The organism is Actinoallomurus sp. CA-150999 (genome assembly GCF_050942425.1).
Taxonomy (GTDB): domain Bacteria; phylum Actinomycetota; class Actinomycetes; order Streptosporangiales; family Streptosporangiaceae; genus Actinoallomurus.
The window spans coordinates 10,446,195-11,350,516 of sequence record NZ_CP192063.1; the positions used below are offsets into that span (position 1 = coordinate 10,446,195).

Annotated in this window: 864 protein-coding genes, 6 tRNA genes, 10 pseudogenes, 2 CRISPR repeat arrays and 1 riboswitch (2 of these 883 cut by a window edge); of the genes and pseudogenes, 381 read left to right on the forward strand and 499 right to left on the reverse strand. The window is 69.8% G+C overall.

Annotation, left to right across the window (positions count from 1 at the left end; genetic code table 11):
• Together ACQP2O_RS48105 and ACQP2O_RS48110 are read right to left on the reverse strand one after the other, a co-directional pair.
• Positions 1-589, reverse strand: partial view of a 3-dehydroquinate synthase II family protein gene (locus ACQP2O_RS48105; RefSeq protein ID WP_433176330.1) — the 5' portion only. It extends 452 nt beyond the left edge of the window; 589 of the gene's 1,041 nt are visible here — the first part of the coding sequence; its start codon is at positions 587-589; its stop codon lies beyond the left edge, outside the window.
• Complete coding sequence (locus ACQP2O_RS48110) at positions 586-1,392, reverse strand: 2-amino-3,7-dideoxy-D-threo-hept-6-ulosonate synthase (protein ID WP_433176331.1); 807 nt, start codon at positions 1,390-1,392, stop codon at positions 586-588. Before ACQP2O_RS48110 ends, ACQP2O_RS48105 begins: the two co-directional genes overlap by 4 nt.
• Before the next feature lie 205 nt (positions 1,393-1,597).
• On the opposite strand from ACQP2O_RS48110, the gene ACQP2O_RS48115 reads away from it, so the two are divergent.
• From ACQP2O_RS48115 to ACQP2O_RS48125, 3 genes are read left to right on the forward strand one after another with little or no spacing between them, the layout of a single operon-like run.
• The gene (locus ACQP2O_RS48115) at positions 1,598-2,203 is read left to right on the forward strand and encodes a flavodoxin family protein (RefSeq protein WP_433176332.1); all 606 of its coding nucleotides are present in this window, start codon (positions 1,598-1,600) and stop codon (positions 2,201-2,203) included.
• Positions 2,200-3,750 carry an MFS transporter gene (locus ACQP2O_RS48120; protein ID WP_433176333.1) on the forward strand — a complete coding sequence of 517 codons (1,551 nt, stop codon included), beginning with the start codon at positions 2,200-2,202 and terminating at the stop codon, positions 3,748-3,750. The genes ACQP2O_RS48115 and ACQP2O_RS48120 overlap by 4 nt, the downstream gene beginning before the upstream one ends.
• On the forward strand, positions 3,704-4,612 hold the full coding sequence (locus ACQP2O_RS48125) for a LysR family transcriptional regulator (protein ID WP_433176334.1): 909 nt from the start codon (positions 3,704-3,706) through the stop codon (positions 4,610-4,612). Before ACQP2O_RS48120 ends, ACQP2O_RS48125 begins: the two co-directional genes overlap by 47 nt.
• Here the strand turns inward: ACQP2O_RS48125 and ACQP2O_RS48130 are convergent.
• Positions 4,600-5,613 (reverse strand): hypothetical protein, encoded by a 1,014-nt coding sequence (locus tag ACQP2O_RS48130; protein WP_433176335.1) that lies wholly within the window; start codon positions 5,611-5,613, stop codon positions 4,600-4,602. The genes ACQP2O_RS48125 and ACQP2O_RS48130 overlap by 13 nt on opposite strands.
• Before the next feature lie 150 nt (positions 5,614-5,763).
• A complete protein-coding gene (locus ACQP2O_RS48135; RefSeq protein ID WP_433176336.1) occupies positions 5,764-6,438 on the reverse strand; it encodes a hypothetical protein in 675 nt (224 codons plus the stop codon).
• A 273-nt stretch (positions 6,439-6,711) separates the two neighbouring features.
• On the opposite strand from ACQP2O_RS48135, the gene ACQP2O_RS48140 reads away from it, so the two are divergent.
• The 9 genes from ACQP2O_RS48140 to ACQP2O_RS48180 all read left to right on the forward strand — a co-directional run bounded on the left by ACQP2O_RS48140 (position 6,712) and on the right by ACQP2O_RS48180 (position 13,137).
• On the forward strand, positions 6,712-7,605 hold the full coding sequence (locus tag ACQP2O_RS48140) for an ABC transporter ATP-binding protein (protein ID WP_433176338.1): 894 nt from the start codon (positions 6,712-6,714) through the stop codon (positions 7,603-7,605).
• On the forward strand, positions 7,602-8,492 hold the full coding sequence (locus tag ACQP2O_RS48145; protein WP_433176340.1) for an ABC transporter permease: 891 nt from the start codon (positions 7,602-7,604) through the stop codon (positions 8,490-8,492). Before ACQP2O_RS48140 ends, ACQP2O_RS48145 begins: the two co-directional genes overlap by 4 nt.
• Positions 8,489-9,400 carry an ABC transporter ATP-binding protein gene (locus ACQP2O_RS48150; protein ID WP_433176342.1) on the forward strand — a complete coding sequence of 304 codons (912 nt, stop codon included), beginning with the start codon at positions 8,489-8,491 and terminating at the stop codon, positions 9,398-9,400. Before ACQP2O_RS48145 ends, ACQP2O_RS48150 begins: the two co-directional genes overlap by 4 nt.
• A complete protein-coding gene (locus ACQP2O_RS48155) occupies positions 9,397-10,113 on the forward strand; it encodes an ABC transporter permease (RefSeq protein WP_433176344.1) in 717 nt (238 codons plus the stop codon). Before ACQP2O_RS48150 ends, ACQP2O_RS48155 begins: the two co-directional genes overlap by 4 nt.
• Before the next feature lie 97 nt (positions 10,114-10,210).
• Positions 10,211-11,104 (forward strand): alpha/beta fold hydrolase, encoded by an 894-nt coding sequence (locus ACQP2O_RS48160; protein ID WP_433176346.1) that lies wholly within the window; start codon positions 10,211-10,213, stop codon positions 11,102-11,104.
• Positions 11,101-11,604, forward strand: coding sequence for an RNA polymerase sigma factor (locus ACQP2O_RS48165; protein WP_433176348.1), 504 nt, complete (start codon positions 11,101-11,103; stop codon positions 11,602-11,604). The genes ACQP2O_RS48160 and ACQP2O_RS48165 overlap by 4 nt, the downstream gene beginning before the upstream one ends.
• Positions 11,601-12,083 (forward strand): hypothetical protein, encoded by a 483-nt coding sequence (locus tag ACQP2O_RS48170; RefSeq protein ID WP_433176350.1) that lies wholly within the window; start codon positions 11,601-11,603, stop codon positions 12,081-12,083. The genes ACQP2O_RS48165 and ACQP2O_RS48170 overlap by 4 nt, the downstream gene beginning before the upstream one ends.
• Positions 12,084-12,180: 97 nt before the next feature.
• On the forward strand, positions 12,181-12,711 hold the full coding sequence (locus ACQP2O_RS48175; RefSeq protein ID WP_433176352.1) for a DoxX family protein: 531 nt from the start codon (positions 12,181-12,183) through the stop codon (positions 12,709-12,711).
• Between the two features lie 9 nt (positions 12,712-12,720).
• Positions 12,721-13,137 carry a hypothetical protein gene (locus tag ACQP2O_RS48180; RefSeq protein ID WP_433176353.1) on the forward strand — a complete coding sequence of 139 codons (417 nt, stop codon included), beginning with the start codon at positions 12,721-12,723 and terminating at the stop codon, positions 13,135-13,137.
• 42 nt (positions 13,138-13,179) lie between these two features.
• On the opposite strand, the gene ACQP2O_RS48185 is transcribed toward ACQP2O_RS48180, so the two are convergent.
• The 4 genes from ACQP2O_RS48185 to rplM form a co-directional block, all read right to left on the reverse strand.
• Entirely contained in the window at positions 13,180-13,386 is a 207-nt protein-coding gene (locus tag ACQP2O_RS48185) for a dodecin family protein (protein WP_360894489.1), read from the reverse strand.
• Positions 13,387-13,535: 149 nt separating this feature from the next.
• The gene (gene glmM / locus ACQP2O_RS48190) at positions 13,536-14,876 is read right to left on the reverse strand and encodes a phosphoglucosamine mutase (protein ID WP_433176355.1); all 1,341 of its coding nucleotides are present in this window, start codon (positions 14,874-14,876) and stop codon (positions 13,536-13,538) included.
• 174 nt (positions 14,877-15,050) lie between these two features.
• On the reverse strand, positions 15,051-15,557 hold the full coding sequence (gene rpsI / locus ACQP2O_RS48195; RefSeq protein ID WP_360894483.1) for a 30S ribosomal protein S9: 507 nt from the start codon (positions 15,555-15,557) through the stop codon (positions 15,051-15,053).
• A gap of 32 nt (positions 15,558-15,589) precedes the next feature.
• On the reverse strand, positions 15,590-16,033 hold the full coding sequence (gene rplM / locus ACQP2O_RS48200) for a 50S ribosomal protein L13 (RefSeq protein ID WP_433176357.1): 444 nt from the start codon (positions 16,031-16,033) through the stop codon (positions 15,590-15,592).
• A 323-nt stretch (positions 16,034-16,356) separates the two neighbouring features.
• Here rplM and ACQP2O_RS48205 point away from each other — a divergent pair, with 323 nt between their 5' ends.
• The 3 genes from ACQP2O_RS48205 (at position 16,357) to ACQP2O_RS48215 (ending at position 19,647) form a co-directional block, all read left to right on the forward strand.
• Complete coding sequence (locus tag ACQP2O_RS48205; RefSeq protein WP_433176359.1) at positions 16,357-17,052, forward strand: CAP domain-containing protein; 696 nt, start codon at positions 16,357-16,359, stop codon at positions 17,050-17,052.
• A 38-nt stretch (positions 17,053-17,090) separates the two neighbouring features.
• Positions 17,091-18,224: a hypothetical protein gene (locus ACQP2O_RS48210; RefSeq protein WP_433176361.1), complete on the forward strand. Its 1,134-nt coding sequence runs from the start codon at positions 17,091-17,093 to the stop codon at positions 18,222-18,224.
• A gap of 238 nt (positions 18,225-18,462) precedes the next feature.
• Positions 18,463-19,647, forward strand: a complete 1,185-nt coding sequence (locus ACQP2O_RS48215) for a hypothetical protein (RefSeq protein ID WP_433176362.1) — start codon at positions 18,463-18,465, stop codon at positions 19,645-19,647.
• A gap of 155 nt (positions 19,648-19,802) precedes the next feature.
• Here ACQP2O_RS48215 and truA read toward each other — a convergent pair whose 3' ends face one another.
• The 8 genes from truA to infA all read right to left on the reverse strand — a co-directional run bounded on the left by truA (position 19,803) and on the right by infA (position 24,769).
• Entirely contained in the window at positions 19,803-20,654 is an 852-nt protein-coding gene (truA, locus tag ACQP2O_RS48220; protein WP_433176364.1) for a tRNA pseudouridine(38-40) synthase TruA, read from the reverse strand.
• Positions 20,655-20,907: 253 nt separating this feature from the next.
• The gene (gene rplQ / locus ACQP2O_RS48225; RefSeq protein ID WP_433176366.1) at positions 20,908-21,414 is read right to left on the reverse strand and encodes a 50S ribosomal protein L17; all 507 of its coding nucleotides are present in this window, start codon (positions 21,412-21,414) and stop codon (positions 20,908-20,910) included.
• Positions 21,415-21,542: 128 nt separating this feature from the next.
• Positions 21,543-22,556, reverse strand: coding sequence for a DNA-directed RNA polymerase subunit alpha (locus ACQP2O_RS48230; RefSeq protein ID WP_252840846.1), 1,014 nt, complete (start codon positions 22,554-22,556; stop codon positions 21,543-21,545).
• Positions 22,557-22,650: 94 nt separating this feature from the next.
• On the reverse strand, positions 22,651-23,280 hold the full coding sequence (gene rpsD, locus ACQP2O_RS48235; RefSeq protein ID WP_360894464.1) for a 30S ribosomal protein S4: 630 nt from the start codon (positions 23,278-23,280) through the stop codon (positions 22,651-22,653).
• Positions 23,281-23,297: 17 nt separating this feature from the next.
• Entirely contained in the window at positions 23,298-23,699 is a 402-nt protein-coding gene (rpsK, locus tag ACQP2O_RS48240; protein WP_345352785.1) for a 30S ribosomal protein S11, read from the reverse strand.
• A 61-nt stretch (positions 23,700-23,760) separates the two neighbouring features.
• Entirely contained in the window at positions 23,761-24,141 is a 381-nt protein-coding gene (rpsM, locus tag ACQP2O_RS48245; protein WP_433176369.1) for a 30S ribosomal protein S13, read from the reverse strand.
• Between the two features lie 172 nt (positions 24,142-24,313).
• Positions 24,314-24,427 (reverse strand): 50S ribosomal protein L36, encoded by a 114-nt coding sequence (rpmJ, locus tag ACQP2O_RS48250; protein WP_252780562.1) that lies wholly within the window; start codon positions 24,425-24,427, stop codon positions 24,314-24,316.
• Between the two features lie 120 nt (positions 24,428-24,547).
• A complete protein-coding gene (gene infA, locus ACQP2O_RS48255; RefSeq protein WP_067912209.1) occupies positions 24,548-24,769 on the reverse strand; it encodes a translation initiation factor IF-1 in 222 nt (73 codons plus the stop codon).
• A gap of 300 nt (positions 24,770-25,069) precedes the next feature.
• Between infA and ACQP2O_RS48260 the strand changes: the two genes are divergently transcribed.
• The 7 genes from ACQP2O_RS48260 to ACQP2O_RS48290 all read left to right on the forward strand — a co-directional run bounded on the left by ACQP2O_RS48260 (position 25,070) and on the right by ACQP2O_RS48290 (position 31,633).
• On the forward strand, positions 25,070-25,462 hold the full coding sequence (locus ACQP2O_RS48260) for a GntR family transcriptional regulator (protein WP_433176372.1): 393 nt from the start codon (positions 25,070-25,072) through the stop codon (positions 25,460-25,462).
• Positions 25,459-26,328 (forward strand): ABC transporter ATP-binding protein, encoded by an 870-nt coding sequence (locus ACQP2O_RS48265; protein WP_433176374.1) that lies wholly within the window; start codon positions 25,459-25,461, stop codon positions 26,326-26,328. Before ACQP2O_RS48260 ends, ACQP2O_RS48265 begins: the two co-directional genes overlap by 4 nt.
• A complete protein-coding gene (locus tag ACQP2O_RS48270; RefSeq protein ID WP_433176376.1) occupies positions 26,325-27,299 on the forward strand; it encodes an ABC transporter permease subunit in 975 nt (324 codons plus the stop codon). Before ACQP2O_RS48265 ends, ACQP2O_RS48270 begins: the two co-directional genes overlap by 4 nt.
• A gap of 62 nt (positions 27,300-27,361) precedes the next feature.
• A complete protein-coding gene (locus ACQP2O_RS48275; RefSeq protein WP_433176378.1) occupies positions 27,362-28,687 on the forward strand; it encodes a S53 family peptidase in 1,326 nt (441 codons plus the stop codon).
• 82 nt (positions 28,688-28,769) lie between these two features.
• Positions 28,770-29,021, forward strand: a complete 252-nt coding sequence (locus ACQP2O_RS48280; protein ID WP_433176380.1) for a hypothetical protein — start codon at positions 28,770-28,772, stop codon at positions 29,019-29,021.
• Between the two features lie 78 nt (positions 29,022-29,099).
• On the forward strand, positions 29,100-30,266 hold the full coding sequence (locus ACQP2O_RS48285; protein ID WP_433176382.1) for a YcaO-like family protein: 1,167 nt from the start codon (positions 29,100-29,102) through the stop codon (positions 30,264-30,266).
• Positions 30,263-31,633, forward strand: coding sequence for a TfuA-like protein (locus ACQP2O_RS48290; RefSeq protein ID WP_433176384.1), 1,371 nt, complete (start codon positions 30,263-30,265; stop codon positions 31,631-31,633). Before ACQP2O_RS48285 ends, ACQP2O_RS48290 begins: the two co-directional genes overlap by 4 nt.
• Positions 31,634-31,694: 61 nt before the next feature.
• On the opposite strand, the gene ACQP2O_RS48295 is transcribed toward ACQP2O_RS48290, so the two are convergent.
• From ACQP2O_RS48295 to ACQP2O_RS48565, 55 genes are all read right to left on the reverse strand, one after another.
• Positions 31,695-32,561 carry a helix-turn-helix domain-containing protein gene (locus ACQP2O_RS48295; RefSeq protein WP_433176385.1) on the reverse strand — a complete coding sequence of 289 codons (867 nt, stop codon included), beginning with the start codon at positions 32,559-32,561 and terminating at the stop codon, positions 31,695-31,697.
• 37 nt (positions 32,562-32,598) lie between these two features.
• On the reverse strand, positions 32,599-33,408 hold the full coding sequence (locus ACQP2O_RS48300) for an alpha/beta fold hydrolase (RefSeq protein ID WP_433176387.1): 810 nt from the start codon (positions 33,406-33,408) through the stop codon (positions 32,599-32,601).
• A gap of 103 nt (positions 33,409-33,511) precedes the next feature.
• Positions 33,512-33,949, reverse strand: a complete 438-nt coding sequence (locus ACQP2O_RS48305) for a DUF1707 domain-containing protein (protein ID WP_433176389.1) — start codon at positions 33,947-33,949, stop codon at positions 33,512-33,514.
• Between the two features lie 181 nt (positions 33,950-34,130).
• On the reverse strand, positions 34,131-34,931 hold the full coding sequence (gene map, locus ACQP2O_RS48310; protein ID WP_433176391.1) for a type I methionyl aminopeptidase: 801 nt from the start codon (positions 34,929-34,931) through the stop codon (positions 34,131-34,133).
• A 67-nt stretch (positions 34,932-34,998) separates the two neighbouring features.
• Complete coding sequence (locus ACQP2O_RS48315; protein ID WP_345429318.1) at positions 34,999-35,652, reverse strand: adenylate kinase; 654 nt, start codon at positions 35,650-35,652, stop codon at positions 34,999-35,001.
• Entirely contained in the window at positions 35,652-36,953 is a 1,302-nt protein-coding gene (gene secY, locus ACQP2O_RS48320; RefSeq protein WP_433191416.1) for a preprotein translocase subunit SecY, read from the reverse strand. The genes ACQP2O_RS48315 and secY overlap by 1 nt, the downstream gene beginning before the upstream one ends.
• A 157-nt stretch (positions 36,954-37,110) precedes the next feature.
• A complete protein-coding gene (rplO, locus tag ACQP2O_RS48325; protein ID WP_433176394.1) occupies positions 37,111-37,563 on the reverse strand; it encodes a 50S ribosomal protein L15 in 453 nt (150 codons plus the stop codon).
• 1 nt (position 37,564) lies between these two features.
• Positions 37,565-37,747, reverse strand: a complete 183-nt coding sequence (gene rpmD, locus ACQP2O_RS48330) for a 50S ribosomal protein L30 (RefSeq protein ID WP_360894433.1) — start codon at positions 37,745-37,747, stop codon at positions 37,565-37,567.
• Positions 37,744-38,352, reverse strand: a complete 609-nt coding sequence (gene rpsE / locus ACQP2O_RS48335) for a 30S ribosomal protein S5 (RefSeq protein ID WP_345429315.1) — start codon at positions 38,350-38,352, stop codon at positions 37,744-37,746. Before rpsE ends, rpmD begins: the two co-directional genes overlap by 4 nt.
• Before the next feature lie 46 nt (positions 38,353-38,398).
• Complete coding sequence (rplR, locus tag ACQP2O_RS48340) at positions 38,399-38,785, reverse strand: 50S ribosomal protein L18 (RefSeq protein ID WP_433176397.1); 387 nt, start codon at positions 38,783-38,785, stop codon at positions 38,399-38,401.
• Between the two features lie 2 nt (positions 38,786-38,787).
• Positions 38,788-39,324, reverse strand: coding sequence for a 50S ribosomal protein L6 (gene rplF / locus ACQP2O_RS48345; RefSeq protein ID WP_433176399.1), 537 nt, complete (start codon positions 39,322-39,324; stop codon positions 38,788-38,790).
• Between the two features lie 16 nt (positions 39,325-39,340).
• Positions 39,341-39,739: a 30S ribosomal protein S8 gene (rpsH, locus tag ACQP2O_RS48350; protein WP_360894424.1), complete on the reverse strand. Its 399-nt coding sequence runs from the start codon at positions 39,737-39,739 to the stop codon at positions 39,341-39,343.
• A gap of 123 nt (positions 39,740-39,862) precedes the next feature.
• On the reverse strand, positions 39,863-40,048 hold the full coding sequence (locus ACQP2O_RS48355) for a type Z 30S ribosomal protein S14 (protein ID WP_252780511.1): 186 nt from the start codon (positions 40,046-40,048) through the stop codon (positions 39,863-39,865).
• A gap of 1 nt (position 40,049) precedes the next feature.
• The gene (gene rplE, locus ACQP2O_RS48360; protein WP_360894420.1) at positions 40,050-40,625 is read right to left on the reverse strand and encodes a 50S ribosomal protein L5; all 576 of its coding nucleotides are present in this window, start codon (positions 40,623-40,625) and stop codon (positions 40,050-40,052) included.
• Positions 40,625-40,939 carry a 50S ribosomal protein L24 gene (gene rplX / locus ACQP2O_RS48365; RefSeq protein WP_433176402.1) on the reverse strand — a complete coding sequence of 105 codons (315 nt, stop codon included), beginning with the start codon at positions 40,937-40,939 and terminating at the stop codon, positions 40,625-40,627. The genes rplE and rplX overlap by 1 nt, the downstream gene beginning before the upstream one ends.
• Entirely contained in the window at positions 40,939-41,307 is a 369-nt protein-coding gene (gene rplN, locus ACQP2O_RS48370; protein ID WP_252780494.1) for a 50S ribosomal protein L14, read from the reverse strand. The genes rplX and rplN overlap by 1 nt, the downstream gene beginning before the upstream one ends.
• 79 nt (positions 41,308-41,386) lie before the next feature.
• The gene (gene rpsQ / locus ACQP2O_RS48375; protein ID WP_433176404.1) at positions 41,387-41,659 is read right to left on the reverse strand and encodes a 30S ribosomal protein S17; all 273 of its coding nucleotides are present in this window, start codon (positions 41,657-41,659) and stop codon (positions 41,387-41,389) included.
• Positions 41,652-41,900 (reverse strand): 50S ribosomal protein L29, encoded by a 249-nt coding sequence (gene rpmC / locus ACQP2O_RS48380; protein ID WP_252780978.1) that lies wholly within the window; start codon positions 41,898-41,900, stop codon positions 41,652-41,654. The genes rpsQ and rpmC overlap by 8 nt, the downstream gene beginning before the upstream one ends.
• Entirely contained in the window at positions 41,900-42,319 is a 420-nt protein-coding gene (gene rplP, locus ACQP2O_RS48385) for a 50S ribosomal protein L16 (RefSeq protein WP_252780460.1), read from the reverse strand. The genes rpmC and rplP overlap by 1 nt, the downstream gene beginning before the upstream one ends.
• A 7-nt stretch (positions 42,320-42,326) precedes the next feature.
• Positions 42,327-43,187 carry a 30S ribosomal protein S3 gene (rpsC, locus tag ACQP2O_RS48390; RefSeq protein WP_433176407.1) on the reverse strand — a complete coding sequence of 287 codons (861 nt, stop codon included), beginning with the start codon at positions 43,185-43,187 and terminating at the stop codon, positions 42,327-42,329.
• The gene (gene rplV, locus ACQP2O_RS48395) at positions 43,187-43,567 is read right to left on the reverse strand and encodes a 50S ribosomal protein L22 (protein WP_433176409.1); all 381 of its coding nucleotides are present in this window, start codon (positions 43,565-43,567) and stop codon (positions 43,187-43,189) included. The genes rpsC and rplV overlap by 1 nt, the downstream gene beginning before the upstream one ends.
• A gap of 37 nt (positions 43,568-43,604) precedes the next feature.
• Positions 43,605-43,886 carry a 30S ribosomal protein S19 gene (rpsS, locus tag ACQP2O_RS48400; protein ID WP_433176411.1) on the reverse strand — a complete coding sequence of 94 codons (282 nt, stop codon included), beginning with the start codon at positions 43,884-43,886 and terminating at the stop codon, positions 43,605-43,607.
• Positions 43,887-43,895: 9 nt separating this feature from the next.
• Positions 43,896-44,729, reverse strand: coding sequence for a 50S ribosomal protein L2 (rplB, locus tag ACQP2O_RS48405; RefSeq protein WP_433176413.1), 834 nt, complete (start codon positions 44,727-44,729; stop codon positions 43,896-43,898).
• A 41-nt stretch (positions 44,730-44,770) separates the two neighbouring features.
• Positions 44,771-45,070, reverse strand: a complete 300-nt coding sequence (rplW, locus tag ACQP2O_RS48410; RefSeq protein WP_252780425.1) for a 50S ribosomal protein L23 — start codon at positions 45,068-45,070, stop codon at positions 44,771-44,773.
• Positions 45,067-45,681, reverse strand: coding sequence for a 50S ribosomal protein L4 (rplD, locus tag ACQP2O_RS48415; protein WP_433176415.1), 615 nt, complete (start codon positions 45,679-45,681; stop codon positions 45,067-45,069). Before rplD ends, rplW begins: the two co-directional genes overlap by 4 nt.
• A complete protein-coding gene (rplC, locus tag ACQP2O_RS48420; protein WP_433176417.1) occupies positions 45,682-46,329 on the reverse strand; it encodes a 50S ribosomal protein L3 in 648 nt (215 codons plus the stop codon).
• 14 nt (positions 46,330-46,343) lie between these two features.
• The gene (gene rpsJ, locus ACQP2O_RS48425) at positions 46,344-46,652 is read right to left on the reverse strand and encodes a 30S ribosomal protein S10 (RefSeq protein ID WP_360894393.1); all 309 of its coding nucleotides are present in this window, start codon (positions 46,650-46,652) and stop codon (positions 46,344-46,346) included.
• Between the two features lie 103 nt (positions 46,653-46,755).
• Positions 46,756-47,949 (reverse strand): elongation factor Tu, encoded by a 1,194-nt coding sequence (tuf, locus tag ACQP2O_RS48430; protein ID WP_433176419.1) that lies wholly within the window; start codon positions 47,947-47,949, stop codon positions 46,756-46,758.
• 77 nt (positions 47,950-48,026) lie between these two features.
• A complete protein-coding gene (gene fusA / locus ACQP2O_RS48435; RefSeq protein WP_433176421.1) occupies positions 48,027-50,138 on the reverse strand; it encodes an elongation factor G in 2,112 nt (703 codons plus the stop codon).
• A gap of 41 nt (positions 50,139-50,179) precedes the next feature.
• Positions 50,180-50,650 carry a 30S ribosomal protein S7 gene (rpsG, locus tag ACQP2O_RS48440; RefSeq protein ID WP_252780395.1) on the reverse strand — a complete coding sequence of 157 codons (471 nt, stop codon included), beginning with the start codon at positions 50,648-50,650 and terminating at the stop codon, positions 50,180-50,182.
• A gap of 1 nt (position 50,651) precedes the next feature.
• Entirely contained in the window at positions 50,652-51,026 is a 375-nt protein-coding gene (gene rpsL / locus ACQP2O_RS48445; protein WP_019632621.1) for a 30S ribosomal protein S12, read from the reverse strand.
• A gap of 459 nt (positions 51,027-51,485) precedes the next feature.
• Positions 51,486-53,831 carry a hypothetical protein gene (locus ACQP2O_RS48450; protein WP_433176424.1) on the reverse strand — a complete coding sequence of 782 codons (2,346 nt, stop codon included), beginning with the start codon at positions 53,829-53,831 and terminating at the stop codon, positions 51,486-51,488.
• Between the two features lie 261 nt (positions 53,832-54,092).
• Positions 54,093-57,968, reverse strand: a complete 3,876-nt coding sequence (locus ACQP2O_RS48455) for a DNA-directed RNA polymerase subunit beta' (RefSeq protein ID WP_433176426.1) — start codon at positions 57,966-57,968, stop codon at positions 54,093-54,095.
• A 139-nt stretch (positions 57,969-58,107) separates the two neighbouring features.
• Positions 58,108-61,578 carry a DNA-directed RNA polymerase subunit beta gene (gene rpoB / locus ACQP2O_RS48460; RefSeq protein WP_433176428.1) on the reverse strand — a complete coding sequence of 1,157 codons (3,471 nt, stop codon included), beginning with the start codon at positions 61,576-61,578 and terminating at the stop codon, positions 58,108-58,110.
• Positions 61,579-61,935: 357 nt separating this feature from the next.
• Entirely contained in the window at positions 61,936-62,556 is a 621-nt protein-coding gene (locus ACQP2O_RS48465) for a hypothetical protein (RefSeq protein ID WP_433176430.1), read from the reverse strand.
• Positions 62,553-63,077, reverse strand: coding sequence for a hypothetical protein (locus ACQP2O_RS48470; protein ID WP_433176432.1), 525 nt, complete (start codon positions 63,075-63,077; stop codon positions 62,553-62,555). The genes ACQP2O_RS48465 and ACQP2O_RS48470 overlap by 4 nt, the downstream gene beginning before the upstream one ends.
• Positions 63,041-64,474 carry an MCE family protein gene (locus ACQP2O_RS48475; RefSeq protein ID WP_433176434.1) on the reverse strand — a complete coding sequence of 478 codons (1,434 nt, stop codon included), beginning with the start codon at positions 64,472-64,474 and terminating at the stop codon, positions 63,041-63,043. The genes ACQP2O_RS48470 and ACQP2O_RS48475 overlap by 37 nt, the downstream gene beginning before the upstream one ends.
• Complete coding sequence (locus ACQP2O_RS48480; protein WP_433176436.1) at positions 64,471-65,736, reverse strand: MCE family protein; 1,266 nt, start codon at positions 65,734-65,736, stop codon at positions 64,471-64,473. Before ACQP2O_RS48480 ends, ACQP2O_RS48475 begins: the two co-directional genes overlap by 4 nt.
• 19 nt (positions 65,737-65,755) lie before the next feature.
• The gene (locus ACQP2O_RS48485) at positions 65,756-66,799 is read right to left on the reverse strand and encodes an MCE family protein (protein WP_433176438.1); all 1,044 of its coding nucleotides are present in this window, start codon (positions 66,797-66,799) and stop codon (positions 65,756-65,758) included.
• A gap of 36 nt (positions 66,800-66,835) precedes the next feature.
• Positions 66,836-67,855, reverse strand: a complete 1,020-nt coding sequence (locus ACQP2O_RS48490) for an MCE family protein (protein WP_433176440.1) — start codon at positions 67,853-67,855, stop codon at positions 66,836-66,838.
• The gene (locus ACQP2O_RS48495) at positions 67,852-69,159 is read right to left on the reverse strand and encodes an MCE family protein (protein WP_433176442.1); all 1,308 of its coding nucleotides are present in this window, start codon (positions 69,157-69,159) and stop codon (positions 67,852-67,854) included. The genes ACQP2O_RS48490 and ACQP2O_RS48495 overlap by 4 nt, the downstream gene beginning before the upstream one ends.
• Positions 69,160-69,209: 50 nt before the next feature.
• Positions 69,210-70,061: an MlaE family ABC transporter permease gene (locus ACQP2O_RS48500; protein WP_433176444.1), complete on the reverse strand. Its 852-nt coding sequence runs from the start codon at positions 70,059-70,061 to the stop codon at positions 69,210-69,212.
• Complete coding sequence (locus tag ACQP2O_RS48505) at positions 70,061-70,855, reverse strand: MlaE family ABC transporter permease (protein WP_360894355.1); 795 nt, start codon at positions 70,853-70,855, stop codon at positions 70,061-70,063. Before ACQP2O_RS48505 ends, ACQP2O_RS48500 begins: the two co-directional genes overlap by 1 nt.
• Complete coding sequence (locus tag ACQP2O_RS48510) at positions 70,855-71,877, reverse strand: ABC transporter ATP-binding protein (protein ID WP_433176447.1); 1,023 nt, start codon at positions 71,875-71,877, stop codon at positions 70,855-70,857. The genes ACQP2O_RS48505 and ACQP2O_RS48510 overlap by 1 nt, the downstream gene beginning before the upstream one ends.
• Positions 71,878-72,275: 398 nt before the next feature.
• Positions 72,276-73,655, reverse strand: a complete 1,380-nt coding sequence (locus ACQP2O_RS48515) for an MFS transporter (RefSeq protein WP_433176449.1) — start codon at positions 73,653-73,655, stop codon at positions 72,276-72,278.
• Positions 73,656-73,864: 209 nt separating this feature from the next.
• Entirely contained in the window at positions 73,865-74,251 is a 387-nt protein-coding gene (gene rplL, locus ACQP2O_RS48520) for a 50S ribosomal protein L7/L12 (protein ID WP_433176450.1), read from the reverse strand.
• Between the two features lie 75 nt (positions 74,252-74,326).
• Positions 74,327-74,902 (reverse strand): 50S ribosomal protein L10, encoded by a 576-nt coding sequence (gene rplJ, locus ACQP2O_RS48525; protein ID WP_433176452.1) that lies wholly within the window; start codon positions 74,900-74,902, stop codon positions 74,327-74,329.
• Between the two features lie 261 nt (positions 74,903-75,163).
• A complete protein-coding gene (locus ACQP2O_RS48530) occupies positions 75,164-76,009 on the reverse strand; it encodes a hypothetical protein (protein WP_433176454.1) in 846 nt (281 codons plus the stop codon).
• Between the two features lie 241 nt (positions 76,010-76,250).
• Entirely contained in the window at positions 76,251-77,093 is an 843-nt protein-coding gene (locus ACQP2O_RS48535) for a hypothetical protein (protein WP_433176456.1), read from the reverse strand.
• Between the two features lie 265 nt (positions 77,094-77,358).
• Positions 77,359-78,213, reverse strand: a complete 855-nt coding sequence (locus ACQP2O_RS48540) for an LppX_LprAFG lipoprotein (protein WP_433176458.1) — start codon at positions 78,211-78,213, stop codon at positions 77,359-77,361.
• Positions 78,214-78,469: 256 nt separating this feature from the next.
• Complete coding sequence (gene rplA / locus ACQP2O_RS48545) at positions 78,470-79,195, reverse strand: 50S ribosomal protein L1 (RefSeq protein ID WP_433176460.1); 726 nt, start codon at positions 79,193-79,195, stop codon at positions 78,470-78,472.
• A gap of 71 nt (positions 79,196-79,266) precedes the next feature.
• A complete protein-coding gene (gene rplK / locus ACQP2O_RS48550) occupies positions 79,267-79,701 on the reverse strand; it encodes a 50S ribosomal protein L11 (RefSeq protein ID WP_345429281.1) in 435 nt (144 codons plus the stop codon).
• 178 nt (positions 79,702-79,879) lie between these two features.
• Positions 79,880-80,623 carry a transcription termination/antitermination protein NusG gene (gene nusG / locus ACQP2O_RS48555; protein WP_433176462.1) on the reverse strand — a complete coding sequence of 248 codons (744 nt, stop codon included), beginning with the start codon at positions 80,621-80,623 and terminating at the stop codon, positions 79,880-79,882.
• Positions 80,624-80,672: 49 nt separating this feature from the next.
• On the reverse strand, positions 80,673-80,915 hold the full coding sequence (gene secE, locus ACQP2O_RS48560; RefSeq protein WP_433176464.1) for a preprotein translocase subunit SecE: 243 nt from the start codon (positions 80,913-80,915) through the stop codon (positions 80,673-80,675).
• Positions 80,916-81,015: 100 nt separating this feature from the next.
• Positions 81,016-81,089: transfer RNA gene (locus tag ACQP2O_RS48565), tRNA-Trp, on the reverse strand.
• Between the two features lie 173 nt (positions 81,090-81,262).
• Here ACQP2O_RS48565 and ACQP2O_RS48570 point away from each other — a divergent pair.
• Positions 81,263-82,465, forward strand: a complete 1,203-nt coding sequence (locus ACQP2O_RS48570) for a pyridoxal phosphate-dependent aminotransferase (RefSeq protein ID WP_433176466.1) — start codon at positions 81,263-81,265, stop codon at positions 82,463-82,465.
• Between the two features lie 259 nt (positions 82,466-82,724).
• Here ACQP2O_RS48570 and ACQP2O_RS48575 read toward each other — a convergent pair whose 3' ends face one another.
• From ACQP2O_RS48575 to ACQP2O_RS48585, 3 genes are all read right to left on the reverse strand, one after another.
• Positions 82,725-83,468: a hypothetical protein gene (locus tag ACQP2O_RS48575; RefSeq protein ID WP_433176468.1), complete on the reverse strand. Its 744-nt coding sequence runs from the start codon at positions 83,466-83,468 to the stop codon at positions 82,725-82,727.
• A 3-nt stretch (positions 83,469-83,471) separates the two neighbouring features.
• Complete coding sequence (locus tag ACQP2O_RS48580; protein ID WP_433176470.1) at positions 83,472-83,987, reverse strand: SigE family RNA polymerase sigma factor; 516 nt, start codon at positions 83,985-83,987, stop codon at positions 83,472-83,474.
• Between the two features lie 79 nt (positions 83,988-84,066).
• The gene (locus tag ACQP2O_RS48585) at positions 84,067-85,071 is read right to left on the reverse strand and encodes a hypothetical protein (protein ID WP_433176472.1); all 1,005 of its coding nucleotides are present in this window, start codon (positions 85,069-85,071) and stop codon (positions 84,067-84,069) included.
• Between the two features lie 161 nt (positions 85,072-85,232).
• Here ACQP2O_RS48585 and ACQP2O_RS48590 point away from each other — a divergent pair, with 161 nt between their 5' ends.
• The 5 genes from ACQP2O_RS48590 to ACQP2O_RS48610 all read left to right on the forward strand — a co-directional run bounded on the left by ACQP2O_RS48590 (position 85,233) and on the right by ACQP2O_RS48610 (position 90,196).
• Positions 85,233-86,288 carry an adenosine deaminase gene (locus tag ACQP2O_RS48590; RefSeq protein ID WP_433176474.1) on the forward strand — a complete coding sequence of 352 codons (1,056 nt, stop codon included), beginning with the start codon at positions 85,233-85,235 and terminating at the stop codon, positions 86,286-86,288.
• Positions 86,289-86,297: 9 nt separating this feature from the next.
• Complete coding sequence (locus ACQP2O_RS48595; protein WP_433176476.1) at positions 86,298-87,215, forward strand: GNAT family N-acetyltransferase; 918 nt, start codon at positions 86,298-86,300, stop codon at positions 87,213-87,215.
• A 66-nt stretch (positions 87,216-87,281) separates the two neighbouring features.
• Positions 87,282-87,926 carry a response regulator transcription factor gene (locus ACQP2O_RS48600; RefSeq protein WP_433176478.1) on the forward strand — a complete coding sequence of 215 codons (645 nt, stop codon included), beginning with the start codon at positions 87,282-87,284 and terminating at the stop codon, positions 87,924-87,926.
• Positions 87,927-87,998: 72 nt separating this feature from the next.
• Positions 87,999-89,198, forward strand: coding sequence for a DUF418 domain-containing protein (locus ACQP2O_RS48605; protein WP_433176480.1), 1,200 nt, complete (start codon positions 87,999-88,001; stop codon positions 89,196-89,198).
• Positions 89,195-90,196 (forward strand): sensor histidine kinase, encoded by a 1,002-nt coding sequence (locus ACQP2O_RS48610; protein WP_433176482.1) that lies wholly within the window; start codon positions 89,195-89,197, stop codon positions 90,194-90,196. Before ACQP2O_RS48605 ends, ACQP2O_RS48610 begins: the two co-directional genes overlap by 4 nt.
• Before the next feature lie 83 nt (positions 90,197-90,279).
• Here ACQP2O_RS48610 and ACQP2O_RS48615 read toward each other — a convergent pair whose 3' ends face one another.
• The 6 genes from ACQP2O_RS48615 to ACQP2O_RS48640 all read right to left on the reverse strand — a co-directional run bounded on the left by ACQP2O_RS48615 (position 90,280) and on the right by ACQP2O_RS48640 (position 92,867).
• The gene (locus ACQP2O_RS48615; protein ID WP_433176484.1) at positions 90,280-91,365 is read right to left on the reverse strand and encodes a UDP-N-acetylmuramate dehydrogenase; all 1,086 of its coding nucleotides are present in this window, start codon (positions 91,363-91,365) and stop codon (positions 90,280-90,282) included.
• Positions 91,365-91,790 carry a MaoC/PaaZ C-terminal domain-containing protein gene (locus ACQP2O_RS48620; RefSeq protein ID WP_433176486.1) on the reverse strand — a complete coding sequence of 142 codons (426 nt, stop codon included), beginning with the start codon at positions 91,788-91,790 and terminating at the stop codon, positions 91,365-91,367. The genes ACQP2O_RS48615 and ACQP2O_RS48620 overlap by 1 nt, the downstream gene beginning before the upstream one ends.
• Before the next feature lies 1 nt (position 91,791).
• The gene (locus ACQP2O_RS48625) at positions 91,792-92,229 is read right to left on the reverse strand and encodes a MaoC family dehydratase N-terminal domain-containing protein (RefSeq protein WP_433176488.1); all 438 of its coding nucleotides are present in this window, start codon (positions 92,227-92,229) and stop codon (positions 91,792-91,794) included.
• A gap of 147 nt (positions 92,230-92,376) precedes the next feature.
• Positions 92,377-92,541: a 50S ribosomal protein L33 gene (gene rpmG, locus ACQP2O_RS48630; protein WP_252780260.1), complete on the reverse strand. Its 165-nt coding sequence runs from the start codon at positions 92,539-92,541 to the stop codon at positions 92,377-92,379.
• Between the two features lie 75 nt (positions 92,542-92,616).
• Positions 92,617-92,693 (reverse strand) — tRNA-Met (locus tag ACQP2O_RS48635).
• 101 nt (positions 92,694-92,794) lie between these two features.
• Positions 92,795-92,867 (reverse strand) — tRNA-Thr (locus tag ACQP2O_RS48640).
• 316 nt (positions 92,868-93,183) lie between these two features.
• Between ACQP2O_RS48640 and ACQP2O_RS48645 the strand changes: the two genes are divergently transcribed.
• Positions 93,184-94,680, forward strand: coding sequence for an alpha/beta hydrolase (locus tag ACQP2O_RS48645; protein ID WP_433176490.1), 1,497 nt, complete (start codon positions 93,184-93,186; stop codon positions 94,678-94,680).
• 64 nt (positions 94,681-94,744) lie between these two features.
• On the opposite strand, the gene ACQP2O_RS48650 is transcribed toward ACQP2O_RS48645, so the two are convergent.
• A complete protein-coding gene (locus ACQP2O_RS48650; RefSeq protein ID WP_433176492.1) occupies positions 94,745-95,872 on the reverse strand; it encodes an acyl-CoA dehydrogenase family protein in 1,128 nt (375 codons plus the stop codon).
• Positions 95,873-95,987: 115 nt separating this feature from the next.
• On the opposite strand from ACQP2O_RS48650, the gene ACQP2O_RS48655 reads away from it, so the two are divergent.
• From ACQP2O_RS48655 to ACQP2O_RS48670, 4 genes are all read left to right on the forward strand, one after another.
• Positions 95,988-96,803 carry a MerR family transcriptional regulator gene (locus tag ACQP2O_RS48655; RefSeq protein WP_433176494.1) on the forward strand — a complete coding sequence of 272 codons (816 nt, stop codon included), beginning with the start codon at positions 95,988-95,990 and terminating at the stop codon, positions 96,801-96,803.
• Positions 96,804-97,047: 244 nt separating this feature from the next.
• Entirely contained in the window at positions 97,048-97,953 is a 906-nt protein-coding gene (locus ACQP2O_RS48660; protein WP_433176496.1) for an amidohydrolase family protein, read from the forward strand.
• A gap of 131 nt (positions 97,954-98,084) precedes the next feature.
• Complete coding sequence (locus tag ACQP2O_RS48665) at positions 98,085-98,597, forward strand: SigE family RNA polymerase sigma factor (RefSeq protein WP_433176498.1); 513 nt, start codon at positions 98,085-98,087, stop codon at positions 98,595-98,597.
• A complete protein-coding gene (locus tag ACQP2O_RS48670; protein ID WP_433176500.1) occupies positions 98,594-99,709 on the forward strand; it encodes a hypothetical protein in 1,116 nt (371 codons plus the stop codon). The genes ACQP2O_RS48665 and ACQP2O_RS48670 overlap by 4 nt, the downstream gene beginning before the upstream one ends.
• Before the next feature lie 103 nt (positions 99,710-99,812).
• Here ACQP2O_RS48670 and ACQP2O_RS48675 read toward each other — a convergent pair whose 3' ends face one another.
• Positions 99,813-100,304: an Lrp/AsnC family transcriptional regulator gene (locus ACQP2O_RS48675; protein WP_433176502.1), complete on the reverse strand. Its 492-nt coding sequence runs from the start codon at positions 100,302-100,304 to the stop codon at positions 99,813-99,815.
• Positions 100,305-100,409: 105 nt separating this feature from the next.
• Here ACQP2O_RS48675 and ACQP2O_RS48680 point away from each other — a divergent pair, with 105 nt between their 5' ends.
• The gene (locus ACQP2O_RS48680) at positions 100,410-101,711 is read left to right on the forward strand and encodes an MFS transporter (RefSeq protein ID WP_433176503.1); all 1,302 of its coding nucleotides are present in this window, start codon (positions 100,410-100,412) and stop codon (positions 101,709-101,711) included.
• Here ACQP2O_RS48680 and ACQP2O_RS48685 read toward each other — a convergent pair.
• Both ACQP2O_RS48685 and ACQP2O_RS48690 read right to left on the reverse strand, forming a co-directional pair.
• Complete coding sequence (locus ACQP2O_RS48685) at positions 101,612-102,940, reverse strand: alpha/beta hydrolase family protein (RefSeq protein ID WP_433176505.1); 1,329 nt, start codon at positions 102,938-102,940, stop codon at positions 101,612-101,614. The genes ACQP2O_RS48680 and ACQP2O_RS48685 overlap by 100 nt on opposite strands.
• A 460-nt stretch (positions 102,941-103,400) precedes the next feature.
• The gene (locus ACQP2O_RS48690) at positions 103,401-103,991 is read right to left on the reverse strand and encodes an LLM class flavin-dependent oxidoreductase (protein ID WP_433191419.1); all 591 of its coding nucleotides are present in this window, start codon (positions 103,989-103,991) and stop codon (positions 103,401-103,403) included.
• Here ACQP2O_RS48690 and ACQP2O_RS48695 point away from each other — a divergent pair.
• From ACQP2O_RS48695 to ACQP2O_RS48705, 3 genes are all read left to right on the forward strand, one after another.
• The gene (locus tag ACQP2O_RS48695) at positions 103,887-104,117 is read left to right on the forward strand and encodes a hypothetical protein (protein ID WP_433191561.1); all 231 of its coding nucleotides are present in this window, start codon (positions 103,887-103,889) and stop codon (positions 104,115-104,117) included. The genes ACQP2O_RS48690 and ACQP2O_RS48695 overlap by 105 nt on opposite strands.
• 414 nt (positions 104,118-104,531) lie before the next feature.
• Positions 104,532-106,976, forward strand: coding sequence for a HelD family protein (locus tag ACQP2O_RS48700; protein WP_433176507.1), 2,445 nt, complete (start codon positions 104,532-104,534; stop codon positions 106,974-106,976).
• Positions 106,977-107,277: 301 nt separating this feature from the next.
• Positions 107,278-108,087 carry an SAM-dependent methyltransferase gene (locus ACQP2O_RS48705; RefSeq protein ID WP_433176509.1) on the forward strand — a complete coding sequence of 270 codons (810 nt, stop codon included), beginning with the start codon at positions 107,278-107,280 and terminating at the stop codon, positions 108,085-108,087.
• 78 nt (positions 108,088-108,165) lie between these two features.
• Here the strand turns inward: ACQP2O_RS48705 and ACQP2O_RS48710 are convergent, their stop codons facing one another.
• Positions 108,166-109,059 (reverse strand): NAD(P)H-binding protein, encoded by an 894-nt coding sequence (locus ACQP2O_RS48710; protein ID WP_433176511.1) that lies wholly within the window; start codon positions 109,057-109,059, stop codon positions 108,166-108,168.
• Between the two features lie 81 nt (positions 109,060-109,140).
• Between ACQP2O_RS48710 and ACQP2O_RS48715 the strand changes: the two genes are divergently transcribed.
• Complete coding sequence (locus tag ACQP2O_RS48715; protein ID WP_433176513.1) at positions 109,141-109,785, forward strand: TetR/AcrR family transcriptional regulator; 645 nt, start codon at positions 109,141-109,143, stop codon at positions 109,783-109,785.
• Between the two features lie 128 nt (positions 109,786-109,913).
• Entirely contained in the window at positions 109,914-110,900 is a 987-nt protein-coding gene (locus ACQP2O_RS48720) for a hypothetical protein (protein WP_433176515.1), read from the forward strand.
• A 28-nt stretch (positions 110,901-110,928) separates the two neighbouring features.
• On the opposite strand, the gene ACQP2O_RS48725 is transcribed toward ACQP2O_RS48720, so the two are convergent.
• Positions 110,929-112,725, reverse strand: coding sequence for a sensor histidine kinase (locus tag ACQP2O_RS48725; RefSeq protein WP_433176517.1), 1,797 nt, complete (start codon positions 112,723-112,725; stop codon positions 110,929-110,931).
• Positions 112,715-113,404 carry a response regulator transcription factor gene (locus tag ACQP2O_RS48730; RefSeq protein WP_433176519.1) on the reverse strand — a complete coding sequence of 230 codons (690 nt, stop codon included), beginning with the start codon at positions 113,402-113,404 and terminating at the stop codon, positions 112,715-112,717. Before ACQP2O_RS48730 ends, ACQP2O_RS48725 begins: the two co-directional genes overlap by 11 nt.
• Positions 113,405-113,497: 93 nt before the next feature.
• On the opposite strand from ACQP2O_RS48730, the gene ACQP2O_RS48735 reads away from it, so the two are divergent.
• Entirely contained in the window at positions 113,498-114,244 is a 747-nt protein-coding gene (locus tag ACQP2O_RS48735; RefSeq protein WP_433176521.1) for a L,D-transpeptidase, read from the forward strand.
• A 25-nt stretch (positions 114,245-114,269) separates the two neighbouring features.
• Positions 114,270-114,539, forward strand: a complete 270-nt coding sequence (locus ACQP2O_RS48740) for a hypothetical protein (RefSeq protein WP_433176523.1) — start codon at positions 114,270-114,272, stop codon at positions 114,537-114,539.
• 30 nt (positions 114,540-114,569) lie between these two features.
• Here the strand turns inward: ACQP2O_RS48740 and ACQP2O_RS48745 are convergent, their stop codons facing one another.
• Positions 114,570-115,316, reverse strand: a complete 747-nt coding sequence (locus ACQP2O_RS48745; RefSeq protein ID WP_433176525.1) for a phytanoyl-CoA dioxygenase family protein — start codon at positions 115,314-115,316, stop codon at positions 114,570-114,572.
• Between the two features lie 185 nt (positions 115,317-115,501).
• Between ACQP2O_RS48745 and ACQP2O_RS48750 the strand changes: the two are divergent.
• Positions 115,502-116,299, forward strand: a pseudogene (locus ACQP2O_RS48750) (AraC family transcriptional regulator); the annotation flags it as partial.
• Here ACQP2O_RS48750 and ACQP2O_RS48755 read toward each other — a convergent pair.
• The 5 genes from ACQP2O_RS48755 to ACQP2O_RS48775 form a co-directional block, all read right to left on the reverse strand.
• Positions 116,252-116,923, reverse strand: a complete 672-nt coding sequence (locus tag ACQP2O_RS48755) for an AAA family ATPase (protein ID WP_433176527.1) — start codon at positions 116,921-116,923, stop codon at positions 116,252-116,254. The pseudogene ACQP2O_RS48750 and the gene ACQP2O_RS48755 sit on opposite strands and share 48 nt — an antisense overlap.
• Positions 116,924-117,113: 190 nt before the next feature.
• On the reverse strand, positions 117,114-117,992 hold the full coding sequence (locus ACQP2O_RS48760; RefSeq protein ID WP_433176529.1) for a PhzF family phenazine biosynthesis protein: 879 nt from the start codon (positions 117,990-117,992) through the stop codon (positions 117,114-117,116).
• A gap of 139 nt (positions 117,993-118,131) precedes the next feature.
• Positions 118,132-118,644 carry an HIT family protein gene (locus ACQP2O_RS48765; RefSeq protein WP_433176531.1) on the reverse strand — a complete coding sequence of 171 codons (513 nt, stop codon included), beginning with the start codon at positions 118,642-118,644 and terminating at the stop codon, positions 118,132-118,134.
• Between the two features lie 180 nt (positions 118,645-118,824).
• Entirely contained in the window at positions 118,825-119,340 is a 516-nt protein-coding gene (locus ACQP2O_RS48770) for an NUDIX domain-containing protein (protein WP_433176533.1), read from the reverse strand.
• 532 nt (positions 119,341-119,872) lie between these two features.
• Positions 119,873-120,103: a DUF7660 family protein gene (locus ACQP2O_RS48775; protein WP_433176535.1), complete on the reverse strand. Its 231-nt coding sequence runs from the start codon at positions 120,101-120,103 to the stop codon at positions 119,873-119,875.
• 487 nt (positions 120,104-120,590) lie between these two features.
• On the opposite strand from ACQP2O_RS48775, the gene ACQP2O_RS48780 reads away from it, so the two are divergent.
• The 3 genes from ACQP2O_RS48780 to ACQP2O_RS48790 all read left to right on the forward strand — a co-directional run bounded on the left by ACQP2O_RS48780 (position 120,591) and on the right by ACQP2O_RS48790 (position 122,870).
• Complete coding sequence (locus tag ACQP2O_RS48780; RefSeq protein WP_433176537.1) at positions 120,591-121,058, forward strand: hypothetical protein; 468 nt, start codon at positions 120,591-120,593, stop codon at positions 121,056-121,058.
• Positions 121,059-121,580: 522 nt separating this feature from the next.
• Positions 121,581-122,006, forward strand: coding sequence for a hypothetical protein (locus ACQP2O_RS48785; protein WP_433176539.1), 426 nt, complete (start codon positions 121,581-121,583; stop codon positions 122,004-122,006).
• 450 nt (positions 122,007-122,456) lie between these two features.
• A complete protein-coding gene (locus tag ACQP2O_RS48790) occupies positions 122,457-122,870 on the forward strand; it encodes a hypothetical protein (protein WP_433176541.1) in 414 nt (137 codons plus the stop codon).
• A gap of 483 nt (positions 122,871-123,353) precedes the next feature.
• Here ACQP2O_RS48790 and ACQP2O_RS48795 read toward each other — a convergent pair.
• A tRNA-Tyr gene (locus ACQP2O_RS48795) sits at positions 123,354-123,438 on the reverse strand.
• A 160-nt stretch (positions 123,439-123,598) separates the two neighbouring features.
• Here ACQP2O_RS48795 and ACQP2O_RS48800 point away from each other — a divergent pair.
• The gene (locus ACQP2O_RS48800) at positions 123,599-124,090 is read left to right on the forward strand and encodes a YajQ family cyclic di-GMP-binding protein (RefSeq protein WP_433176543.1); all 492 of its coding nucleotides are present in this window, start codon (positions 123,599-123,601) and stop codon (positions 124,088-124,090) included.
• A gap of 240 nt (positions 124,091-124,330) precedes the next feature.
• Here ACQP2O_RS48800 and ACQP2O_RS48805 read toward each other — a convergent pair whose 3' ends face one another.
• Entirely contained in the window at positions 124,331-125,263 is a 933-nt protein-coding gene (locus ACQP2O_RS48805) for a 1-aminocyclopropane-1-carboxylate deaminase/D-cysteine desulfhydrase (RefSeq protein ID WP_433176545.1), read from the reverse strand.
• Positions 125,264-125,283: 20 nt separating this feature from the next.
• A complete protein-coding gene (locus tag ACQP2O_RS48810; RefSeq protein ID WP_433176547.1) occupies positions 125,284-125,550 on the reverse strand; it encodes a helix-turn-helix domain-containing protein in 267 nt (88 codons plus the stop codon).
• A gap of 36 nt (positions 125,551-125,586) precedes the next feature.
• Here ACQP2O_RS48810 and map (ACQP2O_RS48815) point away from each other — a divergent pair, with 36 nt between their 5' ends.
• Positions 125,587-126,345 (forward strand): type I methionyl aminopeptidase, encoded by a 759-nt coding sequence (map, locus tag ACQP2O_RS48815; RefSeq protein WP_433176549.1) that lies wholly within the window; start codon positions 125,587-125,589, stop codon positions 126,343-126,345.
• 115 nt (positions 126,346-126,460) lie between these two features.
• Complete coding sequence (locus ACQP2O_RS48820) at positions 126,461-126,970, forward strand: GNAT family N-acetyltransferase (protein ID WP_433176551.1); 510 nt, start codon at positions 126,461-126,463, stop codon at positions 126,968-126,970.
• Positions 126,971-127,052: 82 nt separating this feature from the next.
• Here the strand turns inward: ACQP2O_RS48820 and dacB (ACQP2O_RS48825) are convergent, their stop codons facing one another.
• The 8 genes from dacB (ACQP2O_RS48825) to ACQP2O_RS48860 all read right to left on the reverse strand — a co-directional run bounded on the left by dacB (ACQP2O_RS48825) (position 127,053) and on the right by ACQP2O_RS48860 (position 136,116).
• A complete protein-coding gene (dacB, locus tag ACQP2O_RS48825) occupies positions 127,053-128,606 on the reverse strand; it encodes a D-alanyl-D-alanine carboxypeptidase/D-alanyl-D-alanine endopeptidase (RefSeq protein ID WP_433176553.1) in 1,554 nt (517 codons plus the stop codon).
• 112 nt (positions 128,607-128,718) lie between these two features.
• Entirely contained in the window at positions 128,719-129,576 is an 858-nt protein-coding gene (htpX, locus tag ACQP2O_RS48830) for a zinc metalloprotease HtpX (RefSeq protein WP_433176555.1), read from the reverse strand.
• Positions 129,577-129,683: 107 nt separating this feature from the next.
• Positions 129,684-131,141, reverse strand: coding sequence for an NADH-quinone oxidoreductase subunit N (locus ACQP2O_RS48835; protein WP_433176557.1), 1,458 nt, complete (start codon positions 131,139-131,141; stop codon positions 129,684-129,686).
• The gene (locus tag ACQP2O_RS48840) at positions 131,138-132,667 is read right to left on the reverse strand and encodes a complex I subunit 4 family protein (protein WP_433176559.1); all 1,530 of its coding nucleotides are present in this window, start codon (positions 132,665-132,667) and stop codon (positions 131,138-131,140) included. Before ACQP2O_RS48840 ends, ACQP2O_RS48835 begins: the two co-directional genes overlap by 4 nt.
• Positions 132,664-134,664 carry an NADH-quinone oxidoreductase subunit 5 family protein gene (locus tag ACQP2O_RS48845; protein ID WP_433176561.1) on the reverse strand — a complete coding sequence of 667 codons (2,001 nt, stop codon included), beginning with the start codon at positions 134,662-134,664 and terminating at the stop codon, positions 132,664-132,666. The genes ACQP2O_RS48840 and ACQP2O_RS48845 overlap by 4 nt, the downstream gene beginning before the upstream one ends.
• Positions 134,661-135,026 carry an NADH-quinone oxidoreductase subunit NuoK gene (nuoK, locus tag ACQP2O_RS48850; RefSeq protein WP_433176563.1) on the reverse strand — a complete coding sequence of 122 codons (366 nt, stop codon included), beginning with the start codon at positions 135,024-135,026 and terminating at the stop codon, positions 134,661-134,663. Before nuoK (ACQP2O_RS48850) ends, ACQP2O_RS48845 begins: the two co-directional genes overlap by 4 nt.
• Positions 135,026-135,685: an NADH-quinone oxidoreductase subunit J family protein gene (locus ACQP2O_RS48855; protein ID WP_433176565.1), complete on the reverse strand. Its 660-nt coding sequence runs from the start codon at positions 135,683-135,685 to the stop codon at positions 135,026-135,028. Before ACQP2O_RS48855 ends, nuoK (ACQP2O_RS48850) begins: the two co-directional genes overlap by 1 nt.
• Positions 135,682-136,116 carry a 4Fe-4S binding protein gene (locus tag ACQP2O_RS48860; RefSeq protein ID WP_433176567.1) on the reverse strand — a complete coding sequence of 145 codons (435 nt, stop codon included), beginning with the start codon at positions 136,114-136,116 and terminating at the stop codon, positions 135,682-135,684. The genes ACQP2O_RS48855 and ACQP2O_RS48860 overlap by 4 nt, the downstream gene beginning before the upstream one ends.
• Positions 136,117-136,280: 164 nt before the next feature.
• Between ACQP2O_RS48860 and ACQP2O_RS48865 the strand changes: the two genes are divergently transcribed.
• From ACQP2O_RS48865 to ACQP2O_RS48880, 4 genes are read left to right on the forward strand one after another with little or no spacing between them, the layout of a single operon-like run.
• Positions 136,281-136,967: a ComEA family DNA-binding protein gene (locus ACQP2O_RS48865; protein WP_433176569.1), complete on the forward strand. Its 687-nt coding sequence runs from the start codon at positions 136,281-136,283 to the stop codon at positions 136,965-136,967.
• Between the two features lie 48 nt (positions 136,968-137,015).
• Positions 137,016-137,537 carry a hypothetical protein gene (locus ACQP2O_RS48870; protein WP_433176571.1) on the forward strand — a complete coding sequence of 174 codons (522 nt, stop codon included), beginning with the start codon at positions 137,016-137,018 and terminating at the stop codon, positions 137,535-137,537.
• On the forward strand, positions 137,525-138,835 hold the full coding sequence (locus tag ACQP2O_RS48875) for a sensor histidine kinase (RefSeq protein ID WP_433176573.1): 1,311 nt from the start codon (positions 137,525-137,527) through the stop codon (positions 138,833-138,835). Before ACQP2O_RS48870 ends, ACQP2O_RS48875 begins: the two co-directional genes overlap by 13 nt.
• Positions 138,836-138,844: 9 nt before the next feature.
• Positions 138,845-139,483 (forward strand): response regulator transcription factor, encoded by a 639-nt coding sequence (locus ACQP2O_RS48880; RefSeq protein ID WP_433176575.1) that lies wholly within the window; start codon positions 138,845-138,847, stop codon positions 139,481-139,483.
• Here ACQP2O_RS48880 and ACQP2O_RS48885 read toward each other — a convergent pair.
• The 3 genes from ACQP2O_RS48885 to ACQP2O_RS48895 form a co-directional block, all read right to left on the reverse strand.
• A complete protein-coding gene (locus ACQP2O_RS48885; RefSeq protein WP_433176577.1) occupies positions 139,473-140,039 on the reverse strand; it encodes a TetR/AcrR family transcriptional regulator in 567 nt (188 codons plus the stop codon). The two genes, ACQP2O_RS48880 and ACQP2O_RS48885, sit on opposite strands and share 11 nt — an antisense overlap.
• Positions 140,040-140,053: 14 nt before the next feature.
• The gene (locus ACQP2O_RS48890) at positions 140,054-140,890 is read right to left on the reverse strand and encodes an alpha/beta fold hydrolase (RefSeq protein ID WP_433176579.1); all 837 of its coding nucleotides are present in this window, start codon (positions 140,888-140,890) and stop codon (positions 140,054-140,056) included.
• Between the two features lie 93 nt (positions 140,891-140,983).
• The gene (locus tag ACQP2O_RS48895) at positions 140,984-141,547 is read right to left on the reverse strand and encodes an ArsR/SmtB family transcription factor (protein WP_433176581.1); all 564 of its coding nucleotides are present in this window, start codon (positions 141,545-141,547) and stop codon (positions 140,984-140,986) included.
• Between the two features lie 137 nt (positions 141,548-141,684).
• Here ACQP2O_RS48895 and ACQP2O_RS48900 point away from each other — a divergent pair, with 137 nt between their 5' ends.
• Positions 141,685-142,857 carry an alpha/beta hydrolase family protein gene (locus ACQP2O_RS48900; protein ID WP_433176583.1) on the forward strand — a complete coding sequence of 391 codons (1,173 nt, stop codon included), beginning with the start codon at positions 141,685-141,687 and terminating at the stop codon, positions 142,855-142,857.
• A gap of 205 nt (positions 142,858-143,062) precedes the next feature.
• On the opposite strand, the gene nuoH (ACQP2O_RS48905) is transcribed toward ACQP2O_RS48900, so the two are convergent.
• The 5 genes from nuoH (ACQP2O_RS48905) to ACQP2O_RS48925 all read right to left on the reverse strand — a co-directional run bounded on the left by nuoH (ACQP2O_RS48905) (position 143,063) and on the right by ACQP2O_RS48925 (position 147,390).
• On the reverse strand, positions 143,063-144,028 hold the full coding sequence (gene nuoH / locus ACQP2O_RS48905; protein WP_433176585.1) for an NADH-quinone oxidoreductase subunit NuoH: 966 nt from the start codon (positions 144,026-144,028) through the stop codon (positions 143,063-143,065).
• A complete protein-coding gene (locus ACQP2O_RS48910; RefSeq protein ID WP_433176587.1) occupies positions 144,021-144,695 on the reverse strand; it encodes an NADH-quinone oxidoreductase subunit C in 675 nt (224 codons plus the stop codon). The genes nuoH (ACQP2O_RS48905) and ACQP2O_RS48910 overlap by 8 nt, the downstream gene beginning before the upstream one ends.
• Positions 144,685-145,887, reverse strand: coding sequence for an NADH-quinone oxidoreductase subunit NuoB (nuoB, locus tag ACQP2O_RS48915; RefSeq protein WP_433176589.1), 1,203 nt, complete (start codon positions 145,885-145,887; stop codon positions 144,685-144,687). Before nuoB ends, ACQP2O_RS48910 begins: the two co-directional genes overlap by 11 nt.
• Positions 145,888-145,978: 91 nt before the next feature.
• On the reverse strand, positions 145,979-146,350 hold the full coding sequence (locus tag ACQP2O_RS48920; protein WP_360902993.1) for an NADH-quinone oxidoreductase subunit A: 372 nt from the start codon (positions 146,348-146,350) through the stop codon (positions 145,979-145,981).
• A gap of 140 nt (positions 146,351-146,490) precedes the next feature.
• Positions 146,491-147,390: a DUF559 domain-containing protein gene (locus tag ACQP2O_RS48925; protein WP_433176591.1), complete on the reverse strand. Its 900-nt coding sequence runs from the start codon at positions 147,388-147,390 to the stop codon at positions 146,491-146,493.
• Between the two features lie 778 nt (positions 147,391-148,168).
• Between ACQP2O_RS48925 and ACQP2O_RS48930 the strand changes: the two genes are divergently transcribed.
• The 5 genes from ACQP2O_RS48930 to ACQP2O_RS48950 all read left to right on the forward strand — a co-directional run bounded on the left by ACQP2O_RS48930 (position 148,169) and on the right by ACQP2O_RS48950 (position 154,007).
• Positions 148,169-149,707, forward strand: a complete 1,539-nt coding sequence (locus tag ACQP2O_RS48930) for a hypothetical protein (protein ID WP_433176593.1) — start codon at positions 148,169-148,171, stop codon at positions 149,705-149,707.
• Between the two features lie 190 nt (positions 149,708-149,897).
• On the forward strand, positions 149,898-150,038 hold the full coding sequence (locus ACQP2O_RS48935) for a putative leader peptide (RefSeq protein WP_433176595.1): 141 nt from the start codon (positions 149,898-149,900) through the stop codon (positions 150,036-150,038).
• Positions 150,039-150,293: 255 nt separating this feature from the next.
• Positions 150,294-152,132, forward strand: a complete 1,839-nt coding sequence (locus ACQP2O_RS48940) for a 2-oxoacid:acceptor oxidoreductase subunit alpha (RefSeq protein WP_433176597.1) — start codon at positions 150,294-150,296, stop codon at positions 152,130-152,132.
• Positions 152,129-153,160 carry a 2-oxoacid:ferredoxin oxidoreductase subunit beta gene (locus ACQP2O_RS48945; RefSeq protein ID WP_433176599.1) on the forward strand — a complete coding sequence of 344 codons (1,032 nt, stop codon included), beginning with the start codon at positions 152,129-152,131 and terminating at the stop codon, positions 153,158-153,160. The genes ACQP2O_RS48940 and ACQP2O_RS48945 overlap by 4 nt, the downstream gene beginning before the upstream one ends.
• A 46-nt stretch (positions 153,161-153,206) precedes the next feature.
• Positions 153,207-154,007 carry a crotonase/enoyl-CoA hydratase family protein gene (locus ACQP2O_RS48950; protein ID WP_433176601.1) on the forward strand — a complete coding sequence of 267 codons (801 nt, stop codon included), beginning with the start codon at positions 153,207-153,209 and terminating at the stop codon, positions 154,005-154,007.
• Here ACQP2O_RS48950 and ACQP2O_RS48955 read toward each other — a convergent pair whose 3' ends face one another.
• The 7 genes from ACQP2O_RS48955 to ACQP2O_RS48985 all read right to left on the reverse strand — a co-directional run bounded on the left by ACQP2O_RS48955 (position 154,008) and on the right by ACQP2O_RS48985 (position 161,189).
• Complete coding sequence (locus ACQP2O_RS48955) at positions 154,008-155,198, reverse strand: SecDF P1 head subdomain-containing protein (protein ID WP_433176605.1); 1,191 nt, start codon at positions 155,196-155,198, stop codon at positions 154,008-154,010.
• A gap of 309 nt (positions 155,199-155,507) precedes the next feature.
• A complete protein-coding gene (locus tag ACQP2O_RS48960; RefSeq protein ID WP_433176607.1) occupies positions 155,508-156,053 on the reverse strand; it encodes a hypothetical protein in 546 nt (181 codons plus the stop codon).
• A 17-nt stretch (positions 156,054-156,070) separates the two neighbouring features.
• Positions 156,071-156,583, reverse strand: a complete 513-nt coding sequence (locus ACQP2O_RS48965) for a hypothetical protein (protein ID WP_433176609.1) — start codon at positions 156,581-156,583, stop codon at positions 156,071-156,073.
• A 2-nt stretch (positions 156,584-156,585) separates the two neighbouring features.
• On the reverse strand, positions 156,586-157,242 hold the full coding sequence (locus ACQP2O_RS48970; protein ID WP_433176611.1) for a hypothetical protein: 657 nt from the start codon (positions 157,240-157,242) through the stop codon (positions 156,586-156,588).
• Positions 157,239-158,705 carry an ATP-binding protein gene (locus ACQP2O_RS48975; RefSeq protein WP_433176613.1) on the reverse strand — a complete coding sequence of 489 codons (1,467 nt, stop codon included), beginning with the start codon at positions 158,703-158,705 and terminating at the stop codon, positions 157,239-157,241. The genes ACQP2O_RS48970 and ACQP2O_RS48975 overlap by 4 nt, the downstream gene beginning before the upstream one ends.
• Positions 158,702-159,376 (reverse strand): response regulator, encoded by a 675-nt coding sequence (locus ACQP2O_RS48980; RefSeq protein ID WP_433176615.1) that lies wholly within the window; start codon positions 159,374-159,376, stop codon positions 158,702-158,704. Before ACQP2O_RS48980 ends, ACQP2O_RS48975 begins: the two co-directional genes overlap by 4 nt.
• Before the next feature lie 46 nt (positions 159,377-159,422).
• Positions 159,423-161,189: a hypothetical protein gene (locus ACQP2O_RS48985; RefSeq protein WP_433176617.1), complete on the reverse strand. Its 1,767-nt coding sequence runs from the start codon at positions 161,187-161,189 to the stop codon at positions 159,423-159,425.
• Between the two features lie 244 nt (positions 161,190-161,433).
• Between ACQP2O_RS48985 and ACQP2O_RS48990 the strand changes: the two genes are divergently transcribed.
• Together ACQP2O_RS48990 and ACQP2O_RS48995 are read left to right on the forward strand one after the other, a co-directional pair.
• The gene (locus ACQP2O_RS48990; protein ID WP_433176619.1) at positions 161,434-164,076 is read left to right on the forward strand and encodes an alpha/beta fold hydrolase; all 2,643 of its coding nucleotides are present in this window, start codon (positions 161,434-161,436) and stop codon (positions 164,074-164,076) included.
• Positions 164,073-164,921 (forward strand): ABC transporter permease, encoded by an 849-nt coding sequence (locus ACQP2O_RS48995; RefSeq protein WP_433176621.1) that lies wholly within the window; start codon positions 164,073-164,075, stop codon positions 164,919-164,921. Before ACQP2O_RS48990 ends, ACQP2O_RS48995 begins: the two co-directional genes overlap by 4 nt.
• Positions 164,922-164,981: 60 nt before the next feature.
• On the opposite strand, the gene ACQP2O_RS49000 is transcribed toward ACQP2O_RS48995, so the two are convergent.
• Positions 164,982-165,812 carry a maleylpyruvate isomerase family mycothiol-dependent enzyme gene (locus ACQP2O_RS49000; RefSeq protein ID WP_433176623.1) on the reverse strand — a complete coding sequence of 277 codons (831 nt, stop codon included), beginning with the start codon at positions 165,810-165,812 and terminating at the stop codon, positions 164,982-164,984.
• 9 nt (positions 165,813-165,821) lie between these two features.
• Positions 165,822-165,995: a hypothetical protein gene (locus tag ACQP2O_RS49005; RefSeq protein WP_433176625.1), complete on the reverse strand. Its 174-nt coding sequence runs from the start codon at positions 165,993-165,995 to the stop codon at positions 165,822-165,824.
• 495 nt (positions 165,996-166,490) lie between these two features.
• On the opposite strand from ACQP2O_RS49005, the gene ACQP2O_RS49010 reads away from it, so the two are divergent.
• On the forward strand, positions 166,491-167,804 hold the full coding sequence (locus tag ACQP2O_RS49010) for a nitroreductase/quinone reductase family protein (protein ID WP_433176627.1): 1,314 nt from the start codon (positions 166,491-166,493) through the stop codon (positions 167,802-167,804).
• Positions 167,805-167,958: 154 nt separating this feature from the next.
• On the opposite strand, the gene ACQP2O_RS49015 is transcribed toward ACQP2O_RS49010, so the two are convergent.
• From ACQP2O_RS49015 to ACQP2O_RS49025, 3 genes are read right to left on the reverse strand one after another with little or no spacing between them, the layout of a single operon-like run.
• Positions 167,959-169,548, reverse strand: a complete 1,590-nt coding sequence (locus ACQP2O_RS49015) for an alpha/beta hydrolase (RefSeq protein WP_433176629.1) — start codon at positions 169,546-169,548, stop codon at positions 167,959-167,961.
• 21 nt (positions 169,549-169,569) lie between these two features.
• Positions 169,570-170,565: an ABC transporter permease gene (locus ACQP2O_RS49020; protein ID WP_433176631.1), complete on the reverse strand. Its 996-nt coding sequence runs from the start codon at positions 170,563-170,565 to the stop codon at positions 169,570-169,572.
• Positions 170,562-171,449, reverse strand: a complete 888-nt coding sequence (locus tag ACQP2O_RS49025) for an ATP-binding cassette domain-containing protein (RefSeq protein ID WP_433176633.1) — start codon at positions 171,447-171,449, stop codon at positions 170,562-170,564. The genes ACQP2O_RS49020 and ACQP2O_RS49025 overlap by 4 nt, the downstream gene beginning before the upstream one ends.
• A gap of 119 nt (positions 171,450-171,568) precedes the next feature.
• On the opposite strand from ACQP2O_RS49025, the gene ACQP2O_RS49030 reads away from it, so the two are divergent.
• The 9 genes from ACQP2O_RS49030 (at position 171,569) to ACQP2O_RS49070 (ending at position 181,326) form a co-directional block, all read left to right on the forward strand.
• Positions 171,569-172,729 (forward strand): sensor histidine kinase, encoded by a 1,161-nt coding sequence (locus tag ACQP2O_RS49030; protein WP_433176635.1) that lies wholly within the window; start codon positions 171,569-171,571, stop codon positions 172,727-172,729.
• Complete coding sequence (locus ACQP2O_RS49035; protein WP_433176637.1) at positions 172,726-173,373, forward strand: response regulator; 648 nt, start codon at positions 172,726-172,728, stop codon at positions 173,371-173,373. The genes ACQP2O_RS49030 and ACQP2O_RS49035 overlap by 4 nt, the downstream gene beginning before the upstream one ends.
• Before the next feature lie 90 nt (positions 173,374-173,463).
• On the forward strand, positions 173,464-174,414 hold the full coding sequence (locus ACQP2O_RS49040; protein WP_433176639.1) for a ribose-phosphate diphosphokinase: 951 nt from the start codon (positions 173,464-173,466) through the stop codon (positions 174,412-174,414).
• A 90-nt stretch (positions 174,415-174,504) separates the two neighbouring features.
• On the forward strand, positions 174,505-175,938 hold the full coding sequence (locus tag ACQP2O_RS49045; protein ID WP_433176640.1) for a serine hydrolase: 1,434 nt from the start codon (positions 174,505-174,507) through the stop codon (positions 175,936-175,938).
• 118 nt (positions 175,939-176,056) lie between these two features.
• Complete coding sequence (locus ACQP2O_RS49050) at positions 176,057-177,007, forward strand: GlxA family transcriptional regulator (protein ID WP_433176642.1); 951 nt, start codon at positions 176,057-176,059, stop codon at positions 177,005-177,007.
• Positions 177,008-177,018: 11 nt separating this feature from the next.
• A complete protein-coding gene (locus tag ACQP2O_RS49055; RefSeq protein WP_433176644.1) occupies positions 177,019-177,648 on the forward strand; it encodes a DJ-1/PfpI family protein in 630 nt (209 codons plus the stop codon).
• 143 nt (positions 177,649-177,791) lie between these two features.
• On the forward strand, positions 177,792-178,385 hold the full coding sequence (locus ACQP2O_RS49060) for an HD domain-containing protein (RefSeq protein WP_433176646.1): 594 nt from the start codon (positions 177,792-177,794) through the stop codon (positions 178,383-178,385).
• A gap of 220 nt (positions 178,386-178,605) precedes the next feature.
• Positions 178,606-180,405: an asparagine synthase (glutamine-hydrolyzing) gene (asnB, locus tag ACQP2O_RS49065; RefSeq protein WP_433176648.1), complete on the forward strand. Its 1,800-nt coding sequence runs from the start codon at positions 178,606-178,608 to the stop codon at positions 180,403-180,405.
• A 75-nt stretch (positions 180,406-180,480) separates the two neighbouring features.
• Positions 180,481-181,326 carry a hypothetical protein gene (locus ACQP2O_RS49070; RefSeq protein ID WP_433176650.1) on the forward strand — a complete coding sequence of 282 codons (846 nt, stop codon included), beginning with the start codon at positions 180,481-180,483 and terminating at the stop codon, positions 181,324-181,326.
• Positions 181,327-181,418: 92 nt separating this feature from the next.
• Here the strand turns inward: ACQP2O_RS49070 and ACQP2O_RS49075 are convergent, their stop codons facing one another.
• Positions 181,419-182,696 (reverse strand): D-arabinono-1,4-lactone oxidase, encoded by a 1,278-nt coding sequence (locus ACQP2O_RS49075; protein WP_433176651.1) that lies wholly within the window; start codon positions 182,694-182,696, stop codon positions 181,419-181,421.
• A 204-nt stretch (positions 182,697-182,900) separates the two neighbouring features.
• Positions 182,901-183,248, reverse strand: a complete 348-nt coding sequence (locus ACQP2O_RS49080) for a hypothetical protein (protein ID WP_433176652.1) — start codon at positions 183,246-183,248, stop codon at positions 182,901-182,903.
• 360 nt (positions 183,249-183,608) lie between these two features.
• Here ACQP2O_RS49080 and ACQP2O_RS49085 point away from each other — a divergent pair, with 360 nt between their 5' ends.
• Positions 183,609-185,384 (forward strand): ABC transporter ATP-binding protein, encoded by a 1,776-nt coding sequence (locus ACQP2O_RS49085; protein WP_433176654.1) that lies wholly within the window; start codon positions 183,609-183,611, stop codon positions 185,382-185,384.
• Positions 185,381-187,186, forward strand: coding sequence for an ABC transporter ATP-binding protein (locus ACQP2O_RS49090; RefSeq protein WP_433176656.1), 1,806 nt, complete (start codon positions 185,381-185,383; stop codon positions 187,184-187,186). The genes ACQP2O_RS49085 and ACQP2O_RS49090 overlap by 4 nt, the downstream gene beginning before the upstream one ends.
• A 26-nt stretch (positions 187,187-187,212) precedes the next feature.
• Here the strand turns inward: ACQP2O_RS49090 and ACQP2O_RS49095 are convergent, their stop codons facing one another.
• The 7 genes from ACQP2O_RS49095 to ACQP2O_RS49125 all read right to left on the reverse strand — a co-directional run bounded on the left by ACQP2O_RS49095 (position 187,213) and on the right by ACQP2O_RS49125 (position 191,273).
• The gene (locus tag ACQP2O_RS49095) at positions 187,213-187,929 is read right to left on the reverse strand and encodes an HD domain-containing protein (protein ID WP_433176658.1); all 717 of its coding nucleotides are present in this window, start codon (positions 187,927-187,929) and stop codon (positions 187,213-187,215) included.
• 79 nt (positions 187,930-188,008) lie between these two features.
• Entirely contained in the window at positions 188,009-188,644 is a 636-nt protein-coding gene (locus ACQP2O_RS49100; RefSeq protein ID WP_433176660.1) for a hypothetical protein, read from the reverse strand.
• Between the two features lie 90 nt (positions 188,645-188,734).
• Complete coding sequence (locus tag ACQP2O_RS49105) at positions 188,735-188,905, reverse strand: hypothetical protein (protein ID WP_433176662.1); 171 nt, start codon at positions 188,903-188,905, stop codon at positions 188,735-188,737.
• A gap of 71 nt (positions 188,906-188,976) precedes the next feature.
• The gene (locus ACQP2O_RS49110; RefSeq protein WP_433176664.1) at positions 188,977-189,402 is read right to left on the reverse strand and encodes a pyridoxamine 5'-phosphate oxidase family protein; all 426 of its coding nucleotides are present in this window, start codon (positions 189,400-189,402) and stop codon (positions 188,977-188,979) included.
• 11 nt (positions 189,403-189,413) lie between these two features.
• On the reverse strand, positions 189,414-189,935 hold the full coding sequence (locus ACQP2O_RS49115) for a hypothetical protein (protein WP_433176666.1): 522 nt from the start codon (positions 189,933-189,935) through the stop codon (positions 189,414-189,416).
• A gap of 159 nt (positions 189,936-190,094) precedes the next feature.
• The gene (locus ACQP2O_RS49120) at positions 190,095-190,466 is read right to left on the reverse strand and encodes a hypothetical protein (protein WP_433176668.1); all 372 of its coding nucleotides are present in this window, start codon (positions 190,464-190,466) and stop codon (positions 190,095-190,097) included.
• 3 nt (positions 190,467-190,469) lie between these two features.
• A complete protein-coding gene (locus tag ACQP2O_RS49125; protein WP_433176669.1) occupies positions 190,470-191,273 on the reverse strand; it encodes a hypothetical protein in 804 nt (267 codons plus the stop codon).
• A 284-nt stretch (positions 191,274-191,557) separates the two neighbouring features.
• Between ACQP2O_RS49125 and ACQP2O_RS49130 the strand changes: the two genes are divergently transcribed.
• A complete protein-coding gene (locus ACQP2O_RS49130) occupies positions 191,558-191,785 on the forward strand; it encodes a hypothetical protein (protein ID WP_433176671.1) in 228 nt (75 codons plus the stop codon).
• 153 nt (positions 191,786-191,938) lie between these two features.
• Here the strand turns inward: ACQP2O_RS49130 and msrA are convergent, their stop codons facing one another.
• Positions 191,939-192,595: a peptide-methionine (S)-S-oxide reductase MsrA gene (gene msrA, locus ACQP2O_RS49135; RefSeq protein WP_433176673.1), complete on the reverse strand. Its 657-nt coding sequence runs from the start codon at positions 192,593-192,595 to the stop codon at positions 191,939-191,941.
• A gap of 103 nt (positions 192,596-192,698) precedes the next feature.
• Here msrA and rarD point away from each other — a divergent pair, with 103 nt between their 5' ends.
• On the forward strand, positions 192,699-193,604 hold the full coding sequence (gene rarD / locus ACQP2O_RS49140; protein ID WP_433176675.1) for an EamA family transporter RarD: 906 nt from the start codon (positions 192,699-192,701) through the stop codon (positions 193,602-193,604).
• 1 nt (position 193,605) lies between these two features.
• Here the strand turns inward: rarD and ACQP2O_RS49145 are convergent, their stop codons facing one another.
• From ACQP2O_RS49145 to ACQP2O_RS49155, 3 genes are all read right to left on the reverse strand, one after another.
• Complete coding sequence (locus tag ACQP2O_RS49145) at positions 193,606-194,502, reverse strand: trypsin-like serine peptidase (RefSeq protein WP_433176677.1); 897 nt, start codon at positions 194,500-194,502, stop codon at positions 193,606-193,608.
• Positions 194,503-194,720: 218 nt separating this feature from the next.
• Positions 194,721-195,626 carry a trypsin-like serine peptidase gene (locus tag ACQP2O_RS49150; RefSeq protein WP_433176679.1) on the reverse strand — a complete coding sequence of 302 codons (906 nt, stop codon included), beginning with the start codon at positions 195,624-195,626 and terminating at the stop codon, positions 194,721-194,723.
• Positions 195,627-195,761: 135 nt separating this feature from the next.
• Positions 195,762-196,580 carry a trypsin-like serine peptidase gene (locus tag ACQP2O_RS49155; RefSeq protein ID WP_433176681.1) on the reverse strand — a complete coding sequence of 273 codons (819 nt, stop codon included), beginning with the start codon at positions 196,578-196,580 and terminating at the stop codon, positions 195,762-195,764.
• Between the two features lie 271 nt (positions 196,581-196,851).
• Here ACQP2O_RS49155 and ACQP2O_RS49160 point away from each other — a divergent pair, with 271 nt between their 5' ends.
• The 4 genes from ACQP2O_RS49160 (at position 196,852) to ACQP2O_RS49175 (ending at position 205,053) form a co-directional block, all read left to right on the forward strand.
• A complete protein-coding gene (locus ACQP2O_RS49160) occupies positions 196,852-197,424 on the forward strand; it encodes an LPXTG cell wall anchor domain-containing protein (RefSeq protein WP_433176683.1) in 573 nt (190 codons plus the stop codon).
• Between the two features lie 607 nt (positions 197,425-198,031).
• Positions 198,032-201,721, forward strand: a complete 3,690-nt coding sequence (locus tag ACQP2O_RS49165; RefSeq protein ID WP_433176685.1) for a hypothetical protein — start codon at positions 198,032-198,034, stop codon at positions 201,719-201,721.
• A 114-nt stretch (positions 201,722-201,835) separates the two neighbouring features.
• A complete protein-coding gene (locus ACQP2O_RS49170; RefSeq protein WP_433176687.1) occupies positions 201,836-202,432 on the forward strand; it encodes a hypothetical protein in 597 nt (198 codons plus the stop codon).
• On the forward strand, positions 202,429-205,053 hold the full coding sequence (locus ACQP2O_RS49175) for an NACHT domain-containing protein (protein ID WP_433176689.1): 2,625 nt from the start codon (positions 202,429-202,431) through the stop codon (positions 205,051-205,053). The genes ACQP2O_RS49170 and ACQP2O_RS49175 overlap by 4 nt, the downstream gene beginning before the upstream one ends.
• 89 nt (positions 205,054-205,142) lie before the next feature.
• On the opposite strand, the gene ACQP2O_RS49180 is transcribed toward ACQP2O_RS49175, so the two are convergent.
• The 16 genes from ACQP2O_RS49180 to ACQP2O_RS49255 form a co-directional block, all read right to left on the reverse strand.
• Entirely contained in the window at positions 205,143-206,138 is a 996-nt protein-coding gene (locus ACQP2O_RS49180; protein ID WP_433176691.1) for a polyprenyl synthetase family protein, read from the reverse strand.
• A gap of 16 nt (positions 206,139-206,154) precedes the next feature.
• Positions 206,155-207,717, reverse strand: a complete 1,563-nt coding sequence (gene nuoN, locus ACQP2O_RS49185) for an NADH-quinone oxidoreductase subunit NuoN (protein WP_433176693.1) — start codon at positions 207,715-207,717, stop codon at positions 206,155-206,157.
• A 112-nt stretch (positions 207,718-207,829) separates the two neighbouring features.
• Positions 207,830-209,365, reverse strand: a complete 1,536-nt coding sequence (locus tag ACQP2O_RS49190; RefSeq protein ID WP_433176695.1) for an NADH-quinone oxidoreductase subunit M — start codon at positions 209,363-209,365, stop codon at positions 207,830-207,832.
• Between the two features lie 157 nt (positions 209,366-209,522).
• Positions 209,523-211,454 carry an NADH-quinone oxidoreductase subunit L gene (gene nuoL / locus ACQP2O_RS49195; protein ID WP_433191422.1) on the reverse strand — a complete coding sequence of 644 codons (1,932 nt, stop codon included), beginning with the start codon at positions 211,452-211,454 and terminating at the stop codon, positions 209,523-209,525.
• Between the two features lie 19 nt (positions 211,455-211,473).
• The gene (gene nuoK, locus ACQP2O_RS49200) at positions 211,474-211,770 is read right to left on the reverse strand and encodes an NADH-quinone oxidoreductase subunit NuoK (protein ID WP_252779706.1); all 297 of its coding nucleotides are present in this window, start codon (positions 211,768-211,770) and stop codon (positions 211,474-211,476) included.
• Positions 211,767-212,597: an NADH-quinone oxidoreductase subunit J gene (locus ACQP2O_RS49205; protein WP_433176697.1), complete on the reverse strand. Its 831-nt coding sequence runs from the start codon at positions 212,595-212,597 to the stop codon at positions 211,767-211,769. The genes nuoK (ACQP2O_RS49200) and ACQP2O_RS49205 overlap by 4 nt, the downstream gene beginning before the upstream one ends.
• Positions 212,594-213,121, reverse strand: a complete 528-nt coding sequence (gene nuoI / locus ACQP2O_RS49210; RefSeq protein WP_433176699.1) for an NADH-quinone oxidoreductase subunit NuoI — start codon at positions 213,119-213,121, stop codon at positions 212,594-212,596. Before nuoI ends, ACQP2O_RS49205 begins: the two co-directional genes overlap by 4 nt.
• Positions 213,114-214,460 carry an NADH-quinone oxidoreductase subunit NuoH gene (nuoH, locus tag ACQP2O_RS49215; RefSeq protein WP_433176701.1) on the reverse strand — a complete coding sequence of 449 codons (1,347 nt, stop codon included), beginning with the start codon at positions 214,458-214,460 and terminating at the stop codon, positions 213,114-213,116. The genes nuoI and nuoH (ACQP2O_RS49215) overlap by 8 nt, the downstream gene beginning before the upstream one ends.
• Entirely contained in the window at positions 214,457-216,898 is a 2,442-nt protein-coding gene (locus ACQP2O_RS49220; protein WP_433176703.1) for an NADH-quinone oxidoreductase subunit G, read from the reverse strand. Before ACQP2O_RS49220 ends, nuoH (ACQP2O_RS49215) begins: the two co-directional genes overlap by 4 nt.
• Positions 216,895-218,193 carry an NADH-quinone oxidoreductase subunit NuoF gene (gene nuoF, locus ACQP2O_RS49225; protein ID WP_433176705.1) on the reverse strand — a complete coding sequence of 433 codons (1,299 nt, stop codon included), beginning with the start codon at positions 218,191-218,193 and terminating at the stop codon, positions 216,895-216,897. Before nuoF ends, ACQP2O_RS49220 begins: the two co-directional genes overlap by 4 nt.
• Entirely contained in the window at positions 218,190-218,861 is a 672-nt protein-coding gene (gene nuoE / locus ACQP2O_RS49230; RefSeq protein WP_433176707.1) for an NADH-quinone oxidoreductase subunit NuoE, read from the reverse strand. Before nuoE ends, nuoF begins: the two co-directional genes overlap by 4 nt.
• Positions 218,858-220,204 (reverse strand): NADH-quinone oxidoreductase subunit D, encoded by a 1,347-nt coding sequence (locus ACQP2O_RS49235; RefSeq protein WP_433176709.1) that lies wholly within the window; start codon positions 220,202-220,204, stop codon positions 218,858-218,860. The genes nuoE and ACQP2O_RS49235 overlap by 4 nt, the downstream gene beginning before the upstream one ends.
• Positions 220,201-220,947 (reverse strand): NADH-quinone oxidoreductase subunit C, encoded by a 747-nt coding sequence (locus tag ACQP2O_RS49240; protein ID WP_433176711.1) that lies wholly within the window; start codon positions 220,945-220,947, stop codon positions 220,201-220,203. Before ACQP2O_RS49240 ends, ACQP2O_RS49235 begins: the two co-directional genes overlap by 4 nt.
• A complete protein-coding gene (locus ACQP2O_RS49245) occupies positions 220,944-221,498 on the reverse strand; it encodes a NuoB/complex I 20 kDa subunit family protein (RefSeq protein WP_433176713.1) in 555 nt (184 codons plus the stop codon). Before ACQP2O_RS49245 ends, ACQP2O_RS49240 begins: the two co-directional genes overlap by 4 nt.
• Before the next feature lie 2 nt (positions 221,499-221,500).
• Complete coding sequence (locus ACQP2O_RS49250; RefSeq protein WP_345352310.1) at positions 221,501-221,860, reverse strand: NADH-quinone oxidoreductase subunit A; 360 nt, start codon at positions 221,858-221,860, stop codon at positions 221,501-221,503.
• A gap of 95 nt (positions 221,861-221,955) precedes the next feature.
• Positions 221,956-223,236, reverse strand: a complete 1,281-nt coding sequence (locus ACQP2O_RS49255; protein ID WP_433176716.1) for a geranylgeranyl reductase family protein — start codon at positions 223,234-223,236, stop codon at positions 221,956-221,958.
• A gap of 260 nt (positions 223,237-223,496) precedes the next feature.
• Here ACQP2O_RS49255 and ACQP2O_RS49260 point away from each other — a divergent pair, with 260 nt between their 5' ends.
• Positions 223,497-224,192: a demethylmenaquinone methyltransferase gene (locus ACQP2O_RS49260; protein ID WP_433176718.1), complete on the forward strand. Its 696-nt coding sequence runs from the start codon at positions 223,497-223,499 to the stop codon at positions 224,190-224,192.
• Between the two features lies 1 nt (position 224,193).
• Here the strand turns inward: ACQP2O_RS49260 and ACQP2O_RS49265 are convergent, their stop codons facing one another.
• Together ACQP2O_RS49265 and ACQP2O_RS49270 are read right to left on the reverse strand one after the other, a co-directional pair.
• The gene (locus ACQP2O_RS49265; RefSeq protein ID WP_433176720.1) at positions 224,194-224,547 is read right to left on the reverse strand and encodes a DUF4229 domain-containing protein; all 354 of its coding nucleotides are present in this window, start codon (positions 224,545-224,547) and stop codon (positions 224,194-224,196) included.
• 218 nt (positions 224,548-224,765) lie between these two features.
• Positions 224,766-225,767, reverse strand: a complete 1,002-nt coding sequence (locus tag ACQP2O_RS49270; RefSeq protein ID WP_433176722.1) for a threonine ammonia-lyase — start codon at positions 225,765-225,767, stop codon at positions 224,766-224,768.
• A gap of 299 nt (positions 225,768-226,066) precedes the next feature.
• Here ACQP2O_RS49270 and ACQP2O_RS49275 point away from each other — a divergent pair, with 299 nt between their 5' ends.
• Positions 226,067-226,282, forward strand: a complete 216-nt coding sequence (locus tag ACQP2O_RS49275) for a BldC family transcriptional regulator (protein ID WP_252840677.1) — start codon at positions 226,067-226,069, stop codon at positions 226,280-226,282.
• A gap of 31 nt (positions 226,283-226,313) precedes the next feature.
• Here ACQP2O_RS49275 and ACQP2O_RS49280 read toward each other — a convergent pair whose 3' ends face one another.
• Together ACQP2O_RS49280 and ACQP2O_RS49285 are read right to left on the reverse strand one after the other, a co-directional pair.
• Entirely contained in the window at positions 226,314-226,577 is a 264-nt protein-coding gene (locus ACQP2O_RS49280) for a hypothetical protein (RefSeq protein ID WP_433176724.1), read from the reverse strand.
• 10 nt (positions 226,578-226,587) lie between these two features.
• Positions 226,588-227,532, reverse strand: a complete 945-nt coding sequence (locus ACQP2O_RS49285) for a hypothetical protein (protein ID WP_433176726.1) — start codon at positions 227,530-227,532, stop codon at positions 226,588-226,590.
• Positions 227,533-227,708: 176 nt separating this feature from the next.
• On the opposite strand from ACQP2O_RS49285, the gene ACQP2O_RS49290 reads away from it, so the two are divergent.
• Positions 227,709-228,056: a PLD nuclease N-terminal domain-containing protein gene (locus tag ACQP2O_RS49290; RefSeq protein ID WP_433176728.1), complete on the forward strand. Its 348-nt coding sequence runs from the start codon at positions 227,709-227,711 to the stop codon at positions 228,054-228,056.
• A 71-nt stretch (positions 228,057-228,127) separates the two neighbouring features.
• Here ACQP2O_RS49290 and ACQP2O_RS49295 read toward each other — a convergent pair whose 3' ends face one another.
• From ACQP2O_RS49295 to ACQP2O_RS49320, 6 genes are all read right to left on the reverse strand, one after another.
• On the reverse strand, positions 228,128-229,309 hold the full coding sequence (locus ACQP2O_RS49295; protein WP_433176730.1) for an Ig-like domain-containing protein: 1,182 nt from the start codon (positions 229,307-229,309) through the stop codon (positions 228,128-228,130).
• A 76-nt stretch (positions 229,310-229,385) separates the two neighbouring features.
• Positions 229,386-230,333 (reverse strand): c-type cytochrome biogenesis protein CcsB, encoded by a 948-nt coding sequence (gene ccsB, locus ACQP2O_RS49300; RefSeq protein WP_433176732.1) that lies wholly within the window; start codon positions 230,331-230,333, stop codon positions 229,386-229,388.
• Between the two features lie 5 nt (positions 230,334-230,338).
• Entirely contained in the window at positions 230,339-231,928 is a 1,590-nt protein-coding gene (resB, locus tag ACQP2O_RS49305) for a cytochrome c biogenesis protein ResB (protein WP_433176734.1), read from the reverse strand.
• Between the two features lie 25 nt (positions 231,929-231,953).
• Positions 231,954-232,685, reverse strand: coding sequence for a cytochrome c biogenesis CcdA family protein (locus ACQP2O_RS49310; RefSeq protein WP_433176736.1), 732 nt, complete (start codon positions 232,683-232,685; stop codon positions 231,954-231,956).
• Positions 232,682-233,257 carry a TlpA family protein disulfide reductase gene (locus tag ACQP2O_RS49315; protein WP_433176738.1) on the reverse strand — a complete coding sequence of 192 codons (576 nt, stop codon included), beginning with the start codon at positions 233,255-233,257 and terminating at the stop codon, positions 232,682-232,684. The genes ACQP2O_RS49310 and ACQP2O_RS49315 overlap by 4 nt, the downstream gene beginning before the upstream one ends.
• Before the next feature lie 55 nt (positions 233,258-233,312).
• The gene (locus ACQP2O_RS49320) at positions 233,313-233,945 is read right to left on the reverse strand and encodes a histidine phosphatase family protein (RefSeq protein WP_433176740.1); all 633 of its coding nucleotides are present in this window, start codon (positions 233,943-233,945) and stop codon (positions 233,313-233,315) included.
• A 218-nt stretch (positions 233,946-234,163) separates the two neighbouring features.
• On the opposite strand from ACQP2O_RS49320, the gene ACQP2O_RS49325 reads away from it, so the two are divergent.
• Positions 234,164-235,345, forward strand: coding sequence for an Ig-like domain-containing protein (locus tag ACQP2O_RS49325; RefSeq protein ID WP_433176741.1), 1,182 nt, complete (start codon positions 234,164-234,166; stop codon positions 235,343-235,345).
• A 46-nt stretch (positions 235,346-235,391) separates the two neighbouring features.
• Here the strand turns inward: ACQP2O_RS49325 and ACQP2O_RS49330 are convergent, their stop codons facing one another.
• The gene (locus tag ACQP2O_RS49330; RefSeq protein ID WP_433176743.1) at positions 235,392-237,104 is read right to left on the reverse strand and encodes a serine/threonine-protein kinase; all 1,713 of its coding nucleotides are present in this window, start codon (positions 237,102-237,104) and stop codon (positions 235,392-235,394) included.
• 265 nt (positions 237,105-237,369) lie between these two features.
• On the opposite strand from ACQP2O_RS49330, the gene ACQP2O_RS49335 reads away from it, so the two are divergent.
• Together ACQP2O_RS49335 and ACQP2O_RS49340 are read left to right on the forward strand one after the other, a co-directional pair.
• On the forward strand, positions 237,370-237,927 hold the full coding sequence (locus ACQP2O_RS49335) for a hypothetical protein (RefSeq protein WP_433176745.1): 558 nt from the start codon (positions 237,370-237,372) through the stop codon (positions 237,925-237,927).
• Between the two features lie 220 nt (positions 237,928-238,147).
• Positions 238,148-238,525, forward strand: coding sequence for a bleomycin resistance protein (locus tag ACQP2O_RS49340; protein WP_433176747.1), 378 nt, complete (start codon positions 238,148-238,150; stop codon positions 238,523-238,525).
• Positions 238,526-238,579: 54 nt separating this feature from the next.
• On the opposite strand, the gene ACQP2O_RS49345 is transcribed toward ACQP2O_RS49340, so the two are convergent.
• From ACQP2O_RS49345 to ACQP2O_RS49355, 3 genes are read right to left on the reverse strand one after another with little or no spacing between them, the layout of a single operon-like run.
• Entirely contained in the window at positions 238,580-239,008 is a 429-nt protein-coding gene (locus tag ACQP2O_RS49345) for an HIT family protein (protein WP_433176749.1), read from the reverse strand.
• A gap of 44 nt (positions 239,009-239,052) precedes the next feature.
• Positions 239,053-239,160 carry a DUF397 domain-containing protein gene (locus tag ACQP2O_RS49350; protein WP_433176751.1) on the reverse strand — a complete coding sequence of 36 codons (108 nt, stop codon included), beginning with the start codon at positions 239,158-239,160 and terminating at the stop codon, positions 239,053-239,055.
• 2 nt (positions 239,161-239,162) lie between these two features.
• Positions 239,163-240,035 carry a helix-turn-helix domain-containing protein gene (locus ACQP2O_RS49355; protein WP_433176753.1) on the reverse strand — a complete coding sequence of 291 codons (873 nt, stop codon included), beginning with the start codon at positions 240,033-240,035 and terminating at the stop codon, positions 239,163-239,165.
• 37 nt (positions 240,036-240,072) lie between these two features.
• Between ACQP2O_RS49355 and ACQP2O_RS49360 the strand changes: the two genes are divergently transcribed.
• Positions 240,073-240,468, forward strand: coding sequence for an ATP-binding protein (locus ACQP2O_RS49360; protein ID WP_433176755.1), 396 nt, complete (start codon positions 240,073-240,075; stop codon positions 240,466-240,468).
• Positions 240,469-240,647: 179 nt separating this feature from the next.
• Here ACQP2O_RS49360 and ACQP2O_RS49365 read toward each other — a convergent pair whose 3' ends face one another.
• Together ACQP2O_RS49365 and ACQP2O_RS49370 are read right to left on the reverse strand one after the other, a co-directional pair.
• Positions 240,648-241,565, reverse strand: a complete 918-nt coding sequence (locus ACQP2O_RS49365; protein ID WP_433176757.1) for an LLM class flavin-dependent oxidoreductase — start codon at positions 241,563-241,565, stop codon at positions 240,648-240,650.
• Between the two features lie 88 nt (positions 241,566-241,653).
• Positions 241,654-242,187 (reverse strand): helix-turn-helix domain-containing protein, encoded by a 534-nt coding sequence (locus ACQP2O_RS49370; RefSeq protein ID WP_433176758.1) that lies wholly within the window; start codon positions 242,185-242,187, stop codon positions 241,654-241,656.
• A 64-nt stretch (positions 242,188-242,251) separates the two neighbouring features.
• Between ACQP2O_RS49370 and ACQP2O_RS49375 the strand changes: the two genes are divergently transcribed.
• Positions 242,252-243,142 (forward strand): alpha/beta fold hydrolase, encoded by an 891-nt coding sequence (locus ACQP2O_RS49375; RefSeq protein WP_433176760.1) that lies wholly within the window; start codon positions 242,252-242,254, stop codon positions 243,140-243,142.
• 106 nt (positions 243,143-243,248) lie between these two features.
• Here ACQP2O_RS49375 and ACQP2O_RS49380 read toward each other — a convergent pair whose 3' ends face one another.
• Positions 243,249-244,421: a CU044_5270 family protein gene (locus ACQP2O_RS49380; RefSeq protein WP_433176762.1), complete on the reverse strand. Its 1,173-nt coding sequence runs from the start codon at positions 244,419-244,421 to the stop codon at positions 243,249-243,251.
• 14 nt (positions 244,422-244,435) lie between these two features.
• Positions 244,436-244,996, reverse strand: coding sequence for an RNA polymerase sigma factor (locus tag ACQP2O_RS49385; protein WP_433176764.1), 561 nt, complete (start codon positions 244,994-244,996; stop codon positions 244,436-244,438).
• A 193-nt stretch (positions 244,997-245,189) separates the two neighbouring features.
• Here ACQP2O_RS49385 and ACQP2O_RS49390 point away from each other — a divergent pair, with 193 nt between their 5' ends.
• Complete coding sequence (locus tag ACQP2O_RS49390; protein ID WP_433176766.1) at positions 245,190-246,005, forward strand: alpha/beta fold hydrolase; 816 nt, start codon at positions 245,190-245,192, stop codon at positions 246,003-246,005.
• Between the two features lie 12 nt (positions 246,006-246,017).
• On the opposite strand, the gene ACQP2O_RS49395 is transcribed toward ACQP2O_RS49390, so the two are convergent.
• Both ACQP2O_RS49395 and ACQP2O_RS49400 read right to left on the reverse strand, forming a co-directional pair.
• Positions 246,018-246,863 (reverse strand): NmrA family NAD(P)-binding protein, encoded by an 846-nt coding sequence (locus ACQP2O_RS49395; protein WP_433176768.1) that lies wholly within the window; start codon positions 246,861-246,863, stop codon positions 246,018-246,020.
• 211 nt (positions 246,864-247,074) lie between these two features.
• Positions 247,075-248,004, reverse strand: a complete 930-nt coding sequence (locus ACQP2O_RS49400; RefSeq protein WP_433176770.1) for a LysR family transcriptional regulator — start codon at positions 248,002-248,004, stop codon at positions 247,075-247,077.
• A gap of 73 nt (positions 248,005-248,077) precedes the next feature.
• On the opposite strand from ACQP2O_RS49400, the gene ACQP2O_RS49405 reads away from it, so the two are divergent.
• The 4 genes from ACQP2O_RS49405 to ACQP2O_RS49420 all read left to right on the forward strand — a co-directional run bounded on the left by ACQP2O_RS49405 (position 248,078) and on the right by ACQP2O_RS49420 (position 252,871).
• The gene (locus ACQP2O_RS49405) at positions 248,078-248,977 is read left to right on the forward strand and encodes an EamA family transporter (RefSeq protein ID WP_433176772.1); all 900 of its coding nucleotides are present in this window, start codon (positions 248,078-248,080) and stop codon (positions 248,975-248,977) included.
• Between the two features lie 11 nt (positions 248,978-248,988).
• Positions 248,989-249,858, forward strand: a complete 870-nt coding sequence (locus ACQP2O_RS49410) for a 4-hydroxy-tetrahydrodipicolinate synthase family protein (protein WP_433176774.1) — start codon at positions 248,989-248,991, stop codon at positions 249,856-249,858.
• On the forward strand, positions 249,855-250,778 hold the full coding sequence (locus ACQP2O_RS49415) for a TIGR03619 family F420-dependent LLM class oxidoreductase (protein WP_433176776.1): 924 nt from the start codon (positions 249,855-249,857) through the stop codon (positions 250,776-250,778). The genes ACQP2O_RS49410 and ACQP2O_RS49415 overlap by 4 nt, the downstream gene beginning before the upstream one ends.
• 74 nt (positions 250,779-250,852) lie before the next feature.
• Positions 250,853-252,871, forward strand: a complete 2,019-nt coding sequence (locus ACQP2O_RS49420; RefSeq protein WP_433176778.1) for a hypothetical protein — start codon at positions 250,853-250,855, stop codon at positions 252,869-252,871.
• A gap of 39 nt (positions 252,872-252,910) precedes the next feature.
• On the opposite strand, the gene ACQP2O_RS49425 is transcribed toward ACQP2O_RS49420, so the two are convergent.
• Together ACQP2O_RS49425 and dnaE are read right to left on the reverse strand one after the other, a co-directional pair.
• On the reverse strand, positions 252,911-253,255 hold the full coding sequence (locus ACQP2O_RS49425; RefSeq protein ID WP_433176780.1) for a DUF6300 family protein: 345 nt from the start codon (positions 253,253-253,255) through the stop codon (positions 252,911-252,913).
• Positions 253,252-256,815 carry a DNA polymerase III subunit alpha gene (gene dnaE / locus ACQP2O_RS49430; RefSeq protein ID WP_433176782.1) on the reverse strand — a complete coding sequence of 1,188 codons (3,564 nt, stop codon included), beginning with the start codon at positions 256,813-256,815 and terminating at the stop codon, positions 253,252-253,254. Before dnaE ends, ACQP2O_RS49425 begins: the two co-directional genes overlap by 4 nt.
• A gap of 63 nt (positions 256,816-256,878) precedes the next feature.
• Between dnaE and ACQP2O_RS49435 the strand changes: the two genes are divergently transcribed.
• Both ACQP2O_RS49435 and ACQP2O_RS49440 read left to right on the forward strand, forming a co-directional pair.
• On the forward strand, positions 256,879-257,886 hold the full coding sequence (locus tag ACQP2O_RS49435) for a LysR family transcriptional regulator (protein WP_433176784.1): 1,008 nt from the start codon (positions 256,879-256,881) through the stop codon (positions 257,884-257,886).
• 184 nt (positions 257,887-258,070) lie between these two features.
• Positions 258,071-259,612, forward strand: coding sequence for an MFS transporter (locus ACQP2O_RS49440; protein ID WP_433176786.1), 1,542 nt, complete (start codon positions 258,071-258,073; stop codon positions 259,610-259,612).
• A gap of 57 nt (positions 259,613-259,669) precedes the next feature.
• On the opposite strand, the gene ACQP2O_RS49445 is transcribed toward ACQP2O_RS49440, so the two are convergent.
• From ACQP2O_RS49445 to ACQP2O_RS49495, 11 genes are all read right to left on the reverse strand, one after another.
• On the reverse strand, positions 259,670-260,359 hold the full coding sequence (locus ACQP2O_RS49445) for a hypothetical protein (protein ID WP_433176788.1): 690 nt from the start codon (positions 260,357-260,359) through the stop codon (positions 259,670-259,672).
• A gap of 62 nt (positions 260,360-260,421) precedes the next feature.
• Positions 260,422-261,273 (reverse strand): hypothetical protein, encoded by an 852-nt coding sequence (locus tag ACQP2O_RS49450; RefSeq protein WP_433176789.1) that lies wholly within the window; start codon positions 261,271-261,273, stop codon positions 260,422-260,424.
• Between the two features lie 368 nt (positions 261,274-261,641).
• Positions 261,642-262,934 carry a glutamate-1-semialdehyde 2,1-aminomutase gene (gene hemL / locus ACQP2O_RS49455; RefSeq protein ID WP_433176791.1) on the reverse strand — a complete coding sequence of 431 codons (1,293 nt, stop codon included), beginning with the start codon at positions 262,932-262,934 and terminating at the stop codon, positions 261,642-261,644.
• Between the two features lie 19 nt (positions 262,935-262,953).
• Entirely contained in the window at positions 262,954-263,619 is a 666-nt protein-coding gene (locus tag ACQP2O_RS49460) for a bifunctional DNA primase/polymerase (RefSeq protein ID WP_433176793.1), read from the reverse strand.
• Between the two features lie 182 nt (positions 263,620-263,801).
• Positions 263,802-264,788, reverse strand: a complete 987-nt coding sequence (gene hemB, locus ACQP2O_RS49465) for a porphobilinogen synthase (RefSeq protein WP_433176795.1) — start codon at positions 264,786-264,788, stop codon at positions 263,802-263,804.
• A 21-nt stretch (positions 264,789-264,809) separates the two neighbouring features.
• The gene (locus ACQP2O_RS49470) at positions 264,810-266,366 is read right to left on the reverse strand and encodes a uroporphyrinogen-III synthase (RefSeq protein WP_433191425.1); all 1,557 of its coding nucleotides are present in this window, start codon (positions 266,364-266,366) and stop codon (positions 264,810-264,812) included.
• A 47-nt stretch (positions 266,367-266,413) separates the two neighbouring features.
• Complete coding sequence (gene hemC / locus ACQP2O_RS49475) at positions 266,414-267,325, reverse strand: hydroxymethylbilane synthase (RefSeq protein ID WP_433176797.1); 912 nt, start codon at positions 267,323-267,325, stop codon at positions 266,414-266,416.
• 7 nt (positions 267,326-267,332) lie between these two features.
• Positions 267,333-268,685, reverse strand: a complete 1,353-nt coding sequence (locus ACQP2O_RS49480; RefSeq protein ID WP_433176799.1) for a glutamyl-tRNA reductase — start codon at positions 268,683-268,685, stop codon at positions 267,333-267,335.
• Positions 268,686-268,755: 70 nt separating this feature from the next.
• Positions 268,756-269,460: a redox-sensing transcriptional repressor Rex gene (locus tag ACQP2O_RS49485; RefSeq protein ID WP_433176801.1), complete on the reverse strand. Its 705-nt coding sequence runs from the start codon at positions 269,458-269,460 to the stop codon at positions 268,756-268,758.
• 274 nt (positions 269,461-269,734) lie between these two features.
• Positions 269,735-269,980 (reverse strand): glutaredoxin family protein, encoded by a 246-nt coding sequence (locus ACQP2O_RS49490; protein WP_433176803.1) that lies wholly within the window; start codon positions 269,978-269,980, stop codon positions 269,735-269,737.
• The gene (locus ACQP2O_RS49495) at positions 269,973-271,622 is read right to left on the reverse strand and encodes an antibiotic biosynthesis monooxygenase (protein WP_433176805.1); all 1,650 of its coding nucleotides are present in this window, start codon (positions 271,620-271,622) and stop codon (positions 269,973-269,975) included. The genes ACQP2O_RS49490 and ACQP2O_RS49495 overlap by 8 nt, the downstream gene beginning before the upstream one ends.
• 188 nt (positions 271,623-271,810) lie before the next feature.
• Between ACQP2O_RS49495 and ACQP2O_RS49500 the strand changes: the two genes are divergently transcribed.
• The gene (locus ACQP2O_RS49500) at positions 271,811-272,482 is read left to right on the forward strand and encodes a sigma-70 family RNA polymerase sigma factor (RefSeq protein ID WP_433176808.1); all 672 of its coding nucleotides are present in this window, start codon (positions 271,811-271,813) and stop codon (positions 272,480-272,482) included.
• Positions 272,483-272,546: 64 nt separating this feature from the next.
• Positions 272,547-273,422: an HAD family hydrolase gene (locus tag ACQP2O_RS49505; protein WP_433176809.1), complete on the forward strand. Its 876-nt coding sequence runs from the start codon at positions 272,547-272,549 to the stop codon at positions 273,420-273,422.
• Between the two features lie 154 nt (positions 273,423-273,576).
• Here ACQP2O_RS49505 and ACQP2O_RS49510 read toward each other — a convergent pair whose 3' ends face one another.
• The 10 genes from ACQP2O_RS49510 to ACQP2O_RS49555 all read right to left on the reverse strand — a co-directional run bounded on the left by ACQP2O_RS49510 (position 273,577) and on the right by ACQP2O_RS49555 (position 281,849).
• Positions 273,577-274,548, reverse strand: coding sequence for an aldo/keto reductase (locus ACQP2O_RS49510; RefSeq protein ID WP_433176811.1), 972 nt, complete (start codon positions 274,546-274,548; stop codon positions 273,577-273,579).
• A gap of 45 nt (positions 274,549-274,593) precedes the next feature.
• Positions 274,594-275,733, reverse strand: coding sequence for an Ig-like domain-containing protein (locus ACQP2O_RS49515; protein WP_433176813.1), 1,140 nt, complete (start codon positions 275,731-275,733; stop codon positions 274,594-274,596).
• The gene (locus ACQP2O_RS49520) at positions 275,730-276,617 is read right to left on the reverse strand and encodes a CU044_5270 family protein (RefSeq protein ID WP_433176815.1); all 888 of its coding nucleotides are present in this window, start codon (positions 276,615-276,617) and stop codon (positions 275,730-275,732) included. The genes ACQP2O_RS49515 and ACQP2O_RS49520 overlap by 4 nt, the downstream gene beginning before the upstream one ends.
• Positions 276,610-277,167, reverse strand: a complete 558-nt coding sequence (locus tag ACQP2O_RS49525; RefSeq protein ID WP_433176816.1) for an RNA polymerase sigma factor — start codon at positions 277,165-277,167, stop codon at positions 276,610-276,612. Before ACQP2O_RS49525 ends, ACQP2O_RS49520 begins: the two co-directional genes overlap by 8 nt.
• A 114-nt stretch (positions 277,168-277,281) precedes the next feature.
• Positions 277,282-278,229, reverse strand: a complete 948-nt coding sequence (locus ACQP2O_RS49530; RefSeq protein ID WP_433176818.1) for a lysophospholipid acyltransferase family protein — start codon at positions 278,227-278,229, stop codon at positions 277,282-277,284.
• 10 nt (positions 278,230-278,239) lie between these two features.
• Positions 278,240-279,202, reverse strand: a complete 963-nt coding sequence (locus tag ACQP2O_RS49535) for an NAD-dependent epimerase/dehydratase family protein (RefSeq protein WP_433176820.1) — start codon at positions 279,200-279,202, stop codon at positions 278,240-278,242.
• A 125-nt stretch (positions 279,203-279,327) separates the two neighbouring features.
• On the reverse strand, positions 279,328-279,426 hold the full coding sequence (locus tag ACQP2O_RS49540; protein WP_018654693.1) for a 30S ribosomal protein bS22: 99 nt from the start codon (positions 279,424-279,426) through the stop codon (positions 279,328-279,330).
• Between the two features lie 135 nt (positions 279,427-279,561).
• Complete coding sequence (locus ACQP2O_RS49545) at positions 279,562-279,765, reverse strand: helix-turn-helix domain-containing protein (protein ID WP_067466901.1); 204 nt, start codon at positions 279,763-279,765, stop codon at positions 279,562-279,564.
• Positions 279,766-279,873: 108 nt separating this feature from the next.
• Entirely contained in the window at positions 279,874-280,689 is an 816-nt protein-coding gene (locus tag ACQP2O_RS49550; RefSeq protein WP_433176822.1) for a phosphatase, read from the reverse strand.
• Entirely contained in the window at positions 280,686-281,849 is a 1,164-nt protein-coding gene (locus ACQP2O_RS49555) for an acetoin utilization protein AcuC (protein ID WP_433176824.1), read from the reverse strand. The genes ACQP2O_RS49550 and ACQP2O_RS49555 overlap by 4 nt, the downstream gene beginning before the upstream one ends.
• A 61-nt stretch (positions 281,850-281,910) precedes the next feature.
• Between ACQP2O_RS49555 and ACQP2O_RS49560 the strand changes: the two genes are divergently transcribed.
• From ACQP2O_RS49560 to ACQP2O_RS49570, 3 genes are all read left to right on the forward strand, one after another.
• Positions 281,911-282,084 carry a DUF1272 domain-containing protein gene (locus ACQP2O_RS49560; RefSeq protein ID WP_433176826.1) on the forward strand — a complete coding sequence of 58 codons (174 nt, stop codon included), beginning with the start codon at positions 281,911-281,913 and terminating at the stop codon, positions 282,082-282,084.
• Positions 282,085-282,175: 91 nt separating this feature from the next.
• Complete coding sequence (locus ACQP2O_RS49565) at positions 282,176-282,775, forward strand: RNA polymerase sigma factor (RefSeq protein ID WP_433176828.1); 600 nt, start codon at positions 282,176-282,178, stop codon at positions 282,773-282,775.
• Positions 282,768-283,844, forward strand: coding sequence for a CU044_5270 family protein (locus ACQP2O_RS49570; RefSeq protein ID WP_433176830.1), 1,077 nt, complete (start codon positions 282,768-282,770; stop codon positions 283,842-283,844). The genes ACQP2O_RS49565 and ACQP2O_RS49570 overlap by 8 nt, the downstream gene beginning before the upstream one ends.
• On the opposite strand, the gene ACQP2O_RS49575 is transcribed toward ACQP2O_RS49570, so the two are convergent.
• On the reverse strand, positions 283,831-285,015 hold the full coding sequence (locus ACQP2O_RS49575; protein WP_433176832.1) for a CynX/NimT family MFS transporter: 1,185 nt from the start codon (positions 285,013-285,015) through the stop codon (positions 283,831-283,833). The genes ACQP2O_RS49570 and ACQP2O_RS49575 overlap by 14 nt on opposite strands.
• Complete coding sequence (locus tag ACQP2O_RS49580) at positions 285,012-285,686, reverse strand: FadR/GntR family transcriptional regulator (protein WP_433176834.1); 675 nt, start codon at positions 285,684-285,686, stop codon at positions 285,012-285,014. Before ACQP2O_RS49580 ends, ACQP2O_RS49575 begins: the two co-directional genes overlap by 4 nt.
• Before the next feature lie 126 nt (positions 285,687-285,812).
• Between ACQP2O_RS49580 and ACQP2O_RS49585 the strand changes: the two genes are divergently transcribed.
• Positions 285,813-286,820: an alpha/beta hydrolase gene (locus ACQP2O_RS49585; protein WP_433176836.1), complete on the forward strand. Its 1,008-nt coding sequence runs from the start codon at positions 285,813-285,815 to the stop codon at positions 286,818-286,820.
• 263 nt (positions 286,821-287,083) lie between these two features.
• Here the strand turns inward: ACQP2O_RS49585 and trpS are convergent, their stop codons facing one another.
• Entirely contained in the window at positions 287,084-288,064 is a 981-nt protein-coding gene (trpS, locus tag ACQP2O_RS49590; RefSeq protein WP_433176838.1) for a tryptophan--tRNA ligase, read from the reverse strand.
• A 195-nt stretch (positions 288,065-288,259) separates the two neighbouring features.
• Between trpS and ACQP2O_RS49595 the strand changes: the two genes are divergently transcribed.
• Complete coding sequence (locus tag ACQP2O_RS49595; protein WP_433176840.1) at positions 288,260-289,159, forward strand: DNA-3-methyladenine glycosylase family protein; 900 nt, start codon at positions 288,260-288,262, stop codon at positions 289,157-289,159.
• A 261-nt stretch (positions 289,160-289,420) separates the two neighbouring features.
• Here the strand turns inward: ACQP2O_RS49595 and ACQP2O_RS49600 are convergent, their stop codons facing one another.
• Both ACQP2O_RS49600 and proC read right to left on the reverse strand, forming a co-directional pair.
• Positions 289,421-289,819, reverse strand: a complete 399-nt coding sequence (locus ACQP2O_RS49600; RefSeq protein ID WP_433176841.1) for a hypothetical protein — start codon at positions 289,817-289,819, stop codon at positions 289,421-289,423.
• 67 nt (positions 289,820-289,886) lie between these two features.
• Positions 289,887-290,681 carry a pyrroline-5-carboxylate reductase gene (gene proC / locus ACQP2O_RS49605; protein ID WP_433176843.1) on the reverse strand — a complete coding sequence of 265 codons (795 nt, stop codon included), beginning with the start codon at positions 290,679-290,681 and terminating at the stop codon, positions 289,887-289,889.
• 160 nt (positions 290,682-290,841) lie between these two features.
• Between proC and ACQP2O_RS49610 the strand changes: the two genes are divergently transcribed.
• Together ACQP2O_RS49610 and ACQP2O_RS49615 are read left to right on the forward strand one after the other, a co-directional pair.
• Positions 290,842-294,153, forward strand: coding sequence for a S8 family serine peptidase (locus tag ACQP2O_RS49610; RefSeq protein WP_433176845.1), 3,312 nt, complete (start codon positions 290,842-290,844; stop codon positions 294,151-294,153).
• 157 nt (positions 294,154-294,310) lie between these two features.
• On the forward strand, positions 294,311-297,607 hold the full coding sequence (locus ACQP2O_RS49615; RefSeq protein WP_433176847.1) for a S8 family serine peptidase: 3,297 nt from the start codon (positions 294,311-294,313) through the stop codon (positions 297,605-297,607).
• 154 nt (positions 297,608-297,761) lie between these two features.
• On the opposite strand, the gene ACQP2O_RS49620 is transcribed toward ACQP2O_RS49615, so the two are convergent.
• The 4 genes from ACQP2O_RS49620 to ACQP2O_RS49635 form a co-directional block, all read right to left on the reverse strand.
• A complete protein-coding gene (locus ACQP2O_RS49620; protein ID WP_433176849.1) occupies positions 297,762-298,688 on the reverse strand; it encodes a proline dehydrogenase family protein in 927 nt (308 codons plus the stop codon).
• Positions 298,689-298,759: 71 nt separating this feature from the next.
• Positions 298,760-299,494, reverse strand: coding sequence for an ABC transporter permease (locus tag ACQP2O_RS49625; RefSeq protein WP_433176851.1), 735 nt, complete (start codon positions 299,492-299,494; stop codon positions 298,760-298,762).
• The gene (locus ACQP2O_RS49630) at positions 299,491-300,213 is read right to left on the reverse strand and encodes an ABC transporter ATP-binding protein (RefSeq protein WP_433176853.1); all 723 of its coding nucleotides are present in this window, start codon (positions 300,211-300,213) and stop codon (positions 299,491-299,493) included. Before ACQP2O_RS49630 ends, ACQP2O_RS49625 begins: the two co-directional genes overlap by 4 nt.
• Positions 300,214-300,275: 62 nt before the next feature.
• A complete protein-coding gene (locus ACQP2O_RS49635; protein WP_433176855.1) occupies positions 300,276-301,097 on the reverse strand; it encodes an SDR family NAD(P)-dependent oxidoreductase in 822 nt (273 codons plus the stop codon).
• A 131-nt stretch (positions 301,098-301,228) separates the two neighbouring features.
• Here ACQP2O_RS49635 and ACQP2O_RS49640 point away from each other — a divergent pair, with 131 nt between their 5' ends.
• Entirely contained in the window at positions 301,229-301,828 is a 600-nt protein-coding gene (locus tag ACQP2O_RS49640) for a TetR/AcrR family transcriptional regulator (protein WP_433176857.1), read from the forward strand.
• Between the two features lie 4 nt (positions 301,829-301,832).
• Here ACQP2O_RS49640 and ACQP2O_RS49645 read toward each other — a convergent pair whose 3' ends face one another.
• Both ACQP2O_RS49645 and ACQP2O_RS49650 read right to left on the reverse strand, forming a co-directional pair.
• Positions 301,833-302,417 (reverse strand): TetR family transcriptional regulator, encoded by a 585-nt coding sequence (locus ACQP2O_RS49645; RefSeq protein WP_433176859.1) that lies wholly within the window; start codon positions 302,415-302,417, stop codon positions 301,833-301,835.
• Positions 302,418-302,484: 67 nt separating this feature from the next.
• Complete coding sequence (locus tag ACQP2O_RS49650; RefSeq protein WP_433176860.1) at positions 302,485-303,366, reverse strand: sugar phosphate isomerase/epimerase family protein; 882 nt, start codon at positions 303,364-303,366, stop codon at positions 302,485-302,487.
• Between the two features lie 146 nt (positions 303,367-303,512).
• On the opposite strand from ACQP2O_RS49650, the gene ACQP2O_RS49655 reads away from it, so the two are divergent.
• Entirely contained in the window at positions 303,513-304,100 is a 588-nt protein-coding gene (locus tag ACQP2O_RS49655; protein WP_433191427.1) for a class I SAM-dependent methyltransferase, read from the forward strand.
• Between the two features lie 11 nt (positions 304,101-304,111).
• Here the strand turns inward: ACQP2O_RS49655 and ACQP2O_RS49660 are convergent, their stop codons facing one another.
• A complete protein-coding gene (locus ACQP2O_RS49660) occupies positions 304,112-304,960 on the reverse strand; it encodes an SGNH/GDSL hydrolase family protein (RefSeq protein WP_433176862.1) in 849 nt (282 codons plus the stop codon).
• Between the two features lie 149 nt (positions 304,961-305,109).
• Between ACQP2O_RS49660 and radA the strand changes: the two genes are divergently transcribed.
• Complete coding sequence (gene radA, locus ACQP2O_RS49665) at positions 305,110-306,525, forward strand: DNA repair protein RadA (RefSeq protein ID WP_433176864.1); 1,416 nt, start codon at positions 305,110-305,112, stop codon at positions 306,523-306,525.
• 68 nt (positions 306,526-306,593) lie between these two features.
• The gene (gene disA, locus ACQP2O_RS49670; RefSeq protein WP_433176866.1) at positions 306,594-307,673 is read left to right on the forward strand and encodes a DNA integrity scanning diadenylate cyclase DisA; all 1,080 of its coding nucleotides are present in this window, start codon (positions 306,594-306,596) and stop codon (positions 307,671-307,673) included.
• Positions 307,674-307,714: 41 nt separating this feature from the next.
• Here disA and ACQP2O_RS49675 read toward each other — a convergent pair whose 3' ends face one another.
• On the reverse strand, positions 307,715-308,368 hold the full coding sequence (locus ACQP2O_RS49675; RefSeq protein WP_433176868.1) for a TetR/AcrR family transcriptional regulator: 654 nt from the start codon (positions 308,366-308,368) through the stop codon (positions 307,715-307,717).
• A gap of 72 nt (positions 308,369-308,440) precedes the next feature.
• Here ACQP2O_RS49675 and ACQP2O_RS49680 point away from each other — a divergent pair, with 72 nt between their 5' ends.
• On the forward strand, positions 308,441-309,580 hold the full coding sequence (locus ACQP2O_RS49680; RefSeq protein WP_433176870.1) for a serine hydrolase domain-containing protein: 1,140 nt from the start codon (positions 308,441-308,443) through the stop codon (positions 309,578-309,580).
• A gap of 7 nt (positions 309,581-309,587) precedes the next feature.
• Here ACQP2O_RS49680 and ACQP2O_RS49685 read toward each other — a convergent pair whose 3' ends face one another.
• Positions 309,588-310,433, reverse strand: coding sequence for an SDR family NAD(P)-dependent oxidoreductase (locus ACQP2O_RS49685; RefSeq protein ID WP_433176872.1), 846 nt, complete (start codon positions 310,431-310,433; stop codon positions 309,588-309,590).
• A gap of 95 nt (positions 310,434-310,528) precedes the next feature.
• On the opposite strand from ACQP2O_RS49685, the gene ACQP2O_RS49690 reads away from it, so the two are divergent.
• Complete coding sequence (locus ACQP2O_RS49690) at positions 310,529-311,101, forward strand: TetR family transcriptional regulator (protein ID WP_433176874.1); 573 nt, start codon at positions 310,529-310,531, stop codon at positions 311,099-311,101.
• On the opposite strand, the gene ACQP2O_RS49695 is transcribed toward ACQP2O_RS49690, so the two are convergent.
• Positions 311,093-311,761, reverse strand: coding sequence for a hypothetical protein (locus tag ACQP2O_RS49695; RefSeq protein WP_433176875.1), 669 nt, complete (start codon positions 311,759-311,761; stop codon positions 311,093-311,095). The genes ACQP2O_RS49690 and ACQP2O_RS49695 overlap by 9 nt on opposite strands.
• A 65-nt stretch (positions 311,762-311,826) precedes the next feature.
• Between ACQP2O_RS49695 and ACQP2O_RS49700 the strand changes: the two genes are divergently transcribed.
• Both ACQP2O_RS49700 and ACQP2O_RS49705 read left to right on the forward strand, forming a co-directional pair.
• Positions 311,827-312,702: an A/G-specific adenine glycosylase gene (locus ACQP2O_RS49700; protein ID WP_433176877.1), complete on the forward strand. Its 876-nt coding sequence runs from the start codon at positions 311,827-311,829 to the stop codon at positions 312,700-312,702.
• Positions 312,703-312,722: 20 nt separating this feature from the next.
• Positions 312,723-313,250, forward strand: a complete 528-nt coding sequence (locus ACQP2O_RS49705) for a DinB family protein (RefSeq protein ID WP_433176879.1) — start codon at positions 312,723-312,725, stop codon at positions 313,248-313,250.
• Between the two features lie 89 nt (positions 313,251-313,339).
• Here the strand turns inward: ACQP2O_RS49705 and ACQP2O_RS49710 are convergent, their stop codons facing one another.
• Complete coding sequence (locus tag ACQP2O_RS49710) at positions 313,340-314,179, reverse strand: SDR family NAD(P)-dependent oxidoreductase (protein WP_433176881.1); 840 nt, start codon at positions 314,177-314,179, stop codon at positions 313,340-313,342.
• A gap of 35 nt (positions 314,180-314,214) precedes the next feature.
• Positions 314,215-315,093 (reverse strand): SDR family NAD(P)-dependent oxidoreductase, encoded by an 879-nt coding sequence (locus tag ACQP2O_RS49715; RefSeq protein WP_433176883.1) that lies wholly within the window; start codon positions 315,091-315,093, stop codon positions 314,215-314,217.
• Positions 315,094-315,169: 76 nt separating this feature from the next.
• Here ACQP2O_RS49715 and ACQP2O_RS49720 point away from each other — a divergent pair, with 76 nt between their 5' ends.
• Positions 315,170-315,781 (forward strand): PadR family transcriptional regulator, encoded by a 612-nt coding sequence (locus tag ACQP2O_RS49720; protein ID WP_433176885.1) that lies wholly within the window; start codon positions 315,170-315,172, stop codon positions 315,779-315,781.
• Between the two features lie 10 nt (positions 315,782-315,791).
• Here the strand turns inward: ACQP2O_RS49720 and ACQP2O_RS49725 are convergent, their stop codons facing one another.
• From ACQP2O_RS49725 to ACQP2O_RS49745, 5 genes are all read right to left on the reverse strand, one after another.
• Positions 315,792-315,950, reverse strand: a complete 159-nt coding sequence (locus ACQP2O_RS49725) for an SAM-dependent methyltransferase (protein WP_433176887.1) — start codon at positions 315,948-315,950, stop codon at positions 315,792-315,794.
• Positions 315,947-316,582 (reverse strand): SAM-dependent methyltransferase, encoded by a 636-nt coding sequence (locus ACQP2O_RS49730; RefSeq protein ID WP_433176888.1) that lies wholly within the window; start codon positions 316,580-316,582, stop codon positions 315,947-315,949. The genes ACQP2O_RS49725 and ACQP2O_RS49730 overlap by 4 nt, the downstream gene beginning before the upstream one ends.
• A gap of 221 nt (positions 316,583-316,803) precedes the next feature.
• On the reverse strand, positions 316,804-319,311 hold the full coding sequence (locus ACQP2O_RS49735; protein ID WP_433176890.1) for an ATP-dependent Clp protease ATP-binding subunit: 2,508 nt from the start codon (positions 319,309-319,311) through the stop codon (positions 316,804-316,806).
• A gap of 243 nt (positions 319,312-319,554) precedes the next feature.
• Entirely contained in the window at positions 319,555-319,875 is a 321-nt protein-coding gene (locus tag ACQP2O_RS49740; RefSeq protein ID WP_252779361.1) for a histone-like nucleoid-structuring protein Lsr2, read from the reverse strand.
• A gap of 146 nt (positions 319,876-320,021) precedes the next feature.
• Positions 320,022-320,165, reverse strand: a complete 144-nt coding sequence (locus ACQP2O_RS49745; RefSeq protein ID WP_360884925.1) for a hypothetical protein — start codon at positions 320,163-320,165, stop codon at positions 320,022-320,024.
• 523 nt (positions 320,166-320,688) lie between these two features.
• Between ACQP2O_RS49745 and ACQP2O_RS49750 the strand changes: the two genes are divergently transcribed.
• Positions 320,689-323,949: a UvrD-helicase domain-containing protein gene (locus tag ACQP2O_RS49750; protein ID WP_433191429.1), complete on the forward strand. Its 3,261-nt coding sequence runs from the start codon at positions 320,689-320,691 to the stop codon at positions 323,947-323,949.
• On the opposite strand, the gene ACQP2O_RS49755 is transcribed toward ACQP2O_RS49750, so the two are convergent.
• The 4 genes from ACQP2O_RS49755 to ACQP2O_RS49770 are packed head-to-tail and all read right to left on the reverse strand — an operon-like array spanning position 323,935 to position 325,880.
• Positions 323,935-324,507: an RDD family protein gene (locus ACQP2O_RS49755; RefSeq protein ID WP_433176893.1), complete on the reverse strand. Its 573-nt coding sequence runs from the start codon at positions 324,505-324,507 to the stop codon at positions 323,935-323,937. The genes ACQP2O_RS49750 and ACQP2O_RS49755 overlap by 15 nt on opposite strands.
• The gene (locus ACQP2O_RS49760; protein ID WP_433176894.1) at positions 324,504-325,091 is read right to left on the reverse strand and encodes an RDD family protein; all 588 of its coding nucleotides are present in this window, start codon (positions 325,089-325,091) and stop codon (positions 324,504-324,506) included. Before ACQP2O_RS49760 ends, ACQP2O_RS49755 begins: the two co-directional genes overlap by 4 nt.
• Positions 325,092-325,094: 3 nt before the next feature.
• A complete protein-coding gene (locus tag ACQP2O_RS49765; RefSeq protein WP_433176896.1) occupies positions 325,095-325,604 on the reverse strand; it encodes an amino-acid N-acetyltransferase in 510 nt (169 codons plus the stop codon).
• 45 nt (positions 325,605-325,649) lie between these two features.
• Positions 325,650-325,880 (reverse strand): LuxR C-terminal-related transcriptional regulator, encoded by a 231-nt coding sequence (locus ACQP2O_RS49770; RefSeq protein WP_360884936.1) that lies wholly within the window; start codon positions 325,878-325,880, stop codon positions 325,650-325,652.
• A 503-nt stretch (positions 325,881-326,383) separates the two neighbouring features.
• Here ACQP2O_RS49770 and ACQP2O_RS49775 point away from each other — a divergent pair.
• Positions 326,384-327,355: a LacI family DNA-binding transcriptional regulator gene (locus ACQP2O_RS49775; protein WP_433191431.1), complete on the forward strand. Its 972-nt coding sequence runs from the start codon at positions 326,384-326,386 to the stop codon at positions 327,353-327,355.
• A gap of 52 nt (positions 327,356-327,407) precedes the next feature.
• Here ACQP2O_RS49775 and ACQP2O_RS49780 read toward each other — a convergent pair whose 3' ends face one another.
• Positions 327,408-328,631, reverse strand: a complete 1,224-nt coding sequence (locus tag ACQP2O_RS49780) for an ABC transporter ATP-binding protein (RefSeq protein ID WP_433176898.1) — start codon at positions 328,629-328,631, stop codon at positions 327,408-327,410.
• 160 nt (positions 328,632-328,791) lie between these two features.
• Between ACQP2O_RS49780 and ACQP2O_RS49785 the strand changes: the two genes are divergently transcribed.
• Positions 328,792-329,559, forward strand: a complete 768-nt coding sequence (locus tag ACQP2O_RS49785) for an IclR family transcriptional regulator (protein ID WP_433176900.1) — start codon at positions 328,792-328,794, stop codon at positions 329,557-329,559.
• Positions 329,560-329,709: 150 nt separating this feature from the next.
• Complete coding sequence (locus ACQP2O_RS49790) at positions 329,710-329,901, forward strand: DUF5999 family protein (protein WP_433191434.1); 192 nt, start codon at positions 329,710-329,712, stop codon at positions 329,899-329,901.
• A 168-nt stretch (positions 329,902-330,069) separates the two neighbouring features.
• On the opposite strand, the gene ACQP2O_RS49795 is transcribed toward ACQP2O_RS49790, so the two are convergent.
• The 3 genes from ACQP2O_RS49795 to ACQP2O_RS49805 all read right to left on the reverse strand — a co-directional run bounded on the left by ACQP2O_RS49795 (position 330,070) and on the right by ACQP2O_RS49805 (position 333,290).
• Entirely contained in the window at positions 330,070-330,558 is a 489-nt protein-coding gene (locus ACQP2O_RS49795; RefSeq protein ID WP_433176902.1) for a hypothetical protein, read from the reverse strand.
• A 207-nt stretch (positions 330,559-330,765) separates the two neighbouring features.
• Complete coding sequence (gene rsgA / locus ACQP2O_RS49800; protein ID WP_433176904.1) at positions 330,766-331,857, reverse strand: ribosome small subunit-dependent GTPase A; 1,092 nt, start codon at positions 331,855-331,857, stop codon at positions 330,766-330,768.
• A 218-nt stretch (positions 331,858-332,075) separates the two neighbouring features.
• Positions 332,076-333,290, reverse strand: a complete 1,215-nt coding sequence (locus ACQP2O_RS49805; protein WP_433176906.1) for an MFS transporter — start codon at positions 333,288-333,290, stop codon at positions 332,076-332,078.
• A gap of 506 nt (positions 333,291-333,796) precedes the next feature.
• On the opposite strand from ACQP2O_RS49805, the gene ACQP2O_RS49810 reads away from it, so the two are divergent.
• Both ACQP2O_RS49810 and ACQP2O_RS49815 read left to right on the forward strand, forming a co-directional pair.
• Positions 333,797-335,749 (forward strand): tetratricopeptide repeat protein, encoded by a 1,953-nt coding sequence (locus ACQP2O_RS49810; protein ID WP_433176907.1) that lies wholly within the window; start codon positions 333,797-333,799, stop codon positions 335,747-335,749.
• Between the two features lie 18 nt (positions 335,750-335,767).
• Positions 335,768-336,241, forward strand: coding sequence for an N-acetyltransferase family protein (locus ACQP2O_RS49815; RefSeq protein WP_433176909.1), 474 nt, complete (start codon positions 335,768-335,770; stop codon positions 336,239-336,241).
• Positions 336,242-336,291: 50 nt separating this feature from the next.
• Here ACQP2O_RS49815 and ACQP2O_RS49820 read toward each other — a convergent pair whose 3' ends face one another.
• A complete protein-coding gene (locus ACQP2O_RS49820; RefSeq protein WP_433176911.1) occupies positions 336,292-336,498 on the reverse strand; it encodes a hypothetical protein in 207 nt (68 codons plus the stop codon).
• A 126-nt stretch (positions 336,499-336,624) separates the two neighbouring features.
• On the opposite strand from ACQP2O_RS49820, the gene ACQP2O_RS49825 reads away from it, so the two are divergent.
• From ACQP2O_RS49825 to ACQP2O_RS49840, 4 genes are all read left to right on the forward strand, one after another.
• On the forward strand, positions 336,625-337,416 hold the full coding sequence (locus ACQP2O_RS49825; RefSeq protein ID WP_433176912.1) for a helix-turn-helix domain-containing protein: 792 nt from the start codon (positions 336,625-336,627) through the stop codon (positions 337,414-337,416).
• A 1-nt stretch (position 337,417) separates the two neighbouring features.
• On the forward strand, positions 337,418-337,510 hold the full coding sequence (locus ACQP2O_RS49830; RefSeq protein ID WP_433176914.1) for a DUF397 domain-containing protein: 93 nt from the start codon (positions 337,418-337,420) through the stop codon (positions 337,508-337,510).
• The gene (locus ACQP2O_RS49835) at positions 337,501-337,698 is read left to right on the forward strand and encodes a DUF397 domain-containing protein (RefSeq protein WP_433176916.1); all 198 of its coding nucleotides are present in this window, start codon (positions 337,501-337,503) and stop codon (positions 337,696-337,698) included. The genes ACQP2O_RS49830 and ACQP2O_RS49835 overlap by 10 nt, the downstream gene beginning before the upstream one ends.
• 66 nt (positions 337,699-337,764) lie before the next feature.
• Positions 337,765-338,445 (forward strand): helix-turn-helix domain-containing protein, encoded by a 681-nt coding sequence (locus ACQP2O_RS49840; protein WP_433176918.1) that lies wholly within the window; start codon positions 337,765-337,767, stop codon positions 338,443-338,445.
• Positions 338,446-338,519: 74 nt separating this feature from the next.
• Here ACQP2O_RS49840 and ACQP2O_RS49845 read toward each other — a convergent pair whose 3' ends face one another.
• Complete coding sequence (locus ACQP2O_RS49845; RefSeq protein WP_433176920.1) at positions 338,520-339,221, reverse strand: hypothetical protein; 702 nt, start codon at positions 339,219-339,221, stop codon at positions 338,520-338,522.
• 319 nt (positions 339,222-339,540) lie between these two features.
• Here ACQP2O_RS49845 and ACQP2O_RS49850 point away from each other — a divergent pair, with 319 nt between their 5' ends.
• Together ACQP2O_RS49850 and ACQP2O_RS49855 are read left to right on the forward strand one after the other, a co-directional pair.
• Positions 339,541-339,942, forward strand: coding sequence for a DUF1266 domain-containing protein (locus tag ACQP2O_RS49850; RefSeq protein ID WP_433176922.1), 402 nt, complete (start codon positions 339,541-339,543; stop codon positions 339,940-339,942).
• A gap of 6 nt (positions 339,943-339,948) precedes the next feature.
• The gene (locus ACQP2O_RS49855; protein WP_433176924.1) at positions 339,949-340,518 is read left to right on the forward strand and encodes a GNAT family N-acetyltransferase; all 570 of its coding nucleotides are present in this window, start codon (positions 339,949-339,951) and stop codon (positions 340,516-340,518) included.
• Between the two features lie 18 nt (positions 340,519-340,536).
• On the opposite strand, the gene ACQP2O_RS49860 is transcribed toward ACQP2O_RS49855, so the two are convergent.
• From ACQP2O_RS49860 to ACQP2O_RS49885, 6 genes are all read right to left on the reverse strand, one after another.
• Positions 340,537-340,995, reverse strand: a complete 459-nt coding sequence (locus tag ACQP2O_RS49860) for a DoxX family protein (RefSeq protein WP_433176926.1) — start codon at positions 340,993-340,995, stop codon at positions 340,537-340,539.
• Between the two features lie 211 nt (positions 340,996-341,206).
• Positions 341,207-342,694 carry a bifunctional lysylphosphatidylglycerol synthetase/lysine--tRNA ligase LysX gene (lysX, locus tag ACQP2O_RS49865; RefSeq protein WP_433176928.1) on the reverse strand — a complete coding sequence of 496 codons (1,488 nt, stop codon included), beginning with the start codon at positions 342,692-342,694 and terminating at the stop codon, positions 341,207-341,209.
• 85 nt (positions 342,695-342,779) lie between these two features.
• Positions 342,780-343,571, reverse strand: coding sequence for a type III pantothenate kinase (locus ACQP2O_RS49870; protein ID WP_433176930.1), 792 nt, complete (start codon positions 343,569-343,571; stop codon positions 342,780-342,782).
• Positions 343,571-344,467 carry a carboxylating nicotinate-nucleotide diphosphorylase gene (gene nadC, locus ACQP2O_RS49875; RefSeq protein WP_433176932.1) on the reverse strand — a complete coding sequence of 299 codons (897 nt, stop codon included), beginning with the start codon at positions 344,465-344,467 and terminating at the stop codon, positions 343,571-343,573. Before nadC ends, ACQP2O_RS49870 begins: the two co-directional genes overlap by 1 nt.
• Entirely contained in the window at positions 344,464-346,092 is a 1,629-nt protein-coding gene (locus tag ACQP2O_RS49880; protein WP_433176934.1) for an L-aspartate oxidase, read from the reverse strand. Before ACQP2O_RS49880 ends, nadC begins: the two co-directional genes overlap by 4 nt.
• A gap of 77 nt (positions 346,093-346,169) precedes the next feature.
• The gene (locus ACQP2O_RS49885; protein ID WP_433176936.1) at positions 346,170-348,047 is read right to left on the reverse strand and encodes a protein-arginine deiminase family protein; all 1,878 of its coding nucleotides are present in this window, start codon (positions 348,045-348,047) and stop codon (positions 346,170-346,172) included.
• Positions 348,048-348,202: 155 nt separating this feature from the next.
• On the opposite strand from ACQP2O_RS49885, the gene ACQP2O_RS49890 reads away from it, so the two are divergent.
• Genes ACQP2O_RS49890 through ACQP2O_RS49900 form a run of 3 tightly spaced genes read left to right on the forward strand, consistent with a single transcriptional unit; the run spans position 348,203 to position 350,996 of the window.
• On the forward strand, positions 348,203-349,330 hold the full coding sequence (locus tag ACQP2O_RS49890) for a sensor histidine kinase (protein WP_433176938.1): 1,128 nt from the start codon (positions 348,203-348,205) through the stop codon (positions 349,328-349,330).
• Positions 349,327-349,983 (forward strand): response regulator, encoded by a 657-nt coding sequence (locus ACQP2O_RS49895; RefSeq protein ID WP_433176940.1) that lies wholly within the window; start codon positions 349,327-349,329, stop codon positions 349,981-349,983. The genes ACQP2O_RS49890 and ACQP2O_RS49895 overlap by 4 nt, the downstream gene beginning before the upstream one ends.
• A 56-nt stretch (positions 349,984-350,039) precedes the next feature.
• Positions 350,040-350,996 (forward strand): LLM class flavin-dependent oxidoreductase, encoded by a 957-nt coding sequence (locus tag ACQP2O_RS49900; protein WP_433176942.1) that lies wholly within the window; start codon positions 350,040-350,042, stop codon positions 350,994-350,996.
• A gap of 64 nt (positions 350,997-351,060) precedes the next feature.
• Here the strand turns inward: ACQP2O_RS49900 and ACQP2O_RS49905 are convergent, their stop codons facing one another.
• Positions 351,061-351,657, reverse strand: a complete 597-nt coding sequence (locus tag ACQP2O_RS49905; protein ID WP_433176944.1) for a TetR family transcriptional regulator — start codon at positions 351,655-351,657, stop codon at positions 351,061-351,063.
• A gap of 89 nt (positions 351,658-351,746) precedes the next feature.
• Here ACQP2O_RS49905 and ACQP2O_RS49910 point away from each other — a divergent pair, with 89 nt between their 5' ends.
• Entirely contained in the window at positions 351,747-352,667 is a 921-nt protein-coding gene (locus tag ACQP2O_RS49910; protein WP_433176946.1) for a nuclear transport factor 2 family protein, read from the forward strand.
• Between the two features lie 38 nt (positions 352,668-352,705).
• Here ACQP2O_RS49910 and ACQP2O_RS49915 read toward each other — a convergent pair whose 3' ends face one another.
• Positions 352,706-353,500 carry an SDR family NAD(P)-dependent oxidoreductase gene (locus ACQP2O_RS49915; protein ID WP_433176948.1) on the reverse strand — a complete coding sequence of 265 codons (795 nt, stop codon included), beginning with the start codon at positions 353,498-353,500 and terminating at the stop codon, positions 352,706-352,708.
• A gap of 72 nt (positions 353,501-353,572) precedes the next feature.
• Here ACQP2O_RS49915 and ACQP2O_RS49920 point away from each other — a divergent pair, with 72 nt between their 5' ends.
• Positions 353,573-354,028 (forward strand): MarR family winged helix-turn-helix transcriptional regulator, encoded by a 456-nt coding sequence (locus ACQP2O_RS49920; protein ID WP_433176950.1) that lies wholly within the window; start codon positions 353,573-353,575, stop codon positions 354,026-354,028.
• Between the two features lie 10 nt (positions 354,029-354,038).
• On the opposite strand, the gene panD is transcribed toward ACQP2O_RS49920, so the two are convergent.
• From panD to ACQP2O_RS49960, 8 genes are all read right to left on the reverse strand, one after another.
• Positions 354,039-354,464: an aspartate 1-decarboxylase gene (gene panD, locus ACQP2O_RS49925; RefSeq protein WP_433176952.1), complete on the reverse strand. Its 426-nt coding sequence runs from the start codon at positions 354,462-354,464 to the stop codon at positions 354,039-354,041.
• A 5-nt stretch (positions 354,465-354,469) separates the two neighbouring features.
• Positions 354,470-355,339: a pantoate--beta-alanine ligase gene (panC, locus tag ACQP2O_RS49930; protein ID WP_433176954.1), complete on the reverse strand. Its 870-nt coding sequence runs from the start codon at positions 355,337-355,339 to the stop codon at positions 354,470-354,472.
• The gene (locus ACQP2O_RS49935; protein WP_433176956.1) at positions 355,336-356,253 is read right to left on the reverse strand and encodes a Rossmann-like and DUF2520 domain-containing protein; all 918 of its coding nucleotides are present in this window, start codon (positions 356,251-356,253) and stop codon (positions 355,336-355,338) included. Before ACQP2O_RS49935 ends, panC begins: the two co-directional genes overlap by 4 nt.
• 193 nt (positions 356,254-356,446) lie before the next feature.
• Positions 356,447-356,758 carry a chaplin gene (locus tag ACQP2O_RS49940; RefSeq protein WP_433176958.1) on the reverse strand — a complete coding sequence of 104 codons (312 nt, stop codon included), beginning with the start codon at positions 356,756-356,758 and terminating at the stop codon, positions 356,447-356,449.
• A gap of 164 nt (positions 356,759-356,922) precedes the next feature.
• A complete protein-coding gene (locus ACQP2O_RS49945) occupies positions 356,923-359,424 on the reverse strand; it encodes an ABC transporter permease (protein WP_433176960.1) in 2,502 nt (833 codons plus the stop codon).
• Position 359,425: 1 nt separating this feature from the next.
• The gene (locus ACQP2O_RS49950) at positions 359,426-360,172 is read right to left on the reverse strand and encodes an ABC transporter ATP-binding protein (protein WP_433176961.1); all 747 of its coding nucleotides are present in this window, start codon (positions 360,170-360,172) and stop codon (positions 359,426-359,428) included.
• Between the two features lie 233 nt (positions 360,173-360,405).
• On the reverse strand, positions 360,406-361,089 hold the full coding sequence (locus tag ACQP2O_RS49955; protein ID WP_433176962.1) for a response regulator: 684 nt from the start codon (positions 361,087-361,089) through the stop codon (positions 360,406-360,408).
• A complete protein-coding gene (locus ACQP2O_RS49960) occupies positions 361,086-362,291 on the reverse strand; it encodes a sensor histidine kinase (protein ID WP_433176964.1) in 1,206 nt (401 codons plus the stop codon). Before ACQP2O_RS49960 ends, ACQP2O_RS49955 begins: the two co-directional genes overlap by 4 nt.
• Positions 362,292-362,381: 90 nt before the next feature.
• On the opposite strand from ACQP2O_RS49960, the gene ACQP2O_RS49965 reads away from it, so the two are divergent.
• On the forward strand, positions 362,382-363,389 hold the full coding sequence (locus tag ACQP2O_RS49965; protein ID WP_433176966.1) for an SAM-dependent methyltransferase: 1,008 nt from the start codon (positions 362,382-362,384) through the stop codon (positions 363,387-363,389).
• On the opposite strand, the gene ACQP2O_RS49970 is transcribed toward ACQP2O_RS49965, so the two are convergent.
• The 3 genes from ACQP2O_RS49970 to ACQP2O_RS49980 form a co-directional block, all read right to left on the reverse strand.
• Positions 363,374-364,564, reverse strand: coding sequence for a cytochrome P450 (locus tag ACQP2O_RS49970; RefSeq protein ID WP_433176968.1), 1,191 nt, complete (start codon positions 364,562-364,564; stop codon positions 363,374-363,376). The two genes, ACQP2O_RS49965 and ACQP2O_RS49970, sit on opposite strands and share 16 nt — an antisense overlap.
• A gap of 67 nt (positions 364,565-364,631) precedes the next feature.
• Positions 364,632-366,083, reverse strand: coding sequence for a PH domain-containing protein (locus tag ACQP2O_RS49975; RefSeq protein WP_433176970.1), 1,452 nt, complete (start codon positions 366,081-366,083; stop codon positions 364,632-364,634).
• Positions 366,080-366,745: a PH domain-containing protein gene (locus ACQP2O_RS49980; protein ID WP_433176972.1), complete on the reverse strand. Its 666-nt coding sequence runs from the start codon at positions 366,743-366,745 to the stop codon at positions 366,080-366,082. Before ACQP2O_RS49980 ends, ACQP2O_RS49975 begins: the two co-directional genes overlap by 4 nt.
• A 239-nt stretch (positions 366,746-366,984) precedes the next feature.
• Here ACQP2O_RS49980 and ACQP2O_RS49985 point away from each other — a divergent pair, with 239 nt between their 5' ends.
• A complete protein-coding gene (locus ACQP2O_RS49985) occupies positions 366,985-368,079 on the forward strand; it encodes an NADH-quinone oxidoreductase subunit D (protein WP_433191436.1) in 1,095 nt (364 codons plus the stop codon).
• Between the two features lie 58 nt (positions 368,080-368,137).
• Here the strand turns inward: ACQP2O_RS49985 and ACQP2O_RS49990 are convergent, their stop codons facing one another.
• Positions 368,138-368,599, reverse strand: coding sequence for a hypothetical protein (locus ACQP2O_RS49990; RefSeq protein ID WP_433176974.1), 462 nt, complete (start codon positions 368,597-368,599; stop codon positions 368,138-368,140).
• 170 nt (positions 368,600-368,769) lie between these two features.
• Here ACQP2O_RS49990 and ACQP2O_RS49995 point away from each other — a divergent pair, with 170 nt between their 5' ends.
• Entirely contained in the window at positions 368,770-370,650 is a 1,881-nt protein-coding gene (locus ACQP2O_RS49995; RefSeq protein ID WP_433176976.1) for an N-6 DNA methylase, read from the forward strand.
• Between the two features lie 148 nt (positions 370,651-370,798).
• Positions 370,799-372,247: a protein kinase domain-containing protein gene (locus ACQP2O_RS50000; protein ID WP_433176978.1), complete on the forward strand. Its 1,449-nt coding sequence runs from the start codon at positions 370,799-370,801 to the stop codon at positions 372,245-372,247.
• A gap of 66 nt (positions 372,248-372,313) precedes the next feature.
• On the opposite strand, the gene ACQP2O_RS50005 is transcribed toward ACQP2O_RS50000, so the two are convergent.
• The 7 genes from ACQP2O_RS50005 to ACQP2O_RS50035 form a co-directional block, all read right to left on the reverse strand.
• A complete protein-coding gene (locus ACQP2O_RS50005; protein WP_433176980.1) occupies positions 372,314-372,628 on the reverse strand; it encodes a helix-turn-helix domain-containing protein in 315 nt (104 codons plus the stop codon).
• Entirely contained in the window at positions 372,628-372,939 is a 312-nt protein-coding gene (locus ACQP2O_RS50010) for a type II toxin-antitoxin system RelE/ParE family toxin (protein WP_433191438.1), read from the reverse strand. The genes ACQP2O_RS50005 and ACQP2O_RS50010 overlap by 1 nt, the downstream gene beginning before the upstream one ends.
• Before the next feature lie 118 nt (positions 372,940-373,057).
• Entirely contained in the window at positions 373,058-373,507 is a 450-nt protein-coding gene (locus ACQP2O_RS50015) for a hypothetical protein (protein ID WP_433176982.1), read from the reverse strand.
• A 35-nt stretch (positions 373,508-373,542) separates the two neighbouring features.
• Positions 373,543-374,409 carry a hypothetical protein gene (locus tag ACQP2O_RS50020; protein ID WP_433176983.1) on the reverse strand — a complete coding sequence of 289 codons (867 nt, stop codon included), beginning with the start codon at positions 374,407-374,409 and terminating at the stop codon, positions 373,543-373,545.
• A 16-nt stretch (positions 374,410-374,425) separates the two neighbouring features.
• Positions 374,426-375,688 (reverse strand): ABC transporter permease, encoded by a 1,263-nt coding sequence (locus ACQP2O_RS50025; RefSeq protein WP_433176985.1) that lies wholly within the window; start codon positions 375,686-375,688, stop codon positions 374,426-374,428.
• A complete protein-coding gene (locus ACQP2O_RS50030; RefSeq protein WP_433176987.1) occupies positions 375,685-376,428 on the reverse strand; it encodes an ABC transporter ATP-binding protein in 744 nt (247 codons plus the stop codon). Before ACQP2O_RS50030 ends, ACQP2O_RS50025 begins: the two co-directional genes overlap by 4 nt.
• A complete protein-coding gene (locus tag ACQP2O_RS50035) occupies positions 376,425-377,648 on the reverse strand; it encodes an efflux RND transporter periplasmic adaptor subunit (protein ID WP_433176989.1) in 1,224 nt (407 codons plus the stop codon). The genes ACQP2O_RS50030 and ACQP2O_RS50035 overlap by 4 nt, the downstream gene beginning before the upstream one ends.
• 179 nt (positions 377,649-377,827) lie before the next feature.
• Here ACQP2O_RS50035 and ACQP2O_RS50040 point away from each other — a divergent pair, with 179 nt between their 5' ends.
• Positions 377,828-379,048 carry an efflux RND transporter periplasmic adaptor subunit gene (locus ACQP2O_RS50040; protein ID WP_433176991.1) on the forward strand — a complete coding sequence of 407 codons (1,221 nt, stop codon included), beginning with the start codon at positions 377,828-377,830 and terminating at the stop codon, positions 379,046-379,048.
• A gap of 4 nt (positions 379,049-379,052) precedes the next feature.
• Here ACQP2O_RS50040 and ACQP2O_RS50045 read toward each other — a convergent pair whose 3' ends face one another.
• Both ACQP2O_RS50045 and ACQP2O_RS50050 read right to left on the reverse strand, forming a co-directional pair.
• Complete coding sequence (locus ACQP2O_RS50045) at positions 379,053-380,540, reverse strand: hypothetical protein (protein ID WP_433176993.1); 1,488 nt, start codon at positions 380,538-380,540, stop codon at positions 379,053-379,055.
• A gap of 90 nt (positions 380,541-380,630) precedes the next feature.
• Entirely contained in the window at positions 380,631-381,380 is a 750-nt protein-coding gene (locus ACQP2O_RS50050) for an MBL fold metallo-hydrolase (protein WP_433176995.1), read from the reverse strand.
• Between the two features lie 27 nt (positions 381,381-381,407).
• Here ACQP2O_RS50050 and ACQP2O_RS50055 point away from each other — a divergent pair, with 27 nt between their 5' ends.
• Positions 381,408-381,842 (forward strand): MerR family transcriptional regulator, encoded by a 435-nt coding sequence (locus tag ACQP2O_RS50055; protein ID WP_433176997.1) that lies wholly within the window; start codon positions 381,408-381,410, stop codon positions 381,840-381,842.
• A gap of 59 nt (positions 381,843-381,901) precedes the next feature.
• On the opposite strand, the gene ACQP2O_RS50060 is transcribed toward ACQP2O_RS50055, so the two are convergent.
• Positions 381,902-382,303 (reverse strand): carboxymuconolactone decarboxylase family protein, encoded by a 402-nt coding sequence (locus ACQP2O_RS50060; protein WP_433176998.1) that lies wholly within the window; start codon positions 382,301-382,303, stop codon positions 381,902-381,904.
• 125 nt (positions 382,304-382,428) lie between these two features.
• On the opposite strand from ACQP2O_RS50060, the gene ACQP2O_RS50065 reads away from it, so the two are divergent.
• A complete protein-coding gene (locus ACQP2O_RS50065; protein WP_433177000.1) occupies positions 382,429-383,307 on the forward strand; it encodes a LysR family transcriptional regulator in 879 nt (292 codons plus the stop codon).
• Between the two features lie 20 nt (positions 383,308-383,327).
• On the opposite strand, the gene ACQP2O_RS50070 is transcribed toward ACQP2O_RS50065, so the two are convergent.
• Positions 383,328-384,623 carry a protein kinase domain-containing protein gene (locus ACQP2O_RS50070; protein WP_433177002.1) on the reverse strand — a complete coding sequence of 432 codons (1,296 nt, stop codon included), beginning with the start codon at positions 384,621-384,623 and terminating at the stop codon, positions 383,328-383,330.
• Positions 384,624-384,873: 250 nt separating this feature from the next.
• Between ACQP2O_RS50070 and ACQP2O_RS50075 the strand changes: the two genes are divergently transcribed.
• Complete coding sequence (locus ACQP2O_RS50075; RefSeq protein WP_433177004.1) at positions 384,874-386,028, forward strand: hypothetical protein; 1,155 nt, start codon at positions 384,874-384,876, stop codon at positions 386,026-386,028.
• 133 nt (positions 386,029-386,161) lie between these two features.
• Here ACQP2O_RS50075 and ACQP2O_RS50080 read toward each other — a convergent pair whose 3' ends face one another.
• Complete coding sequence (locus tag ACQP2O_RS50080) at positions 386,162-387,097, reverse strand: SDR family oxidoreductase (protein ID WP_433177005.1); 936 nt, start codon at positions 387,095-387,097, stop codon at positions 386,162-386,164.
• A 124-nt stretch (positions 387,098-387,221) separates the two neighbouring features.
• Here ACQP2O_RS50080 and ACQP2O_RS50085 point away from each other — a divergent pair, with 124 nt between their 5' ends.
• Positions 387,222-387,782 carry a TetR family transcriptional regulator gene (locus tag ACQP2O_RS50085; protein WP_433177007.1) on the forward strand — a complete coding sequence of 187 codons (561 nt, stop codon included), beginning with the start codon at positions 387,222-387,224 and terminating at the stop codon, positions 387,780-387,782.
• Between the two features lie 61 nt (positions 387,783-387,843).
• Here the strand turns inward: ACQP2O_RS50085 and ACQP2O_RS50090 are convergent, their stop codons facing one another.
• Genes ACQP2O_RS50090 through ACQP2O_RS50100 form a run of 3 tightly spaced genes read right to left on the reverse strand, consistent with a single transcriptional unit; the run spans position 387,844 to position 388,893 of the window.
• Positions 387,844-387,939: a DUF397 domain-containing protein gene (locus ACQP2O_RS50090; RefSeq protein ID WP_433177009.1), complete on the reverse strand. Its 96-nt coding sequence runs from the start codon at positions 387,937-387,939 to the stop codon at positions 387,844-387,846.
• Between the two features lie 6 nt (positions 387,940-387,945).
• A complete protein-coding gene (locus tag ACQP2O_RS50095) occupies positions 387,946-388,044 on the reverse strand; it encodes a DUF397 domain-containing protein (RefSeq protein ID WP_433177011.1) in 99 nt (32 codons plus the stop codon).
• Between the two features lie 6 nt (positions 388,045-388,050).
• Positions 388,051-388,893 (reverse strand): helix-turn-helix domain-containing protein, encoded by an 843-nt coding sequence (locus tag ACQP2O_RS50100; RefSeq protein WP_433177013.1) that lies wholly within the window; start codon positions 388,891-388,893, stop codon positions 388,051-388,053.
• Positions 388,894-389,066: 173 nt separating this feature from the next.
• Between ACQP2O_RS50100 and ACQP2O_RS50105 the strand changes: the two genes are divergently transcribed.
• Positions 389,067-389,564 (forward strand): ATP-binding protein, encoded by a 498-nt coding sequence (locus ACQP2O_RS50105; protein ID WP_433177015.1) that lies wholly within the window; start codon positions 389,067-389,069, stop codon positions 389,562-389,564.
• Between the two features lie 13 nt (positions 389,565-389,577).
• Here ACQP2O_RS50105 and ACQP2O_RS50110 read toward each other — a convergent pair whose 3' ends face one another.
• Positions 389,578-390,162 carry an SRPBCC family protein gene (locus ACQP2O_RS50110; RefSeq protein WP_433177017.1) on the reverse strand — a complete coding sequence of 195 codons (585 nt, stop codon included), beginning with the start codon at positions 390,160-390,162 and terminating at the stop codon, positions 389,578-389,580.
• Entirely contained in the window at positions 390,159-390,794 is a 636-nt protein-coding gene (locus tag ACQP2O_RS50115; protein ID WP_433177019.1) for a TetR/AcrR family transcriptional regulator, read from the reverse strand. Before ACQP2O_RS50115 ends, ACQP2O_RS50110 begins: the two co-directional genes overlap by 4 nt.
• Before the next feature lie 267 nt (positions 390,795-391,061).
• Between ACQP2O_RS50115 and ACQP2O_RS50120 the strand changes: the two genes are divergently transcribed.
• Complete coding sequence (locus ACQP2O_RS50120; RefSeq protein ID WP_433177021.1) at positions 391,062-392,234, forward strand: serine hydrolase domain-containing protein; 1,173 nt, start codon at positions 391,062-391,064, stop codon at positions 392,232-392,234.
• 46 nt (positions 392,235-392,280) lie between these two features.
• Here the strand turns inward: ACQP2O_RS50120 and ACQP2O_RS50125 are convergent, their stop codons facing one another.
• The 3 genes from ACQP2O_RS50125 to ACQP2O_RS50135 all read right to left on the reverse strand — a co-directional run bounded on the left by ACQP2O_RS50125 (position 392,281) and on the right by ACQP2O_RS50135 (position 394,869).
• Positions 392,281-392,925 (reverse strand): response regulator transcription factor, encoded by a 645-nt coding sequence (locus ACQP2O_RS50125; RefSeq protein ID WP_433177023.1) that lies wholly within the window; start codon positions 392,923-392,925, stop codon positions 392,281-392,283.
• Positions 392,916-394,025: a sensor histidine kinase gene (locus tag ACQP2O_RS50130; RefSeq protein ID WP_433177025.1), complete on the reverse strand. Its 1,110-nt coding sequence runs from the start codon at positions 394,023-394,025 to the stop codon at positions 392,916-392,918. Before ACQP2O_RS50130 ends, ACQP2O_RS50125 begins: the two co-directional genes overlap by 10 nt.
• A gap of 205 nt (positions 394,026-394,230) precedes the next feature.
• Entirely contained in the window at positions 394,231-394,869 is a 639-nt protein-coding gene (locus ACQP2O_RS50135; RefSeq protein WP_433177028.1) for a DedA family protein, read from the reverse strand.
• 369 nt (positions 394,870-395,238) lie between these two features.
• Between ACQP2O_RS50135 and ACQP2O_RS50140 the strand changes: the two genes are divergently transcribed.
• Positions 395,239-395,661 carry a hypothetical protein gene (locus tag ACQP2O_RS50140; RefSeq protein WP_433177030.1) on the forward strand — a complete coding sequence of 141 codons (423 nt, stop codon included), beginning with the start codon at positions 395,239-395,241 and terminating at the stop codon, positions 395,659-395,661.
• Positions 395,662-395,993: 332 nt separating this feature from the next.
• A complete protein-coding gene (locus tag ACQP2O_RS50145) occupies positions 395,994-396,293 on the forward strand; it encodes a hypothetical protein (protein ID WP_433177032.1) in 300 nt (99 codons plus the stop codon).
• Between the two features lie 72 nt (positions 396,294-396,365).
• On the opposite strand, the gene ACQP2O_RS50150 is transcribed toward ACQP2O_RS50145, so the two are convergent.
• On the reverse strand, positions 396,366-397,799 hold the full coding sequence (locus ACQP2O_RS50150) for a DHA2 family efflux MFS transporter permease subunit (RefSeq protein ID WP_433177034.1): 1,434 nt from the start codon (positions 397,797-397,799) through the stop codon (positions 396,366-396,368).
• A gap of 85 nt (positions 397,800-397,884) precedes the next feature.
• On the opposite strand from ACQP2O_RS50150, the gene ACQP2O_RS50155 reads away from it, so the two are divergent.
• Positions 397,885-398,547 (forward strand): TetR/AcrR family transcriptional regulator, encoded by a 663-nt coding sequence (locus ACQP2O_RS50155; protein WP_433177035.1) that lies wholly within the window; start codon positions 397,885-397,887, stop codon positions 398,545-398,547.
• Here ACQP2O_RS50155 and ACQP2O_RS50160 read toward each other — a convergent pair.
• Positions 398,525-399,496, reverse strand: a complete 972-nt coding sequence (locus ACQP2O_RS50160; RefSeq protein ID WP_433177037.1) for a hypothetical protein — start codon at positions 399,494-399,496, stop codon at positions 398,525-398,527. The genes ACQP2O_RS50155 and ACQP2O_RS50160 overlap by 23 nt on opposite strands.
• Positions 399,493-400,089 carry a helix-turn-helix transcriptional regulator gene (locus ACQP2O_RS50165; protein WP_433177039.1) on the reverse strand — a complete coding sequence of 199 codons (597 nt, stop codon included), beginning with the start codon at positions 400,087-400,089 and terminating at the stop codon, positions 399,493-399,495. Before ACQP2O_RS50165 ends, ACQP2O_RS50160 begins: the two co-directional genes overlap by 4 nt.
• A 112-nt stretch (positions 400,090-400,201) precedes the next feature.
• On the opposite strand from ACQP2O_RS50165, the gene ACQP2O_RS50170 reads away from it, so the two are divergent.
• Positions 400,202-401,410, forward strand: a complete 1,209-nt coding sequence (locus ACQP2O_RS50170; RefSeq protein WP_433177041.1) for a serine hydrolase domain-containing protein — start codon at positions 400,202-400,204, stop codon at positions 401,408-401,410.
• Positions 401,407-401,883 carry an SRPBCC family protein gene (locus ACQP2O_RS50175; RefSeq protein WP_433177043.1) on the forward strand — a complete coding sequence of 159 codons (477 nt, stop codon included), beginning with the start codon at positions 401,407-401,409 and terminating at the stop codon, positions 401,881-401,883. Before ACQP2O_RS50170 ends, ACQP2O_RS50175 begins: the two co-directional genes overlap by 4 nt.
• 33 nt (positions 401,884-401,916) lie before the next feature.
• Here ACQP2O_RS50175 and ACQP2O_RS50180 read toward each other — a convergent pair whose 3' ends face one another.
• The 17 genes from ACQP2O_RS50180 to dacB (ACQP2O_RS50260) all read right to left on the reverse strand — a co-directional run bounded on the left by ACQP2O_RS50180 (position 401,917) and on the right by dacB (ACQP2O_RS50260) (position 416,773).
• A complete protein-coding gene (locus ACQP2O_RS50180; protein WP_433177044.1) occupies positions 401,917-402,141 on the reverse strand; it encodes a helix-turn-helix domain-containing protein in 225 nt (74 codons plus the stop codon).
• Positions 402,141-402,755, reverse strand: a complete 615-nt coding sequence (locus ACQP2O_RS50185) for a DUF2975 domain-containing protein (protein ID WP_433177046.1) — start codon at positions 402,753-402,755, stop codon at positions 402,141-402,143. The genes ACQP2O_RS50180 and ACQP2O_RS50185 overlap by 1 nt, the downstream gene beginning before the upstream one ends.
• 90 nt (positions 402,756-402,845) lie before the next feature.
• Complete coding sequence (locus tag ACQP2O_RS50190; RefSeq protein ID WP_433177048.1) at positions 402,846-403,703, reverse strand: haloalkane dehalogenase; 858 nt, start codon at positions 403,701-403,703, stop codon at positions 402,846-402,848.
• A 1-nt stretch (position 403,704) separates the two neighbouring features.
• Positions 403,705-404,175: a MarR family winged helix-turn-helix transcriptional regulator gene (locus ACQP2O_RS50195; RefSeq protein WP_433177050.1), complete on the reverse strand. Its 471-nt coding sequence runs from the start codon at positions 404,173-404,175 to the stop codon at positions 403,705-403,707.
• Positions 404,176-404,254: 79 nt separating this feature from the next.
• A complete protein-coding gene (locus ACQP2O_RS50200; protein WP_433177052.1) occupies positions 404,255-404,596 on the reverse strand; it encodes an MmcQ/YjbR family DNA-binding protein in 342 nt (113 codons plus the stop codon).
• Positions 404,597-404,652: 56 nt separating this feature from the next.
• Positions 404,653-405,126, reverse strand: coding sequence for a DUF3180 domain-containing protein (locus ACQP2O_RS50205; protein WP_433177054.1), 474 nt, complete (start codon positions 405,124-405,126; stop codon positions 404,653-404,655).
• On the reverse strand, positions 405,123-405,644 hold the full coding sequence (gene folK, locus ACQP2O_RS50210; RefSeq protein ID WP_433177056.1) for a 2-amino-4-hydroxy-6-hydroxymethyldihydropteridine diphosphokinase: 522 nt from the start codon (positions 405,642-405,644) through the stop codon (positions 405,123-405,125). Before folK ends, ACQP2O_RS50205 begins: the two co-directional genes overlap by 4 nt.
• On the reverse strand, positions 405,641-406,009 hold the full coding sequence (gene folB, locus ACQP2O_RS50215) for a dihydroneopterin aldolase (protein ID WP_433177058.1): 369 nt from the start codon (positions 406,007-406,009) through the stop codon (positions 405,641-405,643). The genes folK and folB overlap by 4 nt, the downstream gene beginning before the upstream one ends.
• Positions 406,006-406,440 carry a nuclear transport factor 2 family protein gene (locus ACQP2O_RS50220; protein ID WP_433177060.1) on the reverse strand — a complete coding sequence of 145 codons (435 nt, stop codon included), beginning with the start codon at positions 406,438-406,440 and terminating at the stop codon, positions 406,006-406,008. Before ACQP2O_RS50220 ends, folB begins: the two co-directional genes overlap by 4 nt.
• On the reverse strand, positions 406,437-407,240 hold the full coding sequence (gene folP, locus ACQP2O_RS50225) for a dihydropteroate synthase (protein WP_433191440.1): 804 nt from the start codon (positions 407,238-407,240) through the stop codon (positions 406,437-406,439). The genes ACQP2O_RS50220 and folP overlap by 4 nt, the downstream gene beginning before the upstream one ends.
• 90 nt (positions 407,241-407,330) lie before the next feature.
• Positions 407,331-409,139: a GNAT family N-acetyltransferase gene (locus ACQP2O_RS50230; protein ID WP_433177061.1), complete on the reverse strand. Its 1,809-nt coding sequence runs from the start codon at positions 409,137-409,139 to the stop codon at positions 407,331-407,333.
• Between the two features lie 145 nt (positions 409,140-409,284).
• Complete coding sequence (gene folE / locus ACQP2O_RS50235) at positions 409,285-409,881, reverse strand: GTP cyclohydrolase I FolE (RefSeq protein WP_433177063.1); 597 nt, start codon at positions 409,879-409,881, stop codon at positions 409,285-409,287.
• Positions 409,878-411,890, reverse strand: a complete 2,013-nt coding sequence (gene ftsH, locus ACQP2O_RS50240) for an ATP-dependent zinc metalloprotease FtsH (protein ID WP_433177065.1) — start codon at positions 411,888-411,890, stop codon at positions 409,878-409,880. The genes folE and ftsH overlap by 4 nt, the downstream gene beginning before the upstream one ends.
• Before the next feature lie 192 nt (positions 411,891-412,082).
• Positions 412,083-412,640, reverse strand: a complete 558-nt coding sequence (gene hpt, locus ACQP2O_RS50245; protein WP_433177067.1) for a hypoxanthine phosphoribosyltransferase — start codon at positions 412,638-412,640, stop codon at positions 412,083-412,085.
• A gap of 52 nt (positions 412,641-412,692) precedes the next feature.
• Positions 412,693-413,730 carry a tRNA lysidine(34) synthetase TilS gene (gene tilS / locus ACQP2O_RS50250; RefSeq protein ID WP_433177069.1) on the reverse strand — a complete coding sequence of 346 codons (1,038 nt, stop codon included), beginning with the start codon at positions 413,728-413,730 and terminating at the stop codon, positions 412,693-412,695.
• A 161-nt stretch (positions 413,731-413,891) separates the two neighbouring features.
• On the reverse strand, positions 413,892-415,010 hold the full coding sequence (locus tag ACQP2O_RS50255; protein ID WP_433191443.1) for a zinc-dependent metalloprotease: 1,119 nt from the start codon (positions 415,008-415,010) through the stop codon (positions 413,892-413,894).
• A 383-nt stretch (positions 415,011-415,393) separates the two neighbouring features.
• Complete coding sequence (gene dacB, locus ACQP2O_RS50260; protein WP_433177071.1) at positions 415,394-416,773, reverse strand: D-alanyl-D-alanine carboxypeptidase/D-alanyl-D-alanine endopeptidase; 1,380 nt, start codon at positions 416,771-416,773, stop codon at positions 415,394-415,396.
• A gap of 106 nt (positions 416,774-416,879) precedes the next feature.
• Between dacB (ACQP2O_RS50260) and ACQP2O_RS50265 the strand changes: the two genes are divergently transcribed.
• Entirely contained in the window at positions 416,880-417,368 is a 489-nt protein-coding gene (locus ACQP2O_RS50265) for an inorganic diphosphatase (protein ID WP_433177073.1), read from the forward strand.
• Here ACQP2O_RS50265 and ACQP2O_RS50270 read toward each other — a convergent pair.
• The 5 genes from ACQP2O_RS50270 to ACQP2O_RS50290 form a co-directional block, all read right to left on the reverse strand.
• Entirely contained in the window at positions 417,362-418,639 is a 1,278-nt protein-coding gene (locus ACQP2O_RS50270) for an NlpC/P60 family protein (RefSeq protein ID WP_433177075.1), read from the reverse strand. The two genes, ACQP2O_RS50265 and ACQP2O_RS50270, sit on opposite strands and share 7 nt — an antisense overlap.
• Before the next feature lie 433 nt (positions 418,640-419,072).
• Complete coding sequence (locus ACQP2O_RS50275) at positions 419,073-419,783, reverse strand: hypothetical protein (protein WP_433177077.1); 711 nt, start codon at positions 419,781-419,783, stop codon at positions 419,073-419,075.
• A complete protein-coding gene (locus ACQP2O_RS50280) occupies positions 419,780-421,708 on the reverse strand; it encodes a hypothetical protein (RefSeq protein ID WP_433177079.1) in 1,929 nt (642 codons plus the stop codon). The genes ACQP2O_RS50275 and ACQP2O_RS50280 overlap by 4 nt, the downstream gene beginning before the upstream one ends.
• 205 nt (positions 421,709-421,913) lie before the next feature.
• A complete protein-coding gene (locus tag ACQP2O_RS50285; protein WP_433177081.1) occupies positions 421,914-422,975 on the reverse strand; it encodes a saccharopine dehydrogenase NADP-binding domain-containing protein in 1,062 nt (353 codons plus the stop codon).
• A gap of 78 nt (positions 422,976-423,053) precedes the next feature.
• Positions 423,054-423,782, reverse strand: a complete 729-nt coding sequence (locus tag ACQP2O_RS50290) for a nuclease-related domain-containing protein (RefSeq protein WP_433177083.1) — start codon at positions 423,780-423,782, stop codon at positions 423,054-423,056.
• Positions 423,783-423,921: 139 nt separating this feature from the next.
• Here ACQP2O_RS50290 and ACQP2O_RS50295 point away from each other — a divergent pair, with 139 nt between their 5' ends.
• From ACQP2O_RS50295 to ACQP2O_RS50305, 3 genes are all read left to right on the forward strand, one after another.
• Positions 423,922-425,196, forward strand: coding sequence for a MerR family transcriptional regulator (locus ACQP2O_RS50295; protein WP_433177085.1), 1,275 nt, complete (start codon positions 423,922-423,924; stop codon positions 425,194-425,196).
• Entirely contained in the window at positions 425,193-427,718 is a 2,526-nt protein-coding gene (locus tag ACQP2O_RS50300; protein ID WP_433177087.1) for a VIT domain-containing protein, read from the forward strand. Before ACQP2O_RS50295 ends, ACQP2O_RS50300 begins: the two co-directional genes overlap by 4 nt.
• 483 nt (positions 427,719-428,201) lie before the next feature.
• Positions 428,202-429,479, forward strand: a complete 1,278-nt coding sequence (locus ACQP2O_RS50305) for an RNA-guided endonuclease InsQ/TnpB family protein (RefSeq protein ID WP_433177089.1) — start codon at positions 428,202-428,204, stop codon at positions 429,477-429,479.
• A 284-nt stretch (positions 429,480-429,763) separates the two neighbouring features.
• Here the strand turns inward: ACQP2O_RS50305 and ACQP2O_RS50310 are convergent.
• Positions 429,764-430,000, reverse strand: a pseudogene (locus tag ACQP2O_RS50310) (quinone-dependent dihydroorotate dehydrogenase); the annotation flags it as partial.
• 34 nt (positions 430,001-430,034) lie between these two features.
• Between ACQP2O_RS50310 and ACQP2O_RS50315 the strand changes: the two are divergent.
• From ACQP2O_RS50315 to ACQP2O_RS50325, 3 genes are read left to right on the forward strand one after another with little or no spacing between them, the layout of a single operon-like run.
• Positions 430,035-430,262 (forward strand): hypothetical protein, encoded by a 228-nt coding sequence (locus ACQP2O_RS50315; RefSeq protein WP_433177091.1) that lies wholly within the window; start codon positions 430,035-430,037, stop codon positions 430,260-430,262.
• On the forward strand, positions 430,159-430,536 hold the full coding sequence (locus ACQP2O_RS50320) for a hypothetical protein (RefSeq protein ID WP_433191564.1): 378 nt from the start codon (positions 430,159-430,161) through the stop codon (positions 430,534-430,536). Before ACQP2O_RS50315 ends, ACQP2O_RS50320 begins: the two co-directional genes overlap by 104 nt.
• Complete coding sequence (locus ACQP2O_RS50325) at positions 430,521-430,904, forward strand: hypothetical protein (RefSeq protein ID WP_433177093.1); 384 nt, start codon at positions 430,521-430,523, stop codon at positions 430,902-430,904. The genes ACQP2O_RS50320 and ACQP2O_RS50325 overlap by 16 nt, the downstream gene beginning before the upstream one ends.
• A gap of 65 nt (positions 430,905-430,969) precedes the next feature.
• On the opposite strand, the gene ACQP2O_RS50330 is transcribed toward ACQP2O_RS50325, so the two are convergent.
• Together ACQP2O_RS50330 and ACQP2O_RS50335 are read right to left on the reverse strand one after the other, a co-directional pair.
• A complete protein-coding gene (locus ACQP2O_RS50330; protein ID WP_433177095.1) occupies positions 430,970-432,019 on the reverse strand; it encodes a quinone-dependent dihydroorotate dehydrogenase in 1,050 nt (349 codons plus the stop codon).
• 50 nt (positions 432,020-432,069) lie between these two features.
• Positions 432,070-432,990 (reverse strand): hypothetical protein, encoded by a 921-nt coding sequence (locus ACQP2O_RS50335; RefSeq protein ID WP_433177097.1) that lies wholly within the window; start codon positions 432,988-432,990, stop codon positions 432,070-432,072.
• Positions 432,991-433,088: 98 nt separating this feature from the next.
• Here ACQP2O_RS50335 and ACQP2O_RS50340 point away from each other — a divergent pair, with 98 nt between their 5' ends.
• The 16 genes from ACQP2O_RS50340 to ACQP2O_RS50415 all read left to right on the forward strand — a co-directional run bounded on the left by ACQP2O_RS50340 (position 433,089) and on the right by ACQP2O_RS50415 (position 448,474).
• A complete protein-coding gene (locus tag ACQP2O_RS50340; RefSeq protein ID WP_433177099.1) occupies positions 433,089-433,877 on the forward strand; it encodes an aminotransferase class IV in 789 nt (262 codons plus the stop codon).
• A gap of 279 nt (positions 433,878-434,156) precedes the next feature.
• The gene (locus ACQP2O_RS50345; RefSeq protein ID WP_345428885.1) at positions 434,157-434,303 is read left to right on the forward strand and encodes a hypothetical protein; all 147 of its coding nucleotides are present in this window, start codon (positions 434,157-434,159) and stop codon (positions 434,301-434,303) included.
• Positions 434,304-434,777: 474 nt separating this feature from the next.
• Positions 434,778-436,439, forward strand: coding sequence for an alpha/beta hydrolase (locus tag ACQP2O_RS50350; RefSeq protein WP_433177101.1), 1,662 nt, complete (start codon positions 434,778-434,780; stop codon positions 436,437-436,439).
• Positions 436,440-436,604: 165 nt separating this feature from the next.
• A complete protein-coding gene (locus tag ACQP2O_RS50355) occupies positions 436,605-437,408 on the forward strand; it encodes a GH25 family lysozyme (RefSeq protein ID WP_433177103.1) in 804 nt (267 codons plus the stop codon).
• Between the two features lie 65 nt (positions 437,409-437,473).
• Complete coding sequence (locus tag ACQP2O_RS50360; RefSeq protein WP_433177105.1) at positions 437,474-438,106, forward strand: HAD domain-containing protein; 633 nt, start codon at positions 437,474-437,476, stop codon at positions 438,104-438,106.
• A gap of 150 nt (positions 438,107-438,256) precedes the next feature.
• Complete coding sequence (locus ACQP2O_RS50365; protein WP_433177107.1) at positions 438,257-439,237, forward strand: trypsin-like serine peptidase; 981 nt, start codon at positions 438,257-438,259, stop codon at positions 439,235-439,237.
• A gap of 112 nt (positions 439,238-439,349) precedes the next feature.
• Positions 439,350-439,829 (forward strand): MSMEG_6728 family protein, encoded by a 480-nt coding sequence (locus ACQP2O_RS50370; protein ID WP_433177109.1) that lies wholly within the window; start codon positions 439,350-439,352, stop codon positions 439,827-439,829.
• Between the two features lie 188 nt (positions 439,830-440,017).
• Entirely contained in the window at positions 440,018-442,120 is a 2,103-nt protein-coding gene (locus tag ACQP2O_RS50375) for a M6 family metalloprotease domain-containing protein (RefSeq protein WP_433177111.1), read from the forward strand.
• A 198-nt stretch (positions 442,121-442,318) separates the two neighbouring features.
• Positions 442,319-442,741 carry a GNAT family N-acetyltransferase gene (locus tag ACQP2O_RS50380; protein ID WP_433177113.1) on the forward strand — a complete coding sequence of 141 codons (423 nt, stop codon included), beginning with the start codon at positions 442,319-442,321 and terminating at the stop codon, positions 442,739-442,741.
• Between the two features lie 228 nt (positions 442,742-442,969).
• Positions 442,970-444,898 (forward strand): phosphatase PAP2 family protein, encoded by a 1,929-nt coding sequence (locus ACQP2O_RS50385; RefSeq protein ID WP_433177115.1) that lies wholly within the window; start codon positions 442,970-442,972, stop codon positions 444,896-444,898.
• Positions 444,899-445,099: 201 nt separating this feature from the next.
• Entirely contained in the window at positions 445,100-445,264 is a 165-nt protein-coding gene (locus ACQP2O_RS50390; RefSeq protein ID WP_433177117.1) for a hypothetical protein, read from the forward strand.
• 8 nt (positions 445,265-445,272) lie between these two features.
• Entirely contained in the window at positions 445,273-445,590 is a 318-nt protein-coding gene (locus ACQP2O_RS50395) for a YciI family protein (RefSeq protein WP_433177119.1), read from the forward strand.
• Positions 445,587-446,855 carry an RNA polymerase sigma factor gene (locus tag ACQP2O_RS50400; RefSeq protein WP_433177121.1) on the forward strand — a complete coding sequence of 423 codons (1,269 nt, stop codon included), beginning with the start codon at positions 445,587-445,589 and terminating at the stop codon, positions 446,853-446,855. The genes ACQP2O_RS50395 and ACQP2O_RS50400 overlap by 4 nt, the downstream gene beginning before the upstream one ends.
• A gap of 30 nt (positions 446,856-446,885) precedes the next feature.
• Complete coding sequence (locus ACQP2O_RS50405) at positions 446,886-447,392, forward strand: RNA polymerase sigma factor (protein ID WP_433177123.1); 507 nt, start codon at positions 446,886-446,888, stop codon at positions 447,390-447,392.
• Positions 447,334-447,534: a hypothetical protein gene (locus ACQP2O_RS50410; RefSeq protein ID WP_433191567.1), complete on the forward strand. Its 201-nt coding sequence runs from the start codon at positions 447,334-447,336 to the stop codon at positions 447,532-447,534. Before ACQP2O_RS50405 ends, ACQP2O_RS50410 begins: the two co-directional genes overlap by 59 nt.
• 106 nt (positions 447,535-447,640) lie before the next feature.
• The gene (locus ACQP2O_RS50415; RefSeq protein ID WP_433177125.1) at positions 447,641-448,474 is read left to right on the forward strand and encodes an alpha/beta fold hydrolase; all 834 of its coding nucleotides are present in this window, start codon (positions 447,641-447,643) and stop codon (positions 448,472-448,474) included.
• A 106-nt stretch (positions 448,475-448,580) separates the two neighbouring features.
• Here ACQP2O_RS50415 and ACQP2O_RS50420 read toward each other — a convergent pair whose 3' ends face one another.
• From ACQP2O_RS50420 to ACQP2O_RS50430, 3 genes are read right to left on the reverse strand one after another with little or no spacing between them, the layout of a single operon-like run.
• Positions 448,581-449,102: a dCMP deaminase gene (locus tag ACQP2O_RS50420; protein WP_433177127.1), complete on the reverse strand. Its 522-nt coding sequence runs from the start codon at positions 449,100-449,102 to the stop codon at positions 448,581-448,583.
• On the reverse strand, positions 449,103-449,786 hold the full coding sequence (locus ACQP2O_RS50425) for a RibD family protein (protein WP_433177129.1): 684 nt from the start codon (positions 449,784-449,786) through the stop codon (positions 449,103-449,105). It lies immediately after the preceding gene.
• A 5-nt stretch (positions 449,787-449,791) separates the two neighbouring features.
• Entirely contained in the window at positions 449,792-450,382 is a 591-nt protein-coding gene (locus ACQP2O_RS50430) for a DJ-1/PfpI family protein (RefSeq protein ID WP_433177131.1), read from the reverse strand.
• A gap of 214 nt (positions 450,383-450,596) precedes the next feature.
• Between ACQP2O_RS50430 and ACQP2O_RS50435 the strand changes: the two genes are divergently transcribed.
• Both ACQP2O_RS50435 and ACQP2O_RS50440 read left to right on the forward strand, forming a co-directional pair.
• Positions 450,597-451,130, forward strand: a complete 534-nt coding sequence (locus ACQP2O_RS50435) for an RNA polymerase sigma factor (RefSeq protein WP_433177133.1) — start codon at positions 450,597-450,599, stop codon at positions 451,128-451,130.
• Complete coding sequence (locus ACQP2O_RS50440; RefSeq protein ID WP_433177135.1) at positions 451,127-452,305, forward strand: CU044_5270 family protein; 1,179 nt, start codon at positions 451,127-451,129, stop codon at positions 452,303-452,305. Before ACQP2O_RS50435 ends, ACQP2O_RS50440 begins: the two co-directional genes overlap by 4 nt.
• Before the next feature lie 183 nt (positions 452,306-452,488).
• Here ACQP2O_RS50440 and ACQP2O_RS50445 read toward each other — a convergent pair whose 3' ends face one another.
• The 5 genes from ACQP2O_RS50445 to ACQP2O_RS50465 form a co-directional block, all read right to left on the reverse strand.
• Positions 452,489-453,466, reverse strand: coding sequence for an NAD(P)-dependent alcohol dehydrogenase (locus tag ACQP2O_RS50445; RefSeq protein ID WP_433177137.1), 978 nt, complete (start codon positions 453,464-453,466; stop codon positions 452,489-452,491).
• A 9-nt stretch (positions 453,467-453,475) separates the two neighbouring features.
• Complete coding sequence (locus tag ACQP2O_RS50450) at positions 453,476-454,369, reverse strand: DUF2306 domain-containing protein (RefSeq protein WP_433177139.1); 894 nt, start codon at positions 454,367-454,369, stop codon at positions 453,476-453,478.
• Positions 454,370-454,504: 135 nt separating this feature from the next.
• A complete protein-coding gene (locus ACQP2O_RS50455) occupies positions 454,505-455,176 on the reverse strand; it encodes a response regulator (protein WP_433177141.1) in 672 nt (223 codons plus the stop codon).
• Entirely contained in the window at positions 455,173-456,312 is a 1,140-nt protein-coding gene (locus ACQP2O_RS50460) for a sensor histidine kinase (RefSeq protein ID WP_433177143.1), read from the reverse strand. Before ACQP2O_RS50460 ends, ACQP2O_RS50455 begins: the two co-directional genes overlap by 4 nt.
• Before the next feature lie 156 nt (positions 456,313-456,468).
• A complete protein-coding gene (locus tag ACQP2O_RS50465) occupies positions 456,469-457,206 on the reverse strand; it encodes an alpha/beta fold hydrolase (protein WP_433177145.1) in 738 nt (245 codons plus the stop codon).
• 63 nt (positions 457,207-457,269) lie between these two features.
• On the opposite strand from ACQP2O_RS50465, the gene ACQP2O_RS50470 reads away from it, so the two are divergent.
• Positions 457,270-458,292 carry a helix-turn-helix transcriptional regulator gene (locus ACQP2O_RS50470; RefSeq protein WP_433177147.1) on the forward strand — a complete coding sequence of 341 codons (1,023 nt, stop codon included), beginning with the start codon at positions 457,270-457,272 and terminating at the stop codon, positions 458,290-458,292.
• Here the strand turns inward: ACQP2O_RS50470 and cpt are convergent.
• Complete coding sequence (gene cpt, locus ACQP2O_RS50475) at positions 458,273-458,818, reverse strand: chloramphenicol phosphotransferase CPT (RefSeq protein ID WP_433177149.1); 546 nt, start codon at positions 458,816-458,818, stop codon at positions 458,273-458,275. The genes ACQP2O_RS50470 and cpt overlap by 20 nt on opposite strands.
• A 99-nt stretch (positions 458,819-458,917) precedes the next feature.
• On the opposite strand from cpt, the gene ACQP2O_RS50480 reads away from it, so the two are divergent.
• Positions 458,918-459,343 carry a YchJ family protein gene (locus ACQP2O_RS50480; RefSeq protein WP_433177150.1) on the forward strand — a complete coding sequence of 142 codons (426 nt, stop codon included), beginning with the start codon at positions 458,918-458,920 and terminating at the stop codon, positions 459,341-459,343.
• 35 nt (positions 459,344-459,378) lie between these two features.
• Here the strand turns inward: ACQP2O_RS50480 and ACQP2O_RS50485 are convergent, their stop codons facing one another.
• Positions 459,379-459,786 (reverse strand): SgcJ/EcaC family oxidoreductase, encoded by a 408-nt coding sequence (locus ACQP2O_RS50485; protein WP_433177152.1) that lies wholly within the window; start codon positions 459,784-459,786, stop codon positions 459,379-459,381.
• Positions 459,787-460,009: 223 nt separating this feature from the next.
• Between ACQP2O_RS50485 and ACQP2O_RS50490 the strand changes: the two genes are divergently transcribed.
• From ACQP2O_RS50490 to ACQP2O_RS50510, 5 genes are all read left to right on the forward strand, one after another.
• Positions 460,010-460,489 (forward strand): MarR family winged helix-turn-helix transcriptional regulator, encoded by a 480-nt coding sequence (locus tag ACQP2O_RS50490; protein ID WP_433177154.1) that lies wholly within the window; start codon positions 460,010-460,012, stop codon positions 460,487-460,489.
• Positions 460,490-460,736: 247 nt separating this feature from the next.
• Complete coding sequence (locus tag ACQP2O_RS50495; RefSeq protein ID WP_433177156.1) at positions 460,737-461,669, forward strand: ABC transporter ATP-binding protein; 933 nt, start codon at positions 460,737-460,739, stop codon at positions 461,667-461,669.
• Positions 461,666-462,523 (forward strand): ABC transporter ATP-binding protein, encoded by an 858-nt coding sequence (locus ACQP2O_RS50500; protein WP_433177158.1) that lies wholly within the window; start codon positions 461,666-461,668, stop codon positions 462,521-462,523. Before ACQP2O_RS50495 ends, ACQP2O_RS50500 begins: the two co-directional genes overlap by 4 nt.
• Positions 462,524-462,539: 16 nt before the next feature.
• Positions 462,540-465,836 (forward strand): FtsX-like permease family protein, encoded by a 3,297-nt coding sequence (locus tag ACQP2O_RS50505; RefSeq protein WP_433177160.1) that lies wholly within the window; start codon positions 462,540-462,542, stop codon positions 465,834-465,836.
• 288 nt (positions 465,837-466,124) lie between these two features.
• Positions 466,125-468,968, forward strand: coding sequence for an FtsX-like permease family protein (locus ACQP2O_RS50510; protein ID WP_433177162.1), 2,844 nt, complete (start codon positions 466,125-466,127; stop codon positions 468,966-468,968).
• A 55-nt stretch (positions 468,969-469,023) separates the two neighbouring features.
• On the opposite strand, the gene ACQP2O_RS50515 is transcribed toward ACQP2O_RS50510, so the two are convergent.
• Positions 469,024-469,302 (reverse strand): inositol monophosphatase family protein, encoded by a 279-nt coding sequence (locus ACQP2O_RS50515; protein ID WP_433177164.1) that lies wholly within the window; start codon positions 469,300-469,302, stop codon positions 469,024-469,026.
• A 226-nt stretch (positions 469,303-469,528) separates the two neighbouring features.
• Positions 469,529-469,667: riboswitch (cyclic di-AMP (ydaO/yuaA leader) on the forward strand.
• A 5-nt stretch (positions 469,668-469,672) separates the two neighbouring features.
• Between ACQP2O_RS50515 and ACQP2O_RS50520 the strand changes: the two genes are divergently transcribed.
• Positions 469,673-470,692 (forward strand): NlpC/P60 family protein, encoded by a 1,020-nt coding sequence (locus ACQP2O_RS50520; protein ID WP_433177166.1) that lies wholly within the window; start codon positions 469,673-469,675, stop codon positions 470,690-470,692.
• Positions 470,693-470,836: 144 nt separating this feature from the next.
• On the opposite strand, the gene ACQP2O_RS50525 is transcribed toward ACQP2O_RS50520, so the two are convergent.
• Both ACQP2O_RS50525 and ACQP2O_RS50530 read right to left on the reverse strand, forming a co-directional pair.
• The gene (locus ACQP2O_RS50525) at positions 470,837-472,249 is read right to left on the reverse strand and encodes a GntP family permease (RefSeq protein ID WP_433177168.1); all 1,413 of its coding nucleotides are present in this window, start codon (positions 472,247-472,249) and stop codon (positions 470,837-470,839) included.
• A 75-nt stretch (positions 472,250-472,324) separates the two neighbouring features.
• Positions 472,325-473,314, reverse strand: a complete 990-nt coding sequence (locus ACQP2O_RS50530; RefSeq protein ID WP_433177170.1) for a LacI family DNA-binding transcriptional regulator — start codon at positions 473,312-473,314, stop codon at positions 472,325-472,327.
• 239 nt (positions 473,315-473,553) lie between these two features.
• Here ACQP2O_RS50530 and ACQP2O_RS50535 point away from each other — a divergent pair, with 239 nt between their 5' ends.
• A complete protein-coding gene (locus tag ACQP2O_RS50535; protein ID WP_433177172.1) occupies positions 473,554-474,030 on the forward strand; it encodes a hypothetical protein in 477 nt (158 codons plus the stop codon).
• Here ACQP2O_RS50535 and ACQP2O_RS50540 read toward each other — a convergent pair.
• On the reverse strand, positions 474,027-475,250 hold the full coding sequence (locus ACQP2O_RS50540; RefSeq protein WP_433177174.1) for an aminoglycoside phosphotransferase family protein: 1,224 nt from the start codon (positions 475,248-475,250) through the stop codon (positions 474,027-474,029). The two genes, ACQP2O_RS50535 and ACQP2O_RS50540, sit on opposite strands and share 4 nt — an antisense overlap.
• A 146-nt stretch (positions 475,251-475,396) precedes the next feature.
• On the opposite strand from ACQP2O_RS50540, the gene ACQP2O_RS50545 reads away from it, so the two are divergent.
• Positions 475,397-476,389: a hypothetical protein gene (locus ACQP2O_RS50545; protein WP_433177176.1), complete on the forward strand. Its 993-nt coding sequence runs from the start codon at positions 475,397-475,399 to the stop codon at positions 476,387-476,389.
• Between the two features lie 59 nt (positions 476,390-476,448).
• Here the strand turns inward: ACQP2O_RS50545 and ACQP2O_RS50550 are convergent, their stop codons facing one another.
• Positions 476,449-477,777: an erythromycin esterase family protein gene (locus ACQP2O_RS50550; protein ID WP_433177178.1), complete on the reverse strand. Its 1,329-nt coding sequence runs from the start codon at positions 477,775-477,777 to the stop codon at positions 476,449-476,451.
• 63 nt (positions 477,778-477,840) lie between these two features.
• Between ACQP2O_RS50550 and ACQP2O_RS50555 the strand changes: the two genes are divergently transcribed.
• Entirely contained in the window at positions 477,841-478,425 is a 585-nt protein-coding gene (locus tag ACQP2O_RS50555) for a helix-turn-helix domain-containing protein (protein WP_433177180.1), read from the forward strand.
• A gap of 71 nt (positions 478,426-478,496) precedes the next feature.
• On the opposite strand, the gene ACQP2O_RS50560 is transcribed toward ACQP2O_RS50555, so the two are convergent.
• The 3 genes from ACQP2O_RS50560 to ACQP2O_RS50570 form a co-directional block, all read right to left on the reverse strand.
• Positions 478,497-479,690, reverse strand: a complete 1,194-nt coding sequence (locus tag ACQP2O_RS50560) for a hypothetical protein (RefSeq protein WP_433177182.1) — start codon at positions 479,688-479,690, stop codon at positions 478,497-478,499.
• A 230-nt stretch (positions 479,691-479,920) separates the two neighbouring features.
• Positions 479,921-480,940, reverse strand: coding sequence for an NADPH:quinone reductase (locus ACQP2O_RS50565; protein WP_433177183.1), 1,020 nt, complete (start codon positions 480,938-480,940; stop codon positions 479,921-479,923).
• A 72-nt stretch (positions 480,941-481,012) separates the two neighbouring features.
• On the reverse strand, positions 481,013-481,939 hold the full coding sequence (locus ACQP2O_RS50570; protein WP_433177185.1) for an aldo/keto reductase: 927 nt from the start codon (positions 481,937-481,939) through the stop codon (positions 481,013-481,015).
• Positions 481,940-482,098: 159 nt separating this feature from the next.
• Between ACQP2O_RS50570 and ACQP2O_RS50575 the strand changes: the two genes are divergently transcribed.
• Entirely contained in the window at positions 482,099-482,686 is a 588-nt protein-coding gene (locus tag ACQP2O_RS50575; protein ID WP_433177187.1) for a TetR family transcriptional regulator, read from the forward strand.
• Positions 482,687-482,769: 83 nt separating this feature from the next.
• Here the strand turns inward: ACQP2O_RS50575 and ACQP2O_RS50580 are convergent, their stop codons facing one another.
• The 4 genes from ACQP2O_RS50580 to ACQP2O_RS50595 form a co-directional block, all read right to left on the reverse strand.
• Positions 482,770-484,248 (reverse strand): hypothetical protein, encoded by a 1,479-nt coding sequence (locus tag ACQP2O_RS50580; protein WP_433177189.1) that lies wholly within the window; start codon positions 484,246-484,248, stop codon positions 482,770-482,772.
• Between the two features lie 223 nt (positions 484,249-484,471).
• Entirely contained in the window at positions 484,472-484,990 is a 519-nt protein-coding gene (locus ACQP2O_RS50585) for a hypothetical protein (RefSeq protein WP_433177191.1), read from the reverse strand.
• Between the two features lie 491 nt (positions 484,991-485,481).
• On the reverse strand, positions 485,482-486,408 hold the full coding sequence (locus ACQP2O_RS50590) for an NADP-dependent oxidoreductase (protein WP_433177192.1): 927 nt from the start codon (positions 486,406-486,408) through the stop codon (positions 485,482-485,484).
• A 209-nt stretch (positions 486,409-486,617) separates the two neighbouring features.
• A complete protein-coding gene (locus tag ACQP2O_RS50595; protein WP_433177194.1) occupies positions 486,618-487,094 on the reverse strand; it encodes a DUF4279 domain-containing protein in 477 nt (158 codons plus the stop codon).
• Between the two features lie 195 nt (positions 487,095-487,289).
• Here ACQP2O_RS50595 and ACQP2O_RS50600 point away from each other — a divergent pair, with 195 nt between their 5' ends.
• The 3 genes from ACQP2O_RS50600 to ACQP2O_RS50610 all read left to right on the forward strand — a co-directional run bounded on the left by ACQP2O_RS50600 (position 487,290) and on the right by ACQP2O_RS50610 (position 489,470).
• A complete protein-coding gene (locus ACQP2O_RS50600; RefSeq protein ID WP_433177196.1) occupies positions 487,290-487,715 on the forward strand; it encodes a MarR family winged helix-turn-helix transcriptional regulator in 426 nt (141 codons plus the stop codon).
• Between the two features lie 11 nt (positions 487,716-487,726).
• Positions 487,727-488,296 carry a YbhB/YbcL family Raf kinase inhibitor-like protein gene (locus ACQP2O_RS50605; protein WP_433177198.1) on the forward strand — a complete coding sequence of 190 codons (570 nt, stop codon included), beginning with the start codon at positions 487,727-487,729 and terminating at the stop codon, positions 488,294-488,296.
• Between the two features lie 514 nt (positions 488,297-488,810).
• Entirely contained in the window at positions 488,811-489,470 is a 660-nt protein-coding gene (locus ACQP2O_RS50610) for a DUF6461 domain-containing protein (protein WP_433177200.1), read from the forward strand.
• Positions 489,471-489,611: 141 nt separating this feature from the next.
• On the opposite strand, the gene ACQP2O_RS50615 is transcribed toward ACQP2O_RS50610, so the two are convergent.
• From ACQP2O_RS50615 to ACQP2O_RS50625, 3 genes are read right to left on the reverse strand one after another with little or no spacing between them, the layout of a single operon-like run.
• Positions 489,612-489,788, reverse strand: coding sequence for a hypothetical protein (locus tag ACQP2O_RS50615; protein WP_433177202.1), 177 nt, complete (start codon positions 489,786-489,788; stop codon positions 489,612-489,614).
• Between the two features lie 18 nt (positions 489,789-489,806).
• Positions 489,807-490,655 carry an LLM class F420-dependent oxidoreductase gene (locus ACQP2O_RS50620; RefSeq protein WP_433177204.1) on the reverse strand — a complete coding sequence of 283 codons (849 nt, stop codon included), beginning with the start codon at positions 490,653-490,655 and terminating at the stop codon, positions 489,807-489,809.
• A 16-nt stretch (positions 490,656-490,671) separates the two neighbouring features.
• On the reverse strand, positions 490,672-491,019 hold the full coding sequence (locus ACQP2O_RS50625; protein WP_433177206.1) for a nuclear transport factor 2 family protein: 348 nt from the start codon (positions 491,017-491,019) through the stop codon (positions 490,672-490,674).
• A gap of 100 nt (positions 491,020-491,119) precedes the next feature.
• Between ACQP2O_RS50625 and ACQP2O_RS50630 the strand changes: the two genes are divergently transcribed.
• Positions 491,120-491,932 carry a MerR family transcriptional regulator gene (locus tag ACQP2O_RS50630; protein WP_433177208.1) on the forward strand — a complete coding sequence of 271 codons (813 nt, stop codon included), beginning with the start codon at positions 491,120-491,122 and terminating at the stop codon, positions 491,930-491,932.
• Positions 491,933-492,432: 500 nt separating this feature from the next.
• Here ACQP2O_RS50630 and ACQP2O_RS50635 read toward each other — a convergent pair whose 3' ends face one another.
• Complete coding sequence (locus tag ACQP2O_RS50635) at positions 492,433-493,002, reverse strand: TIGR03086 family metal-binding protein (protein WP_433177210.1); 570 nt, start codon at positions 493,000-493,002, stop codon at positions 492,433-492,435.
• A 64-nt stretch (positions 493,003-493,066) separates the two neighbouring features.
• Between ACQP2O_RS50635 and ACQP2O_RS50640 the strand changes: the two genes are divergently transcribed.
• The 5 genes from ACQP2O_RS50640 to ACQP2O_RS50660 all read left to right on the forward strand — a co-directional run bounded on the left by ACQP2O_RS50640 (position 493,067) and on the right by ACQP2O_RS50660 (position 497,391).
• A complete protein-coding gene (locus ACQP2O_RS50640; protein ID WP_433177211.1) occupies positions 493,067-493,810 on the forward strand; it encodes an AraC family transcriptional regulator in 744 nt (247 codons plus the stop codon).
• Positions 493,811-493,820: 10 nt separating this feature from the next.
• Positions 493,821-494,066, forward strand: a complete 246-nt coding sequence (locus tag ACQP2O_RS50645; protein WP_433191445.1) for an integrase core domain-containing protein — start codon at positions 493,821-493,823, stop codon at positions 494,064-494,066.
• 425 nt (positions 494,067-494,491) lie between these two features.
• Positions 494,492-495,061, forward strand: a complete 570-nt coding sequence (locus tag ACQP2O_RS50650; RefSeq protein ID WP_433177213.1) for a hypothetical protein — start codon at positions 494,492-494,494, stop codon at positions 495,059-495,061.
• A 188-nt stretch (positions 495,062-495,249) separates the two neighbouring features.
• A complete protein-coding gene (locus ACQP2O_RS50655) occupies positions 495,250-495,939 on the forward strand; it encodes a DUF6585 family protein (RefSeq protein ID WP_433177215.1) in 690 nt (229 codons plus the stop codon).
• A gap of 345 nt (positions 495,940-496,284) precedes the next feature.
• On the forward strand, positions 496,285-497,391 hold the full coding sequence (locus ACQP2O_RS50660) for a hypothetical protein (protein ID WP_433177217.1): 1,107 nt from the start codon (positions 496,285-496,287) through the stop codon (positions 497,389-497,391).
• 604 nt (positions 497,392-497,995) lie between these two features.
• On the opposite strand, the gene ACQP2O_RS50665 is transcribed toward ACQP2O_RS50660, so the two are convergent.
• Both ACQP2O_RS50665 and ACQP2O_RS50670 read right to left on the reverse strand, forming a co-directional pair.
• Positions 497,996-500,536, reverse strand: a complete 2,541-nt coding sequence (locus tag ACQP2O_RS50665) for an MFS transporter (RefSeq protein WP_433177219.1) — start codon at positions 500,534-500,536, stop codon at positions 497,996-497,998.
• Between the two features lie 94 nt (positions 500,537-500,630).
• Positions 500,631-501,627: pseudogene (locus tag ACQP2O_RS50670) on the reverse strand (transposase).
• Between the two features lie 483 nt (positions 501,628-502,110).
• Here ACQP2O_RS50670 and ACQP2O_RS50675 point away from each other — a divergent pair.
• The 3 genes from ACQP2O_RS50675 to ACQP2O_RS50685 all read left to right on the forward strand — a co-directional run bounded on the left by ACQP2O_RS50675 (position 502,111) and on the right by ACQP2O_RS50685 (position 504,538).
• Entirely contained in the window at positions 502,111-502,689 is a 579-nt protein-coding gene (locus tag ACQP2O_RS50675) for a hypothetical protein (RefSeq protein WP_433177221.1), read from the forward strand.
• Positions 502,690-502,965: 276 nt separating this feature from the next.
• Complete coding sequence (locus ACQP2O_RS50680; protein WP_433177223.1) at positions 502,966-504,267, forward strand: HEAT repeat domain-containing protein; 1,302 nt, start codon at positions 502,966-502,968, stop codon at positions 504,265-504,267.
• Between the two features lie 25 nt (positions 504,268-504,292).
• Complete coding sequence (locus ACQP2O_RS50685; RefSeq protein ID WP_433191448.1) at positions 504,293-504,538, forward strand: hypothetical protein; 246 nt, start codon at positions 504,293-504,295, stop codon at positions 504,536-504,538.
• Positions 504,539-504,569: 31 nt separating this feature from the next.
• On the opposite strand, the pseudogene ACQP2O_RS50690 reads toward ACQP2O_RS50685, so the two are convergent.
• Positions 504,570-504,941, reverse strand: a pseudogene (locus ACQP2O_RS50690) (transposase); the annotation flags it as partial.
• A 392-nt stretch (positions 504,942-505,333) separates the two neighbouring features.
• Between ACQP2O_RS50690 and ACQP2O_RS50695 the strand changes: the two are divergent.
• Entirely contained in the window at positions 505,334-505,765 is a 432-nt protein-coding gene (locus ACQP2O_RS50695; protein WP_433177225.1) for a DUF4240 domain-containing protein, read from the forward strand.
• A gap of 80 nt (positions 505,766-505,845) precedes the next feature.
• Here the strand turns inward: ACQP2O_RS50695 and ACQP2O_RS50700 are convergent, their stop codons facing one another.
• Entirely contained in the window at positions 505,846-506,058 is a 213-nt protein-coding gene (locus tag ACQP2O_RS50700; protein ID WP_433177227.1) for a hypothetical protein, read from the reverse strand.
• A gap of 16 nt (positions 506,059-506,074) precedes the next feature.
• Here ACQP2O_RS50700 and ACQP2O_RS50705 point away from each other — a divergent pair, with 16 nt between their 5' ends.
• Genes ACQP2O_RS50705 through ACQP2O_RS50720 form a run of 4 tightly spaced genes read left to right on the forward strand, consistent with a single transcriptional unit; the run spans position 506,075 to position 507,993 of the window.
• Positions 506,075-506,569, forward strand: a complete 495-nt coding sequence (locus ACQP2O_RS50705; protein ID WP_433177229.1) for a replication initiator — start codon at positions 506,075-506,077, stop codon at positions 506,567-506,569.
• Complete coding sequence (locus ACQP2O_RS50710; protein ID WP_433177231.1) at positions 506,566-506,745, forward strand: helix-turn-helix domain-containing protein; 180 nt, start codon at positions 506,566-506,568, stop codon at positions 506,743-506,745. The genes ACQP2O_RS50705 and ACQP2O_RS50710 overlap by 4 nt, the downstream gene beginning before the upstream one ends.
• Positions 506,745-507,473 (forward strand): Arm DNA-binding domain-containing protein, encoded by a 729-nt coding sequence (locus ACQP2O_RS50715; RefSeq protein WP_433177233.1) that lies wholly within the window; start codon positions 506,745-506,747, stop codon positions 507,471-507,473. Before ACQP2O_RS50710 ends, ACQP2O_RS50715 begins: the two co-directional genes overlap by 1 nt.
• Positions 507,400-507,993, forward strand: coding sequence for a site-specific integrase (locus tag ACQP2O_RS50720; RefSeq protein ID WP_433191450.1), 594 nt, complete (start codon positions 507,400-507,402; stop codon positions 507,991-507,993). The genes ACQP2O_RS50715 and ACQP2O_RS50720 overlap by 74 nt, the downstream gene beginning before the upstream one ends.
• A 461-nt stretch (positions 507,994-508,454) precedes the next feature.
• Here the strand turns inward: ACQP2O_RS50720 and ACQP2O_RS50725 are convergent, their stop codons facing one another.
• Entirely contained in the window at positions 508,455-511,526 is a 3,072-nt protein-coding gene (locus ACQP2O_RS50725) for an NACHT domain-containing protein (protein ID WP_433191452.1), read from the reverse strand.
• Between ACQP2O_RS50725 and ACQP2O_RS50730 the strand changes: the two genes are divergently transcribed.
• Positions 511,443-511,679: a hypothetical protein gene (locus ACQP2O_RS50730; protein ID WP_433191570.1), complete on the forward strand. Its 237-nt coding sequence runs from the start codon at positions 511,443-511,445 to the stop codon at positions 511,677-511,679. The two genes, ACQP2O_RS50725 and ACQP2O_RS50730, sit on opposite strands and share 84 nt — an antisense overlap.
• A 751-nt stretch (positions 511,680-512,430) precedes the next feature.
• On the opposite strand, the gene ACQP2O_RS50735 is transcribed toward ACQP2O_RS50730, so the two are convergent.
• Positions 512,431-513,171, reverse strand: a complete 741-nt coding sequence (locus ACQP2O_RS50735; protein ID WP_433177235.1) for an XRE family transcriptional regulator — start codon at positions 513,169-513,171, stop codon at positions 512,431-512,433.
• Between the two features lie 195 nt (positions 513,172-513,366).
• On the opposite strand from ACQP2O_RS50735, the gene ACQP2O_RS50740 reads away from it, so the two are divergent.
• The 4 genes from ACQP2O_RS50740 (at position 513,367) to ACQP2O_RS50755 (ending at position 514,716) form a co-directional block, all read left to right on the forward strand.
• Positions 513,367-513,780: an ATP-binding protein gene (locus ACQP2O_RS50740; protein ID WP_433177237.1), complete on the forward strand. Its 414-nt coding sequence runs from the start codon at positions 513,367-513,369 to the stop codon at positions 513,778-513,780.
• Positions 513,708-514,022, forward strand: coding sequence for a winged helix-turn-helix domain-containing protein (locus tag ACQP2O_RS50745; protein ID WP_433177239.1), 315 nt, complete (start codon positions 513,708-513,710; stop codon positions 514,020-514,022). The genes ACQP2O_RS50740 and ACQP2O_RS50745 overlap by 73 nt, the downstream gene beginning before the upstream one ends.
• Positions 514,019-514,204: a hypothetical protein gene (locus ACQP2O_RS50750; protein ID WP_433177241.1), complete on the forward strand. Its 186-nt coding sequence runs from the start codon at positions 514,019-514,021 to the stop codon at positions 514,202-514,204. Before ACQP2O_RS50745 ends, ACQP2O_RS50750 begins: the two co-directional genes overlap by 4 nt.
• Positions 514,205-514,290: 86 nt before the next feature.
• Positions 514,291-514,716 carry a GntR family transcriptional regulator gene (locus ACQP2O_RS50755; protein ID WP_433177243.1) on the forward strand — a complete coding sequence of 142 codons (426 nt, stop codon included), beginning with the start codon at positions 514,291-514,293 and terminating at the stop codon, positions 514,714-514,716.
• A gap of 31 nt (positions 514,717-514,747) precedes the next feature.
• Here the strand turns inward: ACQP2O_RS50755 and ACQP2O_RS50760 are convergent, their stop codons facing one another.
• The gene (locus ACQP2O_RS50760) at positions 514,748-515,857 is read right to left on the reverse strand and encodes a hypothetical protein (protein ID WP_433177245.1); all 1,110 of its coding nucleotides are present in this window, start codon (positions 515,855-515,857) and stop codon (positions 514,748-514,750) included.
• Positions 515,858-516,196: 339 nt separating this feature from the next.
• On the opposite strand from ACQP2O_RS50760, the gene ACQP2O_RS50765 reads away from it, so the two are divergent.
• The gene (locus ACQP2O_RS50765) at positions 516,197-516,754 is read left to right on the forward strand and encodes an HD domain-containing protein (protein ID WP_433177247.1); all 558 of its coding nucleotides are present in this window, start codon (positions 516,197-516,199) and stop codon (positions 516,752-516,754) included.
• Here the strand turns inward: ACQP2O_RS50765 and ACQP2O_RS50770 are convergent.
• Positions 516,747-517,223 carry an NUDIX hydrolase gene (locus ACQP2O_RS50770; RefSeq protein WP_433191455.1) on the reverse strand — a complete coding sequence of 159 codons (477 nt, stop codon included), beginning with the start codon at positions 517,221-517,223 and terminating at the stop codon, positions 516,747-516,749. The genes ACQP2O_RS50765 and ACQP2O_RS50770 overlap by 8 nt on opposite strands.
• Positions 517,224-517,225: 2 nt before the next feature.
• On the reverse strand, positions 517,226-517,969 hold the full coding sequence (locus ACQP2O_RS50775) for an XRE family transcriptional regulator (protein ID WP_433177248.1): 744 nt from the start codon (positions 517,967-517,969) through the stop codon (positions 517,226-517,228).
• A 452-nt stretch (positions 517,970-518,421) separates the two neighbouring features.
• On the opposite strand from ACQP2O_RS50775, the gene ACQP2O_RS50780 reads away from it, so the two are divergent.
• The 8 genes from ACQP2O_RS50780 (at position 518,422) to ACQP2O_RS50815 (ending at position 523,728) form a co-directional block, all read left to right on the forward strand.
• Positions 518,422-518,685: a hypothetical protein gene (locus ACQP2O_RS50780; protein WP_433177250.1), complete on the forward strand. Its 264-nt coding sequence runs from the start codon at positions 518,422-518,424 to the stop codon at positions 518,683-518,685.
• Between the two features lie 7 nt (positions 518,686-518,692).
• Positions 518,693-518,887: a hypothetical protein gene (locus ACQP2O_RS50785; protein ID WP_345428778.1), complete on the forward strand. Its 195-nt coding sequence runs from the start codon at positions 518,693-518,695 to the stop codon at positions 518,885-518,887.
• Between the two features lie 10 nt (positions 518,888-518,897).
• Positions 518,898-519,557, forward strand: coding sequence for a DUF2637 domain-containing protein (locus ACQP2O_RS50790; protein WP_433177252.1), 660 nt, complete (start codon positions 518,898-518,900; stop codon positions 519,555-519,557).
• Entirely contained in the window at positions 519,550-519,756 is a 207-nt protein-coding gene (locus tag ACQP2O_RS50795) for a hypothetical protein (protein ID WP_433177253.1), read from the forward strand. Before ACQP2O_RS50790 ends, ACQP2O_RS50795 begins: the two co-directional genes overlap by 8 nt.
• A complete protein-coding gene (locus ACQP2O_RS50800) occupies positions 519,753-520,106 on the forward strand; it encodes a hypothetical protein (RefSeq protein ID WP_433177255.1) in 354 nt (117 codons plus the stop codon). The genes ACQP2O_RS50795 and ACQP2O_RS50800 overlap by 4 nt, the downstream gene beginning before the upstream one ends.
• A complete protein-coding gene (locus ACQP2O_RS50805; RefSeq protein WP_433177257.1) occupies positions 520,103-521,863 on the forward strand; it encodes an FtsK/SpoIIIE domain-containing protein in 1,761 nt (586 codons plus the stop codon). Before ACQP2O_RS50800 ends, ACQP2O_RS50805 begins: the two co-directional genes overlap by 4 nt.
• 90 nt (positions 521,864-521,953) lie before the next feature.
• Entirely contained in the window at positions 521,954-522,160 is a 207-nt protein-coding gene (locus tag ACQP2O_RS50810) for a helix-turn-helix domain-containing protein (protein ID WP_433177259.1), read from the forward strand.
• Positions 522,161-522,585: 425 nt separating this feature from the next.
• Complete coding sequence (locus ACQP2O_RS50815; RefSeq protein ID WP_433191458.1) at positions 522,586-523,728, forward strand: tyrosine-type recombinase/integrase; 1,143 nt, start codon at positions 522,586-522,588, stop codon at positions 523,726-523,728.
• Here ACQP2O_RS50815 and ACQP2O_RS50820 read toward each other — a convergent pair.
• From ACQP2O_RS50820 to ACQP2O_RS50830, 3 genes are all read right to left on the reverse strand, one after another.
• Positions 523,684-523,756: transfer RNA gene (locus ACQP2O_RS50820), tRNA-Thr, on the reverse strand. The genes ACQP2O_RS50815 and ACQP2O_RS50820 overlap by 45 nt on opposite strands.
• Before the next feature lie 62 nt (positions 523,757-523,818).
• Positions 523,819-525,324 carry an alpha/beta hydrolase gene (locus ACQP2O_RS50825; RefSeq protein ID WP_433177261.1) on the reverse strand — a complete coding sequence of 502 codons (1,506 nt, stop codon included), beginning with the start codon at positions 525,322-525,324 and terminating at the stop codon, positions 523,819-523,821.
• Between the two features lie 84 nt (positions 525,325-525,408).
• Positions 525,409-526,236 carry a PSP1 domain-containing protein gene (locus ACQP2O_RS50830; RefSeq protein ID WP_433177263.1) on the reverse strand — a complete coding sequence of 276 codons (828 nt, stop codon included), beginning with the start codon at positions 526,234-526,236 and terminating at the stop codon, positions 525,409-525,411.
• 184 nt (positions 526,237-526,420) lie between these two features.
• Between ACQP2O_RS50830 and ACQP2O_RS50835 the strand changes: the two genes are divergently transcribed.
• Positions 526,421-529,180: a lectin gene (locus ACQP2O_RS50835; protein WP_433177265.1), complete on the forward strand. Its 2,760-nt coding sequence runs from the start codon at positions 526,421-526,423 to the stop codon at positions 529,178-529,180.
• A gap of 4 nt (positions 529,181-529,184) precedes the next feature.
• Here the strand turns inward: ACQP2O_RS50835 and ACQP2O_RS50840 are convergent, their stop codons facing one another.
• Genes ACQP2O_RS50840 through ACQP2O_RS50850 form a run of 3 tightly spaced genes read right to left on the reverse strand, consistent with a single transcriptional unit; the run spans position 529,185 to position 531,361 of the window.
• The gene (locus ACQP2O_RS50840; RefSeq protein ID WP_433177267.1) at positions 529,185-530,237 is read right to left on the reverse strand and encodes a fructosamine kinase family protein; all 1,053 of its coding nucleotides are present in this window, start codon (positions 530,235-530,237) and stop codon (positions 529,185-529,187) included.
• Between the two features lie 2 nt (positions 530,238-530,239).
• Positions 530,240-530,719 (reverse strand): low molecular weight protein-tyrosine-phosphatase, encoded by a 480-nt coding sequence (locus ACQP2O_RS50845; protein ID WP_433177269.1) that lies wholly within the window; start codon positions 530,717-530,719, stop codon positions 530,240-530,242.
• A 9-nt stretch (positions 530,720-530,728) separates the two neighbouring features.
• Positions 530,729-531,361: a TetR/AcrR family transcriptional regulator gene (locus ACQP2O_RS50850; RefSeq protein ID WP_433177271.1), complete on the reverse strand. Its 633-nt coding sequence runs from the start codon at positions 531,359-531,361 to the stop codon at positions 530,729-530,731.
• Between the two features lie 76 nt (positions 531,362-531,437).
• Between ACQP2O_RS50850 and ACQP2O_RS50855 the strand changes: the two genes are divergently transcribed.
• Entirely contained in the window at positions 531,438-532,178 is a 741-nt protein-coding gene (locus ACQP2O_RS50855) for an SDR family NAD(P)-dependent oxidoreductase (RefSeq protein ID WP_433177272.1), read from the forward strand.
• A 61-nt stretch (positions 532,179-532,239) separates the two neighbouring features.
• Here ACQP2O_RS50855 and ACQP2O_RS50860 read toward each other — a convergent pair whose 3' ends face one another.
• From ACQP2O_RS50860 to ACQP2O_RS50875, 4 genes and pseudogenes are all read right to left on the reverse strand, one after another.
• Complete coding sequence (locus ACQP2O_RS50860; RefSeq protein ID WP_433177273.1) at positions 532,240-533,973, reverse strand: S8 family peptidase; 1,734 nt, start codon at positions 533,971-533,973, stop codon at positions 532,240-532,242.
• Positions 533,974-534,139: 166 nt separating this feature from the next.
• Complete coding sequence (locus tag ACQP2O_RS50865) at positions 534,140-535,294, reverse strand: DNA polymerase III subunit delta' (protein WP_433177275.1); 1,155 nt, start codon at positions 535,292-535,294, stop codon at positions 534,140-534,142.
• 280 nt (positions 535,295-535,574) lie between these two features.
• On the reverse strand, positions 535,575-536,834 hold the full coding sequence (locus ACQP2O_RS50870; RefSeq protein WP_433191572.1) for a hypothetical protein: 1,260 nt from the start codon (positions 536,832-536,834) through the stop codon (positions 535,575-535,577).
• A gap of 300 nt (positions 536,835-537,134) precedes the next feature.
• Positions 537,135-537,338, reverse strand: a pseudogene (locus tag ACQP2O_RS50875) (helix-turn-helix domain-containing protein); the annotation flags it as partial.
• Positions 537,339-537,606: 268 nt separating this feature from the next.
• Between ACQP2O_RS50875 and ACQP2O_RS50880 the strand changes: the two are divergent.
• Positions 537,607-537,972, forward strand: coding sequence for a hypothetical protein (locus tag ACQP2O_RS50880; RefSeq protein WP_433177277.1), 366 nt, complete (start codon positions 537,607-537,609; stop codon positions 537,970-537,972).
• 49 nt (positions 537,973-538,021) lie between these two features.
• Here the strand turns inward: ACQP2O_RS50880 and tmk are convergent, their stop codons facing one another.
• Both tmk and topA read right to left on the reverse strand, forming a co-directional pair.
• The gene (gene tmk / locus ACQP2O_RS50885; protein WP_433177278.1) at positions 538,022-540,043 is read right to left on the reverse strand and encodes a dTMP kinase; all 2,022 of its coding nucleotides are present in this window, start codon (positions 540,041-540,043) and stop codon (positions 538,022-538,024) included.
• A 26-nt stretch (positions 540,044-540,069) separates the two neighbouring features.
• Positions 540,070-542,706 (reverse strand): type I DNA topoisomerase, encoded by a 2,637-nt coding sequence (gene topA, locus ACQP2O_RS50890; protein WP_433177280.1) that lies wholly within the window; start codon positions 542,704-542,706, stop codon positions 540,070-540,072.
• Between the two features lie 147 nt (positions 542,707-542,853).
• Between topA and ACQP2O_RS50895 the strand changes: the two genes are divergently transcribed.
• Entirely contained in the window at positions 542,854-543,039 is a 186-nt protein-coding gene (locus ACQP2O_RS50895) for a DUF5703 family protein (protein WP_345428742.1), read from the forward strand.
• Positions 543,040-543,475: 436 nt separating this feature from the next.
• Here ACQP2O_RS50895 and ACQP2O_RS50900 read toward each other — a convergent pair whose 3' ends face one another.
• A complete protein-coding gene (locus tag ACQP2O_RS50900; RefSeq protein WP_433177282.1) occupies positions 543,476-545,404 on the reverse strand; it encodes a chaplin family protein in 1,929 nt (642 codons plus the stop codon).
• Positions 545,405-546,061: 657 nt separating this feature from the next.
• Between ACQP2O_RS50900 and ACQP2O_RS50905 the strand changes: the two genes are divergently transcribed.
• A complete protein-coding gene (locus ACQP2O_RS50905) occupies positions 546,062-546,349 on the forward strand; it encodes a hypothetical protein (protein ID WP_433177283.1) in 288 nt (95 codons plus the stop codon).
• A 402-nt stretch (positions 546,350-546,751) separates the two neighbouring features.
• On the opposite strand, the gene ACQP2O_RS50910 is transcribed toward ACQP2O_RS50905, so the two are convergent.
• On the reverse strand, positions 546,752-548,059 hold the full coding sequence (locus ACQP2O_RS50910; protein WP_433177284.1) for a M20/M25/M40 family metallo-hydrolase: 1,308 nt from the start codon (positions 548,057-548,059) through the stop codon (positions 546,752-546,754).
• 222 nt (positions 548,060-548,281) lie between these two features.
• Here ACQP2O_RS50910 and ACQP2O_RS50915 point away from each other — a divergent pair.
• Positions 548,282-548,367 (forward strand) — tRNA-Leu (locus ACQP2O_RS50915).
• On the opposite strand, the gene ACQP2O_RS50920 is transcribed toward ACQP2O_RS50915, so the two are convergent.
• Complete coding sequence (locus tag ACQP2O_RS50920) at positions 548,332-550,074, reverse strand: recombinase family protein (protein WP_433177286.1); 1,743 nt, start codon at positions 550,072-550,074, stop codon at positions 548,332-548,334. The genes ACQP2O_RS50915 and ACQP2O_RS50920 overlap by 36 nt on opposite strands.
• A gap of 728 nt (positions 550,075-550,802) precedes the next feature.
• The gene (dcm, locus tag ACQP2O_RS50925) at positions 550,803-551,885 is read right to left on the reverse strand and encodes a DNA (cytosine-5-)-methyltransferase (protein WP_433177288.1); all 1,083 of its coding nucleotides are present in this window, start codon (positions 551,883-551,885) and stop codon (positions 550,803-550,805) included.
• A gap of 358 nt (positions 551,886-552,243) precedes the next feature.
• On the opposite strand from dcm, the gene ACQP2O_RS50930 reads away from it, so the two are divergent.
• Positions 552,244-552,996 carry a hypothetical protein gene (locus ACQP2O_RS50930; RefSeq protein ID WP_433177290.1) on the forward strand — a complete coding sequence of 251 codons (753 nt, stop codon included), beginning with the start codon at positions 552,244-552,246 and terminating at the stop codon, positions 552,994-552,996.
• Positions 552,997-553,215: 219 nt separating this feature from the next.
• On the forward strand, positions 553,216-553,563 hold the full coding sequence (locus ACQP2O_RS50935) for a pilin (RefSeq protein ID WP_433177292.1): 348 nt from the start codon (positions 553,216-553,218) through the stop codon (positions 553,561-553,563).
• Positions 553,564-553,770: 207 nt separating this feature from the next.
• Here ACQP2O_RS50935 and ACQP2O_RS50940 read toward each other — a convergent pair whose 3' ends face one another.
• A complete protein-coding gene (locus tag ACQP2O_RS50940) occupies positions 553,771-553,929 on the reverse strand; it encodes a hypothetical protein (protein WP_433177294.1) in 159 nt (52 codons plus the stop codon).
• On the opposite strand from ACQP2O_RS50940, the gene ACQP2O_RS50945 reads away from it, so the two are divergent.
• The 5 genes from ACQP2O_RS50945 to ACQP2O_RS50965 all read left to right on the forward strand — a co-directional run bounded on the left by ACQP2O_RS50945 (position 553,928) and on the right by ACQP2O_RS50965 (position 561,321).
• Positions 553,928-555,268: a hypothetical protein gene (locus tag ACQP2O_RS50945; RefSeq protein WP_433177296.1), complete on the forward strand. Its 1,341-nt coding sequence runs from the start codon at positions 553,928-553,930 to the stop codon at positions 555,266-555,268. The two genes, ACQP2O_RS50940 and ACQP2O_RS50945, sit on opposite strands and share 2 nt — an antisense overlap.
• Positions 555,265-556,191, forward strand: coding sequence for a PrgI family protein (locus tag ACQP2O_RS50950; RefSeq protein ID WP_433177298.1), 927 nt, complete (start codon positions 555,265-555,267; stop codon positions 556,189-556,191). The genes ACQP2O_RS50945 and ACQP2O_RS50950 overlap by 4 nt, the downstream gene beginning before the upstream one ends.
• Positions 556,188-557,957: a VirB4 family type IV secretion system protein gene (locus ACQP2O_RS50955; protein WP_433177300.1), complete on the forward strand. Its 1,770-nt coding sequence runs from the start codon at positions 556,188-556,190 to the stop codon at positions 557,955-557,957. Before ACQP2O_RS50950 ends, ACQP2O_RS50955 begins: the two co-directional genes overlap by 4 nt.
• An 86-nt stretch (positions 557,958-558,043) precedes the next feature.
• Complete coding sequence (locus ACQP2O_RS50960) at positions 558,044-560,398, forward strand: type IV secretory system conjugative DNA transfer family protein (protein WP_433177302.1); 2,355 nt, start codon at positions 558,044-558,046, stop codon at positions 560,396-560,398.
• Positions 560,399-560,421: 23 nt separating this feature from the next.
• Entirely contained in the window at positions 560,422-561,321 is a 900-nt protein-coding gene (locus ACQP2O_RS50965; protein WP_433177304.1) for a replication-relaxation family protein, read from the forward strand.
• Positions 561,322-561,847: 526 nt separating this feature from the next.
• Here ACQP2O_RS50965 and ACQP2O_RS50970 read toward each other — a convergent pair.
• From ACQP2O_RS50970 to ACQP2O_RS50980, 3 genes are all read right to left on the reverse strand, one after another.
• A complete protein-coding gene (locus ACQP2O_RS50970) occupies positions 561,848-562,615 on the reverse strand; it encodes a hypothetical protein (RefSeq protein ID WP_433177305.1) in 768 nt (255 codons plus the stop codon).
• A gap of 80 nt (positions 562,616-562,695) precedes the next feature.
• The gene (locus ACQP2O_RS50975; protein WP_433177307.1) at positions 562,696-563,160 is read right to left on the reverse strand and encodes a hypothetical protein; all 465 of its coding nucleotides are present in this window, start codon (positions 563,158-563,160) and stop codon (positions 562,696-562,698) included.
• A gap of 499 nt (positions 563,161-563,659) precedes the next feature.
• Positions 563,660-565,186, reverse strand: a complete 1,527-nt coding sequence (locus tag ACQP2O_RS50980; RefSeq protein ID WP_433177308.1) for an AfsR/SARP family transcriptional regulator — start codon at positions 565,184-565,186, stop codon at positions 563,660-563,662.
• Between the two features lie 573 nt (positions 565,187-565,759).
• Between ACQP2O_RS50980 and ACQP2O_RS50985 the strand changes: the two genes are divergently transcribed.
• The 3 genes from ACQP2O_RS50985 (at position 565,760) to ACQP2O_RS50995 (ending at position 570,069) form a co-directional block, all read left to right on the forward strand.
• Positions 565,760-566,755 carry a LuxR C-terminal-related transcriptional regulator gene (locus ACQP2O_RS50985; RefSeq protein ID WP_433177310.1) on the forward strand — a complete coding sequence of 332 codons (996 nt, stop codon included), beginning with the start codon at positions 565,760-565,762 and terminating at the stop codon, positions 566,753-566,755.
• A gap of 40 nt (positions 566,756-566,795) precedes the next feature.
• The gene (locus ACQP2O_RS50990) at positions 566,796-568,595 is read left to right on the forward strand and encodes a S9 family peptidase (protein WP_433191461.1); all 1,800 of its coding nucleotides are present in this window, start codon (positions 566,796-566,798) and stop codon (positions 568,593-568,595) included.
• Between the two features lie 295 nt (positions 568,596-568,890).
• A complete protein-coding gene (locus tag ACQP2O_RS50995) occupies positions 568,891-570,069 on the forward strand; it encodes a PIN-like domain-containing protein (protein ID WP_433177312.1) in 1,179 nt (392 codons plus the stop codon).
• Positions 570,070-570,477: 408 nt separating this feature from the next.
• On the opposite strand, the gene ACQP2O_RS51000 is transcribed toward ACQP2O_RS50995, so the two are convergent.
• The 6 genes from ACQP2O_RS51000 to ACQP2O_RS51025 all read right to left on the reverse strand — a co-directional run bounded on the left by ACQP2O_RS51000 (position 570,478) and on the right by ACQP2O_RS51025 (position 578,746).
• A complete protein-coding gene (locus ACQP2O_RS51000; RefSeq protein ID WP_433177314.1) occupies positions 570,478-572,430 on the reverse strand; it encodes a DUF3732 domain-containing protein in 1,953 nt (650 codons plus the stop codon).
• A gap of 4 nt (positions 572,431-572,434) precedes the next feature.
• A complete protein-coding gene (locus ACQP2O_RS51005) occupies positions 572,435-572,920 on the reverse strand; it encodes a three component ABC system middle component (protein WP_433177316.1) in 486 nt (161 codons plus the stop codon).
• Positions 572,917-574,017: an ABC-three component system protein gene (locus ACQP2O_RS51010; RefSeq protein ID WP_433177318.1), complete on the reverse strand. Its 1,101-nt coding sequence runs from the start codon at positions 574,015-574,017 to the stop codon at positions 572,917-572,919. Before ACQP2O_RS51010 ends, ACQP2O_RS51005 begins: the two co-directional genes overlap by 4 nt.
• Positions 574,018-574,740: 723 nt before the next feature.
• Positions 574,741-577,263: a DEAD/DEAH box helicase gene (locus tag ACQP2O_RS51015; RefSeq protein ID WP_433177319.1), complete on the reverse strand. Its 2,523-nt coding sequence runs from the start codon at positions 577,261-577,263 to the stop codon at positions 574,741-574,743.
• 416 nt (positions 577,264-577,679) lie between these two features.
• A complete protein-coding gene (locus tag ACQP2O_RS51020; protein ID WP_433177321.1) occupies positions 577,680-577,901 on the reverse strand; it encodes a DUF397 domain-containing protein in 222 nt (73 codons plus the stop codon).
• A gap of 17 nt (positions 577,902-577,918) precedes the next feature.
• The gene (locus tag ACQP2O_RS51025) at positions 577,919-578,746 is read right to left on the reverse strand and encodes a helix-turn-helix domain-containing protein (RefSeq protein WP_433177323.1); all 828 of its coding nucleotides are present in this window, start codon (positions 578,744-578,746) and stop codon (positions 577,919-577,921) included.
• Positions 578,747-579,146: 400 nt separating this feature from the next.
• Here ACQP2O_RS51025 and ACQP2O_RS51030 point away from each other — a divergent pair, with 400 nt between their 5' ends.
• From ACQP2O_RS51030 to ACQP2O_RS51040, 3 genes are all read left to right on the forward strand, one after another.
• Complete coding sequence (locus ACQP2O_RS51030) at positions 579,147-579,578, forward strand: ATP-binding protein (protein ID WP_433177325.1); 432 nt, start codon at positions 579,147-579,149, stop codon at positions 579,576-579,578.
• Between the two features lie 88 nt (positions 579,579-579,666).
• Entirely contained in the window at positions 579,667-579,990 is a 324-nt protein-coding gene (locus ACQP2O_RS51035; protein WP_433177326.1) for a hypothetical protein, read from the forward strand.
• A 159-nt stretch (positions 579,991-580,149) separates the two neighbouring features.
• A complete protein-coding gene (locus ACQP2O_RS51040) occupies positions 580,150-580,770 on the forward strand; it encodes a hypothetical protein (protein ID WP_433177328.1) in 621 nt (206 codons plus the stop codon).
• A 40-nt stretch (positions 580,771-580,810) separates the two neighbouring features.
• On the opposite strand, the gene ACQP2O_RS51045 is transcribed toward ACQP2O_RS51040, so the two are convergent.
• On the reverse strand, positions 580,811-582,697 hold the full coding sequence (locus ACQP2O_RS51045; protein ID WP_433177330.1) for a phosphotransferase: 1,887 nt from the start codon (positions 582,695-582,697) through the stop codon (positions 580,811-580,813).
• A 227-nt stretch (positions 582,698-582,924) separates the two neighbouring features.
• Here ACQP2O_RS51045 and ACQP2O_RS51050 point away from each other — a divergent pair, with 227 nt between their 5' ends.
• Complete coding sequence (locus ACQP2O_RS51050; RefSeq protein WP_433177332.1) at positions 582,925-583,443, forward strand: NUDIX hydrolase; 519 nt, start codon at positions 582,925-582,927, stop codon at positions 583,441-583,443.
• Between the two features lie 110 nt (positions 583,444-583,553).
• Here the strand turns inward: ACQP2O_RS51050 and ACQP2O_RS51055 are convergent, their stop codons facing one another.
• Entirely contained in the window at positions 583,554-584,930 is a 1,377-nt protein-coding gene (locus tag ACQP2O_RS51055) for a hypothetical protein (RefSeq protein WP_433177334.1), read from the reverse strand.
• A gap of 154 nt (positions 584,931-585,084) precedes the next feature.
• Here ACQP2O_RS51055 and fxlA point away from each other — a divergent pair, with 154 nt between their 5' ends.
• The 5 genes from fxlA to ACQP2O_RS51080 all read left to right on the forward strand — a co-directional run bounded on the left by fxlA (position 585,085) and on the right by ACQP2O_RS51080 (position 592,903).
• Positions 585,085-585,264: an FxLD family lanthipeptide gene (gene fxlA / locus ACQP2O_RS51060; protein WP_433177336.1), complete on the forward strand. Its 180-nt coding sequence runs from the start codon at positions 585,085-585,087 to the stop codon at positions 585,262-585,264.
• A gap of 72 nt (positions 585,265-585,336) precedes the next feature.
• On the forward strand, positions 585,337-588,402 hold the full coding sequence (locus ACQP2O_RS51065; RefSeq protein WP_433177338.1) for a lantibiotic dehydratase: 3,066 nt from the start codon (positions 585,337-585,339) through the stop codon (positions 588,400-588,402).
• Positions 588,402-589,673, forward strand: a complete 1,272-nt coding sequence (locus ACQP2O_RS51070) for a lanthionine synthetase C family protein (RefSeq protein ID WP_433177340.1) — start codon at positions 588,402-588,404, stop codon at positions 589,671-589,673. Before ACQP2O_RS51065 ends, ACQP2O_RS51070 begins: the two co-directional genes overlap by 1 nt.
• Complete coding sequence (gene fxlM / locus ACQP2O_RS51075) at positions 589,670-591,733, forward strand: methyltransferase, FxLD system (RefSeq protein WP_433177342.1); 2,064 nt, start codon at positions 589,670-589,672, stop codon at positions 591,731-591,733. The genes ACQP2O_RS51070 and fxlM overlap by 4 nt, the downstream gene beginning before the upstream one ends.
• Before the next feature lie 21 nt (positions 591,734-591,754).
• Positions 591,755-592,903, forward strand: coding sequence for a hypothetical protein (locus tag ACQP2O_RS51080; RefSeq protein WP_433177344.1), 1,149 nt, complete (start codon positions 591,755-591,757; stop codon positions 592,901-592,903).
• A 180-nt stretch (positions 592,904-593,083) separates the two neighbouring features.
• Here the strand turns inward: ACQP2O_RS51080 and ACQP2O_RS51085 are convergent, their stop codons facing one another.
• Both ACQP2O_RS51085 and ACQP2O_RS51090 read right to left on the reverse strand, forming a co-directional pair.
• Entirely contained in the window at positions 593,084-593,575 is a 492-nt protein-coding gene (locus ACQP2O_RS51085; protein ID WP_433177346.1) for an NUDIX hydrolase, read from the reverse strand.
• Between the two features lie 262 nt (positions 593,576-593,837).
• Entirely contained in the window at positions 593,838-594,158 is a 321-nt protein-coding gene (locus tag ACQP2O_RS51090; RefSeq protein ID WP_433177348.1) for a histone-like nucleoid-structuring protein Lsr2, read from the reverse strand.
• 1,331 nt (positions 594,159-595,489) lie between these two features.
• Here ACQP2O_RS51090 and ACQP2O_RS51095 point away from each other — a divergent pair.
• From ACQP2O_RS51095 to ACQP2O_RS51130, 8 genes are all read left to right on the forward strand, one after another.
• Positions 595,490-596,347 (forward strand): NucA/NucB deoxyribonuclease domain-containing protein, encoded by an 858-nt coding sequence (locus ACQP2O_RS51095; protein WP_433177350.1) that lies wholly within the window; start codon positions 595,490-595,492, stop codon positions 596,345-596,347.
• A 6-nt stretch (positions 596,348-596,353) separates the two neighbouring features.
• Complete coding sequence (locus tag ACQP2O_RS51100) at positions 596,354-596,872, forward strand: hypothetical protein (RefSeq protein ID WP_433177351.1); 519 nt, start codon at positions 596,354-596,356, stop codon at positions 596,870-596,872.
• A 369-nt stretch (positions 596,873-597,241) separates the two neighbouring features.
• Positions 597,242-597,841, forward strand: coding sequence for an HNH endonuclease family protein (locus ACQP2O_RS51105; protein ID WP_433177353.1), 600 nt, complete (start codon positions 597,242-597,244; stop codon positions 597,839-597,841).
• A 391-nt stretch (positions 597,842-598,232) separates the two neighbouring features.
• Positions 598,233-598,880, forward strand: coding sequence for an HNH endonuclease family protein (locus ACQP2O_RS51110; protein ID WP_433177355.1), 648 nt, complete (start codon positions 598,233-598,235; stop codon positions 598,878-598,880).
• A 46-nt stretch (positions 598,881-598,926) separates the two neighbouring features.
• A complete protein-coding gene (locus ACQP2O_RS51115; RefSeq protein ID WP_433177357.1) occupies positions 598,927-599,133 on the forward strand; it encodes a hypothetical protein in 207 nt (68 codons plus the stop codon).
• A gap of 91 nt (positions 599,134-599,224) precedes the next feature.
• Positions 599,225-599,410, forward strand: a complete 186-nt coding sequence (locus ACQP2O_RS51120; protein ID WP_433177359.1) for a hypothetical protein — start codon at positions 599,225-599,227, stop codon at positions 599,408-599,410.
• A 650-nt stretch (positions 599,411-600,060) separates the two neighbouring features.
• The gene (locus ACQP2O_RS51125) at positions 600,061-600,483 is read left to right on the forward strand and encodes a hypothetical protein (protein ID WP_433177361.1); all 423 of its coding nucleotides are present in this window, start codon (positions 600,061-600,063) and stop codon (positions 600,481-600,483) included.
• A 554-nt stretch (positions 600,484-601,037) separates the two neighbouring features.
• Complete coding sequence (locus tag ACQP2O_RS51130) at positions 601,038-602,372, forward strand: alkaline phosphatase family protein (protein WP_433177363.1); 1,335 nt, start codon at positions 601,038-601,040, stop codon at positions 602,370-602,372.
• Between the two features lie 430 nt (positions 602,373-602,802).
• Here ACQP2O_RS51130 and ACQP2O_RS51135 read toward each other — a convergent pair whose 3' ends face one another.
• The 3 genes from ACQP2O_RS51135 to ACQP2O_RS51145 all read right to left on the reverse strand — a co-directional run bounded on the left by ACQP2O_RS51135 (position 602,803) and on the right by ACQP2O_RS51145 (position 604,201).
• Positions 602,803-603,003, reverse strand: a complete 201-nt coding sequence (locus ACQP2O_RS51135; protein WP_433177364.1) for a hypothetical protein — start codon at positions 603,001-603,003, stop codon at positions 602,803-602,805.
• A 493-nt stretch (positions 603,004-603,496) separates the two neighbouring features.
• The gene (locus ACQP2O_RS51140) at positions 603,497-603,628 is read right to left on the reverse strand and encodes a hypothetical protein (RefSeq protein WP_433177365.1); all 132 of its coding nucleotides are present in this window, start codon (positions 603,626-603,628) and stop codon (positions 603,497-603,499) included.
• Positions 603,629-603,988: 360 nt separating this feature from the next.
• Positions 603,989-604,201 (reverse strand): hypothetical protein, encoded by a 213-nt coding sequence (locus tag ACQP2O_RS51145; RefSeq protein ID WP_433177367.1) that lies wholly within the window; start codon positions 604,199-604,201, stop codon positions 603,989-603,991.
• 147 nt (positions 604,202-604,348) lie between these two features.
• Between ACQP2O_RS51145 and ACQP2O_RS51150 the strand changes: the two genes are divergently transcribed.
• From ACQP2O_RS51150 to ACQP2O_RS51165, 4 genes are all read left to right on the forward strand, one after another.
• Complete coding sequence (locus ACQP2O_RS51150; protein WP_433177369.1) at positions 604,349-604,573, forward strand: hypothetical protein; 225 nt, start codon at positions 604,349-604,351, stop codon at positions 604,571-604,573.
• The gene (locus ACQP2O_RS51155) at positions 604,558-604,776 is read left to right on the forward strand and encodes a hypothetical protein (protein ID WP_433177371.1); all 219 of its coding nucleotides are present in this window, start codon (positions 604,558-604,560) and stop codon (positions 604,774-604,776) included. The genes ACQP2O_RS51150 and ACQP2O_RS51155 overlap by 16 nt, the downstream gene beginning before the upstream one ends.
• Before the next feature lie 101 nt (positions 604,777-604,877).
• Positions 604,878-605,069: a DUF4158 domain-containing protein gene (locus ACQP2O_RS51160; RefSeq protein WP_433177373.1), complete on the forward strand. Its 192-nt coding sequence runs from the start codon at positions 604,878-604,880 to the stop codon at positions 605,067-605,069.
• A 191-nt stretch (positions 605,070-605,260) separates the two neighbouring features.
• Positions 605,261-606,718: a hypothetical protein gene (locus ACQP2O_RS51165; protein WP_433177375.1), complete on the forward strand. Its 1,458-nt coding sequence runs from the start codon at positions 605,261-605,263 to the stop codon at positions 606,716-606,718.
• Positions 606,719-606,739: 21 nt separating this feature from the next.
• On the opposite strand, the gene ACQP2O_RS51170 is transcribed toward ACQP2O_RS51165, so the two are convergent.
• On the reverse strand, positions 606,740-606,916 hold the full coding sequence (locus ACQP2O_RS51170; protein ID WP_433191463.1) for a sigma factor-like helix-turn-helix DNA-binding protein: 177 nt from the start codon (positions 606,914-606,916) through the stop codon (positions 606,740-606,742).
• Between ACQP2O_RS51170 and ACQP2O_RS51175 the strand changes: the two genes are divergently transcribed.
• Together ACQP2O_RS51175 and ACQP2O_RS51180 are read left to right on the forward strand one after the other, a co-directional pair.
• Positions 606,884-607,147 carry a hypothetical protein gene (locus tag ACQP2O_RS51175; RefSeq protein ID WP_433177377.1) on the forward strand — a complete coding sequence of 88 codons (264 nt, stop codon included), beginning with the start codon at positions 606,884-606,886 and terminating at the stop codon, positions 607,145-607,147. The two genes, ACQP2O_RS51170 and ACQP2O_RS51175, sit on opposite strands and share 33 nt — an antisense overlap.
• Before the next feature lie 478 nt (positions 607,148-607,625).
• On the forward strand, positions 607,626-607,793 hold the full coding sequence (locus ACQP2O_RS51180; RefSeq protein WP_433177379.1) for a hypothetical protein: 168 nt from the start codon (positions 607,626-607,628) through the stop codon (positions 607,791-607,793).
• A gap of 367 nt (positions 607,794-608,160) precedes the next feature.
• On the opposite strand, the gene ACQP2O_RS51185 is transcribed toward ACQP2O_RS51180, so the two are convergent.
• Positions 608,161-608,295, reverse strand: a complete 135-nt coding sequence (locus ACQP2O_RS51185) for a hypothetical protein (protein WP_433177381.1) — start codon at positions 608,293-608,295, stop codon at positions 608,161-608,163.
• Between the two features lie 219 nt (positions 608,296-608,514).
• Here ACQP2O_RS51185 and ACQP2O_RS51190 point away from each other — a divergent pair, with 219 nt between their 5' ends.
• Positions 608,515-609,183, forward strand: coding sequence for a hypothetical protein (locus tag ACQP2O_RS51190; RefSeq protein WP_433177383.1), 669 nt, complete (start codon positions 608,515-608,517; stop codon positions 609,181-609,183).
• 641 nt (positions 609,184-609,824) lie between these two features.
• Here ACQP2O_RS51190 and ACQP2O_RS51195 read toward each other — a convergent pair.
• Positions 609,825-610,418 (reverse strand): hypothetical protein, encoded by a 594-nt coding sequence (locus tag ACQP2O_RS51195; RefSeq protein WP_433177384.1) that lies wholly within the window; start codon positions 610,416-610,418, stop codon positions 609,825-609,827.
• Positions 610,419-610,719: 301 nt separating this feature from the next.
• A CRISPR array of direct repeats spans positions 610,720-611,351; the repeat unit is 30 nt; unit sequence GTTGTGACCCCTCGCAGGGTCGATGAGGAC.
• 103 nt (positions 611,352-611,454) lie between these two features.
• A CRISPR array of direct repeats spans positions 611,455-612,346; the repeat unit is 30 nt; unit sequence GTTGTGACCCCTCGCAGGGTCGATGAGGAC.
• A gap of 519 nt (positions 612,347-612,865) precedes the next feature.
• On the opposite strand from ACQP2O_RS51195, the gene ACQP2O_RS51200 reads away from it, so the two are divergent.
• The 12 genes from ACQP2O_RS51200 (at position 612,866) to cas2 (ACQP2O_RS51255) (ending at position 624,410) form a co-directional block, all read left to right on the forward strand.
• On the forward strand, positions 612,866-613,609 hold the full coding sequence (locus ACQP2O_RS51200) for a CRISPR-associated endoribonuclease Cas6 (RefSeq protein ID WP_433177386.1): 744 nt from the start codon (positions 612,866-612,868) through the stop codon (positions 613,607-613,609).
• Positions 613,606-615,030, forward strand: a complete 1,425-nt coding sequence (locus tag ACQP2O_RS51205; RefSeq protein WP_433177388.1) for a hypothetical protein — start codon at positions 613,606-613,608, stop codon at positions 615,028-615,030. The genes ACQP2O_RS51200 and ACQP2O_RS51205 overlap by 4 nt, the downstream gene beginning before the upstream one ends.
• Positions 615,027-616,052, forward strand: a complete 1,026-nt coding sequence (gene cas7i / locus ACQP2O_RS51210) for a type I-B CRISPR-associated protein Cas7/Cst2/DevR (protein WP_433177389.1) — start codon at positions 615,027-615,029, stop codon at positions 616,050-616,052. The genes ACQP2O_RS51205 and cas7i overlap by 4 nt, the downstream gene beginning before the upstream one ends.
• Complete coding sequence (gene cas5, locus ACQP2O_RS51215) at positions 616,049-616,705, forward strand: CRISPR-associated protein Cas5 (protein WP_433177391.1); 657 nt, start codon at positions 616,049-616,051, stop codon at positions 616,703-616,705. Before cas7i ends, cas5 begins: the two co-directional genes overlap by 4 nt.
• 5 nt (positions 616,706-616,710) lie before the next feature.
• Positions 616,711-619,134, forward strand: coding sequence for a CRISPR-associated helicase Cas3' (cas3, locus tag ACQP2O_RS51220; RefSeq protein WP_433177393.1), 2,424 nt, complete (start codon positions 616,711-616,713; stop codon positions 619,132-619,134).
• A complete protein-coding gene (locus ACQP2O_RS51225; RefSeq protein ID WP_433177395.1) occupies positions 619,134-619,628 on the forward strand; it encodes a CRISPR-associated protein Cas4 in 495 nt (164 codons plus the stop codon). Before cas3 ends, ACQP2O_RS51225 begins: the two co-directional genes overlap by 1 nt.
• 3 nt (positions 619,629-619,631) lie before the next feature.
• Positions 619,632-620,612, forward strand: a complete 981-nt coding sequence (gene cas1, locus ACQP2O_RS51230; protein ID WP_433177397.1) for a CRISPR-associated endonuclease Cas1 — start codon at positions 619,632-619,634, stop codon at positions 620,610-620,612.
• Between the two features lie 3 nt (positions 620,613-620,615).
• Entirely contained in the window at positions 620,616-620,879 is a 264-nt protein-coding gene (gene cas2, locus ACQP2O_RS51235) for a CRISPR-associated endonuclease Cas2 (protein WP_433177399.1), read from the forward strand.
• 1,611 nt (positions 620,880-622,490) lie between these two features.
• Complete coding sequence (locus ACQP2O_RS51240; protein WP_433177401.1) at positions 622,491-622,760, forward strand: hypothetical protein; 270 nt, start codon at positions 622,491-622,493, stop codon at positions 622,758-622,760.
• Complete coding sequence (locus tag ACQP2O_RS51245) at positions 622,753-623,352, forward strand: DUF6879 family protein (protein ID WP_433177403.1); 600 nt, start codon at positions 622,753-622,755, stop codon at positions 623,350-623,352. The genes ACQP2O_RS51240 and ACQP2O_RS51245 overlap by 8 nt, the downstream gene beginning before the upstream one ends.
• Before the next feature lie 18 nt (positions 623,353-623,370).
• Positions 623,371-624,105: a DUF6082 family protein gene (locus ACQP2O_RS51250; RefSeq protein ID WP_433177405.1), complete on the forward strand. Its 735-nt coding sequence runs from the start codon at positions 623,371-623,373 to the stop codon at positions 624,103-624,105.
• Between the two features lie 41 nt (positions 624,106-624,146).
• Positions 624,147-624,410, forward strand: a complete 264-nt coding sequence (cas2, locus tag ACQP2O_RS51255) for a CRISPR-associated endonuclease Cas2 (protein WP_433177399.1) — start codon at positions 624,147-624,149, stop codon at positions 624,408-624,410.
• 2,057 nt (positions 624,411-626,467) lie between these two features.
• Here cas2 (ACQP2O_RS51255) and ACQP2O_RS51260 read toward each other — a convergent pair.
• The 3 genes from ACQP2O_RS51260 to ACQP2O_RS51270 form a co-directional block, all read right to left on the reverse strand.
• Entirely contained in the window at positions 626,468-627,172 is a 705-nt protein-coding gene (locus tag ACQP2O_RS51260) for a DUF2637 domain-containing protein (protein ID WP_433177407.1), read from the reverse strand.
• 197 nt (positions 627,173-627,369) lie between these two features.
• Positions 627,370-628,821, reverse strand: a complete 1,452-nt coding sequence (locus ACQP2O_RS51265; RefSeq protein ID WP_433177409.1) for a recombinase family protein — start codon at positions 628,819-628,821, stop codon at positions 627,370-627,372.
• A 255-nt stretch (positions 628,822-629,076) separates the two neighbouring features.
• Positions 629,077-629,451: a hypothetical protein gene (locus ACQP2O_RS51270; RefSeq protein WP_433177411.1), complete on the reverse strand. Its 375-nt coding sequence runs from the start codon at positions 629,449-629,451 to the stop codon at positions 629,077-629,079.
• 201 nt (positions 629,452-629,652) lie between these two features.
• On the opposite strand from ACQP2O_RS51270, the gene ACQP2O_RS51275 reads away from it, so the two are divergent.
• Positions 629,653-630,948, forward strand: coding sequence for an FUSC family protein (locus ACQP2O_RS51275; protein ID WP_433177413.1), 1,296 nt, complete (start codon positions 629,653-629,655; stop codon positions 630,946-630,948).
• 122 nt (positions 630,949-631,070) lie between these two features.
• Here the strand turns inward: ACQP2O_RS51275 and ACQP2O_RS51280 are convergent, their stop codons facing one another.
• A complete protein-coding gene (locus ACQP2O_RS51280; RefSeq protein WP_433177415.1) occupies positions 631,071-632,765 on the reverse strand; it encodes a PucR family transcriptional regulator in 1,695 nt (564 codons plus the stop codon).
• Positions 632,766-633,081: 316 nt separating this feature from the next.
• On the opposite strand from ACQP2O_RS51280, the gene ACQP2O_RS51285 reads away from it, so the two are divergent.
• Positions 633,082-635,805: a LuxR C-terminal-related transcriptional regulator gene (locus ACQP2O_RS51285; RefSeq protein ID WP_433177417.1), complete on the forward strand. Its 2,724-nt coding sequence runs from the start codon at positions 633,082-633,084 to the stop codon at positions 635,803-635,805.
• 40 nt (positions 635,806-635,845) lie between these two features.
• Here the strand turns inward: ACQP2O_RS51285 and ACQP2O_RS51290 are convergent, their stop codons facing one another.
• From ACQP2O_RS51290 to ACQP2O_RS51325, 8 genes are all read right to left on the reverse strand, one after another.
• Positions 635,846-637,435 carry an FAD-dependent oxidoreductase gene (locus tag ACQP2O_RS51290; RefSeq protein WP_433177419.1) on the reverse strand — a complete coding sequence of 530 codons (1,590 nt, stop codon included), beginning with the start codon at positions 637,433-637,435 and terminating at the stop codon, positions 635,846-635,848.
• Complete coding sequence (gene trxA / locus ACQP2O_RS51295) at positions 637,419-637,805, reverse strand: thioredoxin (RefSeq protein WP_433177421.1); 387 nt, start codon at positions 637,803-637,805, stop codon at positions 637,419-637,421. Before trxA ends, ACQP2O_RS51290 begins: the two co-directional genes overlap by 17 nt.
• 49 nt (positions 637,806-637,854) lie before the next feature.
• Entirely contained in the window at positions 637,855-640,440 is a 2,586-nt protein-coding gene (gene clpB, locus ACQP2O_RS51300; RefSeq protein WP_433177423.1) for an ATP-dependent chaperone ClpB, read from the reverse strand.
• Positions 640,431-640,745 carry a chaperone modulator CbpM gene (locus tag ACQP2O_RS51305; protein ID WP_433177425.1) on the reverse strand — a complete coding sequence of 105 codons (315 nt, stop codon included), beginning with the start codon at positions 640,743-640,745 and terminating at the stop codon, positions 640,431-640,433. Before ACQP2O_RS51305 ends, clpB begins: the two co-directional genes overlap by 10 nt.
• A 7-nt stretch (positions 640,746-640,752) precedes the next feature.
• A complete protein-coding gene (locus ACQP2O_RS51310) occupies positions 640,753-641,754 on the reverse strand; it encodes a DnaJ C-terminal domain-containing protein (RefSeq protein ID WP_433177427.1) in 1,002 nt (333 codons plus the stop codon).
• On the reverse strand, positions 641,738-642,226 hold the full coding sequence (locus ACQP2O_RS51315) for a nucleotide exchange factor GrpE (RefSeq protein ID WP_433177429.1): 489 nt from the start codon (positions 642,224-642,226) through the stop codon (positions 641,738-641,740). The genes ACQP2O_RS51310 and ACQP2O_RS51315 overlap by 17 nt, the downstream gene beginning before the upstream one ends.
• The gene (gene dnaK, locus ACQP2O_RS51320; RefSeq protein ID WP_433177431.1) at positions 642,219-644,147 is read right to left on the reverse strand and encodes a molecular chaperone DnaK; all 1,929 of its coding nucleotides are present in this window, start codon (positions 644,145-644,147) and stop codon (positions 642,219-642,221) included. The genes ACQP2O_RS51315 and dnaK overlap by 8 nt, the downstream gene beginning before the upstream one ends.
• 558 nt (positions 644,148-644,705) lie before the next feature.
• The gene (locus ACQP2O_RS51325) at positions 644,706-645,155 is read right to left on the reverse strand and encodes a DUF1931 family protein (protein ID WP_433177433.1); all 450 of its coding nucleotides are present in this window, start codon (positions 645,153-645,155) and stop codon (positions 644,706-644,708) included.
• 348 nt (positions 645,156-645,503) lie between these two features.
• Between ACQP2O_RS51325 and ACQP2O_RS51330 the strand changes: the two genes are divergently transcribed.
• A complete protein-coding gene (locus ACQP2O_RS51330; RefSeq protein ID WP_433177434.1) occupies positions 645,504-645,935 on the forward strand; it encodes a DUF2267 domain-containing protein in 432 nt (143 codons plus the stop codon).
• On the opposite strand, the gene ACQP2O_RS51335 is transcribed toward ACQP2O_RS51330, so the two are convergent.
• From ACQP2O_RS51335 to ACQP2O_RS51365, 7 genes and pseudogenes are all read right to left on the reverse strand, one after another.
• The gene (locus ACQP2O_RS51335) at positions 645,932-646,138 is read right to left on the reverse strand and encodes a hypothetical protein (protein ID WP_433177435.1); all 207 of its coding nucleotides are present in this window, start codon (positions 646,136-646,138) and stop codon (positions 645,932-645,934) included. The genes ACQP2O_RS51330 and ACQP2O_RS51335 overlap by 4 nt on opposite strands.
• A 201-nt stretch (positions 646,139-646,339) precedes the next feature.
• Positions 646,340-647,917 carry a Na+/H+ antiporter gene (locus tag ACQP2O_RS51340; RefSeq protein ID WP_433177437.1) on the reverse strand — a complete coding sequence of 526 codons (1,578 nt, stop codon included), beginning with the start codon at positions 647,915-647,917 and terminating at the stop codon, positions 646,340-646,342.
• 137 nt (positions 647,918-648,054) lie between these two features.
• A pseudogene (gene rnhA, locus ACQP2O_RS51345) lies at positions 648,055-648,468 on the reverse strand (ribonuclease HI); the annotation flags it as partial.
• A 373-nt stretch (positions 648,469-648,841) separates the two neighbouring features.
• The gene (locus tag ACQP2O_RS51350) at positions 648,842-649,546 is read right to left on the reverse strand and encodes a DUF2637 domain-containing protein (RefSeq protein ID WP_433177439.1); all 705 of its coding nucleotides are present in this window, start codon (positions 649,544-649,546) and stop codon (positions 648,842-648,844) included.
• Positions 649,547-649,734: 188 nt separating this feature from the next.
• Positions 649,735-651,186 (reverse strand): recombinase family protein, encoded by a 1,452-nt coding sequence (locus tag ACQP2O_RS51355; RefSeq protein WP_433177441.1) that lies wholly within the window; start codon positions 651,184-651,186, stop codon positions 649,735-649,737.
• Positions 651,187-651,475: 289 nt separating this feature from the next.
• Entirely contained in the window at positions 651,476-651,949 is a 474-nt protein-coding gene (locus ACQP2O_RS51360; protein ID WP_433177443.1) for an ArsI/CadI family heavy metal resistance metalloenzyme, read from the reverse strand.
• Between the two features lie 45 nt (positions 651,950-651,994).
• Entirely contained in the window at positions 651,995-652,171 is a 177-nt protein-coding gene (locus ACQP2O_RS51365) for a hypothetical protein (RefSeq protein ID WP_433177445.1), read from the reverse strand.
• 86 nt (positions 652,172-652,257) lie between these two features.
• On the opposite strand from ACQP2O_RS51365, the gene ACQP2O_RS51370 reads away from it, so the two are divergent.
• From ACQP2O_RS51370 to ACQP2O_RS51385, 4 genes are read left to right on the forward strand one after another with little or no spacing between them, the layout of a single operon-like run.
• Positions 652,258-652,644, forward strand: a complete 387-nt coding sequence (locus ACQP2O_RS51370) for an ArsR/SmtB family transcription factor (protein WP_433177447.1) — start codon at positions 652,258-652,260, stop codon at positions 652,642-652,644.
• Entirely contained in the window at positions 652,641-653,405 is a 765-nt protein-coding gene (locus tag ACQP2O_RS51375) for an aquaporin (RefSeq protein WP_433177449.1), read from the forward strand. Before ACQP2O_RS51370 ends, ACQP2O_RS51375 begins: the two co-directional genes overlap by 4 nt.
• 3 nt (positions 653,406-653,408) lie before the next feature.
• Positions 653,409-653,828, forward strand: a complete 420-nt coding sequence (locus ACQP2O_RS51380; protein ID WP_433177451.1) for an arsenate reductase ArsC — start codon at positions 653,409-653,411, stop codon at positions 653,826-653,828.
• Positions 653,825-654,328: an N-acetyltransferase family protein gene (locus ACQP2O_RS51385; protein ID WP_433177453.1), complete on the forward strand. Its 504-nt coding sequence runs from the start codon at positions 653,825-653,827 to the stop codon at positions 654,326-654,328. The genes ACQP2O_RS51380 and ACQP2O_RS51385 overlap by 4 nt, the downstream gene beginning before the upstream one ends.
• Before the next feature lie 59 nt (positions 654,329-654,387).
• Here the strand turns inward: ACQP2O_RS51385 and ACQP2O_RS51390 are convergent, their stop codons facing one another.
• On the reverse strand, positions 654,388-654,924 hold the full coding sequence (locus tag ACQP2O_RS51390; protein ID WP_433177455.1) for a hypothetical protein: 537 nt from the start codon (positions 654,922-654,924) through the stop codon (positions 654,388-654,390).
• Between the two features lie 28 nt (positions 654,925-654,952).
• Positions 654,953-655,159, reverse strand: a pseudogene (locus ACQP2O_RS51395) (DUF6879 family protein); the annotation flags it as partial.
• A 406-nt stretch (positions 655,160-655,565) separates the two neighbouring features.
• Here ACQP2O_RS51395 and ACQP2O_RS51400 point away from each other — a divergent pair.
• Positions 655,566-656,312, forward strand: coding sequence for a lipase family protein (locus ACQP2O_RS51400; RefSeq protein WP_433177457.1), 747 nt, complete (start codon positions 655,566-655,568; stop codon positions 656,310-656,312).
• 445 nt (positions 656,313-656,757) lie between these two features.
• On the opposite strand, the gene ACQP2O_RS51405 is transcribed toward ACQP2O_RS51400, so the two are convergent.
• The 5 genes from ACQP2O_RS51405 to uppS form a co-directional block, all read right to left on the reverse strand.
• The gene (locus ACQP2O_RS51405) at positions 656,758-657,426 is read right to left on the reverse strand and encodes a helix-turn-helix domain-containing protein (protein WP_433177459.1); all 669 of its coding nucleotides are present in this window, start codon (positions 657,424-657,426) and stop codon (positions 656,758-656,760) included.
• Positions 657,399-658,544, reverse strand: a complete 1,146-nt coding sequence (locus ACQP2O_RS51410) for a recombinase family protein (RefSeq protein WP_433191465.1) — start codon at positions 658,542-658,544, stop codon at positions 657,399-657,401. The genes ACQP2O_RS51405 and ACQP2O_RS51410 overlap by 28 nt, the downstream gene beginning before the upstream one ends.
• Entirely contained in the window at positions 658,468-659,421 is a 954-nt protein-coding gene (locus tag ACQP2O_RS51415) for a DUF6924 domain-containing protein (protein ID WP_433177460.1), read from the reverse strand. The genes ACQP2O_RS51410 and ACQP2O_RS51415 overlap by 77 nt, the downstream gene beginning before the upstream one ends.
• Before the next feature lie 259 nt (positions 659,422-659,680).
• Entirely contained in the window at positions 659,681-659,875 is a 195-nt protein-coding gene (locus tag ACQP2O_RS51420) for a hypothetical protein (RefSeq protein WP_433177462.1), read from the reverse strand.
• 25 nt (positions 659,876-659,900) lie between these two features.
• On the reverse strand, positions 659,901-660,671 hold the full coding sequence (gene uppS / locus ACQP2O_RS51425; RefSeq protein ID WP_433177464.1) for a polyprenyl diphosphate synthase: 771 nt from the start codon (positions 660,669-660,671) through the stop codon (positions 659,901-659,903).
• A gap of 83 nt (positions 660,672-660,754) precedes the next feature.
• Here uppS and ACQP2O_RS51430 point away from each other — a divergent pair, with 83 nt between their 5' ends.
• The 6 genes from ACQP2O_RS51430 (at position 660,755) to ACQP2O_RS51455 (ending at position 666,532) form a co-directional block, all read left to right on the forward strand.
• A complete protein-coding gene (locus ACQP2O_RS51430; RefSeq protein ID WP_433177466.1) occupies positions 660,755-661,072 on the forward strand; it encodes a PadR family transcriptional regulator in 318 nt (105 codons plus the stop codon).
• Positions 661,072-662,100: a permease prefix domain 1-containing protein gene (locus ACQP2O_RS51435; protein ID WP_433177468.1), complete on the forward strand. Its 1,029-nt coding sequence runs from the start codon at positions 661,072-661,074 to the stop codon at positions 662,098-662,100. The genes ACQP2O_RS51430 and ACQP2O_RS51435 overlap by 1 nt, the downstream gene beginning before the upstream one ends.
• Positions 662,101-662,187: 87 nt before the next feature.
• Positions 662,188-662,961, forward strand: a complete 774-nt coding sequence (locus ACQP2O_RS51440; RefSeq protein ID WP_433177470.1) for an ABC transporter ATP-binding protein — start codon at positions 662,188-662,190, stop codon at positions 662,959-662,961.
• Positions 662,961-665,489: an FtsX-like permease family protein gene (locus ACQP2O_RS51445; RefSeq protein WP_433177472.1), complete on the forward strand. Its 2,529-nt coding sequence runs from the start codon at positions 662,961-662,963 to the stop codon at positions 665,487-665,489. The genes ACQP2O_RS51440 and ACQP2O_RS51445 overlap by 1 nt, the downstream gene beginning before the upstream one ends.
• 45 nt (positions 665,490-665,534) lie before the next feature.
• Positions 665,535-665,996, forward strand: a complete 462-nt coding sequence (locus ACQP2O_RS51450) for a hypothetical protein (RefSeq protein WP_433177474.1) — start codon at positions 665,535-665,537, stop codon at positions 665,994-665,996.
• A 272-nt stretch (positions 665,997-666,268) separates the two neighbouring features.
• On the forward strand, positions 666,269-666,532 hold the full coding sequence (locus ACQP2O_RS51455) for a recombinase family protein (protein ID WP_433177476.1): 264 nt from the start codon (positions 666,269-666,271) through the stop codon (positions 666,530-666,532).
• Here ACQP2O_RS51455 and ACQP2O_RS51460 read toward each other — a convergent pair.
• The 12 genes and pseudogenes from ACQP2O_RS51460 to ACQP2O_RS51515 all read right to left on the reverse strand — a co-directional run.
• Positions 666,454-666,909: a hypothetical protein gene (locus ACQP2O_RS51460; protein WP_433177478.1), complete on the reverse strand. Its 456-nt coding sequence runs from the start codon at positions 666,907-666,909 to the stop codon at positions 666,454-666,456. The two genes, ACQP2O_RS51455 and ACQP2O_RS51460, sit on opposite strands and share 79 nt — an antisense overlap.
• Positions 666,910-667,296: 387 nt before the next feature.
• Complete coding sequence (locus ACQP2O_RS51465; RefSeq protein ID WP_433177480.1) at positions 667,297-668,130, reverse strand: class I SAM-dependent methyltransferase; 834 nt, start codon at positions 668,128-668,130, stop codon at positions 667,297-667,299.
• Positions 668,127-668,777, reverse strand: a complete 651-nt coding sequence (locus tag ACQP2O_RS51470) for a YHS domain protein (RefSeq protein WP_433177481.1) — start codon at positions 668,775-668,777, stop codon at positions 668,127-668,129. The genes ACQP2O_RS51465 and ACQP2O_RS51470 overlap by 4 nt, the downstream gene beginning before the upstream one ends.
• Positions 668,778-668,915: 138 nt before the next feature.
• Positions 668,916-672,017: an ATP-binding protein gene (locus ACQP2O_RS51475; RefSeq protein ID WP_433177483.1), complete on the reverse strand. Its 3,102-nt coding sequence runs from the start codon at positions 672,015-672,017 to the stop codon at positions 668,916-668,918.
• Positions 672,018-672,404: 387 nt separating this feature from the next.
• Complete coding sequence (locus tag ACQP2O_RS51480; protein ID WP_433177485.1) at positions 672,405-673,826, reverse strand: M20/M25/M40 family metallo-hydrolase; 1,422 nt, start codon at positions 673,824-673,826, stop codon at positions 672,405-672,407.
• Between the two features lie 13 nt (positions 673,827-673,839).
• Positions 673,840-674,418 carry a DUF5825 family protein gene (locus tag ACQP2O_RS51485; RefSeq protein WP_433177487.1) on the reverse strand — a complete coding sequence of 193 codons (579 nt, stop codon included), beginning with the start codon at positions 674,416-674,418 and terminating at the stop codon, positions 673,840-673,842.
• 60 nt (positions 674,419-674,478) lie between these two features.
• Positions 674,479-676,326, reverse strand: coding sequence for a RiPP maturation radical SAM C-methyltransferase (locus ACQP2O_RS51490; RefSeq protein WP_433177489.1), 1,848 nt, complete (start codon positions 676,324-676,326; stop codon positions 674,479-674,481).
• Between the two features lie 115 nt (positions 676,327-676,441).
• Positions 676,442-677,608 carry a cytochrome P450 gene (locus ACQP2O_RS51495; protein WP_433177491.1) on the reverse strand — a complete coding sequence of 389 codons (1,167 nt, stop codon included), beginning with the start codon at positions 677,606-677,608 and terminating at the stop codon, positions 676,442-676,444.
• A 21-nt stretch (positions 677,609-677,629) separates the two neighbouring features.
• On the reverse strand, positions 677,630-678,631 hold the full coding sequence (locus ACQP2O_RS51500; protein WP_433177493.1) for a methyltransferase: 1,002 nt from the start codon (positions 678,629-678,631) through the stop codon (positions 677,630-677,632).
• Entirely contained in the window at positions 678,631-678,753 is a 123-nt protein-coding gene (locus ACQP2O_RS51505) for a hypothetical protein (protein WP_360898353.1), read from the reverse strand. Before ACQP2O_RS51505 ends, ACQP2O_RS51500 begins: the two co-directional genes overlap by 1 nt.
• A 341-nt stretch (positions 678,754-679,094) precedes the next feature.
• Positions 679,095-679,283: a response regulator transcription factor gene (locus ACQP2O_RS51510; RefSeq protein ID WP_433191468.1), complete on the reverse strand. Its 189-nt coding sequence runs from the start codon at positions 679,281-679,283 to the stop codon at positions 679,095-679,097.
• Positions 679,284-679,292: 9 nt separating this feature from the next.
• Positions 679,293-679,556, reverse strand: a pseudogene (locus tag ACQP2O_RS51515) (topoisomerase C-terminal repeat-containing protein); the annotation flags it as partial.
• A gap of 375 nt (positions 679,557-679,931) precedes the next feature.
• On the opposite strand from ACQP2O_RS51515, the gene ACQP2O_RS51520 reads away from it, so the two are divergent.
• Complete coding sequence (locus ACQP2O_RS51520; protein WP_433177495.1) at positions 679,932-681,134, forward strand: alpha/beta hydrolase family protein; 1,203 nt, start codon at positions 679,932-679,934, stop codon at positions 681,132-681,134.
• Here the strand turns inward: ACQP2O_RS51520 and ACQP2O_RS51525 are convergent.
• Positions 681,131-681,670: a helix-turn-helix domain-containing protein gene (locus tag ACQP2O_RS51525; protein ID WP_433177497.1), complete on the reverse strand. Its 540-nt coding sequence runs from the start codon at positions 681,668-681,670 to the stop codon at positions 681,131-681,133. The two genes, ACQP2O_RS51520 and ACQP2O_RS51525, sit on opposite strands and share 4 nt — an antisense overlap.
• Positions 681,671-681,980: 310 nt before the next feature.
• On the opposite strand from ACQP2O_RS51525, the gene ACQP2O_RS51530 reads away from it, so the two are divergent.
• Entirely contained in the window at positions 681,981-682,385 is a 405-nt protein-coding gene (locus ACQP2O_RS51530) for a tautomerase family protein (RefSeq protein ID WP_433177499.1), read from the forward strand.
• A gap of 81 nt (positions 682,386-682,466) precedes the next feature.
• Here ACQP2O_RS51530 and ACQP2O_RS51535 read toward each other — a convergent pair whose 3' ends face one another.
• The 3 genes and pseudogenes from ACQP2O_RS51535 to ACQP2O_RS51545 form a co-directional block, all read right to left on the reverse strand.
• Entirely contained in the window at positions 682,467-683,030 is a 564-nt protein-coding gene (locus ACQP2O_RS51535) for a hypothetical protein (RefSeq protein WP_433177501.1), read from the reverse strand.
• A 130-nt stretch (positions 683,031-683,160) separates the two neighbouring features.
• On the reverse strand, positions 683,161-683,448 hold the full coding sequence (locus ACQP2O_RS51540) for a hypothetical protein (RefSeq protein ID WP_433191471.1): 288 nt from the start codon (positions 683,446-683,448) through the stop codon (positions 683,161-683,163).
• A gap of 6 nt (positions 683,449-683,454) precedes the next feature.
• Positions 683,455-683,589 (reverse strand): annotated as a pseudogene (locus ACQP2O_RS51545) (family 78 glycoside hydrolase catalytic domain); the annotation flags it as partial.
• A gap of 446 nt (positions 683,590-684,035) precedes the next feature.
• On the opposite strand from ACQP2O_RS51545, the gene ACQP2O_RS51550 reads away from it, so the two are divergent.
• Complete coding sequence (locus ACQP2O_RS51550; RefSeq protein WP_433177503.1) at positions 684,036-685,019, forward strand: alpha/beta fold hydrolase; 984 nt, start codon at positions 684,036-684,038, stop codon at positions 685,017-685,019.
• 286 nt (positions 685,020-685,305) lie between these two features.
• On the opposite strand, the gene ACQP2O_RS51555 is transcribed toward ACQP2O_RS51550, so the two are convergent.
• The 6 genes from ACQP2O_RS51555 to ACQP2O_RS51580 all read right to left on the reverse strand — a co-directional run bounded on the left by ACQP2O_RS51555 (position 685,306) and on the right by ACQP2O_RS51580 (position 694,471).
• Entirely contained in the window at positions 685,306-686,835 is a 1,530-nt protein-coding gene (locus ACQP2O_RS51555) for a glycoside hydrolase family 140 protein (protein WP_433177504.1), read from the reverse strand.
• 343 nt (positions 686,836-687,178) lie between these two features.
• Entirely contained in the window at positions 687,179-690,310 is a 3,132-nt protein-coding gene (locus ACQP2O_RS51560; protein ID WP_433177506.1) for a glycoside hydrolase family 38 C-terminal domain-containing protein, read from the reverse strand.
• Positions 690,307-691,464: a glycoside hydrolase family 76 protein gene (locus ACQP2O_RS51565; protein ID WP_433177508.1), complete on the reverse strand. Its 1,158-nt coding sequence runs from the start codon at positions 691,462-691,464 to the stop codon at positions 690,307-690,309. The genes ACQP2O_RS51560 and ACQP2O_RS51565 overlap by 4 nt, the downstream gene beginning before the upstream one ends.
• An 11-nt stretch (positions 691,465-691,475) precedes the next feature.
• Positions 691,476-692,285, reverse strand: coding sequence for a carbohydrate ABC transporter permease (locus ACQP2O_RS51570; RefSeq protein WP_433177510.1), 810 nt, complete (start codon positions 692,283-692,285; stop codon positions 691,476-691,478).
• Positions 692,286-692,291: 6 nt separating this feature from the next.
• Complete coding sequence (locus ACQP2O_RS51575; protein ID WP_433177511.1) at positions 692,292-693,131, reverse strand: carbohydrate ABC transporter permease; 840 nt, start codon at positions 693,129-693,131, stop codon at positions 692,292-692,294.
• A gap of 44 nt (positions 693,132-693,175) precedes the next feature.
• Entirely contained in the window at positions 693,176-694,471 is a 1,296-nt protein-coding gene (locus tag ACQP2O_RS51580; RefSeq protein ID WP_433177513.1) for an ABC transporter substrate-binding protein, read from the reverse strand.
• A 161-nt stretch (positions 694,472-694,632) separates the two neighbouring features.
• On the opposite strand from ACQP2O_RS51580, the gene ACQP2O_RS51585 reads away from it, so the two are divergent.
• The 4 genes from ACQP2O_RS51585 (at position 694,633) to ACQP2O_RS51600 (ending at position 699,996) form a co-directional block, all read left to right on the forward strand.
• Complete coding sequence (locus ACQP2O_RS51585; RefSeq protein WP_433177515.1) at positions 694,633-696,330, forward strand: class I mannose-6-phosphate isomerase; 1,698 nt, start codon at positions 694,633-694,635, stop codon at positions 696,328-696,330.
• On the forward strand, positions 696,327-697,202 hold the full coding sequence (locus ACQP2O_RS51590; RefSeq protein ID WP_433177517.1) for an ROK family protein: 876 nt from the start codon (positions 696,327-696,329) through the stop codon (positions 697,200-697,202). Before ACQP2O_RS51585 ends, ACQP2O_RS51590 begins: the two co-directional genes overlap by 4 nt.
• Positions 697,203-697,246: 44 nt before the next feature.
• On the forward strand, positions 697,247-698,215 hold the full coding sequence (locus ACQP2O_RS51595; protein WP_433177518.1) for a LacI family DNA-binding transcriptional regulator: 969 nt from the start codon (positions 697,247-697,249) through the stop codon (positions 698,213-698,215).
• Between the two features lie 125 nt (positions 698,216-698,340).
• On the forward strand, positions 698,341-699,996 hold the full coding sequence (locus ACQP2O_RS51600; protein ID WP_433177520.1) for an alpha/beta hydrolase: 1,656 nt from the start codon (positions 698,341-698,343) through the stop codon (positions 699,994-699,996).
• Between the two features lie 150 nt (positions 699,997-700,146).
• Here the strand turns inward: ACQP2O_RS51600 and ACQP2O_RS51605 are convergent, their stop codons facing one another.
• Genes ACQP2O_RS51605 through vanH form a run of 4 tightly spaced genes read right to left on the reverse strand, consistent with a single transcriptional unit; the run spans position 700,147 to position 704,108 of the window.
• Positions 700,147-701,448 carry a tetratricopeptide repeat protein gene (locus ACQP2O_RS51605; RefSeq protein WP_433177522.1) on the reverse strand — a complete coding sequence of 434 codons (1,302 nt, stop codon included), beginning with the start codon at positions 701,446-701,448 and terminating at the stop codon, positions 700,147-700,149.
• 59 nt (positions 701,449-701,507) lie between these two features.
• Positions 701,508-702,116: a D-Ala-D-Ala dipeptidase VanX gene (gene vanX, locus ACQP2O_RS51610; RefSeq protein ID WP_433177524.1), complete on the reverse strand. Its 609-nt coding sequence runs from the start codon at positions 702,114-702,116 to the stop codon at positions 701,508-701,510.
• A complete protein-coding gene (vanA-Sc, locus tag ACQP2O_RS51615; protein WP_433177526.1) occupies positions 702,113-703,153 on the reverse strand; it encodes a D-alanine--(R)-lactate ligase VanA-Sc in 1,041 nt (346 codons plus the stop codon). Before vanA-Sc ends, vanX begins: the two co-directional genes overlap by 4 nt.
• A complete protein-coding gene (gene vanH / locus ACQP2O_RS51620; protein WP_433191474.1) occupies positions 703,146-704,108 on the reverse strand; it encodes a D-lactate dehydrogenase VanH in 963 nt (320 codons plus the stop codon). Before vanH ends, vanA-Sc begins: the two co-directional genes overlap by 8 nt.
• A 340-nt stretch (positions 704,109-704,448) precedes the next feature.
• Here vanH and ACQP2O_RS51625 point away from each other — a divergent pair, with 340 nt between their 5' ends.
• The 7 genes and pseudogenes from ACQP2O_RS51625 to ACQP2O_RS51655 all read left to right on the forward strand — a co-directional run bounded on the left by ACQP2O_RS51625 (position 704,449) and on the right by ACQP2O_RS51655 (position 711,541).
• Entirely contained in the window at positions 704,449-705,792 is a 1,344-nt protein-coding gene (locus tag ACQP2O_RS51625; protein ID WP_433177528.1) for a UDP-N-acetylmuramoyl-tripeptide--D-alanyl-D-alanine ligase, read from the forward strand.
• Positions 705,793-705,948: 156 nt separating this feature from the next.
• Positions 705,949-706,677, forward strand: a complete 729-nt coding sequence (gene cseB / locus ACQP2O_RS51630; protein WP_433177530.1) for a two-component system response regulator CseB — start codon at positions 705,949-705,951, stop codon at positions 706,675-706,677.
• 1 nt (position 706,678) lies between these two features.
• Entirely contained in the window at positions 706,679-707,947 is a 1,269-nt protein-coding gene (locus ACQP2O_RS51635) for an ATP-binding protein (RefSeq protein WP_433177532.1), read from the forward strand.
• A 132-nt stretch (positions 707,948-708,079) separates the two neighbouring features.
• Positions 708,080-708,577, forward strand: coding sequence for a hypothetical protein (locus ACQP2O_RS51640; RefSeq protein WP_433177534.1), 498 nt, complete (start codon positions 708,080-708,082; stop codon positions 708,575-708,577).
• Positions 708,574-709,653, forward strand: a complete 1,080-nt coding sequence (locus tag ACQP2O_RS51645; RefSeq protein ID WP_433177536.1) for a peptidoglycan-binding protein — start codon at positions 708,574-708,576, stop codon at positions 709,651-709,653. Before ACQP2O_RS51640 ends, ACQP2O_RS51645 begins: the two co-directional genes overlap by 4 nt.
• Before the next feature lie 26 nt (positions 709,654-709,679).
• Positions 709,680-710,174 (forward strand): annotated as a pseudogene (locus ACQP2O_RS51650) (ABC transporter ATP-binding protein); the annotation flags it as partial.
• Between the two features lie 161 nt (positions 710,175-710,335).
• On the forward strand, positions 710,336-711,541 hold the full coding sequence (locus ACQP2O_RS51655) for an ABC transporter permease (RefSeq protein ID WP_433177538.1): 1,206 nt from the start codon (positions 710,336-710,338) through the stop codon (positions 711,539-711,541).
• Positions 711,542-711,644: 103 nt separating this feature from the next.
• Here ACQP2O_RS51655 and ACQP2O_RS51660 read toward each other — a convergent pair whose 3' ends face one another.
• The gene (locus ACQP2O_RS51660; RefSeq protein WP_433177540.1) at positions 711,645-714,905 is read right to left on the reverse strand and encodes a GH92 family glycosyl hydrolase; all 3,261 of its coding nucleotides are present in this window, start codon (positions 714,903-714,905) and stop codon (positions 711,645-711,647) included.
• A 264-nt stretch (positions 714,906-715,169) separates the two neighbouring features.
• On the opposite strand from ACQP2O_RS51660, the gene ACQP2O_RS51665 reads away from it, so the two are divergent.
• The 3 genes from ACQP2O_RS51665 (at position 715,170) to ACQP2O_RS51675 (ending at position 718,034) form a co-directional block, all read left to right on the forward strand.
• Positions 715,170-716,336, forward strand: coding sequence for a histidine kinase (locus ACQP2O_RS51665; RefSeq protein ID WP_433177542.1), 1,167 nt, complete (start codon positions 715,170-715,172; stop codon positions 716,334-716,336).
• The gene (locus ACQP2O_RS51670) at positions 716,333-717,007 is read left to right on the forward strand and encodes a response regulator (RefSeq protein ID WP_433177544.1); all 675 of its coding nucleotides are present in this window, start codon (positions 716,333-716,335) and stop codon (positions 717,005-717,007) included. The genes ACQP2O_RS51665 and ACQP2O_RS51670 overlap by 4 nt, the downstream gene beginning before the upstream one ends.
• 130 nt (positions 717,008-717,137) lie before the next feature.
• Complete coding sequence (locus ACQP2O_RS51675; protein ID WP_433191476.1) at positions 717,138-718,034, forward strand: lysostaphin resistance A-like protein; 897 nt, start codon at positions 717,138-717,140, stop codon at positions 718,032-718,034.
• Between the two features lie 34 nt (positions 718,035-718,068).
• Here the strand turns inward: ACQP2O_RS51675 and mgtA are convergent, their stop codons facing one another.
• The 3 genes from mgtA to ACQP2O_RS51690 form a co-directional block, all read right to left on the reverse strand.
• Entirely contained in the window at positions 718,069-720,801 is a 2,733-nt protein-coding gene (gene mgtA, locus ACQP2O_RS51680; RefSeq protein ID WP_433177546.1) for a magnesium-translocating P-type ATPase, read from the reverse strand.
• Complete coding sequence (locus tag ACQP2O_RS51685; protein WP_433177547.1) at positions 720,785-721,138, reverse strand: ArsR/SmtB family transcription factor; 354 nt, start codon at positions 721,136-721,138, stop codon at positions 720,785-720,787. The genes mgtA and ACQP2O_RS51685 overlap by 17 nt, the downstream gene beginning before the upstream one ends.
• A 127-nt stretch (positions 721,139-721,265) precedes the next feature.
• Entirely contained in the window at positions 721,266-722,753 is a 1,488-nt protein-coding gene (locus ACQP2O_RS51690) for an LCP family protein (RefSeq protein WP_433177549.1), read from the reverse strand.
• Positions 722,754-723,391: 638 nt separating this feature from the next.
• Here ACQP2O_RS51690 and ACQP2O_RS51695 point away from each other — a divergent pair.
• Entirely contained in the window at positions 723,392-725,137 is a 1,746-nt protein-coding gene (locus ACQP2O_RS51695) for an HAL/PAL/TAL family ammonia-lyase (protein ID WP_433177551.1), read from the forward strand.
• Positions 725,138-725,227: 90 nt separating this feature from the next.
• On the opposite strand, the gene ACQP2O_RS51700 is transcribed toward ACQP2O_RS51695, so the two are convergent.
• Entirely contained in the window at positions 725,228-726,682 is a 1,455-nt protein-coding gene (locus ACQP2O_RS51700) for a hypothetical protein (protein ID WP_433177553.1), read from the reverse strand.
• 241 nt (positions 726,683-726,923) lie between these two features.
• Positions 726,924-727,619, reverse strand: a complete 696-nt coding sequence (locus ACQP2O_RS51705) for a hypothetical protein (RefSeq protein WP_433177555.1) — start codon at positions 727,617-727,619, stop codon at positions 726,924-726,926.
• Positions 727,620-728,062: 443 nt separating this feature from the next.
• Between ACQP2O_RS51705 and ACQP2O_RS51710 the strand changes: the two genes are divergently transcribed.
• Positions 728,063-731,761 carry a helix-turn-helix domain-containing protein gene (locus ACQP2O_RS51710; protein ID WP_433177557.1) on the forward strand — a complete coding sequence of 1,233 codons (3,699 nt, stop codon included), beginning with the start codon at positions 728,063-728,065 and terminating at the stop codon, positions 731,759-731,761.
• Positions 731,762-731,779: 18 nt separating this feature from the next.
• Here the strand turns inward: ACQP2O_RS51710 and ACQP2O_RS51715 are convergent, their stop codons facing one another.
• Positions 731,780-733,267, reverse strand: coding sequence for an FAD-dependent monooxygenase (locus tag ACQP2O_RS51715; protein ID WP_433177559.1), 1,488 nt, complete (start codon positions 733,265-733,267; stop codon positions 731,780-731,782).
• A 61-nt stretch (positions 733,268-733,328) separates the two neighbouring features.
• Between ACQP2O_RS51715 and ACQP2O_RS51720 the strand changes: the two genes are divergently transcribed.
• Complete coding sequence (locus ACQP2O_RS51720) at positions 733,329-733,949, forward strand: TetR/AcrR family transcriptional regulator (RefSeq protein WP_433177560.1); 621 nt, start codon at positions 733,329-733,331, stop codon at positions 733,947-733,949.
• 10 nt (positions 733,950-733,959) lie between these two features.
• Here ACQP2O_RS51720 and ACQP2O_RS51725 read toward each other — a convergent pair whose 3' ends face one another.
• Entirely contained in the window at positions 733,960-734,472 is a 513-nt protein-coding gene (locus ACQP2O_RS51725) for a MarR family winged helix-turn-helix transcriptional regulator (protein WP_433177562.1), read from the reverse strand.
• Positions 734,469-735,881, reverse strand: a complete 1,413-nt coding sequence (locus ACQP2O_RS51730; RefSeq protein WP_433177564.1) for an MFS transporter — start codon at positions 735,879-735,881, stop codon at positions 734,469-734,471. Before ACQP2O_RS51730 ends, ACQP2O_RS51725 begins: the two co-directional genes overlap by 4 nt.
• A gap of 214 nt (positions 735,882-736,095) precedes the next feature.
• Between ACQP2O_RS51730 and ACQP2O_RS51735 the strand changes: the two genes are divergently transcribed.
• Positions 736,096-737,064, forward strand: coding sequence for a cyclase family protein (locus tag ACQP2O_RS51735; protein ID WP_433177566.1), 969 nt, complete (start codon positions 736,096-736,098; stop codon positions 737,062-737,064).
• Between the two features lie 43 nt (positions 737,065-737,107).
• Here ACQP2O_RS51735 and ACQP2O_RS51740 read toward each other — a convergent pair whose 3' ends face one another.
• Together ACQP2O_RS51740 and ACQP2O_RS51745 are read right to left on the reverse strand one after the other, a co-directional pair.
• Positions 737,108-738,790, reverse strand: coding sequence for a protein kinase domain-containing protein (locus ACQP2O_RS51740; protein WP_433177568.1), 1,683 nt, complete (start codon positions 738,788-738,790; stop codon positions 737,108-737,110).
• Positions 738,787-740,205, reverse strand: a complete 1,419-nt coding sequence (locus tag ACQP2O_RS51745; RefSeq protein WP_433177570.1) for a DUF4407 domain-containing protein — start codon at positions 740,203-740,205, stop codon at positions 738,787-738,789. Before ACQP2O_RS51745 ends, ACQP2O_RS51740 begins: the two co-directional genes overlap by 4 nt.
• Before the next feature lie 193 nt (positions 740,206-740,398).
• Here ACQP2O_RS51745 and ACQP2O_RS51750 point away from each other — a divergent pair, with 193 nt between their 5' ends.
• From ACQP2O_RS51750 to ACQP2O_RS51760, 3 genes are read left to right on the forward strand one after another with little or no spacing between them, the layout of a single operon-like run.
• A complete protein-coding gene (locus ACQP2O_RS51750; RefSeq protein ID WP_433177571.1) occupies positions 740,399-741,490 on the forward strand; it encodes a hypothetical protein in 1,092 nt (363 codons plus the stop codon).
• Positions 741,491-741,494: 4 nt separating this feature from the next.
• Complete coding sequence (locus ACQP2O_RS51755; protein ID WP_433177573.1) at positions 741,495-742,538, forward strand: hypothetical protein; 1,044 nt, start codon at positions 741,495-741,497, stop codon at positions 742,536-742,538.
• Between the two features lie 16 nt (positions 742,539-742,554).
• Positions 742,555-745,158: a hypothetical protein gene (locus tag ACQP2O_RS51760; RefSeq protein ID WP_433177575.1), complete on the forward strand. Its 2,604-nt coding sequence runs from the start codon at positions 742,555-742,557 to the stop codon at positions 745,156-745,158.
• A 79-nt stretch (positions 745,159-745,237) separates the two neighbouring features.
• On the opposite strand, the gene ssuE is transcribed toward ACQP2O_RS51760, so the two are convergent.
• From ssuE to ACQP2O_RS51825, 13 genes are all read right to left on the reverse strand, one after another.
• Entirely contained in the window at positions 745,238-745,792 is a 555-nt protein-coding gene (ssuE, locus tag ACQP2O_RS51765; protein ID WP_433177577.1) for an NADPH-dependent FMN reductase, read from the reverse strand.
• Between the two features lie 43 nt (positions 745,793-745,835).
• Positions 745,836-746,573 (reverse strand): alpha/beta hydrolase, encoded by a 738-nt coding sequence (locus ACQP2O_RS51770; RefSeq protein ID WP_433177579.1) that lies wholly within the window; start codon positions 746,571-746,573, stop codon positions 745,836-745,838.
• A 10-nt stretch (positions 746,574-746,583) separates the two neighbouring features.
• Positions 746,584-747,738, reverse strand: a complete 1,155-nt coding sequence (locus tag ACQP2O_RS51775; RefSeq protein ID WP_433177581.1) for an acyl-CoA dehydrogenase family protein — start codon at positions 747,736-747,738, stop codon at positions 746,584-746,586.
• A gap of 11 nt (positions 747,739-747,749) precedes the next feature.
• Complete coding sequence (locus tag ACQP2O_RS51780) at positions 747,750-748,814, reverse strand: LLM class flavin-dependent oxidoreductase (protein WP_433177583.1); 1,065 nt, start codon at positions 748,812-748,814, stop codon at positions 747,750-747,752.
• A gap of 28 nt (positions 748,815-748,842) precedes the next feature.
• A complete protein-coding gene (locus ACQP2O_RS51785; RefSeq protein WP_433177585.1) occupies positions 748,843-749,919 on the reverse strand; it encodes an LLM class flavin-dependent oxidoreductase in 1,077 nt (358 codons plus the stop codon).
• The gene (locus ACQP2O_RS51790) at positions 749,916-750,902 is read right to left on the reverse strand and encodes an ABC transporter ATP-binding protein (protein ID WP_433177587.1); all 987 of its coding nucleotides are present in this window, start codon (positions 750,900-750,902) and stop codon (positions 749,916-749,918) included. Before ACQP2O_RS51790 ends, ACQP2O_RS51785 begins: the two co-directional genes overlap by 4 nt.
• Before the next feature lie 124 nt (positions 750,903-751,026).
• Positions 751,027-752,040, reverse strand: a complete 1,014-nt coding sequence (locus ACQP2O_RS51795; protein WP_433177589.1) for an ABC transporter ATP-binding protein — start codon at positions 752,038-752,040, stop codon at positions 751,027-751,029.
• A complete protein-coding gene (locus ACQP2O_RS51800; protein ID WP_433177591.1) occupies positions 752,018-752,905 on the reverse strand; it encodes an ABC transporter permease in 888 nt (295 codons plus the stop codon). The genes ACQP2O_RS51795 and ACQP2O_RS51800 overlap by 23 nt, the downstream gene beginning before the upstream one ends.
• 2 nt (positions 752,906-752,907) lie before the next feature.
• On the reverse strand, positions 752,908-753,906 hold the full coding sequence (locus ACQP2O_RS51805; RefSeq protein ID WP_433177593.1) for an ABC transporter permease: 999 nt from the start codon (positions 753,904-753,906) through the stop codon (positions 752,908-752,910).
• Between the two features lie 22 nt (positions 753,907-753,928).
• The gene (locus tag ACQP2O_RS51810) at positions 753,929-755,467 is read right to left on the reverse strand and encodes an ABC transporter substrate-binding protein (protein WP_433177595.1); all 1,539 of its coding nucleotides are present in this window, start codon (positions 755,465-755,467) and stop codon (positions 753,929-753,931) included.
• 380 nt (positions 755,468-755,847) lie between these two features.
• Complete coding sequence (locus tag ACQP2O_RS51815) at positions 755,848-756,735, reverse strand: DsbA family protein (RefSeq protein WP_433177597.1); 888 nt, start codon at positions 756,733-756,735, stop codon at positions 755,848-755,850.
• A complete protein-coding gene (locus ACQP2O_RS51820) occupies positions 756,732-757,154 on the reverse strand; it encodes a cupin domain-containing protein (protein ID WP_360898449.1) in 423 nt (140 codons plus the stop codon). The genes ACQP2O_RS51815 and ACQP2O_RS51820 overlap by 4 nt, the downstream gene beginning before the upstream one ends.
• 28 nt (positions 757,155-757,182) lie before the next feature.
• Entirely contained in the window at positions 757,183-757,632 is a 450-nt protein-coding gene (locus ACQP2O_RS51825; RefSeq protein WP_433177600.1) for an RrF2 family transcriptional regulator, read from the reverse strand.
• 187 nt (positions 757,633-757,819) lie between these two features.
• Between ACQP2O_RS51825 and ACQP2O_RS51830 the strand changes: the two genes are divergently transcribed.
• From ACQP2O_RS51830 to ACQP2O_RS51840, 3 genes are all read left to right on the forward strand, one after another.
• Positions 757,820-758,638: a dienelactone hydrolase family protein gene (locus ACQP2O_RS51830; RefSeq protein ID WP_433177602.1), complete on the forward strand. Its 819-nt coding sequence runs from the start codon at positions 757,820-757,822 to the stop codon at positions 758,636-758,638.
• 244 nt (positions 758,639-758,882) lie between these two features.
• Positions 758,883-761,042 carry a hypothetical protein gene (locus tag ACQP2O_RS51835; protein WP_433177604.1) on the forward strand — a complete coding sequence of 720 codons (2,160 nt, stop codon included), beginning with the start codon at positions 758,883-758,885 and terminating at the stop codon, positions 761,040-761,042.
• Positions 761,043-761,240: 198 nt separating this feature from the next.
• Positions 761,241-761,999, forward strand: coding sequence for a hypothetical protein (locus ACQP2O_RS51840; protein ID WP_433177606.1), 759 nt, complete (start codon positions 761,241-761,243; stop codon positions 761,997-761,999).
• Between the two features lie 16 nt (positions 762,000-762,015).
• Here ACQP2O_RS51840 and ACQP2O_RS51845 read toward each other — a convergent pair whose 3' ends face one another.
• The gene (locus ACQP2O_RS51845) at positions 762,016-764,811 is read right to left on the reverse strand and encodes a SpoIIE family protein phosphatase (RefSeq protein ID WP_433177608.1); all 2,796 of its coding nucleotides are present in this window, start codon (positions 764,809-764,811) and stop codon (positions 762,016-762,018) included.
• A 223-nt stretch (positions 764,812-765,034) separates the two neighbouring features.
• Between ACQP2O_RS51845 and ACQP2O_RS51850 the strand changes: the two genes are divergently transcribed.
• Positions 765,035-767,677: a hypothetical protein gene (locus ACQP2O_RS51850; RefSeq protein WP_433177610.1), complete on the forward strand. Its 2,643-nt coding sequence runs from the start codon at positions 765,035-765,037 to the stop codon at positions 767,675-767,677.
• A 117-nt stretch (positions 767,678-767,794) separates the two neighbouring features.
• On the opposite strand, the gene ACQP2O_RS51855 is transcribed toward ACQP2O_RS51850, so the two are convergent.
• Positions 767,795-769,051 (reverse strand): MFS transporter, encoded by a 1,257-nt coding sequence (locus ACQP2O_RS51855; protein ID WP_433177612.1) that lies wholly within the window; start codon positions 769,049-769,051, stop codon positions 767,795-767,797.
• 233 nt (positions 769,052-769,284) lie between these two features.
• Between ACQP2O_RS51855 and bla the strand changes: the two genes are divergently transcribed.
• Complete coding sequence (gene bla, locus ACQP2O_RS51860) at positions 769,285-770,211, forward strand: class A beta-lactamase (RefSeq protein WP_433177614.1); 927 nt, start codon at positions 769,285-769,287, stop codon at positions 770,209-770,211.
• A gap of 9 nt (positions 770,212-770,220) precedes the next feature.
• Here the strand turns inward: bla and ACQP2O_RS51865 are convergent, their stop codons facing one another.
• Positions 770,221-771,168 carry a GlxA family transcriptional regulator gene (locus ACQP2O_RS51865; RefSeq protein ID WP_433177616.1) on the reverse strand — a complete coding sequence of 316 codons (948 nt, stop codon included), beginning with the start codon at positions 771,166-771,168 and terminating at the stop codon, positions 770,221-770,223.
• 185 nt (positions 771,169-771,353) lie between these two features.
• Between ACQP2O_RS51865 and ACQP2O_RS51870 the strand changes: the two genes are divergently transcribed.
• The 4 genes from ACQP2O_RS51870 (at position 771,354) to ACQP2O_RS51885 (ending at position 773,530) form a co-directional block, all read left to right on the forward strand.
• Positions 771,354-772,025 (forward strand): DJ-1/PfpI family protein, encoded by a 672-nt coding sequence (locus ACQP2O_RS51870; RefSeq protein ID WP_433177618.1) that lies wholly within the window; start codon positions 771,354-771,356, stop codon positions 772,023-772,025.
• A gap of 39 nt (positions 772,026-772,064) precedes the next feature.
• Positions 772,065-772,538 (forward strand): hypothetical protein, encoded by a 474-nt coding sequence (locus ACQP2O_RS51875; protein ID WP_433177620.1) that lies wholly within the window; start codon positions 772,065-772,067, stop codon positions 772,536-772,538.
• Between the two features lie 103 nt (positions 772,539-772,641).
• Complete coding sequence (locus ACQP2O_RS51880) at positions 772,642-772,884, forward strand: hypothetical protein (RefSeq protein WP_433177622.1); 243 nt, start codon at positions 772,642-772,644, stop codon at positions 772,882-772,884.
• Positions 772,865-773,530, forward strand: a complete 666-nt coding sequence (locus tag ACQP2O_RS51885) for a DUF3159 domain-containing protein (RefSeq protein ID WP_433177624.1) — start codon at positions 772,865-772,867, stop codon at positions 773,528-773,530. Before ACQP2O_RS51880 ends, ACQP2O_RS51885 begins: the two co-directional genes overlap by 20 nt.
• Positions 773,531-773,543: 13 nt before the next feature.
• Here the strand turns inward: ACQP2O_RS51885 and ACQP2O_RS51890 are convergent, their stop codons facing one another.
• Positions 773,544-774,707 (reverse strand): acyl-CoA dehydrogenase family protein, encoded by a 1,164-nt coding sequence (locus tag ACQP2O_RS51890; protein WP_433177626.1) that lies wholly within the window; start codon positions 774,705-774,707, stop codon positions 773,544-773,546.
• Positions 774,708-774,735: 28 nt separating this feature from the next.
• Here ACQP2O_RS51890 and ACQP2O_RS51895 point away from each other — a divergent pair, with 28 nt between their 5' ends.
• A complete protein-coding gene (locus ACQP2O_RS51895; RefSeq protein ID WP_433177628.1) occupies positions 774,736-775,602 on the forward strand; it encodes an alpha/beta fold hydrolase in 867 nt (288 codons plus the stop codon).
• A 20-nt stretch (positions 775,603-775,622) separates the two neighbouring features.
• Here the strand turns inward: ACQP2O_RS51895 and ACQP2O_RS51900 are convergent, their stop codons facing one another.
• The 5 genes from ACQP2O_RS51900 to ACQP2O_RS51920 all read right to left on the reverse strand — a co-directional run bounded on the left by ACQP2O_RS51900 (position 775,623) and on the right by ACQP2O_RS51920 (position 780,355).
• Positions 775,623-776,606, reverse strand: coding sequence for a GNAT family N-acetyltransferase (locus tag ACQP2O_RS51900; protein ID WP_433177630.1), 984 nt, complete (start codon positions 776,604-776,606; stop codon positions 775,623-775,625).
• 423 nt (positions 776,607-777,029) lie between these two features.
• The gene (locus ACQP2O_RS51905) at positions 777,030-777,425 is read right to left on the reverse strand and encodes a VOC family protein (protein ID WP_433177632.1); all 396 of its coding nucleotides are present in this window, start codon (positions 777,423-777,425) and stop codon (positions 777,030-777,032) included.
• Positions 777,426-777,764: 339 nt separating this feature from the next.
• A complete protein-coding gene (locus ACQP2O_RS51910; RefSeq protein WP_433177634.1) occupies positions 777,765-778,187 on the reverse strand; it encodes a hypothetical protein in 423 nt (140 codons plus the stop codon).
• Positions 778,188-778,657: 470 nt separating this feature from the next.
• Positions 778,658-779,074 carry an RDD family protein gene (locus ACQP2O_RS51915; RefSeq protein ID WP_433177636.1) on the reverse strand — a complete coding sequence of 139 codons (417 nt, stop codon included), beginning with the start codon at positions 779,072-779,074 and terminating at the stop codon, positions 778,658-778,660.
• Between the two features lie 714 nt (positions 779,075-779,788).
• Positions 779,789-780,355, reverse strand: a complete 567-nt coding sequence (locus ACQP2O_RS51920) for a TetR/AcrR family transcriptional regulator (protein ID WP_433177638.1) — start codon at positions 780,353-780,355, stop codon at positions 779,789-779,791.
• A gap of 66 nt (positions 780,356-780,421) precedes the next feature.
• On the opposite strand from ACQP2O_RS51920, the gene ACQP2O_RS51925 reads away from it, so the two are divergent.
• The 5 genes from ACQP2O_RS51925 (at position 780,422) to ACQP2O_RS51945 (ending at position 784,715) form a co-directional block, all read left to right on the forward strand.
• On the forward strand, positions 780,422-781,270 hold the full coding sequence (locus tag ACQP2O_RS51925) for a cupin domain-containing protein (RefSeq protein ID WP_433177640.1): 849 nt from the start codon (positions 780,422-780,424) through the stop codon (positions 781,268-781,270).
• Between the two features lie 65 nt (positions 781,271-781,335).
• Positions 781,336-781,905: an NAD(P)H-dependent oxidoreductase gene (locus ACQP2O_RS51930; RefSeq protein WP_433177642.1), complete on the forward strand. Its 570-nt coding sequence runs from the start codon at positions 781,336-781,338 to the stop codon at positions 781,903-781,905.
• Entirely contained in the window at positions 781,902-782,360 is a 459-nt protein-coding gene (locus ACQP2O_RS51935; protein ID WP_433177644.1) for a MarR family winged helix-turn-helix transcriptional regulator, read from the forward strand. Before ACQP2O_RS51930 ends, ACQP2O_RS51935 begins: the two co-directional genes overlap by 4 nt.
• Before the next feature lie 340 nt (positions 782,361-782,700).
• Positions 782,701-784,110, forward strand: a complete 1,410-nt coding sequence (locus ACQP2O_RS51940; protein WP_433177646.1) for a hypothetical protein — start codon at positions 782,701-782,703, stop codon at positions 784,108-784,110.
• Positions 784,026-784,715, forward strand: coding sequence for a zinc ribbon domain-containing protein (locus ACQP2O_RS51945; RefSeq protein WP_433177647.1), 690 nt, complete (start codon positions 784,026-784,028; stop codon positions 784,713-784,715). The genes ACQP2O_RS51940 and ACQP2O_RS51945 overlap by 85 nt, the downstream gene beginning before the upstream one ends.
• A 211-nt stretch (positions 784,716-784,926) precedes the next feature.
• Here ACQP2O_RS51945 and ACQP2O_RS51950 read toward each other — a convergent pair whose 3' ends face one another.
• Positions 784,927-785,865: an ArsR/SmtB family transcription factor gene (locus tag ACQP2O_RS51950; protein ID WP_433177649.1), complete on the reverse strand. Its 939-nt coding sequence runs from the start codon at positions 785,863-785,865 to the stop codon at positions 784,927-784,929.
• A gap of 89 nt (positions 785,866-785,954) precedes the next feature.
• Between ACQP2O_RS51950 and ACQP2O_RS51955 the strand changes: the two genes are divergently transcribed.
• The gene (locus ACQP2O_RS51955; RefSeq protein WP_433177651.1) at positions 785,955-786,449 is read left to right on the forward strand and encodes a hypothetical protein; all 495 of its coding nucleotides are present in this window, start codon (positions 785,955-785,957) and stop codon (positions 786,447-786,449) included.
• Positions 786,450-786,713: 264 nt separating this feature from the next.
• Positions 786,714-789,773 carry a BTAD domain-containing putative transcriptional regulator gene (locus ACQP2O_RS51960; protein ID WP_433177653.1) on the forward strand — a complete coding sequence of 1,020 codons (3,060 nt, stop codon included), beginning with the start codon at positions 786,714-786,716 and terminating at the stop codon, positions 789,771-789,773.
• 80 nt (positions 789,774-789,853) lie between these two features.
• On the opposite strand, the gene ACQP2O_RS51965 is transcribed toward ACQP2O_RS51960, so the two are convergent.
• Positions 789,854-790,054 carry a hypothetical protein gene (locus ACQP2O_RS51965; protein WP_433177655.1) on the reverse strand — a complete coding sequence of 67 codons (201 nt, stop codon included), beginning with the start codon at positions 790,052-790,054 and terminating at the stop codon, positions 789,854-789,856.
• A 328-nt stretch (positions 790,055-790,382) separates the two neighbouring features.
• On the opposite strand from ACQP2O_RS51965, the gene ACQP2O_RS51970 reads away from it, so the two are divergent.
• Both ACQP2O_RS51970 and ACQP2O_RS51975 read left to right on the forward strand, forming a co-directional pair.
• Complete coding sequence (locus ACQP2O_RS51970) at positions 790,383-791,507, forward strand: helix-turn-helix domain-containing protein (RefSeq protein WP_433177657.1); 1,125 nt, start codon at positions 790,383-790,385, stop codon at positions 791,505-791,507.
• Positions 791,508-791,708: 201 nt separating this feature from the next.
• Positions 791,709-792,563, forward strand: a complete 855-nt coding sequence (locus ACQP2O_RS51975; RefSeq protein ID WP_433177659.1) for an isocitrate lyase/PEP mutase family protein — start codon at positions 791,709-791,711, stop codon at positions 792,561-792,563.
• Positions 792,564-792,569: 6 nt separating this feature from the next.
• On the opposite strand, the gene ACQP2O_RS51980 is transcribed toward ACQP2O_RS51975, so the two are convergent.
• Complete coding sequence (locus tag ACQP2O_RS51980; protein WP_433177661.1) at positions 792,570-795,056, reverse strand: penicillin acylase family protein; 2,487 nt, start codon at positions 795,054-795,056, stop codon at positions 792,570-792,572.
• Positions 795,057-795,182: 126 nt separating this feature from the next.
• Positions 795,183-796,205: a helix-turn-helix transcriptional regulator gene (locus tag ACQP2O_RS51985; RefSeq protein WP_433177663.1), complete on the reverse strand. Its 1,023-nt coding sequence runs from the start codon at positions 796,203-796,205 to the stop codon at positions 795,183-795,185.
• 52 nt (positions 796,206-796,257) lie between these two features.
• Between ACQP2O_RS51985 and ACQP2O_RS51990 the strand changes: the two genes are divergently transcribed.
• The gene (locus ACQP2O_RS51990; protein WP_433177665.1) at positions 796,258-797,403 is read left to right on the forward strand and encodes an epoxide hydrolase family protein; all 1,146 of its coding nucleotides are present in this window, start codon (positions 796,258-796,260) and stop codon (positions 797,401-797,403) included.
• A gap of 74 nt (positions 797,404-797,477) precedes the next feature.
• Here the strand turns inward: ACQP2O_RS51990 and ACQP2O_RS51995 are convergent, their stop codons facing one another.
• Positions 797,478-798,101 carry an NAD(P)-dependent oxidoreductase gene (locus ACQP2O_RS51995; protein ID WP_433177667.1) on the reverse strand — a complete coding sequence of 208 codons (624 nt, stop codon included), beginning with the start codon at positions 798,099-798,101 and terminating at the stop codon, positions 797,478-797,480.
• Between the two features lie 102 nt (positions 798,102-798,203).
• Between ACQP2O_RS51995 and ACQP2O_RS52000 the strand changes: the two genes are divergently transcribed.
• Positions 798,204-798,590, forward strand: coding sequence for a winged helix-turn-helix transcriptional regulator (locus tag ACQP2O_RS52000; RefSeq protein WP_433177669.1), 387 nt, complete (start codon positions 798,204-798,206; stop codon positions 798,588-798,590).
• Between the two features lie 225 nt (positions 798,591-798,815).
• Positions 798,816-799,475, forward strand: coding sequence for a GntR family transcriptional regulator (locus tag ACQP2O_RS52005; protein ID WP_433177671.1), 660 nt, complete (start codon positions 798,816-798,818; stop codon positions 799,473-799,475).
• 159 nt (positions 799,476-799,634) lie between these two features.
• Here the strand turns inward: ACQP2O_RS52005 and ACQP2O_RS52010 are convergent, their stop codons facing one another.
• On the reverse strand, positions 799,635-800,981 hold the full coding sequence (locus ACQP2O_RS52010) for an MFS transporter (RefSeq protein ID WP_433177672.1): 1,347 nt from the start codon (positions 800,979-800,981) through the stop codon (positions 799,635-799,637).
• A gap of 191 nt (positions 800,982-801,172) precedes the next feature.
• Here ACQP2O_RS52010 and ACQP2O_RS52015 point away from each other — a divergent pair, with 191 nt between their 5' ends.
• The 4 genes from ACQP2O_RS52015 (at position 801,173) to ACQP2O_RS52030 (ending at position 804,715) form a co-directional block, all read left to right on the forward strand.
• Positions 801,173-801,916 carry a PIG-L deacetylase family protein gene (locus ACQP2O_RS52015; RefSeq protein WP_433177674.1) on the forward strand — a complete coding sequence of 248 codons (744 nt, stop codon included), beginning with the start codon at positions 801,173-801,175 and terminating at the stop codon, positions 801,914-801,916.
• 90 nt (positions 801,917-802,006) lie between these two features.
• Positions 802,007-802,702 carry a 4-carboxy-4-hydroxy-2-oxoadipate aldolase/oxaloacetate decarboxylase gene (locus tag ACQP2O_RS52020; RefSeq protein WP_433177676.1) on the forward strand — a complete coding sequence of 232 codons (696 nt, stop codon included), beginning with the start codon at positions 802,007-802,009 and terminating at the stop codon, positions 802,700-802,702.
• Complete coding sequence (locus ACQP2O_RS52025; RefSeq protein ID WP_433177678.1) at positions 802,699-803,787, forward strand: 4-oxalomesaconate tautomerase; 1,089 nt, start codon at positions 802,699-802,701, stop codon at positions 803,785-803,787. The genes ACQP2O_RS52020 and ACQP2O_RS52025 overlap by 4 nt, the downstream gene beginning before the upstream one ends.
• Positions 803,771-804,715: a catechol 2,3-dioxygenase gene (locus tag ACQP2O_RS52030; RefSeq protein ID WP_433177680.1), complete on the forward strand. Its 945-nt coding sequence runs from the start codon at positions 803,771-803,773 to the stop codon at positions 804,713-804,715. The genes ACQP2O_RS52025 and ACQP2O_RS52030 overlap by 17 nt, the downstream gene beginning before the upstream one ends.
• Positions 804,716-804,722: 7 nt before the next feature.
• Here ACQP2O_RS52030 and ACQP2O_RS52035 read toward each other — a convergent pair whose 3' ends face one another.
• Both ACQP2O_RS52035 and ACQP2O_RS52040 read right to left on the reverse strand, forming a co-directional pair.
• A complete protein-coding gene (locus tag ACQP2O_RS52035) occupies positions 804,723-805,916 on the reverse strand; it encodes a cytochrome P450 (protein ID WP_433177682.1) in 1,194 nt (397 codons plus the stop codon).
• Between the two features lie 194 nt (positions 805,917-806,110).
• Complete coding sequence (locus ACQP2O_RS52040) at positions 806,111-807,352, reverse strand: cytochrome P450 (RefSeq protein ID WP_433177684.1); 1,242 nt, start codon at positions 807,350-807,352, stop codon at positions 806,111-806,113.
• Between the two features lie 257 nt (positions 807,353-807,609).
• Between ACQP2O_RS52040 and ACQP2O_RS52045 the strand changes: the two genes are divergently transcribed.
• The 10 genes from ACQP2O_RS52045 to ACQP2O_RS52090 all read left to right on the forward strand — a co-directional run bounded on the left by ACQP2O_RS52045 (position 807,610) and on the right by ACQP2O_RS52090 (position 821,441).
• Positions 807,610-809,268: an FAD-dependent monooxygenase gene (locus ACQP2O_RS52045; protein WP_433177686.1), complete on the forward strand. Its 1,659-nt coding sequence runs from the start codon at positions 807,610-807,612 to the stop codon at positions 809,266-809,268.
• Between the two features lie 38 nt (positions 809,269-809,306).
• A complete protein-coding gene (locus tag ACQP2O_RS52050; protein WP_433177688.1) occupies positions 809,307-810,161 on the forward strand; it encodes a phytanoyl-CoA dioxygenase family protein in 855 nt (284 codons plus the stop codon).
• 52 nt (positions 810,162-810,213) lie between these two features.
• On the forward strand, positions 810,214-811,251 hold the full coding sequence (locus ACQP2O_RS52055) for a ketoacyl-ACP synthase III family protein (protein ID WP_433177690.1): 1,038 nt from the start codon (positions 810,214-810,216) through the stop codon (positions 811,249-811,251).
• A gap of 43 nt (positions 811,252-811,294) precedes the next feature.
• Complete coding sequence (locus ACQP2O_RS52060; RefSeq protein WP_433177692.1) at positions 811,295-812,356, forward strand: ketoacyl-ACP synthase III family protein; 1,062 nt, start codon at positions 811,295-811,297, stop codon at positions 812,354-812,356.
• Complete coding sequence (locus ACQP2O_RS52065) at positions 812,356-816,444, forward strand: beta-ketoacyl synthase N-terminal-like domain-containing protein (RefSeq protein WP_433191479.1); 4,089 nt, start codon at positions 812,356-812,358, stop codon at positions 816,442-816,444. Before ACQP2O_RS52060 ends, ACQP2O_RS52065 begins: the two co-directional genes overlap by 1 nt.
• Positions 816,434-817,288, forward strand: a complete 855-nt coding sequence (locus ACQP2O_RS52070) for a transketolase (protein ID WP_433177694.1) — start codon at positions 816,434-816,436, stop codon at positions 817,286-817,288. The genes ACQP2O_RS52065 and ACQP2O_RS52070 overlap by 11 nt, the downstream gene beginning before the upstream one ends.
• A 64-nt stretch (positions 817,289-817,352) precedes the next feature.
• Entirely contained in the window at positions 817,353-818,270 is a 918-nt protein-coding gene (locus tag ACQP2O_RS52075) for a transketolase family protein (RefSeq protein ID WP_433177696.1), read from the forward strand.
• A 29-nt stretch (positions 818,271-818,299) separates the two neighbouring features.
• Positions 818,300-820,021, forward strand: coding sequence for a trehalose-6-phosphate synthase (locus ACQP2O_RS52080; RefSeq protein ID WP_433177698.1), 1,722 nt, complete (start codon positions 818,300-818,302; stop codon positions 820,019-820,021).
• On the forward strand, positions 820,018-820,803 hold the full coding sequence (locus ACQP2O_RS52085) for a hypothetical protein (RefSeq protein WP_433177700.1): 786 nt from the start codon (positions 820,018-820,020) through the stop codon (positions 820,801-820,803). The genes ACQP2O_RS52080 and ACQP2O_RS52085 overlap by 4 nt, the downstream gene beginning before the upstream one ends.
• The gene (locus ACQP2O_RS52090; RefSeq protein WP_433177702.1) at positions 820,800-821,441 is read left to right on the forward strand and encodes an SIS domain-containing protein; all 642 of its coding nucleotides are present in this window, start codon (positions 820,800-820,802) and stop codon (positions 821,439-821,441) included. Before ACQP2O_RS52085 ends, ACQP2O_RS52090 begins: the two co-directional genes overlap by 4 nt.
• 3 nt (positions 821,442-821,444) lie before the next feature.
• Here ACQP2O_RS52090 and ACQP2O_RS52095 read toward each other — a convergent pair whose 3' ends face one another.
• The 3 genes from ACQP2O_RS52095 to ACQP2O_RS52105 all read right to left on the reverse strand — a co-directional run bounded on the left by ACQP2O_RS52095 (position 821,445) and on the right by ACQP2O_RS52105 (position 823,366).
• On the reverse strand, positions 821,445-822,044 hold the full coding sequence (locus ACQP2O_RS52095) for a TetR/AcrR family transcriptional regulator (RefSeq protein ID WP_433177704.1): 600 nt from the start codon (positions 822,042-822,044) through the stop codon (positions 821,445-821,447).
• Positions 822,037-822,435 (reverse strand): DUF4260 family protein, encoded by a 399-nt coding sequence (locus ACQP2O_RS52100; protein ID WP_433177706.1) that lies wholly within the window; start codon positions 822,433-822,435, stop codon positions 822,037-822,039. Before ACQP2O_RS52100 ends, ACQP2O_RS52095 begins: the two co-directional genes overlap by 8 nt.
• Before the next feature lie 76 nt (positions 822,436-822,511).
• Positions 822,512-823,366 carry an SDR family oxidoreductase gene (locus ACQP2O_RS52105; RefSeq protein WP_433177708.1) on the reverse strand — a complete coding sequence of 285 codons (855 nt, stop codon included), beginning with the start codon at positions 823,364-823,366 and terminating at the stop codon, positions 822,512-822,514.
• Between the two features lie 106 nt (positions 823,367-823,472).
• On the opposite strand from ACQP2O_RS52105, the gene ACQP2O_RS52110 reads away from it, so the two are divergent.
• The 4 genes from ACQP2O_RS52110 (at position 823,473) to ACQP2O_RS52125 (ending at position 828,021) form a co-directional block, all read left to right on the forward strand.
• Positions 823,473-824,198 (forward strand): helix-turn-helix transcriptional regulator, encoded by a 726-nt coding sequence (locus ACQP2O_RS52110; RefSeq protein WP_433177710.1) that lies wholly within the window; start codon positions 823,473-823,475, stop codon positions 824,196-824,198.
• 204 nt (positions 824,199-824,402) lie between these two features.
• Entirely contained in the window at positions 824,403-825,821 is a 1,419-nt protein-coding gene (locus tag ACQP2O_RS52115; protein WP_433177712.1) for a family 2B encapsulin nanocompartment shell protein, read from the forward strand.
• Positions 825,822-825,838: 17 nt separating this feature from the next.
• On the forward strand, positions 825,839-827,065 hold the full coding sequence (locus ACQP2O_RS52120) for a family 2 encapsulin nanocompartment cargo protein terpene cyclase (protein ID WP_433177714.1): 1,227 nt from the start codon (positions 825,839-825,841) through the stop codon (positions 827,063-827,065).
• Between the two features lie 89 nt (positions 827,066-827,154).
• A complete protein-coding gene (locus tag ACQP2O_RS52125) occupies positions 827,155-828,021 on the forward strand; it encodes a geranyl diphosphate 2-C-methyltransferase (RefSeq protein ID WP_433177716.1) in 867 nt (288 codons plus the stop codon).
• 99 nt (positions 828,022-828,120) lie between these two features.
• On the opposite strand, the gene ACQP2O_RS52130 is transcribed toward ACQP2O_RS52125, so the two are convergent.
• Entirely contained in the window at positions 828,121-828,999 is an 879-nt protein-coding gene (locus ACQP2O_RS52130) for an alpha/beta fold hydrolase (RefSeq protein WP_433177718.1), read from the reverse strand.
• 548 nt (positions 829,000-829,547) lie between these two features.
• Between ACQP2O_RS52130 and ACQP2O_RS52135 the strand changes: the two genes are divergently transcribed.
• Entirely contained in the window at positions 829,548-829,952 is a 405-nt protein-coding gene (locus tag ACQP2O_RS52135) for a hypothetical protein (protein WP_433177720.1), read from the forward strand.
• A 284-nt stretch (positions 829,953-830,236) separates the two neighbouring features.
• Complete coding sequence (cutA, locus tag ACQP2O_RS52140; RefSeq protein WP_433177722.1) at positions 830,237-830,551, forward strand: divalent-cation tolerance protein CutA; 315 nt, start codon at positions 830,237-830,239, stop codon at positions 830,549-830,551.
• Here cutA and ACQP2O_RS52145 read toward each other — a convergent pair.
• Complete coding sequence (locus ACQP2O_RS52145; RefSeq protein ID WP_433177724.1) at positions 830,493-831,872, reverse strand: helix-turn-helix domain-containing protein; 1,380 nt, start codon at positions 831,870-831,872, stop codon at positions 830,493-830,495. The genes cutA and ACQP2O_RS52145 overlap by 59 nt on opposite strands.
• A 56-nt stretch (positions 831,873-831,928) precedes the next feature.
• Between ACQP2O_RS52145 and ACQP2O_RS52150 the strand changes: the two genes are divergently transcribed.
• The 7 genes from ACQP2O_RS52150 (at position 831,929) to ACQP2O_RS52180 (ending at position 838,844) form a co-directional block, all read left to right on the forward strand.
• Positions 831,929-832,264 (forward strand): hypothetical protein, encoded by a 336-nt coding sequence (locus ACQP2O_RS52150; protein ID WP_433177726.1) that lies wholly within the window; start codon positions 831,929-831,931, stop codon positions 832,262-832,264.
• Positions 832,265-832,904: 640 nt separating this feature from the next.
• Positions 832,905-833,381 carry a glycine-rich domain-containing protein gene (locus ACQP2O_RS52155; RefSeq protein ID WP_433177728.1) on the forward strand — a complete coding sequence of 159 codons (477 nt, stop codon included), beginning with the start codon at positions 832,905-832,907 and terminating at the stop codon, positions 833,379-833,381.
• Between the two features lie 72 nt (positions 833,382-833,453).
• On the forward strand, positions 833,454-834,356 hold the full coding sequence (locus ACQP2O_RS52160; protein ID WP_433177730.1) for a phosphotransferase: 903 nt from the start codon (positions 833,454-833,456) through the stop codon (positions 834,354-834,356).
• Positions 834,357-834,441: 85 nt separating this feature from the next.
• Positions 834,442-836,502 (forward strand): BTAD domain-containing putative transcriptional regulator, encoded by a 2,061-nt coding sequence (locus ACQP2O_RS52165; protein WP_433177732.1) that lies wholly within the window; start codon positions 834,442-834,444, stop codon positions 836,500-836,502.
• A gap of 111 nt (positions 836,503-836,613) precedes the next feature.
• A complete protein-coding gene (locus ACQP2O_RS52170) occupies positions 836,614-837,435 on the forward strand; it encodes a MerR family transcriptional regulator (protein ID WP_433177734.1) in 822 nt (273 codons plus the stop codon).
• A gap of 12 nt (positions 837,436-837,447) precedes the next feature.
• The gene (locus ACQP2O_RS52175; RefSeq protein WP_433177736.1) at positions 837,448-837,942 is read left to right on the forward strand and encodes a GyrI-like domain-containing protein; all 495 of its coding nucleotides are present in this window, start codon (positions 837,448-837,450) and stop codon (positions 837,940-837,942) included.
• 110 nt (positions 837,943-838,052) lie between these two features.
• Positions 838,053-838,844 carry a methyltransferase domain-containing protein gene (locus ACQP2O_RS52180; protein ID WP_433177738.1) on the forward strand — a complete coding sequence of 264 codons (792 nt, stop codon included), beginning with the start codon at positions 838,053-838,055 and terminating at the stop codon, positions 838,842-838,844.
• On the opposite strand, the gene ACQP2O_RS52185 is transcribed toward ACQP2O_RS52180, so the two are convergent.
• From ACQP2O_RS52185 to ACQP2O_RS52200, 4 genes are all read right to left on the reverse strand, one after another.
• Positions 838,845-840,722, reverse strand: coding sequence for a cellulase family glycosylhydrolase (locus ACQP2O_RS52185; RefSeq protein WP_433177740.1), 1,878 nt, complete (start codon positions 840,720-840,722; stop codon positions 838,845-838,847).
• Positions 840,723-840,799: 77 nt separating this feature from the next.
• The gene (locus ACQP2O_RS52190) at positions 840,800-841,972 is read right to left on the reverse strand and encodes a CaiB/BaiF CoA transferase family protein (RefSeq protein ID WP_433177741.1); all 1,173 of its coding nucleotides are present in this window, start codon (positions 841,970-841,972) and stop codon (positions 840,800-840,802) included.
• Entirely contained in the window at positions 841,969-842,493 is a 525-nt protein-coding gene (locus ACQP2O_RS52195; protein ID WP_433177743.1) for a MaoC family dehydratase, read from the reverse strand. The genes ACQP2O_RS52190 and ACQP2O_RS52195 overlap by 4 nt, the downstream gene beginning before the upstream one ends.
• A gap of 9 nt (positions 842,494-842,502) precedes the next feature.
• Positions 842,503-842,832: an ArsR/SmtB family transcription factor gene (locus tag ACQP2O_RS52200; protein ID WP_433177745.1), complete on the reverse strand. Its 330-nt coding sequence runs from the start codon at positions 842,830-842,832 to the stop codon at positions 842,503-842,505.
• A 202-nt stretch (positions 842,833-843,034) separates the two neighbouring features.
• On the opposite strand from ACQP2O_RS52200, the gene prcB reads away from it, so the two are divergent.
• Positions 843,035-843,832, forward strand: a complete 798-nt coding sequence (gene prcB, locus ACQP2O_RS52205) for a proteasome subunit beta (RefSeq protein WP_433177747.1) — start codon at positions 843,035-843,037, stop codon at positions 843,830-843,832.
• Positions 843,833-843,902: 70 nt separating this feature from the next.
• Here prcB and ACQP2O_RS52210 read toward each other — a convergent pair whose 3' ends face one another.
• From ACQP2O_RS52210 to ACQP2O_RS52225, 4 genes are all read right to left on the reverse strand, one after another.
• A complete protein-coding gene (locus ACQP2O_RS52210) occupies positions 843,903-845,108 on the reverse strand; it encodes an alpha/beta hydrolase family protein (protein ID WP_433177749.1) in 1,206 nt (401 codons plus the stop codon).
• 86 nt (positions 845,109-845,194) lie between these two features.
• Entirely contained in the window at positions 845,195-846,196 is a 1,002-nt protein-coding gene (locus ACQP2O_RS52215) for a hypothetical protein (protein WP_433177751.1), read from the reverse strand.
• Positions 846,196-847,104, reverse strand: a complete 909-nt coding sequence (locus tag ACQP2O_RS52220; RefSeq protein WP_433177753.1) for an ABC transporter ATP-binding protein — start codon at positions 847,102-847,104, stop codon at positions 846,196-846,198. Before ACQP2O_RS52220 ends, ACQP2O_RS52215 begins: the two co-directional genes overlap by 1 nt.
• Positions 847,101-847,568, reverse strand: coding sequence for a GntR family transcriptional regulator (locus tag ACQP2O_RS52225; RefSeq protein ID WP_433177755.1), 468 nt, complete (start codon positions 847,566-847,568; stop codon positions 847,101-847,103). The genes ACQP2O_RS52220 and ACQP2O_RS52225 overlap by 4 nt, the downstream gene beginning before the upstream one ends.
• A 91-nt stretch (positions 847,569-847,659) precedes the next feature.
• On the opposite strand from ACQP2O_RS52225, the gene ACQP2O_RS52230 reads away from it, so the two are divergent.
• The 4 genes from ACQP2O_RS52230 to ACQP2O_RS52245 all read left to right on the forward strand — a co-directional run bounded on the left by ACQP2O_RS52230 (position 847,660) and on the right by ACQP2O_RS52245 (position 851,615).
• The gene (locus ACQP2O_RS52230; RefSeq protein WP_433177757.1) at positions 847,660-848,235 is read left to right on the forward strand and encodes a TetR/AcrR family transcriptional regulator; all 576 of its coding nucleotides are present in this window, start codon (positions 847,660-847,662) and stop codon (positions 848,233-848,235) included.
• A gap of 85 nt (positions 848,236-848,320) precedes the next feature.
• Entirely contained in the window at positions 848,321-849,730 is a 1,410-nt protein-coding gene (locus ACQP2O_RS52235; protein ID WP_433177759.1) for an MFS transporter, read from the forward strand.
• Between the two features lie 26 nt (positions 849,731-849,756).
• Positions 849,757-851,112: a carotenoid oxygenase family protein gene (locus tag ACQP2O_RS52240; protein ID WP_433177761.1), complete on the forward strand. Its 1,356-nt coding sequence runs from the start codon at positions 849,757-849,759 to the stop codon at positions 851,110-851,112.
• Between the two features lie 59 nt (positions 851,113-851,171).
• Positions 851,172-851,615 carry an SRPBCC family protein gene (locus tag ACQP2O_RS52245; protein ID WP_433177763.1) on the forward strand — a complete coding sequence of 148 codons (444 nt, stop codon included), beginning with the start codon at positions 851,172-851,174 and terminating at the stop codon, positions 851,613-851,615.
• An 8-nt stretch (positions 851,616-851,623) separates the two neighbouring features.
• Here the strand turns inward: ACQP2O_RS52245 and ACQP2O_RS52250 are convergent, their stop codons facing one another.
• The 6 genes from ACQP2O_RS52250 to ACQP2O_RS52275 all read right to left on the reverse strand — a co-directional run bounded on the left by ACQP2O_RS52250 (position 851,624) and on the right by ACQP2O_RS52275 (position 854,790).
• Positions 851,624-851,830 (reverse strand): hypothetical protein, encoded by a 207-nt coding sequence (locus tag ACQP2O_RS52250; RefSeq protein WP_433177765.1) that lies wholly within the window; start codon positions 851,828-851,830, stop codon positions 851,624-851,626.
• On the reverse strand, positions 851,827-852,090 hold the full coding sequence (locus tag ACQP2O_RS52255; RefSeq protein ID WP_433177767.1) for a hypothetical protein: 264 nt from the start codon (positions 852,088-852,090) through the stop codon (positions 851,827-851,829). The genes ACQP2O_RS52250 and ACQP2O_RS52255 overlap by 4 nt, the downstream gene beginning before the upstream one ends.
• A complete protein-coding gene (locus tag ACQP2O_RS52260; RefSeq protein WP_433177769.1) occupies positions 852,087-852,443 on the reverse strand; it encodes a hypothetical protein in 357 nt (118 codons plus the stop codon). Before ACQP2O_RS52260 ends, ACQP2O_RS52255 begins: the two co-directional genes overlap by 4 nt.
• Before the next feature lie 120 nt (positions 852,444-852,563).
• Positions 852,564-853,781, reverse strand: a complete 1,218-nt coding sequence (locus tag ACQP2O_RS52265) for a helix-turn-helix domain-containing protein (protein ID WP_433177771.1) — start codon at positions 853,779-853,781, stop codon at positions 852,564-852,566.
• Between the two features lie 22 nt (positions 853,782-853,803).
• Entirely contained in the window at positions 853,804-854,307 is a 504-nt protein-coding gene (locus ACQP2O_RS52270; protein WP_433177773.1) for a flavoprotein, read from the reverse strand.
• 108 nt (positions 854,308-854,415) lie between these two features.
• Positions 854,416-854,790, reverse strand: a complete 375-nt coding sequence (locus ACQP2O_RS52275) for a hypothetical protein (RefSeq protein WP_433177775.1) — start codon at positions 854,788-854,790, stop codon at positions 854,416-854,418.
• A gap of 165 nt (positions 854,791-854,955) precedes the next feature.
• On the opposite strand from ACQP2O_RS52275, the gene ACQP2O_RS52280 reads away from it, so the two are divergent.
• From ACQP2O_RS52280 to ACQP2O_RS52305, 6 genes are all read left to right on the forward strand, one after another.
• Complete coding sequence (locus ACQP2O_RS52280) at positions 854,956-855,582, forward strand: nucleotidyltransferase family protein (RefSeq protein WP_433177776.1); 627 nt, start codon at positions 854,956-854,958, stop codon at positions 855,580-855,582.
• A gap of 149 nt (positions 855,583-855,731) precedes the next feature.
• Positions 855,732-856,127 carry a peptidase inhibitor family I36 protein gene (locus tag ACQP2O_RS52285; protein WP_360900783.1) on the forward strand — a complete coding sequence of 132 codons (396 nt, stop codon included), beginning with the start codon at positions 855,732-855,734 and terminating at the stop codon, positions 856,125-856,127.
• Between the two features lie 182 nt (positions 856,128-856,309).
• Positions 856,310-857,044, forward strand: coding sequence for a hypothetical protein (locus tag ACQP2O_RS52290; protein ID WP_433177778.1), 735 nt, complete (start codon positions 856,310-856,312; stop codon positions 857,042-857,044).
• Between the two features lie 117 nt (positions 857,045-857,161).
• Positions 857,162-857,878, forward strand: a complete 717-nt coding sequence (locus tag ACQP2O_RS52295) for a hypothetical protein (RefSeq protein ID WP_433177779.1) — start codon at positions 857,162-857,164, stop codon at positions 857,876-857,878.
• Positions 857,878-858,990: an XRE family transcriptional regulator gene (locus ACQP2O_RS52300; RefSeq protein WP_433177781.1), complete on the forward strand. Its 1,113-nt coding sequence runs from the start codon at positions 857,878-857,880 to the stop codon at positions 858,988-858,990. Before ACQP2O_RS52295 ends, ACQP2O_RS52300 begins: the two co-directional genes overlap by 1 nt.
• Positions 858,991-859,058: 68 nt before the next feature.
• Positions 859,059-859,439: a hypothetical protein gene (locus ACQP2O_RS52305; protein WP_433177783.1), complete on the forward strand. Its 381-nt coding sequence runs from the start codon at positions 859,059-859,061 to the stop codon at positions 859,437-859,439.
• A 16-nt stretch (positions 859,440-859,455) separates the two neighbouring features.
• Here ACQP2O_RS52305 and ACQP2O_RS52310 read toward each other — a convergent pair whose 3' ends face one another.
• A complete protein-coding gene (locus tag ACQP2O_RS52310; RefSeq protein WP_433177784.1) occupies positions 859,456-860,997 on the reverse strand; it encodes an MFS transporter in 1,542 nt (513 codons plus the stop codon).
• Positions 860,998-861,155: 158 nt separating this feature from the next.
• Between ACQP2O_RS52310 and ACQP2O_RS52315 the strand changes: the two genes are divergently transcribed.
• The gene (locus tag ACQP2O_RS52315; protein ID WP_433177786.1) at positions 861,156-861,785 is read left to right on the forward strand and encodes a TetR family transcriptional regulator; all 630 of its coding nucleotides are present in this window, start codon (positions 861,156-861,158) and stop codon (positions 861,783-861,785) included.
• 67 nt (positions 861,786-861,852) lie between these two features.
• On the forward strand, positions 861,853-862,263 hold the full coding sequence (locus ACQP2O_RS52320) for a hypothetical protein (protein ID WP_433177788.1): 411 nt from the start codon (positions 861,853-861,855) through the stop codon (positions 862,261-862,263).
• A gap of 222 nt (positions 862,264-862,485) precedes the next feature.
• Here ACQP2O_RS52320 and ACQP2O_RS52325 read toward each other — a convergent pair whose 3' ends face one another.
• On the reverse strand, positions 862,486-864,957 hold the full coding sequence (locus ACQP2O_RS52325; RefSeq protein ID WP_433191482.1) for an ABC transporter permease: 2,472 nt from the start codon (positions 864,955-864,957) through the stop codon (positions 862,486-862,488).
• Positions 864,957-865,688 carry an ABC transporter ATP-binding protein gene (locus ACQP2O_RS52330; RefSeq protein WP_433177790.1) on the reverse strand — a complete coding sequence of 244 codons (732 nt, stop codon included), beginning with the start codon at positions 865,686-865,688 and terminating at the stop codon, positions 864,957-864,959. Before ACQP2O_RS52330 ends, ACQP2O_RS52325 begins: the two co-directional genes overlap by 1 nt.
• Before the next feature lie 110 nt (positions 865,689-865,798).
• On the opposite strand from ACQP2O_RS52330, the gene ACQP2O_RS52335 reads away from it, so the two are divergent.
• Positions 865,799-866,404, forward strand: coding sequence for a response regulator transcription factor (locus ACQP2O_RS52335; RefSeq protein ID WP_433177791.1), 606 nt, complete (start codon positions 865,799-865,801; stop codon positions 866,402-866,404).
• A gap of 80 nt (positions 866,405-866,484) precedes the next feature.
• On the opposite strand, the gene ACQP2O_RS52340 is transcribed toward ACQP2O_RS52335, so the two are convergent.
• The 3 genes from ACQP2O_RS52340 to ACQP2O_RS52350 form a co-directional block, all read right to left on the reverse strand.
• Complete coding sequence (locus tag ACQP2O_RS52340; protein ID WP_433177794.1) at positions 866,485-868,659, reverse strand: histidine kinase; 2,175 nt, start codon at positions 868,657-868,659, stop codon at positions 866,485-866,487.
• Positions 868,660-868,672: 13 nt separating this feature from the next.
• Positions 868,673-868,951 (reverse strand): hypothetical protein, encoded by a 279-nt coding sequence (locus ACQP2O_RS52345; RefSeq protein ID WP_433177796.1) that lies wholly within the window; start codon positions 868,949-868,951, stop codon positions 868,673-868,675.
• Between the two features lie 205 nt (positions 868,952-869,156).
• Positions 869,157-870,044 (reverse strand): fumarylacetoacetate hydrolase family protein, encoded by an 888-nt coding sequence (locus tag ACQP2O_RS52350; protein ID WP_433177799.1) that lies wholly within the window; start codon positions 870,042-870,044, stop codon positions 869,157-869,159.
• Between the two features lie 340 nt (positions 870,045-870,384).
• Here ACQP2O_RS52350 and ACQP2O_RS52355 point away from each other — a divergent pair, with 340 nt between their 5' ends.
• Positions 870,385-870,990: a response regulator transcription factor gene (locus ACQP2O_RS52355; protein ID WP_433177801.1), complete on the forward strand. Its 606-nt coding sequence runs from the start codon at positions 870,385-870,387 to the stop codon at positions 870,988-870,990.
• Here the strand turns inward: ACQP2O_RS52355 and ACQP2O_RS52360 are convergent.
• A complete protein-coding gene (locus ACQP2O_RS52360; protein WP_433177803.1) occupies positions 870,910-872,772 on the reverse strand; it encodes a sensor histidine kinase in 1,863 nt (620 codons plus the stop codon). The two genes, ACQP2O_RS52355 and ACQP2O_RS52360, sit on opposite strands and share 81 nt — an antisense overlap.
• Positions 872,773-872,872: 100 nt before the next feature.
• Here ACQP2O_RS52360 and ACQP2O_RS52365 point away from each other — a divergent pair, with 100 nt between their 5' ends.
• Genes ACQP2O_RS52365 through ACQP2O_RS52375 form a run of 3 tightly spaced genes read left to right on the forward strand, consistent with a single transcriptional unit; the run spans position 872,873 to position 876,907 of the window.
• Positions 872,873-874,081, forward strand: a complete 1,209-nt coding sequence (locus ACQP2O_RS52365; protein WP_433177805.1) for an alpha/beta hydrolase family protein — start codon at positions 872,873-872,875, stop codon at positions 874,079-874,081.
• Positions 874,082-874,128: 47 nt separating this feature from the next.
• A complete protein-coding gene (locus ACQP2O_RS52370) occupies positions 874,129-876,042 on the forward strand; it encodes a serine hydrolase (RefSeq protein WP_433177807.1) in 1,914 nt (637 codons plus the stop codon).
• A 31-nt stretch (positions 876,043-876,073) separates the two neighbouring features.
• Positions 876,074-876,907 (forward strand): class I SAM-dependent methyltransferase, encoded by an 834-nt coding sequence (locus ACQP2O_RS52375; protein WP_433177809.1) that lies wholly within the window; start codon positions 876,074-876,076, stop codon positions 876,905-876,907.
• Between the two features lie 64 nt (positions 876,908-876,971).
• Here ACQP2O_RS52375 and ACQP2O_RS52380 read toward each other — a convergent pair whose 3' ends face one another.
• The 3 genes from ACQP2O_RS52380 to ACQP2O_RS52390 all read right to left on the reverse strand — a co-directional run bounded on the left by ACQP2O_RS52380 (position 876,972) and on the right by ACQP2O_RS52390 (position 880,789).
• Positions 876,972-878,372, reverse strand: a complete 1,401-nt coding sequence (locus ACQP2O_RS52380; RefSeq protein WP_433177811.1) for a glycoside hydrolase family 28 protein — start codon at positions 878,370-878,372, stop codon at positions 876,972-876,974.
• Between the two features lie 85 nt (positions 878,373-878,457).
• Entirely contained in the window at positions 878,458-879,885 is a 1,428-nt protein-coding gene (locus tag ACQP2O_RS52385) for an MFS transporter (protein ID WP_433177813.1), read from the reverse strand.
• Positions 879,869-880,789: an alpha/beta fold hydrolase gene (locus ACQP2O_RS52390; RefSeq protein WP_433177815.1), complete on the reverse strand. Its 921-nt coding sequence runs from the start codon at positions 880,787-880,789 to the stop codon at positions 879,869-879,871. Before ACQP2O_RS52390 ends, ACQP2O_RS52385 begins: the two co-directional genes overlap by 17 nt.
• A 197-nt stretch (positions 880,790-880,986) precedes the next feature.
• Here ACQP2O_RS52390 and ACQP2O_RS52395 point away from each other — a divergent pair, with 197 nt between their 5' ends.
• Positions 880,987-881,934: a GntR family transcriptional regulator gene (locus ACQP2O_RS52395; RefSeq protein WP_433177817.1), complete on the forward strand. Its 948-nt coding sequence runs from the start codon at positions 880,987-880,989 to the stop codon at positions 881,932-881,934.
• 47 nt (positions 881,935-881,981) lie between these two features.
• Here the strand turns inward: ACQP2O_RS52395 and ACQP2O_RS52400 are convergent, their stop codons facing one another.
• Genes ACQP2O_RS52400 through ACQP2O_RS52410 form a run of 3 tightly spaced genes read right to left on the reverse strand, consistent with a single transcriptional unit; the run spans position 881,982 to position 885,180 of the window.
• Positions 881,982-882,758: an ABC transporter permease gene (locus tag ACQP2O_RS52400; protein ID WP_433177819.1), complete on the reverse strand. Its 777-nt coding sequence runs from the start codon at positions 882,756-882,758 to the stop codon at positions 881,982-881,984.
• 26 nt (positions 882,759-882,784) lie between these two features.
• Complete coding sequence (locus tag ACQP2O_RS52405) at positions 882,785-884,317, reverse strand: ABC transporter permease subunit (RefSeq protein WP_433177821.1); 1,533 nt, start codon at positions 884,315-884,317, stop codon at positions 882,785-882,787.
• Positions 884,314-885,180 carry an ATP-binding cassette domain-containing protein gene (locus ACQP2O_RS52410; RefSeq protein ID WP_433191485.1) on the reverse strand — a complete coding sequence of 289 codons (867 nt, stop codon included), beginning with the start codon at positions 885,178-885,180 and terminating at the stop codon, positions 884,314-884,316. The genes ACQP2O_RS52405 and ACQP2O_RS52410 overlap by 4 nt, the downstream gene beginning before the upstream one ends.
• 220 nt (positions 885,181-885,400) lie before the next feature.
• Here ACQP2O_RS52410 and ACQP2O_RS52415 point away from each other — a divergent pair, with 220 nt between their 5' ends.
• The 4 genes from ACQP2O_RS52415 (at position 885,401) to ACQP2O_RS52430 (ending at position 889,058) form a co-directional block, all read left to right on the forward strand.
• Positions 885,401-886,627, forward strand: coding sequence for a sensor histidine kinase (locus ACQP2O_RS52415; protein ID WP_433177824.1), 1,227 nt, complete (start codon positions 885,401-885,403; stop codon positions 886,625-886,627).
• The gene (locus tag ACQP2O_RS52420; RefSeq protein ID WP_433177826.1) at positions 886,624-887,289 is read left to right on the forward strand and encodes a response regulator transcription factor; all 666 of its coding nucleotides are present in this window, start codon (positions 886,624-886,626) and stop codon (positions 887,287-887,289) included. The genes ACQP2O_RS52415 and ACQP2O_RS52420 overlap by 4 nt, the downstream gene beginning before the upstream one ends.
• Positions 887,290-887,489: 200 nt before the next feature.
• Positions 887,490-887,834, forward strand: coding sequence for a YciI family protein (locus tag ACQP2O_RS52425; protein WP_433177828.1), 345 nt, complete (start codon positions 887,490-887,492; stop codon positions 887,832-887,834).
• 3 nt (positions 887,835-887,837) lie between these two features.
• On the forward strand, positions 887,838-889,058 hold the full coding sequence (locus tag ACQP2O_RS52430; protein WP_433177829.1) for an RNA polymerase sigma factor: 1,221 nt from the start codon (positions 887,838-887,840) through the stop codon (positions 889,056-889,058).
• Between the two features lie 28 nt (positions 889,059-889,086).
• Here ACQP2O_RS52430 and ACQP2O_RS52435 read toward each other — a convergent pair whose 3' ends face one another.
• A complete protein-coding gene (locus ACQP2O_RS52435; RefSeq protein WP_433177832.1) occupies positions 889,087-890,262 on the reverse strand; it encodes an FAD-dependent monooxygenase in 1,176 nt (391 codons plus the stop codon).
• A 38-nt stretch (positions 890,263-890,300) separates the two neighbouring features.
• Positions 890,301-893,381: an ATP-binding protein gene (locus ACQP2O_RS52440; protein WP_433177834.1), complete on the reverse strand. Its 3,081-nt coding sequence runs from the start codon at positions 893,379-893,381 to the stop codon at positions 890,301-890,303.
• Positions 893,382-893,701: 320 nt separating this feature from the next.
• Here ACQP2O_RS52440 and ACQP2O_RS52445 point away from each other — a divergent pair, with 320 nt between their 5' ends.
• A complete protein-coding gene (locus tag ACQP2O_RS52445; protein ID WP_433177836.1) occupies positions 893,702-894,796 on the forward strand; it encodes a carboxylate-amine ligase in 1,095 nt (364 codons plus the stop codon).
• A gap of 15 nt (positions 894,797-894,811) precedes the next feature.
• Here the strand turns inward: ACQP2O_RS52445 and ACQP2O_RS52450 are convergent, their stop codons facing one another.
• On the reverse strand, positions 894,812-895,711 hold the full coding sequence (locus ACQP2O_RS52450) for a LysR family transcriptional regulator (protein ID WP_433177838.1): 900 nt from the start codon (positions 895,709-895,711) through the stop codon (positions 894,812-894,814).
• Between the two features lie 246 nt (positions 895,712-895,957).
• Here ACQP2O_RS52450 and ACQP2O_RS52455 point away from each other — a divergent pair, with 246 nt between their 5' ends.
• Positions 895,958-896,431 carry a M20/M25/M40 family metallo-hydrolase gene (locus ACQP2O_RS52455; RefSeq protein WP_433177841.1) on the forward strand — a complete coding sequence of 158 codons (474 nt, stop codon included), beginning with the start codon at positions 895,958-895,960 and terminating at the stop codon, positions 896,429-896,431.
• A gap of 107 nt (positions 896,432-896,538) precedes the next feature.
• Positions 896,539-897,816, forward strand: a complete 1,278-nt coding sequence (locus ACQP2O_RS52460) for an RNA-guided endonuclease InsQ/TnpB family protein (RefSeq protein WP_433177843.1) — start codon at positions 896,539-896,541, stop codon at positions 897,814-897,816.
• A 257-nt stretch (positions 897,817-898,073) separates the two neighbouring features.
• On the opposite strand, the gene ACQP2O_RS52465 is transcribed toward ACQP2O_RS52460, so the two are convergent.
• Positions 898,074-898,970, reverse strand: a complete 897-nt coding sequence (locus ACQP2O_RS52465) for an alpha/beta hydrolase (RefSeq protein ID WP_433177846.1) — start codon at positions 898,968-898,970, stop codon at positions 898,074-898,076.
• A gap of 246 nt (positions 898,971-899,216) precedes the next feature.
• On the opposite strand from ACQP2O_RS52465, the gene ACQP2O_RS52470 reads away from it, so the two are divergent.
• Entirely contained in the window at positions 899,217-900,197 is a 981-nt protein-coding gene (locus ACQP2O_RS52470) for a zinc-dependent alcohol dehydrogenase (protein ID WP_433177848.1), read from the forward strand.
• On the forward strand, positions 900,198-900,581 hold the full coding sequence (locus ACQP2O_RS52475; protein WP_433177850.1) for a 6-pyruvoyl trahydropterin synthase family protein: 384 nt from the start codon (positions 900,198-900,200) through the stop codon (positions 900,579-900,581).
• On the opposite strand, the gene ACQP2O_RS52480 is transcribed toward ACQP2O_RS52475, so the two are convergent.
• Positions 900,557-901,624, reverse strand: coding sequence for a glycosyltransferase family 4 protein (locus ACQP2O_RS52480; RefSeq protein ID WP_433177852.1), 1,068 nt, complete (start codon positions 901,622-901,624; stop codon positions 900,557-900,559). The two genes, ACQP2O_RS52475 and ACQP2O_RS52480, sit on opposite strands and share 25 nt — an antisense overlap.
• A 4-nt stretch (positions 901,625-901,628) precedes the next feature.
• On the opposite strand from ACQP2O_RS52480, the gene ACQP2O_RS52485 reads away from it, so the two are divergent.
• The gene (locus ACQP2O_RS52485; RefSeq protein WP_433177854.1) at positions 901,629-902,720 is read left to right on the forward strand and encodes a glycosyltransferase family 4 protein; all 1,092 of its coding nucleotides are present in this window, start codon (positions 901,629-901,631) and stop codon (positions 902,718-902,720) included.
• Between the two features lie 143 nt (positions 902,721-902,863).
• Here ACQP2O_RS52485 and ACQP2O_RS52490 read toward each other — a convergent pair whose 3' ends face one another.
• Positions 902,864-903,796 carry a cation diffusion facilitator family transporter gene (locus ACQP2O_RS52490; RefSeq protein WP_433177856.1) on the reverse strand — a complete coding sequence of 311 codons (933 nt, stop codon included), beginning with the start codon at positions 903,794-903,796 and terminating at the stop codon, positions 902,864-902,866.
• A 95-nt stretch (positions 903,797-903,891) separates the two neighbouring features.
• Here ACQP2O_RS52490 and ACQP2O_RS52495 point away from each other — a divergent pair, with 95 nt between their 5' ends.
• Entirely contained in the window at positions 903,892-904,263 is a 372-nt protein-coding gene (locus tag ACQP2O_RS52495) for an ArsR/SmtB family transcription factor (RefSeq protein ID WP_433177858.1), read from the forward strand.
• A gap of 10 nt (positions 904,264-904,273) precedes the next feature.
• Here the strand turns inward: ACQP2O_RS52495 and ACQP2O_RS52500 are convergent, their stop codons facing one another.
• A protein-coding gene (locus tag ACQP2O_RS52500) for an FAD-binding oxidoreductase (protein WP_433177860.1) crosses the window boundary here: on the reverse strand, positions 904,274-904,322 show its 3' portion. It continues 1,256 nt past the right edge of the window; only the last 49 of its 1,305 coding nucleotides appear in the window; its start codon lies off the right edge, out of view; its stop codon occupies positions 904,274-904,276.

Below are 904,322 nucleotides of genomic sequence, written 5' to 3' on the forward strand. Positions count from 1 at the left end.
CGTCCTCGGCGAAGTGCGAGCAGGTGTCCACGCACACGCGGTCGCCCAGCCCGTGGTGCTCGATCCCGTCGACGGTGAGGGTGGTCAGCTCCAGCTTCGGGGACTCGGCCTCCAGCAGCCGGGCCAGCGCGAAGACCTCGTCGGCGCTCGAGGGCGCGAGCAGGACCCCCTCCGACCCGCGTTCCAGCACGTCGAGGACGATCGCCGCCTCCTCCAGGTCCGCGCAGACCGTGACCAGCTTCCCGGCGGAGCGGTCGGCGGCGGCGAGCACGATCTCCAGAGGGATCTTGGTGGGGTCCGCGAAGTGCACGACCGTGTAGGGCAGCGCGACGGCGGCCGCGCAGGCGAGCAGCAGCGTCGGCTCGTCCACCACGTCGACCCAGGCGACGGTGTCCTCGCCGAGGTCGGCGAACTGGGCCTCCTCGGTCACGGTCGTCGTCCTGACCCCGGTGATAGTCGGGGGCAGCGACGTCAGGACGGCCTCGTCGTCGCTGAGCACGCCTTCGATCCGGGCGTGGATGGCGGCGTCGAGGACGGACTCGATGCGTGGCTGCGGGACGTTCCGCAGGTCGATCCATGCGAACTTCATGCGGCACCTGTCGCGATCGTCGGGTCGGGGACGGCCGCCCTCCCCTGACCCGCGTGGACCACGGCGGCGAGCCGCGACACCAGCGAGGCGGGCGAGGAGGACGAGAAGATCCGGCGGCCGACCGCGAGGCCTCGGCAGCCGGCGAGCATGAGCGCGGTCCCGTAGTCGATCAGATCCGAGCCGTCGGGCGGGCCGCCCGCGGCGAGGATCGGGATGGGGCAGCTGTCCACCACCTCGGCCATCCGCTCGAGCGGCAGCGCGACCGCGGTCTTGACCAGGTCGGCGCCGAGGTCCGCGGCGACGTTCACCGCGTGCGCGAGCAGCGCCGGATCGTGCGGGTCCGCGATGCGCGGTCCCCGCGGATAGACCATCGCGAGCAGGGGCATGTTCCACGCGTCGCAGGAGGCGGCGACCGTTCCCAGGTCGGTCAGCTGCCGGTGCTCGGTGTCGGAGCCGAGGTTCACGTGCACGCTTACGGCGTCCGCGCCGAGCCGGACGGCCTCCTCGACCTCGCCGACGAGCACTTTCGCGTCGACGTCGGCGGCGTAGGCGGTCCCGGCGCTCAGATGGACCACGAGCGCGCAGCCGCGCAGCACGCCCGGCGGGATCGTGCGCGCCCGGCCCTTGTGCACCACGATCGCGTCGGCGCCACCGTCCACCAGACTGCGGACGAGGCCGTTCCACCGTGCCTGTGGCACGACCGGACCGTCGGAGACGCTGTGGTCGAGCGGGACGAACAGGTATTTTCCATCGCCCGGCGCCGAGAGTCTCCGCATCCGCATTGACTTCCCGATATCTGCCATTGGCCTGACACACCTCTTCACACGGGCAGGACGCCGTCATGATCACACCCGGGCACAGAATGACACGGCCGCGGCGAAGAGCAGCAGATACCAGCTCGCGATAACTCGCGGGTTATGGCTTTCTGAGAAAACTCTGAGAATCGCCTGAGATGCTCCAGGGCGGCCATTCCCGCACCACGGGAATCGGGTACTCGAGGAGACCGGCTTGACCGCATCCACCGACCCCGTACGCGTCGCCATCGCCTGCCATGGCGGGCGCGGCCACACCGGACGACTGGCGGAGGCCGTCACCGCCGGCGCGAGCAGCGTCCCCCTGACCGAGGTCGGCCACGTGCACGTCGACCGGATCGGCGCTGCCGACTGGCACCGGCTGGACGACGCCGACGCGATCGTCTTCGGCGCCCCGACCTACATGGGCACCGCCTCGGCGGCGTTCCATACGTTCGCCGAGGCGAGCGCCAAGCGCTGGTTCACCCGCCGATGGCAGGACAAGGTGGCCGCCGGTTTCACGAACTCCGGCTCCATGGCGGGCGACAAGTCCAGCACCCTTGAATATTTCACCACGCTCGCGGCCCAGCACGGCATGATTTGGGTCAATCTCGGCCTGCCTCCGGGGTGGAATTCCTCGTCAGGCAGCGAGTTCGACCTGAATCGACTCGGCTTTTATCACGGAGCCGCCGCCCAGTCCAATGTGGACGACCGGACGGGCACGGTCCACAAGTCCGACCTTGCCACCGCTGAGCACCTGGGCCGCCGGGTCGCGGAGCTCACCAGGATCGTCGTCGCGGGCCGGCGGGCGCTCGAGCCGTGAGCGCGAGGCAGTGGTGGACCGTTGCCGTGGCCGTCCTCGCGCAGACGCTCGTCCTGCTGGACAACACGGTCCTCAACATCGCTATGGAGACGCTCGCGGATCCGGTCCGCGGGCTGGGGGCCGACGCCTCGGACCTGGCGTGGGCGGTCGCGTCGTTCTCCCTCGTCTTCGCCGCGGGCAGTTTCGCGGGCGGCGCGCTGGCCGACCGCTACGGACCGCGCCGGGTCCTGGTCGCCGGGTTGGTGACCCTGGCCGCCGCGTCGGTGCCGGCGGCGTTCTCCACCGACGCCGCGGAACTGATCGTGGCCCGCGCCGTCATGGGGGCGGGCGGCGCCCTGATCACCCCGGCGACGCTGGCGATCGTCACGCGCGGCACCGCGCCCGCCGTACGGACCCGCGCGATCGCGATCTGGGCGTCCTCGGGCGGCGTGGCCGTCGCGCTCGGGCCGGTGGTCGGCGGCGTGCTGATCAGCCGGTTCTGGTGGGGAGCGATCTTCCTGGTCAACGTGCCGGTCGTGGCCGTGTGCCTCCTCGGCGCCGTCCTGTTCGTGCCCGCGCTGCGGTACCCCGAGCGCAGGCCGCTCGACCTGCCGGGCCTGGCGCTGTCCATGCTCGGCCTGGGCCTGCTCGTGTACGGCGTGATCCAGGGCGGTCGCCGGCCCGGCTGGTCGAGCCCGGCGACCCTGACGCCGCTGCTGGCCGGGCTCGCCGTACTGGCCGTCTTCGTCCTCGTCCAGCGGGCGCGGGCCGGGTCGTCCCTCGACGTGCGCCTGTTCACCGAGCCGCGGTTCGCGGGCGGCAGCGTGACGCTGCTGCTCCTGTTCTTCGGGCTGGCGGGCCAGCTCTTCTACTGCGCGTTCTACCTGCAGGGGGTGCACGGCCTGTCCGCCCCGGCCGCGGGCGCCGTCATGATGGCCGCCGCGGGCGGCATCGTCCTCGGCAACCAGGTCTCCCCTGCCGTCACGCGGCTGCTGACCGTCCGCTGGGCCGCGGTGACCGGCATCCTCCTCGCCAGCGCGACGTTCGGCTCGTACGTGGCGTTCGACGCGGGCACCCCGGTGGCCTGGTTCGTGGTGATGCTGGTGGTCCAGGGAGCCGCCGTCGGCCTCGTCGTCGCGCCGATGACCACGGAGATGATGGCCGTCCTGCCGCCCGGCCAGACCGGTGCCGGCGCGGCGGTCAGCGCGGCGACGCGGCCGGTGGGCAGCACACTCGGGGTCGCCGTGCTCGGCTCGGTGCTCGCCGCCGGCTACCGCCGGGCGATCGGGCCCACGGTCGACGGCCTGCCCCACCGGCTCCGGGACCAAGCCCTGGACTCGGCCGAGGAGACGCGCGTCCTGGCGAGGTCGCTGCACCGGCCCGAACTCCTCACCGCCGCGGACCACGCCTACCTGCACGCCATGCGCGTCACGGCCGTGTGGACGGCACTGCTGTCCCTGGCCGGCGCCGTACTCGTCATCGGTTTCTTCCGGCCACGGAGATCAGAACTGGGGGCAGGACGTGGACATCGCGCTACGCCACTTGCGGGTCGTGCTCACCGTCGCTGAGGCGGGCAGTATCAGCCGGGCGGCCGCCACCTTGAAGATCGCGCAGTCCGGCCTGACGACGCAGCTCAGGCGGATCGAGCAGGGCTTCGGCGGGCCGCTGTTCCGCCGCCGGGCGGACGGCGTCGTCCCCACCGAGCTCGGCGTGCACGTCCTGGGCCGGGCCCAGGAGATCCTCGACGAGTTCGGCGACCTCATCACCACGGCCAGGACGCTCGCCCGGCCGGCCGAACCGCCGGAGGCCATCGCGCTCGGCGGAGTGGACGGGCCATGGGTGCTCCGGATCGCCGGACTGGTCCAGGACCGGTTTCCCCGCCATGAGCAGCTGACCTACCTGGAGTCCTCCTCGCAGGCGGTGCTGGATCTGCTGCGCACGGAGAAGATCGCGCTCGCGGTCGTCGGCGAGTACCCGGACGTGGTGGCGCCCTCGCTGCGCGAGTTCAACGCCCGGGATCTCGGCACCGAACCCCTGCTGGTCGGGCTGGCGCCCACGCATCGGCTGGCCCATCGGCGGGCGATCGCACTCGAGGATCTGGCCGGGGACACCTGGGTCGCCCCCGGCGACCGCCTCGACGGCCTCGGAGTGAGCCTGCGGATCGCCTGCGAGCGGGCGGGCTTCACGCCGCGCTTCCGGTACTTCGGCGCCGACCAGGCGACGGCCGCGGCGATCGTGAGCGGAAGCGGCGCCGTCGGCGTGTTCCCCGCGACCGGCGGCCCCTGGCCGGGTCTGGTGACCAAGCCGCTGGAGGACGGCCGGCTGTGGCGCCGGACCCGGCTGGCCTGGACCGCCGGATCGCCGCTGGCCTGGCTGGCCGCGACGATCGACGTGGGCGCGCTCCGCAGCCGGGGGCATCAGCCCGCGTAGGCGGCGGCGAGGGTGTGGAAGGACTCCTTCGGCTCCCAGGCCATGTCCGGGTAGGCCGTCCCGTGGCCGTTCTCCAGCATCTTGACGACGCCGTACGACGCCATGTCCAGGTCGTGGATCGCGTCGTCCGGGCGGTGCGGCAGCTGGTACCCGGCGAAGGTGAACCAGAAGGCGCTGTCCACGCCCTCCCGCTCGAAGATCTCCAGCAGCTCGCGCATGTAGGTCGCCTGCTCGGCCTCGTCCCGTACGTAGACGCCGTTCAGGCGGGGCGGGTCCGACTCGCGGTCGGCGATCGTCCAGCCGATGCCACCGCGCGCGGCGGCGCCCCGGTAGGTGCAACAGCCGAACTCCGAGGCCGCGACCGGCTTGCCGTGCCGGAAGTGCGAGCGGAGCTCCTCGACGTACCGTTCGGCGTTCTCCGCGGCGCGGTAGGCGTCGACGGAGACGAGGTCGAACGGCGTCCAGTCGAGGTCCTCCCAGGGGCCGGCGGCGTACGTGATCCGGCCGCCGAACCGCTCGCGGGCGGCCTTCACCGTCTCGGCGAAGAACGCGTTCACCTTGCCGGGGAGCTCGCCGAACGTCGCGTACACGGCCGGGTCGCCGGAGGTCAGAGCCGCGATCCGCGCATAGACGTCATCGCCGGGGATGAACCCGTCGGCGAAGAGGGTGACCTCGCAGCCGGTGACCAGGACGGTCTCGGTGCCGCCGCGCCGGATCGCCTCGGCGCGCTCGGCGCAGTCGGCGAACAGGTCGAGCATCCGTTCCGGGGTGAGTTCACAGGGGAACGGTGCGAACCAGACCTCCAGGCCGGCCGCTGCCGCGTGCTCGGCGGCGACGGTCAGCCGCTCGGGGTCGCCACCGGAGATCCGTACGGCGGTGCAGTGCAGGTCGTCGGCGATGATCCGCATCTCCCGGCGTACGACGTCGGGTTCGAAGACCTCTCGTGAGCTCTTACCGCCGGGGAAGAAGCCGGTGTCGTAGTTGATGCCCTTGGCGCGCATGGTCGTGTGCTCGTTCCTTCGCTCGGCTCGCTTCGGTGATGCAAGCGTCGCTGGAGCGGGGGGTCACCCGGCAGATCCATCGATCCACAGTGGATCAGTACGAATGTCACTGCCGATCCCGATCCGCCGATCTGTGTCCGCCTTCGCCGATCAGTCGCCGTCCCTGCTGCCGCCGTGCCGGCTGTCCGCGCACTTGCTCGGGTTGTCGCGCAGGCACACCTTGCTGCCGCTCACCCGCAGGCCGGTGTCGTCGAACGCGGTGACCCACCGGACCGCGATGGCCTGCTGCGCCTTGGCGAGGGGGACGAGGCCGGAGCAGACCGCGTCGTTGAGCTTGTGCTCGACCGCGTCCTTGGGGTTCGGGATGCGCCCCGGCTCGACCCACAGGTTGCGCGGGTCGTCGGGCGCGCCGCCCAGTTCGAGCGGCACCAGGTGGTCGTACTCGCCCTGCGTGCGGCCGAGGCTGTAGGAGCTCGCGGACTTGGCCTTCATCACCCGGGTCTTCGAGGACGGCGGCCGTACGGTCTTGGTCCAACCGACCTTGCAGATGGTCCGTTTGATGTTCGACTGGGTGACGTCCGGGTTGACGGCGCCCGGCGTGCAGCCGTGGTCGGGGAGCGGCTGGCCGTCCCGCTTGCCGACCTTGCAGGTGCCCGGGGAGGGCATCGGCGCCTTACTGTCGCCGATCGGGAGCTTGGCGCTGCCGGAGCCCGATACCGGAGCGCCTCCGCTCGTGGGCGCACCGCTCGTCCCGCAGCCCGCCGCGACCACCACCGGGAAGACGGCCGCCACGATTCCGAGCCGCGTTCGCCGTCGCTGTCCCATTTCGCACCACCCCTGGTTTTTTCTCATACTTTGCCCAGCTATGACAGATGAATGCTGCCATAGAGGATCATCACGGGGTGTGACGGTATTTGTGCGGATTTGCGGGTGAAGGCCGACGGCGGAGGGAGGGGCTCTCCCGGAGCGGGGCGGCGATGGCCTCCGTACGGCGCGGCAGAGTCGGCCGAAGGGCGACGCGGAATCATCCCAAAGACGGGCGAAGCGTAGTGCCGAAGAGTGACGACGTGACTGCTGCGGCTCCACTAGGTTCGGTCCATGTCCATCATCGCCACCCGGGGGCTCACGATGCGCTTCCCCGGCGTGCTCGCGTTGGATCAGCTGACCGTCGACATCGAGCCCGGAGTCGTCGGACTAGTCGGCGCCAACGGTGCGGGCAAGTCCACGCTCATCAAGATCCTCCTGGGCCTGCTCGAACCCACGAGCGGCGAGGCCCAGGTGCTCGGCTTCGACATCGCCCGCGAGTCCATGAAGATCCGCGAGCTGGTCGGCTACATGCCCGAGCACGACTGCCTCCCGCCGGACATGTCCGCCACCGAGTTCATCGTGCACGTCGCCCGCGTGTCCGGCCTGCCGGCCACCTCGGCGCGGGAGCGCGCCGCCGACACCCTGCGCCACGTCGGGCTGTACGAGGAGCGGTACCGCCCGATCGGCGGCTACTCCACGGGCATGCGCCAGCGCGTCAAGCTGGCCCAGGCGCTCGTCCACGACCCGAAGCTCGTCTTCCTCGACGAGCCCACCAACGGACTCGACCCGGCCGGACGCGACGAGATGCTCGCCCTCGTCCGGCGGATCGGCAGCCAGTTCGGCATCAGCGTCCTCGTCACCTCGCACCTCCTCGGTGAGCTCGAACGGGTCGCCGACCACCTGGTGATCATCGATGGCGGCCGCCTGCTGCGGTCGCAGGCGGTCGCCGCCTTCACGCAGGCGAGCGGCGTGCTCGCGGTCGAGGTCGAAGAGGAGATGGACCGCCTCGGCGAGCACCTCGCGGCGACCGGGCTACACGTCCGCCCAGACGGCCGCCTGCTGCTCATCGACATCGCCGGCGAGACCACGTACGACGTCGTCCGCGACTCGGTCGCCGACCTCGGCCTGGCCCTCGTCCGCATGGAGAACCGCCGACACCGCATCGAAGAGGTGTTCTCGACGTGACGAGCGTCATCCACGACATCGGGTACCGGCACTACGACGGCAGACGCCTCGGCCGGGCGTACGCCGTCCGGTCGCTGTTCACGTACAACCTGCGCGCGGCGTTCGGGCTGGGGCGGCCGGTCAAGGCGAAGATCATGCCGTTCCTGCTCTTCGCGATCATGCTGATGCCCGCCGCGATCAGCGTGGCGATCACGGCGGTCGCCGCCCAGGTCGGAGCCGGGCAGAACGTGAGCCTCATCCGCTACTCGGCTTACGCCATCTACCTGCAGCCCCTCATCGCGATCTTCCTGGCGGCGCAGGCGCCGGTGCTCGCCTCCCGCGAGCTGCGGTTTCACGTGACGCCGCTGTACTTCTCCCGCCCGTTGAGCCGCCTCGACTACGTCCTGGCCAAGTTCACCGCCTTCACGACCGCGCTGTTCATCCTGCTGGCCACGCCCGTGACGCTCCTGTACATCGGCGCGCTCGTCACCAAGCAGAAGCACCTCGGCACGCACACCCTGCACTGGCTCGGCGGCCTCGCGGGCTGTCTGATCTTCGCGCTGGTGCTCGCCGGCCTCGGTCTCGTCGTGGCCGCGTTCACGCCGCGCCGCGGGTTCGGCGTGACCGCCGTCATGGCGGTCTACCTGCTCAGCACGACGGCGGTCGCCGCCGTCCAGGGCATCGCCGAGAACCAGACGCAGTTCACGCTGGCCCAGTGGGCCGGCCTGTTCGCGCCGTTCAACCTCGTCGACGGCGTCCAGGTGTGGGCGCTCCAGGCGAAGCAGTCGGCGCCCGAGCCACCGCCCTCAGGCCTCGGCGGGCCGGTGTTCACCCTGGCGTGCGCGGCTCTCATCGCCGGCTGCATCGCAATCCTCTACCTGCGGTTCCGGAAGGCAGGTTCCCGATGAGCGTGCTGGAGATCCGGGATGTGTCCCGGTGGTACGGCAACGTCGTCGCGATCAACGGCGTCACCATGACGATCGGACCGGGCGTCACCGGCCTGCTCGGGCCGAACGGCGCCGGCAAGTCCACCCTGATCCACATGATGGGCGGCTTCCTCGCCCCCTCCAGCGGACAGGTGACCGTCGACGGTCAGCGGATCTGGAAGAACCCCTCGGTGTACCGGCAGATCGGCCTCGTGCCCGAACGGGAGACCGCGTACGACTTCCTCACCGGCCGCCAGTTCGTCCGCGCGATGGCCAAGCTGCACCGCCTGCCCAACCCCGACGCCGCCGCCGAACGCGCCCTCGGGATGGTGGAGATGGTCGAGCCCGCCGGACGGGCCATCGGCACCTACTCCAAGGGCATGAAGCAGCGCATCAAGATGGCCTCCGCGCTCGTCCACGACCCGCCGGTGCTGCTGCTCGACGAGCCGTTCAACGGGATGGACCCCCGGCAGCGGCTGCACCTCATGGACCTCATCCGGAAGATGGCCGCCGAGGGCCGTACGGTGCTGTTCAGCTCGCACATCCTCGAAGAGGTCGAGCGGCTCGCGCACCACATCGAGGTCGTCGTCGCCGGGCGGCACGCCGCCTCGGGCGACTTCCGCGCCATCCGGCGGCTGATGACCGACCGCCCGCACATGTTCGTCGTCCGGTCCAGCGACGACCGCCGGCTGGCCGCCGCGCTCATCGCCGACCCGTCGACGCGAGGCGTCGAGCTGACCTCTGGAGGGCTCGAGGTCGAGGCCGTCGACTTCCGCCGGTTCTCCCTGCTGCTGCCGCAGCTGGCCCGGCAGGCCGACATCCGGCTGTGGGAGGTCTCCCCCGCCGACGAGTCCCTCGAAAGCGTCTTCTCTTATCTGGTGGCGTCGTGAACACTGTCATCGCTTCGATCACGTTCCGCGCGATGCTGAGCCGGCGGCGGGTGCTGCTGCTGTTCGCCCTGCCCGCGCTGCTCCTGTTCCTCAGCATCGGGCTGCGGCTCAGCGGCCACAGCGACCTCGACAACGCCACGATGCTGCTGACGCAGTTCGGGCTCGGGGCGCTGCTGCCGCTGCTCGCACTGCTCGCGGGCACCGGGGTGATCGGGCCGGAGATCGACGACGGCCAGATCATGTACATCATGACCAAGCCGATCGCGCGCCCGGTCATCTCCACCACGAAGTACGCCGTCGCGGTCGTCCTCGTCGTCCTGTTCGGCGTCGTGCCGATCTTCATCTCGGGCGTCATCATGACCGGTCTCACGGCCGGGCTGGCGACCGGGTTCGCGATCGGGGCGCTGGTGGCGGGCATCGCGTACTGCGCGCTGTTCATCGCCATCGCGGTGCTGAGCCGGTTCGCGGTGACCATCGGGCTGATCTACGCCCTGGTCTGGGAGAACCTCATCGCGCGGTACGCCTCCGGCGCCAAGACGCTGTCGATCCGCCAGTGGGGCATCAGCGTCACGGACATGATCACCAACGCGACCGCGGTCAAGGCCGACGTCCATTCGTCCACCGCCGTGCCGCTGCTGATCGTCGTGACCGTCGCCGGCGTCGCGTACGCCGGCTGGAAGCTCCGCACCCTGTCGATCGCCGGGACCGAGTAACGGTCGCCGAATCGGCGGGAACGTTTCGGCGGATCTGCTCCTCCCTAGGGATGAAAGGCGACCCATCGGGTCGGCGGCCGTAGGGAGGAGAGCGCGGATGCGAGCGATGCCGCACGTCGAGGGAGTGGAGCACCGGTTCGTCGAGGCGGGCGGAGTGCGCTTCCACGTGGCCGAGGCGGGTCCGGTGGAGGGGCCGCCGGTCCTGCTGCTCCACGGGTTCCCGCAGCACTGGTACGCGTGGCGGCACGTGGTACCGCTGCTCGCCGACCGCCACCGGCTGATCATGCCCGACTTCCGGGGGTTCGGGTGGTCCGACGCCCCCTACCAGGGCTATGACACCGACACGCGGGTGGACGACGTGCTGGCGCTCATGGACGCACTCGGCCTGGACCGGCCGCTCCTGGTCGGCCACGAGTGGGGGGCGTGGGTCGGCTTCATGGCCTGCCTCCGGGCCCCCGAGCGCTTCGACCGGTTCCTGGCGCTCAGCATGATCCATCCGTGGCCGCAGCACCGGCGCCTCATCCGGCACGCGTGGCGGCAGTGGTACACGATTCTGTGGGAGTACCCGGTGGCCGGTGGCTTCGTGCTGCGCCACTGGCCCGCGTTCACCAGGTACATCCTCCGCAAGGGCATGACCGACCCGGGAGTGTGGCGACGTGCCGAGCTCGACGAGTTCACCGAGTCCGTACGGCCGCGCGAGCGGGCGCACGCCGGCCGGGCGCTGCACTGGCAGTACGTGCTGCGGGACATCCCGCGGCTCGTCCGCGGCCACCACCGGACGAGCCGGCTGACGGTGCCGACGACGATCCTCTTCGGCGCGAGCGACTTCGCGATGTCCCCCGAGGCGCTGGCGGGAGGCGAGCGGCACGCCGCCGACCTGGAGGTCCGCGTCGTACCGGGCGGCCACTACCTCGCGGACGAGCATCCGGTCCTCGTCGCCGACGCGATCACCGCGCTGTCGGCCGGATCGGCGCGCGCGAGGATCGGTTGAACGGCGACTCGGAGCGCGTCGCCACGCTGGTCCGGGCCGCCCAGCGGGGCGACGGCATGGCCATGCACGACCTGCTCGACCTGCTGGCCCCGTACGTCGGCCGGATCTGCGGCCCGATCGCGCTGGACGACGGCCCGGATGCCGCGCAGGAGGCGCTCATCGCGATCTTCCGCGGCATCCGGGGGCTGCGGGATCCCGCCGCGCTCTTCGGCTGGGCCCGGTCGATCGCGGTCCGCGAGGCGGTACGGATGGCGCGACGCTCGCAGGGCACCCGGCCCGCCGAACTGGACGACGTGCCGCAGCCGGGCGATCCCCAGCTGGCCGCGGACATCCGCGACGTCCTGCGCCGGCTGTCACCGGAGCACCGCGCGGTCCTGGTGCTCCGGGACCTGGAGGGACACGGGGAACGGGCCGTCGGCGAACTGCTGGAGATATCGACCGGGACGGTGAAGTCACGGTTGCACCGAGCGCGGCTCAGCTTCCGGAGGGCATGGCGATGACCGACACGATGTGGCCCGAGGCCGGCCTCGACTCCGTACGCCGTCTGCGGATCATGGCGGCGGCCGTCCCCGGCGCGGTGTACGCCGAGGACGTGCTGGCCCTGCCCTTCGACGAGGTGTGGGCGGTCGCCGCCGACCTCGAGCACGAGTTCCCGCGCCTGCTCACCGACGTCCGCACCATGCGGGTCGCCCGGGCGGACGGGGACCGGTTCGAGGCGCTGGCACGGGGGCGGTTCGGGCAGCGGGCGCGGTTCGACGGTGTGCTCCGGCCGGGATGGTGCTGGATGCAGAGCCGATTCCTGGTCGGCGGGATGGCGGCGGTGGCCGAGGAGGACGGGACGAGGTTCGCGTTCATGGGTGCGCTGCGCGTGCCCGGCGCCCGGCTCGTCCACCCGCTGTCGCACGTCTTCGGCGGATCCCCGGGCTCCGGCGTGATCCGGCGCGTGGCCGAGCGAGCGGCCGCCCGCACCCAGGACTGACCCCCGCACGCCGATGCCTTGCGGTTTTCTCCGCACTATTGGATAGTGGCAGTGTCCAAACTTGGATAGTGTCACTATCCACTGTGATCGGAGAACCATGGTCTACCTCGTTCTCGCCGGTGGCCTGCTCGGCTTCCGCCTGCTCGGGGCGCTCGGCGTACGGCGGTTCGGCGGCTGGTCGGCCAGTGCGGCACACGCGCTGGCGCTCATGCTCGTCATGACCGCGAGCGCGCACTTCGTTCCAGCAAGCGTCACCGCGATGCCGAACCACGCGGACCTCGTCCGGATGGTCCCGCCGTTCGTGCCGTTCGCCGACGTGATGGTGTACCTGACGGGGGTCCTTGAGCTCCTGGGCGCCGTCGGACTGGTGATCCCCGCGACGCGCCAGGTCGCCGGGATCGCGCTGGTCGTCCTGTTCGTCCTGCTGCTTCCCGCGAACATCTACGCGGCCGTCGACCACGTGCCGTTCCACGGCGCGAAGCCGACGTCCCTGTGGCCGCGCATCGTCGAGCAAATCCTCTACATCGCCGTCGCGCTCTGGACGACCCGATCGGCCGACCGTACGGCGCTCCGGCGCCTCACTCAGCGTCTGCGCGGCGGCTCCGCCGACTTGGCGCCCACGCACTAGGAGATCGCCATGCACGCCCTGACCCTCAGCACCGAGTCGCGGATGATCGCCGGTGCCGTGCTGCTCACCATCGTCACCATCGAGGTCGGCGGCTGGTTCATGACCAAGATCGCCCGTGGTGGGGTACCGATGACCGACTTCCAGAAGGCCTTCGCGCGCGCCGGCCACGGGCACGCCGGGGTCCTCGTGCTGCTCAGTCTGATCGGCCTGCTCTACGCGGACGCCACCGGCCTGAGCGGCGTGCTGCTGTGGGTGGCCCGGCTGGGCGTGCCCGTCGCGGCGATCCTCATGTCCGCGGGATTCTTCGCCGCCTCGGCGGGACGGAACGCCACGGCGCCCAACCGGTTCATCTGGGTGGTGTGGATAGGAGCGCTCTCCCTCGCCGCGGGCGTGCTCAGCCTCGGCGCCGGGCTGCTGACGGCGTGAACGACGCGCCGACGCCGATCCCTCGGCGGGGCGTCCATCGGGTCACTCCAGGACGAAAGTGACCAGCATGTTCACCTTGTAGCCGGTGACCTCGCCGCTCTCGGACAGCTGCACCTGCTGCTCCTTGATCCATGCGGACTGGAGCTTGCGCAGCGTCTCTCCCGCCCGGCTGATGCCGACCTTCACCGCGTCTTCGAAACTCTTCTCCGAGATGGCGCTGATCTCGGTGACACGCGCCACTGATGCCATAGGTGCCCGACCTTCGTCTCGTGGTGACCGCCGCTCGGCGGCACGGCCGTCATGATCGACGTCTACCCGCACCCACGCTGGGCGTATCGATCGCCTACGTAAAGTGATGACGATGGTCGGAGCACTCGGATCGAGAGTCGCTCCGAAACTCAGAGAGCGGTTCGGACGACCTCGACGAGGCGCTCGGCGACGGCGCGGGCCTGCTCCGTTTCGGGGGCCTCGACCATGACGCGGACCATCGGCTCGGTGCCGCTGGGACGGATCAGCACTCGTCCGCTGTCGCCGAGCTCGGTCTCGGCGGCCTCGACCGCGGCGGCCAGCTCCGGGGAGGTCTTCGCCTTGGACTTGTCGACGCCCTTGACGTTGATGAGCACCTGCGGCAGCCGGGTCATCACCTTGGCGAGCTCGTCGAGCGGGCGGCCCCGGCGGGCGATGGCGGCCAGGAGGTGCAGTCCGGTGAGCACGCCGTCGCCGGTGGTGGCGTGGTCGAGCATGATGACGTGGCCGGACTGCTCACCGCCGAAGGTGAATCCGCCGGCCTTCATCGCCTCCAGGACGTAGCGGTCGCCGACGGCCGTCTCGACGACGCTCAGGCCCTGGTCGCGCATGCCGAGCTTGAACCCGAGGTTGGACATGACCGTGGCGACGACCGTGTCACCGGGCAGCTTGCCGGCGTCCCGCAACTCGAGCGCGAGGATCGCCATGATCTGGTCGCCGTCGATGGCCTCGCCGGAGGCGGTGACGGCGAGGCAGCGGTCGGCGTCGCCGTCGTGGGCGATGCCGGCGTCCGCGCCGTTCTCGATCACCGCGCGCTGCAGCCGCTCCAGGTGAGTGGAGCCGTAGCCGTCGTTGATGTTCAGGCCGTCGGGCGAGGCGCCGATGGCGACGACGGACGCGCCGGCGCGGCGCAGGGCCTCCGGGGAGACGCCCGAGGCGGCGCCGTGGGCGCAGTCGACGACGACGCGCACGCCGTCCAGGGAGCCGGGCAGCGTCGACAGCAGGTGGGCGATGTAGCTCTCGACCTCACCCTGCGCGTCGCGGACCCGCCCCACGCCGGGCCCGGTCGGGCCGGCCCACTCCTGGCCGAGGTGGGCCTCGATCTGGTCCTCGATGTCGTCGGGGAGCTTGTGCCCGCCGCGCCCGAAGAACTTGATGCCGTTGTCGGGCGCGGGGTTGTGCGACGCGGAGAGCATGACGCCGAGGTCCGCGCCGAGCGACTGGGTGAGGTACGCCACGGCGGGGGTGGGGAGCACGCCGAGCCGGAGGACGTCGACGCCGGCGGAGGCGAGGCCGGCGACGACGGCGGCCTCGAGGAACTCACCGGAGGCGCGCGGGTCCCGGCCGACCACCGCGACGGGCCGGTGTCCCTCGAACGCGCCGACCTCGCCGAGGACGCGGGCGGCCGCGACCGACAGGTCGAGCGCGAGGTGAGCCGTCAGGTCGCGATTCGCGACCCCGCGTACGCCGTCGGTCCCGAACAGACGCGCCACTACAACACCCCACGATCGAAAGCACGGACTGGCCGCGCCCCGATCCGCTCGCCGAGACGCGACCGCGGAAGAAAAGCGATCAGCGGCCCCACCGCGTGGCGGGACCGCCGAGATCCTGTCCGCCGACCCGGGCCGCCACACGGGCGGAACGGTCGGAGCGGCGGACAGGCAGGATCAACGCTTGCTGTACTGCGGAGCCTTACGGGCCTTCTTGAGGCCGTACTTCTTCCGCTCCTTCGCCCGCGCGTCACGGGTGAGGAAGCCGGCCTTCTTCAGGGCCGGGCGGTTGTCGGGGTCGACCAGCTGCAGGGCGCGGGCGATGCCCAGCCGCAGCGCACCGGCCTGGCCGGTCACGCCGCCGCCGCCCACGCGGGCGATGACGTCGAACTGGTCCTCAAGGCCGAGGGTCACGAACGGCTCGTTCACGACCTGCTGGTGGACCTTGTTGGGGAAGTACGTGTCCAGGGAGCGGCCGTTGATCGTCCACTTGCCGGAGCCCGGGACGATGCGGACGCGCGCGATGGCCTCCTTGCGGCGGCCGGTGCCGGCGGCCGGGCCGGTCAGCACCGGGCGAGGAGCGTCTTCGACGACGACCTCCGCGGACTCGGAGGTGTAGTCCCCCACGTACTCTTCGAACTCGGCGCCCTCAATGGGCGTCTCGACACCGGTGGGCTCGGCCACGGTACTCCTCAGATCTCTTTCGATGCCGCGCGTTACTGCGCGATCTGCTTGATGTCGTAGGGAACCGGCTGCTGCGCCTGGTGCGGGTGGTTCGGGCCGGCGTAGACCTTCACCTTGCTGGCCATCTTGCGGCCCAGCGAGTTCTTGGGAAGCATGCCCTTGATCGCCTTTTCCACGGCGCGCTCGGGGTTCTTCTTCATCAGGTCGGCGTAGGTGACGGAGCGCAGACCGCCGGGGTAGCCGGAGTGGCGGTAGGCCTTCTTCTGCTCGAGCTTCTTGCCCGACAGCGCCACCTTGTCGGCGTTGATGATGATGACGAAGTCACCCGTGTCGAGATGTGGGGCGTAGATCGGCTTGTGCTTACCCCGAAGCAGTGTCGCGACCTGGCTGGCCAGCCTACCCAGCACGACATCGGTCGCGTCGATGACGTGCCACTGACGCTGAACGTCAGCAGGCTTAGGGGTGTAGGTGCGCACGGTCGTAAGCCTTCGTTTCGTGTCTGACAACAGAGACTGGGTCCGCCGGACGGTCTGTGCCGCCGCAGGCCCGGTGGGTCGAGCGACCCGATCACGGGCACGCTGACGCACACAACGAACTAGCAGAATACCGGCCCACGCGCCAGCGAGCAAAGCGAGCGCTGCGAGCCGCCCTTCAGTCGTCAGACGCGACGATCGTACGGCTGTCCCTCCCGGACACCATATACCTGGGAGTATCCAAGAACGTCGGACTTGGTGTGCTTCGCGGGCATATAGTGCTGGTCCTCCGCTCCCCCCAGGAGGCTCCCCTGTCCGCGAAGCGCGTGAAACGCCGCGTCCAGGCATTCGTGTTGCTGGCGATCGCGGTCTTCGTCTCCGGCGGTTTCGCCGCCCGTTCACTCTGGAGCGCCGCGCAACGGCAGTCTCCATCGCCGATCACCAGCCCCGCTCGCGACCTCGTCGCCCCCAGCCCCCAGGGCGCGGCGGTCCACCCCTCCACCCCCAGCGCGAGCCCGTCCGCGACGCCCCACCGGCCCAAGAGGCCGACCAAGAAGCCGAAGCCCTCGCACAGCGCCACTCCGCGCGCCACCCGGTCGACCAAGACCGCCACCGCGCCGACGAGCGGAGGGACGACGGCCGCCGCCCGGGCGGAGAGCGAGGCCGTCCGCCTCACCAACGTTCAGCGCGCCCAGCACGGCTGCACGGCCCTGCGGGTGGACACCCGGCTGCGGACCGCGGCCCGGCTGCACTCGGCGGACATGCGTGACCGAAATTACTTCGACCACAACTCGCTGGACGGGCGAAGCCCCTGGGACCGCATCAAGGCGGCCGGTTACACGACCCCCGGCGCGGAGAACATCGCGAAGGGCTACCCGACTGCGGCCGCCGTTATACAAGGGTGGATGAACAGTCCGGGGCACCGGGAGAACATCCTTAACTGCAAGCTCAAGGCCGTTGGAATCGGCGTCGCGTATGGCTCAGGCGGCCCTTGGTGGACGCAGGACTTCGGCTATCAGTGACCGCCTGATCACGCATTCGACCAGGTAGGGTCGCTTTCATGGCTTTTCCGGGTGATAAACAGCAACCCGGCGGCTGGGGTCCCCCACAGCCGCCGCAGTCGCAGTACGGCCCGGCCGAGGACCAGGCCACCGGCAGCGGCTCACTTTTCGACCGCCCGTACGGCGCCGGCGCTCGCCATGACGAGGAGCCCGCGAACCGGTACGGCAGCCCACCCTCGTACGACCAGGCTTCTCCCTACGGCGCTCAGCAGCCGAGCGGGTCCGACCAGGAGACACGGTTCTACGGCCAGGAGGCCGGCGGCCCCGCGGAAGGCCCGTACGGGGGCGGAGCGGGCGGCTACGGGCCTCCTGGAGGCCCCGGCCGGTACGGCGACGTCTCGGGCGGGTACGGCGAGGAGGCGGCGCCCTTCGCCCCCGGCGGCGAGGAGCGGTCCGGCTCCGGAAAGAAGCCCCTGATCATCGGTGCGGCCGTCGCCGCCGGCGTCGTGGTCCTCGGCGGTGGAGCGGCCTTCGCACTGTCCGGCGGCGGCGGTGACGACAAGCCGAAGCCGACGGCGAGCACCAAGGCGGCCGCCGCCCCGAAGCAGTCGCCGACGACGAACCCGACGCCCACGCCGACCGAGACCGGAAAGGGCCAGCGACTCGCGAGCCGGGCGACCGACCCGGAGCCGCTGACGCTGAACGAGGTCTTCAAGAACAAGAAGTTCAAGGCCGGCGGCCGCAGCTACGTGCTGACGACGCGCCGCGCGGACCCCAAGTGCGCGACGGCCGTGCACGGCACGACCTTCAGCAAGGCCATCAAGCGGGCGGGCTGCACCCAGGTGCTGCGGGCGACGTTCAGCAATGGCAAGTTCATCGGCACCATCGGCGTGCTCAACCTCAAGACGGACAGCGTGGCCAGCGCCGCACAGAAGGCGTCCCGCCCGAAGGACGCGTATATCGTGCCGCTGCCGGGTGCGGGAAGCACCAGCAAGATCGGCAAGGGCCTGTCGCTCACGACCGCCGATCCCGAGGGCCATTATCTGATCATGAGCTGGGTGCAGTACCCGAACGGAAAGAAGATCGCCACGAGCGATTACTCCGGCGTCACCGCGTTTGTACAGAATGCGACAGTAGGTAGCAATCTGCGACCAGCCCTGAACTATCGGTCAATGGTCGGCAAACCGGCATAATGAACGCCATTCGCTAATAATCTAGTGACCCATGTCTGGCCGTGACGAGACTTTCGTACCGTCCGAAAAGGAAGGGCCGGAGCCTCCGCCGCCGTATCCGCCGCCCCCGGCACCGCCGGGGCCCGGCGGCGGCGACCCCCTGGCCGAGGCCCCCCACGTCACCCCCCAGACCGCCGATGCGCCGCCGGGCGACCCGGCCCCTCCCGGACCGCCCCCGACGCCCGACGTCGAGGAGAGCATGACCGCGCCACCCCCGCGCCCCGGGCATTTCCCTCCCGATCCGGACGCAAACGCAACCGTGTCCTTCGCGGCCCCGTACGGTTCCAATCCGACGCCGTCCGGCCCGGCCACCGGGGCGGCGTCCCCGTTCGCGGACACGGCCGCTGACGCCGCCGAGAAGACCGTGACGGACGTGCTGGAGCCGGAGCCGAGCAGGTCGGTGGCGCGCCGCGAGGGCGAACCGCCGCTGTCCGCGGCGGAGAGCACCACCCCGCCGCTCACCCCCGACGCGATCCTCCCGCCGGGGACGGTCCCGGACGAGGCCACGGAGCCGGAGCCCGAGCCCGAGATGGACGGCACCCGGCCGACGCCTCAGATCGGCTCCGGAGAACCCGGACCCGGCGGGCCCCGCGGGCCACACGGACCCCGCCGGCCCGGCTGGTCAGGGCGGGGCGGCGCCGGCGTGCCCGGGGCGGTCCTCATCGGCGGCGGCGCCTTGGCGGCGCTCCTGCTCGGGGGCAGCGGTGTCCTCGCCTACACGACGATGTCCGACGACGCGCCGAAGAAGCACACGGCCGCCCCGCCGACGCATGCCACGCAGCCGACGCCCACGCCTGTCGTGACCTCTCCGACGCCCGCCAAGACCTCCGAGAAACCCAAGCCGAAGCCCAAGCCGACGCCCATCGACATCAGGGACGAGAAGAAGGATCCCACGCCCCTGAGCGTCGACGAGGTCTTCCCCAACACCAAGATCAAGGTGGCCGGGCACACCTTCCTCCTGATGAAGACCGTGCCCAACAACCAGTGCTACCTGACCGCCAACGGAGCGTTCAGCCAGGAGCTGACCCGCCAGCACTGCCGCAGGGTCGTCCGGGCGACCTTCGTCTCCGACGACAAGAAGATCGCCGTGACCACCGGCATCGCGGCGATGCCGACGGACGCCGCGGCGTATTCCGCGATGAAGTCCCAGGACACGGCGCACTACGAGTGGTTCCGCGGCATGAAGGCGACCGACGCCCCCAAGATCGACCAGGGTGGCGGATACCCGGTGAGCGTGGTGCGCGGCCGGTACATCATCTACGCGTACGCCATGTACGCCGACGCGCACAAGCCGAAGCCGGACGACAATACCCTCAAGGACGTCAGCACGGGCTTCCGCGACAACACGATCAAGCCGATCGAGGCTCGCCAGAAGGGCGACTGAGCGGGGCGGGTCGGCGGCGCGCCGGCCCGTACGGCTCCAGAACGGCCGACGGATCACTCAGTTCACGTACACCGAGTCCGTCATCGCCTGACCACCATCACGAAGACGCCGGGCGTACACCACGCGTGCACACCCGGCGTCGTCATTCGTCCGTGTCAGCCGGCCTGGCGCTCTTCCGCCGGTGTCACGCCGAGGACGCGGACCCGACGGGTCTCCTGGGCCCGGCTGGCCAGCAGCCCGGCCTCCGGGTAGGTGACCTCCTCCAGCGACAGCCCATGCGGCGGGAGCACCTGGACCGCCGAGTCGCGGGTGCCCGCGGCCAGCACCTCCGCCGGCCACTCGACCGGCCTGCGGCGATCTCCGACCGCCAGCAGCGCGCCGACGATGGCCCGGACCATGGAGTGGCAGAACGCGTCGGCGACGACGGTCGCGACGGCGACGTCGGCCGACTCGCGCTCCCAGTCGTAGCGCACCAGCCGCCGGATCGTCGTCGCGCCCTCGCGCCTGCGGCAGTACGCGGCGAAGTCGTTCTCGCCCAGCAGCAGCGCGCTCGCGGCGTTCATCCGGTCCAGGTCCAGGGGGCGCGGATGCCAGAGCACCTCGTGGCGCCGCAGCGGATCGACGCCGACCGGGTTGTCGCAGACACGGTAGGCGTACCGGCGCGACAGCGCGGAGAACCGCGCGTCAAAGCCCTCCGGCGCCTGCTCGATGCGCCGGATCCGGACGTCGGGCGGGAGAACGCCCGCCATGCGCCGCGGCAGCGTGCCGTTGACCTGGGCGTAGGCGGCGACCGGGACGACGACGTGCGCCACCTGGCCATGCGCATGGACCCCGGCGTCCGTACGGCCCGCGACCGTCAGCACCGGCGGCGGGTCGAGCCGCAGCACCCTTCCCAGGGCGTCCTCGATGACGCCCTGCACGGTCCGTCGCCCGGGCTGACGCGCCCAGCCGGCGAAGCCGGCCCCGTCGTAGGCGAGGTCGAGCCGGAGACGTACCAGAGCGGTCATCGGGATCGCGGCGTCCGGCCTTCGGTCAAGCGCCGAACCGGGAACGCCGCCGCCCCCCTCCTGTTACCGTGAGCGAGCCGAGGAGACCGTTGAGCCGCGGCCATCCGCGCGAGGCGGAGCGGTCCACCGGCTTCCCCTTCATGAGTGGTCGAGCCTCCCGCCGTCGGCGGAAGAGCAGGTCGAAGCACAAGTCTTTCAAACAACGAGCCCGCCGTCCCGTAGGGGCACGGCGGGCGTCGTCGTAAACGTCGAGCTACTTCTTGTCGTCAGCCTCGATGTCGTCCGCCGGAGCCGCCTCGGCCGGAGCCTCAGCCGCCGGGGTCTCCTCGGTCTCCTCGACGGCGGGCGCCGGGGCCTCCGTGGCCGGAGCGGCCGTGGTCCGGGTCGTCACCGCGGACGGCGCGGCCTCCTCCACCAGCTCGATCAGCGCCATCGGGGCGTTGTCGCCCTTACGCGGGCCGAGCTTGGTGATCCGGGTGTAACCGCCCGGGCGGTTCTCGAACCGCGGGCCGATCTCGGTGAAGAGCGTGTGGACGACGCCCTTGTCCTTCACGACGGTGAGAACCTGACGCCGCGCGGCGAGGTCACCGCGCTTCGCCTTGGTGATCAGCTTCTCCGCCAGCGGACGCAGCCGCCGGGCCTTGGCCTCGGTCGTCGTGATGCGACCGTGCTCGAACAGGGCCGTGGCGAGGTTCGCCAGGATCAGCCGCTGGTGAGACGGGCTGCCGCCGAGACGAGGGCCCTTGGTGGGCGTGGGCATGAATCCCTCTCCTTGTTTCAACCCGCACCGGCCGTACGAGGTACCGGTGTCGGTCCGGCGAGGCCGTACGCCTCACCGAGTATCGGTGACCGCGGGCGACCCCTGAGGATCGCCCGCGACCGATATGACTAGTACTGCTCGGTCTCCGCGTAGCTCTGGTCCTCGTCGCCGTAGGCGTCCGCCGCCGCGGTCGGGTCGAACCCGGGCGGGGAGTCCTTGAGCGTGAGGCCCATGTCGTTGAGCTTCTGCTTGACCTCTTCGATCGACTTGGCACCGAAGTTGCGGATGTCGAGAAGGTCCTGCTCGCTGCGGGCCACGAGCTCACCCACGGTGTGGATGCCCTCGCGCTTGAGGCAGTTGTAGGACCGGACCGTGAGGTTGAGCTCCTCGATCGGCAGCGCCAGGTCCGCCGCGAGCGCGGCGTCCGTCGGGGACGGGCCCATGTCGATGCCCTCGGCCTCGACGTTGAGCTCCCGGGCCAGGCCGAACAGCTCGACCAGGGTCTTACCGGCGCTCGCCACCGCGTCGCGCGGCAGCATCGCGGGCTTGGTCTCGACGTCGACGATCAGCCGGTCGAAGTCGGTGCGCTGCTCGACACGCGTCGCCTCGACCTTGTAGGTGACCTTCAGCACCGGGGAGTAGATCGAGTCGATCGGAACCCGGCCGATCTCCTGACCCGGCTGCTTGTTCTGGGCGGCGGAGACGTAGCCACGGCCACGCTCCACGGTGAGCTCCATCTCCAGCTTCGCCTTGTTGTTCAGCGTGGCGATGTGCAGCTCGGGGTTGTGCACCTCGACACCGGCCGGCGGCGCGATGTCGGCGGCGGTGACCTCACCGGGGCCCTGCTTGCGGAGGTACATCACGACCGGCTCGTCGTGCTCGGAGGAGACGACGAGCTCCTTGAGGTTCAGGATGATGTCGGTGACATCCTCCTTGACCCCCGGGATCGTGGAGAACTCGTGCAGGACGCCCTCGATCCGGATGCTCGTGACGGCGGCACCCGGGATGGAGGACAGGAGCGTACGGCGGAGCGAGTTGCCGATGGTGTAGCCGAAGCCCGGCTCCAGCGGCTCGATCGTGAACCGCGACCGGAACTCGTCGACCTGCTCCTCGGTGAGGGTCGGTCGCTGTGCGATCAGCATTTCTTACTTCCTTCCCGCGGCGCCCGCTATATGACTGCCGCGATCTCGCACTGCGGGGCGCACGCCGGAGGGCGTGCGCCCGCACGAGTGGACGTCAGCGCTTGGCGTACCACTCGACGATGAGCTGCTCCTGGACCGGCGCGTCGATGTGCTGCCGGACCGGCATGGAGTGCACGAGGATGCGCATCCGGTCGGGGACGACCTCGAGCCAGGCCGGGACCTGACGCTCGCCGACCTCGGCCCGGGCCACCACGAACGGGGTGTCCTCGAGGGACTTCTGGCGCACCTCGATGATGTCGCGCTCACTCACGCGGAACGACGGGATGTCGACCTTCCGGCCGTTGACCGTGAAGTGACCGTGCTTGACCAGCTGACGGGCCATGTCGCGGCTCTTGGCGAAGCCCGCGCGGTAGACCACGTTGTCGAGGCGGCGCTCGAGCAGGCTCAGCAGGTTGTCACCCGTCTTGCCCGTCCGGCGGTTCGCCTCCTTGTAGTAGTTGACGAACTGGGCCTCGAGGACGCCGTAGATGCGACGGGCCTTCTGCTTCTCCCGGAGCTGGAGCATGTGCTCGCTCTCCTTGGGACGGCCACGACCGTGCTCACCCGGCGGGTACGGCCGGATCTCGATCGGGCACTTCGGGCCCTCGCACTTGCTGCCCTTGAGGAACAGCTTCATCTTCTCGCGGCGGCACAGCTTGCAGTCGGCGCCGGTGTATCGAGCCATCTCTCTTCTTCCCTAACTCAGACGCGGCGGCGCTTCGGCGGGCGGCACCCGTTGTGCGGCACCGGGGTGACGTCCTGGATGGAACCGACCTCGAGGCCGGTCGCCTGCAGCGACCGGATCGCGGTCTCGCGGCCCGAGCCCGGGCCCTTCACGAAGACGTCGACCTTGCGCATGCCGTGCTCCATGGCGCGGCGCGCGGCGGCCTCGGCCGCCATCTGAGCGGCGAACGGCGTCGACTTACGCGAGCCCTTGAAGCCCACGTGGCCGGCGCTGGCCCACGCGATCACGGCGCCCACGGGGTCCGTGATCGTGACGATCGTGTTGTTGAACGTGCTCTTGATGTGGGCGTGCCCGTGAGCGACGTTCTTCTTTTCCTTCCGGCGCACCTTCTTGGCGCCGGGGCGGCTCTTTGGCGGCATCTGCTCTCAAGTCTCCTGGAGGTCGTCGATCCGTCGGCCCCGGGCGGGGGGCCGAGGACTACTACTTCTTGCCGGTCTTCTTCTTGCCGGCGACCGTCTTCTTCTTGCCCTTGCGCGTACGCGCGTTGGTCTGCGTCCGCTGACCGTGCACCGGCAGGCCACGACGGTGCCGGATGCCCTGGTAACAGCCGATCTCGATCTTGCGACGGATGTCGGCCTGGATCTCGCGGCGCAGGTCGCCTTCGATCCGGTAGTTGGCCTCGATCCAGTCACGGAGCTGGATCAGCTCATCGTCACCGAGCTCGTGGACCCGACGGTCACCGCTGATGCCGGTTTCCTTCAGCGTCTCGAGCGCACGCGTGCGGCCGATGCCGAAGATGTAGGTGAGAGCGACCTCGAGGCGCTTGTCGCGCGGGAGGTCGACGCCGAGGAGGCGTGCCATCTCGGGCAGTTCCCTTCTGTTTCACGGAGGTCTGCGCACCGCATCCCCACCCCTGCCCGGGTGAGGCCCCGGCCTCCGACCGGGGGTTGCTCCTTACGGAGCCGCGGAACGTCGGAATATGTACGGCCGCGCCATGTCACGTCGTGTGGATGGCGCGGCGGTGCCTCTGTCGTCAGCCTTGACGCTGCTTGTGGCGCGGGTCATCGCAGATGACCATGACCCGGCCGTGCCGACGGATGATGCGGCACTTGCTGCAGATCTTCTTGACGCTCGGCTTGACCTTCACTGGGTCTCCTCTTGCAGGGTCACCCCCGCGCTGCCGAGTCCGCCGACGAGCCACGACGGCATCACTGCCGAAGCCGCTCACCAACCGACTATACGCGGGGAAGGCAACCCCAGTGGGTGGTTACTTGTAGCGGTAGACGATCCGACCGCGCGTGAGGTCGTAGGGGCTCAGCTCCACGACGACGCGGTCATCGGGCAGGATACGGATGTAGTGCATCCGCATCTTTCCGCTGATGTGGGCGAGCACCTTGTGCCCGTTGTCGAGTTCCACCCGGAACATGGCGTTCGGGAGCGACTCGACGACGGTGCCTTCGATCTCGATGGCCCCTTCTTTTTTGGGCATGTCCTCCGCGCTTCACTGATCGGTTCGTCAGGAGAACGGCCTCCGTGGAGCACCCGGCACGCAGCATAGGCGTGCGGGCATGAGCCAACACGGGACCGACAAAAGAGTGTACGTCACACGCCCACGGAATACGAAATCCGCGTCCGGACTCCGTGTCGGAGGCGTAACTCCTCCTCCCCCAACCCGCAGAGGGGCCGCCTCATTCCGCCCCGCACCAAGCGACCCTCGTACACCTCGCCTTGACGCCGTCCCGGAACGATCACTACCGTTCTACTAACATCATAGAAGAAGGGATGAAGGGTGTTCCAGTTCCGATTGGACGGATCCAGCGGCGTCCCGCCCTACCTGCAGATCGTCCACCAGGTGCGCCAGGCCCTGCTGCTGGGCTACCTGCGGACCGGGGACCAGTTGCCGACCGTGAAGGAGGTGGTCGCCTCCTTGGCGATCAATCCGAACACGGCGGTGAAGGCCTACCGCCAGCTGGAGAACGAAGGGATGGTGACCGCCCGGCCGGGGCAGGGCACCTTCATCACCGCCTCCGTCGAGCCGGTGGCCCCAGGGCCGTACGCCCGGTTGCGGCGCTCGCTCGAGCAGTGGGTTCGCGACGCCTATGCCGCCGGGCTGGACGACGAGACGGTCACGGCCATGTTCGCCACCATCCGCAACGAGCTGCGGGCCGAGGGCGTGGCATGAGCCCGGCGCTGGAGATCAAGGGGCTGGGCATGCGGTACGGCCGGACGTGGGCGTTGCGGGACTGCTCCGTACGGCTGCCCGCCGGGTCGGTGATCGCCTTGGTCGGCCCGAACGGCGCCGGCAAGACCACCCTTCTGCAGCTGGTCACCGGCCTGCTGCGCCCGACCGAGGGCAGCGTCGAGGTCTTCGGCCAGGACGCCCGCGCCGGCTCGGCCGAGGCGCTGGCCCGGGTCGGCTTCGTCGCCCAGGAACACCCGCTCTATCCGGCCTTCTCGGTCGCCGACCTGCTGCGGATGGGCCGCTCGCTCAACCTGCGCTGGGACCAGCCGCTGGCCGAACGACGGCTGGAGGAGCTCGGGATCCCCCTGGCCAAGCGCGCCGGAGCACTGTCCGGCGGCCAGCAGGCCCAGGTCGCGCTGGCGCTGGCCCTGGCCAAGCGCCCCGCACTGCTCGTGCTGGACGAGCCACTGGCCAACCTCGATCCGATCGCGCGCCGCGACTTCATGCGCACGGTGATGGCCGCCGTCGCCGAAGACGAGATCACCGTCCTGCTGTCCTCGCATGTGATCGCCGACTTGGAGCCGGTCTGCGACTGGCTGGTCCTCCTCAAGGGCGGCCGGCTCCAGCTCGCCGGTGAGATCGAGGACGTACTGGCCGGCCACCGGATGCTCACCGGGCCACGTACCGACGACGAGCCGCCGGTCCCCGGGCTCGTACGGGCCACGCACAGCGACCGCCACACCGATCTGCTGGTCCGCACCGGGACCGACGGGCCCGCGCTGCACCCGACGTGGCGATCTCACCCGGTCGGGCTGGAAGAGCTCATCCTCGCCTACCTCGAGCAACCGACGGAGATCGCCCGATGATCTGGCTCACCTGGCGGCAGCATCGCGCCCAGGCGCTCGCCGGCCTGGCGCTGATCGGCCTGGCCGCTCTGGTCTTCCTGCCGTACGGCCACGCGATCCGCAGCTCCTACACCGAGCACGGCATCGGACCGTGCCTGGCTCAGGGCACCGACGGCGAGGCCTGCCAGTCGGCCATGTCCACGTTCATGGACCAGTTCAACGGCGTCGCCAACCACCTGCTGACCTGGTTCACTCCGATACCCGGCCTGATCGGCGCGATCGTCGGCGCGGGACTGCTCGGCCGCGAGTACGAGCACGGTACCTGGCGGCTGGCCTGGACCCAGGCCGTACCCCGAACCCGCTGGCTGACCATGAAGATCCTGCTGGTCGGTCTCGGGATCGTGGTGATCAGCGCGAGCCTCAGCGCCGTCTTCGCCTGGTTCCGCAGCCCGATAGACGACGTGTCCAGCAGGTTCTCGCCAGGAGCATTCGATCTCGAGGGGCTCTCCCTCACCGGATACACCCTCTTCGCCTTCGCGGCGGGCGTCCTGGCCGGACTGCGGTTCCGCCGCACCGTCCCGGCGATCGCCGCGGCATTCGCCGCCTTCATGGCGGTACGCCTTCCGGTCGAGTACTGGCTGCGGCAGCGGTACCAGGCGCCGGCGGCCCGCCTACTCCCTCCGACCGGCCACTGGGGCAGCATCGGCCCGATGGCCGTGCCCAACACGCCGGGCACGCCCGGCTGGATCCTCCACAGGGAACTCGTCGACAAGACCGGCCACCCCATCTCCGACGCCATCCAGGACCAGATCGGTCGACGAGCCCTCAGCGGCAACGCCGACCTGAGCGGACTCGGACTGCACCTCAGAGTCGTCTACCAGCCCGCGAACCGGTTCTGGACCTTCCAGATCATCGAGGCCGCAGTGTTCATCGGCCTCGCCGTCGTACTTCTCGGCGTCGCAGTCCGGCTGCTGCACCGCCGCAGCGCCTGACGCCCGAAACCCACCCCTTGAGCACCACGAGTTCTCTCGGCATGCCCTGGCAAGGAGAAAAAGTGATCGTCCGAATCGGCGTCCGTCCGGACGTCTCACCGCATCCGCGGATACGGGTCGCGACGGGCCTCGCCGCGGCGGTGACGCTCATCGCCGCGGCCGGGTGCGCACCCGCGGGTGAACGCACCGCCCGAGCCGTATCGGCCAGTCCACCCGACAGTGTGGCGACGGCCTGCGATTCCCTGACCACCTGCTATACCCCGCGCCAGCTCCGAGTGGCCTACGGCATCCAGCCGCTGCTGGACCGCGGGATCGACGGCCGCGGCAAGACCATCGTGGTCCCCGCACTCGCCGCTGAGCAGCCGGCCCCGCCGAAAGTCAGCGACATCCGCCAGGACATGAGGCGGTTCGACGACCTGTTCGGCCTGCCCGCCGTGCGGCTCAAGGTCGACGCCACCCTCGCCGGAAAGGTCTCGCCTTGGCTGGCCACCGCGGAGGAAGTGCAAGACGTCCAGATCCTGCACGCGGTCGCCCCCGCCGCGACGATCCACGTCGTATTGGTCGAGCCGACGGCCCTGAGCAGCCCCGCCAGTGCCATGGCCGCGCTGACCGGTGCCCTCCGGCGCGGCCTCTCTCAAGGTGACGTGATCTCGATCAGCGCTGGTTGGGGCGAACACTGCCTCACCCGCGCCCAGGTCGCACGGCAGCACGCCGTCCTGCGGGCGGCGCGGGACCGCCACGTCACGGTCGTCGCCGGCTCAGGCGACACCGGCGCCGTGAGCAGGCCCTGCCCCGGCTCCACGCCCCAGGACGCCTGGGTCCCGGTCAAGGAGGTCAGCGCACCGGCCTCGGACCCGCTCGTCCTCGCCGCCGGCGGCACGACCTTCACCGCCGATCACAAGACCGGCGCGTACGTCGGCGAGACGACGTGGAGCGTCCCGTCACACTCCCAGGGAACCGGCGGCGGGTTCAGCCACCTGTACTCCCGACCCGGCTATCAGAAAGACGTTTCCGATACGGCCCGCGCGGTGCCCGACGTGGCCGCCGACGCCGCTCCCAGCACCGGAATGGCGATGGTCATCAGCGAGAGCGACCAGAAATACACCATCCGCGGTGCCAGCGGCACCAGCGCCAGCACCCCGCTCTGGGCGGGGCTGATCGCCCTGGCCGATCAGGCCGCCGGACACGACCTGGGCTTCGTCAACCCGGCCCTCTACCGCATCGGCCGCAGCTCCCGGACGGCCTTCCACGACGTGACCACGGGCGACAACACCGTGACCGTCTCCGACAAGACCATCACCGGGTACCGCGCGGTACCCGGCTATGACCTGGTGACCGGCTGGGGCAGCCCGAACGCACGCGTGCTCGTTCCCCTGCTCGCCCGTTAGTTATGATCTTGAATCGCGGAACGCCCCGGCGTTCGATCCGACCACGGGCGGTCACCGCGGCCAACGTGCAAAAGGAGAGCAGATGACGAGCCACGCACTCCCGGAGAGCATCGCCACCGACGCTGATCTGGACGGACTGTTCGCCGCCGAGGGCGTTCCGGCGTACGGGCACGCGGATTACCACGCCACGTGTGGACTGTCGGCCAACGACGAGACGACGTACATGGACGCGTTGTTCACCACCGACGCCGTTTCGGCGCACGGACACGCGAATACTCACGCCACGTGCGGGCTGTCCGCCAACGACGAGACCGTTTACGCGCCGATCTCCTGAACAGACCCGCCCGCGGAAAAGCCCCGATCATGGCCCTGGACGGGCCGTGACCGGGGCGGTTCGCGCTATGGAGCAACGATGCAGAAGGTGTTCTTCACCGGCACCCATCGCGTTCGGACACCGGAGGAGACCTTTGAGTCGATCCGGCCGCTGCTGAGGGACTACGGCATCACCCGGCTCGCCGATGTCACCGGTCTGGACATCATCGGCATTCCGGTCGTGATGGCGGTCCGCCCGCTGGGGACGACGCTCTCGGTCTCCCAGGGGAAGGGCGCGACGCTCCTGCTCGCGAAGATCTCCGGGGCCATGGAGGCCGTCGAACTCTGGCACGCGGAGAACGCCGTCCCGGCCCCCGAACTCCCCGACACTCCCGCCTCGGAACTCGACCTCCCGTACCGGATCACGGAGCTGGGCGGGACGCGGGGATGCCTGCTCACCGAGCGGACACGGCTGGACTGGATCCAGGCCGCCGACCTCGCCGAACGGACCCCGGTGGCGGTTCCCTGGGCGGCGGTCCGGATGGGACACCCTCCGGCCGGCTGGCGGGTCCCGGCCTTCATGGAGAGCTCCAACGGCCTCGCCTCCGGGAACACCGTCGCCGAGGCGACCGTACACGCCCTGTACGAGGTGATCGAGCGCGATGCCGTGCACGCCGTGGGGGGTGTCCCCGCGTCGGGCCGTCGGTACATCGACCCGGCGAGCGTCTCCGACGGTCACTGCGCGGAACTCGTGGAGCGCGTCGCCCGCGCCGGTGCGTGGCTGGAAATCGAGTACGTGCCCGGCAGGATGGGCGTGCCCTGCATGGTCGCCCACCTGTGGCATGAGGATTCACCGGCATCGATCATGTTCGGTGCCGGTGCGCACGCGGACCCGGCCGTCGCACTGTCGCGCGCCGCCACCGAGGCCGTGCAGGCACGGCTCACCCATATCACCGGCACTCGGGACGATCTGACGTCGGCCGCGTACCGTCCCGTTCATTTCCCGCGTCCGGTGACCCCCGGGCCGTTGGAGGCGTGGGACCGGGTGACGAGCGAGTTCCCCGGCACGTACTTCGCCACGGACACCGAGGAGGCGGACCGGCTCGCCGAACGGATCGGCGCGGTCACGGGTTCGTCCCCGCTCCGGGTCGTGCTCGCCGATCGGGACGAGTTCGCGGTGGTGAAGGTGCTCTGCCCGGGAACGCGGCAGACGGTGCACTCGAGCGTTCGCGCCACGGCCGATGCGAGAGGTGAGGGTGCCGCGTGACCGTCCATGTCTTCTGCGGGCCGACCATCGGTGCCGAGCAGGTCAGGCGGATCCTGCCCGAGGCGCGCACGTATCCTCCGGTGCGCCACGGTGACCTGCTCGCCCTCGGCTGCGCGGCGGGCGACGTCGTCGTCATCATCGACGGTGTCTTCCACTCGACGCCTCCCGTCCGGCACAAGGAGATCCTGCATCTGCTCGCCGAAGGCGTCGCCGTGGTCGGCGCGTCCAGCATGGGCGCACTGCGCGCCGCCGAGCTGTATCCGTTCGGCATGCGGGGGGTCGGCCGGATCTTCGAGATGTACCGCGATGGGCGGATCGAGGCGGATGACGAGGTCGCCGTCGCGCACACGCCCGATGATCTCCGCCCACTGTCCGTCCCCCTGGTCGACCTCCGGACGCGGCTCGGCGACGCCGTGGACGCCGCGGTGATCAGCCGGGCGGAGGCTGACCGACTGCTCGCCGTCGCCCGGGAGCTGTACTACCCGGAGCGGACTCCGCGCGCGCTGGCCGACGCGGTCGCCGACGACGCGGACCTGCGGGACGCTCTCGACCGGGTGACGCGTTGGGAGGGCCGGGAGGCCGTCGACGCCAAGTACGCGGACGCGGTCGAGGCACTCGGCCTGGTGGCCGACGGGAAAATCACGCCGCCCGATACGAGCGAGTGGGCCGGCACCTCATGGCGGACGACGCAGATCGAACAGTGGATCACGCGTTTCCACATCCGCCGCCCGGACGCCGGGAGGATCCCGGTCGTCGCGGAGCTCCAGCACCAGCAGCTGTACGACCCGGACTTCCCTGCCCGGTGGCGTCACGTCGCCCTCACCTGGATCACCGGCGGCTCGCTCGGCGACGATCCCGCCGCGGTCGAGCGACGCGCGATCGAGACCGCACACGCAAGCGGCCTTGATCGAGGCTCGCTGACCGGGGAGCAGGCACAGTACTGGTTGAGCCCCCAGGAGATCGCCGGCCTGAGCGCGGACGACCAACTGCTGAGCGTCCTCGTCCGCTCCGCCCGTTTCGACGCGGCGGGGCACGCCCGGCTCACCACTCGGGAGAGGACGGCGTTCCTCATCAAGCCGGACCGGGACAGCGCGGCGGCTGTGGCGGCCGCCTGGAGCCTCAACGACGCCGTGGCGGCCACCGCTCCGCACCGGGCCGTGCACCTCCTCCGCCAGGACCTGCTGCGCGCCCACATCGCCGACCAGTGGGGTGTGACGGCTGTGGACGGGCCTGCGCTCGACGCCGCCGCCCGCGACCGCGGTTTCCTCGACGCGGCCGCGGCGATGGAGGTCGCCCGCGCGTTCTACCTGCACGCCTCCGGAGTCGTCCGCCGATACCAGGACTCCTCTGCCGCGCTCATCGACTGAGCCCCCGGCGATGCGCCGCCGGTCATGGCGTCGGCGGCCCTGGGAGGCTCAGCGGCCTTGCTCAGGGGAGCCGAAGAGCCGGCCTGCCGGCAACGGTCGGCGATGAAGTCGGCCACGCGACGTCGTCGATCGCGAGCCACGGCGCGGTGGCCACGGCCGTGGGCGTGAGCCCGGCGAACGTCTTGACCTCGCGGTGGAGGTGGGACTGGTCGACGTAGCCGCTCTCGGCGGCGACGCCGGCGGCGGCGTGACCCGCCGCGAGAAGGTGGGCGGCGTGGTCGAACCGCACCAGTCCGGCCGCGCGTTTGGGCGTGATGCCGAGCTGGGACCGGAAGCGGGACCACAGGCGCTTGCGGCTCCAGCCGACCTCGTAGGCCAGGCCCTCGACCCGCACCCGCCCTTGGCTGGTGAGCATCCGCCGCCAGGTGTGGGCGACCTCCGGATCGACCGGTGGGCGGGTGCCCAGCCGGCGGCCGAGGATCTCCGCCGCGATCGCGAACCGTTCGTCCCACGACGTGGCGGCGCGCAGCCTGTCCTCGGCTCGCCCGGCGTCGCGGCCCCAGACGTCCGCGAGGGATACCATCGCCCCGCTGAGCTCGGGCGATACACCGAGTATCGCAGCCGCCGCGACCGGCTCCAGCCGGATCTGGAGGCACTCGCTCTTCCCCCGGCCGGCTGCCCGAAGATCGCCGGGGAGGAGCCCGATGACGACACTGCCGCGCTGGTGCCGGCCATGGGTGTCGTAGACGATGCCTCCCTCGCTCAGGTCGATGAGCAGGGTGACGGATGGGTGCGCGACCATAGCGATGTCCACGGATACGGGGGCACGATGGCGGAACCCGGCCATGCTGATCCCTGGCAGCCGACCTGACGGGCGCGGGACGGCGACGTCCACCCACGCCCAGTCGAGTGTCCCCGTCGACGGCACCTGACCAGCGTAGGACTCAGGGATCACGAGCGGGGTGTCAGCGGTCCGTCGCCGTGAAGCCGAGCAGCAGTTCGCCGGTCGTCTCGGGCGCTTCGAGGATGGGGAGGTGCCCGACCCCGGGCAGCAGCTCGACCCGCGCGCCGGGCACCGCGTCGTACTGGTGCGCCGACGACGGGTCCCACCGGGGGTCGGCATTGCCGAAGATCACCAGCACGGGGACCTCGAGGGCGGCGAGACGCTCGGGGACGCTCCGCTCGACGATGTACGCGCTGTTCTGGCGCAGCACCGCCCTGAACGCGCGGTATGTGATGCCCCGTACCCCGGCGACCAGGTCGTCCGGGACGTCCACCGGGCCGGCCGCCGTCACGCCGATCCCCTTGCGGATCACCGCATCCGAACGCCTCGACCAGAGAATCGCGCCGAAAGGCGGACCCAACAGAACCCGGAGGAGGACCGGCTGCGGGAGGAACGCGTCGAGACTCGGGCCGGTGCTGATCAGCGCGAGCGACCCGACCAGGTCGGGGCGCCGTTCGGCGAGCGCGGTGGCGACGTAGCCGCCGCTGGAGTGCCCCGCCACGGCGATGTGACGAAGGCCGAGGTCGTCGAGCAGCGCCGCCACCCGGCCCGCCTGCGCGGGCACCTCGTATGACGGCGCGGGCGGGGACTGACCGCAGCCCGGCAGGTCGACCCGGATCACGTGATGGTGGCCGGCCAGTGCCGGGACCATCGGGCTCCAGCAGCCGCCCGCAGCCCCCGAGCCGTGGATGAGCAACAGCGGCGGCGCCTGCCGCGGGCCGTCGTGGACCACGTGCATCCCAGGCGAGCGCTCAACGTCGTACTCACTCATGCGGGGAATGATGCATGGGCCGCCGACCGTCGGTCTTGGACAAATGTCGCCGTGGAGTCGACGACCGCCGGTCATGGCGCCGACGGCTCTTGACGGGCTCCGCTCAGCGGCGTTCTTCGTGGGAGCCGAAGAGCTGACCGGCCAGCAGCAACGCGCCCCAGGGGCCGGCGACCCAGATCCACCAGGGGTACCAGGCGCCCGATGACACGGCGGTCAGCAACCAGATCACGATGCAGACCAGGTTGATCGAGGCGTACGACGCCCAGCCCGCGCGCATGCCTTTCCGGTACACCTCGCCCGACGGACGGCGCGCGGGCGTCGAGCGGCGGTACGCCGGCACCGGGAGTTCGTACATGTCCTCTTCGGGAAGGTCGCTCGTCACCTTCTGCAGGTCGCCGAGCGTCCGCGCGCGGTAGGCGACGTCGAGGCGCTCGTTCAGCTCGTCGACGCCGATGCGCCCCTGAGCACAGTGCTCCCGCAACGCCGCCGCGACCCGGTCACGGTCGGCGTCGGAGGCCCGTATCTCAGGATTGAACGCCATTGTTGATCCTCCTCAGGAGCCCCCAAAACCCTCAATCCAGAGGCTACGCCGTACCGCGCCACTTTCCACCGCCGCCACAGCCGTCCGCCTGTCCGAACCGGGCACCCGGGCGGAGTCGGCTTCCGCCGGGCCGACGCCCTGTGGCGTCCAGGCGACGAACCGGCGGATCGGAGTCGGCCGGTCAGGAGGACTTCAGGCGCTCCCCGCCGTCGAGGGCCGTCAGGACCCACGGGCCGTCCTCGGTGACGGCGAAGGTGTGCTCGAAGTGCGCCGAGCGGCGGCCGTCGGCGGTGATGACCGTCCACTCGTCCTCGAGCAGGATCGTCTCGGCCGTCCCCAGATTGACCATGGGCTCGACCGCGAAGCACATGCCGGGGACCAGGAGCGGCCCGCGGCCCGGCTGCCCGTAGTTGGGCACCGCCGGGTCCATGTGCATCTCGGTGCCGATGCCGTGGCCGACGTACTCCTCGACGATGCCGTAGTCGCCCTGCCCGCGGACGTACGTCTCGACGGCGTTGCCGATGTCGCTCAGCCGGCCGTCGACCCGCCCGGCCGCCAGGCCGCGCCACAGCGACTCCTCGCAGACCTCAAGGAGTCTGCGCTCCTCGGCGGTGATCTCGCCGACGGGCACGGTCACGGCCGAGTCGCCGTGCCAGCCGTCGACGATCGCGCCGCAGTCGATCGAGATGACGTCGCCCTCGGCGAGCACCTTGGACGGGTTCGGGATGCCGTGCACGATCTCCTCGTTGATCGAGGTGCAGATGCAGGCCGGGAACCCCTGGTAGCCCTTGAACGACGGTGTCGCGCCCGCTGAGCGGATCGACTCCTCGGCGATGGCGTCGAGGTCCGCCGTCGTGATGCCGGGCTTGACGGCCTCGACAAGCGTCTGGAGCGTACGGCCGACGACGAGGCCCGCCTCGCGCATCACGTCCAGTTCGCCCGGCGTCTTGATCTGAATGGCCGGCTTACGCTTCTTCCACACTCTTATGCTCCGCAGGTAGATCCGGGGCGCGCCCGGGGGTCACCGGCCGCGCCTCCCCCACCCAGGGTCAATCGGTGAACGGACGAAGCGCGGCGAGCGCCCTCTCGGTGACCTCTTCGACGGGCCCAGTCGCGTCGATACCGACCAGAATGCCCTCATCGGCGTAGAACGACGCAAGAGGCGCGGTCTGTTCCTGGTAGACCTCCAGGCGGTGCCTGATGGTCTCCTCGCGGTCGTCGTCACGCTGGAACAGCTCGCCGCCGCAGACGTCGCAGACGCCCTCCTTGGACGGCGGGTCGAACGCCACGTGCCAGATCCGCCCGCACTTTCGACAGGTGCGGCGCCCGGACAGCCGGCGTACGACCTCGTCGTTCTCGACCACGAGCTCGAGGACCAGGTCGAGCCGCTGATCCATCTCGGAGAGGATCTTCTTGAGGGTCTCCGCCTGCGGCACGTTGCGCGGGAAGCCGTCGAGCAGGAAGCCTTCCTGCGCGTCGTCTTCGGCCAGCCGGTCGCGCACCATCGCGATGGTGACCTCGTCGGGAACGAGGTCACCGCGGTCCATGTACTCCTTGGCCTTGCGGCCGAGGGGCGTATTGCCGCTCACGTTGGCGCGGAAGATGTCACCTGTCGAGATCTTCGGGACCGACAGGTGCGATGAGATGAACTGGGCCTGAGTCCCCTTGCCCGCTCCCGGGGGGCCCACAAGCACGATACGCACTACCGCAGGAAGCCCTCGTAGTTACGCTGCTGGAGTTGGCTCTCGATCTGCTTCACCGTGTCCAGCCCGACGCCGACCATGATCAGGATGCTGGTGCCACCGAAGGGGAAGTTCTGACTGGCCCCGATGAGGCCGAACGCCACCATCGGCACCAGCGCGATCAGTCCGAGGTAGAGCGCGCCGGGCGCGGTGATCCGCGTGAGCACGTAGTCGAGGTACTCGGCGGTCGGCCGGCCCGGGCGGATGCCCGGAATGAACCCACCGTACTTCTTCATGTTGTCCGCGACCTCGGTCGGGTTGAACGTGATCGCGACGTAGAAGTAGGTGAAGAAGATGATCAGCAGGAAGTACAGGGCCATGTAGATCGGATGATCGCCCTTGACCAGGTACTTGGAGATGAACGTGGCGATCGGGTTCGAGCTGTGCCACATCTGCACGATCAGCTGCGGGAGGTACAGCAGCGACGAGGCGAAGATGACGGGGATGACGCCCGCCTGGTTCACCTTGAGCGGGATGTAGGTCGAGGTGCCGCCGTACATCCGGCGGCCGACCATCCGCTTGGCGTACTGCACCGGGATGCGGCGCTGCGCCTGCTCGACGAAGACCACGCCGGCGACGATCGCGACGCCCACGGCGAGCACGATCGCGAAGACGAAGCCGCCCTTGGTCTTGTAGATGTTCCAGAACTCGGACGGGAAGACCGCCACGACCTGGGTGAAGATCAGGATCGACATGCCGTTGCCGATGCCCCGGTCGGTCACCAGCTCGCCCAGCCACATGATCACCGACGTGCCCGCCGTGATCGTGACGACCATCGTGACGATGGTGAACCAGCCCTTGTTCCAGAGCAGTTCCTCGGTGCAGCCCTGCAGCAGGTTGCCGGTGCTCGCCATGGCGACGATGCCGGTGCCCTGAAGAATCGCCAGCCCGATCGTCAGATACCGGGTGTACTGGGTGATCCTCGTGGTCCCGGCCTGGCCCTCCTTACGGAGTGCCTCCAGCCGCGGGATCACCACGGTGAGCAGCTGAAGAATGATGCTCGCCGTGATGTAGGGCATGATGCCCAGAGCGAAGATCGAAAGCTTCAGCAGCGCGCCGCCGCTGAACAGGTTGACCAGGCCATAGACGTTGGCGTTGGCCCCCTTGCTCACCGTGTCGATACAGCGGTGCACGGCTCCGGTGTTCACGCCCGGTGCCGGCAGCTGAGAGCCCAGCCGGAACACCGCCATGATGAACAGCGTGAAGAGAAGCTTCTTGCGCAGGTCGGGTGTTCGAAACGCCCGAGTGAACGCGGTCAGCACCATTCCTCCTGCGCGGTTTCCGGCCTATGGCCGCTCACGGGCCTCAGTCGATCCTCAAGTTGCGGCGAAAGTGTCGCCGGTCGAACTCTAACAGCCCTTGTGGGGATTGCCGCCCCCGCCACCGTATGGCGGGGGCGAATCCCACAAGGGCTTTGACTCACAGCTCTTCGGCCGTGCCTCCGGCACCAGCGATCTTCTCCTTCGCGGAGCCGGAGAAGGCGTGCGCCTTGACCTGAACCGTTACGGAGATGTCACCGGTACCGAGGACCTTGACCGGGCGGCCGGCGCGCACGGCGCCCTTCGCCACCAGGCCCTCCGGCGTGACCTCGCCGCCCTCGGGGAAGAGCTCGGCGATCTTGGCCACGTTCACGACCTGGTACTCGACCCGGAACGGGTTCTTGAAGCCCTTGAGCTTCGGAACCCGGCGGATCAGCGGCATCTGGCCGCCCTCGAAGCCGACGGGCACGGTGGTCCGGGCCTTCGTGCCCTTCGTACCGCGTCCGGCGGTCTTGCCCTTGGACGCCTCACCACGGCCCTTGCGGACCTTGGCCTTGTGCGCGCCCGGCGCGGGCCGCAGGTGATGCGGCCTCAGCGGGGTCTCTGCGCCCATGTCAGTCGACCTCCTCGACGGTCACGAGGTGGCGAACGGTGTTGATCATCCCGAGCACCTCGGGGCGGTCCTCGCGGACGACGCTGTGGCCGATCCGCTTGAGCCCGAGCGTACGCAGGGTGTCACGCTGGTTCTGCTTGCCACCGATCTGCGACTTCACCTGCGTGATCTTCAGGTTGCTCACGATGCCGCCTCCTGCCGGGGCTCGCTGCCCGCAGCACGGGCACGGAGCATCGCGGCCGGGGCGACGTCCTCGATCGGCAGCCCACGCTTGGCCGCGATCTCCTCGGGCCGGTTGAGCTGCTTGAGAGCCGCGACCGTCGCGTGCACGATGTTGATGGCGTTGGACGAGCCCAGCGACTTCGACAGGACGTCGTGGATGCCCGCGCACTCCAGCACCGCGCGCACCGGGCCACCCGCGATCACACCGGTACCGGGGCTGGCCGGCTTGAGCATGACGACGCCCGCGGCCTCCTCACCCTGGCTGGTGTGCGGGATGGTGCCCTGGATGCGCGGCACCTTGAAGAAGTGCTTCTTGGCCTCCTCGACGCCCTTGGCGATCGCCGCGGGCACCTCCTTGGCCTTGCCGTAACCGACCCCGACGGTGCCGTTGCCGTCACCCACGACGACGAGCGCCGTGAAGCTGAAGCGCCGGCCGCCCTTGACGACCTTAGCGACACGGTTGATCGCTACGACGCGCTCGATGTACGACTGTCCCTTGTCGGCGCCACCGCGGCGGTCATCACGCCGGTCGCGCCGCTCGCCGCCGCCACGACGTGGTGCTGCCATTAGTGGTTCCTCTTCTCATGCGTCATCAGGTGCGATTCGCAGGCCATCAGAACTCCAGCCCGCCCTCTCGGGCGCCGTCCGCCAGAGCCGCGATACGGCCGTGGTAGCGATGCCCGGCGCGGTCGAAGACCACCGCGCTGATGCCCGCCTCGCGCGCCCGCTCGGCGAGGAGCTCGCCGACCTTGCGCGCCTTGGCGGTCTTGTCGCCCTCGGCCGTACGGAGCGTGGCGTCCAGCGTGGACGCCGACGCCAGCGTGTGACCGGCCAGGTCGTCGATGATCTGCGCGAACATGTGCTTGGTCGAACGCGTCACGACCAGGCGCGGCCGCTGCGGCGTGCCCTGGACCTTCTTGCGGACGCGCAGGTGCCGGCGGGTCCGCGACGCGGCGCGCGAAGCGGTCCGCGAACGGACCTGAGTCTTGCTCGCAGCCATGTCTACTTACCAGCCTTTCCGACCTTGCGGCGGATCTGCTCACCCTGGTACCGCACGCCCTTGCCCTTGTACGGGTCGGGCTTGCGCAGCTTGCGGATGTTCGCGGCGACCTCGCCGACCTTCTGCTTGTCGATGCCCTCGACGACGAACTGCGTCGGCCGCTCGACACGGAAGTTGATGCCCGTCGGGGCCTCGACCGTGATCGGGTGGCTGTAGCCGAGCGAGAACTCGAGGTTGCTGCCCTTGGCCTGGACGCGGTAGCCGACGCCGACGATCTCCATCGTCTTGCTGTAGCCCTGCGTCACGCCGATGACCATGTTGTTGATCAGCGACCGGGTGAGGCCGTGCAGCGCACGGATCGGACCCTCGTCGCTGGGGCGACCGACCTTGATCTCGCCGTTCTCCTGAACGACCTCGATCGGCCGGGCCACCGTGTGCTTCAGCTCGCCCTTGGGGCCCTTGACCGTGACCTCCTGGCCATCGACCTTGACGTCGACGCCGCTGGGGACGGGAATGGGCAGACGTCCAATACGCGACATGCTTGTGTCCCTCCCCTCACCAGACGTAGGCGAGGACTTCCCCGCCCACGCCGTGCTTGCCGGCCTGCTTGTCGGTCATGAGGCCGGAGGACGTCGAGATGATCGCGACGCCGAGACCACCGAGGACCTTCGGCAGGTTGTCCTTCTTCGCGTAGACCCGCAGGCCCGGCTTGGACACCCGCTTGAGTCCGGCGATCGAGCGCTCCCGGCTCGGGCCGAACTTGAGGTCGACTACGAGCTTCTTGCCGACCTCGGCGTCCTCGACGCTCCATCCCGAGATGTAACCCTCCTGCTGGAGGATCTCGGCGATGTGCGCCTTGATCTTCGAGTACGGCATATTCACGGTGTCGTGGTACGCCGAATTCGCGTTCCGCAGACGCGTCAACATGTCTGCGATCGGGTCGGTCATCGTCATGGCCTACTGGCCCTCCTCGCCGCGGTTTCCGCACGTCGGGATGTTTCCGTCCCCCGGACCTACGACGCGGTCGTGGGCGCCTCTGTCCAGGCGCCCGGTCGGTCATTATCGAGAAGCTGGCTGTTACCAGCTGGACTTGGTGATGCCGGGCAGCTCGCCGCGGTGCGCCATCTCCCGGAAGCAGATCCGGCACAGGCCGAACTTGCGGAAGACGGCACGCGGACGCCCGCACCGCGAGCACCGAGTGTAGGCGCGCACGGCGTGCTTGGGCTTCCGGTTCGCCTTGGCGATCAGAGCCTTCTTCGCCATCTCAGTTCTCCTTGAACGGGAAGCCCAGGGCTCGCAGGAGCGCCCGACCCTCGTCGTCGGTCTTCGCGGTGGTCACGATCGTGATGTCCATGCCGCGCTGGCGGTCGACCTTGTCGGGGTCGATCTCATGGAACATCACCTGCTCGGTGAGCCCGAACGTGTAGTTGCCGTTGCCGTCGAAGTGCTTAGGCGACAGGCCGCGGAAGTCACGGATGCGGGGCAGCGCCAGCGAGAGCAGCCGGTCGAGGAACTCCCACATGCGGTCGCCGCGCAGCGTCACGTGCGCGCCGATCGGCATGCCCTCACGCAGCTTGAACTGCGCGATGGACTTCTTCGCGCGGGCGACCGCGGGCTTCTGGCCGGTGATGGTCGTCAGGTCGCGCACCGCGCCCTCGATGAGCTTCGAGTCGCGGGCGGCGTCACCGACACCCATGTTGACCTTGACCTTGGTCACGCCCGGGATCTGCATGACGTTGGCGTAGCCGAACTCTTCCTTCAGCGCCTTCGCGATCTCCTCGCGGTAGCGCAGCTTGAGCCTCGGCTGCGGGGTCTCTTGCGTAGTCGTGTCGGCGGTCATCAGATTTCCTTACCGGTACGGCGCGAGATACGAACCTTCGTGCCGTCGTCGTTGATGCGGTAGCCGACGCGAGTGCGCTTGCCGTTCTCCAGCAACATCACGTTGCTGACGTCGATCGGCCCCTCCTTGGTGACGACCCCGCCTTCCTTGGCGCCACGCGGGCCCTGGTTCGTCTCCTTGGTGTGGCGCTTGACCATGTTCACGCCCTCGACGACCACGCGATCGCCCTTCGGGTCGGCCAGGATGACCTTCCCGGTCGCGCCCTTGTCCTTGCCGGCGATGACGACGACCTCGTCGCCCTTCTTGATCTTCATCACAGCACCTCCGGCGCCAGCGAGATGATGCGCATGAACCGCTTCTCACGCAGCTCCCGGCCGACCGGGCCGAAGATGCGCGTGCCGCGCGGGTCGCCGCCGTCCTTGATCAGGACGGCCGCGTTCTCGTCGAAGCGGATGTAGGAGCCGTCGGGACGGCCCCGCTCCTTGCGGGTGCGCACGACGACGGCCTTAACGACATCACCCTTCTTGACGCCGGCACCGGGAAGGGCGTCCTTCACGGTGGCGACGATGATGTCACCGATGCCCGCATAGCGCCGACCCGAGCCGCCGAGAACGCGGATGCACAAGATCTCCTTGGCACCCGTGTTGTCGGCGACCTTGAGTCGCGACTCCTGCTGGATCACGTCTACTCCTGTATTTCCCGCCGGTTCTCGTTGTGAGCCTGGCGGATTCGATCCTCAGTCGCTTGGCGGCGACTGCCAGTTACTTGGCCTTCTCAAGGATCTCCACGACGCGCCACCGCTTGGTGGCGGACATCGGCCGGGTCTCCATGAGACGAACCCGGTCGCCGACGCCACAGGCGTTGCCCTCGTCGTGCGCCTTGTACTTGGTCGTACGGCGGATGATCTTGCCGTACAGCGGGTGCTTGACGCGGTCCTCGACGGCGACGACGACGGTCTTGTCCATCTTGTCGCTGACCACGAGACCCTCACGGATCTTGCGGTAGTTCCGCGCCTCGGTGTTCTGCTCACTCATCGGTGGACTCCTCCACGGGCTCTTCGGCGAACTCGACGATGCCGAGCTCACGCTCCCGCATCACGGTGTAGATGCGGGCGATCTCCCGCTTCACTTCCCGAAGCCGTCCGTGAGTCTCGAGCTGGCCCGTCGCCGCCTGGAAGCGGAGGTTGAACAGCTCCTCCTTCGCCTCCTTGAGCTTGGTGACGAGCTCAGCCTCGGGCTGGGTCCGCAGATCGTCAGCGGTAAGGCCCTTGGCCATCACGCCTCACCCACTTCACGCTTCACGAACTTGCACTTCATGGGGAGCTTGTGCATCGCGCGGCGGAGCGCCTCGCGAGCCAGCGGCTCCGGAACGCCGGCCAGCTCGAACATCACGCGTCCGGGCTTGACGTTGGCGATCCACCACTCCGGCGAACCCTTACCGGAACCCATCCGGGTCTCGGCCGGCTTCTTGGTCAGCGGACGGTCGGGGTAGATGTTGATCCACACCTTTCCGCCACGCTTGATGTGCCGGGTCATGGCGATACGAGCGGCCTCGATCTGCCGGTTGGTCACGTAGGCGCCCTCGACGGCCTGAATGCCGTACTCGCCGAAGGTGACCTTCGTGCCGCCCTTGGCCATCCCACGCCGCTTCGGGTGGTGCTGCTTGCGGTGCTTGACCCTGCGAGGGATCAGCATTGGTAATTCAGCTCCCCTCACCCGTGCTGGACGGCGTGGCCGCCTCGTTCGACTGCTGCTCGGCGGGCGCGGACGCGGTCTGCTGCTGCCGGCCGCCGCGGTCGCCACCACGGTCGCCACCGCGCTCGCCGCGACGGCCACCGCCGCCGCCACCGCCACCGCCGCCACGACGCTGCGGCCGCTCGCGGCGACCGCCACCGGCGGCCCGCTCCTTGGCCTGCTGCGCCTCGCGCTCGGCGCGGCTCGTCGGCGCCTCGCCCTTGTAGATCCAGACCTTCACGCCGATCCGGCCGAAGGTGGTCCGGGCCTCGTAGAAGCCGTAGTCGATGTCGGCGCGGAGCGTGTGCAGGGGCACCTGGCCCTCGCGGTAGAACTCCGAGCGCGACATCTCGGCGCCGCCGAGGCGGCCGCCGCACTGGACCTTGATGCCCTTCGCGCCGCTCTTCATGGCGCTCTGGATCGCCTTACGCATCGCACGGCGGAACGCGACCCGGCTGGACAGCTGCTCGGCAACGCCCTGGGCGACGAGCTGAGCGTCGACCTCCGGGTTCTTGACCTCGAGGATGTTCAGCTGGACCTGCTTGCCGGTCAGCTTCTCGAGGTCGCCGCGGATGCGGTCGGCCTCCGCGCCCCGCCGGCCGATGACGATGCCGGGACGGGCGGTGTGGATGTCGACGCGGACGCGGTCACGGGTGCGCTCGATCTCGACCTTGGAGATGCCGGCGCGGTCCATGCCGCGGGTCAGCATCCGGCGGATCGCCACGTCTTCCTTGACGTAGTCCTTGTATAGCTTGTCGGCGTACCACCGGCTCTTGAAGTCGGTGGTGATGCCCAACCGGAACCCGTGCGGGTTGATCTTCTGCCCCACTAGCGGGTCCTCCTCGTCTTCTTACGGCCGTTGGACTTCTCGCCCTCCGGCCGCGACTCCACCACGACGGTGATGTGGCTCGTCCGCTTGTTGATGCGGTAGGCGCGCCCCATCGACCGCGGGCGGTAACGCTTCAGCGTCGGTCCCTCGTCCACCCACGCCCGGCTCACAACGAGCGTGTCGACCTCGAGCTGGTTGTTGTGCTCGGCGTTGGCGATGGCGCTCGAGAGCACCTTGTACACCGGCTCACTCGCAGCCTGAGGGGCGAACCGCAGCACCGCCTGAGCCTCCGTGGCCGGCAGGCCACGGATGAGGTCCACCACGCGGCGGGCCTTTCTGGGCGTGACGCGGGCGTACCGCGCCTGGGCCCTGGCTTCCATCGCTGTTTCCTCGCTCTCGTACCTTCTGCGGTTTCGCTCAGCCTCGGCGGCTGCGGCGGTCTTCCTTGATGTGGCCCTTGAACGTCCGCGTCGGGGCGAACTCCCCGAGCTTGTGACCGATCATGGCCTCGGTGACGAACACGGGAACGTGCTTGCGGCCGTCGTGCACGGCGATCGTGTGCCCGAGCATGTCGGGAACGATCATGGAGCGCCGCGACCACGTCTTGATGACGTTCTTGGTGCCCTTCTCGTTCTGTACGTCCACCTTCTTCTGAAGGTGGCCGTCCACGAAAGGGCCCTTCTTAAGGCTACGTGGCATCGTGGGCTCCTACCGCTTCTTCTTGCTACGACGACGGACGATGAGCCGATCGGACGGCTTGTTCGCCTTACGGGTGCGGCCCTCGGGCTGGCCCCAGGGGCTCGACGGGTGACGACCACCGGAGGTCTTGCCCTCACCACCACCGTGCGGGTGGTCGATCGGGTTCATCGCGACACCGCGGACGGTCGGGCGCTTGCCCTTCCACCGCATACGGCCGGCCTTACCCCAGTTGATGTTCGACTGCTCCGAGTTGCCGACCTCACCGACGGTGGCGCGGCAGCGGACGTCGACCATGCGCATCTCACCGGAGGGCATACGCAGCGTGGCGTACTTGCCCTCCTTGGCCAGCAGCTGCGCGCCGGAGCCGGCCGACCGGGCCAGCTTGGCGCCGCCGCCCGGCCGCAGCTCGATGGCGTGCACGACCGTACCGGTGGGGATGTTGCGCAGCGGCAGGCAGTTGCCCGGCTTGATGTCGGCGCCCGGACCGTTCTCGATCGCGTCGCCCTGCTTCACGCCGGTCGGGCAGAGGATGTAGCGCTTCTCCCCGTCGGCGTAGTGCAGCAGCGCGATCCGCGCGGTGCGGTTCGGGTCGTACTCGATGTGCGCGACCTTCGCGGGGACGCCGTCCTTGTCGGCGCGCCGGAAGTCGATGACGCGGTAGGCCCGCTTGTGGCCACCGCCCTGGTGGCGGGCGGTGATGCGGCCGTGCGTGTTACGGCCGCCCTTCTTCGGGAGCGGACGCACCAGCGACTTCTCGGGCTCGGTCCGGGTGACCTCGACGAAGTCGGCCACACTCGAACCGCGACGGCCCGGGGTCGTCGGCTTGTACTTACGGATGCCCATCTTTTTCGTTCATCCTCTATTTCGTCTCTTCGGTGCCCCGGTCAGCTGACCGGGCCTCCGAAGATGTCGATCCGCTCACCGTCGGCCAGGCTCACGATGGCCCGCTTGGTGTCCTTGCGCTTGCCGTAACCGAACCGGGTGCGCTTGCGCTTGCCCTGCCGGTTGATGGTGTTCACGCCCGTCACCTTGACCCCGAAGACGGCCTCGACGGCCTGCCGGATCTGGGTCTTGTTGGCGTCGGTGCGGACCTCGAACGTGTACTTGTTCTCATCGAGCAGCCCGTAGCTCTTCTCGGAGATCACGGGCGCGATGAGGATGTCGCGCGGGTCGGCGATCTTCACTTCGCGCTCTCCTTCCCGCTCACACGGCTCACGAACGCCTGGTACGCGGCCTCGGTGAACACCACCTCGTCGTTGCAGAGCACGTCGTAGGTGTTGAGCTGGTCCTCGACGATCACGTGGATCTCGGGGACGTTGCGGAGGCTCTTCCAGGTGAGCTCGTCCTCGCGGTCGAGCACCAGGAGCACCTTCTGCGCCTCGGTGATCCCACGGAGCGCGCTCAGCGCCGTCTTGGTCTTGGGCGTGTCGCCCTCGATCAGGCTCGACACCACGTGCACCCGGCCGTAGCGGGCGCGGTCCGACAGCGCGCCGCGCAGCGCGGCCGCCTTCATCTTCTTCGGCGTCTTCTGCTCGTACGAGCGCGGCTGCGGGCCGTGGACGATGCCACCGCCGGCGAACTGCGGCGCACGGGTGGAGCCCTGACGAGCGCGACCGGTGCCCTTCTGCCGGTACGGCTTCTTGCCGCCACCGGAGACCTCACCGCGGGTCTTCGTCTTGTGCGTGCCCTGGCGAGCGGCGGCCAGCTGGGCCACGACCACCTGGTGGATCAGTGGCACGTTGACCTTGGCCTCGAAGAGCTCCGGGGCCAGCTCGATCTCCAGTTTGGTGGTCACTTACTTCGCCCCCTTCGCGGCGGTGCGAACCAGGACGAGGCCGCCGTTCGGACCGGGAACCGCGCCCTTGATCAGCAGCAGGTTCTTCTCGGTGTCGATGGCGTGCACGGTGAGGTTCTGGACGGTGATGCGGGCGTTGCCGTACCGACCGGCCATGCGCAGGCCCTTGAACACGCGACCCGGGGTGGCGCACCCGCCGATCGAACCCGGCGAACGGTGCTTGCGCTGGGTGCCGTGCGAGGCGCTGAGGCCCTTGAAGCCGTGGCGCTTCATGACACCCGCGGTGCCCTTGCCCTTGCTGCGGCCGGTGACGTCGATCCGCTGGCCCGCCTCGAACACCTCAACGGTGATCTCCTGGCCGAGCTCGTACTCGGTGGCGTCGTCGGTGCGCAGTTCGACGAGGTGACGGCGCGGCGTGACGCCGGCCTTCTCGAAGTGCCCGGTGGCGGGCTTGTTCACCTTGCGCGGGTCGATCTGGCCGAAGCCGAGCTGGACGGCGGAGTAGCCGTCGGTCTCTGGCGTGCGGACCCGGGTGACGACACACGGCCCGGCCTGGACGACGGTTACCGGCACGATCCGGCCCTCATCGTCGAAAACCTGGGTCATGCCGAGCTTCTCGCCCAGGACGCCCTTTCTCTGCTTACTCATCTCTCGAAGCGTCCTTAGAGCTTGATCTCGATGTCGACGCCGGCCGGAAGGTCGAGCCGCATGAGCGAGTCGACCGTCTTGGGCGTCGGATCGATGATGTCGATCAGGCGCTTGTGCGTGCGCATCTCAAAGTGCTCGCGGCTGTCCTTGTACTTGTGCGGCGAGCGGATGACGCAGTACACGTTCTTCTCGGTCGGCAGCGGCACCGGGCCGGCGACCTTCGCGCCCGTGCGCGTCACCGTTTCGACGATCTTGCGCGCCGAAGAGTCGATGATCTCGTGGTCGTAGGCCTTGAGCCGGATGCGGATCTTCTGTCCCGCCATGGTGGCCTCGGTGTCCTTTGCTTCCTAGTGCCGCTGGGTCTGCTATCTCGCGGTGCGGCGGCCGGACTCTGTGGCGAGCCCGGCCGCCGCCTCGCGGTGGTTACTACTTGAGAATCTTGGTCACACGGCCGGCACCGACGGTGCGGCCGCCCTCGCGGATCGCGAAGCGGAGGCCTTCCTCCATCGCGATGGGCTGGATGAGCTCGACGCGCATCTCGGTGTTGTCGCCCGGCATGACCATCTCGGTGCCCTCGGGCAGGTGCACGACGCCCGTCACGTCCGTGGTCCGGAAGTAGAACTGCGGGCGGTAGTTGTTGAAGAACGGCGTGTGCCGGCCGCCCTCGTCCTTGGACAGGATGTAGACCTGCGCCTCGAACTCGGTGTGCGGGGTGTTCGTGCCCGGCTTGATGACACACTGGCCGCGCTCGACGTCCTCGCGCTTGATGCCACGGAGCAGGAGGCCGACGTTGTCGCCCGCCTGGCCCTCGTCGAGCAGCTTGCGGAACATCTCGACGCCGGTGACCGTGGTGGTGGTCGCGGTGTCCTTGATGCCGATGATGTCGACGGTCTCGTTCACGTGGACGATGCCACGCTCGATGCGGCCGGTGACGACGGTGCCGCGGCCGGTGATCGAGAAGACGTCCTCGATCGGCATCAGGAACGGCTTGTCCGTCTCACGGACCGGCTGCGGGATGTTCTCGTCGCAGGCGTCCATGAGCTCGGCGATCTTCGCGCCCCACTCGGCGTCGCCCTCGAGGGCCTTGAGCGCCGAGACGCGGACGACCGGAACGTCGTCGCCCGGGAACTCGTACTCGGACAGCAGCTCACGGACCTCGAGCTCGACGAGCTCGAGGATCTCCTCGTCGTCGACCATGTCGGCCTTGTTGAGGGCCACGACGATGTACGGAACGCCGACCTGGCGGGCCAGGAGCACGTGCTCCTTGGTCTGCGGCATCGGGCCGTCGGTCGCCGCCACCACCAGGATCGCGCCGTCCATCTGCGCGGCACCGGTGATCATGTTCTTGATGTAGTCGGCGTGACCCGGGCAGTCGACGTGAGCGTAGTGACGCTTCTCCGTCTGGTACTCGACGTGGGCGATCGAGATCGTGATGCCCCGCTCGCGCTCCTCCGGCGCCTTGTCGATGTCCTCGAACGGCGTGAAGGGGTTGAGGTCGGGGTGCTTGTCATGGAGCACCTTGGTAATCGCCGCGGTAAGCGTGGTCTTACCGTGGTCGATGTGTCCAATGGTGCCGATGTTTACGTGCGGCTTCGTCCGCTCGAACTTGGCCTTGGCCACCGGTGTCTCCTTGTTCCGATCCTCGGCCGTCTGAACGACCGCATTCCTTCAGTGGTTGGTCTTGCGCCGCGGTGCGGTTATTCGCCCCGTACCTTGGCGATGATCTCCTGCGCGACGTTCCCCGGAACCTCGGCGTAGGAGTCGAACTGCATGGTGAACACCGCCCGGCCCTGGGTCTTGCTGCGCAGGTCACCCACGTAGCCGAACATCTCCGAGAGCGGGACGATCGCCTTGATGACGCGGACGCCGGAGCGCTCGCCCATCTCCTGGATCTGGCCTCGGCGGCTGTTCAGGTCGCCGATGACGTCGCCCATGTAGTCCTCGGGCGTGGTCACCTCGACGGCCATCATCGGCTCCAGCAGCGTGGCGTCGGCCTTGCGGGCCGCCTCCTTGAACGCCATGGATCCGGCGATCTTGAACGCCATTTCCGAGGAGTCGACCTCGTGGTAGGCGCCGTCCCGCAGCGTCACCTTGACGCCGACGAGCGGGTAGCCGGCGAGCACGCCGAACTCGGCCGCCTCCTGGCAGCCCGCGTCCACCGACGGGATGTACTCCCGCGGGATGCGGCCACCGGTGACCTTGTTCTCGAACTCGTAGCCGTCGCTACCGCCGCCGAGCGGCTCCAGGTCGATGATCACGCGACCGAACTGGCCGGAGCCACCCGTCTGCTTCTTGTGGGTGTACTCGACCTTCTCCACCTTGCGGCGGATGGTCTCGCGGTAGGCGACCTGCGGCCGGCCGACGTTGGCCTCGACCTTGAACTCGCGCTTCATGCGGTCGACCAGCACCTCGAGGTGCAGCTCGCCCATGCCGGAGATGATGGTCTGGCCGGTCTCCTCGTCGGTCCGCACCTGGAAGGACGGGTCCTCCTCGGCGAGCCGCTGGATCGCGGTGCCCAGCTTCTGCTGGTCGACCTTTGTCTTCGGCTCGATCGCGACGTTGATGACCGGGGCCGGGAAGGTCATCGACTCCAGGATGACCGGGTTCTTGTCGTCGCACAGCGTCTCGCCGGTGGTGGTCTGCTTCAGACCCATCACCGCGACGATGTCGCCGGCGCCCACGCGCTCGATCTCCTCACGCTTGTTCGCGTGCATGCGGTAGATCTTGCCGATGCGCTCCTTGCGGTCCTTCACGCTGTTCAGGACCGAGGAACCGGACTCCAACACACCCGAGTAGACACGGATGAAGGTCAGCTTGCCGAGGTGCGGGTCGCTCATGATCTTGAACGCCAGCGCCGAGAACGGCTCGTCCTCGCTCGGCTTGCGCTCGATCACCTTCTCCTCGTCGCGCATGTCGTGGCCCTTGATGGCCTCGACGTCGAGCGGCGAGGGGAGGTAGTTGACGATCGCGTCGAGCAGCGGCTGGACGCCCTTGTTCTTGAACGCGGTGCCGCAGGTGACCGGGGTGAGCTTGCCGGCGATCGTGGCCCGGCGGATGGCCGGGATCAGCTGCTCCGTCGTGGGCTCGTGGCCCTCGAGGTACAGCTCCATGATCTCGTCGTCGGCCTCGGCCAGGGTCTCGACCAGCTTGTCGTGCCACTCACGCGCGGCATCGACGTGCGTGTCGGGGATGTCGACGACGTCGTACATCTCGCCCTTGGCGGCCTCGGCGCTCCACACCAGGGCCTTCTTGCGGACCAGGTCCACGACGCCCTTGAAGTCGGCCTCGGCGCCGATCGGGATCTGCAGCACCAGCGGGGTGGCGTTCAGCCGGTCCACGATCATGTCGACGCAGCGGTGGAACTCCGCGCCGACGCGGTCCAGCTTGTTGACGAAGCAGATCCGCGGCACGTTGTAGCGGTCGGCCTGCCGCCAGACCGTCTCCGACTGCGGCTCGACGCCGGCGACGCCGTCGAACACCGCCACCGCACCGTCGAGAACGCGCAGCGAGCGCTCCACCTCGACGGTGAAGTCGACGTGACCGGGCGTGTCGATGATGTTGATGGTGTGATCGACGTCGTCAACCGTCCAGTGGCAGGTGGTCGCGGCGGACGTGATCGTGATGCCGCGCTCCTGCTCCTGTTCCATCCAGTCCATGGTGGCAGCGCCCTCATGAACCTCACCGATCTTGTAGTTGACGCCGGTGTAGTACAGGATCCGCTCGGTGGTGGTGGTCTTGCCCGCGTCGATATGGGCCATGATCCCGATGTTCCGGACCTTGGCCAGGTCTACGCCGGTCTTGGTAGCCACTTCTCGCGTCCTCGTGTTCTCGTACGACTAGGTGCTGGTGATTACCAGCGGTAGTGCGCGAAGGCCTTGTTGGACTCCGCCATCTTGTGGGTGTCCTCGCGCTTCTTGACACTCGCGCCGAGGCCATTGCTCGCGTCGAGCAGCTCGTTCATCAGCCGCTCGGTCATCGTCTTCTCGCGGCGCTGCCGGGCGTACAGCACCAGCCAGCGCAGCGCCAGCGTCGTGCTGCGGGCCGGGCGCACCTCGACCGGCACCTGGTACGTGGCGCCACCGACACGCCGGCTGCGGACCTCAAGGGTCGGCTTCACGTTGTCGAGCGCACGCTTCAGCGTCACGACCGGGTCGTTGCCGGTCTTCTCGCGGCAACCCTCGAGTGCGTCGTAAACGATGCTCTGCGCGATCGACCGCTTGCCGTCGAGCAGGACCTTGTTGACCAGCGAGGTGACCAGCGGCGAGTTGTACACCGGGTCAGCGATCAACTGGCGCTTGCCTGCGGGACCCTTGCGAGGCATGTCAGCTCTTCTCCTTCTTCGCGCCGTAGCGGCTGCGCGCCTGCTTCCGGTTCCGAACACCCTGGGTGTCGAGCGACCCCCGGATGATCTTGTAGCGGACACCGGGGAGGTCCTTCACACGGCCACCGCGCACGAGCACGATGGAGTGCTCCTGCAGGTTGTGTCCGACGCCGGGGATGTAGGCCGTGACCTCGATCCCGCTCGTCAGCCGGACACGGGCGACCTTGCGAAGCGCCGAGTTGGGCTTCTTAGGCGTCGTCGTGTAGACGCGCGTGCAGACGCCACGGCGCTGCGGGCTCCCCTTGAGCGCCGGGGTCTTGTTCTTGGTCACCTTGTCCTGGCGGCCCTTGCGGACCAGCTGCTGGATCGTGGGCACCGCGTCTCCGTCTTCCTCGTACCGAGCCGGTAAGTCTGGTTGGCTGCCGTGCTCTCGCACGACACCAGGTCTCGAACCACTTACGCGGCCAGGACCTGCAGTTTTGTCCTCGTCCCCCACCCCCGTGGTCGGGCGTGTCGCGCCGGCCACATCTTCGGCGGCCCACAAATGGGCCGACCAACTCGGGGGAGTCGAATCCGCACCGCACGCTGGTCAGGGATCACCATCGCGAGGATGGTCGCCACGACCGGCTGTGCACGCACGTTGAACCCGCGAACCCGCGGGCACGAAGGGAGAGACTACCTAACACCTGCGCGTGAGGTCAAAACAAGCCCCGCCACGCCGAAAATCGCCGGGGGACGTTCACGTGGAGAACGTCAGAATGCCGACGGATGTTCCCGTCGGCATTCTGACCTACGCGTCCGCTCGGAGGAAAGAGGCACCCCCGAACTCCCAGGCTTACAAGGCGAGGATCAGCACGAGGATGAGGATCACCAGCACCACCGCGCCGGCGCCGAGCGCGATGAAGAGCTTGCGCCGCGACTCGTCCTCTCGGGAGGAGGACTGCGCCTGGCCGTAGCCGGGGAAGCCGCCCTCCTGGCCGAAGGACTGCTGCCCGCCGTACGGCGACGGCTGCTGCCCCTGCCCGTACGCCTGCTGCTGGCCATAGCCCTGCTGGCCGGGCTGCTGCTGACCGGGCTGGCCGTAACCCTGCTGCTGGCCGTAGCCCTGCTGACCGTAAGCCTGCTGGCCCGGCCCCTGCGGACCGGCGCCCTGCTGGTCCTGCCGCTGCTCGCCGTAGCCCTGCTGACCATAGGCCTGCTGGCCCTGAGGCTGCCCCTGGGGGCCGGTGCCCTGCGGGCCTTGGGCCTGCTGCTGTCCGGGGCCCGGCTGCTGGCCGTACCCCTGCTGCTGGCCGTAGCCCTGCTGACCGTAGCCCTGCTGCGGGAAGCCCTGCGGCTGCCCTGGCCCCTGGCCGAAGGCCTGCGGGCCGGAGTCGTGCTGCGGTCCCCCGCCCGACTCTCCACCGGGCGTCGGAGGCGCCCACGGCAGCGGACCGGAGTCACCGACCGGCTGCCCGGCGTACGGCGGCTGCTCCCCGGTCGAGGAGGGCGCCGGAGCCGGCGGCTGGCCGAAGGCGGTGGTGCTCATGCCGTCGATGTCCGGCGCCGCGCCAGGAGGCTGGTCCGAGCCGTACGGACGGGGGTCCTCGTCCACCCGGCTCTGGGCCGCGAAGCCCGCCTCCGGAGGAGGCACGAGCATCGTGCGCTCCGTGCCGCCGCTCTCGTCATCGCTCTGGTCGTCGCCCGGCTGGGACCCGCTCGGCGCGGACTCGCCCTCACCCGGGGCGCCGAACGCGGGGGCGTCGCCCGCGGGAGCGCCGAAGACCGGCAGATCGCCGGTCCCCGACGACTGCTCGCCGCCGGAGGACTCCACGTCGAGCGGCCGGTCCAGCATCGTGGAGGGCGGCTGCGGCAGGTCGGTGCCGCCGGCCGCCGGAGACGCCGTCCCGAACGACGATGGAGGCAGCTGCTCGCCCGTGCTCCCGGTGCCCTCCTCGCCCTCGGAGGGCCGGAAGGCCGTGGTCGCGGCGGCGTTGAAGCCACCGTCCGCAGGCGGAGCCGACTGTTCACCGGTCGAGCCCGACGGCGGCGCGATCGTGGTGCGCTCGCCGTCGTCCTCCTCCGTGCCCGGCGACGGGGCCGAGGACCCGCTCTCCTGCTCGCCGAACGGTGGAGCGCTCTGGCCGAAGGGCTGCTGAGCGTACGGCTGGGAGTATCCAGGCTGCCCGTAGGGCCCCGGCTCGCCGTACGACGGCTGCTGCTGCCCGCCCTGCTCGCCGGACGGCTGGCCGTACGAGGACGGGCCCGCGGGCGGCTGTCCGTACGGCTGCTGCCCGTAGGGCGCCCCGGGCTGCTGGCCCGGCTGGCCATAGGACGGGCCCGGCTGCTCTCCCGGTGAGCCGTACGACGTGTTCGGCTGCTCGCCAGGCGGCCCGTACGGCGGCGCCGACGGCTCCCCCTGCTGACCGTAGGGCGCACCCGGCTGCTGGCCGTACGGGGAGCCCGGCTGCTCCCCCGGCTGGCCATAGGGCGCAGCACCCGGCTGCTCACCTGGCTGGCCGTACGGGGGCTGCTGACCCGGCGGGGGGTACGGAGAGGCCTGCTCGCCCGGCTGCCCGTAGGGCTGCTGACCGTAGGGCGGAGGCGTGCCCGGCTGGCCGTAGGGCTGCTGACCGTACGGCGGGGGCGTGCCCGGCTGCCCGTAGGGCGGCTGGCCGGCAGGCGGCTGGCCATAAGGCTGCTGGCCGTACGGCGGCGGGGGCTGCTCGCCCGGCTGGCCGTAGGGCTGCTGTCCATAGGGCTGCTGGCCGTACGGCGGGGGTGTGCCCGGCTGGCCGTACGGCTGCTGACCGTAGGGAGGCGGCGGAGGCGGTGCCCCCGGGGTGCCGTGGGCGGGCGGCGCGCCCGGAGGCGTCCCCGGCTGCCCGGGGGGCCCGTACGGCGGCGGTGCCTGCTCGCCGGGCGTGCTCGCGCCACTCTCCGCCTGGTCGTCGCCCTCGGCGGGCGCAGGCGGGGTGGCGGGACGCCTCGGGGCGCGGAACATGACCGTGCGGCCCGACTCGAGGATGTCCTCGGACGGTTCCTCGGGCGCGGGCGGCGCCGGCGGCGCGGGCGGCGCCGCGTCCTTCGGCTGGTCCTGCCCGCCTGGGGCGGCGCCCTTGTCGCTGTCGGGCGGTTCGGACGATCCTTGTTGGTCAGGCGGTGGCCAGTGGGATCCCTGGCCGCCGTTCTGCTCGGTCATCGTCAGACTCCTTCAGCGCCGGCTCCGCGGGCGACTCGCCTTCGGCAGGCCGGCCGCACGACCTCACCCGAAGGCCGGTGTCGCACGGCCTTCCCGGTCAGATCGTCGGCCACCGGCCGATGCGTCCTCCGCTGGTTCACCGCACCAGAGTGCCTGGTCACCGGCATGACCGCAAATCACCGACCTCGTACGCGGTTGTGGTGGAAAAGGCCCAGGGGCCGCCCCCGGAAACTCGGAGGCGGCCCCTGGCCTGGCTGGAAACTAGCGGTTGTACTGACCGAAGTCGTACTCCTCCAGCGGAACGGCCTCGCCGGAGCCCTGGCCGAAGGCGTACTCGGCGCCCTCGTCGTAGGAGCCGACGGAGTAGACCGCTGCCTTGGCCTCTTCGGTGGGCTCGACCCGGATGTTGCGGTACTGCGGCATGCCGGTACCGGCCGGGATGAGCTTACCGATGATGACGTTCTCCTTCAGGCCGACCAGCGGGTCGGACTTGGCATGGATCGCCGCGTCCGTCAGGACCCGCGTCGTCTCCTGGAAGGAGGCCGCCGACAGCCACGACTCGGTGGCCAGCGACGCCTTCGTGATGCCCATGAGCTGCGGACGGCCGACCGCGGGCTGACCGCCCTCGGCGACGACGGCGCGGTTGAGCTCCTCGAACTTCGGGCGCTCGACCAGCTCGACGCCGGGCAGCATGTCGGTGTCGCCGGACTCCAGCACCTGGACCCGCTTCAGCATCTGCCGAACGATGATCTCGATGTGCTTGTCGTGGATCGACACACCCTGCGAGCGGTAGACCTCCTGCACCTGGTCGACCAGGTGCAGCTGGACCGCGCGCGGGCCGAGGATGCGCAGCACCTCGTGCGGGTTGATCGCGCCCTGGGTGAGCTGCTGCCCGACCTCGACGTGCTCGGCCTCCTGGACCTTCAGCCGCGACCGCATCGGCACCGGGTAGGCGATCTCCTCGCCACCGTCGTCCGGGATGACCACGATCTTGCGGGTCTTCTCGGTCTCGTCGATGCGGATCCGGCCGGCCACCTCGCTGATCGGAGCGACGCCCTTGGGGATGCGCGCCTCGAACAGCTCCTGGACACGCGGCAGACCGTGCGTGATGTCGACACCCGCCACACCACCGGTGTGGAAGGTCCGCATGGTCAGCTGGGTGCCGGGCTCACCGATCGACTGGGCGGCGATGATGCCGACCGCCTCGCCGACGTCCACGAGCTTGCCGGTGGCCAGCGAACGGCCGTAGCACATCGCGCAGACACCGATCTTGGACTCGCAGACCAGCGCGCAGCGGGTGCGCACCTCGCCGATGCCCACCTCGATGAGGCGGGTGAGCACCACGTCGTTGATGTCCGTGCCCGCCGGGAACAGGACGGTGCCGTCCACCTCGACGTCGTTCGCGATGTTGCGCCCGACGAGGCTGTTCTCGGAGTTCGCCACCTTGGTGAGGGTGCCGTCGGCGCCCTTGGTCGCGATCGCGAACTTGATCGTACGGTCGGTGCCGCAGTCGTCCTCGCGGACGATCACGTCCTGCGCGACGTCCACCAGACGACGGGTCAGGTAACCCGAGTCGGCGGTACGCAGGGCGGTGTCGGCCAGACCCTTACGGGCGCCGTGCGTGGCGATGAAGTACTCGACCACGGACAGGCCCTCACGGAAGGACGACTTGATCGGCCGCGGGATGGTCTCACCCTTCGGGTTGGAGACCAGACCACGCATACCGGCGATCTGCCGGAGCTGCAGCGGGTTACCGCGCGCACCGGAGTTGATCATCATCCAGATCGGGTTGGTGGCGGGGAAGGCCGCCTCCATGTCCTTGGCGACGTCGGCCGTGGCGTGGGTCCAGATCTCGATGAGCTCCTGACGGCGCTCGTCGTCGGTGATCAGACCGCGGTCGTACTCGCGCTGGACCTTGTCGGCCCGCCGCTCGTACGACGCCATGATCTCCGCCTTGTTCGGCGGGGCGATGACGTCGTCGATCGCGATGGTCACGCCGGACCGGGTGGCCCACCGGAAGCCGGTGTCCTTCAGCGCGTCCAGCGCGTTCGCGACATCGACCTTCGGGTAGGTCTCGGCCAGCTCGTTGACGATCGCCGACAGCTGCTTCTTGCCGACCTCGTAGTTGACGAACGGGTAGTCCGGCGGCAGTGCCTCGTTGAACAGCGCCCGGCCGAGCGTCGTCTCGAGGCGGATCGGCTGACCGGTCTCCCAGCCCTCCGGGGCGACCCAACCACGCGGCGGCGGGACGTCCTTGAGCCGGACGTTGACCTTGGCCTGGATGTCCAGGTCGCCCCGGTCGTAGGCCATGATCGCCTCGGACAGGGTGGAGAACGCGCGGCCCTCGCCGTCGGCGCCCTCCTTCTCCGTCGTCAGCCAGAACAGGCCGATGACCATGTCCTGCGTCGGCATGGTGACCGGCTTGCCGTCGGACGGCTTGAGGATGTTGTTGGTCGAGAGCATCAGGATGCGCGCCTCGGCCTGGGCCTCGGCCGACAGCGGCAGGTGCACGGCCATCTGGTCACCGTCGAAGTCCGCGTTGAACGCGGTGCAGACGAGCGGGTGGATCTGGATGGCCTTGCCCTCGACCAGCTGCGGCTCGAAGGCCTGGATGCCCAGGCGGTGCAGCGTCGGCGCCCGGTTGAGCAGCACCGGGTGCTCGGTGATGACCTCTTCGAGCACGTCCCACACGGCCGGGCGGGCCCGCTCGACCATGCGCTTGGCGCTCTTGATGTTCTGCGCGTGGTTGAGGTCGACCAGCCGCTTCATCACGAACGGCTTGAACAGCTCCAGCGCCATCTGCTTGGGCAGACCGCACTGGTGCAGCCGCAGCTGCGGGCCGACGACGATGACCGAACGGCCGGAGTAGTCGACGCGCTTACCGAGCAGGTTCTGCCGGAAGCGGCCCTGCTTGCCCTTGAGCATGTCGGACAGCGACTTGAGCGGACGGTTGCCCGGCCCGGTGACGGGCCGGCCGCGGCGGCCGTTGTCGAACAGCGCGTCGACGGCCTCCTGCAGCATCCGCTTCTCGTTGTTGACGATGATCTCGGGCGCGCCGAGGTCGAGCAGCCTCTTCAGCCGGTTGTTCCGGTTGATGACCCGGCGGTACAGGTCGTTGAGGTCGCTCGTCGCGAACCGGCCACCGTCGAGCTGCACCATCGGGCGCAGGTCCGGCGGGATCACCGGGATGCAGTCGAGCACCATGCCGCGCGGGCTGTTGCGGGTGTTGAGGAACGCGGAGACGACCTTGAGGCGCTTGAGGGCGCGGGCCTTCTTCTGGCCCTTGCCGCTGCGGATGGTCTCCCGCAGCCGCTCGGACTCGGCGTCGAGGTCGAAGTTCTCCAGGCGCTTCTGGATGGCCGCGGCGCCCATGCCGCCCTCGAAGTAGCGGCCGAAGCGGTCGCGCATCTCGCGGTAGAGCAGCTCGTCGCCCTCGAGGTCCTGGACCTTGAGGTTGCGGAAGCGGTTCCAGACCTCGTCGAGCCGGTCGAGCTCGCGCTGCGCCCGGTCGCGGAGCTGCTTCATCTCCCGCTCGGCGCCCTCACGCACCTTGCGACGCTGGTCGCCCTTCGCCCCGGCGGCCTCGAGCTCGGCGAGGTCGCCCTCGAGCTTCTTCTGCCGGGCCTCGATGTCGGCGTCGCGACGCTGCTCGAACTGCTGCCGCTCCACGGAGACCTTGGCCTCCAGCGACGGCAGGTCGCGCTCACGCATCTCGGTGTCGACATGCGTGATCATGTACGCGGCGAAGTAGATGATCTTTTCGAGGTCCTTGGGCGCCAGGTCGAGCAGGTAGCCCAGCCGGCTCGGCACACCCTTGAAGTACCAGATGTGCGTCACGGGCGCGGCCAGCTCGATGTGGCCCATCCGCTCACGCCGGACCTTGGCGCGGGTCACCTCGACGCCGCAGCGCTCACAGATGATGCCCTTGAAGCGGACGCGCTTGTACTTACCGCAGTAGCATTCCCAGTCCCGGGTCGGACCGAAGATCTTCTCGCAGAAGAGCCCGTCCTTCTCCGGCTTGAGAGTCCGGTAGTTGATCGTCTCCGGCTTCTTGACCTCGCCGTGCGACCACTGCCGGATGTCGTCAGCCGTGGCCAGGCCGATCCGCAGCTCGTCGAAGAAGTTGACGTCGAGCACTTTGTTAACCAGTCCCCTGTTGTCGTATGCCGATTCCGAGGTCCGTGGCGCCTTCTCGCTTACTCCGCGGGTGGGCGGCCGGGCGCTGTCGCGCGCCCGGGCCGCCCCCCACGTCGTTCACTCGTCGGCTCCCCGTCCCTCAGACCTCTTCGACACTGCTCGGCTCACGCCGGGACAGGTCGATGCCGAGCTCTTCCGCGGCGCGGAAGACGTCCTCGTCGGTGTCACGCATCTCGATGGACATGCCGTCGCTGGAGAGCACCTCGACGTTGAGGCACAGCGACTGCATCTCCTTGATCAGCACCTTGAAGGACTCAGGGATGCCCGGCTCAGGGATGTTCTCGCCCTTGACGATGGCCTCGTACACCTTCACGCGGCCGAGGACGTCGTCGGACTTGATGGTGAGCAGCTCCTGGAGGGCGTAGGCGGCGCCGTACGCCTCCAGCGCCCAGACCTCCATCTCACCGAAGCGCTGGCCACCGAACTGGGCCTTACCGCCGAGCGGCTGCTGGGTGATCATGGAGTACGGGCCGGTCGAACGCGCGTGGATCTTGTCGTCGACCAGGTGGAGCAGCTTCAGGATGTAGATGTAACCGACCGCGATCGGGTCCTTGAAGGGCTCACCGGTGCGGCCGTCGAACAGCCGCGCCTTGCCGGTCTTCTGCACCATGCGGTTGCCGTCACGGTTCGGCATGGTGCTGTCGAGCAGCTCGGTGATCTCTTCCTCGCGGGCGCCGTCGAACACCGGAGTGGCGACGTTGGTGCCCGGGTCGGCCGCGTCAGCGCCGATGGCCTTCAGCTGGCGCTTCCACTCGGCGTCGTCCCCGTCGACCTTCCACCCTCGGCTGGCGACCCACCCGAGGTGAGTCTCCAGGACCTGGCCGACGTTCATTCGGCCGGGCACACCAAGCGGGTTGAGGACGATGTCGACCGGGGTGCCGTCCTCGAGGAACGGCATGTCCTCGATCGGCAGCACCTTGGAGATGACGCCCTTGTTGCCGTGACGGCCGGCGAGCTTGTCACCATCGGTGATCTTGCGCTTCTGGGCGACGTACACCCGGACCAGCTCGTTCACGCCCGGCGGGAGCTCGTCGCCCTCTTCCCGGCTGAACACGCGGACCCCGATGACCTTGCCCTCTTCGCCGTGCGGCACCTTCAGGGAGGTGTCACGGACCTCACGGGCCTTCTCGCCGAAGATCGCGCGCAGCAGGCGCTCCTCCGGGGTCAGCTCGGTCTCGCCCTTCGGGGTGACCTTGCCGACCAGGATGTCGCCCGTGGTGACCTCGGCGCCGATGCGGATGATGCCGCGCTCGTCCAGGTCGGACAGGACCTCTTCGGAGACGTTCGGGATGTCCCGGGTGATCTCCTCCGGGCCCAGCTTGGTGTCACGGGCGTCGACCTCGTGCTCCTCGATGTGGATCGAGGACAGGACGTCGTCCTGCACCAGACGCTGGGAGAGGATGATCGCGTCTTCGTAGTTGTGGCCCTCCCACGGCATGAACGCCACCAGAAGGTTCTTGCCGAGCGCCATCTCGCCGTTGTCCGTGCACGGACCGTCGGCGACGACGGTGCCGACCTCGACCCGCTGGCCCTCGTCGACGATGGGCTTCTGGTTGAAGCAGGTGCCCTGGTTGGACCGCTTGAACTTGGCGACACGGTAGGTGGTGCGCGTGCCGTCGTCGTTCATCACGGTGATGTAGTCGGCCGAGACCTCCTCGACGACACCCGCCTTCTCGGCGGTGATGACGTCGCCGGCGTCGGTGGCCGCGCGGTACTCCATGCCGGTGCCGACCAGCGGCGCCTCGCTGCGCAGCAGCGGGACGGACTGGCGCTGCATGTTGGAGCCCATGAGCGCGCGGTTGGCGTCGTCGTGCTCGAGGAACGGGATCATGGCCGTCGCGACCGACACCATCTGGCGCGGCGAGACGTCCATGTAGTCGACCTCGGACGGCGGGATGAACTCGACCTCGCCGCCCTTCCGGCGGACCAGGACGCGGTTCTCGACGAAGGTGCCGTCGTCCTCGAGAGGCGTGTTCGCCTGCGCGACGACGTGCCGGTCCTCCTCGTCCGCGGTGAGGTAGTCGATCTGCTCGGTGACCCGGCCGTCGACGACCTTGCGGTACGGCGTCTCGATGAAGCCGAACGAGTTGACCCGACCGTACGAGCTCAGCGAGCCGATCAGGCCGATGTTCGGGCCTTCCGGCGTCTCGATCGGGCACATGCGGCCGTAGTGCGACGGGTGGACGTCACGGACCTCCATGCCCGCCCGCTCACGGGACAGACCACCCGGGCCGAGGGCGTTCAGACGCCGCTTGTGCGTCAGGCCCGCGAGCGGGTTGGTCTGGTCCATGAACTGCGACAGCTGCGAGGTGCCGAAGAACTCCTTGATCGACGCCACGACCGGGCGGATGTTGATCAGGGTCTGCGGCGTGATCGCCTCGACGTCCTGCGTGGTCATGCGCTCGCGGACGACGCGCTCCATGCGGGCCAGGCCCAGGCGGACCTGGTTCTGGATCAGCTCGCCGACCGAGCGGATACGACGGTTACCGAAGTGGTCGATGTCGTCGGTCTCGACGGGGATCGTGCGGCCCGCCGGACCCGTCACCTCCTCCTCACCGGCGTGCAGCCGGACGAGGTAGTCGATGGTCGTGACGATGTCGTCCTCGGTCAGCGTGCCCTGGGCGAGGTCCAGGTCCAGGCCGAGCTTCTTGTTGACCTTGTAGCGGCCGACCTTGGCGAGGTCGTAACGCTTCGGGTTGAAGTAGAGATTCTCCAGCAGCGTCTGCGCGGACTCCTTCGTCGGCGGCTCGCCCGGACGCAGCTTGCGATAGATGTCGAGCAGGGCGTCGTCCTGCCCGGTGGTGTGGTCCTTCTCGAGGGTCACACGCATGGACTCGTAGTCGCCCCAGCGCTCCAGGATGCGCGCGTCGTCCCAGCCGAGTGCCTTGAGCAGGACGGTGACGCTCTGCTTGCGCTTGCGGTCGATACGGACGCCGACGTTGTCGCGCTTGTCGACCTCGAACTCCAGCCACGCACCGCGTGACGGGATGACCTTGACGCCGAAGATGTCCTTGTCGGACGTCTTGTCCAGGGCCCGGTCGAAGTAGACGCCGGACGAACGGACGAGCTGCGAGACGACGACGCGCTCGGTGCCGTTGATGATGAACGTGCCTCGCGGGGTCATGAGCGGGAAGTCGCCCATGAACACCGTCTGGCTCTTGATCTCCCCCGTGGAGTTGTTGATGAACTCCGCCGTGACGAACATCGGGGCGGAGAAGGTCATGTCCTTGTCTTTGCACTCCTCGACGGAGTACTTCGGCGGCTCGAACCGGTGATCGCGGAACGAGAGGGACATGGTGCCGGAGAAGTCTTCGATGGGACTGATCTCTTCGAAGATCTCCTCAAGTCCCGACTGGGTCGGGACATCCTTACGACCGGCCTGCTGGGCCGCATTGACCCGGGCCTTCCACCTCTCGTTACCGAGCAACCAGTCAAAGGACTCGGTCTGCAGCGCGAGGAGATCCGGGACTCCCAGAGGCTCCTTGATACGCGCGAAAGAAACGCGGTTCGGACCGGTTGCGGTTGTCGAGGCGTTGCGCGAGGCTGCCAAGAGTGGTCCTTCCGAGGGCTCGCGGCGGACTGACGACGCGCGCACGCCAGACGATCCACGCCGATGGACCCCGCCGAAACGGGGGTGTCGATGTGTGGATTGTCAGAGGGCAGCGCAAAGGGGCAGTGTAGCCGAACGCTACACCGCTGTCGAGCGCAGTGCCACGGTATGCATCACAGTTGCTCCGCAGCATCGCTCGTCAGCGGCCCCACGTCAAGACTAGACATGGACATTCCGCCCTCTGAGCGAGGGTGAGGAAGCCCATAGTTTACGGGGAAGCGAGCACCTGTCCGTCCACGCGCACGCCACCGGCCGCCCCCGCGCGGGACCGCGCGACGGCTCGGATGTGGATCAACGTCACTTTTTCGACGCGGAAGGACTCGGCGCCGGGGTCGGGCCCGACGACGACGGCGGCGGGGTGGTCATCCGCGGGCCGTCGATCAACCACTTCTTGCCGATCTTCTTCATCTGCAGCCGCGGCCAGGACGTGTCGACCTGAGGCTCCTTGTGCGCGGCGTTCACCGAGATCATCTTGACGAAGAAGAGCACCTCAACGCGATGGGGCGTCGCCTGCGTCACCGCAGCGACCTGGATCTGGGTCAGCGCCTGGGTCTGACTCTTCTCCACCGACGGCCGGAAGATCTTCCAGTACGCGTCGTAGGACTTCGCCATCGCCGGTGTCATCTCGGAGCGCGCCTTGCCGAGGTCGTAGTCCAGCGTCCGGTAGTTATACGACAGCAGGTCCTTGGCCGCGGACTGCGCGGCGGCCAGGCCGTCCTCGCGGGCGCTCTCCGCCGCTGTGTCCTCGCTCCACTGGTGCCACAGGGCCAGGCAGCCGACGGCCGCGACGAGGACCGCACAGGCCAGGATGACCAGCGGCGTGGTGGCCGACGACCGCGGCGCCGCGCCCTTCGCCGCCGTCTTCTCCGTGGAGGCCTCTTCGGCCTTCTTGTCCTTGCGCCTGGTGACCGCGGTCATTGCAGCCCTCCCATCCCGGAGACCCGCCAGTGACCGCCGATCTTGCCGAGCTGGACCTGCGCGCTCTGCCACGTCGAGGACGGCGTCGTGACCTGGGCGGACTGCGCGGTCCGCCGTACGGTGACCATGACCTCGGCCGACTTGGCGTCGATGTTGATCACCCCGCAAGCGGAGACCGCCGCGCTGGAGACCAGCTTGTTGGTCACGACCGTCTGCTTCCAGTTGGTGCCGAGCTGCTGGACGGCCTGCGACTTGAACTTGTCGGACATATCGGCGTACACGCGCTGAGCGTCCTCGTCGAAGCTCTGATAGCTGATCGAGTAGAAGTTGGTGACCACCCGGCGGGCGACGGTCTGCACCGCCTCGATGTCGGACTTACGGGTGTCCGCGGCGTACGTCTTGTCGGCGAAATAGCCCACGGGCACCAGGAGGGCCACGAGAACGAGCCCCAGCAGCGCGAAGGCGATCCCTAGACGGCGCGGACTCAGCCGACGATCGGGCTCAGCAGAAGCGTCTGCCATGAAGCGTCTCCCGTCAGTTGACTCACCTTGCCCAGGCGATAGCGCTTACCGTCAGGCCCCACGTAAACGCGGGTCCGGGGATCGTAGCCGCTGACGAACAGCGTCTGCAGACCGGAGGATGCCTCCTGTCCCGAACCGGGGGTCCCCGCCGACGCGCCTCCCGTCGACGACGACCCGCCGGTCGCCGACGTCTGCTTCGCCGCGTCCGAACGCCCGCCACTCGACCCGTTCGAGGTCTCGTACGGGAAGCCGGCGCCGTCTGTCGCGCCCTCGGGCAGCTTCGGGTACGGACCGGCCGGGGGCGCGTTGCGGGAGCCGCGGACGGCCGTCGTGGCGTTCTTGGGCGCCTTGCAGGAGGCATTCGGGTTGATGGTCGCCGGCCGGATGTCCTGCGGGTAGCGCACCTTCGTCTGCTTGTACCCGTCGGTGCACACGGGCGGCTGGTTGAAGTTGAGCTCGAGGCCGAAGTGCACCGTGCCGTCGCCAGGGGTGACGCTGAAGGCGCCGCCGACGATGAGCGGGTAGGTGGTGAGCAGCGTCCGCAGCTGCGTCGTGCGCGAGGTCAGCACCGACCCGACCACCGAGCCGTTGGCGAGCAGGGTGGGCAGGGTCGGCTCGAGGCGGTCGAGCAGGTCCTGGCCCTGGTCGAGCGCGCCCGGTGTGACGTTCAGGAACTTGCGGACGTCGGGGTCGTCGCGCTTGAGCTCGGCCGTCAGCGAGGCGAGGTTTGCGGAGAACTCCCGGAAGACCGACCCCTCGTCGACCTGCGTGTCCAGGACCGTACGGCCGTTGTTGAGCAGCGCGATCGTCTCGGGGTAGGTGTCGTTCAGCGCGGCCAGGATCTTCTTGTTGGAGTCGATCAGCGACTGCAGGTCCGGGCCCTCGCCCGACAGGCCCTTGTCGAGCTCGTCGATGACCGTCCCGAGGTCCTTGGGGTTCACGGTACGCACGAGCGCGTCGATGTTGTGCAGCAGCTCGTACGTCTGGACGGGCAGGTGCGTGTGGCTGCGCGGGATGGTGTCGCCGCTCTTCAGCGACGGGCCGTTGCCGGCGGGGCGCAGGTCGACGTACTGCTCGCCGACGCCGGACCGGTTGAGGACGTACGCCTGCACGTCGTTGTCCGGGACCTTGGTGTCGCGGTTGATGCGCAGCTCGACGCGGACGCCGTCCTTCGTCAGTTTGAGCGGCCCGACCCGGCCGACCGTGACCCCGCGGTAGGTGACCTCGGCGTTGGTGAAGATGCCGCCGGAGTCGGCCATGTCGAGGTAGACGCGGTAGCGGAGGTCGAGGACGGACTGGCCGATCCCGATGATGTTCACGAGGGTGTAGGCCATGGTCAGCACCGTGATGATCGCGAAGATCGTCAGCTGGATCTTGACGCCACGCTTGATGATCATGCGGTGCCTCCGCTCAGCACGGCGCCCAGGTCGTCGCCTGGCGCGCCGCCGCGCATGCCCAGAGGCGGCAGGATGCCGCCACCGCCCTGCTGCGAGCCGCCGGTCCCGCTCTGGCCGGACCCGCCCGTTCCGCCCTGCGGGAGGACACCGAGCGGATTGTCGGGGACGGCGGTGCGGGGCGCCGGCAGGGACGCCTGCAGCTTCTCGGCCGTCTTGGCCGCGCCGTCGAGCGCCGTGCCCGCGAGGAAGTTGTGCGCGATGTTGCCCACGTTGAGGTCCAGGGTGGCGAACAGGTTGCCGTAGTCGCCCTTGAGCGCCTGGGAGACCGTCTGTGGGAAGGGGAAGGTGAACAGGCCACCGAGGACCTTCGGAATGACGCTGCTGGCCTTGTCGGTGTTCTGCAGCACCGTCTGCAGCGACTTGAGGTTGGCGACCGTGTCGTCGTGCGAACGGTTGATCACCCGGGTGGCCACGGTGCCCAGTCGATCCATGGTCACGAGGAGCTTGGTGAGGTCCTGCCGCTGCTCGGCGAGGATCTTCACCGCCGGGCCAGTGCTGTCGATCGTGTCGGCGATCGTCTGGTTGTGCCGGGCGAGCGTGGCGGCCAGCCGGTCGACCTTGTCGATCGTGGTGACGATCTGGGCCTTCTGCCGGTCGAGCGTCCCGACGAAGGTGTTCACGCGGTCGAGCAGGTCGCGCATCTGCGTGGTGCGGCCCTGCATCGCGGCGTTGAGCTCGTGGTTGATCGTGGAGACCTGCTCGAGGCCGCCGCCGGTGATGAGCATGGACATCGCCGACAGCACCTCCTCGACCTCGGTGTTGCGGGTCGTGCGCTCGAGCGGGATCACCGCGCCCTGGGTCAGCTTGCCCTGCGCTGTCTGCCCCTGCGGCGCGGACAGCGCCACGAACTTCTCGCCGAGGAGGCTGGTCTGGGAGATCGTGGCGACGGCGTTGCCGGGCAGGTCGACCGAGCGGCGGAGCCGGCAGGTGACCTCGGCGTTCCAGTTCACCAGGCGGATCTTGGTGACCTGGCCGACCGGGACGTCGTCGACCCGGCACTGCGACCGCGGCACCAGGTCGAGGACGTTCGAGAAGACCATCTTCACGTCGTACGGGTCGGACCCGGTGTTGATCCCGCCGGGTAGCGGCAGCGACGACACCCCGCGGAACGAACAGCCCGAGACCGCCGCGGTCAGCGTGAGCGCCGCGGCGAGGATCCGCGTCGCTCTCCCGCGTCGCGTCGGCCGCTCCGATCGAGACACCTCGTTCGTACCTCTCATCTCACTCACGGCCCGCGCCCGCCGTGCTCGTGCCGCTGGGGGCGCGCTTCCCGGTCCCGCTCTTCTGGTCGTTGATCGGAGGCTGAGCCGGGCCGATCGCGACCGGGAGCGGGATGAGGTTCTGCAGGTAGCCGTCGAACCACCGGCCCTGGGCGGTGGCGTCCGCCGAGACGGTGACGAAGGGACCCAGGGTCTTGAGCGACTTGTCGATGTTGCCCTGATTGCGTTGCAGGATGTTCACGACGCGGTGGAGCTGGACCATCGCGGGGTTCAGCGTCCCGCGGTTCTCCTCGATCGCGCCGGTGATCTGGTTGGAGAGGCTGACCGTGCCGGACAGCAGCGAGGTGATCACCTGGCGCCGGTCGTTGAGCTCCTGCAGCAGGAGCCCGCCACCAGAGACGAGCTGGGCGAGGTCGCCGCTGCGGTCGGCGAGCAGTCCGGTCAGGCTGCGCGTGTGGCCGAGGAGGCTGCCCAGCTCGTCGTCGCGGGACGAGATCGCCCGGGAGACCTTCCGCAGCCCGCTGAGCGTGCGGCGCACGTTGTCCGGGGAGTACTTCAGCGTCTGGTCCAGCGTGTCGAGCGCCTTCGCGAGCTGTGGCACGTCGACCTTCTGCAGCTGACCGGAGAGGTCCTGCAGGGCTGGCACGACCTCGTACGACGGGGCCGTGCGCGACGTGGGGATCTCCGCGTGCGTGGACTGGTGCCGGTCACCCTTCGGCACGACCTCCAGGTAGTGCGCGCCCAGCAGCGTCGAGATCTTGATCCGGATCTGCGACTGGGTGCCGAAGTGGACGTTGTTCGCGGTGAAGGCGACCTTCACGTGGTCGCCCTCCAGCCCGACGCTCTTGACCTTGCCGACCTTGACGCCGGCGACGCGCACCTCTTCGTTCGGCTTGAGCCCGCTGGCCTCGGTGAACGCCGCGTGGTAGACGGTGCCGCCCTCGAAGATCGTCAGGTTGAACGCGGCGAACACGAGTACGGCCACCGACGACATGCCGACGACGCCCATCACCAGGGGATCCCGGTCGCGGAAGGAGACTCTCACCGCCGCGCTCCCCTCGTCGCTGCCTCATTCACCTGATCACCCCTTGCATCGGGCGCTCTCGTTCAGGATCTGCGGAGTGTTGAAGGAGACCTTGCCGGGCAGCCCGATGCGTGCGTCGAGGCTGCACAGGTAGAAGTTGAACCACGAGCCGTACGACGCCGCCCGGTCCAGCAGCATGAAGTTGGTCGGCATCGTCTGGAACGCCTTGTCCAGCTGGTTGCCGTTGGCGGCCAGCACCTTCGACAGGTGGCCGAGCGAGGCGATGTCCGCCTTGACCGACGGACGGACGTCGGTGAGCAGGCCGTTGGTCGTGTACACCAGCTGGTTGACGCTGACGAGCGACTCGCCGATCGCGTGGCGGTCGGCGGCCAGCCCGCCCACGAGGCTCTTGAGGTTGGTGATGAGGGCGGAGACCTCCTGGTCGCGCGAGTCGATCGTGGAGATCACCTTGTCGAGGTTGTCGATCACCCGGCCGATGACCTCGTCGCGGTTGCCGAGGGTCTCGGTCAGGGAGGCGACGTGCGCGAGCAGCCCGTTGACCGTGCCGCCCTCGCCCTGCAGCACCTGGATGAGCTGGTAGGTCAGCTGATTGACGTCCTGCGGCTTGATCGCCCGCAGCAGCGGCCGGAAGCCGTTGAACAGCGCCGTCAGGTCCAGCGCCGGCTGGGTCTGCTCCTTGGGGATCGTGCCACCCGCCGGCAGGTCGCCGCCCTGCCCGGAACCCTCGGTGAGGGAGACGTAGCGCTGCCCCATCAGGTTGCGGTACCGCAGCTGCGCCTGCGTGCTGCGCGGCAGGGTCTGGTCCTTGATCACCTCGATCGTGACCCTGGCCAGATGTCCCTGGTACAGCTTGATGCCGTCGACCTGGCCGACGCGCACGCCGGCGATCCGCACCTCGTCGCCGGAGTTGAGGCCGGCCGCGTCCGTGAAGATCAGGTTGTACTTCCGGCTCGCGACGAACTGCATGTTGGAAATGGCGATGGCGAGCACCGCCGTGGACAGCGTCGCGATGACCATGAAGATCAGCAGCTTGACGGCCGCCGAGGTCGTCTTCACTTGACGGTCACCACCATTCCGTTGGCGGCCGGTTTGTAGAGCAGCGAGGCGAGGTCGGAGACCTGGTCGGCGCGGGTGCCCATGGCGGGCCCGAGCAGGCCCTTGAGCAGGCTGTCGTCGTCGGCGGAGGTGCCCGGCTTGACCAGCACGCTGGACAGGGAGCGGCCCGCGCCGCCGGCCCACCACTGGTCGTCCTCGGTGCCGTCGAGCAGCTGGTATTGCGGGAACGGCACCTTCGGGTTCGGCAGGCCGTAGCAGCGGGGGTTGCGGTGGTCGTTGAACGCCGGCTTGTCGAGACCGGGCTTGTACCCGGGCCGCGGCTTGACCAGTTCGAGCGTGACGTGCACGCCCGGCTGCTTGCCGCCCATCGCGTCGACCAGCCGGGGGGTGAGCTTGGCCATGCCCTGCAGGACGCACGGGACGCCCGGGGAGTACTTGGCGAGCAGCGCGAGCGACTGCCGGTTGGCGATCATCGCGCCGACGAGGCGGGGCTCGTTGTCGGCGGTGAACTCGGTGGCCTGGCCGGTGAGGTTGATCCCCTTGTCGAGGGCGGCCACGAGCTGGGGCTCCTTGTCGACGATCGTCCGGTTCGTCGTCTGCAGGTTCTGCATGATCGAGATCAGGTCCGGCGCGGCGCCGTTGAGGTTGTCGCTGACGACCGCGAGCTGCCGCAGGTCGTGCATGACGGTCGGCAGGTGCGGGTTGAGCCGCTTGAGGTAGTCGTCGGCGTCGACGAGCATCTGCCCGATCTGGTCGCCGCGGCCCTGCAGGGCGGTGGCCAGGGCGTTCAGGGTGGCGTTGAGCTTGGCCGGCTCGACCTCGTTGAGGATCGGCATGACGTCGTCGAGGACCTGGTTGACCTCGACGGCGGTGGTGGAGCGGTCCTGCGGGATGACGTCGCCGTTCGCCAGGTGACGGCCGCCGAGACCGCCCGCGGGCGGCACGATGTCGACGAACTTCTCGCCGAACACCGTCTTGGGCAGCATGCGGGCCGAGGAGTCCGCCGGGATCAGCGGTGCCTTGGACGGGTCGATCGCCAGGTCGATCGCCGCGCCCTTCGGCGTCTGCCGGATCTTGCGGACCTCGCCGACGATCAGGCCGCGCACCTTCACGTCGGAGTGCGGGACGAGCTGCAGCCCGGCCCGGTCGCTGTCCACGGTGACGTGGTAGACGGGCGTGAACGCCTTGTTGTACTGCGCGATCATCAGCATGACGAGCAGGATGACCACGAGCACGAACGCCAGCCCGTACAGGCGGTAGCGCAGCCGCTCGGACCACGAGCCGAAGGGCGGGGTGTAACTCACGTGTCCTCCCCCGGCTCAGCAATCGACATCGCGCACTCACACCTCTCGTCTCAGCCGGCGATCCGCACCGTGGTGGTCGCGCCCCAGATCGCCATCCCCAAGAGCAGATCCACGATGTTGACCACGACGAGGCTCGTACGGACGGCGCGGCCGACCGCCAGGCCCACGCCGGCCGGCCCGCCACTGGCGTTGAAGCCGTAGTAACAGTGGATGAGCATGACGAGGATCGCGAAGATCAGGACCTTCCCGAACGACCACAGCACGTCGTGGGGTGGGAGGAACAGGTAGAAGTAGTGGTCGTACGTGCCGCTGGACTGGCCGAACGACAGGGTCACGATCAGCCTGGTCGCGACGAACGACGCGAGCAGGCCGATGACGTACAGCGGGATGACCGCGAGCATCCCGGCGACCAGGCGCGTCGTCACCAGGAACGGCAGCGACGGCACACCCATGACCTCCAGGGCGTCGATCTCGTCGCTGATCCGCATGGCGCCGAGCTGCGCGGTGAAGCCGCAGCCGACCGTGGCCGACAGCGCGAGCGCCGACACGGTGGGCGCCAGCTCGCGCGTATTGAAGTACGCCGAGACGAAACCGCTGAAGGCCGCGCTGCCGATCTGGTTCAGGGCGTTGTAGCCCTGCAGGCCGACCTCGGTGCCGGTGAAGAAGGTCATGAAGCCGACGATCGCCACGCTGCCGCCCATGACGGCCAGGCCGCCGGTGCCGAGGCTGACCTCCGCCAGCAGGCGTATGACCTCCTTCTTGTAGCGGAAGACGACCCGCCATACCCAGGCGAACGCCCGGACGTAGAACGCCATCTGGTGGCCGAAGCCCTCGAGGCGCTCCATCGGCGCGTCGATGACGCGCTTGGCGGACCGGAACCCGCCCCACGTGCCGGCCGCCATCACATGCCCTTCTGCGGAACGAGCTGGAAGTACAGCGCGCTCATCACGAAGTTCTCCACGAACAGCGCCATCGCGGCGATGACGACGGTCTGGTTCACCGCGTCACCGACGCCCTTCGGGCCGCCGGAGGCGGTCAGGCCCTTGTACGAGGCGACGAGCGCGGCGGTGACGCCGAACACGACCGCCTTCACCTCGGCCTGGTAGAGGTCGGACAGCTGGGCGAGGCCGCTGAAGGAGGAGATGTACGCGCCGGGCGTACCTCCCTGGAGCATGACGTTGAAGACGTAGCCGCCGGCGATGCCGGTGACCGACACGATCCCGTTGAGGAACAGGCCGACGAACGCGCAGGCCAGCACCCGGGGCACCACGAGGCGGTGCAGCGGGTTGATGCCGAGCACCTCCATCGCGTCGATCTCTTCGCGGATCTTCCGGGCACCGAGGTCGGCGCAGATCGCCGAGCCGGCGGCCGCCGCGATGAGCAGCGCGGTGACGATCGGGCTGGCCTCCCGGACGATCGCCAGCACCGCCGTCGAGCCGGTCTGGGACTGCGCGCCGAGCTGCCGGATCAGGTTGCCGACCTGCAGCGACAACACCGCGCCGAACGGGATGGCCACCATGATCGTCGGCGCGACCGTGACGCTGACGATGAACCACGCCTGCTGCAGGAACTCCTGCCACTGGAACGGCCACTTGAACATCGCCCGGAACGTGTCGAGAGACAGCGCGAAGAACCGGCCGGGCTCCCGCAGCGTGACGTTGGCCACACCGCCGGCGACCTTTCCGGCGCGGGCCATCAGAGGGCCCCTTCGTGGTGCTGCCCGGCACCCGCCGACATCGCCGCGACGTACCGCGGCCACTCCTTGAGCCAGTCGCGGCCCATCTCGTCGATGAACGACCCCTGCGGCGGGGTGACGCCGTGCGCGCGCAGCCACTCGCCAGGCGCGCGCTGGGTCCGGCGGAGGCGGCCGTCGCTGGTCATCAGCTGCGGCGGAATCGGCGGCAGGGGGCCCGGGTCGCGCCCGAGGCGGGACTCGGCCTCCAGCTCGGAGAGGTCCTTCTCCTCCGACATGCCGATGGGGCCGACCTTGCGCGCGTTGAGGAACTGCCGGACCACCGGCTCCTCACTGGACAACAGCATTTCCCGCGGCCCGAACATCACCAGCTGGCGGAGGAACAGCATGCCGATGTTGTCCGGCACCGTACGGGCGGTGTTGATGTCGTGGGTGACGATGAGGATCGTCGCCCCGATCTCGGCGTTGAGGTCGACGATCAGCTGGTTGAGCAGCACCGTGCGGACCGGGTCCAGGCCGGAGTCGGGCTCATCGCAGAGGATGATCTCCGGATCGAGCACGAGCGCGCGGGCCAGCCCGGCGCGCTTCCGCATGCCGCCAGAGATCTCGCCGGGGAATTTCTGCTGGGCCCCGGCGAGGCCGACCATCTCCATCTTCTCCATGACGATGCGCCGGACCTCGGACTCTGACTTCCGGGTGTGCTCGCGCAGGGGGAAGGCGATGTTGTCGTACAGGTTCATCGAGCCGAACAGCGCGCCGTCCTGGAACAGGACGCCGAAGAGCTTCCGCACCTCGTACATGTCGTGCTCGCGGAGGTTCGGCATGTCCTTGCCGTCGATCCAGCAGTGACCGCGGTCCGGCTTGAGCAGACCGACCATCGTCTTGAGGAACACCGACTTGCCGGTGCCGGAGGGTCCGAGGAGGACGGAGATCTCGCCGGCGGGCAGCGTCAGCGTGACGTCCTCCCAGATGACCTGACGCCCGAAGGACTTGGTCAGCCCTTCGACTCTGATTTCGACGCCCACTCGTCACCTTTCGTCCAGCCAGCCCGGGGGTGTCCGGTACAACGAGCGAGTTACCGATGGGTTACGTCGCCGGATCACACAGAGCCACTGAACCGTGGCCGGGGGCCATCGTGCGTGCCGCGTCCACCTACCGTAGTCATCCCTCGCTCGATTGGAAGGGGTAAAACCGTAGTCATCGGCGCGCGGGACGCCTTGTAAGCAGATCGTTACTCGAGTCCGACTTATGAGACTAGCGGTCCAACAGTTCGCTTGTGAAGAGGTCGTCCGGCAACCCGGTGCACGGACACGCGTACGGAACGTCGAAAAATGATCACTTGCACGACCGAATCGTATCAACCAAGCGCTTGATAGGTAAGTACCCGTTGTCGGCGAGAGTGCGTGGCGGTGCTCTCCAGGGATCAGGTGCCGCCGGCGGTCGTGGCACTCATGGATTCCGCGGGTGCGTCGATGGTGCGGAGGTTGCAGGCCGCGATGGCCACGGCGATGACGGCGGCTGCGGCGAGGACGGCGGACGTGGCCGGGAGACGCGATGCCAGGGACGCGGTGTTCAGCAGAGAGCCGAGGATGGCGACGGCGATCATGGCGCCGCTCTGCCGCAGGGTGTTCTGGACGCCGGACGCCAGGCCCGACTGCGCCGTCGGGACGTTCCCGATCAGCAGGGAGGTCAGGGCTGAGAACACCATTGTGCTTGCCACGCCGACAAGGAGCAGGCCGATGGCGATACCGGCGTACGGCGTGTGCAGGTCGGCGTACGCCAGGGTGGCGATGCCGGCGGTGCAGCAGACGAAACCGCCGAGGAGTAGGGCCCGGTGCCCGTATCGGCGGGCCAGCGGGCGGTACAGGACGAGCGGGCCGATCGTGCTGCCCACGGTCATGGGCAGCAGCGCCACGCCGGAAACACCGGGTGACCAGCCGCGCACCTTCTGGAAATAAAGCGACATCACGAACAGCACGCCGTAGAACAAGAACCCCATGAGGCCCGCGCTGCCGACGGCCGCAGCGCGTACCCGCAGGGCGAAGAATGATGGCGGCAGCATGGGATGGGCGCCGCGCCGCGCGGAGATCCCGTACGCTGCGCCGGCCACGACGGCCGCACCGAGCAGACCGAGTGTCGTCGGCGCCGCCCAGCCCGCCGACCCGGCATCGATCAGGCCGCCCGTGAGCAGTGCGAGCGTCGCGGCCGCGGTGACCAGGCCGATCCGGTCCACCGGATGGCCGCGCCGGGGCGTTTCGGGTACGCCGACGCGGACCAGCAGGACGGCGACCACGCCGATGGGCAGGTTGATCGCGAAGATCGCCCGCCATCCGGCCGCGTCGATCAGTACTCCGCCGACCAGCGGCCCGACCGCCACGGCGACCGCCCCGGTGGCGACCCAGACGACCGTGGCGCGGGCCCGCGCGGCGGCGTCGGCGAACAGGTGCGGTACGAGCGCGAGCGTCGCGGGCAGCAGCGCCGCCGCACCCAGCCCCTGCACGACACGCGCGCCGATCAGCACACCTGTGGTGGGCGCCAGGGCGCACGCCGCCGAGGCGAGCGTGAACACCGTCACGCCGGCCAGCAGCGTCCGCCGTAGCCCGAGCCGGTCACCCAGCGCCCCGGCGGTGAGCAGCAGCGCCGCCAGGGTCAGCGTGTAACCGTTCAGCACCCACTGCGCACCCGCCATCGAGCTCCCGAGACCGTCGCGGATGGCGGGCACGGCCACATTGAGCACGCTCCCGTCCAAGATGATCGTGAAGTAGGCGAGACACACGCCGAGGAACCCGATCCGCCCAGCCATAGCGATCCCATATATTGAGACGATAATCTTGCTATGCGGCCAATTCGAATCCTACGCCGGTCAGCTATCCCACGCGGATCGAGGGGCTTCTGGCGCTACGCCGCCGCCTTCCCCGGTTTCCTCACCTGGTAGGCGAAGACGGCGAAGGGCGGCCACCCGGATGGGTGACCGCCCTCGAAGAGCGCTGAGAAAGCGCGGGAGAAGACGCCTTACTTGACGGTGACCGTCGCGCCGGCCTTCTCCAGGGCCTCCTTGGCCTTGTCGGCCGTCTCCTTGTTGACCTTCTCCAGCAGCGGCTTCGGCGCGCCGTCGACCAGGTCCTTGGCCTCCTTGAGGCCCAGGCTCGTGAGGGCGCGGACCTCCTTGATGACCTGGATCTTCTTGTCGCCGGCAGCCTCGAGGACGACGTCGAACTCGTCCTGCTCCGGGGCGGCCTCGGGCGCAGCGCCGCCGCCGCCACCCTGCGGGGCGACCGCGACCGGGGCGGCGGCCGTGACCTCGAAGGTGTCCTCGAACTGCTTCACGAACTCGGAGAGCTCGAGAAGGGTCATCTCCTTGAAAGCGTCGAGCAGCTCGTCCGTGCTGAGCTTCGCCATGGTGTTGCTTCCTCCTGTTGAAAACCCGCGTCGCTCGTGCGGGTGGGGTACTTCAGGTCTGTTACGACCGCGGGATCAACCCTCGTCCGACGTCTCGGCCGACGCCTCGGCGGGAGCCGCAGCGGCCCCGCCTTCCTCTTCGCGCTTGACCCGCAGGGCCTCGGCCAGCTGAGCGGCCTTGACCGGCAGGGCGTTGAAGAGAGCGGCGGCGTTGCCCATCGACGCCTTCATCGCACCCGCGAGCTTCGCGAGGAGAACCTCGCGGGACTCGAGGGAGGCGAGCGTGGTGATGTCCTCGGACGTCATCGGCTTGCCGTCGACGACGCCGCCCTTGATCACCAAGTTCGGGTTGGCCTTGGCGAAGTCACGCAGGCCCTTGGCGGCCTCGACCACATCGCCCTTGACGAACGCGATCGCCGACGGGCCCTGGAGCAGCTGCTCGAGCTCCTCGGTGACCCCGGCCTCGCGCGCGGCGATCTTGGTCAGCGTGTTCTTCACCACGGCGAAACGTGCATTCTCACCGAGCGATCGGCGCAGCTCGCTGATCTGCGCGACGGTGAGCCCGCGGTACTCGGTCAGCACAGCACCGCTCGAGCTCTCGAACTCGTTCTTGAGCTCGGCGACCGCCGCCGCCTTGTCCGCCCTCGCCATGGGCCTCCTTCCAGATGTGCCACCGGTCGAAAGGCCCAGAAAATACAGAACGCCCCGGCGCAGGCGCACGGGGCGTGAACATGACCAGCACCAGGTCACGTCTCAGCTCTCGAACTCACCTGCGCGGGCCGCCCGCTGTGCGGGACCTTCAGTCACCCCGTGGGCGACGACCGGCGGTCTTCGGCGTTGAACAGAGTACGCGATGCACCGCCACACGACCAAATCGGTGCCCGATCTCGGTGCCGGTCAGTGCCGTGAAGGTCAGTCGCCGAGGATCTTGCTCGCGGGCGGAGGCGAGAGGGAGACCGGCGCGTTGAAACCGCTGTAGCTCATCGACCTGACGGTCTTGACGGCGGCACTCGCTGGACTGGTGACGGTCAGCTTGCGCGGCAGCCGCTGCCCATCGACCCACAGGTCGAACTCCATGTTGTCCGGCACCTTCCCGAGGAGGCGCCGCATCCGCGCACGCTGGGCACCTCCCAGCTCGGCCAGCGCCCCGGCCACGGAGTAGGTGCCGTGGTAGCGAGTGGTCGAGACATCGCCGACCGTCTCCGCTCCGACCGCGCGCGCGTCCTTGGAAGCGGTCAGCATGCGCATGTCGGCCGAAGGATCGGCCCGCAAGGCCTGGTTCAGCAGCGCGTCGTAGTCGGCGCCACGATGGGTCCCCAGCTTGGGGAGCACCGCCTTCATCCACGGCTTCCCGCCGCGGAGATCGGAGTACTGGCGCGTGCTGATGTACAGGTCGTCGCCGATGAGGATCTCGTCGAAGACCTCCATGGCCTTACCGTCCACCGACATGGTGGTGGCGCTCACCTCCACCGCGGCGCGCGGCCTCCGCTGGTAGGTGAGCTGGCCGATCAGCTGCGCGTTCCGGCCGGACCGGGAGAGGTTCAAAGTGATCGCCGCTTGGAGCGTCCTGGTCTCGCCGATCTTCTGCGACACCACGCTCACGACCTGGTCGGCCGGGAGCGGTGAGCCGGCGGGCGTGGCTTTGGCACCGCGGGTCGCCGCATGGGCCGCACCTTTACCACCGCCTCCGCCGCACCCGGTGACGGACAGCGCCAGCACGGGAACGACGGCGATCCAGACGGCGGAGCGGCGGGTCATCGACGGCCTTTCCTTACGGTCGACGGGCGCACACTGATCGACGCCGGTACGCGGGCGGGCAGCCCATCCGACGATCACCCGCGTTCGAACACCAAGACGTATCTGGACGAACCTTACTGGCGGGCTCCACATAGGTGCACCCGCGGACGGCCGGATGTGGGCTCAGTCGTTTCCGCAGCCGCAAGAACGACCCCGCGCCCTCGTGGCGCGGGGTCGTTCGCAACGGGACCTGCCAGCGGGGTCAGCCGGCGGAGCCGGTCTGGCTCGCGGGCGGGGCCGTGATGGAGACGGGCTTGTTAAAGCCGCTGTACGTCGTCGTGGTGCTCGTCTGCACCTGGCTGCCCGCCGGGCTCTTGACCGCCATCTTGCGCGGGAGCTGCTGGTCGTCGACCCACAGGTCGAAGTTCATCTTGTCCAGCCCGGTCTTGGCGACGAGCTGCTGCATCTTCTCGCGCTGGTCGCTGCCGAGCTTGGCCAGCGCCTGCTGCACGGAGTAGGTGCCCTGGTAGTGGGTGGTCGGCGTGCCGTCGATGGTCTCGGATCCGACCTTGCGCACGTCCTTGGAGGCGGTCAGCATCCGTACGTTGGCCGAGGGGTCGGCCTGCTGCGACTGGTTCAGCAGCGACTTCATGTCGAGGCCGCTCCGGGCACCCAGCTTGCTGAGCGACATCTTGACCCACGGCTTGCCGCCGTTGCGGTTCGAGAGCGCCGCCATCTTCAGGTACAGGTTGTCGTCCAGGAGGACCTCCTGGAAGCCGCCGGTATCCCGGCCGTTCACCGACATGCTGGGCATGCTCATCTTCATCGCCAGACTCGGCTTGAGCCGATAGGAGATCTGGCCGGTCATCGACGTCTGCTGCCCGGACATCGTGGTGTGGGAGGTGACCGCGGCCTGGAACGTCTTGATCTCGCTGGCCTTCTGCGACACCTTGTTCACGGCCTGCTCGGCCGCGAGCGCCGCGTTGGCGGACTTCGGTTCGCTTCCCGATGCCTTCTTGCCGCCGCCTCCCCCTCCGCCGCAGGCGGCGAGGGACAGGGCCAGGGTGGACCCGGTGACGGCGAGGACGGCGGTTCGGCGGATCATCGCGTTTTCCTTCGAGGTCGGTGTGCGCACGCTGCGCGGCAGCCTGCGGCGGCGGACAAAGCGTTAAGACGCTGCAGTGATCACATAGGTTCAACCCGGCCGTTCACCGCAGGTCAAAAGCGGCGCGCCCCGCGGCGGAGAGCCGCGGGGCGCGTCGCGAGCGTGGTCGGCCGGGACCTCCGGACCTCGGTCAGCCCGGGAGGCCGGAGCCGCCTTGGCCGGCCTGGGTCGCCCTGGCCGGCTCAGGGGGCCGGTGCCACCTTGGTCAGCCCGGGAGGCCGGGGCCGCTGCCGTGGTGGCCCTGCATGAACTGGTTGCCGTCCGCCACCTGGCTCGCCGGCGGCGCGGACACGCTGACGGACTTGTTGTAGTCGCTGTAGACCATCGTGGCGGTGGCCGCGCCGTCCGACGCGGAGCTCTTCGCCGTCAGCTTGCGCGGCAGGTTGTCCGCGCCGACCCACAGGTCGAACGCGACGCTCTTGCCGCCGCTCTTCTGGTAGAGGTCCTGGAACGACTGCTTGGCCTTGCCGCCCAGCTGCGCCGCGGCGTCCTTCGCGGTGATCGTCCCGGTGTAGTGGGTGGTCTTCACACCGTCGATCGTCTGCGTGCCGGCCTTGCGCACGTCCTTCGAGCTGGTGAAGATCTTCGTCTGCTGCGCCGGGTCGGCCTGCTTAAGGATCTCGTTCAGGTCCACTCCGGCCTGCTGCGCGGCCTTGGAGACCGAGAACTTCACCCACGGCTTGCCGCCGGTGAACTGCGTGAGCTGCGAGGGGACCTTCCCGTACAGGTTGTCGCCGAGCAGGATCGCGCGCAGACCGGACTCCACCGAGTGGCCGCCGAACCCGGCCTGGTCGAGCGTGCCGACGGCGGCGAGGTCGGGACGGAGCCGGACCTGGACGACACCGTGCGCGTTGGAAGACGCCTTCCCGGTGCCGCTCTCGGTGATGTCCACCTTGTAGGACTTGACGGTGCTGGTCTTCTGGGCCGCGAGGCTGATCGCCTGGGCGGCCGATACGTTCACGGCGCCGGTGCCGCCTCCCCCGTTGGCGCTCCCACACCCGGCGAGGGCGGCCACCAGGGCGGCACCAGCGGCCGTACCCACGGCATATCGACGAACCATTGTGAACCCTCCTGCGTATCGCGTACGGCCCCCGGCTCGACAAAGAGCGCGAACGCCTGGTTCTGGCACTATCGAGTGTTGCCGCTCAAGATCTCCTAAACATCCCCCGATGGGACCAGATCCGGCTTCCCCGTGTGCGACGTGAGTCGTACCTCAGGATGATCAACGCGAAGGGGCGCCCCCGCAGAACGGGGGCGCCCCTTCGTGATTCGCTGACGCGTCAGCTCGCCACAGTGCTCACTGCCGCACTCGCTCGTCAGCTCGCCGCGGACTCTTCCAGCTCCGCGGTGAGGTTGCGGGTGACGTTGGGGTCGACCGGGATGCCCGGGCCCATCGTCGTGCTCAGGGTCGCCTTCTTGATGTAGCGCCCCTTGGCCGCCGACGGCTTGAGCCGCAGGATCTCCTCCAGCGCGGCGGCGTAGTTCTCCACGAGCTGCTTCTCGCTGAAGGACGTCTTGCCGGCGATGAAGTGCAGGTTCCCGTGACGGTCCACGCGGAACTCGATCTTGCCGCCCTTGATCTCGGACACGGCCTTGGCCACGTCGGCGGTGACGGTGCCGGTCTTGGGGTTCGGCATGAGGCCACGGGGGCCGAGCACGCGGCCGAGCCGGCCGACCTTGCCCATCATGTCCGGGGTCGCCACGACGGCGTCGAAGTCGAGCCAGCCGCCCTGGATGCGCTCGATCATGTCGTCGGTGCCGACGTGGTCGGCGCCGGCCTCGCGGGCCTCGTCGGCCTTGGCGCCACCGGTGATGACCAGCACGCGGGCGGTCTTACCGGTGCCGTGCGGCAGGTTGACGGTGCCGCGGACCATCTGGTCGGCCTTGCGGGGGTCCACCCCGAGCCGGAACGCGACCTCGACGGTGGCGTCGAACTTGGTCGGCGAGGTCTCCTTGGCCAGCTTCACGGCCTCGGCCGGGCTGTACAGCGCCGACTTGTCGATCTTGGCGTCGGCGTTGCGGTACGCCTTGCTGCGCTTCATTGATGTCTCCTGATCTGGAGGTGGTGGTGCGGGCCTGCGCGGCCCTCCCACCGGGGTCACATAGACCGTCGTCAGTCGGCGACGGTGATGCCCATGGAGCGGGCGGTGCCCGCGATGATCTTCTCGGCCTGCTCGGGCGAGTTGGCGTTGAGGTCCGGCATCTTGGTCGCGGCGATCTCCCGGAGCTGGTCGCGGGTGATCGAACCGACCTTGCTCTTGTGCGGCTCGCCGCTGCCCTTGTCGACGCCCGCGGCCTTCTTGATCAGCTGCGCGGCCGGCGGGGTCTTGGTGACGAACGTGAACGAGCGGTCCTCGTAGATGGTGATCTCTACGGGAATGACGTTGCCGCGCTGGGACTCCGTGGCCGCGTTGTACTGCTTGCAGAAGTCCATGATGTTGACGCCGTGCGGGCCGAGGGCGGTACCCACCGGCGGCGCGGGCGTCGCCTGACCGGCCTGCAGCTGGACCTTGACGACCGCGGAGATCTTCTTCTTCTTGGGAGGCATGCCTCACCCTTTCGTTCCGGTTGGTTCGTCGGCCCCTACTCCCGTTGACACGGGCGACGCGGCGGCTGGAACGTCGACCGCCGCGTTGGGACCGCTTCCCCCGCAGGCATGCGGGGACGTCTTGAGGCTATGCGCCGACGCGAGGTGCTCCGGCGCCAGGTCCTGCGGACCTGGTCGGTCAGATCTTGGAGACCTGGTTGAAGGACAGCTCGACCGGGGTCTCCCGACCGAAGATCGACACCAGCACCTTGAGCTTCTGGGCCTCGGCGTTGATCTCGTTGACGGTCGCGGGGAGCGTCGCGAACGGGCCGTCCATGACGGTGACGGACTCGCCGACCTCGAAGTCGACGGTGGCCGCCGCCTTGGCGGTCTCCTTGGTCTTGGCCTGCTCCTCGGGCTCGGGCGCGAGCAGCGTCGCGACCTCCTTGAGGTGCAGCGGCGACGGCGTGTTGGACAGCCCGACGAAGCCGGTCACGCCCGGCGTGTTGCGGACGGCCGCCCAGGACTCGTCGGTGAGCTCCATGCGGACCAGGATGTAGCCCGGCAGGACCTTCTCGTTGACCTTCTGACGCTTGCCGCCCTTGACCTCGGTGACCTCGTGCTGCGGCACCTCGACCTGGAAGATGTAGTCCTCCATGTTGAGCGACTGGGTGCGCTGCTCGATGTTGGTCTTCACGCGGTTCTCGTAGCCGGCGTACGAGTGAACGACGTACCACTCACCCGGAAGGAGCCGCAGCTGGGTCGTGAACTCTTCGACCGGGTCCGACGCCTCGTCAGACGCCTCGTCGGACGCCTCTTCGGACGTTTGGGCGGACGTTTCGTCGGACTCCGTGGCGACTTCCTCAGCCTCGGCCGAAGCCGGCGCTTCCACCGACTCGGCCTCCTCGATGGCCTCGTCGTGAAGCTCTGGGGACTCGGACACGGTCACTCTTTCTCTCGTCTGTGGGTTGCTGATGGAATCCGGCACGCGATCAGCCGAAGAGCTTCAGCACAACCCAGGAGAACGCGTTGTCGAGACCGAACACGATCGCCACGACGATGATCACGAAGATCAGCGACACGGTCGTGTACGTGACGAGCTCGTTACGCGTAGGCCAGATCACCTTGCGGAGCTCGGCGACCACCTGGCGGTAGAACAGGAGAGGTGAGGTCCGCTTCTTGGCGGACTTCCCCTTGTCCTTGATCGCGGCCTCGCCGCTCATCTCGGTCGCCATTGCTGTCGACGCATCCCCTCGTCGGTTGTGTCGCGAACTTCCGGTGTGGGCGTGCGTTCAGGACGCCCGCGCACGTGCGCCGTGCACGAACCGTATTCCGCAGGGCAGGAGGGACTCGAACCCCCAACCACCGGTTTTGGAGACCGGGACTCTGGCCAATTGAGCTACTGCCCTTCATAGTGGACCCCATGGCACGCGAGAACCATGCGGGACGCCACTAGGTCACGCAGTCTACGTCTCAAACCACCCTCGCGTCGAACCAAACGCCGATCGCGCCGTGCGCGCCGCGTTTCCGCACCCCCGATATGGGGCTGAGAGCTGCCGCGATGTCTGCGACGATAGGGACCATGAGCACTCGAATCTCCGCTCGGATCGCCGCGATCTCCGAGTCCGCGACGCTCGCCGTCGACGCCAAGGCCAAGGCGCTGAAGGCCGCGGGGCGTCCGGTGATCGGATTCGGCGCGGGCGAGCCCGACTTCCCGACTCCGGACTACATCGTCGAGGCCGCCGTCGAGGCGTGCCATAACCCCCGGTTCCACAAGTACACGCCGGCCGGGGGGCTGCCCGAGCTGAAGGCGGCGGTCGCGGAGAAGACCAAGCGCGATTCCGGCTACGAGGTCGAGGCGTCGCAGGTGCTCATCACCAACGGCGGCAAGCAGGCGGTGTACGAGGCGTTCGCAGCGCTGCTCGACCCGGGCGACGAGGTCATCGTGCCCACGCCGTACTGGACGACCTACCCGGAGTCGATCAAGCTGGCGGGCGGTGTGCCGGTCGACGTGGTCGCGGACGAGACCACCGGCTACCTCGTGAGCGTCGACCAGCTCGAGCGGGCCCGCACCGACCGTACGAAGGTGCTGCTGTTCGTCTCCCCGTCCAACCCCACCGGCGCCGTCTACACGCGCGAGCAGGTCGCCGAGATCGGCCGCTGGGCCGCCGAGCACGGCCTGTGGGTGATCACGGACGAGATCTACGAGCACCTCGTCTACGGGGACGCGGAGTTCTCCTCGATGCCGGTGGTCGTCCCGGAGCTGGCCGACCGCACCCTGGTGCTCAACGGGGTCGCCAAGACGTACGCGATGACGGGCTGGCGCGTGGGCTGGATGATCGGCCCGAAGGACGTCGTGAAGGCCGCGACCAACCTGCAGTCGCACGCGACGTCGAATGTGGCGAACGTCTCACAGGCCGCGGCCCTGGCCGCGGTGAGCGGCGACCTGGCGGCCGTGGCGGAGATGCGCAAGGCGTTCGACCGCCGCCGCCAGACCATCGTGCGGCTGCTCAACGACATCCCCGGCGTCGTCTGCCCCGAGCCGAAGGGCGCGTTCTACGCCTACCCGTCGGTCAAGGAGCTGCTCGGCAAGGAGCTTCGCGGCAAGCGCCCGCAGACCTCCGTCGAGCTGGCCGCGCTGATCCTCGAGGAGGCCGAGGTCGCGCTCGTGCCCGGCGAGGCGTTCGGCACTCCGGGCTACTTCCGCCTGTCGTACGCGCTGGGCGACGAGGACCTCGCCGAGGGCGTCGGCCGGGTCGCCAAGCTGCTGGCCGAGGCCCACTGACCCGTCCCGTACGGCGACGGCGGCCGGATCCCGCGTCGGCCCGTGGCGTGATCACGTCCGGGCCGGCGACCGGCCTCCCCCGTCGCTCCCGATCCGGGTGACGGACATGACGACGCCCCGCGAGCGCCACGGTGCTCGCGGGGCGTCTCCGGTACGGCCTCCGCCGCGCGCGGACGGCCGCGTCGGCCTGGATTCGGCCGGGAGTCGACTTCGGGCGGGCGCAGTCGACTCCCGGCCGTGCTCAGGACGCGCTCAGCGGTCAGTCGGCCTGGACGCCGTCGGCGACGCGCATCAACTGCGTGCCGAGCGTGGGGCTGACCCCGACGTAGACGCCGAGTCCGCTGCGCTCGATCCACATGACCTGGCCGAAAGCGCCGGCGGCGCGCAGCGCGGCGTGGCCGTGCACCTCGGCCTGTTCCGCGGTGGGCGGGGCGAACCCCATGTCCCCCGGCTTCCGCAGCGTGGCGTCGCGCACGAGCCGCACCTCGATCCAGCCGGCCGGGCCGGTCCAACGGCAGGTCGTGATCCGGCGCCCGCCGGTCTTCGTGCCGTCGCAGCTCTGGGTCGGGTCGATGCCCACGGGCAGGTAGCCGAGCAGTGCCTTGGCGGCCCCGGGAACGTCGACGTGCGCCCCGCCGCTCGGATGCCGTGACGGCCGTCCGCTCGAGTGCCCCGGAGCGGACGCGCTCGCGGACGGCGCCGCCGACCTGACGCTCGGCGACACGGACGGCGACGGGGTGACCTGCGTGGCGTTCATCTTCCCGCCGCTCTTCTTGTGCCCGCCTTCCGGGCCGCGAGAGCTGACGGTCTGCGGGTGGATCGCCTGATAGGTCGGGATGACCGCGATCGCGACCACCACCCCGGCCGCAGCGACCGCGATCGTCGTTCGCCGCCGGACCGTCCGCTGATGGCGACGCTGTGCGTCATGCGCCAGCGTGCCGGACGCCGACACCCCCGTGACATGCTCCGCCATGGCCTGCCGGAGTTCGTTCTCCAGATCCATGGTTCACCCCCTCGACGCCGCCGCCTGTGCGGACTTTCCCATTCGTTCGCGGAGGCGGGCGAGGCCCCTCGCGGCCTGACTCTTGACGGTGCCGACCGAGCAACCGAGCATGGCTGCCGTCTCCGCCTCGGACATGTCCTCCCAGTAGCGCAGGACCAGCACCGCCCGCTGGCGTGGCCCGAGCTTCTTCAGCTCCTCCATGAGCACGCCGCGCAGTTCGACGGTGCTCTCCTCGGAGGCCGTCGGCGTCTCCGGCGGAGCCGCCATCTGCACCTCGCGGAGGACCCGCCAGCGTCGGGCCCGGCTGACGGACAGGTTGACCAGGATCTTGCGGACGTACGGCTCCGGATTGCTGCCGGGCTTCATCCGACCCCAGTGGCGGTACGCCTTCTCCAAGGCCGTCTGCAGCAGATCCTCCGCATCCGTCCGCCCCCCGCACAGCAGCTGGGCGGTTCGAAGCAGCGCGGTACCGCGCTCCGCCACGAACTCGACGAATGACTCGTCGTCTCGACGCGCCAAGGCACTCCGTCCGTCGTACGCCCTATTTATGTCGATCGGTCGCGGGTGGCCCACCGCGCAGGGCCACCCGCGCCGAGCCTCAGTGAAGCTGGTTCAGCTGCGTGGCGATCGCCGGGAGCTGGGTCGCGAGCGCGGGGCTGCCGTTCAGGTAGACCGCGTAGCCCTGGTCGGTGATCCACAGCACGCCGGTGCCCGCCGGGCTCTCCCACGTCTGAGCGCCCGCGACGGAGGCGAGGCCGCCACCCTCCGGCAGCTTCAGCTCCGCGGCCAGCTCCTTGACCGTGGTCTGCGGCGGGGTGTTCAGCCGCTCGACGTTCAGGAAGTTACCGCCCGTGGCCGTGAACTTCTGCACGACCGTGCAGACCTTACCGCTCTGGAGGGTGACCGAGTGGCTGTGGGAGGCCGCGAGGTGCATGCCGTTGGGCAGCGTGACGTCCTTGGCCTTGTTGTGCTCCACCTTGATGACCGGCGGGACGGCGGAGCAGTCCGGGGCCGTCACGTCAGGCACGTTCGCCTTCGGTAGGCCCGGCTTCGCGGTCGGGACGCCGGTGGGCGCGGAGGCCGCGGAGGGCTGGCCCGCGTTGGGGGCGCAGGTCGGCAGGTTGGCCGGGACCTTCACCTTGTCGGTCGGGAGGGCGGTCGGCGCCTTGACCTTGTCCGTCGGCAGGCCGTTCGGGGCCTTCACCTTGTCGGTGGGCAGGGTCGTGGGGACCTTGCCGGTGGGCAGCGGCACGTTCGGCTGCTCGCCGGCCTTCGGCAGCTCCGCCTTCGGGAGCTTGTCCTTGGGGAGCTTGTCCGTCGGCAGCCCGGGCTTGGGCACCTCGCCCTTGGGGAGCTTGTTCTCGGGCAGCTGGCCCTTCGGCAGCTTGCCGTTGGGGAGCTTGCCCTTGGGGACGCTCACGCAGGTCGGGACTCCGGTCGGGACGCCGCCGGCGGCCTCCTGGACGGCCTTCTTCGCGCCGTCCGCGACCGGCTTGACCGAGGGCGCCGGGGAGTTGTTCGAGACGGTCGCGTACGCGACCCCGCCGGCGGTGATGGCGCCAACGGCACCGGTGGCCAGCAGAGCAAGCTTGAGGTTGATCACATCTATCCCTTTCAGCGCGGTTTGACTCTCGCGCCCCTCATATACGCGTGGGTCCCAGAGGGGGTTGCACGGCTTCTCAAAGTTTTTTTCGGGAATCCTCACGGACCCTCTTCGGGGGAGGTCCCCGCAGGCTCGAGCAGCGCATACGGCAAGATCGGTGCATGGAGGCCCGTCCGATCGCAACCCTGCCCAAGGCCCATCTGCACGTTCACTTCACCGGTTCGATGCGGCACACCACGCTCGTCGAGCTCGCCCGCAAGCACCGCGTGCACCTGCCCGACGCCCTCGTCGAGGAGTGGCCTCCCCGCCTGCGCGCGACGGACGAGCGCGGCTGGTTCCGCTTCCAGCGCCTGTACGACATCGCCCGGTCGGCGTTGCGCGACGAGGAGGACGTACGGCGGCTGCTGCGCGAGGCGGCCGAGGACGAGGCCGCGGAGGGCTCCGGGTGGCTGGAGATCCAGGTCGACCCGAGCGGGTACGGGAGCCGGTTCGGCGGGCTGACGGCCTTCACCGACCTGGTGATGGACGCCACCCAGGATGCCTCCGAGGCCACCGGGGTCGGCATCGGCGTCATCATCGCGGCCAACCGCACGCGGCACCCCCTCGACGCGCGGACGCTGGCGCGGCTGGCCGCCCAGTACGCCGGAGAGGGGGTCGTCGGGTTCGGGCTCTCCAACGACGAGCGGCGCGGCCGGGCGTACGACTTCGACCGGGCCTTCGCGATCGCCAAGCGGGCCGGCCTGCTGTCCGTACCGCACGGCGGCGAACTGCTCGGTCCCGCGAGCGTACGGGCCTGCGTCGACGCGCTGCGGGCGGACCGGATCGGGCACGGCGTGCGCGTCGTCGAGGATCCGGCCCTCATGGACACCGTCGCCGCCCGCGGCGTCACCCTCGAGGTCTGCCCGTCCTCGAACGTCGGTCTCGGGGTCTACGCGACGCCGGAAGACGTTCCTCTCCGGCGCCTCTTCGAGGGTGGTGTGTCGATCGCGCTGGGCGCCGACGACCCGCTGCTGTTCGGGTCACGACTGACCCGCCAGTACGAACTGGCGCGCCGGGACCACGGGTTCACCGACGAGGAGCTGGCCGAGCTGGCGCGGTGCTCGATCCGGGGTTCCGCAGCCCCTCCGGAGACGCAGAAACGACTCCTCGACGGCATCGACACCTGGCTCGGCACACCGCCCGGAACCGGCCGCACGCCAACGGACGAAGTGGAATGATCGGGCACTGTGATCATCCGTATCGCGACTGCCGAAGAGGCCGCCAGGCTGACGCCCTACCTTCCCGTCACGCACGCCGTCCTCGACGGTGACCGGCTGGTCGGCGGGCTGAGTCTCATCGAGGCCCGGCCCGGGGTCCGCGAGCTGAGCATCTGGGTGATACCCGAAGAGCGGCGGCGAGGGGTCGCGAGCAAGGCCGTGCGGACCATGACCGAGCAGGCGGACGGGCGGCTGGAGATGGTCACCGACGTGGCCGACACGGTCTCCCAGCGTGTCGCGCTGAACGCCGGCTTCACCCGCGAGGCCGTACGCCGGAACAGCGGACCGGGCGGCGGCCGACCCGACGACGTCGTCTGGGCCTGGCTGCCCGGCGACCCGTCCGGCCCGGCCGCGCGGACGTTCCCCGACCTGCGGGGCGGTGAACTGCGCGACGGCGAGGTGAGCCTACGCCCGCTCGGCCCCGCCGACGTCGACGAGCTACTCACGCTGATCAACCTGCCGGACGTGCGCGCTCGGTCGATCGTCAGGCACGTGCGGCCGCGGGCCGAGGTGGCGCGGCGCTGCGAGCATGCCCCGAGCGAGTGGCTGGCGGGCAACCGCGCCGACTTCACGATCCGGGTGAACGACGAGCTCGCCGGCGACATCGGTCTGTTCTACGAGGCCTGGAGCCGGTCGGCGATGGTGGGCTACAGCATGCTGCCGGCGTTCCGCGGTCAGGGCGTCGTGACGCGCGCCGTACGCCTGCTCAGCGCCTGGGCGTTCGAGATCGGCATCCCGCGGCTCGCCGCCGGGACCGCACCGGACAACGCGGCGTCGCAGCGGGTGCTGGAGAAGGCCGGGTTCGTCCGCGAAGGGGTGCAGCGGTCACGCGTGGACGGCCCGAACGGCACTCGCATCGACGACGTCGTGTACGTCCTGCTCCCCTGACCGAGCGGGCGTGAGGCGTTCGTCGGCGAGCCCGGCATACCCCGCGTCCTCGGCTACGGTGGCGCCGTGAAGGTCGTGGTGGGCGAGGATCTGACGCTGCTGCGGGACGGTCTCATCCGCATGCTGCAGGCGCACGGCTTCGAGGTGGTCGCCGCGGTCGACAACGGGCCGGACCTGCTCCGCGAGCTGGTCGAGCGGCGGCCCGACGTGGCCGTCGTCGACATCCGGCTGCCCCCGACCCACACCGATGAGGGACTGCGGGCCGCGCTGGCGGCGCGGGCCGAGGTGCCGGGGCTTCCGGTTCTGGTGCTGTCGCAGTACGTGGAGCGGCTCTACGCGCGGGAGCTGCTCGCCGACGGCCGGGGCGGCATCGGCTATCTGCTCAAGGACCGGGTCTCCGACATCGGCGAGTTCGTCGACGCGGTGCGCCGGGTCGCCGCCGGGGGCACCGCGCTGGATCCCAAGGTCGTGGCGAAGCTGCTGGACAACCGCGAGCGGACGCTGCCGCTGCACCGGCTCACTCCACGCGAACGAGAGGTGCTCGCCCACATGGCGCAGGGCCGGTCCAACGCCGCGATCGGCACCGCCCTGTTCATCACGGAGAAGGCGGTCGCGAAGCACACCAACAACATCTTCGCCAAGCTCGGCCTGCAGTCGTCCGACGACCACAACCGGCGGGTGCTCGCCGTCCTGGCGTACCTCGACGGATAGGGGTAGCAGTACCCCCGGCAATGGGGTTCCAGCCTCCTCGCGGCCAGGCCGGCGCCCGGCGAGGCTGGCGTCATGACGAACACGACCTCCGTTCCACCTCCGGCCACGGCCCCGGCCGGACCCGTACGACGCGCCGAGCGCGCGCTGGCACCCGACCTGGCCCGTGGCGCGATGCTGCTGTTCATCGCGCTGGCCAACGCGGGCAACTTCGCCTTCGCCGGCCAACCCGGCCTCGACGGCACGCCGCACGGCGTGCAGCGCGTCGTGAACTTCCTGTTGGCCACGCTCGTCGAGAGCCGCGCGTACCCGGTCTTCGCCGTCATGTTCGGTTACGGTCTCGTCCAACTGGCCTCCCGGCACCGCGCCGCGGGCGCCGACGAGCGGCGCGTCCTGCTGCGCCGCAACACCGCGCTCATCGGCTTCGGGCTCGTCCACGGGCTCCTGCTGTACTGGGGTGACTTCCTCGGCGCCTACGGGATCGTGGGGGTCATCGCGACCCTGCTCCTGCTGCGCCGCGGCGACCGGTTCCACCGCGTGGTCCTCTGGCTGTGGGGCGTCCAGTCGGTCAGCGCCGTCGTCCTGACCTGGCAGGCGATCGCCCGCGCCCGCGGCGGGCACGCCGTCCTCACCAACACCCCCAACCCGTCGCTGGCCGCCGCCTCGTACGGGCGTTCGCTGCTCGACCGGCTCACCGAGTGGCCGGTGCACACCGCGACCGTGATCCCGTTCATCGTCATCGTGTGGCTGGGCATCTGGGCCGCGCGCCACCGCGTCCTGGAGGAGCCGGCGAAGCACCGGGCCCTCCTGCGCGTCACCGCCGTCGTCGGCCTCGGCATCGCCATCGTCGGCGCCCTGCCCTACGCGCTCGTGGCCGCCGGCGTCCTGCACGCCGACGCCGGTACGGTCGACGCCATGGCGCGCGTCCACGCGATCACCGGCGAGTACGGCGGTCCCGGCTATGTGGCCCTGTTCGGTCTGCTGGCGCTGCGGCTGAGCAGGGCGCGGCGCGCACGGGCGCTGCTCGGCCCGGTGACCGCGCTCGGCCAGCGCTCGCTGAGCGGCTACCTGTTCCAGTCGGTGGCCTGGCTGGCGCTGTTCGCGCCGTGGACGCTGCACCTCGGCGGCACCTACGCGGCCACGCTCGCCGCGGTGGCCGTCTGGGCGGTGTCGCTGGTGGCCGCGCAGGCGATGAACGCGAGGGAGTACCGCGGACCGGCCGAGACCCTGCTGCGACGGATCACCTACCGCCCGGCCCGGCGGACCGCCGCATGACGACCGGTCGGCGGCGGGTCGTCGGGGTGGCCGTGGCGCTCTGCGCCGCGGCCACCCTGGCCTGGGCGGTCACCGGCGTCGACGAGTTCTGGCCCCGCTGGGTGTACTTCGGAATCGGCACCGTGCTGGCCGCCGAGTTCGCGCTGCGCCGGGCGCTGCGCGTCCCGCCCGGCCGGCGCCGATGGCTCGCCGTCGACGGCGCGCTGTGCGCCCTGCTCGTGCTGGTCGACCTCGCCGTCTGGGCGCTCAGCGGCGGCGGGTACTTCTGGCCGATCTGGCAGACCCTCGGGCTGTCCGCCGTGTTCGCGCTCCACGCGTGGATGGTCAGCCGGCCGCCCGGGAAACGGGAGCGCGAACTCGCCGCCCGGGTCACCCGGCTCAACCGGTCCCGCCGCGGGGCGGTGGACCGGCAGGCCGCCGAGCTCAAGCGCGTCGAACGCGACCTGCACGACGGTGCCCAGGCCCGCATGGTGTCCCTCGCGCTCACGCTCGGCATGTCCGGCGAGTTGCTGCGTCGCGACCCCGACGCCGCGGCGCGGCTGCTCGACGAGGCCCGGGCGACCGCCGTCGCCGCGCTGGACGACCTCCGCGCCGTGATGCACAGCATCCACCCGGCGGTCCTGGCCGACCGCGGTCTCGGCGACGCCGTCCGCGCGCTCGTGCTCGATCTCGCCGTACCGGTGACCGTGGCCGGCGATCCGCCGCCGGCCCTGCCCGCCGCCATCGAGACGGCCGTGTACTTCGCGGTCGCCGAGTGCCTGAGCAACATCGTCAAGCACAGCGGCGCCGTCGCCGGGGAGGTCGTCTTCTCCGAACACTCTGGCGTCCTGCGGGTCACCGTCGCCGACGACGGCACCGGCGGCGCGGACCCGGCCGGCGGCACCGGCCTGCGCGGCATCATCGACCGCCTGGACGCCGTCGACGCCGACCTGCACGTCTCCAGCCCGCCCGGCGGCCCCACCGTCATCACGATCACAGTGCCGCTCACCGACGGCTAGGGCCTGCCCGTCCGTAACGAGCGGTGTCCAGATCGCCGCGCAGTAGGACAGCGGGGCTTCGAGACAGGCCTAGGCCGGAGACGTCACAGGCGGACGCCGACGAAGACCGGTTCGTTGACGAGCGTGACACCGAAGGCGTCGCGGACGCCGTCGCGGACCTCGCGGGCCAGGGCCAGGAGGTCGTCGGTACGCCCGCCGTCGGCGTTGGTCAGCGCGAGGGTGTGCTTGGTCGAGATCCGGGCCGGGCCCCGGCCGTACCCCTTGGTGAAGCCCGCCTTGTCGATCAGCCAGGCCGCCGAGGTCTTCGTACGGCCGTCCGGCTCCGGGTAGCGCGGGAACACGGCGTCCGGGCCGAGCCGGTCGCCGACGCGCTTCTCCAGGTCGGTGAGCTGGTCCGGGTCGAGGATCGGGTTGGTGAAGAACGACCCGGCGCTGCGCGTGTCGGGGTCGGCGGGGTCGAGGACCATGCCCTTGCCCCGGCGCAGGCCGAGCACCGCGTCGCGGGCGTCCCGCAGCGGGACGCGCTCGCCGGGCTCGACCCCGAGGGTCCGGGCCAGTTCGGCGTAGCGGACCGGAGCGGAGAGGTCGGCCGGTTCAAGAGCGAAGGTCACCTGCAGCACGACATGCCGGTCGGCGCCCTTGAAGGCACTGGTTCGGTAGCCGAACCGGCAGGCGTCGCGGTCGAGGACGACGACCTCGCCGCTCTCCCGGTCGTACGCGCGGACCTCGACGATCGTCTCGCTGACGTCCTGGCCGTACGCTCCGACGTTCTGGATCGGGGTGGCGCCGAGCAGGCCGGGGATGCCCGACAGGCACTCGACGCCGGACAGGCCCTCCTCGACGCACCGGGCGACGAACGGGTCCCACTCCTCGCCCGCCCGGGCGCGTACGAGCAGGCGGCCGTCGCTCCGCCGGCGGTCAGCGTGAAACGCGGCGACGGACGCGCCCCGGGTGGCGATGTGCACCGCCGTGCCGGGAAAGCCCGCGTCGGCGACGACGAGGTTGCTGCCGCCGCCGAGGACGAGCAGCGGCTCGCCCTCCCGGTCGGCGCGGCGGACGGTGTCGATCAGTTCGTCGTCGGTCGTGGCCTCGACGAAGCACCGCGCGGGCCCACCGAGCCGCAGCGTGGTGTAGCCCGCGAGGTCGACCTGCTCGCAGCGGACCGCCATCAGGCGAGACGGACCGTCGCCTTGGCGCGGGTGAGGACCTTCTCGCCGCGCGAGCGGGCGGTCAGCGCGACGACGACCGTGTTGTCGTCGCGCTTGTCCTCGATCACACCGGTGATCTCGATCTCGGTGCCGCCGTCATTGGGCACCACGACCATGGAGGAGAACCGGACGCCGTAGTCGACGACCGCACCGGGGTCGCCGGCCCAGTCGGTGACGTACCGGCCGCCCTCCGCCATCGTGAACATGCCGTGCGCGATCACGTCGGGCAGGCCCACGGACTTGGCGAACGGCTCGTTCCAGTGGATCGGGTTGAAGTCCCCGGACGCGCCGGCGTACTTGATCAGGTCGAGGCGCTCGACCTTGTACGTCTTGGCGGGGAGCTCCTGGCCGACCTCGACCTCGTCGTACTTCACCGTGGCGGTCATCTCAGGCACCTCGCTCGATGATGACGTTGTGGGCCGTGCAGACGTGCTCGCCGTCGACCGTCTTGATCACTGTCTGCAGGTCGAGGCGCTCGTTGCGGCCGATGGAGCGGATGCCGGCGATCGTCGACTCGGCGGTGACGATGTCACCGGCGTGCAGCGGGCGGGCGTACTCGAACCGCTGCTCACCGTGGACGACCATCGAGTAGTTGAGGCCGAGCTCAGGGTCGGTCAGGCCGGCGCCGGTGATCGAGATGACGATCGGGAAGGTCGGCGGCGCGATCACGTCGGGATGCCCGGCGGCCTTGGCCGCCTCCGAGTCACGGTAGATCGGGTTCAGGTCGCCGATGGCGTCCGCGAACTCCCTGATCTTCAGCCGAGTGACCTCGTACGGCTCCGACGGCGGGAAGGCCCGCCCGATGAAATCGCGGTTCAGCGCCATTCAATCCGTCCCTTCCCGGAATACCCACGTGCGCGCCAGGGGAGGCGATGAAGCGACGTTAACAGACGTGGTTCAGCCCGCCCCGGCAGCGATGCCGGGACGGGCTGTGAACGTCAGGGAACGCCGACCGGCGAGCCCGCTCCCGCCTCAGCGGGTCTCGCGGTGCGCCTGGTGCTTACGGCAGTTCGGGCAGTACTTCTTCAGCTCCAGGCGGTCCGGGTCGTTGCGCCGGTTCTTCCGCGTGATGTAGTTGCGGTGCTTGCACTCCTGGCAGGCCAGCGTGATCTTTGGCCGTACGTCGGTGGCAGCCACGATGGAGTGCCTTTCTGGTGAGGGACACTGGACAACGACCTGCACCGGACCACCTGCGAGAGGTGATCGGTGAGGTGGTAGCGGAGGCCGGACTTGAACCGGCGACACAGCGATTATGAGCCGCTTGCTCTGCCTGACTGAGCTACTCCGCCGCGAGGGTCGGGCGACCGGAGAAAAGAATACCGGACTCTCCGGACACACTCGAACAGACGAAACCCGGTCCACGTTGGCGGACCGGGGTATCGGCTGCTAGAGCCCCCTTACGGAATCGAACCGTAGACCTTCTCCTTACCATGGAGACGCTCTGCCGACTGAGCTAAGGGGGCGTGCGCCCTTCCGCGCTCCGTAACCATACACGCTGCGCGGCTTGGACACGAAATCGATTCGCCGGGGCCGTCCGCGCCTCGGTGCCGGCGCCAAATCGGGGGCGTTGACCGCCTCCCTCCGGCCCGTACGCGGAGGCCTCCGGACGCCCGTTGGGGTGGGCCCTGAGGCACCCCTGACGTGCCCCTGGTCCGCCCCTGAGAACCCGGGCGGGGAGGTGATCACGCCTCTAACGTGATCGCCGTCCGTAAGGTGCCCCGGCCGGGTCCTCACGCCTCACCGGACGTCCCTTCGGGCGTCCGTAAAGGAGGGATGATCATGCTGCTCGAAGGCAGGCGCGAACGTCGTCGCGCCGCTGTTCGGCGCGCCGGCGCGGCCGCCGTGATCACGCTGGGCTCCGTCACCGCCGCCGTACCGGGCCTCACCGCCGAATCGGCTCACGCGTCACCGGCTCACGCGTCACCGGCGAGCCTGCGCTGGGTGCCGTGTGATCCGGAGCACCCGGGGGCGGAGTGCGCCGCCCTCTCGGTGCCGGTCGACTGGGCGCACCCGGACGGGCCGAGCTTCGGCCTGGCGCTGGCCCGCCGGGCGGCCACCGGCCCCGGCACACGCGTCGGCTCGCTGGTGTTCGGCCCGGGCGGGCCGGGCGATTCGGGGGTGGACCGGGTGGTGACGGGGATCGACGCGTTCAGCCCGGAGGTCCGCCGCCGGTTCGACATCGTGAGCTTCGACCCGCGCGGCGTGGGCCGCAGCAGCCCGGTGACCTGCTCGCCCGACCTGCTCGCCCAGCGCCCGAGCCCGAAGATCGACGATCAGGCGGCGTTCGAGGCCACCCTCGCGTACAACCAGCGGCTGCGCGCGGACTGCCGGGAGCACACCGGCCCGGTGTTCGACCACCTGGACACCGGGCAGACGGTGCGGGACCTGGACGCCGTCCGCGCCGCCCTCGGCGAGGCGAAGCTGACCTTCCACGGCAGCTCGTACGGCACGGTGCTCGGCGCGCAGTACGCCGAGACGTATCCGCGCCGGGTCCGGGCGATGGTGCTGGAAAGCGTGATGGACCGCAGCGTCACCAGCACGTCCGCCTTCCTGCGCGACTCGGCCGCCGCGGCGCAGGACTCCTTTGATGAGTTCGTGAAGTGGTGCGACGGGACGCCGGACTGCGCGCTGAACGGCCGCGACGTGCGGGCGGTCTGGCGGGGGCTGCTGGCCCGTGCCGACCGGGGCGAGCTGGCGAACCCGAGCGCGCCCGACACCGCCCTGTCGCCGATGGACCTGGTCAACAGGATCGCGCTCCGCGCCTTCGTCCGGCCCGACTACGCCGGTCTGGCCGAGAAGCTCGCCGCGATGGAGGCGAGCGAGCCGATACCGGCCTCGCCCACCTCGCCTGCGGCACTGCCGGCGGCGACGCCGGTCTTCTGCGCCGACTGGCGGTTCCCGGTGCGCGATCAGCGGGAGTACGCCTCGCTCGTCCATGCGATGACCACCGCCGGGCCGGACGTGCCGTACCTGCTGCCGCTGCACATGACGGCCGCGTGTCTGGGCTCGCCGACCGCGAACCCGCAGCACCGGCTCACGGCGCGCGGTGCCCCGCCGATCCTGCTGTCCAACGCCGTCCACGACCCGGCCACCGGCTACCCGTGGGCGGAGTCGGTGGAGCGGCAGCTCGGCAGCGCGGGAGTGCTGCTGACGTACGAGGGCGGCGGGCACGGAAGCGTCACCAACGGCCCCTGCATGGAGAACGCCTACGACCGGTACCTCATCGACCTGCAGGTCCCGCCGCGCGGCACCCGGTGCCCCGCCGTGACGTCCTAAGGGCGCACGGGCGGCGCGCGGCTGGATCAGTGGCGGGCGGGCCCCGTGGCGGCCGCATGCCCGGTCAGCGGAGCAGTTCGCGGGCGATGACGATCTGCTGGATCTGGCTGGTCCCCTCGTAGATCCGGAAGAGCCGGACGTCGCGGTACAGCCGCTCGACGACGACGCCCCGCATGTAGCCCATTCCGCCGAAGACCTGGACGGCGCGGTCGCCGACGCGGCCGACCATCTCCGAGCAGAAGTACTTCGCGCAGGAGGGGCCGAGCTTGCGGTCCTCCCCCGCGTCGTACGCCTCCGCGGCCCGCAGCACCATCGAGCGGCCCGCGTACAGCTCCATCTGGGAATCGGCGATCAGGCCCTGGATCAGCTGGTAGTCCCCGATCCGCCGCCCGCCCTGGCGCCGCTCCTTGGCGTACGCGACCATCTCGTCGAGGAGGCGCTGCGCGACGCCGACGCAGACCGCCGCGATGTGAACCCGGCCGTGCGCGAGCGACGTCATCGCGGTGCGGTAGCCGGTGCCCTCCTCGCCGACCATCGCCGTCGCGGGGACCCGTACGCCGTCCAAGTACACCTCGGCGGTGTGCGCGCCGCGCTGGCCCATCTTCTCGTCGGACGGGCCGACCGTGAGGCCGGGCGTGCCCGCCTCGACGATGAACGTGGAGATCCCCCGCGACCCCTCACCGCCGGTCCGGGCGAACACCATGAACACGTCCGCCTCGGGCGCGTTGGTGATGAAGCGCTTGGCCCCGTCGAGCACATAGTGATCTTCATCACGTACGGCCCTGGTCGTCAGAGTGCTGGGGTCGGAGCCCGCCTCGGCCTCGGTCAGCGCGAACGCCGCGACGGCCCGGCCGGCGGCCAGCCTCGTCAGCCAGTGGTCGCGCTGCTCGCCGGTGCCCGCCTTGACGAGGACCTGGCCCGCGATGCCGTTGCTGGTGCCGAACATCGAGCGGAACGCCGGGCTGGCGTAGCCGAGTTCGAAGGCCAGGCGCACCTCTTCGCTCATGGACAGGCCGAGCCCGCCGTACGCCTCCGGCAGCGCGTACCCGAACAGGCCCATCTCGGCGGCGGCCTGCCGAAGGTCGTCCGGGATGCGGTCCGTCGTCTCGATCTCGTCCTCGCGGGGGATCACCCGCTCGCGGACGAAGGTCCGTACGGCGTCGAGCACGTCTGCGAAATCCTGGGCGTCCACGCGTCCTCCGATAACCGAATCGGATTCTTGTCCGGGAACACTCTAATCGGACACCTCCGGCTCGAGCAGCGCCGTTGACCCTGACACTGTGTGAGGACCTACACCGGGACACGTCATGTTCAGCATCGGAGATTTCGCACGACTCGGCCGCGTGTCCGTACGGATGCTGCGGCACTACGACGCACTCGGCCTGCTTCGACCCGCCCGGGTCGATCCGGCCACCGGCTACCGCTCCTACGACGCGGCGCAGCTCTCCCGGCTCAACCGGCTGATCGCGCTCAAGGACCTCGGCCTCAGTCTGGAACAGGTGGGGCGGATCCTCGACGAGAAGGTCGGGCCGGAGGAGCTGTACGGCATGCTGCGGCTTCGCCAGGCGGAGCTGGCGGCCCACGTGGCCGAGGAGACGGCGCGTCTGGCCCGGGTCGAGGCGAGGCTCCGGATGATCGAGATGGAGGGTGACATGTCCGCGGACGTCATCATCAAGAGTGTCCCGGCCGTACGCCTCGCGGAGCTCAGCGCGACGGCGGAGAGCTTCGAGTCCGAGAAGATCAGCCCGGTGATCCAGCCGCTGTACGACGAGCTGTGCAAGCGGCTCGACGCGGCGGGGCTGGCCATCACCGGCCCGGCGGTCGCGTACTACGAGCAGGCCCCCGACGGGGTGCGAGTGCACGCCGGGGCACCGGTGAACGCCGAGCCGGACGGCGCGTACGACTTCGCCATCGTCGACCTACCCGGGGCCGAGCAGGCGGCGACCCTCATCCACCACGGGTCCATGGACGGCGTGGACGCGTCCGTCCAGCGGCTCGCCCGGTGGATCGAGGAGAACGGCTACCACAGCACCGGCTCGGCGCGCGAGGTCTACCTCCGATACGGGCAGGGCGACCCCGCGACGTGGGTCACGGAGCTCCAGGAGACGGTGACGCCCGCGTAAGGCGCAGGGCGTCACCGAGCGTCCTGGACGCCGCGTCCGGGCGGCGCATCGACCGCCCGGACGCGGCGTGGTCCGGACGCGGCGGTCGTCCGGACGTGACGGTCGTCGGACGTGACGGTCGTCGGACGTGACGGTCGTCGGACGTGACGGTCGTCGGTGTGGCGGTCGGCGGGTGTGGTGTCGCGGGCCGGAATCTCGTGCCCGCGTCGGGCGGGCCGAATCCCGTTCTGGAATCATGCGGGTCATGGCTTCGCCAACCGATCACCGGACCGTACGGCCGCCGGGCGACGACGCGGACATCCCCGCGTTCTGGCGGTCGCTGGGGCTGCCCGGCCTCATCGACGTGCACACGCACTTCATGCCGGACAACGTCCTCAGCAAGGTCTGGGCGTACTTCGACCAGTTCACCGAGGCCGGCCTGCCGTGGGAGGTCCGGTACCGCTACGACGAGGAGCGGCGGCTGCGCCTGCTGCGTGAGTTCGGCGTGCGGCGGTTCACGGCGATGCTCTACCCGCACCGCCCCGCGATGGCCGTCTGGCTGAACGGCTGGGCGGCCGACTTCGCCGCGCGCACGCCCGATTGCCTCCACACCGCGACGTTCTTCCCCGAGCCGGCGGCGGGCGCGTACGTCGCCGAGGCGATCGACGCCGGCGCGAGGGTCTTCAAGGCGCATGTCCAGGTCGGTGGGTACGACCCCCGCGACCCGCTCCTGGACCCCGTCTGGGGACTGCTGGCCGAGTCTCGCACTCCGGTCGTCGTGCACTGCGGATCCGGCCCCGAACCCGGCCGCCACACCGGCCCGGTTGTCTTCGCCGAGGTCCTGGCCCGCCATCCCCGGCTGATCGCGATCGTCGCGCACATGGGTTTGCCGGAGTACGCGGAGTTCCTCGCGCTCGCCGAACGCCACCCGGACCTGCGCCTCGACACGACCATGGCGTTCACCGAGTTCACCGAGCAGCTGAACCCCTGGCCCGCCGAACTCACCTCCCGGCTGGCCGACCTGGGCGACCGGATCCTGCTCGGCACCGACTTCCCGAACATCCCGTACTCCTACGCCCATCAGCTCGCGGCGCTCACGCGGCTCGACCTCGGCGACGACTGGCTGCGCGCCGTCTGCCACGACAACGCCGCCCGGCTGTTCGCCGGCTGAGCGTCCCGGGCCTCAGCGTGGCCGTGTCGGCCTGATCGCGTACGCGCTCACGGAACATCGGCGCCCGACTCAGCATCGCGCGGCCGGGGGCGTCTTTATGTATGGAGATTCCCCCGAGCGATGAGGTGACGATGCGTACGAGCGATCCCCCGGAGGTCACCCCCGAAGACGCGATCAGCGACTTGTACCGGGCGAGCTCACTGCGGCTGGCCCGCGCGGCCCTGCTGCTGGTCGGGGACCGGGCCACCGCCGAAGACGTCGTGCAGGAGGCGTTCTACGGGTTGCAGCGTCGGTGGCTCCGCGACGGTGGCCCGGACGACCCGGCCGCGTATGTGCGGACGGCCGTGATGAATGGTTGCCGTTCGGTCCTGCGGCGGCGGCGTGCCGCCCGGCTGATGCGCGTCGTCCACGACACGCCGGTGTGGTCGGCGGAGTCGGCGGCGCTGCTCGGCGAGGAACGGCGGGCGGTGCTGGAGGAGATCGCACGCCTGCCGCAGAGGCAGCGCGAGATCCTCGTGCTGCGCTTCTACCTGGACATGTCCGAGGCGGAGATCGCATCCGAGCTCGGCGTCAGCAGGGGAACCGTCTCGTCGACGGCGTCCCGCGCGCTGGCCACCCTCGCGAACCGGCTGGAGGGACGATGATCGAGGATCGGGTACGTGACGCGTTCGGCGCAGCCGCGCGGACACTCGACCAGATGCCACCCCTGCGAGAGGCGCCCCGCCGTCGCAGCTGGCCCGTTCCCGCGGCGGCCGCGGCGGCGGTGCTGATCATCGTTGGCGCAGTCCTCGCGCTGACCGGCGGCGAGCGCGAGCCCTCACGCCGGCTGTACCCGCCGGCCGGCATGGCGATCGGTCCAGCGCTGCGCCCGTCGGGACCTCCGAAGTTCATCGTGACCGCAGGCGACTCGATCGCTCATTTCACCCGGCCCACGGACAAGAACGCGTCGTCGTACACGCCGGCGCGTCCGGTGGTGCAGGACGCCGTCACCGGAAAGGTCCTCTACACGATCCCGCTCCCTCAGGGCGTGTGGTCGTCGTGGGGGCAGGTCGCGGCCGCACCGGACAACCGCACGTTCGTGATCGCCGGGCTCTCCCGTCCGGCCGGCGACGAGTTCGGCTACTTCCGGGTGCACCTGAGCGAGGACGGGCGGCCGGATACGCCACGGCTCGTCCCCGGGTTGACGGTGCCCGAGTCGGCCAGGTCGGCGACCCCGACGCTCAGCCCGGACGGGCGTCGCCTCGCCTATCTCCTGAGCACCGGGGTCGGCGTCGCGGACATCGCCACCGGGCAACGGCGAACGTGGACGATCAAGAATGGCGAGGTCGGGTGGAACCTCACCTGGGCGCCGGACGGACGGCACCTCGCGCTCGTCGGCCCCGGGCTGCGGACCCTCGACACCGGCTCGCCGACGGCCCAGCCGGTCGACGTCGCCCTGCCCGGCGGCATCGGGCGCGACGGGAAGATGACGAACAGCGTTCTCGGCGCCGCCTACGAGACCGATGGGCGAGCACTGATCGCCGAGGTCGGTGCGAGGATCATGCGGGTACCGCTCGGCGGGAACGGCCGGCCCGTCACGCTCGCCGCCGGAAATGACTCCGGAGGTATCGACGTCGACGGCACGGGACGGTTCGCGCTCTACGTCGGCGGCCACCGGATCGTTCGCGTCGACCTGAGGACGGGACACCGTGCGTCGTTCCCGGTGCCGCTTCCTGAGGACATGGGCAAGGGCGACACCGTCGACTCCGCCTGGTGAGGCAGGTCCGGCGGCGGCGATCGGTGCCGCCGCCGGATTCATGGGGAGCGTCCACGCCGGTCGAAGGGTGGGCTCGGCGGCGCGTTGAGGGTGCCCGGGAGGCTCAGCGGCTCCAGCCGGTCGGCTGGCTCACCGGGCGCGCCTCGTCCGCCGGCGGCTCGACGGGACGCCCCTCGTACTGCGTCGACAGGACGACGTGGGTGTTCATCTCGCCGTGCTCGCCGAGGCGCTCGAGCAGTCCTTCCAGATGCCGCATGGACGCGACGCGGACCCGCAGCATCGAGCACCAGCTCCCGCTGAGTTTGTGCACCTCGGTGACCTCGGGGAAGTCCTCGGCCGTCGTCGTCTTGAGCAGGCACCGGCCGAGCGCGCACCGCATCTGCACGAACGTCGTCAGCGGCAGGCCGGCCCGCGCGGCGTCGATCCGCGCCTGGTAGCCGGTGATCACCCCCGCCTCCTCCAGGCGGCGTACGCGCTCGGCGACGGCCGGCGGTGACAGGTGGACGATCTGCGCGAGCCGGTTGTACGAGAGCCGTCCGTCGCGCTGCAGCTCGTCGAGGATGCGCCAGTCCGTCTCATCCAGCGGTCTGTCCATTCGGAAACCCTGCACCGCGGATCTCCTTTCGAACAAGAGGCAGAACGGACGAACCTCCGTTGATCGCCCGTTCACTTCGAAGGTGCGGATTTCTAGCGTTGTGGCATGCGTACGACTCCTGTCACGAATCCCCCGGATGTCGCCGTACGCCGCGGACGCGCCATGGCGGCCTTCTTCTCCGGTGCCGCTCTGATGAACGCGGCGATGGCCATGGCGAGCGCCATGAGCACGATCGTGGCCGGCGATCGGCTCGGCATGCGCTGGGGCGCCGTGCCGAACACCGCCGGCGTCGTCGGAACGGGCGTCGGCGCGCTCGCTCTGACCTGGCTGACGGCGCGTCGGGGGCGGCGGGCGGGACTGGTCCTCGGGTACGGGGCGGCCGCGCTCGGCGCCGGTCTCGCGGTCGTCGCGGTGGCCGCCGGGGACGTCCTCGCCCTGACGATCGGCATGCTGGTGCTCGGCCTCGGCAACGCCGGAGCCCAGCTGTCCCGCTACGGGGCCGCCGAGCTGTACCCGGCACACCGGCGCGGGTACGCCATCGGCACGGTCATCTGGGCCGGCACGATCGGTGCGGTCGGCGGCCCGCTGCTGCTCGACCCGTCGAGCGCCGCCGCGAGTCGGCTCGGCGGCCCCGCCATGGCCGGGCCGTTCCTGGTCGCGGCCGTCGCCACATTGGCCGCGGCGATCGCCGCCACCGGAGCCCCCTCTGGCCGCGCACCGGCCGCCGCCTCCCCCGTACCGCTCCGCGACCTGGTGCGGACGCCCGCGGCCCGATCCGCGCTGGCGGTCATGGTCACGGCGCAGGTCGTCATGGTCGCCGTCATGACCGCGGCACCGATGGACATGCACCGGCACGGCCACGGGCTGGGCGCGGTGGGCGTGACCCTCGCCATGCACACGTTCGGCATGTTCGCCCTGTCGCCGCTGACGGGACGGCTGTTCGACCGCGTCGGCGCCAGGCCGGTCATGCTCGCCGGGCTGCTGTCCCTCGCGCTCGCCGCGCTGCTCGCCGCCGCCGTGCCCGGCGGCGACACCGCCCCGTTCGCAGGGGCACTCTTCCTGCTCGGCTACGGGTGGAACCTGTGCTTCGTCGGCGGCAGCGGCCTCCTCGCCCGCGACCTGCCCGCCGCGGACCGGGCCCGCGTGGAGGGCGCCGTCGACGCGACGGTGTGGAGCATCGCCGCCGCCGCGAGCCTGGCGTCCACCCTCGTCCTGTCCGCCGGCGGATACCCGGCCCTGGCTGCCGGTTCCTGCGCGCTCGTGGCGGTGCCGCTGATCCTGGTGCTTGTGCCGTTCCGCGGGGACGGTCAGTGGATGAATTCGATCTCGGGATACCGGGGTGAGGGGTCGTTGAGGAGTCCATCGTCCTTGCGGCGCAGCCAGCGGTCGAAGAACGACGAGACGTAGGTGCGTTCCACGGTGATCGCGCGTGCGGGATCGACCGTGCCGATGTCATCGCCGATCGTCTTGTCGGGAACACGGCCGCGCAGCTGCGGGAGGATCGCCTCGGCGTCGGTGTACGACCCGTGCCGGGAGCCGCGCAGCGTCAGATCCGCGCGCCAGCCCCGGCCGTGCGCCCAGAACGACCTCCACGACGACTCCCTCCGGTGGTCGCTGCCGCCCGGTCCGGCGCTGCCCATGAGCAGGAACGGCCGGTCGAGGCCGTGCTCGGCGACCGGCGACAGCTCCAGGTGGGCCGGGTCCTCCCCGAACCCGAGCGTGCCGTCCAGGTCGACGCCCGCCTTGATCCGCGCGTCCTCGTACATGGCCTGCGCCGCGGTGAAGCCCCCGCCCGAGGCGCCGAGCATGCCGATCCGCCGCAGGTCCAGCGCCGCCGCGAGGTCCCGGGGAGGCCGACGGTGATCGGCGTCCGGATCGCTCCCCGCGTGGAACGCCGCCAGCGCGTCGAGTACGAACCGGGTGTCGCCGACCCGCGCGGCGACGACCTGCTTCTGAAGCTGAACCAGCGTGCCGTCGCGCTGCGCCTCGGCGAGTCGCTCCGGCAGCACCGTACGGGCGATCCGGTGCCCCGGGAACTCCACCGCCGACGCCTCGTAGGTGTGGTCGATGGCGACGACGACATACCCGGCCGAGGCGAGCTGCTCGACCAGCGCGGTGTTCCAGGTGCGCGGGTCCGCGACGCCGGGCGAGTACAGCACGACCGGGCGCGGCCCCCGTACGGCCGGGGCGTCCAGGTGCGCATGGGTACGCGTCGCCGCCCAGTCCACCGTGCCCGGCTCGACGCCATAGTTCGAGGGACCCGCGAACGCGTCGAACCCCCGCGCCTCTCCGGACGCCATCTGCGGCGCGACGGGACGGCCGGTGACCCGTGAAGCGGGATAGAAGACACTGACCATCAGCTCGCGACGCTCGGCCGGCCGCCACGGGTCAGGCCGTGACCGGTCGACGAGATGCAGAGACGTCGCGCCCACCGCGTACGGCCCGTTGGGCGCGGGCAGCCGTACCTTCACCGCACTCGCCCGCGTCGCCCGTCCTGGAGCCGCCACGGACCGGGGTCCGGCGGCCGACTTCCCGTGCCCGGCCGACAGAAACCTGGTCCCGGCCGTCGGCGTCGCGTGGACGGGGACAGCCGACAGCAACGCGACCACGGCCCCCACCGAGATCATCTTTCGCATGCCACCGACTATGGACGGCGGGACCGCACATAGGCGTCCCACTCAGGAACCACCCTCGTCGTACTTCTGAGGTATCCCCCGCGCCGTTGCCGTCAGGCTCCAGGCTCTTCCGCCAGGTCGGCAGCGTGATCGACGCCACGACGCGGCAACGGCACACAGGGCACCCGCTACTCGATGATTCATTGCAGAGGCGTGGGTTGTGCGATAGCGCACGGTTGCGGTCCGGCCCCGCGGCACGTCATCGCCGGACCCGGGCACCTCGCGTCAGGACCGTTTACTGAAACTGAACATCGTTGCGTCTCACTAAAACACTCCCGACAACACACCCTCGGCCCGCCCGAACGATTCGCCCGAATCGCCGACATCCGGCGCGACGGCAGTACTCGCTACCTCGAGCACGGCGAGGCCGTCGCCCACGGGCTGTGAGGCGGGGTGGGTCGGCCATCGTGCGGTGCTTCGATCACTTGGGTCGATCGAAGGCCACCACACGATGACCGACTCGTGCGTGAAGTCGCGCATTGAGCGCGCCCGCCGGATGCGCGGCGGAAAGGTACCGGTCAGCCGATGAGGTCGGCGAGGCGGTCGGCCTGGTCGGGGTCTCGGCCGTGGCAGTAGAGCATGACCTCGTCCGCGCCCAGGTCGGCGAACCGGGCGATCGCGTCGCGGATCTGGTCGGCGGTGGTGAGCATGCCGTCGACCATGTGTTCGGCGCGGCCGGTGAACGCGTAGTAGGCGCCGATGGACGCTCGGGCGTCCTCGATCGCCGAGGGCGGGCCGAGGGCGGGCCGAGGGCGACGTTGACCTGGGTGACGATGCGCGGTGAGCCGTCGCGGCCGTGGTCCGTCCACGCCCTCCGTACGGTGTCGATGAGGCTACCGGCCCGGGACGGCGGGGCGGCGGCCAGGAAGCCGTCTCCCCAGCGGGCGACGCGTTCGAGGGCGGCCGGTTGGAAGCCGCCGAACAGCACCTGCGGGCCGCCGGGACGGGCGGGCGCGGGTCCGATCGGGCCGGCCTCGTCGCCGTACGGTTCGCCAGCCCACAGGCGGCGCATGACGGCCATCTGCTCGTCGAGCCGTCGGCCGCGGGTGCGCAGGTCGGTGCCGGAGTCTGTACCCGGACGCGAGTGGTCGCGCCGGCGATCACGCCCAGGGTGACGAGCGGTTCGGGGTTGTCGTAGACGAGCCGGTCGAGGAGGCCGAGGGTGGTGAAGGGGCCGGCGTCGGCGCGCCGTGCCCAGTCGAGCAGGGCTGCGGGGTCGGTGATGGGCAGGCCAAGGCCGATGTCCATGAATATCTCTCCGTGCAGGGACGAACTACCTGTGCCGCCCCTCCATCACCTCGTAGACCCGAGGCGGGACTCCCGTCTCTGTGGTGACCTGCGGTTCAGCGTGGCGGCTGACGCGGCGGAGAAGAACAAGACTGTTTCTCGGGGATCGCGCGAGGCACGCTGGGGCTCAGGTCGACGAACCCCCGGCAACGTACGGGGCGAGGCCGTCGCATGGGAACAAAAAAAGAACTACCCTGGTTGTCGAATTGTCTTCAATCCGGCGACCATACTAGTTCTCAATTTATTTTATCAAAGAGAGGCGCAATTGTCCAACGGCGAGCTCGAGCGTGAACAGGAATACGTCGCGATGCTTTATCGGCGGGTCGACGACCTGCGGGAACAGGCGTCGGAGCGGCTGGCCGGGGTCCTGCGGGAGAACGGCGGGACCCGGCAGGCGCGCGTCGAGCGGGAGGCCGCGGTCGGCCGGTACGCCGACCGGGTGGCGAGGTTCGACGCGGCCGAGAGCGGCCTGTGCTTCGGCCGGCTCGATCTGCGCGACGGCGGGCGGCACTACATCGGGCGGATCGGCGTCTTCGACGACTCCGACGACGGCGACCCGCTGCTGATCGACTGGCGGGCCCCGGCCGCGCGCCCGTTCTACGTGGCCACGGCCGCCGCTCCGGAGGGCGTACGGCGCCGCCGCCACATCACCACGCGCGACCGCAGGATCGTGAGCCTGGACGATGAGGTTCTGGACAGCGCGGTCCTGAGCGACGACGGCGGTGAGGAGGCGCTGATCGGCGAGGCGGCGCTGCTCGCTGCGGTCAACGCCGGGCGTACGGGCCGGATGCGGGACATCGTCGAGACCCTCCAGGCCGAGCAGGACGAGATCATCCGCTCCGACCACCGGGGGCTGCTGGTGGTGCAGGGCGGGCCCGGCACCGGAAAGACCGCCGTCGCGCTGCACCGCGCGGCGTACCTCCTGTACACCCACCGGCACCTGGCGGAGCGCGGTGTCCTGGTGGTGGGCCCGAACGCCACCTTCCTGCGGTACATCGGCCAGGTGCTGCCGGGCCTGGGCGAGACCAGCGTGCTGCTGTCGACGGTCGGCGGGCTGTTCCCGGGCGTCACGACGCGACGCGCCGAGCCGTCGGCGACCGCGGAGATCAAGGGCAGGGCGGTGATGGCCGGCGTCGTGGCCGCAGCCGTACGGGACCGGCAGGCCGCGCCCGGCGGTCCGGTCGAGATCCCGTACGGCGACGAGACGCTGCGGCTGGAGGAAGAGGACTACCGGCGCGCCGCGGAAACAGCGCTGAGCGGGCCGGTTCTGCACAACCAGGCACGACGGATCTTCGTCCGCGAGATCCTCGACGTGCTCACCCGGCAGATCGCCGAGCGGCTGGAGGCCGTCGTCCTCGACGACAGCGGGGAGCCGCTCGACGGCGATGGGCGGGGCGGGCTCGGCGAAGCGGACGTGAAGGCCCTGCTCGCCGCCGGTTACCCCGAGGAACTGCTGCGCGCCGATCCCTTCGGCGACGCCGGAGAGGCACGGTCGCTGCTCGACGAGGCCGACCTGGCCGAGCTGCGCCGGGAGCTCGCCGCCAGTCCGGGCGTACGGGCCGCCCTCCACGAGTTGTGGCCGACCTTGACGCCGCAGCGGCTGCTGGAGGACCTGTTCGCCGACCCGCGGCGGCTCGCCTCGGCCGCGCGCGAGCTCACCGAGGCGGAGCGCGGGCTGCTGCTGCGCACGCCCGGCGGCGGCTGGAGCCCGGCGGACGTACCGCTGCTGGACGAGGCGGCCGAACTGCTGGGCGAGGACGACCGAGAGGCCACCGCGCAGTCGGCCGCCCGGGCGCGGGCGGCGGCCGAGCGCCGCGAGGAGATCGCCTACGCGCAGGGCGTGCTGGACATCTCGGTCGGTTCCCGGTCCAGCGACCTGGAGGAAGGCGAGGAATCCGAGATCCTCACCGCCGCCGACCTGCTGGGCGCGAAGGAGCTGGCCGAACGGCAGGAGGTCGTGACCCACCGCACCGTGGCCGAGCGGGCCGCCGCCGACCGTACCTGGGCGTTCGGGCACGTGATCGTGGATGAAGCGCAGGAGCTGTCGGAGATGGCCTGGCGCCTGCTCATGCGACGCTGCCCGACCCGCTCGATGACGATCGTGGGCGACGTGGCCCAGACCGGCGACGCGGCCGGCACATCCTCGTGGAGCCGGGTGCTCCAGCCCCTCGTCGGCGACCGGTGGCGCCTGGCGCAGCTGACCGTCAACTACCGCACCCCGACCGAGATCATGGCCGCCGCGACCGACCTGCTCGCCGCCCTCGACCCCGCCCTGGACCCGCCACGCTCGGTACGGGAGACGGGCGTGCCGCCCTGGCGCCTCACGACCACCCCGGCCGACCTTCCGTGTGCCCTGGCCGAGCACACCGCGCGGGAGGCGGCTTCCCTGGCCGAGGGCCGGCTGGCCGTGATCGTCCCGGACGCCCGCCTCACGGAACTGGCCGCCGCCGTCGCCACCGCCGTCCCCGACGTGGCCTACGGCACCGACCCCGACCTGGAGCACCAGGTCGTGGTGCTGACCGTCCGCCAGGCCAAGGGGCTGGAGTTCGACTCGGTCCTCATCGCCGACCCCGCGGCCGTCCTCGCCGCCTCCCCACGCGGCCGGAACGACCTGTACGTCGCCCTCACCCGCGCCACCCAGCGCCTCGGCATCCTGCACCCGGGCCCGCCGCCCGCCGAGCTCGCCGGAATCCCGGCGTACGGGCCCTGAGCCGACCGGTCATGGGAAAGGACGCCTCACCTCGCCCCGAGCGCCTCGGCGATCGCGTTTCGGACCGCCTCATCGGTGGGCGTGGGGCGTCCGGCGGCGGCCCCTGCCGGCAGTTCATCTCACTCGCAGATCGCCGTCAACGATAACGATCATGACAGATTCCGCCACAGCGGCTATCGAATATAAGCGCGCGATCCAGAACTAATGAGCGCATCGGAAGGCCCGAACGGCCGCGAGATGACCGGCTTTGCCTGATATGGTCAAGCGCTTCATCAGCGCGACAGGGGCTAGGTGAGTCGTCATGACCAGCGACAGCTTTGCGGCCGCGGCGGAGCGGATCGATACCAGCCGACCGCACTCGGCGCGTGTCTGGGATTATTGGCTCGGCGGCAAAGATAATTACGAAGCGGATCGCGCCCTCGGCGACCAGATCGCCCAGACGTTTCCGCACGTCGTAACGACAACGCGCGCGGACCGCGAATTCATGCACCGGAGCGTGGCATTCCTGGCGGAGACAGCCGGAATTCGCCAGTTCCTCGACATCGGGACCGGCCTCCCCACCGCGCCGAACACCCATCAGGTCGCCCAGAGCATCGCCCCGGACACCCGTGTCGTCTACGTCGACAACGACCCGGTCGTGCTCGTCCACGCCCGGGCGCTGCTCGCCTCGAATCCGGATGGCGCCTGCGCCTACCTGGACGCGGACCTGCGTGAGCCCGGCCGGATCCTCTCCGAGGCGGCGAACACACTGGACTTCAGCCGTCCGGTGGCGATCCTGCTGATGAGCCTCCTGCATTTCATCAACGACCACAGCGACGCCGCCTTCATCGTGTCGAGGCTGCTGGACGCAGTGCCGTCCGGCAGCTATCTGGCCCTGACGCACGCGACGGACGAGATCGGCGGCCCTGCCGTCAAGAAGGCGTACGAGATGTGGAACGCCAACGCCGCGCAGCGGGCCCGCCCGCGCACTCAGGCGGAGGTCACCGCCCTGTTCGACGGCCTGGAGATCGTCGAGCCCGGGATCGTGTCGCCACCGAGCTGGCGGCCGCCGGAGGGCGCCGTCGGGCCGTGGAAGGTGCCGCTGTGGGCCGGGGTGGCGCGGAAGCCCTAGCCCGCCGGGCCTGGACGAGCCCCTCCGGCTACCGCGTGCCGGCGACGCCGATCAGGGTGCCCTCGGGACGCGTTCCCGTCAGGCGGCCTGTACCGCGGGCTTGAGGGTGTCCTCGCACCACTGCCGGAACGTCGTGGGCGTGTCGATCGCGTGCTGCGGCGTACGGGCGATCCCCTTGTCCAGGCCGTTCTCCTTGGCGGTCGCCATGTCCAGCATGGCCTGGGTCATGCCTTCCGACGCGCCGGACCCGATGAGCCGATCCCTGAGCGCGTGGCCGGGCATCTGCTGGTACTTCACCGGGGTTCCGAGCACCTCGGAGATGACGGCGGCCATGTCGTTGCCGGACAGGTCCTCGGGGCCGAGCACCGGGACTTCGTCCCGACCGGTCCATGTGGCGTCGAGCAGCAGGCGGGCGGCGACGGTGGCAATGTCGCGGGTGGCGACGGTGGGCAGCCTGAGATCGGGGGAAATGACGTCGAAGTACATGCCCTGCTCTTTGATCACCCGGACTTGCCGGAGCACGTTGTCCATGAACGTGGGCGCGGCCAGCGCGCGGAACGCCACGCCGGTGTCGGCGATCAGGTCGTCCATGGCCAACGACGCGGTGACGTGCCCGGCCCGGCCGGCGTACGGGGTATCGCGGCCCAGGGCGCTGACGTCCACGACGCGCTTGACGCCGTGGGCGCGCATCGCCTCGGCCGCGGGGCGCGTGAAGCCGACGTAGGCCTCGTCGGCACTGGCCGCCCGACGGTCGGTCGGCAACAGCCAGAACACGGCGTCGGCGCCGTCGAAGGCGCGTATGACGACCCGTGGATCTCCGTGCGAGCCTTGGATGACCTCGACCCGGTCACGGACGTCGGTGGACAGCTTGGCCGGGTCACGCACGATGACGCGGACCGGCTGGTCGCCGGCGAGGACCTTGTCGAGAACCTGGTGTCCGATGTTTCCGGTAGGGGCGGTGATGACGATCATGAGCACTCTCCAAGCGCGTGGGTCGGGGATCATCACACAAGTAAACTCTACCGTACCGTTTACTTTTGGAGTTGCAAGCCGATGAGGCAGGACGGCGAACCGCGGCGGCGCGGTGAACAGCGGCGAGGCGAGCAGCTACGCCGCCACATCCTGTTGGTGGCCAAGGACGTGTTCCTCGAGACGGGCTACGAACGGGCGTCGATGGACACCGTCGCGGCACGCGCCGGGACGTCCAAGCGGTCGCTGTACGCCCACTTCGAGAGCAAGGACAAGCTGTTCCTGGCCGTCCTGGACCTCGTCCGCGAGCTGTACCTGGGCAGACTGAAGACCCCTGACGCGTACGCCGAGGACCCCGCGGAGGCGGTGACGCTGTTCTGCGGGCGGTTCCTGCAGCTGATGACGTGGGAGCCCCAGGTACGGACCTGCCGGCTGAGCATCGCCGAAGCCGAACGGCTGCCCGGCAGCTCGAACGCCTACTTCGACGCCATATTCACCAGCACGTACGAGCGGCTGAGCGTCTACCTCGCCGAGCGGTACGCGATGGACCACGCCGACAGCGCGGCACTCGCGGAGGACCTGCTCGGCCGGACCGTGCTGCCGCGACTGTTCCGCATGTTGCTCAACGTCGAGGAGGCGGCCAAGGACATGCCCGAGGACACGGCCCTGGCCGAGCACGTCGACCTGAACGCGATCCGCCGGATGGTCTCGACGACCCTGCCCGGCTGAGCGGCGCCGCGAGAATCGACGTCGGCTCTGACGTCGAGCACGCAGTAGGTCGCCATGAAAGACGCCTGCAAATCCTGGTCAACTGTTCCGCACAGGCGATGTTCCCCGAGCATCTAATGAGCCCAAGCATGTTCCCCTATTGTCGGCGAGATTTCGACGGGTCCATTTGTCACCGACAGGACAAATGTCCACTTCTATATAGGGGCGGTTCAATGGGCTCTTTTTCGAGGATCACCGGCGGTATAGGGACCGCTGCGCTCGCGGGGATCGCGCTGGGCACGGCGCCACCGCCGGCCCAGGCGATGCCCGGCCTGGCGAAGGTCGTGAACGTCCCGTGCGACCCGGACGCGCTCGTCACGGCGATCCGCACGGCCAACGGGATCGGAGTCGCCCAGCTCCTTCTCGCACCGAACTGCGTCTACAACTACACGACCGCGAACGCCACCGATGACGCGCTGCCGATCATCACGGGCGACATCACCCTGGTGGGCGGGCCCGGCACGAAGATCAGGCGCGATCCGGCCGCGCCTGGCGCCTTCCGCATCCTGGAGGTCGCGTCGGGGGCGACGCTTCATGCCCAGGGGATCTTCGTCCTGGGTGGAAGCACGGCGGCCGTCGGCGGTGGAATCCTCAACGCGGGCACCATCGTCCTGGAGCGCGTCTACCTTGCCGGCAACCGCGCAGGAAACGGCGGCGCGCTCGCCAACAGCCCGAACGCCAACGCGAACATCTCCTTCAGCGAGCTCAACGCGAACGAAGCGACCGGCGTCGGTGGCGGCGCGATCCTCAACTTCGGGACACTCACGATGTTCCGGAGCACCTTGGCCGGAAACAGTGCACCGATCAACGGCGGTGGACTGAACACCCAGCCGAACGGCGTGTCGCACCTCATCCAGAGCACCGTGGACCACAACATCTCCGGCAGCCTCGGAGGAGGAATCTCCAATTTGGGAACCACCACGCTCGATCACAGCCTGGTCGAACAGAACAAGGGATCCGGCGGCGGCGGAATCGCCACCGCGAACGCCAATGTCAGCATCGAGAATTCGGTGATCCGGAACAACATGCCCGACAACTGCAGTCCGATCAACACCATTCCCGGCTGCGTCGGCTAGGGCCGCCGCCTCCGCATCTCCGCCGAGATCAGGCGATCCTCGTTCTCCCGGGCAGCCGGAGCGTGAACGTCGCACCACGCTCCGGCTCGCTCCGCACGGTGGCGGACCCGCCGTGCGCCTCGGCGAGATGCCGGACGATGGCCAGCCCCAGGCCGCTACCGCCGGTCTGCCGGCTGCGCGACTTCTCGGCCCGCCAGAATCGGTCGAAGACGTACGGCAGATGCTCGGGCGCGATCCCCGGCCCGGTGTCGGCCACCTCGATCAGCACGTCGCCGCCGTCGGCGTACGCGCGCAGCGTCACCCGTCCGCCGGCCGGTGTGTGGCGGACCGCGTTGGAGATCAGGTTGCCGACCGCCTGCCGCAGCCGTACCGGGTCGGCGTCCAGCGGCAGCGTCCCTCGTACCTCGGTGGTCAGCGCCAGCCCGGCGGCCGTCGCCGCGGCGCGGTGGACGGTGGCGATCTGCTCGACCAGGTCGGCGGCGTCGACCGGCTCAGGGTGCACACGCAGCCGGCCCGCGTCGGCGAGCGCGAGTTGCTGCAGGTCGTCGATGATGTGCCGCAGCAGCGCGGCCTCCTCGATCAGTGAGGCGGTCAGCGCCGGGTCCAGCTCGGCGACGCCGTCCTGGGCGGCCTCCAGCCAGCCGAGGATATTGCTCAGCGGCGTGCGCAACTCGTGCGACACGTCGCTGACCATGGCCTTACGCTGCCGCTCCATGCGGTCGAGGTGCTCGGACATCTCGTTGAAGGCGGCACCCAGCTCGCCGACCTCGCCCTTGGCGCGCACCCTGACCCGCGCCGCGCCGTCGCCGGCCCGCATCCGCCGGGCCGCCGCGGTCACCGCCCGCACCGGCCGTACCAGCCGGGTGGCGACGAGCACGCTGACGGCCACCGCCAGCCCGAGGATCACTGCGGTGACGCCGGCGATGCCGTACGGGTCGATACGAGGCGTTCGATCATCCGGCGAGCCGATGTAGAGCAGCGCGGCCGGCGCGACGTACGGCTTCAGCTGGGTGCGGCGCGCGCCGGCCAGGCACTCCGCGGCCGCAGCGGACGCGGTCGGCTTGCCGGTCTCGTCCAGCCACACGTCGACCCGTCTGTGCATACACGGCGCGACCAGGGCGGCGAGCTGTTTGAGCGCGCGTTTCTCGGTGGCGGTCGGCCCGGGCGCACGCAACGAACCCAACGCACCCGGTACGTTCGACGGATCCGCCGCGCACGCCGAGACGGTGGGCCCGCCGAGGGGTGGTCTCAGGGGGTCGTCGCGCGGCATCCGGGTGGCCTGGCCGTCCTCGCGAATGTACGGTCGGCCGCCGGGGCCGACGAGGATCGTTCCGGATCGCACCCCCTGCCTACGTCGGCAGGCCGCCTGCGCGTCGACCTCCCTGCGCAGCCGTACGCGCTCGGAGTCCGGCAGCCGGAACGGCCCGACCGCGCGTGCGTCGATCCGGTCGGTGGCCGCGCCGGGCACCAGCGACACGTCGACGGCGAGCGGGTCGACGACCGCCGAGGCGCGGGCGGGCAGCGGCGGCCGGCCGGTCGCGGAGTCGGCGATCCGCGTGCCGCTCTCGGTGACCAGCGCGATCCGCCGGTCGTTCTGGCGGGCCAGGTCACGTACGGTCCCCTCGACGCCGTCCCACCGCGGATGGCTCGCCGCGTAGCCGAGCAGCGCGTCGTTGATGCGGGCGTCGCTGGCGAGCGTCTGGCCCTGCTGATGCCGGATCTCGCCGGATGTGCTGCGCGCCGCCAGCCACGCGGTCGCCACGATCGAACAGACCGCGATCAGCACCGTGCCGGCGATCAGCCGTACGAGCAGGCTATGGCGCACGGTCGTCGATCAGCTTGTAACCGACGCCGTACACGGTGCGCAGGCGGACCGGCCGCCGTGGCTGCGGCTCGATCTTCTTACGCAGGTTCTTCACGTGCACGTCGACCGTGCGCTCGGTGATGAAGCGGTCGAAGCCGTGCAGGTGCTCCAACAGCTGCGCCCGGGTGAACACCCGCTCCGGCCGCGCGGCCAGCGCCTCCAGGATGCGGAACTCCGCGGGCGTGCACTCGACCTCGCACCCGTCCGCGACGACGGTGTGCCGCGCGGAGTCCACCGTGATGCCGCCCACCCGGTACACCTGCTCGTCGCTCCCCCGCCGGGTGCGCCGCAGCAGCGTACGGACGCGGGCCATCAGCTCGCGCGGGCTGTACGGCTTGGTGACGTAGTCGTCGGCGCCGAGGTCGAGGCCGATCAGCAGGTCGTCCTCTGTCGAGCGGGCGGTCAGCATCAGCACCGGCACTTCGGACTCGGCGCGCAGCACGCGGCACACGTCCAGCCCGTCGACGCCCGGCATCATCACATCCAGCAGCACGAGGTCGGGGTGGCGCGCACGAGCCTCGTCGATCGCGGCCCGCCCGTCGTGGACGACGTGCACCGTGTGTCCCTCACGCTGGAGGTAGCGGCGCAGCAGCTCCGCCTGTTTCACATCGTCCTCCGCGACCAGGACATCCGCGCACATAGCCCCCGAGCGTATGGGGTTCGAGGCCGGCACCACGGGATCATCACGGCGGCCACACGGCTTCTTCACATTCCTCGGCCAGCATCTCGCGACATGCGCCACCTCAAGACGTACACCGGCGCCCTGCTCGCCGCCGGCCTGATCGTCGGGTCGGCCGGCTGCGGCTCGGCGAATGACGGCAGATCGGGTGACGGCTCGTCCAGGGCGGAGGGCCGGGCTGCCGCTGCGGAGACACAGCAGGGTGCGGCGGAGATAGCGACCGTCCGCGGCCGACAGATCGCCGTGCGCCGGCAGAAGGGCGACGGTGCGGTCTGGAAGACGCTGTCCAGCCCCAACGAGATGGGCGCCACCCGGGTGTTCCTCGTCGACGGCAAGGACGGCGACTGGCTCAAGGTGCTGCTGCCGATCCGGCCCAACGGCAGCACCGGCTGGGTCAAGGCGTCCGACGTCACGCTGTCGTCGACGACCCACCGGGTGGAGATCGACGCGAAGGCGTTCACGTTCACCGTCTTCGACGGCGACAAGGTGCTACGGACCGGAAAGGTCGCTACCGGAGAGGGCGGCACACCCACTCCGGCCGGCCGCTTCTACTTCACCGAGTTGGTCAAACCGACGAACCCGCACAGCGCCTACGGGGCGTACGCCTTCGGGCTGAGCGGCTTCTCGCCCACGCTCAAGAAGTTCGCCGGCGGCCCCGGACAACTCGCCGTCCACGGCACGAACCAGGAATCGGCGCTGGGCGGCAAGGCCAGCCACGGCTGCGTGCGCGTCAGCAACGACGACATCACCTGGATGGCCAACAACCTGACGATCGGCACACCCGTCGTCGTCAAGGGATGAAACACAACCACCGAAAGGACCATCGATGCGTCTGAAGTCCCTCATCACGGCCGTCGTGCTGGGCGTCGGCCTGGCCGGCACCGGGCTGGCCGCCGCCGAGGCCACCACCACGCCCAAGCCGCCGGCCCACAGCAACCCGGTGTCGCCCCGCGACCCCTCGTCGCGCCCCGCTCCGGGGTCGCACCCCGCCGACCCGCGGAACAAGCCGGGCCTACCGCGGCTGGGTGTCGACAAGAGAGGGTGCCCGGTCAAGGCCCCCGGTTGCGTCGCGAAGGACCCGAGCTACACCGGCTGATCTCCGGACCGCAGGCCCGGAACCGCTCTGTCAGGAGCCTTCTCCACTCGCGGATGCGTGGTCGGCGAAGGACGGGAAATGCTCGTCGGGCAGGGGGCTGCCCACGGTCAGGCCGAGCGGGTCGGTGACAGGGTGCGCGGGTTCGGCCGCGAAGGTCAGGTCCGCGTCCACGTAGATGGTGACGTGGGCGATGCGCGGGTCGTCGGTGAAGTTCGGTGTGGCGCTGTGCGCGAGGCGGGAGTTGTGGAACGTGCAGTCGCCCGCGCGCAGGGGAACGGTGACGCGCTGTTCCCACTGCAGCTCGGGCGCCACGGTGAACATGTCGCCGTGATCGGACAGATCCTGCGACCGCAGGCCGTCCAGGTGCTGGGAGCCCGGGATGAACGTCATGCAGCCACGGTCGACCGGCACGTCCACCAGCGCTATCCAGGCCGAGAGCGCGTGCCGTGAGCCGGCGTGCGGCCAGTACGGCTGGTCCTGGTGGAACTCGGTCGCGGCCCCGTTATGCGGCTCCTTGATCAGCAACTGGTCGTGCCACAACCGCAGCGGGATCCCCGCCAGCCGGGTCGCGATGGCCGCCAGATCCGGGTTCAAGGTGAGCTCGCGCAGCGTCTCGTCGTGCCGCCACAGCTGGAGCAACTGCGTGAAGATCCTCCCGTCGTGGTTGTCCCGGACGGTGTTCCGTGCCACCAGCGCCGCTTCGGCGAACCTGGCCGCGTCCGTACGGGAGATGACTCCGGGAAGATGGACGAAACCATCACGTCGGTACGCTGACACGACGTCCTCGGAAAGGTTCTCCGGCGTGGTACGTGGGCTTTCGGCAGTGACAGTCATGCGCGTCTTCCTCGCCTTCTGGGGATTGCCGTCTCGACAACTGTCGCCGCCACCGCTGCCACGCGGCTAGCACGAGAGCCCGCCAGCTGTAGCACAATCTTGACGAGCACTCGTCGAAGGGAGGCCCGATGCATCGCGTCCGGCCGGCGGAGGTCTTCCCACCGGACGGGCCGCCCATCGTCGCCGAGCGATTCGAGCTGCGGAGCGACACCTCGGCCCACAGCCATGACTTCATCGAACTGGCCGTGGTCACCGGCGGCACCGCCACGCACGTCACGGCCGCGGGCGAACGAGACCTGGACCGCGGCTCGGTGACGATGCTCCGCCCCGGCGACTGGCACGGCTACCACCACTGCGACCGGCTGACCGTCTACAACGTGTACGTCGGTCCGGAGGTGTTCCGGCGCGAACTGGCCTGGATACGCGCCGACCCACACCTCGGCCGCCTCCTGCACACCGCCGGCCGATCCGGCCACCACTCCGGTCACCCTCTACGACTCGACCCCGCCGCGCTGCGCATCGTCGAGACCAGTCTGGCCGAAACCGCAGGCCGGCCCGACCCGACCACCCATCCCGGACCGGCCTATGCCGTACGGGCCGGGGTACTGCTCTGCCTGCTGGGCGGCACAGCGGCATCCCTTTCCACCGACCCCACCGGCGACCGAACCGGCCACAGCCACCCCGCCGTGGTGGCCGCGGCGCAACTGCTGGAGAACGACATCCAGCGCGCCTGGAACCTGGACGAACTCGCCTCCACCGTGAGCGTGTCGCCGCCCTACCTGGCACGCCTGTTCACCGCACAGCTCGGCATCCCGCCCATGACCTATCTGGGCAGGCTACGCGCCGAGCGCGCCGCGGCACTCCTCATCGAGACCGACCTACCCGTCGCGACGATCGGAAGACTCGTGGGCTGGCACGACCCCAACTACGCCAGCCGCCGATTCCGGCACTTCTTCACCCTCAGCCCAGCCGCGTACCGCACTCGGTTCCGCCCCGGCGGCTGAGGGGGTGGCCTGTTCCAGCACGAACCGCATTCGTGTGCGGGGATCGGCACGGGGCAGTTCGACCAGGTCATAGCCGTACTGCGCATAGGTCTCGGCCATCGCTTCGTAGGTTCTCTCGGCCTCGTCCAGGCTCTGGTGGCGTTCGTCATCCGTACGGTAGATCTCCGGCCAGGGCGGCGCGATGAACACCTGAGGGCGATAGGGGAACGCCGCCACCGCGGCTTCAACATGCGCAGGAACATCCAAGCCCAGCAGGCGGAAGTAGCCGGCCACGCACGGTACGGCGTGGTCGAAGAACACCGGACCTGGCTGCGCCAGCGCCCAACGGTAGGAACGGATGTCCCAGGACAGCATCAGCTCGGCGAACAGCGCCGTGTCGCTCCACGGCAGGCCCATCCCCCCGATGGCGCTCTGATCCTGGATGATCGCCCGCCCCGCTTCCGGCGCGCCGGCAAAACCGTTCTCGCGAAGCAACTCGACCAGAGTCGTCTTGCCCGCTCCAGGGCCGCCGGTGATGACGATCAGTTGGTGAGGCGCAGATGCCATGGGGTCTCCGTCCTGGGGGTGCAGTCGCAACCTGACCCGCCCGTGCCACAGGCGCGCCAGATGGGCCGGTGATCAAGGGGGGGGAGAAACAGAGATCCGGGGATCGAACGGCGGGCGCAGAGGGGGCCGCTGCTGGAGGTCCGGTTCGAGTGTCGGTTCGATCCTCGTACGGTGGTCGTACGTCGGGACGCTACAGCTCAACTCGGCCGGAGACGCAGGTGATCGTGCCGCCGCCGACCCAGATCGTACCGTCGCTGTCCGCCGAGACGTGCACCCGTCCCCGGCGACCGAGCACGGTGCCCTGGCCGGCCACATACGGCGCGGTCAACCGGCCGGTGCGCAGCAGCCATTCGGCGAGTGAGGCGTTCAAGCTGCCGGTCACCGGGTCCTCGGCCGTACCGCTGTCCATCGGAAAGAACGCCCGCACCTCTACCGCCACAGGAGAACCGGGCGGATACCGCCCGGCCACGCCGATGGCCTGCGTCCCGACATCGCCCGGCCGCAACGCGAGCACGGCGTCGGCGTCGGCGAGCAGCACCGCCACCCACCCAGGGCCGTTGTCGGCCCACTGCGCGTCCACGATCTCGTCGCGGCCGATACCGAGCCCCGCCGCGATCTTCCCGACGAGCGCCTCATCGACAGGGCCGGATCGTACGAGCGGCGGCGCGGCGAAGGCGAGCCGGTCACCGGCCCGCCGCACGGTGACCAGCCCCGCACCACACTCCTGCACGACCACATCACGCTGCCGGTCGCCGGTGGCCGACAGCCACGCATGGCAGGTCCCCAGCGTCGGATGCCCCGCGAAGGGCAGTTCCCGGTCCGGCGTGAAGATCCGCACCCGATAGTCGGCGTCCGGCACCGTCGGCGGCAGCACGAAAGTCGTCTCCGACAGGTTCGTCCACCGCGCGAACCGCTGCATCTCCTCGGCCGACAACCCCTCCCCGTCGAGCACCACCGCCACCGGGTTCCCCCGGTACGGCTCGTGAGTGAACACGTCGACCTGCTGGAACTCACGCGCGATCAAGGCTTCGCCGGTCGATACCGCGCCTGCCTCATGTCGTGTCGTCATGGCCCCATCCTGTTGGCAGACCTGAACACGGCCCCAGAGCCAATCCGAACCAGTGGTCTGCCCCTGCTCGCCAACACCCCACGGCCCCATCCGATGGTTCTACGGGTCCGGTCTGCTCAGCTTGGGCCTGGGACGTCGACTAATCGTTGCGGGCCATCGCCGCCGCGATCCGGGTAGCGAGCTCCGCTTGATCTTCGGCAGGGATTTGCAGGTAGTCAGGTCGGTTGACCGCGTTGAACTGTTGCTCCTCGAAGGGGACCCCCGGCGGCAGCGGAACCACGTGCCAGTGAACATGGGCGACCCCCTGATGGCTGCCGAAGCTGAAGATGTAGAGCCGCTCTGTTGGCACGAGGGCCATCAGGGCCCTCCCCAAGCGGTGAATGCGGCGCTGGAGAGCGACATAGTCGTCTTCCGTGAAATCCGCGACAACGCCGGTGCGATGCAGCAGCGGAGCCAACATGGTGTAGCCGAACAGACGTGGCGTGTTGGGGAAGAGGACCGCACACAACTCATCTCGATAGATCAGGGCTCCAGGCTCGGCACCTTCGTCATCGATGAGTTCGCAGATGAAGCAACGCCCGGCTCGGTTGTCGGCCTGCAGACGTGCGGCGTATCGCGCCGTATCGAGAACTACGCGGGGATACTCATTCACAGCCCACTTATTCATGAGAGCTCGATTCCCTTCCCGCCAGCGACAGCCTGAGCTACGACGACACTGTCCAACTTGAAGACCGGCTGGCCGGCCTCCTCGTCTCCCCCACGTCGTCAGAGGATTCCGCGCATGTTCCGGATCTTGAAATCTGCGTTCTCGCCTCCGGCCCGGGGCGGCCGGTTAGGCCATCGACGCGGGATAGCCGTCCTCCAGGTCGACGGGGATCCCCGTCTGACGAGCTGCGAGTCCGGCGGTGACACGACGTAGGAGGAGACCTCCAATGAAGTCGGGTAGAGCGGCGGACTCCACAAAGCGGTGGTCGCTTAGTTCGTCGGCCTGGAGTGTGATCGAGACCTGGTCACGAGCGCTGAGCAAGCCACCGTCGAACAGGTACATGACCCCCGATATAAGGCGCGTCGGCGGTTTGGCAGGTACGAAGTCCACGCACAGCAACATGCCGGGCTCACGGACCAGGCCGAGTTCCTCGTTGATCTCTCGACGGGCAGTTTGCCGTGGCGTTTCCGCTGCCTCCATGGCACCACCCGGGACGATCCACCGGGGCTCGTAAGTGGGTTTGACCAGCAGTATGTGACCGCTGTCGTTGAAGAACAGGGCTCCGGCTCCGACGAACAGCGCTGGCCTAGTGGCGTAGTACTCCTCGGGACTCATCGGGTGCGGCCGGGTGGCGTCCGACATGAGATTCAGGGTAGTGCCGACCCTGCTCGCAAGGTTCCGCTCGTCCCGCCTGCCCTGAAACTGACCATAAAACTGCGATCGAGACGTCTTCGGGTGTTCGGCAACTTAGCCGTCGCCCTCCCTGCCCAGCAGCATGCCGCCCTGATCCGTCGTCCACCCTCCGGGGAGCGGGCCGGGCTAAGGTAGAGAAACCGCCACGCTCCAGGGAAGTTGCCATGCCTCGCCGGCCCCCAGGCGAGATCAGACGTCAGCTACCACGTGCAGCCTTCCGCGGTCGTGCGCCCGCAATCAAGGCACTGTCCGGTGCGACCAACCATCAGATCGCTTCCTTCGAGCGACAAAACGGCTTGCCACCCGGCCACGTCGCTCCGCTACCAGCTTGGGAAGCGTACGGATCTTGGCCGTCCTGGGCGCTGACCTGCTCAGCCATTCGACCGCTGTTGACCGTTTGTTCACCGGGGCTAGATGGCACGCTAATAGCACGGCCGTGGGCCGCCCGAGGGCGATGACCACCTTCTGGCCGGTCTCACGGCTACTCGTAGATCAATGCGGCCGAGAGGACGTCAGCGAAGCAAGACCAACTCGCGTCCCCGCTGGTGGGCGGCTGCGCTTCGAACTTGGCCGCGAGTGCCTCAAGAAACCGGTCAAGGGTGTCGTTCTCCACCTCTACTCCGGCTTCGATCGCGGCCTGTAGCCGTGTCACGTATGCGACCAGCTCCTCACGAGAACTGACGGCGGCGGCATCACCGGGCAGAGGAAGCACATGGGGACGGCATCAGGTCACTATGCCCGCGCCGCGCGTGCAACCAGAGGAGTGGGGACTGGAACGGCTCACCGAGGCTGAGTTCGCTGCTGCGTGGGCGAGCGGTCCGGACTCGGATCGGCCACAACCCAGCAGCCGCCTCCCGCTCGCCCCGCCGCTGCACTTCCTCACTGTCGCCCTTGCTCATAGCGTCGACCGTACGGCCGGCGCCTCCCCTGAAGGGCGGCATTCGCCACACGTCCGTATCCGGACGATTCGCCAAGTTCACACACGGCCGTGGTCGTAACTACGCGCGTCACCGTGACGCCGTGTTGCGGTGACGCTCCCGGCCGGGCCGGTCCGCACGAGGCGTCGACCGGTGTGGCCGCCCGAAGGTCCCCCGCGAGATTAGGTCCCAGGTCCCTTGTGACCGGACGTGATGGGTCGCTAACGTCAAGTGGCTTTTGATCAACGGGTGAGATTCTAAATCTCGAGAATGGATGAAAAATTGAAGTCGATCATTCGTACGGCCGTCGCGGTTGGTGCGCTCGCGTCGGCGGTCGGGGTCGCCGCTCCCGCGGCCTCCGCTGGAACCACCGCCGCCGCCTTCTCCTCTGGGAGGGTCTCGGCGACCTCTGTGAAGTTCCACTGCGGTCCCACGCACAAGAAGATCCAGGTGTGCACCGGGTGGTCCAAGAGTGGACTCGTGGGCGAGGTCAAGAACTTCAACAGCAGCAGCCGTAGAGGTATTTACGGCGTGCAGTTCATCAATGCCACAGATGGGTCCAAGGACCATAACTCGTGGTACGGAACCAAGACCCGCACTTTCGGCGCCTATTCCACGCTGAAGGGCTGGGACCTCACATGCGACATGAAGAAGTACCAGTACGCCGTCGCCATGGTCCGATTCGGCTCCCGCAAGCCCTACACGTACTACTGGGGTGACATCCTCAGGTGCAAGGACGGTCGGATCTAGCTGGGCGGCGAGTGCGGGTGACGCCCGCCGCGCTGGGGCCGGTCCTGTCTGAATCTGAAGAATGGATGCAAAATTAAATTCGGTAATTCGTGTGACCGTCGCACAAAAAGGCGTACGCATGGATCGGCACCGATCCTACTCCTGAAGAACGGATCACAGATCTCAAGGTCGAGTGCTTCCAGCAGGAGGAGATCGCTGGCTTGGTCGATCTCCGCTGATCCTTGCGAAGTGGCGCGCCACCGGAATGTATAAAGAGCGGCGCGAAAGCGCCCCTTGAGCAAGGTGGCCGCACCGCTGGTCATGTGAGACAGAGCCGGTGCCGCTCGATAGGTGAGCACTCTGTCCGCCGCTGTGTGGGCGATTAAAGTGTTGTACACGTACGTCCTTTCTCGGCGGGCGTATGGCGTGGTTGACGGCCTCCCGCTCGTACCGGGAGTCCGTCCCATTGCTGGAGGACGGCCACGGATGGTATACCAACTCAGCTTCTTCTGCAGATCGGGCGAGGAGACCGGCGCTGCGGCCATGGACCTTCTTCTGGATGAGATCCTTAAAAACGGGCCGCTTTACGGTGAGTGCATCGGTCCTCCCACACCAGGTCCGGGACAGTGGGAGGGACCTGAACAGGAAGCGATCACCGCGTTCAGACTGGCAACGTCTCCTGATGGCATCAGCAGAACATCTGACTACCTCCTTCTTGAGATCCACGTCGGCGTACGGTTCATCGCCGAGACGGTAATGGCTGCGGATCTGAACGATGAGCACGGCGTCTGGGGCAGCGACCTTCTTGCGATCATCACCCTGAGCGGGGACCGCCCAGATTGGGCGCTGGTCGAGCGGATCTGGACCGCCCTGGAAGGTCTCTGGTCAGTCGTGCCATGGGACGAAATGTCTGGCTTCGACATCTCTGCAAAGACCGAAGGTCCTCAGCAAGGGAAAACCTTACCCTGACACGGCTTCCACCCCAGTTACCGACCACCATGCGCCGCGTGCGGCCCAATTCCATCCCCGAGCCTGAGTCACCCGCCGGAGGCATCTTCTACCGGACCCATGACGTGGTGAGCAGGGCGGCCCGCCAGTCGCCGGAGGCGACCCGGAAGGCGAACGGAGGCGACCCGGAAGGCGAACGGAGGCGACCCGGAAGGCGAACGAAGTGAAGTTGGCCGGCGGCCCTGCGGCCGTCCCGTGGGAACGGTTCGGAACTGGTGACGCTGGAGCCGTCCACAAGACCGGGGCAACATCAAAAATAACTAACGCTATCACAACACGCCGAGCGATCCGAACAATCCGAATACCGAAGTCAAGCGGGAAGACTTGAACACGATCCGCTGGCCAATGGCTCGCTGGCACAACGGCCGGTGAATCCCGTGCGGCTGGCATGGTGCAGGCGAAGGGGAGACAATGATACGAAGATCGAACTCGATCGGTATGGCGCTATTGGCGGTACTGGCCTGGTTGACGTGCGTCGGTGCACCGGCGCATGCGGACGTAAGGCCGAAGGCATGCACGTTCACAGCCTCGCCGCTCGTTTACATCTACAACGACAGCGGCTATCAGCTCGGCTGGCTCCGCACGTTCGTCGATGGCTGCGGCTCCGCTTACACCCAGGTCTACGGGGTCACCACCACCATCTGGACCGCCGCTCTGGCCACGCGCAGCAATGCGGATGTCGGGTCGTACACCCACTACGGAAGTGGAGCCACCATGGCACCGGTACATGTGGGGTGCGTCGACGTACAAGGCTGGGCCGTGGCGGAGGACGACCACGGCAACATGGTGGGTTACGCAAATACCAACTGGCGCAACGCCTGTTGACCAGGTGAAAAAGCTCTCGTAATGGCGAGCAGGGCGGTCGGCAAGATCGCTGTAGGCCACCCCGAAGGGGCGAGCGAACGCGAGTGAGTCTTGCCAACGGCCCTGCGACTGTCACGAGACTCGCGGCGGCGTGAACCCGGCGGAGGATGCTAGATCGCGGTGGGGTGTCGCGCTCCGTGGCGGCCGTCCGGCGGTCGGAGGGACCGGCGCCTACGCCGCACGCCCGTAGTCGCGGAGTGGGCCGGTCACAGTGTGGACGTCCTGTTGCGGGTCTACGCCAAGTGCATCGCGGGACAACAGGAGGAGGCCAGGCGGCGCATCCTCGCCGCGACCCGGCATCGAGACCCCACCTGAGCCCGTGCCGAACTTGGGCACGGATTCGGCACAGCCACCCGCACACGGCCGTAGGCAGCCGTGGACAACCGGACAGAACAAGATCGGCCCCTGACCGCTTAGACGCTGGTCAGGGGCCGTTTTCCCTACTGGTGGCGGGTCCAGGGTTCGAACCTGGGTAGGCTAAGCCGACGGATTTACAGTCCGCTCCCATTGGCCACTCGGGCAACCCGCCGGGTATGCCGCCGTAGCGACGCTCAGAAGGATAGCGGACTCCGGGCCCAAGGGTGACATCGGTTTCCGGAGGCCCGATCACCGGCGTCGGTGGCCCGGGAGCCGGCCCACGCTGACTAGGCTCTTCAGAGAGATCGTCGTAATCCGTGAGGACATGAACCGTGGCTTCGGAAAGCTCTTTCGACATCGTGTCAAAGCTCGACCGGCAGGAGGTGGACAACGCTCTGAACCAGGCCGCCAAGGAGATCGCCAACCGGTTCGACTTCCGTAACGTCGACGCGGGGATCCGGTGGTCGGGCGAGACCATCGAGGTCCAGGCGAACAGCGAGGAGCGGGCCAACGCCGTCCTCGACGTCTTCAAGGAGAAGCTGGTCAAGCGCGGCGTCTCCCTGAAGGCGATCGACGCGGACGAGCCCAAGGCGTCCGGGAAGCTCTACAAGCTCACCATCGGGCTGAAGGAGGGCATCTCCCAGGAGGACGCCAAGAAGATCGGCAAGATCGTCCGGGACGAAGGCCCGAAGGGTGTACGGGCGCAGATCCAGGGTGAGGAGCTGCGGGTCAGCTCGAAGAAGAAGGACGACCTGCAGACGGTGATCACCCTGCTCAAGGGCAAGGACCTGGACGTCGCCCTGCAGTTCACCAACTATCGCTAGGTGATCAGACGGTCAGGCCGTCTACCTGCGTCGGGAGCCCCGCGCGGTCCGTGGAGGGCACATCCGGGGCACATGACCAAGAGCGCCGTCAACGATCCGATCGTGCGCGTCTTCTCATGTGCCTCGGGTCACCTCCACGTACTTGTTGAAGATGATCGTGGGGGTTCAAGATCCCAGCAACGCGGGCGGCCGGCCCCGGATGCGACCAGGTCACCTGGCACGTCGGGCTCGACCCGTGCGTCAAGAACAGCGGCTTGGCCTCGCGCCGTAATCTGCGACTCCGGTGATGACCGCGACGATAACCGAGCCTTCGGCGAATCGACCACGCTCGACAAGGTCGAAAATGCCGTACATCATCTTTGCGCCATAGATGCGATCAAGTTGCAGGCCATGCTTGTCGGCGAAGTCATCGATGAACGCGGCCAGTCCCGGTTTCTGCTTCGCGTACCCACCGAAGTGGTAGTCGAGCTCGATCCGCCACCGACCGCGCTCTCGGCCGTAGGTCCGCTCCTGTAGCTCTCGAACCTCATCGCCCAGGAACCCGCCTCCCTTGAGCGCGGAGAACCCGATCGCCTCCTGCCCGGCCTGGAGCCCTGCGGCGACTCCGGCCAAGGTCCCGCCCGTTCCCACCGGGCAGCAGATGGCGGTGAAATGCTCGGTGATCTCTTCTGGAATCTCGGCACATCCTGGCAGTGCCAGGGTGTTGCTTCCCCCTTCTGGCAGCAGGTAGAACTCGCCGAACTCATCGTGTAGCCGTTGCACAACGTCCGATTCATGTTTGCGCCGGTAGGTCGTGCGGTCCAAGTACGTCAGGGTCATGCCCTGCTCTACGGCGTAGGCCAACACGGGATTCAGCGGCTCATGCGGCTCGCCGCGGATGACTCCGATCGTCCTGAACCCGAAGTAGTGACCGGCGGCTGAGACAGCTCGGATGTGGTTGGAGTAGGCGCCCCCGAAGGTCAGCAGCGTCTCGTAGCCATCGCGCCGGGCGGCTTCGAGGTTGTACTTGAGCTTGCGCCACTTGTTCCCAGGGATCTCCGGGTTGATCAAGTCATCCCGCTTGAGCAGCAGGCGTACCGAGCGATCGGCCAACCGAGAGTCCATCAGCTCCTCGACAGGCGAGGGCAGGCGAAAGGCAGCGTCCCTCTGCGCGATCCTGCCGGTTGCCGCCATACCCCAGAGCATCCTCGGTCTCAGCCGACGAGGCGGGAGTGGTCTTCGGGGGTGAGGCGGCGGGCAAGGTCGGTGAGGTCGAGGTCGAGGGCCTCGGCCAGGGCGGCGACGGTGAAGAAGGCGGGGGCGGCGATGGCGCCCCGCTCGATTTTGCGCAGGGTGTCGAGGGAGATGCCGGCCTCGGCGGCGATGGAGGCCGCGCTGCGTGGGCCGCGTGCGGCGCGGAGCACTTGGCCGAGGGCCCGGCCGCGGTCGCGCTGGTCTTCGGTGAGAGGGGTTCGCACCATACCGAGGATTATAAGGCTGGTATTAAAATCTACCCCATGGTGACGTTGAGGAGTCAGGCCGAGATCGATCGGATGCGCGAGGCGGGCCTGGTGGTCAGGGAGGCGCTGCGCCGGGTGACCGATGCGGCCGAGCCGGGGGTCAGCCTCGCCGAGCTGGACGCGATCGCGGCCGCCTGTATCAAGGAGCACGGGGCTCGCTCCAATTTCCTGAACTACCACCCGTTCTGGGCGCCCACTCCGTACCCGGGGGTGCTGTGCCTGTCGGTCAACGACGTGATCGTGCACGGCGTCCCGGACGGACGGGTTCTGAAGACCGGGGACATTCTGTCCATCGACTGCGGCGCGGAGGTCGGCGGCTACCACGGTGACGCGGCGGTGACGGTGCCGGTCGGGGAGGTCGATGATGACGCGAAGCGGTTGCTGGAGACCACGCGGGCGGCGCTGACGGCCGCGATCGCGGTGGCCGTCCCCGGTGGCCGGATGGGCGACATCGGGTACGCCGTCGAGACCACCGCACGGCCGTACGGGCTGCTGGAAGGGGTCGGCGGGCACGGCATCGGGACGGCCATGCACGAGGAGCCGGACGTCCCGAACACCGGACGTCCCGGGCGTGGGTTGCGGTTGCGCGAAGGGCTGGTCATCGCGATCGAGCCGATGCTGATCGAGGGCGGTGTCGACGAAGGGCGTACGCTCGCCGACGGCTGGTCGATCGCCACCGCCGACGGCAGCCGGGCCGCCCACTTCGAGCACACGATCGCGATCACCGCGGACGGTCCGGTGATTCTCACCGCGTGAGGCTCCAGCCGAATTCGCCGACGGCACGGCCCGGCCGTCCCGTCCCGACTGCCCCGGCCGTCCCGGTCGGAATTCGCTGGCGGTGCCGCTCGGCCGTCCGGTAGGACTACCTGCCGTGACGACGTGGACGCTGGCCCCTGAGCCTGTTGAATCTCCGGACGCTACCCGGCTGCGCCGGGAGTACTACGCCGAGGTCGCGAGCCGCTATTGGAAGCGACCCGCGACCTCGCGGGAGGTCGACGAGGGATTGGCCGGGGACGGCGCGGAGTTGCTCGTCCCGCCCGCGGGTCAGTTCGTCGTCGGCAGGTACGGCGGTGAGGCCGCGGCGTGTGGCGGCGTCCTGCTGCTCGACACCGACGCCGATACCGACGCCCACACCGCCGAGCTGACCCGGGTGTATCTACGCCCGACCTTTCGCGGCAGGAAGGGCGCCGGCCTCCTCCTGGAGTTCCTGGAGGAGGAAGCGCGTGCGCTGGGTGCCCGGCGGATGGTCCTCAACACCCGCCTCGATCTGATCGAGGCACGGTCGCTGTACGTACGGTACGGCTACGCCGAGATCCCGGCCTACTGCACGGGTCCGTACGTCGAGATCTGCTACGGCAAGGATCTCCGACCGGCCGAGTAGCCGGAGACGGCGCGGTGCCCCGCACGCACGGCCAAGTGCGTACGGGGCACCGATCCGGACACTCAGGAACCGTTGGCCGCGATCAGCGGTTCGTGGCCTTGCCCCTGGTCCAGGAGCTTTCGAGGTTGCCGCCGTTCTGCGCCGTCTCCTTGCGGAGGGTGCTCTGCGTGCCGGCGGACTTGCCCGACGCGAGGCGGATCGCGATCTTGTCCTCGATGTCCTTGGGCGCACCGCCCTGGTAGCCGTTGAACATGATGGAGAAGATCAGCGGCTGTCCCGTGTCGTCCTTCACGTAGCCGCTCAGCGCCGTGACGCCGGTGAGCGTGCCGGACTTCGCGTGGACGTTCCCGGCGGCGGCGGTTCCCTTCATCCGCGACGCCAGGGTGCCGCCGACGAGCTGGTCGGGCTGGCCGGCGATGGGCAGGGCGTTGTACCAGGTCTTGTACCAGGGTTTCGGCTGCACCGCCTGGAGGAGGACGCTCACCTGCCTGGGCGTCGTCTGGTTCGTGCGCGAGAGCCCGGAGCCGTCGGTCTGCTTGACCTTGGTGGTGTCGACGCCGAGCGTCTTCAGGTACTTGGAGATCGCGGCGATGCCCGCGGCCCGGGTGCCCTTGCCCGCGCTCTTACGGCCGATCGCCTTGGTCAGGATCTCGGCGATCTGGTTGTTGCTGAGCTTGAGGAAGGGCGTCGCCAGCTGGGACAGCGTCATCGACTTCCGGGTGGTGACGGCCTTGGCGCCCTTGGGGGTCGCGGCCCGCTTGGTCGACCCGACGACGGTTACGCCGTGCGCCTTGAGGGCGCGGCGGAAGACGTCGGCCGCGTACTGCGTCGGGTTCGGCGCGGTGGAGAGGTGGTTCTCCTTACCGCCGTTCGCCGGGTAGGAGCCGGTGATGACGACCGTGCCGCCCTTACGGTCGACCGACACGGTGGAGCTTGTTCCCGCCTTCGCCGTCGTCGCGCGATTATCGATCTTCACGACGCTCGTCGCGGGGGTCAGGGCGACCTTGACGGGCTGGCCCTCCTGGCCCGGGGTGATGGCCACTCCGATCGATCCGGCGTCGAACACGCTGTCCGGGGACACGTTCAGGGCCGAGATCCCGGCCGCGTACGAGTAGGGCAGGTCCGTGGGGTCCCAGCCCGCCGGGGTGTACTCCTGGTCGAACCAGGTGTCGTCGGCGATCAGGTTGCCCTTGATCTTCTTGATGCCCTTGGCCCGGACCGCGGCGGCGAGCTTGTCGTAGTCGGCTCCCTGCAGGGTGGGGTCGCCGGTGCCCTTCAGGTACAGGTTCGCGCCGCGCGTGTAGACGGTGGTCTTGAACCGGTAGTCGGCGCCGAGGATCCCGAACGCCGCGGTGGAGGTCTCGATCTTGTTGTTCGAGCCCGGGATCTTCTGGTCGTCTGAACCACGGTCGTAGAGGACCGCGCCGGACTTGGCGTTGCGGATGATGACACCGATGCTCGCGCCCTTGAGGCGGCTGTCCGTGAGGATGTTGTCGATGTCGGTCTTAAGGTCGCCGCTGGTGGCCGCCGTCTGCGTCGCGGTGCTCGTATCCGTCTGCGCGAGGGCCACGGCCGTCGTCGCGACGACCGCTCCGCCCGCCGCCACGGCGAGCGCCCCCTTCAAAGATCGACTCATAGCAGTCGATCGTAACGATCACGGCACATCCCCCATGCCGCACTCGACGGAATTGCCAGTAATTAGCGGTGAATTACGTGAATCACGTCACATTCGCAACCGCGCAGAATATTCAGCGGCGGTAGCCGGCCATCTCCTCGAGGCGGGCGATGCGCTGGGCGGTCGGCGGGTGGGTCGAGAACAGGCGGACCAGCCCCTCGCCCCGGAACGGGTTGGCGATCATCAGGTGGCTCACCGCGGTCAGGCGGCCGTCCTCCGGCAGGGGCAGCTGGCGCGTGCCGCTCTCGATCTTGCGCAGGGCGGAGGCGAGGGCGAGCGGGTCACCGCTGAGCTGGGCGCCGGACTTGTCGGCCTGGAACTCCCGGGTACGGCTGATGGCCAGCTGCACGATCGTGGCCGCGATCGGGCCGAGGATCATCATGAGCAGCGCCCCGAACACGCCGGGGCCGTCCTCGTCGTCGGAGTTGCCGAACGGGATCAGCCAGGCGAGGTTCGCCACCCAGGTGACGACGGCGGCCAGGGCCCCCGCCACCGAGGAGATCAGGATGTCGCGGTTGTAGACGTGCGACAGCTCGTGCGCGAGGACCGCGCGCAGTTCACGCTCGTCGAGGATCTGCAGGATGCCCGTCGTGCAGCAGACCGCCGCGTTGCGCGGGTTGCGCCCGGTGGCGAAGGCGTTCGGCGCGATCGTGGGCGAGATGTACAGGCGTGGCATGGGCTGGCGGGCACCCGTCGACAGCTCGCGGACGATGCGGTACATCACCGGCTGTTCGACCTCGCTCACCGGCCGGGAGCGCATGGCCGACAGCGCGATGCGGTCGCTGAAGAAGTACGCGACGCCGTTCGTGACCAGCGCGATCACGAGGGCGATCGTCAGACCGACACGGCCGCCGAGCGCGCCTCCGATGAGGAGGATCAGCGCCGACATGACCCCCAGCAGGGCGGCCGTCTTCACACCGTTGAAACGCACTACGACACCTCCCCTTGTCCCCGTTAAGATCAACGGTCTGACCAGGAGAAATGTTCCCGTCAGGGCCTATCTCGACGTCGCTACGGACGGGGACGTCGAGCCGGGCCCTAAGGCACTGCCAGGGCCGCCGCGTGCAGCACCAGCTCAGGAGCCACGGAGACCACGATCGCCCCGGCCAGCGCGACCGCGATCGCGATTCCGCCCGCGCGGCCCACGCGTACGCGCTCGGCCTTTCCGGCGGCGAAGAGCCGCGCGGCCCAGGTCAGGTAGTAGTACAGGCCGATGACGGTGTTGATCGCCATGATCACCGCGAGCCAGATGGCCGCGCCGCCGACCGCCGCCCGGAACACCACGACCTTGGCGAGCAGCCCCATGACGCCCGGCGGCAGCCCGGCCAGGCAGATGAGGAAGAACGCCAGGGCGAGGGCGCTGCCCGGGTTGACCCGCGCCAGGCCCCGGTAGGACTCCAGGTCGCGGACCCCGCGTCGGGCGGCGACCGTGACGACGGCGAACGCCCCGATGTTCATGATCGCGTACATGGCGACGTACGCGGCCGTGGCCGTCATCCACTCGTGCGGGCGTACGCGAGCGCCCCCCGCCATCGGCGCGAGGATGTAGCCGCTCTGCGCCACCGAGGACCACGCGAGCAGGCGCACGGCGTCGGTCTGGCGGAGGGCCAGGAGGTTGCCGAGCGTCATCGTCGCCGCCGACAGCACGCCCATCAGCGGGCCCCACGTGTGGCCGAACGGCCAGAACCCGACGGTCAGCACGAGCGTCAGCCCGGCGAAGCCGCCCGCCTTCGACACGACCGACAGGAACGCCGCGACCGGCAGCGGGGAGCCCTGGTAGACGTCCGGGGCCCAGAAGTGGAACGGCACCGCCGCGATCTTGAAGCCGAAGCCGGCGACGGTCAGGACGATGCCCGCCGCCGCCACGGGCCGCAGGTCGCCGTGCGCGTGGGCCAGGCCCGCGGCCACCCGGTCGAGGTGCATCGCGCCGGTGACGCCGTACACGAGGCTGATGCCGAAGAGCGTCACCGCCGACGACACGACCGACACCAGGAACAGCTTCAGCGCCGCCTCGGACGCCGTCCCGTCGTACCGCCGCAGCGCCACGAGCGCGAACACCGGCAGCGACAGCGTCTCCAGCGCGACGACGAGCGTGATCAGGTCCCGGCCCGCCGCGAGCAGCAGCGCGCCGAGGATCGCGGCGAGCAGCAGGAAGTGGTACTCCCCCACCGGCAGCGCCGACCGCCGCATCTCGCCGTGCGACAGCAGCACGACGACGATGGCCGCGAGCAGCACCACCGCCTGGAACAGCACGGTGAAGTCGTCGGCGACGTACGAGCAGGAGGGGTGGCCGCCGGGCCGGACGGCGGCCGCGCAGAGCGTCGACCGCCCGTGGCCGAACGGCAGCGCCACCGCGGCCGCCACCAGGGACAGGACGGTGAGCGCGCCGACCGCCTTCGCGGCGGCACCGAACGCGTCGGCCAGCAGTACGGCGACCGACGCCACCGCGACGATCAGGGCCGGGAGGATCGCCAGGTAGTCGATCGACTGGATCATCGGGCCCCCAGGAGCAGGTGGACGGCCCCGTCGGTGAGGGCGAGAAGCGTCTTCGGCCACAGCCCGATGAACACCGTGGCGGTGATCAGCGGCGTCCAGGCCAGCAGCTCGTGCGACATGACGTCCGCGAACCGGGTGTCACGCCAGCGCTCGGCCACCGGGCCGTGCGTGACCTTGGACAGCATTCGCAGGAAGTACGCCGCGGTGAGCACCGCCCCGATCCCGCCGACCGCCATGAAGGTCACGAACGTCGGCCTCGGCAGCCCGGCGTGGGGCTGGTACGCGCCGAGCAGCGCGAGCATCTCGCCCCAGAACCCGGCCAGGCCCGGCAGCCCCAGGCTGGCCACCGACGCGAACGTGAGGATCGAACCGAGGTACGGCGCCTTGGCGAGCATGCCGCCGCCCAGGGCGTCCAGGTCACCCGTGCCGTACCGCTCCTTGACCGCCCCGGCCAGGAAGAACAGCAGGCCGGTGATGAGGCCGTGCGCGATGTTGCCGAACAGCGCGGCGTTCAGCCCCACCGGCGTGAGCGTCGCGATGCCCAGCAGCACGAAGCCCATGTGCCCGATCGACGAGTAGGCGATCATGCGCTTGAGATCCCGCTGCGCGAGGCAGGCGAGCGCGCCGTACACGATCCCGATGACGGCGAGGAGGCCGAGCCACGGCGCCCACACCTTCGCGCCCTCCGGCGCCATCGGCACGGCGATGCGGACGAAGCCGTACGTGCCCATCTTCAGCAGCACCCCGGCGAGGAGCACGGAGCCGACGGTGGGCGCCTCGGTGTGGGCGTCCGGCAGCCAGGTGTGCAGCGGCCACATCGGCGTCTTGACCGCGAACCCCAGGGCCAGCAGCCCGAACGCGGCGATCTGCAGGCCGTGGGACAGGCCGGCGCCGTGCCGCGCGGTGAGGGCGGTCATGTCGAACGTGCCGGCGTTCACCGCGACGATGAGGATGCCGACGAGCAGGAAACCCGAGCCGAGCAGGGTGTAGAGGATGAACTTGTTCGCCGCCGCCCGGGCGCGCCCGGCGGAGTCCTTGCCGCCCGAGCCGCCCCAGTCGGCGATCACGAAGTACATCGGGATGAGGACGACCTCGAAGAACACGAAGAACAGCAGGAGGTCGAGGGACACGAACGTGCCGAGCATCCCGACCTCGAGCAGCAGGATCAGCCCGATCAGCGCCTGTGGCGACCCGCCCGCCGAAGGGAGCACGCGGGCCGAATAGACCATGCACAGGAACGTCAGCGCCGCCGTCAGCACGATCAGCGGCAGCGAGATGCCGTCGACGCCCAGGTGGAAGCGGAGCCCGATCGAACCGGCCCAGGTGACGTTCACGCCGAGCTGCGGGCCACGCCGGCCGTAGTCGAAGGCCACCGCCGCCACGACGGCCAGCGCGAGCGTCACCGCCGTCACGGCCAGCCCGTACAGCCGGGACAGGCGGGTCACCCGGCGCGGGCTCCCGGGCAGCGGCACGAGCATCCCCAGCGCGCCGAGGAAAGGCACGGCCAGCATCGCCACGAGGATCATGTCAGCACCACCACCGCGACCACGATCAGCACCACTCCCGCGAAGAGCCCGGACACGTACGCCTGCGCGTTGCCGCCCTCGGTGGCCCGCAGCAGGCCGCCGAGCCGTCGAGCGCCCCGCCCGGAGCCCTCGACGCCCGCGTCGACGACCCGCGCGTCGGCGTGGACGACGAGCCGGGCCAGAGCCAGCACCGGCCGGACGATCGCGACATCGTAGACGGTGTCGACGTAGAAGGCGGCGCGCAGGACCGGCCGCGCCGGGCCGAGCAGGCGCACCGGGTCCAAGGCCGGGTCGTTGTTCCACACGAGGTACACGCCGCCCGCGCCGGCGGCGGCGCACAGCAACGAGATCACCGCCATGCCCCACTCGGGCCGCAGCCCGTCGCTGCCGAGCCCGAAGAAGCCGAGGATGAGCGCCGGAATCGCCAGGACGGCGACCGGCCAGCGCATCAGCGGCGTCGCCTCCCGCGGCTGGAACTCCGACCGCTTCTCCCCGAAGAACGTCACCAGCCAGGTCCGCATCGCGTACGCGGCGGTGATCACGGCGGTCAGCAGTCCCGTGACGAGCACCAGCCAGGCGACCCACGACGGGATGCCCGGCACCGCCGTCCTCACCACATCCATGGGAGTCGCATTGTTCTTCGACAGCGGCGCGTACGCGAACCAGCCACCGGCGTGCAGCGTCGTTTGCCCGTGGGTGGCGCGCCAGGCCTGGGACAGGATCGTGTCCTTGCTGAAGAAGCCGCTGGCGGGCGGGAGCCCGGCCAGCGCGGCGAAGCCGACCGTCATCGACCAGAACGTCACCGGCATGGCCAGGCGCAGGCCGCCCATCGCGCTCATCATGTTCGAGCCGACCGTGACGATCACGCAGCCCGCGCCGAGGAACAGCAGCGCCTTGAACGCGCCGTGCGCCAGCAGGTGGAACACCGCACCGTCGCGCGTGCCGACGGCCAGCCCCGCCGCCATGTACGCGAGCTGGCTGATCGTGGAGTACGCGAGCACGCGCTTGAGATCGTCCTGCGCGAGCGCCGCCAGCGCCGCGCCGAGCATCGAGATGGCCGCGATGACGCCCAGCACCGTCAGCGACGCGGGTGCGAGGAAGAACGCCGGGTAGAGCCGCGCGACGACGTACACGCCCGCCGCGACCATGGTCGCCGCGTGGATCAGCGCGCTGATCGGCGTCGGACCGGCCATGGCGTCCGGCAGCCAGGTGTGCAGCGGGAACTGCGCGCTCTTGCCCGCGACGCCGCACAGCAGCAGGAGCGTCCCCGCGACGAGCGTCGTGTGCGACATGGCCGGGACGTGCGCGAGGACGGTCCGCAGGTCGAAGGAGTGCGCGCCCAGGCCGAGCACGAAGATGCCGAACAGGAAGCCGACGTCACCGAGCCGGGTGACGAGGAACGCCTTCACCGCCGCCCGTGACGTCGCCCGGTCGTGCCAGTAGTGCCCGATCAGGAAGTACGAGCAGATGCCCATGACCTCCCAGCCGACGTACAGCACCAGCAGGTCGCCGGACAGGACGACGAGCAGCATCGCCGCGGTGAACAGCGACACGAACGCGGCGTAGGAGGAGTAGCGCGGGTCGTCGCGCATGTAGGCGACGGAGTAGATCTGCACCGCCAGCGCCACGCAGCAGACGAGGAGCGCCACGACCGCGGACAGCCCGTCGACGTTCAGGGACACGCCGATGGACAGGCTTCCCGTCGGGATGCGCGCCAGCGTGCCCACGCGCAGGCCCGGCCGCTGCCACTCGTAGACCGCCAGGACGGCGGTGAGCACCGTCGAGACCGCGATGGGCAGGACGGCGATGAGGGCCGGGCCGTTCGCGGGCATCCGCCGGGCCAGCACGAGCGCGCCGCGCCGGGCGGCACCCGGCGCCGGCGCGCGCAGCCGGCGCACCAGCGGGGACAGCAGATGCGAGACCGTGTGCCCGAACAGCATGCCGGCGAACGCGGCGGCGAACGGGAGCACGACCGCGACGGCCGCCAGGACGATCACCGGCGCACCCCTTCGTCGTCGGTCATGGCGCCCACGTCGAGGTCGGGGTCCGGGTCGCCCTCGGAGAGCGTGCGGAGCCGGTCGACGTCGACCGTACGGCGATTGCGGTAGATGAGGAGCACCAGCGCCAGGCCGATGCCCACCTCGGCGGCCGCGAGCACGATGACGAACAGCGTCAGCACCTGGCCGCCGTGCAGCCGGTCGGCCCACTTCATGTCGAACACGACGAGGTTGAGGTTGACCGCGTTGAGCATCAGCTCGACGGACATCAGCACGAGGATGGCGTTGCGGCGGGCGAGGACGCCGTACACGCCCACGGAGAACAGCAGGGCCGCGATCACCACCGGGTAGACGAGGTGCATCAGATCTCCTCGTCCACGCGGGACAGCACGATCGTGTCCTCCTCGTCGGGGGCGGTCCGGCGCTTGGCCGCGCCGATCCGCCGGGCGACCGGGCCGCGTGGCGCGATCGGCCGCCGCCGGCGCTCCGGCTCCTCGTCGGGCTCGGGACCCGCGCCCCGGATGTCGGTGCGGGACAGCACGATCGCGCCGATCAGCGCGGCCAGCAGCAGCACCGACAGCGCCTCGAACGGCAGCACCCACGTCTGGAACAGGCTCGCGCCCAGCGTGTGCGACGACCCGCTGCCCACCCGGTCCTTGATCGGCACGTACGCCGAGCGGAACCCGCGGACCAGCGTCGTCACCAGCACACCCGCGGTCGCCGCCGCGACGACGAGGGCGACGATCCGGTTGCCGGAGTCGAGATCCTCCGAACGGCCGATCGGCGCTCGGGTCAGCATGATCCCGAACAGCAGGAGCACGACGACGGCCCCGACGTAGATCAGCACCTGCACCCAGGCGACGAACTCCGCCGCCAGCACGACGTACGAGCCGGCCAGCGCACCGAACGAGACGACCAGCCACAGGGCGGCGTGCACGAGCTGCCGCGTGCCGACGACGAGCACGCCGGCGCCCACGGCGACGACTCCGAGCAGCACGATGACGACGTCCGCCGCGGTCACCTCGTCTTCAGCTCCTTGGGCGACTCGGCGCCGGGGTCGTGTGCGGGCGGCGGCGGGACCGTCCACATCCACTCGCGGAGCCGCTCGCGCTCGTGGGTCAGCTCGTTGATGTCGTACTCGGCGTACTCGAACTCCGGCGACCAGAACAGCGCGTCGAACGGGCACGCCTCGATGCAGATCCCGCAGTACATGCAGAGCGCGAAGTCGATGGCGAACCGGTCGAGGACGTTACGGGTGCGCGCCCGGCCACCCTCCGGCGCGGGCAGCGTCTCCTTGTGCGAGTCGATGTAGATGCACCAGTCGGGGCATTCGCGGGCGCAGAGCATGCAGACAGTGCAGTTCTCCTCGAACAGCGCGATGACGCCACGACTGCGTGGCGGCAGGTCGGGCTGCACCTCGGGGTACTGCCGCGTGATCGATCGCCGCGTCATCGTCCGCAGCGTTACCGCGAGACCCTTCGCCAGGCCAGTTCCGGGAAGCCGTGCCACGGTTCACCATGATTACGTATAGAGAGCGGGTTCCGAAACCGACGGTACTCCCATCGCGTCCAAGCGGGGTGAGGCACTTCGAGGCTCGCCCGGCTTACCATCGGCCCATGACGCGGTCGCCGATGCCCCCGCCTGAACGACGGTCGTCACGGCTTCCGCCGAAGCCCCCCTCCGACGGGATGGGCTGGGCGGTGGTGCCGCTCATCACGGTGGGTCTCGGTTCGCCGGTCTCGTTCCTGTACGCCGCGGTCCGGCGGCGGTCGCCGGGGCTCGCGGTGGCCGCGGCGGGGTACACGGGCGCGCTGGTCGCTTCGTACGAGGCGCTCACCGCGCAGGGCGACATGCCGCACATGTTCGGCCTGCTCCTGCTGCTCGGCACGTGGATCTTCAGTGGGATGCACGCCGTTGGCATCCGCTCGCGCCTCTACCCGCCCGCCGACCCCAGCGACCAGCGGAACCGCCGGGTCGTGGAGGCGGCGCGGTACCGCCGGACGCTCCGCGACGAGGCCCGCCGGATCGCGACGGAGGATCGCGTCATGGCGCACGAGCTGCAGATCGGCCGGCCCGACCTGGGCCCGCGCCCCTACGACGACGGCGGGCTGATCGACGTGAACCACGCCCCGCCGCAGGCGCTGAGCATGCTGCCCGGCGTCACGCCGGAGATCGTCGACCGGATCGTCCGCTGCCGGGCCGAGCACGGGGCCTTCATCTCCGCCGAGGAGCTGGCGATGCAGGCCGACCTGCCGCCCCGGATCGTCCCCGACATCGCGGAGTACGGCCTGTTCCTCCATTGACGGGTGGGGCTGACCGAACCCCGGTTTCCGTACTGCCACGATCGCCCCGTGGGGCACCCGGTCGCGAGCATGGAGGCACGACTTCGCCGCTCGACCGGGGAGACCTCGATGACCGCCCTGACCTCTCGATCCTCGACCGCCACCTGGTGGCGGACACCGTTCACCGCCGAGCCCTGGCGGCGCACCGGCTACGTCCTCGCGTCACCCGTCACCGCGCTGCTGGCGATCGCCGATGGCGGGCGGCTGCAGCGGCGGCTGGCGGGCGCGCTCCTCGGCCGCGAGGTGCGGGCCACCCGGCTGCGGGGGATCGCCGCGCTGCCGCTCGCCTACATCAGCCTCGTGATCACCGCTTACGGATGGCTGCTCGTGGCCATGAACCTGGGCTACCCGGTACGTTGGCTGATCGGAATGGGCGGATCGTACGAGCACGCGTGGGGTGGCCCCACGTTCGCCGGAGCCTGGGCGTTTCACGCGGTCTTCGGCGGGCTGACGTTCCTGTTCCTCATGCCGTGGATCCTGCGCGGCCTGAACGCGCTCCACGTCCGGATCCTGGGGCGATGCGACGCCTGAGCCCGGGCGCGACGTCCGGGGCAGTGGCCTCGCGGGCGGCGTCCCGGGTGGCGGGCATGCTGCGGGCGTCGTTCGGCCGGCGGACGGCGGCGGAACTGCTGTACGCCCTCACGAGCATCCCCCTGGCGGTCCCCGGATTCTGCTACGCGGTGGCGGCGCTCGCGCTCGGCGCCGGTCTGGCCGTCACCGCCGTCGGCATCCCCCTGCTCGCGCTGGCGCTGACCGGCGCCCGGCGGGTGGCCGGCCTGTACCGCGCGTCGGCCGGGCAGCTCCTCGGGGAGCGGGTACGGCCGCCGGCGTCGCCGCGACCGGGCACCGGCCTCTACGGCCGGGTCCAGGCCGCGCTCGGCGACGCCGCCGGCTGGCGGGCGATGGCCTACTTCCTCCTGCGGCTGCCCCTCGCCGCGCTGTACCTCTACGTCGTCCTCTTCACCTGGGGATGGGGCGTCGTCGGGCTCACGTATCCCCTGCAACGCGCGTTCGGCTGGAATGACGTGACGGCCCGGGACACGCGCGGCCTGCTCGGCGGCTTCCCCTTCGACGCCTGGCCGTCCGATCTGGTCGTCGCGGCCGTCGGCGTCGTCCTCCTGCTGGTCGCGCCGTGGGCGGTGCGGGCGGTCGTGCTGCTGGACCGGATGCTGATCCGGCGGCTGCTGGGCGCGTCCGACACCGCTGAGCGCATCCGCACCCTGGAGGAGACCCGGGCGAGCGCGGTCGACGACGCCGCCGCGACGCTCCGCCGCATCGAGCGGGACCTGCACGACGGCGCACAGGCCCGTCTGGTCGCACTGACCATGCAGCTCACCCTGATGCGGGAGACCGCGCCGGACGGCCCGGTCCGGGAGCTCGCCACCGCCGCCCAGTCGACGGCGAAGGCGGCGATCACCGAACTGCGCGAACTCGTCCGCGGCATTCACCCGCCCGTCCTGGACAGCGGGCTCGACGCCGCCCTGGCCACGCTCGTGGCGGGCGCCAGCCTGCCCGTGGAGCTGCGCGCCGACATCCCCGTACGGCCGACGGCGGCGATCGAGTCGATCGCGTACTTCTGCGCCGCCGAGCTGCTGACCAACGTCATCAAGCACAGCGGCGCGAGCCGGGCCGGGATCGAGATCGTTCAGCACGACGATCGCCTGCGGCTGCGTGTGTGGGACGACGGCTCGGGCGGCGCGATCGTCGGCGCGGGTTCGGGCCTGCCCGGACTCGCTGAGCGGATCCGGCCGGTCGACGGCCTCCTGGAGGTCGTCAGCCCGCCCGGCGGCCCGACGACGGTCACCGTCGAACTCCCCTCTCGCGCGTAGGATCCGCCCGTGCGCATTGTGATCGCAGACGACGCCGTCATCCTGCGGGAAGGGCTGGCCCAGCTGCTGGCCGCCCGCGGGCACGAGGTGGTCGCGGGAGTGGGGGACGCCGCGTCGTTGCGGGAGGCGGTCGCGGCGCACCGCCCGGACGTCGCCGTCATCGACATCCGGATGCCGCCGACGCACACCGACGAGGGGCTGCGTGCGGCGCTCGACCTGCGCCGTGACCATCCGCACGTCGGGCTCCTGCTGTTCTCCCAGTACGTCGAGACGCGGTTCGCCGCCGACCTGCTGGCCGGGTCGCCCTCGGGCGTCGGCTACCTGCTCAAGGAGCGCGTCGCCGACCTCGACGACTTCGTCGACGCGCTGCGGCGGGTCGACGCGGGCGGGACCGCCCTGGACCCGGAAGTGGTCAAGCAGTTGCTGGGCTCGCGTCACCAGGGCGTCGGCGCGCTGACCCCGCGCGAGCGAGAGGTCCTGGCCCTGATGGCCGAGGGCCGGACGAACACGGCGATCGCCAAGACCCTCGTCGTCTCCGACCGGGCGGTGGAGAAGCACATCGCCAACATCTTCACCAAGCTCGGCCTGGCCCCGGGCGGCGACGATCACCGCCGGGTGCTGGCGGTCCTCCACTACCTCAGGTCTTAGGCCGGAGGCCGCGGTCGACGAAGCCGATCATCCAGTCGAAACTCTCGTCGACGTCGCCGCTCCACTGGAAGCCCTTCGAGGCCTGCAGCGCGGCGAACCCGTGGAAGAGGCACCGCAGCGTGCGGATCGCGTGGACCATCTCGCTCTCGTCGACGCCGTAGCCGCGCAGGATCGCGGCCATCGACTCGAGGACCCGGGCGCTCGCGTCGTACAGATCGTCGCCAGGTCCGGTGACCTCGGCCCCAATCGTCGCGGTGTAGCGGCCGGGGTGGGCGGTGACGTATGTGGCGAACGCCCGGGCGAAGGCGGCCAGCGCGTCCGAGCCGGCCTTGCCCTGCATGGCGGCCCGGACGGCCTCGCCGAGTTCGGTCATCGCCAGGGTGGCGATCCGGCGACGAAGGTCGTCCAGGCCGTCGACGTGCTTGTACAGGGACGGGGTGCGGACGCCGAGCCGCTGGGCGAGCGCGCCCATCGCCAGGTCCTGGTAGCCGACTTCGTCGGCCAGCTCGGCCCCGGCCCGGACGACGTCGGCGGCGGTCAGTCTTCCCCGTGGCATGGATCCTCCTCCGATCAGGCCGCCGTGTGCTCCTTGAGGAACGGCACCATGACCGCGGCGACCTCCTCGGGGAACTGCGTGTGCGGGTAGTGCCCGGCGCCGTCGATCATCGCGACCGTGCCGAGCCCGGCGGGCATCTCGGCGACGATGCCGTCCGCCTCGGCCTTCGGGTCGGCCCAGTCGGGGTCGAGCGTGCCCATGATCACCAACGCCGCGCACCGGATGTTACCGAGCTGCGCGCCGGCGTCGACCGGCTTGGACATCCCCATCTTCCGCATGGCGGCCATGCGGCCGTCCTCGCTCAGGTTGGCGCGGATCGCGTCGACCCGCTCGGCGAAGTCGGCGGGCTTCGCGCCGGGGACGGCGTGGTCGAGGTAGCGGGCCCACAGCTTCACGCTGCCGGTCATCGCCGTCCTCATGAGCAGGCTCAGGCCCTTGCGGTACCGGCCGTTCGTCAGGAGGCCACCGAAGTCGATCTTCTGGGCGCGGGTGAACGGGTCGATCTCGACGATGGCGCTGACGAGCTCCGGCTCCTGAGCCGCCGCGACCGTGGCGGACCCGCCGGAGAAGGAGTGCCCCACGACGACCGCCGGCCCGCCCAGGTGGCGGATCAGCGCCAGCAGGTCGCCGGCCGTGTCCGTGCGGGTGTAGGACGCCCAGCCGGTGCTGGACTCGCCGTGCCCGCGCAGGTCCGTGGTCGCCACCCGGAAGCCGGCCGCGACGAGCCGCTGGGCCAGGACGCCGTAGGCGCTGCGCATGTCCCCCATGCCGTGCGAGAGCACGACCAGCGGGCCCTCACCGGTCACGTCGTAGGCGATCCGTCCGCCGTCGATGCTCAGGAACTCGGTCATCGCCATCTCCTTTGGCTAATCTCGATAGCCATAAAGCTAATGTGATTAGCCATCGCCCGTCAAGCCCCTTCGGCACGACTCCGTTCGCACCCTTCACTCAGTGACGGCCGGGTCGTCGGGTACGCAGAAGAAGCGGAAGGCGATCCGGCGGGCGTCCTCGGAGGCGTCCGCCTGGGCCAGCGAGTAGCGGTCGACCAGTGCGAGGTAGTCGCGAACGAAGGCGTGGAGGTCCTCCTTCGCGAGGTACGCGCCGTTGTGCCGCTGAACCTGAGCCCAGCCCTCCGGTCCGGCGTACTCCTTGAGCGCCCGAATGTAGAGCTCCGTGTCGGCGGCGAGCTTGAGCCTGGCGAGGTTCTCGGCGGCGGCGTACTCGGCCGGCGCCATCGTCGCGGGGTCGGGCGTCTGGTGGCTGAACGGCAGCGGCCGCCACCACCGTTCGCGGCCGCCGGACTTCTCCGGGACCTCCTCGATGAGGTTCAGTTCGGCGAGTTTCCGCAGGTGATAGCTGGTCGTCCCGGTGCTCTCCCCCAGAGCGGCGGCGAGAGCGGTGGAGTTGGCCTCGCCGTGGCGCTCGAGGTACTCCAGCATGCTCCGCCGCAGCGGGTTGCCGAGCGTCCGGTATAGCGCGGTGCGCTCGGCGCTGCTCATGTCGGCCATGATTGCAAAGATATCTCTGCAGAATTTTCTCGGCAATGCGGTAGCTTGTCCGGCGTGCGGATCACGGGCCGGCACCCGTCCCGCACGACACCATCCCGCCTCTGGGCGGGCTCTCAGAAGTCTTCGGAAGGTCCAGCATGATCAAACAGATGGTGGCCGTGGGTCTCGCCCTCAGCGGCACGAGCGGCATCACGGCGGAGGCACGAGGTTCCGTCGTCTCCGTCACCCCTGTCGCCCACCTCTCACGCGATGACACGGCGGCGTATCTGCGCGGCGACGGCCTCACGACGCCCGTGCGGTACGGCGTCGACGCCTACCGCGTCGTGTACCGGACGACCCGTGCCTCGGGTGGCGCGACCACCGCGAGCGGGCTGGTCGCCCTTCCCCGCTCACGCGCCCGCCTGCTGCCCGTCGTGGCGTACGAGCACGGCACGCTCGTGCTGAAGACCGACGCGCCGTCCACCGATGGCAGCACGCGGCCCGACCGCGCCCGCGCGATGGCCTTCGCGGCGGACGGGTACGCCGCCGTGGCCCCCGACTACCTCGGGCTGGGCGAGGGGCCGGGGCGTCACCCGTACACGCACGCGCCGACCGAGGTCAGCGCCTCCGCGGACCTGCTGCGGGCGGCTCGCACGCTCGCCGCGCGCGACCACCGGAGCCTGGACGGCCGTGTCCTGGTCACCGGTTTCTCCCAGGGCGGGCAGGCGGCGACGGGGTTCGGCAAGGCGCTGCAGGCCGGCGAGGTGCCGCACTTCCGGCCGGCGGCGCTGGCCGCGGTGAGCGGACCGTACGACGTGCGAGGCGTCGAGGCGCCGGCGGGGCTCGACGGACGGGTCGCCCCGCGCAACGCCGTCTTCTACTTCGCCTACTGGCTCACCGCGATGAACCGGATCTACCACCTGTACGACCGGCCCACGGAGGCGTTCCAGGAGCCGTACGCCCAGGTGGTGGAGGGCCTGTTCGACGGTCGGCACGACGAGCAGGCGATCGCGAGCGCGCTGCCCGCCGATCCCCGGCGGTTGCTGACGCCGGCGTTCGTCGACTGGGCTCGGCGGCCGAGCGGCGCGCTGCTGCGGGCGATGCGGGAGAGCGACGGTACGTGCTCGTGGCGGCCGCGCGTCCCGGTCCGGCTGTACGCCGGGAGCGGCGATGTGAACGTGCCCATCGAGAACGCGCGGAACTGCGGTGCGCGGCTTCGCGCGGACGTGATCGACCTCGGCGCGAACGTCGACCACAATGCCTCGATCCGCGTGGCCCTGCCGGAGATCCTGACCTGGTTCGAGCAGATCGTCCCCGCACCACAGGGCTGAGCGGCGGTGCCGGGCCGCCGAGCCGGCACTCGGCGGCCCGGCCGTGACGCACCATCCCGCCCGAGGGCGGGCTCTCAGAAGCGCGCCGCCCCGAGAGTACCGCCCCCGCCATCGCGGAGCCGAGCTCGGCGAACAGGCCGGTCGCGCCGTACGGACGCGGCGGCCGGGCCTCAGAGCCGCCGGCGTACGGGCCCGCCCGCCGGGCTCAGCCGATGGCGATCTTGATGACGCCGGTGAGGGCGAGCTGCACGAGGGCGAGCGGCACCAGACCCGCCCAGGCGAGCTTCTGCAGCTGGTCCTCGCGCAGCCGCGGATAACTCACCCGGAGCCAGATCACGACGAACGACAGCGCGAACACCTTGATCAGCGTCCAGAGCCAGCCGAACTGCTCATCGAGCACCGGCCCCTTCCAGCCGCCCAGGAAGAGCACGGTCGTCAGCGCGCTCAGCACCACGATCCCGGCGTACTCCGCCAGCAGGAACAGGGCGAACCGCAGCCCGGCGTACTCGGTGTACGGGCCGAAGATGATCTCGGAGTCGGCGACCGGCATGTCGAACGGCGGGCGGCGCAGCTCGGCCAGGCCGGCGATGAAGAAGACCACTCCGCCGATCACCTGCCAGGGCAGCCACCACCATCGCCACTGGTCGACGATCGTGGAGAGGTTCAGGCTGCCGGCAGCCATCGCCACCGACGAGGCCGCCAGCACCATCGGCAGCTCGTACGAGAGCAGCTGCGCCGCGACCCGCATGCCGCCGAGCAGGCTGTACTTGTTCGCGCTCGCCCAGCCGGCCATGATCGCGCCGAGCACGCCGACGCCGATCATCGCCAGCGCGAAGAACAACCCGGGATCCATCGAGACGGCCACCTGACCGCCCGGCCCGACCGGGATCACGATCAGCGTGACGAGGTACGGGATCAGCGCGACCGCCGGCGCGAGCTGGAAGATCCGCCGGTCGGCGGCGGCCGGGATCACGTCCTCCTTCTGGGCGAACTTCACCCCGTCCGCGACCAGCTGGGCCCAGCCGTGGAACGCCCCGGCGTACATCGGACCCAGGCGCCCCTGCATGTGGGCCATGACCTTGTGCTCGGCCTGCCCGACCAGCAGCGGCAGCACGGCGAACGCGCCGACCACCAGCAGCAGCTTGATGACGACGACCAGAACGTCAGACATCGCCGCCCTCCGGGTCGATACCGCGCGCCCGCCGGCGTACGGGCTGTTCCGCGGGGGCCTCGCCCGCCGACTCGCCACGACGAGGGCTCCGGCGCGCGTCCGCGGCGGGACCCTGGCGGGCGGCGGGGCCCCAGTCCTGCGGCACTCCGGGCGGCAGCATGCGACGGCGGCTCGGCGCGCCGTGCCCGGACTCCCCCGGCTCCTTGGCCCCCGGCCAGGGCTTGGCCACCCGCGCGGCCAGCACGAACTCCTTGCGCAGCGGATGCCCCTCGAACCCGTCCGGGAGCAGCAGCGGCTTAAGGTCCGGATGCCCGTCGAAGATCACGCCGAACATCTCATGCGTCTCCCGCTCATGCCAGTTCGCGCCGCGGTAGACCGCGGTCGCGCTGACCAGCCGCGGATCCTCACGCGGCACGATCGTCCGGACCAGCAGGTGGTGTCCCTGCTCCAGAGAATGGACGTGCGTGACGATCGCGAACCCGCGCTCCAACTCATCGACGGCGGTCAGCCAGTCGAAGAAGCCGCAGCCGAGGTCGTCCCGGGCGAACGTCAGCGCCTCCTCCCACAGCTCCGGCGGCACGTCGACGGTCAGCATGCCGAAGGCTTCCTCGGTGTGCACGTCGTCCCCGAACCGGCGGGTCCACGCCACGGCCAGCTCAATCGTCATCGCTCAGCCCCGGAATGATGTTGTGATCGGTGTCGCCACCCACGGGCGGCGGCTCGGTGAACCGCCGCAACCGGCCGCCCAACCGCCGCGTCCTCTTCTGCGCCGCCGCGTCGGCCCGCCGTGGCCGCTCGTCCTCCGCCCCGGCGCCTTCCTCGGCGGGCTTCGCCGCACCCCTTTCCTTGGCCGCCTTACGAACCTCCTCCACCGAAGGAAGCACCTCGGTCGGCTCCTCCCCGGCGGCGCGGCGAACCTCCCCCGCCGGGGGCAGGTCCCGCGTCGTCTTCGTGTCCTCGACCGGGGTCAGATCCCGGGTGGCCTCCGTGTCCTCCACCGGGGTCAGGTCGCGAGTGGCCTCCGTGTCCTCGGCGGGCGGCTCCGGCACCGGAAGATCTTGAGTCTCGGCCGCCGGAGAGACCGGTTCGCCGGGCACGTCCGGAACGGGGACCTCCTGCGTCTCGGTGCTGTCCTGTGCCCCGGCCGCATCGGGCGAGGGCTCGGCCGGTGGGAGCTCCTGCGTGCCGGTCGACCCGATCTCATCACCCAGCGGGGTCAGCTTCTGCGTGGGCTGCTCGGCCGCCTCGATCTCTTCGGGCTCGGGCACCGGCGGCAGCACGAGCGGACGGCGCAGCACCGCCGGCGTCGGCGGCTTCCGTACGACCGGCGGGGGCGGCGCGACCGCCTCCGGCGTCCCGGTGTACCGCTCGCCGAGGGACTCCGCGGCGATCTTCTCCTGCAGCTTCAGGATCCCGTGCAGGAGGGCCTCCGGCCGCGGCGGGCACCCCGGAACGTACACGTCGACCGGGATGATCTGATCGACGCCCTTCGTCACGCAGTAGGAGTCCCAGTACGGCCCGCCGCAGTTGGAGCACGCGCCGAAGGAGATGACGTACTTCGGCTCGGGCATCTGCTCGTAGAGCCGCTTCACGGCGGGGGCCATCTTGTCGCTGACCGTGCCGGAGACCACCATCAGGTCGGCCTGCCGGGGCCCGGGAGCGAAGGGGATGACGCCGAGCCGGATGAAGTCGTGCCGCGACATCGACGTCGCGATGAACTCGATCGCGCAGCACGCGAGCCCGAAGTTGAACACCCAGAGGGAGTACCGCCGCCCCCAGTTGAGCACGAACTTGATCGGCTTCGGGGCGAGCCGGGAGGCGGGCCCGATGCGCGGCTCGGGGAGATCGACGGCACCCATGCCCCCATTCTTACGTGTCCTGAAGCTCTACCTCACGACAAGGTGGCCACGGATCGCAGCGATGGGGCTGACGGCCGACCGCCTGGACGGGTCAGACCCAGCTCAGGACGCCCTTCTTCCAGGCGTACGCGAGGCCGGCGGCGATGAAGGCGAGGAAGACGAACATCTCGCCGAGCGTCACGTAGCCGTACCCCTTGGCGGAGAAGACCGTCGCCCAGGGGAAGAGGAAGACCGCGTCGACCGCGAACACGACGTACAGGTAGGCGAAGACGTAGTAACGGACGTACGACTGCGCCCATCCCTCGCCGACGGGATCGACACCGCACTCGTACGTCGTGAGCTTCTCCCGGGTCGGCCGATGCGGGCGCAATGCCCGGTTGGCCAGGAGCGCGCCGCCCACGATCGCACCACCGATCACGAACAGCACGACGACCATCAGGTAGTTCCCGTAATAGCCGTGCATGGGGATCAGCGTAATCCGATCGGCCCCGCTCCACGACCGTCCTTCGAGTGCCGACGCGACGGGACGGCCCGACGGCGGCGAGCGAAATGCTCGGCGAACGGCCCGCACGATCAGACTGCGAAGCCGCTCGCCGATCACGTTCACCCGGTCTTCGGCACGTCGGTCTGCTCGAGCGCGCCGCGCAGCGTCTCCACGACGTAGTCCCGGCCATAGAGCACGTCCTCCCAGGTGAAGCGCAGCGACCGATAGCCGTTGGCCACCAGCCGGTTGTGGCGGCGGCAGTCCTCAAGCCATGCCGACCGGCCGGAATGCGTCTCGTATCCCTCCACCTCGACCACCACGTGGGCCGACGGCCAGTAGAAGTCGACGGTCAGCCGCCCGTCGAGGAGCCGCACCTGCGTCGCCGGCGGTGGAAGGCCAGCGAGGTGGACGAGCACCCGGAACAGCGACTCCAGCACCGACTCGGCCCGTGGGTCCAGGAGCCGCAGGGCGCGGCGGGTCCGCCGCGATCCGGGGCCGCACAAGGCGTCGGCGCGGCGGGACAGCTCATCGGCGCTCACCCCGTCGCACGCTCCGGCGACGCGCGCCGAACCGCGACGCAGCGCGGAGTCACCGACGACCACCGCCTCCCCGAGCGGAAGCGTGCGCGCGCAGTCCACGACCGTACGGGCGAGCGAGGTCAGCGACCATTCGCTGCCCCGTACTTCGTCCGGCGGCAGATCGGCGTAGTGCAGCCGCACCCCGGGGTCGGTCGCCCGCTTCGGGCTCGTGGCGGGCACCGTCACGTGGCAGGCGTCCGGTGACCGGAGCATCCGGCATCCCCACAGCAGCGCGGCCGAACCGTGCGACACGACGCCGCCGTACCGAACCGCGGCGACCACGGCGCGCGGCGTGCCGGGTAACGCGAAGGTGCCCCAGAACGGACGGACGAGCCGGCCCTCGGCGAGGGCACGGTGCAACGAACGACGGCCTACCTGGCCGATCAGCTGGGCGAGCGTGACCGCACCGCCGTTTCGGGAGATGAAGGTGACCGGGTCCATACCTCGAGAGCCTTCAGCAGCCGCGCGACCGGCACCACCCTTCTCCACAGGCTGTGGATAACCATCGGGAGAACGCGCCGGACGGTCAGGGCAGCGGGGCCTCGGCCCCGCCTCGTCGACGGCCGCCCGACAGCGGCAGAGGGGTGCGCGGCGGCCGGACACGTGCGTACGGGCATCGAGCGGGTAACAGAACCGCTTCCCCGCCTTGTCCGGCGATCAGGCACAAACATAGGGTCACGGCGACGAACGGATACAGGGGACTTCATTGAGCACGGATCGAGACGGCGTTCAGGGGCCGTTGCCCGAACAGCCGGACCTGGAACAGCCTGATCGACCGCAGGAGGCCGCGCCCACCGAACCGCCGGAAGCAGCGGAGGCCGCGAATCCACCCGCGCAGGCCGAAGGTTCGGAGCAGAGCGCACCGTCCGCACCCCGCGAGTCGTCCCCTGAAGAGGGAGGATCGAGCCCGGACCGACCGGACTCCCCGGAGCCGTCGGCGCAGACCGAAGGCCCGGCGCAGCCGGCCGACTCGGCACCGGCCGGAACATCGGGTCAGGCGCAGGATTCCCCCGAGCCGTCCGAGTCATCGCGCCAGGGCGGCCCGACCGAGTCGGCGGCGACGTCCGCTAAGACTGGCGTTTGGCCCGGCTACGACCGGCAGGCCGGGCCATCGACGGCGCCCCCTGAGACCGGCGTGTGGCCCGGCCAGGACGGGCAGGCCGAGCCGTCAGTGGCGCCCCCGGAGACCACGGCGTGGCAAGGCGGTCCCGATTCCCCCATGCCTCCTGAGAAGGAAACAGCGTGGCGGCCGCCCGAGCCGCCGGGCGGAGGCCAGGATCAGCGACCGCCTGAGGGGTCGGCCTATCCCGGCGCGCTGGGAGCCGTCGGCGCACCCGGCGCTGCAGGCGGCTTCGGGCCTCACCCTGAGAGCCCCAGCGGGCCGGCGCCGTACTCGGGCGCCCAAAGTGGGCCTGGGCCCCACGCGGACCATCCCAGCGGGCCGGCGCCGTACCCAGGCGGCCAAACCGGACCCGGGCCCCACGCCGACAACCCCAGCGGGCCAGCGCCGTATCCGGGTGGCCCCGGTGGGCCTGGGCCGTACGCGGAGAACCCCAGCGGGCCGACGACGCCTTACCCGGGGATCCCCGGCGGCTCCGGGCCGTACGCGGGGCAGCCGGGCGGGCCGCCGGGCTGGGGCGGGGGGCAGCCGTGGGGTGTCCCTCCACAGCCGTACGGGTTCGGGCCGCAGCCGGCGAAGAAGTCGAAGGGCCCGCTGATCGCGGTCCTGGCCGGGGGCGGTGCGCTGCTGGTCCTGCTGGCGGTCATCGCCGTCGTGGCGCTGAGCGGCCCGGACGACAACCCGAAGACGACCTCGGGCAAGGCCGCGAACAAGGCCGGTCAGGCGCTCGGCCAGGCGGCCGGGGCGACCCTGACGGGGACGTACGACGGCGGGCAGTCGACGTTCAGCGTCACGAAGGCGGGGAGCGTGCGCGGCACCTACACGGCGGGCGGGTCGCAGGTCACGCGGCTCGACGTCGGCGGGACGACCTACCTCAAGGCGGACCGCACCTTCTGGGCCGCCCAGGGGCTGTCCGCCGACCGGGCCGCCAAGGCGGACGGCAAGTGGACGAAGGCTCCCGACGATCTCGCCAGGCTGAACCTGGCCGATCTGTCGCCGGCCCGGCTCGCGTCCGCGCTCCGGGGGGCGATGAACGATCCACTCGCCGTACGGACGAGGGTCGACGGCGTCAAAGCGATCAAGATGAGGACCGGTCCTCGGACGTACTACATCACCCAGAGCGAACCGCGTCGCCTGCTCCGGGTCGAGGGCTACTCGGGGTCGCAGCGATACGGGTTCGACGTCAGCGCGGTGCCGGCAGGCTCGATCGCCACGGTGTTCACGGGGCTCCGCAGCGACGTGCAGGGTCTGGCGAACGCCTACGATCCCGATCTGACCGTGCTGCCGGTCAGCAAGGTGCAGTTCGGCAGCTGCGGCGAGTCGGGCTGTACGGTGCGGGCCGACATCCGCGCGTCGACGGTGAGCGACTCCTCGGGGGCCGTCCACGTCACGATGAAGGTGGCGTTCAGCGGGGGCGGGGGGACCGTGTCGACGTGCACGGACGCGGTGTCGACGAGCGTGAATCGCCAGACGAGCCTCTCCTGCCGGACGAGCGGCGGGGACTGGTCGTCCTGGTACCGGTCGCACAACGGACGGTTCACCGTCCACGCGAAGGCGAATTTCGACGCGACCGTGAACTCCTCCGCGGACGTGAACGGGCTGCTGGGCAAGTTGGCGCAGGAGCAGCGCACCGGCTGAAACGGGGCCGGCGCGCGGCGGCCCTGACGGCCGGGGCCGCCGCACCGCGGCGACCTCGACGTCCTCGCAGGGCCGTCGGCCTCATGCCGGCGATGCCGCAGACCGTCGGCCTCATGCCGGCGATTCGGCCTCATGCCGGCGATGCCGCAGACCGTCGGCCTCATGCCGACGGTCCGGCGCGCCCGGTGACATGCCGTGGCCGACCCGCTTCGGGGAGGGCCCAGGGCGAGGCCCTATAGTTCGGCACGTGTCCCGACTCCTGCTCTTCGCACGGCTGCACGTCGACCTCTGCCGGTCGGCGAGCGCCCTGTGTTCGGGATCGGCGGCCTGATCCGGCCGTCTCTCGCGGCGCGCCGAGGCGCCTTCGCATGCATGGCCATGCCCTGACCTGGGAAATCAGTACGGTCGGGGACGTCGACGGGGCGGATCACTCGGCGCTGCGACGCATCTCACAAGCAAGGCTCTAACGGCCGATGTTGAAATATCCATGTGATCCGGGACGTAGCATGAAGGTAAGCCTAAGTGGCACGTCGGACGCGGATGCCTCCCTCCGCCCGAGTGCCGCGCGTCGAGGAGGTCCTGCTCTGTGACCAAACAGGTCCGGCAACTCGACCGCGTCATCATCCGTTTCGCCGGTGACTCCGGTGACGGCATGCAGCTGACCGGCGACCGCTTCACTCAGGAGACGGCCGCCTTCGGCAATGACCTGTCAACACTGCCCAACTTCCCCGCCGAGATCCGCGCGCCGGCCGGCACGCTGCCCGGCGTGTCCAGCTTCCAGCTGCACTTCGCCGACCACGACATCCTCACGCCGGGTGACGCGCCGAACGTTCTCGTCGCGATGAATCCCGCTGCGCTGAAGGCCAACGTCGGTGACCTGCCGCGCGGCGCGGACCTCATCGTGAACACCGACGAGTTCAGCAAGCGCGCCCTGGCCAAGGTCGGGTACGCCGCGAACCCTCTCGAGGACGGCTCGCTCGACGAATTCCGCGTGCACTCGCTGCCGCTGACGTCGATGACGGTGAAGGCGCTCGAGGACTTCGACATCTCCAAGAAGGACGCGGAGCGGGCGAAGAACATGTTCGCGCTCGGTCTGCTGTCCTGGCTGTATCACCGGCCGACCGAGGCGACGGTCCGCTTCCTCGAGGTCAAGTTCGCCAAGAAGCCAGAGATCATGAAGGCCAACATCGCGGCCTTCCAGGCGGGCTGGAGCTACGGCGAGACGACCGAGTCGTTCTCGGTGTCGTACGAGGTGAAGCCGGCGACGCTGCCGCCGGGGCTGTACCGCAACATCTCCGGCAACATGGCCCTGGCGTACGGGCTGATCGCCGCGAGTGTACGGTCCGGGCTGCCGCTGTTCCTCGGCTCGTACCCGATCACGCCGGCCTCCGACATCCTGCACGAGCTGTCGAAGCACAAGCGGTTCGGGGTTCGAACGTTCCAGGCCGAGGACGAGATCGCGGCGGTGGGCGCCGCGCTCGGCGCGTCGTTCGGCGGCGCGCTCGGTGTGACGACCACGTCCGGTCCGGGCATCTCGCTGAAGAGCGAGACGGTGGGCCTGGGCGTCGCGACGGAGCTGCCGCTGATCGTCATCGACGTGCAGCGGGCGGGCCCGTCGACGGGCATGCCGACCAAGACCGAGCAGGCCGACCTGCTGCAGGCGCTGTACGGCCGTAACGGCGAGGCGCCGGTGCCGGTGGTGGCGCCGAGTACGCCGTCGGACTGCTTCGCGGCCGCCATCGAGGCGGCACGGATCGCGGTGAAGTACCGCACACCGGTGATCGTGCTGTCCGACGGTTACCTCGCGAACGGCTCCGAGCCGTGGCAGGTGCCCGACGTCGACTCGCTGCCGGAGATCGAGCCGGCGTTCGCGCAGGCGAGCGAGGAGGAGTTCCAGCCGTTCAAGCGCGACCCGGACACCCTGGCGCGGCCGTGGGCGGTGCCGGGCACGCCGGGGCTGGAGCACCGCATCGGCGGCATCGAGAAGGCCGACGGCAGCGGCAACATCTCCTACGACCCGAACAACCACGACCTGATGGTGCGGCTGCGCCAGGCGAAGATCGACGGCATCGCCCGCGACATCGCGCCGCTGGCCGTCGACGACCCGTCGGGCGACGCGCGCGTGCTCGCGCTCGGCTGGGGCGGCACGTACGGCGCGATCACCGCGGCGGTACGCCGCATCCGCAACTCCGGAGAGCAGGTCGCGCAGGCGCACCTGCGCCACCTGAACCCGTTCCCGGCCAACCTCGAAGAGGTGCTGCGCTCGTACGACAAGGTGGTCGTGCCGGAGATCAACCTGGGTCAGCTCGCGCTGATCCTGCGCGGTCGCTACCTCGTCGACGTGATCGGCTACAACCGCGTCCGCGGCCTGCCTTTCAAGGCCGAAGAACTCGCGGACGTCATCCGGGATGTGATCAACTCATGAGCGACCCTCTCGCCCTCGTTCCGAAGGACCCCGAGCGGCAGACCGCGAAGGACTTCAAGACCGACCAGGAGGTCCGCTGGTGCCCCGGGTGCGGTGACTACGCGATCCTCGCCGCGGTGCAGGGCTTCCTGCCGGAGCTCGGCCTGAAGCGGGAGAACATCGTCTTCGTGTCGGGCATCGGCTGCTCGTCGCGGTTCCCGTACTACATGAACACCTACGGGTTCCACTCGATCCACGGGCGCGCCCCGGCGATCGCGACCGGGCTGGCGTCCTCGCGCCCGGACCTGTCGGTGTGGGTGGTGACCGGCGACGGCGACTCGCTGTCGATCGGCGGCAACCACCTGATCCACGCGCTGCGCCGCAACGTCAACCTGAAGATCCTGCTGTTCAACAACCGGATCTACGGGCTGACCAAGGGCCAGTACTCCCCGACCTCGGAGGTCGGGAAGATCACCAAGTCGACGCCGCTGGGGTCGCTGGACTCGCCGTTCAACCCGATCTCCCTCGCGATCGGCGCGGAGGCGTCGTTCGTGGCCCGGACGATCGACTCCGACCGCAAGCACCTGCAGTCGGTGCTGCGGGAGGCCGCCCAGCACAACGGCACGGCGCTCGTGGAGATCTACCAGAACTGCAACATCTTCAACGACGACGCGTTCCTGCCGCTGAAGAACCCGGAGACCCGCGACGACGTGACGGTCCGGCTGGAGCACGGTGAGCCGATCGTGTTCGGTGCCGAGGGCGAGAAGGCGCTGCGGCGGTCGGCCTCCGGTTCGTTGGAGGTCGTGCCGGCGGACTCCCCGGACATCGTGGTGCACGACGCCAAGAACCCGGACCCGTCGCTCGCGTTCGCGCTGTCGCGACTGGACTCGCCGACGTTCGAGCACACGCCGATCGGGATCTTCCGGCAGGTGGAGCGCCCGTCGTACGACGAGCTGATGCGCACGCAGATCGACGAGGCCATCGCCCAGCAGGGCGCGGGCGACCTCGCCGCCCTGCTCGGCAGCGGAGACACCTGGCGCATCGACTGACCCAGACCGTTCCACCCGCACGCGAATCATGGAATCGTTCGGTGTCATGAGCGTGCGGGTGGAAAAGCAGGGGCCAGTGACAACGGTGGTGCTGGCCCGTCCCGACGTGCGCAACGCCGTGGACGGGCCGACCGCGCGTGCGCTGGCCGAGGCGTTCCGCGCGTTCGACGCCGACGGTGAGGCGAGCGTGGCCGTGCTGTGGGGTGAGGGCGGCACGTTCTGCGCGGGTGCCGACCTGAAGGCGCTGGGCACCGAGCGCGGCAACCGGCTCGACGCGCCGAGCGCCGGGGCGTCGGCCCACGACGTGTCCCACGCCGCCGAGGGCCCGATGGGCCCGACCCGGATGCGGCTGTCCAAACCGGTCATCGCGGCGATCAGCGGGCACGCCGTCGCGGGCGGGCTCGAGCTCGCGATCTGGTGCGACCTGCGCGTCGCCGAGGAGGACGCCGTCCTCGGGGTGTTCTGCCGCCGCTGGGGCGTCCCCCTCATCGACGGCGGCACCGTACGCCTGCCGCGCCTGATCGGCGTGTCCAGGGCGGCGGACCTGATCCTGACCGGCCGTGCCGTTCCGGCGCCCGAGGCGTACGACATGGGCCTGGTGAACCGCGTCGTGCCGCCTGGCCGGGCGCGGGAGGCCGCGGAGGAGCTGGCCGCGCAGATCGCCGCGTTCCCGCAGGCCTGCCTCCGGCACGACCGCATGTCCCTCATCGAACAACAGGGGCTGGAGGAGGACGCCGCGATCTCCAATGAGTTCCGGCACGGCAGGTCCGTGTTCGGGGAGACCGGCCTGGCCGACGTCCAGCGGTTCCGCGACGGCGTGGGCCGCCACGGCTCGTTCGACGGCTGATCAGACCGACAGGGGTGTCCGCGAGGCCGTCGTCTTCGTGGTCGCGCCCGGGGTCGCCGACTGCGTGGGCGAGGTCGTCGAGGAGTTCGGGGACGTCGTCGTCGGGTTCGGCCCCGTGGTGGACGGCCCCGTCGGAGGGGTCGTCGGCGCGGTGGGCTGGGTGGTCGGCGCCGGAGGTTGCCAGGTCGGCGCCGGCGAGGGCGCCGGCACCGCCTTTCCGTCCTTGAGACGGGCGACGATGTCCTCGGCGGCGCTGCGGGTGAGGTTGCCGGTGATGAGCACCCGCCCCTTGGTGATGGGGGCGTCCACCCGGGGCGCGGCCACGACCTGCTCGCGGACGGTCAGCGCGAACGCCCGTCCCGCGGCGTTGCGGGTGAGGTTCTTCAGCGCCCGGCCGTCGGCGGGGGTCAGGCTGAGGGAGACGGCGTATCCGCCGGCCTTGGCCCGCTCGACGTGGATGTCGTTCACCCGCTTGATGGTGATGCCGGTCGCCAGCTCGTAGCAGACGGGGCCGATACTGCTCTGGCCCGCGATCCCCTGCACGCCGGCCGGGCACTGCTGGCCGGTGAGCTGCTGGGTGACGGGGTAGATCTTCAGCGGCGCGGGGAACTTCGCCGGGTGCTCCTGGGAGAACGCGACGATGAGCGTCCCGGTCAGCGCGATCGCGGCGATGATCAGCCACAGGATGAGGACGATCGCGATCAGCCCCGGCCGTGAGCCGCCACGCCGCGCGGTCCCCGCGGCCGACCTGCCGCCGGTGCCCCGTGTGGCACCCTCGGCCGGGCCACGATCCGACCGACCGCCGCCGCGCCGCCCGATCCGCATCACCGACCTCCGATCCTCCCCCGTGGAGGACGGTTCGCCGCCGCCGGCGGTTGTCGTGTCGGCGCGAACCGGCGGCATGGGGGCCGGAGTCGGCGGCAGCGGCCGCGTGGCGTCGCCCGCCGTCCCCACGGCAGGCCCGGTGGTCTTGGCACCGCTCGCCGGCGCCGGAGCGGACGAGGACGCGGGCAGCGGGCGCGTGGCGCCCGTCCCGGCACCGCTCGCCCGCGCGGGGGCGGTCTCGGCGCGGCCCGTCGATTCCGGGGCAGGTGGCGCCGCGCGTCCGGCCTCGGCGTCGTCGGCCGGCTCCGGGGAGTGCCCGTGCGGGGAGGCCGGTCGGCGGGCGGACCGGTGAACCGCGAACCTCAAGGTGTCGTCTCCTCCGCGTGGGGGGCGGGCGGAAGTCTCGCCTGGATCAGGTCATCGTTAAGTCAATCGCATCATGGGGAAGGCCCGGCGCGCCAGGGTCGTCGGCGCCGTCTCCCCGCCCTCCTCCGTCTCGCCGGCGGGGTCCCGCTCGATCGCTCCGGGACGACCATCCCATGTTTTCGCTGGTCTTGTCCGGGTAGCCGCCGAAAGCACGGCCCGGCCTCGCCCCGCGGGGAGCCCCGACGACGCCCGGAAGTCCTGGACTCCTTCATGTCCTGGGCCGGGCGTGAACTGCCGCCCGCGCTCCGGTCACGACCCCATCAGGTCGGCGTACTGGGAGCACTTCCGCTCGCGGGAGATGTTGATCGCCCAGCCCGGCGGAGGATTCTGGTAGTCCCAGCTGGGCTGGGTATCGCCGGGGCCCTTGTACGTCCAGCCGACGAGCTGTACCCGGCGGACGGCCGGCTGGGCGGTCCCGGAGCACACGATCTGGGCCATGATCAGGCGCGAGAGTGGCGTGTCGCGGTAGTAGTCGACGACGAGCAGGCCCTCGTGGAAGGTGATGTCGAGCAGGCTGATGTCGTCGACGGGGTTGCGCATGCCGCCCGCGACCTCCGTGGACGTCGCCCCGCGGCTCCACAGGTCGTACAGCGCGGCCTGTGGGGCGCCGGGGAACGCGACGCGGCGCACCGGGACGAGCCGCTCGCTGCGGGCCAGGTAGACGGTCGTCTGCGGCACGGCCTGCTGGGCCACGGCCGGTTCCCCCGCGCCGATCACCCCGGTCGGCCGCACCCCGCAGGCGGTCACCAGCGCGGCCAGGACGACGGGGACCACGAAGCGCAGGACTTGTCTCATTCGGTCTCCCTCCGCGGTCAGCCGGCCAGGTATCGACGGAACGAGGAACACCGCAGCGGTCGCCCTAGGACCGAGGCGCCCTGCTCGGCGAGCTGGACACGCTGGACGCCGGGCTGTGCCGTGCCGGAGCACACGATCTGGGCCCGGAGCAGGTCCGTCACCGGCCGGACGGAGGAGAACGAGGCCATCAGGACTCCCGGTGCGAGATCTCCCCTATTGAAGATCGCGTGGAACTCGTCGAGCTCCGCCAGCGGATTCGACATGCCCTGTGGGTCCTCCGGAACCTTGGCGCCCTGTTGCCACAGGGCGATCAGCGCGGCCTGTGGGGCGCCGGGGAACGCGACCCGGCGCACCGGGACGAGCCGCTCGCCCCGGGCCAGGTAGACGGTCGTCTGCGGGACGGCCTCCTGAGCCACGACCGGCGCTCCGGAACCGATCACCCCGGTCGGCCGCACCCCGCAGGCCGCCACCGGCGCCACCACGACGAGCGGGACCACACAACGCAGGGCTCGCCTCGTTCGGTCTCTCATGATCAACCCGCCAGGTATCGGCTGAAGTGCGAGCATTTCGGCGCCTGGACGTGGGCGGTGTGGATGTCGATCAGCCGCACGAGCCGCACGCCGGGCTGGGCGGCTCCGGAGCACACGATCTGCGCGCGAAGCAGGTCCGACACCGGCCCGCCGGACAAGAAGAAGACGGTGAGGGCCCCAGGCATGCTGGTATTGAAAACGACATCGAACTCCTTGAGGTCCGCCAGCGGATTCGACAACCCCTGTGCGGCCTCCGACACCCTGGGACCCTCCTGCCACAGCGCGGTCAACGCAGCCTGCGGAGTGCTGGGCAGCGCGACCCGGCGTACCGGCACCAGTTGTCCCTGCCGCGCCAGGTAGACGGTCGTCTGCGGCACGGCCTGCTGCGCCAATGCGGGATCTCCGGCACCCACCACGCCGGTCGGCCGCACCCCGCAGGCGGCGACGAGAAGCCCGGCGAGCAGCGGCAGACCATCGCGGACCCGTACGAACGGCAAGCCGTGACGGACCCGCGCGAGCCGCAGCCCCTGGCGGACCCGCGCGAGCCGCAGACCGTGGCAGGCCCGCGCAGGCGGCAGACCGTGGCGGAACCGCGCCAGCCGCAGGCCCTGGCGGACCCGCGCGGGCGGCAGGTCGTGGCGGGTCCGTGCGGGCGTCATGCGGTCTCCGCCGGGATGTCGGGGAGCCACAGCTCGAACGTCGTGCCCGTGTCCGTGTCCGTGTCGAGGAGGTGCAGCTCGCCGCCGTGCAGCTCGGCGTTGGCGCGGGCGATGGCCAGGCCCAGGCCGCTGCCCTCGCTCCGCGTCCGCGCGGCGTCGGCCTTGTAGAACCGTTCGAACACGTGCTTGCGCACGTCCTTGGGAATGCCGGGACCGCTGTCGGAGACGCGGAGCCGGATGCCGGGCCCGTTCGGCACGTACGAGCGGCGCAGCCGTACGGTGACCGGAGGTTCGCCGTGCCTGAGCGCGTTGCCGACCAGGTTGGCGAGGATCATGTCGAAGCGGCGCGGGTCGACGCGGGCGCGCAGCTCCGGGACGAGGTCTGTCTCCACCTTCTCCTGCCAGTCGCGCAGCCGCAGACTCTGCAGGACCAGCTGCGACACGTCCACGTCGTCCAGAACGAGCGCCGCCGCCCCGGCGTCGAACCTGCTGATCTCCAGCAGGTGACCGATCAGGGTGCGCAGCCGGCGCGTCTCCTCCGCCACGAGACCGGCGGCCGTCGCGGCGCTGCCGGTGGCCTCCTCCTCCAGCGCGTCGGTGACGGCGGTCATCGCGGTCAGCGGCGTGCGCAGCTCGTGGGACACGTCGGCCACGAAGCGGCGGGCCGAGCGTTCCATGTCGCGCAGCTCGGTGACGCTGGCCTCCAGGGCCTCGGCGCTGGAGTTGAAGATCCGGGCGAGGCGCGCCAGCTCGTCGCGGCCCCGGACCTCGACCCGCCCGTGCAGGTCTCCCGCGCCCAGTCCCTGGGCGGCGGCGGCCAGCCGCCGGACGGGCCGCAGCACGCTCCGCGCGGCGAGCAGGGCGAGCAACAGGGCCACGAAGACGGCCGCGCCGCCCCCGATGGCGACCGCCGTGGCCATCCGGTCGAGGTCGTCGCGTTCTCGCGTGAGGCTCACGATGACGTACGCCTCGATCGGGCTCGCGACGCGCGAACTGGTGGTCGGCAGGTAGACCGGCGTGCCGACGACCAGGTACGGAATGCCGTGGAAGCTGATCCGCTGGAAGTAGATCTGCTGTCCTCGCAGCGGCCGGGCGAGCTCGTCGTGGCGGCCCGCGCCGCGGACCGCGGCGATCAGTTTGGGCGGGATGCGGAGATGGGGGAATCTCGGGCCGCTCGTGGCCCATCCTCCGGGCTCGTTGCCGAGTACCCAGGACTGGCGGTCGGTCTGCCGGGCCAGCGCGTCACTGATCGGCTGGAGAAGGTCGGCGGTCAGCGTCATGTCGGGCAACTGCGTCGGCACGGTCTGGGCCAGGGTGGTCCGCACGTCGTTGACGACGGCGTTCTGCACCCGTTCGAGCACCGCCAGCCGTACGAGCCAGTAGGCGATCCCCGCGGTGATCGCCGAGGCCAGCAGCGCCACGGCGGCGAACGCCGCGACGAGCCGGGTGCGCAGGCCGATCATCGGGCGACGAAGCGGTAGCCGAAGCCGCGTACGGTCTCGATGAACTTCGGCCGGGACGGCACGTCCTCGACCTTCGACCGGACGCGCTGGACGGTGGCGTCCACGAGCCTGGAGTCGCCGAGGAAGTCGTGCTCCCAGACGGAGGCGAGGAGTTGCTGGCGGGTCAGCACCTGTCCCGGGTGGCGGGACAGCTCGAGGAGGAGCCGGAGCTCGGTCGCGGTGAGGTGCACGTCCTGGCCGGCCCGCCGCACCTTCATCGTTCCCCGGTCGATGACCAGGTCGCCGTAGGTGGAACGATCCCCCGGGTCGCGCTCGACCCGGCGCAGCACCGCCCGCAGCCGCGCGTCGAGCACGCGCGGCTCGACCGGTTTGACGACGTAGTCGTCGGCCCCGGCCTCCAGGCCGACGACCACGTCGATGTCGTCGCTGCGGGCGGTGAGCAGGATGATCGGCAGCGAGTCCTCGGCGCGGATCCGCCGGCAGACCTCGACCCCGTCGATGCCCGGGAGCATGACGTCGAGGATGACGAGCTCCGGACGCTGCGCGCGCACCTGCTCCAGCCCGAGTTCGCCGGTCTCCCGGGCGGTCACGGAGTGTCCGAGCCGGGACAGCGCGAACTCCAGAGCCGCCCGCGCGGAAGGGTCGTCCTCGACCAGCAAGATTGTCGCCACGGGGCCCATTATCAGGACCGGCGGCGCAGCGGTCAGAACAAAAGGATCATGTCACAACTCTGTGACAGGACGAACTTTTCCAGGCCGCCCAGGGTGCGGGGGCCGTTCCGGAGGCCGTGACCCGCCAGCCGACGGGGTGCCGTGGCCACGACGTCGCGGGCGTCGCACCACCCGTCACCGGCACGATCACCATGCAGGTCCCCGCCGGCGGCTGCCCGTTCGCCGCCTGGAAGAAGGTGAGCGGCGTCCACCAGACCTGGTACGCCTGCCGGACCCACACGCGCCACGTCAGGCTCGCGTCGACCGCCACCTTGCCGTACCCCGGACCGGCCCGGAAGATCGGCTCACGCGGCGGCAGCCAGGGCTTCGCGATGACGCTGACGGCGACGAGATTGAACGCCGCGAGCCCCACGGCGATCGTCCACGCCGAGCGGGGCGTGTACGCCACGGCGACCAGGACGCCCAGCAGCGCGAGTGCCGCCAGGGATGCCGTGCCGAGCCGCAGCGACGTCCAGTCCCAGGTCAGGAAGCACGTCTCGGGGAAGTCGAAGGCGATGAAGTTGTAGTCGGTGAGCCGGTCCCCGGCGTAGACCGCGGCGGACAGCCCCGCCCCCGCGCACACGACGCCCGCCGCGAGGGCGTACCCGACGCTGGACCGGCGCCGCCGCATGAGCACCGCGAGGCCGCACAGCGCGTGCGCCACGGCGAGACACGCCAGGTAACGGCCGTAGAAGTAGTTGCCGACCCGGTGCTCGTCCGGCAGTGCCGCCGAGGAGGCCAGGGCGGTTCCGAAGGTCGCGGCCAGCAGCACTCCGGACATGACCCGGGCGTCCGGGTCGCTCCAGCGCCGCCACAGCGTACGGGCGGCGGCGACCAGCCCGATCCCCGCCAGGCCCCACGTCGCGACGATGAGGTACCAGATCTGCCCGGCCGCGCCGAAGACCGCCCACTCCAGGCCGCCGACCGTGGTGAGCCGCGATGAGAGCAGCCCGCCGAGGTCGCGGACGCCGTGCGGATAGAGCGCGGCCCGCACCGCGCCGTTCAGCGCCCAGCCCGCGGCCGCCGCGGCGAAGGCGACGGCCCCCGAGACCAGCGCCGCCTTTACCGCCGGACGCCGCGTGACGAGACCGTACGTCACGACTCCCGCCACGACGAGCAGGTGCACGGCGAGGATCACGGTGCCGCGCGCGTGCGTCGTGTAGGTGTAGGCCGCCGCCAGGCTCGCCAGTGAACCGGCCACCGCCACGCGCCGCCCGTCCGTTTCCTGGAACCAGGCGCGGACGAACGAGTGCAGCGCCAGCAGCCAGCCGAGGACTAGGACCGGCAGCACCGCGTCGGTCAGCGCGAGCGGGCCGAACACCGTCGCCGCGGGCAGCAGCGCGGCGGCGAACGCGAGCACGTACGCGTGCGGCCGGGGCAGCCGCATCCGGCGCAGCGCGGCCACGGCCAGCGGGAAGATCGCGGCGCCGACGAGGGCGTTGATCCCCAGCACGATCCGGTAGCAGGTCTGCGGGTCGTGGCTCAGCCAGAACGCCGGGCTGACCAGCAGCGGGTACCCGCCCTGGTAAAAGGTGCTGCCCGACAGGTCGCCTCCCGGACCGCCCGCCAGCCACCGCGCGGCCAGCAGGTAGCCGCTCTCGTCGGGGAACGCCGCCGGGACGCTCTGCCCACCGGCGAGGACCAGCCGGATGCCGACCTGGGCCAGCCAGCCCGCCAGGACGAGCAGCGGCCAGGACGGCCGCCGCGTGCGGACCGACGGCGACGGCCGCGGCCGGTCCGGTGTCCGGACGTCGAGAGTGCTGGAAATGGTCATGCCGACCAAGATCGCGAGCGAGTGTCATGGCGTCGTCCGCGCGATGTCCGCGTTCTGTTACACGACGCTGGGGCCTGTCTCGAAGTCCCCGTCCGTAGCGAGCGGCGTCCAGGCGGCGCCTCGCAAGGCGGAGGAGGGAGTCAGCCCGGGTTTGGCTGGCGACCGACGACAACGCGGCGAGGCGCCGCCTGGACGCCGCGCAGTAGGACAGCGGGACTTCGAGATAGGCCCTAGGGTCTGGCTCATGAGGCGGGGACGGTGGGCGGCGGTCGTCGGTGTGGTGGCGGCGGTCGCCGGGGGCATCACCTGGGCGGCGTCGGGCGACACGCCGCGGGTACGGACGTTCGACCAGCGCATCCAGGTCGTGGACGGCCCGAAGAACGACCAGCACGTCGGCCTGGACACCACGTTCTTCGCGCCGGCCGGCGGGGGGCGCGCCCCGGCGGTGCTGCTCGCGCACGGGTTCGGCGGCAGCAAGGACGACACGCGGGACGAGGCCGAGCGGCTGGCACGGCACGGGTACGCCGTGCTCACCTGGTCGGCGCGCGGCTTCGGCCGCTCGGACGGCGAGATCACCCTCGACTCCCCCGACTACGACGTGAAGGACGTCCGGCAGCTGATCGACTGGCTGGCCCGCCGTCCGGAGGTGCGCCTCGACGGCCCCGGCGATCCCCGCGTCGGGCTCGCCGGCCAGTCGTACGGCGGCGGGATCAGCCTGCTGTCCGCCGCGTACGACCGGCGTATCGACGCCATCGCCCCGCAGATCACCTGGTACGACCTGGCCGACTCGCTGTTCCCCGACGCCACGGGCAAGGGCGCCGCGAATGGCGTGTTCAAGAAGGTCTGGGCGGGCGTCTTCTTCACCGGCGGCGCGTCGTCCACAGCCTGTGGACGATTCCTGCCGTCGCTGTGCGCGATGTACCAGAAGGTCGCCGAGACCGGGCGGCCCACACCGGAGGCGGTCGCGACCCTGCGCCGGTCCAGCCCGTCGTCCGTGGCCGGCCGGATCCACGTGCCCACGCTCCTCGTCCAGGGCCAGGCGGACTCTCTGTTCCCCCTCGACCAGGCCGACGGCAACGCCCGCGCGGTCACCGGCGCACCGGTCAAGGTGGTCTGGTTCCAGGGCGGTCACGACGGCGGCGACCCGGAGACCGCGCGCATCCGCGGCCTCGTCACCGGCTGGTTCGACCGCTACCTGAAGGGCGGGCCCGCGTCGGCCTCGGGCGGATCCGGGTCGGGGTCCGGCGGGTCCGGGTCGGCATCCGGTGGCTTCACCGTCACCCGTACCGGCGGCATCGACTCCTCCACCCAGCGCGTCGTCGTCACCGCCGCGACCGCGCCCCGCTACCCCGGCCTGTCCGGGACCGCCCGCCGTACGCTCCCGCTCGACGGGCAGGAGCAGACGATCCAGAACCCGGCCGGCGGCTCCCCAGCGTCGATCTCCACCCTGCCGGGCCTCGGCGCGCTCGGCGGCGTGAGCGGCTTGGGCACGGGCGGCGTCCAGCTCGACATGCCCGGCCAGTCGGCGGCGTTCGACACCGAGCCGCTCGACGCGCCCGTGCAGCTGACCGGGTCGGCGCGGGTACGCGTCCGGGTCGCCGGCGGCCCCGCGACGCTGTTCGCGAAGGTGTACGACGTCGGGCCGGACGGCCAGGCCGAACCCGCCCGCCGCCTCGCCGCGCCCCTGAACGTCACCGGCACGGCGGACGTCGCGCTGCCACCCATGGACCACCGCTTCGACCAGGGACACCGCATCCGCGTGGTCTTCGGCACCACCGACATGGGATACGCCTCACCGGCACGACCCGCCTCGTACCGGGTGTCCGTGGACTCCCCGCTGACCGTCCCCGTCGACCCGGCGCTGCGCACGCCACCGACGCCGCTGCCCTGGTGGGTCTGGGGATTCCCGGCGATCGCCGTGGCCGCGGCCGTGGCACTGGTCGCCACCGGGCGCGGGCGGCGCCGACGCGGCGGCGAGCGCGGCGACCCCGCGGTGCCGCTGGAGATCGCCGGGCTGACCAAGCGGTACAAGAACGGCCACCTCGCCGTGGACGACCTGTCCTTCCGCGTCGAACCCGGACAGGTCTGCGGCCTGCTCGGCCCGAACGGCGCGGGCAAGACGACCACCCTCCGCATGCTCATGGGCCTGATCCACCCCGACGCCGGCCAGATCCGCATCTTCGGCGAGCCCGTACGCCCCGGGGCGCCGGTGCTGTCCCGGCTCGGCTCGTTCGTCGAGGGACCCGGCTTCCTGCCCCACCTTTCCGGCCGCGACAACCTGGAGCTGTACTGGAAGGCCGCCGGACGCGGCGAGGCGTACCTCGACGAGGCTCTGCGCATCGCCGGGCTCGGCGACGCGATCCGCCGTCCCGTCCGCACCTACTCCCAGGGCATGCGGCAGCGGCTCGCCATCGCCCAGGCCATGCTCGGCCTGCCCGACCTGCTCGTCCTCGACGAGCCGACCAACGGCCTGGACCCGCCGCAGATCGCCGAGATGCGCGAGGTCCTCGTGCGGTACGCCGCCGAGGGCCGGACCGTCATCATCTCGAGTCACCTGCTCGCCGAGGTCGAACAGACCTGCACCGACGTCGTCGTGATGCACCGCGGCACGCTCGTCGCCGCCGGCCCCGTCGCCGAGATCGCCGGCCACGACGGCTCCGTCCTGATCGGCACCCCGGAGGTCGACCGCGCCATGAGCGTGCTGACCGTACTCGAGGGCGTCGACGGCGCGGAGCCGTACGACCCCGGCGTCCTGGTGCACCTGAACGGCTCCGCGCCGTCGGCCGTCGTCGCGACGCTCGTCGCCGCCGGCGTCCCGGTGGACCGCGTGATGCCCCACCGCCGCCTGGAGGACGCGTTCCTCGCCCTTATCGGGGAGAGCTCGTGAGCGAAGATCTCGCCTACCGCAGGCGCCGGACGCTGCCGCTGCGCGTCGAGGCCGTCCGGCAGTTCCGTCGGCGCCGGACCTGGCTCGCCTTCGCGGTGCTCCTCGTCCTGCCCTGGGTGCTCGCCGCCGCGTTCAAGATCGGCGGCTCGCCGTCAGGGAACGACGCCAACACCCCCGGGCTCGTCACGGTCGCGACGGCCGGCGCGCTGAACTTCACCGCGTTCACGCTGTTCGCGTCGGCGGGCTTCCTGCTCGTGGTCGCGGTGGCGCTGTTCTGCGGCGACACCGTCGCGAGCGAGGCGGGCTGGGCATCCCTGCGCTACCTGCTCGCCGCCCCGGTGCCGCGCGCTCGACTGCTGCGCCAGAAGCTCATCGTCGCCCTCGCGTACGCGGCACTGGCCGTCGTCAGCCTGCCCGTGATGGCGATGATCACCGGGATCTACGTCTTCGGCTGGGCCCGCCTGCGGGTCCCCGCCGGCGACGTCGCCCTGCCCAACGACACCGCGCTGACCCGGATGCTGATCATCGTCGGCTACATTCTGGCCTCGGAGCTCGTCGTCGCGGCGCTCGCCTTCCTGCTGTCGGTCACCACCGACTCGCCCCTCGGCGCGGTCGGCGGCGCGGTGGGCCTTGTCATCGTCAGCAACATCATCGACGCGGTCACCGCACTCGGGCACTGGCGGGAGTTCCTGCCGACGCACTGGATGTTCGCCTGGACCGACGCCCTTCAACCTCACCTGGAATGGACCGGAATGCTCAAGGGCACGGCCCTGTCCGCGTCGTACGCCACCGTGTTCATCGCCCTGGCCGTCCGCCGTTTCCGCGCCAAGGACATCGTCAGCTGACCCCGGACCCCAGGGCCTGTCTCGAAACCCCGCTGTCCTCCTGCGCGGCTTCGAGGCAAGCTAGGCGACGACCGCGAGCAGTGCCGTGACGGCCGTGGTGAGCTCCGGGTGGCCGCTCACCGTCGAGCGCCCGCGGGCCTGCTCCACGGTGATGCCTCTGGTCGCCAGCCGCCAGAAGGTGTCCTGGTCCATCGAGACGCGCGCGGCCGGCTCCCCGGCGGGCTCGGCCATCCGCCATCGCCCGCCTTGCCGGACCGCGCCCCATTGTCCGCCCGCCGGTCCGACCACCTCCAGGTGCGTCGTGGTGCCGTCCGGCCGGTCGTGCGTCCGCAGGGTGTACGGCAGGGCGCGCGCGAAGACGTCCAGCACCGGAGCCATGAGGCCGGGTTCGGTGGCACCCGGGATGGAGACGGCGTCGCGCACCTGCTGCTGGTGGACCCAGAACTCGGTGTACTCACGGCCGATGTCGAGCCAGGTGGGGCTGTCCAGGTCGGTGGCGGCCCAGGACACGTTCACGTCGGCAGGGGCCAGGAGATCCCGCGCCGCCCACATGGCGTCCAGCCGCGGCCCCAGGTGAGCCAGTAGCTCGATCATCAGTTGCGGGCTGAGCTGCCGGGACGCCCGGACGAACTCCTCATTGACGCGTGCCAGGTAGACGGGAAGCGTCTCGTCATCGGCGAACACCGCGCCGCCGTACCCGTCACGGCCGCCGGACAGCCGGCGGGTGAAGTCGTTGAGCACATGACCGACGACATCGTGCACATCCCAGCCGGGACACACGGTCGGCCTGGCCCAATCGGCGGGGCCCAGCGCGCGGAGAAGCTCGAGCATGGCCTCCCGTTCACGCGGGAACAGGGGACGAACGTCGACGGCCGGGCCAAAGATCACCATGACGTGACCCTAGTGACCGTCGTCTTGGCCTTCACGGGCTTTTTCCGGTGGCGCGGTCAGCGGGCTCTCCCGCCACTCCGCGATCCGGGTAGTGGCGTCCTCGACGGTCGACGGGTAGCCCAGCTGTGTCAGGAGCTCGGCGATCACCGAGGCGTCCACGGCGTCTCTGATCAGGACGTCCATTCGTCCCTCCTCCCCTTCCCGGAGCGTTTCATACGGCCGTGTGCCCGGACGAGACGGCGGCGGAAGTATCGCGGCGCGATGGCCGACCGCGTGTGGGCTCTGATGGCTTCTTGACGTGCGGCGCGGGTTCTGCGTTGAATGTCGTCGGTGCCGCGTGGCGTACGCAAGAGTGCCCTGACGAAGGACAGCAGGCCAGACCGCGTACGAGTAGGCGAGCACCGGGAGAGCCCGAAGGGGATGATGCAGGTGGCCGCCTACCGCATGGATCGCGCCTAGCCGCATCCGACGCCGTTCGCGTCGTTCCTGGCCTGCGCCCTTGCCTGAGCGCCGTTTCCCGAACGCCGTGAGCTGAACGCGTCGTATCACCCGCGCCCGTCGTCCCTCGGGGCCGTCGCCTTTCGCTGCTTCGCCGCTGCCGTTCGTCGAACGGGCGCGCCATTTCCGCCATTCGTTCGTCGTTCATTCCGTCATGCGGCAACGCAGCGAAGGAGAGTTTTGACCACACCGTTCAATCAGCAGGTCATCGAGGAGTTCCGCGCCAACCATGGGCGCGTGGGCGGCATGTTCGAGGGGGCCCGGCTGATCCTGCTCACCACGACGGGCGCGCGCACCGGCCGCCCCCACACCACCCCCGTCGGTTTCCTGTCCGACCCCGACCGGCTGCTGGTGATCGCGTCGGCGGGCGGCGCGGATCGGCACCCGGCCTGGTACCACAACCTGGTGGCCGACCCCCGCGTCACCGTCGAGACCGGCCAGCTCACGCTGGAAGCCGACGCGGTCGTGCTCGAGGGAGCCGAGCGCGAGGAGATCTGGGCACGCGCCGTCGAGTCCGACCCGGGCTGGGCTCAGTACCAGCGGAATACCGCACGGATCATCCCCGTCGTCGCGCTGCACCTGGACGGCGATGATGCGCGACTCGTGCTGAACGCTTCGCAGAGGCAGGAGGACCGCTTGAGGGTCAACCGCGTCACCGGCCCCGACACCTTCGACACCGTCCTCACCTCGCTGAGCGCGGGCCCGCCGCCGCTGCCGCCCGGCGCCGACACCGCCGAGCCGTTCGCGCTGCCCGTGCCCGGCCGCTGGGCGAACGCCTCGGGCCGCGCGCCGCAGGAGGCGGGCGTCGTGCTGTACGTGCACGGCGGCGGCTTCGAGCAGCGCATGCCCGAGTTCGAGCACCCGATGGCCTACCACCTGTCGAAGGCGGTCGGCCGCCCGGCGTTCAACGTGGACTACTCGCTGGCCCCCGAGCATCCCTTCCCGGTCGCGCACGACGAGGTGGTCACCGCGTACCGCGCGCTGCTGGCCGAGGGCGTACCGGCCGAACGGACGGTGCTGTTCGGTGAGTCGTCGGGCGCGACTCTCGTACTGGAGATGCTGCTCACGCTGCGCGCGGAGGGCGTGCCGCTCCCGGGCGCGGTGGTGACGGTCTCACCGATCACGGACTTCACGTTGACGAACCCGTCGATCGACGCCCCGGCGGGCCGGGACGTCGTCGGCCGGGAGGTCCTGGAGCACGTCATCGGCCAGTACCTGAACGGGCGACCGAACGACCAGGCACCACAGTCGCCCATCCACGGCGACCTGGCCGGCCTGCCACGCATGCTCCTGGTGGTCGGCGGCGTCGAGGCCCTGCTGGACGACTCCCGGCGTTACGCCGAGGCGGCGGCCGAAGCGGGCGTCGAGGTCACGCTGGACATCTACGAGGGCATGCCGCACGCGTTCCACATCGCGGTCCTGCCGGACCCGCAACTCCCGGTGGGTGTCACCTTCCTGAAGCGCCTGTCCGCCTGGCTGGGCGCGGACCGGTAGCGCGGACCGGTAGCGCGAACGCGGCGACCGGCGGAACACATCCGCCGGTCGCCGCGGCCGGTCACGAGGGCGGCCGTCGCCGGATTGATCGCGTCGATAGCGATCGTACGGCCGGCGGCGGGAGCACACCGTGCCCCCGCCGTGCGGACGTACGTCAGGAGAAGGGGACGACGTCCTGCTTGCAGACGGTGCCGGCCGGTGGCAGGGCGCCGGTCAGCAGGTAGCGGGTCTCGTGCTCCATGGCGCACGTGCTGGGATTCGAGAACACGGTGTGCCCGTAGCCGTTGACCGTCAGGAGGCGGGCACGGGCGAGGGTCCGGGAGACCGTGACCGCCTGCCGGTGGGACGTGGCCGGGTCCTTGGTGTTGTTGAGCAGCAGGATGGGGTTGGCCGTGCGCCGGTTCCACGGTCCGGCGTAGCGGTCCTTGCCCAGCGGCCATCCCGCGCACGGTTCCGTGGCCCACGCCGGGTCCAGTGCCGACGGTCCGGACCTGGCGTAGGCCAGCCGCGCGGCGGCCTCGTAGGCGTGCGGGTCACGGGGATTGGGGCTGTCGGAGCAGACGGTGGCGAGGAACTGTTCCCGCCCGGCGTAGGGGGCGGCGGTCCCGGCCTTCTTCGCCACGGCGGCTGAGGTGGTTCGCCCGGACGACTTCTCCCACATCTGCTGAAGCAGGTCGGCTCCCTCGCGCCACATGGACACGTTGCCCAGGGGAAGGCTGAGGACCCCGCAGGCGTAGCCGCAGGTCTGCGTGTCCGGCGGGGTGCCCATGGTCACCGGGTGCTGCCGCAGTCGGCGCAGGAGCGTGTCGTACTTGGCGCGCGTCGCCGCCGGGCCGCCCGCGGAGAAGGCGCACGCGGCCGTGGACGCCTTGCCGCACAGGTCCAGGAAGTCCTTGAGGACGGCGGCGGACGCCTGGTCGTTGCCCTCGCGCACGAAGCTCGGCAGCCCGCTCTTCCCGTCGGTCCAGGCGACCGGGCCGACGTTGCCGTCCAGCGCCATCCGCCCGACCTTGGCCGGGAAGAGATTGGCGTACGTGGTGCCGAGCAGGGAGCCGTACGACAGGCCGACGTAGTTGAGCACCGGGTCGCCGACGGCCTGGCGCAGCAGGTCCATGTCGCGAGCCACGTCGGCCGTGCTGACGTGCTGGATGAGGTCGGGGTCGCGTTTCGTGCATCGGGCGGCGAACCGCGACCACGTACCGATCCAGGCGGACGTCTCCCGCGCCCCGACGGGAAAGCCGATCGGCGCTCCGGACAGGAACGCGTTCTCCGCCTCGGTCGTCGGGAAGCAGCGTACGGCGGTGCTCTCGCCGAAGCCTCGGGGGTCGAAGGCGACGATGTCGTACCGGGCCCGCCAGGTCGAGGGGACGTGTGCGTAGGCGGCGGTGAAGCCCGCGAGCTGCGCGCCGGGGCCGCCGCCGTTGACGAACAGCGAGCCGATGCGGTGTGCGGTGTCGGTCGCCCGGTGCCGCATCACGGCGACGCTGATGGTCCTGCCGCGCGGGTTCCGGTGGTCGAGGGGGATCCGCGCCGTGGCGCACTGGAAGCCCCCGTCGCACGAGCGCCACGTCAGCCCGGGAGCCGACGATGCGGTCGTCGCGGCCACCTGCCCGTCCGCCTGCGAGAACGCGACGGGGATGGAGACGGCGGCGAGCAGGCCGGCCGTCCAGACCGCGGTGGCGGGCCGTAGGAACCGGCGCTTGGCGGGATGTCGAGGCTCGGTCGAAGTGTGGTCGATCGGCATTCTCAGAGTGCCCTTTCGGGGTCAGGCCAGGCGGCGGCGGAGCCACCACGTGCAGAGTCCGGCGAGGAGGAGAGCGACGGCGAGGTAGATCACCGTCTCCTCCCACTGGAAGGTCCAGAAGCGGTCGGCGGGGTGGAAGTCGACCCGTTGCCGGTAGCCCATGTCGGTGAGCCTGGTGAAGCAGGCCTGTGACCCCTGCCGGGTCTGCAGCGGGCACTTCTCCACCCAGGAGGGCGGTGAGACGACCTGGCCGGCGGCGTTGACGGTGTGCTGGGAGACGATCCAGGCGCCGGGCTCGTCGATCCGCACCGTGAGGTTCCCGCTGATGTCGATGAGGGTGAGGTTCGCGGAGCTGATCTTCGTGGTGATGTGCTCCGGTGGCAGCAGGTGCGACCGGACTTCGAGGCCCATGGTGGCCTGGACGACGGTGAAGACGGCGAGGAGGATCGCCATGGTGGGAAGGGTCCGCCGGACGATGACGCCGATGGTGACGCCGAGGACGAAGGCGAACGCGGCGTAGCCGAGGGGGACTACCCCGCGCGTGTCGAAGATCAGGACGTGCATGCGCGGGAGCAGGAAGACGCCGTGGCTGGGGGCGCCGCTGTTGGCGGCGATGGCCGCGTCGATCGGCCGGTTCCACCAGGTGACCGCGAGGCTGAGCAGCCCGGTAGAGCCCACCGCGGCCAGGCCGACGACCCCGAGCTTGGTGACGAGCCAGCGAGTGCGGGTGGTCAGGGTCCAGGCCAGCCGGTGCGTTCCGGCGTCCAGCTCCCGGGTGATCAGCGGGGCGCCCCAGAACGTGCCGATGAGGGCCGGGGTGAAGAGCACGGCGAAGGTGCCGATGACGTACAGGTTGCTCTCGGTGCTCCCCAGCTCGTCGAGGAAGGCGCGGCCGTGGGCGTTGTACAGGTGGACCATGTGCGGGCCGGTGGCCGCGAGGAGGGCGGCGAGGACGACGATGGCGCCGAACACCACCGCCGCCTGGGTACGGAGCTGCCGCCAGGTGAGCCAGATCATCTTTGTCCCTCCAGGAGCGGCGTGGACCCGCTCATGTAGGCGAGGACGAGGTCTTCGAGGCCGACCGGGGCGACCGCCCAGCCATGACCGTCGATCGGGGCGTCGGCGCGGACGAGCAGGGTGGTCTGCCGGTCGGTGCGGTCGACGGAGACGGCGTGCACGCCCGGGGGAAGGGCGGCCGGGTCGAGGTGCGGAGCGCTGATCAGGTGGTGTGCGGCCAGCAGTTCGCGGACGTCGCCGGCGACCCGCACGCGGGAGCCGACGAGCACGATGAGGTGGTCGCAGACCAGTTCCACGTCGGAGACCAGGTGGGAGGAGTGCACGACGCTGATCTCCCGGCCGGCGGTGGCGTCGCTCAGCTCCCGGAGGAACTCCCGACGGGCGAGCGGGTCGAGGGCGGCGACCGGTTCGTCGAGGATCAGCAGCCGGGGCCGCTTGGCGAGCGCGAGCGTGAGGGCGAGCTGGGCGCGCTGGCCACCGGAGAGGTTCCCGGCCCGCTGGTCAGAGGGCAGGCCGAGCCGCCGCACCCGGTCCCGGGCCAGCCGCATGTCCCAGCCCGGGATCAGCCGGGAGCCGAGTGTGAGGTGCTCGGCGACGGTCAGCCGCGCGTAGATCGGTGTGTCCTGGGCGACGAAGCCGACCTTGGCCAGTTGCGCCGGGTTCGCGCCGGGGCGGCCGCCGCACACCTCGATCGTTCCGGACGTCGGTGTGAGCAGGCCGGCGGCCAGGCCGAGCAGCGTCGACTTCCCGGCCCCGTTGGGGCCGACCAGTCCGACGACCCGTCCCGCCGGGATGTCGAGGGTGCAGTCCGAGAGCGCCCAGCGCCGGCGATATCGCTTGCCGAGCCCCCGGGCCCGCAGGACCGTGTTCTCAGTGGAAGGCATGCGGTTCACTCTGCGGGCCTCGGCCCGGCGCGCCCACCGGCCGGAAGTACGGTTCGCGCCGAACCGGTCGTACTTTCGGCTGATCCGGCACGCGACGGACTTCCGTAGGCTGAACCGTCATGGACCTGCTGGATCGCCTGGTCGAGCGGCCCCGGATCGCCGTGAACGCCGGGCTCGGCCTCGTGTTCGCGACGGCGCTGGGTTACGAGATCCGCGCCATCGCGGAGCGGCACGGCGACTGGAGGTCGATCCTCGCCGTCGGGGCGGTGGTGTCCGTGGCCGCCCTGCTGCGGGAACGATCCCGTACGTGGGCCGCGGCGATCGGGCTCGCCGTCACCGGAGCGGCCGAGCTGGTCGCCTGGCGCTGGGGCCTGCCCGGGCAGCCGGCCGGTGCGGCGATCCTCGCCCTGGTCGTGCTCATCGCCTCCGCGATTCGCGTGCTGCCGGTCCGTACGGCGGCGGCCATCGCGGCGGGCGGAGTGGTCGTGGTGGCCGGGAGCCTCGAGCGGTACTCCCACTTCCTCGCCACCGGCGCCCCGGTGTCGTACTCGGCGACCTGGATCATGGCACAGGCGTGGGTCGCCGCCGTGGGCGCCGGTTTGCTGCTGCGCCGCCTGGACGCGCGTCGCCGCGCCGCGTTCGAGGCCGTACGGCGGGATGAGCGCCTGGAGCTGGCGCGGGAGCTGCACGATTCGGCGGCCCACCACATGACCGGCGTCGTGCTCCAGGCGCAGGCGGCTCGCATCGCCGCCCGCCGGGGCGCCGGAACGCTCGACGACACCCTGGCGGGCATCGAGACCGCCGCCGCCGAGGCGCTGGTGTCCATGCGCCAGGTCATCGGCCTGCTCCGGGAGGCCGACGACGCGGCCGGGCTCGCCCCCGGCCCGGAGGGGCTGACCGAGCTCGTCGACCGGTTCGCCGCGCGCGGCCCCGCCGTACGGCTGCACCTGCCCGACGGGCCGCCGGACCCGGCGTGGCCACCGCAGGTCACCACGACGGTCTACCGGGTCGTCCAGGAGTCGCTCACCAACATCACCCGGTACGCCTCCGGGGCCCGGGAGGTCACCGTGGCCCTCGCCCACGACCGGCGCGACATCACCGTCGAGGTCACCGACGACGCGCCCCCTGCGGGCGCGCCGCGCTTCCCCCACTCCGGCGGGCACGGCCTCGTCGGGATGCGCGAACGCGTCGAGGCCCTCGGCGGCACTCTCAACGCCGGGCCCCGCCCCCGGGCCGGCTGGTCGGTGCGCGCCACCCTGCCCGCCCGGAGCCGCTCGTGACCACCCGGGTGCTGATCGCCGATGACCAGGCGATGGTCCGCGGCGGGCTGCGGTTCATCCTGGAGGATCAGGCGGACATCACGGTCGTCGCCGAGGCGGCGGACGGCGCGGAGGCCGTCGCCCTGGCCCGGCGGCTGCGTCCGGACGTGTGCCTCGTCGACATCCGGATGCCCGGTCTCGACGGTATCGAGGTCACCCGGGCCCTGGCCGGTCCGGGCGTCCGCGACCCGCTCAGGGTCGTCATCGTGACCACCTTCGACCTCGACGAGTACGTCTACGGGGCGTTGCGGGCCGGCGCCGTCGGGTTCATCCTCAAGGACGCCGGCCCGGTCCTGCTCGTCGAGGCCGTGCGGGCCGCGCGCACCGGGGACTCCTTGATCTCCCCGTCGGTCACCGTACGGCTCCTCAAGCACCTCGCGCCCACGAGGAGTTCGGCGCCGTCGGCGGTGCCGCTGTCGGAGCGGGAGATCGAGGTCGTCCGGGCCATCGCCCGCGGCCGCACGAACCGGGAGATCGCCGCGGAGCTCTTCATCTCGATCAGCACCGTGAAGAGCCACCTGGCCGGTGTCCAGCTGAAGCTCGGCGTCCGTAACCGGGTGGAGGTCGCCGCCTGGGCCTGGGAGAACGGACTCGCGCACGCCTGACCGGAAGGTAGGGGCACCGCGATGTTGAGCGTGACGAACGGGCCTGTTTCGGGCATCATCGAGGGTCGGACGCGCGGGGAGGCGATGCTGGTGACCGGTTCCGATCTCGATGAGCTCCTGGTGTTCGGTGGATCGGGCAGTCCGCGGCTCACCGCCGCGATCTGCGAGAGCCTGGGCGTGGAGCCGGGCCACGGGGAGGCGATCCGCTTCTCCGACGGCAACCTGTTCGTGAAGGTCAACCAGAACGTCCGAGGGCGCCACGTGCACCTCGTGCAGTCCACGGTCTTCCCGGCCAATGACAACTTCATGGAGCTCCTGTTCTGGATCGACGCGTTCAAGCGGGCCAGCGCCGCGTCGGTGACCGTGCTGATGCCGTATTTCAGCTACGCGAAGGCCGACAAGAAGGACGAGCCCCGGGTGTCGATCCGGGCCCGGGTGTGCGCCCAGTCGATCGAGGCGGCCGGCGCGGACCGGGTCGTGACGATGGACCTGCACGCCCCGCAGATCCAGGGCTTCTTCACGCGGCCGGTCGACGACCTGTACGCCCTGCCCGTGCTCACCGAGGCCATCGGCGCCTCCGGGGATCTCGTCGTCGTCTCCCCCGACGCCGGTTTCGCCAAGCAGGCCCGTAAGTACGCCAAGCGGCTCGGCGCTCCGCTCGCCATCGCCGACAAGGAGCGCATCGACCACACCGAAACGGCGCGGGTCGTCGACCTGATCGGCGACGTGCGCGACCGCGACGCCGTGATCGTCGACGACTTCACCATCACCGCCGGCACGCTGGCGGAGGTGGCCGAGTGCCTCGTGGAGCGCGGCGCGCGGAGTGTGCGCGCGGCCGTGACGCACGGGGTGTTCACCGGCAAGTCGATGGAACGCCTCGACTCCAGCCCGATCACCCGGCTCTACGTCACCGACACCGTGGAGAACCAGCCCGTACGGCTGTCGCCTAAGGTGCAGAAGGTCTCGGTCGCGCCGCTGTTCGCCGAGGCGATCGCCCGCATCCACCGCCGCGAGAGCATCAGCGTCCTGTTCGAGTCGTGACCAGGGCCTTACACAGCGTCTTTGCGAACTCTTTGTAAAAGATCTTCAAAAGAGATACGCCATACGTATCCGTATGGTTATCTTGTTGGAATGATCTTGAGAGGTAGTCATAGGCGTGGTCGTGGCTGGGTCGCGCTGGGCGGTGCCGCCGTCCTGCTGGCAACCGTCGCACAGCCGGCGCACGCGGCCGAGCCCGACACCAGCGGCGTCGCGCGGATACTCCAGCAGACCGTCGCCGCACTGAAGTTCGGCGAGGTCCTGGACACCGAGCCCCCCACGTCCACCCAGGCCGCCCGGTCGTCCTCCGTCGACGTCGACCCCGAGGCGAAAATGCCCAAGCCGGAGCGTGCGCCCAAGCTGAAGGCGGCGGCCGTCGCGGCCGCCACCCAGATCCACCAGCAGCCGAACGTCGACGTGACCGTTCTCGAGCTCGACGACAACGGCCGGCTCGTCTCCTCCGGCACCGTCGTGACGAGCCCGACCTACAAGAACGGCGTCATCGTCCCGGTGGACAAGAACTTCCACACCACCGCGGTGCGCTACCGGCACTGGGACACCAACGTCTGGAACGCCAACAACGGGCAGGGCGACACCGACGTCGTCCCGGGCCGCGAGAACGCGCCCATCGACTTCATGTCGCCCTACCCCGCGTCGACCCTCAAGCTGATGGTCGGCTTCGGCATCCTCCAGCTGGTGGACAAGGGCACCATCACGCTGGACGACACGTACGCCTACCAGCCGACGCAGGCATCCGATCTGTGCGGCACCGCCACCACCGACACCGTCCGCAACTACCTCGACCGCATGATCACCGTCTCCGACAACGGCTCGGCGTGCGCGATGATCAAGCTGTTGAACGACAAGGGCGCGATCGACGGTCTCAACCAGACGTTCCAGGACATCGGTCTTGAGACCATGCAGCTGAAGGGCACCAACCCCGCCAACGGCGGAAACTGGACCTCCGGCATCAACATGTCGTCGCTGGACACCGCCAAGCTGCTGGCGCTCATCAACGGCGTCTCGGGCACGGCATGGACCACTCCGAACGGCAAGCCGGTCACCAGTGACGTCCTCAGCGCGTCCTCGCGCGAGTTCTTCATGAAGGAGCTCGGCGACCAGGGCTGGAACAACGTCCTGTCGACGACGAACTACTGCGGCTACACCTACCCGACGGCCGGCATGCCGCAGCGCATCTCGCAGCGGTGGATCGGCGCCGACGGGACCGTGACGGTCAACAACGACCCGACCGACGGGAAGTACCAGTACCCGGTGCAGCCCTGCCAGGACGCCGCCCAGGTGACGTTCGCCCACAAGACCGGCATCTCGGAGAACGCGGTGAGCGACGCGGGCATCGTGAAGTCGCTGCCCGGCAAGCCGAACCGGCACTACATCATCACCGCGTTCAGCAACCTCGGCTACCGGTACATCGACGTGGACCGCCAGGACATCCAGCCGGCGGTCAACCGGACCGAGAAGTTCGCGCAGCTCGGCCGCATCATGGACGCCTACGAGGCGCTGCGCTGACCCACCTGTGACCTACCGAAGGGGCCGGAGCTTCCGGCCCCTTCGGCCCGCTTGGATGGCTGGAATCGTCATATTCGCGTCATTGCGGCCATGAGGACCGGGCGGCGAGGCTGGTGTCGTGCGGATCACCTTCCTCGTCCATCCCCGGTTCCAGTCACTGGATCTGACCGGGCCGCTGGAGGTCTTCTCGCTCGCCGACGGGTCGTACGTCACCGAGGTCGTCTCCGTGGACGGCGCGCCGGTGACGTCGTCCAGCGGACTGTCGATCGCTCCGCACCGCGCCTTCCACGACGACCCCGTCGACACGCTCATCGTGGTGGGCGGCCTCGGTACCGCCGAGGCCGTCGGCGACGACCGTACGATCGCCTGGATCTCCTCGGTCGCACGGCGCGCCCGCCGGGTCGGCTCGGTGTGCAGCGGAGCGTTCCTGCTGGCCCGGGCCGGGCTGCTCGACGGCCGGCGGGCGACCACCCACTGGGCGGCCTGCCATCTGCTGGCCGAACGCTTCCCCGAGGTCGACGTGGACCCCGACCCGATCTTCGTACGCGACGATCCGGTCTGGACCTCCGCCGGAGTCACCGCCGGCATCGACCTGGCCCTCGCCATGGTCGAGGACGACCTCGGCCCGGCCACCGCCCGTGACATCGCCCGGCAGCTGGTGGTGTTCGTGCAGCGGCCGGGCGGTCAGGCGCAGTTCAGCGCCCAGCTGGCCGCCGGGCGGCCGGACCGGCCCGGCCTGCGCGAACTGCAGCGATGGATCGCCGACCATCTCACCGCCGACCTGTCGGTCGAGGCGCTGGCCGCCCGCGCCGGGTTGAGCACACGGCACTTCGCCCGCGTGTTCCGCGACGGCGTCGGCGTCACCCCGGCGTCGTACGTCGAGTCCGTACGGGTCGAGGCGGCCCGCCGGCTCCTCGAGACCACCGTACGGCCCCTCGACGTGATCGCCCGGGAGTGCGGCTTCGGCACTCCGGAGACCATGCACCGCAGTTTCAAGCGCACCGTGTCCGTCACGCCCGGCGACTACCGGCGCCGCTTCCGCGCCCGTACGCCGGTCCCGACCTCCTGAAGGAGCAAGCCATGCAGATCGTCTTCGCGCTGTACGAGGAGTTCACCGCGCTCGACGCCGTCGGGCCGTACGAGGTGCTGTCGCGTCTGCCGGGCGTCACGGCCGTCTTCGCGGCGACGGAGCGCGGCCCGGTCCGTACGGACGGCGCCCTCACCGTCGTGGCCGAGGCGGCGCTGGAGGAGATCGACCGGTGCGACGTCCTCGTCGTACCGGGCGGGCCGGGCACGCGCGAGGTCGTGCTCGGCGATCAGCGGTACGTCGACTGGGTCCGCCGCGTGCACCCGACGACCCGGTGGACGACGTCGGTGTGCTCGGGTGCGCTGATCCTCGGCGCGGCCGGGCTGCTGCACGGCCTCGACGCGACGACCCACTGGGGCGTCCGGAAGGAACTGGAGGCGACGGGCGCGCGGTACCTCCCGGAGCGCGCCGTCGAGCAGGGAAAGGTCATCACGGCGGCGGGCGTCTCCGCCGGCATCGACATGGCGCTGACCCTCGCCGCCCGGATCGGCGGTGAGGTCGCCGCGCCGGCGATCCAGCTGTGGATCGAGTACGACCCGCAGCCGCCGTTCGACAGCGGCTCGCTCGCCAAGGCGTCCCCGGAGGTCCTGGACTTCGTCGCCACCCACCTGGCGGTCGGCTGACCCCGGCGGCTTCGGGAGGATCGACCCCCGCGCGCCGTGCGCGATCGGATCTTCAGCGCGAGATTGCCCTTCGCTTACCGTTTGATCTGGGAAAAGTCGTCTACCGTGAGATACCCGGACGGCCGAGAGTGAAGGGGGCTGGCATGCCGGACGAGCTGACGCGCTTGACGGAATTCGCCTACGAGATGGGGCTGCTCAAGCGCTACAAGCGGACCGGCTGGCTCGTCGCGGGCGTCGCCGCGCCAGAGAGCATCGCGGACCACTCCTTCCGGGCCGCCGTGCTCGCCGGCGTCCTGGCCGCCATGGAGGGCGCGAACCCCGAGCGCGCCGCTCTCCTCAGCCTCTTCCACGACAGCCAGGAGACCCGGCTGACCGACATCCCGTACCTGGCCAAGCGGTACGTCACCCGGGCGCCCAACGAGAAGGTCACCGCGGATCAGGTGCAGGGCCTGCCGGGTCCGGTGGCCGACCTGATCTCCGACTCGGTCGCGGAGTACGAGCAGAAGACCAGCCTGGAGGCCCGCTGCGCCCGGGACGCCGACAAGCTCGACTGCCTGCTGCAGGCCATCGAGTACCGCGACCAGGGACACCACAACATCCAGCCGTGGATCGACAGCTCACTCGCCGCGCTGCAGACGCCGTCGGGGAAGAAGCTCGCCGACGAGGCCCTCGGCACCGGTTCGCTCGAGTGGCTCCCCGCGGTCGTGAACGGCGGAAACGGCCCCGCGGCCGACTGACCGCGGCGAGCCGAGTGGCCGGTGAGGAACGAGCCGGCTGCGGAGTGGGCGAGGAGGCGAGCGTGGCAGTGGGCACGCGGCAGTAGGCACGCACGCGACGGTGCACGCCTCGGGCCGGAGGTCTACCCCCAGAGGGGGTGAGGTTTGTAACTTCCATATTTCTGACATCTGGAGTTAACGTCGGTCATGTGCATGATGCAGCTATCTGGGAGGTGCTCCGATGTGCGGCATAGCCGGCTGGGTGGACTACGAGCGCGACCTCACCGAGGAGCGCGCCACCGCACTCGCGATGACACGGACGATGGCCTTCCGGGGCCCCGACGACGAAGGTCTCTGGATCGAGCCGCACGTCGCGCTGGGGCACCGGCGACTCGCCGTGATCGACATCGAGGGCGGCACGCAGCCCATGAGCCACGGTCCCGTCACCCTCGTCTACAGCGGTGAGGCGTACAACTTCCGCGAGCTCCGCCGGGAACTGGAATCCCACGGGCACCGCTTCCGTACCCGCAGCGACACCGAGGTCGTCCTCCAGGCGTACCTCCGCTGGGGCGCGGACCTCGTCGACCGTCTGAACGGAATGTACGCCTTCGCCCTGTGGGACCAGCGGACGGAAGAGCTCCTGCTCATCCGGGACCGGATGGGCATCAAGCCGCTGTACTACGCGCCCACCCCGCACGGAGTGCTCTTCGGCTCCGAGCCCAAGGCCATCCTGGCCAACCCGATGTTCACCCCGCGCATCAGCGACGACGACCTGCTCGAGCTCCTGACCATGGTCAAGACGCCGGGCCACGCCATCTTCGACGGGATGCATGAGGTCGAGCCCGGACACGTCGTCCGCGTCTCACGCGACGGCGTCACCGACCGGCGTTACTGGGCGCTGACCGCGCGCGAGCACCCCGACGACATCCCCACGACCGTCCGCCGCGTCCGCGAACTCCTCGAGGACATCGTCGAGCGGCAGCTCATCTCCGACGTGCCGCTGTGCACCCTCCTCTCCGGCGGCCTGGACTCCAGCGCGCTCACCGCGCTCGCCGACCGCGCGCTCGGGACCGGCACCGTACGGTCCTTCGCGGTCGACTTCACCGACGAGGGCGGCGGGTTCGTGCCCGACGCCATGCGGGACACGGCCGACGCGCCGTACGTCCACGAGGTGGCCAAGCACGTCGGGTCGCACCACACCGACGTCGTCCTCAGCAGCGACGAACTCTCCTCGCCACAGGTCAACGAGACGGTGATGCGCGCCCGCGACCTGCCGAGCATCGGCGACATGGACACCTCGCTGTACCTGCTGTTCGCCGAGATACGGCGGCACTCCACGGTCGCGCTGTCGGGCGAGTCCGCCGACGAGGTCTTCGGCGGCTACCGCTGGTTCCACGACCCGGAGGCGATCGCCGCCGAGACCTTCCCCTGGATGCTGGGCATGTCCGCCGGACAGGAACTCCTCGACGGGGACCTCAACCGGCGGACGGACGCGTACCTCGCCGACCGGTACCGCGAGGCCCTCGACCAGGTGCCCAGGCTGCCCGGCGAGACCGGACACGAGCGGCGGATGCGGGAGATCTGCTACTTGCACCTGACCCGGATGGTCCGCTTCCTCCTTGACCGGAAGGACCGGATGAGCATGGCGGTCGGCCTGGAGGTACGGGTGCCGTTCTGCGACCACCGGCTCGTCGAGTACGTCTTCAACACCCCGTGGAGCCACAAGACCTACGACGGACGGGAGAAGAGCCTCCTGCGCGGCGCCGTCGCCGACGTCCTTCCCGAGTCGGTCGTGCAGCGGCGCAAGAGCCCCTACCCGGCGACGCAGAACCCGAGCTACGAGCGCACCGTCCGCGACCGCCTGTCCGGCATCCTCGCCGACCCGAACGCCCCCGTACGGCCCTACCTCACGGAGAACGCCGCCCGCGAGGCCCTGCGACGCCCGCTCGGCCGAGCCAGCCTCCAGCAGGATCGCGCGGCCATGGAACGCATCATCGCCCTGAACGACTGGCTGACGGCCTACCGGCCGCAACACATCTGAGTAGAATTCGCCATTTATGGCGAATTGTGACTGATCAATTCGCAGAGAAGGCATGGCCGGTCTAAAGTCCCGGCCATGCCTTCACTTGAGCACGAATCTCTCGCCATGCTGTTCCATAATCGACCCAGCCTTGCGGCAGATATTCTGCATAACGCGTTAAAAGTCGACATCCCGGACTATAGGCGCGCTCGAGTCGAATCCGGCGATCTGACCGAGTGGAACCCGGCGGAGTTCCGCGCCGACGCGGTGGTGGTCTTCGAGGCGGCCGCCCCGGTGCTGGCCGTCGTCGTGGAGATCCAGCTCCGGCGCGACAAGGGCAAGCGGTGGAGCTGGCCGGTGTACCTCGCCGGCCTGCGCGCACGGACGCGCTGCCCCGCGATCCTGCTGGTCATCTGCGCCGACGCGAGCGTCGGCGACTGGTGCGCCGAGCCGATCGACCTCGGCCATCCGGGCTGGACCCTGACCCCGCTGGTCCTCAAACCCGAGGCGGTCCCGGTCGTCACCGACGCGCAGGAGGCCGCCCGAGCTCCGGAGCTCACGGTCCTGTCGACCGTGACGCACGGCGCCGCCTACGACCGGGTACGAATGTTCCATGCCTTGCTCTCCGCGCTCGCCGCATTGGAGGACACCGACCGCGCGGCACTGTACTTTGACATTGTCCTCAGGGCTCTGCCCGGGACGCCCGCCACCGAACTGGAGGCAATGATGAACAGCGATACGTCTCCCTACAAAAGCGACTTGGCTCGCCGCAGTAAAGCCGAGGGCAAGGTGGAGAGCATCCTCACAGTGCTCGAGGTTCGCGGCATCCCAATCCCCTCCGAAGCACGCGAACGCATCATGGCATGCACCGACGTCGCCGAGGCCCAGGCCTGGCTCGAACGTGCCGTCATCGTCCGCACGGTCGATGCTCTCTTCGACTGAGCGAGGCGACGGTGACTCACGAAGTCTGGCTTTCCCGAGCCGGTGTGGTCCGTTCGGTCGATGAGCTGTTCGCGCCTGACGGGGACCGCCGGTCAGTCGAGATCGGTGAAGAGGTGGCGGGTGAGGAAGTCGTTGGTGAAGGTGCCGGTCGGGTCGTAGTGGCGGGCGAGGGCGTGGAAGTCCGATAGCCGCGGATACCTGGAGCGCAGTGTCTCGGCCGGAGTGGTGAAGAGCTTCCCCCAGTGCGGTCGGGGACCGAACGGCTCCAGGCGCTCCTCCAGGAGCCCGATCACAGGGAGCACGGCATCGGTGTCCTTGACCCAGGTGAAGTGGAGGGCCACCGTGTCCTCGCCGTAGGCCGTGCTCATCCACAGGTCGTCCGCCGCGACCGTCCGGACCTCGCAGACCTGCAGGACGGCGGCGACCCGATCCCGGATCTCGTTCACCGCGTGGAGCGCGTCGACGGCGTGCCGGCGCGGCAGGAGGAACTCCGTTTGCAACTCATCGCCGCTGCTGCTCGGGGCGAAATCGGGTCGGAAGTGCGGCAGCCGGTCGAACCACGGGCCGGGAACGCCCAGCTGCTCGGTGCAGGCGACGGCGGACATGCCGGGGACCGGATGCCGCGGCCCGTCGGCGGGCCGGGCGCCGAACCAGTCCTCGGGCATGGGACGCTCGGCCGCCGGATCGACGCGTTCCTTCACCCACACCTGGTCGATCCGCGGCGCACGCCAGGTCGTGAAGAGGCTGACGCTGTACGCGCCGGAGACCACGGCGGAGAAGTGCTCGTCCAGGACCTCCAGCGGCAGGCCCTCGTAGACCCGCTGCCGCACGTCGAAGGTCGGCTCGACGTCCAGTGTCACGCTGACGACGATCCCGAGGGCGCCGAGCCCGACGACGGCCCCGTTGAACCGGTCGCCGTCCCGGTCGCGGCTCAGCGAGACGAGGTCGCCGCCGGCCGTGATGATCTCCAGCCCGGAGACCGCCGTGGCGAGGTTCCCGTTCCCGTCGCCCGAGCCGTGCGTCGCCGTCGCGATCGAGCCGGCGACGGAGATGTGCGGCAGGGAGGCGAGGTTGTGCAGGGCGTACCCCTCGTCGTGCAGTCGACGGCTCAGCTCGGCGTACCGCACGTTAGCGCCGACCTTCACCCGGCCGGCGGCGCCGTCGATCTCGATAGTCGGCGGCAGCTTCGCCAGCGAGACCAGGCTGCCCGGTGTGTCGGCGATGTCGTTGAAGGAGTGCCCGCTGCCCAGCACCCGGAGCTTCGAGCCGCGGGCGGCCAGGCTCCGTACCTCATCCAGTGAGGCCGGGTGGCAGACCTCCTCGGCCTGGAACGCGATGTTCCCCGACCAGTTCCATACGCCATCGACCACCGGATCACGCACCCTTCGCCCGCCTAGCACTCCGCCGATCAGCCCGGACTCAGCACGATATGTCGTACAGGCCGGAAAGCGGCGATCGGGGCACGGAGAGGCCGCGGTGATGGCTCGGAGGCCCGGACGCGACCCGGTACCGGAACGGTACAGCCCGGTCCCTGAGGAGGGACCGGGCTGTGCGCACGACGAGCGGTGACGCTGTTACCTCACCTTCTTGAGGTACGCGGCACCCGTGTAGCCGATGCGGCCGTTGCCGGCCTTCACCTTGATGTACCTCACACGGCTCTTCCCGACTGTGACCTTGCAGGCACCGGGAACACGCTTGGCGGTCCGGGACAGGCTGCCGATCACGGGGGACTTCTTGTAGTCGGCCTTCTTGAAGACCTTCAGGTAGGCGCCCTTCGGGACGCGCACCACGTTGTAGTGGCACTTCAGCTTCGTGGCCTGGGTGGAGGTCGCCGCGTCAGCCGTGCCGGCGATCGTGGTGAAGGCACCCGCCGCGATCGCGCTGGCGCCGACGATCGTGGCAAGGCGAGTCGAGATCTTCATCCGAACCTTTCCCCGTACGACCGGCTCCGAGAAGAGCCGATCAGTCGACGTCGGCTAGGGGCCCTGAGGACTCTGCGCCGACTGATACGCGGTGGAATGTAGCGGTTCACTGCTTGGCGTGCGACGCATTTCCAGGAAAGCCGAAATAAGAATAAGTCCAACAAAATGCACAATGCGGACATAAAATCCGCCCTGCGCCGAACCGCGGCGGATCCGTAGCGCGGAAAATCCGTTGCCCACGGCCAGGCCCGGATGGTGTACTCCCGGCGAAGCTCCGGTCGACCGAGGAGATGGTCATGCGTAAGGCGTTCATGTCCCCCCAGCAGGCAATCGCCACCTACGCAGAGGACATGACGCTTCGTGCGACCCTTCCGACGACCGGCACGGAGAGACGCCGGTAAGACCCCACCGACCACCGTCCTGGGCTGCCTGCGCCCGGGACCCCGCGCGGGTGCCGCGCTCGTCGCCGCCGTCACGGCCGCGACCGTGCTCCCGCTCGCCGCGCCCCAGATCACCCGGCGTTTCGTCGACGACGCGATCGGCGGCGCCGGCACCCGGCATCTGGCGTTCGTCGCCGTCGGCTACCTGGCCCTCGCCGTCGCCGGGCAGGCCGCCCGGACGCTGACCGCCTGGCTGGCGAGCCGCCTCGCCTGGGACGGCACCAACCGCCTCCGCGAGAGGCTTGCCGAGCACACGCTCGGTCTCGACATGGCCTTCCACGGGCGGCGCACGCCCGGCGAGATGATCGAACGGGTCGACGGCGACGTCGTCGCCATCGCCGAGTTCGTCGTCGCCTTCCTGCTGGACGTCGTGGCCGGCGTCCTGCTGCTCGCGGGCGTCCTCGTCGTCGTGCTGACCGTCGATCCGCGCATCGGGGCCGCGCTCCTGGCGTACTGCGCGCTGATCGGGTTCGGGATGGCCCGTGCGCAGAAGCTGGCCGTGCCCTCGGCCGCCCGCTCGCGGGCGCAGTACGCGGCGCTGTACGGCGACATCGAGGAACGGCTGGCCGGCGTGGAGGACCTCCGCGCGAACGGCGCCGGCGAGCACGCCGTGAACCGCGTCCACCGGACGAGCGGGCGCATGTACCGCGCGGAGTTCCGGTCCGAACGGCTCGGCAGCGGTCTCCTCGCCGGCACGTCGCTGGCGTTCGCGGTGGGCACGGCGCTGGTGATCGGCCTCGCCGCGTGGGGCCGTCGGTCCGGCGCGTTCACCGTGGGCACCGGCGTGCTGCTGTTCCAGTACACGCAGATGGTGCGGACGCCGTTCGAGCGGCTCATCGACCAGCTGCGGCAGTACCAGGCGGCCCTGGCAGGCGTCGCCCGGGTACGGGACCTGCTGGCCGAACGCCGTACGCTGCCCGAACCCGCCGGCCCACGGCCGCTGCCCGCGTCCGGCCCGCTCGGCCTGCGCCTGGACGGCGTGGGCTTCGCGTACGCCGACGACGGCGAGCCGGTCCTGTCCGGAATCGACGTCACGCTGGCACCCGGCGAGACGCTCGGCCTGGTCGGCCGTACGGGCAGCGGGAAGACCACCATCGCCCGGCTGATCCTGCGCCTGTACGACCCGACCGAGGGCGCGGTCCGCGTCGGCGGAGTGGACCTGCGCGACGCCGACCCGGCGTCCGTACGGCGGCGGATCGGCGTCGTGACCCAGGACGTGCAGCTGTTCGCCGCGAGCGTCCGGGACAACCTCACACTGTTCCGGCCGGTGCTCGCCGACGACGACGGCCTCCGGGAGATCCTCGCCGAGGTCGGTCTCGGCGACTGGCTGGCGGGCCTCCCCGACGGGCTCGACACCGCGCTGGGCGGCGACGCGACCGGCGTGTCGGCCGGTGAGGCGCAACTGCTGGCGTTCGCCCGGGTGTTCCTCACCGACCCCGGCCTCGTGGTGCTGGACGAGGCGTCGAGCCGGCTCGATCCGGCGACCGAGCGGCGCATCGAGCGGGTCGTCGACCGGCTCCTCACCGACCGGACCGGTGTGCTCATCGCGCACCGCCTGTCCTCCCTGACGCGGGTGGACCGGATCGCGGTCGTCGAGGACGGCCGGATCGTCGAGTACGGCCGCCGCGAGGAGCTCTCGGTGGACCCCGGCAGCCGCTTCGCGCGGCTCCTGAGCGCGGCGGAGGTGACGCGATGAGGCCCGTACCATTCGTGATGTCCCGCCTCGCCCGTTCCTCCGGGCTGCGCCGCTATGTGGCCGGTGGCCTGCTGTGGCTGCCGACGTACCTCTTCCCCATCGGCGGCGGGCTGCTGCTGAAGGCGGTGTTCGACGAGCTCAGCGGGGACCGTACCGTCGATCTCCGGGCGGTCCTGTGGCTCTGCGCGGCGTACGTCGGGCTGGAGGTCGTCCGCGGCATGGTGTTCGTCACCGCGTGGGCGTACGGCGTCTACTGGTGGGTTGCGGCGGCGACCACGCTGCGCGTCAACGTGCTGCGCTCGATCCTCACCGCGCGCGGAACCGCCGCGGATCGGCTGCCGCACTCGTCGGGCGAGGCGGTCGCGCGGCTACGCGACGACGCGGATGACGTCGTCCAGGTCACCGACGACCTGGTGGACCTGACCGGCACGGCGCTGTTCGGCCTCACCGCGCTGGCGATCATGGTGACGATCGACCCCGCCGTCACATTCGCACTGGCGCTGCCGATGATCGCCGCCGGCGTGCTGAGCCGGCTGCTCGGCGGGCTCATCCGGCGACTCCACCGTCGCGCCCGGGAACTCGGCGCGGTGGTGACGGCCCACATCGGCGAGACGTTCGCCGGCATCCTGGCGATCAAGACGGCCGGGGCCGAGGACGCGGTCCTGCGGCGCCTCCGCGACCACAACCGCCGACGGCGGAACGCCGCCGTCAAGGACCGGCTGACCACCGACCTCCTCGACACCGCGACGGGCGCGACCGTCGAGATCGGCATCGGCCTCGTCCTGCTCATCGCCGCTCCCGCGATGCACCGCGGCGACTTCACCGTGGGGGACCTGGCGCTGTTCACCACCTATGTCGGCTGGCTGACGGCGCTGCCGCGCTCCGCCGGCACGTTCCTGTACCGCCTGCCCCAGGCCGCGGTCGCCGTCGAACGCCTCCGCCGGCTCATGGCCCCGTACGAAGACGTCGAAGACCTGGCCCGGGTCAGCGGCGTGTGGTTCCGCCGCGAGCCGCCACCCGTCCTGACGTCACCGCCCCGCCACGACGACCCTCTGCAAGTCCTCGAGGCGAACGGGCTGACGGTGCGCGACCGCCTGCACGCCGTCGATCTGCGGGTCGAACGCGGTTCGTTCACCCTCATCACCGGCGCCGTCGGGGCGGGCAAGACCACCCTCGTACGGGCGCTGCTCGGCCTGGTGCCGCTCGACGCCGGAACGATCACCTGGAACGACCGGCGCGTCGACGACCCGGGCACGTACCTCGTCCCCGGACGCGTCGCGTACGCGAGCCAGGTCCCCCGGCTGTTCTCCGACTCGCTCCAGGAGAACATCCTGCTCGGCCGGCCGGCGGACGGCGACCGGCTCGCCACCGCGATCGAACTCGCGGTGTTCGACAAGGACCTGGCCGGCATGCCGGACGGCCTCGGTACCGTCGTCGGCCCTCGCGGCGTACGGCTGTCGGGCGGCCAGGTGCAGCGGGCGACGGCCGCGCGCGCCCTCATGCGGTCACCGGACCTGCTCGTCGTCGACGACCTCTCCTCCGCACTGGACGTCGAGACGGAGAAACTCCTCTGGGACCGCCTCGCCGACGCCGCCCGAGACGGGCGCGGACCCGCGACGCTGCTGGTCGTCTCCCACCGCCGCGCGGCCCTCGAACGCGCCGACCAGATCCTCGTCCTCGACCGCGGCCGCGTCGTCGGCTGCGGGCCGTTGGACGAGTTGCTGGAGGGCTGCCCGGAGATGCGGCGCCTGTGGACGGACGAACTCATCACCGAAGCCGAGGAACAGGCGGACGTCCACTGATCCGGTCCCCCTCGCCGATCACCGGGTCAGCGCTCGCCGGGGCCTTGGAGAATGGCGGTGAAGCGCTCGTCGGCGCGGTCGAGTTGGCGCACGATGTGCAGTCTGATCGGGGCCGTCAGCGGGGTGTCGGGGCGGTTGATCAGTTCCTTCAACTCCGGGACGAGCGGGCGGTACTTCATGGCGAGCTTGCGGAGCTTCGGGCCAGTGGTGTGAATGAGCCCGACACCGTTGTCGGTGAAGTCGGAGACCTTGATGACCCGGGCCGCGGGGTGGCGGTCCAGGCTGGCGACGACGTGCGCTCGATACTGGGCGTGGACGTCGCGGGTCCGGTCGTACGTCGGGTTCGTCACGGCGCGTACGAGCTCGGCGACGCGTGGACCGAACTCGGCGGACAGGACGTCCAGGGCCGTCTCGGTTGGGGCGTCGTGGCCCTCCCCCGCCAGTTCGGCGGGATGGTCCTCGACGGAGTCGTGTAGGAGGGCGGCGACGAGGATGTCGACGTCGTTCACCTCGTAGTGGCACATCACCCGCAGCGTGACGCGCAGCAGATGGTTGACCACGGGTTCGCGCGACCGGCGGTCCTGGCGGTGGAGGTCGCTCGCCAGCGACAGCGCCTTGTTGAGCCGGCGCCAGTCCGGCTCCGCGAACCGTTCGATCTCGCGGGAGAACCGGTCGCGCAGGCCGGCCTCGCCGTACACCTCGGTGATCGTGTGCAGTGGAAGTGTCTGCAGGTAACTGGGCACCGTGCTCCCCTCTCACGGGGCGGAGCCTCACCTGGGAGCGTTCGGCCGTCCCGTGTGGAAACTGGGACGCCGCAAACGATCAGCCGGTTCCGGACCCCGGCGGACCGGGCGGTGGTCCTCCGGGACCCGCGGGCGGCTGCCAACCCTGGGGAGCCGGGCCGCCTGGTCCCGGCGGCGCGTACGGCGGGGCGCCCATTCCCGGGCCGGGCTGGGCCGGCCCGTAGGGAGGAGGGGGCTGGTTCCAGTAGCCCTGTGGTGGAACGGGAGAAGCGGGAGCACGTGTCGTTCTCGAGACGCCCACTGCGGTGAGCACTGCCGCCGCCGCGATCGGCACGAGGTTGAGCAGGAGCGAGATGGCCGTCTGGTGGGTGAAGTAGTCGGTGAACGTATGGGCGTTCACCGGCAGATCGTGAAGGAGCCAGATGACCGGGCGGGCGATCAGGTCTCCGATGATCCCGGCGATCAGCGCGACCAGGCCGGCCACCGCCGCGAGGCCGTAGCTCCTGGGGCGGCCCAGGAAGGCAGCGCCGCCGATGAGCGCACCGATGAGCAGGCCTTGCAACCCGCCCAGGAAGTAGTACACCGATTGGCTCGACGTCTTCACCGTGTAGGAGATGACGAGGTCGATGGCGAACTCCGCCACCACGCCCACGACGCCGCCGAGGACGAGGAAGAGGGGGGCGGTGGTACTCCCGCCTCGGGTCTGATGATGCATCAGCGCGCCACCTTCCGTATCGCGGGCACTATAGCGTTCATACGCAGGGAAAAGGACACGCGTCAATGCGTACGGCTCCCAACAATCGGGCTAACCCAGCGGGCCGATCAGGACGAACTGCTCTCCCGTGGCGTCACACGGCCGCTGGATGACTTCGGCGCCCTGAGCCGCCATCGCGGGATCGAGACCGAGGCAGTCCTGGGACGGCCCGGCGAGCGACCGTCCGGGCTTGGGGATACGCCGGTGCTCCGCTTCACTCATTCAGCTGCGGAAAACGGCAACTGAGCCTGGCACCGTGGAGGCGGTAGTAGTCGCCTGAATCGCATGCCTTATCAGGCCGGGCCCAGATCGGCGGACAGCCAGTGTTCCGGCCGCATGTAGATGGCGCCGTGTTCGCCGAGCTGCGTGCGTTCGTACTCCAGGAAATCGGCGACCTTGTCCGGCGGTAGGTAGCGCGCCGCCATCTCCCGCGAACGCTCGAGGCTGGCTGCGGCGGTCCTGACCACCGGCCCCTCCACCGACACGTAGCGGACGGTCGGCTCGGTCCGCTGCACCATCAGGCTGAACCGGCCTGCGGCGTCGATCGCGCGGGCCTTCCGCGAGCCGGGCTCCGTGAGCACCCACAGCTCACCGCCCGGGCTGTACTGGTACCAGATCGGGACGGTCAGCGGCGCCCGGTCCGACCTCTCGACCACCGACAACGCACCGATGTGGGGTTCTGCCAGGAACTGTTCCCGTTCTTCTACCGAGAGCGCCATGCTCCCCGATGCTAGCCAGCGGGTCCGTCGAACACGGTGATGCGACGGTAGACGATCGCGGCGAGAGCGAACGCCAGGCCGCCGACGGTGAAGAGCACGTCGGTGGCGCCGCTCGCGAACAGGCACCAGAACGAGGGGTGCGAGGTTCCCAGGGTCTGTGCCGTCGTCAGCCCGGTGAATCCTTTCGGCAGGATCCCGGTGACCCGAACCAGATCGTCGCCGACACCCGAGACCCCGCGTGCCCCCAGGAGCACGGCCCCCGTCCACGCGGCGGAGAGAAGCATCCATCGAGGAACCCGCCACCCCCACGACTGAGCCAGGGCCAACGGCAGCAGGGCTCCGACGATGACCATGAGAACGACGATCAACGAGAACACCTGGATGACGATCTGCCCAGCCCCATGCCGATCCGAAGCGGAGGGGAATTCGAGGCCGGCGATGTACCAGACGACGTGCCAGGCCAGAAAGACCATCACCCAGGCGAATGCCGTATAGGCGGTCCTTCGATTAGCGCGCCGGACATCGTCGCGCATGCGGCGATCCGGCGATATCCGGTCGGCTCGCCGCGGTCGGGCATACGAGGTGAGCAAGCCTCCGAAGGGTTTCATGCCATCGATCATCATTGGGGCCACCGCGTCGGCACGTCCCCCTCCCGGGTGACGATGCTCCCCTAAAAGGCGGAGACGGCAGAGCTACCCGAGGGGCTCGAAGTAGCTGTGGAAGGTGATGTCGCCGACGCGAACAGAGTCGCCTTTCGTCGCATTACCCTGTTCATCTGTCGTGAGGGCGGTGACGTAGGACAGCTGGATTGAGCGGTCACCCGCCTTGAGAGCCTTGGGGGACGGCGGATCGTACTCTGGACTCGACAGGAACCGTCTGGGGTGGTCGATCAAAACATCCCGGGAAAGCGGTGGATCCGCCAGAACGGTGAGTCCCACATCGGCGTCGATGGTGGGGGCGCGACCGGCATCCCCCGGGGCCCAACCATTGGGCCGTGGTTCGACGTGTGTCCAGGTAACGGCCAATGCGCCGAAGCGTACCGGTCCGGGCACGGTCGGCTGCACATCTCATCCAAGCCAACTTGCGCCCATCATGGGCCCCAGGAGGATAGGCGCATCTTTGTACAACGTCATTTCCCGCAAATGACGACGCGACTGCCGAGAGTAGTGCTCTGTTTCCTTCGTGTCCATGCGAGGCGGCTGCGGTTGCCCGAGCAGTTGCCCCAGAACACCCGACTCCACAAGAAGACTCTTTACGAGGCCGACCGCCTCCATAACGCCGTCGCGAGCCTGGGTCGCTTCGTCCTCAACGCGTTTCCAGTATCGGCGATTCTTCGAAACACCCTCCTGTTCCAATCGGAGGGCCGCCTTCCCGTGCGCTTCCCCGAAGGCGGTGCACAGGTCAAGCGCTGTCGCGGTGACCGCGCCGTTCAGCTGCGTCCACGCTGTCTTCGCCGCGTCCGGGCGACCCAGCGCGATGGCGCACAGCAGAACGTAGCGCTCGGCCACCGCGGTCTGCAGCGACGAACGCGCGGAAACGGCCGCCTCCCGGAATCGCTCCCGTGCGCTGGTCAGCTCCTCGGCTCGCACGAGCGGGTCGTGGGCCGCACCCGCGTCCAGCAGGCCGCGCAGACCCAACGCGAGCGACACCTGGTATCGCTGGTCCAGGACCTCGTCGAGTCGCCGTTCAATGCCGCTCAACTGCTGCTCTATCCCGGCCAGGCGCTCGGTCAGCCGATCCTCACTGGCGGCCAAGGTTCCGAAGAGCTCACTCGCGAGGTCGCCAAGACCCTGCCGACCGGTGAGCGAACCGACCAGCCGCTGCACCCCGTACTTCCCGACAAGAACAGTGACCGCCGTCAGCGCCTCCACGACCCACATACAACAGCCCGGCACCGCCCGAACACAAGCCGGATCACCACGCCCGCAAAGGCGCCCCGCCACGCATCGACGCCACCGCTCTGAGGTGCGGGACAGCCGATCTGCCCGAGGCGGCGCTCGGGCCGGGCATGCGGCCTCTGCGGGCCGGTCCCGGCCCGAACCGGACGGCCGCCTAACCGGTCGCAGAACGCCACGTAGATAGAGAAGGCATGTTGCGGTGCAGCTCTTTGCCCGGACGTTCCTCCCTAGATATCGCTACAAACAGGGAGAACACAATGGAGCTTTCCGACAAGATCGCCGTGCTCGCCATCTTCGCCGTGCGCGCGGCGCTCGGCGTGATGTCCATGGGATGGGTCCTGATGGTGACCATCGCGACGGCCCACGAGGTGTGGTGGCCCGCCGTTCCCGAGATCGGCTACTGGCACGCCGTCCAGCTGGGCCTGCCCGTGGCGATTCTGGGCTGCTCGTACCTCGTCGGACTGTCGCGCGGCTCGAACAACTAGCGCCAGCTACAGGCGCCAGCCCCAACAACGTGCCGCCGACCCCTCGGCGGCACGTTCCTTTTCTTGGCATCGCCGGCCATCATCACGCCGTAAGTTCGGCGGGAGAGGCGGCGCTCTGAGGTGCGGGACAGCCGATCTGCCCGAGGTCACGCCTTACTCAGCGCGGGCGATGCCCACCGGACACGAGACACCGGTGCCACCGACGCCGCAGTAGCCGTTCGGGTTCTTGGCGTCCGACAAATACTGCTGGTGGTAGTCCTCGGCGAAGTAGAACTCGCCGGCGGGGACGATCTCGGTGGTGATCTCGCCGTAGCCGCTCTCGGTCAGGACCTTCTGGTAGGCGTCGCGGGAGGCCAGCGCGGCGTCGCGCTCGGCGTCGTCGCGGTAGAAGATGACCGAGCGATACTGCGTGCCGACGTCGTTGCCCTGGCGCATGCCCTGGGTCGGGTCGTGGCCCTCCCAGAAGGCCTTCAGCAGCTGCTCGTAGGAGATCTTGGCCGGGTCGTAGACGACGCGCACGACCTCGGCGTGGCCGGTCAGGCCGGAGCACACCTCTTCGTACGTGGGGTTCTCGGTGTAGCCGCCCGCGTAGCCGACGGCGGTGGACACGACGCCGGGGATCTTCCAGAAGGCGCGCTCGACGCCCCAGAAGCAGCCTTCACCGAACTCGGCGATCGCGGTGCCGGGCGGGTAGGGCGGGGCGAGGGGGGTGCCGAGCACCGTGTGCCGCTCGGCCACCGGCATGGAAGTGTCCCGTCCGGGCAGGGCCTCGTCGGGACTGATCATCTTCGTCTTCGCGAATCCGAACACCCCTGCAGGCTATCCCCCGGCGCAAACGAGACGTCGTCCGTGAAGCATTGCTTGACAGTACCGTTCAGCATTTACGCTGATTACGACTTGCTACAATTTTTCCGTGGCTGATACCCGTCGTGGCATTCTGTCCGGCATCGCGGCATACACGATCTGGGGCTTGTTCCCCCTGTACTGGCCGCTGCTGAAGCCTGCCGGGCCGATCGAGATCCTCGCCCACCGCATGATGTGGTCGCTGGCCGCCGTGCTGGTGATCCTCGCCGTGCGCCGGAACTGGGGCTGGCTCAAGACCATGCGGCCACGGCGGATCGCGCTGCTGGCCCTCGCCGCGACGGTCATCACGATCAACTGGGGAATTTACATCTACGCCGTCAACAACGGGCACACGATCGAGGCGGCCCTCGGCTACTTCATCAACCCGCTGGTCAGCGTGCTGCTCGGCGTCCTGATCTTCCGGGAACGGCTGCGCCGCTGGCAGTGGGCGGCGATCGGGATCAGCGTGGTCTCCGTCGCGGTCCTCGCCGCGGACTACGGCCGGCTGCCGTGGATCGCGCTGCTGCTGGCCTGCAGCTTCGGCACGTACGGCCTGATCAAGAAGTTCGCGGCCACGGGGTCGGCGGAGAGCCTGACGGTGGAGACGGCGGTGCTGTTCCTGCCCGCCCTGGGGTGCACGCTGTTCGCGCCGCATCAGACGTTCACCGGGCACGGCGCCGGGCATGTGGCCCTGCTCGTCGGCGCCGGAGTGGTGACGGCGATCCCGCTGATGCTGTTCAACACCGCGGCGACGCGCGTGCCGCTCACGGTCATCGGCATGCTGCAGTACCTGACACCGGTGCTGCAGTTCCTGATCGGGCTGGTGGTCCAGCACGAGGCGATGCCGGCGAGCCGGTGGGTCGGGTTCCTGCTGGTCTGGACGGCTCTGGTGATCTTCAGCGTGGACGGGCTCCGCACCGCCCGCTCCAAGCGGCGCGCGGTGGTCCGGCCGGAGCCCGTTGCCGAGGCGGCCTGAGTCAGTTCACCTTGGTGAGGAGGGTGGCGGCGTCGTTGTCGAAGACCGCGGCGTAGGACCGCCAGTCGGTGGCGCCACCCGCCTGGAAACCGCCGAGCGCGCCGATCACGTACCCGCTCTGCGTGTGGCTGTTGTAGTTCATGATCCACGGGCTGCCGCTGGTGCCGTCGTAGTAGCCCTTGCAGTCGAAGCCCTGCTGGAACGTCGAGTGCTTGAACGTGTAGTTGGAGCACTGGATCGGCCGGTCGGCCGGGTAGTACCGCTTCTGCGGGTAACCGATGACCGTCACCCACTTGTGGAAGCCCTGAGTCGCGCGGAACTTGTTGGCGCCGACCACGTTCTCGATGTGGCGTCCGCCCACCGTGCGGACCGCGGCGAAGCCGAAGTCGAGGTCGGGGTCGCCGTGGCCGGTCCAGCGCCCGTCCAGCCACATCTGGCGGACGGGCCAGACGCCGTACGGCCTCGGATGGGAGGTGTTGTAGTCCGGGACGAAGGCGATGTTGCTGAAGTAGCGGTGCTTGTTCGCGTCGTAGAGGCAGTGCCCGGCCGTGAGGACGGCGTTCCTCCCCGCCGTGTGGATGACGCTCCCGGTGCAGTAGTGGCTGCCGCTGCCGTTGCTGTAGAACACCGCGCCGACGACCTTGCTGCCCCCGCTCCGCTTCGAGGTCGGCGTCCCGGCCGGCGGACCGGCCAGATCCGGGGTCTTCCCGGACGACCGGATTCGCTCCGGCGTGGCGGACGCCATCCGGGAGACGGTCCAGTAGGCGGCGACGCTCGCGGTGTCCTGTTCGTGGCTCACCACCCGTACCGTGCCGGTGTCGGCCGCGGCGGCCGGCACCGCGAGGGAGGACAGTGACGCGGTGAGCAGCGCGCCATGGAGCAATGGTCTGATCTTCACCAGGCCCCCGCTTTCATGATCGAAAATAGTACGACGGCGCACTATTTCATGATCATTAATGCGATAGACCCAGATTTCGGGTGATCAGGCCGCGGATACCGTCGTTCCGATCGTCCGACCGGGGGCGTATCCGCAGGTCAGCAAGGTCATCTCGGTGCCGCGTCGTGGCCGGATGTGGACGTTCCCCCACACGCGGGTACGGGGTCGCTCCCCAGCGCTCAGGCCTGATTGTTCGCGGTGACGGCGAGGCGGCCGATGTCGTCGTCGAAGAGCGGGCTGTAGGACCGCCAGTCGTACTCGCCGCCGCGCTGATAGCCGCCGATCACGCCGATCACGTAGCCGCGCTGCGCCTGGTCGTCGTACTGGGCGATCCACGGGGCGCCGCTGGTGCCGCCGGTGAAGCCGCCGCAGTCGAACCGGAGCTGGCGGTCCTCCTGCCGGTATGAGCGGCCGGTGCAGCGGATCGGGCGGTCGCTCGGGTAGTTGGCCTTCGACGGGTAGCCGATGACCGTGACGCGGTTGGCATAACCCGTGTTCACGAGCATCTCGTTCGCCCCGACGACGTCGGCGATGCGCCGGCCGTCCATCACCTGCACGGCGGCGAACCCGACGTCGGCGTCCTGGTCGCCGTGGTCGAGCCAGCGCTCGTCCGTCACCATCAGCCAGACCGGCCAGGTGCCGTACGGGCGGCGGCCCTGGCTGTACTTCGGGACGAAGACGATGTGGCTGTTCCAGGTGTGGCTGGTCGGGCTGTACAGGCAGTGGGCCGCCGTGATGAGGAGGTTCCGCTTCGGTGAGTCGACGACGCTGGCGGTGCAGTAGTGGCGGCCGCTGCCGCTGCCGAAGAAGAGCGCTCCGACGACGCGGCTGCCGCCCGTGGGGACGGCCGAGGGGATCGCCGAGGGCGGCCCCGCCTGCCGCGCCAGGCGCACGTCCCGAGGGTCGAGAGGGGTCGCCGACGCCATGAGGGCCGCCGTCCAGTACGCGGCGGCGCGCGCACCGGCGGCGGGGTCGACGAAGGAGACGGGGTGGGCGCCGTGCCTTCCGGCGGCCACGGCCGGCGAGGCCGGGCTGATCGACGCCAGGCCGGTCAGGATGGCACAGCACAGTCGTCTGGTCTTCACCGGTGACTCACCCTCCGTGCGCAGGCGTACACGATAACGAACTATCGCATCATCGCCGCGCCGCCGCCGGGTTTTCGGCGGCCGTGTCGCGCTCTGGCCGCCGCGCGGCCGGACGGGGACCTCGAGACAGGCCCCTCAGCCGCGGTTCTTGGCGGTGGTGAAGAGGTGGTTGATGTCCTTGTCGAAGACCGAGCTGTAGGAGCGCCAGTCGTACTTGCCGCCCTCCTGGTAGCCCCCGATCACGCCCATCACGTCGCCGCGCCGGGTGGTGGTGTTGTAATTCTTCAGCCAAGGACTGCCGCTGGTGCCGCCGTAGAAGCCGTTGCAGTCGAACTTGATCTGATACTTGAAGGCCTTGTGGGTGGTCACCGTGCAGTAGATCGGCTTGTCGACGGAGGAGTACTTCTTCATCGGGTAGCCGATGACGCGGACCCGGTTGGTGTAGCCCTGGTTGATGACGAGCCGGTTCGCGCCGACGACGTCCGCGATCTTGCTGTTGTTGCGCGTGCCGACCACCGCGAAGCCGAAGTCGAGGTCCGGGTCGCGGTTCTTCTTCCAGCGCGAGTCGACGTACATGTACTTGATGGTCCAGGCGCCGTACGGGCGGCTGCCGTTGCTGTAGCGCGGCACGAAGACGATGTTCTTGGCCCAGCCCTTGGTGCCGTAGAGGCAGTGCCCGGCCGTGAGGATGAGGCTCTTCTTGGGCGTGCTGACGACGCTGGCGGTGCAGTAGTGGCTGCCGCTGCCGTTGCTCAGGAACAGCGCGCCGACCACCGGGCTTCCGGTCCACGTGGCCGCGGTCGGCCTGCTGGACGCGATGCCCATCTTGCCGGTCGAGAGGGCCTGCGTCGGCCGTCCGTCGAGCGGCGTCGCCGCCGCCATGCGCTTAACAGTCCAGAACGCCAACGTGGCCGGGTCGGCGAGACCGAACGGATCGTCCGCCTGGACGGTCACCGGAGTACCGTCCTCATTGGCGGGCCCGGCGAGCGCCGGTCCCGCAAGAGTGACCAACGTCGCTGGAATCAGGACAATCGGGAGGATCCTCGTCGACCGCACCAGCTACCCCGTCTATTGACAACCGTTAACACAAGCAAAGCGAATCAATAGCGTAGCCCTAACCTCGCGGCGCTTGATCAAGATATGCAGTAACTTGCATGTGCCTGGATTGACCTGACGCTGCCCGCACAGCGGTGGCGAGAGCCCGCGAGGCTTGGAGGAGGAAGCAGTGCGACCAGCGCGTAAGGCCGTCACGGCCACCGTTGCGGCCGTCATGGCGACCGGTCTGGGCGCCGCGCCCGCCGCCGCGCAGGGCATCGATGTGACACCGAACACGCCGCATGCCGGGCAGCGGATCCACATCTCCGTTCCCGACTGCAGCGTCGGCCCGACACCGCACATCGCGAAGTCGGAGGCGTTCGCCCACGATGTGACGCTCTACGGCAAGGCGGACACCGGCGACGGCGATCCGCGGCTCAAGAAGGACCTGCGGCCGGGCACGTACGCCATCACCGCGTCGTGCGGCAACGGCCGTACGGTCCGCGGTCAGATCGTCGTGGCCGCCAAGGCCGGCAGGCCCGCGACGCCCGGCAAGCAGTCCCACAAGCCCGTCACGTCGCAGGCGACCCCCGGCGGCGCGTCACCTCACCCCACGTCGTCCACGGCCACGCTCAACGCCAGCCCCGCCGCGTCGCAGAGCAAGAAGAGCTCCAACATGCCGTTCCTGGCGATCATTGGGGTCATGGCGGTGCTGATCTTCGGCGGCGCCGGCCTGCTGTTCGCCCGCCGCCGACGTAATTAGTGCGGTGACAACATAGGTTCACCGGGTTGCCGACGCACCGGTGACCGGTGCCCCACGGCACCTGCTATCCCCACGGCACCTGCTATCCCCACGGCTGCCACTTCCTGAGCGATGACCAGCCGTGGGGCGTCGCCGCCGTCTAGGTGATGCGTGTTCCGGCGCTACGGATGGGCATCGTTCCAGCCCCAGGGGCGAAGCCCGCCGGCGTTCCGGCCGGTCGTGTTGAGGTCCTCGTCGAGGCGACGTTCGCCATACCCCTTGACCAACGTCGTTGGTGTGCGTCGAACGATCCGCCCTCCAGCACACCGGATGTGCACTGGACGTTCCCGTATCGCTTCCGAGAGTCGATCCCGCTGCGCATGGTTCGCTCGGTCCCCTGTTTCTTCGTTGGTGAGATCCGCAAGTACACCTAACGCGTGTTCATGCTGTTCAGGCCACCCGTCGGACGGAACCGCACGGGATCGGACGACGTGCACGAGACCAGAACCGGCCGGTGGCGAAGTGACCTGCGGATCGTCGTGGGCGGCCTCCGGCCGACAGCCGCGGCCCTATTGCCCTGTTCGGACGCGATTGATCGATACGACCGCGATTCGACAGAATGAAGGCCATGGATCAGGGTGGCCACGGCGACCATCGCCGGCCGCGGGCATCGGCGCTGCCGCAGGCGCCGGGGAGACCCCTCCATCCGCGGAAATACGGTGCCCCATCGACGGCGTCCGACGTTGTGGACGATGAGTGCCCTTATCAGGGCCTTGCGCCATTCGACGCCGAGCGAACCGAGTTCTTCTTCGGGCGTACACGTGCGACCCGCGGCATTCTCGAGCGCCTGGGATCACGCCTGACAGAGCACGGCACCATGCTGCTGGTCTCGGGTCCCTCGGGTGTGGGCAAGTCGTCGCTGTTGCGGGCGGGGCTGATGCCGGCGCTGGCGCAAGGGATGTTGCCGGCGGTCGGATCGCAGCGTTGGCCGCGCCTGCTCATGACGCCGACCTCAAGTCCGCTGCGCACACTGGCGGAGCGCTGGACGGAAGTGTTCGGCGGGGACACCGAAAAGCTTTACGAGGGGCTGCGAGACGAGCCGCAGGATGCCCTGTCCGGAGGTGTCCCCCCGGACCGCCGACCCATACTGGTGGTTGATCAGTTCGAGGAGCTGTTCACCGTGGTGGCGGACGAGCGGGAGCGCCAAGCGTTCGTGGGGGCTCTGCACGCCCTGGCCGAGGGTCCCGCGCAAGCCGGAGTGATCATCGGTGTGCGCGCGGACTATTGGGACCGATGCGCCGCCTACCCGCAGTTGGCGGAGGCCATCCAGGACGGCCAGGTCATCGTCGAGCCGATGACGGAAGAGGATCTGCGGCTGGCCATCACCGGGCCCGCGGCCGCGGTGGGCCTGGAGATCGAGCCGGGCCTGGTGGAGACCATCCTCGGCGAGTTGCGCGCCGACCAGGCCGTCGGCGATCGGTACGAGGCCGGGGCCCTGCCCTTGCTCTCGCAGGCGTTGCGCAATATGTGGGACAGGCGGGAGAACGGTCGGCTGACCATCCGCGGCTATGAGGAGTCCGGCCAGATCCGCGACTCCGTACGGCGCACCGCCGACGAGGTCCTCGGGCTCCTGTCGACGGACGACCGCAAGACCGCCTTCAAGCTCTTCCGGCGGATGACCTTGATCACCGCAGGTGGGCGAGTGGCGCGGCGCAGGGTGACGCTGCCCGAGATTCACGCGGCCGCGTCCGCGGACTCGGCGGAGCGGCGCGATCGTGTCGAGACGCTGCTGTCCGCGTTCGCCGACCGGCGATTGATCACTTTGCACGAGGACGCCGTCGAAATCGCCCATGACGCGCTCCTGACCGCATGGCCGGCACTTCGTCTGTGGCTCGAACCCGACTTGACCGCACAAGCGGTGTACGACGGGCTCATCGACGACGCCGCGGAGTGGGCCGGGCATCACCGCGACACCGCCTTCCTCTACCGAGGCGCGCGATTGCTGTCCGTGCAGGACAGCCGGCCCCGCTGGGACCGCGACCCCGACAGCTTCCCGCCGCCCGGCCCCACCGTGGAAGGCTTCATCTCGGCATCGACGCAGGCGGCCCGGCGAGCAGGCCGCCGTCGCCGTCTCGTGATGGCCGGCCTGGCGGTGCTGACGGTCTTCGCCCTCATCGCGGCCGGCAGCGCCGTCAACGCGGCGAACGAGGCCGACCACCAACGCAGACTGGCGGTCTCACGCCAGCTGGCAGCGCAGAGCGAGATCGTCGGCGATCCGATCACCTCCGCGCAGTTGGCCGTGGCGGCGTGGCGAATCGCGCCCACCCCCGAGGCCCGCCATCGTCTGCTGGTCACGACGGCGGGCGCGACCCGCGGAACGCTCGTCGGGCACCAGGCGTACGTCAGATCATCGGCGTTCAGCCGCGACGGCAGGATGATCGCCACCGGCGGTGAGGACGGGACCGCGCGCCTCTGGGACACGGCTTCGCATCGGCAACTCGGCGCCCCGATCGTCCTCCCGCGACAAGAGTGCTCCGACTGGCTCCCGGCGGGGGTGCAGGTGGCCATCAGTCCCGACGGGCGGGTGCTGGCTTCGGCCTGCGCCCGGATCGTCCGGTTCTGGGATGTGTCCACGCACCGACAGGTGGGGCGCCCGCTGGACAACGGGGCTCTCGTGTCGACGATCGCCTTCGCCCCGGACGGGAGGACTCTCGCGTCCGCGGGCTTCAGGAACACCGTCCGGCTGTGGGATGTCGCCGACGGCCGCCAACGGTGGGAGAACATCGGCCGCGCCACTGGAGCGGACGGCCATGACACGATCAACGCGGTGGCCTTCAGCGCCGACGGGAAGCGCCTGGCCACCGCGAGCTCTGACCGCACCGTACGCCTCTGGGACACCACCTCCCACGATCAGATCGGCGCGCCCTTCGCGGGACACACCGGTGACGTCGATGGCGTCGCGTTCAGCCCGGGCGGGAAGAGCCTCGCGACCGCGAGCACGGATGGAACCGCCCGGCTCTGGAGTCTGGCCACCCACCGGCAGATCGGTGCCGCCCTGAGGAGGCCCGATGGCAGAAGCGCCTTCTATTGGATCACCTTCAGCCCCGACGGCAGGCGGCTCGCCACCGCCGGAGACGACGGCCTCATCCGTCTCTGGGACACGACCAGCCATCAGCAGGTGGGCGAACTGGGCGCCAACGACCTTCCCATCTGGCGAGTGGCGTTCAGCCCTGACGGAAGGCTCCTCGCCGCTGCGGGCGACGACGGCGTGGTGCGGCTGTGGGATCCCATGACCCACCAGCAGATCGGCGACGCCATGCCCGGAAGATCCGCCATCGCGCTGAGCCCCGATGGACGAACCGTCGCCACCGGCGGACCCGGCAGAGACGATCCGGCGGTCCGCCTGTGGGATGTGGCCACCCAACGTCCTACCGGCCGCCTGCTGCGCCCGACGGACGGCCCGTCGCGCGGCGGCGCCGTCTTTCAAATGGCTTTCAGTGCCGGCGGGCGGACACTCACGACTTTGAGCACCGACGCCGTGCGGACATGGGACACGACGAGCGGACGTCAGACCGGTTCTCCCGGCTACGTGGAGAAACGCAGTGGTGTCACGGCGCTCAGCCCCGGCGGCAGGTTCCTCGCCGTCGAAAAGGACGATTCCATAACGTCTTGGGACCTCGCCGGCCGCCGCGAGATCGGGACACGAATCCGCGTTCCCGGCAACGCCCCCATCATCTCGGCGATGGCCATCAGCCCCGACGGCGCCTTCCTGGCCACCGATGACTTCGACCGCAACGTGCGTCTTTTCGACGTGGCCAAGGGCCGTCAGATCGGGACTCCGCTGCCCGTCGGCACCAACGTGATCATGGTCTCCATGGCGTTCGCCCCCGATGGCAGGACCCTGGCCATCGGAGCCGCCGATGACACCGTACGGCTGTGGGACGTGGCGGGCCATCGTCCGGTCGGAGCCGCTCTAACCGGTCACGCCGGCCGGATCAGCGCGATGGCGTTCAGTCCTGACGGCAGGATTCTCGCGACCGGCTCCGCGGACCGCACCGTGAGGCTGTGGGATCTGTCGACGTACCGCCAGATCGGGGCTCCGCTCACGGGACATACCAGCACCGTGACCGACATCGCCTACGGCCGGGACGGAACCACCGTCGCGACGGTGAGCGAGGACGGCACCGCGAGGCTGTGGAACGTCGTCCTGCCCGCCGACCCGGTCGCCGCCGCATGCGCCATCGCCGGCCGCTCCTTCACCCGTGCCGAATGGGAGCGCTACGTGCCGCAGGAGAAGTTCCGACGGATATGTCCGTGACGGTGCATGCCCGCAGCGAGAATACTGCCCCACGTCATCCCTACGGATAGGGCGAGGATGTTCCTACGAGGTTTCCGGCGGCGAACGGGCAGACCCGTCCCGGAACTGGCCACGTTGTTCCGCTCGATCGTCGACCAGGGACGCGACGTCCATCCGATGGCGTCCGATTTCCTGGAGCACTTCATGGACGGCGCCGGCGCCTCAAGGACGCTGTCGTCGCGCTGGCTGCGCTCGTACAGAGTGATCCAAAAGGCCGAGCAGAAGAATCAGCACCGTTTTGAACGCCAGCTCGCGCAAGAGGCGAAACGGTTGCCCGACGGCGCCTCGACCTGGCTCCACGATCACTGGGACGCCCGGATCAACGCGCTCATCGGCACGGAACTCTTCTATGTCAGCAGAATGAGCATGCTGCGCTCACGGGGATCGTTCACCCTGACGCGGACCGGTCCGGAAGTGCGGGTGTCCGGCACGGTTCGCCACCACTGGTTCGATCCCTATGACTGGGACCGCGGCCGATGGGTCTACATCCCCCGGCACGGGTTCGTTCCCATCGCCGTCGGCCGGGAGCTGGTCGAATCCGACGAGGCGCGCAACTTCCTGATGGAGTCACGTCATGTTCAAACGCTGGTGGGCACATTCCCGGACGGGCGATGGCCTCGGCGCCGCGCGGCGACCCTCGAATGGTCGCTGGTGAGGACGGGGCACCGATGACCGCGGGCAGCCCCCGTCCCCCCGATCCCACCGAGGTCCACACCGTCGCGGATTTCGTCCGGTCGCTGGTCCTGCTCAAGCAGTGGGCAGGCGAGCCACCGCTGAGCAGACTCCGGTCACTCGGCGGCCAGGCGGTGACCCCGGACGGCGCCACGATCGACGCGTTGCCCAAGAGCACGGTCTCCCATGTTCTACGGCAGACCGACAAGCTGCCACGATGGGATTTCGTCAAGGCGTTCGTCACCGCATGCCTGCGCTACTGCGACCATCCGGCCGAACTCATCCCTGATGAGCTCGAACGCTGGCGCGCGGCCAGGAGCACCCTGGCCGAGGCCCCCATCAGTGCACCGCCCGCGGAAAGCGGCGACGAGCGAACGTCGCCGGTGGTCACGGCGCCCGGGCCGGTGGAACCCGACAGTCCGGTCGTGGCGGACGCGCCTGTGGTGATCGCAAGGGCGGGTGTGGCCACTCATGGGGACATCACCGACCATCCCGAACACGACCACACCATCGCACTGCTGGCACGGCGAGTGGCCCGGGAGGAGGACAGAGCGCGCAAGGGGCTGCTCGGCGGCTACAGCATCGCACCGCTCTCCTTCAGATCGCACGCCGACTCGATCCGCCACGACGACGGCACCGGCGAGATGCGGGACGATTTGCACTCGATCGGCCACTTCTTCGACGACCTACGCCCCCAGCGCCTGCTGGTCGTCGGTGAATCAGGAGCGGGCAAGACGGTACTCGCGATCGAACTGGTCCTGCAGTTGGTCGAGCCCCTGCTGGACATTCAGGGGCGGCCCGGTGGCCGGCCGATGGTGCCCGTACGCGTGAACGCCGCTCGTTGGACCCCGGGGAGCCCATTCGAACAGTGGCTGGCCGAGCAACTGGTGCAGGACTTCGGACTCGCGGCCACGGACGCGCTGCGGCTGGTGCGGGACCGCCGCGTACTGCCGGTGATGGATGGGCTGGACGAGTTGGACCCCGAGCCCTCCGCGGGCCCGCCCCGCCGGGCGATCGGACTGCTGACCGAGCTCAACCGGTACAGCGATCTTTCCGGACGGCGGCCAGGTGCGGTCGTCGTCACCTGTCGAGCCGACCGCCATGCCCAGTTGGTCGAATCCCGGGTCGGACTCGACAACTCCACCCGCGTACATCTGCACGATCTGACCGTCGAGCAGATCAACGCGTACCTGCGTGCCCGCTGGCCGGACGACCATCCGTGCAGCCCGCACCGCGACCAGATCCACGCGGCGCTGACGGGACCATCGGGGACCGCGGTCCATTCCGCTCTGCGCACACCGTGGCGGCTGTCGCTGACCGCGACCGCCGTGGAGTCCGGCGCCGACACCGCCGAACTACTGCACGTCGCCCCTGCCGCGGGTCTCCCCGAAGCAGCGGCCCAGATAGGCCGACGACTACTCGAAGCGTACGTCCCGGCGGCGACCGGGCTCACCCCGCGCACAGCCGACGGCACTCGATACCATCCCGCGCAGGTGCGGTCGTGGCTGGAGCACCTCGCCGACCACCTGCGGTGGCAGGCGGCCCGCGCCGCCGAGATGGATCGGCCGCCGTCCGGTCTCACGGCGATCGACATCGTCCCGCACCTGCTGTGGCCGATCGGCGGCCGGCGTCGGGTCCGGGCGCTGCACTGCCTGTGCTGCGCGATATTCGCGGTGATCGCCATGCTGGCGTTCTGGGTGGGATCGGCCGTCGATCCTCTCACCGACCTGCGCGACGGGCTGGGCGCGGGAGAAGGTCTTACTCTGGCTCTGATGGTGGGCTGGGTGGCCATCGCCACCGGCCTGTCACTGTCGCCATGGCCGGCCGCCGACGGCGGACGCGCCAACGTGCCCCACCGGCGCCGCATGATCGGCGGACTGCTCGGTGCTCTCGCGGGCGGCCCGGTCGGGGTGCTCGGCGGTCTGGGCGGCCTCATGCTGACGTCAGGCAGAGTGTTCGGTCCGGGCTTCGCCGTCGCCGCGGGGGCCGCTGGGGGCTCGGTGCTCGGAGCGCTCATCGGGCTCACCGCGGCCGGGCGGCAACGGGCCGAGCACAGGACCCTTTCCGAGGTGATCCGCACCGAGCCCCTCACCCTCCTGGGGTTCGGACTGTGCGGGGCGCTCACCGGGCTGCCGCCGCTACGCCTCGCCGCCGCCGGCTCGGTGCAACTCTTCGTCGGGGTTACAGGGGGCTTCGCCCTGGCGTTCGCACTGGGCGTCGTCTTCAAGATCGCAACGGGTGGTTGGAGCAAGGACGCGGAACTGGCCCACCCACGAGAGGCCCTTCACCGCAATCCGATGATCGGAGTGGCCTTCGGCCTCACCGGCGGCGTCGCCGCCGTGCTCGTGTTCGTCATGAACCAGGGAGTCATCGAGTCCGTGGTGTGTGCGCTCATCGGTGGCGTGGCATTCGGCCTGGCCTTCGGCGCGGTCGCCTGGTCCCGCGCCATGATCGGCCTGCTCATCGCAGCCGCGCGCGGCCTGCTTCCGCTGCGGCTCCTGAGCTTTCTCGACTGGGCCTGCGAGGCACGGCTGCTGCGTATCAGCGGCGCCACCTACCAGTTTCGGCATCGCGAACTTCAGGAATTTCTCACCGCCCCTGAGGACGCCCACGGCACCTGAGCATCGGAGGCCGACGCCGATGCCGCTCGCTACGGACGGGGACTTCGAGACAGGCACTGAAGCTTCAGCTCGAGACAGGCCCTAAAGCTTCAGCTCGTCCGGGTCAGGACGAAGTCGCAGAGGCCGAGGAACGCCTCCCGCGCGGGCACGTCGGGGAGGGTCAGCAGCTCCGCACGGGCCTCGTCGACCCACCGGCGCAGGTCGGCGCGGGCGCGGTCCATCGCCGGGTGCGCGCGCAGCAGGGCGAGCGCCTCGGCGTGCGCGGCGTCGTCGGTGAGGTCGGCGGACAGCAGCTCGCGCAGGCGGGCATCCTCGTCCGCCGCCGAGCGCAGGACGTGCAGCACCGGCAGCGTACGGATGCCCTCGCGCAGGTCGGTGCCGGGGGTCTTGCCCGACTCCTCCGACTCCGAGGCGATGTCGAGGATGTCGTCGGACAGCTGGAACGCGACCCCGATCTTCTCGCAGGCCGACGTCAGCGTCGTGACGATCTCCGGAGCGGCACCGGCCAGGAGCGAGCCCAGGTGCGCCGACGCGGCGATCAGCGAGCCGGTCTTGCCCGCCACCACCTCGATGTAGTGCTCGAGCGGGTCGGCGCCCTCGGCCGGGCCGGCGGTCTCCTGGATCTGGCCCTGGACCAGCCGGGCGAAGGTGCGCGCCTGGATGCGCACGGCCTCCGGCCCGAGATCGGCCAGCAGGTCGGAGGCGCGGGCGAACAGGAAGTCGCCGATGAGGATGGCGATGGTGTTGTTCCACCGAGAGTTGGCCGACACCTGGCCCCGGCGCATCACCGCCTCGTCCATCACGTCGTCGTGGTAGAGCGTCGCCAGGTGGGTCAGCTCGACCACGACCGCCACCGGGATGACCCCGGACGCGGACGGGTCACCGAACTGGGCGGCGAGCAGCACCAGCATCGGCCGGAACCGCTTGCCGCCCGCGTCGGCGAGGTGCCGCGAGGCGTCGGCGATGAGCGCGTAGTCGCTCCGCACCGCCTCCCGCAGCGCCTCCTCGACATCTGTCAGCCGCCCCTGGACATTCGCTGCGAGTGTGTCATCGACGGCCGGAAGGCCCAGAAGGGCACTACTCACAGACTCTCCCCAGGGGTCAGCGAACGAACAGCTGGTTTGCGGCCGACTGCGCCAGGTGCAGCGCAGGGCCGGGAATCACACCGAGGACCAGAGTAACGAACGCCCCAACTCCGACAGCAGCCGCGGTCGTCGGGCTGAACGCCACGGTCGGCCCGTCCGCCGCCGGGTCGCTGAAGAACATCAGCACGATCACCCGGACGTAGAAGAACGCGGCGATCGAGGAGGACACCACACCGACGATCACGAGCGGCAGCGCGCCGCCGGCGACCGCGGCCTGGAACACCGCGAACTTACCGGTGAACCCGCTGGTCAGCGGGATACCGGCGAACGCGAGCAGGAAGAACGCGAACGTCCCCGCGACGAGCGGCTGGCGCCTGCCGAGCCCCGCCCAGCGAGACAGGTGCCCGGCCTCGCCGCCGGCGTCGCGGACCATCGTGATGACGGCGAAGGCGCCCACGGTCGTGAAGCCGTACGCGGCCAGGTAGAACAGCGTGGCGGACAGGCCCGCCTTGTTGGTCGCGACGACGCCCGTCAGCAGGAAGCCGCCGTGCGCGATCGAGGAGTAGGCGAGCATCCGCTTCACGTCGGTCTGCGTGATCGCGACGACCGCGCCGACCAGCATGGTGAGGATCGCGATGGCCCACATCATCGGCCGCCAGTCCCAACGCAGCGTCTCCAGGCCGACGTAGAACACCCGCAGGACCGCACCGACCGCGGCGACCACGGTGCAGGAGGCCATCAGCGCGGTGATCGCCGTCGGAGCGCCCTGGTACACGTCCGGCTTCCACGCCTGGAACGGCGCGGCGCCGACCTTGAACAGCAGGCCGACCGAGAGCAGCGCGACACCCGCGAGCAGCAGCGGCTCGGTGCCGCTCTGCTTGCTGATCGCCGTCGCGATGTCCGACAGCCGCACCGAGCCGGCGAAGCCGTACAGCAGCGCGGTGCCGTAGAGGAAGAACGCCGAGGAGAACGCGCCCAGCAGGAAGTACTTCACCGCGGCCTCCTGCGAGAGGAGACGGCGGCGCCGCGCGAGGCCGCACAGCAGGTACAGCGGCAGGGACATGACCTCCAGGGCCACGAACATCGTCAGCAGGTCGTTCGACGCCGGGAAGATCAGCATGCCGCCGACGGCGAACAGGACCAGCGGGAAGACCTCGGTCTGCACGAGGCCCGCGACGAGGCTCTCGCGCTCCTCGGGGCTGCCGGGCACCGTGGAGGCCTGCGCCGTGAACGGGCTGGCCTCGTGCGTCCGCTCGGCGATCAGCAGCATCGACATGATGGCGAGGACGAGGATCGTGCCCTGGATGAACAGGGTCGGCCCGTCGACGCCGATCGCGCCCATCGCGGCGACGTGGTGCGGCTGGTCGCCGAGGCCGAGCGCGATCGTCCAGGCGAACGCCGCGACCAGGCCGACCGCCGCGACCAGGACCTGCAGCCCGTACCGCTGGGCGCGGGGCGCGAGGGCCTCGACGAGCACGCCGACGGCCGCCGCCCCGAGCACGATCAGGATCGGGGCGAGCCGCCCGTACTCGATATGGGGCGTTGGAATGTCCCCCGCCGCCAACACCACTGCGCTCACTGGTCGCTCACCCTTCTCACTCGCTCCGCCGCCGGCCTTCGTCGTGCCGGAGGCGCGCAGAAAAACGCTGGTCGGCCGACGACTCCGCTCGCTGCGGCGGCCCCGCTCCGGGTCACTGGTGGCTTCCCTTCTCGGCGATCGTCGGCTTCGGGTCCTGCTGGTGGACCTGGATCAGGGTCTGCTTCACCGACGGGTTGATGACGTCCAGCACCGGCTTCGGGTAGAAGCCGAGCGCGACGATGATCGCGATGATCGGCGCGACGACGATCAGCTCACGCTTTGACAGGTCGCTCATGCCCTTGACCGCCTCGGCGGTCGGGCCGTTCATCGTCCGCTGGTACATCCACAGGATGTAGACGGCGGCCAGGATGATGCCGACCGTCGCGATGACCGCGGGCACCTTGTAGCGGGTGAACGTGCCGACCAGGACCAGGAACTCCGAGACGAAGCTCGACAGACCCGGCAGCGACAGCCCGGACAGACCCGCGACGAGGAAGGTCCCGGCCAGCAGCGGCGCGACCTTCTGCACGCCGCCGTACGCGTCGATCCGCGCCGACCCACGACGGGAGATCATGAACCCGGCGAGCAGGAACAGCGCGCCGGTCGAGAACCCGTGGTTGACCATGTACAGCGTCGCGCCGCTCTGGCCCTGCGTGGTCATCGCGAAGATGCCCAGCGTGATGAAGCCGAAGTGGGAGATCGACGTGTAGGCGATCAGGCGCTTGATGTCGACCTGACCGATCGCGAGGACCGCGCCGTACACGATGCCGATCACCGACAGGGTCAGCACGACCGGCGTGAACCACTTGGCCGCGCCCGGGAACAGCTCCAGGCAGAACCGCAGCATCCCGTACGTGCCGACCTTGTCGAGCACGCCGACGAGCAGCACGGCGGCGCCCGCGGGCGCCTGGCCGGCGGCGTCCGGCAGCCAGGTATGGAACGGCACCAGCGGCGCCTTGATCGCGAAGGCGATGAAGAAGCCGAGGAACAGCCACTTGGCCGTGGTCGGCGCGATGTGGAGGTTCCGCAGTTCCTCGAACAGGAACGTGCCGTGGCCGGCGTTGGCCGACACGACGTACAGGCCGATGACGGCGGCGAGCATCAGCAGACCGCCGAACAGCGAGTACAGCAGGAACTTCACCGCGGCGTACGAGCGCTGCGGCCCGCCGTAGGACCCGATGATGAAGTACACCGGGATCAGCATCGCCTCGAAGAAGACGTAGAAGAGGAAGATGTCGGTCGCCGCGAAGACGCCGATCATCATCGCCTCGAGGCTGAGCAGCAGCGCGAAGTAGGTCTTCACGGACCGCTTCGGCGGGGTGTCGACGCCGCCCGAGCGCTCCGCGTCGTTCCAGGAGGCCAACACGACAAGCGGCACGAGGATCGCCGACAGTGCGATGAGCACGAGCGCGACGCCGTCGACGCCGACGCTGTAGTGCACGCCGAACTGCTTGATCCACCAGTACTTCTCGGTGAACTGGAAGCGCGCGCCGTCCGTCTTGAACTGCACCGCCATGACGATGGTGAGCACCGCCACGACCAGCGTGACGCCGAGGGCGACCTGCTTGGCCAGCAGATCGCGGCCCTTCGGCAGCAGTGCGACCAGCAGCGCCCCGAGAGCGGGTATCGCGATGAGGGCAGTCAGCATGAGGCGACCTTCCGGTGCGGCAGGGAAGTCGTGGCGACCACTAGATCCTCACCAGGAAAAGGGCGCCTACCACGAGTGCGGCACTCCAGCGAGCACGTATTGACAGTGCGTGCGACGCCATGCCGCAAACGGCGTGTCAGTGCGGCAGTCGTGGCCATCACAGCCTCACCAGGAAAAGGGCACCGACCACGAGTGCGGCGCCGATGAACATTGACAGTGCGTACGAGCGGACGAAGCCGGTCTGCACGCGCCGGACCCTCCCGGACGTCCCTCCGATGAGCGCGGCGAGGCCGTTGACGATGCCGTCGACGCCGCGGTTGTCGAAGTAGACGGTGAGGCGGGTCAGCCACTGGCCGGGCCGCATGAACAGCGACTCGTTGAGCGCGTCGCCGTACAGGTCCTTGCGGGCGAAGGTGACCGCGGGGTTGCCCGCCGGGGCGGTGCGCGGGACGGGGCGTCGCAGGTACTGCAGGTACGCGATGCCGATGCCGACCACCATGAGTGCGAACACGATCCCGGTGTACGGCGTGATCAGCTTGTGCGCCGCCTCAGGCTCGCCCACGACCGGCGCGAGGAACTTCGCGAACCGGTCGCCGGCGATCAGGAACGCGCCGCCCGCGATCGAGCCGATCGCCAGCAGCATCAGCGGGACCGTCATCACCTTCGGCGACTCGTGCGGGTGCACGTCCTCGTCCCAGCGCGGCTCGCCGAAGAACGTCATGAACATCACGCGGGACATGTAGTACGCGGTGATGCCGGCGCCGAGCAGTGCGAGCCAGCCGAGGATCTGGCCGGACGTGCCGCCCTTCTCGAAGGCGGCGTCGATGATGCCGTCCTTGGTCCACCAGCCGGACAGGCCGGGGAAGCCGATGATGGCGAGGTAGCCGAGGCCGAACGTCGCGAACGTGATCGGCATGACCTTCCGCAGGCCGCCGTACTTGCGCATGTCGACGTCGTCGTTCATCGCGTGCATGACCGAGCCGGCGCCGAGGAACAGGCCGGCCTTGAAGAAGCCGTGCGCGATGAGGTGCGCGATCGCGAAGACGTAGCCGGCCGGGCCGAGGCCCGCGGCCAGCACCATGTAGCCGATCTGCGACATCGTCGAGCCGGCGAGGGCCTTCTTGATGTCGTCCTTGGCGCAACCGATGAGCGCACCGGCGAGCAGCGTCGCGACGCCGACGATCGTGACGAGCAGCCGCGCGTCCGGCGACAGCTCGAAGATGGCGTGGGAGCGGACGATCAGGTAGACGCCCGCGGTGACCATGGTCGCCGCGTGGATGAGCGCCGACACCGGGGTCGGGCCCTCCATGGCGTCGAGGAGCCAGGACTGCAGCGGCAGCTGGGCGGACTTACCGCACGCGCCGAGCAGGAGCAGTAGGCCGATCGCGGTGATGGTGCCCTGGGACGCCTCCTTGGCGTGCCCGAAGACGTCCTGGAAGCTCAGTGAGCCGAACGTCGCGAACATCACCATGACCGCGACCGAGAGGCCGAAGTCGCCGACCCGGTTGACGATGAACGCCTTCTTGGCCGCCGTGGCCGCGCTCGGCTTGTGCTGCCAGAACCCGATCAGCAGGTACGAGGCGAGACCGACGCCCTCCCAGCCGATGTACAGGCCGACGTAGTTGTCGGCGAGCACGAGCAGCAGCATGGCCGCCACGAACAGGTTCAGGTAGGCGAAGAACCGCCGCCGGTCCGGGTCGTGGCTCATGTAGCCGATCGAGTAGATGTGGATCAGCGAGCCGACGCCTGTGATCAACAGCACGAAGCTGATCGACAGTGGGTCGATCAGCAGGTTCATATTGATCTTCAGGGATCCGGCCGGGATGTACTCGAAGAGGTGCACGAACCGACTGCGCCCCTCGGCCCCCTGGCCCAGCATCTGCAGGAACGCGAGGACACCGACGACGAAGGCCCCGAGGGACATCGCGGTGCCCAGCAGGTGGCCCCACTTGTCGGTGCGGCGCCCGCTCAGCAGCAGGATCGCCGCGCCGGCCAGCGGCAGGGCGATCAACAGCCAGGCGGCGGACTGGACGCCCTCGGCCGCCTGGGGGTGGAGTTCCGGCCCCGCGGCGGCAAGAACAGCGTTCATCGTGGTCATCGAGATGTCCTCAGTACTTCAGCAGGTTGGCGTCGTCGACCGACGAGGACTTCCTGCTCCGGAAGATCGTCATGATGATCGCCAGTCCGACGACGACCTCGGCCGCGGCGACGACCATCACGAAGAACGCGATGATCTGCCCGTCGAGGCTGCCGTGCATGCGGGCGAAGCTCACGAACGCCAGGTTGGTGGCGTTGAGCATGAGCTCGACGCACATGAAGACCACGATGGCGTTGCGGCGGATCAGCACGCCGATCCCGCCGATCGTGAACAGGATGGCGGACAGAACCAGGTAGTGGCCCGTCACTGTTCTTCCTCCTCGACCTCGACCGGCTTGGCGATCACGGCCTTGACCGTCTTGGTCTCCTGCCGGGCGACCGCCTCGGGCGAGGCACCGTGCAGGTCCTCGTGCTCGCCGGTACGGCGCCGGGCGATGACCGGGCTGACCGACAGCTCCGAGATGCTGCCGTCGGGCAGCAGGGCCGGCATGTCGACGGCGTTGTGCCGGGCGTACGTGCCGGGCGGCGGCAGCGGCGAGACGCGGTCGCTCTTGATCCGCTCCTTCGACAGCTGCTTCTGCGTCGGCTTCGGGCGGAGCCGCTCGCGGTGGGCGAGGACCATCGCGCCCAGCGCCGCGGTGATCAGCAGGGCGCTGGTCACCTCGAACGCGAAGACGTACTTGGTGAAGATCAGCCGCGCCAGCCCCATGACGTTGCCGCCGTTGGCGTTGGCGTCCTTCAGGCCGGCCGTCTTCGGCAGCGCCGCGTGGCCGAACCCGACGAACAGCAGGACGGCGAAGCCGATGCCCACGATCGCGGCGGCGATGCGCTGACCCTTGATCGTCTCGACCAGCGAGTCGGTCGAGCTGACACCGATGATCATGACGACGAACAGGAAGAGCATCAGCACCGCGCCGGTGTAGACGATCACCTGCACGAACGCCAGGAACGGCGCCTCGTTCACGGCGTACAGCACCGCGAGCGAGAACATCACCGCCGCCAGCATCAGCGCCGAGTGCACGGCCTTACGCGTGAGGATCATGCCGAGGGCCGCCCCGACCGAGACGACCGCGAGGATCCAGAAGATCGCGCTCTCGCCCGTCTGGTGCGCGCCCGCGGCCGCTACCCCGGTCATTTGGCACCGTCCTTGGAATCGCTCTTGGCGCCGAGGAGGTAGTAGTCCTCTTCGGTCTCGCCGAGACGCATCTCGTGCGGCGGAGCCTCCATGGCCTCGGTCAGCGGCGCGAGCAGCATCTCCTTCGTGTAGATGAGGCTCTCGCGGCTGTCGTCGGCGAGCTCGTACTCGTTGGTCATCGTGAGCGCCCGCGTCGGGCACGCCTCGATGCACAGCCCGCAGAGGATGCACCGCAGGTAGTTGATCTGGTAGACGCGGCCGTAGCGCTCACCCGGGGAGAACCGCTCCTCCTCGGTGTTGTCCGAGCCCTCGACGTAGATCGCGTCCGCCGGGCACGCCCACGCGCACAGCTCGCAGCCGACGCACTTCTCCAGGCCGTCGGGCCAGCGGTTCAGCTGGTGACGGCCGTGGAAGCGCGGCGCCGTGGGCTTCTTGACCTCGGGGTACTCCACCACCTCGGTCTTGCTGAGCATCTGGTGGAAAGCGACGCCGAACCCCTTGATCGGGTTCAGGAAATCAAGCACGGGTGGCCTCCGCAGAGTTGGACGCACGGGCGTTGCCGACGCCGTGGTAGTGCGGCGCGTCGAGCGGTGGCACCGGGAACCCGCCCGCCATCGGGTCGTGCTCCGCCCCGGCCTCGGCCTCCTCCGGCTGCGCCTCGCTCGCCGACGTCCGCTCCCAGACGAACGAGCCGATCAGCAGCAGCACGGCGACCAGGGCGGCGATCAGCATGATCGGCCCGACGTCCTGCTTCTCGTTGCGCAGGGCCCGCACCGCCGACACGAAGAGGATCCAGCCGAGCGAGACCGGGATGAGGACCTTCCAGCCGAGCTTCATCAGCTGGTCGTAGCGGACCCGCGGCAGGGCGGCGCGCAGCCAGATGAAGAAGAAGGTGAACATCCAGATCTTCACCAGGAACCACAGGATCGGCCACCAGCCGGCGTTGGCGCCGGACCAGAACCAGGTGATCGGCCACGGGGCGCGGTAACCGCCGAGGAACAGCGTCACGCACAGCGCCGACAGCGTCGTCATGTTCACGTACTCGGCGAGGTAGAACATCATGAACTTCAGCGACGAGTACTCGGTGTGGTAGCCGGCGACCAGCTCGCCCTCGCCCTCGGGCAGGTCGAACGGGATACGGCCCGACTCCCCCATCATCGTGAAGATGTAGATCACGAACGACGGCAGCAGCAGGATCGCGTACCAGGACGGCGTGTGGAACGTCATCCCGGCGACCTTGAAGGCGCTGCCGTGCGCCTGCGCGGCGACGATCTCCGAGGTGGACAGCGACCCGGCGAACAGGAACACCGCCACGAACGACAGGCCCATCGCGATCTCGTACGAGATCACCTGGGCGCTGGAGCGCAGCCCGCCGAGCAGGGCGTACGGCGACATCGACGACCAGCCGGCGAGGACGAAGCCGTACACGCCGATCGAGGCCATCGCCAGCGGCAGCAGCACCGCGACCGGCAGGTCGGCCAGCTGCAGCGGCGTCTTGTGCCCGCCGATCGAGACGACCCCGCCCCACGGGATGATCGAGAACGACACCATCGCGGGCGCGGCGGCGAGGATCGGCGCGAGGAAGAACACCACCTTGTCCACGCCGCGCGGGACGATGTCCTCCTTCAGCGCGCCCTTGATGCCGTCGAACAGCGCCTGCAGGATGCCGAAGGGGCCGGCGCGGTTCGGGCCGGGCCGCAGCTGCATCCGCCCGATGATCCGGCGTTCCGCCCAGACGGTGATCAGCACCGTCAGCAGCAGGAACACGAAGATCACCAGCGCCTTGAGCCCGATAATCCACCACGGGTCGTGCCCGAAGCTGTTCAGCGTGGCGCCCTCGGCGAGGACGTGGGTGGCGTTCATGCGACGCTCCCGTTCTGGATCTTCACGACCGCCCCGGCCGAAACGCCCAGGTCCCGGTGGACCGCGCAGCCCGGGGAGTTCTCGGGGAGCCAGACCACGCGATCCGGCATGTCGACGATCTCCAGCGGAAGGGTGATCTCGCCGTGCGCCGTGGCCACGGTGACCTTCCCGTCCACTCCGATCTCCTCGGCCGTCGCCGCGCTCAGGCGGGCGACCGGCACCTTCGCGGTGCCCGCGAGGTACGGCTCGCCGTCCTGCATCCGGCCCGCGTCGAGCAGCATCCGCCAGGTGGCCAGCAGCGCCTCGCCCTTGCCCGGGTCCGCGGGAACGGCGGCGGGCACGCTCGGCAGGCTCGGCCGGTCGCCGCGGAACGCGCCGAGGGTGGTGAGCTCGCGGCGGGCCGCCGCCGAGTCCGGCAGGCCCAGGTGGACGTCGAGCTGGTCGGCGATGGCGGCCAGCACCTTCAGGTCCGACATCACGCCGGGGGTCTTGAGCACGACGTCGAACTGGCGGCCGCGGCCCTCCCAGTTGACGAACGTCCCGGCCTTCTGCGTCACCGTCGCCACCGGCAGCACCACGTCGGCGCGGTCGGTGACCGCGCTGACCCGCTGCTCGAGGCTGACGATGAACGGGGTGTTGTCGAGGGCCTCCAGCGCGGCGGCCGGGTCCGGCAGGTCGTGCGGGTCGACGCCGCCGACGAGCAGCGCCTCGATCTCTCCGGCCCGCGCGGCGGCGAGGATGCCCTCGGTGTCGCGGCCCGGCGTCTCCGGCAGCGAGCTCACGGTCCAGGCGCGGGCGACCTCGCCGCGCGCGGCGGCGTCGGTGACCGGACGGCCGATCGGCAGCAGGGTCGGCAGCGCGCCGGCCTCGACGGCGCCGCGCTCACCGGCCCGGCGCGGGATCCACGCGAGGCGGGCGCCGGTGGCCGTGGCCAGGCGGCCGGCGGCCGACAGCGCGCCGGGCACCGACGCGAGCCGCTCGCCGATCAGCACGATCGCGCCCTCGGCCTTGAGCAGCTCGGCCGCGGCCTTGCCCGCGTCGTCCAGACTCGTGCCGGTGATCAGGTCGCCGAGCGTCTCGGCCTCGCCGCCCGGCGCCGTCTTCAGCAGCGTGCCGGACACCTTGCGCAGGCCGCGCGTGGCGAACGGCGCGACGGAGTAGACCTTGAGGCCGTGCTTGCGGGCCGCCTTGCGGAGCCGCAGGAAGACGATCGGCGACTCCTCCTCCGGCTCGAAGCCGGCGAGCAGCACCGCCGGAGCCTGCTCCAGGTCGGCGTAGGACACCGTGATCGGCCGGCCGGCGACGGTCGCGGCCAGGAACTCGGCCTCCTCACCCGAATGCGCGCGGGCACGGAAGTCGATGTCGTTCGTGCCGAGCGCGATGCGGGCGAACTTGCTGTACGCGTAGGCGTCTTCCAGCGTCACCCGGCCGCCGGTCAGCACGCCCGCCTTGCCGCGGGCGCGGGCCAGGCCCTCGGCGGCGACGCTCAGCGCCTCCGGCCAGGACGCCGGCTCCAGCACGCCGTCCTCGTTACGGATCAGCGGGTGGGTGAGGCGGTCGGCCTGGGTGGCGTACGTGAACGCCCACCGGCCCTTGTCGCAGTTCCACTCCTCGTTGACCTGCGGGTCGTCACCGGCCAGCCGGCGCGTCACCTTGCCGCGCCGGTGGTCGGTGCGCTGGGCGCAGCCGGAGGCGCAGTGCTCGCAGACGCTCGGCGTCGACACCAGGTCGAACGGCCGGGAGCGGAAGCGGTACGCCGCGCCGGTCAGCGCGCCGACCGGGCAGATCTGCACCGTGTTGCCGGAGAAGTACGACTGGAACGGCTCGTCGGTCGCCGCGCCGACCTGCTCCTTGGCGCCGCGCTCGAACAGGTCGATGAACGCGTCGCCGGCGATCTGGTCGGAGAATCGGGTGCAGCGGGCGCACTGGATGCACCGCTCGCGGTCCAGCAGCACCTCGGTGGACAGCGCGACCGGCTTCGGGAACGTCCGCTTCGTCTCGACGAACCGGGACTCGCCGCGGCCGTTGGACATCGCCTGGTTCTGCAGCGGGCACTCGCCGCCCTTGTCGCAGATCGGGCAGTCCAGCGGGTGGTTGATGAGCAGCAGCTCCATCACGCCGTGCTGGGCCTTGTCCGCCACCGGCGAGGTGAGCTGGGTCTGGATCACCATGCCCGGCATGACCGTGGTGGTGCAGGACGCCTGCGGCTTGGGCATCGGCCGCCCGTTGCCGGCGTCCGGGATCTCCACCAGGCACTGGCGGCAGGCGCCGACGGGGTCGAGCAGCGGGTGGTCGCAGAACCGCGGGATCTGGATGCCGAGCAGCTCGGCGGCCCGGATGATCAGCGTGCCCTTCGGAACACTGATCTCGAAGCCGTCGATCGTGACGGAGATCAGGTCCTCGCGCTTCTCGACCCCGGTGCTGTCCGTGACGGTCACTTTCCACCTGCCCACGCGGTCGAGGCGGCCCGGTCGAAGGGACAGCCGCCCTGTTCGAAGTGCTGGATGTACTCGTCGCGGAAGTACTGGATCGACGAGGTCACCGGGCTGGTCGCGCCGTCGCCGAGCGCGCAGAACGACCGGCCGAGGATGTTGTCCGACAGGTCGAGGAGGGTGTCGAGGTCCTTCTCGCTGCCCTCGCCCTTCTCCAGGCGCTTGAGCATCTGCTTGTACCAGTAGGTGCCCTCGCGGCACGGCGTGCACTTACCGCACGACTCGTGCGCGTAGAACTCGCTCCAGCGCAGCACCGCCCGGACGACGCAGGTCGTCTCGTCGAAGAGCTGCAGCGCCCGGGTGCCGAGCATGGAGCCCGCCGCGCCGACCGACTCGAAGTCCAGCGGCACGTCGAGGTGCTCGTCGGTGAAGAGCGGCGTGGAGGAGCCGCCCGGCGTCCAGAACTTCAGCCGGTGGCCGTTCCGGATGCCGCCCGCCATGTCGAGCAGCTCGCGGAGCGTGATGCCCAGCGGCGCCTCGTACTGACCCGGCCGGGTCACGTGGCCGGACAGGCTGAAGATGCCGAAGCCCTTGGACTTCTCGGTGCCCATCGCGGCGAACCAGTCGGCCCCGTTCGCGACGATGCCGGGAACGCTGGCGATCGACTCGACGTTGTTGATCACGGTGGGGCCGCCGTACAGGCCGGCCACCGCTGGGAAGGGAGGCTTGAGCCGGGGTTGGCCGCGGAATCCCTCGAGGGAGTCGAGCAGCGCCGTCTCCTCGCCGCAGATGTACGCGCCGGCGCCGGAGTGGACGACGAGCTCCAGGTCGAAGCCGGAGCCGAGGATGTTCTTACCGAGGTAGCCCGCCTCGTACGCGTCGGCGACCGCCTGCTGGAGGCGGCGGATGACGTGCAGGACCTCACCGCGCACGTAGATGAAGGCGTGGTTCGCGCGGATCGCGAACGAGCTGATGATGATGCCCTCGATCAGCACGTGCGGGTTGGCCATCATCAGCGGGATGTCCTTGCACGTGCCCGGCTCGGACTCGTCCGCGTTGACGACCAGGTAGTGCGGCTTGCCGTCGCCCTGCGGGATGAAGCCCCACTTCAGGCCGGTCGGGAAGCCCGCGCCGCCACGGCCGCGCAGGCCGGAGTCCTTCACCGCCTGGATGAGGTCGTCCGGGTTCGTGCCCAGGGCCGTGCGGAACGCCTGGTACCCACCGGCGTTCTCGTACCCGCGCAGGGTGAACGAGTCGGCCTGGTCCCAGGTCTTCGTCAGGATCGGGGTCAGAGTGGTCATTTGGTCTCCTGCTCGGGCTCAGGAGCGGTCCAGCCGTTGCGCTTGGCCAGCTCCAGGCCGACCAGCGACTCCGGACCGGCCTGCACGCCCTCTCCGGCGCGGCCGTCGTTGAAGCCCGCGAGCACCCGCGACGCCTGCTTCCAGCTGCACACCGAGCCCGGACCGCGGGTCGGGGCGACCGCCTTGCCGGCGCGCAGGTCGTCGACGAGCTGCTTGGCCTTCTCCGGCGTCATGTCGTCGAAGAACTCCCAGTTGACCATCACCACGGGGGCGAAGTCGCAGGCGGCGTTGCACTCGATCCGCTCGAGGCTGACCTTGCCGTCCTCGGTCGCCTCGTCGTGACCGACGCCGACGTGCTCGGACAGCTCCTCCCAGATCTGGTCGCCGCCCATGACCGCGCACAGCGTGTTGATGCAGACGCCGACGTGGTAGTCGCCGACCGGCTCCCGCTTGTACTGGGTGTAGAACGTCGCGACGCCGGTGACCTGCGCGGGCGTGATGCCCAGCGTGTCGGCGCAGAACTGGATGCCGTCGTCGCTGACGTACCCGACCTCGGACTGCACCAGGTGCAGCATCGGCAGCAGCGCAGACCGCGGCTTCGGGTAGCGGGCGATGATCTCTTTCGCGTCGCGCTCGAGCCGCTCCAGCACGTCTGGCTCAAGGCTCATCGGTCGACTCCCCCCATCACCGGGTCGATACTGGCCACCGCGGCGATGATGTCGGCGACCTGGCCGCCCTCGGACATCGCCGGGGCCGCCTGCAGGTTGGTGAACGACGGGTCGCGGAAGTGCACGCGGTACGGGCGGGTGCCGCCGTCGCTGACCGCGTGACAGCCGAGCTCGCCGCGCGGCGACTCCACCGCGGCGTACACCTGGCCGGCCGGCACGCGGAATCCCTCGGTCACCAGCTTGAAGTGGTGGATGAGGGCCTCCATCGACTGGCCCATGATGTGCGCGATGTGGTTCGGCGAGTTGCCCATGCCGTCGGGCCCCAGCGCGAGCTGCGCCGGCCAGCCGATCTTCTTGTCCTCGATCATCACCGGGCCGGACTTGGCGGAGCCGGAGCTCAGCCGGTCGAGGCACTGCTCGATGATCTTCAGGGACTCTTCCATCTCCGCCATGCGGACGAGGTAGCGGCCGTACACGTCGCAGGTGTCCACGGTCGGCACGTCGAACTCGTACGTCTCGTAACCGCAGTACGGCTGGGTCTTGCGCAGGTCCCACGGCAGGCCCGCCGCGCGCAGGACCGGGCCGGTGACGCCGAGCGCCATGCAGCCGGTCAGGTCGAGGTAGGCGATGTCCTTCGTCCGCGCCACGAACACCGGGTTCGCGTCGAGGAGCTTGCGCAGCTGCTTGAGCCGACCCTTCTCCCGCTTGACGAAGTCACCGATCTTGTCGATCGCGCCCGGCGGGAGGTCCTGCGCGACGCCGCCCGGCCGGATGTAGGCCATGTTCATGCGCAGGCCCGCGACCATCTCGAAGATGTCCAGGGCGTACTCGCGCTCGATGAACCCGTTGAGCATGACGGTGGTCGCACCGAGCTCCAGGCCGAACGTCGCGATCGCGACCAGGTGCGAGGAGATCCGGTTGACCTCCATCATCATCACCCGGATGACCTGTGCCCGCTCCGGGATGTCATCGGTGACGCCGAGCAGCTTCTCCACCGCGAGGCAGTACGACGCCTCGTTGAACAGCGGCGCGAGGTAGTCCATGCGGGTGCAGAACGTGGTCCCCTGGGTCCACGTCCGGTACTCCATGTTCTTCTCGATACCGGTGTGGAGGTAGCCGATGCCCAGCCGGGCCTCGTCGACCGTCTCGCCGTCGAGCGTCAGGATGAGCCGGAGCACGCCGTGCGTCGACGGGTGCTGCGGACCCATGTTGACGACCATGCGGTCCTCGTCGCCGGACGCCGCGGCGTCGACGATCTGGTCCCAGTCCTCGCCGCCCACGTTGTAGACGGTGCCCTCGGTCGCCTCGCCCGTGCCGTAGGCGTCGTAATCCGTGGCCGTCATACGTACGACCTCCTCTCGTCGGGCGGAGGCACCTTCGCCCCGCGGTACTCGACGGGGATGCCGCCGAGGGGGTAGTCCTTGCGCTGCGGGTGGCCCTGCCAGTCGTCCGGCATCATGATCCGCGTCAGCGCCGGGTGGCCGTCGAAGACGATCCCGAAGAAGTCGAACGTCTCGCGCTCGTGCCAGTCGTTGGTCGGGTAGACCGCGACCAACGACGGGACGTGCGGGTCGGCGTCGGGGGCGGTGACCTCGAGCCGGACGCGCCGGTTGTGGGTCATCGACAGCAGCGGGTAGACCGCGTGCAGCTCCGCGCCGGTCTCGGCCGGGTAGTGCACGCCGGAGACGCCGGTGCACAGCTCGAAGCGCAGCTTCGGGTCGTCGCGCAGGGTCTGGGCGACCGCGACCAGGTGCTCGCGGCGGACGACGAGCGTCAGCTCGCCCCGGTCCACGACGACCCGCTCGATCGCCTCGCCGAACTCGGGGTAGGCCCGCTCGAGCTCGTTCGCGATCTCGTCGAACTCGCCCTCGGCGCCGGTCGTGCGGGGACCGCCGTACGGGCGCGGGCTGGAGACCTTCGGTGCCTGCCGGACGACGAGCTTGCCGTACCCGGAGGTGTCACCGGTGGTCTTCGCGCCGAACATGCCCGTGCGGGCGATCGGCTGCTCGCGCCGTTCTTCCTCGGCCTGCGCGGGCAGCTGGTCGGCGGCCTGCTCGGCCTGCTGCTCGGGGTGTTGAGACGTCACAAGACCACCTCGGGCTGGTCCAGGAGGGGCAGCTGCCGGAGCTTGGCCTTCTCGAGCTCCTCGATCTCCCGCTTGCGGTGCACGCCCATCTTGGTGTTCTGGATCTTGTCGTGCAGCTTGAGGATCGCGTCGAGCAGCATCTCCGGGCGCGGCGGGCAGCCGGGCAGGTAGATGTCGACCGGGACGATGTGGTCGACGCCCTGGACGATCGCGTAGTTGTTGAACATGCCGCCGGAGGAGGCGCACACGCCCATCGCGATGACCCACTTCGGCGAGGCCATCTGGTCGTAGATCTGCCGGAGCACGGGGGCCATCTTCTGGCTCACCCGGCCGGCGACGATCATCAGGTCGGCCTGCCGCGGCGAGCCCGAGGCGCGCTCCATGCCCCATCGGGAGAAGTCGTGGCGCGGGTCGCCCGTCGCCATCATCTCGATGGCGCAGCAGGCGAGGCCGAACGTCGCCGGCCACACCGAGCTCTTGCGCGCCAGCCCGATGACCTGCTCGACCGAGGTCAGCAGGACACCGGCGGGGAGTTTCTCTTCAAGACCCATTGTCAGTCCCACTCCAGACCACCGCGACGCCACACGTAGGCGTACGCGATGAGGACGGTGACGATGAAGAGCACCATTTCGACGAGACCGAACAGCCCCATGTGGTCGAAGGCGACCGCCCAGGGGTAGAGAAAGATGATCTCGATGTCGAAGACGATGAACAGCATCGCCGTCAGGTAGTACTTCACCGGGAAGCGGCCGCCGCCGACCGGCTGCGGTGTCGGTTCGATACCGCATTCGTACGCCTCGAGCCGGGCGCGGTTCCAGCGCTTGGGCCCCGTGAAGGACCCCATGACCACCGAGCCGACGGCGAACAGCAGCGCGAGTGCGCCCAGTACGACAATAGGAACGTAGAGGTTCAAATCCCTACACCCCCCTCTCGGTGAGTGCCTTCGAACACGCCTCCGGCGCTGTGAAAATCCTAGGCAACGCGATCATCACTTCTTCTCTCGGGGTCTCACGCCGCCGGCGCCATCTTCGACATCGCGTTGATGACCCGGTCCATCGCGTCGCCGCCCCGCGGATCCGTCAGGTTGGCGAGCAGCTTCAGCGTGAACCGCATCAGCGTCGGGTGCGGCAGGCCGTGACGTGTCGCGAACTTCATGACGCGCGGATCACCGATCGCCTTCACGAAGATCCGCCCGATCGTGTAGTAGCCGCCATAGGTCTCCTTCAGCACGCGCGGGTAGTCGTGCAGGGCACGCTCGCGCTGCGCGGCGGTGGGCCGGCCCAGCGCCTGGGCGATGATCTCGGCCGCCATCTCCCCGGACTCCATCGCGTACGCGATGCCCTCGCCGTTGAACGGGTTGATCATCCCGCCGGCGTCGCCGACCAGCACGAGGCCGCGCGTGTAGTGCGGCGTCCGGTTGAAGCCCATCGGCAGGGCCGCGCCGCGCACCGGGCCGGTGGCGTTGTCCTCCTGGTAGCCCCACTCCTCCGGCATCCCGGCGAGCCAGCTCTTCAGGAGGGCGCGGTAGTCGACGTTCTTGAACGCGTCGCTCGTGTTGAGCAGGCCGAGCCCGACGTTGGAGGTGCCGTCGCCAACGCCGAAGATCCAGCCGTAGCCGGGCAGCAGCCGGTCGCCGTCCCACAGCTCCAGCCAGGACTCGAGGTAGTCGTCGTCGTGGCGTGGGCTCGTGTAGTAGCGCCGAACCGCCACGCCGATCGGCCGGTCGTCGCGCTTGCGCAGCCCCATGGCGAGCGACAGCCGGGTGGAGTTGCCGTCGGCGGCGACGACGAGCGGCGCCTTGAACGTGACCTCGCCGTCGTCGGTCTTGGCGACGACGCCGGTGATCCGGCCCGTGCGGTCGTCGAGGACCGGGCCGGTCACGTTGGTGTTCATGCGGAGCTTGACTCCGGCGGCGACGGCGCGCTCGGCGAGGATCTCGTCGAAGTCCATGCGGGTGCGGACCAGGCCGTAGTCGGGATAGCTCGCCAGGTCGGGCCAGGGCAGCTCCAGGCGGGTGCCGCCGCCGATGATCCGCAGGCCCTTGTTCCGGATCCAGCCGGGCGCGTCGAGATCGACGCCCATCTTGATCAGCTGCTTGACCGCACGCGGGGTCAGGCCGTCACCGCACACCTTCTCGCGCGGGAACGTCGTCTTCTCCAGCAGGAGGACGTTCAGGCCCGTCTGGGCCAGGTGATAGGCCGTGGTCGAGCCCGCCGGGCCGGCGCCGACGACGATGACGTCGGCCTCGGTCTCGGTGTTCTGCTGCGGTACGGCCACTGGCTCGGTCACGAGAATCCTTCGGGTGCACGGTTTCGGTTGTGCCGCCCCGGATCGGGGCGATGCCGCGACGGATCGTACGGGGCTGCGTGGAGCCGGGTGCGACCCGGGGTGCGTCTGGCTCTCTTGTTCTTTTGTGAAGCACTTCACAAGCGGCTTACACCGTGAGTGTAAACCTTGCGTGACATTCCTTGGGAACCACGCGCGCGGCCCGATCGTACGCGCCCTCCCGCATGCGGCGTTAACCGAGGGCTTGCGTACGCTTACCGTTCATGACACGGGCATCCCTGGATAAGCGACCGGCCGATGTCGCGGCGATGTTCGACCGCACCGCCGCGCGATACGACCTGCTCAACGACCTGATGACCGGCGGCCTGGACCGGCTGTGGCGCCGTGAGGTCGTCAAGGCCCTGGACGTACGGGCCGGTGAGCGGGTCCTCGACCTGGCGGCCGGCACCGGCACCTCCTCGGTGCCGTTCGCGCAGGTGGGCGCGCACACCGTCGCCTGCGACTTCTCCCTCGGCATGCTGCAGGAGGGCATGCGCCGCAACGGCTCGGCGGGCCTGCGGTTCGTCGCCGGAGACGCGCTGCGGCTGCCGTTCGCCGATTCGTCGTTCGACGCCGTGACCATCTCGTTCGGGATCCGTAACGTCAGCGACACCGTTCAGGCACTCGCGGACATGCGCCGGGTGACGAAGCCGGGCGGGCGGCTGGTCGTCTGTGAGGTCAGCCGGCCGCCGAACCCGGTGATCCGGACCATGCACGGCCTGCACCTGAAGGTCGGCCTGCCGCTGATGGCCAAGGTCAGCTCGAACCCGGACTCCTACCACTACCTGGCGGAGTCGACGGCGGCCTGGCACGACCAGGCGGCGTTCGCCCGGCTGATCCAGGAGGCCGGCTGGACCTCGGTGCGCTGGCGCAACCTCACCTTCGGCGCCGTCGCCCTCCACCACGCCGTACGCGCGTAGGTCAGGAGGCGGACTCGGGGCCGTTCGGCGCGGGCTTCCGGGCGCTCGACAGCTCCGGGCCGTCGTCGCGTCGCTCGGCGGGGCCCGGCTCAGGCGAGGCGGCGGGCTCCGGGTCGTCGTCGTCCTCGCGGGCCGCGCCGGCGGCGAGGTTCTCCCGCATCCGGGCGGCACGACGGGTCACGGAGGTCGAGACGGCGTCGCGCTGCCGGGACAGCAGCACGAAGCTGACGATGCCGCTGATCAGGACCGCCAGCGCGAGCAGCAGGAAGCCACGTGCCCCGACGAGGAAGAGCACTCCGGCGGTCGCGCCGAACAGCGCCAGCCGGGCAAGGGTGTAAAGAAGTACGGAACGCATGACCTTCTGAGAGTATCCCCACCCGCCGAAGGTCCGTCCGGGGCCCGGCCCGCCGGGCACCCGGACCCGCATTACTCCTGGCCACCGGCCTCCGGACCCGCGTCACCCCGGGCCACCAGCCTCCAGACCCATGTCGCCCCCGCGACGTCGGGCTCCGGACCCTGGCCACCGGCCTACGGGCCCACGTGACCCCGCGACGGCGGCCCCGGGACGAGACGTCACTCGGTCCCGGGCGGCTCCTCAGCGAGGATCTCGGCGTACAGCTTCGGGTCGACGTTGCCGCCGGAGACGACGGCGACGTGACGCTGGGGGCGGCCCGCGTGGTGACGGCCCCGGGAGGCGGTCGACACGAGGTGCCCGGCGGTCGCGACCGCCCCACCCGGCTCGGCGACCAGGCCCGCGCGGCGGGCGAGCAGCCGCATCGCCTCCCGGATCTCGTCCTCGCCGACGGTGATGATGTCGTCGACGTACGCGCGCAGGTGCTCGAAGGGCAGTTCGCCGACGCGCTCGACGCGCAGGGCGTCGGCGATCGTACGGCCGGTCTCGGTGGCCGGCCAGCCGATCCGCTGGCCGGCCAGGAAGGACGCCTTCGCGTCGGCGGCCAGCTCCGGCTCCACGCCGATGACCTTGGTCTCGGGTCGCTTCGCCTTGATCGCCGCGGCGATGCCGGAGATCAGTCCCCCGCCGCTGATGGGCACGAAGACCGCGTCCACCTCGGGTTCGTCCTCGAGGATCTCCAGGCCGATCGTGCCCTGCCCGGCGATGATCCGGCGGTCGTCGAACGGCGGGATGAGCGCGTACCCGTGGGCGGCGGCCAGCCGATCGGCCGTCTCGACGCGGGCCTCGATGGTCGGCTCGACGAAGACGATCTCCGCACCGAGCAGGCGGCAGGCGTCGACCTTCACCGCGGGAACCGTGTGCGGCATCACCAGGACGGCCGGGATGCCGAGGACGTTCGCGGCGTACGCGACGGCCTGCGCGTGGTTGCCGCTGGAGTGCGCGATGACGCCGCTCTTCCGCTCCTCCTCGGGGAGCGCGCTGATCGCGGCGTACGCGCCGCGGAGCTTGAAGGAGCCGACCGGCTGCAGCGACTCGGCCTTCAGCAGGAGAGGAGCGGAGGGCGCCGTACCGCGAAGCGGCACCAAGGGGGTGCGGACGGCGACGCCGGACAGCCGCCGAGCGGCGTCCTCGATCTCCTCCAAAGTCACAAGATCGGGCATATCGATCACCCTACGGGGAGTGAACGGGTCGCCGCGCACCGGTCGTCGTCTCACCCCGAGACGGTGATCATCTCACCGTCGGGCTGCCGTCATCTCACGGTAAGACCGGTGCCATCCGGCCGTCTGCCGGGTAGCGCCCCGCGGAAGTCGAAACTGGCCGGTCACATGTAGTCATTACTGCATGTCACAAAACTACGTAGCGTGATCTTTTCCGAAAACAAGGGAGAAATCGGTCTTGACACGGCAGACTGAGAAACAGTCCACCCGCGACGAGAGCGGGACAAAGGGGGAGAGAAAACGTGGAGAGTACGAGCGAGCGCCTGCTGACCCCGGGTGAGGTCGCCGCCCTGTTCCGGGTCGACCCGAAAACTGTCACGCGCTGGGCCGCGGCAGGCCGGATCAGCAGCATCCGGACTCCGGGAGGCCACCGCCGTTTCCGGGAATCCGAGGTGCACGCCCTTCTGAGGGGCGAGGAGCCGGTCGAGGCCTCCGTACGCAGCGAACTGAGCCGCTAGACGCGCGACCGACGGCGACCGAGACTCGCCGTCACTCCTCTTGCTGTCCGGCCTTGAACTCCTCGAATTCGGCGCGCAGCGCCTCATCGTCCTCGCGCCACCGGCGGCGTATTTCCGCCATCTCCTCTTCCGAGATCGACTGGGCGAGAAGCCGCTGGTAGTCGGGATCCTCCGGGCCGATCTCCACATAGGCCTGCCCGATCACGCTCCCCGAGCCCCCGTGCGACTCCCTGCCGCGTGCCAACACGCTCGTGGGCACCCGCAGGTTACCGCCGGGGAGCCTGATCACGTACATCGCAGATCACCTAAATCCCGTATTTGCGGTTGAAGAAAAGCATTACATTCAGCGCCGTCCGGGTATCCCCGCCAAGCATGTCGACAAGCGCGGGCCGTTGCCGCGACGCGATCGCGGCGAAGGCGTCCGCGAAGAACTCGTGGCGACCGAGATCTTCCGCCTGCCGGTGAAACTCACTCTCCAAGTGTGGAAGACATTGGGCGTACAGCGCACGGAACTCCGGTGTGTCGGACTGCCATTGTCGGCCGCCGTCTTCGGTCGCCGTGCCGTCGATGTCATCAAGGGCATGACCGATCTCATGAAGCATCACGTCCGGCGTCGGTGACGGACGGTCGCCGACCACGATCGTGCGATCGCCGTACGCCCCGGCGCAGATGTCCCAGGTTCCCTTGCCCGACGGAAGCGGCTCGCCCCGGAGGTAGTCCATGTCGTCGAGGTCCGGGACGCCTCCGGGGCCGACGTAGATCCCGTCGAGTCCTTCGGCCAGCTTGTCCTTGAGTAGATCAGGCAGCTCGGCGAGGCTGTCGACGGCCCGGACGACGTCCGGAGACGCCGGATCGGCGTCGGGGTACCACTGGCGGTACAGAATGTCCTCCAGCGCCCCGCAGTGCCGTCGTCCGTCCCGTACGTCGGGCGCGTCGGGCCGATGGGGCGCGGCGCGGGGCAGTTCCTCGTCGAGCTCGAAGTCCCGCCAGGTGTAGCGGAGCTCGTCCGGCCGCTCGGGGACCGGGGTGTCCACCCGCTCGATCGCCGCCCGGTCGCTCCGCTCCAGGGATCGCCGCTCCTCGTCGGGCCGGAGCTTGCGGAACCGGCCGAGCGCGTCCCTCGGCTGCAGGCGGCGGGGCCGGGCGAGCCGGTCCGCGTCGCCCGCGGAGTCCTTGCTCCGCCGGTGACGCCCGGTCCGGGCGTCGGCGGGTGCGTCGAGCTGCTGGCGACGGTTCACCCGGTAACGCATGACACGTCCCCTCGGCTCGGCTAGCCGGAAGCGTAAGCCAGCCCCCTAGGACGCGTCATCCCCAACCCGAACGACGGCCCGCTGCGGCCATCTCGATGCCGTCATGGCGGTGCCGGCCACGGCCCGTTGCGGCCACCCCTTGGGTGGCATTCAGGTCGGCGGGTTACTCTTCGACCATGCTCGTCCTTGCCGTAGTGCTCGTCCTGGTCGCACTCGGCGTCTGGCTGTTCTGTCTGTTCGAGGTCCTGTCGACCGACGAGAGCGAAACCCGGCACCTGCCGAGGTTCGCGTGGTTCCTCATCGTGCTTCTCGGCTTCGAACTCGGTGCGATCGCCTGGCTCCTCTTCGGCCGGCGCCGCCGATTCGTCACCGCCGACGTCACCGCGTGGCCGCCGGACTTCCTCACCGCGGCGGGCGGTGAGGGCCGGGCAGCGGCCCCGGCCGAGCGCGGTCCGCTGGGCCCGGACGACGACCCGGAGTTCCTCCGTCAGCTCGACCGCCGCCTCCGCGGCGACGACTCCTAAAACCACTCCTGAAACCACCGAACCCCGGCGCCGGTGACGGCGGCCGGGGTCGGAGAAGCGTTCTCGGCGGGTCAGTGCAGGGCGCTGCCGGCCACCCACTTGTCCCAGGACAGGGCCCAGAACACCCAGCCGTTGGAGTCGACCTCGTTGGACAGCTTCCGGTCGGTGCCGGTGACGTTCACGATGTCGCCGCGCTGGGAGATGCCGTAGAAGTACTTGGCACCGGTCGGCGAGGTGCGGACGCAGCCGTGGCTGGCGTTGCGGTGGCCGAGGGCGTCGTACTCCCCGACGCTCTGGTGGACGTACTCACCCTTGTTGGTGATCCGGACCGCGAGGTTGACGACCTCCTTGTAGTAGCCCGGGTCGCCCTTCTTCCGGTTCGGCGACTCCATCGTCACGCTCTCGGACTTCTCCTGCGTGATGTGGAGGCCGCTGGTCGTGGTGTACTCCGTCGTCGTCCCCATGCCCGTGCTGATCGGGAACTTCTTGATGACGCCGTCGTGGTTGACCTTCATGTAGTGCGTCTTGGCGTTGGCGACGGTGACGTTCGACGCGCCGATCTTGAAGGCCCGCGTCTGGTCCGTCTTGCCGTACACGCCCTTGAGGCCGCGCACGCCGGCCAGGTGGGCGGTGAAGGTGACGTTCTGGTGCGAGCCCCAGAACTTCTCGGTGCGGAAGACGACCTGCTGACTCGACATCCAGTGCCAGCGGCCGGTGTCGCCCTTGTCCGACTTGACCTCGAGGGCCCGCTCGACGTTCGCCTTGTTGGCGATCGGCTTGTCGAACGTCACGATGATCGGCATGCCCACGCCGACCTTCTCGCCGGGCTGCGGCGTAATGTCCGTGATCTTGAAGGTCTGCGTGGCCTTCTGCGTCGTGAACTTGCTGGTGGTCGTGGTGGTCTTGCCCTTGGCGTTCTTGGCCGTGACGTTCACGCTGTACGACGCGCCGGGCGCGAGCGTCCACTTGGTCTTCCACTGCGTGTGGTCGGGGGTGAAGTCGCCCGGCACGGCCTTGCCGTCCTGAGCCACCGTCACCTGCTCGAGCTTGCCGCCCGAGGCCGCGACCGAGACGCCCTGGTCCGGGCGCACGGAGCCGGTGCCGTCGGCCGGAGTGACGCGCACCTGGGCGTCGGGGGCCTTCGTACCGCCGTTGCCGTTCGTCCCGGCCTCGCTGTTGCCCGAACACGCGGACGCGCCGGCGAGCAGGGCCGCCATCACCACCATGCCGACGGTCGACCGCCTGTTAACCACCCGAGTCCTCCCAGATTCACCCACGACCCATCTGACGCACGTCGTGGGTAAAAAGTTGCCAGTGGGGCTTAATTAATCAGCCAGCGTAGGAGTGCAACCCGGAAACGAGGTAGTTGATTCCGAAAAAGTTGAACAGGAGGCACGCGAAGGCGATCAGGGAGATGACGGCCGCCTTGCGGCCGCGCCAGCCCGCGGTGGCGCGGGCGTGCAGGTACCCGGCGTATGCGACCCAGGTGATGAACGACCAGGTCTCCTTGGGGTCCCAGCCCCAGTAGCGGCCCCACGCGGAGTCCGCCCAGATCGCGCCGGCGATGATGGCGAACGTCCAGATCGGGAAGCCGAACATCATGGTCCGGTGCGAGATGCGGTCGAGGGTCTCGGCGTCCGGGACCCGGTCCATGAGGCCGCCCGGCTTGGCGGGCTTCCCACGGGCCTTGACGAGGTAGAGGATCGTGGCGACGCCGGCGACGGTGAAGACGCCCGTGGCGGTCACGGCGGCTGTGACGTGGATGGCGATCCAGTACGAGTGCAGCGCCGGGCGGAGGGGGCCCGGGTCGTCGTACAGCCAGATCGTGGCGACGCCGAGCGCGATGACGACGGCGACCATGAGGAACGGGCCCAGCCAGTTGATCTTGTAGCGCCAGAGCATCACCAGGTACACGGTCACGGCCGCGAAGGTGATCGCGGACATGAACTCGTACATGTTGCCCCAGGGCACGCGGTCGGCCGCCATCCCCCGGGTGACGATCTCGGCGCAGTGCACGCCCCAGGCGAGCACGTTGATGAGGATGGCGAACCGGCCCCACTCGACCCGGCGGCCCTCGTCCTCGTCGCCCGTGACGGCCTCGGCGGTGTCGGGGCCGCCCGCGCCGACGAGGACCTTCGCCTCGCTCGGCGCCGCGGCCATGGCGCGCCGCCGCCCGAACGCGATGTCGGCGGCGTATCCGACCATGGCGACGACGTAGAGCAGCACCGCGCCGAGCATCAGCTGGTTGCTCAGGTTCGCCAGATGGGTGTCGACCACGGTCGTCACTCCTCGTCTGTCTTCGGGGGTTCTTCGGGTGCGGCCTTCTTCAGCCGCTCGACGATCGCGTCGAAGTCCGGGGTCGCGCCGCCGAGCGTGAGTCCGCCGACCTCGACCACGGTACGCCCGCCCTCGTCGGCCGTCGCACGCACCCACACCCTGCGGCGGCGCACGAGGAACGAGGTGACGATGCCCATGATCGCGACGATGCCGGCGGCGAGCGCGGGAACCCGTCCGGGATCATGGTTGACCGACAGGGTGACGTACTGCTGGAGGCCGTCGAAGGTGACCGATCCGGCGCCGCCCGGCAACGGCAGCGGCTTGTCGCCGATGGCCAGCGGCTTGACCTTGTTCCCCATGAGGATGGGCTTGAGGTTCTTCGTGTCGAGCCGGTACACCGACTGCGGGGCGCCGTTGGACAGGCCGAGGTCGCCCTTGAAGGCGAACAGCGCCACCTGCGGGTTCAACGCTTTGGGGGAGGCCGACACGACCTTGCCCTGCTGGTTCGGCACGGCGGTGGGCCAGAACAGCCCGATGAAGCCGAGCTGGTCGGGCTGGGCGTCCGGCACCTTGATGACGCCCTCGGAGGCGTACGTCGCCTCGTTGGTCGGCAGGAACGGCACCGCGCCCTGGAAGGCGACCTGCCCCTTGCCGTCGCGGACGGTGAAGTGCGGCGCGTAGCCGTGGCCCAGGAGGTAGACGCGGGCGCCGTCCACGTTGAGCGGGTGGTTGACCTTCAGGTCGTACGGCTTGACCGGGGACTTCAGGCCGCTCTGGTACCGGATCTTCGCCGCGAAGCTGGTCGGCTGCCCGCGGTTGGGGCCGCTCATGAGGTAGTCGGCCTTGAAGGAGTCCAGCCACACCGTGAACGGCGGCAGCCTCGAGGCGTTGAAGCTGCGACCGCCCTTGAACGCGTCGTACGAGGTGAGCGTGTTGGAGAAGCCGTCGCCCTCGACCACCAGGACGTTGCCCTTGTAGCCGAACGCCGCGCCGGAGCCGACCGCGAAGAGCAGCACGAGCAGGGCGAGGTGGAAGACCAGGTTGCCGGTCTCCCGCAGGTACCCCTTCTCGGCGGCGACCGCGTCGTCGTACGCGTCGACGCGGAACCGCCGCTCCTTAAGGATCTTCCGCGCCTCGGCGAGGACGACCTCCGGCGCGAGGTCCGTCTCATGCGACGACGACTCCGGCAGCCGGCCGAGGTTGCGCGGGGCCTTCGGGGGGCGGGAGCGCAGCTGCGTGTAGTGGTGCTTGGTCCGCGGCAGCACGCAGCCGGCCAGGGACACGAACAGCAGGATGTAGATCGCCGCGAACCAGGGCGCGGAGAACACGTCGAACAGCGACAGCTTGTCCAGCCACGGCGCGAGCGTCTTGTGCTGCTCGAAGAAGCTCGTGACCTTCTCCGGATCGGACCCGCGCTGCGGCAGGAACGACCCGGGCACGGTGCCGAGCGCGACGAGGAACAGCAGCACCAGCGCCGTGCGCATCGAGGTCAGCTGCCGCCAGCCCCACCGCAGCCAGCCGATCAGGCCGATGCCCGCCGGGCGGTCCTTCGGCGCCTGTGGCGCGGCCTGGGTCTCCGGAGCGTCGACGCTCACGGGCGGGCCCCCTTGTCGAACAACATCAGATCACCGTCTTGAAGCCGGACACCCAGCCTTGCAGTTGGATCGTCAGGTCGGTCCACAGCCCGGTCACCAGGAGGACCCCGATCGCGACGAGGAGGCCGCCGCCGATCCGCGTCACGGCCTGGTAGTGGCGCTTCACCCAGCCGAACGCGCCCAGTGCCCTACGGTACGCGACGGCGGTGAGCAGGAACGGCACGCCCAGGCCCAGGCAGTAGGCGAAGGACAGCAGCGCACCACGCGTCGCGCTCGCCTCGGTGTAGGCCATCGCCTGCACGGCCGCCAGGGTCGGGCCGATGCACGGCGTCCAGCCCAGGCCGAACAGCGCGCCCAGCAACGGCGCCCCGGCGATCCCGGCGGCGGGCAGCCGGCTCGACTTGACCGTCCGCTGCAGCCCGGGGATGAAGCCCATGAACGCCAGGCCGAGCACGATCGTGACGGCGCCCAGCACCTTGGTGATCACCACGGCGTGGCGTTGCAGCAGCGCGCCGAACCCGCCGAACGCCAGCCCGGCGCTGACGAACACGACCGTGAACCCGAGGACGAACAGCGCCACCCCGAGCAGCAGCCGCCCGCGCTTCCGCTCCGCGAGGTCCGTGCCGCTCATGCCGGTGACGTACGACAGGTAGCCCGGCACGAGCGGCAGCACGCACGGCGACAGGAACGACACCAGCCCGGCCGCCGCCGCGACCGGGAACGCCATGACGAGCGAGCCGCTGGTGATGGTGCTCATTTCTCGGCGGCGACCTTGGTGACGAGGTCCTGGAGGCGGGAGTAGGGCACGCTGCCGATGACGCGGACCGCCACCTTGCCCTGCCGGTCGATGATCAGCGTGGAGGGCACGGCGTTCGGCGGGATGTCGCGGAAGGCGAGCGCGATCTGCCCGGCCTGGTCGTACAGGCTCGGGTACGTGATCTTGAAGCTGCGGATGAACGCCTGGGCGTTGTCCTTGCCGTCCTTGATGTCCACGCCGACGAACTGCACGCCCGAGGCCTTGTTCTTCTCGTAGATCTGCTCCATCGTCGGCGCCTCGGCGCGGCACGGCGCGCACCAGGAGGCCCAGAAGTTGACGACGACGACCTTGCCGCCGAACTGCGCGAGGTCGAAGGGCTTGCCGTCGAGCGTGGTGCCCTTCACCTGCGGCGCGGGCTTACGGCTCTTGAGGATCTGGCTGGAGTTGTCACCGGCGACGTACCGCGAGTCGGAGCCGGTGCCGTTCTGCCCCGATCCGGTGCCCGCGCATCCGGCGAGCACGCCGGCACCGAGCAGGATCACTGCCGGAAGGGTCAGGGCACGGGGGGTCACGGGCACACTCCTACTACTACAGGGCGTAGTACTCGTTTCTATTGTGCAGGAGGGCTCAGGCGCCGGGCACACTGGGGCGGCGGGACAGCTCGCCCGCCGGCTCCGCGTAGTCGACCTTGACGATGCGATCGTCGTCGTAGGTGAAGCTGGTCACGCTGGCCAGCGCGCACTGGCGGTGCCCCGGGTGGTGCCACATCCGGCGGCCCTCGACCTTCCGGCGCGTCACCCAGATCGGCAGCTGGTGGCTCACGCACACCGCCTCGTGCCCGCGCGCGGCGTCGCGCGCGTCGGCCATGGCCGCCAGCATCCGCCGGGCGATCTCCGCGTACGGCTCGCCCCAGGAGGGCCGGAACGGGTTCCAGAGGAACGGCCAGTGCTCCGGCCGGCGCAGCGAACCGTCGCCCACGCCGAACGTGCGGCCCTCGAAGTGGTTGGCGGCCTCGATCAGCCGCTCGTCGATGCCCACCTCGAGCCCGAGCGTCTCGGCGATCGGCTCGGCGGTGTCCTGGGCGCGCTCCATCGGAGAGGACACGAGCGCCGTGATGTCACGCCCCTCGAACCACTTGGCCGCCGCCTTCGCCATCAGCCGGCCGTCGTCGCTGAGGTGGTAGCCCGGCAGCCGCCCGTAGAGGACACCCTCGGGGTTGTGCACCTCACCGTGGCGCAGCAGATGAACGATCGTCTTCATAGCGCTCCCACACTACCGGCCCCCGAGAGCAGCGCCGCCGACCCCACCAGCGAGTCGCCGAACCCGCGTCCGACGTGGCCTTCATCGACTGCTGCCCGCATCGGGAGCGCTGAGGGCCTTTGTGGACACGCCGTGGGGAATGCCGGCGTTCGGCCCTGTCTCCGAGATGCTTGAAGACGTCCCGCGAACATCTTCGCCTTATCCGCATCTTATAGAGAGTGAAGATCGACATGAGGAATCGGCGGCTGGTCGCCGGGCTGGCCCTCGCCGCCGCGACAGTCGCCGCGATGACGGCTTGCTCCGGTGGTGGCCAGAAGGCGGAATCGGTCGCGGCGGACGCAACGATCAAGATCACCCCTGGGGACGGTGCACAGACGGCCCGGCCTGACAACGGTGTCGCGGTCTCCGTCTCCAACGGGCATCTGGAACAGGTGGACGTGCGGCAGGATGGCGTCACGGCGCCAGGCGCGTTCAGCACCGGCAACACATCATGGAAGACCACCTGGACGCTCAAGCCGGGAGTTTGGTACCAGGTGAAGGTCACGGCCAAGAACTCCAAGGGCCACGAGACCGCGGTCATGAGCCGGTTCCACACCGCCCCGGCGGGCCACAAGATCGCCATCTCCGACGTCACCCCGCAGCCCGGGGAGAAGGTCGGCGTCGGAATGCCGATCATTGTGACGTTCGACGGCCCGGTCGCCAACAAGGACCAGGTGAAGCAGTCGCTTGAGGTGAAGTCGGACAAGGCGGACGAGGGTGCCTGGCACTGGATGTCGGACCGGCAGGTCGTCTACCGCACTCACCACTACTGGCAGCCACATCAGAAGGTCGTCTTCACCGCACACCTGGCCGGCGTACGTGCCGCCAAGGGCGTGTACGGCACGACCGATGTGACCAAGCGCTTTTCCATCGGGGCGTCGAACATCACCGTGGCGGACGGTAAGACGCACCACATGAAGGTGAACCATGACGGCGTCGTGAAGACCTTCCCGATCAGCATGGGCAAGGCCACCACAGCGGAGTACACCACCACCAGCGGCATCCACCTGACCAAGGAGAAGGAGGACCCGGTGACGATGGTGTCGCCGGGACACCAGCCCGGCGACCCGGAGTACTACAAGGAAGTCATCCACCTGGCGGTCCGAATCTCCGACGGCGGCGAGTACATCCACCAGGCCGGCGAGGAGTACGACGCCCTCGGCGTCCGCAACGCCAGCCACGGCTGCGTCCGCACCTCACCGACCGGCGCGCGATACTTCTTCGGCATCGCGCAGCGCGGCGACGTCGTCGATGTCACCGGCACGGACAAAAAGTTCGTCGACGAGCCGTACGACAGCGACTGGAAGTTCTGGAACTACTCCTGGGACGCCTGGGTGAAGGACGGCGACCTCCAGCGCTGATCGGCCAGAGGGTGGCACCGTACGGGGCGGTGCCCGCGGCCCGTGGTCAGCACATCGTGAACGAGACGCTCTTCATGACGTTGGGGTCGTCCATGTAGACCTTGACGACGTGGTTTCCGGAGCCCCAGAAGGTCGCGGGGCCGGCCTTTGAATATCTGTCGCTGTTGGCGTCGGTGAGGCTGCCGTCGACGACGACCTGGTGCTTGGCGTTGGGATAGTTGATCTGATACTCGTAGCCACCCTTGGTGTAGCAGCTCCCGTGCTTGGTGCCGATCACCGTGAGCACGAGCCCGGGACGGCCGCCACCGCCACCGCCGCTTGTGCTCGACCTGGTCGTGGTCGGCTGCGCCGACCGGGTCTTCGCGTGGGTCTTGCCGGCACTCGGCTTGGGCGAGGGGCCGCCGGGCGTGTTCGTCGAGCTCGGTGATGAGGGGTCGACCGACGGCTTCCCGCTGACACCGTTCGTCGGGCCGCCCGATGCGGTCGGGTTCCGCGTTTCCTCGCCGATTCCGCGCGCGGCCTCTCCCTTTCCACCGCCGGAGCCCTTCCCGGGATCCTCCGCCTCCGACATGCCCGGCCAGAGGATCGCCCCCGCAGCGACGACGGCCGCCAGCACGGCCGCCGCTCCCGCCCCGGTCAGCACGATGAGACGGCGCCGCGCGGGATCGGACCGCCGCCCGTTCGGGGCGCTCCCCGGCATCGGAGGGCCGGTCGGCGGCTGGAAGCCAGGGGGCGGTGGGGCGGCCGGTGTCTGGAGGCCAGGAGGCGGTGGGGCGGCGGGCGTCTGGTGCGGTCCAGGCGGCGGCTGGGGCGATGCCGGGAGAGCCTGCGGAACGGTGACCGGCGGCTGAGGCGGGGCGTGAGGTGGCTGCGGTCCAGGCGGCGGTGGGGCGGCGGGCGTCTGCTGCGGTCCAGGCGGCGGCGGGGTGGCGCCCGCCGGCTGTAGTCCGGTCGCCGCCGAACGGGCGCTGACCAGGCGCAACATGACATCCTGCATGGTCGGCCTGCGAGAGGGGTCCTTGGCCAGGCAGGCCACCACCAGAGAGCGCAGCGGCTCCGGGAGATCACCGAGGTCGGGTTCGCTCTGGAGGACCCGATTCATGATCGCCGGGAATGAGTCCGCGCCGAACGGCGGCCGCCCGGTGGCCGCGAAGGCCATCACCGATCCCCAGGCGAACACGTCGGCGGGCGCGCCGACGGACTGCCCCTCGAACTGCTCGGGAGCCATGTACGCCGGCGTGCCCATGATGGTGCTGGTGAGCGTGAGGGGGGCCTCGGTATCGCGGGCTATCCCGAAGTCGATGACCCGCGGCCCATCCGGGCCGAGCAGCACATTGGACGGCTTGAGATCACGATGCACGATTCCCGCGTCGTGGATGGCCGTGAGCGCCGTGGCGGTGGCGACGGCGAGCCGCTGGAGGGCCGCCGTACTCTCCCGCGGTCCCGACTGCTGCAGCGAGGGACCGTCGACGTACTCGGTGACCACGTACGGCCGCGATCCCTCCATGGAGGCGTCGAGGACCTGCGCGATGCAGAACGGATCGACCCGGCGGGCGGCGGCGATCTCCTTCATGAAGCGTTCACGGACGCGGGGGTCGGCGGCGAGCTCCTCGCGCAGCAGCTTCACCGCGACGTTCGTCCCGTCGGGCCCGGACGCGAGATAGACGACTCCTTGGCCGCCCATTCCGAGCCGCCCGATCAGCCGGTAAGGCCCCACGGCGGACGGATCCTCAGAGCGCAGCGGCTCGGTTTCCGGCATGGAGAGCTACTCCAGATGATCAACACAGGGAGTCTGCACCTTAACGCACGGTTGTGTCTTCCGTTAGAGCAACAACCGATCACACACGTCGCGCCGGCGCCGCGACGGCCCATCCGCCACGTGAAGGCCGAGAACGGCGCTTTCCCGTATTCACCGGACACGCTTCCGGGAAGCCGTCGTATCGGACGCATCACGGTCGGTAGGATCTCTGGCCGTGTCCTCCTGGCGAGCCGCAGGCGAAATCGCACCCACGTATCCCCATCCCATGCAGACGCTGACCCTCATGCTCATGGACGGCTCCGTACCCCGCCGGGCCCGAGGGGACATGGACGCCTGCCTCGCGGCCGTTCTCGAAGGCGCCGAGAACAACCTCCGTCCAGAGCCGGGCGGCCGGATGCTCTACCCGTTCGGGCTGGTCATGGACGCCGACGGGGTCCTCCGGACGGCCGCGCAGTACGAGGTCGACTACGCGTACGACGAGACCGCCACCGCCGCCACGCTGCATCACCTCGCCGACGACTACCGCACGCGAGCGGCCGAACTGCGCTGCGCCACGCTCGCCTACTACGTGCGGATGAAGGAGCCGTCGCCGGGCGACACGACCCCCGGCAACGTGCAGATCCGCAGGTCCACCGACTGGCGGAACGGCGTCTCGGAGCCCCCGCCGGGCACCGTCGACGCCGTCGCCATGGAGGTCGAACACCAGGCGGGCTGCGCACTCGCGGTGTTCATGCCCTACGCCTGGCAGGGACCGCGACAGGAGTTCGTCGTCGGCGACCTCATGGCCATCCCCGCCAAACGCCGCATCTGGCCGGACTCCTGATGGGGTCGGCCGGGTCGGCTGCCGACCGACTCGGTGACCCAACAGCCGCCGGCGGGTGAGCACCTTCGACACCCTACAGAGTTGGCTCTGACCTGCATTGACGTAACAGAATCCGCGGTCGAGTGTGGCCTGATTGATCATGATCTAAGCCGCTCGACTGTCGGGACCGCCGCGTACCGTCTGCCCTGGCTCGATCAGGCATCAAGCGACAGGAGAGACGATGGACAGTGACGTCCGATTCGACAAAGTGGAGCCCGTGATTCCGGTACGGGATCTGGCCGCCGCCCTGGACCGCTACAGCCGCCTGGGGTTCTCGGTGGACCGAGCCGACGAGGATCCCGGCTACGGATTCGCCAATCGGGGAGCCGTCTCCCTCCATCTCACCGAATGGAGCGAGCACGATCCCACACGCACCGCCGCGGTCGTCTACCTGTACGTCTCAGACGCCGACGCCGTGTACGCCGAATGGGCCGCAGCCGGCGTCCCAGGTCGCTTCGGTGAGCCGTTCGACGCGTCGTACGGGCTCCGAGAGTTCACCTACATCGATCCCGAGGGAACACTGCACCGCGTCGGCTCACGGCTCCCCGACCAAGCCTGATCAGACGACGACACGCACCACCTCGACAACGGCGACCTCAACGCACTGGCCGTCTCACTCGATGCGGTCCCGGTCGACGAGGGCATCTCGGAGGCGCACGCAGACGGCCTCGACCTCCGACTCGTCCGGAAGTTCGCCGGCGCGGAACATCGCGGTCTGCAACTCCGGCCCGCCTGCGTTGAAGCGCGTCATGTCGGCCTTGGTGATCGGCTGGACGACGAAGTGGATGTGGCCGGGTATCCCACCCGCGTGTGACCACAGGCAGACGTAGACCTGCTCCGGCCGGACCACCTCGGTGACAGCCGCCGCCGTCCGCTGCAACAGCGGGCCGAGCGCAGCGCTCTCGGCCTCGTTCAGGTCGGCCACATGCACGACGTGGCGGAGCGGTACGACCACGAGGGTGCCGACGCCGAGCGGCCCGACGCAGTGCTCCACGACCCAGCCCGAACTCTCGTGAAGACGCCCGCCCGGCAACGGCCGCACCCCAGAGATCAGGTCACACGAGAGACATGAATCCGTTGAGGTGGTCACGCGGTGACGCGAGCTCCCTCGACGACGGCGACCTCAACGCACTGGCCGCCCTGCTGATCGGAACAGGTGCTCGTACGCCACTGGACGGATGAAAGATCTGTCATGCTCACACACTCTCCATGATGGTGCGGATGAGCTTCTCCGAGTCTGTAGCTGGAAGCGCTGCAGCACGAATCAGATCAAACTGTACTTTAAGCGCGTTGACGAGCCGAGGCTGGTCGATAAGGTCGCCGTGGCCGATCGGGGTCTCGGCATAGGCGACATCCCTTCTTCCGTCACAGCTCAGAAGCGTGAATGACCCATTCAGATAAATCGGCGCCTCCTCCGGGAGGATCTGAATGGTGACGTTCGGCTCTTGCATAACGTCGAGGAGGCGTTGGAGTTGGGCGCGCATCACCTCAGGACCGCCGATCTTGCGGCGGATGGCGTACTCGGCCAGCAGGAGTACGAGCCAAGGAGGTTCATCGCGGCGGAGGATCTGCTGGCGTTCCATACGGGTGGCGACGAGTTGCTCGATCTTGTCGGAGTGGTTGCCGGCGGTGAGCATGGCACGGGCGTAGTCCTCGTTCTGGAGCAGACCGGTGATCACCGTCGGCTCGAAGATGTGCATCGATGATGCGGTGCTCTCCGCTTCCAGGAACGGACGGAACCAACCGAGGGCGAGTTCTCGGGCGGCGTGGGGTTGGAGTTCGGCGAAGTACCCGTCGAGAGCGAAAAGCCGGTCGAAGTTCTCGGACATCGCCGTCGTTGCGGAGCGCTTCGCGGTTTCGATCTTTGAGATGAGGTCGCCGGTGCAGCCGACGCGGTCGGCCAGAGAGTCCTGCGTCCAGCCGTTGGCGTCGCGATACTTCCGCAGCTTGTACGCGTAGAGCGCCGCCACCGAAGCGGTCGGGTCCACCTCGCGCCGATATCCCATGTCGCCCTCCGGGCCGAAGCTGTCGGGGATTGTCGAGTCCCTTCCATTGCCGAGAGTAGTCATATGACAACAGAGTGAGACGCGATTCGAAAATCCCGCGATGGACACGATGGGCAGGGCGATGATCGCCGACTCGTACTCCCTCAAGCTGGGACCGCATCCGGGCTCCGCGAAGGTGGCCAGGCTGGCGGTCGAGCGGCGGCTGCAGGACTGGGCGCTGCCGGAACTACTGGGCGACGTGCATCTCGTCACGACGGAGCTCGTGTCCAACGCCGCCCGGCTCGGCGCCGTCTTCGAGCTCACGATCAGCCGGCCGGGCGAGCGGACCGTACTGGTCGAGGTGCGGGATTACTGCGACGGCGAGCCGGTGCTGCGCGACGCGGACCCGGACGAGGAGGGCGGCCGCGGGCTGTTCATCGTGCAGGCGTTCGCCACGGAATGGGGCTGGCGGGCGGAGAGCGACGGCAAGACGATCTGGGCCCGCTGCGGCGGTTGAAGAGCCCCGGACGATCGGGTCTTCCCCCGAAGCCGATCGTCCGGCGAGGGCCACGGCGAGCGCGGATTGAGGGACCGGTGCCCGCCGTGGCCCACACAATGCCCGGTGACCGGCCGTCCGCTGCGTCGCGAAAAGGAACGAGGCTGCGCGCCGACCGCTTTTACCGAGCTTTCGGAGCGTCAGGGCAGGTGGGGCATGACCTCGGCGGCGAGGCGCTCCAGCTGCTCGGCGTCGTCGAAGAGCGGGGTGAAGAGGATCATCTCGGCGCCCGCGTCGGCGACCTGGCGGAGCCCGTGCACGCACTCCTCCGGCGGACCGTACACGGCGACGGGGGTCAACTCCTCGCCGCCCGACCGGCCGTACATGCGGTTCAGGGCGTCGGTGACGCGCTTGTGGGCACGGCCGGTGTCTTCGTCGACCGCCACGTAGACGCGTTTGGCGATGCGGAAGCCGTTCGGGTGAGGGTCCGCCTCCGCGAGGGCCTCGCGCACGACGCGGACCTGCTCGGCGAAGCGCTCGGTCGTCTGGGAGCCCGCGCCGAAGAAGCCGTCGCCGTACCGGACCGCGCGGCGCAGCGCGTTGGGGTGGCTGCCGCCGAACCACAGCGGCGGGTGCGGCTTCTGGACGGGCTTCGGCTCCATGCCGGCGCCGTCGACCTGCCAGAACCGCCCATCGAAGGTGATCTTCTCGTCGGTCCAGCAGGCCTTCATCAGCCGGACGCCCTCGGTGAAGCGGGTGACGAGGCCGTCCGGGTCGATGCCGAACGCCGCGAAGTCCCGCTGCCCGCCCATGCCGACGCCGGCCTCCAGCCGACCTTGGCTCAGCTGGTCGAGCGTGCTGAGGCTCTTGGCCAGGTGCAGCGGGTTGTGGAGAGTGCTGACGAACACCGCGCAGCCGAGCCGGAGGCGTTCGGTGCAGGCGGCCGCGTACGTCATCGTCTCGATCGGGCTGAAGCGGGGCGCCGAGCCGAGGACCTGTTCCTGGGTCCACGCGCTGTCGAAGCCGACCTGCTCCGCTCGCGCCAGAAAGTCCCGGAACGCGCCGGGTTCGAAGTCGCCGTCACCGAAGGCCTGTGGAATGGAGATCGCGAAGCGCACCCTCCGACACTACTCCGGCGGTCCCGGCCGACCCGGTCGCCCCCGTACGGTGGCGCGGACCAACGGCCTCCCTCCCCTGGTCACCGGGTCAGCTCGGGCTCTCGGCGGGGAAGAGGATCGGGCTGAGGAGGTGGCGGGTGCGGTCCGGCGAGGGCTCGTTCCGCATCCGGGAGACGATCACGTCACGCAGCTCGCCGATCATCTCGGCGCGCTCCTCCGGGCTGAGCCAGATGGCGTGCTGCCGGTAGCCGACGAGGTCGGCGGCCGGGTCGGCGTCGTCGCGGTCGAGGTAGGCGTTGAACTCGGCCAGCAGGGTGGCCATGGCCACGGCGAACACGCGGCGATGGTCCTCCCGTGACGTGGACGCGGCCGTCTCGGCGTCGATGACCGCTCGCTCCCGGCGCAGCCGGTACCGGCGTTCGACGGCGCCCCGAACCCGCTGCTCGCCGTCGACCTCGAGGAGGCCTCCCTCGGCCAGCAGGCCGACGTGCCGGTAGACGGTGGCCTTCGAGACGTCGGGCAGCAGCTCGCACAGCTGGGCGGTGGTGAGCGCCCGCCCGCCGGACATCGCGTGCACGACGCGGAGCCGCACCGGGTGGAGAAGCAGGTCCACGGTGTCCATGGCTCTACGATCTCACATCTGATACCGTTCGCAAAGTTGAGAACGTTGACCCGAGGAGTGGCGCATGACCGAGACCCAGCCCCCACTGGGCCGCCTGTACGACGTCGGCGACCGGCGGCTGATGCTGCACCGCTCCGGCACCGGCGGACCGGCCGTGGTCTTCCTGCCCGGAGCCGGTCTCGTCGGCCTGGACTACGTCAACACGCACGACCGCGTCGCCGAACTGACCACGAGCGTGCTCTACGACCGGGCGGGCACCGGCTGGAGCGATCCGGTCGCCCTGCCCCGTACGGCCGCCGCCGTCACCGACGAACTCCACGCCCTGCTGCCCGCCGCCGGGATCCCCGCCCCGTACGTGCTGGTCGGCCACTCTCTCGGCGGCGCCTACGCACGCCACTACGCGCAGCGGTTCCCCGGCGAGGTGGCCGGGCTGCTCCTGCTGGACCCGACGCATGAGGACTTCCTCGTCCGCGCGCCGAAGCAGGTGCCGGAGATGCTGGAGAAGATGAAGAGCCAGGACCTGCCGGAGCCGACCGAGGAGCAGATCCAGAGCTCCCGGGAGGCGCTCGCCCAGCACTTCGCGGCCTGGCCCGACTCCGTACGGGACGCGCTCGTCGAAAACCACCTCACCGCGTGGCGCACCGCGTGGAACGAGGACAAGAACCTCTACACCGAGGTCGCCGACGAGCTGCGCCGCGCGCCCGCCCTACCCGACATCCCTTTGATCGTGCTCACCGCCATGGGCCACGACCCGACGCAGGCCCACCTGTGGCCCGGGGACCTCCTGCGCGAGATCAACGAGATGAAGCGCACCATCCACGCGGAGCTGGTCGCCTCGGTCCCCCGCGGCGAGCATCGCGTCCTCGACGACGCCGGGCACGGCTGGATGCACGAGGAGCGCCCCGATGTCGTGCTCGGCGCCATCGCCGACGTCCTCCGCGCCGCGAAGAGCTGACCGCCCCGGTCCCGGCGACGCGCGGGCCGGCCTCAGAGCGCCGCCGCGGGAACGACGACTCGCCCGGGACCTCGCCGAGCGAGGTACCGGGCGAACCGTGGTTCGGTCAGGGACGGGCGCCGAGGCTGTTCACCCAGCCCATCGACTCGTACGTCATGGTCAGGGAAGGAGCCTTGCGGTCCCCGGACTCCTGAGCGAGGAGCCGCCCCGTGCTCGGGTCGACGATCAGACGGATCTCCCCGCCGCTCTTGGCCTGCTGGACGGTATCGCCGCCGCTGCCCAGCGCCAGGACCGCGCCTTTGCGCCCCATCGGATCTGCGGCCGTGCCGAGGTAGCCGATGCCCGGCTGCTTGGCGAGCAACCGGTACAGCGCGGCCTTCGCGCCCGGCGTCAGCGGCCCGGCCAGCAGGTCCTGCGCCTCGCCGAAGACGTACTGGGAGAAGTCACCGCCCATCGGCTCGCCGTCGTGCTGTTGCGCCAGCTGATTCTCGTGCTTGAACCAGGTGCGCATCACCCTCTCAAGGGCCGCCGGGTCGGACGGCAGCTTCGCCAACGCCTCGACCGTCTTGTCCCTCTGGGTGAGAGAGAGCCGCAGGCTCGCGAAGTCGTAGTTGTTGACCTGTGGCTTCGCGCTCGTGTCCAGGTCCCACTGCTGCCTCTCCCGGAGGCTCATCCTCTTCCACTTGGCCTCATCGGCCGGCGTGGAGAAGGTGATCTTGGGGTCGATGCCGACGATCGTACGGTCGTGGCGGTTGCGGCCGGACCAGGTGTCCTGCGTCTTGCTCACGGACGCGCTCAGGGGGAAGGAGGGCACTCGGCGCCCTGGCTTCTTATCGCCGAACTTCTTGGTGAACGCCTTCTTCTCCTCGGGCGTCGCGGGACTGACGAGTGAGGTCTCGCGCTCGCGGGTGTACCAGTAGGCCCCGGTGGTCGCGGGTGCCTTGGCGACGCTCTCGGCACTGGCCAGCAGCACGGCGCGCGCGTCCACGCGTACGGTCCCCGATGGGGCCGGTCGGCCTCCTCCGGTGCCTCGCGAACCGTCGGTGGCCACAATGACGCCCGCCGCGGTGGCGGCGACCGCGCCGGCGGCCAGACCGGCCACCAGCACGCGCGGCATCCGGCGCCGCGCGGCCGGCACGGAAACGGCACGGTCGGACCCGCTGCCGTCCCATGCCGCGGCGAGGTCCTGCTCGCGGCGGCGGGCGTGCGCCTCGGCGACCATGGTGTCCAGGCCGGTGGGCTTGAGCGTACGGAACATGTCGTCGGCGTTGTCGTTCATCTGAACTCCAGGGTTCATCGGGTGGCCTTGTCGGCGACGCGGGAGGCGGCGTGGCGGCGCGGTCGGGAGGCGGGGGCGTTCTCGATCGCCTTGGCGAGACGACGGCGGGCACGGTGCAGGCGGACGAAGAACGCCGCGCTCGAGCAGCCGACGACCTTGGCGGCATCGCGCGGGGCGAGGCCGTGCCACATGACGAGCGAGAGCACCTCGAGGTCGTTCTCGGACATCCCGGCGATGGCCGCCAGGGCGCTGTCCCGCTCGACGACGTGGTCCGCGACGTCCCACGCGACGAGGTCGTCATTCGTGGTCATCGCGGCGACCCGATCGACCAGCGCGCGTTTCCGGAAGCCGCTTTCCCGCTGCTTGAGCAGCAGGTTGCGGGCCACGCCGATGAGCCAGGGCAGCGCCGGCTCCCGGATGTGGTCCAGGCGGCGCCACGCGACGACGAACGTCTCGCTGACGATGTCCTCGGCCATGTGCGGATCGGTACGGGTGATCACGTAGCCGAGCACGCGCCGGTAGTTCTCGTCGTAGAGCTCGGTGAAGCGTCTCCGGGAATCCTCGGAGTCCTCCATGGAATCCCTGCCCTTCGTTGAGTCGGTGACCTTTCACCAGTACTTCCGACGGCCCGTCCGGCGTTTACCGATCATTCCGGAGAAGATCGACGGTAGGCGCGGCCGTTACCTAGGACGTAATCGACCCGGCTCCCTCTCGGCTGAGACGCTTCACGACGTCAGGGAATGTGAGATCCACGAGAAGGAGACACCAATGTTCTTCGAGACCGCCGACGGGACCCGCCTGGCCTACGAGGACTACGGACAGGGCCGGCCGATCGTCTTCGTCGCCAGCTGCATGCTCAGCACCGACATGTGGGAGTACCAGATCCCCTTCTTCGCCGAACGGGGTTACCGGTGCATCGCCCTGGACCGGCGTGGCCACGGCCGTTCGGACCGCCCCTCCGGCGGATACGACCTGGACACCACCGCCGACGACCTGGCCGCGCTGATCGAGCACCTCGACCTGCGGGACGTCATCCTCGTCGGTCACTCGCTGGGCGGCGCGGAGGTGGCGCGTTACCTCGCCCGCCACGGCGAAGAGCGCGTCGACCGCGCGGTGTTCATCTCCGCGATGCTGCCCTTCATGAAGCTGACCGACGACAACCCGACCGGCATCCCGGAGGCTCTGTTCGACGCCATGGACGCCAAGATCCGCGCCGACCGGCCCAAGTGGCTCTCCGACCAGGCGCAGGTCTTCTTCGCCACCCACCTGGGCCCGGCCGTGTCCCCCGCCGTCATCGACTGGATGATCCGGGAGTGCGAGGCCACCTCGCCGTGGGCCGTGCTGAAGTTCCAGCACGCGTTGTTCCACTTCGACCACCGCGCTGGACTGCGGGACATCACCGTCCCCACCCTGGTCGTCCACGGCGCCGCGGACTTCTCCGCACCGGTGGACGTGACCGGCCGCCGCACCGCCGAGCTCATCCCGGGCGCGGTGTACAAGGAGTACCCCACCGCCGGACACGGCATCTTCGTCAGCCACCAGGACGAGCTCAACGCCGACCTGCTCGACTTCATCAAGGGCTGACGACGCCCCGCATCAGCGGAAGTCGGCGGCGTGGTCGAGCGCCCACTGGGCGAACGTGCGGCCGGGGCGGCCGGTGACCTCCTCGACCGTGGGCGAGACCCAGGCGTTGCCGTCGAGGTACCGGCCCATCTCCAGGAACCATTCGATGACCTGCCGCGGATACTGGTCCTTCCAGTGTTCGCGGGCCTCGTCGGGGGTGAGCTCGATGAAGCGGACCTCCCGGCCGATGGCCTCGCCGATCAGCCGTACGGCGTCGCGGCGTCGTACCGGCTCCGGGCCGGTCGGGACGTAGGTCTTCCCCGCGTGGCCCTCGTCGAGCAGGGCGGCCAGGGCGACCGCGGCGACGTCGGCCTCGTGGACCATCGCGCTGGTCCAGTCGCCGAACGGCGCCCGGACAGCGCTCTCCGTCCTGATCGACGCGGCCCACTCCCGGGTGTTGGCCATGAACTCGCCCGGGAAGATGTGCGTCCATTCCAGGCCGGAGCTCTCGATCTCCTTGTGCAGGGCGCGATGGTCCGACTCGATGGGATCGTCGTCGTCGCGGCTGGGGTCGTTGTGGCCGAGGTGCACCACACGGCGTACGCCGGCCTCCTTCGCCAGGTCGAGGATCCGTCGCCCGGTGGTCAGCGACTCGCCGATGGCGACGAGGTGCATCCGGTCGACCCCGCGCAGGGCTTGGACGAGGGTCTCGGGCCGGCCGAAGTCGCCGGCGACCACCTCGGCCCGCGCGGGCAGGGCGGCCGCCGCGCGGGAGCCGGGGTCCCGGGTCACGGCCCGTACCTCGTGACCCGCGGCCACGAGCTGACGGACGAGGCTGCTCCCGACGGTGCCGGTCGCTCCGGTGACCAGTATCGGCATGACGTCTCCCTGAAATACGCAGCGGAATGCGGGCACGGCGAAACAGACCCTTTCCAGGGCCGGATTCGCGGTGGCCTCATCCTCACCGGCGGATTCGGGCGGGGCAAACGCGAACATGTTGTTCGCATTCGCCGCGGACCTGCGGAAACGCTACGGCGCCCGAAGACGGGAAGAGGATTTTCGCGGCGCTTCTTACCTGCTCAGCCGGGCGTTACCTGGCGATTCCGGCGGCGATTTCGAGATTCCCCGCGCCGGCGGCGGTGCGGAGGGCGGCGACGGCCGTGCGGATGGCGGGGCGGCGGGCCGCCTCGGCGCGCCAGATGCCGTACACGTGGCGGGTCAGCGCGGGGCGTACGGCGACGATGCGGACACCCGGCGGCACGTCGCAGCGCCCCAGGCGCGGCAGGATGGCGCAGCCCAGGCCGGCGGCGACGAGGGCGAGCTGGGTCGCGTACTCGTCGGCGGTGTGGTTGATCCTCGGCTCGAGACCGGCGGAGCGGAGGGTGTGCTCGAGCCAGTCGCGGCAGATCGCGCCGGCCGACTGGGCGATCCACGCCTCGCCGCGCAGGTCGTTCAGGTCGACGACGCGGCGGTCGGCGAGCGGGTGGTCGGCGGGCAGGGCCAGGTCCGCGACGTCGTCGAGCAATGGCGCCTTGACCAGGCCGTCCGGGATCGCGAGCGGCACGTTGAACCAGTCCTGCACGATGCCGAGGTCGATCTCGCCGCGCGCGATGAGGGGCACGGCCGAGTGCGGTTCCTGTTCGCGGAGGGAGACGGCCAGGCGGGGGTGCTCCTCGGCGAGGAGGGCCAGCGCGGGCGGCATCAGGCCGCGCGCGGCGGTGGGGAACGCCGCGACCGAGAGCTCCCCGACGACGGCCCCGCGGTGGGCCTCCAGGTCGGACTCGGCCGCCTCGACCATGGCGAGGATGCGCTCGGCATGCGCGGCGAGGAGGGCGGCGGCGTCGGTGAGGCGGACGCCCCGGCCGTTGCGTTCGAGGAGCTTCTGCCCGGTCTCGCGCTCCAGCTTGGCGACCTGCTGGGAGACGGCGGACGTCGTGACGTGCAGCACCTCGGCGGCGGCGCTGACGGAACCGTACATGGCCACGGCGTTGAGGGCGCGCAGCCGCTCCAGATCCAACATGTAGCCATGCTACATGGAGACCTTAAGGAATATTCGCTTGTCCTAAAACGTCAAGCGCCCGACGATCGAAGACATGAGACCTCGCCACATCGCCATCGCAGTGCTGATCGCCGCGATCTGGGGGTTCAACTTCGTCGTCATCCACGTCGGACTCGGCGCCCTGCCGCCTCTGCTGTTCGCGGCGCTGCGCTTCGTCGCGGCGGCGTTCCCCGCCGTCCTGTTCGTCCGCCGGCCGGCGATCTCCTGGCGGCGGATGGCGCTCGTCGGCCTACCGCTCGGCGTCGGGCAGTTCGGCCTGCTGTTCATCGGCATGCAGATGGGCATGCCGGCCGGGCTGGCGTCGCTCGTCCTGCAGACCCAGGCGTTGTTCACCGCGGCCTTCGCCGTCCCGATGCTGGGCGAGCGGATGCGACGCGCCCAGATCGCGGGCATGCTCGTGGCGTTCACCGGCATCGCGGTGATCGCCGTCTCGCTGGGCCAGGGCGGACCCGTGCTCGCGTTCGCGCTCTGCGTCGTCGCGGCGGGCATGTGGGGGCTGGCCAACATCGGCATGCGGAAGGCGCAGCCGCCGGACATGTTCGCGTTCATGGTCTGGGTCAGCGTGGTGCCGCCGCTGCCGCTGCTCGCCCTGTCGCTGATCTTCGAGGGGCCGCACGCCGATCTGCACGCGCTGGCGCACATCTCCGCGGGCGGCCTGGGCGCGCTCGTCTACATCGCCTACCTGTCGACGCTGGTCGGGTTCGGTCTCTGGGGCTGGCTGCTGCGCCGGTACGACGCCGGCCAGGTCGCGATCTACTCGCTCCTCGTGCCGTTGTTCGGCATGTCCTCGGCCGCGCTCGTCCTCGGCGAGGACATCACGGTCCCCGACATCGTCGCGGCCTGCCTCATCGTCGGCGGCGTCGCCCTCGGCAGCCTCCGCCGCCGTACTCCGTCCGTGGCCACGCCCGACGCCGTCCTCGCCCCGACCCGCTGAAGGAAAGTCTCATGCCGCGCGGAATCCACGTCCCCCTCGTCACGCCGTTCGGATCCGACGGGACCCTCGACGTCCCCTCGCTCGAACGCCTGGCCCACCACGTCCTCACCGAAGGCGCCGCCGGACTGGTCGTGCTGGCCACCACGGGCGAGGGCTCGCTGCTCACCGCCGACGAGCGACGGACGGTGATCGCGACCTGCCGGAAGATCAGCGACACGTACGGCACGCCGCTGACCGTCGGGGCGGGCACGATCGGCACCGACGAGTCGATCCGGCAGGCGGTGGACCGCGGGGTCGCCGCGGACCTGCTGCTCACCGTCGTGCCGTACTACGTGCGCCCCACCGACGAAGGCGTCCTCGACCACTTCGCGGCGATCGGCGCGGCGGCCGGCGTGCCACTGCTCGTCTACAACATCCCGTACCGCACCGGGACGACACTGCGCCCGGAGACACTCCTCAAGCTGCTCACCACCGGGTACGTCGCCGGGATCAAGCACTGCGCCGGAACGATCGACGCGGACACCCTCACCCTCTTGGCCGAGGGGCACGGCGTGCTCGGCGGCGACGACGCGTTCCTCTACCCGCTCCTGCAACTCGGCGCGGAGGGCGGGATCACGGCCTCGGCGAACGTCGCCCCGGCCGCGTACACCGCCATGGCCGACGCCGTACGGGACGGAGACGCCGGCCGTGCCCGCGACCTGCACAACGCCCTGCTCCCCCTGGTGAACGCCCTGTTCGCCGAGCCCTCCCCCAGCGTGATCAAGGCGGTGCTCGCCGAGCGCGGCCTGATCGCCGACGCCACCGTCCGGTCGCCCCTGCGGCCACCGGCCGCCGCCTCGGTGACGTCCGCGCTCGACCGGCTGCGAACATTGGGAGCATGAGGATCGGATTCGGCGCCCCGGTGTCGGGGGCATGGGCCACCCCGCACAACGTCGGTCACTTCGCCGAGCGGGCGGAGGGCCTCGGCTACGCGTCGCTGTGGACGTTCCACCGCCTGCTCACCCCGGCCGACAAGGAGGCGCTGGCCCCGGTCTACCGCAGCGTGCTCGATCCGCTCATCACGCTGGCCTACGCCGCCGCCCGCACGTCCCGCATCCGGCTCGGCGTCTCGCTCGTCAACTTCCCGTTCGTCACCCCGGTGTACCTCGCCAAGGAGACCGCCTCACTCGACGTGCTCTCCGGTGGGCGGCTCGACCTCGGGCTGGGCGCCGGCTGGCAGCATGAGGAGTTCGTCGCCAGTGGCACGTCACCGGAGCGGCGCGGCAGGCGGGCCGAGGAGTTCGTCGCCGCGCTGCGCACCCTGTGGGAGGACGAGGTCAGCGCGTTCGACGGGGAGTTCCACACCATCCCATCGAGCCGGCAGGCGCCCAAGCCCGTGCAGAACCCGCACCCGCCCGTGCTGCTCGGCGGCGTCGCGGAGGCCGCGCTGAAGCGCGCCGGCCGGATCGCGGACGGCTGGCTCAGCCGCAGCGCCACCGACCTGTCCCGCATCCACGAGCAGATCGCGGTCGTCCGGCGCGCCGCCGAGGAGGCGGGCAAGGACCCCGACGCGGTGCGCGTCGTCGTCCGCGGCGTCGTACGGGCGGGTGAGGAGGCCCACGACAAGTCCGGCGAGCGCCTGCGCCTGTCCGGGTCGTACGACCAGATCCGCGAGGACGCCGCCTGGCTCGGCGAACAGGGCGTCACCGAGCTGTTCTACGACCTCAACTGGGATCCGCTCGTCGGCGCCCCCGACATCGAGCCCGCCTCCGCCACCGCCCGCGCCGCGGAGATCCTCGAGGCCCTCGCCCCGACCGCCTGAGCCGGTGACGGCGACCTGTTCGGCTGAAAATCGACCGCTCGGTCTGTCGCAGTCACTCACTACCATCGCCGCGCATGGACCTCACGGGTAAGAAGATCGTTTTCAGCGGCAAATTCCATGGCCTGTCCCGGGACGAGGCGACGGCGCACGCCGAGGCGTTGGGCGCCACCGTCCAGAAGACCCCGTCGCCGAAGGTCGACCTGGTCTTCCGTAGCCGCGATTCCGGCCTCCACTACGGCAAGGTCATCGGCGTCCCGGTCCTGACCGAGGCCGCGTTCCGCCACCTGCTGCCCGACGACCGGCCCGCCGAGCCTCCGGCCGTGTTCACCGATCCCGCCGCGATCGCCGAGGCCGACGCCGACAAGCTGCGCGCGATCCTGGAGGCCGCCGACTGGACGGCGTTCACCCCCGACCGCGACCTGCTCGGGTTGCGCACGCGGCTCGCCGAGATCGAGGCGTCGCAAGGGATCACCGAAGCACACCGGCTCGCCACCGCGCGGATCACCGGAGCGAAGGACGCCGCCCGCCTCCACCACCCCTACGTCCACATCGGGGACGTCCGCTCCGCCGCGTTGAGCCCCTGCGGCCGCTGGCTCGCCGTCGGCAGCGGAATCGAGATCCCCGGAGAGGGCTCGCCCAGCAGCGACTGGGAGCGTTCCTACCGCCACGGCGGCACCCTCCAGATCTTCGAAGTGGCCACCGGCCGGTCGGTCAACGGAATGCGCAACTCCAACGCCATCAGCGGCGGCGTCGGCTGGGACGACTACCGGGGTGCCCTGCGCTGGTCGGCCGACTCGACCCGCCTCGCCGCCGCGTACAACACCAACGTCATCGGCGTCTGGGATCCCTTCGACGACTACGCCTACCCGATCGCGAGCGCGGCCCTCACCGACGGCGCCTCCCGCCCGCCCCAGTTCGGCTTCAGCCCGGACGGGTGCAGCGTGTGGGTGGACGTCCGCACCGACGGCGTCGTGTGGGGCGCGATCGCCAACGTCGAACGCGGCGACGTGATCTGGGATCCCGGCTACGGCACCAGGAAGCGGCCCTACGGCGGCGACTTCACCACCCTCGCCGAGGACGCCCCCGGGCATGTCGCCGAGGCCCTCGGTCCGCGCTTCGACAGCGAATCCACCTTCTCCGTCGAATGGTGCCCCGGTTGGTCGCCCGACGGCCGTTTCCTGCGCTTCGTGAGCGCCGACTTCGTCTTCGCCGTCGACACCGCCGACGGCCGTGTCGCCTGGATCCTCAAACACGGCGGTCGCGCCGACCACTGGGCCACCGAGGTCCCCGTCGAGTTCAGCCCGTGCGGGCGGTACGTCGCCTGCACCGGACGCGATGGCGTCCTCATCGCCGACGCGGTGACCGGCGAGGTTCTCGCCCGTCACGAAATCACTGCCGAAGGCCTCGTCTGGTCGCCCGACGGCGAACGGGTCGCGGCGCTCGCCAACGGCGTGGCCGTGCACCTGATCGACGTGGGCGAGGAGCGAAGGCGCGGCATGCGCGCCGGGCCGCGCGCTCGCTGCGCGAAGATGCCCGACGCCCTCGGCTTCGCCTGGTCGCCCGACGGGACCCGAGGCGTCGTCCGCACCGCCGAGGGGGCCGAGGTCTGGTCGCTGGCGGGCGAGCCGGAGCGGCTGGCCGTGGTCGACGCCCCCGAGGACGCCTGCGGCGTGCTGTGGGGCGCGGGCGATGTCATCGTCCTCATCGGGCCGGAGACGGTCCGTTTCACCCGCCCGGACGGGACGGCCGTCGGCGAGGTCGCCTTTCATGCCGCCGCGACCGGTCGCAGGCCGCTCGAACGCGGTGGCACGGACCACGGTGACTACTACCACATCAACCCGACCTTCCCGCTCGACGAGCAGACCCACGCGGTCGCCTTCGACCGCGAGGACCTGGTCATCGCGCCGGCCGGCCGGGAGTCCGAGGTGGACGCCAAGGTGGCCTGGACGGTCGGCTCCCGTTACTCCTGGCCGCTGCGCTGGGGTGCCACGAGGTTCGCCGCCGACACACGCGAGGCCTACGATCACGCCGTTGCCGAGGATTGGTCGCTGCGCTACACCCTCGCCGACGTTCTCGGCGTCCAGCGGGACTGACGCATCTCAGGCGGCAGGCGAGACCGCTCCGGGCCGTGGTCACAGGTCGCCGCGGTACCAGGCGTCGACCTCGGCGTCGAGGGCCACCTGGTCGAGCCGGGGCGCCTCGGCATTCTCGGCCCACCGCCGGATGAGGCGGGCGAGGACGCCCACGGTCTGGTCGGTCACGGCCTGATGGACGGCGAAGAACGTGGCGATCGGCCCGGTGACCGGATCGTCGACGTCGCAGCGGGCGCACAGCAGGATCTCCGTCGTGCCGCCGACTTCGATGCCCTGCTCGGTCCGCCAGCCGTGGGGAACCCGCAGTGCGGCGAGGATGTCCCCGGCGCACCGCGGGCACGCCCGGGAGATCGGGAGCGGATGGCGCGTGGGCTCGGCGGTCATGCGCCGATCGCGTTCGCGCCGAGCAGGGACTTGATGTCCCCGAAGAACGACGGTTCCGGCTGGACGCGGAACCGGTCGAGGTCGATCAGCAGCCCCTTCGTGCCCGGACGCCGAGGCTGCAGCCTCAGGTGCACGGGAGCGCGGCCGGGGTGGGAGTCCAGGATGCGCTTCAGCTCCCGGACCACGTCGGCGGACACCCGGGCCTCCGGAAGGGAGATCACCACGGGCGGCTCACCGTCGCTCACCTGAGAGACGTCGAGGACGGTGACCTCCTCCCCGTAGATGCTCAGCGTCTCGTCCCGGACGTTGATCCGGCCACGGATCGAGACGACCCGGTCCTCGGCCAGCGCCTCGCCGTAGAGGGCGTGGCTCTTGGGAAAGATCAGGCACTCCACGGACGCGTCGTGGTCCTCGAGGGTGACGATCGCCCAGGGGCTGCCCTGCTTGGTGACCTTGCGCTGCAGGCCGGAGATGATCCCGGCGACCTGCGTGAACCCCTCCGTACGGCCGGAGGACAGCAGCCCGGCGAGCGTGGTGTCGCGGGCGGCCTCCAGGATCCGCTCGGCGCCGTCGAGGGGGTGCGAGGAGACGTACAGGCCGAGCATCTCCCGTTCGAACGTCAGCAGGGTGCTCTTGTCCCACTCGCCCTCGGGGATCGCGATGGAGAACGCGCCGCCGGCGTCGTCCTCGGGCTCGTCGATGCCCCCGAAGAGGGAGTCCTGGCCGCGGGCCTCGTTGCGTTTGACGTCGATGACCGAGTCGATGGCCTGCTCGTGGATCATGACGAGGGCCTTGCGGTGGTGGCCGACGCCGTCGAACGCGCCGGCCTTGGCGAGGGATTCGATGACGCGCTTGTTGCAGACGCTCGCGGGGACCTTCGTCAGGAAGTCGTTGAAGCCGGTGTAGGCCCCCTGCTCCTTCCGGGCCTGGACGATCGCGTCGACGACGCCCGCGCCGACGTTGCGGATCGCGCCGAGCCCGAAGCGGATGTCCTTCCCGACGGCGGCGAAGTTCAGCACTGACTCGTTGACGTCGGGAGGCAGGACCTTGATGCCGAGACGCCGGCAGTCCGACAGGTAGACCGCCATCTTGTCCTTGTCGTCGCCGACCGAGGTGAGCAGCGCGGCGAGGTACTCGGCCGGGTGGTTCGCCTTCAGGTAAGCGGTCCAGTAGGAGACGATGCCGTAGCCGGCGGTGTGGGACTTGTTGAACCCGTATCCGGAGAAGGGGACGAGGACGTCCCAGACGGCCTTGGTCGCCTCCGCGGAGAACCCGTTGCCGGCCATGCCCGCCGAGAACGTCTCCCACTGCTGGTCCAGGACCTCCTTCTTCTTCTTGCCCATCGCGCGGCGCAGCAGGTCGGCGCCGCCGAGGGAGTACCCGGCCAGCTCCCGGGCGATCGCCATGACCTGCTCCTGGAAGACCACCAGGTGGTAGGTGTCGCCCAGGATCGGTTCGAGCGCCTCCTTCAGCTCCGGGTGGATCGGCTCGACCTCCTGCCGGCCGGTCTTGCGGAGCGCGTAGTTGGTGTGGGCGTTCATCTCCATCGGGCCCGGCCGGTACAGCGCGTTGACCGCGGCGATGTCGGTGAACGCCGTCGGCTGCATCAGCCGCAGCAGGATCCGCATCCCGCCGCTGTCGAGCTGGAACACCCCGAGCGTGTCGCCCCGCGCCAACAGCTCGTACGTCGTCTTGTCGTCCAGGGGCACGTCGCGGATGTCGATCTCGATGCCCTTGTTGGCCCTGACGTTGGCGATGGCGTCGTTGATGACGGTCAGGTTGCGCAGGCCGAGGAAGTCCATCTTCAGCAGGCCCATGTCCTCGGCCTGGGTGAAGGGGAACCCGGTGATGATCGGACCGTCGGCCTTCGGCCGTACGAGCGGGAGCACGTCGATCAGCGGATCGGACGAGAGGATCACGCCGGCGGCGTGGATGCCGGTGCCGCGGGTCAGGCCCTCGACGCCGACGGCGGTGTCGACGACCCGCTTGACGTCCGGCTCCTCCTCGTACATCTTCCGCAGTTCGGCGGCCTCACCGTGGCGCGGGTGGTTCTCGTCGTGGATCGCGGAGAGGGGGATCTCCTTGCCGCCGACGGCGGCCGGGAACGCCTTGGTGATGCGGTCGCCGAGCGCGTACGGGTAGCCGAGGACACGGCAGGCGTCCTTGACGGCGGCCTTGGCCTTGATGGTGCCGAAGGTGACGATCTGGCAGACCCGGTCGTCGCCGTACTTGCGGGTGACGTAGTCGATCATCTCGTCGCGGCGGCGGTCGTCGAAGTCGAGGTCGACGTCGGGCATGGTGACGCGCTCGGGGTTGAGGAACCGCTCGAAGATCAGTTTGTGCTCGATCGGGTCGAGCTCGGTGATCCCGGTGCAGTAGGCGACCATCGACCCGGTCGCCGATCCTCGGCCGGGTCCGAGGCCGATGCGGTTCTCGCGCGCGTACTGGCAGATGTCGGCGACGACGAGGAAGTAGCCGGGGAAGCCCATGTCGTCGATGACGGACAGCTCGTAGTCGATGCGGTCCAGGACCTCCTGCGGCGGTTCGCCCTGGTAGCGGCGCCGCGCGCCGGCCAGGGTCTCCTTCCGCAGCCAGGACGACTCGGTCTGCCCCTCGGGCACGGGGAACTTCGGCATCAGGTCGCGGTGGGCGAAGACGTCGCCGTAGTCGCCGACGCGTTCGGCGATCAGGAGGGTGTTGTCGCAGGCGCCGGGGACCTCGCCGTCCCACAGGGACCGCATCTCCTCGGCGGTCTTGAGGTAGTAGCCGCTCCCGGAGAACCGGAAGCGGTTCTGGTCGGCGAGCTGCTTGCCGGTGCCTATGCACAGCAGCGCGTCGTGCGCGGCGGCCTGGTCCTCGGTCACGTAATGGGAGTCGTTCGTGGCCAGCGGCGGGATCCCGAGCTCCTTGCCGAGCCTCATCAGGTCCTCACGGACGCGGCGTTCGATCGCAAGGCCGTGGTCCATCAGCTCCAGGAAGTAGTTGTCCTTGCCGAAGATGTCCCGGTACGTCGCGGCGGCCTCGACCGCCTTGTCGTACTGGCCGAGCCGGATCCGGGTCTGCACCGCGCCCGACGGGCAGCCGGTCGTGGCGATGATGCCCGTGCCGTGCTCGGCGAGCAGTTCGTCGTCCATCCGCGGGTACTTCTGGACGTGGCCTTCGAGCCAGGCACGCGACTGGAGACGGAACAGGTTCCGCAGGCCCTCGGCGTCGGCGGCCCACATGGTCATGTGGGTGTACAGGCCGCGGCCGGAGACGTCGCCGCCCTCACCGGTGTCGTCGTTCGACTTACGCAGCGCGAGGTTGTCGGACCAGAACACCGACTGCTTGTGGAATCGCGACGCCGGGGCGACGTACGCCTCGATGCCGATGATCGGCTTGACGCCCGCCTTGTCGGCCGAGTGGTAGAACTCGTACGCACCGTGCACGTTGCCGTGGTCGCTCATCGCGACGGCGGGCATACCCAGCCGGTCGACCTCTCCCATGAGGCGCCCGACCTTCGCGGCGCCGTCGAGCATCGAGTACTCCGTATGTACATGCAGGTGGACGAACGAACCCACCGGTCACTCCCTTAGGTTGTACGTCTCAGCGGCGTCCGCCATTCGACCGAAAGGGAGCCGGGGGTGTCCAACAACCGACACGCCGATCCGCGACAGCCATCGGTTGTGCACCGAGGTGAGCCGGACCTTCACCTCGCGGCCGTCCGCGCCTTCGTCGCCGTCGCCGAGGAGCGCTCCTTCAGCGAGGCGGCCGCCCGCCTCGGCCTGAGCCAGCAGGCGGTCTCCAAGCGCGTCGCACGGCTCGAAGCCGATCTCGGCACCGTGCTCTTCCACCGCTCGCACAGTGGAACCGAGGTGACCGAGGACGGCGCGTCGTTCCTCACGAACGCGCGTGCGCTCATCGCCCTCGCCGACCAGGCCGTCATGCTGCTGCGCGACCGGCGCCGGCCCCTGCGCATCGACGTGCACCGTAAATGGGTGGCGTCGATCGACATCGTCCGCGGATTCCACGAGGCCGCCGACGAGGTCGACCTGGAGATCGTGACCTTGAACGGGCTCACCGAGGCACTGGCCGAACTGGCCCGCGGATCGATCGACGCCTTCCTCGGCCGAGCCACCAGGGAACTCGACGAGGACATCGAGTGCACACCCGCGTACCTCGAGCCGCTCCACCTCCTGGTCGGCCGTGGGCACCCGCTCGCCGACCGGCGTGAGGTGGCGATGTCCGAACTGGCGGGCACGACGATCTGGATGCCGGGGATCGCCCGGCCGGACACCGAGTGGGCGGAGTTCTACCGCTTCCTCGGCGACGACTTCGCCGTAAAGTTCGACACGTCCGGCCTCCCCCTCTTCGGCCACGAGCACCTGGTGGAACGCGTCGCATCGGACGACCTGGCCACCTTCAACGGGGACCGGACCCGGCTGCCCTGGCGCCCCGACCTGGTCCAGATCCCCCTCACCGCGCCCACTCCCGCGTACCCGTGGTCGCTGCTGTGGCACGGCCGTAACCGCCATCCGGCGCTGCGCTCCCTGGTCTCCCACGTCACGGGGCGCTACCGGCCGTTCGACCCGCAGCGCCAGTGGATCCCCGTTCCCGACCGGTCCCGCTTCACCTCCCCGGCCCGATCGTGAAGCGGACGGTCAACAGTGCGTTGCCGAACTCGTCGTTGTTCGCCTAACGCGCTCCGTCCACGCTGATCACGGACACCCCTACGGCGGCCTGACCAGGCGCGCACGGTCGCGGTCAGCGAACGGTGAGCGGACGGTGAGCGGCCCCGGCGAAGGTGTGTCCGTTCTCTCACGAAAGGACAGGGCCGTGGACGTCAAGGCGGGCACGAAGGAATGGATCGGGCTGGCGGTGCTGGTGCTGCCGTGCCTGATCGTCTCGATGGACGTGAGTGTGCTGCTGTTCGGGATGCCGTTCATCAGCGCCGACCTCAAGCCGTCCGGCACTCAGCTGTTGTGGATCATGGACATGTACGGCTTCGTGCTGGCCGGCATGTTGATCACCATGGGTGCGCTGGGCGACCGGATCGGCCGGCGCCGGCTGTTGCTCATCGGCGCCGTGGCCTTCAGCGCCGCGTCGGTCGCCGCCGCGTACTCCACCAGCGCCGGGATGCTCATCGGCGCTCGCGCGGTGCTGGGGCTGGCGGGCGCGACGTTGATGCCCTCGACGCTGGCGCTGATCCGCAACATGTTCCACGACGCCGGCCGGCGCAAGACCGCGATCGCGGTGTGGACCGGCGCCATGACCGGCGGCGTCACCGTCGGACCGATCATCGGCGGTCTGCTGATGGACCACTTCTGGTGGGGCTCGGCGTTCCTGCTCAACCTGCCCGCGATGGCGCTGCTCCTGCTGCTGGGCCCCGCGCTGCTGCCGGAGTTCCGTAACCCCGCCGCCGGCCGGTTCGACCTGCTCGGCTCGCTGCTGTCGCTGGGCGCCGTGCTGCCGGCCATCTACGGCATCAAGGAACTCGCCGTGGACGGCTACGCGCTCGTCCCGGTACTCGCGATCGCCGTGGGTCTCGCCGTCGGGTTCGTCTTCTGGCACCGCCAGCGGACGACCGCCCACCCGCTGATCGACCTGCGGCTGTTCCGGCACCGGACCTACAGCGCGGCGGTGGGCGTCAACACGGTGACCAACTTCGCGATGCTCGGCTTCAGCCTCTACACGATGCAGTACCTGCAGGTCGTCCAGGGCATGAGCCCGTTCAAGGCCTCGCTGTGGTCGCTGGCGGTCATGCCGTTCATCATGGTCGCGATGACGATCGCCGGGATCGCCGCCAAGAAGGTCCGCCCCGCGTTCGTCATCACCACCGGGCTGCTGGTGTCGGCCTGCGGGCTGGCCGTGACCACGCAGGTCCACGTCCACCAGAACCTGGCCGTCATCCTGACCGGCGCCGGGCTGCTCGCCGCCGGCATGCTGGTGTCCACCTCGCTGACCGCCGACATGGTCCTGACCGCCGCCCCCGCCGAACAGGCCGGCGCCGCCTCGGCCGTCTCCGAGACCGGCAGCGAGTTGGGCGGGGCGCTCGGCTTCGCGATCCTCGGCTCGATCGGCACCGCGGTCTACCACCACCAGATGGCCGGCGTACGGGTGAGCGGCGTCCCCGCCGAGACGCTGCGCGCGGCCCGCGACACCCTCGGCAGCGCCGCCCACGTCCCCGGCCACGGCGGCCTGGCCCTCCTGGAGGCCGCCAAGACCGCCTTCACCCACGGCCTGAACGTCACCGGCCTGTCCGGCGGTGTCGTCCTGGCGGCCGCAGCTCTGATCACCCTCATCGTCCTCCGCGACGTCCCGGTCTCGGCCCCCGCGCCAGCCGAGGAGACACCCGAACTCGAGACGATCGGGCGATAGGGACGAGAGTCCCGTGCGATCGGCACCCCGGGCGTGCCGACCGCACGGGATCCACGCTCAGCTGATCGGGGAATTCACATCGCCGGGGAGCACCAGCTGGGGAACCTGGCTGAAGCGCCAGCCCTTGCCGTCTCGGGTGAACACCCAGACCACGTCGAAGCGCTTGCCGGCCCACTTGGCGGGCGGCTTGGGATGAACCGCTCCCATGGCGGCGACGATGTCCGGGATCGCGCTGTGCTCCCAGCAGACCAGGACGTTCCCGTGAGCGGAGGCGAGCTTCTTGCCGAGCGCGGCCTCGTCGCCCTTGCCGTAGGAGAGCTTCGGCTGCTGCCCGAGCTCGGCCGCCAGCGGCGTTATCGTCTCGCTGTGACGCAGGCTCTTGTCACCGTTCGGGCGGGCCGCGTAGATGGTGGCGGGGCGCACCAGCCCGGCGCGGAGGCTCCCCTTCCGGGGGGCGAAGAGATCTACCAGTGCGCCTGCCCGCTGCCATCCGCGTACGGTGAGCGATCCGTCGTTCACCTGGCCGTCCTCGGTGACACCGAACGGAGCGCCCTTCGCCGCCGGCTTCTCCCCATGACGGATGATCATTACGGTGTCGGCGCCCACGGCCGACTCGCCGTCGCTCGCCGAGGTGCCGACGACATTCCTCGATCTGCCGTCACATCCCGCGGCGAGCGGTACGGCCGCCACCGCGCCACCGGCGGTCAGCAGGCGCAGCAGAGAACGGCGAGAAGTGGCAGGGTCCATCGGTGCTCCTTGTCAGTACGCTCGGCGGCACCCGAAACCGTCCGGAGCCGCAGCGGTCTCCTTCACTTGGGACAGGTCCGGCCTCGGTAGCCGATCGGGCCCTCGTTGTAGCGCCGGTAGTAGCCGATGAAGTCGCCCACGTCGGCTCGCAGCGCGACCGTGCCCGAGTTGCCCCGCTGATCCCGCCAGGTCACCCGCTCGACCGGAGCGCCGCCGTCGTCCACCAGCAGCCGCAGTTCGTCCGAGCGATGCCAGCCCCCGCCCCAGCCCTCCTCGGTCTGAAAGCGCCACACGCGCCTTCCGCCCGTCCCTCCGGGAAAGGCCCAGGAGCCGGCGAGCCGTCCGCGGAACTCGGAGAGCGTGCCGTCGGCGGCTCGGTGCTGCCCGAGGAACTCGGACATGTTCGACTGGAAGCCGACCGCCGCCTCCGCGCCGTCCGCCGTGCGCCAGCTCAGCTGTTCGGGAAGGGAGTTCTCGCCACGGTCGACGTGGAGCAGCAGTTCCTCGCCATCCACCCATGCCTTGGCATCGAGCGCGCGCAACTCCGTTGCGTAGGCGAACACCGACTCCCGTGCGGCCGTCGCGGCGAGGGCGCGCTCGGACTGCCCGCGCGCGTGCACCGGATCCACGGTGACCCGGTACAGCCACAGCATGCTGCGGGCGTCCTCCGAGCTTCGGACCACGAGGGTGTTCCGTCCGGGTTCGAGCAGCGAACCGGGCACGGCGAAGACGTTGTCCTGCGGGAGGTCGCCCCCGCCCGGCACGGTCAGTCCCTCGGCCAGCGGCTCGTCGTTGAGCACGACGTCCATCGGGGCATATCCGAGCTCGGACCACAGCTTCGAGACGAGAGCCGTCACCGTGAGCGTGGCCTCGGCGACCTCCTGGGGCCGGTCCACCACGAACTCGATCTCCACCGACCCCCCAGCCCCGATCGCCAGGTGCGACCCGCCACTATGGCAGCGATCGAGCCCGATTTCGGCGTTCGCCAACCGAGCCGGCTCAACAGAGAAATCGGCGTAAGTCACTTCCACGACGCTCCCCAGGGGCGAGAGACGAGACGATACCCGCAAGATCGACTAGCCGCCCCGGCCTTCGCCTCATTGCCGCCACCATGGACGTACGACCGCCCGAATCGCCCGGATCGGTCCGTCCACAATGGCGGCAAACAGGCAACCGCGACGGCATTGAAGCCCCGTCACGAGCGTTCGATGTTCGCTTTTCACGAAGATGTATTCGGCTTATGCGAACAGTGCCCCCGCCTCGGTCTCTTCTGAGTCGCCGGTCAGGGGGCTTCGGCGGCGGCGCGGGCGGCGTGAGGCAGGGCGTCGGTGATGCGGTCCAGAGCCGCGGTGTCGTGGGCGGCTGACAGGAACCAGGCCTCGTACGCCGACGGGGGCAGGTAGACGCCGTGGTCCAGGGCCGTGTGGAAGAACGCGGCGTAGCGGCGGGTGTTCTGGCGCTGGGCGTGCTCGAAGTCCAGGACCGCCTCGTCGGTGAAGAAGATCGAGAAGAGGTTGCCCGCGATCTGCAGGCGGTGGGGCACGCCCTCCTTGGTCAGGGCGGCCGTCGCGGCCTCGGCGACGACGGTGGCGGCGTGGTCGATCCGGGCGTACACCTCGTCGGTGGCGGCGCGGAGCGTGGCCAGGCCGGCGGCGGTGGCCAGGGGGTTCCCGGACAGGGTGCCCGCCTGGTAGACGGGGCCGGCGGGGGCGAGGCGGTCCATGATCTCGGCGCGTCCACCGAACGCCGCCGCGGGCAGGCCGCCGCCCATGACCTTGCCGAAGGTGTACAGGTCGCCCTGGACGCCCTCCAGGCCGTACCAGCCGGCGCGGGAGACACGGAAGCCCGTCAGCACTTCGTCGATGATGAGGAGGGCGCCGTACCGCTCGCAGATGCCCTTGAGGGCGGCGTTGAAGTCCTCGGTCGGCGGGACGATGCCCATGTTGGCCGGGCACGCCTCGGTGATGACGCAGGCGATCTCGTGGCCGTGCTCGCCGAACGTCTCCTCGACGGCGGCGATGTCGTTGTAGCGGAGCACGATCGTGTCGGCGGTGGCCGCGCCGGTGACGCCCGGCGAGTCGGGCAGGCCGAACGTCGCGACCCCCGACCCGGCCGCGGCCAGCAGCCCGTCGGCGTGCCCGTGGTAGCACCCGGCGAACTTCACGATCTTCGAGCGCCCGGTGAAGCCGCGCGCCAGGCGGATCGCCGACATCGTCGCCTCGGTGCCCGAGTTGACCAGGCGGACCTTGTCGATCGGCGTGCGGGCCACCATCTCCTCGGCCAGCAGGACCTCGCCCTCGGTGGGCGCGCCGTACGAGGTGCCGTGCTCGGCGGCCCGCCGGACGGCCTCGACGACCTCCGGGTGCCCGTGGCCGAGGATCATCGGACCCCACGAGCAGATCAGGTCGACGTACTCGTTGCCGTCGGCGTCGACGAGGTACGGGCCGCGGGCCGAGGCCATGAACCGCGGGGTGCCGCCCACGGCCCCGAAGGCGCGCACCGGGGAGTTGACTCCGCCCGGTATGACCGCACCTGCCCGGTCGAACAGTGCTTCGGAACGATTCGTGGAAGTCACCCCACGAGTCTCCCAGACGTCAATCGCAGGCGTCGGCCAGGATCTCCAGTAGCCGCACCGGGTCCGGCAGCGGCGCGTCGTACGGCTCTTTGACCCAGGTCACCGTACGGTCGAACGGCAGCACCGACGGCGGCGCGAGGACGTAGCTGTCCCGGCAGTGCCAGCGCATTCCCGGGCTGTCCTCGATGCTCTCGGGGACGGTATCGAGGTGGCAGGACCACCACTCGTCCTCGTCGACGGGCGCGCCACGAGTGGCGACGAAGAAGAGATAGCGCTCGTCACCGTGGTTGGCGACCGGGCCCACCGCTACGCCCTCCCGCTCCATCTCTTCGAGCGCCGCCCGACCCGCCTTGGCCGGGACGTCGAAGACGTCGAAGACCCGGCCCGTCGGCAGGACGATGTTCGCGTCCGGGTCCGTCATCCACCAGCGCGCCAGCGTGTCGGCGTCGACCGTGGCCTGCCGCTGCCACACCTGCGACCGAGGATGGGCCGCCGGCGACGGGCAGCCGATCCGGTCGCAGGAACACGCCCGGGTGTCGTCGCCGGTATGCTCACCCGGATAACAGGGCCAGCCCAGGGCGGCATACTCCTGGACGGCAGTGGCCATGCGCTCACGTCGGACCGACTCGCCCGTCTTGCGGCGGCCGGCCGACCGGTTCGTTCGCTTCGCTGATACATCCAGCATCCTGCTCCCCCTCCGCTCCTCTTCCGATGATGGCGCGCCGGTGTCTCGCGGGTTGCGGGAACCCCCGAAAAGCGGCGAAGCCGTGACCCGTCACCGGGCGGGTCACGGAGTGACCCGCCGCGGCGAGCGGAGTGGCCGGGTGAGGTGGTCACCCGGCCGCGGAAGCGAATGAGGGTTCGAAGTCAGGCGCGCAGGGCGCGTGCGACCTCCGTGGCCCAGTAGGTGAGGATGATGTCGGCGCCCGCGCGGCGGATCGAGACGAGCGTCTCCATGATCACTCGGTCGCGGTCGATCCAACCCTGGGCGGCGGCGGCCTCGACCATGGAGTACTCGCCGCTGACCTGGTACGCGGCGACAGGCACGTGGACCGCGTCGCGCACGCGGCGGATGACGTCGAGGTAGGTCAGCGCCGGCTTCACCATGACGACGTCGGCGCCCTCGTCGAGGTCCAGGAGGACCTCTCGTATCGACTCCTCGGCGTTGGACGGGTCCTGCTGGTACGCCGACCGGTCGCCGAACTGCGGCGCGCACTCGGCGGCCTCGCGGAACGGCCCGTAGAACGCCGAGGCGTACTTCACGGCGTACGCCATGATCGCGACGTTGCCGTAGCCGCCCTCGTCGAGGGCCGTACGGATCGCGGCGACCTGGCCGTCCATCATGCCGCTCGGGGCGACGACGTCGACGCCTGCGGCGGCCTGGGCGACGGCGATGGAGGCGTAACGCTCCAGGGTGGCGTCGTTGTCGACCTCACCGGAGGCCGTGAGGATGCCGCAGTGCCCGTGGTCGGTGTACTCGTCGAGGCACAGGTCGGCCGTGATCACCGTGGAGTCGCCGAGGTCGCCGCTCAGGTCGCGCAGCGCCTTCTGCACGATGCCGGCCGGGTCGTCGGCGGCCGAGCCGCGGCCGTCCTTGACCGCCGGGATGCCGAACAGGATCAGCCCGCCGACGCCGGCCTCCACCGCCTCGTGCGCCGCCTTGCGCAGGGACTCCCTGGTGTGCTGCACGACGCCCGGCATCGACGCGATCGGCTGCGGCTCGGTGATGCCCTCCTTCACGAAGAGCGGCAGCACGAGGTCGCTCGGGTGCAGGTGCGTCTCGGCGACGAGACGCCGCAGCGCCGGGGTGCGGCGAAGCCGGCGGGGGCGTACGACAGGGAACTGCGCGGTCACGGTGACCTTCTCTCAGGGCGATTACTTGCGCCGGCGTGCGCCGCGGCGCATCTCACTCGGCTTGCGGAGCGGGTCGCCGGCCTCGACCTGGGCGGCCCGCCGCTTGGCACCGTACTCCGCGAGCGCCTCGGCGAGGGCACTGACCGAGGGTTTGTCGGCCATGACGTCGACACGCAGGCCGTACTCCTCGGCGGTGCGCGCGGTCTGCGGCCCGATGCAGGCGATCACGGTGACGTTGTGCGGCTTGCCGGCGATGCCGATGAGGTTCCGTACGGTCGAGGACGAGGTGAACAGCACCGCGTCGAACCCGCCGCCTTTGATCGCCTCGCGGATCGGCGCGGGCGGCGGAGCGGCGCGTACGGTCCGGTAGGCGGTGACGTCGTCGCACTCCCAGCCGAGTTCGGTGAGCCCGGCGACGAGCGTCTCGGTGGCGATGTCGGCGCGCGGCAGCAGCACCCGGTTGATCGGGTCCAGGTCCTTGTCGTACGGCGGCCAGACCTCCAGGAGGCCGTCGGAGGACTGCTGGTCCTTCGGGGCGAGGTCGGGCTTGACGCCGAACTCCACGAGCGCGGCGGCGGTCTGCTCGCCCACGGCCGCGACCTTCAGGCCGGCGAAGGCGCGGGCGTCCAGACCGTACTGCTCGAACCGCTCGCGCACCGCGCGCACGGCGTTCGTGGAGGTGAAGATGACCCACTCGTAGCGGCCGGTGACCAGGCCCTTGATGGCACGCTCCATCTGCTGGGGCGTGCGCGGGGGCTCCACCGAGATGGTGGGCACCTCGTCGGGGACGGCGCCGTACGAGCGGAGCTGGTCGGACAGCGAGGCCGCCTGCTCCTTCGTACGAGGCACGAGGACCCGCCAGCCGAACAGCGGCTTGGTCTCGAACCACGACAGCTTCTCGCGCCAGCGGACGATGTCTCCGACGACGAGCAGCGCCGGCGACTCCAGGTGCTTGGTGTCGGAGGCGACCTTCGCGAGGGTCGAGTCGATGGTGTACTGCTCGGTCGTCGTGCCCATCGAGGTGACCGCCACCGGCGTCGTGTCGGACCGCCCGGCGACCATGAGGCCCTTGGCGATCTCGCCGATGGTGTTCTCCGCGCCGAGGATCACGAGGGTCGCCGCACCGGCGTGGGCGCTCCAGTCGACGCCGCCCTCCTGGGCGTCGACGACCACGGCGTCACGGTGCTTGCCGTCGATCAGCGGGATGCCGGCGTACCCGGGGACGCCGGTGACCGACGAGACGCCCGGGACGATCTCGAAAGGGACCTTGGACCTGGCGCAGACCTTGGCCTCCTCGGTGAGGGCGCAGCTCAGGCCGGGGTCGCCGCCGAGCACCCGGGCGACGACCTTGCCCGAGCGGGCCAGGCTCACGAGGCTCGCCCCCGCCGGGCCGATCACCTCGGCGGCCGGGTTGAAGTGCGCGCTGAACAGCGGCGCCATCGTCTCGTGGACCACGATGGCGTCGGCCGCGCCGAGGATTCTGACCGCACGAAGCGTCAGGAGTTCCGGATCGCCCGGGCCGACTCCGACGAAGGCCACCCTGCCCTGCCGCTCGCCGGACGCCGTCGCGCCGGACATCGCGGGGGCCTCGCCCTCGTCGTTCACGACCTTCTTGCTCGCGGGGCTCAAGATGTGCGCTCCCCCATCAACTGGTCGGCCCCCTCCGCGAGCATCCGGAGCGCGAGATCGCGTCCCAGGCGCTCGGAATCGTCAGGGGAACCGCTTTCGGACAACCGAATCTGCCGTTCACCGTCATACCCGACAACGACGCCGGTCAGATGCACGATTTCGTCATACCACGCAGCGTATGCGCCCACGGGGGCCGAGCAGCCCGCCTCGAGCGTGGCCAGGAGCGCCCGCTCGGCGGCCACCGCGGCCCTGGTCGGGGCGTCGTCGAGGGTGGCGAGAAGCTCGATGAGATCGGCGCGGTCGGCCCGGCACTCCACCGCCAGAGCGCCCTGACCCGGCGCGGGCAGCATCTGGTCCGGCTCGAAGATCTCGGAGACGGCCTCCAGCCGGTCGATCCGGGTCAGCCCCGCGAACGCCAGCACGACCGCGTCCACCTCGCCGTCGGTGACCTTCCGCAGCCGCGTGTCGGCGTTGCCGCGGATCGGCACGACGTCGAGGTCGGGGCGGAGCGCGCGCAGCTGCGCCATCCGGCGCGGCGACCCGGTGCCGATCCTGGCGCCACGCGGCAGGTCGGCCAGCTTGGCCGGCCCGCACAGGGCGTCCCGCGGATCGTCGCGCGGCGGGACCGCCGCGAGCGCGATGCCCTCGGCGGGCCCGGTGGGCAGGTCCTTCAGCGAGTGCACCGCGAAGTCGATCTCACCGGAGAGGAGCCGCTCGCGCAGCCCGTTGACGAACACGCCCGTGCCGCCGATCTGGGCCAGCTGCGCCTTCGAGACGTCGCCTTCGGTGGTCACGCCGACGAGCTCCACGGCTCGGCCGGTACGGGCGGTCAGGTCGTCGGCGACCAGCCCGGACTGGGTCATCGCCATCAGGCTGCGCCGGGTACCGAGTTTCAATGTCGTGCTCATGCCTCGCTCAGCGTTCCTCACTCATTCCGCGGCCGGGCTCGTGGCGCACCTGGCCACTCCGGAGCGTTCGCTCGGCGCCCACGCCTCGCTCAGCGCTCGGGACGTCCTCTGCCCGGATGACCGCCTCCGGGGCCTTGGGATCGAGATCGAAGAGTTCGCGCAACGCGTCGGCGTACGTGTCGCCGCCCGGGGAACCCGCCAACTCTTTCACGCGCACGGTCGGGGCGTGCAGCAGTTTGTCCACGACGCGGCGTACGGTCTGGGCGATCTCCGCTTGCGCCCGGTCGTCCAGCTCGGGCAGCCGGCCGCCGAGCCGGCCGAGCTCGGCCTCGACGACCTCTGCCGCCTTGCTGCGCAGCGCGACCACCGTCGGGGCGACCGTCGCCGCCACGAGGCCGAGCTGGAAGGCCTTGACCTCTTCGCACACGATCCGCCGGACGGCGTCGGTGTCGGCCTCGGCGGGCGCGTCGTCGTCCTCGCTGAGGTCGTCCAGGCCCACGAGGGTGACGCCGGGTAGGTCGCGGACCGCCCGGTCGACGTCGTGCGGCAGGGCGAGATCGAGCACGAACACCGGGCCCTGGAGCATGTCCGGGGTGATGACGAGGCCCGTGGCGCCGGTGCACGAGACGACGATGTCCGCCTCGGCGATCGCCTCCCGCAGGTCCGCGAGCCGGATCGCCCGCGCCGGTGCGTCGGTCGCCTCGGCCAGGCGGACACCGCGTTCGAAGGTGCGGTTGGCGATGACGATCTCGCCGACGCCTTCCCGGGCGAGAGTCGCGACCGCCAGGGAGCTCATCGAACCGGCGCCCACCACGAGGGCCCGCTTACCCTCCAGGGTCCCTGCCCGGCTCAGGCCCACGCTGACGAGGGACGCGCCCGCCCGGTCGATGCCGGTCTCGTTCCGCGCCCGCTTGCCGACGCGCAGCGCCTGCTGAATCGCCTCGTTCAGCGCCCGGTCGACGGTGCCGTACTTCTGGGCGAGCTTGAGGGCGGTGCGAAGCTGACCGGCGATCTGGCCCTCGCCGACGACCATGGAGTCCAGGCCGCAGGCCACCGAGAAGACGTGCTGGACCGCACGCTCCTCATAGTGGACGTACAGGTGCCGGGACAGCTCGTCCAGCGGCACGTCCGAGTGCCGGGAGAGCAGCTCGGAGATGGCCGAGACGCCCGCGTGGAACTTGTCGACGTCGGCGTACACCTCGATGCGATTGCACGTCGAGACCACCACGACGCCGCTGACGCTCGGAGCGCCGTGCACGTCGTGCAGCAGCTTGACGAGCCGCTCGCCGGTGACCGCTGTGCGTTCCAGCAGCGCGACGGGGGCGCTGCGGTGACTCAGCCCGACCACGAGAATGCTCACTGGTGCTCCCGTCCCTCACCTGTCGCCCCTGACCAGCGCGTACGCAGCCGTGTCGGCACGCCCGCTTGGATCATTGGCCATCCACCGCCTCGAGATACTCCTGTTCCACTCCGGCGGGGCCTCCGGCCTTCCGCTGCTCGTGGAACGCGAGGATTTGAAGCTCGATCGACAGGTCGACCTTACGCACATCGACGCCATCTGGCACAGTCAGGACAACAGGGGCGAAGTTCAGAATGCTCGTGACCCCGCTCGCCACCACCCGATCGCAGACCGCCTGGGCGGCCGGCGCGGGCACCGCCAGGACCGCGATCGAGATCCCGCAGTCGGTGATCACACGCTCGAGCTTGTCGATGTGCTCGACGGTCAGGCCGTTGATGCGCTCCCCCACGATCGCCGGATCGGCGTCCAGCAGAGCGGCCATCCGGAACCCGCGGGAGGCGAACCCGCCGTACCCCGCGAGGGCGCGGCCGAGGTTACCGAGGCCGACGATGGCCACCGACCAGTCCTGGGTGAGGCCGAGCTCGCGGGAGATCTGGTAGACGAGGTACTGCACCTCGTAGCCGACACCCCGGGTGCCGTACGACCCGAGGTGGGACAGGTCCTTGCGGAGCTTGGCAGAATTGACGCCCGCGGCGGCGGCGAGCTCCTCCGACGAGACGGTGACGACATCGCGCTCGGCGAGCGTGTGCAAGGCGCGGAGGTAGACCGGGAGCCTGGCCACGGTCGCCTCTGGGATGCCCCGGTTTCGCGCACCGAGGATGGATCGACGGGTCACAAGCCTGCTCTTCGGGACTCGACGACGCGGCCGGTCCTAAGTCGCCCGGGGCCCGGTCGCCTGGACTTTTCTCAGATTAAGCCTTTGTGAACACGCGCACAAAGTCGGGCCGTACGCCGTTCGGCCGCCTCCGGACCGCCGGACGACCTCGGAAACCCTGTCGGCGCGCAGCTCAGCGGCGTCTCCCCGGCGCAGCGGCCGCTTCTCCCGGCCGCGGAGGATGTGACCAAGGAGACATCGACACCTCACCGGCACCTGCGGTAAAGGCGGACGGTCAGGAGCTCAGGGCGGTGCGCAGGCGGCCCTCGTCGACTCGCCAGAAGTCGTGCTGCACGCCGTCGACGAACGTGACCGGGATCTGGTCCCAGTAGCGCCGCGTGTCCTCCTCGGAGGCGGTGATGTCGCGCTCCTCCCAGCCGACGCCGAGGTCCCCGCAGACGCGCGCGATCACTTCGCGCGCGTCATCGCACAGGTGGCAGCCCGGCTTTCCGAGCAGCAGGACGCGGGACGTGTCAGCCATGAGGCCAGCGTACGGACGGGTTCGACGGGTGCGACGGCGGGGACTGGTGCCCGTTCGGCCGCGGCGGCGCCGGACGCGGACCGGTCGTGTCATGGGGAGCCGGACGCGGACCGGTCATGTCGTGCGGCGCCGGGCGCGGACCGGTCATGTCGTTGGGCAGGCGATTCGGATCGTGCATCGGGCGCTGGGCGGGGTACTGCGGCCTGGGCGACTCTCCCGTGGAGTACTGGGGCCGGGGTGACTCCCCTGTCGAGTACTGCGGCCTCGGTGACTCTCCCGTCGAGTACTGGGGCCTCGGTGACTCTCCTGTCGAGTACTGGGGCCTGGGTGACTCCCCCGTGGAGTACTGCGGCCTGGGCGGCTCCTGGGCCGGGCGCGGAGGCTCGTAGGCCGGGCGGGCGCCCTCGTGCGGGGGACGGTGGCCGTTCTGCGCCGGACGATGGCCGTTCTGCGGCGGCCGCTGGGCCTCGGGAGGCGGCGTGACCTTGGCGGCGGTGGCGGTCAGCTCGATGACGTTCGTGCCCGCGACGTGGGTCCGCGCCTCGGATGCGAACCGCTGGGCGTGCGGCTGCCGCGTGTGGTTCTCCACCGCGGCGGCGTCGTGGAAGAGCTGGTAGAAGATCCGCTGCAGCGGGGCGTTGTCGACCGCGTGGCAGGCGTAGACCAGGGTGCCCGGCTCACGCTCGATCACCGCGCGGGTGACCTCGATGGCCAGCCGGTCGAACGCGTCCTGGTGCCCGTCGAGCAACGTGTACATGGTGATCCGGCCGTACTGCCCGACGGGGAACGGCATCGGCCCCGACATGCCGGGCGCCGGCGCGAACGACGGCTGGCCGGAGTACTGCCCGCCCGCCGGCGGGCCCTGAGGAGGAGTGCTCTGAGGCGGAAGCGGCTGCCGTCCGTGGGGAGGCTGCCCTGCGTAGTTGGCCATCTCGTCGTACGGCTCCGCTTCTTCTTCGTATTCGTCTTCGTCATCGTGGGCCCGCTGCGGCAGCACGCGGGCGGTCCCGAACCAGATCAGGGCGACGGCGCCACCGAGCGCGAGCGGCGCCAGCGGTCCGGGCAGGAAGCCGCGCGTCGCGGTGACCACGAGCACGCCCGCGAGCGCGACCATGGCCACGGTGATCATGATCTCGGTGGCGGCGCGATCGCGTTTGTTGCCGCGCATCGCGGTGACCGCGACGCAGGAGACGAGCGACACGACCGCGAAGACGTGGCCCCCGTCGAGGATGAGCTTGGGCAGCGACGAATAGTGGCCGGGGACCTTCGGCAGGCTCTTGCCGAAGGTGCCGATGATGGGGTCGAGCAGGATGATGACCACGGCCACGACGACGTACGAGCCGGCGATGAGCCGCGCCGCGAAACGCGCCTGCACCGTGCGGGCCACCAGCTCGACGACGCCGAGCGCCAGGCTGAACGGTGCCAGCAGTCCGCCGAACAGTTCGACGAACCGCAGCAGTGCGGGCGAGAAGCCGGTCGCGTACCCGGCGGTCATCGCGCCCAGCGCGAGGCCGAGGGCGGCGAGCGTGCCCGTCCAGGCGAAGAGGTAGATCCGCCGTTCGGGGAACGCGCGCATGGCGAGCAGCCCCGCACACCCGAGGGCGGCGAGGGTCGCCAGAAGTGCCACCGCGACGTTGACCATCGACCCCATGTTGCCCGATCACTGGAGTGGACAGGTACCGGATCGCCCGGTCCGCCCCAGGAAATCGCTATGCGCTGCATGAGCGCATTTACCAACTGATTCATCATCGGTCGCCATTGCCAACGTTACTCGCCGGTATCTAGCATGTGCGACACATCCGGTGGCCGCTCAGCACCGAGGAGTACTGGATGCGCAGTCTCACCCTCGATCCCCCTCTGGTGTCCCCCGAGGCGGCCGTCGGCACGGTCATCCCGAAGACCGTCGTCGACCAGGATGAGCTGCGCGAACTCGTACTCCGGGCCCGGGCCGGCGAGTCGGACGCCTTCGCCGCGCTCTACGACCGCTACGTCGACCTCGTCTACCGCTACGTCTACTACCGCGTCGGCGCCCACCCCCTCGCCGAGGACCTCACCAGCGAGACGTTCCTGCGGGCGCTGCGCCGGATGAGCGTGTTCACCTGGCAGGGCAAGGACTTCGGCGCCTGGCTCGTCACCATCGCCCGCAATCTCGTCCTGGACCACTTCAAGTCCAGCCGGTACCGGCTGGAGATCTGCACGGCGGAGCCCGATACGGGGGACCGCTGGGAGGAGGGGCCCGAACGCGCCGTCCTCGACGCCTTCACCTACCGAGCGCTGTTCTCGGCGGTCCGGGCCCTGGGGTCGGAACAGCGGGAGTGCGTCGTCCTGCGGTTCCTGCACGGCCTGTCGGTCGCCGAGACCGCCATGGTCATGGGAAAGAACAGCGGGGCGATCAAGGCGCTCCAGCACCGCGCCGTGCGCTCCCTCGCCCGCGCCATCCCACCCGATAGAGACACCGACGAGTCTTGCGGGAACGCCCGAGGTTCCCGCAAGAACAGCTGAAGAGACACCGACGGTTAACGGTCCCTGTCGATTACGGCTGATCGAAAGTGGTTACCCTCGACTCATGCGGTTGTGGCCATGGGGTGACGATGCCGATGACGCCGAACTGGCAGGTGAGGCGGCGGCAGCGGCCGCGGAGGTCGACGCGCCGCCGCCGGTGCTCGACCCCGGCGCCGCGGCGTTCTTCGACGTCGACAACACGTTGATCCGAGGCGCGTCCATCTACCACTTCGCGCGCGGCCTCGCCGCCCGCAAGCTGTTCACCTTCCGCGACCTGGCGCTGTTCGCGCTGGGCCAGGCGTCGTTCCGGGTGCGCGGCTCGGAGAACGCCGAGCACATCAGCACCGCGCGCGAGGCCGCCCTGGCGTTCGTGGCCGGGCGCAGCGTGAGCGAGCTCGTCAGCCTCTGCGAGGAGATCTACGACGAGAAGATGGCCGACCGGATCTGGCACGGCACGCGCGCCCTCGCCCTCAAACACCTGGACGCCGGCCAGCAGGTCTGGCTCGTCACGGCCACGCCGGTCGAGCTCGCCCGGATCATCTCCCACCGGCTCGGCCTGACCGGCGCCCTCGGCACCGTCGCCGAGACCGAGGACGGCGTCTACACCGGGCGGCTGGTCGGTCACCTCCTGCACGGTCCCGCCAAGGCCGGCGCCGTACGGGCGCTCGCCAAGCGCGAGGGCCTCGACCTGTCGCGCTGCTCGGCGTACAGCGACTCCTACAACGACCTGCCGATGCTGACGGCGGTCGGCAACCCTCGCGCCGTCAACCCCGACGCCGAGCTCCGCGAGCACGCCCGGGAGCACGACTGGCCGGTCCACGACTTCCGTACCGGCCGCAAGGCCACCATGGCCGCGCTGCCGGTCGCCGCCGGAGCGGGCGCCCTCGTGGGCGGCGTCGCCGCCGGGGTGGCGCTCCGCCGCCACTACCGCGACCGCTGAACCGGAGCGGCGCACCGCCGCCCTCACCCGCCGAGCACGCCCAGGACGGGCGTACCCGACGCCTGGAGGCCCGCCAAGGCTTCAGGGCACGCAGACGGCGCGGCCCGCCGGGGAACGCCCGGAGGCGTCTCCCTGGCGGGCCTGCGGCGTCCGCTCAGCGGCCGCTGAGGCGCAGCATCGCCTCCGGGTAGCGGGCGCCGGCGACCGGCAGCTCCAGCTCCTTCAGCTCCGCCTCGCTGAGCTCGATCTCGGCCGCGCCGAGGTTCTCCTCGAGCCTCGTACGCCGCTTGGTGCCGGGGATCGGCACGACGTCCTGTCCCTGGTGCAGCAGCCAGGCCAGGGCCAGCTGCGCCGCCGTCACACCCTTGCGCGCGGCCAGGTCCCGGACGGCCTCGGCGGCCTTCACGTTGGCGTCGTAGTTGGCGCCCTGGAAGCGCGGGTCGTTGCGACGGTAGTCGTCCTCCCCGTACTCCTCGGCCCGGCGGACCTCGCCGGTCAGGAAGCCGCGCCCGAGCGGCGAGTACGGCACGAGCCCGATGCCGAGCTCCCGGACGGCCGGGAGAATCTCGTCGTCCAGGCCCCGCTCCCACAGCGAGTACTCCGACTGCAGGGCCGACACGGGGAACGTGGCGTGGGCCCGGCGGATCGTCTCCGCGCCGGCCTCGGACAGGCCGAAGAAGCGGACCTTGCCCTCCTGGACCAGCTCGCCGACGGCGCCGGCGACGTCCTCGATCGGCACCTCCGGGTCGACGCGGTGCTGGTAGAGCAGGTCGACGTGGTCGGTGCCGAGACGCCGCAGCTGCTGCTCGAGCACCTGCTTGATGTGCTCGGGGCGGCTGTTCAGACCACGGCGCTCGCCGTTCTCGCCCAGCTCGAAGCCGAACTTCGTGGCGATGACCGCCTCGTCGCGGCGGCCCTGGAGCGCCCGGCCCACGAGCTCCTCGTTCGTCCAGGGGCCGTAGATCTCGGCCGTGTCGAAGAAGTCACCGCCGAGCTCCAGCGCCCGGTGGATCGTGGCGATGGACTCCTCGTCGTCGCCCTGACCGTACGCCCAGGTCATGCCCATGCAGCCCAGGCCGAGCGCCGACACTTCGAGTCCCTGCGTACCCAGTCTTCTCTTCTCCATGGCGACCAGACTCCCCCTTAGAGCGCGCTCTAAGTCAAGTCGCGGTCAGCGCAGCGCGCTGCCGGCCAGCCATTGCCTCCACGACCGCGTCCAGAACTTCCAGTCGTCGGCGTACGGCTCGTCGGCGAATCTCCGCGTGGTCTTGGTGACATCGACGATGTCACCGAGCTGAGAGATGTCGAAGAAGTAGCGGGCACCTTCGGGCGTGGTGCGGACGCACCCGTGGCTGGCGTTCTGCCTGCCGAGGTAGTAGTACTGGCCGACGCTCTGGTGCACGTACTCGCCGCCCCACGTGATCCGCACCGCCAGGTGGACCTTTTCCTGGTAGTTGTCGCAACCCGGCTGCCCCTGGCAGGTCGCCGTCATGGTGGTGACCCGCTCCTTCTCCCTGGTGAGGTGGATTCCGTTGGTGGTGATGGTGTCCGGCTTGTCCCCCTTACCGGCGCTGATCTTGAACTTCTTCACCGTGCCGTCGTGGTTCACGGTCATGTAGTGGGTCTTCGCGTTCGCCACGGTGACGTTCGAGGCTCCGATGGTGAAGGACCGCTTGACGTCGCGCACGCCGTACGTGTCCTTGGCCGCGCGTACGCCCGTCAGGTGGGCGGTGAAGGCGATCGCCTGGTGCGGGTGCCAGTACGCATGGGTGCGGTAGACGACCCGCCGGTCCGAGACCCAGCTCCACGCCCCCTCATCGCCCTTGGTGGCCCTGACCTCAAGGGCCTTCTCGACGTTGGCGCGGTTCGCCACCGGGCCGGTGAAGTCGACGATGATCGGCATTCCGACGCCGACCTTCTCGCCCGCGGCCGGGGTGACGCTCGCGATGCCCAGCGTGTGCGGCGCCCGGGTCGTTCGGAAGGCCCTCGTCACCGCGGTGACCTTGCCCTTGGGATTCCGGGCCGTGGCCGTCACCGTGTACGAGGTGCCCGGTTTCAAGGTCCAGGTCGTCTTCCAGGAGGTTCGGTCGGGGTTGAATCCCCCGGAGGCTCCGGTGACGGATGTGAGCGTGCCGCCGGACACGGTGACCGTGACTCCCCCGTCCGGGCGGACCCGGTCGCCGGAGGCGCTGATCCTCACGGTGGCGTCCGCGGCGCCGGTGCCGTCCCGGCCGTTCGTTCCGGCCTCGCTGGTCGAGCAGCCGGCCGCCAGGACGAGCGCGGCGACCGCGGCCAGCTTGGTGATCTTCACGTACGTTCTCCAGGTCGATCGACGAGCGCCGCCGACAGCTGCGCCGTCAAGATCATGGTCATCCTCGGCCGGCCGGTGCCGTTGTCATCGGTGATGATCGTTCGACCGCCGAGGTAGCGGTAGGAACGGCGATCCACGATGAGCTCGGTCCGCACACCGCTCGCGGTGGTGAAGAGAGCCGTGCCGTGACGGCCGGCCGCGTCCGTCGCATCCGGGAGCACGCCGACCTTCGGGAGCCGGGAAAGCGCGCCATAGAGCGCGGCCTGGGCCCGCGGTGGCACGTAGTAGTCCTGGCAGAGCAGTACCGCGAGGCGGAACACCGCCTGATCGCGGGGCATGCCGAAGATCCCCGGCGCGTACACCGGCACCCGCCCGCGGCCGGTGGGCAGCCGCTTGATGCGGTCGACCTCGGCGTAGAGCCGGGCGAGCGCTGCGCCCGGATCGGCGGGCAGTTCCGTCAGCACCATCGCGCTGGGCGCGGGCGGCCGTCGCACCCCGGGCGCACGTCTGCCGTCCATGCGGGTCCAGGACTCGGTGACCCGCCGGTCGACCATCATCGTCCTGACGTACGCCCACTGCTGCGGGAGTACGGTGACGACCGGTTCGCTCCGCGAGCGGGTCTCGGCCTGCCTGGCCAGCTCCGCAGCGTTGGCGACCGGCCGTCGCGCGGGATCCTCGTCCTGGCTCCATGTCAGGGCCGTCGCGATCACGGCGGTGCCCATCGCCGCGGCGGCGAACCGCAGCGCCATTCTGCGCCTCCGCCGGACGGGCCTGTGCTCCGCCCGTACGGCGTCGCGCAGGCGCGCCTCGGCGGCCTCCAGGGCCTCCTGCCGGGGTGGGCCGATGCGGTCGTACCTGCGCCCAAGGGTCTCCAGCTCATCCACGGTGGGCCTCCAGCGCCGCTCGCATCTTCGCCCTGGCCCGGTTGAGACGCGAGGAGACGGTCCCCACCGCCACGCCCAGGGCCTGCGCGATCTCCTCGTATCCGAGGCCGCCGGCGGCGACCAGGACGAGCACGTCCCGCTCGCCCTGGTTGAGCCGGGTCAGCGCCGCCGCGAGATCGCCGCGCATGCCCTCGGCGGACAGCCGGTCGGTCGCCCGTTCCATGGGCGACTCGACGGCCGGGTCGACGCCGGTGCGCGCGATGGCCTTGTAGAACCGCAGCTCGGACCGGCGCTGTCGGCTGATCAGCTTGGTGGCGATCCCGTACAGCCAGGCCCGCACTCCGGCGCGGGCCGCGTCGTACCGGTCACGCTGCCGGAAGGCCTGCAGGAACGTCTCGGCCATCAGGTCGTCGGCCGCGTCCGGGCCGAGCCGGCTCGCGATGTAGCGGTGGATCTCGGTGGCGTACCGGTGAAAAAGCTCGGTGAACCGCTCAGGGTCAGTGGCGGAGGCACTGATCACTTCGGCGTCGTCGGACACCGCCGCGATCACCGGCGACTCGTGTTTCTCATGGAACTCTTCTGCTCAGGCGGGCGTACGGTATTGATTGCCCGAACAGATGATCTTTGTTCCGAGTTTTTCCGCGCCGGCCCCGCCGGCCGCCGGTCAGAAGAAGATCGAGGCGCGGCGGCGGAGCAGGTCGTACAGCATGTTCTGGATCGTCTCGCGGACCTGGTCGGTCAGGTTGAGCACGGTCATGTGGTCGTCGGCCTGATCGGGGGCGTACTCGTCCGTCATGATCGGCTCACCGAACGCGACGATCCATTTCGAGGGCAGCGGCACCAGGCCGAGCAGCCCGAACATCGGCCACGTCGGTGTGATCGGGAAGTACGGGAGGCCGAAAAGCCGGGCGATCGGCCGCAGGTCGGCGATCTTCGGGTAGATCTCCTCCGCGCCGACGATCGCGGCCGGGATGATCGGCACCTGGGCGCGCAGCGCGGTGGCGACGAACCCGCCCCGGCCGAACCGCTGAAGCTTGTACCGCTGGCTGTACGGCTTGCCGACGCCCTTGAACCCCTCGGGGAACACCCCGACCAGCTCGCGCTTTCCCAAGAGGCGCGCGGCGTCGGCCTGGCAGGCCAGCGTGTGCCCGCTCTTGCGGGCCAGGTGGGCCAGCACCGGGATCTGATAGACGAGGTCGGCGCCGAGAAGGCGGAGGTTGCGCTTTGCCGGGTGGTGGTCGTGCAGCCCGACCTGCAGCATGACGCCGTCCAGCGGCAGCGTGCCGGAGTGGTTGCCGACGACCAGGGCGGGCCCCTCGTCGGGGACGTTCTCCAGCCCGAGCATCTCGACGCGAAACCACCGCTCGTACAGCTGCCGGGCCATCGGCATCAGCAGGCGGTCGTTCAGCTCCGGGTCGAAACCGAACTCGTCGACCTGGTAGTCGCCGCTCAGCCGGTGGCGCACGAACCGGAGCGCCCCCGCGATCTTCTGCTCGAGCTCTCCCGGCGGCTCGGTACCGCGGTCGCCGCGCTGCCGGTCGGCACCTTTGTCGCCGTGGAGCGGGATCACCTCGGCCTCGTGGCGCATCTCCGCTCTCGCTTCCTCGGACATCAGATTGCGGTCACCTCCTGCTGAGGCCCCCTACCCCGCCGGTGACCAGGTCAAAGATTTCCGTCGGGAGGCTGCGGCCGAGCCCCTGCGAATCGGCGAAATCCGCGAAGGCCTCTTCGGAGCTGTACTTGGGCCGCCAGGAGAGCTCGTCCGTCAGCCGGGTCGTGTCGATCACGCGGCCGTACGTCAGCCAGCGCAGCATCTCGGGCGAGAAACCCTTCAGCCCGCCGAACCGGCGGCCGACGTCGCCGAGCGTCTGCACGGCGTTCGCCGGGAGCGGGACCATGGCCCGCCCGGCCCGGCGCAGGGCCTGAGAGAGCAGCACGACGCCGTCGCCGGCCGCGTTGAAGCAGCCGGGATGGTCCTCTACGGCCATCCGGCGCAGGATCTCGACCCCGTCGTCCTCGTGGATGAACTGCAGGCGCGGGTCATAGCCGAACACCGTCGCCACCACCGGCATATGGAAGTAGCGGCTGAGCGGATTGTCGACGTTAGGGCCGAGGAAGTTCGCGAAGCGCAGCACGGAGACCGTCAGGTCGGAGCGGCGCCGGGCCAGGCCGCGGACGTACCCCTCGACCTCGACCGCGTCCTTGGCGTAGCCGTGCGTCGGAGGGGCCACCGGCTCGTCCTGCTCGGTGAACACGGCCGGGTCGCGAGGCGACGAGCCGTACACCGCCGCGGACGAGCGCACCACGATCTTGCGCATGGCCGCCGACCGCTGACAGGCGGCCAGCAGCTGCATCGTGCCGATGACGTTGACTTCCTTGGTCGTCATCCGCGCGGCCGCGGTCATGGTCACCAGGTTGAGGTGCACGACCGTGTCCACCCGCGCCGAATCTATGACCTTGGCGATGCTCGGTGTGCGAATGTCGACCCGGACGAACTCGGTGCGCCCCAGAGGCGCCGCGGGCGGCACGGTGTCGACGCCGATGACCCGCTCGATGCCCGGCTCGGCCTGCAGTGCGTCGGCCACTCGTGCTCCGAGCCACCGGGACACGCCCGTGACCAGGACCACCCGGCTCGCGCCGGGGCCTGACGCTGCGCTCGCGGAGGGACGCGTCGAAGGCACCGGTGTCCCCCCATCCGTGGACGGCTGCGTTACTTCTTGTTGCGACGCTGGATGCGCGTCTTCTTCAGCAGCTTACGGTGCTTCTTCTTGGCCATGCGCTTACGACGCTTCTTGATGACAGAGCCCACGGAACCCTCACTCGATGATCAGCAGGAGACGGGCGATCAGCACCCTTGGCGGGCACATGGCCCGGTGCCCAAGGGTACCGCCGCCTCGACGCCGATCGGTCGCGCGGGCCGCCGCCATGCCGCGGCGGCCGCGCGTCAGCCCGCTTCGATGTACGCGTCCCGCAGATAGTCGTGGACAGCCTGTTCTGGTACGCGGAACGATCGTCCCACGCGAATCGCCGGTAGTTCTCCCGAGTGAACGAGGCGGTATACGGTCATCTTGGACACCCGCATCACCGACGCCACCTCGGCCACAGTCAGAAACCTGACCTCGCTCAGAGGTCGCTCGCCTGAGCTCATCGGACGCCCTCTTCCACACGCCGCGCGTCAGACCTTTGGGTGACTTTGATCACGGCCGTGTACTTTCCTCCAGCGTAAATCGTGAATCGCGAGTCGCAAGAGGGGAGTTCAATCAATCAGCATCGAGTGTGTCAAAAGATACACAGTGAGCGGCGTGTAGTGATGCGGGAGCACGTTGTCGTCCAGCGGTACCACAGTGTGCACCTTGCCCTCCGCCTCCCCCGCGAACAGGGCGGGGTCATTGCAGTCCGCGAAGCCCACCGTGTCGACGCCCGCCTGACCGGCCGCACCGGCCCATCCGTGGTCCGCGATGGCCAGATCCGGCCACGGTCCGGCGGCCTCGGAAAGTTCTCGCAAAATCGCGCGCATCGGATGCGGATCATGCGTATGGTGCAGCGACGCGCCGCCGCTCAGCGCCGCGACGCCCTCGATGTAGCGGATGTGCCGCCTCTCCACCCCGCGCGGCGTCTCCACGTCGTACGCCCAGCCCGCCGCGGGCGTCAGCACCCGGCAGCCCCGCGCCCGCAGCGCCCGGCCCACCGCGAGGTACACCGGCAGCAGCCCCGCCGGATGCCCGGTGGCCAGCAGCACCGTCTCCCGGCGCTCCGCCGCCTCCTTGAGCCGCCCGGCCATGGCCTCCAAGGCGTCGATGGTGAGGTCCGGGTCGATCGTGTCGTCCCCGTACAGGTGCGACGGGTCCGGGTCGATCCCGCACTTCTTCACCATCAGCGCGAAGATCTCGTCGAACGTCCAGTCGTTCTCCAGTTCGAGACCGAACTGGTAGTACGGCTTGCGCGCCGCCATCCGCCGGTAGTGCAGGAGGTTGCCCTGACGCGGCGTGGCGACCGGCCCCGCGATGAGCGTGCGGACCAGGTGCTCCCGCAGCTCGTCACGGGTCGGCACCGGCTGGTCCGCGAGACTCACGTCATCGGGTCCAGGCCGTGCTCCGGGAACACCGCCTGCCGTGTCGCCATCACCGCTCGGTCCACCGGATCCGCCGGGTCGTACCCGTTCTCCCACGTTCGCACCTCCGTGTCGGCTCCATCGGTCATGCGTTCGGGCGCGCGCCGCCCGGTGCGGTCGCGGACGAACTCGCGCCACGACTCCGGGGTCGGCGTGTCGGGCGGGATCGGCCGCCCCGACGCCTCGGCCAGCAGGTGGGTCCAGGCGCGCGGGACCACGTGCACGAGCTCGTAACCGCCGCCGCCGGTCAGGACCCACCGCCCGCCGGCCGTCTCGTGGGCCAGCCGGTGCAGAGCCTGGTACGCGGCGCGCTGCCCGTCGACGCTCAGCGTCAGATGGGCCAGCGGATCGAGCTCGTGGCTGTCGCAGCCCTGCTGAGTGACCAGGATCTCCGGGGCGAACTCCCGCAGCAGCGGCGGGACGACGGCGTCGAAGGCGCGCAGCCAGTGCCGGTCGCCGGCGCCCGGCGGCAGGGCGACGTTGACCGACGTGCCCTTCGCGCCGGTCTCCTGGGGTGTTCCGGTCCCGGGGAAGAGCGTGCGCGGCGTCTCGTGCAGGCTGATCGTGAGCACCCGCGGGTCGTCGTAGAAGGCCGCCTGGACACCGTCGCCGTGGTGGACGTCGACGTCCACGTACGCGACCTTCTCGGCGCCCTGCTCCAGCAGCCAGGCGATGGCGATGGCCGGGTCGTTGTACACGCAGAACCCGGAGGCCGCGCCGTGCATGGCGTGGTGCAGCCCGCCGGCGATGTTGGCGGCGTGCTCGGCCTCGCCCGTCCACACCGCCCGCGCCGCCGCCACCGACGCCCCGGCCACCAGCGCGGACGCGTCGTGCATGCCGGAGAAGACCGGGTTGTCGGCCAGCCCGAGCCCGCGCGCGACGTCGAGCCGCTCCGCCCGTACGGCCTCGATGTAGGCCGGGTCGTGGACGAGCGTCAGCAGCGCGTCGTCGGCCGGCTCGAACCCCTCGACCGACACGCCGGGAGCGTCGAACACGCCGAGGTCGCGGGCGAGCGCCATCGTCAGCTCGACACGGACCGGGTTCAGCGGGTGCTCGGCCCCGAAGTCGTACGACACGAGCCGGTCGTCCCAGAAAACCCGAAACGAGGTACTCACCGGCATGCCTCCCCTATCAATGGGATCGCTCCGCTCGCCCATAACGCTAGCGGTAGGCTCCGCGATCATGGCGCTCGAGATGCGCGGCGCATGCGAACGCTGCGCCGCAACCCTTGACCAGAACGGCCTGGCCTACATCTGCAGCTACGAGTGTTCGTTCTGTGGGCGCTGCACCCGGCAGCTCGCCCACAAGTGCCCCAACTGCGCCGGCGAACTGGTCCGCCGCCCCACACGCATCTGAACCAGATCCGCTGACCCGGCGCTCTCGCGGGAACCGGCCGCCTCCGGGCGGGCAACAACGGTCGTCCTGTACGAAAGCCGAGAGGCCGGATATGAGCGAGACGAGCCGGACCGCCACAGAGGTCGACGACGCCTCCGTGATCGAGCGGTCACGGCGAGAGCCCGAAGTGTTCGCCGAGGTGTTCCGTCGGCACGCGCCCGACATCAAGCGGTACGTCATCCGCCGCTTGGGCGCGGACGCCGCCGAGGACGTCGTCGCCGAGACCTTTCTGGCGGCGTTCCGGCAGCGGGATCGTTACGACCTGACCCGGTCGAGCGCGCGCCCCTGGCTGTACGGCATCGCGACCAACCGGATCGGGCGTCACCAGCGTACGGAGGTGCGGCAACTGCGCGCCCTCGAACGGACCGGGAGCGACCCGGTCACCGATCCGTTCGCCCGCTCCGACGAGCGGGTGAGCGCCGTTGCCGTACGGAGGCGCCTGGCCGCCGCTCTGAGGAGGCTGCCCGCAGGTCACCGCGACGCACTGTTGCTGGTGACCTGGGGCGACCTCGGTTACCAGGAGGCCGCGCAGGCCCTCGGGGTGCCGGTCGGAACGGTGCGCTCCCGCGTCAACCGGGCTCGGAAGAAGCTACGCGCGGAACTCGGCGGCGTCGATCCCACTTCTGTCAGCGAGGAATTCGATCATGGATGAGATGGCTCAGCTGAACCTGCTGCGCGCGGAGGTGCCCCGGCCCGCTCCGACGGACCTGCGCGCCGAGGAGGAACGTCTGCTGGCCGAGATCGCCGCTCCCGGCTCGGAGCGGCTGGACGGCTCCGGGCGCCCGCGCCGCTTCGAGTGGCCGACCGGACGGGTTCGTTTCCGGCCGGTCGTCGTGACCGGTGTCGCCGGCGGGCTGGCCGCCGCGGCCGTCGCCGGTGTCGCGCTCACCGGGGTGCATTCGCGCGGCCCGGGATCGTCGTACCTGCCGCAAGCCGTGCCGGTCGCGGTCGTCCAGACCCTCGGCCACGCCGCCGACGCGGCGAGCCGGCAGCGTGAACTGCACCCACGGCCCGGCCAGTTCCTGGTTTTCGAATCGCAGACCATGGAGAGCACCGATTCGAATTCGAAGGAACACGGTCACTCCCGCTACCTCAGCCGCGCCAAGCGGACGATCTGGCTGCCCGTGTCCGGCCGGGCCACCGGCGGCGTCCTGGTGGAGAAGGGCCTGCCGCCCAAGCAGTACGGGAACTGGCCGATCCCGCCCGAAGCCCGGCAGGAGGTCGGGACGACGGGTCCGACGCGGGCCGCCGACTTCGACTACCGGGCCGAGTACCTGCGGAACGACTACGCGTACCTGAGCCGGCTGCCCGCCGACCCGAAGGGCATGCGGGCCCACCTGTACACGCAGCTGAAGCCGGGGACCGCCCAGGGTGATCTGGAGGCGTGGTCGCGCGTCGGCGGCATGCTCTCGGAGGCGTACATGCCGGCCGCCCAGCGCGCGGCGCTGTTCCGGGCCGCCGCGACCATTCCCGGGGCGGAGGCCGTCGGGTCGGCCGAAGACGCCGCCGGCCGTACGGGCGTGGCGGTCGCCAGGGTCGAGCCGACGGCGGGCGAGCGGACGGAGTACATCTTCGACCGCCGGACCTACACGTTCCTCGGCCAACGGACCGTGGTCGTCGACGCCAAGAAGGCGCAGGCGCCCGTCGGGACGGTCACGGAGTCGACCGCTCAGCTGAGCGTCCGGGTCGCCGACAGCGCGCCGGCGGTCAAGAACGGCTGACGAGGACGGGCTCGGGTTCGGCGCCGATCGTGCGGGAGCGGCCGGCGCCGAGGCCGGGCACCACCAGGGTCAGCATCACGAGCAGCATCACGATGGATGGAACGGTCCAGCCATGGGTGGCGTCGTGCAGTGCGCCGATGGCGAGCGGGCCGAGGGCGGCGATCACGTAGCCGACGCCCTGCGCCATCCCGGACAGCTGGGCGGCGACGTGCGCGTCGGGGGCGCGCAGGCCGATGAACGACAGGGCGGTGGCGAACCCCATTCCCTGTCCCAGCCCGAGCACGATGATCCACAGCCAGACCGAGCCGATCGGCGCCCAGGCGGTGCCGGCGAAGCCGACAATGCCCAGCGCGATGGTCAGCACGACGAGGGGCCGCTGATCGCGCAGCCGGCGTTCGATCACCGGCACGGCCAGCGCGCCCACGGCCTGGAGGAGGCTGGTGACGCCGAGGGCGTATCCGGACGCGGTCTCGCTCAGCCCACGGTCCTGGCAGAGGGTCGGCAGCCAGCCGGAGACGACGTACGCTCCCAGCGACTGGATTCCCATGAACGCGGTGACCTGCCAGGCCAGCCCGGAGCGCCAGACCTGCGGCGATCCGGCGGCGGGCGGCACCGACGCGGCGGCCGTCCGGGCGCGGGGCAGCCAGGCGAGCCCGGCCAGGGCCGCCGGGATGGCCAGCAGCGCGAGGGGAAGCCGCCAGGTCGACCCGGTGGCGTGCTCGACCGGCACCGCCACGGCCGAGGAGAGGGCCGCGCCGCAGGTCACCGCGATCGTGTAGATCGCCGTGACCGCCGTGATCTTCTGCGGGTGGTCCCGCTTGATGATCGCCGGGACGGCGATGTTGCCGACGCTGATCGCGATCCCGGCCAGGAGCGCCCCACCGAACAGCGCCGCCTGCGAGGGGAGCACGCGCACCAGCAGCGCGACGACGAGCAGGAGCATGCTGCCGACCAGCATGGGCTCCCCGCGCGGCGAGCGCCGCAGCAGGGGGAGCACCAGCCCGAACGAGCCGAAGAACACCAGCGGCAGCGTGGTCAGCGCGCCCGCCGCCGTACTCGACAGGTCCAGGTCGCCCTGGATCTGGCTGAGCAGCGGGCCGACCGCGACGATCGCCGGGCGCAGGTTCAGCGCGACAAGGACGATCAGCGCGATCCCGGCGTAACGCCTCACAGGACCTCCTCCAGCGCGCGAAGGGTCGGTTCGACGACGCGGGCCGCCGCGCGGCCGGCCGCCTCGGCGTCGCGCTCGGCGATCGCCGCCAGCACGGCGTGGTGCCCGGCCGGACCGGCCTCGGGCAGGTCACGGTCCTCCCGGAGCACGCTCAGCGACTCGCGCAGCCGGTGCCGGAAGAACCGGAACGCCTCGGCCAGCAGCGGGTTGCCGGCCGCCTCGACGACGCCCAGGTGGAACCGGGAGTCCGCCTCCCCGAAGACGGCCGGGTCCTCGGCGGCGTCGCGGTCGTGCAGGAGCTCTTCGAGACGCCGCAGGTCGTCCTCGGTGCGGCGCACCGCCGCGAGCTTGGCCGCCTGGACGTCGTACGCGAGCTGGACCTCGAAGACGTCGCGCAGGGACGCGCGCTCGACCCGCTGCAGCAGCGGCCGCGGGTCGGCGGCGCTGCGCACGTACGTGCCGTCGCCCCGGCGCACTTCCAGCACGCCGACGTGGCTGAGGGCGCGGATCGCCTCGCGGATGGCGGGCCGGCTGACCCGCAGCAGGGCGCACAGTTCGTGCTCGCCCGGAATCCGGTCTCCGACCGCCCACGCGCCGGAGGCGACCTGTTCGTGCATCTGATCGAGCACGGCCTCGACCGCCGACCCGCGTTGCACCGGCTGTAGCGACACGCCGGAACCTCTCTCCTGCCAGATGTCAGACGTCTGATGTCCGACTCTACACGTTTGTGACGTGAGGAAGCGGACGTGTGGGGCATCTAACTAAGTAGGTGACTTCTGGCCCAGGAGGCGGTTGCGATGGCCGATGTCGGAGACGCCGAACTCCCCCCGTACGTACGGGTCCCCAGTTCGCAGAGCCGCGCGCTCGCCGCGGCCATCCGGCTGGGGATCCGGCCTTTCTCCGGCCGCGTCAAAGGCGGGCCGGCCGGCGTCCGGCTGTGGCGCACCCTCCTGGGCGCGGGCTCCCACTGCCTGCGGGCCGACCCGCGCGTCAGCGTCGAGCCGTTCAACGACCCGTGCGTGGAGATCCCCGGGATCCGACGCCCGGTCCGCGGCGAGTGGCTCCGCCCGCCCGGCGGCGACGCACGGAACGGCGTGATCCTCTACCTGCACGGCGGGGCGTACGCGATCTGCTCCCCGCGCACCCACCGGGTGATCACCACCCGGCTCGCGATGGACACGGGCCTGCCGGTGCTCGCGCCGCGCTACCGGCAGGCGCCCGAGCACCCGTTCCCGGCGGCGTTCGAGGACGCGCTGGACGCGTACCGGCTGCTGCTGGCGCGCGGCCTGCCCCCGGAGCGGATCATCGTCGTGGGGGACTCCTCCGGCGGGCATCTCGCGACGGCCCTGACCGGCGAGGCCTGCCGCACGGACCTGCCCGCGCCGGGCGGCGTCGTGCTCTTCTCCCCCTGGATCGACCTGACCGGCGAACTGGCGATGACCTCGCCGATGCTGCGCAAAGATCCCTTCATCGTCCCGGCCGTCGCGACGCGATTCGGCCGGCTGTACGTGGGGTCCGGCGATTGGAGCGATCCACGGCTGTCGCTGCTCAATTGCGCGAGCGCCGACCTCCCGCCGTTCCTCATCCAGGTCGGCGGCATCGAGGTGCTGCGTGACGAGGCGGAACGGTTCGCCGAGGTGCTGGCCGAGGCCGGAGCCGCCTACGAGCTGCAGGTGTGGCCCGGGCAGATGCACGTCTTCCAGATGTTCAACCGGCTACTCCCGGAGGCGGACGCCGCGATGCGAGAGACCGCCCGCTTCATCCGCCGCCACGTCGACCACGGCTCGCTCCCCGAAGCCGCCTGACGCCGCCCCCCTCATCTCAGGGGAGCGCAACCCTCACTGGACCCGCCACTCGCAACGCGACCGGCCGCCCCGACGACCTGCCCCCTCACACGCCGCCCGACGACCCGCCTCCCTCACGCGCCACCCCCCACGACCGCCCCCTCACACGACCGCCGCCCCACGAGACCGCCACCCTCATCCGACCGGCACCCTCATGCGACCGCCTCCCGCGCCGTCCGCCGCCCGGCCGCCTCCCCGCCGGCGACCGGACGGCGGGCGCCCCTTCAAGCGGTCAGCCCGATGGCGCTCCTGGCCGCGGCGAGCGTCGGCTCGGCCAGGGCGCGGGCCTGCTCGGCCCCGGCACGGAGCACCGCCTCCAGTTCCGTACGGTCCGCGACGATGGCCGCGTAGCCCTTCTGCAGCGGCTCGAGCACGGCGATCACCGCGTCCGCGGTGTCCCGCTTCAGCGCGCCGTACGAGTCGTACGAGAGCGCCTCGACCGGCACGTCCGTGCACGCGGACAGGATGCTCAGCAGGTTGGACACCCCGGGCTTGCCCGCCGGGTCGTACGTCACCTCGGAGCCGGAGTCGGTGACCGCCCGCATGACCTTGCGCCGTACGACGTCGACCGGGTCGAGCAGGTAGATCGTTCCAGGGGAGTCGACCGACTTGCTCATCTTCCGCGACGGCTCGGCCAGGTCCATGACGCGGGCCGCCGCGGCCGGATGCACCGCGCGGGGCAGTGCGAACACCTCGCCGTACTGCCGGTTGAAGCGCTCGGCCAGGTCCCGGGTCAGCTCGACGTGCTGGGACTGGTCCGCGCCGACCGGCACCTCGGTGGCCTGGTAGAGGAGGATGTCCGCGGCCATCAGCGTCGGGTAGGTGAGCAGCGACAGGCGGACGGCCTCCTGGCGCGCGGATTTCTCCTTGAACTGGATCATCCGGTGCATCTCGCCGTAATAGGCGGTGCTCTCCATCAGGTACGCCAGTTCGGTGTGCCCGGGGACGGTGCTCTGCCGGAAGAACACGCACTGCGCCGGGTCGATCCCGGCTGCGATCGCCAGTCCGGCGAGTTCCAGGGACCGCTCGTTCAGCTGCGCCGCGTCGTGCGGGGTCGTGAGGGCGTGCAGGTCGGAGATGCCGTACACGTGGTCCGTACGGGACGCGTCCGGGCCGAGTCGCTGCGCGGACGGGCGCAGCGCGCCGAGCAGGTTGCCGAGGGTCGGGCGACCGGACGGGGTGAAGAGGCTGAGGACGCGGGTCACGGTGACTCCCTCGAGAGAGCCGCCTCGCCGGCGCATGCGAAACGGCCGCCGAGGCGGCGGCCGTTGGATGATCGCGAGGTTGGATCGGCCGCCGTCAGGCGGCCCACCAGCTGCTGTTGTTGCTGCTCAGCGTTCCTCGCATGCCGCAAGTATAGCCCGCCGGAAAACGTCCGACCCCCTTGCGACCATCGAGGTATGAGCGAAACCGTCGCATTTGCGGTTCAAGGGCCGTTCGACCTGGCGGCGAGCATCCAGTTCCTCGAAGGGTTCACACCGGCCGGGCGGCCGGACGCGGGACGGCACCGCGGCACCCTCGCGCTGGCCTTCCCCGCCGCGCCGTCGTGGCGGCCCGTGGGCGTGCGCCTCCGTCAGGGGGGTGACACGGTCCTCACTGAGATCGACGCGCACCCCGACGACGTGGGCCCGGCCGCCGAGCACGCCCGGCGCATCCTGTCGCTGGACGTCGACGGCACCGGCTTCGCCGCGCTCGACGATCCGCACGTCGCCCGGCTGCGACAAGAGCATCCGGGGCTGCGGCCGGTGCTGTTCCACTCGCCGTACGAGGCGGCCTGCTGGAGTGTGATCGGGCACCGCATCCGCATCGTGCAGGCGGCCGCGATCAAGCAGCGCATGGCCGAGCGCCTCGGCGACCGCGTCGGCGGACTCGCGAGCTTCCCCGGGCCGGAGCGGCTGCTGACCGTCACCGACGTGCCGGGGCTGCCGCCGGTCAAGATCGAGCGGCTGCACGGCATCGCCCACGCCGCGCTCGACGGCGACCTCGACGCCGATCGGCTGCGGGCCATGGAGACCGCGCAGGCCCTCGTCGAGCTGCAGCGGATCCCCGGCATCGGGCTGTTCTCCGCCGAGCTCATCCTCATCCGGGGCGCGGGGCACCCCGACGTGTTCCCCGCCTCGGAGCGTCGGCTGCACGACGAGATGGCCCACGAGTACGGCCTGCACGACCCCAGCCCGGCGCGGCTGGCGGCGATCGCCGAGGCCTGGCGGCCCTTCCGGTCGTGGGTGGCGCTGCTGCTGCGCGCCCGCCGCGAGCTGGAGACCGCCGAGATCGCCCGGGGCCGCCGCGTCACCCGCTGACCGGCTCCCCGCACCGGCGCCACCGAGAAGGCCGATCACCGCCGACCGGCGTCGGAGCGGGATGCCGCCCGTCACCCGCCGACCGGGCGAAACCGCCGGTCACCTGTCGGCCGGCCAAGCGCGCCAGGACCGGAGACAGCGCCGGTCACCCGCCGACCGGTATCGGAACCGCGGAGACCGCCGGTCACCCGCCAGCCGGCCAGACGCGCCAGGACCGGACCCGCCGACCGGCCAGGCGCGCCGGGGCGGGGAACCCGTTGGTCAGGCGCTGGCGCGCTCCCGTACGGAGACGTGCCAGAGGCCGAGGGCCGCCGCGACGGTCGCCACGGCCTCCGCGACCGTCGTGGCGACCTTCTCGGCGTACCACACCGGCTCGTACATGTCCGGGAGCGGTCCGAGCGACCCGACGTCGACGTACCGGTAAAGGAGTACGGCGCCGAGCGCGCTGCCGGCGACGAGGAAGGCGATCCCGTACGTGAGACGGTTCGCGCGAATGAGCACCAGGACGGCGACGAGTGCCGCGACGACCCCCTGGATCCAGAACAGCGTGCCCTCGGTGAGGCCGCTCCCCCGGGATCCCATGTCTCCGGCCAGGTGGATGTGAATGATCGCGTCGACCGCGAGTCCCGCGACGACGAGCAGGCGAAGTATCAGACCCATACCTGATTTACCGTTCCCGCGGGCCCGTCGGTTCAACTTCCGACGTAAAAAGTCCCGATCTCGCTGGTCAGCCGGCGCCGAGCTCGCGGCCGCGGTCGCGGGCGGCCTCGATCGCCTCGATGACGGCGGCGCGTACGCCGTGGCGCTCCAGCTCGCGGATGGCCGAGATCGTCGTGCCGGCGGGCGAGGTGACCGCCTCGCGCAGCATGACCGGGTGGTCGCCGGAGTCGCGCAGCATGACCGCCGCACCGACCGCCGACTGGATCACCATCTCGAGCGCGGCGGCGCGCGGCATGCCGAGCAGGATGCCGGCGTCGACCATCGCCTCGACGAGGTAGTAGAAGTACGCGGGGCCGCTGCCGGACAGCGCGGTCGCGGCGTCCTGCAGTGACTCGGGGATGCGCAGCACCTTGCCGACCGGCGTGAGCAGCTCCTCGGTCAGCTTGAGGTGCTCCTCCCCCGCGTGCGTGCCGGCGGAGATCACGCTCATCGCCTCGTCGACGTGGACGGGCGTGTTGGACATGACGCGCACGACGGCGACGTCCTCCGGCAGGCGCTCCTCGATGAACGCGGTCGGGATGCCCGCCGCCAGGGAGATGACCAGCCGCCCGGCCGGGACGTGGTCCGTCAGCTCCGCGAGCAGCGTGCCCATGTCCTGTGGCTTGACGGCCAGGACGAGCGTGTCGGCGGTCGCCGCGGCCTCGGCGTTGGTGACGACCTGGACGCCGTACCGCTCACGCAGCAGCGCCCCGCGCTCCTCACGCCGCGTCGTGACCAGCAGCTCGGACGACTTGCGCCCGGCCCGGAGCACCCCGGACAGCAGTGCCTCGCCCATCTTGCCGGCACCGAGAATCGCGATCATTCGTGCAGCCTCCTGTCCTATCCGAGAGCGTACCGAACGGGGAGGCGTCACCGGCGACGCATTACATCCGGCCGGATACACCCCGAATTCGCCGGAAAGAAGCTGACTGCTGCGGGTGATCATCTGCGACCGATGTCGTCAAAGAGGATCGAGTCGCCGAATGAGAAGACCGAGAGCGAGCGTGGTGATCACGCTCGCCGCCGTGGCGGCCGCCGGAATCCCGGCCACCGCGAACGCCACGCCCACCGCCCCCGGCGCCAAGTCCCCGACCACCGCGAAGACGGCCGAGCTTCCCGCAGACCGTTCGTGGAAGGTGACCCTGCTGACCGGGGACACCGTCCAGGTCCATACGGTCAAGAACCGCCTTCCGATGGTGTCCGTCCAGCCGGGAAAGGGTCGGACGAACGTGCCGTTCGTCCGGGACATCCGGCCTGACGGAACGATCCGCGTCATCCCGGCCGACGTCGGACGGCTCATCGGCAAGAAGATCGATCCCGCGCTGTTCAACGTCACCACGTTGATCAAGGAGGGGGCCGACGACGCCTCTCGGCCGACCCTCCCGTTGATCGTGCAGGGCGGCGACACCAAGGGCCGGAGCCTGAAGGCCGTCCACGCGACCGCCGTACGCCAGGCGAAGGGCAGGCCCCCGGCCGCGCTGACCGCCTCCGGGAAGCTCGCCTCCGGGGTGCAGCACATCTGGCTGGACCGCAAAATCAAGGTCAGCAGGCTGGACCACAATCTGGACCAGATCGGCGCTCCGGCCACCTGGAAGGCGGGTGCGACGGGGAAGGGCGTCAAGGTCGCCGTCCTGGACACCGGCGTCGACGCCACCCACCCGGACCTGAAAGGCCAGATCGCCGAGCAGGAGAACTTCGCCACCGGCAGCACCGACACCGTCGACCGCTTCGGGCACGGCACTCACGTCGCCGCCACGATCGCCGGCACCGGAGCCGCCGCGAACGGCGAGCGCAAGGGCGTCGCGCCCGATTCCCAGCTGCTGATCGGCAAGGTCCTGGGCGACGATGGTCAGGGCTATGAGTCGGACGTCATCAAGGGAATGGAGTGGGGCGCCTCCAAGGCCAAGATCGTCAGCATGAGCCTGGGAAGCTCGGTCGACGACACCCCCGATCCGGACAGCGATCCCGTGGCCAAGGCGGCCGATGACCTCACGGCCCAGTACGGCACCCTGTTCGTGGTCGCGGCCGGCAACGACGGCGCCTACGGCGACAACACCATCGGCTCGCCCGGAATCGCGCCGTCCGCGCTGACCGTCGGCGCCGTGGACGGGGCGGACAAGCTCGCCTCCTTCTCCAGCCGCGGCGGCATCCTCATGAAGCCCGACATCGCCGCGCCCGGCGTGGACATCGTGGCCGCCCGCGCGGCGGGCACCACGATGGGCAGCCCGGTGGACGCGACCTACACCACCGCCAGCGGCACCTCGATGGCCACCCCGCACGTCGCCGGGGCAGCCGCCGACCTGCTGCAGAAGCACCCCGACTGGACGCCCGCACGGCTGAAGGCGGCACTGACCTCCACCGCGCACGCCGTCTCTGGCACCGTCTACCAGGTCGGCGCCGGACGGCTCGACGTCGCGGCCGCGACCTCGGCCACCGTCGCCGCCGACGACTCCGGCGTGGCGTTCGGTCACATCGCCCACGGCTCCACCGAGGCCGTCACGAAGAAGCTCAGCTGGACCAACACCGGCACGTCCCCGGTCGAGCTACGGCTGTCGGCCACGCTCGCCGATCACGCCGGCCACGATTCCGGCGCCGCCCAGCTGCCCGCCTCGGTGACCGTCCCGGCAGGCGGAACCGCCTCCGCGACGCTCACCCTGAACCCGGGCCGGCTCACGACCGCCGGCTACTACAGCGGCGCGGTCACCGCACAGGCCGACGGCATCACGCTCCACACCCCGGTCGGGGCCTACGCCGAGCCGGAGACCCACGCCCTGACCCTCAAGGCGACGCCCTATCCGGGTACGGCCGACGGTGACTGGTCCGCGTACGTCGGGGTGCTCAACCTGGACGACCCGCGCAACTTCAGTCAGGTTCCGGACTTCGACGCGTCGGGTGTCGCCACGGTGCAGGTCGCGGCCGGCCGCTACGCCGTGCTCGGCAACGTCGACTCGAAGGTGCCAGGAGGGAATGGCGCTTACCGCACCGCGCTCGTGGGCACCGCCGAGGTGAACGTCGACCGGGACACCACGGTGGCGCTGGACGCCTCGAAGGCCGAGCCGGTGAAGATCGCCGGCCCTGGCGCGTCGAAGATGAGCGACGTGCTCGTTCATGCCGAACGCGGCACCGCCGACGGCATCTGGGGTTTCGACGTCCTCACCTTGAACGCTCCGCCCTCTCCGGCCGTCTACACCAACCCGGTCGAAAGCCCGCAGACTGGGACGTTGGAGGCGTACGTCGGCGGCCGGGTGTCGAGCGACGACGGCAAGACCGTGTACGACCTCCTGCACGACCTCGGCTCCCGGGTCCCCGAAAAGATCGACTACACCGCGGGCCCGAAGGACGTGGCCCGCGTCGACGAGCGCTTCCACGCACTCGGCGGCGACACGACCAAGCCGGTCTGGCAGAAGCGCTACGGCGTCACCCCGGCGGGCGCCCTGACCACCGAGGCCTCGGGGAACGTGGCCGCCGGCTCGGCCCGTACCGACTACGTCAGCGCCGAAACCGGAATCGACTGGCTGGAGGAGGCAGCACCCCCGAACAACGCCGGCCTCGACTCGTGGGCCCCCCAGGTGCCGTTGCGGCACTACTCCGCCGGTTCCTCGTACGCCGACGACTGGGCCCGGCAGCCGATCCGGCCCGGCCCGTACTCCGCGACCGGGGTCACCCCCAGCGTGTGCGTCCCGGGGCCGAGCACACGGGCGCGCGGGAACATCCACGTCGAGCTCGTCGACCTGCAGGACCGAATCGACGGATTCGACTGCGTACAGGGGGACATGGACAACGTCAGCACGCGCACGATGAAGCTGTACGCGAACGGCGAGCTCGCCGGTACGACCACGCACTACTACGGCGATTTCACCGTGCCGGCCACGGCGGGCACCTACCAGCTCGTCTACGACCTGGACGCGTCCAAGGTGCTGCCGGTGTCGGGGAAGACCTCGACGACGTGGACGTTCCGGTCCAAGCCCGGTGAGGATCGGGTGCCGCTGCTCACGGTGGACTACGCCCTGCCGCTGGACCTGCTCAACCACCCCAACGGCGACACCGCGACCTTCACCGTCGCCCGTGTCAAGGGATCGGCCACCGCCAAGGCCACCGGACTGAAGCTGTGGACCTCCCTCGACGACGGCAAGACCTGGCAGCCCGCCACCGTCACCGCGGGAACCGGCGGCAAGTACACCGCCAAGCTTCCCAAGGTCACGAAGGGCCAGGGCGTGTCCCTGCGGGTCCAGGCCACCGACAACGGCGGCGGAAAGATCGACCAGACCATCACCCGCGCCTACACCGGCGGCTGACGCCTGAGCCCTGGCGGTCGCCGCGCGTCCTTCGCCGGCGACCGTCAGGGGCCACCGGGAGCATTCGTCCGGATACGTCATGAATTCGTCGGAAAGATTCTGACTCCTGCGACCAATTCTCTGTGACCGATGTTGTCCAAGAGAATCGAGTCGCTGGATGAGAAGACTCAGAGCGGGCGTGGCGATCACCCTCGCCGGTGCCGTGGTCGCCGGGGTCCCGGCCGCCGCACACGCCACGCCCGCCGCCCGTACCACGACGTCCACCAAGGCACCGGAGCCGAGGCTTCCCGCCGGCCGGTCCTGGAAGGTGACGCTGGTCACCGGGGACATCGTCCAGGTACGCACCGTCAGGAACGGCCCGCCGCTGGTCTCCGTGAAACCGGGAGCCGGCCGCGAGAAGGTGCCGTTCGTCAAGGACATCCGGCCGGACGGCACCGTCCGGGTGATTCCACAGGACGTCGTCTCGAAGATCGGGAAGGTGTACGACCCGGCGCTCTTCGACGTCACCGCCCTCATCAACGATGGCGATGACGACGCCGCGACCTCCACCCTCCCGCTCATCGTGCAGGGCGGAGCCGGCGTACGGACGCTCGCCGCCGGCCGCCACAGCCTGAGCAGCATCGGCGCGACCGCGGTGCGCCAGCCCAAGGGCGACGGACCGGCACTCGCGCGCAGCGCACTGGCCGGAGACGTCACGCGCATCTGGCTGGACCGCAAGGTCCACGCCCAGGCGCTCGACCACAACCTCACCCAGATCGGCGCCCCCACCGCCTGGAAGGCCGGCGCCACCGGCAAGGGCGTCAAGGTCGCCGTCCTCGACACCGGGGTCGACGCCACCCACCCCGACCTGACGGGCCGCATCGCCGAGCAGAAGAACTTCAGCCAGGCCAAGGACACCGTCGACCGGTTCGGGCACGGCACCCACGTCGCCGCGACCATCGCGGGCACCGGAGCGGCCGCGAACGGCGAGCGCAAGGGCGTCGCCCCCGACGCGAACCTGCTGATCGGCAAGGTGCTCGGCGACGACGGCGGCGGCCGGGACTCCGACGTCATCGCCGGGATGGAGTGGGCGTCCGGCAAGGCGCGGATCGTCAGCATGAGCCTGGGCGGCTTCACCGACGACCCGGCGAACGACCCGACGGCCAAGGCCGTCGAGACGCTCACCGCCAAGAACAAGACGCTGTTCGTGGTCGCCGCCGGCAACGACGGTCCGTCCCCGGCCACCATCGAGACACCGGGCATCGCCCCGTCCGCGCTGACCGTCGGGGCCGTGGACGGCGCCGACAAGGTCGCCGACTTCTCCAGCCGCGGCGGCCCGATGATGAAACCGGAGATCTCCGCGCCGGGCGTGGACATCGTCGCCGCCCGCGCCAAGGGCACCGCGATGGGGCACGTCATCGACGCGCGGTACACCTCCGCCAGCGGCACCTCCATGGCGACGCCGCACGTCGCCGGGGCTGCCGCCGATCTCCTCCAGAAGCACCCGTCCTGGACTCCGGCACAGCTCAAGACGGTCCTGGTCACCACGGCGCACCAGGCATCGGGAACCGTCTACCAGGTCGGCGCCGGCCGCCTCGACATCGGTGCCGCCTCGCGGGCGACCGTGGTCGGCGACCAGCCGACGGTCGCGTTCGGATCCGTCCCGCACGGGTCGACCAAGGCACTCACCCAGCAGGTGAGCTGGACGAACACCGGATCCACCGCCGTCACGCTCAAGCTCGCGGCCCAGTTGACCTCCCCCGCCGGCAAGGCCGTCAAGGGCCTCGGCGTTCCCGCGACGGTGAGCGTCCCGGCCGGGGGCTCGGCCTCCGTGACGCTGACGCTGGACCCGCGCGGCCTGACGACGGCAGGGGGCTACAGCGGCACGGTCACCGCGACGGCCTCCGGAGTGGCGCTGCGGACTCCGGTCGGCGCGTCCGCCGAACCGGAGACCCACACCCTGACGCTGAAGGCCACCCCCATCCCGGGCACCCCCGACGGCGCACTCGGCGGCAACGTCGGGGTCGTGAACCTCGACGACCAGAATCTCTACAACGGCGGCGTAGAGATCCCCGCCGACGGCGTCGCGCGACTCACGGTCCCGGCCGGCCGCTACGCCGTCCTCGGCACGGTGAACGACACGACGAAGGGCAAGGCGCGGGCCGCGTTCGCCGGAGACGCCGAGCTGACCGTGAACGGCGACACGACCCTGTCCCTGGACGCCTCGAAGGCCCGCCCGGTACAGATCTCGGCCCCCGGCGCGAAGATCGACCCGAGCGGCATCGAAGGACTCCAGGTCGAGCGCCGTGTCGGAGACTCCGTCTGGGGAACCGGCGTCATCGCCTTCGACGGGTCCCCGGCGGTCTACAGCACGCCGGTCGCCGGCGTGCGGACCGGCACCCTCCGCGCGTACGCCCTCGCCCGGCTGACCGACGGCGGTAAGACCGTCTACGACCTGCTCCAGGACCTGGGCCCGAACGTCCCGGCCGAGGTGAACTACACGGCCGCCGCGAAGGACCTCGCGAAGGTGAACGAGCGGTTCAACGCCCTGAACGGCGACACGTCCAAGCCCGACGGCGAGAAGCGGTACGGCGTCACCCCGGGTGGTTTCCTGGTGAACGAGGCGTCGAGCCAGGTCCCCGCCGGGTCGACGCGGACCGACTACGTCACCGGTGTCGGGGGCGTGCGGTGGCTCGACGAGGCCTTCCCGCCGGATCTCGGCGAGGCGAGCTGGGTCACGCAGCTCCCGATCCGGCAGTACACCGCCGGGAAGACCTACACCAACGGGTGGGTCCGCCAGCCGTTCCGGCCGGGTCCGTACTCCGCGACGGGGGTCACGGCCAGTTTCTGCGCCCCCGGCCCGAGCACGCGTGCCCGTGGCAACATCCACGTCGAGCTGGTCGACCTGCAGAACCTGCCGGACGGCTTCGACTGCCTGACCGACGACGAGGACTGGTACAAGGTCAGCTCCCGCACCATGAAGCTGTACGCCGGCGCGAAGCTCGCCGGATCCACCACGCACTCGTACGGCGACTTCAGCGTGCCGGCCGCGGCGGGCACCTACCGGCTCGTGTACGACGTGGACGCGTCCAAGGTGCTGCCTGTGTCGGGGAAGACGTCGACGACGTGGACGTTCCGGTCCAAGCCCGGTGAGGATCGGGTGCCGCTGCTCACGGTGGACTACGCCCTGCCGCTGGACCTGCTCAACCACCCCAACGGCGACACCGCGACCTTCACCGTCGCCCGTGTCAAGGGATCGGCCACCGCCAAGGCCACCGGACTGAAGCTGTGGACCTCCCTCGACGACGGCAAGACCTGGCAGCCCGCCACCGTCACCGCGGGAACCGGCGGCAAGTACACCGCCAAGCTTCCCAAGGTCACGAAGGGCCAGGCGGTGTCCCTGCGGGTCCAGGCCACCGACAACGGCGGCGGAAAGATCGACCAGACCATCACCCGCGCCTACACCGGCGGCTGATCACGGGAAAGAAATCGGCTTGAAACGGCAATAAAGATCGGGACATGTATGTCCTGAGCCCGGGCCTTCGGGCCCGGGTCCGGCGGACCGCCCCGGCTCGCACCTCCCGTGTGCGTTGTCCCCTGAGCCGGGGCAGGTCCGCCTCCTACGCTCTTCAGGCCTTCGAGGCGAGCGACCGCAGGAAGAAGCCGACGTTGGCGGGCCGCTCGGCCAGCCGCCGCATGAGGTAGCCGTACCACTCCGCGCCGTACGGGACGTAGACCCGCACCTGCCCGCCGAGTTCGGTCAGCCGGCGCTGCTCGTTCGGGCGGATGCCGTACAGCATCTGGTACTCGAAGCTGTCGTGCCGGCGGTCGCCCAGCACCGCGAGGGCCCCGGCGATCTCGATGAGCCGCGGGTCATGGGTGGCCATCATCGGGTACCCGCGCCCGGCCATCAGGACCCGCATGCACCGCACGTAGGACTTGTCGACGGCGTCCCTGCCGGTGAACGCCACCGAGTCGGGCGCGTTGTAGGCGCCCTTGCACAGCCGGACCCGCGACCCCTCATCGGCGAGGTCCGCACAGTACTCCTCGGCACGGCGGAGGTACGCCTGGATGACCGCCCCGGTGTCGGGGAAGTCCTGACGCAGCTCCTTCAGGACGCGCAGGGTGGAGTCGACCGTGGTGTGCTCCTCCATGTCGAGGGTCACAGTCGTACGGGCGTTCCGGGCGGCCGCGCAGATGCGCCGGGCGTTCTCCAGAGCCGTCCGTTCGCCGTCGGGGAGCAGTTGTCCGAGCGCGGTGAGCTTGACCGACACCTCGGCGCGGGAGCCGTACCCGGCCTTGGCGATCCGCTCGAGGAGTCGTTCGTACTCGGCGGTGATCGTCTTGGCCTGGACGGCCTCGACGGTGTCCTCACCGAGATGATCGATGGTGACCATCAGGCCGTCGGAGATGAGCCCGTCGGCGATGGCGAGGGCGTCGGCCGCGGTCTCCCCCGCGACGAACCTGCGGACGACGCTTCTGGTGTACGGCGCGGTCTCGACGATCCGGCGTACGCCGCCGCTGCGTGAGGCGGCCAAGAGAGCCTGACGAAGCAAGCTTCCCCCTTAACCCGAGGGACCACACTGTCCCGACCGCCCATCAGGCTATGTCAGCTACGTCACGGGGATCATGGCGTGCGGCGCGGGAGGGTGGCGGCGCCCAGCAGCAGGGCGAGAGCAGTGCAGCCGGCGATGACCGTCATGTCGCGGACGAGCGTCCCGGTGAGCCCGGTGTGGCCGGTCAGCTCCCGCATCGCCTCGACGAGGTAGGCCAGCGGCATCACGTCGGCCGCCCAGCGCAGTGCCGTGGCCATCTCGTCGCGGGGCACGAACAGCCCGGCCAGCAGGAGCTGCGGGAGCACGAAGGCCGGCATGAACTGCACCGCCTGGAACTCCGTACGCGCGAACGCGCTGGCGAACAGCCCGAGCGCCACGCCGAGCAGCGCGGCGAGCAGGGTCAGCGCGAGCAACGTCCACACCGAGCCGCGCAGGTCGAGGCCGAGCCAGGTGAGCGCGACGGTGGAGACGACCCCGACCTGGACGAGGGCGGTGAGGCCGAAGGCGATCGCGTACCCGAGGAGCAGGTCGAGCCTGCCGAGCGGCGTCGTCATCAACCGCTCCAGCGTGCCGCCGGTCCGCTCCCGCAGGGTGGCGATGCTCGTCACGATGAACATCACGGTGAAGGGGAAGACGGCCAGGAGCATCGGCCCGTACCGGTCGAACGCCTCCGGCCGGTCGAGGACGTAGCGCAGCAGGATCATCAGCAGCGTCGGCAGGCCGACGATCAGCCCGAGCGTGCGATGGTCGTGGCGGAGCTGGGTCAGGATGCGCCGCGCCGTCGCGAACGTGATGACCGGGCTCACGACGCCACCTTCTCCCGCTCGATGACCTTGAGGAACGCCTGTTCGAGGTCGTCGGTGCCGGTGTGCTCGCGCAGCGCGTCGGGGGTGTCGTCGGCGAGGATCCGCCCCTCGCGCATGAGGATCAGCCGCTCGCACCGGGCGGCCTCATCCATGACGTGGCTGGAGACGAGCAGCGTGGTGCCCCGGCCGGCCAGCTCGTGGAACAGCTCCCACAGCTCGCCGCGCAGCACCGGGTCCAGCCCGACGGTGGGCTCATCGAAGACGAGCAGCTCAGGCCGGCCGAGAAGCGCGACGGCGAGGCTCGCTCGGTGCAGTTGCCGGCCGGACAGGCTCGCGGCGACCTGGTCGCGGGCGCCGCCCAGGCCGACCTCCTCGACGACCCGGTCGACGTCGCCCCGGCCGGCGCCGAGCGCGGCGGCGAAGTACCAGAGGTTCTCCCGGACGGTCAGGTCGACGTAGACGGCCGGGTTCTGGGTGGCGTACCCGACGCGGCGGCGCAGCTCGCGGTGGCCGGCCGGGCGGCCGAGGACGGTGACCGTGCCGCTCTGGACGATCTGCACGCCGACGACGGCGCGCATGAGCGTGGTCTTGCCGCAGCCGCTCGGCCCGAGCAGCCCGACGACGGAGCCGCGCGGCACCTCGAAGGTCAGGTCGTGCAGGACCGTCCGCCCGCCTCGGGCGACACGGAGGTCCCGGACCTCGACGGTGAAATTCATCATGCGTTGAATTTATGCCCGCGCCGCGACGCCCGTCAAGGATCCGGGACCACACCCTTGGATCGTCAGCCCGGAGCCTTGCGGCTGAGGTGCTCCCAGGCCTGGTACTCCGCAGTGCGGGCCTGATCCATCTGCTGGACGATGTCGTACGAGGCGCCGCCGACGATCAATCGCAGGGGCGGGTCCGGCAGGTCGACCAGCTCCATGACGACCGGCGCGGCCGTCCTCGGATCCGGACCCGCGTCATCGCCCCACATCTCCGCGAGCTTGGCACGCAGGGGCTCGTACTCCGGCCGGGCCTCCGTCGTCGTGGTGCCCACCGTGAACAGCCCGGTGTCGTACCCGCCGGGCTGGACGATGGTGACCTTGACCCCGAAGGGCTCGACCTCCATGGCGAGAGCCTGGCTGACCGAGTCCAGCGCCGCCTTGCCCGCCGCGTACAGCCCGACCGAGGGGAATCCGCCGCCCGCGCCCATCGAGGTGACCTGGAGGATGTGCCCGGAACCCTGCGCCCGCAGGTACGGGACGACGGCCTGGGCGACCCAGATCGCGCCGAAGAGATTGACGTCCAGGTGGGCGCGGATCTGCTCCTCGGTGGCCTCCTCGACCATGCCGAGCAGCAGCCCGCCGGCGTTGTTGACCACCACGTCGAGCCGCCCGAAGGCCGCCGCGGCCCGGTCGACGCCTTCCCGGACGGCCGCGCGGTCGGCGACGTCCAGCGGCAGCCGCACGAGGGCATCCGGATACTTCTCGGCCAGATCCGCGAGCGGATCCACGTCGCGGGCGGCGCCCACCACCCGGTCCCCGGCGCCCAGCGCCGCCTCCGCGAACGCCCTTCCCAGACCCCGGGACGCCCCCGTGATGAACCAGACACGACCAGTCGTCATGGAACAAGCACCTCCAATGACCTAGATGAGACGAGACGGTTCGTCTCGCGTTCCGTGGACGCCAGCATGCCATGCGCCGCAGCGCTCCGCAAGACGGTCCGTCTCGTCTCGTCTGTTGCTATGCTCCACGCATGTCCGTCGCGAAGAAGCCCGATCCGGCGCGCCGCAGCGAGCGGTCCAGGCAGGCGATCCTCGACGCCACGCGCGAACTGGTCTCCGAGGTCGGATACGCGAAGGTCTCGATCGAGGCCATCGCCGCACGCGCGGGTGTGGGCAAACAGACGATCTACCGGTGGTGGCCGTCCAAGGGCGCCGTGGTCTTCGACGCGTTCCTCGCACTCAGCGAGGACCCCAAAGGCACCGGAGTGACCCTGCCCGACACCGGGGACATCGAGGCCGACCTGAAGGCCGTCATGCGGGCGACCGTGGCCGAGTTCGCCGATCCGCGGTTCGAGGCTCCGATCCGGGCGCTCAACGCGGAGATCATCAACGATGCCGCCCTCACCGCCCAGTACCGCGAAAAGCTGGCCGGCCCCGTCGACGAGGCTAAGAAGGCACGGCTGCGCAGCGCGCAGCGCGCGGGCCAGATCGACGCCGACGCCGACCTCGACCTGGCGCTCGAGCTGATCTGGGGCCCGGTGTACCAGCGCTGGCTGAACCGCTCCGGACCGCTCACCCCCGAGTACGCCGACGCCCTCGTGGATCTCGCCCTGAAGGCCCTCCGGCCCTAGGGGCTCAGGCGGCGAGGTAGCGCTGCAGGGTCGGCGCGAGCAACGCCACCAGGTCGTCCTCGGCCGCGGACGCCATCGGCTCGATCTCCAGGACGTACTTCAGCATCACGATGCCGACCATCTGGGCCGCGGCGGCGGTGATGTTCAGCCTCGGCGTGCCCAGGGCATCGGCCACCTGGGCCAGGAGCCTGCCGGTGACGAACTCCCGCAGCAGCGCGGCCCCCTGCTCGTTGGTGGCCGCCGACCGCAGGATCCCGATGAACTGCGGCCTGAGCCGCGGATCCGACCAGAGCCCCAGGAACGTCCGGGCCAGCCGCTCACCGAGTTCGGAACGCGGGCCCGCCAGCACGTGTCCGAGGAACATCCCCGGTTCGACCGGGAATCGCATCGCGGCCGCGAAGAGCTGCTCCTTCGCGCCGAAGAAGTGGTGAACCAGCGCCGGGTCCACGCCGGCCTCGCGGGCGATCGCCCGGATGGAGGCCTTGTCGTAGCCGCGCTCGCCGAACAGCACCCGCGCCGCCGCCAGGATGTCCTCACGCGACGAGGTGGGACCCGGCCTGCGCCCCGGGCGGCGCGTCGGCGTCGTCATCCGCGGGCCTCCGTGAGCCTCGTCCGCTCCGGCACGGCCCGTACGGGCGACGGGGCCGCGGCGGCGGTCACGACGGTGAGACCTCGCCCTCGGAGTTCACCTGCCAGGAGCCGGCGTGGGCGGCCGCGGCCAGGTGGAGGCGGGCGAACGCCAGCGACTCGGCGAGGTCGTCGGCGCGCTGGTCGCGGTCGACGGCGCGGCGCGTGTTGATCTCGACGACGATCTGGCCGGTGTAGCGCTGGGCGGCCAGGCGCTCCAGCATCTCGGCGCACGGCTGGTTGCCCCGGCCGGGGACCAGGTGCTCGTCTCGGTTGACGATGCCGATGCCGTCCGCGAGGTGGACGTGCGCGAGCCGGTCGCCGAGGTCGTCCGCCATCTCGAGGGGGTCCGAGCCGGACACGGCGGCGTGCGAGAGGTCGACCGTGACGTTGGGGTACGGCAGGTCGACGGGGTTCCAATGCGGGGAGTACATCCCGACCTCGGCCGCCCGCGCGCGTACGGGGAACATGTTCTCCACCGCGAAGACGACGTCCGTCTCTTCCTGCATGCGGGCGAGTCCCTCTTCGAACTCGCGGGCGTACTCCCGCTGCCAGCGGAACGGGGGATGGACCACGACGACCTTGGCGCCGAGCTTCTCGGCGGCGTCCTTGGAGCGCACCAGCTTGCCCCAGGGCTCACGGCCCCAGACGCGCTGGGTCAGCAGAAGGCAGGGGGCGTGGATCGACGTGATGGGGATCTGGTGATAGTCGGAGAGTCTGCGCAGCACGTCGATGTCCTGGCTCGCCGGATCGGCGGTGACCATGATTTCGATGCCGTCGTACCCGAGGCGCGCGGCGAGGTCGAACGCGGCCGGCGTCTTCTCCGGGTAGACCGACGCCGAGGACAGCACGATGGGCGCGTCGGGGACCTGGAGGACTTCTTCCACAATCGGCAAGCCTATGCGTTCCATCGCCTGGTCCGGCCCGCCGTCCCGGCGTCTACCGTGGAGGCGTGATCGCCGCCGGAGCCATAGCGAGCCCCAACATCTGGAACAGTCCGCAGGTCTACGAACTCGAGAACCGCGCGGCCGACCCGGACGCCCGGATCGAGCGGGCCATGCGGGAGATCCGGCCCTGGGACGGCGCGGTCGTGCTCGACGTGGGCTGCGGCACCGGCTTCCACCTGCCCGCGTTCGCGCGGACCGCCGCCAAGGTCGTGGGCGTCGAACCGCATGCGGGCCTGGCCGGCCTGGCCCGCCGCCGCGTGGCCGAGGTCACGAACGTCGCCGTACGTGTCGGCGCGGCCCAGGCGCTGCCCGTTCCCGACAAGTCGGTGGACGTGGTCCACGCCCGCTGGGCGTACTTCTTCGGGCCGGGATGCGAACCGGGGCTGGCGGAGCTCGGCCGGGTCGTCCGGCGCGGCGGCGCGGCGTTCGTCATCGACAACGACGCCACGCGGTCGACCTTCGGGACGTGGTTCCGGCGCTGGCTGCCGTCCTACGACCCCGACGCGGTCGAGCGGTTCTGGTCTCGGCATGGGTTCTCCCGTACGCCGCTGGACATTCGCTGGCGCTTCGACGACCGCGCGCACCTCGAGGCCGTGCTGAAGATCGAGTTTCCGGCCGAGCTCGCCGAGGAGTTCCTCGGCGAGGTCGAGGGCTGTGAGGTCGACTATGCCGTCAACCTATGGTGGCGGCACTACTGACAGGTACCCCCTCAGTCGGCGGCTACGCGGGACGCTCCCAGCACGGCGAGGACCCGGTCGGCGACGGCCTGCATGCCCTTGGCGTTCGGGTGGACCGGCGCGGCCGGGTTGGTGAGGAGGATGCCCTCGACCCACCGGTCGGCGGCGCACATGTCGTGCCGCCGGCCGCTCGTGTAGGCGTCGACGAAGCTCGCTCCGCCGAGCCGGGCCTGCTCGGCGAGCATCGTGTTGAGGTGTCGCTCGAACGCGTCGAGGAACGGGACGTCGCCTTCGGCCGTGGGCACGTTCGGCCAGCAGCCTTTCCGGGCGGGCAGCATGCGGGGATAGCCGACGAGCAGGACGCGGGCGCGCGGCGCGCGGGCGTGCACGGCATGCAGGAGCGCCGCGATCTTCGGCGCGGTCGCGGCGATCCGCTGGTCGAGGGTCGCGCCGTAGTACCGCGTGCAGGGCGTCCCGTGGGGCGCGGTGAGGCTGAGCGTCGCGCAGGCCAGGACGATGCGGCTGTAGCCGATGTCGTTGCCGCCGATGCCGATCGTCACCAGCGTGGTGTCCCGGGTCACCGCGTCGAGCTGGGGGGCGTTGTGCCCGAACAGGACGGGCTGGGCCCGGGTCGTGTCCTCGGTCGTGGCGCCGCTGCAACTCACGTCGGTGAACGCGGTCGGCTCGAGCAGCCGCGCCACCAGGGACGGGTAGTTGTGGTCGGAGCGCAGGCAGGCGATCGGCGTGCCGTGCCGGTGCGGGATGAGGGGTCCCGCCGTGAACGAGTCGCCGAGCGCGACGTAGCGGCCGGTGTCCGCCCGCGCCGGGCCGCCCATGATGATCGCCGGAACCATCGCCACGAGCGCCACCCACCTGCGCATCGCACCCTCCCTGCCCGTCTGGCCGCCAGTAAGGCCCGGCGGACAGGATCCGTCAATGCCCCTGTCCGGAGTCGGCCGGTGATTACTATGTCACCCTCGGTCATCAAGGTCACTCTCATTTGTCATCGGCGGGCCGTACAGTCACGGCCATGGCGAAGAGCGTTAAGCAGGCGTACCGCTGCGCCGAGTGCGGCTGGCAGACGTCCAAGTGGGTCGGGCGCTGCGGGGAGTGCCAGGCGTGGGGCACGGTCGACGTGGCGGGCGCGGCCAAGCCCGCACGGGTCGTGACGGCCGGCCCGGTGACCGCGCCGGCCCGGCCGATCGGCGAGGTCGACGTGAAGGCCGCGCAGACCGCCCCCACGGGGCTGGACGAGCTGGACCGCGTGCTGGGCGGCGGCCTGGTGCCGGGCGCGGTGCTGCTGCTGGCCGGCGAGCCGGGCATCGGCAAGTCCACCCTGCTGCTGGAGGTCGCGGCGCTGCACGCCGGCCGTGGCACCGCGCTGTACGTCACGGGCGAGGAGTCGGCCGAGCAGGTCCGGCTGCGGGCCGACCGGATCGGCTCGATCGCCGACCGTCTCTACCTCGCCGCCGAGACCGACCTGGCCGCCGTCCTCGGGCAGATCGACTCCGTGCAACCCGAGCTGGTGGTCGTCGACTCGATCCAGACGATCGGCTCGGCGGAGGTCGACGGCGCCGCCGGCGGCGTCAGCCAGGTCCGCGAGGTGGCCGCCAACCTGATCCGGGTCGCCAAGGAGCGCGGCATCACCACGGTCGTCGTCGGCCACGTGACCAAGGACGGCTCGATCGCCGGCCCCCGCGTCCTGGAGCACCTCGTCGACGTCGTGCTCTACTTCGAAGGCGACCGGCACAGCCGGCTGCGCATGATCCGCGCGGTGAAGAACCGCTACGGCCCGACCGACGAGCTGGGCTGCTTCGACCTGTCGGAGATGGGGATCATCGGGCTCGCCGACCCCAGCGGCCTGTTCCTCACCCGCCAGGAGAAGCCCGCTCCGGGCACCTGCGTGACGGTCACGCTGGAGGGCCGTCGGCCGCTGGTGGCGGAGGTGCAGTCGCTGGTCGCCCCGTCGCCGCTCGCCAACCCCCGGCGCATGACCTCCGGGCTCGACTCCGCCCGGGTCGCGATGATGCTCGCGGTGCTGCAGCGCCGCTGCCGCGTCAAGCTGCACGATCGCGACGTGTACGCCGCGACGGTGGGCGGTGTGCGGCTCAGCGAGCCGTCCGTCGACCTGGCCGTGGCGCTCGCCGTCACCGGCGCCGCCAACGACGCGACCCTCCCCTCCGACATGGTCGCCTTCGGCGAGGTCGGCCTGGCCGGCGAGGTCCGCGGTGTCCAGGCGGCCAAGCGGCGCCTGTCCGAGGCGGCCCGGCTCGGCTACCGGCGCGCCATCGTCCCGAGCGGGTCGCTCGATCCGACGAACGGCCGCACCAGTGGCACGATCGTGACGGATGAGGGTATGCAAGTGGCAGAAGTGGATGACGTGTGGACGGCGCTCGGCATCGCGTTCGCCGTGGCGAACGCGGACGGGCGCGCCACGACGGAGTGAGGGGAGCGGGGTCGACCTTCCGCGTTCACCGATAAACTGACCGCCGTCCAGCGACCTCCGGGGGTCACGTGCCAGCACAAGACAAGGGCAAAGACGAGCGACGCCGCGCAACGCTTGCCGCCGTCGCTCCTGGGACGCAGCTCCGTGACGGGCTGGAACGCATTCTTCGCGGCCACACCGGCGCACTCATCGTGATGGGGTACGACCGCGTCGTCGCCGGGCTGTGCACGGGCGGGTTCGAGCTCGACGTCGAGTTCTCCTCCACCCGGCTGCGCGAGCTGGCCAAGATGGACGGCGCCATCGTCATCGACGCCAACTGCACCCGCATCGTGCGCGCCGGCGTGCACCTCATGCCGGATCCGACGATCCCGACCGAGGAGTCCGGCACCCGGCACCGCACGGCCGAGCGGGTCGCCCGCCAGACCGGCTACGCGGTGCTGTCCGTCAGCCAGTCGATGCGGATCATCGCGCTCTACCTCGACGGCCAGCGTTACGTCATGGAGGACTCCGCCGCGATCCTGTCCCGCGCCAACCAGGCCCTCGCCACGCTCGAGCGCTACAAGCTGCGGCTCGACGAGGTGTCGGGCACGCTGTCGGCGCTGGAGATCGAGGATCTCGTCACCGCGCGCGACGTCAGCGCGGTCGTGCAGCGCCTGGAGATGGTCCGCCGCATCGCCGACGAGATCAACGGCTACGTCGTCGAGCTCGGCACCGACGGGCGGTTGCTGTCCCTCCAGCTCGACGAGCTGGTCTCCGGCGTCGACATCGACCGGGAGCTGATCGTCCGCGACTATCAGCCGGACGACCGCACCCGGTCGGTCGCGGAGGTTCTCGACGCGCTCAACCAGCTCTCGGCCAACGATCTCCTCGACCTGGCCACCGTGGCCGAGGTCCTCGACTTCGGCGGCAACGATCCGCTCGACACGCCGGTCAGTCCCAAGGGTTACCGCCTGCTCGCCAAGGTTCCGCGCCTGCCGAGCCTGCTGGTCGAGCGGCTCGTCGAGCACTTCGGCGGCCTGCAGAAGCTCCTCGCCGCCAGCATCGACGACCTGCAGTCGGTGGGCGGCGTCGGCGAGTCCCGGGCCCGCAGCGTCCGCGAGGGCCTGTCCCGCCTGGCCGAGTCCTCGATTCTCGAGCGCTACGTCTGAGCCGCCGCTCTTCTCCCGAAGCCGGCCCCAGGCCCCTAACGTCAGCGGATGCCGGCCTCGACCTGGGTCAGTTGGGTGGCGAGGATCTCTTCGAACGCGGCGCGACGGTCGGCCCCGAGAGGGCGGACGTCGCGGGCGAAGTGGGCCAGGGCGGGGAAGCGTTCGGGGTCGGCGCCCAGCACGGCGACGCGGAACTGCTCCATGCCCTGCTCGTACTCTTCGGGGGTGATGGTGCTGATCCCTGCCTCGGAGGCGATCAACGCGGCGATGAGGATCACAAGCCGGTGGTAGCGCGCCGGGATCTCCTCGTCGGGCAGGCCCGACGCTCGCAGGGCCTGCAGCACCTCCTCCATGACCAGCCGGGAACCCGTGCCGCCTGACGCGTAGCGTCCCCAGATCGCGGCGAGCTGGGGTTGCCGGCCGAAGGCCTCCCGCACGCGCAGGGCCACGGCGGTGATGCGCTGCTTCCAGTCGCCTTCGGGGCGGTAACCGTCCATGGCGGCCAAGAGGATCCGGTCGGCGACCGCGCGCAGGAGCTCGGTCTTGTTGCGGAAGTGCCGGTAGAGGCTGGAGGAGTCGGTCCCGAGCGCCGCGGCGAGCTTGCGCACGCTGAACGACTCGGCGTCGCTCGTGCGCAGCAGCTCCGCCGCCGCGTCCAGGATCTCCTCGGTCGACCAACGCCTTCGGCCTGCCATCCCACCCCTCTCGTCCGAAGTCAGCATAACTTATGCACTTGCCGTTGCACGCGGTGCGTGCATACTAGGGACATGACGAACCCACTGGATCCCGCGGAGCTGAACGCCGCCATCGAGAATGTCCACCGCGCCGGCATGCCGGGCTTGTTCGCCGAGGTACGTGACGGCGACCAGGTCTGGCGCGGCGCCGCCGGGGTCGCCGATGTCGCCACCGGTCGTCCCGTCACCGCCGACATGCGGCACCGCGTCGGCAGCATCACCAAGCCCTTCACCGCCGCCGCGGTGCTGCAGCAGGTCGAGGGCGGTCAGATCGGCCTCGACACGCCGATCGGCCGCTACCTGCCGAAACTGGTTCCCGGCGAACGCGGGGACGCGATCACGGTCCGGATGCTGATCAACCACACCAGCGGGCTCGCCGAATACCTGCCGTACGCCTACCCCTCGCTCAAGGCGTTCCCCGTCCTCGCGGACACCAGGCCCCAGAGCCTGGACGACAACCGGCTCACGCGGTTCCACGCCACCGAACTGATCGAGATGGGGGTCGCCGCACCCGCCGTCGGCACCCCGGGCGGCACTCCGGGGGTGTACTCCAACACCAACTACCTGCTCCTCGGCGAACTCCTGGAACACGTCACCGGCACCACGGCCGAGAAGTACATCACCCAGAACGTCATCGAGCGCGCCGGGCTCCAGGACACCGAACTCCCCGCCGAGCCGTACGTCGACGGGCCGCACTCGCAGATGTACGAGGCGTGGCTCGGCATGATCGACCCACCGCGCGACTACAGCGTCTATGACATGTCATTCGTGGGGCCGGCGGCCTCGCTCATATCGACCGTCGCGGACCTCAATCGCTTCTTCGGCATGCTGCTCGCCGGCGAGATCGTCAGCCGGTCGTCGCTGGCGCAGATGCAACGCACCGTCCCGGTCATCTCCCAAGAGGGCAAGACGATCGACTACGGCCTCGGCCTGCACCCGATGAAGGCTCCCGGCCAGGACACCTTCTGGGGCCATGGCGGCACGGTCTGGGGTGCCGGAGCGCTGGCCATGACCCGCGCCGACGGCCGGCGGCAGATGTCCATCGCGGTGAACCTGCAGAGGTGGAACCGGCTCGACTCCTCGGGCAAGCCGCAGCCTCATCCCATCGACGACGCGCTCGCGGCTCTCTACCGGGTGGCGATGTACGGCGACACCCAGCCGGAAGCGCGATGACCCCCGGTCACCGGCGGGGCGCGGCCACCCGGGCCAGCAGGTCCGTCGTCACCTCGTGGAGCCGGTCGGCGGCGGCGGGGTCGAAGTCCGTCCCGGTGAGCGGGAGCGGCCGGCCGCGCTTGAACGCCGTGACGGCGGCCGCGGGCGGATCGTCGAGCAGTCCGGCGATCGGCACGATCGCCTTGTCGACCGGCGTCGCGAAGAACCGGGCGAGCGTCTTGGTGATGGCCCGCTGGGGCTGCGGCAGCGGGTCGGCCATGGCGGTGGCCACGAAGCCGGGGTTGTAGAGGACGTAGCGGGTCCGGGCGTCCGGATACCGGGCGGCGAAGCCGACACCGAGCAGGTCGTTGCAGCGAGAGGTCTGCATCGCGGCCCGCATCCCCTTGTACCCGTCGCGAAGCTGAAGGTCGTCCCAGTGGATCCGGCCCGGCATGCCGCCGGGCCCGGCGATGTTCATGATGACGGCCGCCTCGGCGCGTTCCAGGTGCTCCATCAGGCCGTGGCCGATCACGAAGCGGCTCAGGTAGGCGAGCGCGAAGGTGAACTCGAGCCCGTCCTCGGTCTCCTCGCGCTCGGGGCGGAAGCGCTGCGCCCCGAAGACCAGCCCGTCCACCGCGTCGGCGGCTCCCGTCACCTCGTCGATGACCTTGCGCATGCCCGCCACGGTGCTGAGGTCGGCCCGCAGGTGAACGGCTCGGTCCGCGGCGCCGAGCCGGTCCGCCTCGGCGAGGAAGGCCCGGCCCTTGGTCTCCCCGCTCGCCACCGCGATCACCCGGTCTCCGCGCCGGAGGAAGTGCAGCCCCAGCCCCCGGCCCATCCCGTCCGTACCGCCGGTGATCACGTATGTGCGCATGCCTCGACCTTCCGTCACAAGTCATCGACCGATGACCAAGGATGCTAGGCGAGATCCTCGCATCAAGTCAACGACTGATGACTTATGCTGACTTCATGACCCAGCCCAAGCGCCGCGACAAGGCGGCCACCCGCGCGGCGCTGCTCGAAGCCGCCCGCCTGCGCTTCGCCCAGCACGGCTACGACGGCACGGGCGTACGTGACATCGCGGGCGACGTCGGCGTGGACCCGGCGCTGGTCTTCCGCTACTTCGGCTCCAAGGACCGGCTCTACGGCGAGGCGGTGAACGTCGAGGTCCCGGCCGGCCTCGGCGACGACGGCCGTCCGCTCGCGCACATCACCGACGCCCTGCTCCACGACGTCGTCTTCGCCGACTGGGAGCAGTTCGACGGCGAGCACCCGCTGCTGGTGATGCTGCGCTCCTCCGGCCGCCCGGCGATACGCGACGAGTTGCGCGAGCGGATCTGCGCGGACTATCTCCAGGACTTCGCGGACCGGATGGGCGGCCTGGACGCCGACCTGCGCGCCGAACTCGTGGGCGCGCTGCTGCTCGGCCTCGGCGTGATGCGCTCGCTCATCGGCTCCCCGGCCCTGAGCGACGCGACCTTCGAGGAGACGCGCACGCTCGTCGCCCGCATGGTCACCGCCCTCGCCGAAGACTCAGCGTAGGCGGAAGACCTGGCCGTCCGTACGGCTCCCCCGGCCCTTTGCCGTGACGACGTACGTCCCCGGCAGCGCCCGGGAGTCGCCGCCGCAGCGCGTACGGTCCCAGCCGACGTCCGTGATGTACGGGACGCCCCGCCGCAGCATCCGGATGTCGGACGCCGGCCCCTCCGCGCACCGGTCGGACGACCAGACCGGGTCCGCGCCCGAGGTGATCCGGAGCCGGAGTGCCTTCGCGCCCACGTCGAACGTGCAGGCCCGGCGCCCGGTGTTCACCACGCTGAGCCGGAAGTGCGGGTGCTCTCCGCTCTTGTAGACGTCCTTGGTCGGCGTGAGCGCGACGACGACGTCCGCGTCGGCACAGCGATCCCCGCTGCGCGGTTTCCCGGCGATCGCCGCCGAGGGCGTGACCGTGACGGTGACGGTGGCGGCCGGAGACGCCGGGGTCCCCGGGGTCCCCGGGGTCGCCGTCGGAGTCACGGCGACCGGCAGCGGGCTCATCGTGGCCGCGGCGTTGCGCACCTGGGACGTCGGCTTCTTGGGGTCGGGACCCGAGCAGGCCCACGCCATCAGACCGATGGCGGTGATCCCCCCGGCCAGAACGTAGACCCGGCGGCGCCAGTAGGCGTCCGCCTCCCCCAGGTCTCGTTGCGTGTCGGAGTCCATACGCTCAGTATCCTTTTTCGATCAATGCACGGTACCGCGACCCGCCGTGTCAGGATCGAATCACCATGCACCGACCTACCTACGCCGAACCCATTCTCAGCTGGTATGCCGAGCACGCCCGGGACCTCCCCTGGCGGCGCCCGGACGCCTCTCCGTGGGCGGTCCTGGTCAGCGAGATCATGCTGCAGCAGACCCCGGTGTCGCGCGTGCTGCCCGCGTACGAGGCGTGGCTGACCCGGTGGCCGACGCCCGCCGCGCTGGCCGCCGAGCCGCCCGGCGAGGCCGTGCGCGCCTGGGGACGGCTCGGCTACCCCCGGCGCGCGCTGAACCTCCACGCGAGCGCCCGCGCGATCGTCGAACGCCACGACGGGCAGGTGCCGTCGGCGTACGACGACCTGCGCGCGCTGCCCGGCGTCGGCGCGTACACCGCCGCCGCGGTGGCGAGCTTCGCGTACCGGCAGCGGCACGCCGTCCTGGACACCAACGTGCGCCGGGTGCTGGCCCGGGTGATCACCGGCGTGGAGTACCCGCCGAAGACGCAGACCGCCGCCGAGGTGCGCCTCGCCGAGTCGCTGCTGCCGGAGGAGGCCGAGACGGCCGCGACCTGGGGCGTCGCCGTGATGGAGCTGGGGGCGCTCGTGTGCACCGCCCGGACTCCGCGCTGCGCCGACTGCCCGGTCATCGCCTCCTGCGCCTGGCGGCTGGCCGGCAAGCCCGCGTACGACGGTCCGGCGCGCAAGGGCCAGACGTACGCCGGGACGGACCGTCAGTGCCGGGGCCGCCTCCTCGCCGTTCTGCGGCACGCCAGCGGCCCGGTGGAACGCGCCGCACTCGACGACGCCTGGGACGACGTACGGCAGCGTGAGCGCGCCCTCTCGTCGCTCATCGAGGACGGCCTGATCGACCCCCTCGACGACGGCCGCTTCGCCCTCCCCCGCTGACCCCGTGGAGCTGGTGAGACATGACCTGGACGGCACCGGAGATCGACCGCGATCCCGTTCCCCGCGAGGCGCTGACCGGCGATGAGCGCACGAGCGCCGAGGCCTGGCTCGACCACCATCGGCGGACGCTGCTGGGGAAGTGCGGCGGGCTGACCGCCGAGCAGCTCAAGCGGCGCTCCGTCGAGCCGTCGGACCTGTCACTGCTCGGCCTCGTCCGCCACATGGCCGAGGTGGAGCGCGACTGGTTCCGGTACCGGTTCGCCGGGGAGCGGCCCGGCTACCTGTACGTCACCGACGACGACCTGGACGCGGAGTTCGACGTCGAGACCGCCGACGCGGAAGACGACTTCACCACCTACCTCTGCGAGGTCGAGCTCGTCCGCCGCATCACGTCGGGGCGCTCCCTCGACGAGACGTTCCTCGATCCCCGCCGCGAGGTCGAGATGACTCTCCGGTGGGTCTACTCGGTCATGATCCAGGAGTACGCCCGCCACAACGGCCACGCCGACCTGCTCCGCGAGCGCATCGACGGCGCGACCGGCCACTGATCGGACGCGGGCGCGTCATGGGCGGGGCCGGCCCGGTGTCCTCGTCCGGACCACCGGCGCCGAGGCGTTCGCCCACGGGCTCGGCGCGGCTATCCGACGGCGGTCCGGCCGTCGTCCGTCAGGAAGGGCGCCAGCAGCTCGGCGGTGACCGTGCGCAGCCGGGAGCGGATCGCCGGGTCGTACGTCCCCTCGTGCGCCCTGGCCTCGCCGGTGCCGTCGAAGTAGCGGCCCGTGGCCCCGCCGGCCGAGCCGACCGCCAGGTTCATCACGGCCTTCACCCCCGTGCCGACGGTCGACATGGGCGGGACCATCGCCTCCCGGACCATGTGGGTGTTCATGAACGACGCCGGATGCAGGCAGTTCACGGTGACGCCGCCGTCGGCCAGCTCGTCCGCGAGGTCGAAGCTGAAGGCGGCGAGCGCGAACTTGCTGCGGAAGTACGCCTGGCTGCCGCTGTAGCGGGCGTCCATGCGCAGGTCGGCGAAGTCGACCGGAGCCTGCCCGACGGAACCGACATTGACGATCCGGGCGAGCACGCCCTTTCGAAGGGCCGGTGCGAGCCGCCGGGCGAGCAGCACCGGGGCCAGGTAGTTCACGGCGAAGCGCAGCTCGTGGCCGTCCGCGCTCAGGTGCCGCCTGCGGTACGGCGGGCGCCCGGCTCCGACGCCGGCGTTGTTGACCAGCAGCCGCAGCGCGCCGTGGTCGGCGCTCACCCGGTCGGCGAGGTCGCGGGCCTGGGCGAGTGAGGAGAGGTCGGCGAGGTAGGCCTGCGCGGTCCCGCCGGCCTTCTCGATCCGGTCCACGACGGAGGCGGCGCGCTCGGCGTCCCTGCCGTGCACGAGGACGTGCGTCCCGCGCTCGGCGAGGGCCGTGGCGACCGCCCGGCCGAGTCCGGCGGTGGCACCCGTGACGAGGGCGATGTCTGTCATCTCTTCTTCCTCTCAGGATCCGAGTGCGGGGCCGGTCAGGAGCCAAGTGCGGGGCCGGCCGCCTCGGCCTTGCGCAGGCCCAGGAGGCCGACGACGACCCGGTCGCGGAGCCGCACCGGCAGCCGGGACACGAGCAGGGCCGGGCGGACATCGGAGTTCGCGAGATACCGTGCCTTCGGCCGGGTCGCCCCGACGGCCTTGACGATCGTGTCGGCGACCGTCTCCGGCTTGGACTGCCGCATCTTCGCCATGGCGGCGCCCATGGCCTCGATCCGTGACCGGTAGAGCGCCAGCCGCGCCGGATCGGCGTCCGCGAGGGCCTCCATGGCCGCCGCCTCCGCCTTCGCGAAGATCGGCGTCTCGACGGCTCCGGGGACGACCGTGACGACGGCGACACCCTGCGCCCCGAGTTCGATCCGTAGGGCGTCGGACAGCGCGTCGAGCGCCGCCTTGCTCGCCGAGATGGGAGCGGCGAACGGCATCGCGAGCCTCGCCGTCGGGGCGCTGATGTTGATCAGGCGGCCGCGGCCTTCGCGGAGCAGCGGCGCGAACGCCCGGATGACCTCGGCGGGCCCGAAGACGTTGACGGCGAACTGGCGGCGCAGGTCCTCGGCCGGCACCAGCTCCAGCGGGCCCTGGATGATGATCCCGGCGTTGTTCACGACGGCATGGAGGCCCCGGCCGCCCTGGAGCCGGGTGACCTCCGCGGTGGCCTCGGCGACGCTCTTCGGCTCGGTGACGTCGATGTGGATCTGTTCGACGCCGCGGATCTCGGCGAGGTGGGGCGCGTCGCCGCGTACGCCGGCGTAGACGCGATAGCCGCGCTCGGCGAGGGCGCGCGTCGTCGCGGTGCCGATGCCGCCGGTGGCTCCGGTGATGAAGACGGCACGCCCGTTCCCGATGGCCTGACTCATGATCGACCTCACATGTACTTTGGGACATGTACCTTGGGACAGCACGATCATCAGGCGTACCGGAGGACATGTCAAGATGGACGGACGGATCTCGAGGGAGGACGGTGACGGAGTGTCGCTGCGGCATGGGCTGCTCGGGCTGCTCGCCGAAGGACCCGCCAGCGGCTATGACCTGGCCCGGCGCTTCGAGGAGCACCTGGGACCGGTATGGCCGGCCCAGCACCCGAAGATCTACGCCGAACTGTCCCGGCTCGCCGACGCCGGGATGATCGAGGTCGACAGCCACGGCCCGCGCGGCCGGAAGGCCTACCGGATCACCGATGCCGGGCGGGCCGAGATTCGCCGCTGGCTGACCGAGGAGGAGGTCGACCACACCCTCCGCACCGAGTCGGTGCTCCGGTCGTTCTTCTTCTGGCTCATGGAGACCGACGACCTCCAGACGCACCTACGCCGCGAACAGGAGTTCTTCTCCCAGGTCGCCGACATGGCACGCGGCTACGCGGCGGCCAAGGACCGCGGCGACTTCGGGACGGCCCCGCAGACCCGCTCCATGCGGGTGGCCGTCGAGGCGGCCGTCCGGATCTACCAGGCGCTGGCCGACTGGGCCGAGTGGGCGCAGACCGTCCCTCCGGCCGTACCGGCGGCCGAAGACGACACCCACCCTCCGGCCGTGGAGAACGAGGTCTGAGGCACGGCGGTCAGCGCTTGATCGCAATTCCGCCGTACATGTGCGGCGCGGGATCGTCCGGATCGACCGGCCCGTCGGGACGCCACTCGGTGACCCTGGCGACACCCGGCTCGACGAGGTCCAGGCCGTCGAAGAACCGCTCCGTCGCGGCCTTGGTGCGCATCTTCATCGGGATTCCCTGGGACCGGTAGGCGGCCACCCCGTCGGCCAGCGGGCTCTCTCGCTCGGCGTCGGGCACCACCGAGATCGCGCCAGCACGCTGCCCGGCGCGAGGGGCTCCACCAAGGCCCGTACGGCCTCGTGGGCCTCGTCCTCGTCGATGAAGAACTGCAGGATCGCGATGAGAGTGAGGGCGACCGGCCGGCTCAGGTTCAGGGTCTCGTGGAGCCGGGCCGACTCGAAGATCGTCTTGCTGTCGCGCAAGTCGGCGTCGATGTAGGCGGTCCGGCCCTCCGGAGAACTGGTGAGCAGCGCCCGGGCGTGCGCGAGCACGATCGGGTCGTTGTCGACGTAGACCACGCGAGTCTCCGGCGCGATCTCCTGGGCGGCCTCGTGCAGGTTCGGCGAGGTCGGCAGGCCGGTGCCGACGTCGAGGAACTGCCGGATGCCCATCTCGCGCACCAGGTAACGGGTCATGCGGAGCATGAAGTCGCGGTTGGCCCGCATGGAGACCGGCAGCGTGGGCAGGTGCTTCACGATCTCGGCCGCCGCCGCGCGGTCCGCCGCGAAATTGTCCTTGCCGCCCAGCATGTAGTCATAGATCCGCGCGGAATGCGCGATATCGGTACGCAGATCCGTCACTTGGACCGCCCCGTCGGGCCGCTGCCCACTCTGATCCCGCTCGCCGCCTCGCCCACGTACGACCTTCCCGTACGGCATCCAGGAGTAAATGATCTTACTCGATGCCTGCCAGCGAAAATGTGGTTGGCCAAAAGCGGAAAGCGCAGAAACCGGACATAACGGGATATGCAGAGGCCCCGCGCTCCATGCGGAGCGCGGGGCCTCTGACGTCGTGCCGGGGACTACTGCCGGTTGATCGACTCGGCCGCAGGGGGCGGAGAGTCGGGGACGGAGCCGGGCTTGGGCTCACCGGTGAAGGTGAACTTCGCCGTCTCGCCGCTGCCCTCGACCCCGACGATGACGATCTCGCCGGCGTGCAGGTCGTTGTAGAGGATCTTCTCGGACAGATTGTCCTCGATCTCCCGCTGGATCGTGCGGCGCAGCGGACGGGCGCCCAGCACCGGGTCGTACCCGCGCTCGGCCAGCAGGTCCTTGGCCTCCTGGCGAAGCTCGATGCCCATGTCGCGGTCCTTGAGCCGCTCGTCCACCTTGGCGATCATCAGGTCGACGATCTGGATGATCTCCTTCGGCGTGAGCTGGTGGAAGACCACGGTGTCGTCGACACGGTTGAGGAACTCAGGCCGGAAGTGCTGCTTGAGCTCTTCGTTGACCTTCGCCTTCATCCGGTCGTACGAGCCCTGCTCGTCGTTCTCGCGGGCGAACCCGACGGACAGACCCTTGGAGATGTCGCGGGTGCCGAGGTTCGTCGTCATGATCACGACGGTGTTCTTGAAGTCCACGACCCGGCCCTGGGCGTCGGTCAGGCGACCGTCCTCCAGGATCTGCAACAGCGAGTTGAAGATGTCCGGGTGGGCCTTCTCGATCTCGTCGAACAGGACGACGGAGAACGGCTTGCGGCGGACCTTCTCGGTCAGCTGGCCGCCCTCTTCGTACCCGACGTAGCCGGGCGGGGAGCCGAACAGCCGCGAGACAGTGTGCTTCTCCATGAACTCGGACATGTCGAGCTGGATCAGCGCGTCCTCGTCGCCGAACAGGAACTCCGCCAGGGTCTTGGAGAGCTCGGTCTTACCGACACCCGAGGGGCCGGCGAAGATGAACGAACCGCCGGGGCGCTTGGGGTCCTTCAGGCCGGCGCGGGTACGCCGGATCGACTGCGACAGCGCCTTGATGGCGTCGTTCTGGCCGATGACCCGCTTGTGCAGCTCGTCCTCCATGCGGAGCAGCCGTGTGGTCTCCTCCTCGGTGAGCTTGAAGACCGGGATGCCGGTGGCCGTCGCGAGGACCTCGGCGATGAGCTCCTCGGTGACCTCGGCGACGACGTCCATGTCGCCGGCCTTCCACTCCTTCTCCCGCTGCGCCTTGGACTGGAGAAGCTGCTTCTCCTTGTCGCGCAGGGCGGCGGCCTTCTCGAAGTCCTGCGCGTCGATCGCGGACTCCTTCTCGCGCCGCACGTCGGCGATCTTCTCGTCGTACTCACGCAGGTCCGGCGGCGCGGTCATGCGGCGGATGCGCATGCGCGAGCCGGCCTCGTCGATGAGGTCGATCGCCTTGTCGGGCAGGAACCGGTCGCTGATGTAGCGGTCGGCGAGCTGGGCGGCGGCCACGAGCGCGCTGTCGGTGATCGACACGCGGTGGTGCGCCTCGTAGCGGTCCCGCAGGCCCTTGAGGATCTCGATCGTGTGGCTGAGCGAGGGCTCGGCCACCTGGATCGGCTGGAACCGCCGCTCGAGCGCGGCGTCCTTCTCCAGGTACTTGCGGTATTCGTCCAGCGTCGTCGCGCCGATCGTCTGCAGCTCGCCGCGGGCCAGCATCGGCTTGAGGATGCTGGCGGCGTCGATCGCGCCCTCGGCGGCGCCCGCACCGACGAGCGTGTGCAGCTCGTCGATGAACAGGATGATGTCGCCGCGCGTGCGGATCTCCTTGAGCACCTTCTTCAGGCGCTCTTCGAAGTCACCGCGGTAGCGCGAGCCGGCGACCAGGGCCCCGAGGTCCAGCGTGTAGAGCTGCTTGTCCTTCAGCGTCTCGGGGACCTCGCCCTTGACGATCTTCTGGGACAGGCCCTCGACGACCGCGGTCTTACCGACGCCGGGCTCACCGATCAGCACCGGGTTGTTCTTGGTACGGCGGGACAGCACCTGCATGACCCGCTCGATCTCTTTCTCTCGCCCGATGACGGGGTCGAGTTTGCCTTCGCGCGCGGCCTGCGTCAGGTTGCGGCCGAACTGGTCCAGCACGAGCGACGTCGAAGGCGCGGCCTCCGACGGCCCGCCGGACGACGCCGGCTCCTTGCCCTGGTACCCGTGCAGCAGCTGGATCACCTGCTGGCGGACGCGGTTCAGGTCGGCCCCGAGCTTCACCAGGACCTGGGCCGCAACACCCTCACCCTCGCGGATCAGGCCCAGCAGGATGTGCTCAGTCCCGATGTAGTTGTGGCCGAGCTGCAGCGCCTCCCTCAGCGACAGCTCAAGGACCTTCTTCGCCCGCGGAGTGAACGGGATGTGTCCCGAAGGAGCCTGCTGCCCCTGGCCGATAATCTCTTCGACCTGCTGGCGGACGGCTTCGAGGCTGATGCCCAGGCTCTCCAGAGCCTTGGCGGCAACACCCTCTCCCTCGTGGATGAGGCCCAAGAGGATGTGCTCGGTGCCGATGTAGTTGTGGTTGAGCATCCTGGCCTCTTCCTGAGCCAGGACGACAACCCGCCGCGCGCGGTCCGTAAACCTCTCGAACATCTCGTCGCTCCTCACAGAGCGGTTGGGCAGTAGCCGGGATGTCCGACCCTGTCCTTCCGCATGCTAGCCCCGCCCCGCGGTCACTGCCTCGGCGCCGTACCAGAAGAGATTCCCCGGGCTAGGGCTGTTCATCCTCATCCAACTACCGCGCGGGCCCTGGATGTTCCCCGTACGCCGCAAGCGAACGGCCCGCTGCCGATAAATGTCGGGCAACGGGCCGATCTGCGTTGTGCATGCCGCGGGTCAGTGCGCGCGCTCGTACTCCTCGACGACAGTCGCCGGGATGCGGCCGCGCTCGTTGACCTTGATGCCACGTGCCTTCGCCCACGCACGGATGTCCGCGCTGCGCTCGCGGCTCGAGGCGGCACGGCTGCGGCGGCGGCGTCCCACGCCGGCCCTCCGCGCGTGCTCCACGAACGGCGACAGAGAATCGCGCAGCTTCTTTGCGTTGTCGCTGCTGAGATCGATCTCATAGGAGACTCCGTCGATGGAGAACGGAACCGTCTCCTCCGCCTCGCCGCCATCGAGGTCGTCGATGAGGCGCTTAATGATCTGCTCTGCCATGGAGACTGACCTTTCACCGGAGCAAACTGCATTCGGTTGCCAAAGATATACCGCCACAGTGGTCGATGACAATTCGAACCACAGATCCGAGTTTAGCACGCCCGTTACGCAGCGTTATCCCCAGCAATCGCTCCGGATCCCTGGGGTTACTGACCGCTCCGGCGGTTCTCCGGGGTGCGTTCGCGGCGGCGCTTACCGCCCATCTCTCGCCGCACCACCCAGAACACGCCTGCCAAGAACGCGGCAGCCACGGTGAGAGGCGGCGCGAGCGCCGCGAGGTCCTTCCACATCCGACCCACGCCTTCCGTTCCCGTCGGGTTTAACGGGACGCTCGCCCGGGCTCAGTGGCCATGGGCGTGCATCCTCATGGTGAAATTGTCGCGCAGCACGTCCCCGTGGGTACACCCGCCCCTTTCCGGACCGGGCACCCGGCGAACATCGGGTCCGCAGGAGCGCCGGGATTCGGCGGCCCCATCGCGAGACCCATGGTCAACGAACGAAGCCACTACCGGTGTTCCCGCAGCGTCCTGGGGTGGAGGCGGCGGAGCTGTGACGATGAGGTCGAGGCGCTAAACCGGGTCGTGTCTCCGTTTTCGCGATCCTCCCGGCATGGCGAATAACCGTGTCGAACCGGCGCTTAAGCCCCAGCACAGCACGCGAATGTGCCGTGCCACCCGGCCGTGGAGTCCTGGATCCCCTGTGGCGAAGGGGCTCCGCGAATCCGCCCGGCCCCGCGATCCGGCGATCATAAGTCCCCGAGCATGGCAGGATCCAATGGGGTTGGGTCGGACGATCGAGACGACGGGCGACGACGTGATGTTCTACGCGGACCTTCATATCCATTCGAAGTACTCCCGCGCCTGCAGCAAGGACTGTGACCTTGAACACTTGGCCTGGTGGGCCGGGCGCAAAGGCGTATCGGTCGTGGGCACCGGGGATTTCACGCATCCGGCGTGGATGGAGGAGCTGCGGCAGAACCTCGTTCCCGCTGAACCGGGCCTGTTCCGGCTGCGGCCCGAGCTCGAGCGACGGGTCGCTCGCACACTACCGCCCGCGTGCCGGGCTCCGGTGCGCTTTCTGCTCTCCGTCGAGATCTCCACGATCTACAAAAAGGGTGAACGTACACGGAAGGTACATCACCTTCTTTATGCCCCCTCGTTCGAGGCAGCCGAGCGCATCACCACAGCGCTGGCCCGGATCGGCAACGTCACCTCCGACGGACGGCCCATCCTCGGCCTCGACTCGCGGCACCTTCTCGAGATCACACTGCAGAGCGACCCGGGGTCGTATCTCATCCCCGCGCACGTGTGGACGCCGTGGTTCTCCGTCCTGGGGTCCAAATCCGGATTCGACGCCGTCGCCGACTGCTACGACGATCTGGCCGACCACATCTTCGCGGTCGAGACGGGTCTTTCTTCCGACCCCCTCATGAACTGGCGTGTCGAATCGCTGGACCGGTACCGCCTCGTGAGCAACTCGGACGCGCATTCCCCGCCCGCGCTCGCCCGCGAGGCGTCGGCCTTCGACACCGACATGGACTACTACGCCCTGCGCGCCGCCCTGGAGACCGGCGACGGGTACGCCGGGAGCGTCGAGTTCTTCCCCGAGGAGGGCAAGTACCACCTCGACGGGCATCGCAAGTGCGGCGTCCGGCTGGAGCCCGAGGAGACCAAGGCGCAGGACGGGCGCTGCCCCTCCTGCGGCCGACCGCTGACCATCGGCGTGCTGTACCGCGTCGACGAGCTCGCCGATCACCCTGAGGGAAGGCGGCCCGAGAGCGCGGCGGACTTCCGCAACCTCATCCCGCTGCCGGAGATCGTCAGCGAGATCCGCGGCGTCGGGCCGCGCTCGAAGTCCGTGCTGGGGCACATCGCCGAGCTCGTGTCGACGCTCGGGTCGGAGCTCACGATCCTCGACGAGGTGCCCCTGGACGACGTACGCCGGGCGGGCGGCGAGCTCCTGGCCGAGGCCATTGCCCGGCTGCGCCGCGGGGAGGTCGTCCGCGACGCCGGATACGACGGCGAGTACGGCGTGATCCGGCTCTTCCAGCCCGGCGAGCTCCGCCGGGAGGGCAAGCTCGCCGTCGGTCTCCTCGGCGCGCCGGACGACTCGGGCCTCTTCGACCTGCCCGAGACCCCGCCCGCGAAGGCCGTACGGGAGCCGGGCCTGTTCGACGTGCCCGGCGCCGACGACCGTCCTCCTCCGTCCCAGAGCACCGCTCCGGAGCCGTCAGAGGCCGCAGAAACGCCCGACGGGGCCGTGCCGGACGAAGTACCCATCGAGGGGCAACAGGACATCCTGGAGGCCGTCGAGGCCGCCGAGCAAGACGATGCCACCGGAGGGCCCACACCGGACGAGAGCCGGCACGGGCTCGACGGGGAATCGGCACCCGACGAGGGCACGGGAAGACCGGACGAGGGCACTGGGAGATCCGTGCTGGACGGGCTCGACCCCGATCAGCGCGCGGCGGCCGCGCATCCCGGCGGGCCGCTCCTGATCATCGCCGGGCCGGGCACCGGGAAGACCCGCACCCTCACGCACCGGATCGCCCACCTCGTCGGCGAGCGCGGCGTCCCGCCGGAGCACTGTCTGGCGATCACGTTCACCCGGCGGGCGGCCGAGGAGATGCGCGAGCGCCTCGACGCGCTCCTGCCTGGACGCGCCGCCCGGCTCACCGTGACGACCTTCCACGGCCTCGGCGCGCTGATCCTGCGCGAGCAGCACGCGCGGGCCGGGCTCCCCGACGGCTTCCGCATCGCCGACGAGGCCGACCGGCTCGACGTGGCCCGGGAGATGGCCGGCACGGACAAGGAGGCACGGAAGCTGCTCGCCGGGTTCGACGGGCCGGGCGGTCCGGAGGAGTCCGAGGCCCGCAGCGCCTTCGAGAAGCGGCTGCGCGAGCGCGGCCTGGCCGACTTCACCGACCTGCTCCGCCTCCCCGTACGCCTTCTGGAAGAGGACCCGGAGCTGGCCGAGGCGTACCGCGGCCGCTGGCCGTGGATCAGCGTCGACGAGTACCAGGACGTCGACGAGACGCAGTACGCCCTGCTGCGGCTGCTGACCCGGCCCGACGGCGGGCTCACCGCGATCGGCGACCCGGACCAGGCGATCTACTCCTTCCGCGGCGCGGACGTGGGTTTCTTCCTGCGTTTTCAGAACGACGTCACCGGCGCGACGACGGTGCAGCTCACCCGCAACTACCGCTCCGCGCCCGCGATCGTCGACGGGGCCGTACGCGCGATCGCCGCCACCAGCCTCGTGCCCGACCGGACGCTCGTCCCGCAGCGCTCCGGCGACCGGCTCATCCAGGTGCACGAGACGGCGGACGCCCAGGCGGAGGCCGACTACGTCACGGGCACGATCGACCGGCTCCTGGGCGGGTCGTCCTTCCACTCGATGGACTCCGGGCGCTCCGACGGCCACCACGCCGACCATCTCGACTTCTCCGACATCGCCGTGCTGTACCGGACCGACGCGCAGTCCGAGCCGGTGATGGAGGCGCTGACCCGCGCCGGCATGCCCTTCCAGAAGCGCTCGCACGACCGGCTCCTCAAGCGGCCGGGCGTGCGGGAGCTCGCGCACGAGCTGCGCCACCACGGCGGGCCGCTGCGCGACCGGCTCCGCGGCGCCACCGGCGCGCTCATCGAGATCCACGACGAGGCCGTGCTGCGGTCCGCGGCCGAGCTGCTGACGCCGCTCGCCGTCCGCTGCGGCGACGACCTGGAGGCGTTCCTGGGCGAGCTGGCGCTCGGCGCGGAGGTCGACGCGTACGACCCGCGCGCCGACCGCATCGCGCTGCTGACGCTGCACGCGGCCAAGGGCCTGGAGTTCCCCGTCGTGTTCGTCATCGGCTGTGAGGACGGCCTGCTGCCGCTGCGGCTGCCGGACAGCGACGAGGCGGAGGAACGCCGGCTGTTCTTCGTCGGCATGACGCGGGCGCAGACGCACCTGTTCCTGTCGTCCACGCGGCGCCGGGAGCCGTCGCCGTTCCTGCGCTCGATCCCCGCCGAACTGGTGACCCGCCCGGAGGCCGCCCGCCGCCGCCCCCGCGACCGTCAGCTACGGCTGATCTGAGCGCGGCTCGTCCACGAGGCCCGGTTCCTCCGCGAGACCCGGTTCCTCCACGGGACCGGGCTCGTCGGCGGTGGGCTCGTCGGCGGGGGCGGGTTCGTTCAGGGCGCGCGGCCGGACGTCGATGACGAGGGTGCCGGCCGCGCGGTCGTGGAGCGCCTGCCGGTACGAGCCCTCGAACTGCAGGCCGTTCTCGGCCAGCCAGAAGATCGCGGCGAGGATGTTGAGGATCGGGACGGGGCGCGCGGCAGGCGGCAGCGCGTAGATCGCCGCGCGGATGAGCGCCTGTACGACGGTCGGCCGCTCCCCCGTGACGGAGATCACCCGCAGTCCGGTGAGACGCTTGCCGACCGTGCGCCCCCAGACGGCGAGCTGCACCGCCTCGTAGAGAAAGAAGGTCACGGCGAAGGCGATCGGCGCCACGACCGTCTGCGCGGTCTCGCGGGGGAAGATCTCGGTCGCGCCCGTGGCGATGGGCACGCCGACGATCAAGGTGTCGATGATGCGGGCGACCAGACGCTGCGACGGCTCGGCCACCGCGTCGACGGCCTCCTCGGTCACTCGTCCGCGAACTCTCGGTCGTCGACCACGACGGTGGCCGCCAGCCGGTCGTGCAGCCCTTGGTGCAGAGGCTGGTCCCAGATCGCCCAGAGGTACGCCATCACCGTGCCGACGCCGCAGCCGAAGAGGTACACGACGTTGTTGACCGCCGCCCGGGCCGCCGCGCGGGCGGGCGTCAGCGGCTCGCCGGTCTCGGTGAGCACCCGCAGGCGCAGCACCCGCTTGCCGAGCGTCTGCCCCCACAGCGCGAGCTGCACGGCCTCGTACGCGAACGGCAGGATGCCCAGGACGAGGATCCACCCGACGATGGCAGTGCCCGACCAGATGCCGCCGCCGCTCTTGACGTGGTTGGCCGGCTCGTTGAGGCCCACCGCCGCGATCATGAACGGCAGGATCAGGGCGAACCCCACGACCCCGAGCAGCCCCGCGTCGATCACCCGTGCGCCGGCCCGCCGGGCGATCGGGGCGAGGATCAGCTCCGCCTGCGGCTCCTGCCCGCCGTACGATCCGTGGTGCTCGCCGCCGTACGACCCGTGCTCCGCGTACTCCGCCGACCGGCCGTACTGCGGATATGGCTCGCTCATTCACTACCCTTCCAGGTGCAGCAGCATCCGGGTGTTGCCCAGGGTGTTCGGCTTGACCCGCTCGAGGTCGAGGAACTCCGCCACGCCGTCGTCGTAGCTGCGCAGCAGCTCCTCGTACACCTCCGGTGAGACCGGAGTGCCCTTGAGGGCCTGGAACCCGTGCCGGGCGAAGAACTCCACCTCGAACGTCAGGCAGAACACGCGGCGCACACCGAGCTCGCGCGCGGTCTCGAGGAGCCGCGCGACGATCCGGTGCCCCACCCCACGCCCATGCCGGGACGGATCGACGGCCACCGAACGAACCTCGGCGAGATCCTCCCACATGACGTGCAACGCACCACAGCCCACGACGTCACCGCTCTCCCGGTCCTCCGCGACCCAGAACTCCTGGACGTCCTCGTAGAGGGTGACGGTGGACTTCTCCAGCAGCCGGCCCGGCCCGGAGTACAGGTCGACCAGCCGCCGGATCGCCCGGACGTCGGTCACGCGGGCACGGCGGATCGCTATCTCCACAAACAGGGGACACTAGCCGGAACGCCGGGATGCCCTCGTCACCGATCAGATGAGCTGCCTCCGTGCCGCCCATACGACGGCCTCGATAGGGGTGTTCACATCAAGGCGGTCACAGATCGATCGCAGCCTCCTCCGCAAGGTGCGCGCGCTGAGCTCGAGTTTCCGCGCCGCCACATCTGCGGTGACACCTGTGGCGATCTGCGAGAGCAAGCGGAGCTCATCCTCGCTCAGACGCGGATCGTCGGTGCCACGACGTGTGAGTGTGGCCTGTTCCACTCCGTCCTCCCTCGTCCCGGGTGATGGCTGCGGGGATGCGGCGACCGCCGCATGGGCACGGGTAGGCCGGAGCGCGCTTGACCGGAGTTGGCCTCCCGTCCGCATGAGGATGCGCGACGCGGGAACTCCGGGTAACGATTCATACGTTGGAGAGTTGAGCGGGAACGCCGCCTCCGGTGCCAAGTCGATGGCACGAGGAAACGTCCCGGCGCTGGTGCCGGGACCGAATTCGGCGTGTCCGGATGGGGTCATGTGTGCGCCCTCGCCCCCATCCCTTTCGCGCAGTGATCCGGCAAAGATCGTGAATCGTTTCAAGCTACGCTCCGCTCCGGAACGCTAAGCGGCCGTCTGCGGGGCGTCAAGGGTTCGCATGTTACGACGCGTAGACGCTCATATCCGTTCCGCTACGTAACACATCGGCCACAGTTCTTCACCCTTGTCGACCTGCGAAAACCGCACTCACCGGGAAGGTGGAAGCGTTGACGCGCGTCAGTATCCGAGATGTGGCGATACATGCAGGAGTCTCGGTGGGCACGGTTTCGAATGTCCTAAATCGGCCAAATCTGGTGGCCGAAGCAACCCGGGAACGCGTTCAGGCCGCCATCGGCGAGCTCGGCTTCGTCCGCAACGAGACCGCACGACAGCTCCGGCAGGGGCAGAGCCACGTCCTCGGCGTGGTCGTCCCGAGCATGGCCAACCCGTACTTCAGCGATGTGGGCCGGGCGGCCGAGGTGGTGATGAACGCCGAGGGGTTCGACGCCCTCTGGTGCACCAGCGAGGGCTCTCCGACGAAGGAACAGCGCTGTCTGGACTTCCTGGAGGAACAGAACGTCTCCGGTCTGCTGATCAGCCCACTGGAGCTCGGCGCGGCCCGCGTGGCCGAACTGCACGGGCGCGGGCTCGCCGTCGTGCTGCTCGACCGGACCACCGCCGGCATCTGCTCGGTGGCGGTCGACCACCGCGCGGGCGGAGCGCTGGCAGCCCGTCACCTGCTGGGCCGGCGCCACCGCCGGCTCGTGTTCGTCACCGGCCCGCTGTCGATCGGACCGGTCCGCGAGCGCCACGCGGGCGCCGTACGCGCGGCCCGGGACGCGGGACTGGACGAGCACGCCCTGACGACGCTCGAGCAGCCGGAGATGACGGCGGCGGCCGGGCGCGCGGCGGCCCGGCGGCTGCTCGAGCTGGACCCCCTGCCCACCGGGGTCTTCTGCGGCAACGACCTGCTCGCGATCGGACTGATCAACGAGCTCGTACGGGCGGGGGTGAAGGTGCCCACGGAGATCAGCGTGGTCGGCTACGACGACATCGACCTCGCCGCGACGGCCGTCGTGCCGCTGACGACCGTACGCCAGCCGCGCGAGGAGCTCGGCCGGACCGCGACCGAGCTGGCGCTCGCGGAGACCGGCGACCCGGAGCAGCACGAGCACCGGCAGGTCGTCCTGTCCCCCGAGCTCATCGTCCGCGAGTCTGCCTGAGGGCACGCGACGGGCCTCCGCCCCGGAGGGAGGAGGCCCTGAGCGAGAAAGGTCAGGCTGTGGCGGCGGCGACCGTGGCGGCCTCGGGGTGGCCGATGGCCAGGCCGGTGCCGACGTCGAAGAAGTGCAGGCGGCTGGTGTCGATCGACAGCTCGATGTCCTGGCCGGGACGCACGTGCGAGCGGGCGTTGACGCGGGCGGTCCACAGCGCCTTGTTGTCGGCCAGCGGGATCGCGGCGTCGTCCTCGTCGGCGTCGTGGGCGAGGTCGGCGGTGTCCTTGTGCTCGACCGGCGGCGCGTCGATCGCGAAGATCACGTTGATCTCGCTGCCGAGCTCCTCGGTGACGTCCGCGTGCGCCTGGATGGTCGGCCAGTCGCTGCCGTTGTGGCCGGCGTCCTCGAAGTCGGACGGCCGGACGCCCAGGATGATCTCCTTGCCGAAGTAGTCGTCGAGGCCGGGACGGTCCTCCAGCACCGAGTCCGGGACGGGCAGCTTGTTGCCGGCGAAGACGACGTGGGCGCCGCCGTCGCGGACCAGCTCGGCGGTCACGAAGTTCATCGCCGGGGAGCCGATGAACCCGGCGACGAACAGGTTGACCGGGTTGTCGAAGAGGTTCTGCGGGGTGTCGACCTGCTGGAGCTTGCCCTCGCGGAGCACGCAGACCCGGTCGCCGAGGGTCATGGCCTCGATCTGGTCGTGGGTGACGTACACCGTGGTGACGCCGAGCCGGTCGTGCAGCTGGTTGAGGGAGGCGCGCATGGACACACGGAGCTTGGCGTCGAGGTTCGACAGCGGCTCGTCCATCAGGAACGCCTGCGGCTCACGGACGATCGCGCGGCCCATCGCGACACGCTGCCGCTGACCACCGGACAGGGCGGCCGGCTTGCGCTTGAGGAACTGCTCGAGGCCGAGCATCTTGGCGGCCTCGTTGACCCGCTTCTTGATCTCCGGCTTCGGCGTGCCGCGCAGCTGGAGGCCGAACGCGAGGTTCTGCTCGACCGTCATGTGCGGGTACAGCGCGTAGTTCTGGAAGACCATCGCGATGTCGCGGTCCTTGGGGGCCAGGTTGTTGACCACCCGGTCGCCGATGGAGATCTCACCGCCGGTGATGTCCTCCAGGCCGGCGATCATCCGCAGTGCGGTCGACTTGCCGCACCCGGACGGGCCCACGAGGACCATGAACTCCCCGTCCTGGATCTCCAGGTTGAGGTCGTCCACCGCCTTGACTTCGTTCGTGTACGCCTTGACCACATGGCTCAGGGTGATCTTGGCCATAGGAGAGTCCTCCGGATGCTCGACCGCTAAAAGTGTCCACAACCATAACCAGTGTTCGCATATATGAACAAGGCTTGAACGCGACTAAGCTGTCTTCTGGCTCCGGCGTGGTCGCCGGGCCGCGCCGATGGGCGCAGGCCGGCTGCTCTGGAGGGGTTGTATGGACGCGACCGAGCGAGCCGCGCCGGGCGTCAAGTCCGCGACGCGGACCGTCGCGCTGCTCGACTTCTTCGCCCGCCAGGGCGGGATGTACAGCCTGACCGAGATCCAGCAGGAGCTCGGCTACCCCAAGAGCAGCCTGTACGCCCTGCTGCGCACGCTCGTCCAGCTCGGCTGGGTGGAGACCGACCCCACGGGCACGCTGTACCGCATCGGCATGCGCGCGCTGCTCGTCGGCGCGTCCTACATCGACGGCGATCCCGTCGTCGGCATGGCCCACGAGGTCCTCGACTGGCTCGCGGAGGCCACCGGCGAGACCGTGCACTTCGGCCGCCTCGACGACTACGACGTCGTCTACCTGTCCTCCCGACCGTCGCGACACAACCTGCGGCCCGTCATCCGCGTCGGCCGGCGCGTGCCCGCGCACAGCACCTCGCTCGGCAAGGCCCTGCTCGCCGACCGCCCCGACCCCGTACTCCGCGAGGCCCTCGAGCGCCAGACCGCGCACACGATCACCGATCAAGACGATCTCCGCGCCGAGCTCAGGCACGTCCGCGAACGCGGCCACGCCATCGATCGCGAGGAGAACACCTCGGGCGTCTGCTGCTTCGGGGTCGCCCTGCGGCTCCAGCGCCCGGCCCGCGACGCGATCAGCGTCTCGGTCCCCGCCATCCGGCTCGATGACGCCCGCGAACGCGAGATCTCGGCGCTCCTCCTCCAGGCCCGCGAACGCATCGAGTACGCGGCGTACCACCTGATCCACCCCTGAGCGGGCCTTCCGGCGACCCGCATACGTATACCTACGTACGCGGTTCAGGTAGTCGTCCGGGTATTTTTCCCACTTCGGTGGCGCAGGTCACGCGGCATGCTGATGGATGAGAACGACTACATGCCCAGCGAAGAAAGGGGAGGATCCGCGATGTGCCAGCACCAGCCGAAGTGCCCGACGGCGGACGCTCCCGATCACGACGCGGCCCGCCTCGTCTCCTACCACCCCGAGCAGGGGTGGGGACTGCTCTGCAACGGCGTCATCGTCTTCGAGGACACCGGCGAGCTGCTCCCCGACGGTCGTAGCGTCCCTGTTCACCGGGAGCTCGCTCACGCCGCCTAAGACCAACGACCTTCCTCGCCTGCGGATCAGAGGAAAACCGGCCGGAGACGGCCGTACGAGGCCCTAGCCGGGCCGCCCCCACCCCCCCGGGACCCCTGAGACCCCCGGTCCCCCGGTTGGACGCCGGGGTCGACATGCCCACCGTGTCGACCCCGGCGTTCACGTCTCTCAGCCCTTCCGTGCCCGGCGACGGGCGTACGCGATCGTCAACACCGCCACGAGCGGCCCCCACGCCAGCAGCGGCGCATAGCAGACGTCCATGATCACGCCGGCCGTCCCCTGCGGGAAGTCGGGATTGTCCAGCGGACCGTGCGACGTCAGGGTGACCGCCGCGCACAGCCCCATCACCGCCATGGCACCGACCGACGCCGGCACGATCGTCACGAGGGGCGGGATGCGACGCCCGCCCAGCCACGGCACCCACCCCGGCACGACCTCACCCCACGACCGCACCAACCCGAGCGTGAGGAACGCCGCGGCCTGCGAGGTCACCGACAGGAACAGCACGTACGCCAGGATCGCGGTACCCGTGTACAGGTGCCCGAGCCGGCCGGTGAAACCGACGTCGACGCCGACACCGAGCGCGAGCCGCCAGATCGAGGACGGGACCGTGCACCACACCGTCGCCCACGCTGCGATGACCGCCCAGCGAGGCACATCGGCCCCTCGCCGAGCCTGAGCAGGGTCGGGACGTGAGACGGGCAGGGCGACCACGGCGATCGGACCTCCATGTCCAGGCTGTGCTGACCTCTCAACGATCACGCGCGGCGCGCCCGGCCGGACCCCTCGCGACGGTGAGGCACCTCCCCCTCGCGGGGGAGATGTCCACCGTGCGCCGAAGCCCGGCCGTGACCAGTAGATCGGTCAGCGCCGCCGGTCGCGGGCGGCGTAGGTCTCGCGCAGCGACCGGGTGATGGCCTTCTGGCGGTCCGTGCGCTCCTTACGCAGCCGCGCGTCGCTACGGGAGGCCGCCCAGGCGTTCTCGCGCTCCAGCTTGCGATAGCTGTCCAGGCGCCGTCGGCTCAGCGCGCCCGAGGCGATCGCGGCTATGACCGCGCAGCCGGGCTCGGAGTCATGGCCGCAGTCGCCGAAGCGGCACCCCCGAGCGAACTCCTCGACGTCGGCGAACGTCCGCCGCAGCCCCTCCTCCGCGTCGTACACGCCGACGCCGCGCAAACCCGGAGTGTCGATGAGCACGGCGCCGTTCGGCAGCGGGACCAGCTGCCGGCGCACCGTCGTGTGCCGACCCTTGCCGTCCTGCGCGCGTACGGCGCCGGTCTCCAGGACCGCCGTCCCGAGCAGTGCGTTGCCCAGCGTGGACTTGCCCGCCCCGGACGGGCCGAGCAGCACCACGGTGCCGGTGAGCACGGCCTGAAGCGCCTCGATGCCCTCACCGGTGACGGCGCTGGTCGCGACGATCTCCACGCCGGGCGCCGCCTGCCGCGTCTCGGTCACGAGCGACGGAAGATCGGGCGACTCGTCGATCTTCGTCAGCACGATCACCGGCGTCGCGCCGCTCTCCCAGGCCAGCGCGAGCAGCCGCTCGACGCGACCGGGCTTGATCTCGGCGGCGGCGGAGACCACCACGGCGGCGACGTCGACGTTCGCGGCCAGGGACTGGCCGTGCGAGGACCGCGACACCGCGGCGCGGACGATGACCCCGCGTCGCGGCAGCAGATCCGTCACCTGCGGGTCGCGGCCCGGCCGTACGGCCGCCCAGTCACCGGTGCAGGGCAGCGCGACGGGGTCGGGCGACCGCACCAGCGACGTACCGGCCTGAAGCGGGCCGTTCTCGGTGACGAGGTCGCACCGGCCCCGGTCGACGCCGACGATCCGCGCGGGCACCAGCCCGTTGGTCCGATACGAGGCGAACGACCGCTCGCGCTCCTCGTCCCAGCCGTACGCGGACAGGTCATGAGAGAACTCAGAAGAATGATCAGAAGAATGAGAGGACAACGTGAACCCCTTGGTGAAGCGGGGTCCCGGCATGCGCCCGCGGGACAGCGGGTCGCCGTGGGAAGAAGGTCAGCCGAGGACCCCGGTGGTGAGGACGGACCGTGTGCTGCGTGCGACAGCCACCACTGCGACGGTCATCAGCCCCACTCCTTCGTGGCTCTTGTTCCCTGCGTTGTCGCGCCGACCGTAACACCCGCCCGCTCCCCCGAGCATCCGGATTAACGCCCACGCAGCGGTGAGGCGATGAGGATGGCGAACGGGAACGCGAAGAGGCCGGCCGCGAGGCCGAGCGCCGCCCGTACGCCGATCCAGGTGGCGATCAAGCCGAAGATCAGGGTGAAGAGCGGCCGGATGCCCCATGACAGCCAGCGCGTCGTGGCGTTCATCCGGCCGAGCAGGTCCGGCGGGCAGATGAGCTGACGGTAGCTGAGGTTGGCGTTGACATAGGCGAATTCGCCGGCCAGTGCCACGAAGTATCCGACGGTGACCACGATCTGACCGGCGAGACCCGGTCCGACGAGCACGGTCGGCACCAGGTCAAGAACGTACATCGGCGTGGTGACCAGCATCAGCAGCGGGAGGCCGAGCCGCCTGGCGAGCGGTTCGGTGCACAGTCCGCCGAGCACGCCGCCGACGGCCGCGACCCCCTGGCACAGGCCGGCGACGGTCATCGACCAGTGCAGGTCGCGGACGACGTACAGCACCCACAGTGACCACGAGGCGCCGATCGCCGCCGAGACCATCGTGTTCGCCAGGACGACGGGGCGCATCAGCCGGTCGCGGAACACGTAGCGGAGACCTTCGCCGATCTCCGCCCGCATCCGGGTGCCACGCGGTTCCGGAGGCGGTTCCCGGACGGCGATCAGCTTCAGGGACAGCGCGCTCATCACTGAGGAGACCGCGTCGACCCCGATCGTCCCGGCGGCTCCCAGCGCCGCGACCAGCCAGCCGGCCGTGCTCTGCCCGACCACCGTCGCGAACGCGAAGGAGGCGCCCAGCTTCCCGTTCCCGTCGACGAGTTGCCGCGCGGGCAGCAGTGACGGCAGATAGCTCTGGTACGCGGGATCGAAGAGGGCGGCGAGCAGGGCGACGACGAACGCGACCACGCTCAGCTGCCACAGAGTGAGGTCACCGAACACGATGGCGACCGGCACGGATCCGAGGACCAGCCCTTGGAACAGGCTGCACCACACCATCAACGGCCGGCGCCGGAAACGATCGACCAGCGCACCCGCCGGCAGCCCGGCCAGCACGTACGGTACGAATCCCATCGCCGACAGCAGGCTCACCTGAAACGCCGACGCGTGCAGCGCGGAAAGCGCGACCAACGGAACCGCCAGCTGACTGACCTGCGTGCCCGTCATATTGATCGTCTGGCCGCCCCACAGCAGCATAAAGTCCCGGCGACGCCACAAAGAGTCGCCCCGCGTCACGTCGGCTCGCCCGGCTTCAACCGTCCGCGTCCTGCGTTATTCGCGAGCCGGCCATCAAGGGATTTAGCGAAGCATGGTAATGCAGATGAATAATCAGCTGCGGGGTGTGCCGAACAGCTTGGCGCGAGCAGCTCACGCCCGTCGTCCGCTGGCACGCACGGCATGATATCCGGCGCGACCGAGTCCCGGTCAACCACTTGACAGGCCGCAACCTGCGATGTTGAGTGATCGAGACCCCGATCCATGACTCCACCCGAGGGGAGGGGTGCGACGCATGAAGAAAATAGGCGTGCAAAAGTCAGAGATAAAGCAACTGGGAGGCAATGCCGCCACGGCACACGGAAGTTCTTAGTCACTTCAATTGGCGACTGCCGATCCGGCCCGGCAGTCGCCAGACACCGATACCGTAGATGGAGCTCGAGGTGCCGCCTCGTCATCGCGTCATAATCGTGCCCCCGAGATGGGATCGAGAAAAACTCGTCGATTCCTTCGGCCTGCCGAAACTCTTGACGCCGATAATCGACGCGCATGCCGCCCTCCGCGGCCCCTATACCGCCGGCGGCGCGATCATCAGGGCGGTCGTTCCCACGGCCCTCGCCATCGCACCGGACCTGGTCGAGCAGTACGACCTGGAGATCCGCACCGTCGCGCCGGAACTTCGCGCCACGGTTCCGATCGGGCGAGAGACGCTGTTCCATCAGATCCCGGACGCGGAACGCACCCGGGTCCACTCTCGCCTCCGTACGGCGCGGATCGCCCACGGAATCACCGACTTTCTTCATGAGTACCTCAGGCGGCTGAACACGGGATCCGCCGCCCTGGCCCTGGAGAACGTCGACCAGGCCGACGCGACGGACCGCGAGTTGATCGCGATACTCCTGCGGCGATTCGATCCGTCGCTCCTGACCCTGCTCCTGTGCACCAGGACCTCGATCGAGGGCTGGCCGCAGGCCGAGGCCATCGAGGAGAACACCGACGCCGAGGCGCTCGGCGATTCCGGTGACCTCGCCGCACGCTTCGTGGCCGCCGACGGCACATGCGACGATCCGCGGCCGCTCCGGGCCTACGAACGACTCGAGGCGGGCGAGCGAGCGCGGCTGCACGACGCTCGCGCGGACGAACTCCTCACCGGCGACTGGTCCTGGCGTCTCGGCGCCATCCCCTACCACCGCGAACGCGGCACCGACCCCGACGCCGCCGTCACCGCGCTCACCGCCGCACAGGATCACTGTTTCGCCCTGGGCTTCCACGACGCGTGCGTCGACCTCGGCCGGCGTGGGCGGGCACGGACCGAGCCCGGGGACGACGGTTGGTGGCGGTTCACCCGGCAGATGGCGCTGTCCCTGGCGCTGCTCGGCCAGGGCGAACAGAGCGAGGCGCTCTACGGCGAGGCGTGCGCGGCCTCCGCCGATCCGGCCGTGCACCGCGTCTCCGACTATGAGATCGCGATGCTCTACACCCGCCACCACGACCCGGAACGCCACGACTACACGCGGGCGATGGCATCGATCAACGCCGCGATCGCCATCGCGTCGCTGCTCCCCGACCCACAGGACCGGACGTTCTACGAGGTCTTCTACCAGAACGGAAAAGCGCTGATCGAGCTCCGGCTGGGCAACCCTGCGGGGGCGCTGCGACGCGTCGACGAGGGCATCCGGCGAATGGACAGCGAACTGCCGCCGGACCGGCACCTGCTCGACCGGTGCACCCTGCTGTCCAATCGGGCGCGTCTGCTGGCCATGCTCGGCGACACCGCGGAGGCGCTGCGTGCGTACGACGCGCTGCTCGCCGTCGACCCGGACTACGCCGAATACCACTTCGACCGCGCCAACCTGCTGCACACGGCGGATCAGGACGAAGCGGCGCTTGCCGCGTACGACACCGCGATCCGGCTCGGCCCGCCCTTCCCCGAGATGTACTTCAACCGCGCCGTCCTCCGTCAGACACACGGTGACACCTGTGGAGCACTACGTGATCTAAGCCGGGTCCTCGAACTCGACCCCGGATCCATCGACGCGTACGTGAACCGGGCCGGACTGCGAGCCGTGATCGGAGACGGTGACGGCGCGGCGGGCGACATACGGACCGGGCTCTCCGTGGACCCCGGCAACCCGCACCTGATCTGTGTACGCGGTCAGCTGGCGGCCGCCGCCGGCGACGCCGAACAGGCTCGTCGCGACTTCGACACGGCGCTCGCCACCGAACCCGGACTCGTCGCGGCACTCGCCGGCCGAGCGGCGTTGGCCGAGGCGCACGGCGACCCGACAGCCGCGGTACGGGACCTCACGCGCGCCCTGGCCGCCGGCGAAGACGCGGCACTGCTGTACAACCGTGCCGTCGCGCACCGATCCGCCGGCCAACTCGCCGAGGCACGCGCCGACATCGCACACGCACTGACACTGGCCCCGGACGACCCGGACATCATTCGGCTGCGGATCGAGCTCGAGCCCACCGATTGAAAGCGCCAAGATGACCAGATGACCGACATCACGATTCGTCCCGCCCGGCCTGAGGATCTCGAGGTTGTCGCCGAGCTGCGTTGGCAGTGGGTGGAAGAGCTCTACGGCACGTCCGGCACCCCACTGGACGAATTCGTCCCGCGCTTCGCGGCCTGGGCGAAAGAGAACCGGTCATCCCATCAATGCCTGGTCATGGCCCGCGGCGACGTGGTCATCGGCATGGCATGGCTGGTGATCGTGCAGCGCGTCCCCCACCCACGCGTATTCGAGCGAGCCTCGGGTGATGTGCAATGCGTGTACATGCTGCCGGAAGAGCGCAACGGCGGCCTGGGAGGTCGCCTGATCGACGCGGTCCTGGCACTCGGACGCGACCTCGGACTCGAGCGAGTGACCGTCCACTCCAGCGACCAGGCGATCTCGGCCTACTCCCGCCACGGCTTCACATCGTCGCCACGCCTGCTCCAGGCGGATGTCAGGCAGAGCGCCGGGTGACGCCCAGTTTTGGAGGCGGGGCGACAGCCCCGCCCATTCGGTGAGCGCGGTCAGGACTTCCTGGGCTCGTACGGAGTCCGCAACGCCTCGATAAGCGTCGGGACCATGCCGTCGTCGAGTTCGACGACGAGAAGTTCGTCCTCGCCGAACCGTACGGAGACGATCTCCTCATCAGCGTGCCGGACGACCCGCAGCGGCGTGTTCTCGGGGACGTGGGCGCACGTGGACACGTACACGCCCTCGACCTTCATCAGCATGGGTGACCTCCTGTGATCGGACTTGTCCATCTGCCTGACGATGCTGTCACCGACTGATTACTCTGCGGAATGAGTACAGCTCGTACCCCTGAGCTCTCCCCCCGCGCGTACAAGGAGCCCGTACCAATGGCGAACTCCTCCGGCTTCGTCTCCTACTTCGGCACCGAACTACGCCGCCACCGCGAACGCCTGGGTTGGCAGCGCGACCAACTCGCCGACCGCGTCCCCTGGTCTGTGTGGACGGTCGCCTCCGTCGAGCAGGGCCGCCGCAAGCCCCCTCCCGGTTTCGGCGAGCACGCCGACGCCCTCTTCAACCTCCCCGGCGTCATGACCGAACTCGCCAAGAAGGCCCAGGCCGACAGCAGTCGCTTCGGAGACTTCGTCGATCTCGAACAGCGAGCACTTTCGGTCCGACTCTTCGATGGGCGGGTCGTCCCCGGCCTCCTCCAGACACCCGCGTATGCCCGTGCCATAAACCAGGTGCCCGGAAGAGCAATCGCGCCGGAGGAGCTAGACCGCGTGGTCCGAATGCGCATGGAGCGTCAACGGATCCTTGATCGCGAAAATCCGCCGGCTCTGCACGTCGTCATCGACGAAGCCGTCCTCTGCCGACGGATCGGCGACTACGAGGTCATGCGAGAGCAACTTGCCTCACTGTGCGAGGCTCGCCCGAACGTGACCGTACAGGTACTCCCGTTCTCCGCGGGGAACCACGACGCGATCGTCGGTCCGATCACCATCATGCGGCTACCTGACGAACCGGACGTCGCGTACGCCGACGCCTGGCCCGAAGGGCAGATCATCGACACTCCTGCCGAAGTCTTCCGCGCGCAGCAGGCCTTTGAACAGATCGCCACCTTAGCGTTGCCCCCAGACCTATCAAAGGAGATGATCCAAGCGTATCTGGAGGAGGTATGACATGCCCGAGTGGCGTCGGAGCACCTACAGCACCCAAGGCGAATCACAGTGCGTTGAGGTGACAGTTTGGAGCGATCGACACGAATGCCCGTGATCACAATCGGACGGTGGCGCAAGAGCACCTATAGCACGCAAGGCGAGTCAAACTGTGTGGAAGTCTCTGTCCGGGGGGGCACCATCGCTTCCAGCGCGTTCTACTCAGGCGAGAGTTTTCCCGCCTCGCGAGAAGCCCGGGAACGACACGGCTGCCCCCGCGGGTGGCTGCACGTGCATGTGGCGTGACAGGTTTTCCACAGACTGTGAACGGTGGATGGATTCGGCGGCCCGGCCGGGCGCACGATGGCTCTCATGTCCGATGACAGCAATCAACGGCTTGGGACGCTGATCAAGAATGCTCGAGTGTCTCGACGACTCACTCAGCAGGCGCTCGCCGAGCGATCCGGGGTGAGTGTGTCGAGCATCAGCGCCATCGAACACGGCACCCGGAAGCTGACCCTTCCTCTCGCCGATCGGATTCTCGGGGCGATGGAGCTGGATCTGCATCTGGAGATTCAGCCGATGTGGGAGGCGATCGATGTCGCCATCGCCGAGGCGGCTCGGCTGCCGTTGAAAGAGCGGATCGCCGGCTGGAAGATCGAGTTCACGTCGTTCGTCTCCTGGTTCGCCGAGACCCCGTACATCGCCGACGGGCTGATGGCGGCGGCCCTCCAGGCGGCCCCGGTGCCGGTCACCGCGTTCGAGATGGTGCTGTCGCGCGACGGTGACACGCTCGACCGGCTGACGGCCCTCTTCGACGAGATGCGCGCTTCCCGCTGGAATATGTATTGGCTCCAGTGGGGCGGCGGCGCCCTATGGACCGAGATCGAGGAACTGCCCACGAAGTGCCTGCATCCGATCTCCATCTTCCGCAAGGTTCCGATGCTGACACGAGTCCGGCTACCGCTCGTACCGCTCCCCGAGATCCAGGCCACCGACGGCTATGCCAGACGAGTCCTGGACCGCATGCGAAGGAATCCCGGCCGGGCCTGATGCCCACCCTTGACGCGCGCCGACCACTTCCGCGTTCATGGACCGGCCATTGATCATCCCCGCGGCGGGCAGGGTCAAAGGCTCCGAGCGCGGATCACCGTACCGTCCGCCGTACGGCATTCGACGATGTGCGAAAGCATGCTCGCGTACGACTCGAATGCGGGGTAGACCGATCCCGTGCCTGGTCTGCCGTCATAGAGGTTGTCCATGACGTCTTCATCGCACAGGTCGACGATGTGTCGATTCTCGGGATCGTTGAGGTCGGCGGCAAGCAGGTAGTTCACACCTGTCGTGGCGCAAAGAATCGGATAGCACCTGGCCCCGGTCATCAACAAGTCGCGGTCCTCCCCTTGCAGATAGCCGAGGAATCTGTCCTCGTACCACAAGTCGATGAAGCCATCGTCGTCATCGGTGTTATCCGCACGGGGGCTGTCCCATTCATCGAAGTCGTCAAAACGGACGTCGACATCCGGCCCCAGTCCGGACAGCACCTGCCGGATCTCCCGTAGCCAGGGCGGCAGTTTCACCGCGTTGCGCTGCTCCAGGTGATCGAGGAGCACCACGTCGTCACGGTAGAACTCGACTCCGGAGAACCTCTCAATGAAGACGCCCAGCGCGGCCTTATCCTCCTCCGGCAGCGACGAGCGGCCGAGCCGATCGAAGGCGTCAGCGGACGAGCCCACTACACGATGAGCCGGATAGTCGAAGGTGTCATACATGATGTCCGGGATATCGACGGATGGAATCCGCGAATCGGTTTCTGGATAATCCGACATTCCGGAGACTGTACTTCACTCCGCGACGCCCGATGGCTTCGACCGGGGACCGGCGAGATCCTGACCGTCTGGAGCGGCAGCCGGCCCGGGCGGCGTGTCGTTTGTCGTAAGGTGCACGGTTATGTTGCGAGGGCCGAAGGTCGAGGAGAAGTATCCGGTTCCGTTGACGATGCACCAGCTGTGGATCGTGTCGCTGTGTGCTCCGGTCAATAGAGGGTCTGAGGCGTCGCGGACGACGCTGTATCCGTTCAAGCGGATCGACGACAAGCGCGCTCGACGGTGGCTGACCGAGAACTGGGAGATCTCCTCGCAGGGCGACGTGCTCGAGTCGCTGAGCGGCCTGGCCGAGCGCGGCTACCGGGCGCAGATCGCGGAGCGGTTCGGGCTGTCGCCGCTGGCCTGGGACGTGGCGCTGTACGTGGACGTCGTCCGGAACGCGTTCGCCGCCGGTCACGTGGACGAGGGCGAGGCCTGGCAGCTGCTGTGGAACGTCGTACGGCCGACCGCGGCGGCGTACGGGTCGTGGAAGGAGTACGCGGACGACTACCTTCTCGGCCGGATCGTCTGGATGGGCATGCTGCGCGGCACCCCGGACGAGGACTTCCCGGCACCGCAGGAGGTGTCGGACAAGCACATCCGGACGCTCCTCGAAGCACCGGACAGCCCGTGGAACACGGTCCCCTGGCAGGCGATCGGCGAGCCCGACCGGCACCGTGCCTAAGGCGGGTTGTCCGCGTCGCGGGTCCATGGCGAGGATGGGGCCGTGATCGAGATACGTACGGCGCACACGGGTGAACTGGACGCCGCCACCCTCAAGACGGTGCAAGCCCTCCTCGACGATGTCTTCGACGGTGATTTCGACGACCAGGACTGGGATCACGCCCTTGGCGGGATTCATGTCCTGGCGTGGGAGGACTCCGAACTGGTCGGGCACGCGGCCCTGGTCCAGCGGCGGGTGCTGCACGGCGGGCGGGCGCTGCGTACCGGCTACGTGGAAGCCGTCGGAGTGCGCACCGATCGGCGCCGCCGGGGATACGCCGCCGCTCTGATGGACCCCCTCGAACGGATCCTGCGTGGCGCCTACGAGCTGGGCGCGCTCGGCGCCTCCGACAAGGCCGTGCCCTTCTACCAGGCGCGCGGCTGGACGCCGTGGCAGGGACCGACCTCGGTGCTCACGCCCACCGGCATCGAACGTACCGAGGAAGAGGACGGCTCCGTCCACGTCCTTCCGCTGACGGCGCCGCTGGACCTGTCCGGCGAGCTCGTCTGCGATTGGCGGGAGGGAGCCGTCTGGTGATCGCCGAGGTGTACGGCCCTATGCCGTCGTGGCCGTTTCGGGGCGGGGGTCGGCGGTGCGGGCGGTGACCGCGGAGCGGGAGCGGCTCACCAGCGAGTCGACGGCCCAGACACCGGGGCCGAAGACGGCGATCAGGAGGAACGCCCAGCAGAACATCGCGGCCGGCTCGCCGCCGTTCTGCAGCGGGATGATCCCCTTCTCCACGTGGACGGTGAAGTAGGCGTACGCCATCGAACCGGACGCGAGGATCGCGGCGGGGCGGGTCAGCAGGCCGATGAGGACGAGGGCGCCGCAGATCAACTGGATGAGGGCGGCGTACCAGCCGGGCCAGGTGCCGACCGCGATGGAATGACCACCGCTCCCATGGCTTCCGCCGAAGACGCCGAACAGCGAGGCCATGCCGTGGAAGGCGAACAGCAGTCCGACCACGATGCGGAACAGGGACAGCACCGGGCCGCCGAGCCGATCTACGTTCATGAGAGCACCCTCCGGATTGACGTCCAATCGCGCGGTCAGGATCGGCTCTGACAAGTGAATTGTCAATAAGTCATCACAATTGACAATACCGAGGTCGCGCTGAGCAGCGGCTCTGTCGAGTGTCAGGTGCCCGATCCTGAAAGAACGGTGAACGTATCGCCTCGCGGACGGGTCGAGCCCCGGCGGAGCGGACCGCCGGGGCTCGCGGTGGTCACTCCGGCTTGACGAGCGGAAAGAGGATCGTTTCGCGGATGTTCTTGCCGGTGAAGGCCATGATCATGCGGTCGATGCCGATGCCGACGCCGCCCGTGGGGGGCATGGCGTACTCCAGGGCCCGCAGGAAGTCCTCGTCGAGCTGCATGGCCTCCGGGTCGCCGCCCGCGGCCAGCAGCGACTGCTCGGTCAGCCGGCGGCGCTGCTCGATCGGGTCGATCAGCTCGGAGTAACCCGTGCCCAGCTCGGTGCCGAAGCCGATGAGGTCCCACTTCTCGGTGAGCAGCGGGTTGTCGCGGTGGGTGCGGGCGAGCGGCGAGGTCTCGAGGGGGTAGTCGCGCACGAAGGTCGGCTGGACGAGGGTGTGCTCGACCAGCGCCTCGAACAGCTCCTGGACGAGCTTGCCCTGCCCCCACTTGGGGTCGAACTCCAAGCCGTGCTGCTCGCAGATCTTCCGGACGTCCTCGATCGGCGTCTCGGTGGTGATCTCCTCGCCGACCGCGTCGGAGACCGAGCCGTACAGGGTGACCTGCGGCCATTCGTCGCCGGCTAGGTCGATCTCCTCACCCTTGTGGACGACGACGGTCGTGCCGAGGGCGGCGACCACCGCGGCCTGGTACAGCTCGCGGGTGAGGGTGGCGATCGTGTCGTAGTCGCCGTACGCCTCGTACGCCTCGAGCATCGTGAACTCGGGGTTGTGCGTGGAGTCCGCGCCCTCGTTGCGGAAGTTGCGGTTGATCTCGAAGACCTTCTCGATGCCGCCGACGACGAGCCGCTTGAGGTACAGCTCGATCGCGATCCGCAGGTAGAGGTCCATGTCGTACGCGTTGATGTGCGTGACGAACGGGCGTGCCGTCGCGCCGCCGTGGATCGGCTGCAGCATCGGCGTCTCGACCTCGAGATATTCGCGGCCGGTGAGGTACTCGCGGATCGCCCGGACCGTGTCGCTGCGCAGCCGGGCCATCCGCCGCGCCTCGTCGTTGACGATCAGGTCGACGTAGCGGAGGCGTACGCGCTGCTCGGGGTCGGTCAGGCCGGCGTGCTTCTCCGGGAGCGGGCGCAGCGACTTGGACGTCAGCGCGAACCGGTCCGCCATGATGGACAGCTCGCCGCGCCGCGACGTGATGACCTCGCCCTCGACGCCGACGTGGTCACCGAGGTCGATGTCGCGCTTCCAGGACTCGAGGGCCTCCTCGCCGACGTTGGCGAGGGAGAGCATGACCTGGAGGTCGCCGCTGCCGTCGCGGATCGTGGCGAAGCAGAGCTTGCCGGTGTTGCGGGCGAGAATGACGCGGCCGGTGATGCCGACCTTCTCCCCGGTCGACGCGCCCGGCTCGAGGTCGGGGTATTTCGCGCGGACCTCCGCGATCGTCGCGGTACGCGGGAACCCGAGAGGGTAGGGGTCCACGCCGTTCGCGCGCATCCGGTCCACCTTCTCGCGGCGGACGCGCATCTGCTCCGGAAGATCGTCGTACGACTCGCTCACGGCTAAGAAGGCTACCGGTCCGACGCACCCACCTCGGCCGCCGGACCGGCCTCCGGGGCATCCATCCCGGGCTCCGGGCGGGCGCTCAGGCGGAGACGCCGATGTTGCGCTCGTAGACCAGGCGCAGGCCGATGAGCGTGAGCCACGGCTCGTAAACGTCGATGCTGCGGGCCTCGTCGAGGACGAGCGGGGCCAGACCGCCGGTCGCGACGACGGTCACCTGCTCCGGGTCGTCGGCCAGTTCCTCCGCCATGCGGCGCACCACGCCGTCGACCTGGCCGGCGAAGCCGTAGATGATGCCCGACTGCAGCGCCTCGACCGTGTTCTTGCCGATGACGCTGCGGGGGCGTACGAGCTCCACCTTGTGCAGTTGTGCGCCGCGGGCGGACAGCGCGTCCACGGAGATCTCGATGCCGGGGGCGATGGCGCCGCCGACGTACTCGCCCTTGGCCGAGACGGCGTCGAACGTCGTCGCGGTGCCGAAGTCGACGACGATCGCGGGGCCGCCGTGGATGTGGTTCGCGGCCAGCGCGTTGATGATCCGGTCGGAGCCGACCTCCTTGGGGTTGTCCATCCGGATCGGCACGCCGGTCTTGACGCCGGGCTCGACGATGACGGCGGTGACGTCGCCGTAGTAGCGACGGCACATCTCCCGCATCTCGTGCAGGACGGAGGGGACCGTGGAGCACAGGGCGATGCCGCTGATGTCGGTATCGGCCAGCAGCGGGCTCTGCGCGACGAGGCCCTGGAGGACGACGGCGATCTCGTCGGCGGTGCGCCGCGCATCGGTGTTGATCCGCCAGTGCTCGATGACCTCCTCCCCTTCGAAGAGGCCCAGCACCGTGTGGGTGTTGCCGACGTCGATCGTGAGCAGCATCAGGTCCCCGCTGTCGTGAGGTCAAGGCCGATGTCGAGCGCCCTTGCCGAGTGGGTAAGCGCTCCCACGGCAAGGTAGTCGACTCCGGTCTCGGCCACAGCGCGGGCCCCGTCCAAAGTGAGGCCGCCGCTGGCCTCCAGCTCGGCCCGGCCTGCGGTCAGGCGTACGGCCTCGGTCGTCTCGGCGACGCTCATGTTGTCCAGCAGGATGGATCGCGCCCCGGCGGCCAGCGCCTCGCGTACCTGGTCGAGGGTGTCGCATTCGACCTGGACGTGCAGGCCCGGGGCGCTCACGGCGGTGAACGCTGCGGTCACCGACCCGGCGGCCGCCACGTGGTTGTCCTTGATCAGGGCCGCGTCCGAGAGGGACATGCGGTGGTTCACACCGCCGCCGCAGCGCACGGCGTACTTCTGCAGCGCCCGCAGCCCCGGCAGTGTCTTGCGGGTGTCCCGGACCCGGGCGTCGGTGTGCGCGATCGCGTCCGCCCACTGCCGGGTGAGGGTGGCGACGCCGGACAGGTGGGTGAGGAAGTTCAGCGCGGTGCGCTCGCCGCGCAGCAGCGGCACGAGCGGGCCCTCGACGGTGAGCAGGACGTCTCCGGGCGCGACCCGCGAGCCGTCCTCGACGCGGGTCACGACCTTGAGGTCGCCGCCGATCTCCAGGAAGTAGTCGACCGCGGTGACCGAGGTGAAGACGAGTTCGGCGACGGGGAGCCCGGCGACGACGCCGGGCTGCCGGGCCACCATGTCGGCGCGGCCCGTCGCGGTGTACCCGAAGATCGGCTCGCTGGTGACGTCCTTCCCGCCGTCCTCGGCCAGGGCCGTACGGACGAGGCCGTCCACAGCCTGTGGATCCAGCCCGGCGGCGCGCAGCTTCGTCTCCAGCTCGGCGTTCATGACAGCTCCCGGGGGTCGTAGCTCGTGGTGAGGGTTCCGTCGTCGGCGAGGGTCGACACCAGGTGGCCCCGCCAGGTCTCGTCGGCGTCGGGGAAGTCCTCCCGCCAGTGGCTGCCCCGAGTTTCCTCCCGGCGCCGTGCCGCCGCCACGATCAGGGAGGCGACGGTGTGCAGGTTGGTCGCCTCCCACGCCTCGGTGCACGGCTTGTCGGTCGTCCGGTCCGCGAGGGCGGCGAGCTCTTCGGCGGCCCGCTCCAGACCTGGACCGTTCCGCAGCACGCCCACGTCCGCCGTCATGATGCGCTGCACCTCGGCGTGCACGCTCGGATCGAGCAGCCGCGCCTCCGGGAGGTCGCCTGAGGCCACCGCGGGCGTCTCGGCGGCGGCGAGGTCGCCGGGCAGCGCCTCGGCGATCCGCTGGCCGTAGACGAGACCCTCGAGGAGGGAGTTGGAGGCGAGCCGGTTCGCGCCGTGGACGCCGGTGCAGGCCACCTCGCCGCAGGCGTACAGGCCCGGGACGGAGGTACGGCCCCACAGGTCCGTACGGACGCCGCCGCTGGAGAAGTGGGCGGAGGGGAGGACCGGGATCGGCTCGTTCACCGGGTCGATGCCGTGCTCCTCGCACGCCGCGAGGATCGTCGGGAAACGCGTCGCCCAGATGCGGGGCCCGAGGTTCCGGCCGTCGAGGTACGCGCACTGGGTGCCGGTTTCCCAAATCATCGACATGATCCCCTTGGCGACGACGTCACGCGGGGCGAGATCCGCCAGCGGATGCCGCCCGACCATGAACCGGTCCCCCCGCTCGTCGATGAGGAACGCGCCCTCGCCCCGGACGGCCTCGGAGATCAGTGGCTGCCGGCCCTTCGCGCCCGGTCCCAGCCACAGCGGGGTGGGATGGAACTGCACGAACTCCAGGTCCGCGACGGCGGCTCCGGCGCGCAGCGCGAGCGCGACGCCGTCGCCGGTGGACACCTCCGGGTTGGTGGTGGCCTGGAAGACCTGGCCGAGCCCGCCGGTCGCGAGGATCACCGCGCGGGCGTGGACCGCTCCAACGCCGTCGCGGCGCCCCTCCCCCATGACGTGCAGCGTCACGCCGGCGGCCCGGCCGCCCTCCATCAGCAGGTCGAGCACGAGGGCGTGTTCGATCACCTCGATGCCCTGGTCCTTGGCGGCCGCCAGCAGCGCACGGCTGATCTCCGCGCCGGTGGCGTCCCCGCCCGCGTGGGCGATGCGGCGCTTGAGGTGCCCGCCCTCGCGGGCCAGCGCGATGCCCCCGTCGTCGTTCCGGTCGAACTCGGCGCCGAGCTCCATCAGCCGCCGCACCGCGTCCGGGCCCTCGGTCACGAGCACGCGTACGGCCTCGGGGTCGCACAGGCCGACACCGGCCGTGAGCGTGTCCTGGAGGTGCTCCTCCGGTGAGTCGTCCGGGTGAAGGGCCGCCGCGATGCCTCCCTGCGCCCATCGGGTGGATCCGTCGTCGAGCAGCGCCTTGGTGACGAGCAGCACTCGTCCTGCCGTACGGGCCCGCAGCGCCGTCACGAGTCCGGCGATGCCGGAGCCGATCACGACGATGTCGGCGTCGGTGGTCCAGCCGGGTTCGGGGGCGGTGAGGCGTCGAGGGATCATGAGCCCTCCTCCTGAGGCGAGTTCTCGTCAGATTGACTATAACCGCTCGCCCCCGATGTCCCATTCCTCCGGGTCCGCTATCTCCACCAGGGTGTCGTGCCGCTCAGGTCACGCTCGACATTGGTGACGCAGTGGATCTCACCGCCCGCCGTGCCGACGTGGTGGGCGAAGTCCCAGTCCTCGATCCAGCGCACACGGACTCCGACCTTTCCCAGCGCCCGCTCGGTGACCTGCTGGAACAGGTCCGCGCCGGCCTGGCGCGGCCCGTGCTGGACGGGAGCGAGGTAGCCGCCGGTGCCGGTGCTGATGCCGTTCGCGGCGTCGGGCAGGTAGGTGATCGTCAAGTCCTTACGCGGATAGCCCGGAGGCACCTCGAGCTCTTTGAACAGCGCGGGGACACGGACGATGTCCCGCTCGGTGATCCCGGCCTGCTCCCGCAGCTGCCGCAGGTCCTTGTCGACGCCCTCGCTCGCGATGCGGGTGCCGTTCACCAGCACCGGATCGCGCAGGGCCTGGGACACGGTCATCCCGGGATCGTCGGTCTTCGCCGGAGCGACGCCCTCGACCAGCCGCCGGCCTCCGCCACCGTTGGCGGCGAGCCTCTTGAGGATCTCCATGCCCATGCGCGGATCCGCGATCACCACGGCCCAGCCTCGGCGGGTGCGCGCGGGGACGAAGTGCATGAACTCGTCGATGTGCCCGACTCCGAGCCAGCTGGTGTCCACGACGACCGGATCCTGGTAGCCCTGGGCTGCGAGCATCTTCGTGAACGTCGGATCCGGGGAGAACCTACCCTCGCCGCCGTACACGATCCGGCCGGTGCGGTAACGGCCGTACGGCGGGATCGTCCCGAAGTTTCCCGTGGAGCTGGGAGAGCCGTAGTAGAGGTTGTCGTCCGGCCGGTCGACACGGCTCGCGTCGAACTGCTGGACCCCGGCGACGCCGGGACCGCGCAGCAGAGTGAAGACCGGGCGTGACGCGTCGCGCAGCGGCCGGTCGCGGGCGGGGAAGTTCGGCGGGACGCCGGGCGACCTGAGGTTCACCGCGATGCGGTGTTCGCTTCCGCCCGGCCCGGGCATCGAGGCGTAGGCGGTCTTGTACATGTCGCCCATCCACTGGTCGCCGCCGGCCGGCCATTCGAGGAACGGCTCGCGCAGTCCTTCCGCGTCGAGGGCGCGCCGCAGGTCACGTCGGTACACCGCTTCGCCCGCTACGGGCTTCGGCGGGACCTTGACCCCTTCGAGGGTCGCGGGGGCCGCGGGATCGGCCACCACGGCCCGGTTCAGGGGCATGAGGTCGTTCTCGAAGAGCACGGGGGCGACGCGGAACCGCACCCGGTCGGTCCGCGTGCGGCCATGGTCGGTGACGGTCAGGGTGAGCTCGCTGAAGCCCGACCAGACGGCGGGATCGCGGACGATGTCGCGGGCTTCGACGGCGAGCCGTACTCCACGGCGCAGCTCGTCCGCACGGATCGCGCCGTCCGGACCGAGCGCGGTGAACGTGCCCGCGCGCTGGATGAAGACGCGAACCTTCGCCCGCGAGCGCGCGTCCGGAAGCAACGTCGCCGTCGCGGAGGCGGAGACGTCCCGGATCGGAGGTATCTCCAGCGGTGCGAGGTCCGCGAGGTCGGCCGTGCCGTTCACGACATCGTCCGCGGCGTCGTCGCACGCGGCCAGGGCGGCGTCGGTGAGCCGCGCGCCGTTCGTGGCCTTCTTGGGGCAGCGGGACTGGTCGTCGTCGAGGTTCGGCAGCATGATCGCGCCATGTTCGGCCGTCCAGGTGTCGCGCCTGTCGTCGTCGGCGGCGGTCAACCGGCCGTCGCGGTCGGTGTCGGAGCGCAGCAGGGCCTTCGGCGGAGCGGTGGCCGCCGCCAGAGCGGTCGATCCGGCGATCAGAGCGGTCGAGGCGAGCGCCGCCACGCCGGCCCGTACGATTCGCTGGTGGAGATCATTCATGTGGCCAGCGTCGGGGTCGCGGGCCCGGCCTCACATCGGCCGTTCAGGAGATCTTCCGGCCCGGTGACTCGCCCATTCGGCATAGCCCGCACCGGGGCCCGGTGACTGGTGCGGTGCGACCCCGTGCCCTGTGGTGTGGTGCGGGCCTCGCGGCCATGGGGATACCGGTCGCGACCGACACGGCTCGCGTCGGGCCGCTGATCACCGGCGCGGCCTGGCTCGCGGGTGCCGCCGCGCTCGCCCTGGTCGCCTTCCCTCGTCTCCGGAACGCCGCGGTCGCCGGTGGCGCCGCCGCCGGGTCGCTGGCGGCGACCCTGATCTACGACGGTCCCGCGGACAACCGGACGGCGCTGTGGTGGCTGGCCGAGCTCCTCGCCTCGGGCCTGACGCTCAGGCTGGTGGTACGGCGGGCGCCGCGTCGCGCCGCCGCGCTCGGCGGAACCCTGATGTTCGCCGCGATCACCGTCCTTCCGCTGCGGTTGACCTTGAACGTCGTTCCGCCGGCGACGACGCGCGGCGCCGTGGCCGGCTGTTTGCTCTGCGGACTCGTCGCGGCAGGGATCGCGGCCGGCGGCCTGTACCCGAGATATCTGACCGCGCGGCGGTCCGCCGCCGTGGCCGAGGCCCGCCGCGCGCAGCGCCTGGATCTGGCTCGCGACCTCCACGACTTCGTCGCGCACGACGTCAGCGGAATCATCGTCCAGGCCCAGGCGGCGCAGTTCGCCCCCGATCCCGAGGCGGCACGCGCGGCGCTCCAACGCATCGAGGACGCGGGGCTGCGGGCGATGGCGTCCCTCGACCGCACCGTTCACATGCTGCATGACGACGAGCCTGGAGACGGATACGGCGGCGAGCCCCGGCCACGGCCACTGGGGCTGGCCGACCTCGCCGGGCTGACGGACCGTTTCGCCGAGACGTGCGGTGCGCGGATTCAGCTGACCGTGGCGGTCGACGATCCGCCCCACGAGGTGTCGGCGACGGCGTACCGGCTGGTCGTCGAGGCGTTGACGAACATCCGGCGGCACGCCTCGGATGTGACGACCATCGACGTCACCGTCACCGGAGTGCCGGGCCCCGCAGTCCGGGTGCGCGTCGCCGACGACGGGCGCGCACGACCACGCGTGCGCCGGCGAGGCGGACCTCGCGGCGGGCGCGGCCTGGGCGGGCTGGCCGACCGGGTGGAGGCTGTGGGCGGGGAGTTCACGGCGGGTCCGCTCGGCGACCACGGCTGGGAGGTGACGGCCGTCCTGCCACTGCCTCGCGGTGTACGCTCGCCGTCGTGATCACCCGGGTCGTCATCGCCGATGACCAGGATGACGTCCGCAGTGGATTCCGGATGATCCTGAACGCTCAGCCCGACATCCAGGTCGTCGGAGAGGCCGCCGACGGTATCGCCGCCGTCGAACTGTCTCGGCGGGAACGCCCCGATGTGGTGCTGACCGACATCCGGATGCCCGGCCGGGACGGCTTGGAAGTCACCCGGCTCCTGGCAGGCCCGGACGTACGCGACCCGCTCCGGGTGGTCGTCGTCACCACCTTCGACCTCGACGAGTACGTCCACGCGGCGCTACGCGCCGGAGCCTGCGGCTTCCTGCTCAAGAGATCCGGCCCCGCCCTGCTCGTCGAGGGCGTCCGCGCCGCGGCCGAGGGCAACGCCCTCATCAGCCCGGCGATCACCGTGCGCCTCCTCGACCATTTCGCGACCCGCCGCCCGCCCGCGCCGGCGACGGAACCGCGGCTGACCCGGCGCGAGGTGGAGGTGCTACGTCTGATCGCCCGCGGCCGTACCAATGCCGAGATCGCCGCCGAACTGTTCATCACACCGGGCACCGCGAAGACGCACGTCGCCAACCTCCATCGCAAACTCGGCGTCCGCAACCGAGTAGAGATCGCCGCGTGGGCCTGGGAGAACGGCCACGTCGCCCCCGGCTCGTAGCCCCATTCCCCGCAGGGAATTGTGGACGCCGTACGGTGGCCGTGAGCATCGTCGGCATGGACATCGGTGTACTGCTGCCGACCGGAAGCGCCCAGTGGGGCCCGGACGGCGACCCCCGCGACCTCGTCGCCTTCGGCGTCCACGCCGAAGGCTCGGGGTTCTCCTCGCTCTTCGTCAACGACTCCCTGATCAGCCCGCGCATCGAGGCGCTGACCATGCTCGCCGCGCTCGCCCCCGCTACCGAGCGCGTGACGCTGGGGACCGGCGCGCTGCTGCCGTTCCTGCGCCGCCCGATCCAGGCCGCGCAGCAATTGGCGTCGATCGACCTGCTGTCCGGCGGCCGGCTGACGGTGGCGGTCGGCGCGGGCTTCCCCGGCCGCTTCGGACGGCCCTTCTACACGCTGTCGGAGGTGCCGTGGGAGCGGCGCTTCGCGCGGCTGGACGAGACCGTGACCCTCTGGCGCGACCTGTGGAACGGCGCGACGTCCTTCCACGGCGAGATCCTCCGATTCGACGACCTCCCGCCCGCGACCATGCCCTTCCGCCCCGGCGGCCCGCCCATCTGGCTCGGCGGCGCGACCCCGGCCGCCCTCACCCGCACCGGACGGCTGTACGACGGCTGGCTGCCCTACCCGCCCGACCCCGCCGACTACGCGACGGGCCTGCTCGACGTACGGAAGGCCGCCGCCGACGCCGGCCGTACGGCCGAGGACATCACCCCGGCGCTCTTCGTGTCCGTACGGGTCGATGAGAGCGTCGAGAGCGGCCGCCGGGCGCTGCAGGACTACGCACGGGCGACGTACGGCATGCCACTGGAGGAGCTGGAGAAGATCCAGGCGGTCGTCACCGGCTCCGCCGACCAGGTCCTCGACGGCCTCGGCCGGTACGTCGCCGCGGGAGCGCGCCACCTCGTCATCCGCCTGGGCGCCGTGGACCTGCCCACCCAGCGCGACCAGCTCGACCGGATCGCCGCCCTGATCCCCGAGCTACGGGCACGGGCCGATCAAGGCTGAGCCGCGCGAAATTCAGTGGTGTCTGGGCCGCCCACCGCTGAATGCTGCTGAACGTCGCTGGACGTCACGCCTCGGATCGGCCCTGAGGATCGCGGCCGGGCGTACCGGTCAGTGCCTCGATGCAGGGGCGCAGCAGTCGCGTGATCTGCTCCGGCGTCGCGTCGCGCAGCGGGGCGAGCCCGATGAGGTTCCGCCCCGTGGACACGCCGAACAGGATGGCCAGGATGAGCGCGGACCGCAGCTCGGCCTCCTCGCCCGGGAGGACCGCGCTCGCCTGCTCGACCTGCCGGGTCATCGCGTCCCGCATCCGCTCGGTCGCCTCAGGGTGGGTGAAGGTCGAGCGGAGGAGCGGCAGCGACGTCTGCGGGAGCTCGCTCAGCTTCACTCCGACGATGGACAACAGCAGCTCGGTGAGCTGCGCGGGGTCGTCCGGCAGCTCCTCGTCCGGCGGCACCTCGACGGCCCGGCGGAACAGCTCCTTCTTGTCGCCGAAGTACTGCATGACGAGCGCGGGGTCCACGCCGGCCGCACCGGCGACCGCCCGGATCGTCGTGCGGTCGTAGCCGACCTCGGCGAATCGCTCGCGGGCGGCGGCGAGGATCCGCGCCTCCGTGCGCCGCCTCCGCTCCGCCCGTGTCATCGGCTGGTTCGCGTCTTCCACGACCTGACTCTACAGGCGTTGACCGGATATCCGATTTCGCTCTACGCTCGTTGAGCCTCAACGACTGTTGAGCGAATGGAGGTATTCGCATGCCCACATCCACCGGCCCCCTGCAGGTCTTCGAACGCTTCCGGGACAGAGTCCTCGCGGGCGAATGGAGAGCGTGGACCGACCACTCCGACGACATCACGATCGAGCTGCCCTGCGCGCCCCCGGGCAGCCCACGGCGCTTCCACGGCGGCGCGGAGTTCGCCGCCCACACCGAGGCGAGCCGCGCGGCGATGCCCGTACGGTTCGAGGAGTTCCGCGACGTCGTCGTGCACGAGACCACCGACCCGGAGGTCATCGTCGTGGAGTACACGATGGCCGGCACGGTCACGACCACCGGCCGCTCCGCCTCCGCCCCGTTCGTTCTCGTCCTGCGAGTCCGCGACGGCCGCGCGCTGCTGTGGCGCGAGTATCAGAACGTCCTCGCCATCGCCGAGGCCCTCGGCGCGGTGGACGCACTGCTGTCCGGCGTCGCCGGTCCCGTCCCGCCGGAGCCGACGAAGAGTCCCGCACCCGCGCTGGGGGCGGCTTCCGGGCCACAGGCGGTGTACGAGCGCATCCTCAAGGCAGCGCTCGACGGGTCGCCCGACGACTACGCCGACCTGTACACGGACGACGCGATCCTGGAGTTCCCATTCGCCGCGCCCGGCTTTCCGCGCACCCTGCACGGCCGGGAGGGGATCAGCGCGCACCTGCGCGCGGCGTTCGGGAGGGCGGTGCGGATCGAGGAGTTCCGCGACGTCGTCGTGCACGAGACCGCCGACCCGGAGGTCATCGTCGCCGAGCACGCGATCGTCGGCACGGCGACGGCGAGCGGCCTGCCGTGCTCGATCGCGAACCTCCTCGTGCTCACGGTCCGCGACGGCCGCATCGTCCACCAGCGCGACTACCTGGACGCCCTCGCCGCGACCGCCGCAGCCGGTCGTCTCCCCGGACGAGGGGCCGAGCCCGTGCCGCGCTGAAGCGCCCTCTCCGGACCTACACCGCGGGCCGCTCCTCTTCAGTGAGCCTGAGATCGGCTGTAACGGGTGGCGGGCACCGAACGGTTGCCGCCGGCCAAGAGCGCGGTTTCGGCGGCCAGGAGGGCATCGAGCGCTGCCGCCTGGTCCTCCAGGCCGGGGACACAGATCGTCTCGCCCATCCGCAGACCGGCCAAGCCGGCCCGGGCCACGTCTTCCGCGGTCATGGCGAAGGGCCGGTCGCGTCCGTAGCCACCGTTGAACTCCGTCGCCACCACACCCGGGCAGACCACCTGGGTGCGGATGCCGGTGTCGGTGAGCTCGAGGGCGAGGGTCCGGGTGAAGGCCACCGTGGCGGCCTTCGCGGCCGCGTAAAGGGTGCGGGCCGGCACGCGCGGGTCGGCCAGTCCGGCACTGAAGGCGAGCAGCGAGGCGATGGTGACGATGCCGCCCTCACCGGCGGCCAGCATGCCGGGGAGGGCGGCGCGGACGAGTTGGATGGGCGCGCCGGCGTTGAGCGTGATCAGGCGGTCGATCTCGTCCGGCTCGACCTCGGCGAGCGGGGCATAGCCGCCGGCTCCCGCGTTGCTGATCAGCAGTCGGACGTCGTCGGCGGCGAGGCGCCCGGTCACCGCGGCGAGGCCGTCGCGCGTCCCGAGATCCGCGGGCAGGACCTCCACCGTGGCGCCGGCCGCACGGAGTTCGTCGGCCAGCTCGGAAAGGCGGTCGACCCGGCGGGCGACCAGTACGAAGTCGTGGTCCGCGGCGAGAAGGCGGGCATAGGCGGCACCGATGCCGGAGGAGGCACCGGTGATCAGGGCGAGTGTGCGAGACATGACCCCATAATCAGTCAGCCGCTTGTCTAGTGTCAAACGCTTGATAGCTACTCAGCGTCGTATGCTCACGACGTGGGACACGACGACGAGGGGCCGGTCGCAGCCGATGCGCTGGAGCGCGTGAGCTGGGCGCTGCGGCGGACGGAATGGGCCGTTCAGGGCGTCAAGGAGCAGCGACTGCGGTCGCTGGGCATGGTGGCGGCGCACTACTCCCTTCTGATCTCCGTCCACAGCGAGCCCGGCCTGACCGGTGCGGAGCTCGCCCGCCGGCTGAACGTCACCCCGCAGGCGGTGGCCTCCCTCGTGGCACGCCTGGAGGACCGGGGCCAGTTGAGACGCCGACCGCACCCGCGCCACCGCCACGTACAGGAACTCCACCTCACCGACGCCGGCCGCGAAGCCCTGCGCCTGGCCGATGCCGTGGTCGCAGAGATCGAACAGCAGATCGCCGAGAAGCTGGGCCCCGAGGACACCGCGCGGTTGACCGCGCTGCTCGGTCAGGTCGCCGACGCGGTACGGGAGGCGTGACCGCGTCCCGTCAGGCGGGGACGTCCTCCACGGCGTCGCCGCGGACGGTCATCGTGCCCGGGACCGGTTCGGCGGGGTCGGTGCCCAGGTCGATGATGCGGTTGTCGCGATCGACGTGGACGACGCGCGGCTGGAACGACCGGGCCTCCTCGTCGGTCATCGTGCCGTAGCTGATGATGATCACCAGATCGCCGGGGTGGACGAGGTGCGCGGCGGCACCGTTAATGCCGATCACGCCGCTGCCGCGCGGACCGGTGATGACGTACGTCTCCAGGCGGGCGCCGTTGTCGATGTCGACGATCTGGACCTGCTCGCCGGGCAGCAGGTCGGCCGCCTCCATGAGGTCTTCGTCGATCGTCAGCGAGCCGACGTAGTGCAGGTCGGCCTGCGTCACCGTGGCACGGTGGATCTTGGATTTGAACATCGTGCGGAACATGAGCGTCACTCCGCGGGGCCGAAGTCGAGGGGGACGTTGTCGATCAGGTGGGTGGTGCCGACGCGGCCGGCGACGGCGAGGACGGCGGGACCGGTGTGGGCGTCGTCGACCTCCTGGAACGTCTCCGGGTCGACGAGCACGAGGTAGTCGAGTTCGAGCGGCGGATCGCTCGCGATCGCCCCGTCGAGCACGGTCCGCGCCGCGCGTACGACCTTGGTGGGGCCGTCGTCGACCGCGTCGGCGCCCGCGCGCAGGGCCATGGACAGCGACACGGCGGTGAGGCGCTCGGCCGGGGACAGGTAGCGGTTGCGGCTGGAAAGCGCGAGCCCGTCCTCCTCGCGCACGGTCGGGGAGCCGACGATGCGGACGGGGACGTTCAGGTCGGCGACCATCCGGCGGATCATCGCGAGCTGCTGGGCGTCCTTCTCTCCGAAGACGGCGAAGTCCGGGCGGACGAGGTTGAACAGCTTGAGGACGACGGTGAGTACGCCGTCGAAGTGGCCCGGGCGGCAGGCGCCCTCCACGATCGTGCCCATCTGGCCGGAGTCGACCGTGACCCGCGCGCCGAGCGCGGTGGGCGGGTAGATGACGTCGACCGTGGGCGCGAAGATCAGGTCGACGCCCTCCGCGGCGCACACCTCGATGTCGTCGGGGAGCGTCCGGGGGTACCGGTCGAGGTCCTCGTTCGGCCCGAACTGCAGCGGGTTGACGAAGATGCTCACCGCGACGATGTCGGCGACCTCGCGGGCCCGGCGCAGCAGCGACCGGTGGCCCTCGTGCAGCGCTCCCATGGTCGGCACGAGCGCCACGGTCCCGTGCAGGGAGGCCCGGGCGGCGGAGAGTTCCTCACGCGTGCGCGCGATGACGGGTGTCATGGCCGGTTCCCCTCGGTGTCTTCTCCATGGCCGCCCGCGAGGACGTCGAGCAGTCGCTCGGCGTCCTCCGCGCGGAGCAGTCCGGCGGCCAGCGCGCGGTCGGCGGTGAGCCGGGCCAGCGCGACGTACGCGCCCAGTGCCTCGGGCGAGACGCGGGTGAGTTCGGTGACGTGCTCGGCGACCGTGCCGGCGTCGCCGCGGACCACGGGCCCGGTCAGGCCTCGCACGCCGAGCCGCAGGGCGTTGTCGAGCGAGGCGCCGAGCAGCGGCCCGAGCATCCGGCCGGGCTCCTCGACGCCCGCCCGCGTCAGCAGGTCCATCGACTCGGCCACGAGCGTGACGAGGTGGTTCGCGCCGCCGGCGAGTGCGGCGTGGTAGAGCGCGCGCCGGTCCTCGGGGATCCAGACGGGGTCGCCGCCCATCTCGACGACGAGGGCCTCGGCGACGGGGCGCAGCGGCTCGGGCGAGGTCACGCCGAAGCAGATGCCGGCCAGCCGATCGACGTCGTCGGGCCGTCCGGTGAAGGTCATCACCGGGTGGAGGGCGAGCGGGAGGGCGCCGACGCGCGTGGCGGGGTCGAGGACGCGGACGCCGTACCGGCCGCTCGTGTGCGCCAGCAGCTTGCCCTCGACCTTGACCTCGGTGGCGATCAGCCCGGCGATCAGCGGCGGGAGCGCGTCGTCAGGAACGGCGAGGAGGACCAGGTCGGCGGCGGTGACGACGTCCGGGACGGGAAGGAGGGGAACGCCGGGGAGTCGCGCCTGCGCGCGTTCGTGCGAGGCGTCGGAGACGCCGGCGGCGGCCACGACCGTGTGACCGGCGAGGGTGAGTGCGTGGCCGAGGGCCGAGCCGACGCGGCCGACTCCGACCACGCCGACGGCCAGCCGTCCCGGCCGGTCGTGGGATGCGGTCATCCGGCCTCCGTCCGCGAAAGCATGGAGAGGGGTCGGGCTGCGAGCCGGGTTTGCTCGGTCATGGTCGTTCCAGTCCTTTGCGGGTACCGGACGGTGCCGCCACAGACTACCTTCGGCCGGGATCGACAAAGCGCACCGGCCCGCCCGGTGGCACTGCGGGCGGGCCGGAGAACGCTTGTTCGGCGCTACCGGGTCAGGACGACGACCACGGGCGGTGGGGGCGGTGGCACGGCGGCCGGTGGTGGTGGCAGGGCGGGCGGTGGTAGCCGGGGCCGCCGCCGACCGAGGCGCCGCCCTTGCAGCCGGCGCCCGCGATGCCGATGACGGAGACGGCGTTGCCGCACACGTTGATCGGGGCCGTGATCGGCACGATGACCTGGTTTCCGGACAGGACGCCTCCCTCGCCGCTCGTGCCGATGATCCCGGCGTTGGCGGGGGCGGCGAGCAGCAGCGCGCCGGTGACGGCCGCTGCGGCCACCCCGGCCGCGGTGAGCTTCTTGAGCACCTGAATTCCTCCCGTACTTCGGTTCACAGCCGCCCCGGAGGGCGGCCGGTACGTACGGTAGTTATCCAGATACTCCTAGGTAACAGTAAGCGGATCTACCTGGGCGTAATCGCATCGTTACAATAAGTGACTGCATTGTCGCCGTCTGTCGACATTGACCGCCTCTACTCGGCGGCCAGCGACTCGACGATCGACGTCCGCGCGGCCCGCCTTCCGGGCATGATCGCCGCGACCACGCCGGCGACGGCCGCCAGGACGAGGAACAGGACGATCCGGCCGATCGGCAGACCGAGCACCGCGCTGTCGATGGCGGCGGAGATCGCGACCCAGCCGAGCGCCGCTCCGAGCACCACCCCGATGAGCGCGCCGATCACCGAGATGATCAGTGCCTCCAGCGACAGCATCCTGCGCAGTCCCCGCCGGGTCAGGCCCAGCGCCCGCAGCAGCGCCGACTCCCGGGTCCGCTCCACCACCGACAGGGTCAGCGTGTTCGCGATGCCGATCAGTGAGATGACGATCGCCAGCGCGAGCAGGGCCGCGACGATCACGAACACCTGGTCGAGGGCGTCCGACAGCTGATTCTTGATATCGGCCGCGGAGCGCACCCGCACCATCGGGTAGTCCTTGAGCGCCGCGTCGACGTCCGCCCGCGAGGTGGTCGCCGACACGCCCTTCTTCGCGAGCAGGAAGACCTGCTGCGGGTCCTTCGCGCCGAACGACCGCGTGAAGTCCGTCTCGTCGAGCAGGACGTCCGGGAGGATGGACTCGCCGGACACGATCGCGGCGACGCGCAGCGGCGCGGTGCCCTGGCGGGTCCGCACGGATACCGTCCCGCCGACCCGCGCGCCGAGCTCGTTCGCCCGGTCCTGGTGCAGCACCACGGAACCCGGCCGCAGGTCGGCGAGCGAGCCGGAGGCGACCTTCGGCTTGAGATCACGTCCGAGGTAACGCTGGGTGATCGACCCGACGTCCCCGTCCTTCCCGTTCACCTTGGCGGACGTCGTGTGGACCTCGATGACGGCCGAGAAGTCCGGCTGGGCGCGGAGCCGCACGACCGCGCCGGCGGGGATCGGCCGGTCGTCGTTGCTCACCTGCGTGCTCAGCTGGTAGTCGACCGGGTACTGGCGGGTGAGGCTGTTGTCCGCCGTCGCGCGTACGGACGCCAGCGCCACCGAGAACATCGTCATCAGCGTGACGCCCACCGTCAGCGCCACCGTGGTGACCGCCGCGCGCTTGGGATTGCGCCGGGAGTTCGCCAGGGCGAGGCGGCCGGGCACCCCGAAGATCCGCGCGGGCGGTCCCCCGACGATCCCGCTCAGCGCCCGCACGAGCATCGGACTGAGCGCGACGACGCCCAGGAAGACCAGCGCGCCCGCCACCATGACCATGAGGAAGGGCCCCTGCCCCGGTTTGGCGGTCAGCGCCAGGACGGCCACCCCGGTTCCGGCCACGGTGAGCAGCGCCCCGACGACGATGCGGAAGATGCCGGCCCGTCCCCGTACCGGCCCCTCGGACTGAGTACGGAGCGCGGCGACCGGCGCCACGCGCGTCGCCGCGCGGGCCGGCATCAGGGCCGACAGCACGGTCACGGCGAGGCCCACCGGGATGCCGACGAGGAACGGGGTGGCCGAGACGACCAGCGAGCCGCCCGGCATGCCTTTGCCGGAGTTGAAGACGAGGGCCGCGCCGTACCCGAGCCCGATTCCGACGATCACACCGAGGACCGAGGCCAGCAGGCCGACGACCGCCGACTCGATCAGGACTCCCCGGAAGACCTGGCCCCTGGTCGCCCCGACGCAGCGCAGCAGCGCCATCTCCCGCGTCCGCTGGGCGATGAGGATGTTGAAGGTGTTGTAGATGACGAGGGCGGCCACGAACAGCGCGACGATCGCGAAGGCCAGGAAGAACGTCGTGATCTGGTTGACGTCCAGGCCGGATCGGGCGGCGAGCCGCTTGGCGAGCCCGTGGCTCGTCACGGTGGTGAACGACGATCCGGCGGCCTGGGCGACGGCGGTGCGAAGTTGCTCGGTGGAGACGCCCGGGGCGGCCTTGACGTCGACCTCGACGTAACCGCGCTCGCCGGTCATCTCGGCGGCGACCGGGGCGGTGAAGCCGACGGCGCCCCGGAAGCCGATCTCCTGGTCGACGCCCACGTCGACCAGTCCGGTCACCGTGAACGTGTGCGGGGTGCTCTTCTTGTCCAGCACCCGGATCGTGTCGCCGACGTGGTAGCCCGTGTGCGCGGCCACCGTCTTCTCCAGGACGGCCTCGCCCGGGCCGGCCGGCGCGCGGCCCTTCTCGATCGTGTAGCGGGCCAGCGCCCCGGTGGCCATCGACATGCCCATCGTCGGCACGTCGCCGTACACCCGGCCGTTCTTGCCGAGGAGCGGAGCGTCGCCGCGGACCTGCCCCTGGGCGTCCTGGACGCCCTGCACGGCGCGGATCGCGCCCAGCGTCGCCTCCGAGACCTTCTTGTCGTCATTGACGAGGACGGCCACCGAGACCTTGTCGGCGGAGGCGGTGAACTGCCGGTCGAACCCGGCCTTCATCGTGTCGGTGAGCACGAACGTGCCCGCGACGAAGCCCACGCCGAGCGTGATGGCGAGGGCGGTGAGCATGAGGCGCAGCAGGTGCGCGCGGAGCCCGGCCAGTGTCGTCTTCAGCACCTCAGGACTCCAGCCTCTTCAGCGCGTCCAGGACGCTGTCCGCGGTCGGGCCGTACAGCTCGGAGGTGATCCGCCCGTCCCGCAGGAACACCACGCGGTCGGCGTACGAGGCCGCCACCGGGTCGTGGGTGACCATGACGATCGTCTGGCCCACCTCCCGCACCGAGGAGCGCAGGAACGACAGGACCTCGGCCCCGGACTTGGAATCGAGGTTCCCCGTCGGCTCGTCCGCGAAGATCACCTCAGGCCGGCTGACGAGCGCCCGCGCGCACGCCACCCGCTGCTGCTGGCCGCCGGACAGTTCGCTGGGCCGGTGGCTCAGGCGCGGCCGCAGCCCGACGGTGTCGACGACCTGGTCGAACCACCGGCGGTCCGGGGTACGGCCCGACAGCTCGAGCGGGAGCAGGATGTTCTGCTCGGCGGTCAGCGTGGGCAGCAGGTTGAACGCCTGGAAGATGAAGCCGACCCGGTCGCGGCGGAGCAGCGTGAGCTGCTTGTCCGACAGCCGGGTGACCTCCACGTCGCCGATGCGGATCGTGCCCTGGTTCACGGTGTCCAGGCCCGCCAGGCAGTGCATGAGGGTGGACTTGCCGGACCCGGACGGACCCATGATCGCGGTGAAGGCGCCGCGGGCGAACCCCACGCTCACCCCGTGCAGGGCGCGGACGGCGGCCTCCCCGGAGCCGTACTCCTTGACCACGTTCTCGGCCAGGACGGCGGGTGGTGCGCCTACGACGGTGCTTGTCACGGATGACTCCTCGGTCACTGAAAGGATTGCCGTGATCGAAGCTAGATTTCGGGCGCCGATCCGCCATCGGCCTGCAGGAGAGCGTTCGGTCAGCTTTCTCGGTGACCTGTCCGCCGGATGTCAGACCTGGGTCGTACGGCGGCGTCACACCGCAGGGCTCCTCAGTCGGACGTGCCGCTGTGGACCAGGCGGTCTCGCATGGCTCACGCGGCGGGATCGCCCGCCCGGGTGGCTCAGTCGGACGTGCCGCTGTGGACCAGGCCGGTCTCGTACGCGAAGACGACCGCCTGGACCCGGTCGCGCAGCTCCAGCTTCATGAGGACCCGCCCGACATGCGTCTTGACCGTCGCCTCGGAGACGTAGAGACGGCTCGCGATCTCGCCGTTGGACAGGCCCTTCGCGACGAGGTGGAGCACCTCGCGTTCGCGGGCGGTCAGCGTGTCGAGCCTGCCGTCCGGCACCGGCTCCTCGGCCGGCAGGTGCGGCACGAAGCGGTCGATCAGGCGACGCGTCGTGCTGGGCGCGACGACCGCGTCGCCGCTGCACACGGCGTGGATGGCCTCGATCAGCTGGGTCGGCCCGGCGTCCTTGAGCAGGAACCCGGCCGCCCCGGCCTTCAGCGCCGCGAAGGCGTACTCGTCCAGGTCGAACGTGGTCAGGATGATCACCTTGGGGGCGTCCGGCAGCACGCAGATCCGCCGGGTCGCCTCGATGCCGTCCATGCGCGGCATGCGCACGTCCATGAGCACCACGTCCGCCGTGGTGTGCCGGAGGACGCGCAGGGCCTGCTCGCCGTCGCCGGCCTCACCGGCGACCTCCAGGTCCTGCTGCGCGTCGAGCACCATACGGAACCCGGCGCGCACGAGCTCCTGGTCGTCGACGAGCATCACCCGGATCGGCATCGCCTCGTCCGTCATGCCGCACTCGTCTCCGCTCGTCGGGGCTCGGTCACCGGCAGGTGCGCGAAGACCTCGTATCCGCCGCCGGTCCGCGGCCCGGTGCGCACCGACCCTCCGTACAGGGAGGCCCGCTCGCTCATGCCGACCAGGCCGTGCCCCCGCCCGTCGGAGGGGGCGGCGGCGCCCCGGCCGTCGTCCCGGATGCGGATCTCCACCGAGTCATCACCGTAGTGGAGGTTCACCTCCGCCGTGGCCGCGGGTCCGGCGTGCTTGCGGGTGTTCGTCAGCGCCTCCTGCACGATCCGGTAGACCGTCAGCTGCAGCGCGGTGGGCAGCTCCGCGGGCACCCCCTCGACCGTGAGGTCGACCGGTAGCCCCGCCGAGCGGATCTGGCCGACCAGCTCGGTCAGCTGCTCGACGCCGGGCTGCGGCGCGTACGGGCCGGCGTCGTCGTTCTCGCGGAGCACGCCGAGCATGCGGCGCATCTCGGTGAGCGCCTGCCGCCCGGTCGTCCCGATCGTCTCCATCGCCCGTCTCGCGCGGGCCGGGTCCATGTCCACCATGTACGACGCGCCGTCGGCCTGGACCACCATGACGCTGACGCTGTGCGCGATCACATCGTGCATCTCCCGGGCGATCCGCGCCCGCTCGCCCGCCGCCGCGACCTGCATGTGCGCGTCCCGTTCGCGTTCCAGACGCTTCGCGCGCTCCTCCAGCTCGGCGGTGTACTTGCGCCGCGTGCTGACGTAGAGCCCCCACACCCAGATCGCCCCGACGAAGATCGTGAAGGCGACCAACGAGCTCCAGCCAGCGTTATGACCCGCCCACCAGCGCCACACGGCGAGCACCGCGCCGAGCTCGACGACGGCGGCCGCCGCGATCGACCAGACGAACGCGTACTCGGCCGCGACCAGGTACAGCATGACGAACAGGTTGAGGTCCACCGGCCCGACCTGGACGTCGAGTGCCCACTGCACGAACGCGACGCAGACGATGAACGCGAACACCGCACGCGGCCACCGGCGGCGCCAGATCATCGGAACGCACATGGCCGCGACGAGGGCCAGGTAGGCGTACCAGGTGATGGGGTGCTGGCCGAAGATGCGCGGGTGGGTGAACGTCTCGAGGACGCTCAGCGAGATGCCGATGGTCGGCAACGCCCACATCAGGTCGACGAGCCGGGGATGCCGCCGGAGCCAGCGAAAAAGACGCACGAACACCGCATCAGCGTACGTTCGGCCATCGGGAACCGCGTCAACCGAAGGTCTGACACGGCCTCCGCCGCGAGGCGCACGCGGTACGGTCAAGACGTGAGTCAGGTCGGGTGGCGAACGGCGATGGAGCGGGCGCTGTACGGGCCCGAGGGCTTCTACACGCGGGGCGAGCGGCCCGCCGCGCACTTCCGGACCTCGGTGCACGCCTCACACCGGTTCGCGCTCGCCGTGGCACGACTGATCGTCGAGGTCGACTCCGCGCTCGGACACCCGCCCCGGTTCGACCTCGTCGATGTAGGGGCGGGGTGCGGGGAGCTCCTCACCGAGATCCTGCCCGTGGCGGGCCTGTCCGGACGGCTGCGCCCGGTCGCCGTCGAGGTCGCCCCGCGCCCGGAGGGGCTGAACTCCTCGATCGAGTGGCGGTCCGCCCTCCCCGAGCGGATCACCGGGCTGGTCATCGCCAACGAGTGGCTCGACAACGTCCCCCTCGACGTCGTCGAGCTGACCGGCGACGGTCCCCGCCTCGTGGTCGTCGACCCGCGGACCGGTGCCGAGTCGCCAGGCCCCGCGCCCGACGCGGAGGACACCGAGTGGCTCGAACGCTGGTGGCCGCTGCGCGAGCCCGGCGACCGCGCGGAGGTCGGCCGGCCCCGGTGCGCCGCGTGGGCGTCCGTCCTCGGGCGGCTTCACGGCGGTCTGGCCCTGGCCATCGACTACGCGCACGAGCGGGACCACCGCCCGCCGTACGGCACGCTGACCGGCTACCGCGACGGCCGCTGTGTCGCTCCGATCCCCGACGGCTCCTGCGACATCACCGCGCACGTCGCCCTGGACGCCTGCGCCGACGCGGGACGGCAAGCCGGGGCGACCGCCACCGCGCTGACCACCCAGCGCGCGGCGCTGCGGGCCCTCGGCCTGCGCGGCGAGCGTCCCCCGCTCGAACTGGCCCGCTCCGATCCGCGCGGCTACATCCAGGCGCTGCGCGCCGCGGGCGAGGACGCCGAGCTCATCGACCCGGCAGGCCTGGGCAGCTTCGGCTGGCTGGTGCAAACCGTCGGCATCGACGTGCCCACCTTCCTGGAAACGGCTCAGACCTCGACCTGAAGGGCCCGTAGGCCACGCAGGACGAAGCCCGGCTTCCACTCCGGCTCCGCGGCGAGGCTCAGCTTCGGAGCGAGGTCGAGGATCGCGCGGAACGACTCGGCCAACTCCACCCGGGCCAGCGGCGCGCCCAGGCAGAAGTGGATGCCCGCGCTGAACGCCAAGTGCGGGTTGGGCGTACGGGCCAGGTCGAGCACGTCCGGGTCGGCGAACACCTCGGGATCCCGGCAGGCCGACGCGAACTGCAGGGCGACCTCGGCGCCGCGCGGGATCGCCACGCCGCCGACCTCGATGTCCTCGAGGACCCAGCGTTCGAACAGCGGCAGCGGCGTGTCGTACCGCAGCAGTTCCTCCACGGCCGTGCCGATCAGGCCGTGGTCCGCGCGCAGCCGTTCCAGCTCGCCCGGGTTGCGGAAGAGCGCCCACCAGGAGTTGCCCGTGGCGTTCACGGTCGCCTCGTGCCCGGCGTTGAGCAGCAGCACACACGTGCCGATCAGCTCGCCCTCGGTGAGCCCCTCGACCTGGCACAGGGCACTGATGAGGTCGTCACCCGGGTCCGTCCGGCGGGCGCGGGACAGGTCGCGCAGGTAGTCGGAGAACTCGATCGAGGCGCGCACCGCCGCGTGCTGGATCTCCTCCGGCGGGTCGAGCTGGTACATCCCGCAGATGTCCGCCGACCAGGGCCGCAGCAGGTGCCGGTCGCCCTCGGGGACGCCGAGCATCTCGGCGATCACGGTCACCGGCAGCGGCTCGGCGACCTCGGCGACCAGGTCGCCGCCGCCGCGCTCGACGAGACCGCGCACGAGGCCCTCGGCGAGCGCCCGGATCCGGGGCCGCAGGTCCTCGACCATGCGCGGCGTGAACGCCTTCGACACCAGCCGTCGCAGCCGGGTGTGGTCCGGCGGCTCCAGGTCGAGCATGCCCGCGTTGTTGAGATCCCAGAAGGGCGCGAGGAACTCCGCCGGGGCCGGCCGCCCGAACTCCTCGTGCGTGGTGACGTGGAGGTACGTCCGGCCGAGCCGCCGGTCCCGCAGCAGCGCGTTGACGTCGGCGTACCGGGTGATGACCCACTGGTCCGTCGGCTCGTGGAAGAAGACCGGCGACTCGCGGCGGAGACGCTCGAACGCGGGGTACGGGTCGGCGACGAACTCCGGCGACCCGGGCGCGTAATCGGTCATCGGACCCACCTGTCGCTACGGATATCGGTGGCACAGGCTCGGTGCGCCCGCCCAGACGCGTAGGCGATCACCTGGCCCACCTGTCGGTGCTGACGTCGGCGGCGCGGGCTCGGTCCGCCCGGCCGGCCGCTGACTCGACGATCGCCCGTGCCTCGCCGAGCTCGCGGTTCTCCGCGGCGACCTGCACCGGTCCGGGCGGCGCGTCGATGTGGACGGTGCCGAACCCGAACAACCGCTGCAGCGGACCGGCGGTGAGGCGGACGCTCTGCGCCCGCGCGTGCGCGATCACGTCGAGCCGTCGGCAGACGCGGCCCCGGCGGGTGACGAAGAGGGAGTCGTCGGTGCCGGCCTCGCCCGCGCCGAACGGCGCCAGCCACGACCGGCGCGCGGGCAGCAGCGGCACCGCCTCGGGGTTCGTGCCGGGGAAGATCAGGCCGACCATCTGGATGGCGATGTGCCGGGGCGCGACCGGCAGCAGCACCGACGACAGCGCCTGCCGTTCCCCGACATAACCGGCGACGGTGACGTCGATGCGCGCCCAGCCGTTCCCGCGCCACAGCAGCGGCTCCACGACCCGTACGGCCTGCACGCGGCCGGGCGGCACGGTCTGCATCCGGGTCTCCATCAGCCCGTACCGCAGCCGCAGGCCGTCCGGCGACAGGGCGGCCTTGAAGTTGGTGTGCATCACCAGCGGGGCGATCACCCCGCGGGCCAGGCCGAGCAGCACCGGCAGCGCGGCGGCCAGCACGCCCAGCTCGCCGAAGACGACGCCGAACGCCAGCAGCCCCACGAAGAGCAGCAGGGCTCCGATGACGGGCAGCTTCATCAGCTGCGATCCGAGGAGCGCGCCGAACCCGACCCGCCAGTACGGGCGTTCGGGCGCCTCGGGCGTGTGGCCGGGCAGCCCGGCGGCCCGCGCCAGCAGCTCGGCCCGCAGTTGCTCGGCCATCGGCCGCCCGAGGTAGCGGAACTTCGTCTCGGCCTGGTCGCCGCCGGCCAGCTCCACCCGCACCTCGGCCAGCCCGAACATGCGGGACACCAGCGGCCGTACGACGTCGACGGCCTGGATGTGCGACAGCGGGACCCGGCGGTTGCGGCGGCGCAGGATCCCGGTCTCGACCACCAGGTCGTCCCCGGCGATCCAGAACTTCAGCGACCACCACGTCCAGAAGCCCACGGCCGCCGCGATGGCGCAGACCGGCAGCATCACGAGCAGGAAGCGGGCGATCACGGCGGGCGTGAGGATCAGCGCGATGCCGCTGGTGGTCTGGGTGACCAGCAGCGAGTAGCCGCCGAGTACGAAGGCGATGACGACGACCCCGACCGCGTTGATCACCGCGGTGGCCATGTGCAGCCGGTGCACGCCCTGGGAGAAGTGGACCGGCGGGCGGGGCGGCGGCCCGTACGGTGGCGGACCGTATCCGGGCGGCGGTGGCCCGTACATCGGTGGCCCGAACTGCGGGCGCGGGATGTGGGACGGACCGTACGGCGGCCGGCCTGGACCGTAGGGACCGTTCAAAGCCCGATCGACCTCGATTCGCCCTTCTGCGCGAGCCGGTCCCGCAGGATCGCGGCGTCACGGGCGGGCAGGCCGGGGATGCGCGCGTCGGTGGCCGCGGCCGCGGTGTGCAGGCGTACGGTCGCCACGCCCAGCCACTGTTCGAGCAGCCCGGCGGTCACGTCGACGTACTGCATGCGCCCGTACGGCACGACGACGAGGTGGCGGACGAAGAAGCCGTGGGTGACCAGGAGGTCGTCGGCGCGCTCGGCGAAGCCCCAGGACCGGAAGGTCAGCTCGGCGACGATCCAGCCCATCGCGCAGGCGACCAGGACCAGCGCGAGCCAGACGAGCCCGCCGGCGAGGCCGCTCGTCCGGGACATCACGAAGGCCCCGACGATCGTGACCGGCAGCGCCCACAGCAGCACGGCGATGCGCCGATGCCAGGTCAGCCGCGGCGATACCCGCGCCCACGTCATGCCGCTCGGCGGGTCGAACGCCTGCTCCGCTCGGGCGCCGATCGGCACCGGCGAGGGCCCCGGCGGGCCGGTGGGCGCGGGCGGCGGTGGCAAGGGGAGCCCTTGCTGCGGCGCGGCGGACGCGCCCGGTGGCAGGATGCTCGGGCTGCCCGGCGGCATGTCGTGTCCCTCGCGCGGATTGGGGTACTGATCGCCTGCATTCATGTCGCTCCCAAGTCAACCCCAACCGGGCCACGTTCCGCGAGACCTCGCATGGCACGATGGGTGATCGGAGCGAGTGAGAAGGCGAGTGGGTCGTTGAGTACCGAGCAGCGAGCCGCCGAGCGAGTGGAGTGGTCGGTGAGGAACGATCCGGCCGCGGAGCGAGTGAGAAGGCGAACGCGACAGTGAGCACGCGGATCGTGGGCGTAGGGGCGGGGACCAAGGACCTCGCCACCGAGGACATGACGCTCAATATCGGACCGCAGCATCCGTCGACGCACGGCGTGCTCCGGTTGCGGATCACGCTGGACGGCGAGCGGATCACCGCCGCCGAGCCGATCATCGGGTACATGCACCGGGGCGCGGAGAAGCTGTTCGAGGTGCGCGACTACCGGCAGATCATCGTGCTGGCCAACCGGCACGACTGGCTGTCGGCGTTCGCCAGCGAGCTCGGCGTGGTCCTCGCCGTCGAGCGGATGCTCGGCATGGAGGTGCCGGTCCGCGCCGTGTGGGCACGGACGCTCTTGGCCGAGCTGAACCGCGTGCTCAACCACCTGATGTTCCTCGGCTCCTACCCCCTCGAGGTCGGCGCGATCACCCCGATCTTCTACTCGTTCCGGGAGCGCGAACAGCTGCAGCGCGTCATGGAGGAGATCTCCGGTGGCCGGATGCACTACATGTTCAACCGGGTGGGCGGCCTGAAGGAGGAGCTGCCCGCCGGCTGGCTCGGCCGGGTCACCGACTCCGTCGAGGCCGTACGCCGCGGCATCGGCGACCTCGACCGGCTCATCAGCGGCAACGAGATCTTCCGGGCCCGCACCCGCGGCGTCGGCGTGCTGACCCGCGAGCAGATCGAGCAGTACGGCGTGTCGGGCCCGATCGCCCGGGCGTCCGGGGTCGACTTCGACCTGCGGCGCGACGAGCCGTACCTCGCCTACGGGGAGCTGCGGGACGTGCTGCGCGTGGTCACCCGTACGGAGGGCGACTGCCTGGCGCGGTTCGAGTGCCTCCTCGACCAGGTACACGCCTCCCTCGACCTCGCCGACGCCTGCGTCGCCCGGCTCAAGCAGCTGCCGCCGGGTCCGATCAACGTCCGGCTGCCGAAGGTGCTCAAGGTGCCGGAGGGTCACACGTACGCCTGGACGGAGAACCCTCTCGGCATCAACGGCTACTACCTCGTCTCCCACGGCGAGAAGACCCCGTGGCGGCTGAAGCTCCGGTCGGCGTCGTTCAACAACATCCAGGTGCTCCGCGAGATGCTGCCCGGCCACCTCGTCGCCGACATGATCGCCATCCTGGGCTCGATGTTCTTCGTCGTCGGCGACATCGACAAGTAACCTCCCGCGGCCGGGCGAAACCCCCGCGATCTCGGCGACCTGACGCGCGGGGGCTCGGTCAGCAGACCTTGACGACGTGTCCGCCGACGGCGTGCTGGATGCGCTTGTTCAAGACGGCGCTGAACGAGGTGACCATCCAGCGCTGCCCCTCGTCGGCGACGATCGTGCTCGCCGAGCTCATCTGGCAGAGAGTCTTCTTGACGGCCTTGAAGTCCTGCGGCGTCTTGTAGAACTCGACGCTGACGTTCTGGGTGCCCCCACAGATCACCTTTCCGCTGCCCAACGACTCGGTCCGTCTGGGCTTGGTGCAGCCCAGACGCGCCTTCTTGATCTTCTTGGCGACGTCCATCGGATCGTTGTAGACGGCCTGGGTGGGCTGTGAGGCCTTCGTGCTCGCCGCCGTGGAAGGGGTTGCCGGGGTGGCGTCGTCGCCTTTGGCGCCGCCGCACCCGGCCAGGAACACGGTGCCGGTCAGGGCGACGGCGGCGAGCAGCGAGCCCGTTCGGGGGATGGACGACATGACGGAACCTCCGTGAACACATCTGGGCAATCCGGCATCACAAACCGGACTCTTGTGTGACTCGTTGCCAAGTAGAGCATCTGTTAACTCGAATCACAACCACTTTGATTGTGTCGACAGATGCGAGACGCGGCTGTAACCTTCGGTGGCCATCGGCGAGGAGGGATGTTGTGCGAGACGACACCACCGTGACCACGTCGGACATCGCCCGGCTGGCGCGGGTGAGCCGGGCGGCGGTGAGCAACTGGCGACGCCGTTATCCCGACTTTCCGAAGCCGACCGGCGGCACCCCGGCCAGTCCGGTGTTCTCGCTGGTCCAGGTCGAGGCATGGCTACGCGAGCAAGGCAAGATCGGCGACGTCCCGTTGGAGGAAAGGGCGTGGCAGCTCCTACGCGAGGCCGGTGACGAACTGGAGCTGGGCACGGCCATCCGGAAGGTGGGCACGTTCCAGCGTGGCGGCACACGGATCGAAGGGCTGAGCGACCGGACGGCCGCGAAGCAGCTGGAGATCGACCAGGGACTGGTGCCGCTGCTGAGGGCCGTGGAGGAGCTGGCCGGCGCATGGGGTGCCGCCGAGGCGTTCGAGTTCCTGGTCGAGCGCTACCTGGAGATCCAGTTGCCACGACCGACCCTGACGTCGCCTCAGGTCGCCGGGCTGGTGGCCGAGCTGCTCGATCCGGACACGCGGTCGGTGCTGGATCCGGCATGCGGGACCGGCGCACTGCTGCTGGCCGCGCACGAAAGGGCACCTGGGCGGCTTTATGGGCAGGAGCGGGACGGTGCGCTGGCCGGGCTGGCGGAGACACGGCTGGCCCTGCGTTCCGTCCAGGCCGAGATCCGCAGCGGGGATTCGCTGCGACGCGACGCGTTCATCGGCGTCGCCGTGGACTCGGTGGTGTGCGATCCACCGTTCAACGAGCGGCATTGGGGCTACGAGGAGCTGACCGCCGATCCACGGTGGGAGTACGGGCTGCCGCCCCGGATGGAGTCGGAGCTGGCGTGGGCCCAGCACGCGCTCGCGCACCTCAACCCCGGCGGGCTGGCCATCATGCTCATGCCGCCCGCGGCGGCGGGACGCCGTTCGGGGCGCCGCATGCGCACCCAGTTGCTGCGTCGCGGCGCGCTCAAGGCGGTGATCGCGCTTTCCAGCGGTCACTATCTGTGGCTGCTGCGCAAGCCGACGGGTGATCGGCCGGTCGGTCTGCTGATGGTGGATGGCGCGGACGACGCGGAGATCGTCCGGATCTGGCGGGACTTCCAGGCGGGCCGGGATGTGGATCGGCCCGGCGTGAGCCGATCCGTGCCGATCATCGATCTGCTGGGCGAGGAGGTCGACGTCACCCCCGCCCGGTATCTGTCCGCGTCCGCAGGGCAGCCGGCCGAGCAGTTCTTCCAGACGCGGGAACGGCTGGCGGCACTACTCGGCAGGTTGTCGGGTCTGATGCCCGAGGTGGAGCCAGTGAACGACGTCCAGGAGCTGACCGTCACGACCGTCGCGGAGCTGGCCCGCATCGGCGCGTTGACCGTCTACCAGGCCGCGGCGCGCGGCGAGACGAGCGGGGCGGATGCGGGGAGACCGCTGCTCACCGCCGAAGACGTGGTCCAGGGGCGCGAGCCGACCGGCCTGGTCGTGCCCACGAGCAGCGAGGCCGACTCGATGGTCACGCGTGGCGGCGACATCGTGGTGACGGTCATCTCTCGCCGGTTCGCGGCACGGGTGGTACGACGCGGCGGCGCGCTACTCGGCCCGCACCTGTCCCTGATCAGGGTCGATCCCCAGGCGCTCGACCCGCGCTTCCTCGCGGGTGTCCTGCACAGCACCGCGAACGTACGGTCGTCGGCGCTGCCGTCGACGAGCGGTCGGGTGGACGTCCGCCGCGCGAGCGTGCCGCGTCTGCCGCTGGACGAGCAGCGCCGGTACGGGGAGGCGTTCCAGAGCCTGGAAGCGTTCGTGTCCGCGGCGCGCAGTAGCGCCCTGCTCGGCGAGGCGATGGCCCGGCTGCTCGCGGACGGCATCGCAGAGGGCGATCTGCGGGCGACCGGAGGCTGATACGGACGGCATCGCAGAGGGCGATCCGCGGGCGACCGGCGGCTGGAAAAACGGCCTGCGGCCGGTATGGCCGGTTCCGCTCGCGTCTTGATTCCACCGAGCTGCGGACTACGTCAGACTGATCCCCGTCCATACGGAAGGGGCGCCAATGACGCAGCTGCTCGGCGGGCGGTACCAGTTGACCGCCCCGCTCGGCCGGGGCGGCATGGGCGAGGTGTGGGAGGCGGTCGACCGGCAGCTGGAACGACGGGTCGCGGTCAAGCTGCTCACCAACGAGGTGATCGCGCGCCGGACGGATCCACGGGAGCTGGTTCGCCGGTTCGCGCGGGAGGCGACACTCACCGCGGGCCTGCAGCATCCCGGGGTACCCGCGGTGCACGACGCGGGCTCGGCCGAGAACGGCCTGTTCCTGGTGATGGAACTGGTCGACGGCTGCACGGTCGCCGATCTGGTCGCCGAGCAGGGACCGCTGCCGGTGCCGTGGGCGGCGGCGATCGCGGCGCAGGTCTGCTCGGTGCTGGCGATCGCGCACGAGCGCTCGCTGGTGCACCGCGACATCAAGCCGCAGAACCTGATGCTGACCCGGGACGGCACGGTCAAGGTCCTGGACTTCGGGGTGGCGACGATCCTGGACGCCGCCGGAGTCGTCCGGATCACCAGCACCGGCGAGATCGTGGGCACACCCGCGTACATGGCGCCTGAGCAGTTGCGCAACGAGCATGCCACCCCGCACACCGATCTCTACGCTCTGGGCTGCGTCCTGTACGAGATGCTCGCCGGGCAGCCGGTGTTCACGGCGACGTCACCGCACGCCGTCAGCTACATGCACCTGGAGGAGGAGCCGTCGCCGCTGCATCGCGTCGACGTTCCGCGCCCGTTCGAGGAACTGGTGCGCCGACTGCTCGCCAAGGAGCCTCGGCAACGCCCAAGGGACGCCCGCGAGGTTTACGAGCGACTTCTGATGTTCGTCGAGGGCGCGTATCCGCTGGGTGACGTCAACCCGGCGGGATCCATGCCGACCGGGATGCACCTACATGCCCGTGTGCTGGCGCGTCTCGCCGGGGTCGATGGGTCATCGTCATCGCCTCAGCCGGGTCCCGCGTCGCCGTGGGGCCCGCGCCCAATGCCTTCGCCGGGCTCCGCGCGCACCCCAGATCCCATGTACAGGCCGGGCCCGACGGTCGGCCATCATGGAGCGGCTCACCCGCCGAGTCCCGAGGCGGTGACGTCGCAACGCGGCATCGGCTGGAAGATCCTGCACAGTCTGTGGATGACGCCGGCCCTGGCGTTCGGCTTCCTCACCTGGGTCTCATTCCTGTACGTCGGGATCCGGCACCGACATCGCCCGTGGCTGGTCGCCGCCGCGGTGTACGTCGTCCTGACCGCGGCGGGCGGCGTCCTCGTCATGACGACCACCGACAAGAATGGAGTGGCCTCGACGCCCGCCGCGCTGTTCTGGTTGCTCCTGTTCCTCGGCGGCGTCGTGCACGCCGCCGGCGTCAACCCGGGTCGTCTGCGCCTGCGCGCACAATTGGACGCCTCCGGCCCGACACACTCGGCGATGTCCACACATCACGGACGCCAGCCGACCCACTGACCCCAATCAGCCAGCGGGCCGGACGGCGCCGGAGCCGGCTCGCTGTCTTGAGGCGCGGTCAGGACCTCACGCGACCACGAGCCATTCATCACCGAAGTTCGCCACGATCTTCAGCGTTCCGCCCAGCGCCTCGACGTAGCGGGTGAGTACCTCGGTTCCGACATCGGTCACGCGTCCGTTCTCGATCTGGCTCACGCGGCCAGGCGAGACGCCCATGATCTCGGCGACTTGCGCCTGGGTCATGCCACGGCGCTTGCGGGCCTCGGCGAGTTGGTGGCCTCGCACCTCGGCCATCAGTTGCTCCCCGAGCGCGGCGATCCGCTCAGACTCGACGGCGGCCTTGCCGTGCCTAGTGTCTCTCCACCGCGTCACGCCATCCATCAGCCCCGCCCCTCTCGCTTCCGTTCTCCGAGGTATCGGTCATAAAGCCGCTCAGCCAGCGGAATGTTCTCCGCGTACCATCGCGACCACCTACCCGCCTTGTCACCGGCGACCAGCAAGATGGCCGATCTCCAAGGGTCGAACACGAACAACACACGCAACTCGCTCGATGTCGCCGAGCCAGGCCTCAGCTCCTTCAGGTTGTGGAGCCTCGATCCTTGGATCCGGTCGACGAGCGGACGGCCGAGAGCCGGACCATGCTGACAGCTACTTATAGCAACGAGTGAGATACTTTTAGTTACATTCGCGATAACCGGTGACGGCTGAGAACGAACCGCTCACGGCCGTGCCGCCAGCGGACTGCAGTGCCGGTGGCACGGCTCAGCACGGTTACCCAGTGCGGTCTGCGCTAGTTCGGCGTATCTATGGTCAGGAGCCGCCCTGATTCGCGCCCTGACCGCCGGCGCCGCCCGGTCCGCCGGGGGCGCCGGGGCCGGCGCTCGGGCGGAGGGACGCGCAGGCCTTCGCGGCCTTCTGCTGGGCCGCGGACATGGTCGGCATGCCGCTCGGCCGTCCCGACGGCTTCCCCGTCGGTCTGTTGGTGGGCATGCCCGACGGCTTGCCGGTCGGTCTGCCGCTCGGGCCGCCCTGACCGCCGGGCCCGCCGGGGCCGCGGCTGGGCATCTTCACGCCCTGTTTCTCCATGCACTGGCGGTAGGCGGCCATGGCGCTGGAGTTCGGGCCGCCACCCTGGGCGGCCTGCCCGCCGGTCTGCGCCGTGGCCTTGTCGCTGCCGCCGCCACAGGCGGCGCTGAGCAGGAGGGTTCCGGCGACGGCCGTGCCGCCGAACAGTCGGATCGTCAGCTGCTTGGTGAGCATGTTCTTCTCCTCTTGAATCGGGTTGCGCCGGGCCGTCAACTGCCGGCCGGCGTGTTCTGGGTGACGGATGTGGCGGTGAGGGCGCCGTCCGTGGCCTGGGTGCCTTGGACGACGACGGTGGCGCCGGTCTTGAGAGCGGAGGCCGAGCCGGTACGAAGGACGCGGAGGCTGGTCTTGCCCGTGACCTTGACGCGCACGACGCCGTTCGCGGTCTTGACGTAGATCGTCGTGCCGTCGACCTTCTGGACCGTGCCGGTGGTACCCGAACCGGCTCCGGCCGCTCCAGAGGTCCCGTTCTGGCCTCCGGAGGCCCCGTTCGCGCCCGCCCGGCCGCCGCCCATGCCGGGCATCCCGCCGCCCGGCATGCCGCCGCCCGGCGTCGCGCGGGTGCCCTGGGCGGTGGCCGTCGCCTGGTGGCCGAAGTGCCGGTCGACCTGGGCGCCGATGCCGAACCCGGCCGCGAACAGCGCGCCCGCGCCGAGGTAGGCGGTCAGGCCCGGGAGCCGCCGGCGTTTCGGGGCCTTGGCGAGTTCCGCCTCCAGATCGCCGTCGAACGGCGAGCCGGAGAGGATGTCGTCCCGGGTCACGGAGGCCGGGGACCCCTCCGGCCGGTCGAACGGCGCCGCCGACGCGTCCGCCTCCTCGTACGGCCCCCGAGACGTCTCCGCCTCCCGAGACGCTGCCGTCTCCCCGTGCGGCGCGGGGGATGCCTCCGTCTCCTCGTACGGGGCCCGGGACGTCTCCGCCTCCCGGTACCGCGTCCGGGACGCTGCCGTCTCCTCGTACGGCGCGGGGGATGCCTCCGTCTCCTCGTACGGGACCCGGGACGCCTCCGCCTGCCCGTGCGGTGCTGGAGACGGGTCCGCGTCCTCGTACGGCGTCCATGTTCTGCGACCGCTCACGGCGTTCTCCTTCGGGTCACTCATGGCGCAGGGCCTCGATCGGGCGCAGCTTGGCCGCGCGGTTGGCCGGGTAGCTGCCGAAGAACAGACCGATCGCGACCGATACGCCGAGCGCCAGCGCGATCGAGGACGGCACGATCACCGGCTGGACGCCGACGACCTTGAACAGGCTGCCGACGACGCCGACCAGGACGCCGAGTACGCCGCCGAGGAGGCTCAGCACGGTCGCCTCCGCGATGAACTGGCCGAGGATCGCGCCCTTCGGCGCTCCGATGGCCTTGCGGATGCCGATCTCGCGGGTCCGCTCGGTGACGGTCACCAGCATGATGTTGGTGATACCGATGCCGCCCACCAGCAGGCTGATGGCCGCGACCGCGCCGAGCAGCACGGTGAACGTCCGGCTGGAGGCGCTGACCGCCGACTGCAGGCTCGCCTGGTTCAGGATCTGGAAGTCGGCGCTGTTCGACCCGGAGATCTCGTGCCGCTGGTCCAGGATGTCGGTGATCTCGCTCTGGGCCTGGTCGGTGACCTTGGAGCTCTTGGCCTCCACGACGATGGAGCTCAAGGACCCGAAGCCGGTGATGTTCTGCTGGACGGCGGTGAGCGGGCCGATCGCGACGTCGTCGGCGTCCTGCATGCCGGAGGAGCCGGACTCCTTGAGCACGCCGACGACCGTGAACGGTGTGCCGCCCACGTTGAGCTGCTTGTTCAGCGGGTCGACGGTGCCGAACAGGTCCTCGGCCACCGTCTGGCCGATCACCAGAACCTTCCGGCCGCTCGTCACGTCGTCGTCCGTGAACGCCGTTCCCCGGGCGATCTCCTTGTTCGCGGCGGCGAAGTAGGCGGGGTACGTCCCGACGAACTGGCTGATCGAGTGGCTGGTTCCCTCGTACGTCGTCGTCACGGACGAGGACGTCGTGACCGGGGACGCGCTCTTGACGGAGGGGGCGTTGACCGGGCCGACGAGGGCCTTGGCGTCGTCGACGGTGAGGTCGCGGGCCTGGGTCCGCGGGCCGTTGGTCTGCTGGCGGCTCCGCATGCCGCCGAATCCCCCGAAGCCGCCCGCGCCTCCGCCGGAGGTCGACTTCATGACGGTGAGGGAGTTGGCGCCGAGCCGGGAGATGTTGTTCTTGATCTGCTCGGAGGAGCCGTTCCCGACCGCGACCAGCATGATCACGGCCGCGACGCCGATGAGGATGCCGAGCATGGTCAGGCCGCTGCGGAGCTTGTTGGCGGTCAGGCCGCGCAGGGCGAACCGCAGGATCTCCCAGGCGCTCACCGCACGCCCTCCACGATCGACGCGGCGGGCGGCGGACCCTCCACCCGGCGCTGCCGGCGGTCCTCGACGATCGCGCCGTCGACCAGCCGGATCACGCGCTTGGCGCGGGCCGCGACCTCGTCCTCATGGGTGATCAGCACGATGGTGCGGCCGGAGAGGCTGAGCTGGTCGAGGATGCCGAGCATGTCGGCGGTGGAACGGGTGTCGAGGTTGCCGGTGGGTTCGTCGGCGAGCAGGAGCGCCGGCGCGGTGACGAGGGCACGGGCGACGGCGACGCGCTGCTGCTGGCCGCCGGACAGTTCGTTCGGCTCGTGGTCCATCCGGTCGGCGAGGCCGACCTGCCCGAGGGCGGCCTGGGCCCGCCGCCGGCGTTCGGCGGGTCGTACGCCCCCGTAGGCCAGGGGCAGCTCGACGTTGGCGAGCGCGGACATCCGTGGGATCAGGTTGAACGACTGGAAGATGAACCCGATCCGGCGGTTGCGCAGGATGGACAGTCTGCGTTCGTCGAGCGCGCCGACGTCGGTGCCGTCGAGGAGGTAGCGTCCGTCGGTCGGCACGTCGAGGCAGCCGAGGATGTTCATCAGGGTCGACTTGCCGGACCCCGATGCCCCCATGATCGCGACGTAGTCGCCGCGCTCCACCCGGAGGGACACACCGCGCAGGGCGTGCACGGCGGTGTCACCGTGGCCGTACACCTTGGTCAGCGCCCGGACGTCGAGGACCGGGTGCCCGGGCGTCACGGCCGTCCTCCCCCGGGACCGCCGCCCGGCGCGCCGCCACCGCCGCCGATGCCGCCGCCCAGGCCACCGCCACCGGCCCGGCCGAAGCCACTCGAGCCGCTCGTACTGGTGGTCGTCGTCGTGATCTGGACCTGGTCGCCTTCGTTGAGGCCTGACTTGATCTCGGTTCCCTGGGTGCCCTTGACGCCGGTCTGGACGGGCTTGATCACCGGCTTGCCGTTCTGGAGGACGGTGACCGTGCTCTGCCCGCCGGCGGACCGGACCGCCGCCGTCGGGACGTACAGGACGTTCTGCGCCGTGGCGGTCGTGACCTGCACGGTCGCGGTCTGGCCGATCCGCACGGAGCCCGGGATCTTCGTGAGAGTGACGGTGGCGCCGTACTGCACGACGTTGTTGCTCGTGGTCGGCGACATGTCGATCTGGGTCACCTTGCCGGTGGCGGTCACGCCGCTGAGCGCGTCGAAGGAGACGGTGGCGCGCTGACCGGTCTTCAACTTGATCGCATCCGCCTCCGTGAACTCCCCGGTGACCTTGAGCTTCTTCGGGTCGGCCAGCTCGATGAAGCCGCTCCCGGAAGAGCTGCTCGTACTCGATGAGCTGGAAGAGGACGAGCCGCCGCTTCCGCCGCTGCCGGACGGGCCGCCCGACGAGCCGGACCCGGAGCTCTGCGAGCTGGAAGAACTGGAAGAAGACGAGCCGGAGCCGCTGGAGGAGCCGCCGACCGTGCCGTTGACGGTGACGGCCGTTCCGGAGAAGGGCGCGCGCAGCTCGGTGCCCGCGAGGGCGCGAACGGCCTGGTTGTAGGCGTTCTTCGCCGAGACGTACGACGAGTAGCCCGAGGCGCTGGAGGTGTCGCCGTCCTCGGCTGCGCTGAGGTTCGCCTTGGCCGACTTGAGGTTCTCCTCGGCCGAGGTCGTGTCGAGGCGGGCGAGCAGCTCGCCCTTGGAGACCTTGTCGCCGGCCTGGACGTAGATCTTGGCGACGGTGCCGGAGGTGGCGAAGGACAGCGACCGGCTCCGGGCGCTGTCCACCGATCCCGAGGCCGACACCGACGAGACCACGGTGCCACGCATGACCCGCGTCGTACGGGTGAGGGCGGACGCCCCCGCCGAGTCGTCTCCGCCGGTCAGCGAGAGATATCCGACGCCGATGCCGGTGACCAGAAGCACGCCGAGCGCGCCGTTGACCACGAGCGATCTGCGCCTGAGTAGACGTTTCACCCCGCACAAGCTGGCGGCGCGAAGTTGAATTCCCCTAATCCGAAGATAAGAAAACGATGAGAGTACGCTTCAAGGAAACTCTCATTTTCGGCCCAGACTTCCATCATCTGAGCTCGTCATCATGGCGCGCCATGAGATTTCGGGTGTCCGCGCCGAATTTCCGGCGTAAACGTACCCAGATGGCGACCGGCATATTCGGCGTCGTGGTGGTCGGCACGGTGACGGCCGTCGTCCTCGGCACGGGCGGCCGGAGCGGGGCGGCCGCGACGTACGCCACGGTGGCCGAGGGTGGGGTGACCGCCACCGCGGGCGCGGCGGGCAACGTCGCGAGCGCCGACAGCCGCGACCTGGCGTTCAGCACATCCGGAACGGTGAAGAAGGTGTACGTCAAGGTCGGCGCCAAGGTGCGCCAGGGCACCCGCCTGGCGCGGATCGACCAGACGAAGGCCCTGGAAGACGTGACCGCCGCCCGCGCGGCGCTGACCGCCGCCGAGTCGTCCGCCGCGAACGGAACCAGCGGGACGAGCGGGGGCACCGCGGGAACGGCGGCGACCGGGACGAACGGGGGCACCGCCGGAGCGGCGGCGACCGGGAGCGCGACGAGCGCGGGCGCTGCGGCGGTGGGGAGCGGAGCGGTCGCTCTGGCCGCCTACCGACCGACCGCGACCGCGACGCCGTCGACGAGGCCGAGCACGACGAAAAGGCCGTCGAGCCGGCCGAGCAGTACCCGGAATCCCGGCGCCTCGAAATCGCCCACGACCGGGAAATCGGGATCGCCGGGCGGAACCACGTCGACGGCACAACTCGAGGCCCGGGTCATCCAGGCCAAGAACACCCTGACCCAGGCGGAACGCGCCCTCGCCGGAACGGTCATCAAGGCGCCGATCGACGGCACCATTCTCGCCGTGAACGGCCAGACCGGCGACACGGCGTCGGCCTCGTCGACGTTCATCACCATCGGGGACCTGAACGAGCTGCAGTTGAAGGCGACGTTCTCCCAGAACGACGTGGCGCACATCCGCATCGGCCAGGAAGCGAAGATCACCCTCAGCACGGACAGCACGAAGACGTACGCCGGGTCGGTCACCCACATCGACGCGAACGCCACGACCAGCGACCGGCTCGTCAAGTACGGGGTGATGATCGCGTTCGACGACGTGCCGTCGAAGGTGCTGATCGGCCAGTCCGGGACCGTGTCGGTGACCACGGCGTCCGCGGCGGACGTGCTCTACGTCCCGTCCTCGGCCGTACGAACCGGGGCGAACGGCGCCTCAACCGTCCGGGTGCGCCAAGGCGACCGGACCGTCATCCGTACGGTCACGGTCGGCGTCCGTGGCGACACGTACGTCGAGGTCAAGTCGGGCCTGTCGAAGGGCGAGCGGGTGGTGACATCCGGGTAGCCGGTCAGCCTGCCACCCGGTAGGCGCGCGAGATCGTCTCGGTCGCCTGGTTCCCGGCGTTGTCGACCATGGTCGCGCGCAGCGCGACGTACCCCGCCTGGGCTGGATTCGTGACCGAGACGGCGCCGTTCGCGACGGGGAGGGTCTGCCAGGTCTTGGCCTCGTCCGTGGACGCCTCGACCTTCAGCGTGGTGACCGCGTGGGCCGTCGCACCGGAGTTGGTGACGACGCGGACCGGGATCTCGGTGGTGGAGCCGGGCGCGGCGGCGTTCCGGTCGTCGAGGCCGCGCGGGGCGAACCGTATCGTGGTCAGCGGCAGCGCCGTCTTCTTCGCCGTCCGCGCGGACCTGAACACCCAGCTCGCCTGGACGCGGTCCGACAGCGTCGCCTCGGCGCCGTCGCGGGTGGCCGTCACGTCGAGGCGGTAGGTCGCCGCCTTCTTCCCGAGCGTGACGTCCGGCTCGTACGCGTCGAGCCCGAGCGTCTTCGTGCCGGTCCGCAGCTTCACGTTGGCGATCGTGAACTGGTCGAAGCCCCAGTTGCCGGGGGCGTCGGACAGCAGGTTGACCGGCGTGTAGTGGAGCGTGTCCCCGGTCCGGTAGCCACCCGGCGCGGCGGGCCCGAACACCGCCGCGTTCCACGTCTCCGCGGGTGCCTCGCCCTTGGCGTACGTGCGGGTGCCGACCGTCACGTTGCCGAACAGCGGGTGGGACGACGACTCGTACCAGAGTTCCCGCTTGCAGGCCGCGCCCGGCTGGACGTACTCGGTCACGGTGGCGGGCGCGTCCAGCCACATCTCGTCGTCGCCGCCCCAGATGGTGCCCCGGCAGCGCGGGTTCACCTTCATGCCGTCGCCGAACGACCGGTAGGTGACCTTGACGGACGCGAGGTCCGCCTTCGTGACGTGCTGGGTCACCCCCGCCGGGATGCCGCCGGAGTAGGAGGTGCCGAGCCGGTAGAGCACGCCGGAGCCCGTCCACGTGCTGCCCTGGCTGAACGTCACCCCGGACCGTTTGACGGGCACGGCGTACAGCCGCCCGGGGACGTCGTCGGTGGTGAAGTCCATCGCCCCGTGCCGTACGTGGACCCGGATCCGGCCCTGCACGGACGGGTCGCCGACGGAGAGGTCGATCGGCTTGCCGCTCTTGGCGCTCAGCGTGACGTGGTCGTGCCCCTTGGACAGTTTGAAGGTCGTGAGGACGACGGTGTTCTCCGGCGCCTCGTTCGGCTCGGCCCGGGCGAGGGTCGCGTAGATCTCGTACGTCCGTTTGTCCGGGAGTTTCGCCACGGCGTTGTCGCGACCCATGACGGGCCAGGACTTCTTGGCGGCCGGGTCGTAGATCTGCGCCGTGATCCAGGGCACCTTCCCGGCCCGGCTCAGCCCCTTGATCGTGAGGTACCGCCAGGTCGTGGCGGACGCGGTCGCGGGCAGCGACGCGAGGACGAGCGCCCCGCCGAGCCCGGTGATGAACGCAGATCTCCGGAACCCCATGACCATCCTCCGCCACAGCCCAGAATGAAGATCACAAACCTTACATTCCAGACAATGCGCGCAAGCGGCTTGGCCACACCAGGCCAGGCGTCATCGCGGGAGTTCCCAGCGCTCACCCGGCGGCAGGTCCACCACTCGCAGGTCCGGCCCCGCCAGCGCCACCGCGTCCGAGGCGGTGCCGGTCGGGCGGAACAGCCGCGACAGCGGATCATGCCCGTGGGCGTCGTGCACCGGGACCAGCACCGGCGCCCCGAGCACCGAAGACCCGGCGACGGCCTGGTCTGGGCCCATGACCATGCGCGGGCCGAAAAGCAGGCGCAAGCCGTTCACGGGCAGCAGGGCCAGGTCCACCGGCGGGTGCTCGGCCCGGTACCGCTCCAGTGGCGCGACATCGGCGGCTTCCCCGCCGAAGAAGACCCGGCCGCTCGCGGCGCTGAACGCGTAGGCGTTGTTGGGCCAGACTGCGGTCCGCCCGGAGGGCACCACCCGCATGGAGACGCCAGATGCGATGTCGCGGGTCTGCCCCCACTCCAGGCACTCGGCTCTGCCGAAGCCCAGCGCGCGGGCCCGGCGGGCCATGCCCCGGGTGGGCACGTACAACGGCGCGTCCTTGGCCGGGAACGAGCGCAGCGCGCGCAGATCCCAGTGGTTGGTGGCGAGGTTGGTGACGACGATGCCGGCCAGCGGAGGCAGGTCGGACAGGCGCAGGCCCAGCGGCTCGCCTCGCCGCAGCCACCATCGTTCGGTGAACCACGGGTCGGTGAGCACGGCATGGCCGTCCAGTTCCAGCACCACGCAGGAGTTGACCACCCGAGTGACCGCGATCGATTGCTTGATCATGCCGTCACCGTGCCGCTTAATGTGCACATGAAGTCAACCGAGGAGATGGCCATCGGTGAGCTGGCCGAACGCTTCGGGCTCGCGACCCACGTCCTGCGCCACTGGGAGAGCATGGGCCTACTGGAGCCGACGCGGCACGCGGGCGGCCGGCGCGCGTACGGGCCGGCCGACCTGGAGCGCGTCGCGATGATCCTCATGGGGAAGGAAGCCGGGTTCACGCTGCGGGAACTGCGCACGGTGCTGTCCGGCGCCGACCCGATGGCCCACCGGGACCTGCTGCGGCACCACATCGCGGCACTGGAACAGCGCATCGACCGCGCACGGGCGGCGAAGGACCTCATCGAGCACGCCCTCGCCTGCCCGCACGACTTCGCCGAGTGCGAGCACGCCCGTGAGAGAATCTCCGCCCGTATCCCCCCGCCGCCCCTTCGCCAGGGGTGTCCGGAATCAGCAGGCCGGTGACCGCGACCAGCAGCGTCGAGCCCACCAGGACGGCGGAACCGAGGAGACCTCGGCCGGGATCACGCCACGTTCGTGATCGGCAGCAGGCCTCGTTCGGCGAAGACCTTCTTGGCGACGAGCGTCGCGTTGATGGACCTCGGCATACCGCAGTAGACGGCCGAGTGCAGCAGCGCCTCGGCGATCTCGGTGGGCGCGAGGCCGACGTTGAGCGCGGCGTTGATGTGCACCTCCAGCTCGATCTCACAGCCGCCGAGCGCGGCCAGCACGCCCAGGGTGACCAGCTGCCGGTCGCGGGCTGGCAGCTCGGGGCGGGCGTACATGTCGCCGAACGCCCACGCGACCACCTGGTGACCCAGCTCGGGGGAGGTGTCGGCGAGGGAATTCACGATCCGCTGGCCCGCCTCGCCGTCCACCTGCTCCAGAACCTTCATGCCGTGCTCGTAACGCTCTTCGCGGGTCATCCCGTCTCTCCTGAATCTCGCTCGCATCGGCTCGTCCGGTGCGATGTCTCAAGCGTGGCCTGGCCGACGGCCCAATGCGCGCCGAGGGCATCGATGGCTATGCTTCCCATGCCTTGGAGGTATGGATGGATCTGAGACTGCTCGGCTACGTGGTCGCGATCGCCGAGGAGGGAAGCGTCAGTGGAGCGGCCCGGCGGCTGCACCTGACCCAGCCGACGTTGAGCCGGCAGCTCCGTGAGCTCGAACGACGGCTGGGCGTCGAACTGTTCTCCCGCGAGGGCCGGGGCCTGACGCCGACCGCTGCCGGGCAGGCCCTCGTACGGCGGGCGACCACCGTCCTGGCGGAGGCGGAAGGCGCGCTCGAGGACGTACGGCTGGCGGCTCAGGGACTGACGGGGCGGCTGACCGTGGCCTTCGCCGGCTCGGGGATCAACGGGCCGCTCGGCGGGGCGCTCGGGCGGATACGCCGGGAGCTGCCACGCGTCGACCTGCGCCTGGCGGAGAGCTTCAACGACGCGGAGATGTCGACCGGAGTGCTGGACGGACGCTTCGACATCGCGGTCCAGCGGCTGCCCATGCGGGACGCTCGGCTCGCCACGCGGGCCTGGTGGCGGGAGCCGCTCACGCTGTTCATGCCCGCCGGGCATCCGCTCGCCCACTCGCCCGAGCCGGCGCCGCTGTCGACGCTGGGGCAGATCCCGCTGGTCATCTGGCCACGAGACGTCTCATCCCGCTCGTACGACGAGATCATCGCGCTCTGCCACCACGCCGGCGTCGTGCCGAAGATCGGCGCGGAAGGCCGAAGCGCGCAGACGCTACTGGCCCTGGCCGCGGCCGGGTTCGGTGCCGCCGTGATGTCCGACTCCCACCGCGCGCTGCGCCGGGTCGGCGTGGCGGCCCGGCCGCTGGCCGACACCACGACCACCCTCTACCTCGTCTGGCGGGCGGGCGACGCGAACCCGCTCGTCGAACGCTTCCGCGAGGTCCTCGCCGACCTGGCCTGATCGACCTGATCGCCGTCGTCTCAGCCGCCGAACAGCGAGTGGATCTTGTACCACAGAATGTGCAGGAAGCTGACTGGACCGGAGATCGACTCGTAGTCGTCGGAAGACGGAGTAAGCGTCCAGAAGGTCCATGCCGCCGCGATGAGAAGGACGATCAGCACAGCCCACACGGCCCTCCTGGAGTACCAGGACGGCGACTGACGGCGCCTGGCCCCCTTACGCGGCGGCACCGTTTCCCGCTGTTCGGCCACTGTCGACTCGACCGGCACCGGTGGCGCTTTCGTCCGCTCGGCGCCCGCCGGCGAGCGATGCGCCGGGGGTCGCTTCCGCGATGACCGGCGTTTCGCCGGTTTCGGGGCCGTCGACGGCGATCGGCTCGTCTCGGGCACCGGCCGGTCTGCCAGGGGGTGGCCGTCCGCAACGTCCGCGGCGACGGCCGTCCGTGCCGCCGGACCGTCCTGGCCGACCGGAGCGAGCACGGTCGGCGGTACCGGTGAATTGCCGCCGGCACCGCGCGCCCAGCTCGCGATCTGCGTCGCCGACGGGCGGTCCTGCGGATCACGGGAGAGAGCCGCTTTGACCTGGGGCTCCAGATGCGGCGGCACGCCGGCGGTGTCGGGTTCGCCGGAGACGGCGCGGGCGAGCACGGCCTGCAGCGATCCGGTGCCGAACGGCGGCCGGCCGGTCGCCGCGAACGCCACCGTCGCACCCCAGCCGTAGATGTCCATCGCCGGGCCGGGCGGTTGGCCGTCGATGACCTCCGGTCCCAGGTAGCCGGGCGTGCCGATGAACATGCCGGTCTGGGTGAGGCGAGTGGAGTCGGCCGCGTGTGCGATACCGAAGTCGATCAGTACGGGGGCGCCGTCGATGAGCATGACGTTGCTCGGCTTGACGTCGCGGTGGGTGATCCCCGCCTCGTGGATCGCGATGAGCGCTTCGGCGAGGCCCGCCGACAGCCGTACCAGCAGGTCGCTGTGCAGTGGCCCGACCGCCTGGACGACGGCGTCGAGCGGCTGGCCGTCGATGAAGCGGGTCACGATGTACGGGCGTTCCGCCGCCACGTCCGCGTCGACCACCTCGGCGACGTGCGGACTGCGCACCCGGCGCATGGTGTCGACCTCACGGGCCAGCCGTCTGCGGAAGGCCGCGTCCTCGGCCAGCTCGGGCTTCAACAGCTTCAGCGCGAAGTCGTGGCCGTCCTCGTCGGTCGCCCGGTAGACGATGCCCATTCCGCCCTTGCCGAGCACTGTCACCAGGCGGTATCGGCCGACCCGCTGCACCACGGAGTTCTCCACGTGCGTAGGACTCAGCGTCATCAAAGGTCGTTCGGAGACCCTGGTAACAGAACGATCACAATGCGCGGCAGTCATCTCAGCTGTTCCTCATCGGTCGTGGGTCTGAACAGCGGCGCGCGCCGGTGTCAACCCCCCAACTTTCGGAATTCCCGCGGGGACCAGTGCCACACGATCCTCGATACGTGCCCCGGCAGCGGCCTGGCAGCCTTCATCGGCTCAGGCCCTTGCCCGGCACATCCATGCACCGAACCTGCGCGAAAGGACAAGCGCAATGCGGGGGTACCTGAGAACACTCGCCGGCCTCATCGTGGCCGGCCTACTCCTGGCCGGTCTTCCCGGCACGGCCGCCCAGGCCACGCCCGGCAAGCCCCACCCGGCCGCCGCGCAAGACGTCGGACGGGGCGGAACCGTCGCGACGACCTCCTGGAAGGACGGGCGCTTCGACGTCTACCGACTCTTCTACGAAGGCAACGCGGCCACGGTCCGGCTCCGCACCTTCGACGGCGCGCGGTGGAGCCCCTGGATTCCGATCGGCGGGCCGTTCTACAACACCGCGGGCATCTCCGCGCTGTCCAGCACCTACAGCCGCATCGACATCTTCGTAGTCGGCACCACCACCCCGACCGAGGTCCAGCGCACCCTTTTCCACCGCTACTTCGATGGACACTGGTCCGGTTGGGAGCAGTTGGGCACCGGCTACATCGACTACGCGCCGGACGTGGTGTCCCCCTCGCCCGACCGCATCGACGTGGTCGGCCGGAAGCCGGGCGGCGACATCGGCCACCGCTCCTTCGTCGTGGGCCGTGGCTGGGGCCCGTGGGAGGACCTCGGCTTCCGTTCCTGGGGCGGCCCCCACGCGATCAGCCGCACCGCCGGCAGCGTGGACATCGTGCAGGGCGACTCCGAGGTCGGGGTCTCTCACGTGTACGGGACGGACGGGCAGTGGCAGAGCACTCAGATCGAGCCGCCCAGCTCTTCGGAGCACACCTCGTACGCCGACACGGCCGGACTGGTCCCCTTCCCGTACGGGAACGAGCAGCCGCGGGCGCTGCTGTACAGCTGGCGCCACAACGTCGACAAGCTGTACCTCAACATCTACAACGGCTACTGGCACGGTTCGGACTGGGTCCCGTACAGCGACGTGCTCTATTGGAACTCGCCCGTGGTCGGCACCTCCTGGGACAAGCGGGCCGACCTGTTCAGCAAGGGCAAGGACGGCTACGTGTACCACAGCGCGATGGACCTGGCCGGGACGGGCGGCGACAGCCGTTGGCAGTCGCTCGGCGGGCCGCAGAACATCAGCACCACCCCCGTGGTGACCTCCTGGGCCCCCGGCCACATCGAGCTCTTCGTGGTCGACGGGTCCGCGGTGTTGCACCACATTTCCTACAAGAACGGGACCTGGGGCGCGTGGGAGGCCCTGTGAGACCGGCCGGGCGGCCCGTTTCCTGATGCCTGCCCAGCCCGGGCGTCGACCGTCGTGTCACAGGCCGACGCCCGGGCCCGCCCGTTCCGGCGCCGTGCTGAGGCAGCCGCCGGCGGGCAGGCGGAGCGGGCTGCTACGCGGACGGTGTGTGGAAGTAGTGGCCCTTGTCGAGGTCGTCGAGGAGCCCGGGGCCGGTCGGCTGCCATCCCAGTAGCTCGCGGGTCAGCGCGCTCGACGCCGGGCTGTCGAGCCCGACGAACCCGGCCAGCCAGATGAAGTGCCCGCCCGCGTCTTCGGGAGAGACGGCGACCACCGGAACGTCGAGATGCCGGCCGATCACTTCGGCGATCGCGCGGATCGGCACGCCCTCATCGGCGGTCGCATGCAGCACCGACCCCGCCGGGGCGTCCTCCAGCGCCAGGCGGAACAGGTGTGCGGCGTCGGACCGGTGGACGGCGGGCCAGCGCTGGGACCCGTCACCGACGTAACCGGAGACGCTCTTGTCCCGGGCGATGCCGACCAGGGCCGTCATGAAGCCGTTGTCTCCTTCGCCGTGCACGGTCGGAGGGAGACGCAGTACGGACGAGCGGACGCCGCGGGAAGCGAGGGAGAGCGTCAGCTGCGCCGTGCCGTACCGCGTCTGCGGGCCACCGCCCAGATGCGCCACGGACGCGTCGGGATCACGCCCGTCCCGCTCGGTCGCCACCTGCCCCGGTGCGAGCCCGAGCAGCCCAGAGGCGATGACGAACGGTCGATCAGAACCCGCCAGCGCCTCGCCGATCGTCTCGACGGCGCGGCGATCCGCGTCGGCGGCGCCCTCGAAGTCCCCCGAGAAGGCGATGTCGTGTTTAAAAGCGAGGTGGATCACGCCGTCCGACTCGGCGGCCGTGCTCCGCAGGACGTCGAGATCGTCGAGGGTGCCGCGACACACCTCTGCTCCGGCCGCGATGAGAGCGGCGGCCGACTTGTCCGAACGTGCCAGTCCGATGACCTGATGACCAGCGCCAATGAGCTCGGGAACCACGGCGGAGCCGATCCAGCCGGACGCGCCGGTGACGAAAACGCGCATGAGAAGACCTCCAGGTACGTCGGCCGTCCTCCGCGCAGGACTTGCGCGAAGACGGCGCGATGTCAGTGCCTGTCATCAGAGTAGCCGAGCATGTCAGTCCCTGTCATCAGGCTACGATCAGAGGATGGGGCGATGGGAGCCGAACTCGCGCGGCCGACTCGAGAAGGCGGCGCTGGAGCTCTACGGCGAGCGCGGGTTCGAGCAGACCACGGTCGCGGAGATCGCCAAGCGAGCGGGGCTCACGGAGCGAACGTTCTTCCGGCACTTCGCCGACAAACGCGAGGTCCTGTTCGCGGGCTCGACTCTCCTGCAGGACCTGCTCGTACGCACCGTCACCGAGGTGTCGGATTCCACGGCGCCGATCGACGCGGTGGCCGCAGCCCTGGAGGCCGGCGGCGCCGTGCTCATCCACGAACGCGCCCGGCAGCGTCACGCCGTCATCGTCACGAACGCGGAGCTACGAGAGCGCGAGCTGATCAAACTGGCATCACTCGCCTCGGCTCTCGCCGAGGCACTCCGCCGGCGCGGCGTCACCGACCTGGCCGCACAACTGACCGCCGAGGCGGGCATCGCCGCCTTCAAGGTCGCGTTCGAGCACTGGGTCGGCGAACCCGACGATAAAGACCTGCCGCAACTCATCCGAAAGTCATTCAACGAACTCAAGGCCGTCACCGCAGGCAAATGATCAGCAACGGCGGCGATGCCCCCGACGATCGATCACGCCGAAGGCATCGCTGGATCCGTTGTTACTCGGCCGAGTCGCGGTCGAGCGTGGCGACCTCCACGCAGTCGTTCTGACCGCCGCTCCAGGTGCTCTTACGCCAGTCGAGAGGATGGGACATAGGCGGCTACTCCTTGCCCGTGCGGGGGTCGAGCGTCGCGACCTCCACGCACTCATTCTGAGTGCCGCTCCAGGTGCTCTTACGCCAGGCGAGGGGTTGGGACATAGAGGGCTACTCCTTGGCCATGTCGACGATCAACGCCGCCGACTCCTCGGGGGTAAGGGCCGCATCGCTGATGCGGTCATAAGCCAGCTTAAGCCGCCGATTGCCTTCTGCACTTTCTATGTACTTCTCGCCAGAGATGTCCTCGACGTACGACACAGCCGGATCAATCGCTTCGCGGAACTCCAGGTGCGCGAACGCACCATCGAGACCGACGTGCGCACCCGCACTGAATGGCAGGACCCGGACGGTCACGTTCGATCGCTTGCTGCTCACCGCCTCGAGCTTTCGGAGCTGCTCGCGCATAACGGCCTCGCCGCCGACCTCGTGCCGCAGCGCCGCCTCGCCGATGATCGCGTGGAGTTCAGGTGCGTCTGGCCTGCTCAGCAGCGTTTGCCGTGCGATCCGAGCCTTCACCCGCTTCTCGACCTCAGTGGGATTGAGCTTGGGTATGCCGACTTCGATCAAGGCGCGAGAGTAGTCCTCGGCCTGCAGGAGGCCGGGGATGAGCAGCGGCTGCCACATGCGAATGATGGAGGCGGCGTCTTCGAGTCCGACGTACGAGCCGGTGAAGACGCCGAGGTCCTCCCACCAGCCGCGTTCGCCGGCGTCGCGGGCGAGGCGGATCAGGCTGTCGCGCTTGCCGTCGGGGAGGCCGTACAGGTCGAGGATGTGGGCGACCGTCTTCGGTGACGGGACGGCGCGGCCGTTCTCGAACCGGTTGAGCTTGCTGTACGACCAGCCGAGCTGCGCGGCGGCCTGCTCGACGCTCAGGCCACTGTTCTCTCGGAGCGCCTTCAGCTCGGTCGCGAGTCGGCGAGCGCGGACGGAGAGACTGTGTCGGGGAGCCATGGCGAGAGTCTGCCTCGCACGATGAGGTCACGTCAGGCGTTTAGCAACTTTCCGTGAATTGACAACTACAGCTTGTGATCAATGATGACATCACTTCACTATGACCACTGCAGACAACCCGTATCGCGGTCGGGGTTCCCCTGACCGCACACCTCTGATCGGGGGCTGATCACATGACACCCGACCCGGCAGCTCCCCCGGACGCGGCCGCGCCTGGCGGCCCGCTCGGACGGCCCGACTGGCTTGCACTCCATGTCCACGACGCGTCCGCGCCGATCGCCCGGCGATTCGCCGAGGTCATCGCCGTGGAGCATGGCGCGGACCGCGATGCGATCGGCCTGGTCACCAGTGAGCTGGTGACGAACGCCCTGCGCGCCGCGCGGAGGCTCATCGACGACGGGCTGGTTCCGGCCTGGACGCACCCGGAGCGGCCGGTACGGATCGGAGTCCTGGCGACCGCCCGATGGATGCGCCTGTCCATCACCGACCCCGACCCCCGGCCGATCGATCCGCAGGCGGTACCGAACAACGGCTGGGGATTAGGGTTCGTCGACACGCTCTCGGCCGCGCGCTGGACGACGTACGACGCCGACAGCAAGACCGTCCACGTCGTCGTCCCCGCGCCGGGGGTTGAGTTGGCGGCGGCAGAGCTGAGCGTTCTGATGCGGTGATTCGCCGAGGCGCTCAACCGGTCGCCCGCTGGGCGAGGGCTTTGTTCATGGCGCTGAACTGCGGGAGCGTGTTCGACTTCAGCTGGCCCTCGATGAAGGGGACCGCGACGCCGGTGAAGCGCTCGCTCTGGGTCAGGCGGACACGGTGCGGGCCGAGTTGCTCGATGAGGAACCGGTGCTCGCCGTCCGCGATCCATCCTGGGTCGACCTTTCCAAGCCAGCGCAGCTCACGACCGGGGCGGGCGGCCAGCACCTCGGGGGTGAAGGTCATGTCGCCGCCGGCGTCGTGCAGGTGGATGCGCATGCGAGCGCCCTTCGCCAGGACGCCGCCGGACGAGGTCACCTGCGCCGAGGTCATGAACGGGTTCCACTGCGGGTAGGCGGCGAAGTCCGTCAGCACCCGCCAGACCTGGTCCGGCGTCGCATCGATCTCCGTCGAGGCCGTCAGCGTCACCGGGCGAATGTTGGTCCACAGCGTGTATCCGGCCAGCACGGCGATGAGGGCGGACAGCACGGCGAACAGCCGTCGCCGTCGCCGGGGAGAGGCGGACGGCGTCTCGATCTCGTCGACGCGCGTGGGCAGTTGTGTGTGAGTCATCGTTTCTCCTGCTCCCCGGTGGAAGGTGCGGCACCGGTCAGCGCGCTGGTGACCAGACGGTGGACGTAGGTGGTGTCGATGGGTTGGCCGGTGACCAGCAGCCGGTAGTACAGGGCTCCGGCGAGCTGGTCGAAGACGACCTCCGGCTCGGCGTCCGGGCGTAGCTCACCGGCCTCTTTGGCGGCCTGGAGCAGGGTGAGCACCAGGGCGTTGCGCCGGGCGAACATCTCCTGGACGGTCGCGCCGACGTCGGCGTGACGCGCCGCCGCGGCGGCTATCTCCGCGACCAGGCCCGCCGACGCTTCTCCCGCGGTCGCGGTCCGGCCGACCTGCCGCATCCGGTCGAGCCCGCCCACGATCTCGCCGAGGTATCGCGTCAGGTCGGCGCGGACGTCGCCGCTGTAGGACACCGGCACCTGGTCCATCACTCGCGCCACCACCGCGACGATCAGATGATCCTTGGTGGGCCAGCGCCGGTAGATCGTGGTCTTGGCGACTCCGGCCTTCGTGGCCACCTCCTCCACCGCGAAGCGGTCGTATCCGCGGTCGAGCAGCAGTTCCAGGGCCGTGTCCACGATGCGGGCGTCGGCGTCCCGGCTGCGCGGGCGGCCCCGCCGGGGTGTGGTCTCCATTCGACCCCCTTTCGCTACGGTCGTTTCGTAAATAGCGTACGATCCACCCGACCATTTACGCAACGGCCGTAGCGAAACTCCCGCCCCCGCCTCGGCCGCGCGTCTCGACCCCGCCTCGACCGCGTCTCGGCCGCGTCTCGGCCGCGTCTCGGCCGCGTCTCGGCCGCGCGAGGGAGATGCGGCGTTCGCCTCCGTCGTTCGGGCGAGGCGGAAAGATGGGCCGGCTCGGCGATCCGCCGAGCGCTTCCGGGCCGAAGCATGGAGCCCATGCGAAGACACCTGATCATCACCGGCGCGATGCTCACGCTCACGACGGCCCTCGGGCCGACGGCATCGGCCGGTACGCTGCCGCCCCTCGACCCGGCGGTCCTGCAGAAGGCGATCTCCGGTCTGCCGAGCGCGACCGTCACCGGCGCCCTCGTCCGCGTCAGCGGCCCCGCCGGGCGGTGGAGCGGAACGTCCGGCACCGGCGACGTCGCCACGGGTGCGCCCGTCCCCGCGAACGGGACATTCCGGATCGGCAGCACCTCCAAGATCTTCACCGCGTCGGTCGTTCTCCAGCTCGTCGCCGAACACCGGATCGACCTCGACGAGAACGTCCAGCACTACCTGCCCGATCTCCTGCCCGCGTCGTATCCGGCGATCACCGTTCGCCAGGTCCTGAACCACACCAGTGGCCTGCCGGGCACCTCCATCGACTCGGGCGACGCGCGCTGGTTCGTCGAGCACCGCCTCGACAGCTGGACGCCGCAGGAGCTCGTCGCCAACGCGGTGACCCACCCGTTGGAGTTCGCGCCGGGCACCCGGCAGCAGTACAACGGCACGAACTACTTCGTCGCCGGCCTGCTCATCGAGCGGGTCACCGGGCGGACGTACGCCGAGGAGGTGCGGCGACGGATCATCGAGCCGCTGCGGCTGCACGACACGTACGTCCTGGACCGGCACGACCCGCGGCTGCCCGGGCCGCACTCCCACGGATACGTCGCGGTGACCGACGCGGGCGTGACCACGCTGCACGACGTGTCCGAGCAGAGCCCCTACCCGTGGGCCGAAGGCGGCATCATCTCCAGCGCCGGCGACCTGACCCGTCTCATCCGCGCGCTCTTCCGCGGCCGGGTCGTGCCGCGGACGGAGCTGCAGGCGATGTTCACCGTTCCCGACGTCGCGTACGTCGGCCGCGACAACTGCAACATCGGCCCGAACGCCGGACGGGCCTGCTTCAGCGTCGGCCTCACGCGGACCGTGTTCCCGAACGGCGTCACGGTCTGGGGGAAGACCGGTGCCCGGCCGGGCTACACGGGCGGGCTGTTCGCCACCCGGGACCTGCGGCGCGTCCTCGTCTACTCGCTCAACGCGACCGGCAACAAGGACGGCTCGGAGTCCCCGTACCTGGTGAAGATCGCCGCCGCGGTCTTCGCTCCGGGGCTGGGGAACCCGTGACGATTCCCGGCGCGGCGGATCACCGGGGCTGAAGCCGCCCGCTCCGTCAAGAGCCGAGGTAGCGGAGGACGGCCAGGACGCGGCGGCTGTAGCCGCCGTCGCCGGACAGGCGGAGCTTGTCGAAGATCGCGTTGATGTGCTTCTCGACGGCGCTCTGCGAGATGTACAGCTGGGCGGCGATCGACGCGTTCGTGTGGCCCTGGGCCATGTGGGACAGCACGTCGCGCTCTCGGGCGGTGAGGTGGCTCAGCGGGTCGACGTGCGTCGTACGGGCGAGGAGCTGCCGGACCACCTCGGGGTCGAACGCCGCGCCGCCCGCGCCCACCCGCTCCAGCGCGTCCAGGAACTCCTGCACCTGGGCGACCCGGTCCTTGAGCAGGTAGCCGACGCCCTGGGTGTCGGAGGACAGCAGCTCGGTCGCGTACCGCTTCTCGACGTACTGCGACAGCACGAGCACGCCGACACCTGGGTGGCGCCGCCGGATCTCCAGTGCCGCCCGCAGCCCCTCGTCCGTGTGGGTCGGCGGCATCCGTACGTCGACGACGGTGACGTCCGGTGGGTCGGCGTCGACCGCGGCGAGCAGCGCGTCCGCGTCGGCGGTCGCGGCGACGACCTCGTGTCCCTCCTCGGCCAGCAGCCGTACGAGACCCTCACGGAGCAGGGTGGAGTCCTCGGCCAGGATCACGCGCACGGCAGCACCGCCTCGACGACGGTCGGCCCGCCGGGCGGACTGGTGACCGTGAACCGCCCGTCGAGCGCGGCGATCCGGCGGGCCAGGCCGGTGAGCCCGCTCCCGCCCGGGTCCGCGCCGCCCGTCCCGTCATCGGTGATCCGCACGATCACCATGGTGTCGGGCGCGGTGACCGACACGTCGACCAGGGTGGCGGCGGCGTGCTTGGCGGCGTTCGTGACGGCCTCCCGTACGGTGAAATACGCCGCCGTCTCGACCTGCGGCGCGGGCCGTACGGGCAGGTCACAGCGGAGCCGTACGGGCACGGGCGAGCGCTCGGCGACGGTGGCGAGGGCCTCGGCCAGGCCCAGCTCGTCCAGCGCGGCCGGGTAGACGCGCCACGCCACCTCGCGCAGCTCCTCCACGGCCCGCTGCGCCTCGTCGTGGGCCTGCCGGTACAGGTCGTCCGAGCCGTTCCGGCGGGCCCGGCCGAGGAGCATGGCCAGGGCGACGAGGCGCTGCTGGAGGCCGTCGTGCAGGTCACGCTCGATACGTCGGCGTTCGGCGTCGACGGCCTCGACGATGCCGGCGCGGCTGGCGGCGAGCTCGGCGATCCGGCGTCGCATGAGCTCCCGGTCGTCCGGCCCGAGGAGGCGGCGGCCGAGGCGGCGTTCCAGTGAGACGACCGCCGCCAGCCCGGCGAGGTCGAGGAAGAGCAGCATGGCGCCGACGGCGGTGAGGTACGCCACGATCGGTACGGTCGGCGCCATCCCGTCGGGCCGTCCGCCGGAGAGCCAGTCCGCCACCGCGCCGGTCGCGGTGACCGCCCCGTACGCCAGCAGGAACAGCGCACCGCCGCCCAGCAGACCCACGGGCCAGCGGACCGCGAGGTACGCGAGCGCCCGCCGGTCACCGTAGGCTCCGACGTCCTCCAGCCCGAGGCGGCGGCGCTCCACCCCGGTCAGCCAGCGGGCCCCGGCGGCGACGAATCGCGGCGAGCGCAGCGGGATCAGGGGCGCGGCGACGAGGACGAAGGCGAGGTCGGCCACTGCCGTGACCGCACCCAGCGCCGTCCCGCCGAGGAGCCGGACGCCCGCCCGCACCGCTGACCGCGCGCTCACGCCGCCCCGCCAAGGAGCCCGACGCCCGCCCGCACCGCTGACCGCGCGCTCACGCCGCCCCGCCAAGGAGCCCGACGCCCGCCCGCACCGCTGACCGCGCGCTCACGCCGCCCCGCCAAGGAGCCCGACGCCCGCCCGCACCGCTGACCGCGCGCTCACGCCGCCCCGCCAAGGAGCTGGGTGCCTGCCTTCGCCCACCCCGTGCTCATGCCCGGTGCCGGGCCCGGGACCGCGTCACCCGGGCCACGATGACGTACGCGAGGCCGGCCAGCGCCACGATCACCACCGCCTTCGAGACCAGCCCGCCGTACTTCTCGACGAGCACCCAGTTGTCACCCAGCCAGTATCCGGCCAGGACGAAGGCGGTGTTCCAGATCAGGCTGCCCAGCGCCGTGAACACCGTGAACGTCACCACCGGCATCCGCTCGATCCCCGCCGGGACCGAGATCAGGCTCCGCAGCACGGGGACCATCCGGGCGAAGAACACCGCCTTGGCCCCGTGCCGCGCGAACCACGCCTCCGCCCGGTCGATCTCGTGCGCCTTCACGAGCGGGATCCGCTCGACGAGCGCGCGCGTACGGTCGCGGCCGAGCAGCGCGCCGGCGGCGTACACGACCAGCGAGCCGACGATCGAGCCGACCGTGGCCCAGAAGATCGTGGCCGCCAGGCTCATCCGGCCCTGCCCCGCCGTGAACCCGGCGAGCGGCAGGATCAGTTCGCTCGGCACGAAGGGGAACACCGTGTCCACCGCGTTGGCCAGGCCCGCTCCGGGTGCGCCGAGAGACTCCATGATGTGGGCGGCCCACCCGGCGATCCCGCCCGCCGGGGTTGTCGTTTCGATCATGTCCGTGACGCTAGGGAGCGCGGCGGCGCGGCGTAATGCGGGCGGCCGCCGAGACGGGTGTGGAAAACCGCACCCCTTACGGCTTGGGGAGCGATAGCTCTTCGGGCAGGTTCGTTTGATTTTTCCGCTCTCGGGTGATCAGCAGGCCGTCATGTGCTCAGCACCCCGGCGTTTCCGCAGCGCAGACTCCTGTACTGACTGCCACGCCGGGGCAAGTTCGGCGACAAGCTCACCAAGATGCTCCGGGGAGATACCGGTCAGGGCAGGATGGGACAAGGCCGCTCGAGCCGAAGCTCGCGTCACAACCCCCTCAACTCGCGCGGCCGTTCTCACGTCACGGCCGAAGACCCGGTAAGGAGGAAGGCTCGAATGGACCAGCAACGGCTCCATGCCGACGTGCGTGCTGCCACCGGCGAGGCCATGGGTCAGGTCGCGGCCCGCATCGGGCAAGCGCTGAACCTGACGTTCACGGAACGCGAATGGGATGACCGGCCGGCGCACTTCGGCCGCGGGCTCGGTTTCGGCCTCCGCCTGACGGCAGCGGGCACCCGTGACAATCCCGAGGTCGAACTAGTGGCGTACACCGAAGTCGATGTGTCTTCCCCCTTCACGGACGTAGACATCAGCCCCTACGTGGCAGGTCTGCTGACGACCCTCACCCGCCTCGACTGGTACGTGCCCTCCGTTGAGCAGATCGCCGACGAACGCGCGGCCTACCGCATGGCCACCTTGTGGTCTGACCAGTGGTCTCGCACCGATGAGGAGCGTGCCGCGGAACTCAACGACGGCTGACGGCACTACTGGCCCGCAGTGTGCGCCGCCACCTACCTCTCGACTTAGTCGGCAGTGTCCTCCCACCTCGCCACCGTCCGGATACCCATGGCCTTGACCGGATGATCGTTGCTCGTTAGAGCCTGTTCCTAAACCGGCTCTCGGCGTGGCTCCGGTCGGCTGACATCTGCCGCTTTACATCTTCGCCCGGCCTGCTGAATCATCTCGGATCGGCCTTTGGAGGAGGTGCTGTGACCCACGGCCATGGCGGCGGGTCAGCCGGCCCCGGTGATCCGCACGAGGCGTTCCCGCCTGCTTCGACGCCTCCGATGCGACCGTTGGGGAGGCCGTCGATGGTGCTCGTCGTCGTGGTGGTCGCCTTGGCCGGGGGTGTCTGGTTGGCGACACGCGGCGGTGGCGACCGGTCAAACGAAGCGCCGCCGCCCGTTAGGTTCCGCAACCTGCCGGGGGCATGTTCGTTCGTGCCCGACCGGACCGTCGAGCATCTGGTGCCCAAGGCCACAACGGACGATAGACCCAACGAGAGGACCCGAACCCAGGCGCTCGCGTCCAAGGCCACCCTGCAGGATATGCGGTCCGCGGCGCGCGACATCGTCGAGGCACTCAACTCCTGTACGGCCTGCGGTCATTGACCTCGCACGGTCGCCGAGCCCGGTCGCGGCTTTGATGCGGGCAAGAAGATCAACGGCCGCAGACGCAGGCTCTTAGGCCGAGTCTTCGCGGCCGGCTCGGGGAAGCAGGAATGCCGGGATGAGGGCGAGCGTGGTCAGGGCGAGCGACCACACGAACGTCTGGCGGAACGCGGCGGACGCGGTGTGCATCGTGCTCTGATGCTGCAGGACCAGGGCGAGCAGCACGGTCCCGAACGAACCGCCGATCTGCTGCATGATCCTGCTGGCGCTGGTGGCCGGGGCCAGCTGCGAGGCGGACAGGCCACGGTACGTGGCGGTCATCGCGGTCAGGAGCACCGTCCCGATCCCGAGGCCCGCGACGAACAGCGCGACGCCGAGCAGCCATCTGCTGGTCTGCGGGCCGGCCAGCGCGAACGGGACGGTGCCGGCGACGGCCAGGGCCATGCCGGCCAGCGTGACGGCGCGTTCCGCGCCGGTGCGGTCGACCAGCCTGCCGACGAAGAACATCGCCACCGCTGAGCCCACCGCGCGCGGCGCGAGCAGGAGCCCCGCCTCCAGTACGCCGGTTCCGCGGACGTCCTGGTAGTACAAGGGGACGAGGAACATCGCGCCGAAAAGTGACGCGCCCAGCAGCAATCCCAGCACCGACGCGGCGCTGAAGGACCGTACCCGGAACAGCCGGACGTCGATGATCGGTGTGATCCGGGTGCGCAGCGCGTGGACGGCGTAGGCCGCCAGCAGGGTGACGCCGGCCGCGAGAGCGCCGACGACGGGGCCGCTGGTGAAGCCGCCCCGGTTTCCGGCCTCGGACAGCCCGTACACGACCGCGGCCAGTCCGACGGACAGCAGTGCCAGGCCGAGCGCGTCCAGCCGGCCGGCGCTCTGCCGTTCGCCGCGCGGCACCACCCGCCAGGCCAGCGCGATGGCGAGCAGGCAGATCGGCACGTTGACGAAGAACGCCCAGCGCCAGTTCACGTCGACCAGCAGGCCACCGAGCACGGGACCGAGGGCGGGGGCGACGCTGCCGGGCACGACCACGAACGTCATGGCGCGCCCCATCCGCTCGCGACCTGCGGCCTGGGCCAGGATCGTACGGACGAGGGGCAGCAGCATCCCGCCGCCCACGCCCTGCAGGACGCGGAAGACGATCAGGCTGCCGATCGACCACGCGGCGCCGCACAGGACGGAGCCGCCGAGGAAGAGCGCGAGCGAGACGAGCCACATGCGCCGGGCGCCGAAGCGTTCGACCGACCATCCGGTGAGCGGGATGACCATGGACAGGGCCAGCAGGTAGCCCGTGCTGACCCACTGGATCGTCGCGACCGACGCGTGGAAGTGCCGGCCCAGGGTGCCGATCGCGACGGTGACGATGGTCATGTCCAGCCCGGCGGCGACCGCGCCGAGCATGAGGACGAGCGCGAGCCGGACCAGGGCGGGATCCAGCCGGTCCGTCCCCGGGGTGTGGGATGCCGCGCGCTCCTCGGCTCGGAGCGAAGGGCGACTCATGGGACCTCCAATAAGACTAGACGGTTCAGTTCCGTTTCAATCTAGACGGAACGGTTCCGTCTAGGCAACCGGTATGATGGGGGCCATGGATCGATCCGCTGTCTCCTCAGGTGATCGGCGTTCGCCGGCCAAGCACCGGGCGATCCTGCGCGCCGCGACCGAGGTGTTCCTGCGTGAGGGCTACGCGCGTGCGAGCGTCGACGCGATCGCGGCGGCGGCGGGCGTGGGAAAGCAGACGGTGTACGGCCACTTCGGCAACAAGCAGCGGCTGTTCCAAGCCGTCGTCGAAGAGGCGCGCGACGCGACCGGCGTCACGCTGGAAGACGTGGCGGCACTCCTCGCCGAACCCGGTGACCCCCGAGCGGTCCTCGAGGTCGTGGCCGAACACCTGCTGCGCGCGATCACGGCACCCGATCACGCGGCGCTGCACCGGCTGACGATCGCGGAGCTCCCGCACCACCCCGAGCTGCAGCGATCGTGGCGTGACGACGGCACGGCGGTGACCGAAGTGATCGCCGCCTACCTGGCCGAACGTGACCGCCAGGGCGAGCTGAGCGTGCCCGATCCCGTCCGGATCGCACGCCAGTTCGCGACGCTGCTCGGCGCCGAGGGCCAGGTGCGCTCGCTGCGCGGCGCCGAGCAGCTCACCGACGCCCAGTTTCAGGAGATCGCCCGGGAGACCACGGATCTGATCATCCGCGCCTGCCGGGTCGGTGATACCGGGTCTACCCGCCGAACCGCGCGATGAGCTCCTGGTACGCCGCGAAGGCGGGCTTCGGCGCGTAGTCGTCCGTCAGGAGGCCGAAGCGGTGGAACATCCCCGGGGCGCCGCTGTCGGCGTCGCGCAGGGTGAAGTGCGTGTACGCGCCGACCCCGACCGCGGTCCGGCACTCGGCGATCGCCCGGACCGTGGTCTCCAGGACCTCGGCCTGCCGCTCGGGTGACCGGTCCGGGCCGGTGGGCCAGCCGTTCTCGGTGATGTGCAGCGGGACCTCGGATGCGATGCCGGCGGGCGTGAGGCGCTCGGCGCGATGCATTCCGAGCAGGCCGGTGACGGCGTCGTACAGGCGGTCCAGGGGGACGGGCTGGAAGACGTCGGGGAAGAAGTCCAGGCCCACGTAGCCGAGGGCGTCGGCGAACTCCTCGCCGCCCAGGTCCGTGACCGAGGCGATGAAGTCGGCGCCCGGCCCGAACAGCGGGGTGGTGTTGAACCCGACCCGGAGATGGTCGAGGCCCTGCCGCCTGGCCTCGTCGGCGGCGGCGACCACCCCTTCGACGAGGGCCTCCCGCACGCGCGGGTAGTACCCGTCGAGCGTCGGGTTCCCGGTCATGTTGGGCTCCTCGGTGACCTGCAGCGTCGCGGCCCGGTGCCCGTGACGGCGGACCAGGTCGCGGACGAAGCCGGCGTACCCGGCCACGTCCCCGCTGCGGGACTGATACTGGGCGACCAGGTCCAGGGCCAGCCCGTCCCCGGCGTACTGCTCGACGCGTTCCGGGCTCTGGGTCACCTCGCGAGTGTCGTCGGCGTCGACGAACGAGATGTATCCCCGGACCAGGAACGCGCGGCCGTCGAGCCGCAGCCGGTCGAGGGCCGCCCGGATCCGCTCGGGGTCGTCCTTCGGGCCGGTGGCCAGGCCCCCGCTGTCGTCGCCCGTCGCTCCCCCGGGATAGATCCCGAAGAGCAGGCCGTCGCTCATCGTCGTTCTCCTTCGTCGGCGCGGCGCTCGGGCCACGGCAGGGCTTCGGTGGCGATCTGCTCTGCGGTGGCCTCGACCCAGGTCAGCTCGCTGCGCGCCATGTGCAGCGCGTAGTCGGCCTCGATGACGAACAGGCGCGGCACCTCGCCCGACCGCAGCGCGTCGTCCAGGGCCCGTTCGTCGTCGGCGATGGCGGCCCGGAGCCGGTCGGCGCGCTCCCGCAGCGCGGCGCGGGCCCCGTCCGGGCCCAGCGCCCCGAGGTACGCCACGGCGGTGAGGAAGACCGGGAACTCCCGTCGCGGGTTGCGGATCTGCTCGTCGAGCCGCTCGACGAAGACGGCGCGCCCCGTCTCGGTCAGCGCGTACACCGTCCGGGCCGGTCGGTTCCCCTCCTGGACGCGCTCGCGCGGCGTGATCCAGCCTTCGCGCTCGAGGGCGGCCACCACGTCGTACAGCGATCCCCGGTTGATCCGGACGCTGGCGTCCTTGCCGCGCTCGCGGAGCACGGACGCCATCTCGTACGGGTGCATGGGCCGTTCCATCAGCAGCCCCATCACTGCCAGCCCCAGTGGGTTGTCGGCACTCCGTGGCATAGTCGCCTCCTGATATCAGAAACCGACTATAGCCGAACCTGCGGATCTCCTCAGTCGGCTGGGCGGTCCGCCTCATGGTCCGCAACGGCGGCGGCTTCCTAGCGTGCTGTGCGTGATCAAGTCATCGCGTGGAAAGCTCATCGCGCTGATGTCCGGTGCGCTGGTCGCCGTCGCCGTACCGGTGGCCGTGACCGCGCCCACCGGCCGAAGCGTCCAGACACGGGCAGAGCACACCGCCCTGCCGGCCGAGCCCGCGGTCAAGGCGATGCTGGACGGCCTGGTGCACGACAAAACGGCGACGGCGGCGCTGATCCGCGTCACCGACCGCGTCGGCGGCTGGACGGCCGCGTCGGGCGTGACCGACCTGGCCTCCGGGCGGCCCGCCGACCCGAACGGCCACCTCCGGATCGGCAGCGTCACCAAGACCTTCGTCGCCACGGTGCTGCTGCAGCTGTGCGACGAGGGACGGCTCCGGCTCGACGACCCGGTCGAACGCCACCTCCCCGGCGTCGTCCCGAACGGCGAGCACATCACGGTCCGCCAGGTCCTCGGCCACACCAGCGGCCTGCACGACTACATGAGCGAGCCCGGCTACTCCACCAACCGGTGGCGCGGCGACGCCCGGTTCCGCTCGTACTCGCCCCGGCAACTGCTCAAGGTCGCCTTCGCCGAGCCGCCGAACTTCCCGCCGGGTGAGGGATGGCGGTATTCCAACACCAACTACGTCGTCGCGGGTCTGCTGATCGAGAAGCTCACCGGTCGGCCGTATGGCGTGGAGATCACACGCCGGATCCTCCGGCCGCTGCACCTGACTCAGACGAGCGTTCCCGGGAACCGGTCCGGTCTGCCCCATCCGTACGCCCACGGGTACGAGGCGCTGACGGACGGGCGGGTCGTCGACGCCACCCGGATGAACCCGTCGCTGGACTGGGCGGCCGGCGAGATGATCTCCACGACCCGCGACCTCGACCGGTTCTTCGACGCCCTGCTCGGCGGACGGCTGATTCGCGCGGCCTCCCTGGCCGCCATGCGTGCGGTGAGGGACACCGGTGCCGGGTTCGACTACGGGCTGGGCCTGCAGAAGTACACGTTGCCGTGCGGGTCCACGGTCTGGGGTCACAGCGGCGAGCTGATCGGCTACCTGACCTTCGCGTTCCGCGCGGACGACGGGCGCCGGATGACACTCTCCCTCGACCCGTACACCAAGAAACCGGGCACGCAGCAGATCTTCTCCATCGCCTCCGCCGTCTTCTGCGCCAAGCGGATCGCCGCGCAGGACGACCGGGCCGCAGAGAAGCACACAGAGACGGAGGAACGATGAGCGATCACATCCCCGACCCGGTACGGCACACGGTGACCGTGCCCCTGTCCATCGAGCGCGCGTTCACCCTGTTCACCGACCGGTTCGACACCTGGTGGCCGCGCGGCCACAAGATCGGAGCGACGGACCTCGCCGAGGCGGTGCTCGAACCGCGCCCCGGCGGCCGCTGGTACGAACGCGACGTCGACGGCGGCGAGTGCGACTGGGGTCGCGTACTGGCCTACGAACCGCCGCACCGGGTGGTCCTGGCCTGGCACATCGACGGTCAGTGGCAGTACGACCCGGACCCGGCGCACGCGAGCGAGGTGGAGGTCCGCTTCACCGAACAGGACGGACACACCCGGGTCGAGCTCGAACACCGTCATCTCGAACGGCACATCGGCGGTGGCGAGGACGTCGCGGTGGCGGTCGGCTCCCCGGGCGGCTGGCCCGGCATCCTGGACGGCTACGCCAAGGTCGCCGCGGAGACCTGACCGCCGCCGGCGCCTTCGCTTCGGGGCGATCGGCTACGAGCCGTCGAACGTCAAGATGTCGCCGGGCTGGCAGCCGAGTTCGCGGCAGATGGCGCTGAGGGTGGTGAAGCGGATCGCCTTGGCACGGTCGTTCTTGAGGATGGACAGGTTGACGACGGTCACGCCGACGCGCTCGGCGAGTTCGGCCAGGGTCATGTCGCGCTCGGCCAGGAGACGGTCCAGGCGGACCTTGATCTGATGCGGCTCCTCCGGCGGCATCAGACCAGCCCTTCGGTGTCGGCACGCAGCCGGGCGCCCTGGCGGAACGCTTCGGCCGCGGCGGCCAGCAGGAGCGCCAGCAGCACGTAGGGACCCGAGAGCTCGTAGGCGATCGGCACCTTGGAGCTCAGCTGCGTGCCGCTCACCAGGATGGTGGTGGTGACGGTGTCCACCAGCGGGATGAGCGTTGCGAGGACCAGGACCGCTACGGCGATGACGCCCAGCCGCCGGGTGTTCTGCGCGATGAAGACGTCGCCGTCACGAAGGCTGCGGACCATCCGGCGGAGCAACTCCAGGATCACCAGGAGGAGCAGCGCCCTGGTGACCCCGGGGAGCACGAGCAGCAGGCGCTCGGTGAGGTCAGGGTGTGCGAAGGCCAGCTCACCGGTGCGCGTGCCGCGGAGCGACGCGCCACCCGACGCGATGACGGCGGGCGACCGCGTGACGTCGTCGAGCTCGACCTCGCGGGTGTGCGCCGGCGGAAGCGGCCCGGTCACCCGCAGGATGGGGAGGAGGACGCCGGAGAGACCCACCAACAGCAGGGCCAGGCCGAGGACCGCTTCCAGGGCGCGATTGTCACTCCGGCTCCACATCTGCCAGGGCTTGCCGCTCATGCTCGCTCCACTCACCGGGGCATATCGTTGTTCGATAATAACGATAAACGATATGCCGCCGATGCGGGAGCCGTGACGGGGAGAGGTCGCCTAGCGCAGGACGTGGCGGTCCGTCCAGGTGGAGATGGCGGTCGCGATCTCCGCTGGGCGGTCCTCGGCCGCGTGGTGACCGGCCTCGCCGCAGGGGACGGTCTCCAGGGCGGCGATGTTGGCCTGGCACCAGGCGGCCATCTCCTCGCCGATGAGCAGCGTGGGCGAGCCCTCGAAGGTCAGGAGGAGCTTCGGCACGTCCGGACTCTTCGCCAGCCACGCGTCGTACGCCTCGATGCGGGCGACCAGCTCTGCCGGATCGCCGCCGAGCGGTATCTGGCGCGCCCAGGCGAGGATCGGGCGGCGGCTCTCCGGGGTCGGGTACGGGGCGAGGTAGGTCTGCAGCTCCTCGTCGGCCACCGGGGTGAGCACGCCGCCGGTGAACGCCGAGCGGAGGAAGAGGTTCTGCTCCAGGACCATCTCCTCGCCCGTCCCGGGCGTGCGGATGACCTCGGAGCGCTTGCGCGCCTGCGCCGACAGGTCCTCCCAGGCCATCGGCTTGACGATGCTCTCGAAGAACGCCAGCCCGAGGACCCGCTCGGGGTGGCGGGCCGCCCAGTCGAAGGCGAGCGCCCCGCCCCAGTCGTGGCCCACCAGGACGACCCGCTCCAGGCCGAGGGCGTCGAACCAGGCGTCGAGGTAGCGGGCGTGGTCGGCGAAGTCGTAGGAGATGTCGGGCTTGCCGGAGCGGCCCATCCCGATGAGGTCGGGGGCGAGCAGCCGGCCCGCGCCAACGCCGGGCAGGACGTTCCGCCACACGTGGGACGAGGCCGGGTTGCCGTGGAGGAAGACGAAGGTCGTCCCCTCGCCGGAGTCCTCGTAGTGGATGGTCGAGTCGAGCACGTTGATCTCTGGCATGTCAGGAGTCCTTTCGCGAGCGATCGAGGGGGGCGTCGAGGAGGGCCGTCAGGTCGCGGACGAAAGCCACGGTCCGCGCGTCGCCCTGCCCGCCGAGCGGGGCCAGGAGCTGGTCGAGCAGCTCCTGGACCAGCTCGATGGCCGGCCGGACGACGTCGCGCCCCTTCTCGGTGAGCGTGAGGCGGACCGTCCGGGTGTCGGCGAGGTCGCGGGTGCGCGCGATGAGGCCGTCGGCCTCCAGCGAGCGGGCGAGCTTCGAGACGTACAGCGGCTCCAGGCCGGTGTGGTCGGCCAGCTCGCGCTGGCTGGGCCGCGACCCGGAGCGCTCCAGCCCGAACAGCGACGACAGCATCACGTACTGGGCGTGTGTGAGGCCCAGCGGCGCGAGCCCGCGGTCCACCGCGACGCGCCATTTGTTCGCCAGCCGCCAGACCAGGTAGCCCGGCGTCGGCCCCTTCGGTGCCTTAGCCATGCCAGTTACAGTACATGGCTACAGTAGCCATGGCTAGTATTTATCTTCGAGAGATCACCGGCCAGTGGCAGGCCTCGGACTAACGACCCGCCTCGTGGGCCTTCACCAGGCGTTTCGGTGCGGTCAGCCGCCACGCGTCGGTGAGGAGCTCGCGGAGGTGCTCACCGTCGATCCGCGCCACGTCCACGCCGATCCAGCCATGCCGCCCGACGTACGCCGGGAAGGAGAAGATCTCCGGGTCCTCGGCGAGCAGGGCCGTCTGCTCGTCCTTGGTGGCCTTCACGCTCGCCGACGCGCCGTCGTCCGACAGCATCGCGAAGATCTTGTCGCGGACCCGGAACGTCGCCCTGCCCCAGGTCTCCCGCTCCTCGGCCTCGGGCAGCGCGAGCGCGAACCCACGGAACTCCTCTACAGACGACATCCACGCCTCCTGTCTCGCTGAACCGCCGCACGAAGAATGGCAGCCCGCACCGACATTCAGAGACGCGAGGCGTGCCGTTGGTCGTCCTCGTCCTCCGGGCCCTTCGGGACCCGGCAGGCGTACTCCAGGAACAGCGCCGCGCCGATGAGCGCGATACCGGCCAGGGCCGTCCCGCCGCTGACGAAGAAGTCACGGCGGGGCGTCGGCTTGTCCAGCGACGAGGCCAGGAAGACGGCAATGCCGGCGAAGCCGCCGACCAGCACGGCCGCCGCGTGGGAGCTCGCCTTGCCCAGGGCGGCCAGGCGCGCGGCGACCAGCGGCTCGATCCGCTTGGTGCCGGGCCGGTGCTGGATCCGGGCACGGGTGAAGAACGCCGTGTACAGCTCGCCCAGGGCGAGCAGCAGCAGCGACGGCACCATCGTCCACGGCAGTGGCGGCAGCGAGGTGTACCAGAAGCGCACCAGCGCCCACACCACGACGGCGACGCCGACCAGTACGGCGGCCAGAATCGCGATCCGTGTCGGTTTCACGCGGGCGGCTGCAGGGCTAGGTCGTCGCGGCGCCGAAGCTCCTGACCGGCGACCGAGGGCAGCAGGTCCGCGACCCGGCCGCGTCCCGGCAGCGAGGCTTCCGGGTCGACGTCCGCCCACGGGACCAGCACGAACGCCCGCTCGTGGGCGCGCGGGTGCGGCAGGATCAGCTCCGGGACGTCCGACGTCACGTCGTTCACGGTGACGATGTCGATGTCGAGCGTCCGCGGCCCCCAGCGGACCTCGCGGACCCGGTCCATCGACTCCTCGATGTTCAGCACACGCTCGAGCAGCGACTGCGGCGCGACACTGCTGTCGGCCACGATCACCACGTTGAGGAAGTCGTCCTGCTCCGGACCCCCGACCGGCTTGGTCTCATAGACCGGGGAGATCGCGACGAAGTCGAGGCCGGGCGCGTCGAACAGCGCGTCGATCCCCTCCTGCAGGTTGTCGAGGCGGTCGCCGAGGTTGCTGCCCAGCGACAGCACGGTCCGGCGCTTCTGCTCGGTAGTCGTCATGAGCGGCTCCGGTGGATCGTCACGGCCACGTCGTTGAACGGGTGCGGCACGGGGGCGTTCGGCTTGTGCACGGTGATCTCTACGCTCTCCACCTGTGCCACGTCGAGACAGCGGGCCGCCAGGCGCTCGGCCAGCGTCTCGATCAGATTGACGGGTTCGCCTTCGACCACGGACACCAGCCGGTCGGCCAGTGCGCCGTAGTCGACGGTACGCAATAGATCATCTCCGGCCGCGGCGGGGCGGATGTCAAGGCCCAGAGCGACGTCGATGATGAATTCTTGGCCGAGCTCCCGCTCGGCGGGCAGCGCGCCGTGCCGGCCCCATGCCCGCAGGCCCCGCAGCACGATCCGATCGGTCTCGCTCACTCGGCCACTTCTTCTTCCCTGCCCAGCACGGGCGAGCCATGGTGGAGCCACAGCCGCCACCCGGTCTCCGTACGTACGAACACGTTGGTGGTCACGACGCTTCCCCCGGACGTGAGGCCGATCTCGGTCTCCTCCGCGGCGGTGATGATGTTCTCCGCGCAGCTGACGACGGCCTGGTCACCGGAGATCCGGATCTGGGTGTCCGTGAGCACGAACTGGATGTACGGGGTGTTCGCCATGATCAGCGCCCAGGAACGGAGGACCCCGCTGCGACCCCGGATCAGCGGCCAGCCCGGGTGCACGCACACCACGTCGTCGGCGTACGAGCCGTCGGCCCAGACCGCCCCCATCCGGTCGAGGTCGGCCGACTCGAAGGCGGCGTAGAACTCCGCGTGAACCACCTCGACCTCGCGTACGTCCACCTCGGTCACCGGGCGGCTCCCCATGCCGCCGCGACGCGTACGGCGTCGGCGTTGGGACGGACGTCGTGCACGCGTACGCACCAGGCCCCCGCGGCGGCGGCCAGCGCGGTGATCGCCACGGTCGCGTCGTCGGACTCGGCGAACGGGCGTGGCGTGCCGTCCGGGGCCGCGAGCAGCCGGCCCAGGAACCGTTTGCGGGACGCGGCCACGAGGACGGGGTGGCCCAGGGCCAGCAGGGCGTCGAGGTGGGCCAGGAGGGTCCAGTTGTGGTTGTCCTCGGGCCGCTTGGCGAAGCCGAGGCCGGGATCGACGATCACCAGGGACGGGTCGACGCCCTCGTCGATGACCGCCTCGATGCGGGCCCGCAGCTCGTCGCGTACCTCGCGCACCACGTCGGCGTACACCGCGCGCTTGTCCATGTCATGGCTGTGCCCGCGCCAGTGCATCACCACGTACGGGACGGCGGCCTTGGCCACCACCCGGGGCATCGCGGGGTCGGCGAGCCCGCCGCTCACGTCGTTGACCAGCCGGGCCCCGGCGGCGATGGCGGCCTCGGCGACCTCCGCTCGCATCGTGTCGACACTGACCGGCACGCCCTCGGCGGAGAGCGCCTCGATCACCGGGATCACGCGGCGAAGCTCCTCGCCCAGCGAGACCCGCTGGGCGCCGGGACGGGTCGACTCGCCTCCGACGTCGACGATGTCGGCGCCCTCGGCGACGAGGTCGAGGCCCCGCCTGATCGCGGCGTCGTGGTCGAACCAGGTGCCACCGTCGGAGAACGAGTCGGGCGTGACATTGACGACGCCCATGACGAGACAGCGCCCGGGGTCGGGCAGGCCGGCGACGCTCATGGTCATGCGCTCAGCCTATGGGCTCGCCGCGCGGGCCGTACTGCCGGGTCAGGTGCGCTTGGAAGGGCGTTTGAGGCCAGGGATGCGCAGGCGTGGCCAGACGATGAACGCCTCCGCCTCCAGGGCGGCCAGGGCGATACGAGGTGCGTCGTTGAGGCTGGGGTAGACGAAGAACCTCGGCTGCCACACCGGCTGGAACTTCGCGTTGAACTTGTACAGCGACTCGATCTGGAACCAGCGCGACAGGAAGATCAGCAGGCCGCGCCAGGCCTTGAGCACGGGTCCGGCGCCGATCCGCTCGCCGCGGGCCAGCGCCGCGCGGAAGACGGCGAAGTTCAGCGACACCCGCTTGACGCCCAGGTCGGTGGCCGCCTTGATCGCCTCGACGATCAGGAAGTCGTTGAGACCGGGCTGGGCGGCGCGGTCGCGGCGCATCAGGTCGAGGGACAGGCCGTCGGTGCCCCAGGGGACGAAGTGCAGGATCGCGTGCAACTCGCCGTCCGTGGTGGCGGTGGCGATCACGCACTCCTCGTCGCCGCGCTCGCCCACGCGACCGAGCGCCATCGAGAACCCGCGCTCGGTATCGGTGCCGCGCCACGCGTCGGCCTGGTCCCACAGCGCCTTGAGCTCGTCGGGCGCGAAGTCCTTCTCGCGGCGGACCTCGGCGGTGTACCCCTGGCGGGCCACCCGGTTGACCATCTGGCGAACGTTGCGCATCGTCCGGCCCTCGAGGGAGAACTCCGCGACGTCGACGACCGCCTCGTCGCCGAGCTCGAGCGCCGACAGGCCCGTGTCGCGGCACCAGACCTCCGCGCCCAGCTCGCTGCAGCCCATCACGGCGGGCGCCCAGGCATGCCGGGCCGCCTCCTCCAGGAACGCCTCGATGGCGCCGGGCCACGCCTCCGGGTCGCCGATCGGGTCGCCCCCGGCCAGCATCACGCCGGACACCACGCGGTAGGTGACGCACGCCTTCCCGGTCGGGGACCAGATGACGCTCTTGTCCCGGCGGAGGGAGAAGTAGCCGAGCGAGTCGCGGGCGCCCTGGCGGGCGAGCAGGTCCCGGATCCGGTCCTCGTCCGCGGTGGAGAGCGACGGCGCGGGCTCGGCCGGCCGCAGGAACAGGAAGGCCGTCGTCCCGGCCGTGAACAGGCCGAGGCTCCCCAGCATCAGGCTGAACAGGTCGTTCCGGCGGTCGGAGACGAACGTCACCGGCCCGGACGCGCCGAACAGGCCGCCGATCACGTGCCGCAGGCGTTCGGCGAGGGTGTAGTCGCGGACGAGGCCGTGGTGGTTCAGCGCGATGAACAGCAGACCGAGGCCGACGCTGGCCGCGGCGAGGAACGACCCGACCCACAGGGCCCGCCACCGGGTCCGCGGATCGCCGGTGGCGTAGAACTCGTCGCGGAAGTAGATCAGCGCCCCGAAGATCACGGCGGCGACGATGGCCGACAGCGCGAAGTCCTTCACGGCGTGGGAGACGATCGTGAAGGCGAGCAGGCCGACGACCGCGCGCCACGCCCGGCGCTTGCGGCGGCGCAGGCCGTGGGACAGCAGGAGCAGGAGCAGCCCGGCGACGAGCGTGGCCGTACGGGCCGCGTTGTTCAGCGAGCCGGGGACGTACTCGTCGAGCCGCACCATCCGGCGGTGCCACTCCGGCAGCAGGGCGCCGATGACGTCGTGCAGGCCGATCAGGAACGACAGCCACCCGGCGGTGGCCGGAACCCAGCGCCGCCGGGTGCGGCGGTCCAGCGTTCCGGTGTGCTCGTCCGGCTCGGCGCGACGCGGCGCGTCGCGCTTCGTGCCGGTGCGTTCGCCCGGCTCGGCGCGACGCGGTGCGTCGCGCTTCGTCTCCTCCATCAGCGGCCCCACAGCGTCGTCGACGAGGTTTCCCGCCGTGCCGGCAACACCGACATCGGTTCCTAGAGACGTTTGACGATCGGTCAGCGCCAAGAGTTCGCGGGCGGCCCGGTTGGTCAGTAAGCCGTCACTGCGCGGACAGCTGTCAGCGACCGAGAATTAGGCTCATCGCCTCGGCGCGGGTGCTGGCCGAGTCGCGGAAGTCCCCCCGCACCGCGGAGGTCACCGTCTTCGCACCCGGCTTGCGCACCCCGCGCATGGTCATGCACAGGTGCTCGGCCTCGATGACGACGATCACGCCGCGCGGCCTCAGGACCTCCATGAGCGCGTCGGCGATCTGCGACGTCATCCGCTCCTGTACCTGCGGGCGCCGGGCGAACACGTCGACGAGCCGGGCGAGCTTGGACAGCCCGGTGATCTGCCCGCGTTCGTTCGGCGTGTAGCCGACGTGCGCGACGCCGTGGAACGGCACGAGATGGTGCTCGCAGGTGCTGTACACCTCGATGTCCTTGACGAGCACCATCTCGTCGTGGTCGGCGTCGAACACCGTGGTGAGCACGTCCTCGGGCCGCTGCCGCAGCCCGGCGAACTGCTCGGCGTACGCGCGGGCGACCCGCGCCGGGGTGTCGAGCAGCCCGTCGCGGTCGGGGTCCTCCCCGACCGCGATCAGGATCTCACGGACCGCCTTCTCGACCCTTGCGTGGTCGATCGGCGGTCCGTGCAGTTCGAGCTCCTCGCTCACGCCTTGCCTTCGGGCTCGCTGTCCTGAGGCTCCCCGAGCGCCGGGCGGGCCGCGCCGCTGCCGTTGCCCCGGGTGAGGTCCTGGACGTCCTTCGGGCCGAGCAGCGCCAGCTCCTTCGGCGTCAGCACCGGCGGACGGTCCGACGGAAGCCGCTTGCCGTAGCCGCTGTACGACGGGTTCGCCGGCCGCTTCTGAATCGGCGCGAAGATCTCCAGCACCTGGTTCTTGGAGAGGGTCTCCTTGTCCATGAGCTCGAGCACCAGGTTGTCCAGCACGTCGCGGTACTGGACGAGGACCTCCCACGCGATGTCGTGCGCCGACTCGATCAGGCGGCGGACCTCGTCGTCGATCGCCGAGGCGATCTCCTCGGAGTAGTCACGGCTGTGCGACATCTCCCGGCCGAGGAACGGCTCACCGTTGCCCTCGCCGAACTTCCGGGCGCCGAGGCGCTCGGACATGCCGTACTCGGTGATCATCTTGCGGGCGATCGAGGTCGCCTTCTCGATGTCGTTGGCCGCGCCGGTCGTCGGCTCGTGGAACACCAACTCCTCGGCCGTACGGCCGCCGAGCAGCATGGCGAGCTGGTCGAGCATCTCCGAACGGCTGGCGAGGAACTTGTCCTCCATCGGCAGCGTCATCGTGTAGCCCAGCGCCTGGCCGCGCGACAAGATCGTGATCTTGTGCACGGGGTCGGCGTTCGGCAGCGCGTGCGCCACGAGCGCGTGACCGCCCTCGTGGTAGGCGATCGTCTTCTTCTCCTGGTCGGACATGACCCGGCTCTTGCGCTCCGGCCCCGCCATGACCCGGTCGATCGACTCTTCCAGGGTGTTCATGTCGATCTGCTTGCGGTCCTGCCGTGCCGTCAGCAGCGCCGCCTCATTGATCACGTTCGCGAGGTCGGCACCGGTGAAGCCCGGCGTACGGCGCGCGATCGTGTCCAGCTCGACGTCCGGCGCGAACGGCTTGCCGCGGCCGTGCACCCGCAGGATGCCCTTCCGGCCCTCGAGATCGGGCCGGTCGATGACGATCTGGCGGTCGAAACGGCCCGGGCGCAGCAGCGCCGGGTCGAGGATGTCCGGCCGGTTCGTCGCGGCGATCAGGATGACGCCGCCCTTGACGTCGAAGCCGTCCATCTCGACGAGCAGCTGGTTCAGCGTCTGCTCGCGCTCGTCGTGACCACCGCCGAGGCCCGCACCACGGTGCCGGCCGACGGCGTCGATCTCGTCGACGAAGATGATCGACGGTGCGTTCGCCTTGGCCTGCTCGAACAGGTCACGGACTCGCGAGGCGCCGACACCGACGAACATCTCGACGAAGTCCGAACCGGAGATCGAGTAGAACGGCACGCCCGCCTCGCCCGCGACCGCGCGAGCCAGCAGCGTCTTACCGGTACCGGGCGAGCCGTACAGCAGCACGCCCTTGGGGATCTTCGCCCCGATCGCCTGGAACTTGGCCGGGTTCTGCAGGAACTCCTTGATCTCCTGCAGCTCCTCGATCGCCTCGTCCGCTCCGGCGACGTCCGCGAAGGTCGTCTTGGGGGTGTCCTTGGTGACCAGCTTGGCCCGCGACTTGCCGAAGTTCATCACCCGCGAGCCGCCGCCCTGCATCTGGTTCATGATGAACAAGAAGATCAGCACGACGACCACGATCGGCAGGAAGCTGAACAGCAGGCTCAAAAAGACGTTCTGCTTCGGCACCGAGGTGTTGTAGCTCTTCAGCTGCCCGGCATCGGTCTTGCTCTGCAGCAGCTTGGCCAGGTCATTGCCCTGGCCGCTGACCCACGAGGCCTGCAGCTGCTTGCCGTTCTTGAGCTTGACCTCGATCCGCTGATCCTTGTCGATGATCTGGGCGGAGGTCACCTCGTTGTTCTGGATGGCCTGGATGACCCTTGAGGTGTCGGCCTTCTCGTACGAGCCGCCGGGATTGATCCCGTACATGACGAGGAGCACCAGCGCCCCGAAGGCCAGAATCCATAGCAACGGCCCGCGAAAGTAGCGCTTCAGATCCATTTATGCGGTGCCCCACGATGGGGCCCGTCCCTCCTGACCAGCTTCTTCAAGACCTCGCCGCGTAAGGCGACGAGGCGGCCTTCCCGAGTGTGGCTCCCCGCGTTACAGCCGGGGTACCGAAGGTACACCGGTCTCACGGAAGACCGCAGCACGACGACCGGTGCCCTACTTCGCAACGTGCAACGTACTAAGCTAACCCTCTTGTTCCCCACTTCCACCGTAGACGTGTGGCGCAAGTGTTCCCACGAACGGAAGGTTGCGATACCTCTCGGAGTAGTCGAGGCCGTAACCGATCACGAACTCGTTCGGGATGTCGAATCCGACGTACTTCACGTCGACCTCGATCTTGGCGGCCTCCGGCTTGCGCAGCAGCGTGCACACCTCCAGGGAGGCCGGGCCGCGCGACTCGAGGTTGCTCATCAGCCAGTGGAGGGTGAGCCCGGAGTCGATGATGTCCTCGACGATCAGGACGTGCCGGTCCATGATGTCCGCGTCCAGGTCCTTGAGGATGCGCACCACACCGGAGGACTGCGTGCCTGAGCCGTACGAGGAGACGGCCATCCAGTCCATGGAGATCGGCGCGTGCAGCGCGCGGGCCAGGTCCGCCATGACCATGACGGCGCCCTTCAGTACCCCGACGAGCAGGATCTCCCGGCCCGCGTAGTCGGCGTCGATCTGGGCGGCGAGCTCCCGAATCTTTCTCTGGAGCTCCTCCTCCGGAATGAGCACCTTCTCCAGATCTGCTCGCATGTCCGTTTCGTCCACCGCAGAGCCTTTCGCGATCATGCGGCCACCGGCCGCGTCACTCCCTGCCCGCCCGATCAGTCCGGGACGCCTGGCTTGTTTCGGACGGCCCGAAGAGCAGCTTTTCATACCTACGCCACGCCCGGACGTGGCCGGGTAGGTCCACGTGAGACTGCCCCCGCCACGCCGTGACGAGGGCGTCCACCGCGTCGACGTGAACGGCCGCCAGAGTGCCCGGCGGGCTGCCCGCGGCGATCGCCGCACGCCGCAGAACACGGGTCCGCACCGCACGTGGCAGCCCGCTCAACACGTCGACCCGCAACGCACTCACGCCGTGTGGGTCGGTCGGTGTGGCGGCCTCCCGGAGTGCCCGTTCGGCCCAGGCGTCGAGGGCGTCGGCGTCGTCGCGCAGCATCCGCGCCGTACGGGCCAGCGCGGCCGCCATCCCAGGTCCGAGCTCTTTCTCCAGCACGGGCAGCACGTCCCGGCGGATCCGCGCCCGGGCGAAGGCCGGGTCGGCGTTGTGCGGGTCGTCCCACGGCGCCAGGCCCATCGCCAGGCAGGCCCGGCGGATCAGGTCACGGTCGAGGTCGAGCAGCGGACGGCGGTAACGCCCCGCCGCCGTCGCCATCCCGGCGAGGGACCGCGCGCCCGAGCCGCGTGCCAGGCCGAGCAGCACGGTCTCGGCCTGGTCGTCCAGCGTGTGCCCGAGCAGCACGGCGGTGGCACGGTAGCGCGCGGCGGCGTCGGCGAGCGCGACGTACCGCGCCTCGCGGGCGGCCGCCTCGGGGCCGCCGGACTCCCCGACGACGACGCGGACGGCCTCGACCGGCTCGAGACCGAGCCCCGCCATCGTCCGTACGACGTCGGCGGCGCGCTCGGCCGAGCCCTCCTGCAGGCCGTGGTCGACGGTGATCCCGCCGGCTCGATGGCCGGATCTGGCCGCCTCGAAGGCCAGCGCTCCGGCCAGCGCGAGCGAGTCGGCGCCGCCGCTGCACGCGACGAGCACCAAGTCGCCCGGTTCGACCTCGCGAAGGGTACGACGGACCGCCAGGCGCACGGCCGCGACCGCCGGATCAGGTCCCACGCCCTCCATTCTCCAGGGCGGCGACCGGCGGAGGGGCCGCCCCCGCCGAATACGGCCCCCCTGGCTGCCGGTCGGCGGCACGATGAACCGCATCGCCCCCGGCACCACGAACACCAGCGCCCCGCCCGCCGGTCACTCGCCGACGGACGGCCCGCGTCCGCGCCCGCCGCTCACTCGCCGACGGGTGGTAGCTCCGGTTTGCCGATGACCCGGCCGACCCACAGCGCGGGGTCCTTGATCTCGGGGTGGGTCGGAAGGGTGTTCGGCGAGGTCCAGACGCGGTTGAACCCGTCCATGCCGACCTGGTCGATGACCTGCCTGACGAAGCGGGAGCCCTCGGCGTACTGCTTCATCTTCAGGTCCAGGCCGAGCAGCCGGCGGATGGCCCGGTCCACCCCGGACCCGCCCTCGCGGCGGTGCTGGAACCTGGAGCGGATCTCCGCGACGCTGGGCACCACCTCGGGGCCGACGGCGTCCATCACGTAGTCGCCGTGCCCCTCGGCGAGGGTCATCACGGCGGTCAGGCGGTCGAGGATCTCGCGCTGCTCCGGTGTCTGGATGGCGTCGATGAGATTGCCCTCGCCGCCGCGCACCGCGTCCGCCACCGCCTCGCCCACGTCGCGCAGCCGGTCGAGCAGTGCCCCCGGGTCGAGGTCGGCGGCCAGCAGGAACGCCGTCATCTGGTCCTGGACGTAGGCACGCAGCCACGACACCGAGGCGAACTGCGCCCGGTGCGTCTCCTCGTGCAGGCACACCCACAGCCGGAAGTCATGGGTGTCGACGTCGAGCTCCTGCTCGGCGCTGACGATGTTGGGCGCGACGAGCGTCAGCCTCCCCGTCGGCGCGCGGCCGGTCGGGTCCGGCGGCAGGAACAGCTCGTACTGGCCGAGCACCCGGCTGGCCATGTACGCGAGGATCGCCCCCACCTGGGCTCCGGTCACGCGCGAGCCCACGGCCTGGACGACCGCGCCGCCGGCGGCTCCGCCCAGCCCGCCGATACCGCCGAGCATCCCGCCGCCGCGGCGCTCCTGAAGCTGTTCCATCAGGGGTTCGAGGACGACACGGAAGCCGTCGACGTTCGCCTTGATCCACCCCGGCCGGTCGACGACCTTGGCCGGTGACGAGTCGAGCCCGCCGTCCATCCCGGTGAACTCACGGACATGACCCTGCGCGATCCGCGACAGCTCTCTGAGCTCGACGACGACCTGGCGGGCCTCTGCGGGGCTCACCTGGGGTCCCGAGCGGACGAGGCGTGTCCCCGTCTGTACGGCGACGTTCCAGTCGATCATGGATGCTGGCATCACAAACCTCTCCGGCCGGGCACCTCTACCGTACGTCCCCGCTCTTGTCCGGGGCATACCCATACCCGCCCAACGCGTGAACGGGTGCGGACGACTCCCGGAGGGTACGCGGCCGTCGGGGACGCCCGATTCCGGAAAGCGTCGCCAAGGTCGGCCGATCGCCTGCCAGAACGATCGTCGAGGTCAGCGGCAGCCACACGTCGTCAGGCTGCCGCCGCCTCCGGGAACCTTCGCGAACGTCGGCTGGTCGCCTCCCAAAGCGACCGTGGAGGTCAGTGTCGGCCACGAGTCGTGAGGCCGCCCCGACTCCGGAGACTTTCCCGAAGGTCGGCCGATCGCCGGCCGGTCGTCCCCCGGAGCGATCGCGGAGGTCAGTGGCAACCGCACGTTGTGAGGCTGCCCGCCAAGCGGTCGAGCGCGGCCAGCGCGGCGGTGGCGTCCGTGACGTTGTTGGCCATGAAGGCGAACGAGAGGAGCCGACCGTCGGCGTCGTAGGCCACTCCGGCGAGGGTGTTGACGCCGTTGAGCGTGCCGGTCTTGCCACGGACGAGGCCCATTCCGGTGGCGGACGGGCCGGTGCGGTAGCGGTTCGCGAGGGTGCCGGAGAAGCCGCCGATCGGCATCCCGGACATCACCGAGGCCAGCTCGGGATGGGCGGGTGAGGCGCCGGCCACCAGGATCCTGGCGAGGGCGTTCGGGGTGATTCGGTTGTGGGGGGACAGGCCGCTGCCGTCGACGGTGCCCACGCCGGTGCCGAGCCCGAGCCGCGCCAGCGTCTCGTGTACGGCCGCCGCTCCCCCGGCGAACGACGCCGGCCGGTGGCGGGCGAGGGCCACCTGCCGGGCCATCGCCTCGGCGATGTCGTTGTCGCTGCGGGTCAGCAGCTCCTCCACCAGCGCGGAGACCGGCGGGGACTGCACGGCGCCGAGTTGCTGTGCGCCTTGGGGGGCGGTGGTGGACGTGCCGACCGTCGCGGAGATCCCCTGCTTCTTCAGCAGTTTCACGAACGCGTCGACGGCGATGTGAGGTGCGTTCGCGACGCGCTGGTGCGCCGTCGGGGCGACCCGACCCTCGTCCACCTCGAGCGCGGACACGGGGGAGACGTCGCCCTCGGAGACGTAGTTGGACTTCCAGCCGGGCCCCATCTGCGGGCCCTGGAAGAGCGACAGGTCATAGTCCACCCGGGCGCGCCGTGTGCCGGCCGCCTTCAGCGCGGCGGCGGTCTGCTTGGCCAGGTCGGCGAGCGAGGCCGGCCGGGGATAGGCGTTCTTGGCCGCCGTACGGGTCAGGGTGGGGTCGCCGCCGCCGACGAGGATGACGCCGCCGCCGCCCTTCACGGCCTTGGTGGTGAGCCGGTGGTCTGGCCCGACCGCCGCGAGGACCGCCGTCGAGGTGGTCAGCTTGGTGGTCGAGGCGGGAACGGCGGGCTTGTCGGCGTTGCTGGCGTACAGCGCTCGGCCGGTGGCCACGTCGATCACGGTGCCGGTCAGGTTCGAGCCCATCCCGGCCGCGTGCATCAGGTTGTCCAGCCGCGACGTGAGGTCGCCCGATGCCGGCAGCGGTGCGGTCGCGGCCGTGGGGCCCAGCGCCGGTGCCGCCGCGGTCACGAGCGCCCGGTCCGCGACGGTTGGCGGGCGTACCGCCAGGGAACGGTCTGGTGTGAGCTTGACCACTGCGAGCGCGGCGGCGACGAGGAAAACGTTCAGGAGCGCCAGTGTGAGCATGGCCACGACGCGCTCAGGCCTCGGCACGTGACGCCCCTCCCCCATCGCCGTGCACTCATGACGTGCGACATGCTTGTACGAGCCAACATCCAACCAGAACTACCTCGGCCCGCCCCGGGGAGCGGAGGACATTGTGGAATTCGACGTAACTATCGAGATTCCTAAGGGTCAGCGCAACAAGTACGAGATGGACCACGAAACCGGACGAATCCGGCTTGACCGCATGTTGTTCACCTCCACCCAGTATCCCGCTGATTACGGGTTCATCGACAACACGCTGGGCGAGGACGGCGACCCGCTCGACGCTTTGGTCCTGCTCCAGGAGCCGACGTTTCCCGGCTGCCTGATCCGGTGCCGGGCAGTCGGGATGTTCCGGATGACCGACGAGGCCGGCGGCGACGACAAGGTGCTGTGCGTGCCCGCCACGGACCCGCGCTCGGAACACCTGCGCGACATCCACCACGTGCCCGAATTCGACCGCCTGGAGATTCAGCACTTCTTCGAGGTCTACAAGGACCTCGAGCCCGGCAAATCCGTCGAGGGCGCGAGCTGGACCGGCCGTACGGAGGCCGAGGCCGAGATCGAACGTTCGCTCAAGCGGGCGACCCAGCACGGTCACTGAGCGGCAGCGGGGCGGGTGGCTCCGGCGTAGTCCGGACGGAACGCCGGGGAGATCCGCACCCGTGCCCCGGTGAACGGCGCCTCCACCATCTGGCCGTTGCCGATGTAGATCCCGACGTGGTGGATCGAGCCCGGGTCGGCGGGGTCATGCGCGAAGAAGACCAGGTCGCCCGGGCGCAGTTCGTTCCTCGATGGGTGCGGTCCGGCGTTGTACTGCGCGGTCGCATAGTGGATGAGCCGGACCCCCGCCCGCGCCCAGGCGTACGTCACCAAACCGGAACAGTCGAAGCCCACAGTCCCCGCCCCCTGCGCGATGCCCCGGGTCGGCCCGCCCTCGTTGCCGCCGCCCCACGAGTACGGGGTTCCGATCCACTTCAACGCGGCGGACGCGGCGACGGAGCCGAGGTCGGAGCCCCGCGCGAGGCCGCGGGCGAGCGTCTTGGCGCCGGCGCCGAGCCGGGCGCCGGTCGGGACCACCTGGTGGGTGGAGACGGTCCGCTGGAGGCGGGCCCGTTCCAGCGCGGTGGCGCGGGCCTTTTCGAGGGCCGCGGCATGCGTACGGGCCGCGTTGAGCTCGGCGACGAGCGCGGCCTTCTGCTGCTGGATCCGCTTCACGGCCTCCTGCTGCCGCGCCACCGCCGTGGCCACCGCCTGCTGGGCCTCGGCGGCACCCTGGGTCGCCCCCTGCCGGGCCGCGAGGGCGTCCCGCGCCTGACGTTCGAAGACGTCCGCGACGGTCTTGGCGGCGGACTCCCGCTGCAGCAGGGCTCGCCGGCGACCGGCGAGCACCTGCAGCGTCGTCGCCCGCTCCAGGAATCCGGCAGGTCCTCCCGGCCCACCCAGCACGGCGGCACCGGACAGCAGGCCGCCGCCACTCTGATAGGCGCTCGCCGCCAGGGCCGCCACGTCGCCCCGGACCTCGGCGAACCGGCGGCGCGCATCCGCGGTCCGCTGCGCCGCCGCCTCGTACGCCGCGCCGGCCTCGGCGAGCCTGGCGCGCTCGCCGTTGTAGCGTTCGACGGCCAGTTCCGCCTGGGCGGCGAGGTCGTCGAGCCGACCGTCGGCCTCGGCGAGTGCGGCGCCGATCCGCCCCACACGTGTGGCCTCCTCCCGGACCCGTTCGCGGCTTCGCGCGACGTCGCCGGCGCTCGGACCGGACCCGGTGCCCGCGGCGAGCCGCGCACCGGCCATGCCGGACCGCAGACCGCTGTACGGCCGGGCGGCGACCGGACCGGCCGACAGGCCGGCGATCGCGAGCGTCGTGAACCCCATGGCGCCGAGCCGACGCCCACGCCGGATCGCAACTGACAAAGTGCCCCCTCGGACCGGCCATCGCGAGTGACTCACGAGTGATCTGTCACTCAGGTAGCCCCAGGCGTCACAAGAGAAACACCAGCCACAGCCAACCAAACCTCAGGAGCACGCCGCCCCGGCCCCGTGAGCGCACCGATCACCGAGCAGTTCGACCACATCTGGGCAGCCCGCCGACCGTCCCCTCCTCCGCCGATCTCGGCCCTGCCTTGGCAGCCCGCCGACCGCCGAGAGCACCGGCTGCAACTCAGAAACCCACCGAGCGCACCGACCCCCACAACTCTCAGCCCTCCCCCGGGAGCCCGCCCACCGTCGGGAAGACCGGCCGCAGCTCGGAGGACCGCCGACCTGGCGGACTCCACCCCTCACGCGAGCGCGCCGGTCGCCGGGGAGGTCAGACGCACCTCAGGAGGCGACTGATCCACGGCCGTACCGCCGACTTCGGGGGTACCGGGCCCCGGGGATAGGTGAAGATCGGGACCTCGGCGCCGTGGCCGGCCCGCAGCTCCGCCGCCTTGCACCAGTCCGCGGGGGTGCGCGTCGCGGCCCATGCCACGGCGAGCGCCTGGCGTACCTCGGGCACGCGGTCCCACAGTTGGAGCAAGGTCATGGTGGCGTGCGCCGCGGCGTACCCGTCGTCGGGGTAGGCGCGGCTGGCGAAGAACGGCGCGGTCACCCGGCCGCCGTGCGGGTTGGACATCGCCCAGGTCCAGTTCGCGACGACGAGCTCACGCACAGGGTCGGCGAGCCGCTCGGCGGCGTCGTACATCCGCTCCTGCCGGCGACCGGTCAGCCGGTGGGTCTGCAACAGCCAGTCGATGTCGGCCGGGGCATCGCCCTCCGCGAGCCAGGCCAGCACCGTCAGACCGCGCGCGGCCTGCAGCCGGCAGAGCTCGGCCACCTCGCGGCGCATCCGGACGCCGGGCTCCAGCCACTGCGGCCACGGGGCCCGCTGGATCCGCTCCACGACGTCGACGAGGTGGGGCGAGACCGCGTGTGGGGCGATGAGATCGCCGCGTACGTCGCCGACCCGGACGGTGTAGGCCGACTTGACGTCCTCTCCACGCCGGACGGCGGGGGCTGCCGGTGGCTGGGGCGCGTTCACGTGGTCTCGGCTCGCGGTTGGTCGGCGCTTCGATCGTGTGGTGCCACTTCCGTGGGAGGACCCGGATGTGGCGCCGGCTCGGATTGGCGCTCGGGGACTGGGCGTCGCTCTGGAGCCGGACGTTGCTCGGGGACCGAAGCTTGCCCGGAAGCTCGACGCTGCTCGGGGGCCGGACGTTGCTCAGGGGCCGAGCGTTGCTCAGAAACCGGACGCTGCTCGGGGCCCGGAGACTGCTCAGGGACCGGGCGTCGCTCAGAGACCGGGCGTCGCTCAGGGGACGAAGCTTGCCCGGAAACCGGACGCTGCTCGGGGCCCGGAGACTGCTCAGGGATCGGGCGTCGCTCGGGGACCGGGCGTTGCACGGGCGGGGCGGAGTGGGATGTCGGCCTGGTACCGGAGGAGGGCGCCGGCGGCTCTTCGGACGGCGGTGGCTGGGTGGTGGGTGGCGGCTGTGTGGTGGGTGGCGGTGCCGGAGTGGACGGCGGCGGGGACGTCGGCGGCGTGGTCGTGGGCGGTGGGGAGGACTCCGGGGGGCGGGACGGGAGGCCGCTCCAGGCGACCGCCACGCGTGCCCCCGACGGCCAGATGACGATCAGCGCGTCGCCGGGGCCGTCGGCGGGGGCCTGAACGGAGACGATGGCCGTCTCGCCGGGGGCGAGCGTTCCGCCGGTGGGGCTGACCCTGGCCGCGCCCGTCACCGCGGCCTGCCACCGGACCGGGCCGCCGACCGCGCGGAGGGTGATGGTGCCGCTGCCGCCGGGCCCGAGGGTGAGCCGGCCGGGCGCTACGTCGAGCCGCCCGTCACCCGGAGCCGGCACGAGAGCCTTCGGCCGGCCGCCGTCCAGCGGGCTTGCCGGCCCGGCCGTTACCCGGGGGCCGAGCGGGAACGTCGCCGACACCGGCCGCCCGACCGCCGGCGGCTCGACGGGGCCGGGGCTGGGCACGCGGGCGCGGGGCGCGGGCACTCCGCCGCCGACCGCGTGGGTGTGGTGGGTGTCCTGCCCGAGCCACTGGCTCACCGTCACGGCGGCGACGGTGGTGAACACCGCGCCCGTCACCGCGATCAGCCCGCGCGGCCAGCGCGGATCACGGGCGGACCCGCGCAGGCTCCCGGCCCCCCACTGCACGGGGAAGCCGCGGGCTCCGAACGCGCGCAGCCGGGCCGCGGCGAACAGCCGGTAGCCGGCCAGCCGCGGGTCGGTGAGGCAGCCGGTGACCTCCTGGCGCAGCGCGTCGGGCGGCGTGGCGTGCGGCAGCAGGGCGCAGACCTTCGCGGTCGAGATCGTGCGTGGGAGGTGGGCGGCGCAGACGTCGCACTCCATCCCGTGGCAGACCAGGGCCTCGCGCAGGTCGTCGCCGAGCTCACCGCGCCGGTGGCGCAGGATCGCGGCCCGGCCGTCGCACTCGAAGGGGTCCTCGTGGGCGAGGATCTCCGCGATGACGGCCGCCTCCAGCAGGGCGCTCGCCTGGCCGAGAAGATCGGTGACCTCCCGGGCCGGGAGCCCGACGACACCGGCGATGTCGCCTGGTTCGAGGGTGTGGCGGTGCCGGAGGTCGAGGAGCTCCTGGCTGAGCGCCGGCAGGGCGGTGAGGGCCTGCCACGCGATCACGCGCAGGTCGACGTCGTCCTGGTCGTGGCGGGCGATGGCGATGTCGGGGTGGAGCGCGCCCGGAGGCCGTCTGCGACGGCATTCGATCCGCGCCAGTGCGTACAGCCAGGGCCCGAACCGCTCGGGTGATCGCAGCTCGCCGATGTGCGCCTGCGCGCCGAGCAGCGCGTCGCGGAGCGCGAGCCGTGCCGCCTCGCGGTTGCGCAGCTGGAACCAGCAGTAGTCGTAGAGGCGGTCGGCGTAGGCGTCGTACGCCGCGCCGATCGCGCCGGGGTCGCCCGACCGCAGGCCACCGACCAGTAGGCGGTCTTCCATGGCGCGAAGGTAAAGCCTTTTCCGCTTCGCATTCAACTATTTCCCGCGAGCCGTGCGTAGATAATTAGCGACCCACAGATAAATGATCTCCATTAGGGGCTTCGATAGGCGGAAAATGGCCCTTTGTCGGCGTTTACCGCCGTTGGCCGGGAAGGCGGCTCGAACACCATCTTCGCGCAGGTCGTCCGCACGAGCCCTCGAGGCCTCAGCCGGTCACGCGCGCTATTCCGGCCGTGGCGCAGCCCGCCTCCAGCTCAGGCAGGCCAAAAGCCGCAACCGGCCCAAGAGCACCTGTTTCCGTCATTCCACACGCGGCCTGACGCGCGCCCCAGGCGAGGATTCCGGCCGTGAAATCGTACGGATCACCGCCGGACATGTGGACCTCGGTCAGCAGAGAGCCGTCCGCGTCGTAGGCGGCCGCGACGATCCGCGACGTCAGCGTGCCCTTGCCGGCCCGACGGCGGGCCAGACGCGCCAGGCCGCCGCCGCACACCCGGATCACGGCCGCCGTGGCGCGGCCGCGCGGCAGCCGGGCGGCCACGTGCGTCGCCGCGCCGAACCAGCCGAGGTAAACGTTGACCTCGCGCAGCCCGGGGTGGGACGCCGGCAGCGTGAAGTGCTCCGACGCCCCGATGGACACGCCCATTCGCGACCGGCCGGCCATCTCGAAGTTCCGCACCCGCGACCGCCGTTCGTCCACGACGCCGTCCTGGAAGGTGTACATCCGGGTGGCAAGCAGGCCGGGGGTCGAGTCGAGGGTTCCGCCGGACAGCCCGCGTACGAGGGAGCCGCCGCCGACGAAGTAGCCCACGTCGACCCGTGCGGCGTCCTCACCCACGCGGTCGAGGGCGAGGGCCCCGGCCAGGTTGCCGGGCACGTAGTCGTAGCCGAAGGAGGGGAGCAGCGCGGAGCTGGCCTTCACGCCGTACCCCTCGAAGACCTCCCGGACGAACAGCGACTCCCCCGCCGTGTCCAGGTAGTGCGCTCCCGCGTCGACAGCCGCCTCGAGGGCCGCGTGCCCGTACCGGGCGAAGGGGCCGACCGTGGTCACGAGCACGTCGTCCCGCTCGACGAGGGCGCGGACGGTCCGCGGCTCGGCGGCGTCCGCGTACGCCGTCTCCAGCCCGCCCAGTTCGTCGGCCAGCGCGGCGAGGGCCTCGGCGTTCCGCCCGGCGAGGACCGGTCGGGCGCCTTGGTCGGCCAGGGCGCGCGCGGTCCGCATGCCGGTGTAGCCGGTCGCGCCGAAGACCACGATGCGACCTTCCATACGATCACCCCGGCTGCGAAAAATCTTCAACTGTCGCGCTGAGCGTACTAATCCGTCACGAAGCGTGCTGGTTTTTCGTTATATGTCGATCATCGGAGGCAGGGCGCGTTCCGCCGCGGCGGCGATCGCCGCGACCTCGGCGGTGGTGTAGAGCACCGGTTGCCGTTCGATGAGCCGGTTCACGCGCTCGGCCCGGTGCAGCAGCACGCCGTCGAACAGGATCCCGCCGCGCGACAGCCGGCCGCCGTGCACGGCGATCATCGGGGACACCTCGACGTCCTGGCCCGTCTCGGCGGCGATGCGGTCCGCGAGCGCGTCCGCGACCCGGCGGGCCCGGACCGGCAGGCGGGCCAGGGGGCGGCGCCCGGCCCACAGCCGGCCGTCGTCCCGCCGCAGGCGGGTGAGTGGCGGCCATCGCCGGGAGGAGATCGCGTACACGCCCGTGTGGCCGACGACCAGATGATCGAGGTTGCCCCGGAGGCCGCCGGGGAGCGCCCGGTCGTGCAGGACGTGGAAGTACGCCGGGTCGAGCCGGGACAGACGCCGCCCCGTCCGTCGCTCCGCCGCGGCGCCGCGCCGCCAGTTCCGCACCCTGCCGGGCCGGACGCGGCAGTAGAAGGTCTGCCCGAACAGCAGCGCCACGCCGACCGCCAGCCCGGGCAGCCAGCCGAACAGCCCGGCGGCCATGGACCCAACGACACCGGAGATCACGAGCCGCGCGACGGCCCGCTCCTGTCGCTGTTCCGCCCGCAGGGACCGGTACCTGGCCTGCGCCGACGCGCCGGCCATGGACGCACGTCCGGACACGGCACTCCTCCTCATCGGAAAGAGTGCTGTCGAGATCGCGGCCGATCAAGGCACTTGAACGGCCTGTTCAGGCGGCTTGACGAAGTGTCGACCCGCACGAACATTGACACTGTAATAGTTACAGTGTCATCGTTGAGGCATGGACGGACCATGGACGCTCGCCGAGCTCACGGCCAAGGCCGCCTCTGTCCTGTCCGACGGGCGTTCGGCACCGCCGAGCGGCCGCGTCCGGGACCTGCCGGGCGAGCGCACAATCCGGTGGTACGTGACGATCGGCCTGGTCGATCCGCCGCTGAGCCGACGCGGCCGGATCGCCGTGTACGGTCCGCGCCACCTGCTGCAACTCGTGGCCATCAAGCGCCGCCAGGCCGAGGGCCGCGCCCTCGCCGACATCCAGGCCGAGCTCACCGGTGCCACCGACGCCACACTCCGACGGATCGCCCGGCTCGACACCGTCGACGTCACGGCGGAGGGCCCGGCCGAGACGGCCGCCGCTCCGACCCCGCTCCCCACCAGAGACTCCCCGCCACCCGGCGAACGGCCGTCGGCACCCGACGTGCCGGCCCCTGGTGAAACCGCACCGGAATCCCCCGCCGACGCAGCCGGTTCGGCGGGGGTCACCGGTGGAAGCCGACCGGAGAGCCTCGCCGGAGAGCCTGCGCCGGAGTCTGCCGCCGACGCAGCCGGGTTGGAACAGGTCACCGGTGGAAACCGGCCGCCGGACAGCCTCGGCGGCGGGCCTGCGCCGGAGCGCGTCGCCCGCCGGTTCTGGGCCGAGCGCCCGGCGTCCCCGGCGGGGCGAGGGACGGCGCCGCCAGAAGGCGAGCCCGCTCCGCGCGCGCCCCGCGCTGACGCCGCGCCCGATGGACGCGGGACCGCCGATGCCGCCGGCGCTCAGGATGTGGCCGAGTCCATCGGCGCTGCCGATGAGCAGGGTGCGATCCGTGCCCTCGATGCCGGCGGCGCCGCTGCCGCCCATACCGGTACTGGCGCCGACGGCATGCCCGGCACCGCCGGTGCCCGTGATGTCGCGGCGAACAGCGCCGACGATGCATTCGGCGCGATCAGTGCGCCCGACGCCGGCCGTACCGCCGCTGCTGCGGGTGCCTACGGCGCAATCGGAGCCGGTGATGCTGGGCATGCCGTCGCCGCTGCGGGTGCCGCCGATGCCGCCGGCGCGTCGGCGGCCGACCACGCGGTCAGCGCTACCGGAACCGGTGACCCCGGGAGCACCGTCGCCACTGCACCGGATGCGGCCGACACGTCAGGGGCCGGTGCCCTGGTTCGGGGTGTCCGGCTGGCGCCCGGCGTGACGCTGCTCCTCGACTCGTCCCCATCCCCCGACGACGCCACGGCGATCGTCGCCGCCGCGGCTCCCCTGCTCGACCTCCTCTCCGAAAGGGGCCTCCTATGAAGATCGAAACGCTGCCTGTCGAGGTGGCACCCGTGCCGGAGGCCGGGCTGGGCGCGCTGCGCACTGAGCGCGGCAACCTGCCCCTCGACTCCGTCGACGTCCAGGCGGCGGTCACCGGTCTGTCCGCCCGCATCACGATGACGCAGGGGTTCCAGAACCCGTTCGACGTCCCGTTGGAGGCGACGTACGTCTTCCCGCTGCCCGACCGCGCCGCCGTCACCGGGATGCGCATGGAGGCCGCCGACCGCGTCGTCGAGGGCGTGCTGAAGGAGCGCGGGCAGGCCCGCGAGGACTACGAGGCCGCGCTGGCGGCCGGGCAGCGGGCGGCGCTGGCCGAGGAGGACCGGCCCGACGTGTTCACGATGAGCGTCGGCAACATCCTGCCCGGCGAACGCGTGACCGTACGCCTCACCTTGAGCCAGCCGCTGCCGTACGAGGACGGTGAGGCGACGCTGCGGTTCCCTCTCGTCGTCGCGCCGCGCTACATCCCCGGCACGCCCCTGGACGGCCCGTCCGTCGGCGCGGGCACGGGACCCGACACCGACGCCGTGCCCGACGCGTCCCGCATCAGCCCGCCCGTGCTGCTGCCCGGCTTCCCGAACCCGGTGCGGCTCACCCTGGCGGTCGACGTCGACCCGGCCGGGCTGTCCCTCGACGGCGTACGGTCGAGCCTGCACACCGTGACGACGGACGGCCGCACCTTCCGGGTGGAGCCGGGCGAGCGGCTCGACCGGGACTTCATCCTGCGGCTGCGGTACGACGCGGGAGCCTCGTGCGCGGTGTCGGGTGAGACGTTCACGGTGACCGTGCTGCCGCCGCCCGGTCCGGTCGCGCCGCGCCCCCGCGACGTCGTCATCCTCCTCGACCGCTCCGGCAGCATGATGGGCTGGAAGATGGTGGCGGCGCGCCGCGCCGCCGCCCGCATCGTCGACACTCTGCGCAGTGGGGAGGACGGCGGCGACCGGTTCGCCGTGCTGTCCTTCGACCACGAGATCGAGCGGGCACTCCCCGGCGGTCTCTCCGCCGCGACGGACCGCAACCGATACCGCGCCGTCGAGCACCTGGCCCGGCTCGACGCACGCGGCGGCACGGAGATCCTGCGACCGCTGGAAGAGGCGGTGGCGCTGCTGTCCGGCGACGCCGACCGCGACCGGGCCCTCGACGACGCCGGCCGCGACCGCATCCCCGCTCACACCGAATTCCCCGCTCACGCCGACCGCGACCGAATCACCGGTGACGCCGACGGCAACCCGGTCACCGGTGACGCCGACCGCGACCGGATCATCGTCCTGGTCACCGACGGCCAGGTCGGCAACGAGGATCAGATCCTCGGACGGCTGTCCCTGAACGGTCTCCGCGTGCACACGATCGGCATCGACCGGGCGGTCAACGCCGGCTTCCTGGGCCGCCTGGCCGCCGTGGGCGCCGGCCGGTGCGAGCTGGTCGAGTCGGAGGACCGGCTGGACGAGGTCATGGACCACGTCCACCGGCGCATCGCCTCGCCCGCGGTGACCGGCGTGTCCCTGGACATGCCCTCGGCGGTCCCTGGCACGCTCGCGCCGGGGCGGCCCGGGGACCTGTTCCCCGGCGTGCCCCTGGTCGTCCGCGGCCGGTGCACCGCGCCTGGGCCCGTCACGCTGAGCGGTGTCGCCGCCGACGGTTCGCCCTGGGAGCAGCGCCTGGAGCCGGTGACGACCGACGACGCGGCGGCCGCCGCCATCTGGGCCCGCGCCCACCTGCGGGAGCTGGAGGACCGCCATCTCGCGGGCGACGGCGACCCGGAGCGGGCGATCGAGCGGATCGTCGACACGTCCCTGCGGTACGGCGTGTTGTGCCGGTTCACCGCGTTCGTCGCCGTCGACACCCGCGTCGCGGCCGACGGCGCGCCGGCGCACAAGGTGATCCAGCCCGTCGAACAGCCGTCCGGCTGGGAGGCGGCGGCACCCGTGGCCGCCCCCTTCGCGGCGAGCTCGCGCAGCGCCCCGCCCGCGCCGGGCGGCTACGGAGCCGCACCGGCCGCCCCTGGAGCACCGGCCGCCCCAGGCGGTTACGGAGCACTGGCCGCGCCAGGTGTGTACGGCGGAGCGCCGATGCCGGCCGCCGCGCCGCCACCGCCGGGCGGCCCCGTCCCCGGCGCGGCGCCCAGCGGGCCCACGCGGGGCTTCGCCCCGGCCCGAGCGCGCATGCCCATGCGGGAGAACACGACGGCGTCCGCCGTGGACGCCCGCGCTCAGGTCGCCGAGGAGCTGCGGCGGCTGCGCGCGGCCCGGCCGACCTCGGAGCTCGAACGCCGCCAGATCCTCGCCGACCTGGGCAGCCGCCTCGAGGTGCTCGTCCCGGGCGCGCTCACCGATCTCGTCGCCGCGTTGCGGTCCTGCGACGACCCGGCGGGCCCCCGCGGCCGGGACCTGGAGGAGCTGTGGGACCGCACGCTCCGCGAGCTCGCCTCCTACGCGGAGGGCCGGCACGGAGAGGAAGGCGGAAAGGACCGCAGGCCGTTCTGGCACCGTCGCCCGCGCTGAGCCCGACCGCCGAGGATTCTCGCGGGCAGAACCCCGAGAATCCTCGGCGGAAGGCGGCTCAGCCAGCCACCGTCCTCTGTCTAGAGCTGAACAGCGATCCCGGCGGTTCAACCGGCTTCTAGCGATTCCTCCGGCCCTTCAGGATCGGGAGAATCGCTTCTGTTGCGCGCGGCGCGTTAGCGCTGCTTGAGCGATTGGCCGGTCAGTCGGGCCGTTTCTGATTCTCGATGTGTTCGGCAGCGAGTCAGATGTGCGCCGCCGCAGGAGGCGACGAACTAGGACGGGACCGCAAGTGGCCGCCCCGCAGATATTTCGTCAGGTGGGCGCGATGTCCAGGTGGAGACGCCTTTGAGGCTGTTGACCGGGCGGGACAGGGCGATCTTTGGGTGGGGTAGTGCGCGAGCAGGTGGGCGTGGTCGGTTTCGCGGTTGATTTCGTGGAGTTGCACACCGATGTCGGTACGTACTTATAGGGTCACTGACCGTGAAGCTGGTGGTGCAGATGAAACTGCTGCCGACGCCTGAGCAGGCGGCGGCGCTCGCGGCGACCCTGCCGCTCTGCAACGCCGCGGCCGATGAGGTGTCGGCGGTCGCCTTCGAGGAGAGCGTGTTCGCCCGACAGAAGCTGCAAAAGCTCGTCTACACGGAGTTGAAGGCGCGAGGGCTGTCGGCACAGCCCGCTCTGCATGTGATCCGTAAGGTCGCCGACGCCTACACCACGCTGCACGCCCAAATCCAGGCCGGCCTGCTGGGGGACGAGCACTCACGTAGGCGCCGCAAGGCAGAATCCAAGCCCATCACGTTCCGGGCCGACGCCGCGCAGCCGTTCGATGACCGATGCCTCTCCTGGCAGATCGACGCCCGGACCATCTCAATCTGGACCGCCCAAGGCCGGATCCGGAACATCGCCTTCACCGGCGAGCCCGGGCAACTGAAGTTCCTGGCGGCCCACCGCAAAGGCGAAACCGACCTGGCGTGCCGCGACGGGATGTGGTTCCTGATCGCGACCTGTGAGGTCGAAGAAGCCCCGCAGTTCGAGCCGGCCGATTGGATCGGGGTGGATCGGGGGATCGTGAACCTGGCCACCACTTCCGACGGCGACAACTACCAAGGCAAGGGCCTACAGCGCTATCGCCGGCGCCAAGCCCGGCTGCGCGCTGAACTGCAGGCCAAGAAAGCCGCGGGCAGCCGGTCGGCCGCGCGTCGTCTGGCCCGCCGGTCAGCGCGGGAGGCGCGGCACGCCACAGACGAGAATCATAAGATCAGTAAGAGCATCGTGGCCGATGCCCGACGCACCGAACGCGGTATCGCACTTGAGGAACTGAGTGGGATACGCGATCGGGTACGGCTCAGGCGGCACCAGCGGGCCACGCTCTCCTCTTGGCCGTTCCACCAGCTCGGTGAGTTCCTCCAGTACAAGGCGCTGCGGGCCGGGGTGCCGTTCGTGGAAGTGGACCCGGCCTACACCTCCCAGCGCTGTCCGGTGCCCTGGTGTGGGCACACCATGCGGGCCAACCGGCCCGATCGCGATACTTTTTGTTGTCGTCGGTGCGGGTTCGCTGGCCCCGCCGACGTCATCGCCGCCATGAACATCCGGAAACGGGCGTGTGTGGCGTGGGCATTCGTCAGCATGCCCGTCCCTGATCCTGACTCCAGGAGGAGGGGAGATGCGCCCCCGGCACGACGGCCAGCCGCGACGGGGAGCGCGACAAGGCGTGAACGCCCGAGCCGCAAGCCCGGCCGCTCACGGCCAAGAAGCTGACTGTGGATCTCGTCTACACCCGAGGTGAGGGTCGTGATTCCGACCGATGACGTGAACAACGTGGGTACGGCGGTCGACTACTGAGCGGTGCTACCGCCGTACAGCGGTTCATATGTTCCCTGCCAGGTCCGCGGCGGCGGTAGGCGTGATGTTTATCCGGTCGCCGCACGACCGTCGCGAACACCGGCGGGCGCGGCCGGAACCTAGAGGATCCGTGGGACCGTACGCTCCGTAAACTCGCGGTGATCGCCGAAGATCCTCGGCGGAAGGCCGCCGGCCTCGGATCAGCGATCAGTTGCCTCCGCGGCACGCAGCTGGCGGGCGAAGCCGCGGTTGATCGCGCGGGGCCACAGCGGCCCGCCGTAGATCAGACCCGTGTACGCCTGGACGAGCGTGGCCCCGGCGCGGAGCCGCTCCCAGGCGTCGTCGGCGATCTCGATCCCGTTGACGGAGATCAGCACGAGGCGGTCGCCGGTCCGACCCCGGAGCCGCCTACGGCCGATCATCGTTCGCCGACCCAACCGATTCATCATCGACGTCGACGTCGACGGAACCGTGGTCGGCTGTCACTGCCCGACCACCGGCCGCATCGGCGATCTCGTCCTGGACGGCCTGCCCTGCCTGCTGTCTCGCAGCCACAGCAACTGCCGCAAGACGTCGACGGCATGCTCGTCACCACATGCGTGCACGTGCCGAAGCAAGCCCCGCTGCGGGTGTCGTCCGGCACGCGGACGAGGAGATAGTTTCGCTGCGTTTCGGCGCGGAGGAACTGATCGTGCTTGAACTCGACGACGGCATGGTGCCGGTGCCCACCGTCATCCAGGCGCTGGACTCCGTACGGCAGCCTGCGCGGAAGGCGGCGCTCCCGCACTCGACGATTCCCGGGCCTCATGTGGTCCCGCACGGCGGTGGATTCTCGGATGCGTGGAGGCGGGCGGCGAGGCCGCGGGAGGGCCGCCGGGAGGTCGATGACGATGTCGTCCTCGACGCATTCCAGGATGGGGGATTGTTCGGTCTTCGGCAGGGAAGGTGTCAGATGCCATGCCCTGGGATCTGACGGTCATCCTCGAAGACCGGCCGGGTGAGCTGGCCCGGCTGGGAGAGGTCACCGGCGAGGCCGGAGTGAACATTCGAGGTCTCGCCGCGTTCACGGGTGAAGGCAAGGGCGTCGTTCACGTGCTCGTCGACGACGACGCCGCGACCAGGTGCCGCGAGGCTCTCGAAGCCGCCGCCATGGGGGTCGCCGACGAGCGCGAGGTCGTCGTGGTCGACATCGAGGACCGGCCCGGTGCGCTCGGGGATCTGGCCAGGCGCCTCGCCAACGCGAACGTTAACGTGGATCTCGTCTACACCACCTTTGGCGGGGTGAAGGTCGTGGTCGCGACCGATGACCTGAACAACGCGCGTGCGGCGGTCGACTACTGAGCGGTGAGCCGTATCGCCACCTTCCGCTCACCGTGAGGTTCGGTCAACCGCCGGAGCCGAGCCGGTCAGTCACGTTCCGCGCGGAGGCGACGGGCGAGGCCGCGGTTGATCGCGCGGGGCCACAGCGGGCCGCCATAGATCAGACCCGTGTACGCCTGGACGAGCGTGGCCCCGGCGCGGAGCCGCTCCCAGGCGTCGTCGGCGGTCTCGATCCCGCCGACGGAGATCAGCACGAGGCGGTCGCCCGCCCGGTCCCGGAGCCGTTCGAGCACCTCCAGCGAGCGCCGCTTGAGCGGTGCCCCGGACAGGCCGCCCGCGCCCGCCGCCTCGACCTCGGACGGGTCGGTGGCCAGGCCGTCGCGGGAGATCGTGGTGTTGGTCGCGATGATGCCGTCGAGTTCCAGTTCGAGCGCCAGGTCGGCGACCGCGTCGACGTCGGCGTCGGCGAGATCCGGAGCGATCTTCACGAGGAGCGGCACCCTGCGGCCGGACACCTGGTCGGCGGCCTCCCGTACGGCGGTGAGCAGCGGCCGTAGGTGCTCCACGGCCTGGAGGTTGCGCAGGCCGGGGGTGTTCGGGGAGCTGACGTTGACGACGAGGTAGTCGGCGAGCGCCGCGAGCGCCTCGGCGCTCTCGACGTAGTCCGCGACGGCCTCGGCCTCCGGGACCACCTTGGTCTTGCCGATGTTGACCCCGACGATGACGTTCCGGTGGCGGCGGAGGCGGGCGGCGGCCGCCCGCGCGCCGTGGTTGTTGAAGCCCATCCGGTTGACGATCGCCCGGTCGCGTACGAGGCGGAACAGCCGCGGCTTCGGGTTGCCGGGCTGCGGGCGGGCCGTGACCGTACCGATCTCGACGAACCCGAAGCCGAACGCACCCAGCGCCTCGTACGCCTCGGCCTCCTTGTCGAACCCGGCGGCGAGCCCGAGTGGCCCGGGGAACTCCAGGCCGAGCGCGCGGACCCGCAGCGCCGGGTCGCGAGGACCGAGGGCGCGGCGCAGTAGCGGCAGCGCTCCGGGAACCGCGCCGAGCAGGCGCAGCGCCGCGAAGCTCATCCGGTGGACACGCTCCGCCGGAAGGCGGCGCAGGATCAGCGAGAACACGAGTCGATACATCGGACGCGATTCTCTCAGCGTCGCGCGACGCCGCGTCGTTCAACCCGCCCTCAGGCCTGGTCGCGCATCCACAGTTCGACGAGTTCGCCGGTGGCGGTGGTCAGGGCGGTGACGCTCTTCTCCTCGTGGTCGAACTCGAGGGCCACCGGCCGCAGGTCGGGGACCCCGCCGCCGGCCAGTGCCTCCTCTTCGGACAACTGCTCGTACGGGCCGGGCCGCCACCAGTAGACCTGCGGGCTGATCGCCTTCTCGCCCGCCTCGAACTGGTGGCGCGAGAGAGCCTGCATGATCTCCATCGCGCTGAAGAGGTGCACGTCCCCGATCACGTGCATGACCACGTACTCGGGGACGGGGAAGGAGACCAGCGCTCCGTACGGGGCCTGGTCGACGTGGCGCCGGAGCACGTGGACGTGCGCGCCGACGTACCGGTGCGTGCCGCCGATGTGCGTCACGGGAACGCCCTGCACGTCGTCGGTCTGCGCGTAGTGGGCTTCGGTGCCGATGGAGTTGGACAGGGCCGCGGCGAAGACCTGGTTCTCGTCCGCGTCATCGAGGTCGGCGCGGCTCAGGACCACCATCATGTCGGGGTGGTCGACGACCACCGTCTCCAGCAGGCCGGGCGCGAGCGGGCGGGTCACCACGCCGTCCCGCATGTCGCCGAGGGCGTCGTCGGTGTAGATCCGCAGCCGGAGATTCTCGGCCGGCGGCATCCCCCCGGCGGGTGGCTGAGCGGCGTACCGGCCGAGCACCGTCGCGGCCTGGTCGGCGAACTCCGCGGCGAGCTTGGCCACCGCGGCCGGGCCGTCGCGGTCGGCGTCCCGGCGCCACTCGGTGATGTCCTGCGTGAAACAGCGGTCGTCCGGCAGGACGATCTCGAGGGTCGTGCGCTCGGGCAGGGTCGCCTGGAGGCCGCGCTCCGCGAGGGCGCGCAGCAGGGTCTCACCGACAAGGTCGTAGACCGGGAACGTCATGATCGTCCTGTTCGTGTTGCCGCGGGGGTAGGCCCGGTACGACTCCTGGGCCGTGTGGAAGGTTCCAACAGGACGGCGAGGCTCGCTATGTTGTGATCGTGACGCCTCCGGTTCCCCTCCGTCTCGAGATCGACGGCGGCCCGGCGACCGCGGACGGACTGCGCCACCTCGCGCTGGTGAACTACGGCCACCTCACCGTCATGCAGGTCCGCGGCCGGCGCACCCGAGGCCTGGAGCTCCACCTCGCGCGGCTGGACGCGGCCAACCGCGAGCTGTTCGGCAAAGGCCTGGACGGGGAGCTGGTCCGCGAGCGCATCCGCCACGCGCTCGGCGACGACATCGAGGACGCGGCCATCCGGCTCGTGGTGTTCCAGCCGTGGGACGCGAACGACGTCTCGATCCTGGTGATCGTCCGCCGGCCTGGCGGGATGCCCGCCGGCCCGTTGAGCCTGCGGACGGTGGGCTATCAGCGGCCGGTCGCGCACATCAAGCACGTCGGGTCGTTCGGGCAGATGCACTTCGGGGTGGCGGCCGAGCACGCGGGCTTCGATGACGCGCTGCTGACCGCACCCGACGGCGTCATCTCCGAGACGGCGATCGCCAACATCGGGTTCTTCGACGGCGCGTCGATCGTCTGGCCGGACGCCCCTCTGCTGGAGGGGATCACGATGCAGCTGCTGGAGCGGACGCTGGCCGAGCGCGGCCTCCCCTCGCGGCGGCGCACGGTCCGGGTGGCGGACCTGGCCTCGTTCGACATGGCGTTCGTCGGTAATTCCGGCGGAGTCGCGCCGGTCGACCGGGTCGACGACCTGACCCTCCCGGTCGACCCCGGACTCGTCACGACGCTCACCGAGGCGTACGAGTCGGTGCCCTGGGATCTGATCTAAGGCCTCCGAGCCCGGCACGGCCCGACCTTCGGGAAAATGCACCATTCCCCGTTTCAGCATCTATCCCGAAAAGGGCATCCCTGTACGGCCGTCCGAACAGGCCGATTCTTTACCGTGCGCGGCTTGACACCCTCCGGCAAGATCACCGACAGTACAAAGACAAGATCTGTCACCAGGAGGCACTAGCGGAAATATCCCAAAACACCACCGCCACCTACCATTTTCCGGCTGGTCATGGGACGCCCGAATGGGCGTCTTTTCTACTTTTAGGGGGGACCCATGAAGTCAACCACCGCCCAGGAAGTAGGGAGGACGGTGCGGCTCGCGCTGCGTACGTGGGGCCACACCTTCCGCCTGGTCACCCTGGTGGTCGTGGTCACGTGGCTGTTCATCGCCACCGAGCGACTCCCACTGATCACCTGGTGAACACCAGGAGCCGGACACCATTCCGCTGCCCGGTATATCGCACTTCACGGTCTTCCTCCTCGTAATTCGGGGAGGAAGACCTTCGAGCGAGTTGAACCGATTTCCCGGCGAGCGCGCGCACGAAATCCGAACCGCGATCCCCACGTCGACGCCGCCCACCCATCCCCCGCGATGACGAGGACGCCGCACCGGCCACGACGCCGGCCGGCCGGGAAGTGACCCACGCCACAACGTCCGCCCTGCGAGGTCCCGGCACGGGCGCGATCCCCCTGCCCCTGCGCGGATCGCGGGCCGGCCGGCCACGTCCGCCGCTCCTTTGAGCCGCCGATCACGTACTCTGTGTACATCTGCCGTTATGCGTCACATTTTGGCAAACTTCTTACATCGGGCCTTATGTTGTGGATTGTCCGGAACGACAATCTCCCCTTGTTCACCACTGCCGGGCCTGTCGGGGTCCGGCCTGAAAGGGGTCTCGTGAAGAAGCTTGTCGTCGTTGCCGCGACGGCCGGTCTCGGCATGACCGGACTGGGCCTTGCCGGCGCCACAAGCGCGTCCGCGGCCACGGACACCTCCGACGCCTTCCGCCCGGCGAGCCTCAGCTGGCACGCCTGCTCGGCGGACATCGTCGCCGGAGCCAAGGCGTACGACGGCCTGGGCCCGGTCCAGGTCTCCAAGATCATCCAGTGCGCCGAGCTTCAGGTGCCGCTGGACTACGCCCACCCGAACGGCCAGAAGATCACCATTGAGGTGACCCGTACGCCCCACCAGGGCTCGGGCGCCGCCAAGGGCGACATCCTGGTCAACCCGGGCGGCCCGGGCGGCGAAGGCGCGCTGTTCGGCCCGCGCGTGTACGCCCAGAACTCCGCGGCGATGCAGAAGGCGTACAACGTCATCGGCTTCGACCCGCGCGGCATCGGGTTCAGCACGCCGAAGCTCACCTGCGACGAGAACTACAGCAACGCCCCGCGGCCGGAGTACGGCACCGGCGGCAAGGCGGACGACGCGGCCTGGCTGAAGAAGTCGAAGGCCTACGCGCAGGCGTGCTTCCAGAAGTTCGGCAAGGGTTCCAAGCTGGACCTGCTCGACCACATCAAGACCATCGACTCGGTTCGTGACATGGACACGATCCGTAAGGCGCTCGGGCACAAGAAGCTCGACTACTACGGCGCCTCGTACGGCACCTACCTCGGTCAGGTGTACGCGACGGTCTTCCCGAAGCGCGTCGGCCGCATGGTCCTCGACGGCAACGTCAACCCCAAGGGCGTCTGGTACGACGCTCAGCTCGACCAGGACTACGCGTTCGACAAGAACATCGAGTACTACTTCGGCTGGATCGCCAAGTACGACAACGTGTACCACCTGGGGAACACCCAGGCGAAGGTCCACAAGTTCTTCTACGGGCTCGAGGCCGCGCTGGCCAAGAAGGCCGTGACCTTCAAGGACTCCAGCGGCGCGGTCTCCGCGGTCGGCCCCGACGAGCTCGTCGACGGCATCCAGACCGCCGGCTACCGGCGCAGCCAGGCCGTGTGGAACAGCTACGCCGCCGCGCTCGCCGCCTTCAAGAACAACGACCTCAAGTCGTTCGTCGGCACCTTCGGCGTCCAGACCACAGGCGGCAGCGACGACAACGAGTTCGCCGTGTACAACGCCGTCCAGTGCACCGACACCCAGTGGCCGCTGAACTGGAACAAGTGGCAGCGCGACGCCGTGCGCGTCAACCGCACCGCGCCGTTCGAGACCTGGGGCAACGTCTGGTTCAACGCGCCGTGCCTGTACTGGAACGCCAAGCCGGGCACGCCGGTCAAGGTCGGCCACACCAAGGACCTGCCGAAGAACATCCTGATGTTCCAGGCCACCGCCGACGCGGCCACTCCGTACGCGGGCGCGCTGGAGCTGCACAAGACCCTCAGGGGCTCGCACCTGGTCGTGCAGGACGGCGACCGTACGCACTGCATCGTGCACCGCGGCGACCTGCGTCCGGGCGGCGTCGACTCCTACTTCGACGCCTACTTCCTGAACGGCACGCTGCCGAAGCAGGACACCGTGCACGTCTCGCAGCTCGGTGACCCGACCCCGCCGACCGCCACCGCCAAGGCCCTGCACTCGGCCTCGGCCCAGCACGAGGTCATCAAGTAACACGCGGTACCGGGAAGGGGCCCTCGACCCGAGGGCCCCTTTTCGCATTTCTCGTGCAGGTCCGTCGCGCGTGGGCAAGGTCAAACTTCGGCAAAGATCATGTTCTGCCGTGAAACGGGCGATACGGTCCCCCGGATCAAGATCACTGTCCGAGGAGCCTCATCCGTGCGGAAGACCGCTCTCGTCTCCCTGACCGTCGCCGCGGCCACGAGCCTGGCCTGCACCACGCTGACCGGCTGCTCCTCGACGTCGCCCCGGGCGGCCGACGCGAGCCAGAGCGCCGCCGGTCCGGCGGTCCAGCCCCAGGACAGCACCGTACGCCCGGACTCCCGGCCGAAGGGCCTCATCCCCGGCGTCGACGTCAGCGCCTACCAGAAGAAGATCAACTGGTCGACCGTCAAGGCACGGGGCAGCCGGTTCGCCTACGTCAAGGCGACCGAGGGCGTGCGATACGTCAGCTCCACCTTCGCGGCGCAGTACGCCGGCGCCCGCAATGCCGGACTGGCCCACGGCGCGTACCACTTCGCCACCCCGAACACCGCGAGCGGCAAGCGCCAGGCCGACTACTTCCTCGCGCACGGCGGCGGAGGCAAGGCCGATGGGCACACCCTGCCCGGGGTCCTCGACATCGAGAAGAACCCCTACGGCAAGGACAAGTGCTACGGCCTGAGCCACGCGAAGATGGTCGCCTGGATCAGCGCCTTCCTGAAGGAGTACCACGCCCGTACGGGCCGCCGGGCGGTCATCAACACCTTCAAGGACTGGTGGATCGACTGCACCGGCAACGCGAAGGCGTTCTCCGCCACGGACCGGCTGTGGGTCAACGACCACAAGGCCACCGCCCGCAAGGTCCCGGTCCCGTCGGCGTGGAGCTCGTACACGATCTGGCAGTGGACCGAGAAGGGCGCCTACGGCGACGAGGACTACGTCAAGTCGGCCACCGTCTACCGGAAACTGCTCGCCGGCTGACCACGCGGCCCTCTTGTCGGTGCCGGGCGGCACACTGAGCCGCGACGCCCGGAGAAGGGTCGGCCATGCACGGCCCCTGGGTTACGCCGGCCGGGCTCGTCGTGGACCATGATCGGGTGGCCTGGGGCATCGGCGGGGCGCCGCGGCCTGGCAGCCGACCGGCGACCAGGCCGCTGTTGTACGTGGACATCGACGGGGTGCTGAACCCCACGGACCCAGCGAACGGCGACGGCTTCACCGCGCACACGATCGGCGCGCTCACCGTGCGCCTCTCCGAGGAGCACGGGGCCTGGCTGAGAGAGCTCGCCGACCGCTACGAGCTGGTCTGGGCGAGCACGTGGGAACACCTCGCCAACGAGTACGTCGGCCCGCTGCTCGGTCTTCCCGAGCTGCCCGTCGTCGAGTTCTCGGCATACCGAAGACGGCGGGACGATCCGAGATTTCCCATCCTCGAACTCTTCGAGATGGCCAAGTGGGCGCCCGTCCTCCGGCACGCCGACGGACGCCCGTTCGCCTGGATCGACGACGTCATCCCGGCACGGATCAAGCGCCAGGCATGGCCGTACCGCGGCATCCTGCTGAGCCCCGTCGATCCTCGGAACGGCCTTACCCGGCACCATGTGGACCGGCTTCTCGCCTGGCCCCGGGCGAACCGCTGCCCTGATTCGGAAATCATCGACCGGCCTGGAAATCGATGATCCCCGTGGCGTGAGACATCGGCGGGACCACGGTGGGTCTGCGGGCCCAATCGTGCCCGTCTCGTATTGATCCGTAGGTCTCTGGTGCGATTCCCTCCTTTATCAAAGGATCTGTTCGCTGATCATTTCGAGCGAGCGGGGAATCATTTCGTGAAAAGAATCATCATTTGGAGTGCGCTGGTCGCGATGCCGCTCCTGACCATCGGAGGACAGGCAGAGGCCAAGACGAAGGCCGGTGGCGGGCATGCCGTGGTCCTCGACGTACCCGCGAAGGAGGCCGCCGCCGCGGCGGCGTACTGGACCCCGGCGCGCATGGCCGCGGCCACCCCGCTCGACGCGGGCCGGCCCAGCGGAACGGCCCAGGCCCCGGCCGTGTCGGCCCAGGCCAAGTGCGACGACTGGAACGTCACCTGTTCTTGGGAAGGCAGCCCGGTGATCGGCGCCATCTTCCAGCACACGGGCAGCGGCGATCACACGTGCACGGCGAGCGTGGTTCACAGCGCCAAGCGGAACGTGCTCATCACGGCGGCGCACTGCCTCTACCACAAGAGCACCGGGCAGGCGCGGCTCCTCGCGTTCGTCCCCAAATACCACAACGGGGCGCGGCCGTACGGCATCTTCACCTTCCGCCACATCGTCGTGGACAGCCGCTGGAAGTCGAAGGAGGACCCCGACCTCGACTTCGGGTTCGTCTCCACCAACAAGGGGGGTTCCAGCAACCCGGCCAACTCGCGAGGGCGGTGGATCGAGAACGTCGTCGGCGCCAACCGGCTGCTCATCAACCAGGCGCACAGCGGCGTCCCGGTCATGATCGCCGGCCATCCGGTGAAGACGGAGGCCTACAACGACAGCCCCGTCTACTGCTACACGCACACGCACAAGTACTCGGCGTTCCAGATGTACTTCGACTGCACCTATCACGACAGCGGGAATCTGCGGGGAAGCGGCTTCGGGAACGGCACGAGCGGCAGTCCCTGGCTCACGCACTACGACGGGACCACCAAGCGCGGTGACGTCATCGGTGTGATCGGCGGCTACCAGAAAGGTGGACCGCCCGGCGGCCGGTCGTACAGCGCCTACTTCGACCACGACATCCAGACGCTGAAGAATCAGGTCGACCGCCTGAACTGATCGCGTCCCACCGTTCCTTGCCGGCGGCCGATGAGCGGCCGCCGGCTCTCGCGGGTAGGAAACCGGGACGGCCGGTTTCCCGCTCCGGCCGAGAGCACGCTCCGGGAGCGCGATGCAGACCTTCCTGCCCTACGCCGACTTCGCCGCCACGGCGCGGGTCCTCGATCTGCGGCGGCTGGGCAAGCAGCGGGTCGAGGCGCTGCAGGTGCTGCGCGGGCTGACGGTCCCCGGGTACGGCTGGCGGCATCACCCGGCGGTCCGGATGTGGGCGGGGTACGAGGAGGCGTTGACGCGGTACGGGCTGGAGATCTGCCGTCAGTGGTGCAGCGTCGGGCGCCGGGACACCTGCGCCGCGAGCCTGGGCGCCGAGCTGCGGACGGCGAAGCGGATCGCCACCCCGCGGGATCAGGCCGGGCTGGCCGAGGCCGGCGCCCTGCCGCCGTGGCTGGGCGACCCCGAGTTCCACCGCAGCCACCAGTCCGCGCTTCTCCGCAAGGACCCCGCCCACTACGACCGGTACTTCCCGGGCGTCCCGGACGACCTGCCGTACGTCTGGCCCGTCCCCGACCGCGCGGACGCGGCGGATCTCTAAGGCGACCACGACCGGGTCGTGCGCCGTGATCTCCCCAGCGGACGGAGATGGCCGGACCTCGCCACTGCCCGCTTTGTCCCTGGCGCGGACCGGGACCGCGGGAGATGATCAACTTTCCGGTCGCTCCTGACACCCAGATCCCCGGGAGCGGACGGTGACGTGGCCCCCTCCCCGAAAGAGGAGATGTCATGGGTGATCCCGCCCGGTTCGCCGGCGTGCGTACGAAGCGGCCCCGGAGAGTGTTCGCCGCGTGCGCGCTGCTCTCGACGGCGGTGCTGCTGCTGTCCGGCACGCCCGCCACCGCCGCGGTCGCGAAACCGCCGAAGCCGACTCCGAATCCCTGGCAGATGCGGCACTGGCCGCAGACCCAGCCCTGGCAGCGGGCGCAGCCGCTGCGGACGTACGCCCAGAACACACCCCGGCCGATCGATCCGCAGAACTACGAGCTGCCGGACACGATGACCTGGGACGACTACAAGGCGATCCCGAACACCCACTGGAACGACCCGGCTCGCACGGGCTCGATCAAGAACTTCAAGGGCGCGCTCGTCCTGGTCGACTACCCGAACCAGTCGTTCGTCGTCTCCCAGCCGAAGAACTCCACCATCTACGGCAACCCCACGTCGGTCAGTGACGTGCCGCGGGACCAGGTGCCGCAGTTCTACCAGGACTTCCTCAACAAGCCCGGGACGCTCAACCGCGGCCACACCATCCATGAGTACTGGATGGAGGACTCCGGCGGGCGGTACGGCATCGACCTGAAGGCGTTCGGGCCGTACCGGATGCCCGCCAAGAGTCATGAGTACGGCGTCGAGTCGAGCATGCAGGGCGGCCAGGGCTGCCCGGCGGGCGACACCTGTGGTCGCGACTTCCGCAAGGACGCGCGGGCGGCGTGGATCGCGGACGTCGGCGAGCAGGTCGCGTCGCAGTACGACTTCGTGTTCTTCCTCAGCGCCGGGCAGGACGAGTCGTCGACCTGGCAGGAGTTCGGGCAGATGAAGTTCAACACCCGCGAGGACGTCACCGACGACTGGGGGCCGCCGGACCCCGCGCTGCCGAACTGGAACAAGACCCGCTACGTCGACTGGACGTCCTGGCAGGCCTCCGCCAACATCTGGCCGAACGCCGCCGACGGAAGCTCCATCCAGGCCGAGAGCTCCGGCATGAGCACCTACGCCCACGAGTTCAGCCACATCCTGGGGATCGGCGACAACTACAACAACCCGTACTCGGTCCCGGCGCGCCGCGACTACTCCGGGCCGTGGGAGATGCTGAGCCGGGGGACGTTCAACGGTCCGGGCGGCCCGCACAGCCGCTGGCTGGTCCCCGGTACGGCCGGCAGCTCGATGGGCGCCCAGCACATGCTGCGCAACAAGATGAAGCTCGGCATCGTCGACCCGTCGAACGTCCTGAACCTGTCCCGCGGCGGCATCACCGGGTCGGGCGTCGTCGTGGCGAAGGTGAAGGCGCGCGAGGCGCAGCCCGCGTCCGGCGAACTCTCCGGGATCAACCTGACGATGAACGGCGGCGACCACGACCCGGCCTGCGACGCCGCGAAAGACCCGCTCTGCGACGGCGGCGGCTACGACAACTACACCGTCGAGGTCGTCGACCGCATGGGCTTCGACTCGTTCACCCCGGACAGCGGCGTGCTGCTCGCCAAGACCAAGAACCGCGACGACGCCCCGTTCATCTGGACCATCGACGCCCACCCGCAGGACATCGACAAAGTCGACTTCGTCCTGCCGAACGGCACCCCGCAGAAGATGACGATCGGCGACTACCGGCAGCTGTCGGACGCCCTGTTCCACGCGGGCACCGACTCGGGCAGCGAGTACGAGTACGTCGACCAGGCCAACCGGCTGCACTTCTACGTGCTCGACATCAAGCGCGACAAGACCGGCATCCTGGCGTACACGGTCGCGATCCGGTCGCTGGACGGCAGCGGGACGCAGCGCCGGGGCGTACGCCTGTCGCCGGGCGCCGGCGTCTCCGCCCCGCAGCGCGGATGGGCCCGCTGCACGCTGCCACTGCGCAACACCGGAACGGCCGGAACCGCCCCGTACGGCGACTCCGACGTCTACCGCCTGTCCGCGACCACGGTGGGCAAGGGCTGGACGGCCTGGCTCCCCAACGCCCTCGCCACGGCGAAGGCGGGACAGGGTACGGCGGTGCAGGTGTACGCCAAGCGCGCCGCCGGCGGGTCCCACGCCGGTCAGGTCCGGCTGACCGCGACCTCCGAGAGCGACCCGGCCAAGAAGGCGACCACCACCTGCACCGTCGCCGGCTGACCTGGGCGGCCGTTCCGCCAGAGGACGCTCCTCCGGCGGAACGACCGCGCCCCTGAGCAGCCGGCGCGACACGGTCGGCGCAGGACGGTCGGCCCGGGATGGCCTGCACGGTACGGCCAGCGCGGCACGGCCAGCGCGGCACGGCTGGCGTGGGGCGCCGGGCGCTGCTGGGTCTCCGGCTGCCGGTACGTTCGTCGCGTGAACGACGTCAAGATCCGGTACGGGCGGGCCGACGAGGCGGAGACGGTCCTGGCCTTCTGGAAGTCGGCGGCCGAGGGGACCGACCGGCACGATTCGGTCGCGGCCTATCACGCGCTGGTCGCGCGCGACCCGGAGGCCGTGCTGCTCGCGGAGCTCGACGGCGCGCTCGTCGGCACTCTGATCGCCGGCTGGGACGGGTGGCGGGCGCACCTCTACCGCCTCGCCGTGCATCCGGACCACCGCCGCAAGGGCATCGCCCGCGCTCTGATCGGCTTCGCCGAGCAGCGGATGCGGGAGTTCGGCGCCTTCCGCGTCGACGCGATGGTGCTGGACGACAACGACCTGGCCGCTCCCGCCTGGACCGCCGCCGGCTATCACCCGCAGCCGGAATGGAGCCGCTGGGTCAAGCGCCTCCCCTGACCGCAGCGGCCCCGGGCTCGCACGGCGGCGTCAGCATGGTGGACCGGCGCGACCGCCGACCGTAGGCGCAGGTGTCGCAGGCCGTGAGGTGCGGCGTTCACATCGCGCACATCCGCCGTTCGCCGCTCGGTCGCCGCCGTACCCGATGCTGCGCCGGGGACCTCTCTGAGCCGCTCCCCGCCTCATCGCTCAAAGCCACCTGCCCCGTGGCCTGCTCAAAGGACGAACGTGACGTCTCCTGCGACCCCCGTGGATCGACGGCGTTTTCTGCGCACCTCTCTCGGCGCCTCGGCCGCCGTCCTGACCGCGCCGACCGTCCTCAGTCCGCTCGTCGACCCGCGACGCGCCGACGCGGTCACCTCCGCGACCGGACCGTCGTCCACCGCCTTCGTCGACGCGTACACCACCAACACCATGGCGGACCTGACCGCCGCGGGCAACGCCGCCGTACGCGCCCTTGGCGGCTTCGCCGATCTGTGGCACACCGGCGACGCCTGGAACACCGGGACCGTCCTCGACCACGAGACGCTGCGCGCCAACATGCGCTACTGCGCCGCGATCACGCGCGCTCGTACGGAAGCGGAGGCGAAGGACGCCTTCATCCACGACCGGCAGCACCAGAGCTACGGGGTCATCGCCGGACTCGGTCCGCTCGCGTCGTACTACTACGCGGGGGCCAAGGCCGTCACCGGCATCACCTCCGCTCCGGACGGCACCCCGGCCGGTCTCGTCGACGACGCCGTCCCGCCCGGCGCTCCGGCCGGGTCGGCCATCGGCGCGGGCTCGCCCGACTCCGACCTCGGCCGCGTCGTTCAGCTCGTGAACACGCTGCGCGGGCCGTACGCCTCCGGGAACCCGAGCAAGTTCGCCTACCAGTACCCGCGTCCGTGGCGGATGACCGAGGAAAGCACGGTCGTGGACACCGGCAAGGTGGACGCGCTGGGCTTCCCCGTCTATGAGTCGGACGTCGTCGTGGCCCCGCAACTCCTGCGGCAGCGCGGGACGACGCCCGCCAGTGACGGAGGCTTCCCGAGCGGCCACACCAACGCCTTCCATCTCGCCTCGCTCGCCCTCGCGTACGCCGTGCCTGAACGGTTCCAGGAGCTCGTCGCGCACGCCTCGGTCCTCTCACACACCCGGATCGTGGCCGGCATGCACTCCACCGTGGACGTCATCGGCGGCCGGATCCTGGCCACCGCGCTCGCCGCGGCCACGTTGTACGACCCGGCCAACGCGTCGCTCAAGGCCGCCGCGCGGGCGCAGGCCGCGGCGTACTTCCAGGCCCGCACCGGCAGCACCGCCGACACCCTCTTCGCCTTCGCGCACTCCGCCGGCCCGGACACCGACCCGTACGCCGACCGTGCCGCGAACGCGACCCAGGTGACCCGGCGCTCGACCTACGTCCTGCGGCGGCGGGGGCGGGACGTCCCGCTGACCGTGCCGAAGGGCGCCGAGGTCCTGCTGGAAACGCGCCAGCCGTACCTGACGGCCGAGCAGCGCCGCGCCGTCCTCCGCTCCACCGCGCTGCCCGCCGGGTATCCGCTGCTGGACGGGTACGAGGGATGGGGACGGCTCGACCTCTTCGCCGCGGCGGACGGCTATGGCCGCTTCGAGTCGGACGTCCGAGTCACGCTCACCGCGGCCGACGGCGGCCTTGCCGCCGCCGACAGCTGGCGCAACGACATCGACGGCCCCGGTGGCCTGGTCAAGCTCGGCACCGGCGCGCTCACGCTCACCGGCCGCAATCGCTACACCGGCGGCACGGCCGTCGACGCCGGAACGCTCGTCGCCGCGTCCACGACCGCCCTCGGCTCCGGCGACGTACGGCTCCGCGGCGGGACACTCCGGGTGGCGCCCGCGACCCCGCTTCACGTCCGAGGGACGTTCGCCCAGGGCGCCGGGGGGACGCTCGAGGTGACGCTGGACCATCACCGCCGGGCGGCACTGGACGTCGAGGGCCGGGCCCGCCTCGACGGCGGCGCCCTCAGGCTCGCCCTGGACCCGGTGGCCCGGCCGCCGTACGGCGCCGTGCTCCCGGTTCTGCGGGCGCGCGTCTTCGACGGCCGGTTCGCCGCCGTCACGGTCGATGTTCCCGGCGTGCACGCCGAGCCGGTCTACACGCGACACGGCGTCTCCGTACGGCTCTCCGCGCGGTAGGGCCGACTCGCTCCAGGCGCCGGCCCGGGAACAGGTCTGCCGCGCGGATCTCAGCAGAATCGCGCGACACCCGCACCGGGCGACGACCGGTGCGGAAAGAAGTCGACGGTCACTGTCCATCCCGGGTCCTCCCGTTCGTCGTGGTGCTGTCGGACGAATCCGGAGGCGCCCCCGCCCGGGGCGCGGGACAGGAGAATCGCCATGACCGATCCGTTCAGCGCGCTCGTCATGCAGGCGTTCGCCGCCCGATCGGAGCGGTCCGCCCTGCCGGACGCACCCGTCACCCCGATGCGGCGGCGCGGAAGGATCTCCATCATCGGGGCGCTCGTCCGGCGCGCGACCACACCGACCGACCGGGAGGCATGATGCGGTACATGATGTTGATCTGCATTGACGAGACCCTCGGGATAAACCCGGAGAACGCCGATCCCACGGCGTGGGTCACGGAGATGGAGCGCCGCGGCGCACGCCTGCAGGGATCGCGGCTGCGGCCGGTGAGCGACGCCACGACCGTCCGGGCCCGCGGTGATGAGGTGCTGCTGTCCGACGGGCCGTTCGCCGAGACGAAGGAGCAGGTGGGAGGCTTCGACATCATCGAGTGCGCGGACCTCGACGAGGCGATCGAGATCGCGTCCAAGCACCCGGCCGCCCGGTTCGGGTCGATCGAGCTCAGACCGCTGTGGGAGGAATGACGCCCGAGGTCGAGGCGGCGATCGCCGCCGCGTTCCGGGAGGAGCGGGGAAGCGTCATCGCCACCCTGATCCGGGCGACCGGTGACTGGGACCTCGCCGAGGAATGCACGCAGGAGGCCTTCGCGCTCGCGCTGGAACGCTGGCCGCGCGACGGCCTCCCGCGCCGCCCCGGCGCCTGGCTCACCACGGCGGCGCGCAACCGCGCCGTGGACCGGCTCCGCCGGCGATCGACCGAGGCCGACAAGCTCCGGCAGGTCGCGGCGGCCGTTCGGCCGGGCGATGAGGCCGTCGACGAGAGCGGCGTGCCGGACGACCGGCTGCGGCTGATCTTCACCTGCTGCCACCCCGCCTTGGCCCTCGAGGCGAGAGTGGCCCTCACCCTGCGGACGCTGGCCGGTCTGACCACCGCCGAGATCGCCCGGGCGTTCCTGGTCCCGGAGCAGACGATGGCCAAGCGCCTGGTCCGGGCGAAGCAGAAGATCCGGAACGCCGGCATCCCCTACCGCGTGCCACCGGCCCACCTGCTGCCCGAGCGAACGGGAGGGGTCCTCGCCGTCCTCTACCTGCTGTTCAACGAGGGGTACGCGGCGAGCGCGGGCGCGGACCTCATGCGGCACGACCTGTGCGCCGAGGCCATCCGGCTGGGCCGCCTCCTCGTACGGCTGATGCCGGACGAACCCGAGGCCCCCGGCCTGCTCGCGCTCATGCTCCTCCACCACGCCCGCCGCGCCGCCCGCGTCGACGACACCGGCACGCTGGTGACCCTGGAGGACCAGGACCGTACGCGCTGGGATCGCGGTGAGATCGACGAGGGGGCCGCCATCCTGGAGGGGGCCCTGCGGCGAGGCCGACCTGGGCCGTTCCAGATCCAGGCCGCCATCGCGGCCTGCCACGCCACGGCGGCCGACGCGGCCGACACCGACTGGGCGCAGATCGCCGCGCTGTACGGGGAACTGGCACGGATCGTCCCGTCCGCGGTCGTACGGCTGAACCAAGCGGTCGCGGTGGCGATGGCCGAGGGCCCGGCGGCGGGCCTGGCGATCGTGGAGTCCCTGGAGGCGTCGGGCGACGCGGCCGGCTACCGCCTGCTGCCCGCGACGCGCGCCGACCTGCTCCGCCGCCTCGGTCGCCTCGGCGAGGCCGCCGACGCCTACCGCGACGCGCTCGCCCTGGCGGCGACCGAGGCCGAGCAGCGCTACCTGACCCGCCGCCTCGCCGAGACGACGGACCCGGGAGCCGAGGGGAACGTCATCGCCGGCGGGTGAAAGAAATCCGGTGGGGTCGGACATGTGGGGGTGCCGACCGAACACCGCCCGAGGCCGTCCGAGGAGGACGAACCCCCATTGGACAAAGACGAGTTCGCCGCCGTCTACGGGCAGAACTACCGACCCCTGCTCGGCTACGCACTGTGGCGCTGTCATTCCCCCGACGACGCCGCCGACGTGGTGGCCGAGACGTTCGCCATCGCCTGGCGTCGGGCGGACGACCTGCCGCCCGGTGACGAGACCCGCCTCTGGCTGTACGGGGCGGCGCGCCGGGTGCTGGCCAACCATCGCCGCGGCGAGCGAAGACACGCGATCAAGACGGCGATGCTCCGCGACGAGTTGGCCGTCCTGCCGACCGCGTCCTCGGACACGCCAGGTCTACGGTATCCAGCGCCCCGCCGCGGGCGACAACCCGGCGAGCCTGCACCTGACCGGACGTACCGTCGCCGACGCGCTGGCCCGGCTGCGCAAGCGGAAGATGACGGCCGCCTATCTCATCGGGGAGTTCAAGAAGGACGGCTCAGGAAGCTCCTATGACCCGCCGCCCTCCTGGCGCCCCCAAGGCGACCGGCGCGTCACGGGCGCGTGGATGCGCAGTTCCGACTCGGTCACCCTCCTGGTCTCCGAGGCCAAGGGCGACCCGGCTCCCTACCCGCACGCCGGCGGGCTCCCCTTCTGACATCGAGGCCGCGGACGTGCCCCCGGTGGACGGCGCGGCACCCGCCGGGGGGCAGGTCCGCACCCTGAATTGCCCCCGGCCCTGCCTCTGTGGTCGTCTTGGGCGCATGCCGACCTTCTCGTCCCATGACGGCACGGTCCTGGCCTACCGTCTCGCGGGTCAGGGCGAGCCGCTCGTATGCCTTGCGGGAGGCCCTGGTCGGCCGTCGGGATACCTGGGCGACCTCGGCGGCCTCGCGACCACCCGACGGTTGATCCTCCTGGACAACCGTGGGACCGGTGGCTCGGCGGCGCCCGAGGACCCGCGCACGTACGGGGTCGGCAGGCTCGTCGCCGACGTCGAGGCGCTCCGGGAGCACCTCGGGCTGGAGAGCATGGACCTGCTCGGCCATTCCGCGGCCGCCGACCTGGCCGTGCTCTACGCGGCACGCCACCCGCACCGGATCCGCCGGCTCGTCCTGGTGACACCGAGCCCGCGCGCCGTCGGTCTCGACCCGACCGACGAGGAATGGTTCGCCGCGGTCGAGCGCCGGTCCGGGGAGCCGTGGTACGCGACCGCCCGCGCCGCACTCGACGCCTGGGACGCCGGCGACGAACGGGACGAGACCCGCCGGGCCACCCGCCCCTTCCTCTACAGCCCCTGGAACGACGTCGCCGAGGCGCACGACCGGTCGTTCCCGGCCGTACGGGCTGCCGCGCAGGGGTTCCACGGCAGGGGCACCTTCGACCCGGACGCGACCCGCACGGCCGTCAAGGGGCTGCCGGCGCCCGTCCTGGTCATCGCCGGAGAGGACGACCTGGCCCCGACCGCCGACCATGCCGCCGCGTACGCCGCGCTCTTCCCCGACGCGCGCGCCGCCTCCGTGCCGGGAGCCCACTTCCCCTGGGTCACCGCCCCGAAGGAGTTCACCGCGACCGTGGAACGATTCCTCGGCGCCTGATCGCGCGGGTCGGGTCACGGTCCTGGACGGGTCGTGTTCGGCCGGCGGCTTGTCCGACCAGGCCTGGTCCGGACGCCCCGGTGTCCGGGTGCCGGCTCGACGACGTTCACGCGGTCAGCGAGGTAGCGCCTCTCGCTCGGGTTAATGATCGGGCGTTGGCGTCCGGGTCGAGGATGTGGGTGTTCGCCGCCGCTGCCGCCTCGGCCAGTTCGGGCACCTCCACGACGGTGATCCCGGCGGCTTGCAGGGCATCGGCCCCGTGGGCGTCGGTGACGAAGACCGGTGGTTCGCGCCACGCGATGACCACCCGCCTGATCCCGGAGGCGATGATCAGCTCAGTGCACGTGTGGGGCCCGGAGTTGCGCCGGGTGCAGGGTTCGAGGGAGCTGTAGAGCGTGGCACCGGGCAGGCGCTCGTCGTCGGGCGCGATCTTGCTCAGGGCGGACTCTTCGGCGTGGAAGTGCGGTCGCTCCCGCGAGAAGCCCTGAGAGATCTCGCTTCCCTGCCCGTCCACGATCACGCATCCGACCGAGAACGCGGTGTCACTGGGCGGGCACTGCTTGGCCAGGCCGATGGCGAAGGACAGCCATCCGTAGTCTTCCGAGCGGCTGGGGGATACGAGGGGCAACTACTCGACCTTCTCCTTGGGGAGGTAGCGCAAAAATGCTATGTCCCCGATCGTGCGTGCCTCCGCGAGCCTCATCCGGTCCCCCGGCCCGTTGGGGAAGTCCCCTGGATTGACGAACCGCGGGGCGGCGGGGTCACCGAGGAAGAACGGCGCGATGGCGAGGTGGATCTCATCGGCCAGGCCGGCGGTGAGGAACTGCGTGTGGATCGTCCCGCCGCCTTCGACCATGAGCCGTTCGACGCCCCGCCGGCCGAGGTCATCGAGCATGGCCTCGAAATCGAGGCCGGCGCCGAGACCCGCGACGCCGGCCAGGTCCCCCAGCCGTTCCCGCAGCCCGGGAACGGCCGAGTCCGGGCAGTAGATGAGCTTGTCGCCGCCGTGGTGCCAGAACTTCAGGTCCGGGTCGAGGTCACCGCTGCGGGTGACGGTGACCTTCAACGGGTACGGCGGCAGGCCGCGTGCCTCACGCTCGTCGCGCCGCTCGGCGGAGTTCACCAGCAGCTTGGGGTTGTCCCGCCGCAGGGTGGTGGCGCCGATGAGGATGGCGTCGGACTCGGCGCGTACCTGGTCGACGCGGTCGAGGTCGGCCTCATTCGACAGCACCAGGCGGTCGGGAGTGGCGTCGTCGATGTAACCGTCGATGGACGCGGCCACACTGAGCAGCACGTACGGTCGCGTGGTCATTTCCGCTACGCCTTCTTGGGCGCGTGCCATACGCGCCCTTGCCGCGTGTATTCGATCGACCGAGAGACCCGGTCGGCGACATTCGACCCGAGCTCGCGCTCCGTGATCCACAGCCCCAGGTCCAGCCCGGCGGTGAGACCTCCGGCGGTGATCCGGTCGCCGTCGTCGACGACGCGTGCGTCGACGACCTCGGCGACGTACGGGGCGAGTTCCTCGAACGCGTTCCGGTTGGTGGTGGCGTAACGGTCGGTCAACAGGCCGGCCGCCGCAAGCAGCATCGTGCCCGTGCACACCGATGCGAGCCATCGCGTGTCCGGCGCGATCTCCACCAGTCTCTTCGGGAGGATTCCACGCTCGGCCTGGGCCCATGATCCCTGTTCGGCGTGGTTCAGCCAGCCACCGCCGGGGACGACGACCCCGTCTCCCGTGCCGAGCACCGCTGAGATGTTCAGGCTGACTCCGCGCATGCTCGTGACCACGCCGGGACGCTCGACGGCGACCAGGTCCACGTCGAAACCGGCGCTGGACAGGACCTCGAACGGACCGAACACGTCGATCTCATCGAAACCATCGAACACCACGATCTCAACGCGCATCTCAGCCGCCAATCAGCAACAGGACGGCCAGATTATCAATGTGCCTCACAGCCCCGACCGTACGACGCTGCCCCCCGATCCGGGGACTGATCGACGCCGTACCTCCGAGGCCCGGCGCGGCTCAAGGCATGCCAGAGTTCTTGATCATTCGCCGTAACGTTCGTCGTCCCGCGGCCACTTCGTCGTGACAAAGCCCCCGAATCTGGGAGAGCGAGTGGATGACGACAGAGAACGGTTCACCGCGCTGTACGACGCGTACCGGATGCGGGTGTGGGCGTACGCCGCCAGCCGTGTCGGCGGGCAGGCCGCCGACGAGGTCGTGAGCGAGACGTTCATGGTGGCGTGGCGGCGCTTCGGAGAGATGCCGTCCGCGTCGTTGCCGTGGCTGCTCGGTGTCGCCCGCAACGTGATCCGTGACTCCGTACGGGCGCAGACGCGGCGGGATTCCCTCGCCGCGGAACTGCGACGGTGGACGACAGAAGCACAGTCCGACGTCGCCGACGGTGTCGTCGACCGCATCGCGATGCTGCGCGCCCTCGCCGCGCTCTCCGATGGCGACCGTGAGCTGCTCACCCTCGTCGCCTGGCAGGGCCTGAGCTCCCGGGAGGCCGCGCGCGTCCTCGGATGCAGCGTGGCGTCGCTGCGCGTACGGCTGCACCGGGCGCGCAGGCGGCTGACCGCGGCGATGAGCCGGCAAGCGCAGGAGGCGTCACAGCACCGCACCGCGATCGAAGTGGAGTTCTCGTGAAGGACATCATGCAGGAACTGGCCGACGCCCGGCCGGCCCACCTCAGCGGTGCCGGAGGGATCGGTGAAGAGGTCCGCCGGAGCGAACTGGGCCGGGCGTTCGGTCAACCGCGGGAGGCCGTACGGCGGCGGAGGCATGTTCGGCGGTTCGTCCCGGCGGTCGCCGCGGGTGCGGTCGCGGTGACGGCGACCGTCCTGGTCGCGGGTACGGGCGGAGGCACACCGACACCGGGCAGGTCCACGGGCACGCCGTTCCAGGGACAGAACGTGCTCTTGGCCGCCGCGGACGAGGCGGCCAAGCAGCCGATGGGAAAGTACTGGTACACCGACCAGATCAGCGGACCGTCCTTCATCGTCAAGGGTGGATATGCCGTCACCTGCGCGCACGATGAGACCTTCGAGTGGACGGCGGTCGAGGCCGGCGGCGGCCACCTGTTCTACGGGCGCGACCTTCCCGCCCGTCCGCTGACCAAGGAGGACGAGGCCGCCTGGCGCAGGGCGGGATCCCCGAAGAGCTTCCACGTGTGGAGCACCGACCACTACGTCCCCTGCACCACGGCGGCGGGGAGCTGGAAGCCGGATACCGACCATGAGAACGGCGGAACCTTCTCCGCGCTGGGCTCCGGTGTCCGGCTGACGGCCGCCCAGGCGCAGAACCTGCCGCCGGATCCCGCCAAGCTCACAAAGATGTTCCTGATGCGGAACCAGAGCGTTAAGGGCAAAGCGTCCCCTGAGTATGCGAAGTGGGCCGCCGGCAACCCGGCAAATGCGGCTCTGAACGCTCATGAGGCGTTCAGCAGCGTCCCGCTGCCGCCCAAGGTTCGCGCCGCGCTGATGCGGGCGCTGGCCGTCCAGCCCGGCGTGCGCAACCTCGGCACGATGACCGACCCGCTCGGACGGCGCGCCATCGCGATCGGCGCGGACTGGAGCGACACGGCCCCTGAACCCGGCAAGGACGGAAAGCTCATCTGGACGAAGAGCGCCTATGCAAAGCGGGAAGTCCTGCTGTTCGACCCGAACACCGGGGAATACCTCGGCGACGAGCAGGTGCTCGTCGAGCCGGGTGGCGAGTACCGCACCCGCAAGCCCGGCTTCGTGATCGGTTACTCGCTACTGCGGAGCTCGGGCTGGACGAACAAGAAGCCGTCCCCGCCGTCGGAGCTCCCGTTCAAATGACCATCGCCGACGCGTCGGCTCGGCAGGACGCATCGCCCTGAAGCACGGCGTGGAGTCGGCCGCACGTAGGACACCCGTGGCGGGGCTGGACCGCGGTCGGTGCGGCGACCGGCACGCACCCGTCCGTACCTGCCAGAACGGCCAAGGGCGTCTCTTCGAGGAAGAGACGCCCTTGTCAGGGTCTCACCGAACGGTGACGACGAGCTTGCCGCGGGCGTGCCCCTGCTCGACGTGGCGCAGGGCTTCGGCGGTGTCGACCAGCTGGTAGGTCCGGCCGAGGATCGGCGTCAGCTTCCCGTCCTGGATGAGCCGGGTGACGGCGAGCAGGTCGTCCCGGCTCTGGCGGGTCATCAGCGGCCGGAGCCGCTGCCGGACGAAGCCGTTGACGACGGCCGCGCGGAGCATGGCGCCGACCGCCCCGACCACGCGGCCGGGTGAGCCTCCGGCGTTGAGCACGAGGATCCCCTTCGGGGTGAGCGCCGCGCGCAACCGGTTCAGCGGCCGGTTGCCCACGTTGTCGAGGATCACGTCGTAGCGCAGGCGTCCGTCGGCGAAGTCCTCGGTCGTGTAGTCGATGACGTGCGCGGCGCCGATGGAGCGCACGAGTTCGACGTTGGCCGTGCCGCACACGCCCGTGACGTCCGCGCCCAGCGCCGTCGCGATCTGGACGGCGTACGTGCCGACGCCGCCGGCAGCGCCGTTCACGAGCACCCGCTGCCCGGCCCGGACCTCGCCGACGTCCCGTACGGCGCGCAGGGCGGTCGTCGCCGCCATCGGGACCGCCGCCGCCTGCTCGAAGGTCAGATCGGCCGGCTTGGGCACCACCTTGTCCGCCGTGGTCCGCGCGTACTCGGCGAACGCGCCCGGGCAGAAGCCGAGCACCTCGTCGCCGGGCCGCAGGCCGCGTACGTTCGCGCCGACCGCCTCCACCAGTCCCGCCGCGTCGATCCCGACCACCGGTGTCTTCGGCCTGAGCAGCCCCACTCCCCCCATGAGCCGCGCGATGCGGGGGTCGCCGCGGAGCATGTGCCAGTCGTACGGGTTGAGCGCGGCCGCGTGCACCTGCACCAGCACGTCGTCCGGCCCGATCTCAGGCGGGTCGGTGTCCGCCAGCCGCAGGACGTCGGGCGGGCCGAACCGTTCCTGGACGATCGCCTTCATCTGATCTCCTCAAAGCTCGCATGGCGTGGTGGTCACAGCCGCCGAATCCGCGTGACGGGCCGACGGCCGGCCGGCGGGTGCCGGCACCGCTCGCGAATCCGCGTACGGCGGCGACGGGGTGTGTGGAGGAGGCACGGAACGGCTCGGTCGGCCGCCTCCAGATGACGCGACCGAACGGCTCGGGCGGTGCCTGCGGATGAGCCATTCGGCGAAGGCGAGATTGATCAGCCAGCCCGCGGCCATGGTCAGCGCATTGCTGGGCTTGCCGAGCGGCCCGACCAGCAGGATCCAGGTGACCTGAGTGAACACCTGAGTGCCCGCGCCGAGCCCGATCGCGTACCCGCGGATCATCCAGGCGCGATGCCGGGCGATGTCCCGCCGCCGGATCGCGGCGAAACCGAGGACGATGGAGAGGATCATGGCCGAGCCGAACACGAGCCGGAGGCCGCTGAGGAGATCGCCTGTGTTGTCGGGACGGGGGTAGAACACGGTCATCCACAGGCCCGAAAGCGCTGCGGCGAGTCCGGACGGCACCAGGAGCCGCCCGACGACGCGGTGTCGGCCGGGCTTCCGGCGGCGGAGGCCCGGGAGGAACTGGAAAGCGCCTAGAACGCTGTACAGCGTGACACTGATGATGTGCACGATCACGGGTACGGGCGACGCGAAGAACCGGGCGTTCTCGGGCGTGACGACCGCACCGCCGAGCAGCTCGGCCAGGCGGGCCATGCCGGCGGACACCGGAACGACGGTGAGCACGAGCAGCCCTGCGGCCACGCGCCGGTCCGCCCTGGCGGAGACCGGGCGTTTTACCTTGGCGGAGGGGGTCACGGCGAAGTCCCTTCTGGGGTCCGATCGACGGACGGCTCGCGTCGCGGTGACGTGGTCGGCGGCCGCGTCGGTCATGACTCGATCGTGACCGCCGGTGCGGTGCGATTCATCGATAGAAGGGCCTGAGCCGAGTCGGCCGATCATCCGACGGAAGGGCCGTACTTTCGGCCGATGAGCCTGCGCGCCTCCGGGGCCTGCGCGCCTCCGGGGTCAGCGCGTCCCGAACCGGTTGCCGACGCGCTTCGTCTCGTAAGCCCAGATGGCGATGTCAACGCGGTTCCGGACACCGAGCTTGACCATCAGGCTGGTGATGTGCGTCTTGACCGTGCTGAGCGTGATGTGAAGCTCGCGGGCGATCTCGCTGTTGGTCCGCCCCCGTGCCACGGCGGCGAGGATCTGCTCCTCCCGATCCGTGAGCGCGTCGATGGGCTGGACCGTCGCCGGCGCGGGTGCGGCGTCGGCGAAGGCCCGCAGGAGTCGTGCGGTGATGCTCGGGGCGATGAGCGCCTCGCCGTCGGCGGCGGCATGGACAGCCTGGGCGAGCAGGTCGGGGCCCGCGTCTTTGAGCAGGAATCCCCGGGCGCCGGCCTTGAGCGCGGCGTAGACGTATTCGTCGAGGTCGAAGGTGGTGATGACGACGACGGCGAGAGGAGCCTCGACCGCCGGACCGGCGAGGACGCGGGTGGCTTCGATGCCGTCCATGCCCGGCATGCGGATGTCGAACAGGCACACGTCCGGGCGTTCGCGCTGGGCGAGTTCGACGGCTCGCCGTCCGTCGGCGGCCTCGCCGACGACGTCGATGCCCGGCTGCGCGTTCAGGATCATCCGGAGGCCGGTGCGGACGATCTCCTGATCGTCCGCGACGATCACCCGGATGCTCATCTCGCCCACCCGGCACGCGGCAGTACGGCGGTCACGGTCCAGCCTCTCTCGGGGTCGGGGCCGGCCTCGCAGGTGCCGCCGAGGAGGCCGGCGCGTTCGCTCATGCCGATGAGCCCGTATCCCGGCGACGCGGCCGGGCGTATGAGGCTGGTGTCGCCGTCGTCGTTCACCCACAGGCGCACCGATACGTCGTCGGCGGCGACATGGACGTCAATGCGGGTCGCGTGTCGCGCGTGCCGCCGGGCGTTGGTGACCGACTCCTGGGCCAGGCGGTAGATGGCCGCGGCGACCGACGGCGGGAGATCGCCGAGGTCACCGTTGATCTCTACCTGCACGGACGGGCCGTTGTGTGTCCGGCTCGCGAGTCCTTGGAGATCGGTGACGTGCGGGCTGGGCGCCAGCTCCGCCGGCTGGTCGCGGCGGAGGGCGCGGACGATGGTGCGCATCTCGGAAAGGGTGCGCGACGCTTCCTTCTCGATCAGGCGAAGCGCGTCGGTGGCGGCGTCCGGGTCCGAAGGCGAGGTCGCCAGACCCGCCTGGGCGCGGATCGCGATCGCCGAGACGTGATGCGCGACGGTGTCGTGAAGGTCGCGGGCCAGGCGTTCCCGTTCGAGCAGCTTGACCTGATCGAGCGCGCGCATCCTCGCGCCGGCCCGATACCGGAATGCCCCGCCCAGCGCCATCGCGGCGAACAGGATGGCGAACGCGGCCACCGTACTGCCAGGGCTCATGTCGCCGGAGATCAGCGAGACGACGACCTTGGCCGTGATGATCACCGACCCGGCCACGGCCTCGCGTCCGGACCCCCACCGGAACAACGCGTAGGGGAAGAGCACCATGTACACCTGGGTGTTCAGCCCTGGCGGGGCTCCGGTCGTGAGTAACGCGGCAAGGCCGCAGGCGCCGAAGGCGATCGCCACCATCAGCAGCGGTCTGGTCCGGCGCCACAGCAGCGTGGGCACCAGCCCGACGGTGAGGATCAGCGAGAGCATCCGCCACGGAACATCCGGCCGGAAGACTCCTTCGAGCACCGCGGCCGGCACGAGCACCCCGACGAGCGCCCAGTCCCTCCACACCCGCGTCGGCGGGTCGGGGGGACGAGGCTCCTGCCACACCGAGCGGAGGAGGGCGAACACGACACCATGGTACGAAGGACCGCGCCGTACGCCAGGTGCTGTCGTCGGTCTCATTCGGCGAGCGCTCGCGGTGACGGGTCGCGGTACGGCCATGGGGACGGGCCTGGGCGCAGACAGGACCAGGCCCTCCCCAGGGGGCGCCATGCGGACGGGCGGTCAGCCTGCCTCGTGCAGGATCGCCGCCAGCTCGCCGGGCCGGTCGAACATCGGCCAGTGCCAGCCGGACAGCTCCCGGTGATCCCAGTCATCGCCTGCCATGTGCCGGAAGGCGGGAACGACCGCGGCCATCGCCCGGACCTCCTCCACCCCGAAGCTGCACAGCACGTGCAGTCGCGGCAACTTCTCCCAGGCCCCTGTCAGCCGGACCGGCGTGGTGGCGGTGGCCCACGGCTGCGGCGCCGACAGCCGCGTCAGCCGCTCGAGCGTGTCGTCGGACAGCTCGGACGCACCGGCGGCGAGCTGCGGCCACGGTGGGGCTGGTAGCTGCCAGCCGTCGCCCACCAGTTCGGCGTTGCGGGCCTGATCCTCCGGCGAGGTGAACTCCGCCTGGGACATCCCATCCGGCAGCGGTCCGCTGTCGATGAACACCAGCCGGGCGATCCGGTCCGGCATCCGGTCCGGCATCCGGTCCGCCACGCTCGGGATCACCGCCGCACCGGCGTAGCTGTGCCCGACCAGCACCACGTCGTGCAGGTCCTCGTAACGGATCAGGTTGAGCACGTCGGTGACGTGCGTCTCCAGGTCGGTGTCGGGCCGGGCCAGGTGCGCCCGCTCGCCCATCCCGGTCAGGCTGAGCGGGTGGACGTCGTGCCCGCGGCCGCGCAGCTCGGCCGTCACCGGGCGCCAGGCCCAGGCGCCGAGCCAGAACCCGGGGAGAAGTACGTATGTCGTCATGAGTGCGACGCTAGGCCGGATACAGGACAGGATCCGCCCGGTATTCGCGGCAAACTTTCAGGCATGACCCGACCGACCGCCCGCGTGCTCGCCCTGCTGGAGATCCTCCAGGCCGGCGGCACCCGCACCGTCTCCGACCTGGCCGACCGGCTCGGCGTGGACGAACGCACCGTCCGGCGCTATATCGACCACCTGATCGACCTGGAGGTCCCGGTCCGATCGGTACGCGGCCGGTACGGCGGCTACCGGCTCGCCCCCGGATACCGGATGCCGCCGCTGATGCTCACCGACGAGGAGGCCCTGGCCGTGCTGCTCGGCCTGGTCGTGGGCCGTCGCGCCGGGCTGGTGACCACGTCCGTCGCGGCGATGGAGAGCGCCGCCGCCAAGGTGCGCCGCGTGCTGCCCGAGGCGCTCGGCCGCCGGCTGGAGGCGCTGCTGGCCACCACCGAGTTCACCACTCCGGCCCGGCGCGTGGCCACCCCGGAGACGGGCGTGCTGCTGATGCTCGCGGAGGCCGCGCGGCACCGCCGGCCGGTCGCCCTCGGCTACCAGGCCTGGAACGGGCGGCGCAGCGAACGCACCGTGCACCCGTACGGGATCGTCCTCCACTCCGGACGCTGGTACGTGACCGGCGCCGACTCGGACCGCGGCGAGGTGCGTACGTTCCGGCTGGACCGGATCGAGACCGCGACGACGTTGCCGGGGTCGTTCGAGGTGCCGGAGGGGTTCGACCCGACCGCCCGGGTGCTGTCCGGGCTCGCCGCGGTGCCCTACCTGCACGAGGTATCGCTACGGGTCCAGGGCACGGCCGAGCAGGTCCGGTCCCGGCTCCCGGCCGGTATCGCCACCGTGCACGAGCTCCCGGCGGATCCCGCCACGGAGGCAGTCCATGATCTGCCAGGGCCTGCCGAGGATTGGGTACGGGTCCGGCTGCGGGCCGAGCGGCTGGACTGGGCCGCCGCCAGCCTCGCCTGGCTGGACCGCCCGTTCGTGATCGAGTCGCCGGACGCCCTGCGCGACCACGTCCACGCCCTGGCCCGCCGGCTCGCGACCTGCGCCGACGCGGTTACGGGCGACTCAAGCTGAGCTGAGCGGCGATGGTCCGCGCACACTCCAGGGACTCGGTCCGGGTGGTGTCCACCTCCAGGTCATAGAGCACGCCCCGATGGGCCGCCTCCGCCTGCGACGCGGCCATTCCCCGGGCCCGATCCCCCCGGGCGATCTCGCGGCCCGCGGCGACCGCGCTCTCGCACCTGACGCCGACCCACAGCACGTCCAGTCCGGAAAGGGCCTTCTGCCACCGCTGCTGGGACTCCGCTCCGCCGAGGAAGACGTCATCGACGACGACCCGGGCACCGGCGCGGGCCATCGCGGCGATCCCCTCCATCCACGCCGCTTCCAGCTCCCGGAACACCGACCCGACGCTCACTCCGCCATCCGCGGCGAACCCGATCCCGGTCTCCGATGTCCGCATGGACGCGGGCATCGCCTCGACGAGCGTGTCGACGCTGACGGCGAGCCACGGATCCGGCAGCACCGCCTGCAGACACCTGGCGATCCCGGACTTGCCCGAGCTGGATCCGCCGTTCAGCACGATCACCTGAGTCGTCACCGCGCCACAGTAGAGGCACTGCCCGCGATCTCTTTCGGCAGGGCCGCCCTGCTGCTACGAGTGGCCACAGTGATGGTCTCGTGGCGACACAATGAGAAGATGACCCAGTCCGATCCGGGTGCACAATGCTTCTGCGGGTTGCCCGCACCGTACGACGACTGTTGTGGGCGTTTTCACCGCGGCGAGATGAAGGCCCCGACCGCGGAGCGGCTCATGCGCTCGCGGTTCAGCGCCTTCTGCGTGGATGACGAGGGCTACCTCCTGCGTACGTGGCATCCGTCGACGCGGCCACCGCACATCGACTTCGACGAGTCCCTGCGCTGGCAGCGCCTCGAAGTCCTCCGAACGGCCGGCGGAAGCTACCTCGACACCGAGGGAACCGTCCTCTTCCGTGCCCACTACGTTCAGCGGAACCGCCCCGGGCTGATGGAGGAACACAGCCGCTTCGTCCTCCAGGACGGCACCTGGTCATACCTCGGCCCTCTCCCCTCCCTGCCACCGATCACGCCCGCCCGGGGGCGGTAGGACGGCGGCGCCTCGCACGTGCGCTCGTGCGGTCGTCAAGCGCGGTAAGTGCGCTTGGCGCGACGGCTCATCTCGGTGTTCTGGAACGCGACGCACTCCCATCGCCCGTCCCGGCGACGCAGGGTGTAGGTCTGGAACTTGTCGTAGTCGATGTTGTTGCCTTTGCCGATGCCGCCGACCGTGGTCACCACGGCGGTGTCGGTGTCCACAGTGCGCACGTCGATGGGGCTGATGATCATCCGCGTGCCCTTCTGCCACTTCGTGAACACCTCGTGGTGGGTCTGGCCGATGGCGGCCCTGCCGAACATCGCGTCACCGAGGAAGATCACGTACGAGGCGTCTTCGGCGAACTGCCGAGCGTAGGCATCGGCGTCGCCGACGTCCCATGCCTGCCGGATTCGCTCCAGGAATGCCTCAACGGTGTCACGGCCGGTCGTCTCCATGATCATCTCCGCTTTCAGGGCCCTGTTTCGGGCAGTCGGGGGCGACACGCCAGGGCGATCGAGCCCAGGTCGTTCCAACTGAAACTACTCTGACCGAAATTACTGCGCAAGTGAGTGATCTCGTCTCTGGCGTAGAGCCGCCGGCCGCCACACCTCCACCCACGGCGCACCCCGCGCTCCCATCGTTTCAAGTGAAATCGTTTGGTACTGATATGTTGCTGGCATGCGGAAATCGCCTGCCACACGTGGTGTCGGACGCGATGAGCCGCTGGGTTTCGTGATCGCCTCGGTGGGCTACGCGGCGTCGCTGGCGTTCGAGTCCGCGCTGTCGCCGACCGGCCTGCATCCTCGCCACTTCGCCATACTCAAAGGGTTGAGAGACGGCGAAGCCCAGTCGCAGCAGCAACTCGCGGCGTCGCTCGGAATTCCCGCCAGCCGTCTCGTCGGCCTGTTGGACGTGCTGGTCGAACACGGTTTCGTCGAACGGCGAGACTCCCCGACCGACCGGCGCGTCAAGCTGGTCCGGCTACTGGAGTCGGGGCGGGAAGAACTGCAGAAGCTGATCGCGCTCGCCGGAGAGTCCGAACGGCAGGTCACCGCCGGCCTCACGGCCGCAGACGCAGCGGAGCTTCGTCGGCTCCTCGGCATCGTCCACGCCAACGTGACAGAGGAGCCCGACGGCGTCCGCACCCGCGTCTGGTGACCAGCGTCTTCGCGCGACCCGGCGTTCTGTCCGCCGTTGTCCGTCCGTCGGCTTGCTCCGGGCGACTCTCAGCCGGGAGCGCAATCGCTGGACCTCGTGGAGAAGCGGCGACTAAGAACGCTTCGTAGCCGAATGAGCCGCTGTACACGCTCGACCGACCGTAGCTGGAAGTCTGGGCTGTAATGCCCCGAGACGGCCTATAGAGTCTGGCCCAAGATCAGCATGACTCCCGGGCCGGAGGAGGGGCATGTCGAGCACGCCGCTGTCCCTGCCTCAGCCGCCTCAGCGAGCGCCGGAGTTCGGGCGGGACGCGCTGATCGTCTGCGAGAGCCTGGTGCGGATCTACCAGTCCGGGTCGGTCGAGGTGCAGGCGCTACAGGGGCTGGACCTGGTCGTGGACAGCGGCGAGATGGTCGCCGTCGTCGGGGCGTCCGGGTCGGGCAAGTCGACATTACTGTCCATCCTCGCCGGGATCGACGCCCCCACCGCCGGGCAGGCGCGCGTCGACCGGTGGAACCTGCTGTCGATGTCCCGTGCCGACCGTGTGCACTACCGGCGGCACACCGTCGGATTCGTCCGGCAGCAGACGGCCGGCAACCTCGTGCCCTACCTCACCGCGCGCCAGATGATCGACCTGCCGATGACGATGGCCCGCACACCGGCCCGTGCCCGCCGCGCCCGTAGCGCCGAGCTGCTGGACGCCCTCGGCGTCGCCGACTGCGCCGACCGGCGTCCCGCCCAGCTGTCCGGCGGGCAGCAAATGCGTGTCGCGATCGCGGTGGCCCTCGCCAACGAGCCCCGCGTTCTGCTGGCCGACGAGCCGACCGGCGAGCTAGACACCGCCACCTCCGCGGAGGTCTTCGGAACGTTGCGGAACGTCAACCGGCAGCTCGGCGTCACCATCGTCGTCGTGACCCACGACCCCGAGGTCAGCGGCCAGGTCGAGCGGACCGTGGCGATCCGCGACGGGCGTACCAGCAGCGAGGTGCTACGCCGCACCGCCACCAGCGACGACGGCGGCACGCACATGATCGCCGAGGAGTACGCCGTGATGGACCGCGCCGGAAGGGTCCAGGTGCCGCGCGACTACCGCGAGGCGCTGGCGCTGACCAGACGGGTCCGACTGGCGCTGGAGGCCGACCACGTCGCGATCCGCCCCGACCTCGACGGGCACGCATGAGTTCCGGTCCGGTCGGCCCGCTGGTCACCGTGCGCGGCGTTCACCGGCGCTTCGGGTCCGGGCCGACCGCCGTCCACGCTCTGCGGGACGTGTCGTTCGACGTCGCCGCCGGGACCATGGTCGTCCTCGTGGGCCGATCCGGCTCCGGCAAGACCACCCTGCTCAACGTCATCGGCGGCCTGGACCGCCCGGACGCCGGCACCGTTCTGGTCGACGGTACCGACGTCACCGCCCTCGACGAGGATGGCCTGTCCCGGCTGCGGCGCAAGAAGGTCGCTTACGTCTTTCAGACCTTCGGGCTGATCCCAGTGTTGACGGCCGCGGAGAACGTTGGTGCCCCGTTGCGCCTGGCCCGCGTCCCCTCGCGGGAACGCGAGCGCCGTGTCGAGCTGCTGCTGGAGCTCGTTGGCCTGGCCGACCACGCCCAGCAGCGTCCGGGCGAACTGTCCGGCGGCCAGCAGCAGCGGGTGGCCATCGCCCGAGCCTTGGCCGCGTCGCCTCGGCTGTTGATCGCCGACGAGCCGACCGGGCAGCTGGACGCCGAGACGGGCCTGTCGGTGATGGCGCTGCTGCGCGGAGTCGTGGAGTCCGAGGGCGTCACGGCGGTGGTGTCCACGCACGACCCGGTGATGATCGCGCTGGCGGACCGGGTGATCCGGATCAACGACGGGCAGCTCGACGAGCAGGTCGAAGGTCAGCCGGACGGGAAGGCCGAAGGGCAGATCGACGGGCGGCTCAACGGGCAGGCCCAAGCGCAGCTGGAAGCACGGGACGAAGGGCAGCCGGACCGGCAGGCCCAAGGGCAGTCGGAAGGGCAGGTCGAGGGGCGGCTCGACGGGCAGGGAGCCTCGTGATCCTTCGGAGCGGCCCGTGCTGAGGCTGCTCGTTCGCCGCGCACGCGCGCAGTGGCCCCTGCTGGCAGCCCTCCTGGCGGTCGTCATGGTCGGCTCCACTCTGCTGGGCACCTACGCCCTTCTCGTCACCCGTACCGCCGACCGGGCGCTGGAGGTCGCCGCGTCCCGCGCCGCGCCCGCGGACGTCGACGCCACCGCCTACACCGTCACCGTACGCGGCGCGGACGCGCGATCCGTCGCCGACGACACCCGCCGCGTGCTGGCCTCGGCGCTGGCTCCGTTCGCCGCGACGACGGCCGCGCGGGCGTCCTCCGTGATGCGGTCGCTGCCGAAAACGCTGGTCGGGCGAGACGGCGTCCCGGCTCAGACCTACCTGTCGGGCGTGGAGGATCTGGCGGCCCGCGCCCAGTTGACCACCGGACGCTGGCCGCGGGCCGCGGCCGATGCCGCGCACCCCGCCGCGCCGCTGGAGGCCGCCGTCCTCGAGCCCACCGCGCGGCTGCTCGGCCTCACCCTCGGCAGCCGCGTCCACCTCGGCGCGGAACTGGCCGGCGACCACGGTCCGGCGGTCGACGTGACCGTCGTCGGCGTCGTACGCGCGCGGCCCGGCACCGGCTGGGACCGCGACCCCCTCGCCGCCGCCGGCTATGACCTCACCTACCACGACGGCCGCTCCATCGGGCCGGTCCACGCCTATGGGCCGTTCATCGTCGACCTCTCCGACCTGCTCGCCGGCGGTTCCACCCTCGACCGGTTGGAGATCACCGCCCATCCTGACCTGGCCCACCCCACCCGCCACGACCTCGGCACCGTCGCCGCCGCCACGCTCGACGCCGACCGCCGGCTGGCGCGCGCTCTCGGCGACCGGGTAGGGATCGAGCGCGTCACCTCCCGCCTGCCGCTCACCTTGCAGGCCGCCCATGACCAGCTGCAGGTCACCGCGGCCACCGTGCTCGCCGTCGCCGTCCTCGCGGGCGTCCTGACCGCGACCGCCCTCGCGCTCGCCGGCCGCCTCACCGCCGCCGCGCGCGCCGACGAGACCGCCCTGCTGTCCGACCTGGGCGCCGGCCGCGGCCAGACGGCCGCCGCCGCGACCGTCGAGGCCGGCGCACTCGCCGTCCTCGCCGCCGCGCTCTCGATCCCCGCGTCGTCCGCCCTGCATGTCGGCCTGACCCACCTACCGCCACTGGCGGGTTCCGGGCTCGCCGCCCATCCGAGCGTGACCGGCGCCCAGGTACTCGCCGTCGCCGGCGGCGCGCTGGCGCTCGCGGCGGTACTCGTCGCCTTCGCCGTACGGCCCGTCCCCGCGGTCAGTGAACGTCGGCACCGGCGTGAGCTGCTCGCCCGCTCCGGTGCCGACCTGTTGCTCGTCGTCTTCGCCGCGGTCACCTGGTGGCAGTTGCACGCTCAGCCCACCGGCGCCGGCTCCCGTACCGACGCCGTCCGCATACTCGCTCCCGCGCTGTTCCTCGCCGCGGGCGCCGCGCTGGCGCTTCGCCTGGCACTGCCCGCGCTGCACGGCGCCGACCGGCTGGCGCGCCGTGCCCGCGGGCTGGTGTTCCCGCTGGCCACGTTCGAAGCCGCCCGCCGGCCGCAGGCGGTCGCCGCGGGCCTGCTGATCGGCCTGGCCTGCGCGGCCGGCACGTTCGGGATCGCGTTCGACGCCACGTGGCAGCGCTCGCAGCACGACCAGGCCGACCTGTCCGTCGGCACCGACCTCGCTCTCACCCTCACCGCCCCACCGGTCACCGGGCAGGGCGCGGCCGTCAGCGCGGCCACCGGGGGAACGGTGAGCCCGGCCGTCGACCGTGGCATCGCGGTAGGGCAGTGGCTCGGCAACGCCGGCGACGTGCCCCGGCTGGTCGCCGTCGACACCACCCGCGCCGAGGCCCTGCTGCGCGGCCGGCTGAACGACGGTCGCAGCTGGAGGAACATCGGCGCCGCCCTCGCGCCGCGGACCCGCGCCGCCGGTGTCGCGGTCCCGGCCAGCGCCGCGCTCACCCTGACCGGGACGGCGACCGGCGGGACCCCGCTCACCGTGACCCCCCGGTTGCTGCTGCAGGACGTCACGGGCCTGCGGACCCTCTGCACCGGCCCGCCCGTCCCGCTCGACGGCAGGGCGCACCCGCTGCCCGCATGCGCGACGGCCGAAGGCCTGCGTCTGGTCGCGGTGTCCCTCCCGTTCGCAGCCGACGAGACCGCACCGGAGAACGCCGGCGCCAAGTCCTCCGCCAGCCCGGCATCCTCCGGCGGCGAGGCATCCTCCGCCAGCGCGGGATCCTCCGGCGGCGCGGGATCCTCGGCCGACGCCGGTGACGACCATGTCGCCGTCACGCTCGCAGTGCCGGGAGAAGCCCCCGCCTCGGCGCCCGGATCGCCGTGGACCGCCACCTCCGCCGCGCCCGCCCCCGGGCAGCTCGGCGATCCGGCCGTCGCCCTCACCGGCACTCCCGCAGGCGCCGAGCTGAGGATGACGACGACCGTCTCACTCAAGGGCCCCCCGAACGCCGCCCGAGACCTCGTCGCCGCTGCCTTCCCCGCCCCTGGACCGGTACCCGTCGCGGTCTCCGCCCGCTTCGCCGACGAGGCCCATGCCCGGCGCGGCTCCCGGCTCAGTCTCACCGTCGGTACGACGCCCGTCCCGGCCAGCGTCGCCGAGGTACTGCCCACCGTCCCGTCCGCCCCCGGCGCCGCCGCCGTACTGGCCGACCTGGACGCGCTCTCCCGCGCCCTCATCGTGGGCGGCACCCTGGACTGCCCCGTCGACGCCTGGTGGGTCGGCCGCCCCACCCCAGCCGACGCCGCCGTACGCGCCACCGCCCTGCACCTCGGTACCGTCACCACGCGCGCCGCCGAGACCACCCGTCTCACCAGCGCCCCGCTGCGCGCCGGACTGCCGGCCGCGCTCCGGCTGCTCGTCCCCGCCGCGGCCCTGCTGCTACTCGTCGGCATCGTCCTGCATGTGACCTGCGACCTGCAGGCGCGCGCCCACGAGGTGGCGCGGCTGGCAGGCCTGGGGATGTCCCGGCGCGGAATCCGTACCGTACTTCTCGGCCAGCACGTCGGCATCCTGCTGCCCCTGCTCGCGACGGGTGCGGCCGTCGGCGCGCTCGCCGCCCGCCTGGTCGCGCCCCTCCTCGTCCGATCCGACACCGGCGCCGCGCCCGTCCCGGCCGCCCTGCCCAGCTGGCCGTGGACCGCCGAGGCCGCCCTGCTCGTCCTGTTGCTGGCCGGGTGCACCTTCGCGGTAACCGCCGTCGTCACCGTACGGGCCCGCCGCGCCGACGCCGCATACCTGCGGGTGGCATCGTGAGCAGGCGAACGCCCCTCCGGCCACCCGGTCGCCGACGCCCACTCGACCAGCGATCGCCAGGACGCCCACAGTCGCCCGCGCTGCACCGGCCCAGCATCCGCCGCCGCGCCCTCGCCGGTACCGCACACCTGCGGGTGACATCGTGAACGAGCGAACGGCCCTCCGGCCGCCTGGCCGCCGGCGCCCGCCCGACCAACGATCGCCAGGACGCCCACAGCCGCCCGCGCAGCATTGGCCCAGCATCCGCCGCCGCGCCCTCGCCGACGCCGCACACCTACGGGTGACATCGTGAGCGGACGAACAACCCCCCGGCCACCCGGTCGTCGACGACTGCCCGCCCTCCGGCTGCCCGGTCGCCGACGGCCCCCCGACCAGCGGTCGCCCGGTCGCCTACAGCGCCCCGTTCTGCACTGGCCCAGCATCCGCGGCCGGGCCCTCGCCGATGCCGGGCCGCTGCTCCTGGCCGCCGCCGTGGTCGCGGTCGTCACCGTGCTCGCCGGCGCCGTGCCGCCGCTGTTGCGCGGCACCGCCGACGACGCCGTCCAGGACGCGGTTCGCGGTGCCGGTCAGGACGCCGACGTCTTGGTCCACGCTCGTTGGGAGAGTGACGATGGGCCGAGCGGCGATCGTGTCCGCCTTCCCCACCTCGCCGAAGACGTCGATGACTTCCGAGACAGGGCCAAGGACGCGCTCGGCTCCCGCCTGAGCGCCGCGCTGCGTCCGCCCGTCGCCACCGTCACGAGTACCACCCTCAGCGTCACCGACGGCAGCGTGCTGCGCACCTTCCAGCTCGCCTACCTCGCAGCCGACGGCGGCGACGGGCCAGGCGTGACCTGGATCGCGGGCGGCCCGCCCCGGGCCCCCGCCTCCGCGGTGGACGGCCACGCCGAGATCCCGTACCAGGCGCCGCCCTGGCCTGTGCAGGTGGGCCTGTCGGAAGCGGACGCCGCCGCTCTCCACGTACGTCCGGGCGCTCGCATCCCGCTCGAGGACGACCGGAAGCGCGTAAAAAGCGTCCAGATCAGCGGCATCTTCCGGGCGACGGACAGCACCGATCCCGCCTGGCGGCTGGCCCCCTGGCTGCTGCGTCCCGCCTCGGGCGAGGACGGCGTGGGCACCACCCGGCTCGCCGGCCTGCTGTCACGCGACTCCCTGCCCGACGCCCGCCTCGCCTTCGACCAGGACCAGCTGGAGCGCACCGTCTGGTTCACCCCGGACCCGCGCGCGCTCACCTGGGATTCCGCCCAGGCGATCGCCGGGAGGGCGGTCGCGCTCAAGGCGGCTTCCGGTTCCTCCGGCGCCCTCGACGACTCCCTGCAGTGGGACACGCAGCTCGACGCCGTGCTGCGGAACGTCCGCGCCCAGGTCAGTGCCGCGTCCGTGCAGGCGTCCGTTCTGCTCACCGGTGTCCTGGCCGCCGCGGTCCTGGTCCTGCTGCTCGCCGCCGACCTGCTGGTCGGCCGCCGCGCCCCGGCGCTCGCCGCCGCCCGGCAACGAGGGGCGACGCTGTCCGACCTCGGCGCCGAACTGCTGCTCGAGTCCATTGCGGTGGCGCTGTCCGCCACCGTGGCCGGGCTCGCGCTGGCCCGTACGGTCTCCCCGGGTGCCTCCTTGGGGTGGGTGGTCCCCGTGGTCCTCGCCGCTGCCGCCGCCGGCCCGGCATTCGGTACGCTCGCCGCCGCCCGTGCCACCCGCGATCGCCGTGTCCCCGCCAACCGGACCGCACGCCGCTGGGCCGTCCGTACCGGCCGGCTGCGCCGCGCCACCGCCGAGGTCGCGGTTCTGATCGCCGCGGTCGCCGCCTTCGTCGCGCTGCACCAGCGCGGGATCCTCCCATCCGCTCCCTCCGGCGACGCGTCCGGGGCGGACGGTGGCGTGGCGCTGCCCGCGAGTGCTCCCGCTCTCGGCGTTCTCGCCGGCGCGCTCGTCCTGCGGCGGCTGCTGCCCGCCGGGACGCGCCTCGCGCTGAAGCGGGCACTGCGCTCGCGCCGCCCGCTGGCGGTGTTCGGCACCGCGCGGGCGGCCGTGACGTCCGCTCGCGTGCTGCCGCTGCTGGTCCTGGTGACCTCCGCCGCGCTGGCGTCGTTCGCGCTCACCCTCGACGCCACCGCCGACCGGGGCCTGGCCGACGGCGCGTGGCGTACCGTCGGCGCCGACGCCCGCCTCGACATCGCCCCCGCCGCCGCGGCCTCCACACCCGCGCTCGCGCGGCGCATCGCCGCCGCGCGGGGAGTCCGGCAGGCCGTCGCCGGGCAGGTGACCGACCGGGCGCGCATCGTCGCCGACTCGGTGGTCGTCGCACCGCGCCTGGTGATCGTGGACACCTCGGCGTACCAGCGGCTGCTGGCCTCCACCCCACTGCCGCACGCGCCGACGCTCGCCCGGCTCAGGGCGACCGGTCACGGCGACGTCCCCGTGCTGGTGCGCTCGAGCAATGGCACCCTACGGCGCGGCATGCGGCTGCAACTGCTCCGGGACGGTGCCCCGGCCATCCGGCTCACCGCCGTCGGTACGGCACCCGCCGTCGGTGACGCCGATGACGTCATCCTCGTGGACGCCGCGGCGATCGCCGCCGCCGGACTGCCGGCCGTCCCGAACACGGTGTGGGCGACCGGCCCGGGAGCAGCGCGAGCGGTCACCGCGAGCGCCGTCGCGGCGAACGCCGTACTCCGCGCGGACGTGCTGCGCGCACGCCGTGCGGCGCCGCTGACCTCGGGGCTGCTGCGGTTGACCTGGGCCTCGGCCGCGATCCTGCTGGCTCTGGGACTGCTCGGGCTCGCCCTCGGCACGGCCGCGAGCGCGCCGGAACGGTGGCAGACCCTGACCCGGCTGCGGACCCTCGGCCTGCGGCCACGGGACGCCCGCTGGGTCGCCGCGGGCGAGTTGCTGCCGCCGGTGCTGGTCGCCGCGGTGGGCGGCCCGCTGATCGGGGTACTGCTCGCACGCCTGACGTTCGGCCCGCTCGCTCTGCGGTTGCTCACCGGGCAGGCCGCCGACCCGCCCCTGGTGCTGCCGTGGTGGTGGCTCGGTCTGCTGATCGTCGCGTTGCCGGTGGCCGTCGCCGTGGCGGTACCCGTCGAGTCGGTGCTACGACGCCGGCGCCGATTGAGCGAGGTCCTCCGCGCGGGATAGCTCCGTGCCGGCCGGTCGGCGGCTTCTCGGGATCAGCTTGCGACGTCGACGGCCGCTAGCGCCGGGCGGATGAGGTGGAGCAGTTCATCGTGCAACGTCCGGTACTGACGCCTGCCTCTTCGCCGTAGATCTCATCGTCGGGGAAACGGCGGTGCAACTCGGTCCGGATCAGACTTTCGACCGCGAAATCGGCGTCGGTCACCTCGCTGCCATCGCGTTTCTCCACGACGCCGAAGTCGGCCGCGAAGAACCGCTCCGCGGCCACCCGCCCGGCCCGCTCCGCGAGCGCAACGGCGAAGTCCAGCAAATCCCGATCCACCGCGGCAGGGGTCATTCCCGCACGCTACCTGAGTCTGATCACAACAAGCCGCCTCCACTGGAGCCGGAAGCCTCAGAAGGAAGTCACCCACGGTAAGGACATGCGCACCGACACGGCGCCGTGATCTGCACTCCGTAACGGAAGGTGCACGCAGCGTACGATAAATCACGTTTCGGTGGTTTTATACACATTGATGCCCTACGCTCCGTAGGACTCGACTGTCCCATGCTTCACACAAGAGCACGACCGTCAGCCGAATCCCTGCAGTGCAGGGAACCGGGGACCCAGGTACCTGGGGTGAATCCGCAGCGCCCGGCGCTCGGAAGGGCATCTCCCGCCCGAACCCGACAGCTAACCCGGTAGGCGTGAGGAGAGGAGTTCGTACGTGGCATTTCCATATTCACAACTCAAAAGTTCCGGCTTTCTGAGGGGCATTACGGCCTTGACGGCGAGCGCCGCCCTTCTTCTTCCCGCGAGCAGCGCATACGCGGCCACCAAGCCGTCACCGACCGCAGCAAAGAACAAACTGGACAAGCTCAACAGCCAGGTGGACAAGCTCGCCAATAAGTACGACAAGGCGAAGACACAGCTGGATGCGGCGAAGAAGCGGCTTTCAGTGATCAACAATCAGATCGCCACTGAAAAGCCCAACTATCAGAACCTCCGCGTTCGGGTTGCGCAGATGGCCGTCGCCGCCTACAAGAACGGCACCCTTGGCAACACCGCCGTCATCGCCTCCAAGGATCCCGAAGGGACCCTGCAGAATATGTCGGCCTTCGTCGCGCTTTCCAATAGCCGAAGCCAAGAGATGACGGCATTGCTGGCATCGACCCAGCGCCTCCAGCGCGATCAGGAAGAAGCCAAGGCAGCGCTGCAGACCGTCACCACGACCACGTCGACGCTTAAGAAGCAGAAAACCGCCGCCGAACAAGCGATCGCCAAGCAGAAAGCACTGTTGGCCAAGTCCACCAGCTCCAGCTCAAGCAGCAGCAGCTCAAGCGGCAACAGCAGTAGCAAGGGCAGCGGTAGCAGCCCCACCGGCTCCGCGTCCGGCTCGGCGAGCAAGGCGGTGAATTACGCCATGGCTCAGCTGGGTAAACCCTACGTCTTCGGCGGTACAGGCCCGTCGGGCTATGACTGCTCCGGGCTGACGATGATGGCCTGGCGCGCCGCCGGCGTCAGCCTTCCCCGCGTCGTCCCCGACCAGTACAGCGCCATCCGCCACGTCTCCAAGTCCGACCTACAGCCCGGTGACCTGGTCTTCTTCGACGGCCTTGGCCACGAAGGCATTTACGTCGGCGGCGGAAGATTCATCCATGCCCCGCACACCGGCACCGACGTGCAGTACGCCAGCATGTCCAACAGCTACTGGACCGCGAACTACGTCGGCGCCGGCCGCCCGTAATCAACGGGCCCGTCGCCCGCGTGATCGCTGGACCGAGGGGAAGGCGTCGTACGTCCTGGACCGGATCGACGCCTTCCCCAGACCGGCTGCAACAACATCCTTCGCACAACCGTCCGCGTGCGCATCGGCATCGGCGTATGGCCGCTAGAGGAATGCGGAGAGCAGGAGGGCCATCCCCAGGCCCAGGACGCTGACCAGCGTCTGGGTGGTGGTGTGGATTTTCGTGGCCTTGCCCATGTCCATCCCGAAGGACTCCTTGACCAGCCAGAATCCCGCGTGGTTGACGTAGTTGAGGCCGATCGAGCCCGCACCGATGGCGATGACGACCAGCGAGGTGTGCCAGCTGTCGGACGCGGTCACCAGTGGCGCGACGATGCCGGTCGAGGAGACGATCCCCACCGTCGCCGATCCGGTGGAGGCGGAGAGCAGTAGTGCGAGCAGCCACCCCAGCAGCACGACGCTGATGTGCGCTCCACCGGCGGCCGAGGCGATGGCGTGGCTGATGCCCGTGTCCTCCAGCACCTGGTTGAAGGCGCCGCCCCCGCCGATGATCAGCAGGATGCCGACCACGGCCTTGAGGCTCTCCGTGACGGACTGCCGCACCGCTTCCCCTGACCTGCCTTGGGCCAGTCCCAGTGCGACCAGCGCGACGAGGAAACCGACCAGCATCGCGATGACGGGCGTACCCACCAAGAGGGTCGCGCTACGCAGCTGGTTTCCGTCGGGCAGGGCGATCTCCGCGATGGTGCGCAGCAGCATCAACACCACCGGAATGAGGATGCAGGTCACCGCCCAGGCGATCGGTACCGGCCGCTGCGCTGCTGCAGAATCGTCGCCCCGTACGGCAGGCTCTGCGTCGTCCGCGCGCTGCCGTACGAACTGGTCGACCAGGGCCTGGTCGGGGTAGACGTCGATCCGCGGGGCCATCCAGGTCGCGAAGACGGGGCCGGCCAGGATGACGGTGGGCACGGCGCAGACCAGGCCGAGCACAATCGTCTTGCCCAGGTCCGCGTGCAGTCCGGCGACGGCGGCCAGCGGTCCCGGGTGGGGCGGGACCATGCCGTGCAGGGTGGCGAGTACGGCGATGGTGGGGATCACGAGCATGGTGTACGGCGAGTAGCGCGCGTGCCCTTGCCTGCGCATCCGGTCCGCCACGCTGAACACCAGCGGCAGCAGCACGATGAGGCCGACCTCGAAGAACATCGGGATGCCGATGACGAACGCCGCAGCGCTCATCAGCCACGGCACTGTGCGCGGTGTCGACCGGCGCACCACCGCTGCGGCGATCACTTCCGTGGCGCTGGAGTCTGCCAGCAGACGGCCCAGCATGGCGCCGAGAGCGAGTGTGATGCCGACGTTGCCGAGGACATCGCCGGCACCTTTCTCGATCGAATCGGCGATCTTGGCGACGGGTTCGCCGCCCGCCAGTCCGACCCCGATGGACACGACCAGCAGGGCGATGAAGGGATTCAACCTGAGCCGCGAGTTGATCAGCACTAAGAGCAGGGCAACCGAAACGATCAGTACGGCTATCAGCCCAGGCGTCGACGTTGCCACCGCAGGACCTCCTCGATACCTCCGGAACCGGTTCCGGAACGGTTCCGGAAGTGTGGCGGACGCGGAGGGCGGAGGTCAAGGTCGGATGTCGGCGGGCTCACGCGCAGAGCGATCGTCGGCGGCACCAGGCATCAGGCGCACCGGCAACTCGTGGACCTCGGGCGGCTCCGGGGCGCCCTCGATCGCGCGCACCAGCAACTGGACCGCACGCGCGCCCAGTTCCGGCAGCGGACGCGGGACCGCGGCGAGCGACGGCTCGGCCAGCCGGGCGGTGCGCTCGTCGCCGAAGCAGACCACCGCCACATCCTCCGGGATTCGCCTGCCCGCCCGGCGCAGCGAGCCGAGCGCGGCCAGGGTGAGGTCATCGGAGCAGCTGAAGAGCGCGTCGAAGCGCGGGCCATGGTCGACCGCCACGTGGGCGTCCGCCCCGACCTCGACGATCCGGTCGGAGGAGAACTTGAGTCCGGCTTCGGCGAAGGCGGACTGGCAGCCGGCCGCACGGGCACGAGCGCCGCTGGCCGCGTTGTGCGGGAGCAGCACGACGACCGACGTACGCTCCTGCCGCATCAGATAGCGGCCGGCCTGGTACCCGGCGCTCCAGTTGGCCGTCCGAACGATCGTCGCCTCCGGGTCGACCAGGTCCTCGTCGACCACGATCACCGGTCGCGAGCGGTCCCCGCCCGACGGCGTCCGCACCGGGCCGACCAGGATCGTGCCGTCGATGGGCAGCTCCGCCGGGTCCTGCGGCGGCATCGAACCGTCCGGCCCGACCGGCCGGACGAGCACCTGGTAGCCATGGCGTTCGGCCTCGGCCATCGCCCCGGACAGCACCCCCGCCCAGCCTGAATCGGCCGGCGACACGTGCAGCACGATCAATCGGAAGCGGCCGGTGCGCAGCGCCTGCGCGACCCGACTCGGCTGGTAGCCCAGCTCTTTCGCGATCTCCTGGATCCGCGTCCGAGTCGCCTCGCCGACTTCCGGGTGGTCCGCGGACAGCGCGCGTGAGGCGGTCGCCTTCGCGACTCCCGCAGCCCGGGCCACGTCGGCAAGCGTCACGCGCCTCATCGGCCGTCCTTTCCAGGACTCCGAGGCTCCGAAACCGGTTCCGGAGCCGCTGCAAGGCACGCTACCCCACATGCCACGCCGCACGCCGCGATCGGTGCCGGCGCAGAAGCGCCGCAGGGCCCTGTGTCCAGTACCTCTGCCGGCACATGTACACAGCTGCGTACGAATGATCGTGCCGAGGCTTTCGACGCGCTCGGTCTCATCGGCGGATGAGGCACGGCTCCGGTCATGATGGGGGCATGCGGCGAGTGGTGATCCTCGGGCGCGGCGGCGCCGGCAAGTCCGTCTTGGCCCGACAGCTCGGCGAGGTGACCGGTCTGCCCGTGGTCGAGCTGGACACGCTGTTCTGGCAGCCTGGGCTGGTCGCGACGGACCCGGCCCGGTGGGCGGCATGTCAACGGGAACTGGTCCAGCGTGACGCTTGGATCCTCGATGGTGACCTCGGGCCCTACGACAGTGACCCGCAGATCCGCCTCCGGGCTGCCGACACCGTCATCGTGCTCGATTTCGCCTTCCTGCGATGCGCGTGGCGGACGATACGCCAAGGCCGCGAACGCGGCGACTACTGGCGCTGGATCTGGGCCTATCGACGCCGCAGTCTCCCGGCCGTGATGCAGGCGATCAGCGCTGCCGCTCCGGACGCCGAGGTCCACTTGCTGCGCAGCCCCCGTACGGTCCGGCGCTTCGTCGCGCGACTCCGGCGGACGGGCACCTAGCCGAAGGTGCGGCCGATGTTCGGCGTTCGCGCGCAGCGCAGTGCGGCGCGGATGACGGTGGCAGGATCGCCACGATGGTAGACCTGCTCGGCGGGTTCAATACCGTCCAGGAACTCCTGGTAGCGCACGGCATAGGCCAGGTGTGCCAACGGTTCGGCGATGGCGAGTGCCCGGGCCGGCTCGCAGTCGGGCAGCCGGGTCTTCCATGCCTCGATCCACGCCTTGGCGGCAACGGATCGCTTCGCCGTTGGCAGGTAGTCGCAGGCCCGCAGTCCGTCCAGCACCGGGTTGCCCACATAGGCGTCGGCGAAGTCCACCACAACCGGTGGCCCACCGTCGCTGCGCCAGTTGCCGGGGTGGAAGTCACCGTGCACGATCGTGTCAGGCAGACCACAGTCGTCCAGCGCGGGCCAGCGTTCCTGCAGACCACGCGCTGCCGCCAGCTCCTCGCTGGACAGCTCAGCGCTGAAGGGTCGATCGAGCAGTTCACGGATCTGGCCGGCGAGGACGGCCCGGCGCCGGTCACGCAGTCCAGGCAGGTGGCCGGCCGCCCGTACGGCGACCGCGGCTTGGGCGGCCACCAGGCGGCTCACCGCGCTGGTGATGATCTCGGCGGGGGCGTCCCAGCAGTCCACACCGGGCAGATGCTCCAGCAAGACCCGCCCGGGCCCCGCCGCGAGGACCGTCGGAACCAGACCCGGATCCACGCGCGCGAACGCGGCGATGACGGCCGCCTCATCGGCGGCGAAGTGCGGCGTGGCCTTCAACCAAACCGGGCCCTGCCGGGTGGGCAGGCGCAACACGGCGGCCAGGTTCCAGGTCCTGCGCTGCTCCGCCGGCCCGGTCATCGGACGATCCATGGAGGCCAGCGTGTCCGCGGCCCAGCCGAGCAGCTCCCTCAGCCCCTCCATCCGCGCCCACGGGGAACGCCGTTCGTGCGGCTCGGCCAACGCGGGGTGCGCGACGCCCGGCGCGGACAGTAGCCCGGCCGCGGGCCGCCGCAACGCCTCGACGTGATAGGTGACATGACCGTCCCGTCCGCCGTCCCCACCCTCGACGCCGACCAGGCGCAGCACCAGCACCGGTACATCCAGAACCCGGCGCAGGTACGCGACGACCTGCTCGACCTCCGCCCACCACGCGACGTCCACCGCGGACGGCCCGATGACACCCAGGCAGTCCGCGCCAAAGGTCACCACCGCACTGACCGTCCGCCCCATGTCGCCAGTGTGAACGGCCCACATCGGATCGGCGACCGAATATCCACCAGGACCTGCGCCGCAGCCCTGGCAGCCGGCTCATCGCGGCTGAGCGGACGGGCCGGCCGCTTCGGCTGGTCGCGATGGCCGCCGTAGACTGCGCGACCGTGGTAGAGATCGTGCCGCTCGGCGAGGTGACCTGTCCGTCGGGCGAGTTGGCGCTGATGGACGGCGGCTACCTCGGGCTGTGGTCCGGCGACCGCGTACCGGACGACGTGCGGCGGCCCGACGTCCCGCTGGCCGTCGACTTCGAGGTGGTCGGGCGCGATGCGGACGCCGCGGCGCGGTCGTTCGGCCGGCAGTCCGGCCGCACCGTCTATGACATCCCGCAGGATGCCGTCGCGGAGTTCGCCTCGCTCTTCGATGACCACTGCCGTGAGCGCGGCCACCAGGCGTCGCTGCGCTCCTTCCCACGGCAGGTCCCGCACCGTGACCGCGTCCGGCGAGCGATCGCCGGAGCCGACCCGGACTTTCTGATCAGCGGCGTGCCGGTCATCGCCATCGGAGGCCTGCCCACCGACCGTCCGCTGCCGGTCACCGCGACACCGCACGGCGACTGGGGTTGGATGCACATCCGCATCGTGGTCAGTGACGAACCAGTCGTCGGTACCCGCTCGCTGGGCAGGATCGGCGTCGACTACGCCCGGTTCGTGGTTGCCGACGCGGACGCGCTGAACGCATGGATACACGACGACACGATCGACGGCCTGGCGGACGTCGTGTTCTGGGGCAGGCACGAGACCGAGATCGCGGCTGAGTTCGGTGCCACCCGTACCGGCACACCCGGCGACGATCACTACGGCTGGCTCAACCTGCCGGTCCGCGAAGCGTACGCGAAGGCGGTCGCGTTGAACGATCGCCGGAGGACGGCGTCGGACCGTAAGTTCGCCTTCGATCTCCGTCCACACTCACATCACTGGCGGGTGATGGCCGATGTTCGCGCGTCCGAGAATGAGGCCGCCTCGATAGACGTCGGCGGTGCCCGCATCATGTTCGCGATGACATCTATCGGCGACGGGTTCTTCCCGGTCCACGTCGAACTCGATGCGGCGGGTGCCCCGGCCGCCATCGAGGTGACGATCCGCGGCGCCGAGGATTGACCGTGGTCTGATCAGACGGTTGAAGGCGAGCCGTCTGCGTCCGGCGGCTCGCCTGGGTTTCACCGTGGGTTCCAGCCCGAGAACGTCTCTTGTACGTCGTGGGGGGAGCAGGCGAGGGCGGCCGGGTCGGGTTCGGCTGCCGTGACGTCGGGGAGATGGACGATGAGGTCGTAGGCGTCGAGTGGGTTCAGGCCGACGTGGAAGGTGCCGAAGCGTTGCCGGGCGGCGGCGCGGACGGCGTCGGCGTCGGCCGGTGACAGCCGCCGGAGGTCGGTCGCGAAGGGCCCGTCGTGACTGGCGGCCATGAGCGCGTCGAGGGTGTCGGGCTCCGGTGGCCCCATCTGGGTGAAGAGTGTGCCGGTGTAGAAGTCGGCATCGGTGTTGAGGGTTTGACCGGTTCCCGTGGTCGTGCCGATGACGAGGTAGTCCTCGCCGAGCCGGTCGGCCAGGTGCATGCCCGCAGGTGTCGCCGCCTCCGGCATGCCGGGCAGGGCGAGGGGCCGGCGCTGGATGTGGCCGTTGTGGGCGGCCAGCACGATTCGGTCTTCGCGGCGCAGGATCCACTCGAGGTTGTCCGCGATCGCGGCGGCGCGGTCGAACATCACCGTCAGCCGGTCGCCGCAGGCCATCGCACGGGCGAGCGCGTCGAGGGTGATCGTGAGGTGCAGCGAGCGCAGTGCGCGCTCGTACGCGCCGGCCGTGGTGCGCCGGGCGTACTCGAGGCGGCGTCCGGTCATGCGTACGGTCAGTTCGGCCAACCCCGCGGTCAGCGCGTCCTTGGTCTGGGTCGCGAGCTGCGCATAGGCTCCGATGGCCGCGGGGATGGAGAACGCCGATGACGCGGCGAAGACGGCGGCCGTCTCCCGGATGCTCGGATCCACCTGGTACTCGGGATCGGCCTGCGCCAGGTAGGCGATGACGGCGTCCAGGCTCGGCAGCAGGGACGCGTTGGAGCCGGACAGGTCGGCGCCGTAGAAGCCGACCGGCCGTGCGGCGGTCCGGTTGTGGTGCCGCATCCACTCCAGGTGGGCGCGCATCTGGGTCCACGGTCCCATCAGCGAGGTCATGCCGCCGGCCAGGACCTGGCCGAGGTCGCCCTCGCCGCCCCGTACCCACTCGTCGGTCCGCCATCCTTCGGCGAATCCCGACTCCATCGCGTACGCGCCGAACCCGTGCCGCTCGACCAGGTAGCGCAGCAGGCGGTGGCGGAGTCGGTAGGTCTCGCCGTTGTAGTGCGCACTCTCGCCGATCGCCACCACCCGCGCGGTGCCGATCGCCTCATCCAGCCATTCCAGGTCGTCCAGCGGCGCGGACGGATCCAGCGTGCGCAGCGGCATCACCGCTGGGGCGCTCAGCCGTGCGGCCGCCGTCGAGGTGCTGTCGGTCACTCCGTACCCCTCCCGAATGTTCCCAGTTTTGGGAATGGTACCGAATATGGAGATAATCGGGGAGTGGACACCCTGGATCTGCTGCTGCATCCGGTCCGGATGCGGATCGTCTACGCCCTGTCCGGCGGGCGGGTACGCTCCACCGCCGATCTGTGCGCGAGCCTGCCTGAGGTCCCGAAGACCACCGTGTACCGGCATGTCGGCCTGCTCGCCGACGGAGGAGTGCTGGAGGTCGCCGACGAACAGCGGGTACGCGGCGCGGTGGAGCGCCACTACCGGCTGCGCCGGGACCGGACGATGATCGAGGCGGAGGCGGGCGCGTCGATGTCGCTGGAAGACCACCGCCACGGGTTCACCGCGGCCATGGCCGCCCTGCACGCGGAGTTCGACGCCTACCTCAACCGGTCCGGCACCGACCCGTACGCCGACCTGGTGGGCTACCGGCAGGGCGTCCTGTGGCTCAGCCGTGACGAGATCATCGAGATACTCGGCGAGCTACGCGCCGTCATCGCGGCCCGCGCCGGAAACCAGCCGACACCCGGCCGCAGCCCCCGCCTGGTGAGCCTGATCCAATTCCCGATCGACGAATCACCGCACCACACGGCCGACCAGCAGACGACCACCGTCCCTGAGCCCGACGCACAGTGACACCGGTGCCTGGTCGGCCGCCTGGTGTGTTCGGGCCTGTCGCGATGAGCGGGCCTGAAACCGCCAGGCTCTTACCAGCAGCGGACAGGGTTGGCGTGTAGATCGCTCTCGCCGCAGGGCCACACGCCGGTGTCCAGCGGAGCCAGATCGGTGTCGGCGATGACGAGGCTGCCTTCGCCCTTGGCCCAGTCCGTGGTGAGGACGAAGAACAGCCGTCCGCCCTCCAGCAGCAGCATCCGGTCGACGCCTTCCCCTTCTCCCTCGCACAAGGTGTGGACGGACAGGTCGGGATCGATGATCTGGAGCTTGCCGTCGCGCCAGAACGCGGCCCGGCCGTCGCCGCTCAGCACCGGACCGACGGTGTAGTAGCCGGAGAGGTACGGGCCGTCGGTCATGCTGCCGTCGCGGTGCAGCCGCCGGACGCGCCGGGCCGAGGACAGGTCGTTGTCCAGTTCGACGACGCGGATTCTGCCCCGGCTGCTGACCAGCAGGCCACCGTGGCTGGGCCACTCGGCCACCGTCGCGCCGTCGCGGTCGTACAACCGTGTCGAGAACGCGCCGTACCCCTGGCTGCCGACCAGGAAACCGCCCGGTCCGGCGATCGCCCGCTCCCCTGTCGGGTGCGGCGGCGTCACCCAGACCAGGTCCCCGGTCGCCAGGTCGAGGCAGAAGCCCATGCCGATGCCGCTGGACCAGTCGGTGTAGGTGGCCAGTACCCGGTCCGCCGAAACGAGCAGCCCGGCGCGGCGCTCTGGAGCCAGACCTCGTGGCCGCCATGGCCGCATGGGTTCCGCACGCCAGCCATTCGCCGCGCTCATCTCGACGACGCCCTCATAAGACAGGTGCACATCGGGCAACTCGGCCGACCAGCGTCTCGCGCCCGATCCGTCGGTGCGCTCCACGCGCACGCTGCGGTACGGGTCGCTCCGCCACGCCACCACGAACCCATCGGGCAGAACGACGAACGTCCCGATCCGTTCGTCAGGTGCACCCGAGAGATCCACCCGCCGACCCGGCGCACCCCACACCGTCGTCTCCACGAGCGCGGCGCCATCGGCCAGCCAGACACCACCGTCCGGCGCGACGCGCATCTGGCCGCCCAGCGCACCAACGGACCGGCTCCAGCGCGACCGGCCGTCCAGGTCGACCGCACGCAGAACGGACCCCGACGTCGTACCGCACAGGACGTAGACCGGCCCCGCCGCGCCGGCGCAGGCCAGCGGCCCGTACGACCCCGGCTGCCCCACTCGTTCGATCCCCGTCACGAGCCACGATCGTCCCGGCACCGGCCCCCATCCACAACCCCGGCCGAAGGGACGGAAACGGGCTACGCGCCGGAACATCCGGTGATCGGCAAAGCGCATGCATTGTGAAGGCGCGCCGTACGTGCTCCGTCAGGCCGGATGATGTCGCGGCCGGAACCACGAGGATCCGGGTCGGGTCCCCGAGGACGGCCGCGGCGTGTCGATGGCGGCTACGGCGCTTTGCTCGAATGTCATCGAGTGACATCCACCAGGACCTTGCCGACCGTGCCGCCCTCCACGGCCCGGTGTGCGTCGGCGGTTCGGTCGAGCGGAAAGCGGACCAGCGGCAGGCCGTGCCGCTCGCCGACCGGCAGGGCGCCGTCGCGGACCGCGGCGGCGACGTCCTCGGCGGCTACGGCGCGCGCCTCAGAACCGGCCGTGTAGAGCACCAGGAACTGCAAGCGTGTGTTCAGCACCATGTTCTGCAGCACGTTCAGTTCGACCGGCTTGCCGCCGTCGTTGGCGTAGGTCGAGATCGTGCCGCGCGTCCGCAGCACGGCGAGGTCCAGTGCGAGGTTCGCACCGAGCGCCACCTCGGCGACGATGTCGACGCCGTCCGGGGCGATCTTGCGGATCTCGGCGGCCGGATCGCCCTCGCGATAGTTGATCACGTGGTCGGCACCGGCGGCGGTGGCCAGCCGAGCCTTCTCCGGGCCGCTGATCGTACTGATCACGGTGGCGCCGGCCCATCGAGCGAGCTGGATCACCGCGTGCCCGACCGCCCCGGCCCCACCCGCGGCGAGCACCACCCTGCCGTCGAGCGCGCCGGGCCGCAGACGACGCGGCCCGTCCTCGGCGACGGTGAGCGCGCGGTGCGCGGTAAGCGCAGGGACGCCGAGTGAGGCGCCGACGTCGAAACCGGCCTCGTCGGGCAGCGGCACGGCCTGCTCGGCGGGCACGACGGTGAACTCCGCAGCAGTGCCGGTGGGCCGCCCGGCGGTGGCCATGAACAGCCAGACCCGCTGACCGACCCGGCTCTGGCCGACCCCCTCACCGACGGCATCGATCACACCGGCGCCGTCCAGGTGCGGAGTGACCTCCGGGAACCGCTTGGGGCCGGCGGCGCCGGCGCGGGCCTGCCAGTCGGTCGGGTTGACCCCGGACACGGCAACCCGGACGCGAACCTCGCCGGGACCGGGCACGGGCAGGTCACGGTCGACGAGCTGAAGAACGTCGGGGCCGCCGTTGTCGCGGTAGATGATCGCCTTCATGATCCATCCTTAATGCTGGTGCTTAGGCAGAGCAGGGCGTCCATCCCCGTGCCCGTCCTGTCGCCTCCCCGTTCAGCCGATGGGGAATTCGTTGGAGCGGGACTCGAGGGTGGCGCGGGTGGCGTCGTCGAAGGTGAGCTCGCCGACCGCCATGTTGGCCTCCAGGTGGGCGGGGTCGGCGGTGCCGGGAATGAGCAGCACGTGCGGGGCGTGGTGCAGCAGCCAGGCGAGACCGACCTGGGAGGACGTGACGCCCAGCGACTCGGCCACCGCGTGGACGGCCGGCTCCTCGGCGACCTTGGGCAGCCCCGGAAAGGCCCCGCCGAGTGGGAAGAACGGCACCCACGCGATGCCCTCGGCCGCGCACAGCCGCAGCATGTCCTCGTCGGCACGGGAGACAAGGCTGTACGCGTTCTGCACGCAGACGATGCCGGCCGGCAGGGCACGGCGCAGGCCGTCGAGCGTGACGCTGCTCAGCCCGATCGCGCCGATCTTGCCCTCGTCGCGCAGGGCGGCCATGACCTCGAGCTGGTCGTCGAGGTCGACCACCTGGTCGCCCTCGGGACGCATCCCGGGGCCGGAGTCGAGGCGCCGGAGGTTGACCACGGGGAGCCGGTCGACGCCGAGGCTGCGCAGGTTGTCCTCGACGCTGGCCCGCAGCTGCTCGGGCCGCTGCGCGGCCCGCAGCGGCAGCCGCCCACCCGGGTCGGGGTCGGCACCGACCTTGGTGACGACGAGAACGCCGTCTTCCGGCCGTAGGGCTTCGCGGATCACGGCGTTGGCGAAACCGAAGCCATAGAACTCGGCGGTGTCCACGTGATTCACGCCCAGCTCGACCGCGCGGCGCAACAGCGCGACGGCCTCGCCGCGGCGGTCATGCAGGCGGTCGAGCTGGGCCGCGCCGTAGCCGACCCGGGACACGGTGCGGCCGGCGAACGAAGCAGTAGCGGTGCTGATGGGAGCGTCTCCTCGGTCGGCGATCGCAAGTTCAAGGATCACACCGTACAAACTGGAGATGACAGATATCAATAGTTGTCATCTGAATGTAGGTGACCGGCTGACAGCGTTTGACGTCTGTCAGCTGGTCGACGTACGTTCTCCGCCGTGGAGGCTGGGCCTTGAAGCGCCGGCCTCGTACCAGCTCGACAAGGAGATCTGATGCGCGCGGAGCCACTCGACGCGGAGACGATTGTGTCGGCCGCCGAGGAGGTGCTGCGCCGCCACGGCCCGGAAAAGGCCACGGTGCTCGATGTCGCGCGGCTGCTGGGGGTGAGCCACGGCAGCGTGTACCGGCATTTTCCTTCCAAGGCGGCGCTGCGCGAGGCCGTGATACGACGCTGGCTCGACCGGGTGCGAGAGGACTTCGCCGCGGCGGTTCAGGATTCCGAGCTGGCCCCACCCGACCGGCTACGTGGCCTGCTCACCACCGTGTTCGCCACGAAATGGGCGAAGGCGAGGGAGGACCCGGAGCTCTTCGCCACCTTCCGGGTTCTGGCGGCTGAGCACAGCACCGTCTCCTCCGCCCATGTCACCTTCCTGCTCACCCAGATCCGCGCCATCGTGGTCGACGGCATCGCCGGCGGCGACTTCGCAGCCGGTGAGCCCGAGGTGATCGCGCGAGCCATCCTCAACGCGACCAGCCGCTTCCACGATCCGACGCACGCTGCGGAGTGGCGCTCCCCCGAGGTCGAAGCGGAGTCCGTGGAGGTCATCTCACTCATCCTCAACGGCATCCGGGCACGGTGACGGCGCGACTGGGAGAAGCCTGGGGTGGACCGCGTCCCGGCCGGCCTGCCACCGGGACGCGGGTACCGACGAGCGGAGGCGGGTCAGGAGACGTTCAGCGCGGTGTCGTCGAGGACGAACGAAGTCTGTAGCTGCGATCCCTCGGTTCCAGTCAACTTCAATGTGACGGCCTGGCCCGCGTAGGCGGCGAGACTGTAGCTGTGCTGCTGGTAGCCGGTGGCGGCGTTGAGGTTGGAGAAGGTCGCCAGGGTCGACAGCACGGTGCCCGAACTGTTGAGCACCTGGACCTTCAAGGTGTCATAGGCGGTCGAGGTCGATGTCTCGGCCGTGTCGATGTGCAGCCAGAAACTGAGTGAGGCGGTCGAGCAGGTCGCCGGCACGGTCACGGTCTGGGAGAGCGTGTCGGTGTTGGCCGTTCCGTAGCCGTTGAGCCAGGCGTCATAGGAGCCGGTACGGGGCGGCTCGCTGGATGAGGTGTTGATGACGCCCGAGGTGGCCGTCCAGCCGACGCCGGAGCCGGACTCGAAACCGGGGTTGGTGAGCAGTTGCGCCGCGGTGCATGAGGGGGGCGGAGTGCCGGTGCCGCCGGCGCCGGCGAGCCACTCGGTGGCGTTCAAGCCGAGCTGCGCGTCGGTCGCCTTGGCGTCGTTCCAGCCGTTGTACAGGGTGTTGCCGGACTGGCCGGTGCCGTCGTCGATGTCGGAACTGTCACCCCAGATGGCGACCCGGCCACTGCCGAAGGTGCTGGTGGCGAAGAAGGCCCCGGTGTTCCCGCCGGGCGTCGCGGTCGTCAGGTAGAGCAGGCCTTTGACGGCTGCGTTGTCCGCCGGGTGCAGGGTCACGGTGGTGCCGTTGTAGAGGGCGCCCGCGGTCACGGTTCCGTACGGACCGTGCAGGACCGGGTTGGTGCTGTCAGCGATGGCGGTCGGGTAGCCGCTGGCGATGTTGAGCAGATCGACGCTGAATCCGAACGGATCAGTGCTGTCGACCGTGTTGTTGGTCATCAGATCGTTAATGATCTTCGGCGAGTCGGCACCGTCGTTGTTGCGGTCGCTGCCGGTGTGGTCGGAGATCAGGAACAGCCCGCCGCCGTTCTTGACGAACGTCATCACCGCCGTCTTCTCGGCCGCGCTGAGCAGGACGTTGGGCTCGGGCAGCACGAACTCGTCGAAGTTCGACAAGTCCTGGGGGTTGGAGGAGTCGCCGTAGGTGATGGTCTTGCCTGGGCCGAGAGTGTCGAGGGTGTAGTTGCCGGTCTTCTGCAGGGCCACACCCCAGGCCGAGATGGCGCCGGTCCAGTCCGTCTCCACTGACGGCGAGGCGTTCTGCGCCGTCGGGTCGGGAATGCTCGTGCTGATGATCCAATCGGCGTTGCCCGCCGTCTCGGCCTTGCTGTCGTCGAACAGCACTCGATGCTTGGTCGCCGACGCCGCCGGGTGCGCGATCGCGACGACCACGAGCGTGACGGCGGCGAAGGTGAAGGCCGCGGTGGCGAGCGCGGTGATCACACGCAGCAGACGTGCTCTGGTCTCATGAGATGGAGTGACGAGGGGCTCGGGCATTCGACATGCCTCTCAGGCGGGGATGAGACATTCTGAGTGTCAGTTCAACGCCGCTGCGCGGTCCACGTACGCGATGACAACCGCTGATGTCGAGATCTGTCCGATATTAGGGTTGACGACCTGGTCGGGCGCTGAACTCGCCTAACTCGGTCGGAGATCGGCCCAGGGCCACCCCGAACAGTGAGCCCGTTCTTTGATTTCGGGCGCGATCTGCCTTCCGACGCTACGACTTCGCCTGATCGGCCCGTGACCGGGCGTCATGCAACGCGGTGATCGCGGGCCACCACGTGGGATGCTCGGCCACCAGACGCGTCAGAGTGGGGCAGGTCTCCAGGACGTCGCGGCAGTAGCCGCTTCGGATCATCTGCTCATCGGCCGACATCGTCCGCTGGCTGATCTTCAGACCCACCTCCAGAACGTCACCGAGCATCTCGGCGATGGTCCCGACGCGTACCGCGATCGGGCCGTCCGGCGGGCAGCTCACCCCGTCAGTGAAGTACTGCCGCAGCTCGGGTCGTTCGACGAAGTGGTTCAGCACCTCGCGGAGGCCGTCGGTGAACTGACCGTCCACGTCGAGGTTGAAGGCGGCGCTGCTCAGCTCGAGGTTGTCGGCGTCGACCCTCGTCTGGCGGGCCTGTTCACGACTCTGCCGGTGGCTGATCACAACGGACACGACGGCGACGGCCGCACTGATGAAAGAGATGACGCCTAAGACGAACGAACCGGAGATACCGATATCCATCCTGCGACCTCCGCCCGTATGAATGGATATCTATTAGGACGCATGGACTTCAGGTCCGGTTCCGGCGCCGCTCGCCCGGCCTCGGGCGACAGCCCCTCGGACCAAACCCGGGATGACCTGGCTGAACGCAATGAATGACCGGACGTGTTGATGCACCCGCAATCAGAGGTAAGCAGTCCATGCTCGTCACTCGGATGATTGGGCGACAGAGCCCGACGGCCTAATCCCACAAGGGCGGTTTTTGGACTTCTGGAGCCGATCTCGCACCGCACGCGCCCCGACTTGTACCAGCGCACCTGGCGTCCGATGGATCCGTGTAAGCGCGTCGCGCCGGCCGGGTGGCCACGCGACCCGGCCGACTCGTCACAGAGAGGTCGAGGATGGACTCGCGGCGAGAAACGCTCATCGCGGCAGAAGAGGATGTTCGCAGAGTCGGATCACGGCGGCGCGCCTGTCCATGGACCAAGATCAGATACGCCTGAACCGCCTGTTCATGTGGTCACGACAACGGCAGCGCCGCTCGCACCGCTGACGGCCCTGGCCAGCGCGGCGGGGGCGTCTGACAACGGAAAACTCGCGGCAACGGCCACCGTCAGCCGCCCCTCACCGAGCAGAGCGGCGAGAGCGGCCAACTGGCCACCGTCCGGGCGGACGTACACCTCGGACACCGCGATACCACGCTCCGCCGCCGGTGCGTCCGACGTGATCGTTGCGAGCCGACCGCCGTCGGCCACAGTGGACAGCGCCATCGCCGCGCCACCGCGTGCCGCGTTCGCCGCCACGGCGACACCACGGCCATCGGTCAGCCGCAGCACCCGCGCCGGCCAGTCGCTGTCGTGGTAGTCCAGCACCTCCGCGGCGCCGAGACCACGGACCCGGTGTCGGCTGCCCGGACCGGCGGTCGCGATCACCCGCAGACCACCCAGTGAGGCAAGCTGGACGAGCATGCCACCGGTCAATCCGCCGGCACCGTGCACGAGCAAGGTCTGTCCGGCGTGTGCCTCGAGTGCCTCGGTGAGCACCTGCTCGGCCGTAAGGGCCGGTACCGGGAACGCCGCAGCGGCGGCCCAGGAGACGGTGGCCGGCTTGCCGGCGAGAAGATTCGCGGGCGCGATCAGCCGCTCCGCCCAGGTGCCCTGCGCACGCAGCGGCAGTGGGTGGGTCATCACCTCATCGCCTGGCCCGAAGTCCGTCACCGCGTCGCCCACGGCCGTGATCGTGCCGGCAGCCTCGACGCCCAGGGCCATCGGCGGCGTGGTACCCACGGCCCAGCCGCCGACGCGGACGATGTCGTCCCAGTTGGCGACGCCCGCGGCCGCCACGTTGATGAGCACCTCGTCCGCGGCGAGAGCGCGCGGCTCGGGCAGGTCGAGCAACTCCACCGGCCCGCCCATCCGCCGAATTCCCAGCCCATGCATGCCGACCTCCTGCTGTGATTCACTCTCGACCCACCGTAATCGCCGCAGGTTCACTCCTGACATGCCTGCTCTATCGATCAATGAGCGTGGCCCCGTCGGCGCATGCCAACCGCTGGTTGGACCGCCACGGCACGCAGCGCGAGACGATGTGACAGACGGCTTCGCGCCGGGAAGACGTGGCTGTAGATCACTCCTGGACAGGTCGGGGGTCATCCATAGGCGTACTCGTCGACATCCAGTTGCGCTCGCGTCAGCCGGAGGAACTCCAGCGCCCTGGCGCCAAGATGCCAGCCCAGCAACTGATGTTGTCCCGCAAGCTTCGCTAGACCCTCAGCCCGATTGGTGTCCTCTTCTTCCTCGCCGTTCGGATGCTCATATATCCGAACGACTTGCAGCCTGCTGGCGCCTGATTGTCCATCCATCCGGTCAAGCTCGGCGGCCAGCGCACCGATACGTTCGGCGTGCTCGAACAACCTGTCCACGATCCGCGCTATCTGCTCGTCTACGGTGAGGCGGGCGGTACGGCAGACCACCCGCCACGTGTGTGCAACAGGCCGAGGCGGATCGGCAATACGACTACCGCGCATCGTCACCTCGTCGGGCTCGACACGCAGCCGAGCGGTGATCTCGGTTGCTGACATCTGCGTTGAAGACAAGGCGAAGTAGGCGTACTGGGAAACGCGCACGCGGGCACCCTACCGACGACCGTCCCCCCCGCCTGCCCCAGCCGGAGGGAACCGAACCGGCTAACGACGAGAGCCTCTGGTGCAGGCATTGAGGTCTCGGACGTCTGCGGATCGCTCCGGCGTCGGCGAACTCCTTCAATTTGCGTAGTAATACTAAGTAGATGCTATGGTGTACTAAGCATTCGGAGGTGTGACATGAGTGAGGACGTCGAGGAGGTCAGTGCTGAGCTGCGGCGCGCGGTCGTGCGCCTCTACAGCCGGTTCCGTTCCGAACGGGTGGAGGGGGAGGTCTCTGATGCGGCGCTGCTCGTACTCATGGTCCTCGACAAGCAGGATCAGATGAGCCTGAGCGACCTTGCCGAGGCCGCGAAGGTCACGCTCGGGTCGATGAGTCAGACGGTTCGCAAGCTCGAACAGCTCGTCTACGTCGCCAAGTCCCGCGGGACCGAGGACCGCCGCAAAGTCCTGTTCACCCTGACCGAAGAAGGCAGGGCGGCGGCTGCGGCGTCGCGGCGCCACCGCCGGGACTGGCTCAATGGCCGGCTCGCCGAACTCACGGCCGCCGAACGCGACGACATCGCCCGTGTCGCCCCGCTTCTCCTCCGCATCGCAGACTCTTGAACAGGAACATCATGCACCCCGTAGAAGCCCTTCTCCTTCCCGTCGGCTGGCTGCTGCGCAACCGGCGTCCGGACGAGGCCGCGAGCATCGCCAACACTCCAGAGCTCGCGACTGGGAATCGCATCGCCCTGACTTCTCCCGCCTTCGGTGACGGGCAGGTCGTACCCGCCAAGCACTGCGGGCAGTTCATCGGCGACGACATCTCTCCCGCCCTCATGTGGAGTGCTCTGCCTGAGGGGACGAAGGGTCTGGTCTTCGTGCTCGAAGATCTCGACAGCCCCGGCGCGGTGCCCGGCATCCACACGATCGCCACCTTCGCGCCGATCGAAGGCGGCCTTCCGGAAGGTGCGCTGACGCCCGATGACCCGCGCTTCCAATTCCTGCCCAACCGCCGCCGCCAGGCCAAGTACCTCGGCCCGCGGCCGCTTCCCGGCCACGGCACGCACCACTATCGCTTCCACCTCTATGCCCTCGACACCGACATCGACTTCACCAAGGTCGCCGGCATGCAAGCCGTGCCTTCAGCTCTCGCGGGACATGTCCTGGCCTCCGGAACCCTCACCGGTACACGGACCACCTGAACAACGTGATCCTGGAGAGAGGATCACAGTGTGGTGATACTGCGTTCTCGATAAAAGAAATCTCCATTCTAAAAACCCGTCCAGGAGCTCCAGCAGGCGTTTGGGTCGCTGCTGACTTTCCAGGCGCTGTACAACGCGCCGCTCGCGTTGGACGCGGTCGGGAGACTCGTACAGCGTGGAGCGGGGCCGAATGACCTTCCTGCGGCTCTTGGGTGCCTGCGCTCAGTTCTTTGATGGCTTGGCCGGTCAGGTGGGGGTCGGATTTGATTACGAATAGTGCGGCAACGTCCACTGAAGTACGTCCGGCCCACTCAGTCGACAAGTGGCGTACCTCGGCGGACAGGTACGGATCCCGGCTGACGCACACCTGAATGAGACCACGTTTGAGACAGCGCACTGACCAAGGGAGACGTGAGCTGGGCAGTTGCGGGCTGGGCTGTTGGTCGCACAACCGGCTTCTACGGTGAGTGTAGGCGTGCGTGGCGATGGTGGCGGAGAGGAGTAGTCTCTCCAGATGACGATCAAGGGAGATGCGACACCCGATCCCCTCGCCCCGTTCCGGTGGCTGGAAGCGAGCGGGAGCCGGATGGGCCAGATATTCTGCGTCGCGTTCTTCCATCGACTCGGCCCTGGCGAGGTGTTGCGCCGATTCGGAGCTGAGGAATCCTCCGGGCAATTAATGAAATTCGGGGAGCTCAATGAGGCAGTCGGAGAGTTCGTCGAAGACACCGGCGGCGGATTCGGCGGCGGGTACATCGGGGTCCTCCAAGCCGGTGACTGGAGCGTGGCTCTCGAGCCGCAGGGCTGGCAGGCCGTCCTGAGCGAGCCCCTGGTCGGGCTTTCTCGGCAGTGCGAGGTGGTGGCCGTCGGGCGGCACGACTATGCCGAGCATGGTTTCGCCTACGCGGTCGACGGCCAGGTCGTTACCGGCTTCACTCCGCACCAGCCGGACTTTCGCTGGGGCACTGACCCTGACCGTCTCAACGAGCTCATGAACGAGGTTGAGTTGTCTTTGGACCCAGCAGCAGGGCAGCACACTTACACCAGCTCGATCGCATGGGCGTTCGCTGTCGCCTACGAGATCACCGGCGTGGTGCTCACCCCGGACACACTCGACGAGCCCATGCTCGTCGGACTCATCGGCCCGTATGCGCCATCGGTCGAGGACCGGTAAGGCGGCTGCGCCCGTTCCTCCCGGTTGCGAACCACCCGTCGAACACGCTGTCCGCATAGTCGAAGCTCTCGACGCAGGCGACATCACGACGGTAACCGTCGATCTCCAATGGATCAGGCACTGTCGTCCGGGTCGATCGGTTCAAATGGCAGTGCGGCGTGGCCGACCCACGGTCGTCCAGTCCGCAAGAGCAGCCGCGACGAGATCACCGGCTTCATGGCGTTCTAGTCGACGGAGAATCTCGGCGAGGTCATAAATCGGGAAGCACACCTGCAGCAGTCGCAGACCGAAATCCGACTCGCGGGTTTCGTCCAGCATGGCGACGCGCGGGCTGCTTCACAAGATCAGTCGACTGGCGAGGGTTCGTAGTCCCAGCATCGGCCCTTCACCCGGTCGGGACAGGACCTGGATGGCGACATGGTCGGCGCCGGCGTCGAGGTGGCCGGCCAGTCCGACGGCGATCGTCTCGGCTGTGCCGTGGAGAACCAGGTCGTCGATCAGCCGATCGCTCCCGTCGCCTGCGACGTCGATCTTGTCGTAGCCGTGCCGCAGTAGGTTGTTGACGTAGTTGGAGCGTCGCAGGTAGGGATCACTGACGAAGTCGCGGCCACGCCGGCGGGCCTCGGCCGGGTCCGTGTCGACGACCACTGTGTGCTCGGGGGCGAGCAGCGGGCCCGGGCCGAGCAGGCGACGGGCTGCCCGGGTGTGGGTGGGCACGGTCAGGTAGGGGTGGCTTCCGGCGGCGCGGTCGGCGGCGAGGCACAGCGTTCGCGGCCCGAGGGCGGCGAGGACGCGACGGTCGCTGGGAAGTCCTTCGGCGTCAAGGACGTCGAGGAACGATTCCATGCGCTGGTACGGCGAACGGTAGCCGGTGATCGATTCCGGGTGGCCGAGTCCGATGCCCAGCAGGAGACGGTCGGGATAGCGAGCCTCCAGGCGGCTGTAGGACTCGGCGAGCGTGGTCGGGTCGTTGGTCCACATGTTGACGATCGCGGTTGCCACGACGACGTGCCGCGTCGCGGCCAGGACCTGCTCCACCAGCCGCAGGTCGCTCTCGTCACGCTGACCGAGGCCGAGCCACACTGCGCCGTATCCCAGCGCCTCGGCCTCGACGGCGTAGCCGATTCGGCTCGGATCGTCGTATACCGGGTTGAGCCAGGCTCCGTACCTACCGAGTGTGATCATCGTGAGGTCTCCGCTGTCAGGGCTCGATGACCAACTGGGCGACGTGGCCGTCACGCAGGGTGAACCGGAATCGCAGGTCGACGACGCCACCGGGGAAGTCACCCTCGAGGTGGTGCACGGCCACGTAATGGTCGTCGTCGATGCGCTGGGCCGCGACGAGTTTCATGGTGTAGGTGTACTCACCGCCGGCACGTGCCAACCAGTCGCGGATCTCGCGCCTACCGCGGTAGGTGTGGCCCTCATCCACCGCGATGGCGTCCTCGGTGTAGTAGGCGAGAGCCGGGTCCAGGTCACGGGCCTGGTGGGCAGCCAGGTAGTCGGTGATCACCTCGGGCAGCCGGCGGGTATCGATCGCTTCACTCATGTCACGGTCCTTCCTGCATCGTGGTGTCGCGCGCTCAGGCTGCGGCCTCCCGCAGGGAGAGGGTCAAGCGCACCGTCCTGTGAGGGTGCAGAGTGGGGGTATGTCCCGTGGACTGACGATCGGCGAGTTCGCGCAATTGACGCACCTGAGCGTGCGGACCCTGCGCCGCTACCACGAGTCCGGGCTGCTAGAGCCCGCGTCTGTCGACCCCGTCAGCGGTTATCGCTACTACACCGGCGAGCAGATCCCCACCGCACAGGTCATCCACCGGCTGCGTCACCTCGACGTGCCGCTGTCCGATGTGGCCAAGATCCTCGCCACCGAGGACACCGAGGAACGCGCCGACCTGGTCGGCGGGCACCTGCGGCGGTTGGAGGCCGAGCTGGCCCGCACGCGAGCCGCCGTGACCTCGCTGCGCCAACTGCTCCGTCCCGACGAGGGCCTACTGAACGTCGAACTGCGCTCAGTGGCCGCCAGAACGGTCGCCGCGGTCAAGGGGTTCGTCGACCACGGCGAGGTGCTGTCATGGTACGCGGAGGCCATGGCCGAACTCGACGCCGCGATCACCGGCCTGCCGCCGCTCGGGCCGCCGGGTGGGCGCTACGCCAACGAGCTGTTCACCGGCGGCCAAGGAGCGGTGCTGGTCTACCGTCCGGTCGCCGAACCGCCCGCCCGAGGGCGAGTGACACCCGTCGACCTCCCGCCCGTCGAACTTGCCGTCGCTGTCCATTTCGGACCCCACGACGACATCGACGTCACGTACGGCCGGCTCGGCGCCTGGGTTGTCGAACACGCCCTCGCCGTGGACGGTCCCGTCCACGAAACGTACCTCGTCGGACCACACGACGATCCGGATCCTCGTGCCTGGCGAACCGAGATCGGCTGGCCCGTGTTCCGCCTGGCCGCAGATTGACGTGACAGGCCAGCGGACGGGACGGATTCGCCGGCCACGCGCCCGCTCATCGGCATGAGCGGATGCTCAGCGAGCGTAAGGGCGCGGTCGGCGGATCACCACGCCGATGGCACGGAAGGAAACCACGCGAGTGGGAGCACCGTCGTCGCCAACGCCGCCGCCACGACGGCGACCGCGTGGACGCCGGGCACGACCGGGCAAAGTTGGGAGCCGCCCATCGGAATCGAACCGATGACCTATTCATTACGAGTCAGGCTACGCATGTCCACAGCCATCCAGCCTCGTCCCGTGACCTGCCGTTCGTCGGCCAAACGGTCCAGACCCGTCCAAGATCGTCCAAGGCGGTTGTTAGCACCAGCGTTAGCAAGTCTCTCGTGCGCAAGTCAGCCCGATTCCCGCAGCGACCTTCTGACGCTTCTATGTTTGTCAAGGGATTGTGCTCGGTAGAGCTCGCCGCCAGGCACGCCGAACACTACGGCCTCCGGTTCGAGGTTCGGAGACTACGCCCAGGCGGGATCACGGCCGGTTAGGCCGAGGATGCGGTCCAAGGTGGGTGCGTCGGCCGGCACCGCGACCTCCGGTCCGTACATGCCCATCTCCCGCCCCTGCTCCACGCCGGCGAACACCGTGTCGTGCAGATGCGCCAGCAGGTCGGCGGGCAGTTCCAGCCGCTGCCCGGTCGCGACCGCCAGGTCCCAGCCGTGTACGGCCAGCTCGCCGACGATCATGTCGCCCATGACGGGCGCGGGCAGCATGTGCGGCGTGCCCATGCTCGTCTCGCCCTCCCAGGCGCTCGGCGGCGCCCACGACGACGTGATGTCGTCCAGCAGGGCGAGCAGGCGGCCGCGCCAGTCGCCGGCCGCCAGGTCCACATCGGACTCGGCAACCGCCGGCTGCGGAACGGACTCCTTGCGGCCGGCGCCGGCGAGCGACGGGCCCCAGAACAGGAGGTGGTTGACCAGTGCCCGCACGTCGTACTCCGCGCACGGAGTCTTGTTGGCGAGCTGGTCGTCGGTGATGGTGCGGGCGACCGCGGCCATGGCCTCGGCCGCGTTGGTCAGATGTGACATGGCGGCGACGCTAGGCGGCGCGGGCCGGAGGGGTATTGAACAAAGGCGACATACACTCTGCCGTGTGGGGCGGGACGTTCGTGAGCTGCGGAGTGTGTGGACCAGGTATCAGCGCCACGCGTTCCACGGCCCGTCGCCGGCGCTCGCGCCATGGGTGGATCATTACTGGGAGGCTCGCTGGGACTACGCCGAGCCCTACCGGCAGAAGATCGTGCCGTACCCGAACGTGCACCTGTCGTTCGGCGGCGGCCGCGCGGACGTCAACGGCGTGTGCAGCGGTTGCCAGATCAAGGTCCTCGAGGGCCGTGACCACGTCTTCGGCGTCGCGTTCCGGCCGGGCTGCTTCCGCCCGTTCCTCGGTGCCTCCGTCTCGACGATCACCGACCGCGTCGTCCCGGCGACCGAGGTGTTCGGCCCGGACCTGCCCACGACGCTCGACGTGCCGACCGTGGATGCGTTCCTGCTGAAACACCTGCCGGACGATGACCCCCGGGTGCGCCAGGCGGTGGCCGCGGTCGAGCTGATCGCCAAGGACAAGACCGTGACCAGGGTCGAACGCCTCGCCGGCGAGCTGGGGCTGAGCATGCGGGGGCTACAACGGCTGTTCGCGGAGTACGTCGGCATCGGGCCCAAGTGGGTGATCCGTCGCTACCGCCTGCACGAGGTGACCGCACGCATGGCCGCCGGCGGGGCGATCGACTGGGCCGCGCTGGCGGCGGACCTCGGCTACGCCGACCAGGGCCACTTCATCCGCGACTTCAAGAGCATGTTCGGCGAGCCACCGACCTGGTACGCGCAGCGGTATTAAGGCGAACGCAATCGCCGAACGGTGGGTCGGCACCGTCCGGCGCGAATGCACCGACCGGCTCCTGATCTACAACGAACATCATCTCCGCCGGGTACTCACCGCCTATAAGCGCCACCACAACACCCACCGCCCACACCGAGCACGAGACCTGCGTCCGCCCAAATCGCTGCCAGCAGCTCCCGCCGATGGTCACGTCTGGCTCAAGCGACGCCGGGTCGTTGACGGCCTGATCAGCGAGTACCGGAACACCGCATAGCCCAGCGGGAGGAACCGCAGGTCAGAACCTCAGAACCGGGTTTTCGCATCCCACAGCCCGACATCGACGTGGGCCCGATCATCCCCGTCGAGGCCATCGGCCCGTCACCTTGATCCCAAAAAGACACCGCTGTATATTTGCGGGCCTTATACATAGCGCGGCCCATCAGAGGGCGAGCCAAAGATGGGAAGCTCCACGACCCGGCCCTCGGCTTGGAGGCCATGATGGGTTCACCGCAGGGACCGCCGGGATATCCGCCCGGTCCTCCGCAGCATGGTCCATCCGGATATCCACAAGGTGGTCCGCTCGGTCCCCGGCAGGGTGATCCGCCGCAAGGCCGTTCGCAAGGCGTTGCGCCCGGATACCCACCGCCGGGCGGACCTGCCTATCCGCCGGGATACGGCCCGCCGCAACCCGGACCCGCGATGGCACCTCCCCCACCGCCACCGGGCGGCCGAAACAAGACCCGCCTGATCATCGGCGCCGCCGTAGGCGCAACCGTCCTGATCGGCGGAGCCATCACCGCCGGGGTACTCCTCACCAGTGAAAACGACACCGGTCCGAAAGGCAACGCCAACGCATTCATCGCGGCGTACAACGCCGCCTCGGCCAAAGCGAGCCGCGACCACCCCCCCGTCGACAAAAACGGCCACGACCTTTCTCTAGCGGCAGGAGCTACGGTCTGCAAGGCATACTCAACTGATTTCTCCGTCAACGTGGGCTCGCTCTACGCCATCGAGTATCACCCCCAGCTGACCCTCGTTTCCGTCACCCAGCACGGCAGCACCGCGACGGTCACCGTTATCGTCACCATCAATGGCGGGGTCTCTGCCGAGTCCGGAGGTATCCCCTGGCGAAGCGCAACAGAGCAACTACACCTGAACTCCGACCGGCGCGACGGTTCCTGGAAGCTCTGCGACACGAGCTTCAATGGAGAGGGACCGGGCAACAACCCCGCTCCCTGGCCCTCGTTGGTGCCACCCGGCGGGAACTGAACGGCGCCGCCGCCGCGCGACCGGAACGAGGGCACGAAGGTCGTGGTTGACTTTTCTTTCTTTTTTGTTGGGCAGATAAGAGGCGTGTAGCACGGTGGACGTCGAGGTGTATGCGGAGGTCTCAGAGCGGGTCAGGAGGATTGGCGACGACGAGGGGCTCGGCGTGCTGTGGGGGGGGTGTATCCGGGGTGGTATTGCCCGCGACCCGGTTCTGGATCGCCGGGGGCATCGCCGGTGTGTTCGCGGTGGCGGGACTGGCATTGCTGGTCGAGGCCACTTTCCTCGCCGTCGTACTGCTGGTGATCGCGGCTATCTTCGCGGTGCGTATCCTGCCGGGCATCAGCATGAACAGAAGGAACGCGGGAAAGTGCGCGGCCACCTTCGAGCGCGGTCTGGTGTTCATCGGCGGTCAGGGACGCGTCCGTATCCTTCCCTGGCGCACCGCCTCGGTCCTGCAGCGGATCGTGGAACACCGGCAGAACGGTGTCCTGGTGCGCACGACCTACCGATACCAGCTGACCGGTTCAGACGGGACAACGCTCACGCTGTTTGGCGGCCTGGTCAACCCCGAGAAGTGGGGCCGGGAGATCCAGGACGGCATCACCCGCGCCCAGTTGCCCGTTGCGTTGGAGACCGTGGCGGGGGGCGCCTCGATGACCTTCGGCCCGATCGAGGTCGACGGCCAGGCAGTGACGGCCGCAGGCAAGTCGGTGCCGTGGTCGGACGTCGAGCAGATCAAGGTCAAAAGGGGTGAGGTGTCACTGCGTGTGGCGGGCAAATGGCTGGCCCTCATCCGTACCGAAGTGAGCCAGATCCCAAACTTCTTCGTCTTCTACGCGCTCGCCGAGCACCTGCGCACCTCGACACGGCCCGCCTGAACTTCACTTTGCGTGATAGGTGGCCAGGTTGAATGGTGGCTGGTGGCCAGGGCTCTGGTGGTGGCTGGCCAATGTAGCTGGTAGTACCCAACCGCTCTCCAGAGTCGTTCAGATCAGTCCGCACGCTCGGCAAACGACGCTTCGGCCGTCCGGACTCGTACGACCGGCGTCAAGGTCGTTCGCCCTGGTGGCTCCCACCGTGGCTCCCACCACCGGACTATAATAGGCGAATAGGCTAATGGATATGTACCAGCGAATATTCCCGGACATGCGCCTAGATGCCTTCGGTCTCAACCATATACGGGTGTACCCCAGAATAGACTTACGCAGGAGGACCTACCCTCGATGAACGAATCGACGGCTGCGCGAAACCGGATCAGGTCCCTCGTCGACGGGGTTGTCGCAGAGGGAATGCGACGTGAATCGTTCTCCGGCGCCTCAGATAAGGAAATCGACCGCTATGCGGCGGAGCAGGGTGTCACGCGGGTGCCCGTCGCTGTGCGCGAGACGTTCCGGATGCTCGGTGAACGGCCCGGGCTATGGTTTCCGCCCACCGATTTCGGTGTGCACTGCGGGATTGATGCGAATGTTAAACAGTATGTGATCCAGGCTCTGGAACAATTGCGACCACCGGAGGGAATGGCCGATCCGGCGGGAATGCTGGTGCTGGCCATGCGTCAGGGCTATGCCTACAACGCCGTCGACGGTGCCGATCTCGACCGCGATGACCCACCGATCTGGGCGATTGTGGTCGATGAGTCGGCTCGCGCCTGGAGCAGCACGTCGGCATGGCTGTCTGGGACGAGACCGTTGATCGAAGACCTCCGCGACGAATTGCGGGCATACGAAAGGCACGGCCAGACACCACCGGAGTGGGCGGATGCCATTGTCTCCCGAGCGGCGCTGACCCCACCGGCGGAGCACCCGGCCGAGCGGATTCACGAACTGGCCGAAGAGGTTTTCGCGGCAGGGCTGCGTCGGGATTCGGTCGCGGGCGCGGGCGACGCGGGCATCGATCGTTTCGCGGCCGCGCAGGCGGTCGAACGAGTGCCGCCATCGGTCCGGGAGGCATTGCGGATCTTCGGTGCACGGCACGGATTGTGGCTGCAGTTCATGGATTTCGGGGTCGAAGTAGTGGACGCGGAGGCGAAAGCGCGGGCACTCACGGTCCTTCGCGATGACGGCCACGAAATCCGCGATCCGGCAGGCATATTGGTGATCGCCGTCGATGAAGGGACATTTTATGTCCTCGACGGTGCGGACCTCAATCTCGATGATCCGCCGGTATGGACGTTCGACGACGATGGGAAGCCGCACAACAAGTGGGGCAGTGTCTCCGGGTGGCTGAACGACGTTAAACCAGATATCCCGCGGTCGCGGATCACGCTGAAGACTTTCCTGCGGCAGGGGCGTCCGCTCCCGCCGTGGGCTCAGGACATCGAACCCGAGTAATGCGTCACGGCCGGTGATGAGCGAGACGGCGAGGGCTCTGGGCGATCGTGCCGGTCTTCTCACCGGTCTACTCACGTAGTTCAAAGACCATCCGGACTGCGCGTTCACGCAGCTCAGGGGCGTACTTCCTCGAGGGTGCCATAGCCCCTCACCTTCCCAGGCAACGAGGCATCCATCCAACACAGTGAGTCTTAAGGGCAGGCGTTCCTGGTGGGGTCTGGCTCAAACGAACCCCGACCTCGGCGACGAGTGTCTTTGCCCCGATCTGCCGGCTCCGCCGGGGAGCGAACCGGCGGCCGACGGGTTCGGTCAGGAACATCCACTCGGGGCAGTCCGGCCGGTCGTTTCGGCATTGGAGGCATTGGAGCCCGCGTTCGGGGACCGGGCGGCGGTCATTGCGCAGTTCCTCCCACAGGCCAGGCGGGCCGGGATGGCCAAGGTCGGGTTCGCTGAGGTCCAGCACGATGCCGAGTCCGACGTGGTAGACGCCGTTTGCCACTGGAGACTGCCTTCTCCGACCGCGCTGCTGGATTCCAGGATGTGTCAAGTCAGGAGGTACCGGACATGCGATGCGCGTCTGCCGAGTTGGCGAGGCATCAGCTAGCTAGGACCGGGTGGGTGGGGCGCTGGTGTCGGCGGGTGCGCGGGATTTGCTGATGAGTGCCAGCGCACCGCCCGCGAGGGCCACGGCGGCGGCGATGATGATGGGGAGTTGCCAACCTTCCTGGTAGAGCTTGGTCCAGAACTCGGCTGGCAAGTCGCTGCCGTTGAGTGCCTTGAGGCGGGTGGCGATGCGGTTTGCCGCAAGGTGGCCGAGGACCTGCGCCGACAGCGCGCTGCCCAGAAGGTAGGAGGCCTGCTGGATACCGCCGGAAAGAGCCGACAGGCCTGCGGCCGGTCGGTTCAGGAGCTCTGTGGCGCCACCGATCGTGATGAACGTCAACGCCACCCCCGCCACGGCGGCCAGCACCGCCGCCATCGGCCGAGGGACGAAGTAGGTGAAGTGGCCTGACCAGGGCCTGGCGACGAGAAGATCGGCGATTCCGGCCAGTACGGCGCCGATGGCCAGCACTCCGCGTCCCCGCAAGCGGGCGACCAGCGGTGTGCTGGCGGCAGCAGCCGCGGCGACGGCGGCGACGACGGCGACGGCGCCGACGGCGATCGGCCAGCAGTACGTCGACAGGTTATTTCCAAAAGGCGAATAAGGAATGACGCTGTAAGGGAAGACGGCAAGGAATCCGGCCACGCCGAAGACGCCTAGAGTGGTGGCGGCAGCGGTCGTCAGGGCGGAGGCCGGCAGCAGGGGCGAAGCGGCCGCGTCGCCGCCTGTCGCTCTGGTGACGGCGACTGCCCCGACGCCCAGCAGGGCCGCGGCGGTCAATGCGGTGACCGTCAACGGGTGAGTCCAGCTGTAGACGGTGCTGCCGTCAATCCCGAGCATCCCTGCGGTGAGCGTTCCTGACAGCAGGGCGATGGCCGGCAGGTCCAGCCGGCGGGCCGGTGGCGGCTGACGGCGGATCTCTCGCATTCCGATCAGGGCCAGGACGAGGACCAGGACGGCCAGCGGCGCCGGGGTGAGGAACAGCCACCGCCAGGCGTCGCCGTACGCCAAGCGCTGGAACGCGCCGAAGAGGTAGACGAATGCCGGCCCGGCCACGGTGGCGACCGTCAGGGCGGCGCCCACCAGAGCCAGTGGCCAGGCCAGCTTGCGGCCGGGGAACATCTCGCGCAGCACGCCCAGGCCGCTGGCCAGTACGATGCCCGCCGCCGCGCCCCGGCCTGTCTGCCCGGCCAGGAACATGAGACCGCCCTGAGCCATCCCGGCCAGCACCGTGCTGGGCACGAACAGCCCGAGACCGACGAGGAAACTGATCTTCCGCCCGACCCGGTCCGCCAGCCACCCCGCGGGCAGCACCACTGCCAGCAGCGCCAGTGTGTAGGCGTTGAACGACCAGAAGAGGAGCGTTGAGTCCTGGGCGAAAAGGTCGGTGCTGAGCGAGATCTGGCCCAGGTTCCGTTGGACTGCGGTGACGTTGAACGCAGTGGCGAAAGTACCGAGGGCGACCGCGACCGCCGCCAGCCACGGCACGCCCAGCCCCCGCGCCCGTGCCGGTACCCGCGCCGGTGGAACGGCCCATGGCGGAGCACCTACCTGGCCGTAGGGACCTCCCCCATGGGGATGGCCGGGCGGCGCGTTCATCCCGACGGCCGGTGTGACGAACGGGGCACCTCGCTGGAGGTCCGCCGCCGGTACGGTCGGCGGAGGCTGGAGGGGGAGGCCTCGCTCGACGGCCGTCGCACCGGCCGCCAGGATGGCCTCGGGACCCCCCGCCTCCTCCGCCGCGCCCAGGCCCAGCAGGGTGAGCAGGGCCTGCGGTGCGGTCGGCCGGCGGGCGGGGTCCTTGGCCAGGCAGGCGGTGACCAGCCCCGCCAGCGGAGGCTCGAGCGCGCTGACGTCCGCGTCGACGTGCAGGATCCGATGCATGACCGCCGGGACGGTGTCGGCGCCGAACGGAGTGCGGCCGGTAGCGGCGAACAGGATCGTCGCCCCCCAGGCGAACATGTCCGTCCACGGACCCGGCTCCAGCCCCTGTATCTGCTCGGGCGCCATGTACGCCGGAGTCCCCACCACCTGGCTGGTCATGGTGGAGATGCCCTCAAGCGCCCTGGCGATGCCGAAGTCGATGACCCGCGGGCCGTCCTTCGCCATCAGCACGTTCGGCGGCTTGAAGTCGCGGTGCATCACCCCCGCCTGATGAATGGCCGCCAGCGCGGTCACCGTGCCGATCGCCAGCCGCTGAAGGTCCGCCCCGCCGCGCGGCCCTTCGACCCCCACCAGCTCCTGCAGTGACAGGCCCTCCACGAACTCGCTCACGATGTAGGGCTGATCACCGTCCACGTCGGCATCCAGCACCTTGGCCGTGCAGAAGTCGGCGACCCTCTCCGCCAACGCCAGCTCCCGCACGAACCGCTCCCGCGCCCTGGCATCACCGGCCATCTTGGCTTGCAGCAGCTTCACCGCGACCAGCGCACCATCCGGCCCACGCCCCGCGTACACCACGCCCTGCCCGCCCTCACCCAGACGCCCGGTCAGCTCATACCGGCCCAGACGGAGGGGATCACCTGACAGCAACGGAGAAGACATAGTTGTCTATTTGACCATGTACACCCGACGCCGTGTGCGCGATCGTCTCAGAGCCTGGCGACAAAGGGGTTCTAGGGCCTGTCGGGAGTTCGGATCATGGGAGGGCTGGCAGGCTGCGTAGCCAGATGATGGATCCGCGTAGGCGGAGCCCTGCCAGGTAGCTGTGGGGTGTCTTGTCGTGGCCGGTCCTCTCCATTCCTTGAACTTGTTGATGCAGCGTTCGACGGTGTTGCGTTCCTTGTAAAGCGCGGTGTCGTGGCTGAGTGGGCGGCCGCCGGAGCGTCCCTTCTTCTTGCGGTTAGCGGCCTGGTCGGTTCTTCTGGGATCACCGCCTTGATATGAGGTCGGCGCAGGTAGGCGCGGTTGGCGCGGGAGGAATAGGCCTTATCGCCGACGGCCGCGGCCGGCCGGGCGCGAGGACGCCCGGCCGGGCCTCGCACCTTTTGATCTTGTCCATGACGGGGATGAAGCGGGGACTGTCGGCGGCTTGGCCGGGGGTTGGCACCAGCGACAGCGGGCGGCAGCGCCGGTCGGCGGACAGGTGGATCTTGCTGGTCAGCCCGCCCCGGGACCGGCCAGCTGCGCGGCCTTCAAGCGGGCCTTGCGACGCCTGCGTACCCGGCGGCGCTGCTCACGGCCAGAGCCGTGGCCGGGGCCACCACCGGCAGCCGCGTCTACGGGGCCGTCCGCCGGTCCGGTTTGCCCCTTTGGTGGAGCCTCTTTTCGGCCGCCACGGCCTTCTCCAGCTCCTGAAGCAGTTCGGGGGCCACCACCATCCCGGCGGCGTGGTGATGCGCACGCGAGACGGTGGAATCCACGCTGACCAGGTCCAACTCGACGTCACCCCGGGCCGCCGCCTCGGCGATCGCTTCCATCAGGTTCTGGAAGACCCCCTCACGCGCCCATATCGCGAACCGGTCGTAAATCGTGGACCAGTGGCCGTAGCGCTCGGGCACGTCCCGCCAGGGACTGCCGGTCCGGAACCTCCACATCACCACGTTGAACTGATCGCGCAGGTCAGGGATCGGACCACAGGCCCCCAGCGGGAGATGCGGCTCAACCAGGGTCCACTCGTCATCGGCTGGCTCAATTCGGCAACGCGGCTCGGCCTCTTCGTCCCGAACTACCGGCAGAGCCATGGTCGGCGCTGACATGCCCTGTCCGGCTGTGTGGTGGCGTACGGCAGCGACAGATGCTGTGTGGCGGTGTTGCTGTACTTCCGCGCTGTACAGCAGTCAGCGCGACCTGCACCGTGTCGGCCGGTCGCCCTGCCCTCGGCGCTGAGAGATCGAACCCATGCTGACGGCTGGGGGAGCGTACGGATCTCGGCTGTCTTGGGCGCTGGCCTGCCCAGTGTGAGCGCCGAACCATCCCACACGTATCCCGGGAGAGCGCTGGACCCGCTGCCGCGTGGTGTCCGGTTCCTGTAAAGCCCGGCGTGCGGCGTGGCGATATGCAGACGTTCACCGCGATCCGAACATCCGCCCGGGACTGATAGACACCTCTGTTCATTTGGCTGGTGAGCGCGCTACGGTACCCGGGGCGACTGCCGGGCGGCTGGAGAGGTGCACGCGATGGCGACAATGATCTCTTACCGAGGACATGGCTGGCTGAGCTTCGGGATGCTGTTCGCCGCCCCGTTCCCCCTGGCCGGGGTGCTCTCGTTGACCGGCCTGCCGATCGTCGTGGCGGCGGTGGCGAGCTTCCTGGCGGGTGCGGCCGTCAACTACCTGGTGGGCATTCATTTGAACTCGACGGTCACACCGCAGGGCCGGGTGTTTCACAACCGGCACGAGTTCATGGGCGCGCCGATGCAGAACGTGTCGTGGTTTGTCGGCGGGCTGCTCTTCCTCGTGGCGGGGGCCACTGTGGCCCATATGGGTGGCAAGACGGCTGGGCACGTCTTCTTCTACATCGTGGCGGGGGGAGGGCTGGCGGCAACGGTGATCGTCAGGATCCGGCGCGGCCGGATCCACCTTGTCTACCTGACGGGGGAATCGGCGCTCCGCGGTGGCGAGATGACGGCCACGCTCGGCGGTCGTGCGGTCAGGTTCGAGGTGCCGGCCGGGATCAAGACGGCGGCCTGGGTGCGGGCGCCAGGGCAGGGCCCGGACGGCAAGGACCTGCATCTGCGTGTGAAGGTGCGTGGGTGATCCGCCGCAGCAAACGAGACCACGGGATCGGGCCTGCCGAGGGAAGGCCCGATCCGGCGGCCGATCACTCTATCAAGATCGAAGCCCAGGTTGGGGACCGTGTCCCTGGCCTGCGCTTTCTGGCGTAGTGGAGCGGGCGACGGGAATCGAACCCGCACTGTCAGTTTGGGAATTAAATGAGGGTCGGCCTTCAGGGCCTCTGACCTGCGGTTTCGACAGCCCGCGAGTCACCCCTTTTCACCCCGGCTAGCTAGGCTAGACAGAGGAGGCAAACCCATGGGGTTGTTCGGCAAGAACAAGAAGCTGACCGTGGCTAAGCAAACCGCCGTGCCCCAGCCGCATGCAGATTCGGACGCGAATGCCCGTGTCCGGGCAGTGGAGGCGCTGGGAGCCGTCCGCGGCGGGGGATCGGTCGGTCCTCTGCTCGAAGCGCTGCGCGACCAGAATGGACGCGTTGCCGCGACGGCGGCGGTATCCCTCGGTGACCTTTCCATCCAGGGCGAACGTGTTCCGCTGGATCAATTCATCGATATCCTCCAGTTGCTGCCATGGCAGCAACTGGAGGACTCCGGCATCAAGTACCGTGACGACGCCTTCCCATACGACGCTGAGCGGGCGCGGCAGCGCAATCTGATGATCGGCAGCACGGACGGGACCTACCAGATGCGCCGCACGAACGTCGTCTACGTGTTGCGAGACCAGGCCATCGTGATCCTGGGTCACGGGGTGGACGCAACTCACTGCACGGCTCTGGTCCGGCTGCTTCGGGTCGGGCACAGACAGGCCGCAATGGTTGCGGTCAGAGGGCTGGCAGCCACCAGGAGCCCCGAGGCGGTCGGCCCGCTCCTGGAGTGCGTCCAGTCCGACAAGTTCAATGCCGGCGATGCCCTCTTCGGACTGCTGGGGATCCCCGGCCCGCGTGCCACCGATGCGCTGCTGGAACTCTTCGAGTGGCTTCCACAAGAAGCGGACCGCCGCCGTGTGGCCACCGAACTGGGGGCCAGAGGTGATCAGCGGGCGATCGAGCCGTTGAAGTCGTACTTCTCCCGTTCCCCTGGCGCGGACAGTCGTGAGGCCGCGATTCGTAGCATTGGCCGCATCGGCGGCCCGGCTGCTGTGGAATTCCTCCAGCCACTCCTCGCCGATCCGAAGTACCGGCGCACCGCCATCTCGGCTGCCGGTGATCTGAAGGATCAGCGCACGGTCCCTGAACTCCTCAGAGCCTTCCGGGAAGCCGACGATACGTCGGCCGAGCTCATCCCCGCAGGCGAAGCCCTGGGCAAGCTGGCGTGCCGCGAGATCGTGCCAGACCTTTGCGACCGGATCGTCGCCGAGCACGCCAAGTATTCGGCCGACATCTACGATCAGGCTGCTCACGAGCGGATGATGATGGCTGTTCAGGCCTTGGAGCGGATCGGCGACCCCAGGGCGCTGCCCACGCTCCGGAAGATCCCTTCCCATTCCGTCAGCGAAGACGAGATCCAGCGGAACCGTGACGACGGCTACTACACCGCCCACTTGAGACGCTTGAACGCGCAGCACGCAGCACTCACCCGCGCTATGGCTGCGCTGAGCTGATACTCAACCGCAGTGGCAACAGCAGATCGAGGACGAGACCGATTGGCCGGAGCAGAACGACTACACCATGACACTGATCGTCGACAACCGTACGCAGCTCTCACCGGACGTGCAGCAGCTCGCCGACCAGGGCAAGACCACCGTGATCCGCGAGGGGCTGGACGACAATCTGTCCACGGAAACGAAGGCGCAACCCTTCATACCCGCACGGGTTTGGAGTCCACCTATCAGTAAAGACCCGCGCGGCGTGATCGGGATACTGACGCCATGACCTACGAATACGTGGGCATGCCCCGGGACGAGAACTGGCCGCCGTCGCGGCGTCGCCGGTAGAGCGCCATGGCGCCGGGTGAGGCTGTGAGCGCGGCGAAGGACCAGACGTAGCCGACGGCGGCCAGGCGGTCGTTCTTCACGCGCCTGCGGGTCACCGACAGGCTCTTGCCGGAGGCGCGGGTGATTGGGGCTGCTCCCGCGTACGTCTTGAGGCCTCTGGCGTCGGCGAAGCGGTTGGGGTCGTCGCCGAGCTCGCCGAGTAGCCGGGCGCCGGTAGGCATACCGAGCCCGGGCATGCTCACGATGATCTCTGCGTCAGGGTGCCGGCGAAAAGACTCGGTCGCGGCCGCCTCGAGGTCGTCCGCGGCCCTGCAGGCGGCCTCGAACTGGCCGAGCAGCGCCTTACAGAGCTCTACCACACAGGTAGGCTCGACATTGGCCTTGACGCGCCGGGTTCGGCCGGGAGACTTACGCAGCGCGGAGAACGCCACCTGGTGAATGGCTCCTACTCCGTCTTCAGTGCTGTTCCGCATGGTGCGGGGCGGCCGAACGGTCTCGGGACGGGTCGGCCCGCAGAGGCCGCACGCCCGGCCCGAGGGCCGGGCGGCCGCCCGGCGGCCCGCGCAGCGGGACGCCTTTAAAAGACGTAGAGAAAGTCCTCATCCGGCCCGATCGGCGGCTTTGTCGTGTCCCGGTAGATGCTTGTCGCTCCAGCCCAGGACATGCTTGACGAGCCAGCTAGAGGCAGGACTTTCGCGCGCGTTTGTCAGATCCAGGCGGCATGCTCTGCCGCATGGACGAGAACGGCTTTTGGCGACTCATCGAGGACTGCCAGCCAGGAGTGCCTGACCCGGACGCTAAGCACCTTGCGGGCACGCTAACGACACGCCTCGCCGCCGGACCGCTGTACGCAGTCATTGGGTTCGCCGAACACCTGTCGTGGGCGCTGTACCGTCTGGATCGCAGAGAGTACGGCCGTGAGCTATCGGGCGACGTCTTCCTCTACACGCGCGCCGCTGTCGTTGCCGCCGGCCCCAAAGCGTACGAAAGAGTCCTAGGAGATCCGGCGGAGTTTGTCCCATATTCCACCGGACTCGTATGGGCAGAGAGCCTGCTCTACGTCCCCGATCGCGCGTACGAGCACATCACAGGCGAGGAGTGGGGCCGCAGCACCCGCTACTCCTACGAGTCATACTCGAATGCCGCCGGTTGGGCCGATTCGTAGCCACGTCCCACGTCAAACGGTGTAGACGCCGGTCGACCGCCTCCGCAGAGTTCGCGTCAGCAACTGCGTTGTAGGCACCGTCAGCCGGCCTGTTCCTGCTGTTCGTAGCGTTGGCGCCATGCTGCACAGCGTTCGACGTAGGCGGCGAGGTGGAGGGCCTGGAAGTCTTCGGCGGACCAGTCGTGTGCTTCGACTTCGGCGTCTGAGTTACACGCGTATCCCCATCCGTGGCGGCCGTCGACGAGAGCGATGCGCGTGAGGTCGTAGACGGGGTCTTCAAAAGCGTCCAACACGCGCCATTCTTCGGCGGTGAGTCCGGTCAGCAGGAATCCGCGGGCGACGCCGTCGCCGGAGACCCGCCGCGCCACCTCCCCCGACTACCACCGCTGGACCGCACAGATTCGCCGGACCGGCGGCTGCGCCCAACCGATCCACCTGCGCGGCCGTGTCGACTACCGCGGCCCGCTCACCGGCGCCCTTCTCCACCGCTACTCCACGCTCCACGAGCCGGACGGGGTGCTGCGCGTGGCGTGCAAAACCCGCCGTGCGTCCCGCTGTCCCTCGTGTGCGGAGGTCTACCGGGCCGACAGTTACCAACTGGTGCGCGCGGGACCGGTCGGCGGCAAAGGCGTCCCCGCCACCGTCACCGCACATCCGGCCGCGTTCGTCACCCTGACCGCTCCCTCGTTCGGCTACTACGTCGGCCAGGGCCACACACCCGGCGAAGCGTTCTTTACCGCCGCACTCAGCGGCAAGCCACTGCCGCCGCTCGGCCCGACGCTCCATGAAGGGATCACCGCATGACCAAGCTCCTGCTCACCGTGCCCGAGGCCGCGACCGCACTCGGGATCTCCCGCAGCAAGCTCTACGAACTCATCAAGGCCGGAGCCATCGCCTCAATCCGCATCGACGGCTCCCGCCGGGTCCCGTACCGCTCCCTGACCGCCTACGTTGACCAGCTCATGGAAGAGGCCGCCTGATGACCAAGACTGCGATCGCCACTCCGGACGAGCCGGCACCGCGCAAGCGGGCCAAGAAGGGCCAGCCCAAACTGCGTGACGGCGTCATGAAGCGGGGCGCTACGTGGTCCTATGTGATTCGCGTCAAGGACCCTGAGACCGGCGTCAGCAAGCCCAGGTGGGTCGGTGGCTTCGCTACCGAGGAAGACGCCAAGGCCGCCCGTGACGAGGCTCGGGTCAAGGCTCGGCGGGGCGAGTACATCGATCGGAACTCGATCACCGTTGCCGAATACCTCGACCAGTGGCTTGAGACCCACGCCATGGAGATCAAGCCGGGCACGATGCAGGACTACCGGATCGGCATCCGCCTCTACGTCAATCCGCACATCGGCAAGATGAAACTCCAGGCTGTTCGGCCGTCCACGATCACGAAGCTGTACCGAGACCTCCTCGCCAAGGGCGGCCGGAACGGAAAGCCGCTCTCGGTGGCTACGGTCGTCCACACTCACGCCATTCTCCGACGGGCGTTCCGTGACGCGGTGGTCGTTGAACAGCTCCTCGACAGCTCGCCCGTTGAGCGCGCCAAGCGGCTCCCGCGCTCGCGCCGAGGAACCCGGCACGGTGTGGACTCCGGCCCAGCTCCGTACCTTCCTGGCCGTCGCTCGGCGGCATCGGCTGTATGCCTTCTTCCACGTCGCGGCCTACGCGGGCGCGCGGCGGGGCGAACTGCTCAACCTGCGTTGGTCTGACGTCGACTTCGACGGCAAGCAGATCACCATTACCGGGTCGGCGGGCGTGGTCGACGGTGAGCGGCTGGAAGGGACGACCAAGAGCGGTCGGACGCGGGTCGTCAGCATCGACGACGAAACGGCCGCCGTACTCCGCGAACACCGGAGAGCACAGGCGGCCGACAAGCTTCCTGCCGGTGACGGGTGGCGCGGTGAGAAGGACTGCCACGTGTTCACGACCGGCTTCGGTGAGCCGATCTACCCCGACACCGTGACCGCGCTCCCCCGCAAGCTGATCAACGCCTACAACCACCCCAAGGAAGGGAAGCCGCCGGCCGAACCGCTCCCGTACGCGCGGCTGCACGACCTTCGGCACATCCACGCGACGACGCTCCTCCTGGCCGGCGTCCCCGTGCATGTCGTCGCGGCTCGCCTCGGGCACGCCGATCCGGCGATCACGCTTCGGGTCTACGCGCACGTGGTGCGCTCGGCCGAGACGGCTGCGGCCGATGTGTTCGCCAAGGCCATCAAGGCGGCGTAGGAGCCGCTGTTAGCAAACGCGTTAGCAAAAAGCCCCCTTCCATGATCGGAAGGGGGCTTTGACCTGGGAGCCGCCTATCGGAATCGAACCGATGACCTATTCATTACGAGTTCCGATACCAGTAGTTCGCCAACGTCCGCCGAGGTACGCCTGACCAGCCCCGATAGCAACCGGCGTACCCCGGCGAACCGACGCGTATCACCGCTGACACGCGCCGAAATGAGACCATGTTTGAGACGGCTCGCTCCTCCACGAGCAGGGCGTAGCCCTTGCCGTGGTCTAGGAAATGATGGGCCGCACCGACACCTCGGTCACGCGCGGCTACGCACGTCGCCTCGCCGCTGGGCTGCGGCGCCGCCAACGCGACTAATAACAGCGATCCGATAGGCATCGCATCGCCGGAGTAGGCACGAAAATTCAAGCACAGAAAAATCGATCCGGGGCCGGCGAGCACAGCGAAATCATCGCTCCGCGAACCACCCCTGGCGAGAAGCTACCGCCGCCACTGGGACTACCCTCCCAAATACCCTGCGTTCTTGTAGCAATGACGCAGCTTCCACAATCACCCACGGATAAGCAGTCGAATCTGACAGAATTTGCTGAGCCAACTCTGGCGGCATCCGCTTGTCCTGCATGGCGAGCTCAAATCCACGAACATCTGCTAGCGGCGAATCACCAACATATATTGCACGCGGGTTCGCTTTTCTTAGCGTATCAATGTATGCAGACCAATCCTTCCGCCGCGTCATCGCCTTCAGCGAGATCGCGATGACCTCCGAGTACACGAAGGGGTCATGGTGAGGGATCCGAATCGCTTGGCCCATTAGATCGACCAAAGTTGGATTATGCCTCCGCGGCATACGAGCCATTAGCATCGCGAGCAGGCTCGCAGGTAGTTTCTCAATGATCGGAGCGAGATTCTTGGCCGTTAGAGATCCGGGAACAAACCTCTTCCCACTAGCCTCGATAAAGCGTGGAAGGAAGCGACGGAGAGCGACTAGCTCCCACGTTTCCAGTCTGTGCCACCATTTAGACATCAAGGGCAACAGTTGGACCATTGAGTCAGGATGACTCCAGGCTATAAACGCTGCGCTCACTGCACGAATATCCGGCGCCTCTGGTCCTGTATCCAACGCTTCAGCCCAGTATTCAAGCTTGGGCCGCATAGTAGCAGCTGCTGCGCGAACCCATACAGGAGCTGATCGATCGGTGAGTGACGGCCTCTCCATTGCCGCATGGTAATCTGGGACTGTAGCCGCATAGAGTGCTGGCCGCCAAGCAGCCCAACAAGGGCCAAGATTTCCTTGTATGATGCGCGAAATACTCTCGAGCGATTCTCTTCTATTGCCGCGTAGCACAAACCCAGAGGGACTGAGTTCAACGATAAGGCGACGAATAAGATCCAGCCCCTCAGCAATCTTCGGATTGCTTGACTGAAGCCTTCCAATGTGCCCCTTTACCCTTAGATCTCGCGCATGGGTCCTTAGACCACGAATGCGGCCTTCCGACATCAACACACACAGACGCTGGAGCACAGCACTCTCGTTCGTATGGCGATCGGTAAATACGCCTATCCCCTCGCCCACCGCTCGCATCAACGCGGCAAACTTGTCCGCATCATTAAGGCAAAGATCCAGCCTGCCCGCCTCTATGCACCGAATCCAATCAAGGCGGGAGTTCAATCGATTTGAGAATAGTTCGGAAGCTTCCTCGCTTGGAGCGTAGGCGATGCTGTCAGTGATCACTCCGCGGCGACGCCATTCAGCTGCCGTCAGTCGCCGCTCCGCTTCTGCGCAGTTCTCAACCCACCAAGACCCCCGTTTCTCCTCTGATTCGTACCTGCGCAGAACCCATGCGTATTCATGCGCCAGCTCATCTGAGCAGGGTCGAAGCAGGCCCTCTCTGGCACGCGCTACGAGGGTTTCGAGGCCTGAATCAGCAGGGAGCGGCGGCGGCGAGTCGAACACTCTCTCAGAAGAAGAAATAATGCTTCTGCTCCCAAGGGCGTCTAGCGCCGTCTCCGAAAGCTCACGAACATCTCGCCGGGACTCAGCTGGAACACGATCCCTGAGTAGGCTTATGATCAGTTGGCGAGGATACAAAAGATGTTTATATTTAGGCTCCTCGCAAAGGTCTTGAAGATGACGCGTTAGATCAGCGAGTTCACCCTTGTCATAAAAGCCTGCAAAGAATCTCGTGACATTCAGCCAGTACGGATTTCGTATCAACGCTTGCAGACGGTCAGGACGCGATCCCGACTTTGGGCTTCCGCTAGACGAGTGAGGAGCCGTTTTGTATAGATACCATGCAGCAAAAAATTCGCGTAGTGGCTGCACTTCGAACTCGTATCGTCCCTCAATCCTCGATACTAGGACGAAAACTCTTTCAACTCCATGGAACAGTTGATCCACGAGTTCAGGCGAACGCTCCTCCTTTTCGAGGTATGCTCGCAGGAGATTCTTTAGCTCACCTTCCCCCATGTCGCCGGCTTCATAGCCGCCGTTGTCGTTAGCTTCACCCCGACTATGGATAATCCAAGCCAAGAAACCGTGCAACTCAAATAGCAGCTTGCGATGTTTCCTCACCACCGCATTCTTTTTTGCTTCGCGATCCAAGTACGCCGTTAGATACGCCTCGTACATCTCGGTACGTCCTACAGGTAGCGACCATCCCTTTACGTACGCGAGCCAGAGAAGAATCGCAAGTTGCATCGGATTTCGGGCCAGATCTGCGACATGGGACTGCTCTAGGCTGTGATCCATCACCGCCCTCAGCTCGGACGCTTGGTCTTCAGGCAAATGCCGGATTCGCAGCCATGCTTCCGTGTAACTCTTTATAAGTGATGGCGAAAGATCCGTGAGGCTAGCTCGCGTGAATCCTTCCTGGAACTGTGGCGTGTCCGAAAATGATGCAGGTCGACTTGTTACCAGTAGCTGGAGATCCGCGCCCAACGCTTCCCAGCGAGCAATGCAGGACTTAATGGACTCTACTACTTCGCCCCTAAGCTTCAGGTCGGCTACTTCATCGAGCCCGTCGAGCACCAACAAGGTTGGTGTAGCGGATACTATGGAGTTTAGGTCACTCTGCGCAAACTCCATCCCCCCGGACGATCGCGAGACGTGTGCGGTAATGAAGGACTCGACGCTAGGCGCCCAAGGGCCCTCTACCTCTTCATTTTCGGAAGCCCATGGATTTTGCTTGCGCATCCATTTCGCCAAGTGCCGCAACTCTACCTTAAAAGGAAGACGGACGGTCGATGCGGTGTGGCGCCGAGGTAGTCCTGACAGTGCCGCTGACATATTCAGGATGCGAGCACGGTGCACCTGGCAGACGTATTGGCTGAGCGTGGACTTACCTTGCCCCGGGGCTCCTTGGAGCAGAATTCGCAGAGCATGCTCACTGATGTCCGCATGCAAGAGGAGGTCAGCCGCTCCGATATAATTCGAGCCTTGACGTTGATCTTCAGCTATCCGATCATTCAGACAAAAGTCCCGAATACTCAGATACCACTCATACTCTTCTCGCGTTTCCACAAAAGGAGGCTCGAACTCATTGCTATCACCAATGGCCGAAGCCGGGATGGCTGGCACATCAATGAAGAACTCGAACAAGGGCGTAGAGTCCAGGTCTGCCTGCTCGAATCTGAGCTTGGACTCCACCCGATACTGGTCCGCCAGGAAAGCTAGTAGCGCCGCAATGGACGGATGCCGAGCATGCCTCCGCACCGCCGAAGACCCTGCCACACCGCCATCCAATGATGACTCAAAATAGTGCCTTACGGCGTCGGGCCCTGTAAAAAGATTGAACCGGAATACCAGGTCCTGGTACCTCGGAAGTCGACCATCGAGATCAGCCCTCCACCACACGCGGGCGGGCAGAGGTAGGTTATCTGTTAGCCACTTTTGGACCCGGTCACGCAGTCCACTATTGAGATCCCCCGAGCCGGGGACATTAGTCACAAGGACATATTCCTTAGCCCCGCGATCGCATAGGCGACGCAGTTTAGGTATCTCACGAGTTATCCCGTGCGTTACCCAGCTATACAGCTCGTCTACGGACGGCACACCTAGCGGGCTAGCTTCGCGGAACTTGACCTGATAAACAACGGCGTCAGTTATTCTAGTATTATCATCGATTTGTAGGCCAATAGCGTCCCTTCCGCCATCTCGACCGAAGATCGGGAGACACTGGACCCTAGGATGCTCGGCCGTAATGAGCGCCTGCGCCAAATGCTGGAATCTGGGACCGTCGAGTTGCTCGTATGGGTATGTAGTCACCGTTCGCACCTCTCGCCCCTCTTGCCCACCGACCCTCAAGGATGCCACAAGCGGAGCAGGTAGGTCACGATTTGCCCCTACCGGCAAGCAGCTTGATAGCCACTCACGGCGAGGAAGGCACCGGCGAGGATTCCGGGCGTAACTAAGGTTGTATTAAGGATTACCTAAACTCGCCTAGGGCGTGCGCTTCCGACCAGACGGACTCGAAGCTGCCTAGGTAGGCGCTTGTGATGTCGTCATGGCGGTGGCTGCGCAAGTGGAGCACCGGAGCGTTCGATGCAGTAACGCCATAGATGTGTGGATTGACAAGGAGTTCGCCGTCTCCTCGATAGATAGAGGCGTAGAGAACTGTTCCGTGTAGCCGGATCTCTACACCGTCGATCTCTCGGAGCGGCTGGTACAGCACGATGCTGTTTCGGATCTTGGCTGCCATCGCCCCGTCTACGCCTTCGTCGGCACCGCGTTCGGCGACATGCGGGCTACTGGGATCTCCGAGCAAGATCCGCACTGGGACGCCAGCATGCGCTTTTTCCGCGAGGATGCGGAGGATCCCAATGTCCTCAGCGAGGAAGAGGCCGGAGTAGACGAGGATGCCGATCTCCTGTTCAGCTTGGCTGAAGAGCCATTGCCATACGTTGCGGGGAACGGCCCAGCGGTGCGCGTAGGAGGCTTCGATCTCAGCGCCACTATGTTGTGGCGATGGCGGCGCAGGTGCTTCAGTGCGCCAGATTTTCGCCTGGTCGATGCCGAGGAGATCGGCGAGTTCAGAACGGTTACGAAGGTAGGGACGCCGCCCGCCAAGCCAGCGTCGCACGGTCTTCGTATCCACGCCCAAGCGCGCGGCTACTTCCTGCTCCGTCACGCCGGCCTCAGCGAAAGCACGCCTCAAGATCTCGTTCACCGCGATCCTCCAAACCGCGCTGGTCTGGGCCGACGCTAACACAAGACGTCCCTAGACGTCCCCTAGTTGCCCGTGAGAGGTCCTCGCTCTGACGCGAGCCTGTTTGGACATGTGGCGGATCGCTCCGGTCCGTCGCTCGCGGACGGGTCACAGGCTGCGAGGCGGAAGATGACTCAACCCTCTCGATCGAGCTGCATGCTGATGCCTGCCTTGCCACACACGGTCGGCAAGGCGCGGCAGTACGTGCAATGGCTGCTCGACACGTGGAAGCTGCCCTCGATGGTGGACACCGTCGAGCTGCTGGTCAGTGAGTTGGTGACGAATGCCATCAACGCGACGGGCGTCACGGAGGTACCGGAAGACATTGACCAACTCGTCGGCAAGGTGCAGCCGATCTACCTCTGCGTCTCGATGCGGCCCGAGGCGGTGCTGATCGAGGTCTGGGATTCCAGCAGCACGCCGCCGCTCCAGCGTGCGGCAGCGGCCGACGACGAGAACGGCCGCGGCCTGGTGCTCGTGCAAGCGCTGTCGAAGGAATGGGGCTGCGTCGTCCTATCGACGGGCGGAAAGATCGTCTGGTGCGAGTGCCTGATCGAGGGATCAGCGTGAGCAATCGGCGGAAGAGGTACCAAGAGGTCGCGGACGTCATCCGTGATCGGATCGCACGTGGCGAGTGGCAGCCACGAAGCCAAATCCCTTCCCAAGTGGAGATGGCCAAGGAGTTCGGCGTTTCGGGTAGCACGGTCTCTGACGCTATCGCCCATCTCCGAGAGCGCCGGTACGTCTGGACGCTGCCGCACAAGGGCAGCTACGCACGGCCGGCAGAGCACTGGCGAGAGGAGCCCTCGTGAATCCGCGTGACGAGCGGCTACAGCGCTCGCTGGCGGAGTTCTACGCCATGCTCGACAACATGCGGTTCACAGGCGCCGCTCAGGTCGTTGAGGTTCAGCACCTCAAAGACCTGGTCGGCAAGTATCCGGAACAGGCACGGCGTTTCCTCGCCGATCACGACGAACGGTCGCGCGCAGACTGATACGACTGCCATGACGCCGCGCAGAACGGGAGACGCGTAGTGAGAGGACGACGGTGAGCCCACGAGAGACCGCATGGGGCGCATATATGCAGATCGCCGAGGTCCTGCGACAGCGCATCAGGAGCAGGGACCTCGTACCCGGCTCTCTTATGCCGTCCGAAGCCGCCTTGTGCGATGAGTTCGCGGTTGTCCGTAACACCGTACGCCGCGCCCTGGCTACGCTCGAGGACGAGGGCCTGATCGAGACGCTGCCCGGCAAGGGACGCGTCGTGCGCGGTGAGGCACCAACGCAGTACGAGTATCGGCGAATCGCCGCCGACCTCCGCGACAGAATCGAGCGGGGAGAACTCACCATCGGCGACCCGCTGCCCAGTGAAGCCGCGATCGTCGAAAGCTACGGCGTCGCACGCGGCACCGCACGCCAGGCTCTCGCGGAGTTGGAAGCCGCCGGCCTGGTCGAGAAGCAGCACGGCAAGGGGCGTTTCGTTCGCACTCGCCCTCAGATTGGCTAAATATGCCTCACCGTATAGCCCAGTCTCACCCCTAACCGCCTTCTCGATTCTTTCTTACTTTTCTAAGCATCTCTTCACGAGACTCGGTTAGTCCAAACACAAAGACCGTCTCGCCGCTTTCTATCTCTACAGGAGTAGCCTTAACGAAGGATACAAGTTCTTCAACCTTTATAGGATGTATGGCGAAATATTCATCTAGATGTTTTCGACGGTCAAACCCTGGCGCCTCCTGTGTCGCCAACTCTCGAGCAGTCGCCTTCAAATCAACCGCCGGGGCATGATCTCGCCAGGTTTCCGTCCAACCACCCTGAGGAAACTGCCTCCGCGAAACATCGGAATGATAGTGGGTCACAGTCGCCAAAATAGCCCTTTCCACAGTAAAAGCAGCCTCGCGATTCGGCACGTCTACAATCTCAACTACAGTGCCACCGTGCGACTCGTGATCATGGATCCGATCATAATTTCGATCTTCGAGATTGGTGATTCCGATCTTGAAGACGCCAAACCTAGGAAAGTGCATCAAGTAAACTCGATGTGGAGCATTAGGATCGATTCCAGAGGTGCAACTCAAACAAGCTGGCTCCCCTCGAAGCAACCCCAAGAATGATACCCTTCTATCCGAGCCACACGTCATACAATGAGCCGCGACAGGATCGGAGAGGCGCGCATAGCCCACGTGATCCCTCACAAGGCCATGAGACGAATACACATCGTTGATTTGATCCATCATATCGGGACTCACGCAAGTGAGACAGTGAGCGGCCCCTTCCTCCAGTGCCATTACCTCGACAGCACTGATCTTCATCTTCGTCGAACACGCCCTGCAAATCACAGGCACCTCGATCCACACCTCGCGCACAGCGTCGACAGCGCGTGCACCGAAGAGCACTTCACCGGCATCATCGATAAGATCGAAACCGGCGTCAGATATTATCGAGACTGCACCCTGCCGAGTAAAGCCCCATTTGCTGGGATCTTCGGCGAGGTTACTAAGATAAAACTCTCGAGCGATGCAGCACTCACATACTTCACCAAAGGCGCGTTTTAGTTTAGCGGACGTAATATCACCGGGCTCACCGCACGTTGAGCAGAAGAAGGAAATACGAGACGAAAGCCAATTTTGATCCGGCGTAGCCTCCACGCCAAGTTGGTCGAGCTTGCTCTTTTTGCAGGCAATGCACCAGCCAGGTTTACCTCTTCGGTTCGCACTGGGGTTCCCTCCGCATCGGGAACACAGCCGATCGTCTGACACCCTGCACCTCCAGCTCTCCGGCCGGAGCGTATAGGCCACCAGAGACAATTCCGGCGTTCGAACGATGGGTAGGGACCTCGCCGGGTCGGCACCGGCTCTCCGGCAGACGTCCGGAAGGCGCTTGCCTGCTGCACAGGACCGGGACCGCGCGGCGCTTCGTTCTAGACGTCCGCAGACGCCTCGCCTGCGTCCGTGGACGTCCCGAGGTCACCGCATAGCGTCGGACACATGAGACAAGCCGATTGGGCCGAAGAGGTCGCCCGCAAGCTGCTCGAAGTGCCGCTTCCCCGTCGTTGGGCGCACAGTCAAGGCGTTGCCCGGCAGGCACGGAGCCTCGCACTGATCCTCGGCGATGACGCCGACCTCCTTGAAGCCGCCGCCTGGCTGCACGATGTCGGCTACGCCCCTGAGCTTGTGGACACCGGCCTGCACTCTCTCGATGGCGCCCGTCACCTTCGGGACATCGAGCACGCCGACGGCGTGCTGTGCAGCCTCGTCGCCTACCACTCCTGCGCGATCAACGAAGCCAACGAACGTGGCTTGTTCGCCGAGTTGACCGGTGAGTTCAAGCCTGCTGATCCGTTCCTCTCCGATGCCCTGACCTACTGCGACATGACGACGACGCCGGACGGGGATCCCATCGATGTCAAGGACCGTCTTGCCGAGATCCAGTCGCGGTACGGTGCCGGCCATCTCGTGACGCGCTCGATACGGCGCTCATCACCACACATCGTCGTGGCGGTACGGGCGGTCCAGAGAGCCCAGGCCGAGGCGCCGATCAGCTGATCTCCGGAGCGGTCTGCTCGGAGAGGGAGCGCTCAACTCGCAGTCGCATCGAGCGGTGCATCGTGTAGCCACGGATGTCATCCGGCGCGACCCAGCGCACCTCGCTGGATTCGCTGCTCGGTGTCGGTGTGCCACCGACCAGCCGAGCCGTCAGCACGATCGAGAACTCCTGCCGGACCTCGTCGTTGCTCGTGTAGTGCATGACGTGCTTCGGGTCAGTGTAGATGCCGACGAGGCCGGTTATCTCGCACTCGATTCCGGTCTCTTCCTTCGTCTCCCGGACGGCTGCCTGCGTGAGCGATTCGCCGAGGTCAACGGCGCCACCGGGAACCGCCCAGTTGTCGTTGTCGGTGCGGCGGATGAGCAGGATCTCGCCCTGCTCATTGGTGACGACCACGTTGACCGACGGGACGATGCTGTTTGCGGTCGGCGCATTCGGGTCGTCGTAGTAGTCGATCCGTCGCCCCAACGTCATGCCTCCGGTAGCGGTATCGCGCCGTCCCAGACGCGCTCGAAGCTCTCAAGGTAGGTGTTCACGATGTCCCCACCAGCGACCTTACGCAGGTGCAGAACGGGCGCGCGCGCCGCGGTCACGCCGTAGACGTGCGTGTTGACCAACAGTTCGTCGTCGGCGCGATAGATCGAGTTGTACAAGATCGTGGTGTGGAACCGGAACTCAACGCCCTCGACGGCGCGTAGCTGCCGGTACATCACCAGGGCATTGCGGATCTTGGCCGCCATGGCGTCGTCAACGCCCTCATCAGCACCGCGCTGCGCCACTTCGGGACTGTCCGGGTCGCCGAGCAGGATGCGTACGCGCACGCCCGCCCGCGCCTTGTCCATGAGGGTCTTCTGTACGCCGTCGTCCTCGGAGATGAACAAGCCGGCGTAGACGAGGATGCCGATCTCGTGCTCGGCCCGTGAGAACAGACGTCCCCATCCGTCCCGTGGGACAGCCGTACGCTGCGGGTAGACGGTGATGAGCTCGCTCTGAGAGGCCGCCGTGACCTGCTCATTCGACAGCGCTTCGGGCCACAGGTACGTCTCGTCCACGCCGAGACGCGTTGCCACTGCGAAGCGGTGCCGACGGTACGGCGTGCGTCCCTTGCTGATCCAGCGTTCGACGGTCTTCTCGTCGACGTCGATCGCCTCGGCGAGTGCGGCCACGGTCATTCCCTGCTCTAGCAGGACCGCTCGTAGCCGTTCGTTCGCCATTTACCCGACCGGATCGCAGGACGTCTTGGGACGCCAACACCCTAGTCAGGACGTCATGAACACGTCCAGTCATGTAGGTGCTCGTCACGGGTGATCGGCGCATCCTCGATGGCGTAAAGAAATCCCGATAAGCCAGAGCCCCGTTCCGGCGAACAACCCAGACCTTGACAGGCGTAAGACGCCGCACTGTAATCGTGAACATGACTAGTCCTGTTCATCATTTAGGGATCGCTGGGACGCGGGCTCGGAGAGGAGCCCTCGATGCACCTTCACCCCCTCCCCCTGGACGGCCGCGGCCAGCAGTGCCCGTGCGGCGCGCGTTCCGAGCGCCGATTCGGCCTGTGCCGCAAGTGCCGTGCTCGGACCGCCTGGCTTCGCCGTACCGCTCGGGCTCGGCGCGGTACGCGCGTCCGCCGCACCTTCCTCCGCGACGCCGAGGCGGTGAGCCGGTGATGGCCATCGTGATCGCCGGACTCGCCCTCGTCCTCGCCGTCACCGCGCTCGTACTCATCGGCCTTGTGATCGTCGGTACTCATCGCGAGGCTCCCTGGAGCCTGGACGCCGACGCTCCCACGCCGCTCGCGACCTTCGCCCGCTGCGTCCTCGGTGTACACGTCCGCAAGCCCGACACCGACCACGCCAGCCGCAACGGCCTCCAGGCGGTCCGTTCCGACCGCTGCGACGCCGTACCCATGGCCCGATCGGAAGGAAGGTGAACCCCGCTTGGCGCTGTCCGTCTCCCTCGTCATCGTGCTCGGCGCGCTGGTCTACGGCCTCTACCGGTACGCGGGTCTGCGCGCCTGGCACGCCATCGTCTGCACGCTCTTCGGCTTCTACCTCGCCTCGACCTCTCTCGCCCCGCAGATCCGCCAAGGCGTGCGCTCCTTCGCCCACTTCCTGTCCGGCATCAAGCTCTGAGAGGAGCCCAGTGACCACGCCCCCAACGAACGCCGACCGCGACTGGTGGGTCATGGCCGGGATGACCGTTGCCGCCGCGTCCGCAGCCATCGCCAGCTTCTCCGGGCTGCAAGGGCTGGCCCACATCGCCGGCTGGCCGTCACGGCTGTCGTGGCTGCTGCCCGTCACCCTGGACGCCTACGCGATGACCTCGGCGCGCGTGTGGCTGGCCGCCTCGACGCGGTCGGCCGCCGCGCGGCGGTTCGCCCGTTTCAATGCCTTGGGCGCCATCGCCGCCAGCATCGCGGGCAACGCCACGTACCACGCAGCCCGTACCGGACTGCTGTCGGTGTCCTGGCCCATCGTCGTCCTCGTCGGTGCCGTCCCCGCTGCCGTCCTCGGACTCACCGCTCACCTTCACGCCCTACAGGGACGGACCGAAGCCGCCCCGGAGGACCGGACCGGCGACCGCGATCGACACACCCGCCGCACTCGCCGCAAGCGCCACCACCGGTACCGGACCGACGACGAACTGATCAACGCCGCTCGCGCCGCCGACACCCGGCACCGCGAAGCCCACGACGGCCGCCCCATCACCCGTGACGCGCTCCGCACGACGCTGCGTGTCAGCAACGCCCGCGCCACCGAACTCCGACGCCAGCTGATCGAGAAAGGCACCGCCGATGAGTAAGCCGACCTATGACCCGGACGCCCTGCTCGACCTCCTCATGAAGGAGCTGGCCCACCAGGGCATCAAGACCCGCTTCAGCCTCGCCCAGCTCGGCGACGCCGTGCCGGCCGCCGAGGAGTTGCTGTCCGCGCTCGGCGGGACGCCTGCGGCGCCGCCCAAGGACATCCCCGACCGAAAGGAGGCGCCGGACTGCCCATGACACGCCCCCAACGGGCTCCGCGCCCGACCCTCGATCTCAACGCCGTCCGTACTCACCTATTCGAAGCACGATCCGCGCGAGTACCGGTCGCGCTGTGGGTCGCCGTCGCCGACCTCCCGATGCTCATCGCCGAGGTCGAACGTCTCCGGTCCCTGCTGGCGCTCTCCCGCGCCCAGTACGCCGAGTTGCTCGCCGCCGCGCGGGCCACCGTCGCTGCCGAACGGGACGGCGAAGACGACCCCCTGCTCTACCTTCGGGACGAACTCGACGCGCACGGCCAGCTCCCGGACGAGGACCTGCACGCCGCCGAACTCCTCGCCCTCGCCGACCTTCGGGACGGTGACCGATGAGACAGCGCTACCCGACCCGCCGTCGCCGCTGGGGCCGCTCCGAACCCATGCCGCTGTACGTCGTCACCGACGACCGGCACGCAGGTGAGGCCATCGCCGTACTCGCCCGATGGCTCTACCGCTACCGCTCCGAACTCGCGCCCCTCACCACGGCGGTGCTCCTCGCCGGAGCCGCAGCGTTCCTCCACTACGGCCACCGCGGGCTCTGGCCAGACGTCCTTGCGCTCACCGCCGTTGCCGTCGCCGTCATCCTGGCGAGCGGTAAGCGCTGGCTCGATCGAGGCATCGAACGCGTCTACGCCTCTGCCGTTGTGGTCGCCGCAGGCGGATGGCTCGCCGCCGCGACGGCGCACGGGCCGGCCTCGCCGCCGCTGCCGGGCCTGCTCCTCGCCGCCACCCTGATTTGCGGAGTGCCGTGGTGGTCGCACCGCCGACGCCGCTCGCGCGTCCGGATCGAGCGCACTGTGAACGCCTGGCCCGACCTCGCCGAGACGATCGGTCTCGCCGGATCCCGCATCATGTCCGCTGTCGTCGACCTGTGGGGCTGGCGGGCTCGCCTCGCTCTCAAACGCGGTCAGACCGTCAGCGACGTCGTCGGCAAGCTTCCGGCGATCGAATCCGGTCTCGGCACACGCCCCGGATCCGTCCGCGTCGAACCCGACCCTGCCCGCGCCGATCATTGCGTCCTGCATGTCCTCGAAAAGGACCCGCACGCCCGCCCGATCCCCTGGCCCGCGCCCACCGGCACGAGCGTCGCCGACCCCGTCGAACTCGGCGTCTTCGAGGACGCCACGCCCGTACGCGTGAGGCTCCTCCACCGGCATGCTCTCGTGGCCGGCATCGCCGGATCCGGCAAGAGTGGCGTCCTCAACGTCATCCTCGCCGCGCTCACCGCCTGCCCCGACGTCGTCATCTGGGGCATCGACCTCAAGGGCGGCATGGAACTCCAGCCCTGGGCATCCTGCCTCGACCGCATCGCCACCGACCCGCGCCAGGCCGCCGAACTCCTCGCCGACGCCGTCACCGTCCTCGACACCCGCGCGGCCAGCCTCACACGCCAAGGCGCTCGCCTGTGGATTCCGACCCCCGAAGAGCCCGCGCTGATCATCGTCGCCGACGAATACGCCGAACTCGCCGACGAATCCCCCGACGCGATGGCCGACGCGGACTCGATCGCCCGCCGAGGACGGGCCGTCGCCGTCACGCTCCTCGCCGCCACCCAACGCCCGACACAGGCCGCCATGGGCAAAGGCGCCGTCCGCTCCCAGATGGACATCCGCATCTGCCTCCGCGTCCGCGAACGCCGCGACACCGATCTCATCCTCGGCCAAGGCGCCCACACCGCTGGCTGGCACGCCCACACCCTCGACGCACCCGGCAAGTTCCTCATCTCCGCACCCGGCTTCGATGTCCCCCGCCGTGCCCGCGCCTACCTGCTCACCGACGAACGCGTGCGCGCCACCGCCCGCGCCCACCGAAACCGTCGACCACGTCTCGACGCCCTGTCCGCCGACGCCATCGCCCGGACGATCACCGAAGAGGAGGTGATCGTCGCCGAGATCATCGCCGACGGCCCCGAACAGGCCCTGTGGACGGCGCTGCTCGAAGCACCCGATGAAGGGCTGTCCGTCTCCCAGGTCATGAAGATCACCGGCATGGGCCGCACCTGGGTCTACAGCCGACTCCAAGAGCACGCCCATAACGGACGCGTCCAGCAGGTCTCCCGAGGCCGCTGGCGTGCCGCCCAACGTCCGTGACCGCCCGTTCGTCCGCGTCCTCGCGCACGTCTGCGCGCGTAGAGCCGCACAGCGTCCGGACGTCCACGCGGACGAACGACCCCAAAGGAGGTGAACGCCACGACGACCGCACCTGACACGCCGCTCCTCTACACGCTCCCCGAAGCCGCCGCGCTCCTCCGAATCAGCAGGACGAAGCTCTATGAACTCCTCACTGCGAACGAGATCGAATCCGTCTACATCGGCCGAAGCCGCAAGATCCCCGCCACCGCGCTCGACGCCTACGTCAACCGTCTCCGCACCGCAGGAAAGGAGTGATCAGCTTGGCCAAGAAATCCGGCAAGCCGAAAGGCAGAACCAAGCCCACACGTGCGCCCGATGGCCGTTCCTCGATCTACAAGGGCAGCGATGGCCGCTGGCACGGCCGCGTCACGATGGGCGTGAAGAACGACGGCAGTCCCGACCGGCGACATGTCACCGCCAAGGGCGAGAGGGAGGTGACGAAGAAAGTTCGCGAGCTGGAGGCCAAGCGCGACGCCGGAAAGGTCGACAAGCCTGGTCGTCCACCGACTGTGGAAAAGTGGATGACGTACTGGCTCACGACCGTCCTGCCGCTCAAGCAGACGGCGCCGAACACGATCAGCGCATACTGGTCGGACTGCCGAAACTGGATCTTCCCGAACATCGGCCGTCACCGAATCGACCGTTGCCAGCCCGAACACCTCGAAGCCCTCTACTCGAAGATGTTCGCCGCCGGCAAGAAGCCGAGCCACGTCCGCAAGGTCCACGCGATCATCTCCAGCGCCTACAGCGTCGCCGTACGGCGGCAACGCGTCGGCCGGAATCCCGCCGAGCTTGTCCAGCCGCCTCGACTCGACAATCCAGAGCTGAAGTCCCTAACGCGTGATGAGGCGCGAGCCGTCCTCGCCGAGGCACAGCAGCGCCCCAACGGCGCACGCTGGTCGGTCGGGCTGTCCTGTGGCCTGCGTCAGGGCGAGATTCTGGGGCTGCGCTGGCCATACCTCATCGCCACCTGCCTCGGCTGCGATCACAGCGGGTCAGTGATCGGCTGGTGGGTCACCGACTCGCCGAAGTGTCCCCAATGCGGTGACGATAGCTACCGCGCCGAGGCGCGAGTGTGGTTCCAGCTCCAGCGGACGACGTGGCAGCACGGCTGCGACGACTCTGCGGAATGCACCAAGGACAAACACCGCCGCCCATGCCCGAACGACTGCCCGAAGGCCAAGCGGACGTCCGGCCGCCGCCACAAATGCGTCCCCGAGGACGCCAAGGGCCTCTGCCCGAAGAACTGCGTCAAGCACGCATCCACCTGCCCGAAGCGGACCGGCGGAGGGCTGGTCTTTCGGACGATCAAGGAACGGCGTAAGAAGACCATCGCACTCGCCGACGAACTCGTGGAAGTCCTCCGCCATCACTTCGCGTGGCAGGAGCGGCAACGGAAGATGGCCGGCAGTGTCTGGGAAGGACACGATCTCGTCTTCTGCCAGCCGAACGGCCGTCCGATCGATCCACGACGTGACTGGGACGCCTGGGCGGATCTCCTCCGCGCCGCCGGCCTCCCCCACTACCGCGTCCACGCCGCCCGCCACACGGCCGCCACGCTCCTCCTAGAGCAAGGCGTAGCCCTCGCGGTGGTCCAGGAGATGATGGGCCACTCCGACATCCGCGTCACCCGCGGATACACGCATGTCGCCTCACCTCTCGTCCACGACGCCGCTCAGCGCATCGGCCGTGCGCTGCTCAAGGCGAATGAGACCGAGAATGAGACCAGGGACGACGAAGGGCGCCTCTCCGAGGGAGAGACGCCCATGTCACAGGTGAGCCGCCTGTCGGAATCGAACCGACGACCTATTCATTACGAGTGAATCGCTCTGCCGACTGAGCTAAGGCGGCCTGCCACACGAGGTGTGACGCAGTGAGTCTACCGGTTCCTCAGCACTCCTCGCGCACCCATATCAGTGGCACATGGTGCCCTTCCTCGGTGGCGCGCCGGTGATCAGGTAGCGGTCCACCGCGGTGGTGATGCAGGGGTTGCCCTGGAGGTAGGCGGTGTGGCCGTCGCCGTCGAGGCTGAGCAGGACACCGGACTTCAGCTGCGATGCCAGCCCCTGGGCCCACTTGTACGGGGTGGCGGGGTCGCGGGTGGTGCCGACGACCAGGATGGGCTTGGCGCCTTCGGCGGTGAAGGCCTTGGGCTTGGTGCCGTCCTGGACGGGCCAGTAGCCGCACGGGAGGGTGCCCCAGACGACGAACTGGCCGAAGAGTGGGGCGGCCTTCTTGGCGCGGTCGGCCTGGTTCTTCCAGGCGCCCAGGTCGCGCTCGTAGGGCTTGTCGACGCAGTTGACGGCCATGTTGGCCTCACTCTGGTTCGAGTAGGTGCCGTCCTTGTTGCGTTCGACGAGGAGGTCGCCGAGGCGGAGGAGGGTGGTGCCGTCGTTGTTGTCGATGGCGCTCTTGAGGGCGAATTTCAAGACGGGCCACGTCTGCTTGTTGTAGAGGGCGGCGGCGACGCCGAGTTCTACGAGGGATTCGTCGGCGATGCGGCCGTCGTTCAGACCGTTGTGGAGGGGGGTCTTGTCGGCTTGGGCGAACAGCTGGGACAGCCGGTTCAGCGCGGACTTGGTGCTGCTGGTGCCGAGCGGGCAGTCCTTGGTCTTGACGCAGTCGGCGGCGAAGGCCTTGGTGGCGGTGTCGAAGCCCTTGGCCTGCTCGATGTTGATGTCGTCGGCGGACAGTTTGGGGTCGATGGCGCCGTCGAGGACGAGGGCGCGGACGTGCTTGGGGAACTCCTCCGCGTAGTAGGCGCCCAGGTAGGTGCCGTACGAGGCGCCGTAGTAAGTGAGGCCCTGGTCGCCTAGGGCGGCGCGGAGGATGTCCATGTCGTGGGCGGCGTTGGCCGTGCCGACGTACGGCAGCAGGCTGGGGATGTGGTTCTTGCACTCGTCGGCCCACATCTTGCTGACGTCGACGAGGGCGTTGACCTCGGCGGGGTCGTCGGGCGAGGTGTCGGTCTGGAAGAACTTGTCGAGTTGCTTGCCGGTGAGGCAGCGGACGGTGGGGCGGCTCTGGCCGACGCCGCGTGGGTCGAAGCCGACGATGTCGAAGTTTCTTCGCAGGTCGGCGCCGAACTGCCGGGCCGAGCCGCGGGCGAACTCCACGCCGGAGCCGCCGGGGCCGCCGGGGTTGAGCACGAGTGAGCCCTTGCGCTGGCCGCCCTCGGCGGGCAGGCGGATCACCGGAAGGGTGATGAAGCGCCCGGTCGGGTGGGAGTAGTCGAACGGGACCTGCAGGGTGCCGCATTGGAACCCGTTGCCGCAGTCGCGCCAGGAGATCCGCTGGGCGTACATGTTCGCGATGCCGCTGGGGGACGGGGCCGACGCGGTGGACTTCGGGGCGTCCGTGCAGGCGGTCACCACGATCGCGGCCGCCGCCAGCACGGAGACCGTACGGAACTTGTTCACGCCGTTGCCGTTCTCGTCGCCGTTGGGTTCGCTCGCAGCCTACGCGGGCGTGGCCCTTATTTCGCTACTCAGCGTACCGGCGAGTCATCCGAGAGTGTCACCATAGTGACGGTCGTGCTGTTTGCGAGGTGAGCACACGGATGCGGATGGGCAGGCACAGCGGCCGCCGTCGTCGAGCCTGACCGTAACCGTGTCGGAAGGGACGTTTCGGCCCACGACCTGCCCGGCGCCCTTTTCGGTCTGCACGCGCGCGCCGAGGCGGGGCATGCGGTTGTGCGCCTCGACGTACAGGGGGTGCTCGTACTTCAGGCAGCACATCAGCCGCCCGCAGGCGCCGGCGATGCGCAGCGGGTTGACGGGGAGGTCCTGTTCCTTGGCCATCCGGACCGACACCGGCTCGAAGTCCTTGAGGAAGGTCGCGCAGCACAGGTCGCGCCCGCACGGACCGATGCCGCCCTGCAGGCGTGCCTCGTCGCGGGGGCCGACCTGGCGGAGTTCGACGCGCGCCTTCATGGCGCGGGCGAGGTCGCGGACGAGGGCGCGGAAGTCGACGCGGTGCGGCGCGGAGAAGTAGATCTTGTAGGTGTTGTCGCGGTCGAGGTAGTCGACGCCGATGACCTTCATTGGGAGCTCGTGCTTGCGGATGAGCCTCTTGGCGATGGACCGCGACTCCGCGCGCCGTCGCCGGTTGGCCTCGTCGCGGGCGAGGTGCTCCTCGCCGGCGATGCCCGCGCAGACGGGCAGATCGACGTCCTCGGAGACGTACTGCGGCGCCCAGATGCACTCGGCGACCTCCGCGCCGGCCTCGGTCGGCACGAGCACCTTGTCGCCGACCTTGGGAGAATACGGCCCTGGGTCCAGGTAGTAGAGACGTCCGTACCGCGTGAAGCTGACGGCCATCATCATGCCCATGACTCGCTCCGTCCGCCGGGGGTGAAACCTGGCCGTCAGCCTACGCGCAACCGGTATGACTCCGACGTGAGGGACATCACATGAATGGCCGGGTCCTGACAGATTCATTGACGCCGTCGCTCACGGAGCGTAGACGTGATCAGACAACGTTGTCATCGGCCGCCTCATCCGAAGGACAACCCCCATGGCCCTCCCCCGCCCCATCGCCCCACCCCGCATCGCCGTTCTCCTGTCGGCCGTCGCCGTCCTGAGTGTGCTGCTGACCCCCGTACGAGCGGAGGCCGCGTCGCTCGTCACGAACCCGGCCTCGCTGGTCAACCCCCTGCTCGGCACCACGAACGCGGCCGACGACTTCCCCGGCGCCGACGTGCCGTTCGGAATGGTGCAGTGGAGCCCCGACACGAACCCGCGGCCGTACGGCGGCGGTTACTCCTACACCAGCTCGACGATCACGGGGTTCAGCCTCACCCACATGGCCGGGCCGGGCTGCAAGGCGTACGGCGACGTCCCGATCATGCCGACCGTCGGCGCCGTCACCGACGCCGGCTCGGCGAGCGCGTCCTTCTCTCACAAAGACGAGACGGCCTCGCCCGGCTCCTATGCGGTCAAGCTGGGCAACGGCGTCCGGACGGACCTGACCACGACGACCCGCGGCGGGATCGGCCGGTTCACCTTTCCGGCCACCACCCAGGCGAACCTGCTGTTCAAGCTGACCGGCAGCCAGAACGGCACCTTCGCCGACACCTGGAAGGTCGTCGGTGACCGGGCCGTCGTCGGGTCGGTGACCAGCGGGAACTTCTGCGGCCAGGGCAACCGCTACACCGTCCACTTCGCCGTCACCTTCGACCGCCCGTTCACGGCCGGCACGTGGCAGGCCGCGACGGTACGGCCGGGCGCGAAGACCCTCGCCGCCGCCTCGACCGCACGGGTGACGTCACAGGCGGCCCCGGCCGAGGAGGGCGACGCGCCGAACAGCCCGCGCCCGCACGGTCCGCAGCGGCCGCAGGCCGCGCCGCTGACCGACCCGAACGGCGCGTACCTGACGTTCGACACGACCAAGAACCCGGTGGTGACCGCCCGGGTCGGCCTCTCGTTCACCTCCGACGCCGAGGCCCAGGCCAACCGGGACGCCGAGGTCCGCACGCCGAGTTTCGAGCACGTACGGGCCGCCGCCCGCACGGCCTGGAACGCCGCGCTCGGCCGGATCCGCGTGGCCGGTGGCACGCTCGCGCAGCGGCACGTCTTCTACACCGCCCTCTACCACGCGCTCCTGCACCCGAACGTCATGAGCGACGCCGACGGCCACTACATGGGCTTCGACAACGCCGTGCACCGGGTCGCGCACGGCCACGCCCAGTACGCCAACTACTCGGGCTGGGACATCTACCGCGCGCAGGCACAGCTCCTCGGCATGATCGCGCCGACGCAGGCTAGCGACATCGCCCAGTCGGCGGTGAACGACTACGCGCAGAGCGGCCAGCTGCCGAAGTGGTCCCAGGCCAACGGCGAGACGTACACGATGATCGGTGATCCCATCGATCCGATCATCGCCGACCTGTACGCGTTCGGCGGCCGGCACTTCGACACGACCGCGGCGAAGAACGCGATGATCCGCGGGGCGACGGTCGCCAGCAAGATCCGGCCGGGGCTGAACTACCTCCAGAGCATCGGGTACACGCCGAGCAACGGCGTGTACGGCTGCTGCAACTACAACGGCTCGGTCTCGACGACCCTGGAGTACAACACCGCCGACTTCGCCATCGGCGCGTTCGCCGGCGCGCTCGGCGACAAGGCCACGCAGACGCGGTTCGTGAGCCGGGCCCAGGACTGGAAGAACCTCCTCAACACCGCGAGCGGCTTCATGCAGCCCCGCACCGCCAGCGGCTCCTGGACCAGCGGGTTCGACCCCGCGTCCAAGAGCAACATGACGGAGGGAACGTCCTGGCAGTACACCGGCATGGTCCCGTTCAACGTGCGCGGCCTCGCGGACGCCAAGGGCGGGAACGCCGCGATGATCGCCTACCTCGACCACGTGCTCGCCGCGTACGACGGCAGCGGCGGCGACCACGCGAACCTCGGCAACGAGCCGAGCATCGAGCTGCCGTGGGAGTACGACTACGTCGGCCGGCCGTGGCGCGCCCAGGAGATCATCCGCGACGTGGAGAACAAGCTGTGGCCGGACTCCCCCACCGGCTGGGGCGTCGGCAACGACGACCTCGGCACGATGAGCGCCTGGTACGTCTGGTCCGCGATCGGCGCCTACCCCGAGACCCCCGGCACCGCCGATCTGGCGCTCGGCAGCCCGGAGTTCACCAAGGTCGTGATCAGGCTCAGCACCGGCCGTACGCTCACGATCGACGCGCCGAAGGCCGCCCCGAACGCCCCGTACGTCCAGCGCGCCACCTGGAACGGCCGCACCTGGAACAACGCCTACCTGCGGCCGTCCGCGGTCCTGAACGGCGGCACGCTCCACCTGGACCTCGGCACCACCGCGAACACGTCCTGGGCGACGGCCGCGTCATCGGCGCCTCCCTCGTACCCGGGCACCGCCACGCCGCCGACCCGCACCGGGCCGATCACGTCGGCGATCGCCGGGAAGTGCGTCGACGTCCGGTCGAGCCGGGCCGCGAACGGCAACCCCGTCCAGCTGTACGTCTGCAACGGCACCAACGCCCAGAAGTGGACCGTGCACGACGACGGGACGCTCGCCTCCTTCGGCCTGTGCCTGGACGCCGACGGCACGGCGGACGGCGCGAACGTACGGCTCTGGGAGTGCGGCGGTACGGGCGGCGGCCAGCGGTGGACGTACGACGGGGCGGCGAAGACCGTCGTCGAGCAGCGGTCCGGCAGGTGCCTCGCCGCCGCGCAACCGGCCGACGCGACCCAGCTCCAGCTCGCCGCCTGCGACGGAAGCGCCGGCCGCCAGTGGACCCTGCCGGGGTGACCGATCAGGAAGTGAGTACGGACCGTGCCGCGGCCAGAGTCTGGGCGCGGTAGGACGAGCCGAACAGGACGACGTGGACGAGCAGCGGGTGCAGCTGATGCAGCGGCACCCGCGCCCGCCAGCCGTCCGCGAGCGGCGCCGTCTCGTCGTACGCGGCGAGGATCCGCTCCAGCTGCGGCGCGCCGAACAGCGCCAGCATGGCCAGGTCGGTCTCCCGGTGCCCGGCGTGCGCCGCCGGGTCGATCAGCCACGCCCGGTCGCGGCCCCACAGGAGGTTGCCGGACCACAGGTCGCCGTGGATCCGCGCGGGCGGCTCCTCGGGTCCGGCGACGTCGGGGATGCGCTCGGCGGCGCGCTCAAGTTCTGCCGCGTCACCCGCTGACAGGGCTCCGCAGTTGACCGCCATCCGGACGTACGGCAGGACGCGGCGCTCGGCGTACCACTCCGGCCACGACGAGCCCCGGGCGTTGTCCAGCGGCAGGGAGGCGATGTAGCCGCGCCACGGCGCGCCGTACGCCTCCGCGCCCGCGCCGTGCAGGACGGCCAGTTCCCGGCCGAACCGCTCGGCCGCCTCCGGCGTCGGCGACCCGCTCTCGATCCACGGCAGGACAAGCCTCGTGTCATCGACGGCGAGCACCTCGGGAACGGGCCCGGACTCCTCGTCACCGGACGATTTCCCCCCGGGCGTCTTCTCTCGGGGCCTCGCCCCGCCCGACGACTCCTCCTCCTGTGTCCCCTCAACGGACGCCTTCGCCGCAGGCGTCTCCCCGCCGAAGGTCTTCTCGCCGGGCGTCTCCTCGTCGGGCGTCTTCTCTCGGGACTTCTCCCCCGGCGTCCCCGGCACCCTCGGTGTCTCCGCGCCGGTCGCCTGTCGCCAGCCGTCGCGCAGCCAGCGGAGCCCGGCCGCCTCGGCCGCGAAGAGGCCGTCGATCCTGCGCCGGGCCTCCTTGACGAAGACCCTGCGCCCGTCGGCGAGGGTGACCCGGCGCAGCGACCACTCGTGGCTCGTGCCGAGGTCGGCGACGTCCGCGACGAGTGTGCCGAGCAGCCGCTCCATGGTCAGTCGGTGTTCTTGAGCTCTTCGCGGACGTGGTCGAGCAGGCCCGGCACGGCCGCCTCGATCTGCTCGCGGACCTCATCGAAGGCCGAGTCGCGGCTGTAGTACGGGTCGGCGACGTCGAGGTCGCGGGCGTCCGGGTCGAACTCGCGCAGCAGGCGGATCTTGCCCGTGGCCTCCTCGTCGGGGGCCAGGCGACGCAGGTCGCGCTGGTGGCTCTCGTCCAGCGCGAGGATCAGGTCGTAGTGGTCGAACCAGGCCGGCTCGAACTGGCGCGCCCGGTGCGAGGAGGTGTATCCGGCGCGGCGCAGCGTCGCGACGGTGCGGTGGTCGGCGGGGTCTCCGACGTGCCAGCGCCCGGTGCCGGAACTGTCCACCTCCACGTCGAGGGCTTCATCCTGGACGTGCCGGCGGAAGATGTGCTCGGCCATCGGGGAGCGGCAGATGTTGCCCGTGCAGACGAACGTGACGCGGTACGGCATGCGGCAAGACTAATCAGCACACGACGGTCCGGCATCCACAGGCTGTGGACGATCCATCGAGGACGGCCAGGCGCGCATGGCCAGGTCGGCGACGGCCTCCAGCCGCTCGCGGGGCGCGCCGTCGCGGGCCTGGGTGGACATGCCTTGGATCGTGGCCGCGTAGAAGGTGGCCAGCGCGTCGGGATCCGCGCCGGTGGGGAGGTGCCCGGCCTCGACGTCGGCGGCGATCCGGTCGCGGATCACCGCCTTGGAAGCCTCCCGCCGGTCGCGCATCTCCGCCTCGACGTCCGGGGACCCGCAGTTGACCGCCGCACAGATGATCAGGCAGCCCCATGGGTGGGCCGGGTCGGTGTACTCGGCCGCGGCCTCGCGTAGGACGCGCTCGATCGCCGCGCGGGCGGTCGGCTCCTCGTCCAGGGCGCGCGCCGCGAACGCCCCGTACGACCGCTGGTAGCGCTCGACCACCTCGGTGAACAGCCGCCGCTTGTCGCCGAACGCGGCGTACAGGCTCGGCGGGTTGATGCCCATCGCCCCGGTGAGCCCGGCGATCGAGGTGGCCTCGTAGCCGTGCCGCCAGAACTCCATGGTCGCCCGGTCCAGCGCCTCGTCGCGGTCGAACGTCCGCGGTCGTCCCTTGGCCATGACCCGAGTGTAGCGATCACTAAAAAATCAAGCTACAGTCCTTAACTGTATCGATCGCTACATAAAGGAGTGAGGGATGAGCGACCTGAGCGGCCGTACGGCCCTGGTGACCGGGGCGAGCCGGGGCATCGGCAGGGCGATCGCGGAACGCCTGGCCGCCGACGGCGCGCGCGTCGCGGTGCACTACGGCAGCAACGAGGCGGCGGCCAAGGAGACGGTGGCGGCGATCGGGGAGGATCGGGCGTTCGCCGTCCGCGCGGAGCTGGGCGCGCCGGACGCGGTGGACACGCTGTTCGCCCGGCTGGACGAGGAGTTCGACGGCCTCGACATCCTGGTGAACAACGCGGCCATCGCGACGTCCAGCGACTTCGAGAACACCACGCCGGAGGAGTTCGAGCGGGTCTTCGCGGTCAACGCCCGCGCGCCGTTCTTCATCACCCAGCGGGCCCTGCCCCGGCTCCGCGACGGCGGCCGGATCGTCAACATCTCCTCCGGCGTCACCCGGATCGCGATGCCGGAGATCATCACCTACGCGATGACCAAGGGCGCGCTGGACACCTTCACCCGCACCCTCGCCCAGCAACTCGGCCCGCGCGGCATCACCGTCAACACGGTGGCGCCCGGCATCATCGACACCGACGTCAACGCCTCCTGGCTGCGCGACCCGGAGGCCGAGGCGGCCGCCGCCGCCCGGGCCACGCTCGGACGCGTCGGCCGGCCGGAGGACGTGGCCGACGTCGTCGCGTTCGTCGCCTCCGACGACGCGCGCTGGGTGACCGCGGACTGGATCGACGTCACCGGCGGCTCCGACCTGTGACCCGCCCGCGCGACGAAGCCACGGCCCACCCGTAGTGGGCCGTGGCTTCGGATGGAGCGCGTCAGCGGCCGACGGCGTGCAGCGCGTCGACGAGGCCGCTGCCGAAGAAGCCGTTGTGACGGGTCGAACCCTCACAAGTGTGGGTATCGGTCACCTTCTGGTACGTGCCGTCCGACTGCAGGACGTACCGGGTGTAGGTGAAGGCGCGCGGCGACGGGCAGGGCTGTTCGGTGGCCGTGCCCTGCATGATCCGCTGGACCACGTCCGGGGACAGGGTCAGGCCGCCGTGCCTCGGGTCGCGGTGCCCGTACCGGCTGACGATGAGCGCCGCGACGCCGGCGGCGTGCGGGGAGGCCATCGAGGTGCCCTGCAGGTACTGGTAGTAGCCGCAGGTCGTGCCCTTGCAGTCGCGGACGACGTACGGGACGTTCGGCGTGCCGTCGGCGTTCAGCTCGCCGCGCGCCCGGGCCAGCGACTCCGGGTAGGCCGCGAGGATGCCCTTCGTCACGTCGCGCTTGCCGTCGGCGGTGTCGTACACGTCACCGCCGGGCGCGGCGACGTCCACGTACCCGTTGCCGTAGTCGGAGTAGTACGCCTTCCGGCCGCTGATGCCGACCGAGGAGACCGAGATGACGTTCCGGCCCTCGCTGGGCTCGGAAATGCAGCTCGGCGGGATCGTACGACTGTACGGCGCCTCGCCGGGCTTGGCCGCGTAGTCCGGGCTGGAGGCGTCGACGATCGTCTTGGTGTAGTCGGTGGCGCCGTTGCCCGCCGCCGACACCAGCGTGACGCCGTGCCGGTGGGCGTAGGCCAGCGCCCGCTCGGAGGCCGCGATCACCGTACGCTGCTCGGCCTGGTACTCCGCCGAGTCGGCCGGGTTGTCCGGGCAGTTGAACAGCCACGGGTCGGTGTAGAAGCTCATGTTGACGACGTCGATCCCGGCGTCTCCCGCGTACGTGAGCGCGTCCACCACCGGCTGCAGGAAGAAGTAGCCCGAGTCCTGCCCGGCCCGGATGTTGACGAGAGTGACGTTCGGCGCCACGCCCGCCATGCCGAGCCCGTTGAGCGGGGAGGCGATCGTCGAGGCGACGTGCGTGCCGTGCTCGTTGTCGTCCTCGTCGACCGGGTCGACGCAGGAGGGGTGCTCACAGGGACCGTCGACCTCGGTGCCGTTGGCGTCGACCGGGATGTCCTTGGTGAAGTTGCGGCTGAGGCCGCGGTCGAAGTTCGCCCGGATGTCGGGGTGGTTGCCGTCGATGCCGGTGTCGATGACCCCGACGCGCACTCCGCGATTGCCGGGCTCCACGCGGTACGACCCGTCGGCGGTCGCGTGGATCTTCTGCATGTCCCACTGGCTGCCGGCCAGCGGATCGCCCTTCACCTTCGCGGTGGTGGCGCGGGTTCCGCCGTCGCGCCCTTCCTTGCCGTCGCGGCCTTCCTTCTCGACCGCGATGTTCTTGTCGGCCGCCCGGTGCGTCACCTTGGGCGCCTCGCCGACGGCACGGTCCCGCGCGACCCCCTCGACGGCGGGCTGCCGCCGGGCGTCGGCGCCGAACGCGGCGCGCGTCGAGCGGACGGTGGCCAGGCCCACATCCGTGTTCTCCCGGACGATCGTGCCGCCCGCGGCTCGGATCGCCGCGTGGGCCGTCTCGAGGGAGACGCCGTCCTTGTAGAGCACGACGTACTCCGCGGCCGTTCCGTCGGCCGAGGTCGTCGCCGTCGGCCCCGCCTGCGCGGGTGCCGCGAGTGCCGCCGTGACGGCGGCACAGGCGACGAGAATGATGGCGCGCCGCACTGCACACCTCCAGGTATGTCAACCGAGTGCCGGTAAAGAACCGGCAATGGAGGCATCAGAACGGTTGAGTGCGTGGTTCGTCCAGTGTTGCGACGTATGAGACCTGTGGCCGGTAATGGCCAGAGCGAGGTCAGCGGGTGTGCGAGGGGCCGCCCGCAGAAGGGGATCAGCCGGTGCGCAGGGCCATCGCCATGGCCTCGACCGCGAGCAGCGGGTTGACATTGGCTTCCAGGCGCTCCCGGCACTCCATGATCGCCTCCAGGCGGTGGAGTGTGGCCTCCGGCGTGCCCCCGGCCGACCGCAGCTCCCGGACACGGTCGGCGTTGACCAGCTCGACGCCGGCGCCGAGCTGCACGACCAGCAGGTCCCGGTAGTAGGAGGCCAGGTCGAGAAGAGCCCGGTCGAGGGCGTCGCGCTTCATTCGGGTCGTCCGGGACTTCTGGCGGTCTTCCAGCTCCTTGAGGGCGCCGGCGGTGCCGCGCGGCATGCGGCCCTTGGCGCTCTCACCGAGCGCCTGACGCAGCGCGGCGGTCTCCTCCCCGTCCTTCTCCGCGCTCAGCTCCTTGGCCTCGGCCTCCGCCGCCTTCACGAGGGCCTCGGCGGCCACGACGGCGGGACCGACGCCGGTCAGCCGGCCCGGGACGGCCAGCACGTCGGCGCGGCGGCGGCGTGCCTGCTCGTCGGTGGCCAGGCGCTTCGCCCGCCCCACGTGCCCCTGCGCGGCCCGGGCCGCGGTGGCCGCCACGTCCGGGTCGATCCCGTCCCGACGTACGAGCACGTCGGCGACCGCGTGCGCGGGCGGCGTCCGCAGCGTCACGAGGCGGCAGCGGGACCGGATCGTGACGACCAGGTCGTCCGGCGACGGCGCGCACAGCAGCCAGACCGTACGGGCCGGGGGCTCCTCGATGGCCTTGAGCAGGGCGTTCGCCGCCTGCTCGGTGGACCGGTCGGCGTCCTCGAACAGCACGATGCGCCACCTCCCGCCGGTCGGCGACGAGGCGGCCCGCAGCACCAGCTCACGGGTCTCCCGCACGCCGTACGACAGGCCGGCCGGACGGACGACCTCGACGTCGGCGTGGGTGCCGGACAGCACCTGGTGACAGGACGCGCAGTGCCCGCATCCCTGGTCGGGACACAGCAGCGCGGCGGCGAAGGCACGGGCGGCGGTCGAGCGGCCCGACCCGGGCGGCCCGGTGAACAGCCAGGCGTGCGTCATCCCGCCGCCGCCCTCGCCGGCCAGGGCCCGCGCCCCGGCGGCAGCGGCGGCCTGCAACTGCTCGATGACGGGCCCCTGCCCGACCAGATCGTCGTACACCGTCACGCGTCGATCTCCTCCAAGCCCTGGCCTGCCGACCCGCGGGCGTACTCGATGCTAATGGCTGACACCGGCCACCGGAGCGCTCGATGCCGACGGCCGACGCCGGCCACCGGAGCGCACGTCGCGGGGCTGGGGACATGAGGAGGACTCGAACGGCCGGCATCGACCGCCGGAGCGCTCGATGCCGGTGGCCGGCGCCGGCCGCCGGAGCGCACGTCGCAGGGCCGGGGACATGAGGAGGACCCGAACCGGCCGGCACACCGGCCACCGGAGGTCACCGGTGTTATGAGGAGCGGACCAGGACGGGGCTCTGGGTGACAGGCAGGGCGTCGCCCGCGTGGACGGTCGTGCCGCCGCCCTCGATACGGTCCAGTCCCCGCGCACCCGGCCCTACCGCGACGCGGGCGCTGCCCGTGTCGGTCCAGTACACCGTCCGTGTCTCGCCGGGCGCGGTGAAGCGGCATCGCCACACGTTCGCGGGAACGCCGATGGCCGCGCCATGGCCGCACGAGGTGATCCTGGCGTCGCGCAGCCACACCTGCAACCGTGCGACCGCGTTCGCCGCGGCGGTCGGCGCTCCGCCGTCCGCCTGCAGGGTGATCGGCAGATGCGCGTTGCCCCAGCTGTAGAAGTACATCCTGGCGAAGCGCGCGTAGAGGCCGACGAGGTAGAACCGCGCGGCGTACGCGGCGGCGGTCCCCTGGGGAAGAGGCGTCTGCAGGGGGAAGTCGTAGGCGGTGCCGGTGTTCCACAGGGGCGGGCGGACGCCGGCCTCGTGGAGGATTCGGTCGATCTCCCCGGTCAGCGTGAGCATCGTCTCCGGCGGGTCGCTCGCCCTGCGCTGGTGGAGCTTCACACCGGCGGCGTCGCAGTAGCGGTAACCGCCCAGTTCGGCGAACCGCCGCAGCACGGCCGCCCCCTCCGCGGTCCACAGGCGGCCCATCGACGGGCAGACGACGGTGGCGCGGGCGTCGGCGCCCTTGATGATCCGGCTCGCCCTGCGTGTCATCTCCACAAGGGTCTCGACCCGGCCGTTGTAGTAGTGCGGGTCGTTGCCCATCACCCACAGCTCATAGGCGGCGACGCGCCCTCGATAACGGTCGACCAGGGCTCGTACGAAGCCGTCCCAGTCCGTCAGGTGATCCGGCGGCGCGGCCCGCGAGCCGTCGTCGTACGGGCCCAGCGGGCCACTCGGACTCGCCCACGCCGGAGTGCCGCCCAGCGTCAGCAGCACCGGCAGCCGTGCCCGGCCCGCTCCGGCGACCAGGCGATCGAGGGTCGGCCAGGCGAACCGTCCGCGTCCGGGCTCCAGGTCGGCCCAGCGGGTGCGGCTGTCCCACAGCCGTACGGCCCCGACCGGGAACCCCGGCATGTCACCGGTGGAGCTCGCGACGGTCACCCCGAACAGCGTCGGCGGCACCCGCGTCGGCGCCTCCGCCCAGTCCGGCCCGGTGATCTGCTGCGGGCCGCCCGCGGGCATCATCGTCACCGGCCCACGGTCGATGGTGTCGCTCCAGCCCGCCAGCAGCAGGGTGACCGCCACGGCCGCCGCGAGAACGAGCCGCCGGCCCTGGCGACGCCCTCGGGGCCGAAGCGTTCGACGGGGAGCGCCACCGGCGTCCGGGGCCGGAGCGGAAGCGGACAGGGCCTCCTCGCGATCCGTGACCGGGACCTCAACGGACCGGGTCCCCTTCATGGCAGCGGACCGGACCTCTTCCCCCGCGGACAGGACCTCTGCAGTCCCCTCCCCGGCGGATCCGACCTCCGCAGACTCCTCCCGGGAGGGTGGGAGAGGGTCGGCTCCTCCGTCGGCGATGACCCAGCTGCGGTAGAGCTCCGCCGACTCCTCGCGGGTGGCGCCGCAGGCGTTCGCGATGCGCTCGACGAGACCGAAATTCGGCGGAACGCTGTCGCCCGTGCAATATCGATGAAGCGTTGACCTGCTGATATTCGCCCTGCGGCCCAGTGATTCAAAGCTTTGGCCACTGCGCCGTTTCAACGCGCTGAGAAGGTCCGCGAACGTCTGAGGTGTCTGCGACTCGGTCATTTCCGGATGTCGCCACCCCCGTGGCCGGGATCCCGTCCGCCGTCTGACCCCTGCGGCGCGCCTCCCGAAACCGTCCCAGAGCGGCGCATCGCCTCAGGTGAACGGGGTCATCGTATCCCACGAGATCTCACACCGCCCACGCCCTTGTCCCAAAGAAGGACGCTCAGGGAGGCTTTCACTGCGGACGCCGAAATGCTCGGCACGGGGTTAATCCGCATTTTCCACCAGTCGGCCGGCGATATGTCGGCCAAGAAAGAAGGGACTGTCCATGAAGCGGACGGCCGTGATCACCGGGGCGCTTTCGAGCGCGCTCGCCGGCGCCGTCATCGGGGGCGCGCCCGCGGCGCATGCGGACGCGACCTGTGGAGGCGTGAAGCCCTGCGGGATCGTGTACAACCGCAGCAGCAGCACCCTGGAGCTGGCCCGCGACTCGAGCTCGCACCTCACCTGCCAGCCCGGTTCCCTGCGCCGCAACCTCCCGCCGGGGCGCAATTCCAACTCCTACGGCTCCCCCCACTGGCCCGACGTCGACTGCTTCCGCTCCAAGAACCACTGGATCTTCACGAACGGGCGGCCCTACCCGCCCGGCACGTGGATCCGGGTGTGGACGTCGAAGTGGGTCTACAACGTGTGAGGCCCGGCCGGAGCGGCCCCTGGATCATCCAGGGGCCGTTCCCCTCTGATCAGTCGCTGATGATCGGCATCGTGCTGGTGACGGCCTCGGCGGTGGCGGGGACGGGGTCGGGCAGGATGGCGCGGACCCGGTCGTGGATCTGCCGGCTGATCTCCTGCTGCGGCTGGGTGCCGTCGATCACGAGGTACCGGTGCGGCTCGGCCTCGGCGAGAGCGCGGAACCCGCGGCGTACGCGCTCGTGGAACTCCCGCGGCTCGGACTCGATCCGGTCGGCCGGGGAGGCGAACCGGCCCAGCCCGACCTCGGACGGCACATCCAGGATGATCGTCAGGTCGGGCGTGAGGCCGCCGGTGGCCCAGCCGTTCACCTCGGCGATCTCCTTGACCTTCAGCTCGCGGCCGGCGCCCTGGTAGGCCAGGGACGAGTCGACGTACCGGTCGGTGACGACGATCGCGCCGCGCTGCAGCGCCGGGCGGATGACCTCGGCGACGTGCTGCGCCCGGTCGGCGGCGTACAGCAGGGTCTCGGCGCGGGAGGACAGGTTCGTGGTCTCCTTGTCGAGCAGGATCGCGCGCAGCCGCATGCCCATCTTCGACGAGCCGGGCTCGCGGGTCGTGACGACGTCGAAGCCCTGGTCGCGGAGCCAGATCGCGAGCAGACGCGCCTGGGTGGTCTTCCCGGCGCCCTCGCCGCCCTCGAACGCGAGGAACACCCCGCGCTCGCCGCTGCCGGGCTCCTCGGGGGTGTACACCTCGCCGCGCAGCGCCGCCATCAGGTCGCGGGACAGCGGGATGCCCTTGCGGTCGTCCATCTGCCGGTAGGCGAGCAGGCCCACGATGACGGCGACCAGCGCGCCGAGCAGCAGGACGGCGTTGGGGCCGCCGAAGTGGTAGACGCCGTTCTTGCCGTACTTCAGGAGGTGGTCGCCGACGGCGCCCGCGATGAACGGCACGGCGGCGATCACGAGCAGCAGCACGACGCGGACGAGCGACTGGAGGAACGCCCAGGTGCGCCCGCGCACGCTGTCCTCGACCTCCAGGCCGACGAGCGTGTAGCCGACCACCCAGGCGATGCCCGCACCGGTCCCCAGGACGGCCGTCAGCAGGGCGACGATGACGAGGTTCTGGATGATCGCGATCAGCGCGAGGGCGATGCCCGCCCCGATGATCGACAGGCCGAACAGGCGTCGGCGGCTGAAGTCCTTCAGGATGCGGGGCGCCATGAACATCCCGATCGCCATGCCGACGAACACCATGCCGAAGACGACACCGTACGCGGCGTCGCCCCCGCCGAGGGCCTTGACGTAGACCTTGGCGATGCCGATCACCGCGCCGCCCGCCGCGAACGCGCCGACGATCCCGACGGTCAGGCCGCGTACCAGCGGCGTCGAGCCGACGAACCGCCAGCCCGCAATGATCTGCTTGAGGATCGACGGGACCGAGACCTTGCCGCCCTGCCGGGGGATCTCGCGCAGTGTGAAGATCGTGATCGCGGAGACCAGGAACGTCACCGCGTTGATGTACAGCGCGAGGTTGGCCTGCTGGCGCTGGTTCGAGAACACCACGCCCGCGATCAGCGCCAGCACCGAGAACGTCCCCGCCGCCACCGGCGCGGAGCCGTACGTCGAGATCAGGCTGAGCTGGTTGGCCTTCTCCAGACGGTCCTTCGGCACGAGGTTCGGGACCGTGGCCTCCTTGGCCGGGATCCAGAACAGCGTCACGACCTCGATCAGGAAGGTCGCGATGTACAGCCAGTCGAGGCGGCCCACGATCGGGATCGACAGGAACAGGCTGAACCGCAGGATGTCCGCGATCACCATCGTGGTGCGGCGGTCGAAGCGGTCGGCCACCGCACCGGCGAGCGGCCCGAAGACCAGCGCCGGGAGCAGTTTGACGACGAGGACGCCGCCGATCGCGTAGTTCTCGGCGGAGCCCTTGGTGAGCGAGCCGGCCAGCGCGGTCAACGCCAGGATGCTCAGCCAATCGCCGAAGCTGGACAACGAAAGCGCGATCCAGAGCCGACGAAACGGCTTGATCGACAGCACACCGGGAGAGCTGCCCGTTCTGGTCATTGTGTCAGCGTATCCACCTCAGAGGGTCAGGAACGAGACTTCGCCGTACGCCGCCGGGCCGGCTTCTTTCCGCCACCCGCAGCCACCTTTTCGCGACGCTCGGCGAGGAGCTCGAGCGCCCGCTGCATGGTGATCGACTCGACTTCGTCGCCTTTTCGCAGGCTGGCGTTGGTCTCGCCGTCGGTGACGTATGGGCCGAAACGTCCCTCTTTGATGACGATCTTAGTCTTGCTGGCCGGGTCCTCCCCCAGCTCGCGCAGCGGCGGCGTCGCAGCCGCCCGGCCCCGCCCGCGCTGCTTCGGCTGGGCGAAGATCTCCTTGGCCTCCTCGATGGTGGCCGTGAACAGCTGGTCCTCGCTCTGCAGCGACCGGCTGTCCGTGCCCTTCTTGAGGTACGGGCCGAACCGGCCGTTCTGCGCGGTGACCGGCTCGCCGTCGATCTCGCCCAGGGTGCGGGGCAGCGACAGCAGCTTCAGGGCGTCCTCGAGCGTCACGGTGTCCAGCGCCATCGACGCGAACAGCGAGGCCGTACGCGGCTTGGCGCTCTTCGGAGCGTCGTCCGGCAGGATCTCGGTAACGTACGGCCCGAACCGGCCCTTCTTGGCCACGATCGGGTGCTTGGTCCCCGGGTCGATGCCCAGCTCGCGGTCGCCGTTCGGCTGCGCGAACAGCTCCTCGGCCTTCTCCTTGGTCAGCTCGTCCGGCACCGTGTCGTCGGGAATGTTGACCCGCTCGCCGTCCCGGTCGAGGTACGGCCCGTAGCGCCCGACCCGGATCATGATGTCGCTGTCCAGGATCGGGAACGAGCTGATCTCCTTGGCGTCGATCTCGCCGAGGTGGTTGACCAGGTCCCTGAGTCCCTCGTCGCCGTTGTCGCCGAAGTAGAAGCGCCGCAGCCAGCGCACCCGCTCGGCCTCACCGCGGGCGATCTCGTCGAGGCCGTCCTCCATGCGCGCGGTGAAGTCGTAGTCGACGAGGTGGCCGAAGTGCTTCTCCAGCAGATTGACCACGGCGAACGCCAGGAACGACGGCACCAGCGCGGTGCCCTTCTTGAAGATGTACCCGCGGTCGAGGATCGTTCCGATCGTGCTCGCGTACGTCGACGGCCGGCCGATCTCCCGATCCTCCAGGTCCTTGACCAGGCTGGCCTCGGTGTAGCGGGCCGGCGGCCGCGTCGAGTGGCCGTCGGCGTCCAGCTCCGTCGCGGTGAGCGGGTCGTCCTCCGCCAGCTGCGGCAGGCGACGCTCCTGGTCGTCGCGGTCCGACGCCGGGTCGTCCGCGCCCTCGACGTACGCCTTGAGGAAACCGTAGAAGGTGATGATCTTTCCGGACGCGCCGAACTCGGCCCGCTCGCCGGTCGTCGACTCGCCGCCGACCCGGACGGACACCGACTGCCCCGTGGCGTCCTTCATCTGGCTGGCGACGGTGCGCTTCCAGATCAGCTCGTACAGCTTGAACTGGTCGCCGGACAGCCCGGTCTCGCCCGGGGTGCGGAAGCTGTCGCCGGCCGGGCGGATCGCCTCGTGCGCCTCCTGGGCGTTCTTCACCTTGCTCTGGTAGACGCGCGGCTTGTCCGGAATGTAGTCGGCGCCGTACAGCGCCTTGGCCTGGCTGCGCGCGGCCTTGATCGCCGTCTCCGACAGCGTGATGCTGTCGGTTCGCATATAGGTGATGAAGCCGTTCTCGTACAGCCGCTGCGCGACCTGCATCGTGTACTTCGCCGAGAAGCCCAGCTTGCGGCTGGCCTCCTGCTGCAGCGTCGTCGTACGGAACGGGGCGTAGGGGCTGCGGCGGTACGGCTTGCGCTCCACCGACGTGACGGCGTATGGCCGGTCGCGCAAGCGCTCGGCCAGGCCCCGCGCGGCGGCCTCGTCCAGGTGCAGGACGTCCTGCGTCTTCAGCGTGCCCTGCGCGGTGAAGTCGCGGCCCTGAGCGACCCGCTTGCCGTCCAGTGAAACGAGAGTGGCCGCGAAAGAGGAGGGCTCTTCCGGCTTGCCGGTGTCGAACGTCGCCGACAGGTCCCAGTAGTGCGCCGGGACGAACGCGATGCGCTCGCGCTCCCGCTCGACCACCAGGCGGACCTCGACGCTCTGCACCCGGCCCGCCGACAGCTTCGGCATGACCTTCTTCCACAGCACCGGGCTGACCTCGTAGCCGTACAGGCGGTCGAGGATGCGCCGGGTCTCCTGCGCGTCGACGAGCTTGATGTTCAGGTCGCGAGGGTTCTCGGCAGCGGCGCGGATGGCGTCCCGGGTGATCTCGTTGAACACCATGCGGTGCACCGGCACCTTCGGTTTCAGTACCTCGCGGAGGTGCCAGGCGATCGCCTCGCCCTCGCGGTCCTCATCCGTCGCGAGGAAGAGCTCGTCGGCGTCCTGCAGCAGCTTCTTAAGCTTGGCGACCTGCTGTTTCTTGTCCGCGTTCACGACGTACAGTGGCTCGAAGTCATGATCGACGTTCACACCGAGCCGGGCCCATGATTCACCCTTGTACTTCGCCGGAATATCGGCTGCTTTCTCCGGGAGATCGCGGATGTGGCCGATACTGGACTCCACGACGTAGCCACGGCCGAGATACCCCGCGATCGTCTTGGCCTTGGCAGGCGACTCGACGATCACCAGGCGGTTGCCGTTGGACCTCGTGGTGCCGTTGCTGTCGGGCACGGTGCTTGAACCTCACAAATCTCGACTGCGGCGGGAGTCATCAAGTGCCACCCCGAAGCCGGTCAACGTGCGACGCGGTAGACCGGTTCCGCGGAAGAGGATCACACGCTCCCCGTGAGGACCCCTAGACGGAGCAGAATAAGGCCAATGCTGGAGTACTCCTACCTAGTACTACACCTGCCGCGCGGCACGACACGGGATGCCGCCAGGCAAGTGATGGTCGAGCACGCCGAACACGGCGGGTGGGAACTCGTCCGGGTGCGGGTGTACCCCGACGGACGCCGGCGAATCCAGCTCCGACGCAAGGTCATCCGCGCGACGCGCACCATGTAGGGGCCGCCAGTTCTCGGCCCCTTCGACGCTACAGCAATGTGCCCTGCACGTGAGCGCAAGGCACGGCTTGGCGTGAACTTTCCCTTTCATAGGGCTTTGCCTGGTCCGACACAAGGTTTTGCTACGCCCCGTCATGAGGCTTGTATGGTCGGTGATGGACTTTGCCTGGCCCGGGGTCTCCGGGCCAGGCAAAGGAGTGCTCGAGATCACGGTCAGCCGTTCCTCGGCGGGCGCGCCCCCGCGATCATGGCCGACCGGGCCTCAGTGGTCGCGACCGGCCTCAGCCGTCGCAGCCGAGCCTCGGTCGTTGGGGCCGGGCCTCAGTCGTTGCTGCCAGGCCTCGGCCATCGCGGCTGAGCCTCAGCCGTCGCGACGCGGTTCAGCCGTCGCGACGCGGTTCAGCGGTCGCGACGCGGTTCAGCGGTCGCGACGCGGTTCAGCGGTCGCGGAAGCGGCGGACCATCGAGATCGCGCCGGACGACGCGGCGAGCAGCCCGGCCAGCGCGAGGGCGGCCAGCGCTCCCCGCTCCGCCTGAGCCGGCTCCTGCGCCGCCACCGTCCGCATCGAGGGGATCCGTTCCGGCTGCCCGCTCACCGGCCGCACACCGAACCGGCCCGGGACGGGCAGCGCGGCTCCCGCCTGCGGAACTGGCCGGGTGACCGGGACGCTCGGTAGGTCGGGTAGCGCCCGAGCCCCGGGGATCGCGTCGGCGACACCGGTCCCGGTGACAGCGGAGCCGATGGGGGAGCCGGTCTTCGCCGTGCCGGCCGCAGTCGGCCGGCCGCTCACCGGGGCACCGACCCGGACCGGCTTCGGCAGGTCCGGCAGGGCACCCGCGATCCCGCCGGCGAGATCGTCCAGGCGGCCCGCCGCGACGGGGGCGCTCTGCCCGGACTGGGAGGTCGGGACGGCACCTTCGGCCGGGGCGGAGGTGTTCCCAGCGGCCGAGGTGTTTCCTGTGGCCGGGATGGATGGGGCGGGGATGGATGGGGCGGGGATGTTCCCCCCGGTCGGGAGGGACGGAACGGGGGTGTTCTCCCCGGCCGAAAGAGTCGGAACGGGCGCGTTCCCCGAGGTGCTCCGCCCGGTCGGGGGGACCGGGACCGCGACGGGCGGCTTCGGCGCGTCGGGGATCGCCGGCGCGACGGGCGCGGTCAGGTGCCGGATCGGCTGGAACCGCAGCCGGGGGAACACCGGCATGGCCGCCGGGTTCGCCGCCACCGCTCCCGTACGCGGCGACGTGCCCGGCAGCTGCGGAAGCTCGCTCAGCGGCGCCCGCATCGTGTGGAAGGAGTGGTGCGAGGAGGCGCAGTGGTCGCCCCCGGTGGCCCCCGCGCCCCCGGCGCAGCCGGCGATCGCGTGGCCGATGACGGCGGCGGCGTTGCCGCAGACGTTGATCGGCGCGGTCACGGGGACGGTGGCCTGGTTGCCGCCCCCGACGCTGTGCCGACCGCTGGTACGGCCGCCGGCGCCGGAGCCGCCGCGCACGGGCGGTATGACGCCCTCGCAGCCGGCGACCGCGTCGCCGAGGACCGCGGCGGCGTTGCCGCAGACGTTGATCGGCGCGGTCACCGGGACGTTCACCTGGTTGCCGCCGAGGACGCTGTGCCGACCGCTCGTACGGCCGCCGCTGGTGGACCCGGGACCGGTGACCGCCGCGCCGCCCTCACACCCGGCGACCGCGTGGCCGACGGCGTTGCCGCACACGTTGACGGGGGCCTTGATCGGAACGTTGACCTGGTTGCCGCCGCCGACGCTGTGCCGCCCGGAGGTCGATCCCCCGGTGCCGTTGCCGTAGCCACCGGGCCGGACCGCCGCGCCGCCCTTGCAGCCGGCGACCGCCGCGCCGAGCACGGCCGCCGAGTTGCCGCAGAGGTTCACTGGCGCGCTGATGGGGGCGTTGATCTGGTTGCCGCCGAGCACGGAGCCCTTTCCGGTCGTGTGCCCGCCTCCGAACATGTATCCGCCGTGACCGCCGGAGACGGCGGCGCCGCCCTCGCAGCCGGCCGCGGATCGGCCGAAGACGGCGACGGCGTTGCCGCAGGCGTTCACGGGTGCGCTGACGGGTGCGTCGACCTGGTTGCCGCCGCCGACGCTGTGGCGTCCTGAGGTCGACTGCCCGCCGCCGGGGTCGCCGCGGCGCACGGACGCGCCGCCCGTCGAGCCGGCGACCGAGCGGCCGGCGACGGCGAGCGCATTGCCGCTGACGTCGACGGGCGCCGAGACGGGCGCCTTGATCTGGTTGCCGCCGAGCACGCTGCCGGTGCCGTCGGTGACGTCGGCAAGGGCCGGACCGGCACCGAGCGCGACGAAACTCGCGGTGAGCAGGGTGGCACGCGCGGTGCTCTTCGCCCACGTAGGCATGGATGAAGCTCCTTCATTACAGAGATCGGAGAACGTCTCTCGTGAGTCCGAAGGACGTCTCGCATGGGGGGGATTCACGGCGTGGCCGCGGGAATGCGGGCACGCCTCGACCCGGCGGGGGCCGGGCCGGTGATGGGGGAACTAGTCAGGCGAAAAGGAAGGCTCGTCCGCTGCAGTGCGGACGGCCGGCGGAACCGCCCCCACGAGGAGGGCGGACGACCGCGGGCGGCCCGAGGCCGCCCCGAACCCGGGGGCGCGCCAGAGCCCCGCCTCCTGGGTGAGGCCGTCACCGACGGACGGCGGAAGCGCCTGTGCCCGGTGCGGCAGGGGTCGCGGCATCCGTGGCACGGCCGGCGCGGAACCCCGGGAACGGGTCTTGTGAACGGCGGATGCCTTCTCGGACGCCCCCGTTGCGGCGAACGGACCGGTGCTCGTCACCGGCCTGCCCCCGGCCGCGACACGGTGGCCATGGCCGGAACGCCCGGCCATGGCTCGATTGCCGTGACCGGACTGCCCGGTCACGGCGCGCCGGCCATGACCGGACTGCCGCGGTGCCCGAGAAGGATCCGCCGTGATCTTCGATGTGCCGGGCCGGAGGGCTCCAGCCACTCCGCCCGCCGCCTGTGACGGCAAAGCGGGAATCAGCGGTGAGTGTGGATGCCGCAGAGCCGTCCGGGGAAACTGCACGGCCGGTGCGGCAATGCGCAGCGGCGGCACGTCACGCGAGGTCGCGGTGACATGCCCGCCCGCCGGCGCGGCCGCATGGGGAAGGCGTGCTCCCGGAACGGTGTCGGCGTGTGCCTGCCCGGCGGCCCCGAGAAGCCAGCCGGCGACGGCGACGCCCGCCATGGCGAGCAGGCGCCGGGTGACCGGCCGCGCGAGGACGCCGCGCAGGCGCGAGACGACCGCCCGTACGGCGACGCCGTGCGAGCGTCGGCCCCGTAGGGAGACGCCGCGCGAGCGTGGGACCCGTACGGAGACGCCGTCCCGTAGGGAGACGCCGTGCGGGTGTGGGACCCGTACGGAGACGCCGTCCCGTAGGGAGACGCCATGCGGGTGTGGGACCCGTGCGGAGACACCGTGCGGGTGTCGGGCGACCGCCTTTGCGGGGACGCTGAGCAGGCATGGGTCGATCACGCGTGCGGGGACGCCTCGTGGGCGTCGAGCGATCGACCGCGCGAGGAGACCCAGGCGGCACGCGACGGAGGCGGACCCCCGTGACCACGACCACCTGGACACCACGCGCCCTCCTTGGCATCGACCCACCGCGCGGAACGCAAAGGCGTTCCGTACGCTGAGTCACGCTATCACCACGGAGAGCATTGAATCGACAATCGGAGCCGTTTTTCAGGCGTGATCAAGAAAATGGTCGAGGACATTTACCCCGAAACGGAGACCGTCGACGGGAACGCGCTCATCGATGCCGTGGAACATTCCGGAAAAATCCATATCCTTCGGCAGTTTCAATGGCGCGAAACCGAAGCAGCGAATGCCGAGCGTGGCGAACGACTTCGCGTCCGTCCCGCCCGACAGGCAGTACGGCACCGGCCGGGCCTGCGGGTCGTGCGCCCTCAGCGCCGCCGCCATGGCCGCGACCAGCGGCCCGTCGAACTCCGTCTCCACCGCGATGTCGTGGTGGACGAACTCCCGGCGGACGTGTTCGCCGAGCAGTTCGTCGACGGTCGCGAAGAACTCCTCCTCGTGCCCTGGCAGGAATCGCCCGTCCACCTGAGCGGTGGCGCTCTGCGGAATTACGTTGGTCTTGTAACCTGCGTCCAGAACAGACGGATTCAGGGTGTTTCTGAGGGTCGCGCCGATCATTCGAGACAACGGCCCGAGATCGCGGACCGTCTTCTCGATGTCGTCCGAGTCGAATTCGATCCCCGTCGCGTCGCACACCTCTTCCAGGAAGGCGCGCACCGTCTTCGTGAGCCGTACGGGGAACTCATGCTCACCCAGTCGCGCGACCGCCGCCGCCAGCGCCGTGACCGCGTTGTCCGGATGCACCATCGACCCGTGCCCGGCCGTACCCTCCGCGATCAACCGCATCCAGGCCAGGCCCTTCTCGGCGGTCTCGATCAGGTACAGGCGCTCGTCGTTCGGCAGCGTCAGACTGAACCCGCCGACCTCCCCGATCGCCTCCGTGCACCCCTCGAACAGCTCCGGATGGTTGTCGACCAGCCAGTGCGCACCCCACTTACCGCCCGCCTCCTCGTCCGCGAGGAAGGCCAGCACGACGTCGCGCTCCGGCCGCCGGCCCTGACGCAGCCGCTCCCGGATCACCGCGAGGACCATCGCGTCCATGTCCTTCATGTCGACCGCGCCACGCCCCCACACGCAGCCGTCGGCGACCTCCCCGCCGAACGGATCGCGGGTCCAGTCCTCCCTACGCGCCGGAACGACGTCCAGATGCCCATGGATCAACAAGGCGTCCCGCTGCGGATCGGTCCCCTCGATCCGTACGACCACACTCGACCGCTTCGCGTGCGACTCGTAGATCTTCGGCTCGAGGCCGACTTCGGAAAGCTTCTCCGCGACGTACTCCGCGGCCGCCCGCTCCCCCGGCCCGCTGTGGTCCCCCGGATTCGAGGTGTCGATGCGGATCAGGTCGCTGCACAGCTGGACGACCTCATCCTCCGCCGAAGGATTACTCACATTGCCTCCTCGCGTGCGCGGCGCCGAACCGGGACGTACCAGCCGCAGAGCGGCCGATCACCGGCGTCCGGCTCGATTCGCCCAGGTTGTTCCGGCGGCACCATCCTCCCTCAGGCCCCTCCCCTCTCGGCGACCCCACCCTCGGCCGAAACCGACTTCGCGGCATCACCGGGGATTTGCTAACCTGTGGCAGCCGATGCGGGAAGCCGCGGAGGTCACCAGGTCCGGGTGGCGGAATAGGCAGACGCGCTAGCTTGAGGTGCTAGTGCCCTTTACGGGGCATGGGGGTTCAAGTCCCCCCTCGGACACGACAGTTTGCCCATACCGTGCGCGTTGAGAATCATCTCAGCGCGCACGATGCGTTCGTGGGGCTTGTAGGTGAGCTTGAGGCCGAGGTTGCCGTAGATCTCGGCCTTTCTCTTTGGGGTGGCGAACCGCAGTCCGCCGATCTGGTCGGCCAGGGCATCGATCATGGTCGCGATCTCCTCTTTCGACAGGCGGCGAGGGCGGTCGTCGATGGCCTGGAGCTGTGCCTGGGCGGCTGCCCGCTGGGCGTTGACCTCGTCGATCCACTGCTTGACGATCTTCGGATCGGTGCCCGCCTCCAGGGCGGCCCGGTGGCGTTCGAGCTTGCGATCGCAGTCGGCGAGAGTCTGCCGGGCGACGATCTCTGCGGCCTCCTGGCCTGGAAGCTCGCCTTGCGATCGCTCGAGGATGGTGATGGTTTCGTCGAGGCGTTCAGGGCTGAAGGCGCCTCCCAGCCACTCGTCCAGGACCTCGAGGATCTCGTCCTCGCGGACGTAGACGGACTTGGGATGGTCGATCCCGTTGGCGAGGGCGTATTCCTGCGGGTAGCGGCATCGGTAGTACGGAGCGTCGTTGGTCCAGTTGCCCTGCATCCGGCGATGACACAGGCCGCAGTGGCACAGGCTGCGCAGTACGTAGGGATGGCTGGCGCGGCGTGGCTCTCGTACGACGGCCCGGTTTCCCTTCGCGGCCAAGAGGGCCTGGGCGAACTCGAAGTCGTCGGTGTCGATCAGTGGTTCGTGGGCGGGCTTGTCGGACCAGATCCACTGATCGGTGTCGTTCCAGCGCATCTTCGTCGTGTGACCGAGGGCGACGTCATCGATGTCGATCAGGACCTCGTCCTTGCGCTGCTTGTTCCACACCTGCCGTCCGGTGTAACGGGGGTTCTGCAGGATCGCGCGGACGGCGCTCTTGGACCAGCCGATGCCACTGCGGTGGCGGTTGCGCTTGCGGTCGTAGGCGGACGGGGAGGGGATGCCGTCGCGGGTCAGTCCCTCGGCGACGGTGTAGATGCCCTTGCGGCCGAGGAACTCTTCGAAGATCCGCCGTACGACGTCCGCGGTGATCGGATCGGGTTCGAGCTTGTGAAGCCGTCGCCCTTCGGCGGCCTTGCCGGGGTTGGGGTGCGGGCCCGCATCGGCCAGGCGGTAGCCATACGGCGGGCGTCCGCCGAGGAACCGGCCTTCCATCTGCGCGATCGAGGCCATCGCGGTGCGCACGCGGATCTTGATGCGGTTGCGCTCGCCTTTGCTGATGCCCCCGAAGACGGACATGATCAGCTCGTGGGCCTCGTTCGCTGGATCGATCGCCCCGCCGATCTCCGGCACCCACAGCGGAATGCCGAAGTGCTTGAACAACTCGATCGTGAGCCCGTACTGGTTGCCGTAGAACGCCCGCTGGGGTTCACCGATCACCACGGCGTCGAACGCCCGGCCGGGATTGCGGAGCTCGACCAGCAACTCATTCGCCTGCGGCCGACGCTGCCACGGGATCGACCGGGACTGCCCCACATCGAAATACTCGGCAACGATCACTCCGCCGTGCGGATCGATCAGGGACCTGGCCCGGGTGAGCTGCCAGTGTCGAGACGCTTCGGGGTCCTGCTGGTCCTCGGTGGAGACACGTCCGTAGAACGCGAACCGGAGCCGAGTGGATCGCTGCGGTGCGACCTCGTCTCCAGGGGGATTGGAAGCTTCAGCGGCTGCCATGCCTGCCGTCCTCGTCGTCGGATACGCGGTGCGAGCCGGTCTCTGTGTCCGCGATACCGGCTCGGTTCTCGCGTCGCTGGTGCGCCTCGATCAGCGCTCGAAGCAGCGCCCGCGCCGCTCTCGGCGCAAGCACCGGCGGTTCCTCCGGCAGGATGACCCGAACCCTCCGCTTCGGCTGCCGTTCTTCCGCGCGTTCACCACGGTACGGAGCTGAGCCGGAGTTGGGAGCCCCTGAGCAGCCCTTTTGTCGCTTCGGCGTCATGCCACCCCTCCACTGCCGCATGACCGCTCGCCTGCCGCTCCCCTGGCAGCTCGTCGCCACATGTGGTTGCCGCCCAGTGCCGCCAGGGCCTCCAGATCTTCCCTTCCGGCATCGCCTGCGGCAGGCGGGCACCAGGCGGCAAAGGGTTTCCGACATCCGTTGCCGAACCGGATTTCCGCTGGTCTACTGCCGTTGCGGCGCACGTTGTCCACAGGATGTGGACAACGGCGCGCGGGCGTCGGAGCCGATGGTCGTCGCGTCCGCGTCGTGACGGCACCCTCGGAGTGCAACGCCGGCACGACCCGCCGCCGACGCTCTCCGCACGCTGCCGCCCGGCGTTCCCGCGTGGCAGGGGTCGTTGCCGCCAGGCGGCAGGCTACGCGGTGTGGCGGCATGACGATCATCTCGCGACCGCCGTCCGATTGCCGCCTGCTTGCCGTGTGAATGCCGCCTCGGTGTCGGCCGGTCACGGCGTGCCTCGGCCGGGTGCCCCGGTGTGCATCATGCCGTCGAGTTCGCGGAAGGCGACGACGGCCTGCAGCGGGACGACCCCGTTGCCGAGCAGGCGCAGCTGGGCGGTGCGGGTGAGGGGCATGTCGGTGATCCATCCGGCGGGCAGGCCCATCATCCACTCGACGAAACGAGCGCTCAGACGGGGCTGTCCCCGGGTTCCGGTCTCGGTGGGCTGTGGTGCCCGGCGTCCGAGGATCGCCTCCCACCGGCGGATCGCCGGTGCGTACGGTCCCCACTCGACTCCGGTCTCCGGGTCGTCGGGATCCTCAACGCCGCCGATGGGAGTGTCAGGTCCCCCTTGGAGCCGCGCTGGTTCGGGCTGCCCTTGGAGCCATCGCCGGCTCGTGGGGTCGGCAGGAGCCGTACGGCCACGCTGAGGGGCATCGCCCGGGACGGCTGCTGCCTCGCCGCCCGATCCAGCCACGACTCCACCCGTTCGCCATCGTTGGCGTTCGACGCCGTCGGGGTCGGCAGCAGGTCGGCGCACACCACGTCGCACAGGTTGACCTGATGCCGCCCTTTCTTGCGGCGCCGCGGGCAGGTTCGACCACGCGACTCCCGGGACTGCGGTGTTGGCAGCAGCGATGAACATCCGGTCGCGGCGGTGGGGCGCGCCGACGTCCGATGCTCGAAGGCATGTCCATGCCGTGTCGTACCCGAGGGCGGAAAGGCCCCCGAGAACCGTGGCGAGTCCGCGTGTGCGGAGGGCGGCCACGTTCTCCAGCAGCACGAGGCCGGGTCGTAGTACGCGAAGGGCGTCGACGATGGTGAGCCAGAGTCCACTGCGAGTTCCCTTCCGTATGCCGGCGCCGTGGCCGGCGAAGCTGATGTCCTGGCACGGGAACCCGGCCGTCACGATGTCGACGGCCGGGACCTGGGTCCAGTCGACGGCGGTCAGGTCACCGACGTTCGGCACGCGGGGGAAGCGCCGATGCAGCAGTGCGGTCGCGTGCGCATCGTTGTCGGCGCACCATCGCAGCTGCCCGCCGTAGACGGCCTGCGCGGCGAGGTCGAGGCCGCCGTAGCCGGTGCACATCGACCCGATCCTCGGGCGTACGTCTCGTGCAGTTCCCCTTGACGGCGGAATCTCGGCGACGGTTGTGCGCTTTTCCGGGCGTTGTTCGGGTGCAGATCTAGCCGGTGATATGGCCATAGGTCTCTTCGGCCCGGCCACCGGACGCTTCACCTACGAATCGCGATCCGGCCTCTCAGATTTTCGGTGATCGCCTACCGTTTCGGCATTCGTTTGATCTTCGACTGCGCATCGTTCGGGCTCCGCTCAGCGCTCGGCGACAGCGAATCGAAGCCCGGACGAAAGTCGAACGATTGCGCAGCGAAGCAGGCGTGTGTATATGGGCTCGCTCCGGAATTCGCCGGAGCGGAAGGAGCCCATCATGTCTGCCAGCAACGGAACAATCTGTTTCAGCACCAACCGGCCGACGCCGCTCGATCGGGCCGCTCAGGCGTTCGGCCAGATCTGCTCCCGCGTCAATGCGCCCGCCGTCGACGGCCGACGCATCGGTCACGGGCTACCGCGCCGCCGGGTGAACGTGCGGGAGCTGGTCGAGATCCTGCCGCTGCTCGAGGCCGACGGCCGCGACGCGGTCTGGCGGGAACTGGTCCGGTTGTCGCGCGAGCACGGCGGGCCATGGCCCACCATCGCGATCGGCATCGCCCTGCCCGGCCTGCGTACGGCTGCTGCCCGACTCGCTCGCGGCTACGTCGGCGACTCGGGAGATCTGGACGCCGAACTGGTCACGGCGTTCTACGAAGCCCTCGCGTCCGCCGATATCGGTAGGCACAACGTCTGCGGACGGTTGCGTGCGGTCGCCTATAACCAGGTCCGGCGGATGCGGTACGGCACCGTCAGCTACTCAGCACGGACCGTCGACCTGGACACCATCCCCGAGTCGATCACTCCGGCCACGCAGCACGGACACCCCGATCTGGTCCTCATCAAGGCGATCCGCGCCGCCGTCATCGACCGCCGTGAAGCCGAGCTGATCGGCGCTACGCGTCTCGAAGACCTGCCGCTAAGCACGGTCGCGAAGAAGCTCGGAATGGCCGTCACGACCGCGTGGTGTCGCCGCAAGAGCGCCGAGACGCGACTGGCCTCATGGATCGGAGAAAACGACAACTCGTTGTGATCTTCGAAAAATTCAGCCTCAAACTCGCAGTTCGTAGTGAGCGCCCACCGAACGACAGCACCCCAAGTCGCGAGAAAAGGGCCACCGGCCGCTTCGCCACTAAGACCAACCACTTCAGGAAGGAGATCGGCCCGTTTCTCGTCCTTATTCGGCGCTGTCGTCACGAAATTACGGAGAAGCAGCAGGTGGGGAAGCGCCCTTGGAAGGAGGGCAGCAGAGATGGCTTTGGCCAAAAACGTCGCACGCGCCGTCGTCATAGCCGCTGCGGCAGGCGCCACCATCACCGTCACCGCGGCAGCCGTCTACGCCGCAGGGAAGGGCATCGTGGCCGCGCCCGCCGATCTGAAGACCGTGATCAACAACCTTCGGTCCTGGCTGATCGGCCTACTGGTGGCGCTGGCCACCTTGTGCCTGACGATCGGCGGGCTCCGTTACCTGCTCGCCGCAGGCGATCCAGGAGAGGTCAACAAGGCGAAGGAGACGCTGAAGTACGCCGCGATCGGGTACGGCGTCGCCGCACTGGCGCCGGGACTCGTGGAAATCCTCAAGCGGATCGTCGGGGCGTGACATGCGAGGACGGTACTCACGCCGCGCTCGATGGGCTTGCGCGCTCCTCGTCGCGCTGGCCGCACTCGCCGCGGCCGGCAGCGTCGCGCACGCTCAACCGCCGCCGACTCCCCGTCCGACCACGGCTTCGCCCTCGCCGCACCCGCGCCCGTACGCGTCCGCGCGACCAAGCCGCCAGGCGGGAACCCCGCATCCCTGCCAGACCGCTCAGATCGTCCCGGGTGAACCGGTGCCGCACTGCACCGGGAACGGCTCGACGCCGACACCGGTCGTGAATCCCCCGGCTCCACATCGGGGATGCGCACCCTGGAACCTCAAATGCCAGCTGGGCTCGGCGATCGACACCTGGTTCACGGGGCTGGCCATGATGGCGATCCCGCCGGTCATGGACCTCTTCGGCAAGACGCTACTGACCACTCCGGAGATCGACAGTCCGCCGATGGCTCGCGCTCGTTCGCTGTGGACAGCCAGCGAGACGATCGCCGACACCTGCTTCGTCGTGCTGGTCGTCATCGGTGGCCTGCTTCTCATGTCCGGAAACGCCGTGGCACCAGAGACGGCCGCGAAGGACATCGTGCCGCGTCTTCTGCTGGCGTTCGTGGCGGCGAACTGCAGCAGGCTCCTCGTCGAACAGGCGATCAAGTTCGCCAACGGGCTCGCGCGGGCGTTCATCGACTACGGGACCGCGAACGCCGACCCGCACGGCGCGGCCAAGCTGATGGAGGGCTGGCTCGTCGACAACGTCACCACTCTCGGGATGTTGTCCGGCCTGGTCACGCTGGTGGCAGTCGTCCTCGCGCTGTACGTGGTCTGCGGCTACATCATGCGGGTTACCGTCACCATGCTGCTGGTCATCGCGGCACCGTTGGCGCTGATCTGCCACGCGCTGCCGCAGACCGACGGGCTGGCTCGGCTGTGGTGGCGGGCTCTGACGGGCATGCTCGCGATCCAGGTCGCCCAGTCACTGGTGTTCGCCACCGCCGTGGTCGTCCTGTCCGCCAAGGACGGCGACAAGCTGCCCCTCGCCGGCGTCCCCGACCAGAAGGGGATCGTCGACCTGCTGCTGGTCGTCTGCCTGCTGTACATCCTGGCCCGCATCCCGTCATGGGTGTCCAAGGCCATCTGGCGTGGCGCGCTGGGCCGCAATCCGATCGCCGCTGCCGCCCGGACCGCGTTCTCCATCCTCATCCTGCGGCGCATCACCGGCGGAATCTCGGGCCGAACCGGCGGCAGCCGCCCGGCCGTACCGCCTCCCGGATCCGTACCTCCGCCCGGTCGGCCGCCCGGCCCACCGCCGCCCGGTCCTCGTCCGCTACCGCGCCCAGGCCCCTGGGTGCAGCCGGAACTTCCGTTGCAATGGCCGTCCCCACGCGGCAGGCAGTTGGAGCTGCCGAACATGCCGCGGCTACGGCCGACCCCCCAGCGCGGAATCCAGTTGCAACTGCCGTTGCGGCCGGGCGGAGACGTGCCCCGCCACTGGCGGCAGGGCGAACTGCCGATCGAGCAGCATGCCGAGCAACTCCGCCTGCCGCTGAACCTGCCGAAACGGCCGGTGCAGCCGCCGCTGTTCACCGACTTCGACCGAGGGCGCCGACCTCGCCCCCGCATCCAGGACTTCCCGCCACGGGGGTCCGCCGCCCCGTCCGAAGGCCGACAGCCACCGCCGCTGCACGGCCAGCAGCGTCCGCGAGGTGATCACAGATGAGCCGCGTCCCTCATGGCGGGCAGTATGCGACACGCATCCCCGCCGACATCGACCGCGAGGACCGCATCCTGGCGAACCTCACCGCCAGGCAGGTCATGATCCTCGGCGGCGCCGGCGCCGTCCTATGGGCGGCGTTCATGGCCACCCGGCATCTCATCCCACCGCTGGTCTTCCTGGCCTGCAGCGTGCCGTTCGCATCGGCCGCCGTGGCCTTCGCGCTCGTACGCCGCGAGGGCCAGAGCCTTGACCGGCTCGCCCTCGCGGCCGTCAGGCAACGGTTGGCTCCGCGCCGATACGTCCCTCGTGACGTCGGCGGAATGCCGCACCGACTCGGGACTTCCGGCGGCCATCCCCCCGCACCGTTCGCCTTGCCGGTCACCGGCATCCATCCCGACGGGCTGATCGAGCTGGGCGGGCACGGCTGCGCTGCCGTCATCGCCTGCGGCACGGTCAGCTTCGCGCTGGCGACCATCGGCGAACAGGAGGCACTAGTCGCCGGTTTCGCCCGCTGCCTGCACGGGCTCTCCTCGCGAATCCAGATCCTGGCACGGGCCGAACGCATGGACCTGATGCCGATGGCCGTGCGCGTCTTCGAGGCAGCGTCTGGCCTGCCGGACGCCGAGCTCGAAGAGGCCGCGCGGGAACATGCCAGGTTCCTCGCGGACCTGGCCGACCGGTCGGAACTGCTCTGGCGGCAGGTGCTCGTCGTCGTACGAGACGACTCAGCCGATCCCAACGACGCCGACAGCACGCCGGCGCTGCGCCAGGCCGAACAGGTCGCCGCCGCGCTGACGGCCGCAGGCTTCGAGGCACGCGTACTGGACGGCCTCGCCGTTTCGACGGTCCTCGCGGCCGCGTGCGACCCCAACAACCCGACGCCGTGTTCCCTCAGGGACCCGTACGAGGTGGTCAGAAGCCGATGAAGCGAATCACGAGGTCGCACGCGTTCCCACGCCGCCGTACCCAACCATCTGCCCTCGCGCTCGGGCCGGATGCCGTGGAGGTCGGCAGCCGTACCCTCACGCTCGGCGACGGCGTCTGCGCCACGTTCACCATCACCGGCTATCCGGCCGAGGTCGGGCCGGGCTGGCTCGAGCCGCTGCTGTGCGACCCGGGCCGTATCGACGTCGCCCTACACATCGAGCCGATCCCGAACCAGGTCGCGGCAGACCGCCTCCGCAAGCGCCTCGCCCGCCTCGAGTCGTCGGCCCGGTCTGACGCCGCGAAGGGCCGGCTGGTCGACTTCGAAGCCGACGCCGCCGCCGATGACGCCCACGCACTGGCAGCCGCCCTCGCCCGCGGTGAGGCCAAGCTCTTCCGCGCAGCCCTCTACATCACCGTTCACGCCGCCAACGAGGCCGAGCTGTCCCGCGAACTACGGCGGATCCGAGCACTGGCCGCTTCGCTGCTACTCGACGCCCGGCTCACCACGTTCCGCACCCTGGAGGGCTGGACATCCACGCTCCCGCTCGGGATCGACGCCGTCGGCACGCGGCGGACGATGGACACCCACGCGCTCGCCGCCGCGTTCCCGTTCACCTCGCCTGACCTCGCCTGCCCGCTGTCGGACACGTCGGTGCTGTACGGCGCGAACGTGGCCTCCACGTCACTGGTCACCTGGGACCGCTGGGCGCTCGACAATCACAACGCCGTGGTCATCGCCCGCTCCGGCGCCGGGAAGTCCTACTTCACCAAGCTGGAGGCGCTGCGCTCGATGTACGCAGGGGTCGAGATCGCCGTCATCGATCCCGAAGACGAGTACGCGCGGCTCGCCGATGCGGCCGGAGGTGCCCACATCGCCCTTGGCTCGCCCGGCGTACGGCTCAACCCCTTCGACCTGCCGTCCGGCGCCGGCAAGACCGCCGACGCGCTCACCCGGCGCGCGCTGTTCCTACACACCCTGACCGCGGTGCTGCTGGGCGAACCGCTCGACCCGGCATCACGAGCGGTACTCGACCACGCGGTATTCGCCACCTACTACGCCGCAGGCATCACCGAAGACCCGCGCACCTGGTGTCGGCCCGCGCCACTGCTGCGCGACCTCACCGCCACGCTCAACACCAGCGAAGATCCGAAGGCACGGCAACTCGGCGTACGCCTCGCCCCGTACGTGACCGGAAGTTTCCGCCAGCTCTTCGACGGACCAACGACCACCAGGCCCGAAGGTCACCTGGTCGTGTTCTCGCTGCGGGACGTGCCTGAGGAGCTGAAGACCGTCGCCACGCTCCTGACCCTCGATGCGACCTGGCGCAGGATCAGCGATCCGCGCGACCTCAGGCGACGGTTCGTCATCGTCGACGAGGCGTGGCTACTGCTTCGTGACGGTGAGGGCGCCAAGTTCCTGTACCGCCTCGCCAAGTCCGCGCGGAAGTACTGGGCCGGCCTCACCGTCGTCACCCAGGACGCCGCCGATGTCCTCGCCTCCGACCTCGGACGGGCAGTGGTCAGCAACAGCGCAACGCAGATCCTGCTCAGGCAGGCCCCGCAGGCCATCGACCAGGTCTGTGACGCCTTCCGACTCTCCGACGGCGAGCGGGCGTTCCTGCTCGCCGCGGACAGAGGCGAAGCCCTCCTCAGCTGCGGATCCCAACGGGTCGCCCTTCGCAGTCTGGCGTCTCCCACCGAGCACCGGATCTGCACGACGAATCCGGTCGAACTCGCCGACCTCGAGGACGGCGACCTGGCATGAACGGACTTCCTGTATCAGGAGGTCGATCGGGTCCACCGACGCCGTCGTCTCCGGCCGGTCGGTTCCTGAACGATCCGATGGGGACGATGCGCCACTGGCTGGAAGCCATCGAGGGTCTCGCCCGCCCGCACTGGATGACGCTGGTCGCCGTCGTCCTCACGGCGGCGGTCGCGGTCGCCGCGACGCGTACGGTGCTGATCCGATGGCGGCATCGCCGGTTGGCCGCAGCGTCCCGGGTCGTCGAGATCACCCCGCCGCCGTCCGCTGACCTTGCCGGGGCCGAAGCGTTGTGGGTACAACTCCTGGGCTTGTTGCGGCCGCGGTGGCTGCGCCCGATCACCGGCGTGCCCCACGTCGCCTGGGAGTACGTCTTCACGGCGGCCGGGATCCGAATCCGGCTGTGGGTACCCGGCGTGATACCCCCTGGCCTGGTCGAGCGGGCGATCGAGGGCGCGTGGCCGGGGACGGCGACCTGCACCGTACAGGTGGCGAAGCGGCCGGCGCTGCCGCTCGGGCACGCTGCCGCAGGCGGACGATTGCGGCTATCTCGACCCGACCACTTCCCGCTGCGCTCGGACTTCGACACCGACCCCGTACGCGGACTGCTGGCAGCCGCCGGAGGACTCACCGACGCGGAAAGCGTGATCGTGCAGATCCTCGCTCGGCCGGTGACCGGCCGCAGGCTACGGCGGGCCGGAAGGTACGCCACCGCGCTGCGCTCACCCGGCCTCGCGACGAACGTCAAGGCGAGCCTGTTCGACCTCCTGCCTGTGGGCGCCCATACACAGCGCCGAAGCACAGGTTCGCCGCTCGCCGCCGAGACACTCGCGGAAGTACGGGCCATCGTGGCCAAGGCGTCGCAGCCACGGCTGGAGACGGTGATCCGGTATGCGACCGCAACCGACGATGCCGGTCCCAGCGGCCGTGAATGGCTACGCGGGCGGGCGCACGCGATCGCCTCCGCGTACGCCGCCTACACCGGCATGAACCATCTGCGCCGTCAGCGGCTCCGCAGGTGCGAAGAGGCGATCCGATCGCGCCGGATGTGCCGTGGAGATCTGCTGTCCGTCCCCGAACTCGCTGCCGTCTGCCATCTACCGATCGACGAGACGGTTCCCGGTCTCGCTCGCTCTGGAGCCAGGCCGACCCCGCCGCCACCGGCGGTGCCGTCCGGCGGATCAGAAGTGCGGGTGCTGGGTGACGCCGACGCCGGCCCCCGCAGGGCCGTAGGGGTACGGATCGCCGACGCCCGCCATCACACCCACGTAATCGGCGAAACCGGTGCCGGAAAAACCACCGGCCTGCTGTCCATGCAGCTCAGCGATGCTCAGGCAGGCCGCGCGTTCGTCTCCATCGAATCCAAGGGCGACTCGACCCTGCTGCTGTCGCGCCTGCCCGAAACCCTCGTGGGCAAGGTGGCGGTGATCGACCCCGACGACGGCGCATCGCCACCGTGCATCAACATCCTCGACGGCGCCACACCGGAACTCAGCGCTGACGTGGTGGTGGGAATCTTCCGCCGCATCTACGCCGACTTCTGGGGCCCCCGAACCGACGACGTCCTCCGCTCAGCGATCTTGACGGTCATGATCAGGCCGGACGCAACATTGGCCGACATCCCGCGCCTGCTCGGCAACGATGCCTACCGCGCCCAGGCGGTCGCTCGGGTGACCAACCCATTCCTGACCGACTTCTGGAACTGGTACGACGAGCTGTCCGCCGCTCAGCGTGCCCAGGTCACCGGGCCGGTGATGAACAAGCTCCGCGCCGTCCTGCTGCGCGGCTTCGCCAGGCAGGTCCTGGCCGCGGGCCCGACCAGCCTCGACATCGGCCGGCTCCTCGACACCGGCGGTGCCGTGGTCGCGCGTCTCCCGAAAGGCGTCCTCGGCGAGGACACCGCCCGCCTCCTCGGCTCACTGGTTCTGGCCAAGACCTGGCAGGCCGTGCAGGCCCGGGCCCGCCGCCCCGATGCGGACCGGCCGGACTGCGCGATCTACATCGACGAGTGCCACAACTTCCTGACGTTGCCCCACGGGCTGGACGACATGCTGGCCGAGGCCCGGTCGTACCGCGCCGGACTCGTCCTCGCACACCAGAACCTCGCGCAGCTGCCGTCCGAGCTACGCGAGGCGCTCGCCGCGAACGCCCGCAACAAGATCTTCTTCACCGTCTCCCCGAACGACGCTCGTCACCTCGAACGCCACCTGGCCCCGAACCTCAGCGCGCACGACCTCGCCAACCTCGACGCTTTTCAAGCGGCTGCCCGCCTGGTGAACCACGGCGCGCTCACGCCCGCCTTCACCTTCCGGACCCGGCGTCTGCCGCCGCCCCTACAAGGCCGGGAGAAGGCCATCCGGGAAGCCTCACGCGCGCACTACGGCCGCAAACCCACGGCCGAGACTGCCGGGCCCTTGCCCGGCGACCCGCGATACACCGCCTGAGTCCGTACGAAGGGGGATCAGTCATGCCCACCGACGCCACAAGATCCAGAAACCGGACCACGGACCTGCTCGGCATCCTGGCGACCCGGCTCACCGAGCGTGATCGCTGGCTCCTGCGGATGCTTCACGAACACAAGGTCTTCACCACCGCCCACGTCGCCGACCTCGCCTTCGCCGGGAACACCGACACGTCCGACCACCGACTCCTCATCCTGCACCGGCTCGACATCCTCCAGAAGATCCGCCCGCTTCGCCCCGGCGGTGGATCCGCACCCTGCCACTGGCTGCTGAACACCGCAGGCGCCGAGGTCATCGCGGCCGAACGCGGTCTGTCCCTCAAAGAACTCGGCTGGCGGCGAGACCGTGCGACCGCCGTCATGCTGTCCGCCAAACTGGGTCACCTGCTCGGCGTCAACGGCTTCTTCACCCGCCTTGCCGCCCGGTCCGAGCAGGGACGCCTCAGCGAGTGGTGGCCCGAAGCCCGCTGCGCCGCCACCTGGAAGAAGTTCGTCCAGCCCGACGGGTACGGCCGATGGAACACCGGTGATCGGTCGCTCGACTTCTTCCTCGAGTACGACAACGGCACCGAGACCCTCGCACGCGTCATCGCGAAGATCGACTCCTACATGCGCCTGACCCAGGCCACCGGGATCAGCACACCGGCACTCTTCTACTTCACCTCACCGCGCCGAGAGGCGAACTTCCGGCGAGGCTGCCCACCGGTCGGGCTGCCCGTCCTGACCGCCAGCGCCCGAGCAGACCTCAACGAACCGGCAGACTCCATCTGGGCGCGCCTCGGCAGCGATGACCGGCGCCCGCTGGCGGACTTCGCCAAGCCCGGCAGACACCGTCAGGAAGACGCTGGCTCGCCCGCACCTGGCCTGGAACCCAGCGCGTGGACGACCCGGCAGCGGGAGCGGTGACCGCTACCCCGAGTCCGGACTGACCGGCGCCGTCCCGAGCCGGTGTGGCTGCGCAGGACGCCCTGCGGCCCACCGCTCCCCGCGTCAGCACCGCGAGCCGCGTACGCCCCTGATCGACACCATCCGGTACGGCTACGGCCCCGCCCGCACCTTTCACCCCGCCGCCGCTGACCTCGTCAGGCCGGCCCTTGCGAACAGGCAGCACGCCGCCGCTGGCGGCAGGTCTGGCGACGCCCTCGATGAGGAGGAGGTTCGTCGGCATTGAAAAATCCGCCTGGCATCAACTGGATCCGCTTCGTCGTCACCGTGACTGCCCTTGTGGCCGCAGCGATGCTCTCCAAGCCCGTCGTCACCGCTTGCTGCACAGCCCAGGCCGCCGCATCGATGGCAGCCGAACCGACTGAACCGCTCAGGCTGCTCGTGCTCCCGATGCCGATGTGGTGGTCCGGCTAACCGAGAAGATGACGCCGTGAGCTGCGTGGGCAAGCCCTGTGCAGCTCACGGCGCCTCCACCATCGTGCGAACGTCACCGCTCTTCTCGTGCGGCTTCAGCGGCGTCTTCGAGCATCGCCAGTGCGCAGCAGGTGACCGGGTTGCACGGGACGCCCGGGTCTGCGCCGCACTCGTCACAGCCTCTCTGCGGGTCGGCGGGGCGATAAGCCCATATCAGCACGTCGGCGTCGTACCACTGCGGCCCGATCGAAGTCTGGACAGCGATGATCGCGGCGTCTTCCTTGCTGGGTTCGTCGGTGATCTGCCGGGACGGGGCGAACAGCACGTCCCAACGACGCAAGTCCCCGGCTCGCACGTAGGCGAAGGAACCGTCGAACTGATCGTTGGTGCTCGTTTGCCCGCCCCCGTCACCCTCGAAGGGTGTGGTGAAGCAAGCGGGCGAGTCGTGATCGCCCCCGCAGTAGCCGCAGCAGCGGTCCTCGGCGTAGGCCGACAGGTCCTCGGCGAACTCGTCACGCCACATGAGCTGTTCAGGCGTGTAGTCGTCGAAGTAGTCGGCTTCGACATCTCCGGGACGGAGCGTGAGGTAGCCGAGCAGGCTACGGGCAGCCTGAAGGAGCGTCTCGGCGACGGATCGTGGGCCGCTCCCAGAGCAGAAGTCACGACCGTGGAAGATCGCCTGATTCTTGTGAGACAGACGGTAGCGATAGCGAATCCGGTGATCGTCGGTACGGCCGTCGGCTCCGATCTCGAGGATGTGATCAGCGTCGATACGCCACACCAGCACCAGATGCGGCCGCTGTGAGTTTTCGGGCAGCGTCAAGACATGCGTCGTCGACATGGAATCCCCCCGTGGGATGAAGGTGATGCGTTCCTGGTGTTGCCTGGTCAGCGCGTACGGCTGACGTGCCGCTGACGCGGTCAGGAGGAACGGTGGGTGCTACGGCACCGCCAGTCCTGTCCGGCCCAGCGGATCGCACGGACGGCGCGAGCGGCACGCTCGGCGAAGATCTCTGGCCGAGCCGCTTCGTCCCTGATCGCGTCGAAGGACAAACGGGACCCGATCCGCCCGTCAATCGTGAAGACGAAATCCTCCTGCTCTGTCTGGTAGTGCACGTCCACCGATACGCCACCGCTTGTAAGCGTCTCGACGTACTCCAGACACTCCGTGAGCGTTTCTACGTTGTCGATCGCGTACGCGACTCCGTGACGCTCGACGTCGTCCATGCATTCGCAGTACGTCACGTCCGGAAATCGATCCCGTACCTCACCCAGATCGAAGACGTATCCGGAGCATGCAGAGCCACGCTTCCCAGAGACGGAGGGCACGAAATCCGCCATCCGTTCACAGATCTGCAGGTGCGCTTCGGGCAGCAGATCGGGCATGTCCACGATTACGAGTAGTCCTCGCTCGGATCGATTCGCTGCGCCCATTTCTTTACCCCTCCCGATCGCGCTTCTTTGTGCTACTTCTATTCGACCACAAAATCTGGCGCTTGGGAGCCCCCCAGGGCGGCGTTTTTCAAGATATTCGCAGGTCAGCGGCGTGATCGATATCCAAAAGGCGACCAGCAAGCACGCGACAATGGGACCTCACATGCAAAGCGATACAAGAAAGGCGGGACGGCATTCAAAGCGAGAATTGCAGTTAACGAATGGCGCATTAAGGCGCGAACGGCCGAGCCGGCCGACCGCCGCGCATCTGTTACGGGCATCAGCCCTCATGTCGGGACGCACGTCCGGGAGGCGCGCATCACGTGTCACCTGGGGAGATGCCCGCTTCACACCACCGGTTCTAGGTCGGTGCCGCCGTCGATAGCCGATCCGGTAGGCGACTCGGGAACCCCCAAGTGACGCGGCCGTCCGGCCGGGGTACGAACCGCCGTCACGTCGCCACGTTGGTGTCTGCAGTCAACGACTGGAGGAGTGCGCACGTTTCTCGAGAAGGCTCTTCGCCGAGGCGCGCAAGTCGCTTCTCCAACGCTTCATACGCAGACCTCACGCTTTCGATCCGGTGCAGCCGATGGTATATCCGCATTATCTTGCGGTCGGCTTCTTCATGACATGGGGCTACCTTGACGGTTCGCTCAAGGATCGTGATCGCCCTTCCGGGACGTTGATCCTCGATCAGCCGCACTACCTCCATCGACGCGTCGATGACCTTACGTCGAAGGTCTTGCAGATGCGGTTCGGCCCATGACCCGTCGCCGACATGGGCGAACTCGCCACGATATATTTCGAGGACCTGCTCGAATTGTTCCAGGCGACACCTATCGTCATAGGCAGTACGGCCCAGGCGGACCGCCGTCTCGAAGTCCCAGAGATCGGTATCGACCAGGCTGCGGTCGAGCCAGTATCGACTCATCCTCAACTGCACGAATTTCGCACCTGATCCGCCCGTTGCTTCTCGCAGTGCCCTGCGCAGATAGTAAAGCGCGTCGCTAAAACGCTTGCGCGCACAGGAAAGCGGCTCTGACGGCCAGAGATCCTCGATAATGAGGTCCGCGCTGGCACCTTCGGGGTGACAGGCGAGGTACGTGGCGATCTCCCAGGAGAACTTGCGCTCCAGCAAACCGGGAAGCCTTCGTCCCGCTATGGCGATCGATGCAGGGCCGAGTATCTGAAGTCGCGGCTTGATGCGCTGAGTGCGTTGGAGCGCCCTACTCCCGTCGATCACAGTGAGGGCCGATGCCGCGATCGACGATCGAGCCGGCACAACCGTATCGGGAGTGCCCATTGATGGCGGACCGGCATCGACTCTGCCGTCCACCCTCGCTTCTGACGGAAGGACCTGCGCGTCATCCTGTACGGAGTCGCGCGGGGCGATCGCCAGACGGGCACCGATCAACGCTTGGAGTTCGGGGGACGCCGACGATACTCGGCCGTCATCGTCAACGTCGAGGCTCGCGCCGAGAGACCACCGGCCCGACAGCAGCGCGTAAATCCCGTACTGGACGGCTTCGTTGATCAATGCTTGCAGACGAGTCTGCTGCGCGTCGGCATGGGCGAACAGCCACATCTGCCGCAGGCTTCCGGTGTCTCCACCGTTCTCCTGGGTACGGACCCGCCCGGACAGTTCGGCGTGCACCAATGCGATCGCCTCGTCCAACGTCGCCACGACGCTGGCCTCAGCGGGCACCGGTCCGACGCCGTACAGTTCCGCTGCGCAGGCAGCCGTGATGATGAGCACGTCTCGTCTCCGATAGGCAAGGGCCGCGATCGCCGCTCGGAGGACACCGGCGCCGGCCACCCCGATGATTCCGCCGGCCGCGGAGATATCGACGACGACCGGACCCGCGCACGCCCAGCCCTTGAGCGGCTCACCGGGATCCGGAAGGAACTGCAGGACCCGAACTGCCCCGCTACTCGCGCGGACAGCGGCGTCCCGGCCCAAGTCCTGGTCGACACTCATCGGTGGCTCCACCAGGGACGAGGTCAGCAGTGACCGGCGAGTGTCCGAGCGTCGGCGCCCCATGAGTCGGAACGCCTGACGGCGGATTGCACGTAGCCGCTGCGCGTGCGGCGATGGCTCTGTCGTTCCGTCGGCCTTCCGGATCATCTGTACCTCCCCGACATGCCTGGGCGCGCCCAGACCACCAGAAGAACAGAGAAGCGTGCGCCTGAGCAGCAGGGAAGATGCGGTTCTGCGCAGTGAGGGATTCTGCTCATCCCAGTGCCGGAGGCACCGCTCGACAGGTCGCCGCGGGAGCGCCTGATGGCAGGAACCCCGAAGCCGAAAGACCTGCGACGCCGCAGGTCGCGCACCGCATCGGGTGTTCAGCGAGGCACCGGCCCAGCTCGATGACGCAACGCAGTTGTATGATGACGGAGAGTTCTTAGTGAGGTGATTACATCGGAAGACGAGAGCCCCCAGCGGACGCATCGAACCGACGAATCGCATCTGGTCAGCGGGCAGGCCCAAGGTACTCGGGCTGCGACTCGCGAATGCTGTACCGATATCCCCCACTTGTCGGAAAGCTGAAGCATGAACTCCTCCGATACGAGTTCCGTCCGTCGACTCTTCACCGGGCTAGTGGGCGACGACCTGCTGGCCGCCTTCGAGAGATTGGTCGCTGCTGACGGTTGCCCGATCTCGCAGGCCGATGATTGCGTCGGTCCACCTGATCTGGTGAAAGAACTACTCGACTGCGGGATGGCTCATATCGGATCGGCCAGTCCCGATCCCCCGAACCTCGTGCCCGCACCTCTCGACCTCGCGCTCCACGGCCTGCTGCGGAAGAGACAGCAACAACTAATGGAGGACTGCGAACGCCTCATGGACGGTCATCGCCGTCTGTCCTCCATCGAGCGGATACGTCCCAAGGCCGAGGGGATCAGTCACCGCCTCGTGGAGGTCGTCGTCGATAGGACGGAGATCACCAGGCTGTCGCACGCCCTGATCAACTCCGCACGAGACGACTGGATGAGCCTGGAGAATTCCCACCTCGAAACTCCTCTGGATGAGGCCACCGGCTACAGTCCGCCGCCGGCCTTCGAGAACAGCGTCCGCTGCCGCGCGATCTACGAAGCCTTCGTGATGGACAACCCGATTGGAGCACGCGCAGTCCAAGAGGCGATAAGCCATGGTGAAGAGGCCCGGCTCCTCCCTCGCATCGGCATGAAGATGAAGCTGGCCGACGCGTCGCTGGCGATGCTGCCTTTGACCCCGACCGGCATGGACGGCGCGATGGTCATCCGCTCGGCCGTCATCGTCGGTGCACTACGCGAATACTTCGAAATGCTGTGGGAACGAGCGATGCCCGTTGGCACGCAGCCGGAATCACGCACCGGCCTGCCCCCCGTCGAGGAACGGGTCCTTCCGCTGCTCGCCCAAGGACTCACCGACGAGGCCATAGCGCACCGGCTGGCGGTCAGCCTGCCCACAGTCCAACGCCGCCTTGCCAACCTGAAGAAGCGCCTCGCCGTCGACACCCGTATCGCCATCGTCGTGGCCGCCATGCGCCGCGGCTGGATTCAATGACGCGCCGACCACGTCGGCGCTGCGACCCTCCGGGACTGTGATGCTCGATCTGCTCTCGTTCGTCCCTAAGGCCCGGCTCCAACCGGGCGTCGCCCTATCGCCAGACGCCACCATGGTGGCCTACTCCTACAACCCCGCTCATCAGTTCGGCCTATGGATCGCCCCCGTCACCGGCGGTCAACCGCGTTGCCTGGTGGAGTTCCCCGACCAGGCCGTGCGGCAGGCCGCGTGGTCTCCGGACGGCAAGTCCCTGGTGTTCACGGCCGACCGCAACGGAGGCGAGCAGTATCAGATCTACCGGATTCCGGTCACGGGCGGACAGCCGGAAAGGCTCACCACGGCTGACGATCGCCAGCACACACTCGCGGCCAAGCCATACGACCCGACCGGTCGTTATCTGATCTACGCAGCTAATGACCGCGACCAGACCGTGCAAGACCTCATCATCCGCGATCTCCAGGGCGACACCGAGCGCAGACACATCCCTGTCGGAAAGGGCTTCTACAAGCCCGTTGGCACATCGCCGGACGGTCGTTGGGTGCTGATCGAGGGTTTCAGCGCAAACATCGATTCGGACTGCTACCTGCTCGACCTCCTCACACCCGGCGCCGAACCCGTCCTGGTGACCGACAGCAGCGCCCACTTCGACCCGGTCTGCTGGGCACCGGATTCCACCGGGTTCTACCTCCTCACCACTGTCTGGGGGGAGTACGTCGCCGGTGCCAGATACTCGCTGCAGGACAGGACACTGCGGCCGGCCGTCAGCGCCGACTGGGACGTCGAGACCCTCCGCGAGGTCGGGGAGACGCTCCTCTGGACGCTGAACGAGAACGGCCGTTCCGTACTCCACCTACGCCGAGGACAGGCGGAGCCGACATCTCCAGCCCTCCCGGCAGGTGTGATCCGCGCACTCGATCTGTCGCGCGACGGCGCGTTGGCCGCGATCCAGATCGAGACCGCAGCACGCCCCGCCGAAATCGCCGTTCTCGAGCTGGAGAGCGGGGCTCTGACCTACCTCACCGACACCCGGCCGGCCGCCCTGTCCACGATCGAGGCGATCGAACCGCAGACCGGCGCCTTCTCCGCCCGCGACGGCCGCTCAATACACGGGCTCCTGTACCGTCCGCGCGGGGAAGGACCGTTCCCCGCCGTCATGTGGATCCACGGCGGCCCTGAAAATCAAGAACGCTTCACCTACGAAAGATCCGGCCTCTACCAGCACCTCCTCAACCAAGGGATCGCCATTTACTGCCCCAACGTGGCTGGTTCCACCGGATACGGCATGACGTTCCGAACACAGCTGTACCGGGACTGGGGCGGAATCGACCTCCGCGACTTCGAAGACGCTGCTGCTCATCTGCGGTCACTGCCCTGGATCGACCCGGACCGTCTCGCCGTGGCCGGTGCCTCGTACGGCGGGTTCGCCGCCCTGTCCTGTCTCACCCGACTCCCCCACCTGTGGAGCGCCGGCGTGTCCTTCTGCGGACCGTCGAACCTCGTCACCCTCGCCACCGCCTGCCCGCCGACCTGGCGGACCTTCGTCAACACCGTCCTCGGCGATCCCCACGACCAAGCCGACGCTGAGCGCCTGAGGCGATGCTCACCCATCACCTACGTCGACCAACTCACCGCCCCGTTGCTGGTCATCCAAGGCGCCCACGACCCCCGCGTCCCCAAGCAGGAGTCCGACCAGATCGTCGCCAAACTCCGCAGCCGCGGAGTCGACGTCCGCTACAGCGTCTACGACGACGAAGGACACGGTTTCACCAAGCGCGACAACGAGATCACCGCAAACGCCGACATCGCCGACTTCCTCATCACCCACCTCAAACCTCGATAGACGGGGCGCGTTCATCAGCCACGGAAACGCTCGTTAACCACCCGATGGCGCGCCATATTGCGTGTCTGTGCGCTACGCCATGACAACGAACAGGAGCGCAATGACGGACGACGGCAGGCCGCAAGCTGTGGCTGGGGCGACGCCGATGGAGAGTTACGGTTGCACGCCGACAGCTGGTGCATGCGCCTCGCGGCATGAGAGGACGTCTCTCGCCGTCGGGACCTTTGGGGCTGCTTACATCTTGGGGAGGGCGAAAACCCGTGCGACGTTCGTCAGGTAGGCATACGTTTGCGTCATGAGTGAGTTCCCGCCGGAAGAGACGAAGAACGATCGTTTGAGCCTGAGGGGTCAATTTCCTCAGCATTTTCCCCCGAGCAGTGACCAAATCAAAGACTTCTTCGTCGGAGGCCTCGTAGCATTCGACACAAATGCGCTCTTCGACCTCTATCGATTCAACTCCCAGGCGAGGAAGGAATTCCTGGCGGCGCTGAAGCTGCTCGGGGACCGGCTCTGGATCCCCAACCGCGTTGCGGAGGAGTTCACCCAGCGACGTTCGACGATCATCAAGGAGTGCTCCACCGCGATCGAAAACCTGTCGGCCGTGCTGGAGAAGACGCTGATAAGACCACGGGAGGTCCTTAGCGAATTCGGTAACAGGCGGGGACTATCCACCGAACAGCGCCAAACTCTCGCCGAGCTGGTGGATGGCCTCCACAAAGAGGCCATGCGGCAGGCCGTAGAGTTCTACCGATTCGACCTCGACGCCTCTGCACCGGCAGATGAAGACGCCATCCTCATGGAGCTCGAATCGATCCTCAAGGGCAGGATTGGTCCGCCCCTCGATGATATCGACGCCGCCAAGCGAGAGGCGATACAGCGGATCGAGGACCGTGTCCCGCCCGGTTATGAGGACGCGAAGAAGGATCCGTCACTTGCAGTCGGCGACTACCTGATCTGGCGCCAGCTCATCGATGAGTCCGCCAGGCGGAAACTCCCCGTCGTCCTGGTGACGAACGAGAAGAAAAGCGACTGGGTCCACAAGGGTGAGGACGGCATGTCCAAGGCTCGCTCCGAGCTGGTCGCCGAAATGCACGCTGAGGCCGGCACCGACTTTTTTCTGACGAACGTCCATTCCTTTCTCGCCCACGCAGCTAAGGACCTCGGGGCAGCAGTCAGCAAAGCCACCTACCAGCAAGCAAAGGCAATCTACGAGACGCCACCGGCTCTTGTCACTGTCCTCGCTCCCGTCCAGGAAGTTCGCTCGGAGATCGAGAGGCGGCTCCGTACGGCCTATATCGATGAATCGCTATATGAAGAGCGGGCAACGGACCTTCGGCATCCCTTCGGCGGTCACCTGTCGATCGAATCCCTCAACATCGGTGACATCAACGTGACCTTGAACCAGTCCGCCTACGACGTTAACAAGAACCCACACAGTCGGGAACTCGGCATTTGGGCCGATGACGAAATCTGAGTGGCCACGGTGAGTCTCGACAAATCCTCTCGCCAAGCCAGCCAGCAAGAAACTCCTTGAGAGATGCCCCGATCTCGCGGTGCCCCTGCTCCCTAACGTCGGCGCCCGCGTCTGGAGACTCGTTGCCCGCTTGCACGCACCTGCTGCTTCACGCCCGACCAGCGGCATGAGGGTGAACTGATCCGGGCCGTGCTCTCATGCAGCGAGCCACCGGCGAATCAGTGAGAAGTCCGATTCGGCGAGGCCGGCATTCAGGTCGATTCGACGCAGTAATGCTCTGCCCGCATGGTGTGCGGACACCCACCGCCGATCGGCATCGGTTATCTCATCGTCGGGCCAGATGAATGCACGTCCGGCTGAAGCGAACCCGGGCGGTCAGCTCTCGAACGATACACCTTCTTATTATGGTCAAGTGGCCCAATCTTCAGGGATGAGCTTCAGACCGTTGCGCCAGTTATGCTCAACAGAGTCTACGAACCACTCATCAGGTAGATATGCGTGGTCGCAGACGATGATCTGCATGTTAGGTGCGAGTTCCTGAGCAACGTCGTAGAGTAGTCGGAAGATCCGTCGCACGGCCTCTCGGTCTTGATCCCTCTGGGGGATGCCGCTGGGTGTGGCGACATCAGCCGGGTAGTGCCCCTGGGACGGCTGATCCAGGATGAGGAAGCGAGGGACTGGCCGTTCGTTCCGTACGAGGAAGCGATGGAGCCCAAGGTGGGCGGCGAGATGGTAGCCGATCCAGTTCTCGGCGCTTCCGATGCGTAGGAGCGGATAAGTGCCGTCGTCTTTCTCTACTGCCACTGTCAGTTTGGCGAGATCGAGGCGTGCCGTACCTTCGCTGTGCTCTAGTTCTAGTCGCCGGGCATAGTCGGTCATGTCCCGGCTGATTGAGAACAGGGCGGAATTTAGTAGTTCGCGGAGCTCGGCGCCATCGAGTTCTCGTTCCAGAGAGCTGACGATATCTCTGGCGTTATCAACGGCCTGCTTCAAGCGGGCGAGTTCGATATCGTCTGCAGCTGTGACCCGCGACAAGATCGCATCGATACGTCCGCGGGTGAAGGCTCTCCCATCGGCTTCTATCTGGTCCGTGGCGATGGCTGAGCCGCGAACTGATGAGAGTGCCTGCTCGAGGCTCGAGATCTCCGTTCGTAGAGTGGTGGCCTGATCGTCGAGTTCTGCGAGTGCATTGCGTCGGGCCGGCCGTGCCTCAGCCAGGTTGGCCAGTTGACTCTGGAGGCGCTCGAGTGAACTCCTCATGTTTGACACAGTCGGATCTGGTTGCGCGGTTGCCTGACCACAGGCCGGGCAGGCGCTTGCACCATCACCGGAAGGGTTGCTGGAATCGGGTGCTGATGACGCGATCAGATTGAGGGTCGTCAGACGGCCCGCCTGGAGCCTGAGGGCTCCCTCATAGCCCGACTCTTCCGACCGTTCCTCCAATAGGAGCGAGCGGTCTGCGAGGACTCGATTAAGCCGGTAGCGGGCATCTCTGAGTTGACCTTCGAGATTGACGTAGCGGTTCTGGCGTTCAAGGTCAACGCTTGCTGGTTGCCGTTGCTGCAGAGGGGGGACAGCGCGGACCGCTTGAAGGCTTCTGATCAAGGTCGCGCGGTCGGGTATGTCTGTGTCTTCGAGCAGTCCGACAGCCCTGGCTTCCGTGTGCAGTGCCCTGAGCTCGGCATCTATGGTCTCTGCTGCCAGTTCGGCAGCGGCGAGGGCTGCTTCATTCCGCTGCAGGGTGTGCCGGGCATCTCGAAGCTGGGCGCGTCTGAGGGCCTGGTCCCGGGGTGCCGCCCCCAGGAAGTAGGGAATGGTGTCGCGGAGTGCCTCTGGCATGCGAGGCTCAGCCTGCCGGTGGAAGAGAGAGTTGAAGTCTGCGATCTCATTCTGTCCCTGAAGGCAGAGCAGGACAGCGTGACCCAGGTTTGCTTCGAAGGATGGCCTCCCGCTCCTTGATGGAGGCGCGGTCAGGTTCTCTTCAATGCCAATCCGCCTGCCGATTTGGGTGCGCAGCGCAGTCGAGTCGGTGTTGACGGCAAGGTTCTCGAAGCGCGGCGGCAGCAGTTCGTCACCGAATTCGATCATGGCGCGTTGGGTCGAGCTCCTGGCCGCAGGACGCCCGGTAAACACCTGCCCTCCCGGCAGCTGCCAGATCGCTCCGTACCAGACGACGGAATCGAAGTGGGAGCCGAGAGGGAAGCGGAGTTTATCGTGCCCAAGACAGTAGTCGATGATGCCGAGCAGGGCGCTCTTCCCTGCCTTCGAGACTCCGGTGACGATATTCAGTCGACCGGGACGGAACTCAACGACTCGGGTCTCGCCCTCCGCGTTGTACAAGATCAGAGACAACAACTGCACTGGTTCATGGTGCCACACCGAGGAGGGCGAAGACGGTCGCAGGGTTCTCTGCCTTAGCGAACCACTTGCCAACGAACCCCGCTTTCCGGACGATCTCCTCGGAGTCGCCGCTCCGGATCGGCCGCATGTCGGGCGGCGGGGCCACTAGCAGGCCTCCGCCCGAGTCGATGGCAAGGATCCCTAGGGCCATGCCGAATCGGAGGCCTTCCCTCACCGGCTCGATCAGGGACTGGGCGCGCGCCGGGAACCCCGCTCTCAGAGTCGATTCGCGATCTACCCAGGTGCTGAGGTGAGTCCGAGTGTCGCGGGGAAGGGCCTCACGCGTCCCCTGATGAAGCACCATAGGCGCTATGAGATAGATGAGCGGCCACGCCATCGAACGATCCGACTCCCTCGTATACTGCGAACCGGCGGCCGCGCTGACCAACGCAAGCAAGGCCGGATTCAGCAGCGCCGCGGCCTCAGGGGAGCGTCGAGTCCACGGGGTCATCTTTCGGCGGTCCCCGAAGAGGTCACGGCTCCCAACATGAGCGTCTCAAGGCGATGCTCGAAGTCCGGGTGCCATCCGATGAGCCCTCGGTCGGCCAACGCATGCCGTCGGCCTCGAGCGAAGAAGAGGTCGTCGTAGCCAGACCGAACGGTGACGTTGGTTGAGTCTCGTAGTTGCCGCAGAAGCCGCCTACCGGCTTTGACCTTTACTCGTTCGTCGGCGTCCTCGCCCAGGTCCTCCTGCATGTCTGCAAAGACGCGCTGCCACTCGTCCTTGAGGTTGTCCTCGAACTTGTCAAGTTCGGGGGACGCGATGAGATCCTCGGTCAACCATCGATGCACCTGGGTATAGGCCCGGTAGTAGTCGACGACCGCCTTCCTTAGATTCGTCTCGCCACACTCAACCCAACGAAGCTGATGTACGAACTTCTCGTCATGGTGCGCTGCGACCACAACACCCTCGTCTACGTCGGCGAGATCGACGAGAGTCGGCAGCCGGCCAGCGGTGAAACCGTCACGGATGTTCGAGATGCTCTGCTGGGCCTCAACCGCGCTGACCGACTTCTTCTCACCTTGCAGCATCCGTAGGGCAGTTCTCGCCCACCACTTCCACACCAAGGACAGGAACAGGTCCTGATGGTCGCTCGGCAGTGATGCCCACAGGGCCACCCGTAGCTCTTCTTCCAGTCCCTCGGATCTAACCGCCCCGTCCGCTATAGCGACCCGCGAGAGGAAGATCATTCTGTCAGCGTCGGAAAGTTTGAGGAACGTTGCCCTGGCCTTCTCCGTGGCCTTCGCACTTGAGTTACTAGCCGCCTCGGTAAGCTTGAAGAGAGCGGTGGACTCGTCTCTGGTCTCAGATCGCAACGCGTAGGCTGCCGTTCCAGGCTCCGCAACGGAAGTGGTGACCAGGATCAATCTTGGCCCTTGCGGATCCGTGGGGTAAGCCGTGTCCATCCACACCAGCAACGTTTTCCAGATGTCGCTGTCCTTGTCGCCAAGCCCCACTGACTCTACGAGGTGATGCTTCGTCTGCAGCAACTCGACGGGGTCTCCGGTAGTGGCCGATTCCCAACCGACATCGTCGTGCGTTTCCAAGCTGATCGCCTGGTCTGGCCTCCGGGGAGCCTCGCGAAGAAGCTCCAAAAGGCACCAATTCACCTGGTACAGGTAGCCGAGCGCACTGGCTGAGGCGTTGTGCGGTCCGGCAGGCATACATCGAGTCTCTAGTGACCTTGATGGGCTGTCCAGACCTACATGCGTAACTTTCCGACTTTCGGCCTGTCCGAAAATCGTGAACGTGGCCAGTACCCACGTAGCGCGACGACACCCGGCTCGACGCCGAACTGCTCCGCAAGACCTCGGGCTTTTATCGCAGCGGCTAACAGCGACGAAACTCCTCGCGCCTCCAGCTTGCGCGACGTCGGTGCAGCTAAAAAATGCCTGTGACCGCGAGCAGGGCAACTGATACGGCTGTGTTACCGTCCCCTCGTTCTGCCGCGAGCTCACCGCAGTGCCTGCTCGGCTCGGCCACCACGCCCGACGCCTGAACCCCGACTCCTACCCGGGCACCGGCTACTGCCCGAGGTTCTGGACGGCTCACCGCCTCGCCCAGCCCTCTCCCCTTCGGCGCCCAACGTCCGCTCTTCGGCACGACCGGACGTCAGGATGATCCGGCCCTCGCGGCGCTACCCAACGCGCGGATCGCGGCATGAGAGGACGTCTCTCGCTGTACGAATCTTCAGGGCGGATCACCCCACCCCAGAAGGGAATGGGGGCCGACGACATCTCCAACAAAGCGGTGCCGGACTGGCAGGCGGGTCAGCCTGCTGTAGAACGTGGAGTTACCGCGTAGGTCTGGAAGAAGTTGCCAGCGGTCAGCTTGGTGTACGCGAGTTGCTCCGCGACGGCTATCTCGTCCTTCCATCGCCCCTGACCATCGGCGAGCGCGACCGCGAATCCGCGCACAGCCTGCTTGAGCCGTTCCCAGGTCTGCTCGGTGACGACTCGCATGCCCAGTACGGCGACGCCCTTGTCGTGGATGGTGTCGCTGGGGTGGACCATCACCGGCACCTGGTCCGCGCCGGAGTGAGTCCTCTCGGCCCAGCGCGCGCTTCCGCCGAGCTGGTCGAGGTCGCTCTTGGAGATCGTGTCGGTCGAGCAGCCGGTCTTCAGCTCGATCACGGCGTGGCAGCTGGAACTCAACGCCCACAGATTGTCCGGGCCGGTTCCGTACCGTTTCTCCGGGCGAGTGCTCGCCAGACCGAGATGAAGCCCCAGACGCTCCCATGCTGCCTCCGCATCGTCGGTTCGGTCCTCATCTCCCCAGACGATCTCGTCCAGCAGTGCCCGGACTCCCAGGACCAGGGCCATGCCATCTTTATATTCCGCCGTCAGGAACTCCGCCGCTGCTGCCGCTTGCGCGGCTGCTGCCTTGAGCTGCGTCGGCGTCACTCCAGCGGCTGGTCGCAGGACGAACGGGTTGTCGGCCAGTGCCCTGGTTAGCATGCGCTGGGCTGAAGCTGCGTCGACCTGGTGCAGGTAGGCGGCACGTTGTTCGGTGAGCAGGCCCCTTACAGCCTTGTCCTGGAGTTCTGTGATGGTGCGCTGCATCTGGTCAGCGGCCCCGCGCAGCTGCCCGGTCACGGCCAGGTCGAACGCTTCCCGGGCCGCGATGGCTTCGGGGCGGACCACACTGCTCTCGGCGTAGCGGATATCGGCGAGTGCCCGGCGGCTCAGTGTCAGCCACTGCGGTTTGCGGTCCAGGCAGGCGCTGATGGCGGACCGGACCGCGTCCAACCCCTCCCCTTCAATCTGCTGGGCGATCTGATGACTGAGCTCGACCTGGGCCCGCGTCGCGGGGGAGAGCAGCCCGCGCTGCCGGGGCTCATGGATCGCCACAGCCAGTTCGCTGCCCAGGAGGAGGACCACGCAGTGGTCCTCGCTGTCGCGTACCCCCCGTCCCATGCCCTGCTCGATCCGCTGAATCTGCCGGGTCAGCGGGGTTCCGCTGCCCCGCAGGACACCGGCCTCACGGCGTTCCGCGGCGTCCATCGGGCGAGGCACACCATCGAGGATCAGCAGGCGGCAGGCATCGCCAGGCAGGTCGACACCGTCGTACTTGTTGACCAGCACCACCAGGCCGACATGGCCGGCCTTCAGTTCCGCTACGCCGGTCTCCAGGTCACCGACGAGGTGGACACGGTCGGCGTAGGGTCGCCACGCCGCGGCGGCTTTCTTGCTGGGCACCAGCACGACCACGTTAACCGGTTCGTCCTCGGCGACGTTGTCGCCATCACGGTCTCCGTCGGCGAACTGTCGGGCCATGACCCGTACGGCCTCGTCGTCCAACTCAGGATTCAGGCCGATCGGAGCCAAGATCATCCGATCACCCAGGTCAGACGCGCTCCCCGGCGTGACTGGCCGCCGCAGCATCGCGGGATCAGCGTCCAGGTCGGTGACCAGGACACTGTCGTCGGCGAGGGTGGCGGTGAGGTAGACCCGGCGTGCCGCCTCGTGGAAGGCAGGAATCATCGCGATCGGCAGGCACGGCGGACGCATTTCCACACTGCGGCTGGTGACAGTCGCCGCGCACAGCGGCAGTATGTCCCCGATCAGCGGCCACACGAACTTGAACTCATCCTCCTTGGCGTGCGGGTGCAAGATCGCCATGACCTCGTCCTGCCTGTCCGCCCAGGACCAGAACGGGATCCGGATGGTGGCGGTGTAGTCGTCGGTACAGACGTCCGCCCAAGCCTTGGGTGACTGGGCCTTCATGTCCTCAGCGAACTCTTCGAGGAGTTCGTCATAGGCCTCGTGGTCTGCGGGGATAGTCAGCCGAAACTGACCTTCGGCGGTGGCCAACGCCGCGTGGGCATCATCCACGACGACGATGCCCAGGTCGATCTTCTCCCTGTCGTCTCCCACGACGCCGAACACCGACATGCCGTTGATTAGCTTGTGGAAGGTCGTCACCAAGATGGCCCTCCCCCGGCGGAACGCCAGGTCCCTGGCATCGTCGGTGGTGACCAGCCCCAGCCGGTCCGCCTCCGTCCGCACCTGCCGGGCCAGGTAAGTGTCCGGCGCGAGATAGACGGCCTTGCCCACACCCTCGTTCAACGTGCTCTGAGCGATCAAGAGGCCGACGACGGTCTTCCCACCGCCAGTATTCTGCTTGATCACGACGTCGCGGTCGCTGCGGCGATCAAACCACCGCTCCAGCACCTCACCCTGCTCATGCCGAAGATAGGGCCAGGGGCGATGGGGAAGCGCAGCGTAGATCTCGCGCGGCCGCAGCAGCGGCGACACGTTTCCAGCGCCGACACGGCTCCAGTCGAGTGGCATGGTACGGGAGTCCCTCCTCGGGCTGCGGGGCGATGCGAGCGTCTCCATCATCTCGCCGACACCGACGCAATGTCTCACCACGACCAGTAATTGGATCCTGCCCGCAGACCCGACGTCATCGAGCACTTTGTCGAGAGGCGTTGTACATCACCTGGCCTCTGGCCTCAGCATTGAGCAGCCTTCGGCCTCAGGGTCGCGAACGTGACAGCCGACGCAGGAGGGCGGCCGACATGGGGTGGGCACCAGGGCCAGCGGACAGCGACCTGGTCCGACCGAGGTGTGATGGAGGCGGTGATATTCCCCGCCTCCCGTACGAACATCCGGACATCGGCATGACAATGCGTCCGACGGCCAGCGTCGGCAGGCTGTCTCCGTCATCCAGCGCTGCGGACGGATTGCGAAGCGGGGCAAGTCCCTCAGGCGCCGAGCGAACCTGTCAGGTCCAACTTGCCCTGCTTGATGTCGTCGATGAACGCCGCCCAAGCCGACGACGTGAACGCCAGCGTCGGCCCGTTCGGGTCCTTGGAGTCGCGTACGAGGCGCAAGGTGTCCAGCATCCCCGCTTCGACGCAGCCCTCGGCGGCGTCGCTGTACGTGCTCTTGCGGAAGATGCCCTGAGGCCGGTTGCGGTCGGTCACGCGGTCTCCCTCTGCAATCACTGTTTCGCCAGCCGCGCGAGCAGCGTCAGCGACTCGTCCGGGCCGAGGGCCGTGGCCTGCATCTGCTCGAACGCAAGGTCGTGAGTGTGCACCTGCCCTTCGTCCTCAATGTACAGAGCCCCAGTCACATTCTCGACATAAACGACGTTCGGGAAGTACTGCTCGGGAAACTGCAGGATCGAGAAAGAGCCGGCAACACCGGGGTGGACACCGGCGGTCGCCGGCATCACCTGAAGCATGACATTCGGCAGTTCCGCCAGCTCGAGGAGCCGGGTGAACTGCGCACGCATGACCTCGGCGCTGCCGCAGACCCTGTGCAGTACGGCTTCGTCGATAATCGACCAGAACCGCAGCGGCTGCTCGCGTTCCGTGAGCACAGCTTGCCGCGCCATCCGCACGGCCACCCTACGATCAACCTCCGAAGGCGGCTTGAAGCGCATCAGCCCAGTCTTGATCACGTTCCGGGCGTAGTCCTCCGTCTGGAGGAGACCGTGGATCAGGCCCATGCTGTAGCAGCTCAGCGCCTCGGCTTCGGCTTCCAGCCCGATGTAGGTGGCGTAGTCGGTGCTCAGCGGCTCCGTGTCCCACCAGTCGCGTTGACGCGCGGTCCTGGTGAACGTGATCAGGGCGTCGCGCCGGCGTCCCGCAACCTCGTACAGGTCGAGAATTCCCTGGACCTCGGGTGCGGCGACACGTCGCATGACGGTTTCGATCCGCGACAGCTTGGTCTTGCTCCAGCCGAGCTGTTCGGCCGCTTCTTCGAGCGTCAGCCCGCTCGCCTCGCGTAGGCGCCGTAGTTCGGCGGCCAGTCGTCGTTCGCGCACTGTGGGTTGCCGTGTAGACACTCGCGTCAGTCTGCCCAGTGGCGCCACCGGCGGCAACCGTGTTGAGACTCATGGCCGAAGCTGATCTTGAAATTGTTTCTTGAAACAGTTGCGGACCCCATCCCAAGCCCTGCACGATTCGTCGTGAGCGACACACAGAGAGTGAGGTCGATGGGCGTGGCGAGCATGGGATGGTCAACCACGCTGATCGGCCCGTCGGTATCGACCGACACGCATCGACCGGTACTGACCGTCGCCATCCCCACACAGGAACACAGGGCTCCGGTGGGGTGGAGCCCCCGACCCGCCCCACCGGTATAGACGCTGCGGTCCCGGCCGACGCCCATGGAGTCAGGAGGGAGCCGACCAGGATCGCAGCCGACATGGGAGGAGTTTCCGAATGTCCGTTTCCCTCGTCGACACCCACTGCGGTCTCGCAGATGAGTCCGACGCCATGCGCTGGCGTCGGACGTTTCCTGGCCGTACCGATCAGTCCCGGCCCGCCCGCCACTTCGTCGCGTTCCTTCTGGCCGGGTGCCCGCTCGGCGACGACGCCGTCTCCGTGGCGGGTGAACTGGTGGCCAACGCTCTGACGCACACCCATTCCGCGAAGCCTGGCGGACTCTTCGTCGTTGAGGTACGGCGCTGGCGCGGGGGTGCGGCTGTGGCCGTGACCGACCAGGGCGGTACGAGCGAGCCGACGATACGCGAGGCCGACGGGCTGGCAGAGTCCGGACGAGGACTCCACACCGTCAACGTCCTGACCGGCAGGTGGAGCTGGACCGGCGACGCGAGCAGCCGCACCGTGACCGCCGTCTTCGACGAGCACTGATCAAGCCTTACGCCTTGCCCGGCTCTCTCGATTCCCGATCGACGGCATTCGCCCGGACAGGCGCAGACCACCGCCGAAAGGCCAGCAGATGCGCACCAGCGCCCGATTGCACACCGAACTCACAGCGATCATCGATCGCGCCTACGATGCCACCGACCGAGCCGACGGGCCGATGATCCGTGCTCTACTCGGTGACCTCGCGGGGACAGGACTGGACCAGCGCACCGCCGCCTTCCTGAGCCAGGCGCACCAACTGGCTCTCGACACCACCGCCGCGCTGACCAGCGTGCTCGACACTCATCGGTTCGGTTCGTGCTGTTCCGAGTGTGGAACCAGCGATCCCTGCCGCACCATTCGTGGAATATCCGAGATCTTCATCCCCAGCAGCGACGCCAGCCATTCGCGCGCCTGAGCGCGTCACCGCAGCCGTCAAATCAGCGGATGTTGCGCCATGACTGGCTCTCGACGACCTCACCGTTACTGGACGCACGGCAACCCCCTCGGGAGGCTCGGCTCAGGCAACGCCTGCTGCCCGTGCCTGCTCGAGTCCTCGACAAAGAGAGTGAGAGCGATGATCCGCTCGGCGAACGACGTACACGCCCGTACCAACGCCCAGGTGGACACCATGATGGCTGCCGCCATGCGAGCCGACAACACCACGATCCGCGCCGCCGTCGAAGAGGTCACTCTTCGCGGCCGGCTCGACGCCCATACCGCTGAGTTCATCCGGCAAGCGCGCACCAGCGTGCTCGGTGCCTGTGCCGCGCTGACCGGCGTGCTCCAGACACACCGATGCGTGACCGGCCCGTACGGCAACGACATCTGCGGGAGCTGCGGAACCGCAGAAGTCTGCCGGACCCTTCAGCACGTCAACGACTCGCTCCTCGCCTACTCCACCTGCCGAGTCGCCGAAATCGATCGCGCGGAGGCATGGCGGCGGGCCGACGCGTGGATCAACCGCGACACCGCGAACCCTCTTCTGGTCGCGGTAGAGGAATTCCCAGACGGCTTCGTCACCTGGCCCATGTCGCAGCCCAGACCGCCGGATGACAAGACGTTGCTCATCGTCGACAAGCGCACCGGCCGGCTCACCCGTTGGCCACCACAGCCCAAAGACGTTCTGGCCGTCCAGTACCGCAATTACCTCCATCGTCGCCCGATCGAAATCGGCCCGTCGGAAGGGCGCCGATGACGCCAACCACCGGAACAGCAGAGGACGAAGGCCCCATGGTTCAGAGGCAGTCGGCGGCACGCAGCCGGGCCAAGATGCGGCGGCCGCGTTCGACGAGCTCCAGGTCACCGTGCGCCGTGCCGTATTGGATACCGGAAACGGCGTCGAGCACGGAGTCGACGACGAGGCGTTCTTTCTCAGCGGAGGTGAGCGGCCTGCCGTAACCCGCCATGGTCGCGTCGTACAGGTCCGGACGGCCGGCCCAGGCGTCGGACAGACGTACGAAGTCGCGTACAGCGGGGCCCTCTTCGCTGCGCTCGAAGTCGATTACGTACAAGGTGCCGCCATCCCAGAGCAGGTTCCGCAGTTGGAAGTCGCCGTGCGTAGGCATGAGGTCGAGGTCGGGCAGGTGGGTGAGGCGTTTCGCCGTGGCGCGGATGAATTCCTCATCCCCGAGTGCGAGATGGGCGCGGGCGCCGTCAAGGTGCCGCTCTAGCTTTCCGAGGAGCACCGGCTTACCGGGGGTCGGCCGGGCAGGGGCGCTGCGGTGGATCGCGGCTGCGAGCGCACCGATGCCGTGGAAGATGCGCCGCTGCTCGTCGGGCGCGTGGACGACACCGTGCAGCGAGCGTCCCGGGACGGCGGTGATGACGATGGCCCGCAGCGCCGGGTCGGCGGCTACCAGCCGGGGTGCGGCCGCTCCCAGAGTCGGAACCCAGCTTCGGTAGGCGCCGACTTCCCGGTCATGGAAGCGGTCGTTTTGATGGATCTTGACGAACCACACGCCGCCCGCGACGCCCTGTGCTCGCCAGACATGACTGCCCTCCCGTGCCCAGGACACGTCCGACCAGTCGGCGATGCGCCCGACCGCCCGTTCGGCGAACTCGCACACTGCTGCCTCGGGGCGGTCCACGCCGACATCCCTCGCTTCGGGGATGTGACGGAGCCGGTCTGCCGCGGTGTCGTACGCGATCGGGTCGGCGGGCTGCTGGAAGTGGACGGCGAGCCGATCGCCGGCCCGGTAGGCGTCCAGTCCGGCCCGGCAATAGGCCACCATCGGGGAGGGCAGGTCGTCGAGCCGGTACCAGTCCATCGCGTCGCACACGGCGGGTTCGAGAATCTGGGGTGTTCCTTGCCAGCGCCGGACCTCGAAGAAGACGCCGATCCGGGCGCTTCCTCCGGGGCTGCGGTGGTGCACCGTGACGGCGAAGCGGACGTCGGCCGCCTCGATGGCCACGCCGGTCTCCTCCGCCGCCTCACGGATGAGCGCGGCGACGACGTCCTCGTGCGGGCCGTCCAGGTGGCCCGACGGCAGATGCCACAGCCCTGTGACGTAGACCTGCCCGGCCCGGCAGGACAACAAGACCTCAGGACCCGCGGTGCCGTCGCGGCGCAGGATCAGGTGGACGTCGACCGGCTCGGTGTGGCGCGGCTTCCCGCCGGGGTCAACCAGGAGCAGGCGCAGGTCGGCGGCGTCCTGTTGCAGCTGCTGTTCGTTCTGCCGACAGGGGTCGAGGAACGTGAGGGGGAGCGGGCCGCCCGGTGCCGGATCGGTCCCGGCTTCCCACCGCGGCGCGACATGCCAGTGGGAGTGGGGGACCGTGTTCCCGAACAGGAGGTAGTTCACCTTCAGCGGCTGGTAGTGACGCTCGATCGCACGGCCGAGCGTGAGAGCGTCGTGCCAGAACGCGGCGGCCTCTGCATCGGTGAGTTCGGTAGGTACCGCGGCGTGCCGTGCGGTGAAGATGACGACGCAATAGCCCCGCACATCCCCGGACCGCCACAGGTAGGCGTTCGAGACTTCCCCGGCGCGTAGCAGGACGCCCCAGCCGATGTCCTCGGCCGTATAGTCGACCGCGCACATCAGGCAGTCGATCCCCGCCCGATGGTCATCGAACCGCTCCAGCCACGCACCGGGTCCTTGTGCGCCAGGGGTGAGGGCACTCAACTCGCTTCCTCCTGATGTCGTGGAACCAGGGAGCTACCAGCTCAGCACGCGGCGGCTGGATCCGCCGCCGACTCGCGGCCGGCCGTCGGATACCGCGATGGTGCCCTCGCTGTCGGCTACCTCAACGCCGCCGCACGCGGTGCGGCGATGGTCGGGCGGTTCACGGCCAAAGCACGTTCGCGACGGCTTCCCTTAGGCGCGGACGGCATCGGCATAAGGTGAGCCAGGTGATTGACCAGATGAGCTTGGAAGCGGCGGTCGCCGATGCTCGCCTGGCAGTGTCTGAGTTCGATGACGCCCGGGCGTGGCTCGAGCACGCCCGGCAGGGACCGACGGAGCCGTTTGCGGCCGAGGTGTGGGTCACCGACCCAGCCTTCAGCCACATTCTGCTCGTGAAGCACCGCATGCGCGGTTGGGTGCCGCCCGGTGGCAAGGTCGAGCGTGACGAGACACCGCGGGCCGCTGCAGTCCGGGAACTCATGGAGGAGACCGGGCTGCGTGGTGAGCTGCTGGCTGTGCCTCCGGCTGTGGCCCTGCGGTCCTACCGGGCCGATTGGTCCCCGACGCTGGGTCTGTCCTATGCCACCGTCATCGGCCGTGACATACCGCTCGGCGGGGAGAACGGACAGCCGCCGAAGTGGATCGATCTGGACGAGGAGTGGGACAGCGTCTTCCCCGAGGACCGCGACCGCATCCGCGCGTTCGTGCGCCGGTTGGCGGCCGGACACACGGTCGGAGCGCTCTGAGTCGCGCTGGCTGTCCCTCGGGCCCGGGGCCTGGACGACTACGACGAGCTGATCGATCAGATCACCGTCGGCCGACCGGCGTCCTTACTGCTGAACCGCGCATTCTCCGGCTACGAGGCAAGGAGAAAGTCGTGGAGTTCAGCGGCGGCGTTGGGCGATCGCCGAGCGATGAGAGCGGCGACTTGACGGGTTTGGTTGAGGAGAAGCGGGACGCGAAGTTCGTTTGGGACACTGGAGATCGCATCACTGGCGATCTTGGCGGCTTGTGCGGGGTCGCCTTGCTCGGTGACGTAGCGGGCGCGGTCGAGCAGGATGAGGGGCCGGTCCATGGGGTCGTCGTTTGGGTATCCGGCGAGGGCTTTGGTCTGCTCGTTCCAAGCATGCGGGTCGCCGGTACGGCTGAGGACCTGAGAGCTGTACATGGTCATCTCGACGGCGGGAAACCCGAAGAACGGCTCGTTGGTCTGCGCCGCGGTGAGTTTGTCGAAGATGGTGTGGGCGATGCCGAGTTCGCTTCGGGCCTGGTCGGCGGTGCCGAGAAGGGCATGCGTGCGCGCGGTGAGCCCGGCGAGCTGGGCGGCGGGGGCGCTCGGCGCGGCGCCGAGAGTCGCGCGGGCACGGTCGGCGATGGAGATGACGCGTTGGGGGGCGGGGCCGTAGAACGCGGTCATCGCTTGGGCCATCGCGATCCAGTACCGCTGGGTGGTGTCGCCGGACAGGTCGGCGTATCGGCTGGCGGTGTGCAGCCAGTCGCGGGCCTCGCGGTCCTGGTCGAGGTCCGTGTACAGGGCGCCGACCAGCCCGCACAGACGGGAGGCGATCAGGTGGAGGTCGGCCTGGTGAGGGTAGCGGTCAGCGAGGCCGGCGATCTCGTCTAGGTCGGGGTGAAGGCTGGCCAGGAGGGTGGCAGGCGGGATGGTGCCGTAAGCGGCGACGTGGCCGGCCGCAACGTCAGCCCAGTGGTCGATGTCGGCCGCTGGTAGGACGCGGCGTAGTCCGGCTTCCATGCGGGAACGGGTGCCGTCCAAGCCGAGCAGCGGGGTGGCAGCGGCGAGGGAAAGGAACTGTCGACGCTCCACGTCGTCCTCCGGTTCGGTGGGCACTGCCGGAACCTGCGGTTGTCCTACCAGAGTAACGATCGGTTCGGGTTCTGCCAGCCCGAGTCGTTCTAGGGGGCACCGGAACCACAACGCCAGGTAGCGTCGGTAGTAGGAGCCGGGTGCGCTGTGCCCGTTCTCCCATTTGGAGTAGTTCGGGATGGACGGGGCGTTGTCGGAGCAGGGCTGCCCGTCATCGGCCGCCAACCCCCGAATCCCTGCGATGACGTCGGTCTGTACCTGGCCGGACGCCAGCCGCCACGCCATGAGCAGCGTGGGCGTCTCGGCCTTGAGGTGGATCGCCTGCACAAGTCGCCAGGGGCTCCAGCCCTCGGCGGTGGCCGTCACGCGCAGCTCCGCCGCGATCGCCTCGCGTCCCTGAGGGTCCACGAGCGCACCGTAACACCGTGATCCCTCCACGCAAGGGCCTAACGGGTTGTTGACGGGCCATAACCCGGTTGTGAGCAAGAGGCAATTACCGTCCGGCAGGCCACGCGGTTGGCTGAGGAGATGAATCGGCTTCCGGACTGAGGAGGAACTCACCATGGCCACCACTACCGCCAGCACGGCCCCGCTGACCGCCGAAGCCTCGGCGGACGCCGCCGCCGTGGCGGCGCTGCTCGACGGTCTCGACATCACGGTCGTCGAGGCTGGCCCAGCGACCGCATCGCGCAAGTGCTCTACGGACAACGGCTGCGACACCGTCGCCGGTAGCGACTGCTGACACCACCCTTCGCGGCTGGTGGGCCACGGCGTGCCTGCGGCCCACCAGCAACGATTCGCTAAGGAGCCAAGGATGCCCGCGTCCCCTCCCCAGCAGTGGTACGAGCCCGTCGACGCCGCCTTGTACCGGGCCGCGACCGGCTCCGGCGCGCTCGCGCCGTCCTGGTGGCCGGATCTGGATGAGGATTCTGGGCTGGACGAGGCGTGCCGGTGGATCGCTGAGGTGTGGTCCGACGCCCGCACCGCCGACGCGGTCGCCCTCGCCAGCCCGAGCCTCGCGGCCCGGATCGGAGAGATCTGCGCGGGACGGCCGGTAACGGCCGCCCAAGCACGAAGCGTTCTGGTATCCCTGGCTCGCTATCTGCTGCGCATGAGCGGTCGGCCCACCCCGTTCGGGCTGTTCGCGGGGGTGGCCGCCCTGGAGTTCGACGACGAGCCGTCGGTGACCTGGGAGCCCGGCCGGCAGTGGATACGGACGCAAGCACATGCGGTGTGGCTCGCCCAGATCATCGCCCGCCTCGAAGCCAACGCCGAGCTGCGGAGCCGTCTCCCTGCCACCATGAACGATCTCGTGTTCGAGCGCGGCGACCGGCTGATCGTCCCGTGGCAGCCCCACGGCACCGACCCGACCCGAACCCCGGCAGCGCAGGTATCGCTTCGACTGACGCCCTCTGTCCGCATCGCCCGAGAGCAGGCCCGCGTGCCTGTCGTCCTGGCCGACCTCGCCGGGAAGATCGCGGCAGAGTTGCCGGATCTGCCTGCCTCAGTGATCGACACGCTCTTGGCCCATCTGATCGGCTGTGGGGTCCTCATCACCGCGCTGCGGCCACCGTCGACCTGCCGTGACGGCCTCGCCCACCTACTGGACCAGCTCACAGCCGCGAACGCCGACACGATCCCCGACCTGCAACCGCTCCTCGCCGGCCTGGACGATATCGCCGCGCTCCTGGCCGACGGACGTCCAGAGGCCGGAGCGCGGATGCGGGAGCTGGCCGACGTCGAGCATCCGGTGACGGCCGACCTTCGGGTCGGCGGCCAGATGGTCCTGCCGCCGATCGTCGCCGCGGAGGCCGCCGCCGCGACCGGCGCGCTGGCCCGGCTCACCCCGCATCCGGACGGCGGACCGGGATGGAGGACCTACCACGAGGCGTTCTTGTCCCGGTTCGGGGCGCATGCCCTCGTCCCGGTGACCATGCTCGTCGACCCGGTCGCCGGGCTCGGCTATCCCGCGCACTTCACCGAACCCAGTGGAGATCTGCCGTCGACGCTGACCGTCCGCGACGCCCGACTGCTGCGACTGGCCCAACAGGCCACCCTCAACGGCGCCCGAGAGGTCGTCCTGGACGACGCGTTCATCGACGACCTCCACGACCCAGCCGCCCTACGGGTCCCGCCGCACCTGGAGATGTGCGCGCAGCTGTGGGCACCGTCGCTGTACGCGGTCGCGAACGGGGAGTTCCGGCTCGTGCTGTCGGCGTTCAGCCGGACCGGCACCGCGCTCACCGGACGGTTCATCGACCTGCTGGCCGAACCCGACCGGCAGCGCCACCACCGCGCCTACAACCGGCTGCCCACCGGTGTCGACGGTGCGATAGCGGCCCAGCTGTCGTTCCCTCCGATCCACGCCCATCTTGAGAACGTCGCCCGCGCCCCGCAACTGCTCCCGACCCTGGTCACAGTGGCCGAGCACCGGCCCGACGCAGGCGACCGGATCGCACTGGAGGACCTCGCGGTCACGGCCGACAACCACGGCATGTACCTGGTTTCGCTGTCGCGGCGGCGGGTCGTGGAGCCGATGCTCGCCAACGCCGCCGCCCGCCGCGTCGTGCCGCCGATGATCAGGCTGCTGTTCGAGATCCCTCGCGCCCGCCGCGCCGCCTCCTCCCCGTTCGCGTGGGGCGCGGCCCGCTGCCTGCCGTTCCTTCCGAGGGTCGTCTACGGCCGGACCGTGCTGGCAATGGCTCGCTGGTCGCTCACTTCCGACTCCCTACCTGCAGCGGGCCTGCCGGACCGGCAGTGGCGGGCGGAGTTCGAGGCGTTGCGGCATCGGGTCGGATTGCCCGACACGATCAGCGTCGGCGATTCGGACCTGCGGCTCCGCCTCGCCCTGGACGAGCCGATGGACCTAGCCATCCTGCGCGACCACCTGGACAAGGCCCGGACCTCAGCCTCCACGGTAATGATCTCCGAGGCGGGGACACCAACCGACCATGGCTGGTTTCACGGCCGCGCCCACGAGATCATCGTCCCGGTCGCCTCGACCCGGCCCGCGACGCCCGCCCCGAAGATCCTCGCGCGGCCCGGTCCACTGACCCTTCTCCGGCCCGATCGGGGTGTCCTGCCCGGCACCGGCCGGATCCTCTATGCGAAGCTGTACGGCGACCCGCAGACCTTCGACCTGATCCTCGCCGAGCACCTCCCCGAACTGCTCGCCGCGTGGTCGACACCACCGCGGTGGTGGTTCATCCGCTACCGAGACCCCCACCCACACCTGCGGCTCCGCCTCTACCCCGATGAGCACGGCACAGCGTTCACTCAGGTCGGCACGTGGGCCGAACGTCTCCGCGACTGGGGCCTGATCTCAGACCTGACCTTCGCCACTCACGTCCCCGAGACGGCCCGGTACGGCGACGGCCCTGCCCAAGAGGCCATCGAGGCGTTGTTCGCCGCCGACTCGGCCGCCGTCCTCGCCCAGCTGACGACCCTACGCGCAGACCGAACCTTGCCCTCGCTGGCGCTCACCGCCGCCGGTCACGTCGACCTCATCGCCGCCATGACGGGTGGCACCACCGCTGGGATGCGGTGGCTGATCGACCACCCGCGCAGCGGCCCGGCAACATCTCCCGGTCGTGACGTCGTCCGCCGCGCCACACAGCTGTCAGAAGCGAACGCGGTCGCAGCCCTCCCCGCCGGCGATCGCATCATCCAGGCATGGGCCGCCCGCCGAGCGGCGGCCGGAGCCTACCGCCGTCACCTGGAAACGGGGCTGCTGGAGGCCGCGCCGGTGATCTGGTCGCTGCTGCACATGAATCACATCCGCAGCATCGGGATCGACCCTGACAGCGAACACACCTGCCAGCGGATCGCCCGCGCCGTCGTCCTCGCCTGCACCCACCGCCCGGCCGGAAGAGGCCGCTGATGATCACCCTGTCCTCGATCGAGTCGCGCGCCGCCACAGCAGCCCAGGAGCTCGCCGACACCCTGGCCGTCCCACCACCGCACCTCGAGCACGCCGATCACGGCCCCGACAGCCCCCGCTGGCACGGCCAGTCACTGTCGCAAGGCCATGCCGGGATCGCGGTCCTGCACGCGCTGCGCGCCCGCGACGGCTCCGGCACCTGGGAGCGGGCGCTGGTCTGGTTTACGGCCGCTGTCCGCGAGCCCCTCGCAGCGGCGGGCGGCGCCGGCCTGTGGCACGGAGCGCCTGCCGTCGCGTTCGCGCTGCACACCGCCCCGATTCCTGGGAACGAGCTACTGCTGACCCGGCTCGACGCCGCAATCACCGCCATGGTGACCCGTCAGGTCGCCGCCGCCGACGCGAGAATCACGGCGCGACAACGGCCCGAGCCAGGCGAGTTCGACCTCGTCCGCGGGCTGACCGGTCTCGGCGTCTACCTGCTGGCCCGCCATCCCGGCAGCCCACATCTGGACGCCGTTCTCCGCTACCTGGTCCGGCTCACCGAACCGGTCCCCGCCGACGATACGGCCGCCATGATTGTGCCCGGCTGGTGGACCGGCCACGTCCCTGACGGCAAACCCACCCACGACTACCAAGACGGCCACTCCGACCAAGGGATGGCCCACGGCATCACCGGCCCGCTCGCCCTAATGGCGCTCGCCTGCCGTGCCGGAGTCACCGTCCCCGGCCAGATCAACGCGATCACCACGATTCAATCCTGGTTGGAGGACTGGAGGCAGGACGGCCCGGCCGGACCGTGGTGGCCCGAACGGATCACTCTCGCCGAGCACGCCACCAGATGGCCTCGCCAGAACGGCCCGGCCCGCCCGTCCTGGTGCTACGGAACACCCGGCATCGCCCGTGCCCTCCACCTCGCCGCCCAAACCCTGCACGATCCAGCCCGGCAGACCGCCGCCGAGGACGTGCTCCTCGCCTGCGTCACCGACACCGCCCAGCTCGCCCGGCTCGACACCCCGGCACTCTGCCACGGCTGGGCCGGGCTGATCGCCGCGGTCGCCGCGACGTCCGCCGACGCCACCACACCCGCCCTCGCCAACCAACTGCCCGCCCTCATCACCTCCCTCCTAGATCGCCTTGACCTCGACCCCGGCGAGCGTCCGGGCCTGATCGACGGGACGGCGGGCGTCGCTTTGCTCCTGCACAGCCTCACCACCGGCCAGCTCACGGGCTGGACGAACAGCCTCCTGCTCACCGGAACATGCCTCTCGTGACTCCCCACATCGGTACGCACGGCTGGCGGGAGATCAACGTCTGGTTCGCCACCTGGCAGGCAGCCCAGACCGCCGCCGACACGATCGGCCGACGCCTCGTTGACCTGGAAACCAGCGGGACGCTCACCCTGTGGTGGTTCGTCCGCAAGGGCGTCGAGTGGAGGATCCGGTACCTGCCCGAACCCGGCAAGGCCGAGACCACCGCCGAAGCGCTCGGCCGTACCCTCGACGAGCTCACCGCCCACGGCCGCTGCACTCGCTGGGCGCACACCATCTACGAGCCCCCCGCCGCCGCGTTCGGCGGGCCCGAGGCGCTGAACGTCGCCCACGTACTGTTTCACGCCGACAGCCGTCATGTCCTCGACCATCTGGCCCGCAGAGGCGGCCACCAGCGGGAACTCGGCGTCCTGCTCACCGTCACGATGCTCCGTGCAGCGCGCCGCGACTGGTACGACCAAGGCCAGGTGTGGGAGTTCCTCACCCGACAACGCACCATCCCTGCGCAGCCACCGAAACCCGCCGCGACCGCCGCGATCCACCAGCTTCTCACCGCCGACCCTGCCCCGGGCAGGCTCGGAGTCCCGCTCGCCTGGTTCACCGCATTCGAACACGCCGGAGCCACGCACTTCGACCTTGACCGGCGAGGCGTCACCACCCGCGGCTTGAATGCCATACTCGCCCACCACATCCTGTACGCCTGGAACCGGCTGGGTCTGCCCGAGCCAGTCCAGGGCGCTCTCGCCCACATCGCCGCCCGTCTGGTGTTCGACGACGGCACCACCCCGACAGCTCCTCCGAAGGCCGCATGTCCTGAACCGGTGACGGCTAACGTCACAGCGGTGACCGCAGATACCGCCGACTCCGTCGCCTCCGATCCCGCCAGCCTTCGGAACGCCCTGGCCGACCGCATCCTCAGCCTCGGCACCTTCCGCACCGCCGCCGTCGAGGCTGCGTTCCGGACCGTCCCGCGCGAGCTGTTCCTGCCCGGCGTCGACCTGGCTGAGGCGTACGCCCCGAAGGTCGTGGTGACCAAACGCGCCCCCGAGGGCACCGCCCTGTCCTCGGCGTCCTCCCCTAACATCGTCGCCAGCCAGGCCGAAGACCTCGACGTCCGCCCAGGGCACACCATCCTGGAGATCGGCGCGGCGACCGGCATCAACGCCGCGCTCCTCGCGGAGATCACCGGGCCGCACGGCCGCGTCGTCACCATCGAGATCGACCAGGACCTGACCGACGGAGCCCGCGCCGCCCTCGACAAAGCCGGATACTCCACGGTCACCATCATCTGCGGCGACGGCGCCGCAGGCTGGGCTAAAGCAGCACCCTACGACCGAATCATCGTCACCGCCGGAGCCTGGGACATCTCCCACGCCTGGTGGGACCAGCTCGCCCCCGCCGGGCGGATCGTCGTCCCGATCCGCCTGCACGGCAGCGGACTCACTCGCTCCCTCGCCCTCGATCTCCAGCCGACCGGCGAACTGGCCGGCAGCTACACCCGCGTCTGCGGGTTCGTGCCGATGCGCGGCGAGTCCGCCACCGACGCCACCACCACCGTCCCGCTCACCGATCAGGTCACCCTCAACACGGCCACCGCCGAAAGCCCCGACGAGTCCGCCCTGGCCCAGGCACTCACCCACCCAGCACACACCCACTGGACCGGCATCAACGTCACCGACCACGAACCCGTCGAACACCTCGACCTGTGGCTCGCCACCACCACCCGCGGATTCGCCCGCCTGTCGGTGAGCGCGGACGCCCGCAAGGCCGCCATCGCCGACCCGGCCCTGCGATGGGCCGGAGCCAGCCTGTACGACGGCGGCACCCTCGCCTACATCACCGCCCGCCAACACGGCCCTGTCTCCCGCGAGATCGGCGTAATCGCCCATGGACCCGACAGCCGCCGCCTCACCGCCCGGCTCGTCGAACTCCTACAGGACTGGAACCACACCAGACCCGCCCGGCCGATCATCACCGCCCACCGCGCCGGGACCCCCGACGACGAGCTCAGCCCCGGCGTCCGAATCGAACGCCCCGACACCCGCCTCACGATCACCTGGTAACCACGCTCAGAGGAGACGCCAATGGACGCCCTACCCGATCCGCCGCCATCGCGTCTCGCCGAAATGGCCGCGCGCCGCTTCCCGCTCGTCGCGCGCTCCCAGGTCATCTCCCGGCCACTCATCACCCGCATCAGTCAGATCGAGGCCCGCGCCGCACAAGCCCAGCAGCGCGGGCCCGACAGCCTGCTGCGCGCCGCCGAAGCCCTCAACCTCGCCGCGCTCTTGGCCAGTGACTGCGGCGACGCCGACCTCGCCCGCACCCTGTGCAGGCAGCAGTTCGACCTGTTCCACGCCGCCCGTCCCCATCCGGCGGCCACCACCCAACTCGCCCTCCAGCCCGTCATCAACCTCGCCCGCCTCCACACCCGAGCGGGCGACGGCACCACCGCCTTCGCCCTCCTCCACCAACTGTTCGCCGCCGTCACCAGCAACACCACCATCGACATCGACGGCCATACCGCCGACCTGTCCGACCTCACCCGCTCAGACGACGACCACAGGCAGATTGGCATCTGGCTGTGGGAGATCCTTATCTCCGACGGGATGCGTGCTTTGGCCCGCGCCAGCCAATGGGAGAGCGCCCGCACCCACGCCGAGCAGCTCCGCGGCATCGGACGGCAGCTCGGCGACGGCCGCCAGATCGCAGTCCTCGCCCACATCTTCAACGACCGGCCCGCCGACGCCCTCGGCCTACTCCACGACAGCGACCTCGCCGACCCATGGGAACAGACCGTCGCAGCCTGCCTGACCATCCTGTGCCAACGCGTCTTTGGCCGGCCCGCCAACGACGCCACCACCCAGATGATCGCTTGCTATCTCGAGCTCCACCATGATCTGACCCTCGTCACCGTCCTCGGCAGACTCGGCCTCGCCGTCATCGACCTCCTCCACAGCGACCCCGACGATCACACCGCCCAGATCCTCCAGCGCCTGGCCGATGTCGCGGCGGCACCCGGCGGCGGATACGCCGCCCGCGACCTTCTCCAGCACCCCGCATCCACACGTCTGTCCGCTGCACAGCGCGACGAGCTCACCCAGACCGCACGAACGGCGGGCCTGGGTATCGGCTCGGTCCCCGACGAACTCCTCACCCGGCTGCTCACCGCCGTAAAGATCAGCAAGGCTGCCCTCAACAGCACGTTTCATGATGGCCGGCGCGCCATCGCGTGAGCACCGCAACCATCCCCCGGTAGCCGCATCCGACAAGATCACGACCAAAAAACACCCAGGGGGAGCACCCACGCACCTGAAGATGATCACGCGAAGGCAGGGATGATGTACGGCCAGAGGTCTGCTCCCCGCGCACGCGGGGATGGTCCCTACCGGATGACGATCAGCCTGACGGATGCGCTATGGCCGTTCGGCAGCGGAGGTCTCGGCGGTTCCGAAGATCGCTCCGTTCAGCAGGTTCGTCATCACGATGCCTTCGCGCCGCATTCGGTTTTCGATCAGCTCCGGGTCATAGGCTGCGGCGCCTGCGTCGTTGAGGATCGGCATGTCGGTTGGGTGCGGCTCTACGGCGCTCCACGGCATCTGCTGGACGCTGGACACGTGGTGGCCGTGGAAGTCCTTCGGCACCTGGAGGGCGTGCTTGCTGTGGTAGGCCCACATCATGAAGTGGTGGCCCGGCCCAAGAATCTCATAGGCCCCGGTCAGCTGCAGATCCGTGACGTGGCAGCCGGACTCCTCAACGGCCTCGCGTCGTGCCGCCTCGACGATGGGCTCGCCGAACTCCACTTTGCCGCCCGGCAGCAACCAAAAGCCCGCGTACGGGCCGTGTTCCTGCCGAACAAAGGTCACCGTCTCCTCTGGTCCGGGAATCACGACCAGCGCTGCGGTCACCACCCGTCCTGCCATTCCGGTCCTGCCTCCACTTCGCTTCGGCCCTACCGCAGCGCCAGAGTCTACGAGCGCCGCGCATAGCACACCTCGCCATCTACAGACCCGGCCAGCCCGAACATTCTCGCGAGTAAGCGGACGGCGCTCCCGCTGTGGACACCAAAAACTCCCACGGGCACCAGGGGAACCCGTTCGGCTTTGCGTGTCATTCCAGAGCAACACGCCACAGCACGGGAGTCCTCGGCGTCCGCAGGAGTCCTTAGTATCAGTGCGCCAGTTCGTACTGTTCGACGACCGTCGCCGGGATACGACCGCGTTCGCTGACCTCGATTCCACGAGCCTTCGCCCACGTGCGGATGTCCGCGCTGCGCTGGCGGCCAGAAGCTACGCGACCTCGAGGACGCTGGATACCGCCGGCCCGCCGTGCATGATCCACGAACGACGATAGACGATCACGCAGTATTCCCGCATTTTCGGCACTGAGATCGATTTCATAAGCGACCCCGTCGATGGCGAAGGAGACAGTCTCTTCAGCTTCACTGCCATCCAGGTCGTCAATGAGGCGTTTAATGACCTGCTCGGCCATATTTATTCCTTCCTCGAAAGTTTCCCGGTAACGATGATAGCTAACATAGCATCGAATGCCAGCCCTATGCGCTAACACCATTGACCAACCTAAAGTGAGGCCCGCATGGGACACGGCGCACGACTGAAGTAATAGGAAGTACGGTCAGCAAAGATCGATGTTGATCCGCGCCTACCGGCATTCGGTCACAGCCATACCGCCGGGTCCCGCACGTCGAGATCGACTGGGCACAGTCTGGCGCTCGGTCAGCGATTGATCGCACCTGACGAAGCGGTTACGGCCTAAAGGCGGCGCTAGATGTCGGCGCCGAACATGCGCTGCCCGAGGCTTTCGCCGGGATGAGATGGCCGCGCCGGCCGCCGACGTTCGGAGTCGCCCTGCCACCCGGCTACAACCCATGCGGGCGGGTGCGGATTCGCGGGCGTTCGCCCCGCGCCGTCAACCTCGGTTCGGTAGCGTTCCGGCATGCTCACAAACGGTGACCCGTTCCCTGAGGACCTGTTGCTGGGCGGATGTCATGCCGCGCATCGCGTTCATGGCATGTGGGCCCTGTGCGTCCGGGTGCCTGGACACGAGCTTCCTCATGTCGCCGGTGACGGTATCACCGTGCTCGCAGCCTGGACCTGAACCCGCAAGAGCCGCAGATACCGATCCCCCGCACCGACGGGGAGTGGCCGGCGCCGGTGTGGGCGAGCCCCGTGCCGAGGGTCGTCACACCAGGGCGGGTCGGCGGCGGGATCAGCCTCCAGGACCACGACGGCGTATCGGCTGTCGACTGTGGCTCTACGGGTGACTTTTGCCCCACCTGGTGCCGACCCCAGAGTGATGGGACTCCCGAAGCTCCGGCTCGGGGGTCAAGGTCGGGCTTCGTCATGGTCAGCCGGTGGGCGGCTCGGCGCGGGCGGCCAGGCGCTGGGCACGGCGAGGATGCCGACGTCGATAAACCCTTCCTTTCTCGGCATAGTCGCGCAGCTTCATGTTCCCTAAGAACGCAGAATATCCCGATATGAAACGAATTCATACCCCCCAATATTAGGGATAGAGCGTCAGGGTTTTCCACGATGTACCATCAGGCTCGAAAACGTGCATGATCAATCGATCGATGGCGACAACCCCCAAAGAGAGGAAACCCCCCGGTGCGAAATCGACGGATACCGCTGCTGATGATCGGACTCGTATCGACGTTAATTGCCGGGACATCTCCGGCATCGGCGACGCCTACACCCCCACCCGGCGCAGCCAGCACCCCCGCCGGCGACCACGGGTCACAGGTGGTGACCACATTCGAAACAAGCCGGGCGGTTCACAAGGGCCGTCGGCAGGAACCGGGCGTGGCAGCGTCCGCGTCAGTTGACTGCCCGAAAGAGTCCCGAACGACCGCCTGCGATGAGATCTACGGATCTGCCACGCTTTATCACAACGGCCAGGTGGAAGGCCACGCCAGGCTGAAATTCACTGTCGGGTGGCACACGAGAATCAACAGCCCTCACTTCCGCGGGGAACTCACCGTCGAGGTGCTGAGTGCGGACTTCAGCGGCGCCACCGCGACGGTCACCGGCGGGTGCGGCTCCCCCTGCTTTTCGACCGGGTCCGCACACGGAGCCGTCATCCCGGGTCACTCGTTCGAGGGAACCCTCGAGTTCGACGACGTGACGAACAACGTGCACACCAATCTGCCGAGTCTGACCATGCAGGTGCACAAGCCCGGCTACCCCGGCGCCCCTGCTTCGGGGAACCTGGGCACCACGGTCCGTTGCGACGATCTGTTCAAGGGCCGCTCCGCCGGATGCGTCATCAACGCCTTCAACCCGACCCTCAAAACGATGAGCGGGCTGCCGCACATCGCCACCCACATCCGCAACATCCAAACCCACGGGCCCAGCCACTACGGCATGCCCGGCAGCGGCCACCCGCTGCACCGGCTCTCCGGCAAGTCGGCCATCACAAAGAACCGCCGCGCCGTCTGCGGCCGTAAAGTCACCGGCCCCCCACCCAAGCCCGACCTCACCTGCGACGAATACCCCTTCGCCAGCAGCCACGAAGGCGGGACCGCGCTCCCGAAAACCGAGCGCGGAATAGCCTGGGTGCCCGGCGCCGAGCAGAGCAGCCAAGGCGGCCTGATCAGCGCGTTCTACCAGGAGAACCGCATCCTGGACGATGGTCGTGACGCGTTCTACGTGGAGGTCTGACCAGCCATGACGATCCGGGCCCTGCAGGTCGAGGTCTCCCACGGCCAATACATCCTGCAGGGCCCAGACGCCCAGCTGGGAAACCCGGTCTTCAAAGGCGGCAACGGCCTGGTCTGGGCCGGTGAAGGCACCGCCGTCGTGATGACCGGCCAAGACGACGGCACCATCGCACTCACCATCGACACCTTGGCCGTTGAACCCGAACCCAGCCTCGAGGGCTGGGACGACGTCGTCGATACCAGCATCACGATCACCGGCGACACGCTCACGATCTACGGGCCGGTCTACCTCGACGACGCGACCGTCATCCCCCTGCCCGCAACCACCGCCCAGACCGGCACCTACCGGCTGCGAGTCCACGTCCGCGGCCGAGACGAAGGACGCGAAGCTGGCGAGGTCTACGCCGACGAAGGCGAACAGATCCTCGAGCACCACCTCGTCCTCATCTGGCCCGCCCCCCACGCACCCGACACACCCCTGAAACTCACCGATGGCGTCGGCGCCGAAATCCGGGCCCGAACCTGAAACACCAAGAAGCGCCGGGAACAGCCGGCGGGGACATCGAGCAGGCCTTCACCAACCCCGGCCGGCCGTTGGGACGGTCGATCAGCCGTCGTTCTCTTCCTGTTCGTGTCGATCGGCGGCGGGCTGCCCACGCCGGTCAAATCCGGTCATCGTCGTTGGAGATTCCGCGCGTCGCGCGATGACCTCCGGAGCGACGCCGTAACAGCTTCATGCACCCGGCTGTCCGCAAGCGGTCAAGATCGACTTTTGGGTCTTCACGTGGTGATCATCGTGTGGTGGAGTTGCGCTGCGAATCTCATGCCGGGGAGCGGGACCACGACATGAGGAGGATCCGCGTTGAGACGATCCGTATCGATGGTCGCCGTTGTCGTGATCGGGCTGGCCGGCCTGGTCGGTTTTTCTGACGCCGCGTTCGCTGACCCGCCGACGGCTCCGCCCGCCTCGACCGCGCGTACCCAGCTCGCGGCGCTCACGGTGGCCAGTCCGCACAGCATGACCGGATATGCCCGCAGTAAGTTCTCGATCTGGGCTAAACAGCCCGACGGGTGCACCACCCGCCAAGACGTTCTCGCCCGTGACGGGAAGAACGTCGTGGAAGGCAGCAACAACTGCCAGCCGACCTCCGGCTCGTGGTACAGCGCCTATGACGGCAAAACCGTCACGGTCGTCTCCGATGCCACGATCGACCACGTGGTTCCCCTCGCCGACGCCTGGCGGTCCGGCGCCGACCAGTGGACCACCGCGCAGCGCAAGGCGTTCGGCAACGACCTGACCGACCCCCAGCTCATCATCGCCTCAGAAGCGTCCAACAGCGCCAAGGGCGACCAGGACCCCTCGACGTGGAAGCCCAGCAATACCGGCTACTGGTGCCTGTACGCCCGCCAATGGATCGACGTGAAAACCATCTTCAAACTCACGACCACCAGCGCGGAAAAGTCCGCACTGTCCGGCATGCTCGACCGCTGCTGAGACGAAACCACCCGCACGCCGGCACCAGGATCGCTAGCCTGTCCTCATTCCCCCCAATGGTCAGGCACCTGGTGCCTGTGCACATAATCGCGTGTCCCGTCTCTTCGGCCAGGGAGGCGGGACACCTTAAGCCTCGCGTCTCCAACCGGCCAGGCGGCCGGGACTCCCCCCGTCATCGGCCATCCCAGGTAGCCGGCGACGACAGTCTTCCCCGAGCCGACGAGCTCGCAGCCTCGTGGCCCGGGCCGGCCGCATCAACCTGAATTCCAGGGATCGACCTCCATGAGAAGCCGAGACACCAGAAGCGGACAGTAGTCACTCATTGACAGAGAGTGTCTGCCTGGTGATGCTTGACGGGCACCGACGCATCGCCCCCTGGAGGTCTCCCCCGATGCTCGCCATTCCCCATGCCCGCAAAGCTGCGGCTACCGCTATAGCGGTCGCCGTCACCGCCGCGATCGTGTTGCCCGCGACGGCCGCTTCGGCCGAGCCACCCGAGGCACCGCCGGCCGCGATCGCCCGTAAAGAACTCGCGGGCCTGACCATCACTACGCCGCACTCGATGGCCGGATACTCCCGCGCGAAGTTCCCGCACTGGATCACCCAGCACGGCACCTGCGACACCCGCGAGGTCGTCCTGCAGCGCGACGGCCGGGGCGTCACGACCGACGCCCAGTGCCGAGCGATCTCGGGCACCTGGGTGAGCGACTACGACGGCAAGACGTTCACCAGCGCATCCCAACTCGACATCGACCACGTCGTCCCGCTCGCGAACGCCTGGCGATCCGGCGCCGACACCTGGACCACACCCCAGCGCCAGCGCTTCGCCAACGACCTCACCAACCCACAACTGATCGCGGTCTCCGCCTCCAGCAACCGCGCCAAAGGCGACCAGTCACCGGACCAGTGGAAGCCACCACTGACCTCCTACTGGTGCACCTACGCCCGCATGTGGACGCACATCAAACACCTGTACGCCCTCAACGTCACCCAGCCCGAGGAGACCTCGTTGAACACCATGCTGGACACCTGCACCTGACATGGAAGAACTCACCTCACGCTTCACCGCCGGGCCAGGCGGCGTGATGACCGACGACGTCGGCGTCATCACCGGCGACCTGGAACTACGCACCAGCCACACCCCCGACGGGACCGTGACCATCCAAGTCCGCTACGCCGGCGCCGACGAGTGGTACCGCCTCGGCGCCGCCGACGTCACGCTGCACGACGAGCGTGACCACCAGGCGGTACACCAGGCTCTCCTCGGAGTTCTACACCGCCCGGCAGGCTAAACCGGGCGAAGGACGCTGCGGTGATCCTTAGATGCGTGAACTCGACGAGCTGATCAACATGGCCGATCCGGCCTAGCCCGAGCTGCATGAGGTGCTCCCGGCCAGCGCGAATCCGCTGGAGGCACTGCCGGCCCACCACGACGAGGCTCGCCGGTGTCTGCTGCGGATGCGGGTCGCCGCACGATCGGTTCTCGGCGCCGAAGAGTGGTACCGCATCCGCGCCACCGACATCACCCTCCACGACCCGCGCCATCACATCGCCCATCCGCAAGCCTAGAAAGTCCGGAGCCAAGGCACCGCCACACGGCACCTGAACTCCGAGCCCGCAGCAGGTCGACCGCAACGATTACCGCCGTGACCAACGCCGTGGGCGAAGGCGCTCCGCGCGTATGCGGAGGTGGTGCCGCCTTGTAGACGCCGTTCGGGTTGATGACGACGTGCTCCCCGCGCACACGGAGATGGTCCCGACTACCCGATCATCGTGACAGGTGGCGCCTTGCGCTCCCCGCCCTCGCGGGGATAGTCCTTGCCGCTGGCCCCAGGATCTTCGGGTTGTGCTCCCCGCACACGTTCGTGGGGAGCACCGAGTCGGGAAGAGGAATGTTCGAGCTCGGGGGGCCATCCCCGCGTGCGCGGAGAGCAGCTGCTCCTCTATCTCGACACCATTCAGCCCGCGGCACCATCCTCGCGAGGGCACCCGCTCCGCGCGCACGCGTGGATGACCCTTCCGCTCACACCTGCAGTAGAGCTAGATCAATAGTAACGACGTTCGCCATATAGGCAGACATGTACTTTATTGATCGATTCACAAAACATGACTTTCTGGACACATAATCGACACCAGTAAAACGTCTTTAGATATCGGGTAATGTCACCTCCACCATCGGACGACAGCAGCGTCATCCGGACTTTGAAGAGGCGTTCACGGTGATCAAAGTAGCGGCGGCGGCCGTCACGGCTGCAGCGACAATCGGCGCACACGCCACACCCGCCAAGCTGGCGGCATGGCAGGAACTCTCCACCCCGATCCCGGATTCATCGCAGGGGCTGAACGCCCGAGGCAATGATATGCCCTATCGAAACTGGGCCGAGCTGGACAACAGGGCCATCACGATCACCTTTAGTCCCAACGGGGACTATTTCGACGTCTGGTACAACAGAACGGTAATACCCAACCGCGTTAACATGTTCTGGCGATACACAAACAGCAACATTGGACACAGCTCTGAATATTTCCACACACTCGGTCACCGCAGGTTCGATCAGTGGAACATCGAGGAACATCGCAATATTGCGTTCGGTGTCTGCGGCTACGATCGGTGTAGCGGAGCCGTCTACTACAACGGATAACATCCATCTTTCACCGATGGCCCGATCGTGGATCGTGACGCTATCTCACGCCGTCCGAAAAAAGGTGCTCGCCCAGCACCGACGCGTACGCAGGCTGCTTACCGGAACCGTAGCGAGACTGTCGAGCGTCGCATCACACCGCTGTCGGCGCCGATCAACCGGCGGGTCAGCGGTTAGGTTTTCCTGATGTCGCAGAACCTCCCAGCTGCGAATCACGGTTTCGTACTTCTGGGCGACCTGGGTGAAATTGATCCGATATGCGCAGATTCGCCATGTCGGCACCCAGATGGGCGAATCACAAGAAGCGCTTGAAATGCGCTCCGCGCTCTGACTGAGTTGCAGGTTAGGCAGTGTGCTCCCCGCGCACGCGGGGGTGGTCCGACGTCGCCCGCGGGGGAGACTGGCGAACCTATCTGGGTAAGAGGCAATGCCGGTTGGGGTGAGTCTCGCTCCCCGTGGCTGATTTCCGGCCTAGCATGACGGCGTATCAGCACGCCACGCGACGGGCCGGCCCCCTGGCACCCGCCGCTTGCCGCACGTAATGGAGGCGCGTGATGTCGGACTCGGTGGGGCAGTTGAGGGCTGTCGAGCACGTTGTGGTGCTGATGCTGGAGAACCGCTCGTTCGACCACATGCTCGGCTGGCTTTACACCGACCAGGGCAACGTGTCCGCGTCCGGGCAGATGTTCGAGGGACTGACGGGCACCGAGTCCAACCCCAACGGTAACCAGGGGAAGGTCACGGTGTCCCGGATCGACGGCACCGCGCCCGGCGCCTACTTCATGCCCGGCGCCGATCCGGACGAGGGCTATGCGGCCACCAACAAGCAACTCTTCGGCACCCCCACCCCCGCCACGCCGGCACCGGCGGCGACGAACGACGGGTTCGTCACCGACTACGCCAACACCCTGGCCCTGCGCCACCGTCAAGGCCGCCCGGTGTATCCGGGGACAACGGCCGCAGACATCATGGGCTGTTTCACCCCGCAGGCATTGCCGGTGCTCTCAGGCCTGGCGCGGGGATTCGCCGTGGCCGATCACTGGTTCGCCTCAGTGCCGACCGAGACCCTGCCGAACCGGGCGTTCGCGTGCGCGGCCACCAGCCAGGGGCACATGGACGACGCCACCCACACATTCACCGTCCCCAGCATCTTCGGTCTGCTGTCCGACCATGACATCAGCTGGGCGGTGTACGGGTACGACAAGCAGCCGCTGACCCGAGGGAACTTCCCCGACACCGCCAACGCACCGGCCTCGCACTTCGGGCTGTTCACCGACTTCAAGGCCGCTGCCGCGGGCGGGACGCTGCCCGCGTTCACCTTCCTGGAGCCCAGCTGGGGCTCCACCGGCAACAGCCAGCACCCCAACTACGACGTCGCCCTGGGCGAGCAACTCATCCACGACGTCTACCAGGCCCTGCGCGCCGGCCCGGCCTGGGCCAGCACCCTGCTGATCATCACCTACGACGAGCACGGCGGCTGCTACGACCACCTCCCCCCACCCACCGCAGCCACACCACCGGACAATTCCGCAGGGCAGTTCGGCTTCGACTTCACCCGCTTCGGTGTACGGGTGCCCACCGTGCTGGTCTCCCCGCTCATCGAACCCGGCACGGTCTTCCGCGTCCCCGACGACACCACCCCACTGGACCACACCTCCATCCTCAAAACCATCCAGCAACGCTGGAACCTGCCCCCGCTCACCGCCCGTGACGCGGCCGCTCCCGGCATCGGCGCAGTCCTCACCCGCACCGTGGCCAGGACCGACGACCCACTCACCGACGTCACGGTGCCCACCTCCACCGGCACCAACCCCGCCCAGCACGAAATCTCCCACCTGGAACAGGTCCACGCCGACCTCGTCGCCCGCAACCTCATCCCCCACACCTGACCAGCCGCTGCACAAAGCCAGGGGCTGTGGGCCCTCTCCACCGCCGCCGACCACCTCGCCGCCACTGCCCGGCGACGCGGCTTCACCGACGACGCGGCACTAGCCGCGCTCCGCGCCGCGCTCGCCCGCCAACCTGCCGTGGCAGAGCGGTGATCTTCGTGTACGTGATACCGGGATTCTTGTTCATCGTCGGTGGGACCGTGGATAACTCCGCTACCGCGCTGCGGACGGCCGGCCCTCGATGTCGCCGGCCTGGGGGCGGGTCGGCGCGCCGGGCGTCAGGTCGGCGGCATCCTCGCCCGCGCGTCGGGCGAGACCACTCGCCTGGACGGGTCCGGCGGCGCCGGGGCCGGGGTGGGAAACTGCGAGATGCAGCCGCCCCCGGCCGCGAAAGGCGGCCAGGGGCGGGGGTTGTCGCCGGAGCGGGGGGCTAGATGGGGAGGGGCAGACCGCCGCCCCCGCCCCCGAGCATGCCGCCGATGATGGGGAGGCTGCCGAACATTTGGTAGTGGGTGCCCGGCGTCTTGGTCGGGGTGGTCGCGGCCTGGGCGGTGGATGCGGTGATCGCCGCGGGGGCGGCGGTCAGGGCCATGGCCGCCAGCACGAGCACGCCGGCGCGTTTGAGGATCATTCGTGACCTCCTCGGGGGGAGTGACGCCCACAACAAACGAGCGCACTGTGAGTAGTCGTTCGATTACATATCGTAGGGTGATTGGGGGTCGCCATCCATGGCGATTTCGCCTGTTCGGCGGGAAAGCGTGGAGGAAGCCGCCCGGCCCGCGTGTTGGCCCAGGGACTCCCGAAGCTCCGGCGCGGGGAAAGTAGTGCGGGCCCGCCCGAAGATCGCCGAGAGTGACCGATAAGCGTCCTTATCAACCACTCTCAGCGATCTTGGCGGGCCGCAGCATCCTCGCCGTCGCCGTCAGTAGACATGTCCCCGGCAGCGGTGTGATCTTCTTCCAAGTCTCGCCGAAGGGCTGCTAACGTCAGGGGGGTACTTAGCGCACGCGCACGCGCTCGACGAATAGCCTCTGAGCTGCAAATTAAAAAGGGGAGCCCCGCACCGACCCTCGCCAAAGGCACAAGGTGCAAGGCTCCCGGTTGGCGGTTCTGGTCGCCTCTCGTCAGAGGCGGCCAGGGCCGCCGTCGGTGAACCACCGCAGCAGATCGACCGCAGTCTTCGCCAGCGTGGCGAGAACCTGCGCGCGACGCCAGTGGTCTCCCGACGGCGTCTGGCGCTTACCGCGCTTCGACACCTGGGCCCTCCCTTCCCGTGTCCGTCACCAGGGACGGAACCTTGCCGACCACGGTGGTTGCGGCCGACGCTGACCCTCTGGTCAGCCCGGGCGGTGATCAGAGAGACCGCACGGTTGGGAAAGGCTTGTGCAGCACATTACTGCTCAACCCGTGTAATGAACGTCTTATCCAATGGATGATTACACTACGAAACGCCTGGTCAGGCACCTGTTCCCAGAAGGAGCCCCCGGCCCTCGACGAACTTCCAAGGCGTACTAGGAGTTTGCTGACCTGCATCGATGCGCTGGCAAGGGGATGGCACGCCCCTTGCGGACGCTTCATTCGCGAAGGTCGCACGTGTGTCCGGATGAGGCCCGGTTTCAGTGCGGAAGCGGCGGATCCCACACCGTCGCGTCCGCCTCGATGATCGGCGTCGAGGACGTCTGCGTGGCGCCGACGGCACCCGCGGCCAGGGCGAGGAACCGTACGGCAGCCGCACCGAAGCCGGCGCTCACGCCGGAGCCTTCCTTGCCCTGCACGCTGACGAGACCCACGACCACGACACCGCGCACGCCGAGTGCATCGAGACCCACCGGGACGCCGACGGCTGTGAACCGGAGGGCCTACTCCACCTGCGGCGGCGGTGCGCCCGAGTGAATTGACATGGACACGTCAAGACGCGGCGGAAGACACGCCACCCCTTTCGTGTGATCGAACGAAGGTTCGACTACGCTCCCGGCATGCCCGTGTTGCTGGACGACCCGATCGACATCGAGACGACGCCCGACGGCCGACCAGCCGCCATCACGTGGCGGGGGGAGCGGTACGCCGTCCGCGTCTTGCAGACGTGGGAGGGACGCGTCCATAAGATCGCCGCCACGCTGTCGGACGGTCCGGCGATCGGCGAGATCGCCCAGGATCCGGACGGGCAGCGCGGACGGCTCCGCCGATGGTGGACCGCCTAGCGATCGGCGACCCGCGCCGAGGCCATCACGTGATCGTGCAGTGGGAGGGATGGCGCAACGAGCGGCCCGCCCAGCTCGCCGACCGGGCCGGCCGCCGCTGGACCGTCCGCCAGGTCCTCGACCACTGGACGCACCCCGATCACGGCAGCCGCGAGCGGAAGGTCGCGGGGCTTGAGCAGCAACCAAACGGCCAGTCACGTTAAGGAGCCCGGCGGGCTCGTCTTGCCGTGACGGGCCGTTTCGATGCGATCCGGCAGGTCTACCAGTGGAAGGACTTCGTCTCGGTCGAGCCGGAGTTCGTGGCGTGGGTGGTGGGGTGGCCCTGTGGTGGACGTCCGGGGACGGCCCGAAAGCGATCTTCACTGACGGGGTGGGGTGGCTGCGGGAGCGCAAGGTGCTGCTGCCGGGCGTGACGACCCTGGCCCGGCTGGTCGCGAGCGTCCGGGACGACACGACGAAGCGGTTGTGCAGACCAACTGGAGGTTCTTCGGGCTGAACCGAAGGTTCTTCAGGGTTCATGGGCAGATTCAGCCCTTGGCTGGGCCGCGGCCATCGCCGTCCCCGAAATTCCTCCACACCCGCTGACCCGCTTCAGAAGAGCATTTCACCCGCTGGGTGGCCATAGCAGGCCAGGCGCGGGCCAGACCGAGGCCACGCTGTCAGGATCGAGGATGGAACGGAGCGCCGATGACCCAGCCTCGCTATTTCCCGCCGCGGCCCGAGACCTACCGTGCCGGATTCACCTTCGTCGTCACCGGCTTCCTGGCCGACAGGAAGAAGGTCGTCGTACTCGGCAAGCTGAAGAACGCCGGGACCGTGCAGGGGGTGTGGAAGGCCCTCCTGACGCCCTACATGGGCGCGTGCGGCGACGCGATCCTCCGACGGGCCGGCGGCCATCTGCAGGCCATCGTGAATGAGGCCGTCGGCACCGCCGAGACTTCCGACACCGGCCTCACCTCCGGTCAGATCCTGGCGCTGTGCAACCCCCAGAGCGCCCTGGTGAAGGACCCCGATCGCACCGCGGACAGCAAGACCCGGGCGGCCGAGACCCTCCTGAGGCTCGCCCAGGAGACGAACGCGTGGAACGACCTCCGCGCCGCGCTGCAGAAAGAGGCGTCCGGATATCAGCGGTGGATCGATCTGGCCCTCGAACTGCAGACCTATGCGCAGGAGCAGGCGACCGGCCAGGAGGCCACGATGACCGACTGCTTCCAACAGCTGGTTCGCGCCGATGCCCGGCCAGGGGAACTGCGCCTGAACAAGGCGCTGCCCGAAACCGTCCTGACGCCCCTCGCCCTGTACGTGCAGACCACCCTCACCGGCTGGAAAGAGCAGGTCAACCTGTACGGGGCACAGGCGGCGCTGAACCTGATGGGCACCGAGTTCGCGACCACGCCCCTGGAGAAGGTCAAGAAAAACGATATCGCCGTGGCGGTCCGGCGGCTGGCCGGAGTGTGCGTCAACATCGAGGACCAGCTGAACGTCCTGCTGACGCGCACCGGCACGAATAAGCTGACCACGTTCGCCTCCCTCCCGAAGGATCTGCTCCTCAAGGCGCTGCCCTCATTCGTCAAGTCCTTCGGCGGCCCCGGTTACGTGGCGTTGTGCATGCTCGGCGAGAACGAGCGCAAGACCGCCCTGACCCGCTACGGCAGCCTGGAGCGGACGTTCCTGTCCAAAGCTCCGGCGGGCTCGACCGTCGAGGTGATCACCGTCTACCTGCGCCGGTCGATCGAGGGCTCCACGACCAGCGAAGGCGAGACCGCCATCATGCGGAAGAACGTCAAGATCGACCTCGCCGGCTCCAAGATGAGTCCCGTGAGCTGGAGACCCATCAACGGTTACGACTGCCCCTCATCGTTCTGGATCAACGAGGTCGAGACCGACGACCTGTGCATCAAACACGCCGTCGAAGAGGCCGGTGACGAGCCCTCCCCGGGGAAACTGTCCGCCTACTTCACCGAAATGGCCCAGGCCTGCGCCGACGCAGGCGCCAATTGGAAGAGGACCGGCGAAGGCAACCAAAGCATTCAGGGCAAGACCGCCACCTGGGACATCTGCGTGAAAGCCGCCCCCAAGGGCCATCCGCTCATCCACCACATCTCCAGCGGCTATGCCAGATCACCCTGGCGCAAAGTCACTTGACCGTCACGACCTTCAAGAGGATCAACGGCTGTCGGCGGGGGCGGCCGCCAGGATCGATCTGAGGCGGGCACGGGCTCGGGACAGGCGGGTGCGGACGGTCGCCGGGGACAGGTCGAGGACGGTAGCGATCTCGGCGGGCCCGAAACGCGGGCGGACGTCGCCAAGATGATCGGGGAAGCCTTCTCGATCGGCGGGAATCTGTGGGTGCTCGCCGACGGCGAGCTACAGGAGGTCGGGCCTGCCTTCGAGCGGGTGAGGATGCTCCCCGACAGCGTTGACCTGCCGCCGGGCAAGAGTTCGCCGACGAACCAGCGTGCCGCGAAGGTCGTCGCGGAGTTCGACGTGGTGTCGCTGCTGGCCAACGCAGCGATCCTGCTGATGGTGGTCGATCTCGCCGACCCCGTCGAAGCCGCCGCCAACGACGACTGACGGCCACCCGCGTCGAAACTGCCCGTCACGGCAAGACGAGCCCGCCGGGCTCCTTAACGTGACTGGCCGTTTGGTTGCTGCTCAAGCCCCGCGTCGGCCGCGCGACTCGCCGGAATGGGCATGTTGGACCGTTCGCCGGCCTGCATGTTGTCCGTCCAGACCAACGGCACCTCCTCGCGGACGGAGTCCCCTGCCCCCGGTGGCCATGCTCGGGGCAAATGTGCCAGAGCCGTCCACCAGCATCGACACCCTGCGGGAGCGCTGCGAGTACCGCGTGGACCGGGATTAACGAATGTGACGCGGTATGGAGCAGTTACCCGGCGACCGGCCGCAAACTGTCAGTCGCGCGGCCTAGGGTTCCACCCAAGCGCTTCTCGCGCCCTTGTCGCATTCGGTCGGACCCGCGCGGATCGACCGGAAGCGGGAGGCCGGCCGATCCGTGGATCCCTTTCCTCCCGCGTTGCGGAGGTTGCCCCTGATGTGGAAACGCGTCTGGGAAAGGCTCCGCGGCGATGGTGACGCGAGTGAGCGTGACCGCGTTCCCGGCCGGTGGTGGTGGGTCCGCACCATCAGCAGCGCCCTGCTGCTGCTCTGGCGGTCCATCATCTTGGCGGTGACCTTGTGGTGGCACTCCCACCACGAGTGACCCGCTAGCAGGCAAACGGAAGGGGCCTGGGCTGATCACCCAGACCCCCCGCGGAGCGGTCCCGGCCCTCGGAAGACTGTCCAGGTCAGAGGGTCGGGGCCTTCATTCGCTACAGCATCAGCGGCCCAGTTCTGCTAAGGACTGTGCACGTACCAAGCACCATACCGGGGGGCCACGACATTAAGTCTGGGTACATCGACAACAAGCGGCGATGACGTACTTCCGGGAACTGGCGGACGTCGACATGCTCACCGCCGGGCCACCTTGTCAGCGAAAGCCGACCGGGGTCCGACGGAGTCGGCTACTACCTCAAGACCGCCGACGAGATGCGGCCGCCCGGCGCGACGCAAGCAAGCATGCTTGCTCGTTAGAGCACGGCCGTCAGGTGCACAAGGGAGGCCGCGCCCACGGCCAGGATCCACAGCAGGGCGGCCGCCGTGAGGGTCGACCAGGCGAGCACAACGGCGGGGCCGGTCACGGCGAGCGCGGCCAGGCCGAGCAATCCGTCGCCGGCGCCGAGCCAGCGATCGATCCCGCCGGCCCGCAGCGCGGGCGCGGTCGGGATGCGAGCCCACGGGTCGAGCGGCGGGCCTCGACGTCACCCATCCGGCTAAGCATGCTGCAGCCGGTGACATCTTCATCGCAGCACCGGTCCTTACGGGGCTCGGCGGCCCGGGGATAGCCTCCCGGCGACATCCTCGCCCCCGCATCCGGAGGAAGCATGGCTCACCGCCTGGTCCAGCGCGATCTCGTGGTCCTCGTCGCTCTCCTGCTCACCGCCGGCGCGGGATGCTCCAACAGCACCACGGGCAGTCCGTCCGCAGCTACCCATCCGGTGTCGGCCGCGCCGAAGCCGGCGGGTGGTGGTATCCCGATGGGGCCCGGCCCGCAGCACCCCTATACCGTGCAGACCCAGCCGTCGGCCGGCAGCTGCCGTTACCGCCACACCAGTGACGGCCAGCCGCTCCCGGACACCTCCTGTACGCCGGGGGCGCTCAACCCCGACGTCACCCAGGCGACCCTCACGACGACGATCTGCCGCCCCAACGGCTACACCCGCGGGATCCGCCCGCCGGCTGATGTCACCAGCGCGGAGAAGCGTGCGAACGCGGGCTCGTACGGCTTCACCGGCTCGCTGCACGACGCCGAGTACGACCACCTGATCAGCCTCGAGCTGGGCGGAGACCCCAACGACTCGCGCAACCTGTGGGTCGAGCCGCCTTCCCCCGGCCACACCCCCGGCAGCGGACCGAACAACCCCAAGGACACCGTCGAGAACGACCTACACAAAGCCATCTGCGCGGGCAAGGTCACGCTGTCGGCCGCCCAGCAGGCGATCGCCGCCGACTGGACCACCGCCGAGTCCGGCCTCGGCCTTCCCCGATCCTGACGCGATCGGAGTGCGGCAACGCCGAACAGGCATCCGACGGTCCTTCCGGGCACGGCTTCGTCAACGGTCTTAGACCGCCCGTCCGAGTCCGGTATCAATCCGGGAAGTGGATAAGAGTTGCGCGGGAACGTCGTCCACTTGCGGACTCGATAAGTACGATGCGTAAGACGAGCCGCGCAAGTTGACTTGCGCGGCACGCCGAGACCGACAGGGCCTCCTACCTGCACGAGTTGCGACGACCGGCTGGTAGGAGGCCCTGCGTCCGCTAGAGCATCCGGTTTAGGATCGCGACCACCTGCTCGATGATCCGCAGGATCCGCTCGCCGAGGCTCTTGTTGGACGTGGGCATCGCACGCACTTCCTTTCCGCTGCCGCGTTCCTCCAAAGTTCGCTCCGGAGGTGGCCGGGGATCCGGCCAGCTGGACCGGACCTCGCGCCGCGCGGCAGGCGGACAGGACAGCGCCTCTGCCCGATCCCTGACGATAGAGCGCTCGACCGTCGGCTCGCCTGAGCACTCGGGAAATTCGCCGGTTCTGGAACCCAGAGCGAGACGTGCGGCTCGTAGCTGACCTCCCGACGGTCGATCTTCGCCGAGACGGCCTGGGTATGGGCCGTTGGTCTGCGGCGGGTACGGGTCCTCCTCACTGCGCTGCGAAGTGCGCTGCCGCTTTCTTCTGGATCTGGGCGAGGCGCTTGGAGATCGGGCTGTGGTTCTTGTAGCCCAGGAGACCGGCGACCTCGGTCAGCTTGGTGACCCCGCTGTTCAGCAAGACGACGACCTGCCGCTCCTTCGGCTCCAGCAGGGCGAGGAAGTCGGCGTACACCAGGCCATCGAGCACTTCGGTCTCCGGGCCTTGCACGGGGATGGTGTCGGTCAGTTCCACGAACCGGACCCTGACCTTGGAGCGCTTGCTGTACAGCTTGCGTTCGAAGTGCTCCCGCGCGTACGACCAGACCTCGGAGAAATCGTCCTCAACGCGGTGGGAGCGCACGGCATCGAGGATGCCCCGCAGTTGGCCGTCGGCGTCGGCGTGCTCGACGGTCGACTGCACCACGTCGGCGGCCTCGGCCTCTCCGCTCCACAGGTCGCCTCCCATGCGGGGGCTGGCGGCCACCGCGCCCTCCAAGAAGCCCCCGTCCTGCAACGGAACGGGACCCTCTTCGACGGTCGGATCGACGAGGGGAAGATCGCCGGGGATCGGGTGTGTGACCCCTCGCAGGTTCGATGAGGACACGGACCGTCTCCGGTCGGCTGCCGGGCTCCATCGCGAAGTTGTGACCCCTCGCAGGGTCGATGAGGACCGCCATCGTCGGCTTCAAGGTCACTGGCGATGACGTGTTATGACCCCTCGCAGGGTCGATGAGGACTCGACCACCCGCGACGGCGAACACCGCACGTGCGGTTTTGACCCCTCGCAGGGTCGATGAGGACGCGACCAGCGACGAGCCGACCGAGACGCGCGGGACGTTGTGACCCCTCGCAGGGGTCGATGAGGACCTCGTCGCCACCGGCCCGAGCGGGTCCAGCATCACGATGTTGTGACCCCTCGCAGGGTCGATGAGGACAGCTGATGGGCCGCGCGATCCACCACGAGTCCGACCTGTTGTGACCCCTCGCAGGGTCAATGAGGACGCTCTCCCCGGGCGCGAGGTCCGTCGTGATCGCCGTAGTTGTGACCCCTCGCAGAGTCGATGAGGACCGGGGGACCGCGTGACGCAGCAGAACAACCGCCGGTTGTGACCCCTCGCAGGGTCAATGAGGACGCTCGCCGACCGCGACAAGCGCGTCCGGATCCTGTTGTGACCCCTCGCAGGGGCGATGAGGACCGGGCGCGGCGCGGTCTACCGGCTGTGCGTCCCGATGTTGTGACCCCTCGCAGGGTCGATGAGGACGGCGGCCTGGTCCTGGCCGGCGTCGTGGAGAACGTCATGTTGTGACCCCTCGCAGAGTCGATGAGGACGCCGAGCGCAAGCTCGCCGCCAAGATCCTGGAGGACATGTTGTGACCCCTCGCAGGGTCGATGAGGACCGGTGCAGGAGGAGGTTCATGCCGCCACCGCCTCGTCGGGTTGTGACCCCTCGTAGGGGCGATGAGGACCACGAGGTAGAGGCCGCCTACCCCCTCGGCTATTTCAACGTTGTGACCCCTCGCAGGGTCGATGAGGACCTCTGGTTGGCCGAACTGATCATCGTGCGGGTCGTGGTGTTGTGACCCCTCGCAGGTCGATGAGGACCCATCGGGTCCAGCCGCCAGGCCGTGGTCCACTCCAGGTTGTGACCCCTCGCAGGGTCGATGAGGACCGAGACCCGAGACGCAACCGCCAGTCGACTACTCATGTTGTGACCCCTCGCAGGGTCGATGAGGACGAACCGCCGCGACGGACGCCGCCGCCTGGTCGTCGCGTTGTGACCCCTCGCAGGGTCGATGAGGACCCGCCTAGCACCACGTACGACCAGGAAGGACACCGCGGTTGTGACCCCTCGCAGGGTCGATGAGGACCCGAGACCTTCAAGGTCTACTACCGCATGGTCTGCATGTTGTGACCCCTCGCAGGGTCGATGAGGACTCAGCGGGTCCGCGACACGAAACGTCAGTGGACGGGTTGTGACCCCTCGCAGGGTCGATGAGGACTCGGCGCCCAGCCGAGCGGCCCGCAACGTCTTCATGGCGTTGTGACCCCTCGCAGGGTCGATGAGGACTCGGTCCGCTCGGCTCGGCCGGCGCGAAAATGTCATTGTTGTGACCCCTCGCAGGGTCGATGAGGACTGTGCGCGTGGACCACGACCGGCCCCAATTCGACGCGTTGTGACCCCTCGCAGGGTCGATGAGGACCTGACCGCCTATCGGCGCGTGCTGGAGGACGCCGAGTTGTGACCCCTCGCAGGGTCGATGAGGACCGGCTACCTCGCCGAGGTCGGCCTGACCGGCCTTTCCAGTTGTGACCCCACGCAGGGTCGATGAGGACATGCCACCGAACGACGGGCGTCGCCGGCGTCGGGTTGTGACCCCACGCAGGGTCGATGAGGACTCGGTGGCGGCGAACGTGCCGTGCTCGAAGTACCGGTTGTTGTGACCCCACGCAGGGTCGATGAGGACGCGCGGGCCTGGGTCGTTCTGCGACGTCCACCAGCTGTTGTGACCCCACGCAGGGTCGATGAGGACTCAATGGTAAAACCGCAGGTCGTCCCACGTTATTTCGGGCTGGTGGTGCCGATATTTCAGCAGACCTTCGGTTGCGCACGCCAAGCCGGTGTGGCACTGAAATTCCAGGCTCTATGGAGATGTCAAGTATCAGGTTCTTCTGGGTTATGGGGAGGTTCGCGGCTGGTTGTTCTTTTCGTCGGTGTGGGACGGCGCCGGTGTGGTGCCCCCTCTGAGGGGCGATGACGGTCAGGCTTGAGATCTCCTCAAGGAGAAGACCGGTCTGTTGCTACCCCTTGGTCTAGGCCTTCGGCGCGTAGATCGGGGTGGATGACGACGTCATCGTAGCGGCCTTCGATGGCAGACCTGCGGCGGCAGCTGTGGCGGGTTGATCGAGACCAGTTTTCTCCTTTTGGGAGACGCGGTCCTGGCTCTGTGGTTACGGTGCCGGACGTCGCTCAGTGCGTGGGAGTGACGGTGCCATGCGCCACTGACATTTCTGGTGGCCGGTGGATGGTCGTCGAAGGAGGGAGGGCCGGGGTGCGGATACGGGTGGCTGTGCATACGGAGGCGCGGGAGTTGGCCTGGGAGTCGGTGGTCCGTCCGGGGCGGGCGCTGGTGTATTCGCTGCTTGAGCACGTAGCTCCGGAGCTTGGGTCCGAGCTTCACTCACAAGGCTGGAAGCCCTACGGCATGGTTCCGTTCGGATATTCGGCGCCGGTGTTCGCCCAAAGCGGGCGGAGGCGGGGTGTCTATGCGGTGGGCGGCCGGGGGGTGTGGGAACTGGGGAGCCCGGTACCGCGGTTGGCCGAGGCTTTCGGGGCGGCGCTTTCTGGTATTCCGGTCTTGGCGTGGGGGGCCACGGCGTTCATCGTGGATGCGGTTCAGGTGGTGGAGCCGCCGTCGTTTTCCGCGGGTCGCGGGCGTTTTCGGACGAGTACACCGATTGTGTTGAAGGGTTCGGGCCGGGATGAGGCCGGGGTGCGGCATACCCGTCAGGCGTGGCTGCTTCCGGGCGAGCCGGAGTGGGATGTGGCTTTTGAGCACAATCTGCGCCGTAAGGCCGAGACCCTGGGCGTTGATCAGGACGTCGCGTTGGAAAGGGTCACCTGGATCGGCCCGAAGCGTTCTTTCGCGGTCGCCGGGCGGACGGGTGCGGGAGGCCATAAACCGGGGGCGTGTGTTGAGGTGGAGATCAGCGGTGCTCCGGAGGTTCTGCAAGCTGTGTGGAGTTGGGGGCTGGGGCAGGCCAACAGCACCGGCTTTGGGTGGGTGATCGCATGACGGCCGCTTCGGTGAACGTTCTCGAGCAGTCTCGTCTGGTGTTGACCGCGCACCCGCTGCAGCGGATCGGCGCATATGCGACTGCGGCGTTGGCCGGTGATACCGGGCCCGAAGAGTTGGCGGCTGAGGATTTCGAGCGCGCGGTGCAGTTGATGACGCGTCAAGCGATCAACGCGGCGCTGGTGCGGGACAGCAAGGCCGCGCATGGGTTCTGGTTGAAGACGAGCTATTCGATCAACCCGAACTCTCCGATGAACCATCCCAGTAACGGCAAGAAGAGTGAGGAGAGCATCCGGGCGGCGATCGAGCAGTGGCGTAGCCTGCGGGATCCGCGGACCTGGCCGGGCGTCGACTGTGTGCTGTGCGGGCGGGTGGCGGTCGGGTTCTTCGGAAAGCTCGACGTTCCTTTGGCCGAGAGTGACGCCTACCGCAACAGCACGCCCCGTGGGCATGCGGGGCTGGCTTTGTGCCGGCCGTGTTTGGTGAGTTTCCACGCGCTTGCCTACGGCAGCCACCTGACCGGTGGTGCGTGCTATGCGCTGCACAGCTGGGATGGGCGTTTCATGCGCCGGACCGTGGAACGCCAGGTGGATCGCAACAAGATGATCGCTGAGACCGGCAAGGTCAGCGACAGCTATGCGGCGGCCCGTGAGGTGGTGGCGTTCAGGGCGCTGCGAACCTACGGCGAGCGGCTGACGGCCGGCGTGGAGTTGCTGGTCTTCAACAACAATAATCGCGGCCAGTCGCTGGAGATCCACGCGTTGGACCAGCCGCTGGCCGAATGGCTGCGGCGGACACTCAGGCCTGCGAACAGGCCGGGGTTCAAGGTTTTGGTCCGGGCTCACGCCTCCGCGCGGCTGCCTGGAGTGGTGGCGCTGGCCAGGAACGCCTTCACCGAGCCGTCGCGGATTGTCGGTGCCACGGCAGCCCACCTGGGCCGGCTCGTCGCCGTTACCGATCGCGACCGTGAGCAGGTGGCCTCTGCGGTGGGCCTGCTCTATTCCTTCGTTACAGAGGTGATGCAGATGGACGCCAAGGACCTGGCCGAACTCCGGGCGACCGCGCGCAAGGTCGCCGGGCTGCTTTCGGTTGAGGAATCCGGCGGCAAGTTGAACGCTCTTCGCGCGTGCATGCGGGACCCCCGGAAACTGCGGACCTGGCTGACCAGGCACGGGGTTCAGTGGGCGATCACTCCCCCGGACAAGGCCGATGGCCCGCTGGTCAGTGAGCGGGCTTTCGTCTTGTTGTTCGATCCAGCCCAGGACAATCCGGGCTGGTTCCACCGGGATGTGTTCTTGATCGGGGTGCTGGAGGAGCTGACACGGCTCGGCTGGCGGTCCAAGACCGCCGAGGAGGACCTGCAAGAGCTCGACGACATCACCGATAAGGAGTTCACCGACGACATGGAGGAAGAGCAGTGAGTTTCCTGGCCGGAAAGATCGTCCTGGACGTGGTCGCGGGCGCGCCCAACAACGGTGAGGGCGAAGACAACATCGGCAGGGTCAAAAAGCTGCGGGTAGGGCGCGAGGAGTTCCCCTACGTCTCCGCGCAAGCGGTGCGCCGGTGGTTGCGTGACTCGCTGCCCCACGAGGAGCCCCGCTCCGGAGTGACCCGCTCGGGCACCGGCAAGAAGCAACAGGCCCACACCGAAGGCCGCCCCGACCAGTACCTCGATGATGACCTGTTCGGGTACATGGTCGCGGTCAAGAACGACAGCTACCAGCGGGACACCGTGCTGGCCACCGGCACCTTCGTGTCCTTGACCCCGCAACGTGCCACCGCCGATTACGGCACGATGAGCCGGGACTTCCCGCTCGGGGAGCACCCCGTACTCCACCAGCATGAGCTCTACAGCGCGGTCCTGGCCGCCGACGTGCTGTTGGACCTGCCGCGGGTGGGGGTGTTCGAGACCGACGGCAGCGGACTTCGAGTGGCGCTCAGCCCGGCCGCCGCCGAACAGGCCCAAGCCAACGGAGCCGAGCCCACGACGCTGCGGGGAACCAGCGCACTGCGGCTCGCCCAAGCCGAACGCCGCCGGCGTGTCGCGGTGGTGCTGAACACCCTCGCCAAACTCCGGGGCGGAGCCAAGCAGGCCCTGCATTACGGAGACCGCACCCCCGCCCTCATCCTCCTCGCGCCGATGAAGGGCGGCGTGAACCCCTTCACCCGGGTGGTCGGTGCACGGGACGGCAAACCGGTCTTCCAGCCGAGCGTGCTGCGCGAAGAACTTTCCGCCTGGGCCGAGGAGTTGGACGGGCCGGTGCTCCTGGGCTGGGCGCCGGGATTCCTCGGTGACCAGCGGGACCAGGCCGAACGTGAGCTCAAAGACCTGATCGAGAACGGCACACTCAGCATCCAGCACCCCCGCGTCATGCTGACCGGACTCGCCGCACAGATCGAACAGGGCGTCCATGACGACTGGTTCGAGGACCCGTCGGCGTGACCGGCACCACTGCGCTGGAGGCGAGGTTCACCACGCCCGTCACGTCCTTCCGTAACCCGCTGTATGCGGGCGTGCAGGTCACACTGCCGTGTCCACCGCCGGCCACCGTCGGCGGTCTGCTCGCCGCCGCGGCCGGCGGCTGGGACCAGGTAGATGCGGGGCTGCGGTTCGCGATGGCCTTCCACGCCGGAGGCAAAGGCGTGGACTACGAGACGTACCACCCCTTGGACGCTTCGGGGAAGAAAGCCTCACCCACCCCGCGCAACCGTGAGTTCCTCGCCGCGACCGTGCTGACGGTCTGGCTGCTGGACGATGTCGAGAAGTGGTGGCGGCGGTTGCGCCGCCCGGTGTGGCCGTTGCGGCTGGGCCGCAGCCAAGACCTCGTGGGCATCTCACTGCAGCGGGTGCCGCTGACATCTGCTCCGGGTGTGCTGGGCTCGGCGATCGTTCCCAGCGACGCGGCCATCACCGGGGGAACCCCCCTACGCCTGCCCACGGCCATCGCCCCCCGGCGGGACCGCACCCGGTGGGGCATCTACCGCTTCGACGCCACCGGGCGTAGTCAAGCCCGCGTTCCCGACAGCAAATCGACCCCCGACGGGCAGGCCGTGATGCCGCTACCCGGCTGTCACCCCGACGCCGCCTGGCGGTAGAACCGATGCCAGAGGAACTGTCGGCCTTCTACGCCAAAAGCAGCCAGGCCGGGCGACCTGCAGAACCCCTCACCGACCATCTGGCGGCGGCGCTGGCCGCCGCCGGCTGGCTCCGGCAGCGGGTGGGCGCGATCACAGCAGTAGACGCCAGCCTCGGACGGCTGTTCTGGACCGCCGTTGAACTCGCCGCGCTGACCCACGACGCAGGAAAGATCGCCGGCGGCTTCCAGGACATGGTCACCGGGGCGCGCCGCACCTGGGGAGAACGACACGAGGTGCTGTCCCTGGGGTTCCTGCCGTCCCTCATCCACGACCCCGAACTGCTGCTGTGGGTGGCCACAGCGGTGGCCACCCACCACCGCCCCCTCGGCAACCAGCCCGGCCGCGACCTCAGCTCCCTCTACCACCCCTACGACCTGGACGAACTGCGCGAACGCTTCGGGAAAGTCTCCCCTGCGGCCGTGCACGCGTTGGACCGATGGCTCAGTGCCACGGCCAGGAGTGCCGGGCTACCGGCCCCCGCCCCCACGCAGGCTCCGCTGGACGCCGACGATCTGCCAGACGCGGCGCACCAGATGCTGGACACCCTGCTGGAGCACTGGGCGGACCGCGCCACACCCGGCCGCGGGCTCACCGCCGTCCTGCTGCAGGGCGCCGTCATCTTGGCCGATCACCTGTCCTCCGCCCACAAGCAGCTGTCTTTCCACCAACCCCTGGACGGGTCCTTCCCCGGGCTCCTGGACAAACGCTTCACCGACGACGGCAAGGTCCTGCGCCCTCACCAGCGCCGTGCTGCGGCAGCCTCGGGGCACCTGCTGCTGCGGGCTCCGACCGGTAGCGGCAAGACCGAAGCCGTCCTGCTGTGGTCCGCGAACCAGGTCACTGCCCTGCAACAGGAGACCGGCGGGGTGCCGCGGGTCTTCTTCGTCCTTCCGTACCTGTCGTCCATCAACGCGATGGCCGACCGACTCAAGAACCTCCTCGGCACCCCGGACGCCGTCGGGGTCGCGCACTCCAAGGCCGCCTCCTACCACCTCGCCGCCGCTATCACACCCGAGGACAGCGCAGAAAACGACGACCCAAACACTTCTCCTCACCGCGTCGACGCCGCGACCAAAGCCGTCGCCCGCGCCGCAGCCACCAGGCTGTTCCACGAATCCGTCCGCGTCACCACCCCGTATCAGCTGCTGCGAGGAGCCCTGGCCGGCAACGCCCACTCCGCCATCCTCATCGACGCCGCCAACTCGGTGTTCGTCCTCGACGAACTTCACGTCTACGACCCGCGCAGACTCGGCTACCTACTCGCCACCGCCCAACTGTGGGAACGGCTCGGCGGCCGGATCGCCATCGTTTCCGCCACCCTCCCTGACCTCCTCGCACGCCTATTCACCCAGACACTCAACACCCCGCCCGTCTGGGTGGGGGCCGATGACCTGCACGCCCCGCCCCGGCACCGGCTGAGCATCCGCAACCACCACCTCACCGACGCCTCCGCGCTCGCAGAGATCCGCCACCGCCTGCAACAGCACGAATCCGTGCTCGTGGTCGCCAACAACGTCGCCCAGGCACTCGAGCTATTCGAAGAACTCGCCCCCCAAGTGCAAGACCAGCACGGACAAGACGCGGCACTGCTGCTGCATTCACGCTTTCGACGCCGGGACCGCAGCCTGATCGAAACCAAGATCACACAACGATTCGGCGCAGCCTCCCAGCCGCAGACACGGCGGCCTGGTCTCCTGGTCGCCACACAATGCGTCGAGGTGAGCCTCGACCTGGACTTCGACGTGCTCCTGACGGCGGCCGCTCCGCTTGAGGCGCTCCTCCAGCGCTTCGGCAGGGTCAACCGCCTCGCCGAACGTCCCCCCGCAGACGTGATCGTCCACCAGCCGAACTGGACGACCAGAAGGACCGAACCCGGCGAGTTCGCCGACGGGATCTACCCTCGAGAGCCCGTCGAGGCAGCCTGGCAGATCCTGCTGGACAATGACGGCCGCCCCATCGACGAAACCGACGCCATCACCTGGCTCAACACGATCTACGCCACCAACTGGGGCAGCCAATGGCAGGCCGAAGTCCTGGAACGACAAGAAACGTTCACCCGCGACTTCCTGACCTTCCGCCGCCCCTTCGACGACCGCTCCACGCTCACCGAAGCCTTCGACGCACTCTTCGACGGCAGCGAAGCCGTATTGACCCAAGACCACGACGCCTACGCCGCCGCCCTCAACCAAGGCCCCCACAACATGAAAGCCGGACGCCTGCTCGCCGACGAATACCTGATCCCCATGCCCCACTGGGCCGAATCACTCAGCGGCTATGAAAAGGAACTGAAAATCCGGCTCATCGACGGCGACTACGACCCGATCCTCGGACTGCGCGCCGTCCAAGGCCCTGCCCGGTCCACCTACCAACCAGGAGAAGTTCTGTAATGGAGGAAGAGGACGTTGGTGGAACCCACATCAAGTACCTCTACCACTGCCGTCGCCAACTGTGGCTGTTCATCAGAGGAATCCGTCCCGAGCATCTGAGCACCACAGTCCAGACGGGCGAAGCCGTTCATGACACCACCTACACGCGCAATACCCCGGTGGACCTCGGTGCCGCCCGGCTGGACTTCCTGGACGGTCAGCGCTGGGTCCATGAAGTCAAATCCTCGGTCCGCCCTACCCCTGCTGACGAGGCACAAGCCCGGCACTACTGCCATCGTCTTCACCGCGTCGGCGTCGATGCCCAAGGCGCGATTCTGCACTATCCGAAAACCCGCCGTACCAAACGGCTCGCCTACACACAGCAGGACGCAGACCAAGCGCAAGCGGACATCGCAAACGTCCTGGCAACAGCCGCCCTGATCATCTCTCCCGAGCGGCTTGCCCGCGACGCCTGCCGAGGATGCAGCTTTACCGACTACTGCTGGATGGAGTGACCCTTGCCCTCAGCAGCACGCACCTATTGGCTGACCAGCCCGTGCCGGATCCGGCGCAAGGATCAGTCACTGCTCATCGAACGAGAGAACTCCTCTCGCGTACACATCCCCATCACTGACGTACGCGACATCGTCGCTTGCGCCGAGGTGGACATCAACACCTCAGTCATCTCCCTGCTGAACCAGCACAGGACCAGCATTCACATGCTCAGCTACTACGGCGACTACGCGGGCTCCCTGCTCACCTCCGAGACCAGCACCTCCGGAGAAACCGTTCTCGCGCAGGCCCGGCTTGCCGAAAACCCCCAGGCTGCGCTGGCGCTGGCCCGCAGCATCGTGAACGCCACCGCCTTCAATGTACGGCGCGTGATCGACCGCAAGCTCCTCACCCGACCCTACGCAGTGCTGCAGGACTCCGTCGCCAAGTCCGAGAACCCGGCCCAGCTGATGGGCGCAGAAGGCACCTTCCGCCGCTCATCATGGCAAGTCATCGATACTAGACTCCCAGAATGGCTACAGCTCAATGGACGCAGCCGACGACCGCCTAAGAACGCGGGAAACGCATTCATCAGCTACGTCAACGGAATCATCTACGCCCGTATGCTCACCGCCGTCCGGCTCACCCCACTACACAGCGGCATCGCGTTCCTGCACAGCAGCATGGAGCGCCAGAGACACTCCCTGGTGCTCGATCTTTCCGAGATGTTCAAACCACTCTTTGCGGAGCGACTGCTGCTCAGGATGGCCGGGCGTAACCAGCTCAAGGAACACCACTTCGATCGCGAGACGAACCAGGCCATGCTCAGCGAAGCCGGCCGCAAACTCGTAGTCCAGGCGGTACGTGACGAGTTCGCCGTCACCGTCGCCCATCGCAGCCTCGGCCGACCAGCAGCCTACGACGAACTGCTTTACCTCGACGCCCTCGCACTGACCCGCCACTGCCTCGAAAGCAGCGGCTACAAGCCTTTCCGCATCTGGTGGTAACCCGTGTACGTCGTGGTCGTCTACGACACCGCAGCTGAGCGCAATCCAAAGATCTTGAGAACCTGCCGACAGTACCTGCACCACGTCCAACGCAGCGTCTTCGAAGGACAACTCAGCCCAGCACAGCTCCGGCGGTTCCAAAACGCCGTCTCGGCGGCCCTGGACCTCTCCTACGACAGCATAATCGTCTATACGTTTCCGCCCGGAGCCGTCCCACAACGCCTGGCCTGGGGAGCAACCGAGCCCGAACCCACCGATATCCTCTAGAGGAACCCGCTTCTTGAACCGTCCATAGAGTCTGAGACTTCAGCGCCGCACCGGCCCGGCGTACACAACAGTAGGTCTGCTGAAATATCAGCCCCAGCAGGCGCGCACAAGTTCGCTTCGACCTGCAGTTTTACCGTTGGACCCGGTCCTCATCGCCCCTGCGAGGGGTCGCAACGGGACGGTTCCGGGTGCCCATGCCGTCGAGGATAGAACGTCCTCATCGCCCCTGCGAGGGGTCGCAACTTTTACGGCGACATCAAGTCGTTGCTGGGCGCGAACGTCCTCATCGCCCCTGCGAGGGGGTCGCAACGTTGCTGAGCGGGAGCACCTCGCCCAGCAGTACGCCTCGTCCTCATCGCCCCTGCGAGGGGTCGCAACACGTACTCGCCGTCGGCGTCCCGGTGGGGCTCGATGGTCCTCATCGCCCCTGCGAGGGGTCGCAACTGCAGGTCCCGGTCGGGGTGGCGCGGGCCCCAGTCCTCGTCCTCATCGCCCCTGCGAGGGGTCGCAATCTGGTGATCGGACGGAGGGCTGGAGGTTCGGTGGTAGTCCTCATCGCCCCTGCGAGGGGTCGCAACTCGTCGAGGGCGGCACGGAGGCGTTCCTCCCGGTACCGTCCTCATCGCCCCTGCGAGGGGTCGCAACTACACGCGCCAGCCGACGATGAGCTTCGCCATCATGTCCTCATCGCCCCTGCGAGGGGTCGCAACACCTTCGCGAAGCCGAGCATCACGCCGGGCCCGGCGACGTCCTCATCGCCCCTGCGGGGGGTCGCAACCCGACGAGTCATCATTCACCCGTCGCCGAGCGCGCCGTGTCCTCATCGCCCCTGCGAGGGGTCGCAACACGCCCTGCGCAACCCGCGCACCAGCTGACCGCCGACCCGTCCTCATCGTTCCTGCGAGGGGTCACAACTAGGGGAGGTGGCAGCGCCACCAGACGGCGCCCAGGTCCTCATCGTTCCTGCGAGGGGTAGCAACCCTACTGACCACCGCCACGATGAGGAGGGACTGACCATGTCCTCATCGCCTCTGCGAGGGGTCGCAACGTTGCTGAGCGGGAGCACCTCGCCCAGCAGTACGCCTCGTCCTCATCGCCCCTGCGAGGGGTCGCAACGGCTCGTGCGCGCCGGTTCCGCACGGGGCAGCGTCCGGGTCCTCATCACCCCTGCGATAGGTCGCAACGTGTTCGGCCGGTTCGAGCGGCTCTGGGGCGAGCTGGTCCTCATCCACCCTGCGAGGGGTCAAACAGCCAGAATGTGACGCCGTGCGGGCAGGTTTAGCGCCAGAGCCCACAGGGCCAATGTGCACACATCGGGGGGTTGTCCGCAGGGCGCCGCATCGTCGCGTCACCGACGGGTGAGTGACGTGAGCCTCGTCATGGCGCGCATCCATGTCCGCGTTACTCTCTACGACCCTGTTTAGCTAATTGCCGGACTTGCGTACGGACGGCGCCCGCGTGGCTCAACGCTGGTTAAACGTCTCCTCGGCCGCAGAGGCATCCGCATCTCGATCAATTTCGGCGCCTCCAACCTGGATTTCGGCGAACTGCTTGCCTTGCAGACTCAAGCATCCGGTGGGATGCTGCGGGCAGCGGAGGTGAGGGGCGGCGATGACTCAACGGTGGACAGCAGACTCTCGCGCCACGTTCGTGCGGCGACTAGGGAAATCTGCGGCAGAGTTGGGTAACACCAGCCAGGGCAAGACCTGTCCCGACATATGGGAGCTGAGCAACGGCGATATCGCCATCGTCGGAACGGACATGACAGAAGCCTTCGCTGACCGCTTGCCAAGTGATGTATCTGTTGGCATGAACGAACGTCTGGTCGTGATTCCGCGGAATATGGCCGTCTCGGCCAAACCGGAACTGCCTGATGCTTGATCGCATAGCTGACCTGCCTGGACGCGAACTGGATCTAGCCGCCTATTCAGATGCCTATGACGAGGCATATAAACAGATCATCTTCTTGAAACTGGAGCGGCGCCAGACGTTCCGGGAGCCCGGGTTTCCGAGCTGGGAAGCTTTCGCGGCTGGCGACTGGGACCGCGCCCTTGAACTCAATGAGCGTGAACGCGATGCTGTGAGGGCAAAGGTAGCGGAAGACGACAGTCTCGGGGTGGAGTCGCGCCGGTTGCGGGTAGTGGAACGCCCGGTCACACCGTACCTTCAGTGGGAAATGCAGTACTTCCGGCTCCTCGCTGAGGCGGGCGAGGATCTACGGGTCATCGATGCGTCCAGAGTTCAGCACCTGGAGGCCGATCGTCCGTTGCCGGAGATCGTGATCCTCGGGGACCGCGTCCTGTTCGAAGTCCTCTATGACGCGGACGGAACGGCCTACGGCGCTCGTCGACTCGATGACCCGGAGGTAATCGCGGTGGCCGGCAGAGAAGTCGCTGACCTGTACGCCACTGCCGAGCCGCTGCTCGACTACTTCGCGCGGGAGATCGCACCGCTTCCTCCGCCGACCTCCTGACGAGGGAACGTCGTCGGTATGCGGCGCGGCGCGCCGAGGTCCGCCAGGATCTCGCTGGTTGTTACCCTGCTGCTCGTTGTGGTGCTAAGCGTTGGCCTTATCGGCGTGTCTCCGCTTGCGCTCGACGTCTTCCACGGTTCTGCGAGCCACTGGAACCGCCTGAGCTCAATCGGCCAGACTTACGGTGCCGCGTCGGCGGTCCTATCAGTGCTGGCTGTCATCGGTGTTGCGGTGACTTTGGTTCTCCAGGCGCGTGACTCTAGAGCGATTCGACTCCAGGCGATCCGCGAATCACACACCCGCCTGCTGGAGATGGCGATGAACGATCCGGAACTGAACAAAGTTTGGGGGCCATCCGGACTTTCCGATCCATTTGTCCAGCAGCGGCAGAGCATGTACGCAAACATGATCATTTCTCAATGGGAAATGTCTTATGCGACGCACAGTTTGACGGATGATCACCTTAGATTGCTTGCGGCCGAATTTCTTTCGGGTGCTATCGGAAGGGACTTCTGGGCTCTCGCGCACCGTGCTCGACTGGACACGTCCGAGAGCAAATTGAATCGACGTTTCCATGAGATCATTGATAAGGAATATCAACGCTTGCTGAGCACCCCAGCCATATCGCCTCCCGAGCCGGGGGAGCTCTCAAATAATGATGGACGGCGCTCATGGCATCCACTTGCCATCGGCGCGGCGATCGTTGGTATCGGCGTGATAGTCCGGTTTATTCGGCGCGACCAGAAACCCTGAAGACGTGCGACTACAAGCGTTTCCGCATCTGGTGGTAACCCGTGTACGTCGTGGTCGTCTACGACACCGCAGCTGAGCGCAATCCAAAGATCTTGAGAACCTGCCGACAGTACCTGCACCACGTCCAACGCAGCGTCTTCGAAGGACAACTCAGCCCAGCACAGCTCCGGCGGTTCCAAAACGCCGTCTCGGCGGCCCTGGACCTCTCCTACGACAGCATAATCGTCTATACGTTTCCGCCCGGAGCCGTCCCACAACGCCTGGCCTGGGGAGCAACCGAGCCCGAACCCACCGATATCCTCTAGAGGAACCCGCTTCTTGAACCGTCCATAGAGTCTGAGACTTCAGCGCCGCACCGGCCCGGCGTACACAACCGTAGGTCTGCTGAAATATCAGCCCCAGCAGGCGCGCACAAGTTCGCGTCGACCTGCGGCTTTACCGTTGGATGTCGCCCCTGCGAGGGGTCGCAACGCCGATCACCTACCCAGCGGACTACACGCCGCGTTCGGTGATGTCGCCCCTGCGAGGGGTCGCAACGCCTGGGTGATGTCGTGTTCGGTGAACATTTCCATCGCGTCCTCATCGACCCTGCCAGGGGTCTCAACATGAGGTACCGCCATGAGGTGCCGTCGTGACGAGGGAGTCCTCATCGCCCCTGCGAGGGGTCGCAACAACACGAACCGGTAGAGCGTCTGCGCGGCCGCCCGGGTCCTCATCGACCCTGCGAGGGGTCGCAACATCCGGTGCCAGATGCACATCTGCGCGACGTCGTAGTCCTCATCGACCCTGCGAGGGGTCGCAACTCGACGCTGATCTTCCCTTGGGTAATTCCCCCCTCTGGTCCTCATCGACCCTGCGAGGGGCCGCAACACCGGAGCGCCGATTGCAAGGCTCCTGGCCAGCTGTGTCCTCATCGACCCTGCGAGGGGTCGCAACATCGCGGCCACCGAGGTATGGCGCGAGGTCATGGACCGGTCCTCATCGCCCCTGCGAGGGGTCGCAACACTGGGTCATCGTCGGCGGCGAGTCCGGCCCGCGCGCCCGTCCTCATCGCCCCTGCGAGGGGTCGCAACGTCTCCTTCTGTGGCTGCCCGCCGCCGGCAAGCTGGTCCTCATCGACCCTGCGAGGGGTCGCAACATCGCAACCGCTCCCGGTTCGGCCGCCAAGCCAACCGAGTCCTCATCGACCCTGCGAGGGGTCGCAACAGAATCTGCCGATAGGTCTCGCGCCAGACCCGATCGGGTCCTCATCGACCCTGCGAGGGGTCGCAACAGCCGCCGCAAAAGCGCCATGGCGAGCAGAGCGGGTGTCCTCATCGACCCTGCGAGGGGTCGCAACTTCCTGCTCGGCAAGGACGCCTGGGGCAAGCTCGACGTGTCCTCATCGACCCTCCGAGGGGTCGCAACATCGTGTGCCGGGACGCGACCGGAAGCGTGACGTTCCCGGGTCCTCATCGACCCTGCGAGGGGTCGCAACAGATCCGCGACGGGCAAAGACTGCTCCGCCCCTACCGTGTCGTCATCGCCCCTGCGAGGGATCGCAACATCATCCGTACCAGCAGGACGGCGCCGATGATGGTCTCGTCCTCATCGACCCTGCGAGGGGTCGCAACCGTACGGCGCGGGGCCGGCTGCTGTCCGGACCACGCGGTCCTCATCGACCCTACGAGGGGTCGCAACACGCTGTACGACACCCTCATGGCCGTGAAGCGGATGGAGTCCTCATCGACCCTGCGAGGGGTCGCGAGGGGCCGTCTGGGGACCATCCCCGCGCGGGCGCGGGGCCGACTTGTTCCGGCCCTGCTCGTAGCGCTTGATGCTGGACCATCCCCGCGGGCGCGGGGGCGACGCGGCAATCGCGATGATGACCAAGCCGATGGGGAGACCATCCCCGCGGACGCGGGGCCGACCCTTACCGGCGCCGCCGGTGGGCTTGGGGCGGGAACCATCCCCGCGGGCGTGGGGCCGACGGTCTGTCCGCGGGTCTGCTCGTGGCCTTGGGCGAACCATCCCCGCGGGCGCGGGGCCGACAGCCTCCCTCTGGCGATAGTCCTCGATCGCCATCGAACCATCCCCGCGGGCGCGGGGCCGACGCGAGCGGGCCGGGCCCCCAGGTTTTTCCGCCCGAACCATCCCCGCGGGCGCGGGGCCGACCTCGCCGTCGCCGTCGCGCAGACGACCGTGCCGGAACCATCCCCGCAGGCGCCCGCGGGGATGGTTCGGTCTTCTGGATCGCCGCCCAGTTCTCGACGTGGTCGGCCCCGCGCCCGTGGGGATGGTTCCCGATTTCGCCGTTGCCCGTGGGTCCGTGGTCCGTCGGCCCCGCCCCCGCAGGGATCGTTCATACTTAACGATCACCGCGTCAGATGGACGAGCCATCAGATGTGGGAAGCAGAGCGAGCGCACCGGCAAGGCCGGCATTCTTGACCAGACGCCCCCACCGGGCACTCCGATTAAAGCGTTTTCCGATGACTGCTCCCCCGGGCAGCTCACCGTTCTCAGCACGATAGGCCAAGGCCCAATGCCATGCCTCCCGCTGTAGGCCCCTTCGGAGGTCAAGCACGCCCGAGGCGTCATCTCCGTACGCCTCCGGCACAGACTCGCCCGCCACAGTTTCCGGCCCCGCACTTTCTGCCTCGGAGTCGGCTGGTCCGGCTGGATCCAACAGGCGCATCCGTAGCTGGTCCTGGAGAAGGTGATAGGCACCGACGAAGGCGAACGAGGGCCACGCGGCGATCACACGGCCGGCCACCGTGGGCTCGGCGACCTCGACATTTGCTGCCAGGCTCGCCAGGCTTCCGACGATGAGCAGCGTCCACGGCAGCCACGGGACGCTGACACCGGCCCTGCCGGCCAGCAGCACGGACATCGATGATGCTACGACCATCCCGTCGACGCTGAGCGGGATCAGCGTCGCGTTCAGCGACGTCTCACCGTGGCGGAGGGCGAGTTCGTGCATGTGGCCGAAGCTCACCACCGCCGCGATCAGCGCCAGGAATACCACGCTGACCGTGGTCGTCCGGCGAATGCACAGGTCAGCCGCGCACCGCGAGGAATGATGCTGCATCGCGGTCACCGCCGACGGAGGGGGAGGTCGGCGGGAAGGATCATGGGCCCCGGGGTCCAGTCTCGGACACACAGTTTGTACATGTCCGGCCGTATCCGGGCATGACGAAGCGCCATCGCGTGCCCGGCCTTCGGCTGGGCACACGAGCGTAGGTACCGCCTCAGGTTCCTCCTTCCGGCGCTGCGGCGGCTCGAGTGTCAAGGTGCGTGGTCGACGGTGATCTTCACTCCCTCCCAAGCGTCTGCCCGCAGGCTGCGGGTTTCGGGGTCATAGGTCAGCGTGATCGTCTCCGCCCGCAAGTGGCCGATGACGTCAGCGGTATTGGGCGGTCCGCATGCGGGATCCGGCCCGACCAGGAGGATGTACAGCGCCGGCAGGTGCGCCAGGACGCATTCCTCGCGGATGTAGAGGTTCTTCGGCCGCTCGGCGTCTGCTTTGGAAGCACTGGTGCGGCCGTGCCGACAGCGGTACGCCGCCCGGTTGTTCGACCAGCACGACTCCATGCGACGCCCGCAGGTCCCGCACCGCAGCAGCCCCGCCAACCGGTAACAGCGATCCGGATCGGGACTGCCTCGCGGAGCACGGATGCTCTGCACCGCGACGAAGTCGGCTTCACTGACCAGAGCCGGGTGCGCGGGCCGGGCGGAGATCACCCAGCCATCGGGCAGGTTCCACCGCTGCACCTGCCGATGCCCCAGCCCGGTGTTGGCCGGATCGATCAGATCATGGTCGGTGGGTTGGCGGTTCCACACCTGCCGCCCCGTGTAACGGGGGTTGGCCAAGATGCTCCGCACCGTCGTGTGCGTCCACTCCCGCCCCGTTCGGTGGGCGTTTCGCTTCGGATCGGCCGCCGACGGGCACGGGATCTCCGCGTCATTCAGCGCCCGGGCGATCCGGGCGACGCTGTGCCCGGCCAGCCGCTGAGCGAAGATCCACTTCACGATAGGCGCCGTCTCCGGGTCCGGTTCCAGCCGGTGAGCCCGCCGTCCCCAGGCCGCGTGTGCCCGGTTCGGATGCGGGCCTGCGTCCGCCAGCCGGTAGCCGTAGGGTGGCCGGCCGCCCAGATACCGGCCCTGCTCTCGAGCCTGGGTGGCCATCGCCGTGGTCACCCGGATCCGGGTCCGAGTGATCTCCCGCTTTGACTGGATGCCCAGAGACGTCATCAGTTGCTCGTGGTCTTCGGCTGCAAAGTCGATCCGGCCGCCGGCCTCCGGCATCCACAACTGCACACCATAATGCTCGAACAACGGCACCATCAGACTGAACTGATTGCCATAAAACGCCCGCTCGTACTCCCCCACCACGATCGCGTCGAACGCGCGATCCGGGTCCGCCATCGCCGCCACCAACGCCGCGGATTCCGGCCGCCGCGCCCACGGAAGCACCCGGCTCTGCCCCACGTCGAAGAACTCCGCCACAATCCGGCCGTATCCGCCGACCAGCGCGCTGGCCTGAGCCCGCTGCCGCGCCCACGAGGTTTCCGGATCTTGACGGTCCTCCGTCGACACCCGCCCGTAAAAAGCGAACCGCAGTCCGCCCATACGTGACTCCGCCACCGGCCGATTTCCCGAGCGCTCAACCCAGGCCAACAGCATGTCGCTGCCCGTGTCCCCACCCGTCTCCAGCGGTACAGTCCGCACAGTCGGCATGGCCAGCCCTCCTGCCACAGCCGGAATAATTCGATTTCCAGCATGCAACACGTCCACGATTCACAAATGGCGAACAGCGAAGTTATCCGCATCCCGCGGTCAATCCATGGGGCCCGAATTGCTAAATTTCAATCATCTTAAGCATTCGAAGTGCCATTATGCTATACGTACGAATATGCCGACTTTCTCGCTGTAACGCCGGCGACTGTCGCGAGTGATGCCGACGAGCTGATCCCGGCATGCTACGGCTGAGGCTCACTCGACCGGGTCGGCACCGGACCAGATCGTCTCGAAGGCGTAGATGAGGCACTGGGCCAGGGCGGGATGCTCGATGACGATGTTGGTCGTGGACGCCGAGCCCGCCACCGGATCGCGCAGGGATATCACGACGCGGGTGCCGTCGACGATCCACATCCGCATGAGCACGCCGAGGGCGGCCCGTACCCCCTCTCCCGGCGCGGTGTACCGACGGATGTCGGCGAGGAGGTCCGGTTCGTCGAAGGCGGCGCGTTCGTAGATGCACCGCACGCCTCCGCCCGACCGGGTGAGCCGCCGGATCGTGGCCAGGCCAGCGGTGTTGTCGTCCATGACGTGTGGGAGTTTGGCGACCGCGAAGATCTCCCGCAGCACCTCGGCCTGATCGTCGGCGAGGGTACCAAGGAGATCCAGCGCAATGGGATCGCACGTCAGCTCATCAGGAGAGGCGGCCTCGACGCCTGAACGGCCGCTGTCCGGCGCTCCGGGTCGTCGACCAACAGTGGCCTGACCGAGGCGGCACGACTACACGATGTGAGGATGTGGCCGTGCGGGGGCGCCACGACCATGGTGTGCATGCGTGGCTCGTGGCTAGGCCATCGCGGCGCACTCGCCGACTGGGAGGTACGGGTTACCGAACGCCTCGCACGACTGCGGCCGGTGCCGATCCGAGCCCGCTCGACCGTGGTGGAGATCGTCCGGCTCACCGTGACGGCAATCGTGGCCTATCTGTTCGCGTCGATGGTCCTGAGGAACCCGAGGCCGGTGCTCGCCCCGCTCACCGCTCTCCTCGTGCTCCGGGCGTCCACGTACCAGACCCTCCGTAGCGCTTCGAAACGCGTCATCAGCGTGGTGGCCGGTGTGCTCGTCGCGGTGGCTCTCGTGGAGATCCTGGGATTCACCTGGTGGAGCCTGGGTGTGGCGATCGGATCGTCGCTCGTGTTCGGCCACCTCCTGCGCCTGGGCGATCACATTCTGGAGGTCCCGATCAGCGCGATGCTCATCCTGTCGCTGGACACGAGCGTCGCCGCGCACGAACGGGTCGTCGACACCCTCATCGGCGCGGGCACGGGCCTGTTGGCGGGGTTCGTCACCTCCCCCGTACGGCTGGAGCCGGCGGAAGAGGCGATCGAGGAGCTCGGCCGGCGCCTGGCGGACGAACTGGAGCGGATGGCCGGCGGCCTCAAGGAGCAGCCGAGCCACGACGTGGTCGTCGGATGGCTCAGACGGACCCGGGAACTGGACCGTGAGATCCATCACGTGGATCGGGCCCTGGAAGAGGCCGAGGAGAGCCTCATGCTCAACCCGCGCGCGCTGCGCGTCCGCCGCGGGGTCACACTGCGCAGCGGCCTGGAAACGCTCGAGCACACGGCGGTCATCGTCCGGGCGATCGCGCGCTCGCTCGTCGACCATACCCGCCGTGCCGACCGCGACGATCCGATGTGGGACGAGCGCGTACGCGGCGACCTCGCGGCGGCGCTGTGCGAACTGGCCGCAGGGGTGCGGACGTACGGGCGTCTGGTACGGCGGAACGTCGATGAGGATTTCACGCGTCTGGTACCCGAACTGGAGCGGCGTCTCTCCGCTGCCGGCCGGCGGCGTAACCGGCTCGCTCATCTTCTGCGCACGGACGCGGCCGACTGGCATCTTCACGGCGAGCTGGTGGCGCATCTCGACAGGCTCATCGACGAACTACTGCCCGAGCACCTTATGCGAGCGCGCCGGCGCCGAGGGACCGGACGCCTGCGGCATCCGTTCCGGAGTGTCGTCCGGAAGCCGTACCACATGAGGCCTCCTCGTACGGCGTCCGGGAGGCGGAGCCCGGAGGAGCCGGGAACGAAGGTCCGGTCGGGTCGATCGCACCGCCAGTAGGTGCCCTTCAGAGCGGATCTCGGAGATTGAGACCGAGCGGCATGATCCGTGAACGACCCGCGTTCCCGGCGCCGGGGCGGGCAGGCGGGCGCCGGGACCCACACCGGGCCCGTGGGACGGGTTCACCGGTCCGGTTCGGCGCGCAGGGCCCTGAGGACCTGCCAGGCGCGTGTGGCCAGCTGAAGGTTGAAGCAGACGTCCGGGTCGCCGAGGTCGTGCCCGGAGATCTCGCTGATCCGATGAATCCGGTACTTGAGGGTGCTCCGGTGGATCGCCAGGGCCGTAGTGGTGGCCGTATACCCGCGGCCGTATTGGAGGTAACGGCTCAAGGTCGGTACCAGGGCCGTTCCCCGGTCATCGTCGTAGTCGAGCAGGGCGCCCAGCCATTCGCGTACGAACCGTTCGACACCCGTTTGATCTTCGATCTCCGTGAGCAACCGGTAGGCGCCGAGGCGGTCGAACTCGACGATGTGCGCCTCATACCCGGAAACGGACTGGAGCCGCAGCGCCATCTGGGCCTCGTGGCAGGAACGCGAGAAGTACGCCGGTTCTCTGTACTCTCCGCCGACACCGATCCGGCAGTCTCCGCCGCCGAGCCCGCGACGGATCGCCGTGCGGAAGTGTGACCATGACCGGTCGGCGTCCGAGAAGACGACGATGTCCCGGCTGCGGAGGGCGACCAGCGAGCCGACGCCGGTGTCGTGCGCCGCGTTCCTTACAGCCCGCAGAAACTCCTCGTCGGCCGTGTCAGAGGAGCTCGCCGCTACCACGACGGCCCGATGCGGGCGCCTCAGGTCATACCCGAGCGCCTCGGCCCGCGCCAGTACGGCCCTCAGGTCCGCGCCGGAGATCAGTCCGTCGACCAGTTCATCGCTGAGATGCCGGTCGGCCGCCGCGAGCTTGTTCAGATGGACGAGCTGGGCCGTTAGCACGGTCGCGGCCTGTTGGAGAGCACTGAACTCCGACCGGCCGGCGCCGCCATCGGGGTCGAGAAGGACGAGGGCGCCCAGCACGTGCCCGCTCGGGCCCGCCGGCATGATGACTCTGTCGCGACGCCGGATCGGCCAGGCGGCCCGGGCGGCCGTCCGCAGCACCTCCTCTCGGGAGGCGTGTTCCTCTTCGGGGTAGGGGTCCGGCCGGCCGGAACCGGCCCACGCGCGAAGGTTCCCCTGGCGGTCTTCGACCGCGATCGAGTAACCGGTGAGTTCGTGCAGAGCCTCGGCGATGCCGGCCGGCCCCGCTCCCGCCGCGGCCACCGTCATGAGGCGCTCGTGGATGTCGGTCTCGCACTCCAGCGCGGCGACGGTCTCGGCCAGCGCCGTGTTGGCGATGCGCAGCTGCTCCGCGTCGGCGCGCTGGCAGACGCGCCGGCGCGCATGAGCGATCGCGATCCCGGCCTGCTGGGCCAAGATCCGCATCAGGAACTGAGCGTCGGACGAGGGCTCCTTGGCCGCGCCGACCACGAGGTAGCCCAGGTGGTCGTCGAGGCTGCGCAGTGGATAGGCCCACGCCCAGCCCTCGCCCGGTACGGCGACCGGGCCGCCCGCCGCCGTGAGCACCGCGAGCTGCACCTCGAGATCATCATGAGCGCGGCCTTCGGCGACGGCGTCGCGGACGTCATGCCAGCCGATGTCGATGAGAAAGGCGCCGTGGGAGCGGCAGCGCCCCAATGTGGGGACCGACGTCACGGCCAGGTCGAGGATGTGGCCCTGATCATCTGTCTCGGCCATCACCATGGACAGGACGAGCAGCGAGCGCACTCCGGAGACCTGATCCCATCGTGCCAGGCCGGCGGGAGGATCTGGGAGGACGGCCATCTCTACCCCCGCGAGGCCGTCCGTGCCGGATCGGCGACGTGCCCTTGGTGACCGGGCCTGGTCGCGGAGCGGAACGTGCCTTTACCTGCCATTTTCTCCCCATCAAAGATACGGGTGGCGGCCGGCGCGGCCATCCTGGGGGGACCATTCGACCGGCCCGGGCCTGCCCCAACAGGACAAGGTCGTGCCTTCATGACCGGCCGGGGCGGCCGATATTCGGTCCTGCCATGACCTGGTTTTCGTCAGATCCGCGCCGCAACCTGGTCTTATGGCCACTGTGCCGTCACACACCGAGGCACCTAGTCGCGGAATCGTGATGCGCGGCCGCGAACGCGTGTGGTGCGCCGTAACGGATCTCCTCGGGTCCGGGCAGGCCGGGCGGTCCGGCATTCTGCTCATCGAGGGCGAGTCCGGGATGGGGAAGAGCTTCCTGCTCACGGCCGCGGTGCGGGCGGCCGCGGCGCGAGGCTTCACGCCGGTGACCGCCGAGTCCCGGGAGTTCGGGCGGCCGGCGCCGCTGGAGCCGCTGCTCTCCGCAGTCGGCGGCCTGAACGTCCTCGACGGCGACGGGCCGGTCGATCAGCAGCCGTGGATGATCGAACGGCTCCGGTCGCTCCTGGGCGAACGCGCCCGTACGAGTCCGGTGCTCGTGAGCCTGGATGACCTGCAGTGGGCGGATCCGGCCGTGCTGGGGGCGATTCCCGTCCTGTCGCGGTGCCCCGCACCCAATCCGGTCGTGTGGCTGCTGGCCCGCTGCACCAGCGAGCGCTCGATCGACGCCGGCCGCCTGTTCGATCTGCTGGAGCACGACGGCGCGACCCGGTTCGCGATCGCGCCGCTCGACGACACCGCCGTCGGAAAGGTTACGACGGATGTGCTGGGCGCCGTCCCCGACCCCGACCTTCTGGCGCTGGCGTCCGAGGCGGAAGGCGATCCGGCCCTGCTGACCGGACTGCTGACCGGAGCCCTGGAGGAGGGAGTGATCCACGTCGCGGACGGGCACGCCCGGCTCAGGACCGTACGGCTCCCGGGCCGAGTCCAGGATGATGTGAGGCGCCGCCTGGACCGTGTCGGTCCCGCGACACGTCACCTGCTGACCGTCGCCGCGACCATCGGGCGGTCGTTCTCTCCCGAGGACGCGGCCGAGGTGCTCGGCACGACACCGGCCGCGCTCCTGCCCCGGCTCGACGAGGCGCTCGCCGGAGGACTGATCGTCGCCGCTGCGGACACGCTCGCGTTCCGGAACGGCCTGGTGTGGCGGGTCATCGCGGACGCCGTCCCGGCCCCCATCCGGCGGGCGCTGCATCGGCAGATCGGTGATCTCCTGATCTCGCGGGGCGGGACGGCGTCGCTGCCCGCTGTCTCACACCTATTGCGGGGCGTCCGCCCGAGTGACGCCCAAGCGCTGACGGCTCTCGACCAGGCGATCGCCGAGATGTTCCCCACCTCCCCGCGAGCGGTGGCGGCCCTTGCCACGTATCTCCTCGGGCTGACCGACTCCATGGAGCCGGCCTGGCCGGCCCGGACCCTGACGGCGGTTCAGGCGCTCACCGCGGCGGGCCGGCTGGAGGAGGCCGCGGACCTCGCCGACTCGGCGCTCACCCGGCCGTTGCCTCGGGCCTCGTATGCACGACTGCGCTGTCTGCGGTCCGGGCTCCTGTACCTGAAGGGCCGGGCGGCGGAGGCGACCGCCGTTCTCGCACACGACGGCCTGCCCCTCGAGCTACGTGACGAGGCCGAACCGGCATTGCTCGATGCGCAGGCCGGGAGGGGCGACGACACGAGCGTCCACGCGGACCGGATCGTGTCCGCGACGGACGAGCACGGCGACACCTTGATCACCGGTGCCCTGATCAGGCAGGCGCTGGCAGATTGGGGTTCGGGACGGCTGACCGACGGGCTGTGCCTCGCCGGGGAAGCCGTACGACAGGCGAAGTCCGCGAGTGCACGACGCCTCCACCCGCAGTTGATCCTGGCGATGCTGCTGATCGACGTCCGCCGGCTGGACGAGGCTCGGGCGGCGCTGGGGAGTGCGAGGGAGGACGCCGAAACGGCCGGGCATCTGGCCTGGGCGGCGGCGCCAGCCGTCCTTCGAGCCCGTCTCCACCTTGCCGAGGGCCGGTTCGACGAAGCCGTCGCCGAGGCCGGCGTGGCGGCCACCGGCGAACTGGGCCTGCACGTACTGACGTCATCCGCGCTGGCGGTCCTGGCCACGGCGACGCTACGAGCCGGCGATCTCACCGCCGCCGGCCGGTATGCCGAGACGGAGCGGCCCGCGTTGTCCCAGTACGGATCGCCCTACGCGGAGGACCGGTTCCGCCTCGTCAAGGCCCAGGTCAACGTCGCCAGAGAAGGGCCCGCGACGGCGGCTGCGACGGTCGTGCGGCTCTGCGACGAACTCGCGACACACTGCTGGACGGTGGTCGGTGAGCCGACGGCGGCACCGTGGCTCGTGCGGACGGCCCTCGCCCTGGGTGACCGGACGCGTGCCGAGAAGGTGGTCGCGGTGATGGACCGGCTGGCCGGTGACCACCCCCTCTTCACGAGTGTCGGCGTCACCGCTGCGCACGCGCGAGGTCTGCTCGACCGCGACTGGGCGGCCCTGCGGCGAGCCTCCTCAGAGCATGCCGACCCGTGGGCCCGCGCCTCGGCGGCGGAGGACCTGGGGAGCTTGAGCACGGGCGATGACGCCGAACTGTGCAGGGAGGCCGTCGCCAGCCTGGACGCGGCGCTCGCGGGCTATTCGGACCTCGGTGCCGACTACGACGCGGCTCGGGTCCGCCGTCGGCTGAGGCGGCTGGGAGTACGACGCCGGCACTGGAGCCAGGCCGACCGACCCGCCTCGGGCTGGGCCAGCCTGACCGACACGGAGCGCAGCGTCTCCGCGCTCGTCGCCCAGGGCCTCACCAACCGACAGGTCGCCGATCAGCTGTTCATGAGCGCGCACACGGTCGCCTTCCACCTGCGGCACATCTTCCGCAAGTTGGACATCGCCTCACGGGTCGAGCTGACCCGGCTCGCCATGGAGGCCGGCAACTGAGCACTGGCCGGACACGCGTGGCCCGCCGGGACGCGCCGGATCATCCGCGGAGGCGCTCGTGGACGAGCCGGACCGCCATCGCGCCGTCGCCGACGGCCGAGGCGACCCGCTTGATGGATCCGCTTCTGACGTCACCCACCGCGAACACACCCGGGAGGTCGGTCTCCAGCGGCAGCCTGTCTCCGCCGGTGCGGATGAAGCCCTTATCATCGAGGCCGACCTGCCCCGCGAGCCAGGAGACGCAGGGATCGGCGCCGATGAAGATGAACAGGCTCCGGGCGTCGTGGACATGGCGGTCGCCGGTCCGGCGGTTCTCGACGACGACCGCCTCGAGCACGTACTCGCCGATCAACTCGCGCACCTCGGTGCTGAGGCGGACCTCGATGTTCGGGGAGTGCTCGATCCGGTCGATCAGGTAACGCGACATGCTCGTGCCGAGGTCGTCGCTGCGGACGAACAGCCTGACCCGGTCCGCCCGCCTGGCGAGGAACAACGCCGCCTGACCGGCCGAGTTACCGCCGCCGACGATCGCGATGGGCTGGCGGGCGCACAACTGCGCCTCGACCTCGGTGGCCGCGTAGTAGACGCCGTTCGCCTCGAACCGGTCCAGGCGCGGCACGTCGAGCCGGCGATAGCGGGCGCCGGTGGCCACCACGACCGTACGGGCGCGGACCCGGCCGCCGTCGGCGAGCCGGACGGCGTACCGTCCGTCGTGCACTTCCAGTGCGGCGGCCTCGGCGGGCACGCGGAGCCGCGCGCCGAACTTCTCGGCCTGGATGACCGCGCGCTCGGCCAGTTCGCCGCCGGAGATCCCGGAGGGAAAGCCGAGGTAGTTCTCGATGCGGGAGGACGTCCCGGCCTGCCCGCCGGTGGCGATCGCGTCGAGGATGACCGTCCCCAATCCCTCCGACGCACCGTACACGGCCGTGGCCAGCCCTGCGGGACCGGCGCCGACGATCAGGAGTTCGGCGACGTCCCCGTCCGGCGTCGGGGCCGGCAGGCCGATGAGGCGGGCGAGTTCGGCGTTGCCCGGGTTGCGCAGCATGTGCTCGCCGCCCCAGATCACGATCGGCGTCTCCTCGGGCCTGATGCCCAGCCGTTCCAGGGCCTTCTCCGCCTCGGTGTCCTCCTCCAGGTCGATCCACCGGTGCGGGAGCCGGTTGCGCGCCGCGAAGTCGCGCAACCGCCGGGTGTCGGGGGAGAACCGCGAGCCGATGATGCGGAGCCCGGCGCCCAGTTCGATCAGCAGCGAGCGCCGGATGAAGTAGGCGCGCAGGATCAGGTCCCCGAGGACGACGTCCCGGGCGACCATCTGGCGCAGGCGGTCCACCGGGATCCGCAGGACCGCGCCGGGCTGGTCGACCACGCAGCCGACCAGCGCGGCCTGCCCCGTGAGCAGGCTGAGCTCGCCGAGGAACCGGCCGGGGCCGTGGACCCGGATCACTTCGTCGCCGTCCAGCACCGCCACGGTGCCCTCCATGACCACGAAGAAGTCGTAGTCACGGTCGCCCTGCCGGAACAGCACGTCGCCCTCGCGGGTCGGTAGCTGTTCTCCGAACACTGACAGGTGTTCGATCTGCTTCGGGTCCAGGCGCGGCCACGCACCGTGCAGATCAGGAGTCTCCTGCAAGGGCCTTCTCCACCCACGAACGCAGGACCGGGGCCGGGGCTGCGCCCGCCTGCCGGTCGATCACTTTTCCGTCACGCAGCAGGAGCAGAGTCGGGACGGCCTGTACGGCGAACCGCTCCTGGAGCTTCGGAGCCCGGTCGACGTCGACCTTCACGAGCTTGATCCGGCCGGCCATCTCGTGGGCGAGTTGTTCGAGCGCCGGGCTGACCATGCGGCAGGGGCCGCACCAGGTCGCCCACAGATCGACCACCACGGGAATCGAGGCGCGCTCGGCGACGTCGGCGAAGTCGTCGTCGCCGGCGTCGGCGATCCACGGGAGCTGCCGATGGCAGTTGCCGCAGCGAGGGCTGCCGTCGGCCACCGCCGGCACGCGGTTCTTCTTACCGCAATGCGGACACGGGACGATCATCGCTTTCCTCTCACGGGTTGTCGTAGGAGATCACCAGTTCGTCGTTCTCCAGGCCCACGTGGATGGTCGCGCCGTCGAGGATCTCCCCGGACAGCAGCGCCCGCCCGATCCGGGTCTCGACCTCACGGGCGATGAAGCGCCGCAGCGGCCGGGCGCCGTACACGGGGTCGAAGCCCTGCCGGGCGATGTACGCGTCCGCCTCGGGCGTCACCTCCAGGGTCATCCGGCGATCCGCGAGGCGGGCCCGCAGGTCGTTGAACATCAGGTCGACGATTTGCTCGATCTCACGCTGCGTCAGCGGCTTGAACAGCACGATGTCGTCGACGCGGTTGAGGAACTCCGGACGGAAGTGGCCGCGCAGCGCGCCCATGACGGACTCACGGGCGTCGGGCTTCATCTCGCCCTCCGCGGTGACACCGTCGAGCAGGAAGGCCGAGCCGATGTTGGACGTCATGATAAGCACGGTGTTACGGAAATCGACGGTGCGACCCTGGGCGTCGGTGAGCCGGCCGTCGTCGAGGACCTGCAGCAGCGTGTTGAAGACGTCGGTGTGCGCCTTCTCGATCTCGTCGAGGAGCACGACGGAGTACGGCTTGCGCCGCACGGCCTCGGTGAGCTGGCCGCCCTCCTCGTAGCCGACGTATCCGGGCGGTGCGCCGACCAGGCGGCTCACGGTGTGCCGTTCCTGGTACTCGCTCATGTCGAGCCGGACCATGTTCTCCTCGGTGTCGAACAGCGCCTCGGCGAGCGTCTTGGCCAGCTCCGTCTTCCCGACCCCGGTCGGGCCGAGGAAGATGAACGAGCCGATCGGGCGGCGCGGGTCCTTGATCCCGGCGCGGGCCCGGATGATCGCGTCGCTGACGGCCTGCACGGCCTCGTCCTGGCCGATGACGCGTTCGTGCAGGACCTCGTCGAGCCGGAGCAGCTTCTCCCGCTCGCCCTCCTTCAGCCGGCTCACCGGGATGCCGGTCCAGCGGGCCACGATCTCGGCGATCTCGTCCTCGGTCACGACCTCGCGCAGCAGCCGCCGTCCGCCCTGCCTGTCGGCCAGCCGCTCCTCTTCGGCCTGCAGCTTCCGCTCGAGTTCCGGCAGTCGGCCGTGGCGCAGCTCGGCGGCCCGGTCGAGGTCGTAGTTCCGCTCGGCGTGCTCGGCCTCCCGGCGGACGCGTTCGATCTCCGACCGCAGCTCCTGGACCTTGCGCAGCGCCTGCCGCTCGGCCTCCCACTGGGCCCGCATCGCGTCGGCCTCGGCCCGCAGGTCGGCCAGTTCCTTGCGCAGATCCTCCAGGCGCGCCTCGCTGGCCGGATCCTCCTCCTTCGCCAGGGCCGCCTCCTCGATCTCCAGGCGCATCACTCGGCGGGTGAGCTCGTCGAGCTCGGCGGGCATCGAGTCGATCTCGGTGCGCAGCTTCGCGCACGCCTCGTCCACCAGATCGATGGCCTTGTCCGGCAGGAACCGGTCGGAGATGTACCGGTGGCTGAGCGTCACCGCGGCGACGATCGAGGAGTCCTGGATCTTGACGCCGTGGTAGACCTCCAGGCGTTCGCGCAGGCCGCGGAGGATCGAGATGGCGTCCTCGACCGACGGCTCATCGACCATGACGGGCTGGAAGCGGCGTTCAAGGGCGGCGTCCTTCTCGATGTGCTTGCGGTACTCCTGGATGGTGGTGGCGCCGATCATGTGCAGCTCGCCGCGGGCCAGCATCGGCTTGAGCATGTTGCCCGCGTCCATGGCACCCTCGGCGGCGCCCGCGCCGACGACGGTGTGCAGCTCGTCGACGAACAGCAGGATCCGCCCTTCGGCGGCCTTGACCTCGCTCAGCACGGCGTTGAGGCGCTCCTCGAACTCCCCCCGGTACTTCGCGCCGGCCACCAGCGAGCCCATGTCGAGCTGGAACACCGTCTTGTCCCGCAGGCCCTCAGGGACGTCGCCCTGGTCGATGCGCTGGGCGAGCCCTTCGACGATCGCGGTCTTGCCGACCCCCGGGTCGCCGACGAGCACGGGATTGTTCTTGGTCTTCCGGGACAGGATCTGGACGACACGGCGGATCTCACCGTCCCGGCCGATGACCGGGTCCAGCCTGCCGGACTTCGCCTCGGCCACCAGGTCCCGGCCGTACTTCTCCAGAGCCTCGTACGCGGCCTCCGGCATGGACGAGGTCACCCGCTGGCTGCCGCGGACCTTGGTCAGCGCCTGGAGGAACTGATCGCGGCTCACGCCCTTGATCAGCCCGTCCTCGATGAGGGCCAGGACCAGGTGCTCGACGGAGACGTACTCGTCCTTCAGCCGTTTGGCCTCCCGTTCGGCCGTGTCGAGCAGGCGGGAGAGCCGCTGCGTCACGTAGACCTGGCCCGGCGCGGCGCCCGGGCCGGTGACCCGGGGACGCTTGTTCAGCTTGGACTCGATCTCGGAGCGCAGGAGGTCGATGTTCGCGCCGGCCTGCTCCAGCAGGCGGGGCGCCAGCCCCTCCGCCTGGTCGAGCAGGGCGAGCAGGAGGTGCTCGGCGTCCACCTCGGTGTGCCCGAAGCGCAGCGCCTTGGTCTGCGCGTCGTGCAGGGCCTCTGAGGACTTCTCGGTCAGTCGGTTCACGTCCATGGTCGAACTCCGGAACGTCGGTGAGCGAATTGCCGTTGGGCCGCCTCCAGCGCGGCGATGCGTTCGAGCAGGTCGCACACGAGGCCGACCGCCGCCCAGTTGAGCGAGAACCCGGCGCGGAGCCGCTGGACCCGCGCGAGGGCGGCGAGTTGGTCGCGGAAGAACCACAGCCTCCCTGACGCGTCGCGGTCGGCGTCGAGAATGCCCAGCGTGACGAGGCGGCGGACCAGCTCGGGATGGACGTGGGCGTCGCGCGCGAACGTCTCCAGATCGAGCCGTGCGGGCCGTACGAGCGCGTATCTCATCCCCTCATCACCGCCTCCTCGGGTCGAACGAAGACGTGGCGGCCAGTTCCTGGAAGAGCCGTCTCTCCTCAGGGGTCGGCTTGGGCGGGACCATGATCTGGACCTCGGCGAACAGGTCCCCGGGCGTTCCGCGCGGGTTGGGCAGGCCGCGGCCGCGCAGCCGGAGCCGCTTGCCGCTCGACGTGCCGCCCGGCACCCTGACCTTCGCCTCGCCGCCCGGCGTGTCGATCGGGACGCTCGTGCCGAGCGCCGCCTCCCACGGGGTGAGCGGCAGGCGGACGTAGATGTCCCGTCCTTCGACGCGGTACCGCGGATGCGGTTGGATCCGGACGATGAGGTACAGGTCGCCCGCCTGTCCGCCGTCGCCGCCGCGACCGCCCTGCCCGGCGAGCCGGATCCGCTGGCCGTCGGTGACTCCGGCGGGAATGTTCACGTCGATGGTCCGCTGCCCGTCGCCCCCGGAGAGGGTGAGCGTGCGGCGCCCGCCGCGATAGGCCTCCTCGACGGTGAGCTCGATCTCGGTCTCCTGGTCGGCGCCGGGGACCGGGCCCCAGTCGAAACCGCCCGCGCGGCGTCCCCGCCCGGCACGTCCCCGCCCGGCACGTCCCGCGCGGCCGCCGAAGATGCTCCCGAACAGGTCCTCGAGGTCGACTTCCTCGGCGCCCTCGCCGAAGCCGCCTCCGAAACCGCCGCCGAACCCGCCGGTCCCGGCGCCGGCGCGCGCCCGCCCGCCGGCCCCGGCGCGGGCCCGCGCCCAGGTCTCCGGGTCGACGTCCGGTGGCACCCTCCGGAAGTCCTCGCCGAAGGCGTCGTAGCGCTTGCGCTGCTCGGGGTCGGACAGGACGGCGTACGCCTCGGAGGCCTCCTTGAAGCGGTCCTCCGCGCCGGGGTCCTTGTTGACGTCGGGATGGTGCTTCCGGGCGATTTTGCGGTACGCCCGCTGGATCTCGTCCTGGCCCGCGTTCCTGGGCACTCCGAGGATCTCGTAGAAGTCACGGGCCGGTGCCATCGGGCTGCCGTCCCTTCGAGACCACGACCTGTGCCGGGCGCAGCTGGTCCTCGCCGTGACCGTAACCGGCCCGCGTCACGTGCACGACGGTCCCCTCCGGAGCGTCGTCGTCGTGCACCGTGGCCACCGCCTCGTGGCGGGTCGGGTCGAACAGCCGTCCCGTGTCGTCCTGCCGCGGGAAGCCGAGCCGGGCGAGCACCTCCAGGGCCTGGTCGCGTACGGCCCGTACCCCATCGAGAAGGACGTCGGGCTCCGCGCCGGCGTGCTCGATCGCCCGCTCGAGGTTGTCCACGATCGGCAGCCACGCGGCGGCCGTTCTGGCCCGCTCGCCCGAGCGCTGCCGCTCGGCGTCGCGCGCCGCCCGCTTGCGGAAGTTGTCGAGGTCCGCGAGGGCACGCTTCCAGCGGTCCTCCAGCTCGGCGATCTTCGTCGCCGAACCCATGTCCTCCTCCTCCGGCCGCATGTCACTCATCGGTGGTGAACTCCGCGTCGATCACGTCGTCGTCGCCTCCCGCGGGCCCGCCCGCGGAGGGTCCGCCGCCCGGCTGCGGGCCGCCAGGCCCGCCGGCCTGCGGACCGGCCGGACCCTGGCCGGCGCCGGCCGCCGCCGTGGCGAGGCCGTAGTAGACCTGCTGGAGCTCGGCGGTGAGGGTCCGGAGCCGCTCGACCGGTGCCTCCTCCTTGATCGCCTGACGGGCGTCGCCCACGAGCATCTCCGCCCGCGCCTTTTCGTGCGCCGGCGCGGCCTCGCCCAGCTCCTGGAGCCGCTTCTCGACCTGGTAGGCGATCGAGTCCAGCTCATTGCGGGCGTCGACCATCTCGCGGAGGCGCTCGTCCTCGGAGCGGTGCTCCTCGGCGTCCCGGATCATCCGCTCGATCTCGGACTGGTCGAGGTTGGTGGTCTCGCTGATGGTGACGGTCTGCTCGACGCCGGTGTCCTTGTCCCGCGCGGAGACGTTGAGGATTCCGTTGGCGTCGATGTCGAAGGTCACCTCGATCTGCGGCACGCCGCGCGGGGCGGGCCGGATGTTCTCGAGCCGGAACCTCGCCAGGACCCGGTTGTCGGCGGCGCGTTCGCGCTCGCCCTGGAGGACGACGACGTCCACCGCGGTCTGGTTGTCCTCGGCGGTGCTGAATACCTCCGTACGGCGAGCCGGGATCGTCGTGTTCTTCTCGATGATCTTGGTCATGACGCCGCCGAGCGTCTCCAGGCCGAGCGACAGCGGGGTGACGTCGAGCAGAACGACGTCCTCCACCTCGCCCTTGATGACACCGGCCTGGGCGGCAGCCCCCAGCGCGACGACCTCGTCCGGGTTGACCGTCATGTTGGGGTCCTTGCCGCCGGTCAGCCTGCGTACGAGCTCCTGTACGGCCGGGATGCGGGTGGACCCGCCGACGAGGATGACCTCGTCGATGTCGTTGGCGGTGACCTTGGCGTCGGCCATGGCCGTCTGCACCGGGCCCTTGGTGCGCTCGATGAGGTCGCCGGTGATCTGCTCGAAGGTCGAGCGCATCAGCGTGGTGTTCAGGTGCTTGGGACCCGTTGCGTCCGCGGTGATGAAGGGCAGGCTGATCGTCGTCTGGGTGACCGAGGACAGCTCGACCTTGGCCTTCTCCGCCGCCTCGAACAGCCGCTGCAACGCCTGCGGATCCCGGCGCAGGTCGATGCCGTTGTCCCGCTGGAACTCATCGGCGAGATGATCAACGATCCGGCGGTCGAAGTCGTCGCCGCCGAGATGACCGTCACCGGAGGTCGACAGCACCTCCACGACCCCTTCGCCGATGCTGAGCAGGCTCACGTCGAACGTGCCGCCGCCCAGGTCGAAGATCAGCACCGTCTCGTTCGCGCCCTTGTCCAGCCCGTAGGCCAAGGCGGCCGCGGTCGGCTCATTGATGATCCGCAGGACCTCCAGTCCAGCGATCTTCCCGGCGTCCCTCGTGGCCTGCCGCTGAGCGTCGTTGAAGTAGGCGGGGACCGTGATGACCGCCTCGGTCACCCGCTCCCCGAGGAACTTGCCGGCGTCGTCGACGAGCTTGCGCAGCACCAGCGCGGAGATCTCCTCCGGCGCGTACAGCTTGCCCCGGACGTCGAACCGGACCGCCCCGTCCGGGCCGGCCGCCACGTCGAACGACACCGCGTTGATCTCGCTGGACACCTCGTCGTACCGGCGGCCGATGAAGCGCTTGGCCGAGTAGATGGTGCCTTTGGGGTTCAGGATCGCCTGCCGGCGGGCGATCTGCCCGACCAGGCGTTCCCCCTCTTCGGTGAAGGCCACCACGGACGGAGTCGTACGCGATCCCTCGGCGTTGGGGATCACGGTGGGGTGCCCGTCCTCGGTCGTGGCGATGACCGAGTTCGTGGTGCCGAGGTCGATTCCGACTGCCTTAGCCATGCCTTCCTCCTGGCCGGATCCGGCAGCGCCCACGCGTTCGGCCTGACGCCGAGGCCGGCTCCATCGCTCAGTCTGAGATCTCTATCCGCTGCTGTTTCTCCGATTGCAGTGCCATTGGCCTCCTCCCTGCGTCAAAAGGGGCTTCACTCTCAAGCTCATCGTTTTGGCGGGCCGTCACATCCTCAGTCTTGGTAGTCATGGCGACCGGCCTTACGCCATGTCGTGAGGAGAGTGATCACACCGAGCGCCGCCACCAGGGCGATCCATCGGGCAGGACCGTGTAGAGGTGCTGCTGCTCTTCCGTGGGCCGCGGAACGTACCCACTGGAGAACAACTGGAGCTGCCAGGCCGACCCGGTGAGCAGGTAGGTGAGCGCGGTCGCGATCCCAGGGGCGGAATCCCACAGCGCGTGCGGGACCGAGACCCACAGGTACGTGATCAGTACAGCCCACCACGTTTTTGAGGCTCACGTCGTACGGGCAATCGCTCCTCTGATCGTGTAGCGGACCGAGCGCGGCGCGTGCGCCCGGTCCTGTGCCTTCAGACCCGGCCCTGTGCCTAGAGCAGGAGATCGAACACGCGGGCAACCCGTTCCCAGTGCTCGGTATGCGGGTTCTTCACCTTCGAGTCGATCAGCTTGAAGGCGCGGGCGAGCGCCACGGTCAGCCCGCCCGCGATGTCGGGCAGCCCTTCCTCGGTCTCATCCGCGACCGCCAAGTCGAACGGCGGATGCCTCGCGAGCCGCTCCAGCAGGGATTGGAGTTCTACCTCCTCGTCGAGCTTGCGGAACTCATGGATGCTCTCCTGCAGGCCCTTTGTCACAGGCAGATCGTGCGGCTGTATGACATCGCGGCCGTTCGACCTCGCGTGCGCCTGACCTATGAGAAGCAGGTCGTGGATCTTGCCGTCGACGAAGTCGTCGTAGCGCTTGAGGTCGTCCTTGTCGACGTTCAGGCTCGCCGCGGCTCGGAAGAGACGCTGAAACTGCGGTATGCCGGTCGGGGGCATGCGGTACCACCTCCCACTATCGAGGGTGGCCCGGCGAGTCCTCGCCCGGCATCCCGCATTCGGGTAGGTCGAAGACCCGTCCATCACGGACGGGTTCGTCGCGCGGACCGGCCGGCCTTGGGGCGACCGGGAGCGGGAATGGTGGTGCTCGTGGGTTCCAAAATTCGTGCAAAAGAGGCGGTCGGGCGTGGTTGCCGCCGCAGGGCCGGGGGACGTGAGGCAGGGACCTGACGGGATCGCCTCTCGGTCGCCACGGCTTCGCGGACGGCCGGGCCGCCCGCGCGTCGGTGGAGGACACCGCCGCCGTTGACTCATCTTTCGTACGCGACATGAGACGGAGGCGCTGCAATGGTCGAGACGGGATACCAATCCTTCGATACCACCGTGGACAAGACGAATCGCATCCTGCGGCAGATCGAGGATGCCTACGGCTGGCCAAAGGAACGTCGTAACCAGTCCTACGCCGCCTTGCGTGCGGTACTTCATGCTCTGCGTGACCGATTGACGGTGGACGAGACCGCCCATTTCGCCGCGCAGCTTCCGATGTTGGTCCGTGGACTTTATTACGACGGGTGGGATCCGAGTCGGGTGCCGAAGAAGATGCACAGAGACGACTTCCTGGACCAGATACGAGGGGAGATGCCGCCGTACGAGGTCGAGGGCGGCCTGGACGGACTGGTGCGCACGGTGGCGCAGGCGATCAGGCTCTACGTCTCCGACGGAGAGTGGGAGGATGTCAAGGCGGAAATGCCGAAAGACCTCGCCACCATGCTGCCTTAGGGCGGTGCCGTCATCGGGCGGCTCGCCCCGAGCCCCGTTGCGACGATGGTGACCTCCAGGCCGTCCAGGATCCAGACGGTGCCCAGACCCACTACCACCATCCAGTGCCAGCGTGACCACGGCAGCCGGTCCAGGCGGTAGGGGATGTCGGTGCGGATCGTGCCTGTCTGAACACCGCGCACGATGATCCCTTCGACGAGCATGCCTCCTCCGGGGTGTCTGTCCGTCGAGTCCGTGGCCGGAACCCTCCCGGTCAAGGCAGCGTTCCGGTTTGAGGACGCCTTGACCGGCACGGCGATTCGGATACTCCTCGCAGGGCCGTGCCTGTCATGGCCTTACCGGCGCAGGCCCGACGCCAGCCGGCCATGCGCGGAAGCCAGTCCGGCGGCTTCCTGGCGAATCGGTTAATCGACGTCCTTGTGGACGTCGGGATCCTCCAGGTCGAGCCAGCGGTCCACGGTCCGCATGACGTCCGCACTGACCCTGCCTTTGCGGTAGAGGCGGCGCAGCTTCTCCCGTTGTGTCCGCACCAGCTCACGGCGGAGGACCACGGAGTCGGCGGTGCCTTCTTCCGGCTCTTCGTCGAGTTCGGCGCGCAGCCGTTCGAGGCGGTCCTCATAGAGCCGGCGGTAGGCCCTGGCGGTGCGTTCGTCGACCTCGCAGTTCTCGATGAGCTCGTCAAGACGCGCCAGTGCGGCCTCCAGGACCGTTCTGCGCGCGTCCAGCAACTCGATGCGAAGACGGTCGGACTCGGCAAGGCCGAGCCGGCGCAGCAGGAGAGGCAACGTCGTGGCCTGCCCGATCAGGGTGATGAAGACGACTGCGGCGATCAGGAAGATCCGCTCACCGTGTCTCCCCGGCGCCAGGCCGGGCACGGTCGTCGGCAGGGACAGCACGATCGCCAGGGAGATCGCGCCGCGCATGCCGCTCCACCCGATGGCCAGTCGCTCGCGCCATGGCAGGTGGTCGAAGGTGAAATGTCGACCGGGTAGATACCGGGAGAGCGGGAAGACGAGCAGCGTCCACGCCAGCCGCAGCACGACGATGGCGGCGGCGACCACCACCGCGCCGAGGACCGCCCGCGACCACGACCGGCCTGACAGCTCATGAAGGATGGCGCGGATCTGGAGGCCGAGCAGCACGAACAGTGCCGATTCCAGCACGAAGACCAGCACCCGCCAGAACAACTGCCCGGGCAGCCGGGACGCCGGTTGTAGCACGCCTTCGCCCCGGGTGCCGAGATAGAAGCCCGCGGCGACGGCGGCGAGGACCCCGGAGAAGCCGACCCGGTCGGCCGGTACGAACGCGAGGTACGGAGTCAGCAGGGACATGATGATCTGGCTGCTGGGATCGCGGATCCGGCGGCGCAGGCGGGCGACGACGACGCCCACCACGAGCCCGTACGCGACGCCGCCGACGACGACCTCGGCCGTCCGCGCGACGCCGTGAGCGAAGGAGAACGGCCTCGTCAGCGATTCCACGGCCAGCCCGAAGGCGGTCAGCGCGACTCCGTCATTGATAAGGCTCTCACCCTCGACGATGGTCACGATCCGCGGGGGCGCATTGAGACGTTTCATGATCGAGATCGCCGCGACCGGGTCGGTGGGAGCGACCGCTGCGCCAAGGGCGATGGCCGCCGCCCAGCCCAGGCCGGAAACGGTCCAGCGCATCGCCGCGGCGGCGGCGAAGGTGGTCACCGCTGTCAGCCCAACGGCGAGCGTGATGATCGGCACCGCATCCGCCCTCATCTCACGGGGCGCGGTGAAGAACGCCGCATGATAGATGAGCGGCGGGAGAAAGCCGAGCAGTACCACGCCGGGCGGTACCTCCGTCTCGGGCATGCCCGGCAGGAACCCGGCCATTCCACCAAGGATCACCAGAAGGATCGCCTCGGGCATCCCCATCCAGGCGGACAGCGCACGGGACAGCAGCACCACGACCGCGATGGCCAGGCCGACGACGAACAGGGACGCGGGGTCCATGATCGCGGTCGTTCCCCGAAACAGCCGGTCCAGCCCATGGCGGTGAAGAAGGGCGGTCCGAACTGGTCTCCCCCGCAGGCGATCAGATCGTCACGATCGCGCCTCGGGGTCGTCAGGAGACGGTGGTCACCTGACCGTCGTCCGGTGGTGGCCAGGGCGTCGGCCAGTTCGTTGCCCGGATCGCCGGCGTGACCGCGCACCCACAGCCATTCCACTTGGTGACGCGCGCCGGCTGTTTCGAGCCGCCGCCACAGGTCGGCGTTCTTCACCGGCTGCTTGGCCGCCGTCATCCAGCCGTTGGCGCGCCAGCGCGGAACCCACTCGGTGATGCCCCGCCGCAGGTACTGGCTATCGGTGTGCAGTCGCGCGAGCGCTGGACGGGTCAGGCTCTCCAGCGCGCGGCATGCCGCCAGCAGCTCCATCCGATTGTTGGTGGTCTCCGCCGGTTCGCCACCCCAGATCTCCTTATGGTGGGGGCCGTACCGCAGCACCACGCCCCATCCTCCCGGTCCGGGGTTGGGCACGCAGCCGCCGTCGGTGTAGATGTCCACCGGTGGTCGATCACCGTCGACGGCAGAAGCCAGTCGCGGCACCGCCAAAGGTGGAACCGGCGTCACCAAGACCTGCTGGCCGCTGACAGCCCCGCCGTGGTTCTAGCACGGTCCCCCACCGGTCGCCACCGTGCAGGGCTGGCCCGAGCGGGTTGGCCGGCCGCACTGCACGGCAGGATCGTGAACATGGCACAACCCGGACGGCCGCGCGCGCCGTTCGGACACGGCTTCCCCTGTTTCGTCATGGCCGAGCACTTCGCCATGACCGCGACCGTACGTACTCCTCCCGCCAGGCGCGACATGATCGTGTCCCGGTCGTGGAATCCGCTTCCAGCTCTACCGCCCCGATCTTTAGTGGTGGTCGGGACCGCGGCTAGACCGACGAGCTGTCAGCCGCGTGAGGCGGGGCGAGCGCACCGGCAAGGCCAGCGTTCTTGACCAGACGCCCCCAGCGGGGACTCCGATTAAAGCGTTTCGCGATGACCGCTCCCCCGGGCAACCGACCGTTCTCCGCCCGGTTGGCCAGGGCCCACTTCCAGGCTTCCCGCTGCAGATTCCTGCGAAGATCAGGCACTTCCGAGACATCGTCTCCAGGACCTTCCGGCACAGACTCCCCCGCCGCTGGTTCAGGCTCCGCATCATCTACGACCGAGTCGTCTTGTCCGCCCGGATCCGACAGACGGCTCCGTAGCTGGCCCTGCAGGAGGTGATAGGCCCCGACGAAGGCGAACGAGGGCCACGCAGCGATCACCCGGCCGACCACCGTGGGTTCTGCGACCTCGACGTTGGCGGCGAGGCTCGCCAGACTCCCGACGATCAGAAGCGTCCACGGCAGCCATGGGACGTTGATACCGGTCCTGCCCGCCAACAGCACCGACATCGATGACGCAACCACCATCCCGTCGACACTGAGTGGAATCAGCGTCGCGTTCAACGACGTCTCACCGTGCCGGAGCGCGAGTTCGTGCATGTGACCAAAACTCACCACCGCCGCGATCAGCGCGAGGAACACCACGCTAACTGTGGTGATTCGGCGAATGCACAGGTCAGCCGCGCCCTGCGAGGTAAAATTCCTCATGCGGGTCACCGCCGACGGAGGGGGAGGTCGGCAGGGAGGATCATGGGCCCCGGGGTCCAGTCACCCCTCGGACACACAGTTTGTACATGTCCGATCGTTTCCGGGCATGACGGAGTGCAATCGCGTGCCCGGCCTCCGGCTGGGCACCGAACAGCCGTCTGGGCCCCTCCATCCAGTGCCACGGCATGTCAGCGTGCGCGGTCGATGGCGATCTTCACCCCCTCCTGAGCGTCCGCCCGCAAGCTGCGGGTTCCGGGGTCGCAGGTCAGCGTGATCTTCTCCTCCCGCAAATGGTCGATGACGTCCTGAGCGCTGGGTGGCGCATGCACGGGATCCGGCTGGACCAGAAGGATGTACAGCGCCGGCAGATGCGCCAGGAGGCGGTTCTCGCGGATATAGAGGTTCTTCGGCCGGTCGGGGTCTGTTTTGGAGGCGCTGGTGTGGCCGTGCCGGCACCGATAGGCGGCCTGGTTGTTCGACCAGCACGACTCCATACGGCGCCTGCAGATCCCGCAGCGCAGCAGCCCTGCCAGCTGGTAACAGCGGTCCGGGTCCGGGTTGCCGCGCGGAGTACGGATGTCCTGGACCGCGACGAAGTCGGCTTCGCTGACCAGCGCCGGGTGCACAGGCCGGGCGGAGATCACCCAGCCATCTGGCAGGTTCCACCGCTGCACCTGCCGATACCCCAGCCCGGTGTTGGCCGGATCGAGCAGATCATGTTCGCTGGGTTGGCGGTTCCACACCTGCCGACCGGTGTAGCGCGGGTTGGCCAGGATGCTCCGCACGGTGGTGTGCGTCCACTCCCGGCCCGAGCGGTGGGCGTTACGCTCCGGATCGGCCGCCGACGGACACGGGATCTCCACATCATTCAACGCGCGAGCGATCCGGGCCACACTGTGACCGGCCAGCCGCTGAGCAAAGATCCACTTCACGATCGGCGCGGTTTCCGGGTCCAGTTCCAGCCGGTGAGCGCGCCGCCCCCACGCGGCGTGTGCACGGTTCGGATGCGGACCAGCGTCGACCAGCTGATAGCCGTAGGGTGGCCGGCCGCCCAGGTACCGGCCTTGCTCGCGGGCCTGGGTGGCCATCGCCGTGGTCACCCTGATCCGGGTTCGGGTGATCTCCCGCTTGGACTGAACGCCCAGCGAGGTCATGAGCTGTTCGTGGTCTTCGGCTTCGAAGTCGATCCGGCCGCCCGCCTCCGGCATCCACAACTGCACGCCGTAATGCTCGAACAACGGCGCCATCAGGCTGAACTGGTTGCCGTAAAACGCCCGCTCGTACTCCCCCACCACGATCGCATCGAATGCGCGATCCGGGTCCGCCATCGCCGCCACCAGCGCCGCGGCTTCCGGCCGCCGCGCCCACGGCAGCACCCGGCTCTGCCCCACATCGAAGAACTCCGCCACGATCCGCCCATGCCCGCCGACCAGCACGCCAGCCTGATCCCGCTGCCGCGCCCACGAGGATTCCGGATCTTGGCGGTCCTCCGTCGAGACCCGTCCATAGAAAGCGAACCGCAGCCCGCCCGGACGCGGCTTCGCCGCCGGGTGATTTGCTGAGCGCTCAGCCCAGGCCAGCAGCGTGTCGCCACCCGCGTCCCGCCCCGTCGCCAGCGATACAGTCCGCACAGTCGGCATGGCGCGCCTCTCCTGCTTCAGCCGAGATATCCCTCGTTTTCAGCATCCGACATGTCACAGATCCACATATGACGAACGACGAAATCACCCGCAACCTGCAATCAATTCATGCTTACAAATGGCTAGATTTAGCCGTTTTTAGTATTCGAAAATCAGCTGCGAAGTAGGAGTCTGGGCACCGTCGGTGAGCACATGGGGCAAGCTTCTCTGCGCCTTGGCAACCGGACCCGAGCGGTGGCCGCGTCCGTGGACGCGGCCACCGCATCGACCGGGTCGGGTGCCGTGCGCGTCAGCTGCAGCAGGTACTTCCGGTGACGGCCGCGGCAGGGGCCTGCTTGGTGGGGGTGCCACAGACGCATCCGGCGGTGGTGGGAGCGGCGCTCTTGCCGAGGGTGTCGGCGTCGGCCTTGACCGCATAGACCTCCCAGGGCTCCTGGCCCGGGCCGTGGACCCAGACCTTGTCCTGGAGGGCGTAGCAGCAGGAGGTGTCGTTCTCCTCGAACGCGGCCAGGCCGGCCTCCTTCAGCCGTTCGGCCGCGGCGGTGACCTGGGTGGTGTCCTCGACCTCTACGCCGAGATGGTCCATCCGGGTCGTCTCGCCGGCCTCACCTTCGATCAGTACGAGCTTGAGCGGCGGCTCGGTGATGGCGAAGTTGGCATACCCAGGACGACGCTTGGCCGGTTCGGTGCCGAACAGCTTGGAGTAAAAGGCGATCGAGCCTTCCAGGTCGGCGACGCGCAGGGCGAGTTGGACACGGGACATGACTTCCTCCTCAGGGCGAGAACGGTTCTGGATGAGCTGATTCGGTCAAAGGCGGTAGCCGAGGCTTGTCGCCAGAGCAGCGGTCCGAGCCCGGTCCAGGCGGGCGTCGCTGCGGCAGACGTCGTCGCAGACCTCACCCGTGGCATCGGTGAACGTCACCGCGCCGCGGACCTCGAGGGCGCGCTTGCTCCGGCGGGCCAGGGCAGGGAATCGGCGCATCATCACGAGCCCTCCTGATTCGATGAATATCTAATCAATGCATCGGTGTCACCTTGCACTCTTGCCTAGACAGATGTCAAATTAGAGACATGTCGAAGCAAGAGTTGCCGCTGATCAACGCAGCCGCAGTCGATGCGGACGCGTGCTGCGCGCCGCTGGTGTGTGAGCCGTTGGACACGGCGGAGGCCGAGGAGCTGGCGCCATTGTTCAAGGCGATCGGGGACCCGGTGCGGTTGCGGCTGTTGTCCCTGATCGCCTGCCATGAGGGCGGCGAGGCGTGCGTGTGCGACCTGACAGCGGCGTTCGAGTTGACCGCCCCGACCATTAGCCACCACTTGAAGGTGCTCAAGCAGGCCGGGCTCATCGATTCGGAACGGCGCGGCACCTGGGTGTACTACTGGATCAACCCAGGCGTGTTGGCTCGGATGTCGGCGCTGCTGGGCCCGCGTGCCGCCGCGATGGCGGGCACGCCGTGACGGCAGCGTTGTGGCGGCGGGCGCTCGCTGAACTCGTGGGCACCGGGGCGCTGGTCGCCGTGGTGGTCGGCTCCGGAATCCAGGCCACCGAACTCTCCCGCGACATCGGCGTGCAGCTGCTGGCCAACGCCCTGGCCACCGTCTTCGGCCTGGGCGTGCTGATCGCGCTGCTCGGGCCGGTCTCCGGCGCGCACTTCAACCCGGTGGTCTCCCTCGCGGCCTGGTGGACCGGTCGCCGCGACGCCGAGGGCCTGACCCTGCGGGAGGTCGCGGCCTACCTGCCCGCCCAGATCATCGGTGCCATCGGCGGCGCGGTCCTGGCCGATGCGATGTTCGCCCGGCCGCTGGTGCGCTGGTCCACCCACGACCGGTTCGCCGGTCACCTGTGGCTCGCCGAGGTCGTGGCGACCGCCGGCCTGGTCGCGTTGATCTTCGGCTTGGCCCGTACCGGGCGCGCGCACCAGTCGCCGGTGGTGGTGGCCTCCTACATCGGGGCGGCGTACTGGTTCACCTCCTCCACCAGCTTCGCCAGCCCCGCCGTGACCATCGGCCGCGCGTTCACCGACACCTTCGCCGGCATCGCCCCCGCCTCGGTACTGCCGTTCATCCTCGCCCAGCTTCTCGGCGGTGCACTCGGCCTGGCCGCAGTCACCGCGCTGTTCGGCCGCTCCTCCTCCTCGGGCACCGACGCGGTGATCGTTCCCCACGACCAGCGACTCACCGATCCGCCCGCTCAACCACTCCTCACGGAAGCGCCCTGACCCATGAGCACTCCCACCGTCCCGTCCGTGCTGTTCGTGTGCGTGCACAACGCCGGGCGCTCGCAGATGGCCGCCGCGTTCCTCACCCACCTGGCCCCTGGCAAGGTCGAGGTTCGCTCGGCCGGGTCCGCCCCGGCCGAGGAAGTGAACCCGGCCGTCGTCGCGGCCATGCGCGAGGTCGGCATCGACATCTCCGCCGAGACCCCCAAGGTCCTCACCACCGAGGCCGTACGGGCCTCCGACGTGGTGATCACCATGGGCTGCGGGGACACCTGCCCCGTCTTCCCCGGCAAGCGCTACCTGGACTGGCAACTCGAGGACCCCGCCGGCCAAGGTGTCGACGCCGTCCGCCCGATCCGCGACGAGATCGAACGCCGCATCCGCGGCCTGCTGGCCGACCTGCAGATCCAGGCGCCCGCGTGACCGCTCCCGCGGTCCACATCACGGCGATGCTGCCCGAGCACGCCGACCAGGTCCTGGCCATCTACCAGCTCGGCATCGACAGCGGCCACGCCACCTTCGAGACCACCGCCCCCACCTGGGAAGCCTTCAACGCCTCCAAGCTGCCCGAACACCGCCTGGTCGCCGTCGACGAGCACGGCCAGGTGCTGGGCTGGGCCGCCGTGGTGCCGGTCTCCGACCGGTGCGCCTACGCCGGCGTGGTCGAGCACTCCGTCTACGTCCACCCCGACGCCCAAGGCCACGGAATCGGGCATGCCCTGCTGAAGGCCCTGCTCGCCTCCACCGACGCCGCCGGAATCTGGACCGTCCAATCCGGCGTCTTCCCCGAGAACACCGCCAGCCTCGCCCTCCACGCCAAGGCCGGCTTCCGCATCATCGGCACCCGGATGCGCATCGGCCGCCACCACGACCGCTGGCGCGACGTCGTCCTCATCGAACGCCGCAGCCCGACCGTGCTGTAGCCCTCATCCCGGGCAGTCTCCGCCCGGGATTCGCGGCACTTGGTGCAGTCAACAGTGCTTCACCGCACCGGTGGTTCGGCGGCCTGTCCGGGCGGCGCGCCAGACGGAGTCTCGACCTGGTCGGTGGATCTGTCGACTCGCCGCCGGCTGAGCCAGCTGATCTCCTCAGTCTTCTGCGAGCCGGGCGGATGCAACGTCAAACGCCGCACGTCCCGGCTCAGTAGCGGGGCCAGGTTGGCGATGGCAAGGAGAATTCCGCACCCCACAAGCGTGGCGCGTACACCAGTCGCACCGGTGACCGGCGCTACCAGCAGATATCCGACGGGCGCCAACGAGATCTCGGCGATCCCGGCCCAGGCGGCCACGCGCCCCCGCTGGGCGGCAGGGATGTGCCGTTGGATCGCGGTCTGCCACGCGATCGAGGCGACGCTGAGCCCGCCGGCGGCCACGGCCACCGCACCCATCACAACCGGCAACGGCGCGCCGGCAGCCATCAGCAGGTCGGGCAACGCGAGCGCGGCGCAGCCGAGGGCAGTTGGCCCATCCGGCGTGCCGGGGCCGCCACAGCAGCCAGCGGGCTGGGAGCCCTTCACCACCAGCTACGACCTCACGACGAGCAATGGATCAACGACGCCCCCCACGGGAGCAGGTGTCTTGCTGTACACATCCAGCCATTTCTTCCCACTCCCCGGCGGAGGAACCTCGGTCCTCTGCATCGGCAAGGGAATGAAAAAGCCGGAAGTACTGCATTTCCCAATGAAGGTAGGGCGTGATTGGACGCTCGACCACTCGACGCCGTCGCGACTCGACCCCAAGCCTGCGGTCTTCAGCTACCTGGCGTGCGAAAAGAAGGTCAAATCCAGCACTAAGAAGAACCTAAGTATCCAAACTTCGCCAGTCGCCAACCTGCATAGATATGGTACATAGAGGGCAAAAACTCGCGAACTCAGCAGTAGTACCGAACTGGAGTGGTAGATAGAAACCAGTTGGAGTTAACCATGCCGAGCAGACTTCGGAGGCTCGAATAAGGAATCTGGTTCAGATCTGCAGGGAAAACGCTCGGACCGCCAAGAAAAGGCGTGGCAACAGTTCAACATCGCGCTTTACATTCTTAAATTCCGACACCAAAGAGGTGGTACCGTTGTCCACAATAACTGAGTCACAGCTCAAATTTCCTCCTGGCTATGACATAAGCATCGCCCAAATTTGTTCTTCTATCGTCAACATAGCCCATACTATGGGTGAACAATGGATCACCGACGGAAGGCCTAGCCGCGACAAGTTTTTCTGGAATTCCACGGACAGTTGCATTTACACCAAGAAGGCATGGGATCGATGGAGGTCTCAAAACCTCTTCTGGAGCACCTTCACCCCCGCAATTAAAGGCGAACCATTTGCCGTATCTGCCGTCTGGTCCAACGATAACACGAACTATCTGGCCTTTCGCGGGTCTCAAACAACCGATGATGCCCTCATGGACGCCAAGGCCGACTTGGTGACCTATACTCCACCGGCAGGCTCGCCCATTAAAGACATCCAGGTGCACCATGGGTTCTACGACGTCTTCAACGGTCTTGACCCGTCCTTGAATGATCTGTTGTCAGGAATCGCCAGGAGCCGCGGAAAGCTCGTCGTGACCGGGCACAGTCTCGGTTCGGCCCTGGCGACCTTGACCGTACCGCTGGCATGCGCCGCCGGAATACCTAGCGCGAACATCTTGCATTACAACCAGGCCAGCCCCCAGGTCGGGAACTCGAACTTCCAGGCCTATTACAACGGCTTGGGCGTAAAGACATTCCGGCTGGTGAACACCTACGACGCGGTGGCAGCGTATGTGGCGGTTGGCGTCGAGGCCCCGTTCGGTGCCGGCTACCCGACCGAGAAGGAACGCCATAACCCCTGCTGTTCGTACTCCTACGCCCTGTTCAACCCCGACGCGCCCTACAACCCGGACATTGATAAATGCATGCCCCCGAGTGTCTGACCAGGTAGCTGGGGCACCAGTCCTCACAAGTTCACGCTGAACCGCCTACCGCGCAACAGCTACCGGATCCAGGCGTCCGGCGGGCCCGGGGGCCCTGCTCGCGGGTTTGGGTGGCCATCGCCGTGGTCACCCGGATCCGGGTCCGGACGATCTCCCGCTTGGACTGGATGCCCAGCGAAATCATCAATCGCTCGTGCTCTTCAGCTTCAAAGTCGATCCGGCCACCATCCTCCGGCATCCATAACTGCACACCGCAATGCTCGAACAACGGCGCCATCAGACTGAACTGGCTACCGTAAAACGCCCGGATCCGAGACCGTCGTCGACGCCACCACGGGAGCCCTTCGCGGAACCGTTCCCGTCGGTGGTGAGGCCGGCAACGTCGCCTACGACCCCGCCACTCGCCAGATCCTCGTCGACGTCCAGACCCGCAACACCCTCACGGTCATCGATCCGGTCCGCCCCACCGACATCCGCCGCATCCGTTGGAGGTGACCCCCAGTATGTGCACGCGGCGCGTCTGGATCTCCATGACGAACAAGACGTACAGGCGCTTGAGGAACACGGTGTCAACGTGCGCGAAGTCGCACGCCAAGATGCCGGAGACTTGGGCGGCCAGGAACTGCCGCCAGGTTGGTGACGCCCGGCGCGGGGCTGGTCCCAGCCCGGTCGCGGCCAGGATCCGCCGGATGGTGCCTTCCCCGATCCGATGACCGAGACCGAGCAGTTCACCTCGTATACGCCGGTGTCCCCATCGTGGATTCTCCTGGGCCAACCGGACCACCAGATCCCGCAGCTCAGCTGAGATCGGCGGGCGTCCAGCCCGGTTCGGGTAAGCCCAGCGCCTGGTGACCAGCCGACGATGCCAGGACAACAACGTGCCCGGCGTCACGATCCGATGGAGCCGAAGCCGCTTGGGCAGCAGTTGTGCCAGTGCGGCCAGCAGCGCCCGGTCGGCCCAGTCAGGTCGCGGCCGGGCGACCTGACGGCGCAAGACGGCGACCTCATGACGCAGCACCAAGATCTCCACCTCCTTGGAGGCGTCGCTTCGCATGAGGAGCGTCAACCAGCCGAACAACCGGACCATCAGCAGGTACAGGAGACGTAGAAACACGGGCGCTGAGCGTAGAAGGCCAGGTCAGATGCCGTGGACGAGTTATGGCACCGCACACGCCCTCGCCGACGCCACCGGGCCCGCAGGCGATCCGGCCGAGACGGCACCCGACCAGGTGCCCCCGCCGCCCGACGGACTGCTGGATGCGCGAGGCCAGCCGCGTTGCATGGTGGCGCGGACCGCTGAACGGTATGAGATCGTGCAGAAGCTGGTGGCCGAGGGCCGCCGCCGGAGACGTAGACGATGGCCTTGACGTGGGAGCGGCGACTGGCGGCGATGGGCCACCACTTGCGATCGGTGTCGCGTTGCACCTGCCCGCTGGCGCCGGTCTCGCCGAGACGCCGATTGCTCCCGTCGAGTTTGGTTGTGTTGCGGTAGACGATGAGGGCGCAGTCGCGGCCTTCGTGGTGGGCGGTGAGGTGCCGGTAGAGAGTGGGGCGGGAGACATGGAAGGCTTCGGCGATCCCCTCGACGGTGTGGGTGCCGTCGTCGTACATCCGCTGTGCCTGGTCGAGCTGCCGCTGGGTGAGTTTGGGGCGGCGGCCGCCGACGCGGCCGTGCGAGCGGGCGGCGGCCAGGCCATCCATGGTGTTGGCGACGATGAGCTCACGCTGTAGTTCCGCGAGGACCGACAGAATGCCGAACATGGCGCGGCCTTCCATGGTGGCGGTGTCGATGCCCTGCTCGATGACGTGCAGGCTGATGTCGCGGGCGCGTAGGTCGGCCCCGAGGTTGATGAGGTGCTGGACGGAGCGGGACAGGCGGTCCAGCCGCGTGATCTTCAACGTGTCGCCAGGCCGCAGCAGTGAGATGACCTGATCGAGTTGCGGGCGCGAGGCCTTCGCACCGCTTGCTGTGTCGGCGAAGATGCGCTCGCATTCGACACCGGCCCGCACCAGCGCATCGATCTGGTGATCGAGGTTCTGGTCGGCGGTCGAGACCCGCGCGTACCCGTACAGCGCAGTGCCAGCGTTACGCGCGATGGTGACCGCCGCCCCTGCCGTCCGATGCTCATAGCAGCGGGCTGCATCGCATGCCCGTTCAGGAGCCCTCCCACCACGCCTCCGTGTCCTGCACGGCGACGAACTCGTGGAAGTCCATGTTGGCGATCTCCAGATTGCACGCCATCGATCCGACCATGCGGCAGGGAAGGACGGCGGGCTGCCCCGGGGTGTCGTACAGGTCGACAACGGTCAGCGGTCGGCCGGACTCGGCAAAGGTCCGGGCGTCGGCGAGCACGACCAGCCTGGTGTGCTCCTCGGTGTGCTCCTTGGGCGGCGGGACCAGCGCCGGGACCTGACCGGGCAGCAGGCCCTCGAAGGCCCGGTCGTCCACGACCAACGCCGTCAGCGGATAGTGCTCCACGTCGATCTCGTCCGGGTCCAGGTCTGCGCCGACCCAGCCATCCCCGTCGGCCCCGCCCAGCTCGTCGAGCAGGGCGCGCCAGCCCTCCTCGTCGTCGAAACAGGTACGGACCAGCAGTTCCCCGGCGGGCAGTGCCGGAAAGGACCGGTGTAGTGGCGTAGTCGGCGCGGGGAAGGCCGGCCGGCCGCCGTCCCCCTGGTACATGCCGTACACATCCATGTCGCGCACCAGGTAGTCGAACTCGAGTGTGCCGTCCAGCAGGGCGGCCAGGATCTCGCCGAGCCGGGCTGAGGGGACCCGGACGCCGCGCCCGGGTATCGCCGCCAGGTCCACCAGCAACGGCCCGTCCCCGTATGCCACCGGAATGTCCGCCAAGACGACGACCGGCGGCACCAGGCCGCCGTCCGCGACAAGCGCCGGGGCGTTCCCGCCGTGCAGGAAATCCCACCCGCAGTCCTCGACCGGTCGCAGCCGCACCGCGCTGTCCCCGACAACGAGGACATCGCCTTCCCGGCGGCCCCCGATCTCGTCAAGCAGCCCGCCCCACCGTGCCATGCCGCGCTCGTCGTAGCACGTACAGAGCAACAGCACCTCACCGGGCTCCGGCCGGGGAAGTTCGGGAAAGGACATGACTCTCCTCCGAAAGGCTCTGCGGTCGTCTCGTTGGATCACGGGCGTGTGCGGGGGGACCGTGGTGTGGGTCAAGGGGTCAGGCCGAGCTGACACAGCTGCGCGGGGCGCAGTGGCCGCCAGCCGGTGTGATCTCCGGGAACGACCGCAGCTGCTCCAGTTGCTCCTCGGAGAACATCTTCTCTGACACCGGCCACCCCGCCGCTTGACCTGTACAAGCAGGATCAGAACGTAGCGGCAGAGATCATCAACCCGCGAATCAGGGGCCCTGGGCGAGTAGTTCGGGCCGTACCTTCGGCGGGTGGGTGGCCTGGCGGCGCCGGTCGCCGGTCTGCCCTGCGGCGGCCAGCACCCGGTACATAGTGCGGATACTGCACAGGTCGGTGCCTTCGTCCAGCAGCGTGGCCCACACCTGGGCCGGCGCCTTGCCGCAGAACCGCGGCAAGTTCAGCACCGCCAGCAGCTGCTCGTGGACTTTCTCAAGCGCCGTAGCGCCGTTGCCGGGCGGCGAAGCTGCGCAGCGCCCGCAGAAAGTCGATCTCACGGAACGCGGGCCAGTTGGCCTCGCAGAAGTACAGCTCCGAGTAGGCGCTCTGCCAGAGCAGGAAGTTCGACATCCGCTGTTCGCCGCTGGTGCGGATGATGAGGTCCGGGTCCGGCTGTCCTGCCGTGTAGAGGTGCCGGGCGATGTCGTCCACCGTCAGGGCCTGTGCCACGTCGGCCAGGGACTCGCCGGCCTCGCCTCGCTCGTGCAGGTGCTCACGGAGGGCGTCGATCACCTCCTGCCGGCCGCCGTAACCGACGGCCAGCGTGACGTGCGCGCCGGTCGCGCAGTCGCGGGTGGCCTCCACGGCGTCCTTCAGCGCACGGGCCGTCGTATCGGGCAGCGCGTCGAGCATGCCCGCGACGTGGACCCGCCAGCGGGCGTCCGGGCGGCCGAGCCGGTCGGCCACCATCCGCTCGATGACCTCCATGAGGAAGGCGACCTCGGCGTCACCGCGGTTCTGCAGGTTCTCCGTCGAGCACAGGAACACGGTGGCGTGCTTGATCCCCACTGCCTCGCACCAGGACAGGACGTTCTCGGCGTGCTCGGCGCCGTACTTGTGCCCGAGGCTCGGATTCTCCAGGCCCATCTGCCGGGCCCAGCGGCGGTTGCCGTCCATGATCAGCCCGACGTGCTCAGGGAGTGGGCCGTTCGCGACCTGCCGGCGCAGACGGCGAGCATAGAACGCATGAAGAAGGGCGGTCATCAGGCGCCTTTCGTTCGATGACGGCCGCCCGGTGTTGGCCGTCGCTTGATACCTAGACAATCTAGGCCCTAGAGTTTCTAGGTATGGACGCCGTACGTGGACACCTGGACGGCCTGGTGCTGGCGGTGCTCGCCGCGGGCCCGGCGCATGGATACGGGCTGATCGACCTGCTCCGAGAACGAAGCGGAGGATTCTTCGAGCTTCCCGAGGGATCGGTCTATCCGGCGCTGCACCGCCTTGAGCGGTCGGGGCTGATCGAAAGCAGCTGGTCGGCGGAGGAGGGCCGGCGACGCCGGGTCTACGCGCTGACCGCTCGGGGACGGCGGGCCGTCGACGAGCGGCGCCGAGAGTGGCGGTCGTTCTCGGCGGCGGTCAACGCCATCTTCGGAGAGGGGACCTGATGATGCACGAGCCGATGCGCGACTATGTCTGCGATCTGCTGAGTGGGCTGCGTGTCGGCGCCGGTCGACGGCGCCGGATCGCCGCCGAGGTCTCGGACCATCTGACGGAGCTGATCGATGAGGAGCGGCGTCGCGGGGTCCCTCTCGAAAAGGCGGCCGAGCGTGCGCAGGTGCGCTTCGGCGATCCGCGTGCACTCGCCGCCGAGTTCAACGCCGACATCGCCCGGCACTCGCTGAATCGGGCGGCGTGGGCACTGGTCGGCTGCGTCACGGTGGCGTTCGCGGCGGCGGGCTTGGCCCTGAAGGGCACGCCGCCCGCGCGGCCGTGGCCGTCGCCGTCGCTCTTTTATACCGTCCCTGACCTGCTGGTGCAGATCGCGATCGTTTGTTGTCTGAACGGCCTGTTCCTGGCCGTGGTGGCACCCTGGCTACGCGGCACCGCACTGGCCGGACGACCGGCGAAACTGGCCGGCCGCAGCCTCGCCACGGCCGCCGTCGCGTTGATCCCGGTGGCGGTGGTGGCCGCCGGCAACCTCGGGCCCTCTGTGCCGTTCCCCGAACGCCTGCTGCTGGCGGTGGTCACCGTCGGAGTCCCGGTCGCCGCGTACGCCGCGCTCAGGGCCGCCGGACGGGCATCCTGGCTAGGGTCGGCCCGAGACGGTGAGAACACTCTCGACGTGATCGCCGCAGTGTGCCGTGCGTCGGCCGACCGCGTGCCTTATGGGGGCCGGGTCGTCCAGTCCGCCGAGTCGCTGTGGCGGACGGCGTACCGCAGGGCGCCGCGGCTCATGCGCTGGCTCGATCTGCGCCGCCACCCGTGGCGCGCGGCGGCCACCGCGTCGGTGGCCGCAGGCCTCGGGCTCAAGGCACCGGACCTGCTCATCGGCGACCCCGACCTCATCGATGCCGCCCTCGAGGCGGTGGCGGTGTTCGTCTGCTTCACCGCGTTCGGCGGCCTCCTCGGTCTGCGCAATGGCCGACCGGCCAGCGCGCCAGAGCCCGAGCGCGCGCCGCTGCTCACCACCTGAATCCTCCCGAACATCCCCTGCCCCGCCTGCGGGCCGGCACTGCATCCGCCGGTCCGCCGGTCGAGCCATGCCGAAAACAGGAGAACCATGCCCGGCTCACCTTCTTCACCGACCCTCACGACCACCGCAGCCATCAGCGCGGTCGGGCTGTCCCGCCGCTACGGTGAGGGGCCGACCGCCGTCGACGCGCTGCGAGACGTGGATCTGACGGTCCCGGGGGGATCCTTCACCGCCGTCATGGGCCCGTCGGGCTCCGGCAAGTCGACGCTGCTGCACTGCCTGTCCGGGCTCGACACCGCGACCGGCGGGCAGGTCTTTCTCGGCGACGTCGAGATCACTCGCATGGGCGAGCGCGAGCTGACCCGGCTCCGCCGTGAGCGGATCGGGTTCGTGTTCCAGGCGTTCAACCTGCTCCCGTCGATGACCGCCCGGGAGAACATCCTGCTGCCGCTGCAGCTCGCCGGACGGCGCGCCGACCCAAGCCTGCTGGAGAACATCGTGGGCCTGCTCGGGCTGACCGAACGCCTCGATCACCGCCCGGCCGAGCTGTCCGGCGGACAGATCCAGCGGGTCGCCGTCGCCCGCGCGCTGATCACCGAACCGCAGGTCATCTTCGGCGACGAACCGACCGGCAACCTCGACCGGCGGTCGGGGACGGAACTGCTGCGCCTGCTGCGCCGGTGCGTGGCCGAGCTCGGTCAGACAGTCGTGATGGTCACCCACGATCCGGCGGCCGCCGCGCACGCCGACCGGGTGCTGTTCCTCGCGGACGGCCGCATTGCGGGGGACCTGGCCGGGCCGACGCTGCCAGCGGTCCTCGACCGGCTCGACGCGCTCGAGGAGAACGGAGTGGAGCGGTGATGCGCATCATGACCGTGCTGCGCCGGGGAATCGCCGCGCGCCGGGTCCGTACCGCCACGACGACGACGGCGATAGCGGCCGCCGTAGCGTTCCTGTCCGGCACATACGTGCTCACCGACACCATCGACGCGGGCGTTCACCACTCGGCGGCCCAGGCGGCCGGGGGCATGTCCGCGATCGTCACCGACGCGAACGGGTTCGGCAGGTCGTTGCTGGGCGGCGCGCCGACGCTCCATTCCGACCTGGTCTCGAAGGTCCGGCAGGTAGCGGGGGTGAGCGCTGCGGAGGGCATCACCTCCGGGTACGCCATGCCCCTTGACGAGCACGGCCACGCCATCTCCTCATCCGCTGCCGTCGGCGTCTCCGTCCCCACCGACCCGAGGCTGCGTCAGTTCACCCTCCGCGATGGGCATTGGCCGCGCGGCGCGGATGAAGTCGTCGTCGACGCCACCACCGCGGGCAGTCTCCACCTGGCCCCGGGCCGTACGCTGCGGGTCGCGCTGACCGGCGGAACGCGGACGTTCACCGTCAACGGCGTCATCGGATTCGGATCGGCCGGAACCGTCGCCGGCGTCAGCATCGTCGGCTTCACCCCCGAGGCAGCACCTGAGCTGCTCGGCACCGGCGGACGATACGCCGCCGTCGAGGCGGCGGGCGAGGCGGGGCTCTCGGCGACCGCTCTCGCGCGCCGGATCAAGACGGCGGTGGGGGCCGCCTACACCGTACGGACCGGGACCCAGCAGGCCGACCAGCTGGCCGGCGGCATCTCCGGAGCGGCTTCGGTGATCGGCGCCATCCTGGGCGCCTTCGCGGTGATCGCGCTCATCGTCGCGACGCTGCTGATCGCCAATACCTTCACGATCACCGTGGCGCAGCGTACGAGGGAACTCGCCCTGTTGCGCTGCGTTGGGGCAAGCCGAGGCCAGACGGCACGGCTCGTGCTCGCGGAGGCCGCCGCGATCGGGCTGGCCGGTGGCGTCGCCGGCCTGTTCGGCGGAATCGGCCTGGCCTCCGGCCTGCGCGCTGCCCTCGGCGCCATGGGGCTCCCGCTGCCCGCCACGGCACCGGTCCTGCGGACGCACACCGTCGTCGCTTCGCTGGTCGTCGGCGTCGGCGTGACCGTGGTCGCGGCCGGTGCCGCCGCACTGCGGGCGTCCCGCTCGCGTCCCCTGGCCGCGCTGTCCGCCGACCTGACGACCACAGGCACCCGCCCGCCCGGATGGACGCGCCGGATCGTCGCGACGGGCGTCCTCCTCGCGGGGGCCCTCGTGCTCGTCACGGCCTCGGGGAAGGGGCCCGTCGCGTTGGGCGCACTGGCGCTCCTCTTCGGCGCGGGCCTGGCCGGGCCCATACTCGTACGGCCGCTCACCGCTCCGGCGCGCCGCCTGCTGTCGGCCGCCGCAGGCGTCTGCGGACGCCTGGCCGACCGGCAGATGCTGCGCAACCCGCGCCGGGTCGCCGGCACCGGGGGAACGCTCGCCGTCGCGGTCGCCACCGTCTCCATCGTCGCCACACTCGCGGCGACCACCTCCTCCAGCCGCGCGGTCGACGTACGGCGCTCGCTGCGCGCCGACTACGTCCTCAGCACCGCGCCAGGGACGGGCGCCGGGCTGGACCCGGCGCTGACCGGCCGGATCGCGCGATCACCCGGTGTCATCTCGGCCTCCGGGATGCCGTGCGGCACCTTCCAGGCGCCCGGCGTCTCCGACAAGCTGTGCGGCATCGACCCGGCCGCCTATCCGCGGCTCGTCGATCCGCACGTGAGCGCCGGAACCCTCACCGACCTGACAGCTGACACGATGGCGGTCAGCGCCACCGTGGCCGCACGCACCGGCTGGCACCTCGGCCAGACGATCCCCATCACCTACCCGACCGGCGGCCCCCGGCCGGTGCGCATCGTCGCCCTGTACGAGTACGACCAGGTCGCCGGCGCCTACCTCATCCCCCTCGCCGACTACAGACGTGGCTACCCGCCCGCCCAGCAGACCGACCAGACGATCCTCGTCCGGGCCGCCGAGGACGCCCGGCACCAGGTCCGTGCCGAGCTCACCGCGCTGCGCGCCGACTACCCGCAGGCGTTCCTCGACGACAGGACCGGTTACAGCCACCGAGTCGCCTCGGGCATCGACCTGGTCGCCACCATGATGACCGGCCTGCTGGCCCTGAGCCTCCTCATCGGCCTGATCACCGTCGCCATCGCCCTGGCCCTGAGCGTCCTGGAGCGCACCCGCGAGATCGGGCTGCTCCGCGCCGTCGGCGCCGAAGCTCGCCAGATCCGCACCATCATCCGGGTCGAAGCGCTCACGACCGTCGTCACCGGATCGCTCACCGGACTGGTGCTGGGCCTGTCGATCGGCTGGCCGCTCGCCCGGGCCCTGGAGGGACGCGTCCTCGGTCCGCCCGGAGTCCCGGTGGCGCTTCTAGCCGCCGTTCTTCCCGCCGCCGTCGCCGCGGGCCTCCTCGCCGCCGCCGTCCCTGCACGCCGCGCCTCGCACCTAGGCGTCCTCACCGCCCTGCACACCGAATAGCCGATACGAAAACAAGGGACCACCGCCATGCCGCACCCAATGATGATGACCGCCGCCGCGCTGCTGTTCGTCGGCGTACCCGCAGCCGATACGACCACCACCGCCCCTCCCACGTCGTCCGCGTACGCGGTCTCGGTCAGCCTCCGAACCGGCGGCACAACACTCAACGCGCACGGATTCGCCGATACCGTCCATCAGACCGCCGAGCTCACCACCCGACTAACCGACGGGCGTGACGGTGAGATGCGCGTCGTCGCCGGCCGGGTCTACGTCCACCTGGGTCAGCGCGCGCCGTGGCTATCCATCGACCCGGTCGCGCTCGGCATACCTATCGAAGCCATCTGGAGATCCGCCCCCGCGCGGCACTTCACGCTAAGGATCGGGACCCGGTCCGCCACCACGCTGACGATCGACCTCGCTCCAACGACGACCCACCCGGTTCCGGTGCCACCCGGAGCCGTCGACATCACCAGCTACGCGCGTGAACTCACGGCTTTCGCCCACTGATCACGGTCGCTCTAGTAGTGAGCCGGTCTGGTGCCGGGCGACCCGCAGTAGACGGGCACCGGACCGGCGGTGGATGTCCGTCGGCGCGTTGCGAATGACAAGAAGCGTTCTGACCGGCCCGGCCAACCCGAGCGGTTACCGCGCAGCGTACGTGGAAGAGTCGTCCTCTGCGAGAGGTGAAGCGAGCGCACCGGCGAGGCCAGCGTCTGCAGCACAGCAGCCCCGCCAACCGGTAACAGCGATCCGAGTCCGGGCTACCGCGCGGAGCACGGATGCTCTGGACCGCGACGAAGTCGTTTTCGCTGACCAGCGCCGGGTGCGCCGGCCGGGTGGAGATCACCCAGCTATCGGGCAGGTTCCACCGCTGCACGTCAGCGGCCGATCCGAAGCGCAACGCCCACCGCTCGGGTCGAGAGTGGACACACACGACGGTGCGGAGCATCTTGGCCAACCCTCGTTACACCGGTCGGCAGGTGTGGAACCGCCAACCCGCCGAACATGATCTGCTCGATCCGGCCAACACCGGGTTGGGGTAGCCGTAAAACGCCCGCTCGTACTCCCCCACCACGATCGCATCGAATTCGCGATCCGGATCTGCCATCGCCGCCACCAGCGCCGCGGCTTCCGGCCGCCGCGCCGACGGCAGCACGCGGCTTTGGCCCACATCGAAGAACTCCGCCACGATCCGCCCATACCCGCCGACCAGCGCACTGGCCTGAGCCCGCTGCCGCGCCCAGGAGGTTTCCGGATCTTGATGGTCCTCCGTCGACACGCGCCCGTAGAAAGCGAACCGCAACCCGCCTCCGCGCGGCTTCGCCACCGAGCACTGCCGCGAGCGCGCCCAGGCCAGCAGCGTTTCGCCACTCGTGGCCCAGTCCGGTTCCAGCGGTTCAATCCGCGCGGATGCTGCCATAGCCCGCCTCCTGCAGAAGATGGGGCAGAACTTGGATTTCCAGCATCCGACACCCACAGGAGCCATGCGGGAAAAACAACCAAATACACACACGATGCGGCCAACTTGTACTACTATTACCTAAACATTAGTATTGCGTCATTTTAAGCAACCATCATTCCTTTTCCGCGATTTTTGGCTTCGGTAGCTCGCCATTCAGTGGACCTCATAGGGCTTGTTCCTCGCGCACCGCTCCTTCGACGCGACCGATGAGCACCTCGAACTGTGAGCCGCCATGAGATCCGGCCTCGGGTTGTCTCACGCTGGGTGTTCGTATGAGAGACCGGCGGCCGGGCAGATTCGTTATCCCTCGCCCAAGGCTCCCGGATTGCGGTCGAACAGCGCGGGTCAGGCGGTCCGGATCGCGGTGTGCAGCCACCCTGCGGCGGGCAGCCGTACGACGTCGGTGTCGGCAAAGGGACGGAGAGCGGCCGCAATGGCGGTGTGGGCTCGGCTCAGCGCCTTGTCACCCGCGCCTCGGACGAAGGCGCGCAGGTTGCCGTTGAGTAGGAGGGCGGCGGCGTCGGGTGCGGTCGCGTGGATCGTGCTGGCGAAGTCGAACGATACGGCTGTCTGGCTCTGGAATCCTGCTGTGGTCAGGATGTCGCGTACTTGGTCGGGGTCGGTGAAGGCGGCCACACCGGGGGCCTGGGCGGCCAGGTTCGGGGTAATGCCAGCGTCCAGCAACGCCTCGAAGACGGGGTTGTGCTGGGGATTGCCGTGGCAGACGAACACGAGGCGTCCGCCTGGTTCGAGCGCGCTGGCGATGTTGGCGAATGCAGCGATCGGATCGGCGAAGAACATCACGCCGGCTCGGCTGATGGCCATGTTGAACGCCCCGGCCGGGAACCGGTGCACCTGGGCGTCGCCGAACTCAAAGGTCACGTTGGGCAGGTTCTCCTCGGCCGTGCGGCGTCGTGCCAGGTCCAGCATCGGCTTTGAGATGTCGATGCCGGTCACGTGGCCACGGTCGGCGCGGTGGGCGGCCAGGCGGGTGGTCTGGCCGGTGCCGCAGCCGATGTCGAGGATCCGGTCATCTGCTGTGATGGCGGCCGCAGCGAACAGGCGCTCGGTGAATCCGCCTGCCATCGTGTCGTAGCGGTCGGCGTTGTGGACCCAGTGGGCGGCGTCCTCGCCGTTCCACTGCTCGGCCTGGTCGGCGTTCGGGGCGGTGGAGGTCACTGGGACACGTCCTCGGTCAGTTTGTCGGCGAAGTGGCGGCGGCAGCCGGGGCTGCAGAAGCCGTAGGTCGTACCGTCGTGTTCCAGAGTGGCCACCATGTCGCTGGCGACCATGCCGCACACCGGGTCGAGGAGCAGATTGGGATCGTCCGGGAGCGGGGTGTCGATCTTGGCGTCGCTGATCATCGCTATGAGCGCCGATTCGCCGACGACTCGGCCGAACACCCCGTACCCGCCCTCCGATACGCCGATGACGTGCACCTCGACGCACGGCTCGCGATAGCACCGCTCAGGTTCGGGGTCGGTCTGCGAGAGCGCTCGGGTGATGCTCGCTATGAGGAATGCGCTTATCGCCTTGCGCCAGGGGCCGGGCACGTAGACGCGCACCACGTAGCGCGGTCGCTCGGCCGGACCCAGCGGACGCCCGTCGACGATCCAGGTGCCGATCTCGTGCACGACGACATGGTTGATCGAGTCCAGGAAGTCCAGCACTCCGGGATTGGCGCTGGACGCCTCGCTGGCGCCGATCACGTCACGGATGGCGTCCACGTGGGTCAGCAGTTGCTTCATGGTGAGCCGCTCGGCAAGCCGTCGCAGCTGTGCGGCGTTGTACGTCCCGCGTGGGACGAACAGCTCAAGGAACATCATCCTCCGAAGCCTCCTGCGTGGTCGAGTCGACGCTGGTCGGGCGCATCGAACGGGCTGAGACCACACCATGGCCCGGTGGTCTGTCAGATGACTCTCAGCCGAGTCTCAGCCGACTGCCGGGAGACTGCTGGGCGACGGTCAGTGCATCAGTCGGCCGGCGATGGCGGCGAGTGCGTCGTCACGGCCGAGGCGCCGTCCGCGGTCGTAGGCGGCCTGGTATGCATCCGGGTCGAGCGTGGTTCGCAGTTCGTGGCTGAGCCTGCGGACGTCCAGGTTGCTTGTGGCAGGGGCGCCGCGCAACGCGTGGGCCGCACCCAGCACGCAGGCGGCGTCCTTGGCGGCTCCGCGTCGCAAGGTGAGTTCCGCCACGCCCACCGCGACCTCCGCCACCATCGGCATGTCCGGCATCGAGGAGGCCAGCGTGAGCGCCTCCCGCAGGCGGAGCCCGGCGGTATGGAGATCGCCGCCGACCACGGCCAGCCGTCCTTGGCTCAACCGCAGCAGCGCGTCGTTGAAGCCATCGTCACCCGGGTGTCCGGCGGCCAGGTCGATCTGGATCGCGGCCTCGGCCGGCTCACCACGGTGCCGAGCCAGATCGGCCAGGAAAAGCCGGGCCTGCACCTCGACGAGGCTCGGTACTCCCTCATTGAGGATCGCCAGCAGTTCGGCGTGCGCCGCCGCTGACTGTCCGATCTGGGCATGCAGCATGGCCAGCCAGGTGCATTGAAAATGATCGGCGCCGCCCAGGTCCTGGATCAGCGTGATCGACTCCTCCAGCGCCGAGACGGCCGCGTGGACATCGTCGGCCATGCCCTCGGCGAGCCCGAGATAGGTCAGCGAAGTGGCCAGCCCCCAGCGTTCCCCGGCGTCGCGAAAGGCCGCTGCTGCTGCCGCCAGGTCCCGCCGCATCCTCGCCGTGTCTCCGCCGGCGCCGGTCAGTAGCGCGTGGGCAAGAGCCAGCATTCCCCGTTGCCAGGGATCCGGCGGCGGTTGTCGCTGGTCGATCGCGGTGAGGCCGGTGCGAATGTCGTTGTCGATCAGCGCCAGCAGTGCCGCCGCCAGCGTCGCCGCCGGTTCGCCGACATCGCCCTCCGAGAACTCGGCGACCGCTTCAGCCACTGAAGTGACCGCACCCATGTCCGGTGCGCGCCCGGCGAGTACCGTGTGGAACAGGTACTGCGCCGCCACCTGGATGCTCGCCGCAGCCGGGGCCGTTCCCCGGACGGTCAGCGCGGTGTGCAATCGGTCTGCGGTCTCGGTGTGGCCGTCCCGGATCGCCCAGAACAGGCCGAGCGCGGCGCCCAACCTCCTGGCCGTGGCGGCATCCCCGACATCGGCCGCGAAGTTCAGGGCGGAGAGCAGGTTGTCCTGCTCCGCTGTCAGCATGGCGAGCCGGGGCAGCTGGCCGGCACCGCGCAGGTGCGGCGACGCGCGTTCGGCAAGCTCGAGAAAGCAGGCCGCGTGCGCGGCGCGCACCGAGTCGGCCAGACCGCTGTCGGCGAGCCGCTCCAGGGCGTATTCGCGGATCGTGGCCAGCATCCGGTACCGCTCGCCCACCAGGTGTAGCAGGGACTTGTCCACCAGCGTGTCCAGCGTCTCCCACGGGACCCCCACGCGCTCGGCGGCCTCGGCGGTGAACGAGGACGGGAAGACCGCCAGCCGAGCCGCCTGCACACGCTCCGCGTCGGTCAGCAGATCCCAGCTCCAGGCCACCACCGCCCGCAGGGTCCGATGCCGCTCCGGTGCCGAACGCGCCCCTGCGGCCAACACGCGGAAGCGGTCGTCGAGACGGGCCGTGAGCTGCCGGAGCGTCATGGCCCGCAACCGGGCGGCGGCCAGCTCTATCGCCAGCGGCAGCCCGTCCAATCGCCGGCACACCTCGGCCGCTTCGACGGCCGCGTCCTCGGTGAGCACGAAGTCGGGGCGTACTGCCGTCGCGCGGTCGGCGAAGAGCCGTACCGCCGGGTTGTCCGCAGCTGGGACGCCCGGCTCCGGCAGCGGCAGCGGCGACACCGGGCACAGCCGCTCGCCGGCGACACCGAGGGGTTCGCGGCTGGTGGCCAGCACCCGCAGGCGCGGGCACCGGGCGAGCAGCTCATCGACGAGATCCGCGGCGGCCTCGACCACATGCTCGCAGTTGTCCAGCACAAGCAGTGCCTCGCTGTGCGCCAGCACCTCGATCAGGCGGCGCATCGGACCACGCGACCCGGCCGAGGCATCGGGCATACCGACCTCGCGTGGCCCCAACGCGGCAAGCACGGCCCGCGCGACGTCACCGGCGGCAGCCAGCGGCGCCAGTTCGACCAGCCACACCCCGCCATCGACGCGGTCGGCGATCCCGTCGGCGAACACGGTCGCCAACCGTGTCTTGCCTACGCCTCCCGGGCCGACCAGGGTCACCAGGCGGCCTTCTCGCAGCCGCGCATGAATCCGCGTCAACTCCTCAGCACGTCCGATGAAACTCATCAGCGGCGCGCGCAGGTTGCCCTTCGGCCGGCCCCTCTCTGGCCGGTCACCGCGCAACACGGCCAGGTGCGCCTGCCGCAACTCCTCACCGGGATCACAACCCAGTTCGTCGGCCAGCCGACGCCGGACACTCTCGTATGCGGCCAAGGCCTCCGCAGGCCTGCCGTCGGCGTCCAGCGCCCGCATCAGCAAAGCGTGCAGGCGTTCGCGCAATGGGTACGTCGCGGTCAACTCGGTCAACTCGGCCACCAAGGACGACGCCGGCTCCCGTGCCAGATCGGCCTCCACCCGATTCTCGACCGCGGTCAGCCACAGCTCTCGCAGCCGGACACCGACGGCCACCGCGTACGGCGCGTCCATCACGTCGATCAACGGCTCGCCCCGCCACAACGCCAGCGCCTCCCCCAACCGGTGCCGCGCCAGTTCGGCCTCCCCCGCCCGCAACGCCCGCCGGCCATCGCCGGCCAACCGCTCGAACAGACAGGCGTCCACCGCGTCCGGCGGCAGGTCGAGCTGATACCAACCGCTCCCAGACCGTACGATCTGCCCGCTCGGAAGCGTCTGCCGCAGCCGCCACACCAGCGACTGCAACGCAGCCGCCGGATCGACCGGAGCCACCTCCGGCCACAGCGCATCCACCAAAGAGTCCACGGTGACCGGGTGCCCGACGTCCACCGCGAGCCGGATCAACAGCGCCCTCAGCCGTCCGCCGCCGATCTCCACCATCTCGTGGCCGGCGGCCACCTCCAGTGGCCCGAGTATCGACACCCGCATACCAACACCCTGCCACGAGCCATGACCCGAAGATCAGCAGAGCTCGTATCAGAACGAACAGGCCACACGCACGGCCCCGGCGAGCGGAGAACGGGTTTGTGAACGCGCGCGACGGCCCACCGTGATTCCCGCGGTCAGCTGGTATGCCGTCGGGTACGGGTCCTGATGCGGAAAATGGCGAGGCCGGCTGCGGTGAAGCCGATCGCCCACGTCAGTCCCAGGGCCAGCCGCGAATGCCCTGGTCAACGTGCTAGACAGCCCAGGGAGACCTAAAGATAACCGGCAAGCCCGGCGTTCTTGACCAGACGCCCCCACCGGGAATCGCGCGGCGGCCCGAGCCCGGTCAGGGGGCCAAGGCCACCGCGCTGCGGTCAGTTCGGTCTTGGCCTATTTCACATCTGAGGTGTCCATGGCGAAGCGGCCGATGGTCCATGCGATCGCGGGCACGTTCTCGTCCAGGACCTGGAGGTTGAGGTTGGCCACTCGGTCGCACGCCTGGTGATAGCAGTGGTCGTACTGCTGTCCCGCCTGCCCGCCGAAAATCTTGGCCTCCTCGGGCGTCTTCAGCCCGATCGTGCCCATGTCCATCCCGCCGACCGCTATGCCGGCCGTCACGAACGGTGCCTGGTCTGAGCCGACGCCCGTCACCGGCTCGGTCTTGAACGGCAGGCCGGTGCGGGTGAAGTACTGCTCGAACACCTTCGTGACGGTCGCCGATCCCGGCGCCTCCGGCACGTTGCCATCAATGAGGAAGCGGGCGAAGTTGGGCGAGGCGATCAGCTCGAAATTCTCGTAGAGGTCGATGGCGGTCTTCTCGGCGGACGACAGGTGCTCGATGTAGTAGTCGGAACCGACGTCGACCTGCTCTTCTGCTCCCCAGAATGCGAACCGCACCTTGTTACGCACCCGGTTCTGGAACGGGGCGAGCTGCTTGGCCGTCTCCATCAGGGCAGCCACGCTGCTCACGTTGTCGTTGATGCCCGGCCCCTCGGGCACGCTGTCCAGGTGGGCACCGGCCATCACGATGTGGTCGGCAGAGCCGCCGCGCGTCTCCGCGAAGAGGTTGACGGTCGTCTTGTCCGCGAAGTGCCCGCGGAGTTCGAGGTGGAAGGTGACGGGCTGCTGCGCGGCGTCGGCGCTCAGTTGTCCGGCCTGCTCAGGCGAGATGGTCGCCGAAGGGATCGTGAAGTCCGACGGGGTGAAGACGTGCAGCCGGTAGATGTTCTTGGGGTCCGGCACCGGCAGGTACAGCAGCATCGCCCGGCCACCCAGCCCGGCGATCACCTTCTGCTGGTTGGTGTACCCGCAGGAACTGCGCGGGGTGACCACGATCGCGCCCTGTACCGGGAGCCCGTCGTAGTCCGCGGCCGTGCACCCGCTCGTGCCGTCCGCCTTGACCGGCGCGAAGACCAGGGGAGCCGTGAAACCACCCTCGGGGGTGACCGGCGAGCCGTCCATCATCAGCGTCCGGATCGTACGAGCGTTCGGCGCGGTCTCCTGGCCGGACTCGGCGTCGAACATGAACTGCCGATAGGGCACCGTCTGGCTCTTCACCCTGTACCCGGCGTCGGCGAGCTGTTTGGTGACGTAACGCGCCGACGCCTCGAATCCCGGCGTGGCCGTCGCGCGCTGGCCGCCGTTCTCGTCGGCGATCCGTTCGAAGACTCGCAGGTGCTCGAGGGCCTTCTTCCCGGACGTGGTCTTGGCGAGGTGGTCGGCCAGCCAGAGATCGTCAGCCCGAGCTGGGCCGGCCGCCGTCAGCGAGCCGGTGATGGCCACTGCGGCAACGGCGGCGATTAGGGTCTTCATCGGACTCCTCAGGTCAGATGGCGGTGCACGGTATCGGCCATCGACGCAGCCGATAGGGCAGACAGAGTGCGTCACGACCGTGACTGATGATCAAGCCCGATTGCAGAAGCGCGACAAAGGCGGAGGATTCCTCCGACCGCCCCGGGCGATCGAGATCCCGGACAAGCCGGATTTCATGCGCTTCCCCGAGAGTGATGGGCACGGCCGGACCACGCCGCTGATCGGTGACGGTCACGAATCCCGGTCCGACCCGGTAGTGACACAACCCGTACCGGTAGGCCGAACGCCACGACGGATCCCCGGCCGGTGGGGGCAGGTGATACAGGAGCCGGGCATCGCAGCCGAGACCGCCCGCGCTCTCCCAGACGACATTGATGTCATGGCTCGCCGCCTCGCGCAGGAAATGCAGGAAATGGAGGATTCCGTCGTCAGCGCCGACGGTCTCCCGTATCCGTACCTCCCGCACGCCGGCCTGCCACAGCAGGTCTCCGGTCACCGCGTCCAAGCCGGGCGCGTACGGGGTCCCGGTGACGAGCAGCACCGGGGCGGTCGTGCCGCCCGCGAGGCATTGCGGCAGGTCCGACGCGCTCACCTCGACGCGATCACCGATCGCGGCGCCCGGCTTCCGTACGGTGAGTGTGGTGTCCATGGCTCACCCCACCTCGGCGACGCGCAGCGGCCTGCAGTTGGTGGCCAGCGCTACGACCCGGCCGCCGTCCTCGAAGATCAGCCCCGCGCCGCGGAGCTCACCGATCCATTGCCGCAGTGTCTCCTCGCTCACCGCGAACCCCTCTGCCGCCAGCTCACGCGCGAGGGCCGCGATCGTGCGGGGCCGCTCCATCAGCCGATACGAGCGGGCCTGGGCCGGATCGCTCAGGACGTACTCACATCGGGGCCGGCCCGCGCGACCCTCCTCGATCACCAGCCCGCCTTCGGTCTCCCGCCAGGTCAGCGTGCTGCCCGCATGGCCGCGTCGCCAGGCCACGATGGCGGCCCGAAGGCCGGACGCGACGTCCTCATCGATGCCCTGCGGCGGCGCCTCGAACTGGTACGCCACGTCTTCGAGCTCCGATTCGGACAGGTCGTAGACGTGCTGGTACATCCGCGAGGGACGTCGCTCGGCAAAACCCCGCTCGGGTGACTGGAAGTGCGGGCTGAACCGCTCAATGAGGATGCGGACGGGGCCGCCCGGAGGCTGGAGATGCACCATCGCCGGTATCTGCTCGATGACCGGCAGGTAGTCACTTGCCCGCTCGTCGGGGAACCCGTACAGGTAGTTCCAGTCCACGGTGAGCTGATGCTCATCGGCCGCGCGGAGCAGGAACACGTTCTGCGTGCCATGCACGCCCTTGTCCATGAGCCGCAGCGCACGGGAGTTCAGGCTCTCGATGCCGGGCTGGATGTGCGTCACGCCCGCGTCCCGCAGCACGGCGAGCTGGTCGGGCTTGAGGTTGGCCTTGACCTCGTACCGGATCCGCAGGTCCCAACCGGACTCCTGGATCCGCGGCATGAGCTCGGTGAGGTACGCGACGTCGAGGATGTTGTCCACGGTGACGATGTCGAGCACGCCGTGGGTCTCCACCAGGTGGGTGATGTCGTCCCAGACTTGTGCGGCCGGCTTGGCTCGGAACTTCATCGTGGTGCCGTTCAGGCCGCAGAACGTGCAATGGTGCTTCTCGCCCCACCAGCAGCCACGCGCCGCCTCGTACAGCAGCACCGGGCTCAGCCGTTCGGCGAATCTGCCGTTGCCGTAGGCCGACCACCAGGCCGTGAAGTCGGGGCGGGGCACCATGTCGATCGGCACCATGGCGGCGGGCGGTCCCGCGACGCTCTCGCCGTCGGGCCCCCGGGTGACCAGCCCCGGTACGCCGGCCGGTGTTCGTCCCTCGCTCAGCGCGTCGAGCAGCGCGACGAAAGCGAGTTCGCCCTCGCCGCTCACGACATGGTCGATGAACGGGAAGTTGCGGTGCAGGGCCGCGCCCATCGGACCGTCGCAGTTGCCGCCCCCGAACACCACCTGGACCTCGGGGCGCAGCTGTTTGACGCGCCTGGCGACCGCGAGCGAAGAGACGTTCTGTTGGAACGTCGTGGTGAAGCCCACGAGGTCCGGCCGCTCTTCCAGGATCTCTCGGGCGGCCAGCTCGACGAAGCCGGCGGCGTGCTCGCGCATGCGCAGCGATGCGCCGGGCTCGAGGTTCCGTGCCTCCAGATAGGCACGGTACGTGTCCACGCGCCAGGCCGGATCGTCGTACAGCGCCCCGGCGAAGATCCACTCGCCCATCGCGTGCCAGACACCGCGGTCGGAGACGTAGGAGTACTCGGCCTCGGCGATCTGACCGCCGGAGACGTCGAGGAGGTATTCGGCCCAACGCAGGTTGCCGTAGTAGTCGATGACGGTATGCCGGTCGCGGCAGGCGCCGACACGGGCGCGCAGTAACCCGATGGGCAGGCACGGCGTTTCGAGCAGGTGCCAGGGCATCGAAACGAGGCAGATACGCATGAGGATCTCCTGGGTTGGCTGAGGGGAGCCCCTGTACCCCGGGCACCAGGCAGCGGGGCACAGGGGCGATCACTGGGTTCAGTGCACGTAACGCATTGCGCACCTCCTTTGCGTGTCAGGTGATGCGGGCCTCGAACCGAGATGGCCCGCGGAGGGTCAGGTTGCGCCGGTAGACCGGTGCGGTGACGGCATTGATCTGACTGCACTCGGCCGCGAGGATCTCGAAGACGACGCCCGCCTGGAGCGTCGCGAGAGATTGTCCGAGGCACGAGTGCGCGCCCCGGCCGAAGCCGAGATGCGGGTTCGGGTCACGCCCGAAGTCCAGTGCGTCCGGGTCGGGGAAGCGCGCCGGGTCCCGGTTGGCCGCGCCCAACAGCATCGTGACCGCCTCGCCACGGCGGATGACCGTCCCGCCGATCGAGGTCTCCTCGACGCAGGCCCGGCCGTCGGCCTGCACCGGCGCGTTGTAGCGGACCAGTTCCTCGACCGCCGTCGGCGTCTCGGCCGCCGCGAACCGGCAGAGCGCGTCCGGTACCGCCGCCATCGTGGCAAGGGCATTGGCGAGCAGCCGCCCGGCCGACTCGAACCCCGCGTGAAGCACCGCGCGGAGCGTGTTGAGCAGGACCGGCCGCTCGATTCCCGAGTCCGCGCCGTGAGCCGCCACGTAGCCGACCAGACCGGCGTCCGCCGGATCGGCGAGCCAGCTTTCGGCGAGCTCGGCGAGCCGTGCGCGCGCCGCCACCGCCGGCTCGTGCGTCTCCGGCCACACCCCGGCGTCCATGCCGTCGACGATCGCCTGGGAAGTCGGCAGGAACCACTCGGGATCCGGTCGCGCGATGCCGAGCACCGCGACGATGGTGTCCAGGGCGATCGGGGCGGCGAACTCGGTGACGGCGTCGAACGAGTCCTGCCGCCGTACCGCCGCGAGCCGGTCGCGGACCAGGTCGGCGATCATCTTCCGAAGCGCCGAATAGTCGAGGGTACGGACGGCGCTCACCATGAAGTGGCGGATCAGCGTGTGCTCGGGTGGATCGAGCGACTGTATGCTGAGCAGCGGAGTCGGGATCTGCTCTCCCGTACGGCGCCAGTCCGACGCGAACGCCCGCGAGTTCCGCAGAACGGCCGCGCAGTCCTCGTAGCGCGTCAACACCCAGGAGTCGATCGCCTCGCTCCAGTACACGGCTTCGGCCTCCCGCATCCGGGCGTACGCGGGATACGGATCGCGGAGTGTCTCCGGCTCGGCTAACGCGAGGATCCGGTCGGTCGACGGGGCTTCAGACATCGGAGCGACCTCCTGAGGACATTACGCGGCCCTGTCCGGCCGAGCTTCGATCAGGCAGAAACCGGAGGGCGCGGTCAACGTCTGTTCCACCGAGAATCCGGCCTGTCGGAGCAGTGCCTCATGCTCCTCGACGGAACGGCTCTGCCCTCCGAGGAGCACGAGCATGGCCAGGTCCCGCACCGCCGCTTCCAGCGCATCGTCGATCTTCAGCGCGTGCTCGATGAGAAGTAACCGTCCACGTTCGCCGACCGAGGCCCGGCAGTTGCGCAGGATCCGCAGCGCCGATTCGTCGTTCCAGTTATGGATGACCGACTTGATGACGTAGATGTCGGCGCCTCCGGGGACCTCGGCCAGGAAGTCGCCCGCGGCGAGTTCGCACCGGTCCGCGACACCGCGATCCTCCATCGTCTGCCGCGCGACGGCGAGGACGGCGGGCTGCTCGACCACGATGCCGCACAGCTTCGGGTAGCGCACCAGGAGCTCGGCCAGCAGGGTGCCATCGCCCGCGCCCAGGTCGGCGACCACGCCGTCATCCGGGAAGTCGTACAGGCCGAGGATCTCCTCCAGGAAACGCTCGGTGTTCAACCGCATGGTGCGCGCGAACGACACCGCGGCGTCGTCGTCGCTGTCGAAGTGGTGCCACAGATCACAGCCGTACCGGTGCTCGAAGGCGGAGTTGCCGGTCCGCAGCGCGAAGTCCAGTTCGGACCAGGCTTCGTAGTACTCCACGCCCGCCATCAGCGCGTGGCCGTAGAAGCTGCCGGTGTCACGGCGGAGCGGCTCCATCAGCGCCGTGCCGCGATACGCGTTCTCCCCTGCCGACTCGACGAGTCCGAGCCCTTCCAGCGCCCGCATGTACCGCCGCAGCGTCGGGACGCCGATCCCCGTCAGCCCGCTGAGCGCGGCGTCGGTGAGCGTCCGGTCCGCGAGATGGTCAGGGATCCGGAAACGGACCGCCGACGCCACCAACTGGGTACGAATATGACCGTCCACCAGGATGTTGAGCTGCTCGAACACGCCCATCAGAGCGGCGTCCGCCGCACCCGCTCGGTAAGCGTGTGCCCGTCACGCACGCGGAGCTCGCCGTAACCGGGATTGAAAGCGCAGGGATCAATCGGATTGACGACGTCAACGGTCGCGGCCACGTTGCCTCCACGTTGAACTCGCACGAGAGTGTCCGGCGTGCATTCATCCAGATGTCTGGATTATTGCACGAACAGGCCTAAGCACAGTTTCGTCCCGGTTTCATCTGCGTTTTGGCCGCCATCGGCCTCTCGTACAGGATTGACGTCTCCGGCAGCGCCTTCCATGCCTCCTTAGTCATCGGCCGGCGTCTCCGGCGCGTCGGCAACTGCTACCGTGTGCCGCTCGAATGGTGATGACAACAACAGTGGTTACGGCCTTATTCACAGGTCAGATACAGCTTTAGGGCCCAGCTCACCCGGCTAGCACCTCATCCGGGCGGAGCCCAAGGCCCCACCCTGGTTCAGCGGTTCGGGTGCGGCGCCTCGGATCCGTGGCCGGTCACCGCACTCACTATGGCGGCCCGTGAGGTGACGCCCAGCTTGGCGAAGATGCGGGAAAGGTACGTATCGATAGTTGCGCCGCTGACGGAAAGCCTCGCGGCGATCTGTCGGTTGTTGAGCCCCTCGGCGACGAGCTGGACGACCTGCAGCTCCCGCCTCTACAGGCCGACCAACGCCCTTTCCCGCCGGTGGGCATCACCGGCGGCCTCCCGCCGCTCGGCGAGTAGCTCGACGGCCCGCTCGATCGTCATGGAATCGACGTCGTCACCCTTGTGCAGGCCGACGTTGATTTCACCGTCAGTGACGTATGGACCGAACCGCCCCTCCTTGACCACGAAGCGCCGGTACAGCATGTCGCTGATCACCAGGCCCAGCGCTGAATCGCCGAGGAATTCCAGGCGCTCGTTGCCGAGCGACTCGCCATGCTCGTCAACGTACGAGTGGTGTGTCAAAGCACGCTCACGCAGTTCCGGGTCGAGCTTGACTCCGAGAGCGGTGTCGAGAGGAGACACGACTTCAGATGGAAGAGTGCCGATGGTCCATGCCGACTCGGGCGTGCTGGTGCAGCGCCGCGTTGATCCTTCGGGGGTTCATGCGGCTTTGAGTGGGCTGCCGTCGTAGGTCCAGCGGTAGGGCTTGGCGTCGTGTTCGTCGTAGGCCAAGACGAAGGTGGCGCTCGACGATGCCGGCGAAGGGAACCTCGCGCCGCTGGGGATCTCAGGGTGTAGCCAGCACCACCCTCAAGACGGAAGCCCGCATGATCGAGCGTCAGGGCGGGGCCGGGCAGGATCGTGCCCGTGAGCACTACCTCGAACCACAAGCGCCGTATCAGCGCTGTCGCAATCCTGGGTCTCGCCGCATCAGTGGCCGCGACCGGCACCGGACTCGCCGCCACGACCCCGCCGTCCACCGTGCACGCGACCGCCGCCACAGCTGCCGCCGCGCCCACGCGGTCCTTCCAGGGCACGCTCCCCGCGCCGACCGGCCCTTACGCCGCCGGCGAGGACGTCATCCACCTCACCGACGCGAGCCGTCCCGACCCGTGGGTGCCGTCATCCGGCCCCCGCCAGCTGACCGTCACGATGGTCTACCCGGCCGTCCCCGGGACCGGGACTCCGGCCCCTTATATGACCCTCGCCGAGGCAGCCGGAGTCATCCAGCACCGGAAGATGCCGGCGAGCTCCGGTGTCACCCCACAGAACCTTTCCGGCGTCACCACTCACGCCTTCGACGGCGCGCGGCCGCGGAGCGGCAAGCATCCGCTGGTGGTCCTCTCACCCGCGTACGAGGACCCGCGCATGGTGCTCACCTCGCTCGCGACCGACCTGGCCAGTCACGGCTACGTCGTCGCGCTCGTCGGCCACACCTACGAGGACAGCGGCGAGACGCTGGCGAACGGCCAGACGCCGCCGTGCGCGATCTGCGATGACCCGGCGCTCGACTTCGACTCCGTCGCCGCCAGCCGTGCGCTGGACGTGTCCTTCGTGATCGACCGGTTGACGCATGGCAATACCGCGTGGCGCCTGGCACACCTCATCGACAAGCACGAGATCGGCATGGCCGGACACTCCCTCGGCGGAGCGGCGGCCGCCACCACGATGATCGCCGACCCGCGAGTACGGGCCGGAGTGAACATGGACGGCACCTTCCACCCGGCCCCGAGGCCCGGCCAGATCAACCGGCCGTTCCTCATGCTGGGTGCGGCCGTCAACCACGCGCCCGGCGGCGACGACTACACCGTGTGGGAGCAGGCCTGGGCCGCCCTCGGCGGCTACAAGAAGTGGCTGACGGTCGCCGGCGCCGACCACTTCAGCTTCAGCGACCTGGACCTGCTTGGGGAGGAGGCCGGGTTCCCGACGCCGCCCCTCTCCCCGGAACGCGGGGTGGTGATCACCCGCGAGTACGTGACAGCGTTCTTCGACCAGACGCTGAAGGGGATCCACAGTCCGCTGCTGGACGGCCCCTCGCCGAACAATCCGGAAGTAATCTTCCAGTCCTAGTGCAGCGCCGGGTTGATCCTTCGGGGGTTCATGCGGCTTTGAATCCGCCACGGCGCCGAGAACTCCGGGTCGGCTGGTCGGGTCAGCCAGCCGCGCACCAGGTGCGGCTTGAGATCGACGCAGGCCAGGATCCGTCCGACCTGGGAGGCGGAGACCGCCAGGCCGGAACGGCGCAGGTGATCGGATAGCAGTCGGTGGGTCCACACGGTGTCGGCGGTCGGCGGTTGGGCGGTCGCGGCGGCGATGACCTGCAGCTTGTCCTCGGCGGACAACCGGGGCCGCCCCAGCGGCCGGGGCCGGTCGACGAGCGCAGCCAGCCGCTCGGCGGTGAACCGCTTGCGCCAGGAGCGGACGGTGTCCACATGCCGCCCGGCCGCGCGGGCCGTGGCGGCGTTCGACATTCCCTCGGCCAGTGCCAGGATCACCGAAGCCCGCTGCACCTGCCCGAACGGCGCGGTGCGCGAGTCTGCCAGGCGTTCAAGCACCTCACGCTCGGCCTGGGTCAGTTCGATCGTGAACGGACTGGTCAGCCGCATCGCCCCACCCCGAGATCAGCTTATTGATCCGCTGATCTGTTGTGCTCCACCCGGACGCGTACGGACCGAGCGCGAATCTTACGATCGAAAGCGACCCGGACTGAAACGTGGAGCACGTCGAACGCGCCCTCCCGGATCCAGCGGCGCACGCGGCTCGCGGACAGGGAGCGACGGCACGCCGTACTTCAGTGATCAGGTCGGGCAGTCGGACCGGCGCGGGCAGCCGTGCGGGGGTGAGGATGTCCGCCGGCTGCCGGAGCCTGCACGATCAGTGCGTCGGACAGCAACAGACAAGTAAGGAACGAAAGATATGCCACTCGTACGCATCGACCTCATCCGCGGACGGCGTCCCGACGACATCAGGGCGATCGCCGACGCGACACACCGGGCGCTCGTGGACGTTCTGGAGATCCCCGAGCGGGACCGATTCCAAATCATCACCGAGCACGACACCGACCACGTCATCGCCCTCGACGCCGGTCTGGGCTTCGAGCGAACCGACCGACTGGTGATGATTCAGATCTTCACCCAGTCGGGACGCACCACCGAGGTCAAGCAACACGTCTACCGGACCATCGCCAAGCAACTGGAGCCCCTCGGCATCGCCGGCGAGGACATCTTCATCAGCATCATGGAGAACGACCCTCAGGACTGGTCCTTCGGCCACGGGCGCGCCCAGTACACGGAGGGTCTGCTGCCCATCCCCGGCCGCTGACGACGTCCGCCCCGGTCCGTGCTTGCCGGACGAGGCCTCTCTAGGGGGACTGACCTGCTTCCGGAGCGCTACGTCACGACTTCACGAGGCGGGTGCCAGGCGCCGCTTGGCCGCAGAGGTGACATGGTGGTGGGTCACCGTCACGATCTCGTGCCAGAACGGTCGGGCGGTCAGGTACGTGCCGAGCACGGACAGAATGCCCAGGCAGACGTCCACGCTGAGCCGCCCCTGCTTCGCCCAGTAGACGTCCCGCAGGTCCAGCAGCAGGGCGAACTCATCGGCGACCAACGCGGTGCCGGCGCCGTACACGGAGGCGACCGCGGGGTGTCCCACGGCCCGTTCGTCACCGCGAACCGCGACCAGGCCGACCCCGGCGAGCGTGGCTATGCCGAAGTTGTAGTGGTGCAGATGCTGGCCACCCGTGGAGATGTTCCCAAAAGGCAGCCACCCGCCCCGGATGCCATGCGTGATCAACCGCACGGCGCCCCAGGTGGTGCCGAAGGAGATCCACATCGCCAGGAGAGACCGCTTCGTGGGGGTGAGGTGCCGGTCCGCCGACTCGTGCCAGTGCTCGACGAGGGATGGCCGGCCATATCCCGGTTCCGCGCCCGGGCCGCGTTGTGATGACAGGGTCTTTGATCCCATGGTCACCTCCCACCTACTGGTCCGCAGGCCTATCGCGCCTGCTCACCGCCCCTACCACTCCGATGGTAGGCATACGGTGGCGACGACCCGCACACCCGCCCGCCCGGAGCGTGTATTCAGGAAGCGCCCGTCAAGGCCGATGTTGATCATCAGCGGCAGGAAGACCGGGCCCGCTGAACTCGTGTGAACCTGAGGCGACCTCGAACACCGCCTCGGCCGCGCCGGGCGCGCCGGGGTAATCGCCGACCATGGCCGGCCCGCCGCCGTGCGCGTCGCGGACCGACGCGGGATCCGCGCTCGGGACGTGGACGCTCACGAAGTTGCCTCGCTGACCCCAGTCGATGTTGCGCATGAGCTGGTCGAGCCACGGCTGTGAGCAGGTGAACCAGCCCGTCGGTGGCGTGTCCGAGCCGACCACGCATGCCGTGACCCGGTCGGGCGGGAGCTCGCCCGGGTATCCGGAGATTTCGGCGTACCTGAATCCGGGCACGGTGAAGCGTGGCTCGAATGTCTCGCTGCCCCCGGCGGCGACGTACTGGTTGCGGCCGCGAGAAGCAGCAACGTTTGTGCGTCGGTTTGAGCGACGGTTGCGGGCTCGCGGGGGCGGTGATGTCGATGAGTTTCAGCGACGGTGAAACGACGATGGATGGGTCAAGGGCGGGTCCGCGGAGGGGGCTGCCTTGATGAGGTAGCGATGCGCCAAGAGGCCGGACTGATCAACTCGCAATGTTGGTGCTGGTAGGGTCGCGTCATGGTCTACATGTTCGTCCGTCTTCGGGCTGCCTGAGACGGTCTGCTCCCGCCGGTCACCTGGTGACCCGCGGCGGTTGAGGAAGCCCCCGGAGTGCCTGACGCTGCCGGGCGGGCTTCACTTGATCCGACCCGTCGACTTCGCACAGCTACCGGTTGATGCTCTCAACTGCGTTCTGCCCTGACGGGCTGCCGTAGGGCTTGACGGGCACCGCCATTGCTTCGCCTGTGCCGTTATCGAGCCCACTGCTGTGCGTGCTCGCCACATCCTTCAGCGGCGGCTGCATCCTCGTGCCCGAAACCGGGTGTGGCTGCCGCCGCAATCCGATCGGACTGACCTGTATGTCATCTGTCTCGAACAGCCCATCCCGTCCGGGGCGTCAGCCCGCCGATGCTCCCACCTTCGTGCTGGTCCACGGTTCCGGCACCAGCTCGTTCATGTGGGCACCGGTCCAACGCGAACTCGCGTTGCGCGGCCACCGCAGCTTCGCCGTCGACCTGCCAGGCCACGGCCTCGACGCGCAGTATCCGGTCGCCTACCAGGCCCCGCAAAACCTGGACGCGTGGGCGAACGAACCATCGACGCTGGCCGGAGTCACCCTCCAGAACAACGTCGACATGGTCATCGATGTCGTCGAACGCGTGGCCGAGTACGGGCTTGTGGTCCTGGTCGGCGCCAGCCTCGGCGGAACGACCATCACGCGGGTGGGCAACACAATCCCCGCGCTGGTGAGTCGGCTGGTGTACATCTCCGCGTGGTCGTGCGTGAAACTGGCCAGCCCCGTCGAGTACATGCAGGAGCCCGAGTTCGCCGCCAACCTGCTGACCCCGCTGGCCGCGCTGAACGTCGGAGATCCGGCCGAACTCGGTGCCGGCCGGGCCAACTATCGCACCGCCGACCCGGCCCTGCTGGCCGCTCTCAAGGCAGCGACGATGGCAGATGCCACCGACGAACAGTTCCGAGCCTTCCTCAACATCCTGCAACCCGACGAGTCCATATCGGTGATGACCGCCGACGCCCGCGTCCAGGCCGACACCTGGGGCACGATCGCCCACACTTACATCCGTCTCACCGGTGACCGGTCGCTTCCGGTGGCCATGCAGGACCGGCTGATCGCTGAAGCCGATGCCCTGACCCCGGGCAATCCCTACGACGTTCACACCCTGGACACCTCTCACGCCGGATTCCTGCTCCGAGCAGCGGAGGTGGCCGCCATCCTCGACCGGCCATCACTCTGAGGACGATGACCCCCGCAGTCGTGCGGATCGGCCACTGAACCGGCACCACGGCCCTTCACCAACAGCAGGGCTCTGAGTCCGGCGCAGCGCGGCAGGGCAAACCTGCCGCGCTGCGCACTGATCGTCGAAATCCAAGATCGTTCTCAGCGATAACTGCTGTTCCTGGCTCCTCACCGTCGCGGTCAGCCGTGCGCTGTGGCTGTCCGCGCTTCGGTCTTCCGCCCTAGGTCGGGTACGAGCAGCTGCGCATCTCTCAGCCGAGGGGCTCGCGGCTGCTCAACGGCCCCTATGTGATCTCGCCTGGTTTCAAAAAACCTTTCGAGGCGTCGTCCAGGACCAGGACCCAGTCATTTCCTGGCTCACTTCCCCCCGGCGGATCAAACACCTTTACCCCAGTATTGGCAAAATTGCCGATAAGCTTGCTGTTCCCGTCTTGCGGGTTGTACCACCAAGCCTTCACCTGATCCCCAGAAATGTGCCCCATTTTCAAGGAGAACGATCTTCCGGTGTAGATATACGCGAGCAGGAAGTCATTCCCTCGGGTCGTAAGCACGTGGTCATACTGATAACCAGGATCGCCGTCCACAACCGTCGGATCGTAAATCCGATCGAAATAAGGCCGCGACAGCATCAGGTCTTTCAGATGCCGCATCTGGCCTGCGCCGGGGTCGCGAATCGCTTCGTACCAGTACTTCTTTACCCCATATGCGCCTATCGGACCATCTGCCGGTATATGCAGTTGCATGACAGACCCGTTGCCATACGTGTGACCGAAAGCACCGCCGAAGACCGACCAGTATGCGTATCTCCTGGCATCGCCATCGCCCCAGAAGGGTTGACTCGGATCATGGAGTCCTTGCGGAATCCCTTCGTAACTGGGCTCGCCGTCAAGAGTAGGTTTAGGAGGATAGAGTTTGTAGTCTTCAATCACATCCTTCCAGTTATCCTCACCCTTCCATAGCGTTGGCAGATCAACGCCGGTTACATCAGTACCCACCGCTTCATACGACTGTTCATAGGTACGATGCCCCGACTGGAACATGTTGAAATCCAACCAGGACGCGTTATGAAACCACGTGGATGAGGAGAACCGACCGTACGGATGGAAGGTCATCAGGTGATTCGGATCCACTTGCTTTATGGACTCGCCCAGGGCTGCCCAGATCGACAGATTTTTATGCGCTTTCGCGTCCCCGCCGTTCAGCCAGACGATGTTGGGTCTGTCCTTGTAGCGCTTGGCGAGCCACGTTCCATACCATGCCGCGTCGCCCGCCGTTAGATACCCGCCATCCACGACCGAACTCCACACCGCGTCCATGCCCATATACATTCCGTAGCGTGCGGCTTGGTCCACGATATAGTCGACATGGCGCCAATAGCCGGGATTCGGCCGCCTGATGTCCCGGTCGACAAACGGCGTGTCCCCATAGTAGTTCTTGAATGTCAGGTCGCCCGGAACGACCTGAAGCTGAACTACATTGAAGTCTTTCTCTCGACGATCCGCGAAATACGTTCGAACTTCGTCCCGCGAAAGCTTGTGCAGCAACCACGCGGTGTCAGCCATCCAAAAGAATGGTTTTCCGTTCTTGTGTTGGATGAATCGCCCATTTTTCGACACCACCAGTTCACCATTACTCCACGGAGTGCTGATGGCCGCATTTTGGCCGACCTTTTCAGCACGTCCTTGGGCGGCCGCCTTTTCGCCGCTCAGCCCCACAGCGCCGGCCGCGACTGCCGCGCTCGCGGCCAGCACCTGGCGACGCGAGGGGGTCGGAACGTTTTCAATCGCGCTGCGGATTCGCCGTGTATTCGACATCTGCACCCTCCGTTACAGTGACCCGAGCCGGGAAGACCGTCCAGGGGGTTGCGCTGCGAGTACCGCAGAACTGACTGATCGCCCGGTGAACCCCTAGCTCAGCAACGGTTATCGCGATTTTGGCACCGCATAGGCTGTCCGCGCTTCGGTCTTCGCCTTGGGTTGAGCATGAGCCGGTGACATGGGGCAATAGGATCGGTGAATGTATATTCACATATGAAGAGCAATTCATCACAACGATAACTTCGCTCCCAGGGACTGTCAATGGTGCGTTTCAGGAGCGTTTCGTTCAGATGAATCCACGCTTTTGAGGACGTCATCCACCGCCTGTGGGCGGAGAAGGTCACGTTGACTGTTGAGGTGATGCGTAGTGCAACAGCACGGCCGGGGTCGACAGCGGCGGGATCTCGACGACCATGGCTCCGTCTGGTTGTCGGGGCAGGGTGTCGCGCGGCGAGCCGAGGTAGGTCGCCGAGGCGGCGTCCGTGACCGGGAGGCCGGTCCGCAGGCAGCACGAGACCGGCTCTTCGGCGAAGGACTGCAGTCGCACGAGGATCGCGCCTGCCCGCGGTACGGTCAGGCCCACCACGCGTACGCGCGGGTCATCCACCGTGAGAAACGACCTCGTGGCCGGACTGTCGCCGTACGGGCCGAGGGCCCGCACGGCGATGAGGGGTCGGCTCCCGGCCGCTGCGGTCCGCATGCCGAGCACGGCGCCCCGGACCTCGGTGGAGGCGGCGACGCTGTACCGGAATGTGACGTCGAAGGCCTGTTCGGCCGGGAAATTGGTGTCCCAGACGTTGTTGTGAACCCACGAGTAAAGCGTGCTCGGCTCCTGCTCGGGGACGGTCTGCGGATACGGCACGTACGGCAGGGCGATCCCGCCGTGCTGGATCAGCGGTGCGTCCTGTGTCGCCCAGGCGACGGTGAGGCCGCCGGACTCCAGAGTCGCCCAGCGGCGGATCGCTCGCATGTGACGGGCCGAACCGGGAACGACCGGGAGTCCATCGCCGGTGACTCCGCCGGTCGCCTCCGTCCGGACCCTCGGTGCGGTCATCGCGAACGGGAAGGCGAAGAACGCGCTCTCCTTGCCCATGGTCGCCGGCTTGGTGAGGCGGTTCTCCACGTCGAGCCGGTCGACGCCGCGGGTGAGCCGCACGGTCGTACGGAGCCGGGATGTTCCGGCCGGTACGTTTTCGTAGACGATCTGCTCTTCCGTCGCGGACGACCGCCGTGAGAGGAGTGCGGCGGGTGGTGCGACGTCGCGTGTCGCGAGCAGGTGCATCGAGTCGTCGGCGACGGTCTTGCTCGACTGATGGTTGAATCCGCCGGCGGTGGCGTACCGGTCGTAGACATAGCCGTTGAAGCCGAAGAGGGCGTCCTGTTGGACCAGTTCCCTACCGGTCGTCTTGTCCACGATGGAGGAGATGCATGCCCGGGACAGGTCCACCCGTACGGCCAGGTACTCGTTCTCGAGCAACGTCGGATCCGCGGCCGCCTCGGAGGCAGCCACGACGGCCGGATCCGCGGCCGCCTCGGGGGGAGCCACGACGGCCGGGTCCGTCGCCGCCACGACGTCCAGCCGTACGGTGCCCATGGCCGGCACCTCCGGGACGAGTACGACCAGGTATCGCCCTGGAGCGTCGTGGTCCTCGTTGGCCGGCTTCTCCTCGGAGAATCGCAGCGGCCGCCCGTCGTGAAGCACGGTGACCGGTTGGTCCGGTGGAACGGTGCTTTCCGGCAGGAAGGCCCGCACCACCTCGCTGCGGGACCAGCTGCAGGTGTTCACCACGTGGAAGGTCGCGAGACAGCCGGGCGTCCGCTCCAGCGCCTGCCCCAGGTACGCCGTGGCGGCGTCGAGCAGGAGCAGTGCCTCGTCGTGCGCGTTGGCCGCCTGGGCGTACTTCCAGTGCCACTGTTGCGCACCGGAGTGTCGCCCCCGGTCCCCGTGCGTCCACGGGTCGGCGGCCCCCCAGGTGTGCTCGTTGAACAGGGACATCGACTCATAGGCCGTGTTCGCCGGTGCCCCGGGCGCGGCTCCCAGGGCGACGGCGAACGCGCCGACGGTCTGGGCGTCCGCGGCCCCGCTCTGTGCCCGTCGCGTCAGTGCCAGCGGTTCCGCGCCCGCCCCCACCCCGTCGACCCACCAGTCCGCCCAGTCACCGTCGAAGGTGGCGATCGACTCGCCGAGTCGCTCCTCGATGTCGGCGAAGAAGTCCTCGTTGCGGGACAGGCGGAGGCGCGGATAGGCCCACGTCTCGTTCCATCTCCGTACGGTCTCGGCGGCCAGCCGGCGCGGCGGGCCGTTGTCGGAGAAGGTGCCGAGCACCCGCAGATGCAGCACATCCCACGGGTACGGCTCACGGTCCACCTGGACGCCGAGCACCGGATAGCCGGGAATGCCCTTCTCCGGGTACGGATAGGGACGGGTCGCCAATGCCGTCAGGTACGCCGGCAGCAGGTCGTCGACGTCCGCGAACGACTCGTCGAAGCCGAGGAACGATCCCTCCATGTAAGCGAGGCCGTGGGGCGTGTCGGTCCGCCAGACGAGCACGCTGGAGCCGCTCGGGGCCCGCCAGCGGAACAGCCGCGGCAGACGCGCTCCGCCCACCAGATGCGGTACGGCACGCCCCGCCCAGTTGTGCGCGACCGACAGGTACCGCACGCCGAACGAGGTCAGGGCGTCCGGCAGCCCGACGACCTGGCCCGGCACGTCCGTCTGCATGGCGGTGGTGAAGGGCACGCCGTACGCGTCCCGTACCCGCGCCGCCGGCCGCAGCAGCTCGTGCAGTTCGTCGGTGGAGCAGGTCTCGGTGTGCAGGTTGAACGGCAGCGCGGTCAGCTCGAACCGGCCCTCACGTACCCGGGCGACGAACTCCTCGACCTGCGCGGTCGGTCGTGCCCGCGCCCATCGTTCGAAGGAGGTCAGCCCCTCCACGGTCCACCGGAACCGTGCCTCGTCGGGCCAGTCGTCGGTGGCTCGCGCCAGTTCCAGGCAGGTGTCGAGGTAGGACCGCCCCTGCGCGAACACCGTTCCCTGCCGATCGGTGTAGCCGATGTCCAGGTGCGAGTGGTGCACCAGGTGGATCGTCCACTTTCGCTGGGGTTCGAGCCTCAGCTCGACCTGTCGGCCGGGTTCGAGTTCCGGCAACTCCACGAACAGCCGGGTGACGACGTCCACCGCCGGTACCAGGAGCCGGACGGTGCGGCGCGGTGCCGGCACGAGGTCACAGCGCACCGCGGTGCCGGTCTCGGTCCGCACCAGCGCGCGGGTGATCGTCGGCGCGTCCGGCCCGCCGACCTCGACCCGTACGGACTGCAGCAGACCGGCGACGCGGTCCGATTTCAGCAGGGGCTCCGTGGAGATCGTGACGTCTCGTCCGCCGAGACGGCTCTCGGCGGTCGCGGCCGATCGGCGCAGCCCTTGCCGGGCGAGGTCGGCGTCCCACCATGAGGGCGCGGTCAGGTTGGTCATGCGATCCGCCAAAGGTCGCCCTGTTTCCAGGCGAGAGCGGCGTAGATCTGCACCATCGCCGACTGCTCGAGGGTCTGGGCCGGGAAGGCCGGGTCGTAGGCGCCGCCGCCACTCGACTGGAAGTGGAAGAGGCCGGTGGCGGAGTCGCGGTTGGACGCCCATTCCCGGTCCGCGTACCGCTCGATCGTGGATCGGTACCGGGGGTCGTGTCGCACCGAGTCGAGCAGCAGGAGGTTGTTGAAGAGGATCGCGTTGAAGATGGCGGGCTGGTTGTAGAGGTTGTCGCCCTGCGTCCAGTGATCGAGCGCGCCGTTCGCGTCGGCCACGGCGTTGTCCAGGTACGACCGGGTGCCGGTCGCCTGGTAGAGGAGGGTGGCGGCGCCGATCATCGAGCCGGAGTTGTAACTCCACAGCGTCTTGTTGACCGTGCCGTCGTAACCGATGTCGTTCCAGTACAGCCCGGGGCTCTGCTGGAGGCACTTACGGTTCCAGGCGTAGAGCCGGGTGCCCCACGCCAGGTAGTCGCGATCGTGGGTGATCCGGAACAGGTGGGTGGCCAGTTCGGAGCTGAGCCCGGTGACGTTGGCCGCCCGGAAGTTGTTGGCGGGGTTGTCCACCCAGGCCATGCCGCCGGGACACGCGCGGCTCGTATCGGTGTCCCACGCCCGGGTGTCGACGGCGAACGCCTGTTTCGCGCGTTGGAGCAGCGTACGGTCGCCCGACGCCTCGTATCCGCGGATGAGTTCCAGGCCGATGACCGCGTTGTCGTCGTAGTAGATGTCGCCGCCACCACCGAGCGGCGGCGGCAGGTAGGACTCATAGCCCGGCCGGGCGGAGTCGCCGTTCCAGTAGAGCTGCAGGGCGGCGAACCGGTCCTTCACGTCCTTGCGGTAGCGTCCGGACGTCTCCGCGATGGAGACGGTGGCCGCGGTCGCCTCGCGGAGCGGCCAGACGTAGGAATGCTGCTGGTCGGTGGGTTGTTTCGGGTAGTTCTCCAAGAACAGGTCGTGCCCGTCGGGTCCCTGGTAGAGGTAGCGCTGCAGTGCCTCGTACGACTGGCGGGCACGTGTTCCGGCGTCGGACGCCCGTGCGGGTGTGGCGGCACCCGTGATCACGGTCGCGGCCACCAGTGAGCCGGCGAGGAGCTTTCTCATTTCTTCCTCCGTCAGAGGTTGAGCTTGAGGCTTGACACGAAGAAGCGCTGGGCGACGAAGAACAGGACGATCGTCGGCAGGGAGACCACCAGTGCCCCGCCGAGCGCGACCGGAGGAGCGGTCCCGGCGTAGGTGCCCTGCAGGTCGGCGAGCGCGGCCATCACCGGCCGGATGTTGGGGCTGGTGGTCAGGGCGATCCCGAACAGCAGGTCGTTCCAGACCGCGACGAACTGGAAGACGAACGCGGCCACCATCGCCGGCTTCGACAACGGCACGTGTATCCGCCAGAACAGCCGCCACCAGGACGCGCCGTCGATGCGTGCCGCCTCGGTGACCTCGCGAGGCACCGTGGCGACGTAGTTGCGCATGACGAAGTAGGCGAACGGGATGCAGAAGGCGACGTAAACGATGATCAGGCCGAGCTGGGTGTCGTACAGATCGACCTTCGCGTACGCCGAGAACAGCGGCCGGATGAAGACCTGGAGGGGCAGCAGCGTCCCGACGTAGATCAGCCAGAACCACAGGGCCCGGCGCCTGGTCGGCATCACCACGGTGGCGAAGGCCGCGAGCGAGGCCACGATGACCGCGAGCAGGGCGCTGACCAGCGCGTACATGAGGCTGTTGACCATCGCCGGGCCGAGCGTCGCGTCGGACCAGGCCGACTCGATGTTGGCGAGCAGCCCGAAGCCGTTCGGCAGCCATCGGGGGCTCCCGGAGTACTTGTCCGCCGGCGTCATCCCGTTGACGAGGAGAAGGTAGGTCGGCACGAACCACAGGACGGAGAGCGCGACGACGACGCTGTTACGTACCGCTCTGCGCATGCCCTCTCACCCGCCTTCCGGCCGGAGCTGGCGGCGCAGGTACGTCCACGAGGCGCCGAGCACGATGACGGTCAGGACCACCGCGATGGCCGAGCCCGCGCCCAGGCGCTGGAGCCCGAAGGTCTCCTGGTACATCGAGGTCGCGAGCGTCTCGGTGGATCGCCCCGGGCCGCCGTGCGTGAGCACCCAGATGAGGTCGAAGGACTTCAGCCCGTTGACCAGGCTGAGGCCGACCACCACGATCATCACCGGTCGCAGCTGTGGCAGGACGATGTGCCGGAACCGCCGCCAGCCGTCGGCGCCGTCGAGGGCGGCCGCCTCGATCGTCTCGGGGGGAATGGTCTGCAGGCCGACGAGGAAGAGGATGACGGCGACGCCGGTCGCCTGCCAGGTGTTGGCGACGATGATGACGAGCGTGTTCCCCGGCCAGCCCAGCAGCCAGCCGTGCGCCAGCGACCCCAGATGCAGCGACGTCAGCAGGCTGTTCAGGGCACCGTCTTTCGACAGCACGAAGTTCCAGACCACGGCGACGGCCGAACCGGACACCGCGTACGGGATGACCACGGCGAGCCGGACGATCCGCGTCCACCGGGCGGCGTCGGTCATCACCGCGATGGCCAGGCCGAGGCCGATGGGCAGAATGAGCGTCCCGGCCACCCACATGAGGGTGTTCTCGATGGACCTGATCAACGCCGGGTCGGAGAAGAGCAGCCGGTAGTTCGTCAGCCAGGAGAAGCTCGGGTCCACGTTGTCGCTGTAGAGGCTTCGGCGGACGGTGACCGCGAACGGCACGAGCAGGACCACGCCGACGATGAGCACGGCGGGTGCGAGGAACCCTCCCGCCATTAGCCGTTCCCGTACGCGCGGTCGCGGCCACCCCGCGACACTCTTCACGAGATGCCTTTGGACCAGTTGGCCCACTCGGTGACGGCGCGGCCGGCCATGGACTTCGCAACGCTCTGCAGCTTGTCGGGGTGGACCATGAAGTCGCCGAGGTCCTGGACGTTTCCCTCGATCAGGGCCGGTGGGCTGGCCTCCCAGTAGCGTTGGAGGAGTTCGGGTTTGGTGCTCGCGATCGTCTTCTGGAGCCCCAGGATGACCGGGTTGGTCGCCGGCACCGTCGGATTGGCCGAGGTGTCCTGCAGGAAGTCCGACCAGCCCCGTTGCACTCGCGGGTCCAGCCACGAGCTCACCACCTTCATCGCGGCGTCGTGCTTCCGGGCGCGCGTGGGAACGGTGAGCACCCCCGACTCCGCGATCACCGACGGGCGGACGGAGGGTTCCACGGTCGGCATGATGAACGCGTCGTAGTCCTCGCCCGGCTTGAGGCCCGCCTCGGTGTAGCCCTGCGACTCCCAGGTCCCGTGCAGGAACATGCCGATCTTTCCGGCCTTCATCTGCGCGGGCCCGGTGTTCTGGTCGAAGTCCGGCGACGTCATCCAGCCCTTCTTGATGAAGTCCTGCCAGATGGTCATGGCGTGGATCACGGGCTCGTCGGTGTACTTGGCCTGGTTGTTCGTCAGCCTGGTGTAGAAGTCGGGGTCGATCTTGCTGAGGATCTCCTGGAACCATTCGAGAGCCGGCCAGACCCCGTTCTCGCTGGAGACGAACGGCGTGACGTTGTTCTTCTTCAGCACGGCCGCGTTCGAGGTGAACTCCGCCCAGGTGGTGGGCACTTTCAAGCCGTACTTGGCGAACAGCGGCTTGCTGTAGAAGATCACGTAGTAGGACTCGTAGAGCGGAATCCCGTAGACCTTGCCCTGGTAGGACATCGAGTCCTTGAGACCGGGCTGCACCCAGCCTTTGGCCGCGATCTGCGACCAGACGGAGCTCAGGTCGGAGATGCCGTGGGTTCTGGCCAGTGACTGCAGCCGGTAGCCCGACCACCACTTGGCGATGTCGGCGGCCTTGGACGTACTCAGCGCGGCCTTGACCACCTGTTCGTACGAGGCGGTCTGGACGGAGAGCGGCGAGAGGCCGGATCCGGCGATCGGCTTGAGCGCATTGCCGGTCTTGGCGAACCCGCTCTTCCACGTCGCGTTGTCGTTGTAGAGGCTGACGGTGCCGGCCGACGATCCGCCGGTCCCCTTGGCACAGCCGGTCAGCAGGGCGGCGCCGACCCCCGCGGCCCCGGTGAGGAAGCTTCGTCGGCCGACCATGGGGCTCGATGGGCTCGATAGGCGCATTTCGTCTCCTTTGTCGGAGGTGCCGCAAGTGACGGTTACGGTAACGCTACCGATCGGGGTCTACAAGGTCTCAGGCGAATAACCTCTGGCTCTTGCGGATGTGCGCGGAGACACGCCAGACTCGGTGGACGGTAACGTTACCGTCGCATGGAGGAGCACGCGTGAGGACGTATGAGGCCAATCCCCGGTACGCCGCCGTCGGCGGCACGGTCGACCAGGGCTGGCCCACCGCAGTGGCCTCGCTACCGGCCGGCCCCGTCGTCCTCGCCTTGGACGGGCCGGCCGGCGTGGACTGGGCGGCCGCGATCGACGGAATCCGCAGCGCCGCCTCGGCGCGCGGGCGGGCCATCGAACCACTGGACCTGCGCACGTGCTTCGCCTCATGGGAACGGATCCTGGCCCGCACCGCGTCCGCCGAGCTTCCCGACGATCCCGACTTCGCCACGCTCGCCGACGGCACCCTCGCCGACCTCTTCGACGAGCTGCCCGACCCCCGGCCCGCCGACGACGGTCCGCTCGTCGTGTACGGCCCCGGCGCGGCGCTCGTCCGTCACGACGTTCTCTGGTACGTCGACCTGCCGAAACGCCACGCCGAAGCGGCGATCAACGCTGGTACCGGACGGAACCTGGCCCAGCCGGAGGAGGCCGGGCCGGGAACCACCAAGCGCCTCTTCTACATCGACTGGCCGCTGCTGGACCGGCATCGCGAGGCGATCGCCGGCCGGATCGACCGCTGGATCGACGTACAGGACCCGCGCCGGCCGGCGTCGCTGTCCGGCGACACGCTACGCCGGACCCTGGCGGCGCTGGCCCGGCGGCCCTTTCGCACCCGGCCCACCTTCAACACCACCTCATGGGGAGGAGACTGGGCCCAGCGCGAGCTGGGCTTCAATCCGGAGGCCCCCAACACCGCCCTCGGCTACGAACTGATAGCTCCCGAGTCCGGCCTGCTACTCGGCGACGGGCCGGAGAGACAGGTCGAGATCCCCTTCCAGCTGCTGGTCGAAAGCCATCCGGCCGAGATCCTGGGCCAGGAGACGCGAAGGAGGTTCGGCACCTCGTTCCCGATCCGGTTCGACTATCTCGACACGGTGAACGGCGGTAGTCTCTCGGTGCACTGCCATCCGCAATCGGACTACATGAGTCGTGTTTTCGGCTGGCCCTACACCCAGCACGAGACCTACTACATGATGATCGGCGCGAGGGATCAGAAGGTCTTCCTCGGACTGCGGGGCGACGTTGATGTCGAGAGGTTCCATCGGCAGGCCCGCGACGCTCACCATCACGGGATCCCGATGGACATCGAGGAACACGTCCAGGTCTTCCCGGCCACCCCGCACCAGCTCTTCTGCATTCCGGCCGGCACGCCGCACGGCAGCGGTAAGGGGAACGTGGTCCTCGAGGTGAGTGCCACGCCGTACCTGTACTCACTGCGGTTCTACGACTGGCTGCGCCGCGACTCCGCCAACCGGCAACGCCCGGTCCATGTGGAGCACGCCTTCCGTAATCTCAACACGAACCGGGTCGGCGATGCCGTGGCCCGCGACCTGGTACAGGCGCCGCGAGTCCTGGGCAAGGGCGACGGCTGGACCGAAGAGATCCTCGGCGCACTGCCGGAGATGTTCTTTGAGGTCCGCCGGCTGACGGTCGATCCCGGCGCGCGATTGGCCACCTCGACTCAGGGCCGCTTCCACGTGCTGAACGTCGTCGACGGCGAGGGCGTGGTCGTCACCACCGGCTCGGGAGACCACCGTCTCTCCTATGCCGAAACCCTGGTCATCCCGGCCGCGGTCGGAGACTACACACTCCACTCCCTGGGAACACCGCCGGTCCGTCTGGTGAAGGCCCTGGTCCCGTGACCGTACGTCCGGCCCTGGAGATCGGCGGCTCCCACGTGAGCGCCGCGCTGGTCGACCCCTCCTCCTGGGTCGTCAGGGCGAGGCGGGAGCCGCTGCGGCCGGACGGCACCGCCGCCGAGATCGTCGACCGGATCCTGCGCAGCGCGCGGGAGCTGGCTGCCGGACCGGCCACCTGGGGCGTGGCCGTGCCCGGCCCGTTCGACTACGACCGAGGCATCGCCCTGTTCGAGGGAGTGGGCAAGTTCGACGCCCTTCATGGGACGGATCTGGGCGCGATCCTGCTCGGCGGCCTGCCCGGCCCGCCTTCGTCGGTGACCTTCCTGAACGACGCCATCGCCTTCCTGCTCGGCGAGTGGAAGGCCGGTGCCGCCGCGGGCCATCGGCGGGTGGCCGGCATCACCCTGGGCACCGGGGTCGGGTCGGCCTTCCTCGTGGACGGCAGACCGGTCACCGACGGTCCGGATGTACCACCGGAGGGACGGGTCGACCTGCTCACCTGGGACGATCATCCGCTGGAGGAGACCGTGTCCAGCCGCGCCATCCGCGCCCGCTACACCGGCGGACCGGCCGCCGACGTCGCGGAGATCGCCGGACGGGCTCGGGCCGGTGAGACCGCGGCCAGGATCCTCTTGACCGAGACGTTCACCGCCCTCGGACAGGCACTCGCGCCCTGGCTCACCCGCTTCGGAGCCGAGGTCCTCGTCGTCGGCGGTTCGATGGTCGCATCATGGGATCTGCTCGGGCCACCGCTGATGGCCGGGCTCGCGGCCGCCGGCGGACCCTCGATCGCACTTCCCGCAGGTAACCTTCGGGATGCGGCGCTGATCGGTGCGACCGTATATGCGATGAATGGCGGAGAGATGCCGCGATGACGGCGGAGCGACGATCGGCGAAATCGCCGCCGACCATTCGTGAGGTGGCCGCGCTGGCCAAGGTCAGCCCGATGTCGGTCTCCCGCGCGCTGCGCAATCAGGAAGGCGTGTCCCAAGAGACCCGCGAGCTGGTGCTGGCCGCGGCCCGAACCCTCGGGTATCGGCCCAACGAGATCGCTCGCAGCCTCCGGCCAGGACAGAAGACCGGCATGATCGGTTTGGTGGTGACGAACCTCGCCAACCCCTTCTACTCACGGTTGGCGCTCGGCGTGGAGTCGATCGCGGCAGCACACGGCATGCGGGTCCTGCTCACGAATACCAACGAGGACGAGGAGCGCGAGCGTGACATCGTCCGCGACCTCGCCGCCCGCCAGGTCGACGGCATGATCGTCGTTCCCGCCGGATTCGGCCACGGGCATCTCGAACTGGGGATTCCCGTGGTGCTGGCGGCCCGGCCACCGTACGGCATCGAGGCCGACTGCGTGCTCGTGGACGACTTCGGCGGGGCCCGCGAGGCGACCGCACAGCTGCTGGCCCAGGGGCACCGCCGGATCGGCTTCCTCGGTAATCCGCCCGCCGTCTACACCGGAGCCGAACGCTTCCGCGGATTCTGCGCGGCGCTCCAGGAGGCCGGAGTCGATCTCGACGAGCGTCACGTACGGCGGGCCCAACAGGACGCCGCGGCGGCCGAACGGGCCACCCTTGACCTGCTGGACCTGGATGAGCCGCCCACCGCGGTCTTCGCCGCCAACAACCGGAACACGATCGGCGTCCTCAGGGCGATTCGCACGACAGGCCGACAGCTCGCCGTGGGCGGCTTTGACGACTTCGAGCTCGCCGACATGCTCGGCGTCCCGCTGACGATCGTCGCCTACGACGCCGACGAACTCGGCCGGCACGCCGCTCGACTCCTGCTCGACCACCTCACCGCCACCCCGGACACCCCTCCGCCCGCCGCCCGCCGCACCATCATCCCCACCAGCGTCATCGAGTACGGCGCCACACCACGCTGAGCCGGTGAGGCGGCGGGCCATCGGCGCATGCCGGGCTCCGGTCGTCTCCGGCCATCGCTCGACGCGGAATCCGGCACAGCCGCTGTTGTCCCCCGTGCGAGCTACCCGCGAATGTCCACCACGCGGTGACGATTGCAGGCCGTCGAATCAATAGCGTTCTCGACGTAGCCGCAGCACTTAAGGTCGTCAATTCTCTTTCGGTGGAGGACATTATGCTCCGTACGGTCACGGCACCTGTCGCGATAGCACTATGCTGCACGGCGGCCAGCGTGGGGCTAGCCGGCTGTAAGGGAATCGAAAGCGCGAATTCTGATCCATCCGCCACCGCTACGGGTACTTCCTCGATCGTATGGGGTGCTTGCCCCGCGCCGCCGCCCGGGACCAAGGTCGACCCGCAGCAAAAGTGCGGCACACTCAAAGTGCCGCTGGATTATCGGCACCCTGGCGGGAAGCAGATCACGATCGCCGTCTCCCGTATCCCGGCCACCGATCCGGCGAAGCGACGCGGCGTCCTGCTGTTGAACCCCGGTGGCCCAGGCGGCGAGGGACTGAATCTACCGAGCGCCTTCGGTGGTCTGGCGAGTAAATCAGTTCTCGCCGCCTACGACAGGATCGGCTTCGACCCGCGAGGTGTGGGTCACAGCAGCCCGGTGACCTGCGGGTTCACCGCCGCCGAGATCACGCCTCCCTACCCCTACCCCGCGCCGGACGGCTCGATCACCAAGAACGTCGACTTCGCGCGATCGGCCGCGGCCCGCTGCGCCGCCAAGTCCGGCAACGTGCTGCCGTTCATCACCACCGCGAACACCGCCCGCGACATGGACCGAATCCGGAAGGCGCTCGGCGAAAAGCGACTGTCGTATTGGGGCACCTCCTACGGCACATATCTCGGTGCGACCTATGCTTCCTTGTTCCCGCACCGCACCGACCGGGTCGTACTCGACAGCGCCATCGACCCCGCACGAATCTGGTATGGGGTGTTCCAACAGCAGAGCGAAGGCATCGCGCTCCGTTTCCCCGACGCCGCGCGCTATGCCGCCGACCACGCCGATCAGGTCAATTTCGGAACCACGCCCGCGGCCGTCACCAGTTCGTACCGCAAACTGGCGGCGCAGCTCGACACCCGGCCCATAACCGTGCCGGGCACATCGACCGTACTGACCGGCAACATGTTCCGCTACCTGACCACCCTCCTGCTCTTCCAGGACGAAACGATCCCGCCGCTGGCCCAGGTATGGCGAGCCACCGCCGACCTCGCTGCCGGCCACGCCACCAGCCAGGAGACCAGCACCCTTCAACAGACCCTCGCCATGGTCAGCCCCAGCGCCGCCACCTCACCGGGAGTCCCTGGGGACAACGCGATCGCGGCGGCCTACGCGGTGGCTTGCGACGACGTACGCTGGCCGGCCGGCCTCCGCACGTACGCCCGCAACGTCGCCGAAGACCGCAAATCGTTCCCCCTGTCCGCCGGTTCCCCGGCGAACCTGTGGCCCTGCGCCTTCTGGCACAACGCCCCCATCGAGCACCCGGTCACGATCACCGACCACGGCCCCCGCAACATCCTGATCCTGCAGAACGATCGTGACCCGGCGGCCACACTGGACTCGGGCCGAGGCATGCACAAAGCCCTCGGCGCCCGATCAACCCTCGTGACGGTCGACGCAGGCGGCCACGGCGTCTACGGCACGCAAGGCCCCCAGGCGTGCTCCACGAAGGCGACCGACGCCTTCCTGATCGACGGAAAGATCCCGAACCACGACGTCCGCTGCCCTCGGCCCTGATCATCAGCCCCCTGGCCGAAGGCCGGCCATCCGCTGCGGGTGAACGAGAGCGTTCACCCGCAGCGGATGACGTGGCGGCGGCTCCGCCCGTCAGCACAGGTGCGCCTCGATGAACGAGTAGTCCTCGGCCGTGGGACGGATGAAATGGGCTCAGGAGGAAGGTTCACCGCCGGTGATGTAGAGGTTCATCTCGGCGAAGTCGAGGGTGACCGCGTACGGTTTGAAGAACGTGTGCGCGAAGGTGGCCAGCACGTCGAACTGGCTCGTTGATATCGACATCCTCGGATCCAGGGCCGCACAGTAGATCCCGCGGGCCACGGCCGGGCCGATGCCCACCTCGTCCGGGTAGCACGGGTAGTCCTTGAACACCTCTCCGTGAGTGGCGCCGAACATCGGGCGACCCCGGTCGACGCGCACCTTCAGCCGCTCGGCCGTCTCCATCGTCATGCCGAGCGCCCTGCCGTCGGCCTGGCCGGTGTTGACGCACACCACCTGCGGACCGGAGCCGTTGACACTGCCCCGGGTGTAGGGAAGGTTCTGGTCGATCCACATCGGCAGCGGCGGGCATCCGGCCCGGGCCGCCTCGGCGCGCACCGCCCGGGCTTGCCCCGGTGTTCGCGGCCGGAAGATCAGCGCCTGGTTCGCCCAGTCCAACGTGGTCACGAAGTGCGCGAACAACTGAGCGCCGATCCCTCCCCGGTCCGGCTCCCCACCCGATTCGTGGGGCGACTCCAGGTCCATCCAACTCACCGGGATGTTGCGCACCTCCACATCACCCATCCGGAACGACTCCAGCACACCGAAGAACATGTCGATGTTCTGCTGGTCGCCGCCGTTGACCTTGGTCTGCGAAACCGCCCGCAGCCCGGCCTCCTTGGCCATCCGTACCGTCAGGCCCACACCGGTGTTGTTGCCGGTGTCCCACAGGAATTGTTTCGGCGGTCCGCCGTTCACCGACGCTTCGACCACCGGCAGCGGGTCCATCGACACCCACGGCACCCGCCCAGACGGCCCCACCGACAGCTGATACGGCCGCCCCTGGACCGCCTCGTACCACGTGGCCTCCGGCTCGTTGTCGATGGCGCGCAGCAGCCGCACCGCCGGCGGATACTTGTCCTGCCTCAGGTAGCAGTCGGCCAGCCACTGCTTGGCCTGCTTGTCATCCGGTGCCAGCCGCACCGCCGAGGTCAGATACTTCTCCGCGTCGGCGAACCGGTTGGACAACAGCGCGATATATCCGCGCTGCCGCACCGCGTGCGCGTTGTTCGGGTCCTTCCGCAGGATCGCCTCATAACCGCGGGCGGCCTCGTCGAACCGGCCGGCCTTCAACAGCGCGTCCGGGTCGGTCTCCGCCGCCGCGTCTGCCGAGGCACTCAGCAGCGGCGCCACCGCGGCCGCGCCTGCCGCCAGGCCGATTCCCGCGATAACCCTCCGCCGGTCGAGCTCCACCATAGAGACATACCTTTCCCGTGAGTCGATTTCCGTTGCGCTACCCGTCTTCGTCGCCCCAACTATGCGATGGGGAAGTTAAAATAGGTGTCTGGGTAGGGTTCGTTATTCAGGGTGTAGTGCCACCACTCGCAGTCGTACCGATTAAAACCGCAGGCTTCCATGATGGAGCAGAGGTGTTGGCGGTTTCGTGTTTCGGCCGGTGTGATTCCTTTTGCGCCATGGTGCGAGATCGGGTCCATCAGGTCATGGTCGCCGCCCATGGGGGCGAGTTCGCCGGTAGCCAGGTGATAGAGCGTCAGGTCGACGGTGCTGCCCCGGCTGTGGCCGGACTTGGCGGCCACGTATCCCTGTTCGAACATCTCGGGTCTGTCGATGTTCGGGTAGTGTCGCAGCTTCGTCCGGCCGTCCTCCGGCTGTTCCGACCAGCGCAGGAAGCAGTCTACGGCGCGTTGAGGGCGGTATCCGTCCCAGAGAAGCAGGCCGAAGCCAAGGGATGCGGCTTTTTCTTGCGCTCTCTCCAGGGCCGCGCACAGCGCTCTCGTGCCGACAATTCGGTTTACCGCGTATCCGTCGACGGGTTTGCCGGTGAAGTTGTCCCAGGTGGCGTACTTGGCGTCCCACCGTATTCCGGGTACAGCCTCGTCTACGAAGACGAAGTCGTCTTTCATCGGACTTTCCCCGTCAGTGCCAGCGACACGATCTGGTCGATCACGTCGGTGAGCGACAGCCCTGCTGCTGCCATCATTCGCGGGTAGCGGCTGTACGAGGTCAGGCCGGGCAAGGTGTTGACCTCGTTGAGGACCACTGTTCCGTCTTCCTTCAGGAACATGTCGACTCGCGATAGTCCCCTGCATCCCAGGGCGCGGTATATGGCCTTCGCCGTCTCTTGGACGAGCGAGCGCGACTCTGCCGAGATGTCGGCGGGCACGATTGGTGTTGAGTTTTCGGAGCCGCTTTCCGGCGCGCTCTCCTGGTGGATTCTGAAGAAGCCGTGGGATAGGGCGATTCGGTCGACCTCGCCGGCGACCAGGTCGAGGTCGTTGCCCAAGATGGCGCATCCGATCTCGCTGCCGATGACGGCTTCTTCGATCAGCACCTTCGAGTCGTACTGTCGTGCGGTCTCTACCGCGCTCAGCAGTTCTTCTTCGCGAGTTACCTTGCTGACGCCGAAGGATGAGCCCGAACGGGCGGGTTTGACGAAGACGGGGTAGGTGAGCTGGTCGGGGTCAGGGTTCTCGTTCGCCGTGACGGTCCAGAAGTTCGGCGTTGCGATTCCCGCGCTTCTGGCGACGATGTAGGCGAGGGACTTGTCCATGCACAGGGCGGAGCTTTGGATATCGCAGCCGACGTAGGGGATGCCGGAGAGTTCCAGCAAACCCTGTATCGCGCCGTCCTCGCCGAGTTTGCCGTGCAGGACGGGCAGCACGAGGTCCAGGCTGATCGCTTCGTATTGCCCCTTTTCCAGGACGAGCAGTCCGTGGACGCTTCGGTCCGGTGACAGCACGACCGGACGGCAATCGCCGTTTTCCCAATCTGCGTCGGGGCCGTCACAGAGCTTCCAAGCTCCGCTCTTCGTGATTCCGATCCAGAACGGTTCATACTTTTCGGAATCGAGGCTGTTGGCGACCTCTTGGGCGGATTTGACGGAGACGGGGTGTTCTTCGGAGGCGCCCCCGAATATGATTCCGACCTTCAACTTACCCATGCTGCTTCCCGCTTTCGAAGTTCAGGCAATTGATGAGACTGTTTTCGATCGTGTCACTCAGAGCGTGGTCTGTGTAATAGGCGATGTGCGGGCTGATGAGCACGTTCGGCAGTTGCTGCAGCCGCAGCAACGACTCGTTCTCGATGGGCTTGTTTCTGAGGTCGGCGTAGAATATTCCTTCCTCGCCTTCGAGGACGTCCAGCGCCGCGCCGCCCAATCTGCCGCTCTCCAGCGCTGGGATAAGGGCTTCGGTGTCGAGGAGTGAACCGCGCCCGGTATTGATGATGAACGCGCCGTCTTTCAGCTGCGCGATGCGTTGGCGATTCAGGAGATGGCGGGTGTTCGCGGTGAGTGGGGTATGGAGCGTGACGATGTCGCTCAGCCGTAGCAGCTCATCGAGAGGAACGTAATCGGCAGCGGCGGCCTTAGGGCGATTGTCATAGGCCAGTATTCGGCAGCCGAAGCCTCGCAGCCTGTCCATGACCGCGGCGCCAATGCGCCCGGCTCCAACCACTCCGATGGTCAGATCGCGTAGTTCCTTCCCACGTACATCACTCAGCCGGTAGTCATGAGTATCCGCACGGCGGATGATGGATTTCGCATTGCGCACGGCCATCAGCATGAGCATCAGCGTGTAGTCGGCCACACTGTCGGGCGAATAGACGACATTTCCAACGGTGACGCCGACACTCTCCGCGTATTTCACATTGATATGGTTATAGCCAATGCTTCTTGTGGAGATGTACTCCACGCCGGCTCGGCCGAGTTCGAGAAGAGTGGGATTCGTGACCTGGGCCTTGTGGCCGACGCTGATGCATCGGTTTCCGAAGGCCAGTTCAATATTGGCTTCAGATACCGCTGCCTCTGTGATGGTCGGCATTACGCCAAAGCGAGGCGCCATCTCTTCGAACAGGACGGCCTCGTCCTGCCCGCATCCATAAATCGTGATTCCCATTGCCGGGAGGGCCGGGGAGGACGCGGACGCCAGCGCTCGGGTGCGGCGGGCCGCTGTTCGTGCTGGTTCGCTGTAGGCCATGCCCCTCAGTCAAGGGAGCATGGCGTTGCCAGAACGTATGCGGTTTTCGATATGCCAACGATATGTTACCGACCGGTAGCCTATCGTGATCATATCGAAAACCGCATATGTTCTGGCAACACCACATTCGGTTGACTAGAGGCATGATCTACCGCGATCCAGCCTCCATCAGCCTCTACCTCGTCAGCCTGCTCCCGCTCGCCGTGATCTCGATCGGCCGGCGGTCGCTGCGCATCGCCGGACCCCAGGCGGCCCGGGCATGATCCCGCTCAGCCTCGGCGAGATCGCCGCGGTCGTCGGCGGCACGGTCGAGGGCGACGGCGCCGTGACGGTGACCGCGCCGGCCGTGCTCGACGGCCGGCAGGCCGAGCCGGGCGGCCTCTTCGTCGCCTTCGCCGGCGACCACGTCGACGGCCACGACTACGTCGACCAGGCCGGCCGGGCCGGCGCGGTGGCCGTTCTCGGCTCCCGGCCCACGCCGCTGCCCACCGTCGTCGTCAAGAACGCCCAGGCCGCACTGCAGGCGCTCGCCGCCCACGTCGTGGCCCGGATGCGGGACGGGCTGACCGTCGCCGGGCTGACCGGCTCCCAGGGCAAGACCGGCACCAAGGACCTGCTGGCGGCCGTGCTTTCGAGCACCGCGCCGACCGTCGCCACGATCGGCTCGCTCAACAACGAGCTCGGCGTGCCGCTCACGATGCTGCGCTCCGACGCGGCCACCCGATTCCTCGTCCTCGAGATGGGAGCCCGCCGCATCGGCGACATCGCCGAGCTCACCGACCTGGTCGCGCCCGACATCGCCGTCGTCCTCAACGTCGGCCAGGCCCACATCGGCGAGTTCGGGTCCCGTGGGGCCATCGCCAAGGGCAAGGGCGAGCTGGTGCAGGGGCTGGCGCCCGCCGGCACCGCCGTCCTCAACGCCGACGACCCCCGCGTGGTCGCGATGCGCTCGCTCACCGACGGCCCGGTGCTGACCTTCGGCCGGGCCGAGCACGCCGACGTGCGGGTGCTCGACCTGACGCTGGACCGGCTCGGCCGGCCGTCCTTCACGCTGCGGACCGCCGACGCCTCGGCTCCCCTCACGCTGCCGCTCGTGGGCGCCCACCAGGCGCTCAACGCGTCGGCTGCCGCGGCGGCGGGGTTGGCGGCCGGCGTGCCCCTCGATGTGGCCGCGGCGGCGCTGGCCACCGCCTCGCTGTCGAAGTGGCGCATGGAGCTGCGCGACCTCGCCGGCGGCGCAACGCTGCTCAACGACTCCTACAACGCCAACCCCGACTCGACGCGAGCCGGCCTGGACGCGCTGGCGGCGATCGAGGGCGGCCGCCGCATCGCGGTCCTCGGCGAGATGCTCGAGCTCGGCGACGGCAGTGAGGCCGAGCACCGTGCCATCGGGGAGTACGCCGCCTCCCGGGCCGACGTGGTGGTCACGGTCGGCGAGGCCGCCCGGCCGCTCGCCGCCGGCGCGGGAGAGCGTGCGGTGGCGCTGGCCGACAACGACGCGGCCGTCGACTGGCTGCGCGGCCACCTCGCCGCCGGCGACGTGGTGCTCGTCAAGGCCTCCCGCGGGGCGCGCCTCGACGAGGTCGCCGCCGCGCTCGCGTAATTCGGCGGAACTCCCTTCACACCGCGTATGCCCGACCAACGCGGTGAAGTAGGTGAACTCCGCGGTTTCCAGATAGCTTCGGCGCGAACGACGCGACCACGCCGTTGCGGCGATTCTGTGTCGTCTCCGTCAACGATGCGTCATGTTTGGGGGGCGATGTCGGTTTCGGACGTTGGTGGCGGTTCGTCGACTCCGGTCACGGTGCTGCTCGTCGAGGACGACGAGGTGATCAGGAAGACCGTCGCGATGGCATTGGAGCGCTACGGCTATCGGCTGAGCGTGGCGGGCGACGGCCTCACGGGCCTGGAGGCGTACCGGGAGCAGCGGCACGATCTCCTTCTGCTGGATGTGATGCTGCCGGCGCTGGACGGCATCGGGCTGTGCCGAAAGATCAGGGAGTGGAGCCAGGTCCCGATCCTGATGATGTCCGCGCGAGGTGACGGGCTCGACGTCGTGGCGGGGTTGGAGGCGGGAGCCGACGACTACGTCGTCAAGCCCGTGGACACCTCCGTGCTGGTGGCCAGGATCCGCTCCCTGTTGCGCCGGGCCGCGTTCCGGCCGGCTTCCGGGAATCCCCCGGAGCCCGCTCCCGATGTGTCCTCCGACCTCGTCTTCGGGGACCTGGCCATCGATCCGGGAGGTCTGGAGGTGCGCCGGGCCGGCGAGCCGGTGGCGCTGGCGCCCACCGAGTTGCGCCTGCTCCTGGCGTTCGCGGCGAACCCGGGGATCGTGCTGGACCGGCGAACGCTGCTGCGCGACGTCTGGGACTACGGGTGGGACGGCGACAGCCGCGTCGTCGACCTGTGCGTACAGCGGCTGCGCAAGAAGATCGGCGCCGAGCGGATCGAGACGGTTCGCGGCTTCGGCTACAAGCTGCGGCGCTGACGTGGGATACGCCATCCTCCGATGGACACGCGGCCTGCTGAACTGGCGATCCCTCCGTTGGAAGATCGCCGTGCTGGCGGCCGTGGCGTGCTGCGCGGTCGCGCTGGCCGTCGGGCTCCTGGTCCACCGGACCACCGCCGGATGGCTGACGCACCAGGCCAGGTCACGCGCCTACGTCGCGCTGCAGGAGGACGTGGCCACCTACCGGCGTACGGGCACCGCGCCTTCGGACGAGGGCGAGCCGCGATCGATCCCGCCCGCCCTGATCGAGCGGGTGAACAGATCGGGGCAGTACGCCACCTGGTACGACGACCGGCGGCCGGACGTCCCGTGGATGTGGGCGGCGCAGCGGGTCGACGGCCAGGTACTGGCCGTGCAGATGGACATGACCAGCGAGAGGCTCAGTCTGCGGGCCCTCGACCGGCATGTCGTGGAGGCCTCGCTGGCCGTACTGGCGATCGTCGTGCCCCTGGCGGCGCTGGCCGCCGAGTTGCCCAACCGGCGACTGAGGCGGGTCGCACGGACCGCACGACGCATCGCGGACGGCGAGCTGGACGCCCGGGCGACGACGGGTCGCCGTGGCGGCGACGAGATCACCAAGATCTCGGTGGCCGTCGACGCGATGGCGGGCGCGCTTCAGGAACGGCTGCTCAGCGAGCAGCGGTTCACCGCCGACGTGGCCCATGAGCTGCGCACTCCGCTGATGGGCCTGGTCACCTCCACCGAGCTGCTTCCCGCCGGCGAGGTCACCGACCTCGTACGCGACCGGGTGCGAGCCCTGCGGTCGCTGGTCGAAGACCTGCTGGAGATCACCCGGATCGACGCGGGCGTGGAGCAGGCCGACCTCGCCTCGGTGCCGCTGGACCAGGTCGTCGAGGAGTCCGTGCACCGGACGGGAGTGGATGCCCGGCTGACGGTGACCGGTACCCCGGTCGCGTACACCGATCCGCGCCGGCTCGACCGGATCATCGCCAACCTGGTCATCAACGCGCACCGCCACGGGCGCCCTCCGATCGAGGTCACCGTGAGCGGCACGACGATCGTCGTACGCGACCACGGCCCCGGGTTCCCTGAGGCGCTGCTGGTGGACGGACCGGCGCGGTTCCGCACCGGAGCGGCCGAACGCGGCCGGGGGCACGGCCTCGGCCTGACCATCGCCACGGGGCAGGCGGGAGTGATCGGCGGCCGCCTGACGTTCGGCAACGCACCGGACGGCGGCGCGATCGCCACGCTTCACCTACCGGCCGACGGGGGCCGGAACGTCGTCTGATCCGTCGGTTGATACAGGCCTGATACACGCCCGAGCGGCGGCGGATACGCGACCGCGACGGCGTGGACAACCGCGCCCGGCATGGTGGCCGACGTGCACCATCGCACGTCACGGCAGCCGAAGGGGAACATCATGCCCGGTACGCTTCACCGCCCTCGTACTCGTGTCGCACTCGCGGCCGTCGCCTGCCTCGCGAGCCTGCTGGCCGGTTGCGGAGAAGGGGGCCATTCACGTGCCACGGCGGGCGGTTCGGCGGCTCCCGCGTCGGATTCCGGTTCCGTCGGTACGCAGGACCAGCAGTACAGCGCCTGGGAGGCCAAGTTCCGGTCGTGCCTGAGCGACAAGGGCTTCGAGCTTCCGAAGGACCCCGGGAAGATCGACTTCGGTGACCGGCAGGATGCGTACAAGGTCGCGGAGGCGGCCTGTCTCAAGAAGATCGGCCAGCCGCCGACGGCCCGTGACAAGCAGACCATGTCCCCCAAGCAGCTGCAGGAGGGATACCTCCGGAAGGCCAAGTGCCTCCGCGACCGCGGATACGACGTCAAAGATCCCAAGCCGGGAGAGGCCCTGGTCATACCGGCGGGCGTGAACGTCAAGCAGCGGGACCTCGACGCGTGCATGAAGGCATGACGCTTCCCGCACGGAATCGACGGCGCCGCCGGGCCTGGGTCTGGTCGATCGCGGTGGCCGCCGTCGTCGCCGCCGCAGCGGTCGTCGCCGTACGGTCCGGTGGCGGTGCCGCTCAGAAGCCCGGGCACAAGCGTGTGCCGGGCACCGCTCTCGTGGAACGCAGGACGCTCCGGGAGACCGTCACCGCGCCCGGGTCGCTGGGCTACAGCGGGGCCGAGGGGCTCAGTGCCGGCCACGCCGGCATCATCACCCGTCTCCCGCGCGCGGGCAGCCGGGTGAAGCTCGGCGGCGCCCTCTACTCCATCGACGACCGGCCCGTACGGCTGTTGCGCGGGCACACCCCGATGTGGCGGACGCTGGCGAGCGGCATGTCCGACGGGCCGGACGTACGGCAACTGGAGCAGAGCCTCGCCGCGCTCGGTTACTTCAGCGGTGCGCCCGATGCTCACTTCGACGCAATGACGAAGGCCGCGATCCGGCGATGGCAGGACGCCTGCGAGGTGAAGGAGACCGGGACGATCCGGTTCGGGCAGGTCGCCTTCGCCACCGGCGACGTGCGCGTCGCGCAGACCGTGGCGCACCTCGGCGACCGGGTCGCGGCCGGTACCGCCGTGCTGAAACTGTCGAGTCTCCGCAAGGTCGTGTCCGCACAGCTCAAGAGCGCGAACCAGGCCGTGGCCAAGGTGGGCGGCGACGTGACCGTCGATCTGCCCTCCGGGAAGACGACGACCGGCACCGTCTCCGGAGTCGGCGCGCCCGAGCAGGTCGACCAGAACGGCACGAAGACCGTCGTCGTTCCGGTGACGATCACCCTCGACCACCCGTCGGACGCCGGATCCCTCCAGCAGGCCTCGGTGCTGGTCGACTTCCCCACCGCCAGTCGCAAGAACGTCCTGACGGTGCCGGTCTCGGCTCTCATCGCCCTGCCGGACGGCGGGTACGGCGTGGAGGTGGTCCGGGACGCGGCCACCACCGAGACGATCCAGGCCCAGCCCGGGCTGTTCGCCGGCGGCTTCGTGGAAGTGACCGGCGACCGACTCGCCGCGGGCCAGAGAGTCGTGGTGCCGGCACTGTGACCGATTCCGTCATCGAACTCGACCGCGTGGTCCGCGACCACGGCGACCCACCGGTTCGAGCCGTCGACCACGTCTCGTTGTCGGTCGCGTCCGGTGAGTTCGCCGCCATCGTCGGCCCCAGCGGCTCGGGCAAGTCGAGCCTGCTCAACATCATCGGCACGCTGGACCGCCCGACGAGCGGACGCGTGTTCGTCGACGGCCTCGACGTCGGCGCGATGAGCGATGCGGCACTGTCGGCGCTGCGCGCGTACCGCATCGGGTTCGTCTTCCAGCAGTTCCACCTCGCGCCCGGGGTCAGCGCGGTCGACAACGTCGCGGACGGGCTCCTCTACACCGGAACCCCCCGCGCCGAACGACGGCGCCGCGCCGTGGCGAGTCTGACCCGCGTCGGCCTGGCGGGCCGCCTCCACCACAAGCCCAACCAGTTGTCCGGCGGTGAACGCCAGCGCGTCGCCATCGCCCGGGCGATCGCGTCCGACCCGGCTCTGCTGCTGGCGGACGAGCCCACCGGCAACCTCGACCAGCGCTCCGGTGCGGGCGTGCTGGACCTGCTGCAGGAGCTCAACGAGATGGGCACCACCGTCATCATGATCACGCATGACGTACGGCTCGCCGAACGGATACCGAGGCGGATCAGCATGCGCGACGGCCGGGTCGTCGCCGACGACCGCGAAGTGACGGTATGAGCCACGGCCGGCGGGTCCACCCGCACCGGTCGCGTCTGCTCTACCTCGACGTGTACCGGGTGGGCGCGGCGGGGCTGAGAGCACGTCCGACCCGGGTCATCCTGTCCGCACTCGGCATCGCGATCGGAATCGCGGCGATGATCGCCGTCGTGGGCATCTCCACCTCGAGCCGAGCCAGGCTGAGCGACCAGTTGGCCGCGCTCGGCACGAACCTGCTGACCGTCAAGCCGGGTACGTCCGTCGACGGCCAGGACACCACCCTGCCGGCCGACTCTCCGGGGAAGGTCGGGCTGATCGACCAGGTCACGACGGTCGGGGCGGTCGCCGCTCTGCCGGGCGTGGACGTGTACCGGAGCCGGCTCATCGACCCGAACAACACCAGCGGCATCGACGTGCGATCCACCGACCTCGGCCTTCTCGGCCTCCTGGGCGGCCGGCTACGGGAGGGAACCTGGCTCACCAAGGCGACCGCGAACTACCCCACCGTCGTACTCGGCGGCATCGCCGCCGACCGGCTCGGCATCGTGAGCCCGGGGAGCCAGATCTGGCTCGGCGACACCCAGTTCACGGTAGTCGGCATCCTCGACGCCCTTCCCCTCGCGCCGGACCTGGACAGCTCCGCGCTCATCGGCGAGGCGTACGCCACGGCGCGGTTCCACTGGGACGGCAGGCCGACCACCATCTACGAACGCTCGGCCGACGCGGACGTCGGGGCGGTACGCGACCTCCTGCCCCGTACCGTGAACCCGGAGCACCCCGAGAACGTGGACGTCTCGCGGCCCTCCGACGCCCTGGCGGCCAAGAACGCCGCGGACCTCACGTTCACCGGCCTGCTCGTCGGACTGGGCTCCGTCGCGCTGCTCGTCGGAGGCATCGGCGTCGCCAACACGATGGTCATCTCCGTACTCGAACGCCGCCACGAGATCGGGCTACGGCGCTCCCTCGGCGCCACGCGGGGACACATCCGGATCCAGTTCCTCGCCGAGGCGCTGCTGCTGTCCGCGCTCGGCGGCGTGGCCGGGGCGGCCGCCGGGTTCGGAGCCGTCGCGGTGTTCGCCAGGATCAACGGCTGGCCCATCGCCGTGCCGCCCGCCGTGTTCGCCGCCGGGATCGGCGCGACGCTTCTGATCGGAGCGGTCGCCGGCCTCTACCCGGCCATCCGGGCGGCCAGAACCTCGCCGACAGCGGTGCTGAACGGATAGCCGCGGCGAGTCGGTCAGCCGATACGGATGGGTTGTGAGAACCCTTTGCCGTTGACGGCGAGAGGCCGGGGCCGTGACGGCCCCGGCCTCCGCGATCACTCTGTCAGCCGGCCGCGATGGCGAAGATGCCGATCGCACCCCGGCTGAGCGACGACGGCAAGGTCACGCTCTGAACCGTCTTGCCGCTGGAGATGGGCAGGGTCTGGGCGAAGACGAACGTCTTCACGTTGTCCTGTCCACTCGTGTGGTTGCGGTACGGAGTGGTGGCCACCGTCACGTTGCCGAACTGCGGTGTGCCGCTGCCACCGGCCAGGGTCCAGTCGCTGAACCCGAGTGAGCCCGTCGACGTCGACCCGTCCGTGTACGTGATCGTGGCCGTGCCCGACGAGCCTTCCTCGCCCGCGTTGTACGCGCTGCCCAGGAAGCCCAGTTTCGTGGCACCCGCCGGCGCCGCGATCGGGATGGTCTGGCCCCCGACCGTGACGTTGTCCGGCTGTCCGGCCGGGACGTTGGGCCAGGTGTAGGTGATCCCGCCCGACGACACCGACGCGCCCGGCGCCAGGCTCGCCGCCGTCAGCGCCTGCTCCGAGTAGCTCCAGCCGCCTCCGTCGTAGTTCGCCGAAGACGGGGCACTGTCGTCGCTGATGCCCGTGTTGTCGGAGAACGGCGCCAGATCGCCCGGCTTGGCGACGATCACCGACAGCGCCGCCGGCAGGATGCGGCCCTGCGGACTGGTCAAGGAGAACTGCACCGGGTAGTTCCCGTCCGTGTCACCCGCCTTGACCGTGATGTCCACCGAGGCGCTGCCGCCCGCCGGGACGTTCAAGGTTCCCGAGGACGGGGTGACCGTGATCCCCGACGGGGCCGTGGCCTGCCACGCCACCGCCTGGTCCGACGAGCCCGAGGACCGCACCGTCAGCGTGGTCTTCCCGGACTCGCCCGGCTGCATGATCAGCGACGACGGGCTCGCCGCGCCGGTGGCGGGGAACGTCGGGCCGTACGACGGCGGCGCGTTCTCCGCGCCCGTGCCCCACGAGGTCTCCGAGGAGCTCATCGTCCAGTCCACCGTCGAGCCCTTGGCGAGGGTCGAGAACGGCACGGACAGCTTGCTGTTGGGCCGGCCGTTGATCTTCTGGGACTTCACGTAGTACGTGGACGCCGAGACGCCCGGAGCGTTGATCTTGATGGTCTTGCCGCTCGGCAGCGTGATCGTCACGTGCGGGAAGCCGGGGCTGCCGAAGACGAGCGTGTCGCTGCCCGGGTTCTCCGGGAACATCCCAAGCATCGCCCAGACGAACGAGGAGCTGTTGGCCCCGAGGTCGTCGTTGTCGGACAGGCCCGACGGGCCGGGCAGGTAGAGCCCGTACCGCAGGGTGTTGACGGCCTGCTGGGCACCGGCCGGGTCGCCGGCGTAGTCCGGCGCGTACTCCTCGCCCTCGCCGAACTCATTGGACAGCTGGGCGTACTCGCCATAGCCGTCCGGGCGGGACAGGAACTTCCGCAGCGCCGGCTTCACCTTGGCGTCGCCGCCGAGCAGCGAGAACAGGCCCGCGTAGTTGTTCGGGACGTCCCACAGGTACTCCGCGGCGGTGCCCTCGATGTAGTGGCTGCCCGTCGCCGGCGCGATGCCGGGGAGGAACGCGCCGCTCTGCAGACGAGGCGTCAGGAGTCCGGTGGAGGTGTTGAAGACGTTCACCCAGTTGTTCGCCCGGTTCTCCAGCATCTTGGCGTTCGCCGAGTCACCGAGGGCTCCGGCGAAGCGCGACAGCGCGAAGTCGGCGTTGTCGTACTCCAGCAGCGAGGAGACCTGGCTGTGCGGGTTGCAGCAGCCGTACTTGCCGTCCTCGGGCAGGTAGCCGTACTTCTCCTCCAGCGCCGTACCCGGGCGTACGTCGTTGACCGTCGTCGCCTGTTTCAGCATCGAGGCCAGCGCGGTCTTCGTGTCGAAGTCCTTGGCCCCGAACGCGTAGTAGTCGGCGATGATCGCGGTGCCCGGGTCGCCGGCCATCACCCAGTTGTCCAGGTGCAGGTAGCCCCACTGCTGGATGATGCCGTTCTCGGCGTAGTAGTTGACCTGCGACTGTGCCTGGTCGCTGGCCTCCTTTGGTGTCAGCATCGCCTGCAACTGAGCGAGCGAGTGATACGTGTCCCAGCCGGAGAACATGCCGTACTGCTGTTTCTGCGTGCCGGTGACCGAGTGCACCTTGACGTCCGAGCCCATGAACTGGCCGTTCACGTCGCTCGTGATGTTCGGCTGGATGAAGTCCTTGTAGAGCAGGCTGTAGAACTCCTGCGTCGTGGCGTACGTACCGCCGGAGACGTTGATCCGGCCGAGCAGGCTGTTCCACGACGCCTGGGCGGCCTTCTTGACCTGGTCGAAGTTCCAGCCGGGGTTCTCGGTGCGCCAGTTCAGGTTCGCGTTGTCGGCGCTCACGTACGAGATGCCGACCTTCGCCTGTACGGTCGCGTTCTTCGTCGCGTCGAAGGTGACCGACACGGCGTCGGGGTTCGAGTCCGACCCGGTGACGACCTTGGACGCGGTGAAGGGCCGGTCGAAGATGATGTCGTAGTAGAGGGTGTACTGCGCGCGGTCGCCGCAGAAGCCACCGCTCGTCTCCGAGCCCTTGATCTCGTTGTTCCCGACGATCTGGGCGCTGGAGGCGGAGTCGCCGTTCTGGCTGTTCTTCAGCTTGACGAGGAAGCCCGCCTGGTCGGTGGAGGGGAAGGTGAACCGACCCATCGCGCTGTGCGGGGTCTCGGTGAACTGCGAGGTGATGGTGTCGGGCAGGTTGCTCTGCGCCGAGTAGTAGCCCGCCTGGGCGACCTCGCCGGCGTTGGTGAACGACGTCGTGGCGTCGTTCACGTCGCCGCTGGGCAGGCCGCCGGTGATCGGCAGGATCGGCATGTCGCCCGCTGCGCCGCAGCCGGGGCCGCTGACGTGCGTCAGGCTGTAGCCGGTGAGCTGCTCGTCACCGTAGTTGTAGCCGCCGCCCGCGTTCCGGTGCGGCATCGTGTCGGGGCTCCACTGGACCATGCCGTACGGCACGTCGGCACCGGGGAAGGTGTTGCCGCCGCCGGTCGTCCACGTACGCGTGTCGACGAGTGAGGCGGGGGCACTCACGGACGCGAGGGTGGAGGTGTCCCGGGCGGCCTTCGGCAGTGCCTTGGCTGCGAGGGGTTTCGGACAGTTGGTCAGACGTCCGCCGGGCCCCTTGACGCAGGTGGCCGTACGGGCGTTGCCGAGCTGGGATCCAAGACTGGGCGAAGGGTGCGGGACCTGCGCCAGGGCGGGGGTGCCGCCGCCGATGGAGGCCGCCGTGACCAGTGCCACGGCAGTCGCCAGGAGCGCCGCCGGTCTCCTCATCGTCTCTCCTCTCGGGAGATCACTGACAACTGACAACGTTGTCATTCCACGGCATCGTGAACCTCGACCCAGGAGACGGTCAACCCAGTGCGGTTAATGACATACCGGGCGTCCTAAACCGGACAGAGGGGTGGACAACGGCGCCATCAACGTGCACGCCACCGACCATTCGTCACTTCGTACTCGGGGGTGGTGGTTCTTCCGGAAACGACGACGTACCGCAATGTCTGGAATCTGGGTGCTCGCTCCCATTAGCCTCACCGCGTGACCGGGAAGGTGGCGCCGCTCGACCGGCTACGGCCGATCGGGACGTGGTGGCGCGGGCGCGGCCTGACCGTGCGCGATGGCGCGCTGGCGACGGTGTTCGCCCTACTCGCGTTCGCACCGGGCGTCGCGCACGAGGGCATGATCCTGGCTTACAACAATCACCGTGCGCTCGACCCGTTCGGCCTCGCGCTGCTCTTCGCCCAGTGCCTGCCGCTGGTCGCACGCCGGCGCCGGCCCGCGTGGTGCCTCGCGCTCATCTTCGTCGCGTTCGGGCTGCACGAGTTGCTCGGCTACCCGGCGACCTTCGCCAGCGAGGGCCTCATCATCGCGCTGTACAGCGCCGGGGCCCACCAGGAGCGGGCCCGCCGGACGCTGGCCGTCGCCGGGACCATCGCGTACGCGGCCCTCGCGGTCGCGCTGCGCGCGCAGGGCTCGTCCGAGATGCCGGTCGCGTTCTTCACGTTCTATCTGTTCCTCGCCGGCTGCTGCGCGGTGGGCGTCTGGATGCGGGCTCGCGCCCGGCAGGAGGCCGGACGGCGCCGCCGGGCCGCCGACTCGGCGATCGCGGCGGAGCGGGCGCGCATCGCGCGGGAGCTGCACGACGTGGTGACCCACCACGTGACCACCATGGTCGCCCAGGCGGACGCGGCCCAGTTCGTCATCGCCGACGAGCCCGGCCGGGCGACGAGCGGACTGGCCACGATCGGCGACACCGGCCGCCGTACGCTGGCGGAGCTGCGGTACTTCCTCGGGGTGCTCGACTCGGTGCCCGACGCGGAGCGGGCGCCGTCGGTGGCCCGTCTGAGCGACCTGGTGGAGAGCACGCGCTCGGCCGGGCAGCCGGTCGAGCTGACCGAGGAGGGCGAGAGGCAGCCGATGACCAGTGGCGCAGAGCTGGCCGTCTACCGGGTGGTACAGGAGGCGCTGACCAACGCGCTCAAGCACGCCGCCGGGTACCCCACGGTGGTGCGGGTTCGCTACGGCGCCGACGTCGACATCGAGGTGAGCACCGACGGCCCGGTCGTCACCGCGTCCCGCGACGGCCGCGGGCTGACCGGGCTGCGCGAGCGGGTCAGCGTCGTCGGCGGCGAGCTGCGGGCCGGCGGTCGCCCGGACGGCGGCTTCACCGTGCACGCCCGCATTCCGGTGGGGAGCGAGCGGTGACCGAGCGGCCGATCGACGTGCTCGTCTGCGACGACCAGGAACTGCTTCGGACCGCCTACGTCACCATCTTCACGGCCCAGCCCGACCTGACGGTGGTCGGCGAGGCCGGGGACGGTCAGAGCGCGGTGGAGCTGGCTCGCCGGCTGCGCCCGGACGTGGTCGTGATGGACGTGCGGATGCCGGTGCTGGACGGTATCGCGGCGACCCGGCTGCTGGCGGGCCCGGGCGTCACCGACCCGGTGAAGGTGCTGGTCGTGACGACGTTCAACCTCGACGAGTACGTGTACGAGGCGCTGCGGGCCGGGGCCAGCGGCTTCCTGCTCAAGGACGCCAGGCCGGCCGAGCTGGTGGCGGGGGTGCGCACCGTCGCCGCCGGCGAGGCGCTGCTGGCGCCGGCCGTGACCCGGCGGCTGATCGGCCGGTTCGGCGACCGGGTGCGCGCGGTGCCGAGCTCGGACGGGCCCCTGGCCGCGCTGACCGACCGGGAGCGGGAGGTGCTGAAGCTGGTCGCCGGCGGGCTCTCGAACGCGGAGATCGCCGCCGCCCTGGTGGTCAGCCACGAGACCGTCAAGACGCACGTCTCGCGCATCCTGACAAAGCTCGACCTGCGCGACCGGGTGCAGGCGGTGGTCTTCGCCCACCGGATCGGCCTGGTCACCGCCGGGGACTGACCGGGGTCCGTCCCTCGGGCGAGCTACGCGAGGTGCACTCCGCGGCGCGATGATCCCCCGGCCTCGCCGTCCCTACCGTTTTCCCGGACGGCCCGGCACCCCGGGCCGAGGAAACCGGGAGATGATCGTGATGACGTTCGATGCCTCGTTGGCGGAGGGCAGGGAGACCCCGCCGATGGCCGGCGCACCCCGGCGGTGGCTGCGCCCGGCGTGGGCCCGCCTGATCCTGCTGCTGGTGCTGTTGGTGCTGATCGACTCCGTCGTCGGCGGGATCGACCAGGGGCTGGACGACGTCCCCGTGGTGGGGCTGCCGGTCGGAGTCGCCCTGGCCGTGCTCGTCCTGCTCGCCTATCTCAAGGTCGTACGCCTCGTCGAGCGCCGCGAGGTGGCCGAGCTGGCCCGCGACGGCGCGGTCGCGGAGACGCGCCGCGGAACGCTGATCGGGATCGGCCTGTTCGTGGCCGCCATCGGCATCATCGCGATGTTCGGCGGGTACCGCGCGAGCTGGGGCTCCCTCTGGGTCGCCCTCACCGGCTTCGGTCTGATGTGCGCCGTGGCGGTCACCGAGGAGCTGATGTTCCGGGGCGTGCTGTTCCGCATCGTCGAGGAGATGGCCGGCACGCGGGGCGCGCTCGTCGTCTCCGCGCTGGCGTTCGGCATGCTGCACCTGGTCAACCCGCACGCCACGATCTGGGGCGCGATCGCGATCGCCATCGAGGCCGGGCTGATGTTCGGCGCGACCTACGCCGCCACCCGTACCCTCTGGCTGCCGATCGGGATGCACCTGGGCTGGAACTTCGCCGAGGGCGGCATCTTCGGGGTCACGGTGTCCGGCTCGCACGGCACGGTGGGCCTGCTCAAGGGCACACTGTCCGGATCGGCCGCACTGACCGGCGGGAGCTTCGGCCCCGAGGGAAGCCTCGTGGCGATCCTGATCTGCGGGATCCCGACGGTCCTGTTCCTGCGGCTGGCGGCGCGCCGTGGCCGCATCCACCCCCGCCCGCGCCGAGCCGCCGCCCGCCGCTGAACTCCCGCCGCGCCGCCGCCCGGATCCGGGGCCGTCAGCCGCGGGGCCGGGCGGTATCGAAGCTCTTTTGGCCGTCGGCTCTGTGCCACAGGGTCTTGGCCACGGCGATGAGAACGCAGTAGAGGATGAGCACGAGGATCAGGGACAGCAGGCAGGCCGTGGGCAGAGCGGTCATTCCCACCGCGCCGGCCAGGGGGGACCACGGCAGGGCCATGGCGATGCCCGCGATCGCGGCGGTGCCGAGCAGCACGGGGAGCGCGGCGTGGTCGCGCAGTGAGGGCAGCCGGCGGCTGCGCAGAAGGTGGACCGCGGCCGCCTGGGTGAGCAGGTTCTCAACGAACCAGCCGGTGTGGAACAACGCCTGCGCGGCCGGCGCGGGGTGGTCCCCGGTGATGTGCAGCAGGATGCCGAACGCGACCAGGTCGGCCAGGGTGTTGACCGGCCCGAGCCACAGCACGAACCGGGTCAGGCGGGCCGAGTCGAAGGTGCGTGGTCGGCGGAGCTCGCGCTCGTCGACGTGGTCGAAGGCGAGCGGCAGCAGGCACAGGTCGAAGCACAGATTCTGGACGAGGATCTGCATCGGCAGCATGGGCAGGAACGGCAGCAGCACGCTCGCCGCCAGCATCGACAGCACGTTCCCGAAGTTCGAGGAGATGGTGATCTCGAGGTACTTCTTGATGTTCGCGAAGGTCCGCCGGCCCTCGGTGATCGCCTCTGCCACCGACAGGAGGTCGCCGCGCAGCAGTACGACGTCGCTGGACTCGCGCGCGATGGCGACGGCGCCGTCGACGGTGATCCCGACGTCGGCGTCCCGCAGGGCCGGTGAGTCGTTGACGCCGTCGCCGAGGAATCCGACCGTTCGGCCGGCCGCTCGCAGCGCGCGGACGATCCGGGCCTTCTGCTCCGGATCGATGCGCGCGAACACGGTGGTCCGGTCGGCCAGGTCCCCGAGTGCGGCGTCGCCGAGCGCGTCGATGTCGTCGCCGAGCACGATCTGCCCGGGGTCCATCCCGGCGTCGCGGCAGATCCGCTCGGCGACCAGCGGGTGGTCTCCGGTGAGGACCTTCACGGTGACACCGCGCGCGGCGAGGGACGTCACCGCGGCGGCCGCGGACTCCCGGGGACGGTCGCGGAAGCCGACGAACCCGACCAGCGTGAGTCCCTGCTCGTCTTCTGGGCGATAGGGGCGGAGGCGCGCCGGCCTGTCGGCGATGGCGACGGCCAGCAGCCGGACCCCGTCGGCGGCGTGCCGGTCGCCGACCTCACGCAGCCGCTGCCGGTCCGCCGTCGTGAGCGGGACGTCGCCGTCGTCGCGGCGCAGCCGGGTGCAGCGGTCGAGGGTCTGCTCCACGGCCCCCTTGGTGATCAGGATGTCGGTGCCCGGCCGGCCGCCGGCTCGGATGATCACGCTGCCGCGCCGCCGGGTGGAGTCGAAGGGGATGACGTCCACGGCGGTGACGTCATCGACCGGGATGCTCGCCTGCTCGGCGTAGGTCAGCAACGCCTCATCGAGCTCGTTGAACAGGACCGTGTCGCCGTGCGCCGCCATCGCGCTGTTCAGCGCCGCCCAGCGAAGCACCTGTGGATCAGGACGTCCATCGGTGTCGATGTGGCAGTCGACGCTCACCTGGTCCTGGGTGAGCGTTCCGGTCTTGTCCGTGCACAGCACGTCGATCGCGCCGAGGTTGTGGATGGCCGGCAGCCGCTTGATGATCACGTTGTGCCGGGCGCCGGCTCGCGCTCCTCGGGCCAGTGCCGTGCTGACCATGACCGGAAGCATCTCCGGGGTGAGGCCGACCGCGACGGAGATGGCGAACCACAGCGCGGCGAACCGGACGCCGTGCACCGCGGCGTTGACGATGAAGACCAGCGGGGCGCAGACGAGCATCAGGCCGATGAGCGCCCGCGATACGCCCCGGACTCCTCGGTCGAAGGCGGTCTCGGCACGTCGTGGTGCCAGGTGGGCGTGCATCGCCCCGAAGTACGTCGCGGCGCCGGTGGCGACGACCACGGCGGTCCCGGTCCCGGTGGTCACCGTACTGCCCATGAAACACAGCCACGGGCAGTCGATGGTTCCCAGGTCGCCGGCCGACCGGACGGCCGCGATGTCGGGGACCGCTTCGTCCGGAGTGGCGTGCTTGGCGACCGGGAGCGCCTCTCCGGTCAGCACGGCCTGGTCCACGGCCAGGCCCGCCGATCGCAACAGCCGTACGTCGGCGGGGACCATGTCACCGGGACCCAGGTTCACGACGTCGCCGGGGACGAGTTGGTCGGTCGGTACCTCCCGGGCGGCCGACGACGCGTCGGCGCTCGCGCGCCGGACCACGGTGGCCGTGCTGACCACCATCGCCCGCAGGGTCGCGGCGACGCGGTCGAAGCGTTGCTCCTGGCGGACCTGCAGCCAGCAGCTGATGACCACCATCGCGCCGATCACGGCGGCCGCGCCGAAGGCCCCGAGTGCCGCGGACACGCCGCCGAGGACCAGCAGGATCCCGACGAACGGGTTGGTCAGCGCGTGCCAGAGCCTGGCGCCCCGATGCGGCGCGGGCGAACCGGCGATGACGTTGTCGCCGTGCCGTGCCAGCAGTTCCTGGGCCTTGTCCTCCTCCAGGCCCCGCGGCCCGCTGTCCAGCCGCCGGAGCACCTGATGGATCGGCATCGAGGCGAATTCGGCGAGCCGGCCGCGTACGTCGGGAAGTCGTGGCCGGTCGGCCGCGTCAGGCCGCGGTGGGGCGAGGTCGGGAAGGGGATCAGGCGCCCACGCCACGGCGGCGTCCCAAGCCGGTCGACCGATCGCGCATGCGGTCGACCATCTGCCGCACGACCGTCACGATGTGCGGGTCGTCGACCAGATAGATCTGGCGACGGCCTTCCCGGCGCGACCGCACCAGCCCGGCGAGCTTGAGCTTGGCCAGGTGGTGACTGACCGTCGGGACGCTCCCGCCGACGTATCCGGCGATCGTCCCGACATCGCAGTCTCCGTGGGCCAGCACCCACATGATGTGCAGACGCATCGTCGAAGCCAGCAGCCCGAAGGTGCCCGCCATGTCCTGAAGGAACTCGGGCGACAGATACTCCGGCTCGCCGGCAACGGTATCCGTCACGACAACCTCCATGTCTGTTCAGCCACCGTCCAGCCTCCCTGAGGAGACCACTGATGCGCAAACGACGTCGCCGCGTCGGACACTTCCCGCAGCCCAGGTCCCGAGTCGTACGTTCATGGACTCGGGTTCAGCCGCAGGCGTTCTTCAGCGAGACGGCGCCCCCGCCGCCACTCGTCGGCGTCGCGGTGGCGGCCACCGGCCTGCGCGCCGTGTGCTTCTTCTTCGCCGCGGAGGGGGACGTGCTCGGCGGCTGCGGGTTCTGGCTGCCGGTGATGGCGCCTGCCACCACCCGGCGCATGAGAGCGACATCGGGTTGGTACACGTGGAACCCGGCCAGCTTGTACGGGTTGAACGCCAGGTTCTGCAGGTCGGCACCGTGTTTGACCGTGCCGGACAGCTTCACCAGAGCCGGCAGCAGCGCCGAGGGGATGTTGGTGAAGATGGTGTTCTGCGCCGCCTTGGCCAGCTTCTCGAAATGCGTGACGACCGTCTGCGGGTCGGCCTGGTCGGCGATGTCCTTCAACAGGCACTTCTGCCGATCCATGCGATGGAAGTCGTCATCGGCGTGCCGGCTGCGGCCGTACCACAGGGCGTCTTCGCCATCGAGCTTGTGCCAGCCGGGTTCGAGGTAGCCGGACGGTGGGATGCCTCGTTCGGGTTCACCACCGATCGGGAGCCGTTTTTCGATGTGCACCCGTACGCCGCCCATGGCGTTCACGATGTCCTTGAAGCCCCCGAGGTTGACCAGGACGTAGTAGTTGATCTTCAGGCCGAGCAGATACCCGATCACGTCCTCGAGCAGATGCGGGCCGCGCTGGCCCTTGTTGTAGCCCGGCTCGAGTTCGGGGTGCCGCTCACCCATGATGTACAGCTCGTTCAGCAGGCCCTGATCCCCGGGATCTCCGGTGTAACCGTCCGGCCACCGGGATTGCAGCCGGGGCGGCATCTGGAACTTCTGCAGGCTCCGGGGCAGGCCGAACAGTACGGTGTCGCCGGTCTTGGTGTCGATGCTGGCGACGGTCATGCTGTCGGTGCGGATGCCGGTACGGTCCTGCCCGCCGTCACCGCCCAGCAGCAGGACGTTCAGGCGAGGCAGGTTCTTCCACGGGTTCGCGGCGTTCACCGGCTGGCCGGAATGATCTTCCCCGGGGAAGATGTTCGACAGCGTGTTGCCGAGCACGTACGTGGTGTTCGCCGCGTACACCAGCGGCATGCAGACCAACAGCGTCATCACCACGACCAGGGAGCCGGCCGCGACGCGCATCGCGGGCGGCAGGCCGACCGGCCGCACCACCTGGTAGGAGCGGATGATGATCAGCGCCCAGGTCAGGGCGAGCGCGAGGATCCCGATCGTGATGACGCCGAGCCAGGTGTGCTGGACCGCGATCTGCTGCAGCTTCTCCTGAAACAGCAGCACGGACAGCACGGCGGCGGACACCAACACGCCGTAGAGCCCCATGAGGGCCGCACCGGCCAGGCGACGCCCCGCCGCCACGTGCGCCACGCCCCATACGAACACCGAGGCCATCGTGAGGCCCAGCGCCCGCCACAATCCGGCGACCGGAACCGGTCCGCGACCCGACACCGCGGGCCGTTCAGCCTGACGCAATGCCATGCAGTCTCCCGATCGTCCGCTCGCCGAACGCGAGGGTCACGCCTTCTCAGCCCGGATCGGATGATCCCGCCCGCGGGCCGCAACATCGCATCGACACGCTCAGCAACGGTGCCGGCCGGGCCGACCACTCGACATTTGCAGAACTGTACAAATATCAGATGTGGACAAAGGCCTCAAGCGATCGCGGGCGAACGGGCGATCGGACGCACCCCTCAGGTCGGAGGGTAGGTCGCGAGCGCACGACCGGACCCTCCGAAGCCCACGATAGTTGCAGGCTTGAGCAAGTGATAGATATAAAATGAGCGTGCGGCACGGCATGGCCGTACGTGTTGAGAGGGCCCAGTTCGGGGGAGGACGCCATGGCCCGGCAACGCGACCTGTGGGTGACGATCACGTTCTGGGCGTTCAACGTCGTTCTCGTGATGTACGCCGTTCTCGATCGGACGTGGACCGCCGTACAGAACCTGTGACCAGCGCTGCCGTGAGCCGGCCGCATTCCTCGTCCCGCCAGAACAGCTCGTCCACCGGTCAAGGCTCGGGCAACAACCGCTGAGCCGCTTTCCCCTCCGCCCGCCGCGAGGGCTACACACGGCTCTGAGCCGGTCTCGGACCGGATACCGGAGGTCTCGGGGGATGAGTTGATCACTGGTACGGCGCGGATCGCCGTGGGAGCCGTCTGCCTCGCCGGCTTGACCATGCCCGCCAGAGCGCTTGCCGTCCATCCGTCCGGCGTCCCGACCGGTGGCCCGGCGTCCCCGGCCCGGACCCTCGTCCTCGATGGCGCGTCGCTGTCGGTCGAGCAGGCGTTCGCCATCCTGGACGGCGACGCGGTGTCGGTGCGGCTGGCGCCCGCCACGCGCGCCCACATGGTCCAGACCCGGCAGGGAGCGCTGGCGAGAATCGCCTCAGGGCAGCGGGTGTACGGCTGGAACCAGGCGCTGGGACCGCTGAAGGACAAGCCGCTGACGCCGGATCAGCAGCGGCAGTTCCAGCGGTCCATCCTGCGGTCCAACGCCGCGGGAGTCGGTCCCGCGTTCCCGGACGACGTGGTCAGGCTGGCCCTGGTGCTGAAGGCGAACCAGATGGCCAGGGGCACCTTCGGGGTCCGCCCAGAGGTACCGGAGCGGTTGCTCTCACTGGTCAACGCCGGGGTCACGCCACGGATGCCGCAGATCGGCTCGCTGGGCACCGGGGACCTGCAGCCGCAGGCCGCCGCCGGGCTCGCGGCGATCGGCGAGGACGCGCCGGTGCGGTATCGAGGCCAGGAGGGCCCCGCGTCCGCGATGTTGCCCAAGGCCGGGCTACCCCGGGACTTCGTGCTGGAGGCGGGCGAGGCGCTCCCGATCGTCAGCGGCAGCACCGTCGTCGCGGCATCGCTGCTCGACGCCGTACACCGGGCCACCGCGCTCGCCGACCAGGCCGAGGGGGCGTTCGGGCTGTTCATGGAGGCGACCCGGGCCGAGGAGAGCTCGCTGGACGCCCGCACCCACGCCGAACGTCACTTCCCCGAGCAGAGCGCCGTCGCGGCCCGGCTCCGCGCTCTGGTCAGCGGCTCCGGATGGATGACGGAGGAGGGGCGCCGGCGGCTCGACCCGGTCCACTATCACCCGCGGATCCAGGACGCGGTGTCGGTGCGGGCGGCCCCGCACATCATGGCCGTGCTCCGCCACGGGCTCGACGACGCGCGTACGGTCCTGCGGAGGGAGGCCAACTCCTCGACGTCCAACCCGCTGGTCTTCCCGCAGAAAGACCAGCGCGCGTACGAGTTCGTCATGGGCGGCAACTGGGACGGCTCGCTCCTGGGGCACACGGCCGACTCCCTGAACGCCGAGATCACCGATCTGGGCGTCCTGTCGCAGGAACTGTCCGCCCGGCTCCTGTCGCCGACGTGGAGCTACGGCCTGCCGGCCAACCTCGCCGGCGGTACCCCGGGACTGAACTCCGGAATGGTCCAGGTACAGTCCGTGGCCACCGCGCTGGTCCCCGAGATGCAGGTACGCGCCGCGCCCGCCGGTGTGCTGTCCCGCCCGGCGAAGTTCGGGCAGGAGGACCACAACACCATGGCGATGGCGTCGGTGCGCAACCTGCAGGGCAACCTCGACCGGCTGGAGACCGTACTCGCGGTGCAGTTGCTGATGTCGGCACAGGGCGTCGACCTGATAGCCGGGCAGATGTCGGGCCTGCCGCTCGGCGCCGGGACCCGGCGCCTGCAGGATGCGATCAGGCACTACATCAGGCCGCTCGGCGACGACCGCTACCTGACACCGGACCTGCAGACGGCGACCTGGCTGGTGCACAACGGGTCGCTCCTGCAGGCGCTCCCGCAGGCTCCCGCCGCATCCCGGACACCGACCGCTGTCCCAGGAGATGCCGGGTCGAGGTGAGCCTTGGCGCGCACTGTCCGGTCCGCGCGGTCGCCCGGGCCACTGAGGGCACGGTCGTGGGGCGTCACCAGCGGATACGCCGTGGACGGGTCAGGCCAGGTCGTCCAGGATGGGCACGGACGCGTCGGGGTCGGCGGCGAGCAGCCCCCGCCATCTCTTCACGTGGCCGCGGCGGAGGCGGTCCGGCAGGCCGCGGTCCCGCCCGGCCAGCCATTCGATCGCGGTCCACGCGACCCGGGCCGTCCAGTCCATGATCTCCGCCGGAACGGCCGGGTCGTGCGGTGGGAGCGCGCCCTCCGGATCCGGGACGCGCAGCAACAGGTCATCCCCTGCCCGGCGCTCGGCGAGTACGGTCTCGATCTCCGCGTAGAGCCGCGCGGTCCGCGCCGCCCACTGCGCGCCGTCGTGCTCGCCGGGATCGTGATCGCCCTCGATCCGGGCACCCCACCACTCCAGGAATGCGGGAGGAGTACGCGCGTAGATGATCCGGGCCGGCGTTTCGCGCAGCAGGCGCAGCGCGTACGCGTGGATCCGCGCGCCGACGCCCTTCTCCTCGAATGCGGCGGGCCGGACAAGGACCACGGCCGGCCAGGCGATGCCGTCCTCGGCCACCCGGGCGATGTGCCGGGCCACCTCGATCCAGGCACCGGTCCGGCTCCGGTGGGCGTCCGGTGGCACCGCCCGCACCTGACCGTGCCGCGCCACCTCGATGTCATTGCGCACCAGCACGAACTGCCGCCCGAGGGCCTCGGCCAGCAGAGCCGCGGCCAGGCCGGTGCCGTGCCGACCGCCGACGACCACGATGGGCCGCTGGTCTTCGCAGACCGGTGCGCCCTCGGTGACGGCGAGCTGGCGACCGGCGATCGGATCCTGCACCAGCAGGTGCGTCGGCCACGTCTGTGCCACGGATCGCCACGTCACGTGCCCCGGCCCGCCCTGCCAGCTGTACTCCTGACCGTCTCGCCGCAGGCTGTGCGTGCGGGCCTGGAGCTCCAGCGCGACCGCGCTGTGGCCGGGGTGCCGCGCGACGTCTTCGGGTGTCGGCCGCCAGTTGAGCCCGGCGGTGTACGCCATCTCCTCGGCCATCTCATAGGGCAGGGGTGTCGCGCCGTCCCTTGGCAGGAACTCGGCGACGGCGTTCGTGACCGCGCGGTATCGCTCACCGGAGACGACCTGCGACAGCCGGACGTCGTAGCGCTCCGCGCCGTCACGATCGCCGAGGACCAGCTGCGCCGCCGCCACAGGCGCGAGCGGCGCCGGCCCGCTGAGCCGCTCGATGAGCGGCAGCGTATCTCCTAGGAGTTCGAGGGCCGTCCCCAGACGGCCCGCCATACCGGGCGGCGTCTGGGTGACCTCGTCCTCCGGAAGCCAGCCCATGGCCTGGAACAGGCCGACGACCGGCAGCCCGGCGAGCATGCCGAGGTCACGCAGGAATTCCGGCCTCAACGGCCGCTGACACGAGAGGATCTTCCTTACGCTCCCGTCCGGGAGGTCGAGCTTGCGCGCGATGTCGGCGGCCGATCCCGGCAGCCCTCTGGCCTTCATGGCTCTCAGGCAGCGGTTCACGACCTCGCGAGCGCGCTCTTTCTCCTCGTCCCCTGTTGGACCGTCCCCAGAAAATGGCATCGACCATCTCCGACCCCGTTCGGCGCCACGCCGGTACCGAATGGTACGCGCGGTGCGCCGCGATATTCACCTCCTTCCACTTTCAGGGGGCCGAAGAACGGTCAGATCGTTATTGGAACGTACCCGGCCGTTACCGGGTAACCGTTTCCGCGTGCTCTCGTCAGAATTGCCCGCGGAATTTGGCGATGACCGCGCCGAGCTTCGCGTCCGGTTCCGAGCTGCAGTCGTACCTGATGGCGGGCAGGGCGAGCGGGCTGCCCGCGCCCCCGACGTTCTCCGACGCCGCGATCTTGACGATCGCGCGCTGCTCGGTGTCTTGATCGGCGTCCAGGAATTGCGCGCAGGTCGAGCCGGCCGACAGACCTTGCGAGATCGCCCGGTAGGCCGCTCGGCCGCCGAGGTAGAGGACGTAGGCGACCAGCGCGATGACGGCCAGCACGACCACGGTGACGAAGATCCCGCCGGTGTTGTTGGTCCTCCGTACGCTGTTGTCGACGTTGTTGTCCCGGCCGATCATGTTGCCGACCGTGCCTCCGGAGACGCGCTGCGATACGGAGGTGCGAGAGCGGTCGTCGCCCTCGGCGCGGGCGACGGCGGCCGCGAGGCGGGCGCGGTAGTTCGGGTCCGCGGCGATCGCGTTGCTCAGGAGCCGGCCGACCTGGCGGCCGTTGTCAGGATCTTTTGTGAAATCGACGAATGCGGCCGTCGCGCCATCCGCCGCGAGCCGCTTGCCGACGATGTCGTACAGCGCGCCCAACGCGGCATCGGTCTTGGCCCGAACGGCGTCGTCCGCGAGTTCGGGCAGGTGAGCGGCGAGGATCGATACGGCATTGACGGCCAGCCGGGCAGCGTCCACGAGTACCTCCGCGGGATGAGATCGTCCGGTATAGCCGCCATCGTGGCTGGCTCCGAACATCGGTTAACAGCTCCGTTTGTGGCGAATAGCGGGCCAATCCGACCGCCACAGGTTCCGGATTGGGCGGCCGAGGGCGGGCGGCTGCGGGCTCGCGCCTCCCGCCCTCGGCCGGCATGAGATTCCGAATGGAATTCAGCCGGCGTCACCGTCCTCTTCGCCCTGCCCGCCGAAGCGTCGGCCGCAGGACGGCGGCCGACCCTGCACCCAAGAAAGAGACAGCCGGTAAATCGACTTCTCGCCCGTCCGAGTACTCATCATGATCTCCTTCGTCTCCCGTCGCCCATATCGGGCACCTTCAGAGAAACGCCAGGTACGACCGTGGAAAAAGGGATCGTGAAATACTCGTACAAGGCCGTACAACACCCGGAGCACCGGAGACGCCATTGCCAGCTCCGCCCGATTCACCCGGCCGGCAGCCGGACCCCGCCGGCATCGCCACGCGCCAGGACTTCGCCCGCGAGCTCAACCTGGCGAAGGAACTCGCGGGGCTGACCGTCCGAGACCTCGCGAAGGCCGCCGGCGTCCCGGGCAGTACCGTCGGCGGTTACCTCAGCGGACGTCATCTCCCACCCCTCAAGCCACCGGGCCTGCTCGCCGATCTGCTCCGTTCCTGTGGCGTGACGGACCCGCGCCAGCTCGAGGAGTGGTCGCAGGCGTTGCGTCGGGTCCGGCGGACACCCGGCCCCGCCCGCTCGGACGCACCGGCGCCCTACCGCGGCCTCGCGAGCTTCCAGCCGGAGCACGCCGACTGGTTCTTCGGCCGGGAGGAGCCGACCCGGGCGCTGACCGCGCGGGTGGAGTCCGGCACGGGAGTGATGGCGTTGGTGGGGCCGTCCGGTGTGGGCAAGTCGTCACTGCTGCGCGCCGGCCTGATCCCCTCTCTCGACCGGCCCTGGCGGTTGATCACCCCCGGCGTCCACCCCCTCGCCGAGATCGCGGAGCCGATGCCCGAGGGATCGGTCCTGGTGGTGGACCAGTTCGAAGAGGTCTTCACCGTCTGCGCCGACGACGAACGCCAGGCGTTCATCTCCGCCCTGTGCGAGATGAACGGTGTCACCGTCGTCCTCGGCCTGCGCGCCGACTTCTACCCCCACGCGCTCGGCAACCGCGCGCTCGCCGGGGTACTCGACGGGTCACAGGTGATCGTCGGACCGATGAGCGAGGCGGAGCTCTCCCGGGCCATCCTCGAACCCGCGCGGAAGGCCCGGCTCGACGTCGAGGACGGCCTGGTCGATCTGGTCCTGCGCGACCTCGCTCCGGCCACCGACGCGAACGCGGGCGCGCTGCCCCTGCTGTCCCACGCCCTCCTCGCGACCTGGCAACGCGGCCAGCGCAAGAAGCTGACGGCCGCGCACTACCGGGAGAGCGGCGGGATATCCGGGGCGGTGGCACAGACCGCCGAGGCCGCGTTCGCGGCCCTCGACGCTCGGCGGCGCCGGCTCGCGGAGCACCTCTTCCTGCGGCTCGTACGGGTCTCGACCGATGCCGCGGACACGCGTCGCCGGGTGTCCCGTGCCGAGTTGCTCCACGGTTCCACCGAACTGGAGTCGGTGGTCGACGAGTTCATCGAGCAGCGGCTGATCACCGCGGACCTGGACACGCTGGAGATCAGTCACGAGGCGCTCATCCACGCCTGGCCCCGGTTACGCGCCTGGATCGACGCCGACCGCACCGGCAGGATCGTCGCCCAGCAACTCGCCGACGCGGCGGACGCGTGGGAGCGCGAGCACCGCGACCCGGCGGTGCTCTACCGTGGCACGCGGCTGGCCGCGGCCCGCGAATGGGCCGGCTCGAACCACCACGACGAGCTGTCACCGCTGGCGCGCGAATTCCTCCAGACCAGCGTGCGTCAGGAACGGCTGGGCATCCGCCGCCTGCGCCAGACGATCGCGGCGCTCGTCGCCCTCCTTCTCCTCGCGGTGACCACGGGTGTCGTGGCCCTGCAACAGCGCGCGTCGGCCCGTCGGCAACGGAACCTCGCCATCTCCCGGCTCGTGGCGGGACGCGCCAACCGCGTACGGGACAAGGACGTCTCGCTGGCCGCCCAGCTCAGTCTCGCCGCGTACCGGATCGCGCCGACCGCGGAGGCCCGCTCCAGCCTCATCGACTCCTCGGCCCTGCCGCCGGTCACGCGCCTGCTGGGCTCCACCGGCGTCATGCAGGCAGTTGCCCTGAGCTCGCGCGGACTGCTGGCCGCAGGCGGCGCCGACCGGACGGTACGGCTCTGGGACGCCACCGTGCCCGGTGTTCCGCGCCCGATCGCGCCCGCGCTCACGGGACCGGCGGACATCATCTACTCCGTCGCGTTCAGCCCCGACGGCCGTATCCTCGCGGCGGGCGGCGGCGACCACACCGTACGCCTGTGGGATCTCACCGACGCGCGGCACCCGGCCGCCCTGGGGCCACCGCTCACCGGTCCGGCCGCCCTCGTGTACTCCGTCGCGTTCAGCCCGGATGGGCGCACCCTCGCGGCGGGCAGCGGCGACCGGTCGGTACGCCTGTGGGACGTGACGGACGCGCACCACCCGAAGGCGCTCGCCCGGCCGTTGTCCGGCGCCCGCAGCTACATCCAGTCGGTGACGTTCAGCCCGGACGGCCGCACCCTCGCGGCCGGAAGTGACGACCACACCGTACGCCTGTGGGACCTCTCCGATCCCCGGCACCCGGCCGCCCTGGGGCCGCCGCTCGCGGGACCGGCCAAGCGCGTGTACGCGGTCGCGTTCAGCCCCGACGGCCGCACCCTCGCCGCCGGCGGCGCCGACAACCTCGTATGGCTCTGGAACGTGAGCGACCGGCGGCACCCCACCCGGCTCGGGCGGCCGCTGAGCGGCGCGACGAGCTGGGTGAACGCCCTGGCGTTCGGCCACGACGCGTCGGAACTGGCGGTCGCCGGCTCCGACGGCCTGGTGCGCTTGTGGGACGTCGCCGCGCACAAGGTCACCGCCACGTTCCAGCATCCGGGCCCCGTCACCGGAGTCGTCTTCGACACCGGCCACTCCTCGATCATCACCAGCGCGGCCGACGGAACGGTACGGGTCTGGCGGTTGCCGGCTCCCGTGCTGGGCACCTCTTCCGATGTCGTGAGCATGGTGACGTTCCGCCCGGACGGGCACGTACTGCTCGTCGGCGCTGCGGACGCCCAGCTCTGGTCGGTGCCGGCCCTGCGACGGCTCGGCCCCGCGATCCGCAACGCGTCGGGCTTCGCCACCTCTATCGTGTTCGCCCCGGACGGGCGGCTGTTCGCGGTCGGCGGCCGCGACGGCACGGTACGGCTGTGGGACGCCACCGATCCCCAGCGTCCCGTCCCGCGTGGCCCGGCGTTCCGCGCGCACTCGCTGAACATCGAGACGCTCGCGTTCAGCCCGGACGGGCGCGTGCTGGCGACCGGCAGCGACGACAACTCCGTGCGGCTGTGGAACGTCACCGACCCCGCGCATCCGATCGCGCTCGCCGCCCTCTCCGGCTTCGGCTCGTACGTCTACTCCGTGGCGTTCAGCCCGGACGGGCTCACGCTGGCCGCGGGCAGCGTGGACAAGACGGTACGCCTGTGGTCGATGCGCGATCCGCGACGTCCCCGGCAGCTCGGCGCGCCGCTGACCGGCCCGGACAGCTACGTCTTCTCGGTCGTCTTCAGTCCCGACGGCCGCACGCTCGCCGAAGGCAGTGCCGACCGGACCATCCGCCTGTGGAACGTCACCGACCCCGCACGGCCTGCCCTCGCCGGCCCGACGCTCACCGGGCCGAGCGGATACGTGTACGCGCTCGCCTACGCCCCCGACGGCCGTACGCTGGCGGCGGCCGACACCGACGAGTCCGTCTGGCTGTGGGACGTGCACGACCGGCGCCGGCCCGCGCAGCTGGGCGCGCTGACCGCCGGCACCGGGGCCATGTTCACGGTGGCCTTCGCGCGGGACGGGCGCACCCTCGCCGCCGGCGGTGACGGCAAGAAGGTGTGGATCTGGGACACCGACCCGGAGCACGTCGCCTCGAACGTGTGCGCCGGAGCGGGCGACCCCATCACCCCGGCGGAATGGCGGCTGTACGTTCCAGGGCTGCCCTACCGGTCGCCGTGCCGACGCTGACGCCCTGCGCGGCCTCGCTCAGAAGGAGGTCGCCTCCAGGCTGTCGAGGCTGTGGATCACCGCCGACTCCAGGTTCGGTGAGTCGGCGTCTACGGCCCGCCACACGTATCCGTCCGGCCGGATGATCGCCGCGCCGACGCCGGACCAGTCCGGACCGCCGGTTTCGGCGAACGGGCCGGAATGCGTCTCGATGCCCATGGCCGACGCGGCCTCGGCCGCCCTGCCCGATCGGCCGCCGCCGGACAGGTCCAGGAGCACGGGTCGGCCGCCGTGCAGGGCGCCGAAGATGATCGAATCCGGCTCGGCCGCGGGCGCTCTCGTACCGACCAGTGGGTGCGCCGCCGGGTCGGAGGGCGGGTAGGTGATGTCGAGTGCGGCCAGCTTCTCGGCGAGGGTGCGCTCGAGGTCCGGGTGGGACGCGATCAGGTCGCGCAGCAGGGAGCGCAGCGCCTGCCCGTCCGGCGTGATCGCGGTGATCAGCGCCCCCTGGGCCAGCGTGTGCTCGGCCAGCGCCTCGCCCACCGGGTGGCGTTCGTCGTGGTAACCGTCGAGCAGGCCCGCCTTCGCGCGGCCCTGCACCTCGGCGGCCAGCTTCCAGCCGAGGTTCATCGCGTCCTGCACGCCGACGTTGAGCCCGACGCCGCCGGCCGGCCAGTGCATGTGCGCGGCGTCTCCGGCGAGCAGCACGCGGTCCTTGCGGTAGGTCGCCGCGTGGCGTGTGGCGTTGCCGAACCGGGTGAGCCAGCTCGGATCGCGCATGCCGTAGTCGGTGCCGGTCACCCGGCTCGTGATGGCCCGCAGCGCCTCCAGGGTGAGCTCGTCACCGGCATTCTGGTTCTCCGGGTCGAAGCCGGTGACCCGGTACCGTCCCCCGCCGATCGGCAGGGCGATCACCGCGCCTGCCGCGTTGTGCATGCTGATCACGGTGCCGGGCGGATCGTCGAGGACGACCTCGCCAATGAAGCCGTACGCCGTGCTGTCCGTACCGGGGAAGTCGATGCCGGCGGCCTTGCGGACCGTGCTGCCGGCGCCGTCGCAGCCGACCACGAACCGGGCGCTGAGGGTCGAGGTGCCGTCCGCGCCGGTCACCTCGACCGTGGCCGACGAGTCGTCCTGCGTCAGGCCCGTGACGGAATGCCCGCGCACGATGGTGACGCCGAGGTCCCTCGCGCGGCGTTCCAGCAGCTCTTCGGTGCGCACCTGCGGATACGCGAGCATGAAGGGGTACGGCGTGTCGAGCCCGGTGAAGTCGAGCCGGCTCTCGAGCATGCCGAAATGCCAGCTGGGTACCGGAGCCCCCTCGGCGACGAACTGCTTCGCGAGGCCCCGCATCGCCAGCACCTCGATCGTGCGGGGATGCAGTCCGAGCGCCTTCGAGTGCGGACTGCGCTGCTCGTCGCGCTCGAGGACCAGTGTGGACACGCCCGCAAGCGCGAGCTCGGCGGCGAGCCAGAGCCCGACCGGCCCGGCGCCCACGACGATGACCTGCGCGGACGCATTCTCCATGATGCCGTTCACATTCATAGTAATATCATTACAACGAATGTTCGTCCGTTAGTATCACGTCATGCCGCCTCGCACCTACACGTCCGAGATCCGGAGCCGGCATGCGGCGGACACCCGCCGGGTGATCATCAAGGCGGCCCGGGAGCTGTTCGCCCGGCAGGGGTACGCGCGCACCAGCGTGGCCGAGGTCGCAGCCGCGGCCGGCGTCGCCGTGAACACCGTCTACACGAGCGTGGGCGGCAAGTCCGCGCTGATCCTGGCGATGACCGAGGACAGCGCCGCCGATGCGGTCGGCGCCGACAGCCTGGAGCGGATCGCGACACTTAACGACCCGCGAGAGATCCTCCGGGTCACCGCGGAAGGCACCGGGACGGTGCAGCGACGGCAGCAGAAGACCCTCGCGATCCTGCTCGACAACCGGAACGCCGATCCGGACATCGCAGCCGCCGCCGACCTCGCCACCCGGTTCGTCCAGGAGCGTTTCGGCGTCATCGCCGAGCGGCTGATCGAGACGGGTGGCGTGCGTCCCGAGCTCGCCAGGACACAGGTCGAACAGACGCTCTGGTTCTACTTCGGATTCGACGCCTGGAGGTCCGTCCGCGGCATGGGCTGGACCTGGCCGGACGCGACGCAGTGGCTGGCCACGCAGGCCGCCCACGCCTTGCTGCCACCGGCGGCGTAGCGCTCCCGTTTCATTCGCTCGATGACGCGTCCGCCAGCGCATCGACGGCGTGCGTCAGCTCGCGCAGAGCCGGAAGCGCGCCGGCCAGGGCTCGGTTGTGGCCTTCACCCAGGGACGCCAGCGCCGCCTCGATGATCGAGGTATTGGTGCTCTTCCACGCCTCGACGGCCTCGAGCCCCTCGTCCGTCAGCTTCAGCGCGACCGCACGGCCGTCGCGGCCGCCCGCCGAACGGGTGATGAGGCCCTTGGCATGCAAGCCGTTGACCAGGGTGGTCACCGAGTTCCGGGCCAATCGCAGCCGCCGCGCGAGCTCGCCCGGGCGGATTCCCGGCTCATCCGCCACCGCCGACAGAAGCTCCAACTGCGCCACCGCCAGCGGATTCGCCGGATCGACGGCACGAGCGGCGCGGCGCATCGCGCGCCGCAGTCGAGCGACCGTGTCGGCGAGCTCGGGCCCGGCAGGGCCCAGCCTGTCCTCGGCGGGACGGGCGACGGCTCGATCGCACTCGTTCATGACCGTCATTGTCGCTCGGTTTGATAGACCTTTCGCACGGTTCCCGGCCGACCGGACCTGGCGTACGCGGCGCTCGCGATGGCCGCCAGGCCCGCGACCGCCATCATCACGACCGCCGTACGCGCGCCGCCGACGTCCTTTCCCGCCACGTGCAGCGCGAACGTGACCAGCGCGATCCCCAGCGCGGTGCCGATGCCCCGGGTCATGTTGACCATTCCCCCGCCGGTGCCCGAGAGCCGCGCCGGAACGGCCGACATGATCACGGTGTTGTTCGCCGGAATGAACACTCCCAAGCCGATTCCCAGCAGTCCGAGCAGCACGATCACCGGACCGGTCGCGGCCGGAGCCGGAACCAGCAGCGCCAGGGCCGCCAGGGCGACCGCCGCACCGGCGATGCCCCGGGCACGGTTCCCCCACCGGCGCGGCAGGATCCGGTCGGTGCCCAGAGCCGCGATCGCGAACCCGACGGGCAACGCGGTCAGCACCAGGCCGGCGTGCGCCGCCCCGCCGGGCAGGATCTGGGGCATCAGCGCCAGCGGCCCGAACAGCACCAGATAGCCGCACAGCGCCCCGAACAGCCCCGTCGCCACGCCCGGGGCGCGGAGCAGAGCCGGATCGATGAGCGGGAAGCGCGCACGCCGTTCCCGGATCCACAACCCGGTCCACGCGGCACAGGACAAACCCAGCAGTCCGAGGATCGCGGAACCGGGCAGGCCCAGTCCCGAAGCACCCGACAGCGCCACCAGCAGGGCGGTCGTGGCGGTTGCGAGGAGCACGAGCCCCGGCCAGTCGAGACGCCGGACGGTGCTGCGTTCGCGCGTGCGAGGCAGCAGGTAGTGGCCGGCCACGATCGCCGCGCACCCGACGGGCACGTTGATCCAGAACACCCATCGCCAGCCCGCGGAGGCGACCAGCAGTCCGCCGGCGGTCGGCCCGAGCGCGAGGCCCAACGCCTGACCGGCGGCCTGCAGCCCCAAGCCCTGACGCAACCGCTCGCGCGGCACGCTGGCACTGACGAGGGCGACGCTGTTCGCCTGCAACATCGCCGCCCCTGCCGCCTGCACCAGCCGGAAGACCACGAGCGATTCCAGGGACGGCGCGAACCCGCACGCGGCCGACGCGACGGTGAACACCACGAAGCCCTGCAGGTAGACGAGTTTGCGGCCGGCCGCGTCGGCCAGCCGGCCTACGGCCGCCAGCAGGCCGACCAGCACCAGCAGGTACCCGAGCGACACCCACTGCACCGACGCCAGCGGAGCGCCGAACTCTCGCTGGATGGCCGGGTATGCCAGCGTGACGATGCTCGCGTCCAACTGCCCCATGAACGCGCCCACGCATACCGAGCAGACCGCCAGCCAGGGTGCCCACCGATGCTCCCTGACGACCCTCGGACGCGGGCTCTCCCGCAACAAGGTCACGCCGACTCCACCTTAACTAGTTCTGCCTCAGAACAATCACAGTGTAGTTCTGAGGCAGAACAAGATTTCGGGCGGGGCCGCTACTTCGGCGTCTTCACGGCCGGTACGGGGACCTCGGCGTTCGGGGAACGCTTTCGACTCGACTCCGTCCGTGATGAGCGCGATCCTGGAATGGTTGAGAGGGGCGCGGGGGCATCCCCCGCTGGGGGAACGCATGACCACGCATATCGACCGTACGGATCCCGCGGGCACGATCGCCGCGGCCGCCAAGGCGTACTCGAACTGGGGGCGCTGGGGCGAGGACGACGTGCTCGGCACCCTCAACTTCCTCACCGAGGCCAAGCGCCGCGAGGGTGCCGCCCTCGTCCGGCGGGGCGTGAGCTTCTCGCTCTCGCAACGGTTCGACATGAACGGCCCGCAGAAGGGCTGGCGGCGCCGGACCAATCCGGTGCACACCATGATCGACACGGGCACCGACGCGGCGCTGGGACACCAGGGCTTCCCGCACGGGATGGGCGGCGCCGACGACGTGATCGCGATGCCGCTGCAGTGTTCCACGCAGTGGGACGGGCTCGGGCACATCTTCGATCGGGGCAGGGCCTGGAACGGCCGGGCCGCCGAGAAGGTGGTGACCTCCGACGGTGACCTGGTCACCGGCATCGAGCACATGGCCGCGCACGTGGCCGGACGCGGCGTGCTGCTGGACGTGGGCCGGGTGATCGGTGCTCAGGGCGAGCTGCCGGACGGGTTCCCGATCACCGAGGCGCACCTCACCGAGACCGCCGCAGCGCACGGTGTGGAGGTCGGCCGCGGGGACATCGTCCTCGTACGGACCGGGCAGCTGGCCCGGGTCGGCCGCGACGGCTGGGGGGACTACGCGGGAGGGCCCGCGCCGGGGCTGTCGTTCACCACCGCCGGGTGGCTGCACCGAACGGAGATCGCCGCGATCGCCACCGACACCTGGGGCTTCGAGGTCCGGCCGAACGAGTTCGACCACGCCTTCCAGCCGCTCCACCAGGTCGTGATCCCCAACATCGGGCTGCTGGTCGGCGAGATGTGGGACCTGGAGGCGCTCGCCGACGACTGCGCGGTGGACGGCGTCCACGAGTTCTGGCTCACCGCCGCCCCCTTGCCCATCACCGGAGCCGTCGGCTCCCCCGTCAACCCCATCGTCGTCAAGTAGGCCGACCGTCGACCTGGCCGTCCTCGTCGACCCGTTGTCATCTTCAGGTGCTCGGGGTTCTGTTCAGGTGGCGGACGACCTGCACGGAGGCCGGCTGGTCCATTTCGGCCAGGACCTGGGTGGCCCAGGAGGCTTCCACGACCGACAGGATCGAGGCGGCTGTTCCGGGTGGAGTGTGGGTCAGGACGCCCCCGGCTTGTTCGATGGGCATCGCGCGGACCACCGCTGCCGCTGCCGGGACCTCCGCGGACATCGTCTCGACCACGGTTCCCGCCGGTCGTACGGCCATGTGTGCGAGCACTGCCGCGGCCGGTTGGGGCTTCAGCTGGAGAAGCACGCTCGACGCGGCCCTTTGCGGCACATTGTTGAACACCCGGCCGGCTTCGGCTTCGGGCATCGCTCGGACGACAGCGGCGGTGGGGCGGATGCGTGCGGACATCGCTCCGACCACGGCTCCGGCGGGTTTGTGCGCCATCCGGACCAGGATCTCGGCGGCCCGGCTCGGCGGTAGCGCCAGCAGTACGGCCGCGGCGGTCCTGGTTTGTGCGTGGTCCAGCACGCCCGCGGCATATTCCGTGGGCATCACGCTCATCATGCGGGCGGCGGCCGTGGTTTCGGACGCCATGTCGTCCAGGACGCCGCCGGCGGCGCGCGGGCCCATTCTGGCCATGATCATGACGGCTCGGGTTGGTTCCTCAGCGGCCATCACGGCGAAGTGCGACAGGGGGGCGCTCCGGCCGTCGGGCTCGGCCGGAGCGGGCTCTCCCGGCCCGATCGGCTGCTCGGCTTTCCGGTGGCCCGGGTCCGGTTTTTCCGGCTTCGAACGGCCGGGGTCTGATTTCGGCGGTTCAGTGCGAGACGATGGTCGGGCACCGGCGTGGACCGATGTGCTCCCAGCGACGATTCGGCCGAGAAGACGCGCGGCCTCGTCGGCACGCATTCGTGCGCGGGGGTCCTTGATCAGGAGGCGTTCGATCACCGGGCGGAGACGATGTGCACCGGTCAGGGGTTCCGGGGCCTCATCCTCGGACAGTCTCGCGCCCATGATCGCGATGTCGTTGTCACGGTGGTAGGGCGAGTGTCCCTGCACTGCCGTGTAGAGCGTCGCACCCAATGACCACATGTCGGAGGCGGGACCGACCTCGCCTTTCGCCTTGAAGCGCTCCGGGGCCATGTACGCGACCGTGCCGATCACGGAACCGTCGCGAGTGAGGCGGCTGTGGCCCTCGATGGTCGCGATTCCGAAGTCCGCCAGCATCACCTCGTTCGGCGTACGGCCGATGAGGATGTTGGCCGGCTTGACGTCACGGTGCAGCACACCCGCGGCGTGGGCGACGCACAGGGCGTCCAGTACGCGCAGACCGATCTCGGCGATGTAGCGCTCGGTGAGCACCTCCGGGGATCCCTGGATCAGATCGGCGAGAGAGCGGCCCGCGATGTACTCCATCACGATCCACGGATCCCCATCCTCTTTGACGACGTCGTAGATCCGTACGATGCCGCTGTGCTGGAGGCGGGCGGCCGCCACTGCCTCGTACCAGGCTCTGCGTCTCAGTTTGGCGCGGTCCTCAGAGGCGTCACCGTGCGGAAGAACGATCTCTTTCAGTGCCACGCGGCGGTCGAGGACCTCGTCGTGGGCGAGCCAGACGCCGCCCATCCCACCCTGGCCGACCTTCGAGGTGAGCCGATAACGCCCGGCGATCATCTTTCCGGGGCGGCCTCTCATCCGGCGTGCTCCCCGCCCCAGAGGTCCGGGTCATCGGGGAAGAGTTCACCAGCCTCGGGCACGGCCTCATCCGGCGTGGTGGGACGCGCTGGAACGAACGACGCACCGTCGCCTCGGACCGGTAGGTCGGCCATGCTCTGCAGCTTGCGGTGCTCCCAGGTGTCCGGCGGTCGCGGTATGACGGGCCGTACTTCCACGTGGTCGAGAGGTTCACTCACGGAAGGCGGTGATTCGCTCGGCATCGTGGCGGTGGCCGAATCCGACTCGCCGTCCCAGATCCTGCTGACGTCGTCACCGTCCACGTCGTTGAACAGCTCTCTCTGGAGGTTTTTATGGGCCACCCTGAGCTGGACGCGTTCCTTCTCCGCCAGGACCTTCTCGTAGTTGTTCGGCGGGCCGAAAGTGTGCAGGAGCTTGACGATGACGGGTAGACATTCGATCGCCGTGATGAACAGGAACAGCAAGATCTGCGCGGACCGCAGCGTGCCGTTCTTCTTGGCGACCTGATCGAGTGCCTGGAGCCTGATGAGCAACCCCTTGGACGCTTTGTTGCTCGCCGCGTATGACCGCTGGCGGGCCTGCTGTTGCTGCTGGAGGGTCTGGAGCTGCTTCTGTACGCCCGGGAGCGTCCCGCGCGCATAGTCGACCCGCGCCTGCCTGCCTTTGCTGTCGGTGGTGGTGAGTTCGCGTTTACGGGCCTCGATCTGATTGTTGAGGTCGTTCAGCGCGCTCTGCGCCTGCCGGTAGCTTTTCTCCTTGGCCTTGGCCAGCGGGCCGTCACCGACCGGTTTACATGGGCCATAGAGCTGACACTGCCAGTCCTTGAACTGCGCGTTGGCCGTCTTCGCCTGAGCGTCGCGCTGCTTGGTGAGCCCGACGACCTTCGGATCGGAGGCCGGGTCGATCGGGTCATCGCCGCCCGAGGAGATGACGTGCTGCAGCCGCTGGGCCTGCCCCTGAAGCGCGGTGATCTCTTTTCCGATGGAACCGTCGGCTTGGTCCTTGCTGAAGGCGTTGGCCTGGTTCTCCTGAATCTGGACGATCTGTACGTCGATCTCCGGCATGAAGATCTGGAGGACCAGCGGCGTGGAGATGACCAATCCGAACAACAGCGCGAGCACGAGTCGCGGAATGGCTGGAAGGAAATTCTTCCAGGCACTATCGCGCCGCTGAATAGAGGTTACGAGCCACCGGTCGAGGCTCATGATCGCCAGACTCCACGCCAGACCGAAGCCGATCGCGATGGGCAGCGCGACCATGAGTGCGGTGTGGAGTGCGAAGGTCATCGAGATGCCGGCCATCACCGACGTGATGAGCACGGCACTGCCGATGCCCTCGTATTTGCCGCGGTCGGTGGGACAGAGGGCCAATATCTCGGAGCGGGCCCCGGAAAGCCAGATCAGAAAACGTCTCACGTGCACTCTCTCTGAGGGGGTGAGGTCACGGACGCGAAGAGGAGGCTACCTCGCCACTTGCAGGACTTCTGTGCAAAAAGACACACTTGTCTACTTGCTATCATATCCGTATGATCGCTCCAAGATGAACCCCTCGCATCCAATGACGGCGCGACCGAAACGGGATCAATGACCAATGCCAGCCTGAGGGCCGTTGTCCGAGATGCCCGAAAATAACCCCCTTGCCGGGCATGGCGTAGATCCCGAGGATGGCTCCGGGCTGGTCGAGAACTCCGGCTTGCACCAGCCGTACGAGCTCGTGGTGGCCGCGGTGCATCCGGCGAGCCGCGAGGTGATGTTGCAGTCCCGCCAGCTCTTCCCGGTGGGCGCCCGGCCCGGCGACGAGACCGTCCTGCCGGTGCGCTGCGTCTCGTCCGACGAGAACGGCACCGTGCTCGCCACCGTCACCTGGCACGACGGCGATCCACGGCTGCTGTCCATCAACTCTGTCAAGCTGCGACCGGGGACGTATCGGCTGCGCGCGGTGTTGGACGGGCCGGCCCGCGTCCGGTTCGTCGAGCCTGCGGGCGTGGCACCGGACGAACGGCGCTGGTCGGAGCTGCTGAGCCTGATCCCCGAGCGGCTTGAGCCGTCCGTGGCAGCCGTGGACCTGGTGTGCGGAGTGGAGTTGGGCGGCGGCCGCGAGGCAGTGGACGCCCGACTCCGCCTGATCCGTGAGCTGATCAAGCTCCTGGATGAGGAGTGCGCGGAGCCCGACCTGCTCCGGATCGCGATCCTCGGCTACGGCGATCACGCGCTCGATTCGCGGCTGGATGACCGCCGGGTGGTCCGCGGGGCGTGGCTGGCTCCCGCCGCGGAGGCGCTCACGACATTGGCGAGGCTGCGCGCGGTCGAGTCGGAATATCACGAAGCGGCACCGGTCGAGGACATGCTCTTCGAGGCCGTCGGCCGCATCGCACGCACCACCGGAGAACGAAAGACCGTACTGATGACCGTCGCCGGACGCCCGCCGCACCCGCCCAGAACCAGCGAGAGCCGCGTGCTGCCCTGTCCGTACGGCCATGACTCGGGCAAGCTGCTCCGCACACTGGAGCGGAACACCGACGTCTCCCGCATCGCCGTCGTCGACCGGCTGAACACCCACGACCGGCCTACGTGGCTCCGGCTGGGCGCCAAGGCCCTCTACGAGCTGCCCGAGGCCGAACCCCGTCGGCTCGGCGTGGACGTCGGAGTGCTCGTGCCACGTGTCCAGAGACTCCCTTTCCCCCTGCTTGACCAGGAATGAGGCGATGGTGACCCTCCGCGAGACGCCCCCAGGCCGGCCCGGCCCGAAGCGGGTGATGCGACGTATCGGGCTGTGGGGCGCACCCGGCAGCGGGAAGACCTCCTTCCTCGCCTCGCTCAACGTGGCGGTGGCCCAGAGCCGGCAGGACTGGGCGCTCGTCGGGGTGAACGACGATTCCGTCGCGTTCCTGACCGAGGCCACCGCGGCACTCACCGATCAACGCCGCTTTCCCAAGGCCACCGAGAGCATGGCCGAGCTGAGCTGGGTGATGATGTCGGAGAGCGAGGTCCGTATCGGCGGGCGCTGGCGCAAAGAGATCGTGAAGGTGCCGCTGCAGTTCCACGTCGACCTCATCGACGCGCCGGGTGACAACTTCAACAGCGGGACCAAGACCGATGACGACGCGGTGACGCTCAAGGATCTCGGCTTTGACGAGGACGAGAGCGATGAGGAGCCCCAGTCGGACACCGAGCGGCTGATCGACAGCCTGGCGGCCTGTGACGGCATCGTCTATCTCTACGACCCGGTCCGGGAGAAGGAGAAGGGCGACGCGTACAAGTACTTCCAGGGCACGCTGGCGCAGATCGCCCGGCGGGCGTTGCGGGATCGCCGCTTCGACGGTAACCGTCTGCCGCATCATCTGGCGGTCTGCATCACCAAGTTCGACGAGCCTCGCGTCTACGAGACCGCCAACCGGCGGGGTTATCTGACCGTCGACGTCGATGACGACCACATGTTCCCCCGGGTGCACGAGGACAGCGCCGAGGACCTCTTCGAGGACCTGTGCAAGGTGTCACCGACCGGCAGCGCCGCCCTGGTACGCAAGAGCATCAAGCGCTACTTCCACGACAGCAAGGTCCGCTACTTCGCCACGTCCTCGATCGGCTTCTACCTGGGAAGGTCGATCCGTTTCCGGACCGCCGACTATCAGAACGTGGTGCCCGACGGCCACGGCGGCCACACGATCCGGGGCGCCGTTCACCCGATCAACGTGCTGGAGCCGGTGCTGTGGCTGGGCCAGCAGCTCGACGGCCCCGCGACCCACTGAGCGGACGAGAGAAACGATGGTGTGGATCGAAGCGGAGTGGGCGATCTGGGGGAAGCCGCCCGGAGAGCGGGACGACTATTCGGTCACCGCTGCCAGCCGTGGGCGCTACCAACCCGCTCAGTTCAAAGAGATCATCGCGCGGTTCACCCCTGGCACTGCCGACTCGCCGGAGGCGCTGCCCCGGGTCACGCTCAGCTGGGTCGGCGCGAATGACGACGCCCACCTTGGGCTGGCGATACAGACGTGGACCGGGGACAAGGACGGCGTGGGCCGCGACATCGCCGAGACCAGGTACTTCTGCGTGCCCTACCGGCAGCTCGGCGAGCATCCGGTGTCCTATGTCGGGCTGTACGAAGCGCTGAAGGACCTGTCACCGCGCGACCACGGCTCTCAGCCGATCCGCGTTCAGGTGCCGGAACTCGACCCCGGACAGCTCGTCGCGGACATGGCGGCGCTGGGCGAGCAGACGATACGTGAGACGGCGGCGCTGCTGCTGATCCCCCGCCGCGCGGTCTGCGTCGTACGGGCCGAGCAGACGAAACTGCTGGAGCGGTTGCGGTTCCTGGACGCGGTGATCTCGCTGCTGCCGTACGGCTATCGGACCAGGTTCACGGCCTCCACGTGGACCAACAGCGCCACGCGGCACCGCATCAGGCTGTCGTTCGCCAGACGGGCACGGGACGAGGCTCACCCGGTCATCTGGCGAAGCCCGGGCCACGTACCGCTTGATGAGGGAGCCGCGGGCGCTTACCTTGAGCGGCTCGACGCGCTGCTGACCGGCGGCAAGGAGCCGTCATGGGTCATCGGCCGGCTGGCGGCCGAGATCGAACCCAGACGGTTCGAGGATCCCACGCACGCCGTACAGGCACTGGAGCGGCTCGAACGGCCACGCCTCGTCGTCGAGCGCATCCGGATGGACGACGGTGATCCCGGCGAAGTACGCGAGCTGCTGGACAGCGGCGAGATCATCGACCTGGAGCCGGACGACCGCCGCAAGGCCCTGGGCTATCTCATCGGCCTGGGGGAGCACGAGGACTTTCCGCGGATCGAACACTGGCTGCCGATCATCGCGAAGGGCGATCCGGCGCTGTTGGTCGACAGCCTGATCGATACCGCCAAGCGCCTGCTGTGGGCACCGAGCAGCCGTCGGGTACGGCCCTACCTGGTCTGGGCCGAGCGTCTCGGCTGCACCGACAGGTTCCTGGCCGGCGTGATCCTGTCGCCCGACCGCCGCGAGGATCTGGAGGGCGGGCTGTACGGCGTCGCCGAGATGCTCTACGAGGAGGTCATCGCCACCGGGCAGACCAGCGCGTACGGCCAGAGTCTGGTCGCTCTCTCGCAGAATCCCGCAGCGGTCTGTGAGTTGATCGCCCGGCTCGCCGAGGGCCGGGCTCCGCATCTGCGCGCCGGGCTGGACTGGCTGAAGGCCGTCAAGCCCGAGTTGATGCGCCCCTTTCACCTGGTGCTGGCCCGCACTCCGCGAGCCCCGGACCGAGGCGACATCGAGATCCTGGCCGGATACGGCCGCAACTGCGTCCGTGCACTCCTGGGCGCGGCGTGCCACAAGCGGCGACTGCACCTGGTCCTGCAGCCGTTCATCGAGTGGCTGAACACCCGGGGCCCCCTCAAACCGGACGAACAGAGTTACTGGGCCGAACGCCTGGGTGACCTCAACCCGGATGACCCCGCCATGCGAGGGGCCCTCGACGTGCTCCGCCTGGCCACCGCGGCACTCCCGAGCACGATGATGAACGTGGCCACCAGGGACTGGGCCCACTACGCGGACGGCTTCGTGGACCACTGGGAGATCGAGGTCTGGAACCCCGCCAACCGGGCCCACATGCTCTCCGGGATGAGCACGTACCTGCGGGGAATGCGATGGCAGATCCACAGCGGCCGGGCCGATGACGTGCTGTCCCTGACCGAACGGCTGACCGAGCACGCCGCCTCCCAGGACGCCGACCGGCTCGTTCAGGCCCTTGTCACCAGCCTCTCGGAGGCGCCCGACCTGACCTCCGATCCGGCCGCCCGCGACTGGCTCAATCGGATGCGCGGGCAGTATCCGCCCGAGACCGCGCCCCGCACGCAGGTCCTGGAACCGCCCTCGGTACGGCCCGACGGCTCCGCGGCGCCGCCCTTGTACCCGTACCCGCCGGCACCGGTCGAGGACGAGGTCGAGAGCATCGTCGGCCGCTGCGTCGCCGCGTTTCATCACGGGCGGCCGTACGAACGGGTCTTCGACGGTCTCACCCTGACCCAGGCGATCACGTCAGGGACGAGCGCGCTCCGGATCGTCGGAAGGCTGTACGACGGCCTGATCACATTCGGCGCACACGACGAGGTCGCGTACGGCTGGGCGATGGCGTTGGCCGACCGGGTCGTGAGGGGGGAGTTCGGGCAGGAGGTCGCTGCCGATTTCCACCGGGAGGTCCGGCGGTCCAGCCTGTTCCAGGCGATGTTCCGCATCAATCTCCTCGCCACGGTGGCCGACCGGGGCGCGGAGAACCCGCTGGATCTCACCGACGACGACCGCCTCCGTCTCAAGGAGATCCGGGAGCACACGGATCTGATGGTCAAAAATCGGCGCAGATGGACACCTTTTGGGCGTGGCTCGCGATGATCCGGACCGTGCCGACCAGCGTGCTGGTCAGCACGGTCGTTCCTGCTCACGGAGCACGTCCCCACGGCACTTCGGGCGATCAGCCGGCGGCCGCCAGTCGTGGGATGCGGCCGGTCGCCGTGGAGAACTGGTCGATCAGGCGGCCGAGGGTCTCATCGGTGCGCGGCTCGATGCTGATCTTTCCGTCCTCGTGCACGGTGATGTCGCGGTCCAGGACGAACCAGCCCTGAACGATGTGGTCGGCGCCCATCGACGTCAGTACGGGGCGCAGGGCGTAGTCGATGGCCAGGACATGTGCGGTGCTGCCGCCGGTGGCCAGGGGCAGGACCGTCTTACCCGTCAGCGCGAACTGCGGGAGCAGGTCGAGCAGGGACTTCAGCAGGCCGGAGTAGGCGGCCTTGTAGACGGGTGTGCCGATGACGACACCGTCGGCGCGTTCGAACAGTTCGGTGGCCGCGACGATGGCGGGATGACTGAAGTTCGCCCCGAGCAGGGCCTCGCCGGGCAGGGCGCGGACGTCCAGGGTGGTGACCTGGTGGCCGTCGGCGGTGAGCCGTTCCGCCACGTGGGTGAGGAGCCGGGCAGTGCGGGAGGTGGCGGACGGGCTTCCGGAGACGGTCAGGATGCTGGCCATGGTGATCTCGCCTCGCTGTCGGAGGGTGGGACGGGACTCGGTCTCAGCTGAGGGCCTCGACGGTGACGACCGGGGCTCGGTCCGGGCCGGAGCGCAGGCGTTCGAGCCACTGGACGATGTGGGCGGCGACGCTGCGGTGGTCGATGTCGTTGAGGACGTCGTGCCGTCCTCCGCGGACGATGCCCAGTTCGGCTCCCGGCAGCCGGGCGGCGATCGAGCGGGCCACCTCCGGCGCGGTGACCGGGTCCGCGTCGCCGTGCAGGAGGAGTACGGGCAGGTCGATCCGGTCCAGCGGGAGCTCCGCGGACAGCAGCGCGGGCGGCGGCGGTCCGGACAGCGCGCCGCGGACGAACCGGTCGTCCTCGGTCAGCCGTCGCCGGTGCGTGGGGCAGGCGGTACGCGCGTCGAGCTCGTCGTCCCACGAGAGCCGGGGCGGCGTACCGAGGTCGGCCAGGCCGGCGAGGATGACTCCGGCCGGCGGGCGGGCCGACGCGGCGGCCACGGCAAGGGCTTGGAGGGCGCCGGTGTCCGAGCCGGCCAGGACGAGGGGGTCGGTCACGGGCGTCTCGCTCACGAGCCGAGTCAGGAGGTCGAGGTCGTCGCCGGGTGTGCTGTCGGCGGCGCGCACGGCGTAGCCGTCGGCGGAGAGCCGCCGGCCCAGCCGCTCGTACACGCCGCCGTGCTCGCCTCGGCCGGAGAACAGCACGACGGTGCCGCGTAGGTGCAGCTCCGGCGCGGGGAGCCAGGTGCGTACGGCCGGCAGGGTGACGGGTTCGGTCATGGTCGGTTCCTCAGCTGTCAGGGGCGACACGGGCGAGTGCCGTGCGGCCGGCCGCGGCGGTGATGGCGTCGTCCTGTGGGGTGTGGACCCGGGAGCACAGCACGTCCCGGTAGTGGCGTTGCAGGGGGTTGTTCCTGGTCAGTCCGTTGTTGCCGACGAGCGCCACGGCCTGCTCGACCGCGGTGATGGCCGCTCGGGTGCCGAACAGCTTGGCGGCGTCGGCGTGGCCCTCGGGCAGGTCTCCCTCGTCGTAGCGGCGGGCGAGGGCGTCGATGAGGTCGTTCGCGGCGGTGAGCGCGGTCTCGATCTCGCCGACCGCGGTCTGGAAGCGGGGCAGGGTCGCCAGCGGGGCGCCGAGCGCGGTGGGGACCCGCTCGTGCAGGAACCGTACGAGCCAGTCCCGCGCTGCCCCGGCGACGCCGAGGTAGAGGGCGGTGAGGCCGAGGGAGTTCCAGGCGGCCAGGTGGGCACCGCCCGCACGCCGCCCGGGTACGGGCTCGACGAGGTGCGCGACGGCGTCCACCGGGACGCGGACGTCGGTGAAGACCACGTCGTCGCTGCGGCTGGCCCGCAGCCCCAGGTGGTCCCAGGTCGGTTCGATGACGATTCCGGGGCTGTCGGCGCGTACGAGGAACGAGCCGACGCGCGCCGGTTCCTCGTCCGTACGTGCCCAGACCGCCATCCAGCTCAGGCCGACCGCGCCGGTGGAGAAGATCTTGCGTCCGGTCAGGGACCAGTGGTCGCCGACGTGGCGGGCCGTCGTGGCGGGCAGGCCGCCACGCGCGGGCGTGCCGAGGTCCGGTTCCACCCGCAGCGTGTTGACCAGGGCGGGGCCGGGCGTGGCCAGCAGCGACCGGTAGACGGGCTCGGGCCAGGCGGCGCCGCGGGTCTGCGCGGCATGGGTGAACAGGGTCATCGCGGTGACCAGCGCGACCGACGGGTCGCCCGCGCCGAGGGCGCGCAGGATCCGTACGGTGTCGGCGAGGCCGCCGCCCGGGCCGCCGAACTCGGTCGCGACGGTCGCGGTGAGGAGCCCGGCGGCGTGCACGGCCGCGACCCCCTCGACGGGGAAGGACCCGTCGCGGTCGTGTTCGTCGGCGCGGGCGGCCAGCGTCGCGGTGACGTCGGCCAGCCGCGGGGGCGCGTACAAGGACGTGGTGGTCATGAACGCGGCGATCAGACCAGTGCCGCGTCGTTCGCGCGCAGCAGCGGGACCAGGCGCCGTCCCCAGTCGACGACGTCCTCGAGCGGGTCGAACCCGCGGATCAGGATCGTGTCGACGCCGACCCGCCGGTACGCCTCGAGGGCCTCCGCGACCTGCTCGGCCGTGCCGACCAGCGCGGTGGAGTTGCCGCCGGGGCCGGTCAGCGCGGTGATGCCGTACCAGAGCCGCTCGTCGTGGCGCTCGCTCTCGGCCGCCTGCTCCTGCAGCCGGGCCGAGCCCACCGAGGTCGACATGCGGAACGCGCGGTCGCCGCCCGCCCGCTCGGCGGTGAGCGCGCGGATCCGCTCGGCCCGCTCCCACGCCTCGGCCTCGGTGTCGGCGATGATCGGCCGGACCGACAGGCTGAACCGGAGCGTACGGCCGTGCGCGGCCGCGGCCTCGCGCAGCGCGGCGATCCGTTCGGCGATCACCTGCCGCGGCTCGCCCCACAGCATGTAGACGTCGGCGTGCCGGGTACCGACCTCGATCGCCGCGGGCGAGGCGCCGCCGAAGTACAGCGGGATGCCGTCCGGCGTGGCCGGCCTGACCGTGCTGAAGGCCCCCTCCACCCGGTAGAACTCGCCGCTGTGGTCGAACGGCCGGTCCGACTCCCACACGCGCCGCAGCAGGCCCATGAACTCGGCCGTCCGCGCGTACCGCCGGTCGTGGTCGGCGAAGTCGCCGTCGCGTTTCTGGTCGGCCTCGTCGCCGCCGGTGATGTGGTGGATGGCGACGCGGCCGCCGCCGGTGAGGTGGTCGAGCGTGGCGAGCTTGCGGGCAACGAGGGTCGGGGCGACGAAGCCGGGCCGGTGCGCGATCAGCACCTTGAGGCGGGTCGTGGCGTTCAGGACGTGGGCGGCGACGGCGAACCCGTCCGGGCCGGTCGCGCCGTACCCGATGAGGACCCGGTCGAAGCCGGCGGCCTCGTGTGCCTGGGCGAACCTCGTCAGGTAGTCGGCGTCGATGCCGCCGAAGTAGTCGCCGTGGGTCTCGGACGCGTCCTGCGTCCCGACCATGCCGAGGAGTTCGAAGGTCATGTCTGCTTCCGTTTCTCTGGGCGGGTCTCTAGGCGGGCGCGCCGGTCAGGGCGTGCTCGCGGACCAGGCGGACGAGGTTCCCGTAGTCGGTGGCGTCGGCGAGCGGGCTGAACCCGCGGATGAGCAGGGTGCTGACGCCGAGGTCGACGTAGTCGAGCAGGGACTCGGCGACCTGTTCGTAGCTGCCGACCAGCGCGGTGGAGTTCCCGGCGGCACCGGTCTCCTTGGCGATGGCGGTCCACAGCCGCTTGTCGTGCACCTCCGCCTGGTCGGCGAAGTCCAGCAGCCGTCGGCTGCCCTGCTGCGCGGAGCCGTCGATGTTGAAGACCTTCTTCAGCTCTCCGGCCCGCTCCTTGGTGAGCCGGAGGATCTCGCGGGCCCGCTCCCACGCCTCGGCCTCGGTCGCAGCCGGGATGGGCCGCAGGCTGACGCTGAACCGCGGGTCGCGCCCGTACGGGGCCGCCGCGGCGCGCACCTCGGCGATGCGTTCGGCGATACCGGCCAGCGGCTCACCCCAGAAGGCGTACACGTCGGCGTGCTTGCCCCCGACCCGTACGGCGTCCGCGGAGGCGCCGCCGAAGTAGACCGGCACCCGGCCGTCCGGGCGCAGGGCGGTGAATCCGCCGCGTACCTGGTAGAACTCCCCGTCGTAGTCGAACGGCCGGGTGGACTCCCACTCCAGGCGCAGTACGTCGAGGAACTCGTCCGTACGCCGGTAACGCGTCGGCTTGTCGCTGATGTCGCCGTCCCGCGCCTGGTCCGCGTCGTCGCCGCCGGTGATGACGTGCAGCGCGACGCGGCCCGGATGGAAGGCGTCGAGGGTGGCGAACTTGCGGGCCGCCAGCGTGGGCGCGACGAAGCCGGGCCGGTGCGCCAGCAGCACGCCCAGCCGGTCGGTGCCCGTGAGCACCTGGTCGGCGACGATGAACCCGTCCGGACTGGCCGACGAGTGCGCGACCAGCACCCGGTCGAACCCCGCGTCCTCGTGCGCCTTGGCGAGCGCCCGCAGGTACTCCGCGTTCACCACCGGGTCGGCGGCCGCCTTCTCGATCTCGGTCTCGGTGTGCGCCTGGGTGGCGGCGATGCCGATGAACTCGATGCTCATATCAGTGCTCCTCTTGTCCGCCCGACCAGGTCGGGCCACGTGTCGGCGTGATGGCAGGCCACGGCCCGGCCACCCGCACGTGCTTCGCGCCGCGGCTCTTCGGCGCACTCGGCGGTGGCGAACGGGCACAGCGCGGCGTACCGGCACCCGTCACCGTGCGGCCACGGCTCCCGGTCCGGGGCCGGGCGCAGGCTCGCGGCCGGCCGGCCGAGCGGGCGTTCGCCGGTGCTCGGGGCCGAGGCGACCAGCAGCGCGGTGTACGGGTGGGCGGGGTCGCCGAACACCTCGCCGACCGGCCCCTGCTCCACCAGCCGCCCGCCGAACAGCACCGCGACCCGGTCCACCGCCCCGGCCAGCGACCTCAGGTCATGGGAGATCATCACGATCGCGACGCCGAGCTCGCGGCGCAGCCGGTCCAGCAACAGCAGGACGCGGTTGCGGCTGGAGGCGTCCAGGGCGCTGACCGGCTCGTCGCACAGCAGCAGCTTCGGGCGTACCGCGATGGCACGGGCCAGGGCGACCCGCTGCCGCTGCCCGCCGGAGATCTGTCCGGGCCGGCGGCTGCCGAGCGCGAGGTCGAGGCCGACTCGGGTCAGCGCCTCGTCCACGCGTTCGGCCTGCTCGGACCGCGTGAGGCCGCCGGCGACGGTCAGCCCCTCGGCGACGATCGCCGCCACGGTCAGGTCCGGGTCGAGGGACCGCAGCGGGTCCTGGAAGACCAGCTGGATCCCGCCCGTCCGGCGGAACGCCCGCAGCCGCCGTCCCCGCAGCGCCGTCACCTCCGTGCCGTCGAACGTGACCCGCCCCGCATCGGCCGGGACGAGGCCGACCACGGCGCGGACCAGCGTCGTCTTGCCCGAGCCGGTCTCCCCGACCACGCCGACGATCTCCCCGGGCCGTACGCTCAGGCTCACGTCGGACAGCACCCGGCCGGACCGGCGGCCGTACGAGACCCCGAGCCCCTCGACGTCCAGCAGGGTCATGTGTGCTCCTTTCGGGGAGACGATCCCTCGCGCCCCCGGCCAAAGACCCGCCCCGTGTCCTCGCTCCGCTCGGTCATGCGTACTCCCCTGCGGGGGACGCCCCCTCGCACCCTCCGGCCAACGGTCATGAGGCCTCCTCGGCGTCGATCCGTACGCACCGGGCCGCACGGCCGTCGCCCGCCTGTCGCAGCGTCACCGGCGCGGCCGTGCACCGGTCCTCGGCGTACGGGCACCGGTCGGCGAAGCGGCAGCCGGGCGGCTCCGCGCCGGTCGGTGGCGGCCGGCCGGGCAGCACCTCCACCGAGCCGGGCGCGGCGACCCGCAGCAGCGCCTCGGTGTACGGGTGGGCCGGCGACCGCAGCACCTGCTCGGTCGTGCCCGACTCCACGAGCTCACCGGCGTAGAAGACCAGGACGCGGTCGCAGGTCTCGGCGACCACGGCGAGGTCGTGCGTGACCAGCAGCAGCGACAGGCCGCGCTCGGCGCGCAGCCGCGCGAGCAGGTCCAGCACCTCGGCCTGGACCACCACGTCGAGCGCGGTCGTCGCCTCGTCTGCGATGAGCAGGTCCGGCTCTCCGCCGATCGCGATCGCGATGAGGACGCGCTGCAGCATGCCGCCGGACAGCTCGTCGGGATACCGGTGATAGACCGTGGAAGGGTCGCGCAGGCCGACCGAGTCGAGCAGCTCGACGGCGCGGGCCTGGGCCTGGTCCTTCGGCAGCCCGGCGGCCACGCGGAGCGACTCGGTGAGCTGGCGGCCCACCGTGATCGACGGGTTGAGGTACGACGCGGGGTCCTGGAAGACCGCGCCGAGGCTGCGGCCGCGTACGCCGTCCCACTCGCGGCGCGTCAGCGCGGTCAACTCGACGCCGGCCAGGTCGACCGTCCCGGCGCTGACCGCGCAGCCCTTCGGCAGCACGCCCAGGATCGACCGGCAGGTCAGCGTCTTGCCGCTCCCGGACTCGCCGACCAGGCCCACGGACTCGCCGCGGCGAACGGTGAAGGAGACGTCGCGGACGGCCTCGGCGGCACCACCGCCGACCGTGACGTGCAGGCCGTCGACGCGGAGCAGCGGGGTGGCCGGTACGGCGGTGGGCCGGGGCTCGGCCCGGGTCTCAGTGGACGGCGACGGCGGCATCGGGCACCTCCTGGGCGGGACCGGGTCGGGTCGGCGACGCGTCGACGACGGGCAGGTCGGCGCTGTCGCTGATCGCGTCGGCGATGGCGTTCAGCGCGGCCACCGTGATCATGATCGTGAGGGCGGGGATGAACGGGGCCCACGGCTGCTGGGCCAGGAAGGCCAGGTCGTCGGCGAGCATGCCGCCCCACGTGGGCGCCGGTGGCTGCACCCCGATGCCCAGGAAGCTCAGCGACTGCACGGCGAGCAGGCACTCGGCGCCGGCCTGTGCCGCGGTGACCGCGATGGTCGGCAGGATCTTGCTCCACAGGTGGGTGCGCAGGATCCACAGCAGGCTCGCGCCGAAGAGCTCGGCCGCCTCGACGTACTGGGCGCGGAGCAGGGTGAGTGAGGCGGCCCGGCTCACCCGGAAGAAGATCGGGGAGTACAGCAGCCCGATGGCGAGCATCGACTGGGTCAGGCCGTTGCCGAGCACCCCGACCACGGCGACCACGAACACGACGTACGGCAGGGTCTGCAGCGAGTCGACGAACCGCAGCGACGTCCATTCGAATCCCCGGCCCAGCCAGAGCGAGCCGAGGCCCAGCGCGGTCCCGACCAGCAGCGCCGTGCCGACGGCCTCCAGGGTCGCGACGATGGACGAGGAGGTGCCGGCGACGAGCCGGCTGAGCACGTCCCGGCCGAGGCCGTCGGTCCCGAGGAGGTGGCCGGCGCCGGGGCCGGACAGCACGTGCGCCGAGTCCTGGGCCAGCGGGTCGTGGGGCGCCAGCCAGTGGCCGAACACGGCGGCCACCGCGACGACGACCAGGACGCCTGCCGACAGCCGGGCCGACCGGAGCCGCAGCGCGCGACGGAGAGTACGCACGGCTACCTCCTCGCCTGCGGGGTGAACCGGGCGAGCAGGGCGCCGAGGACCAGGTTGCACGCCAGCACCGTGGTCACGGTCACCAGCAGCGTGCCCTGGATCACCGGGATGTCGTGCCGCTCCGCCGACTGAAGGGTCAGCAGCGCGACGCCGGGGAGGTTGAAGATCCGCTCGGTGGGCACCGAGCCGCTGAGCAGCGCCGGCACGCCGACCGTCAGGATGCCCAGCGCCGGTCCCAGGGCGTTGCGCAGCGCGTGCCGCAGCAGCACCCTCCGGCGCGACAGACCGCGCACGGTCGCCCCGACGACGTAGTTCTCCCGCAGCGTGGCGACCAGCGAGGTCCGCAACTGTCGGGCGATGTGGGCGGCCAGGGTGAGGCTCAGCGCGAAGGACGGCATGAGCAGGCACCGGAACCACTGCACCGGGTCGGCGCCGAAGCTCACGTACCCGCCGGCCGGCAGGATCCGCAGGGTCGCGGAGAACACGACGATCAAGACGATGCCGACGACGAACCCGGGGATCGTGCTGAGAACGGAGCAGACCGCGGTGACCGAGCGGTCCAGCCGCCCGCCGCCGTTCAGCGCCGCCGCGATCCCGGCCGTACCACCGAGGAGCACGGCGAACAACGCGGCCAGGCCGGTGATGGCGAGGTCCACCGGCAGCGCCTGCCGGATGCTGTCGGCGACCGGGATGGAGGTGAAGTACGAGGTGCCGAGGTCGCCGGTGAAGGCGTGGCCCAGCCAGGTCCCGTACTGCACCAGCAGCGGCCGGTCCAGCCCGAACTGGTGGTTCATGCGGACGATGTCCGCCGGGGTGGCGGTCTCGCCGAGCACGGCCGCGGCCGGGTTGGTCTTCGACAGCGCACCGAGCGCGTACGTGCCGAACGAGGTGATGAGGAAGACGGTGGCCGTGGTCACCAGCATCCGCAGCACCTTGCGCGCCCAGCCGGGCAGTCGCCCGACCGCGACGCCGGGCCGCGGCACCGCGACGACGGCGCTCATCGGGTGCTCCGATCCGGGGCGTTCACTTGGCTGTGACCCCTTCGAACCGCTGCACGACGGTGTCCTTCGGCAGCGGCGACACCGACTTGGTGTGCGCCAGGATCCGCGGCGTGGTGAACAGGAAGACGTTCGGCATCGTGCGTACGGCGGCGGCGGTCGCGGCCTGCACCACCTGCGGGTACTTCGCGTCGTCCAGCGGCGTCTGGACGATCTTCTGGACCGCCGCCTCCAGCTCCGGTGAGGTCGTACGGCCCGGGTTCATCAGGCCCTCGCTGCCGAACAGCACCTGGAACGTCTGCGCGGTCGAGTCACGGCCGGCGAACCCGTCCACGGCGAGGGCCTTGGAATGCTGGATGTAGATGATCTGCGTGGCCTCGGCCTGCGGGATCGTCTCGATCGTCGCCTTGAACCCGACCGCCTGGAGCTGGGCCTGGAGCTGCTGCGGAAGGTTGCCGGGCGCCGAGGCGGTGATGGTGACCGGTGCTCCGATGCCGTACTTCGACTTGGCGAGAAGCTGGCGTGCCTTGGCCGGGTCGTACGCGTAGATGCCCTCCAGCTCCGGGTTGTAGCCCACGTACCCCTTGGGGAAGGGCTGGTAGGAGACCTCGCCGATGCCGAACTGCGCGGTCTTCAGCAGCGCCGCGCGGTCCACCGCGAACTTCAGCGCCAGCGCCGCGTTCGGGTCGTCGAACGGCGGCTTGGTGATGTTGACGTCCAGCACCGAGACCACCAGGGACGGGATCACCTGAACCTCGAGCCCGGCGGCCTTGGCCGCGGCGACCTGGCTGCCCGGGATCTGGGCGACGTTGTAGCGGCCGGACTGCAGCCCGGCGATCACCGTGGCGGCGTCCGGCAGCGGGAACAGCTGGAAGTCGCCGACCTTGATCGAGGCGGCGTCCCAGTAGTTCGGGTTGCGCTTGAGAGTCGCCTGGGAGTTCTCGACGTACGAGGTCAGGGTGTACGGGCCGGCGCCGGCCGGCTTGGTGGCCAGTCCAGCGGCGTTGCTCTCGAACGCCGCGGGGTTGACCACCATGCCGGTCTTTCCGGCGAACAGGCTGGGGATCTGGTAGTTGGGCGACTTGAGGTCGATGACGACGGTCGTGGGGTCCGGGGCGCTGACGGTCTTGACGCCGGCGAGCTGCGCGGCGATCAGCGACTTGGGCGCGTCGCGGCCGCGTTCGATGCTCTTCTTGACCGCGGTCGCGTCGAGCGCCGTGCCGTCGCTGAACTTCAGGCCGGAGCGCAGCTTGAACGTGACGCGGCTGCCCTTCTCGCTGTACGCCCACGACTCGGCGAGGGCCGGGACCGCCTTGCCCTGTTCGTCATGCTTGGTGAGCCCGGCGTACACGAGTGAGAGGGCGTGCACGTCCCAGCCCGCCGACGACGTCACCGGGTCCCACGACGTGGGCAGGGCCCAGCCCCACTTGAGCGTGTCGGCCGAGGACCCGCCGGAGCCCACCGCGCCGCCGGCGCCGCAGGCGGCGAGCAGGAGCGACGAGCCGGTGGCGAGGCCGAGCCCCAGAAAGGAACGTCTGCTGGGTTCGGAGAGAGCGGTGTTCATGGGGGTCCTTTCGCGAACGGTCGGGGTGCGGAGGGACGGCGGGTCGGCGCGGCGATGTCCCGGGGACGGCGCGTGGCGGTCTCCGGAGGAGTCGTGAGAGGAGGGGGATCTCCGCGGCGATGGGGAGATCAGGAGTGAGAGAAGGTTCCGGCGTGCGGGGTGGTGGCGCGGGAGGGGGCTCCACCGACGGCGGTGGCCCCGGAGCCCGCGGCTACCGACACAGGGCGCTGGAGGTACGCCGGTAGTCGACGAAGCGGCAGAGAACGCCCGGATGCGTCGAAGTCATACCTATATGGTCGGTATTACCGGGAATCCTGTCAATAGCTACCTAAATATGTCTTTTGCCGGACACCGGATCGGCGGGGGCCCGGAGACGCTGGTCAGCGGCGAGAGACCGGATGGGTGGCGGCCTCCGCCGGATGCAGCCAGACAGGCCCGCCGGCGCCGTCGAACCGGACGGCGCCGCGCGGCGGACCGGCCGAGCCGGCCAGCAGGGCGAGCTCCGGCCCGGTCAGGCTCCGGTGGCGCTCGAGGAGCTCCTCGGGGGTACGGGCCGGGACCTCCAGGCACAGCCCGGGCGACACGCGCGCGGCGGCCTCGACGTACTCACCGAGCTCCCGCCAGCCCGGCACCACCGCCCGTCCGGCGGGGCCGGCGAACACAAGAGTGGGCAGGGCGAACCGGTACCGGTCGCCGACCTCCTTCGCCGCACCCGGATGCGGGCCGGCCCCCTCCACGGTGAACACCTCGGGGTACGGCTCCCGCGTCTCCGCCCAGTCGCGGCGGACCGCGGAACGTACATCGTCGGAGACCAGATCGCGGGCGAGCCGGGCGTGGTCCAGGCCGGGCACTCCGGCCACCGCGCCGAGCACGCTCTCCACGTCGTCGGCGGGCGCCCCCAGCAGGAAGGTGGTCTCGCGCAGCCGGCGCAGAACGAAGGCGGCGGTCTCGGCACCCTGCGCCTCGGCCGCCTTGGCCGCGAGCGAGGACGGCCAGCTGCTCCGCGCCACCCACCGCAGCCGCGAGGCGTACGGGGCGCCGGTGTGCGCGGCGATGCCGGCGATGTACCGGTGGTACCAGGCGGCCTCCGCATCGGGGTCCGGCGCCGGATCGTCGTCCTCGTCGAACAGGATCCCGTAGACGCGGCGCCAGGCGGCCACGCCGTCCAGCGCGGCGCGCAGCCAGCGGAACTTCGGCTCCGATCCCCAGGCCCACGGGCACGCGGGGTCGGTGAACTCCACGACGGTCAGCGGGCCGCCCGCGGTCATGGCCGGTCGACCGGCGACCACAGACTGGGCAGGTTCACCACGACGCCCTCCTGGCTGCTGCGGGAGATGACGACGACCGCCTCGGTGTCGCCGGGGTTCTCCTCGCGGTGCGGAGCGTACGGCGGCACGAAGATGAAGTCGCCGGGCTCGGTCTCCAGGCGCACCTCGGTGTCACCGTCGGCGAAGACGAACACCGGGTTGCCGGACACGACGTAGATCGAGGTCTCCGTGTCACCGTGATGGTGGTCGCCGGAGTTGGTGGCGGGCGCCACGAGGGTCTTGCCCGTCCAGAGCTTCGACGAGCCGACCGTCTTGCCGGAGATGGCCTCCAGCCGCGTCATGCCCGTCGTCTGACCGGTGTCCCCGGTCAGCTGCGCACCGCGGATGTGCCGCAGCTCGCCGTGCCAGTCGTCCGCCATCAGGAAACTCCCATCGGTTCGTCGCGCGTCACGCGCTGAAGGCCGCGTCGCGCAGCAACGACACGGCCGGCTCGGGTGGGTCGTCCGCCAGCAGGTCGGCCAGGCTCACCCCGGCCAGGATGTCCTCGAACCGCTTCCGCACTCCGGCCCACAGCTCCGACAGCCGGGCGGCCGGCCCCGGGTAGCTCTGGTCGCCGAGGCTCTCCCCGTGCACGGTCATCAGCTGGCCGTCGACCGCGGCGACGACGGCCGCCAGCGAGATCGAGGCCGCATCACGGCTCAGCCAGTACCCACCCTCGCAGCCGCGCTGGCTGCGCACCAGTTCGGCCCGTCGCAGGTCGCGGAAGACCGCCTTGAGGAACCGGTGCGGGATGCCCTGGGACTGGGCGATGGCTTCGCAGGTAAGCGGCCGGCCGGTATCGGCGGCCAGCTCCAGGAGCGCCCGGATCGCATAGTCCGCTCGCGCCGAGATTCGCATGGCGTCTTACGCTACCAAATCAACCCCTTCTTGGTATCTATTGCCGGGAATCCCCGACCCGGCTCCCGGCGGTCAGCTCGACGATGCGCCGGGACGCCGCCCCGTCTCTCCGTTATGGCTATCTCGTGTCGTGTTGGGCGATTATCTTCCCTAGTGTCGCCCGACCAGGTGCGAGGAGGGATTGACGATGTCAGATGATGATCTGGCCGATTTCGCCCGCGGTTCCTTCGCTCATGGTGATCTTGCGTTCGACGTCTGGCGGTCGGGGGCCGGCCCGGCGGTGATCGTGCTCGCCGAGATCCCCGGCATCACGCCGAAGGTGGCCGCGTTCGCCCGGCGAGTCCGCGATCTCGGCCTGACCGTCGTCCTGCCGGATCTGTTCGGGGTCGCCGGTCGCGATCCGAGCCCGGAAGCCCACGGCCGGCTCGGTACCGCACGCACCGCCGCACGAGCGATGCTCCCGCTGTGCGTACGCCGTGAGTTCGTCATGCTCGCGACGGGCAGGACCTCACCGATCATCACCTGGCTCCGTGCGCTGGCGGCGCACGAGCACGACCGTTGCGGCGGACCTGGTGTGGGCGCCGTCGGGATGTGCTTCACCGGAGGATTCGCGCTGGCCATGGCCACCGACGACCGGATTCTCGCCCCAGTGCTCTCGCAGCCGTCACTGCCGCTGCCGATCACTCGCAGGAAGCGCGCCACGATCGACATCTCCCCCGCCGATCTCCAGGTCGTGAAGGACCGCTGTGCGGCCGGGCTCCAGGTCCTCGGGCTGCGTTTCCGCAGTGACCGATTGGTCCCGGGCGAGCGCTTCGACTTCCTGCGCCGCCAACTCGGCGACGCGTTCGTCGCGGTCGAACTCGACGATGCCGACGCCGACCCGGACGGGCTCATGAGGCCGCACTCGGTCCTCACGGAGCATCTCATCGACGAACCAGGTCAACCGACCCGGCAAGCGCTCGACCAGGTACTCGAACTGTTCAGAGCACGTCTGCTCACCGGCTGACGGCGCGGCGCCCGCGGGCCGTCACAGGCGCGGGCGGATGCCATCGGACTTGGCGATTCGCCTGAGAAAGCGCTTTCAAAAGGCGGCTCCTCGATCTATGGTGACCAGATGACCAACAGCTTCGGCGGAGGGTTGGGAAAAGGTTTTCCCACACTCCCGAGATGAAGAGGCGGTCCGTCGTCCGGATCCAGATGTCCGCAGAACCAAATGCCGGGCAGCCCCCGGCCGTCCGAGGGAGGACTCGTTGATCAAGCGCAGGACGGTACTCAAGGGAGCGGTCGGCACCGCCGCCACGTCGATGTTCCTCGGTGACCCGGCGGCACGGGCCGCCGAGGCCTCGCACGGTGGACACATCGACCGCGAGGCGCTGGTGGCGCGGCACGCCATCGAACGCACCTCCAGCGACCCGGAACTCCCGCTCCAGGTCGGCAACGGCAACCTCGCGTTCGGAGCCGACATCACGGGCCTGCAGACCTTCTTGCCGTTCGCCACGATGGCCCAGTGGGGCTGGCACGAGGACGCGCTGCCCGAGGGCAAGAAGGTCGAGGACTACAAGGGCACGCCGTGGGACACCCACGGCCGTCAGGTCTCTTACTGGACCGACCAGGCGGGGCAGCCGGAGCTGTACGACTGGCTCAGGGGGAACCCGCACAAGATCAACCTCGCCCGGATCGGCCTGTCGTTGCACACCGCCGCCGGGCGCGAGGCGACCGAAGCCGACCTCACCGACCGGCACCAGCGACTCGACCTGTGGACGGGAACGCTCCGCAGCCGGTTCACCTTCGACGGCGCCCCGGTCACGGTCGAAACGATCTGCCATCCCACGCTGGACGCGATCGCGGTGCGCGTCGACTCCCCGCTGATCCAGGCCGGGCGGCTGACGGTGTACGTGGACTTCCCGTACGCGACCGCCAAGGGGCAGGGCAAGTTCAGCGCTCCGTTCGTCGGGATCTGGGATCGCCCGGACGCCCACGTCACCGAGCTGAGCGTCCAGGGACCGTCGCGGGCGCGCATCACGCACCGCATGGACGCCACCACCTACCACACGGCGCTGACCTGGAACCGGGAGGGCGGCGAGCTGCGGCGCGGGGACGGCGGCGGCCACCGCTACACCCTCACCGGCGCCCGAGGCCCGCACCTGGAACTGACCTGCCTGTTCACGCCGGAGGACGCGCGCGCCGTCGCCCCGCCGCCGGCGGCGGTGGCGAAGGTCGCCTCCACATGGTGGCCGGCCTTCTGGCGCTCCGGCGGTGCCGTCGATCTGTCCGGCAGCACCGACCCCCGCTGGGAGGAACTCGAGCGCCGGATCGTACGCAGCCAGTACTCCCTGGCGGTCAACGAGAGCGGACAGTACCCGCCGCAGGAGTCCGGTCTGGTCAACAACGGCTGGTACGGCAAGTTCCACCTGGAGATGGTGGTGTGGCACAGCGCGCACCAGGCGCTGTGGAACCGCTGGCCGCTGCTGGAACGCAGCCTCGGCGTCTACCGGGACCTCCTGCCGTCCGCGCTGGAGCGGGCGCGGCAACAGGGCTTCCGCGGTGCCCGCTGGCCGAAGATGACCGGGCCCGAGGGGCGGGAGTCCCCCGGCCTGCAGAACGGGCTGCTGCTGTGGCAGCAGCCGCACCCGATCTTCTTCGCGGAGCTGGACTACCGGGCGCATCCCAGCCGCGCGACGCTGCACAAGTGGCGCGACGTCGTCTTCGCCACCGCCGACTTCCTGGCCTCCTTCGCCTTCCTCGACCCGGCGAGCGGCCGCTACATCGTCGGGCCGCCGGCGATCCCCGCCAACGAGCACTCCGACCCCCTGGTCACCAAGAACCCGATCGTCGAGACCTCCTACTGGCGCTTCGGGCTTCGGGTCGCCGGGATCTGGCGCAGGCGTCTGGGCCTCGCGCCTGAGAAGGAGTGGCAGGACGTCCTGGCCGGACTCGCGCCGCTCCCGGTCCAGGACGGCAAGTACGTGCTGTACGAGGGCGTCCAGGACATGTGGACCGAACACGCGACGGACCACCCGGACCCGATCGCCCCGTACGCGATGTTGCCCGGCGACGGCGTCGACGTGCCCACGATGCGGGCGACCGCGCAGCAGGTGTACCAGAGCTGGCCGGTCGACGACCTGTACGCCTGGGACTTCCCGCTGCTGGCGATGAACGCCGCCCGGCTGGGCGATCCCGGCCGGGCGGTCGACTTCCTGCTGCATCCCAAGTTCGGCTTCACCGAGCAGGGGCTGCCGGCCAGCGGCCGGAGCGGAGTGCCCTCGCCGTACTTCCCCAGCGCGGGCGGGCTGCTGTACGCCGTCGCGCTGATGTGCGCGGGATGGGACGGCGGAGCCGACCGGCACGCTCCCGGTTTCCCCGCCGACGGCTGGCGGGTGCGCTGGGAGGGCCTCAGCCGGGCGATCTGACCACGCGGCCCGGGCGGGCCCTTCCCCGCCCGGGCTCACCGAGCCAACGGCCATTCACCAATACACGCTGGAAGTGTTCCCTCGGCCAGCTCAACTATCTTTGCGACGTTCTCGGCATTTCGTGATAAAGCGCCTCGTTGATCACTAGGCTGCCGGACGTATTTCCACGGAGGACGATCCTTTGTCGCTGGAGTAGCCGTGCCGAAGACATCCCCTGGCCGGCTGGGCGTCGCGTTGGCCGCGACGTCGGCCGTGCTGCTGACCGGAGCGTGCAACAACCCGATGGGGTCGGACAAGGGCTCGGCCTCGTCCGGCCGTCCCTCGACCGCTCCCACCTCCACCGCTCCTTCCTCGCCGGCGCCCGCGAACAACGGCGTGGCGGCGAAGTCGGCGGCCCGGATCGCGTCCGAGTCGCTCGCCGCCCTGCGCGCTGCCACGTCGGTGCACCTCAAGGGCCGCGTACGCAGCGGCGGGGATATGGTCACCATGGACATGCGGTCCGGACGCGCCGGGTTCAAGGGCTCCATACGTGGGCCGATCGGCGGCGGCCGTACGGTCCCGTTGACGATTCTCCGGGCCGGCGGCAAGGTCTACGGCAAGGGCCGGCAGTTCGTCCAGTCCACGGTCGGGTCGGGTGCTGCCTCCAAGGTCGGCGACAAATGGATGCTGATCGGCTCCGCCCGTGAGGCGTCCGCGCACGGTCTGGACTTCACGCCGGCCGGGTTCGCCAAGCTCATCAAGCCGTCGGGACGGCTCGTCAAGGGAAAGCCGACGACCATCGCGGGCCAACCTGCCATCGGCATCCGTGATCAGAGCGGCTGGCTGTACGTGTCGACCACCGGAAAGCCGTACCCGTTGCGCCTCGCGCCGACGAAGAAGGGCAGCGGAGCCCTGGCCTTCACGGAGTACGACCGGCCGTTCCAGGTCAGCGCGCCGACCAACGTGTTCCAGCGGTAGGCGCGCGCTATTCCGCTCAGTGGGCGGCGTCGTCGAACTGCTCGAGGAGGACGTCGGCCGGCGTGCCGCCCCGTACGGCGGGCGCGCCGTCGCCGAGGTCCTGTTCGGCCCAGATGACCTTGCCGGCGGAGGTGTACCGCGTCCCCCATCGCTGAGCGAACTGCGCCACGAGGAACAGCCCCCGCCCACCTTCATCCATGGTCGCCGCGCGCCGCAGACGCGGTGAGGTGCTGCTCCGGTCCGACACCTCGCAGGTCAGATGGCGTCCGTACAGCAGCCGCACCCCGACCGGCGGGGATCCGTACCGGATCGCGTTCGTGACCAGCTCGCTGACGATCAGTTCCGTCGTGAAGGCGGTCTCCTCCAGCCCCCACTCGCTCAGCTTCTCCGCGCAGCGCGCCCGCACCGAGCCGACCGCCGACGCGTCGACCGGCACGTCCCATTCGGCCACGCGCGACCGCGGGAGCAACCGGGTACGCGCCACCAGCAGCGCGATGTCATCGGCGGGATGTGCCGGCACGATCGCGTCGATCACCGCCTGGCATGTCTCCTCCGGAGTGTGTCCATCGGTCCGCTCCAGCGTCCGGCGCAGCTCATCCAGCCTGCTGTCGAGGTCGCGGGTCCGGTCCTCGACCAGCCCGTCGGTGTACAGCACCAGCCGGGAACCCTCCGGCAGCCGCAGCTCGACGGTTTCGAAGGGGTGACCGCCGAGCCCGAGCGGAGGTGAGGCCGGGACGTCCGGGCAGGTGACCGCTCCGTCCGGGTACACCACCGCCGGCCCGGGGTGTCCCGCACGGCCGATCGCGCAGACCCCTGCCACCGGGTCGTAGATCGCGTACAGACACGTCGCTCCCGTGACCTCGGCTCCCCTGTGGCCTTCCGCGATCTCGTCGGTGCTCTCCTCGCTGTCCATGCGCGCGACCAGCTCGTCCAGGTGCGCGAGGACCTCGTCCACGGGGAGGTCGAGCGCGGCGAAGTTGTGCGCCGCGGTGCGCAGCCGCCCCATGGTCACGGCCGCGTGCAGTCCGTGACCGACGACGTCGCCCATCGCCAGCGCCACTCGCGCCCCCGGCAGCGGGATGAGGTCGAACCAGTCCCCGCCCACTCCCGCCTCCGCGGGCAGGTACCGCCAGGCCACTTCCAGCGCGTCCTGCTCCGGCTGTCCCCGCGGCAGCAGACTCCGCTGCAGCGTGACCGCCATGGTGCGCTCCCGGGTGAAGCGCCGAGCGTTGTCGACGGCCACCCCCGCCCGCGCCGCCAACTCCTCCGCGACCAGCAGGTCCTCGTGCTCGAACGCCGGCGTCTCCCCCACCCGGTAGAAGCTCGCCACACCCAGTGGCACACCCCGCGCCTGCAGCGGCACGGTCACAAGTGAGTGCACCCCCTGCTCCAGCGCCCTCCGGACGCGGTCCGGGTCCTGCTCCTGCCACCCCCGCGCCTGCCGCAGGTCCGCGGCCAGCACCCCGTACCCCTGCTCCAACGCTCGTGCCTGCGGCGCCGACGACGAGAACGTGATCGGTTCGCCCGCCGGGCACAGCACCGACAGTTCACCGGCCATCGCCGCACGTTGCAGCCGCCGCTGTCTCTCCGCCGTCGGCTCCTCCCCGCGCATCACCGCGTCCAGCAGATCCACCGTGACGATGTCGGCGAACAGCGGTACGGCCACCTGCGCCAGCTCCTGCGCCTCGCGCACCACATCCAGCGTCGTTCCGATCCGTATCCCCGCCTCGTACAGCAGATTCAGCCGCTCCCGCGCCACTTCCGCCCGCCCCGACACCGCTGCCAGCTCGGTCGTGTCCCGCAACGTCACCACGCTGCTTCCCTGAACGCCGTTCAGGAACGTCGGCCGCTTGTTCACCGCCAGCAACCGGTCCCCCGCCGGCTGGACCTCATCCGTCACCGTCTCGCCCGACACCAGCAAGCGCGACATCTGCTCCGGCAACCCCAGTTCCCGCACATACCGCCACTCCGCGTCCGCCGGCAGGCCCAGCAGCCGACTCGCCTCGTCGTTGGCCAGCACCAGTCGCCCATCGGCATCGATGATCAACACTCCTTCCCGCACCGCGTGCAGAACCGCGTCGTGGTGCTCGTACATCCGCGTCATCTCCGCCGGATCCAGGCCGCGCGTCTGCCGACGCAGCCGCCGGGACACCAACGCCGTCCCGCCTGCGGCCAACGCCAGCGCGGCCGCACCGCTGCCAAGGATGATCGGCAACTGTGGCGTCCACTCCCTCACCACGTTCTTGACCGTGAGCCCGGCGCACACCGCGCCGATGACCACGCCGCGGTCATCGGTCACCGGGACCACCGCCTGGACGACCGTTCCCCGGCCCGCCGGCAGGGGCGTCCCGCCCCCCTGCTCGACGATGGTGCGGCCCTGCAGCGACGATCGGTAGTCGCCGCGGAACTTCTTTCCGATGTACTGCGGGTAGGGGTGCGTATAGCGGATCCCCCGGGTGTTCACGACGACCATGAAATCCACGCCCGCCCGCTTCCGGGCCGCTTCGGCACTCGGCTGCAGCACCGCCGTCGGGTTCCGGCTGCGCAGCGCCTGGACCACGCCGGGTGCGTTGGCGAACGCCTGGGCTGCGACGACCGACACTCGACGTCCCTGCCGCAGGGCGTCGTACGCACCCTGGAGCAGCTCCATCGTTACCGCGGCCGCGACCAGCAGTAGGACGATCACGACTTGGAGAAGGAACACCTGCCCGGCGACACTGCGCGGATTCAGCAGGGCCACGCGGTGATCACGTGGGCGCCCGGCGAACGGATGACGGAACGACATCCGGTATCGCCGGAAAGATGCCTTCATGTCCCATTCATAACACTGCGCTACCAGCCCAAACGGACCCGCTCCGCGTTCCGGGAAACCAGCTCCGGTCAACGATCCGATCAAGATCCCGTAGGTCGTGAACCTTTTCACCGAGCCGCGCATCTTCACAGGCGTAGGAGGGGCGTCGGTGAGATCGTTCGCGGGCCGCCTGCCCGGTCATCCCCTCCCATCTGCCTGGTCATGAAGTCGAGGAGGTCGCGCCGTGAACGGTGCGTCACGTGAGCCGGACAACGACGCGCAGCACGAGACCTCCGGGACACCGCCGCAGGACGATCCCGTGCCCGGCCCCGAACCGCAGGCGGAGACGGCGGACACCGGGGAACGCACGGGTACCGATGCGCGGGACCAGGAGGACTCCTCGGAACCCGAGCGCGTCCCCGAGTCCGAGCCGGCGGCCGACGCGGAGGCCGATCCGTCCGAGGCGACCAGCGCCGACGACGAAGAGGACGAGGCGGACGCCGAAGACGAGCGGCAGGAGAAGCCCGAGCCGTCCGCCGAACGAGCCGAACCCGCTTCCGCCGAAGCCGAGGCCGAGGTCGACGCCACCTCTGGCGGCGACGACACGGCCGCCCCTGAGGACACCCCGGCCCCTGAGGACAGCGCCGTCCCTGAGGACACTCCCGTCCCCGAGGACGACGATGCCTCCGAGGAGACCACGGCGCACGCGGCGCCCCCTGGCGATGCGGAACCCGAGGAGGAGTCCGAGCCCGAAAGCGGGCCTGGTTCGGGGGAGGAGGACCAGGAGGACGGGCGGACGGCCACCGCGGAGTTCCGGCTTCCTCCCAAGCCGTACTCGCCCGCGGCGTCCGACATCACGGTCTCGGACCTGCCCCGCTCGGCGTTTCCCAAGAAGCGGACGGCCGACCCGGAGTCCGAGCCGCCCGTACCCCGCCGCCCCTCCCCGGAAGAGCCGCAGCCCAGGCGGTCCGCTCTGGAACGGACCCCGTGGTGGAGCTCGGAAGGCACCAACGGTCAGGGCGAGACGGAGTCGATCGCGCCGTCGTCCGATGCGGCCGAGACCACCGCGATCGCTCCTCCCGCCCCCGAGCGCGGAGCACCGGAGCGCTCTTCGTGGTTCACGCCCACGGAACGCCCGCCCGCCCAGACGCACCCGACGCCTCCTCAGACGGTCGAAGAGGCGCTTCCCGAGGTCCGTCCGTTCGGCCAGGGGGGATTGGCGAGTACGACGCAGCGGGACGGCGTGCCGATGATCTCGCCGCCCCCGGCGTCGACGGCGCACACGGCGGCACCGCCGCCGCGGACGATGCCCCCGACGGCACCCCGGCCTGAGGCCTTCCGGCCGCCCGTGGCGGAGCCGCCGCCGCTCACGATCCCCTCCACCCTCGCGGTGCCTCCGCCCGACACCGCCCGGCCGCCCGTGGTGGAGCCGCCACGGCTGAGGATCCCCTCCACCGTCGCGACGCCTCCGCCCGACGCCGCCCGGCCGCCCGTGGCGGCACCGCCGCCGCGGACGATGCCCCCCACGACATCCCAACCTGAGACCGCCCGGCCGCCCGTGGCGGAGCCGCTACAGCTGAGGATCCCCTCCAGCGTCGCGACCCCTCCGCCGGAGACCATCCGGCCGCCCGTGGCGGAACTCGCCCCGGTGCCCCTGCCGGCTCCCTCGGAGGCGCCTGCGGAGAAGCCGCGGCGCAAGCGGCGGCGTACCGGTTGGATCGTCGCCGTGGTGTTGGTGCTGCTGGCGGGGGTGGTGACCGGCCAGCTCGTACGGCCGACGCCCACGTCGACGATGCGTCTCACGCTGACGGCCACCCGGCACACCTTCGGTGGCGCCGCCCCCGTGCTCCCCTGGCCGGGGCAGGGGCAGGCGACCCTGTACGTGGACGGGCTTGGGTCCATGGGGTCGTCCGGTGGGGAGACGCCGACCCCGACCGCGAGCGTGGCGAAGGTGATGACCGCGTACGTCTTCCTGCACGACCACCCGCTGCAGCGGGGTACGGACGGTCCCACGTACCGGATCTCGCAGGAGGAGGCCGCCCAGCTTCCAATGCGCAAGGCGCGGGGCGAGTCGCTCGTCGAGGTCGTCGCGGGGCAGGCGTTCACCGAGCACAAGGCGTTGGAGGCGCTTCTGCTCGTGTCGGCGAACAACATCGCGCACGAGCTGGGCCGCTGGGACGTGGGCAATGAGCAGGCGTTCGTCGAGAAGATGAACGCCGCCGCGCGCTCGCTGGGAATGACCAATACCACCTACACCGATCCCAGCGGCTACGACTCGCACACCGTCAGCACCGCCGCCGACCAGGTCAAGCTGCTGACCGCGGCGATGAAGATCCCGGCCTTCGCCGAGATCGTGAACCTCCGCACGTACGTGCCCAACGACGGACGGGCACCGCGTGCCGCCGGCAACGTCCTCGTCGGGCACCATGGGGTGGTCGGCGGCAAGACGGGCTACACCGACGCGGCGGGCGGCAACTTCGTCTTCGCCGCCCGCAAACGTACGGGACATGTCACCACCATGATCGTCGGTGCGGTCATGGGGCAGCAGTCGCCGAGCGCGATGGGCGCGATCCAGGCCGCGCAGCCGCTGATCGTCGCCGCCGAGAAGGCGCTGACCTCGGTGACGCTGGCCCCGGCGGGCACGCGGGTCGCGCTGGTCGACGACGGTCTGGGCGGGCGCACCCCGTTGCGCGCGACGACCCCGGTCACGGTGGTCGGCTGGGGCGGGCTCACCGTGCCGGTCCACGTCACCGGAGACCCGCCGCGCCACGCCGCCGGCGGCACGCGGCTCGGCGCCGTGACGGCGGGCAGCGCGGTCATCCCCCTGACCCTCGACCGCGAGCTGCAGCCACCGTCCATCCTCAAGCGGCTCCTGCGCCTCCGCTAGCCACGACGCAGCCACTCCACGGCTAGCCCGATCACGGTGCCGGTCTGCGGGGAGGACGACGATCGGCGTTCGCCATCGCGGACGCCGACGTCGCCGCTCCGGTCGCGGCGAGGTTCCTCAGGGCCGTCGGGTGAGGGGCCGGGCGCAGGCCATCGCCGACATCGGCCCGAGGACGGTGAGGGCGGCCAGTGCGGTGACCGCCTCCGCCGGCCCGGCGTCGAAGAGTGCTCCGACCGCGAAATCGCCCGCGAAGACGGTCAAGCCGGACAGACAGGAGGACACACCGAGGTAGGCGCCCACCCTGTCGGGCGGCGCATAACGGGCGATTGACTGGAAGATCGACGACTGCACGAGGCTCTGGCCCACTCCACTCAGCGCGGCGGCCGCCACCAGGCCGACGGCCTCCGGCGCGCCGCCGCCACCGTCCAGCGAAAGAAGCACCAGGTAGCACGCGCCGCTCAGCACCAGTCCCGCCTGGAGCACGCGCGGACGGTCGGCGCGGCTCCCGGCGGCGCACCACGGCTGCACCATGGCCGTGAACGCGGCGGCGACGCAGAAGAACACGGTCGTCCGGCCCGGCCCGAAGCCCTTGAGCGGTACGACGGCCGTCGTCTCCCCCGCGAGCAGCATGCCGGCGGCGGTCGCGGCGGCGAACCGGAGGAACACCCGGTCGCGAACGACCGCGGCCATGCCACGGAACGTCTCCATCCCCGTACCGGCTCCGGGACGATCGAGGACCGGATCCGCCTCCGGCCCGGGCAATGGTCGGCGGCGCTGGACCAGGAACAGGGTGCCGGCGATCGCCCAGCACAGCGCGGCACCGGCCGCCAGGAGGCCGAAGCCGCCGCCCTTCAGGACGGCGAGCCCGGCGAACGGCGCCACCACGGCCGTGACCTGCCCGCTGACCAGGTAGGCGGCGAAGCCGATGGGACGGCGCGCGGGGGACGTCCCGGCGATGATGGCCTGGACGGCCGGCACGTACAGCGAGCCACCCGCGCCGAGCAGGCAGGCCGCGCCGAGCAGCCCGAGCGGCCCGTCCGCCGTCGCGAGCAGCGCGAAACTCGCCGCACGGAGCGCGCAGGCGAGCACCCCGGCGCGAGGCGCCCCGAGCACGTCGATCAGCGCCCCCAGCGGCGGCTGCAGTGCGGACTGGACGAGGAATCGCGTGCCGAGCACCAGGCCGATCGTCCCGGCGAGCAGGCCCGTGTCGTGCCGCAGATGGGCCACGAGGTGCCCCATCACCGCGTAGTAGCCGAGTGCCGCGGCGACCTGAACGCCGACGACGACCGCGATCGCCCGGCGGTCCGCGGCGTCCCGCCCGGCCGTACGCGACGAGGCGGCGGGGTGGGAGGCGGTCGTGCCGCCGACGGGCATGTGGTGGCGTCCTACGGAGAAAAGATATCGATCAGTCAATGCCGAGTCAGGCCATTCATCGACGCGAGAAGGTAAGCCGTCGCGGGCGCCACGGGCGACCGGCCTTGATATCCGTCCTTCTAAAGGTCCGAGTGCGGTGGCGATATTGGACATCGCGGGCTCGGCTCTGGTCTGCTCGGCGGAGTCGTCCACCCCGGCCCGGGATCCCGGGCAAGTGAGGCAGGTGCCGCCTGATGTCGTTCGAGCAGTCCAGCCCGTCCCGTCGTGCTCTGCTGGCCGCCGCCGTCCTCCTGCCGCTGGCGGGGTGCGGCACAGGTCATCGTTCAGCCTCCGGGTCCTCCCCGGCACCAGGCCGCCGCCCTTCGGGCGCCGCCGGATCTGCGGACACTTCGCGATTCGCGGCGCTCGAACGCGAGCACAAGGCCCGCCTGGGCGTGTACGCCCTGGCGACCGGTACCGGCACCACGGTGGCCTACCGCGCGGATGAGCGATTCGCGTTCTGCTCCACCTTCAAGACACTCGCCGCGGCGGCGGTCCTGCACCGGAACGCCCTCGGTCACCTGGACAAACGCGTCACCTACACCAGAGCCGACGTCAACTCCATCTCGCCGATCACCAAGGATCACATCGCGACCGGGATGACCATCGGGCAACTGTGCGACGCCGCCATCCGCTACAGCGACGGCACCGCCGGCAACCTGCTGATGCGCGACATCGGCGGCCCGGCGCAGCTGACCGCCTACCTGCGCGGGCTCGGCGACACCGTCAGCCGCATGGACGACTACGAGCCCGAGCTGAACAGAGTCCGCCCCCAGGACCCGCGTGACACGACCACTCCCCGCGCCATCGCCGCCGACTACCGCGCGCTCGTGCTCGGCGACGCGCTGCCCGCCGACAAACGCGCGCTTCTCAAAGGCTGGCTCGTCGGCAACACCACCGGCGTCAAACGCATCCGGGCCGGGCTGCCCAAAGGTTGGGCGGTGGCCGACAAGACCGGAACCGGGGACTACGGCAGGGCCAACGACATCGCCATCGTGTGGCCGCCCCGTACCGCCCCGCTGGTGCTGGCCATCATGTCGGACCGAGCCGGATACAGCACCCCGCCGGTGGACGCCCTGATCGCCGAGGCGACGAGGCAGATCGTCTCCGCCCTCACCTGAGCGGCTCGATCAGTGGGAACCGCGGAAGGCGGCTCGGTAGGCCTGCGGGGTCGTACCGGCGACGCGCTTGAAGCGTTCGCGGAAGGCCGTCGCGGATCCGAAGCCGGCCTGGACGGCGATCCGCTCCACGGAGTGGTCGGTGTGCTCGAGCAGGTACTGCGCCCGCCGGACCCGAGCGCGCAGCAGCCACTGCAGCGGTGTGGTGCCGGTGTGCTCGCGGAAGCGGCGGCTGAAGGTGCGCGTGCTCATGCCGCAGCGGGCGGCCATGCCCTCGAGGGTGAGGTCCTCATTCAGGTGGTCCTCGATCCAGGTCAGCGTCGGCTCCAGCAGTGAGCCGCGGGGCACCGGCGGTCGCTCGTGGGCGATGTACTGGGCCTGGCCGCCCTCGCGTTCCAGGGGGGTGACGGCCAGCCGGGCGGCGTCCGCCGCGACGGCCGAGCCCAGGTCGCGGCGGATCATGTGCAGGCACAGGTCCAGTCCCGCGGAAGCGCCGGCCGAGGTGAGCAGCTGCCCGTTGTCCACGTACAGCACGTCGGGCCGCACGTCGACCTTCGGGAACATCTCGGCGAAGTACTCCGCGGCGATCCAGTGCGTGGTCGCGGCCTGCCCGTCCAGGAGCCCGGTGGCGGCCAGGATGAAGGCACCGGCACAGATCGAGGCGATGCGCGTGCCGTGCGCGGCCGCGTCCCGCAGCGCCTCCAGCGCCTCGACCGGTGGCGGGCCGGCGGTCTCGCTGCAGCCGGGCACGATGATGGTGTCGGCGTCCGCCAGTGCGTCCAGCCCCCATGGGGCGTGGATGGTGAAGGTCTCGGTCGGCACCTGCGGCTGCGTCCCGCAGATCCGCACCCGGTACGGGCTGCGCCCGTCCGGCAGACGGACACGCCCGAACACCTCGACCGGAATGGCCATGTCGTAGACCACCGTCTGATCCATCACCAGGATCGCCACCGTATGCACGAGCGCAGCGTACGCCGAGTTCCGGCCAACGCGTAGTCGTGCGCCACATCGGCAGTAAGCGTAAGCAGCGAGGTCAGCGGGTTGGCGAGAACCCGTTGGAATGTGTCAATCCAGCCGATGGCCCGGGCCCGCCACGTCTCCTACCGTGAGCGCGGTAGCGACGGAACGACGGATGTGAGGCACCGATGCTCGCCCAGTTTGTCCTCTTCGATGGCTTCGACCCGCTGGATGTCGTCGCCCCGTTCGAGGTCTTCAGCGCTTCGAAGGCATTCACCGACCAGGTGAGCGTCGAACTGGTCGCCGCCGACGGCCCACGCGAGGTCCATAGCGGGATCCCCGCCATCTCCCTGACGGCCACCGCCGGCCTGGACCCGGACCGCGCGGACCTGATCGTCGTCCCCGGCGCCGCCGGCAGGTCGCTCCCCCAGGGCGAGGACGACCTCACCGACGCGGAGCGGGAGGCCACGATCCCCGCCATCCTCGGCCGGACCCTGACCACCGGGCTCCCGGGGCTGCTGGCCAAGGCCCTGGCCGCGCCCGACACCACGGTGGCCACGGTCTGCGGCGGCTCGCTGATCCTCTCGATGGCCGGGCTCATCGACGGCCGCAACGCCGTCACCCATCACCAGGGCCTCGACGTGCTCGGCGCGAGCGGCGTCAACGTCACCCGGGCCCGCGTCGTCGACGACGGCGACCTGGTCACCGCCGGCGGCGTCACCTCCGGCCTGGACCTTGGCCTGTACCTGCTGGAGCGGGAAGTCGGACCGAAGATCGCACTCGCCGTGGAGCGGCTCTTCGAACACGAGCGCCGCGGCGTCGCCTGGCGCGACCACGGGCCTGCCCCCGTGGGCGCCTGACCCGTTCCCCGTCCCTCCGACGAAAGCGCGCACCCGACGATGAGCAAGATCCTCCTCATCCTCCACGTACTCGCGGCGGTCATCGCCGTGGGCCCGGTCACGGTCGCGGGCAGCATGTTCCCCGCTGCGGTCCGCAGGGCCGCAGCGGCACCCGACAAGCCCGAATCGGCCGCCGCCGTACGGTTGCTGCACCGCATCTGCCGCGTCTACGCCGGCGTCGGCCTGGCCGTCCCCGTCTTCGGCTTCGCGACGGCGAGCAGTATGCACGTCCTGGGCAGCGCCTGGTTGATCGTCTCCATCGTCCTGACCGGCGTCGCCGCGGTCGTGCTCGCGCTGCTGGTCCTCCCGGCTCAGGAGGTCGCCATCGCCGGCCTGAACGGCAGCGACGCCGACGCCGCGACGGTGGCGGCCCAGATCCGGCGGCTGGCCATGCTGACCGGCACCTTCAACCTGCTGTGGGCCACGGTCACCATCCTGATGATCGTCCGCCCCGGCTCCAGCACAGGAGCGTGACCCCATCGCCGCGACCACCACACCGACGCCACGGCCCACGCGCACGCCGCTGCGCGTCTCCGCGATCGTCGAACTGGTCAGCCTCGCCATCCTGTTCGGCAACTTGGCGACCGCGGACGTTCACCAGATCGCCTCGGTCGTCGGCCCCGTCCATGGCGTCGCCTGGCTCTTCGGCATCTTCGCCACCTGGCGCGACCCGAGCCGGACCACCGGAATCGCGGTACGTGCCGTCATCCCCGGCATCGGCGGCATGCTCGCGCTCCGCGCGCTGGGCCGCGCCGACGCAGCGAGCACATCGGCGGATCCCGCGCGGCATGAAGGCACCCATGACGACCTCGCGCGGTGAAACCCGGCCCGACACGGCTCCCCGACGACCTCCGTACGGCGAGCCCGTACGCGAGGCGGCGAGGGCGGCGCTCAGACAGGGCGGCCAAGCCTCCTCGCTGGTCACCACGGCGGCCCCCACCATCGTCTTCGTAGCAGCCGACGCCATCGGCGGGCTGACATCCGCGCTGATCGCGACCGCCGTCACCGGAGTCCTCGTCCTCGCATGGCGTCTGCGCGCTCGGCGGCACGTCAGGCACGCGGTCATCGGCACGCTCCTCGCCATCGTCTGCGCCGCCGTGGCGGCGGGCACCGGACAGGCGCGAGGCTTCTTCCTCCTGCCCATGCTGCTGCCCGCGGCGGCGACGATGGCATGCCTCCTGACGGTCCTCGCCGGCCGCCCCCTGGCCGGCCTTGTTGCGAACCGGATCGTGGGCGGCCCGAAGGACTGGCGCTCGCACCGGCCGCTGCACCGCTTCTACCGGCGGACGACCCTGGTCATCGCGCTGGTGAGTTTCGTGAGCCTGGCAGCCCAGGTGGCCCTCTACCGCCTCGACGCGATCGCCGGGCTCGGGGTCCTCCACGTCCTCATGGCACCGATGTGGGCCGGCATCACGGCCGGCTCGATCGTCCTGTCCCGCCTGGCCGTGACCCGCTATCGCGACTAGCCCTGACGGGCCGTCAGTCCAGGCCGCCGCGGGCGATGAGCTGGCGGACGATGACGTTCCGCTGGATCTCGTTGGTGCCCTCACCGACGATCATCAGCGGTGCGTCGCGGAAGTAGCGCTCGACGTCGAACTCGGTGGAGTACCCGTATCCGCCGTGGACGCGTACGGCGTCCAGCGCGATCCGCATGGCGGTCTCGGACGCGAAGAGCTTGGCCATACCCGCCTCCATGTCGACGCGGCGTCCGGCGTCGGCCTCCCGGGCGGCGTGCAGAGTGAGCTGCCGCGCCGCCGACAGGGAGGTGGCCATGTCGGCGAGGTAGTTGCCGATCGACTGGTGCTGCCAGATCGGCTTCCCGAACGCCTCGCGTTCCTGGGCGTAGGCGAGAGAGTCCTCCAGCGCGGCCCGGCCCACGCCCAGGGCCCGGGCGGCGACCTGGAGTCGTCCGGTCTCCAGTCCCTTCATCATCTGCGCGAATCCCTGGCCCTCGACGCCGCCGAGGACGGCATCGGGGCCCGCGCGATGGTCCTCGAAGACCAGCTCACAGCTCTCGACGCCCTTGTAGCCGAGTTTGGGCAGGTCGCGGGAGATCGTGAGCCCGGGGCCGTGCTCGACGAGGAGGATCGAGATGCCCGCGTGGGCGGGCTCGGTGTCCGGGTCGGTCTTGCACAGCAGGGCGATCAGCTGCGACCGGCGCGAGTTCGTGATCCAGGTCTTGGAGCCGTTGACCAGGTAGCCGTCCGGGTCCTTGCGGGCGACGGTCCGCATGGCCTGCAGATCCGAGCCGCCGCCGGGTTCGGTCAGAGCCATGGTCGCCCGGATCTCACCGGTGGCCATCTTCGGCAGGTAGCGGCGCTTCTGCTCCTCGGTGCCGAAGTGCAGCAGCAGCTTGGCGACCACGGTGTGCCCGCCCATCGCGCCGGCCAGGCTCATCCATCCGCGGGCGAGTTCTTCGGTGATGAGCACGTAGCACGGCGTGGAGACCAGGGTCCCGCCGTACGCGTCGGGGATGGCCAGGCCGAAGACGCCGAGCCGTTTCATCTGCTCGATCAGGGCCTCGGGGTAGGTGTTCGTATGCTCGAGTTCTCGGACGACCGGCTTGACGTCCCGGTCGACGAAGTCGCGCACGGTGCCGACGATGAACCGCTCGTCCTCCGACAGGATGTCCACAGTGCTCATCGTTCTCCTCACTCCCCGGCAGGAAAGCATGACAGTCGACGACCAGCGTCATCACGCGTCCACTCGCGCCCACGACGGCACGCTCCTGGCCTACCAGTACGAGGGCGCCGGATACCCGTTGGTGCTCCTGGCCGGGCAGGCGAACAACCACCATTGGTGGGACGGCGTACGCGAGGACTTCCACGCCACGCATCGCACCATCACCCTGGACTACCGCGGCACCGGAAACAGCGGCAAGCCCGAGGACGGCTACTCCACCGAGGTGTTCGCCGAGGACGTCATCGCGGTCCTCGACGACCTGGGGATCGAGCGGGCCGACGTCTACGGGACCTCCATGGGCGGCCGCGTCGCCCAGTGGGTCGCGGCCCGCCATCCGGCCCGGGTCCGGCACCTCGTTCTGGGGTGCACGTCGCCGGGCGGCCCGCACGCGATCGAGCGGGACGCCTCGGTGCGGCGCGCTCTGGCCCAGGCGAACCCGGAGGCGTCGCGGCGCACCCTCGTGGACCTGATGTACACCCCGGCCTGGTCAGCCGAGCACCCCGGTCCGTACACCACGCTCGGCGACCCGGACATGCCCCCGTACGCCCGCCGCGGCCACCTGCTGGCCAGCAACCGGCACAACGCCTGGGACGCGCTCCCCCACATCGGCGCTCCGACGCTCATCCTGCACGGCGACCAGGACCGGCTCACCCCGGCGGCCAACGCCCCGCTGCTCGCCGCCCGCATCCGCGACAGCCGGACGCGGACCCTCCCCGGCGCCCGGCACGCCTACTTCGAGGAGTGCCGACCCCACGCGAGCGCCCTCGTCACGGCGTTCCTCACCGCCGCGCCGAACGCCCTGCCCAGGAGTTACGCGTCGCCCGCCCCTGAGGAATTGTCAAACCCTGTGGACTGACCGGACAGCTGACCGGTTGATCAAGCAAGCGACTTGCGGTAACGGACGTACTCGTTCTGCCGCCGGAACCCCACGCTCTCGTAGAGATCGTAGGACCGGTGAGGATTTGCCGTGCCCGTGAACAGCCGCGCAGTCGTTGCACCCTGCTCGCGAAGACTTCGCAGCCCGTCCAGCAGCAGGACCCGGCCGATTCCTAGGCGTCGTTGGTCCGTCCGGACACTCAGCTCTTCGACCTCGCCCACGGTGTGGTGGTGACGGCGGATGGAGCAGAGGGCGACACCGACCATGTCCTGCCCGTTCCATGCAGCTCTCCAGCATGCCGGGTCGGCGGTGTCGACGAAGTCCTGGAAAGTCCATTTCTGAGTGAAACCGGTATCCGCATACGAATCGACGACCGTCTGCCAGGCTGCACGGTAGTGGCTTGTCCCGATCGGCCCTGTCCGTATCCCAGCTGGCAGTTCGCCACCCAACTCGTGCAACTGCTGCAGATTGCCCAGCTTCAGCTCGACCAGGCTGAAGACACGTCGGTAGCCGGCTGCGAGCAGTAGCGCCGTGGCGTCCTGCTCGGAGGCCACGGCGTTCGCGCCGATCACTGCCGTCCGCACCGTTCCATGCTGTACGACGAGCCGGCGGATCCGCTCTTCGGCCCAGCTCAGCATGGCTGAGCCGATGCCCTGACGGCGATGTTCCGGCAAGAGGTAGCCGCGGTGCAGGTATAGCCACGTATCGTCCCGCTCTTGCCACCACCGGATCGTCGAGTAGCCAACGACGCTCCCGTCGTGCACCACCAGGATCTGGTTCTTGGACGGCTCCTCCAGCTTGGCGGAGACTTTGGCGATCTCGGCCGCTGTCGGGAGCCCTTCCACAACCGAATGGGCGTCGACCCGGTCCCGTTCAGCACAACCCAGCCGCACCGCGGCCATGGGGCCGTGGTCTTCGTCGCCGCGATACGGCCGGAACCCGAAGCCGACCGGAAGGTCCTGTCCTAGCACGCCATCCGACATGACCGGATGATGTCGAACTTCGAGGCAGGTCCGCCACCCTGTTCATGCCGCAGTCGTCTGCGGCCGTTCAACCACCGTGACGAGGACCGAGAGGCGATCAACTTTGAGCGCCCCACGCTCTACCTGTGACACCCAACTCTCGGACCTACCGATCAGGCCCGCTAGAACGTTCTGGAAATTCCGCGCCGCTGCCGCCACTTCGCAATGTTCGCGCCGATTCGCTGGTAAACATGATCGTCCATCGCTGCCCCGCAATGCGCCGTTGCTCCCGTGGTGGCTGTTCAAGCGTACGGCGTTGAGCATCCTCATGCGGAGCCGTTTGTGACCGAGCTTGACGACCACATGCGCAGCGCCGCTCTGATCGCTGGAGCCTAGTAACTACAGCCGCACTTCGCCGTAGCCGAAGCTGTGCCCGCAGCGATCTCAGCCGCCGCTCGTCACCATCCACACGTGTCCGTCAGGGTCAGCGAAGGCACCGGCGTAGCCCCACGGTTGCCGACCAGGCTCAGTCACGAGCTCCGCACCCGCCTCGTGCGCGCGCCGCATCAGCTCGTCGACACCCTCGTCGCTGCCTGCGTCGAGGTTGATGACGCACTCGCTGTGCCCACGCGATGCAACCTCGCGGTCCCCGATGACCCAGCCGAAGCCGCCCGTCGGGACCAGCATGATCCCCATGCCCTCGTTCAGGACGAACTGCAGCGGCTCTGGGACCCCGTCCTCGGCGGGCTCTCCCTCGGCCTTCCAGCCCAGTCCATCACGGTAGAAGCGGTACGACACCTGCCGATCGACGATCGGCAGGGCGACGATGATGGGCCTCATTGGATTCTCCTCCGGTGTGGGGTCTTCCCGTGATCAGACCGTATGGGAGAGCAGAACTCATCGACCACTGCTTCCCCGCACCTCTGCGGGGACAACGCCGCCCGAGGCTGGATGGTCGATCCATGACATCCGATGGCGTGTGGTGAGAGGCATGTCGTGCCAGTAGCGATCACGATCACCGGCACCCGATCGACGGGACACCGACCGCCCGCAGAGTACGACGCAATATTCAGCGGCCCCGGCCCGCCCAGGTCGGGCATGCGGCGTAGGGGCGGGTGGGTTGGCCGTCGCGGTCGACGTCCTTCTCGCCCCACCACGCCCCGTCAGCTCAGGCGCAGGTCACTTGCCGCAGTGTCCCCACTTCAGCGTCCAGCGGCGGCTGTGGTCGTAGTCGCCGCCCCAGACGATGCACGCTCCGCGAGCCGAGCGCTTCACCGGGCCTGCGTAGGTGGAGAAGTGGCCGTGCTGCCACGTCCAGTTCTTGTCACCGTACTTGGCGATTCCTGCAGAGACGTATTTCTTGTCCGGGTGCGCCTTCCACGTGATAACGCAGTTGGTCTTGCCGTTGTACAGCAGGAAGGTGGTCGCCACCTTCTTGCCCTTCTTCTTGAAATCGTGATGGCCGACAACGTGGTACTTGCCGCCGCCGCATGCCGCGATCGGTGACGACGCCGCCATCGCCGGGCTGCTGATGAACACGGATCCGGCGACCGCGGCGGCCGCGCTGAGGGCGAATACTGCTCGCTGTGCAGACTTGCGCAAGAGATTCCTTCCAAGTGATGTCGGGGCAGCGACTGGCAAGGGGGTGCTAGGAACACGCCCCTGCCGTTCCAGCCGGGGGCTGTGAACGCCAAGATTGACGCATTGAACACCGAAGGCGTTCCGGAATGGGGGGTGATCATGATCACTCTCCCCGCCCCACAGCCGTTGAAGTCCCTGCGGTAACCGACCTGCGAGCCCCTCCACATCAAGCCGAAATGGGACATAAGGGGATTAATTTCTCTAATTGGCATGAGCGGGGGCGAGAATGGACAACGAGCATAGAGGCGATGACCAGCCAGGACCTTCCCCCCGGTGATGGGTCGCGGGCCGATCGACCCAAGCGGTGGACGTTCACCGTCGCCTACAAGCTATTTGCTCCGATGTCGGCTATGCCCCATTTATTTATTATGAGAAGTTTGATGTGAGGCTGTCCGTATCGCCGGCATCGGCGGGCGAGCGGCATCGTCGTGCTATACGTTCACGACCCAGGTTTTGGCAACCTTGTCATGGAGGCTCTGGTTGTCGCGGTCCCAGAGGATCCATGACAAGTCGATGAACCCGCCAACTCCGCAGGTGATCAGGGAGAAGAAGAGTTCGAACCCGCCCCTCCATGCGGCGGTGCGCCACCCGATCTCGTCGAAGTTCACGTGTATCACCTTGATGCCCATGGCACGCTTGCCGAGCGTCTGAGCCCACCAGCCGTGCTGAACCCAGACATACGTGAACCAGATCAGCGTGTACGCGGCGGAGGACGAGATAGAGGACGAGATATCGGGAGGAGTTCTACGGAAGATCAGCCAGTTCACGACCGCAATGCAGAGCCCGTCGATGAGTGCCGCGAGGAACCTGCGCCCCCGGCCGGCGAGCTCGACCTGTCGTTGTGCCATGGCGCGCGATCATACAGACGGCGCCCCGACTTGTCGGAAATGGCCGTGAATATTGTTCATATGTTGACGCGACGTCCGTGGTGAATCACCAGGCAGCCCGATTGGAGGTCAGGGACGGTGAACCTTTATCGGGTCGAGCCGGGGCTCGGCAGCGCGAGTCAGCGCCGACTTGGTCCGTCAGGAAGATGAAGCCAAGCGCCGCATCACCAAGGCCGCGCAGCTTGGGAGAAGGCCGGAGGCGATCTCAGCAGTGTCAGTGCTTCCAGGCTGGAGCTGGGAGAAGATGTGGCCATGAGAGGTAGCGGCTGGTTCCGGCGAGTTGCCGGTTACGGGGCTGGCGTCCTGATCGCTGTCGCCATCGTGGCCTCTGCCGCATTCCAGCCGGGTGGCGTTCCTGTGACGATGCTGGCGTTCTTCGCCTTGGGGATCCTCACCTTCGGGTATCTGATCTGGCGCCTGGTCACTGGCCGGGACGGCCTTTGGCGCCGAGGCCCGACCCGTCGGCGCCTTGACCGACTCGGCAAGCGCGCGTCGGCCAACTCCGACCGGCCCCCGAGCGCTGGGAACGTCGCATGATCGTCCTCCGGCCGTGGACCCGTTGAACCCGACCAGCCCTCGACGGCCGCCGCGAGCCGGATACGGCCGGACGGTAGCGAAACGGCCCTCCACCAGTGTCACCGCTGGTGAAGAGCCGTTTTCCCTGCTGTGGCAGGGTCACGGGCGAGGCTGGAGGCCGTCGAGGGCGATGTCGATGAAGCGGTGCCAGTCGCCGACGGCGTTGCGGCTGATCGCGGCGACCGCACCGGCGATCATGTAGAGGTCGGCGACCTTGACGTCGGCGCGCAGTGTTCCGTCGGACCGGCCGCGTTCGAGCATTTCCTCACCGATGGCGAGGAGATCGGCGCCGACCTGGCCACGCGGTTCGGTGTCGCCGAGGGCGGCCTCGATGGCGCCGGACACCCCGCGGCCTTCTTCGTGCACCCGGCCGATGCGGGCGAAGAAGCAGGCCAGGGCCTGGCGCGTGTCGGGGCGTGCCAGGCATTCCTCGCGCGCGTACCGCAGGATCTCGGTGAAGCGCCGCTCCGCCACCGCCTCGACGAGCACCTGGCGTGTCGGGAAGTGCCGGTAGACCGTACCGACGCCCACGCCCGCCGCTTTGGCCACGTCCGCCATCTGCACCTCATCGCCGTGCTGGGCGAACAGTTCGGTGGCGGCGTGCAGCACACGGCCACGGTTGCGTTCGGCGTCGGTGCGGGGCCTGCGGGGCGCGGCGTTTGACATCCGAGGCGTTCCCTTACCTAGACTAAGCGGAATCGGATTCCGAATCCGTATATCGGAGGATAGCTCATGTCCGAAGACCGCTTCATCCTGCTCGACGCCGGCACGTCCCGGCCCACCCCCGTCTCGCTTCCGCCGGGGACGACCGTCAAGGCGGGCGTCGACGACACCGAGGGCCGCTTCACCCTGGTGGAGTACCGCGGCCACGACGGCCTCCCGGATGACACCTCCGACACGTTCGTCTACGTGCTCGACGGCGAACTGGGCGTCGACTTCGACGGCGAGACGCACCGGCTCACCGAGGGCATGTGCGCGTTCCTGCCCAGCGGCGTCACTCACACCATGCGCAGCCTGTCCGACACGCCCGTGCACGCGCTGCACCTGTCCTCGCCGGGCAGCCGGGAGCGGCATGTGGAGGACGCCGAGGCCGGACCGACCGAGGACGGGGAGAGCCGCTTCTACCTCCTGGGCAAGGGCGACGTACGGCCCGGCCGGCTGCGGGTGCCGCCCGCGTTCGCTTCCAAGGTCCGCTCGACCGACACCGATGACCGGCTGTCGCTGCTGGAGATGGTGGTCGCGCAGCAGATCCCACGCCATGTCCATCACCGGGCGGACGAGAGCATCTACGTCCTCGACGGCGAGCTGGTCGTCGAGTTCGTCGACCGGACGTACCGGGCCACGCCGGGGCAGTTCGTGCTGCTGCCGCACGGCGTTCCACACGCCCTGCGTCCCGGTTCCGGTCGCGCCCGGCGGCTGGGAGTGTTTCATCGAGGACCTGATCGAGGCCAGGCGGCGCATCACCACCGGCGGGGAGCTCGACGCGCGCAGCCTGAACCCCATCGCCGCCAAGTACGGCATCACGTACGAAGAGCGGCCCTGACACCGTCGACCGTCGCCGGCGCGGAGGACCAACCGTGAATCGCGCCCTGACCTGGCCGACTCCGTTCACTCAAACTACATGTCCGGCTATATGATGTCCGGCTATGGAATCCATCGACGTATTCGGCATCTGCGGGAGTGTGCGGGCCGGGTCCTTGAACCGGGCGCTGCTGCTGGCCGCACGAGAACTGGCGGACGCCCCGCTTCAGGTGGAGGCATGGGACGGCAACGCGGAGGTTCCCCGCGTCGACGCGACCATGGGGCGTCCGTTCCCGCCGGTCGTCGCGGCCTTGCGAGACCGGGTCGCGGCGGCCGATGTGCTGCTGCTGGTGACGCCGGAACTGAACCGCGGCATTCCCGGCAACATGAAGGACGTCGTCGACTGGCTGGGGATTCTCGCACCGCCTCGCCCGCTGGCCGGCAAGTCCGTCGTGCTGATGAGCGCCTCACCGAACCGGTTCGGCGGCGCGTTCGCCCAGCTGCAGCTCGCCGACCTGCTCCGGCGGTCCGGCGCCGAGATCCTGTCCGACCTCGACGTCGCGGTCGGCTACGCCCACCGTCACGTCGACGACCACGGTGTCCTGGTGGGCGAGGACCCGCGGCACGAGATCTCCGCACTGTGGCAGCGCGTTCTCACCCGAGTCCACGGCGATCGGCAGGTAGTGCCGGCATGACGACCGGGCGTCAGATCGCCGCCGGCAGCGGACCGGTCGGTTACGCGCTCGCCCACGCCACCCGGGCGCACCGTTCGGTGTTGCAACGCCGGATGGCACAACTCGGCCTACACCTGGGCCAGGAGCTCCTCATCGTCGACATCCACCACAACCCCGACACCACCCAGGCCGAACTCGTCCAGCGGATCGGCCTCGAACAGCCCACCATCGCCAAGGCGCTCACCCGGATGGAACGGACCGGGTTCATCCAGCGCACCGCCGACCCCGGCGACCGCCGCGTGACACGCCTGCGGCTGACCGAACGCGGCGAGGCGGTCGTGGCCGCCGTGACCGCCGAATGGGCGGAGACAGAGGCCCAGGCCACCGCCGGGCTCACCGACGCCGAGGCCCGGCAGCTCATCCGCCTGCTGACCACCGTCCGCGACAGCCTCGAACAGTCCACACCGTCTCGCTGACCGGCCGGCTGCGGCGCCGGAACGTCACGCCCCGCCCGGCCGAATCGACGCGGGCGGGGCGTCCTTCCAGGTCGGTCAGCATGTGGAGTTGGCAGGGCGAGCCGCCAGGGCGGGCTTACCGGTTTCCTTAGGGATTCGTGATGTTACGAAGCGGTCACTAAAGGACGTCGAGTTGCTGTGGTTGCTCAAGATGGCGAAAGCGAAGTGCACTCGATGAGGCTTCGCCGGTAGGCGGCCGACGTCCTGACGAGCTGGCCTCGCTCGGATTTTCGAATCATCGAGCGGATTGTGGATGCGGATCGCTACTGTGCGTACATGCTTGGTCGCGTGTCATCCGGTCGTGGCGCATGAGCCGCAAGGTGCCGCTGGTCAGGTGGCCCGAACCGCGACCGCCCGCGCTCTCCTGCGCGGCGGGGTGGACGAGCGAACCGGTGAGGTGGTCTCGGCTCGGGCGGTGGCCGAGCGGGTGGGCTGGGCCGCGGACCTGGTCGCTGGGATGACCGCCGACCTGCTGGCAGAGCGCTGGAACGCCGAAGACGTGGCGAGGCTGGCCGACGGGGTAGATGATGCGGGTCGCGTCTTGCCCTCGAACGCGTGGATGGCGTTGCGCCGCTTGGGCTGGGGCGTGACCGTGCCCGACGGGATTAAGGTCAATGACCGGATCGTGCGGATGGCCCAAGAACAGGCCGGACGGACCCTGCGCGGTGCGCAGCACCGCGCCGACATGGTCGCCGGGGTCCTGGCAACCTGGCCCGCCGACCCCGCCAAGCGCACGCCAGCCGAGTGGGACGCCGTCCGCGAGGCGATCCCCGACGGCCGATGCCTGACCAGCAGTGTGATCAAGGCGCGCACCAGACAGATCACCGCCTTTCTCAACGAGCATGGACGGTTTCCGGTCGATGTGTTCGAACTGGAGAAAGCGCCGAAGGCGCCGCGGATGCTTGGGCTGGCCGCGGTGGACCGCCAACAAGCCACCCTGGAACGCGCCGACGAAACCCCGGCCAGAGTGCTGCTGCGAGTGCAGTTGCCCGTCCGCCCGGACCCGCGCTCGTACGCCGACTGGACCTGGGTGGCCTGCCCGCTCGCCCTGCCGCCCACCGTCCCGCCGGACGCGGTGCTGCACCTGCCCACTCTGCGCCCTCAGGGCAGAAAAGTGCGCGCGGATCTGTCGTTCTCCCACCCCGTCCCCAAAGCCGAACGGACCGGGCACATCGTGGCGCTGGGCGTGGACTGGGGCTTGAATACCCTGCTGTCGGCAGGCGCGGTGCACCGTCACGACGACGGCACCATCACCGCGCTGGGATCCGGGGCCATGTTCCGCGCCGCCGGAGTGATGGCCCGCCAGCACCGGCTCCGCCGTCACAGCGAACACCTGCACGCCAAAACCGATACCTACACCCGCCTCATCGGCGGCCAAGAGGATCACCACCTGGTCGCCAAACACGCCGTCCTGAAGGCCGAGTGCCAGCACGTGGCCGATCGCCGGTCTGGTCTGAACGACGCGCTGGCCTGGGCGGCGGCGCGGTGGGCGGTGGATCAGGCGATCGCTGCGCGGGCGAGTGTGATCTATGTGGAGGATCTGCGGTCCATGGAGGCCAAAGGCATGGGCCGCGCACCCTCAACACCCGCCTCTCCCAGACCGTACGGGGGCAGATCGTCGCCAACATGCGACACCTGGCCGCCGAGACCGGCATCGCCGTCGTCACCGTCCCCGCCCGCAACACCTCCAAGCGCTGCCCCCAATGCCTGATGCCGCTACGGCATTGCAAAGCACCCGACCGCCCCACCACACCCGGATGGAAATGGGCGATCTGCCCCGACCCGCACTGCGGCTGGCAAGGCGACCGCGACCACGGCGCATGGCGCCGCATCGCCGCCCGCGGCCTCACCCACCAGCACAACACCAATGTTGATCGCGCCACCGGCCAGATGGCCATCCCCGGTGTGATCGACAAGCTCGAAGCCGGTGCGGTCATCACCGCGACCGCACCCCCTCAGGCCAGCGGGGGTGACCGGTCCAAGACCGGACCCACTCCGCGCCGAACCCCACGCCCCGCGCCCAGGCGACGTGGGGCACCCTCCACCCCCGGCCCCCAAAGGTCGGCGGGTCAGCGTCCGGAGGGACACGCCCACACGGACCGCAGACCGCCCCGCGCGGCCTGCCGGCACCAGGGCGCGCGCACCACCACCGTGCACACGATCAGCTCAAACACACCCACCACCCGCCGGAACCATCCACGGCACCGGCCATTAGGAGCGGCGCTGGGCGCAGGCTTCCACCTGCACGCCCACGCCACCCCACCCCGGTGGACAGATCCCCCAGTCACAACACCCAACATGACTACGGATCCCTAAGCTGATCAGAGACGCTGTTGTAGTCGCCGCCCGCCGCCCCGAGCACCACCAGTCCGATACTCAGGCGGCCCCGCTGATGACCTCCTGCGCCGCCGAATCCTCACCGGCCTGGCAACGATTCTACGAACTGGTCGCCGCGGCGCATCGAGGCGGCGACGGAGAGAGTCGCCGTCCATCGGCGCTCCCGAGCGGCCGGTCGAGCAACTGACCGTCAGGAGGTGAGGCCCCTCCGGAGCAGCCGCAGCCCGAGCGGGGTGGCGACGTGGCGGACCGCCTTGCCCGCCCGCCGGGTGGCGACGAGGCCCGCTCCCCGCAGGGTCTTGGCGTGCGTCGAGGCCGAGGCGACGCTGATGCCCAGCGTGAGGGCGAGTTCGCTGGTGGTCCGGTACTCGACGAGCATCGACAGGACCGCCGCGCGCGTCCGGCCCAGGAGTGCGGCCAGTGCGTCCGGCGGCTCGGTGTCGACGAGGGGCACCGGCGTGAGCGCGGGGTAGACGAGCAGCATCGAGCCGTCCGTGTGGGTGCCGATCAGCGGCCGGCCGGTCCAGAACACCGACGGCATCAGCGTGAGGCCGCGTCCGCGCGGCGCGTGTTCGCTGTCCTCTGGGACGTCGACCACGAGGTCGGTGCCCTCCCAGTGGGACCCCGGGTACAGCCCGGCGAGCGCGGCGCCGATCCCCTGTTCGGCGGTGACCACCCGCCGCCACGCGAGGTCGGCGTCGTAGCTCGCCCGGATCCGCGGCTCATCCTGCCCGATGACGGCACCGTACGCGTCGCGCAGCGCGTGCTCCAGCGTCCGCCAGGCGTCGCGGTCGCGGTCGGCCAGGCGCCGTGGCAGCGACGTCGGGCGGCAGGTGCGCACGAGTTCGGCCCGCGCGTGGTCGTGCGGCGTCGACAGCACCATGTCGAGGCCGTCCTCGAAACCCTCGCTGACCGGGTCGACGAAGAGCGGGCCGGTGGCGCTCGGCGGGATCAGCTCGAACAGCGGGAACGCCGTGCGGGGCAGTCGCGTACGGCGGGCCCAGCGCGCGAAGACGGCGTCGTGGCGTTGGAGCGTGGCGAGCGCCATGCCGAGCTCCAGGAGCGGGGCCGGTCCGGTGGCGTAGCGCACCCGCAGCAGATCGTCGGCGGTGAACCGCAAGCGCAACAATGCCTCCACCTTTCAGCGTCGGCCGAAACCATGGAGCCCCGGTGCGGGCCGCGCGGACGATGCGCGAAACCCCAACCGAAAGGCCCGTCATGAAGAAGGTATCCGTCATCGCCGCGATCGCGGGTTCGACCGTCGTCCTGGGCGCTCCGGCCGCACGGGCGAGTGACTGGCAGCCGTACCGGACCCAGCCGTTCACCACCTCCGGAGTCTGCCCGTTCACCGTCCACGGCGACATCGTCCAGGACGAGGAGGAGGTCCGTACCGACGCGACCTTCCCGGACGGCACACCGCGGATCCAGGAGTTCCGCGGGCCACTCGTGATCCGCTTCACCAACACCGCGAACGGCAAGTCGGCCGTGCGCGACGTGTCCGGCTACGGCCGGCTCCACAAGTTCGCGGACGGCGGATCGGCGTGGTTCTTCGACGGCGGAGCCAGCGTCCGCGTGTACATCGGCAACAAGGCCTACCCCGCCGGCTGGTACATCGTGCACGGCCGATTCCGGCTCACGATCGCCCCCGACAACACGCGGGACTTCCCCCACCTCCACGCCGACATCGAGAACCTCTGCAAGACACTCGCCTGATCGCGGAACCGCACCGTGGCCGTCCGCATACGACGGCCACGGTTCCAAGCCGCGGGTTTCCGGCTTCCGGCACATCGCCCGGCACGGCGGGACGCTCACAGAGCCGAATCGCCACGCGAGCCCATCGTGGCGTCATCCGGCACGAAGGGCTTCGACGACGACTTCCGTCTTCGTCACGATCGGGATCGCATTGACATCGTGCGGGAATCGGTCGCGGATTCCAAATCTCTGCATAAGGTAAAGGGATCGGCGGTCAGGTCGTACGTGTCGATCACGATGGGAGTGACGAACGTGCGCGGGGAGTTCGGGGGCGGGGACGAGGAGCCGGCCGATGTCGTGGTGCTCGGCCCGGTGGGCGTCGAGCGTGCCGGAACACTGGTACGGCCGTCGTCGGGAGTATCGCGGGCACTGCTCGGAGCGCTCGCGCTCAGCGGGACGTCGGGCCTGTCGGCCTCGGCGCTGTCCGAGACGGTCTGGGGTGAGCGTGGGACCTCCGGATCGCTGCTGGGAGTCGCGGTGTACCGGTTGCGCCGATGGCTCGCCGACGTGGCTGGAACGGCCGTAACGGTACGGCGGACGACCGTGGGATATGCGCTGGAGGTCGTGCGCGGGGACGTGGACGTGGCGGTGTTCCGCAGGCTGACGGCCGAGGCCGCGACCATGGACGCGCCGGGCCGACTCGACGCGCTGGAGCGGGGCCTCGACCTGTGGCGCGGCGACGCGCTGGAGGACGTCTCACCGGACAGCATCGACCACGCCGCCGTCGCCCGGCTGCAACGGGAGCGGACCGCCGCGACAGTGGAGTACGCGCGGGTGGCGCTCGAGACCGGAGCGCCACGCCGGGCTCTCGACCGGATCGGCCCGCTGATCGAGCGATATCGGCTGGATGAACGTCTCCTCGCCGTCTGGATCGAGGCACTGGCCTGCTGTGGACGGCAGGCCGAGGCCCTGGAGGCGTACGAGGAGGCGCGTGGCCGTCTGCGGGACCAACTCGGTGTCGATCCCGGACCCGAGCTGCGAGACGCCCACGTCCGGGTGCTGCGTCAGGAGATGCCGTCGGCGCCTGCTCCGGAGGCCGTACGTCCCGACCAGGTCCCGGCCGCGATCGGAGATTTCACCGGCCGCGCCGACCAGGTGGCACGGATGCTCGACCTGCTGTCGGCGGATCACCGCGCCGTCGTTGTGTCGGCGGTCGCCGGAATGGGCGGGGTCGGCAAGACGACGCTCGCCACCTACGTCGCGCATCACCTACGGGAGGAGTTCCCCGACGGGCGGCTGTACGTCGATCTGCGCGGTGCGGAGCAGGAGCCGGCCGATCCCGGTGAGGTGCTGGGCCGCTTCCTGCGTGCGCTCGGCGTCGGCCCGGCGGCGATTCCCGAGGGGCTCGGCGAGCGTGCCGCCTTGTACCGCAGCATGGTGGCGGACCGGCGCATACTGATCGTGCTGGACAACGCTTCCGAAGAACAGCAGGTGGCTCCGTTGCTGCCAGGCGGCGACGGGTGCCGGGTGATCGTGACGAGCCGGTCGCGGCTGACCGCGCTGCCGGGCGTGCGGCTCATCGAGCTCGACGTCCTTGACCACGGGCAGGCCGTCGACCTGCTCAGCCGGATCATCGGCGCACCTCGCGTCACCACCGAGCCCGATGCGGTCGAACGCCTCGCCTCGATATGTGGGGGGCTCCCGCTGGCACTGCGGGTGGCGGGCGCCCGGTTGGCCGCCAAGCCGCACTGGCGGATCGCCGACTTCGTCGCCCGGCTGGCGGATCGTCGGCGGTTGGACGAACTGACCCATCGTGGGCTGAGCGTGCGGGCCGCCCTCGACCTCAGTTACGACGGCCTCGATCCCGCCGGCAGGCGGCTGTACCGGCTGCTCGGCCTGCTCGAGGCACCCGACTTCGCCGGCTGGGTGGCGGCCGCCGTCCTGGACGCCTCCTTCTCCGAGGGCACCGAGATCCTCGAGCAGCTGATCGACGCGCGACTTCTCGACGTGACCGTCCACAGCCCTGGGGACGATGTCCGGTACCACTTCCACGATCTCGTCCGCGACCACGCACGCGAGCGCTGCCTCGCCGAGGACCCCGTCTCCGAGGGGGAGGCCGCCGTGCTCAGGGCCCTGGGCGGCTGGCTCGCGCTGACCGACCGTGGCGTGCACACCGTGAACGGCGGTGGCAACACGACCACGGTCGGCGACGCGACGCGATTTCCCGTCGATGAGATCGCCGACCGGGTCGTCGAGCGGCCCGCAGAGTGGCTGGAACGTGAGCGGATCGGGCTGACCGCCGCAGTCGGCCATGCCGCACGCCTCGGTGAGGGCGAGCTGTGCTGGGAACTCGCCGTCCGTTCCTCCATCCTGTTCCAGCCCGCACACTATGTGGACGCCTGGCAACAAGTCGTCGACGTCGCCCTGCCGGCCACGCGGACATCGGGGAACCAGCGCGGAGAGGCGGCCGTGCTCGAGCGGCTCGCCGAGCTCTGCTCCGCGCGCCGCGATTACGACCGCGCACTCGACGTCCTCCGCCAAGCGCTGCGGATCTTCGAGGCGACCGAAGACGCTCACGGGACCGGACGAGTGCTGCGGCAGCTCGCCGTGGTCCACCGGATGACCGGCCGGTTCTCCGACGCACTGCGCGACGGTGAACGCGCCTGCGCGTTGCTCCAGAAGGTCGGCGACGCCGCCGGCCGGGCGCACGCCCTGATGGTCATCGGCTGCGTCCACCACGAACGCGGCAACGCGGAGACCGCCCTGTCCGTGCTCACCACAGCCCGCGCCGTCGCCCATGACGCCCGATACACCAACATCGAGGTCCAGTCCGCCTACTGGATCGGCCAAGCGCTGCTCGCCCTCGGCCGCCACCACGACGCCAGGTCGCTGTTCGAGTACGTCAACGACGCGTCGGCCGCGGCGGGCAGCCGGCTCGGTGACATGTACGCGAACCACGGCCTCGGCTGTGCCTACGCGGCTCTCGGCCGACCCGACGACGCCGAACGATCCCTCAGGACGGCGCTGCACCGCGCCGAGGAGCGAGACGACCGGCTGATGCGCGCCCGGATCCTCTACCTTCTCGGCGACCTGCGGCATCGCCGCGGGGAGCACCGGCACGCCCGCGGTCTGCTCGAGAAGGCCCTCGAACTCGCCGACGCGGTCTCCGTCCCGCTGTGGAAGGCCAGGTGTCTCCTGCTGCTCGCCGACATCATCGACGCGACCGGCGTGGAGGAGGATGCCGCGCGAGCGTTCCACCGCGAAGGCCTGTCGATCTTTACCGAGCTCGGTGTTCCCCTGCCGCAGGAGATCGTCCAGCGCGAGAACGCCGGTCAAGCGGAGTAGCGCCCGGCGGCTGTATGGTCCCGGGGACCGACGGCGCCCGTACGGCACCAGCCGACGGCGGGGGCTTCGCGGACGTCGCGTCACCGGCACGCGGCGCCTCGCTTCAGCGCTTGGGTCGGGTACAGATCGAGCAGGAATCCCTTGTGGTCGGTGGGCTCCACCACGTGCATCTCACCGCAGCCGGAGCCGCGGGTGAACTCGTACAAGTAGTAGATGCGCTGCAGGCCGCTCGTCGGCGTGCGGTCGACGGGCTTCGCCTCGAGGTCGGATCGAGTCCACATCCGGAACGTATGCGGGCCCGATTACATATCGACTACACGCCGCTTACACCGGCCACGGGGATGGCCGCCATCCGTGCCTCGTGTCGACGGCTGGGCCGGTAAAGCATCTGTAATCGATTTGAAATCGCAGGTGCCGGATACTGACCGCACTGACCGCCTCAGGGGAGGCGAGTCCGGTCGGTCCGGCCGTTGCCGCAGCAGGGACCGAGTCTCGCGCGGGTGCCAGCGCGCCACCGATCGAACCAGCCAGCGGAGCGACCAAGGGGGAGCATTGGATCGCGGACAGATGACGCGTGCCCGCGTAAGCCGGACCCGACAACAGCGCCCATTGCCGACGAATCTCCCCCAAACCACCCGGACCCTGCTGGAGGAGCTCCGCACCCTGAAGGACCGTTCCGGGTACGACCTCCGCACCCTGGAGGGGAAGACCTACGCGAGCCGCTCGTCCTGGGGGCGCTGGCTCAGCGGAAAGACGTGGATCCCCTGTACGGCCGTCGAGACCATGGCCGAGCTGTGCGGCGGTGACAAGCAGCGCCTCCGGGCCCTGTGGTACCGCGCGGACGACGACCGGCGAATCCCTTCCGTCCTGGAGCACGCCGGCGACGCCCGGTCGCCCGCCGCCGAGGATCCGGAGGGCGCGGCGGCGGACGGCACCCCATCGCAGGGCGCGACGCCCGATGTCGTTTCGCCGAAGGGCTCAGCGCCTGATCTCACGGAGGGCGCAGTGCCCGATGGCTCCTCGCCGGAGGGCGCGGCGCGTGAGGACGTCCCGGCGGGGAGAGTGGCCCGGGACGACACATCGCCGCAGGGGGCGGCGCGCGAGGACATCGCCGCGGAACGCTCCGACGCGGCGGTGTCGCGGCGGCCCGGCGCTCCACGGCGAAGACGGATGCTCCACATCGGCATCACGCTCGGCTGCTCTCTCGCCGCCGGCACCGTCGGCCTCGCCAGCGGGCTGTCGCTCCCTCGGGAACCGGCTCGGCGACCGCACCACCCGGCCCCCACCTACGCGCAGTGGAGCACCCGGCCGCAGATCCTCGCGCGCGCCCGGACCTGGCGCCCGCACAGCGACCGGCGCATCCCGTACGACAGCTCGAAGAAGAACGGCGGCTACCGCACGGACGGCTCCGGATACGCCTCCATGGCCCTCGGACTTCCGGCACCGGGACCCAACTCCACCGACCTCGCCTGGGGCGGCTACACCCGGCAGATCCCCCCGTCCAAGCTGCTCCCCGGCGATCTGATCATCAACGCCACCGGCCAGGCGACCATCCGGCAGGTCGCGATCTTCGAGAAGTGGGCGAACACCGCGCACACGGCGTACTGGGTCTATCAGCAACGCCGTGGCCACGGCACGGACCACCTGGTGCTCCGCTACGCCCTGTCCGCGAACAGCCCCTACCGCCCGTACCGGCCCCTGAACATCAACGAACAGGACGAGCCCTCGTCCTGAGCCGCCCGGCCCCGGGTGAGGTCGCCCGCATCGACGGTGAGGTCACCGCCGGTTCGCGGACGGCGGGTCCGCGTGGTTCTTCGACGGCGGAGCCGGCGTCCGCGTGCCCGACATCGAGAACCTCTGCAAGACCCTCGCCTGATCACGTTGATGTCGGAAACCTGCCAGACGCCATGCGCCGTGCACTGGTGGAATTCCGACATGTCCTCGACCCAGAACGGATCCTCGACGATGCACCGTGACAAGGCCCTGCTGTTTCGCGAGTCGCACCGAAGCGGCAGGCCCTTGCTGCTCGCCAACGCGTGGGACGCCGCGTCCGCGCGGGTGGCGGAAGACGCCGGTGCCGTCGCGGTCGCCACGACGAGCGCGGGTGTCGCCTGGGGCCTCGGTGCCCCCGACGGCGACCGGCTCGGCCGCGACCTGGCCCTCGATCTCATCGCCCGTGTCGTCGCCGCGGTCGACGCCCCCGTCACCGCGGACATCGAGAGCGGCTACGCCGACGACCCTGACGGGGTCGCCGTGACGATCGGCGGCGTACTCGCCGCGGGTGCCGTCGGAATCAACATCGAGGACGCCCACCACGCCGGGCCGGAGCCGCTGCGCCCGGTGGCGGAGCAGGCGAACCGGATCGCCGCGGCCCGCCAGGCCGCCGACGCCTCTTCCCTGTTCATCAACGCGCGGATCGACACGTACCTGATGGCCGTCGGAGACCCGCACGATCGGCTGTCGGAGACTCTGAAACGCGCCGAGGCGTACGTCGCGGCCGGCGCGGACGGCGTCTTCGTGCCCGGTGTCACCGACCCCGAGGTCGTCTCGACCCTGGTGGAAGGGCTGGAGGTGCCCCTGAACGTGCTCGCCGGTCCGGGCGCGCCGGACGTCGCCACGCTCGCCGGGCTGGGCGTGGCGCGGATCAGTCTCGGCTCGTCCATCGCTCAGGCCGCGTACGCCCTCGTGCGGCGGAGCACACGGGAACTGCTCACCACCGGCACTTATGGGGCGCTCGCCGAGGCGCTCGACTACGGGGAGCTCAACGCCCTCCTGCGCAGCGCCGACTGACGACCGCTACCCGCGCGACCGGGAGGGCACGAGCGTCAGGGTGTGCGCGGCCTCGCGGCGGATCGTCGCGGGGTCGGACCGCATCGGGATCGTGTCGCCGCGCGCCCACAGCGGCGCCTGGTCCCCGTAGTGGTCCGCGAAGGCGTGGCCGGACGCGCCGGTGAGGTTGATCCAGCGGGAGCGGTTCGGGTCGGCCAGGTCCACGACCATGCGCATGGACGGCACCCAGTCGACCTGGTAACCCTCCTGCGGGTTCCAGCCGGTCGCGTCGACGAGCGAGTCGCCGCCCGCGAGCTTCAGCGGCCCGCGGTTGAACAGCCACTCGATCGGCCCGATCCCAGAGGTGCCGAAGGTCTGGTTGGTCAGCGTCAGCGTGTGCAGGTCGCCCCAGCGCCACTTCGCCGGGTCGCCGCCAAGCCGTTTGCGCAGCTCCGCCTCGGCGTCCTTGAGTGCGAGCCGGAGCATGTCGTCGCGGGTCTCCTTCGCCGGCGTGCGCACATCGTCCCACCAGGGGTCGTCCGGCCGGTTCAGGAGGTTCCGGAGCACCTCGAACCAGCGGTCCCCGCCGTCGGGCCGGGCGTCCTCGGGCAGCTCGTCGTCGAACGTCCGCAGCAGCAGGTGCCGGTACACCGCGTTGTAGAAGGCGGCCGGGGCCGAGCGGGCGGGCTGGGTGAAGTCCCAGCCGCGCAGCAGCGCCACCGCGGGACCGGAGCCGACGCGCAGCAGGTGCGGCACCAGGGTCGGCGCGAAGCCGTTGCGGTCGTCGAGCTGGATCCGCCCCATCGTCGCCGCGTCCATGACCGGCGTCCGCCGGACCAGCTCGGTGATGCGCGCGGCGCGGTAGCCGTACGCCCAGTCCCGGGTCAGCATCCGCGGGTAGCCCGGCCCGGTGGCGGCGTTGTTCGCGGTGACGATGTAGCCCTGCGGCGGGTCGTACGTGCTGGGCAGTTCGTCGAACGGGATGTACCCCTTCCACTCCTGCGCGCCGGTCCAGCCCTGCGCCGGCCAGCGCCCGTCGCCGCTCGTACGGATCGGGATGCGGCCGGGCGCCTGGTAGCCGATGTGCCCGTCGACGTCGGCGTACACGAGGTTCTGCGCCGGGACCTCGAAGGAGCGGGCGGCGGCGCGGAACTGCTCCCAGTTCCCGGCGGTGTCCAGCGACACGATCGCGTCGGCGGTCCGGCCCGGGTCGAGCGCGGTCCACCGCAGCGCGACCGCCGCTCCGTTCCCCGCCGTACGGGCCGAGGTCATGACGTCGGACAGCAGCGGCCCGTGCCGCGTCGACCGTACGGTGATGGTCGCCGGCTTCGCCCCGGCGACCTCGATCTGTTCGGTCCGGAGCGCGAGGGGCTCCTGGCGGCCCCGGTACTCGTACGTCGTGCCGGTGACCCGCTCCAGGTACAGGTCGGTGACGTCCGGGCCGAGGTTCGTGAAGCCCCAGGCGATCCGGGCGTTGTGCCCGATGATGACGCCGGGCACGCCGGAGAACGTGAACCCGGTGACGTCGAACGGGCAGGCCGCCGACGGACGGCGGCAGTGCAGCCCGGCCTGGTACCAGATCGACGGCATCTGCGGCGCGAGGTGCGGGTCGTTCGCCAGGAGCGGCTTCCCGGTGTTCGTGCGGGCGCCCGAGACGACCCAGGAGTTCGAGCCCAGGCCGGGGGCGCCGTTGCCGAGCATCGTCGGCATGGCGTGGATCGCGGCGGCGACGCGGGTCAGCGCCGGGGACAGCGCGCGGGCGCGCGGCGCCGGGCCCGTACGTCCGCCGGAGCCGTTCGGGACGATGACCGGGTTCCGGTCGTACGGGTAGGCGGGGTAGAGCTGGTCGGCTCGGGCCGGGGAGACCTTCGTGGCGGCGAGCGCGCGGCCCAGCTCCTCGTCCATGTTGCTGCGCAGGTCCCACGCCATCGCCTTGAGCCAGGACAGGGAGTCGACGGCGGTCCAGGGCTCGGGATGATAGCCGGTCCGCTGCAGGCCGAGCACGGAGTACTCCAGGCTCTGCGTCGCGGTGTCGCGGTGCCGACTCAGCCAGGCGTTCACGCCCTGCGCGTACGAGTCCAGGTAGCGGCGGGTGTCGGGGCGCAGCAGCGGCAGTTCCCGCTCGGCGACCCGCCGCCAGCCGAGCGTACGGACGACCTTGTCGGTGTCGAGGGTGGTCTTGCCGAACAGCTCGGACAGCCGCCCGGCCGTGATGTGCCGCCGGAAGTCCATCTCCCAGAACCGGTCCTGCGCGTGCACGTAGCCCTGCGCGCGCATCAGGTCCTCGGCGCTGTCGGCGTAGATCTGCGGGACGCCCCACCGGTCCCGCAGGACGGTGACGTCCGCGCCCAGCCCCGGCACCGACACGCGCCCGCCGACCTGCGGGTACGACCGCCGGACCGTCCACCACCCGTACAGCGTGAGCACCAGCGCGAGCGCCAGGAGGGTGATCAGGACGCGGACGGCCCAGCGGGCCGTCCGCGGCAGCCGGGCCAGCGGCGCGAACCGGACCATCGACCCTCCACACGCCGGAACCGGGATGATCGCGTCAGTAAACCATTCGGGTCGGCATCCGGGAACGCATCGGCGGGCACCCGGCGCGGATGGCACGCGGACGACGACGGCTCACCGCGGACGACCTCACTGTTCGGCGGCGTCGGACGGCTCCCGAGCGGTGTGCTGGTCGGACACCTCGGGTCCGGGCCGCGGTGTCCAACGCGCCGCGTCGAGGAGGCGGGTGCCGAGCGCGCGGACGTGTTCGATGAGTTCGGGCGGCTCGTGCACCTCGAACGCGGCGCCGAGCTGCGCGACCCACGCCGCAAGCTCGTCGAGGGAGTTGGAGCCGGCTCTGAGCACGCACGTGTCGGCTGTGGCCGGTTCGACCGCCGCGACGGTAGGCGGCATCCGGGTGGCGACGACGTCGGCGGGGGCGTGCACCGTGAACCGGCCCTGGTAGCGGTACGGATGGACCGAGATCTGCTCCGACACGTAGCGGGTGAGATCGCCGCCGGGCGGCTCGCGGGGGGTGAAGCGCGGCCCGTTCGGCGTACGCAGCCGCATCCGGTCGACGCGGAACGTGCGCCAGTCACGCCGACCGGTGTCCCATGCCACCAGGTACCAGCGCCGTCCCGAGCTCACCAGCCGGTGCGGCTCGGCGGTGCGACGGCCCTCGGCACCGTCGCGGGCGCGATAGTCGAACCGCAGGCTCTCGCGGTCGCGAACGGCCGTGGCGATCGCGGTGAGCACGGCCGGGTCCACCGCGCCGGCCGGGGATGCCAGCGGGACCGTGGCCGAGCGCAGGGCACCGACGCGATGCCGGAGCCGGGGCGGCAGGACCTGCTCGAGTTTGACGAGCGCGCGGACCGAGGTCTCCTCGATCCCGGCCACGCCGGAGACCGCGGCGGTGCCGAGTCCGACGGCGACCGCGACGGCCTCGTCGTCGTCGAGCAGCAACGGTGGCACCCCCGTACCGGCGCCGAGGCGGTACCCGGGCGTCCCGGCGGTGGCGTCCACGGTGTATCCGAGTTCGCGCAGCCGGTCCACGTCGCGGCGGATGGTCCGGGCCGAGACGCCCAGCCGCTCGGCGAGTTCCGCGCCGGGCCAGTCCCTCGGCATCTGCAGTAGCGACAGCAGCCGCAGCAGCCGCGCCGATGTCTCCAACATGGCGGCCATCCTAGGACCGGACCTGTCCTAACCGGCCCCTACCGTAAAGAACATGAACGACGACAGAGAGATCCACCGGTTCCGTATCGACGTCCCCCAGGCGCAGCTTGACGACCTGCGCGACCGTCTCGCCGCGACCCGCTGGCCGGACGAACTGCCCGGGGTCGACTGGTCCTACGGCGTCCCGGCCGGCTACGCGCGCCGGCTGGCCGAGTACTGGCGCACCGGATTCGACTGGCGCGCCGCCGAAGCGCGGTTGAACGCCTTCCCGCAGTTCACGACCCGCATCGACGGGCAGAACATCCACTTCCTGCACGTCCGCTCACCCGAGCCGGACGCGCTCCCGCTGATCATCACGCACGGCTGGCCCGGCTCTGTCGCCGAGTTCATGAAGGTCATCGGGCCGCTCACCGACCCCGCCGCGCACGGCGGCGATCCGGCCGACGCGTTCCACGTCGTCGCGCCGTCGATCCCCGGGTTCGGCTTCTCCGGGCCGACCACCGAGACCGGCTGGGATCTGAACCGGGTCGCCCGGGCGTGGGCCGAGTTGATGCGTCGCCTCGGCTACCAGCGCTACGGCGCGCAGGGCGGGGACAGCGGCGCGGTCATCTCGCCCATGCTCGGCCGCGCCGACACCGCACACGTCGCAGGCGTGCACGTCAACGGCGGCCTCGGCTTCCCGACGGGCGACCCGGCCGAGTTCGAGGGGCTCACCGAGGCCGAACTCGCCCGACTCGGCCAGTACCAGGACCAGGACCGCGCCGGCTACGCGATGATCCAGGCGACCCGGCCGCAGACCCTGGCGTTCGGCCTGCACGACTCGCCCGCCGCGCAGTTGGCGTGGATCGTGGAGAAGTTCAAGGAGTGGACCGACCCGGCGCGAGAACTACCCGAAGACGCGGTCGACGTCGACCAGTTGCTCACCGACATCAGCATCTACTGGTTCACCGGGACCGCCGCATCGTCGGCCCGCCTCTACAAGGAGACCCAGAAGTCGTGGGGCGCCGCCACCGAGTACTCGCCGCTGCCGCACGGCGTCGCCGTCTTCCCCGGCGACCCGGGCGTCCGCCGGATCGCCGAACGTGACCACAAGGTCGTGCACTGGTCGGAATTCGACCAGGGCGGCCACTTCGCCGCCATGGAAGCGCCCGAACTGCTCGTCGAGGACATCCGGGCCTTCTTCCGCACGGTACGGTGACCGGCCTTTGACGCTGTGGAATCGATGATGCTCGACGTCCAGGCCCTCCAGCCGATGGGCCTGGACGTCGGGCATCACGCCTCCCGGATGCTGACGGCGGCGCGGTGGTGGCGAGGTGCCTCGACCTCGTCGAGCAGGGCGATCGCGAAGTCCGCGTACGAGATTCGGCTCGCCATGTCGCCGTGCTCGGCGACCCGATAGCCGCCGGTCCGCCCGCCGTCGTGGTCGAAGTCGCCCGTGGGGGCCACGTACGCCCAGTCCAGGTCGCCGGCCCGGAGCTCCTCCAGGCCCGCCGCGTGGCCGAGGGAGAAGGAGCGGTACTCGTTCGGATAGCCGGGCTCGTCCATCAGCGGAGCACCGGACGCCCCGGGCAGGACCGACGCCAGGCCGACCACCACCAGCCGGCGCACGCCCGCCTTCGCCAGACCGGTGGTCAGGGCGCGGGCCGACGCGGTGAAGAAGTCGTGCGGCGGCACGGCCAGGTCCGCGGCGGCGCTGATGGCGGCGTCGTGCCCGGCGGCCACCCGCTCGACGTCCGCCGCGTCCGTCGCGTCGCCCGCCACGACCCGGGCGCCGGTCAGGTCGCCGTGGCGCGCGGGGTCGCGGACCACGGCGGTGACCTGGTGGCCGCGCCGGTGCGCCTCGGCGACGGCCTGCCGCCCGGCCCGGCCGCCCGCGCCGAAGATCACGATGTTCATGGGTACCCGCCTCTCACCAGGGCCGGGTCCTGTGCGCCGGCCGGTGTCGCGGACGCTATCCAGGGGCGCGGTTACCGCCGGGATACCGGTTATCGTGCAGCCATGAGGGAACCCCTGCCCGCCGACATGTTCGACGAGCTGTGCCCGTCCGCGCTCAACCCGATCCGCTTCGGCGACAAGTGGGCGGCGCTCGTCATCCGGTGCCTCGAGGGCGGGCCGCGCCGGTTCTCCGAGCTGCGCGTGCCGCTGAGCCGCGTCACTCCCAAGGTCCTCACCCAGTCGCTGCGGTCCCTCGAACGGGACGGCCTGATCAAGCGCACCGTCTACGCCGAGGCCACCCCGCACGTGGAGTACGAGCTGACGCCGTTGGGCCGCAGCATGCTCGAACCGCTCGCGGCCGCCTGCGCCTGGACGTCGGAGCACTGGGACGAGCTCCTCGACGCCCGCGAGTCGTACGACGACGACGCCCGCCTCGACCGCGCCGGCTGACACGCCGAACCCCGGCCCGCAGCGCACCGGCGATCGTCAGCTGATCGCCCGCCCTCGCCGGCCATTGTGGCCGACGGACTCGAACCATTAGATTGTCAACATTATTTGCGATAATCTTCGGCCCGCCACCCGAGAGTGCCGCACTAGAATCGATCACCGGATCGTCGACGATCCGTACGACAGCGGGACGGGGCGCGTCGCGGACGAGCCCGCGAGCGAGGGATCATGCCAGCGCAGGAGCAGACCGTGAGCGGCCCGGAGGGCGTCGAGCCGCAGGACGTCACCGCCGCGATCCGCGAGGCGATCGTCCGGGGCGACTTCGCGCCCAACCAGCGTCTCGTCGAAGCGGACCTGTCCCAGCAGTTCGGGGCCAGCCGCAGCGGCGTGCGCGCGGCGCTGTTCGAGCTGGCCAACGAGGGACTCGTCGAGCGCGTCCAGCACCGAGGGGCCCGGGTCCGTGCGGTCACCCTCGAGGGGGCGATCGAGATCTCCGAGGTGCGCATGGTCGTCGAGGGCCTGTGCGCGGCGAAGGCGGCCGAGCGCGTCACCGACGAGGAGAGCGCCGAGCTGCGGTCGATCGGCGACGCCATGCGCGACGCCGTCACGGACGGGCACGTGCTGAAGTACTCCGAGCTGAACCAGCTGCTGCACCGCCGGATCATCGAGATCAGCGGCCAGGCCACGGCGGCGGGCGTGGTCGAGCGGCTGCGGGCGCAGAACGTCCGCCACCAGTTCCGGCTGGCCCTGGTGCCCGGCCGGCCGAACGTCTCGCTGGCCGAGCACCTCGCGATCATCGACGAGATCTGCGCGCACGCCCCGGACGCCGCCGAACGCGCCGCGCGCCGCCACCTGGCCAGCGTCATCGAGGCCCTCAAGGCCATCTGACCGAGGTCCGTCCGCACGCGGCCTCCGGCCATCGGTCTCAGGAGAGCGGTCCCGGGAGGCCAGTCGCGGAAGGCGAGGTCCGCCCGCGCGTCACCGCACGCGGCCTCCGGCCGTCGATCTCAGGAGAGCGGTCCCAGGAGGCCGATCCGCCCGCGCGCGTCAGGCCTGGCCGGGCAGCGGGTCGTCGACGGTGGCGCTCGGCAGGGGCGCGGGCCGGCGCCGGATGCTCAGGTACGCCGCCGCCATCATGACCGCGCCGACCACCCCGGCGATCGAGAAGGCAGCGAATCCCCAGGTGGCGGCGTCGTCGGCGACGAGCCTCCCGCCGAGCCAGGGCCCGAAGACGGCACCGAACCGGCCCACGCCGGCGACCCATCCGACGGCGGTGGCACGGCTGTCGGCCGCGTGGCGGCTGCCGACGCTCGCGTACACCATCGTCTGGGCGCTGAACAGCAACGCGCCCGTGAGGAACACGACGAGGTACGTGACGGCGAGCGGCAGGTGCACGGCGAACAGCCCGGTGCCGACGGCGGTGAGCGCGAACCAGACGATCGTGACGCGCAGCGGGCCGACCCGGTCCGACAGGCGGCCGGCGCTCAGCAGCCCGACGATGCCGCCGAGGTTGATGACGAGGAGGAAGCTGACGGCCGAGCCCAGTTCGTACCCGTTGGCGCGCATCATGGTCGGCAGCCAGGTGCTCACCCCGTAGACCAGCAGCAGGCCGGCGAACGACGCGGCCCAGAAGCTGAGCGTGGTCGGCCACTGCGAGCCGGCGAAGAGGGCCCGTACGTTCTGCCAGGCGTCGGATCTCCGGGACGCGGCGGCGGGTGTGTCCAGGGCGACTCCGTACCGGTGTGCCAGCGTCTCCGCCTCCTCCCGGCGTCCCTTGGCGACCAGGAAGCTCATTGACTCCGGCAGGAACCTGACCGCGAGCGGCACGACGACGACGGCCGGCACCGCGCCCAGCCAGAACACCGATCGCCACCCGAAGGACGGGACGACCCACAGCCCGAGCGCCGCGGCCACGATGCCGCCCGTCTGGTGGGCGGTCATCAAGACGCCGACCATCAGGTTGCGCCGGCCGGGCGACGCGTAGTCCATCACGTACGCGATCGCGGTCGGGAGGAGCCCGCCGAGTCCCAGGCCGGCGATCAGCCGCGCGCCGCCGAAGACGGCGGCGGACGGGGCGGCGGCGGTGGCCGCGGAGGCGAGAGAGAACAGGGTCACGTTCGCGATGACCGCCTTCTTGCGGCCGATCCAGTCGCTGACCGTGCCCGCGCACAGGGCTCCGACGAGCATGCCGAACGTGGTGTAGCTGCCGATGTCCCCGGCCTGGCCGGCCGTGATGCCGAGTTCGTGCCCTTTCAGGATCCGTGGCAGGACCGCGCCGTAGACGAAGAGGTCGGTGCCGTCGAGCAGGACGAACACCCAGCACAGGACCACGACCACCGTGGCCGGCCTGCGGAGTTGAGGGACGTACGAGGGGTCGGAGGGTTTCGCGGGCATCTCGTCTCTCGCTTTCGCCGGAGGCGGGTCCGGCACCCCCGCCTCCCGGACCTGGTGCGCTGAGAGTAATTGCGACACTTCTCCGCTACAAGAGCTTCGCCAAAATTGTTGACAATCTGTCCGGCGCGAGCACAGCATGAGGGCCGGGGCCAGCGCCCTGCTCCGGGAGCGTTCATCGCGAAAGGGTTCTGATGGGTACCGAGACCAGCTCCGCCGGTCCGCTGCTGGCGATCAGTGCGCACGCCGGTGACTTCGTCTGGCGCGCCGCGGGCGCGATCGCGCTGGCGGCCGAGCGGGGCGACCCCGCGAAGGTGGTATGCCTGAGCTTCGGCGAGCGCGGCGAGTCCGCCCGCGCCTGGCGCGAGGGCCGGACCCTCGAGGAGATCAAGGGCATCCGCCGGGCCGAGGCCGAGGCGGCAGCCGCCGAGCTGGGCGCCGAGATCGAGTTCCTCGACGCCGGCGACTACCCGCTGCAGGAGACCCCCGAGCTGGTGGACCGGCTCGTCCGCGTGTACCGGGAGTTCACGCCCGCCGTCGTGCTGACCCACACGCTCACCGACCCGTACAACGGCGACCACCCCGCCGCCGCCCGGATGGCCCTGCAGGCGCGCGTCCTCGCGCAGGCCATCGGGTACGACGCGCCGGGCGAGCCCCTCGGGGCGCCGCCGGTGTTCTTCTTCGAGCCGCACCAGCCGGAACAGTGCGATTTCAAGCCGGACGTGCTGCTGGACATCACGCCGGTCTTCGAGCGCAAGCGCAAGGCGATGGAGTGCCTGCCCGCCCAGCAGCACATGTGGGACTACTACACCGACCTGGCGAAGCGACGGGGCGTGCAGCTGAAGCGCAACGCGGGGCCCAACCTGGGCCTCGCGCACGACACGACGGCCGAGGCGTACGTCCGGGTGTACCCGCAGACGACGGGAGTGCTGGCATGAGGACGGTGCTGGTCACCGACCCGCAGACGACGGGAGCGCCCGCATGAGAACGATGGTCGTCACCGACCCGCGGACGACGGCGGTGCCGGCATGAGGACGGTGGTCGTCACCGACCCGCCGCGCGCCGACGCGGAGCAGGTCGACGCGCTGGCGGCGCACGGGGTCGCGACCGTCCACGAGGCGATGGGCCGGACGGGGTATCTGGGTCCGGGCATCCGCCCGGTCCACCTCGGGTCGCGCATCGGCGGCACCGCCGTGACGGTGCTGTCGTGGCCGGGCGACAACCTGATGATCCATGTCGCCGTCGAGCAGTGCCGTCCGGGCGACGTCCTGGTCGTCACGACCACGTCGCCGTCCACGGACGGGATGTTCGGCGAGTTGTTCGCGACCGCGCTGCGGCACCGGGGCGTCCGCGGCCTCGTCATCAACGCCGGCGTACGGGACGTCGCCGAGCTGCACGCGATGGGCTTCCCGGTATGGTCCGCGGCGGTCAGCGCCCAGGGCACGGTGAAGGCGACGCCGGGCGCGGTGAACGTCCCGGTGAGCATCGCCGGCCAGCCGATCCACCCGGGCGATGCGATCCTCGCCGACGACGACGGTGTGGTGTGCGTCCCGCGCGCGGACGTCGAACGCACCGTGCGGGCCGCCGAGGCCCGCGCCGCGAAGGAGGAGGCGACCCGCGCCGCCTTCCGCCGGGGCGAGCTGGGACTGGACCGCTACGGGCTGCGCGATCGACTCGCCGAGCTCGGCGTCGAGTACGTGAAGTACGGCGAGGACGGGTCGTGACCGGGCTGCGCTGCATGCTGATGCGCGGCGGCACGTCGAAGGGCGCCTACTTCCTCGCGACGGACCTGCCGGACGATCCGGCCGATCGCGACGACCTGCTCCTGCGCGTCATGGGCACCCCGGACCCCCGCCAGATCGACGGGATCGGTGGCGCCCACCCGCTCACCAGCAAGGTCGCCGTCGTCTCCCCTTCGGCCGACCGCGAGGCCGACGTGGACTACCTGTTCCTCCAGCTCGGGGTCGAGGAGCCGACCGTCTCCGACCGGCAGAACTGCGGCAACCTGCTCGCGGGCGTCGGGCCGTTCGCGGTCGAACGCGGACTCGTCGCGCCCGGCGACCCGGAGACGAGCGTCCGCATCCGGATGGTGAACTCCGGCAGCGTCGCGACCGCGACGTTCGCGACCCCGTCCGGGGTCGTGGAGTACGCCGGCGACACCGCGATCTCCGGTGTCCCCGGCACCGCGGCCCCGACCGTCGTCGACTTCGCCGGGACCGAGGGCTCGACGTGCGGGGCGCTGCTGCCGACCGGCCGGGTCCGGGACGTGATCGACGGCATCGAGGTCACGTGCGTCGACAACGGGATGCCGGTCGTCGTCGCGGAGGCGTCGGCGCTCGGCCTGACCGGGTACGAGAGCCCGGACGAGCTCGCCGCCGACGACGTCCTGCGGGACCGGATCCGGTCCCTCCGGCTCCAGGCCGGAAGGCTCATGGGCCTCGGTGACGTCTCGGACTCCTCGGTGCCCAAGACCACGCTCGTCGCCCCGCCCCGCGACGGCGGGGCGATCTGCACCCGAACGTTCATCCCGGTGCGCGTCCACGCGTCGATCGGCGTCCTCGGGGCCGTGACCGTGGCCACCGCGCTCCTCATGGACGGGGCCGTCGGCCACGACCTCGCCAAACTTCCGATGCCCGGCTCGCCCATGAGCGTCGAGCACCCGACCGGCCGCCTGGACGTCCTGGTCGAACTCGACGACGCGGCCCCCCGCCCCACGGTCCGCCGGTCCAGCGTCGTACGCACGGCCCGCAAGCTCTTCGACGGCACCGTCTTCCCCTGCCCTGGAGGCACCCATGGCGCCCCTGCATGAGATCGCGCACGTCGCCCACGTCGAGCTCCTGACACCCGAACCCGAGAAGAGCCTGTGGTTCTTCACCGAGGTCATGGGCCTGACCGAGAACGGCGCCGACGGCGACTCCGTCTACCTGCGCACGTGGGACGACTACGAGCATCACACCCTCAAGCTCACCGCGCACGCCACGTCCGGCATCCGCCGCACCGGGCTCCGTACGTCGAGCCGGGAGGCCCTCGACCGGCGGGTGAAGGCCGTCGAGGAGGCCGGGTACGGCGTCGGCTGGCGGGACGGCGACCCCGGGATCGGCCCCACGTACGTCTTCCGCGACCCCGACGGCCATGAGCTGGAGATCTACTGGGAGAGCGAGTGGTACGACGCTCCCCCGGAGCTGACGCCCTCGCTGAAGAACCAGGCCCAGGCGTACCCGGCGCGCGGCGTCTGCGTCCGCCGCCTCGACCACGTCAACTTCCTGGCCGCCGAGGTGGAGGGCAGCACGGAATTCGTCCGGGACGTTCTGGGCGGACACCCCACCGAGCAGATCAGGCTGGACGACGGGACGATCGCCGGTCGCTGGCTGACCTTCACCAACAAGTCGTACGACCTCGTCTACACCCGCGACCGGACGGGCAGCCACGGGCGCCTGCACCACGTCGCGTTCGCCACCGACACCCGTGAGGACATCCTCCGCGCGGCCGACATCTTCCTCGACAAGGGCGTGTTCATCGAGACGGGGCCGCACAAGCACGCCATCCAGCAGACGTTCTTCCTGTACGTCTACGAGCCCGGCGGCAACCGAATCGAGCTCTGCAACCCCTGCGCGCGGCTCGTCCTCGCCCCCGACTGGCAGACGGTGACCTGGACCGAGGCCGAGCGCGCCAAGGGCCAGGCCTGGGGCCTGCAGACCATCGCGTCCTTCCACACGCACGGCACCCCGCCGGTATGAGCCCGGCTCACCAGGTGACGGGCATCGCGTGCAGCCCGAAGAGCCCGGCGTCGTACGCGAAGGGCAGCTCGTCGAGCCCGGCCGCCAGGCGCAGTGTCGGGATCCGGGTCAGCAGGGTGCCGTAGGCGATCTCCAGCTCGGCGCGGGCGAGGTTGCGGCCGACGCACTGGTGTACGCCGTGGCCGAAGGCGAGGTGGTGCGCGGAGCGGCGGATGTCGAGCTCGTCCGGATTCTCGAACGCCCGCTCGTCGCGGTTGGCGGACGCGGCCAGCACCGTCAGGCGATCGCCGGCGCGGATCCTTACACCGCCGATGTCGAGGTCGTCTTCCGCCATCCGGTCGAAGCTGACCCAGTCCTGCACCGAGTGGAACCGCACCAGTTCCTCGGCCGCACTCGGCAGCAGGCTCGGATCGGCGCGCAGCGCGGCGAGCTGCTCCGGGTGCTCCAGCAGCGTCACCACGCCCAGTGAGATCGTGTTCGCGGGTGACTCGTAGCCCGCGAGCAGCAGCAGGAACCCGACGTTGATCAGGGCGTCGGCGGTCAGCTCCCCGGTGGGCAGGTACCTGGCGGCCAGCCGTCCGATGAGGCCGTCCTGTGGTGCACGCTCGGCGCGGCGGATGAGGTCGCGCAGGTAGTCGCGAACGTCCCGGGAGGCTTGTGGCGCCCGTGGGTCGATTCTCATCACGGCCAGCATCTGGAGCCGGGACTCGAAGAACCCGTGGTCCCCGGCCGGGACGCCGAGCAGCTCGCAGATGACGCGCGCCGGGACCGGGCGCGCGAACGACTCGACGAGGTCGGCGGGCGGCCCGTTCTCCAGCATCTCGTCGATCGCCGTGTCGACGATCCGCTGGATGCGCGGTCGCATGGCGGCAACCTGACGGGTGCCCAGCTCCGAGATCAGCATCCGCCGGTACTTACCGTGCTCGGGAGGGTCCAGGTCGATGAAGAAGCCGTCGTCGGGGCGATCGTCGTCGGGCCCGCGTGGCCGTTCGGGTCGTCCGGTGTTCGAGCTGATCCGCGGGTCGCTGAGGATCTGCCGCGCCTCGGCGTGCCGGGTGACCGCCCAGACCGGCTTCCCGTTGGGCAGGTCGGCCCGGACGAGCGGCGCGCGGGCGCGCATCCGCCGATACTCGGCCGGCGGAGCGAACGGGCAGGTCCGCTCCATCGGAAAGGTCGGTGGCGCGTCCTCGGATGCGCTCATCGCAGTTCCCTACTCGTAAGGCGAATAACATTCATTATTCGCGCATTTTCCGCGACCGGCGCAGCCGGGAGTATATCCATCGGCACGCTTCGTAAGCGGTCCGATGAATACGTGAATCGTTCCCCTCGTAACGCCTAATGTCAGATCTCGCGTCCTTTCTTGCGGAGACGCACGGAGCCCGGACATGCGTACGCTCAGTCGTGAATGTCGACGGCGGGACCCCAGGCGACCGGCAGCCGGTCCACCCCGTACACCGCCATCCGGTCGCGGGTCGGCACCTCGGCCGGTGGCACGGCGAGGCGCAGGTCGGGGAAACGGTCGAAGAGGGCGGTCAGCGCGATGCGCAGCTCGGCACGCGCGAGTTGCTGCCCGAGACACTGGTGGACGCCGTGGCCGAAGGCGAGGTGCCCGGTCCCGGAACGGGCCAGGTCCAGAGTGTCCGGGTCGGTGAAGCGCTCGGGATCGCGGTTGGCCACCGGCAGAGCGAGCACGACCGTCTCGCCGGCCGCGATGGCGTGGCCGTCGATCTCGACGTCGACCAGCGCGGTGCGGCGTACGTCGAACTGCAGGATCGACAGGTAGCGCAGCAGTTCCTCGACCGCGCGCTCGGCGAGGCCCGGGTCCCCGGTCAGACGGGCCCGCTGGACCGGTTCGGTCAGCAGCACGAACGTCCCGAGCGACAGCATGCTCGACGTCGGCAGGTGGCCGGTGGCCAGCAGCACCATGCCGAGGTTGGTGAGTTCGTCGTCGGTCAGGTCCCCGGTCGCCACCGCGTGTGCCAGCAGCCCGTCGTCCGATGGCGCCGGGCCGGCGCGGAGGCTCGCGACCAGCCGGCGCACCGTGCCGGTGATCGACATCACCGCCTCGACCGCCTGCTCAGGAGTGGAGTCCAGGTCGTTCATCACCGCGGTCGCCGCCTGGATCGCCTGCCGGTCCTCCACCGGCACGCCCAGCAGTTCGCAGATGACCAGGGCCGGGATCGGCACGGCGAACGCCGCGACGAGGTCGGCGGGCGACCCGCCGTCCGCCATGTCGGCGAGTGCCTGCTCGGTGTACCGGCGGATCGTCGGCGTCAGCTCCGCGACGCGCCGAGGGCCGAAGTGGCGGCTCAGCAGACGGCGGTACCGCGTGTGCTCGGGAGGGTCCATGTGCGGGAAGATGCCCGGTTCCGCGGGCGTGGGCCGCTCCTGCGCGCGTTCGCGGCCGACCGGCTGGTGGAGCAGTTCCCGGCGGGTGCTGAAGCGCGGATCGGACAGGATCGCCCGCGTGACGGAGTATCCGGTGGCGACCCAGCCGAGGTGCCCGTCCGGGTAGGCCAGCCGACTCAGCGGTGGCCGTTTTCGCAGCTCGACGGGCGGGTCGAAGGGAGTCGGCCGATCGGTCTCCAACGGTCGGGCATCGGTCTCCAACGGTCGGGCACTCGGGCCATCGCTCATCCGGCCACCTCCCGCCTCGGCGCCGAGCAGACGTCTCCGGCGCGCCGATGATCATCAGCCGCTGATTATGCATGACGAATCGAAAAAATGACACCACTAGTCAGTTCCGTACCGTCCGATTAGCATCGGCGCTGACCGAACAGGCACATCTGTCAACTCTCAGGTCCCACCGGCCGCCCTAATTTCAACCGGCCCGTGATGGCGGACCTGACGACTCTTCCAGCAAGCTCACTGTCATCTCTGAACAGGGGTGCTTAATGGCGGTTCGGGATGCCCAGGTGGCGGTTGTCGGCGGTGGACCGGTGGGGCTCATGCTCGCCTGCGAGGTGGCGCTTCACGACGTGCCGGTGGTGGTGTTCGAACGGCTCCCCGAGGTCGAGTGGCGTCCCAAGGCCGAGGGCATCACCGGGCGAGCCGTCGACATCATGGACCGCCGCGGCCTGATGCTCGGGGTCGCCGAGACCCCCATCACGCCGCCCACGCCCGAGCAGCAGGCCCGGATCGACGCGGGCGAGCGGCGGCCGGACAGCCTGCTGCCCAAGGAGTTCCCCGGTGCCCGGCATTTCGCCAGCATGTTCCTCCTGCGGCCGGAGTCACCCGACCTGCTGGTGCCCCAGCAGCTGCTGGAGATGGACCTGGCACGGCGCGCGGCCGAGCTCGGCGTCGAGGTCCGGCGCGGTCACACGGTCACCGGGTTCACGCCGTACGACGACCGGGTGCGCCTCGACGTCGACGGTCCGGACGGGCCGTACGCGATGGAGGCGGAGTGGCTCGCCGGCTGCGACGGCGGCCGGAGCATGGTCCGCAAGCTGTCCGGCGTCGCCTTCCCGGGGACGGACGGGATCACCAGCGGCTACCGCGCCTTCGCCGAGATCGACGACCTCGACTTCCACCTGCCGGGCTGGTTCCGCAAGGACTGCGGGCTCCTGGTGTACGAGGAGGGTCCGCCCCGGTTCATCACACTGGAGTTCGACGGCCCGCCGGTGAACCGGGACGCTCCCATCACGCTGGAGGAGTTCCAGGGCTCGCTGCGCCGGCTCAGCGGGACCAAGGTGACGGTCACCGAGGTCAAGAAGATCACTCGGTTCACCGACAACGCGCGGCAGGCCGAGACGTACCGCAGCGGGCGGATCCTGCTGGTCGGCGACGCCGCCCACGTCCACTCGCATTGGAGCGGTCCAGGACTGCGGCTCGGGTTGGGCGACGCGCTGAACGTCGGCTGGAAGCTCGCCGCCGTCGCCCGAGGCTGGTGCACCGACGACCTGCTCGACACCTACACCTCCGAGCGGCATCCGATCGGCGCGCAGACCCTGGAGATCCAGCGCGCCTCGATCGCGTTGATGCGGCCCGGCCCCCACGTCGACGCGCTGCGCCGGCTGCTCAGGGAACTGCTGCTCCGGGACGAGGCGAACCGTCAGCTCACCTCCCTGGTCGACGACCTGCACATCGGCTATGACATGGGCGATCCCGCGCTCACCGGTCCCCTGGTCGGGCGGTACAGCCCGGACCTGCGGCTGCGGCGCGCCGTACAGGTCCCCGAACCGCAGCACACCGACGGCGGCGTGCAGGTCACGGAACCGCAGCACGCCGACGGCGGCGTACGAGTCGCCGAACCGCAGCACACCGACGGCGGCGTGCAGGTCACGGAACCGCAGCACACCGACGGCACCGTACGAGTCGCGGAGCTGCAGCGCACCGGGCGGGCGCTGTTGCTCGACCTCGGTGCCGGTCCCGAACTCCGGGCCCTCGCCGAGCCCTGGTCCGATCGGGTCGACATCGTCACCGCCGAGTGCGACGAACCACCGGCGGACGCCCTGCTGATCCGGCCGGACGGCTTCGTCGCCTGGAGCACTCCCGCCGACCCGGCGTCGCTGCCGGACGCCCTCGCCCGCTGGTTCGGCCCGCCCGCGGCATGACCGGCCAGGTCCATAACGAACACGCTCCCGGAGGCGGAATGAGTGATACCAGGCTGACCACACTCCCGGGGTCGGCGCCGGTCGACGAGGCCATCAAGGTGGTCGACAGCGAGGGCGCGGTGATCGTCGAGGACTTCGTCGACGCCGCGACGCTCCGCGGACTCTGGAACGACCTCGGACCGGCCCTGGAACGCCAGGCGGACGGCGACGGGAGGCTGGTCGGCGAGAAGACCCGGATCCTGCCGGGACTGGTCCGCCGGACGGCGCACTCGGTCCCGATCCTGCGGCAGCCGCACTTCCTCGGCGTGGCACGGCACTTCCTGCAGCGCCCGGTGCGGGCCTGGCTCGGCGAGCAGCGCGTGGAGTTCGTCCCGACCATCCAGCTCGGCATCTCCCGGGCGATCCAGATCTCGCCGGAGGTGCCGCTTCAGGGGCTGCACCGGGACGACACCGCCCACCTGCGGACCCACCCGGGCCCGGAGAGCCGGGTGCAGGTCATGGTGGCCGCGAGCGAGTTCACCGCGGTCAACGGCGCCACCCGCGTGATCCCGGGCAGCCACCTGTGGGACGACGAGCGGGCGCCCCGCGACGACGAAGCGGTCCCCGCCGCGATGCGGGCCGGCTCCGCGCTGTTGTGGCTCGGCAGCACGTACCACGGTGCCGGCGTCAACGCCTCCGACGCGCCCCGCACCGGCCTGTCGTACGCACTGGACCTCGGCAACCTCCGGCAGGAGGAGAACCAGTACCTGTCCATGCCGCTGGAGGTGGTCCGCACGTACCCCGAGGACATCCAGCGGCTCCTCGGCTACGAGCCCTGCCCGCCGATGTGCGGCCTGCATGAGCTGAGCGATCCGATGCTGCTGCTCCGCGACGGAGCGGCGGGCCCCGTCTAGATGTCCGACGCCCGGTAACGCGAGGTCACCGCGCCGAAGGAGGGACAGACAGATGCGCACACCCGACATGTACCTGCGCAGTATCGGCGTCCATCTGCCACCGGTGGTCACCGTCGAGACGGCCGCCGCCGAGGGCCGCTACCCGGCGGACGAGGTCGAGTACTTCCGTCTCGGCGGCGCGGCGGTGGCCGGCGACCTGCCGGCCCCGGAGCTGGCGCTCCGCGCCGCCCGGCACGCGTTCGAGCGGTCCGGCGGGATGTCACCGCGCGACCTCGACCTCATGCTCTACAGCGACGTCTGGCACCAGGGTCCGGAGGGCTGGGAGCCGCAGTACTACCTCCAGCAGCACCTGGTCGGCGGCGACGTCCTGGCCGTCGAACTCCGGAACGGATGCTGCGGGCTGTTCAGCGGGCTGCAACTGACCGCCGGATACCTGCGGCCGGGCGGTGGCAGCGCGCTGCTGGTCGGCGCGGACAACCACGGCACTCCGCTGGTCGACCGGTGGCGGGCGATCGAGGGCTGCGTGCTGGGCGACGCCGGATGCGCGCTGCTGGTCACGACGGACACCGGGTTCGCCGAGGTGCGGTCGGTCAACGTGACCGTGCTGCCGGAGGCGGAGGCGGTCAACGACGGCGGCGTGCCGATGTTCCCGCCGGACGCGACCGTCGGGCGGCCGCTGGACTTCGCCGCGCGCAACGTGGAATTCCGCAAGCGGCTGATCGAAGGGGACGGCGCGAGCGTCATGCTGGCCATCCAGAAGACGCTGATCGAGCTGGTCGACCGCACCCTCAAGGAGGCGGACATCACGCTCGACGACGTGGCGCGCGTGGCGTTCCCGCACGGGCGCTGGGACGACCTGGAACACCGGGGACTCAACTGGCTCGGGCTCACCCTCGCCGATTCCACTTGGGAGTACGGCGCGAGCATCGGGCACCTCGGGGTCGGCGACCAGTTCGTCGCCCTCGACCACCTGCTGGCCACCGGGGCGCTGGCCGCCGGTGACGACGTGCTGCTCGTCGGGCTCGGAGCCGGCACCACCATGGCCTGCGCCGTACTGCGGATCCTCGGCATTCCGGAGGAGTACGCGTGACCAGCCGCTGAGCGGGCGAAGCGTCGAGTTCGAGGAGGCGGCCGTGGAGACGGCGGACATGTACATCAGCGGGGTCGGATCGTACGTTCCCGGCACGGTCACGGTGGAGGACGCCGTGGCGGCCGGCCGGTACTCCGCGGACGAGGTCGAGCTGTACGGCCTGGCCTCCGTCGCGGTGGCCGGTGACGTCCCGGCGCCGGAGATGGCGCTGCGCGCGGCACGGAGCGCGCTCGCCCGCAGCGGCCGGTCCCCCACCGACCTCGGCCTCCTGCTGTACGTCTCGACCTGGCATCAGGGACCGGAGGGCTGGCCCCCGCAGGCGTACGTGCAACGCCACCTGGTCGGCGACGGGGTGCTGTCCACGCAGCTGAGGCAGGGCTGCAACGGCATGTTCGCGGCGCTGGAGCTGGCAGCGGGTCACCTGCGGGCCGCGCCGGGCCGCAGGGCCGCGCTGCTGGTCGCCGCCGACAACTACGGCACTCCGCTGGTCGACCGGTGGCGGATGCTGCCCGGGGCCGTCGCCGGCGACGCGGGCAGCGCGCTCGTGCTCGACACCGAGCCGGGATTCGCCCGGCTGGCGTCGGTGTGCACGGTGTCGGTGTCGCAGGCCGAGGAGATGCACCGTTGCGCCGAGCCGCTGTTCCCGCCCGGCATCACCGAGGGCCGCCGGGTGGACTTCGCGGCCCACAACGACGAGTTCCGGCGGCGCGCCGTCGTCGAGGGCGACGGCACCGGAGTGCTGGTGACACTGGACGAGCGGATGGCCGGGGTGATCGACCAGGCGCTGTCGGAGGCCGGGATCAAGGCGGCCGACGTGACGCGAGTGGCGTGCATGAACACCTCCCGGGACATCGCCGAGCAGGTCTGCGAGATCCGGCTGGAGATCCCGGCGTCCCGTTCGACGTGGGGGTTCGGCCGGACCATCGGGCACTGCGGCGCGAGTGACCAGGTCCTCGCGCTGGAGCGGCTGGTCCGCACGGGTGAGCTGGGTCCCGGTGACCACCTGCTGATGTTCGCCTACGGACCCGGCGTGACCATCTCCGCCGCCGTCGTGGAGGTGATCGAGTCGCCCGTCTGGGCGCGGACACGAGGAGGCGATGCGTGATGGACCGACCGGTCGAGGCGATCGCGGTGATCGGGATCGGCTGCCGCCTGCCCGGCGGCGCCGGCTCCCCGGACGCCTACTGGGACCTGCTGCGCGAGGGGCGGGACGCGAGCGGGCCGGCACCGGCCGACCGCTGGCGGGACTACGCCGACCGTGGCCCGGCGTACGCCGCGGCGGTCCGCCGCACCGTCCCGCGCGGCAGCTTCCTGGACGACGTGGCCGGCTTCGACGCGGAGTTCTTCGGGCTGTCGCCGCGCGAGGCCGAGTTGATGGACCCGCAGCAGCGCCTGGTGATGGAGACCGCGTGGGAGGCGCTGGAACACGCCGGAGTATCGCCGGACGCGATCGCCGGCACCGACGCCGGCGTGTACGTCGGGGTCTGCACCGGCGACTACGGGCACCGGCTGCTGGAGGACCTGCCCGACATCGAGGCGTGGACCGGGATCGGCTCGGCGACCTGCGCGGTGGCCAACCGCGTCTCGTACGCGCTGGACCTGCGCGGCCCGAGCCTCGCGGTGGACACCGCCTGCTCGGCGTCCCTGGTCGCCGTGCACCTGGCCGCTCAGGCACTGCGGGCCGGGGAGAGCGACGTCGCGCTGGCCGGAGGGGTGAACCTCATCCTCTCCCCCGGCGAGACGCTCACCCTGGACGCCGCCGGCACCCTGGCGCCCGACGGGCGAAGCAAGTCGTTCGACGCCGCAGCCGACGGGTACGGGCGGGGCGAGGGCGCGGCGGTCGTGGTGCTCAAGCGGCTCGCCGACGCCGTACGGGACGGCGACCGGGTCCTCGCGACCATCCGCGGCAGCGCGGTCAACCAGGACGGCCGCACCGTGGGCATCATGGCGCCGTGCGGTCAGGCGCAGGAGCACGTGATGCGCCGCGCCCTGCGACAGGCCGGCGTCGAGCCCGGCACCATCGACTACGTCGAGGCGCACGGCACCGGCACGGCCGTCGGCGACCCGCTCGAGGCTGCCGCGCTGGGCAGCGTGTACGGCGAGGGCAGGCCGGCGGACCGGCCCTGCCTGATCGGCTCGGCGAAGTCCAACATCGGCCACCTGGAGGGCGCCGCCGGAATCGCCGGCCTGGTCAAGGCGGTCCTCGCGCTCGACCGCGGCGTGCTGCCGCCGAGCCGGCTCGACACCCCCACCCCGGCCGTGGACTGGGCGGGCGCCGGGCTGCGCGTGGTCGACGCGCCGACGCCGTGGCCCGGCTCCGCGCACCCCCGCCGCGCCGCCGTCTCCGCCTTCGGCTACGGCGGAACCATCGCCCACATCGTCCTCGAACAGGCGCCACTGGCACCGCCTCCGCCCGAGGGGACCGCAGGCCTGCCATCGCCCGTCGCGGAGGAGACCGCAGGCGTGCCGTCCCCCGTCGCGGAGGAGGCCGCGGGCCCGCCGGCGCCCATCGCCGAGGAGACCGCAGCCCTGCCATCCCCCATCGCCGAGGGAACCGCAAGCCTGCCGTCCCCCGTCGCGGAGGAAACCGCAGGCCCGCCGTCGTCCGTCGCAGAGGGAACCGCAAGCCTGCCGTCCCCCGCCACCGAGGAGACCGCAGACCAGCCGTCCCTCATCGCCGAGGGAACCGCAAGCCTGCTGTCGTCCGTCGCCGAGGGAACCGCGGGCCCGCTGTTCCCCGTGTCCGCCGCGTCGCGGGCCGCGCTGCGGCAGGCCGCCGGTGCCCTCGCCGACGTGGTCGGTGACCTCCCGGCCGCCGACGTCGGGCATACGCTCGCGCTGCGCCGGGCCCACCTGGCGGAGCGGGCGGTGGTGGCCGCCGAGGAACCGGGGGCGCTGGCCGACGGCCTGCGCGCCCTGGCGTCCGGTGCCCCGCACGACGTGGTGACCACCGGCCGGGTGCTCACCGATCCCGGACCCGGACCGGTGTTCGTGTTCTCCGGACACGGCTCGCAGTGGGCCGGCATGGGCCGGGAACTGCTGGCGACCGAGCCCGTGTTCGCAGCCGTGGTCGACGAGCTGGAGCCGGTGTTCGCCGCGGAGATCGGTTTCTCCCCGCGGGAGGCGCTCACCGGCGGGGACCTGACGGAGGTCGACCGGATCCAGACCATGATCTTCGCGATGCAGCTCGGCCTGGTCGAGCTGTGGCGCGAGTACGGTGTGCGCCCGCACGCGGTGATCGGTCATTCGGTCGGCGAGATCGCCGGCGCCGTGACGGCCGGCGCGCTGAGCCGCCTGGACGGTGCCCGGTTGATCTGCCGACGGTCCAAGCTGCTGCGGCGGGTCGCGGGCCGCGGGTCGATGGCCATGGTGCAGCTGCCGTTCGCCGACGCGGCGGAGCGCCTCGCGGGCCGTACGGACGTGGTCGCCGCGATCGCCTCGTCGCCCGGATCGACGGTCGTCTCCGGTGACCCGGACGCCGTCGCGGAGGTGCTGGCCGGCTGGCTCGAGGAGGGCGTCCCCGTCCGCCGGGTCGCCTCGGACGTGGCGTTCCACGGACCGCAGATGGATCCGCTGCTGGCCGATCTGACCGCCGCTGCGGCCGACCTGACTCCAGCCGCCCCGCGGCTCCGGGTCTACTCGACGGCGCTGGACGATCCACGGGCGGCGCCCGGCTTCGACGGTGCGTACTGGGCGACCAACCTGCGTCGGCCGGTACGCCTGGCCGACGCCGTCACGGCGGCGGCGGCCGACGGGTACCGGGCCTTCGTGGAGGTCTCTCCGCATCCGGTGGTGACCCACTCGCTGCTGGAGACGCTGTCCACCGTCGGGCACGAGGACGTGTTCGTCGGTTCGTCGCTGCGCCGGAACCGGCCCGCGCGGGCCGCTCTCCTCGCCGGTGTGGCCGCCGCGCACTGCGCCGGCGTCGCGCTGGACTGGCGCCGTCTCCAGCCGGCCGGCGGGCCGGCCGCGCTCCCCACCTATCCGTGGCAGCGCCGCCGACACTGGCGCCCGCCGTCCGCCCCCGACGCCGGTGGCCGCGGCCACGACCCGGACGCGCACACCCTGCTCGGCGACGCGATCGACCTCGCCGGCACCGGCATCCGGCTCTGGCGGACCGCCCTGGACGACCAGACCCGGCCCTATCCCGGCAGCCACGCCATCGAGGGTGTCGAGATCGTGCCCGCCGCCGTGCTGGCGACCACGTTCTTCGCCGCGTCCGGCGGTCAGTCGCTCGGCGAGGTGACGATGTCGGCACCGCTGCTGACCGCCGACCGCCGCGAGGTCCAGGTCGTACGACAGGAGGGCGGGCTGCGGCTGGCCTCCCGTACGGCGGGTGACCCGGACGCGGCCTGGCAGATGATCGCCACGGCCACAGCGCCCGCCGACGTCGGCGAACCGCCGGCGCCACCACTCCTGCCGCTCACCTCGGCGGACCCCGACTCGGTCACGGAGCGGCTGGCCGCCGTCGGCGTGCCCGGCACCGGATTCGCGTGGACCGTCGAGGAACTCCTGCGCGGCCATGGCGCGCTGCGCGCCCGCGTACGGTGCGGGCCCGCCGCCACCTGGGCCCCCGTGCTGGACGCCGCCATGTCGGTCGCGCCGAGCGCGTTCCCCGGTGATCCGCTGCTGCGCATGGTGACCCGCGTGGACCGGCTGGTCACGGTCGGGGAGCCACCGGACGCGGTACACATCGACGTGTGGCTCGATCCCGAGCTGGCCGACACCGTCCAGGTACGCGTCACGGACGCCACCGATGAGGCCAGCGCCGTCGTCGCCTGGCTGTCAGGCCTTCGGTACCCGGTGATCGACGCCCCGTCCACCGGGGACGCGACGGCGAACGACTCTCGGCCCGCCGACTCGTACGCCCATCTGAGCCCGGAGGAGCTGCGCACCGTGCTGATCGAGGAGGTCGGCGCGCAGATCGCCAAGGAGATGCGGCTGGACCCCACCGACCTCTCGCCCAACCGTCCGCTGGTCGAGCAGGGGCTGGACTCCGTCCTCACGGTCGTCGTTCGGCGCCGGCTGGAGAAACGGTTCCGCTGCTCGCTCCCGACCACTCTGCTGTGGCGGCAGCCGACCATCGCCGCAGTCTCCGACTACATCGCCGGGCTCATGACCGCCGCAGACACCAACGGGAGCACCCGGTCCGTGACCCCGGCGGACGCGAACGGGGGCGCGGATGCGCGGTAAGGGAGTGGTCGCCGGGCCGGCCGAACGTGCCGACGCCACCCGGATCGCCCGCCTCGCGACCCGGTGCCGGCTCGCCCTGCTGGAGATGATCCACCGGGCCGGATCCGGGCATGCCGGCTCGTCCCTGTCCTGCGTGGACATCATCAGCGTGCTCAAGTTCGACCAGATGGACTGGACGCCGGACCCGTCCGCAGGCGACGTCTTCGTCCTGTCCAAGGGGCACGCGGCCCCGGCCTGGTACGCCGCCTTGATCGTCGACGGTGACCTGCCCGCCGAGGACGTCGGCACGCTGCGTGCCCTGGACAGCCGGTTGCAGGGGCACCCGGACCGTACGCGGCTCGACCTGGTGGACGTCAGCACCGGGGCCCTCGGCCAGGGCCTGTCAGTGGCCGTCGGCCGTGCCCTCGGCAAGCGGCTCCACGGCCGCGACTCCACCGTGTACTGCCTGCTGGGCGACGGAGAGTGTCAGGAGGGTCAGGTCTGGGAGGCGTTCATGTACGCCGGAGCGCACCAGGTGCCCGGTCTGGTGGCGATCATCGACCACAACGGGAGCCAGAGCGACGGCGCGGTCGACGACATCCTGCCGCTGCGCCCGCTGCCCGACAAGCTGCGCGCGTTCGGCTGGCAGGTCGACGAGGTGGACGGCCACGACCACGGCGCGCTGCGCGACGCGTTCCGGCGACGTGCCATGGGCGGGCCGTCGGCGATCATCGCCCACACCCGCAAGGGGTGGCTCGGCCCCGGACGCGTCCTCATGAACGGCAGCCACGGCGATCTCCCGTCGGCGGTGGAGTACGCGGCGGCGGTCGACTTCCTGGAGACCTTCCTGGAGGCGGGCATATGACCGAGCGAGGCGAGGGCATGGGCCTGGTCCTTGCCGGGGGGCGTTCCCTCCGTCAGGAGGAGGCATGACGTCGACGCGGGACTGGTTCGGCACCGCGCTGGTCGAGATCGCCCGTGAGTACGACCACGTCGTCGTGGTCAACTGCGACCTCGCCAAGGCCACCCGGACGCAGCCTTTCAAGGAGGAGTTCCCGGACCGGTTCTTCGAGTGCGGCATCGCGGAGGCCAACGCCATCGGGCTGGCCGCCGGGCTGGCGCAGGAGGGGTTCCGGCCGTTCGTCGCGAGCTTCGGCCACTTCCTGACCGGCAAGTTCCTGGAGATCTTCCAGACGGTGGGGCTCAACGACGCGGGCGTGGTCCTGGTCGGCACCCACGCCGGGCTGGCGATCGGACGGGACGGGCCGACGCAGATGGGGCTCCGGGACCTGGCGCTGATGCGCACGCTGCCGAACGTCCAGGTGTTCCACCCGGCCGACGGCGCCGAGACCTGGCAGATGATGGCTCACCTCGCCACGGGACGGGGCCCGAGTTACCTGCGGCTGTGCCGTCAGCCGCAGCCGGAGGTGCACGGGGACGGATACCGGTTCCGGTTCGGTGTCCCGCGCGTGGTGCGTGAGGGCACCGACGTGGTCGTCTTCGCGATGGGCGGTACGGTGCCGGTCGCCGTGGAGGCGGCCGACCGGCTCGCCGCGGAGGGCGTCAGGCCGACGGTGGTCAATGTGTCGTCGCTGCCGGTGGACCGGGCGACGGTCGCATGTCTGGTCGGCGCGCACCGGCGGGCGGTCGTGGTCGAGGACCACCACGTCGTCGGCGGCCTCGCCGACGAACTGGGCCGCATCGTGCTCGGCCTGCCCGACCGGCCCCGCTATGACGTGCTCGCCGTCCCCGGCTACGGCCAGGCCGGACCGCCGGAGGACCTCTACCGCCGATACCGGCTGGACGCCGCGGGGATCGCGGCCTTCGTTCAGGAGACCGCGCGATGAGCGCGCCGATGCCGAGCAGAGGGTCCCGAGTGAGACTGATCGTTTGCAGCAACAGCGCGCCCCGGTGGCAGGACTGCGCGGGCCTGCTGCCCCGCTCGCCCGGCGGCCTGGTGCCGCTGCTCGCGACCCTGCTCGGCGAGCACGGAGGCGACTGGGTATGCACGATGCCCGTCAACGGCCCCTCCCGGTCCTCCGGCGGGGACGGCTCCCTCAGGGCGACCCGGCGGCCCTGCGGCGGGACACCGTCGGTCGCCCTCGACGACGGCTCCGTCCAGGCGACCTGGCCGCCCGGCGGCGGAACACCGTCGGTCGCCCTCAGCGACGGCTCCGTCCAGGCGACCTGGCCGCCCGGCGGCGGAACACCGGTAGGCGCGCCCGGCGACGGCTCGGTCGAGGGACCGTCGGCCATGCCCGGCGACAGCCCCGGTCAGGCGACCTTGCTACCCGGCGACGGGACACCGTCGGGCGCGCCCGGCGACGGCTCCGTCGAGGGACCGTCGGCGGTGCCCGGCGACAGCCCCGTCGAGGTGATCCGGCTGCCCGGCGATGTGACGCTGCACCGGCTGCTCCTGCCACGCGACGTGGTCGACCGGCACTACGAGACCGTCGGCGTACGTCTGCTGCTGTGGCTGTTCCACTATCTGCTGGACACTTCGCGGCAGCCAGACGGGCGGCTCGCGGAGGCCTGGTCCGGCTACGAGGCGGTCAATCGCGCGTACGCCGACAGGGTGGCCACGCTCATGACGGGGTCACCGGACGAGTTCGTCCTGGTCAACGACCACCACCTGTTCCTGGTCCCGGAGATGCTCGCACGGCGTGGAGGGCGGCGCGGCCGGATCGCGTTCTTCCAGGGGCTGCCCTGGTGCGAGCCCGACTACTTCGGCGTCCTCCCCGCGTACATCCGGGACCGAATCCTCGCGAGCCTGCTGTGCGCCGACGTGGTCGGCTTCCACTGCACCCGGTGGGCGCGGGCCTTCCTGGGCTGCTGTGCCCGTTACCTGCCGGGCTGCGCCGTCGACGATGGCGGCGTGACGTACGACGGGCGCCGGACCCGGGTCACCGTCGCCCCGTTCCCGCTGGACGTCGCGGCGGTGGAACGGCTGCGCGACGAGCCGGCCACCGCCGAGTGGCGCGGCCGGCTGGACCGCGAGGGCCGTGGGCGGCGGATGATCGTCCGGGCCGACCGCATCGACCTGTGGAAGAACCTGCCGCGCGGGTTCGCCGCGTACCGGAGCCTGCTGGAGCGCGAACCCGGGCTGGCCGGAGAGTGGTGGTTCTGCGCGGTGGCCACCCCGCCGGGCCGCCCGACCGAGCGCACCCTGGCACTCCAACGGGAGTGCGAGGGCATGGTGGCCGACCTGAACGAGCGGTTCGGCGCGCCCGGCCGGCCCGCCGTCTCGCTGATCTATCCCGACCTCGCCACGACGCGCCACTGCGTCGTCGCCGCCCTGTCGGGGGCGGATGTCACGGTGGTGAATCCGACGTTCGACGGCATGAACCTCGTCGCCAAGGAGGCCCTCTTCCTCGGCGAGCGCGCCCGGCTGCTGCTCTCGGTCAACGCGGGAGCCTACGAGCAGCTGGCCGGCCACGTGACGCCCGTGCACCCGTTCGATGTCGAGGCGACCGCCTCGGCGATGCTCGACGCGATGGCCGCCGACGACGTTCCCGCAGGCCGGGCGGCGGTACGACGGTCGCTGCGCGAGCAGGACGCGAACAGCTGGCTCAACCGCATGATGGGAGCGGAATCGTGAAGACGACCGTGCTCGACACCGATTACGGACACATCAGCCGGCTCGCCGACCAGGCCGCCGACGGGGCGTACCTGTTCGCCGAGCACACCGTGGCGGCCGGACGCGCCACCCCGTTCCGGTCCCATCCGCGCGACCACCGGAGCTTCGTGGTCATCGCCGGCCGGGTGCGGCTGGAGGGCGCGATCGGATCGAGGACGTACGGCCGCCTGGACGGCTGGCACGCCCTTCCGGGCTGCGTCCACCGGATCATGGGCGTCGGCCCCGAACCGGCGGTCCTCATCGAGGCCGGCTCCGTCCTCGGAGAGACCAGAGAGATGACCGAGCCGGAGGGCGCGACGGGCTGCCGCTGTCCGGACGTCTCGGACTACACGGTGCACAAGCCTTGGGGCGGTGAGGTCTGGTACACCCACAACCTCCCCGGCGTCCCCTACGCGCTGAAACGCATCCGGATGACCGAGGGCCACCAGTCGTCCCTGCAGTCCCATCGGCAGAAGCTGGAGACCAACTACGTCATCGAGGGAGAGGCCACGGTGCTGACCGGTGCCACCGCGCCCGACGACCTGAGCGCGGTGATCGACCTGGGGAAGCTGACCACCACCGTCCACCGTCCTCGTACGGGCTGGACCAATCCGCCGGGAGAGCTGCACCGCGTGATCGCGCGAACGGACTACACGTCCATCGAGGTCTCCACCCCCGAACTCGACGACGTCATCCGCTGGCAGGACGACGCGGGGCGCGGGAACGGTCGCATCGACTCCGAGCACGCGGGCGGCCGGTCATGAACCTCGCCGAGACCATCGAGCTGTACCTCACCGAGAAGCGCCGCATCCTGGAACTGCTCCCCGTCGCCGTCATCGAGCGGGCCGCCGCGATGCTGTTCGAGACGTACGACGACGGCGGCACCGTCTACGCCATGGCCAACGGCGGGAACGCCGGCACCCTCGACCACGCCTACTGCGATTTCAAGCACCATCCGTTCGTGACGGAGGACAAGACGCGGCCCCTCCCGGCGGACGTCCAGCGGCTGTCGTTCGTCAACCTGTGCTCGTCGGCCGCCGAGCTCACCGGTCTCGTCAACGACCTCGGCGTCGAGGACATGTTCGCGGCGTCCCTCGCACCCGTCGTCACCGCCAAGGACCTGGTCATGGCCTACTCCGGGAGCGGCAACTCGGTGAACGTGACGAAGGCGCTGCAGGTCGCCGTCGACGCGGGCGCGAAGACGTTCGCCATGACCAAGGGGGACGGCGGCAGATGCCGGGACCTGGCCGAGGTGTGCCTGGTGGTCCCCGGCACCTCGCGGTTCCCCGGTCAGGTCGGCAAGAACGACAACAACTTCCACTTCGAGGACCTCATGCTCTCGGTCAACCACATGCTGGTCGGCCTCCTCAAGCAACGCGTCGCCGAACGCCACGCGGGGTAGCCCTCAGACGGGCCGGACGAGCGCCGCGAGCCCCGCACGCCAGGCCGGGTCCAGGTCCGCGCCCGGCGGAAAGCGGCCGTCGAGCTCGAGCATCACCATTCCGTGCGCGAACGCCCATGCCGCCCGGGCGCGGTCCGGGTCGCCGACCACCCGCACCAGGGGCATCGCCGTCCGGTCCTCGAGGCCGGGCGGCAGCAGGTCGCGGGGAAGCGGGCCCGTGGTCATCAACCGGTACAGGTGGGGGTGAGCGCGGGCGTAGGCACGGTAGGCGGCGCCGAGCCCGGCCATGACGTCGGCGGGGCCGGCGGCCTCGACTTGCCCGGCGGCCTCGGCCGGACCGGCAGCCTCAGCCAAACTGGCAGCCTCGGCCGGACCGGCGGTCTCGGCCGCTTCGAGGGCGCGGGCCATCTCCTCCATGCCCTCGGCGATGAGCTCGGCCTCCACCGCGGCCTTGTCCGGGAAGTGCTTGTACAGGGACGGCGCGCGGATGCCGAGGCGGTCGGCGAGGCGCCGCATGGTGAGCGCGTCGGCGCCGTCCTTCTCCAGCAGCTCGCGGGCCGCGGCGACGATCTGCCGGGCTCGCGGCGAGAGCCGGTCAGCCACGGCGGCGTCCGTCCCGGTCGCGCAGCCCGTACCCGAAGGCGCGGTCGTAGGCGATGTGGGCGAGCCAGCCGAGACCGGCGGCGAAGACAGGAGGACCGCCCACCGGCGCGAAGATCCAGGCGACGAGCAGGACGAACGGGACCCAGAAGCGGTGCACGGCGTTGTAGTACGGCACGGCGCGCGGAGAGAGACGGCCGTGGCCGGCCTCGGACGCCCCGATGAGCATCGTGAGGTCGGGGGCGATCGCGAGCAGTAGGGCCGTGATGAGCGCGAGAACGCCGTGGTTGACCACTTCGAGCACGGCGAACGCCGTGAAGAAGAGCGCGAGAGCGAGCCACCCGATCCGGAGGACGGGGTGCGGGGTGCGCGTCGGTGCGATGGGCTGGTCCATCAGGCCCTCCTGAGAAGCTAGCTAACACCGTTAGCCTAAGGCTAACGGTGTTAGCCGTCAATCCCCGGCGGACTGCTCAGCCGGTGAAAGCGGTGCGATGCTCCTGAGCCCAGGCGGAGAAGGTACGAGCCGGTCGGCCCAGCACACGCTCGACGTCACCGGTCAGGGTCGCGTTGCCGCCCTCCGCGACGAGGCGCGCCCCGTTCACCGCGGTCGCGACGAAGGCGGGATCCAGTCCGGCGGCGCTCAACCCGTCGCGGTAGTCGTCCAGCGGCAGGTGGACCGTCTCGACGGTGCGACCGAGGACGTGGCCCAGCTGCTCGGCCATGTCGGGAACGCTGAGCAGTTCCGGACCGGTCACGGTGTAGACGTGCCCGTCGTGGTCGGGCGAGGTCAGTGCCCGCGCAGCCACTTCGGCCACGTCTCCGGGATCGACGACGCCCTGGACACCGGTCCCCATCGGGTTCGGGATCGGCGTGCCGGCTCGGATCGCGTCGGCCCAGCGGAGTGCGTTCGAGGCGAAACTGGACGGCCGGAGCACCGTCCAGGCCAGGCCGCTCGACCGAACCGCCTCCTCCCCGGGAAGATGCCAGTCCCCGACCTCGACGTCGGTCTTCTCGCCCGTGCCGATCGCCGACAGTTTGACCACCGTGCGCACGCCGGCCGAACGCGCAGCCGCGAGCATCGCCTCGTCGTGCTGAACCACCCATGGCCCCGGCGCGGTGAGCATGAACATCGCCGTGGCACCCTCAGCCGCCGTCGCCAGCGACGCGGGGTCGGTGAAATCCGCCCGTACGACCTCGACTCCGGCCGGGAGCGACGTGGCGTTCGCAGGGTTCCGCGTCATCGCGCGGACCTTCTCTCCGCCGGCCGCCAGTATCCGGATCAGTTCTCGACCGATGGTGCCCGTGGCACCCGTAATGAAGATCATGAACACCACGCTGCCAGCGGGCCACCCACCGTCTATAGGAAGAATCGGCATGCCCCGTTCGGCATGCCCCGCAGTAGCGTGTGGTCATGACCGCTGGGGGCATGTCGTGTTGATCGGGAAGGTCGACGACCTGAGTGGCGACACCGGCGACGGGATCGTCCATACGCCCGATATCGCCACCGCCCTGGTGTTCCGGACGACGGCGGCCGGGCGCAGCGATCTCGTCGTGGTCGGCCCCCGCACCCGGGCCGCCTATCACGTCGGCAAGGATCTGCCGGTCTGCCTCAAGGTCCGGCTACCGTCCGGCGCGGCCCGGCCTCTGCTGGGTCCGCCGATCAGCGAACTGGTGGATCGGGTGGTGCCGCTCGCCGACCTGTGGGGTGACTCCGGGGTCCGCCTCGAGCGGCGGCTGGCATGCCTTGGCGGTGACCGCGACCTCATCCGCGACCACCTCGACGCGGCCCTGCGGGCCCGCATCGGCTCCCGGTCGCCGGTCGACCCGACCCGTGCTCGCCTGGTCCGTGCCGCCGCGACGGCGTTGTCGACCCGGCGGCCGACGCACCTGCCCGATCTCGCGCGCCGTCTGGCCGTCAGCGAGCGTCACCTCCGCGGCCTGCTCACCGAGGATGCCGGTCTGCCGCCGAAGTCCTTCGCTCGCGTCGCCCGCCTGCGCAACGCACTCACCCGCGGCCGCGTCTCCCGGTTGGCAGAGCTCGCCGCGACCGCCGGCTACTACGACCAGTCCCACATGACCGCCGACTTCCGCAGCATGATGGGCGTGCCTCCCGCCGCCTTCTTCGCGGGCAGGCTCCCCGACCTCCAGCCCTGCTGAGCCGCGTCCCCACGCGATTCGGTCGGTCGGCCCGGGACGTCGGCAACGTAGGCGATCAGTAAGGCAAGGGTGCCCTTTTCGGGAGTGTCACGTTACGACACCCCAGCCATACGCTCGGTCACGGGTCGATCACTTCACGTGATCGCCTCAGTACGGTCAAGGGTCCGTCAGCGCACTGTCCGCGCTCGAGAGGGAGGTCTCGGTTTGAGCCCATCGTCATCGCGGGAGCCGATCTACACGACGGAAGATCAGTATCCACAGACTCTCGGCACCGCAGCGGCACGCAACCTGGCGACGACCACCAAGACCCCACCGCAGATGCAGGCGATCAGCTCGCGCTGGCTGCTGCGCGTCCTGCCCTGGGTGGAGGTGTCCGGCGGCGCCTACCGGGTCAACCGGCGCATGACCTACAAGGTGGGCGGGGGGCGGGTCGGCATCGCCGGCACGGCCCGCCGGGCGGAGGTCATCCCGCCCACGCTGCGGGAGGTTCCGCCCTTCGCCGGGTTCTACGACGAGGAGGTGCTCGGCGAGCTGGCCTCCCGGTTCACGCAGCGGGAGCTGCCGGCCGGGGAGACGCTCGTGGAGCACGGACAGCGCGGCGACGACTTCTTCGTGGTCGCCCACGGAAAGCTCCGCCGCGAAGGCGAGGGAGCCTTCGACGAGTCGACCCATCTGCCTCCCGTCGGCGACGGCGGCTACCTCTCGTACGAGGCGCTGACGGATCCGGACTTCACCTGGGACCACAGCGCCGTCGCCGCGACCGCGTGCTCGCTGCTGGTGCTGTCGCGGCAGGACTTCCTCGCCATCCTCGATCGGTCGGACGCTCTCACCGCGCACGTCGAGCGGTTCCAGACCGTGCGGCAGGTCCCGCAGAACAAACACGGCGAGGCCGAGATCGCGCTGGCCGCCGGCCACGCCGGGGAGCATGCGCTGCCGGCCTCGTACGCCGACTACGAGCTCTCGCCACGGGAGTACGAGCTGGGCGTCGCGCAGACCGTGCTGCGGGTGCACACCCGGGTCACCGATCTGTACAACGAGCCGATGAACCAGCTGGAGCAGCAGCTGCGGCTGACCATCGAGGCGCTGCGCGAGAAGCAGGAAGACGAGATGGTCAACAACCCGGACTTCGGGCTGTTGAACAACGCCGACTACTCCCAGCGGCTCCAGACCCGGTCGGGTCCGCCGACCCCCGACGACATGGACGAGCTGCTGTCACGCCGCCGCAGCACCCGGTTCTTCCTGGCTCACCCGAAGGCGATCGCGGCGTTCCTGCGCGAGTGCAACCGGCGCGGTCTCTACCCCGACCCCGTTGAGCTGGAGGGCAGCCGAATCCCCGGGTGGCGCGGCATACCGATCTACCCCTGCAACAAGATCCCCATCGCCGCGGGCCACACGTCGTCGATCCTGGCGATGCGCACCGGAGAGGACGACCAGGGCGTGGTCGGCCTCCACCAGACGGGCATCCCGGACGAGTACGAGCCGGGGCTGAACGTCCGGTTCATGGGCATCGACGAGAAGGCGGTCACGTCGTACCTGGTCAGCACCTACTTCTCGGCCGCGGTGCTGGTCCCCGACGCGCTCGGTGTGCTGGAGAACGTCGAGATCGCGACCCCCGGCTCGTGATGGCGGAGCACGTTCCGGTGGAGCCGGAGACTCCGCTGGGTCTGCCGTCCGGCCCGACGGGGCTCGGCACGTCGGCGGCCCGCCTGGCGGACGCGCTGCGGACTGCGGTCCGCGAGACCCGCTCCGTCGTACCGGGCGCTCCGGAACGACCGGGCCGGCCACCCGCCTCCGACCCATCGCCGGAGTCCGAAGCGGAGACCGAGGGCGTCGAGCGGCCCGCGCTCTCCTGCCCCGAGGAGGCCGCGGCAGGCTCCTACGCCACACCCGGATACGCCGAACGCCCGTGGGGCGACGGCTCGTACCCACCGCTGTACTGCCCGGAGACGGTCCGCGTCAACGACGCCCTCGGCGACCAGGTGAACGACGCCCTCGTCGCCTGGGCGGAGGAGACCGGCATCTACGCCGACCGGCTCGACGCGTTCCGCCGCACCGGATTCGGCCGGCTCGCCATGCTCGCCCACCCCGACACCGACGACCCGGACCGGTTGCTCCTCGCCGCCCAGGTGAACGCCGCCTGGTGGGCGAGCGACGACTACTACGCCGACGAGAGCGAGCTGGGAGCCACGCCCATTGAACTTCCACCGCGGCTGGCGCTGGTCATGTCGGCGATGGACCGCCCACCGCCCGCCGGGGAGTTCACCGGCCCGCTCGAGGAGGCACTGCGGGCCGACCCCGTCCTGGTCGCGTTCGATTCGGCGACCGCACACCTGCGGCGCCACGCCACACCTTCCCAGGTCATGCGGATTTGCAACACAACGTTCCAGATGTACGTGAGCTGGACGGCGTACGCCGCGTGGCGCCACAGCGGCGGGCTCCCTCCGGCCTGGCGCTACCTCGCCGCCCGGCAGCACGACAGCTTCTACACGTCCATGACGTTGATCGACGTCGTCGGTGGCTACGCGCTTCCGGCCGACCTCTTCTACGAGCCGCACTTTCACCGCGCGCTGATGCAGGCGGGCACGGCCGCCGTCATCGTCAACGACCTCCACTCGGTTGCCAGGGAGGCGGCGGACGAGCAGTCCGACAACCTGGTCCTGCTGGTCGCCGCCGAGGAGAAGTGCACGCTCCGGGAGGCGATCGAGACCTGCGTACGCCTGCACAACCGGTTCGTCCGGGACTTCCAGACGAGCCAGGAGAAGCTCGCCGCCGTCCCCTCCATGGAGCTGCAACGGTTCCTCCGCGGAGCCCAGTCGTGGATGGGAGGAGGCTTCGAATGGCACAGCACGAGTAGCCGATACCAGTGAACCGCGGGCGGCCGGGACGCCCCCGCGTCCCGGCCGCCGATGACCGGCAGCTCCATCACATCCCCCCACACGAGCCCGAAGGAGCCGGCATGACGTCCGTCCAAGACTCCCTCCACGACTCCGCAGTCCCCGTCAGCCCGTACCAACGCTCGGTCGCCGACTACTGGAACGCCGAGCGGAACCCGGTCAACCTGCGCCTGGGCGAGGTGGACGGCATCTACCACCACCACTACGGGATCGGCGAAGTGGACTGGTCCGTCCTGCAGAGCCCACCGGAGATCCGCGAGACCCAGATCATCAACGAGCTGCACCGCCTCGAGAGCGCGCAGGCCGACTTCCTCCTCGACCACCTCGGCCCCCTGGGGCCCGCGGATCGCGTCATGGACGCGGGCTGCGGACGCGGCGGGTCCAGCCTCGTGGCCGCCGCGCGGTTCGGATGCGAGGTCGACGGCGTCTCCATCTCGCAGGCTCAGGTGGACTTCGCGGGCGAACAGGCACGGCTGCGCGGCGTCGGCGACCAGGTGCGCTTCCAGCTGCGCAACATGCTCGACACCGGCTTCCCCACCGGCGCGTTCCAGGCAAGCTGGAACAACGAGTCCACCATGTACGTCGAACTCGGACTGTTGTTCGCGGAGCATTCGCGGCTGCTCCGTCGCGGCGGCCGGTACGTCTGCATCACGGGCTGCTACAACGACGCGTACGGGCTGCCGTCGCGGGCCGTCAGCCAGATCAACGCGCACTACATCTGCGACATCCACCCGCGCAGCACGTACTTCCGGGAGATGGCCGCGAACCGCCTGGTCCCGGTCAGCGTCGTCGACCTGACCCCGGCGACCATCCCGTACTGGCGGCTGCGCGCCCAGTCCAGCCTGGCCACCGGCATCGAGAGCGCGTTCCTCGACGCCTACACCGGCGGCAGCTTCCAGTACCTCCTCATCGCCGCCGACCGCGTCTGACGCCCCGGCCCGACCGGCGCGCGGTTCGGTGGCGTCGGGCGGGCCCCCGCAGGACCAGGGCGCACAGCCCGTCCGACAGGCCCGCCCACACTCGCTCGCTCAGCGGGCGAGGAGATCTCGTAGGGCCTTGGTGATGTCGGCGGGCGCCTCCTCGGCCATGAAATGGCCGAAACCGACGGTGCGGTGCCGCAGGTCCGACGTCCAGGCGCTCCACAGCGCGGCGGCGTCGAAGCCGAGCGCGGCACCCCAGTCCTGCTGCAGGACGGTGACCGGCATCCGCAGCCGGTCGCCGTCCGCGCGGTCGGCCTGGTCGTGTTCGAGGTCGATGCCGGCCGAGGCACGGTAGTCGGCCACGATGGAGGGCACCGCCTCGCGGCAGGCGTCCAGGTACGCGGCGCGGACGTCGGCGGGGATGGCGTCCGGGTCACTCGCCCAGATGTCGAGGAAGTGGCCGAAGAAGGCGTCCGGGCTCGCGGCGATCAGCTGCTCGGGCAGGCCGGGAGGCTGGGCCATCAGGTACAGGTGGAAGCCGACGGCGGCGGTGACACCGTGCATCGCCTCCCACATGTCGACGGTCGGCAGCACGTCGAGGCAGGCCAGATGCGTGACCGCTTCCGGGTGGTCAAGGCCGGCGCGGAAAGCGACGAGCGCGCCGCGGTCGTGCCCGGCCAGGGCGAAGCGATCGTGTCCCAGCGCGCGGGCCAGGGCGACGACGTCGGCGGCCATGGTGCGCTTGGAATAGACGTCGCGGCTTACCTCGGCGGGTTTGTCGCTGGCCCCGTAGCCGCGCAGGTCCGGGCAGATGACGGTGTGGTCGGCGGCGAGGTCGGCGGCGACGTGCCGCCACATCAGGTGGGTCTGGGGAAAACCGTGCAGCAGCACGATCGCGGGGCCCGACCCCGCGACGGCCGTGTTCAGCGACACGCCCTCGGCAACGGGGACGCGCCGGTACTCGAAGCCGGGAATGACAGGCGCCATGTTTCGCCTCATTTCGCTGTTCGGTGGGATGCCGTAAGACTGCCGCGCGCGAATGAGCATCCGATGAGCGCGCTATCGTGACCTGGCGGAGTGTCCTGGATGGAGGACCGGCGCGGGGGCGCCGTCGGCGTGCCGGGGCCGGTGGCGAAAGGTCCCGAAGGAGGATCTTTAGGTTCTAACGGTCGTTGCAACACCCCGCCCCAAGGGGCGCGATGGTCTTCGAGAAGCGCAGATCACCTCAGGGACGTAGGCATCGTGGTTTTGTTAGCGAGAACTGACCGCACTTGCTCGTCAGGTGTGACCGCGGCCTGGTCTGGCGGAAACCGTTGTTCGTGAGTTCCGACCGCATCGCGGTTTATCGCCAGGCTGACTCGCAGCAGACCGCGCAGTCCCTCCCCGAAAGATCGTGGGAGAGGTCCGGGGAGCCGGATCTTGATATCGGGCTGCTATCTACGGAAGGTAGCTGCAAACCCACGCCCCGAGGTCACGAGCCTGATCCTCTGGAAAGGCCTAGCGGCTCCCTGTACTTCCGAGGAGGATCTGGACTCGTGGGAGAGATGAACATAGTCTTCGCGGCCCCAGACGATGAGACCGCGATCGCGGAGCTCGGGGACTGGCTGGGGAGGTCACCTGTCCACGAGGACGATAAACTTCGGCCCGAGGTACTGGCCGAGCTGGAAGCGCTCCTCACCGGCCGGGACAGCCAGGAGATTGCGGCGGACCCCAGGCACTGCGTCCAGATCACTGAAATCTTCGATGAGGGCGCCGGCGTCGTGGAGGCCGGCCTGGTGACGGTCACCGACACGCTCACCCATGCGCTGGCCGTCGCGGATACCGAGGCGCTGTCAGCGGCAGCGGCGTCGCACGGCGAGTACCGAGTGCAGGGACTAGCCATCGTCGCGCGCCACGTGGCAGCCCACGGCCACCACATGTACAGCTTCTGGTACTTCTGACCCGATACGTTAAGTCCCTGGCGAGGTTGACGCCGATGGCGAGTCCTGGCTCCGGGCCTAGCCCCGCCCGCTGGTCGCGACGGCGAGAACCTCTGCGGACCAGGCCAGCGATAACACGCAGACCCGTGCCGCCGCCAGCCATGCGCCGAATCCAGTCCGCACCGCGCACCGCGGTCAGTTCTCGCGAACATTGATCACGGTTCCGGCCGCCAGGTGTGGTCAGAACTCACGAACAACCGCGGTCAGTTCTCCCGAACAAAATCAGCATCGTTAGGCTCCGCTTCATGGCGAACCATGTACAGGTATCGACGACGGCGGACAATCGCGAGACGGCGATCGAGTTGCTGAACTCGGCTGTCAAGGCGCGTCTGGCTGCGTCCGGTCAGGTCTTCGGGCCAGCAACTACGGCGTTCTGGCATCTGGGTGAGTTCGGCACCGGCGAAGAGTGGCAGGTCGTGCTCAAGACCACCAAGGACCGCTATCCGGAGCTGGAGGCGCATCTCATTGATGCACACCCGTGGGACAACCCTGAGGTCTCCTTCACGCCTCTCGGCGGCTCGGCGGCGTACCTGGAGTGGGTGAGCCGGGCGACTGCCTGAGAAGTGCTTCCGCTTCATCGATCAGTTCGGCCACCGCGGCCACGCTACGGTGCCGCTCCAGCCGCTGGAGCGTCTCCGCAATGCGGGACCGCGGACGTGCCGACGCGACGTCCGCGCACAGCACGACCGCGCGGCGGGTGACAGCTGCGCCCTGTTCGATGTCCCTGTCATCGATGTGAGCGTCCGCGAGCCATGTCAGGTACAACGCCTTATCTCGCGCGTGCGTGTCTTCGTAGCGATCAAGGGCACCTGCGAGGGCGGAGATGGCACGGCCCGGTTGGCGTAGGACGCTCCAGCAGCGGCCGGTCATGATTTGCAGCTCGGTGTGATCAACCCAAAGTGCCCAGTCAGGGCCCCGTCGGTCGTGGCCGTCGCCGAGTGCTTCACGCGCGAGATCGAGCGCATGCTCGGCGGCTCGTGCATCGCCGGCGACGGCATGGGCCCAAGCGGCACGCTCTCGGAGCAAGGCCTTGACCGCTTGCGGCGTCTCGTTGCTGTCCGCAACCCGGCATGATGCGTCAGCTTCTGACGCGCCTGGCTGCCCGGTGCTGACCTTCTGGTAGGCGAAGAACGCCAACGAGTTGGCGATCAAGGATGTGTCTCCGGCATCCGAGGCAGCAGTGAGACTGCGCTTGAAATGCTGGCGGGCCCGCACATGCCATCCGGCGTCGAAAGCGGCCCACCCAGCCTGTTGAGCCTGCTCGGCAATGACCCCCATGAGCGCTCGGCCGGTCGCGTCCGTGTAGCTCGCCTTGTCGGCGATAGCAATCGTGGACTTCAGCTCGGTCGCGTAGACCGGATACGTCTCCGCGCCGCCAAGCACGTCATCCAGACGTCGGAGCCGGGCCGTCCGATTACGAAGCCGTACGACCGTCTCAGTCCCGATCCGGCGCCCAGAGTCGAGATCGGGACTTCCGGGCATCGTGAGCGTGAGGCCAGCGGCCAATGAGGATCCCATGAACGCCCGACGGTCCACTTCATCCTCGTCTTCTGTGAAGAGTTCATCTTCGGACATCTCGAACGCGCGGGCGTACAGCAATCGGTAGCGCTCGCTGATCTCATCCACGTCACCGCGCTCCCAGCGCTTGACGTAGGACAGCAGGCTCTCGTGGCTCGGAAGCCTGTTGCGTGCCTCTCCGGCTGCACGGGCGAGTTGGCGCGCCATCTCTGTCTTGTCCCAGCCGCGCGCCTTCCGTTCCGCACGGATGCGATCAACCCACACCTTATGAACGTCGGCCATCGTGTTGCCTGCACCTTTGCCGAGCATCCTGGAGCACGACAGCCGCGCTCCCTCGTGCTCCGCATTGTTCTCTAGCAGCACAGCTCCCGCAGCCCTTAACTAACTGTGACTGAATCGCCACATCCTCGGAGGCGTAGGTGCACGCACAGGAAGTCAGTTCCACCCTGCCGGCGGACACGGTCAAGGCGTACACGCTCAAGCTCGCGCCGCTGCTGATTCGAGCCGGCTTCAACGTGGCGGTCCGCTCAGACGGCATCGTCGAGGTACGGAATCCGCGTGACGCGCGGATGACACAGCCGATCATGCTCGCCGAGCACCAGAGCGCCCTGTGGTGGGCGTGGGTCTGGTCAGGGCCGACCCGCGAGGCCCCGCCCGAACGTGAGCTCATGGTGCCTGTGGACGACGTCGGTGAGGCGGCCCGCCGCATCGCCAACGTGCTCCGCGTCGCGGAGCCTGCCGGGGCCGAGCAGTGATCCCGGTAATCGGGCGGCTCGTCGGTATCGAGCCGGACGGGCCGGTGCGTCCTCCGACTCGCCGTCCGGTCGTCACAGACCCGAGTCCTCAGGATCTCGCCGCGGTCCAGGCGGCCTGCCGAGACTGGGCGGTGATGTGGTCGCGCTGGCGTCGCGCATACACCGCGTTCGCCACGTTCACCGCAGGCCCGCTCATCGTCGACGAGCCGGACCCCGCACGGCTGCTGCAACGGTGCCGGGAAGTCCGGAACGCCGTCGCACACGGTCAGGTGGTGATCGCATGAGCTTCGGCGACCAGATCGGCGGCTTCCGACGCCGCAGCGTCTCATCGAGCGGTACACAGACGAGCTCCAGCAGATGATCACCGAGATTCACGACACACCGTTAGGTGTTGGCACGACCCGCCGTTTGGCCAGGCGCCTCCACCGCCGAGACAGCGGGCCGTCGAGCGAGGTGATGCGGTCTCAGGCCCGGCGACCACCTGGACGGCCCGGGACATCCCAGACCACTGCTCATGCCAGGCCGAAGCCGTGGATCAAGTCACGGCACTTCTGCCAGGCCCTCTGACTCTCCAGCCGATCGGCCGGAGGAAACCGGTACGGCGACCGAGCCGTACCCGAGGCTCTTAAGGAGGAGCCAGATGACCTTAACGCTCGACAGGACGGCCACGACCGTCATGCCCCAGGAGCTCGTTTCCCCGGCCCTGTTCGACCGGCTCGTCCGGCGCATCGTCAAGGACGAGCACATCGACCAGCCGACGGCCGAGCGGATCATGGCCCAGGCGCTCGGGTTTCTGCAGGCGTGCGCCCTCAACCCGGGCGCCGGCCTGTCGCCCTCCCCGATGGTCGACATCGGCTGGCACACGTTCGTCCTGTACACCCGCGAGTACGCGGACTTCTGCCAGCGGGTCGCGGGTCGGTTCATTCACCACACCCCTACCGACGACCACAAGTGCGAGAACGCCTGCACGGGAGACGTCCCACCCGCCGAGAGCGGCTCGATCACCACCACGCTCGCCGCGATGCGCGCGACCGGCATCCCGGTCGATGAAGAGCTGTGGCAGGCACACGCCGTCGACTGCTCCCAGTGTCACGCCGGTTGCACCGACAGCCCGTGACATCCACCCCTCACGCGACCCCAGGTCATACGCTCGGCGACCTGGGGTCGCCCCTATCCAGCGAGGAGCGCCATGAGCCGACACGAATGGGACACCCTGCCGGAAGGCGTCCGCAATGCCGTGGAACAGCATTGCGGCGGACACATCATCAACGCCGAGGCGCCCGAGATGGGATGTAGTTCGGAGTTCTCCGCCACGCTCCACCTGAACGGCGGTGCCGTGTTCTGCAAGGGCATCCAAGTCGACCATCCGAACGCGTGGATGCACCGCAACGAGGCGGCCGTGAACCACCTGCTGCCCCACGGCCTGGCACCGCGGCTGCTGTGGCAGACCGAGACCGACGGCTGGCTGATACTCGGCTTCGAGCACGCGCCCGGACGACACCCCGACCTGTCCCCCTCGTCCCCCGACCTGGCACCCGTCGCGGAGACGGTGACGACCCTGCAGCAGATGACCTCATCCGCCGTGCCGAATCGCAGCATCGCAGCACGCTGGGCCCGCCTACCGGTTTGGCAGCAGTACGCCCAGGACCCACCCGACGACCTGGACCCCTGGGAGCAGGAGAACCTGCCACGCCTAGCAGAGCTGGAGGCGACGGCGCACGAACTGCTCGACGGTGACGCGCTCCTGCACACCGACCTGCAGCCGGGGAACCTCCTCATCAACGACGGCGAGATAGTGGTCATCGACTGGGCCTGGGCCTCCCGCGGCGCACCGTGGATAGATCCGGCATTCATGGTGATCAGGCTCATGGCGGCCGGACATTCACCCGAGAGCGCAGAGTCGTGGGCACGCGAGATCCCCGCATGGCAGGCGGCACCGGCAGCCGCCGTAACAGCGTTCGCGGCCACTGTGCTGGGTCTGTGGGGGCACAAGACGCGGTCGCCGTCCGCACGGGCGCACTCGGCACGGCTGACGGCCGTTGCCCGGGACTGGGCACGGCATCGCCTCAAGGCGACCTGGCCTGGGGCATGATGAAGCCGCTCAATCCGCCATCGGGCAGGGGCGGCTTCGGCATGCCAGGGCCAGTGGCGGAATGTTCTGGAAAGAGGAGCGGGGAGTGAGGGTCGTGTTCGGCGTGCTGGGGCCGGTGACGGCCTGGGACGACGCCGGGGACTCGATCGCCTTGAAGGGGCCGAGGCACCGCGCGGTGCTGGCGCGGCTGATCGTCGCCCAGGGCCGCGTCGTCCCCGTCACCCGGCTGGCCGACGACCTGTGGGAGGACCCTCCCGAGGACGCCGTCGGCGCGATCCGTACCTTCGTGGCCGCCCTGCGCCGTGCCCTGGAGCCGCAGCGTCCGCCCCGCGCTCCGGCCCGGCTGCTGGTCACCGAGGGTCCCGGGTACGCGCTGCGCGCGGAGCCCGACGCGGTCGACGCCTGGCGCTTCGAGCGCGCCGTGACCGCCGCGACGCTGCCGCCCGCAGGGAAGCCCGAGCCCCTACCGCCCGAAGGAACGCCCGGGACCCTGCCTCCGGCGGGGACGGTGCCGTACGCCGAGACGCCCGCGACCATTCGGCCCGCGGAGGCGCTCGCGCGGCTGGACGAGGCGCTGGGGTGGTGGCGCGGGCCCGCGTACGCCGAGTTCACCGACGAGCACTGGGCACGGGCGGAGCGTTCGCGGTTGGCGGAGCTGCGACTGCACGCCGTCGAGCGCCGGGCCGAGATGCGCCTGGCGCTGGGCCTGGCCGCGGAGGCGGTGCCGGACCTGGACGCGCACGTGGCCGAGCACCCGTGGCGGGAGCACGGCTGGCGGCTGCTCGCGCTGGCGTTGTACCGCACCGGCCGGCAGGGCGACGCGCTGGCGGTCCTGCGCCGGGCCCGTACGCTCCTGGTCGAGCAGCTCGGGGCGGACCCCGGCCCGGCACTGCGCGAGCTGGAGGCCGACATCCTCGGGCACGCCGCCCGCCTCGCCCCTGAGCCGGGCGGGGCGGCGGGGCGGGTGTGGGCGCAGACGGCGGCGGCGTACGACCGAGCCGTGCCGTCCGGGGCCCGGGCCCGGCTGGAGTCGACGGTGGGACTCCTGCGCAACCTCGCCGTGACCGGCGGCAGCGGCCTTCAGGAGGCCCGCCGGCATCGCGTCGCGGCGATCGCGGCGGCCCAGGAGCTGGGCGACGCGGAGCTGACCGCCCGCGTGATCGGCGCCTACGACGTCCCGGCGATCTGGACCCGGGTCGACGACCCGGAGCAGGCCGCCCAGGTGGTCGCGGCGGCCGAGCGTACGCTGGCCGCCCTCCCGGCCGGGCAGGAGGCGGCCCGGGCCCGGCTGCTGGCCACGATCGCCCTGGAGTCGCGCGGCACCCGCGCGGCGCGCGGGCCCGAGGCGGCCCGGGAGGCGGAGGAGATCGCTCGTCGGCTGGACGATCCGGCGCTGCTGGCGTTCGCCCTGAACGCCGCGTTCATGCAGAGTTTCGACCGTGCCGGTCGCGCGCCGCGCCGGGACGAGATCGGCGCCGAGCTCGTCACCCTGTCCGCCCGGCACGGCCTGTCCGCCTTCGAGATCCTGGGGCACCTGATCCGCCTCCAGGCCCGGAGCGCCCTCGGCGACCTCCCCGGCGCCGACCGGCACGCGGCCGCCGCGGACCGCCTGGCCGAGCGGCACGAACGGCCGCTGGTCGGCGTGTTCACCCGCTGGTACGCCGCGCTGCGGATCGCGACGACCGGACCGGAGGGTGCCGCCGAGGCCGCCTACCGGGACGCCGCCGCCCGGCTCGAGGGCTGCGGCATGCCGGGGCTGGAGCACGGCCTGCCGCCGCTCGCGCTCCTGTCCCTGCGCGTACTGCACCGACGGCCCGCCCCGGCCGACGAGGACCCCGACTGGGGACCGTATGAGGCCTGGGCCCGCCCCTTGGTGCTGCTCGCCAGGGGCCGTCGTACGGCGGCCGCCGCCGCGCTGCGCGACGTCCCCGAGCCGCCCCGGGACCTGCTGTTCGAGACCCTGTGGTGCCTGACCGCCCAAGCGGCCATCGCCGTCGGCGACCGGGAGACGATGGAGCGCGCCCAGGCCGCGCTCTCCCCCGCGGCGGCGGAGCTCTCCGCGGGCAGCGGCCTGCTCACCGTCGGCCCGGTCTCCCGGCACCTCGACGACCTCGCCGCCGCCCTCCGTACCCCGGGTCCCCTCTAGGCCGGGAAATGTCGCTGACCTGCGGAGACGCGGTCGCCTCGCAGCCGAACTCCCCGCCGCCCTTCCACTCCTTGACTCTGACACCGTGTCATGCCGTATTCCTTGGGAGTCATGTTCGCCATTGGAGATTTCGCGCGTTACGGGCAGGTGTCGGTACGGATGCTGCGGCACTATGACGCGATCGGGCTCCTGCGCCCCGCTCATGTGGACGGCTCCACCGGCTATCGCCGTTATGAGGCCGACCAGCTCAGGCGGCTCAATCAGATCGTCGCTCTCAAAGATCTCGGGTTCACCCTCGAACAGGTTCGTGCGGTGCTGGACGAGCAGGTGAGCGCTGAGGAGCTGCGCGGGATGCTGCGGTTGCGCCGCGCGGAGCTGGAGAGGTCGCTCGCGGCCGACGCCGACCGGTTGGTCCGGGTGGAGGCACGGCTCCGCTCGCTCGACGCGGGGACTCTGGAGACCGAGGTCGTGGTCAAACGCGTCGCCGCCGTGCGCGTTGCCCAGTTGAGCGGCGAGGTCGGCGGATTCGAGTCCGACGAGATCTGGCCTGTCGTCGGGTCGCTGTTCGACCAGTTGTGTTCGCGGATGACGCAGGTAGGCGTGGCTCCCGCCGGGCCGGGCGTCACTCGCTATGCCGACGGAGACGCCTCGGCGGAACGGCTGGTGGTGCACGCGGCGTTTCCGCTCACCGCGGATCCGGACGGGAGCGCCGGCTTCGAGATCGTCGAGCTGCCCGAGATCGTGACGGCCGCCACGATCGTGCATGCGGGTCCGATGGCGGGCGTCGTGACCGCGGTCCAGACCCTGGCGTACTGGATCGATGCCCACGGCTACCAGAGCGTCGGTTATCCGCGCGAGGTGAATCTCGAGTGCCCGCGAGACCGCCCTGACGCCTGGGTGACCGAACTACAAGAACCCATCACTAGGAAATGAACGGGGATGTCCATGTCACCGGAACCCATCGTCATCGAGCGTCCGCAGCAGCCTTATGTCGCGATCCGCGCGATCGTGTCCATGCAGACCATCGGCGAGGCCGCCGCCCGGTTCCCCGCAGTCTTCGCCTGGCTGGCCGCCCGGGGCCTGGCACCTGCGGGTGCGCCGTTCCTCAAGTACGACTCCATCGACATGCCGGGTCGCCTGGAGATCGAGGTAGGCGTCCCTGTCGAGACGCCCGTGGACGGCGACGGCGAGGTGGTCAGCGGCATCCTTCCGCCCGGTCGCTATGCGAGCCTCACCGTCGTCGGCCCGCCGAGCGACCTGGCCGCCCACACCAGAACGCTCCTCGACTGGGCCACCGACAAGGACCTGCGCTTCGACCAGGTCAGGACCGACGGCACCGAGCAGTGGATCTGCCGCCTGGAGATCTACAACACCGACCCGGCGGTCGAGCCGGACCCCGCCAAGTGGGAGACCGAACTGGCCTTCAAACTTCTCGACTGATCAGCGCCTGTCCGGTCAGCCGGATCGGTCCGGTCTCCCGGCACTTGGACGACCTCGCCGACGCCCTCCGAGGTTGCGGTCCGGACCGGTCCGAAGGTTAGGTGGTGATCATGACGTCCGCGTTCGAGACGACGACACCCGACTCGGTGGTGTACCTGGACCGGCTCGCCACCACCGACCTCGGCCGCGACTACAAGGGGCGGATGCTCGCGCTGCTCGACGCGCGGCCGGGGCAGACGGTACTGGACCTGGGCTGCGGACCCGGCACCGACCTCGCCGTCCTCGCCGACGCCGTCGGCGGCGACGGCCGTGTGATCGGCGTCGACCGCGACGCCCGCATGGCCGAGCGCGCTCACGGCCGTACGGTGTCCGACGCGCGGGTTCGCGTGGTGCTGGGGGACGCGCACGCGCTGCCGCTGCCGGACGGCGGCCTGGACCGGGCCCGTACGGATCGGGTGCTCCAGCACGTCGCCGACCCGGCCGCGGCCCTGGCCGAGTTGCGGCGCGTGCTGCGCCCGGGTGGGCGCCTCGTCATGGGCGAGCCCGACTGGGACACCCTCGCCATCGACCATCCCGACGTCGCGACCGCGCGCGCCTACACCCGGCACGTCGCCGAGCGGGTCGTGCGCAACTCCGTCGTCGGCCGCCAGCTCGCCCGGCTGGCCGCCGAAGCGGGCTTCGCGGTGCCGACGGTCGTGCCGGTCACGCCGGTCTTCCGCGACCTGGCCACGGCCGACCGAATCCTCGGCATCGAGCGCAACACGCGGCGCGCCGTCGAGGCCGGCTATCTGACCGCCGACGCCGCGCGCGAGTGGCTCGACCGTCTCGCCGCCGGGCCGTTCCTCGCCACGGCGACGCTGCACATCGTCGTCGCCGACGCGCCGGGTCATTCCTCCATGTGATCAGCCGCCGAAGACGCGGTTGCGCCACGAGGCGAGCTCGGACGCGACGGCGGTGCGCTGGTCGGCCGTCACGGGCGTGCCGGTCGCGGTGTTGACGACCAGGGCGACGTGCAGGCCGGCCGGAGCGGTGAGCAGCACGCGGTGAGCCGCCGACGAACCGGCCTCGTCCGCGACCCGGACCGTGCCGGATGCGGGGAGGCCGGTGAGTGCGCCGACGTCGCCGACGACGGTCGTGCTCGCCGGGGCGAACGACTGCGGCAGGTGGAGCTCGGTCGGCACGGTGGCGGACGTTCCGCGCCAGACGAGCACCCCGTACTGCCGGTCCTTGACCAGGGCGGCGACGTTCGGCAGCGATGAGGGGACGGTGAGCCACGCCTGCTGCTGGCCCGCCCCGCCGAACCCGGAACGGGCCAGGTCCTCGTACGCGAAGGCGAGCGCGTCACCGGCCACCGCGGACGGGTAGAGCCGGTCCAGGACGCGCTGGTCCAGCCGGAGGGCGACGTTCCCGGCAGCGTCGGTGGTCGCGACCGAGAAGTCCTCGTCGTTCCACCCATCGCCGGCGGTCTGCACCTTGTCCGGGTTGCCGTTCATCAGCTCGTGGTGGTTCCCGCTGTAGACGTCCCAGTGCCACTGGGTGCCCGACAGCACCGGGCCGCCGCTCGCCGCAGAGTCCCACCAGTTCTTGCCCGGGGTGCCGTAGTCCATTGCCTGGTACATCGCGCGCACCATCCACGGCGTACGGTCGCTGCCCGTCCCGGACATCCGGTTGCCGAACTCCGAGACCATCGGGGCGGTCTTCAGGTCCGTCGCCCGCTGCCGGATCCGGTTCATCGCCGCGTCGTACGTCCCGTCGGAGGCGGCGGACGGGTCGATGACCATGCGGCCGCCGTCGTAGTAGTGGCTGTTGAAGACGAGCCGCGTGCCGAGCGGCCCGGACGACGACAGGCCGCCCTCCTCGAAGAACCCGGTGTTCCAGAACACCAGCGGCTCGGTGAACGCCGGCTTGGCGCTCCACCCGGCATTGTCCATGGCCGTACGGAACCGCTGGTAGAAGGGCAGCAGGTAGGTCTTCTCCCAGTCCAGGCCGCTCTGCCCGTCCAGCCCGCCGTCGAAGGGCTCGTTGAACGGGTCGAACCCGACGACGCTCTGGAACGCCTGCGCGGACAGTTTGGTCTTCAGGTACGTCAGGGCGGCCGACGCCTGCCCGATGAAGGCGTCCTGCACGCCGACCTGGCCGCTCGCCGTGGTGAGCGTCCGGTTGTGCCAGAAGTCGTGGGCGGCCTGCCGTACGGCGGCGTTGTTCTGCATGTTCTGGCCCCACAGCAGGCAGATTCCGCACGACTCTTGGGGGTAGTTCCCGGCCTTTATCAGCCATTCCGGAGCACCGTCGCCGGTGTACCAGCTGCCGCTGTTGAACAGGTGCGAGGAGTACAGATCCTGGTGGTAGTCGAGCAGGACGCGGATTCCCCGGTCGGTGAACGCGGTGATCTGCTGAACGGCCTTGTCGAGGTAGGAGTAGTCGATCCGGTCGGGGGCCGGCTGGACGCCCTCCCAGCTGATCAGGAACCGGACCGCGTTCGCACCGGTCAGGTCCCGCATCGCCTGCGCGGACTTGGCGGCGTCGGCGGTGCTGCGGAAGGGCAGCAGGCCGTTCTCGTACAGCTTGGCGCTGCCCGAGACGTTGAAGCCGCGCAGCGTCACCTGCCGCCCGTCGCCGTCGCGGAACACCCAGTTCTGCCCTGCCGGGGAGACCACGACGGCGGAGCTCGTGTCCGCTCCGGCCCGCGGAATGTCGGTGACGGTGACGGCGGCGGCCACGGCGATGGCCACGGCCAGGATTTTTCCGGTACGGACGGCTGCGAAGGACACCCTGGACATGGCGGGGCCTTTCAGGAGGCGGGGCCCTCTACTGTCCAGTAACCCCCAGGTCCGTGCAAGACCACGATTCGCTGCGGCTACGACCCGCTCTCGTCGTCGGGTTCGCCGAACTCGGCGAGGACGGCGTCCGTGTGCTCGCCGAGGGCCGGGATCGCTCCCATGCGCGGCTCCCGGCCCGCCACGGTGACCGGGGGCAGGAGGGCGTTCAGGGGGCCGGCGGGTGAGCCGACCTGACGCCACCGGTCCCGGGCGGCCAGCTGCGGGTGCGCGGCGAACTCCTCCATCGACCGCAGGCGGGCGTTGGCGATCCCGGCCTCGTCGAGACGGCGGATCGCCTCTTCGGCCGTGGCGTCGGCGAAGGCCTCCTCGATGAGGGCGGTCAGCTCGTCCCGGTGCTCGACACGAGAGGAGTTACGCGCGAAGCGTTCGTCCTCGATGAGGTCCGGGCGGCGCAGGACGTGCGTGCACAGCGCGGCCCACTCGCGCTCGTTCTGCAGGCCGAAGAAGACCTGGTGACCGTCTCCGGCCGTATAGGGACCGTACGGCGCGATCGTCGCGTGCCGCGCGCCGGTACGGGCCGGGGGCGTGCCGCCGTAGGCGGCGTAGTAGTACGGGTAGCCCATCCACTCGGCGAGCGCCTCGAGCATCGAGACCGACAGGTCGGTGCCGCGCCCGGTGCGCTCGCGCTCGTACAGGGCGGTCAGGATGCCGCTGTAGGCGTACATTCCGGCGGCGATGTCGGCGATGGAGATCCCGACCTTGGCCGGTTCGTCGGGCGTTCCCGTGACGGACAGCACGCCGGCCTCGCACTGGACGAGCAGGTCGTAGGCCTTCTTGGAACGGTACGGGCCCGAGTCGCCGTACCCGGAGATGCCGCAGGTGATCAGCCGGGGGTGGCGGCGGCGCAGCTCCTCGGGGACCAGGCCGAGGCGCTCCGCCGCTCCGGGGGCGAGGTTCTGTACGAGCACGTCCGCCCGGCCGACCATCCGGTGCAGCACCGCCCGCCCGGCCGGGTCCTTCACGTCCAGCACCACGGACTCCTTGCCGCGGTTCAGCCAGACGAAGTGGCTGGACATGCCCTTGACGGTCTCGTCGTAGCCGCGGGCGAAGTCGCCGCCGGGGCGTTCGACCTTGATGACGCGCGCTCCGAGGTCGGCGAGCTGCCGGGTGGCGAAGGGCGCGGCGACGGCCTGTTCGAGCGAGACGACGGTGACGTCGCGCAGCGGGAGGGCGCCCGTGGGGCCGTTCATTCCCGCACCGGGGGCAGGGTGTCCTCCGGCGGGCGCGGAACCGGCGGTCTCGGGGCGTGGTCGCGTTTGTAGACGAGCAGCGTGCGCTTGAACGAGCACACGACGACGCCGTCCTGGTTGAAGCCCTCGGTTGCCACGGTGACGATGCCGACGTTCGGCCGGGACCGGGACTCGCGCAGCGCGATGACCTTCGACCGGGAGTAGAGCGTGTCGCCTTCGAACACGGGGGCGGGCAGGCGTACCTCGTCCCACCCGAGATTCGCCATGACGTTCTGGGACACGTCGGTGACGGACTGGCCGGTGATGAGGGCGAGGGTGAAGGTCGAGTCGACCAGCGGGCGCTCGAACTCCGTCTGCGCGGCGTAGTGGTGGTCCACGTGCACCATCGCGGTGTTCTGCGTGAGGAGCGTGAACCACATGTTGTCGGTCGTGGTGACCGTCCGGCCGAACGGGTGGTAGTAGACGTCCCCGAGGGTGAAATCCTCGAAGTAGCGGCCCCGCCAGCCCTGTCGTTCCGTCATCGCGTGCGGCTACCGCCGGGCGGCCGCGGTCACGAGCGCGTCGAGCAGGCCGGGGAAGGCATCCTCCACGTCCGCGCGCCGCAGTTCGTTCATCCGGGACGTTCCGACGTAGTACTGCCGGATCAGGCCCGCCTCACGCAGGACCCGGAAGTGGTGGGTCAGGGTGGATCTGCCCACGGGCAGGTCGAACGAGCCACAGCTCTTCGGGCTCGGCGCGGCGGACAGCTGGCACACGATGTTCCGGCGGACCGGGTCCACCACCGCGTCGAGGATCTGCTGGAGCGTGAACGCCTCCGGCGCGGGATGCTCCGGCGAACGGTCCTGTGGCTCGGTACGCACCGCGACGCCTCCCACCCTGCGTTGCCCGATACTTCGATACCGATCATACTTCAGCTACTCCAGCCGTGGCCTGGCGCCCGAACACCGGGCCCGGCAGAGGGTGCGCTGGAGGCCGGAGATCGTACGATAAGCCTCGCACTTGTCTCTTGATCGGAAGCGGGCGCACATGGTCGATATCTCGGGTGGTCTTCCCCCGGAGTTCATGAGCAGCACCAACGCGTCGTTCAGCGAACTGCTGGCCGCGGTCGCGCCCGACGCGCTGCCCCCACGGCGGCTCCGGGAATCGGCCGCCGGGCTCGGCATCCCGCACGGGACGACGGTGCTGGCGCTGACCTTCGAGGGCGGCGTGCTCATGGCCGGCGACCGCCGCGCCACGATGGGCAACGTCATCGCGCAGCACGACCTGGAAAAGGTGAACTTCGCCGACGAGTACTCCGCGGTGGCGTTCGCCGGGACCGTCGGCACGGCGATGGAGATGGTCCGGCTCTTCCAGTTCGAGCTGGAGCACTACGAGAAGATCGAGGGCCGCCGGCTCTCGCTCGACGGCAAGGCGCGGCGGCTGGCCTCCCTCGTCCAGAGCAACCTCGAGGCCGCGATGCAGGGCCTGGTGGTCGTACCCCTCTTCGCCGGCTACGACCTCGACGGGGAGGTCGGGCGGATCTACTCGTTCGACGTCACCGGCGGGCCGTACGAGATGACGGACTTCCACGTCGACGGCTCGGGTTCGCCGTACGCGCGGGGTGCGCTGAAGAAGCTGTACCGGCGTGGGATGTCGCAGGACGACGCCGTCGTCGCGGCGGTTCAGGCGCTGTACGACGCGGCGGACGACGACTCGGCGACCGGCGGTCCCGATCTGAGTCGCCGGATCTACCCCAGCGTCGCCGTCGTCACCGACGACGGGTACCGGAAGCTGGCCGAGGACGAGGTCCGCGCGGTCGCCGAGTCGGTCGTCGCCGCCCGGCGCGAGTCCCCCAACGGCCCGATCGCCCCCGTACGCTGACGGCGCGCGGCCTCCTCAACGGACCGGCCGCCCCGGTGAGCCGAGGCGGCCGTTCCGCACGTCGGTGGGATCAGGGGCTCTGGAAGGTGACCTCCGGGTCGGCGGGTGAGGGCCCGTCGAGCAGGGGCTGTGGGATGCCTTTGAGGTGCAGGTCGAAGAAGGCGCCGACGTAGGTGCGGGTGACCTCTTCCGCGCGCTGTGGGGAGATCCCGGTGCCGGGCCTGCCCACCCATGCGGACAGGATGGGCAGGTCGGTGAAAGTGCCATGGTCTGAGCCGGCGACGGTCAGCCAGCGTTTCCAGCCGTTCAGGCTGGTCCAGGACTGCTGCCAGGTGGGGTCGATGCCCGGGGCCTCGTGCTCGGCGCCGAACATCAGGAAGGGGCGGTGGCCCAGCCCGGTGGCGGGGATCGGCGCGTAGAAGGTGCCGTCCATGTTCACCCCCGCACGGACCCGGTGGTCGGCGGCCATGGTCGTGGCGGCAGCGTTGCCGCCGATGGAGTGCCCGGCCATGCCGATGCGCCTGGGGTCGATCAGGCGGGCGTAGGGCCACGCCGGGTGGTGGGCGGTCAGCCGGTCGACCACGAAGGAGACGTCCTTCGCCCGGCTCTGGGCGATGGCCGCGGGCCCGCCCGCCGGGGGCTTGTCGCAGATGACGCAGGCCAGAGTTCGTCCGTCGGGGAAGGTCGTGCCGGAGTTCTCGTAGGTGTGGTCGACCAGCGCGACGACGTACCCGCGGCTGGCAAGGTCCTCGGCGAGGCCGGTCAGGGTGGCGCGCGGGAACCCCAGGCCGGGTGAGAGCAGCACCAGCGGGAAGCGGCCGGGTGCCGGGCGTGCGCCGGTGCGCGCGTAGGTGCGGGTGGCACTGAGCAGCTCGGGCGGGACGCCGACGCCCGGAGCCTTCTCCTGCAGGAACAGCCGGGCCTCCTCGGTGGTCATGTACGGGGCGGGGCCGCCGGCGCCGATTCGGGCGGGGTAGTACATCGACACCATCAGCTGCCGCGGGCCCGCCGACGGCACCCAGGGGTCCGGGCGGTGCTCATCGACGAGGTGCAGCGTGGTGCGGCCGACGGCATGCGGGCCGGTCGGGCGGGGCAGTACAGGGGCCTCGGACGCGTGTGCGGCCGTGGCACGAGCGGCGCGTGCGGCCGCGACCTGCCGGGCCGGCGACGCGCCGCACGCCGCGGTCGCCAAGGTGAGACCCAGCAGGGCGGCGACCAGCCGTGGCACACGTGTACGGCCGAGCGGCCGGGACGCATGGGTGATCTCTCGTTTCATCGGGTTCCTCTTCGTAGGAGGGCATGCGTCGTCGGTGGCACCGGAGGACACCGGCGCCACGGGACGTGCGGGATACAGGGGTCGGGTCAGCCGATCCGGCGGCGGATGAGCAAGACGGTGGCGATGCCGAGCAGCAGGATGAGCAGGCCCATCCAGCCGGCCTCGATGAACTGGAACGTCCAGAACCGGCCGGCCGGGTGGTAGCTCGTCACGATGGTGTAGTGCCGGGCCAGCAGCCAGTCCCGGTACGAGACCGAAGAGATTCCGTCGCTCGACGAGGGAAGCTGCGCCAGATACTTCGTGAACAGGATGTGGCTGTTGCCGGTGTCGAGCAGGTGCCCGTTCGGATCCACGTACGCCCTGCCGACCACCCAGTCACGGGGGCCGGTTCGGCCGGCCGTGACGAGTGGTGTCATGTAGTACCGACGAAGCTTGAAAACGAGCGCCAGGACAAGGCCGGACACTCCGAGGAAGACCGCGCCGACCGCGACCAGGGTGCGGCGGGTCAGCAGGCCGGCGAACACCCCGGCCGTGAACGCCAGCAGCGTCTGGACCGGGAAGACGATTCCCTCGAGCTCGAAGCGGAGGTAATCGCCGAACCCGAAGTGCATGACGTGGTCCAAGGGGGCGGTGTACCAGGTGTACAGGGCGCCGTAGGCCTCCGCCACCGCGACCAGCATGACGGCGATCAGGAACAGCTTGGTCAACAGCCAGCGGGTACGCCCGGCCCCCTGGGTCCAGGCGAACCGGTAGGTGCCCGTCTCCAGCTCCCGCGCGATCAGCGGCCCCCCGGTGATCGCGCCGAAGGCCGCGGGAAGCAGCAGGAGGAACAAGAATGGAAGTTGCTGCGGGTACCAGTTGAACAGCTCCATGCGGAGGTGTTCGCAGCGGTCGCCGGCGAAGGAGGCGCACCGGCCCAGCCCGAGTTGGTCGTAGGCGGAGCGGGCCTGCAGGCCGCCGGCCACCATCAGCACGGCGAAGCCGGCCAGCATCCCCAGCAGGATGTAGCAGGCGAACCGGTGCTGGCGCCAGGTCACCCACGCGAGGCCGAACCGGGGCAGTGCGCGGGACGGGGATGTCGTCGTCATCAGCAGGCGATCTGTTTGTCGGGTGCGGGTTTCGGGCCGGGGAGCACCGAGGCCGACGGCTCGCGCATGTAGGCCAGCAACAGTTCCTCCAGGCCGATCGAGTGGTGCTGCCAGCCCGGCGGCGCGGCGGCCGGATCCGGGGCGCGGACCAGCAGGTGAGCCTGTGCGAAGGCGCGCCGGTCCCGTACGACCGGGAAGCGCCCGCTGACGGCGTCGGCATGCTCGGTCGGGCCGGTCAGGACGTGATGCCCGGCCACCAGCTCCTCGACCTCACCGGACACCTGGATCCGCCCGCCGTGCACGACGACCACGTAGTCGCAGACCCGCTCCAGCTCCGCGACGACGTGGGAGGAGAACACCACCGAGACGCCGTCCTCCGACACGGCCGCCAGCACCGCCGACATGAAGTCATGCCGCGCCACCGGATCCAGGGCGGCCAACGGCTCGTCCAGGATCAGCAGCTCCGGGCATTTGGCGAGAGCGAGGGTGAGCGCCACCTGCGACCGCTGGCCGCCCGACAACGCCCCGACCTTCTTCGTCAGCGGAATGCCCAGCTCGGCCAGGCGGCTCTGGGCGCGCCCGGTATCCCATCGCCGGTTCAGGCTGCGCCCCACCCGCAGCATGTCGCTGACCGACAGGTTGCGGTAGAGCGCCGCCTCTTGGGCGACGAAGGCGACCGCGTCCAGCGCGGCGGCCGATCCCGCCGTCCGGCCACCCGCCACCCGCACCTGCCCCGCCGTCGGCGTGGCCAGTCCGACGGCCAGGCTCAGCAGCGTCGTCTTGCCCGCGCCGTTCGGGCCGACCAGCCCGACCACGTGCCCCGCCGGGATCGTCAGCGAACAGTCCCGCAACGCCCACGTGCGCCCGTAGCGCTTGCCGAGCCCGGACGCCTCGATCGCGGCGCTCACGCGACCACCCCGGCGCGTCCGCTGCCGCCTTCCTCGTCGGGCCGGCCTTCCCGGCTCTGCCGCAGCTCGTGCAATGCGGCCGTGAACAGGGCGCTCATACCCGCCTCGTCCAGGCCGGCCTCGCCCGCCGTGCGCATCCAGGCCAGCATGCTCTTCTGTAGCGCCGCCTGTTCGCGCAGGCCCACCCGGTCCAAGGTGCCCTCGACGAACGTGCCGAGTCCCCGCCGTCCGGCCACCAGGCCACGGTGCTCCAGCTCCCGGTAGGCCTTCAACACCGTGTTCGGGTTGATGGCCAACCCCGCGACGACGTCCTTGACCCTCGGCAGCTGGTCCCCCTGCCGCAGGTACCCCAGCCGCAGCGCCTGCTCCACCTGCTGCACCAGCTGGAGATAGGTCGGCACGCCTGAGCCGGGATCGAGCCGGAACTCGATCGGCGACGGCGAGCCATCTTTATCTACATCCATAGTTAATGAATTAAAGGGGATTGGCGGCGGTTGTCAAGATCGGCGTTCCCGGCGGCTTGACGAGAGAAGATGTGAGTGGTTTATTACTCATATGACGACCAAGAGCAGCCGCCGGATCCTGTCGACCGCCGAGGAACGTCGCGCGACGGTCATGCGGACCGCGATCGACGCCTTCGCGGCGCGCGGCTACTACGGGACGACGACCACCGAGGTCGCCAAGCACGCCGGGATCTCCCAGGCCTACGTCTACCGCCTGTTCCCGGACAAGGAGGCGTTGTTCGTCGCGGTCGTCGACCACTGCGCGCAGCGGATCCGCGAGTGCCTGGCCGACGGCGCGGCGCGGACGGGGAGCGGCGACCCGCAGGCGGTGCTGGCCTCGATGGCGGAGGCGTACGCCCGACTGATCGCCGACCGGGGCCTGCTCATGGTGGTGATGCAGGCCAACTGCGCCGCGAGCGAGCCGGCCATCCGCGACGCGGTCCAGGCGCTCTACGCCCGGCAGGTGGAGTACGTCCGGGCCGCCTCCGGCGCGGCGGAAGAGCAGATTCAGGAGTTCTTCGCGCGCGGGTTCCTGTGCAACGCGGTGGTGGCGATGGAGGCGGAGGACATCGACGCACCCTGGGCGCGCACGCTCGCGCTGGGGCTGCGCCACTACCCGGCGGAATGACGTACGGCCCGCGGCCGCTCGCGCCGAGCGGCCTTCTTTTCGACCTAAAGAGTGAGTGATTGACCACTCATAGAAAGGAATCAGCATGGACACCAGCAGCCCGGCGACGACGGGCCCCGCCACCCGGGTCGGCGTCGGTCCCCTCGCCGTCCTGGCCACGGCGCAGTTCCTCGTCGTGCTGAGCACCTCGATCGTCAACGTCGCGCTGCCCGCGATCCGCTCCGGCCTCGGCATGTCGCCCGCCGCCCTGTCCTGGGTGGTCAACGCGTACCTGCTGGCGTTCGGCGCGCTGCTGCTGCCCGGCGGGCGCGCGGCCGACCTGTTCGGCCGGCGCCGGGTCCTGCTCACCGGCCTCAGCGTCTTCGCCCTGGCCACCCTGGCCGCCGGGCTCGTCCCCTCGGCCGCCACGCTGATCGCGGCCCGGGCCGCGCAGGGTGTCGGCGCGGCGCTCCTGGCCCCGGCCGCGCTGTCCCTCCTGCTGGTGATGTACCAGGGCCCGGCCCGGGGAACCGCCCTCGGGGTCTGGGGCGCGGTTTCCGGGGCCGGCGGCGCCGCCGGCGTCCTGCTCAGCGGCGTGCTCACCCAGGTCTCCGGGTGGCCGGCCGTCTTCATCGCCACCCTGCCCGTGGCACTCGCCGTGCTCGCCGCCGTACCACGACTGGTCCCGCCGGACGCCGCGCCCTCCACCCGGACCCGGATCGACCTGCCGGGGACGGCGACCGTCACCGCCGCCCTCGTCGCCCTGACGTACGGGCTGGCGACGGGCGGGCGAACGGGCTGGACCAGTCCCGTCATCGTCGGCGCGCTGACCGCCGGAGTGGTACTCCTCGGGGCCTTCTGGTGGATCGAACGCCGGTCCCCCGACCCGCTGATCCCGCCGCGGATCCTGCGCGCGGTCGGCCGCGCGAACCTCGTGATGGTCCTGCTGGGCGCCGTGTGGGTCGGGCTGTTCTACTACCTCCCCCTCTACCAGCAGCAGGTCCTCGGCTACAGCCCCCTCCTGGCCGGGCTCACCCAGCTGCCCATGGCCGCCGCCATCACGCTCGCCTCCGCGCTGGCCCCGCGGCCGGCCCGGCGGTACGGCCGCAGGGCGACCCTGGTCACCGGCCTCATCCTCCTGACCGCCGGGCTGGCCTGGCTCGCCCTGGCAGGGGCCGGGGCGGGCTTCGTGACCGGGATCCTCGGCCCGTCCGTACTGATCGGCGCCGGGCTCGGAACCGCCTTCGTCGAGCTGACCGCCGCCTCGACCGACGGGGTCACCGGCCGGGACGCCGGACTCGCCGGGGGCCTGGTCAACACCACCCGGCAGATCGGCGGCGCCCTCGGCCTGGCGATCCTCACCGCCGTCGCCACCACCCGTACGGACCAGGTCGCCTCAGCGCCGCACGCCCTCGCCGCCGGACACCGCGCGGCCTTCCTCGGGGCGGCGCTGATCGCGGCGCTGGCCGCCCTCCTCGCTCAGACCACCCTCCACAACGCGTCGGCACAGCGCTGACCGCACCTCACGAAAGGAAAGCCGTCATGTCCACCCCGAAGCCGTACATCAACGGCCACTACGCCCCCGTCGCCGACGAGCACACCGCGACCGCGCTGCGCGTCCGCGGCACCCTGCCGCCGGAGCTCTCCGGCCGCTACTTCCGCAACGGCCACAACCCCAGGCCCGGCGTGACCCCGACCCATTGGTTCCGCGGCAGCGGGATGATCCACGGCCTGCGGCTGCGCGACGGCCGGGCCGAGTGGTACCGCAACCGCTGGGTGCACACCCCGGCGTTCGAGCACGACGCCCCGCTCATGCGGGAGGACGGCTCGATCGACCTCACCGCCAGCGTGGCCGGCACCCACATCATCGAGCACGCCGGCCGACTCCTGGCCCTCCAGGAGGCCAACCTGCCGTTCGAGGTCACCCCCGAACTCGACACCGTCGGGGCGTACGACTTCGGCGGGAAGCTCACCACGGCGATGACCGCCCACCCGAAGGAGGACCCGGTAACCGGCGAACTGCACTTCTTCGCCTACTCGCCGTTCCCGCCGCACCTCATCTACTACGTCGCGTCCGCCGACGGCGAGCTGATCCGCTCCGAGATCGTCGAGGGTGCCGGCCCGTCCCTGATGCACGACTTCGCCATCACCGAGAACCACGTCGTCTGGCTCGACCTGTCCGTCGTGTTCAATCCCGCCGAGCACTCCGGCATCCCGTACCGCTGGAGCGACGCCTACGCCCCGCGGATCGGCGTCATGCCCCGCACCGGTCCCGCCCGTACGACCTGGTACGACGTCGAGCCCGGCGCACTGCTGCACGTCACCAACGCCTCCGAGGACGCCCACGGACGCATCACGGTCGAGGGCCCCCGCTACGACCGCGCGGCCTGGGAGACCAGCTGGAAGTGGTGGATCGGCGCGCCCGGCCACCCCTCCACACCGCTCACCGGCGCGATCGGGACGCGCTGGACGCTCGACCCGGCCACCGGAAAGGCGACGGAGGAGGCCGTCGACGACCTGACCACCGAGTTCCCGACCATCAACGACGAGCGGCTCGGCCGCGCCAACCGGTACGGCTACGCGGTCGCCTTCCCCGGCGCGGGCCTGGACGAGTACGCGCTGGTCAAGTACGACTCCGCGACCGGTGGGCGGCAACTGATGCCCGTCGGCCCCGGCGTGCTCCCCGGCGAGGCGGTGTTCGTCCCGGCCGAGGGCGGCACCGCCGAGGACCACGGCTACCTGCTGACCATCACCAGCGACATCGTCCGCGACACCTCCGAACTCCTCGTCATCGACGCGACCGACCTGAGCCGCGACCCCATCGCGGTCGTCGAACTGCCCCGCCGCGTGCCCGGCGGCATCCACGGCTCCTGGATCCCGGACGCCGACCTCTCCTGACCCGCCGCACGGGCCGCCCTGGCGGCCCGTCCCTCCTTCACCACGGAAAGGCCCATCCCATGGCTGGAATCGACACCACCGCACCCGTCATCTCCCGACACGAGACCCTCGTCGACGCCCCGCTGCGGACGGTCTGGGAACTGCAGACCGGCATCGGCGACTGGCCGACCTGGAACCCCGACATCGAGTCGGTCACCGTCGACGGCCCTCTCGAGGCCGGGCTGACGTTCGACTGGCGGACCCACGGCCTCGACATCCACTCGACCGTCCAAGAGGTCGACGCCCCGCACCGCATCGTCTGGGGCGGCCCGTCCGGCGGCATCACGGGCGTACACGTCTGGACCTTCACCGAGCGACCCGACGGCGTCCTCGTGCACACCGAGGAGTCCTGGGACGGCGAGCCGATACGCGCGAACGTAGACGCGATGCAGGCCGCCCTCGACGCGTCGCTGGTCGCCTGGCTCGGTCACCTGCGCACCGCCGCCACGGGCTCGACGCGGTAACGATCTACTTACCGGGAGGAGACGAATTCGTGGAACTCCTCCCCGCTCATCCGGTCGAACCGGGCGAGCGCGGCGTCGATGAACAGCAGTTGGTCCGTGTCGCGGGTGGCGACGTAGCAGGGCTCGTCCCGACGCTTCCACAGCGGAACGCCCCGTACGTCATCGGCGACACGGACCCAGCCCGGCGGTGGCTCGCCTGCTGGAACAGTGCTCATGCCCATTGCCTTCCGGGTCCGGCGGTCGCCTCGATCTCGCGCATGTCGTCCAGCAGATCGTTCGGCGTACGCGCGTCGATGAGTACGGGGTCGCGGGTGAAGCAGGCGATCGCAGTGAACGTTCGCCGCCACGGTGACCAGAAGACCAGCCACCCGGGGCAGTGGTTCTGTACGGCCTGGGCGACGGCGACCGGTGAAGCGTCGGGGACGATATCGCGCGTCGCGGCCGCGGCATGGGGTGAGTCGTACGTCACGGTCATCGCGGCGTCCCCGTCGGCTCGTCGATCCGGATGACCTTGGCGATGAGACGCGCGGTCTCGGCGATGTCCTCGGCGGGGCCGATCGGCTCGATCTCCGGCGGTGGCATCGAGTCGCCTCGCCTGGCGGGTCGCAGGCCGGGCCAGACCCAGCACCAGACCCACCGTCCGGCGTCCTCGTGCAGGCGGACCTCCTGAGCCAGGCCGTTGCCGACCGTGGCGTGCGTCGTGTCGGCGTCGGGATTGCGGACGATGAGAGCGGGCGGAGTCACGGTCACCGCGAAACCGCAGACTCGGAGTGCGGCTGCCAGGCGTTCGAGATGATCTCGCGCGGCGGGCGGTAGGTGTGCGTTCATGGATCGGTCCTCCGTTACGCGCTGTACCGACTTCACTCTGAAGCGTCAGCGACGTTAGGACGGAGAACAGCGGGCGACCCGCAACGTCGTGAAGGCAAAAAGGCCGCACCAGAGTGCGGGTCAGATGACCCCGGCCCGGCGCGCGAGACCGCGCAGATCAGGGGTGCTGGCACGATGCTCGCGTCGCACCAGTTCGGTGAGGAGTTCATTCGTACGCTGGTCGTAGCGCACGAGCTCCGGGGACACCCGCTCTGCCCGTAGCAACGTATTGACCGCCGCAGCGTCCTTACGTTGCTGCGCGTACGCCCGCGCCAGATCGAGAAGAACCTGCGTTCGACGTCCGTGAAGGCCAGCCCCAAGCCGATCGGCGTCGAGCGCTTCGCCTCGTCGCATCGCGAGCTTGGCGTCGCCGAAGGCCACTGCGATCGACACTTCGTGAATGACCACATTGGTCGGCCCGAACGCCGACCAGAAGTCGTTGCGATCCGCCCCGACCTGCCCTGCCACCTCTCGCGCCATCGCCAAGTGCCGATCGGCACCGGCCCGGTCGAAGCGCGCGGCCGCAGCGGTGGTCGCGGCGAGATAGAGACCGCCGCGCACGGACAATGCCGGTGGTCTGCCACGGCGCGTCGTAGCAGCAAGCGCGTCGGCGGTGCGCATCAGAAGGTCTTCGGCGTTGGCCGCCTGTTTGAGGCGGATCAGGACGTAGCCGAGCCGGTAGGCGCTGACCGCGCCGAGGAGCGGACGCTCGGCGGCTTCGGCGGCGGCAATCGATCGATCAGCCGCCATCCAGGCGAGTTCGGCGTCTCCTACGCGGCTGAGCGTCATCGTCACCGAGTGGTAAATGAGGGCCCGTAGGGTGTCGGCCGTCCGGCGTTCGGCGCGAGCGCAGGAGAATCGTGCCTGTTCGACGACATCGATGAGTCCGGGTAGCAGCCGCCCGACTTCGTCGTAGCGGGCCGCTTGATAGAGGTTGTTCACCCGGCGCATCTCATGGTCCGACCAGCGCAGATTCGGGGGACGATCTCTATTCGCACGGGCATTGATGACGCCGGGCAGGGCGCCATATCGCGCCATGGCCTCGCGGATGCCCGCCACCGGCTCGTACTTCACCGTCTCCGCACCCACCTCTTGCGCTGTTAGCTGGCCGATCTCCACACCGAGCACCTCGGCGAGCCGGATGAGTACCGAATGGCTGTCGATCGCACGAAGGCCGCGCTCCACCTGACTCAGCCAGCTCTCCGAGCGGCCGACCAGCTCGGCCAGGACGGCCTGGCTTAAGCCACGCCGTCTTCTCGCGTGTGCGACGCGGCAGCCGATCTCAGCACGAGCGTCCAACGCTATGCCTTTCGCCTGGGGGTCAGCTGTCCAGCAGGGCGTGAAGCTCTGCGAGGATCTGTTCCCAGGCTGGCATGCGGGCATGCGGCGGCGCGTCCGGATCGAACAGCACACGCACTCCCATCGAGCGCAGCGCATCCAGATTCGCCTTGAAGGCGACATGCCGGGCAAGGGCGTCTTTCAGCAGCGGAGCAGCGACGATCGGGACATCGAATCCCATCAGCTCGCACAGCAACCCGACGGCGAAGGTGTCGGCGATTCCGCTCGCCCACTTGTTGATGGTGTTGAACGTCGCTGGGGCCACGATCACCGCGTCGGCGGTGGGTACTTCGTTCGGCTCACCCGGCATCCGGAACTCACTCCGCACCGGCTCGCCGGTCAGCGCGGTGAGCCGGTCGACGTCGACGAACCGCCGTCCCATCGGCGAGGTGATCACGCACACCCGCCAACCCGCTTCTTGGGCGAGCCGAACCAGCGTCTCGACGTCGGCGGCGGCCGGAGCGGCGCAGACGATGACGTACAGCACCCGCTGTCCATGACCACCTGCCACGCCGCCGACCTTAGCGACCGAGGCGATGTCCGGTCGATCCGTACGGTCGGATCGCAGTGCGTCGGCACGACGGCGTGAACGGGGTCATCGCGGCGTCACGGTCGGGTCGTCGATCCGGATGACCTTGGCGATGAGACGAGCGGTCTCGGCGATGTCCTCGGCCGGGCCGATCGGCTCGATCTCCGGTGGTGGGATCGGGTCGTCGCGTCTGGCGGGTCGCAGGCCGGGCCAGACCCAGCACCAGACCAGCCGTCCGGCGTCCCCGCGCAGGCGGACCTCCTGGACCAGGCCGTTGCCGACCGTGGTGGGCGTCGCGTCGGCGCCGGGATTGCGGACCATGAGAGCGGGCGGAGTCACGGTCACGGTGAAACCGCAGGCGCGGAGTTCGGCTGCCAGACGTTCGAAATGGTCTCGTGCAGCGGGCGGTAGGTGGTTCTCGGACTCAGGAAGTGTGTTCATGGATCGGTCCTCCATTACCGGCTGCCGACCAGAAGTCGTTGCAGTGCCCCCGATATGTCCCGGTCAAATGGTGATCTTAGGTTCTCGCCATCGCGGACCTTGATAGTTGAGCAACAATTGAGCTTTCATCCGGCGGCGGCTTCACAAGGCGTGTAGGCATGGATGATGATCGGTCACCTCCCGCTGGACGAGCAGCTAGCCGCCTTGAAGTCCGTCCTCTCCCGAAACGAGATGCTGCTGGAGGTGTTGAGCGGGACGGCGTCCCTGGCATTGCCCGGCTGGTATGTGACGGCGGGGTGCTTGTTCCAGACCGTGTGGAACGTGGTCACGGACAGGCCCCCCACCAGCGGAATCAAGGACTACGACGTCTTCTACTTCGATGACGGCGACCTGTCGTGGGAGGCGGAGGACGCAGTGATCACAGCAGGCAAGGAGGTCTTCGCCGACCTGCCCGTCGAGGTCGAGATCCGCAACGAGGCCCGCGTCCATCTTTGGTACGAGCAGAAGTTCGGCGTCGCATGCCCTCCGCACAGGTCCACGGAGTCGGCCATCGACTGCTTCGCGGCGACCACCTGCTGCCTGGGTGTGCGCTTGGAAACGGGGGGCCGGTGGCGCGTCTACGCACCGCACGGGCTCTCCGACGTGTTCAACCTCGTCGTGCGCCCCAATCCGGTGCTCGCCCCGCGGGAGGTCTACGAGACCAAGTCGGACCGCTGGCGGCAGCAGTGGCCGGAGCTGACCGTACTGGACTGGCCATCTGCGCCCAGCCCATCAAGGAAGTCCTCATCCTGATACGCGGAGGCCGTTGCTTTGTCGCCGGGACCTGCGGCCTAACCCGGGGTTCCGAAATGGGGGCTGACGGCTCTGGCGGTGGTGGGCGGTGCACTCAGATGATCTCGAGCAGCCTCACCGCGATTCTGCCCCGAACGAAAGGAACGCGCATGAAACGCGCGCTTGCTCTCACCGTCAGCGCCTTGTCGCTCACCACCGCTGGTCTGATCGTGCCGGCCACAGCGGCTCAGGCGAAAGGTCGCGACTACTGGGTGTGCATGCAGGGGTACTTCTGCCTGGGCGATTACAAGGCCATGAGCCTCCATGGAGCGACCTGGTCCACCGGCCACCTGGGGAAGGGCTGCATAAAAAGCCTCCCCAAGAAAATCGACAACAAGGCAAGCTCGATGGATAACGGCTCCCGCTGGAAGGTGCGGCTCTACGACAAGAAGAACTGCGCCGGCGCATACGGCTACGAGGCGAAGCCGTACAGCAAGGACAAGGACCTGCAGTACAACAAGTTCGGCGTGAACATGAACGACAGGGTGTCGTCCATCAAGTCGTAACACCGGTGGGGTGAGGCGGCGCGGCCGCCTCACCCCACCCCGGTCATAGAAAGCTCAGCATGTCGGTCCGCCGATGGAGCGCGACTCTGGCGCTTCTTCTCACGACGGCCGTGGGATGCGCGACGCCGAAGACGGCGGCATCACCGGAGCGGCCGAACACCACCGCGGTCCCGGAGCCGGGCGTGGAAGCGCGGCGGCTCACGGTGCCGTTCGACGTCTACGCTTTTTCCCCGGCCGATACGATGACCCTGGAGTCCGCCGAGGCCCTCCTCGTACGTGACTGTATGCGCGGCCAGGGCATGACCTTGGAGGTGCCGCCGCTTCCCGTCGAGGCCGACAGCGAGCCGCCGAACCGCCGCCGTTATGGCGTCATCGAGCCGCGGATCGCCGACCTCTTCGGCTATCACGTGCCGCCCGACGGCCCGTCCGTGGTCGCGTACAAGGACCGGACGAACGCACAGGACAAAGGGCTGTCGCCGAAGGCCCGGTACGCCGAGAAGGGGTGCTCGCAGAAAGCGCAGGACAGCCTGTCGGCGGGGACCCCGAAGGTCGACGACTCCCTGTTCAATCAGCTCATCTTCAAGACCTTCGACGATTCTCAACACGACGGACAGGTGGTCCAGGTCTTCCATTCCTGGAGTGGGTGCATGGCGGGCGCGGGTTTCCACTACGCGGACCCGCTCGCGGCCATCACCGACGACCGGTGGTCGACGGACAAGCCCTCCCCGCAGGAGATCCGCGCGGCTCAGGCGGACGTGCGGTGCAAAGTGAAGACCGGTCTCGTGGCCACCTGGGCGGCCGCGGAGCAGCGCATCCAGAGCGCGGCCATTCGTGCCCATGCGAAGGACTTCCAGGCGCTGAAGGCCAATAAGGACCGGCAGTTGGCAGCCGCCCGTCGGGTCATCGCTCGCGGCTGACCCAGCGCGAGTCGCGGGCGATGGCCTCACGCCGGCTGATCGCACAGGTCAGCCGGCCGACGCGCCGGGGACTTCATTTTCGCTCGCGGGGCGCGGGGAACATCTATAGTCCTTCGCATGGCGGAGGATCGGGAAGCGTGGGGCACGCTGCTCAAGACCGGATTCCTGCACGCGCTGCGTGAGGCGCACACGGAGGCGACGCTCGCCGTCTTCGGGGCGATGAGCCGGGCCGCCGGGTTCAAGGAGCGGTCGTTCGGCACCGGTGCCTTCGATGTGCTGGAGACCCAACTCGACCGTGTCTTCCGCGTGGGCGACTTCGCCCCGGACCCCGCCGAGGCCGACGAGGATCCGCTCGCGGCGATGGTGACCCGCCATGACCTGAACGGTTCGCCGGGCTGGCGCTACGGCCGCTACCGGATCCTGCTCAAGCGGCACCGGTTCGGGGCGGCGCGGGCGATCCGCTGGGACCGGGACAGTTTCACCAAGCAGGCGGTCGCGCGGCAGGAGTTCCCCGACGACCCGCAGCTGACGCTCGACCTCGGCATCGGCGCCGTGCGCGAGATGGACGACGTGGTGACGCTCGTCCTGGCGCACAGCGCCACCGAGGAGCCGCTGGAGATGGAGCTGTTCCTCGGCCGTCCCCGGCTGAACGCCGACGGCGGCCCGGCGTGGCACTGGCTCCGGCAGCTGACCGATGACACCCTCGGCGCCGACCCGCGCCGTACGCCCGTCCAGTCCACGCTGCCGCTGTGGACCGACGACGAGGCCGACGTTCCCGTGCGGCTGCACCCGCGGCGCGCGGCCGGCGGAGACGCGAGTATCGAAACGGCATAGTGAACACACCCGACGAGCGTTCCGGTCAGGTCGCCCGCCGGCTCGCCGAGGCGCGGCTGCTGTTCGACGCCGACCGGCTGACGCTGGCGCGGCGTCTGCGAGGCATGCGCAAGAACCAGCTCGCCCAGGCCGTCGGCACCACCCCGACCGCGATCGGCCAGTACGAGGCGGGCGTGCATCGGCCGTCGGAGAAGACGCTGTCGCGTTTGGCGTTCGCGCTGGGGGTGCCGGTGGAGTTCTTCCATGCCGGGCGCGCCGCCGCGTCGCTGGACACCGCGCACTTCCGGTCGCTGCGGTCCACGACCCAGATCGAACGCGATCAGGCACTCGCGTACGGCCGGATCGCGGCCGACATCGTCACGGCTCTCGAAGAGCTGGTCGAGCTGCCGCTGGCCGAGCTGCCCGAACGACCGGTGTCTCCTGAGGAGATCGCCGGGTCCGGCCCGGTGGAGGCCGCGCGGCTGGCGCGCGAGGCGATGGTCGGCGACACGGGCCCCATCCCGCACCTCGTACGGCTGCTGGAGAAGCACGGCGTGATCGTGCTGGTCCTTCCTCCGTCGACCGAGCGCGTCGACGCGTTCAGCATCGGCGCGCATCCACGGCCGATGGTGCTGTTCAACCCGGCCAAGGGCGACTACTGGCGCAACCGTTTCGACGGCGCGCACGAGCTCGGCCATCTGGTCATGCACGCCGACGCCGAACCGGGCAGCAAGATCATTGAGGATCAGGCCCACCGGTTCGCGGCCGAGTTCCTCATGCCCGAGGCGGCCATCGCGGACCGGCTTCCTTCCACGGCCGACTGGGCGCACCTCGCCGAGCTCAAGTCGACCTGGGGTGTCAGCATGGCCGCGCTGCTCTACCGCGCGCGCACGCTCGGCATCATGAAGGAGAACACCTACCGGAACGCCATGAGCGTGATGAGCGCGCGCGGCTGGCGACGGCAGGAGCCCGGCCCCGCCAGGCCGCTGGAGCGTCCCACCATGCTCACCCGGGCGGTGGAACTCGTCGCCGACTCCGGCACCGGCCGCGACCTGCTGGCCGACCGCGCGGGCGTCACCCACGCCGACCTCGACCTCCTCGTCCCGAGCCGGGGGCTGCCCGCGCTGGGATGACGGCGAACGGTGCCGAAACGATCATGAATGGCGTACGGTCGACACCGACCCCTGTCTCGGGAGGTACGGTGTTCCGGCCATTGATCCCCCTTGTGGTGCTCGCCGGCGTCGGCGGGCTTACGGCCTGCAGCGGCGCGGCCGGACACACTGTCTCGGCCTCGTCGTCGACGGCCGCTCTCTGCCCGTCGGCCGCGCAGGTCGTCAAGGTGATGCAGCAGCAAATGAACGACGAGACGTTCCGCGTGACCGATCCCATCGTGTGCGACCACGGCTGGGCGGCCGCGCACGTAGAGCTCACCACCGCCGCCGGCGATCAAACGCAGCTGGTGCTCAGTTACACCGCCGGTCAGTGGCGCGGGGTCGTCTATGGCACGGACGGTCTGTGCGGCAAGCTGAGTCCGGAACGGATCCCTGAGGCCATCAAGGAGGCCCTCGGCCCGCACTGCTGACACGGCTTCCAGACCCTCAAACCCGGCGCGATCCTGGTGCTGAGCCGGTCACTTCCCACGGTCGGCTGAGCGAGCTTCTCCGCTCCCGGCCCGGCATGAAGATCAACGCCAGGATCGCGGCGACGGCGGCGATGCCCGCGCTGACGGCGAGCATCAGGACGAGGCCGTGCACGAAGGCGTCCCGCACCGAGTGCAGGAGCGCCGCCGACCTGAGGTCGCGCGCCACGGCGACGCCGGCCTGCACGTTCTTCCGTACGGTGGCGCCGAGCGGAGCGGGGAGGCTCACGGTGTCGAGGCGGCCCCGGTAGCCGGCGCTCAGGATGGTGCCGAGCACCGCCACGCCGATGGTCGCGCCGACCTGACGCAGCGCCTGGATCAGTGAGCTGCCGATGCCGCTGCGCTCCGCCGACAACGCGGCCAGGGCGGAGTCCATCGCGGCGGGGAAGACCAGTCCCATTCCCAGCCCGGCGACCGTGAGCCAGGCACCGCTCAGAAGGTAGCCGGAGTCGACGCCGGTCGCGGTCCCGGCGACCATCCCGGCGGCCAGCAGCACGAGGCCGAAGGCGACGGTCACGTTCGATCCGAAGCGTTTGACGAGCCGGTCGGCCGGACCCGCACCGGCCAGCAGGCCCACGACGATCGGCAGCAGGCGGATGCCGCTGCCCTGGGCGTCGGTCCCCGTCACGGCCTGGAAGTACTGCGGCATGGCGAACAGCGCGCCGAACATGGTGAACGACATCACGGTCGCCATCAGCACGCCCCAGTTGAAGGCACGGGACCGGAACACCTTCAGGTCGATGAGCGGATGCGCCGTCCTGCCCTCCCATCGGACGAAGAGCAGGCCGATGACCACGCCGGCGACGATCGGCGACCACGCCGCCGGCGAGCCCCAGCCCTTTTCTCCCGCCTCGATGCAGCCGTACGTCAGGCCGCTCAGCGCCAGCGCGGACAGCACGATCCCGAGGAGGTCCACCGGTCGCGGATCGGGTTCGCGTGACTCGGGCAGCAGGAACGCGACCCCGATGAAGGCCGCCACGCAGACCGGCACGTTGATCAGGAACACCGACCCCCACCAGAAGTCGTGCAGCAGCCGGCCGCCGACGATCGGCCCGAGCGGGAAGCTGACGCCCTGGGCGGCCATCGCGACGGCGAGCGCACGTGGCCGCTCGTCCTCATCGAACAGCACCCGCACCACGGAGATGGTCAGCGGGATCAGGAAGGCCCCGCCGAGGCCGAGCGCGCCGCGACCGATGATCAGCACGCCGGGCGAACCGGCGTACGCGCACAGCACGGAGGCGGCGCTGAAGACGACCAGCGCGGCGAGCACCATCCGCTTGCGGCCGTAGCGGTCGCCCAGCAGCCCGGCGGGCAGCATGAACGCGGCCAGCACCAGGTTGTACGCGTCGGCCATCCACTGCAGTGCGCTGGTGGAGGCCCGCAGCTCGGTCGCGAGCGTGGGCAGCGCGATGTTCAGCACCGTCGTATCGAGCCCCACGACCATGCCGGTGAGGGCCAGGGCTCCGATCGCCCACCATCGTCGGTCACCGAGCCTGCTCATCGCGATCGCCGCCTTTCATGAGGGAGCCTTAATGAGAGTTGACACCGAAAAGATAGTTACTGTCAACTCCGAGCTCGCTCTCACTACAGTCGATGTGTAAGCTCCTGGCGAGGCCTCGGTCGTGGGACGGGGATGCGGGAGACAGCCGGAGGTGGCCGATGACGTCGTCACCCGAGGAGGGCCGGCGATCCCACGAGCCCGCCCGTACGGCCGGCGGGTTGCGGGCCCGGAAGAAGGCCCGGACACGGGCCGCGATCCAGCGCGAGGCGCTGCGGCTGTTCACCGAGAACGGCTACGACGCGACCACCGTCGAGCAGGTCGCCGACGCCGCCGAGGTCGCCCCCAGCACGGTCTTCCGCTACTTCCCCACCAAGGAGGACCTGGTCATCTCGGACGCCTATGACCCGCTGGTCTACGCGGCGTTCGAGGCCCAACCGCCCGAGCTGAGCGTCGTCCAGGCCCTGCGCGGAGCGCTCCGCGCGACGCTCGGGGAGCTCTCACCCGAGGAGCTCGCCGAGGGCCGCGAACGCACGACGCTGATGCTGTCGGTCCCCGCACTGCGGGGAGCGGGCCTGGGCAACTTCACCGCCACGATGATGACCGTGGCCGACCTGGTGGCCAAGCGGATCGGCCGCGACCCGGACGACCCTCACGTACGCGCCTTCACCGGAGCGGTGTTCGGCGTCATGCTCGACCTGATGCTCCGCTGGGCCGAGGACCCGGAGCTGGATCTGATCGCCGCCCTGGACGAGGCGCTCGCCTTCTTGGAGACGGGCCTCTCTCTGTAACGACCCGTTTTGATCAGGAATGCCGTACGGTCGGCTCCTGGACCGTCGACGACGCACAGGGGGCTCCGTGTTCCGGCCGTTGTTCTGCCTCACGGTGATCGCCTGCGCGGTCGGTTCGGCGGCGTGCCGCTCGCAGGCCGAACACCACCACGCGGCCTCGCCGACCCCAGCCACGTCGTCCGCCGCGCCGTCGCCGTCCCCCTCGGACGCATGCGCGTCGGCGTCGGACTTCGTCAAGGGGCTGGCCGCCGGGGGCGCGACGGGTTTCCGGGTGGACGGCCGGATCGTGTGCGACGGCGGCTGGGCGGCCGCGCACATGAAGAACGTCCGCGGGCTGACCGACCCGAACTGGACGGTGCTCCGGCTGCGCGGCGGCCAGTGGCACCTGGTCACGTACGGGACCGATGGCCTGTGCGACGGCCCGGAGATGAAATCGGCGCCGGCCAAGGTCAAGAAGGCCCTCGGCCCCTACTGCTGACGGACGCGTGTGGGCGACGGCAGTCCGTCCCAGACCAGGGTCGCCCACGCTTCCGTACGCCCGTGGGCGACGGCAGTCCCTCCCGACCACGGTCGCCCACGCTTTCGTACGCCCGTGGGCGACGGCAGTCCCTCCCGACCACGGTCGCCCACGCTTTCGTACGTCCGTGGGCGACGGCGGTCCTCCCGGATCACAGTCGCCCACGCTTCCGTTCGTACGGCCCTACTCGCGTGAGCCGATGACGTCGGCGGGGCGGGCGGCGAGCGCTAGGCGGGCGGGCAGGACCGTCGCGATCAGCGCGAGCACCGCCGCCGTTGCGATGACGCCGAGGAACGTCACCGGCGGGACGTACGGCGCGGCCGAGCCGACCATCCCGGCGGCGAAGGCCGCCAGCGTGACCAGGGCGATGACCGTGCCCAGGGCCACGGCCGTCGACACGACCACCAGCGTCTCCCAGCGGAGCATCCGCATGACCTGCCGGCGGGTGGTGCCGACGATCCGCAGCAGGGCGAACTCCCGAGTGCGGTCGGCGGTGGCCATGGCGAGGGTGTTCACGACCGCGATGCCGGTGAAGGCGATGATCAGCCCCATGGCGACGTAGTTCACCTCGGCGTTCGCCGTGGCCCTGGCCCGCGTCACGGCGGTCTGGTCGAGGACGGCCACGCCGGGGTAGGGCCGGACCGCCGGCCGGAGGGCGTCCGCCCGAGCCGGGCCGGCGACCAGCACCGTGTCGGCGCGGGGGTCGTCGACGTGCGCGGCGAGCAGGTCGTGGGCGACGGTCAGGTCGCCGAAGCCGAGGCCCCTGCCGTAGACCGCGACGACCCGGGGGGCGAACGGGGTGCCGTCGCCGAGCGTCATGCGGACCGGGTCGCCGACGTGCACGCCGAGGCGGGCGGCGGCGGTCGTACTGACCGCGACGGTGCCGGCGTCCAGCCGTTCCGGCGAGCCCGCTCGCACGTCGAGGTTCATGGTGCGGGAGAGCCCGGCGGGCGTGACGCCTTGGACGCCGTAGTTCTCCAGCCCGACGCGTACGGTGCTGTGCAGGACCTCGGTGACCGTCGTGACGCCTCGGGTGCGCCGGAGCGCGTCGGCGGCTGCGGCTGGCACCTTCGGGCCGAGCACGTGGGCGGCGACGGTGCCGGCGTTCGCCTGTTCGGTGGCGGCGTGGCCCATCGTCGTCTGGGCGAACAGGATCGTGCAGGTCAGGCCCACCAGAAGGGTGAGCGGAGCGATGACCGAGCCGACCAGGCGCGAGCGGCTCCGCAGGTTCGCGGCGGCGAGGTGACCGCCGATCGGGAACGTTCGCAGCGGCGGGCCCAGCAGCGTGACCGTGACGCGGGCGATCACCGGCGCCAGCAGGGACACGGCGACGGTCCACACGATCGCGGTGAGCATCGTGACCGGGCTGGAGGCCGCCTCGGTGTTCAGGGACGACAGGACGAGCGTGAGCACGACGCCGCCGGCGAGGAACACCAGGCCGGCCAGGATCCGACCCGGACTGGTGCGTGGGCTGAGCGCTGCCTCGCCGAGGGCCTCGACGGGCCGGATCCGGGCCGAGCGACGTGCCGACAGCCGGGCCGCCGCCCAGGCCGCCACGACGGCGGCCAGCACCGCGGCGAACATCGGGAAGGGGCTGAGCACGAGGTTCAGCGTGGACGGCAGCGCACCGAGGGCACGGAACCGGTCGCGCAGCCAGAGCGCCAGCAGGGGTCCTGCGGCGGCGCCGAGCGCGCCGGCACCGAGGCTGACGATGAGCGCCTCGCGGCCGATCATCCGGCGGATCTGGCGCGGCGTGGCGGCCACGGCGCGCAGCAGCGCGATCTCCCGCTCCCGCTGCTGAATGGAGAGGGCGAACGTCCCGGAGACGACCAGGATGGCCACGAGCAGCGCCGTGCCGCCGAGCGCACCGCCCATGCTGATCAGCTTGATCCTGGCCTTCTCCGCGTCCCAGAACTCCGCCCGGCCCCGGTCCGCGCCGGTGTGCACGGTCGCGGACGTCCCCCGGAGTGCGGCGGCGACCCGGTCCGCGGTGTCCCCGGCCGTCGGGAACACGCCGATCGCGCTGACCGCCCCGGCGCGTCCGGCGAGCCGCCGCGCCTCATCGGTCGAGAAGAAGACCGCCGTCTGGTGCGGGAGCGCCTCGCGGGTGACGCCCACGACCCGGCGGACACCGGCGGAGACGGCCGAGGTGACGGGCACGCGCGAGCCCACGTGCAGCCGGGCCGTACGCGCGGTGGCGGCGTCGACCACCACCTCGTCCGCGGCGGACGGCGCCCGGCCGGCCGCCAGCGTGAACGGCGTCAGCGCGGCCGACTCCCAGCCGTGCCCCCACGAGCTTCCCGGCGCGGCGCCCGAGATCTCGGCGGGGAAGGTCACCTCGGTGACCACCGAGCGCACGCCCGGAACGGCGCGGAGACGGTCCGCCGTCGCGGCCGGCAGCCAGGCGCGCTCGGCGATGCCCTTCGCCTTGTGCTTGACCTTGCCCTTCTTCACCTTGTCCTGGTGGACGTACTGGTCGCCGGTGACGAGGATCGGCGCCCCGGCGTACCGTTCGGGCGCGATGGTGCCGCGCAAGCCCGTCTCGAGCAGGGCCCCGCAGGCGCAGACGAGCGCGGCGGCGCAGAACAGCGCGAGGAACGCCCCGGCGAACCCGGCCTTGCGGTGCCGCAGGGTGTTGAGGACCAGCCCGAGCATCACTTCCACGCTCCCAGCCGGGTCATGCGGGCGGCGACCTTCTCGCTGGTCGGGGCGTCCACGGCGTCGGCGATGCGGCCGTCGGCGAGGAACAGCACCGTGTCGGCGTACGACGCGGCGACCGGGTCGTGGGTGACCATGACGACGGTCTGCCCCATGCCGTCCACCGTCTCGCGCAGCAGGGCGAGCACCTCGCGGGCGGTCATCGTGTCCAGCGCCCCGGTCGGTTCGTCGCCGAAGACGACCTCCGGCCGGGTCACGAGGGCGCGGGCGATCGCCACGCGCTGCTGCTGTCCGCCGGACAGCTGGGCCGGCCGGTGCCCGACGCGCTCCGTCAACCCGACCCGCGCGACGATCTCCTTCAACCACGCGCGGTCCACCTTCGTACGGGACAGCCGCAGCGGGAGGGTGATGTTCTGCTCCACCGTCAGCGACGAGACCAGGTTGAACGCCTGGAACACGAACCCGACCCGCCGGCGCCGCAGCTCCGTCAGCCGGGTCTCGTTCATCCCCGACAGCTCGGTCCCGCCGAGCCGTACGGTGCCGGACGTCGGGGTGTCCAACCCGGCGGCGCAGTGCAGGAACGTGCTCTTGCCCGACCCGGACGGCCCCATCACCGCCGTGAACCGGCCGCGCGGAATGCCGACCGACACCTCCCGGAGCGCGGCGACCGCGCCCCTGCCCTTCCCGTACACCTTGCTCACCGCGTTCATCAGCACGACGTCATCCATGCCGACAAGTCTCGTGAGCTGGGGTTTTCCGGACCAGAGACGTGATCACGAGCCGACTATGATCTCGTCATGCCCCGGACCGTGACGAGGACCCTGGTACACATGACCCTGTGATCAAGGTGTTGCTGGCCGACGACCACCACGTGGTCCGTGGGGCCCTGGCCGCGCTGCTGTCCCTGGAGCCGGACCTCGAGGTGGTGGCCGAGGTGGACCGTGGCGACCAGGTGCTGCCGGCCGTGCTGCGACACCGTCCAGACGTCGCGGTGCTGGACATCGACATGCCAGGCGCCGACGGCCTGACCGCGGCCGCCGCCGTGCACGAGGCGCACCCGGAGTGCCGGACGCTGATCCTCACCGGGCATGGCAAGCCCGGTCACCTACGCCGGGCGCTGACCGCGCACGCCGGCGGGTTCCTGCTGAAGACCGCGCCGCCGGACGAACTGGTCGCCGGGATCCGGGCGGTCGCCGCGGGACGACGCGTGCTCGACCCGAACCTGGCGCTGACCGCGTGGGACCTCGCCGACAACCCGCTCACGCCCCGCGAGACGGACGTCCTGCGGCTGGCGGCCGAGGGCGCCGAGGCACCGGAGATCGCCGAGCGGCTCCACCTGTCGGCCGGGACGGTACGGAACTACCTGACCGCCGTCGTCGACAAGCTCAACGCGCGCAACCGCACCGACGCCGCCCGGATCGCCGAGGAGATGGGCTGGATCTGACCCTCGGCGTCCGATCGCGACCAGAGCGTCGGTGCCGAGGCTTCGGCGTCGGATCGCGGCCGGAGCGTCGGCCTCTGATCTCAGGAGGCCTTGGCGTCCGGTCGTACGCGGGCCTGGAGGCGGAAGCCGCCGGTGCCGTCGGCGCGGGCGGTGAGGGTGCCGTCGATGGCGGCCAGGCGGGTGGTGAGGTTGCCGATGCCCGACCCCGGCGGGGTGCGCCGGGCCCGCGGGTCGAGTCCGTCGTTCTCCACTGCGAGGGTCACGAGGCCGTCCTCGCTCGTCGTGGTGATGACGCAGTGCCGCGCCGAACTGTGCCGCAGCACGTTCGTCACCGCCTCCCGCAGGACCGTGCTCAGCACGGTGGCCGTCGGGCCGGGCAGCGGGCCGTGGCCGAGTTCGACCCGGGTCTCGACGCCCGCCACCGTCAGCACCGAACGCGCGGACTCGACCTCGGTGTCCAGGGACATCTCCGGTTCGCCGGCACCGGAGGCGGCGCGCAGGTCCGCTCGGGCCCGCTCGGCCATCGCGACGACCTCGGTGAGCTCGGCACGGGCCCGCGCCGGGTCCACCGCGCCGAGCCGCCGGGCCAGTTCGCACTTGAGTAGCATCGCCGCGAGGCTGTGCCCGAGTAGATCGTGCAGGTCGCGGGCGGCGCGGAGGCGTTCCTGGACGGTCGCCGCACGGGCCAGCTCCTCGCCGGCCGCCCGCAGGTCGTGGACCAGCCGGGCTAGGCGGACCAGCCCGTACACCACCAGGCCGGTGACGAGCGTGCTCACGGTGTAGTTGACGATCCGCGCCGGGCCGAGCGAGAGCGCGGCGGCCATCGCTCCGGTTCCGGCCATCGTCGCGGCCACGAGCGGCGCCCCGATCCGGATCGGCAGGGCCACGAGGAAGGTGCCGGCGAGGAAGCCCATGGCGCCGATCCAGGTCGCGCCGAACCACAGGATCGGGGCGAGGCTGAGCAGCGCCTGCGCGGCGATGAACGCGTACCGGTGGCGCGGCCGGTCGTCGACCGCCCAGCGCAGCTGCAGGCCCGCGATGAGGCCCATCCCGGCGACGGCCGCGGCCAGGTCCAGGCCCCAGGGCAGCTGCAGGAGCGCCTTCACGCAGAAACCCGTCACCACCACCGCGAGGAGGGTCACCGACAGGCCGTACGCCGTGCGGTCGGGCAGGCTGACCGGCCGCGGCGTGGCCGCGATCGTCGCCTCCACCGCGAACCGGCCGTCGGCGCCGAGCCCGGTCGTCAGCGTGCCGCCGGCCGCCTCGACCCGCGCGGCGGCGTCCGCCAGCCCCTCCTCGCCGCGCGCGGCCGTGGGCGGGCCGTCGTTGCTCACCCGGAGCCGTACCGTCCCGTCCCGCTCGGCGGTCTCGATGACGCAGCGGGTCGCCGTGCCCTGGCGTACGACCTCGGTCACGGACTCGCGCAGCACGGTGGCCAGCAGCGCGCCCGCCGAGCCGAGCGGTTCCTCGTGCCCGGTGCGCACCTCCGCCTCGATCCCGGCCGCCGCCAGCAGCGCCCGCGCGGCCGCCGCCTCGGGCGCGAGCGACATGGCGCGGAATCCGGCGGCCGCCGCCCGCGCGTCGGCCAGCGAACCGCGGGCCACCCGCAGGACCTCGTCGATCTCCTCGGGGTGGTCGAGGGCCCGACGGCTCCCCGCCGTGATGGCGTCCAGGCCGCGCCCGATGCCGGTGTTCAACTCGTCGGCGATGCGCAGCCGCTCGCGCGAGACGGCCGCCATCGTCAGCTCCGGCCGAGCCGCGGCCAGGTCGGCGACCCGATGGGCCAACCGCACGAGACCGTAGACGACCAGCGCGCCGAGCACCGGCGTGATCGCCGAGTCGACCGCGCCGGCCGCGTCCGGGGACCGCACTGCGGCGATCACCGCGGCGCTCCCGAGCACCGCGACGGCGGGCACGGCGTACGACGCCAGCAGCGCCGATCCGGCGACCAGGGCGAGGATGCCGACGGAGGTGCCGAACGCGAGCACGTCGACGTACGCGACGACCGCCTGGACGAGCAGCAGCGCGACACCCCGGAACCTCGCCGCCCGGGGCACGACCCAGGCCAGCTGCAGCGCGAAGACGGCCACCGTGAGCGCCACCGCCCCGGCGATCCGTCCCGCTCCGCCGGCTCGGAAGGGCACGGCGAAGAGGTAGACGTCGACGAGGGCCGCGAGGACGACGACCACGATCACGCGTGCCAGGGCGGGTCCCGGCGCCGACCCGGCGTACGGCGGGCGCTGTTGCGAAACCATCCCTGCGGCGGTGTCAGGCCCTTCGCAAGGCCGGGCGGTTCAGCCGGCCGTGGACGAGGCGGGGGTGCAGGTGGTCGATCTCGATGCGGCGGCCCTCGGTCACGCAGTAGATGCGGAAGCCGCCCGGGCGGCCCTCGGCCTCGGCCTCACGGTCGATCTCGCCGGAGTCCGCCTTGCCCTTGAACCAGTCGCCCAGGGAGTATTCGTCGGCGAACAGGGGCGACTCGGCGTGCTGCCCCGTCGGGTCGATGTAGAGCACCTGGTAGCTGCAGCCGGCCGGCGGGTAGCTCATATCCGTCCCTTTCCGCCGCACGAGCCGCAGTCCTGCTGCACGCTGTTCTTCCCGCTGCCTCGGCAGACCGGGCAGGTCTTGCCGATGGGGGGTGCGCTGTGCTTACCCAACGTCGCGCCGCCTCCTCACTCCATCGACCGGCCGGGACACCTACACGGCCCAGTCTTCCACCTTCCGGGGTCGGGTGCGTCCCGCCCTCGGATCCTCACCGTGGCGTGGCCGGGTCGGCGAGCCACGCCATCGGCTCGTTGCCCGCCACGACCGTGCTGGTGAGACTACCGACCTCCGCGATGCCGATGGCGATCTCGTCCCCGGCGGCCAGGGTGAACGGCAGCTCCGGGACCAGGCAGGTGCCGGTGGCGAGGACGGCGCCGTCGGGGAACACGTCCGCGCGGAACAGGAACCCGACCAGGTCGTCGAGCCTGCGGTTCAGCTGCGCGGTGCTCGCCGTGCCGGTCCACGCGATGTCGCCGCCACGGCGGATGGTGAGCTCGATGTCCAGAGCGTACGGGTCGGGCACCTCCCAGGCGGGCCGGACGGCGGGGCCGGCCGCGCAGCCGCCGAGGTAGATCTTGGCCTGCGGCAGGTAGAGCGGGTTCTCGCCCTCGATCGTCCGGGAGCTCATGTCGTTCACGACGGTGTAGCCGACGATCTCGGCGTGCCGGTTGAGGACGAGCCCGAGCTCGGGCTCTGGCACGTCGACCGCGGAGTCGGAGCGGATCGCGACGGTCTCGCCGTCGCCGGTCACCCGCCAGGCCGCGGACTTGAAGAACAGCTCCGGGCGCTCGGCGTCGTACACCTGCTCGTACACGTCGGCCGACCGTTCGCTCTCGGTGACCCGCGCCTCGCGCGAGCGCCGGTACGTGACGCCGGCCGCCCAGACCTCCATCCGTCCATCCACCGGGGGCAATGTCCGTACGGCGGCGACGTCGTGACGCGGGCCGCCGGCCGTGCGGCAGCGGTCCCGCAGCTCCGCCAGCGGGAGCCGGAGCAGCTCGCCGAGGGTCTCCCCCAGTTCGGTGACGGTCGACCCGTCGGAGACTCCCACCAGCGGACGGTCGCCGTCGGCCGCAACGAAACGGACAATTTCCACGCGATTCCTCATTTCACGTCGAGAACGCCGTCCCAGAAACGTACAGCGGAAGGATGTGGAGCGGTCCAGCGTGTGAGCGTGGTTCTGCCGACCCGACCGCACAGTCGGGCCGGTTTGTGGTTCGGTGCGGCGGCACGTCGTCGCCGGACCTCGGGCACCTTGCGTCAGTGGTGCTTATTGAGACTAAAAATCGTTCCGCTTGAGCAAACGCCCCTAGCAGCGCACCCACGGCCCGCCCGAGCCATTCGCCGGAATCGCCCGTTCTCGCTTTTCGTCCGCCAAGCCACGCCTGGCAGGATGACGTTCCGAAAACGTGTGTGGACTTATCGGGGAGCGTGGCGTGATCGGGGTACTCCTAGCCGAGGACATGCATCTCATCCGGGGTGCCCTGGTCGCGCTGCTGGATCTGGAGCCCGACATCGAGGTGGTCGCCGAGGTGTCCAGGGGTGACGCCGTGCTCCCGGCCGCGCTCGAGCACCGGCCGGACGTCGCGGTCCTGGACGTCGACATGCCAGGTGTGGACGGGCTCGCGGCGGCCACCGCGCTCGCCGACCGGCTGCCGGACTGCCGCGCGCTGATCCTCACGGCGCTCGGCCGCCCGGAGATCCTGCGCCGGGCTCTGACCGCCCAGGTCCGGGGGTTCATGGTGAAGGACTCGCCACCCGCCGAGTTGGCGGAGGCGATCCGCCGGGTGGCCGCCGGGGAGCTCGTGATCGACCCTCGGCTGGCCGCCGCGGCGATCAAGGCTCGGCCGAACCCGCTGACGGCGCGAGAGGTGGAGCTGCTGCGGCTGGCCGCGGAGGGTGCCGAGGTCTCGGAGATCGCCTCGCGGCTTCACCTGACGAAGGGCACCGTGCGCAACTATCTAGGGGCGATCGTCACCAAGCTGGACGCCCGCAACCGCATCGACGCCGTTCGGATCGCCACCGAGGCCGACTGGCTGTAGGACCAGGAGCTCGTGCTCCTCCCCTGGGCGCGGGCCGGCCGTGAGCCGGCCACCCATCGCCGTCACGCGCTCGGTGAGATTGCCGACTCCCTGCCCGCCGACTCCCTGCCCGCCGACTCCCTGCCCGCCAGCCCCGTGTCCGCCGGCCCCCTGCCCGCCGACGCTCTGTCCGCCGGCATCCTCCCTGCCGGCCCCCTGCGCGCCGGCATCCCGCCTGTCGGCGTCCTGCCCGCTCGGCCCGGCCAGGGCCTCGGGCACGCCGTCGTTGGTGACGCGGAGGCGGGCCGTGCCGTCGGCGACGGACACCTCCACGGAGCAGGTACGGGCTCGGCTGTGTCGAAGGACGTTCGTGACGGCCTCGCGCAGCACGGTCGCCAGCAGCGTGTCGACCGGTTCTGGTAGGCCGTCGGGGGACGCGTCGACGCGAACGGTGATCCCCGCGGCGGTGAGCACGTCGCGCGCCGAGGCGAGCTCCGCTCGGAGGGACATCCGCGGATCGTCCCCCGGGATCGCGCGCAGGTCGCCCAGGGCCCGGCGGGCGGTCAGCGCGATGTCGGCGAGTTCGCGTTCGCTCCGGTGGGGATCTCGCTCGGCCAGCTCCGCCTTGACGATGATGGCGGACAGGCCGTACCCGAGCAGGTCGTGCACGTCCCGGGCGATCCGCCGCCGCTCGCGGGCCAGGGCCATCGCGGCGAGTGCCAGGCGCGCCTCCCGTACCTCGTGGACGAGCCCGGTGAGCAGGGCCAGCCCGTAGAAGATCAGTGCGATGGTCACCGTGTCGACCGTCAGGGACGCGGCCTCCCCGAGAGGGACGGAACGGGCGAGTAGGACGACGGGAACGCTCAGGACGACGGCCCCGAACAGCGGCCATGCCAGACGTCCGCCGATGATGATCAGAATCGAGCCCGCGGCGAAGCCGACCATCCTGGGCTCGGGACCGCCCGGGGTCAGGAGCGGCAGGCAGGCGAGCACGATCTGGACGGGCAGCGTCCAGCGGGCGTGGCGGGGCCGTACACCGGGAGGGCGCGGCAGGCAGTGGTAGACGGACAGCGCGATGATGACCGCGAGCCCGCCCAGACCGGCGGCCAGCAGGGGGGCGGGCGGAGACGTGTCCCATATCGCGATCGCGCCGACGGCCAGATACTCCAGGTGCGCGACGACGACGATCGGCAGCGCGAGCCTGGGCGTCAGGTCGGTGGGCGGTGGCTCGATGGGGGCGGTAGGCGTGGTCCGGACGCGCACGGCGGTCTCCCGGGCCAGGCTCAGGATCTCCTGGATCCGCCCCTGCGCGGCGAGGCCGACGATCTCCGAGAGGGCCGACCCGAGTGCGGCGTCCAGGTCGTGGGAGAACCGCTCGCGTTCGCCCGCGACCGATTCCGCGGCCAGTTCGCCGCGGGCGGCGCGGAGTTCGGCGCGTAGGTCGCTGAGCCTCGTGAGGCCGTAGACGGTGACGCCGATCGCCAGGGCGTTGCCCAGGGCGTTGGCGCAGGCGTAGACGTCGCCGAGGTTCATCAGCCCGGCGGCGGCCACGACGGCGGCGAACAGCGCCCAGCGGATCCGCCCCCTGACGATCAGCAGCACGGAGGCGGCGAGGAAGCCCGGCGGCCCGGTCCAGGGGAACAGCACGGCCTGGGCGACGAGGGTCCATCGGCCGCGGAACCGCTTCGTCTCCGGCAGGGAGTGAAGGATCTGCAGGGCGAGCATCAGGATCGCCGGAACGCTCGGGTGGATCAGCCACGGGTCGACGGCCAGGCCGACAAGGACCACGAGGATGATCACCACGTCGCGATTTTAGTTACCCGTCCGGATTATGCGTTCTTCATGTCAGGCCGGTGTGCCTGGCACTGGTGGCGTGTACGCCCGTCCGGAGATCGTCGACGTCATGGACAGAACGACTCTCAGAACCTCCCGCGTCGCACGCGCCGCGGTCGGTACCGCCTGTGCCGCCGCTCTCGCGCTCGCCTCCATGCCGCCCGCTCACGCGATCGCGCCGACGCGTGGGGAGGTCGTCTCCACGACCCGCATCGCGACGCTGTCGAAGGCACGCACCGCGGAATACCTCGCGAGGATGAACTTCGGCTCGCCGAAGCCCAAGTACGGGATCGAGGCGTACCGCGTCGTGTACCGGACCGTCGCCGTGAACGGCCGGCCGACGACCGCCAGCGGCCTGGTCGTGCTCCCCCGCGGCGAGCGACACCGGCTGCGGACCGTCGTCTATGAGCACGGCACCAACCCGACGAAGAAGGCCGCGGCGACGGTGGACGCGGGCAGCTACGACCGCGCGGCGTCGTTCCTGTTCGCCGGGGCCGGGTTCGGCACCGTCGCGCCGGACTACCTCGGGCTGGGACTCGGGCCTGGCCGCCACCCGTACATGGACCACGCCTCCGAGACGAGCGCCTCCCTCGACATGCTGCGCGCGGCGGAGAAGGTCGCCGCCCGGCACGGGCGGACCCTGGACAGGCGCGTGCGGGTCACCGGCTTCTCCCAGGGCGGCGCGGCCACGATGGCCCTGGGCCGCGCCCTGCAGGCCAAGGGACGGCTGGCCGCGCTCGCGCCGGTCAGCGGCCCGTACGACGTCGAGCACGCCGAGATCCCCGAAGGGCTGCACGGAACGTCGCTCGACCCCCGAGAGGTCACCTTCTACCTCGGGTACTGGCTGACGTCGATGAACCGGCTGCACCACCTCTACGCCGACCCGTCCGAGGCGTTCCGCAAGCCGTACAGCGCGACGGTCGAGACGCTCTTCGACGGCGACCACACCCCGGTGGAGATCGTCACCGGTCTGCCCGCCACGCCCAGGGAACTCCTCACGCCCGCGTTCATCACGAGGCTCGATCACCCGACGGGCGGCCTGGCCCGGGCGCTCCGGCAGAACGACGACACCTGCACGAACTGGACGCCGCGCGTTCCCATCCGCGTCTACGCCGCGCGCGGGGACAAGGACGTGACCATCCGCAACGCCCAGAGCTGCGTCCGGGCCCTGCGCGCCCACCACGTCGCCGCGCCGCTCATCGACGTCGGCGACACCGACCACAACGGGTCGGCGTTCCGGTCGATCCCGCAGATCGTGACCTGGTTCTCGTCGCTGTAGCCCGAGCCGTCACCGGCGTCCGCCCGGTGCATCTCGATGGAGTGAGAATGTTCAAGAAGATCGTCGCGCTGTTGTTCACCGGCGCGCTGGTCGTCGGGTCCGCGGCCCCCTCGGGGGCGGCCACGGGCCACTCCGGCGAGCACGCGCCTGCGCTGCGCGACGTCGGCGCGGCGGTGGACGGGGTCGTGCCCGGCCTGCTGGCCAAGGACCGGATCCCCGGAGCCGCGGTCGTGGTGGTGGCCGGAGGACGGCAGGTCTTCGCCCGGGGGTACGGCGTCGCCGACGTCGCCACGCGCAGGCCCGTGGACCCCGAGCACACCGGCTTCTTCATGGGCTCGATGGCCAAGCTGTTCACCGCCACCGCCGCCCTGCAGCTGGTCGACCAGGGACGGCTCGACCTGCACACCGACGTCAACCGGTACCTCACCGACTTCAAGATCCGCGACACCTATCCGGGCCGGCCCGTCACCCTGGAGAACCTCCTGACCCACACGGCGGGCTTCGACGACGACATCGTCGGCGCCGCCCGCGCGAACCCGGCCGACGTCGAACCCCTTCGCAAGAGCCTGGCGAAGCGGCAGCCGGCGAGGGTACGCCCGCCGGGCACCGTCGTGGCCTACGACAACTACGGAACGGCTCTCGCCGGGTATCTCGTCGAGGTCGCGTCCGGGGAACCGTTCGCGCGATACGTCGACGAGCACGTGCTGCGGCCGCTGGGAATGAGCGCGACGACGTTCGCCCAGCCGCACCCGGCCGCGATCGACGCCACCCTGGCCCGCGGCTACCGGCCGGCCGGATCCGGGTACACCGCCGAGAAGGGCCAGTACGGGCCGTGGTCGCCGACCGGCGCGGGACCGGTCTCGACCCCCGCCGACATGGGCCGGTTCATGCTGGCCCAGCTGACGAACGACTCCCGGCTCGGCCGGGACGTCGCCCGGCGGATGCAGCAGCACCACTTCGCGCAGGACCCGCGGATCCCCGGCATGGGCTACCAGTTCGAGGAGCGCCCGCGCAATGGCCGGCGGGTCCTGTTCAAGGACGGCGACGTGCCGGGCTTCCACGACCAGATGGCGCTGCTCCCCGACGAGGGGATCGGCATCTACGTCGCCTTCAACGGCGACGGCACGGACACGGTCGCCGGCTGGGACGGCCTGAGCGTCATCGACCATCTCATCGACCGGTACCTCCCCGGCAGGACGACCGCGCCACCGAACGCCCAGGCCGGCGACGCGTCCCGGTACGCCGGGACGTACCGGTCGGTCCGCACCAGCCACCACGCCCTGACCAAGGTCTCCACCCTCGTCGCGCCGGTGACCGTACGGGCCGACGGCACCGGGGCCCTCACCACCACCGGGCTGACCTCCGACCCGGCCCATCAGACTCAGCACTGGGTGCAGGCCGGGCCCGGCCTGTTCCGGGAACGCGGCGGCCAGGACCTGATCGCCTTCGACGGAAAGGGCATCCTGTCCGCGTCGGCGACGCCCGCTGAGGCGTACGAGAAGCTGGAGTGGGCCGACACCCCGGCGCTCTACCTGCCGATGTTCGGGGCGGGCGCCCTGGTGCTGGTGCTCTGCTTCCTGGGCGTCCCGGTGGCCGCGCTCGTACGGCGGCTGCGCGGGCGCCCCGCCCGCTCCCGTACGTCCCGCGCAGCCTGGCTGACCGCCTGGGTCACCGGTGCGCTCGTCACGGCGTTCGTAGCGGGGTTCGCGTCGCTGACGGCCGACGGCAACGCCCTCCAGGAGAAGATCATGCTGGGCTCGCCGTCGCTGACCGTCCTGCCGGTCGTGATGGCCGTGACGTTCGTCCCGGCCGCCGGCGTTCTGGTGAGCACGGCCGTCGCCTGGTGGAAAGGCTGGTGGGGAAGGAGCGGGCGGCTCGCGTACACCGTCATCGGCCTGGCCGGCGTGGCCTTCCTGAAGGTCGCGCTGACCTACAACCTCGTGGCCCTGCCGTTCGGCTAGGACCCGTCCCCATCCCCCGAAACGAGGCCTCATGGATCGCGAAAAGATCGACCTCACCTCTGTCCAGAAGACGATGCTCGCCACCCTGTACGCCAGGGCGCTGGACAGCCGTGCCGCGCACTCCATCCTGCGTGACCACACCGCCGACGAGGTGGTCGGGCGCATCGACTACGACTGGCGCAAGACCGGTACGCAGGCACCGTGGGATGCGGCCATGCTGGCGCTGCGCGCACGGCAGCTGGACCGGTGGACCGCCGAGTTCCTGGCCGCCCATCCGCAGGCCACCGTGCTGCACCTGGCCTGCGGCCTGGACACCCGGGTACACCGGCTGGTCCCGTCGTCGTCGGTGCGCTGGCTGGACGTCGACTACCCCGACGTCATCGACCTTCGCCGCCGGCTGCTGCCGCATCCCGGCGGGGACTACCGGATGCTCGGCTCCTCGGTCACCGACGAGGGGTGGCTGGAGGAGGTACCCGCCGACCGCCCGACCGTGGCCGTGTTCGAGGGGTTGACCATGTACCTGCACGAGGAGGAAGGCAGGCGGCTGATCCAGCGGATCTGCGAGCGGTTCACCGACGGAGAGTTGCTGTTCGACTGCTTCAGCACCAGGCTCGTCCGCTGGAGCAATCGGTTCTGGTGGATGGCGGGCAGGTTGCGCGAGGTCGCGCGGAGCTGGCACTGGGGCATCGACGACCCCCGCGCGTTGGAAGGCTGGCATGCGGGGCTCGAGTGCGTGGACGATCTGTACGTCGTCGACCAGCCCGACGTGGGCGAGCTCCCGGCCGCGGCGCGGCTGGGCCTGCGGCTGGGGGCGCGCCTTCCCGGCGGCCGGGACAGCGGCCACATCCTGCGCTACCGATTCTGAAGGAGACTTTCGGTGGTCAGGTCGAGGGCCGGTCGTCAGCCGCGGGCGACCTGCCGGACGCGCGTCAGGTCCCTCGTACGGTGACGTGCCGGGTCGTGACGTCGGCGTTCTCGACGACCGGCTCGTGCGCGGCGTGCTCGAACGTGAGGTTCGTCAGGCGCACGTCGCGCACGGGGGCGGTCGGCGCGCCGCGGACCCGGTAGGCGTAGTCGCACGGGCCGCCGACCGACCAGTTCCGTACGGTGATGCCCGATACGTCCGGGTACAGCTCGCCGCCGGCGCCGCCCATGTAGGTGTAGGTGACCTCGAACGGCACGTACGTCCACGCGGGGCACGAGACGTCGGTGACACGGACGTTCCGGATGTAGCCGCCGCGCGTCGAGGTGGACTTGACCGACAGGATCCACGCGACGCTGGCCTCGTCGAGCGACGCGTCGTACGGGAGACGGAGCCGCCGGGCGACGACGTCCGACACGCCGCCGCTCATCTCGCTGCCGATCGCCACCGCTCCGCCGCCGCTGACGAAGACGCAGTCCTCGATGAGGATGTTCTTCGACGGCACCCCGACCCGCCGGCCGTCCTCGTCCCGCCCCGACTTGATGGCGATGCAGTCGTCGTGGGTGGCGAACCTCGTGCGCTGGATCACCACGTCCTGGCACGAGTCGGGGTCGCAGCCGTCGCCGTTGGGCCCGAGACTCTCCACCGAGACGTCGCGCACCGTGACGTTCCGGCACAGCACCGGGTGGATGTTCCACATCGGAGAGTGGCGCAGGGTGACGCCCTCGATGAGGACGTTCCGGCAGGCGTACGGCTGGATGAAGCTCGGCCGGAGATAGTGGCCCGCGCCGAAGACCCGCTGGTCGAGCGGGACTCCTTCCACGCCCATGCGTTCCAGGGCCGTCCAGTCCGCCCGCTGGTTCGGCATGCCGGGCTTCCAGCCGTACTGCCCGGAGCCGACCCAGAACCACCAGTGCCCGTTGTCGCCCTGGGCGTCAAGGACGCCCTGGCCCGTCACGGCGATGTCCCGCTGCCCGTGGGCGTAGATCAGCGGCGAGTAGTTGTACGCCTCGACGCCCTGCCAGCGCGTCAGCACGACCGGCAGGTACGCGGCCGGGTCGGTGCTGAACAGCAGGGTCGCGCCCTGGTCGACGTGCAGGTCGACGCGGCTCAGCAGGTGGATCGCGCCGGTCGCCCACCGGCCCGCGGGCACCAGGACGTGGCCGCCGCCCGCCGCGTGGCAGACCCGGATCGCCGCGTCGATCGCCCGCGTGCAGTCGGTCGTCCCGTCGCCGACGGCGCCGAAGTCGGTGATCGGGAACCAGGCGTCGCGGAATCGCGGCGGCCGCACCCGCGCGCCGACACCGGCCGTGTCGGCGGCCGCGGTTCCGGGGCCGGCGAGCATCGGCAGCCCGCCCGCCATCAGCGCACCCATCCTGAGCACGTCTCGTCTCGCGGGACCGGTCATCGCCACCTCACGGATTGGGAAAAGGTTTTCCTAAGAAGGTGACATGCGAGCGGGCCTCCGTCAACGACACGGAACATCCCGGGGCTCACTCCCGTGCGCGGGCGTGCCTCGGCAGCAGGAACACCGCGAGGAAGGTCAGGGTCAGCAGGCCGATCTCGACCCACAGCGTGACCTTCATGGCCTCCACGAACCCGCCCTGGACACCGAAGAAGATCGTGCCCAGCACCGCCACACCCAGAGAACTACCGAGCTGCTGGACGGAGGTCAGCGCGCCGGACGCCGAACCGGTCTCATGCCGTTCCACCCCCGCGAGCACCGTCTCGAAGAAGGGTGCCATCAACAGGCCCGTTCCGGCACCGGTGACGATCAGCGCGGGAGCGAACTGCCAGGGGCCGACGCCGGTACCGGCCAGGTGCAGAGTGAGGACGATTCCCCCGGCGCCGAGGGCCATCAACAGCGCGCCGCCGTGAATGGCCCGGCGGCCGAACCGCTGCACGACCTGAGCGACGCCGAACCCGACGATCACACCGGCCGACCAGGGCACCGTGGACAGCCCCGCCCGCAGCGGCGAATACCCCAGACCCACCTGCAAGAACAGACTGAAGACGAGGGAGAACCCGGCCATCCCGGCGAAGAACACGACCCCCACGATCAGCCCGCCTGTGAAACCCCGCTTGCGGAACAGACTCGGCACGACGAGCGGATCAGCGCCCGCGCGCTGCCGGCGGCTCTCGTGCCGGCCGAAGAGACCGAAGACGAGGACGCCCCCGGCCATCATCGAGAAGGTCCACACCGGCCAGCCGAGCTCGCGGCCCTGCACCAGGGGAAAGACCAGGAGCAGCGAGGCCACCCCCGCGAGGACCACACCGACCAGATCCAGCCCGGGCGGACGCGCGGACCGCGACTCGGGCAGGAACCGCAGGCCCCCCAGGACGGCCAGGAGCCCGAACGGCAGGTTGATGAGAAAGATCATGCGCCAGCCGGTGCCGAAATAATCCGCGTCGATCAACCAGCCGGCGAGGATCGGCCCACCGACGGTGGACAACCCCATGGCCGGACCGAACATCCCGAACGCCTTGGACATCTCCGCTCCGGAGAACATCTCCTTGATCACACCCAGCCCCTGCGGGATCATGACCGCCCCGAACAGGCCCTGCACTCCGCGGAAGGCGATCAGCGTCTCCGGCGACCACGCCAGCGCGCACAACAGCGACCCGGCCGTGAACCCGAACGCGCCGACCAGGAACATCCGCTTACGCCCGGCGACATCGCCCAAGCGCCCTCCGGTGAGCAGGCCGACCGCCATCGCCAGGGTGTAGGCGGCCCCGAGCCACTGCACCGTGGTGGCGCTACCCCCCAGATCGGCCCGGATGGACGGCGCCGCGATGCTCGTGATCACGGCATCGAGCATGTCCATGACCTCGGCGGCCAGCAGCACGACCAACGCCACCCACCGCCACCGGTACGCCTCCGGGACGGCGGTCCCGGCACGGGACTCATCGGTCGCGGTCATGTTCCTTCTCCGATCGATCGCCGGCCAGCTCGGCGAAGATCTCCACCAGTTCAGGTCGTTCGAACGGGCCGACGTGGGGTGCCGCGACGCTTCGTACGTCGGTCGGGTTGTCCGGCGTGAGACGGTCGGCCTCGCTGATGAATCGGTCCTGCAGCGCCGGCGGAATCAGCCGGTCGAGGGTGAAGCGCACATACGTCCGGGGAATCCGGCCCCAGGTCTTCGCCTCGCCCCGGGCCTCGGCCATGGGGATGGCGGCGGGCTCGTCCGGCTCGAGCATGTTGAGCAGCCGCCTCGCCCCCTCGTCGGTGAAGTCACCGGCCAGGCACTGCTTGATGCCGTCGACCACCGCCGGGTCGGCCGAGCGCCAGTTGATCCGGCTCACCCCCAGGTTCGCCGGATCGGCGGCCATTGCCGCCATCACCCGGGGAAGCAGGCTCTCGCTGTTCTCCGGCGTTTCCAGATAGGCGGCCAGGTTCGGCAGGTCGACGCAGCAGTACGCCGCCATGTAGACGACCCGTTCGAGCAGGTCGGGGATGGCGTTGCCGACCCTGCTCACGGTGACGCCGCCCTGGCTGGCGCCCGCGAGGATCACGGGTCCGTGGCGACGGGCGCGGCGCACCACGTCGATGACGCGCTCGACATAGTCGTCGATGGTGATCTTGGCGAGCGGCGACGGCTCGGTCGCCAGCGCCGCGCGGTCCTGCGGCGCCTGGTACGCCCGGGGGAAGAACCCTTCGGTGCCGTGTCCCGGCAGGTCGACGGCCACGGCCCGATGCCCGCGCAGGGTGAGTTCGCTGATCAGTCCCGAGCAGAAGAACGACGAGGAGTTGGTGCCGTGGACGAACACCAAGGTCGGCGGTCGGCGATCGACGGTGGCGGCCTCTGCCTCGTGGTTCGTTGTCATCGTTGTCTCTCCTTACGCCCACGGCCGCCGCGCGGATGCGTACGGCGTATTACCCGTTGTGCGTACATGGTATTGACGCCATTAAAGATGTGGACTTCATCGGGGCGTTTAAGCTAAAAAAGTGAACTAGTGTCGACTGAATTGAACTAGTACACTCACGGCAGGCGAACGACCTCACCGATGGATCGGGGGCTCCCATGCCGTCGTCAACGCAGCGACCGGATCCGCCCTACCGGCGGATCGTCGCGGAGATCCGCGCCCAGATCCTGTCCGGCGACCTGCGGCCCGGCGACCGGGCGCCTTCCATCCGACAGATCGCCCAGCGATGGGGCGTCGCGATCGCGACCGCGACCAAGGTGATGGCGGCTCTCCGCGACGCCGGGCTCGTCGAAGCCAAGGTCGGTTCCGGCACGGTGGTCAGCGCCCACGCGCGCCCTGCGCAGCCGGCCGGCCTGACCACGTCGCCGAGACCGCGACCCAGACAGGCGCTGAACCGGCGTCAGGTCCTCCGCACCGCCATTGCGATCGCCGATGTCGAAGGACTCGACGCCGTGTCCATGCGACGGCTCGCGGCCGAGCTCGGGGTCGGTCCGATGTCGCTCTACCGGCACGTGGCGAACAAGGACGAACTGGTCACGCAGATGACCGACGAAGCCTTCGGCGAACCCGAGCTACCCGTCCCGGGGCCGGAGGGGTGGCGGGCCAAGCTCGAACTGATCTCCCGCCGGCAGTGGGAGCTGTGCCGACGGCACCTCTGGCTGCCCAGGGCCGTCTCGTTCACCCGCCCGTTGCTGGTGCCCAACATGATGGCGCACACCGAATGGACCCTGCGCGCACTCGACGGGCTCGGGCTGCCCATGACGACGCGGCTTCGCGAGGCGCTCACGCTGCACGCGCTGGTCATCACCGTTGCCCTGCCCCTGGCGGACGAGACCGAAGCGGAGCAGGAGACCGGTGTGACGCTCGACCAATGGTGGCTGGAACAGCGAAAGCGGTCCAACGAACTCCTCGGCAGCGGACGATTCCCACTGCTGGCCACGATCGAGGCGGAAACGGTGTCGGACCTGGACGGACTGTTCGAGTACAGCCTTGCCCGCCATCTCGATGGTTTCGCCGCCCTGGTGGAGGCTCAGGCCCGAGCGTGAACCGGTGACGCGGTCGCCCTTGAGCCGCGCCGGGCGCGACGCCGGCCTCACGCGTCGCGCAGCCGGAGCAGTAGGCCACCGGTGAGCAGCGCCCCGGCGGCCCACGCGGCGAGCACGCCCAGCCCCTCCCATGGGCCGAGTGGAAGGCTCGACAGGCGGGTGGTCGACTGGATGGCGAGTCCCGCCTCCATCGGCGAGATCCGCCACAGGAACCGTTGCCAGTCCGGCTCCGAGACCATGACCGGCAGGACCGCGAGGATGTACAGCAGGCCGAACACGACGCCGATGGCCGTCGCCGAGTCCCGTACGGCGGTGGCGACGCCGAGGCCGAGCAGGGCGATCAGCGCGAGGTAGAGGACCGAGCCGACGGCCGCGCGCAGCGTCGGCCCGTCGGCCAGGGACAAGGGCGCCTGACCGTGCGCGGGGACGAACCCGTTGCCGGGCAGAATGAGCCGCGCGGCGAGCAGCGACCCGAGCACGGCCATCGTCCCCGTGGCCAGTGTCAGGCCGGTGAGGATCGTCGCCTTGGCGGCCAGGACGGCGTCCCGGCGCGGCATCGCGGCCAGGGTGGTCCGGATCATGCCGGTGCCGTACTCGCCGGTGATGGTCAGGACCGCCAGGATGGCGACGATCGCCTGGCCCGCCTGGACTCCCGTCAGGGCGACCTTCGGGGTGTCGTACCGGCAGCCCGCCGCCGGGCAGGACACGGTCGCGGCGACCGCGGCGCTGACGGCGACGGTCAGCGTGACCCCGGCGAGCAGCAGCCAGGCCGTGCTCGTCACGGTGCGCAGCTTCGTCCACTCCGCGTGGAGTTCCCGAGTCATGAGCCCCTCCTTCATGTGTCCCTCCTTCATGCGTCCCTCCGGCGCAGCAGGAGGACGGCCAGGCCGAGGGCGAGCACGGCGTATCCGCCGCAGACCGCGAGACCGGCCAACGGTGGCAGCGGGTAGTAGCCGGCCTGGGGCGAGAAGGAGGCGGTGACCTGTGGGTACGCCGGGATGCTCTGCTGGATCGCGAACCCGGCGGCCGGGGTGAGCCGCAGCAGCCAGCGCGCCGCGTCCGCGGGCAGGACGGACGTGGTCGCGAGGATGCGCGGCAGGATGACCAGCACGAGGGCGGTGGTGATCGCCGGGGCGCTGCGCCGGAACACCGTGCCGAGCGCGAGGGCGAGGACGGCGACGACGGCGATCAGCGCGGCGGTCCCGGCCACGACGCGCAGTTGGGTGAGCGAGCCGACCGGCAGGATGTAGTTCCCGTTGGAGCGCAGGATGTGCGCGGCGACCGGCATCGTGACGCCGGCGGCGACCAGCCCGGCGAGGAAGGTCAGCGCGGCGAGCACGAGGGCCTTCGCCGTCAGTACCCGGCCCCGTCGCGGGGAGGCGAGCAGGGTGGTCCGGATCAGGCCTCGGCGGTACTCCGCGGTGATGAACACCACCGCCACCACGATCACGACGATCAGCCCGGCCGGCAGTCCGGAGAGCGTCTTCTCGACGGTCATGCCGTCCGTGCGGGGAGCGATGTCGCCGACCCCGGTCACGGTGAAGGTGCCGCCGGACTTCACCAGACCGCCCGGATGGTGGATCGATCCGTCGGGTTCCTTGGTGGCCCCGAGGTCGTCGTGGCTCCACGCGCCGCCCGATGTCCCGCCCCGTACGCTCGCACTGTCGAAGACGCCGGTGGCCTGGGCGAACCGCGACGCCGCGACGACCCCGCCGAGATCCGCCTGCGTCACCGTCAGGTCGCCCGGGGACGCGGCGAACAGACCGATCCGCACGGTGGCGGGCAGCCCGGCCAGACGTGCCGTGCCCACCTTGGACCACCGGCTGCCGTCGGCCGACTCGTAGCCGGTGAGGTCGTCGCCGGAGCGGACCAGCCGTAGCCAGCGCGGGGACGTCTTCGACACGCCGCCCGAACCGCCGGCGACGTCGTGGGTGTAGTCGTACTGCATCCGCACGCCGTGCCCGCCGGTGACCATCAGCGCCGCGTACGCCGACCCCTGCCGGGTGCCGTCCTTGACCATCACGCCGGCCTTCGCCCACGGCTCGACCTTGGAGGCGACCTGCCGGACGCCGGGCGTGGCGTCCGGGAGGCGGACCTGGCCGGTCAGGGAGGTCAGGCGAACGGTGATGGCACCGTCCCCCTGCAGCGACCGGTGGACGAAGTAGAACTTGTCGTCCACCGCCTCGCCGCCCGGCCCGATCGGCACGGCGGGGCAGACGTCGGTCGGGCCGCCGCACGACGAGTGGCTGCCCGAGGCGGAGAAGAGCCCGAGCAGCACGGTGACCAGCGCCGCGACCCCCAGGCCGATCACCCAGCCGCGGACCGTACGGAACTTGGTCCACTCCGCGCGCAGCAGCCGTGCAAAGCCCAGAGTGGTCCTCATCGGGTCGCCTCCCGCGCCGTGCCGGCGCGGAACTCGACCGCGTCCCGGGTGAGCTCCATGTACGCCTCCTCCAGGGTCGCGCGGTGGGCCGCGACCTCGGAGAACGGCAGCGCGTTCGCGGTGAGGAACGCCACGACCCGCTCGGCCGGCAGCCCGGCGACGACGAGTGTGTCGCGGCCGGTGACGGTCACGGCGACGCCGGCGTGCGCCAGTACCGTCATCGCCCGGTCCGGCTCCAGGGTGCGCACCGTGACGCGGCCACGGGACGCGGTGGCGATCAGGTCCGCGACGCCGGTGTCCGCGACGACCCGGCCGCGGCCCACCACGACGAGGTGGTCGGCGGTGTCCTGCAGCTCGCTCATCAGATGACTGGACACCAGCACCGCCCGGCCCTCCGCCGCCAGCGACCGCAGGAACCCGCGGATCCATCGGATCCCCTCGGGATCGAGGCCGTTGACCGGCTCATCGAGCATGAGCGCCGACGGGTCGCCGAGCAGCGCCGCGGCGATCCCCAGGCGCTGCCGCATGCCCAGTGAGAAGCCGCCGGCCCGGCGCCGCGCCACGGACCGCAGCCCGACCTGCTCGATCACCTCGTCGACCCGCCTGGCGTCCAGACCCTGGGAGTGGGCCAGCCACAGCAGGTGACCCCGCGCGGTACGGCTCGGCTGCAGCGCGGCGGCGTCCAGCAGCGCCCCGACGTGGCGCAGGGGGTCGCGCAGACTCCGGTACGGCCGGCCGCCGACCAGGGCGGTACCTGTGTCGGCCGCGTCCAGGCCGAGGATCACTCGCATGGTCGTGGACTTCCCGGCGCCGTTGGGCCCGACGAACCCGGTGACCCGTCCGGGCCGCACCGTGAACGACATCCCGTCCAGCGCCACGGTCGACCCGAAGCGTTTGCGCAGGCCGTTGACCTCGATGGTCGCTTCCCTGTTCACAGTCCCGTCCTCTTCGCTCGGCGGTGAGGGAACCGGGCCGATCCTGGAGCGGACGCCGTGACGAGGGCCGAACGGACGCTGTTATTCCGCTGTTAGGGCCGACCGGGCATGCTGAGTGCCTCTGTGGAAACAGACCAAGGAGCGGAAGATGTCGAAAGGGCCGGTCGGCCGCCCCACCCGGTCGGTCCACCACCTCATCCGGTCGGTCCGCCTGCCGAACCGCCCCGTACGGTCGCGGTTCACCGCCTTGTACGGCGTCGTGTTCTTCGTGTCCGCCGCGGGACTGCTGGCGATCGCCAACGTCCTGACCCTCGGGTCACGGGTCAGCACCATGCACCTGCCCGGCCCGGAGCCGGCGCCCCAGGAGGCCGCGCTGGCCCAGGCCCAGATGCAGATCGCCTGGCTGCAGAATCAGCTCGCCGAGCAGCATTCGGCGCAGAATCGTCGGCTGCTGGTCGGGTCGGCGATCGCGCTGGCCGTCATGGCGGTGGCGTCGATCGTCCTGGGACGCCTCCTCGCAGGACGGGTGCTGCGTCCGCTGCGGACGATCACGGCGGCGACGCGGCGGATCACCGCGGACAACCTGCACGAGCGGCTGGCCGTGCCCGGCCCTGCCGACGAGGTCAAGGACCTCGCCGACACCATCGACGATCTCCTGGAACGCCTGGAGGGGGCCTTCGCCGCCCAACGCCGCTTCGTCGCCGACGCCTCCCACGAGCTGCGCACGCCGCTCACCACCATGCGGGCGTCACTGGACGTGGCGGTGGCCAAGCCGGAGCCCGCGCCGCCGCAGACCGTGGCCCTCGCCGACCGGCTCCGTGGCGAGCTCGACCAGGTCGACCGCCTGCTGGAGGGTCTCCTGGTCCTCGCCCGGACGCAGCACGGCGACCTCCCGGATCGCGCGACGCTCTCGCTCGCCCACGTGGCCTCCGAAGCGGTGGCCGCCCGGTCCGCGGACATCGCCGCCCGACGGTTGTCCGTCCACGAGACCGCGGACGGCGACACACCGGTGCGCGGCAGCCGGGCACTCCTGCGCCGCATGGTCGACAACCTCATCGACAACGCGATCCGCCACAACGAGGACGGCGGCTGGATCCGGGTCGCCACCGTGGCCGATGGCGAGAACGCGCACCTGATGGTCGAGACGGGCGGCGAGGTGCTCGACCCACGGCAGGTCGCCGAGCTGACCCGGCCGTTCCGCCGGCTCGGCGCCGACCGTACGGGCACGGGCGACGGGACCGGGCTCGGGCTGTCGATCGTCGCGGCCGTCGCCACCGCGCACGGCGGCACTCTGGACCTGCGCGCCCGCCCCGACGGCGGACTGCGCGTCGGCGTCTCACTGCCGTCGGTGGTGCACGCGGGTGTTCCGGCGTGAGGGTGCTGGTGGTCGAGGACGCCCGGTCGCTCGCCGACGTCCTGGCGGAAGGGCTGCGCGACCAGGGCATGGCCGTGGACGTCGCCCATGACGGGCTGGAGGCCGTCGCCAAGCTCGACGTGAACGCCTACGACGTGGTCGTCCTCGACCGCGACCTGCCCGGCCTGCACGGCGACACCCTCTGCCAGATGATCACCGCGGACGACGACCGGGCCATGGTCCTCATGCTGACCGCCGCCGGCGCGCCCGGCGACCGCGTCAGCGGGCTGATCCTGGGAGCGGACGACTACCTCGCCAAGCCGTTCCACTTCCCGGAACTCGTCCTCCGGGTCCAGGCCCTCGCACGCCGCCGACCCGCCTCGCGGGCCCGTACGCTGCGCGCGGCGGGGATCGAGCTGGACCCGGTACGACGCACCGTCACCCGCGACGGCCGCCTCCTCGACCTGTCCGTCAAGGAGTTCGGGGTCCTCGAAGCGCTCCTGCGCGCCGCGCCCGCCTTCCTCAGCGCCGAGAACCTGCTCGAACAGGTCTGGGACGAGCACGCCGACCCCTTCACCAACACGGTCGCGGTGACCATCGGCCGCCTGCGCCGCAAGCTGGGCGACCCGCCCGTCGTCATCACCACGCCCGGCGTGGGCTACCGCGTCGTCGATCCCGGCTGACCGAGCCGCTCAACGCGGCCGAGGAAGGCGAGGAGCCGCCGGTGCGCGGGAGCGGGGACCTCTGGGCCGAACATGTCGGGACGGTCGTCATAACGTGCTCCGGGAAATCGTCGTCGCGAGGTGTCCTGCCGGGCTCCGGCCGTACGTCCTTAAAGTGAAGCCGGTGACCGGAGCCGGCCCAGGACCCGAAGGAGTCGGTCATGCCCATGTACATCGCCCTCACCTACACGCGCGACGTCGACTGGACGCAGCCGGAGTACGCCGAGGAGATGAAGGACTACAACGAGTTCGGCCAGGCGGCCGCCGACGTGATCAAGGGCGGCCACGCGTTGTACCCGACCGCCACGGCGACGACCGTGCGGGTCTCCGGCGGCAAGGGCGGCGACGTGATCACGAGTGACGGGCCGTACGCCGAGACGAAGGAGGCCCTGGCCGGCTTCTACGTGCTCGAATGCGCCGACCTGGACGAGGCGGTCGCGGTGGCGGCGAAGATCCCGGCGGCGTGGGACGGCGCGGTCGAAGTCCGCCCGGTCGTCCAGTTCTGACCGATGGGGACCGGTGACGCGGCGGCGACGCTGGTACGCGACGAGGGTGCCCGCGTGCTGGCCACGCTGATCCGCGTCACCGGCAGCGTCGACCTGGCCGAGGACGCGGTGCAGGACGCCGTGGTCCGTGCGCTGGAGACGTGGCCCCGGGACGGTGTGCCGGACGACCCGCGCGCCTGGCTGGTGGTCGCCGCGAAGCGCCGGGCGATCGACGTCATCCGCCGGGAGGCTCGCCGGGCCGGGAAGGAGGCGGAGGCGGTGTCGTTGATCCATCCGGACCCCGAGCCTCCCGAGGTCGTCCGCGACGACCTCCTCCGGTTGGTCTTCACCTGCTGCCATCCGTGCCTGGCGGTGGAGGCGCAGGTCGCCCTGGCACTGCGGACCCTCGCCGGGCTGTCCACCGCGGAGGTCGCCCGCGGGCTGCTGGTGCCCGAGGCGACGATGGCCAAGCGCCTCACCCGGGCGAAGCAGAAGATCGCGCGAGCCCGCATCCCGTACCGTGTCCCGCCCGCCGAGGAGCTCCCCGCACGGCTGTCGGGAGTCGCAGCCACCGTCTACCTCATCTTCACCGCCGGGTACACGGCGGGTTCCGGCGGCGACCTGGTCCGCGTCCCACTGACGGCCGAGGCGATCCGGCTCGCGCGCCTCCTGGCGGAGCTGATGCCCGACGAGCCGACCGTTCTCGGCCTGCTCGCGCTGCTGCTGCTTCAGGACGCCCGGCGCGCGGCCCGCGTCGACGCCGAGGGCCGCCCGGTCCTGCTGGCCGACCAGGACCGTGGCCGCTGGGACTTCGCGGAGATCAAGGAGGGGGTCGAGCTGGTCGGCGCGGCGTTGCGGCGCACCCCGGAGCGGCCGGACGCGTACGTCGTGCAGGCCGCGATCGCCGCATGCCACGCGCTCGCCCCCTCGTACGCCGCGACCGGCTGGGACGCCGTGATCTCCTGGTACGACGTGCTGCTCACCGTCCAGGACACCGGTGTCGTACGGCTGAACCGGGCGGTGGCCGTGGCCGAACGGGACGGGCCGACCGCCGGCCTGGCCTTGGTCGACGCGATCCCGAGCCTGGACGAGTATCCGTGGTGGCACGCCACCCGCGCCGAACTCCTGCACCGCGCCGGCCGGCACGGCGAGGCGCGCACCGCGTACGAGCGGGCGCTCGCGATCGGGATGAACGACCCCCAGGCCGACCACCTGCGCCGCCGGATCGCCGAGCTCCCCGAGTAGACGTCGCGCGCCGTCTTCTCCTTGATCATTATTGGTCATGAGGTGTGGATGCGGGCGCCGGGTAGTCCTTCAGGTCGATGTTCGAGGCGAACTTGTCGGTCATCCACAGCATCGACTTGAGCAGGAGCCGGCGCTTGAACATCTGGTTCCGCATGGTGATGCGGGCCTGGGTCGGCGGGGCGAGGAACGGTCCGGCGTTGCCCTTCCGCGCGATCTTGGCGTAGCCGCGGAACTCCTCCTCGTACCGGCGGAAGGCCACCCGGTGGTCGCCGCCGGCCGCCGCGAGCTCCCCGGCCAGGACGTACGCGCCGACGACGGCCAGGCCGGTGCCGAAGCCGCCCAGAGTGTTGCCGTACGCGGCGTCGCCCAGCAGGACGACCCGGCCCTCGGCGTAGTGGTCCATCTCGACGCGGCTGATCGAGTCGAGGTAGAACTCCGAGGCGTCGGACGCGGCGGCGACGATCTCCGGCATCTTCCACTTCCCGCCCTGATACGCCTGGGCGAGGAGCCGCTTCTGCTGGTCGGTGTTCCAGCGGTCGTAGTCGAGCCGCTCGGAGGCGAAGACGAAGAACGCCGACGCCTTGTTGCCCCAGAGCGACACCATGCGGCCCGGCTCGTTGTACATCACGCTCTGCACGGCGGGGCCCGCGGCGGCGACGTCGGCGAGCGCGTAGTAGTGGCCGAGGAAGCGCACGTACTCCTCCTCCGGGCCGAAGGCCAGACGGCGGACGTTGGAGTGGATGCCGTCCGCGCCGACCACGAGGTCGAAGGTGCGCGGTGCGCCGCGTTCGAAGGTGGCGTGGACACCGGACGCCGTCTCGGTCAGCGAGGTGATCGAGTCGCCGAAGACGTACTCGCACCGCCCCGCGGTCCGCTCGTACAGGAGGGCGGCCAGGTCGCCGCGCTGGATCTCGATCGCACCACCGGTGAACTCGGCGGGCATGACCGCCTGCGGCCGGCCGTCCGCGTCGATGAAGGTGGTGTCGTGTGAGCCGGTCTGGCGGCGGCGCACCTCGTCGAGGATGCCCATGCGTTCCAGGACCTTCATGTGGGTCGGACCCTTGAAGTCGACGGCCTGGCCGCCGGGTCGGAGGACGGGTGCCTTCTCGACGATCGTGACGGTGCAGCCGTAGCGCTCGAGCCAGTAGGCGAGGGCGGGGCCGGCGATGCTCGCGCCGGAGATGAGGACCGTGGTGTTCTTCATGTCCCCGACTCTCGCCAGGGGCGTTGACAGTCCGTCCGCTATCCGCTGACAGTCTCGTCGACGGCTGTCAGCGCCTCCGCGCGCGACATCGCGGCGCCGCGCGCGAACGCCGCGGCGAACGCCTCCGCGCCGAGGAGGTCGCGGACGCGGGCGGCGATCCGGTCGACGTCCCGGTCACGCGCCACGGTCATCCCGCACAGGGCGACGGCCGCGCCGAGCAGGACGGCAGCACGTTCTCCCGTGCCCGCCCCCTCTCCCACGACGGCCCCGGCGAGGCCTCTGACGGCCTCGGCGAGGTCCATGGCGATCGGGGACTCCCGAGAGGCCGCGACGGCGCGGCGATGCCAGGTCCGGGCCGCGTCGTCGTCGCCTTCGGCCTCGGCGAGCCGTCCCAGCGCGGTGAACAGCCACGGCTGTGTCGTCTCGACGCCGAAACTCGCGTCTCCGGAGACGCGCAGAGCCTCCTCGAGCCGGAGCCGGGCCTCGACGAGGTCGCCGCCGAAGCGTGCGATCTCCCCCAGACCCATGTACACCGCGGCGGGTGCGTCCGCCCGGCCCGCCTGACGGGACAGCTCCTCCGCGCGCCGGAGATCGGTGGTGGCGGCGGCGATGTCGCCCTCGCGGGTCAGCGCCTCGGCCCGGTGTACGAGGACGTCCACGACCTCTTCGTACGCGCCGAGCTCGCCGAGCAGCGTGAGCGCCTCACCCCATAGCTCCCGGGCGCGCGCCCACTCTCCACGCCGGCCGGCGACCACCGCGAGCCAGTCGAGGGTCTGGGCGGTCCCCCACCGCTCGCCGATCGCGCGGAAGCGGGTCAGCACGTCCGCGAGCCGGCGTTCGCCCTCGGCGGGGTCGCCGCCGAGCACGGTCAGCAGGGCCAGACTGAACTGCTCCAGCGCCTGCGTCCACGGATCACCGGCGAGCATGGGGGTGGTCTGGGCCCCAGAGGGCGCGGGCGGGCCGGCGGTCATCCCCCACAGAGCCGCCGTGAACGGGTGCCGCAGCGGCCGGTCGAACGACCGTACGGTCTCCTCCGCCCGCTTCCAGTGCTCCGGACCGGGTTGGGGCACGGCCTGCACCACGCACGCGACGTACTCCTCGTCCAGCCCTTCGACGGGCGCGTCGAGGAGCTCGGCGGCGGCCTTGCCGACCTCGCCGCGCCGCCCGCTCAGCCAGCCGTACGTCCCGAGCGCGGCGACGAGCCGCAGCGCCGTCTCCCGGTCGTGGTGGACGGCCCAGCGCAGCGCGGCCATGAGGTCGTCGTGCTCGGCGGAGAGGCGGGCCAGCCACTCCAGCTGCTCGGCGCGGCGGAGGTGAAGGTCGGCGCGCTGGGCGAGTTCGAGGAAGTGCCGGGCGTGGGCGGCGCGCACGAGCTGCGGCTCGTCGGTCTCGGCCAGGCGCTCGGCGCAGAACAGGCCGATCGTGTCGAACATCCGGTAGCGGACGCCGTCCGTCTCGACGAGCGACTTGTCCACCAGGTCGGCCAGCGCGTCGCCGGCGTCCAGACCGCAGACCGCCTCGACCGCCTCCAGTGACGCGCCCCCTGCGAACACGGAGAAGCGCCGAGCCGCCATCCGCTCGTCGGGCCCGAGCAGGTCCCAGCTCCACTCGACGACCGCGCGCAGGGTCTGGTGCCGGGCGGCGGCCGTACGGTCGCCGCGCGACAGCAGCCGGAACCGGTCGTGTTCGGCGAGGCGGCGGGCGATCTCCTCCACCGGGAAGGTGCGCAACCGGGCGGCGGCGAGCTCGATGGCGAGCGGCAGGCCGTCGAGCGCCGCGCAGATCCGTGCGACGGCCTCGGCGTTGCCGGGTCCGAGCTCGAAGCCGGGCCGTACGGCCGCCGCCCGGTCGGCGAACAACCGCACGGCCGGATAGTCCGAGGCGTCGGTGGGCGCGGAGTCCGGCGGGGGCACGTCCAGCGGCGCGAGCGGTACGAGCATCTCCCCGGTGATCCCGAGCGGCTCCCTGCTCGTGGCCAGGATCGTCAGCCCCGGGCACTCGCCGAGCAGGCGGCGGGCCAGCGCCGCGGCGCCGTCGACGAGGTGCTCGCAGTTGTCGAGGATCAGCAGGAGGTCCCGATCGGCGACGGCCGAGACCAGGCGGCTCATTGGGTCGGGTGCGTCGAGCGCGTGGAACCCCGTCTCGCGCAGTCCCAGCGCGCTGAGCACCGCGCCCGGCACCTGGTCGCCGTCGTCGAGCGGGGAGAGGTCGGCGAAGCACGTCTCACCGCCCCGGCGGCCGGCGGCCTCGACCGCGAGCCGGGTCTTTCCGGCGCCTCCGGGACCGAGGATCGTGACCAGCCGGGAGTCGCGCAGGTCGTCGAGTCGTCGCAGCTCGCGGTCGCGTCCGATGAAGCTGGTGAGCTGCGCGGCGGGCCTGCGCCGGGTCGCCGGCGCGGGCTCCTGGGCGCGTAGGACGGCCAGTTGGATGGCGGCCAGCTCCGGGGAGGGGTCGACGCCGAGCTCCTCGGCGAGCAGGTGCCGCGTCTTCTCGTACACCGCGAGGGCCTCGGCTGGCCGCCCGGCGGCGTTCAGGGCGCGCATGAGCTGGCCGCGGAGTCGTTCCCGCAGCGGGTGCTCGGCCACCAGCCGCCGCAGCTCCGCGACCGGTGACCCGTCGGGCAGGGCGAGCTGGGCCTCGGTGAGGTCCTCGGTCGCCGCCAGCCGGAGCTCCTCCAGGCGGGCCTTGTCCGCGTCCGCGTAAGGCAGGTCGGCCAGTGCCGGGCCGCGCCACAGCCCGAGGGCCCGGCGGAGGATCGCGGCGGCGTCCGGGTGGGCGCCCGCGCCCAGCAGTCTCCGTCCTTCCCGGGCCAGCCGCTCGAAGCGGTGGACGTCGACGTCGTCGGGGTCGGCCGCCAGTCGGTATCCGATGCCGTCGAACTCGAGCATCCCCGGCGGCAGGTGACGCCGTACCCGGGACACCTGCGCCTGGACGGCGTTGACGGCACCGGACGGAGGATCGTCGCCGTACTGGCCGTCGACCAGCTGCTGCACGCCGACCGGCCGGCCCGCGTGCAGCAGCAGCATCGCGAGCAGCGCACGGGGCCGGGGCCCGCCCACGGAGATCGGCTCCCCGTCGGCCGACCGTACGTCCAGGGGACCCAGGATGCCGAACCACATGCCGACGATTCTCCCGGCAAACCGGATGTTCAACGGCCAAAGGCGGCCTTCCGCCGCCTGCAGCCGACCCGGAGTACACCGGAACCACATTCGACGCGTCACACCTCTGTGTTCACCATCGTTTCCGAAAGTCGCCCGGATCAAGACCAGCTACGGACTAAACCCATGATTCCCAGTAGGTAGGAGTTCGGCGCGTTTTACCCTGACATAGACACGGGGCAATGATCATCAGTCAGCGATACGGGGGTTTTTATCCAGCGTGAACTGGAGTTGCCGTGCCTTTACGTGATCCTCGCGAAAAACCTGCAAAGTAGGACACAGTGGATATTCGCACCGTGGGAGTAGAAGAGGAATTCCTCCTCGTCGACCCGAACACCGGAACGCCTCGCGCGGCTGCCGACGCCATACTCCGGCTCCCGCCGCACGGAGGTGATGGAGGGCTGCTCCAGAGGGAGTTCCAGCGCCAGCAGCTGGAGACCGGAACGCGCCCGTGCACCTCGATGACCGAACTCGCCGATCAGATCCGCCAGGGACGGCATCTCGCGGCGGCCGCCGCATGGCGCCACGACGTGACCATCGCCGCGCTCGGGACCTGCCCGCTGCCAGTCCGGCCGATCGTGACGCCCACCGAGCGGTACCTGCGGATGGCCGAGCTGTACTCCCTCACTGCGGCCGAACACCTGACCTTCGGCTGTCATGTTCACGTGGCAATCGGGTCACCCGATGAGGGCGTCGCCGTTCTCGACCGGATCCGTCCCTGGCTGCCGACGCTCCTCGCGCTGAGCGCCAACTCGCCGTTCTGGCAGGGAGTCGACAGCGGCTACGCCAGCTACCGCCGGCAGGCGGTGGGGCGCTGGCCGTCGTCGGGCCCCACCGAACTGTTCGGGTCGGCGGCCGGCTACCGGGCCGCGATCGACGCCATGCTGCGCACCGGCGCCATCCTCGACGAGGCGATGGTCTACTTCGACGCGCGGCTCTCCCACCACTACCCGACGGTCGAGATCCGCGTCGCCGACGTCTGTCTCCTGGTCGACCACGCCGTGCTGATCGCCACGCTGGTCCGCGCGCTGGTGGAGACGGCCGCTCGGGCCTGGCGAGCGGGCGAGCCACCCCTACAGGTCCGGGTGGGACAACTCCAGCTCGCCACCTGGCGGGCGGCCCGGTACGGCCTGCGGCAGGACCTGGTGCACCCGCTGGCCGGCTGCCCGGTCCCGGCCGAGACGGCCGTACGGGCGCTGCTCGACCACACCGCGCCCGTCCTGGCCGAGAGCGGAGACCTCTTCGCGGCCGAAGGGCTCCTCCTCGACGTGCTCAAACGCGGCAACGGCGCCGACCAGCTACGGGAGTTCCACCAGCGGACGGGCGACCTGTCCCAGGTGGTCGTCCAGGCCGTGGCCCGCACGCTGGAGGAGTGAGCCGCCTGGCCCGGGTCACGGCCCTTCGATGTGCGCGATGAGGTGGCCGAGGAACGCCGAAACGGCCTTCGGGAGGGTCCGCTGGGCCATCGACTGGATCTGGAGGCTTCGGCGCGACATCTCCGGGTCACTGATGGGCACGGCCACCAGCCCGTCGGGGCCCAGCCGCCGCCGGTGCGTGAGCGAACCCGCGATGGTGACACCGCCGTTGTTCTGCACGAATCCGTAGAGCGCGCCGGAATAATTGCTGACGAAGGCGGGCTCGAATCGCAGCCCTTCCAGGCTGACGCAGATATCGAACAACTGCCGGATCGTCGTGCCCTTTTCCATCAGCGCGAGTGGATACGGCAGCAGGTCGGCGAGCCGGACCTCGGTCCGCTCGGTGAGCGGGTGGCCCGCCGGGACCAGTGCGTGGATCGGCTGCGCCGCGGAGTACTCCACCTTGACGTCCGGCTCCGGGGCCAGGGCATACGTGACGGCGAGGTCCGCGGTCCCCTCACGGACCGCGTCGGTGGCGGCCGACGGTGTTTCGACGCGCAGCCGGAACCGCACGCCCGGGTACGACTCGCGGAAGGCGACGATCGCCTCCGGCAGGAGGTCCCGGGCGAAGCCCTCCGAACTGGCCAGCCGGATGACGCTGTGCCGGAGCGCGCTGAGACCGCGTATCTCCTCGATGACCTGTTCGGACTCGAGCCGGCTACGCCGCGCGTACGCGGCCGGCACCTCGCCGGCCTCGCTGAGCACCATGCCGCGCGGCCGCCGTTCGAACAGCGGCACCCCGAGGTCGTGCTCCAGCTTCGCGATCTGCCGGCTGATGGCGGACGCCGCGACGTGGAGCTGCTCGGACGCCTGGCTGATCGAGCCGGTGCGGGCCACCTCGAGGAAGTAGCGCAGCACGGGACCGGTGAGGTTCACGCCGCACCCCCGTTCCGACGGGGCCGTCCCGGCGGACGGCGCCGATCGAACGACCATATCCGTCGGGACCGCGCATCGGCGCGCCTGCCTTGCCGTACCGGCAATGCCGCCTTCGGATAATGATAATTGTGCCGAGGAAGGGCTCTCACTAGCCTGCCGACATTAGGCGAATTGGCCTTGCGGCAGGTCGATGGGCATGACGCCGAGATATCGCCGCGACGTTTCCCACCCCCGGAAAGGATCACGGTGACACGCTCAACGGCGATCCGATACGCCCGCGATTACTTTGACTCCGGCGCATTTCAGGCCGACCTCGCGCGGCGGGTCGCGATCCCCACCGAGAGCGGGAGACCCGAGTCGGTGCCCGTTCTGCGCCGGTATCTCGAACACGAGATGGCGCCGGCCGTGGAACGCCTGGGCGCCGCCCACCAGATCGTCGACAACCCCGTGGCCGGCCACGGCCCCTTCCTCGTCGCCCACCGCCACGAAGCGAACAGGCTGCCGACCGTGCTGACCTACGGGCACGCCGACGTCGTCCCCGGTGACGCGGGCCGGTGGCGCCCCGGCCTCGACCCGTGGCGTCTCATCGTCGAGGGCGATCGCTGGTACGGGCGGGGCAGCGCCGACAACAAGGGACAGCACACCATCAACCTCGCGGCGCTCGAGCACGTGCTCCGCGCCCGGAACGGCCGGCTGGGCTTCAATCGGCCAGACTGTTGACCAGGCGGGACAGGGCGATCTTGGCGGGTAGTGGACGTGGTCGGGCTCGCCGTTGAATTCATGGACTTACGCACCAGTGTCGGTGCGTACTTGTAGTGTCACTGTTTGTGAAGTTGGTGGTACGGGTGAAGCTGCTGCCGTCGCCTGAGCAGGCGGCGGCGCTGGCGGCGACCCTGCCCCTGTGTAACACCGCGGCGAACGAGGTGTCGGCGGTCGCGTTCGCCAAGGGCGTGTTCGCCCGCCAGAAGCTGCAGAAACTCGTCTACGCCGACCTGAAGGCGCGGGGGCTGTCGGCGCAACCCGCATTACATGTGATCCGGAAGGTCGCCGACGCCTACACCACCCTGCACGCCCACATCGAGGCCGGCCTGCTGGGCGATGAGCATTCACCCCGGCGCCGCAAAGCCGAGTCCAAGCCGATCGCCTTCCGGGATGATGCCGCCCAGCCGTTTGACGACAGGTGTTTGTCGTGGCAGATGGACGCCCGGACCGTCTCGATCTGGACCGCTCACGGCCGGGTCCGGAACATCGCGTTCACCGGTGAGCCCGGGCAGGTGAAGTTCCTGGCGGACCACCGTAAGGGCGAGAGTGACCTGGCGTGCCGCGACGGGATGTGGTTCCTGATCGCGACCTGTGAGGTCGAAGAGGCCCCGCAGTTCGAGCCGACCGATTGGATCGGGGTCGATCGGGGGATCGTGAACCTGGCCACCACCTCCGACGGCGACAACCACCAAGGCAAAGGCCTGCAACGCTATCGCCGGCGCCAGGCCCGGCTACGTGCCGAACTGCAGGCCAGGAAAGCCGCGGGGAGCCGGTCGGCCGCCCGTCGTCTGGCCCGCCGGTCAGCGCGGGAGGCCCGGCACGCCTCGAATGAGAACCACAAGATCAGCAAGGAGATTGTGGCCGTTGCCCGACGCACCGAACGCGGTATCGCGCTTGAGGAATTGAGTGGGATACGCGATCGGGTACGGCTCAGGCGGCACCAGCGGGCCACGCTCTCCTCCTGGCCGTTCCATCAGCTCGGTGAGTTCATCCAGTACAAGGCGCTGCGGGCTGGGGTGCCGTTCGTGGAAGTGGACCCGGCCTATACCTCCCAGCAGTGTCCTGTGCCGTGGTGTGGGCATACCATGCGGGCGAACCGGCCTGATCGGGATACGTTTTGTTGTCGTCGGTGTGGGTTCGCTGGCCCTGCCGATGTCATCGCTGCCATGAACATCCGGAAACGGGCGTGTGTGGCGTGGGCATTCGTCAGCATGCCCGTCCCTGCCCCCAATCCTGGGGTGAAGGGAGATGCGACCCTGGCGCGACGGCCAGCCGTGACGGGGAGCGCGACAAGGTGTGAACGTCCGAGCCGCAGGCTCGGTCGTTCACGGCCGAGAAGCTGACCCTCAAGGTCCTCATCGAGACCGGGGCTGCGGGCGCTATGCGCGGCCATAGCGGGCGACCTCGCACCGCGAACCTGCTGGCGGACAGCCCGTCCGGCGCCTCGACCAGGGTGCACCGTGTGATCATCGCGGCGTCCGTCGGGAACGCGCTCGAATGGTTCGACATCGAGCGCAGGATGTCGTCGCCTACGCACATCCTCGTCCTCGGCTCCGCCGCCGCCCACGCCGTGTCCTGCCTCGCCGGTGCGGTGGGCCGGTCAGCGGGTGTGCAGGTGACCGCCGAGGAAGGCCAGTTGGTCCGGCAGGTGCGGCAGCCAGAACGCGCCATCGTGGCATCCGCCGCTCATCGCCCCTTCCGGGCGCAGCCGCGTACGCAGCTTGCGGACCATCGGCGCGAACGGGTCGCTGGTGCCGCAGTCGACCCTGGTCGGAACGCCCTTCAGCCGACCCAGGCCCGCGAACACGTCATTGCGCGCGAAGTCGGCCGCGTCGTCGAACGCCTGGCGGTTCGTCCGGCGGGCGTTGTCGTACGACGGGAACAGCGCGGGCGAGGAGGCGACGGCGGCGGCCATCCGGGGCGCGCCGACCGTCTCGGCAAGGAGCAGCGCGCCGTAGCCGCCCATCGACCAGCCGATCACCCCGAACCGGTCCGTCGACGCCCCCTGCCGGCGCAGCCGGGGCAGCAGCTCATCGACGATCATCCCGAGAGGGTCCTCGCCGCTCGCGCGCCGGTGCCAGTACGAGCTGGGCCCGCCGTCCACCGCGACGAGCGCGAACGGCGGGACCCCGCGGGTGCGCACGACCTCGGTCAGGTAGCGGTCGAGCCGGAGACCGGAGGCGGCCGAGACCCCGGTGCCGCCGTTGCCGTGCAGCGCCACCACGACCGGCAGCCCCCGAAGCGACGTGACACCCGCCGGGAGCACGACGACGGCCGTGACGTCGGTGCCCCGCCGACGCGAGGAGAAGGTCTGCGTCTGGACCACACCGGGGGTACCCGGAGGGCTGGGCACGGACCCGCAACGCCCGATGGCCCGGTCGAACGCGACCTTGCCCGGCAGCACGTCCTCCTCGACGAGGACCGCGCCGACCCCTCCGGCGACCGCGACCGCCCCGAGTCCCGCGCCGCCGAACAGGAAGGCACGCCTCGACACCATGGAAACCGCCTCTCACCGTCATGTTCCGAACAGAACAGACGCCCGCCGACGGCCCGTGGTTCAGCTCCCGGGCTCCGTAGGTGGGACGACCGGCCCGGTGTTGGTCACGCGGAGTACCGATCGTCCGGCGTGCGTACCTGTCGAGACTCGGGGACCTCCCGGACTCACGTCATGGGACAACGTGCTTCAATCGCGACGCATGACCAACGCGGTTTTTCGGAGTCCACGGAAGGGTAGAGACGCGCCGTGAAAGCCCGGTTCGTTCTGCATGTCGGCCCCCGGCGCGTGGAGCTGCGCGAACGCGAGGTCGAGTCCCCGGGACCCGGGCAGGTCACGGTCGAGACGATCTTCTCTGGCATCAGCTCGGGCACCGAGCTGCTCGCCTACCGCGGGGAGGTCCCGCCGGAGACGGCCCTCGACGAGGGTATCGACGCCCTGTCGGGCACCTTCGGCTATCCGTTCGTCTACGGCTACAGCTGCGTCGGCCGCGCGGACGACGGCGACCTGGTCTTCGCCTTTCACCCGCATCAGGACGTGTTCACCGCATCGGAGGACTCCCTGATCCGCCTGCCCGCGGTGGACCCGCGCGCGGCAACGCTGTTCCCGCTGGTGGAGACGGCCCTGCAGGTCACGCTGGACGCCGCGCCCGGCTACGGCGACACCGTCGTCGTGCTGGGCCTCGGCGTGCTCGGTACGCTCACGGCCCTCCTGCTCGAACGGACCGGCGCGCGCACCGTGACCGCCGAGCCGCTTCCCTGGCGCCGGAAGCTCGCCGCGTCGCTGGGCCTGCGCGCCGTACCGCCGGAGGAAGTGGCCGAGGTGGTCCGGCGGGAGACCGGCGGCGCGGGCGCCCGTACGGTCATCGACGCCACCGGGAGCCCGGACGCGCCCGGCCCGGCGCTCGCTCTCCTCGCGCACGAGGGCACCCTGCTGATCGCCTCGTGGCTCGGTACCAAGGACGCGACGCTGCCGCTCGGCCGCCACTTCCACCGCCGCCGGCTGACGATCCGCAGCACGCAGGTCTCGACGATCCCGGCCGCGCTCAGCGGCGGCTGGACGATCGAGCGCCGGCGCCGGGAGGCCGCCGCGCTGCTGGCCGAGCTGCCGCTGGAGTCGCTCGCCACCCACACCTTCCCGGTCGAACGGGTCGCCGAGGCGTTCGCGGCTCTGGACCGCGGCGAGGAAGGCGTCATGCACGCCGCGCTGTCGTACGGAAGGGGAGCGTAGATGGGGTACGAGGTCGGGCTGAACAAGACGGTACGGGCGATCCACCAGATGCCCGGTAAACCGCCGCCGGAGGGGGAGCTCCACCACCACGACTACCGGTTCGAGGTCGTCGTGGGCCGCGAACGCCTGGACGAGCAGGACATGGTCTGCGACCTGGACGTCCTGGAGGCGGCGCTCGCCGACATGCTCGGACGGATCGAGAACCGGGACCTGGAGATGATCCGCCCGCCCGAGGCGGCGGCGGTCACCGTCGAGGTGCTGGCGCGCTGGGCGCACGACACGCTCGCGGAGACCGTACGCAAGTCGGGCGCGGAGACCCTGTCCGTACGGGTCTGGGAGTCGCCGGAGGCGTTCGGCGGCTACACGTCGAGCATCGTGGCGTAGGCGGTCAGGCAGCGTTGCGCGCAGCGGTCCCAGGTGAAGCGCTCGAGGACGAGCTGCCGGGCGTCGTCGCCGAGCCTGCGGGCGAGCACGCGGTCCGCGAGCAGCGTGCGGATGCGGTCCCGCAACTCCCCGACGTCGCCCGGCTCGGTGAGGAACCCGGTCTCCCCGTCGCGGACGACCTCGGGCAGCCCGCCGATCCGGCTGCAGATCACCGGCGTGCCGCTCGCCATCGCCTCCAGGGCGGTCAGGCCGAGCAGCTCGGAGATCTCCACCGTCCGCCCGTAGCAGGTCCGGTGCACCGACGGCAGCACCAGGACGGCGGCCTCCCGGTACAGCCGGGCCGCCTCAGCGTCGTCGACCGGGCCGACGAACCGTACGGGCTTCCCCGCGGCGAGCCGGGCGAGCAGGACGAGATAGCCGGACTCGGGCGGACGCGGATCGTGGCCGGTACTGCCCACGACGGTCAGCTCGGCGCCGTCGGGCAACGCCTGGATCAGCCGGTCGAGCCCCTTGTGCGGAGTGATCCGCCCGACGAACAGCACCCCGGCGCGGTCGGCGCGCGGGTCCGGGCGGTACCAGGCCGGGTCCGCGCCGCCGTACAGGACGTCGGTGCGGCCGGGCGGGGCGTTCAGCGTCCGCGCGGAGAACCGCGACACGACGAGGAACCGCTCGAACAGGCGCGGCAGCAGCCCGCACCACCCGCCGCCGCCCAGCCCGTGATCGGTCACCGCGAGGTGCCGTCGCCGTACGAGGGCGGCCAGCCGGCTGGGCGCGCTGCGCAGCTGATGCGTGTGGACGACGTCGGCGTCGGCGAGCGCCGATGGTAGGCCCAGGGCGAGGGGGTGCGCGGGATGCCCGCGCCAGCACCCCCACCGGCGCAGCACCCGGATCCGCAGGCCGCCCGGCTCCCGGATCAGGCGGGCACCCGGCCCGAACGTCACCAGCTCGCAGTCGACGCCGCGTGCCAGCGCCCGGGCCAGCATCAGCGGATACCGTTCACCGCCGCCGTACACGCCGCCGGCCCCGAAAACGGTCGGAGCCACGTGGATGACGCGCACCCTGTCGATCTCCCTCGTCACTCTGGGCGATCCGCTGACGATGACGGGCGGTTACCTTTACCACCGGCGGATGGCCGAGCTCGCGCCGGCGTACGACGCCCGGCTCACCTTCGCTTCCTTCCCGTCCCTGGCGTTCCCGCTCCCGGCCCTGGCCGCACGCCGGGTCCTGCGGACGGTCCGCGAGCAGCGTCCGGACGTGGTGCTGATCGACAGCATCTGCGCGGCGTTCCTCGCGCCGGTGCGCCTGCCGCCGGGCCTGCCCGTCGCCGCGATCCTGCACCAGCCGCCCGGCGGCATCGACCATGGCCGGCCGCGCGCGCTCGCGCAGGCCGTGCTGGACCGGCGGACGTACCGGCGGGCCGCCCGGCTGCTCGTCGCCAGCGAACCGCTCGGCACCGAGCTCGCCCGGCAGGGCTTCGGCGACCGCCTCGTCGTCGTAGCGCCGGGCCGCGACGTTCCGGCGCCGCCTCCGGGTCCGGGGGCGGACCTGCGCGCCGGGGCCGGCGCGGCGCTCCTGTGCGTGGCGAACTGGCTGCCCCGCAAGGGCGTCCTCGACCTGCTCGACGCCGTCGCGGCCCTCCCCGACGGCACCGCCCGCCTGCACCTGGCCGGCGACGAGGACGCCGACCCGGCGTACGCCGCTCGGGTCCGGCGACGGCTCGGCGAGCCGGACCTGGCCGGGCGCGTCGTCCGCCACGGACGCCTGCCGAAGGAGGAGATCGCCCGCCTCTACCGGGACGCCGACGTCTTCGTCCTGCCGAGCCTGCGCGAGCCGTACGGCACGGTGTACGGGGAGGCCATGGCCGCCGGGCTGCCCGTCGTCGGATGGCGCGCGGGCAACCTCCCCCATCTGGCCCGGGACGGACGCGACGGCCTCATCGTCGAACCGGGCGACCTCCCCGCCCTGACGGCCACCTTGGCGAGGCTGTGCGCCGACTCCGCCCTGCGTGACCGGCTCGGCGCGTCGGCGCGGCGGCGGGCCGAGGAGTTCCCCACCTGGGAGGACAGCGCGGCGCTCTTCTTCGGCACGCTGCGCGGCCTCACCCCAGGGGGTCCAGCAGGTCCGCCACTGCCCCGGTGAACGCCTCCACCGTCACGCAGGCGGGGCATGGGGCGTCAGTTTGGGACCGGCGTCGGTGGGGTGGGCGGCGTGAGCGTGGTCGTCAGCGGGGGTCGACGCCGGCCGGTACGGGCGGCGCGGGCCGGGTGGCGCGGGTGTACAGGTCAGCGAGGGCCGGAGTCGGCCGGTACGGGTGGGGCCGATCGGGTGGCGTGGGCGTGGGCGTGCACGTCGCCGGCGTCGGGAACGGCGGTGCGTACCGCTCGCTCCACCGCGGCGTTGATCCCGTCGGCGTCCAAGAGGCTGATGCCGTCGTCGAGATGGGTCTCCACCTCGACGGCGAGGGTTCGGCCCATCCAGCGCGCCCGGACCTCGGCCGCGCCGACGCCCGGCACACCGGCGGCGGCCGTACGCGCGGCGTCGAGGTGTTCGGGGTCGACGCCGTCCATCAGGCGGTGCAGCAGGTCGCGGGTGACCTCGACGCCGACGTGGCAGATGAACAGTGTGACGGCCAGCCCGGCCACCGGGTCGCCCCAGCGGTACCCGGCCGCGACGAGCGCGAGGCCGACCAGCGCGCCGAGCGAGGACACCGCGTCGAGCCAGGAGTGCTTCGCATCGGCGATCATCGTCGCCGACCGGATCCGGCGGCCCACCCGCAGTTTGTACCGGGCGACGATCTGGTTGCCGACGATCCCGAGCGCCGCGCCCACCATGCCCAGCGCGGCGTCGGTCGTGGGTGAGCCGCCCACGAGCTTCTGGTAACTCTCGTACCCGGCGAACAGCGCGCTGGCCCAGATCACCAGCGCCACGCCGAGCCCGGCGAGGTCCTCCGCCCGCTCGTAGCCGTACGGGTACCGGGCCGTCGCGGGCCGCCGGGAGATCCAGAAGCCGAGGAAGACCACCGCCGACGTCGACACGTCGGACAGATTGTGCAGGCCGTCGCCGAGCAGTGCGACCGATCCGGTGACCAGGGCCAGGGCGATCTCGACGAGGGCGGTCACCGAGAGGCCCGCCGCCGAGACCGCCATCGCGCGGTTCGCCGCTCTCCGGTCGGCGGCCTCGTCACGTCCGGTGGACGCGGGAACGGCGGATGTCACGGCGGCGCACTCCTCGGCTCGTACGGTGATTCCCTTCCATCATAGGTGATCACGTGAATAGGTGTTCACATGTTCCTCGCGGTTACGATGGCGATATGGGACACGGCGTTGACGGACAGACGACCCCCACGGGGCCCATCGACGCCGACCTGGCCAAGAGCGTCGCCGAGACCATGCAGGCCCTCGCCACCCCCAGCCGGCTGCGCATCCTCAGTCGTCTGCGGCAGGGCCCGTGCTCCGTCGGCGAGCTCGCCGACTCGATCGCCATGGAGCGCTCGGCCGTCTCCCACCAGTTGCGCTACCTGCGCCATCTCGGGCTCGTCACCGGGGACCGGCACGGCCGGAGCATCGTCTACCAGCTGTACGACAACCACGTCGCCACGCTGCTGGACGAGGCCGTCAGCCATATCGAGCACCGCCGTCTCGGCGTCCCCGACGTCCCTCCGCGCGGCGCCGCCACCGCCTGACGGGAACCCGTCAGGGCAGCACGGGGAAGTTGCTGCGGAACACGTTGTGCGGGTCGTGG

Bases quoted from the DNA above. Each gene is read 5' to 3' on its own strand.
- ACQP2O_RS48110 (WP_433176331.1), bottom strand. From the start codon at position 1,392: ATGGCAGATATCGGGAAGTCAATGCGGATGCGGAGACTCTCGGCGCCG.
- ACQP2O_RS48130 (WP_433176335.1), bottom strand. From the start codon at position 5,613: ATGCGCGCCAAGGGCATCAACTACGACACCGGCTTCTTCCCCGGCGGT.
- ACQP2O_RS48135 (WP_433176336.1), bottom strand. From the start codon at position 6,438: ATGGGACAGCGACGGCGAACGCGGCTCGGAATCGTGGCGGCCGTCTTC.
- ACQP2O_RS48140 (WP_433176338.1), top strand. From the start codon at position 6,712: ATGTCCATCATCGCCACCCGGGGGCTCACGATGCGCTTCCCCGGCGTG.
- ACQP2O_RS48150 (WP_433176342.1), top strand. From the start codon at position 8,489: ATGAGCGTGCTGGAGATCCGGGATGTGTCCCGGTGGTACGGCAACGTC.
- ACQP2O_RS48160 (WP_433176346.1), top strand. From the start codon at position 10,211: ATGCGAGCGATGCCGCACGTCGAGGGAGTGGAGCACCGGTTCGTCGAG.
- ACQP2O_RS48170 (WP_433176350.1), top strand. From the start codon at position 11,601: ATGACCGACACGATGTGGCCCGAGGCCGGCCTCGACTCCGTACGCCGT.
- ACQP2O_RS48175 (WP_433176352.1), top strand. From the start codon at position 12,181: ATGGTCTACCTCGTTCTCGCCGGTGGCCTGCTCGGCTTCCGCCTGCTC.
- ACQP2O_RS48180 (WP_433176353.1), top strand. From the start codon at position 12,721: ATGCACGCCCTGACCCTCAGCACCGAGTCGCGGATGATCGCCGGTGCC.
- ACQP2O_RS48185 (WP_360894489.1), bottom strand. From the start codon at position 13,386: ATGGCATCAGTGGCGCGTGTCACCGAGATCAGCGCCATCTCGGAGAAG.
- ACQP2O_RS48210 (WP_433176361.1), top strand. From the start codon at position 17,091: ATGGCTTTTCCGGGTGATAAACAGCAACCCGGCGGCTGGGGTCCCCCA.
- ACQP2O_RS48215 (WP_433176362.1), top strand. From the start codon at position 18,463: ATGACCGCGCCACCCCCGCGCCCCGGGCATTTCCCTCCCGATCCGGAC.
- truA (WP_433176364.1), bottom strand. From the start codon at position 20,654: ATGACCGCTCTGGTACGTCTCCGGCTCGACCTCGCCTACGACGGGGCC.
- rplQ (WP_433176366.1), bottom strand. From the start codon at position 21,414: ATGCCCACGCCCACCAAGGGCCCTCGTCTCGGCGGCAGCCCGTCTCAC.
- ACQP2O_RS48230 (WP_252840846.1), bottom strand. From the start codon at position 22,556: ATGCTGATCGCACAGCGACCGACCCTCACCGAGGAGCAGGTCGACGAG.
- rpsD (WP_360894464.1), bottom strand. From the start codon at position 23,280: ATGGCTCGATACACCGGCGCCGACTGCAAGCTGTGCCGCCGCGAGAAG.
- rpsK (WP_345352785.1), bottom strand. From the start codon at position 23,699: ATGCCGCCAAAGAGCCGCCCCGGCGCCAAGAAGGTGCGCCGGAAGGAA.
- rpsM (WP_433176369.1), bottom strand. From the start codon at position 24,141: ATGGCACGCCTCCTCGGCGTCGACCTCCCGCGCGACAAGCGCCTCGAG.
- infA (WP_067912209.1), bottom strand. From the start codon at position 24,769: ATGCCCAAAAAAGAAGGGGCCATCGAGATCGAAGGCACCGTCGTCGAG.
- ACQP2O_RS48265 (WP_433176374.1), top strand. From the start codon at position 25,459: ATGAGCCCGGCGCTGGAGATCAAGGGGCTGGGCATGCGGTACGGCCGG.
- ACQP2O_RS48270 (WP_433176376.1), top strand. From the start codon at position 26,325: ATGATCTGGCTCACCTGGCGGCAGCATCGCGCCCAGGCGCTCGCCGGC.
- ACQP2O_RS48280 (WP_433176380.1), top strand. From the start codon at position 28,770: ATGACGAGCCACGCACTCCCGGAGAGCATCGCCACCGACGCTGATCTG.
- ACQP2O_RS48285 (WP_433176382.1), top strand. From the start codon at position 29,100: ATGCAGAAGGTGTTCTTCACCGGCACCCATCGCGTTCGGACACCGGAG.
- ACQP2O_RS48300 (WP_433176387.1), bottom strand. From the start codon at position 33,408: ATGAGTGAGTACGACGTTGAGCGCTCGCCTGGGATGCACGTGGTCCAC.
- ACQP2O_RS48305 (WP_433176389.1), bottom strand. From the start codon at position 33,949: ATGGCGTTCAATCCTGAGATACGGGCCTCCGACGCCGACCGTGACCGG.
- rplO (WP_433176394.1), bottom strand. From the start codon at position 37,563: ATGGGCGCAGAGACCCCGCTGAGGCCGCATCACCTGCGGCCCGCGCCG.
- rpsE (WP_345429315.1), bottom strand. From the start codon at position 38,352: ATGGCAGCACCACGTCGTGGCGGCGGCGAGCGGCGCGACCGGCGTGAT.
- rplR (WP_433176397.1), bottom strand. From the start codon at position 38,785: ATGGCTGCGAGCAAGACTCAGGTCCGTTCGCGGACCGCTTCGCGCGCC.
- rplF (WP_433176399.1), bottom strand. From the start codon at position 39,324: ATGTCGCGTATTGGACGTCTGCCCATTCCCGTCCCCAGCGGCGTCGAC.
- rpsH (WP_360894424.1), bottom strand. From the start codon at position 39,739: ATGACGATGACCGACCCGATCGCAGACATGTTGACGCGTCTGCGGAAC.
- ACQP2O_RS48355 (WP_252780511.1), bottom strand. From the start codon at position 40,048: ATGGCGAAGAAGGCTCTGATCGCCAAGGCGAACCGGAAGCCCAAGCAC.
- rplE (WP_360894420.1), bottom strand. From the start codon at position 40,625: ATGACCGCCGACACGACTACGCAAGAGACCCCGCAGCCGAGGCTCAAG.
- rplX (WP_433176402.1), bottom strand. From the start codon at position 40,939: ATGAAGATCAAGAAGGGCGACGAGGTCGTCGTCATCGCCGGCAAGGAC.
- rpsQ (WP_433176404.1), bottom strand. From the start codon at position 41,659: ATGAGTGAGCAGAACACCGAGGCGCGGAACTACCGCAAGATCCGTGAG.
- rpmC (WP_252780978.1), bottom strand. From the start codon at position 41,900: ATGGCCAAGGGCCTTACCGCTGACGATCTGCGGACCCAGCCCGAGGCT.
- rplP (WP_252780460.1), bottom strand. From the start codon at position 42,319: ATGCTGATCCCTCGCAGGGTCAAGCACCGCAAGCAGCACCACCCGAAG.
- rplV (WP_433176409.1), bottom strand. From the start codon at position 43,567: ATGGAAGCCAGGGCCCAGGCGCGGTACGCCCGCGTCACGCCCAGAAAG.
- rpsS (WP_433176411.1), bottom strand. From the start codon at position 43,886: ATGCCACGTAGCCTTAAGAAGGGCCCTTTCGTGGACGGCCACCTTCAG.
- rplB (WP_433176413.1), bottom strand. From the start codon at position 44,729: ATGGGCATCCGTAAGTACAAGCCGACGACCCCGGGCCGTCGCGGTTCG.
- rplC (WP_433176417.1), bottom strand. From the start codon at position 46,329: ATGAGTAAGCAGAGAAAGGGCGTCCTGGGCGAGAAGCTCGGCATGACC.
- rpsJ (WP_360894393.1), bottom strand. From the start codon at position 46,652: ATGGCGGGACAGAAGATCCGCATCCGGCTCAAGGCCTACGACCACGAG.
- rpsG (WP_252780395.1), bottom strand. From the start codon at position 50,650: ATGCCTCGCAAGGGTCCCGCAGGCAAGCGCCAGTTGATCGCTGACCCG.
- ACQP2O_RS48450 (WP_433176424.1), bottom strand. From the start codon at position 53,831: ATGACCGAGCAGAACGGCGGCCAGGGATCCCACTGGCCACCGCCTGAC.
- ACQP2O_RS48465 (WP_433176430.1), bottom strand. From the start codon at position 62,556: ATGACCGCGGTCACCAGGCGCAAGGACAAGAAGGCCGAAGAGGCCTCC.
- ACQP2O_RS48470 (WP_433176432.1), bottom strand. From the start codon at position 63,077: ATGGCAGACGCTTCTGCTGAGCCCGATCGTCGGCTGAGTCCGCGCCGT.
- ACQP2O_RS48475 (WP_433176434.1), bottom strand. From the start codon at position 64,474: ATGATCATCAAGCGTGGCGTCAAGATCCAGCTGACGATCTTCGCGATC.
- ACQP2O_RS48500 (WP_433176444.1), bottom strand. From the start codon at position 70,061: ATGGCGGCCGGCACGTGGGGCGGGTTCCGGTCCGCCAAGCGCGTCATC.
- ACQP2O_RS48505 (WP_360894355.1), bottom strand. From the start codon at position 70,855: ATGGCCCGCGCCGGAAAGGTCGCCGGCGGTGTGGCCAACGTCACGCTG.
- ACQP2O_RS48515 (WP_433176449.1), bottom strand. From the start codon at position 73,655: ATGGCTGGGCGGATCGGGTTCCTCGGCGTGTGTCTCGCCTACTTCACG.
- rplL (WP_433176450.1), bottom strand. From the start codon at position 74,251: ATGGCGAAGCTCAGCACGGACGAGCTGCTCGACGCTTTCAAGGAGATG.
- rplJ (WP_433176452.1), bottom strand. From the start codon at position 74,902: ATGGCGAGGGCGGACAAGGCGGCGGCGGTCGCCGAGCTCAAGAACGAG.
- ACQP2O_RS48530 (WP_433176454.1), bottom strand. From the start codon at position 76,009: ATGACCCGCCGCTCCGCCGTCTGGATCGCCGTCGTTCCCGTGCTGGCG.
- ACQP2O_RS48535 (WP_433176456.1), bottom strand. From the start codon at position 77,093: ATGATCCGCCGAACCGCCGTCCTCGCCGTCACCGGGTCCACCCTGGCC.
- ACQP2O_RS48540 (WP_433176458.1), bottom strand. From the start codon at position 78,213: ATGGTTCGTCGATATGCCGTGGGTACGGCCGCTGGTGCCGCCCTGGTG.
- rplA (WP_433176460.1), bottom strand. From the start codon at position 79,195: ATGAAGCGCAGCAAGGCGTACCGCAACGCCGACGCCAAGATCGACAAG.
- rplK (WP_345429281.1), bottom strand. From the start codon at position 79,701: ATGCCTCCCAAGAAGAAGAAGATCTCCGCGGTCGTCAAGGTCCAGCTG.
- secE (WP_433176464.1), bottom strand. From the start codon at position 80,915: ATGGCGACCGAGATGAGCGGCGAGGCCGCGATCAAGGACAAGGGGAAG.
- ACQP2O_RS48570 (WP_433176466.1), top strand. From the start codon at position 81,263: ATGAGCACTCGAATCTCCGCTCGGATCGCCGCGATCTCCGAGTCCGCG.
- ACQP2O_RS48575 (WP_433176468.1), bottom strand. From the start codon at position 83,468: ATGGATCTGGAGAACGAACTCCGGCAGGCCATGGCGGAGCATGTCACG.
- ACQP2O_RS48590 (WP_433176474.1), top strand. From the start codon at position 85,233: ATGGAGGCCCGTCCGATCGCAACCCTGCCCAAGGCCCATCTGCACGTT.
- ACQP2O_RS48605 (WP_433176480.1), top strand. From the start codon at position 87,999: ATGACGAACACGACCTCCGTTCCACCTCCGGCCACGGCCCCGGCCGGA.
- ACQP2O_RS48610 (WP_433176482.1), top strand. From the start codon at position 89,195: ATGACGACCGGTCGGCGGCGGGTCGTCGGGGTGGCCGTGGCGCTCTGC.
- ACQP2O_RS48615 (WP_433176484.1), bottom strand. From the start codon at position 91,365: ATGGCGGTCCGCTGCGAGCAGGTCGACCTCGCGGGCTACACCACGCTG.
- ACQP2O_RS48620 (WP_433176486.1), bottom strand. From the start codon at position 91,790: ATGACCGCCACGGTGAAGTACGACGAGGTCGAGGTCGGCCAGGAGCTC.
- ACQP2O_RS48625 (WP_433176488.1), bottom strand. From the start codon at position 92,229: ATGGCGCTGAACCGCGATTTCATCGGGCGGGCCTTCCCGCCGTCGGAG.
- ACQP2O_RS48645 (WP_433176490.1), top strand. From the start codon at position 93,184: ATGCTGCTCGAAGGCAGGCGCGAACGTCGTCGCGCCGCTGTTCGGCGC.
- ACQP2O_RS48655 (WP_433176494.1), top strand. From the start codon at position 95,988: ATGTTCAGCATCGGAGATTTCGCACGACTCGGCCGCGTGTCCGTACGG.
- ACQP2O_RS48660 (WP_433176496.1), top strand. From the start codon at position 97,048: ATGGCTTCGCCAACCGATCACCGGACCGTACGGCCGCCGGGCGACGAC.
- ACQP2O_RS48665 (WP_433176498.1), top strand. From the start codon at position 98,085: ATGCGTACGAGCGATCCCCCGGAGGTCACCCCCGAAGACGCGATCAGC.
- ACQP2O_RS48670 (WP_433176500.1), top strand. From the start codon at position 98,594: ATGATCGAGGATCGGGTACGTGACGCGTTCGGCGCAGCCGCGCGGACA.
- ACQP2O_RS48675 (WP_433176502.1), bottom strand. From the start codon at position 100,304: ATGGACAGACCGCTGGATGAGACGGACTGGCGCATCCTCGACGAGCTG.
- ACQP2O_RS48680 (WP_433176503.1), top strand. From the start codon at position 100,410: ATGCGTACGACTCCTGTCACGAATCCCCCGGATGTCGCCGTACGCCGC.
- ACQP2O_RS48685 (WP_433176505.1), bottom strand. From the start codon at position 102,940: ATGCGAAAGATGATCTCGGTGGGGGCCGTGGTCGCGTTGCTGTCGGCT.
- ACQP2O_RS48690 (WP_433191419.1), bottom strand. From the start codon at position 103,991: ATGCGCCGCCTGTGGGCTGGCGAACCGTACGGCGACGAGGCCGGCCCG.
- ACQP2O_RS48705 (WP_433176509.1), top strand. From the start codon at position 107,278: ATGACCAGCGACAGCTTTGCGGCCGCGGCGGAGCGGATCGATACCAGC.
- ACQP2O_RS48710 (WP_433176511.1), bottom strand. From the start codon at position 109,059: ATGATCGTCATCACCGCCCCTACCGGAAACATCGGACACCAGGTTCTC.
- ACQP2O_RS48715 (WP_433176513.1), top strand. From the start codon at position 109,141: ATGAGGCAGGACGGCGAACCGCGGCGGCGCGGTGAACAGCGGCGAGGC.
- ACQP2O_RS48720 (WP_433176515.1), top strand. From the start codon at position 109,914: ATGTTCCCCTATTGTCGGCGAGATTTCGACGGGTCCATTTGTCACCGA.
- ACQP2O_RS48730 (WP_433176519.1), bottom strand. From the start codon at position 113,404: ATGTGCGCGGATGTCCTGGTCGCGGAGGACGATGTGAAACAGGCGGAG.
- ACQP2O_RS48735 (WP_433176521.1), top strand. From the start codon at position 113,498: ATGCGCCACCTCAAGACGTACACCGGCGCCCTGCTCGCCGCCGGCCTG.
- ACQP2O_RS48740 (WP_433176523.1), top strand. From the start codon at position 114,270: ATGCGTCTGAAGTCCCTCATCACGGCCGTCGTGCTGGGCGTCGGCCTG.
- ACQP2O_RS48755 (WP_433176527.1), bottom strand. From the start codon at position 116,923: ATGGCATCTGCGCCTCACCAACTGATCGTCATCACCGGCGGCCCTGGA.
- ACQP2O_RS48760 (WP_433176529.1), bottom strand. From the start codon at position 117,992: ATGACGACACGACATGAGGCAGGCGCGGTATCGACCGGCGAAGCCTTG.
- ACQP2O_RS48770 (WP_433176533.1), bottom strand. From the start codon at position 119,340: ATGTCGGACGCCACCCGGCCGCACCCGATGAGTCCCGAGGAGTACTAC.
- ACQP2O_RS48785 (WP_433176539.1), top strand. From the start codon at position 121,581: ATGGACCTTCTTCTGGATGAGATCCTTAAAAACGGGCCGCTTTACGGT.
- ACQP2O_RS48790 (WP_433176541.1), top strand. From the start codon at position 122,457: ATGATACGAAGATCGAACTCGATCGGTATGGCGCTATTGGCGGTACTG.
- ACQP2O_RS48805 (WP_433176545.1), bottom strand. From the start codon at position 125,263: ATGGCGGCAACCGGCAGGATCGCGCAGAGGGACGCTGCCTTTCGCCTG.
- ACQP2O_RS48810 (WP_433176547.1), bottom strand. From the start codon at position 125,550: ATGGTGCGAACCCCTCTCACCGAAGACCAGCGCGACCGCGGCCGGGCC.
- map (WP_433176549.1), top strand. From the start codon at position 125,587: ATGGTGACGTTGAGGAGTCAGGCCGAGATCGATCGGATGCGCGAGGCG.
- dacB (WP_433176553.1), bottom strand. From the start codon at position 128,606: ATGAGTCGATCTTTGAAGGGGGCGCTCGCCGTGGCGGCGGGCGGAGCG.
- ACQP2O_RS48835 (WP_433176557.1), bottom strand. From the start codon at position 131,141: ATGATCCAGTCGATCGACTACCTGGCGATCCTCCCGGCCCTGATCGTC.
- ACQP2O_RS48840 (WP_433176559.1), bottom strand. From the start codon at position 132,667: ATGATCCTCGTGGCGATGCTGGCCGTGCCTTTCCTCGGCGCGCTGGGG.
- nuoK (WP_433176563.1), bottom strand. From the start codon at position 135,026: ATGCACCTCGTCTACCCGGTGGTGATCGCGGCCCTGCTGTTCTCCGTG.
- ACQP2O_RS48860 (WP_433176567.1), bottom strand. From the start codon at position 136,116: ATGACGCGGCGATCGATCACGCGGCAGTACCCCGAGGTGCAGCCCGAC.
- ACQP2O_RS48865 (WP_433176569.1), top strand. From the start codon at position 136,281: ATGACGCGGTCGCCGATGCCCCCGCCTGAACGACGGTCGTCACGGCTT.
- ACQP2O_RS48875 (WP_433176573.1), top strand. From the start codon at position 137,525: ATGCGACGCCTGAGCCCGGGCGCGACGTCCGGGGCAGTGGCCTCGCGG.
- ACQP2O_RS48885 (WP_433176577.1), bottom strand. From the start codon at position 140,039: ATGCCACGGGGAAGACTGACCGCCGCCGACGTCGTCCGGGCCGGGGCC.
- ACQP2O_RS48890 (WP_433176579.1), bottom strand. From the start codon at position 140,890: ATGACCGAGTTCCTGAGCATCGACGGCGGACGGATCGCCTACGACGTG.
- ACQP2O_RS48895 (WP_433176581.1), bottom strand. From the start codon at position 141,547: ATGGCCGACATGAGCAGCGCCGAGCGCACCGCGCTATACCGGACGCTC.
- ACQP2O_RS48900 (WP_433176583.1), top strand. From the start codon at position 141,685: ATGATCAAACAGATGGTGGCCGTGGGTCTCGCCCTCAGCGGCACGAGC.
- nuoH (WP_433176585.1), bottom strand. From the start codon at position 144,028: ATGTCTGACGTTCTGGTCGTCGTCATCAAGCTGCTGCTGGTGGTCGGC.
- ACQP2O_RS48910 (WP_433176587.1), bottom strand. From the start codon at position 144,695: ATGACGATTGAGCTGGCCGTGGCGTGGACCCGCCGGTTCGGGGACGAC.
- nuoB (WP_433176589.1), bottom strand. From the start codon at position 145,887: ATGGGTGCCGTCGATCTCCCCGAGCCGCGCATCGGGCCCGCCTCCCGG.
- ACQP2O_RS48920 (WP_360902993.1), bottom strand. From the start codon at position 146,350: ATGCACGGCTATTACGGGAACTACCTGATGGTCGTCGTGCTGTTCGTG.
- ACQP2O_RS48925 (WP_433176591.1), bottom strand. From the start codon at position 147,390: ATGGACCCGGTCACCTTCATCTCCCGAAACGGCGGTGCGGTCACGCTC.
- ACQP2O_RS48930 (WP_433176593.1), top strand. From the start codon at position 148,169: ATGCCTCCTGAGAAGGAAACAGCGTGGCGGCCGCCCGAGCCGCCGGGC.
- ACQP2O_RS48935 (WP_433176595.1), top strand. From the start codon at position 149,898: ATGCCGTGGCCGACCCGCTTCGGGGAGGGCCCAGGGCGAGGCCCTATA.
- ACQP2O_RS48945 (WP_433176599.1), top strand. From the start codon at position 152,129: ATGAGCGACCCTCTCGCCCTCGTTCCGAAGGACCCCGAGCGGCAGACC.
- ACQP2O_RS48950 (WP_433176601.1), top strand. From the start codon at position 153,207: ATGAGCGTGCGGGTGGAAAAGCAGGGGCCAGTGACAACGGTGGTGCTG.
- ACQP2O_RS48960 (WP_433176607.1), bottom strand. From the start codon at position 156,053: ATGAGACAAGTCCTGCGCTTCGTGGTCCCCGTCGTCCTGGCCGCGCTG.
- ACQP2O_RS48965 (WP_433176609.1), bottom strand. From the start codon at position 156,583: ATGAGAGACCGAACGAGGCGAGCCCTGCGTTGTGTGGTCCCGCTCGTC.
- ACQP2O_RS48970 (WP_433176611.1), bottom strand. From the start codon at position 157,242: ATGACGCCCGCACGGACCCGCCACGACCTGCCGCCCGCGCGGGTCCGC.
- ACQP2O_RS48975 (WP_433176613.1), bottom strand. From the start codon at position 158,705: ATGATCGGCCTGCGCACCCGGCTCGTCGCGGCGTTCGCCGCCGTGGCG.
- ACQP2O_RS48985 (WP_433176617.1), bottom strand. From the start codon at position 161,189: ATGACCATTTCCAGCACTCTCGACGTCCGGACACCGGACCGGCCGCGG.
- ACQP2O_RS48990 (WP_433176619.1), top strand. From the start codon at position 161,434: ATGAGGCGGGGACGGTGGGCGGCGGTCGTCGGTGTGGTGGCGGCGGTC.
- ACQP2O_RS49000 (WP_433176623.1), bottom strand. From the start codon at position 165,812: ATGGTGATCTTTGGCCCGGCCGTCGACGTTCGTCCCCTGTTCCCGCGT.
- ACQP2O_RS49005 (WP_433176625.1), bottom strand. From the start codon at position 165,995: ATGGACGTCCTGATCAGAGACGCCGTGGACGCCTCGGTGATCGCCGAG.
- ACQP2O_RS49015 (WP_433176629.1), bottom strand. From the start codon at position 169,548: ATGCCGATCGACCACACTTCGACCGAGCCTCGACATCCCGCCAAGCGC.
- ACQP2O_RS49020 (WP_433176631.1), bottom strand. From the start codon at position 170,565: ATGATCTGGCTCACCTGGCGGCAGCTCCGTACCCAGGCGGCGGTGGTG.
- ACQP2O_RS49025 (WP_433176633.1), bottom strand. From the start codon at position 171,449: ATGCCTTCCACTGAGAACACGGTCCTGCGGGCCCGGGGGCTCGGCAAG.
- ACQP2O_RS49030 (WP_433176635.1), top strand. From the start codon at position 171,569: ATGGACCTGCTGGATCGCCTGGTCGAGCGGCCCCGGATCGCCGTGAAC.
- ACQP2O_RS49045 (WP_433176640.1), top strand. From the start codon at position 174,505: ATGATCTTGAGAGGTAGTCATAGGCGTGGTCGTGGCTGGGTCGCGCTG.
- ACQP2O_RS49055 (WP_433176644.1), top strand. From the start codon at position 177,019: ATGCAGATCGTCTTCGCGCTGTACGAGGAGTTCACCGCGCTCGACGCC.
- ACQP2O_RS49060 (WP_433176646.1), top strand. From the start codon at position 177,792: ATGCCGGACGAGCTGACGCGCTTGACGGAATTCGCCTACGAGATGGGG.
- asnB (WP_433176648.1), top strand. From the start codon at position 178,606: ATGTGCGGCATAGCCGGCTGGGTGGACTACGAGCGCGACCTCACCGAG.
- ACQP2O_RS49070 (WP_433176650.1), top strand. From the start codon at position 180,481: ATGCCTTCACTTGAGCACGAATCTCTCGCCATGCTGTTCCATAATCGA.
- ACQP2O_RS49080 (WP_433176652.1), bottom strand. From the start codon at position 183,248: ATGAAGATCTCGACTCGCCTTGCCACGATCGTCGGCGCCAGCGCGATC.
- ACQP2O_RS49090 (WP_433176656.1), top strand. From the start codon at position 185,381: ATGAGGCCCGTACCATTCGTGATGTCCCGCCTCGCCCGTTCCTCCGGG.
- ACQP2O_RS49100 (WP_433176660.1), bottom strand. From the start codon at position 188,644: ATGCATCATCAGACCCGAGGCGGGAGTACCACCGCCCCCCTCTTCCTC.
- ACQP2O_RS49105 (WP_433176662.1), bottom strand. From the start codon at position 188,905: ATGAGTGAAGCGGAGCACCGGCGTATCCCCAAGCCCGGACGGTCGCTC.
- ACQP2O_RS49110 (WP_433176664.1), bottom strand. From the start codon at position 189,402: ATGGCGCTCTCGGTAGAAGAACGGGAACAGTTCCTGGCAGAACCCCAC.
- ACQP2O_RS49115 (WP_433176666.1), bottom strand. From the start codon at position 189,935: ATGCGCGACGATGTCCGGCGCGCTAATCGAAGGACCGCCTATACGGCA.
- ACQP2O_RS49130 (WP_433176671.1), top strand. From the start codon at position 191,558: ATGGAGCTTTCCGACAAGATCGCCGTGCTCGCCATCTTCGCCGTGCGC.
- ACQP2O_RS49165 (WP_433176685.1), top strand. From the start codon at position 198,032: ATGGATCAGGGTGGCCACGGCGACCATCGCCGGCCGCGGGCATCGGCG.
- ACQP2O_RS49175 (WP_433176689.1), top strand. From the start codon at position 202,429: ATGACCGCGGGCAGCCCCCGTCCCCCCGATCCCACCGAGGTCCACACC.
- ACQP2O_RS49190 (WP_433176695.1), bottom strand. From the start codon at position 209,365: ATGCTGACTGCCCTCATCGCGATACCCGCTCTCGGGGCGCTGCTGGTC.
- nuoL (WP_433191422.1), bottom strand. From the start codon at position 211,454: ATGAACGCTGTTCTTGCCGCCGCGGGGCCGGAACTCCACCCCCAGGCG.
- ACQP2O_RS49205 (WP_433176697.1), bottom strand. From the start codon at position 212,597: ATGACCGGGGTAGCGGCCGCGGGCGCGCACCAGACGGGCGAGAGCGCG.
- nuoH (WP_433176701.1), bottom strand. From the start codon at position 214,460: ATGAACGCCACCCACGTCCTCGCCGAGGGCGCCACGCTGAACAGCTTC.
- nuoF (WP_433176705.1), bottom strand. From the start codon at position 218,193: ATGACCACTCTGACCCCGATCCTGACGAAGACCTGGGACCAGGCCGAC.
- nuoE (WP_433176707.1), bottom strand. From the start codon at position 218,861: ATGAGCCTTGAGCCAGACGTGCTGGAGCGGCTCGAGCGCGACGCGAAA.
- ACQP2O_RS49235 (WP_433176709.1), bottom strand. From the start codon at position 220,204: ATGACGGCCACGGATTACGACGCCTACGGCACGGGCGAGGCGACCGAG.
- ACQP2O_RS49245 (WP_433176713.1), bottom strand. From the start codon at position 221,498: ATGGGTCTTGAAGAGAAACTCCCCGCCGGTGTCCTGCTGACCTCGGTC.
- ACQP2O_RS49260 (WP_433176718.1), top strand. From the start codon at position 223,497: ATGACACGGGCATCCCTGGATAAGCGACCGGCCGATGTCGCGGCGATG.
- ACQP2O_RS49265 (WP_433176720.1), bottom strand. From the start codon at position 224,547: ATGCGTTCCGTACTTCTTTACACCCTTGCCCGGCTGGCGCTGTTCGGC.
- ACQP2O_RS49270 (WP_433176722.1), bottom strand. From the start codon at position 225,767: ATGCCCGATCTTGTGACTTTGGAGGAGATCGAGGACGCCGCTCGGCGG.
- ACQP2O_RS49280 (WP_433176724.1), bottom strand. From the start codon at position 226,577: ATGTACGTGATCAGGCTCCCCGGCGGTAACCTGCGGGTGCCCACGAGC.
- ACQP2O_RS49285 (WP_433176726.1), bottom strand. From the start codon at position 227,532: ATGCGTTACCGGGTGAACCGTCGCCAGCAGCTCGACGCACCCGCCGAC.
- ACQP2O_RS49290 (WP_433176728.1), top strand. From the start codon at position 227,709: ATGCTCGTCCTTGCCGTAGTGCTCGTCCTGGTCGCACTCGGCGTCTGG.
- ACQP2O_RS49310 (WP_433176736.1), bottom strand. From the start codon at position 232,685: ATGAGCACCATCACCAGCGGCTCGCTCGTCATGGCGTTCCCGGTCGCG.
- ACQP2O_RS49320 (WP_433176740.1), bottom strand. From the start codon at position 233,945: ATGAAGACGATCGTTCATCTGCTGCGCCACGGTGAGGTGCACAACCCC.
- ACQP2O_RS49330 (WP_433176743.1), bottom strand. From the start codon at position 237,104: ATGCCGGAAACCGAGCCGCTGCGCTCTGAGGATCCGTCCGCCGTGGGG.
- ACQP2O_RS49335 (WP_433176745.1), top strand. From the start codon at position 237,370: ATGCAGACGCTGACCCTCATGCTCATGGACGGCTCCGTACCCCGCCGG.
- ACQP2O_RS49340 (WP_433176747.1), top strand. From the start codon at position 238,148: ATGGACAGTGACGTCCGATTCGACAAAGTGGAGCCCGTGATTCCGGTA.
- ACQP2O_RS49350 (WP_433176751.1), bottom strand. From the start codon at position 239,160: ATGACAGATCTTTCATCCGTCCAGTGGCGTACGAGCACCTGTTCCGAT.
- ACQP2O_RS49355 (WP_433176753.1), bottom strand. From the start codon at position 240,035: ATGACTACTCTCGGCAATGGAAGGGACTCGACAATCCCCGACAGCTTC.
- ACQP2O_RS49360 (WP_433176755.1), top strand. From the start codon at position 240,073: ATGGACACGATGGGCAGGGCGATGATCGCCGACTCGTACTCCCTCAAG.
- ACQP2O_RS49370 (WP_433176758.1), bottom strand. From the start codon at position 242,187: ATGGACACCGTGGACCTGCTTCTCCACCCGGTGCGGCTCCGCGTCGTG.
- ACQP2O_RS49375 (WP_433176760.1), top strand. From the start codon at position 242,252: ATGACCGAGACCCAGCCCCCACTGGGCCGCCTGTACGACGTCGGCGAC.
- ACQP2O_RS49380 (WP_433176762.1), bottom strand. From the start codon at position 244,421: ATGAACGACAACGCCGACGACATGTTCCGTACGCTCAAGCCCACCGGC.
- ACQP2O_RS49385 (WP_433176764.1), bottom strand. From the start codon at position 244,996: ATGGAGGACTCCGAGGATTCCCGGAGACGCTTCACCGAGCTCTACGAC.
- ACQP2O_RS49390 (WP_433176766.1), top strand. From the start codon at position 245,190: ATGTTCTTCGAGACCGCCGACGGGACCCGCCTGGCCTACGAGGACTAC.
- ACQP2O_RS49395 (WP_433176768.1), bottom strand. From the start codon at position 246,863: ATGCCGATACTGGTCACCGGAGCGACCGGCACCGTCGGGAGCAGCCTC.
- ACQP2O_RS49400 (WP_433176770.1), bottom strand. From the start codon at position 248,004: ATGTTGGATCTGGAGCGGCTGCGCGCCCTCAACGCCGTGGCCATGTAC.
- ACQP2O_RS49405 (WP_433176772.1), top strand. From the start codon at position 248,078: ATGAGACCTCGCCACATCGCCATCGCAGTGCTGATCGCCGCGATCTGG.
- ACQP2O_RS49410 (WP_433176774.1), top strand. From the start codon at position 248,989: ATGCCGCGCGGAATCCACGTCCCCCTCGTCACGCCGTTCGGATCCGAC.
- ACQP2O_RS49415 (WP_433176776.1), top strand. From the start codon at position 249,855: ATGAGGATCGGATTCGGCGCCCCGGTGTCGGGGGCATGGGCCACCCCG.
- ACQP2O_RS49420 (WP_433176778.1), top strand. From the start codon at position 250,853: ATGGACCTCACGGGTAAGAAGATCGTTTTCAGCGGCAAATTCCATGGC.
- ACQP2O_RS49425 (WP_433176780.1), bottom strand. From the start codon at position 253,255: ATGACCGCCGAGCCCACGCGCCATCCGCTCCCGATCTCCCGGGCGTGC.
- ACQP2O_RS49445 (WP_433176788.1), bottom strand. From the start codon at position 260,359: ATGGACCCTGCCACTTCTCGCCGTTCTCTGCTGCGCCTGCTGACCGCC.
- ACQP2O_RS49460 (WP_433176793.1), bottom strand. From the start codon at position 263,619: ATGCTGGATGTATCAGCGAAGCGAACGAACCGGTCGGCCGGCCGCCGC.
- ACQP2O_RS49470 (WP_433191425.1), bottom strand. From the start codon at position 266,366: ATGTCCGGCGCGACGGCGTCCGGCGAGCGGCAGGGCAGGGTGGCCTTC.
- hemC (WP_433176797.1), bottom strand. From the start codon at position 267,325: ATGAGCACGACATTGAAACTCGGTACCCGGCGCAGCCTGATGGCGATG.
- ACQP2O_RS49490 (WP_433176803.1), bottom strand. From the start codon at position 269,980: ATGGCTGACACGTCCCGCGTCCTGCTGCTCGGAAAGCCGGGCTGCCAC.
- ACQP2O_RS49495 (WP_433176805.1), bottom strand. From the start codon at position 271,622: ATGGTCAACGTCGCGGTGGCACTTCTGGCGACCCTCGCCGCCCTCGGG.
- ACQP2O_RS49500 (WP_433176808.1), top strand. From the start codon at position 271,811: ATGCGCAGTCTCACCCTCGATCCCCCTCTGGTGTCCCCCGAGGCGGCC.
- ACQP2O_RS49505 (WP_433176809.1), top strand. From the start codon at position 272,547: ATGCGGTTGTGGCCATGGGGTGACGATGCCGATGACGCCGAACTGGCA.
- ACQP2O_RS49510 (WP_433176811.1), bottom strand. From the start codon at position 274,548: ATGGAGAAGAGAAGACTGGGTACGCAGGGACTCGAAGTGTCGGCGCTC.
- ACQP2O_RS49530 (WP_433176818.1), bottom strand. From the start codon at position 278,229: ATGTCCGAGGAAGCGAGAGCGGAGATGCGCCACGAGGCCGAGGTGATC.
- ACQP2O_RS49545 (WP_067466901.1), bottom strand. From the start codon at position 279,765: ATGAGCTCAGGCGAGCGACCTCTGAGCGAGGTCAGGTTTCTGACTGTG.
- ACQP2O_RS49555 (WP_433176824.1), bottom strand. From the start codon at position 281,849: ATGCCGGTGAGTACCTCGTTTCGGGTTTTCTGGGACGACCGGCTCGTG.
- ACQP2O_RS49560 (WP_433176826.1), top strand. From the start codon at position 281,911: ATGGCGCTCGAGATGCGCGGCGCATGCGAACGCTGCGCCGCAACCCTT.
- ACQP2O_RS49565 (WP_433176828.1), top strand. From the start codon at position 282,176: ATGAGCGAGACGAGCCGGACCGCCACAGAGGTCGACGACGCCTCCGTG.
- ACQP2O_RS49570 (WP_433176830.1), top strand. From the start codon at position 282,768: ATGGATGAGATGGCTCAGCTGAACCTGCTGCGCGCGGAGGTGCCCCGG.
- ACQP2O_RS49585 (WP_433176836.1), top strand. From the start codon at position 285,813: ATGGCCGATGTCGGAGACGCCGAACTCCCCCCGTACGTACGGGTCCCC.
- ACQP2O_RS49595 (WP_433176840.1), top strand. From the start codon at position 288,260: ATGAGCGAAACCGTCGCATTTGCGGTTCAAGGGCCGTTCGACCTGGCG.
- ACQP2O_RS49600 (WP_433176841.1), bottom strand. From the start codon at position 289,819: ATGGGTCTGATACTTCGCCTGCTCGTCGTCGCGGGACTCGCGGTCGAC.
- proC (WP_433176843.1), bottom strand. From the start codon at position 290,681: ATGATCGCGATTCTCGGTGCCGGCAAGATGGGCGAGGCACTGCTGTCC.
- ACQP2O_RS49610 (WP_433176845.1), top strand. From the start codon at position 290,842: ATGAGAAGACCGAGAGCGAGCGTGGTGATCACGCTCGCCGCCGTGGCG.
- ACQP2O_RS49615 (WP_433176847.1), top strand. From the start codon at position 294,311: ATGAGAAGACTCAGAGCGGGCGTGGCGATCACCCTCGCCGGTGCCGTG.
- ACQP2O_RS49630 (WP_433176853.1), bottom strand. From the start codon at position 300,213: ATGATGAATTTCACCGTCGAGGTCCGGGACCTCCGTGTCGCCCGAGGC.
- ACQP2O_RS49635 (WP_433176855.1), bottom strand. From the start codon at position 301,097: ATGACGACTGGTCGTGTCTGGTTCATCACGGGGGCGTCCCGGGGTCTG.
- ACQP2O_RS49640 (WP_433176857.1), top strand. From the start codon at position 301,229: ATGTCCGTCGCGAAGAAGCCCGATCCGGCGCGCCGCAGCGAGCGGTCC.
- ACQP2O_RS49645 (WP_433176859.1), bottom strand. From the start codon at position 302,417: ATGACGACGCCGACGCGCCGCCCGGGGCGCAGGCCGGGTCCCACCTCG.
- ACQP2O_RS49650 (WP_433176860.1), bottom strand. From the start codon at position 303,366: ATGGAACGCATAGGCTTGCCGATTGTGGAAGAAGTCCTCCAGGTCCCC.
- ACQP2O_RS49655 (WP_433191427.1), top strand. From the start codon at position 303,513: ATGCGGGAGATCCGGCCCTGGGACGGCGCGGTCGTGCTCGACGTGGGC.
- ACQP2O_RS49660 (WP_433176862.1), bottom strand. From the start codon at position 304,960: ATGCGCAGGTGGGTGGCGCTCGTGGCGATGGTTCCGGCGATCATCATG.
- radA (WP_433176864.1), top strand. From the start codon at position 305,110: ATGGCGAAGAGCGTTAAGCAGGCGTACCGCTGCGCCGAGTGCGGCTGG.
- ACQP2O_RS49675 (WP_433176868.1), bottom strand. From the start codon at position 308,368: ATGGCAGGCCGAAGGCGTTGGTCGACCGAGGAGATCCTGGACGCGGCG.
- ACQP2O_RS49680 (WP_433176870.1), top strand. From the start codon at position 308,441: ATGACGAACCCACTGGATCCCGCGGAGCTGAACGCCGCCATCGAGAAT.
- ACQP2O_RS49685 (WP_433176872.1), bottom strand. From the start codon at position 310,433: ATGCGCACATACGTGATCACCGGCGGTACGGACGGGATGGGCCGGGGG.
- ACQP2O_RS49690 (WP_433176874.1), top strand. From the start codon at position 310,529: ATGACCCAGCCCAAGCGCCGCGACAAGGCGGCCACCCGCGCGGCGCTG.
- ACQP2O_RS49695 (WP_433176875.1), bottom strand. From the start codon at position 311,761: ATGGACTCCGACACGCAACGAGACCTGGGGGAGGCGGACGCCTACTGG.
- ACQP2O_RS49700 (WP_433176877.1), top strand. From the start codon at position 311,827: ATGCACCGACCTACCTACGCCGAACCCATTCTCAGCTGGTATGCCGAG.
- ACQP2O_RS49705 (WP_433176879.1), top strand. From the start codon at position 312,723: ATGACCTGGACGGCACCGGAGATCGACCGCGATCCCGTTCCCCGCGAG.
- ACQP2O_RS49710 (WP_433176881.1), bottom strand. From the start codon at position 314,179: ATGACAGACATCGCCCTCGTCACGGGTGCCACCGCCGGACTCGGCCGG.
- ACQP2O_RS49715 (WP_433176883.1), bottom strand. From the start codon at position 315,093: ATGAGTCAGGCCATCGGGAACGGGCGTGCCGTCTTCATCACCGGAGCC.
- ACQP2O_RS49720 (WP_433176885.1), top strand. From the start codon at position 315,170: ATGGACGGACGGATCTCGAGGGAGGACGGTGACGGAGTGTCGCTGCGG.
- ACQP2O_RS49725 (WP_433176887.1), bottom strand. From the start codon at position 315,950: ATGAAGATGCGCACCAAGGCCGCGACGGAGCGGTTCTTCGACGGCCTG.
- ACQP2O_RS49735 (WP_433176890.1), bottom strand. From the start codon at position 319,311: ATGTTCGAGAGGTTTACGGACCGCGCGCGGCGGGTTGTCGTCCTGGCT.
- ACQP2O_RS49740 (WP_252779361.1), bottom strand. From the start codon at position 319,875: ATGGCAGAGCAGATCATTAAGCGCCTCATCGACGACCTCGATGGCGGC.
- ACQP2O_RS49745 (WP_360884925.1), bottom strand. From the start codon at position 320,165: ATGTGGAAGGACCTCGCGGCGCTCGCGCCGCCTCTCACCGTGGCTGCC.
- ACQP2O_RS49760 (WP_433176894.1), bottom strand. From the start codon at position 325,091: ATGAGCGAGCCATATCCGCAGTACGGCCGGTCGGCGGAGTACGCGGAG.
- ACQP2O_RS49780 (WP_433176898.1), bottom strand. From the start codon at position 328,631: ATGGCCAAGATCACCCTGAGCCATGTGGTCAAGGCGTACACGAACGAA.
- ACQP2O_RS49785 (WP_433176900.1), top strand. From the start codon at position 328,792: ATGGACGCGACCGAGCGAGCCGCGCCGGGCGTCAAGTCCGCGACGCGG.
- ACQP2O_RS49790 (WP_433191434.1), top strand. From the start codon at position 329,710: ATGTGCCAGCACCAGCCGAAGTGCCCGACGGCGGACGCTCCCGATCAC.
- ACQP2O_RS49815 (WP_433176909.1), top strand. From the start codon at position 335,768: ATGACCGACATCACGATTCGTCCCGCCCGGCCTGAGGATCTCGAGGTT.
- ACQP2O_RS49820 (WP_433176911.1), bottom strand. From the start codon at position 336,498: ATGCTGATGAAGGTCGAGGGCGTGTACGTGTCCACGTGCGCCCACGTC.
- ACQP2O_RS49825 (WP_433176912.1), top strand. From the start codon at position 336,625: ATGGCGAACTCCTCCGGCTTCGTCTCCTACTTCGGCACCGAACTACGC.
- ACQP2O_RS49830 (WP_433176914.1), top strand. From the start codon at position 337,418: ATGCCCGAGTGGCGTCGGAGCACCTACAGCACCCAAGGCGAATCACAG.
- ACQP2O_RS49835 (WP_433176916.1), top strand. From the start codon at position 337,501: ATGCCCGTGATCACAATCGGACGGTGGCGCAAGAGCACCTATAGCACG.
- ACQP2O_RS49840 (WP_433176918.1), top strand. From the start codon at position 337,765: ATGTCCGATGACAGCAATCAACGGCTTGGGACGCTGATCAAGAATGCT.
- ACQP2O_RS49845 (WP_433176920.1), bottom strand. From the start codon at position 339,221: ATGTCGGATTATCCAGAAACCGATTCGCGGATTCCATCCGTCGATATC.
- ACQP2O_RS49860 (WP_433176926.1), bottom strand. From the start codon at position 340,995: ATGAACGTAGATCGGCTCGGCGGCCCGGTGCTGTCCCTGTTCCGCATC.
- ACQP2O_RS49870 (WP_433176930.1), bottom strand. From the start codon at position 343,571: ATGCTGCTCACGATCGACGTCGGCAACACCCACACGGTGCTGGGCCTC.
- nadC (WP_433176932.1), bottom strand. From the start codon at position 344,467: ATGAACGCCGAGCTGGAGACGAAGCTGCGCGCCGCCGGGCTGGATCCA.
- ACQP2O_RS49880 (WP_433176934.1), bottom strand. From the start codon at position 346,092: ATGATCCCTCGACGCCTCACCGCCCCCGAACCCGGCTGGACCACCGAC.
- ACQP2O_RS49885 (WP_433176936.1), bottom strand. From the start codon at position 348,047: ATGAATGATCTCCACCAGCGAATCGTACGGGCCGGCGTGGCGGCGCTC.
- ACQP2O_RS49890 (WP_433176938.1), top strand. From the start codon at position 348,203: ATGGGGATACCGGTCGCGACCGACACGGCTCGCGTCGGGCCGCTGATC.
- ACQP2O_RS49900 (WP_433176942.1), top strand. From the start codon at position 350,040: ATGGACATCGGTGTACTGCTGCCGACCGGAAGCGCCCAGTGGGGCCCG.
- ACQP2O_RS49910 (WP_433176946.1), top strand. From the start codon at position 351,747: ATGCCCACATCCACCGGCCCCCTGCAGGTCTTCGAACGCTTCCGGGAC.
- ACQP2O_RS49915 (WP_433176948.1), bottom strand. From the start codon at position 353,500: ATGTCTCGCACACTCGCCCTGATCACCGGTGCCTCCTCCGGCATCGGT.
- panD (WP_433176952.1), bottom strand. From the start codon at position 354,464: ATGTTCCGCACGATGTTCAAATCCAAGATCCACCGTGCCACGGTGACG.
- panC (WP_433176954.1), bottom strand. From the start codon at position 355,339: ATGACACCCGTCATCGCGCGCACGCGTGAGGAACTCTCCGCCGCCCGG.
- ACQP2O_RS49935 (WP_433176956.1), bottom strand. From the start codon at position 356,253: ATGACCGCATCCCACGACCGGCCGGGACGGCTGGCCGTCGGCGTGGTC.
- ACQP2O_RS49955 (WP_433176962.1), bottom strand. From the start codon at position 361,089: ATGACGGACGAGGCGATGCCGATCCGGGTGATGCTCGTCGACGACCAG.
- ACQP2O_RS49970 (WP_433176968.1), bottom strand. From the start codon at position 364,564: ATGACCGATTACGCGCCCGGGTCGCCGGAGTTCGTCGCCGACCCGTAC.
- ACQP2O_RS49980 (WP_433176972.1), bottom strand. From the start codon at position 366,745: ATGAATGCAGGCGATCAGTACCCCAATCCGCGCGAGGGACACGACATG.
- ACQP2O_RS49985 (WP_433191436.1), top strand. From the start codon at position 366,985: ATGACGCTCAATATCGGACCGCAGCATCCGTCGACGCACGGCGTGCTC.
- ACQP2O_RS49990 (WP_433176974.1), bottom strand. From the start codon at position 368,599: ATGTCGTCCATCCCCCGAACGGGCTCGCTGCTCGCCGCCGTCGCCCTG.
- ACQP2O_RS50000 (WP_433176978.1), top strand. From the start codon at position 370,799: ATGACGCAGCTGCTCGGCGGGCGGTACCAGTTGACCGCCCCGCTCGGC.
- ACQP2O_RS50005 (WP_433176980.1), bottom strand. From the start codon at position 372,628: ATGGATGGCGTGACGCGGTGGAGAGACACTAGGCACGGCAAGGCCGCC.
- ACQP2O_RS50015 (WP_433176982.1), bottom strand. From the start codon at position 373,507: ATGCTCACCAAGCAGCTGACGATCCGACTGTTCGGCGGCACGGCCGTC.
- ACQP2O_RS50040 (WP_433176991.1), top strand. From the start codon at position 377,828: ATGGCGACCGGCATATTCGGCGTCGTGGTGGTCGGCACGGTGACGGCC.
- ACQP2O_RS50045 (WP_433176993.1), bottom strand. From the start codon at position 380,540: ATGGGGTTCCGGAGATCTGCGTTCATCACCGGGCTCGGCGGGGCGCTC.
- ACQP2O_RS50050 (WP_433176995.1), bottom strand. From the start codon at position 381,380: ATGATCAAGCAATCGATCGCGGTCACTCGGGTGGTCAACTCCTGCGTG.
- ACQP2O_RS50055 (WP_433176997.1), top strand. From the start codon at position 381,408: ATGAAGTCAACCGAGGAGATGGCCATCGGTGAGCTGGCCGAACGCTTC.
- ACQP2O_RS50060 (WP_433176998.1), bottom strand. From the start codon at position 382,303: ATGACCCGCGAAGAGCGTTACGAGCACGGCATGAAGGTTCTGGAGCAG.
- ACQP2O_RS50065 (WP_433177000.1), top strand. From the start codon at position 382,429: ATGGATCTGAGACTGCTCGGCTACGTGGTCGCGATCGCCGAGGAGGGA.
- ACQP2O_RS50070 (WP_433177002.1), bottom strand. From the start codon at position 384,623: ATGACGCTGAGTCCTACGCACGTGGAGAACTCCGTGGTGCAGCGGGTC.
- ACQP2O_RS50075 (WP_433177004.1), top strand. From the start codon at position 384,874: ATGCGGGGGTACCTGAGAACACTCGCCGGCCTCATCGTGGCCGGCCTA.
- ACQP2O_RS50080 (WP_433177005.1), bottom strand. From the start codon at position 387,097: ATGCGCGTTTTCGTCACCGGCGCGTCCGGCTGGATCGGCTCCGCCGTG.
- ACQP2O_RS50085 (WP_433177007.1), top strand. From the start codon at position 387,222: ATGGGGCGATGGGAGCCGAACTCGCGCGGCCGACTCGAGAAGGCGGCG.
- ACQP2O_RS50090 (WP_433177009.1), bottom strand. From the start codon at position 387,939: ATGTCCCATCCTCTCGACTGGCGTAAGAGCACCTGGAGCGGCGGTCAG.
- ACQP2O_RS50095 (WP_433177011.1), bottom strand. From the start codon at position 388,044: ATGTCCCAACCCCTCGCCTGGCGTAAGAGCACCTGGAGCGGCACTCAG.
- ACQP2O_RS50100 (WP_433177013.1), bottom strand. From the start codon at position 388,893: ATGGCTCCCCGACACAGTCTCTCCGTCCGCGCTCGCCGACTCGCGACC.
- ACQP2O_RS50105 (WP_433177015.1), top strand. From the start codon at position 389,067: ATGACACCCGACCCGGCAGCTCCCCCGGACGCGGCCGCGCCTGGCGGC.
- ACQP2O_RS50110 (WP_433177017.1), bottom strand. From the start codon at position 390,162: ATGACTCACACACAACTGCCCACGCGCGTCGACGAGATCGAGACGCCG.
- ACQP2O_RS50115 (WP_433177019.1), bottom strand. From the start codon at position 390,794: ATGGAGACCACACCCCGGCGGGGCCGCCCGCGCAGCCGGGACGCCGAC.
- ACQP2O_RS50120 (WP_433177021.1), top strand. From the start codon at position 391,062: ATGCGAAGACACCTGATCATCACCGGCGCGATGCTCACGCTCACGACG.
- ACQP2O_RS50135 (WP_433177028.1), bottom strand. From the start codon at position 394,869: ATGATCGAAACGACAACCCCGGCGGGCGGGATCGCCGGGTGGGCCGCC.
- ACQP2O_RS50140 (WP_433177030.1), top strand. From the start codon at position 395,239: ATGGACCAGCAACGGCTCCATGCCGACGTGCGTGCTGCCACCGGCGAG.
- ACQP2O_RS50145 (WP_433177032.1), top strand. From the start codon at position 395,994: ATGGTGCTCGTCGTCGTGGTGGTCGCCTTGGCCGGGGGTGTCTGGTTG.
- ACQP2O_RS50150 (WP_433177034.1), bottom strand. From the start codon at position 397,799: ATGAGTCGCCCTTCGCTCCGAGCCGAGGAGCGCGCGGCATCCCACACC.
- ACQP2O_RS50155 (WP_433177035.1), top strand. From the start codon at position 397,885: ATGGATCGATCCGCTGTCTCCTCAGGTGATCGGCGTTCGCCGGCCAAG.
- ACQP2O_RS50160 (WP_433177037.1), bottom strand. From the start codon at position 399,496: ATGAGCGACGGCCTGCTCTTCGGGATCTATCCCGGGGGAGCGACGGGC.
- ACQP2O_RS50165 (WP_433177039.1), bottom strand. From the start codon at position 400,089: ATGCCACGGAGTGCCGACAACCCACTGGGGCTGGCAGTGATGGGGCTG.
- ACQP2O_RS50175 (WP_433177043.1), top strand. From the start codon at position 401,407: ATGAGCGATCACATCCCCGACCCGGTACGGCACACGGTGACCGTGCCC.
- ACQP2O_RS50180 (WP_433177044.1), bottom strand. From the start codon at position 402,141: ATGCCGCCGGAGGAGCCGCATCAGATCAAGGTCCGCCTGGACCGTCTC.
- ACQP2O_RS50185 (WP_433177046.1), bottom strand. From the start codon at position 402,755: ATGAGCGGCAAGCCCTGGCAGATGTGGAGCCGGAGTGACAATCGCGCC.
- ACQP2O_RS50190 (WP_433177048.1), bottom strand. From the start codon at position 403,703: ATGCCAGAGATCAACGTGCTCGACTCGACCATCCACTACGAGGACTCC.
- ACQP2O_RS50195 (WP_433177050.1), bottom strand. From the start codon at position 404,175: ATGGCTAAGGCACCGAAGGGGCCGACGCCGGGCTACCTGGTCTGGCGG.
- ACQP2O_RS50200 (WP_433177052.1), bottom strand. From the start codon at position 404,596: ATGTCGTCTGTAGAGGAGTTCCGTGGGTTCGCGCTCGCGCTGCCCGAG.
- folK (WP_433177056.1), bottom strand. From the start codon at position 405,644: ATGACGACTACCGAGCAGAAGCGCCGGACCGTGCTGTCGCTGGGCAGC.
- folP (WP_433191440.1), bottom strand. From the start codon at position 407,240: ATGGGCGTCGTCAATGTCACGCCCGACTCGTTCTCCGACGGTGGCACC.
- ACQP2O_RS50230 (WP_433177061.1), bottom strand. From the start codon at position 409,139: ATGGAGGAGACGAAGCGCGACGCACCGCGTCGCGCCGAGCCGGGCGAA.
- ftsH (WP_433177065.1), bottom strand. From the start codon at position 411,890: ATGGATCTGAAGCGCTACTTTCGCGGGCCGTTGCTATGGATTCTGGCC.
- hpt (WP_433177067.1), bottom strand. From the start codon at position 412,640: ATGCGAGCAGATCTGGAGAAGGTGCTCATTCCGGAGGAGGAGCTCCAG.
- tilS (WP_433177069.1), bottom strand. From the start codon at position 413,730: ATGGAGGGCGTGGGACCTGATCCGGCGGTCGCGGCCGTGCGCCTGGCG.
- ACQP2O_RS50255 (WP_433191443.1), bottom strand. From the start codon at position 415,010: ATGATCGACTGGAACGTCGCCGTACAGACGGGGACACGCCTCGTCCGC.
- ACQP2O_RS50270 (WP_433177075.1), bottom strand. From the start codon at position 418,639: ATGGGGTTCACGACGCTCGCGATCGCCGGCCTGTCGGCCGGTCCGGTC.
- ACQP2O_RS50280 (WP_433177079.1), bottom strand. From the start codon at position 421,708: ATGGAAGACCGCCTACTGGTCGGTGGCCTGCGGTCGGGCGACCCCGGC.
- ACQP2O_RS50285 (WP_433177081.1), bottom strand. From the start codon at position 422,975: ATGGAAGGTCGCATCGTGGTCTTCGGCGCGACCGGCTACACCGGCATG.
- ACQP2O_RS50295 (WP_433177085.1), top strand. From the start codon at position 423,922: ATGGACGGACCATGGACGCTCGCCGAGCTCACGGCCAAGGCCGCCTCT.
- ACQP2O_RS50300 (WP_433177087.1), top strand. From the start codon at position 425,193: ATGAAGATCGAAACGCTGCCTGTCGAGGTGGCACCCGTGCCGGAGGCC.
- ACQP2O_RS50320 (WP_433191564.1), top strand. From the start codon at position 430,159: ATGCGTGCACGTGCCGAAGCAAGCCCCGCTGCGGGTGTCGTCCGGCAC.
- ACQP2O_RS50325 (WP_433177093.1), top strand. From the start codon at position 430,521: ATGCCCTGGGATCTGACGGTCATCCTCGAAGACCGGCCGGGTGAGCTG.
- ACQP2O_RS50330 (WP_433177095.1), bottom strand. From the start codon at position 432,019: ATGTATCGACTCGTGTTCTCGCTGATCCTGCGCCGCCTTCCGGCGGAG.
- ACQP2O_RS50335 (WP_433177097.1), bottom strand. From the start codon at position 432,990: ATGACGTTCCCGGTCTACGACCTTGTCGGTGAGACCCTGCTGCGCGCC.
- ACQP2O_RS50345 (WP_345428885.1), top strand. From the start codon at position 434,157: ATGAAGTCAACCACCGCCCAGGAAGTAGGGAGGACGGTGCGGCTCGCG.
- ACQP2O_RS50360 (WP_433177105.1), top strand. From the start codon at position 437,474: ATGCACGGCCCCTGGGTTACGCCGGCCGGGCTCGTCGTGGACCATGAT.
- ACQP2O_RS50370 (WP_433177109.1), top strand. From the start codon at position 439,350: ATGCAGACCTTCCTGCCCTACGCCGACTTCGCCGCCACGGCGCGGGTC.
- ACQP2O_RS50375 (WP_433177111.1), top strand. From the start codon at position 440,018: ATGGGTGATCCCGCCCGGTTCGCCGGCGTGCGTACGAAGCGGCCCCGG.
- ACQP2O_RS50390 (WP_433177117.1), top strand. From the start codon at position 445,100: ATGACCGATCCGTTCAGCGCGCTCGTCATGCAGGCGTTCGCCGCCCGA.
- ACQP2O_RS50395 (WP_433177119.1), top strand. From the start codon at position 445,273: ATGATGTTGATCTGCATTGACGAGACCCTCGGGATAAACCCGGAGAAC.
- ACQP2O_RS50400 (WP_433177121.1), top strand. From the start codon at position 445,587: ATGACGCCCGAGGTCGAGGCGGCGATCGCCGCCGCGTTCCGGGAGGAG.
- ACQP2O_RS50410 (WP_433191567.1), top strand. From the start codon at position 447,334: ATGACGGCCGCCTATCTCATCGGGGAGTTCAAGAAGGACGGCTCAGGA.
- ACQP2O_RS50415 (WP_433177125.1), top strand. From the start codon at position 447,641: ATGCCGACCTTCTCGTCCCATGACGGCACGGTCCTGGCCTACCGTCTC.
- ACQP2O_RS50425 (WP_433177129.1), bottom strand. From the start codon at position 449,786: ATGACCACGCGACCGTACGTGCTGCTCAGTGTGGCCGCGTCCATCGAC.
- ACQP2O_RS50430 (WP_433177131.1), bottom strand. From the start codon at position 450,382: ATGCGCGTTGAGATCGTGGTGTTCGATGGTTTCGATGAGATCGACGTG.
- ACQP2O_RS50445 (WP_433177137.1), bottom strand. From the start codon at position 453,466: ATGAAGGCGATCGTCCAGGAACGGTTCGGCCCGCCCGACGTCCTGCGG.
- ACQP2O_RS50450 (WP_433177139.1), bottom strand. From the start codon at position 454,369: ATGACCGACGCGGCCGCCGACCACGTCACCGCGACGCGAGCCGTCCGT.
- ACQP2O_RS50455 (WP_433177141.1), bottom strand. From the start codon at position 455,176: ATGAGCATCCGGGTGATCGTCGCGGACGATCAGGAGATCGTCCGCACC.
- ACQP2O_RS50465 (WP_433177145.1), bottom strand. From the start codon at position 457,206: ATGACGACATACGTACTTCTCCCCGGGTTCTGGCTCGGCGCCTGGGCC.
- ACQP2O_RS50470 (WP_433177147.1), top strand. From the start codon at position 457,270: ATGACCCGACCGACCGCCCGCGTGCTCGCCCTGCTGGAGATCCTCCAG.
- ACQP2O_RS50480 (WP_433177150.1), top strand. From the start codon at position 458,918: ATGACCCAGTCCGATCCGGGTGCACAATGCTTCTGCGGGTTGCCCGCA.
- ACQP2O_RS50485 (WP_433177152.1), bottom strand. From the start codon at position 459,786: ATGGAGACGACCGGCCGTGACACCGTTGAGGCATTCCTGGAGCGAATC.
- ACQP2O_RS50490 (WP_433177154.1), top strand. From the start codon at position 460,010: ATGCGGAAATCGCCTGCCACACGTGGTGTCGGACGCGATGAGCCGCTG.
- ACQP2O_RS50495 (WP_433177156.1), top strand. From the start codon at position 460,737: ATGTCGAGCACGCCGCTGTCCCTGCCTCAGCCGCCTCAGCGAGCGCCG.
- ACQP2O_RS50500 (WP_433177158.1), top strand. From the start codon at position 461,666: ATGAGTTCCGGTCCGGTCGGCCCGCTGGTCACCGTGCGCGGCGTTCAC.
- ACQP2O_RS50515 (WP_433177164.1), bottom strand. From the start codon at position 469,302: ATGACCCCTGCCGCGGTGGATCGGGATTTGCTGGACTTCGCCGTTGCG.
- ACQP2O_RS50530 (WP_433177170.1), bottom strand. From the start codon at position 473,314: ATGAGGCGCGTGACGCTTGCCGACGTGGCCCGGGCTGCGGGAGTCGCG.
- ACQP2O_RS50535 (WP_433177172.1), top strand. From the start codon at position 473,554: ATGCGGCGAGTGGTGATCCTCGGGCGCGGCGGCGCCGGCAAGTCCGTC.
- ACQP2O_RS50540 (WP_433177174.1), bottom strand. From the start codon at position 475,250: ATGGGGCGGACGGTCAGTGCGGTGGTGACCTTTGGCGCGGACTGCCTG.
- ACQP2O_RS50565 (WP_433177183.1), bottom strand. From the start codon at position 480,940: ATGAAGGCGATCATCTACCGCGACAACGGCGGCCCCGACGTTCTTCAG.
- ACQP2O_RS50575 (WP_433177187.1), top strand. From the start codon at position 482,099: ATGCGCGCGGAGCCACTCGACGCGGAGACGATTGTGTCGGCCGCCGAG.
- ACQP2O_RS50580 (WP_433177189.1), bottom strand. From the start codon at position 484,248: ATGCCCGAGCCCCTCGTCACTCCATCTCATGAGACCAGAGCACGTCTG.
- ACQP2O_RS50585 (WP_433177191.1), bottom strand. From the start codon at position 484,990: ATGGATATCGGTATCTCCGGTTCGTTCGTCTTAGGCGTCATCTCTTTC.
- ACQP2O_RS50590 (WP_433177192.1), bottom strand. From the start codon at position 486,408: ATGCATGGGCTGGGAATTCGGCGGATGGGCGGGCCGGTGGAGTTGCTC.
- ACQP2O_RS50600 (WP_433177196.1), top strand. From the start codon at position 487,290: ATGAGTGAGGACGTCGAGGAGGTCAGTGCTGAGCTGCGGCGCGCGGTC.
- ACQP2O_RS50605 (WP_433177198.1), top strand. From the start codon at position 487,727: ATGCACCCCGTAGAAGCCCTTCTCCTTCCCGTCGGCTGGCTGCTGCGC.
- ACQP2O_RS50610 (WP_433177200.1), top strand. From the start codon at position 488,811: ATGACGATCAAGGGAGATGCGACACCCGATCCCCTCGCCCCGTTCCGG.
- ACQP2O_RS50615 (WP_433177202.1), bottom strand. From the start codon at position 489,788: ATGCTGGACGAAACCCGCGAGTCGGATTTCGGTCTGCGACTGCTGCAG.
- ACQP2O_RS50620 (WP_433177204.1), bottom strand. From the start codon at position 490,655: ATGATCACACTCGGTAGGTACGGAGCCTGGCTCAACCCGGTATACGAC.
- ACQP2O_RS50625 (WP_433177206.1), bottom strand. From the start codon at position 491,019: ATGAGTGAAGCGATCGATACCCGCCGGCTGCCCGAGGTGATCACCGAC.
- ACQP2O_RS50630 (WP_433177208.1), top strand. From the start codon at position 491,120: ATGTCCCGTGGACTGACGATCGGCGAGTTCGCGCAATTGACGCACCTG.
- ACQP2O_RS50635 (WP_433177210.1), bottom strand. From the start codon at position 493,002: ATGTCACATCTGACCAACGCGGCCGAGGCCATGGCCGCGGTCGCCCGC.
- ACQP2O_RS50650 (WP_433177213.1), top strand. From the start codon at position 494,492: ATGGCACCTCCCCCACCGCCACCGGGCGGCCGAAACAAGACCCGCCTG.
- ACQP2O_RS50660 (WP_433177217.1), top strand. From the start codon at position 496,285: ATGAACGAATCGACGGCTGCGCGAAACCGGATCAGGTCCCTCGTCGAC.
- ACQP2O_RS50665 (WP_433177219.1), bottom strand. From the start codon at position 500,536: ATGTCTTCTCCGTTGCTGTCAGGTGATCCCCTCCGTCTGGGCCGGTAT.
- ACQP2O_RS50675 (WP_433177221.1), top strand. From the start codon at position 502,111: ATGGCGACAATGATCTCTTACCGAGGACATGGCTGGCTGAGCTTCGGG.
- ACQP2O_RS50680 (WP_433177223.1), top strand. From the start codon at position 502,966: ATGGGGTTGTTCGGCAAGAACAAGAAGCTGACCGTGGCTAAGCAAACC.
- ACQP2O_RS50695 (WP_433177225.1), top strand. From the start codon at position 505,334: ATGGACGAGAACGGCTTTTGGCGACTCATCGAGGACTGCCAGCCAGGA.
- ACQP2O_RS50710 (WP_433177231.1), top strand. From the start codon at position 506,566: ATGACCAAGCTCCTGCTCACCGTGCCCGAGGCCGCGACCGCACTCGGG.
- ACQP2O_RS50715 (WP_433177233.1), top strand. From the start codon at position 506,745: ATGACCAAGACTGCGATCGCCACTCCGGACGAGCCGGCACCGCGCAAG.
- ACQP2O_RS50740 (WP_433177237.1), top strand. From the start codon at position 513,367: ATGCTGATGCCTGCCTTGCCACACACGGTCGGCAAGGCGCGGCAGTAC.
- ACQP2O_RS50745 (WP_433177239.1), top strand. From the start codon at position 513,708: ATGGGGCTGCGTCGTCCTATCGACGGGCGGAAAGATCGTCTGGTGCGA.
- ACQP2O_RS50755 (WP_433177243.1), top strand. From the start codon at position 514,291: ATGCAGATCGCCGAGGTCCTGCGACAGCGCATCAGGAGCAGGGACCTC.
- ACQP2O_RS50765 (WP_433177247.1), top strand. From the start codon at position 516,197: ATGAGACAAGCCGATTGGGCCGAAGAGGTCGCCCGCAAGCTGCTCGAA.
- ACQP2O_RS50775 (WP_433177248.1), bottom strand. From the start codon at position 517,969: ATGGCGAACGAACGGCTACGAGCGGTCCTGCTAGAGCAGGGAATGACC.
- ACQP2O_RS50780 (WP_433177250.1), top strand. From the start codon at position 518,422: ATGGCCATCGTGATCGCCGGACTCGCCCTCGTCCTCGCCGTCACCGCG.
- ACQP2O_RS50795 (WP_433177253.1), top strand. From the start codon at position 519,550: ATGAGTAAGCCGACCTATGACCCGGACGCCCTGCTCGACCTCCTCATG.
- ACQP2O_RS50800 (WP_433177255.1), top strand. From the start codon at position 519,753: ATGACACGCCCCCAACGGGCTCCGCGCCCGACCCTCGATCTCAACGCC.
- ACQP2O_RS50805 (WP_433177257.1), top strand. From the start codon at position 520,103: ATGAGACAGCGCTACCCGACCCGCCGTCGCCGCTGGGGCCGCTCCGAA.
- ACQP2O_RS50815 (WP_433191458.1), top strand. From the start codon at position 522,586: ATGTTCGCCGCCGGCAAGAAGCCGAGCCACGTCCGCAAGGTCCACGCG.
- ACQP2O_RS50830 (WP_433177263.1), bottom strand. From the start codon at position 526,236: ATGGGCATGATGATGGCCGTCAGCTTCACGCGGTACGGACGTCTCTAC.
- ACQP2O_RS50835 (WP_433177265.1), top strand. From the start codon at position 526,421: ATGGCCCTCCCCCGCCCCATCGCCCCACCCCGCATCGCCGTTCTCCTG.
- ACQP2O_RS50840 (WP_433177267.1), bottom strand. From the start codon at position 530,237: ATGGAGCGGCTGCTCGGCACACTCGTCGCGGACGTCGCCGACCTCGGC.
- ACQP2O_RS50845 (WP_433177269.1), bottom strand. From the start codon at position 530,719: ATGCCGTACCGCGTCACGTTCGTCTGCACGGGCAACATCTGCCGCTCC.
- ACQP2O_RS50850 (WP_433177271.1), bottom strand. From the start codon at position 531,361: ATGGCCAAGGGACGACCGCGGACGTTCGACCGCGACGAGGCGCTGGAC.
- ACQP2O_RS50855 (WP_433177272.1), top strand. From the start codon at position 531,438: ATGAGCGACCTGAGCGGCCGTACGGCCCTGGTGACCGGGGCGAGCCGG.
- ACQP2O_RS50880 (WP_433177277.1), top strand. From the start codon at position 537,607: ATGAAGCGGACGGCCGTGATCACCGGGGCGCTTTCGAGCGCGCTCGCC.
- tmk (WP_433177278.1), bottom strand. From the start codon at position 540,043: ATGACCAGAACGGGCAGCTCTCCCGGTGTGCTGTCGATCAAGCCGTTT.
- ACQP2O_RS50895 (WP_345428742.1), top strand. From the start codon at position 542,854: ATGCTGGAGTACTCCTACCTAGTACTACACCTGCCGCGCGGCACGACA.
- ACQP2O_RS50900 (WP_433177282.1), bottom strand. From the start codon at position 545,404: ATGCCTACGTGGGCGAAGAGCACCGCGCGTGCCACCCTGCTCACCGCG.
- ACQP2O_RS50905 (WP_433177283.1), top strand. From the start codon at position 546,062: ATGCCGCAGAGCCGTCCGGGGAAACTGCACGGCCGGTGCGGCAATGCG.
- ACQP2O_RS50920 (WP_433177286.1), bottom strand. From the start codon at position 550,074: ATGGCAGCCGCTGAAGCTTCCAATCCCCCTGGAGACGAGGTCGCACCG.
- dcm (WP_433177288.1), bottom strand. From the start codon at position 551,885: ATGTGCACCGGCTACGGCGGCCTCGACCTCGCCGCGCAGGCCGTCTAC.
- ACQP2O_RS50930 (WP_433177290.1), top strand. From the start codon at position 552,244: ATGTCTGCCAGCAACGGAACAATCTGTTTCAGCACCAACCGGCCGACG.
- ACQP2O_RS50935 (WP_433177292.1), top strand. From the start codon at position 553,216: ATGGCTTTGGCCAAAAACGTCGCACGCGCCGTCGTCATAGCCGCTGCG.
- ACQP2O_RS50945 (WP_433177296.1), top strand. From the start codon at position 553,928: ATGATGGCGATCCCGCCGGTCATGGACCTCTTCGGCAAGACGCTACTG.
- ACQP2O_RS50940 (WP_433177294.1), bottom strand. From the start codon at position 553,929: ATGGCCAGCCCCGTGAACCAGGTGTCGATCGCCGAGCCCAGCTGGCAT.
- ACQP2O_RS50950 (WP_433177298.1), top strand. From the start codon at position 555,265: ATGAGCCGCGTCCCTCATGGCGGGCAGTATGCGACACGCATCCCCGCC.
- ACQP2O_RS50955 (WP_433177300.1), top strand. From the start codon at position 556,188: ATGAAGCGAATCACGAGGTCGCACGCGTTCCCACGCCGCCGTACCCAA.
- ACQP2O_RS50960 (WP_433177302.1), top strand. From the start codon at position 558,044: ATGCGCCACTGGCTGGAAGCCATCGAGGGTCTCGCCCGCCCGCACTGG.
- ACQP2O_RS50965 (WP_433177304.1), top strand. From the start codon at position 560,422: ATGCCCACCGACGCCACAAGATCCAGAAACCGGACCACGGACCTGCTC.
- ACQP2O_RS50970 (WP_433177305.1), bottom strand. From the start codon at position 562,615: ATGTCGACGACGCATGTCTTGACGCTGCCCGAAAACTCACAGCGGCCG.
- ACQP2O_RS50975 (WP_433177307.1), bottom strand. From the start codon at position 563,160: ATGCCCGATCTGCTGCCCGAAGCGCACCTGCAGATCTGTGAACGGATG.
- ACQP2O_RS50980 (WP_433177308.1), bottom strand. From the start codon at position 565,186: ATGAGTGTCGACCAGGACTTGGGCCGGGACGCCGCTGTCCGCGCGAGT.
- ACQP2O_RS50985 (WP_433177310.1), top strand. From the start codon at position 565,760: ATGAACTCCTCCGATACGAGTTCCGTCCGTCGACTCTTCACCGGGCTA.
- ACQP2O_RS50990 (WP_433191461.1), top strand. From the start codon at position 566,796: ATGCTCGATCTGCTCTCGTTCGTCCCTAAGGCCCGGCTCCAACCGGGC.
- ACQP2O_RS50995 (WP_433177312.1), top strand. From the start codon at position 568,891: ATGAGTGAGTTCCCGCCGGAAGAGACGAAGAACGATCGTTTGAGCCTG.
- ACQP2O_RS51005 (WP_433177316.1), bottom strand. From the start codon at position 572,920: ATGACCCCGTGGACTCGACGCTCCCCTGAGGCCGCGGCGCTGCTGAAT.
- ACQP2O_RS51015 (WP_433177319.1), bottom strand. From the start codon at position 577,263: ATGCCACTCGACTGGAGCCGTGTCGGCGCTGGAAACGTGTCGCCGCTG.
- ACQP2O_RS51030 (WP_433177325.1), top strand. From the start codon at position 579,147: ATGTCCGTTTCCCTCGTCGACACCCACTGCGGTCTCGCAGATGAGTCC.
- ACQP2O_RS51035 (WP_433177326.1), top strand. From the start codon at position 579,667: ATGCGCACCAGCGCCCGATTGCACACCGAACTCACAGCGATCATCGAT.
- ACQP2O_RS51040 (WP_433177328.1), top strand. From the start codon at position 580,150: ATGATCCGCTCGGCGAACGACGTACACGCCCGTACCAACGCCCAGGTG.
- fxlA (WP_433177336.1), top strand. From the start codon at position 585,085: ATGGCCACCACTACCGCCAGCACGGCCCCGCTGACCGCCGAAGCCTCG.
- ACQP2O_RS51065 (WP_433177338.1), top strand. From the start codon at position 585,337: ATGCCCGCGTCCCCTCCCCAGCAGTGGTACGAGCCCGTCGACGCCGCC.
- ACQP2O_RS51070 (WP_433177340.1), top strand. From the start codon at position 588,402: ATGATCACCCTGTCCTCGATCGAGTCGCGCGCCGCCACAGCAGCCCAG.
- ACQP2O_RS51080 (WP_433177344.1), top strand. From the start codon at position 591,755: ATGGACGCCCTACCCGATCCGCCGCCATCGCGTCTCGCCGAAATGGCC.
- ACQP2O_RS51090 (WP_433177348.1), bottom strand. From the start codon at position 594,158: ATGGCCGAGCAGGTCATTAAACGCCTCATTGACGACCTGGATGGCAGT.
- ACQP2O_RS51100 (WP_433177351.1), top strand. From the start codon at position 596,354: ATGACGATCCGGGCCCTGCAGGTCGAGGTCTCCCACGGCCAATACATC.
- ACQP2O_RS51110 (WP_433177355.1), top strand. From the start codon at position 598,233: ATGCTCGCCATTCCCCATGCCCGCAAAGCTGCGGCTACCGCTATAGCG.
- ACQP2O_RS51115 (WP_433177357.1), top strand. From the start codon at position 598,927: ATGACCGACGACGTCGGCGTCATCACCGGCGACCTGGAACTACGCACC.
- ACQP2O_RS51130 (WP_433177363.1), top strand. From the start codon at position 601,038: ATGTCGGACTCGGTGGGGCAGTTGAGGGCTGTCGAGCACGTTGTGGTG.
- ACQP2O_RS51135 (WP_433177364.1), bottom strand. From the start codon at position 603,003: ATGATCCTCAAACGCGCCGGCGTGCTCGTGCTGGCGGCCATGGCCCTG.
- ACQP2O_RS51150 (WP_433177369.1), top strand. From the start codon at position 604,349: ATGCCCGTGTTGCTGGACGACCCGATCGACATCGAGACGACGCCCGAC.
- ACQP2O_RS51155 (WP_433177371.1), top strand. From the start codon at position 604,558: ATGGTGGACCGCCTAGCGATCGGCGACCCGCGCCGAGGCCATCACGTG.
- ACQP2O_RS51165 (WP_433177375.1), top strand. From the start codon at position 605,261: ATGACCCAGCCTCGCTATTTCCCGCCGCGGCCCGAGACCTACCGTGCC.
- ACQP2O_RS51175 (WP_433177377.1), top strand. From the start codon at position 606,884: ATGATCGGGGAAGCCTTCTCGATCGGCGGGAATCTGTGGGTGCTCGCC.
- ACQP2O_RS51180 (WP_433177379.1), top strand. From the start codon at position 607,626: ATGTGGAAACGCGTCTGGGAAAGGCTCCGCGGCGATGGTGACGCGAGT.
- ACQP2O_RS51190 (WP_433177383.1), top strand. From the start codon at position 608,515: ATGGCTCACCGCCTGGTCCAGCGCGATCTCGTGGTCCTCGTCGCTCTC.
- ACQP2O_RS51205 (WP_433177388.1), top strand. From the start codon at position 613,606: ATGACGGCCGCTTCGGTGAACGTTCTCGAGCAGTCTCGTCTGGTGTTG.
- cas3 (WP_433177393.1), top strand. From the start codon at position 616,711: ATGCCAGAGGAACTGTCGGCCTTCTACGCCAAAAGCAGCCAGGCCGGG.
- ACQP2O_RS51225 (WP_433177395.1), top strand. From the start codon at position 619,134: ATGGAGGAAGAGGACGTTGGTGGAACCCACATCAAGTACCTCTACCAC.
- ACQP2O_RS51240 (WP_433177401.1), top strand. From the start codon at position 622,491: ATGACTCAACGGTGGACAGCAGACTCTCGCGCCACGTTCGTGCGGCGA.
- ACQP2O_RS51245 (WP_433177403.1), top strand. From the start codon at position 622,753: ATGCTTGATCGCATAGCTGACCTGCCTGGACGCGAACTGGATCTAGCC.
- ACQP2O_RS51250 (WP_433177405.1), top strand. From the start codon at position 623,371: ATGCGGCGCGGCGCGCCGAGGTCCGCCAGGATCTCGCTGGTTGTTACC.
- ACQP2O_RS51260 (WP_433177407.1), bottom strand. From the start codon at position 627,172: ATGCAGCATCATTCCTCGCGGTGCGCGGCTGACCTGTGCATTCGCCGG.
- ACQP2O_RS51265 (WP_433177409.1), bottom strand. From the start codon at position 628,821: ATGCCGACTGTGCGGACTGTACCGCTGGAGACGGGTGGGGACACGGGC.
- ACQP2O_RS51275 (WP_433177413.1), top strand. From the start codon at position 629,653: ATGCGTGGCTCGTGGCTAGGCCATCGCGGCGCACTCGCCGACTGGGAG.
- ACQP2O_RS51280 (WP_433177415.1), bottom strand. From the start codon at position 632,765: ATGGCCGTCCTCCCAGATCCTCCCGCCGGCCTGGCACGATGGGATCAG.
- ACQP2O_RS51285 (WP_433177417.1), top strand. From the start codon at position 633,082: ATGCGCGGCCGCGAACGCGTGTGGTGCGCCGTAACGGATCTCCTCGGG.
- clpB (WP_433177423.1), bottom strand. From the start codon at position 640,440: ATGGACGTGAACCGACTGACCGAGAAGTCCTCAGAGGCCCTGCACGAC.
- ACQP2O_RS51305 (WP_433177425.1), bottom strand. From the start codon at position 640,745: ATGAGATACGCGCTCGTACGGCCCGCACGGCTCGATCTGGAGACGTTC.
- ACQP2O_RS51310 (WP_433177427.1), bottom strand. From the start codon at position 641,754: ATGGCACCGGCCCGTGACTTCTACGAGATCCTCGGAGTGCCCAGGAAC.
- ACQP2O_RS51315 (WP_433177429.1), bottom strand. From the start codon at position 642,226: ATGAGTGACATGCGGCCGGAGGAGGAGGACATGGGTTCGGCGACGAAG.
- dnaK (WP_433177431.1), bottom strand. From the start codon at position 644,147: ATGGCTAAGGCAGTCGGAATCGACCTCGGCACCACGAACTCGGTCATC.
- ACQP2O_RS51325 (WP_433177433.1), bottom strand. From the start codon at position 645,155: ATGCCCCCGACCGGCATACCGCAGTTTCAGCGTCTCTTCCGAGCCGCG.
- ACQP2O_RS51330 (WP_433177434.1), top strand. From the start codon at position 645,504: ATGGTCGAGACGGGATACCAATCCTTCGATACCACCGTGGACAAGACG.
- ACQP2O_RS51335 (WP_433177435.1), bottom strand. From the start codon at position 646,138: ATGCTCGTCGAAGGGATCATCGTGCGCGGTGTTCAGACAGGCACGATC.
- ACQP2O_RS51340 (WP_433177437.1), bottom strand. From the start codon at position 647,917: ATGGACCCCGCGTCCCTGTTCGTCGTCGGCCTGGCCATCGCGGTCGTG.
- ACQP2O_RS51350 (WP_433177439.1), bottom strand. From the start codon at position 649,546: ATGAGGAATTTTACCTCGCAGGGCGCGGCTGACCTGTGCATTCGCCGA.
- ACQP2O_RS51355 (WP_433177441.1), bottom strand. From the start codon at position 651,186: ATGCCGACTGTGCGGACTGTATCGCTGGCGACGGGGCGGGACGCGGGT.
- ACQP2O_RS51360 (WP_433177443.1), bottom strand. From the start codon at position 651,949: ATGTCCCGTGTCCAACTCGCCCTGCGCGTCGCCGACCTGGAAGGCTCG.
- ACQP2O_RS51365 (WP_433177445.1), bottom strand. From the start codon at position 652,171: ATGATGCGCCGATTCCCTGCCCTGGCCCGCCGGAGCAAGCGCGCCCTC.
- ACQP2O_RS51370 (WP_433177447.1), top strand. From the start codon at position 652,258: ATGTCGAAGCAAGAGTTGCCGCTGATCAACGCAGCCGCAGTCGATGCG.
- ACQP2O_RS51380 (WP_433177451.1), top strand. From the start codon at position 653,409: ATGAGCACTCCCACCGTCCCGTCCGTGCTGTTCGTGTGCGTGCACAAC.
- ACQP2O_RS51400 (WP_433177457.1), top strand. From the start codon at position 655,566: ATGGGTGAACAATGGATCACCGACGGAAGGCCTAGCCGCGACAAGTTT.
- ACQP2O_RS51415 (WP_433177460.1), bottom strand. From the start codon at position 659,421: ATGTCCTTTCCCGAACTTCCCCGGCCGGAGCCCGGTGAGGTGCTGTTG.
- uppS (WP_433177464.1), bottom strand. From the start codon at position 660,671: ATGACCGCCCTTCTTCATGCGTTCTATGCTCGCCGTCTGCGCCGGCAG.
- ACQP2O_RS51430 (WP_433177466.1), top strand. From the start codon at position 660,755: ATGGACGCCGTACGTGGACACCTGGACGGCCTGGTGCTGGCGGTGCTC.
- ACQP2O_RS51435 (WP_433177468.1), top strand. From the start codon at position 661,072: ATGATGCACGAGCCGATGCGCGACTATGTCTGCGATCTGCTGAGTGGG.
- ACQP2O_RS51440 (WP_433177470.1), top strand. From the start codon at position 662,188: ATGCCCGGCTCACCTTCTTCACCGACCCTCACGACCACCGCAGCCATC.
- ACQP2O_RS51445 (WP_433177472.1), top strand. From the start codon at position 662,961: ATGCGCATCATGACCGTGCTGCGCCGGGGAATCGCCGCGCGCCGGGTC.
- ACQP2O_RS51450 (WP_433177474.1), top strand. From the start codon at position 665,535: ATGACCGCCGCCGCGCTGCTGTTCGTCGGCGTACCCGCAGCCGATACG.
- ACQP2O_RS51455 (WP_433177476.1), top strand. From the start codon at position 666,269: ATGCTCTGGACCGCGACGAAGTCGTTTTCGCTGACCAGCGCCGGGTGC.
- ACQP2O_RS51460 (WP_433177478.1), bottom strand. From the start codon at position 666,909: ATGGCAGCATCCGCGCGGATTGAACCGCTGGAACCGGACTGGGCCACG.
- ACQP2O_RS51470 (WP_433177481.1), bottom strand. From the start codon at position 668,777: ATGATGTTCCTTGAGCTGTTCGTCCCACGCGGGACGTACAACGCCGCA.
- ACQP2O_RS51475 (WP_433177483.1), bottom strand. From the start codon at position 672,017: ATGCGGGTGTCGATACTCGGGCCACTGGAGGTGGCCGCCGGCCACGAG.
- ACQP2O_RS51480 (WP_433177485.1), bottom strand. From the start codon at position 673,826: ATGAAGACCCTAATCGCCGCCGTTGCCGCAGTGGCCATCACCGGCTCG.
- ACQP2O_RS51490 (WP_433177489.1), bottom strand. From the start codon at position 676,326: ATGCGTATCTGCCTCGTTTCGATGCCCTGGCACCTGCTCGAAACGCCG.
- ACQP2O_RS51495 (WP_433177491.1), bottom strand. From the start codon at position 677,608: ATGTCTGAAGCCCCGTCGACCGACCGGATCCTCGCGTTAGCCGAGCCG.
- ACQP2O_RS51500 (WP_433177493.1), bottom strand. From the start codon at position 678,631: ATGGGCGTGTTCGAGCAGCTCAACATCCTGGTGGACGGTCATATTCGT.
- ACQP2O_RS51525 (WP_433177497.1), bottom strand. From the start codon at position 681,670: ATGCGGCTGACCAGTCCGTTCACGATCGAACTGACCCAGGCCGAGCGT.
- ACQP2O_RS51530 (WP_433177499.1), top strand. From the start codon at position 681,981: ATGCCACTCGTACGCATCGACCTCATCCGCGGACGGCGTCCCGACGAC.
- ACQP2O_RS51535 (WP_433177501.1), bottom strand. From the start codon at position 683,030: ATGGGATCAAAGACCCTGTCATCACAACGCGGCCCGGGCGCGGAACCG.
- ACQP2O_RS51555 (WP_433177504.1), bottom strand. From the start codon at position 686,835: ATGTCGAATACACGGCGAATCCGCAGCGCGATTGAAAACGTTCCGACC.
- ACQP2O_RS51560 (WP_433177506.1), bottom strand. From the start codon at position 690,310: ATGACCAACCTGACCGCGCCCTCATGGTGGGACGCCGACCTCGCCCGG.
- ACQP2O_RS51565 (WP_433177508.1), bottom strand. From the start codon at position 691,464: ATGAGAAAGCTCCTCGCCGGCTCACTGGTGGCCGCGACCGTGATCACG.
- ACQP2O_RS51570 (WP_433177510.1), bottom strand. From the start codon at position 692,285: ATGCGCAGAGCGGTACGTAACAGCGTCGTCGTCGCGCTCTCCGTCCTG.
- ACQP2O_RS51575 (WP_433177511.1), bottom strand. From the start codon at position 693,131: ATGGCGGGAGGGTTCCTCGCACCCGCCGTGCTCATCGTCGGCGTGGTC.
- ACQP2O_RS51580 (WP_433177513.1), bottom strand. From the start codon at position 694,471: ATGCGCCTATCGAGCCCATCGAGCCCCATGGTCGGCCGACGAAGCTTC.
- ACQP2O_RS51605 (WP_433177522.1), bottom strand. From the start codon at position 701,448: ATGGTGGAGCTCGACCGGCGGAGGGTTATCGCGGGAATCGGCCTGGCG.
- vanX (WP_433177524.1), bottom strand. From the start codon at position 702,116: ATGAAAGACGACTTCGTCTTCGTAGACGAGGCTGTACCCGGAATACGG.
- vanA-Sc (WP_433177526.1), bottom strand. From the start codon at position 703,153: ATGGGTAAGTTGAAGGTCGGAATCATATTCGGGGGCGCCTCCGAAGAA.
- vanH (WP_433191474.1), bottom strand. From the start codon at position 704,108: ATGGGAATCACGATTTATGGATGCGGGCAGGACGAGGCCGTCCTGTTC.
- ACQP2O_RS51625 (WP_433177528.1), top strand. From the start codon at position 704,449: ATGATCCCGCTCAGCCTCGGCGAGATCGCCGCGGTCGTCGGCGGCACG.
- cseB (WP_433177530.1), top strand. From the start codon at position 705,949: ATGTCGGTTTCGGACGTTGGTGGCGGTTCGTCGACTCCGGTCACGGTG.
- ACQP2O_RS51640 (WP_433177534.1), top strand. From the start codon at position 708,080: ATGCCCGGTACGCTTCACCGCCCTCGTACTCGTGTCGCACTCGCGGCC.
- ACQP2O_RS51645 (WP_433177536.1), top strand. From the start codon at position 708,574: ATGACGCTTCCCGCACGGAATCGACGGCGCCGCCGGGCCTGGGTCTGG.
- ACQP2O_RS51655 (WP_433177538.1), top strand. From the start codon at position 710,336: ATGAGCCACGGCCGGCGGGTCCACCCGCACCGGTCGCGTCTGCTCTAC.
- ACQP2O_RS51660 (WP_433177540.1), bottom strand. From the start codon at position 714,905: ATGAGGAGACCGGCGGCGCTCCTGGCGACTGCCGTGGCACTGGTCACG.
- ACQP2O_RS51675 (WP_433191476.1), top strand. From the start codon at position 717,138: ATGACGTTCGATGCCTCGTTGGCGGAGGGCAGGGAGACCCCGCCGATG.
- ACQP2O_RS51690 (WP_433177549.1), bottom strand. From the start codon at position 722,753: ATGGCATTGCGTCAGGCTGAACGGCCCGCGGTGTCGGGTCGCGGACCG.
- ACQP2O_RS51700 (WP_433177553.1), bottom strand. From the start codon at position 726,682: ATGAAGGCCAGAGGGCTGCCGGGATCGGCCGCCGACATCGCGCGCAAG.
- ACQP2O_RS51715 (WP_433177559.1), bottom strand. From the start codon at position 733,267: ATGGAGAATGCGTCCGCGCAGGTCATCGTCGTGGGCGCCGGGCCGGTC.
- ACQP2O_RS51720 (WP_433177560.1), top strand. From the start codon at position 733,329: ATGCCGCCTCGCACCTACACGTCCGAGATCCGGAGCCGGCATGCGGCG.
- ACQP2O_RS51725 (WP_433177562.1), bottom strand. From the start codon at position 734,472: ATGACGGTCATGAACGAGTGCGATCGAGCCGTCGCCCGTCCCGCCGAG.
- ACQP2O_RS51735 (WP_433177566.1), top strand. From the start codon at position 736,096: ATGACCACGCATATCGACCGTACGGATCCCGCGGGCACGATCGCCGCG.
- ACQP2O_RS51740 (WP_433177568.1), bottom strand. From the start codon at position 738,790: ATGAGAGGCCGCCCCGGAAAGATGATCGCCGGGCGTTATCGGCTCACC.
- ACQP2O_RS51755 (WP_433177573.1), top strand. From the start codon at position 741,495: ATGGTGACCCTCCGCGAGACGCCCCCAGGCCGGCCCGGCCCGAAGCGG.
- ACQP2O_RS51760 (WP_433177575.1), top strand. From the start codon at position 742,555: ATGGTGTGGATCGAAGCGGAGTGGGCGATCTGGGGGAAGCCGCCCGGA.
- ssuE (WP_433177577.1), bottom strand. From the start codon at position 745,792: ATGGCCAGCATCCTGACCGTCTCCGGAAGCCCGTCCGCCACCTCCCGC.
- ACQP2O_RS51770 (WP_433177579.1), bottom strand. From the start codon at position 746,573: ATGACCGAACCCGTCACCCTGCCGGCCGTACGCACCTGGCTCCCCGCG.
- ACQP2O_RS51775 (WP_433177581.1), bottom strand. From the start codon at position 747,738: ATGACCACCACGTCCTTGTACGCGCCCCCGCGGCTGGCCGACGTCACC.
- ACQP2O_RS51780 (WP_433177583.1), bottom strand. From the start codon at position 748,814: ATGACCTTCGAACTCCTCGGCATGGTCGGGACGCAGGACGCGTCCGAG.
- ACQP2O_RS51785 (WP_433177585.1), bottom strand. From the start codon at position 749,919: ATGAGCATCGAGTTCATCGGCATCGCCGCCACCCAGGCGCACACCGAG.
- ACQP2O_RS51790 (WP_433177587.1), bottom strand. From the start codon at position 750,902: ATGACCCTGCTGGACGTCGAGGGGCTCGGGGTCTCGTACGGCCGCCGG.
- ACQP2O_RS51795 (WP_433177589.1), bottom strand. From the start codon at position 752,040: ATGCCGCCGTCGCCGTCCACTGAGACCCGGGCCGAGCCCCGGCCCACC.
- ACQP2O_RS51805 (WP_433177593.1), bottom strand. From the start codon at position 753,906: ATGAGCGCCGTCGTCGCGGTGCCGCGGCCCGGCGTCGCGGTCGGGCGA.
- ACQP2O_RS51810 (WP_433177595.1), bottom strand. From the start codon at position 755,467: ATGAACACCGCTCTCTCCGAACCCAGCAGACGTTCCTTTCTGGGGCTC.
- ACQP2O_RS51815 (WP_433177597.1), bottom strand. From the start codon at position 756,735: ATGACCGCGGGCGGCCCGCTGACCGTCGTGGAGTTCACCGACCCCGCG.
- ACQP2O_RS51820 (WP_360898449.1), bottom strand. From the start codon at position 757,154: ATGGCGGACGACTGGCACGGCGAGCTGCGGCACATCCGCGGTGCGCAG.
- ACQP2O_RS51825 (WP_433177600.1), bottom strand. From the start codon at position 757,632: ATGCGAATCTCGGCGCGAGCGGACTATGCGATCCGGGCGCTCCTGGAG.
- ACQP2O_RS51830 (WP_433177602.1), top strand. From the start codon at position 757,820: ATGTCAGATGATGATCTGGCCGATTTCGCCCGCGGTTCCTTCGCTCAT.
- ACQP2O_RS51845 (WP_433177608.1), bottom strand. From the start codon at position 764,811: ATGAAGGCATCTTTCCGGCGATACCGGATGTCGTTCCGTCATCCGTTC.
- ACQP2O_RS51855 (WP_433177612.1), bottom strand. From the start codon at position 769,051: ATGCCCGTCGGCGGCACGACCGCCTCCCACCCCGCCGCCTCGTCGCGT.
- bla (WP_433177614.1), top strand. From the start codon at position 769,285: ATGTCGTTCGAGCAGTCCAGCCCGTCCCGTCGTGCTCTGCTGGCCGCC.
- ACQP2O_RS51870 (WP_433177618.1), top strand. From the start codon at position 771,354: ATGCTCGCCCAGTTTGTCCTCTTCGATGGCTTCGACCCGCTGGATGTC.
- ACQP2O_RS51875 (WP_433177620.1), top strand. From the start codon at position 772,065: ATGAGCAAGATCCTCCTCATCCTCCACGTACTCGCGGCGGTCATCGCC.
- ACQP2O_RS51885 (WP_433177624.1), top strand. From the start codon at position 772,865: ATGACGACCTCGCGCGGTGAAACCCGGCCCGACACGGCTCCCCGACGA.
- ACQP2O_RS51890 (WP_433177626.1), bottom strand. From the start codon at position 774,707: ATGAGCACTGTGGACATCCTGTCGGAGGACGAGCGGTTCATCGTCGGC.
- ACQP2O_RS51895 (WP_433177628.1), top strand. From the start codon at position 774,736: ATGACAGTCGACGACCAGCGTCATCACGCGTCCACTCGCGCCCACGAC.
- ACQP2O_RS51900 (WP_433177630.1), bottom strand. From the start codon at position 776,606: ATGTCGGATGGCGTGCTAGGACAGGACCTTCCGGTCGGCTTCGGGTTC.
- ACQP2O_RS51905 (WP_433177632.1), bottom strand. From the start codon at position 777,425: ATGAGGCCCATCATCGTCGCCCTGCCGATCGTCGATCGGCAGGTGTCG.
- ACQP2O_RS51915 (WP_433177636.1), bottom strand. From the start codon at position 779,074: ATGGCACAACGACAGGTCGAGCTCGCCGGCCGGGGGCGCAGGTTCCTC.
- ACQP2O_RS51920 (WP_433177638.1), bottom strand. From the start codon at position 780,355: ATGTCAAACGCCGCGCCCCGCAGGCCCCGCACCGACGCCGAACGCAAC.
- ACQP2O_RS51925 (WP_433177640.1), top strand. From the start codon at position 780,422: ATGTCCGAAGACCGCTTCATCCTGCTCGACGCCGGCACGTCCCGGCCC.
- ACQP2O_RS51930 (WP_433177642.1), top strand. From the start codon at position 781,336: ATGGAATCCATCGACGTATTCGGCATCTGCGGGAGTGTGCGGGCCGGG.
- ACQP2O_RS51935 (WP_433177644.1), top strand. From the start codon at position 781,902: ATGACGACCGGGCGTCAGATCGCCGCCGGCAGCGGACCGGTCGGTTAC.
- ACQP2O_RS51945 (WP_433177647.1), top strand. From the start codon at position 784,026: ATGCGACACCTGGCCGCCGAGACCGGCATCGCCGTCGTCACCGTCCCC.
- ACQP2O_RS51955 (WP_433177651.1), top strand. From the start codon at position 785,955: ATGAAGAAGGTATCCGTCATCGCCGCGATCGCGGGTTCGACCGTCGTC.
- ACQP2O_RS51965 (WP_433177655.1), bottom strand. From the start codon at position 790,054: ATGTGGACTCGATCCGACCTCGAGGCGAAGCCCGTCGACCGCACGCCG.
- ACQP2O_RS51975 (WP_433177659.1), top strand. From the start codon at position 791,709: ATGTCCTCGACCCAGAACGGATCCTCGACGATGCACCGTGACAAGGCC.
- ACQP2O_RS51980 (WP_433177661.1), bottom strand. From the start codon at position 795,056: ATGGTCCGGTTCGCGCCGCTGGCCCGGCTGCCGCGGACGGCCCGCTGG.
- ACQP2O_RS51985 (WP_433177663.1), bottom strand. From the start codon at position 796,205: ATGTTGGAGACATCGGCGCGGCTGCTGCGGCTGCTGTCGCTACTGCAG.
- ACQP2O_RS51990 (WP_433177665.1), top strand. From the start codon at position 796,258: ATGAACGACGACAGAGAGATCCACCGGTTCCGTATCGACGTCCCCCAG.
- ACQP2O_RS51995 (WP_433177667.1), bottom strand. From the start codon at position 798,101: ATGAACATCGTGATCTTCGGCGCGGGCGGCCGGGCCGGGCGGCAGGCC.
- ACQP2O_RS52000 (WP_433177669.1), top strand. From the start codon at position 798,204: ATGAGGGAACCCCTGCCCGCCGACATGTTCGACGAGCTGTGCCCGTCC.
- ACQP2O_RS52005 (WP_433177671.1), top strand. From the start codon at position 798,816: ATGCCAGCGCAGGAGCAGACCGTGAGCGGCCCGGAGGGCGTCGAGCCG.
- ACQP2O_RS52010 (WP_433177672.1), bottom strand. From the start codon at position 800,981: ATGCCCGCGAAACCCTCCGACCCCTCGTACGTCCCTCAACTCCGCAGG.
- ACQP2O_RS52015 (WP_433177674.1), top strand. From the start codon at position 801,173: ATGGGTACCGAGACCAGCTCCGCCGGTCCGCTGCTGGCGATCAGTGCG.
- ACQP2O_RS52020 (WP_433177676.1), top strand. From the start codon at position 802,007: ATGAGGACGGTGGTCGTCACCGACCCGCCGCGCGCCGACGCGGAGCAG.
- ACQP2O_RS52030 (WP_433177680.1), top strand. From the start codon at position 803,771: ATGGCGCCCCTGCATGAGATCGCGCACGTCGCCCACGTCGAGCTCCTG.
- ACQP2O_RS52035 (WP_433177682.1), bottom strand. From the start codon at position 805,916: ATGAGCGCATCCGAGGACGCGCCACCGACCTTTCCGATGGAGCGGACC.
- ACQP2O_RS52040 (WP_433177684.1), bottom strand. From the start codon at position 807,352: ATGAGCGATGGCCCGAGTGCCCGACCGTTGGAGACCGATGCCCGACCG.
- ACQP2O_RS52045 (WP_433177686.1), top strand. From the start codon at position 807,610: ATGGCGGTTCGGGATGCCCAGGTGGCGGTTGTCGGCGGTGGACCGGTG.
- ACQP2O_RS52050 (WP_433177688.1), top strand. From the start codon at position 809,307: ATGAGTGATACCAGGCTGACCACACTCCCGGGGTCGGCGCCGGTCGAC.
- ACQP2O_RS52055 (WP_433177690.1), top strand. From the start codon at position 810,214: ATGCGCACACCCGACATGTACCTGCGCAGTATCGGCGTCCATCTGCCA.
- ACQP2O_RS52065 (WP_433191479.1), top strand. From the start codon at position 812,356: ATGGACCGACCGGTCGAGGCGATCGCGGTGATCGGGATCGGCTGCCGC.
- ACQP2O_RS52070 (WP_433177694.1), top strand. From the start codon at position 816,434: ATGCGCGGTAAGGGAGTGGTCGCCGGGCCGGCCGAACGTGCCGACGCC.
- ACQP2O_RS52075 (WP_433177696.1), top strand. From the start codon at position 817,353: ATGACGTCGACGCGGGACTGGTTCGGCACCGCGCTGGTCGAGATCGCC.
- ACQP2O_RS52090 (WP_433177702.1), top strand. From the start codon at position 820,800: ATGAACCTCGCCGAGACCATCGAGCTGTACCTCACCGAGAAGCGCCGC.
- ACQP2O_RS52100 (WP_433177706.1), bottom strand. From the start codon at position 822,435: ATGGACCAGCCCATCGCACCGACGCGCACCCCGCACCCCGTCCTCCGG.
- ACQP2O_RS52105 (WP_433177708.1), bottom strand. From the start codon at position 823,366: ATGATCTTCATTACGGGTGCCACGGGCACCATCGGTCGAGAACTGATC.
- ACQP2O_RS52125 (WP_433177716.1), top strand. From the start codon at position 827,155: ATGACGTCCGTCCAAGACTCCCTCCACGACTCCGCAGTCCCCGTCAGC.
- ACQP2O_RS52130 (WP_433177718.1), bottom strand. From the start codon at position 828,999: ATGGCGCCTGTCATTCCCGGCTTCGAGTACCGGCGCGTCCCCGTTGCC.
- cutA (WP_433177722.1), top strand. From the start codon at position 830,237: ATGGCGAACCATGTACAGGTATCGACGACGGCGGACAATCGCGAGACG.
- ACQP2O_RS52155 (WP_433177728.1), top strand. From the start codon at position 832,905: ATGACCTTAACGCTCGACAGGACGGCCACGACCGTCATGCCCCAGGAG.
- ACQP2O_RS52160 (WP_433177730.1), top strand. From the start codon at position 833,454: ATGAGCCGACACGAATGGGACACCCTGCCGGAAGGCGTCCGCAATGCC.
- ACQP2O_RS52170 (WP_433177734.1), top strand. From the start codon at position 836,614: ATGTTCGCCATTGGAGATTTCGCGCGTTACGGGCAGGTGTCGGTACGG.
- ACQP2O_RS52175 (WP_433177736.1), top strand. From the start codon at position 837,448: ATGTCACCGGAACCCATCGTCATCGAGCGTCCGCAGCAGCCTTATGTC.
- ACQP2O_RS52180 (WP_433177738.1), top strand. From the start codon at position 838,053: ATGACGTCCGCGTTCGAGACGACGACACCCGACTCGGTGGTGTACCTG.
- ACQP2O_RS52185 (WP_433177740.1), bottom strand. From the start codon at position 840,722: ATGTCCAGGGTGTCCTTCGCAGCCGTCCGTACCGGAAAAATCCTGGCC.
- ACQP2O_RS52190 (WP_433177741.1), bottom strand. From the start codon at position 841,972: ATGAACGGCCCCACGGGCGCCCTCCCGCTGCGCGACGTCACCGTCGTC.
- ACQP2O_RS52195 (WP_433177743.1), bottom strand. From the start codon at position 842,493: ATGACGGAACGACAGGGCTGGCGGGGCCGCTACTTCGAGGATTTCACC.
- prcB (WP_433177747.1), top strand. From the start codon at position 843,035: ATGAGCAGCACCAACGCGTCGTTCAGCGAACTGCTGGCCGCGGTCGCG.
- ACQP2O_RS52210 (WP_433177749.1), bottom strand. From the start codon at position 845,108: ATGAAACGAGAGATCACCCATGCGTCCCGGCCGCTCGGCCGTACACGT.
- ACQP2O_RS52215 (WP_433177751.1), bottom strand. From the start codon at position 846,196: ATGACGACGACATCCCCGTCCCGCGCACTGCCCCGGTTCGGCCTCGCG.
- ACQP2O_RS52225 (WP_433177755.1), bottom strand. From the start codon at position 847,568: ATGGATGTAGATAAAGATGGCTCGCCGTCGCCGATCGAGTTCCGGCTC.
- ACQP2O_RS52230 (WP_433177757.1), top strand. From the start codon at position 847,660: ATGACGACCAAGAGCAGCCGCCGGATCCTGTCGACCGCCGAGGAACGT.
- ACQP2O_RS52235 (WP_433177759.1), top strand. From the start codon at position 848,321: ATGGACACCAGCAGCCCGGCGACGACGGGCCCCGCCACCCGGGTCGGC.
- ACQP2O_RS52240 (WP_433177761.1), top strand. From the start codon at position 849,757: ATGTCCACCCCGAAGCCGTACATCAACGGCCACTACGCCCCCGTCGCC.
- ACQP2O_RS52245 (WP_433177763.1), top strand. From the start codon at position 851,172: ATGGCTGGAATCGACACCACCGCACCCGTCATCTCCCGACACGAGACC.
- ACQP2O_RS52250 (WP_433177765.1), bottom strand. From the start codon at position 851,830: ATGAGCACTGTTCCAGCAGGCGAGCCACCGCCGGGCTGGGTCCGTGTC.
- ACQP2O_RS52255 (WP_433177767.1), bottom strand. From the start codon at position 852,090: ATGACCGTGACGTACGACTCACCCCATGCCGCGGCCGCGACGCGCGAT.
- ACQP2O_RS52260 (WP_433177769.1), bottom strand. From the start codon at position 852,443: ATGAACGCACACCTACCGCCCGCCGCGCGAGATCATCTCGAACGCCTG.
- ACQP2O_RS52275 (WP_433177775.1), bottom strand. From the start codon at position 854,790: ATGAACACACTTCCTGAGTCCGAGAACCACCTACCGCCCGCTGCACGA.
- ACQP2O_RS52280 (WP_433177776.1), top strand. From the start codon at position 854,956: ATGATCGGTCACCTCCCGCTGGACGAGCAGCTAGCCGCCTTGAAGTCC.
- ACQP2O_RS52285 (WP_360900783.1), top strand. From the start codon at position 855,732: ATGAAACGCGCGCTTGCTCTCACCGTCAGCGCCTTGTCGCTCACCACC.
- ACQP2O_RS52295 (WP_433177779.1), top strand. From the start codon at position 857,162: ATGGCGGAGGATCGGGAAGCGTGGGGCACGCTGCTCAAGACCGGATTC.
- ACQP2O_RS52310 (WP_433177784.1), bottom strand. From the start codon at position 860,997: ATGAGCAGGCTCGGTGACCGACGATGGTGGGCGATCGGAGCCCTGGCC.
- ACQP2O_RS52315 (WP_433177786.1), top strand. From the start codon at position 861,156: ATGACGTCGTCACCCGAGGAGGGCCGGCGATCCCACGAGCCCGCCCGT.
- ACQP2O_RS52325 (WP_433191482.1), bottom strand. From the start codon at position 864,957: ATGCTCGGGCTGGTCCTCAACACCCTGCGGCACCGCAAGGCCGGGTTC.
- ACQP2O_RS52330 (WP_433177790.1), bottom strand. From the start codon at position 865,688: ATGGATGACGTCGTGCTGATGAACGCGGTGAGCAAGGTGTACGGGAAG.
- ACQP2O_RS52340 (WP_433177794.1), bottom strand. From the start codon at position 868,659: ATGGTTTCGCAACAGCGCCCGCCGTACGCCGGGTCGGCGCCGGGACCC.
- ACQP2O_RS52345 (WP_433177796.1), bottom strand. From the start codon at position 868,951: ATGAGCTACCCGCCGGCCGGCTGCAGCTACCAGGTGCTCTACATCGAC.
- ACQP2O_RS52365 (WP_433177805.1), top strand. From the start codon at position 872,873: ATGGACAGAACGACTCTCAGAACCTCCCGCGTCGCACGCGCCGCGGTC.
- ACQP2O_RS52370 (WP_433177807.1), top strand. From the start codon at position 874,129: ATGTTCAAGAAGATCGTCGCGCTGTTGTTCACCGGCGCGCTGGTCGTC.
- ACQP2O_RS52375 (WP_433177809.1), top strand. From the start codon at position 876,074: ATGGATCGCGAAAAGATCGACCTCACCTCTGTCCAGAAGACGATGCTC.
- ACQP2O_RS52380 (WP_433177811.1), bottom strand. From the start codon at position 878,372: ATGACCGGTCCCGCGAGACGAGACGTGCTCAGGATGGGTGCGCTGATG.
- ACQP2O_RS52385 (WP_433177813.1), bottom strand. From the start codon at position 879,885: ATGACCGCGACCGATGAGTCCCGTGCCGGGACCGCCGTCCCGGAGGCG.
- ACQP2O_RS52390 (WP_433177815.1), bottom strand. From the start codon at position 880,789: ATGACAACGAACCACGAGGCAGAGGCCGCCACCGTCGATCGCCGACCG.
- ACQP2O_RS52395 (WP_433177817.1), top strand. From the start codon at position 880,987: ATGCCGTCGTCAACGCAGCGACCGGATCCGCCCTACCGGCGGATCGTC.
- ACQP2O_RS52400 (WP_433177819.1), bottom strand. From the start codon at position 882,758: ATGACTCGGGAACTCCACGCGGAGTGGACGAAGCTGCGCACCGTGACG.
- ACQP2O_RS52405 (WP_433177821.1), bottom strand. From the start codon at position 884,317: ATGAGGACCACTCTGGGCTTTGCACGGCTGCTGCGCGCGGAGTGGACC.
- ACQP2O_RS52410 (WP_433191485.1), bottom strand. From the start codon at position 885,180: ATGTCGTTCACGGTGCGGCCCGGACGGGTCACCGGGTTCGTCGGGCCC.
- ACQP2O_RS52415 (WP_433177824.1), top strand. From the start codon at position 885,401: ATGTCGAAAGGGCCGGTCGGCCGCCCCACCCGGTCGGTCCACCACCTC.
- ACQP2O_RS52425 (WP_433177828.1), top strand. From the start codon at position 887,490: ATGCCCATGTACATCGCCCTCACCTACACGCGCGACGTCGACTGGACG.
- ACQP2O_RS52430 (WP_433177829.1), top strand. From the start codon at position 887,838: ATGGGGACCGGTGACGCGGCGGCGACGCTGGTACGCGACGAGGGTGCC.
- ACQP2O_RS52435 (WP_433177832.1), bottom strand. From the start codon at position 890,262: ATGAAGAACACCACGGTCCTCATCTCCGGCGCGAGCATCGCCGGCCCC.
- ACQP2O_RS52440 (WP_433177834.1), bottom strand. From the start codon at position 893,381: ATGTGGTTCGGCATCCTGGGTCCCCTGGACGTACGGTCGGCCGACGGG.
- ACQP2O_RS52465 (WP_433177846.1), bottom strand. From the start codon at position 898,970: ATGGTGTCGAGGCGTGCCTTCCTGTTCGGCGGCGCGGGACTCGGGGCG.
- ACQP2O_RS52475 (WP_433177850.1), top strand. From the start codon at position 900,198: ATGGGGTACGAGGTCGGGCTGAACAAGACGGTACGGGCGATCCACCAG.
- ACQP2O_RS52485 (WP_433177854.1), top strand. From the start codon at position 901,629: ATGACGCGCACCCTGTCGATCTCCCTCGTCACTCTGGGCGATCCGCTG.
- ACQP2O_RS52495 (WP_433177858.1), top strand. From the start codon at position 903,892: ATGGGACACGGCGTTGACGGACAGACGACCCCCACGGGGCCCATCGAC.